The sequence below is a fragment of the Flagellimonas ochracea genome (assembly GCF_009903685.1).
GTDB lineage: Bacteria > Bacteroidota > Bacteroidia > Flavobacteriales > Flavobacteriaceae > Flagellimonas > Flagellimonas ochracea.
This window is the reverse complement of sequence record NZ_JAAABI010000001.1, coordinates 287,831-1,179,409: the sequence shown is the minus strand read 5'-3', so window position 1 is coordinate 1,179,409 and position 891,579 is coordinate 287,831. Positions and strand designations below refer to the sequence as shown.

The window sequence follows — 891,579 nt, the reverse complement described above, 5'->3', positions numbered from 1 at the left end:
GAGGCATTGGCGTTAATAAAAGAGGGGCAAAAGAAGGAACGGCATAAATCATTGGTTGGCCTACTGGAGGAGAATCTTATATCGGGATTGAGCTTTTCCGAAACGATAAGGGAAAGAAAAGAATTCACCGAATATGAGTATTACTCACTGATGATAGGTGAAGAATCCGGTACGTTGGAAACTATAACCAAGGAATTGGGGCATTTTTTTTCGAAGAAGAATGAGCAACACAGGAATTTAGTCAACGCACTTACCTATCCCGTAATTATTTTGACCACGGCGGTATTGGTCGTTGTCTTTATGTTGCGCATGGTCGTACCCATGTTCCAAGATATCTTCGCCCAGAACAATGTGGAACTGCCTTGGATCACCCGATTTATTGTGAACATATCAGAGTTTTTGGGAAGTTATGGTCTATGGCTGGTTCTCATATTTTTTGTTTTGTTTCTTTTAAAAAAACTAGTGTTTAGGAAAGATTGGTTCAAAAGAAAAATGGATTACATTACTTTGCGTATTCCCTATTTAGGCAATTTTGTTAAAGCTGTACATCTTTCCCAGTTCACTAGAGCACTCGCCCTCCTGGTTTCATCCAGCGTTCCTCTACTCAAAAGTATCCAACTAGCTGGCAAAATGATAAACTTTCATCCCCTGAAAGATGCTTTGGACCAAGTTGGTGATGGAATAATAGGGGGCCAAAGCCTGAGTGAAAATCTAAAACGGCATAAAATATTTGATAGCAAAATGATTGCATTGGTAAAGGTAGCTGAGGAAACAAACCAAACTCAATATATGTTTGATAGACTAAATCAACAGTATGCGATAGAAGTGCAACAAAAATCCAAGTTACTGAGTACACTTTTAGAACCCGCTATTATTCTCATTGTAGGTGTTTGTGTGGGAGTCATTCTGGTTGCAATGTATTTGCCCATGTTTAGATTGGGAAGTGTACTTTAGTTTGGATTTGATCATATGGTAAGGTTTGTGCCCATCTATTTTAATATTGATCTTTTTATGTTGAAAAAATGAATTGATAATGCTTATATTTGGAACACAAAACCCCATAAGTTTTGCATGAGAACGTGGCAATTTGAATAGAGTTCAGGGTTCGGTTAATCAGTTTTGGAAAACAGTGTAAAGTATTGATATACAGTAGGGTATGATGGGTTAAAAAATCCTGCCACCCCGACATCACAGCCAAAGGCCGTATCAAATCTGATATGGCTTTTTTTATTTAGTAAACTGAGCAGTTGTTAAACCCAGAAGTCTTTCAAGAGTTTCAATTTGCAAGAGTATTTGGACCCAGTTTTTAAAAACTGTAGGAGACGTATATTTCTTCTTGATTATGTATACTGATCAAAATCATTGAAAAAACCTGTGCTGTGCTATATCTTTCTTCTTACCAAAATCAGTTATTATATGTCAGTGATCGGTAAAAAAGAAATCAAGGAACAAGAGGAAGTTCACAATATAGCTCTTGCATCTTCTGAAATTTACGATTTTGTCATTTTTAGTAATGAAAGCCACACATGGATCTTTCTATTGCTTTTTTCTCTGATGTTCCTTGGTTCCTGTCAACCCCCGGTTATCTTCGGTGAGCCACAACCAGCAGATACAAGGTCCCTTCAAAAGATTCCCGAAATATATCAGGGTACATATTGGTGCAATACCGATAGTGCTTCTTTGTTCGTAGATGAATGGGCATTCATTAAAAGAAAGGAAATTTTGATAAAACTTACCGAAAATGAAGTAACTGAATCTCAGGAATTGCAATTGGTAAACGGCAAATTATTTGTACACGGATGGGGGCAGTCCTTTCCCATTGAACAAAATGGGGATACCATAAGGTCTTCCATTGTAATGCGGGATACGCTTTTTGCTATTGGAACCCATCAAGTGCTTAAACCTTTCAAGGGCCACTTGGTGCTGAACAAAAAACTTGACGAAGATGCCTGGGCGGTACTGGTAGTTTCAGCTTTGACACCAGATGTTTTGACTATTTCGAAAGCGGAATTGCCTGAAGACCTATCACAATTACAGGGCATCACTCCAGTAAGTACCTTGGCCAAAGACAAGGACCGTGAGACCCAAATTTTTATAACGCCCACCAAAGCACAGTTTGAACTGCTAATGGATAAAAAACTTTTATTCCAAGAATCCTGTACAGAATTTGAGCGGGTGTTTCCTGCTCGTATGCCACTTCAATAATTTGACCTTGATCTCAAAATACAAATTTGCTGAACTGACCCAAATCATTTGTGACTCATGTGTCGTGTTGTAATTTCAACGCACAAAATAAATGATTGTTTAACCTAAAAATACTGTTATGTCACTCGTAAAATTTAGAAGAAGACCATGGGGCAATTTAATTACCCAAGACTTTTTTGACATGGATGATTTTTTTGATAATCGCAAGTGGGTTCGCGATATGCTCCCTAGCAAATTCTGGAATGGAAAAACCATGGAGCCTGCTTTGAATATCAAGGAAACCGATGATGATTTTGAGATAGAGCTTGCAGCTCCTGGATTCTCAAAAAAGGACTTTAACGTTACCATTGATGACGGATGTCTAAATATTTCGGCCAAAAAAGAACATTCAGAGGAAGAAAAAAAAGACAACTACACACGCAGGGAGTTTAGCTATAATGCATTTGAGCGGTCGCTACAACTGCCAGAAAGTGTTAAAGAAGAAGAAGTCAAGGCAAAATACAACGATGGTATCCTCAGCTTTAAATTGGCCAAAAAGGAACAAGCCAAAAAGCGCCCTCCAAAAGTGATTGAAGTAGCATAAATTGTTTTTTGACAATTTATTTTCTTAAGTGTCCTCTGAGTAAACCAAGGTATCTCAATATGATAGAACTGGTCGTGGGGACACTTTCTCTTTCCTAAATTACAATCAAGATACCAACTATCTAAGCATGATTCAAGAGCCTTGCACCCTTTCAGTTCAAAAGATAGCAGATATACTCAAGGTCAATTTATCGCAAGGTCTGGATAGCAAGACGATCAAGGAACATTTTTACAAGTATGGCCCAAACATAATTCAGCAAGACGAGCCCAGACACCCATGGCGAATACTTGGAAATCAATTTTTGAACCCTATCATATATATTTTGGTATTCGCAGCGATATTGGCGTTTCTTTTTGGCGACGGATTGGAGGGCTCGGCGATACTAATTGTGATTTTAATTTCAGTGGCCATTGGCTTTTTTATGGAATTAAGGGCTGTTCGTTCATTACAGGCCCTTCGTAAATTGGGACAGGTGACCATGCGCATTGTACGCTCTGGAAAGACCCGGCAAATTAAGTCGTCAGGATTGGTTCCAGGGGATATTATGTTGTTGCAACCTGGTGATTTTATTTCTGCAGATGCTAGATTAATATCCCAAGAAAACTTATCGGTAAAAGAATCCATGTTGACCGGCGAAAGCACTCCGGTACCAAAAAACACCCATTTGTTGCCCAAGGGAACTCCCATTACAGATCAAAATAATATGCTTTTCAAGGGTACAATGGTAATGACAGGCTTTGGAAGGGCTATAGTTGTTGCTACAGGTGAATCTACGCAACTGGGAAAGATTCAGCAGATGGGAATGTCCACTAAAAAAGAACATGCTCCTTTTGAAAAGAAGTTAAACCAATTAAGTAAGTGGCTCATTTGGCTAACACTTATTTTTGCTGTCCTTATTATAGTGGTAGGCTATCTCCGAGGAAGAGATATCATTTTGATGATTGAGACCGGAGTGGCCCTCGCCGTGGCGGCCATACCCGAAGGCCTTCCCATTGTGGCTACGATTGCCTTGGCCCAAGGTATGTTGAGATTGGCAAAAAAAAAGGTCGTCGTCAAAAAACTGGAGGCGGTACAAACCTTGGGAGCTACCGATATTATTTTCACAGACAAAACCGGAACACTTACGGAGGATAAGATGAAAGTGCAAAGCATAATCACATCTGAAGGTGAGTTCTTTGGAGCCGGGGAATCTGGTACAGACTTTTCCTTTAATGGTAAGCCAACAATTTTTGATACTATAATGAGGGCCTCTATCCTTTGCAACAATGAAAAGTTATCCACGGAAGATTTAGCAGGTGATTCCATAGAAAGGGCACTTATCGATTTTGCAAGGCAACAAGGTTATGATATTGATGATATCAGACAAACAAATCCTGAACGGATGGAGCTGCCCTTTGATGCCGATCGAAAACTTATGGCTACGGCACACAAGGGGAAAAATGGATTTCTTGTATATGTAAAGGGAGCCTATGAAAGCCTATTGCCCCATTGCGATGCTATATTGGCCAATGCCGAAACGAGGTCTTTTGAAGATAAAGAGGAGTGGAATGGGAGAGTTAACAACTTGGCCGAGCAAGGGCTTCGCACTTTGGCGTTCGCTACAAATGTTGTAAACAAACTGCCAAAAGACAAGGAAGATTTGGTAAAAAATCTAACATTTCTAGGGGTGATGGGATTCTTGGATTCCGCCCGTAAAGATGTCAGACCGATTATGGATATCTATAAAAAGGCTGGGATACGTGTGGTAATGGTAACTGGAGACCATCCCAGTACCTCAAAAAAAATAGCGGAGGAAGTCGGCATATTGGAACAAGGTGCAAAAGATAGAGTAATACATGGTGAGGAGCTGATTTTACTCCAAGATGGAAATGAAGTCGCAAGTGCAAAGATTCTTAAAGCCTTGGTCTTCGCCAGAGTGACCCCAAAGCAGAAATTAGATCTTATCAGTATGCACCAAGCAAATGGTCATATTGTAGGAATGATTGGGGATGGCATCAACGATGTGCCCGCCCTTAAAAAGGCAGACATTGGCATAGCCATGGGCATACGTGGTACCGAGGCAGCTCGTGAAGTCGCAGATGTTATATTGAAGAACGATAAGTTTGCTACGATTGAATTGGGAATAAGACAAGGAAGGGTCATATTTGAAAATATAAGACAATTTGTGGTCTATCTATTGTCGTGCAACCTGGCGGAAATACTTTCGGTTGGTGTTGCTGCGTTGCTAAATCTTCCTTCACCGCTACTGCCGTTGCAGATTTTGTTTTTGAATATGGTGACCGATGTATTTCCAGCTTTGGCCTTGGGATTGGGAAAAGGAGACCCCGATGTTATGGAAAAATCCCCTAGAAACCCCGAAAACCCCATTATAGATAAAGACGATTGGAAGGATACCATACTTTATGGGCTTTCCATTAGTTTAGTTGTACTTGGAGTGGTGGTTTATGCGGAGTACATTATGGAAGTTTCTTCTGATATTATCAACAATATGGCATTCTTCACCCTGTTGTTGGCCCAATTGCTAAACGTTTTCAATATTCCAAAAGTAGGGCAATCATTTTTTTATAACGAGGTTACCAGAAACCTTTGGGTTTGGATGGCGCTGTTGTTTTCTTTGGCAATTACCTTTTTGGCCTATTTCACGCCTTCCATATCAACAGCACTAGCTTTTGTGGCACTATCATTAGATCAATTTATCATTGCAGCCCTTTTTGCCCTAACTGCGTTGTTGATCGTGCAGCCCATTAAGCGTTTAGGAAGCCTATTTCATCGTCATAAATCAAAGTAAATATCAATATGGGTCACTTTCGATGGTAAGATATTCATATTGATTTGTAAAATCAATTAATGACAACTTGGTCTATACTTGTAAGTATGACATACGTCATTTATTTACAAGTTTGGTAGCATTACATTTATGTAAAAATTACATGGACGGTTTTCGTTCATATCTGTTAAGTAAAGAGTCCTGGTTGGCCTATCTGGTAGTACCGGCAATTGCCATATTGGCCGGAATCCTTATCAGTTGGATGCTGCTCTCCCTATTGAGATTTTCGAATAAAAAAAGACCTTCCGAGCTAAAGCGGCAACTTTTATTTCGCATGAAAAAGCCCACGTTTTATCTCATACCGCTTTTATTGCTCCGTCCTGTAATTTCGTATTTTAGTGTGGAGCTGTTCTGGGAAAAGGTACTTGAAGCGCTGATAATATTCTGTTTTGCCTGGGTTTTGATAGGATTGGTATTGGCGGTAGAGGAAGTGATCAAGGAAAAGTTCTCAATGGATGGAGATTATGTGGCCAGCGAGCGCAAGGCCCTGACTCAGCTTCGGTTTTTAAAAAGTATGGCAATGGTTGTTATTATTACCATTGCCGTGTCTGCTGTATTGTGGAACATACCCAGCGCAAGGCAGCTGGGCAGTACTATTCTCACTTCGGCAGGTGTTTTGGGAATTATTATAGGTGTAGCGGCACAAAAATCTATTTCAAATCTTATCGTGGGACTTCAAATGGCTTTTACCCAAGCTCTCAAAATAGATGATGAGGTGGTTATAGAGGGCGAATTTGGGAATGTCGAGGATATTACCCTTACCTATGTAGTAGTACGCACATGGGACTGGCGACGTTTGGTATTGCCATTGAATTATTTCAATGATAAGCCCTTCGTTAACTGGACGTTCAATTCGCGCCCGCTTATTGCCAGTGTTTATCTTTATGTTGATTACACCCTGCCCGTAGAAGAGCTCAGGGATAAATTGAAGGAAATCTTGGCCCATGATGAACGATGGGATAAAAATATTGCCGATTTTGAAGTGACTGATACCAATAACCGCACCATGGAAGTGCGAGCTTCCTTCAGTGTTGAAAATGCCACTGATGCTTGGAGTTTGCGTTGCAAGGTGAGAGAAGTATTGGTGGCTTATATTAAGGAAAACTATCCGGGAGCCCTTCCCAAATTAAGAAGGACGGAAGCCTCCTTGGGAGCTTCTTAAGTACAAATGGGCAAAAATGTTGTGATTATGGATGTGTTGAACGATTTGGAACTCTTTGAAAGTGCTTTTCAAGCTACTACCGATGGGATTTTGGTGATTGACGAAGAGGGCTTGATCCTTAGGACAAACCCTTCCTTGGATTCAATGTTTGGTTTTGTCAAGAAGGATTTGATACAAAACAACATGAAAAGCCTATTTCCCAATCTTTGGGCGCAAATTCGAGAAAGTAAAGGATTAGACAACAGGAACAAATCACACAATTTAAAGGATAAGACCATTACATGGGGATATAAAAAAGATGGTAGCCAGATACCCCTAGAGGTTAGATGGATTTTCAAGACCATTCAGAAAGAGTTCCGAATCCTTGTCTTTGTGAGGGATATTACCACCAAGGAATTGATTGGGCAGGAACTGCATATACAAGAGGTCAAAAACAAGGCCCTTTTGGAAGCAATTCCGGATATGATGTTCATTTTGAACAACAAAGGGGATTTTGTGGATTTTTATATTCCAGAACATCAGGAAACCTTGTTCTCCAAGGAAGAAATGGGCAATGCAAAAATTGTTGATCTATTTCCTTCCAAAATGTACCCAGACTTGCATAAGTCATATTCAAAAATTGTGAAAACACGGGAAAACCAACAAGTAGAACTTCGCATTGACAAAAACGGGCTGAAAGATTATGAGATTAGGCTGGTACCCATGAACAATCTCAATGTTATGGGAATAGTTCGGGAGATAACAGAAGCAAAGCAAGTTGAAAGTTCACTGCGGCGCGAAAAGGAAAAACTTCAGCAGTACCTGAATATAGCTGCATCTATGTTTGTTGTCATAAACATAGATCATAGGATAGAACTGGTAAATGACAAAGCTTGTGAGGTATTGGGTTATCAAAAAGAAGAATTGTTGGGCAAGGACTGGTTTCATACCTGCTTGCCCGAAGAAGAGCGGGCTATGATTTTGGAGATGTTCGATGATGTGATGAATTCCAAAAAGCCTTTGGAGGGGTTTTATGAAAACCACATCATTACCAAAAAAGGAAAAAAACGGCTGATACGTTGGCGCAATTCCATGCTGACAGACTCCAATGGAAAGGCTATTTCCTCACTTAGCTCTGGAATTGACATTACGGAAAGAAAAGCGACCTTGGATATGTTGCATTTACGAAATAGAGCACTCGAGGCCGCTAGCAATAGCATTATTATCTCAGATGCTAAAAAAACCGATATGCCCATCATCTTCAGTAATGATGCTTTCCAGAAAATGACCGGTTACTCTGAAAACGAAATCCTTGGCAAAAATTGCCGTTTCCTCCAAAGTGATGACCGCGACCAAGAGGAAATCGCCATTATACGTCGTGCACTTGATCAAGGTGAAGGCTGCCAGGTGGAGCTCCGTAACTATAAAAAAGATGGTACCTTGTTTTGGAATCAACTTACCATTACCCCCGTTCATGATAAAGCGGGGAAGCTTACCCATTTTATAGGTGTACAAAGGGATATCACCGAGCGTGTGAAAGAAGAACAACTACAGGTACAAGTTCGCCAAATCTTGGAAATGGCAACCAAAAACCGTCCCCTAAAGGAAATATGCGAAGAGATTGTAAAAGGTGTAGAGGCCTATCTTAATAGAGGTAGGGCGGTTGTTTATGCAGTCAATCCGTATACTAAAAGACTTCAAACATTGGCAGCGCCGCATGTGCCAAAGTCTTTTTTGGCTGGGGTTGAAGGGGTTTCCGTCGGCCAGAAAAAATGCTCTTGTTGTACAGCAGCGTATTTGAAAGAAGAAGTGATTGTAAGTGATATAGAAGCTAGTGAGGAATGGAAGGAACTCGGGGAACTTGCATTAAAAAATGATATCAGGGCCAGTTGGTCTTTCCCAATAGCAGATTCAACTGATGAGGTATTGGGAACTTTTACCATTTACCTCGACCAAACAGTAAGGCCTAGCAAAAGGGAACTGGAAGTGGTAAAAGATATGGCCAAACTCAGTGGGTTGGCTGCGGAACGTCATACCATCAAAAGAAAACTGGAGGAGAGCCAAAAACAACTGCAAGAATATGCCAAATCGCTTGAGAAAGAGGTGTCAAAACGTACAGCAGCACTCAGGAAAACAGTGATGAAACTGGTGGAGACCAATCAACGACTGACCGAACAAAGCCAACTGGCCAAGACCAATCAAGAAATATTCTCCGCCATTGCCCAAAATTTTCCCAAAGGGGTGATTTTTGTATTCAACGCCCAAATGGAATTTGTTTTTATAGAAGGGGAGGAACTATCACGAATAAATTTGAACAAAGACGATTTTAAGGGCAAGCACATCGATGATATTTCCGTTTTTTCCGAAAACCGGATGAATCGCATAAAAGATGATATTCGAAAAACCCTTGATGGTGAACACCTTTCGTTTGAGATCGATTATGGAACAGAGGTGTATGCAGTAAATTCAGCACCACTCAAGGCCATTGACGACACGGTATGGGCCCTTTTTGTGTACAGTAACATAACGGAACAGAAACAAGTTGAAAAAGAAATACGCAGAAACTTGCAAAAGGAAAAAGAATTGAGCGAACTCAAGTCTCGCTTTGTTTCCATGGCTTCCCACGAGTTCAGGACACCACTTAGTGCCATACTTTCTTCGGCTATATTGATTGAAAAACAAAATGCTCCGGACAAGGTTGAAAAAAGAAAAAAATACGTCGACCAGATTAAATCCAATGTTAGAAATCTTGTGGTTATACTCAATGATTTTCTCTCTTTGGGAAAATTGGAAGAGGGCAAAACCGTAAGTCATCCCGAATATTTTAATCTATTGGATCTGACCGCTGCGTTGATTGAAGAAATGACCGCGGACAAAAAGGATGCCCAAACTGTTGTTTTGAATCATCAAGGGGAACCTATTCCGGTCTTTCTAGATCCTAAGTTGACACGCCATATCCTAATCAACCTGCTCTCCAATGCGATGAAATATTCACAAAGTGATACCACCATTTTGGTGAGCGTGGTTTTTAAGGAGGATGAGGTTTTGTTGCACATTAAAGATCAAGGGATTGGCATACCTTTAGGTGAGCAGGAGCATCTTTTTGAGCGCTTTTTTAGGGCGAGGAATTCAGAAAACATTCAAGGTACGGGTATTGGGTTGCACATCGTAAAACAGTATGTAGAACTTATGAATGGAGAAGTAACCTTCATCAGTGAAGAAGGCATAGGCACCACATTTACTTTGAGTTTTCCAATAAATTCAACGATTAGGATATAACATATTAATTGAAAGAGTTTTAAACAACCAAAAAAAATGAAAAAAATACTGATTATTGAGGACAACAAGGATGTACGGGAGAATACCGCGGATATACTGGAACTTGCCAATTATAGTGTAACTACGGCACCTGACGGTGAAATAGGCATTGAGCGGGCCCGTGAGGTATGCCCAGATCTTATCGTATGCGATATTATGATGCCAAAACTCGATGGTTATGGAGTTTTGAACGCCCTGAACAATTACGATGAAACGGCTGGTATTCCTTTCATCTTTTTGACCGCTAAATCTGAAAAGGCTGAAATGCGCAAAGGAATGAATTTGGGGGCAGACGATTATTTGACCAAGCCTTTTGAAGATTATGAACTCATAGAGGCCATTGAATGTAGGATTAAGAAAAACGAATTCTTACAGAAAAAAGTACGTAATGATGTTGAGGGAATCCATCAGTTTTTGGAAGAGGCATCCGATTATCTCAATATTGGGAACATTGCAAAAAAATACAATCAGAAGGATTACGAAAAGAAGGATTTTCTGTTTATGGAGGGCGATGGCGCCCATACACTTTATTTTGTGCAACGAGGTGTGATAAAAACATACAAATCCACTGAGTCTGGAAAGGAGCTGGTAACTGGTCTTCATAAAACAGGGGATTTTATAGGACAACTTTCTTTGTTGAGTCCTGAAGGGAAATATTTGGAAACAGCAGTTGTACTGGAAGAGGCAGAGGTTTTTGGTATACCCAAGGAACAATTCACCCAATTGATTTACGGCAATAAAGAGGTCGCCCAGAAGTTTATTGGACTCATTTCAAACAACCTGATTGAAGTACAGGAACAATTGGTCGATATGGCCTATTCCTCAGTGCGAAAAAGAGTGGCCAAGACACTTTTGTCCATGCGAGATAAGGGTATCATTAAAACAGGTATTGATGAAGGATTGGACATACCTCGGGAGGATTTTGCTGGAATAATCGGAACTGCTACGGAGACCGCTATACGTACACTAACAGATTTTAGGGAGGAAGGATTGATCACTATGGGCAAGGCGCGTCGCATTATACTTTTAAATAAGGATGAGTTACAACACGTGGCTGAATTTGGTTAAGAGTTGCTCATTTGTCCGAGTACTCGTTCAACCTGATTCAAATCATTTGAAATTAAAATGGAAACCAACATATTTAAGTCCATTACATAACATGTTTTGTAAAAACAAAAGCAAAATTTTTTAACATATATGCTAAAATGAACAAGAATAAGAAAAACACGGCTATGAATGCGACGAAATCAAACCCTAGGACTGCTTTCTTGCTTGGAGTTGGACTCGATAAACTCCATAACGAAAGTCGTGAATGGCTTAGCACGATAGCCTTTTGGAAAGATGAAACCAAGTTTTTTGCCCGTATCTTAAAGAAGAAAGACTTCAAAAATCATACTACATCCGAGTATGGCAAAATATTGAATAATCTGGATAAGGTTCATGCCGATCTTTTCGATTACCTGTCCGATGATATCATTGCCCATGAAAAGCTTTTGGCCCGACTTATAAAAGGTGAAAAAGGCATTGCCGATGAGGATTATCGTGAACAGCATCATAAGTTGAGTTCAAGAATGGATACCTTCACAAATGATTTTAGGGTATTTAAAAAAATGGTCTTTGGTTATGTAACGGCACTTTGAAATTTGCTGAACCAAAGCGAATAGGGCAGTATCTCATCAAAAATCAATGTCCAATCCAATTGGACAATGGTCTGAACCGTATATTTCCGAAAATATGTGGACAGATTTTATTTTCTCCATCAAGGCTGGACTCACCAAGAAATAGTCAATACGCCATCCCACATTTCGTTCACGGGCTTTGAAGCGATAACTCCAATAGGTGTAGGCCACTTGCTCTGGATGCAAATGTCGATATATATCCACTAATCCAGAATTGATGAAGTTATCCATTCCATCTATCTCAATTTGGGTGTACCCTGCTGTTTTATTGTAATTGGCCTTGTCATTTTTTAAGTCAATGGCCCTGTGCGCCACATTAAAATCACCACAAACGATAATGGGCTTTTTCTTTTCCAATTCTTTCAAGTATCTCAAAAAATCGGCATCCCATTGTTTGCGATATTGCAGCCGGTCCAATTTTTGCCCGGAATTTGGCACATAAACATTGACAAGATAAAAATCTTCATATTCTGCGCATTGTATCCTTCCTTCTTGATCATGTTCCGAAATACCCATATCGTTCTGGACCATTTCCGGATTCTTTCTACTTAAAAGAGCCGTACCGGAATAGCCTTTTTTTTCTGCGGCATTATGATATAATTCATACGCATCAATCGAAGAAAGTGCTTTGCTGACCTCATCATCTTGTGCTTTTGTCTCCTGTAGACAGAGAATATCTGGATTTAGCTTTTCAATCGAATTAAAGAAGTCCTTTTTTACAGTTGCCCGAATGCCGTTGACGTTCCAAGAAATTATTCGCATGTCCCTTGTCTAATTTTCTGTTTTATTAAAGATAGGGCAATCAAATTTTTCCTGGGCATTTTTTTGAAAACATAGTGATTACATGTATTTGGTCAAAAAACGGAAAAACTTCTTTTTCAAATCGGCGTAGATTTGGCGTTGTGCCTCCATTTTATTTCTGAACTCCAGATGCTTGTTGAATAGTACGGTGTCCATTGCATCTTTGCCTGTTCTGCTCTGGTCGGCAATTCTATTTTCATGAATCTCAATGGATTCCCTTAGATCATCTATTGTTCCTCCATGCAGTATGAACTCGTTCTGAAAATGCTCTAGTTGAGCCAATACCTCTTTTTTGGTCCATCGGGTAACCAGTTCACTAAGGCGATTGTTGAAACTTTTTAGTTCATCTTCCCAAAATGCGAGCTCACTTTGCCACTGCTTGTGTTCAAAATGCAGGTCTTCGTTGTATATTATTTCTTTTTCCATGACTAAATATTTTGTGGTTCGGTTTCATTTATGAGTTGTGCCAATCCGCGCTTTCCCAATACTTTTTCCAAGTCCTCTTTTTCGACTACTTCTTTCTTCAGCAGTATTTGGGCCAACTTTTCAAGTTCTTCTCGATGTTCAAGAAGCAAGTTTTTTGTTCGTTTATAGGCATTGGAGATTAAACCTTGTACTTCACTATCAATCAACTTGGCCATTTCCTCACTATAGGGCTTGACCAACATATTCTCGTATTGGCCTGTAGAATCATAAAAACTGATGGGTCCAACCTCTTCATCAAGGCCATAATATGAGACCATGGTATAGGCTTGTTTTGTGACTTTCTCCAAATCGTCCAAAGCACCGGAGGAAATCTCCCCAAAAATTATTTCCTCGGCTGCCCGGCCACCCAATGAGGCACAAATTTGATCGAGGAATTGCGATTTTGTCACAATTTGGCGTTCTTCAGGCAAATACCAAGCAGAACCAAGGGATTTCCCTCTTGGGATAATTGATACTTTAACCAAGGAATCCACATGCTCCAAATACCAACTGGCGACTGCATGGCCCGCTTCGTGATAGGCCACAATTTGCTTTTCCTTTGGAGATATAATTTTGCTTTTACGCTCTAAACCTCCTATTACGCGGTCACGTGCTTCCATAAAATCTTGTTGTTGCACTTCGTTTTTTTTCTTTCGAGCAGCAATGAGCGCGGCCTCGTTGCATATATTGGCAATATCGGCACCCGAAAATCCTGGACTCAATTTGGCCAATTGTTCCACATCTACATCGTTAGAAAGCTTTAGCGGGCGTAGATGGACTTTGAAGATTTCGCCACGTTCCAATTGGTTGGGCAACTCCAGATAAATATGGCGGTCAAATCTGCCTGGACGCAAAAGGGCTTTGTCGAGTACATCGGGACGGTTGGTCGCGGCCAGAACAATGACTCCTGTATTGTCTCCAAAACCATCCAGCTCGGTAAGTAACTGGTTTAATGTACTTTCACGTTCATCATTGGCCTGAAACGCATTGATTTTTCCCCTTGATCGACCCACAGCATCAATTTCATCAATAAAAATGATACTGGGCGCTTTGTCTTTGGCCCGTTTGAATAGATCGCGTACCCGTGATGCACCCACACCGACAAACATTTCAACAAATTCGGACCCAGACATCGAAAAAAAGGGTACCTGTGCCTCGCCAGCTACGGCTTTGGCCATCAACGTTTTTCCTGTTCCCGGGGGGCCCACAAGCATAACGCCTTTTGGAATTTTAGCTCCAAGCTTGGTATACTCTTCCGGGTTTTTCAGAAAATCCACTACTTCCATGACCTCAGCTTTGGCCTCTTTTAATCCGGCAATATCGTTGAACGTTACCTTGCTCTTGGCACCTTTTTCCGTAAGCTTTGCAGTTGATTTTCCAAAATTGAACAGGGGATTTCCTGAAGTGCCCCCACCCATTCTGCGGATTATGTAAACCCAAAATAGGATGATAATGCCAAGCGGTACCAACCATGATAATATTGTTACCCAATTGGTTCGACTTTCATACCTGATGTCGATTTTTTCCGCGCTGGTGATATTTTGCTGCGCCTGCTGCAGTTTATTCTCAAAAGTTTCTACGGAACCAATGGTGATATAGTAATGAGGTCCGCTGTCACTTCTGAACAGGCCATCGGTAACTTCTTTAAATTCGGGATTGTCGAGTTTGTCTTTTTTCAGATATATTTCAGCGATTTCCTTATTGACCACAATTATCTTTTCAATGGCATTCTTTGCCAATAGTGTTTCCTCAAGCTTCATCCAACTTATTTCTTGAGTGCTCTTTAGTACATTTGAAAAAATGGAAAAAACCACCAGAAAGGCAATCAGGTACCAATAAAACCAATTGATGCCACGTCCACCGTATGGTGAATTGGGTTTTTTAGGGCTTTGTTCCCCACTTCCTTTATGGTTGTTTTCAGATTTATGCGCCATCTTTTTCAAAAATTGCAAATTGCTCCAGGGCTTCTAAAGCCTCACATGCAGTGATTATAGAGCCGCTGCCTCCCATAGAGATGGCCACGGCCATAGTTTCCAAAATTTCTTTTGAGGATGCACCAGCGGTCAGTGCATTGTGTACATAAAAAGCAATGGAACCATGACCGCCCATGGTGAGCGCAGCACCTAGGGAAATAAGTTCCTTTACCCGGGGGGAAAGCGCACCATCTGCTTTGCAGACACTTTGCAATTCACTAAAATTTTGCATGACCACGGGCATGCGCTCCCGTAATCTTTTCATACTCCCAATCAAATCGTTGTACTTTTTGGAATGGTCTTTTATCATCGTTTCATATTTCTAATTCATGGTCGCCAATTTCTTTGGACTCCTAATCAAAGCTAGTCCAGAACAAAGAAGTTTGAAATGATTCAGGTCATTTGCGCAGTGGTGGGGAGGTACTTATTTTGAAAACAGAAAAACTTTACTATAATGAGAACACAAATAGTCAAATTGCCCAAAACTTTGGTTACAATTGCGATACTTTTGTTAATGGGCTGCGGTCCCGTGGTATGGACAGCAAGTATTCAGAACCCGCCACCACCATGGTTCTATCCTAATCGTTTGGAAGTGGTCCGTTATGTTTATTTTCCCGAGTATAGCATTTATTACGACTTGTCTACCCGCGTTTATATATACCTTGACGGAGGTGTTTGGGTACGTAGGCCTTTTCTGCCATCACGATATCGAACATTGGATTTGAGGCGTTCCCGTTACGAGAGAGTAAGAGGATATCGAAGCGACAATATCAAGCGTTACCATGAAGAACATAATGCGAACCGAGGCAGAAGCAATAGGGAAAAAATCAGGAGAAACAACTAATAGATCTTGATTTAGTTGGTCTCCGTTTGAGCAAATCTATTTTGTAATTTCCGAGGTATCCCTAATTACCAAAAAAGGAACTTTTATATGAAATCCAATTTGGTCGATATTTTGTCTTAGTAAAATACGCTCAAAAAAGGAATGCTTTCGGTTCATCATGGCCAAAATTTGAAAATCATTTTGATCAATGTGCTCTAAGATGGCCTCGGGCATTTTCTTACCTGCAATGGTGACGAATTCGCTGGGAATCTCTTCCAGAACTCGTTCTAAGTGGTCTTTGTTTTGTTTCTGAACTTCGGTCAATTGCTGTTCTTCTTCCTCTTTTACGTATAACACTGTGACTTTTGCCATGTGCTCTTCGGCAATTTCAATGAGCGTATTGAGCTCCTTGCTTTTGTATTGAGACCATAGGTCAGTGGGGAAAAGTATGTTTTTTACTTTTTCAAACTCACTGCTTTCTGGTATGGCCAACACGGGAATTTTTGACTTTCGTATAACGAATACTGCATTGGACCCCAGAAACATTTGCTTGGCACCGGTAGCTCCTTTGGTGCCCATGACCACCAAGTCAATGTCTTTCTCATCAACAAGGTTATTGATTTCATCCGTCAGCGTATTGAAAGCCGAAACGGTCTCGATGTGATGGTTTGGGTTGGGAAATTTTTCCTCAATATCTTTTAAGGTTTTTTCCAGTCCAGCTAAGGAAACATCCACCTTAATGTCTGGAATGGCACTATAGGCTGGACCACCTATCAGATAATCCATTCGATAAAAAACCGGGGTATAGGTGTGCAGCACATAAAATTTTACAGTTTCATCTTTAAAGAATTCCATGGCATAGCATATAGCGTTCCAGGCATTGATGGAAAAATCGGTAGGAATGATAATAGTTTTCATAATCGTTATTTAAGTATCCGTGGGGAGATTTTCCAAAAATACTAGCCTAAAAAATGGAAAGCCATGATATGCATCAGTCATGATTAAAGTATCCGATGGTTTCCATGTGTGAATAACAGATTATGTGAACCACAAATTAAGAATGAACTCGACATGCTTGTCGTAAATTAAAAACGCTTTGTATGACCGAGGTCATTTTACATGTCCATTAAAAGTGGCAACTTCAAGTTCTTTCTAATGATAAAATCGAGAAATTATGGCACTTAACTTTAATCAATATGCAACGGAAGGTAATACGTTTTTAAAAGACTACACCAAGCAATTGGGTTTGGGCAAGGATACGGAAAAAGCTGGAAGGATTTTTTCATCCATTATGCACGCATTGCGTGAGATCATTCCAGTGGAAGAATCACTGCAGTTTATTGCACAGCTCCCTATGTTCCTAAAAGCAGTTTATGTCAATGGGTGGAGCATCAAAAAGAAAAAAAACAAGATTAAGCACATGGATGAGTTTATTGAACTGGTAAAACGAATGGATGAACCTGCGGCCATAAATGATTATGGTTATGAAAATGACTTGGCTGAAAAGTATATCGATTTGACCTTTATTTATTTAAGGAAATACGTTTCGCTTGGAGAAATGCAGGATATCCGGGACGGTCTTCCCAAAGATCTAAAAAGCATGATCTATTCCAATTTGATGTTCTAACATTTTTAAAGATGAGCCTACTACTAGCTTTGACGATTTATATTGTCCTTTTCTTCTTTGTCCAATATCTGAAAAAAATTGGGGCATAGCCATAGGGGTCCAAGTGAACACTTTTTAAATGAAGTTTAAGCTTAGATGCTAAGGGACATTACTTCTGAGGTCAAAATGATTAAAATCATTGCAAGTAAAACACACCCAAGGTACATTGTGGCCATAAAACTATAGCCATGAAAAAACTACTTTTTTTAACTCTGACACTTGTATTATCTCCATTTTTTGCAATCTCCCAGACCTTAGAGGCAATTAATAAGCCCAAAATAAAGGGGCTTGATGAGGTTGCACCTTTTAATGAAGGTCTGGCAGCGGTCAGAAAGGGAAATCAATGGGGTTTTATCGATGAAACCGGTGAAATGATCATCGATTTTAGGAACGATTTGGTATGGAATGCAAATGTGGATTCCCAGCGCAATGATGTCATGGGAATCAAGTACCCCCAGTTCAACAATGGACGCTGTTTAATCCAGGAAGTAAAAGATGAAGGTATTCCTTATTACGGATTTATCGATACCAAAGGACAAATAGTCATCGAGCCGGAATACCTGAACCTCACCCAATTTGAGGATGGAAAAGCGGTAGGTATTTTTTGCAGGAGAACGTTCAGGGGGAAAAACAATTTCCAATTAAATATTTACGAATACACGTTTACCGAGGTTGTGCTCAACACTAAAGGTGAAATTATTTGGCCCATTGGTGATAGGGAAGGAATCTCCATGACCAAGAAACGATATGAAATGCCTGAACTTCAAGCAAAACTAATTTCATCAGATTTATTATCTGTAAAAACAAAAGCAAACGGTTGGGAGATAAGAACCATAAATCCGCAAAATCATAAACCATGAACAGATTGAAAGATAGGGTGGCTATAATTACCGGTGGCGCCAACGGCATAGGCTTGGCTACAGCTGAGCTTTTCCTAAAAGAGGCGGCGAAAGTGGTTATTGTGGACTTGGATAAAGAAGCACTTGAGAAAGCAAATACGCAACTTGATCATGAAAATTTAGCGTACTGCGTTGCTGATGTTGCCAAAACCAAAGATACCTATACCTATATTGATTTTACCCTGAAGAAGTTCGGCAAAATCAATATCTTTTTTGCGAATGCAGGGATCGAGGGCACTTCAAAACCAATAGCGGATTATCCCGAAAATATTTTTGACCAAGTAATTGCTGTGAACCTGAAAGGTGTCTGGAACGGTTGCAAATATGTAATCCCAAAAATGGAGGAGGGAGGCAGTGTGATGATTACCTCTTCAGTGGCTGGTCTAAAAGGATTTGCTGGGTTGGGGGCCTATGTCGCCAGCAAACATGCCGTAATTGGTCTTATGCGGGTAGCTGCCTTGGAAAATGCCGGACGAAAAGTTCGCGTAAACACCATCAACCCTGGCCCGGTCAACAACGACATGATGCGACGAATTGAAAAGGATATGTCGCCGGAAAATCCAGATGAAGTAATGAAAGGTTTCGAGTCATCAGTGCCCTTTGGTAGGTATGCTGAATCGAGTGAGATTGCAGATATGGCGCTGTTCTTGGCCTCGGATGATAGTAAATATGTAACTGGATGTATGCATGTAGTGGATGGAGGCATGTTAACAGCATAAAAAATTTAAGATGAAAAAGGAACTATTCTTAGTGGCCTTCATTGGTTTTCTAATTTGGAACTGCAAACAGCAGGCCGATGCAGCTAAACCAAAAGTGGACGAGTTGGTAACGGAAGCCAAAACGACATCACAAATACCATCAATTGTGGAAGAGCTTTTTGAATTTGCCAATGTATCCCACACTGCTACCACCGATATCAATGAACTCATGTTGTTCAAGGAAATTGATCAAAAGGAACTGATACATGAAATTGATATGGATCGGGCAGTCAGCCTGTATAAACAACTCATGAAGCGCAAGGAGTCCACCTCATTTCCCATATTTGAGATAAAAGGTGCAGAAACAGCAATATTATCTATTCAAGGAATCGGATATGGAGGTGCTATCTGGGCAAAAGTACTTGTCGACAAAAATACTTTGGAGATAAAGAAAATAGCATTTGACCACAAAGCAGAATCAGAAGGTTATGGAGCCGCAATGACGGGAGCATCGTTTGAGAATCAATTTGTCGGGAATACGATAGATTTTGATAAGAACAACTTCCGTCTTGAACGGCAAATAGAGAAAAGAACCGACGATGGAAGCATTGTGGAAGGAATATCTGGAGCGACCATGACCAGTGAAGCCGTTGTTGAAATGGTAAACATAGGTCTTAGAAGATATAAGGCCTATCTATTGGGTCATTAGATAAAAACCTGTAGAACAATAAAATTTATACAAATGAGTCAGCTTAAGATTATCGAGGTCACTCCTCAAAACATAATGGAAGAAACACTCTTCTGTATAAAAGATGTGAAAAGCGAAGCATTTGATTGCAAACGAATTTGGCATGAAAAAAGGCACAACGAAGGGTTAAGGATAAGAATCCTAAAAAATGAAGATGATAAAATGATCGGGTTCATTGAATATGTTCCTATCGAAAACGCATGGCGCCCTGTGGGAGGCAATAACTTTATGTTCGTCCATTGCATGTATGTCTATTCCAAAAAAGACCGAAATAAAGGATATGGAAGTGCTCTTTTGGAGGCATGTGAAAAGGATGCACTGTCCTGTGGAATGTCGGGAGTCTGTGCCATGGTCAGTAAAGGGGCTTGGATGGCCGATAAAAGCCTTTTCGAGAAGAATGGTTATCAGCAGGTTGATGAGAGAGGTCGATTTGATCTGTTGTCGAAAAAGTGGGATGCTAGGGAAACCAATCCAAGGCTATATGATTGGACTGTGCAGCAATCAAAATATAAAGATTGGCACTTGATATATGCAGACCAATGTCCTTGGCATGAGAAATCGGTTGGAGCCCTTTTGAATATGGCAATGGATTTTGATATTGATTTGAAGATTACAAAGTTGAAAACGGCCCAAGAAGCGAAGAACGCACCATCTGGCTATGGCGTGTTTAGTCTGTTGCATAATGGAAAGCTATTGGAAGACCACTATATAAGTGCCACTCGATTTAGGAACATTCTTAAGAAAGAGCGGCAGATAGGGATGGAAAGTGCGTAAAAGATATAATACCAATATCATGTTTTAAGATTTTTAATAATACGTCATGGAACAATTAAAAGAGGAATGCTGCCCTGTCTTTCAACCCAAAAAATGGGAGGGAAAGACTTTTGAATGGAACCGTAAAAAGTTCATAAAAGAATCTGTGCCTACATTTTTTCATATTCCTTTGCCACCCATGATTGGAAAGCGAGTTACCAAAATGACGAAGTTGGCTGAGGATGCTAAAAAGCTTGATGTAAATAAGGAAGATATGCTGTTGTTGTTCATGGATCCCACAGCTTTTAGATCCGAGATGTATCTTTCAGTTACCGATGTCGTTCCGGGCGCAACGAACGCAACGCTCACGGGAACTTTTGTGAGCAAAGTCTTTGACGGCCCTTACAAAGCCGTACCAAAATTTATGAAACAAATGGATGCTGCTTTGGAAAAACAAGGTAAGAAGACCAAAAACCATTATGTGCATTATGCCTATTGTCCGAAATGTGCTAAAGAAAAAGGACATAACTATATGGTATTATTTGCACAGATTGATTAGTGGAAAAAATTTGGCCTGTTCACTTTTTGATAGGAATCTTAAGGTTCAATGTACCTACTATTATCATATCTAGATGCGCATAGGTCTGTTATATAATAGTCCTGTTTCTTCAAGTAGTATTTGTTTTCCTGTTAAAAACAAAACCCATCAGCATGAATACGGATGCTGCCACAAGGGTATACCCTAGAATACCAATATTCCTTAGTTCCATATTGTCCAAGGGAACACCAATCAATCCAGCCAAGCTAAGCACCCCACTTATGACCATGAGCATCCTGACTGCTTTTTCCAGATTCCCGGTTTTAAAAACCGGAGCAGCAAAAAGCATGGAAAGAGCAAAGAACCAGTCCCGCGCCAAAATGTCAAGGGCATAGACCATAGATGGCCACCTAAATGAGAATAGCATTCGTTGCCATTCCGACGAGTTGTCTCCGACCGGAAAATCCAAGGTTAAGACTGTAAAATGCACACAGGAAGTGATGCCTGCCATAACGGCCATGCATAAAAGCGCTATACGACTGAACATTTTGTCTTCCAAGGCTGCGTATGCATGTACTGTGGACATCCCAATCAACATCAATGGAGCAATTAGCAATGTGAATATTTCCATCAAGGTGAAGTAAGGATCGCCAATTGGGTCATCCGAGGATTCTAGTGATAGCAATCCTAGAGCAGTGGTAACCATATATATCAAAAGAAGAATGCATACTGCCCAAGAGGAAAACCTGCCCATGGCTCGATGTCTAGGTGTAAAACCTTTGTTGTAAATTCTGTTACTTCCTTTCATCCCATTATACAATCTTTAATTGGGTTAAAAAGCATAAGTTGACAACCACACAGTTATTGGTGTAAATCAGATTGGCGATTTATCGGCATCAGGATTACTAACTTTGGCAGTATGTATGGCAGGGATGTCCCAAGCCTCTGTAATCTTGCCGTCAACAATGCGCCACACAACCACAGCATCCAATTCCATCCGCTGACCGTTCAATACCATGGTGTCCTTAACATGCGTAACCACCAATTCATCTCCCATAGGGGTGATGGATATAGGGTGCACTTTAAAGCTGCCACCTGAAAACCCTGCCATTTTTTTGAAAAAGTCTTGAAAACCTTTGGGACCGATGTAGTCTCCTTGGACATCGGGTAGCTTTGGATTAAAGAAATGCAAAACTGCATCTTCGGATAGTATTTCCAAAGGACCCGCAGTATTGTTTGGGTCAAACTGCGATAAAACGGCAATGTTAGGATGTATCGTATTCATGGTTTTAATTTTTATGATTAATTATTCTGGTCCTGGGAATCATGACGAAACTACTCTTTGTTGATGTTGCTTTATTTTTTCCACAATGGGTTCAATGCTGGACTTGTCCATATGGTCAAATCCATAACGCTCTTCTTTACGGGCTTGGGGATTGGGGTTAAAAAGAGATCCGACCCACAAAATCTGCCGAAGCCACCAACTGATTTTTGAATGGTCCAACTTACCACCAAGGGCCACATGCTCCATTTGTGATAATAGTTCCTCAGGCAAGGAGTTGGCAACCCAATTATTGAGTTTGGCACTGGCCCCGGCACCGGAGACCGAAAACAAAATCTTTGACCGGCCATTAAGCTTGCTCAAATTTGCCCTTGCCCACTTTCTAATGGTCAACTTAAAATACAGCACCGAACTGCCCAATACCAAAAAATCATATTTTGATGGATCGGCGTGGTCATCTTTGATATCCAATATGGGCAGTCCAGTGGCTTCGCCGATCCATTTGGCATACTGTTCCGTGCTGCCGTACTTGCCTGAGAAAAAAATTGCACCCTTCATAATACTTTGTTTTAGTTATTGATTTTTCAAAAGTTCGCTCACCCATAGGCTCAAAAAACAGAGCCATGTCACCGACTTTCAACAGGTAGCCTATTTCTTTTCACCAAAAGCCAGATGCTTAGTGCGAGTTCTGCAACAGCCATTGTTGACATTATAATTACCTCAAGTGTTTCAGGCAGATGAAAATCTACATAGAATACGATATATGTAAAAGATGCCACCACTAACAAAATACCAAGGCTTTTTGGGATATATGCTGACTTGAAGACCGAATAACCAAGTACGAAGATGTGCAAGGCAAAAAATACGTATCCTAAGAGTTTTATGGATGCATAACCATAAACATCGATAATTTGAAATGCCAAAGCAAGCAATGCAATTATCAAAGTAAAAGCGTATAGCAGCCTAAGACCTGCCGTTAGCGCCGCAAGATTCCTGTTCGCGGGTTTAAGAACTACATAAAGCGCAAGACCAATAATAACATCAAGGACAAGTACAAGTAGATAACCAACCGCAGCAAAAAAGAAGTGCTTTCCATCGGCCTCAATATCACTGGCTAAAGCTTCTGTGTCACCCGGTACAACAAAATTGGCTAATAGAAAATCATCAACTAAGGTTACGATTAAGGCTGAGGTGATAAATGCAACCCCGACAACCACTGCAGCTTTACTGGTCGAACCATTGGTGATGAAATTTTTCATATCGTTTTCTTTTGGTTTGTTAAATACTTTCAATTTTAAACAAAATAGATTACAACTATGGAATCTTTATTCAGCACGGGTTAAACGCTCCAAACTCTTCCTTACTGGCTTGTAGGTTGGGGTTGAAAAAGGGACCTAACCCGTAGGACCAAAAACCAAGGCCCTGTCACCAATATTGGCAAGCTCACAACTTTTGGAAAAGCTGCTAAAATCCAGTTCTATGTAAAACCGTATGCTTTCTTCCTCTGGAGAAGAAACTATGGGAAGCCAACGATAGGGCAGATCCAATTTGGTTACTTTCGGAGCCATTAAATTAAGAATGGCATACTGTCCTTTTTGATACTGGAATCTTATCGGTTTTTCAAAACGCAATTCCAGCGTTTTGTCATCGATTTGTTTACGTTCCAAGAGTGAAACTATTCTCTCATCAACATAGGTTGCATCATCACATGCTGACCATATTTTGTCTCGATTCATCTGTAATGCAGCTAAGAATCCTCCCGTGATGCTTCCTTCGAATCCTCCACCTGGAAAGGCCCATGCCGATGCGAAATACAAATTGGGTATCAAGAAATTGTTTCTGAATCGCTTGTCTCCTGTTTGTTTTTTGGTTTGGGCATAACCGTACACCGATCCACTGGGATTCGAAGTATATCGTTGAATCGTTTTTGATGTAGAAACTTCGTAGTATTCAATACTATCCCGAATTCCAGGAAACTGTTTCTCCAATCGTTGTAACAGTATCTGGGCCACTTCTTCCTTCTTCGCCTTGTAGTCTTCCTCGTTCAGGTCTTTCCAGTCTTGCAGATAATCGACCGTACAGATCACTCCTTCTGATTTGCCGGGTGGTGACAGTTGGGCATCTACCTTACCATAGTCTACAAAAATGAATCTGCGCTTCGACCAATCGCCCTGGTGGTTGGGCTTGACGTCTTTCAAGGATTTGACATCCTCACCCTCGATGACATTCGAGTAATGTTTCACTCCGAATTCCTCCACATCCTTGCTGAAACCGAGGTACATGCACAATAGCGAGCAAGAATTGATTTTGTCATCGATGCTTTCCTTCAAAGAACTGGCAAAGGGCTCATCCAGCATAGCTGGTACCAAGGGAATGGCGCAATTGGCGATTGCATTATCACAAGAAACAGTGACGGGTTCCAAGTTGTTGTTAAATGGATCACGAAAGGTGACTCCCGCCACTCGCCCGTTATCAGTGACGATCTTCTCTACCTTTTTACCAAGTAGAACAGTGCCACCCTTCTTTTCAATGTATGTTGCGAGATGATTGGACAACTGTTGGGACCCCCCTTTTATAAAGTGACCACCATTCTGGATAAAGCCGGAAAAAGGCAACCCATAGTAGAACATCGATAGGGTATAGGGATCATCGCCCCAATAGGCAAGGTGTGCCACTAGATCGATTTTTGCGTTTTCATTGGTGATGTACTTATCCAACCAGGATCCGACCGTATGTCTATCGGCTTCCACAAGATTCGGGTAGAGCAGGGGCATCAACGGATAGATGAGCTTTTTTACCCATCGCGAACGCGGTTGATTGGTCCCTTCCTTTCGGATTCCTGCGAGCACTTTCAAGAAGCGCTTGATTCCTTTTGCATCCTCTGGGTATCTGTCGATCAGCGCCTTGGTCACTGCATCATAGCCATGCGGGAACACGAATTTCCCCCGATCTGAATAGGCGGCATAGAATTCCGGTACTTTCAGTAGATCGACCTCTTGATCGACTTCGAGCATTTCGAAAATTTGTGGAATCGTACCATTCTCCACTATACCGCTCATTTCATGTAGGCCAACTTCTATGATAAAATCTCCTCGTTTAAAGGTGGTCGCACAACCACCGGGTTTATGGTGCTGTTCCAACAACAGCACTTTCTTTCCGAATTTTGCTAGGGTGGCTCCTGCGGTCAGCCCGGCCAAACCTCCTCCGAGAACAATAGTGTTGTATTTCATGGTGTTGTAGTTTAATATCAATCCGACTGGTTGTTGGACCAACGCACTAGAGGTAGGTAATGTTTATGGGAACCGTAAGACAGGGATTTACTTTTCCTGAATTGCAATAGGCGAGGTGAAGTTAGTGCTGATAACCACATTTTAAAATGATGAATATCAGTATTGTATCGTTTATATCTGAATTTGTTTTGCAGATTAACTTGATCAGAAAAAATTGTCTAATGGAAATGAGTTCATGGGCAAGAAATCCTTTTTTACTATTTTTTTTGTACCGATTTCCCTCCTTTGAACAACAGCCAAAACATAAATACAGGTTCACCCCAACCTAAATAGGTGCTTAGAGGGAGATTGACTTCAGGAAAGAGAAAACGAAAAAAATAATCAATCAAATAACTCAGACCGGCAATCAGTAATAGGACTCCCCAAATTTTTGGGACGTAGTCTGCCTTAAAGGCCAAATAGCCCAATAAAAAAAGATGAAGGCCAAAAAACGCGAATCCAATGGCCCAAGTATCATTAAATGCATTGAGGGAAAGCATTATTTCTGCATTTAGCCCATTTCTTCCTGATTCGCTCAAGAGTTCTGTACTGTTCAAAAACTCCAGCACCTTAAAATAATTTGCCAAGGCGACTGCATAAATGCCTGAATAAATCAACCGAAACCATGCGGTCAATAAAGAAATATTGCTGTTAACTGGTTTAAGAAACACGTAGAGTGCCCAAGCCACCAGAATGTCAAGGATAATAACTACCAAATAGCTGCAAATACCAATTCGGAATTGTTGTTCATTTCCCATAATGTTTTCAACGGTGGTGTTTACATCTTCAGGTACAATTAGGTTTTCAAAAACATAGTAGAAGGCATAGAGCGCAAAAAAGGTCATCAACAACAACCCCCAACCTGCCGTCAATCCTGCTTGGCGAAGTGATAATTGCATACTTTTGGTGGGCTTATCAAATGTTGACATTGTCTTTGGTTTTAATCAATACTGATTCTTACTTAGAGGTTAATTTGTTAGATACAACAACCTAGGCCTTTTCATTTTTTAGGGATATGATCACCTTTCCCTTGGCATGACCATCCATAAGATAACGGAGTGCCTCCACGGACTTTTCGTACGGGTAATACTTGTCTATCATGATTTTGATTTTTCCTTCATTGATAAGGTCCACCACGTACCCCAAATCTTTGTGGTTTTGTTTGTGCAAAAGCATTCCCATTTTTTTGCTACCAAATTGCGACAGTATAGCCCCAATGGTCAAGGTTTGAAGAATATTGGGAACCGAGCCTCCTACAATCACATATTTCCCATGTGGTTTTAAAGCGCGTTTGATATCGAAAATAGATTGATGGGCGGCAAAATCGAGAATCAAATCGTAACTTCTTTTGCCTTGGGAAAAATCCTCTATTTGATAATCCAATACGTGGTCTGAGCCAATAGCACGCATGAACTCCAATTTCTCTGAGCTGTCCACCCCTGTCACTTCCGCACCGAACATTTTAGCCATTTGAATGGCAAACATACCCGAGCCGCCACCAGCACCATTGATCAAAACCTGATGTCCCTGCTGTATTTTTCCCTTGTCTCTAAGGCCCTGGAGGGCCACGGTTGAAGCTTGTGGTATAGCCGACGCTTCTGCAAAGGTCATGCCTATGGGCTTTAGGATCAATGCGCTGTCTGGCACACAGATGTACTCAGCAAGACCACCCAGACCGTGGTTCAGCGTATCACCGAACACAGCGTCTCCGGGTCTAAATGAAGTCACTTGGCTGCCAATTTCCTCCACAACACCGGCAATATCTGACCCAACAATCCTGTACTTTGGTTTAAAAGGCCCGAACATGCAAATATAGGCAGGCTTAGCGGTTAGAAATTCAAAATCCGATCCATTCAAGGATACCGCATGGACATTGACAAGCACTTCATTTTCCTTGGGTTTTGGTTTTTGCACTTCTGCAAATTTCATTATTTCAGGAGGACCGTATTTTTCAAATACCAAGGCTTTCATTAAGGTCGGATTTAACAGTGTATTTTACATTCTTTTGATTCACTATAGAATAATATGCCTTTTTTGGTGACTGAAAAGATTTTCATATCATTTTTATATTCCATAACTGGCTAAATATACTTTTCCAAATTCTTAAATTGTTTTAATTCGGTACACATTTAATTCAATATGTCAAATTAATGGCCCTTTGGATTCTAGAAAATGATTCTGATCATCTACGAAAATGCATTCTAATCCTTAAAAAGCACAATAGGAACGTATTTAGAGTGATTGAGGTCATTTTTATTGATAAGGAGGAAAGATACCTTAAGGTTTAGGGTTAAGGAAGATTAAAGAAAGAAAGGAAATCTCAAAACGGTAAATTCAAATGAAAAGAACGATTTCGAGTTATCTGTTGATAGCATTGCTCATTTTTTTAGCGATTGGCGCCATTCCATCTGGATTCAGTTTAGTCATGGACCCTTCGGGTGAGAGCATCGGTTTCCCACCGGAATTGCTTGACCAGTTGCAAAGGTCACCTTTTAAGGATTTTTTGATTCCAGGCTTTTTTTTGATAACTCTTTTCGGGATTTTCCCACTTTTGGCAGTTTACGGATTGATTGTCAGAAAAGAAAAAAAATGGATGCAGAAGATGAATCCTTATAAAGACCAGCATTGGTCATGGACATTTTCGTATTATTCGGGATTGTTACTGATACTTTGGATCAACATGCAGCTCTTTTTCGGCATTGAATTTGGGCTACTTCATTTTGCTTACACCATGTTGGGCATACTCATTGTGTTTCTGACACACTTACCCAGTACCCGCAGGGATTGCTCGGTTCATTAGAAGGTAGGCTAATTATAAAAACAAAGAATACGAATTCTTTCTATTGTGAACCGGTTTCTTTGGACTTTCTGGGCAACACCTCTTCTGGAAAGGGAAATAGAATAGTGGAATTCTTTTCGGCTGCAATGTTCGATAAGGTCTGGTACAGCCGTAATTTGATGGCTGAGGGAGATTTGTCTATTTGAAGACCCGCCTCCAACAATTTTGCAGCAGCCTGATTCTCAGCTTCTGCCAAAATGATTCGGGCCCTGCGGGAACGTTCGGCCTCGGCTTGGTTTGCCATCATCCTTCTCATGTTTTCTGGTAGTTGAATGTCTTTGATTTTTACATCGATGATTTCAATGCCCCAATGATGGGTTTCTGTTTCCACAATACTTTTGATGTTCTTGCCCATTTCCTCTCTTTTGGATAGAATGGTATCCAGTTCTACTTTCCCACAGACATCCCGGAGGGCTGCTTGAGAGAGTTGAGTTATGGCAAAATGATACTCTTCCACCTCCAGAACAGCCTTTTCCGGGTCATTTATTTTAAAGAATACAACACCGTCGATGCTACAAGGCACATTATCCTCGGTCATGACCTCTTGCGATACAATATTGATTGTGATAACTCGGATATCAACCACTTGAATGGTTTCCACTAGGGGAATAATCCATCGAAAACCGGGTTGCAACGTTTTGACATACTTACCAAAACGAAACTTCAATGCCCTTTTGTATTCAAAAACGATGCGTATGCCGGCAAGTAAAATAATACCAAGTAAAATAGAGAAGAAGAGTGGAAGATTCATAGCTGAACGTATTTAAGTTTTTGGAATATTTGTGAGGAAATATGTTTTTTTAATTTACGAAAAATTTAGAGAAAAGGAGTTACTAATAACCTAAAACTTATTTTGCAAGTCCCTTTTTGGTTTTACCCCAACCACTGTCCTCAGCTATAAATTTCTTTACAATTCAAAAACGGTATTTTGTTTACGATATAATAAAATATTGAGCAGTAGAAACCAACAAATAAACCCAGCAAATGTTACTTTCTGGATTATCGGAAGTATCCCTATATAAACGCCGGTCTCATAAATGTAGTAATTGATAAAAAAGATGATCAAGCAAAAAATCCCAAGGGAAAAAAGGAAATAAAACTTGGCTTTGAAGAGCTCAACAAAAGTAGCCAGCAGGGCAATCACACCAAATACCCCAGCAATTCGAACAATTAAATCATGGTTGCCATCCGACAAAAGCAGTGTAATGCCCAATGATATAATTCCGCTTATCTGCATAATACGATGGTACTTGTTTTTACTTGAAAAAAGTTTGGGAAGATGATACCATAGCAATATGAGGCTTAGGCAAAGTACCAACAGGGCCAGCCTAGCAAAAATACGGCCGGAATTTAAAACACCGCTCACCGTATAGGTGTCCAACAAATCACAGAGATAATTGTTCCAAAAACTAAAGGCATCGTGATTGGGATTGGTATATGACCCACCTGGGTAGGCAAGGGCCGCCAATATGTAAAGCAACACAAATAGAATCATTCCGAATACGGGAAACAATAAAACTATGTTACGATTGTGCCAAAAGTTACTTTTCATTCAGTAAGGATATTTAATTCCCAATTTTCCATTTGGAATCAAGGATATAGTGATTCAACATACAGTATTTACCTCAAAACTGCATTTTTGGAGCACTTGTCTCTCTTTGCTGCCATCACGATAAATGGTGATGCCCTTTAACCCATACTCCCAAGCCATTTTATAAATTTTTGAAACATCTTTTAAAGAAACTGTTTTGGGTAGATTGATGGTTTTGGAAACGGCATTGTCAGTATGCTTCTGAAAGGCCTTCTGATGCAATAGATGATATTTCCAAGGAATTTCCATGCTGGTCTTGAACAAACGTTTTACATCTACAGGAATGTACTTAATATGTTGAACACTTCCCGTTTCCAAAACCTTCGCTTTCGTCTTTTCATTCCATAGCCCCAATAGCTTCATTTCACTAACGAAAATACTGTTAAGTTCCATTTGGGTCTTATTTTCCAGAATACCAACCCGTTTAAAGGCAAGGGCATACAAAGGTTCTATGGAATATGATGTACCAGCAATTACCGAAATAGTACCTGTGGGAGCTATGCTATTGCAAGTGGCATTTCTAATAGGTGCATGTGGATAGTGAATACTTTGCTCCCAAGATGCAAATGTTCCCCGCTCCTTTGCCAAAGCACGAGAAGCCTCATAACTCTTAACTTTGATGAACTCCATAAGTTGTTCTCCCAAACGAACAGCATCGTCGGAATCATAGGGGATTCCCAATGAAATCAACAGTTCTGCCCATCCCATAACTCCTAGGCCTATTTTACGGTTGTTAGTGCTTCTTTTTTTGATTTGTGGTAGTACGTAATGATTTGTAGAGATTACATTGTCCAGAAAACGAATGGCAACTGAGATCAACGATTCTAGTTTGGCCCAATCCACGATTGGCTTGCCGTCTTCTTTTTTGAGTACTTTCATGAGGTTTAACGAACCGAGATTACAGCTTTCATAATCCAATAACGGAACCTCACCACAGGGATTGGTACTTTCTATCCGACCCTGTCCGGGAGTTGGATTGTCGCGATTTATGGTATCCAAAAAAATGATACCGGGATCCCCGGTGTGCCATGCCGATTTAACAATTGCATCCCATAGTTGCACTGCACGTATCGTTTTCTGAACTTTTTTGGTTCTTGGATTGACCAAGTTCCAATCTGCGTTATCCTTCACCGCTTGCATGAAATCATCCGTGATTCCCACAGAGATGTTAAAATTTTCAAGACTACCTTCTTTCGATTTGGCATAGATAAATTCTCGAATATCTGGATGATCTACATTCAGAATACCCATATTGGCACCTCGTCGCCTACCTCCTTGTTTCACATGTTCCGTCGCGGAATCATATAGCTTCAGGAAAGCTATTGGCCCAGAAGATACCCCTCCTGAAGCACTTACCTGGTCACCCTTAGGCCTGAGTTTTGAGAAGTTGTATCCAGTACCTCCACCACTTTGGTGGATTAAAGCAGCATTTTTTAACGTTTCGAAAATGGAACTGAGACCATCTTCTACGGGTAATACGAAACAGGCACTCAACTGACCATTTTCGAGACCAGCGTTCATTAGAGTAGGTGAATTTGGTAGAAATTCGAGGTTGGCCATAGCATTAAAGAAAGTATCTGCCCATTGTGATTGGTTCTTGGTCTCTATAATTGTTACATGTTGGGCCACCCGTTGAAAAAGCTCCCTTGGTGTTTCCAAGATTTTACCGTCCTCTCGTTTTAGTAAGTAGCGGGCCTTTAAAATTTGTATGCTGTTTTCTGTGAGCATTTCTTTTTATTCCAGTGAAAATCCTGTCCTATCGGAAAGGATTTGCTTCAATTCCTCGGTGTTTTTGGCGTCAATCAGGTTAAGTGCTTTTACGCCACATAGTTTTTCAACCATTTGGATTCCAGCGAGTGTGTTGGAAGCAATTCCAGTCACAATATCTGGAACAACATCAAACGCCTTCATAAGCCCATGTACGGCATAAGGATCTGAAGCAGCTAAAACAATGCACCTTATCTGTTCCTTGATGGCCTCGAAGGCGGTCGCTCCATTATAGGGTTCTAGAGGAGAGGCGCCAATTTCAATTATGACTATATCTGCTTTTTCATTTTGGATTCTACCAAGCATTTGTTGCAGTGCTTCTTGGTACCTCTCTCTTGGACAAATGGAAGAGGGGAGACCGGCATCTACAAAATCAAGTATGCTGTCCGCACCCACATCTTTGATGGCAAGTATGTCTTTGAACCGTCCTGCACCCGTCAACTTGGCCCCTGCAACCTTATACCCTGCCATTTTAAATAGATGGGTTACAATGCGTGCCGAGGTGGTTTTGCCAGCGGACATTGAAGTGCCCATAAAAAGGATAACTGGTGTTTCAAAGTGAACGGGTTTTACAGGTTTTACAAAATCGTGCATATTCAGTTTTTTCCCATTGCGATGGGTATGCCCCAAGTATACGACTTCCATCATGTTGGGGATAAAGGCTGATTTTGAAGTGAGTTTTCCCAGTAGTCCGGCAGCAGTCAGCACGTGCATTTTTAGGTCGTCCTTGACTTCTTTCCAAGTGCCTGTTGCTTCCAAAGTGGCATAACGTTCTCCCAAGGCACCTATAAGTTGTTCCCCTCCGATGACGCCACGCATCCTTCCGCTGGGTAGCTCAAGATTGAGGGCATTACTCCCAGGATTCGTTATTCTGCAGATAACATAATCTCCAGTTTCCCATTGTTTTTTAGGTATGGGTTTAACTTCGAATCCTTCTTTGTGTAAATCGGATATTCGAGTTAATGAGGCATATATATATTTGTGGTCCATAATGTTATTCTTTTACTGAGTCTGATAAAAGCAATAATGTCAACAATGCAGTCCTTTGGGACAATTGATTTGTAAAAATATATTCGTGCAAGGCATGAGCGCCATCACCGGTTGTGCCAAGTCCATCCAATGTGGCTGTATACGGGCTGGTGGTATTACCATCAGAACCACCTCCTGCAGTTGCCTCTTCCAATTCCAATCCTAAGAACAAGGCTTTTGCTTTGGCCAATTTCCAAAGCTTCTGGTTTCTAGGAGTACGTTCCATGGGTAGTCGGCCCATACCACCCTCTATTTGAATCTTTACATCAGGGATGCTTGGTTTTAATCCATATATTTTTTTGGTTATGGCTTTGCCATCTTTGTTGTTCGATACTCGAACGTCTATAACAGCTTTTCCTTGGGGAGCCACTACATTAGGCGATATTCCTCCTTGTATGGTTCCCACATTTACGGTAATTCCCTTTTCAAAATCGTTCATTGCAAAGAGTTGTTGCACTTGATGGGAAAGTTCCACGATAGCATTGATGCCCTTACCCGGGTCCAAACCCGCATGGGCTGCCTTACCAGTTACAGTAATTGTAAAACGGCCTATACCTTTTCGAGCGGTTTTTAATTTTCCCTCTAGGCCCAACGGAGGTTCCATGACAAAAACTCGTTCGCTGATTTTTGCTAATCTTTTAATGGCGTTTCGCGATTCTCTACTGCCAATTTCCTCATCGGAGTTAATGAGTACTACAGGGGTCAAAGATGGGCTTAGGCCCAATTCCTTGATGGCCTTTATGGAAAAAATCATTTGGGTAAGTCCCGCTTTCATATCATAGATTCCAGGACCGGTGAGTTTGCCATTACGCTTTAAGATAGGCATCTCTTTAAGCGTTTCCTTTTTCCAAACCGTATCGCAATGGCCCAAAAGGAGCTGTAACGATCTTTGCCTGTTACCATTCTTTGGACGCGCGTAGAGATAACCACCTGTTTTTGACCCTGGCATATGTACTGTATGAAAATCAAGTTCATTCAATTTTTTTCCTAGGAATCGAAGGATTTCTATTTGTGACTCTACATCATTTGAGGGAGATTCCAGTTTTACCAATTGTTTGAGTAGCTCCACTTGTTCTTCTTGGTGTGCTTTTAGATAATCCAATACTTCCGAAGCAATATCCGTAGCCATGCATATCATTTTTTAAAGTCTTTAGGAAAAGGAAAGGTGTAAGTCTCTCCAATTTTTGCATATCTATTTGGTGCGATATAGGCCAAGAGGGGATTTTTTTGCAATTGTTCCCTTTCGTCTTTTTCAAAAACCCGCAGATAATCATTGTGTGCGTGGGCAGCCTTTATAGTGCCCGTAATGAGGCTATTTTCATTAAACCCATCAATAATTTTGTACAGTTCACATTCTAGATATAAATAGGCATCCCGTAAAAGTGGTGCATCCATGGTAACGGCTTGCACCAGAGGGAGCGTGCTCAAAGTTCCCTTGGACTTGGAAATGTCCTCTAAACGCGGGGAAGCGCTCAGCGAGGTAAAGACGATTTGATCAGGTTTGGGAAAACTTACTGTGAACCTCCCATTACTTTTTATGTTTTGGTAGGTACCATGTTTTGGGGTGCAGACAAAGCCAAAATAATGGTCCCAACCCATTGGCATGGCCATGTGTTTTGGAGCCATGTCATAGCCATCACCTTCCTTGGTGCCTATGGCAACTAAAGGGGCAATGGTAAATATACGATCCCAAATGGGCAGTCCTAAATCTAAAGAGGTAAAGCGTTCGAGTTTTAATGTATCCATAACCTATTGCACTGTTTTAAAGTTAAGGTTGTGGATAGGGATTTTCAATGATATTGGTCAGGTTAACTGTTGGCTTAATCAACAGCCGTAAAACAACTAAAGACTATTGACCGCTTTTTTCAATTTATCGCGTACCTCTTCAGCTATACCTGCCAAGGATTCGTTTCCAACGGCCATCATTGACGCTATGGGATCAACGGCAGCTACTTCAATGGTTTCGCCATCCGCTTCACGCACAATAACGTTGCAAGGCAACATGGTGCCTATCTTATCTTCAGCCTTGAGGGCCTTATAAGCGAAAGGAGGGTTGCACGCACCAAGAATTTTGTAGTTGGGAAAATTGACGTCCAACTTTTTCTTAAGGGTAGCCCTGATGTCAATTTCACTAAGTATTCCGAAGCCTTCCTGTTTCAATGCTTCAATCGTTCTTTCCACGACTTCTTCAAAAGAAGAATCTCTTACTACTTTGCTTAAATAATATTCCATTTTATCTAATAATCTTTTCTGTTGTTTTTGGGTCTTTTTTAAATGAGTTGGGAAGGTTCAAAATGAAAACAGGAAGCCAGTGGCCTCCTGTTTCCTTTATAAGTTGTAATTAGGTCCATGTGTTTCGACAATCCTTAAGTCATCTTATTGCTAAAATAAAACAAGGATTAACGTTTAACAGGTGACTGCATCACAACTTACACCCAATACCACCTTGCGGTAATATTGAATTTTCCTTTGTTATTTTAAAAGACTGGAACAGTAGGGTGTTCCAGTCCTTTAATTTCGGCATCGCAAATGCCTATTTTGTCATCCGATTCGGAACGTATCGAATACGTAAACCAAAAGATGTCAAGACCGACAGGATACTCGCGATACCCATTTATGACCGCTAAGGCATTGTTGCTTAGAAGTCCTATACTGTGTTAAAAGAACGTAGTTTTTATAAAAGAAACCGGAACATCGAAATGTTCCGGTTCCAAAGAAGATGTTACTCCACCCAATGACCACTTACACTGGACCTTACTTAGGCTTATTGCTAAACCTTTTCTTGACTCAAAAGGTGTAAAGAGCATTGTAACTTCTTCCTTTTCCATAGATTTTTTATCCCCACGATCAAAAATCCAATGTGTTTCTTTTCAAAGAACGATACTAATTATCGATTATGACACGAATATAGGTTCGAAAACCAAATTTTGAAATGACTTAGGTCAGTTTGGAATTTTTTTTCAATTTTTAACATATACAGCCGTTCTAAGCAAATGCCCTTTCTTAGATGGTTTGTAACCAATTTGGTGATACTTTGCATGATTTAATGAAGTTTTTCAGAAACCTTATTTATCCTGTCCGGCAATTTTTCTTCAGCCTTGTTAATGTTCTCGATGCCCTGCAACAAGGCATCAGGGTTAAAAGAAATACTATCTATGCCTTCTTGGACCAAGAAAGTGGCGAAATCAGGAAAATCGCTGGGCGCTTGCCCACAGAGCCCTATCTTGGTGTTTGTTTCACGGGCTGCATCAATGGCCATGGCTATCATTCGTTTGGCGGCAGGGTCGTTCTCATCAAAAAGTTTGCCCATAATTTCTGAGTCGCGGTCTACGCCTAGGGTGAGCTGTGTTAGGTCGTTTGAACCTATGGAAAAACCATCGAATAATTTGGCGAACTCTCTTGCTAAAATCACATTGCTAGGTATTTCTACCATGGTATAGATTTCAAGGCCATTTTCACTACGTTTGAGTCCATTTTGACCCATAATGTCCAACGTTTTTCGGGCTTCTTCCAAAGTACGGCAAAAAGGGACCATTACTTTAAGATTTTGTAGGCCCATGGCCTCCCGCACTTTTTTAATGGCCGCACACTCAAGGGCAAATCCTTCTTTGTACAATTCGCTGTAATATCGGCTAGCACCCCTAAAACCTAGCATGGGATTCTCTTCTTTGGGCTCAAAATCCTTACCCCCAATAAGGTTGGCGTATTCATTTGTCTTGAAATCACTAAGTCGAACAATCACTTCTTTTGGATAAAAGGCTGCGGCGATTGTGGCAATCCCTTGGGCGAGTTGGTCTACAAAGTAGTCGGTCTTTTTTACATATCCTTTGGTCAGTTTTTCAATCTTTCTAATAGCGTCCATGTTCTTTATCAATTCAAACTTGACCAATGCCATGGGGTGTATCTTTACAAAATGGGTGATAATGAATTCCATCCGTAAAAGCCCTACACCCATATTGGGATAAAATGAAAGCTGAAAGGCATTTTCAGGGTCGGCCAATATCATCTTAACCTCGGTTTTAGGCAGATGGATGTTTGAAAAATCCACTTCGGTTTCCTCATAATCAAGTTTTCCGCCATACACGTAACCCGTTTTTCCTTGAGCACATGAAACTGTAATGACCTGTTCATCTTGTATTGTACTGGTGGCATTGCCGCAGCCCACAATTGCGGGGACCCCCAGTTCACGGGCAACGATGGCGGCATGGCTCGTACGACCGCCTTTATTGGTGATTATACCGCCCACCTGTTTTAACAAAGGATCCCAATCGGGGGTTATGGTATCGGTAACAATGATGTGTTCAGGTCTAAGATTTTTGGCTTCTTTTGGTGAACCCAATTGTAGTGCCGTTCCAATTTTGATCTTTGAGCCCACTGCGTTGCCTGTGGTCAGTACCATACCCTTTTCTAGTAGTTTATACTCAATATGGATGTTTTTGTTCCTTTGTTGGTGTACCGTTTCCGGTCGTGCTTGTAAAACAAAGAGTTCTTGGGTAATGCCGTCTTTGGCCCATTCGATGTCCATGGGTTTTTGGTAATGTTGCTCAATGGCAAGGGCCCAATGGGCCATTTGAACAATTTCATCATCAGTGAGTATAAATTGTTCTTGTTTTGAACGGGGAGTTGGGGTGTTGACTGTTGTGCCTCCGTTTTTTTTCTTGCTGTAAACCATGGTCAGTCGCTTATCACCCATTTTCTTCTGAAAAATCGGAAAATGGCCTTTTTGCAAAGCTGGTTTAAAAACATAAAATTCGTCAGGGTTGACATTACCCTGAACAATGTTCTCACCTAGCCCCCATACGCCAGAAAGCAGGATTGCATTTTCAAAACCAGATTCAGGTTCAATGGTAAAGCCCACGCCCGAGCAACCTTTGTCGGCCCTTACCATTTTCTGTACACCTACCGATAGTGCCACGTCATTGTGTGCAAAACCTTTATCTTCTCGATACTTAATGGCGCGATTGGTATAGAGCGAAGCAAAACATTTTTTAACTGCTTCAAGCAAGGCGTTTTTCCCTCGAATGTTTAGAAATGTATCATGTTGGCCTGCAAAACTTGCACTGGGAAGATCCTCGGCTGTTGCACTACTGCGAACGGCTACCGCAATTGGCCTATCTTTTGACAGTTTTTTATAGGTATCGATTATTTCTTTTGAAAAGTTCGGGGAAAAGTGTCCATTTAAGATCAGATTTCTTGCTTTTTCACCTGTTTTGGCCAAATTCGAATAGGTTTTGGTATCCAATGCTCCAAGTATTTTTTGCAAGGGTTTGCGTAGGGAGTTTTCGTCCAGGAAGGTCCAAAAAGCTTTTGCCGTGGTTGAAAATCCATCGGGTACACGAACCCCCTGTTGGGTCAATTGATTATACATCTCTCCCAAAGAGGCATTTTTACCACCTACCTCGGGTATATTGCCTATTCTTATTTCATTGAAGTGTTTAATGTGGATAGCCATGTTTTTCAGGTTTACGCCAGTTCCCTTTTACTTTGTTCCCTTTGAATGATTCCTTTGGTCGAATCAAATAGTTGGAATTGTGTTTGGATAAAAATGCAAATCTACCGTCAGAAATAAAGGGAGGCATTTGGTTTAACCTTCCCTTTGTTTTCCTGTTATTTCATGGATGTTAATTCGATATACAATAGGTGAATCATTCTCAGCCTGTAATTTGCTGGAAAAATCCTGGATGAACTGAACATTTTTGTCAGGATCACGATTGATGAGATCTTTTACTCCTTGTGCAAACTTGTGCAATAGTCTTTTGGCATCTATCTGATGAAGTTCTTCAAACGCTCCATGTGCCAAAACCGATTTCCATTTGTTTATCGATTCAATTTCATCTACCTGTAGGGATACATTTTGATGATTTCGCATGGCATCAATTTTATGGCCTTCAAGAGAATAACTGATAATGCTATCATTGCCATCTTCGCTATAATAGAAGTAGGTAATGGGAGCTACAAATGGAACCTTCCCTGCTAGGTAGGCCAATCTGCCCACATAATGGTTTTTGAGCAGTCCTTTACACTCTTCTGGTTTCAACTCTTTTATCATTGCCCTAATTTTATCCAAAACTAGAACACTATTCAAATTTCCGGAATGACTTTAGTCATTCCAGAAAACTTATTCAAGTATTGCAGATTATTCTTTCAAATACGTATCTTTATCTAAATCCCCACAATGCCTTGACCAACAAATTCTTCATATGACCGGTGCACGTATATTGATTATTGAAGATGACACCTGTATCTTAGACAATACCGCCGAACTTCTCGAACTTGAAGGCTATATGGTGATGACCGCAAGTGATGGGAAAAGAGGGATGGAAAAGATAATGCTTTCGCCCCCCGATCTTATTATTTGCGACCTTTTAATGCCCAAAATGGACGGACTTACCTTATTACAAAAATTAGGCAAACATCCAAGGTTTAAAAAGATACCCTTTATTTTTTCCAGTGCAAAGTCTGAAAACACCGATATAAAAAAAGGGTTAGACTCGGGTGCCGATGACTATTTGGTAAAACCTTTCGATTTTGAAGATCTGTTAAGAGCCATTCGAAAATGCCTCGTAAAACAAAAATAGCCAATCCTTATTTGTTCTGACCGCTAAACCACCAGAGTAAACACCTCGTTCAATTTTGGTATTGTTGTATGCCAGCCAAAAGTATTTGTAATCTTGGTTTGAAAAGCATTAAGTACGTTAGATTCACCGTGTATTAGAAATGTATTCTCCGGTATATTTCGTACGCCCCTTAACCAGTTTATCAATTCGTTTTGATCCGCATGGGCCGAAAGACTTTCCAAATGTTCAATTTGAGCTTTGACTGGATAGTTTTTGCCATAGATTTTAAGTTCTTCAGTTCCTTCAAGCAATTGTCTCCCACGTGTTCCTTCTGCCATATATCCTACCAAAAGTACTGTGGTGGACGGTCTATCCATAAGTTGTTGTAAGTAGGTGAGTACCCGGCCTCCGGTGACCATACCACTACCGGCAATTATGATTTTTGGTCTCCGATCATCAATAGTTTCCCATGTTTCCCTGTAAGATTGCACAATATTTATGTGATTGCACATGGCTCTATATTCGTTCATGGGCAAACGGTGCCATTGTGGATGTTTTTCAAAAATGGAAAGAACATCGTTGCCCATAGGGCTATCCACATAAATTGGAATATTTGGAATCTTGTTTTTCCTATACATATGCCACAACAGGTACATAAGTGACTGTAAACGCTCCACGGCAAAGGATGGGATAATCAAATGTCCTTTTTGGTGTATGGTTTGCTTAACCAAATTGGCTAAAAGCGCTTCCACGTTTTCTTCTGGATGATTTTTATCACCATATGTGCTTTCCATAAAAAGATAGTCTGCCCATTCGGGGCGTTCGGAAGGTGCAAGCAAGGAATCCTCCAGTCTTCCGATATCTCCGGAAAAAACGAAGCGTTTTCCATAAATATCTATTTCGATAAACGTAGCGCCTATGATATGACCGTTATAGCGAAAGCGATATTTGATATTTTCGGATAGGCTATGCCAGACATCCCGTTTTTGAGGTTTAAAAAAATTCAGCGTAAACTCGGCTTCTTTTAAAGTATAAAAAGGCAAGGCGGGTGAATGTTTGGTGTACCCTTCTACATTCGCTCGTTCGGCTTCTTCTTCATGGATTTTTGCACTGTCACAAAGAATGATTTCAGCAATGTCCAAAGTGGGCGCAGTACCATATACAGGCCCTCTAAACCCTGCATTAAATATTTTGGGGAGATATCCGGTATGGTCCAAATGGCCATGGGTCAGCAATACGGCATCCAGTTTTTTGACATCGATAGGTAGGGGTTCCCAATTTTTCAGCCGCAACTCTTTTAGGCCTTGGAACATACCGCAATCTATCATGATGTTCTTTTCGGGTGTTTCCAGATAGAATTTTGAACCTGTTACCGTTCCAGCGGCCCCAAGAAAGCGCACCTTAATCAATGGCATCTTGCATATTGTTAAGTGTACAGAGCATTTTCATCTCTTCTAAAATCTTTTTTTTTCGTGTATCGGAAACCCCCAAATGATCTAAAAAGAAGCGGTCGCCCAAAAGTTGTCTGCAAAGCACCACATCCCTGCTCAACAAAAAGTCCTTTTCCCGTTTGGTGAGCAGCGTGGAAACCGTTATGGGATATAGACCAAAACGATCTATTCGGTCTTTTAATGCATTGTCCTTTGGATGGTTCCAACCCAATAAAAATAACTTAGCACAACTTCCATACTGCAAAGCATCGGCTGTGAAACGGGTATTGGTCACGAGCCATCCCTCTTTTAAGAGCTTTTTATCGTCTGCGCCATTCCATAGTTTTTGAACATCGCTAAATCTACTATGGATATAAAGGGGGTCCTTTACATTGGATTTTTTGGTCTTATCACTGTGAAATTTGCACTCCACCAGAATAAAACAATCACTATTTTCGGCCAGTATGTCTATTTCGTGTTTTACGCAAAACCCTTGTACTATTTGTCCTACTTCAACGGTGTAACCTGAATAGTTTAATAATTGGCCCACAAATCTTTCAAATGGAAATCCCGTTGGCCCCAATTCGTAGATGGCTTTCTTCAGCTTGTATTTTGAAGCAAATGTTGACTGTTCTTTTTTCAACAGTGCAAAGGCTCTGTTGTGGATTTCCGCCGTAGTGATCTCAGGGTACAGTTCATTGGCGATGGTCTGTACTATGTGTTCCACAACCTGACGACTGGCACCAGACTTTTTTAAAGAGGCTTTAAGTTTTTTTAGCGAGAATGGGGCCTTTTCTCCAGTTGATTTAATAACCTCAAATTGTTCGTTCATACCATCAATTTTCTAAAAATAAACTGAAATAAAAATATCATAGGGTTAAAGTAGCATCAATCTTTTCGCTGTGCCATGACGATTGTCATGAAATCAAGTCTTGGTGACACTGATCTAGGTCATTGTGGGCCAAGGGCTTTCCCAATACATTTGAATTAAAAGTATGAATGGGTCCAAACGGCTCATTTCTTGTTAAACTAAATATTAAAATCATGAAAAAATTACTATGCGGTCTTTTAATTCTGGGTCTGACCATCCCTAGTTTTGCCCAAGTCATTAAAACAGAAGAACTATCAGAAGTTGTTGTTTACGCAACCAACTACAAGTACCTGAACAGTATTGATACGCAGGAGGAAGCCTCCATTCCAGTGGAAATGCTTCGGAGAAAAGTAGCTTCCTTCAATGTAAAGGATTCTGAGTATTATCAAGACGACTACGATTTGTACAACATCAATTTCTTTATTCCGGAAGGTAAGATACTAGCTGCATATGATAAGGATGGAAAGATTCTTCGGACTGCAGAAAAGTTTAAAAACATTAATCTTCCCAAAGCGGTCAAAGAGGCAGTTTTAGATCGCTTTCCAGAGTGGACCATAACCAAAGATGTTTACTTGGTAAATTACCACGACAAAACGGGAGTAAGCAAAAAGTATAAGTTAAAATTAGAAAATGGCGACAAGGTCCTTCGGGTAAAGGTTGATGAAAAAGGAGAGTTTCTATAGCAGACGGGGTTGTCAAACAACCTATTTCTAACACAAAAAAATTCAATTATGTCAGTATTAAAAGTCATAGAAATCTTGGGAAACTCCACAGAGAGTTTTGAAGATGCGGTCCAAAATGTCGTTAATGAGGTGTCCAAGACGGTACAAAATATCAAATCCGTATACATTAAGGATATGTATGTAACAGTCAATGACAATCAGATTTCTGAGTATCGCGTGAATGCCAAAGTTACTTTTGGTATTATGGAAGAGTAGACCAACGATTAGTTTGGTATTGTATGGCCCAGAAATAGGATCTTTTTTTGGGCCATATTTTTTTAAGCCAATTGCAAACGATATAATCCATGTTAAAAATACACAATTGATTTACGTCATTGTGTATTCTTTATTTTCCGCTCATATTTAGGTAAAGTAAAACGTTATGGCATCCATCGAAACCTTTAACGAACATGTAGCACAATATGAGCAATGGTACGAAGACCATCCGGCGGTTTACCAATCTGAAATTTTGGCTCTGCAAGAGCAGTTTTTAGAACTGCCCCAGAACATTAGGGGCATTGAGGTAGGCTTGGGTACAGGCAGGTTTTCGGTGCCATTGGGCATTAAAGAGGGAATCGAACCTTCTTCTGAAATGGCCAAAAGGGCCATGAAAAGAGGGATTGAAATTATGAGTGGCACAGCAGAGCGATTACCTTATAGTGCCATGCAGTTCGATTTTGTACTATTTGTAACCGTTTGCCATCTCAAAAGCTTGAAAAAAGCCCTTAAAGAAGCTCATCGGGTATTAAAGTCCGATGGGTCGGTCATTGTAGGTTTTTTGGATAAGGAACAGCATATCGCACAGTCTTATCTGGCTAAGCGAGACCAAAGTAATTTTTATAAAAATGCTGTTTTCTATTCCGTGGACAGGATAGAGCAATTGCTCATGGAAACAGGTTTCAAAAATTTGAAATATAACCAGACATTATTTGGTGATCTGAAGGAGATTAATGAAATACAAATACCAAAAGATGGAACCGGAGAGGGTTCCTTTGTTGTGGTAAAAGCGTTAAAAAAATGAATGTTATTCAAGCATACAGCGGAAATAAAAGAAAAACAACGGTTCAGGCAAGAAATCGTAAAAGGTTGGGCTCCTATGTGAAAAGTCCCAAAGGAATGGACATTCGGGTATTGCCACATACCGCTGATGTAGAAATAAAGGTACATGGCATTACGTACAAAAAACTTTTTGAGAACAACCTTAAGGCAATGAGCAATATCTTAAAAGAGGGCTGTTGTGATATGAAAGGCCATTTTGACTGTTTGATAAAGCTCAATATTACCGCTACCGACCCCACAAACCTTTTGGTCGATTTTTTATCAGAAATACTGTCGCTTACCTATGTTCAGAAAGCGCTTTTCTGTAATATCTATTTTTCAGAACTATCAAATACCAAAATAGATGCACAGCTATATGGTAAATGGATCGATGGGTTTGATGAAGAAATAAAAGGGGTCACCTACCATGAGGCCTATGTGAAAAGAAACGAGGATGGCACTTGGGAAAGCCATATCATTTTTGATATTTAGATGAAAAAAGTAAGAAAAGCTGATATCCGAAAAATTGAGGATTATCTGTGGGAAATTCCTAAGTCATTTAGGCAGGATATGCATGTACCCGCCAGAATCTTGGCAAACGAGACCCTCTTGAACGATATTTTGGATGACCGATCGCTCAACCAATTGGTTAATGTTGCGTGCCTGCCAGGCATCAAAGAGGCCTCGTTGGTCATGCCCGATGTTCATGAAGGCTATGGTTTTCCCATAGGAGGTGTGGCGGCCACCGCACATCCGGAAGGGGCCATTTCACCAGGCGGCATTGGTTATGACATCAATTGTGGGGTGCGGTTGCAAGTATCAAGATTACAACGCCAAGAGGTAGAAAATCATTTGGAAAAACTCTCGAAGGAACTGAATGCCCAAATTCCTTCAGGAATGGGAAAAAGCGGCCATGTAAGGGTTTATGGGGATGAAATGAATGAAGTACTCATCAAGGGCGCTAAGTGGGCCGTTGAGCACGGATATGGTTCCAAGGAAGATTTACAGTACATAGAAAGCAATGGCAGGTTGTCCTTTGCCGATCCTACGCTTGTTTCGATCATGGCCAAGAATAGAGGAGCTGATCAATTGGGCACCCTTGGCTCTGGAAATCATTTTGTTGAAGTGGATTATGTTGAGAAAATCTATGATGATGATATTGCACAAACCTATGGACTACGTGAAGGCCAAGTGGTAGTGCTGATTCATACGGGATCTCGTGGATTGGGACATCAAGTCGCCACAGACTATATTCGTTCAATGATGCGTGCTATGCCCAAATATGGAATACAGATACCGGACAGGGAACTTACCTGTGTACCTTTCAATTCAGAAGAGGGGCAAGACTATTTTAAGGCCATGTGCGCTGCTGCCAATTTTGCATGGTGCAACCGACAGATCATAGCAGCTGAGGTGGCCGATGCATGGGAAACGGTTTTTGGCGAAGATGGAGGTGAGCTCAGACTTTTGTATGATGTGGCACACAACATTGCAAAAATAGAGACACATACCATAGAAAACAGACCTCAAAAGGTCATTGTACACAGAAAAGGGGCTACAAGGGCCTTCGGTCCAGGTTCAGATGAAATTCCCCAGGCATATGCCAAGGTTGGGCAACCAGTCATCATTCCAGGCAGTATGGGAACTTGTTCATATGTTTTGGCCGGTGCAGCGAAGAGCGAAGAAATGACATTTGGTTCGTGTTGCCATGGTGCCGGTAGACGTTTGTCTAGAACAGCTGTCAAAAAACAGGTCAATGCTCCGGTCTTGAAACAGGAACTGAAGGAAAAGGGCATTTTTGTTGAGGGGTCGTATAGGGGTATCGCCGAAGAGGCGCCTATGGCTTATAAGGATGTTAACCTTGTGGTCGATACCGTTGAAACTTCGGGGATAGCCAAGAAAGTGGCCAAGTTGAAACCAATGGCCGTAATTAAGGGTTGACAATTTTATTGGTCTCTTCCAACAATTGCATAGCCTCAGTATCCGCGACTTGGTCGAATTCTTCATAAAACTGCCCCACGGCATGAAAATTATGGGGTTTATGTAGACAGATTACCTCATCGATGTACTCAGAATTTTCCAAATTTCTTATTGTATTAGGGGGTGCCACCGGTATGGCTACCACAATTTTCTTCGGTTTTTGATCGTGTACCAGTTGAGCTGTCACTTTTATTGTGTTGCCCGTGGCAATGCCATCATCAATGATGATAACAATTTTATCACCTAAATCCTGTGGGGACCTGTTCTTGTAGTATTGGTCATGCCTTTTGCGGAGTTTTTCACGGATACGGGTTGTTTCTTCAGTAATATAGCTCTTGGTCACTCCAACAGCTTCATTCAAAATCATGTTTTCCATGCTCACAGCCCCAATAGCATATTCCTTGTTATAAGGATGCCCTATCTTTTTTGACAGGACCACGTCCAAAGGTGCATCCAGTGCTTTCGCTACAATTGCCCCTAAAGGAAGGCCACCCCTTGGAATAGCCAGTACAATAGTATCTCCTTTGTACTTCTTATAAGGGGATAATTGGTTTGCCAGTTTCAATCCTGCTTCGATTCTATCTTTGAACATTTTCAATAGTCTTTTTCTCCCAGCCAGCGGTCGAACCACTTTGCGGATATCGATGCCACTTCTTCCAATTTACCCGGCTCTTCGAATAAATGTGAAGCCTGGGGAATTATTTCCAATCTCTTTTTACATTTCAATTGGTCGTAGGCTTTTTGGTTCAAATCTATGACCATCCTGTCCCAACCACCAACAACCAGTAAGGTTGGAGCCATAACTTTGGGCAGTTCGTGCATGGCCAAATCTGGGCGACCTCCTCTTGAGACGACAGCTTTAATGATTTTACCAAAAAAAGCAGCTGCCCGTATGGCCGAAGCCGCTCCCGTGCTGGCACCGAAATAACCCACAGGCAGGTTTTCTGTATTTTTCTGCGTTTGCACCCAAAGGGTGGTATCAATCAATCTTTGGGTAAGTAGGTCAATATTAAACCGGGTTTCATAGACCGCATCTTCCTTCTTGGTCAATAGGTCGAACAGCAAAGTGGCCATTCCCTTTTGCTGTAGCACCTTAGCTACAAAATTGTTTCTTGGACTAAGTCTGCTGCTCCCGCTACCGTGAGAGAAAAGTACCAATCCTTTAGCGCTGTCCGGCACGGATAAATGACCTGTGAGCACTACATTTTTTAAGGGAATCTGAACCGTATTATGGCTTTCTTTCAATTGCATCATCAACTAGTAAGTTTTAATCTACTTTTTCTTCTATCCATAAGCTCAAGCCACAACAATCCGTATCCTATGGCAATCACTGCAATTGATATGAGGGCTCCTAAAAAGGGGATGAACATAAGCAGGCGTAAAACAATGGCAATAGCCAGTGCCAGTAACGTGATTGTCCAAAAATTCCAACTACTACCATTATTCTCATTTAAATAGTGAGCCAACAGTAAGGCTGTCACCAAATGGCCAAATACAACACTGAAGATGTAGAATGTCGCCAGGAAAAGACCAATAGGAATGCCGATGATCAGCATGAATGTGACCACAATGAGCAGTGGCAGTCCAAATAGGTAAATAAGTCCTTTACCCAATCCTTTTAATAAGCCCGTGTTAAAACGACTTGCCGCACTGGAAAAAAGATTTTTAAACGACCAATTGAGCAAAAGAAGCACTAAAAAAGCACTTAATACATAAAATAGCCAAAAGCCAAATACTGCAATCCCAAGACCCCTCCAAGTAAGTCCATCTTCATCGAGAGCCAAGTTCTCATCAAAAATGGCCCTACCACTGACCATGGCATCTTTAAAATCAATTTCACCATCGTCAGACCAATAAACCACATTTCCATGGAATTTGGCGTTTTCACCAATTTCAATATGTTCGGCCGCAATTACTGAAGGTCCGTGAATTTCCCCATTAAGGACCACTTCGCCACCTTTAAGCTCCATACCGTCGTTGATTTTTCCGTTGATGTAAATTTCGCCTCCATATGCCTTCACTTGCCCCATGACTTCACCATTAATATGGGCCGTACCCGAAAAATTTATCAAGTTGCCGTGAACCTTGGCATTTTTGGCCAAATGGGTATTTCCTCCTGCCATGACCAGATCATCACCCACATCAGCATTCATTGCAAGGCTGCCTCCAGCGGCACGGATGTCATCCGCCACATAACCACTTATGGTAATTTCTCCACCAGCAACCACTAAATCCTGCTTTATTGTATCCCTGACACCAATCTCACTTCCAGCAATAATTGCATCACCATGTATGGTGGCCTCCACATTAATGATTTCTCCTGCGATATAGGTATCATCTTTTTGTTCTTGCAAAATCGAAACCGATTCACCTGATTCAAACTGTCCATTTGCCAATATCGGAACCAGGAATAAAAGCCATAAGCGTTTCATAACATATCTCTTTTGGATTGAATCCTTAAAATAAGTGATAAGTTGCTCGATGTACAATGATGCAGATCATTTCCATCAAGGACTTGGACTGATGAAAATCATTCCGACAAATGGATAATACGTTTAGTTTTACCTATTGCAGAATGGTAAGAATTGGAGGATTTAAATATGCCCAAAATGAACGAAAGGAACACACTCTTGGACGAAATCAGTGACCTTTTAGGAACCTTGGAATCTCAATATCCAGAGATCTACCATTTTTTGGATGAAAATCCTATAACCTTGCCAATAAAAACACATCCAGAAGTGGGCAAAAAAGCCATGGAAGAATACCTACAAAGTCTGCGAACACTTTTGCAACACCATTTGAAAACATTAAAAAATAAAAGTAATGAAAAGGAAAAAGTTTAAACTAGTTGCCTGGATATTGACAAGCATATTGGCTTTGTTTTTGCTATTTGCCACCTGGTATAAATTTAGGTATTCAATGGACCCTGTGGCTCCTTATACCTTGAATTCCGAAACATTGGAAAATAAATTGCTAATTGCCACCCAAGGCAGTGCGTTTAAGGACGCAGTGGTCCGTCAGGTCATCGAACATTATCAAAAAGATTCCCTATTCATTAAAGTGGTTGATGTTTCTGATTTGCCAAAACTGGATTCTTCAGATTATGTAGCGGTTTTGATACTTCATACTTGGGAATATGACAAACCTCCTAAAGTTGTTGCTGATTTTGTTATTGAAAATAAAGATGATGCGGGTAAATTGATTTTACTTTCAACCTCTGGTGAGGGAGGGAACACTATTGAAGGGGTGGACGGTATTGGTGGAGCGTCCATTATTTCTGATGTACCCAATTATTCCATGAAAATAATTAAACGGTTGGATGGACTTCTCATAGCTAAAGAATGAGATTGCCCATTAAAAACCGTGCGGAACTTGAGTTCAAAGTGTCAAGTTCCGCACGGTTGTAATTAAATTACTTAAGCCATTTCAGCTTCTTTGTCTTTGCGACGGTTTTCCGCAAGTTTCTCTATCAAGTCAGGGACTTTTTCAAAAGCTGCCGAAAGACCGTGGGCCTTTCCAGCTTCAAGAAAGGAAATCTCGTCGTCCTTGGTTACCAAAAAACCGATGGGTTCGATACCCATGCCTGCTCCAGCGCCCATACCCTGACCTTTGCCTTTTTTGGGTTCAGCACCTTCACCACCACCGGAACCAAAGCCCAAGCCCACTTTAATGACGGGCACACACTTAAATTCCCCCAGTTCGAATTGTTCTCCGACCACCGTTTCTGTCTTTGCCTCGGACTTAATGAAGTCCGTAATTTTTCCTAGTAATTCTTCAAAATGTAATTCCATAGCTTTAAAATTTAATAGTTAATAAATGATCTAATAATATAAATGGGTCTATTTTGCAATAGCAGCACCATTTGGTTCCTGCCCTCAAAGTTGATTTGAAATCGTCCAAAATAATGGTTGAGCAAGGCAAATACGGGATACAATTTTGCATTGGTGATGCAGTTTCCAGTATCGATGTCAACTAGCATTTTTTTGATTTTAAAAGATTTCAAAACGCTCAAGATTCTTCTAGGGCCAATCTTTCGTCTTTTCTTTTTCACCTTTTTCTTCACTGTTTTCTTTTGTTGGGATACACTTGACTTTCTCAATGGATAGAAGAAGAAATTTTTGAAAGGTACTTTCAACCGTATTCGAAGCACCTCTTCTTTATCCTGTTCAATGCTTGCCTTTGCCAAACCCCTTAGTTGGGCATAATACTGATTACTGTTGGTATTGATATAAATTTCAAAGGGTATTAGCAGCAATCCAACAATAAGCAATAGGATGACCAAGAGTAAAGTAATTAGGATCATAACCCTCTTTTCCACAAAGGACGTGAGAACGCTGGGATAGCACAATGACCTAGATCATCACACTTTATTTTTTTGAATTGTTGGCACCATTACCATGATGTAAATCACTGTAATGGCAGTACCATAACCCTAGTTTTATTTGGCATTTAGAAATATTCCATGAATTTGAAAAAAATTATACAAAGGCTTCTTAAGGGTGATGTTGCTATTCAGTATCAAGAGCAAAGGGATTTGTTGGCCAAAGAACGCAAAGACCTTCAAGGTAGAATTGCATTTGAGGGCTGGGGCAATAGTTTTTTATCTAAACGCAACGTAGAGGGCCATTGCGGGCGGGGATTTTATCAGCCTAAATGGATTTCGTCCCATTATACGCTTTTGGATTTGCGCAATCTTTGTATTTCTCCTGAAAACAAAGTAATAAGAGAATCCATCGCCAAAATTTTAAGACAATGTAAGGTCAAAGATGGGGGAATCTATCCTATTTCAAAAAAAAGTGATGTTTACGTGAACGACAGGTTCTTGTATTATGCAAGTTATTTTCAAGCAGAACAAGAAGACTTGAAATCGGTAATTGATCTTGTATTGTCAGAGCAAATGCCCGATGGTGGATTTAACTGTCGGTCGAATAGGAGTGGGGCCGTCCATAGTTCTTTGCACACTACACTTTCTATTTTAGAAGGATTTACCGAATACAAATACAACAAATACACATATCGTATTGAAGATGTAAAAGAAGCAATTGGTTCCTCAAAAGAGTTTATATTGATGCACCAACTATATCTGTCCGACAGAACAGGAAAGCTTATTGATAAAAATTTTCTTCGCCTGTCGTATCCTGGGAGATGGCGCTACGACATACTTCCGGCCATGGACTATTTTCGATACTCTTTGTCAAATTGGGATGAAAGAATGCAGCCTGCTCTGGATGTTCTTTTGAAAAAGAGAAACAGAAATGGCACATGGAATCTCCAAGCGAAACTTCCCGGGCAGACCCATTTTGATATGGAGAAAGTAGGGAAACCAAGCCGATGGAATACGCTGAGGGCTTTGCGTGATCTGAAATATTTTGGGATTGATGGTTTAAAATATCACATAGAAGCAGGGGTCACTCACTTTGTTTGGCTTCCTTTTTTTGTTTCCGCTCCAACTTTCTGAAATATCCTTTGGTCAAAAAATTATGTTTTAGGGCCTCCATGTTTTGGTTAAATTTTTCAACGCCCGTTTCTATGTTCAGAATGGTATTTTCCAATTGGTTCACAAGCACAGTATCTTGGGTTAGATAATGTACGGCCCCCTGTCCTTTTTTAACCCCTACTATGAGGGTATCCAGTTCCTGTACTATTTTTTCCAATCCAATGCTTGAACTTTCTAAATTGGAGATTATGGTTCGCATATGTCTACCTGAAAGGCTGTCCGTCAACAAAACTCCTGCTGTACTCTCTTCAAAATCAATTGTTTTAATTATTCTATTCAGCTCTGAAAGTGCGGTATTTGCCTCTTTACTGGAATATTTGAGGTTGATAATGGTTTGTTGAAGGTCTTTGGCCATGGCCGTGTCGTTCAGCAAGCGTCCAAAGGTGCCCTTTCCGTTTGTGAGGGATTGGGTAACCTGTAAAAGGTCAGCCGTCAATAGCGCCGCATTTTCATTGGTTGTGTTCAGCGTGCTGAGCATATCCTGTGTGGCAATTTTACTGTATGATTTCAGCTGATCACCCGGTTCGACCAAAAGTGCATCTCCTTCACCTGGAACTATGTTCACTAGCATGCTACCTACCAATCCATCAGAGCCTATTGTTGCCACAGCGTCCTTTTTGATGTGGTCACGCATTTTCTCTTCAATGATCATGTGCACCATAATGGTAGTGTCATTAATCATTTCTATTCGATTAACGGTGCCCACATTAATACCTGAAAAGCGGACATTGTTGCCGTTTTGCAACCCATTCGCATTTTTGAACACAGCGTTCAATTCAAAGGTATTTCCGAACATGTTCTGTCGATTGCCGATGAGGTAGGCCGCGACGACCAACAATATGGTGCCCGTGATGACAAATATGCCTAGTTTCATGTTCTGAGCCATTGTTTTTCCCATATCTCTATTTTTTAAAGAAAGCCTCTACCTTCGGATCTGTTGAAGCTGATAATTGTGCAAAAGTTCCCTCGGCATAATTGATGCCGTCTACCAAAAGTATCATCCGTTCTGATATTACCCGTGCGCAATCGACGTCGTGCGTAATGATAAGGGATGATGTATTGTATTTTCTTTGAATGGTGCGCATAAGCTCAATAATTTCCTTGGCTGTGATGGGGTCCAGTCCACTCGTCGGTTCATCATATAAAATAACCTTGGGTTTTAGAATCAATGTTCTTGCAAGGGCAACCCGCCTTTTCATGCCTCCGGAAAGTTCAGCGGGCATGAGGTCCATGGTATGGCCCAACCCAACATTTTCAAGGGCTTCCAAAACCAAGGGTTCTGTGTCGACTACATTACCCAATTTTTCCTTGTGCCTTCGCATGGGAAATTCCAAATTTTCGCGCACTGTCATGGAATCATAGAGGGCGCTGCCCTGAAATAGGAACCCAATATCGGCCCTTAGGGCATCCAAATGATCTTGGTCCAAGGTATTCACTTCTTGGCCCATAACCTCTATATATCCACTATCGGCTTGCATCAACCCAACCAGACATTTGATCATAACGGATTTCCCAGAACCCGATTTACCCATGACCACCAGATTCTCACCTTCATGTAGCTTTAGGTTGAAGCCATTCAGCACATGGTTATCACCAAAACTTTTTCTTAAATCCTTAATGTTGATGACCAATTTTTTGGTTTCAATGGTTTCCATGGAAGCGGCTTTTTGGGCCTGTGTTATGTTATCATCTTTTTCCATATTATAGTTCATAAAATATATCCGAAACAAACACTGCGATAAAATCTACAACAAATAATAATAAGGATGCTGTTACCACAGCAGTATTGGCTGCTACACCAACACCTGCGGTTCCCTTTTTGCAATAGTAGCCTTTATAGCAACCTACAAGCCCTATGACAAAGCCAAAGAAAAACGACTTTATTGTTGCAGGAATCAAATCTCCGTAGCTTAAAGCGTCAAAAACGGTATTGAAATAAAGCTGAAACGATACATCACCCTTCAAATTTTCGACCAATGCCGAACCGTAAAGGGCAATGATGTCTCCAAATACGACCAAAAGGGGCAACATCAGTGTGGTTGCCAAAATACGGGTAACCACCAAATACTTAAATGGATTGGTACCCGAAACCTCCATGGCATCGATTTGTTCTGTTACCCGCATGGAACCCAGCTCTGCACCGATACCCGATGCGATGCGTCCTGCACAAATAAGTGCAGTTATCACAGGACCTATTTCCCGCACAATGGAAATGCCCACCATATTGGGCATCCATGAAACCGCTCCAAATTCGATAAGTGTAGGTCTTGATTGCAACGTGAGCACGAGCCCGATGATAAATCCAGTTACCCCAACCAGGACCAGCGAACGATTGCCCATTTGGTAACATTGACGCAGGAGTTCCTTGAATTCGAAGGGAGGCTTAAGTGTTTCTTTGAAGAAACGGCCAGCAAAATAAGAGAGTTCCCCGGTTTCAACAACGAAGTCTTTGATGCCTTTGAGCAGGGTGTTTGCCCTACTATTGACCATTTCTTGCCAAGTAGCCATAATATCAAAGGTAGTTTTTGTTCGACTTCCATTAAATGACGAAAATCATAGTACTGGATTGAACTGCCTAACAGCATGTAACAGAGTTGTTCGCTTCCTTTTTTTATCTTTAAGGGATAGACGTTTAACAAATATGCCAACCCTTCGCCTGTTCTTGCTGTTCCAGGTTTTCTTAATCTGTAAACTGATTGATGCCCAGAAGTTTCAATATGTCTACCATCAAGAAGGAGATGTTCCTTTCAAAAGGGTCAATCAAACCATTCAGGACAACAAAGGATATGTGTGGCTGGCCACAGATCGGGGACTGTTCCGTTTTGATGGAAAATATTTTGAAGATCACAACATAGCCTTACGGAGCAAAAGCATACGTTCATTCTTACGATGGGATGACCAAACCGTACTTTTCACCAACGATACTGGAATCCACCGTTTAATTTATGATAAAACAGATCCTTCGATAAGTTATTTTATCAAGGCATCGGAAAAAGCTTATCCCACCTCACTTTTTAAGGATTCTAAAGAAAGGTTGTGGACCGGCCAAATGGACGGTTCCATTGTAATGTACGATACAGAAAAATCAGATGGTATAGTTTTCAAACTTGTCGAAGAACGAAAAACGGAGCAGATTTCTTTCGGAGAGGACAAATTTGGGACTTTATGGGTATTGATTCCAAAAGGTGGTTTGTTCTATTTTGATGAGATTTCCAAGACCTTTACTGTACTTTCAGGTCATACAGAGGCGAATCAGCTATGGGTCAAGAATGATGAAGTTTGGACCGTGGGAAGGAGCATTGATAAGATGGTTGTTGATGAAGATCAAAAGGTAGAAAGTAGCACCAAATATAAAACCGATAAAGAGTTTCAACATATTGCAGTTACGAGCACCGGGACAATTTTTCTCGCTACGGAAACTGAAATTTTCACTTTTCATCCACAAGGTAACATTACAAGATTGAGCAAAGTTTTTGGCTCCAACGATCCACACCGGGTCGAAGAATTACCATTTGAAGGGATAAACCACTTAAATTTTTCATTAAACGAAATGAACCTGAACCATGTGGTTTGGGTAAGCTCCAACGACGGTATGTGTCTTTTATGGTCCAGTTTTTTCCAAAATGTATCGGGACTTGGCTACGATAACGTTATGGGACTGCATGCCAATAGTAATGGGGAAGTCTTGGTATCACAAGGACCTGTCCATAGAATATTGAATCAAGGGACTTCTGCCAGTTTCAGAAAAGAAAATGACCTAAATGGAATTACAGGGATTGTCTCCAATAATACGGATACTTGGTATGGTTCAACGGCCGGGTTCATTTACCATTACAGACAGGGTGGGCTCGTAAAACAATATGACCTTTCAGATAGGGGCAGTGGTATCTTTCTTATGTCGAAAGACCATACTGGTGATATTTGGTTTTGTCAAGCCACTTCCGACAAGCCCTTGGTGGGTGTGGCCAAGATAGATTCCCAAGGAAAGGTGGTTGCCTATGGAAAGGAAAAGGGATTTGACAGTCGTATCCTAATTATTAGGGAAGGTGGCAGAAACGAATTTTATGCAGCTGGGATAGGTGCCGAATCTTATCTTTATAAATATAATCGGGACCAAGACATCTTCGAGAACAAAAGTCTGCCTTTTCCTTTTAAGGTAAGCAGCAACTTTGAAGTGCACGATATTGCCATAGACAGCATGGGCATCGTTTGGATGGCCACCACAGATGGTCTCATTAAGTACGATACTGAAACGGTCCGTAAGGTGGATTTGGGTGAATTCACCGATGGTGAGGTCAGGTCCATTGTTGCCATGCCCAACGGTCTTTTGTGGCTTTCTACGGATACCAATGGGCTGATTCATCTAGATGCCGAGGGAAACTATGTGGTTTTTGATGAAAAGAGTGGAACACCTTCTAAAGTGGCCGCTTATCGTTGTTTGGCTCTGGACAGTAACGGACAGCTTTGGGTGGGAACGGCTGAAGGTCTTGTGTACTCTTCAGAGACCTTGCCAGGACCATTGCAGACTAAAGCTCCAATGGTAAGAAGCATTCTGGTCGATAATGAGCAAATGCCTTTTGAAGATGTCATCCACATAAATGAACAGGAGTTGCTCAAGTTGGAGATGACCACCTTGACCTTTCCAAGTGACGATATTAAATATCAGTACAAAATCATAGATGGTAAGATTCCACAAGACGAAATTGTGGATATTCCATGGACTCCGGTTCAGGGGTCATATCTTATTCCAAAAAACATCATCTCTGGCTCATATAAACTCTGGATCAGGGCACAAAAACAAGGAGGATATGCTTGGAGCCAGCCTACTAAGATCAGTCTAAAGGTGGCTGGTAAATGGTACACAAGTTGGTGGGCCATACTGTTGTGGACTCTATGCGGCTTTTTGTTCTTTTGGTACTTCCTAAGGGTTTGGTTCTTAAAGCGTATAAGTGGGTTACAAGCTTCGCTCCATCAAAAACAAACGGAGTTGAAACAGAAAGAAGCCGAATTGGTATCACAATCCCTGTCCCTTAAGGACAAACAGGAAGAACTCAAAAGCACAGGGGCCAATGTTTATCTTTTACAAAGGTTGATTCGCCAGATACCCAAAAATGCAACTTGGAAGGAAACAATGCCCATCCTTAAAAAGTTGGTAGAGCTTCCCACAGGTATAGATGCTTTTGAAATTGCCCATAAAAGAGGAGACGATATCATCTACTCCGGTTTTCAGCGCGGAAGCGATATTCCAGTTATTAGGCAGGAAGAATTCAATGAAAAGAACGATTTGGCCAGTTATGTTTTGGTAACCGGTAAACCTTTAACGATTGATGATTATGAGGCGGAAGCTTCACAATACATATCCGGCAAGAGCAGTAGGGGGTATGCTTCACGATTATTGTTGCCCATTCAACAAGCAAAAGGTACCCCCGCAGTCCTATGTGTATGCCACAGAGAAAAGGATATGTTTTCCCAATTGGACCTAACACTCATCCAGATTTTGGGTGCGTTCTTGAGTGCAAGTGTAAAAGATGAATTAAAATAGATGCGTAAAAGAAGATACATAACTGTACTGTTACTTTCACTGATTTTGATTGGTCCAATTCTTTGTAGTGCACAGAACACCAATGATACCTTACGTGTCGGAGTGTATGAAGCTCCTCCGTTCGTTATCAAAGACGCAGCTGGATTTTCTGGGGTTTCGATTGATTTATGGGAACACATTGCCAAAGAAATTGGTATTCCTTTTAAGTACGAGATATATAGCGATGAGGTTGGAATCGTACGGTCTTTGGACTATGATGAGCTCGATTTGGCCATCAATCCCATGGCAGTGAACCCCATGCGATTGGAACGTTTTCAGATAAGTCAACCTTTTTATATTTCTAGTATTGGAGTGGTTACTACCATTAGCAGTCAAGGCAAGTTCAGCATTTTCGTCAATAATTTTTTCTCCAGGGATTTTCTAAATGTAGTGCTGTTGTTGGTTATCGTGCTTCTTACTTTCGGTACTATTTTATGGTTTGTAGAAAGGAAAAAGAATAAGTATCAATTTAGACCGGGAATTATGGGCTTATTTGATGGCCTTTGGTGGGCTGCGGTCACCATGACCACGGTGGGATATGGCGACAAGGCGCCCAAGACACATTTGGGTAAGACCATAGCCATTGTATGGATGTTCTCAGCAATCATTATTATTTCCAGCTTCACGGCTACCATAGCCTCTACACTCACTGTGAATACATTAGAGGCCAATATTGATGGGTTGGATGACTTGCAGACCATAGATCGTTTAGGGGTTGTGGGAGCTTCGGACGCGGAATTTTTTACTTTGCAGCAGGAGATAAGCCCCTACCGAACCTATCGGACGGCTTCACAGGCATTACGGGCTTTGTCCCGAAAAGAAATCGAAGTGCTTATTCATGATAAGACCGCATTGGAATACCTTATATTGACCAATCAATTGGAGGAAAAAGTCAAATCGTTGCCACTTACCTTTAGCAAGCAGTATAGAAGTTTCATCATGCCCAAATCCCAGCCTTATTTTGATGAAATCAACAAGCAACTGATTGCCCGCATTCAATCTTTGGAGTGGAGTGGAATGCTTAGAAAGTATAATCTGCACGATGAATAGGCTCATCCAGACTAGTTTTCTCAGCGAACCGATTATCTCTACAGTTTTTCTCCGTAGGACAAATCTCCGGCATCCCCAAGTCCGGGAATAATGTAGCCTTTACTTGTTAGCTCCTGATCAACAGCGGCAATCCAAAGTTGGGTGTCTTCTGGAAAAACCTCTTCTACATGGGCCAATCCATCTTTGGAGCCTATTACCGAAATGATATGAATATTTTTTGGCTCACCATGACTTCTTAACGCATTCAATACATTTTCCAAGGTTTTTCCCGTGCCCAGCATAGGGTCCGTAAGTACCAAGGTTTTTCCATCCAGGGATGGAGCGGCAAAGTATTTTACGATGACCTCAAAATCATCTCCACCATCTGGATGATGTCTGTAAGCTGAGATAAAAGCATTTTCAGCTCCATCAAAATAGCTCAACAGCCCTTGGTGCAAAGGCAGGCCAGCTCTTAGGACCGAACATAGTACCAGCTTATTGGTGGACAGGGAGGTTTTTTTGATTCCAAAAGGGGTGTTGATTACTTTATGCTTATAATCAAGGGATTTGCTCAATTCATAGGCAAGTATCTCACCGATTCGCTCAATGTTTCTTCTAAACCGCATGGAATCCTTTTGAATTTCAACATCCCGAATTTCAGCGATGAAAGTATTTAAAAGCGAATTGGATTTATCAAATCTGTGGACAATCATTGCATTTGATATTGGTTTACGATGGGATTATTATCAAGCAAGCTGGAATATCATTCAAATCCCATTTTATTCTGGTAAAATCGGGATAAAACGGCATTTTTCCAAAAACCAGGATTGCCCTTTTGTTTTTATGTAGCGTTATTTAACTGGCTTTTGCCGGAATGTTCTCCACAAACCTGAGCGCAAACGTCTTTACAGCTTTCCAATCAGTATACTCGTAATCGCTGGAAGTATCTGTGGCACCACCTTGTTTTTTGGCGATCATTCGCATGACCAACTTTTTAAAATAATCGTATTGGGTGTATTTTAGGGCACCTGCAATTTGGATTACCTCGTGAGTATTCCATCCTGTTTTATCCAAAAATTCCATAGCAATGTTGTGTGCTTCTCTATGTTCTTCCTCAATATCGTAGGCCACTGCCATGCAAACTGAAAAGAAAGCGGTGGGCATTTGATTGAGGTTTTGCAAGTTTTCTTGGACGTAGTGCTTTACTGCGCTATGGTATTTGTGCGCATGAATGGAACTTCCTACCAAAACGGCATCAAATGCATCAGGGGCCGGGGGTTCTTCAGTGGCATCTGCAATAACCACTTGGTGCCCTTCGGCTTGGAGGACTTCTTCCATGAAACGGGAAATCTTACGGGTTTGCCCTTCGCTGGTACCATAAATTATTAGTATTCTCATGACAATGGGATTTAGGTATTTTTTCTTGAATTACCTAAAGGTACATGAGCACTGGCTATATTAAAATGATAATAATCAACTCTTGGATCAAAGAAAATTGGCTAATCCATGGTGGCGGCAAGAGCGATTTCTACCATATCCTTAAAAGAGGTTTGCCGATCTTCGGCAGATAAACGTTCACCGGTCACCAATGAATCGGAAATTGTGAGTATGGTAAGGGCTTTTACTTTGTATTTGGCAGCAATGGTGTAAAGTCCAGCTGTTTCCATTTCAACACAAAGGATACCATATTCTGCCCATAGTTTGTATTCGTTCGGGTCGTCCACGTAAAATTCGTCGGAAGAAAGGACATTGCCCGCCTTAATGGGAATGTTATGTTGTTGAGCATAATTAACAGCTTTCAGGAAAAGTTCAAAATTGGCAGTAGGGGAGTAGTCAGAATTAATGAATCTTGAATTGTTCATTCCAGAAGTTGTGGATGCTGCCATGGCCAAAACCACATCGTTTAGCTTTACGTCCTCTTGATAGGAACCCGCCGAGCCCACGCGAATGATATTTTTGACCCCATATTCCTTGATGAGTTCATGGAAGTAGATCATGGCGGAGGGCATGCCCATGCCACTTCCTTGTACTGAGACACGCTTACCATTGAAGGTTCCCGTGAAACCCAACATGCCCCGAACTCGGTTATAGCAAAATGAATTTTCCAAAAATGTTTCAGCAATCCACTTCGCTCGTAAGGGGTCGCCCGGCATCAGGACGGTTTCGGCAATTTCTCCTTTTTTGGCTTCAATATGAGTGCTCATAATGTAATTATTTAAGCAGGGAAGGCCCGGATGAAGTTCCTATTCTGGAAACGCCCAGTTCTATATATTTCAAAGCGGCCTGTTTGTCCTTAATTCCACCGGAAGCTTTTATTTTTACTTTGGAACCGACTGTTTTTTTCATCAAAATCACATCTTCAAAAGTGGCTCCACCACTTCCGAAGCCGGTAGAGGTTTTCACGTAATCCGCTCCAGCTTGTACGGCCAGCTTGCAAACACGTTCTTTTTCCTCTGCAGTAAGATAACAGGTTTCTAAAATAACCTTCAGTGTTTTTTCTCCGATGGAAGTTTTGAGGTCTCGAATCTCTTCGAGTACTTTTTCATCCAGGTTTGATTTTAGCCATCCTATGTTGATCACCATATCGATTTCATCCGCCCCTTGCTGAATGCAATCCTTCGCTTCGGCTATCTTAGCTTGGGTGGACATGGCACCCAATGGGAATCCAACTACTGCCGCAACCTTTACTGGTGAATCTTTTAGTTCTTTTTTTGCCAAAGCCACATGGCATCCATTTACACAGACTGCATAAAACTGATGTTCCATGGCTTCATCACATAGTTGTTTGATCTCTGGAATGGTAGCTGTTGGTTTTAGTAGGGTATGATCTATAAATGCTGCTATGGCCATCTTATTCTTTGAAGAGTAGTTTTAGCTTAAAGATAAGCAACAACTCAGACTTGTTTTTCCCTGCAAAGGAGCTGGCAATGGCTTCGGCCGTATTTATAATGAGCGATTTTATCTCAGGTTTGAATTTTTCAGGATGTTCTTTGTAAAAAGCCTCAAAATCCTTAAAATAGTCTTCCCCGTTTTTTTCCTCCTCTTCCAACCAATCAAAAACAATTTCAATTTGATAAGCCGAGTCTGTACTAAACTCGTCTTCAAAATCATCAATTTCCAACCAGTACTGCCGCACATATTTTCTGAGTCGTTTTACCTCAACAGGTCGCACCTGTTTGTCCGCCATTGCAACTGCATAGAATAGTTTTCCAAGATTCTGGTAGAATTCATTTCCTATTTTTTCTGAATTGAGCATGGTGCTAGAATTATATCCTAAAAGTAACGTCAAAATAATTTGCTTTTTATGACATCCGTCATCTTAAGGCAGGTTTGGCTAATTTTGATTGATTTTTATGGCTTGCAATGCTTACATCAACTTGCAAGAAAAAATATTTTTTACAATCATAGACATTAGTATCTTTGCAGCCTTAAAGTTAGGTCGCGTAGCTCAGCTGGATAGAGCATCTGCCTTCTAAGCAGACGGTCGCAGGTTCGAATCCTGCCGCGATCACCAGAATTCATAGGGTCTCAGAGGTTTATTCCTTCTGAGGCTTTTTTATTTGCAAACAATTTGCAAACAGTCGATAAAAATGAAAAATTTAACACTTTTTAAAATAAATAATGCCAAAAGGAAAGAAAGCTATGGTTATTTAACACTTTACAGAGTCCCAAATCCTTACCCTTAAACTTTGTGCTTGGATCCTGTTTTGATTTTATAGCGTTCGGATAGAAAAGCGTTAAGTAAAATCGAAATAGGGCGCACTTGCTATTTTTAAATCATCTCTCTTTTTAAAATTGGCTTTCGAAACATTCTTCAAATCGCAACAAATAACTTTAAACTAAATCCTTGAAAAAAGGCGGTTCAAACGTCAACAATAAGCATCAAATAATATTTTTTGCGCCAAAAACTTTCAGTGTTTATAGTGCTTCCCAGGGTTTTTGGCGTAAAAACTGTTTTTCACGAAATTCTTGATTACATCAACTAACTGAAAATCAATCAACTATAAATTGTAACATCGCGTTAGCGTGTTACCCTCTTGCTTTACATTCTTCGTCCTGCTTGCAGGACAAAAAATGTAAACACTTTGTGCTTTACGCAACCATAATTTTTTGACAAAACACCTCAAATTTCATTAGTTCTTAAGTCTTAATGAAAATAGTCTAATTAGAAATTTTATTTGAAGATGGAAAATTACAAATGAGACCATATTTTTTTATGAAGTGCTTTTTCGCCCTTATTGAAAGATTCAATTAAAAAAGGAACAATGTCGTAAGAATTTGAAAGCACATTCAATCGACTGGGCTGTTGGTATACCTTAGATAAGAGGTAACCTTATCGTGGCCCATGGGAAAGGCCTTCTCCGCTTCTTTTTCTAACAATGACGGGTCGATAATGACTTTTCCCTTCTGTTCCCAATTGGCGGGAGTGACCACGAGGTGTTTGGAACAGAGTTGAAGTGCATCTACGACTCTGAGAATCTCATCAAAGTTCCTTCCGACCGCCATGGGGTAGGTGAGCATCAGCTTTACGTCTTTCTCTGGTCCGATAACGAAAACAGAACGAATGGTGTGCTTCTCTGAACTGTCTTTATGAATCATGCCATATAGCTGTGCCACCTCGGCCTGCTCATCCGCAATAATTGGAAAGTTGATTTTGGTTTTCATGGACTCCTCAATATCCTTGATCCAACCTTTATGGGATTCAAGGCTGTCAACACTTAAGGCAATGGCTTTCACATCGCGTTTTTCAAATTCTTCCTGCAGGTTTGCCACTACTCCCAATTCAGTGGTACAAACTGGGGTGTAATCTTCAGGATGCGAAAACAGAAGGTACCAACTCGATCCAAGCCATTCGTGAAATTGTATATCCCCCATGTTGGTTCTGGCGTAAAAATCTGGTGCTGTGGACCCTAAGCTTATCATATGCCTTCTAATTTAGAGAATAACCCAGAATTTAAAAAGAAGTATTAACCGTATATTTATGTGGCATTCATCTGAAAATGGAAGACAAAAGCAAAATTGGGGCCATCATTGTCGACGATGAAGAACGACACCATGAAACATTGGGCAAAATGCTCGATAATTTTTGTCCCAGTATTGAAATTCTTGGGGATGCTTACAATGTTGATGAGGCTGTGGGATTAATACACGAAAAAAATCCCCAAATCATCTTTTTGGATATCGAAATGCCCGGGGGTAATGGTTTCACATTGTTTGACCATTTTGAAGAGCCCCCATTTGAAGTAATTTTCACCACTGCCCACGACCTTTATGCCATCAATGCCATTAAATATGCGGCTCTTGATTACTTAATGAAGCCTGTTAATATCAAGGAATTACAGGATGCCGTGGCTCGTGCTACGAAAGTCATTGGCAAAAAGGAAAACACAACGAGTACCGAAAAGATAAATGTCCTGAAATCAAATCTAAGATTGGAAGATCAACGATTTACCAAAATAGCACTTCCCTCGTCAGACGGTATAGACTTTATTGAAGCAGAGGCCATCATAAGGGCGGAAGCGGAACGTTCCTATTCCAATTTCTATTTACAAAATGGTAAAAAGATTTTGGTCTCCAAGCCATTGAAGGAATATGAAGCCCTCTTGGAACAATGTAATTTCTTTAGGGTTCATAAATCGCATATGATCAACCTCACGCATTTGGAAAAGTATGTAAAGGGAAAGGGAGGCTATGTCATCATGAACGATGGTTCCCATGTGGATGTTTCGGTCAGAAAAAAAGATGATTTGCTGAATCGATTAATGTAAATCGTTTGGAAAGCACACGGTGACCTTAGTTCCAATGGGTCCTTTTTTGTCCTTTAAATCCACAATTTCATACGAGTATTCATCGGTCTGCTCAGAGTTGTTCAACAGCTCCAAACGGGTTTCCAAATTACTTATGGCTACCGATTTATGGCCGGGGCTGCGGAGCTTTGAAGCATTCTCCCTCCCAATACCATTATCTACGATGGTACAGACAATTCTATCTTCAACTTCATCCAAGCTAATCGTCAATTCACCTTTTCGGTCACTGAGTTTACTAAGCCCATGTATTACGGCATTTTCTATAAAAGGCTGCAAAAGCATAGGGGGAACCAATGTATCGTGCGGATTGTCGATCGTTTCGGTAATGCTATAATCAAAACTATTGTTGAAGCGTATTTTTTCAAGCAATAAATATTTATCCAAAAATTCAAGTTCTTCGGAGATGGAAATATATTTTGTGGTTGAATTGACCAGATTCTTCCGCATCAGGCCGGCAAACTCAGAAATGAAATCTACCGCTCTATTGGTTTCATTATTTAAGATGTACGACTGTACCGATCCGAGCGAATTGAAAATAAAATGGGGATTCATTTGCGAAGAAAGCATCATCATCTTTGACTGTAGCACCTCTTGACGTTCTTGCTTGATTTGCTGTGCATGGAATTTTTCCGCTTTTTTCTGCGCTTTTTTCAGTTCCTCCTCTATTTTTTTCCTTGTTTCGATTTCTTGGCGAAGTACTTTGGTTCGATCTTTTATCTTCTGCTCCAACAACAAGTTCATCTTGCTTAGTTCATCTTTTGATTTCTGAAGCTCCATATTGAGACCTGAAGTCTCTTCAAACAATAAAGTGTTATAAATGGATATAGCGGCCTGTGAGGCAACAACCTTGAGTATCTCAAGATCACTACCTTGAAATAAACTTGCAAACCTGTGGTTCTCCAAATACAAAATCCCTATAAGTTCTTGTTGTCTGACCAGTGGCAGCACCAATAAAGAGAGAATTTTATTTTTCTCAATGTATTCGACATCAACATCAGAAATAGCCGTTTGGTTTTCTAGCACAAATTCCTTTTTTGAACCAATCACATATTCGATAATATTCAAAGGAACCTTGCTTTTGACCAAAGGTCTTTTTTCAAGATATTTCATTTCCTTTTCCGAGGTAGTCTCGGCCTCAACGTACGCTATACCATTTTCAATCAAAATCAAAACGCTTCGGTCAGCACCTGCATTTTCCATAATTACACCCAGAAGCTTTTCAATCACATTTTTCTTGTTTACCTCAGCGGAAATGGCCTGCATTGATTTGATAAGACTGGCGGTGTTGAGGTCGCTCCCTTTTCCATAATCATCGATAGCTTTTTTTCGAATCCCTGTTTTGGCCAGAGCGTTCCATTTTTCATACACATCCTTGGCATTTCTTTCAAAACCCTCCGCAAGCACGGAATAATCACTGGATTTGAGCATGTCGGAAGCCACTTCATAGGCGAGGGCCTTCACCCCCAAGAGCCCCCCTTTTTCTGCCCATTTCAGTGCTACGTTAAAGGAGGTCAGTGCATCTGTAATCTTTCCTTCCCGGCCTTTTAAGAGAGTGTCGGTTAGATGGTATTCTGCACTGAAGTTTTCAGGCATACTCTCCCCCCAAAGCCTTAAGGTGTTTTGATTATCCTTTATTCTTCTTTCCTGTTCCTTGGATAAGCGTTGATTTTGGTAAAGCAGGCACAGCGAATCCAAAAAATAATGCTTTGGCACATGGGGTTGGGATGCTGCATATACAACAATCTCCTCATTTTGCTTCAACAAAGCACTTGCGGGTTTAAACTCCTTTAAAATACAATGTGCCCAACTTCTAAAAATATAATGATGTGATACGGCCGTAAAGAATTTAACATCCAGAAGAAATTGCAGGGCTTCCTTTTCTATCATCTCATAGTTTGGCTCATACCTGTTCAATAGTTTTAGAATACTGCCCTTTAGTAAGCGCATAAGTGCCAACAAGCCTTGATTGTTGACGTTCTGCATGAATGCAATGCTTTCATCACAAAGATCCAATGTTTCATTGAGATCATCAGCCGCTAAAAAAGCATCCCGGACCTTGGCATAGAACGAATACCCGGCATAAGGGAGGTCGCCCGTTTCAAGACCGCTGTAAATGGATTCATCAAGATTCTGGGTGCCCGCGAGAATGGGTTCCTTGAAGTGCTGGATGAAAATTGGAAAAACAGATAGGGTCCTGCTTTTATATTGGTCATTTTCCACCTTTTTCAAAAGATCGACCCCCAGTTTTCCAAAATCATAGCCACGATCAAATTCTTTATACAGGGCCACTAGCAATGATCCCACAAAAACCAACGCAAAGGGAGTAGAATTGGTAAGGCCATGGCGTAGGGTCTGATTGGCCATTTTCAAAGTGCTCCAAGCAAACAAATACAGGTTGACAAAATAGGCAGATGCATTCATATTGACCAAGACATCCATAATGGCCAATGCCTTGGGGGACGTCATTTTTCTTTCGGAGAACTCTTTGAAGAGATTTTTCTTTTCGGTCAGCGAATTGAAAAGCTGATACTCCTTTTCAATCAATGGCCCCAACGTATTGTTCGCAAAGTGTTCTTCCCCATCTATCTTAAATAAGCTAAGGGCCTTCAGACCCGTTTCTATATTTTTTTCGAACAAGGCATAACTTTCATAAAAAAGCATCTTCATGCGTAACAGCCTCACTTTTTTCAAGATGTTTTCCGTCGAGTTGTAGGCTTTGTCGGCATAGATTTCAGCAGACGGCAAATCGTTTAGAAGACAATTTGCTTGCGATAGGCCCAAATAACAATCAAATAGGTGTTCCTTGATGTTGAACTTGTCACTCAAATAAAGGGCCAGCTCAAAATGTTGTTCGCTCGCTTCTGGTGTTACCGAGAGGGTTGAATCGTCATTTAATTCAAGTACGAGCTTAATTATTTCCGAAGCACTCCCTTTGGTAATTAATTCCTTGGCCGTTAAAAAGTGTAGTAGGATTTCGCCTTTGGTATAATTTTCACCATCCCTTCTTTTCATTAAATACTCCCCGATGCGAAGATGTAATTTTTCATTGGTCAGTTGAAATGCTGGAATGTGCAATTGATAGGACGCCTGTTGCACTCGGTCATGGGTAAACTGGTATTGCACTACGTCCATTTGTTTTGATTTTGTGATATATCCGCTACCGATGGAAACATCAAGCAGTATCGGAATCAGTGTTTTTTCAATTCCACTGATTTCAGAAATCAAATCCAAATCAAATTTCCCGCTTGTGCATGAGGCAATTTTAAATAGTATCTGTACCTCGTAGGAAAGTTTGTCAATTTTTTGGGTAATTAAATCGACCACATTCTGGGTAAGCCCCTCTTTTTTTATGTTGGATGCATTCCACTTCCAAACATGCTTGTCATAATTATAGCATAGCAGTTCTTTTTGATGCAACGAATTGACAAACTGTTTGATGAAAAACGGATTGCCTTCTGTCTTCTCGAAAATCAAACTGGAAAGTTCGATTGTTTTTGATTCGTCCATTCCCAAGGCAGTGGCCACCATCCGATTTGCCAATGTTCTATCGAGTGGATCGACCACAAAATGATGGGAATGGGGAAGCTTGGCATGTTCCGTTTTAAATAGATGAAAGGGATGGTTGGTATCCACTTCATCGCCCCTAAAGGCAAATAAGAACAAAATACCCTTGCTTTCTTGTCGGGTGAGTGATTTTATCAATTCCAAGGATGGCGGGTCAGACCACTGCCAATCGTCCAAAAACAAAATTAGCTGTAAGCCCAGATCAGTAATGGCCTCACAAAATTTATGAAATACGTAATTGAAACGGTTTCGAGTCTCAATGGGGTTCAAGAGTTCCGCGGGCTCTAGATCTCCGACCAAAAAACCAATATCAGGGATGATTTCTTGAAGTACACCCAGATTTTTCCCCAAATCCTTGACCAAAATTTGCTTGAGCTGATTTTTGTCAATATTGGACTTTAGCAATAATTGTCTTTCCAGGTCACCGAAGGCCATTTGAATGGCGGCATAAGGGGCTTGTTTGTATTGGTTGAACTTACCCTCCAAAGCAATTGTTTTGCTGGAGGAAACACTATTGATAAATTTTCGGAGCAAGCTCGTCTTTCCAACACCGGAAAATCCTTCCACGAACGCCATTTGGGAATAAAAGTGCTCTGACTTGCCAAAGCAGTCTTCCAAGTCTTTCGATAGACTATCCCGCCCGTAGAGTGTAGTGCCAAAATCGATTTTACCGGGGTTATAGTCGGTGTGCAAGTGAATGGGCGAATCACTTCCTGTTTCATGTGCCCTGCGAATGGCTTCAAGGTCTTGGAGAATTCCGAATGCCGAGGCATAGCGACCCTCTGGCTGTTTGGCCAATAAGGTCAACAGCATCTCACTAAGGCCTTTGGGAATGGCAGGGTTGATTTCTTTGGGGGTTTTGGGCAATCTTGTAAGATGATGGTGCATTAACTCCAATTGGTCATCTCCCTTAATGGGGAGGCTCCCTGTAAACCAGATGTACATATTGACGCCAAGGCAATAAAAGTCGGCACGGTAATCAGGGGTGAGCTGAACGTTCTGGTAGCATTCCGGCGCCAAAAAGTAGAAATCCTCCAAGGCATAATGCTCAAAGCGATGTTCGGCCGGGGCATCATTGATCAAAGAATTGCCGAGCAGCACAAGGCCACCTTTTTGGTTCAAACTAAATCGACCAGAAGTAAGCAATCCTATCGACAAATTGTTTTGGTGAAGTGATTTTATGGCTTCGACCAAAGAAATACACTTGACCAATAATTGACTTACTTCTTCTTTGCTTCTGGGAATCTTTGGGTCAAAAGGCTGCAGTTGTACATGGTCAAATGCATGCACGAAATTCTGGGTCGTAGCGGAGTTTTTTGGCCTTAAGAAAATGGGGTTATCGACATTTATTGTTTTTGCCTCCCGATTTGAAACAATCTGTTCCGTCAACAAGGGTTTTCCTTCAATGTTCTGCACATTGATTTCAACATCGGAAAATTTTGCCGAAAAAGACATTGAACAGCGATTATGATTACCTCAAGTTAATGAATAATAGCACATTATGCTTCCCGTTCGGAAATCAAAACAGAACGATGGGAAACTCACTATATAAATACGGGGATGTACAAAATACTTTTGAAAAAAATCTATGCCATGACTGTCTATGATACCAAAAGCCTATTAAAAGAATGCCAAACGGTATTGCAGTATTATCTAAACAAGACTGAAAGTGTGATGAGCCTTTACCAAGACACGGCGGAAACCCAGTATTTTTTGGTCGCCATCAAAGGCACCCTTTCCTACCTCAATAACAAAGAGCAGGTAGATATGGGCTATTTGAAAAAATGTATCAACGGTTTGATAGCGGGTCAAAAAGGTAGAGGGGGTAATGATCGATTATCTGAGCTACGCCAAGAACTTGAGGAAGAATTATTGCTATTGAAGCTTCGATATAACATCAAATGAGCTGCCATGAAAAGATTACGAAAAGCATATCGATACCATTTGAAATTACAGCAGTTTCTGTTTAGGGGCAAAAACAACTCGAAATGGCTTTTGTTGAGTCTTATTGTTTTGCTGATAATACCCATTCCCGTATATGTATTACCTGATTTAAAAGCTATGATTTTTCAGGTAACCCTATCATTTGTAGTGTTTACGGGAATCCAGTTGATATCCAATTCAGTCCGTCATTTCTTGATCGGTTTGATTATGGGCTCCATAGCTATCATTTTTATTTGGCTAGGTGTGCAAACCGGACAATGGGGAATACTCAAATTCTTTAGGGTTTTTTTCACCAGCATTTTTTTGACTTTTTTGGGATATCGTCTGTTCAGTATTATATGGAAGAGCAAGCGTATTACGTTGAATATCATTTCGGCTGCGATATCAGGGTATTTCTTGATTGGTCTTTTTGGAGGTCAGCTATGCCAATTTATCCATTTGTGGATTCCGGGCTCCTACAATTTGGAAAATGGAAGTGAGATGTACCAACTCACTTATTTTTCATTTACCACCTTGACTTCCCTAGGGTTTGGGGATGTGCTCCCATTAACACCCCCTGTACAATCCTTAGCGCTTTTAATCGGTATCACCGGTCAGCTATATCTTACTATTTTGGTGGCTATGCTGGTCGGAAAATATCTGATTCAAGAGCCAGTGGCAGGGTGAAGGTCAGGCTCCCATTTAAAGAGGCGGATCGCTTCCTGTTTACCCCGCAATAAGGGAGTGCCAACTTCTGTAAATTCCCTATGCGATACAGGACTCAATCTCTCCAGTAAGTTGCCTGATACCAATACTTTCGCATTATAGGTATTACATTCCGCTTGAATTCGTGCCGCCGTGTTCAAGATATCCCCCGTGTATATGATTTCTTTTTTAATGTTGCCAATTTCACCAGTGGTCACCTCCCCAATATGGTATCCTGCCTTGAATTCGGGAACCAGCCCAAACCGGGATAGAAATAGCCCCTCATTTGTTGAGATGGTCTCTGAGATCCGTTCAAAGCAACGCATACAGTTATTGCTTTTCAGCCCAATTCCTTCAGGCCATGACACAACAATTTCATCACCGACATATTGATAGATCTCTCCATAAGTTTCCAAAATGGCGTCTGACATATGGGAATAATACAATTTCAACAAATCAAAATACTGTTCATGACCCAATGATTCGGCAATCTTGGTGGAGGATTTCATATCCAGGAACATGAATATTCGAATCTCTTTTATAGGACGATGATATTTACCTAGAAAGAAGTTGCGGAACATCCCAACCCCAATGTAGTTGTTCACCTCTGATAAAAAGAGGGCAATGGTGAGAATGGCTGCGGCATAAATAATCACGCTCCAAAATGGAAACCTTCCAATGAAGATGAAATACGTCTTTAAGACCATTGGGTCGAAGGGACTCAAATTCAAGTAGTAACTATTGATGGCAATAGCAATTGTTGAGAGAAACACAATCAGGAATACCAAATAATAGCTGCCCTTTACCAATAATTTGAACCAAAGAGGCTTCGTTTGGAAAAGTTTTTTGAACCATACCGCTTCTATCCACCCCTGAATTCCACCCAAGACAAAAGAACCGATACCAACAAAAAGCAGTGAGTTTTTAAAATCATATTGGTTACCGGTTGAAGGGTAGATGGTTTCCCTTCCCATAAGTCCTCTTTCCACCAGGCAGTAGATAATTCCGAATAGGAACCATATAAGGCCAAAGGTCAAGGCTTGCCTAAAATATCGCTTGTGTTTCGGGTGGATTTCCATTTCCGATTCAATGTTAGCTAAAGATACTAATCACTGAATTTCCTTGTAACGCGTTGGGAAATGGTATCGCTACGATGGGTAATTACAAGGTGTTTGTAGCGTACTGCACTTCTAGCTTTGAACCATAATCAATAAATCCGCAAGTAATGAAAAATTTCAGATGCATATTCATCACTGTGTTAAGCCTGTATTTGGGCAATCAACACATTTATGGCCAACTTACCGAAGAAGATTTGGCCAAAATTGCCCAAGATCCCATTGCGAACATCATCAGTATACCCTTTCAAAACAATACTACTTTTGGTATTGGCCCATTTGACCGGACACTGAGCATTACCAACCTACAGCCTGTAATACCCATGGCCGATGGTAAGATCATCGCAAGGGTCATCTTACCCATTGTAAACCAACCCAATGTTTTTGCCGAGTCGGGCAATTTCAATGGCATTGGGGATGTGAATCTTTCCGTGTTTTATACAAAAAAAGGCAAGGTGAGCTGGGGTGTTGGTCCCGTATTCAATCTACCCACGGCAGGGGATAATTTGGGAATTCAAGAGTGGGGCGTGGGACCATCGGTAGTGGGTGTTGTGAAGCCCAGTAATTGGGTAATCGGGATGCTGATCAACAATGTTTGGTCCTTAGAGAGTGATAATGCTGCGTTCACGGTTCAACCCTTTATCAACTACAACCTGCCCAATGGTTATTATCTATCCACTTCGCCCAAAGTGGTGGCCAACTGGCAAGCTGATTCAGATAACCGCTGGACCATACCTGTGGGCATAGGTTTTGGAAAAATAGTAAAGCCAAAAGGCTTTCTTCCCTTTAATATACAGGTCGGGGCCGATTATCTTATGGAAAGCCCGGAGCTCAGTGGAGGGGACTGGACATTCAAATTCACTTTTACCGCATTGATTCCAAAGGTCATATTCAAAAAGAAGGCGAGCAAACCGTAACGTTCGGAAAGCGAAAGGCAACATTGGGTAATACTCGGTAGTGTTGTTTGCTTCACTACCATAACATTGTATCAACATTTAAAACGAAATACAACCTAATAATTTGAAAACGATGAAAACAAACAAAGTAAAATCTGAGATGTTCGCTCTTGTGGCATTGATGGTCGTGTTTATCAGTGGCCAGATGAATGCCCAGACAAAGAAAACGGACCAACCCAACTTCATTGTCATTGTCGCCGATGACATGGGCTTTTCGGACGTGGGGGCTTTTGGTGGTGAAATCAATACCCCTAACATTGATAAGCTCGCCCAAGATGGGGTGCGCTATACCAATTTCTATGTGGCACCCACCTGTTCCCCGACGAGGTCAATGCTGCTCTCAGGGATGGACAGCCATTTGGCAGGCTTGGGAAATATGTATGAAAAAACGGCACAGAACCAAATGGATGTTGTCGGTTATGAAGGATACCTGCGAACAGATATTCCCGCAATTTCCGAGATACTGAAAGACAATGGTTATCACACCTATATGGCCGGGAAATGGCATTTGGGAAAGGCCAAGGAAAATCTACCGCATTCAAGAGGCTTTGAAAAGTCGTTCGCCATGCTATCGGGTGCAGGAAGTTATTTCGACTTCAAAGGTCCGGATTCACATATCGACAAGAACCATTTCTCCGAAGATGGGGAATATCTTGAAGAGCTACCCAAGAACTATTATGCCACCACCACATTCACCAATAAGATCATTGATTACATTGATGCGAACAAGACCGATGGCAGGCCCTTCTTTGCGTATCTGGCCCACCAAGCACCACACGACCCCTTGGCCGTTCCAAACAAATGGTTGCGGAAGTATCAGGGTGTCTTCGATAAAGGATGGGATGTATTAAGGGATGAGCGTTTGAAGAGAATGGTTAAAATGGGCATACTGTCCGAAAAAACCGAAATGGGTGAGCGACTTTGGTACGTGCCGGGTTTTGATAAGCTCAAACCGCTTGCACAGACTATCACAGCCAGAAAAATGGAGGTTTTTGCCGCGGTATTGGATTATATGGACATGGAGATTGGAAGGTTGATGGAGTATCTCGAAAAAAATGACCTTCGCAAGAACACTTACATTGTTTTCTTCTCCGACAACGGCCCTGACGCTGCCCAGAAGGCCGACAACTACAAAAATTACCCTGCTACGGAAAAGGCCAATTGGTTTGCCAGTGAATATACCCATGGCTTTGAAAACTGGGGAAGAAAGGGTTCTTGGACGGCATATGGCCCTTCATGGGCACAAGTTTCCGCGGCCCCTTTCAATGGTACCAAGTATACGACCTACGAAGGCGGCATCCGTTCACCGCTTATTGTTGTGAGCCCCGATAAGACCAACGCTGGCCAAATAAATACCGAGGCCGTAATGCAGGTGAAAGATATAGCACCCACCTTTTTAGAACTGGCCGGGATAACGGCACCTAATACGTTCAAAGGTCAAACAACACTGCCCATGCAAGGAAAATCTTGGGTGGCTACCCTCAAAGGTGAGAAAAGTTCCCCGAGAACAGATGAAGAATATATCGGTGTGGAGCTATGGAATTGCAAAGCGATTCGCAAAGGACCTTGGAAATTGGTCAGCATGGTGGTTCCTTATGGAAATGGCTCATGGGAGTTGTACAATCTTGAGAACGACCCTGGTGAACGACACAATCTGGCCCAATCCCATCCTGAAAAATTAAAGGAACTCGTAGCCGATTGGGAAGAATATAGAACCACCAATAACGTCATCGCACCAAACCGCACGGTTTACGATGGTTTGGAGGATAAACTTCCCCCAAGACCGGCTTTCTATGACCCTGAGTTCGACAGAGGTTCTGAAACTGTACCTGAAATAGATAACAAGCAATAAGCAAACAACCCTAAAAAATTGGAAATCATGAAATATGTATATCTCATTATCATAACATTTCTTTTATTCGGAAAAACGAATGCACAGTTAGACGGCCCCAGGACCTATTGGGCGCTACCCAAAAATTTGAACATCTTAAGTGCCCATTTCATCAATGCCAAGGTGAATGCCTCGGCCAACAATCTGAGCTTTATCAATCCCAATGCAACCGTTGACAATAATTTATATATGCTGACCTATACTAGAAGCCAGCCCATTTTTGGAAGAACTTTTTATTCAACCCTATTCGTGCCTGCCGGAAATATTACGGCCACGGTAAATGTAGACCCCGAAGGTCCGGCAGCAGCTTCAAACACTATTTTTCAGCATGGTTTTGGCGATTTGATGTGGTCAAACACCATCAACCTTATTGGAGCTGAGGGCTTGATGATCAAGGATTTTGTACGCCATGAAAATCCTAGCTTGTTGTATCTCCAAGCAGCGGTAAGTTTTCCCACTGGCCAATACGATTCGGAGAATCCCGTAAACATCGGTAGCAACCAATTCAAGTTTAAATTCGGTCTGCCCTTTGTTCAGCGCATAGGTCCATGGGTACAGGGCAAGAAAACAACATTGGAAGTCTTTCCATCATACACCTTGTTTTCAAGAAACAATGATTTTCAAGGTCAAGAGATAGAGCAAAGTGGCCTCTTTGTGGTAGAAAGCCATTTGACAAAGGATATTACCAAAAACAGCTTCTTATCCCTGGACTACAGTTACATGAATGGCGGAAGTTCAGAGTTCATCTCAAAGGAAACGGGAATGATGATCAGTGAACAGGCAGGTCAAAATGTGCACTTGATCGGTGCAACGGTTGGGTTCAACATCAATGACAACCTAAATCTTTTCCTGACCCATAACCAAACCTTTTCTTCAGGAAATGATAATGTTTCCTTAGATGGTACGGTGACCAAGATCACGTTAAGCTGGAGTTTTCACGACTTTCAGGAAAAATTCAAAAACTACATAGAGAGCAATTAGTTTTCAAGTTTTGTTGTTTGGACCACCTGTTGATCACAGGTGGTTTTTTTATGTCAAAAACTACTACTTCCCGTTGGGAAACCCATATGAAGCGATGGGAAATTCTCGCGTGTTTCTAGGGCTATTCAAGGGTAAGTTTGACCAGAATTTATGTTTAACAACCTAAAAATAAATGTCATGAAAACAACGCTAAGAATTTTATCGGTATTTCTGGTTTTGCTGGTCACAGCTTGTTCCAGTCTGAAGGTATCCAGTGAAACCGCTGATACTGCCGACTTGAACAAATACAATTTCTACACGGTCGCAGATACCGAGAAGGGGTTTTTACCCAATGTAAATCCAACGCAAAAGATGCAGTTGGAAAAAGCGATAGCAGAACAGGCTGCTGCCCTTTCAACTGTACAGAACAATTCTGGTGTGACCGGTCCAGATGTGTTGGTCAGCTACTTTGTAATTGTCGATACCAAACAGGATTATAATGTATATACAAATTACTACGGAAGAAGAAGGTGGCAATATCAAATCACGGATGTCGACGTCCGGGAATATACTGAAGGCACCTTGATTGTTGACTTTGTCGATGCAAAGACCAAACAAGTCGTATGGCATGGGAGCACTACTGGTATAATCAATCCCAATTCCATCAAATTGGAAGAGAAGATAAACGAAGCGGTCAAGGCCATTTTTGATCAATATAAGACAGACCAAAATAGTTAAAACAAACATCATGAAAACTAGAATCATAACAACGATATTTTTTTTGACCATCCTTTTTCAAATAAAGGCACAAGATGAGGGTTTCAACGTAGCAGGGATTACCTATACATTCAACCCAGCGGTACGTTTGGAGAACCCCTCAAATGAACAACTTGGGGACACAGAAATCAACCTTTCTGAATTTCGGGCATTCTTTCTAGCGCCTTTCAAACTAAAAAATGAAAAAACCACCCTTTTTGCAGGAGTTGACTACACCTTTCTTGGAGGGCCCTTAAATGACCTCCCCAATGATCGAAATGTTGAAGCCAACCTTCATGCACTCAAATTTTCAGCTGGAATCAATCAAAAGTTGAATGATCGTTGGGCGATTCGGGCCATTCTTTCACCGACGATTGCATCCGATTTTTCAGGAAGCTTAAGTTCCGATGCTTTTACACTGCAGGCATCGGGCCTTGTTCGGCACATCACTGAAAATGGCTTTACATATGGTCTGGGTGCGGCCTATATCAATGGATTTGGTGAGCCCCAACTGGTGCCTTTGGCGGAGTTTGTATATCGCAAGGGCAATCTGGATATCGTGATCTTGGCCCCGATACAGGCTGCGGTGCGCTATCGACTCAATAAGGTCATATTGGGATTCCGAGTAGATCTTCAGGGCAACGAATATGCGTTGAATGTTGAGGATGCCAATGGCAATATAGGGCAGGTTCAAAGTGTGAAATTTTCAAGGTACAATATCGGGCCCACTATAGCCACTGACCTTTCGAAAAGTGTTAGGCTTCAATTATCAGGAGGAATTTCATTGAAAAGAAAGCTGACGGCGACCGATGTGAACGGTGATACCGAAGATTACGGACTTGAAAACGGTGCTTTTCTAAAAGCCAGCTTCCTTTTAATAAAGTAATTCTAAAAACCGTAAGGGAAATTGGATTTCAACGTATAAAGCGATCTCAATGAAAATGTTACTTAGTTTTTTGACAGTATTGGCAATTGGTTTACAATTTGCGATGGCCCAAACCAGTTTAGAACCTGCTGAAATTTACCTAAAGGTGAATGATGCCGTTGTGGAAATCATCTCCAACTCAAAAGACCGTTCGAACCCAGAATATACAGTTTATGAGGAGGGTCTTGGTTCCGGCGTGGTGATTTCTGAGGATGGCTTGATCCTGACCGCTGCACATGTAGTACAGACTGCTGAAAAAGTCAAAATCAAGTTCACATTTGGGAAGGAGATACCAGCAAAAATCATTAGACTTTCCAAAGGTGCGGATGTAGCTCTATTAAAACTCGCTTGGATACCTGAAGATCTTGCCGTTGCTGAACTTGCAGATTCTGATGAAGTAAAAATCGGAGAAAAGATTTGCATCATAGGGGCGCCGTATGGTCTATCCCATTCCCTTTCAGTGGGTCACATCAGTGGAAAGCACCAAGAAATCAATATGACCAGTGGCTTTGTAAGGGCGGAATTCTTTCAAACCGATGCCGCCATTAATCATGGTAATTCCGGAGGTCCTATGTTCAATTCAAACGGTAATGTAATCGGCATCGTTAGTTCAATTTTGACAGAGTCGGGTGGTTTTGAAGGCATTGGCTTTGCCGCTACCTCCAACGTAACTAAAAAGTTGGTAGTCGATGAAAATAGTCTTTATACAGGACTGGATGGCTATCTGCTCGATGAAGCCTCCGCCTACCTACTTAATGTTCCCCAAAGTGGTGGGTTACTGGTGCAACGTGTGGTTCCACTTTCACCTGCAGACTTCGCTGGGTTAAAAGGTGGAAATGTAGCAATAGAACTCAACGAAGAAAAAATCATTCTAGGTGGTGACGTCATTCTGAGGGTGAACGGGATCAAACTTGAATCTGTTGATGTTTTGGAAGAAGTTGTCAGGATAGTTCAAAAATCTAAAAAAACCAATAGTCCCTTGGAATTGGAAATTGTAAGGGGCGGAAAAACTGAAAATATAACCATTCAATTAAATAAATAAGACCATGAAACGAAGCATAATTTTTATAGTGGCCATAGCTATTGTGGTTTTCGCAAGTTCTTTTGCGATTTCAAAAGAAGAGGTCCCTGCAGGAATGGTATTGGTGCCCGGTGGAAAAAGCATCATCGGATCTAATGAAGTCTTTGCACAGGAAGGCCCGGTCCATGAAAAGGTTACCAAAGCCTTTTATATGGACATTCATCCAGTAACCGTAGCCCAATTCAGAACATTTGTAGCAGAGACCCATTATGTTACCGATGCACAAAAATTTGGCAGCGCAGGTGTCTTCCAAATGGAAACAGGTCGTTGGACCTTGGTCGATGGAGCCAACTGGATGTTCCCTCAAGGTCCTAAGGGTGAACAAGCGAAAGACAATCACCCGGTAACCCAAGTCTCTTGGAACGATGCCAAAGCCTATTGCAATTGGGCCGGGAAACGTTTGCCCACAGAACAGGAATGGGAGCACGCAGCCAGAAATGGAGGATTGATCAAAACAGCTAAATATCCTTGGGGTTCCGATACGTTGATGAAAGATGGCGAATACCAGGCCAATGTCTGGCAGGGAGCCTTCCCCTTGTACAACAGCCAAAAGGATGGCTATAGATATACCTCTCCTGTAGGGGCTTTTGGAGAATCGCCCTTAGGCCTTCAAGACATGGCGGGTAATGTTTGGGAGTGGTGTGAGAATTGGAAAGTTCCATACAGTGAGGACTTGAAAAACTTCAATCCCAACCCTGAAAGCGAAAAGGCCCAGCGGGGAGGTTCCTTTTTATGTGACCCAATGGTCTGCCATGGCTTTAGGGTATCAGGACGGAGTGGCTCAACTCCCGAGACTTCATTGATGCACGTTGGCTTTCGATGTGTAAAGGATATTTCCAACCCATAAAATCGGCAATCATGATGAAAAATATTTTGACCAATAAATGTCCCCATTGCGGTATAGGCAGGATCTTTAAGGAGACCAATATTTACTTCAATTTCCGTAGGCCCCAGATGTACGGTCAATGTCCTACTTGTGGCTTCAACTATCAAAAGGAACTCGGTTTTTTCTTTGGAGCCATGTATGTGAGTTATGTGCTTACCGTGGCACAGGGGATAGCAACATTTCTAATGGCCAGTCCTTTTTTTGAAGAACGATTTGACTTGGGAATCGTTGGTGTTATTGCAGTGGTTTTGGTATTGCTTTCTTCCTTCAACATGAGGTTATCTAGGATACTCTGGATATATCTTTTTAAGGAATATCGGAAATAGTAGAGTTTATTGATAACTACAAAGAAGCAACTAGCTTTTCATTGTAATCATCTAAGATGTTTGTTGGTAGCGACTTCAGATAAATCTGCGTGGTATTTAATTTACTGTGCCCGAGCATAGTGGATATAGCATGTAGCGGAATATCATTTAGCATCGCTTGGGTTGCAAAACTATGACGTGAAACGTAGGTGGTTAGTTTTTGCTCAATATCGCACATTTCTCCAATGATTTTCAAGCCTCGATTGTAACGTTGGCGTTCCCAAGAGATTTCACGTTCTTGCAATGCTGGACTTTTTCTTTTGATTACAGGAAAGATATAATCCATCTTTGATTTTCCATCAAGATAAATCTTGAGAATTTCTGAAAGCTGCTCAGTAATTTTGATATCGTACAATTTGCCGGTTTTCTTTCGCCTGAACTTAATTCGTCCATCGATGATGTCTCCAACTTTTAAGTAGGCCATATCAGTAAAGTTCATGCCATAAAGTAGAAATGAGCAAATGAAGTAATTACGGTACCTAAAGAGAACCATATCCTTTGGAAGTTTTAAATCCATTATTTTTCTTATGTTCTCCATTGACAGTGCCCTCTTTTCTGTAGGAACTTGTCTGATAGTATAGTGTGTGAAAGGATATGCCTCACGCTCAATCAATCCAGCCTTGATACCTTTGTTATAAATTGCCTTGATAGCTCTTAGGTAAGTGGAAAGACTATTATATCCGTTGCCTTTGGCCAAATGATAATGCTCAAATCTTTTGATAAAATCATAGTTCAATTCATTGAACTTTAGATCTTTTCCCTTGGTAAATGTTCTCAAAATAGAGATAATACCAGTATAATTTCGGGCGGTCCCGTATCGGTGTGCAGTTCTAAGGTCTTCCGCTAAAGACTCTCCAAAAGTATAGAATGAAACATAGGTGCTGTTTTGGGTTATTCTGTTCTTTACTTGGGTAATGGATAAATAATTGAGTTTTCCACTATCATAAAGTCTGTTGATAATATCATTTGCCCTTGCTTCCTCCTTGAGGAGCAAAGTATTCAACCTCGCTATGTACTCTACTTTGGTGTAGGTCCTTTTTATGGCACATTTTTGAGAGTCCCAATATTTTTCTAATATTGAATACCCAGTCGCAATAGAAGTTGTTTTTCGCAAGTGGGTAAGGCGAAAAATAATGGGAAAAGAGCCATCTTTTTTAGCTCTTCGAGTATCCAATAAAAGCATCAAATACGTCCTCATATTCTTCAAGGTACTAAAAAAATTTGCAAACAATTTGCAAACAAATGGGTGATATTAAACCATATCAAATGATACTAAAAATTATGTATATATCTAAAAATCAATAAATTATAGTGTTTTTCCTTTTTTGAGATTTCTTTCCGAAGACGCTTCTAAGCAGACGGTCACAGGTTCGAATCCTGTCGCGATCACTATTTCAAAACCTCGGTATTCCTGAGGTTTTTTCTTTTCTTGTCGTTTTTGGAGTAAGCGGATAAAATCATTTGATTTTCTAATTAGATGCGCTAAATTGAGGAAGAACGAATTCATAATATAAAAAAGGAATTATGTGGAAATATGTTTTGGCATGGCTACCAATGGTATTTATCGCAATTGCCAACGGATTACTGCGAGAGAAGATTATTACAAGGCGCCTAAAAGAATTAAATGCCCATCAAGTCTCAACGCTCACATTAATCTTTTTTTTTGGGATTTACATATGGCTAATCCTTCGATTATTCAAGCCTGAATCATCTCAACAAGCCTTCAATATTGGGCTATTCTGGCTCGCGCTGACTGTAGTATTTGAATTTTTATTTGGACACTATGTTGCGGGTCATTCTTGGAGTAAATTGCTAAATGATTACAATATTATTGCTGGACGGGTTTGGATTCTAGTACTGATTTGGATTACTCTGGCACCTTATTTATTTTATCAATTACAGAAGTAGTCGGTAATGGTTTTACGGGTATAGCAAGTACCGCAATGTAGTTCAGGTGGATTTCTGATTTTGAAGCATTTTCATAAGTGGTTAAAAAGTCATTTTTTCTCTCTGATATGATCTTATATCAGATATATTCTGCAGTTATGATCAATTGGTATTAAAGAGTATTCAATCTTTTATTGAATTTGCCTCAACACATTTCATCCTTGCGTAAACCATGGAAACAAATTCTGTGGTTCTTAAGAAACAGTCTACTGTAACACTTTTTCCAACACTGTCCAAACATTGTCCCTAACAATTTGGTGCCCTTCTGGAGTAGGGTGTATGCCATCTTCCAAATTTAATTCAGGGTTACCTGCAACGCCTTCCAATAAAAAAGGGATTAAAGCGATTCCATTCTCTTCGGCCAGTTCGGGGAAGATTTTGCGAAATTCTGTGGTGTATTCTGGGCCCATATTAGGTGGTATTTGCATGCCAGCAAGTACAATTTCGGTATCAGGATTCCTTTTTCTTACCAAATCGATTATCGCTTGCAAATTGCTGCGGGTTTCTGCTAAAGGAATACCACGAAGCCCATCATTGGCACCCAGCTCCAACACAAACACATCGACCTTTTGGTTCAATACCCAATCCAGACGGTTGCGCCCACCTGAAGTAGTTTCTCCGCTGAGTCCTGAATTGATCACCGTATAATTGAGACCCAATGAATCCAAACGGTTTTGAATCAGTGCCGGGAAGGCCTCTTCGAGTTCCAAACCATAGCCCGCGGTAAGGCTATCCCCAAAGAACAGGATTACTTTTCCGGTGGTTTCCGTGGCAATGGTGTTTTCCGGGCTGCTATTGCCATCTGTGGTATCTGGAGCTTTTTTTGGGGCATCCCCACAGGAAATTAGGCAGAAAAGCAGAAAAAAATAACGAAACTTTAAGAGGTCTTGCATAGGTTACGGGCCTTAAAATCAAAATCATTTGCCTATTTTTCTTGTTTGAGAAAAAAGGAAGCAAAATTGCTATGTCAAAGATATTAAACGTCGAGCACCTAGGGAAGACCTATACGAGTGGCTCGAAACAATTAACGGTGTTGGATGACATCAATTTCAGTATCGAAGCAGGGGAGACCTTCTCCATCGTAGGGCCCTCGGGCAGTGGAAAGACCACCCTATTGGGCCTTTGTGCAGGACTGGATTATCCCGATACAGGAACTGTGGAACTATGTGGCACCAATTTAAGTACGCTCAACGAAGATGAGCGTGCCCAATTGCGCAACCAAGAGGTTGGCTTTATCTTTCAGAATTTTCAGTTGTTGCCCACTTTGACTGCCCTTGAAAATGTAATAGTACCTTTGGAATTACAAGGAGCAAAGAATCCAACGAAAATTGGTAAGGAACTTTTAGGCAAGGTCGGTTTGGGCGACCGCCTGCACCATTATCCATCACAGCTTTCAGGTGGAGAGCAGCAACGGGTGGCCCTGGCACGGGCCTTTTCAAATAGCCCTTCAATTTTATTTGCAGATGAGCCTACGGGCAATCTCGATCAAGATACGGGCGACCGTGTGGTACAACTGCTGTTTGAGCTCAACCAAGAGGCAGGAACTACTTTGGTCATTGTCTCCCACGATTTGGAATTGGCCCAAAAATGCCAACGCCTACTGCGATTACGAGGCGGCAAAGTGATCTCGAACGAAGTATTGGTCGAGTCGTGAGAAATTCCTCTAAAAAGATATCCGGGCCAGGATGGAAATGGCTGCTGAAAATGGCTTGGCGCGACAGCAAGGCCAGTGGCAGTCGTCTGCTTTTGTTTATGGCTTCCATTATTTTGGGCATTGCCGCGGTTGTGTCCATTCAGTCCTTTAGTAAGAACTTGGAAGAAAACATTGCAATTCAATCCAAGGCCTTAATGGGGGCCGATTTTGTAATTGATAGTAACAAGCCCCCGAATGAAAAGGTATTGGCCATTATAGATTCCCTTGGAGGGGCTGATGGGCGTTCTGTGGGGTTTGCCTCAATGGCGGTTTTCCCGAAAACTGGGGATACTAAATTGGTCGGGGTACGCGGCATTGAAGGCGGATACCCGTTTTACGGTGAACTGGAAACTAAACCTGTAGCCGCAGCCCAAACCTATCAAGAGTCAGGCGGCGCCCTCGTAGATGCAACACTTATGCTACAATATGGGATGCAAAAAGGGGATTCGATTAAGGTGGGAAATACGGTGTTCCCCATTGTGGGCACTTTGATTTCCGCTCCAGGAACCTCGGGAATTGGGGCTGCGGTGGCTCCTCCCGTAATTATTCCCTACGATGTGGTAGAAGGCACAGGACTAATACAAGTGGGAAGTCGAATAGGATATGACTATTATTTTGTTGCCGAACCCGGACAGGATTTGGAGGAGTTGGATAGGGTTGTCGATCCTCAACTCGATGTTGAAAACGCAGATTTGGATACGCACATCAGTACTGCAAAACAGCTTGGGAGAAGCTATGATAATTTCGGAAAGTTTCTTAATCTTATCGCCTTTATTGCGCTTTTATTGGGCTGTGTAGGTGTTGCCAGTTCGGTGCATATCTATATCAAAGAGAAATTACGGTCCGTGGCCGTATTAAAATGTATCGGAGCTACCCGAAGACAAACCTTTTTGATCTATCTGCTGCAAATTGCGGGTATGGGACTATTGGGCGGTATTTTTGGAGTGCTGGGCGGATTGCTCCTGCAACAGTCCTTTCCTTTACTGTTACAGGGTTTTTTACCGTTTGAAGTCCAGATTTCCCTCGTGCCCAATGCCCTTTGGTCTGGATTGGTATTGGGAATATTGTTATCGGTATTGTTTGCGCTGATGCCCTTATTGAACACTTGGTTTGTTTCACCCCTACAGGTGTTGCGGGTTGAAGAGAACGGATATCAAAAATCACGAAAAGCACAGTTATGGGTCTTATTGGGTATTGTACTGTTTATTTTCTCCTTCTCTTTTTGGTTATTGGGCAGTGTTCGATATGCGCTGTATTTTGTGCTGGGCATCTTGGTGGTCTTTGCACTTTTGGGAGGTGTCGCGACACTTTTTATGCGGGCCATCAAAAAATATTTTCCAACTTCCTGGGGGTTTACGGCCCGGCAGAGTCTCTTGAACCTGTATCGGCCCAACAACCAGACAACGGTCCTTGTTTTGGCCATTGGCGTGGGCACCTTTTTGATTAGTACGCTTTACTTCACAAAAGATATTCTATTGGCCCAAGTTTCCTTCGAAGCTTCGGAGGATACACCCAACCTTATCCTATTGGACGTACAAAGCAATGAAAAACAAGCTGCTGCCAATAGTATCGAAGCATCAGGACTGCCTGTTTTGAACAATATTCCCATTATCACCATGCGGATGCATCAAATCAAGGAGCGTCCAGTACGAGAACTTATTCTAGATTCCACCGTTACCATGAATCGTTGGGTTTTGTTCCATGAATTCAGGGTCACCTATCGTGATTCACTGGTCGCCTCTGAGCGAACGGTAGAAGGTACTTGGCCGCTTGCACGTGAAGGTAATGGAATTATTCCCATATCGATGTCCGATAACGTGGCAGCCGATGCACAGGTCAAAATAGGGGATACTATAGTATTCAATGTACAGGGGGTATTGATGGAAACCAAAGTGGCCCATCTTCGTGAAGTGGATTGGGCCCGTATGCAGGTCAATTTTTCTATTCTGTTTCCTTCAGGGGTTTTGGAAGGGGCCCCCCAGTTTCATGTCTTGACCACCAAAGCTCCAGATGCAGCCAAATCGGCCGCATTACAACGTGACCTCGTGCGAAAATTTCCAACAGTGTCCATTATCGATTTAAGACAGATTTTTACGGTCATCGAAGATATTCTGAACAAAATTGCTTGGGTAATCAACTTTATGGCCTTCTTCAGCATTTTAACTGGAATTATTGTGCTTATTGGTTCGGTACGGACGAGTAAATACCAAAGAATCAAAGAAAATGTGCTTTTGCGTACTTTGGGAGCTAAAGGCAAACAAATTCTGCGCATTGCTGCGCTTGAATACCTCTATTTGGGACTTTTGGGAGGAGGTATCGGCATACTTTTGTCCTTATTGGGCAGTCTGCTGTTAGCACGGTTTGTCTTTGAGGTAAGCTTTGTGCCTTCAGGTATTCCTTTTTTAGTGGTATTGCCCGGTATAATGGTCCTTGTACTTGTCATTGGATTGTTGAACAGCAAAAGTGTACTGAAAAGCCCTCCACTTGAAGTGCTCCGGAAGGAAGGGGGGTAAAATTTCGAAAAAACAAATCAAGGGTCAATAATATGATGTTGGCCGTTTGTATATATATTCAAAAAGTTTTTTCTGCAGCACTGCCCAAGCTTTATTACTCTCTTCTTTGGGTAGATTTGGTACTTTCTAAAAAGCTTCGAAGCTGTCCCAGGCGGAGATTACCAATAGTGGAATATCCATTGGAGTTTTGATTTCACTTTGTTCGTAGGTCAAGGGCAGCAAGTCCATTTCGCTATACATGGCATCATAATATGAAGGTTTGGGAGAATTATGCTGATATGCGTTCTAGTATTTTTTATCCAATGTAGAATCAATGGGAATGTGGTTTGATTTGAGGTGTCCCATTCGGGCCATTGATCTGATCTATTTAAACTGCTGCTTTCCAGCTTCCAGTACGTTGGAAATCATTGGTGGTAGATGGTCGAATTGATATTCTAAAGCGGAATCAACCAGAATAAGCACTTTTACCTTTTCTGGAAACTGTTTGGCAAAAGCTTTCACGATGAGGCCCCATATGAATGTCCAATAAGTATAAATGATCTACCTATTCCCATTTTTTCAAGCCCAGTATTGAGTTCTTCCACAATGTTTACTGCTGTTCTTGAATATGGGGATGGGTCGCTCCATCCGCAACCCGCCCTGTCATAGGTCACCACTTTAAATTTGTCAGATAGTTCCTTCTGGAATTCCAACTATTGCAGAGCCATACTATTCAGTTTTGGTCGACTTATTGGTTTATTTAATCTTTAATGGACTTATTTCCTGCATTTTACACTTTTTTTATATATTTTGGAAAATTAAGACTATCTTTGCATCAATAAAATTGGGAAAGCCCAGATTAGTTAAGTCTTCACAGATTCAGTATTCGTTTAAGCTCTCTTCATTTTTTAGCAATAGTGCAAAAACATTTTTAAGCTAAACATTAGGATAGCAACATTAGTAATGACGTTGTTTTTAATAAAGACAAGTCTTCATCTTTAGATATATTTCTGTTTGTTATCCATCCTTTTGCCTTTTCCTTGTTTTTGAACTTTTAGCGAATAGATTTAAATATTAATAGAGATTGACAAAAAATCTAAAGTTCTCAAAGAGAACAAGCCCACGTTCTACAAAAAACATCTAAGGACAGGGTTGGGAATTATTTCCAAAGAACATTAAAAAGAATAGTAAACAATAAATATAAAGTAATGCAAGAAGGAACAGTAAAATTTTTCAATAGTGCCAAAGGATTTGGTTTTATTAAACCCGTAGATTCTGACGAGGATGTATTTGTACATCAAAGTGGTCTTATTGATGAAATAAGAGAAAACGACAACGTAAAATTTACGGTAGAAAGAGGACAGAAGGGTATGAATGCGGTTAATGTTGAATTAATCGACTAATTTACCTTACTCATAATAGTTCAAAGCCATCTTAATTGATGGCTTTTTTTGTGTTTCTTGTTCTGTACCTTCTTATAAATTGTGGTCCCAGTAATCTGGATTTTACTTCTTGAACCGTGTATTGAATCATTATGATTTTTCGGTATCGAACCAATACTGCTTTCCAAAGAGATTGGGATTAAAATCGGCATCATCAAGACTTGGCCCCACATCAATGTCCTTATACCGCTCTGTTTGAATTAGATTGCCATCCACTCGAAACTCAATCCAAGTTTCAATCCAATGCCCATCAAAATTTTTGAATTCATCGTAATTCACTTCATAAAGCTCTCCCTGTTTTCCCTTACTAAATCGCCTAACCACATATAGCTTTTCTTCATCCAACCATATTTGGGGCTTGTTCAATTTCCCTTCTGTGGAACCAATAATATAGATAGGCTTGTTTTTATAATTGGATTTACTGAAAACATCGGTATCAACCCCCAATTTTTCCAATCGTTCCAAGGTTTCTTCCACGGAATAATGGAAGAGTCCACCCTCAAGTATAAGAAACTCCTGAATTTCAGGGCCTCGGTGGACGAGCTCGTTCCCTCGAAAGACATAAATACTGTCATTCCTGTTAATATTGGCATTTCCATTTTCAGGATCTCCAAAATCAATTCTAAAATCTTTGGGATAGCGAATCGCCTCGTACCAAATGGTTGTATCGGTTGGAGAGCCTTGCTGATTGAACCTGACGGTCTCTTGAATAAAGGTGAAGGCTTTCAAGTGATCTTTGGCATGTTGGCTTTTTATGTGTTCAATCAATGCTGACGTACTCTCGAAATCCTCACTTCCTGCCGTTACATTGACAGGTACTTTGGGATTAAGCAAGAAATAGGCTGAGACCAAAAAAAGGACAAGGGATACACCGGCAATTACGAAAAGCGACCTTAATTTCATACAGTTTTAAAGTATTGCAGATTATTATGAAAACCAAAAGTAGACAGCAACCCCTGTAACAAATTGTACATTTTAGACACCTATATTTTCAGATAGGATCTCGTATGTACTTTAAGGAATATTATCCAGAGGCTTTTTTCTCTAGGTATATTGATAGTTACTTCACCATAGATACTTCATTTATATATGAAGATATTACAGATTTGGTGGTGCCAGATGGCACATTTGGATTGTTGTTCATTGATTCGCAAGACTCCATAAAAAGGAACGTGCCCACACAGGCTCCTCCTATAACTTTGAAAAAGTCCAGTCTTTTTGGACAGAAAACCAAATCGGTCAATTATTACTACTCTCCCGGCAAGACCCAATCTTTCGGTATTAAAATAAACCCCGAAGGACTTCCCTTGTTTTTGAGTGATAGTTCCAAAGACTTCAAAAATCTATATGTTGAATTGGACTATGTCATGGACAAAGGTCTGATGGAGTTGGAGGAAAAAGTATTGGAGAAAACCAATGTTGGAGACAAAATTCAGGTGGTGGAGCAATTTTTGCTACAGAGTATCTCAAAGATTAATGCAAACCCCGATTACTTACTTTTTGTAGCTATCATTGAGCATATCAAGGAGAAAAAAGGAGAAGTGCGCTTTGATTCATTAACATCCCACTTCAACCTTAACTACAAAAAAATCGAACGTTTGTTTCAACATTATCTTGGGGTAAATCCCAAAACCTATATCCGAATAATTCGTTTCAATGCAACAATCCATCTTAAAAACCAATTGAAAGAGCTTAATCTTACCCAAATCGGCAATGAAGTTGGTTTTTTTGATCAGTCCCATTTTATCCGTGAGTTCAAGACCTTCTCAAATCTTACCCCAAAGGAGTTTTTTACCAAAGAGCTATCATCTTCAGAAAAGATATTGATGGCTATGATTTCTAAACGATGGATTGAATGATTGTCTAATTTTTACAATTATGCTCCCAATACCCACCGTATTATTGAAACGAATCAACGACGCTTACCCATAGTGCGTCAAATGCCCAACGAAGTCAGATCTAAAAGGGTAAAAAACACTAAATAAACGAAGATAGATTATGGTTGTAAATAGAAGAATGTGCATTCTGTTACTGAGCTTCAGTTTTTGCTTGTTGAACGCTCAAATCACCAAGGTGGAACCCTCCGAAGATTTTTACACCTATGTAAACCAAGCTTGGATAAACAATACCGAGATTCCAGATGAATATGGTTCATGGGGAAGCTTCCATGAGGTGTATCAAAACAACCAAGACTATCTCAAGGAAATATTAACCAGTCTTCAAACAAATAGTGTTAATCTCGGCAAAGGCTCAGAAAAACAAATTGTTAGGGATTTTTACAACAGTGGTATGGACACTATGGCTCTCGAGGCTTTGGGTAAGCAACCATTATTGACCTACTTGAAGCAAATAGGGGAAATACAGTCCATAAAAGATTACTTGGACCTTATACCAAAGTTCTATGCCATGGGTATACAGGCACCATTTTATGTATGGGCCAGTCCAGATGAAAAAAACAGCGTTGTTTATGCCTTATATATCGCCCAGTCCGGCTTGGGAATGGGTAATCGTGCATATTATTTGGAGGATAATGAAAAATACGAAAACATAAGAAAAGAATATGTGGCGCATATTACCAAAATGTTCCAATTAGCAGGGATCAATGAAGGTAAGGAGACCGAAAAAGCAAAGAAAGTTTTCGAAATGGAAACCGTAATGGCACGTATTCACAGAACACCGGTGCAGGGAAGGGACAGTGAGCGAAGCTATAATAAGAAGACCATGGAAGAACTCAAGAAAATGACCTTCAACATAGATTGGCCTGGCTATTTTCAGGCCTTGGGTATTGAAGACGACATGGAATACGCAATTGTTCAAGAACCAGAGTTCATTGCTGTTTTTGATCGTATGCTACAGGACTATACTGTGGAGGATTGGAAAAATTACACGCAATGGAAACTATTACAGAGCACAGGTACTTATTTGTCCAAGAGTTTTAGGGACCAACAGTTTCATTTTTACCAAACGGTTTTTTACGGTACCCCAAAACAACAACCCCGATGGAAAACGGTCTTGGGAACGTTGAACGGCAATGTTGGTCAACCCCTGGGCAAACTCTATGTAGAAAAACACTTTCCAAAAAAGAACAAGGATAAAATGCTCGAATTGGTAGCTGGACTAAAAGAAGCCTTGTCCAATCGGATTGATGGCTATGATTGGATGTCGCAAGCCACAAAAGCAGCAGCACAACATAAGTTGGGAAATATCGGTGTAAAAATGGGCTATCCGGATAGATGGTTGGACTACTCCAACTTGGAAATTAAAGCTGATGATTATTTTGGAAACATAGTACGTTCCACAGAATTCAACTTTAACAGGGAAATCAACAGAGTTGGAGAATCGATTGACCCCAATTATTGGGGAATGACACCACCTACCGTGAATGCCTATTATTCACCTACCCGCAACGAGATAGTATTCCCGGCGGGAATACTAAACCCACCATTTTTTGATTATGAAGCAGACGATGCCACCAACTTTGGTTCCGCAGGTGTGATTATTGGACATGAGATTTCACATGGGTTTGACGATAAAGGTAGTCTTTACGATGCGGAAGGGAACCTAAAATCATGGTGGACCACAGAAGATCGCGAGAAGTTTGAACAGCGGGCCCAAAAAATCGAAGAGCAATTCAATGAGTACAAAGTACTGGATTCCATAAGTATAAATGGAAAACTTACCCTGGGAGAAAACATTGGTGATTTGGGTGGGATGGCCATTGCCTTTGAAGCGATGAAACTCAACCAAAAAAGAAAAGGTCCTAAAGTTATTAATGGACTTACCGATGCGCAACGCTTTTTTATAGCCTATGCCAAAATGTGGAGGATTAAGTTTAGGGACAATGTGTTGGCGAATCAAGTGAAGACCGACCCACATTCCCCAGGAGAATTTCGGACCAATGGGACCCTCTCCAATTTTGAGGAGTTTTTTAAGGCCTTTGATATTCCCAAAGGGACCAAAATGAGACGCGAAGAAACGGTAGAGATTTGGTAGCCGATAAACAGTTTTATTCTAACCAAAATTAACTTCATGAAAATAAGGAACCGCATAACTGTCTTTTTGGGATGCTTTGTCATTTTACTGTTTTACCAGGCAACAATCGCCCAAGACTTTTATACTGAACTAAGTTCAGAACTTCAAAAAGAATTGAATTCCATTGTTGTTGAAAACGAATTGCCAGGAATCACATTTTCCCTGCTTTTTGATGACGAACATCAAATCAATCTGGCAGCAGGTTATCAAGACAGACAACAAAAACTACCGATGCAAGTGGATAGCAAAATGCTGTCTGGCAGTGTGGGCAAAATTTTCTTCAGCACTTTGGCCTTGAATATGGTACAAGATGGAAAATTGAACCTTGACGATCTCGCATCAAAATATTTGGGAGATAGGGAATGGTTCAACACTTTTCCAAACCACTCAGAAATCAAAATAATTAATCTATTGAACCATACTTCGGGACTGCCTCGACATCTGTTTCAGCCGGAGTTTTTACAAGAGTTTTTAAAGGACCCCCTGGAGAAAAGAGACCCCGAACAGTGTATTCAATCAATCGCAAACAAGCCTGCGGTGCATCCAGTGGGTGCTGGCTGGGCTTATTCGGATACCAATTATATTTTACTGGGTCTTATCATTGAACAAATGACCGGAGAAGATATTTATGCTTTAGTGGATACAGAATTGCTACAACCGCTTCACCTAAAAAATACGCTTCCTGCCGTTGACCGAAGAATAGCGGGGTTGGTGCAAGGATATATCGGTCCTCAAAATCCGTTTCAATTGCCTGAAAAAGTAATGGGCGATACTGGAGAGTTGCTTGTGCATCCCGCCTTTGAATGGACCGGGGGTGGTTTTGCCACAACTCCCTCTGATTTGACAAAAATGGTAAAGTTTATTCATGAAGGTGACTATTTAAATCAGGAAACTAAAGATTTGCTCACATCCGCTGTAAATATGGCTACAGGTCAGCCCTATGATCAGGGATATGGATTGGGGAGCTTTGTTTGGAGCAAAAACGAGGATACCCGATACGGACATTCTGGTTTTTTTCCAGGATATGTCTCTCATGTGGAATATTCCAAAAATCGTCAATATGCACTGGCCATCCAAGTAAATTATGACGGGGCGTATGCCTATTTGCAGCAATTTTTGTTCGATTTAGAACAAGTTATAGAGGGACATTTGGATGAAATAGATGATTACAAGATTAGGCAGAATTTTAAAAAACAAGAAGCATGTTGGAACAACGCTGATATAGCATGCTATATGGAAGCGTATGCTACCACCGAACACATTCAAACAGCTTCCCGAGGGGGAATAACATATGGATATGACAATATTATTGGAAATTATCGCAAGTATTTTCCAAAGGAAAGGATGGGAAAGCTGTATTTTGATAACATCAACACACGAAGACTGAGCGATAACCTATATTTCGTGACAGGAAGATTTAACCTCAGGTTTCCGGATAGGGAAGATTTGGCAAGAGGATGGTTTTCCGTCAACATGAAAAAAATTAATGGGAAATGGCTGATGATTACTGACCATTCAAGTTGAGCATATGAGAGTCAAAATATTGTATTGCCTGTTAATTGGGCTCTTGGCATCTGCTTGTCAAGAAAAGGAAAAACTAATCGGGGACACCTTGATTTCAAACATCAATATTGTTGATGTTAAAACAGGCAAAATCCTTCCCACACAGGATATCCTTATAGATGGGGATCATATTGCAAGTATTCGCCCCTCCAATACCGCAAACTATGCAAAGCAAAGCCACATAGACGGGGAGGGTAAGTACATCATCCCTGGTTTATGGGACATGCATGCACATCCCGATGACCCAGAGGTTTGGCGCATGAATCCTAAAGAAGAAGAAAAGGAAAGATTACTCCCACTTTTTGTCGTCAACGGGGTAACCGGTATTAGGGATATGGGTGGCGATCTTAATTTGGTGAAACGTTGGCAGAGTAAATATGCCAATGGAGAGTTGCTGGTCCCCAAAATTTTTGCAGGGGGTCCTTTATTGGATGGCCCCAATCCCATGTGGGACGGTTCAGTGGGCATAGCAGGTCCCGAACAGGTCAAATATGTCGTGGATTCACTGATTCACGAAGGTGTGGATTTTTTAAAGGTGTATTCGTTGCTTCCACGGGAAACTTATCTTGAACTCAGTAGATATGCCCAGGAAATTGATTTTCCGTTTGTAGGGCACGTTCCTTTTACGGTGCTCCCATCTGAAGCGGCAGCCACTGGCATGAAAAGCCAAGAGCATTTACTGGAGATACTCAAGGAATGCGCGGATAAACCGGATGAGCAATTTTTGAAAAAACTCGGCAGCATTGAAAATCGAATAGAACGCTCAAACAAAATCAATGATTTTAGGCTTAAAACCTTTGATGGGTTTAAAGCAGACTCGCTCTATTCCATCTTTAAAGAACAAGGAATTTGGCATTGTCCCACGTTGAGCATGTGGTATAAAAATGCTTGGTACGAGCAAGAGTGGGGGAGAGACCTAGAGCTAACAGAGCTACTTCCACCTTATTTACAAGCATATTGGACACCCGAACACAACGATCATCTTCAATTTAGGGACAATACGGATTTTATAAAAACAAAGCAACGACTATATCAGCTTTATCAGGAAATGGTCAAGAATATGAACGACAAAGGGGTGTTGTTGTTGGCCGGTACGGATGTGGGAGCAAATCCACTTTGTCATCCAGGAGTTGGGGTGCACAACGAACTGGAGGCCCTTGTAGAAGCTGGACTTACTCCAGCGGAAGCCCTGAAGACAGCGACTTTAAACCCAGCTTTGTTTTTTGAGATTACTGAGGAATACGGAACTGTTTCCGAAGGAAAAAGGGCTGATTTGGTACTACTGGAAGGTAACCCACTGGAGGATATTAATGCCATCAGGAGCATAAGCAATGTAATTCGGGATGGTCGGGTGTTTGATTCGGAAAAAATCTTTGAGATAAAGAAAAGCATTCAAAAAATCAATACCGGATCATGAAACGGAAAGACTTTTTAAAAAGCTTTTTAGTTGGATTGTCACTTCCTTTTTTCGCATTTGGAAAAAGTGGACAGAAAAAAACGTGTTTTACAGATGCTGATGTAGAGGGTCCTTTTTTTAGAAAGGGAGCGCCAAAACGCCTTAATTTGGCCGAAGGATATAAAGAAAAGGGTACAATCTTATATGTTCAAGGACATGTCTTTGGAAAAAAATGTATCGAGCCAGTGAAAAATGCCACAATTGATATTTGGCATGCCAGTCCCAAAGGCCAATATGATCTTAATTCTGATACATTTCTTTTCAGAGGAAGGTTGAGGACTGATGACAATGGGTTCTATGAATACAAAACCCTGCTCCCAAAGGGATATCGGGATGGTGGTTTGGACAGGCCAAAACATATCCACTATAAAGTTAGAGCGGAGGGATATCAAGAATTAACGACACAGCTCTATTTTGCTGGCGACGAAAAATTGAAGAGTGATTTTTTTGTGATTCGCAATCGCGGAATGAAAAGAGCCATGACTCCGACCACAAATGAAAAAGGGGAGCTGAAAGTCACATTTAATTTGGCCATAAAGCCAAAAAACATATGAAAAAGTCTACCCAATTATTGATACTGTTTTCTTTGATTTGCTGGTTCAATCACGCTCAGCAACTTTCGTTTACCAACAAAACAGAACAAAATCTCCCCAGTATTTCACAATCTGAAAGAAACTCGATGGATGCCAAAGTGGGTGATATTGATGGTGATGGTGATTTGGATGTTGTGGTAGCTGTTGAATTTTACAAGAACATCATTTTGGTTAATGACGGAAATGGGAAATTTTCTAACGATAGCTTTAGGCTTCCGGACATAGAGGCCGTTCAAGCATCAAAACCATATCCCTATTATCCCTATCATGACACCGAGGACATCGCTTTGGAAGATTTCGATAATGATAGCGACCTGGATTTAATTTTTGTTACCGAAGATGATAAGGTGAATGAATTCTACCTGAACAAGGGTAACGGACATTTCGAAGACAACACAAAAGAATTTCCGGCACAAGGAGTCTCCAATGGTGTTTTGGCCGGTGACTTTGACAACGATGGATGGATGGACATCATTGTTGGAAACAATGGACAGAACAACTACCTGAAAAACACCAACGGAAAGTTTGTTGATGAGACCATGGATAGATTGCCAACTACAAACGATATTACCCAAGACCTGCAAGCTGTAGATTTTGATAATGATGGTGATTTGGATGTTATAGTGGCAAATGAAAAGGCAAATCGTTTGCTATTGAACAACGGTCAGGGTAAGTTTTCTGATGCGACCTCGGATTACTTTGAAGAGGAATCTTTACTTGATGAAACCCGCGAAGCGACTTTTGCTGATATAGATAACGATGGAGATTATGATGTTTACTTTGCCAATGTCTACATGTTTCAGCAGGTGGAACCCATTCAGCGCTTGCTGGTCAATAAGGGTAAAGGAAACAGGTTTGCAGATGAAACGGCGGAACGTCTTGGTTTTACCAAAGAGTACAGCATAATTGATGGAACGTTCTCTGATTTGGATGCCGATGGCGATTTGGATTTGGTTTTGCTCACCCATGTCGGCCCCAAACTATTTCAGAACGACGGCAAAGGTTACTTTCAGGATATTACAAAAACCGCTTTCGGGGTAGTAAAAGGTGATGGCGTGGATACTGAGATTGCTGACTTCAACGGGGATGGTAAATTGGATATTTTCATTGGCTGCTTTAGGGCAAGTGATATATTGCTGCTACAAGATTGACCCACTCTTTTTCTAGCCCATACAATCGTTGTTAACGATTGGTTAATGTCTAAATTATACAATTCATAAAGAATATGTGGGCCTAAGTTCGCTATAAACTAGTTCCACAAGCATGAAAAAAGCACTTCTAGTACTGACCATGATTACATTGACTTTTCAAGGAAATGGGCAAGACTTGTTCGCAAGTTCACCACAAAAATACACAGTAAAATATGTTTGTCCGCCCTGTGGATGTACACAAGATGGGGAGCATTTTGATGCACCCGGTATTTGCTCCGAGTGCAATATGGCCTATACTACCCAATTAAAAGGTATGGAAAACAAACCAAGAACGTCAATGTCGAGAAGAACGGCAGCCATAGTGCTTTTTAATGGGGCCGACATTATGGATGTAACAGGCCCTATGTCTGTATTTGAACATGCTGGATTCAACATCATAACTGTGGCTAAGGATGAGAAACCCAAACAGATTGGGATGTATATGAAATTAGCTCCCGACCATACTTTTGAATCACTTCCCGATGTTGATATAATCATGGTTCCAGGAGGAGGCCCTGCAGAAAGTAATCAAGATAATGATATTGTGAATTGGTTAAGAACAAGGGATGCCCGAACGGACACCATGTTCTCGGTTTGTAGCGGGGCCTTTTTTTTGGGATTGGCAGGAATTTTGGATGGTAACGAGGCTACGACCTTTGCTTCCTTGATACCTAATCTAAGGGCGCAATTTCCAAAAGTAAAAGTCCTCGATAATGTTAAGTATGCGAACAATGGACATGTCATCACGTCCTCTGGACTTTCTTCCGGTATTGATGCTTCCTTTGAAGTAGTGGCAAAATATTATGGGTTGGGACTGGCACAGGATATTGCCAACCGTATGGAATATCCTTGGAAACGTAGAAACGACTATGCAAGGTCCCAGTTGGCGGACAACTACATCATAACAATGGGGAATTTGGTAAGAAGATTTGCTACAAAATACCATTATTCCGATGGGGATATGAATGCGTGGGAGTTTAAATATTTGCTCTGGAAGGGCGTCGAAATTGATGGGTTTATGGGTTTAATGGAGGCAGAATTTCAGAAACTACCAAATTTTGATTGGGAGTCCAAACAAAAAGATTTATTGGAGGGAGTTTACGAACACCCAAATCTGGGAAAGGGCAAAATAGTTTTGAAGTTAAGAAACGTGGACGGAATATATGAAGCTTCCCTGAGCGCCAAAAGAGTCGAAAATTATTCATTCTAAAATGAGAATCATGAATTTTTCATTTAAAAACAGTATAATTTGGACCATGGTTTTGGTGCTTTCGGGTTGTATGGGAAAGGCCCAAAATGCTCTAACACATGTCAAACTGGATAACGCAATCGAGGCCAGACCTGAAAAGAACATACCCGTTCCATCACAGTTTGAAAACCTCCCTTTGGTGGAGCCGACCATTGCTGCCCATCCTGAAAACAATCGCCTACTTGTGGCAGCGGCCATGGTGGTTACCGATGTGGATAGACCCTACCAAAGCTGCAGACTCTCCAGTTTTTTCAGTAACGATGGAGGCAAAACATGGGAAGAGACTGCACATGATTATTGGGGGTACGATCCTTGGGTCGCCATGCTGGATAATGGAACAACAACTATGAGTTGGTTGGGCACGCCTACGGTTTTCAAGCATCAATTTCCGTTACAGATTTTTTCATCAGACGATGGGGGCAGGAGTTGGTTAAGCGAAATGCAGGTTTTCAATGGTTTTGGTCACGGGCATGACGGTACCAAGTTGGTCGGTTTTAATGATGCCTTTTATTTGACCACCGTTCGTTTTAATGCGGATATGGGGGCGGATGTGGTTTTGTATGAATCCAAGAAACAGGGACCCTTTGAGGAGGTTATTTCCATAAGGGGAAATGGTAAGCGATTGAACTTTTGTGAACCGGCCATACTCACAGATGGTTCGGTGGTGATCCCCACAATGCACGGCAGCGAAAAAATTTGGGCCAATGTATACAATCCCAATACTGACAGAATATCTGACACTTACATAATTTCTGACAACCCAAAGCTGGGCAGGGGATATTCCAGAATGGCCGCAGATACCAATCTCAATTCAAAGTTTCAGAATAGAATTTACTTTGTGAGGGCGGTTGCGGATGGTTCTAGTTCCGAAGGGGTGTGGTTGAACTTTTCTATGGATAAAGGGAAGACATGGACGAAAGAAAAAAGAGTGGACCTCTTTAAAAATGGTTTACCCAGTAAAGCCAATGTGGCCAGCGTAGCTGTCAATAAAGACGGTGTTGTCGGCATATCATGGGTAGATGGCCAGCACTCAACGGACCAAAAAGCTTATGATGTTTACTTTGCCATATCCAAGGATGGTGGAGTAAGCTTTCAGCGTCCTGTTCGTGTTAGCAAGGTTAGCTCTAATCCTCGAACACAAGCCAATGCCGATGTGGCCAATAAATTTATTGGAGGTGGTCATTATTTGGGAATAACAACACGGGCCGATGGTAGTTTTCAATTGATTTGGAGCGATAGTAGGTCAGGAATTTTTAAACTACAAACATGTCGAATTAAAATAGGCTGACTATGTAAATGTTCTTTTTACTGCTCATGAATGATAATCAACACCTTCAAAAAAAACAGCAAAAATGAAACTTGGTTATAAAAACTATTTGGTTGTTTGTTTGATTATGGTTTTCGCCCATCTGCCAAGTGCAGATGGGCAAAACGCCATACTTTCTAAGGTTCATGTGAATACTGTGGTGGAAAAAACAGGCGAACTCTTCAACAAAAATTATGTTTTTCCTGAAAAAGGAAAGGAAGTGAAGCAGTACCTTGCCCAAAGGCAACAAGAGGGGGTTTATGATAGATTTGAGGCAATTGATAGCCTCACGGACCAATTAAGAAAGGACATACTCTTTATCACCAATGACAAACATGTAAATTTCATCGTGAAGAAACAAATAGAGGGGAAAAGGGATACACCGGAGAACCCCATGACTGATTTTTTCAAGAATCTTGAAAATTTTGGACTTACCAAGGTGGAGGTTCTGGAAGGTAATATTGGCCTTTTGGAAATTACATTCTTTTTTCCCATTAACATGAACAAAGGGGCGGCCCTAGCGGCAGCCAAGGCCATGGAGAAACTTCAAGATTGTAAAGCAATCATATTTGACGTGCGGAACTGTAAGGGGGGAGATCCCGAAATGTTGAATTATCTGGTTACATACTTGTATCCTGAGAACCAAAAGATACACTTGAATACATTTTATTTTCGCCCAATGGATCAATATGACCAGACGTACACCTTGGACAAAGTGCCAGGTAAGAGAATGCCAAATACTCCGGTATACGTTCTAACGGGCAGCACCACCTTTAGTTGCGGGGAGGAATTTGCCTATGATATAAAGCATTTAAAACGTGGAACTTTGGTAGGTGAGCTCACGGGAGGTGCGGCACATCCGGTTCAACCCATGGAGGTGAATAAGGAAATTCAGGTGTTGATTCCTGTGGGCAGGGCCATCAATCCCATTACTGGAACCAATTGGGAGGGAATCGGGGTTAAACCTCATTTTGAAGTTTCTGCAGATGAAGCTTTAGACAGAGTCATGGCATTGATAAATGAGAAGTAATTAGTAGTTCACCATGTTTAGAAGTGTACTTAAAACAGATTCCAATGATTTCACCCCTTTAGTTTTGAGGGTAATCTTGGGAGTGGTTATTTCCGCTCACGGAGCGCAAAAACTTTTTGGAATTTGGGGCGGCCATGGTCCTGAATGGACCGTTGATGCATGGCATCAATGGTGGGGACTTCCATCCGTCCTCACTTATTTGGTGATATTTATAGAATCCATAGGGGCAACTTTGATGATTTTAGGGCTCTTAACACGGTTTTGGGCCATTTTGATTGGCATTATCATGTTAGGCGCTATCTATCTGGTTCATTGGCGATGGGGTTTTTATATGAACTGGTATATGCAACCTCAAGTTGGAGAAGGTTTCGAATACCACATACTTGTTTTGTCGATTTTGCTCGTTCTAGTTTTGAGGGGTGGAGGTAAATGGTCTTTGGATGGTCGGTTGTCCAGAAAATAGGATTAAAGTCTAAACAAGCTGATTTACATACTTCATGCTACTTTTTGATTTTGGCTTTGAAATCAGATAATTCAAAAACACATTCTTTTGTACCTTAGACCATGCGATGGTCTCAAATTTTTGCAGAATCCTTTTTTCTAAGTAGTATTTTTCTTTTACAGGCATGTTCGGCACAATCCCGATTGGTTGAAGATTATATACAAACTGTGACCCATGAAAATCTGAGGTATTATCTGTATTATCCTGAAGAATATGAGGCGAATCCCGAGTCTGAATTTGGACTGTTACTTTTCTTGCATGGCGGAGGTGAGTCCGGAGGGGAATTGGAAGATATCAAAAAAAATGGCCCTCCCAAGCTGTTGGTGGAAGGCAAGCAGTTTCCCTTCTTGGTGTTGGCGCCACAAAATCCACATACAAGAAAATGGTGGAACATACATGCGGTTGCGGCTCTTTTGGATGAGGTTGTGGAGTCTAATCGGGTGGACAAAAAGCGAATTTATCTTTCCGGCCTCAGTCGGGGAGGAAGTGCCGCTTGGGAAATGGTCACGCAATATCCCAAAAAATTTGCAGCATTGGCAGTAGTATGTGGCATGGCTCCCGTGCCTTATGCCCATTGGATTGATAAGGAAATGCCCATTTGGGTTTTTCATGGTGATAAAGACGAAATTATCGATGTAGGAGAATCAGATAAAATGGTAAGAAAGCTAAATCAAATGGGATATGATGTGCGCTATTCACGCTATAAAGATGTTGGTCACAACTCATGGGGAAGAGCCTACACCACAGATTCGCTCTATACGTGGTTGGCGCAGCAACAAAGGAAAGATTAATATCATGAAGTATTTGAAGCACGCCTATATTGCCCTTTTCATTTTAGGATGCCGAGGGAAAGAAGTGACAACAAAAGAACCTGTTCCAAAAAAAACGGTTTCTACGCAAGTTGTAGCCCAAGAGGAGCCGGAAATGGAAACCAGATTAAAGACATTTGAAAATCTTTCAGATACAACGTTTGTTCGGTTGGCCGATTTCAGTGAAGATTTTACATATGATATGCGCTATGCCACCGAGAACAATTTTTTAAAGGCCAAGGTATATGACTGTGCAGAATGCTATACCCGTGTAAAAACCGCCAAAGCGCTTATTGCTGCCAACATAGATTTTATGCAAAAAGGAGTCAAAATCAAGTTTTTTGATTGTTATCGCCCCAATTCCGTGCAGCACAAAATGTGGAAAATTGTACCCAATCCGCAATATGTGGCAAACCCGGTAAAAGGCTCTATTCACAACAAAGGGGGAGCCGTGGATATTACTTTGGTTGATTTGGAAGGAAACGAATTGGATATGGGAACGGATTTTGATTTTTTTGGAAAAAGGGCGTATCATGACAACCTTGATCTGCCTGAAGAAGTTTTGGAAAACAGAAAACTCTTAAAAGAAACCATGGAGGCGCATGGTTTTTGGTCCATAAGAACAGAATGGTGGCACTACAATCTTTCAGCGGCATCCAATGACCCCGTTGCCGATTTCAAATGGGAGTGCACCAATTAAATCTTGTTGCATTCCAGAACTATCAAATCATCATTGAGGTCAGTGGTGAAAAATAGATATATTTCACCTCCATCCTTAATTTTGTGCTTCTTACGAATTGCAGCTACCGATATGGGAAAGTTTCTTTTAGTGATGTTGGCTTTTTTCTTCTCAAGATGCTTCAAATGACTTTTTGAGTATGGGTGAACTTGAACTATCTTAAATCGTCTTCCAGGAAAATCAATCCGTTCAGAAGCTGTGTACAGATGCGAGTGGTGATGCAGCTTTTTCACACCAAATTTCTCACCAACCAATTTAAACCCTCCTGATTTTAAAATGGCCGCATTGGGCTCATACAAATATTGATCGGGTATTCCCATATTTATTTTGGCTGCAGCTTCTTCCTCCCATATAAAACTGAACTCCACATTGTTCTTGACCCTCAGATTAACCGCTTTGATGACAACCGAACCCAAATAATCGCGTTCTAATGTAAAGAGCAGTTCCTTTACTTCATTCCGCAAGGCTACAACATGAACTTCTTTCACAAAACTCAATTCACTTATAACCCGTTTGATGTCCAATAGCGGAGAGGTCTTCACCAAAACATTTTCCGTATGTTTAAAAATAAGGGGGAGTTGTTGAGGGAGGTTTGGCAGGCAATCTTTCAGTAAAAAGACCTTGCCCTTCACATCATCTCTACGAGATGGGTCCACATAGATCCAGTCAAAAGAATTCTTGGTTTGGTTCAAAAATGCAATCCCGTCGTTTGAAACACAGGTTACATTTTCGCTTCCCAATACATTAAAATTATGGGCAGCAATAGCACTTAAATCGGGATTCAGTTCTACGTGTACCACTCGATTTATTTTTTTGGCAAAGTAATAGGTGTCCACACCGAACCCCCCAGTTAGGTCCAAAAGTGATTTTCCTTCAATTAAATCAGCCTTGTATTGTGCAGTAATTTCGGAACTACTTTGCTCAATATTCAGTTTGTTGGGATAATAAATATTTTCGGTATTGAACCAAGTGGGCAGCTTTTCCTTGCATTTTTTTCGAGCTTCCAATTGCGCTACCAACTCTTTCTGGGAAATACCCTCAAAAATTGGTTTTTTCAATAAGACTGACAAGGTGTCAGACTCACTAAAATTTTTTATAAAATATTGAACACCAGTATTTAATAACAATTTATTCAAACTGACACTATAAGTTTTTGGTCAATTTTTTTACGAAAGAATATTCGGCAAGAAACTCTTGCAGAACCACTTTTATTGCGGTATAACCTGGTACAGCCACCACCATGCCCACCACACCAAACAATAAACCAGCGATGATAATGATGAGGAAGATTTCCAGTGGGTGTGATTTTACGCTCGTTGAAAAAATAAACGGTTGAGAAAAGAAATTATCAATGAGTTGACCTATGACCAGACCGATGAAAACGTAGAGTGCTTTTGGCAAAATCACAGTACTGAAATCTGCTCCCAAAAAACTGGTCATGGTGAGGGTTATCATAATGACACCCCCTATAATTGGACCGATGTAGGGAATGATGTTGAACAAGGCACAAAGGAAAGCGATAACAATTGCATTTTCTACTCCAACAATCAAAAGTGCAATGGTGTAAATGACGAATAGAATGAACAGTTGCAACAAAATTCCAGCAAAATATCTGGAAAGGAGCCCATTGATTTTGTCAATGGATTTAACAACACCACTTTCTTTATTGTCTGGAATAAAGGTCAACATACCGTTTTGAAATAGTTTGCTATCCTTTAAAAAGAAGAATGAAATAAACAGCACCGAAAAAAGGCCGACGCTGAAGTTGCTCAAAATATTCACGAATGAGTTCAAAAAATCAGGTATAAAACCCAGATCCAATTCTTGGAGAACACTTTCCTCAATTTTGGAATCCTCTATCAAATCTGTAACACTGCCCGAAGTGGCGCCAAAGTAATCTAGAATTTGAATATAAAGTGTATTGACATCTGCTTTTAATGCCTCGATATCCAATAACGAAAGGTTTCTACTCTGTTCTGAAATCAGCGGAATGAACAAAGCCAAAATACCGAGAAATATGGTTAGCATGAAAATCATGGTCGCAATTACGGCCAGTGTATTGGGAAACTTCAACTTTCGCCTTAAAAAGAGCACTATAGGTCTGCCCAACAACGCTATGACAACCGCAATGGCCAAATAGGCCAATACTGATTTTACGGCATACAGAAAATAGCCTAAAAGGACAATACCCACAATAATGGCCACGGCCCTTAGGATACCATTGGCAATGATTCTCGAATTCATACTCAATTTTTAAAAGCGTATTCTATGATATTGGCTCCCATTTGAAGTGCCCTAAGCCTAATTTCCTCAGGATCGTTATGCACCGATGGATCTTCCCAACCATCCCCTAGGTCACTTTCATAGGTAAAAAGAACCATCAATCGTCCTGTGTCAAAAATACCAAAAGCCTGAGGTCTCTTGCCGTCATGCTCGTGTATTTTGGGAAGCCCTTCAGGAAACGCATATTTTTGTTTGAAAATGGGATGGTCGGTCCCCAACTCTTCAAGTTGTCGGTCTGGAAATACCTTTTCCAGCTCTCTCTTCACATAAGGTTCCATGCCGTAATTATCATCTATGTGCAAGAACCCTCCAGATAGTAGATAGGTTCTTAGATTCTCTGCTTCTTCATCGGAAAAAAAAACATTGCCGTGGCCAGTCATGTGCAGATAGGGGTATTTAAAAATGGAGATGCTATTGGCCTCGACGGTTTCTGGTTTTGGTTCTATTTTGGTGTCGATATTGGAATTGCAAAATTCAATAAGGTTGGGCAGGGCGGTGGGGTTGGAATACCAATCGCCACCACCACCATATTTGAGCACGGCGATTTCCTGTCCATTGATAACAATAGGTGCCAAAAGAGCAAATATATTTAAGACGGTCAGAAACAGTTTCATCCTGGTGGAATGTAGATTCAAAAGTACAGTTTTCATCGTTAGGAATCCATAATTCCTATGATAAGCATTGAATCAATACAAACAGTTCCATGATTTACTTTAAGCAAATTTTTGGTTTAACTATTAATAATAGCTATGGTTGTGCACGCCACTATGGCCGCGGTCTCGGTTCTTAAACGGTTTTTCCCCAAAGAAATGGGAACGTATCCATATTCCTTTGCAAGATCAATCTCAGTTTGGGAAAAATCACCCTCTGGACCAATGAGTATGATGATATCCTTATCTGCCACAGCTCTCCTTTTCAACTCCATTTTTTCGCTATCAGCACAATGGGCGATAAATCGTAATCCTGAATTCTCTTTTTTCAAAAACTCTTCTAGGGAAATCATGGGATTAAGTTTGGGCAAGGTCGTTCGTAAAGATTGTTTCATGGCTGATTGCAATACACGATCCATCCGTTCAGGCTTTACGGTTTTTCGTTCAGCATGTTCGCAAAGAATCGGTGTAATTTCATCTACTCCGATTTCGGTGCCTTTTTCCAAGAACCATTCATAGCGGTCATTCATTTTGGTGGGTGCAACTGCCATGTGCAGCTTATACCTTTTGGGAACTGTTTTTTTTGTGGAAACAATCTGGGCCTTACATTTACGTTGGTCGGCAATCAGAATTTCCGCTTCAAAAAGGTATCCTTTACCATTGGTGATATGCACAATATCTTTCTCCTTTTTCCTGAGAACCCGGACCAAATGCTTGCTTTCCTCAGGGGTAAAAAAGAATTGTTTGTAACTGTTGTCCAAGGAAGGGTTATAAAATAGTTGCATGGCCTATAGCTTAGTTTTTGCATGTTCCAATCCCAGTTCCATCCATTGCATCAATTGTTCTTCGGTACCAAATCCCTTTGCGGATACAAAAATGAATTCTTTCATGGGTTTTCCAGTAAAGTCCATGGGCCTCACATAATCCTTTTTCAAAATGGAATCCATTTTATTATCTACCACCCGAACCACTAAATCTTCCTTGACCACACCAATGGTCATTTTACCTTTATGTAGAAAGGCAATTCCACCGAACATCTTTTTTTCTAAAAATTCTTCAGAAAAAAGCGCGCTGGCTGCACGGATTCTATCGGCAGTTTCCGCATTAAAGGCCATAGGTTCTTTTTATAAATGTAAGGTACTAAATATATGGTAATACAGATGGCTTAGCTTCCTATGGCAAAGCGAGCTTTAGCAGCCACACTTTGATTCGAAAATTGCCCTTTTCGATATTTTAGGTATCCCGTGATTCCAATCATTGCTGCATTGTCCGTACAATATTGAAATTTTGGAATATAAGTATGCAAGCCCAATTGTTCCTCAGCCTCTTTTAGTCGAGTGCGAATTCCGGAGTTGGCTGCAACCCCACCGCCTATGGCAATCTCATTAATACCTGTTTGTTGCACGGCCAATTGTAATTTGTCCATTAAAATATCCAAAATCGTGTTTTGAACGGAAGCACAAATATCATCGATATTTTCTGCAACAAAATCTGGGTTTTTTTTAGTCTCCCGTTGCAGAAAATAGAGAATACTGGTCTTTAGGCCACTGAAGCTAAAATTAAGTCCTTCGACTTTTGGTTTTGGAAAATTGAAAGCTGCTGAATTTCCTTGTTGCGCATGTTTGTCAACCAATGGTCCTCCAGGATAGGGGAGCCCCATGAGTTTGGCACTTTTGTCAAAAGCTTCACCAACAGCATCATCCAAAGTCTCGCCCAATATCTCCATATCAAAAAAATCCTTGACCAGTACAATTTGGGTATGCCCCCCGCTTATGGTCATTGCCAAAAAAGGAAATGAGGGTTCCCGGTTGTTTTCATCATCCTCGATAAAATGGGCCAAAATGTGTGCTTCCATGTGGTTTACCGCAATCAAGGGAATGTCAAGCCCCAATGCCAATGATTTAGCAAATGAGGTCCCTACCAATAAAGATCCCATAAGTCCCGGTCCTTTGGTAAATGCTATGGCTGATAGGTCTTTTTTGTCGATATTTGCTTTGGCCAAAGCCTGGTGGACTACGGGAACTATGTTTTGTTGATGGGCCCTTGAGGCCAACTCTGGAACTACACCCCCATATTGTCTGTGGATATCTTGTGTTGCTACGACATTGCTCAAAACTTTTTTGTTGCACAAAACAGCCGCAGAAGTATCATCACAGGATGATTCAATACCGAGAATGTAAGTTTTTCTGGATGTCACTGGTTTTGGAATAAAAATTGGAGGTCAAAGGTAAAACATAAAGTCCTATCAAAAAACTACGTAAAATACTGCTTCGGTTTCTGTTGGTAATCTTACTGATTATGGTATTGGGTTCTTTGATTCTTTCATTGCCCATTGTGCAGACTAGACTGGCAAAATATGCGACCGAGACCATCAATCAAGAATTTGGAACCAATATTTCCTTGGATAGGGTGAGCCTGTCGTTATTCAATTTAAATGCGGGCCTAAAAGGCGTATATGTTGAAGACTACAAAAAAGACACATTGGTTTACATAAGAAAATTGAACACTTCAATCCTTAACCTTAGAAATATGTCCAACGGAAAAATGGAGTTTGGGGATGTTGAAATGGAGGGATTGTTCTTTAACTTGAAAACCTATCAAGGGGAAAGTGACACCAATCTGGATGTATTTGTGGCCAAGTTAGATGATGGACAGCCCCGTGCACCGGGCACGCCCCCCTTCTTTTTGTCCTCCGAGGGCATTCAAGTTTTTGAGGGAAGGTTCTTGTTGATTGATGAAAATGAGGAAAAACCTGAAGTGCTTAATTTCTCTAATTTGGAAGTGCTGGCCAAGGATTTTCAGATTTTGGGCCCCGACGTAAGTCTTGCCATTGAAGATCTTTCTTTAGATGCATCAAGGGGAATTCGGTTGCAAAAGCTTTCCACCCATTTCACATACACGAAGCAAAAAATGCAATTTGACACCTTGCAGATAAATACTAGGGAATCCCAAATCAATGGTAACCTAAAGTTCATGTACAACAGGGAAGACCTTTCCAAGTTTGTCGACCGGGTTCAGATTGAAGCTGATTTTGGGGAATCAACGGTGGCCTTAAATGACATCAACACGTTTTACAACGAATTTGGAAAGGACAAAAAAGTCTCGTTCTCAAGCAAGGTAAGCGGTGTACTCAACAAATTGGTAACCGAAGATCTGTTTGTCCAAACCGAGAATACAGGAATTTACGGCGATTTTGAATTTGACAATATGTTCAGTCAGGAAGCTCCTTTTATTATGCACGCCGATATCGACAATCTCACTTCCAGTTACTTTCAACTCCGTTCTTTGTTGCCCAATATTTTAGGACGAAATATTCCCTCATCGTTTCAAAAAATGGGACAATTTACCATTCGTGGAGATGCGGAGGTAACGGAAACCTCGTTGGATATTCAAATAAATCTTAATACCGCCATTGGTAGGAGCTACACCGACCTGCAGATGACCAATATTCAGAGCATTGACGAAGCATCTTACATAGGGTTTATTTCCTTGGTTGATTTTAATCTTGGAAATTTCACGGAAACGGAAAATCTTGGGCTTACCTCCTTGGACGTAAATGTGGAGGGAAAGGGTTTTATTTCAGAATATCTAAATACCGAAGTTATTGGTGAAGTGCATAAACTGGAGTACAATGGCTATGAATACAATAATTTAAGGGTGTCAGGTATCTTGAAAGAACAGCTATTTGATGGTTCCTTGGTAAGTGGTGACGAAAATATAAATTTCGACTTCAAGGGGTTGGCCGATTTTGGTGAGGACCAGAACACATTTAATTTTATTGCCTCAGTGGCCTATGCCGACTTAAAAAAACTAAATTTTATAAACGATAGCGTATCCGTTTTTAAAGGAGACCTGGATATGAACATTGAGGGAAATACCCTGGATGACATGATTGGGCAAATCCGTTTTTCCAATACCACCTATCAAAATAAAAATGACACATACTATTTTGAGGATTTTGCGGTAACCTCTTCTTTTGACCAAGATACGGTGCGCACGGTGGAAATAAATTCACCGGATATCATTACAGGGTATGCCAAAGGAAAATTTAGAGTAGCGGAGCTCGGCAGGTTGGTACAAAACTCAGTGGGAAGCATCTATACCAATTACAGGCCCTATGAAATATCAGATGGTCAACGCTTAAACTTCAACTTCAAAATTTACAACAAAATAGTTGATGTATTTTTTCCAGAGGTCACCTTTGATGCCAATACGTTTATACGAGGGAACATTGTCGCCGATGAAGGCGATTTCAAACTTACCTTTAAATCACCTAGCATCAGTGCGTATGGTAATGAGTTTGATAATGTAGAGTTAAAAATCGACAATAAAAACCCACTTTTCAACACCTTTGTTTCGGTACAGGACATGTCCACCGTTTATTACGATATCCAGGACTTTAGCCTTATCAATACAACCTTGAAAGATACATTGTTCTTTAGAACTGAGTTTAAGGGAGGCAGAGGTTTTGACGATAGCTACAACCTGAATTTTTATCACACCTTTAACCAAGAGAACAAGTCTGTCATCGGATTAAAAAAATCAGATGTCAATTTTAAAGGAAATACCTGGGTGCTGAACAAGCAAGGAAACAACAAGAACAAGGTTATCATCAATAGCACTTTGGACAGCATCCAAATAGAGGAAATTGTCATGGACAATAATAATCGGGAACAGATACGCCTTCGAGGGGAGTTGGCCGACTCAACCTATAAGGATTTGGACCTACAATTTAAGATAGTGTCCCTCAACAAAATAACACCCGTAATTGACAGCTTAAAACTGGAAGGGTCGGTTGATGGATTTTTGAACATCTTGCAAAAGGAGGGCAAATATTTGCCCACATCCAGTTTAAATATTAGGGATTTTAGTGTTAACGATAGGCACTTGGGTGATTTGGAAGTTGGTATTTTCGGAAACAATGACCTGACCCAGTTCGGTGTAAGCACTTGGCTTAATGAGAATGGAAGGGAAAAAATGAGCATTAACGGTCAGGTGACCAACATAAACAACGTACAGGAGTTGGATTTGGCCGCTAACTTTACTGATTTCAATTTGGAGCCCTTCAGTCCTTTGGGAGAAGATGTGATTTCCAACATTCGGGGTCTTTTAAGTGGAAGTGTAAAAATCGAAGGTAGGGCAGAAAATCCATCCATCAATGGAAATTTGAGCCTGAATGATGCAGGAATTGGCATTCCCTATCTTAATGTAGATTATGACTTTGCACCTTATTCCAAGGTACGTCTCTTTGACCAAACCTTCTATTTTGAGGAAATAGGCCTTTCCGATGTGGCTGAAGGCACAACCGCCACCTTGGATGGAACCATTAACCACACCGCTTTCGGAGATTGGTCCCTAGATTTGGATGTGGACACCAACAACGGTCGATTTATGATATTGAATACCGAATTCGATGAAGAAGCACTTTACTATGGCACAGGATTCATCAACGGAACTGGAAGCATCTATGGTCCGACAGATGCATTAAACATTGCTGTGGATGCTTCCACGGCAAGAGGAACTTCGCTTAAAATCCCATTGAGCGACGTAACCAGTGTTGGCGATTATTCCTTTATCAATTTTATTGAAAAAAGCGGGGCGGAATCTTTTGAGGAAGAGCGCGTGCTGGAAGACTACAAAGGATTGGAAATGGCCTTTGATTTAGCGGTAACACCTGAAGCTGAAGTTGAAATTGTAGTCGACCAGAACACAGGCAGTTCGCTAAAGGGAACGGGCGAGGGAATTCTCCTCATAGAAATCAATACCAATGGGAAGTTCAATATGTATGGAGAATTTGTTGCGGTTACCGGAGAATACAACTTTAGATATGGAGGTGTAATAGACAAAACTTTCAGCGTACGGCCCGGAGGTACCATCTTATGGGAACGCGACCCATTGGCCGCCCAATTGAATCTGGAAGCTGTGTATTCCCTAAATGCCAATCCTGCACCACTTTTGGACAACCCTGGATTCACGGGTAGGATTCCAACAGAAGTGGTGGTTCGTTTGGATGGCGAACTGGAAAGTCCCAATATTAACTTTGATATTGACTTTCCCGGGACCAACTCTGTGGTGCAATCAGAGTTACAGTATCGCTTACAAGACCCTACCGTAAAAGAACGTAATGCATTTTTTCTTTTGGCCCAAGGAACCTTCGTTAATGAACAAACGGGAATCAATCAGCAGGCCGTGACGGGTAACCTTATTCAAACCGCATCCGGAATGCTCAACCAAATTCTGTCGGACAATAACGACAAGTTTAATTTGGGGGTGTCCTACGAGCAAGGACTTTTGGACCCAAACGCCGATATAAGGACCGAAAATAGAATTGGGGTCACGGTATCTACGCAGATTTCAGATAGAATTTTGGTCAATGGTAGAGTGGGGGTTCCCGTGGGCGGAGTCTCGGAAACTGTAGTGGCTGGAGATGTGGAAGTGCAGGTTTTGCTCAACGAACAGGGCACGCTCAGCGCCAAAATATTCAACAGGGAAAACCAAATACAGCAATTTTTGGCCGAAAGACAGGGATATACACAGGGGTTGGGACTTTCATATCAAGTGGATTTTAACAGCTTCAAGGAGTTAATGCGCAAAATATTTAAAAAGAAGGATAACAAAGACCTACCAGAACCTCAAAAGGAATCCACGGAAGTTATGGGGAAGGATAGCTTGATTCGCTTCCGCACCAAGCGCAACACCGCAGAAAAATTACTACAATAAGCATTGTTTTTTTGAAGATTTCTCAGCAAAAAAAATACGAAAACGTTTGCGAAAATCTCTGAAAACAAATAAGTTAATAAGGCATTCCAATTTTGGATAAAGTTTCCTAGTTTTGATCTCTTAAAATTTTTGAATGGCTTCGGAAATCAAGAAAATTGGGGTGTTTACCTCGGGAGGGGATTCTCCAGGAATGAATGCGGCGATTCGTTCTGTGGTCCGTACCTGTGCTTATCTAAAAATAACATGCGTCGGTATCTATAGAGGATATCAAGGAATGATAGAGGGTGATTTCAAAGATTTGGATGCTCGAAGCGTGAACAACATCATCAATAAAGGAGGGACAATTCTAAAATCTGCTAGATGTGACGATTTTAGGACACCAGAAGGACGTAAAAAAGCCTATGAACAATTAAAAAAAGAAGGCATTGACGCTTTTGTGGTCATTGGGGGCAATGGAAGTTTTGCCGGAGCGGAAAAATTTAATGCAGAATTTGGTTTTCCTGTAATAGGCATTCCAGGAACCATCGATAATGATATCTTGGGATCATCATATACCATTGGCTTTGACACAGCCATCAATACAGTGGTGGAGGTAATAGATAAAATAAGGGATACGGCAAGTTCACACAACCGACTTTTCTTTGTTGAGGTAATGGGAAGGGATGTTGGCCATATTGCCCTTAATGCAGGAGTTGGTGCCGGAGCAGAAGAAATCTTGATTCCTGAACAGAATCTAGGTCTTGAGCGTTTATTGGATTCCTTGAAACGAAGTAAGAAATCTGGAAAATCGTCTAGTATTGTAATTGTTGCGGAAGGGGATAAAATAGGTAAGAATGTATTTGAACTTAAAGAATATGTAGAACAGCACCTGCCCATTTACGATGTGCGTGTTTCTGTATTGGGGCACATGCAGCGCGGTGGGAGCCCTTCATGTTTTGACCGTGTTTTGGCCAGTAGAATGGGAGTAAAGGCAGTAGAAAGCCTGTTAGAGGGAAAAAGCAACTACATGGTGGGTATCCGCGACACCAAATTGATATTAACACCCATTCATGAGGCCATTAAGGCCCATACAGAGGTTGATGAAGAACTCATCAAGGTCTCGGATATAATGACAACATAAATCAACTTAAATACTTTAAAAATGTCAACATTGAAAATAGGAATTAACGGGTTCGGTAGGATAGGCAGATTAGTCTTTAGGGCTACCGTAAAAAGAGATAATGTGGACGTCGTTGCCATCAATGACTTGCTTGATGTAGAGCATCTTGCTTACTTATTGGAATACGATTCCGTCCATGGTAGGTTTGATGGTACCGTGGAAGTAAAAGATGGAAATCTAGTAGTTAATGGAAAAACAATCAGGATTACGGCCGAGCGTGACCCCAAAAACCTTAAATGGCATGAGGTGGGAGCAGATATCGTTGCAGAATGTACCGGAATCTTCACGACGTTGGAAACTGCGCAATACCATATCGATGGAGGTACTAAAAAAGTGGTCATTTCCGCACCATCAAAGGATGCGCCCATGTTCGTAATGGGGGTAAACCATAAGGATGTAAAAGCATCGGACAACATTATTTCCAATGCGTCGTGTACCACCAATTGCCTCGCTCCAGTTGCCAAGGTGTTGAATGATAAGTTCGGTATTGAGGAAGGACTTATGACAACTGTACACGCAACAACCGCCACACAATTGACCGTGGATGGACCATCCAAAAAAGACTATAGGGGAGGAAGAAGTGCATTGTTGAACATCATTCCAGCTTCAACAGGTGCCGCGAAGGCCGTAACCAAGGTGATTCCTGCATTGCAGGGTAAACTTACCGGAATGGCTTTTAGGGTACCAACCGCTGATGTTTCCGTAGTGGATTTAACGGTGCGCTTGGAAAAAGAGACCTCTTACCAGGAAATTAAAGAGGCGTTCAAAGCAGCCTCCGAAGGAGAATTAGCGGGAATTCTAGGTTATACCGAGGAGCCGGTTGTTTCCCAGGATTTTGTCAGTGATGTAAGAACCAGCATTTTTGACGCTGGAGCCGGAATTGAATTGAATTCCAAGTTTTTCAAAGTGATTTCTTGGTACGACAACGAAATGGGATATTCCAACAAGTTGGTCGATTTGGCAGAATACGCAGCAAGCCTTTAATTTATCATATTGAAAATCCCGGAAAAGGCCGCCTTTTCCGGGCACCAACCTTAAAAACCGTACCTATGATTTTGATTGTGGACAGCGGGGCCACCAAGTCCGACTGGATAGCTTTGGATAACAAGGGGGAACAAATATTTCTTACCCAAACCTTGGGACTTAGTCCGGAAGTGCTCACCAGAGAAGTAATAGAAGATAGGTTGGCGAACAATTTTGAGCTTTCCCAAAATAGGGATGAGGTTAGCGACCTTTATTTTTATGGTGCAGGATGCGGTACGGACCGGATGAAAAATTTTCTTAAGGAAATTTTCAAAGACTTCTTCCCCAATGCAAAAACAGAGGTAAGGGAAGACACCTTTGCGGCTATCTATGCCACAACCAAAATAGGTCATCAAGGGATTGTATGTATTTTGGGAACTGGCTCCAACTGCAGTTACTATGATGGTCATCAACTGTTCCAAAAAGTAACTTCATTGGGGTATATCCTCATGGATGATGGAAGTGGCAATTTCTTTGGAAGAAAACTACTTCGTGATTACTACTTTCATAAAATGCCCCAAGACCTGGGAATCAAATTTGCCAAAGAGTATGATTTGGATGCAGACGTGATCAAGGACCATTTATACAAACAGCCCAATCCAAACACTTATTTGGCCACTTTTGCCCGTTTTATAATTGAAAACAAGGACCATCCATACTGCAAAGGGGTCATCGAAAAAGGATTGCAACAGTTTATCAACAATTACATTATGCAATTCGAATTGGCTACCAAGGTGCCCATAAGTTTTGTAGGAAGCATAGCCCATTTTTTGAGGGACGAACTTGCCACCGCACTGGAGCGCAATGATTTGATTTTAGGTGTAATAAGACAACGTCCGATAGATGGTCTAGTAGAATTCCATAGGGAAACTATTTAACCGCAATCATCGAAATTTCCACATTCACGAAAGCTGGAAGATTAGCTACTTCCACTGTCTCTCTTGCTGGAGCAGTTTCAACATCAAAGTAACTTCCGTATACTTCGTTTACCTGGGAAAACTGATGCATGTCCTTTAGAAAAATAGTGGTTTTGATCACATGGTCAAAAGTCATGTCAGCTTCTGCAAGAATGGCTTTTAGGTTTTCCATGCTTCGGGCGGTTTCCTTTTTAATGTCGCCTTCAACCAATGAACCTGTAGAAGGATCTATAGGAATTTGACCTGAAATATAAAGGGTGTCCTTTACCATTACAGCCTGATTATACGGTCCAATAGGAGCTGGCGCTTTGGAAGTGTTTATTATTTTTTTCATAATGGAATTGTTTGTTCTATTTCAATATACTAAATGTTGAAGCAACTAGCGTCTGTTACTAAAAGGTTGACTTCTGTTTTCCCATTTAAGATCACTGAGTATGGAACTCTTTATGCCAATAAAGAAATACCATCGCTCAAATCTTCCGAAGGGGGTCCAATCAAAACTTAATCTAAAACTGTTCAAATCACGTCTGAAGTTGAAACGGGTATCGGCAAAACCTTTGTTCTTTAAATCGTAACCCGAATTAAAACCCACTTCCCATTTTGGAGAAAGCTTTATGTTTCCAGAAAACATGAGTGAGTGGTTGGTGATTTCTTTCTCCCGGTTTCTATTGTTATAGGTCGCTACATAGGTAAGACGCATGTCCCATGGCAACTTGGTGTTGTACAAAGGATTATCATCATCTCCATCACCTTCAGAATACTTGTCCCCGAAAAAGGGCTGCTCATCCCGGGCACCCCGAAGTTCGAAGGGGTTCGCTCCATAATTGGGATCTTGAGTTTGAGAATCTTTACTTTGCCTATCACCACCTTTTTTGAACATTTCGCTGTTCAATGAAAAACCAGTATTGATTCTTGCAGAGGTCAACCGAAACAAGCCACCGCCATTGGAAATATTAAAAGTGTTGATTCTTCGCCCATTATTATCAATGGCGTAGGGGTCAAAGGTGGCAGAAAAGTTAATAGGGACGTTTCGTATGATTTCGGTGCCCCCGGTCATGTTAACGGGGCTGAGTTTTAGTGAATCAGCTTCAAAATTATAACTCGTGGAGAAAGTAAGGTTGCTTAATATTTTCACTTTTCGGGGTTCCAATGCGGTAGTGTCTTTGTCCCGCACTTTGGCCTCCAAAGAGTTCTGCAATGAAAAACTAAGCGAGCTACCCCTATTGAGCGAAGGCCTTCCATATAAACTGGTTTCGAAAGGAGTATACTGTACTTCTTCGCCTTCACCATCAATATAGGATTCATAAAACTGCTCGAAGGACGGGGTATACGAATACCCGATAGATGGGCTCATAACGTGCCGAATGGCCTGAATTTTTTTGTCCTCTCCAAAATTGAAGGTACCATATAAGGTGGTTCCAATGCTCGCACCCAAATTATAGCGGTTGAATCTATCAAAACCTGCAATTGTATCTGTCACTACGGTTTGTTCTTCCTCGTCAAAGCTCCTTCGGATAGTTTCCAAGGCCCAAATATCTTCGTAGGCGCCATTAAGGCTTACACTTAAGTATTTTGCCACTTTAAAATTGGTGCCTATTGGGATACGGTGACGGGCTCCAATACGAGCTCCATCAAACATTTCGCTGGTGAAAAAATCCTCTTCGGTGGTGGTTATGCTGTTCTGGGCGTTTACATCATATTGAAAGTTGATGTTCTGTATCAACCCTTTCTTTATGCCATCCCTTTTGACGAATGGAAAAATACGTTCCATGCTCGCCTGAAAAGTAGGCAGCGACATGTTGACCGATTGTGTCCTCGAGTTTTGCGTATGGCTCAACGTCATGCTAGCGTTTACCGATGGATATGCAGGAAAAGTTTTTGAATAACTTATTGACGATTGAAAGACATTGGTTTGTGCATTGTTTCGGTTTATCTGATTCAGCGAATTGGTAAAAAATTGGCTGCTTCCCAAATTGACCGAGGCAGAGAATCGTGAATTGGGATTGGCTTTGGCATCCTGTGTGTGCCGTATTTGAATATTGTAGTTACTCGTCCGGCTAAAGTCATCAAAGCCTTTTTGGCTTTGAATAAGATTTTCATAGTTGAAGTTGATGTTTCCATTGAATTTATAGCGTTTTGTATAAATGGACTGCCCACGAAACCCATAACTTCCATTGGTATAAAAATCTCCTGTGATGCTCAGATCCACATATTCACTTATGGGCAGGTAATAGCCGCCATTTTGCAAGAAATAGCCCCGTTGTGGATCATTTCCAAATGTAGGAAACAGTAAACCGGCCACCCGGCCCGTCGTCAAGGGAAAATAGGCAAAGGGTAAAGCAATGGGCGTAGGTACATCAACAATGTACATATTGCTGAAACCTGCTATAATTTTCTTTTTGGGGACAAATTTTGCCTTGCGTACCCTAATATAATAATCGGGGTTGACCGTATCCTTGGAAGTGGTCAACTTTCCTTCACTTAAAAAGTATACCGAATCATTTTCTTTTTTGGTGACCTTAGCATATACTTTCATGGCATCGCTTCCCAGCTGGCCTAAACCAGCTTGCTGTTCAGTTCTCGAGTTCCAAATGAGCGCTTTTTGGGTGTCAAAATTAAACCTTATGGAATCGGGCCGAACCTCATTTTCCCCTTGTTTAAAATAGGGTAGCTGTGAGTAATTACCCAGTGTATCCTTCAACCTTCCGGCATAAACTTCATTTTTCACGTAATCCATAATTATCACACCGGCCTTCAACTCCGTATCTTGATAATAGATTTCTGCTTCGTTGTAGAGATAGATTTTAGTGTCCTTTTGGCTCAATTTTACATAATCCTTGGCTTTATACTTGATTTTGTCAAGCAGCAAGGGGGCCTTTCCATCTACGGAATCAACTTCCACAGAATCAACAACAATGGAGTCATTTAAGATGTTGGGAGGCAATAAGGGAGCGGTAATGGAATCTTGCATCACCTTAATGGGCAATGGCTTTATAAGGTCCTCTTGAGCCACCACTCTTACTATGCCGCAAAGAAGAACAAATAGGAAAACTAAAAGATGTTTGTTTGATTGCAACGTGATAAATCCTATTTTTGTGCTGGTTTGGCTCGGTTTTTGGGATCAAACTTACATATATTTTTCGTTCTGTTACTTGGGGATTACAATATTTTTAACCAATATAGGACACCATAAATAAACAGTTCTTATGAATAAAAGTTGGATTACATTTTTCGTTTTATTATTCATAACCCCAACACTGATTTCATTTAACATTGCTGATTTGCAAAAACCACCCAAGGACAAATTCGTCGTTGTTCTTGATGCTGGACACGGTGGACATGATCCTGGAAATCTTGGCAATGGATACCTAGAAAAAAGCATCGCGCTGGGCATTGTGCTCAAGGCAGGTGAAGAATTGGAAAAAACCCCGGGAGTAAAGGTGGTTTATACGCGAAAGGACGACACCTTCGTGGATTTGTTCCGCCGGGGTGAAATTGCCAACCAAGCCAATGCCGATCTTTTTGTTTCTGTCCACTGCGATTCCCATAACTCCGATGCCCATGGAGCGGGCACCTTCGTTTTGGGGCTGCATGCCAATCGACAAAACTTTGAAGTGGCCAAGAAAGAAAACTCTGTGATTTATCTCGAGGATGATTACGAGAACCGTTATGCAGAATACGACATCAACTCTCCAGAATCCATTATCGGGTTGACCATTATGCAAGAGGAGTTTTTAGATCAAAGTATTTTATTGGGAAAAAAGTTGCAGGACAATTTCACCAAAAAATTGAGACGCAAGGACCGAAAGGTGAAGCAGGCCGGATTCATTGTGCTCCACCAAACCTTTATGCCCAGTGTATTGGTAGAAACAGGTTTCCTGACAAATAAAAATGAGGGAAGTTACCTTAACTCCAATAAGGGTCAAGCCGAAATGGGCAAGGCCATTGCTGCAGCCATCCTGGCTTACAAGGAAGATGTAGCCAGCGGGTTGGATGCAAGCGAAGTCGCAAAATTGGAAAATCCGGAAGTTACTGTGAATGTGCCTGTGGAAAAAGATGAAGAGAAAGAACCTCCAAAAGAAAACGCGGTGGCTCAGGCAAAAACAGAACAAGTTTCGAAACCGGGCACTCAAAATAGTTCAGTCGAATCGGCAAACAGCAAAAAGGATGTTGTTTTTAAGGTTCAGCTTTTGGCCAGCGCCAAGAATATTCCCTTAAAACCAGAAAACTTCAAAGGATTGGACATGCTTTCCAAGGAACCGTATAAAAACCTATATCGCTATATGTATGGTGAGGCAAGTTCTTTGGAGGAGGCCAAAAAGCTTAAAAGTCAGGCCGATGCAAAAGGATACCCTACCTCGTACATAGTGGCTTACAAAAACGGGAAAAGAGTAACGATTTCTCAAGCATTGAAATAGGTTGATGCTAGAATAGACCGCTTGTAAAAAATATTCCTAATTTTGTTCAAAACCATAAACCGAATCTTTTGAAACTATCCAGGGAAGTTAAAACTGGGATTATAGTGCTGGCAGGAATCATAGCCTTCATTTTCGGGCTAAACTATCTAAAATCATCCCCTTTTTTTGAAAACAACAAAATATTTTATGCTGTGTACGACCATGTGGGCGGATTGCAGCCCGGCACACAGGTATCCATCAATGGCCTTAACGTAGGAAATGTGCAGACTATCCAGTTCAAAGACAACTCTGGTAAGTTGGTAGTTACTTTTTCTGTTAGCAAAGACTTTGAGTTTTCAAAAAATAGCATAGCTGAAATTTATGATACCGGTATAATTGGAGGAAAGGGAATACAGATAAATCCTGTATTTGATGATGCTCCAAAGGCCATGTCCGGAGATACCTTAACCTCCAACATCAAACCTGGAATTACTGAATTGGTACAGCAAAAATTGACACCGCTGCAGATGAAGATTGAAGGTGCTTTTTCTCATGCGGATTCGCTGTTAATGAATGTTAACCAGGTCTTGGACGACCCAACAAAAAAAGATTTAAGGCAGATAATTGCTGCCCTTAATGAAGGGGTGCATTCTTTTAAGGAAAGTGCAGAGAATATAAACGTGCTGTTGAGAAATAACAAAGAACAACTGGATAGCTCCCTCAAAAACGTGGACAACATCACCAGTAATTTTTCAAAATTTTCTGATTCTTTGGCGCAAGCGGGATTGGCTGAGACAATTTCGAACTTTAAGAATACCGTCGACAAATTGAACAGTGTACTATCCAAGATTGAGAAAGGTGAAGGCACCCTTGGGAAATTGGCTCATGACGACGCATTGTATACAAATTTGAGTGAAGCCTCAAGAGAATTGGATTTGCTGTTGCAGGACTTTCGATTGAATCCAAAGCGGTATGTCAACGTATCGGTCTTTGGAAAAAAGCAAAAAGAGTACGAACTTCCCGAAAACGATCCAGCAGCTCAAAAACAGAACTAACCCATGGAGTACTTGCCCAATATCATCTTTGCCATTGCCCTGGTAGTAGGAATCGGATTCTTTACTAAGAATGTTAAAAAGCTTGTCCGTAACATTAAGTTGGGAAAAGAAGTTGAAGTGGGGGACAATAAACCTCAGCGCTGGAAAAATATGGCAAAAATTGCGCTAGGCCAGACCAAAATGGTGGTAAGGCCTATAGCAGGACTTATGCATATTTTAGTGTACGTAGGTTTTGTCATAATCAATATTGAAGTGCTTGAGATTATATTGGACGGTATTTTGGGAACTCATCGATTGTTTGCTCCTTTGGGCGGCATCTACGATTTTTTGATAGGTTCTTTCGAAATCTTGGCACTTTTGGTCATCATCGCGGTAGTTGTTTTTTGGATACGAAGAAATGGCATCAAACTGGCCAGATTTGTAAAGCCAGAAATGAAAGGATGGCCAAAAAAGGATGGCAACATGATTTTGTACATCGAGTTTGTGCTGATGCTTTTGTTTTTAACCATGAATGCCGCAGATTTTCGTTTGCAGCAATTGGGTGCGGAACATTATGCTGAAGCAGGGGCTTTTCCTGTAAGTCAGGTTATCGTCCCATTGTTTGATGGATTATCAACATCAACGCTAATCCTGATTGAAAGAATAGCCTGGTGGTTACATATTTTGGGCATTTTGGCCTTCTTGAACTATTTGTACTATTCCAAACATCTTCACATTCTATTGGCATTTCCCAATACCTACTATGGAAAAATAAAACCCCAAGGCGAATTTGACAACCTTGAAGCAGTCACCAACGAGGTGAAGCTGATGATGGACCCCTCAGCAGACCCTTTTGCCGCTGCTGCAGATGACGCTCCTGAACCGGAAAAGTTTGGAGCATCCGACGTGATGGACCTTAATTGGGTGCAATTGCTCAACGCATACACCTGTACTGAATGTGGACGCTGCACATCAGAATGTCCAGCTAACCAAACAGGGAAGAAACTGTCCCCAAGAAAAATAATGATGGACACCCGCGACCGCTTGGAAGAAGTGGGCAAGAACATCGATGCCAATAAAGGTGAGTTTATTCCCGACGGAAAACAGTTATTGGACGACTACATCAGCCGTGAGGAACTTTGGGCATGTACCACGTGCAATGCCTGTGTTCAAGCATGTCCTGTGAGTATAGACCCGCTTTCCATAATTGTGGAGATGAGAAGGTTCTTGGTGATGGAGCAATCAGCGGCACCATCAGAATTGAACAATATGATGGGAAATTTGGAAAACAACGGAGCACCTTGGCCTTTTAACCAAATGGACAGGTTGAACTGGGCCCAAGAATCATAAAACATAACAGAATGGCAAACGAAATCAATGTACCCACCATGGCGGCCCTTTTTGCAGAGGGCAAACAACCTGAAATACTTTTTTGGGTGGGTTGTGCAGGAAGTTTTGATGATAGAGCCAAAAAGATCACCAAGGCCTTTGTAAAAATCTTGAACAAGGCCGGAGTGAGCTTTGCGGTGTTAGGTACGGAAGAAAGCTGTACAGGTGATCCTGCCAAACGTGCGGGCAATGAGTTTTTGTTCCAGATGCAGGCCATGACCAACATAGAAGTTTTAAATGGCTACGAGGTAAAGAAAGTGGTAACAGCATGTCCCCATTGTTTTAATACAATGAAGAACGAATATCCAGGGTTGGGCGGTAATTACGAAGTGGTTCACCACACTCAATTCCTAAAGGGATTGATTGAAGATGGAAAGATAACCTTGGAAGGAGGCATTTACAAAGGTAAACGAATCACGTATCATGACCCTTGCTATTTGGGCAGGGCCAATAATGTGTACGAAGCCCCACGCGAACTCATAAAAAAACTGGATGCCGAATTGGTAGAAATGAAAAACTGCCGCAAAAGAGGACTTTGCTGTGGGGCAGGCGGTGCACAGATGTTCAAGGAGCCCGAAAAAGGAGATAAGGATGTTAATATAGAACGTACAGAACAAGCTTTGGACACTCAACCCGAAATTATCGCGGCAGCTTGCCCATTTTGCAATACTATGATGACAGACGGTGTAAAAAATAAAGAGAAAGAAGCCTCCATTGCCGTATTGGATATTGCGGAACTGGTGGCCAATGCACAAGACCTTTAAAATGTTGGTAGACTTTTCAAAATTACCCGACCACTCCAGAGTTTGGATTTATCAATGCAATAGGAGTTTCACTGATGATGAAATAGCCGAGATCGAACAACAGTTGTCGAGCTTTTTAAAAGAATGGACAGCGCATGGAAGTGAACTTCATGCAGGTTTTGAAATCAAATACAAGCGCTTTATCATCATCGGTTTAGACCAAACCAATGCAAGTGCGTCAGGTTGTTCTATTGATGCTTCGGTGCATTTCATCCAAAGCTTGGAACAGCAATATGAGGTGTCTCTACTGGACAGAATGAATGTTTCCTTTAAACAAGGGGAATATGTCACTTACAAACCATTAAAGGATTTCAAGAAAATGGCAAAGGAAAAGGCCGTCTCCAAAAACACTATTGTTTTCAATAATTTGGTTGCTACAAAGCTGGATTATTTGGAGAATTGGGAAGTTCCTGCCAGTGACAGCTGGCACGCCCGTTTTGTCTAAAAGATTCCCAATTTGACCTAAATCTGGCGCTTACCTCGATGAAATACAATATTTTTATGCGTGTTAAGTTCATGACCAAGTATTTATGCGCATAAACCTCTACATTCCCTTTTTCTTATTGTTTGTGTTAGGAGCAAGAGGCCAAAACAACCCTTTGATCGCCAAAGACTCTGTAGCTCAAATAAATTGGGTGGAGCTTCAGTATAAGAATATGTCCCTTGAAGAAAAGGTGGCCCAGTTGTTCATGGTCAGCGTTGCCTCAGAACAGAATGATGCAGCCACGGACAAGGTTGCCAAATTAGTTGAGAAAGAAGGTATCGGAGGAGTTATTTTTTCTAAAGGGGGGCCGGTTCGTCAAGCGAAATTGACAAATAGATACCAATCCAAGTCAAAAATACCCCTATTGGTCGGTATGGATGCTGAATGGGGTTTGGCCATGCGATTGGATTCTACCTACGCCTTTCCCTGGAATATGACCTTGGGGGCCATTCAGGAGAACGATGTGGTGGAGCAGGTTGGTTACCAGATAGGGAAACATGCAAGACGATTGGGGGTGCATATCAACTTTGCGCCGGATATTGATGTCAACAATAACCCACGAAATCCCATCATAGGCAATCGTTCTTTTGGGGAAGACCCTAAAAATGTAGCCCAAAAAGGGATTGCAATCATGAATGGAATGGCACGAGCAGGAGTTTTATCCTGTGGCAAACATTTTCCAGGTCATGGTGATACCGCAACAGACTCTCATAAAGCCTTGCCGACCATTGCTTCAGACAGACAGCGGTTGGACTCCATTGAACTCTATCCATTCCAAGAATTGATTGACGAAGGTTTAAGCTCTGTAATGGTGGCACATTTGAACGTGCCCAGTCTTGAGCGGAGAGATGGACATCCATCCACACTGTCCAGAAAAATTGTCTCCGGTGTGTTACAAGGGGAATTGGGTTTTAAAGGGTTGATTTTCACGGATGCATTGAATATGAATGCGGTTTCAGAGTTTGCCACGGATGGTGAGGTTGAATTGGAGGCTTTTTTGGCCGGGAACGATGTGTTGTTGATGCCTGAAGATGTGCAAAAAGCAAAAAATAAGCTGATTGAGGCCTATAATAAAGGAATCATACCTGCACAGCGTTTGGCCTATTCGGTAAAGAAAATACTGATGGCCAAGTACAAAGTAGGTTTGCACAAGTATCGACCAATAGAAGTGGAAAATCTGTATGGGGACCTCAATGAAGTGGGGAATGAGGTGATTTATGAAGAAACCATGGAACATGCCATTACCGTGGCAAAGAATAATTTTTCATTGTTGCCCATTAGAAAATTAGACAACAAAAAAATTGCCTATGTGCACTTTGGAGATGATTCCGGGACAACATTTTTTAAGACCTTGGCCAAGTATACAAAAGTCACTAAAATTGATGCAACCGACATTGCAGGCTACAAGAATGCACTAAAAGATTTCAATTTGGTGATTATTGGCTTTCATAAAAGCAATGAAAGTCCATGGAAGCCCTACAAACTCTCAAAGAATGAGCTTTTTTGGCTTCATGAAATTTCAAAACTGCGCACCAGCAATACCATTTTAACGGTTTTTTCCAAGCCCTATGCACTTTTGGATGTTGTTGATTTCAATACAGTGGACGCTTTGGTGGTTGCCTACCAAAACAGTGATGTTGCCCAAGAAAAGGCCGCTGAATCTATTTTTGGTGCATTTGGGGCCCGTGGAAAACTTCCCGTTTCAGTCCATTCCGAGTTTCCAGTAAATACGGGAAGCAATCTTAAACCGTTGCAACGCTTGGGATATTGTGTTCCTGAAAGTGTTGGGTTAAGTTCTCAAAAACTGGAAAAGGTGGACAGCCTGGTACAAGTGGGCCTCGATTCATTGATGTTTCCAGGAGCACAAGTGCTGATAGCCCGAAAAGGTAAAGTGATTTACAACAAAAGTTTTGGGAAACCTACCTTTGCATCCGAGGAAACCATAAACGGTGAGCACATCTATGATTTAGCTTCATTGACCAAGATTTTGTCGACTCTTCCGCTAATAATGAAAATGGAGGAAGAAGGAAAGATTACCCTTAACGCCACCTTCAAGGAGTTAATACCGGAGTATGAGGAAACAGAACTGAAAGATGTAACGGTGCTCAAAGCCCTCTCCCATTACGGTCGTCTTCCAGCCTGGATTGCCTTTTATTTAGATACATTGAACAAGGATAGGAAACCTTCACCTGATTTTTACAGAAATCACCCTGCGGAGGGTTTTTCCCATAAGGTGGCGGACAAACTTTACATTACCGATGCATACAAAGATTCGATTTACAATAGAATAGGCAGGCAGAGTCTAAAATCCAACCGCTATCGGTATAGTGATGTGGGTTATTACGTTTTCAAAAAATATATAGAGGAAACCTATCAAAAATCACTGGATAAACTGATAGATTCTTTTCTGTTCACTCCTATGGGGTTGCAGCATACAACATTCAATCCTTTAGAGAAATTTTCCAAGGAGCAGATTGTACCCACAGAGCAGGACAATTATTATCGATATCAGACCGTGCAAGGTTATGTTCACGACATGGGAGCTGCCATGCAAGGTGGGGTAGGAGGTCATGCAGGTCTTTTTAGTAACGCCAATGATGTTGCCAAGATCATGCAAATGTATTTACAGGGAGGAATATATGGCGGTAAACGTTTTTTGGATGAAAGAACCATAAAAAAATTCAACACCTGTTATTTCTGTAATAAAAATGTCCGAAGGGGTGTGGGGTTTGATAAACCACAATTGGAGGACAAAGGCCCAACCTGTGGATGTGTATCCCGAAAGAGTTTTGGACATAGTGGATTTACGGGAACCTATACTTGGGCCGATCCTGAAGAAGAAATCATCTATGTATTTTTGTCCAATAGAACCTACCCGAAATCAACAAATACATTGTTGATCAAATCGGGACTGCGAACCCGAATCCAACAAGCGATTTATGATTCCATTATAAATTAGACAACAAATATTGCTTTAGATTTGTCTTATGAAGATAGCAATAGTATGTTACCCCACCTTTGGCGGTAGTGGAGTTGTTGCCACCGAACTGGGCATAGCATTGGCCGAAAGAGGCCATGAAATTCATTTTATTACGTACAAGCAACCTGTACGGCTGGAACTTTTGGGGAATAATATTCACTTTCATGAGGTTCATGTTCCTGAATATCCGTTGTTCCATTATCAACCCTACGAGTTGGCCTTGTCCAGTAAACTGGTGGACACCGTTAGGCTTTATGATATAGAGCTTTTACATGTGCACTATGCCATTCCCCACGCTTATGCAGGCTATATGGCCAAGAAAATGCTACAAGAAGAAGGTATTTTCATCCCCATGATTACCACCTTGCACGGAACAGATATTACTTTGGTAGGGAAACACCCTTTTTACAAACCTGCGGTAAACTTTAGCATAAATATGTCTGATGTGGTCACTTCGGTATCTGAAGCATTAAAACAAAGCACTTTGGAAATCTTCGATATTAAGAAGGAAATAGAAGTGGTGCCCAATTTTATCGATATTTCCAAATACAGCCAAGAGTACACGGATTGCCAACGTTCCTTAATGGCCAATGATGATGAACGCATCATTACCCATATAAGCAACTTCCGCAAAGTCAAGCGTATTCCTGATGTGATCAAGGTTTTTTACAAGGTTCAAAAGGAGATTCCTGCCAAACTTATCATGGTAGGAGAGGGACCAGAAAAAGAATATGCCGAACAATTGTGTGATGAGCTGAAAATCAAGGAAAAAGTATTGTTCTTGGGCAACAGTACAGAAATTGATCGGATTTTATGCTTCTCAGATTTATTTTTACTGCCTTCGGAATCGGAAAGTTTTGGATTGGCCGCTTTGGAAGCCATGATCAACAAAGTGGCGGTGGTTTCGAGCAATGTAGGAGGTATTCCGGAAGTAAATAAAGAAGGCATCTCTGGTTTCTTGACCGAGGTAGGGGATGTGGAAGGTATGGCTTCAAAGGCCTTGAAAATTTTGGGGGATGACGCTGAGCTTGAGAAATTCAAGGAAAACGCCTTTAAAACGGCAACGAAGTTTGATATAGTTCATATATTGCCATTATACGAGGAGATTTACGAAAAAGCATACAAATCTCGTTTTAAGAATACCTATTGAACCGTGAAACACAGCTTGATCATAATATTAATTTGCCTTTTATCTTGCAAGGCCCAAAAAAAAACAGATTCTCAGGCATTGGAACAGATGGAAGAGGTGACACTTCTTATGCACGATTATTATTCAGGCTTCGACGAATATGAAGCCATGATAATTAGTGATACAAAATCACTGAAGAAATTATATTCTAAGATCAATATGACCAGAAAACCGGGTTTACCGGTTCCTGTGGTGGATTTTTCCACGGAACAGGTCATTGTACTTTGTCTTGGAAAACAACATGGAGACAACACACCAATTTTATCCAAATCTGAAGAAACTGAAGAACATCTGTCGTTGGCTGTGTCATTGACTTCGGAAAATAAAGATAATCAGGTAGATACCTTACCCATTTCTTATCCGTTCTACGTCTATAAAATGCCAGTAACTTTTAAAAAAATAGACTTTAAAAAGGTTAATTGGTAAGTCCACAGACCTTTCATTTTTACTTCTTATCGAAAATTGCGGTACTTGAAGGCACAAAATTCAGCTTTTTAAGAGGTTGACCTAGTTTTGTTTTTATAAATCTCAAATCTTGAATATGAAAACTTCTAAACCTCTCGTAGTGGCTTTGGTATTTCTTTCTACCTCCATTTTATTTGCCCAAGACGTAGGACTCACCAAAAAAGACAGCATTGTCCAAAGTTTTTGGATGATTACCTTGGGTACTAATATTGTGGACGACTCGGGAGATGAGTTTGGAGATTTATTGGATTTGAGCGATGGGTGGAACATGGTACCCTTTCCCTCAAGAATAAGTGTTGGCCGTTATTTTGAAAACGGTCTGGGGGTTGAGGCCATAGGAACCTACAATCGTTATAAGGAAGGAAAAATTGTGGATAACGTCCCAAATCCGGAAGAGGTTGATTATTTGGGTCTAGACTTCAGGGTAAGTTATGACCTTAACATGATTTTGGGCGAAACAGGTTTTTTTGACCCCTATATAGGCATTGGTGCTGGTTACACAGATGCCAACAATCAGGGACGGGGCACCTACAATGCCGTTGTTGGTTTTAGAACTTGGTTTTCCGATCACTGGGGGCTGGACTTTAATTCTAGTGGAAAATGGACCATGAACACGGAAAACTCTTCCAACCATATTCAGCACGCGTTAGGAGTAGCCTATCGATTTGAGGTGGAAAAAGGACTTTCAAGAAAAGGAGAAGAAAAATTGGCCCTTTTGCAGGAAATGGAAAAGGAACAACAACGCATACAAGATTCAATAACAGCTCAGCAAAAGGCGGACGAAGAAGCTCGACTACTTGCAGAACGCCTTAAAAGGGAACAAGAAGCCGCAGAACTCGCTTCAGCAGAAAAAGCAAAGAAAGAAGCGGAAGATGCCAAACGCGAATCTCTACAGACCAAAATCAATGATTTGGGCAATGTCTACTTTAAATTGAACTCCTCCTATTTGACCTCTAGGGACAAGGAACTATTAGATGAGTTGGTTTCAATTATGGAAAGCGAACCAAAATTGGTGATTCAGGTAAATGCCCATACCGATTCCCGTGGAACGGACAAGTACAACCAATGGTTGTCCGAAAGAAGAGCTCAGAGAACAGTGGAATATGTTTTGGCCAAGGGAATTTCAAAGGAAAGAATAAGCCAGGAAGCATTCGGGGAAAAAAGATTGGTGAACGAATGTGATGACAATGTTTTGTGTCCCGAGACAAAACATGCCAAGAACAGAAGATCGGCATTTACAATCATGGATTGATAAAGTGATATCAGAAGAAAGGCCGCAATATTCATGTTGCGGCCTTTTTTGTTTTGGTATGGATGGGCAAAAAAATAACGGAGAACACTTATATTTTAATGGGCATCATTTTGTCATATTTCGAAAACATTTTGTTTGCCTCAAACTTATTGAACATATCTACATTTTTCTCTCCTTGTAGCCACGCCAAATAAATGGCTGGTGTGTTTATTCCAGCTTCATGTGAGAAAGGATAACCCCCACCAAAGCGAGGGTTCATTTCCAAATAATATACCTGTCCATCCTTTACGAAAAAATCGCAGTCCATATTTCCAATGTGCCTGGTGTTTTCTGCAATAAGTTGTGCGGTTTTAGAGAATTCTTCATTGATAACAGATATAGCTTTATCGGTTTCTCCAGAACGCATTGCCATTTTTTTTCGGACAAAAGACCCGTAATGATTTCCCTCAAAATCATTTAAGATGTCGATACCATATTCTTCACCATTGATTTTCTCTTGGATCAGTATACTCCGTTCAATATCGGAGGCACTGGCATTTTTAAGAATGGATTTTTTAAGCTTAATATGTTGGAGTTGATAGGCCAATTTCAATTCCGTTTCATTTTCAGCAATATCCACCGCAATTGAAGCACTGCCCCACCTGGGCTTAATAATGACAGGATAGCGGATTTCATCATTTCTGATTGCTTCCATTGCCTCTTCAACCGTCAAGTAGGTTTTTGGGGTTCCAACACCCAGGTTTTTGAAGAAATTGAATGTTTTGTATTTGTCAAAAGCAATATCTATGACCCCGGTATCTGAAACTATGATCTTGGCGCCCTCGGATTCCAGTTCTTCACGATGTTTTGCCAAAATGGGCAATTCAAGATCATTTAGGGAAATAATGGCATCGATTTTATGCTCTCGGACCAATTTTTTCAGTGTAGGGATATAACCTTCATCATAAATGGACGGAACTTGAATGGCTACATCGGCATCTACCAGAGCGGGAGCGGTGAGTTGATTGTCGGCAGCCAAGATTTTTCCATTTCCCGCAAGGGCGTCTTTAAAATAATTGATCAAATAATTCCGACGACCGGCGCAGGTGAAAAGGATGTTGGTTTGTTTCATGTAACAAAACGGCTAGTGAGTTAGCGATTTTTCATTCTGGGTTTCTCTGGTATTCTCCAAATACAAATTACGGGTAATCTTTCGTTTTTTGGAGTTTAAAAGAGGAATTTCATTTACATAATCCACAGTCACCCTAGCATTTTTACCAATTATGCCCTTAAAAGACCTCACCAGTTCTGCTTCTCTGTTGAAGGTGTTGTCCACATTTAGTTTGATGGTATATCTGTTCTTCTCATTTTGGACAAATTGTACTTGTTTCAGTTCAGGGAACGCTGGCAGAATACTCATGTACTTGTAGGGACTTGTCATATTTCCTTGGGTGTCCATTAAAATATCTGCTTTTCTTCCTTCCACAGATTTTAACACTGGAAACGGATAGGAGGGTATCTTGGTCAACGCCCCCACATCACCGGTGTCGTATCTGATCATAGGAGTGGCATGGTTGTAGAGATCGGTAATCACAATACGTCCAAGCTGTCCTTCTTTTGCAGGTTCATCGGTATTAAAATCCAATATTTCTAATATGTAACTTGCCCAGTTTACGACAAAAAAATCACCGTCAGCAGGTTGTTGCGCAATAATTCCGTTTTCAAAATTGGAATAGCGCGATACCATCGGTGTATTGAAATAGTACCACATTTTGCTACGTACATGGTCACTTAGGCTTTCGGACATTCCTATGATAGATTGCACGTTGCAATCCAAGGGCCTAGAATTGATTTTATCCAAATAATCACAAATCTTTTCCAAACCGGAAGGGTATCCCAACCAAGCTTTTGGGGATGGATCCTTTTGAAGTTTTTTCAATAGGTTTTTAATGTAATCTTCCTTTTTTAGATCATCAATGTTTACTTGGACTATATTTTGTAGAAAAGCAGGAATTTTTCTCTTTTTTAGATTTTCATTCCATAGTCGAACATAGAGTAGCTTGTCTCCAAGGGTATATCCTGCTTGGGCCGCGAAATATATAGTATCTGCAGTATTCCTATTCTTCTTGCCTTGGTTTTGGTAGACCATAAAGGGAATTCCCGTTGATCCGCTAGTAAACATTTTATGATGTTTTTCCTTGCTCGAGGTCTTAATCAGCAAGTTTTCAAAATTCTCTTTAATAATATTTTTATTGATGACGGGAAAATCTTTAAGAGATTTACAGTGCTTGAAGTCTGTATAAAAATTGGAGTGATTGGTAGCTTTTTTCAGCAAATCACTTAATGGGCTATTGATTTTTTCTTTTAAGGAATCAAAGGAGTTTTTTTCAAGGGTTTCTTGAATATCATTGAAATGCTTTCTAATTTCTCCGCCTTTCATTAGGTCCAATGCCCAGAAAGCATAACGACGCAGGTAGTTTAGGGGGCTACTGTTCATTTGTTTGAGGTTAAGAGGGGGCAGGAAAATTAAATACCACCAGACTGAAAAATTCTTTCAGTTCCAACTGATTACCATTCCTTATCAGTAAATATAAGGTATCCCAATCAATATATATTGAATTTGTTTTCGATTTCGGCTGTTTGTCTATAAGTAAACGTGCTATTGATGAAAAAATTATTGCGGAATTCGTTGTAATACCAATTTGGTGAGTACTGCTCTTTTTTTATGTTTTAAAAGGTTACCGTCATAGTGTTTTTTTGCATTTCATCGATAATTTATATGTAAAAGATTGCATCGATTTGTGGTGTTATAACTTTGTTATAGAGAGTGTTTCCTCATCAACCTTAAAGCCAGTACTCGATGATAAAAAAATTACTTTTCCCATTATTTACTTTAATGGTCACTGGGGTTTTTGCCCAGAACTTATATGACGATGCTAACGCCGCTTCACCTGCCAATGAAGCCGATGCCACTACAGGATGGGCAGGTACTACGGATATTTTTTCGGATAATACGGACGCACAATCAGGTGTTTTTTCCCTAAGAGCAGTATCCAATGGGAATAATGGAACCTATGTTTCCTATACATGGGATGCGGTTGTAGGTCAGGATTATTATATTTCTATATGGGCGAGACGTGGCGCACAATTCAACAATCCAGCCTTTGCCAATTGGCAAGGTGTTTCTGGATTTAGTACTACTGCAATCACCAACAGTACGTGGCAGCAACGTGAATGGACAGTAACTGCGACGTCCACCACTCCCCAAATACGTGTATACGTTAGTCCATGGTCTGCACGGCTGGTTGCGGGAAACACGGTGTTCATTGATAATATTGTGATAGTTCCAGATGGAGCGGATACCGAGCCACCCACCCCGGTCAACGACCTGACTTCTTCTAACACTACGTTCAATTCAACAGAATTAACTTGGAGCGCTTCCACTGATAATATCGGGGTTGTAAATTATCAGGTTTTCCAGGATGGTGTTTGGCGTGGCAATGCGGGGGGCGGCATTACCTCTTTGATTGTAACTGGTCTCGATTCCGAAACCAGTTATGACTTTACTGTGTTTGCGGAGGATGCTGCCGGAAATTTATCTGCAGCCGGGAATACGGAAACGGTTGTTACTTTGGCAGCCCCTGATACTGAGGGTCCTTCCGCGATTACTGATTTAGCATCAGCCAATACCACCACGACCACAACAGACCTTTCTTGGAGTGCTTCCACCGATAATGTGGGCGTGACCAATTACGAAGTCTTTCAGGATGGGGTGAGCATTGCCAACACCGGGACGACCACAGCTTTTAACGTCACAGGTCTTGCGCCTAGCACGAGTTACGACTTTACTGTTTTTGCAGAAGACGCAGCAGGGAATGTTTCGACCGTGAGCAACACGGAAACAGTTGTTACGGCCGGTGTACCTGATACGGAAGCTCCAAGTGCTGTTACGGACCTGTCTTCAGCAAATACCACTTTCAACAGTACCGACCTTTCCTGGAGTCCAGCTACAGACAATGTGGGTGTGACCAACTATGAAGTGTTCCAGGATGGGGTGAGCATTGGTAACACGGGAACCACAACTTTTAATGTTACAGGCCTTGCTGAACTGACCAGCTATGATTTCACGGTCTTCGCTCAGGATGCCGCTGGAAATACTTCACCTGTGAGTAACACGGAGACTGTGGTGACACTTCAGGCTCCCGATACCGAAGCTCCCTCTGCAATAACAGATTTGTCATCGGCGAATACCACCACAACTACAACAGACTTGACTTGGAGTGCCTCCACAGATAATGTAGGGGTGACCAACTACGAAGTTTTTCAGGATGGTGTGAGCATTGCGAATACGGGAACAACCACAGCATTCAACGTAACGGGACTTTCTCCGAGTACAAGCTATGACTTTACGGTTTTTGCGGAGGATGCCGCCGGTAATATTTCTGCCGTAAGTAATACCGAAACGGTCAATACAGATGCTATTCCAGATACAGAAGCTCCCACTGCTGTTTCGGACTTGAGTGCTTCAGGAACCACTTCAAATAGTACGGTCCTTTCTTGGAGTGCTTCCACGGACAATGTGGGGGTAACCAACTATGAAGTTTTCCAGGATGGGGTGAGCATAGCCAATACAGGAACTGCAACATCATTCAATGTAAATGGACTTTCGCCAAGCACAAGCTACGACTTTACAGTACTAGCGGAGGATGCAGTAGGAAACGTATCTGCTGCAGGAAATACAGAGACAGTACTTACCCTTGATGGGGGCGGGATTATCGACTATACTTCAGAAAACTCCAATTTGAATACTGTGGATTGGACTGCCAGAGATTTGTTTGCAGATAGAAACATGGGAATTGGCACCACGGATACGCAGGGTTATCGATTGGCGGTTGCAGGCAATATGATAGCAGAGGGTGTTCGTGTGGAATTGCAGGGCAACTGGCCAGATTACGTTTTTGAGCCAGGTTTTGATTTGAAAGATTTGGAGGAAATAAAGGAGTTTATCAAGGAAAATGGACATTTACCCAATATCCCGAGTGCGGATGAAATTGAAAAAGAGGGCATTGATTTAGGAACAATGAACGCTAAGTTGCTCGAAAAAATTGAGGAGCTTACACTTTATCTGATTGCCCAAGACAATAAGATCAAGCAACTGGAACTCGAAAAAGCAAGAATCGATGCTCTTCTGGAAAGAGTTGAAAAGTTGGAAGAGAAACAAAAATAACAAAGCAGATTGTCAAGAAATAAACATATGCCCACTAAATCTTATTTTTTCCAAGTAGGGAAAATTGAAGTATTCATTCTTTTGCTCGGTTTTTTTATTGGGCAATTGACTTTCGGTCAAAGTATACGGAAAGGATTTGACGAGATGACCGATTATGAGATTACAGAACTTGTCGATGCTTTTTACGAATTGAGAAATGGTCCGGACCTGTTTAACGATTTGGCCACTTTCCACGGTGATTTCTTCAATTTTGATAATTCAGCGGATCCTACCCGTTTAGACCTTCACTTTAATCTGCCTGACGAATCGGAACGGGAAATATTCTTAGCCTGGCACCGAAGACAGATGTTCGAAATGGAGCAGGCGGTCCAGGAAATCAATCCAGAGATCAGTTTGGGCTATTGGAACTCCATTATCTATCAATCACCGACCGATGCTATTTGGGATGAAAGCTTTTTGGGTAGTTTTGATGCTAATTGGTCATTAAATAGAAATCTTGCGAGTAACGGGCCAATGCCAACCGCTACCGATCTTAACAATCTCATAACCGAAACCGATTTTTTTACTTTTTCCAATAGATTGGAACGTCAGGCGGTTCACAGAGGAGCACACGTTTGGACAGGAGGAGCAATGCCCACGCCACTCTCTCCAAGAGACCCGGTATTTTATTTCCACCATTCCCACGTGGATAAAGTTTGGCAAGACTGGGAAGAAATTCACCAAAGTTCTTCTTATATCACCACTTCTATGTTACGATATGATGGAACCTATGTATTCGATGGGGAGACGCTGCCCTTGGTTGATCCAAATGATATTACTGATTCTAGGGTCTATGGCGTTTTTTACGCTGAAAATGGATTGGCACAGTTGGACAACTATATTGTGAGCAACACCTACAACCCTGAAGAAATCTTTTACTATCAATTCAATATCGAGGCGGGGAACAACTTCATCGTACCTGCAGGTACGGTAGCTCGATTTGAATCTGTGAATGAAATTAACTTAGTACCTGGCTTCGAAGCTGCCCCGGGATCTTCTTTTGAGGCCAGCATTGATGTGCTCAATGGGGGATCAAATAAAGCTTCAACACCAAATAGAGCGTTTAAACCATATCCTTTCTCCGAAAAATTGTTTGAACCTATTGTTTGGGAAGAAGGAGGAGATTTGTTGGATGACAAGCCTGTGATCATTACGGCGCATCCCAATCCATTCACTGAAAAGATTACCATTAACCTTAGTAAGCGAAGAGACTGCGTTATTGAAGTATTTAATATGATGGGTATGTTGATTCGGGAAGAAGCATTTCAGAATACCGATACATTGGTCATCAAGGATTTGTATGGACTGTCATCTGGCTTTTATGTGATACGGGTAACGGATGCTGAGGGTAATCTACTTGTCGTAAAACGTTTGATAAAAATGTAAGTCATAAAACGAAACAAAAAAAGGGAGCGATTGTCGCTCCCTTTTTTTTGTTCAATGCTTTCCATGATCCATGTGCATACTTTTTGGATCCCTGTATTTACAGCAGTCAGGAAGTTTATCATAGACCTCTGATGGAGCGGTGAACCCTTCGGAATCATGACCAACAGATGCGATTTCTTTCTTGATATCTTCAATGGAACACTTACGTTCATCGATTATGGCACTGAATTCTTTGGTATCCTTGTTCCAAGAAGCAAGTTTGACTCCTTTCATTTTTACTGCGGTATTTTCAATTCTTTCTTGGCACATACCACAGTTGCCCTTTACTTCAAAACGTATTGATTTATTCTTGTCCTGCGAATGACCTGAGGTTACCGCCAGAACCATTAAAATGGTGAGAAATATTCTTTTCATGGGTCAAAATTATATTTTATATCTAAAACCAGCATAATACGCACTGCCCAAAACCGGGGCAAAAAGTAGGGTGCTATCAAAAAAAGTTCCAAATGGATCATCTGGAGCAATGATGGGGGAGTTCTGGGTAAAATTATTAATATTTTCCCCACCCACATAGAACTCAAACTTATTGGAAAGAACCCTTGTGATTTGGGCATTGATCAAAGTGTATGACGGGGTCCACGTATCCAATTGAAATTCTTCAGGATTTGTTGAGGTATCAGGAAGCCGTTGTCTTCCCAGCACGTTGGTGGTGAAATCAAACCGCCATTGACGTTCATTGTTTTTAAGCGTCTCGTAACTCAAGTTCACAAAGAAACGGTAATTGGGCTGCAAGGGTCTCTCCAAAGTACCGGCGTTGTAATCAGTGACCACATCAAAGTACTTGTATGCAGTCCTTAAATGAAAGTCTTGAAGAACCTCATAGTTCAAATCTATTTGTAGACTATTGGAATAACTGTTTCCGGTAAGATTATAAAATGAAACCTCGCGCGGATTTTCCCAGTCGACCACCACCTGATCTTCGAACTGTGTTCGGTAAAAATCCACCGAAAAATCCAACACTCGATTCCACAAATAGAGTTTTTGAATAAAGCTGACACCATAGTTCCATGCCGTTTCCGGATTAAGGCCATAGTAGTTACCGTTCATGCCATTTATGGAAATTTGTCGAGAAGAGGCGAACAACTGCTGGTTTTCCGCGAATATGTTAGCACCACGTTTTCCGCGACCAAAGGAAGCCCTTAAGCTTGCCTTGTCCCAAAGCGAATATCTTAGGTGAAACCTTGGTGTTATGAACGTGTCCAGATTGTTGTGTTCATCCACACGCAACCCAGCTACAAAGCTAAGTCCCTCCAAATTGTCGTATGTGTATTCAAAAAAGGCACCAATTGAGTTGTCGTTTCTTCTGAAATCGATTGTGTTTACAACTTCATTGAAACCATCATAGGTAAAACTTATTCCTGTTTTGAATTTATGTTGTGTGCTTCCAATAATGCTGTTAAATATAAAATTGGAATAGAAAGATTCGTGATCAATATCATATTGGTTCAATCCATAGAAAGAATTTTGGTCGTGGTTGCTATAAGCGGTTTGAAATCCAAAACTTTGATAGGGGAGTTCGGGAAAAACATAGCCCATTTTGGCTGAAACATCCAATCTTGAGGTGGCAATTTCACTTCCCCAGGCATTAGTGGTGAGCCTGTCCGTGTCCAGATTAAAATCCGTTTGGCTAATTTCTTTGGTATCTGAAAGAAACTGGATATTGGCATATCCAACCCATCCGTTTTCGGAATTAACGTACTGCCATCGGTTCATAAAATTGACCTGTCTTGCCAAAGGTGTATCAAAAAAAGAATCACCATTATCATCTATATACCCATTTCTCAAATTGGCATGCACATACAGACCAACTCCCAACTCATCCGAAATGTTGTGGTTAAACCTGGAGTTGAACTCATAGCGCTCAAAATTGTTGGCATACATGTTCAGAAAAAATCGTTTGTCCGTTAGGGGTTTGACCAATTCACTGTTAATATGACCTGATATGCTCTCAAACCCGTTCAATACGCTTCCAGCTCCTTTGGTGATTTGGATGCTCTCTATCCAAGATCCTGGAATAAAGGAAAGCCCGAATATTTGTGATGCCCCACGAATGGCCGGCATATTCTCTTGGGTGAACATCAAATAAGGGCTCGTGAGTCCCAGCATCTGTATTTGTTTGGCACCCAGAATAGCATCGGAAAGATTGACATCGACCGATGGATTGGTTTCAAAACTTTCGGAAAGATTGCAACATGCTGCTTTCAACATTTCCCGACTGTCGACCGTTACTACATTTTGAGCCTTGAACAGGGACTTTTGCAGCGGAGCAACCTGTTTTTCAACCACGACTTCTTCCAGTATCACATTGGGGTATAGAACAATGTTGCCCAAATTTGGACGATTTACCGGGATGGTGTCCGAGCGATACCCTACTGAACTTATAACAAGTTGCTTCAAACTGGATTCATAAGGAATTTTAAACCTTCCCAAGGAATCCGTTGTGGTTCCTTTTGTACTAGACAACCAGTATATATTGGCATTGGGCAATACTATGGTTTTTCCTTTATCATTGTACTCTACTACCCTTCCGCTGACTTCAAGTTGCGAGTAACCATATATGCAAAGAAAATAAAGGAACAGAAACAACGGTAATCTCATTTCCGTGAGGCTTTGATGACATAAAATTAAGGCTTTAAGTACTCAAATTCCGCTTCTTGTACCGTATTTAACAACACCGTGTAGTTCATAGATTTTTTTGACCTTTAAAAGAATTTAGAGTTACTCGAATACCTTTAGTGGTAATTTTACTTTGGATGCTTAGGAATACCCCCGTTCTTTTATAATTGCGTGTGATTAAGAGTGTTATTATCCTTTTCATGATTGTTGGCACGGCCTTTTTTTGTTGCTGTGGAGCCCGGTTGTCGCAAAAAAAGGAGTTAACGCAAATTAGGGTTATCAACAGTACGGCAAAGGATTTTACCCACGTTACCATGTTTTCTATGCCAATTGGGGAATTGAAGCCTGGCGATTCATCGGAGTTTAAGCCGCTCAGATTTGATCCCTTAAAACATGACCCATTGATTTATTGCATGAATGAGAACATCAATTATGGGAGATATCTAAAAATTCCGGAAAAGGGAGTGAAAAAGTATACCTATACTATTGATAGTATAAAGAACAGGTTAATATATGTAAGTTCCCGAGAGGGATTGTAATTTTTAGTTAGTCAAAAGTAAAATGTTCCCCCATAAGCAGTTAAAGTCAATATGATAAGAATATTGGAAAAACTTCGCAAAGTAGCCTTTTGGAGCCTTGATTGGTTTAAAGGAGGGCATGTGTGGAAACATTATCGTGAAATAAGATATATCCAACAAAATCCACTTTCCCGAAGGGCAACTGGAATTAAACAGGAACATCTTTCCAAAATACTGGACCACGCGGTAAAAACCGTTCCTTTTTACGCAAAGTTTGCATCAAAAAAAATGGACTTGACTAAGTTTCCAATTATTAATAAACAATTGATAAGGGAAAATTTTGAAACGTTTAGAAGTCATCCCTACAAAAACAAGTACAATCACCAAGTGCTTACGAGCGGATCAACAGGTAAGCCTTTCAGAATTCTTCAGGATAAATCAAAAAGAGAGCGCAATACAGCAGATACCTTGTTTTTTGCAAAAAGGGCCGGTTATGATATTGGAGCCAGGTTGTACTATTTACGACTGTGGGACAAACAATACCAAAAAGGCAAAATTCAATCTTTTGTGCAAAATCTTGCAACCTACTCCGTAGATGATTTAAATGATGCCAATTTGGCCAAACTAGTGCAGGAATTGGAGAATGATAAATCTAGTATAAACATATTAGGTTACACCTCCGCCTTGGAGTCAATATGTAATTACTTGGACAAACATCATGGTAAACCCCTAAAAGGAAATTTTTGTTCAATTATAGCTGTGGCAGAAGCTTTGAGCAATGATGTAAGACAAAAAATATTGAAATACTTCGGCGTAGATGCAATTTCTCGATATTCCAATAGCGAAAATGGGATACTTGCGCAACGATTGCCAAAATGTGGTTCTTCTTCATTTGAAATCAACTGGGCAAGTTACTTTGTTGAACTATTGGATTTAAATGAGGACAAACCTGTTAAATTGGGAGCGCCTGGAAGAATTGTGGTGACCGATCTATTCAACTATTCGATGCCTATGTTGCGCTATGATACCGGAGATGTTGGGGTTATGGAGCAAGACCCAGAAAACAACGAATTGATTTTTACAAAAATTGAAGGAAGGAAGATGGATATGTTCACTAACACGAAAGGGGAGTATATCTCTTCACATATTATTCACCATATCCTTCAGTTTAGGGGAATAGAACAATTTCAGTTTATCCAAGAAGATTATGACCAATATGTGATTAAGCTGAAGGTCTCAAAAAAGCTGGATTACGAAGACGAGCTGGCATTATGTGGACAATATCAAGAATATTTTGGTGCTGATGCTAACATCTCCGTGGTTTATGTAGAAGACATCCCACTATTGCCTTCAGGTAAAAGGAAGTTGGTGCTGAACAATGCCATCCTCAAACAAAGGAAATTGGCAGAAAAAAAATCAGAAGAAGTGACCGGTTCCATGGCAGAAACAGGGACCTGACTTCCTAACAAAGGCATTTACGATTTTCTCATTCGGAAAGCATATTCTTCCTGTATGTGTCAAAATCTGGTATTCCAGATTCGGCGTCCAAAGCAACATCTTTTCGGGCAATGACCTTTAGGGCCGTCTTGAAAATGATTTTTATATCTAACCAGAATGAAAGGTTTTGCACGTATTCCATATCCTTTCTTAGTCTTGTGTCCCAATCCAGATTGCTTCTGCCCGATATTTGGGCCAATCCAGTAACTCCTGGCCTTACGGTATGTCTAATTTGTTCTTCTTTGGTGTAATAGGGGAGATACCGAACCCTTAATGGTCTGGGCCCTACTAAACTCATATCCCCCTTTACAATGGATAGTAATTGGGGAATCTCATCCAAGGAAGATTTTCTCAGGAAAGTTCCAAACCTAGTAACACGGAGCTCGTCTGGCAGCAGATTTCCATTTTCATCCTTTTTGTCCGTCATGGTTTTAAACTTAAGGATATTGAATATTTTTTCATTTTTACCAGGTCGTGGTTGAAGGAAGAATGGTTTGCCTTTGTTAACAAACAGCAGTACAATCCATATCAATGCAAAAACTGGAAAAAGCAGGATAAAACCAATAGCAGAAAGTATTAGGTCCAATAATCTCTTGAAAAAAACTTTATACATTTTGTTGGGTTATTACATTGGTCGGGATATCTTTACAGGGCTAAAGTAAAAACTAAAACTAATTTGAGGTTGTTTTTTGGAAATTAAACTAAGACTTACTTGACCGCTGAGGATGATTGGATTTTCAAAAGTTGTTAAGTAATGTTAAAGATTACTGTATTTCATCGATAAATTCACTTTGCTGAAAACTTTTTTGTGCTACAGCTGTAAAGCAAATGTATTTCATCGAATAATTTCGTTTTTGGACGAATTAAATTTATGGAAATACCAATTTTAAGATCCGAAAATACTTGATAACCTTATGAAAAACTACACCTCGCTCTCCTACGATGTTTTTTAGATTTTTACTCTGTTAAGTTTTTGTCATTAAATTAAACAGGGTTTATTCGAACAAAATGGAGAAAGATGGTGCTTGCCCCCTTAATTTCTTAAATATTGTAAGAACCACCCGCTACCCAAAAAAAATGCATTTCACATAAATTTACTTGATATCTTAGGTTTAATGCACATCTTTGTGACTCAAAACAGAAAAATCGTGGCAAAAAAAGCATTGATTACGGGTGTTACCGGACAAGACGGTGCCTACCTGAGTGAATTTCTACTGAAAAAAGGATATGAAGTTCACGGTCTTAAAAGACGTTCTTCCCTCTTCAATACTGACCGTATTGATCACTTATACCAAGACCCTCATGTGGAAAATCGGAATTTTATTTTGCATTATGGGGATATGACCGATAGTACCAACCTAATTCGATTGATACAAGAGATCCAACCAGATGAAATATACAACTTGGCTGCGATGAGCCATGTCCAAGTCAGCTTTGAAACTCCTGAATATACGGGTAACGCAGATGGTTTGGGCACATTGCGGGTTTTGGATGCTGTACGCTTATTGGGTCTTGAAAACAAAACCAGAATATACCAAGCGTCAACATCAGAACTGTACGGCAAAGTGCAGGAAGTACCTCAAACTGAAACCACACCTTTTTATCCCCGCAGTCCCTACGCTGTTGCAAAAATGTATGCGTATTGGATTACGGTGAACTATAGAGAGGCTTATAACATGTTTGCATGTAACGGAATCTTGTTCAACCATGAGTCACCCATTCGTGGAGAAACTTTTGTAACCCGAAAAATTACTAGGGCGACAGCTCGGATTGCATTGGGACTTCAGGACAAATTCTATCTGGGAAATCTGGATGCCAAAAGAGACTGGGGTCATGCCAAGGACTATGTTAGGATGATGTGGATGATTCTACAGGCCAATGAAGCGGAAGATTGGGTAATTGCCACAGGTAAGACCACTGCCGTAAGGGAATTTGTACGAATGAGTTTCAACGAGGTAGGAATAGAACTAGAGTTTAAGGGTAATGGTGTAGATGAAAAGGCTTATGTTAAGACTTGTAACAATCCCGATTACCAATTGGAGATTGGAAAGGAAGTGTTGGCTGTAGATCCCAAGTATTTCAGACCTACCGAGGTGGATCTATTAATTGGTGATGCAACCAAAGCAAGAACAAAGCTGGGCTGGATACCTGAATATGATTTGCAGGGCTTGGTGAAGGATATGATGCAAAGTGATGTTAAACTCATGCAAAAGGAGCAGTATCTTAGAGAGGGCGGATATCGCATACTCAATTATTTCGAATAGGGATGGACGTCAATGCAAAGATTTATGTGGCTGGTCATCGAGGTTTGGTGGGCAGTGCCTTGGTCAATAATTTGAAGTCTAAAGGATATAATAATATTATTACTCGTACCCATGCTGAACTTGATTTGACCGATACCGTCTCGGTATCCCAATTTTTCGACCAAGAAAAACCAGATTATGTGTTTTTGGCAGCAGCCAAGGTAGGAGGTATTGTAGCCAACAATGTCTATAGAGCAGAATTTATCTATGAAAACTTGATGATTCAGAACAATGTGGTTCATCAAAGTTATCTAAATGGAGTAAAAAAGTTATTGTTTTTGGGCAGTACCTGCATCTATCCCAAAAATTGTCCACAACCCATGAAGGAGGATTATCTCTTGACAGATATCCTAGAATACACGAACGAACCATACGCTATTGCCAAGATTGCGGGAATCAAATTATGTGAGAGTTACAACTTACAGTATGGCACCAATTTTATTTCGGTAATGCCGACCAACCTGTATGGACCCAACGATAATTTTGATCTTGAAAAATCCCATGTGCTTCCAGCATTGATACGAAAGATTCTTCTTGGCAAGGCGCTAGAGGAAGGTAATTGGAGTGCTGTTAACAAGGATTTGGACAAACTCCCGATTGAAGGTGTTTCAGGTGCTGATACCGAGGATGCAAAGTTGCAGATTTTAAATAAGTACGGTATAAGTAAAGGCTCGAATGATGAGGTTTCTGTTGAAATCTGGGGGTCTGGAAAACCCAGAAGGGAATTTCTTTGGTCGGAAGACATGGCGGATGCTTGTGTATTTATAATGCAAGAGCGTGATTTTTCGGATACCTATGAAAAGAATCAGAAATACATTCGGAATACCCATATCAATATTGGAACAGGAGTAGACATTTCCATCAAGGACTTGGCACAACTAATCAAAGAACAAATTGATTTTAAAGGTACCTTTGTTTTCAACACGGATAAACCAGATGGTACGATGGTAAAAAGAACCGATGTAGCTAAGCTAAACGGATTGGGCTGGAAACATAAAATTGACATTCAAACAGGTATAATGATTCTTATCGATTGGTATTTAAATAAATAATACGAACGGTTCCCTATTAGTTCCTTCCCCTCATAAATAACTTGTAATGATAGGATGATTTAACTGATGACCATCTTGGATGCGGACACAGAAAACACTTCCAAATTTTTAGAGATCGGACTTAAATCATTGTAGTTTTTTTATGTACCTTATTTCTTGCTCATCATAACAAATCCTACTGGTGCAGCTTTCTTGGCATTAATGTCTTCCCAACAGGTAAAAGCTTCTCTTTCAATAATGAGAGTGTACCTTATTTGCACTCTTCGAAATGGTATGATATGCATTATTCAAGTTATACATTTTAACCCTGTTAAAGTCTGGGAGTCAGTTTTTTGGCAATGAAAATTTGCCGTCTTGGAATACATATTGACGCTGCGCAGACTCTTTCCCAATCGTATATGGGTGATCCAGTTATTGTCAATGTGATTGTTCATCAGCTTTGTCAACATGATTTTTGAATTTCCTTCCATTTATTCATTTCAATTCCCGTAAAACACCTGAAAAAAGAACAAACGTTAACAAATGTTAAATTTTTGCGCATTTCGTCGATAAAAGGGTTTTTCAAAAAACAATTTTGGGATTGCTTACGTAAGATATATGTATTTCATCGAATAATTATGTTTTTGAACGAGTTAACTTTTAAGAAATACTAAATTTAAAACCCGAAATCACTTAACAACCTTATGAAAAAATTACATACCCACCTACCTACCATGTTTTTAATTGTCCTTTTTATGTTTACTTTTTCCTCTTGTGAGAAGGACAGTGACCTATTCTACGAAGCAATCATAGAACAGGAAGAAGAGATAGAAGAACAGAGTGGTTCGGAAGACGAAAACTCTGGTTCTGAAGATACTAACAACGATGGTAATAACGACAACACAGATGATGGAGACGGCGATTCTGATGGCCCTCCTCCTCCTCCAGAGGATCCGGACTTTGAAAACACCAATAAGATTTCTGGGGTCTACTATCCTGAGTCTGCGGCAGATATTTCAAATCCCGATTATGCGGAGTTCAAAGCAGTGATTACAAATTCGTTCGATTGTTCTGGATGCACCTTTTCTGAAAATCAAACCATTGAACCTGCAGGAGGCATTATCAGTGGAAGAAACATTAACTTAAATGGTGCTTTTATTGAGACTGCCTATAAGCCGGTTTTTTCTCCTGACGTTACCTTTACACAAATCTATGATAAGTCTAGATTAACACCCGAGAATTTTGGTGCAGATGGTGGTGACTCAACGGCAGATGACGAGGCGCTTTCGACTTTGATAGGGCAAAGTCAATATGCACTGGGTCAGACAGGCTCGACATATATAAAGAACCTAGAAACAAGACACAGTAGATCTGGTACCTTTAATTGGAATATGAATGGTGCTTTGGTAAGGACTACAAGTTCAGCATCGTTAAGTCATGGCAGTAGCACGGATAACCAACATAAGTACATGTTTGAGTTTGCTAACATGAATGTTGAAATAACCAATGGTACTTTTAATGGTCAAAATTTGGCTAGTAGAGCAATCTATCTTAATGGTATAACTAGTTACTATTTCGATAATGTGGTTATTCAAAATTATCTATCTCCAGGAGGTGCCTATGCCCGTGGAACTGGATTGAAAATAGACATATCGAACAATTTTGTCGGTGGCTCTTTCTTGAACGGTGTTATTGAGAACATAGGTGCCACAAGTGATAACAATGCTAATAATTCTCCTTTTGGAGTCTCTAAGGCTATCAGCCTGAACGTTGGGACAAACAATGCAAGCGAGCAATTGATACAAAATACCAGAATAGAGAATATATATGGTGATGATGCCGAAGGCTTTTACTATAGAAGTAAATATGGATTTGGGGGCTACGATCATGAAACTAACAAGGCCAACATTACATTCAACAATAATGAATTTATTGCCTGTCAGCGTAGGGCATTGAAAGTGAATGCCAGTAACTGCCAGATTACTAACAATTATATTGAAAGTGCCACGAACGATTGGATTTTTAGTGGGGCTCAAGCGGCTTTACTCCATATATTCCCTTTAAGTCCTCAAAGGCCATTGCATAATGTAAACGTGATTGGAAATACGATTAGAACCATAGGGGAAGCAAGAAACCCCGCATTTGGTATTACAGAGGCAATGAATTGTAGAATAGAGAACAATGTTTTTGAAGCGGACCATATTATGCTTCAGAGGAATGTTGCATTTGGGAATGGAAGTAATAGCGCTGGATCAAACTCTGGTTTTCTAGACAAATCCATAGTCTTTATAAATAATACGATTACCAACTATTTTATTCTTTTGAACAAGTATATGATATCCAGTAATGGTGGTATGACATTTGAGAATAACACTATTAATCTAGACATTGACAGGGGTATGGGAAGTTCTTGGGGTGCGTTTCGAAGGTCTTATCCGTCTCCAATGGATTTGAACGATTTTACTTTCAAAAATATCACCATAAACATCAATCAGAAAGTGTCAACAGGTGGTTCTTTCGGTGGCGTTCTTTGTTCAGAAGATAGCGATGTTCTAAATACTACTTTTGAAAACGTGGATATCAACTACACTGGAACGGCAGGATTGCCAACCTATCCGTTTATGATAATTGGAACGAACCCTGGAATAACAATGAACAACACCAATAGAATTATTGATTGTGATGTTTCCGGGGCAGTTGGCACAGGTGCAATAGGCTATACTGGTTCCGCAAATCCAGTGATAACAAACAGCTTTGGTGATGGAGGTACAACTTTAACCACAACCCCGAATTGATTTTTTATTTTTAAAAAAACATCGGAAAACAGAAAAACCTCTTTATCAAAAGAGGTTTTTTTTATTTCACGAGGAATTAGTATTGAATTACTTCTGAATATCTTTTTTTAAAAGGTTAATTATTATCAATTTTGAAAATCTAAAATCAAACTTTTCTCTTGGAAAATTATAATAGTATTTATCCGTTATACTTTCAGTGATATAATTGACCCAACCAAAAACCGGCCATGTTCAAGATACTAATATCTGCACTAAGAAAGTTAGGAGTTCCAATACAGAGTGATTCTTCAGAAAAAATCGTAGTTAACACGGGTTGGCTTTTTTTTGAAAGGATGCTTAGTTTATTGGCCGGACTATTCATTGGAGTCTGGGTTACTAGATATCTTGGACCGGATGAATTTGGTTTATATAGCTATGTACTAAGCTTTTCTGTTCTTTTTACATCCCTGGCATCTTTTGGAATTGATCAGATTTTGGTCAGGGATTTGGTGAAATTTCCATCAAAAAAAGATGAATTGGTAAGTACTGGATTTATCATAAAAGCTTTCGGAGCTGCTCTGACCACAATTTTGGCCTTGATAGTCGTAAGTATATTTGACTACGAAAAAGAACAAACAGGAATATTTATTCTAATAGTTGTTGGTTCTACCATTTTTAACTGTTTTTCAGTTGTTGACCTATATCTGCAATCCATTATTGAAAGCAAAAGGATTGTCAAGGTAAATTCTGCTATACTAATTTTATTTTATTCTTTAAAGATAATTTTTATTGTTTCTGAGTTTCCGCTAAGCGCTTTCGTTTTGCTTATTCCATTGGAAGGTTTAATCAAAGGATTAGGTTATTTATTGGTTTTTAGAAGGAACAATCATAAAATTATACTTTCAAAATTTAACTTTGCTCTATCCAAAGATATGATCAACGAAAGTTGGCCATTAATTTTAAGCGGTTTTGCCATATCCGTGGGCTTACGAATTGATCAAATTATGCTAAAAGAATATGTTTCACTAGAAAGATTGGGGATTTATTCCGTTGGAGTCAGATTGGCGGAACTTTCTGCATTTATACCCATGGCGCTTATGAAAAGTTTTTTTCCTAGGCTGGTAAGTTCTGTGGGTAACCAAAACGATGATTTAATAATCAAAGTGATACGGTTTATTTTCTATTTCTTATGCCTGATTGCCTTTATAGTAAGTATTATGTCCAACTTTGTGATAAAGATTTTGTACGGTGAAGAATTTATGGATAGTGCGTTGATTCTTACTATTTTAATTTGGACCATTCCACTAACATTTTTGGGAATAATTACTAATAAGCTGCTCACTATAAAAAAATATCAAAAAACTATATTCTTAAAACAGATTTCCCTTACCATCGTGAATATTGTTCTAAACTTAGTTTTGATTCCAAGTTACGGAATTATAGGAGCGGCATTTGCCACATTGATTGCGGATTTGCTAATCAATTTTTTTATGGATCTCTTTTTAAAGAAAGCAAGGTGGATATTTTATTTAAAGTTATCTGGGTTAACAAAATTCAAATAATCGCATGAAAATTTTGACGGTTGTCATGGACCTTGACTTTGGGGGAACCCAAAGAACAGCACAAATTTTTGCTGAATCTTATCATGAACTTGGTCATGAATCCAAAGTTTTGACACTTTACGGTTTAGGGTCTCGCATAAATGAAATAAATCCTGAAGTTGAGGTTTTGGATGGAATGAAGGATATTGATAAAATTGAGGGTTGGGAACCGGGAATCATACATTTTCATTCAACCGGACTTCGAGAAGAAGATGTTCGCCTAATTGTTGAAAAAAATCAGAGCTCGCACTGTAGGTTTATCGAAACCAATGTTTTCTCTAGACCTACGCCATGGGCTGATTTAATGGATGAGTCATTCCAACTTAGTACTTGGGCTGACTGGATTTTTAAATTGAAAGGAGGAGCAGAATTCAAATCTAGGATAGTTCCTAACCCAATTAGGATCGAAAGTTTTTCTCCAGCAACTGCAGAAGCCATCAAAGAGTTTAGGGAAACGCTTCAAATTCCAGAAGATGGAATTGTAATTGGTAGAATTGGTCAAGCTTTTCCAGGCAAATGGTCACCGATGCTCATTGAAGTATTCAATAATTTGGCCCAATACAACAGTAATATTTATTTGTTGCTTGTCAATGCACCAAATGGAATATTATCCTTTGCAGATAAATCCACTTATAAAGATCGGATACGACATATTCACAAAATTATTGGGGACGATAAACTTCGCATAGCCTATTCATCTATGAAGTTAATGCTACATATTGCGGAGCAGGGCGAAAGTTTTGGTATTGTCTTATGTGAATGTATATTATGTGGCACCCCTGTTGTAACCTTAAGTACACCATGGAATGATAACAGTCAATGTGAAGTCGTGGGTCACAAACGTGGTGGTTTGGTGGCAAATACAAAAAAAGGAATTATCTCTGCGGTTAAATTAATTATTGAAGATAAGATCAATATTCTAATTAGTCAACGGGCAAGCGAAATTAAGAAGAGCTTTAATTATTTGGAAATTGCAAAAAATGCACTTGGAGATAACAACAGTCAAAATTCAACAAAAAGCCGAACCGAAATTCTCAAAATTTATAAAGATAGCTTTGACAAACCCAATTTTTTGACAACATGGTTGCTATCAACAAATATGGACTTTTTTCGCAGGATGACAATATATTCCTCTGGTCATAAAAGTCTTAAGAATCTTCTAGTAAGACGCTTATTTGCAAGAAATAAAATAGAGAAAATATAGATTTTCAACACGTATACTTTCAGATTATATTTTTGATGTGATTTGATTTTTTCTTTACTAAAACAAGTTTTTTATAAAGATTTTAAAAATAGGATGCTATTTAATAAATGAAATTGTTTAAGATTTGGTCCTTTTAATTTATTCTTGATGTTCGGCAAAGGCTTCCTAAAAAAGGTGGATATAATTGGATTGATGTTAATGTTCCTATTTCTTCTCAATCCATACTCCCTTGTAATCTACATTGGTTATCTGATAGTTATATATGTTGTTGCTTTTAAGATTGGAAGTATAACCAAGCTAATTGATTCTGAAGCATTAATTTTAATTCTTTTTTCTTTCATATATACTTCATTTGATTTTTTAGGGGGTGGAGACTCAGGAATTCAAATCTTAATTATCCAAGCGATTTTCCCTTTTTCTTTCTACATTTTTGGCAAGTATTTGATTTCAAATAAACTAAGTCAAAAAGATATTTTCTTTTTACTGATTTCTTTTGCCGTTATTTATTCGGCTTCTTCTGTCGCTACGGTTTTGAAAGATATTTTGGAGGGAGGGTTTGCCCAGGTTAATAGGGATTTTAGTAGTGTTTGGGATGGTCGGGAGATTCTGGCTACGGGAATGGCTGGTTACTTAATTTACAATGTAACTTTTCCTAGCTTTATTATTTCAAAAAGTAGGTTTTTAAATGTTTTTGGTAGACTGATACTTTTATTTTTTTACTTCGTTACAATACTTTGTTCCTTTCGTCTTGGGAGTAGAACTCTGATTACCCTTACAGTATTTTCGTTGTTGTTTAGTATTGTTTATCAGATAATAATTCTAAAACCAAAGGATAAATTCATATTTATAATTCAGCTTATCGTAATTTCCCTTTTACTTTTAAATTTTGTGAGCATTGATCTTGAAGCTGATTATTTCTCAACACTTGGACATCGTTTAACAGAGGGAACGACCAGTGCTTCAAGTGCTGGGGGAAGAACTGAACTTTGGTTAAATGGATTTGCTAATATGTTTGAACACCCATTGGGATGGCAAGGAGAAGAATATGGACATAATCTGTGGATAGATACAGCAAAGGTTTCCGGTCTTTTATCCCTGTTTTTTTTACTTGTTTTTACTGTGAAATCAATAACCAACACCAAAAAAATTGTGTTTTCAAATAATATAGATCCCTCATTAAGAATATGTCTTGGCTTGTTTACTATTGTAACCTTAATATTTTTCTTTGGAGAACCTATTTTAGAAGGTAACATATATCTTTTTTTCTTCTTTTGTTTTTATCAAGGAATTGTTAAACGAATAATTGAAATTGAGACATAAATAGAGCAAAGGGAGTGTTTGCTCAGTTGATAGGAGCAATAACTAGGCAAAATTAGAATTTGTCAATTTTTGTCGACAATTTTTGTTGTATGCCTATAAAATTTGAATAAGTAATCAATCACGAATAATATAGTTCATTTTTAGCTTATGTGCGGTATTTTAGGAACAATCCCTGCCTCAGACCATGAAGTGTTCAAACATGCCTTGAATACGTTGACCCATAGGGGTCCGGACAGTTATGGAATTGAAAACATCTCCGATGAGGTTTCCCTGGGGCATAGAAGGCTTTCCATTTTGGATATTTCTGCCAATGGGCACCAACCCATGTTTCATGAAAGTAAAAGGTATGCCGTTATTTTCAATGGCGAAATCTATAATTTCTTGGAAATACAACAGGAGTTACAGGCTTTAGGGCACAATTTCAGGTCTACTTCCGATACAGAGGTGCTTCTAAAGGCCTATATCCAATGGGGAGAGGATTGTGTGTTAAAATTTAATGGTATGTGGGCCTTGGCCATTTGGGACGCTGAGACCAAAAAACTGTTCATGTCCCGAGATCGGTACGGAAAAAAGCCATTGTTCTATGCACATATTGATGGGAAGTTTGTTTTTGCTTCTGAAATGAAGGCCATATTTCCGTTTATGGAAAAATTGGAGGTTTCTGAGGACTTTCATTGGATGAAGAAGAACATTTTTTTCTATGAATCTACCGAAAAATGCCTGATTAAAGACATTAAGCGCTTTCCCGCAGGGCATAACGGACATTATGAAAATGGTGAACTAAAACTATACAGGTACTGGAACACTTTAGATCATTTGGTGGAAGTGCCCAAACGCTATGAGGAACAAGTAGAACGTTTTAGGGAACTCTTTATGGATTCCTGTAAATTGAGAATGCGTTCCGATGTAACCATTGGAACAGCCCTAAGTGGTGGATTGGACAGTAGCGCTACGATAGCAGCTATGGCCAACTTGGCAAGAAATAACAAGAGCTATTCAGATGATTGGCAGCATGCCTTTGTGGCATCCTTTCCTGGGACCCCCCTGGATGAATCCCATTATGCAAAAATGGTTACCGACCATCTGGGAATTGGGGCCACTTTCGTGGACATTGACCCATTGAAACACTGGGACAACTTGGAACACTATTTCTATCTGTTTGAAGACTTGTATATTACCTCTCCTTTACCCATGATCATGTTGTATGGCGCCGTGAAAGAAAATGGCACCACGGTTACCTTGGACGGACATGGGGCGGATGAACTTCTGAGCGGTTATCAACAAGGCGCTTTAGAAAGCCTCTGGGATGCTCGCTTCAATCCAAAGAACACTAAGGATATTTTAAATATCTATCAAGGCTCGATCAATGAAGATACGGTACAGTACAATCGCGTAGGTAACCTTAAACTATACACCAATTACATGATGAGGAAAATGGGCAAGAAGATTTTAGGCAAAAAAATGCCCTCGGTGGACAATTCCCATCGCAACTTTGGGAAATTGGATAATCTCTCGCAGTATCTCTATTCCATGTTCCATGAGAACATTTTGCCTACGCTTTTGCGCAATTATGATCGTTATGCCATGATTAATGGAGTAGAAATACGTATGCCGTTCATGGATCATAGAATTGTAAGTTTTGTAAACTCCTTGCCGTATTCGAGCAAAATAGGCAATGGATATACCAAAAGGATTGTCAGGGATGCCCTGGACCCATACCTGCCTAAGGAGGTTACATGGCGCAAGTCCAAGATAGGCTTTAGCTCACCTATTGTGGATTGGATGCAGAATGACCTATCGGAGTGGTTTTTGGATGTAGTTAATTCCAATGATTTTTTGCAATCAAATTTGGTGACGGATCCCAACCAATTGCGAAGTAAAATAACGGCAATCGTAAAAAAGGAAAATCACAACTTTACGGAAGCTCAGAAATGCTGGTCTGATTTATCTCCCTACATTTGGGGCAATGCAGTGCTTAAAAGGAATGCTGTAAATATGCAAGCTGGTTAATCGCTATCAGGACCCTATTGCCTAAAAAAGAATTATGATCAATACAATAAAAAAATGGGTGCTCTCAAGCTCTTTTCTTACTAGGGCGGCTATTTTTTTTAGAAGGATTTATCTAAAACGTAAAAAGGGCATCACCTATCAAAAGGGGACTTTCATTGGTTTTTCAGTACAATGTGAAGGAAAAAATGGCTTTGGAAAGAACAGCGCAATTGTGGGGTCTAAAATAGGTTATGGCTCCTATATTGCAGAAGGTGCTAAATTGGCCAAAGCTAACATTGGGAGATATTGTTCTATTGGCCAAAATGTGGACTGTATATTTGGCAAGCACCCTTCCAACACTTTTGTGTCTTCGCATCCTTCCTTTTTTGCCGTAAAAACTCCGGTAGGTTTCACCTATGCTGATAAGCAGTATTTTGAGGAATTTGCTACACCACATGATGACGGCTATAGCATTTCCATAGGAAATGATGTTTGGATTGGAGCCAACGTATCCTTAATGGATGGAGTACGAATTGGTGATGGGGCCATAGTGGCGGCCAATGCCTTGGTCACCAAAGATGTACCACCCTATACCATAGTTGGGGGAGTACCCGCAAAACCCATAAAAAAACGTTTTACAGAGGACGAAATTGACTTTTTATTGGATTTTAAATGGTGGGAGAAACCTACGACATGGATAGCGGAACATGCCCAATATTTTAGGAATATAGAAGCGTTTGTAAGACACCTAAACAACCAATAAGGTGAAGATTCCAATAGTTGTTGTAGCGTATAATAGACCGAGGTCTTTGTCCAGATTGTTGCAATCCTTGTCTGAAGCAAAATATTCCGGTCAGGATATCGATTTGATTATCAGTATTGACAGGGCGGACAACAACCAAGATGTGCTCAAGATCGCCAACGATTTTGAATGGAAACATGGTTCTAAGAAAGTAGTGTACCAAGAAATCAACTTGGGATTACGAAAGCATATCCTAAAATGTGGGAACCTTAGTTTGGAATATGGATCAGTAATTGTATTGGAGGATGATCTGTTCGTTTCACCAAATTTTTACCTTTTTGCAGAGCAGGCACTTGATTTCTCATCTAAGCAATCAAAAATTGGAGGTATTTCCCTGTATAATCACCAGCTTAATGTCCACACCCGAGATAATTTTAAAGCTTTGGAAGATGGATACGATAACTGGTACTTTCAATTTGCTTCTTCTTGGGGACAGGCTTGGACCAAAAATCAATGGCAAGCTTTTATGCATTGGTATGACAAAAATCCGGATATTGATGAAATTGAGGAGGTTCCTTCTTACGTTCGCAGTTGGTCTCCCAAATCTTGGCTCAAATACAATATTGCCTATTTGATTGAAAAAGAACTATACTTTTTGTATCCAAAGGTGGCATTGACAACCAACTTTAGTGATGCGGGCACCCATGTTGGCAATGACAGTACTATTTATCAGGTACCGTTGGATTATGCTGAAGAAAAAAAATATAGTTTTTCCAATCCAAAGGAGGCTTTAGCGGTTTACGATGCATTCTACGAGAATAAAACGCTTCATATAGCACTGGGGCTTAAAGAAAGTGAAGTATGTGTTGATTTATTTGGATATAAAAATTGTTTGGACAAAAGATATGTGTTGACCTCCAAGATTATGGATTACGAAATTGTTAGGTCCTACGGTAAATCCTTGAAACCGCATGAGGATAACATTCTCAGGCAAATAAATGGAAACGATTTTTTCCTTTATGACACCACCATTAAAGAAGAAAACCCGAACAAGCTGGATTGGGAGAGGAAGTTTATCTATAACTATAAAAGAATAGGTTACAAATCCACAAAAAAGCTTTTTATCAGACAAACGTTTGAAAAAATTGGGAACTTAAGGAAGAAAATCATTGGAAACTGAGGAAAGATTGGCAAAATTAAAATCTCATAAGATTTTGACGCACATGTCTTTTTTTTATTCAACAACCGATAATCCAGTAATTGGATAGTATCATCCAAAATATGAAGAAACTTTAATTGTTTACTGTACTTTTGTGGTGTTAAAACATGCATTTTTCAACCATTGACCACACCCCCATCATATGAACAGACTTGCGGTTCTTCTTACCTGTTTTAACAGGAGGGAAAAGACGATAGCAGCACTTTCGGCTTTGTTCAAAGCTCATGAAAATTCGGGGCAGAATTGGAGTATTTCTGTTTACCTTACGGATGACGGTTCTTCTGATGGAACTTCTGAAGCCGTGAAAACCAATTTCCCAGAAGTAAATATCTTGCTAGGTAACGGATTTCTATATTGGGCCGGAGGTATGCGCAATTCATGGGGCGAAGCGGTAAAGGGCAACTATGATGCCTATCTTCTGATGAATGATGACACGAATATTTACCCCCATTTGTTTGATGCTGTGCAACAAACACATGGTCATACCGTTTCCAATTATGGCCACGGCGGGGTTTATGTCGGAACCACTGTTGATTCCGAAACCAAGAAAATAAGTTACGGAGGTTCTGTGTTTAGAAACCGCTTTATGGCAACCATGAGAAGGGTGAAACCCCAGGACAAACCGGTTCCTTGCCAATTGGGAAATGCCAATATTATGTGGGTAAGCGGCAATGTAGTGGATAAAGTTGGAATTTTATCGGAGGGTTATGTGCATGGAATGGCTGATTTTGACTATACCTTAAAAGCGACAAAAAAAGGCATTCCGGTTATGGTAATGCCGGGAATTGTTGGCGAATGCGTCAATGATCATAGCAATCGCTACCTTAAATTTTTTAAGTTGCCCTTGAAAGAAAGATATAAAATGCTTTATAATCCTATAGGATTTGATTTTGTTTCACAAACCCATCATATGAAGAAGCATTTTCCGCTCAGGTTTCCCCTTTTCTTGGCAACAGGATATTTCAAAGTACTTTTTCCACAGTTATATTATCATCTCTTATATAAAAACCGAAAGAACTAGTTTATGTTGAAAAAGAACCTGATTGTGTTCGGGACCAGACCGGAAGCCATTAAAATGGCTCCATTGGTCAAGGCCTTTCAAAAATCAAAAGAATTTGAAACCAAAGTATGTGTAACGGCCCAACATCGCGAAATGTTGGATCAGGTTTTAGACTTTTTTGAAATTATCCCAGATTATGATCTCGATTTGATGAAACCTGGGCAAAATTTATACGGATTGACGGCAACCATAATTACCAGTCTTCAACCGGTTTTGGAGTCTTACAAACCAGACTTTGTCTATGTTCATGGTGATACCACCACAACTATGGGTTCAAGTATAGCAGGTTTTTATTCGGGCGCCAGGATTTGCCACGTAGAAGCAGGTTTGAGAACTTTCAACAAGTGGGCACCGTTTCCGGAAGAAATCAACAGAAGGGTAACGGGACATGTTGCGGATTTTCATTTTGCACCCACCAAAACTTCACATCAAAACCTTAGGAATGAAGGTGTGGCCGATCAAACCATTACGATTACCGGAAATACGGTTATTGATGCATTACATGAAAGCGTTGAGCGGGTTAAAAATTTGGATTCCGAAGAATTGAATACACTTAAGGAAACCATATCCCTGGACAAACGAATAATTTTGGTAACTGGTCACAGAAGGGAGAATCACGGTCAAGGCTTTATCAATATCTGTCAAGCACTTAAGGAAATTGCTCAAACTCATGATGACGTTGAAATCGTATATCCGGTTCACCTAAATCCTAAGGTCCAAAAGCCAGTATATGAACTTTTGGGGAACATGGACAATATCAAGTTGATAGACCCCTTGGCATATCCAGAATTTGTTTGGTTGATGGATCAAAGCCATCTGGTGATAACCGACAGTGGAGGAGTACAAGAGGAGGCCCCAAGTTTGGGCAAACCGGTTTTGGTGATGAGAGAAACCACAGAAAGACCGGAAGCGGTAGAAGCTGGAACTGTTATTTTGGTGGGTACGGATAAGGAAAAAATAATATCAGAGGCTTCAAAACTGCTAACCGATGAAGAAACGTATAAAAAAATGAGCAGGTTACATAACCCTTATGGGGATGGACAGGCTTGCAAAAGGATTGTAGAATACATGAAAAATCAACAATAGTGGCAAACAAAAAGGTAACTATGATGGGTTTGGGCTACATTGGTTTGCCCACTGCTGCCCTAATTGCGGGAAAAAAAACCATGGTCAACGGAGTAGATGTTAACCCTAAAGTGGTAAATACCATAAATCAAGGTAAAGTCCATATTGTGGAACCCGATTTGGAGGAAGCTGTATCCAAGGCTGTAAACGAGGGTTTTCTTAAGGCACATCTGGAACCTAAAGAGGCGGATGCGTATCTAATCGTTGTGCCTACACCATTCAAAGAAAAGAACGAACCTGATATTTCCTATGTTGAAGCGGCCACGAAGGCTATTTTGCCGTTGTTAAAAGAAGGCGATCTATATATCATCGAATCGACCTCACCCATAGGAACCACGGAAAAAATGAAAGACTTTATTTTCGGTGCCAGGCCCGAACTTGATGGAAAAATACATATGGCGTATTGCCCCGAACGTGTTCTTCCAGGAAACGTAATGTACGAACTTGTTCATAACGACCGTGTTATAGGGGGCATTGATAAAGCCTCTACGGAAAAAGCGGTTGCATTTTATTCCGAATATGTTGATGGAAAATTGCATCATACCAATGCCCGTACGGCCGAAATGTGCAAATTGGTTGAAAACTCCTCTCGGGACGTTCAAATAGCTTTTGCCAATGAACTTTCTTTAATTTGCGACAAGGCCGATATCAATGTGTGGGAACTTATTGAATTGGCAAACAAACATCCAAGGGTAAATATTTTGCAGCCAGGTTGTGGAGTAGGGGGGCACTGTATTGCGGTTGATCCTTACTTTATTGTTTCTGACTACCCCATGGAATCCAAAATTATTGGTACGGCCAGAGAAATAAATAACTACAAGTCTTTTTGGTGTGCGGAGAAAGTTCAAACGGAAAAACTTAAGTTTGAACTAGAACATGGTTATAAGCCCAGAGTTGCCCTGATGGGACTTGCCTTTAAACCAAATATTGACGATTTAAGGGAATCCCCTGCAAAATATATTGTGCAGAAAGTGTTACAGAATGTAAACAATGAGGAGTATTTTATTGTGGAGCCCAACATAGAATCACATCATATATTCAAGCTTACGGACTATAGCGAGGCATTTAAAAAAGCGGATATAGTCGTCTATTTGGTGGCGCATGATGAGTTTAAGGAATTGCCAAGGGATAGCTCAAAAAAAATCCTTGATTTTTGCGGAATACTTTCAAGGTAGGTAATAGTCTGAAGTTATGTCGAAGAATATTCTTTTTGTTACATACAAATTACAAAGCTATAGAATACCCATTTTCAATCTTATAGCCGAAGACAATGGTATTAATCTCACCGTCGCCCATTCTTCCAAAAGGTCAGAAAACAAGGAAAACAAATTCGATGAGGTAATTATCAACTTCAAAAAGATTGGAAAATTCACCTACTACGATAAGGAGTTCAATGAATTGGTTGGACAATTCGATGCGGTGGTATGTATGTTCTACCTGTTCAACCTTTCCTTTCTGAAGTTGGCGCTTAGAAGAAAAGTAAAACTGATTTTCTGGGGAATCGGTGTGCGAGCATCATATAATGCGAGGTTTGATTCGCCTACGTTTATGAACAACATCAGATATTTTTTGGCCAGGCGTTCGGATGCCATGTTGTTCTATTCCGATTATGCTAGGAACAAGTATATTAAAAAGGGAATTGCTGCTGATAAGCTTTTTGTGATGCATAATACCGTTGAAGTACTTCCTTTAGAAAAGAACGTGGTTAGAGATAACATTCTCTTTATTGGATCTTTGTATAAACAGAAGAAGATATTTGAATTGTTGGAATCATATAAGAATGCCTTGGGTGATTTTGATGGAAAACCTAAAAGGTTACATATAATTGGCAAAGGTGCCGAGTTTGATAGGATAAAAGAATGGATAGGCAAGTACAAATTGGAAAATCATATTGTTTTGCATGGGGCAATCTTTGAGGAAGCTAGGTTAAAAGAACTGTTTTCATCAGCAATAGCTTGTATTTCTCCGGGCCAAGCTGGTTTATCGGTACTTAAAAGTTTCGGCTACGGAGTTCCTTTTATAACCTATGAACATGCCATTACAGGTGGAGAAAGGCTTAATATTACAAACAATGGAAATGGAATATTGTTTAAAGATTTCAAACAATTGGATACTATAATCTTGGAGATTTTCAAAGATCCAAATAAGTTTATTAAAATGGGGGATAACGCCAAAGTATTTTATGATAATCACCGAACACCTATGATTATGGCAAATGGATTTATAGATGCGATAAATTATGTTAACGCTTAACGTCTTAACTCGGGTACCTATACCAAAAAATTATGAGAGCTTATTTAACGTCTTTTTTTTCTACCAAAAAAATAACATATCCACTAGTTTCTGCATTTGCATTTTGGACTAAGAATTGCCAGTTTGCCAAGTCTTCAGAAATCAGAAGCTTCGCGGTACTTAATCGTTCAAAGGTTGGCAAATACTCTAGAATAAACTCAAATTGCAAGTTAGTGCTCACCACCGTTGGTAATTTTACGGCAATTGGCAAGGATACTATTTTGGGGTTTGGGAGACACCCATTAAATTATGTATCCACCAACTCTATTTTCTATAAAAAAAATCGAATGCGGAACGATTGGTATACACCAATTGAATTTAAGACCAACCTCCCTATAAATATTGGCAATGATGTATGGATAGGTCGGGATGTAAAAATAATGGATGGTGTAACTGTGGGAGATGGCGCCGTTGTGGCGGCGGGAGCTATTGTAACCAAAAATGTCCCGCCATACGCAATTGCCGGAGGAGTTCCCGCTAAGGTAATCAAATATAGATTTGATGAAGAAACTATTCAAAGGCTGTTGGAACTGGAATGGTGGAACTTTTCAGACAAAAAGATTTCAGAGTGCAAGGATTTCTTCAATGAGAAGGACTTGACACCAGAAAAAATTGATAAATACTTTAAAAACGTATAAAGCCAGAAAACTATGTTCAAAGGCAAAACATTATTGATTACGGGAGGAACGGGGTCGTTTGGTAACGCAGTGTTAGACCGCTTTCTTACTACGGATATTGGTGAAATTCGCATCTTTAGCCGCGATGAAAAGAAGCAGGATGACATGCGTACCCGATTGAAGAATCCCAAGATAAAATTTTACATAGGTGATGTAAGGGATTTCAATAGTATAAACCAAGCCATGCGGGGTGTGGATTATGTCTTTCATGCTGCGGCCTTAAAGCAGGTCCCGTCCTGTGAGTTTTTTCCCATCGAAGCTGCAAAAACCAATGTATTCGGAACGCAGAATACCATTGATGCCGCCGTGGCCAACGGAGTAAAGCGTATCATTTGTCTAAGTACCGACAAAGCTGCTTATCCCATCAACGCCATGGGTATCAGCAAAGCACTTATGGAGAAAGTCGCCGTAGCCGCTTCCCGAAACATTTCCAAAAATTCAACCATAGTTTGCCTAACACGCTATGGAAACGTAATGGCTTCACGAGGATCCGTAATCCCTTTGTTTGTCGATCAAATTAAACAAGGGTTACCCTTGACTGTAACCGATCCCAATATGACCCGCTTCTTAATGTCTTTGGAAGATGCTGTGGATTTGGTGCTTTTTGCGTTTGAGCATGGAAACCAAGGAGACCTTTTTGTGAACAAGGCACCGGCAAGTACCATTGGAGATTTAGCAGAAGCGGTAAGAGACATATTTGGTTCTAAGAACGAAATTAAAGTAATTGGTACCCGACATGGAGAAAAGTTGTACGAAACGCTTTGCACACGGGAAGAAATGCAAAAGGCAGAGGATATGGGCGACTTTTATAGAATTCCAGCGGATAATCGAGATTTAAATTATAGCAGATACTACTCTGTAGGTGAAACGGATATCAGTGCAATAGAGGATTACCACTCACACAACACAGAGCATTTGACCAATGAAAAACTTAGAAGCACTTTATTGAACCTTGATTTCATCAAAGAGCAATTAAATGACCAGTGATTTTCTGATACAGGGAGATACATTCACAGATGAGCGGGGCACTTTACGGTTTGTAAATAACTTCGATATGTCCGAAGTGGTTCGGTTTTATGAAATTCTCCCAAAGGATGAAGATTTGATCAGGGCGTGGCAAGGACATCAATTTGAAAAGAAATGGTTTCACTGCATTTCGGGATCTTTTGTAATCAACCTTGTGGAAATTGATAATTTTGAGAATCCCTCTGAGCATTTAACCCCTAAAAGGATTGAACTTAGTTCCCAACCACCAGAAATTTTGGCCGTTCCCAATGGCTATGCCACAGGAATTAAAGCAAGTGTAACAGGTTCAATATTACAGGTGTTCTCAAATTTTGGATTGAAAGAATCTGCGGCGGATGACCACAGATACCCTTTGGAAAAATGGTCCGCAAAATGGTAGACACAATGAAAAAGCATAGGATAGGAATAACTGGACAGGCCGGTTTTGTGGGTAACCACTTATATACAACACTCTCCCTGCAGGATGATGTGGAACTAGTTCCTTTTGAAAGGTCCTTTTTCCAAGATACAGAAGCGCTTGCCCAGTTCGTTTCCAAATGTGACACTGTGGTACATTTGGCTGCTATGAATCGGCATGAAGATCAAAAAGTCATCTACAACACCAATATAAGATTGGTTGAAAATCTTATAACCGCCTGTATTAGTGTGAACTCAACCCCACATATTGTTTTTTCATCCTCTTCGCAAGAACTAAGGGATAACCTATATGGGCAATCCAAAAAAGAGGGTAAACAGCGGATTATGGATTGGGCCGAACAGTCGGGAGGAAGATTCACTTCCTTGACCATCCCCAATGTTTTTGGACCCTTTGGCAAACCCAATTATAATTCTGTTGTCGCAACCTTTTGCCATAAAGTGGCCCACAACCAGGAACCCACAATCATTAATGATGGTGAGGTTGGGCTTATTTATGTCAACGACTTGGTGAAGATTTTCATTGACACCATTTTTGGAGTACAGGAAGCAAATCCGATTGGTAAAAATAGTTTTGAAGTAAACATTGAGCCAAATCATCATGTGAAAGTTTCCCAAATCCTTGAATTACTCAATGGTTTCAAAAAGGATTATATGGAAAATGGTATTTTCCCCAATTTGGAAGACCATTTTCAGAAATCCCTTTTCAACACGTTTAGGTGTTATATCCCGGTATCACATTATCCGGTCAAGTATACGAAACACAGAGACCCGAGGGGAAGTTTTGTTGAAATAGCCCGGACCCAAACATCTGGACAGTTTTCTTTCTCCACAACAGTTTCTGGAATAACCAGGGGTAATCATTTTCATACGCGAAAGGCAGAGCGTTTTGCCGTTATCAAAGGAAGGGCCCGAATACAGTTGAGAAAGATTGGGACCAATGAAGTAATCAACTATGATCTGGATGGGGAGGAGCCCGCATATGTGGATATGCCAATTTGGTATGCCCATAACATAACAAATACCGGGGATGAGGAATTGATTACGTTGTTTTGGATTAATGAACCTTACGATCCAGAAGATGCAGACACATATTTTGAAAATGTGGAATAACAAACACTAAAACGTCAACCATTGAAAAAGCTTAAAGTACTGACCGTTGTAGGTACCCGACCTGAAATTATTCGTTTGGCCTGCGTGTTGAATGCCTTGGATGCCAATGAAGCCATTGAGCATACTTTGGTTCATACAGGGCAGAACTACGATTATGAGTTAAACGAGATTTTTTTTGAGGACTTTGGTATTCGAAAACCGGACCATTTTTTGGGAGCTGCCGGGAAAAATGCCTCTGAGACCGTTGGTAATATCCTTATCAAAATAGACCCATTGCTTGAGGAAATTAATCCAGATGCTTTTCTGGTCTTAGGTGATACCAACTCCTGTCTTTGTGCCATTCCTGCGAAAAAGAGAAAGATTCCTGTCTTCCACATGGAAGCTGGAAACCGTTGTTTTGATCAACGGGTCCCTGAGGAAACCAATAGAAAGATTGTGGACCATGTTGCCGACATTAATTTGACCTACAGTGACATTGCTAGGGAATATTTGCTCCGGGAAGGACTTCCTGCGGATAGGGTAATCAAAACAGGAAGCCCCATGTATGAGGTGCTCCATCAGTTTAAGGACAAAATAGAGGCATCAACGGTTATCGCCGATTTAGGTCTGGAGAAGGGAAAGTATTTCGTGATCTCATCCCACAGGGAAGAGAATATCAACAACCCCAAGAATTTTTCAGGTTTAATAGAATCCCTCAATAAAATTGCCGAAACCTATGATTATCCTGTAATTGTTTCCACCCATCCTAGAACAAGGAATATGTTGGATGATAAAAAGGTCAAAACACACAAAAACATACAATTTTTGAAACCTTTGGGTTTTTCAGACTATAATGCACTTCAGATAAATTCTTTTGCTGTGCTTTCCGATAGTGGAACCATTTCCGAAGAATCCTCGATATTAAATTTTAGGGCATTGAACATTCGTGAGGCCCATGAACGTCCTGAGGCTATGGAAGAAGCTTCGGTTATGATGGTGGGCCTGAACCCTGAAAGAATATTGCAGGGATTAAAGGCACTTGAAGTACAAAAGCGTAATCCCCATAGAAACTTCAGGGAAGTAACTGATTATACCATGCCCAACGTAAGTGAAAAGGTGGTGCGAATCATAATTTCCTATGTGGATTATGTAAATAGGGTAGTATGGGGGAAGTGAAAAAGGTGATTTTCATTGCTTTGGGATTTCCTAATCCTGAGAAAAGAAGATTCTTGTATTCCAATTTGATGCTAGAATTTAGCAAAATGGGTCATGACGTCTTTGTTATTGCTGCCGATGACGAGGGAAAACAATCTAAGATCTATCATGAAAGCGGACTTAAGATACTCAGGGTACCATCTCTGAAGCTTTTTGGTACAGGCAATTTAATAAAGGGCTTTTCCAATTTATTGCTGCCCTATCTATATAAAAGGGCGTTAAGGAGGCACAAGATACCTTTGGATTTTGATGTGATAATAATGCCAACCCCGCCGATTACTCTCATTGATGTGGCATTTTGGTTGAAGAAGAAGTCAAAAGGAAAATTGTATTTGATTTTAAGGGATATTTTTCCACAAAATGCGGTTGATCTTAAAATGATGAAGCCCAATGGATTCATTCATTCCTTTTTTAGAAAAAAAGAAATCAAGTTATATAAGGCTTGTGATAGTATCGGCTGCATGTCACCGGCCAATGTCGAATATGTAAAAAAACATAACCCCTATTTGGACCCTTCCAAATTGCACCTGCTCCCCAATTGGGCTGATCCTCAAGAAATTGTTGAGGTCGATGTGGAGGCGACCAGGCAAAAATATGGCCTGCAGAACAAGTTCATAGCGATATTTGGAGGGAATATGGGGTTACCACAAAAACTTGAGAACATAATCGAGTTGGCAAAAAATTGCCAGGAAATAAAGAACCTGGTCTTTTTTCTGGTGGGCAAGGGTACAGAACAAAAACGAATTGCAAAAATGGTATCGGATTTAAATCTAAACAATGTTATAATGAAAGACCTTTTGCCGAAAAAGGAATACAACGATATTGTACTGCTTTCAGATATCGGGTTGATTTCGTTAAGCGAAGATTTTACTATTCCCAATTATCCCTCTAAAGTTCTTTCTTATTATCAGTTCAAAAAGCCAGTTCTGGCCTCTGTGGACTTAAATACGGATTTCGGCAGAATGCAGGAAGAGATAGGATGTGGGCTATGGTCCGAAGCGGGGGACACGGCTTCATTGAAAAAGAACCTTTTAAAGCTTTATAATGACAAAAAACTTAGAGATAGGCTGGGACAAAATGGTTATGATTACATGGTGAACAATTTAACCCCGGCACATGCATTTGACATTGTTTACGAGCATATTTAACAGGTGCAGATTATTTTTCAGCTAATTAGAAAATCGAAATAAGTGTTATCCATGATAAATCACAATCCCTTCAACACGGAAAGATTTGCGGAAATTTGGCTCAAATATTTTAAAGACTCATCCCCTACCAAACGGTTTGATTACATAAAAGGGGTTGGTTTTTACAAGGACGACACATTCCCACTTTACGTTAATATAGGTAAAAATCTAACCAAGGGATTTTACTATACTATTGAACAGAAACAGGTCCAAAAATTCAGACATGCTTTCCTGATAAGGGACGTACCCACTTATTTTGAGGTTCCTGAGGTAAAGGGAGTCAATGGAATAAAAGGATTACGGGCAAGGCAGTACAATGGATATTTGACCGACTTGAGCAAATATCCCACTTATGATGATTTTCTACTGGATAAATACAGCTCATCCAATAGAAATGTTTTAAGAAGAAGGTTAAAAGGTCTCGAAAACAGTTTTGATATCAGACATGAGGTATATTATGGCTCAATTGAGTCCGATACCTACGATTTGGTAATGGACAAACTCCACAAGCTGCTTATTAAAAGGTTCTCCGAGAAGAAAACCGAATACCATATCTTGACGAAATGGGAGTATTTTAAGGAATTGATGTATCCCATGATTCTGAATAAAGAAGCCCATTTGTATGTTATCTACGAAAGCAATGAACCTATTGGCATCTATCTAAGTATTAGTTTTGGAGACATTATTTCGGGAGCGATTCCTGTATTTGATACGGATTATTCCAAATTTGGTCTGGGTAATATTTTGACGCTCAAATTGATAGAGTGGTGTATTGATAACAAGATTAGAATCTTTGATTCTTCAAAAGGTGATTATGGAGAAAAGGATAAAATTAGTGACCTTAAATATTCCTTTGAATACCATATTCTCTACTGCCCAAAATCCATCATATCGACTGCAGTGGCCAAAAGCATATATTTCTTCTTCCGGGGAAAACAGTTTTTGCGAGAAAAACAGCTTCATTCACTGTACCACAACATAAAATATAAACTAACTCGGAACCAGGAGCAGAAGCCCACCGTTGGCCCCAAATATGAATTTGTGGAAGCGGAGAACGAAAATTTTGATTCAGAGGGAATGGAGCCAATTGATATAAAGCAAGAAGAGTTCTCGTTTCTTAGAAAGATGGTTTATAACTTTATGTACAAGACCAGGGATAATGTAAAGGACATCAAGGTATTTAAGAATAATAATTCCGATATGTACCAAATAGTAGGAAACAAGAAGACGCTTCAAATAACGGAGTTGACGGAATCTTAGTTATAAAAGCCAGTTTGCGAATATAAACAAGGAAAAAATATACTTATTTATTTGTTTGAAAGACTCTCGACCAAAGACGCATATTCATTGTCTATTTCCTTGTTCTCGTAAACAAAATGTTTGACCAAGCCTTTGTTCTGTTTTGAACTTTCTGGTTTGGACTTTTCATCCATTAATTGTTCAAGGGTAGGGAGAAAATTGGTCATATCATGGATCCAAACGTAATGGACATGCTTTAGGTTGCCTGTTTTCTTGGTAAATGACATATAAAAATCGAGCATCTTACTGATGATGTCATTCTGTTGTTCTTCGGAATATTCATAAAAGTTGGACAGATCTACGCCAACAATTTTTTTCCAAAAAAGTTCATTGGTCCAAAAATAATTCTGACGATATCTTTTTATCTGGTACCAATGGTTTACCACCGAGGTAACCCACGATGATGGTTTTCTAAGAATACAGATGTAAGTAAGGTCTTTTCCTATGTGGTGGTTTGCCAATTGGTCAACATACGCGCTCCAAAAACCAGATGACTCCAGTTTTAAGTTCAATGAGTTGAGCCTTCTAATGAAAAAACCGTCAAAATCCTCCTCCATCTTCTTTACAGAGGCATAATGAATCGGTTCGTGTTTGGAAATGCTGTAGTCAAAACATCCCGCCAAGAACGTTGTTCCGGTTTTATAGGGAGATATACTGTAAATGGTTCGGTTGTCAAGTATTTTGCTGTTTTCCTTTGAAAACCCCTTCCATATTTTCTTTGCCTTTAGTTCTATAGCGGTTTTATGCAAAGGTGTACGTACGATAAATTTGTTGATTTCCCGAATCACTGGCTTAATGTATTGGTTAGAGGTCGAAAATAGCAAATATGTTCAGAACCCATGGATTTAAAACGACAACCCGTCCGAAATATAGGTTTATGGTTTGGGCTGGGTGAATAAATACCAAAGGTTAGGAGCCTGGCCCAAGTGTCATTCACCCAGAACTATGGTGTTGTTCTTACTAAGATGAGTGTAATGCTATGAGAGTCTTTTTTTTCCAATCTGATAATAGGTAAAGCCTAGTGCTTGGAGCCTGTCACTGTCAAATTGATTTCTACCATCAAATATTATCGGAGCTTTCAATGAATTTTTCATTTCCAAGAAATCTGGGGAACGAAATTCTTTCCATTCCGTCAACAACAACATGGCGTCCGCGTTTTTAAGAGCTGCATATCGGGTATCTGAATAGGTGACACCATCCACATCCTTTAGGTAAAAAGTCTGGGCCTCATGAACTGCCTTGGGATCATATGCCTGTATTTTGGCTCCAAGCGAGGTCAATTTTTTTATGATGTAAATGGAGGGCGCTTCCCGCATGTCATCCGTACCTGGTTTAAAAGACAGTCCCCAAACGGCAAAGGTTTTCCCTGAAAGATTTTCACCAAAGTGGTCGATTACCTTGTTGGCAATAACATATTTTTGCCTATCATTCACTTCTTCCACAGCGTCAAGTAATTGAGCATGATAACCCGCTTGTTCAGCTGTTTTTTTCAACGCTTTTACATCTTTCGGAAAACAAGAGCCGCCATAACCACTTCCTGGGTAGATAAAACTGTAGCCTATTCGGCTATCAGAACCTATTCCAATGCGGACTTTGTTTACATCTGCGCCTACCAACTCACAGATGTTCGCCACCTCGTTCATAAATGAAATTTTGGTAGCCAACATGGCATTGGCCACATATTTGGTCATTTCGGCGGAGCGCACATCCATAACGAGCATTCGGTCCATACTGCTTCTAAAGAATGGAGCATATAAACGACGCATTTTTTCGGCAGTTTCTTTATCCTCAGTTCCCACAACCACACGATCTGGTTTCATGAAATCACCTATGGCATCTCCCTCCTTAAGAAACTCGGGATTGGAAACCACATGAAATTCAATTTCCTCACCTCTTTGCTTTAGTTCATGGGAAATAGTTGCTTTTACCTTATCCGCAGTGCCAACGGGAACAGTGGATTTATCCACAATGATAAGTGGTGAGGTCATATGTTTTCCGATTTCCGAGGCAACACCAATGACGTACTGCAAATCGGCTGAACCATCTTCCCCCATAGGAGTCCCAACCGCAATAAAAGCCATATCCGTATCATGAAGACAATCTTTTAATTGGGTATCAAAATATAGGGTGTTGTTGGCTACATTGCGTTGCACCATTGCCTCCAATCCTGGTTCGTATATGGGGATTATTCCATTTTTAAGGTTTTCAATTTTCTGTTCATCTATATCCACACAGGTAACGTGGTTTCCCATTTCTGCAAAGCAGGTGCCCGTGACCAATCCAACGTATCCGGTTCCAACTATTGTTAATCTCATATTTTCCTATGTTATGATAAGAGGCTTGCTAAAATTTCACCGCAAAGATGCAACAAACTCTGCAAAACCATCAAGCGTTCTAGATGAACTTTTTATAAAACGGATGAAATGTATTGATCAGGGGAAAATGACCCAAAAGTATCTGATTGTCTCAGGCTTCATATTATACCGATTATACCGACCTAAACTTTGTAATAATTTCTAAACCATTCAACAAAATGATGAATGCCATCTTGCACACCGGTATTTGGGGTGTAATCATAATCACGGACTAAGTCGCTGACATCGGCCCATGTACGTAAAACATCGCCGGGCTGTAAAGGGAGCATATTTTTTTTGGCCGTCCTTTTCAGTTCTTTTTCCAAAGCATGGATAAAATTGAGAAGTTTTACCGAGTTACTATTACCAATATTGTAAACCTTATACTTTTTGCTAATGTTATAGCTGCTGGTATAATCATCTTTTAAGACCCTCAACACACCTTCAACAATATCATCGATATAGGTAAAATCCCGCTCCATTTCTCCATTATTAAAGACATTGATGGATTTGCCCTCCAAAATGGCCTTGGTAAAGAGGAACATGGCCATGTCTGGTCTGCCCCATGGACCATAGACCGTAAAAAAGCGTAGACCAGTGGTTCGGAAACCATATAAATGACTATACGTGTATGCCATAAGCTCGTTGCTTTTTTTCGTGGCCGCATACAGACTTATAGGATGATCAACATTTTGACTTGTTTTGAATGGAACATCGTTGCTGTTACCGTATACGCTGGAACTACTGGCATAGACCAAATGTTCAATATTGTGGTTTCGGCAGCATTCCAGGATGTTCAGAAATCCAACTATGTTGCTGTCTATATACGCTTCTGGGTTTTCCAAACTATATCTCACCCCAGCCTGGGCGGCAAGGTTGCAGACAACATGAAATTTTTCATTGGCAAAAAGTTCCGGTAGATGATTCCGATCTTCCAGATTCATTCTAACGAAGCGAAAACGTTCAAATAGGTTGCTTGATGCAGTCTTATTGAAAATTTGGGCATCTCCCGGGCCTATTCCGAGATGCTCTAGTCGTGAAAGCTTTAGTCCCACATCATAATAATCATTGATGTTGTCCAAACCCACTACGGAATGTCCCTTTGCGAGTAATTTTTTGGAAATATGATATCCTATAAATCCCGCAGCACCAGTTACCAGAATTTTCATATAAGAGCTTTAGTTATGCAAAGATTAAAAATGTAGCACAAATAGAATTTAAAATTGTAATTAGGTTTGATCTCCATTCGAAACAACCAAACAAAATTGATGTCCTCCAAAAGGGATCAAACAAAAGATATTAATTTGATTTACAGCGGTTCAAACTAGCATTTTAACGGTATTTGTAGGAATTTGGCGATGATCCAAATCATTTAGGCTTTCGGTTCATTTTTTTCATCACTACACTTAATCGATTTTTTTTCACCTTGGGCGAATAGTGGGTTGAAATAGATTGAGGGGGAAATTTTACTGTTACTTTTACTTACTAGAACCAAAAGATTCCCCATTTACATCAACCCAAAACTTAAAATGGAAACCTCGATCTTGAAAAAAATTTGGTTATCCTCACCCCATATGGGAAAAACGGAGGAACTCTATGTCAAAGAGGCCTTTGATTCCAATTGGATAGCACCTTTAGGACCGAATGTACAGCACTTTGAAAATTCCATTGAAGATTATATAGGAAACAACGTTCATGCTGCTTGCTTGAGCTCGGGAACTGGTGCCATTCATTTGGCCTTGGAACTTCTTGGGGTTGGACATGGAGATGAGGTGCTTTGCCAAAGCTTTACTTTTTCAGCTTCGGCCAATCCAATTACCTATTTAGGTGCCTCCCCAATATTTATTGACAGTGAAGAGGATACTTGGAACTTATGTCCGGTACTTCTGGAAAAAGCAATTGAAAATAGAATTAAGAAGGGTAAAAAGCCCAAAGCCATAGTTGCCGTTCATTTATATGGTATGCCTTACAAGGTAGACGAGATCAATGCCATTTCAAGAAAATATGATATTCCTGTAGTGGAAGATAGTGCGGAAGCTTTGGGCAGCACATACAAAGGGTTTCAGTGCGGTAGCTTAGGTGAGATAGGGATTCTATCTTTTAATGGCAACAAAATTATTACCACTTCAGGTGGAGGTGCACTTCTTGCCAAAAGTGAGGAGATAAAGAGAAGGGCTGTTTTTTTGGCCACCCAGGCTCGGGATAATGCACCACATTACCAGCATTCCCATATCGGTTACAATTATAGAATGAGCAATGTACTTGCAGGTATTGGCCGAGGACAGATGGAAGTTCTGGATGATAGGGTAGCTGCCCGTAGGAACAATTTCGATTTTTATCGAAAAAACCTTTCTGAAGTCCCAGGCATCCGTTTTTTGGAGGAGCCAAGGGGAACCCGTTCCAATAGATGGTTGACATGTATTTTGACACCTTCCTATAAAATCAGAGAGTCCATAAGACTTGCCCTTGGAAATGAAAATATAGAGTCTAGGCCACTTTGGAAGCCTATGCACCTACAGCCGGTTTTCAAAGATGCCATTAGTTTTACAAATGGTATTAGCGAAGCACTTTTTGAAAAAGGACTTTGCCTGCCCAGTGGATCTAACTTGGAACAAATGGATTTGGAAAGAATCTGCAATGTCATTAAAAAAGAACTTGTATGATCAAGAATTACATTTTCAATAACGAAAGACCTTTTGCCTCTAAATGGACAGTACTGCTTATAGATCTTTGTATTGTTTCCGTTTCCTTTATATTGGCTTACTTCATTCGTTTCAACTTGAGCTTCGATTTTGATGTACAAAGACTTTGGACTCAGCTTCCTGTTGTTGTATTCTTGTTTTTCGGTGCATTTTTGATTTCTGGCAGCTATAAAGGAGTTGTAAGGCATACCGGGATCAAGGATGTTTATGCCATTTTCAATGCTATTTGTTTAGCCAGTATCGGAATTATAGCTATCATTCTTTTTAATAGATATTTAAATATTGTAGAAGGGTTTACCATACCCCTTTCAATTATAATCATAAACAGCTTGCTAACATTCATTACGTTGACATCGGCAAGATATGTTTTCAAGATAGGGTATGAGCATTTGCTGAACACCAACGAAACACCAACCAAGAACGTGATTATCTACGGTGCTGGAGAATCTGGTATAATCACTTACAACACATTGACCAACCACTCCAAGATGAAAGTCAAAGTGGTAGGATTTGTGGATAATAACCTGCAAAAGGTCGGAAAACACATTAATGGGGTAAAGGTCTATGGTAAATCCATTTTGACCTATGAGTTTGTTAGGTTCAACAATATATCGGAGGTCATCTTTTCCATTCAAAGTATAAGTCCTAAACAACTTCGGACTTTGGTCAATGAAATTGTGGACTTACCTGTAAAAGTTAAGATTGTCCCTCCAGTAGAAGACTGGATCAATGGTGAACTCAAAGTCTCCCAAATTAAGAGGGTGCAGATTGAGGATTTGTTGGATAGACCACCTATTGAGATCAGGAACAGCAAGGTTGCCAAAGATTTCGAGGACAAAGTAATTATGGTGACCGGCGGAGCAGGTTCTATTGGCAGCGAACTCGTGAGACAAATCTGCAAATATAATTACAGATCGCTCATCGTTATTGACCAAGCGGAATCAGCTTTATACGATCTCCAACAAGAATTGAAACAGGCAGGTTTCTTCAATTTTGTTCCTATTGTGGGAGATATAAGGGACAAAAATAAGATGCGGGTTCTTTTTGAAGAGTACAGACCCGACCGCATTTTTCACGCAGCAGCTTACAAACATGTTCCATTAATGGAACAGAATCCTTATGAAGCTGTAAAAATCAATGTGGCTGGCACAAAGACCATAGTCGATTTGGCAGTAGATTTCTATGTCGAAAAGTTTGTCTTTGTGTCTACAGATAAAGCGGTAAACCCCACCAATATTATGGGTGCCACAAAACGAATTGCTGAAATGTACATTAGTTGTAGACAGCAAGAAGGAAAAACAAAATTTGTCACCACCCGTTTTGGTAATGTACTGGGTTCCAATGGCTCTGTAATTCCGTTGTTCAGAAAGCAGATTGAAAAGGGAGGACCTTTAACAGTGACGCACAAGGACATCACACGTTATTTTATGACCATTCCAGAGGCTTCACAATTGGTTTTGGAAGCCGGTGCCATGGGTAAAGGTGGGGAGATATTTATTTTTGACATGGGCGAATCAGTCAAAATATTGGATTTGGCCAAGAACATGATACGTCTTTCGGGTTTACATTATCCAGATGACATCGATATAAAAATCACGGGATTACGGCCAGGGGAAAAACTCTATGAGGAATTGTTGGCCAATGGTGAAAACACCCTTCCAACCTACAACGATAAAATTATGATAAGTAAGGTTAGGGACATTGATTATGCCAGAACAAGGACCATGATTGATGAACTTTGCATCTCCAATCTTTTCTTTAAGGACAATGTGGTTAAATTGATGAAAAGTATTGTTCCCGAATACATTTCCAACAATTCTGATTTTTGTAAATTGGATGAGAAAAAACTGGGTAACTCCAAGGGTGAGTCCAAACCTGAAATACCTCAACTCAATAACTAATACTGGATAACTTTATGATTCGTAAAAAAATAAAAGGTGTAAGCTATTTTGTATTAGCTTGCTTGGTGGCGTCATGCACTTCACCAAAAGATGTAATCTATTTTCAAGATGCAAGTCAATTTGAGACATTGATCAACGAAAATCCGGCTACTACAAAGTTCAAAGTGGATGATTTGGTGAGCATTCATGTTTCCACACTTGATCCAGAGGCCAGTGCACCATTTAATTTGTTTAGAGGCGCAGGAGAGGGGGGTATACGCCCAGAACAGGTAAACTATTTGGTTGACAAAAATGGGGAAATAGATTTTCCTGTCATTGGAAAGATTAAAATTGTAGGGTTGTCACCAAGTGAGACCCGAGACCTTTTACGAGAGAAACTTACTGACTATTTAAAGGACCCAATCATAAACATAAGAATCAGGAACTTTACGGTAACCGTTCTAGGTTCTGTAAACCGGCCTGGCACGTATGAAGTCAATGGGGAGCAGATTACCATTATGGAGGCATTGGGTCTTGCTGGAGATATCAACATCAAGGGTAGGAGAGATAATATTATGGTGATTCGTGATTTTGATGGGACAAAGGTCTATAACAGAATCAATCTCAATCAAAAAGATGCATTAAAATCTCCTGTGTATTACCTAACCCAAAATGATGTAGTATATGTGGAACCGAATAAATCTGGTAAGACAGCCTCAAGTCTGGATCAAAGGGCTTCCATAGCTGTATCCATTATTTCTGTGCTGGTCACTTCAACAGTGGTTTTGCTTACCAGGAACTGATTTTAAGAAATACCCAAAACCATATTCTATAATGTCAAAGACCTCTGAACTTGACCTAAAGACCCTAGTGGACATCTGTCTAAGAAATTGGAAGTGGTTCTTTCTTTCGGTTGCAATTTGTGTTGGGTTGGCAATCTTATATATGAGATATACCATACCGGAATACAGTGCAACGGCGAAAATACAAATACTTGAAGATTCCAATCAAGCCTCAGAATTGAGCGTTCTTGATGACTTGGATATTTTTTCATCCGGGAAGGCCAAGATAGAAGATGAGACCGAATTGTTGTCGGCCCGTGACAATTTTATCCATATTGTTCGAAAATTGGAGTTGAATATCCAATACTTTGTGCTGGGAAACATTAAGGATACGGAACTCTATAGAAAGGAAAACATTCCTTTTTCCATTAATTTTTTATCCAATGACTCCATAATTGACAATGCTAAGTTCAACTTCTATATCAAAATAGATTCAAACACCTCATTTGGCTACAAAGAGCGGGAAGACCAACCCGAAAAGAAATATGGCTTTGGTGATAAGATAAGCACCGAAATAGGGGACATTATTCTTACACCTAAACAAAAATTGTCGCAATACAGAAACAAGCAAATGAAAGTGGTCATTAAACCTCTGGAGCGAGTGGCAGATTTCTATAGAAAGAAAACCATCATAAGCGCAAATGATAAAAAGTTTTCCAATATCATCAATATTATGTTGACCGACCCCATTGAACAACGGGCAATTGATGTTATTAACGAGTTGATAAACATTAACAATTCCAATGCAGTTTCAGATAAAAAAGCCATTGCAGACCGAACTACCAAGTTCATAAATGACCGAATTACTGAAATCTATTCAAATTTGTCTTCTGTGGATGAGTCTGAGGAGAGCTTTAAAACAAGTAGGGGAATAGCCGATTTAGGGACGCAATCAAGCGTGAATTTCAACATGAGTGCTGCAAGTGAACAAGAACTGCAAAATGCCAATATTCAATTGAGCATAGCAAGCTCTATGAAAGATTTAATAAGCGGACAGGAAGATTATGACATAATTCCAGAAGTAGGCCTGGCGGATCAAAGTATTTCATCTACTGCCCAACGATACAACGAACTTGTCGCCCAGCGCAATAGACTATTGGAAAGTTCAAACGAAAAGAATCCGGTAATTGTAAAATTGGACCAACAATTGGAAGATTTGAAGAGAGGCATGCAATCCAGTCTCAACAACGTTACCAATAATCTCAACCTCCAAGTGAACAGTTTAAGCAAACAACTGTCACAGATAAATTCTAGAATCTATGCTGCACCAGGTAACCAAAGAGCACTTCGTGATATCTCCAGGAGGCAGCAAACCACCGAATCACTATATCTCTATTTATTGCAAAAAAGGGAAGAATCGCAAATTACCTTCGCTTCAGCTTCGCCAAAATCGAAAGTGATCAATTCGGCCTATGGTTCCAATTACCCTGTCTCTCCAAAGAAAAATGCAATATATCTTGCCTCATTTATACTGGGACTACTGATTCCTTTTTCAATAATTTATGTCAAAGATCTATTGGACAACAAAGTAAGCAGCAAAGTAGAACTGGAACAATTGATTTCGAACAAAGCACCGGTTATCGCAGAATTACCAAAAGTAGGACGTAGAGAAAACAAACTGGTTTCTGGGATGGATCGTTCGGTTCTTGGAGAGTCATTACGGATTTTAAGGACCAACTTAGACTATGTACTGAAAAGAAAATTGAAAAGCGACCAAGCCGGAGTAGTTCTTGTTACCTCAAGTGTATCCGGTGAGGGTAAGACATTTTTGTCATCCAACTTGTCTATGGTTTTGGCTAGCGCAAAAAAGAAGGTGTTGTTGTTAGGTGCAGACATAAGAAATCCGAAACTGCATAATTTTTATACTGATTTAAGTCGAAATAAGCCCAGTGACATCAAAGCACGAGGAAAAATGCAAAAAGGGTTTACCGAATTTCTTTATGACGAAAAAGTTCGTTTTGACGAGGTTGTTTCACCAATGGTAATCAATGAAAATAAGGTTGATATTGTTTTCTCCGGTAAGATACCACCTAATCCCGCAGAATTGTTAATGAGTGATCGGGTTAAGGAGTTTTTAGATTGTGCACGATCAAAGTATGACTATATAATTGTGGATTCTGCTCCCATGTTGGTTGTTACCGACACTTTGTTGATCAGTGATTATGCCGACCAAATATTGTATGTGACCAAAGCAGGGGTTACCGAACAGAAAGTATTAGAATATCCGATTAAATTGCTAAAGGAAAAGAAAATAAAGAATCTATCCTTTGTGGTTAACGGGGTGAAAGATGCTAATTTGGGATACGGAGGAAAATACGGTTATGGGTATGGGAAATCTGTTAAAAAATGGTGGAGTTTTTCGTGATTAGTAGAAAGTAAGTATCGTATTTTCTATCACAGGCAAAAGCAGTTTAAGATTCTTCTTTTCTATCTTCATCTCCTTTAGGGATGCTAACTGTCTTATGTTATGAACATCGGTACCTACATATTCAATAACACCATCTTTTAATAGTTTTTCGGCGGTTGCCTTTACTTTTTTGCCATAAAATTCACCAAGCGATAATAAATTCATTTGAAATAGGATTCCCCTAGATTTGAATTCAGAATATACTCTATGCTGATTGTGGTAATAAGTGTACCGTTCTGGGTGGGCCAATATGGGGAAGTATCCCTGTTTTGCAATTTTATCTATGGCCATGTCAAAGTTGAATGATGGCTGCAAATAGGACATCTCAATAAGTAAGTATTCCTTTTTAAGGGGCATTACCGCTTCAGATTCCAAGATGGTTTCAAAATTGTCATCAATCATGTGTTCGGCCGCAAAATCAACTTCAATTTCGACATCATGGGCAGAAAGTTCTGTTATTAGTTTTTTATGGGCCTGGGTTATGGTCTCTGGTGTATTATCATAGTAGTTATGCATGATATGGGGCGTACAAATCATGGTTTTTAAACCAAACTCTGCAAATCCATTAACAAGTTCAAGGGACTCATCCACGGTTTTGGCACCATCATCTATGCCCGGTAGCACATGATTGTGTATATCTACAAAACCGTGCAGGTAATCAACCAAAAATCTTTTTCGCTCAAAAAAATGGAACATGTGTAAAATCTGGAATACAAAGATAAAAGATATGTCCTCTTATGGAGTATTTATTTCCCGACGCAGTATTTTACAATGTCGATAAATAGTAGGGTAGGGGCGATTGCGTTGGAAAGTAGGTGAAGCCTATTGGTCTTTTTGATGGGATTTTGTTTTCTACCTTGAACAATTTTACTAATTACAAATACTCTTTCAAAAATTCCATTTTAGAAGAATTTCTCAATCGGGTCAAGGCCACTTTTTTTATTTGTCGTACCCGTTCAGTTGTAAGGTCTAAATGAACAGCGATTTCTTGTATTCTTAAGCTATCATTTACTCCAATGCCATAGTACATTTTAATAATATAGGTTTCACGGTAGGACAGCACTTCAAAAATACTGTCAATGTCTATTTTTAAAGATTGTTTTACGAGCGTTCGATCTGGATTTTCAAAATCTTTAGATTGTATTTTATCATGCAAGTTGACCTCCCCATCACTCATTTTCAAGGGTTCATCTAAGGGAATGAGCCAAGAAGAATGTCTTAAACAAAATTGAATCTCTGATAGTGTGGAATCCATTACTTCTGATATTTCTTCAGCCAGAGGTTTTCTTAAGTGTATTTGCTCGAAATTGGAAGAGACGGTCTTTATCTTCTTAATTGCGTTTATTTTGTTCAAGGGCAGTCTTACCATCCTCGACTTTTCTGAAAGTGCTTGTATTATCCCTTGACGTATCCACCAAACTGCGTAAGAAATGAATTTGAATCCATAGGTTTCATCAAATTTTGTTGCGGCTTTGACCAATCCCAGGTTTCCTTCATTGATCAAGTCATGGAGACCGAGACCTCTTGATTGGTATTGTTTGGCAACCGATACGACAAACCGTAAATTGGATTTGACCAATTTTTCCATGGCCCGGCCCTCCCCGTTTCTGATTCGAATTGCCAACTGAACCTCCTCTTCTTCAGTAATCATAGGAATTTGGCTTATTTCATTAAGATATCTGGAAAGGGAGGGACTTTCCCTTATTGTAATTTGCTTTGATATAGAAAGAGGTCTCATAGTTTTTATCTGTTAGAAGGATAATCTTTTTAAGTAGGGAAATCGATGTTCCCTTAGACGCTAAGTCCTGGATTTTGGGCTTAATTGTTTTTGAAATAAGGATATAGGTTCAAACAAAGAAGCGATACTATGGAATTGGAACTAAGTAAAGGAGAAGGCTATTTTTTATTTAAGAATCATGTCGTCCAGAGTCCGTGATACTTTGTAAAGGAAAGGATTTAAATTGGAATGAATCTGTTTTATCTCCTTTTTTTTTTGATCAGAAACATTCCCAATGATAATTGTAAACAAACCATCTTTTAGTTTTGCTGGATATGTGTGGGTACTCCTTTCCATACAAAAAGCCCAAACCTAAAATACTTATTTTCAACATTTAACACGCTATTTGGAAAATACTGCTCAAACTAGTCGTACCTTTACCGTGTTAAAATTCAGAAAGCCCAGATTCATTTAGTCTTACCCAATTCTCGATTTATTTTCAGCTCTCTTCTTTTTAAGGTAATTATTAAATAACATTTTAAGCCCAACGTTCAGGGTGTTGAAACTTGCCGTCATAATCTACTAATATTAAGTAGTATCAGGACAGGTATAATCGTTCAACATATCATAAACAGATTGCGCTTGCTATTATACTTTAAATCACATGTGGAAGAAAGATCAAACCACAAATGATGGCATCAATAAGCCAAAATTTTCAAAAAGAGCAAACTCTGACTTCTCAAAAACAGTTAGAAACAGGGTAAACCATTATTTCAAAACAAACAATATCAGTAAGCATGCGAACAAGAGCATGGTCGGTAAGACCATTCTGATGTTGGCCGTGTTCTTTGTGCCCCTAATTTTGATAAATATTGGCACCGTTGCGTCCCCATGGTTGCTTTTTGCCTTATATATAACCAGTGGCATTGGAATGGCTGGAATAGGCATGGGCATCATGCACGATGCCATCCATGGTTCCTACTCCAAAAACCAAAAAGTGAACAAATACCTCGGCTACACCATGAACCTAATAGGTGCGAACGCCACGGTATGGAAAATACAACATAATGTGCTGCACCATACCTATACCAATATAGACGGAGCGGATGATGATATAAATGCCCCTTTTTTCCTTAGGTTTTCACCACATGCAAAGAAAAATGGACTCCATAGGTTTCAGTACTTATATGTATGGTTTTTTTATGGCCTGTCTACCGTTTCATGGGTTACGGCCAAGGACTTTATTCGACTTGTCCGCTACAGGAAGATGGGATACCTGAACAAAAAGAATGAATTCAGAAATGAAATTATAAAGATAATCGGCTGGAAGTTGCTTTACTATTCCTATGCCTTGATCATACCTTTGTTAATGGTGCCGTTGGCTCCATGGGTAATCATCCTGGCCTTCCTAAGCATGCATTTTGTTACAGGGCTACTTATCAGTATCATATTTCAGGTGGCTCACATTATGCCCAGTACTGAATTTCCCCTACCCGATGAAGATGGTATGGTCGAAGGCGATTGGTATTCGCACCAATTGGCCACCACCACCAATTTTGCGCCCAAAAGCCGGTTTTTTTCCTGGTTGATCGGGGGGTTGAACTATCAAATAGAACATCACCTGCTCCCTAACATCTGTCACGTACATTATAGAAAAATATCAGATATCGTAGCTCATACCGCCAGGGAATATGGGATGCCCTATAATACAAAACGAACATTCGCTGCCGCCATTAGGGACCATGTTGGTGTTTTACGCAAATTGGGAAAAATGCAGCCTATTCCTGCGCAGTAACAATCAAATTTTAAGAACAAAAAATGAGTGAAATGAATATCGTAAAACGAATATTGAACAAAGTAGTAAATAATAAATATAAAGTAATGAAAGAAGGAACAGTAAAATTTTTCAATAGTGCCAAAGGTTTTGGTTTTATAAAACCCGTAGATTCCGAAGAGGATGTCTTTGTGCACCAAAGCGGTCTAATCGATGAGATTCGTGAAAATGACAATGTCAAATTCACGGTGGAAAGAGGCCAGAAGGGAATGAATGCGGTAAATGTGGAATTGGCCTAAAAGACCTCTTATTTCCGTATCAGTTAAAATGCCATCTTTTAAAGATGGCATTTTACGTCTAGTTTGTTGTATTCTTTATCAGTGCCCAAATCAAACTTTGATTATTGAAAACTAATATTCGAAAATAAACGGGTTATCTTAATAACAGAAAGTTACTTGAACCTAAATCCCAACAGCTAAACTCCCTTTTAAAGGACATTAAAATAATTATGCGAACAGTGCTATTCTTCATATTTCTGACCTCACTGGCCATCTTCCCGCACCAAGGAATGGACCAAATAAAAAAAGTGGAAGGAGTCTTTCTTGGGCGTGTTGAGAATGGATATTCATTTTGCTGTAAAACAGCGTTGAGTAAGGAAGAAATAGTTGTTTTCGATGAAATTCTGTCGGTTATACTTGAAAAATATCCACTACATACTGATAAACATATTGGGGAGAATTTTATCATCTCATTTATTGAGAATAATCGAGTTTGGGAAGATAGCAGCAAGAAAATATCAACGGTAATACGATTACAAAAGCTTATGCCAGGGCAACATCTCAAAGAGTAATCTTTCAAAATTGAAGCATCAACTTTTTTCCATAGATTCTAAAGTTCACGGATTTTCCAATCTAACCAAAAAATAGAGGGACAAAATCTTTACGTTTTAAATAACATGTGGTTTGGGGTGGTTGCCGATAAAATTTCTGGTCCAATAAGGATTGAATTCCAAGAATAACTTTTTCCTTTTGGTTTTATCCCATCTTTTATAGGAATAAAAAAAGCATTACAGTAATGGAAGCTGAAAGGAAAAAAGTGGTCGAGCTTAAGGTGCTGACCATCCAATTGTGCGCCAGTTTGCCCAAAAGATTCATGGGAGGGTCACTATAGTAATTGTATTGATGTTTTTCAATCATATGATGTCTATACAGTCCTCGAATGCCACCCATGATAAAATGAATAAACAATAACACAATAATTATGGATCCTGCATTCAAATCCCAAGATATTCTCACATTATTTGTTTTTAATTGCATCACCTACTCCAATAAAAGGAATCGCGCCTGCACCCGTAACCTCAGGTAGAATCCCGTTCCATTTTTCTATGGCCTTAAGGTTTGCTTCTATCTTTCTTAGCTCTATAAGATCAGGTGAAATGTTCATTTTTTGTAACCGTAGTGCTTCGGCCTCGGCTGTTGCTGCAGCAATGGTCTGTTCGGCTTCTACCCTAATCCGGTCCAGGTCCCTTTTTGCCTTCAATGCATTTTGCTCCGCGGTTTGCTTAGCCTCAATGGCATCGGTAAATGTTTGTGAAAAACTAAATGAGATAATCGAAAAAGCGTCAACGGATATATTCGAAGCTAGCAACCTTGAAGTTAGTGCTTCTTGCATTTCGGTACTAACAGCGGGCCTCTTAGTAATCAATTCCTCGGCGGTATACCTGGCCGAAACGGCTTTCATGACTTCTTGAATGGCAGGGTCAATAATACGCTCCTTGAATTCCACACCTATAGTTTGATAAACCAAATTTGCTTTATCGGGTATGATGTGATAATTAAGGGCCACGGATAAATCCACATCCTGCAGGTCAGAGGATGAGGATGCGGCATCTGTCATCGCTTTTTGAATTTTTACGTCCATTAAGATGACGGTTTGCACAATTGGTATTTTGAAATGGATTCCTTCATTTAACACGTTGTCCTGTACGGCTCCGAAATTCTGGACAACCCCTCGCTCACCTGCACCGATTTGGACCCATGGTTTAAAAGCAAACAGTAATACCACCAATGTGGCAATAATGATCAGACTTCTCCCGCGCCCTTTTTTCAATACGTTTTTCAGCTCACCCATAGGGTCATTATCCATAGTAATTAGGTTTAATCATAAAGATAGGATTTCCCATGCCTGGGCATGTTATATTAATTCAAGCGAATCTTACATAAATCACATATTGTTGGTAGGGATATGATGCATTCAGTTTAGGTTCTATTAATTTTAAAGTTTGGTGCGATATAAAAAGATTCTAAGGGAAAAGAAAATATGTGAACTATGAAATCCAGCTAAAGGCCAATATCAACACAAAGGGTATTGTAAGCTCCTACGGAGCGTTTTAAGAAGGGGGAAAGGCAATGTTGTACAATAGGCTTTAAAAGGATTCTGCCCGTGGGGAAGCAGCGTCAAAATCCTTGAACTTAAAAAAGCTCACATCGCCTATTTTATCTGTCTTAGCGCCGTGTTAAACTTACCATAATAGTGTAATGTTTCAACTATCTTTGCGTCTTATAAAGTGTGTATATAAGGGAGCATATTGCACCCATCACAAGTAGTTAAATATAGAAGGAATTATGAAGCAGATAAAGAAAGTACCTCAAGACAACAATCCAATTATTGACAGGCCAATGACACGTCATGAGAGCTGGAGAAATCACCGGAGGCATACCGCATTAAAATTAATACGGTTTTCTTAAGGGACAAGATTAGTTAAAGAGGGCGAGAGCCCTCTTTTTTATTTCATACTGGGAAGAGATTATTTTTTGGCCGACCTTTTGTCGATCTTGATAGGGAAGTCAATCCAAGGGTTTCTTAGATAGTAATCAAACCCTTACTTCTTATTCAGTGGGTCGGCACATCTAAGTAATGGGCCCATAAATGGCATATTCCTTTTCTTTTTCTATGGCCCAAGCTACATTGCCGTAATCAAAATGCCAATACTCCTTCAAATCACATACAAAATCTTCGTCTTCAAATAGACCAATCAGCAGTGCCCTATTTTTTTTCGCTTCAATACCAATATCTGGATAATAGGGATAACATTTTTTTGACAGGTCGATTTCAAAACCCTTGTTAGTTCCAAAATCCATCACACGATTTTCAAGTTTGTCATAAATCAAAGCATCCACTGCTCCGCCCGTAGCATGCATGGACATGGCTGGAGGAGCGATAAAGTAGCTTATGGTTTCTTTGATTTCAATGTTTGATTTTTCGGGATGTTTTTTCTGATAGCACGCAAATTTGGAATCCCATAAAAGTTTTTGATGCTCAGAAGATCTCCAAGCAGAACGAACAATCAAAACTTTATTTTGCCTATCCAAATGTTTGCTGATCCGACCAATTTTTTGGATAATATCTTCTCGGACCAAGTATTGATAATCTTCCAAAATTGACGGTTCAAAAATTAAATTGAAATTCGTGTCCATCAAACTAACCAATGGTGAATGATTTTCTTGTATCCAAATGGAGGGAGCTAATAGTTTATGCTGAAGGTCTTTTGCTTCGACCGCCTTACAGTATGCTTGCACATTCATGAAAATTGATGCTATTTTTTGAGATATGTTGAGCATTTAAAGCTCTTGATAATGCGCTATAATTTAGATTGAACGCCACGGCATCCCCCAATTTTAATTTCGCCTTTGTGTTGTCCACTACGATATGGTCACTACTCGCACCTAAAATGGCCACATTTTGTTTTGGCGTAATTCCTGAAATAACAACGTCCTGGGTTCCAATCGCAAGAATCGCCCTATCCATCAAGCCTTTATTCTTAGAACTAGGAATATCACCGCTTGCATTTTGATATACTTCCCCATAGGGTTGTGATGGTTTTCGTTTTGCTTCGATGACCTCGGCCATTAACGTGAAAATATCTGTAAAAAGTCCCGGAATGGTTTTTCTGCAAAGTGCTTCCTTACCTAAAAAAATTGATTCGCCCAATCGGAAGCTGTTTATTCTGCCCACATCTTTTGAAGATGTGAACCAGTTGTAATTTGCAGAGTTTCCACCGGACACCATAGCTAGCGTGATTTTGAATTTTTCTTCCAAACGAATTGCTATTGAAGACAACTCGTTCATTTTGTCCGCATCGGGACTTATTCCACCAAAACATGCGAGATTTGTTCCTATACCCATTAAGGCCAGACCTTCCATGTTTAGCACCTCTTTTACAATTGCATTCATTTCAGATGGCATGATTCCTTCTCGTAAGTCACCAAGTTCCACCATCAAGATAACCTTATGTATGATATGGTTTCTTGAGGCGTATTCCGAAAGTTTTTTTAGAACTGCCAACTCAGAATTTAGACTTATGTGTGTGTGAATAACCACTTCTTGCACTTGGCTGAGCGCCGGTGTTCTGAGCAACATGTATTGTGCCCGTATCCCCGCTTTGCGCATTTTTATAATATTCGATATTCTAGAGTCCGCAAGAATTTCAATGCCATTTTTGACCAAGATATCAGCGATTATAGGATTGCCCCCAACCACTTTGGTAACCCCAATTATATCGATGCCCTTAGAACCATACAGTTTTTTTAATTGTTGTACGTTGTGGGCAATCTTTTCCAAATCAATATCAATCCTAGGAAGATTCAAACCAACACCGACTCTCTTTTTAGCTCTGGAAAGGTTTTGATCAACTCTTTTACCAATTTATCGCATCCATGTATTAGGACATCGGTAACGGGTAGATTATATTCTGATTCATATTGGCCTATTACATGGTTCACTTCAACATGGGTCATGTTTTCATGGTTAATGGTAATCGCAATGACCGTTGATTTGGAGAATATCTCTATCATTTCAATCTCGTCTACCAAATCCAACATCGGAATCTTGGGGTAGTCACAATAATTTTTTCGTTTTGGAGGATGCTGTATAATGATTGCATCTGGCATTGCCCCGCGTAGAATGGCGCTTGAAGAAGTAAATGCAGGGTGGCTTAAAGCGCCTTGGCCTTCAACAACAATGATATCTGGTTGTTCTTGCTCATAGGCATTCAGGACGGCGTTTTCAACTTCCCCAGTGGCAAACCCTGATGTTAACACATCTATGGCCACTCCATATTTCGAGCCTTGGAGCAAGCCTGTCTGACCGGTGGTCACAAAGACAGCGTTCAGACCTTCATTCCGTAGTGCTTCTACCAATACCAATGCCGTAGTTCTTTTGCCAACGGCGCAGTCGGTACCCATTACCGCAATTACCGGAACCCTTACATTTTGGATGCGTCCCGAGAAATTATGGAGATTTTCACGTGCTGGAGGTTTCCTGACGTCTTCTATGGTGACACCATATTTGAGCGCCATATTTACATATTGAATGTTGTTGTTAAAAAACTCGGGGAGACCATTGATGATATTCATGCCACTTTTTATTGCTGTAAAAATGACTTCTTTTTGTTCATTACTTAAAAACGAATCGAGCGGGGCGATACCATAGATAAAATATTCGGGAACAGCGCCTAATTCTTCCAAAGCATGCGCGATACTTTCAAAAATGGGGATTCCATTTCTCACACCATCTAAATGTTCGCCTGCATCTTGTCCCGTCTTGGAACTATCTATAATTCCAACGATAGTGTATCTTTCCGATTGCCGAATAAGTCCATTGGCCACTTTGCCGTCCACATTCCCAAATTCGTTCTCACAATAAACCAATGTATTCGCCTTCATAATTTGTTGTCTTAAGTTTTCATAACAAGTGGGATTGCATCGTAAGATTTCAATTCCCTATCAAAATAGACCAATTCCTTTTCGGAAGGATTATTTTGGGTTGTACAGTAATAAACCCTGCGTGCATACAATCGAACAACAAGCGATACCGAAGGCCTCACTTTGGCACAGACGACATCTCCTTTTTTGAATCTATTCTCCATTTTGCTCGTTGCCATAAGGTGTTTTTTGTTAAAAAAATGGTTCATTCACTTTTTATGGTTGTGCATATCATTTTGAACTTATGGTTCGCTTCAATTGAACTTTTAGAATGTCGAGGTATAAGTATGGAATCACCCTTAAGCATGAAGGTGGAGTTGTTATTGATTACCACTTCTGCTTTACCTTCGATTATGTAAATAAATCGCGGAAAAGGAGATTTCTCATAAGATTGCACTTTGCCATAATCAAATACAAATGCCTGTATGACACAGTTGTTTTCGACCATTATATTTTTTACCACTATAGTATTAGAAATATACTCTAGTGCATCTACCAAGTTAAACTTCTTGGATTCTTCAAATTCGCCATTTTCCACAGTTTAGCAATAAGGCTTATAATGTTTTCCTTTTCCCTCTATTCCGCTCTGTTCTTGGCATTCCGTTTTGCCCTTTTAGCGGCCTTTTTCTCTTTAGGAGTGCTCGATGGAGCTGTTTTCCCAGATTTTTGTTTACCTTCTTTTTCTCTCGACATTATGTTAATTTTTAATTGATTTATGGAAGCGAAACAGCGAGCACCAACATTATTAGCAATAGGACTAAACAGTAAGCACATTTCCTCATGGCATATATTTTATCGCACCATCTACCTCCATAAATTTGTTTAGAAAAGACTTTGGTTATAAGAAGCCCAATAGATTAGGCTTTTCACGAAAAAAGAGCAGTGTTTTTTAGTTCCTGCTCTTTCTTGGGCCTTTAAATAATCTAAAAGCACTTATCAATAAACGAAATCAAATTCTCTTTCCCCTAGTATGGTACAGGCCATGTATTTGCAATTGACTAAAGTCATTTCTTGATTTTGATCAAATTGGGTTTTAGGTTTTTCTGTAATTCGTTTTCCCTTATGGTTCGTGGGTTGCCACTATCAAATATTGGCCTAAATGCATCTCTTATTTTTTTTAGAATACCGTAAACCAAATTGTTCTTTTCAAATAAGTCCATATGTTCAGTGTTTTGAATGCTATTGATTAAAATCACATTTGATAGTAAAGGTGCGACAGAACCATAGGAATTTTGCTATACATATATGTGTAAACCTTACATATATCACAGATTTTCCAAATTTTGCTGTCTTTTTTTCTTCATTTTTTTGAAAAACGAAGGTGTGAGGCCAGTGACTTTTTTAAATTGATTTGACAAATGGGATGGACTACTATAGTGAAGTTTATGCCCAATTTCAGTGAGGTTGAGCTCATCATAGAGCAACAATTCTTTTACCTTTTCAATTTTATGTTTGATGATATAATGCTGTATGGTGATTCCTTTAACTTCAGAAAATGTGTTCGACAAATAGGTGTAGTCATACCCCAGTTTTTCGCTTAAATATCCAGAATAGTTGGTTTTCGGAATTTCGTCAGTATGATGAATCATCTCTATGATGGCAGTCTTTATCCGATCAATTAAGATACTCTTGGTGTCGTCTAGCAATTCAAGTCCCGATTTAAGAAGATTTTGCTGGAACAGAATTCGTTTTTCTTGAGTAATACTTCCCTTAATTTTGACCATTCCAAGATCTAAGTCGGCATAATCCACGCCTAATCTTCGTAGTTCTTGCCCTACCAATATTTTGCAACGTTGACTAACCATATATTTAATGTACAATTTCATATTCTCAATTTGGACTTCTGGAAAATTGCTACTGTAAACCCTGAAATAGCGCAATAAAGAACAACGAACTTTCATTTTTTAAAGGCAAGATAGAGTTAAGCGTTGTTCCTTTTTATTGGGCAGATTTTGGTTTTGTAAAACCTATGATTTTGGAATAACCTTAATCCTATTAAAGATAGTCAATATTCTTTGTTTGTGTAAAAAGTTCTTGACCGTCACATTAAATGAAACCAAATCAACACGCACCAATTAAATAAACAAACTTGATTATTTTCCGATGCAAAAATTGGAAAATATATTTCCCAGTAGATCATCCGTGGTAACCTGTCCTGTAATTTCACCCAAATGAAAAAGCGCTTGCCGGATATCAATGGCCATAAGATCGCTGGATAGACCCATTTCCATCCCCTCTTTTACTTTTTGAATTTCCTCCAGAGCCTTTAAAAGGGCATCGTAGTGCCGACTGTTGGATATTATAGTTCTATCCCCACTTAATGCCCCTGAATCGACCAAGCCCGAGAGTTTTTCCTCTAATACATCTATTCCTTTTCGATGTTTGGCAGATAAAAAAAGTACATTCGGAATTTCTTTCTTCAGGGCTTCCACTTGGTCTGGGGTCAACAAATCCATTTTATTGCAAACGGGCAATATTTGTTTGTTGGGGTAGCGTTGTTGGATTCGCTGCAACTCAGAACGGTCAAAATCCACCTTATCAAAAAGAAAAACAATGAGCCGTGCTTTGTCGATTTTATCAAAAGTGCGTTCAATACCTATTTTTTCCACTACATCTTGGGTTTCCCGGATTCCAGCAGTATCAATGAATCTGAAATTGATGCCTTTCAAACTGATTTGGTCTTCCACCGTATCCCGGGTGGTTCCCGCGATATCACTCACGATGGCTCTTTCTTCGTTCAGCAAAGCATTCAGCAATGTGGATTTGCCCACATTGGGCTGTCCTACGATGGCAACGGGGATACCTTTTTTTATGACGTTCCCAAGGGCAAAGGAGTCTATCAATTTTTTCAACACCTCGCTGATTTTATTCAAAAGTGCATTAAACTGCGTTCGGTCTGCAAACTCCACGTCTTCTTGGGAAAAATCCAGTTCCAGTTCGATTAAGGAGGCAAAATTCAGAAGCTCTTCCCTAAGTTTTTGGATCTCATGGCTGAAACCACCACGCATTTGCTGTAAGGCTATATCGTGGGCAGCGGCACTGTCACTGGCAATTAAATCAGCAACTGCTTCTGCTTGGCTAAGGTCCATTTTTCCATTTAAAAAGGCCCTTAAAGTAAACTCCCCTGCAGAGGCAGTCCGGCATCCTTTTCGTAGCAGCAAATTCACTATTTGCTGTTGAACGTAAGGAGAGCCGTGACAGGAAATTTCTACTACATCCTCCCCAGTGTAGGAAGTGGGACCTTTAAAAATGGAAACCAAGGCCTCGTCCAAAACTTTGCCGTTGTCCACTATATGCCCTAAATGAATGGTATGGGTTTTTTGTTGCTTCAGTTTTTTCTTTTTCACAGAGGCAAATATGGAATCTGAAAGGCTAATCGCTTCTGGACCGGAAATCCTAATCACGGCAATGGCCCCTGTCCCTGCAGGGGTAGCTAAAGCTACTATGGTATCGGAATATAACATTTGGCAAAATTACAAATAAGTTATGTGTAACATTTGGGCTATCAAACACACTTATAGTCTATAACATCAAAATCAATCAAAAAATGGAAATTGTAAATCAAAAAGTACTGCGAAGAGACAACACGTTGTTGTCGATCACTCATTTAACACAATTATTGCACTACGCCACCGGGTTTGGAGGCTTTGTTGTACCTCTAATAGTATGGTTGTCTTCAAGAAAGACCGTTGAAGGTATGGACGAACATGGAAAGGCAATAATTAATTTTCAATTGAGCCTACTGCTTTATATCATCATTAGTGTTCCCGCCATTTTATTGTTGGGACTTGGAATTTTAGGACTAATAGGGGTGGGAATTCTGGGATTTGTTCTTCCCATTGTAAATGCCGTTAAGGCAGCCAATGGGGAATCACCTTCACTTTTCTTGACTATTCCATTCATTTAGAAAGGAAGTGCAGTAGAACCGAAATGGTCCTAACACCTTGCTTTTTTTAGTTGTTCAGCATCACAGGCATTACAAGCATGGTAACCTGTTCACCTTCGTCCAAACCATCAATAGGGGTGAGGATGCCTGCCCGATTGGGTAGACTCATTTCGAGTGAAACTTCATCTGAAGATAGGTTATTGAGCATTTCCACCAAAAAGCGGGAGTTAAATCCGATTTGCATGTCATCCCCCTGATAGGAACAGGAGAGACGTTCCTCAGCCTTATTGCTATAATCCACATCTTCTGCAGAAATATTAAGCTCTGCACCGGCCATTCTTAAACGGATTTGATGGGTAGTCTTGTTGGAGAATATGGACACCCTTCGCACAGAACTTAGGAACTGGTTTCTTGGAATGGTCAATTTGTTTGGATTTTCCTTCGGAATTACGGCTTCGTAATTCGGATATTTTCCATCAATCAATCGGCATATGAGCACTGAGTTGTCAAATATAAATTTGGCATTGCTTTCATTATACTCAATGGTAACCTCCGACTCAGAACCTGCTAAGATGCCTTTCAACAAATTCAATGGTTTTTTTGGCATGATGAATTCCGCGACCTGTGACGCTGATACATCCTGTCGTTGATATTTGACCAATTTATGCGCATCTGTGGCTACGAAAGTCAAATTCTCTGGGGAGAATTGAAAAAAGACGCCGCTCATGACTGGACGCAAATCGTCGTTGCCAGCCGCAAAGATGGTCTTGTTAATGGCCGTGGCCAAAATATCACCCATCAAGGTGGTGGAACTCGGATTGCTCACCTCCACGGCTTTCGGAAACTCGGCACCATCTGCATAGGCCAAGGCATATTTACCATGATTGGAACTGATTTCCACAGTGTTGTTATCTTCTACCACGAAGGTCAATGGCTGTTCTGGGAATGTCTTTAGGGTATCCAGCAGCAAACGGGCAGGTACGGCAATGGTACCTTCAGCATCGGAATCGACCTCCAAAACGGAACTCATGGTCGTTTCCAAATCCGAAGCGGAAACGGTGAGTTGGTTCTTTTTTAAGTCAAACAAAAAATTGTCAAGAATGGGTAGGGTGTTGCTATTGTTGATAACTCCTCCCAACACCTGCAATTGTTTTAATAAATATGTACTGGATACAATAAACTTCATCAAAGAAATTCTTTAAAATGATGGCCCTTGTTGGTCTTTTTCATACTACAAAGGCTCACAAAATCGATAAAAACAAATATATCTTAAAACGGTTTAGCAAAGAAACAAATTTATCAACAGCTAACGGGTAAATTTTCTTTTTCTGTAAAAGTTGAAGAAAATACCCAAAAGCACAGTTAAAGCTACAGGAAGTCCAATATTTATCAATTGCCATTTGGTTTTCTGGCCTGCAATTTTCTGTGCGTCCAGCATAGGGATGGACACTTCTTTGTTTCTGATGTTTATAAGTCCGGTGTCATCCAAAAGGTAATTCGTGCAATTGACCAAAAATTCCTTGTTGCCATAAAAGCTGTTGGTCCATTTGTCATAACCCAATTCCAACGGTCTGCCATTTCTGAGTTGATTTTTGATGACATCACCATCGGAAATAACAATCAGTTTATTTTCTGTGCCAATTTCAACACTATTGTCAAGTTCCAATGGTTTCACGCGATCTTTGTACATAGAAACAAAGTTTCCCGCAACAAGTACCGCCAAGGGTTGATTTCCATTATTGTAGGATTCCCGATTCGGGGGAACGTTCAAAATGTCCAGACCAATCTGTTTTGGGACACCTTCCGTTTTGGAAAGGGGAGAGCTCATTAGCAGTACGGTTTTGTCGTAATCATTTTCCAACATTTCGATGGGGGCGGTAAACTGAAACTTGACGGCTTCAATGTTGGTATTGATTGGATGGTTGTTCCTAGAAAAAACCATGGGGTTGTAATACCAGGGCAAGGGGTTGTATTGGGAATCATTCCCTTCTCCAGTGGCCAAGACAATCTGGGTAAAATAGAGGTCATTCACCAAAACTGGATTTATTCGAATGCCATAATTGAAGAAAAAATCTTTGAGGTTCAAATTTCGGGGGATAGCAACCGCACTGCCACCACCCTTGTAAATACTGTCCATTTCCATGGCTACTTGGTCCAAAAGCCAAATGGATTTACCTCCTTGAACCACATATTGGTCCATCACATATTTTTCTTCATCGGAGAAAGGTTCCGTGGGTTTCGCAATCAAAGCAAGATCAAAATTCTTTAACTGGTCCAATACTTTTTCTGGATTTACGTCCACAGAATCCAAGGTAATGGCTCCAATATTGTAATAATCCCTTATACTGGTCAGGTAGTCCGCCAAGTAGATGTCATCCAATTCCCCATTGCCTTTGATTACGACTATACTTTTCTTTTCAACGGTGCTTAATTTGGTAAAGGCATCTGCGAAGGCATATTCCAGTTGTTGCACCGAATTGTTTATGCGTTCCTCGGCCGTTGAGCCCAGCTTATTCTTCAACAGTGGAACTTTTACAGTCTCATCACCATAATTAGCCAAGGCCCAAGGAAAAACCAATTCTTGGGACACTTTGCCGTTCTCTTCAACGGTAACATTAGCAGGCTGCAATCCTAAAGCTTGAAGTTCGGCAATGGTATTTTGCGCTTGACTTTTATCTTCAAGAGGGTCGACCAAGTTGTATTTGATGTTATTGTTTTTAGATGCGAAGGATTCCAACAATTGTACTGTTTCTGTTTTGAGTCTTGAAAACTCTGGAGGGATATTCCCATCCAAAAGAATATCCACAATAACAGGAGAATCAAATTTTTGAACCACATCCACGGTAGGTTCCGATAAGGTATACCGCTGATCCTCGGTCAAATCCAAGCGGGTATGCAATAAACCGCCCAACAGATTGATGGCCACGACTAAAATCAGTGCTTTGAAAACTGAAATAATTAATTTTCCCTTCATCGTGGCAGCTGTTTTAATCTTAGATTGGTGAGGTAGAGAAAAAGAAAGGTCAGCGAAACAAAGTAGATCAAGTCCCTTGTATCGATAACACCCCTTGCAATACTATCAAAATGTGATTTGGTACCAATGGATTGAATCAATTGCTGTGTGCTGTCATTTTCGAACAGTGATGAAACCGCATCAAATCCGTTAAAGAACAGAAAACAGAAAAAAACTCCAGTTAAAAATGCTATGATTTGGTTGTTGGAAAGCGTGGAGGCAAATACACCCATGGAAGTGTAGGCCGCAATTAAAAAAAGCAGTCCAAAATAAGATCCCAATACCACACCAATATCATAATTACCTGCAGTGATGCCCAAACTCGAAATGGCAAAAATATAGATCAGTGTGGGAACCACGGCAATGACACACAAAAGAAAGGCACCCAAAAACTTTCCTACAACCAATTGCCAAACGGAAATGGGTTTAATCAACAACAATTCCAACGTGCCCATTTTTTGCTCTTCTGAAAAGCTTTTCATGGTAATTGCCGGCACCAAAAAGATAAAAATCCAAGGGGCTAGAAGAAAAAAGTTCCCCAAATCGGCAAACCCGTAATCAAATATGTTGAAATCACCTTTAAAAACCCACAGAAAAAGTCCTGTGAGCAGTAAAAAGGACCCCACAATCAAATACCCGATGGAAGACGTGAAAAAAGATTGAACCTCTCTTTTAAAAATAGCAAACATTCAACTTCTTTTTAAATTTGGACCTTATTGACACTCCAAGCTTCTGGTTTTTTAGAAAACAGGACTTTTGTCCGGCCCCAAACCGATTTAAAAAAATCAGAAGACCTATAATGTTCCAAATCCGATTCGTTTTCCCAAAAACTGTATGTGAAAAATACACAGGGGTCCTTAATATCTTGATAAAGCTCTACCAGTTGACATCCATTGAAGCCCTGAATCCCATTTTTGGACTTCCGGAATATGCGCTCAAAACTAGGGATATTTTCGGGTTTAAAAGTGAGTTTTACGATACGAATCAACATTTAAAGAAAATTTATGGTTACCGTATCCCTGTAATTTAATCCAAGCAGGCTGGAAGCTCCGCCTACGGAATTTAGGTCACTTTTATAAATAGCCAGTTCCACGTATCCTGCGGAATTAAAGAGGGCCAGTGCATCACCCGGCCCCTTGCGTTGTTGTTTGTCCAGGTCATAATTCACTATACCATTATAACTTTTGTGGATTTGATTTATTATGGTCGTTCGCGCTATTACTTCAAAATTGCGTCCATTGCGATAGGCCTCAAAAAGACTTTTTTGAATATTGGTGACTACGTTGCCATAATTATCAATATAAATCACATTGCCAGAAATAGTTTTGCCGTTATCAATGATTCGAGGTTCAAAATCCTTTAGTTCCTTCAGTGACTGGAAAGGTTTTCCTACCACCTCCAATTTACCACCACGTGCGATGTGACAAGCCACTTGTGTAAATACATCAAGCACGGGAAAAGAACCGGAATTGACATTTGGCAGATGAATTTCCACCACCTTTTCTGGTTTCACCTCAGAAGTTATCAAAGAGATGACCCCGTTGTTGGCACTTATGAAATAATGTCCATCAACACAAACCACGATATGCTCATTTTCGGGTGAAATTTCTGAATCTACCCCAACAACATGTACTGTTCCCGCAGGGAACGAACGATAGGCATTCTTGAGAATATAAGCACATTCCTGAATGTTGAAGGGACTTATCGCATGGGAAATATCAACAATGTTGACCTCGGGCAAGCTACTCAGTATTGCACCTTTCACAGCACCCACAAAGTGGTCTTTATAGCCGAAATCGGTAGTTAAGGTTATGATTGCCATGCAATACTGTTGATATGTTTTTCGCTGCTCAAATTGATTTTTGGTTAAGTTTGTGCAGTAAAATTACATTAAAAAAGAAAGAATACAATTCTTCAAAAATAACCATAAAATACCCCGCACTTTTTGAACGAACTTATAATAGAACTTACAGAAATTAGCCCCCAAGACTTTTTTGGGCAACATAACGAGAACATTGAACTGTTAAAAAAATATTTTCCCAAGCTAAAAATTGTTGCTCGGGGCAGTAAAATCAAAGTCTATGGTGATGAAGAGCTCTTGGAGGAGTTCGATAAGCGCTTTGACATGTTAACCGGACAGTTTACAAAATACAACAAACTGGATGAGAACATGATAGAACGAGTGCTCACCAGCAACGGCAGGGAAGACTATGCTGCCTCCAAAAGCAGTGGTGAGGTTCTTGTGCATGGTGTTAGCGGAAGACTCATTAAAGCACAGACGGTAAACCAGCGCAAAATGGTGGATGCATGTGGAAAGGATGATATGGTTTTTGCCATTGGTCCAGCCGGTACGGGAAAAACGTATACAGGAGTAGCACTTGCGGTAAAGGCATTGAAGGAAAAGCAGGTACGACGTATTATTTTGACCAGACCAGCTGTTGAGGCAGGTGAAAATCTCGGTTTTCTACCCGGCGATTTAAAAGAAAAGTTGGATCCCTATATGCAGCCTTTATATGATGCCCTTCGCGACATGATACCCGCTGAGAAGCTGGCAAAATACATCGAAGACGGCACCATTCAGATTGCACCCATGGCGTTTATGCGTGGGCGCACATTGGACAACGCTTTTGTGATTTTGGATGAAGCACAGAATACTACCCATGCCCAAATGAAAATGTTCCTGACCCGAATGGGTAAGAATGCCAAGTTTTTGTTGACTGGTGACCCTGGACAAATCGATTTGCCAAGACGAGTCATTTCTGGCCTGAAAGAAGCGTTGCTCATACTCAAAAATGTAAAGGGCATCAGTATCATTTATTTAGATGATAAGGATGTAATCCGCCATAGTTTGGTGAAAAAGGTTATCGATGCCTACAAGAACATCGAGCATCAAAATCAATTCTAGTATGGGGCAAAATACCTTAATGGCCACAGACTTCCATTTTGTTGGTCAAAGATCTGTATATCAAGGAAAGGTCAGGGAAGTGTATACCTTGGAGAATGATATACTGGTGATAGTGGCCACCGATCGTATTTCAGCCTTTGATGTGGTCATGCCCCGGGGAATTCCGTACAAGGGTCAAATCCTTAATCAGATTGCCACCCATATGATGAAGGCTACGGAAGATTTGGTGCCCAATTGGTTGATGGCCACTCCAGACCCCAATGTGGCCGTAGGAAAGGCGTGCCAACCCTTTAAAGTAGAAATGGTCATTCGTGGGTACCTATCAGGGCATGCAGCCCGAGAATACAAAGTGGGCAAACGAATGCTTTGTGGGGTTTCCATGCCCGAGGGGATGAAAGAGAATGACCAATTTCCAGAGCCCATTATCACTCCAGCGACCAAAGCTGAAAAGGGAGATCACGATGAAGATATTTCACGTGAAGACATTTTAAAAAAAGGGATTGTTTCGCAGCACGACTATGAAGTACTTGAAAAATACACCCGGGCGTTGTTTCAGCGTGGAACTGAAATCGCCGCTAAACAAGGCCTGATTTTGGTGGACACTAAATACGAATTTGGAAAAACCAAAGACGGTGAAATTGTTCTCATCGATGAAATCCACACGCCAGATTCTTCCCGATATTTCTATGTAGACGGCTATCAAGAGCGTCAGGACAAGGGAGAACCCCAAAAACAACTATCCAAGGAATTTGTACGCCAATGGTTGATTTCCAATGGTTTTCAAGGACTGGAGGGGCAAAAAGTACCAGAAATGGATGATGCCTATGTGACTTCAGTTTCTGAAAGGTACATCGAACTGTATGAAAGTATTTTGGGAAAACCGTTTCTAAAAGCGGATATTACCAACATACACGAACGCATAGGGGCCAATGTGGCCCAGTACTTGTCAAAGCTGTAAGGGTTTGAGTCTTTACGAATAGCATACTTGCGTAAGTTAGGGCGCAGTCGAGAACTGTTTTTTCGCACATAAATATAAAGCCATCTTGACTGCACTCGCTCTGAAAATTTTTTATTGGTAAATTCCCTATCTTTCTTTGCTTAAACAACAGCATGGACACTTCGCAACGCAAAAAGTATTGGAAGGAAAACCTTCGTTACCTTGCCATATTGCTTTCCATTTGGTTTTTGGTTTCCTACGGTTTCGGGATTCTTTTGGTTGACCAACTCAACTCGATTCGTCTGGGTGGATTCAAGTTGGGTTTTTGGTTTGCGCAGCAGGGTTCCATTTTTGTTTTTGTCATTCTCATTTTTGTATATGTTCGTTTAATGAACAAGCTGGACAAAAAATATAAGGTAAACGAGTAGCGCATGAGTATTCAAACATGGACGTTTATCATTGTCGGACTAACTTTTGCCCTATATATCGGGATTGCCATTTGGTCCAGAGCAGCTTCTACCAAAGAGTTTTATGTTGCCGGTGGGGGAGTCTCCCCTTTGGCCAATGGATTGGCCACCGCCGCCGATTGGATGTCCGCCGCCTCTTTTTTGGGGATGGCAGGAATAATTGCCTTTTCAGGCTATGATGGTTCCGTATATCTTATGGGGTGGACTGGTGGTTATGTGCTTTTGGCATTGCTACTTGCGCCTTACCTACGGAAATTTGGAAAATTTACGGTCCCAGACTTTATCGGTGATCGCTATTACAGCAACGTGGCCCGAACCGTTGCCGTGGTTGCGGCGCTTTTTGTTTCCTTCACCTATGTCGCTGGACAAATGCGGGGCGTAGGGGTGGTCTTTTCCCGATTCTTGGACGTGGATGTCAATACGGGCGTGTACATCGGTATGGCTGTAGTGCTTTTTTATGCATTTTTGGGAGGGATGAAAGGCATCACCTATACACAAGTGGCACAATATTGCGTATTGATTTTTGCTTTTATGGTCCCAGCTATTTTTATATCCTTAATGGCAACGGGGAATCCAGTGCCCCAAATAGGATTTGGTTCAGCAGGGGAAGATGGGGTTTATTTATTGGATAAATTGGACGGTTTGATGACCGACTTGGGCTTTACGGCCTACACCGATGGTTCCAAATCTACTACAGATGTGTTTTTTATCACGGCCGCCTTGATGTTGGGAACTGCCGGCCTTCCCCATGTGATTATTCGCTTTTTTACGGTGCCCAAAGTACGGGATGCCCGGAAATCTGCAGGGTATGCGTTGTTGTTCATTGCCATTTTATATACTACGGCTCCAGCCATTGCTGTTTTTGCACGGACCAATTTGATGAAAACGGTGCAGGATACCCCTTATAAAGAGATTCCGACCTGGTTTACCAAATGGGAAGATACCGGATTGATTGCGTGGACCGATAAAAATGAAGATGGAAAGATTCAATATTTACCGGGACCAGCCATTGATGGGAAAAAACCTGAATTTTCAGAATCACGAGGGGATTATGGCGAACGAATCATCTATAATTTCGGTAAAGGAAAAAATGAACTCTATATAGACCGGGATATAACCGTTTTGGCCAATCCGGAGATTGCAGGATTGCCCAATTGGGTCATTGCCTTGGTGGCAGCAGGGGGTCTTGCAGCCGCTTTGTCCACTGCAGCGGGTTTACTTTTGGTAATTTCCACTTCAATTTCCCATGACTTGATCAAAAAACAATTAGCTCCAGACATTTCCGATAAGAAAGAGTTGTGGATAGCCCGCTTCTCCGCTTTGTTGGCGGTAGTGGTGGCTGGATACTTTGGGATTCACCCACCAGGATTTGTGGCTTCTGTGGTGGCCTTGGCTTTTGGCTTGGCGGCCTCTTCCTTTTTCCCAGCCATAGTTATGGGCATCTTTAGCAAACGTATGAACCGTGAAGGAGCCATTGCCGGTATGGTCGCTGGACTGGGCATCACCTGTTATTATATAGCCCGATTTAAATTGGGTTGGGTGGGTCAAGAAGAAACCAGTAAAGCTGAACACTGGTGGTGGGGCATCTCACCCGAAGGCTTCGGCACGGTCGGGATGTTGGTCAATTTAGCAGTGGCGTTCCTTGTTTCCAAGTTCACGGCTTCACCACCCGAGGAGGTACAGGAAATAGTGGAACATATCCGTATACCAAGTGGGTCGGGGGAGGCTTTAGAACATTAAATTAAAAGGCAAACAGTCATCTCTTTTTCATAAATTTAAGTCCATTTAATCTTAAGGAATTAATGAGCAACTACCATATAAAACATTTGGAGGAATATTTTCAGGTCTATAGGAAATCGGTCAGAAATCCCGAGGCCTTTTGGGAGGAGGTGGCCGAGGAGCATTTTTTTTGGCGTAAACGCTGGGATAAGGTCTTGGATTGGGATTTTATCAAACCCAAAATCAAATGGTTTGAGGGGGCCCGGCTCAACATCACCGAAAACTGTATCGACCGGCATTTGAGAAGTCGGGGTGATAAAACCGCCATTCTTTTCGAGCCAAATAACCCGAAAGAACCCGCTGAACACATCACCTACAGACAATTGCACGAGCGGGTAAGCAAGTTTGCCAATGTGCTTAAGGAAAAGGGCATTCAAAAAGGGGATAGGGTCATTATTTATTTGCCCATGATTCCTGAATTGGCTATTTCCGTTTTAGCCTGTGCGCGTATAGGTGCCGTTCACTCAGTAGTTTTCGCAGGATTTTCTTCAACAGCACTGGCTACCCGAATCAACGATTGTGGAGCCAAAATGGTGTTGACCTCCGATGGTTCCTTCCGGGGAAATAAAACCATCGACCTTAAAGGCATTGTGGATGATGCACTAAAACAGTGTCCCAGTGTGGAAACCGTGTTGGTGGCCAAGCGAACAAATGGGAAGGTAACCATGAAGAAAGGTCGTGATTATTGGTTACAGTCATTACTGGACAAAGCGTATGCGGATTGCGTGGCGGAGATTATGGAGGCCGAGGACCCACTTTTCATTTTGTACACCTCAGGGTCTACAGGTCGACCTAAGGGCATGATGCATTCCACGGCCGGTTATATGGTCTACACGGCGTATACCTTCAAAAATGTGTTCCAGTACCGAGAGGATGATGTGTATTGGTGCACGGCAGATATAGGATGGATCACGGGCCATTCTTACATCGTTTATGGACCCTTGGCCAATGGCGCAACCACCGTCATGTTTGAAGGCGTACCTTCTTATCCTGATTACGGACGTTTTTGGGAAATCGTTCAAAAGCATAAAATCACACAATTTTACACCGCACCGACGGCCATCCGGGCCTTGGCCAAGGAAAATCTGGATTTTGTTACGAAGTACGACCTTTCTAGTTTAAAGGTGCTGGGCACGGTGGGAGAACCCATCAACGAGGAAGCTTGGCACTGGTACAACGATCATGTGGGTGACAAAAAGTGCCCCATTGTGGATACATGGTGGCAAACGGAAACCGGAGGTATTTTGATTTCGCCTATTCCGTTTTCGACACCCACAAAGCCAACCTACGCAACCTTGCCCATGCCAGGAGTGCAGCCAGCTTTGATGGATGAAAATGGAAAAGAAATAAAAGTAAACCAAGTAGATGGGCGGTTGTGTATCAAATTCCCATGGCCGTCCATTGCCCGCACAATTTGGGGAGACCATCAACGGTATAAAGACACCTATTTTTCAGCCTTTGATGGCATGTATTTTACGGGCGATGGCGCACTTCGGGATGAGGTGGGTTACTATCGCATCACCGGCCGGGTGGATGATGTAATCATTGTATCGGGCCATAATCTGGGAACCGCACCCATTGAGGATGCCATTAACGAGCACCCTGCGGTAGCGGAGTCAGCTATTGTAGGTTTCCCCCATGATGTGAAAGGCAATGCGCTTTACGGTTATGTGATTTTAAAGGAAACCGGTGAATCACGGGATCGCGATAACCTCAAAAAAGAAATTAACCAGATGATCACGGAACATATCGGACCGATTGCCAAGTTGGACAAGATTCAGTTCGTGCCCGGATTGCCCAAAACCCGAAGTGGTAAAATCATGCGCCGTATTTTGCGAAAAATTGCATCCAATGACACCTCTAATCTTGGGGATACGTCAACTTTGCTGAATCCAGAAATCGTAGAGAAAATCATATCCGAAGCGCTTTGACAAGAACAATAGCATTGCGACTAACACAATGAAACTTTTTAAGATGGTTTAATGGATATCAAAGGTGACTTTGGATTTACTATAGGATTTTTTTTCTTATTGCTGATGGGATGTAACGACACAAAAGAGGAGCACTTGGATAAATTGAAGTTTATCGCTACCGATACTGTGGAGTATGGAATTACCATGAATGCATCCGAGGACGAATTTTATTTTGTCAGAAGTGATGGGAAATGGGGACAAAGTGGTACAAAAAGCACCATATATCAATCAAAAAGGATAGATGGGGCTTGGAGTGAGCCTAAGGTAGCTTCATTTTCTGGTAAGTTTGACGATAGCGATCCTCATTTGGCGGACAACGACCGCACACTCTATTTTATTTCCAATAGACCATTTGATGGTAAAGTGTCCTCTGCGGACATTTGGAAAGTCAATAAAAAGGATAACGGGGAATGGAGCATTCCGACAAGACTTCCAGAACCGATTAATTCAAAGCACACTGAATATAGCCCTAGAACTGACAAGGTGGGAAATCTATATTTTGCTTCTGACCGACCTGGGGGTTATGGACAGGGAGATTTGTACAGCAGTGCTTTTCATGAGGATGAATTTGTATCGCCTGAAAACATGGGAGCGAGATTGAATTCTAGCACAGGAGAGTGGAATCTGGAAATTAGCGAGGATGGAGACCTTATCATTTTTGAATCCTCTCAACGCAATGAGAATATTTCATCTTATGGGGACTTGTACATCAGTTTTAAAAATCAAGGAGCCTGGTCTACTCCGCAAAATATTAAAGAGTTGAACACCTCGGGAAGTGACCTTTATCCTTTCTTGACCAAGAATCTGGAGTATTTGTACTATTCAAGCAGCGATAGTCTGGCAAGTGTCGATACCAATATTTATAAAATTTCTTTTGCAGAAATTTTATCTCATTACAAGAAGTGATTTTTAAAAAGTCGTATTTGAAGCTGCAAAATTAAGATCACGGCATTTTTCGGTAAAGCTTGCCCTGTTTTACAAATGGTACAAAAGCATTGGAAACTATAAAACGAAGCTTGGTCAAAATTATGATGAACCAAAGCCCGACAAAAATCGGGCTTTGGTTGTAGCGAGAGGGAGACTTGAACTCCCGACCTCAGGGTTATGAATCCTGCGCTCTAACCGCCTGAGCTACCTCGCCATGATTTGTTTAAGCGGGTGCAAATATAAAGTTTAATTTTCCCTAATCAAAAATCCCTTTTATTTTATTATTTGATATTTATTTTTTTATCTTCCCGGATTATATCAGTATTTAGAAAGGATTAACCGAGCGGCATAATGAGTGATAAGACAAAATTTCAGATTGAGTTTGTGATACAGGCATCTCCACAGTTGCTTTACCAATATATTTCAACACCTTCAGGACTTTCGGAATGGTACGCGGACAATGTAAATTCCAGGGGTGAGATGTTTACCTTTATTTGGGACGGTTCTGAGGAACAGGCAAAATTGTTAAAACGAAAGAGTGATGAGTTTGTAAAATTTGCTTGGGAGGAAAATGAGGACGACTCTTTTTTTGAAATGCGTATCATTGTGGATGAAATCACAAAGGATGTGTCTCTTTTTATCACCGATTTTGCGGAGGAAGATGAAGTCGATGAAGCCAAGATGTTGTGGGAAAACCAAATTTCCGACCTAAAACAGGTTTTGGGTTCAAAATAATTGTATAGAAGCTAAAACGTATCTTTGGTCCTGGTAAAAAATCGGGACTTTTTTTATGGTCAATTTTGATGGGACATTACTAGGAGATGAAACAGCGATTTTAAATTATGACAATCGGGGGCTAAAGTTTGGTGATGCCCTTTTTGAAACTGTTCGCTGTGCAAATGGAAAGCTTTTTTTCTGGGAAGACCACTATTTTAGGCTAATGGCTTCAATGCGTATTTTACGCATGGAAATACCCATGGCGTTTACGTTGGAGTTCCTGGAGGAGGAAATCAAAAAAACCATTGAAGCCAATAATTTGACCCGTGGTTCGGCAAGATTACGTATAACGGTTTTTCGAAAAGATGGGGGTCTGTACCAACCTCTGACCAATGACGTGTCCTACACAATGGAATGCCACGAATTGGAATCTCCCTTCTACATAATTTCTGAAGACCCTTATGAAGTGGAGCTGTTCAAGGATTACTACATAAATAAGGATATGTTATCCAACCTAAAGACCACGAATAAAATATTGAATGTGGTAGCGAGCGTATACGCCGAAGAAAATGGTTATAACAATTGTCTTTTGATAAACACCGACAAGCAAGTGGTCGAGGCCATCAATGGCAACTTGTTTTTGGTCACCGACAAAAAGATTAAAACTCCACCACTGTCCGATGGATGTTTGGATGGTATTATCCGTAAAAAATTAATTGAAATCATATCCAAAACCGAGGAGTTTGAGCTTCAAGAGAGTTCCATATCCCCTTTCGAACTGCAAAAAGCGGATGAACTTTTCATCACCAATAGTGTTTTGGGACTACGACCGATTACTCGATACAGGAAAAAGCAGTATGGGAATAAAGTTGGTAAAAACCTGTTGGGAAGACTAAATGCCCATGCCCGATTGGGCTAGTTGAATCAATTGAGGGCTGGGTTCTCGGGAGCGTTGGACCATAATAGATAGTCTCCTCCCAATTCAATCATCTTTTCCTTCCAAAACGCATTGGAAGCTTTTTTGAGGATATTGCTTTCATATTCATTTTGCACAACCACCCAAGATTTGGACATAAGTTCCTGGTCCAACTGCTGTGATCCCCAACCGGAGTATCCCAAAAAGAACCGTATGTCTTGCTCGGTAATGGTTTTATTGTTGATGAGCTCCACGGTTTTTTCAAAATTACCGCCCCAAAAAATACCATCCGAAATTTCAATGCTATCATCAATAAGATGGGGTACCTTATGGATGAAATAGAGATTGTCCTGCTCAACGGGCCCCCCATTGAACACCTTAAAAGGTATGGTTATTTCAGAAATCAGGTCGCAAATGGTATAGTCCAAGGGTTTATTTAAAATAAAACCCACGGAACCTTCTTGGTTGTGTTCGGCCAACAACACCACAGACCGGTTGAAAGAAACATCTCCTGTCAATGTAGGTTCGGCAACAAGTAATTTACCCTTCTTAGGCTCGTAGCTCACCATCTTAAAAAGATTCTTGTTTCTAAATGTAACATAATCTACGATAAATACAAAACACCTTCAAGACAGGTCAAAAAAAAGAGCATCCCTTTTGAGATGCCCTCTTTATATATCTTAAACCAAATTGAACTAGTTTACTGCTTTGCTCAATTCTGCTCCAGCTTTGAACTTTACAACATTCTTAGCTGCAATCTTAATGGTTTGGCCGGTTTGCGGATTTCTACCCTCTCTGGCGTTTCTTCTGGATACGGACCAAGAACCGAATCCTACCAAAGAAACCCTGTTTCCTTTTTTAAGAGATCCCTCTACATTGCCCAAGAAAGATTCCAATGCCTTTTTGGCGGCTGCCTTAGTGATGCCAGCATCAGCTGCCATAGCATCGATTAATTCTGTTTTGTTCATAATGGAATTAAATTAATTGTTGTTAAAATAATTTTAATGCTCAACAAATTTATACGGATTTGGGTTTAACGCAAGTGAAACCAAGGGAAATAGGACTTTTTGTTGATAACTTGAAACGTTTGTTGATAAAGTGACACCAAAAAGACGAAATTCAGCCAGCCCAATCATAGCAAGGGTTTAGCGAAGATGAGCACTTTTGTCCAACTTTAGTCCGTTCAAAACTTCGTCAATATCCATTTTTCGCTTTCCCGGCATTTGTATTTCCAACAGGTATAAATACCCTCCATCCACAGCTACCTTCAATGTTTTTTTGCTTGCAAATAATTTCCCGCATGGATATGTATGTGATTCAGCCTCCATTTTGGAGCTGTATATTTTTATGTTTTCCTCGTTGTCTCCGTTTTGTAAAATGGTCCATGCAGTGGGGTAGGGACTTAGCCCTCGAATAAGGTCATGGATTTTATGCATCGGCATGGTCCAATCTATTTTACAGGTGTCCTTATGTATTTTAGGTGCAGGCTTTGCATCCTTAACCTGTTTTTGAGATGTGCTTTGCACGGTGCCATTTTCAATTTGCCTACAGGTTTCGACCACCAATTGAGCGCCAAGGTCCATCAATCGGTCATGTAGCGTACCAGCATTGTCCTCAAGAGTAATTTCACATTTTTCCTGAAGGATAATGCTCCCTGTATCTATTTTTTCATCAATAAAAAAAGTTGTGGCACCAGTTTCTGTCTCACCATTTATTATGGCCCAATTGATGGGCGCGGCTCCACGGTATTGGGGCAGGAGGGAGGCATGTAGATTGAATGTGCCATGCTTGGGCATAGTCCACACCACTTTGGGCAACATCCTAAAGGCCACTACTACTTGCAAATCGGCTTTTAAGGCCTTCAGCTCTTTTAAAAAATCTTCATTCTTCAAGTTTGTGGGCTGTAGCACCTTTAAATCATGTTGCATTGCAAATTCCTTTACCGCTGAAGTATTTAGTTTTCTTCCTCTTCCAGCTGGTTTGTCTGGTGCTGTTATTACTCCCACAATATCAAAACCCGCATCGAAGAGTTTTTTTAAACTTGCCACAGCAAATTCGGGCGTGCCCATGAATACAATTCTGAGAGGTTTATGTGCTAAGGGTATACTCATTTTTATGATTTAGGAAGATTTGTTCATCCTCCAACAATTTTTGTAATGTTTTTAATAGGGCATTCTCATTGGCTCCGGTTATTTTTTCCAAAGCACGGGAAGTGTAGGGTCCAATTTTCAAAAGTTCCATTACCTTTTTGTCTAGGTTTTTGTCGGCAACCTGATTTTTCTTTCTGGTACAAATATCGCAAGTGCCACAGTTTTCAGCATTTTTTTCACCAAAATATTGAAGTAAATAAACACTTCTACAGGTTTTGGATACATGCAGATAATCCAACATAGCCTGCATATGGGTATGCTTAACCTTGTTATGGCCGTCTATTTTTTTAGCAAACGGATTAATGGTACGGTCATCTTCCCTTGGTACCAAAAAGCTTATTTCCAGGTCACTTGTTTCATGCGTAAATTCTGCTATTCCATCATGATGGAGCTGATTCAATACCTTCTTTAAATCTTTTGTGCTTTTATTCGTCTTTTTTGATAGCAGCTGTATATTGATTTTAGTTTCATGCTCCGTAATTCCACCGTAGGTACGCAAGATGGTTTTAATTATAGGTGCTGACTTTTTACTCTTTTCCAAATAGTGGAAAATACCCCCTTTCGATGCTACGAACTTGAGCATTACTTTTTCGGAGTAGCGTTCGGAAAGGGAAATAATTGAATTTTGATCTAAAACACGCAGTGCATTCAAGGCCATATTAGGATTGAACCCATACTGTTGGCAGAAGGCATTGAATTTGAATGGCAGTGTGACTGAAGGTGTTTCGCCATAGGAAATTTGAAAATAATTGCACAACTTAAGGTAAAGCTGCTTTACAAAGGAAACGGAAGGCAGTGCTGACAAAAATTGCTGTTTTGCCCGTTCCTCATCTTCATGGTTGGTCAAAATAACAGCAGTAGATGGCTTCCCGTCCCTTCCGGCTCTTCCAGCTTCTTGAAAATAACTCTCTAAGCTATCCGGAATTTGATAATGAACCACCAAGCGAACATTAGGTTTGTCGACTCCCATGCCAAATGCACTGGTAGCTACCATCACTCTGGTTTTATCTACCAGCCAACGATTGAGTTTTTCGTTTTTTTCCTGCTTGGAAACTCCCCCGTGAAAAAAATCAGCATTGAATTTATGTTGGCTTAGAAAACCAGCAAGTGAAACGCTTAGTTTTCTTGAACGGACATACACAATGCAACTTTCAGGAATCTTGGTCAAATACTTCTTTACATGGTAGTGCTTGTCTTGCGTATGCTTTACTTTAAATATGATGTTGGGTCTTGAGAAGGAATCTTTGAAAATTTCAACTTCTTGAAGTTTTAGGTTTTCAACAATATCGTCCACTACTTTTGGGGTGGCGGTCGCGGTAAGTGCAATCATGGGAATATCAGGGATGAGTTCTCTTACCTTGGCGCAGTCTAGATAAGCTGGTCTAAAGTCGTTTCCCCATTGAGAAATGCAATGGGCTTCATCCACCGCGACCAAGTTTACATTCATTTGTTGGAGTCTTTCTTGGACCATGGATTGTTGAAGTCGCTCTGGCGACAGATATAGCAACTTATAATTGCCATAAACACAATTGTCCAACAAATCATTGAGTTCTCCAAAGGGAATGCCGCCAGTCAGGGCGACGGCCTTTATGCCCTTATCTTTAAGTTGTGCCACCTGATCTTGTATAAGCGCCACTAAAGGAGAGATTACCACACAGATGCCCTCCATGGCCAAGGCAGGAACTTGATAACAAACAGATTTTCCACCCCCGGTGGGCAATAGTGCCAATACATCCTTACCAGAAACCACCGAGTCAATTATAGCCCTTTGTGACCCCCTGAAATCCTCATGGCCCCAATATTTGTTTAAAATGGCTCTCGGCTCCTTTTGCACTAAAATGGGTTAACGGTTTCCAAAATAAAAGCAATGCGCTGAGAAATTGAATCCTTTGGAACCTCAATGGGTGTATAACCAAATCGAATATAGGTATTTAACAAAGCACTATGAATGTTTTCTGCTTCTTCAAAGGTTTCGAGCCTTTCTTCATCAGTAGTATATATTTCCCTCCAAGGTGGAACAATGAAGATTTTATCATAACGATGCTCCTTACAAGCTTTAATAAACTCATTGCCATAGGATTGGCCAAAAAAATCCATATAGGCGAGAACATCTGGCATACCTCTATCAAAAAAACTGATGAGTTCATCTGTTTTCAGTGATTGTTTATAATGTTCAGCCCTTCCAAAAAGCAAATCCTTGTTGAATTGATGGGTGTCATCCACAAAAACCAAGGGGTTGGATACAAAATCCATGGGATTTCCTTCCGTCTTTGCTTTGGAGGTCATATCTCGAATAATCTCATGAAAGCAATGGAATCCCTTATCTTCCAATCCTTTTACAATGGAAGTTTTTCCTGTTCCGGGGGCTCCCGTAATAACTACTTTATTTTTGCCCAATCCCAACTATTTAGATACACAAAGTAATGAAATAGGACCAAGGAAAAAAATTGGCCACTATCCCATATATTTGTAAAAAAAAATGTCAATGAAGAAGGATGAAACAGAAGCATTTTATGCACGTCTCAGGGAGCAGTTGCTAGAAAATACTTCTTGGCCTTCCAACTACTTGTACAAATTTATTGTACCTACCGATGAGAAACGTATTCATCAAATTAACGATATATTTGACAATATTGGGGCTGTTATAGAATCAAAAAAATCCAAAAAAGGGACTTATACCAGTATTTCTATCACGGTATTTTTACAAAGCCCGGACGAAGTTATTGCCAAATACAAGGAAGTTTCCAACGTAGAAGGTGTAATTTCGCTTTAAGGGCTGTAATTGGCATAATTTTATTACTTTGCGAACGTTATCATTTGGACTTCCCAATACGTAATTTCATTAAATCTTTTTAATTTGAATCTAGTAGAAAATTTAGAATATAATACGGAGCGTGCCAAGCTTCATATTCCAGAGTATGGACGTCATTTTCAGAAAATGGTCGACCATGCTGTATCCATTGAAGATAGAGAGGAAAGAAACCGGGTGGCCAAGGCCATTATCAGTGTTATGGGGAATTTACAGCCCCACTTAAGGGATGTTCCGGATTTTCAACATAAGTTGTGGGACCAATTGTTCATTATGTCCGACTTTAAATTGGATGTGGACTCACCGTTTCCCATTACCTCCAAAGAAGTATTGCAACAGCGACCAGAACCATTGGATTACCCACAGAATCATCCAAAATACAGATTTTATGGAAATAACATAAAACGTATGATTGACGTTGCGGTAAAATGGGACAAAGGGGATATGCGTTCCGGGCTGGAATATGCCATAGCCAACCACATGAAAAAATGCTATCTCAATTGGAACAAGGACACGGTTGATGATTCCGTTATTTTCGCGCATCTCAAAGAACTCAGTGATGGGCAAATTGATTTGGCCAGCAATGGTGAAAATCTTACCGAAAGTGGCCAATTCCTTAAACACCGACACAGTAAATCCAATAGGAACAACGGTGGCGGCAAAAAAATTCATCGTAGTAGAAAGAAAAGGCACTAAATTCCAGAAAATTCCATGGGAACATTCCGAATAGAGGGTGGCCATGAACTACATGGTGAAATAACACCCCAGGGTGCAAAGAACGAAGCGTTGCAGATTCTTTGTGCAGTATTGCTATCCGAAGAGAAAATAACAGTAAACAATATTCCAGACATCATTGATGTCAATAAATTGATCGCCCTATTGGAAGACCTGGGAGTCAAAATCCAAAAAAAGGGGAAGGGCTCTTATACTTTTAAGGCAGATGATATCAATCTGGATTACTTGCAGTCGGCCAAATTCAAGAATGATGGTCGGGGACTTCGAGGATCCATCATGCTGGTTGGCCCGCTACTGGCAAGGTTTGGAAGAGGATATATTCCTAAGCCTGGCGGAGATAAAATAGGAAGAAGGCGGTTGGATACCCATTTTGAGGGTTTTATTAAATTGGGGGCAAAGTTCAGGTATAATCGGGAAGAATATTTTTATGGCGTGGAGGCTAAAAAACTCAAGGGCACCTACATGCTATTGGATGAGGCATCCGTTACAGGAACAGCCAATATAGTTATGGCTGCAGTTCTGGCTGAAGGCATCACCACCATATACAATGCGGCTTGCGAACCTTATTTACAGCAATTATGTAAAATGCTGAACCGCATGGGGGGCAAAATAACGGGCATTGGATCTAATTTATTGACCATTGAGGGTGTGGACCGCCTAGGGGGAACAGAGCATACCATGTTACCCGATATGATTGAAATAGGGAGCTGGATGGGCCTTGCCGCCATGACCAAAAGTGAGCTGACCATTAAAAACGTAAGTTGGGATGATTTGGGCCAGATTCCAACTGTTTTCAGAAAACTCGGTATTACTGTAGAGAAGAAAGGGGATGATATTTTTATCCCCAGGCATAATAAGGGCTACGAAATACAAAATTTTATTGATGGTTCAATTTTAACCATTGCTGATGCTCCTTGGCCGGGTCTTACCCCGGACCTTTTGAGTATCATCTTGGTCGTGGCCACACAAGCCAGGGGCGAAGTGCTCATCCACCAAAAAATGTTCGAAAGTAGGCTTTTCTTTGTGGATAAATTGCTTGATATGGGCGCAAAGATAATTCTTTGTGACCCCCATAGAGCCACAGTTATTGGCCATGATTTTAAATCGACACTAAAGGCGACTACAATGGTTTCCCCAGATATTCGAGCTGGGATTTCGTTGCTTATCGCAGCACTTTCTGCCAAAGGAACCTCGACCATTCACAATATTGAACAGATAGATCGCGGTTACGAGAATATTGATGAACGATTACGTGCCATTGGTGCGGAGATAGTACGCGTTTGACCTAAACACAAAATCAGCCCAATAGTACTTAAGGATTCAGGGAATTGTACACTCAACGGGCAAAACGGGTTCATACAGCTTTTTTGGGTTGTGCAACCGGGTGCTTGGGAATCAATATGGTGACACGGGTGCCTGTTTTAATCCCATCATTTAGACTTTCAACTTGTAAAAGCTCCTTGTTTGAAAATTTTTCCAAAGTTGCAATCCGCTTTGCGGTTATGGACATTCCCCTTGAGGTACTTTTTGATTCCTCTTGACTGGATTTTAGTTTTATACCAACACCATTGTCCTCAATTGTACATTTTATAAACTCGCCTTCGTCATTAAAGCCTATTGACAATTTTTTGGAACCATCCTTTGGCATAGGTCAAGACATAGCTGCAAATAATCGATGGATTCAGGATAACTTCCAGTCATTCCGTAAGTAAGCCCTAATGAATAGGGGCCTTTAATTTCACCCTTAACAAAACCAATTTTTTTTGATTTTTCAACACTTTCCAATAGATGCTTTAGGGATTTTTCTTTATCATGTGACTGTAAATGTTGCCCCAATGACCTTAAAATATTGATTTCGTTGGTGTCCTTGGCCGTTTTTAATAGGTTGTGTAGACTATCAATTTTTTGGGTTTGAGCTAATTGAGAAGGACTAGCAAAAGCGACATTGAAAGTACAATCCTCATTTTTCTTTAAAAGATAACAAAATCTTAACATATCCATTTAGGAGACTCCAACATCTCAATCATATCTAGAAAAAGACTTCACCAAGAGTCAGTAGGTTTTGAAATAATTTCTTACGTTTTAGCGCGCAGCATATTTATAACGGCTACCAAGACAAGTATTTGACTAGTCTTTCTCAATTAGCTTACCATCTGGATAAAGTGCAAATCTTCCTTTGGTTTTTTCATGCACGTTGTCCGGATAGGGCCATGGCCATCCACCAAACTGGGTCAAACGGTATTCTTCCATGGCTTGCTGAATTTCTTGCTCAGTGTTCATTACAAAGGGACCGTACTTTGCTACAGGTTCATTGATTGGTTTTCCTTGAAGCATCAAAAAATGGGCTTTGGCTTTACCTATCTTGATAAGGGCATCTTGGGAAGCATTCAATACTACTCCAAAATTTGGATTTACTTTTTTATCACCAAAATAAATTTCCGAACCATCATAAAAGTAGAGTGTCCGGGTTACTTCTGAGCTAGCTTTTGGAAGTGTAAATTCCGTGTTGCCTTCAACATGGATATTCCAAATGGCCACTTCGTTTTCTGGTACAGCGGCCCAAGAGTTTGGCGCAGGATCATTCGCTTGTGTGCCTCTGTAGTCTCCAGCGATGACTTTTACTTGGGCATTTTCTTCAATTGCCATCGGGATGTCCTCATGCCAAAGCATCTTGAAGTGGGGTTCCACAAATTTATCGGCCTTTGGCAGGTTAAGCCAAATTTGGAAGAGCTCCAAAGGATTATCGGCATCATCCTTTAGCAATGGAAACATTTCGGAATGTTGCACCCCTCTTCCCGCTGTCATCCACTGCACATCCCCATCACCAAATCTTCCTGCTGCTCCCAATGAATCGGAGTGGTCGCAAAATCCTTTGTTCACAATCGTCACAGTTTCAAAACCGCGATGTGGGTGATAGGGAAAACCGGGTATGGTCTGCCCGTGGTACATACGCCATTCTTGACTGGGGTTGAAATCGTTACCCAAACTACGATTTTTAAGAAGTTCGGGGTCTGGGCCCATTTCCCCATTTCCATTTGGATAGTGGTCCAAATGGTATACACAGAAAAGAAAAGGGTCTTGGGTTTGCCAAGGAAAACCAAGCGGAAAGGTTTGAATCACTGCACTGTCCATAATTTAGTGTTTAGCGGTGTTGATTTCAATCCAGTAGCCCTCAGGATCTTGGATGTAGATTTGTTTAACCCCATCGGAACGGTCTGTAACGGCATTTTTTGTTCCGGGCCAATCGTAAAACTCAATGTTGTTTTCCTTCAAATGGGCCATGAAGGTTTTCAAATTCTGGGTAGAGAGACAAAGATGAATGCTTTTATCCTTTTTAAATTCGACAACCTCTTTCTTGATTAGATGCAATTGTGAGTTTCCTTCCACATTGAACCATCGAAAGCCTGGGGCTTTATCAGGATGTGGGATTTCTTTCAATTTAAAGATATCCCGATAAAAGTCCCCAGTTTCAACCAGTTTGGTCACCACTAGGGAATAGTGGTCAAATTGAAAATCAAAACCAGAGGGTTGGACAACGAATTGTGTTTTCAGATAGATTTGTTCCCATTCACCTTTTTTATAAACACCTACTATGAAATCGTAGGTATCCTCATCTATATATTTCCAATAATCTGTGACTTTGGTAGCGCCGTAATCGTAGGTATACAAAATGTCTTTGTCCCTACTTTTGACGGTTCCCTCGGTAGTACCCCCAAAAATGTCGAATTCCCAGAATTTTATGCTGTTGGTTTTTGGGTCAAATTTTCGCACACCGTGATTTCTTGGACCGAAGGCTCTCTGCTCCTTATCCGTGAACCCTTTTGATTCGGCAATGACCAAGGTGCTATCCAAGCTATAACTGAAAGTTATTTCCTGCTTAAACATCGAACCATCGCCCCATTCACCATCTGCCTTCCAGGTTTTACCTACAAGGTTATCGAAAATGGCCAATTTGTTTTGCTGGGCTTGGACATTAATGAAAAGTAATCCAAGCAACAACATCCAATATCTCTCCATCGCAAACGGTGTTCTGGGGTTCGTTTTTATTCAGTTTAACCCTTAAAATCAAATTTTAGTTATCACCAATGGGCGGTGGACCATCAATCATGGCCTCATACTTTTCATCTCCTTTGCGGGTCCTATACTCTTCTTTTACCTTTTCAACCAGTTTTGGATTTTCAAAAAGGTCCAACATGGTCATACCCATTGCTTTTGCGGCGTAAAGCATCCCCTTATGACCAATGCTCATACCACCACAGGCCACTACGGCCCAGGAGTGCCAAGGCGTATCTTTAGGTGCAACGGTTACGCTTAAGTTAATGTTGGGCACATTCCAACTCACATCACCTACATCTGTGGAACCTCCACCAGGTAGTGCTTCGGTTTCTTTTAAAGGCTCAATTTTGCTATCCATTCCAACCTCTGGCTTTCCTGTCGCTTTTTGAATGGCTTTCCCATAGGCCAGCTCCTCATGGGTATACGTGATTGGTCCCAAGAGTTCCAAGTTCTTCTGCATGATTTCTCCTCCAGAGCGATTCACCAAAGTCTCATAAATCCCAGAAACCAATGAAATCTTATAATCAACATTGGCCATGATTGCTGCCCCTTCGGCCATTTTTTTAACATGTTCGTAAGTGGGCAACATCACTTTTCTTTTGGGATCTCTTACCCTAACCCAAATTTTGGAGTAATCCGGGACCACATTTACTACTTGCCCACCATCTTGTATATGATAATGAATACGGGAAGTTGGCTTGATGTGTTCTCTGTAATAATTGATTCCTGTCGTGTAGAGTTCCAAGGCATCTGAGGCACTTCTGCCGTTCCATGGATCAGCTGAAGCATGTGCTGCTTGACCATAAAACTCCACGATAAAATCGATTAGGGACAGGCTGCTTTGTACGTCGGCCTCAATATTGGCGCCAGGGTGCCAGCTTACATTAACATCCACATCATCCCAAAGGCCTTCCTTTACCATCCACACTTTGGCAAAAAACTTTTCCTCAGCGGGTGTTCCTAAAAATTTGACAGTACCTTTTATTTTACCCGCTTCTATTTGTTCTTTTATCGCTATTGCTGCTCCCAGACTGGCTGCTCCAAACATATTATGTCCACATCCATGCCCTGGTGCACCGTCTATTCGTGGGTCCTTTTGAGGTACTGTTTTCTGTGAAAGGCCTGGCAGGGCATCAAATTCTCCCAGTATACTGATTACAGGTTTCCCCGAGCCATAGGTAGCTGTAAAAGCTGTAGGAATGTTAGCCACACCGCGAGTAACCTCAAGCCCATTTTTCTCTGCATATTCTGCCAAAACTTCTGCAGATTTCGACTCGTTAAAAGCAGTTTCTGCAAGAGCCCAGATGGAATCACTAAGACGAATTAAGTTTTCCTTGTGCGCCTCCACGGAAGCTATAACTGCTTTTTTATTTGGGGTTAACTTTTGAGCAGCTACCGGTATTGTAATGGCGCATAAAAGAATGAGGAAAGTAATTTTTTTCATTATATAAAAGTTTGAGTTAGCAGGTGTGTATTTAAAAAACACCCAGATGGTCGCATCCCTCAAAATTTTTGGAGATGCTTTACAAACTTAAAAATACTGAAAATGCATTAACCCACCGCTTCTTTGTAGACTTTTAAGCAGCGTTCCCTAGCCTTTTTGTGGTCCACCATCTTTGATGGGTAAGAAGATTCTTGATATTCAGGCACCCATTTTTGAATGTACTTCTTTTGCTTATCAAATTTCTCTACTTGGGTCATCGGATTGAAGATTCTAAAATAAGGGGCGGCATCCACCCCGCTGCCGGCAGCCCATTGCCAATTTCCAACATTACTGGCCAATTCATAGTCCAGCAATTTTTCAGCAAAATAAGCTTCACCCCAGCGCCAATCAATTAAAAGGTGTTTGCAAAGGAAACTAGCCACCAACATCCGCACCCGATTGTGCATATACCCGGTGGTATTGAGCTCCCGCATTCCGGCATCGACCAACAAGTAGCCTGTCTTCCCTTCTTTCCATCGTTCAAATTCTTCTTCATTGTTCCGCCATTCTATTCGGTCGTACTTGGACCTAAAAGCTTTGTCGACGGTATGGGGATAATGCCACAATATTTGCATGAAGAACTCTCTCCATATAAGCTCATTCCAAAAAATCTCATTTTTCTCTTCAACAGCTTTTTTTACCATCTTTCGAATGGATACAGTTCCAAAACGTAGGTGCGGACCCAATCTTGAAGTCCCGTAGTCCTCAGCTGGGTAATCTCGGGTGTCCTCATAATTCTGAATAAGGTTGGGGGTAACTTTATAATCAGGAACGGTGATTTCGGAAGCTTTAAACCCCATGTCCTCAAGACTTAGCTTTGGTAGCTTGGTTTTCTTCAATAAATTTTTGAAAAGCGACCGTGTATCATATTCCACCAAATGGGTTGAAGGGTTGAATTTTTCCTTCCACGTTTTCATATAAGGGGTGTATACTACATAGGGGTCACCATCGCTTTTGACGACTTCGTCTTTTTCGAAAATTACTTGATCTTTAAATGTTTTGAAGACAATTTCTTTCTCTTGCAAAAAGTTCTTGACTTCAGAATCCCTCTTCTTGGCATAAGGTTCGTAATCGTGGTTGGTGTATACTTTATGTACCTCATATTCCTCTATCAAGGTTTCAAAAATGGAAACTGGAGAGCCATGGTACATTGCGATGCCACTTTCAAAATTGTTTCTTAGCTCATCGTTCATTTGGGATAGTTGATGGTGCAAGAAAGTTACACGAGCATCATCTTCAGGAAGCTTATCCAATATTTCGGTATCGAAAATGAAAATGGGCAGCACAGTATAGTCTCCTGTTAGTGCTTGATAGAGTCCTGCATTATCATGCAAACGAAGGTCCCTTCTAAACCAAAATATGGAAATTTTATCGCTCAAGAGTTTGTGTTTAATGTGGACATTCCTCCATCAATACCAAATACCTGGCCCGTAATCCACGAGTTTTCAGAATCCAACAAAAATGTGGCCATGTTGGCAATATCTTTTGCGGTACCCACCCTTTTTAAAGGATGGCGTTGATCCATTTGGTCTTTCTTTTTTTCATTATTGAGAAGTCTTTCAGAAAGTGGTGTATCCACCAGTGAAGGTGCTATGACATTGACCCTTATTTTTGGCGCGTATTCTGCGGCCAGTGCTTTGGAAAATCCTTCTACTGCTCCTTTTGCTGCTGAAATGCTCGTATGGAAAGCCATACCCGAATCAACTGCTACGGTACTGAACAAAACCATACTGGACTCTTCGGACATTCTATTAATTATGGACTTCACAACCTTAACCATCGAAAAGAAATTGATTTCCATATCGTCTTTGAAGGCATCGATATTCAACATTTTAAAAGGTTTCAGGTTAATACTCCCAGGACAAAATACAAAACCATGAATTTCTTCAGGAAGATTTTTTTCTGAAATATCTTCCGTCAGTACATCAAAAGGTATGTGGGTCGCCTCGACATCGGATAAACCTCCTGAGGTTCTGGATGCTATGTATACCTTGTTTTTTTCCGTCAATTGTTTGGCGATTTCACGGCCTATGCCATAAGAACCTCCAATGAGCAATATGTTCTTCATTTTATATAGTCTTTAATTCTAGTGTGGTTTCTTTTCCCTCTACTTTTCCAAAAAGTGCATTCAGTTTTTGTTCCCGGTATTCAAATATTTTGCGCAGCTGCGATTTAACCAGAATTGGGTGGGCCAGTTGCCCCAGCAAACCCATAGGTAGTTTGTAGTCAATGACGTCCTCCATCTTTACTCCTTCTTCCACCGCTTCCAAAAAGTGTTTGTGATGCCAAAGGGCATAGGGCCCAAAACGTTGCTCATCCACGAAATAAGACCCGTCTACGACATGGGTTATTTCCGTAACCCATTTTGTGGTGTACATGGGAAAGGGCTTCACTTTGTATTGAATGATTTGACCTGGAAACATATTGCGATCAGCACCTGAAAGGATATCAAAGCCCATATGGTCAGGAGTGATGGTTTGCAGGTTTTTCGGATTTGACAAAAATTCCCAAGCTTCCTGTTTGGAAATAGGCAAAATTTGCTGCGATCTTAGTTGATATAATTTCATGCTACAAAGATACATGGTAATTGTTTAATTAAAAATTAAAAAAGTTAAACAAAAATAAATTTTGATGTAGTATCCAACCAGAAGATTCTTTTAAGGCTTTCTTAACAAATCAGGGAGAGCTTTATATTTAGCTTTGTTTCAATATTAAAATCTAAAACACTTTCCTATGAAAAAACTATCCTTATTAATGCTTTCGGGACTGCTTTCCCTTGGAATGGAAGCTCAATTGCAAACCCCACAGCCAAGTCCTTCTTCAAAGCTTCAACAAACGGTTGGTCTCACCGAAGTAGAGGTTGAATATTCAAGACCATCTATGAGAGGAAGAACTATTTTTGGAAATCTAGTTCCTTATGATGCCCTATGGAGAACGGGGGCCAACAAAAACACAACCATAACTTTTAGCGATGATGTAGTTGTTGAAGGCAAAGAATTGAAGGCCGGCTCTTATGCTATTTTCACCAGACCGGGTGAGGCTGTTTGGGAGGTGACTTTTTATTCGGACACCAACAATTGGGGAACGCCACGTAATTGGGATGCTTCCAAAGTGGCTGCCGTGGTCAAAACAGAAGTTCAGGAAATGTCCATTCCCGTTGAAACTTTTACCATTACCATCGACGATTTGCACAATAATGGCGCTACCCTTGGGATACTTTGGGAGAACACTTATGTTGGGGTAAAGTTTGAAGTACCCACTATGGCCAAGGCCAGTAAGAGCATTGAAAATGTAATGGCTGGTCCGAGTGCCAACGATTATTATGCAGCAGCTTCCTACTATTTTGCGGAAGAAAAAGATTTGGCTAAAGCCAAGGAATGGATTGACAAAGCTGTTTCCTTAAACGAAAAAGGATTTTGGATGATGCGCACGCAGTCCTTGATTTATGCCAAAATGGGGAACAAGAAAGGAGCTATAGAAGCGGCAAGACGCTCAATGGCGGTTGCTGAGGAAGCTGGTAATTCGGACTATGTGAAATTGAACCAAGATTCCCTGAAAGAATGGGGTGCCATGTAAGGAATGACATCAATTTATCTACTAAACCCACTGATATTGCAGTGGGTTTTTTATGTTTTTACGGGAGGACGGTCTAGGAAATTATCGAAGGTCTGTACCAACATGGCCAATAAAATTACCAAAAGACAACCAAAAGCGTTCAGCCATAAATACGACATCCAGTCCAAATACCATCCCACGATTACTAAAATTTGGGTCACAATGGCCGCAACAAAAACAGCATTGCCCCGAACAAACTTAAAGAAGAAAGCCAGCAGAAAAATTCCCAAAACATTACCATAAAAAATTGAGCCGATAATGTTGACCAATTGTATGAGGTTATCAAATAAACTGGCTACACAAGCAATAATGATAGCAATTATGCCCCACAACAATGTGAATCCCTTCGCTGCCTTCACATAGTATTTTTCATCGTATTCCTTTTTCAAATTTCTTTTGTAAAGATCAAGCGCGGTTATGGTGCCAAGCGCATTCAATTCTGATGCTGTGGAGGACATGGCGGCAGATAGTATTACAGCTAAAAGCAATCCGATAAGTCCAATGGGAAGATTTTCGAGAATAAAATGAATAAAGACATAGTCTTTGTCATTGGTCTCGACGGTTTCGTTTGCTTGTGCGATCAATTCCTTTGCAGCGTTCCGATTGGCCCGCTCCCTTTGGTTGATTTTCAAGATGTCTTGTTTTGCCTGCTGTACTGCATTGTATTCTTTTAGCGCAAGTGCTGCCGAAAAGGCTTCCTGTGCTATCTTTTTTTCCATTTCCAGTTGCTGATGTCCTTCTTCTAAAGCTTCATAATCATCAGCATAAGAGGATTCCATCACCGCTTCGGTTGCTGCTGGATTAAAATTCAGGGGTGAATGGTTGTACTGATAGAAAACAAAGACCATGGCACCGACCAGTAGAATAAAAAACTGCATAGGTATTTTGAAAACACCATTAAAAACCAATCCCAATTGGCTTTCCCGAATAGATTTTCCCGATAGATAACGTTGCACTTGGCTTTGGTCTGTTCCAAAATAGGCCAGCGCCAAAAAGAACCCACCTGTAATGCCACTCCAGAAAGTATACCGGTTGTTGGTATCAAAACTGAAATCCAGTATTTGCAATTTGTTGTTGGCCCCAGCTATTTTTAGGGCTTTTCCAAAAGAAACATCGGTAGGTAAGCTGCCCAAAATAAAAAAGAAGGCGAAGAACATGCCCACCATAATGATGAACATCTGTTGTTTTTGGGTCACACTTACCGCTTTGGTTCCTCCAGAAACTGTGTAAATGATGACCAGAATCCCAATTATAATGTTAAGCGTACGCAAATCCCAACCCAAAACGGCGGACAAAATAATGGATGGCGCAAAAATAGTAATACCCGCTGCCATTCCACGTTGAACCAAGAACAAGATGGCGGTAAGGGTACGTGTTTTAAGGTCAAAACGATTTTCAAGCATTTCATAGGCAGTGAACACCTTCAACCTTTTGTAAATCGGAATAAAAACAAGGCAGATGGCAATCATGGCCAACGGAAGCCCAAAATAGAACTGTACAAAACCCATTCCATCATGAAAAGCCTGCCCTGGGGTGGATAAAAAAGTGATGGCACTGGCTTGGGTTGCCATTACGGAAAGCCCAATGGTCCACCATTTGGCATCGTTTCCACCACGGACATAGTCATCGACGCTCTTACTGCCCCGGGTTTTCCAAACCCCATACACTACAATAAACAATAAAGTGCTGCCAAGAACAATCCAATCGAGTAGGCTCATTAAGCTTAGTTGTTAAAAATCATGATGAAGTAAAAAACCAAGATATAGATCACATTCAACAGAACTACGAATGTATATTCCTTTTTCCAGACTGTATCAGCTTGGTTATCCTTTGACATTACTATCTGTTTTTACTTCGTTTTTTCCTATGGAAAGCATATTGGCAAAAAGTTTATAAGCTCCAGAAACACCTGCTGGAAGTTCCCTAAAAAAACTGAGCCCGGTATAAATGTAATACCCTTGGCCATAGGGAGCTGCCAACAGCGCACCTTGTGACGGCGTTTCATCTTCATCGTTCATTGACAGCACAGGGGTAAACCTCTCATCCCATTTGTTGGGATAGTACAATCCTCTTTCCTGTACCCAACCGTCAAAATCATCTGTTTGGATTTTATTGGGAAAATTCACCAGGGAGTGATTTTTCGCTATAATTTCCACGGGAGCGTTCTCATCCGTTACGCGATTTCTTGAAAGTGTTAGGGAATAAGGAGCAATAGCTTCAAACTGCTTCCTCCATCTATTGGCGGTGTTATACTGAACAATCATATTGCCGCCATTCTTTACATAATCAAAAAGCAGGGGCTGTTTAAATTTTAAGGCATCAAGGACATTATAGGCCCGGATACCCACAACTACAGCGTCGTATTTGTCCAAAGCTCCTTCTTGTATATCTTCTGGCACCAAGTTATGCACAGTGTATCCTATTTGCTCAAGACTTTCTGGAACCTTGTCTCCAGCTCCCATGATATACGCAATATGTTCTCCTGTTTTTTGAATATCCATGCGCACCACTTTGGCTTGGGACGCTAAAAGAATGGATTGTTTCGGTACATGGTCATAGTCAATTTGCACCAGTTCTTTATCAAAAACCTTATCTCCGATGGTAACTATTGATGAAATATGTCCTTCACTCTCTTTGTGTGGAGGGGTAACCTTAAATGTTACGGCTTGCTCTTGTCCTTTTTTGTCAATTGAAAAGAGAATATGATTTGGTGATGCATGCCATCCCGCAGGTAGTGCCAGTGCAACCATACCTGAGATGCTATCCTTACCTGCCTTAATGGTGACGCTAACATCTTTGGGGACTGCTTCTGAAAAAACCAGCACTTTTTCGTCAAATCTTGAGGTAGCTTGAGGTAGCACCACAAAAGGTTCGTACAATTCCCCTTTCTCCGGTTTGGAATAACGATAGACCACAGGCTTTTTAAAAGGAATCTCCACACCATCAAAATCCAAAATAAATTGTGTGGAAAAAGCACTTGGAGTTTCTGGTATTCCTATCATAATTTGCTCCGCTACAGGATACATACCCAAAGTTCCTGGCTGATTTAACCAATATGGATTGGAATAAGGGGTCGCTGCCCGCACCTCAAAATCCAGCTGAAAAGATTCTTTTTTGTTGTGGGTAAGCTGTTGATTTACTGGAAGTATTTTACCCGTGGGCATCAATATAATTTCTTTCAGGTGTATTGGCCGGTCACTTCGATTCACCGTTTCAATTTGAAGAGCGACTGAACTTCCGGGAGTTGTAGAGGCCGCCTGAGAATTTGCTTCAAGGTACAAGCCGGAACAAGCTAATATTAAAGATTTTAATTCTTCAGACTTAATTTTTTTCCAATGCTCATCTTCTACATTTTGCAACAGTTGATAGGCCCTAACAAGCTCAGGAACATGTTTTGAAGGATTTCTGAAATCAAAGTTGTCCTCTACTTTGTGTAAAATGGTGCCTATCGCTTCACCTCCCGCAATACGGGACCATGAGGTGTTGATGCCGTCAAAAAGATTATTGTTTGTTGGTAAATCCCCCTTCAATAACTCCACATATTCGTCTTGAGAACCTCTGGTGGTGACTCTTCCAAATCCTTGGCATAGGTGTTGACTGCTGGCCGAGGAAGCAATTTCATTGTTGGAAAGTCCCAATTCTGGGTAATAGACCCCAACATCAAGCTTCAACATATTTGATTTATCCGCTTTTTCAAAATTTTCCTGACTGCCATAAAACCACCATGATGTATTGAAAAAGACTCTTCTGGGCTGCCAGGTCGAAGTCAATTGCAACTGATCTGAAAAGGCCTGAGGGTTATTGGACAAATCAAAGGCCTCCAAGCTGAGCATTGCCGATGATGTATGGTGTCCGTGGGTCGACCCAGGTGTCCTATGGTCAAATCGATTAACAATCACGTCCGGCTTCAATGTTCTTATGGCCCAGACTACGTCACCAAGGACCTTTTCCTTGTCCCAAATCCGTAGTGTTTCCTTCGGATTTTTTGAATAGCCAAAGTCATTGGCCCGTGTAAAACGTTGTTCCCCACCATCAATGCGCCGTGCAGCTAATAATTCTTGGGTCCGCAGCACACCCAACAATTCCCTAAGCTCTGGACCGATTAAATTTTGCCCACCATCACCACGTGTAATGGAAAGATAGGCGGTACGGGCTTTATCATGGTTCGACAGGTATGAAATCAATCGGGTATTCTCATCATCGGGATGGGCGGCTATATAAAGTGCTGTACCCAAAAAATTCAACTTTTGAAGGTCGTGATAAATCTCTGCGGAGGTGGGTTTGTTTGGTTTTTGGGCCGCTAGGCTTGCAGAAACAATGACTATGGCCAGCAAACTGACCCAAAAATTTCGCATAGGTGGTTTTTTAGTAGTTGACCAAATATAGAAAGTTTGCCCCCATACCCTATGCAATTTAGAACATCTTTAACAGGATGCGAAAACACAAAAAAGGCTGGTCTACAATCCTAAACTATCCCTAAGTATTACATCCTCATTGGAATTTTGCCCCCAATACGCCGTTTGAATAGTTTTTCTTTTGGTAGCCACGGAAGTCATGCTTTTTGCATTGGGTCCAAAGCCACTTTTAAAGGTTTCTTGCCAACCCTCTATGGAATGTGGAAAGGCTTCGGAAAAATCAATGCTGAGTGTCCTATCCAAATCGGGGTAGTATATCGTGTAGGTCTGAATCCCATTTTGGCTGGACAACGTAGCGGTCGCATTATGTGCTTGAAATCTTTGATGACGTAAACGAACAAACTCTAAGGAAGGAATCATTTGGATTTCCCCCACGGGCAGGTCGTTTGGATTTATCCTTATTCTGGCCCAAATTTCATTTTCCAACACATTTTTTTCCAATTCAAACTGTTGGTCAGCCTCACTTTCAAAATAGGAATGTGAGGTAAATTCAAAGTTTTCTCGGTTGTTGACTTGTGAATATACATGCCCGCACCATTCTTGAACCGACAAACTTGTTTTTAAGGCATGTTGATTGTCATCAACTGGATAAAAGGTGCTTCCCATAATGGAATAGGGGTAGATTCCGGTTAAATATTTCTTGGTGGCATTTAACTTTAATACAGAAACATTTTCGCCATTGCTGCGGTCTGCTTTTACTTGTTTTTCTGGCAAAAAAGGTTCGGTAACAAATACCAGTACTGCATGACCGTTTCGTATTTCGCCATATCTCGCTTGCTCCAATGTGTAAGAGGTTATTTCTGCTTTACCAGCATACCAATATTCCTTAAATGCCTCGGAAATGGGTTTCTTGGCAAATGGATTTTTACTTTTCGCAGCGAGCTCGTTTAATGTCAGTGCTTTGTTAGATGCATGGATCGATTGCTCTTTACAGGAAGTATGTAACAAAAATAAAATTGAGAAAAAGGGTATGAAAAGGTTGAACGAACGCTTCAAATTCATAGCAAAGAAATTTTCGGTAAAGATAAGTATCACAATCTAGGAAACCATGTCCATTAACGTTTTGTAAACCAAATGTGTAGGTAGACCCACTACGTTGGTATAGGAACCTCGAATTTCTGAGATACCTATCATGCCAATCCATTCTTGAATGCCATAGGCTCCGGCTTTATCAAATGGCTGACATTTTTGGATGTAGAAATCGATTTCCTCTTGGGTGAAATCCTTAAACTTCACCTCGGTAACAGCACTTACGATTTTTTGGGTTTTTAAGGAAGTAAAGCATACCGATGTAATTACCTTATGCCAATCTCCTGAAAGCTGCTTTAACATATTGACCGCTTCTTTTGTGTCTTTTGCTTTTGCCAATGAGGTATTATTGTGCCAAACCACGGTGTCCGAAGTCAATACTATTTCGTTGTCTTGAAGCCCTGGCTTAAATGCGGCCGCTTTTAATTGGGACAGGTATTCGGATATTTCCTTTTCTTTAAGATATGTGGGGTATACTTCTTTCAAAGCCTTCGAACGCACTTCAAATTCCAATCCCAATTCTTCCAGAAACATTTTGCGTCTAGGTGAACCTGAACCCAAAATAAGATGGTACCCCTTGAGTTTCTCCCTGAGCGGATTAGTCATTTTTGGCACTGAAATTATCGTTCCAGTCTCCGCGGACCTTTAAGACCTGCTCTATAATATCACGCACACAGCCATCCCCTCCATTCTTGTGGGAAACGTAATCGGCAATGGCCTTTACTTCTTGAACGGCGTTCTGTGGGGCCGTGGCAACGGAGACCATTTGCATTGCTGGGATATCTGGAAGATCATCTCCCATATAAAGTACATTCTCTGGGTCAATATTATAAATGTCCAAATATTCTTCAAGAGGATCTTGTTTCAGATGCGCCCCCAAATAAATATCCGTGACACCCAGACCTTTCAATCGCTCTTTCACACCCTGATTGGTCCCTCCGGAAATAATACAAACGTTATAGCCTTTTTGAATGGCGGTTTTAAGTGCGTAACCATCCTTAACACTCATTTTTCGCAACAGGTCACCACTGGTAGTTACCAAAACGGTACCATCGGTAAATACGCCATCCACATCAAAAACAAAGGTGGTGATGTCGCCCAAGAGTTCTTTATAATTCTTTTTCATTGGTTTTTTGTATCAATTCGCTCAGTTGGGTATATAGTTTTTTGTAGTCTTCTTCGTTTAAAAGTTTTATGTGCTCTTGCATACTTATTGTATCCCCTCTTTTTGCCGGACCGGTCTGAGCAGCTTTGGGGGATAGGTCATATACTTTGTCTGCTGTTTCTTTGATCAAGGGTTTTAGCAAATCAAAAGTAAGGCCTTCCGATAGGCAGATGTCTTCTCCAACCCCGTAAAGATAATTGGTGAAATTGTTTACAAATACCGCTGCAAGATGCAATTTTTTTCTTTGCTTAGAATTGATTTCATGCACATTTTCCGATATCTGCAAAGCCAATTTGTTCAATTGCCCCATAGATTTCTGGTCTTTGGCTTCAACACAAATGGGGATGCTTTTAAAATCCAACGCCCTACCTTTGGTAAAAGTCTGTAAGGGATAGAAAACACCTCGGTTTTCCGTACGGAGGACATCCATATCAAGCGCACCAGAGGTGTGCACCACCAAACCCTTTTTGTGGACAAGCCTTTCCGAAACTTTCCCTACGGCATCATCTTTGACCGCGACAATATATACATCGGCGTCTTTTATGGAGCCATAATCCGTAGTCACGGAAGTGTGCTTGGAAAACGGGTCAAGGCTTTCCACAGTTCTGCCTACCACCTGTACCACAGTGACTTCTTTGCTTTTTTCAAAAGCATTGAACAAATGACTGCCCACATTTCCGGTACCTATCAAAATAAGATTCAGCATGACCAAAACTACAAATTTAGCCCAACAAGCTTTTCAGAAATAATTAACAAATTGTGGTGATATAATAAAGGCCTTGCCATATCGAAATCATAAAAAGGCCGTATTTTTGCAAGCTGAAAAGCAGACTTGATTTTCATGATCGATTTACTCAAAAAGACTCTTTTTTCCACAAGACTTATGGCCGTTCTTTTTTTGGTGTTTGCAGCGGCAATGGCCATGGGCACCTTTGTGGAAAGTTGGTACAGTACGGAGACAGCTAGGATTTACATTTATAATGCGACTTGGTTTGAGGTCATAATGGTCTTTTTTGTAATCAATTTCACAGGAAATATTTTTAGATATCAATTGCTTCGTTGGAAAAAATGGCCGGTACTGCTGCTGCATCTCTCGTGGATATTGATCATAATCGGTGCTTTTGTTACCCGATACATAAGTTACGAAGGGGTAATGCCCATTCGTGAAGGAGCATCAGAGAGCCGATTTTATTCTGATAAAACTTATCTCACAGCATTTGTTGATGGCGATATAAACGGGGAGACCAAGCGGAGGATTTTGGAGGATGATATTTTGGTCACGCCGGAAGGTATGCGTTCCAGCATGCCGTGGAAATCTGATTTTAACGGACAGCCCTTCTCCATAAAGTTTGTTGAGTTCATTCACGGTGCCAAAAAGGGACTGATTTCAGATGAAAATGGTGCCAAATACCTGAAGATTGTAGAAGCTGGAGACGGACAACGACACGAACACTATTTGCAAGATGGTCAAATAGCAAGCATCCACAATGTCCTTTTTGCCTTGAACAAAGAAACCGAGGGTGCAATCAACATTTTCCACGAGGATGGTGAGTTTCAAATTGAATCCCCTTTTGAAGGCAATTTTATGCGGATGGCGGATCAATTTCAGGGCAAGGTGGCTCAAGATAGCCTACAAACTCTTCAATTACGTTCCTTGTATACGATGGCAGGAATGCAATTCGTGATACCCGAACCCATGATTCGGGGAAGCTATGGCATTGTAAAAGTACCCGAGGACGAGATTACGGATTCCACACAGGATGCTCTGGTGGTTTCCATTTCAGCCAATGGGCAAACCCAGGAAATAAAATTACTTGGTGGTCAGGGGAGCGCGGATTTTTCGGATAAGATAAATGTTGGGGGCTTGGATTTTTCCCTTAGCTATGGATCCAAGGTGTATGAACTGCCTTTTTCTATTCAATTGAATGATTTCATCGCAGAAAAATATCCTGGAACAGAAACGGGTTATTCTTCCTTTATGAGCAAGATCACTGTTAATGATGAACGTCCTTTTGATTACGACATTTATATGAACCACGTTCTGGACCACAAAGGGTATCGGTTTTTTCAATCCAGTTTCCATCCAGATGAAAAAGGGACCGTTCTCTCTGTAAACCATGATAAATGGGGTACTTGGATCACCTATATTGGATATTTTCTCCTCTATATTGGTTTGATGGGAGTCATGTTCTTTGGTAAGACACGTTTTAAGGATTTACAGGAAATGCTGGAAAAAATCAAGACTAAAAAGGCCGCTTTGGCTACCATGGCTTTCTTGTTGACATGTGGTACGTTATCTGCACAGGACGAAGATGTGAATCACAAGCATTCCATCCTTCCTACGCAAACCCAGGTGGATTCCATTTTACAAAACTCTAAAGTAAGCCAAGACCACGCAGAAAAATTTGGGGCCTTGGTTATTCAAGACGAAGGAGGAAGAATGAAACCGATCCACACCTTCGCCTCCGAGTTGTTGCGAAAATTGAGTGGAAAAGATACCTATCAAGATTTAACCGCTAACCAGGTTTTCTTGTCCATGATGCTCAACCCTGGGGTATGGTACAACACCGAATTCATTGCGTTGGGAAAAAAAGAAAACGACAGTATTCGAAAGATTATCGGTGTTCCAGAAGGCACCAAATTTGTCAAGGCCACTGATTTTTTTAATAACAAAGGAACGTACAAACTGCAACCTTATTTGCAAAAGGCCACCGCAACAAACAATCCCTCCAATTTTGAAAAGGATTTTAAGAAAGTGGGGGAGCGACTCAGTTTGTTGAATATTGCCCTCAGCGGACAGATAGTTAAGATATTTCCATTGTTGAACGATGAGAACAACAAATGGATTTCGGCCATTGAATATCGTTCTGGGCAATATCAAGTGCAAGATTCTCTATACTCAAATTTCATTCGAAATGCGCTTCCCTTTTATCTGAATTCTCTCCAGGCTTCAATATCCTCTGGGGATTATTCCCAACCTGATCGGCTTCTTGAGGCTTTTAAACAGAACCAGATAAATCATGGGTCGGAGGTATTGCCATCTGAAGAGAAAATACAAACCGAAATCATTTACAATAAGCTGGACATTTTTAACCGACTTTACAAATATTATATCCTAGTCGGCATGTTGTTGTTCGGGGTCTTGATACTTAGGATTTTCAAGGACCGCGAGTTACTGAAAGCTGGAGCTTATCTTTTAAAAGGAACCATCATTTTGTTCTTTATCTGGCATACTGTGGGTTTGGTTCTACGTTGGTATATTTCTGGCCACGCTCCCTGGAGCGATGCCTATGAGAGCATTCTATATGTTTCTTGGGCCACCATGGGTATCGGCTTGGCCCTGGGTAGAAAAAGCGAGTTGACCATTGCTGCAAGTGCTTTTGTTACTTCAATGTTGCTTTGGATTGCCCACCAGAGTTGGGTAGATCCAGCCATTGCCAATTTGCAACCCGTTTTGGACAGTTACTGGCTTATGATACATGTGGCGGTCATTGTGGGAAGCTATGGCCCCCTTACAGTGGGTATGATTTTAGGTGTGGTATCGTTGTTATTGATGATTTTGACCACAGAAAAGAATAGGGCCAAAATGGACTTGAACATCAAGGAACTTACGGTAATCAATGAACTAGCTTTAACCATCGGATTGATTATGCTAACCATAGGAAACTTTTTGGGAGGGCAATGGGCCAATGAGAGCTGGGGGCGTTATTGGGGCTGGGACCCCAAAGAAACTTGGGCTCTGATTTCCATCATGATTTATGCCTTTGTGTTACACATGCGATTGGTACCCGGTCTTCGAGGAAAATGGATCTATAATTTTGCGAGTATTTTGGCCTTTGCCAGTATCATGATGACCTATTTTGGTGTTAATTTCTACTTGGCCGGATTACATAGCTATGCCAGTGGAGACCAAGTCATCACCCCAAGTTTTGTTTGGTATACAGTGCTTGGAGTATTTATTTTAGGAGGAGTGAGCCTATGGCGATATCGGGCCCACTACGCAAAATAATGTCAATTATTACCTTTCGTTTTAAAAAAATTTGCATATTTGCCGCATCATGAAGTTATAAGAATTATGTACACGATAGATGTCACCTTTTCGCTAGAGCGAAAAAAATAACCGAAGACTTTTCGGAGTAGTTGACATTACCCTTTTTAGATACACATAATTCTTTTAAAATGACACTTTTAAATAACAATCCATTTAAAAAATTCTTCAATGCTTTCTGGATAGCTGTATCCGGAAAAGAAACCGAATTCACCTCTGGCAGTATTCGCAAAGCAATTTTTATGCTTTCCATTCCCATGATCTTGGAAATGCTGATGGAATCCATTTTTGCGTTGGTGGATATTGCCTATGTATCACAAGTAAGTGTGAATGCCGTTGCGACTATTGGCCTAACGGAATCTGTAATAACCTTGGTCTATGCCTTGGCCATTGGATTGAGCATGGCTGCCACTGCAGTTGTGGCGCGCAGAATTGGGGAAAAAGATGTGCAAGGCGCCAGAATTGCCGCAGTACAGGCCATTAGTCTTGGAATATTGGTGGCCGTGGTTCTGGGAATAGTGGGGATACTGTATCCCAAGGAAATCTTGGCGCTGATGGGAGGAGAGCCCGATCTTATTGAAGAGGGATATGGGTATACACAATTTTTGATTGGAGGCAACATTACCATAGTACTGCTGTTCATGATCAACGCCATTTTCAGGGGAGCTGGTGATGCATCCATTGCCATGTGGGCCTTAGTGCTTTCCAATGGACTTAACATCATTCTGGATCCCATTTTCATTTTCGGATGGGGGCCTATACCCGAATATGGGGTAATGGGCGCTGGAATTGCCACTAACATTGGTAGAGGCACAGCCGTCTTGTTTCAACTGGGTATTTTATTCTTCGGTTGGGGCAAAATCAAATTGGCACTGCAAGATTTGGTATTCAACCTGAAAGTGATGATGAACTTGGTCAAAGTTTCGTTAGGAGGAATTGCCCAGTTTTTGATAGGTACATCGAGCTGGGTATTTCTCATGCGGATCATGTCTGAGTTTGGCAGTGAGGTTTTGGCAGGATATACCATAGCCATTCGGGTAATGATGTTCACCTTGATGCCTTCTTGGGGCATGAGCAATGCCGCTGCTACCTTGGTAGGACAAAATTTAGGGGCAAAACAACCTGAGAGGGCTGAAATTTCAGTTTGGAAGACTGGAAAATACAATGCGTATTTCATGGCGGTGGTCTCTTTGGTCTATCTCATTTTTGCCAAAAAAATCATTGCTGCGTTCAATGCTACCCCAAGTGTTGTTGAAAATGGTGCGCTTTGCCTTCAAATAATTGCATTGGGTTACGTATTTTATGCCTATGGTATGGTGGTGACCCAGGCATTCAATGGAGCTGGGGATACGAGAACTCCGACCAAAATCAATTTTGTTTCGTTTTGGATATTTCAACTTCCATTTGCCTATATAGGTGCCATGGTGCTGGGTTGGGGTGCCATGGGTGTTTTTGTAGCCATTACCTTGGCTGAGGTCTTATTGGCCATAATGGCCATAATCTGGTTCAAAAAAGGAAGTTGGAAGCAGGTTCAAGTATAAGGGGTTTCTTTATCTTTAGGTCAAAGTTTTACGCCTATGAAAACCGATTATAAAGGAACCAATACCATTTGTGCCCATGCGGGAGAGCTGGTGGACAAAGAATTCAAGGGTGCCGTATCGCCTTTGTATATGAGTACTTCGTATGCTTTTGAGGATGTGCCCGTAAAACGATATCCGAGATATTTCAATACCCCGAACCAAGAAGCTCTATGCAAAAAATTGGCTGCTTTGGAACATGCCGAAGCAGCTTTGATTTTTGGAAGCGGTATGGCTGCCATTAGTACCGCCCTAATGACATTTTTAAAGGCAGGTGACCACATTGTACTCCAACAAACCTTGTATGGGGGCACTTATAATTTTGTGGTCACCCAATTGGAAAAATATGGAATTGAATATTCTTTCACCACAGGATGGGAAGTGGATGATTTTAAACGGGAAATAAGACCGAGTACCAAGGTTGTTTATTTGGAAACACCTTCCAACCCGTTATTGACAATCACCGATGTAAAGGGCGTAGCAGAGTTGGCCCAAAAACATAGTATTATCTCCCTCATCGATAATACGTTTGCAAGCCCTATCAACCAAAATCCCATTGATTTTGGCATTGATGTGGTTTTGCATAGTGCTACCAAATATATGGGAGGGCATTCGGATATTTGTGCGGGTGTGGTCGCATCTGCTCATGACAAAATCAAGGAAGTGTTCAATACCGCCATTTGTTTTGGAGGCAGTTTGAGCGATTATACTGTCTGGTTATTGGAAAGAAGTATCAAAACCATGGGATTGCGAGTGGAAGCCCAGACAAAAAATGCCATGAAAATGGCCAAATACCTCAAGTCCAACAACGACATAGAAAAAGTATATTATCCCGGACTTAAAAATCACCCAGACCATGAAATTGCAAAAGTGCAAATGAAAGGGTATGGTGGTATGCTCTCTTTTGAGATGAAGGACTACATTGATGTGTCGGAATTTTTTAAAGCGCTGAAATTGATTAAACCCTCCATGAGTTTGGCCGGAATTGAGAGCACGATGCTTTCACCTACCAAAACCTCACACGCACTGATGAGCGAAGATGATAGGAGGAAACAGGGGATTAAGGATTCGTTGATACGGTTTTCCTTGGGTATCGAAGAAACAGAAGATTTAATTTTGGACATAGAGCAAGCCATATCCAAGGTTAAAAATAGGACTGTACACGCATAACAAATTTTATAATGAAGTTAGATGTTTTAGTCTTTGGCGCCCATCCTGATGACGCAGAATTAGGAGCAGGAGCAACCATAGCCAAAGAAGTTTCCAAAGGAAAGAAAGTGGGTATCATTGATTTGACCCGCGGTGAATTGGGAACAAGGGGCACCGCAACCATTCGGGATAAAGAAGCTGCCAAGGCTGCTGAAATTCTAGGAATAGCCGTTCGTGAGAATTTGGAGTTTGCCGATGGTTTTTTTACCAATGACCGTGAACATCAATTGGAAATCATTAGAATGGTTCGAAAATATCGACCCGAAATTGTATTATGCAATGCGGTGGAAGATAGGCATATTGATCATGCCAAGGGAAGCAAGTTGGTCAGTGATGCTTGTTTTTTGAGCGGTTTACTCAAGATTGACACCAAATTGGAAGGCGACGACCAATGGCAGGAACCCTGGCGTCCCAAGGCAGTTTATCATTATATTCAATGGAAAAACTTGGAACCGGATTTTGTGGTTGACGTATCTGGGTTTATTGACAAGAAAACAGAGGCCATCTTGGCCTATAGATCTCAGTTTTATGATCCAAAAAGTGACGAGCCGGAAACTCCAATAAGTAGTGAAAACTTTCTGGATAGTGTAAAGTATAGAGCGAGGGATTTAGGAAGGTTGGTTGGAGTTGCTTATGCCGAGGGTTATACTGCTGAGCGCTTTGTGGCTGTGGACAGTTTGGATTCCTTACTGTAGCAGCTAGCTGGCCCACTGGTATTTTTTTTCTCCCTTGGGTACAGTGAAGTAGAAAGAAGACCCTTTTCGCGGTACACTTTCTACCCATATTTGTCCTTTGTTTTTTATTACCATTTCCTTGCAAAGTGATAGACCTAGGCCCGTACCTCTTTCGTTGTTGGTGCCGTACGTGGTGATATTGGTATCTTCAAAAATTTTCTTTTGCATTTCCTCATCCATGCCCACTCCGGTGTCCCGGATCATTATTTGCCACATAGCTGATTTTTCTTCAGCTTCAATTGTTATCAGGCCATTTTGCGGGGTAAATTTGATGGCATTGCTAAGTAGATTTCTAACTACAATGTCTATTTGATTTTGATCCGCCCAAATCAATGGGTTTTCAGGGAGTTGGTTCATTATTTTGATGGACTTGGACGAGGCTATTTCAGACAGAAGGCTGATATTGTTTTCAACCAACTTGTCCAATTGTACATTTTTGGCCTTGGTAACTACTCCATTTAGTTGGGTTTGTCCCCAAGACAATAAATTGTTCAAAGTAAAGGCAACATTTTCCACATCTGCCTTCAGTTTTGGAATAAAGGACAAAAATTCATCCTTTCCAATATCTCCTTCTGTAAAGAGTCTTAGCATGCTCTGCAAAGCCGCAATTGGACCTCTAAGGTCATGGCCAATAATGGAGAACAACTTGGTCTTTGTGCGATTTATTTCATTCAATTCAGTCTCTCTTTCGCTTATGGCCCTGGACTTTTCATGAAGCTCCTTGTTTAGCTTCTTCTGTATTTTCTCACTGCGTCTTACCACAAATATTATGATGCTGAGAATAATGAATATAATAATCGAAAAATAGATATAGTTTCGTTGTTTTGCCAAAGCCAATTTGTTGCCTTCTATCAGCTCTTGTTTCTCCTGTTCATGCTGTAGCTTGGTTTCCAAAAGGGAGAGACTTTGCTTGTTCTTGTCCCTCGAAAGCGAATCAGATAATTTTTTAAAGATTTCCATGTAGGCCAATGCGGAAACATGGTCGTCTTTGTTTTTAAAAACTTTGTACAACGTTTCAGAGCAATCAATTTGCCCTTGAAGCGACTTAATTTTCTGCGAAAGCTCCAATCCCTCTTTGGCAAATTCCATTGAAAGATCATCTTTGCCCAAGCCGAGATACACCTTGGACATTCCATTCAGCAGTTGTATTTTTTCACGATCGTCATCCAACCTCTGGTCGTGCACCATATTACTCTGATCATACCAGTAAAGTGCCCATTGATACTTCTCCTGTTCTAGGTAGATACTGCCTTTTACTTCATAGGCATAGGCCAACCAGTCATATATTTTATGTTTTTCAAAGGTTGCTATGCTCTTGTTGATATTGAACATGGCATGCTCAAAATTCTTTGCATCCTTATATAAAGAGGCCATATTGCTTTGCGTTTCGGCATAAATCACATCATCATCCAGTTCCCTATTTATTTTTTGAACGGTATCATAGAAAATAAGTGCATTCTTAAAGTCTTTTTGGTCTGCATACAAACTGGCAATATTCTCGTTGAGAATGGACAACATTTCTTTGTTCTCGATTTGTTTGGCGACATCGATTGCTTTTAAATACAGATTAAGGGCTTCAGCATAGTCACCTTCATAGCTGAAATTCTGACCCAAGGCATTCATTATATCCAACTCACACTTCTTTGTATTTAAGTCTTGAGCCAAATGAAGTCCCTTTTGTAAGGTGGCCATGGATTTTTTACGGTCTCCCACATCTGAGTAATAGCTACCCAAGGCATATAGCACTTTAACCTCCCCACGCTTATAATCAATATCCTTACAATACTGTAATACTCGTGTGGATATGGAAAGCAGACTGTCATTATTCACAAAACGGTATGAAAATGCAACATTGGTCAATAGTTTTATGTGGGTGGTGTCTTTAGGATTGAACCTATTGGTGGATTCCAATCGCTTCAACCTATAAACAAGACTGTCCTGTTTGGAAACTTGGGCATTGCTGGGCTGGATTGTTGCAACAATTATAAAAACCAACGCTATGGTCCTAAACCATCTGTTACGTCTAATCGAGGTCTGCTTCTGGGACATAAGAAGTTCTATCATCAGATGCTAAAAATAGTTTTGTAGCATCCCTTAAAGAATTAAATGTTGTGAAACTCAAAATATTGTGTGTTTTATCTGACAAAATGTGCATTTCGTCGAATTTTTGCCCCCAATAGCTCTTTGTGGAGTGTTTAGCTACGAATTGAGCAAATAATCACATGGTTGCAGACATTGTTTTTTGAAACTGGGGCATATCTAAATTTTGATTTCTTTTGGTTGAATCAATACAAAAAAGTATTTTTGCATCCGTTTTATATGGTGGTTGTAGCTCAGTTGGTTAGAGCGCTGGATTGTGGTTCCAGAGGTCGCCGGTTCGAACCCGGTCTTCCACCCAAAATGCGCGTATCCCCAGTAAACACTGGGGTTTTTTTGTGCCCAAAAACCTCTAGTTCCTCTTAAATTTTAACAGTATTTTCTTATGCGAGTATGTAAACGAGTATGTTCAAAGATTTTCTTGATTGCTGGAAAAGAATGTAACTAAATATGTGAATATTTTTTCGGAGGATTTCAAAAGCCTATTAATTAGATGATTACGCAACAAACATTAGTTTAGTTTTAAAATATAACATTAAAAACTAAACAAAAATGTGTGTATATACTAATAAATATGATATATTCGTTGTACAGTTATAACACATAAACTCAAAATTAGCTTGAAACCATCAGTAAAAAAGAACATTGTAGATTTAGTTCATGCGGGATTAACGGGTGAATCTAAGAGAGTAGAATTGGCTGCTATCAGCTTGGCAAGAAACCTAAAAAAAGAGAATCCTGAAATTTCAACAGATATTAACAAAGCCATTAGTTCTTTCTCTTTGTCTGGGGCATCAGCAATAAGAAATGCAGGAAGGGCTCCTTTACCGATAGATTCGGATACTCAATTACATATGGCAAATATTTTGGAGCCTAATAAATCTATTTATTTAGCGCCAGTTTTAGATAATTCTATTAACAAAAGGATTTCTTCTTTCTTGGAAGAAAGGAATAAAATAGAATTACTGTTAGAGAAAAACATAAGGCCATCCACTAGTATTCTTTTAACCGGGCAACCAGGAACGGGAAAAACAATGTTGGCAAAATATATCGCATCTGAACTCGACAAAAACTTAATTGTTCTTGACCTTTCTGCAAGTATGTCCAGCCTGATGGGCAAAACAGGGGCAAACCTTAAGAAAGTTTTGCAATACGCCAAGCAAAACGCTTCGGTATTGTTATTTGACGAATTTGATGCGATTGCAAAGAAAAGAGATGATAGCACAGATTTGGGAGAGATAAAGAGGGTAGTCAATATTTTGCTCATGGAACTTGAAGAGTGGCCAGTTTCATCTGTTTTTATTGGCACTAGTAATCATCCAGAACTGTTAGACAAAGCGGTTTGGCGAAGATTTGATCATACCATTTCAATACCGCTACCTGGGCTCCCTGAGAGAATTAGGATACTTCAAAATGAGCTTTCAAATTTTCTAGTCGAATCAAAAATTGATGATTCTATAGTTCAACTGATTGCCGAAATCTTCGAAGGAAAAAGTGCAGCAGACATTTGTAAGTACGCTAATAATGTTAAGAGGAGAAATGTATTGAGGGAAGAAAAACCCTTGAATTCAATGTTTGAGGAAATGGAAGGTCTAATTGAAAGCAAAAAAGCCAAAGCAAAATTTTGTTCCTCTGCAAAAAAAATTCTTGGAAGTAATATTACAGTACGTGACCTGGCAGAAATAACTGGTCTAAGTCCTGCTGGGGTTCAATACCATATTCAAAAAGCATAAGCATGAGCGAAAATAGAAGAAGACCAATTTTATATAATGGTGAAATTTACAGCAGATCCGTCGTAAAGAGTTCAGGAGGAGGTGAAAAGTTTTATCCCTTATCTTATGATGAGGCAAGATTTAACTTACTCAATGACATTGAGAAGACTCAGGATTTAGTAAGTGGGATGTCGGCGAAGTCACGACTTCCTAATGAGATAATCTTGAGCATGACCTTGCAACCGGAATTTTCTGCTAAGTCATATTATCCTGAAAACTTGTTTGATTTAGACTCATTCAAATTTGGAATACAAGAAGTGGGTTCCCGAATCTGGAGAGAAAGGAAAGAAAGTGGCAGGGCTGATGATTCAACTAAGTTTTCTAAAATGTTTTTTTTAAGAGCCACCGAGGAAAGCTTCAAAAAATTAAAAGCTCATTTGAACAAAAGTACCGTGGTTTTAAATAAGGGCTTTATACAGGATGTGAGAAAAATATCAAACTTAGGCATCCTACCAGATTCGGAGCAAATCCAAGGAATCGAAGAGGATTGGAAGGAGGGTAGGTTGGAAGCGGTCTTGCATCCCTTTTACATTGACAGGCATCTATCACTAAATCATTTCTTAAATACGGTAGGAGAATTTGGGGTAAATACGAATAATATAAAATATAAGCAGTACGAAAGCGGTGTGACATTCATCAGTTTTAATGGAACAAGAGAGATGTTAGGTGCGATAACAGGATATAATCCCTTAAGGGTGGTACATCCGTTGCAATTGAGAGATTTACCCAGTGTTGAAAGGGGAATATCTGTAAACGGGGGCTTTGAACCTCCCATTTTCTCTAAAAAATCTACTACCACCATTGGCGTAATAGATGGAGGTTTAGATATGAAAAATCCTTTTGTAAAAAATTATTCTGACTATGAATTTGTGGTTTCAGGGAGTGCTATTGAGAGTATGGTTGATCATGGAACCCAGGTTACCGGTACGGTTTTGTACGGTCCTCTTAATAACTTTTCAACAGGAGACCGATTACCAGAGCCTACAGTTTCTGTAAGAAACTTTGGAGTACTGTCTTCAACCACTGACTTACCAGACTTATACGAAGCTATTGATGCAATAGAGAGAATTGTTCCAGCAAATCCGGATATTGATGTTTACAATTTAAGCATAGGACCTAAGGGACCTATACTTGATGATAATATTAGTCGATTTACATACGCATGTGATAAGCTCAGTTATGATTATGACAAATTATTTTGTGTGGCTGTAGGAAATGATGGTCATGTAAAAGGATATGAAAGAATACAAGCACCCTCAGATTCGGTAAACGGTCTTGCGGTTGGAGCGTATACTAGGGATATGGGCAACCCCGTTAGGGCTTCATACAGTAGTATTGGACCTGGACGTGAAGGATGTAAGATGAAACCGGATGTTTTGGCATTTGGAGGTTGCGATAATCACCCAATTCACTTAATATCGTCAGAAAAAAACAAGAAAATCTTAGGTGCTGGTACTAGTTTTTCAACTCCAATAGTTTCTTCAACAGCGGCGAGCCTTATATCTCAATCGGAAAGTGTTATCAATCCGCTAACAGCCAAGTCGCTGATAATACACTCCTCAATCGCTCCTAGCGGAACTGGTCATAGTCAGGAGATGGGGCATGGAATATTGCAGGATAGAATTGAGGATATAGTTTCCTGTGAGGAAAACTCCTATACCTTAATCTATAAGGGAGAAATAAAACAAGGTAAGTACGCTCAATTTGAACTTCCATGGGACGACAGCATTGTTCAGGGTAAAGCACACTTTCAATGGACAGTAGCCGTAATGACAGAGGTAGATCAATTAAGCTCGGATGATTATACTTCTTCATCCGTTGAAGTTACTTTTTATCCTAACTCGGACAAATATCTGTTCACTAATACAAACAATACAAAAATTGATGGGGTTCTGAAAAGAACAGAGACGGTGGATATTGTAGCAAACCCCGACAGAGCAAAACTGCTTGTTCAACATGGTTGGACCCAGGCAAATTTTCCTAAAACAGATTCTCCTACCTCATCGTTTAGAACGGAAAGCGAACTGAGGGATGACCTAAAATGGGATAGTTTAGATACCAGGGAATATAGAAAGATGGCTAAAAACGTAAAAAAACCTTTCTTTCACATTCATGCTTTGTCCAGAGGTAGCAGGACAAGCAATCCAATGGTTAAGTTTGCAATGATTTTTAGCGTAAAAACCCCTAAGGCAGAAATAGATTTGTACGCAAATGTACTTAGCAATTACTCGGCTCTGATTCCCTTACAGTTGCGAGTTGAAAGTCAAGTTGACGTCCGTTCCTCTACTTAAGTCGACAAATAAGCTCCGAATATTCTGGACAGAAAAAAATCACTATTTTTCGGATAGGATGACCTTAAAAAAAAGCATCTCATTTTATGTTGGAAAGTGAGTATGTAAGCGAGTATGTAAACGAGTATGTAAACTATAAAATAGGCCAGATGAAAAAACTTAGTTCGCTGAAATGCAGCGAGTTAAAAAATGCCCTTTTTGCCGTATTAAATTGTGGTTCCAGAGGTCGCCGGTTCGAACCCGGTCTTCCACCCCAAAAAAGCCCACTTTAAGCAAGTGGGCTTTTTTATTTTTGGTGTTTCGTTTTATTTAGTAGCCTTATCCACCACTACCTTGTTTTCCCTATTGGCCACTTCCCATGCCGTATGGAAAATAAGCCGAGTACGATTTTGCAAGAGGTCATAATTTATTTTATCCGGAGTGTCACTAGGACGGTGATAATCATCATGGGTTCCATTGAAATAAAAAATGATGGGAATGTTGTTTTTGGCGAAATTATAGTGATCACTTCGATAGTAAAAGCGGTTTGGATCGTTCTCATCGTTATATGTGTAGTCCAATTCCAGATTGGCATATTTTTGGTTGACTTCCTCAGAAAGTTCATGAAGTTCGGTGCTTAATTTATCAGATCCAATAAGGTAAACATAATTTCGGTCTCCATCACGTTTTGGGTCTATTCTACCAATCATATCGATATTAAGATTTGCCACTGTTCGCGATAACGGCAAAACAGGGTTAATATCGGTATAGTACCTGGAACCCAACAAACCTTTTTCTTCTCCTGTCACATGCAAAAAAACAATGGATCGCTTTGGTCCCTCCCCAGCTTCGGCGGCCTTTTTGAAAGCTTCGGCTATCTCAAGAAGCGCAACACTACCAGATCCATCATCATCAGCACCATTGTTGATTTTTCCATCGGCGGTAATACCAATATGATCTAAATGCGAGGATACTACCACATATTCGTTGGGTTTTTCAGTGCCTTTGAGCACTGCAACCACATTTTCAGAGTCTACTTGGTCGTTGCCACTGGTAATGGCCAATTTCACATCAGCAGCAATCGATTTTGGCATATGGTCCGTATCGATGTCATTTTTTAAGCTCATGGCTGATTGTTCATTTAGCAATATCACATAGTTGTCATTGCTATCCTCAGCCAGCTGCATTTTACCGCTGTTATTGGTTTTCATATACTCAAAATACCTTTTAAATCTAGGGAAATTTGTGGTGTCGTAATACAAAACCCCTTTTGCACCTTTGGCTGCGGCCAATTCCGTTTTCTTTTGCATAGCTTCAGACATGTTGCTCCAAACCGATTTTTCAGGAGTACCGGATATACTATAGTTACCATTTTGATCGATAGGTTCTCCTGCTTTAATCAATACCAACTTTCCAGAGACATCCAAACTGCCATAGTCAGAATAAGTACCTTCCTCAATTCCATATCCGACATAAACGATTTCTTGGAATTCTCCTTCGGCTGCGGAAAAAGTTAGGATATCTTCACCTAACGAAAAGGTGTCGTCGCCAATCATCATATTCCCTTCAGGCACCTTGGACACTTCCAAAGGAACTTTTTGAAAATAATCACCATCCTCTTTTGCAGCAGGAATACCAAGAGCTTCATATTGTGATTTCAGATATTCCACTGCCTTTTTCTGTCCTGGTTTACCAGTTTCCCTACCTTCAAAGTCGTCGGAAGCATAGACATATAGATGGTCCTTCAGCTCTTCCTCAGTGATGGTTTGGGCATAGGTTACTGGATCAATTGACTTTGGACCTTGGGCTTTTTCGGAAACGGTCTTCTGTGACGTGTTGCAGGAAAGGGCAAGTCCCAGGGCGAGTATTGCAATCTGCTTCATGGATTTGATGTTTTTTATGAAATTTTCCAAAAGTAGTCAAAACCTCATTAAAGAAATGATGGTTAGCTGATTAACTTATATCCTTTGCATAAATTTTTAAACTCAAAAATAAAATTTTCAATTCAGTTGGTTTTGAATACGGAATGCGTGCTAACTTTGGTGGCTTGGATTACAAATTGGAATTATAATTGGATTTTAATTCATTCCTATGGCGAACAGCAAGCATGTTGTAGTGATTGGTGGTGGCATCATGGGGCTTTCCGCAGCTTACTTTTTGCAAAAGGAAGGCCATAAGGTTACCGTGGTTGACAAATCGGAGATTAATGCTGGTGCTTCATTTGTGAATGCGGGCTACATCACACCAAGCCATATTGTTCCCCTAGCGGCACCCGGGATGATCAGCACAGGATTGAAATACATGTTCAATTCATCCAGCCCGTTTTATATGAAGCCCAGATTGGATATGGATTTTATAAAATGGGCTTGGTACTTTAAAAAATCATCGACACGGGCCAAGGTAGAAAGGGCAATGCCCATAATCAGGGATATCAACTTGTTGAGTCGGGAACTTTATGAGGGGATGAAGACGTCCGGTGAACTGGGTGATTTCCATATTGAAAAGAAGGGTTTGCTCATGGTCTATAAAACTGAAAAATCGCGAGACCATGAGCTTTCTGTCGCAGAAAAAGCCAAGAATATGGGATTGGAAGTTCAGCTTTTGGATGCGGAAGGGCTTAGCAAGATGGAGCCCAACGTGGAATTTGATGCCCTGGGAGCCATACATTATGAATGTGATAGGCATACCACGCCAGGACAATTCATGGAAAAGATGCTCAGCTACCTCCAAGAACAAGGAGTTGTTATAAAGAAGGGGGAAAGTGTTGTGGATTTTAAAACACAGGGGTCAAAATTAACAAGCCTTACGACCAACAAAGCACAATACCATCCGGATGAAGTGATTATTGCAGCAGGTTCATGGAGTTCCCAGTTGCTAAAAAAGTTAAACTTGAAATTGCCGCTTCAGGCAGGCAAGGGGTATCGCATCAATATGGAGGCACCGACAGGGATTTCCATGCCCGCAATTCTAATGGAGTCCAAAATGGCTGTCACACCTATGCAAGGCTTCACCCGTTTTGCGGGAACCATGGAGTTTTCCGGTATAAACCATCACATTAGAAAAGAAAGGGTAGAGGCCATTGCCAAAGGGGCAGAAAGTTATTATAGGGGGCTTAGGATTCCTGTAGAAGATAAAAAAAACGCGCGTTGCGGATTGCGTCCGGTTACGCCAGACGGTCTTCCTTATATTGGCAGGCCCAAAGTCTTTAAAAATGTGGTTATTGCAACAGGACACGCCATGATGGGGTGGAGTTTGGGCCCAGCGACCGGTAAATTAGTGACCGAAGTGATTTCCGATAAAAGAACCACTTTGGATTTAACCCCGTTTAATCCGGAACGAAAGTTTTAAGAAAACATCAGCACGCAGTAAAATTTTGGGCACGATGTGTGCTTTAAATTTTTTAGTTGCCTCAATTCCAACTAATTTTGCGGTATGATGAAAAACTACGTCCCAATACTTCTCATCTTATTTTTGTTTGTATTTCCGCTTCGTTCGCAGGAGGTTCGAATCTTAACAGTTTCTGACTACGACCTAAATGGAAAGGTTAAAACTTGTTTGGTAATCACGGATTATGGCCGGGAGTTGTTTGAATTCAATGAAACAGGACTGCTAACCAAAACCGTAACACAATACAACGAATCCGACCAGGATATCACCCTATATAAATATAAAGGAGGAGAGCTTGTTGAGAAGCGGATGGAAAGTTATAAGAACAACGTGTTGGACGAGGCAACTTCCATGGCCAACTTTTATACCCTCGATACCATACCGCGGCGAAGAATCGTGGAAAAAATAATTTCATACGATAAGGATTTTTTGGAACAGCAAGAATATCAATACAACGATTTTGGACAACTTACCAAAATTGTAACTTCAAGTGCAGGTGGTGTGGATGAAACTACTTTTGAGTATACCCCCTACAAGGATGAGTTAACCAAAAGCATCTTCAATAATGGCATATTGGAAAAATCGGTGCGAACTTCTCAAAGAAAAACAAAGGATAGGCTTCAAAAAGTGTTGTTGACAAAAGAATTTATCGATGGCGAGCCAAATACAGCCCAAGAAGAGATTTTTGATGACAACGATAATCTAATATCCAAGGAGTTGTTTTTGTATGATCTGGCCACAAAGAAATTTGCGTCCCAAAACAAGCAGTTGCATTATTACTCAGAAGGAGTACTGCAAAAAGTAGTTACCGAAACTGCCACGACCAAGTCAGTGGAGGAATATATTTTTCAATTTGACAGCAGTCCAGCCAAAAATTGGGTTAAACAGATTATCACGCCCGGCAATTCCTATACTACGCGAGTAATCAATTATTATCCAGAGGATAAAGTTGCTGAAACCCCGAACAACTAGCCCTTACAGTATTTTAAATAAGCGTGGGAATGAGCTCAGATTTCATTTCATGCCCCCCTTCAAAGGTTATAATCTCTGCCTTCCCTTGAAAGAGTCGTCGAATCTTAGGTTTCTCTGTTTTTAACCTTTCAGGATTAAGATACGAGTCTTGATTTCCGTAAATAATTTTTACCGAAGTGTGTTCATAGTCCAGAAAATCGAAATCAACCTCGGTCAACTCATTGGGAATGCCTCCAGCATACAATAACAATGCCTTACACCGTATTCTGTTGTGTACCATCCAGCGCGTTGCAATAGACACCCCTTGTGAAAATCCAAAAAGAATCAGATTGGCCTCCGCAGGAATTTTTTCAGCCTGAAAAACCGCATCAATATAATTGAGCACATTTTTGATTTCCATTTGGGTATTCTCTTTCGTTAACCAACTGGCCCCAACATATTTATATTCATTTTTGAGGTAGTATTTAGAGGATGCTTGCGGGATGACCACATAATTTTCTGTGGGATCAAGAGCATCGAAATACTTAGCAAAATATTTGGCCAAATAGCCTATGCCATGAAAAACCAGCCAAACATTTTTTGTTGTTGGTGCAAGTTCATTCTTGGTCAAATAGATGTTTTGTGCAGAGTAGACGACAGTCTTTTCTTTTGATGTCATAAAGTTTTCTTAGCGTAATATGATTGCCATGGGTTTGTGTAATTTTACAAAAAATTGAAGGATGGACGCACACAAAGAGAAAATTCTGTCGGTCTGCAACCAAATCTGCAAGGGGACATTGATGGAGACCCTGGACATTGATTATATCGACGTAGGGGAGAACTTCTTATTGGCCCGTATGCCGGTAACACCCAAGGTACATCAACCCGATGGCGTATTACACGGAGGGGCCTCCGTTGCATTGGCTGAAAGTGTGGGCAGTGCGGCCTCCTATATTTTTTTGGACGGAAAACAGTTTTTTGTGCGAGGCATTGAAATCTCGGCGAATCATGTAAAATCCATTAGTGAGGGTTATGTGTATGCCCGAGCATCCATGTTGCACAAGGGCAGAACCACCCAACTGTGGGAAATAAAGATTACCAACGAGGAAGGACATTTGATCTCCAATTGCAAATTGACCACCATTGCATTACCCAGAACATAACCCATTAGGTAAGTTTTTCAACAAAATGGCCACTTCTTTTGAAAAGGGACTCCCGTTTTCATGTTATCGAAAACCTGGTGAGAAAGAAATTAGGTCCATTTACCAGCATAATGATGCGCTAAATAGGGCCGTCACCTTCAAAGAAAGGGGATTTGTCTTTGCTCCTTTTGACCTTGAAAAAGGTGCTGTCCTCGTTCAACCTGATGATGTTCAAACCATTAGTTTGGACACTTTGGCGACCCCAGCAAAGGAAAAGGTGCATGAAGGCGAATCAGGAAAACTACAGCATATTAACTTGGTGGAACAGGGAATCAGCGAGATTAGAAAAGGTCATTTGGAGAAAGTGGTCCTGTCACGAAGAATTTCGGTGGAAAGGTCAAAAGGCCCTATTGATATTTTTTATACCCTTTTAAGTCTTTACCCGCAGGCTTTTTGTTACCTGTTTTATCATCCAAAGGTGGGAACCTGGTGTGGGGCAACACCCGAGACCTTGGTTCAAATAAGCAATAATACTATGAAGACCATGTCCTTAGCTGCAACCATGCCCTATCAAGAGCACAAGGAACCGGAATGGGGCAGTAAGGAAATTGAGGAGCAACAATTGGTTTCTGATTACATTAGAGTAAAATTGCAACCCCTAATGGAAAAACTCAAGGTGGGAGATGCAAAGTCTACAAGAGCAGGCAACTTATGGCACCTTAAATCGAAGGTAAAAGGCACATTGCTGCCCGAGACCGATATAGGTGAAATAATTACCTCGTTGCATCCGACCCCGGCCGTTTGTGGAATTCCTGTATCGGCAGCAAACACTTTTATTAAAAAACATGAAGGCTATGATAGGGGTTTTTATACCGGTTTCTTGGGCGAACTCAATCTGGAGAAAGAAAAAGAGATATCACTTTTCGTCAATCTTCGATGTATGGAGTTGCATCCAAATAGTGCTTTCATCTTTGTGGGAGGGGGAATTACGGCAGCCTCTGACCCCGAAAGCGAATGGACCGAGACGCAAAATAAAAGTCTGACTATGTTCAATGTGCTGTAAACTGATGCTTTTAATTGGCGGAATATCTTTTGGGATGTATTTTTGTGCTCCATGATGTATTCATCCATTCCCTCGGCCCAAACATTGGTCCTTTTTTTTCAATCCAAAGGAGCAAAGCATATTGTCATTTCTCCCGGGTCTAGAAATGCTCCACTTACGCTTGGTTTTACCAAAAATCCATATTTCAACTGCTATAGCATTGTGGATGAACGTTGTGCTGGTTTCTTTGCTCTGGGCATGGCCCAACAACTACAAGAACCAGTAGCGGTAGTTTGTACTTCTGGAAGCGCACTTTTAAACTATTATCCAGCAGTTGCCGAGGCTTTTTATAGTGATATTCCACTGATTGTGGTCTCTGCTGACAGACCAAGCTATCGAATTGATATTGGCGACGGACAGACCATTCGACAGGAAAACGTTTTGGAGAAGCACATAGGATACGCTGCCAATTTGAAACAGGATATTTCCCATGCACCCGAAGTGCTGACCAAATTTGGCCCAAAACTACTGGGTAAAACCCAAGAAGAAATACAGGCATATAATGAAGAGCAGTTAGCTAAGGCACTTCATGTTGCCATTCAAGAAAAATCGCCGGTTCACATCAACATTCCTTTTGAAGAACCTTTATATGGAACGGTTGATTCACCTACTGTGGAAATATCTTTGACTGTGGACGAACCAAAACGGGTCAGTGAACCGCAAAACTGGAATCAACTGGCTGAACAGTGGGAAAAAAGTAGCAAAGTGATGGTTTTGGTCGGGGTAAATGCCCCCAATTCCATGGAAAAAGAAGTGTTGGAAGTTTTGGCAGAAAATGGTGCAACTTTGGTTTTCACCGAGACCACTTCCAACCTCTATCATCCGGATTTCTTTCCCAGTATCGATAGCGTCATTGCCCCCATAGAGAAATCTTCGGACAAAGAAAAACTTTTTAAATCACTTCAACCCGATTTATTGGTCACCTTTGGTGGAATGATAGTCTCAAAAAAAATCAAGGCATTTCTACGGGAGTATCGTCCTAAGGAGCATTGGCATATTGATCCCAAAAAGGCCTATGACACTTTTTTTTGTTTGACAAGGCACATTAAGATGCACCCCAATGACTTTTTCAAGGCAATTGGATTGTCTTCAACCACAAAAAATACCTACCGTAATTACTGGGAAACGGTCAAGAAAAAATACGAGAAAAGTAGGGAGGCATATCTAAATCAAATATCGTTTTCGGATTTTCTGGTTTTTGATAGGGTTATTAGGTCAATCCCTGAACAATTTCAAGTACATCTTGCAAACAGCTCTACTGTCCGCTATGCCCAATTGTTTCAAATGGACAAATCATTAAAAGTGTTTTCCAATCGGGGGACTAGTGGTATAGATGGAAGTACATCCACAGCGCTAGGGGGCGCGGTACATGCTGAGCACCCTACTTTACTGATAACGGGTGACCTCAGTTTTTTTTACGACAGCAATGCTTTATGGAACAACCACATACGGAATGATTTTAGAATCATTGTCGTTAACAATACGGGTGGTGGAATTTTTAGGATACTTCCGGGCAAAGAAGACACCAAGGAGTTTTCTACCTACTTTGAAACCAACCACAATCTCAATGCAAAGCACTTGGCGCAAATGTATGGTTTTGGATATCAAAACGTTTCCAGTGATGAAAAATTGAAAACAAGTTTGAAAGACTTCTATTCGCCATCTGAAAAACCACAGATTCTGGAGATTTTCACCCCTCGCAAAGTAAATAATAAAATTTTGCTCAGCTATTTCGATTTCATATCTTAGAGCGTATTAGACAACCACAAGAACACTAATTGTTATGAGCAAACGAGATGAATTGATTGAGAAATATGCAGCCGATATTAAAGATAAGTTTGGCGAAACGCCCGACATGGATCTGTTGACCAAGGTCGCCATAGGACTGGGACCGGCTATTTATAATTCAGATTCATCAAAGGTTTCCGGTTCCGATGAGAAGGAGCTAAACACGGTTAAGAACAATTTTTTAATAAGAAAGTTGGGGCTTTCAGACGGTCCAAGCCTGTTGGATGCCATAAACAAGGTGATCGACAGGTACGGAAGGTCCGATAAGAATAAGTACCGTGCAGTTATCTATTACATGCTGGCCAAGCATTTTGGAAAAGAATCTATATATAATTGAATGCTACGTATCTTTTGGAATACCCTCCCTAGGGGCGGTTTTTTTTATAGCTAGCTTTGTCTTCATTTACAACATATGATCGAACTGGGAAACTATAACAAGCTGAAAGTAATCAGAAGCACTAGTGTCGGTGTTTTTCTGAGTGATGACGAAGATACCGAGGTGCTACTGCCGAACAAATACGTTCCAGAGGATATCCAGCTCGATATGGAATTGGAGGTTTTCTGCTATTTGGATCACAGTGAACGGCCCATAGCAACTACGTTAAAACCCAAAATTGTTCGTAATGGATATGCATTTTTAGAGGTGGCACAGGTCTCTGACCATGGAGCGTTTATGGATTGGGGTTTAGAAAAACACCTGTTGGTCCCTTTTCGGGAACAGGCCATAAAAATGGAAGAAGGAAAAAAATATGTGGTACATTGTTATTTGGATGAAAAGTCGTTTCGACTGACAGGCTCTTCAAGAATCAACAAGTTTCTTTCCAATGAGGAAGCTTCCTACGAAGTCAATGCCGAAGTGGACCTCTTGGTAAGTCGTAAAACACCATTGGGCTGGGAAGTCATTATTAACAATGAGCATAAGGGGTTGTTGTTTTCCAGCGATGTGTACGCTCCAGTGGAAGTTGGGATGGAACTAAAAGGCTACATCAAAAATTGTAGGGAGGACCATAAAATCGATGTCTCTTTGCAACCCATTGGCGCTAAAATGCTGGAGCCAACTGCAAACCTAATTCTGGAGAAATTGAATGAGAACAATGGTTTTTTGCCCTTGCATGACAAGTCTTCACCGGAAGAAATAAAAAGAACGTTACAGCTTAGCAAAAAAGCTTTTAAAAAAGGCGTAGGTGTTTTGTATAGGGAGCGTAAAATTGAAATCAAAGATGATGGCATCCAGAAATTATAGCCTTAAACCCTAGAATTGAGCATATAAGGTTTTTTTCTTTCACTAAAAACTTTACTTTTGTAATACACTACAATAACCCACTGACAACTATGCGCTTGGCATAGTCTGTTCACAAATACATAAGATTATATGCCTTTTATTGAAGAAAGCGATTTGTTGGACCTGCATAAGGATATAGACAAGGCCCAAATAATCAATGAAAGACTTTTAGATCAAATCAAGTTCAAAAACAAAGATTTACGCCGATTAAAGTTGCAACGAAATGTTTTGATGGGAATCACGGGGCTCTTCTTAATCGGAGTTTTGGCCATAACGTCGTTTACCGCAGGCCTAAGTAGCAAAAAGTCCTTTGAAAATCAAAATAATCTATTGGTTTCCATAGATAGTTTGGATGCCATAAAAACCAGGATCGATAATCTTAAGACGCAAAACGAGGAGTTGAGCTTGGTTAGGGAGTTTTATTTGGCCAAAGCATTTTTGGACAAGGAGAAAATTTATTCGGTTCAAGTAAAGTCCTTTGTGGATAACAACGTAACCCTGGCCTCTGAAGCCCTTACTAATACACTCTTTGTAAAGACAAATCCTTTTTATGCCTATTCCCTAGGAAATTTTGAAACCTTGGATGAAGCACAGTCTTTTAGAAAACAGTTGGTTTCCATGGGATTCAAAGATGCTTTTGTAGCCTCCTATAAAGATGGGAAGCGCATAAAAATTGAAGACCCGTACTAATTTGGGATCATTTAAAATTTGGGTACAAGCAGCCAGACTGCGTACTCTTCCACTATCACTTTCTGGAATTATTGTCGGCACCGGACTTGCCATTAAACAAGGTTTTTTCGATGTTGGAATTTTTGTGTTGGCCCTTTTGACCACGGTGGGCTTTCAAATAACTTCCAATTTTGCCAATGATTATGGCGATGGCGTTAAAGGGACGGATAATGAGGACAGAATTGGGCCTGCACGAGTGCTCCAAAGTGGCCTTCTTTCTCGAAGCGCTCTTAAAAAGGGCATTTTAATTTCCATTGGCCTAACGTTGGCCATAGCTATCATATTACTTTATAGAGCTTTCGGAAAAGATGATTTTTTGTTCTTCACACTCTTTTTGGTGCTAGGGATCCTTAGCATTTGGGCGGCCATTCGGTATACCGTTGGTTCCAATGCGTACGGTTATATCGGATTGGGGGATTTATTCGTATTTCTGTTCTTTGGATTGCTTGGCGTATTGGGCAGTATGTTTTTATATACCAGGTCGATGCATGCGAGTGCGCTGTTGCCCGCAATTTCAATTGGGCTGTTATGTGTGGGGGTGTTGAATTTAAATAACCTCAGGGATGTCCATTCCGACAAAAAACATGGTAAGAACACCTTGGTGGTCAAAATGGGATTTAAAAATGGCAAGTTATATCACTTTGCTTTGATTTCCCTAGCCTTGGTTTGTTTTGTTGCCTATACTTGGATTGAAAAAGTGGAACTGCTTAATTCCTATTATTTGTTGGCATTTTTCCCCATTATTTTACATCTGCGCACGGTAATGATGACAGACGTACCCAAAGCCCTTGATGGCGAACTAAAAAAATTGGCCCTCAGCACTTTTTTACTATCCTTGCTATACTGCTTAGCAGTTAATATTTTTTTGTAATTTTGAGATACAACCCACTAAACTTTAGACAATTTGGAACATCCGATTAAAATATTGATTGTAGAGGACAACGTGATCATTGCTGATGATATGCAATCCATGTTGGAGGAAATCGGTTATGAGATTGTAGACAATGTAATTGTATACGAACAGGCCGTTGACGTGTTGAAGAACAATCATATTGATTTGGTTCTTATCGACATTATATTGGCTTCGGACAAAACTGGTATCGATCTTGGAAAACACATAAGGGCAAACTATAACATCCCATTCATTTTTGTTACCTCCAACTCGGACAGAGCTACTGTTGAGAATGCAAAAACCGTAAAACCTGATGGTTATCTCGTAAAACCGTTTGAGCAGCAAGACTTGTACACTTCTATTGAAATTGCATTATCCAATTTCAATTACAACTCAAAGATGAAAGGTAAACAAGATGAAACTGATGTAGCGGACGGTATAACATCCAACTCCGTACTAAAGGATTCAATTTTTGTTAAAAAACAACACCTGTATTATAGAATTCAATTTGAGGATATTCAGTTCATTAAAGCGGACAATGTGTATCTTGAAGTCAATACAGTGGATAAGAAGTTCTTGGTAAGGTCTCCCTTAAAGGACTATTTGGAAAAATTGCCAAGGAACAAATTCTATCGGGCACATAAGTCCTACATTGTAAATGTAGACCATATTGATGCCATTAATTCCAAGGATATTATGATCAATAATAACTTGATTCCAATTTCCAAAGACTTCAAAGAATTCATAATCTCATCCATGAACAGTTGATGGGTTTAATTCTGTTCAACGCAAAATGAACGTCCTTTCGAGGGCGTTTTTTATTTTAAACAGCTTTAGTGAGACGGACACCACAACTATTTGAAGCTTCACAACAATAATTTCATGGGAGAAAGGTAGTACTGTAGTTTAGCTGTGTAATTGATTCAGAAAGTAATTTTTTCATTTTCATATAGTGTTCTCGTAAAAGGGTCTTGTTAATAAACAAGGCCTTTTTCGTTTGTTCTGGTTCAGGTATCTTGTAAAACTCCATAAAATACACAAAACATCGACCAATGGTACTTTGGCATACAGCATGTTTACTTTCACAACAGAAATCGAGGGTTTCACAACAATACACGTTAAGTCTTTCTTAATGGATTTAATTTTGACAACAATATAACGTTCTTTATATACCCCATACGTTGACAATAATGCATAATTAATAAGGCATTGTTCAGCATTAGATTGCGCAATGTTACATTCAGCAGAAAGGGGCTATTACATAGTAAAGGGCACAAATAAATAATAGCATTTCAAAACTTTTGAATGTACTATCAGGTAAATTAATGGAACGTTACGCCAGACTTTTCTTAGTATTGCTTTGTACCATATTTGTACAAGTTGCCGTTGCGCAGGTACTTGATGGCGATGAACAAAACTCCTTGGACGACTTTCAATCCATGCAGGGTGCTCCCGAGCGGTTTGAGGTGTTTTTTGGTTCTGTTAATCGATACAACACCAATTCAGCTTATGATTGGTTGGATACGGTAAAAGTATACCTATCCAATGCCGAAAAGACCAAGGATACATTTGCAGTTCGCTTGTACAAAGTAATGCAGGCCCAATTATATAATGATTTGGGTGAGTTTGACAAAAGTACCGCTTTGGCCAAAGAGTTGCACTCAGAGCTGGACTCCCTTGATTCCGATTCAAGAAAAATTGTGCTTAATGTTTTGGATAACAACTATGCCAATCTTCAGTTGTTCGACAAACAAATCGAAATAAGGAAACAAAAAAGGGAAATGGGCATCACCGAGAATGTTGCCTTTTATGACATTTACAGTAACCTGGGATTGTACAGGAAAGCTAGAAACCAGTACATCATGGAGGTCAAGCCTACTATAGCAGACAATGATTCCTACGGATTGGCCAAATATCACGGTAAAGTTGGAAACTATTTGCGACTGGACAACTCCGCACCAACTGCGCTGAGTGAATTAAAAAAGGCCAAAGCTTATCTTGACGTCTATCTCAATGATATCTCTAAACCAAAATCGGAACAGCAACTCTTTGAGAGCGACTTGCTCAAAGCGGAGATAGAAGGAAATATCGCCAAATGCCATGTGATGCTCGGAGAATACGAAGAGGCCATTCCTTTGTTGGAAAATAGTATAGAAGTTTTGGATAATTCCCCAAAGAACATCCATCAAAACGAGGTGGTGGAAAACACACTGTATTTGGCTGATGCCAATCTTCAGTTGGAGAACTTCAGGGCCGCGAAGCAAAAATTGGATATCGAGTTTGATAATATCACTGTGCTGCACAGCATCAAAAGAAATAGCCTGTTGGCGGAATTCTACGATAAGGTGGAGAATTACAGGAATGCTGCAACCTATTACAAAAGAAACGAACGTATCAAGGATTCCCTGGCGCAAAAACAATCAGCATTGATAAAACAACAATTGGTCACTATTGTTGCCAATGAAGACTTGGAAAACTCCCAACGGTTGATTGATGAGCAAAAACGAATCAATGAATTGGCCCGGAGTGAAATGAAGGCTAAGGATGAACGGATTAATTTGGTGTTCATATCCCTCATCTTCACACTACTCGGTTTTGCAGGATTGGTTTACGCATACTTAAAGAGTATCAAAAACCAAAGATTGATTGCTGAGCAAAAACATATTATCGAGAATGCTCTTATCGAGAAAGATTCCTTGTTGAAAGAAATTCATCATAGGGTAAAGAATAATCTCCAAATGGTGTCCAGTTTATTGAGTCTTCAAACCAAAAATACGCGAAGCAAATCGGCAATAGAAGCGTTGGAAGAAGGAAAGAGTAGAGTAAAGGCCATGGCGCTTATTCACCAAAAGCTTTACCAGAACGACGATTTATCAGTCATTGAGATGCAGGGCTACATAGAAAGTCTGATTAACAGTGTGCAATCGGTTTACAAAAAAGGGGGACACAATATCAACATTACAATAGACGCAGAAGGAACTGAACTGGATATTGACCGGGCCATTCCATTCGGTTTGATTTTGAATGAATTGGTTTCCAACTCCTTTAAATATGCATTTCCAGAAAACGATGATGATGGAAAAATCTATATCCATTTACGAAAAAATGGTGACCAAGGCTATTTTGAGTATACGGACAATGGCGTTGGATTGCCAGAAGACACAGACCATCATACCCATTCTTCCATGGGCATCCGCTTGATAAACCGACTGGTAAACCAATTGCAATCCAAACTGAACATCGACAAAAACGTGGATGGAGTTCGCTTTTGGTTCAATTTCAGTTAATCTCTAAAATCCATCTTAAATCTTTATCATTTTGGGTTCAAAAAGTTAACTTTGAGTCCATTGAATGAAAGCTAGCTACTCCAAGTATAATCTCAATTTTAAAGTTCCCAGTGGCACTTCGCGTGGCGTGCTCACCCGTAAAGAAACTTGGTTTTTGATACTGGAGGAGAACGGTAGGTATGGAATAGGTGAGTGTGGCATATTACGGGGCCTTAGTATTGATGATGTGCCCGAATATGAGCAACGCCTTGCCTGGACCTGTGGACAGATTGAAAAGGGAGAAACAGCGCTCCTGAAAAAATTGAATTCCTTCCCTTCCATTCAGTTTGGTGTGGAGCAAGCATTTCTGTCTTTGCACTCAGAGGATACTTTTACACTTTTCCCTTCAGATTTTACCAAAAAAGAAGCTCCTATACCCATAAACGGGTTAATTTGGATGGGGGATGAGGCGTTTATGCTTTCCCAGTTGGAGCAGAAATTAAGGGATGGTTTCACATGTATCAAAATGAAGATTGGAGCCATAGACTTTCAAAAAGAACTATCCATCCTAAAAACGATTAGGTCTCAATTTGGTCCTAATCAGATTGAGCTCAGGGTCGATGCCAACGGTGCTTTTGGCGCTGAGGAAGCACATATCAAATTGAAGCAATTATCCGAGTTTCAGATTCATTCCATTGAACAGCCCATTAAGTCCCAGCAATGGGAAAGTATGGCCAATCTTTGTGCAAATACTCCTTTGCCCATTGCCTTGGATGAAGAATTGATTGGGATAAGCCAAGCAGCCGAAAAGGAAAGATTGCTGCAAACCATAAAACCACAATTCATTATTTTAAAGCCCAGTCTGGTGGGAGGGTACGCCCATTGCAATGAATGGATAAACCTGGCTGAAAACAATAACATCGGTTGGTGGGTCACCAGTGCTCTTGAGAGTAATATCGGTCTAAATGCCATTGCACAGTGGACCTACACGCTAAACAGCGCCATGCCACAAGGTTTGGGAACGGGCGGTCTGTTCACCAACAATTTTGAATGCCCCTTGGAAGTTGAACACGGAAATTTATATTATCGCACTTACAAAGAATGGAATACAACTTTAATTGAAAATATATGTACATAGAACAAGGATATAAGGGCAACATTGGCCTTTGGAAATATGCGGTTATCCCGTGGGCTTTTATAGCATTTATGGCCCTCAACTACATTGCAACCATAAACTCTCCAGTAAGCGTGGAGGATACAATGGCCCAAATAATAGAAAAGCTTGGCTCCAATTTGGTCTTGATCATATTGTTGATACCCCTAGCATTTGGTTTGATAGTGGTTTTGCTTTGGACCTATATCGTGCATCACCAATCAATTACTTCCCTCACCACTTCCCGCAAGCGGATTGATTGGAAACGGGTGTTTTTTGCATTTGCATTTTGGGGTGGCATTACTGTTTTGCTTACAGGAATCGACATCTACTTATCTCCTGATGATTATGTGCTCAATTTTGATGTCCCTAAGTTCTTTGTACTGCTTTTAATTGCCGTGATATTAATTCCCATGCAGACCAGTTTTGAAGAGTATCTTTTTCGCGGACACATGATGCAGGGACTTGGTATTTGGGCCAGAAACCGCTGGGTGCCTTTGGTGGTTACATCTGTTTTGTTTGGGTTGATGCATATCGCGAATCCCGAAGTGGAGAAATTGGGCTTGGGAATAATGGTATACTATGTGGGAACAGGCTTTTTTCTGGCCATTTTAACGTTGATGGACGAGGGCTTGGAGCTGGCACTCGGTTTTCATGCGGCCAACAATCTTATAACGGCCCTTTTGGTCACGGCAGATTGGACGGCCTTTCAAACCCATTCCATTTATCGCGATGTTTCAGAACCGGGACTGGGATGGGACGTACTTATACCAGTGCTCGTAATTTACCCGTTGCTTCTGCTATTTTTTTCAAGAAAATATGGTTGGAAGAATTGGAAGGAAAAATTATTTGGAAAAGTAATGGCCCAACAAGAATTTACAGCACTTCAAGATGAGCAGCCCCATTTGGCTTAACCTACATTACGATTTCAGGCTCAATGGTATTCAATATAGTGCCGAGGATTTGGGTGAAGTAGGCTACAGCCTTATAAAAGAAGGAGAGCCTTTTGAAGTTTCCATGGGTGAATTCTTTTTGGATTGGATATCGCCAAAGGAGGAATTAAGCGTTTCCACATCAGGCTCCACAGGCAAGCCCAAAACGATTATGATTAGAAAGGAATGGATGATCAATTCCGCCAGGGCTACTGGAAACTATTTCAACCTAGAATCTGGAGATAAAGCCCTTCTATGTCTTCCTTGCACCAGTATAGCTGGCAAAATGATGTTGGTGCGTGCAATGGTTCTGGGGTTACATCTGGACTATGTGGAACCTACCGCCAATCCTCTCGAATTTCAACAAAAAACATATGACTTTGTGGCAATGGTCCCCCTACAGGTTAAAAACGCCTTGGAGAAGCTGTCCAAAGTAAAAAAATTGATAATAGGCGGAGCTCCTATGAGCGAAGGCCTAAAGAAAGAGCTGCAAAAAGCTTCTGGTAAAGTGTATGAAACCTATGGCATGACGGAGACCGTTAGTCACATAGCCATAAGAGACTTAAATCAAAACAAGCATTATTTTCAGGCATTGCCCAATGTAAAATTTTCACAAGATGAAAGGGGATGTTTGGTAATTCATGCCCCAAAACTTACCCATCAACAGGTAGAAACAAATGATTTGGTAGAACTTATCGATGAAACCCGTTTCATCTGGTTGGGCAGACATGATGGTATCATCAATTCGGGAGGTATCAAACTGATTCCAGAACAGATTGAGCAAAAACTGGCATTGGTTATACCTTCACGATTTTTTATTAGCGGACTTCCAGATGAAAATTTGGGAGAACGTTTGGTGTTAGTGGTTGAAAACATAAAATGCGACAAGGTAAAGCTCATGGAGCAAATAAAACGATTGAAGGGGTTGGATAAATATGAGGTGCCCAGAGAAATTATTTGCCTTGAGACCTTTGCTGAAACCACAACAGGAAAAATTCAGCGCGATAAAACCTTGGCCCTAATAGTATGAGTTTGTAACTTTCCTGAATAACATAAATCAAATGAAAAAAGCGCTGTTTACCTTTTTATTTATTCTATCCCTTACTTCATATTCACAACAAATATTACCAGAATCTGAAAGGGCCCGTGTTGTTGATGAAATTTTGGAGGAACGCTTCAATACCCTGCTACCCCAACTTATGGATGAAACGGGCATTGATATGTGGGTTGTGATTTCTCGTGAATATAATGAGGACCCAGTACTGCGCACCATGCTACCGGCCACATGGTTGAATGCCCGAAGACGGACCATTCTTGTTTTTTACAGGAACAAAGAAAAGAATACAATGGACAAATTGGCCGTGGCGCGGTACAATGTGGGAAAAAGCATTGTATCTGCTTGGGACAAGGAAAAGGAACCAAACCAATGGAAACGTTTAATGGAATTGATTGAGGAGCGAAATCCAAAAAATATCGGACTCAACTTTTCCAAGGACCATAACATTGCCGACGGATTGGACAAAACAGACTATGACGAATTCATGAGTCATCTGCCCAAAAAGTACCATTCTCGTGTCGGAACCGCGGAACAATTGGCAGTTAGATGGATTGAAACACGGACCCCAAGGGAGATGACTATATACAGTCAGTTGGTGGATATTACCCACGATATCATTGAAGAGGCCTTTTCAGAAAAGGTAATAACCCCGGGGATCACAACAACAACTGAAGTGGAGTGGTGGATGCGCCAAAAAGTAACTGATTTGGGGTTGGAGACTTGGTTTCACCCCACTGTTGATATCCAACGTACAAGTGAAGAATTGGTAGGACATTTATACTCGTTTTCAGGTCGACCTGATAATATGATCATCCAGCGTGGAGACCTTTTGCACTGTGATTTTGGAATAACCTATTTAAGACTGAACACAGACTGTCAAGAACTGGCTTACGTTTTAAAGCCAAAAGAAAACAAGGCGCCCGATTTTTTGGTCAACGCCCTTAAAGATGGAAATGCTGTACAGGACTTTTTAACCAAAAATATGGTTGAAGGAAGAACAGGAAATCAAATCTTGGCCCAGGCATTACAGGAGGGTAAGGATGCAGGACTGCGCCCGGCCATATATACCCATCCCTTAGGTTCGTATGGGCATTCCGCAGGGACTACCATCGGCATGTGGGATTCACAGGGAGGTGTAATGAAAGATGATGGCGAAAACTATCCCCTAAACCAAAACACTGTCTACGCCATCGAGTTAAACACCACGGTGAACATACCTGAATGGAAACGGGATATTCGAATCATGCTGGAAGAAGCCGGTTTTTTTGGTGAAGATGGTTTTCGATATGTGAATGGGAGGCAAACCGAACTCATGTTGATTCCCAGACCGAAGCAACAGCTTTCAAACTAGATACTTAGCAGAACAAATTGGGAGTGTGATAAATCCTAAAAAAATCATAAATGTGTTAAAAATCGCACAGAAAAGCCTTAGTTTAAGATTGGATTAATCGGTTATAAATTTTGTTGAATGTTCTTTAAAAATAGCATTGCTATGAAATATAAATTTTTGCTCGCGCTGTTGGTCTTTCCCATAACCCAATTTGTTTTTTCGCAAGCCCAATTAAAGAAAGTGGAAGGCATCATAACTGATGGTTATATGCCGTTACAAAATGTCAACATCACGGTGAAGGAGGATGAAACAGGAGTGCTTACGGATGAAAAGGGTCGATACGAGATTCGTGTGGATGAAGGGCAAACCCTGGTGTATAGCTATGTCGGTAAGCAATCTATTGAAATTGTTGTTGAAGATGTAACACGATTCTTGAATATTGAGATGTATGACAAGATTGAGGTCTTGGATGGGGTAACGGTTACCAAGAGAAAGAAAAGATCTCAAAAAGAGCTTTTAGAAGAGTACAATAACAACAAGGATTTATTCAAGACTGCTTTTGGCATTTTGGACAAGAAGCGTATCGGATATCGAATGGTCACCGTAGATGGGGAGGATTTGAGTCAGGCCGGACAAGATTTTGTGGACGGGCTCCAATCTCGAATACCGGGCATGCAGGTGTTTAGGCCCAATGCCTTACGACCTGGTGGAGGAGCAAGAGCTAAAGTGTTGGGAAGACCTACCGACTTAACAGTCCCAGTGGTATACCTGCCAAGGGCGCTGCGGTCTATCAATGTGGTACCTGCTGCTTATGATGTGGATGGTATTATTTACACAGATGCACCCACATTCATCAATATCAATAATATTGAAAGAATTGCCGTGATAGAGTCTTTGGCAGGGGTTGCAAAATATGGCTCCGTAGGTGCAGGAGGTGTCATTGTAATAAATACCAAGGTTGGGAATACGGCCAAAAAGGAACCAGGCACCAAAAAACCTTTTGATCAAGCCAAGCTCAGAAATAACTTTGTCGACGATGAGGATGTGGCTTCTACCTCCAGACCGCCCGAGTATTTGTCAATACTTAATCAATCCAAAGAAAGGGACCAAGCGCGGTCCACATATCAAGAACTTCAAAAACGTTACGCCAGCTCGCCGTATTTCTATTTGGATGCCTTTAGCTATTTTAATAGTGATATGAAGGATATGAGCATGGCTGATGAGATCACTAATAGATTTTCGCAGGATCCTACGGTATTAAAGGCGCTTGCTTACAAATTGGAAGAAACTGGTGACCACAAGGATGCCATTGAGATTTTCAAGGATGTGTTTGTCCTACGACCCCACTACGTTCAGTCCTATTTGGACCTTGCCAAAAGTTACCAATACGCAGGTCTTTTGGAAAACTCCGCCAATTTGTTTGCTCGATACAATCATTTGATCAATGAATCTTTTTTTGAAGCATCTAAAACATTCACACCAATTCTTAGAAGGGATTTTGATAATTTGCTTGCGCTTAACGGAGCAATTATTGGAAATAATAGCACCACATTGAAATTGAACCAAGACGACTTTGACGGAACAAGATTGGTTTTTGAATGGAATAATGGTGAAGCGGAGTTTGAATTACAGTTTGTTAATCCTGACAACCAATATTTCACTTGGAAACATACCCTGCAGGATAATCCTGAACGAATCAAAGAAGAAAAAAAGCATGGTTTTTCAAGTGAAGAATACCTTATTTATGAACCACAGGGGGGCACTTGGGGCGTTAATGTAAAATACATGGGAAACAAGAGTCTGACCCCAACCTATCTGAAAGTAACCGCATACCATAACTTCAATACCAAAAACCAAAAAAGAACCATAAAAGTCTTCCGATTGGGTGAGAAGAATAAAAACCTACGGTTGTTGTCAATAAACAGTACTGACTTTTTGGCCATCAATTAGAAAATGAAAAGACACAGTTTAATACTCCTATTGCTTCTTTCCAGCATGGCATTTTCACAGCAGAGTAAGAAAGTTACTATTTGCTGGGATGTTTCCTTATCAATGCAGGACCGGGACACCTTTAGGGAGTTTTACTTTTTGGATGCCTATTTCCAAACTGCCAAACAGGCCGAGGTCACATTGCTTACATTTAGTGATAAAGTCCTCTCAAAAGATAGTTTTACAATATCCAACGGTAATTGGGAGGCACTCAAACAAAAATTGAGCGGCCTATCCTATGACGGTGCTACATCCTTTCAAAATTTGGGAAACTATGCAGGGGAAGGTGAAGTGCTTTTGTTTACGGATGGATATCAAAATGCAGGTACTGGGTCTCCCCAGTTTAAAGGCGAATTGTTTATCATTAACGGCAAAAAGGAATTTGATAGGGCCAGTTTAAACTTATTGGCGATTGTGAACAATGGAAATTTGGTGAATCTACCAGAAAGAAGTGATCTGGACAATCAAAATACCAGAGGTAAATCCTACTCAGGTGTTGTTTATGAGGGAACCACCGGGGTACAAAATGCTTTGGTATATATTAAGGGGAATGTTGATGAAAAAGCTTATACGGATGAAGGGGGAAGCTTTAGCATTAATGGAGTTGTTGGAGACACGCTGGTCATTTCCAATAAAGGCAAAGTATCTGAGTTTCCTTTGGATGAAAACCGCAATCTTAACTTCTCATTGTCCGATGGGCGGGTTCAATTGGAAGAGGTAATTCTTGAAGGGGAAAAGATTGAAGTGCCAGAGAATTATGAAGTCACTACGGGATTTGGAAAGGAAAATCCCGATAAAATTGGATATGCAGTACAATCCATAACGGAGGATGATATCAGCGCTGTATCTACATCCGGGAATAGGGCGATTCAAGGAAAATTTTCTGGGGTACAATTGGGGCAGAATGATGATTTAAGTCAAGTGACAATGCGCCCCAGTAACTCGATTTTGGGAAACAATTATGGCCTCATCGTAATTGATGGTGTCCCAATTGAGCGTTCAAACTCATTTACTGGAAAAATTGCGAGCACCGACTTTATAGATCCACAGAACATAGCTGAAGTAACAGTGCTTAAAGGACTTTCAGCCACCAACCGTTTTGGCAGCATGGGTGCCAATGGTGTACTTTTGATTACCACAAAGACTTCACAGGTAGCGGGAGGTACCGCAGATAAACCTGACTTGGCCCGACTGAAGAACAATGTTTACGATGAAAAGATAAAGGTGAACAACAAAACCTTGGTGACGCCTTACTTAAAGGAACTCAAGAACGGCAAAACTCTTAAAGAAGCGTATGACATTTATCTCAAACAAAGAGAATCTTATAAGGATGTACCGGAATATCTATTGGATGTATTCGAATTTTTTTACGACTCGAGCCCAGAAATTGCAAAGAGGATTTTATCCAATATTTTAGAAAAGAAGGATCCTAGTTACGAAGCACTTCGGGGAATGTTTTTAAAGTGCTCGGAAAAAGAGAATTACGAACTGGCCTTATTGGCGGCCCATAAAAAGTTGGATTTGTTTCCCAACAAGATACAATCGTATTTGGATATGGCACTGGCTGAAAGAAATAGCGGCAATTATCAAGAGGCCTTAAATATGCTCAATGGCATGATTACTGGGAAAATCAATCCAAAAGTAAACTTCAATAAAGCTGAAAAAGTAATTGGAACCGAAATAAGGAATCTGATAAACTTAAAGCGCAATCAATTAGATTTTTCCGAAGTAGATTCTAATTATCATAACAACCTCACCTATAACGCCCGAGTGGTTTTGGATTGGAACAACCCTGATGCTGAGTTTGTGGTCCAGTTTGTAAACCCCCAAAAGCGTTTTTTCAATTGGGGGCATACCGAAGTAAGCGACAGGAACCGAATTTTAGATGAACTCCGTCATGGTTTCTCCAACGAACAGTTTGAAATTGTGGGTGCCGAAACTAAGGGGGATTGGTTGTTGAATGTGACGTATTTGGGCAATCGTTCATCTGCTAAGAAAACCCCAACATTTCTTAAATGTCGGGTTCAATACAATTTTGGCAGATCTAATCAAAGTGAAGAGGAATTTTTGGTTCGTCTTCATGAGGTCGAGGAAGTTTATGAACTGGCCAAGTTCAGCGTGAACTGATGAAGCCAAAACCCCGGCAATATTCTTATAGATTGATCATTATAGACGGTAGTTGCATCTTTTCATGACCAACGAATTAAGGAAAATTTAGGAAAGTAAAATTGATATTCTCTCAATGTTTCCATAACTTCATAACTATAAGTATTTCGCTTTCAATACGTTGTTGGCCATTAAAACTTTTCCGCTATGAAAAAATCATTGACTCTCCTTGTTGCTCTTGTATGTATTGTACATGCCTATTCCCAAAATGGCAATCGTGTTGTCCTGGGAACTATCTCCGATGATGAACAACCGCTGTCCGATGCAGAAGTTGAGGTTGTTGACAAAGATGTAAAGACAAAAGCCAAAAAGGACGGTAGCTATGCGATTCCTGTCGAAACAGGCGATATCATTGCCTATACAGCTCGAGGCATGGAAACCCTGAAAATAAAGGTTGAAGATGTCACCAGGGTTTTGAATGTTGACCTTTCTCCTAAAGTAAAGCAGTTACAAAATGTGACGGTCACCGAAGCTGATACAAAAGCGGAATCTGCTATGAACCAAGTTAAACTCCGAAAGCAAAAGAAAAAGATTCGCACAGCTTTTGGAACTTTGGACAAATCTAGAGCAGGTTATGCAATTCGAATTTTGGACCACGAGGATTTTCTTCCTGGTGAGTACAATTTGGTCAACGTGCTACGAGGCCGGTTTCCGAATTTGAATTTTGGTTTTGCCAGGCCTTTTACTAGAGGTAGGGGAAGGGGACCGCAAGGCACACCTTTTACAGGTTCCAACAATATAAATTCTGTTTTTTTAAGAGGAAACGTACCCGTAGTTTATGATATCGATGGTCAAATATTTACCGATTTCCCTTATTTCTTGGATGTGCAAAACATTGAACGTATTGCCTTGATACCATCGCTGACGGGCACTGTACGTTATGGAACTTTGGGCAAAGGCGGAGTAATTGTGATCAACACCAAAACAGCCAGTGGAAACTGGTATGATGAAAATGATACCTATGATGAAACGGGCAGACTGCGCAATAACGTCTATGATGGCACTGCCTTGACTCAAAACGAGTTGAATCAAGGGGCACCAACATATTTGAAACGGCTGCAGTCCGCTACATCCTTAAGTGAAGCCAAAAACGTTTATGAAACCAATGTGGTGAAATATGCCACCTCTCCGCACTTTGTCTTGGATGCATATCGACATTTTCATGAATCAAGAAATGAACAAGATTATGCAGACGACATCATCAAAAGGAAATATGGCCTCTTTAAAAATAATGCAGTAAACCTAAAAGCATTGGCCTATATGTATGAGGCTCAAGGTCGGTATGAGAAAGCCTACGAAGCATATAAACAAGCCTTTATCCTGAGACCGCAATATGCCCAATCTTATTTGGATCTTTCCAATAGTAACCGAAATTTAAACAAGGATAGAAGAGCGGCCGTGTTGTACTCCCGATATTTCTATTTGTTGAAAAAGGGGATGATGGAAACAGATTCAGCAGGCTTTTCAAAAATTATAAATAGGGAATTCAACAATCTCTTGGCCTTGAAAAAGGCTGAAATGCTGAACGAGGATGAAATTGGCAAAATCAGGGTGGACAATGAAGATTTTGAGGGTACTCGCCTGGTCTTTGAATGGAATGATGGTGAAGCAGAATTTGATTTGCAATTTGTAAGTCCCAAAAAGCAATTCTATACTTGGGAGCATACCTTGGAAGAAAACAGGGCAACAATCATACAGGAAAAAGAAATGGGGTACTCATGCGCTGAATTTCTAATTGATGAGTCGCTACCAGGAAATTGGAAAATCAATGTAAACTATCTGGGCAACAAAAGTTTGACCCCAACTTACCTGAAGGCAACTATTTATCACAATTATGGTTCCAAGTTGCAACAGAAAGAGACTAAGGTGTTTAAATTGGATGTTAAGAATGTGAATCGCGAGCTTTTTAATATCAACAAGGGTGTTTCGACCCTGGCGAACAATTTATGACCCAACGGTTTCCTATACTTCTTGCTTTCATTTTGGCCATGCCTTTGGTCGCTCAAAAAGATTTTAAGGGCAAAGTCGTAGATGCCAAAACAGGTGGTCCCATTCCCTATGTTAACATTGGAATAATAAACATCGGAATAGGAACAGTCAGTGATGAGAAAGGTGCTTTTCACTTGGAATTTAACCAAGGAATCCTTCAGCTGGACGAAGACGTAATATTCTCTTCATTGGGCTACAAGCCATTCAAAATACATGTATCTGACATTGAATTTGGGTATAATGAACACCGAGAGATAAAATTAATGCCTTCCGCAGTACAATTACAGGAAGTTGTGGTTACCAATGCTGATACTGATTCCAAGTTTGTGGACGAATTGGTTGGACACAAAAATTACGGAAGTAATAATTTTGGATATTGGAAGGAAGATACCGCTCTTGGCGGAGAATTGGCAACGCTAATACCAGTGAAGAAAGGGCTCAGAAAATTAAATTCTTTGGGATTTGAGGTTTTGCAGAACAATATGGACAGTCTACTTGTTCGTGTAAACATCTATGATAGCGATGGAAAATGGGGAACGCCCAAGACCAATTTAAACACTTCCGGAAAGAACATTTTGCATAAAATCAAAAAAGCGGACACCTATTGTACCGTCAATTTAAAACCGTATTCCATTTTTGTGAAGGACGATTTTATAGTTTCCCTCGAATTGGTCCAAGTGTTCGGCAATAATGCAGTCGAGTTGGTAATACCAGCAGCAATCAGCGAATCAGGTTCGTTTAGAAGATACGCAAGTCAGGGCAAGTGGGAAAAAATATCAGAATCGGGGATGGGTTACCACTTGGACACGTCGGTCTTGGTTGCAAAAGACAAAGCAGAGTGCATAGAGCAGCGTGAGGCAAAAAAGAAAAATAAGCAAAACAAAGTATATGGCTTCGTAATCAGTAACAGAAGAATGCTTGCTGGAGTGCAGGTGATAAACATGAGGACTAAAGAACAGGTTGAAACCGATAACAATGGTAGGTATATAATTCACGCAAAGGAAAAGGATATACTGTTGTTCTCCAATGCAGGCTATAAGTCAAAACAACGTAGAGTGGTAAAAGAACCTACCATGAACGTTATTCTAGAAATGGATGGTCGGTGAGGTTTGTGTTATACCTGCAATACACCCATATTGAACTTTTTCTCGATGGGCGCATGATTGGCAGCTTCAATGCCCATGGAAATCCACCTACGCGTCTCAAGCGGGTCGATAATGGCATCTGTCCACAATCTAGCTGCGGCATAGTAGGGTGAAATCTGATGATCATAGCGATCCTTGATTTTGTTGTAGAGTTCTTTTTCCGCAGCATCATCCAAGGGTTGTCCTTTCTTCTCCAATGATGCTTTCTCAATTTGCAACAAAACTTTGGCTGCCGAATTTCCACTCATCACCGCAAGCTCGGCACTGGGCCAAGCAACAATCAATCTTGGGTCATAGGCTTTTCCGCACATGGCATAGTTTCCGGCCCCATAGCTGTTGCCAATCACCACGGTGAACTTTGGAACTACAGAATTGCTTACGGCATTCACCATTTTGGCTCCATCCTTTATGATGCCCCCGTGTTCACTTTTACTTCCTACCATAAAACCGGTGACATCTTGCAAAAAGACCAAAGGAATTTTCTTCTGGTTGCAATTGGCAATAAAACGAGTGGCTTTGTCCGCAGAATCTGAATAAATGACACCACCAAATTGCATTTCGCCCTTTTTGGTCTTCACCACTTTACGCTGGTTGGCAACAATGCCCACGGCCCATCCATCAATTCGGGCATACCCTGTTAGTATGGTTTTACCGTAGCCCTCTTTGTATTGTTCAAACTCCGAATTGTCTACCAACCTTTTTATGATTTCCAGCATATCATATTGGTCCGCTCTCGAAACAGGAAGTATTCCATAGATATCATCAGGATTTTCAGCAGGTTTTCTGGATTCAATCCGATTGTACCCCGCTTTCTCAAAATCTCCTATTTTGTCTACAATGGTCCTTATTTTGTCCAAAGCATCCTTGTCATTCTTTGCCTTATAGTCGGTGACACCACTAATCTCAGAATGGGTGGTAGCTCCTCCCAGGGTCTCATTGTCAATGGATTCTCCAATGGCTGCTTTTACCAGATAGCTCCCTGCCAAAAAAATGCTTCCGGTTTTGTCAACGATTAAAGCTTCATCACTCATTATAGGAAGGTAGGCTCCGCCTGCAACACAACTGCCCATCACCGCCGCAATTTGGGTAATGCCCATGCTACTCATAATGGCGTTGTTTCGAAAAATACGACCAAAGTGTTCCTTATCTGGAAAAATCTCATCCTGCATAGGAAGGTACACTCCGGCACTATCCACCAAATAAATAATCGGCAGTCTATTTTCAATAGCGATTTCTTGCGCTCTCAGGTTTTTTTTACCCGTTATCGGGAACCAGGCACCGGCTTTTACGGTGGCATCGTTGGCAACTACCATACATTGTTTGCCCTTTATATGACCTATCATTACAACCACACCGCCAGACGGACAACCTCCATGCTCCCCATACATTCCTTCGCCTGCAAAAGCGCCAATTTCTATGGCTTCGGAACTATCATCCAATAGATATTCAATACGCTCCCGTGCTGTCATTTTGCCCTTGGCATGGTGTTTTTCGATGCGATTTTTGCCACCTCCCAGTTTCACTTGCGACAAGCGTTTTTTTAGTTCAGAGCTTTTTAACTTATTGAAATCTTCGTTCTTGTTGAATTTAATATCCATATCCAATTTCCCAATTGCTTACTGTCGGCTAAAGATAAGGAGTTATAATCATTACTTTTGATTTAGTATGGAAGCAAAAATCAATTGGGGAATTGTTGGCCCAGGAAATATAGCCACCAAATTTGTTCAGAATCTTAAACTATTGGATGAAGCCAAAATAGTAGGAGTTGCCTCCAGATCTTTGGAAAAAGCCGAACGATTTTCCAAAGAACATAATATTGAAGAGGCCTTTGGAAGTTATAAAGCCCTTTTTTCATTTGAAGCAGTCGATATCGTTTATATAGCGACACCCCATCGATTTCATAAAGAACTGTCGATAGAGGCCATGAATGCTGGTAAACATGTACTTTGTGAAAAACCTTTGGGAGTAAATAGGGGAGAAGTTGAAGAATTGGTCAGCGCGGCACGGAAAAACAACGTGTTTTTGATGGAAGGGCTTTGGTCTCGGTTCAATCCATCCATCAAGGCTGCTAAAAAAATGATTGATGATGGTGAAATTGGCGATGTAAACTATTTGCATGCTGATTTTTCGTTTTATGCCCTAGATCGTGATGAGCAATCGAGACTCCTAAATCCAAATTTGGCATCCGGCTCCCTTTTGGATGTTGGGATTTACCCTATTTTCTTGGCGTACTTACTTTTGGGAAAACCCAAGGACATCCATGCGGTTTCAATTTTTCATTCCAATGGAACAGAATTGCAGACCTCAATGATTTTCGAGTATTCCAAGGCTCAAGCATCGTTGTTCAGCGGATTTACCTGCAATTCGGAAATTAGAGCTGGGATTTTTGGCTCGGAAGGTGAACTTTTCATTCATCCCAGATGGCATCAGGCCCATGAGTTTTCAAGGATCAAAAATGGGGAAACAGAGGTCTTCCAATATCCGTTAATGGGCAACGGTCTTTTTTATGAAATCGAGGAAGTGCATCGATGCTTGCGTGAGAAAAGATTGGAAAGTAGCCTTTGGACCCATCAGAACAGCTTGGATTTAGCAGATTTGTTGGATGCTGTTCGTGGGAAAAGTGGTATTGTTTTTCCTTTTGAATTATAAAACACCTATTGATTACAGGATTATTCCATTTTTTACGATATTTGATTTTCTTCTGAAACACATATATGGGAATGAACAAAAATACCGTGCTCGCTTGGGCCACTTGGATTATGATTTTTGTAGGAATGGGAATGATTGCCCTCGGAGCCTTCAAATACGATGAAGTAGCTGGATATGGTTTTGGCGCTGTTGGGATTGGTTTTTTCGCCGTTGCCTGGGTTTTTAATGCTTTAAAAGGCAGGGTATAATCTGCTTCAACTAAATTTTCGGTTTCATGTCAGACGATAAAAAGGTCATTTTTTCAATGTCCGGGGTCACTAAGACCTTCAAAACGGCCAATACCCCGGTGCTTAAAAACATCTATCTAAGCTTTTTTTACGGTGCGAAAATTGGAATTCTAGGATTGAATGGATCCGGAAAATCCACGCTATTAAGAATTATTGCTGGGGTTGATAAAAATTTTCAGGGCGATGTAGTCTTCTCTCCAGGATATACGGTTGGCTATCTGGAACAAGAGCCCCAATTGGACAACGACAAGACTGTTCTTGAGGTGGTAAAGGAAGGCGTTGCGGAAACAGTTGCCATTCTCGATGAATATAATAAGATTAATGACATGTTTGGCCTTCCAGAGGTCTATGAGGATGCCGATAAGATGCAAAAGCTGATGGACAAACAGGCTAGTCTGCAAGACCAGATTGATGCATCCAATGCTTGGGAATTGGATACCAAACTTGAAATCGCTATGGATGCCCTCCGAACTCCGGATTCCGATAAAAAAATTGAAGTCCTTTCTGGAGGAGAAAGAAGAAGGGTAGCGCTCTGTCGTTTACTATTGAAAGAGCCCGATGTGCTGTTGTTGGATGAGCCCACCAACCATTTGGATGCTGAGTCAGTACATTGGTTGGAACATCACCTTGCACAATATAAAGGAACCGTAATTGCGGTAACACACGACCGTTATTTCTTGGACAATGTGGCCGGTTGGATCTTGGAACTGGATAGAGGAGAGGGTATACCCTGGAAGGGCAATTACTCGAGTTGGTTGGACCAAAAGGCAAAAAGGTTGGCACAGGAATCCAAACAGGCCTCTAAAAGACAAAAAACACTTGAGCGCGAGTTGGAGTGGGTAAGACAAGGGGCCAAGGGCAGACAGGCCAAGCAAAAAGCCCGTCTAAAAAATTATGATAAACTTCTGAGTCAAGACCAAAAACAGCTGGAAGAGAAGCTGGAAATCTATATTCCCAACGGACCTCGCTTGGGCACCAATGTTATTGAAGCCAAAGCGGTGAGCAAGGCCTATGGAGACAAACTGTTGTATGAGGACCTCAACTTCAATTTACCGCAAGCGGGCATAGTAGGAGTAATCGGTCCCAATGGAGCTGGAAAAACTACCATTTTTAAAATGATTATGGGGGAGGAAACTCCGGATAAAGGTGAATTTGTTGTTGGGGAAACGGCAAAGATTGCCTATGTGGACCAAAGTCATTCCAATATTGACCCAAACAAAACCATTTGGGAAAACTTCAGCGATGGGCAAGAACTGGTAATGATGGGCGGTAAGCAGGTCAACTCTAGAGCTTACTTAAGCCGTTTCAATTTTTCTGGAAGCGAGCAAAACAAAAAGGTGAATATGCTCTCTGGTGGCGAACGAAACAGACTTCATTTGGCGATGACGCTCAAAGAAGAAGGCAATGTGCTGTTACTGGATGAGCCTACCAACGATTTGGATGTGAATACCCTGAGGGCCCTGGAAGAGGGACTCGAAAACTTTGCGGGCTGTGCGGTAATCATCTCACACGACAGGTGGTTTTTAGATAGAATATGCACCCATATTTTGGCTTTTGAGGGGAATTCACAAGTATACTTCTTCGAAGGTTCTTTCTCCGATTACGAAGAAAACAAAAAGAAACGCTTGGGAACAGATATTATCCCCAAGCGCATAAAGTATAAAAAGCTTATTCGATAAACTCGAAAAACTATTCTTGCTGCTCAAGGTTCTCAATACCTTCTTGCAAGAGCTTTCTAGCCCTTTCCAAATATGCAAGTTGATGAGCGGAAAGGCTATTGGGGTTCCTTACTCCCTCATCAGTGATGGTTCCAATGGTTTTTGAAAGTTCAATTAGTTTTCCTATTGCCTTTTCAGCGTTGGCGATTTTTTCATTGGCATGTTTGTCAAAAACCTTGACCATTTCCATTTCCATCGAGTTTTCGGAACTGGTCTCATCAGCTGTATTTGTATGGGCTTGATGCTCCAATTTGACACTATCATTATCTTCTACTGATTGTAATGTAGATATGCCTAAAGTGCAGTTATCCAAAATGGTAATGAGTTCATTGATTTGTCTCATGGCTTTTTTGGTAAAAAATCTGCCTGCATCCCAATCCACAGGTTCAATGGCCTTGTCCAAAGTTTCCATAACATCTATGGTTTTATCTCCGGCCTTTTCACAACTGCAATCCGCCATAAAAGACTTCCCTTTTTCAATCGCGTCCAAAGCCCTTTCTGCATAATACATTTGATGCTCAAAATTGGTGGCAGACAAACCTTTTTTTGTGTGGTTTAACGCATAGGTTACTTTGGAGTAAAAGCTATCACATTGATTGGGGAAAGATGCTTGCATGCAAAAAACGCATGCCAAAGCACATAACAAACGTAGTTTTGTATTCATAGGTCAAGTATTGATTTGGGGTCGATTTATACTCTAAACGATTAAAATGGAGTAATATTTTAAAAATTTAGAAATCATCATTGGGATACCAGTCCAATTGGACCACCTCTATGCTGGGATTTCCTGAGTTGACCAACTGCTTAAATCGTTGCACATCGCTTACTTCGGGTCTTCCTCGGTAATGATACGGATACACTTTGACAGGTTGAAATTCCAACACCGCATCAACTGCACGGTCCACAGTCATGGTATACGGCAGGTTCATGCACACGAAGGCCATGTCTATATTTTTCAATGCACGCATTTCGGGGATGTCCTCCGTATCCCCTGAAAAATATAATCGCTGTCCATCCATGTTCAGCACATATCCATTTCCTCTACCTTTTATATGGAAATCTTTGGCGTCTTCCCTTAGGTTGTACATGGGTATTGCCTCCACGGTGATTTCATATCGCTCCTTGCTTTCTCCGTTGTTCAGCACATCAATTTGGGGTGCGAATTCATCCGGAATTTTGTCGGCGACAGCCTGCGGGACTATAATCTTGGCCTTTTCGGTATCAAGCTCTTGCAAAGTTTCCAAACTGAAATGGTCTCCATGAATATCTGTTATCAATATAAGGTCAGGCTTATTTTGACCTTGAAACGCCTGCGACCCTCCTACAGGATCAACATAAATGGAAATCCCGTTCCATTCCAAAATCGCCGTAGCATGTTGAATGGGGATTATCTTCACTTCAGCAGAAGCCTTTGTTTCAGTTTGAGAATTGTTTTCCACTGAGTCTTCCTTTTCTTTTTGGACCTGTTTGCAGCTATATCCGAAGAACAATAAAACAACAAGGTAAATGCAGTGTTTTTTCATGATTTACTTTTTTTGAACTTCCCTAAAAATAGCGATAAGCCATTCATAATTAACTTTTTCGAACAATATTTTGTCCTTAAAAATCCAAATTTGAATCTAAAGCGTATATAAACCAAGTGAGATTGATTATTAACCCTATAACGAGAATCAATTAATTAAAAAGTTATGACTGAAACTAAAAGTAACAACGGATTAAAGGTAATCGCTGGTCTACTGGGTGTGGTACTTCTTGGAACCATTATCTATACCGTAAGTCTTTACCAAGATAAGAAAAAGACCACCGAAGCTCTTCAGAGTGAAAAAGCTGTGGTTGTAGAAGATTTGAACAATTTGAAAGCCGAGTATGACAAAGCTATCTTAGAGAGCAATGCCACTAATGAAGAGTTGGTTGCTGCGCGAGACAACATTGCAAAATATATTGACTCTGTACAAGGTATGAAAGCTGACATTGCTACACTTTCAAGATATAGAAGGCAAGTGAGTGTGCTAAAAGCAGAAAGGGAGAAATTGTTGAAACAAGTAGATTCCTTGACTCAATCCAACACTTTGTTGGCCATGGAACGCGACAGTACTTTTGTTGAATTGGAAAAACAAACGGTTTTCAATGATTCCTTAATTGTTCAGAACACCCAATTGGCTGATGCTGTTGAGAGAGGTTCTGCACTGAGTCTTTCTAAATTTTCTGTGGATGCTGTTAGAGAAAGAAGTAGTGGAAAATTGGTATCTACTTCAAGAGCAAAAGCTACTGATAAATTTAAAGTGTGCTTTACTGTAGCAGACAACGTTATTGCTGAAGCTGGTGACAGAGAGTTTTATATTGAAGTACTTGACCCTCAAGGAAATGTTTTGGGTGATAGTTTTTCAAAATCTACTGAAGAAGGAGCTTCCATAACCTACAGCAAGGAAACTAATTTCTACTATGAAAACAGCACCTTGGACGTGTGTGACTACATAAACAAGCCTGCTTCTGATTTCCAAAAAGGAAATTACATGGTGAATGTATATGATAGCAAGCTAAAATTGTTGGGGACTTCCAAGTTCATCCTAAAATAATATACACTATCCATTTTAAGACAAAAGCCCGGTTCACTATTTGAGCCGGGCTTTTCTTTTTTTTCCAATCTAGAGGAAACAGATTTTATTTAAGGTTTCCCACCATATCTTCTGGTTTCACCCACTCATCGTATTCTTCAGCGGTGACATAACCTAGTCGAATGGCTTCTTCTTTAAGTGTAGTGCCATTGGCGTGTGCTGCATTGGCAATCTCAGCTGCTTTGTAATAGCCAATCTTGGTATTGAGAGCGGTGACCAACATTAACGAATTGTTCAGTAACCTTTGGATGACCTCATGGTTGGGCTCAATTCCAACAGCACAGTTTGCATCAAAACTGACGCAGGCATCGCCAATAAGCTGGGCAGACTGCAAAATATTGGCGGCCATTACTGGCTTAAAGACATTGAGCTCATAGTGTCCTTGGGTACCTCCTACACTAATGGCAACATCATTGCCCATTACCTGGGCACATACCATGGTAAGCGCCTCACATTGTGTTGGGTTTACTTTACCGGGCATTATGGAACTTCCCGGTTCATTGGCAGGAATAATGATCTCACCGATTCCTGAACGAGGACCAGAAGCCATCATTCGAATGTCATTGGCAATTTTATTGAGCGAAACCGCCACTTGTTTCAACGCTCCGTGCGTCTCCACTATAGCATCATGGGAAGCTAGAGCTTCAAATTTGTTTTCTGCGGTTTTAAAAGGAAGACCTGTAAATGCTGCAATGTGCTTTGCCACAAGGACGTCATATCCCTCAGGGGTATTTAGGCCCGTTCCCACAGCGGTGCCCCCCAAGGCCAATTCACTTAAATGGTCCAACGTGTTCTTCAGGGCCTTCAATCCGTGGTCCAATTGGGAAACATATCCGGAAAATTCTTGTCCCAAGGTTAGGGGAGTGGCATCCATTAAATGGGTACGGCCAATTTTGACCACCCTTTGAAACTCCTTGGCCTTTTTTGCCAAAGTATCTCGTAGTTGGGTAATTCCCGGAATGGTTACTTCCACCACTTTTTTATAGGCTGCTATGTGCATTCCCGTAGGAAAGGTGTCGTTTGAGGATTGGCTTTTGTTCACATCGTCGTTGGGTTGGATGGTCTTCTCTCCTTCACCAATTTTCTTACCTGTTAATTCATGAGCTCTGTTGGCAATCACTTCGTTCACATTCATGTTGCTCTGGGTACCTGAGCCTGTTTGCCAAATCACCAAAGGAAATTGACCATCATGCTGGCCTGCTAAAATCTCGTCACAAACCTTTGCGATCAAATCTCTTTTTTCTACAGGAAGAACTCCAAGTTCGTGATTGGTATAGGCCGCTGCCTTTTTTAGATACGCAAAACCATAAACAATCTCCAAGGGCATGGACGCAGGTGCTCCAATTTTAAAATTGTTACGGGATCGTTCAGTTTGCGCCCCCCAATATTTATCAGCGGGCACTTTAACCTTGCCCATCGTATCCTTTTCAATTCTAAAGCTCATAGTTCAAGTTTTAATGATACAAATGTAGGGGTTAGGGAAAAAATTTGGTAGCTTATTTAGGCAAATGCACTTTTTTGATGGGAGATTTGTTTTTTTTATCCAAACTGCGGTATCTTTGTGTACATAAAAGAATAAAATAATGTTCGAGTTTGACCAGTATTTAGGTTTTTTAGCTTTTTTGACAATACTTACCATTGGTTTTTGGTTGATGATTTTCTTATTGACCTTTGTGGTTCCTTATTGGTTAGTGGGTAACCTTAGGGAGATGCTTAAGGAAAAAAGGGAAGCTAAACGAGCAGAGCAAGATACTACACCATAAAAAAAGAGGCCAAAAGCCTCTTTTTTTTTTATGATTTCTCTTTTTTCTTATTCTTCTTTTTCTTCTTCTTTTTTGCTTTGAACTTGTTTTCTTGCAGTTCTAAATAAGCATCGAACTTGTCCGGCGGAAGTCCAGCTTTTATTTCCTCATCCTGTCTTTTCTTAATTTTTTCTACCTCTTCTTTCATTTTTAGAGGGTCTAGAGCCAAAATCTCCAGTTCTATTCGCTGCTGGACAGATTTAACTAGTGTTGTTCGTACCACAGCTTCTTCAAAGGGGTCCAATTCCAAAGCTTCAGTAATTATAGGCATTTGTTGGTCAACAAGTTCATCGGCCGTTGGAGGGGTTGTTTCCTCAGGAGTGCTTTGGGATTGGGGTATAATACTCTGTTGCCTACCAAAACCAGCTCTTCTCCCCATGGGATTTCCATAGCCGAATTGCGCAACTAGATCATGCGCTGAAATAAGCCCAATCAAACATGAAAGAAAGACAAGGGTTTTGATTTTGCTGAAAGTCATAATATCGCTAAAGCTGTAAAAATAATAAAGTTTTACCCTAAAGCAGTTAAAAACAGATTAAATGCCTAAGGTTTGATACCATACTGAGCAATAACCTTACCAAATTCAAAGTAATGCCTTGATGTTTTCAGGTGGTCTTCCCAAAACTGCTTTGGTACCTTTAACAACAATAGGTCTTTCAATAAGCTTCGGATTCTGGACCATGGCTTGGACAATCTCATCATCAGATAGCGATTTTCCTTTATACTTTTCTTTCCAAATGGCTTCGTTTTTTCGAACCAAACCCTCAGGCGCAACACCTAAATATTGAATTACGGTTTTAAGTTCCTCTTCGGTTGGAATATTCTCTAGGTATTTGACCACTTCAAATTCCTGTCCGGATTCTTCGAGCAATGCCAGCCCTTCCCTCGATTTTCTGCATCTTGGATTGTGATAAATCTTCAACATAGCATATAGATTATTGTTCTTCGCTTTGACCCATCATCATGAGATAAGCCTTTAAAAAAGGATTTAGCTCCCCATCCATAACGGCATCCACATTACCGGTTTCTTCTCCGGTGCGCACGTCCTTCACCAGTTTATAGGGATGCATCACATAATTTCTTATTTGTGAGCCCCACTCAATCTTCATTTTTGAGGATTCAATTTCTGCACGGGCTTCCTGCTTTTTTCTAAGCTCTATTTCGTACAACTGCGATTTCAACATTTTTAAGGCCGTAGCCCTGTTGTCGTGTTGGGAACGAGAATCGGAACAAGAAATCTGGATTCCGGTAGGTCTGTGCACCAGTTGCACCTTGGTTTCTACCTTGTTTACATTTTGGCCTCCTGCACCGCTGGATCGTGCCGTGGTGATTTCAATGTCTGCAGGATTAATATCTATTTCAATGGTATCGTCTACCAATGGATAAACATAAACCGAGGCGAACGAAGTATGCCGTTTGGCATTACTATCAAATGGTGAAATCCGGACTAAACGATGCACGCCGTTCTCACCCTTCAACCAACCAAATGCATATTCACCCTCAATTTGCAAGGTGACGGTTTTAATGCCTGCAACATCGCCTTCTTGATAGTTGAGCTCTTTGACCTTATATCCATTTTTTTCGCTCCACATGATGTACATGCGCATGAGCATGGCCGCCCAATCACAGCTCTCCGTTCCACCGGCCCCGGCTGTAATTTGCAATACTGCCGTCAATTCGTCGCCCTCATCGGATAGCATATTTCGGAATTCCAGGTTTTCAATGGCCAACTGAGCTTTATCAAACTGCTGTTGGACCTCTTCTTCCTTCACTTCGCCAGCTTGTAGAAACTCCATAAAGACTTCCAAATCGCCAATCAAGGTTTTGGCAGCATTGAACTCTTCCACCCATTTTTTCTTGGATTTCAGGGTCTGCATTTGCTTTTGGGCCTCTTGGGGGTTGTCCCAAAATCCGGGTTCCAAGGTTCTTTCTTCCTCGTTCTCTATTTCAATCAGTTTGGCATCTATGTCAAAGATACCTCCTTAACGCACCAAGGCGTTCAATAAGATCTTTTTGCTGATCTGTGGTCACCATTACAAACAATTTCAGGCTAAAATAAACTTCTTTAATGTAATCATCACTGTTGTTGGGATGCTTTTACTTGAACGGAGTATTGGGTTTTGTTTTTCCCTAGGGTATACACTACACCTTTTAATGGAGCACAATCATTATAATCTTTTCCATGGGATACTTTGATATGGTTGTGATTGGCGAGGATATTGTTCGTTGGATCAAAACCGATCCATCCCACATTAGGAATATGGGACTCTGCCCACGCATGCATCTGGGAATCACCAAAAAAACCATTTCCTTGGTGCAGATAACCCGAAACATAACGGGAAGGTACTCCGTTCTGCTTGGCAATGGCACAGAACAAATGGGAGAAATCTTGGCAGACGCCATGCCTGTTTTCAATAATTTCGGAGAGTTGGGTGCCCACATCAGTTACCCCGGATTGAAAAATTAATTTTTCAAATACCCATTTGTTGAGGGCGACCAAGTTTTCAAAAATCGATTTCTTATTGTTAAACAGAAAAAGGTTTTCATATTTCGCTGATAGTTGGGTCAGCTTGGTTTTTCTTAGAAACGGTTCATGATCGACCCGATAATTGTGGCTATGCAAAAGGGCTCTTTCATGTTCAACGCTTTCCGGAAGCGGAAAATCATATGGATTTATTTCCTTTTTTGATAGTTTGAATGATGCCCTGAAGTTGATATGATCAGTCTGTTCCTTGGCGCGAACCTGAACTGTTTTAAAGCCCAGACCATTGATTGAAACGCTGTTGACCATCCCCAAGTCATTTTCAAAATTCCACGAAATCAGTTCTTGGGTATCGTTGTTTTCGGGAATGATCAAAAATTGCCAGAAAGCCTCGTTCAAACCCTTCTCATAGGTGTTGCGAGTTACGTATTCAATTTCATAGTCATATCCCATTGTTTGATTATTTCAAAGGATTCAAATTAGTCAATTTGCGTTAGTAGCCGAAGAATTCCTTTTCCATGCTCTCACTGATTTTGAACATTTTATCAAGAATACCGTTCAGGCAACCCTGAACATCTTCTGTGATTTCCTCGATTCTTTTGAATTCAAATTCAGCTCGGACTTTACCAACCAAAAATGCTGTGCTGTGCTTTTCGTGTTCGGCCTTGTTTTCCAATTCCTTTACATGGTTATATACTTGATTAATGCAATTCATGAATGAGCGGGGACATCGGCTGTTCAACAACAGAAATTCCAGTGTCGTTGTACTAGTCGGGGCTTTTTTGTACAACCTTCGCATCATGTCGTAAGATTCCGCACATTTCAATAAGGTGGACCATTCAAAACTGTTGGCCATGGTATCGCCATATCCCCCCTGTGCTTTTTGAGCATCGTTGAATTTGGTATTGATGATACGATTGATCTGGATGGCTCTTTCGATATTGACCCCCATCATGATTACGGCATAAACTTTATCATGTAACAAGGTTCCCCTAATTTTACCACGCAGTACGGCTGTCATTTCCGATACATTGATGGTAAAGTCATAGAGATTGGTTTTTACAAACGCCTCTTTCGGATACTTCATCACAAAGTGATAGAACTTGTTTAGGCTTTCATACAGTTCTGTAGATATCAGATCACGGGAACTGTTTGCATTTTCTCTGGCATTTTTAATACTATTGATAATGGAATAGCTTTCTTCTGGATTCAAGGCTATATCATAAAGCACTTGTTCTTCATCCAGATCCACAGAAGCATCATTGATAGAGTTGCCTACCATGAACAACATGGATTGCAAAACAAATTGTCTCGATTGTGAAAGCTGGTTGGGGGCATCCAGTGAAGAAAAATAGTTCACGTTCATAAAACGGGCAACATGTTCGGCCCTTTCGATATACCTACCCATCCAGAATAGGTTATTGGCTACTCTTGAAAGCATATATTTATTGTTGTTTTAGTACCCAAGTGTCCTTAGAACCGCCACCTTGGGATGAATTAACAATGAGATTCCCCTTTTTTAAGGCTACTCTTGTGAGTCCTCCCTTGAGTACAAATTGTTGGTCTTTGCCCAAAACCGTAAAAGTTCTTAAATCCACATGGCGTTGTTCAAAGGATTTTGTATCGTCGATATAGGTGGGATGTACGGAAAGTGACATGATGGGCTGTGCCACATATTTGCGAGGGGCTGCTTTTATCGTGTTCTTGACCTCATCAATTTCGTTTTTGGTCAACCGATTCCCAATTGATATGCCATATCCCCCAGCTTCGTCCACAGGTTTTATTACCAAGTTATGGATGTTGTCCAAGACGTATTTCAAATCATCGGGTCGGCTACAATGATATGTATGTACATTTTTAAGGATAGGCTCTTCATCTAAATAATATTTGATGATATCAGGGACATAGGTGTATATGGCTTTATCATCGGCAACACCAGTGCCCGGAGCATTCGCCAAGGTCACATTGCCTTTTTTGTAAGCCGCGAAAAGGCCAGGTACACCCAGTGCTGAATCTGGATTGAATTCCATGGGGTCGATAAAAAGATCATCGATTCTTCGGTACACTACATCTACCCGAACAGGACCGCTGATGGTTTTCATGTACACAAAATCGTTCTCTACGAATAAGTCCCTACCTTCAACAAGCTCAATGCCCATGGCCTTGGCCAAATAAGAATGTTCATAATAAGCCGAATTGAACATTCCAGGGGTGATGACTACACAAACAGGCACATCCACGCCATGAGGTTTCACGCTCTCCAACAGTGACAATAGATTCTCAGCATAGTCGGTCACCGTATGGGTTTTATAATGGTTGAACACCCCAAATAGGGCACGTTTTAAGGCAGTCCGGTTGCAAATCACGTAACTGACTCCAGAGGGACATCGAATATTATCTTCCAATACGTAGTAGTTGCCATCTGAGTGTTTGATAATGTCTGTTCCAGAAATATGGTTATAGATACGGCTGGGAGGGTCCAGACCCATCATCTGATGTAGATAATTTGGTGATGAGCTCAAAAGCTCTAAAGGCACCACGTTGTCCTTAATTATTTTTTTGTCATGGTATACATCCCATAAAAATTCATTGAGGGCCAGGTTACGCTGAATGGCCCCTTTTTCTATTAAATCCCATTCATCAGGATCTATGATTCGTGGGAAAAGATCAAAAGGAAAGATTTTCTCTTGACTTTCCTTGTCCCCATATACTTGAAAAGTGATTCCTTGGTTAAAAAATGATGACTTCGCTTTGTTGTTCAACTTCACGTAGTCTTTAATGGACCTCGCACCGTATATATCCAAAATCTTTTGATACACGGACTTTACATTGCCATTTTCATCGAAAACCTCATCAAAAAGACCTTCATTTTTCTGATAATTGGAAAAGATAGATTTATTCGAAACCTTGCCCATTTGGTTTTTCTTTTAAAGTATGGATTTTCAATCGTTTATTATAGAAATAGTACTTAAAATTTAATGCCCTTTAAAGAGAATTGTTGAAAAACAGGGTGTCATATTTGATAAAATGGAATTTTCGGGTATAGATGGCATACGGGATCAATTTTTAAAATGAATTACATATTTTTAATGACACTAATTTTCGAACATGAAAAACAACCATTTTCTAGTCGCTTTATTCTTTTTTTCCATCGCCACCACAGGGGCCCAAACCTTTGAGAAAACCAAAGATTTTCAAAAGTTCAATGGCTATTTTAATTTTTACTATGATGACACTTCGGACAAAGTGTATTTGCAGGTGGATGACCTGGAAAAAGAGTTCCTTTACGTCTATTCGCTAAGCAGTGGCATTGGCAGTAACGATATTGGCCTGGATAGGGGACAGCTTGGTAATGAGCAAGTGGTTTACTTTAAAAAGGCAGGAAATAAATTGCTTTTGGTGCAACCCAATTTAAAATACAGGGCAAACACACAAAACAATTTGGAGCGGAAATCGGTGGAGCAGGCCTTTGCCAAATCCGTGCTTCATGGGTTCAAGATTGAGGAAGATTCCAAAGGAAGCTATTTAATTGATTTTACAGATTTTTTGATGCGGGATGCCCATGGCGTATCCAATCGCTTGAAAAACACAAAACAGGGTTCCTATAGTTTAGACCTATCAAAAAGTGCGTTGGCCTTTGAACGCACCAAGGCTTTTCCCAAGAATGTGGAGTTTGATGTAACCCTAACCTTTAAAGGCAATCCTACAGGAGATTGGATACGTTCGGTGACCCCCAATCCAGATTTGGTTACCGTGGCGCAGCATCACTCGTTGATTGAATTACCGGATGACAATTATGAAAAACGGGAGTTTGATCCCCGTTGCGGATCTTACCCTTTTTCGTATTATGATTACGCAACACCTGTTCAGGAACCTATTCTGAAACGATTTGTGACTCGTCACCGTTTAGAAAAGAAAGATCCAAATGCAACAATCAGTGAAGCCATAGAACCCATTGTCTATTATTTGGACAATGGTACACCAGAACCTGTTCGTTCAGCCTTGCTGGAAGGTGGAAGATGGTGGAATCAAGCCTTTGAGTCCATAGGTTTCAAAGATGCCTTTCAGCTGAAAATTTTGCCCGATAGTGCGGATCCCTTAGATGTGCGGTATAATGTAATCCAATGGGTGCACCGCTCCACCAGGGGATGGAGCTATGGCAGCAGTATCACCGACCCAAGAACCGGGGAAATCATCAAAGGACATGTAAGTCTGGGGAGCCTTCGCATACGTCAAGATTTTATGATTGCCCAAGCCCTGATGAACCAACCGTTTGCAGAACGTGACGACAACTACCAGCCCATGCTGGAGATGGCCTTGGCGCGAATCCGACAACTTTCGGCCCATGAAATTGGACACACCCTGGGTTTTGCCCACAATTTTGCCGCCAGCACCAACAACCGCGCATCGGTCATGGATTATCCCCACCCGCAGCTTAAACTTGATGGAGATCAAATAGACTTTTCCAATGCATATGATACTGGTATTGGGGAATGGGACAAGATTACCGTGGCCTATTCTTATATGGACTTTCCCGACGGAGCTGATGAAAAAGAAGCCATGATAGGTATTTTAAAAAAGGCACAGGATGATGGATTACGTTACATATCGGACCAAGATGCTAGACCGCGGGGAGGGGCCCATGCCTTGGGACACTTATGGGATAATGGACGAAATGCCAGTGACGAGCTTGCAAATGTGATGGAACTTAGAAAGGTGGCCATGGATAACTTTTCAATTGACAATATCCGTTCACATGAGCCCAATTCAGTGCTCGAGGATGTTTTTGTACCGTTGTACTTCTTTCATAGGTATCAGACGGAGGCTACATCAAAACTCATTGGTGGTTTGGATTATAACTATGCTGTTAAGGGAGATGGACAGCGTGTGGTGGAACCTATCAGTGCTTCAAGCCAAGAAAAAGCGCTCGAAACCATTTTAATGACACTTCATGCTGATAAAATCGCAATACCCAAGGATAAATTAGGCCTTTTTCCGCCTAGGGCAATTGGCTATCAAAGCACCCGAGAATCGTTCAAAGGGCGAACAGGGGTGAGTTTTGACGCTCTTTCGGCCGCCGAAACAGCAGCTGACATGACCTTAGGCCTTTTGTTGCATCCTGAACGTGCTTCACGATTAATTCAGCAAAAGAGTATGGACAAAAGTCAACTGGGGCTGGAAAAAGTACTTGATGAAACCATACAGGAAAGTTTTGGGGTGGCGCATAAGGACAGTTATTGGAGTCAAGTACAGGGAACCATAAACTACCGAGTACTTTACCACCTGATGAACTTAGCAGCTCATGATAAGGTACATCCGCAAGTAAATGCGATTGCAATAAAATCCCTGAAGGATTTAAAAACGCGCTTGTTGTCCAACGGGAAAAGCCCTGTTTCTGTGGATACAGTTCGTCGTATAGACGATTTTCTTAAAAAGCCATCTGATTTCAAGGTCATTTCCGCTCCAAAAATCCCGGATGGGTCACCCATTGGAATGGATTGTATGAACTGAATGAATGCAAACTCAAGCTTGTAGTTTACAAACCTTTTAAAAACTAATGAAACACTCATTACTTTATTTAACATTTACCGTGGGTTTATTTAGTCCATTTACTATTTTGGATATTGATAACATGCTCAGTGATGGTTTATATAGAATTTTCCGGGGAGAAAAAGATTCTGAATTCAATACGTTGATATGGTCAGATGAGTTCAATGGAACGGGAGAAATCGATTCTGAAAAATGGTTTCATCAAACGCAACTATCTCCAGGGGGAAGTTGGTGGGGTGGTTTAATTCAACATTACACTGATCGAGAAGACAATACTTATTTAAAGGACGGATACCTACATGTAAAGGCCAAAAAAGAGAAATTCGAAGATCAAGGGGAAGCAAAGTACTATACATCCGCAAGGCTTAATTCTAAATTTGCCTTTACATATGGAAAAGTAGTGGTCAGGGCCAAAATGCCCGAAGGAGTAGGTACTTGGCCCGCTATTTGGATGTTGAACACCAATATTGATGAAGACGGAGCTTATTGGGATAATCAAGGCTTTGGGAAGGTCAAATGGCCCAAATGTGGCGAGATAGATATTCTGGAGCATTGGGGAAAGAATCAGGATTATGTATCAAGCGCCGTACATAACGGGTCAAGTTATGGATACAATGTAGAAAATCTTGGTGGTCAAAAGATAACAGATGTTTCCAACGCATTTCATATTTATTCGCTGGAATGGACCCAAGAGAAAATGGTTTTTAGTGTTGATGGAGTTGAGCATTTCCAATACAGCCCAGCAAAAAAAAATGTAAATACCTGGCCCTACGATTCTGATTATTACTTTATATTCAACATTGCCATAGAGCCCGATATTCATCCGGAATTTACTGAAAGTGCAATGGTGGTCGACTACATAAGGGTATATCAATAGGCAAATCAAATGACTCAAAAGGCATAAACACGTAAATCAAATCTTGAATTTTAATGCAAATCAATCTTATCAGTGACACGGTTACACGGCCCACAGCTGGCATGTTAGATGCCATGATGGAGGCCAAAGTGGGTGATGATGTCTTCAAGAATGACCCCAGTGTAAATGCTTTGGAGGAAAAAGTGGCCAACTATTTTGGTATGGAAGCCGCGCTTTTTTTTCCAAGTGGTACCATGACCAATCAAACGGCAATAAAATTGCACACCCAACCTGGGGACCAACTTATTTGTGATAAATATGCACATGTTTACAATTATGAAGGGGGTGGTGTAAGTTTTAATAGTGGGGTCTCCTGTAAACTGGTGGATGGACACCGGGGGATGATGACCGCCGATCAGGTATTGGCAGCCATTAACCCTCCTGATTTTTACCACAGTCCCAAAACGTCCCTGGTGTGCATTGAAAATACGACCAATAAAGGAGGCGGGGCCTGTTGGGATTTCGATGAGCTACAAAAAATAAGGGAAGTATGCAAAGACCATGGTTTAAAGTATCATTTGGATGGGGCACGGCTCTGGAATGCCCTTGTGGCCAAAAAGCATGACGCAAAAGCCTACGGGAAACTTTTTGATTCCATTAGTGTGTGTTTTAGCAAAGGTTTGGGCTGTCCTGTTGGTTCGGTATTGGTCGGTGATACGAAAATGATAGAAGACGCGCTGCGGATTCGAAAAATATTAGGTGGTGGAATGCGTCAATCTGGGTATTTGGCCGCTGCCGCGACCTACGCTTTGGACCATAATTTGGACCGACTTGAAGAAGATCATCAAAAGGCCAAGGAAATAGGTGAACTACTCAATAATCTGGAATTCATAAAAAAAGTGGAACCCATTGAGACCAATATCATCATCTTTGAGCTTGATGAATCCAAAATGTCGGCAACAGACTTTTTGGCCAAACTGGAGGAAAAGCAAATTTCCATCATTGGAATGGGGCAGGGGAAACTGCGCATCGTCACCCATTTGGACTATACCGACGTAATGCATCAGCATTTTCTATGTATTCTAAAAGAAATAGGATAGGCTATTGGTACTGTAACTTCGAGCGCGGTCCTGAAATTATTTTAAGTACTACATTGAAGCGGATTTCAACAAAACGCTGCCCAAATTTTTATTTCATAAAAGAATCCAACCCCGGAATATTGGGCATACCTTCTTTGGCGACAGCAGCAAGTTCGGTTTCATTCACCTTGGTGGCCTTGTCAATGGCCTTGTTCAACGTGAGTATAAGGTAATCCTCAAGCTGTTCTTTATCTTGTAATAACGAACCATCTATCGCAATGGACTTTATTTCCCTATTTGCGGTCAGGATAACTCGCAACAAACCATCTGCAGATTGCTCATCCACCATCACGGTATTTAAACGCTCCTTGGTTTCCTGTACTTTTTGCTGGGTTTCCTTGAGTTTGCCCATCATTCCCATAAAATCTCCAAACATAACTAGCTGATTTTGTCTTCAAAAGTAATAAATTGGTCAAAATCAAAATCAATGAAACTACCATTTCCGACACTATTTTTTCTTTTTATATCACTTATTTTTGCAGGCTCTTGCAACAACGAAAACGAAAAACTTATGAGCGTGAATCCCCCGGTTGCCAAAAAGATACCTGTAAAACTTGAAAAACATGGCGATGTACGCGTTGATGACTATTATTGGATGAAGGAAAGGGAAGATCAAGAAGTGATTGATTATCTAAATGCCGAAAATGACTATTACAAAAAAATGACGGCGCATACGGAGCAATTTCAAGACGAACTCTTCAAAGAAATGAAATCGCGTATTAAGGAAGATGATTCTTCAGTTCCTTACAAGTTGGATGGCTATTGGTACATTACACGTTATGAGATAGGAAAGGAATATCCCATTTTTTCAAGAAAAAAAGAAAGTCTGGAAGCTGAAGAGGAATTGATGTTTGATTGCAATGCGATGGCCGAGGACCACGATTACTTTAAATTGACCGGGGTTTCAGTAAGTCCTGATAATACCTTGGCATCATTTGGCACGGATACGGTGTCTAGAAGGCAATACAATATTCAAATCAAAAATTTGAAAACTGGGGAGATCTATCCCGATTTGATTGAAAACACCACAGGGAGCTCCGTTTGGGCCAACGATGGAAAAACTCTATTCTATGCCAAAAAAGACCCGGTAACGTTACGTTCAGACAAAATATTCAAACATATACTCGGTACTCCTTCAAGTGGAGATACATTGGTCTTTCACGAAAAGGACCCCACCTACAACACATTTGTTTATAAGACCAAGTCTCGAAAATACATTGTAATAGGCTCTGTGAGCACGCTTACATCTGAATATCAAATTTTGAATGCCGACCATCCAGAAAAAGAATTCAAGATTTTTTCACCCAGAGAACGCGGTGTTGAGTATTCCATTTCGCATTATGATGAAAATTTCTACATTCTCACGAATATGGACAAGGCTACCAATTTTAAGTTGATGAGAGCCGCAGAGGACAAAACAGCGTCTTCCTACTGGGAAGAATTTGTGCCGCATCGGGAAGATGTGCTGTTGGAAGATGTGGAGATTTTTAGGGAGTACTACGTTCTCTCTGAAAGAGAAAATGGCCTAAATAAATTGAAAGTGGCCCGCTGGGATGGAAAGGATGCCTATTATTTGCCTTTTGAAAGCGAAACCTATGTGGCCGGTGCTACCGTAAACCTGGATTTTGACACCAAAGAATTGCGTTACTATTATAATGAAATGGGCGCACCCTATGCGATAATTGATTTTAATATGGAGACCAAGACCAAAGAAATCCTAAAAGAACAGGAGGTCTTGGGAGGCAAGTTTAACAAGGAAAATTACATTACCGAACGGCTATGGGCAACGGGCCGTGATGGAGTAAAGATTCCCATGTCATTGGTGTATCACAAAGACACCAAGGTGAATGGGCAAAGTCCTCTCTTGCAATATGCCTATGGATCCTATGGGCACACGGTTGATCCTTATTTCTCTTCAGTACGATTGAGTTTGCTCGACCGTGGTTTTATTTTTGCCATTGCCCATGTTAGGGGAGGGGAATATTTGGGAAGACCTTGGTACGAGAACGGGAAACTGCTCCACAAGAAAAATACATTCACCGATTTTATTGATTGTTCCAAATTTCTCATTGAAAATAACTACACCAGCGCGGCGCATTTGTATGCCAGTGGCGGCTCCGCTGGAGGGTTGCTTATGGGAGCGGTAGTGAATATGGCTCCAGAATTGTACAGAGGAGTAATTGCCTCAGTACCCTTTGTAGATGTGGTCACCACCATGCTAGACGAAACCATTCCTCTGACAACTGGTGAATACGATGAATGGGGCAATCCCCATGAAAAGGAGTATTATGATTACATTAAATCATACTCCCCTTACGATAATGTGTCCCATCAAGCGTACCCCAACCTTTATGTTTCCACGGGACTACATGATAGCCAAGTGCAGTATTGGGAACCTGCCAAATGGGTTGCCAAGTTACGAGAGTACAAAACGGATGATAACCTGCTCTTTTTGGACACCAATATGGATGCTGGTCATGGAGGGGCCTCTGGCCGTTTCAAGGCGCTCAAGGAGACGGCAAAAGACTATACTTTTATACTGGATTTGGAAGGAAAAGTCCCTTAAAAATAAAAATGTTATTTTTGTGCCGAAGAAATTTTGCCTTGGCAGGGTTTCTTCCTTACCTAATACCAGTTATGAAGAAACCGATAAATGCGCACAGCAGTATCCTTGACTTAATTGGAAATACCCCCTTAGTTAAGCTAAACAAAATCGCAGCTCCCCTTACCGGAAACTTTTATGCCAAGGTGGAGGCCTTCAATCCCGGTCATTCCTCAAAAGATAGAATAGCAGCCTATATTATTGAAGAAGCCGAGCGAAAAGGTATTTTAAAACCTGGCAGTACCATCATTGAGACCACATCCGGTAATACCGGTTTTAGTTTGGCCATGGTGAGTATAGTCAAAGGGTATCAATGCATATTGGCGGTAAGCTCAAAATCATCGCCGGACAAGATTGATATGCTACGTTCCATGGGTGCCAAGGTCTATGTTTGTCCTGCTCATGTAAGTGCGGACGATCCGCGCTCTTATTATGAAGTGGCCAAGCGTTTGCACAGCGAAACGAAGGATTCCATCTATATCAATCAATATTTCAACGAACTAAATATAGAGGCACACTACCAAACTACTGGTCCCGAAATTTGGGAACAGACCAATGGCAATATTACCCATTTGGTGGCCTGTAGTGGCACTGGAGGTACAATTTCTGGTATTGCCCGCTTTTTAAAGGAAAAAAACCCAGAAATAAAGATTTTAGGCGTGGATGCTTATGGATCGGTCCTGAAAAAATACCATGAAACTGGAGAATTTGACCACAATGAGGTTTACCCCTATCGAATAGAAGGTTTAGGCAAGAATTTAATACCCTCAGCGACCGATTTCAACACAATAGACCGCTATATAAAAGTCACCGATGGTGAAAGTGCGCACATGGCTCGAAAAATAGCCCATACCGAAGGGATGTTCGTGGGGTATACCAGTGGTGCTGCCATGCAAGCCTTATATCAATTGAATACCGAAGGCGAATTTAAGGAAGATAGCAATGTGGTAGTTATCTTTCCAGACCATGGCTCGCGATACATGAGCAAGATTTACAGCAACGAATGGATGGAGAATCAAGGCTTTTTTGATCTTCAAAATGCCGAAGCCCCTGAAAAAATAGAATATATCAAATAAAATTTGTTTCAAACGAGACAGCGAACGACAATGCCAGCCATTGTCGTTTTTTTATGTGAAAATTTCATTGTGTGTGCTAGTTAAAAATCTATATTTTTGCAATTCAAACCATTAAAGGTAGATGATGAGAGACTTATTTGATAGAATCATTGAAAACAAAGGCCCTTTGGGAAAATGGGCTTCACAGGCCGAAGGATATTTTGTGTTTCCAAAATTGGAGGGACCCATCTCCAATAGAATGAAGTTTCAGGGAAAAGATGTGATTACCTGGAGTATCAATGATTATTTGGGACTCGCCAATCTACCTGAAATTAAAAAAGTGGATGGTGATGCTGCCTACGAACATGGTTCTGCCTATCCGATGGGCGCCAGGATGATGAGCGGGCATACAGATTATCACGAACAGTTGGAAAGAGAACTAGCAGAATTCGTTCATAAAGAAGCTTCTTATCTACTTAACTTTGGTTATCAAGGATTCATGTCTGTGATCGATGCACTTGTCTCCAAAGACGACATCATCGTTTACGATGTGGACTGCCATGCTTGTATTATTGATGGAGTAAGGTTGCATATGGGCAAACGTTTCACCTTCAAGCACAATGATGCGGAAAGCTTGGAAAAGAACTTGGAACGAGCCACAAAATTGGCCCAAGAGACTGGCGGAGGCATCTTGGTGATTTCTGAAGGCGTCTTTGGTATGCGCGGAGAGCAAGGGATTCTTAAAGAAATTGTTGATTTAAAGAAGAAATTCAAATTTAGATTGCTCGTTGATGATGCCCATGGTTTTGGAACCCTTGGTAAAACAGGGGCAGGAGCAGGAGAGGAGCAAGGTGTCCAGGGCCAAATTGATGTGTATTTGGCCACTTTTGCCAAATCCATGGCAGGAATCGGTGCTTTTGTAGCCGCAGATAGAGAAATCGTAGAATATCTAAAATACAACCTTAGATCGCAGATGTTTGCCAAATCGTTGCCCATGATCTATGTAAAGGGTGCATTAAAGCGGTTGGATATGTTGCGTACCATGCCCGAGTTAAAAGCAAAGCTTTGGGAAAACGTGAATGCATTGCAGAATGGGCTCAAGGAAAGAGGCTTTGATATCGGAACTACGTCAAGTTGTGTTACCCCTGTATATCTGAACGGAAGCATTCCAGAGGCGATGGCCTTGGTCAAGGATTTGCGTGAAAATCACGGTATTTTTTGCTCTATTGTGGTGTATCCTGTTGTTCCAAAGGGACTTATCTTATTGCGCATGATTCCTACTGCTACGCACACCATGCAAGATATCGCTGAAACATTGGATGCTTTCTCTGAGATAAGGGAACGTTTGCAAAATGGTACTTACAAAAGACTGTCCGCGGCAGTAGCTGCTGCCATGGGTGAGTAAATCCTATTTCTTTTTCAAGTAGGATTGGCCCTGAAAGTGAACTGGCTATTTTAGCCATCAGAACTTTTATAGTATCGGTATTCATCGATTTGAAGCTTTTTTTGGTTTCCCATTTCATAGTGACAGTGAATGGATAGATTCAAATCATCGATTAGTTGAATACTACGCTTATTTCTTTGGTCCACGGGATATTTGATAAAGTCTATAGCTAGATGCTCAACACCCCAAGGCGGCATGTAATGCACTATTTTTTTTCCAATGCCCATTCCTTGTTTTTCTGCTTTTACCCATAGACCAAAATGGGGTTGTTTGGTGTGTATGGAGTGTATGCCGCAGCACCCGGCCAATTCATCTTGATGTAGTATGACCCATACCAGGTCCGTCCCTTTTTTGTGTTGCTCCATGGAGCTTTTAATAAATGCGATGGTTTCTTCGATGTTTTTGGGCGGTTCTTCAAGAGGAAGAAACTGAATGATATTCGCATCAAAGCTAGTGTAGACTTCTTTGACATGTTGTAATGCAATAGGTCTTAGAATAATATCGGCATCGATGCGAAGTTCTTTGTGTTCCGTTACCATTATGCCTTTTTTAGTGGATACAGAAGCTTCGGAAGATAGAAGTGTTAGAATTGATCATTTAAAATTGTAACATGCCAAGGTCATTGAATTCTGCCATCATGAAACGCGGCCCTTTTCCATTGCCCTGATTCATTTATCCACAAATGTGTTACGCGATAGGCGTTTTTATGGATACTATCCCTTTTTTTGCTTACTACACTTATTTTTCCAGTCACAACAGCGGTATTTCCATAAAATTCAACTTCCATCTCTTTCATGTTGTACCCTGTAACTTGAAGATTGCCAGAATTAATTTCTGCTTGTCGTTTGAGTAAATAGTTGAGCCAGCTATCTTTTTGTATGGATTTTGAGTTCCCATTGGTGTGGAGGTAATTTTCGGTAATCATGGATTCAATAGCAACAACATCGCCGTGTTGAAAGGCATTGTTGAAAGCTTCAATGGCTTCGTACAATGCCAGTTCGTGGTTTTCGGTTGTTGTGTCCAATGAATCTGCCTTTTCCCCACAATGGCTAACGCATATGGCAACAATGATACAGGCCAACGCATTCAAGTGTTTCATAGGATTGGTTTATCCTTCAAAGTTCACTTCCTTATGGGTGCCATCACAATAGGGCTTATTGTTTGAAGCTCCACAACGGCAAAAGGCAGTAGATCTTTTTTTGCTTTCCACAGTGCCATCCGCTAAGGTTACTTTTAGATTTCCACTTACAAGAAGTGGTCCATTCTCAACAATGTTGCATTCGGTGATTTTGGTTTCTTCCATCTTTGTTTCTCCTTTTGTTTTGTATGTCAAAGCACCCGAGGGGCATTTGTCTATTTGTGATTTCAATTCTTTTACGGAAGCATTTTCAGGCTGTATCCATGGTTTTTCTTTTGGTTTGTAAACTTCTGGGAGGGTTTTGAAGCATACTTCAGAATGGATGCATTTCTTGGGTTTCCATACCACGGTAAAATCCCCTTTGGTATATTCTTTTACAATTTCTCTTTCCATGGCTATCCGATGTTTATTCCTTTTAAAACCAATGTTTTATATTCAGGATGACGTTTTATAAACAAAGCCACAAAAGGACAAAGCGGCACCAGTGTCAAATCCTTTTCTCTTACGTCGTCCAAGGCTTGTTTAACCAAGGCAGAACCAATTCCTTTTCCTTCTAATCCTTTAGGTATTTCCGTGTGGGTAAGATAGATTTTATCCTTGGCCTTGATGTATTCAATCTTGGGCACTTGGCCTTCAATATGAAACTCATATTGTTTGGCCTCTTCGTTGTTGATCAGTTCATACTCCATATCTGATTAAAAGATACAAATTGTTGGTGAGATAGCGAGAGAGAAAGACTGGTTTCAACTTCATCCATTTTACAGGGCAGCTTCCTATTGGTTTCATAAAGCCATACTCAATAATAAACTTGCAGGTTTAATTCATAAATAAGTATATTTCGAGCATTATACAGCAGGACAATTCGACAGCGAAATAGCATGAGGAAGGTTTTATACTATTTCTTATTTCTCCCGATATTTCTTTCAGCCCAAATTAATGAAAGTGATACGCTCAACCTGAAAGCAGACCTTTCTCTAACCGGATTTTGGCAAAGTGGAAATGTAGAAACCTTGATTTTCAGGGCAAAATCGGGTTTAAGCTTTAAGCCTTGGAAGAAGTGGGTTTTCAAGACCAATAATTCCTATGTTTACCAAGAGTTTGGAAAGGACAAGGCAGATGAAGATATTTTAAGTCTGAACTTTTTATATTTTAATCCTGACCGGAAAATATACCCCTTACTATTGGGTTTTGTTAGCACCAACTTTCGAAGGAAGATTGATTTGCGCTACCTATTGGGTGCTGGAGTCACTTTTAAAGTGCTGAGCAAAGAAAACCATTGGCTCAAATTTTCACTTTCAAGCGAGTATGAACAAACGGATTTTACCGAAGTCGACTTTAACTTTTCCGAATATGATGGAAATCTGGAAATCAATACGCTTCGTGCCACTATTTGGATAAATGGAAAATATGAATTATTTGAGGGCAAAGTAATTTTGAGCCATGAAAGTTATTTTCAACCCTCGCTTCAGCAAAGCAACAATTATCGTTGGCGATCAGATATCGCCCTTGAACTGCCTATTTGGAAGTTCTTGAATTTTAAAATAAACTACCTTAATACGTTTGAAAGTATTGTGATAGAAAACCAAAAACAAGAAGATAGATTCTTGACCTTCGGTTTTACCATAAAAAGCTATTGACTGCTTTCCCCCGACAATTTTGTGAGTTATTTATAAAAGGTCAAAAGACTTTACTCAGCTTGTTTTGAACGTTCTAATACAAGTTCTACTGATTTACTCTTCTTCGGGCTGGTTTAAAGGCGAATGATGTTCGTGTACTATTCTCCAACCGTTTTCAGTGTCGAGAAACAACAGGGTCATTTGTTCGTTTACCACAGCCAAGTCTTCGCCAAATTTTAGATGAAAATCCGTATGAAGCGTCACATTCGCTACATTATCATAGACTGCGATTTTTACATCGTTCATATCGAATTTTAAAATTTCAGTAACTGATCCAAACACGCCCCGCTCGAATTTTTCGTTTTCTGTTCCGTCATTACGAACTTCACCATTCTTAAACTCCGTAAATTTCGGACTGTAGGCATGAAAGGAAATCAGTTTATCAAGGTTTCCATCTTTTACGCTTTGGGCAATACTGTCCAGTGTCATGCTTATCTCTTGTTTGGCCTCTGGGAATTCATCGTTGAGCAGGTCAATTTTCACTTCTTCAACTTCAACTTTTTCCTTGCATCCAAAAATTAGGATTCCTAAAATCATAATCAGCACAAATTTGACACTCAATTTCATCATGTTGTATTTAATTGGTTAATAGTTATTTAACAAGGTACAACAATTAAAATGGAAGGGGGAGTGGAAATAAATTCCCAAAAATTTGACCAATGGCATTCTTGGATGTGAAGCGACAGAACCCTAGATATTTTTAAGGACTCTCATTTTTGTTTTCAGTGCTATGGTTCTTGCACATCTTTGTGTTGTTAGGTGGTTCAACGCACTTCAAATATGTTATAATTTCTGGACCATTTGGCAGATTGGCCGGGTTTAATGGATATTTTATAAAATAACTCAGGACTGATTACATGCCTCCATCCCCAAAGATTCACCTTGTCTGTTTTAAAATCTCCTGTCTCAGAAATACCAACTTTACTTTCGAGATTTATTAATTCCCATGCTGCATGGACATTTTCACCGCCCGTGAGATTACTAAAAAAAAATTGGTCCTTCGGTATACCATTGAATGTAATCTCATTTTGTTCAACATTAACTTTCTGCTCCGGGTTGACCGCATCCCCAAATAATTTTTGGTTTAATTGAAAAGGAAATCTTAAAAGATAATTAGGACCTATTAGATCCTTGTTTATTGCAGTAAAGTTGTGGTTGTATTCATCGGTAACAATATCTTTTTCACCTGTATTTTCTAAATGATATTTGATGGAAAAACTACTGTCATGCAATTCAATCTCTTTTCTCAAAAAATAGGAATAACCATTGATTTTTGGTGATTTGCAACTGATCAGAATTCGATTCGAGTTAGGAATCACTTTGAATTCCAAGGGCTTTATCTCGTATTTTTCATTGAACAGGTATTGGGCATTGTCTTTTTTTAATACGCCAACACCTATTTTATGAAACCAACCCCCAATTACGGTCTCATCAAAACCTAATGCGGAATCAATACCGAATTCATTATAAAATCCTTTGCCGAAAAGATCTTCATCTAGGCCATCAGTTCTTTCCAAACTGGATAAATAGACATTTTTAAATTTCACTTTAACTATTTTCCCTGTCCAGTCAAATCTTGAAAAGTTATAGTTGTCACTAGGAAAGTCAATATATACTTCCAGATTTTTGTTTTTAAGTATATGCGCCATATAAAGAGAAATAGTTTTGATCAATAAGAACTTATTGCTGACAATGGTTACAATACTATAGTAAAAAGTACCTTTTGGGGCACTTGAATGTAAAGGTTCGTGTACATAAGTTGTTGAAATTATCCGCTAGACCTTAAAGATAGTTGATTAAAGGAGATACTTCGGAAAACCAGCTGGCATAAAGGTCCGTCTGCAAATAATTTTACAGGGTAAGTAGTTGTTTATTTGATAAAATCGACTCTATTGGTATTTAGAACTTGTATAGTGTCACCATTATAAATGACTTCTTGCAAATCAAAATTCAGGAAACAAGGTCCTTGGGTAGATTCAAAATTAAAATTTAAGGTGTCCATATCGCTTGGAGTAAGTTCAATGTAATACTCTTTGTTCGATTCAATTTCGCGATAGGGGACCAGGAGTCTATCGGAATCACCAAAAAGCATAGGTGAAATAAAGATTTCAGTTTCTGAATTGAACAACCGGAAATCGGCTTGCTGATAAACGGTACCGATGAGCGGGTCACCTTGGGAATTGAAAAAACCGATTTCAAACCAGTCTGGAGCCGGTAGTGCCGTGGTGCAGTCAACGTTGTTATCATCGTTTTCACAGGAGAGAAGAACGATAAATATAACGAACAGATTAGGAAGTCGATTAAGGACTCTCATTGGTAGTGTATTTAATCTAAAACGCTGAAATCATTCAAAGGTTGCGTCCTTGCACCTAAAGAGTTGTTTATGATTGGTTCGGTTTGGAGCTCGTCCAATAATTCCCACTACCAAATATTCTTTTAAAATTTCCCGATTCCATTTCCATCATTTTGCATAAACACAAGCGGTAAGCCTACCCATATTTCGTGGTCATTTTTTTATTATTTTATACATTCCAGGTCTACTATTAGGTCGTTTTAAATAACCAAATTGTTTGTAGAAATTGCCAACACCCTCAGCAGCCATCAATCCTACAAATGAATTCTTACTTGTTTTTTCAATCAAATAGTTTTCTATGTTTTCCATTATTAGTTTACCAACACCTTTGCCTTGATATTCAGGTAATACAATCACATCTTGGATGTAGAAGTAAATGGCCCCATCTCCGATTATTCTACCGATTCCTATTGCCCTGCTATTGTCAAACACACAAATTGAAAACAAATCATTTTCAAGTGCAGCCTTGACCACCTCATCCCTGATGTTTGCCCAATTTGTGCTCGCTCTCAATTCTTGATAATCAGATACTCGAAGTGTGCCTATTTCAACTTTATAATTTCTCAATTTGGTTTCTTTTATGGGCTACAACGGTCTCCTTTACTTCGTGACCTATAATTTTATCATTACTTTTTCTTTTTGGGAACAAGTCAAATTTAAAAATTTGGCGACTTCTCAAAATGCCCGAAACCTAGTGTTAACAACTACTCGCACTATGGTTTATATACAATGTTAGCTACCGTATTTTTCTATAAGTTTTGGTAGTTTGGTATTTAGGAATTTCATCTGTTGTTCAATTCCATTTGGTGTATCGTGGTTGTGGGTTGTGACAATAATTAGTTCTTTATCAGGAATCATAATTATGAATTGCCCCCCATAACCCATTCCGTAATCAATTTTATTTCTCTTAAATTCAGATTGATACCAACAAAATCCGTGTTTGGAGTTTTTTAAACCCCATTCCGTTGAAGATTTTTCATTTTCATCGAACATTTTTTGTATCCATTCTTTAGAAACTAATTGTAGACCATTCCAGTCTCCATTTTTTTCTAATAATTGGCCTATCTTCATCAAATCAATTGGTTTCATTTTGAGACCAAGACCACTTCCATCATAATATCCTTTATTTCTTTTTTGCCAATTTGTAGAATAAATATTTAGGTCATCAAATAAAAACTCATTTGCAAATTCCAATGTTGATTTTCCGGACACTCTACTTATGATAACGGATAATAAATGAGTAGCTCCAGAATTATAGTTATATTTTTCACCAGGATTATTCTCCAAATCCTTTTTCAAAACAAAAGAAATTGGGTCTTCATTATTCAACCATTCTTCGTGTTCTAAATAACCTTTCCAAGAAAGTCCCGAAGTTTGATTCAAAAGATGTTTAATCGTAATGGTGTTCTTTTTCGTATCGGTCAAATTTTTAAATTCATTCGGGAAATACTTTACAATAGGCTCATCCACATCTTTTATGTACTCCTTGTCAATTGCTATTCCAATAAGGATACTCATAAGCCCTTTGGTTAAAGATTGTACATCGCAAAGACTATCTATTGTTTTTCCATTATAATATTCCTGAAATACAATTTCTCCATTTTTAGAAATCAGGGTAGAAAAGATAAAATCATCTGTTGGTATCACCTTTTCAGACGCCGCAGTTTCTATTGACTTTTCTTTTTTGACTTCTTTACAGGATGATACAATAAAAATTATTGTGATAAGTAAAAATGGGAAGGTTCTTTTCGTTCTCATTTAGTGTTTGTTTGTATGGTAGCTAACTGCCCCACAGCTATAGTGGCCATTAGACGCTGATTCGGTATAGCCTTTGTTAGGTAAAGTACCGAGTCAACGCTTATGAGAGCCTGTTTTTGGGAACTAAATATATGGTTATTCTTGATATGTGGTTATTCTTGGCGAATTTGCGGTCGTACTGTGGGAACGCTAGGAAAAATGGTTCAAGGGTAAAAATCAAGAGGTGATCTGGCTTGAACGACCGCAGGTATTTTTCCTGACGGTGTGGGTGTGAGTAGTAGCTCTATCTGACAGTTGATTGTAGTTAATGCTATTTTTTTTTGGCTTTGATTTTGGATGTATTGGGAGTCGAGGCTATTGCTTACACCCGCTATTGTACCCAGTAGGAATTCTATTAACCAGTTAGTTTGTCAAAATTTCAAGATCATTCACTAGTCGTTCTATTTCATTATCGTTGGTCCCATTATAAATTCCACGTATTTGTCTTTTCTTATCCACAAGTACAAAGTTGGGAGTATGAATAAAATCTTGTAGTCCACCATCGCCTTGCTCTACAACAGCAAAATAACTTTTTCTAGCCAATTCATAAATATGTTTTTTATCTCCAGTGGTAATATTCCATTTCGAATCTACTACACCTTTTTCTATGGCATACTTTTTTAAGACAGGGATACTATCAATATTAGGTGTTACCGACAATGATAAAAACATAACCTCATCATTCTTCAAAAATTTTTTTTGAAGTTTTGCCATATTGTTAGTCATTATTGGGCAAATAGTTGGGCAACTTGTAAAAAAGAAATCAACTACATAAACTTTATCCTTATAATGATTTTGGGTTATTCTTTCTCCGTTTTGATTTATCAATTCAAAATCCGCAACTGTGTGGTTTTTACTTTTGTTTTGCAAACTTATATGAACCAATTCTGGATTAAAATCAGATGGATTATAAACAGGTAGTTTTTTGTTAGAAGATTGATTGCAAGACACAGCAAAAGAAATAATCAGCAATAGAATGATAAAATATGCTTTACTCACATTCATATTATATGGTATTCTTTTCAAGAAATTCTTCGGCCTCTTTTAGTTCTAGTCTGTCACTATTCGAATTTTCGGTTAATTTCATTAGTTTCTCAAAATACAAAACGGCTTTTTCTTCATTGCCGGTCCGTTTGGCTGCTACTGCAGCACCATAGAGGCCATTGAACCTATTGGGATGGCCTTCAAGATTTACTTCATAAGCAGCTAACGCCTCCCCGGGTTTATCTAAGAGTAATAGCATATCGCCTAACAGTTCATCCGCAGGTAAGACTTCACCGGGTGTAACGGGGTGCTTTGATGTTTTACTCTCCAGTTCGGAAGCGAGTTTCATTACCATTAGAGCTTCCTCATTATCACCCTTTGCCAATGCGGTCCAGGCTTCGATTATCTTTATTTCGATTTGTACTTGCCCTGCTTTATATATGGATTCAGCATTGTTCACGTCTAAAAGTTGTTGATGGAAAGTTTTGATTATTTCGAGCTCTTTTTCAGCAGCGGGGATATGTCCGGAACGAACAGAGCCATATGCTTTGGCAAAATGTAAGATGGATCTTTCCCAGGGAAAATTATCCCATTCGAATTCCAAAGTGGGTAATTCTAGGTTTGCAGCCTCCTTCCAATTTCTATTCTCAAGTGCTATACGCGCTGGTATGGCATTTGCAGTATAGGCTACGGCAAAATGATTTGACGGAAAAGATTTTTTAATCGATTTCATATAAGCGTTTTGTTCAGCCACCTTTTTGCTATCTCCCAATTGTAAATAGGCATAAACAAGGTAATCCATGGCGTGTATTTCTTGGGACCAATGCCCTTCGGCAGAAACGCTTTCTGAATAGCAAATGGCCGAAGATGACGAATTCAAATTGGTGTGTACCGATTCTTCCCAGAGCCCAAGGCGCGTAAAAATATGGGATGGCATATGTTGCGCATGAGCAGATGACGGAGCAATTTCAGCATATCTTCGGGCTGTGGTGAGGCCCAGCGATGCAATTTCAGGATAATCGTAGGTGTGTATGATGTAATGAGCTATCCCGGGATGGTTGGGATATTCTACGAATAGCTTTTCTAGTATGGCTCCGGATTTCCGCTGATTTTTATAGGTTTTATCATTCGGATCGGCAGAAGATGTTAATGATAAGGCATATAGTACGGCAGCTTCAATATCGTCCTCATTATTCAAATAAACCTGTTCCATTTTCTTTTCATACAAGAGCTCTCTGCTTCTATGGTCAAGGGTTTCCCAATCCTTATAAAACACCCCGATAGCGTCCAAATAATCCTTCGCACGGTCGGATTTCGGTAAAGTTTCGGCAATTTCAAGAAGCTTTGAGCCTTTTTCCAATTCCTTCGGACCGGGAGGAGCCCAAAGTTCGTGATAGATGCTCATTGCCACACCCCAATATGCCATGGCACACTCCGGATCGGCATCAATGACCTTAACAAAGGCTTTTTCCGCTTCGGCATATTCAAAAGAGTGCAATAAAGAAATAGCTAGGTCAAAAGCCTTTCTGGTATCGTAATTGCATTCCATAGAAAAACTCACATCTCCAAATTGCGGATTGCCACACAACAAAATATCGCCACGAAGTAAATCAATGGATGCGAGTGCAGGATTTGGTTTTGGCTGGTTGTTCTTGCAAGCTAAGAATGAAAAAAGGAGGATTGTAATGGCGAAAATCAGTACTAGGTTAGAATGTCTCATTCTGTGAAGGTACTGATTATATTCTGAGGGTTTTGGGTATTGTGTACAACGTATAGTGTAAAATGTGTTTAGTGCATTTTTACAGCTTTTTAGGGGCTTTTTTACTTTTTTATTTCAAAAATGATTTTACTTTGCCCCATAGCTTGTGTCGCATTGTAAGCAACCAAATAATCTTTATGTTCTCGATAACTGTTGAGCAAAGCATCAATTTTCTCATCCTTAAATGTGGGTAACAGATAAAGTTTATGTATGATTTCGGACCAATGTTTAAGTTTTGGCATCTCTGTCAGTATTACATTTATCATTTCCTCATCTTTTGATATTTGAAAAATGGAATGAGCAATTGAAACTTTCATTCCTTTCTTACTTTTTTGAAGCAAATTGTACAGTTTTGGAAGTGCCTTTTGAGATTTTATATGGCCAAGCCCATGAATTGGCCAATCATCTTTTAAGCTCAGCTTTTCAATTAGCTCTTTTTCCGCAACTTCAAGTTCTTCATTTGATAGGTTGTCCAAAAGGTCAAGAGGCACACCATTTTTTCGCTGTCCCCAAGAGTTAGCATTCAGATATTCATCTCTAAATATTTTTAGATTATCTGACATTGATTCTATTTTGTTGGCAATTGTTTTATTCAAGAATTGAAGAGGCAACTTCTCGATGAAGTTTCCATTCACCATCGACTTTTTTTAGGATTGCCAAGAAAGAGTTCCTAAGTTCGACTTGCTTCCCTTCTTTGTTGGTGTAGTATGTCCTGCTGGAACCCCAATCATATGCCATGGAGTCATTCATTATATAGGTTTCAGTTGGAGTCATTATTATACTGTCATAAGGAAAGGTACCGCGTTCCTTTCCATGTGCAAACATTTCATCAAAACCTGATCCCCCTGCTCGTATTGTTTTTACATTTGGAGTCACCAATTCACTGATATCCTCATATTTTCCCTCCTTTAATGCCAATGTGAATTTGGACCGCAATTCTTCAATTCCTTCAAGTTCTTTTTCAATATCAAATTTTGGGATTGACACCTGTTTTTTATTAGTCTTTTCACCACCACATGATACAAGGAAAATAAAAGTTAATGCTAAAAGTAAATTTTTCATTTCTATGATATTTGATGATTGTCAACGCTTTTGGCTATGAGTAGTTACGTGGTTTAACGGTTAATTTAGCAAATACAGACCAAACTGAAAACCCGCGAGGATTTTCAGAAGTAGGCGAGAACAAGCAATTACTTATAGCCATTGTTGTGTTTAGTCATTTATTTTTTTTGCTGGATATGCATTTTCACCCATTATCCAATTCAACGTTCTAAAAGATTCTTTGTCCGGATTTTTAAACTCCAGTAAGACCCAACTCTGAATATAGAAAAACTTATTTTCATCGATAGGAATCAAAATATCATATGTTTTCCTTCCTGGTGCTAAATAGCCTAAATTATTGTCTATGACTTTTACTTTCCCTACCGGACCAAATCCAAAATCATAAGTTCCTTCATATCTAATAAGTTTTGTTGAGTCAACATTAATTTTTTGGGATAAATAATTTATCGGTAGTTTGTATTCTTTATTTGTATATATCTGATATATATCTTGGGAGATTGGTAATGCAATATTCGAATAGTGATTCCCAAGAATTATGATTGTCAAATCTTCTTCCATCCTATGAGTAATTTGGTGACAAAAACCCTGTACGCGTCCATTAGCAGTAAAAACATTTTTTCCGTCTATGATTCCAAAATTTGGTAATTCCGCTAAAGTGGATCCAATTAGCTTTCCTTTAATAAGGCTTTGGACAAATTTGTTTAAATCATCTGCGGTTGAATACAATGAACCTCCACCAATTTTTATACTCATATTTACATACTCGGCATTGATAAGTCCTCCAGTTTCATTAAACATATATCCTCGTGCACGATTCTTCAAAATTTTAGCATCATTGTCTGCCCCCGTATTCTTTAAGCCAATCTTGTTGTAGATATGTACTCCTAGAAATTCGTCATATGGAAGACCACTGATTTTTTCGATAATAGCGACTAGTAAAACATAACCAGAATTACTATAGCTATAGCGTTCTCCAGGTTCAAAATCAAGAGGTTTATGTTTGAACAGTTCAATGATTTCTTCTAAATCATAAGCTAATTTATTCAGTTCATTATAATTTGGGAAACTATTCAAGTGTGGTATACCAGAGCGATGGGTCAATAATTGTCTAATACTAATTTCATGTCCTCTCGGGTAGTCAGGAATAAATTGAGACAGTGGGTCATTGAGTGAAATTTTGCCAGTTTCAACTAAATGAAGAACCGCAACTTCAGTGAAAACTTTGGATATTGAGGCAATTCTAAATTTGGTTTCAGAGGAATTCTTAATCTCCCATTCTTTGTCGGCATAACCATAACCTTTCTGAAAAATTGGCTTGCCATTTTGGTAAATATTGATTAGCCCACTCCAGGCATTCATGTCAAGATAAGGCCTGATATAACTATCAATTTTAGTTTCTAGTTCTTTCAACTCCTGCGCGAACAAATTATGGGATAAAAATCCAATAAAAAATATGATAATCGTTTGCTTGAGTAATTTCATTAGCTTTTTACAATTAAAAACAACGGTGTTGCATATGAAAACCAGCGGGTTTGAGTATTCGGCCTTTTCAGATAGTTTTATTGCTTATTAAAAGTAGGAATTTCAATTCGTTTAACGATCAGCCGTTATTTTTTATATGCGTTGTTGGCAATAGTTAGATTCCATTGGGTTTTACAAATCCTTTAATGAATTCGGAGATCAATTTTGTAAAATGTAACATATCTGGTTCGCTCCAATAGGGTCCTACTAACTGAATTCCTAAGGGCAATCCTTCTTTCCCTAATCCCAGCGGAATGTTCATGGCCGGGTGACCACTTCCATTAAAACAGGCATTAAAGGGCCAAACATAATTAATGTAAGTAACGGCTTTGTCGTTATAATGGATTGGAGTACCGATCTTGCACCTTTTATAGGCTGGTCCGAAACCAATCGGACAAACCAGAAAGTCGAAGTCATTGAAGTGCGTCTCCCATTCTTCGATGATTTGGGCCCTTCGCCCTTTTAGTTCTGAATAATCAGTAAAAGTATCCACGAACTTCCAAAAATCTGTTTTCATTCCTTTCAGAAATCCCCTTCTCAGTGACCGCATCATCAAGGGTCTTACGAACCAGGGTACATCCTGAAGGATCATTTGAAAGGAAAGCCGACTGAATATGTCCAATGTACGTTGATGTAAATCATTTCGGAGCGGTGAATGCATCGTTTCTACCCCTTTCCCGTTTAGGAGGGAAACGAAATTTCTAATAGTGTCCTTAGTTTGTTGACTGGTCTTATATCCAGGCCAGCTATCTACCCAGCCAACTTTGTAATCCTTCAGCATTTTCTTTTCTGGCTTGCTCCAAGCAATCGGTGGAATCGATCTGTTGCTTTTGTCTGGTCCCTGTAATATGGTCCACAAGAGTTCCAGGTCTTTGAGTGTTCTCGCCATTGGGCCGGGGACAGCCATTTCAAAAAGGTATCCTCTTGCATTTTTTGGTTTGGGTGAAAGCCCATGCCCCGGAATGGTATTTTCAGTGGGCTTTAGGCCATAAGTGCCACAAAAATTTGAAGGTATCCGAATGGATCCCCCCATATCGCCACCGAGTTCAATAGGAACCATCCCCGAGGCTAATGCAGCCGATGCTCCCCCTGAACTTCCACCCGGAGAAAATTCATGGTTGTACGGATTCTTACCATCCTGATAGATATCACCACTGACCTGATAGTCCAGAAGATCTTTAGCAACATTGGTTTTTCCAATAATTATGGCGCCAGCATCTTTCAATCTTTTCACGACTAAAGCGTCTTCCGGAGCTTCCCAGTCCTTAAAACGGTTGCTGTTCAGGGTGCTCTTGGTACCTTTTACCCAAAACTGTTCTTTTACCGTCATCGGAACACCATGTAAGGGACCCCTAAATTTACCTGCCTCAGCCTCTCTATCACAAGCCTCCGCTTCTTTTACCGCCTGCTCCTCTAACAGCACTACGATGGCACCGATTCTTGGGTTATGTTCATGAATATGTTCAAGATGTGCTCGTAAAATAGCCGATGAAGTGGCCTCCTTATTTCGAATCAGACTTGCCAGTTCAGAAGCAGATTTAAATAAATAGTCATTCATTTATTCTTAATTATTGTCAACGGCCCCACAGCTATGGCGAGTAGCGTAGCAAGCTCAGCTTGCGTTAGCTATGGAAGCCATTAGACGCTGATTCGCCATGGCCCTTGTTAGGCAAAGTACCGAACGAGCGGTTGTGAGGGCCTTTTCTTGGGTATTAAATATAAGGTTATTCTTGGCGAATTTGCAGTCGAGCCGTGGGGTAGTTAGGAAAAATAGTTCAAGGAGGGAAGATCACGAAGTGACCTGGCTTGAACGACCGCAGGTATTTTTACTAACGGTCTCGTCTAAGAAATGTAGGGCTTTCGAAGCGATTACTTGTCCACAGAAACAAAAATTTGCCAAATGAACGAACCTTTCTAAAAGCCTTTTTGTCCTATGTTTTCTTAGCCATTGTTAGCAGCTCCCTATTTTAATTCAAACAATTCAATTGTATAATCAAATAATTCCGTTCTTCCTGATTCACCGTGTCCTGGAATTACAATTTCTATATTTGGATATTTAAATTTGATTTTGCGAACAGTTTCAGACCATTTGTCCGTGTTGGCATCTCCCAAATAACCCTTACTTGCTCCAACTTTTTTAATCAAACATCCACCAAAGATGGCATTGTCTTCTGGAAAATATCCTATGATATTATCTTTAGTATGTCCTTCTCCAAAGTATTCTGCATAAACCTTTTTGTTACCAATGTTTAAAGTTTGACTATTATCAAATTCTTTAATTGGTTTAGAGAAATTTTGACCATTATTTTTTAGTAGTTCTATAGTTTGACTAGTAGCGTATGTTTGAATATTGTGTTTCTCAAATTCCTCTATTCCACCAACACAATCTTCGTGAAAATGAGTTGGAATAATAGCTATTATTTCGCTTTTAAGTTTATTAGTAACGAAATCTATTAATTCTAATGAACTTTTGTTGTCCGTTGGCGTGTCAAAAATAATTCCTTTATTTTCATTTATAACTAACATTCCATTACAGCTTACTTTTCCATAATCGTCCGTATTTAGATATGAAATATGTTCATAGGTATGATTTGATAGTTTTTTAATAATCAAATTTTCGGTTTGATAGATTGTCAAGTTATCAACTGAATGTGTTTTCGTGTTTTCGGTATTAGTTTTTTGTTTTGATGATGATTCTTTGCACGAAATAAAGGTTAATCCTGAAAGAAGAAAGAGTGTTAATAACAGTTTTGTCATAAATTTTGTTTTCCTATTTAGGGCCTGTTTTTGGGTATTAAATATAGGGTTATTCTTGGCGAATCTGCAGCCGTGCTGTGGGGCTTTTAGGAAAAATAGTTCAAGGGGGAAAGATCACGAAGGGATTTGGCTTGAACGACCGTAGGTATTTTTCCTAATGATTTTGTGTATGGGGTGAGTTGCGTGTTTAAGCAATTAATTTAGCAAACAAATCACAGATGGAAAATTCCAGTGGAATTTTCGTAAGTCGGCAGTGACCAAGCAATTGATCATACACGTTGTTATGGGCTGGTTTGATATTTACTTATTGGTTTTTTGTTGAAGATGAAAAATTCTTTTTCTTTATTCTATGACTCACAATGAAAAGAATTCCTACAATGACAAACGGGATTGTAGTAATAAGAATGATCATAAGACTCATCCATACAGATTGGTTCATATTATAATTATGCGTGAAGATAAATGGACTAAATCCAAGCCCAATTAAAATAAATAGTATACCACCAATAAATTCCCGTTTCCATGCAATGATCAGAAAAATGATTAAAACAAAAGATGGAATGAGATGCATAAGAAAATCAGCAATCTGTTGCCAGATTGTTTTTTCATGATTAAAAGCATCGAGCGCGAACATACTGATAAACAGGATAGCTAGTATACATATAACCCTTGGCAACCAGTGGATTAGTTTAATACTTATTTTCATCTTAATAATTTTAATTACTTAATTCAAGTTTTGAGCAAACTTCTTTTTTGTGATAAGTCCTAATTTTTACTTTTTATCGTTCTTTCGCTTGCTATATTCCTAAAACTTGCCCATAAAGGCCCCACGGCTATGGCGAGTAGCGTTGCTAGCTCAACTTGCATTGGCTATAGTAGCCATTAGACGCTGATTCGGCATGGCCTTGGTTGGGTAAAGTACCTAACCAGCGGTTGTGAGGGCCTGTTCTTGGGTATTAAATATAAGGTTATTCTTGGCGAATCTGCAGTCGTACTGTGGGACCTTTAGGAAAAATAGTTCAAGGAGGGAAGATCACGAAGTGATCTGGCTTGAAGCCACAGGTATTTTTCCTAACGGTCAAATATAAAAGCAGTAGCGGATTAAAACGTACCAACTTTTCGGAAAGCAATATACTTTATTAGATACGAAAACGCTTCGAAATTACTCTCAAACCGCTATTGCTTTTATACAATGTTGTACGCAGGCTTTTTTAATTCTGATTACCTCTAGAGTTGATGAGAAAGCTCTTTGCAACCACAGGAACGAGGATTGCAATGTGCTTTGATAGTGGGGACGAATTTACATCAACACCCCATTTTTTGCTTCTACATTTGGAGGCAAATCTGATTCTCCAAGCATTTCTCTAAGGTCTATTTCGATTACTCTACACAGGGACATCATAGGAATATCATTTGCCATACCTTGAAATGGATTTTCTGTGTAATCGCCTACTACCTCCATCATAACATACACCCAACCTATCAATGCAGTAATTGGAATAGAAAGCCATATGCCCCAATCGCCCAACTTCATCAACTCTGGTATCATACTAAAGGGTAAAAGCAAAATGAATATTCCCACAAAATACCGACTCATATTGGCATATTGACGTGGTAATGGGAACTTTTTAATTCGCTCATTCTTGCCTTGCAGTTCGTAAAAACTCCTAAGGATATTGCCCATTTCCATATGACGAAAGTCGTCTATAAAGTCTTGCGCTCTTAGCTTGACTAAATCTCTTGATTGCTCAATAATTATTTGAGTTGCCGTGTTGACATTGGAAATTAGCCTGTCGTGTTCTTCCGTGGGTAAAAATAATTTGAGCTCCGTTCTTGTGATTTCATCGCCCAACAGCCCTACACCGAATTTTTGCTGATACATTTTCGCAGTTCTTGCTGTATGTCCACCTTGACTGATATGCTCCCAAAGTGTGGCAACCAAAAGTTGACTTCTATGGGCATAAAGCCAAGCGATATGCCTGTATATCAATCGTTTTTTAAGTTGTTGGATTTCCGATTCACTAGCCTTCTTTTCTTTGAAAAGGTTGGTTACGTATCCATCCACCATCATTCCCCAAGTACGACTGTCATTGACTATTCCGCCCCAAATTTTGCGAGCCTCCCACATTCTATCGTAAGCCTGATTATTTTTAAAACCTACATAAAATGCCACTGCTGTACCAATGACAGAAACAGGTAGCCAGGGAATGTTCAGTGAAATAATTTCGAAGTAATATAAAGAAGCAATGGTAGCCATTAAAGACAACAACCATAAGACATGGTGTCCAGTCCAAGTGACCAAGCTGCTAAAATTTATGCCTTTGGTTACAATCATAATTGTTTTAAGTAATCTCCTTTAAAATATACTTAACAGTTTTGGCTATGAACAATACGCTTAATGTTGATTCTTAACTAAAGTCCCATTTGTTGCTTCATCAAGGCCATATATGCTGTGTCATCCATTTGTTTTCTCGCTGAGATAAGCTGTTCAGCGTCTGGACCCACGATATACCTCAATTGGTTTTTACTATCGGTAGCGGCTTCAAATATTTTTTCAGCTACAATTATAGGTTCAGAACTATTACTTCCTGACTGTTGCATACCTTTCATGGCCTTTTGAAGAAATTCTCCATACTCTGTCATGCTTTGGTCTATGTTCAAGCCCTGTATTAACGTATCTTCAAAATTGGTGTTAATCATACCTGGCTCAATCATTTTCACTTTAATACCAACGGCTTCCAATTCAAAAGACAAAGCTTCTGATAACCCTTCAACTGCAAACTTAGAACCGTGATAAAGCGTACCTAACGGTAAAGTTATCTTACCACCCATTGAAGAAATATTGATGATTGTTCCTTCTCCTGCTTTACGCATATGTGGAATGACATTCTTAGAAACCAACAAAGTCCCGATTACATTGACATCAAACTGCATTCGGATTGCCTTTTCGGGAGTAGCTTCTAAAATACCGTAAGAACCATAACCAGCATTGTTTAGCAATACATCAATTTTTCCAAATCGCTCAACCGTTTTTGTTACAGCATCTTTAATAGTATCTTTTTTGGTAACATCCAATGCTACGACAAATACATTCTCCAATGCGTTTAATTCAGTGTCTTGATCAGGGTTTGAACGGACAGTAGCAGCTACGTTCCATCCTTTTTCCTGAAAGTATTTTGCAGTTATACGACCTATTCCGGTGCTGCATCCTGTGATTAATATTGTCTTATTCATTTTATTGTGATTTTAAATTAAAAGTCTTTTCCCTTTAGGTTATCAATTGTCATTTGTCCTGCCAACTTCAAAAAATGTCCCCAGCTTTGGTCGGTATTGAAATAAGACACATTTTCAACCAAATGCTCTACCCGCTTTCTATTCGTGAATTCAAAACTGGTGGCATTAAAATCATTGATCAGGACAGATTTTTTGACATTTTCGAAGTTCAACGGATTTCCAAAATTTCCCACACCAGAGATAAAATCAGCAGTTGTCTCTCCACAGCCTCCCCAGGTTAAATAGCCATTTAGCCAGATATTCGGTGGAATATCATTAACAGCAATACCTCCATAATTGAGCTCTCGTATTGCCTGATGAACTCTTGCCTCGTTAGCCTTAAGCGTTTTGTTGTCCACTAATATCATGCAGCCCAAGGAACCAAGTAATTTGTTGTTGCAAAAGTCAGTTGCCTTGGTTAAGAAATCACCGGTATCTTCGGAAGTGTCTAAAGGAATCTCACCGAATATTTGACAGAATGCCTCGTTCTTGATGGCAAAATCATCTTCGGAAAGGTTAGGAATAAGCACACAGTCGCTTTTGTTGTACTTCCCATTTTCGGGCTTCAAGATTTCAGCCGAAGGTTGATGCTGAAGAAATGCTTCACTGGTTTGTTCCACGCCTGGGTAATACGAACAGCAGGCAAATGTTTCTTCGGTAATTGCTTTGCGCAGTTCATTGAGGAATTGTTCTCTTTGACCCCAATTTTTTGAAGTAATAATGGTTTGAGGTCTCCCGCAGATGGCGCCTCCATTCAGTTTACCCGCTGAAACTATTTGAATAGCCTGCCTTTCTATGTCTTTTTCTGACCATTTACCGGGTACAATGATGCAAGGATTGTTACCACCACATTCGGCAACCAAAGGAGCTTTTGCTACATTTTGAATGGCGTGTGCCACTTCTGTAGAACCGGTGAAATAGATGGAATGAAGGCCATCAAGCTGAGACAGTGCCCTGCCCTGGTCAGCATCACAAAAAGCAAGGGCTCTACACTCAATTAGCGGTGCGAAGACTTTTTCCCAAATCACATCAGTTGCTTCATTCAATTGATGGGGTTTATGCACAACGGCCTTATTTTCTAAAAAAAGTGCCATTGCCATTTCAATGGAAGAACTGTAATTTCCAGCACCAGAGATGGCTATTACTCCAGCAGGTTTATCCAGAGGGTTTATTTGAGTGGGCTTTCCCTCAATATGTAGGTATCCCTTTTGTTTTCCTGCTGCCAACTTGTCTTTTGAATGTATTGGAAACACATGGGCTTCAAATAGATTATTATCGATTTCCTTTATAGAATTGGGCTGAGGCATTTTCCCTTTTAGGAGACTCTCATACAGTTTAGTGATTCCCATGAGCGTAGTGGCCATGGGCATTACCGTACCACCCATTCCTTCTGCTTTACTTACTGCATTTTGACCTATCAGGTCGTTTTTCATCCTGGCGTCCGTTTCCCCAAGTGAATTTGCATGCGTTTTTAAGTTTTGTTGAATTTGCTTCAGTAAGGATAATCTCGCGCTAACTGATGTTTTTGCCCAATGCTTTGGGTCTAATTGGTTATAAGCTTCTTGTGCTGTCATTGTATTGAGATTAAATTTTAATTACAATACAAAGTTGGAGCGATTGACCAGTTTGAACTTGCACTAGTTGCAGGAAGGATAACACAAAGTGCAGAGTCAATTCAGATTGCGGTATTCAATTGGTGTCTGTCCGGTTTTAGACTTGAATAATCGGGTAAAATAATGAGGATAGTTAAAGCCCAATTCATAGGCTATTTCACTAACCGAATGATCAGATGACAACAATCTGTTTTTTGCCAGCTCAATGACATAATCATTGATATGACCTTTGGGTGTTCTACCGGTTTCTTTCTTAACAAGGTCACTAAAATAATGAGGAGACAAATGCGAGATATTGGCAAAGTACTTTACATCAGGTAAGCCTAGTTCCAAGTTTTTTTGTGAGTTAAAATAGCTTTTGAGTTCCCTTTCAAATACGGCTATAACATCTCTGCTCTGACTGACACGGGTATTAAATTGCCTTTCGTAGTACCTGAGGCTATAATTTAGAAGTAGTTCGATATTGGAAACAATCACACGCTGGCTGTGATTATCAATGCGCTGCTGGTACTCGTTTTTTATTTGATCAACAGTCGCATTCATGGTTCTTTCTTCGTATTCCGATAAATGCAGTGCTTCAATCACATCATAATTGAAAAACGAGTAGTCGTCAATTTGACTACTTAAGTGTGAGTTGCGTATCAAATCTGGGTGAAAAAAAAGCATCCAGCCCTTTATTTCTCCGGGTTTGAAAGGCTTGGTAAAGGTGTACACCTGACCAGGAGCAGTAAAGATCATAACCCCTTCATCAAAGTCAAAAGAATTTCTGCCATACTCCATGCCGCAGCTTTTGTCCTTCAGTGACACCATATAGAAGTCATAAATTACTTTTGCGTTTACTTGTTCCTCTGTTACTTGGGTTTTAGATACATCTACTAATGAAATAAGCGGATGCTGGGGCTTTGGCAACCCTAGCAAACTATGCAAATGACTTATTGAACCTATTTTATATACAGACATTCCTTGTCATGTTAATTATTTTTCAAATTCGTTTCAAATGTCTATTACTTGATTTTAATACGCTTACACAAAACGCTGATTTGGCAACACAGAAAAGGGAATTTCTTTTGTTAGGTAAAGTGGTACCTAACCAGCGGTTGTGAGGGCCTGTTCTTGGGTATTAAATATAAGGTTATTCTTGGCGAATCTGCAGTCGTACTGTGGGACCTTTAGGAAAAATAGTTCAAGGAGGGAAAATCACGAAGTGATCTGGCTTGAAGGACCACAGGTATTTTTCCTAACGGTTTGGTATATGGCATGTTGCCATATTAGTAGTTTTATTTTATTCAGTCGTAACTGAGGTTTATTAGTAGGGGGGAGTTTAAAGTTGGCCAAATTTTGGCAATATGGTATATACGTTGTTGTAGGTAGTTTTTCGATTATTGACTTTTGATTCCTTCCAAAATAATTTTGCCCTGACTTTTTAATTCAAATTTCAGCCCTTCTTCAACATCCACAAACTCAAAAAAAACTTCAAAGTCAGTTGGGAAAAATTCCGTATCAGATTTTGGATAAATTTCTACTCCTGGAACACCTTCCCCCACTATTTTTAAGGCATTGTCTCTTTGGATAAAGGACAATACTGTATTTTGATTCGTTTGGTAAGCTCCTGAATACTTTTGTAATAAGTCATGATTAATTGTTATCATCTCTGGTATTTCACCACCCCAATATAATTTTTGGATTATTTTATCTCCAAACTTAATTGCTTTTTTAACAATGGCGTTGCAGAGAATCCGACCATTATCACCATTGGTGAACACAATAATTCCACTTTTAGAATTAGGTAAAAGAATAATTGTTGTTGCTACACCCATATCACCGCCATCGTGATTCAGAGCATAATTATTATTGGGCAAACCACTCACTATCGTCCATCCCAAACCTTGCTTTACGTTATCATGGATTTTAATTTGGGGTTTAACCATCTCTAAAAAGAGTGATTTGTTTATTAGGGTCGTATCCATAACACTAATTCCAAATTTGGCTAAATCTTCCACTGTAACTAATAAGTCGTCAGCTGCACTAGCTTCAGGCGTGCTATAGTCATCAACGTCATGTTCATTTCCATTACCGTCATACCATTTGGCAAATCTCAATGTATCTTTTTCAGGAATCCACTTTAAAGTAGCACTGTTCATATCCAACGGTTTGAAAACTAATGAATCTGCCAGTTCTCCAAAATCTTTATTGAACTTATTCTCTAAAGCTATCTTCAAGTATTCCATTCCTTCTCCTGAATATTGATATTTGTCTCCAGGTTCAAAATCAAATTCCAGTCTACCGGAATCATTCATTCTTCTCCAGTTATTAAAGCCTGTTGTATGAGTCAGCGAATGTCTTGTAGTTATTCTTCTATGCAAAGAATCATTTATTATGTCTGGGTCAATCCAATAGTTAAAAAGTGGCTCATCCAATTTCCAATTTCCGTCATCTATCAATTTCAAAACAGTCATTGTTGTAATCACCTTTGCTATCGATGCTACATTGAAAACTGTATTTTCCGTTGCTTTTTTTCCAAGCTGATGCTCCCCATAGACCTTTATAAATCTGATTTTTCCATCCTCAATTAACCCAACGCCAACGGCTGGCACATTTTGCTCGGATTGTAGTTTTGGAATTTCCTGATTTAGAATTTCTTCAACATCCGTTAAAAATATTTCACTATTTCTTTTTTCCTGTGTTGGCTGATTCTCCTGGCAACATAAAACTATCAAGCTTGATAGGGTTAGTAAAACTAATTTTTTCATTTATTGTAAGATGTAGTTGACACCATAGAGATGACCTATATCTTAAATTGTTACACAAAAAGAAATTTTAATTGAACTTATCACCTAGAAAGGTATTCCAAATTACCTGTAACGGTCTCGGCTATGAGTAGTAGCGGGGGTCAGTACTTAACCTTGCAAGTACACACCAAACTGAAAATCCGCGAGACACGAGCGAAGCGAACTGGCGCCAGCAATTTTTCAGAAGTAGGCGAGAACAAGCAATTACTTATAGCCATTGTTGTGAGTAGTTACTTATTTTTCAATACTATCCTAAATCGAGCTTTACCATTTTCTAGGTGTTCAATTGCTTCATTTACCTTTGCCATTGGAAATTCCTCAACATCCGGATAAATATTGTGTCTTACACAAAAGTCAAGCATGGTTTTAGTTAGTGCAGGACTACCTATCGGACTTCCTCCTACAGATTTTTCTCCCATAATCAAACTGAATGCAGGAATTTCCATGGGCTCCAATACAGCTCCTACGGTATGAAATTTTCCTTTAGGTGCTAATGCGGTCAAATAAGAATTCCAATCTAGAGAGACATTAGTGGTATTTAATATAAAATCAAGTTTTCCATTTATACTTTCTAATTCTTCAGTAGATGTTGAATCTATCACCTGACTTGCACCCATATTTAAAATGGACTTCTTTTTAGCTGGATTTGAGCTAAAAGCAATTACTTCACATCCCCAGTGTTTTAAAAATTTAACGGCCATATGTCCTAACCCTCCAATTCCAATGACACCAACTTTATCCGTTGGTTTTACACCAGCTAGTATTATAGGATTGAAAACGGTAATCCCTCCACATAATAAAGGTCCCGCTTTACTCATATCAATACCTTCTGGAAGAGGAATGGCCCATGACCAATGTCCACGAACCTTGTCTGCAAATCCGCCATTTCTGCCTACAATAGTAGCCTCGCTCTGTGGGCAAAGGTGGTGCTCACCATCCATACACTGCTCACAACTCATGCAGGATGCTGACATCCAGCCCAATCCCACTTTGTCGCCAACACTTACATTTTTAACAGCATTACCGATAGCTATTACTTCACCAATTATTTCATGACCAGGTACAATAGGATATTGAGTCATTCCCCAATCATTATTTATCATACTCAAATCAGAATGGCATATGCCACAATAGGAAACTTTAATATCAACTTCTTCAGAACCAATTTCTCCTAAGTCATATGAGTAGGGTATTAGTTTTGCTTTTTGCTCAGTGGCGGCATATCCGTTTACTTTCATAATATATTATTTTCTAGGTTATATTTTTTAATTACTTATAAAGGCCCCAAGGCTATGGCGAGTAGGGTTGCAAGCTCAGCTTGCATTGGCTATAGTAGCCATTAAGCGCTGATTCGCCATAGTCCTTGTTGGGTAAAGTACCGGACTAGCGGATGTGAGGGCCTGTTTTTGCGTATTAAATATAAGGTTATTCTTGGCGAATCTGCAGTCGTACTGCGGGGCCTTTAGGAAAAATAGTTCAAGGAGGGAAGAACACGAAGTGATCTGGCTTGAAGGACCACAGGTATTTTTCCTAAAGGTCTCGCTATGAGTAGTAGCGGGGGTCAGCACTTAACCTTGCAAGTACACACCAAACTGAAAATCCACGAGACACGAGCGAAACGAACTGGCGCCAGCAATTTTTCAGAAGTAGGCGAGAACAAGCAATTACTTATAGCCATTGTTGGCAACTGTATTTTTTATACAAATCTCAAATTATATTTCCCACAAATTTCACTCACTTTTTCCATGTCAGGTGGTCCAGCAGGTAATTCCGCTAATTCCGCAAACATACCCTCTAACCCAGCAGGGAAAATACTCAACATAGCTCGAGCATTTTCTTCTCCGACAACTTTCCATGAATGCGGAACTCCTTTAGGGCAGAAAATCAAGTCACCTGCTTGTAAAGTGGTGGTATTATTACCAACGCTCATTTCTACTTGACCAGACAATACTTGAAAAACCTCATCCTCATTTTCATGAACGTGTGGTGGAATTCCAATTCCTGGTTGATTGTTCTGCTCAATTAAGGTGTACTGTCCATTAGTGTCTTCACCTGTCAACTTGATGTTTTGATTGTCTCCCAAAACGTTCAATCTATTCCCCTCATTCTTTGTGACAATTTTGGGCTTTTGTAAATTCTTAACTTCTGATTTTGAAGACTCAATATCAGTCTCCTTTTCTGATTCAGTTTTGCAAGCATTAATCATAGGTATTATCGACAATGTTCCAATGCCGATTGCTGACACTTTTAAGAAATCTTTACGTTCCATAATATCGATTTTTATTTGGTTAGTCTATATTGTTGCCAAAGACCCCACGGCAATGGCGTGTTTTAATGCGCTATAGCTTTTGTTGGCTGTAGTTTTTTATTTTTTTCAAAATGTTTCAATACCCGCATAGCTCTCAAAGTATTCCATCTACTGGGTTTACCGGCCTTTTCCATTATAAAGTGTACTTCTCCCGGATGAGCCGCTTGCATATTCCAAGTTCCATTTTTATTCCGTTTTTTAAGAATCATTGCAAACGCTTCATCCATTCTACTATCCCATTTTCTTTCAGCTTTCTGGAAATAGTCCAGTGCTCTTAGAATATCATACTTCCATCTGCTTGGATAAGCTAATTTCAAAAAGTCCTTATGGATGATTTTACCTGTTCGGTCTGAAAGGAACAGTCTATGGATCAGTATGAATTCTTCCGCACTTTTAATGGCTGTGGAGATGTCATCTTTTCTGTAACCAAAACCTACTTTTTGAAATTCAAACAATCCTTCAAGAACGGATATCGTTGAATGCAACGAACTGTGAATTGCCCCACTTCTTGTTGTTCTGCAATTAAATCCACCATCCGGCATTATTTCATTGAGGAGACTGTCAACAATCGACTGCAATCTCTTTTCAGATGTTTTGAAATAAGATGCGTAGTTTAAAAACATTCCATTTACACAAATATCACTATGGTGCGATGTTGATGGTCCTAGTTGAATTCCACCATCTTCAGCTTTCGAAGTATTCAATACTTGCTCTATGGATTCTTTTATAAGTTTGTTGTTCGGATCCGAATTTAAGTTGCGAAGGTCTAGAAGCGTATAGTGCGTTGAAATCCATTTCGGCTGATAAAACCGATCACCCCAATGTCCATTTCGTTTTCTTTCGGATAAAAATCGTTTTCCCCAACCTTTATCTAAAATGCTGTCTTGTAAATCTTTTCGATCAATTCCCAACAAATCACGGTAAACTTGGTATTGTATTGACACATCACCTTTAAGCAACCATTCTATGATTTGTTCCTCGTCCATTTCTAAATTACAGCCAACGGTCTCGGCTATGAGCAGTAGCGGAATTTATCCACTTTCATTTCGATTTACAAAATACTTAAATTAAATGAAAAATGGTTTGAGTGTTAACTCGAACCGCTATTACTTATCACATTGTTGGCTACAGCTCTTTTATTCTTCAATCGTTCTAAAAGTCAGATTTATTCTCGGTGTTGTTACTTTTTTTGTGGGTGGCAGTCTATGTAACCAATGCGTTTGCGTGGTGTCTTTCATTACTAAAAGGCTTCCGTGTTGTAAGAATATTTCAACTTTTCCTTTGGATTGTTTGTGTTTAAAGGCAAATTTTCTTTCTGCACCAAAACTCAATGAGGCTATTGTTCCCTCTTTTTTTAGATCAGTTTCACCGTCGCTGTGCCAAGCCATTCCTTCACTGCCGTTGTGGTATAAATTGAGTAAACAAGAATTAAAAGTTTCGCCTGTTTCTTGTTCTGCCAATTGTTTCAATTCCAACAGTTCTTTTGTCCAAGGTAAAGCGTATTTTGAAGTGTTGGAATAGGTGTATTCAAAAGGTTTATCGCCATACCAAGCCACTTTACGCTTAGTAATAATCTTCTTTCCGAAAATAATGGCTTCGTCATTTCGCCATTCGATAATTTCTAAAAGTTTTTTGAGATAAAAATCAGCTTGTTTTCTACCCAAAATTTGCCCATAATAATTGACAGTTCCATCTTGTGGCAACCAATTTTTTGTTTTATCTAGGATTGGGTTGAATAAGTCCATTTTTCCAATTTTTATATTCCGTTTTCATACAATGTCCGCAAGGTCGAAAACCGCTTTCCATGGCTTTTTTTTCGGACGAAAAGAAAACTCTGTTTTCTCGTTTCATTCGTTTGCCTGATTTGCAAGTTAACAGACCGTAGATTTTTAGTTTTTTGTTTCCGCCAAAACGGATTTCTTGTCGCTTGATTTTGCTTCGTAAATTGCTGTCCGTTAATTCGTAATGTTGTACCATAATTAACTTACTGCATCGTGAAAAATGATTCCCAAAGTGTGTCGGTTGCCCGATTTTACTTCACTTACTCCGTGTTTCATATTTACTCTGTAATATCCTTTAGTTCCTTTTTCGGGTTTGAAGTTGGTTGTAAAAATCAGTAGATCGCCTTTTTTTGGTTTCAGCACAATTGCTTTTGATTGTGCTCTCGGAATTTGCTGTGTCAATACAAACTCACCACCTGTAAAATCTTTTTCGGGTTCGTTCAAAAATAGAACGGTCTGTATCGGAAAATAAACATCGCCATACAAATCCTGATGTAAAGTATTGAATCCGCCTTTGCCATATTTCAATATCAGAACGGTTGCTTTTTGCTGTCCGTTCTGGTGGCATTGTCGCAATAATTCTGTGTGTTCCAATGGAAATTGTTTATCTATATTCAACGCCTTGAACCATGCATTTGCAATGGATGCGAGGTGCGGATAAATATTTGTTCTAATTTGCTGAATAACGTTGGGCAAAGGATAATCAAAATACTTGTATTCACCCGAACCAAAACGGTAGCGTTCCATTACTACCGTTTTCCTGTAAGTGTTTGGGTTATTGTAATTGGCTTTCAGCATTTCGCATTGTTCGTCTAACAACAGATTTGGAATAGCAGCATATCCGTTTCGGTGCATTTTTTCTGTTATTAGATGCCAATTGGCTTCATTTATTTTATCAATTAAGGTTTTCATTGTTAACTATGGGCTATTTCTAGAAAAACATCGCACAACTCTTTGGGGTGGCTAAAAAATGGTGAATGGCTTGTCTGTATTTTGTAGACCTTAAGACATGGTGTTTCGTTGTACATTTTTTGTTGGATGAATGGGGTTACGGCACGGTCATCCGTACATTCGATATAGTATTTCGGAACGCTTCCATAGTTTTCTTCTGTTAATTCCAATTTCGCCATACCAGATTCAATTGGCTCGTGACTCAAAATTACCTTTGCCATTTCTGTAATGTCATCATCGCAATCATGATATAAACCTTCCTTATAAATTTCGGGTTGCAACGTATGCGATTTGGTATCGGGGTATCTTGTTACATAAGGCTTAAGCACTCCATCTATGTCTTGGGAAGAATATTCTACCTGTGTTTTACCGTTAGGAATCAAATAAGCAGCCAGATAAATTAGTTTCTCGATTTTTTCAGGGCGGTATTCGGCAACTTGTGAAATCATAATCCCGTTTTTACTATGTCCTACCAGAATTACTTTTTCCTCAATACTGTCAATAAGTTTACAAAGTTTCTCAACTGTAGATTTTAGAGTAATATTTTTGATGGGCGTTTTATCACGACCCATTCCAGGCAAATCAATGGCATAAACTTTATGACCTTGATTTTCTAATATTGGTACTACTTTGTGCCAGTTCCAGGCACTGTGCCAAGAACCATGGATTAGAATGAATGTTTTCATGAATAAGAAATTATGATATTGAGTTGCAAAGATTGGTTTTGTAATCGCCTGAAAAAATCCGAAACTTGCGGTATTTAAGAAACTATTGGTTTTTGGCAGCCTCCCAGCCGATAATGGCCGTTTTTCGGGTATTTCCCCACATATAACTACCAAAACTTCCTGTGGATTGGATAACTCTGTGGCAAGGAATTAAATAAGCTACGGGATTGTTTCCAATGGCAGTTCCCACAGCTCTGGAAGCATTCGGATTACCTATTTGTTCTGCTAATTTCCCATAAGTAGAAAGTCCTCCTATCGGTATTTTCAACAGACTTTCCCAAACTTTTAGTTGAAAATCCGTTCCTTTTAAATGCAGTTTGATCTCATTGAGTTTACTCCAATTATTTTGAAAAATGAACAAGGCATTTTGTTGCATTAAATCCAATTTTCGTTGGAATTTGGCATTGGGAAATTTTGCTTTTAAATTTTGAAATGCAGTTTCTTCATTGTCTTCAAAAGCCATATAGCAAATGCCCTTTGATGTGGAAGCGACAATCAAGTTCCCAAAAGGACTTTCGGCAAAACTGTAGTTGATTTTCAGATTTTTACCGCCATTTTTATATTCGGCAGGTGTCATTCCCTCAATGTTCACGAACAAATCGTGCAGTCGGCTCGTACTGGAAAGTCCTGTTTCAAAAGCGGTGTCGAACAAGGTTGCCTGTTCTTCTTTTAGAATTTTTTTGGCGTATTCCACACTTATAAATTGAAGGAATTTTTTCGGGCTTGTTCCAGCCCATTCTGTAAACATCCTTTGAAAATGAGTAGGACTGACATGAACTTTTTCCGCTACTTCATCCAAATTGGGTTGCGATTTGAAGTTTGTTTTGATGTATTCAATTGCTTCGGCAATTCGGTTGTAATTGATTTGATTTTGTGTTTCCATTCTTTTGAATTTTATAATGCGAATGTCCGAATGGTTTTGCGTCTATAAAATCCGAAACTTGCTATGTTTTACGAAAGTGTTTTTTGTAACTGTTTTTTTGAGTTGTAGCTAAAGGCCCCACGGCTGATGCTTCCGACGAAAATAACAACGTTATCGAGGGGAAAGCACAAAAGCGTTGCAAGAGCTCAGTTTGCATTGGTTATTGTGGCCATTGGACGCTGATTCACCATAGCCTTGGTTAGGTAAATTACTGGACCAGCGGTTGTGAGGGCCTGTTTTTGGGTATTAAATATAAGGCTATTCTTGGCATATCTGCCGTCGTACTGTGGGGCCTTTAGGAAAAATAGTTCAAGGGGGGAAGATCACGAAGTGTTCTGGCTTGAACGACCGCAGGTATTTTTCCTAACGGTCTCGTGTATGAGTAGTAGCGGATTTCTACTCACAAACTTTTCGGTTTTGCACTAACCTTTGTTTTATGTTTATATTTTGGTTTTGTCACTTAAACCGCTATTACTTATACACATTGTTACCCTTTGTTTTTTTAATTTTTGATTGATGGCAGAATTATATCTTTCATAATAGCAAACGCTAATTTATCTTCTTGAGAATTATATGCGCCTCCTGTAAACACTGCAACCACGTCCATCTCGGGAATTATTATTATGTATTGGCCGCCATTTCCAGTTGCTGTTTTTGAAATTATTTTTTTTTCATTCATTGTAAAGGGAATATTCCACCACAGATAACAATAATCAATACCAGTAATTTTCGTTTTTGGTGTTGTAGACTCTTCAATCCATTTTTTCGATACAATTTGTTCTCCATTCCATTCTCCTTTCTTCAAAATCAGTTGTCCTATTTTGGCCATATCCCTAGAAGTCATATACAATCTTTTTCCTGATGCAATGACTTCTTTGTCGGATGTGTGTCCCCATTTTACATTGTCAATTCCCAAAGATTTGAACAAGTATTCATCAGCAAATTCCATTATTGACATTCCTGATGATTGACTGATAATTTCAGTCATAAGAATCACACCCATTGAACAGTATCGTGACTCTTTCCCAGGTGTATTTACCATTGGTAGGTCAAGTGTATATTGCAACCAATCTTTTTTCTTGTAGACTCTGTCTTCTTGACCTTTTGATTTTTTATCCCAATCATTACAATCTAGTCCGCTGGACATAGTCAAAAGGTGTTTAATTGTAATTTTTTCCTTTCTAACATCCAAGTTTTTTTTAGGGATGGGATTTTTGAGGTATTTATTTATAGGGTCATTTATATTGTCAATAAATCCTTTGTCTATAGCTATTCCTAACAAGATTGAACGAATACTTTTCGATGTCGAACGTAGGTCGTGCGGTTCATTTGCATTATGATCCTTGAAATATTCTTCGAGAATCAATTGATTGTTTTTAACCAGTAATACGCTATGCAATTTATGTTGCACACCTTGGATTCGGTTGAAAAATTTCTAAATCAAGGTCGAATCTATACCCTGTGATTTTATGTGGTTCGTTTTCCAGCCATCTTTAAGCTTTTTCGGTTGGGAATATGTATACAGATTTTGCCCATTGCAAACAGTGCTTACAAGTAGCATTAAAATTGTCAATTTTGCTATGTCATGCATAATAAAGGGTAACGGTATCGGCTATGAGTAGTTGCCTAATTTTGCGGTTAATTTCGCAAGTACACACCAAACTGAAAATCCGTGAGGATTTTCAGAAGTAGGCGAGAACAAGTAATTACTTACAGCCATTGTTGTGCTTCATTATTTACTTATATCCTAATCCTAATAAATAGTCAATTTCTCAAATCGATTTGACAATCAATTACTGTAATGATTAAAATCGCCTATGATTTTTTCTTCTTCTGTAAAACTCTCACAATGTTCGTCCAAAAGTTCAAATTCTTTCGAGAATTTCTCTCGAAAATTGTCCCGGTCCTTCTTGGTGTCCCAGGAGTCAACTGTTATGAATCTATTTGTGTCCGAAATATCTTGATAGAAATCGGTAGAAACATAACCGTTGGCTTTTTTAAATAATCGAACCCAATCACCGTCGGGACCATATATTTTTTCAAATTCGGACCGGAACTCCTCTTTTACCTGGTATTCCCATATGTAAACGAATATTTTTTTTGACATAAATATTATTTCTTAGGACGGTATAATTAATGAAGCACAACGGTCTCGGCTATGCGTAGTAGGGTGGGTTAGCGGTTAACTTTGCAAGTACACACCAAACTGAAAATCCGTGAGGATTTTCAGAAGTAAGCGAAGACAAGCAATTACTTATAGCCATTGTTGTGGTTAGTTTTTTTATTTACTCAATTTTAATATTCTAAATGCTCCTTGAATTACCAATACAAAAACGATTGTTCCGATAATCAAATCAGGTTTGTTTGAACTCAACCAATTTACTAAAAGTCCGGCTACTATTACTCCCAAATTAATAATCACATCGTTTGAGGTGAAAATCATACTCGCTTTCATATGAGCCTCTTCTTTACTCTTTGACTTTTGTAAAATATAAAGACAAATTCCGTTTGCGATAAGTGCAAAAATAGAAACGATAATCATTGTCGAAAAATCAGGAAGTTTCTCGTCTCCAAAAAATCTTCTTAAAACTTCTACAAATCCAATAATCGCAAGTGTTATTTGAAAATATCCAGCAAGTTTGGCAATCCTCTTCTTTCTTGTTAAAGTTCCGCCAACAGCAAACAAACTAATTCCATAAACAAAACTGTCCGCAAGCATATCTAAACTGTCTGCAATTAATCCCATTGATTTTGAGATTAATCCAGTTGTCATTTCGATTAGGAAAAAGGCAAAATTTATTCCTAGTACTGTCCAGAGTAGTTTTTTTTGGTTTGCCTTTTCTTTAAATTCCGTTTGGTCAGTTTGTTCAGTCGAGATTTTCTTTCCGCCCAAATTCAGTTCGAGTACTGATTTTTCGATTTGGTCAATTTCTCCGCTGTGAAAAACGGTCAATCTTCGGTTTTGAATATCAAAGTCCAAATTCGCAATACTTGAGATTCCATCCAATTTCATTCGGATAAGATTTTCCTCTGAAGGACAATCCATTTTGGTAATCTCAAATATCGTTTTGTTCATTCAATTTCTTGGTTTATCGACATTGACCACAACGGTTGGTATAAGAATAGTAGCAGCTAGCGGACTCCAAACCAATCTGGCAGCAAGAAGATTGAAGCGGGCTGCAATCTTTGAATTCACTACTGTCTCGGCAATTATTTTTATACATTGTTGTATGCTGGCTTTTTTATAAACCTTATTCCTTTTTTAAAAAATCGAGAATCTTTTTATTTACTATCTCTGCTTGCGAATGCGTTATATCATGGCTGGCATCAGGAATAGTTATTGTATTTATTTGAGGTGCCACATCATTAAGGCGTTGCTCAACTTTATCAGGAGAATACAAAACTTCTTTATCTCCAATAAGGTACAATACAGGAACTTTCAGTTTTTGCAAATCATCATCCGTTAAAACAGTAGGTTTGACAAATTTTCTTTTTTTAAAACATTTTCCTGCCAATACTACCTCCTCAGTCATTTTATCCGCAATAGCCCGACCTGCTTCTCCTTGTTTTACTAAACATTTCCTCTCCCAATACACTAGTTTTTTTGTAATAAAATGAATTGGAAAAAAATGAGCTGTTATTGCAGGAATCAAGTACCTTAATCTTGGTTGCATTACTGTTGCAGATGGGGAGATGAGTATAACTTTATTAAGTCTTTCGGGATGAGCCATCGCATAAATACTCGTTTGCCATCCACCGAATGAAAACCCCAACAGATTAATATTATTTTTCAGATTTAGGGCGTCAAACAATTCATTTAACCAGTTGACAAAATCTCTCGGTTCTTGTAAAGGGCGTGAGTATATACTACGACCATTATCATAAATGCAATCTATTGCATAGGTTCTATAATGTTCTGAAAATTCCTTTATTTGAGGCATCCACGACAGTGAATTTTCAGTATCTCCAGGCAAAAGAATTAAAGGTGATTTATCTTCTGGACCACTTATCCGGACAAAGGTTTGACCATAAGAAGTTTCAATATATTTGTTTTTTGATGGAACAGGCCACAGTTTAGCATGTTCATCATAAAAAGCAAGATATTCTCCTTTTGCTTTTTCTGACTTAAATGGGTGATAGGATTCATTCATTCAGACAACCTATTGTGACGAGCTAATATAATGGTCTCGATCTTTAAAGTAGAAAATCTTCCAACTCAAGTTTTTAATGTATGTTATGTTTTCTTGCCACTTGCATACAACGGTCCGGCTATGATTTCGGCTTTGCAAATCCGTCAGGATTTTCCAAGTTCGGAATCCAGCCGTTTTTTAAAGTTATGGTTTTTGTTTTGTTCAAGAGTAAAGCTGAGTTATAGCCAATGTTGGGCACAGTATTTATTTTTATTCTCCGCAAAATATGTCCGTCACTCGTGAAGTATTTGGGTCAAATTCCAATCGCATATTGTCTGAACCAGCAAATACCATAGGATATTCCAGTGTATATTTAAGTTTACCTTTATACTCCGAAACCATTATTCCGCCAGAATTTTCGTGTTGAGTCCAATATTGGTATTTCAAATCGCCAATTATTTCGCGAGCCTCTTTCAAAGTCATTCCAATTTCAACCTTTTCACAATTCTTCCAGTATTCGCGAGTCAGTTTTTCAGTCCGATAGAATCCGACCATTTTTGAAATCAAACTTATTATTCCAATTATCGCAAAAATGTATAGAACTGCTTTTTTCATATTGTGCCCAACGGTCTCGGCTATGATTTCGTTGCGTGAAAAATCCATCGGATTTTTCCGTGCGGAATCCAGCCTTTTTGATTGTTAATGGGTTGAATTTAGTTAAAATGGGGCAATGAATTATAGCCCTTGTTAGCCACAGGCTTTTTCTATTTTTTTGTAATTCAGCGATTTTTTTACATCAGCTATTAGTTCCGAAATGTCAAAGTCCAATTTATTTCGCTTTACTTTTAATTCCACAAGGCCAAGTTTTTCAACTATCGTTTTCGCAAAGAATTGTTGTCGGTCAGATTCAGATAATTTAAAGAAATTTTCGTTGTCAAGAATTATAGGAATTCCGATTGATTTTTCTTTTGGTCTATAATTTTCTATTTCCCTCAAGTTTTTTCTCAAATAAGGAATTGGTTTTACATAAACCTGAAATAAAATTATTTGCAGTCCTTGTCCGTAATTTTTCCATTTCAGATGAGCGAGTTTATTTTTCAGTCCGTTGTCACTCCACAAGTAGTCCTTGACTAATTCTTGGTCAGTTTCGCCAGCATTAAAGCTCGCAAAAAATCCGATTATATTTTCATCAATCTTTTCGTGCATCTTTTTTCAGCTTGTAGCTAACGGTTAATGTAAAATGCGTTTTAATGCATTTTTACATAGTGTTAGCAACAATCATTATTTCAGTATTGTTTTAATGCAATCTACAAGTTTGTCCATATCGTTTTGGTCCGTATAAACATTTGTAGAAATTCGGACGGCTGACCCGCGCAAGGACGCATAAATTTTATTCTTCTCAAACTTAGCTTGTAGAGCATTAAGGTCAATCGAGTTGTCAAAACGTATTCCGAAAAGATTGCTTGTTCGATAATCATTTTCTTCGATAATACAACCCAACTCCCTTAGTTCGTTTATTGTTTCAGCAGTCAGTTTTTTACAATATTCTTGAATATTTGCCACGTCCCATTCCAACAGTTGCTCTATGGCTCCGTTCATTAAAGATGTTAGGTGGAAATTAGAATTTTCGCCAACATTGTATCTTCCCGCTAATGGGCTATATTCGGGCGTATATTCGACCAATCTCTGAAAATCATGGCTATCTTTTCGGTTAATCCAATTCTCTTCCAAAGGTTTTCCGTTGTCGAATTGTGAGCCAAAATAGCCAAAGGCAAATGAGAATGCTCCTAAAAGCCATTTGTAACCGACTGCAAAAACAGCATCTGGCTTTATTTCTTGGATGTCAAAAGGCAGGGCACCAATAGATTGTGAGCCATCGATAATCAAAAGCGCATTATGTTGTTTAACTTTATCACTTATTTCTTTGAGTTTGAATAGTGTTCCATCTGTCCAATGCACATTGCCCAAAGCAACAATTTTTGTTTCGCCATTGATGGATTCCAAAATCTTTTCGTTCCATATTTTGCCTTTGTTTTTTAAATCGCTGGGCGGTTTAACAACCTTTATTTCTGCTCCAAATTCTTGAGCAATGTTGACCCAAGAATAATAGTTGCTTGGATATTGTTCGTCAACTACTAATATCTGGTCATTTGGATTTAGTTGAATGTTTTTAGCAACCGATGCAATTCCATAGGAAACAGAAGGCAATACGGCAATTCTATTATGGTTTTCGCAGTTGATTAATTTGGCAAAATTTCTTTTTAGCTTATCGGTTGGCTCAAACCAATCACTTCTGGAAATTTGATAAGGTCTTGCTCTTTGGTCTATGGCTTCTTTGCCCAATCGGGAAAGGCTTTTCATCAATGGTGCAATGTTCGCACAATTGAGATATGTTACATCTTTTGGTAAATCGAACTTGTCTCTTTGTGATTTAATCATCTTTCATTGTTTTTGTAAACGTGAAATCGCATCTGGGCGAACTCGGTCTTTCGTACGTTTTCTTAAAACCAAATTTTTTGTACAACCCAATTGCCGAAGTCATTAAAGTTGATGTTTCCAAAACAACCTTTTTTGCACCCTTTTCCTTTGCCGTTTGGAGCAAATAGTCTAAAATGACTTTCCCAAATCCCTTACCTCTTTGATTTTTGGCAACATACATTTTTCTGATTTTAAAGGTACGTTTTTCAACTTCTTTAATAGCTCCAACTGCAAGAAGCTCTCGGTTGTCATTCTCGAGTATCACGAATGTACCGTTGTTGCCAAAATATTCACTTTCAACATTCGCCAAATCGGATTCAGAAGTTTCTTGCGAGTATTCAAAACCAAATTCGGCAAGTCCACCTTTCACTAACTGAATGATATTTTCCTTGTCATTTTTATGATAGGCACGAATGTTCATTTTGATTGTGGGTAACGGTTCGGCTAAGGTTCGTTGCTGTGATCTGTCCGCAGGACAGTCCAGCCGAACCTAAAGTTAGCTTTTTGCGCAGGATTTCCTGCAAGGAAATCCGCAAGCAATGAATTTTAGCCATTGTTGTAAACAGTTATTTTTTCCGCAACGTACTTTTCAATAGCTTCTTTGTCCGACTTATTCTTCAAAATCAGTAAGTCATGATTTTTATGAGTGCGGTAAGACATGAGAAACTTGTTTTTTCCACTCCGATTTAGTTCCGAGTACTCAAATCCATTAACGTCAAACTTGTCAGTTATCAAATCCGTTTTTTGAGTGCGCTCCAGTATTTTTTTCAACCGAGTCATTTTTCCGCTTTTCTCGTCAATTTTTACTTCCGAGTAGTAAATCCATGATGCGAATCGATAAAATAAATATCCAATAAAAGTCAAAATTGCAACAAAGAGTCCGACTCCAACACCAACAATTAGTGTTAATATTATAAACGAGGAAGAAGTCCAAATCATTAGTCCTTGCCACTTTAATGGAATTCTGTCGCTGAGTGTATGAACCTGTCCATTTTTAGAAATTCTAAAGTAGTCTTCGTGTTCGTTCATAATTGTTTACAACTCGTTTATAATCACAATTTATCCATTTTTTTATCAATATCATGCCACCAGGTGGTGTTAAATCATACTTTTAAAAAAGTCTGATCTAATTTTCGTAACGCTGAATTATGTTCCAAACGGGAGGGTAAATCACCATTATCGCACGGGGAGAAAAAGGACAAGAAAAAACAAATTCTCAATAGCAAGCCAACCGTGGATACTTCCAAGCATTTTTAAATGGAAATAGCCATTCTAAAACGACCCTGATCTGGAAAAAGAAGATTGGCTACAAATCCTTCCGATAGGTACGTCTACGCTTATGGGTCACAGGGTCAAAATGTTTCCACATTTGTCGAATGGCCACGTTTTCCTCCAGCTCTGGGGTTCGGATGCAGTTTACAATGCCCTTTTGGGAAAAGGTTTTGTGGTATTCGTTAAAAATTATGGCGGTGACCCCCTTGTTTTGAAAGTCGGGCCGAATACCGATCAGGTAAAAGATAACATCCTTGCTTTCCTTTCTGGCTTTCAGTAAGTGGAAAATACCCGTTGGGAACAGGTGCCCCCGTGCTTTTTGCAGTGCTTTGGAGAACGAGGGCATCACAATGGCAAAGGCCACCAAATCGTCCTGCTCATCCACCACAAATTTGATGTATTCGGGGTTAATGAAGCTGATGTACTTCTTTTTGAAATACGCTTTTTGTACATCGGTGATCTTTACAAAGGATGACAACCGGGAATAGCTGTTGTTGAACAGGTCGAACATTTTATCCACCCAGGGCATAATGTCCTTGCTCTTTTCAAAGTTCATCTCCCGCAATCCGTAGCGTTTCTTGATCAATAAATTGGCCTTGTAGAACAACTTGGGGTCTGCTTTGGCAGCCAAGAACTTGTTCTCCAGATATTCCTTTTCCTTGACGAACCCGTGGTGCTCGTAATGTGATTTGTAATACGCATGGTTGTACCAGGTGATCATGGTGCCGATATGGTCAAAACCCTCAATGAGCACACCGACTTTGTCCAAATTGGAAAAACCTACGGGCCCCTCCATATATTCCAATTGGTGCTCTTGGCCAATTTCGGCTACTTTGTCCAGCAATGCTTTGGACACTTCAAGGTCGTCCACAAAATCGAGCCACCCAAAGCGCATTTTCTTGAGGTCTTGTTCCTTTACCTCCAACCAATTGATGATGGCCGCTACGCGTCCTACCAATTTTCCGTCTTTATAGGCCAGAAAGAACTGGGCTTCCGCATTTTTGAACACAGGGTTCTTGGTTTCGTCGAAAGATTCCATTTCATCTTTGATGATAGGGGGGACCCAGTAGGGCGAATCTTTGTACAGTGCAAAGGGGAACTTCACAAACTTCTTTAGGTCGCCCTTGGAGCCGACCTTTTTAATGTGGACCATACATCATATTTTGCAAACCCAATATTAGGAATATTCCAAACAGTAGAAAAGGGAATGTTGCAAAACTTAAAAATCGATGTCGTCCTTCTTTTTTCGTTTTTGTTTTTTACGTTTTTTCTTGGAGGAATTTCTACGGATTTTCCCATTTTTCCCACTACTTTGTTGGTCTATGGGAATCAACACGTCCTTATGGAAATCCAATCGGTAGGAAAGCCCGGCCACGGCAAACAAACGTGAAGGAGAGTCTTTAAAATTTGAGCCTAGGTGAAAATCGGCTTGAAAATTTTCATGGAACAAATAGGCCAAGCCGGTACGAACAAGTAAATCGGAGCGCCGGTCACTTTCAATACCCTGACCTTCAAAAAACACACTCCATTTTGGATTGCGAAAGGCATGGGTGACGGAAACAGCAATGTTCCATTCTGGAAAATCAGTCCCAATACGATCGTATGCGATATTGGAGATAAGCACAAATCGGGGAGAGAGCCTGCTTTGCGTGGCCACCGCACCCCGATACGAAATGTTGGGGTCGCCCAAATAGAAAGGATTGTCACCCAATGTAAAGGTGGCCCCACCGTAAAGTGAAACCGCAGGTATCAGATTTTTCCATTGGAACTTATTGTTGGCACGCCAGCTATATAAGTTGGGTTTATTGGCCTCTGGATTCTTAAAAGGGTCAAAAACCAAATATTTGGCGCCAATTCGGTTACGGGTAAAATCGGTCAGGGTCTGGTCAGGTGCCAAACCGGCAAAGTCAATGCTCTGCGAAATAAAAGAACCCTCATAAACAATTTCCAATTGCTCAAAAAGAAGTCCGTAACGCAATGCAATGTCGGTCCCGAAGATATTCGAGTCGAAATTGAGGTCGGAGTCATCTTGTTGCTCATAAAACAGACCCACTTCGGCCTGTACCACGTTTTTGCCAACGGCATAGGCACTGACCGCCCTTCCCGGTCGGTTGGAGTTGATGACATCCGTATATTGGGCATTTGAGACCGTAGGAATCAATAGACTTAAGAAAAGTGCTTTTCTGATCAGGGAAAACTCCATATAACTGATTTTAATACTATTTTATGATACGTTTCAGGTTTATAAAAGACTAACAATGTAATTTTGACGCAATAGCTAAGGTTATATGGCTGTATTACAAACGATATTACTCCTCATATTAGTATACTTCGCGCTTAAATTACTGTTGAAGTGGTTGGCGCCCAAACTGTTCAAATATGCCATGAAAAAGACACAGGAACGTTTTGGACAACAGTTTGGCGGTTATGAGGATTATGAAAGCAAGGACAGTGGAGAAGGGAATACCACTGTGTACACAAAACCTTCCGGTAGAAGCAAACCCACAAAAAAAGTTGGAGAATATATAGATTTTGAAGAAATTGACTAATATTTGTCCATTCAAAAGCTATCCATGAATTTTTCTCCCAAAGCCCTTATTACCCACGGTTGTGTAATTGGCTTATTTATCCTGGCCTCACTTGTTTACTTTTATCCAGTGTTGCAGGGGAAGGCTATTTATCAATCCGATATTGCCCAATATAAGGGCATGGCCAAGGAGAGGAACGACTTCAAGGAATTGACAGGGGAGGAGTCCTATTGGACAAATAGTGCCTTTGGCGGCATGCCCACCTATCAATTGGGAGCCAATTATCCGCACGATTACATCAAAAAACTGGACCGCCTAATTCGGTTTTTACCTCGACCTGCCGACTATCTGTTCCTATATCTGTTGGGCTTTTACATTTTGATGTTGAGCTTAAAGGCCGATTTTAGACTGGCCGTTTTGGGTGCATTGGCCTTTGGGTTTTCTACTTATTTGATTATTATATTGGGCGTTGGTCATAATGCCAAGGCCCATGCTTTGGGCTACATACCCATGGTTTTGGCGGGAATTGTGCTTGTTTTCCGCAAAAAGTACCTCTTGGGATTTATTTTGACCGCTTTGGCCATGGCACTGGAAATCAATGCCAATCATTACCAGATGACCTATTACTTTATGCTGCTGGTGTTGATTCTAGGTCTGGTACAGTTAATTTATGCCATCAAGGATAAAAAGCTCAAACACTTTTTTCTTTCTGTAGGGATTTTGATTTTGGCCGTGGTACTGTCCATTGCCACCAATGCCACAGGATTATTGGCCACGAAGCAGTATGCCGATTGGAGTACACGTGGTAAGTCGGAGTTGACCGTAAACCCGGATGGCACCCCAAAACCGCCTTCCACGGGATTGGATAAAGAATACATCACGCAGTATAGTTATGGCATTGCGGAATCGCTCAACCTTTTTGCACCCAGATTGTTCGGAGGCTCTGGCAGTGAGGATTTGGGCAAGGACTCCAAAGCCTATGAATATCTTACGGACCAAGGATTGCCACCAAACAAAGCTTTGGAACTGTCAACCGGATTGCCCTTATATTGGGGCAATCAACCTATTGTGGCCGCACCGGCATATGTAGGGGCTATCGTTTTCTTTTTGTTTGTTCTGGGACTTTTTTTGGTAAAAGGAAAGAAAAAATGGTGGTTGCTCACTGGTGCCATACTGTCCCTTTTGTTGTCCTGGGGAAAAAACTTTCCTGCCTTGACCAATTTCATGATTGATTATTTTCCACTCTATAATAAATTCAGGGCCGTATCTTCTATTCAAGTGGTGTTGGAGCTGTGTTTGCCCGTTTTGGGTATCCTTGGAATCCGCAGACTTTTTAAGTCTTCTGTGGAGACTAAGGCCAAATTACATGCACTCAAGTGGAGTTTTTTCATCACCGCAGGACTTGGCGTGGCCATTCTTTTGCTCAAAGGCTTTTTTGATTTCGAGGGTTTACGTGATGAAACCTATAGTAGATATTTTGGCGATGAATTGATGACCATGATACAGCGGGACCGAGAAGCGGTTTACATAAACGATACCTTCCGCTCCTTAATTTATGTAACCCTGGCAGCAGTGGCACTTTGGTTTTTCATCAAAAAGAAAATTGGAAAAAATTTGTTCGTCATCGTTTTGGGCGTGCTGATTTTGTTTGATTTGGTCGGGGTGGACCGTCGTTATGTCAACGAAGATGATTTTGTGAGACAGCGTATTATGAACACGCCGTTCCGAGCTGGTCAAATAGACCAAATGATACAGCAGGATCCTGGTGTATTTCGGGTTTTTGACCCTCAGGAGGGACTGAATGGAGCCCGAACGTCCTATTTCCACAAGTCGGTTGGAGGTTATCATGCAGCCAAACCTCGGGCACTTCAGGAATTGTTCGACTATCATCTATATCAAAATAACCTGCAGGTGCTGAACATGTTGAACGTAAAATATGTGATTCAGCAAGATGAGGAGGGACAGCGTTTTCCCGCACTTAACGAGGAGGCCAATGGCAATGCCTGGTTCTTGGAACGTTTGGAACCTGCGGACTCAGCCAATGATGAAATTTTGAAGCTTCAGGATTTTGAATCCAAGACCGAAGCCATCATCAATACCAAAAAATATCCCCAGGTTACCAAACTCAGCTATGAAGTGGATTCTCTGGCCAAAATTGACTTGATGGATTATCGCCCCAACTATTTAAAATACAAGTCCAAAAACGCGAACGACGGCTTCGCGGTTTTCTCCGAAATACACTATCCAAAAGGATGGAATGCTTTTGTTGATGGGCAGCCCCAATCATTTTACAAAGTAAACTATGTCCTCAGGGGTATTAAAATACCGGCCGGAGAACATGACATCGAGTTCAAATTTGAACCTGAAGTGGTGCAAACGGGAAGTCAAATTGCATTGGCAGGGTGTATTGTGCTGGGGTTGGTCATTATCGGGGGAGTGGGGTATTCGCTTCGACCTAAAAAATCCAAAAAAGGATAATGCAGAAAATTTTGGTCATAACATATTATTGGCCTCCCGCAGGAGGACCAGGAGTACAACGATGGCTGAAATTTGTAAAATATCTACCTGATTTTGGCGTGGAACCCCTTGTTTATGTTCCCCAAAATCCTGATTATCCCATAATTGATGAACAGCTTGTAGCGGATATTCCAGAAGGAGTGCGGGTTATCAGTCAACCGATTCAAGAACCTTATCGTTGGGCGTCTTTATTGTCCAAAAGCAAGACCAAAAGAATAAGTGCTGGTATGATTTCGGAAAAGAACCCATCCTTGTTGGAGAAATTACTGTTGTGGGTCAGGGGCAATCTTTTCATTCCCGATGCACGAAAATTTTGGGTAAAGCCTTCCATACGTTTTCTTTCTTCATTAATTGAAAAGGAAAAAATTGAGATTATTATAACCACAGGACCTCCGCATAGTCTTCACCTTATAGGTTTAGGTTTAAAAAAAAGGTTTAAACTACAATGGATAGCTGATTTTCGAGATCCTTGGACTTCAATTGGGTATCAAAAAAAGCTTAGATTGACCCGTGCTTCCCAAAAAAAACACGAGCGTTTGGAAAGGGAAGTGCTCACCACTGCGGATAAAATTGTGGTCACTAGTCCAACTACCAAGAAGGAATTTGAGAACATTACTGACAAGCCCATGGAAGTGATTACCAACGGGTTTGATGAAGAGTTGTTTCCCGTTCACCTGGATGGCACTTTCTCCATCTCTCATTTAGGATCTTTACTGACAGGACGCAATCCAATTTCGCTGTGGGAAGCCTTAAGCGAGTTGATTCAGGAGAACGATGGTTTTGGCAGTGCATTAAAAATTAAACTGGCAGGGGTAGTAGGAGGGGAGACACTTTCGTCTCTGGAGGATTTTAAGTTGACACCGTATTTGGAACTCATGGGCTATTTATCGCATGATAAGGTGGTTGAAGTACAACAAAAATCGCAGGTACTGCTTTTGTTGGAGATTGATTCTGAAGAAACCCAAGGCATCATTCCAGGGAAACTTTTTGAATACTTGAACGCCAAACGCCCCATTTTGGCCATTGGTCCAAAAGATTGGGCCGCCGGAACAATCATTGAGGAAACCCAATCCGGAACAGTTTGTGCCCAAGGCGATAAAGACACCATAAAAACTGTACTTTTGGATTGGTTTGCCGACTATGAAGAAGGGAAATTGCAGGCTAATTCCAAGCATGTGGACAAATACCACAGAAAAAAACTTACGGAGGCCTTGACCAATTTTATACGATGGGAATTGTCTTAAAACAATCAGTTAATAACATAATTGTCACCTACGTAGGCTTTATTTTTGGAGCCGTAAATACCTTGTTTTTATATACCAATATTTTGCCGGATGCATATTACGGATTGGTCACTTTCATTTTGGCTTCAGGGGCCATATTGATGCCTTTGTTGGCTTTTGGCGCACAAAACGCCATGGTTCGGTTTTACAGCCAATACAAGGATTCGGAAAAAGACCAATTTCTAAGTTTGATGCTGCTAGTGCCCTTGCTGGGCATTCTTCCAGTGATATTTTTTGTTTTTCTTTTCAATGAATCTTTGGGAAATACCATCTCCAAAGTAAATCCGATGGTACGTGAATATCTCTGGTATGTGGTTTTGGTTGGAATCGCCATGGCCTATTTTGAGGTATTTTATGCTTGGTGCAAGGTCCATTTGAAATCTGTTTTTGGAAATTTCATGAAGGAAGTGTTCGGTCGGATAGGCGTATCCTTGCTACTTATTGCTCTTTATTTTGAGATTATTTTGTTGGATACTTTTTTTGTTTGTTTGGTCGCCCTATATCTGCTGCGAACCTTCATTATCAAAGTGTATGCTTTTAGTATTCACCGGCCCCGTTTCAGTTTTAAATTGCCATCAAACACAAAGGATGTATTGTGGTATTCCCTGTTACTGATTTTAGGAGGTTCGGCTGCCCTTATTTTGTTGGAAATTGATAAGGTAATGCTGAATCAGTTCATCAAAATTGAAAATGTGGCGTATTACGGGGTAGCCGTTTATATTGCCACGGTGATCATTGTACCCTCTAGGGCCATGCACCAAATTACATACCCCTTGACCGCCGAACTTTTGAACTCGGGCGACACTGATGGTTTGGGTAGCTTGTATAAAAAGACATCCCTGACCTTGTTTATTGCCGCTGGGCTTATTTTTCTGTTGATCATATTGAATTTGAAAGAATTGTATCTGCTGTTGCCAGAAACCTATAGAGGTGGTTTTACCATTGTTTTTTTGATTGGGTTGGCCAAGGTTTTTGACTCACTTCTGGGGAACAATAATTCTATTTTGTACAATTCAAAATACTACAAGACCATTCTGGTTTTCGGAATGGGCTTGGCCGTTTTGACCATTGTACTCAACATTGTGTTGATCCCTAAATTGGGATTGGAGGGTGCTGCACTGGCAAGTTTTATTTCCATAGTGCTCTTTAATTTGGCGAAGCTGTTCTTTGTTCGAAGTAAGTTTGGATTTCTTCCTTTTACTAGAGCAACATTTAGGGTTTTTGCCGCATTATTGTTGTTGGGCGTTTTGTTTTGGTTGGTGGATTTCTCGTTTCACCCTATACTGAACATTATTCTAAAATCGGCTTTGATCACATTGATGTATTTGGGTATTCTGTATCGGTTCAATCTTTCGGAAGATGTATCCGGATTTTTATCCAAATGGCTGAAAAGAAAAACCCCGTAGCGGACGCATCCAACTACGGGGTAAACAACTAACCAACCTAAAAACAATCTTTATTGTCTCCTGGAGCTTCTACTACTTACTCCAGTATTCTTACTTCTACTGTATCTTGAGGTGTTCCCAGTGTTTCTTTTAACCGTTGTTTTTTTAGAAACAGACCTTTTTTGGGTATTTCCTCTACTTACCACTGATCTTTCGTTGCTCCTACGTGCCTGTGGCTTTTTATAGGTGCTTTTTGTGGTTCGCGTAACCGTTGTACGATTTGGAGTCTTGGTGACCTGTCTGCTGTCCACCGTTCTCCGGTTCGGGGATTTTGTAATCCTTTTGTTTTCAACGGTCCTACTGCTTCGTTGTGATACAGCATTTCCTTTTTTATAATCGTTTCGTTGAACATTTCTATTTACAGTGGACGTTCTTCTAGCACTGTTGTTTGATCGTGCAACGGAACTTCCTTTTCTGTAATCACTTCGTTTTACGTTTCTGTCTACAGTAGCCGATCTTCTCACATTGTTGTTTGACCTAGCTACAGTATTTCCCTTTCTATAATCGGTATTCCTTCTGCTCATATTATGACCACTTCTACCAACATCACCGCGTCTCACCGCTCTATTGTCACGTACTGCAACTCTTCTATCATTTCTATAGATATCGGCTCTTCTATACCTGTGGTCATTTCTGTGAACCCTACCGATTTGGGCATAGGACCTACGGAAATTATTTCTGTAGGGTCTATAATATGTATATCGAACTGGGCTATAGAACCTTCTATAGGGTCTTGTGTATACATTACAGAATCCAACTGCAGGTCTTGCGAACCATCTGTGGAATGGTCTGTACACATAATGTCTGTTATATATGTTGATGAATCCTGTATAGTGACTGAAAACACCACCTCTATAGAAGATATTTAGACCACCTATACGTCGAACAAATCCATTGCGATACCAGATGTTGACTCCACCAATTTGATTTACTCTTCCATAGTAATCATAAAAGATTGGAATGTTTTCTACTTGGACCACTGCTCCAAAATCATCATACTGTACAAAAGGGTTGTAATTGTATCCTGAATTGAAGGTTACGCCTACATTTCCGATACGGGCTCCTACACCTACATTAATGCGATTGTCCATAAAGAAATCGAACTCACCATCGGGATATACTGAAAAAGTCACCCCATTCTCAACAAAAATGAATGAGTTTCCGTAATTAAATGTGGTAGCCACAAATGAATTGTCCAATTTGCCTGCTTGGCTGCCCAGAGTACCAAAAGCGAACGCTGCGATTAAGAGTACTAACTTTTTCATATTCCAAGGTTTTAAGTTCAAGATGCAACTATTTACATCCACCTAGTTAGTAGCAATCAGCGTGCCAAAAATTGTAAATACCTGTTAATCAGTTAGTAATAATTTTTATTGCTTTATAATGAACATCGACCTTCTGTTCAATTGATGTTCAGCGTCTGAGCATTTTACCCCGTTGGCGCATTTGTTCAACAATTGGGTTTCCCCATAGCCTTTGGACGTGAGACGACTTGGATCAATACCTCTTTTGATGAGCCATTGCTTGGAAGTCCATGCCCGTTTCTGTGACAATCTCATGTTAAATTTGTCACTGGATCTGGAATCGGTATGGGATTCAATATGGATTTTAAGTTCTGGATATTCTTTTAACGCTTCCAGGATTTTAGCGAGTTCCACTTCGGCATCAGGTCTAATGGTATACTTTCCGTAATCAAAATAAATAGGTTGAAGGTCCAACTTGCACCCAAGATCATTGACAGGACAACCTGAAGGGGTTAACTGCAGATCTAAGTTTTCACGTGTATTGTCTCCAGAAATGACCAGGGTCTTCTCTGTGGGGTCATATTCCATCTCTTTGTGCTCACCACGAATTCGATATTGCTTGTTGCAATCCAATAAATCATCAAATCGATAAGCACCATTTTCATCTGAAATGGTCCAAGCAACTCTTTTGTTATCATCATCCAGAAATGAAACCATGGCTCCCTGAATCGGAAGGTGGGTATCGGCGTCTGTAATTATTCCCTCCAAAACTTCTACAGCACAGGCTTTGCGAACTTTATAGATGTCGTCTGATGCACTGCCCTTTTCCCCATTTCTATTGGAAGAAAGGAAACCAATTTGTTTCTCTTCATTAAAAATGAATCCGAAGTCGTCGTCTCCAGAATTGATGGGTTGTTTAAGATTTGTAACTTTTTGATAACTACCATTTTCTGTAAGGGAAATTGCGAAAATATCCAAGCCACCCAGACCGATGTGTCCGTCACTGGCAAAGTATAGATTGTTCGTTTCACTGATGTACGGAAATGTTTCCCTAGCTTCCGTATTGATTTCCGGACCTAGATTAATTGGTTTTCCATAAGACCCATTAGCACCTATTTCAACATACCATAGGTCAGATTCGCCGAAACTACCATTTCTATCGGATGAAAAATACAGGCGCTTTTCATCGGGACTTAATGCCGGATGAGCCGTGGAAAAAGCATCATGATTAAAAGGCAGTTCTTTCACATGGGTCCAAGAGCCTTTGTCATTTTTCTCTGCTTTGTAGATTTTAAGGGTGATTTCCCTTTTTTTGTTCCTTCCTTTTTTGCCATTCAGATAGTTGTTTCTAGTGAAATAAACCGTTTTACCATCTTTTGTGAATGCAGCGGTAGATTCATGATACGGGGTATTTATGTCCCCTTTGATGGGAGATGGATCCTTTAAATTATAATCTTCATCCAAATCTGCTTCAAAAAGGTCTAGGTATTTTAATCCTGTCCATTCATGCGTTTTGCTGCCTTTGGTATTCTTGGACGAGGATGAATAGACCAGTTTGTCTTTATGGAAAGATGGTCCGAAATCGGACCCTGAAAAATCTTCTGTGATGTTGACTACTTTATATTTATCTGAAGTATTGTTTACAAGACTATCCAGTGCTGGATAATCCTGCATAAAGTTATTGGCTACTGATGATGTTGAGGACAAGGAGGAAAACTTGCCCATCAACTTTTTTGATTCTTGGTATTCCCCAATACTTTTATAGCTCTGGGCAGCACGATAATAGTATTCTGGTTCCAATTCGTTTGGATACCTTTCAATCAATTTTTTGTACCAGTTTGCCGCATCATTGTACTCCCCATTAAAATAGTAGGTGTCTCCTAAATTTTTGTATATCTGGGCGGACTCATAACCGCTTTTGACCACTTTTAAGTAGATGTCTCTCGCATCTATGTAGGCATAGGCTTCAAAGACCTCATCTGCTTTTTTTATGTTGCTTTTTTGAGCGTATAATCCTAAGGGCATGTACCCAATGCACAAAACAAGTACTGATAACCGTATCCTCATCTTCATCATCTTTTAAAAAAATCTAGGGGTTAAAACCCGATCTAATCGATTGAACACATCGAATCGTAGAAAAACTTCATAAGAGCCATTGCTGTAATCCTCGATTGGGGTGGATTGATAATCGTAAGCGACACCAACGAAAATGGATTTTGAAATTTGGAAACCGACCAAAGCACTTATTGCCGCATTCCATCGATATGATGCACCCAAGGCAAGTTTTTCATGAATCAAAAAATTGGCTGATAAATCCCACTGCAATGGAGCTCCACTTACAAATTTCACCAGGCTAGCAGGTTTAAATTTCAAGTTTGGGCTTAAATCAAAAACATAGCCCATTATATAGAAATAGTGTAGACGATCAATGGCAACATTATTAACATCTTGATTCTCTAAGGAACTTTCATCAAAATGTTTAGAGTTTAGGAAATTGGGGACAGATACACCTGCGTAAAACTTTTCTGTCCGATAATAAATTCCAGCTCCCAACTGTAAATTGAACCTTTGATCAACATTATTCTGAAAAATTTCATCGTTTGGGTTGGATAAATTTAATCTTCCATAATCTATATCAAGTAAATCTACCCCAGCCTTAAGACCAAAGGAAAGCTTGCTTACCGTATAAGGCGCCATGTTTATGGAATAGGAGTAGTCAACAGTTGCGTTGGATTCAATAGCGGGTCCGATTTGGTCATGTACAATGGAAAGTCCGAGCCCCATGTTACGGTAAAGCCCCGTTGGAAAATTCACGGAAAAAGTACCTGTTTGAGGAGACCCATCCAGATTGACCCATTGTGTGCGGCCCAAAACCCCAAAACTTAGAACTTCTCTGGACCCTGCATAGGCTGGATTTATAACTTGGGTGTTGTACATATATTGGGTGTATTGTGGATCTTGTTGACACCATAAAGACTGGCTTATTACAAGTAATAACAATACAAATGCCCACTTGAATTTTGGTTTGTAGAGAATCATTTTTTTATTTGACAATTGGGTTGGTTGGTATTAGTCATTATTTATGTAGAGATATCCAGTATAAACCTCCTTACCTGGATTGTTTCCAGTAAATCTCAAGGTATAGAAATAGGTTCCAGTTGGGAGTTTTCTCTCTTCGGCCACAGTGGCTGACCCTTCGGACTGACCTGTAAAAAATCTATTGTCCAAACCATAGCTCTCGGCTTCAAAAACCAACACGCCCCATCTGTTGAAAACCTGCAATTGATTGTCGGGATAGTTTTCAATGCCCCGTATTTCAAAAAAGTCATTGACCCCATCCTCGTTGGGACTGATACCATTAAAGATTTCAAAATTTGGGTCTGTCGGATCAACAGGTTCTATGGGTTCTTCACACAAATCTCCAAACGAAGTCGTTATTTCATTCGATTCATCCTCAATTGGACTATCGGTAGGTACTTCCAAAGCAGACACCGCCGCTTGGTTAACAACCAATCCCACATCGAAATCTGACTCGGTAATGGTATATGTTGCCTCAAAAACCCAAGTTTCTGTGGTGGATAAGATGTTGTCATCACCAACATCAGTGCCGTTTAAAGGACCATTTATGGGTTCTTGTAATAGATTGTCGCTGATGGTCACCTGATATAAATCGATGGCCCCTGTATTGTTCACTGTAAAAGTGTATAGAATGGTTTCGGGACATCCGTCGTCATCGCTATCTATTGGTGTGGCATTTTTGGTAATTGCAATCTTGGCTTCTGCGGCACAAGCACCAATTACAGAGGTTATCGTCTCATCATTTTCATCGAAAGAATTATCGTCGGATGCATCAGAAATAGCATTGGCAGTCCCTTGTTCCATTGCAGTAACGTTTGCTTGATTCGTCACAGAGGTGTCAGTGATATTCTGTTCGGTAATGGGGTATAGGGCTTGATACGTCCATGTTTCATTTGGAGAAAGAATCCCATCACCATTGATGTCATTACCCGGGAGGGGACCATCTATAGGTCCTGCACCGAGTAACATATCAGTAAGCTCAATTTGCTCTAGGGGAATGGCTCCTATGTTCCTTATGGTAAAGGTATACCGTATGTTTTCTGGGCAACCGTCGTTGTCTAAATCTTCAAAGGATCCAGGAGGAGCTGATTTGATCAACCCTATATTGGCCTGTGCAACACAAGCTCCAGCTGTGGACGTTATTGTTTCATCATTCTGGTCAAAACTATCATCATCCGAATCGTCCATAATTGGAAGGTTGCTGATTTGTTCTAAGGCAGTGACTTGGGCCTGATTGGTTACGGACCCTGCATCTATGTCCATCTGCTTTATGGGATAAAATGCCTCGTAAATCCATGTTTCATTGGGGAAAAGTAGCCCATCATTGTTATCGTCCGTGCTTGTATCCAGTCCAGTTACTTCTCCTCCCAGCATCACATCTGTCAATTGTATTTGGTCCAAAACAATACTTCCCGTATTGGCCACGGTAAATTCGTAGCGGATGGTTTCGGGACATGCATCACCATCAAGATCTAACAAGCCCCCTGGTGCGGCTTTGATTAGCCCTATTCTTGATTCTGCCGGACAAGCTCCTCCGACATTCACGTCTGTCTGACCATCTTCATATAGACTATCTGGGTGCGAATCGTCCGATATGGGGCTGTTTGTACTCAATATTGTGGCATTTACACTGGCTTGGTTGATAACGGAACCTAAATCAATATCTGCCTGTGCAATGGGATAAAAAACTTCGTAAGTCCACACTTCATTCACCGATAAAATCTCATCGTTATTGATGTCACTCCCGGGCATAGGGCCTTCAATGTCTTCTCCAAACTGACCAAACAAGATATCGCTTAGAACTACCTGTCCGAGATCCTCGGTTCCTGTATTGGCAACCTCAAAGGTATATTGGATGGTTTCGCGACATCCATCGGCATCAAAGTCAATGGCTGTTCCTGTTTTTATTAATCCAATTCCAGGCACACAGGCCCCTTCAATGTTGGTGGTCGTTGGCCCGTCTAAGGTTCGATCTTCATCATGGGAATCATCGAGAACGAGGAAATCAAAATTGACAGGTTCAGCAGACACTACGGCTTGGTTCACAACTTCCACATCAAGGAGATCTTCGGGTGTAATGGCATAGGTAGCTTCGAAAGACCATGTTTCGCCAACAGACAAAACTCCATCATCATTAACATCAGTTCCTGCTAAAGGACCCGAAATCGCACCTTCCTCTAATTTTTCGTCCACGATGTTTACGGAATCCAAATCTAAGTCTCCAATATTCGACACTTCGAAAAGGTACTGGATGGATTCTGGACAGCCATCACCATTTAAATCCGTTAAGGTTCCTGTCTTTACCAAGCCAATATCGGATTGACCTGAATCGCAAATTTCATCGACTGGAGTTTCTGTCGGATTGTCATCAACAAAATTTACCGGATCAGAATCATCGGACACCTCTTCATCTGTATCCATTCTTTTAGACGTGATATTTCCTTGATTAATTATTTCTCCACCTACAACATCAAGGGGGTCTATAACATACAGGATATCATAAAACCATGACTCACTTGGCGATAAAATACCATCTTCTCCGATATCAGTATTTAATTTAGGACCGGGTATTTCGCCATCAATAATCAGTGGGTCGGTCAATACCACATCATAAAGGGAAATAGTGCCTAGATTTGTGGCTCTAAATTGATAAAGGATACTTTCTAGGCAACCATCATTATCCAAATCCTGTGGGATGGCTGCTTTTTGTAAACCTATTGAAGCGGTTTGACAAAAAGCTAGGTCTACAATGGTTGGCCCATCATCAAGAATATCGGTGGGGTGCGAAACATCGTTTACTTGCGCCATTTGGCCTTGGACATCAGCCACAACATTAGCGGGGTTTTCACCTACCTGTCCGTCCACAAGGTCTTGAAAAGTAATATTGTAAGTCACGTTATATACCCAAGTCTCTCCTGGATCAAGAACACCATTTAAAATATCGTCACCGGTAAAGGGAACCGCAATAATCCCCCCCAAATCCACATCTGTGATCACTACATTTTCTAGCACCTCTGCATTAGTACTTTGATTGGAGACAGAAAACGTATATTGAATGGTAGCGCAATCTGCACTCGCATTTCCTTCTTTGAGTATTGCAATGGCTGGAGCATATGCATCTTTTGCCAATGCGTGGTTAAGGGATTCTGGTATGTGGCCTTTGGGGGTCACAAAGTATGCTCGTTTATTTAGGGTGGTAAATCCCAGTAGTGGTATAACAATAAGAATTGATACTAAAAGGAATATGCCGATACGAAATTTGACATTCCATTTCAGCGATGGATATGAAAAGCGCATGATGGTTTCGGTTTGGTCAGTAAGTTGGGACAAGTGGGGGTTCATTGAGTTTGTTGTTCAGTAATCATCAACATATCGCGAGGTATAAAAAAACGATTATACCTTACTTAAAGTCAGAATTTCAAAGAGTTGGACATTTGAATACCTAATTTAGATGGAGTGAAAAATGTAAACTTCTGTAAACGGATTTTTTGAAACGGGTTACAGTAAATGTAAGCAGCCACAAATCATATGAATTTGAATCGTTTACATTGTTCACATCACAGTTCACCGAGTTTTTGGACAAATATTTATTTTTTCGATAAACAATAAGGGGGAGCATTAACCAAAGTGCCCTGTGAATTGATGGTTACTGCATTCTATTTGACGAACAGTTTGAATTTTCCTTTGTTATCGAAGTATTTGATAGCAATAACCAGTGGCTTGGTAAAGCCTACATTTATTTTTTTGCCTTATAATTAAAAAAGGAGGAACAGGGAGGAATCTGCATTACGGATTTTGATTTGACCGCTTTATGGTCGAATCTTGAAAGTAGAATATAAGGATTCGATTTGCTTCTTAAGCAGTCAATTTGTCCTTAAGATATTTTGCTGTGTACGATTTGGGTGCTTTCATAATTTCTTCAGGAGTTCCCTCCGCTACCAAATGGCCCCCATTTTCACCCCCTTCTGGTCCAAGGTCAATAAGATAATCGGCACATTTGATGAGTTCAATGTTATGCTCGATCACAATAATGGAATGTCCTTTGGCAATGAGTTCATCAAACGACTTCAATAATTTTTTGATATCATGAAAGTGAAGTCCTGTTGTAGGTTCATCAAAGATGAAAAGGGCTTTTTCCTTGGTATTGCCTTTTACGAGAAAGGAGGCCAACTTGATTCGTTGCGCCTCTCCACCGGACAGGGTAGAGGAGGACTGGCCAAGAGTTACATAGCCCAAACCTACATCCTGAAGCGGTTTTAATTTGTTGATGATCTTGTCCTGCTTGTAGGTTTTAAAATGATCCACGGCATCATCAATGGTCATGTTCAGGATGTCATCAATGTTCTTTCCTTCAAATTGGACTTCCAGCACATCTTTTTTAAAACGTTTACCATCACAAACATCACACTCCAAATGCACATCGGCCATAAATTGCATTTCTACAGTGATTTCACCTTCTCCCTTGCATTTTTCACAGCGACCGCCATCAACATTAAATGAAAAATGTTTGGCTTGGTACCCTCTTACTTTACTCAGTTTCTGAGATGCAAAAAGACTGCGAATATCGTCGTAGGCCTTGATGTAGGTGACAGGATTTGAACGTGAGGAGCGCCCGATGGGGTTCTGGTCTACAAATTCAATGTGTTTGATATGGCCATATTTGCCTTCTAAGGCGGTAAATTGACCAGCTTTTTCACCATATCCCCCTATTTCTTTTAAAATGGCCGGATAGAGTATTTTCTTTACCAAAGTGCTCTTACCACTTCCAGATACTCCGGTTACCACGGTCAACATGTTCAATGGAAACGTAGCATCAATATTTTTCAGGTTATTTTCCCTGGCTCCTATGATTTGTATGAAATGATTGGATTTTCGACGCTTCTTTGGAACTTCTATTTCCTTGGTGCCATTTAAATAGTCGGCCGTTAACGAGTTTGTCTTTAGAATTGCATCCAAACTGCCAGTCGCCACCACTTCACCTCCCAAGGTTCCAGCTTCGGGCCCTATATCGATGACTTCATCGGCAGCTTTCATGATATCCTCATCATGTTCTACCACAATAACCGTGTTGCCCAAATTTCGTAATGATTTCAGCACCTCGATTAAATTTTCCGTGTCTTTTGGGTGCAGACCAATGCTTGGCTCATCCAAAATGTACATGGACCCCACCAAACTGCTCCCCAACGAGGTAGCGAGATTAATACGCTGGCTTTCTCCACCCGATAGGGTATTGGATTTTCGATTTAAAGTAAGATAACTCAACCCCACCTTGCTTAAGAAATCCAATCGCGTTGTTATTTCTTTCAATAACCGATTGGCAATTTTGTTGTCATGTTTGGAAAGTCGCAGCCCTTCAAAAAAGGATATCAGTTTTTTGATGGGAAGTTCAATAAGGTCGGAAATAGATTGGTCTGCAATTTTTACATAGTTGGACTCTGGTCTAAGTCGCTTGCCCTTGCATATAGCACACCTTGTTTTCCCACGATATCGCGAGAGCATAACACGGTTTTGGATTTTATAGCTTTTCTCTTCCAGTTGTTCGAAAAATTTATGAATACCAATAAAATGGTCATTGCCATCCCAGACCAACTGTTTTTGGTCTTCAGAAAGTTCGAACCAAGGTTTATGTATGGGAAAATCAAATTTGTAAGCGCTATTCACCAACTGATCACGATACCAGGACATACTTTCACCCCGCCATGGAAAAACTGCATTTTCATAAATGGAAAGCGCTGTGTTGGGAATGACCAAATCCTCATCGATTCCGATAACATCACCATACCCTTCACATTTGGGGCATGCGCCGTATGGGTTGTTGAAGCTAAAAAGGTGAACGTTCGGTTCCAAAAATTTCATTCCATCCAATTCAAACCGATTACTGAACGACTGGACTTTGCCATTTTCCAAGTTTTCAATGGCACATTGGCCCTTGCCTTCAAAAAAGGCATTGTCAACGGCATTGGCCAATCGATTGTAAAAATCTTCATCATCCTTAACAATGACTCGATCAACAACAAGCTCAAAAGTCCTTCCAATATTTTCTGGGGCTTTGTCAATCCTTATAACCGCTCCGTTGTACTTGATACGGGCATACCCTTGCTTGGAAAAGAGTTGAAGTGATTTTAAGGGTTCACGCTCTTCCTTTATATGAATGGGAGCCAGAAGTAGGAGTTTAGTACCTTCCTTTAATGGTTTTATATAGTTGATGACATCCGAGACCGTATGCTTTTTTACTTCGTTGCCTGATTTGGGTGAAATGGTCTTGCCGATGCGCGCATACAATAATTTAAGGTAGTCGTAAATTTCTGTTGTGGTCCCCACGGTAGATCGGGGATTGGTGGAGTTCACCTTTTGTTCGATAGCAATCGCCGGAGCTATACCTTTAATGTAGTCCACCTTGGGTTTGTCCAGTTTTCCCAAAAACTGACGTGCATAAGAAGAAAGACTTTCCACATAACGGCGTTGACCTTCCGCATAGAGGGTGTCAAAAGCCAAACTTGATTTTCCTGAACCGGACAAACCTGTAATGACAACAAGCTTGTTCCTTGGGATAACCACGTCTATGTTTTTAAGGTTATGCAGTTTGGCACCCTTTATGATAATATTGTGTTTGGGATCTATGTTTTTTACAGAGGACATGTGTTAAAATAGGGCCTCAAAGATACAACACCCTACACTTAATACGTATATTGTATCAGTTAACATCTAAAAATGCCCAAATCACAACATTGTTTGTTCACGGAAATTCTATTTTTCTATCTTTGAGTTGTAATTAAATATCTGATAGGCCTATACAGCAATAATTACTTTTTATAATAAGCTAATAACCTCAGTATCTTTCTTTTAAAGGAGAAAGGGACCTGATATTAACCAAAAAAGTAATTTGTAATGGAACTACAGATTGATGACTCGATACTCGTAAAGAACTACATTGACGGAGATGAAAAGGCCCTAGAGGCGCTCATCAACAGACACAACCAAAGAATTTCCAGTTTTATTTATTCCAAAGTTTTGGATAGGGATGTCGCAGAAGACATTTTCCAAGACACTTTCATTAAGGTAATCAAAACCCTAAAGCGGGGAGCCTACAGTGAAGAAGGCAAGTTTTTGCCCTGGGTAATGCGAATTGCCCACAATCTGATTATTGATTATTTCCGCAAGAACAAAAGAATGCCCAAATTTGAGGGAAGTGATGATTTTAACATCTTCTCCGTAATAAGGGACGAGAAGTTGAATGCCGAAAAGCAACTTATCAAAAACCAAATTGAGAGCGATTTAACACTTTTGATTGAGGAATTGCCCGAGGATCAAAAGGAAGTTTTGATCATGCGAATCTATAAGGACATGAGTTTCAAGGAAATATCGGAAAATACAGGGGTCAGCATTAACACTGCGCTGGGAAGAATGCGCTACGCACTCATTAATCTCAGAAAAATAGTGGCCCGGAACAATATCGTTTTAACGAATTAATCTGCATTCTGTCGAAGGCTGCAATATTTCCCATCTAGCACCGTTATCTATTTGAAACATTAATGCTAGAATATGGAAAATATTTACTCTGAAGAACAAGAAACCCTTAAAACGGTTAAAGCCACCAAGGAAACCATTGATTTTCTATTGAACTATTCAAAATCACTCCATGTGGTGGGCAGTAAAAATCATCAATTCGAAGTTACTTTGAACTAAACAGGTTCATATTGAAACCGAAAAAGCCGCAACTAGCGGCTTTTTTTCTTTTTATAGTATTCGTTAAGGACCGATTTTCGTCCGATTGTGCTTGTAATCACGTCTTTTTCAAGATTCCATCCCCGGGCCGGCGAATATTCCCTCCCATACCAAATGATTTGCAAGTGTAGTTTGTTCCAAATATTCTTTGGAAACAGACGCTTTGCATCTCTCTCTGTTTGCACCACGTTTTTACCATTGCTGAACCCCCATCGGTACATGAGTCGATGGATGTGGGTATCTACAGGAAACGCAGGAATACCAAAGGCTTGCGAAACCACTACACTGGCGGTCTTATGTCCCACACCGGGCAATTCTTCCAACAATTCAATGTCCTTGGGCACTTTTCCATCGTATTTTTCAATCAAAGTTTTGGAAAGGCCATGGATTCCTTTTGATTTCATGGGGGAAAGTCCTACTGGCTTGATGATTTCCCGTATTTCATCCACAGTCAGTTTTACCATATCAAAAGGATTGTCCGCCCTTTGGAAAAGCAATGGGGTTATCTGGTTTACACGAACATCCGTGCTCTGGGCCGACAATAGAACCGCTATTAATAGGGTATATGGGTCTTTATGATCTAAAGGAATCGGAATTGTAGGATAAAGTTCGTCCAACTTGGCAATGGCAAAATCTACTTTTTCTTGTTTTATCATTTTTGTTTAACTTTGAAATATAAAAATTAAACAATAATTAAAATTTAGAACCATATGAACATGTTGAAAATGGGGGATAAAGTACCTGAATTTTCCTCAAAGGACCAAGATGGAAACCAAATAAATCTTACCGATTACAAGGGAAAAAAATTGATTGTTTTCTTCTACCCACGTGCCAATACCCCTGGTTGCACTGCCGAAGCTTGCAATTTAAGGGACAATTATCAGACCCTGCAAGCACAGGGTTATGAATTATTGGGCGTTAGTGACGATTCACAAAAGAAACAGGCCAACTTTAAAAATAAATATGATTTCCCCTTTCCTTTATTGGCAGACGAAGACCATACGGTAATCGATGCTTTTGGTGTCTGGGGCCCTAAAAAATTTATGGGAAGGGAATATGATGGACTACACAGGACCACATTTGTAATTGATGGTGATGGTAGGGTAGAAAAGGTGATTGAAAAAGTGAAGACCAAAGACCACGCGGCTCAACTGCTAAATTAAGACAATTAAAAAGGCGCTGTCAACAGCGCCTTTTTTTATGCTCTTTCCTTTTCCTTTTTAGGAACGGTCTCCTCTTTACGGGTGAAAAGTTTTTTGTTTTTAATGATTTCGGCAATTCCTTCTGGGAGCTCTTCTTCCCATCCTTCTTCGCCGTTCATGATTTTTTTAAGGACATCCCTGGAGAAAATATGCGTAACATCCGGGTCATAATCTATGATATCCATGACCTTACCGTTGTATTTGAAAAACTTATACAGTTCTTTCATCCTAGGATGAACCTTTAGGTTATTGCTGGTCATGATCTGTCCGGTATTCGGATCTTTCATGGGATAGAGATATACCTTCAGATCTTTAAAGAAGAGTTTACCAAAGGCTTCAAGGATACCACCACTCAAATGACGATAGTATTTTTCATCAAATATGTCAATCAAGTTGTTTACGCCCATGGTCAATCCGATTTTGGCCTTGGTATAATTATTAAAGTACTCTACGAGCTTGTAATATTCTTGAAATTTGGAAATGAGCACTGTGTGTCCAAGAGAACACAAAAGTTCCGCCCGGTCCATGAAATCCTGTTCATCAATTTCGCCGGAAGCCCTTAAATTCGATAAAGTAATTTCAAACACAACAATTGTATTTTCATATTCCACCGTTTGCTCTCGGATAAAAATATCGTAAGACTTCTTGAACATGTCCATGTTCACTTTGGTCACCGGTCTAAAACTTCCTCGAAGTGCCAAAATATTCTTTTTGTAAAGTGCAGCCGCCGGCAAAAGGTTGTTCCCGTCGGGACCAAACATTACCGCATCGGTCATATCATTTTTTATGAGTTGCAGGCTCATCAACCTGTTGTCCACATCCTTAAAATTAGGACCGGTAAAATTCACCATATCAATCTCCAGCGTATCCTTGTCAATATGGTCATATAGATACTTCAGCAATTTTTTTGGCTTGTGGAACTTAAAATATGCCCCATAAATAAGGTTTACACCCAAAATTCCCAAGGTTTCTTGTTGTAAACGTGCCTCATTCTGTTTGAATCGCACATGAAAAACAATTTCATCATATTCTTTTTGTTGAGGATCTAACTGAAATCGAATACCTACCCATCCATGACCCTTGTATCGTTTTGAAAAATCAATAGTCGCCACCGTATTGGCATAAGTAAAAAACAGATAATCAGGATTGCTGTCCCTACTGATTCGTTCCTCCACCAGCTGCATTTCGTGGTTCAACATTCGTTTAAGCCTGGCTTGAGTAACATACCTTCCGTCTTCCTCGGATCCATAGATGGCATCGCTGAACGCTTTATCATAAGCACTCATGGCCTTTGCAATGGTTCCCGAAGCACCACCGGCCCTAAAGAAATGTCTTGCGGTTTCCTGTCCGGCACCAATTTCTGCAAAAGTTCCGTAAATGTTTGGATTTAAATTGATTCGAAGTGTTTTCGCCTTGATGGAAGGAATGTTTTCAAAGGCATTTTCTTTGATTGCTGCGGTAGGCATATCCAATATTTTATAGTAAACAAAGTTACACTCTTCGTGCAATCTATTAAATAAATAAGTCATAATTTTGGTTTTAATGGATGAGAGGATGACCATTACGTTTTTGGGCACGGGAACTTCACAGGGAATACCGGTCATCGGAAGCAATCATCCTGTATGCAAAAGCAATGACCCCAAGGACAAAAGGTTACGGGTCTCCGTTCTGGTTTCTTGGAAAAACTACAATTATGTAATCGATTGTGGCCCAGACTTTAGGCAACAGATGTTGTCCAATCCCGTTGAAAAGTTGGATGGCATTCTTTTTACCCACGAACACGCAGACCACACTGCGGGAATAGACGACATCCGCCCCTTTTTCTTTAGGCAAGGGGACATTCCCATCTATGCGCATAAACGGGTCATCGGAGAATTAAAAAGACGGTTTGATTATATTTTTGCCGATGAAGACCGATACCCTGGAGCTCCTGCCGTGAAGGTTGTGGAGATTGAAAAGGACAGCCCTTTTACTTTGGGAGATTTGGAGGTCATCCCCATAGAGGCCTATCATAATCGTTTGCAAGTATTTGGTTTCCGATTTAAAGGCTTTGTTTATTTGACCGACGTGAAACAGGTACCGGAAGATGAGATTCAAAAAATAATAGATGCCAAGGTTTTGGTCGTGAACGCACTTCGTGAAGAAGCCCACCATTCCCATTTCAATCTAGAAGAAGCTCTGGAGTTTTCAAAAAGAGTAGGAGCGGAGCGAACCTATTTTACCCATATAAGCCACTTGCTGGGTTTTCATGAAAAAGTGGAAAAAAAACTGCCTGAAAATGTTTTTTTGGCCTATGATAATCTAAAATTGAATCTATAATTATGAAAAGTAGAATATTTCTCTATCTCTTTGTTTTTACCGCTTTAATATGTCTATATCAGTTTGTGAGCACCAATAATCTTCAAAAAGCAATGAACTCAGATGTGGAAACATTGAAAACTGAGGTGCAGGAACTGAAAGATTCTCTACAGAATGCGCAATTGAAGATTTTGGACATACAATATTTCTCATTGGAAAACAACGATGATGCCCTTGCCTATTATGATCATTTAAATCTGAAAAATCCAGTTAGGTATATTGAGGACAAACTGTTGGAAACCAATGAAAAATCTGGAGATAATCCATTGATACCCTATGCTGGAATGGAAAGTGATTTCAAAATCAATAAAATAAAGGTGCTTAACCACAAATGGATCTTGGCTGATTTTTCGGATGGTAAATATTGGGGAGATTTGGTCATTCAGTACGAATTGAAGGATGACCTAAGCGTGGATTTCACCCTTTTAGATCATTTGCTCTATACCAGAAGTGATTAAATCCGCTGTGCAAGCCAGTTTCTAAAAGAATAAAAATTCTGGGGAGATACTCCATGTCCAACCGGAAATTCCTCGTAAACATGATCTATGTCCATTTTTTTCAGAAAACCAGGTGTCCTTTGAGCCCATTCCAAAGGAATAACTTGGTCGACCTGTCCGTGGGAGGCGTAAACATTTAAACCGCTATGGTCCTTTTGCTGATAGCCCTCTACCAAGATTTTTTCGTTGATGTAACCGCTTAGGGCAACCAAATTTTTTGTTCTTTCCGGAAAGGAAAGTGCCACTGCATAGCTCAGTACAGTCCCCTGACTGAACCCCAAAAGCGTGATGTTTTCTCCATCTAGCTCGTAGGCCTCAATAGCTTCGTCGATAAAAGCAACAATTTTGTCCCGCGATCCCTTGGCCTGCTCATCATCACTCCATTTTCCATATTCTGCATCAAAATTAATGGCATACCAAGCATGCCCAAATGGGTCTAAATCATAAGGTGCACGTACAGAAATCACCACTAGTTCCTCGGGTAATTCAGGAGCAAACGAAAATAAATCCTCTTCATTACTTCCATAGCCGTGGAACAAGAAAATGGCAGGTTTTTTTCCGGACTGGATGATAGAAGGTCTAAGTAGGTACTCCAAAGATAGGGGGATGGCGGACATATTCTGAAATTATGGAATAAAAGTAAACCATTTTTGAAAATAGGATCCCAATAATGGCAATGCCCGATACTTTTCGTTCAACGCCTGGATGAACCCGTAGCCCCATAACACCAAATAAAAAAGGTATAGTGGAATGGACAAAAAAACAATCTCAGCGAATGAGAGTACGATGGCAAGCGCATGAAATAATAAATGTATTCCAAAAGCCTGACGGATATGAAACCTGGCAAAGGCATTTTTGGGCTCCATGTTCATAGTGATGGCTATTAAACAGCCCACCAAGGTAATATAGGCTACTATAGCTGTTGTCTTCCCCGCTTTGGATTCGTTTTTCAAGGTTTAGATTGTTAACTGATCATTATTTACGACTCCGTACACCTTGCCTTTAAGATTTGCACCCAAGAACATGCTGTTCTTTGAGGTGGAAATGATGTCATCCTCGCTAAATTCCCAATCTTTTTCAGGGTCGAATAAGGTCAAACATGCTTTCTCTCCCGTTTTCAAACCAGGCTTTTCAAGTCCAAATCGTTCGCGGCCGGCAGTAAGGAATGAAATGGTCTGTTCCATTCCAAAAATGGGAACTAGACTGCCAAAAGCAGATTCCAGACCTATTGATCCTTCCATGGCATTATCAAATTCCACCCTTTTGTCTTCAATATCGATGGGAATATGGTCCGAAGTCACAAAATCAATAGTACCGTTCAACAATCCCTTTATGAGTGCTTTGCAATCCGATTTGCCGCGCAATGGCGGCATGACCTTAAAATTGGTATCGAATTCTTGTAAGCTTTCATCTGTAACCATCAGATTATGGATAGCAACACTGCAGCTCACATCCAATCCTTTTTTCTTGGCGTCGGCAATTAGTTTAACTGACCCTGAAGTGGATATGGTGGGGACGTGCAGTTTTCCACCAGTATATTCAAGGATAAATAGATCACGGGCCACTTGAAGCTCCTCGGCCATGGCAGGAATGCCCTTTAGCCCCAACTTGGTGGAAATCGGCCCCTCATGAACAATTCCACGGCCCTTGAGATGCTTGTCTTGCGGGTAAGACATTACTAACCCTTCGAAATTTTGCGCATAGAGCAGCGCTATTTTTAGCAGGTTGGGATTGGTCAGCTGTTTTTTGAAATCATAAAAAGCCACGGCTCCGGCATTGTGCATATCAAAAAGCTCTGCTAAATCTTTTCCCTCAGATTTTTGGGTTAACGTGCCAATAGGATAGAGATTTGTTGATTCCCCTGAACTTCTTTCTTTCAGAAAAACAATATCTGAACTGGTATCAGGCACTGGATTGGTATTGGGATTGAGCAAAATGTCGGTAAAACCACTTTTGCTGGCAACGGCCAATCCATTGGAGATGGTTTCCCGTTCTTCAAAACCAGGTTCCCCAAAACTAACACTTGAATCGAACCACCCTAAAGATACATGCAGGTTTTTAAGATTGACGATTTGAGTCTTGGAGGTTGCGTTAATGGAACTAGCTACTTTTTCAATGAAACCATTTTTTATGAGAATATCACGCTTTTTCAAATGAAGTTCCTTGTTTTCCGGAATTACAATTTTGGCAGACTTCAACAGAATGTTCATGCAACAAATTTTTGAATAATTACTTCCAAGAGAGCCAGTAATAGTGCTAAAATAACAAACCATTTCCAATATGCAGCGATGCTACTTTCCGCTTTTAGATATTGAAAAAGCGAAGCCACTGAATCATGGCTATTATCAGGCACATTACTTTCAAGATCAAAATAATCAAGAGAACTCTCGTTTCTCGGATAGTTGAAACTGATATTTCTTAATAACCTCCCATTTTCATGTATTGTATATATGCCATCCGTTGTGGGGTTTTCATTAAACGTTAATTGCACCCTGCTGGAAAACCGCTGTTGTTGCGGAATAAACTCATTTCCTTCCTTGGATGCCTTTAAAATGTTGTCACCAGCTAATTCAACCTCGATGTCCACAATTGTTCTTTGTCCCAAGGTATGGTAAATTGCAGGGGTTTTAAGACCTGAAATGCCCATGTTGTAAAATGTGGGAACAATTAAGGGCGAATTTTTAAAATTGGAATTGGAAAGTTCCAAAGATGCGGAAAAAAGATAGAATCCCTCTTTGCCCATCAAAAAGGGAATATTTCCCTGAATTTCCAATATGGTTGGCAGTTTGGACTGAATCCTGTAAAATTGGTTCACCGTGGGATATTGAAAATTATTGACCTCTTTTTCAAAAACATTTTTGTACAAAGGATGCTGAAACGAAATAGATGTAATCCGTCCGTTGTTTTGCAAATACTCCATCATTTTTATATCCCCAAATCCTGATAAAAATTGGCTGTAGGAGTTCAAGTCACTGGCAATTGAAGGAATAATGATAACTGTTCCACCATTGGAATGGAACGTGTACAATATTTGTTGTAAACTTGATGGAATAACTTTAAGATTGTCCAAGACCACAACATGCTGTTTATCTAACATGCTGTAATTGAGTTGGTCCAAACTATTCCTACTGAAATTAAACTCATCCTCAGTATAAATTCTCTCCAGAAAGTCATCATCCAAATCGCTTATGACCAATACATTTACCTTAGGTTTTTGGTCGATGTTGAAATAGAATTGGTTGTCGTAATGGAGTCCATTATCGGCTATTCGGAGATTTCCGTTGATCACTTCGCCAAAGGGAATGGAGAAGACCACATTAGCTGTACCACGATTATTGAACTTTGCTGAACTCTTTGCAATTAGTATTTCTCCATTATACAGGGAAATGGGTAGGTCTTCGTTGAAATCACCACCAGAGAGTAGCACTCGCATAGTACTTTGAGATGAACCCTCGGCTTGAAGATATATCGAATCAATCACCACATTCCTGTTATTTTTAGGACGAAGTGGGACAAAATGTACCGTCAAAAGTGAATCTGATGTGTCTATGGATGGTGTCATCCGTTTTTGAAAATCGGAAATTACGATCAAATCTTTTTGGGATGCTGTCGACTTGGAAAACAGGGTCTTGGACTTATTTTGGATTTCATCAATCGTCAGCTGACGATAGGTATAAGGCAGTGATAATAGACTATTCTGAATGTTTTTTATGTTCACGTCCCTGAATGTTTTTTCATTGGTGAACAAGCTTAACTTCGTCTCCTCATCTAAATTTTTTATCAAGTCCTGAACCGCCTTTTGGAGGAGGGTAAGCCCATTGCTTCTCGCATGCATGCTAAAGGAATTGTCCAGATAGACAACGGTCTCTTTTTCCCGAAGGCCTGACAGATTTGCAGTGAAAGGCTGTGCAAAGGCCAAAACTAGAGAAGCGAGGAGCAACAAACGGGTTAAAAGAAGCAACCACTTTTTCAAAATGTTGCTCTTGCGGGATTCGGACACCACTTTTTGAAGCATGGCCACGTTGGTAAACGGGGTTTTTTGAAAACGGCGAAGCTGGAAAAGGTGAATCACTATGGGAATTAGGAGAAGAAAGAGGGCCCAAAGAATTTCTGGATGTTTAAACTGCATTCCCAAATATGATTGGACAAATATAGGGATTAAAACATTTTGCTTTGGGCATGAACGCTGTTAAGACTTTGGTAATTTCAATCAAGTCATGAAGGTTTTGAATTTCCTCTTTTTTGAATGTCCCATTAGCAGAAGAAAAAATAATCTTCCAGGGAATGTTGTTCCAAGGTTTCAAAGTAATTTCGAATTTCTTTTTGTGCTTCTTCGTTGGCCACAGTTATAATGCTCTGCGGCCTTTCAAGTGCTTTTAAAGCGTTAAAATGAACTAATTCCTTACCGTATATTTTTTTACCGATCTTTTGTGGGTTGTCACAAAGCCAGGTGAACTCTTTTCTTTGGGACAAAAGTCCCTTTGCAATGTTTTTCCCCTTAAAACCCGCTCCCCAAACAACCAACGGTCTGGAGGCATCATAGTCCAACTTCATAAAATAGTGGAGTTTTAGGTCCAAAAAATAGTTTTGCGCATAATGCTCATGTGTGCGTGATGTTCGGGTATCGTAATCCCGCCAAAGATGGAGGACTTTGTCACAGGGGATAACCCTCAAGCCTTGCTCATAAAATCGAAAGGTAAGATCATAATCCTCGGGATATCTATCAGGTCTAAAAGCGCCACATTTTTCCAAATCATCTCTGAAAACCATCCAACAGGGAGATGGAATAACACATTCCTTGTAAATTTCATCATAATTGTTCCCTGAGGCTGTTAACTGGTTCAACCAGGTTTCATAGCGCTCATAGCCATTGCTGATACCACGATTGGAGAAATAGTGCACTTGACCAACCGTAACATGGCCTGGGCCGTTTTTTTCCAATGAATTTACCATGATATCTAGGCGTTCTTTCTCCATGATATCGTCGGAATCCATCCGGGTAATTAAGACTCCTCTGCTTTGTACGTATGCAGTGCGCAAGGCTGGGATTATTCCATTTCCTTGATTTTTGAAAACATGGATTCTATCATCTTGGTTGACATACCTTTCAAGAACTTGTAAGCTATGGTCATTGGAATGATCATCAACTGCCAAAACTTCCCAATTTTTATGGGATTGACCAATAATGGAATCCAGACATTCTGGAAGAAAATGGGCGGTGTTCTTAAAAGGGATAAGAATACTTACCTTGGAACGTTGCATGACAAAAATAAACTAAATCCAAAGTAAAGATATTAGATCAACCCTACGGCATCATGACTTATTTTAGTATTGAAAGATTGATCTTAGCTTTATACAATCTACTGTTCCCATTCTGATAAGAGTTTAGGAATTCTTTTAGGGCACCTAAGTGAGTCATCGGACTCTCTGGATTTTTACTGCGACGGCTTGTAAAATAGAGTATATGGTTCTCTTCATCCATAAAAGGACAATAGTCCATGTATTTTGAATTTATGGGAATTGGCAGAGGTTTGGCCTTGGCCCATTTATCGTTGACTTTAAAGCTTATGTACAAATCACCGCTACCTTTTCCATCTTCACGATTGTACCCTCCAAAAATCAAGTATGATTCATTTTTGGAGATATAGGCATTGTATTCAAAACCCTCAGAGTTGATGCTCTTCGACAAGGTGATAGGTTGGGAATATTTTCCGTCTATATATTCGCTAAAAAAGATATCGTCCTGACCAATGGCCTGCGGACTGTCTGAAGTAAAATAAAGATTTCCATTTTCAGCGAGTGATGGGTAGAACTCATTGTGTTCTGTGTTCACCGGACTCCCAAGATTAATCGGTTTCGACCATTCTTTTGATTTTTCTGAACGTTCCACATACCAGATATCAAAATCTTTAGGCTCGCTGATGGAATCGTGCAAAGGCCGGTTTGAAACAAAATAAAGACGTAGCCCATCTGGAGATAAGAAAGGTTCAAAATCGCGATACGTTCCAGAAAATGGAACTATTTTGGGCTGGCTCCATGACGCTGCTTCTTTATGGACAACCGTAATCACGGAAATTTCTTCGGTCTGCGACTGAATTGAAAAATAGGCCTCTGTGCCCAATTGGTTCATTGTAAAATCTCGAACCTTATCAAACTCAATAAATTGGGGAAATGCAGCTGCTACACTTAATGTTTCCTGCCCTGAAACGAAAAAAACCGAAATGAAAAAAACAATAAGAATTTTAGTCTTCATTTTTCAACACTTGTTTGATTGCTTTTTGCGCCAATGATTCCATCACAGAATATCCCGCTGGGGTTAAATGCACTTCGTCCGTGGTGTATTCAGCTGGTAAGCCATTACGATTATCGGCCATGGCAGTATAATAGTCTAAATAGACAACACCCTTTTTCTCCGTCATATCCTCCAACATTTTGTTCAATCTTGGGATTTTGATGTTGGGTCGAAGTCCCTGTCGCCAAGGATAATCATAAGCGGGAAGTACAGAGCAGACGATTGGGTAAATCCCATTGACTACTGCCAACTCCACCATGGAAAGGATATTGTCCCTAATTTGTTCCAAGGTCATAGTACCCGTATTGCCAGCAATATCATTGGTGCCTGCAAGAATCACCACGATCTTTGGTTTCAGCTCAATCACATCTTGTCGAAATCGTAGCAGCATCTGGGGTGTGGTCTGGCCTCCAATACCTCGATTTATATATGGGTTACTGTTAAAGAAACCGGGGTTGGCATCAAGCCATCCTTCCGTGATGGAATTTCCCATAAAAACCACCCTGTTTTCATCTGGTAGTGGAGCTTCAACTGCTTCATTGGCTTTTTGATACTTTGCCAGATTTGGCCAATCTTGGCTCAATACTTTTTTACCGGACAAAAAGGAAAGTAGCATAATTGAAACTAAGAAAAATCGCATCATTGGTTTTTTGGAGGGGTAATCATGATGTGTGCCCGATGCGTTCCAGGGTCCATTAACCATGCATGGCCTGGAGGAGTTGGAGTGGTGGGCAAGCCTGTACTTTCTCCGGTGGCGTATGGCATATAAAAAACATATCGAACGTATGAATTTTCAATCTCCTTGGTTTCTGGGTTCACCGTTCCTGTAAATACGCATAGCGTTGTCTTGTCTGGCATCTTCAGTTTACCCGATTTCACTTCGCTTTCACGAATGTCAAAAATTTGTTTGCCATCTTTTCCTTCTTTTCTCAGTTCTCTTCCACGAGCCATGAATTCATCGAGCTCCCTGTGATAGGCAGCGGTCGAGAACTTTTCCTTTTTTGGGTCATCGGCCAAAGCAATGTAATCATTAGTTCCTTCCCGTAAGGTCACAAAATTGCCATTGGAATCGTAACCATAAACTTTGGCACCTTCACGATAGTCAGCAGGGACTGCCAAAAGAGCGGTTTTTATTTGCCATTCCTTTGGTGGAATTTCCTGAGCGGAGGACACTAGGGTACATAGAACGAAAACGGAAAGTAAAATTTTTAACTTCATTTGATCAATATTTTGCGGGTTCTCCTTTGGTCATGGTGCGTTGGATGAATACACGTAGGTCGTCATTGGCTTTCTTAAGGTCCTCTCTACGAAGGTACATCATATGCCCTGAACGGTATCCTCTAAATTCAAAACGGTCTTTCATACGTCCACTTGGGTCCACCTGCCACATAGTATATTTGGCATTGAAATAAGTAGTGGCACCATCATAATATCCAGATTGAACCAGAACATTCAAATAGGGATTTTGTGCCATTGCCTGGCGTAAATCATCTCGAACATTGTCATCCTCATTGTTCCAAGGACGTACAGGTCCGAACATATTATATTTTATGTCGGTTTTAAAGTTCAATTCTTCTTGTAGATAATAATTGATGGCCGGGGTGAAGCTATGAAGCCATGAGGTAAGCTCTGCGGGATAGTCAGGGCTTTCTCCAAAAAGCTGACGATCTATCCCTAAATACCGACTGTCCAATCTCCCCACATTGTACCCTCTATCCTTCAAAAGATTTTTCCAAAAGAAGCCGGTTGGAACATCTAAATTATGGTCCAGGATGTCCTTTTTGTCCAAACCAGAGTAGTAAGCCATTTTTTCAGCAATTTCATTTCGTTTATCCGCCATGATGAACCCTCCTTTTGCAATGGCAGGAATTAATTGGTTGATTGTGAAATCTTCCGATTCGGGCAACACGTCCAATAGATCTTTACTTTGCAACGAAGAATTAAGCGCTTTGTGGTGCCAGGCTGCTGCTGTGTAGTAGGGAAGGTTTAAAGCGCTGGAAACAGGCCCTCCAACCCGGATGACCTTGTAGTCCGCCGGAGATACCATAATAACTCCATTTAGATACATCCATTGCTGATTTTGCAATGCCAAGGAAAGCCCCATGACCCGGGTGCCTCCATAGCTTTCTCCAATGATATACTTCGGAGAACGCCATCGGTTATTTCGGGTAACGAAGGTGTTCATCCACTCGGCCAAATATTTTACATCCGCATTGATACCGAAGAATTTGTCCCTGTCCACTTCATCGCCCTTTTCGGGAATGGTCCTGGAATACCCGGTATTGGCCGGATTGATATAGACAATATCGGTCACATCCAAAACTGAGAAAGGATTTTCCTTTACCCCATAAGGTTGAATAGGGTAGCCCTCGTCATCAATTTTAAGGATTCGTGGACCGGTATAGGCCAAGTGCATCCATACCGAACCTGAACCAGGCCCTCCATTGAATGAAAACAGCAAGGGTCTTGATGCCCTATCCCGAACATTGTTCCTTGTATAATAAGTGTAGTGCAATGAGGCAATCGGTTTGCCCATTTCATCCCAAACTGGCTGCGTACCGGTGGTTGCGGTGTAGTTTATGTTGGTTCCGTTTATGGTGACAGCATGTTGTGTGGTTACCGTAGTGTCAATAGGCAGTTTTCTTTCTTGGGCGTAACAAATGCAGGTGAACAAGATTAAGTTAAGTGCGAGGTACGTTTTTTTCATGTAAGTAATTGAATTGGTCCGACCTAAAATTAAGTAATTTGACTTACTTTCTGGTTTTAAGGATATAACATCGCGGTAAGCGATTATTTCATAATAAAGTACAGAAATAGTTTATAGAAAAGGCTCTGAAATTAGATTAACACTTGGGGCCTGATTTAAAACTTCTCAAAAACACCAAGGCCAAATAGCGCAAAGTCATATTTCACCGGATCCTGTGGGTCCAATTTTCTCAAGCTTTTGTCCAGTTCCATAACCGCTTTGGCATCATTTTGTTTTCGCCTTAGGAGCCCAAGTTTTCTGGCTACGCGGCCAGAGTGTACATCCAGAGGACAGGAGAGGCAAGCAGGACCTATGTTCTTCCAAATCCCAAAATCTACACCGGTGCTATTGTCCCTAACCATCCATCTCAAATACATGTTGATACGTTTTGCGGCAGAACCTTTGGATGGGTCGGACACATGTTTGGTGGTTCTTGAGTTATGAGGAAGTTCAAAAAAAACAGACTTGAACTTGCTAATGGCGGGTTGTAATGATTTATCTTCTTGATTCTTCGTGAAGAGGGTTTCCAATCCGCCATGATTGACATATATATTTTGAATACTTGTGACAAAATAGCCCAAATCCATTCCGTTAAAAGTACGATGCACGAAAGTTTCCAGCTTTTTTAGATCCTTTTTTGAATGGTTCAAAACAAAATCATGGGGGGCTTGATCCAATAACTCCATCAAATGGGAGGCATTTTTGATGATACTTTTTCGGTTGCCCCAGGCGATGGTAGCCGTCAAAAAGCCACTTATTTCAATATCTTCCTTTTTGCTGAACCGATGTGGAATTTGTAACGGATCATCTTCCAAGAATTTTGGATGGTTGTATTTTACAACCTTTTCCTCCAGAAAGTTCTTGATTTCTGTGCTGTTCATTTCGTTAGGAAACAATCAATCCATCCACCATGGTAAGTTTACGATCGGCCATATCGGCCAGTTCTTTATTGTGTGTGACCAAAACAAAGGTCTGTCCAAATTCGTCTCTTAACTTAAAAAAGAGTCGATGGAGATTGTCCGCACTTTCTGAATCAAGATTGCCACTAGGTTCATCGGCCAAAATAACAGATGGATTGTTCATTAAAGACCGCGCAACGGCAACACGTTGTTGTTCCCCTCCGGAAAGGGCATTGGGCTTATGATGGTAACGCTCTTTCAATCCCAAGAAATCCAAAAGTTCTTTGGCCCTTTTTTCTGCCTCAGCTTTAGGAGTGTTTTTTATAAAAGCCGGGATACACACATTTTCCAACGCTGTAAATTCTGGCAATAACTGATGAAATTGAAAAATAAACCCAATATGGTCATTCCTGAATCGAGCCAGATTTTTATCGTTCAATTGGGTTACATCAGTATTGTTGACCAATAAAGAGCTTTCCGTTTTGTTTGATGGGACATCAAGCGTACCCAATATTTGCAATAAGGTGGTCTTGCCTGCACCGGAAGCCCCAACAATAGAGACCACTTCCCCTTTTTGAACCTCTAAATCAACTCCTTTCAACACCTCAAGGTTCCCATAGCTCTTCTTGATGTTTTTCGCTTTTATCATTAAAATACTGCTTATGCAGGGTGAAAGTAAGGATTACGACGAAAGTGACAAAGTTTGATATTGAAATAAGGAAATTAGTTTTGTAACGACTGATAGCGACAAAATAGTGCTACGGTGTAGTGCTGGAATGATAAACTTTGTTTAACTTTGCACTTAAATGGATAAACAAAATAATTCTTTTGAAACTGCAATTTTAGCAGGAGGCTGTTTTTGGTGTACCGAAGCCATTTTTCAACGTTTGGATGGGGTAGAGGAGGTAGTTTCTGGATATACAGGTGGAACCATTAAAAATCCAGCGTACCGAGAAATTGTAACTGGTCGAACAGGTCATGCAGAAGCTATTAGAATAACTTTTGATGCAACCAAAATTTCATTTGTAGAGCTTCTTGAGGTTTTTTTCGCCACACATGATCCCACCACCCTGAACAGACAGGGCAATGATGTGGGAACACAATATCGAAGTGAAATATTCTATACAAGCCCCGAACAAAAAAAGGAAGCGGAAGAATTTATTGCCCTCTTGGAAAAAGAACGCATTTTTAACACATCTATAGTCACCGCTATTTCTGAGGAAAAACCATTTTATCTGGCAGAGGAGGAGCATCAGAACTATTACAATGGCCATCGGCAACAACCGTATTGTCAATTTATCATAGACCCAAAAATCCAAAAACTGAACAAATACTTTGCAAAAAGAATAAATAGAGTCAATTAACATATGTCACCATATCAGAATTTAGAAGAATACAATATTGAAATCACCAATGAGGTAAAGGAACACTTTTCCAGAATTGTGGATGATATTGGAGAAGATATCACTCGTGAAGGTCTTGTAAATACTCCGGAACGAGCTGCCAAGGCCATGCTTTTTTTAACGCAGGGCTACAAGCAGGATGCCACTGAAATATTGAAAGGGGCCATGTTCGAGGAAAGTTACGATGATATGGTCATCATTAAAGATATTGAGGTTTATTCACTCTGCGAACACCACATGTTGCCATTTTTTGGAAAGGCTCATATAGCTTACATTCCCAATGGACACATTGTAGGTTTGAGCAAGATACCAAGGGTGGTAGACGTTTTTGCCCGAAGATTACAGGTGCAAGAGCGATTGACCCATGATATTTTGGAATGCATCAACAGTACCTTGCAACCTAAAGGCGTTGCAGTAGTTATAGAAGCAGCTCACATGTGCATGATGATGAGGGGGGTTCAAAAACAAAACTCCGTAACCACCACTTCGGGCTTCCGAGGACAGTTTGAAAAAATAGAGACTCGAAATGAGTTTCTCAAGTTGATCAGTTCCGATTTGTCCTAATGTAATTTCTTCAATTCGCTTGGAATTCCTATTTTTCCACAATGGCGGAAGTAAAAGACCCTAAATATCGAAACCTCCTTCTAGGGCTCTTATTTGATGGCATCGGAATGTTGTCTTATGCCATTCCTGGAATAGGGGAGTTCTCCGATGTTATTTGGGCACCTATTGCCGGATGGCTGATGACTCGCATGTACAAGGGAAGAATTGGTCAGGCTGCAGGGGTTTTCACCTTTGTGGAAGAATTGGTCCCAGGTATGGATATCGTTCCTTCCTTCACAATTATGTGGTTGTATACCCATTTTTTCTCCAACAAAAAATAAACAGGACTGAAAATAGTATCCAGCCCTGTTGAACAACACTTAATGATTTTTTCTATTTACTCCACGGTAAGGTCAAAAGTTGCCGTAGCATCCGTTTCACCACCGGCGTCGGCCAAGGTGCCATCATTTGGTTTTTTAGGCTCATGGCGTAATGTCGCAGTTAGCGTGGCAGCACCGGCAGCACCGGTGGTAAGTTCAAATTCTATCCCAATTGGGTTTCCATCACTATCCTGGTCAGAATACGTGATACCCGCAATATTTCCAGTGGGTACATAAAAGAATTGGTGTTCCTCTGCTTCTTCCTCAACCTCCTCGGTGATGTCTTCAGCAGGAGTTTCGGTTTCATTCAGTACAACAACAGACCCCGAATAGGTGGTACTTGTTGACAGATTTCCAGAAACGGTTTCAACTGGAGCATTAGGCCCATCACCATCCAAGTCTTGGGATTGAAGTGTTATGGCCGTTCCCCCGCCCGCTGGTGTCAAGGTAATAATCAAGGTAGTAATGGTTTCCTCTTCATTTACTTCTTCCGGAGTATTGTCATCTTCGGAGCATCCCGTAACTAGTAATGTTGCAAGAAATAAGATTGAAAAAATATTTACTGTTTTCATAATAGTAATGATTTAATAGTTGAATTTTAATTGTAAAAGGAAATTTCTTCCTAAATCATCAGCAAAAAAACGCTGACGGTTCAGGTATTCTCTATAATTGGTGTTTAAAAGGTTATTAACTGCCACAGAGGTGGTCAGCTTTGTTTTTTTCGATATTGCAAATTCCATTTTTGACCTAAAGGTCAACAGATGATAAGCTTCAGGCGGAGTATTTATTTCCAAGAGAACCTCTTGTTGCTGTTCAGGTGAAAAGACCACAATATTGTCGGGAACCTCATTCTGGCGAAATACGTACTGACTTTCCAGAGACGCTTCAAAATCTTTCCAATCTGGTCTGGAATAAGTTAGCTTATTCCTGAGGTCAGCGGCTGGAATATTGATCAATGCTGTATTTCTGTTTCTATCTGCACCCTTTACCACAGAAAATTGATGGTCCGTTTTCCATTGTGAAGTCCAGTTGGAGTAAGCGGAAAAATCCACACCCAAAAGCCGCGCATCGGTTTGGCGATATTCCCAAACAGGAAAGGCTCCCCGTATGGTAAACTCAACACTTGTAGGTTCAAGCAATATGAAATTTTGAACCCAGTTGGCATAAGGTTCTAAAGCAACTCCCCAAGCGTTGAAGTCTTTTTGATAGGACAACATGAGCTTGTGCGACGTTTCACTGTCAATTAGCAAATCCCCCAATTCTATTCGTGCAGCAGAATGATGCAGGCCGTCACTAAAAAGCTCGGAGGGGTTGGGCGCTCGCTGCGCCAAAGCATAATTGAATTTAATTTCCGTGTCGAGCGTTGGAGCATAGTTGGCACCAAGGGTTACTGAAACATTGTGATAATCGAACACTGGATTCACAAGTAGCTGTGTGCCCCTATCTTCAACAATCAAATCCTGAAAAACTACATCATAGCCACGCTCTTCCCATCGCGAAGTTTGATAGAACTTCTGTGCGTCAATTTGGGTAAAGTCATAGCGCAAACCACCATCCAACAATAGCTCATCGTTTACCCGATACTCGCCGATTAGAAAACCACCAAAATCCAGTTTTTCATAGTCTGGAATAAGCCGTCTTACACCAGTAGCGGGGTTGGCAAAGTTATCTTGATATCTTCCCAACAAACCAATATGTAATTGCAGTTGTTCCTTTGCATCCCATTTAAAATCGGTGTTCAAAGTATGTGTGGTCAATTCTAAGTCGATGGAGGCCCTGTCATTTTGTTCGCCTCTTCGCACATCAAATTCAAATCGTCTGTTATTCTGAAAGTCATATTGCATGTTCCATTTTCCTAGACCTTCAAACCGTTTATAGACTTTTAATTTTCCTAAATGATGGGTTACTTCTTGTCTCGGGTTTTGTAGGTCGTATGTAAAAGGTCTAACAATTTCCGGTTCACCGCTATTGATGCTGCGAATTAAATCGTCCACATTACCTATGTGGGAAGCACGCAAAATAGCTATTTCGGTATTGAAATAAGAATATCGCGCGTCCCATCCCCATGTGAATTGTTGTTTTCCCAATTGAAGCGAAGCCGCTACTTCTTTAACGCCGGTGTTCGACAATATATAATCTGGAGCCTCTTGGTCACCCAATCGTTTATAATTTCCCTGTACTTTGACGAACCAACCATTGCCAAAGGCACGGGTCAACGATGACGCAACACTTCCTCCTCTTCCGTTGGTCATGCCATTAATAATCGTTTTCCCATACAGGGTATCTTTCAAGGGAACTCTAGCAAGGTCCATAACTATGGTCCCACCGATGGCATCGCCCCCATATTGAAGCGCTGAGGCACCTTTAATGACGGAAACAGAACCAGCTGCGTTGATGTCGATATTTGGTGCATGTTCATCACCCCATTCCATATCTTGCATACGGACGCCATCATTCAAAATTAAGACTCGACTCCCATTTAATCCATGAATAGCGGGTTTAACAATGTTGGAACCTGTATTCAGGGACGACACTCCACCCAAATCGCGCAAAGCGTCCCCTAAGCTTCCAGAGCTATAACTTTCAATGGCACCTAGGGCAAGCGTTTCTTCTTGTGCAGAATTGGTTTTATCTTTTATGATATCACCGACCACTTTTACTTCATCCAACTCTTCAAGATGGTGTTCCAGTTTAATGTCCACCCAAGTAACTCCATCTACTTGTACTTCTTGAACTATAGTAGTACACGAAGGATGGGAAACCTGCAACTGATAAGACGCTGTGCATAAATTCTCGATTTTGAATTTTCCTTTGAGATCAGTTTTTACCTCCAATTGGTTATTTATAACCAAGATCGTGGCATTTTCCAAGGGAGTTTTAGAATGGTAATCAATAACCTGACCTGCGAGAACATTGTCACAGTCCTGGGAATATCCAATAAAAGGAAGTATTGCCACTAGTATGGCGAAAAGCGATTGCTTCATATTTGTTCAATAAACAATGTAATTCTGGTAATGCTTTCTATAGGAAAGCCAAACGGGTCAAATGAATTTAGACGCTACCAGTAGGGGGTGGACGGGAAATACAATGCAGTGTATGTTGCTGTCTCTTGAATACGGGTTGTTCATAAACAACTTCAATCGTGATTGTTGGTATGAGAACTGCGGTAAAGTCCGAAGTTGATGCCAACGGCACTTCAGCCGTTTGGTTCTCAGCAAGAATGTTACAGATTTGACAGTTTTCAATGGTGTCACCCTTATCATCTTGGTGGGAGTAGACATGAAGAGCACTTACCTTGAGCAACATCAAGGAGACGAAGAGCAGAACACCAAATACTCTTGTTACTTGCTTCATATGCTGCAAAACTAGCTAATTAAAGAGGCTATTATATGTTAAGAAAAATATAAATTATGGGATTAAAAATCCTAGACCCATACGTTTCAACATTTTTTTCTCAAAACTCCAAAAGAATTGAAATTGACCAAAAACCCATCCTACAAGTACCAAAAGCACTTGATAGATTGGAAAAATCAACAAAATTCGAGCTGTCCAGTAAAGTGCTCCGTGGGTCACTTCTTTTCCTAATCCAAACCATTCCACCAAGGGTTGGGCCATTTTGGCGGACAAACTACCGGTAATAGCGAAAACTATGAAGATGGCTATCATTTCCCATTGATAGGTTACTTTCCATTTGTTCTCCAATTTTTTGAAGCACCAAATAAAAAAGCGGACCAAAACAAAATATAAAACAAGGGAAACACCAAGAGTAAAAACCCACTCGTGCCACGTGTTGTTCAATTCAAAATAGTGCAAAAGGCGCCTAGCGACCAGATAAGCAGTGTACATAGTAGCTGCAAATCCGAGAAAAGGGTAGAGCAGTTGCCAGTTTTTTGCAATCTCCCAGCGCTTTTTTATTTTTTCCATCCCCATAGAATTAGATGGCAAAAATAGGATTTTAAATTCTTGGGATGTAAGGACCCAAGCGCTGATTATATTTTCTTTGGAAATAAATGAAGTAGTTGTAGAGTTTGTAGTTCACTTCATACCCGTAATCAATTCCCGGTTCGTAGTTGATTTGCATTTCATAAAGGAAAGGGCTGTATCGATTAGGCTGTAGTACCCTTCGGTTCCATTCCATTACATAAAGCATGTTCCGGTTTTCCATGAATTGTTGCGAATAGTAGCCTTCGGGTCTGGCAATGCTCAATAACCAGGCATTAAAACCAGGTTCGATAATAATTATCTCGTATTCAGATACTTCATCCTTGATTTCGACAGGCTCTTCGTCCTCCGATTTAAAAACCGCTTTTTCCTCAGAAGAAATTTCGAGGGCTTCTTTTTGAGTACCGCAGGCGAAAACCGACAACACTATTATAATGAATGGTAAAATGCTCTTTTTCATAAGCTTAAAATACAAAAAAGCCATTTGAAAACTCAAATGGCTCTGTTAAATAAAGTTAAGAAGTTTTATTTGCCGAAAAGACCGCCCAATAGACCTCCCAGTCCTCCTTTCTTACGACTTCCTCCGTTCAATACCATGCCGGCCAAATCATCAATGACACTTCCATCGCCATCAGAATCCAAAAATGATTCTACCAATGACTGTTGTTTATTGGCAGCTCGACCTCCACCCATGAGACCACCCAAAAGACCGTTTAATCCTTCAGGGCTGCTTACACTCTGTTGCCTGGTTTGTTTTCCTAAATAACCGAGCAGTATAGGTGCCGCTATCTTTAATATTTGAGATATGGTTCCCGCATCCATTCCAGATTTACTGCTCAGGGCGTTTTCCACTTGTGGTTGTTTGGCCCCAAAAACATGACCTAGAATCCCGGCACCGTCATTAACCACATTTTGGTTCACTCCACCACCAAAAAGACCTCCTAAATCGTCCAAGATGCTTCCATCATGTTTGGAAGAAAGGGCGTTCATTAATCCTTGTGCTCCTCCAGGGGTTGAAGCGTTTTTCTTCATGGCACCCATCAATAAGGGCATGGCCATACTTAAAACCTCGGCTGTTTTGTCCTCGGGCTGACCGGTTTGACCAGCAACCCCACTTATCAATTGTTTGCCCGTAGGGCTATTAATTAAATCTAGTAATCCTGACATGCTTATAGAGTTTAGTTAAGGATTACAATGTACAAAAAGATACCTTCACACTTCTTCCAGGCGATGAAAATTTATGTTACCAAATCTATGATTTGGGACGCCATTTCCATACTAATTCGTTCTTGTGCTTCTTGGGTAGATGCTCCAATGTGTGGGCTCAAGGTTATTTTGGGATGCATTAATATCTTTATTTCCGGATTGGGTTCGGATTCGAAAACATCCAATCCTGCAAAGGCTATTTTGTCGTTTTCCAATGCATCCAACAAGGCAACTTCATCGACAACCCCACCTCTAGAGGCATTGATTATCCCAGCACCAGTTTTCATCTTTTCCAATTCCTTTTTTCCGATCACATAGCCGTTTTGGGAAGGAACATGAAGACTTAAAAAATCGGATTTCTTGAGAACGGTATCAAAATCATGGTTCGTTAAATTGAATTTTACCCTTTGTCCATCATAAAAGGAAATTTCCAGTGGCACTATGTCGGCATGATGGTCATTGTATATCACCTTCATTCCCAATCCTAAGGCCATTTTGGCCGTTGCTTGACCAATTCTACCAAAACCAATGATGCCCAATGTTTTACCACGAAGCTCGGTGCCATTGGCATAACTTTTCTTCAATTGCTTGAACTTGCTATCGCCCTCCAAGGGCATATTTCGATTGGAATCGTGCAAAAATCGTACACCGTTGAACAAATGGGCGAACACCAATTCTGCTACGGATGCGGATGATGCTGCCGGCGTATTTATTACATGGATTCCTTTCGATTTGGCATACGCCACATCAATATTGTCCATGCCAACGCCTGCACGACCTATTAATTTGATATGGGGACAGGCATCGATGAGTTTTTTGGGCACTTTTGTGGCACTTCGAACCAACAAGACCTGAATGTTATTTTGGTTGATGTAATTTGCCAACTGCTCTTGGGCCACTTTTGTGGTTATCACCTCAAAATTTTCTTTTTCGAGCATTTCTATTCCAGCTTTGCCTAAGCCGTCGTTTGCTAGAACTTTTATCATGTGCTATCCCTTCTTTTCCATTTCGCTCATAATGTCAACGAGCACCCCAACACTTTCAAGGGAAAGTGCATTGTACATAGATGCCCTATAACCACCAACAGAACGATGACCATTTATTCCATTTATTCCTGCCTCCTTGCATTTTTCATCAAAAATGTCCTTTAGCGTTTCATCCGTGATGGTAAAAGTGGCATTCATGTTGGAGCGGTCTTTTTTGGCGGCAAAACCGGAAAAAACAGGATTCAAATCAATTTCTGAATAAATCAGATTAGCCTTTTTCTCATTGATTTCTTCAATGGCAGCAATTCCACCCAAATCCTTCAACCATTGCATGGTTAGCATGGATACATAAACGGCAAATACGGGAGGGGTATTGAACATACTGTCCTTGGATATATGTACCGAATAATCGAGCATGGAAGGTATTTTTCGAGTAACCTTCCCTAATGCTTCTTCTCTTATGACCACTAAAGTGGTTCCGGCTGGCCCCATGTTCTTCTGGGCTCCAGCGTAGAATATATCGAACTTGGAAAAATCAAGCTGTCTTGAGAAAATATCTGAACTCATATCGCATACCAAGGGCACATCAGTTTTCGGGAATTCCTTGATTTGCGTTCCGAAGATGGTATTGTTCGAGGTAAGGTGCAGGTAATCCAAATCATTTGGGATGCCATACCCTCTGGGTATGTAATTGAAATTGTGATCCTGCGAAGAAGCCACTTCCACGACATCGCCGAACAACCGTGCTTCCTTAATGGCTTTAAGACTCCATGTTCCCGTATTTACGTATCCCGCCTTGTTTTCAAGCATGTTGTAGGCGGCCATCAAAAATTGGGTGCTTGCGCCTCCTTGTAGAAAGAGTGCTTGGTAACCTTTGCCCTCTAAACCTAGCAGTTCCAGTGCCAGCGAACGGGCTTTTTCCATGATATCAACAAATTCCTTACTTCGATGGGATATTTCAATCAACGACAATCCAATGCCGTCCAATTCCAATACGGCTTCGGATGCTTTCTGCATCACTTCTTGAGGTAAAATGCAGGGTCCTGCACTAAAATTGTGTTTTTTCATGTTCTGTGTTTCGAGGGGTAAAGGTCTTAAAAAAACTTGTATCTAAAAACGCTAGTATAAGGAAGTCTTGCATTATAGGTTTATTAAAAACTCCATAGTGTCCACACCATCGGCATATTCATCCAATGTGGGTTTTTGGGTATCACCAAAGGAGATGTCAGTTTCTTTGCTCCCATCGGAAACAATACATTGCAATGCTTCCTTTTGATTGTTAAGCTCTTCCCTTAACGTTTTTTCTGAGTCGTAGTACGTGTAGAAGAGAGCAGCAATAGGGGATGAAAGACTTTTGTCTTCCTTGAGAAGAAGAAAGCCATTGTCCAAAATCTTGAAATCACTCATCAGATAAACGGCCTTGTTATAGTCGTAGTTATTGGCATATTTATGATGGTCTATTACGTGTTTATACGAAAATAATGCATCAAAAAGGACATTAAAGTTGTATCCTTTGGGCACGAAAATTTTGGAAACATTACGACAACCCAAGCCGAAATACCTAAAAATGTCCTCACCCAGGGCAACTAACTGTCCTTTGGACTCATTGCCTGTAAGTATGGCCACGGAATTTCTGTTTTTCCGAATAATATTGGGTCCTTTTGAAAAATAATACTCAAAATAGCGGCTCGTGTTGTTGCTTCCAGTAGCAATGATGGCATCAAAGTCCTTGAACTTGCCTTCTACAAAGCTTATTTTTTCTTTGAATTTTAGTTCTTGTTTTACCAAAAAATCCACCAAAAAGGGAAGGAGTATTTTGTCATTGGAAGAAAGCTTTGCCAACACCTTGTTTCCCGTTAAAAGCACGCAGATAAAATCATGAAAACCCACGAGAGGAATATTTCCCGCCATTACGATTCCGATAGTTTTTGGAGTGACATTGTCGTCAATGGAATATTTTGAGAGCCACTGTTCCAGGTTTTCCTTGGTCAATAGCGCTGACCATTGTTCTAGGGCATAAAGAATATTATTTCGTGTAAACCAGCCATTTTGTTGTTCGGCCAAAGTGATGGTTCGAATGAAGTTATCATCCAAACTTGAATCATCCCTATTGTGGTTTTCACAGAAATCCCTGATAAAACTTCCGAGTTTAACAAAAGCTTCTAAAATAGCTGGATGCCGCATGATTATATTTGTACACTAATTGAGTAGGCTTTATTTTTGCCAAAAGTAAGCATGCTTGAAGATTTCAGCTAAAGGAAAAAGAAAATTATGGCAATTATCATAACAGATGAATGTATAAATTGTGGTGCATGTGAGCCAGAATGCCCCAACACTGCAATTTATGAAGGCGCGGATGAATGGCGATACAGTGACGGAACTTCCTTGACCGGCGATGTGGTTTTGCCCGACGGTAAGGCCGTAAATGCTGATGAGGTTCAAGAACCGATTAGTGATGAAATATATTATATCGCTCCAGATAAGTGTACCGAATGTATGGGATTCCATGAGGAGCCGCAGTGCGCGGCCGTGTGTCCTGTGGATTGCTGTGTTCCTGATGAAGACCGTGTGGAAACGGAGGACGAACTTCTCGGCAAGCAGCGCTTTATGCATCCAGATGGGTAAACTATAGAAAAAGAAATTTGACCCGAATCAAAATGGTTCGGGTTTTTTATGCAGGAAAAAGAACAATCATATAACGGATTTTGGAAACAGGCAGGATGTTTTCTTTCCATAATAGCTATTTTGGGTATTGTGGCGGTGTTCATTATTGGTTTCTATCTTTTGATCAGCGGATTTTAACTGACCAACCAAAACTTCAACTTATATTTGCAGCCTTAAATCAGCAATCAACTTTTTTGGTGCTGCTATCGAATGTCTGAAATCTAATATCTCATTAATGAAAGCCGGTATTGTAGGATTACCAAACGTAGGAAAATCGACCCTTTTCAATTGCTTGTCCAATGCCAAGGCACAAAGTGCCAACTTTCCCTTTTGTACCATAGAGCCCAATATTGGGGTGGTGAATGTTCCAGATACACGATTGCAAAAGCTGGAGGAGCTTGTAAAACCTGAGCGTGTAATTCCAGCCACCGTTGAGATTGTGGATATTGCCGGTTTGGTAAAGGGCGCCAGTAAGGGTGAAGGACTCGGCAATCAATTTTTGGGAAACATTCGTGAAACCGATGCCATTCTCCATGTTTTGAGGTGTTTTGACGATGACAATGTGGTGCATGTAGATGGCTCCGTTGACCCTATTCGGGATAAGGAGACCATTGATATGGAATTGCAACTGAAGGATTTGGAGAGTGTTGAAAAGAAACTGGACAAGGTGAAACGCGCTGCCAAAACGGGAAACAAGGAAGCCCAGAAAGAAGAGACTGTGTTGTCCAAAGTAAAAGAAGGACTGGAGTCGGGGGAATCGGTCAGAGCTATTCCTTTAGGAGATGAAGAAAAAATAACCTATGTGAAACCACTCCAATTGATTACCGACAAGCCTGTAATGTATGTTTGTAATGTGGATGAAGCTTCAGCGGTGGACGGCAATGCCTATGTGGAGAAGGTAAAAGAAGCTGTAGCCAACGAGAATGCTGAAGTCATTTTTTTGGCTGTGGGCACTGAGGCCGATATTACCGAGTTGGATACTTTTGAAGAACGGCAGATGTTCTTGGAAGACATGGGGTTAACAGAACCGGGCTCATCCAAGTTGATACGTGGCGCTTATAGGTTATTGAATCTGGAAACTTATTTCACCGCAGGTGAAAAAGAGGTAAGAGCGTGGACCATTCCCGTTGGAGCAACGGCACCACAAGCCGCAGGGGTTATACATACTGATTTTGAAAAAGGCTTTATCCGCGCCGAGGTCATTTCCTATGAAGATTATGTTAAATATGGCAGCGAGGCCAAAGTAAAAGAAGCGGGACGTATGCGCGTTGAGGGGAAGGAATATATAGTAAAGGATGGGGATGTGATGCATTTTAGGTTTAATGTCTAGGTTCGGAACCATGCTATTTATGACTATCAACACCAGATGTTGATTACTTTCTTCCCGCTTTACTTTTATTTTTGCCCCTAAATTTTATATTAGCAAGGATTAACCCTTAACTAATGGCAGAAACCCAATATACCGAGGACAATATCCGTTCGCTGGACTGGAAGGAGCATATCCGCATGCGCCCAGGGATGTACATTGGTAAATTGGGCGATGGTTCTTCCGCTGATGATGGCATCTACATTTTGCTCAAGGAGGTCATCGATAACTGTATCGACGAGTTTGTGATGGGTGCGGGCAAGACCATCGAAATCAGCATACGGGAAAATACCGTTCATGTGCGTGATTATGGTCGAGGCATTCCCTTGGGCAAGGTAGTCGATGTGGTCTCCAAAATGAATACCGGAGGAAAGTACGATACCCGGGCCTTCAAAAAGTCGGTAGGGTTGAATGGTGTGGGAACCAAGGCCGTCAATGCACTTTCCACGTATTTCCGAGTGGAGTCCAACCGGGACGGGCAATCCAAAATCGCTGAATTTGAGACGGGCGACCTTGTGAATGAAGAGTTTTTGAAAGAAACTTCAAGGCGCAGAGGTACCAAGGTAAGTTTTGTGCCTGACGAATCCATTTTCAAAAAATACAAATACCGGAACGAGTATGTAGAACGCATGCTCAAGAACTACGTATACCTTAATCCGGGATTGACCATCGTCTTTAATGGGGAAAAGTACCATTCCGAAAACGGCTTAAGGGATTTGTTGGAGGATAACAATAACCAAGAAGATTTTTTATATCCGATTGTTCATCTTAAAGGAGAAGACATAGAAGTTGCGCTAACGCACAGTAAAACGCAATATAGTGAAGAATATCACTCTTTTGTAAACGGACAGCATACCACCCAAGGAGGAACCCATCAATCTGCTTTTAGAGAGACGATTGTAAAGACCTTGCGTGATTATTATGGTAAGAATTATGATGCTTCAGATATTAGAAAATCAATAATTTCTGCCATTTCAATAAAAGTGATGGAACCCGTGTTCGAGAGTCAGACCAAAACTAAATTGGGCTCTACCGATATGGGGGGTGATTTACCTACAGTGCGAACCTACATCAATGATTTTATCGGTAAATATCTAGACAATTACCTGCATAAGAATCCGCAAACTGCGGAAGTTTTACAACGAAAAATTGTTCAGGCCGAAAAAGAACGAAAAGAACTCTCTGGTATTCGAAAATTGGCACGCGAGCGGGCAAAAAAGGCCAGTCTCCACAACAAAAAATTACGGGACTGCCGAATACACCTTCAGGATATGAAAAAGGACCGAAGGCTGGAGACCACCCTTTTTATTACTGAAGGGGATTCTGCATCTGGGTCCATAACTAAATCAAGGGACGTAAACACGCAAGCCGTATTCAGTCTCCGGGGTAAGCCATTGAACTCCTATGGCATGTCCAAAAAAATCGTTTACGAAAATGAGGAATTCAATCTGCTGCAGGCGGCTTTGAACATCGAGGAGTCCATGGAAGACCTTCGCTACAACAATATCGTGATCGCTACGGATGCCGATGTGGATGGAATGCACATTCGATTGTTGCTGATTACATTCTTTTTGCAATTTTTTCCAGAATTGATCAAAGAAAACCACCTTTATATTCTCCAAACACCGTTATTTCGGGTGCGAAACAAAAAAGAAACCATTTATTGTTACAGTCAGGAGGAGAAACGTGCGGCTCTTGATAAACTGTCAGGGAAACCAGAAATAACGAGATTTAAGGGGTTGGGTGAAATTTCTCCGGATGAGTTCAAACATTTTATTGGCGATGATATCCGTTTGGAACCTGTTATGCTGGACAAGGCCATGAGCATCGATAATCTGTTGAAGTTCTATATGGGCAAAAATACGCCCGACCGACAGGAATTCATTATAAATAATCTTAAAGTAGAACTCGATTTAATAGAAGAAAAATAACTATTAATCAATAAACTACCATTCCTTCTACATGGAAGAGAACGAAGCATTGAATGATGAAGGTTTAGAAAACCAGGACACCCTTACCAAGGTGACAGGCATGTACAAAGATTGGTTTTTGGATTATGCCTCATATGTCATTTTGGAGCGTGCCGTACCGGCCATCGAAGATGGTTTTAAACCAGTGCAGCGCAGAATTATGCATGCGCTAAAGGAATTGGACGACGGACGCTACAACAAAGTGGCCAATGTCGTGGGACATACCATGCAGTACCATCCTCACGGGGATGCAAGTATTGCCGATGCCATGGTTCAAATCGGTCAGAAAGATCTCCTTATCGATACCCAGGGAAACTGGGGTAATATTTTGACCGGTGACAGTGCAGCGGCTTCACGTTACATTGAAGCACGACTTTCTAAGTTTGCATTGGAAGTTGTCTACAGTCCAAAAATTACGGAATGGCAGCTGTCGTATGATGGAAGAAAAAAAGAGCCCATAAATTTACCGGTTAAGTTCCCATTGCTGTTGGCCCAAGGGGCAGAGGGTATTGCAGTAGGGCTGTCCACCAAGATCTTACCGCACAATTTCAATGAGCTGATTGACGCTTCCATCAAACATTTAAAAGGACAACGTTTTAAATTATATCCTGACTTCCCTACTGCGGGTATTATCGATGTGACCAATTATAATGACGGCATGCGAGGAGGGAAAGTTCGGGTTCGTGCAAAGATCTCATCCCTGGACAAGAACACCTTGATCATTAGTGAAATCCCATATGGGACCAACACATCGTCTCTAATTGATTCCATTCTAAAAGCCAACGACAAGGGTAAAATCAAAATCAAAAAGATTGAAGACAACACGGCTGCCGAAGTAGAAATATTGGTGCATTTGCCCAGTGGCCTGTCTCCAGACAAAACCATTGATGCCCTATATGCATTTACAGCCTGTGAATCCTCCATTTCCCCACTGTCCTGCATTATTGAGGATAACAAACCCAGGTTTATCGGCATAAAAGAAATGCTTGAGCGCTCCACGGACAATACTGTGGAATTGCTTAAAGCAGAGCTTCAAATACAACTCAAGGAGCTGGAGGAGCAGTGGCACTTTGCCTCGTTGGAGCGAATCTTTATTGAAAATAGGATTTATCGTGATATTGAAGAGGAGGAAACTTGGGAAGGGGTTATCGCTGCCATTGACAAGGGTTTGAAGCCTCACATCAAAAACCTAAAAAGAGCGGTGACGGAGGAAGATATTGTGCGGTTGACAGAAATACGGATTAAACGAATCTCCAAGTTTGATTTGGAAAAAGCACAGCAACTCATTGAAAGTCTGGAAGATCGTATAGCCCAAACGAAACATCATCTCGAAAACCTAGTGGATTTTGCCATTGATTATTTCAAAGAGCTCAAAAAGAAATATGGCAAGGGGCGGGAACGTAAATCAGAAATAAAGATTTTTGATGATATAGAAGCTACCAAGGTGGTAATACGAAACACAAAGCTCTATGTGAACAGGGAAGAAGGTTTCGTGGGAACTTCATTGAGGCGCGATGAATATGTAACCGATTGCAGCGATATTGATGACATTATTGTTTTCACCAAAAAAGGGGAGATGATGGTCACCAAAGTGGATTCCAAAACGTTTGTTGGCAAGAACATTATCCATGTGGCCGTATTCAAAAAGAAAGACAAACGCACTACCTATAATATGGCTTACAAAGTGGGCAAGGGGGGTCCGAGCTACATTAAGAGGTTTAATGTTACCAGTATTACTCGTGATAAAATATATCAATTGGCAGGAGAAAAAGCTTCAGCCGAAGTGCTCTACTTTTCAGCCAACCCCAATGGAGAAGCAGAAGTTGTCACGGTGATGCTTAGGCAATCCGGAAGTATTAAAAAATTAAAATGGGACTTGGATTTTGCCGATGTCATTATAAAAGGAAGGAGCGCAAGGGGTAATCTTGTAACAAAATATGCTGTCAAGAGAATAGAGCTTAAGGAAAAGGGTGTATCCACACTAAAACCAAGAAAAATTTGGTTCGATGATATTGTGGGCAGACTCAATGTAGAAGGAAGGGGAGAGTTGCTAGGGGAGTTCAGGGGCGATGACCTCTTATTGGTAGTAGAGCAAAACGGGACTATAAAGACCATTGCCCCTGATTTATTGACTCGTTTTAATGACGATATGATAAAACTGGAAAAATGGAATCCCAAGAAACCAATATCTGTCATTCATTACGAAGGTCAAAAAGAACGGTATTATCTGAAACGTTTTTTGATAGAAAATCCAAATAAGGAAGAACTGGTAATCTCAGAGCATCCAAAATCGTTCTTGGAATTGGTGGCGACCGATTGGAGGCCCGTCATCGAAATAGAATTTACCAAACCCAGAGGAAAAGATCCCAAACCCAACCAAAAAGTGGATGTTGAAGATTTTATAGCCATTAAGGGGATTAAAGCTTTGGGGAACCAATTGACTTCAGAAAAGGTAAAGAACATTAATGTTTTGGAACCTTTGCCTTATGTGGAGCCCAAGGAACAAGCTCCAGAAGAAATCGAGGTGATCGACGAAGAGTCCATAGATGTTACCAATGATGATATAAAATCAAAAGATGAGGGTTCTGACCAACCTACTTTGTTTTGAGGTTTTATTTGCCTATTTTAACCGTGAAGTATAATTAAGCAGCACAGCACGAAAATTCACTAACCCCATTATAGCATAAAGTTTTCATGGATTTTACAAACCCGTTGGTATACGGCGTACCGGTTTTTATTGCCTTTATTTTACTTGAGCTTACATATAGTAAAACGCATGGGGATGACCACCTCTATAACTGGAAGGATTTGGCTGCCAGCGGTTTCATGGGAATAGGGTCTGCGTTGTTGGGACCGCTCTTCAAGGTAATTTTCGCCATTGTGCTTTTTGAGGGAGTTTATGAACTCTTCAATCCAGTGGTCAACGGCGTGCGGCAAAATTTTTTGGGTCACCAATCCTTTAGTTATGCTTGGTATGTTTGGTTGCTTTGTCAGCTTGCGGACGATTTCACCTATTATTGGTTCCACAGGGCCAATCATGAAATTCGTATCCTTTGGGCGGCTCATATAGTGCATCATTCATCAGACAACTATAATTTGGGAACAGCGGTGCGCAATGGATGGTTCACGATACTTTACAAGCCGTTGTTTTACATGTGGATGCCTGCTATAGGTTTTCCACCGGAAATGGTAGTGGTCTGTTTGGGCATTGAGGCACTATGGCAATTTCAGTTGCATTCAGTTTATGTGCCCAAATTGGGATTTTTGGAGAAAATTTTCAATACCCATACCATGCACCAGGTCCACCATGCACAAAATGTGGAGTATTTGGACAAAAACCACGGCGGTTTTTTGAATATTTTTGATAAAATGTTCGGCACCTGGAAAGAATTGGATGATGATGTTGATGTTAAATACGGCGTAATCCACTCTCCAAATTCGTATAACCCAGTAGTAATCTTAACACATGAGTTTAAAGACATTTGGATAGATGTCAAAAAGTCGAACAAACTATCGCACAAACTGAGGTACATTTTCGGTCCTCCCGGATGGAGTCATGATGGGAGTACACTCACTGTCAAACAGCAGCAAAAATTGCATGAAAAACAAAAGGAGTTACATCCAAATCTGGCATATCAACGTCCTAATTAGCTGATTTATCTTCAACTAGACCCTTATCTTTCTTGTTTCTTCGCATTCTTAAATCCAAAAATTCTACCATTAGCGAAAATGCTATTGCAAAATAAAGATATCCTTTTGGAATAGCTCCAATTTCATTGTCGAACACTACCAAATGCGATAAATGTGCAGCTTCAGCAATCAACATAAACCCTATCAAAATTAGAAAGGAAAGTCCCAACACCTGAATGGAAGGGTGTCGATTTACAAAATCACCGACGGGGTTGGCAAATAGCATCATGATAATAACGGAGACCACTACAGCGGTAACCATCAAAACTAAAGCATCTGTTGGATTGGGCGAAATGCCATTGGTCATACCTATTGCCGTTAAAATGGAATCAAAAGAAAATACAATATTGATGACGGTTATTTGAACAATGGCATTGGTCAGGGAAGAAGATCTGGAACGGGTAACTTCCCGTTCATCATGCCCACGGTCTTCAACTTTCTCATGAATTTCTTTGGTGCTCTTATACAGCAAAAAGAGCCCTCCAAGAAATAGAATAAGGGCCTGCCAGCTTATTCCACCAGTAATCCACGATTCGTCGAACACCAGGAACGGCTTTTTCATTCGGGTTAACCAAGTAATCCCGAAAAGCAGCAAAATACGCATGCCCATGGCAAGAACAAGCCCAAGATTCGTTGCTTTTTTTCTATCATTCTTTTCAAGTTTGCCCGCAGCAATGGAAATAAAAATAATATTGTCTATCCCAAGGATAATCTCCAAAAAAGTCAATGTCAACAATGCCATCCAGGCATCTGGGCTGGTAAAGATTTCAAACATGGTCAGTGTATTTTGTATGCAGTTCCTTTAAATTTTCTTTTGTCACCAATCGCATTGTACTCAAATGTATACGAAGAATCTGAGGTGGTCAATATTTTTATATGGATGGATTTTTCCTCTGCCTTATTTTTTGGGCTCATATTTTTAAGTACATATTCACAATCATTGATCCAGCGGATGGAAGATGTATCCTGATGTCCTTCAAAATAATCAACTTCTATATCTTTGGTTCTACGAAAAGTAGTGGTTTTCTTTTCTCCGTCAATCGTCGTGGTAAACGAATACTCCCCGGTTCTAAATGCAGAGCAGTTTCGTTCTGGGGGCTGTTGGCAAGCCCCGAAACCAAAAAGCAGCACTATAATGAGCACAAATTTCATCATGTCTGCAAGGTAAGGGGAAAGCAAGTATTGATGCAAATCAGCTATCGGTTTTTTGTGTCGTACGATTCAAAAGTTCCATTGTCGTACACAATGATTACTTTCACGGCTTCGGGAAAATCACGCTTCGCTGACACCACAGCATCCAATGTCCCTTTCGTTTCCTTAATTCCCATATCATTTCCCTCCAAGGATAGAGTGGGGGATTCTGTTTCGGTACCAGCTGGAAAGCTTCCCTTTCCGTTCAACAACCAATAGAGGTTTACTTCGGGATAGGTCTTAACCAATTTCATCACAAAATCCAAACTGGGTTTGTTCCTTCCGCTCAACACATGGGACACACTGGAGCGTTGCACACCAATATGGTCTGCAAAGGCAGACACGGTCAACCCATAGTGTTCTATAACGCGCTGCAATCGATAAATTACTGAATCATTCACAAATGTAAATTATTGTTATTCAAATATATCCAATTTCAAATAACACTACAATAAAAAGTAACTTTCAGCACCATATATTTTGTACTATCAATTCATTTGAAGATATTTAAAGTACTGTTTTAAAGTAATTTATGTTATTCTTATCGGATAAGTCAATTAATTGGTTACAAATAGCACTTCCGCTATTCAATAATATCACAATTGTAACGAAAATTGTCTTCGGAGCGTTACAATTGTGATACGTTGAAATGTTACTTTTGTAAAGTATTTTGTTTTTTCATGATTGATTACATACAACATAAAGAGCATTCCGTTCAGGGCAGATATGTCACGATGGCTCATCTACGCGAACATTGGCTTCCCAATCTTAATGGTTTGGCAATAGATTGTCTTGGGCAATCGGTCAATAGTAATTCCATACTGGGCGTTACCATGGGCAGTGGTGCAAATCGTATACTAATGTGGTCCCAAATGCACGGAAATGAATCCACAACCACTAAAGCGGTATTGGATTTGGTCAACTTTTTGAAGATATCAAGCCCTTTGCGCGATTCAATACTTGAACAATGTACGTTGTATATCATCCCAATGCTGAATCCGGATGGTGCGGACACCTATACCCGCCAAAACGCCAATGGAATAGATTTAAACAGGGATGCAAAAGAACTGTCCCAGCCCGAAAGCAGAATCCTTAGAAGTGCTTTTGAGAAATTTCAACCACATTACTGTTTCAATCTACATGATCAGCGAACACTATTTGCTGCAGGCCAAAACAAAAAATCCGCAACCGTTTCTTTCTTAGCCCCAGCAAGTAATTCTGAGCGGGAGATCACACCGGCTAGGGGAACTGCAATGCAGTTAATTTTGGCCATGAATCGTATGTTGCAATCCAAAATACCGGGGCAGGTGGGGCGATATGATGATGCTTTTAACGATAATTGTGTGGGTGACGCATTTCAGATGCAGGAAGTGCCAACCATCTTGTTTGAAGCGGGGCATTACCCTAACGACTATATGCGTGAAAAAACAAGAGAATTAATTTTTTATGCTTTCCTTGAAGTACTTCAAATAATTGTAAAACAGAATATTGAGTTATTTGATATAAATGAATACTTTGATATTCCGGAAAATGAAAAATCTTTCTACGACATTTTGATAAGGAATGCGAATCGGGTCAATCATAATCTGGACGATGTTACGGATGTAGGTATTCAATTCAAAGAGGTTCTAGAAAACGGCGCAATATCCTTTGTTCCCGAAATAGCGGCTGTTGAAAATCTTGATGCATTCTTTGGGCACAGGATAATAGAGTGTTCAAATGCCAAAGATAGGGAGTCCTTAGCTGCAAATAAAGATTTGCTCGATTTGGTTGCATCAGCAGAAAAAAAATAATGTTTTAATTTATTTCTTGCATTTTGTTTAAAAAAAGGCCATTTTTATTAAACTTATTTTCTTAATTTATTATTTTTGCTGAAAATTCTTAAGGTATGAGCAAAGTAAAATTAGATGAGATAGACCACCAGATTCTGGATATGTTGATTGATAACACCCGGACACCATTTACTGACATTGCCAAGAAATTATTGATTTCTGCAGGTACAGTTCACGTTAGAGTGAAAAAAATGGAAGAATCGGGGATCATCAAAGGGTCTTCACTCACTCTTGATTATGTTAAATTGGGGTATTCGTTTATTGCGTACGTCGGGATTTTTCTGGAAAAGACACATCAGACAAAGTTTGTTTTGGAACGCCTTAGTCAAATTCCATACGTGACCGTGGCTCATATCACTACCGGAAAATTCAATATTTTTTGTAAAATCAGAGCCAAGGACACAACACATGCCAAAAACATCATTTTTAAAATAGATGATATTGATGGTATAAGCAGAACAGAAACCATGATCTCGTTAGAGGAGAGCATCAATGATAAAAAAAGATTGATGCATACCATCTTCAACGAACTTTAGCATAATCGTATCTTCCAGAAAGATGAAACGTTCAGAGTTGCCCTCAACGGAGTACAATCCGTTTTACCATAATTATGTTTTGGCAGTTAGTGAAAATGCCACCATCCTTGAGGAACTAGTTTCAGGCAGTGATGCTTTTTTGGGATTTTTAAATGAGCTTTCTGAGGATAAACTAAGATATGCCTACGCCGAAGGCAAATGGACGTTGTCAGAATTAATCGTTCATATTATCGATGCGGAACGCGTTTTTCAGTATCGGGCTCTTCGATTTGCCAGAGGGGATAAAACTCCGCTCCCAGGTTTTGAACAGGATGATTATGTGCCTGCCAGCGAGGCCAATGGGAGAAAAAAACAAGATTTGATCAGCGAATACAAAGCGGTCCGGGAATCGACCATCCAATTATTCAAATCCCTCTCCAATGAAATGTTGGGAAGAATAGGGGTGGCCAGTGGCTCAGAAATGAGTGTTAGGGCGTTGGGCTTTATTATTAGTGGCCATCAAGCACATCACTTGAGAATTATCAATGAGCGCTATGTATAACTGCTTCCTTATCTAGAAAGAACTTTCATCTTCCAAATCAGTATCGGTTTCCAAATCAGCACCGTCCAATGCTGTTTCTTCTAAACATGCTGCTATTTCTTGGGAACTGCTTTGTGCCAGTTCCTTTTCGATGGTTTCCTCAAAATTGGCAATAAAGTTGGATAGGCTCTTGCTGATTTTAACCAGGTATATGGTATCCTCCGTTTTCACTTCTACCGCTTCGATAATTTCACCGCATGGCTTTTTCAAAACAATAAGATCTTCGTCTCCATAACCGTAGGGATAAGAATCAATCAAAGCAGCAGCTGTTTTGTGGTCCAACTTTTTGTAATCTATCAGTATTCGTTTCATCAGGATTGGTTTTTAGGTTATCAATCCTAAACTAGGAATTTTTGAAATCGCTGCTTTTAAAGAGTTGTAAACCGTTATTTTAAGTAGGCGTAACGCTTATTCTTTGTAGTATGCGAATGCCTTAAGGAGAAGATTATCCGGAACTTTGACATCTATGACCGCTTCGCCTATGGCCTGAAGCAACACGAAGTTAATGTTACCGTGGGAGTTTTTTTTATCGTACCTAAGCAATTTTAAAATGGAATCGATATCATGACCGTCAAAGTCGACCCTCTCAAAATGCTTTAAGAAAGTATCCTTTATTTCTTCTAAGGACAAGCGTGGCAAACCTTTCAATTCATGCGACAAATAAGCTTCCAGAATCATTCCAATGGCGATGGCCTCCCCATGTAACAGCGTTTTTCTTTGAGGACTTTCCAAACAGTAAGATTCAATGGCATGGCCAAGCGTATGTCCAAAATTCAAGATTTTGCGAACTCCTTTTTCAGTAGGGTCCTGCATTACTATATCATTTTTGATGGAAATGGATTTTTGAACACAGGCGGCATCACCATAATCGTTGGTGTTCCTAAGCGAATTCCAGTAGACTGCATCCCTGATAAGACCATGTTTTAGCATTTCAGCATATCCACTGGTTCGTTGTCTTGGCTCAAGGGTTTTTAAAAATTCTGGAAATATCAACACCATTTTGGGTTGGTTAATGACTCCAATTTGATTTTTTAAGGGTCCTAAATCTACCCCGGTTTTCCCTCCTATAGAAGCATCAACCATCGCAAGTAGGGTGGTGGGAATGTTTATGAAATCGATTCCTCTCTGAAAGGTGGAAGCCACAAACCCGCCTAAATCAGTAAGCACGCCCCCCCCTAAATTGATCAATAGGCTTTTTCGATCACCGTCATTTTTGGATAAAGCATCCCAAACCTTGACACATGTCGTGATATTTTTATTAGCTTCACCAGATTGAATTTCCAAAATTTGATCTATTTGCACTCCTATCTTTTCTTCAAAAATCGGCAAACAGTATTTTTTGGTGTTCTCATCCACCATCAAAAATATTTTGGAATAGGAACTCTTGGCAATATATTGCTGTAAAGCGGCTTGCGCCAGCGCTTCCAAATGTACCTCATATGAGTGGGATGCAACGGAGTCCATATCACTTTTTGTAGTGCTAAATAAAGACTATTTTATAGATTTTTTTTGGAATTCCCGACTTATATTTGATTCTTTAATAGATTGATAATAATGCGTCCGAATTTTGAGAATACCGCAATAGCGTTCGAACTTAAAACTGATTCCGAACTGGAACGAGCCTACTTTTTATTCAAACTTATTGCCAATGAGCCTTTGGTGAAAATTGGAACAGCGGTGACCAATTTCGCCATCAAGGCCCACCTCCCCATTGAGGGACTCATCCGTGCCACTGTCTTTGATCATTTTTGTGGCGGGGTCAATGAGGAAGATTGTTTACCTATTATTGATAAGATGTATGAAAAAGGGGTCTGCTCTATTCTGGATTACTCCGTAGAAGGAAAGGAAGTAGATAATCAATTTGATACTGCCATTAGCAAGACTTTGGAAATATTGGATTTTGTTAAAGAAAAAGATGCCATTCCTTTTGCAGTTTTCAAACCCACAGGTTTCGGGCGATTTCAGCTGTATCAAAAGATAAGTGAAGGGAGCAATTTGACCCAAGATGAAATGGCAGAATGGCAAAGGGTCGTCAACAGATATGACCAAGTGTGTAAAAAGGCTCATGACCTTGGCGTTTCACTATTGATTGATGCCGAGGAAAGCTGGATGCAAGATGCGGCTGATGATGTGGCCCTCCAGATGATGCGCAAATACAACAAAAAAACTGCCGTGGTCTACAATACCTTGCAGATGTACCGTTGGGACCGAATGGACTATCTAAAAAAACTTCTCCAAATTGCGGAACAGGAAGATTTCAAGATTGGGGTGAAGGTAGTGCGAGGGGCTTATATGGAAAAGGAGAATGACCGTGCGCAAGAGCAGGGCTATAAAAGCCCTATTTGCGAATCTAAAAAAGCTACGGATGACAACTTCAATGCAGCCATTACCTACATTATGGATAACTTGGATGTAATATCAATTTACGCAGGTACTCATAATGAAGAAAGCTGCCATCATTTGATAGCGCTAATGGAATCAAAAAAGTTGAAAATCTCCAACCCTAATATATGGTTTGGCCAATTGTATGGTATGAGCGACCATATCACGTTCAATCTTGCTGATATAGGTTACAATGTCACCAAGTACCTGCCTTATGGCCCAGTACGGGATGTTATGCCCTATTTGATTCGAAGGGCTGAAGAAAATACTTCTGTGGCCGGGCAAACTTCTAGAGAATTGGCCTTACTTCAAAAAGAAAAAAGACGAAGAGAAAAATCCTAATTTTTTATTTCCACTCGTTGCACAATCACTTGTTCTAAACAGTTTTGGGCCACCAGTTCCATGTTTCTCCCATCAAGCCTTTGTTCAATAAAATAGGTCTTACAAGGTTTGGACTCCGTATCACTTCGTTTAAAATCCACATCACCATCTTTTAAAAAAGATTGTACCAACAAAGTATCCCTATAGGTAAGAGGAAGGTTGTCATCAAAAACCAAAGGTTTGGAACGCATGTCCTTCAACACCCTGCAGTTTGGAAAATAGCAAAATTCAATACCACTTTCACCTGATTTTTTCTTTAAAAAGAAAACCAAAAAAACTATACCGATGGATAGCCCCACCAAATACCAGCCCAGGCGCTTTAAAAATGCCATAAATGCTAAAAAATAAGAAAGTTAATATCGCTATAGTTAAGGCCGAACCATTCCCCAACCGACTTGTTGGTCAAAATACCATGATACATATACAGGCCGTTCCGCAATCCTTTATCAAATCGAAGAGAATGCTCCAAACCACCATCCTCACCAATTTTAAGCAAGTATGGTGTGAATATATTACTTATGGAAATGGAAGAGGTTCGGGGATACCGTGACGGGATGTTAGGAACTCCGTAATGGTACACACCGAATTTTTCAATTATGGGTTTATTGTGACTGGTTACTTCGGAAGTTTCAAAACAACCTCCAGTATCAATACTTACATCAATGATAACCGCTCCCTTTTTCATGTTCTCTACCATAGAGCTGGAAACCACAACAGGGGCGCGATCCTTGCCCCGTGTGGCACCAATGGCCACATCACAGCGCTTGAGGGATTTTAAAAGATTTTTAGGTTGGATAGTGGAGGTATAAATGGTCCGGTTTAAACGCGCTTGGAGATTTCGCAATTTGGTAATGGAATTATCAAAGACCTTTATATTGGCTCCGAGCCCTAACGCAGATCGCGAAGCGAACTCGCCCACGGTTCCCGCTCCAATAATTACCACCTCCACCGGGGGCACGCCACTTATATTCCCGAACATTAGCCCGTTGCCCTTGTTTGTTGCCGCCATAAGCTCCGACGCAATCAAAATAGATGAGATGCCCGCAATCTCACTCAAGGAACGCACAGCAGGATAATTGCCATCTTCATCCCTTATATATTCAAAAGCAATGGCAGTAAGTCGTTTTTTGGCCATTATTTCAAAATACTCTTTGCTTTGCGTCTTAATCTGCAATGCAGAAATAATGATCGTCTGTGGGTTAATCAAATCAATTTCGGAAAGGGTAGGAGGTTCCACTTTTAAGATCAAGGGACATGAGAAGACTTTTTTTGTGTCCCTGGTGATTTCTGCACCGGCATCGGTGTAATCGGTATCCGAAAAATTGGCTCCATCCCCAGCATCAGATTCTATCAATACCCGATGTCCATTTGCCGTAATGGCATTTACCGCATCGGGAGTCAGGCAAATTCGCTTTTCTTGATATTGTTTCTCTTTGGGAATTCCTATAAAGAGTTCTCCCTTCTGCTTAAGAATCTCAAGGGTTTCTTCTTGGGGTAAAAGCTGTTGCTTGCTAAAAGGGGATGATGGTTGGTTCATAGAATGCAAATCATGATTTCCCCTTAGGGACTAAAAGCAAATTTACATTTTTTTTGAAAGGGTATTTTGGCGCTGTTCCAGTTTCTCCCTTTCCTTGCGCAATTCCTCTTTTTCCTTAAGTATTTGGAGCTCGGTATCCATGGCATCCAGATCAATACCGTGTACATGCTTGTCAACCAGTTTGAGCCTAATGAAATAGACCACAGGAACCACAACCATCGTCACTGCTATCACATACATGATTTCATTCTCATCCACAATGTTTGAATCAAAGGTCAAAACGGCGAACAACTGAAAACTATACATGGAAATAGGAATCAATATAACGTAGTACCACCAGTTTTTACAAGTTATGAACCAAACGACCAAAAGCAATAGGGGTACAATTTTATTGAAATAGTAATAGAAGGCCTCCCCGACATCATTAAAACCATTTGGGGTAAACTCTATTCCCAAAAAAGTCCAGGAATCAACACCTTCTGAAATGTACTTATACCAATAAAACAGTATTGGGGTTATGGCAATCAAAAATGCAAACAACCCTTCAAGAATTAGCTTCTTCTGAATTTTCCTTTTGTCCTTCATCAATGTTGATAACATGAAAATGCAGAATTTATTGCAAAAAAAATGACCCTATCTTCTGAATAGGGCCATTTTTAAAAGGTTGAATCAAAAAGATTATAACTTTCTAATCTTCTTTTTTTCAATACTAACTGTTTGATCTTCTTCTACATCAAGCGCTGTAGTTGATACAGCAGTCATTGCCAAGAAGCCAACAGCAAGCAGTCCAAAAAATAGTCTTTTAGTGTTCATCGTAAAAGAGTTTTTGGTTAATAAATGAATTCATTTCAAGAACAAATGTAGGAAAAATTCCCGACCTACAATGTGTTTCGTCGACAAAATTTACACTTTAACTAAAAAAAGTAGCTTTTCATCGATTACTAGACCGTTCATCGAAACTTCTCGAAAAGATATGGGGAATACACTTCAATAAGCATTAAACTCGACCGACCGGGTATTTTCATCGATAAAGTGAAGATGCACCTCTGAGGTTTCTTCTGGTAGCAGTGATGCAATTTTCTCTGGCCACTCGACAAAAACCCATGCCCCTGAACTCAAATAATCTTCCCAACCCATATCTAAGGCCTCAGATTCATCTTTTATGCGATAAAAATCAAAATGAAAGGCCAACAGGTTTTCGTTTGCATCATGATATTCGTTTACCAAACCAAAGGTTGGACTGTTTCCCGTGTCCTGTGCTCCGAGTTCTTTCAGCAAAGATTTTATTAAAGTAGTTTTTCCTGTACCCATGTCACCATAAAAGCACAACACTTTGTTCCGGGCGGTTTGCACAATCACCTTGGCAACTTCGTCAATTCCAGATAAGTCAAACTGTTTTTTCAAAAGATTCTATTTTGCCTCCAAAACTACAAAAGGAACAATTATTTCCTCCAACGAAACGCCACCATGTTGATAGGTGTTCCGGTAGTAACTCACGTAGTGGTTATAATTGTTGGGATAAGCAAAGAAAAGGTCGTTTTTGGCAAAGATAAAACTACTGCTCAAGTTTATGTTGGGCAGATGTATTTCTTGGGGATCTTTACTGGCCAATACATCTTTATCCTCATACGTGAGGCTTCTGCCCGTTTTATAGCGAAGGTTTAGACTTGTTTCGCGGTCGCCGATTACTTTGGAGGGTTGTTTTACGTTGATGGTGCCATGGTCTGTGGTCAAAATCAACTTCATCCCCAATGCTTGGGCCTGTTGTATAATTTCCAATAGGGGAGAGTTCTTGAACCAACTAAGAGTCAGTGAACGGTAGGCCTTATCGTTAGCGGCTAGTTCTTTGACCACGTCCATTTCGGTTTTGGAGTGGGAAAGCATGTCCACAAAATTGTATACGACAACGGTAAGATCATTGTTCTTCTGCGACTTAAAATTCTGGGCCAGTTGTTTGCCTTGTTTTAGGTTGCTTATTTTATGGTATTCCCATTTAAGCTCTAGCCCTAATCTTTTTAATTGTTCCCCTAAAAATTCAGCTTCAAATAGATTTTTTCCACCTTCATCGGTGTCGTTCTTCCACCAATTGGGGTGCCGTTTTTCCATATCCAGCGGCATCAAACCAGAGAAAAGTGCGTTTCTGGCATATTGGGTGGCCGTTGGCAATATGCTATAGTAGGACGCCTCCAGTTTTTTCTTATAATGAACGCCAAGGGTCTCTTCAAAGGACAACCATTGGTCATACCGAAGATTATCTATGACCACTAGCAGCGTTTTATTGTCCTGGAGTTCGGGTTTAATTTTCTTTTGAAAAAGGGTGTGTGACATGATAGGACCATTGCCGTCCGTAAACCATGATTTATAATTTTTATCAACAAACTTGCTAAACTGTGAATTGGCCTCTGTCTTTTGTGACTCGAGAATTTCGAACATACCTGAATCCTCGATTTCCTCCAATTGCAGTTCCCAATAAATCAGTTTTTTGTAGAGCTCCGCCCATTCCTCGTGGGTGTTCACCATGGAAAGGTCCATGGCAATTTTGCGAAATTCCTGCTGATAGTTTGCCGTAGTTTTTTCAGAAACCAACCGGGAGTTGTCCAAACTCTTTTTTAAGGACAGTAATATTTGATTTGGATTTACAGGTTTGATAAGGTAATCGGCAATTTTGGAACCTATGGCCTCATCCATTATATATTCTTCTTCACTTTTGGTAATCATGACCACTGGAATGGAGGAATCCAACTTTTTTATTTCTGTTAAGGTTTCCAGTCCCGAAATGCCCGGCATGTTTTCATCCAAAAAAACAATATCAAATATCGTGTGTTTCAATTCTTCCAAGGCGTCCTGTCCACTTTGGCTGGTAACCACCTTGTAGTTCTTGTTTTCCAAAAAAAGGATATGGGGCTTCAATAGATCAATTTCGTCATCGACCCAAAGAATTGTAATCTTGTTCATATAGTGTTTATCTTTGCTTCATTAAATCAAACTCCTTGGCCCAAACCAATAAGCTCAAATTCTTCAACGATCCAATTTACGGTTTTATTGGAACACCCAACGAACTTATTTTCAACCTGATTGAACATCCTTATTTTCAAAGGTTGCGCAGAATTTCCCAGATGGGCATGTCTTTTTTGGTATATCCCGGTGCTCATCATACCAGGTTTCACCACGCCTTGGGCAGCATGCATTTAATGACCAAGGCCATTGAAATTTTACGGTGGAAAAAAATAGAAGTAACCCCTAATGAAGAAACGGGTCTTTTGTGCGCCATTTTGCTCCATGATATAGGTCATGGCCCATTTTCACATGCGTTGGAAGGTATTGTATTGGAGGGGCTGAATCACGAAGAAATGTCCTTGGAATTCATGGAGGAATTGAACAAAGAGTTTGATGGTAAACTACAGACAGCAATTTCTATTTTTAAAGGTGAATACCCGAAACCGTTCTTGAACCAACTGGTATCGAGCCAATTGGATATGGATCGCTTGGACTATTTAAAAAGGGATAGCTTCTATGCGGGTGTTACCGAAGGAAACATCAATTCTGAAAGGCTCATTTCCATGTTGAATGTAGTAGATGGGGATTTAGTGGTTGAAGAAAAAGGTATTTATGCCGTAGAAAAGTTTCTGATGGCACGAAGGTTTATGTACTGGCAGGTGTATTTGCACAAAACAGGCCTTATGGCAGAACAGTTGTTGGTCCGAATTATGCAACGCGCCAAAAAATTGTTGGGTGAGGGAAATAACATTGCCGGAAGCGAGTCTTTAATATATTTTCTCAGAAGGGAAGAAAGTGAGTCCACTGGTTCGGAATTCTTGGAAAAATTTTCCCAGCTGGACGACGTTGACATCCTTGGCGCCATAAAAGCCTGGCAATTTCACGAGGATTATGTGCTATCCAGAATGTGCAAGATGCTACTGAACAGAGAGTTGTTGCACATCAAAATAAAAAAACGCCCTGTAGATTTGAACAAGCTTAAAACAAAAATTGAGAATTTGGTCCATGTTGAGGGTATTTCGGAAGAGGAGGCAAGCTATTTTGTTTTTCATGGCGAAGTCACAAACAAGGCCTATCACGAAAACCGGCAAAAAATAAAAATCCTCAAAAAGAATGGGGGGGTTACCGATGTCCTGAAGGAATCTGACCAATTGAGTTTGAAGGCCCTTTCCAAGACAGTGACCAAATATTTCAGTTGCTATCCCAAGAATGCCGTTTAACAAATTTTGTTACTTTTGCACAGATGAAATTTACAGCTACCCAGATTGCCGGAATTTTAGAGGGAGAAGTTGAGGGGAATCCTCATATAGCTGTGCATAAACTATCTAAGATAGAAGAGGGTGAAAAAGGTTCTTTAACCTTTTTGGCCAACCCAAAATATACCCCTTACATCTACTCTACCAAGGCCTCTATTACCATTGTAAATAAGGATTTTATTCCAGAGCAAGATTTGTCCACCACTTTGATTAAGGTTGAAGATGCTTATAAATCCTTTTCAAAATTATTGGAGTATTACAATCAAGTAAAAAATAACAAAGTAGGAATAGAAAATCCTTCGTTTGTCTCAGAAAGCGCCATCTATGGTGAAGGATTTTATCTGGGAGCCTTTTCGTACTTGGGGGAAAATGTCAGGATTGGTGAAAATGTGAAAATATATCCCAACGTTTATATCGGCGATAACGTGACCTTGGGGGACAATATTGTAGTCTTTGCTGGGGCAAAAATATACTCAGAATCCATTATTGGTAATGGTTGTGTGATCCACAGCGGTGCCATAATAGGAGCGGACGGTTTTGGGTTTACCCCCAATGAACGAGGAGAATATAGCAAGGTGCCCCAAACCGGGAACGTGATTTTGGAAGAGTATGTGGATGTTGGTGCAGGAACTACAATCGATAGGGCTACTTTAGGATCAACCATTCTTAGAAAAGGAGTGAAGCTGGACAATCAAATACAAATTGCCCATAATGTCGAAATTGGAGAGCATACTGCTATTGCGGCCCAAACCGGAATTGCAGGTTCCACAAAAATTGGAAAGTATTGCTTGATTGGCGGTCAGGTGGGCATAGTGGGTCATATCACCATTGGAGATAGAGTAAAAATCCAGGCCCAATCTGGTATTGGAAGAAATGTAAAGGATGACGAGGTGCTACAAGGATCTCCAGCGCTGAACTATGGTGATTACAACAAATCATACGTACACTTCAAAAACTTACCAAAACTGGTTAATAAAATTACCAACGTAGAAAAAAAGATTAATGGTGGAAAGGATTAGCACCAAACAGCGTACAATAAAGGAAAAAGTAACACTACAAGGCGTAGGGTTGCACACAGGGGAGAACGTAACCATGTCTTTTGTTCCAGCGCAGGAAAACCATGGTTTTGCATTCAAAAGGGTTGATTTGGAAGGAGAACCTGTTATTGAAGCAGACGCCAATTATGTGGTCAATACCCAACGCGGGACCAATCTCGAAAAAAATGGTGTCAAGATTCAGACGTCAGAACATGTACTTGCCGCTTTGGTAGGTTTGGATATCGACAACGTTCTGATTGAACTGGATGCTCCTGAGCCTCCGATAATGGATGGTTCGGCCAAATTTTTTGTTGAGGCCCTTGAAAAAGCAGGCGTAGCAGAGCAAGAACAAGAGCGGGAAGAGTATATGGTCAAAGATGTGGTTTCTTACAGAGACGAAGCCACTGGAAGCGAAATTACCGTGATTCCTTCAGATCAATACCAAATAACAACTATGGTGGACTTCGGCACCAAAGTTTTGGGAACACAAAATGCCAATCTGGAAAACTTATCGGATTTTAAGACAGAAATTGCCGATGCGAGAACTTTCAGTTTTCTCCATGAGCTTGAAATGCTGTTGGAAAATGGATTGATCAAAGGCGGTGACCTAAACAATGCCATAGTGTATGTGGATAAGGAGATTTCTGATTCCACCATGAAGAAACTTGAAAAAGCCTTTAAAAAGGAAAAACTATCGGTTAAGCCCAATGGTATCTTGGACAACTTGACTCTCCATTATCCCAACGAAGCGGCACGCCATAAACTATTGGATGTTATTGGCGATTTGGCTCTAACGGGTACCCGAATTCGGGGTAAGGTTATTGCCAATAAACCAGGGCACTACGTGAACACCCAGTTTGCCAAGAAGCTTCAAAAAATAATAAAACAAGAACGAAGGAATTCAGTTCCCGATATTGATTTGCATGCACCACCGGTAAAGGACATCAACCAAATTATGGAAATGCTTCCGCATCGCCCTCCATTTTTATTGGTGGACAAAATTATGGAATTGTCAGAAGAGCACGTGATAGGAGTGAAAAACGTAACCATGAACGAGCCTTTTTTCGTAGGTCATTTCCCTGGAGCTCCGGTTATGCCCGGTGTGCTTCAAATTGAAGCCATGGCGCAAACAGGAGGTATTTTGGTTTTGAGCACTGTTCCAGACCCAGAGAATTATTTGACCTATCTCCTTAAAATAGATAATGTAAGATACAAGCAACAAGTAGTTCCCGGAGATACCCTTATTTTTAAATTGAATTTACTTTCACCAATCCGCAGGGGAATTTGTCAAATGCAAGCACGTGCCTATGCAAATGGCAGACTCGTATCTGAGGCTGAGATTATGGCACAAATCACCAAAGTAAAAGGAAACTAAATGAATCAACCCCTTGCCTACGTACACCCGGGCGCCAAGATTGCGAAAAATGTAGTTATTGAACCCTTTACCACCATACACAACAATGTGACCATTGGGGAAGGTAGCTGGATTGGATCCAATGTAACTATAATGGAAGGTGCCCGAATAGGAAAAAATTGCAATATTTTTCCAGGTGCCGTTATATCTGCAATGCCTCAAGACCTAAAATATCAAGGAGAGGAGACCACCGTGGAAATTGGGAACAACACAACCATTCGTGAATGTGCAACTATAAATAAAGGTACTTCTGACCGTATGAAGACCAAGATTGGCAATAACTGTTTGATTATGGCCTATTGTCATGTTGCACACGATTGTATTGTTGGCGATGGTTGCATTTTTAGCAATAACTCAACACTTGCCGGCCATGTGACCATAGGTCAAAATGTGGTTTTGGCAGGAATGGTGGCCGTACACCAGTTTGTCTCTATTGGCAATCATGCATTTGTCACTGGAGGTTCTTTGGTTCGGAAAGATGTCCCTCCCTACGTTAAAGCCGCTCGAGAGCCACTCTCTTATGTGGGCATCAACTCGGTAGGGCTGCGTAGAAGAGGCTTTGAATCTTACAAAATCAGGGAGATACAAAACATTTACCGCATACTATATCAAAAAAATTACAATAATTCACAGGCAGCGTCCATAATTGAAGCAGAAATGGAGGCCACTCCGGAAAGAGATGAAATCCTTCAATTTATCCGGGACTCACAACGCGGAATTATGAAAGGCTATTTCAGTTCAAATTAAAATCATACATGGCTAATACTTCAGATATTCGAAAAGGACTTTGCATCCGATATAACAACGACATCTACAAGATTGTGGAATTCCTACATGTGAAGCCGGGTAAGGGACCAGCATTTGTTCGTACAAAACTTAAGAGTGTGACAACAGGTAAAGTGGTGGACAATACCTTTTCATCAGGACACAAAATTGAAGATGTGAGGGTGGAGACGCGCTCTTATCAGTTTTTGTATGCCGAGGGAGATACTTTCCACTTTATGAATACTGACGATTATAATCAAATTGCCTTGCAAAAGGATACCATAGATAACCCTGATCTTTTAAAAGAAGGGGAAATAGTGACCATCATTTTCAACACAGAGGACAGTATGCCTTTATCATTGGAGATGCCTGCCAGTGTCATTCTTGAAGTGACCCATACGGAGCCAGGAGTAAAGGGGAATACGGCCACCAATGCCACTAAGCCCGCAACTGTGGAAACTGGGGCCCGAATCAATGTGCCCTTGTTCATAAATGAAGGTGACAAAATAAAGGTTGACACCGAAAAAGGAGCCTATTTGGAACGAGCTAAAGAATAAAGGAAATGAGATTTCCTAAAGCCTATACCTTAAAAGAAATTGCGGAAATCATCCAAGCCGAATTTGTCGGCGAATCTGTTTTTCCAGTCTTCGGGATGAATGAAATTCACGTGGTTGAAGAGGGGGAAATTGTTTTTGTTGACCACCCAAAGTACTATGACAAAGCGCTACAATCAAAGGCTACAGTGGTGCTCATTAACAAAAAAGTGGACCGTCCAAAAGGGAAAGCATTGCTTATCTCCGATGATCCTTTTAGGGACTTCAACAAGTTGACTCTATTCTTCAAACCTTTTAAAGAGGCATCCAGCAGTATTGCCGAAACAGCGGAAATAGGTGATGGTACTGTGATACAACCCAATGTTTTTATCGGAAACGGCGTTAAAATAGGCGAGAATTGTACAATCCATCCCAATGTTACCATTTATGACAATTGCGTAATTGGCAATAACGTGACGATTCACGCAGGCACCATATTGGGTGCAGATGCTTTTTACTATAAAAATAGACCTGAAGGCTTTGACAAATTACTGTCCGGGGGTAGAGTGGTCGTTGAAGACAATGTGGATATAGGTGCCTCTTGTACCATCGACAGAGGTGTGACTGGTGACACCATAATTAAGGAAGGTTCAAAATTGGACAATCAAATCCAGGTGGGACACGACACGGTAATTGGCAAAAAATGCTTGATAGCTTCCCATGTGGGCATAGCTGGCTGTGTAATTGTGGAGGACGAGGTTACGCTTTGGGGCCAAGTAGGTGTTACTAGCGGAATCACCATAGGAAAAAAGGCAGTGGTTTTAGCGCAAAGTGGCTTATCCAAATCCCTGGAGGGAGGAAAAACCTACTTTGGAAGCCCTGCGGAAGAGGCGAGGGAAAAATTAAAGCAAATGGCCCACGTTAAAAAGATTCCAGAAATGCTTGAAAAATTGAAAAAGAATTAGAAAAATGAACGTGCAAAATTCCAGCAAACCATATTTTTGCACCTAATTAACTTGATGATATGAGCGTCTTAGTAAACAAAGATTCAAAAATAATAGTACAAGGTTTTACCGGAAGTGAGGGAACCTTCCATGCGGAACAAATGATTGAGTACGGTACTAATGTTGTAGGCGGAGTTACCCCGGGTAAAGGAGGTCAAGAGCATTTGGGAAAACCTGTTTTCAACACTGTGGAAGAAGCTGTAAACAAAGTCGGGGCCGATACTTCAATAATCTTTGTTCCGCCTGCCTTCGCAGCAGATGCCATAATGGAAGCCGCCAGTGCAGGAATTAAAGTGATCATTACTATAACCGAAGGCATTCCCGTAGCCGATATGGTAAAAGCCAACGATTACATAAAGGATATGGACTGTACACTAGTAGGTCCCAATTGTCCGGGCGTTATCACTCCTGGGGAAGCCAAAGTGGGCATTATGCCCGGCTTTGTTTTTAAGAAAGGAAATGTTGGTATTGTTTCCAAATCTGGAACGCTGACCTATGAAGCTGCTGATCAAGTAGTACGGCAAGGTTTGGGCATTACTACCGCTATTGGAATAGGTGGAGACCCCATAATTGGAACCACGACAAAAGAGGCATTAGAGCTTTTAATCAATGACCCAGAAACTGAGTGTGTGGTGATGATCGGTGAAATTGGTGGACAGTTGGAGGGTGATGCGGCAAAATGGTATAAAGAAAGTGGCAGCAAAAAACCCATCGTGGGATTTATAGCCGGGGAAACTGCCCCAGCTGGTCGAACTATGGGCCACGCGGGAGCCATAGTAGGTGGTAGCGATGACACAGCTCAGGCCAAAAAACGAATTATGCGTGAATGTGGTATCCACGTAGTGGATTCGCCAGCAGAAATAGGATTAAAAGTAAAAGCGGTAGTTGGATAGCAAACCGTTAAAACTATTTTAAATCCCGTCTAAAGCGGGATTTTTTTTCGGCAAAACATAAAACAACAACTATATTTGATTGATAACCATTCAAACACCGACACCCTATGAAAATTTTGGAAGGAAAAAACGTAATCATTACTGGAGCAAGCCGAGGAATTGGAAAGGGCATTGCCCAGGTATTTGCCAAGCATGGTGCCAATGTAGCCTTCACCTACAGTTCCAGTGAAGCCCCGGCCTTGGAATTGGAAAAAGAACTATCTGAAATGGGGGTTAAAGCCAAAGCCTATAAAAGTAATGCTGCAAGCTTTGAAGATTCCGAAGCTTTGGTGGCGCAAGTTTTGGAAGATTTTGATGGGAGAATCGATGTATTGATCAACAATGCTGGAATTACAAAGGACAATCTATTGATGCGGATGGGAGAGGATGATTTTGACCAAGTGATTGAAATCAATTTGAAATCTGTGTTTAACATGACCAAGGCTGTTCAACGTACCATGTTGAAGCAGCGCAAAGGGTCCATCATTAATATGAGCAGTGTGGTTGGGATAAAAGGAAATGCCGGACAAACCAACTATGCGGCCTCAAAGGCTGGTATGATTGGCTTTACCAAATCTGTTGCCTTGGAATTGGGATCACGAAATATTCGTTGTAATGCTATTGCCCCTGGTTTTATTGAAACCGAGATGACCGACAAATTGGATGAAAAAACAGTACAAGGATGGAGGGATGCCATTCCACTTAAGCGCGGTGGTTCTCCCGAAGACGTGGCCAATGCCTGTCTATTCTTTGCTTCAGACCTTTCAGCCTATGTCACTGGACAGGTTTTGAATGTTGATGGAGGCATGTTAACCTAAATGGATGGAATTACGCACGGTTCTTTTAATTGTTTTATCTGCCGTTGCTGCGATTACCATTGTTTTTTACCAATATTATTATAAAAACCCCAGGAAGGATTCCCTAAAATTTTATCTGGCTGGCCTACGATTCATTGCTATTTTCTGTGGATTGTTGTTGCTGGTTAATCCCAAGTTCGTATCCAAGAATTATTTCTTGGAAAAACCTAACCTCATTTTATTGGTGGACGATTCCTATTCCATTAAAGAGGCAGGCTCCGATGACACCGTTAAGGAAACAGTCAATAGAATATCCGAAAATGTCAATTTACGTGAACGTTTCTCTTTGCATCAGTATGAGTTCGGCGAGAGGCTAGTGTCAAAAGATTCTTTGCTGTTTGATAAAAAGAACACCGACATTACCAATGCACTAACAGATATTGCTGAAATTTTTGTGAACAGCTCCAGCGCGGTCATACTCGTAACGGATGGAAACCAAACCTTGGGGAAGGACTACCAGTATTTTAATCCCGCTCACAGTTTTTCTGTCCATCCCGTGGTTGTTGGTGACACTACACAATATCAGGACCTTTCCATAGGGCTTTTGAATGCAAACCGATATGCTTTTCTAAAAAATAAGTTTCCCATTGAAGCTAGTATTAGTTACAATGGAAGTACTCCGATTTCAAAAAGGGTTGTTGTTTCGGTGAACGGCACCCCGGTGTATCGAGAACGGATTGAGCTAAGCGCTTCCAATTACAGTTTTACCTTGAATACCTTAATTGAAGCAAAAAGTGTGGGCATTAAAACAATTAAGGTGGAAGTGGAACCTCTGGACAATGAAAAAAAAATAATCAATAATAGTAAGGAAACTTTCGTCGAAGTCATAGATGAAAAAACAAACGTAATTATCGTTTCAGATATGCTTCATCCTGATATTGGGGCCCTTACAAAAGCCATAGAATCCAATGAGCAACGCTCTGTGACCATTGCAAAACCTAGCCTTTCTACAACAGATTTGGAGGAAGCAGACATTTTGATTTTGTACCAACCAAATCGGAGGTTCAGCAAAGTCTATGAATATCTTTCCAATTCACGAACGGGACATTTTACCATAACAGGGGCACAGACCGACTGGACTTTCTTAAATCAAGCTCAGCAGGCATATCGCTTTCAAGGTATCGGTCCAACAGAAGAACTAGTTCCTGTTCTCAACAATTCTTTTGGGTTGTTCGGCCTGAGCAATTTTGAAGTAGATGCATTCCCACCTTTAAAAGGGAATTTGGGGGATTTGGAATTTGAGGGTGCCGTTGAATCAATAATGTTCCAACAGATAAGAGGTGTGAATCTGGATGCTCCCTTGTTTGCCGTGATCACGAATGGGGAACAAAGAGAAGCCGTATTGTTCGGTGAGAATATTTGGAAATGGAGAGCCCAGGTTTTTAGGAATGACCAAAGTTTTCAGAATTTTGATGATTTTATGGGGAAATTGATGCTATATCTTACAAGTAATTCCAAACGGAGTCGTCTCAACCTAGATTTCACCCCTGTTTTTGAAAATGCCCAAAGTGCCAACATAAAGGCCTACTATTTTGACGAAAGTTATACATTTGATGCCAATGCATCCCTGACTATAAATATGAAGGGGCAGGACAATGAATTTTTTCGCGAGGTTCCCATGGTGCTAAAGGGCGGTTTTTATGAGGTGGACCTTAGTGATTTGGAAGCAGGAGAATATGAATTCACAGTGACCGTGGAGAGTGAAAATCTAAAAAGTGGGGGAAGATTCAAAATTCTCGATTTCAACCCTGAAAAAAAACTGCTATCAGCAAATTTTGACAAGCTTCAACAATTGGCCGAACGGACCAATGGAAAGGCATACATACCCATAGAGGTCAACGCTTTGATGGATGAGTTGTCCAATGCAGAGCAGTACCGTCCGGTTCAAAAGAGCAGACAAAATGTCGTATCTTTGATTGACTTTGGAATACTACTTGGAATTATAGCTCTTTCCCTTGCATTGGAGTGGTTTATAAGAAAATATAATGGACTAATTTAAAATAAGAACAATGGATAGATTACCAAAAATTGCATTGCCTGTAATAGCGGGCATTATTTTTCTCATCATATTAATCTCAAAATCAGCTGTGACTATCGGTTCAGGAGAAGCCGGAGTGCTATATAAAGTATTTGGTGGCGGTGTGGTTACCGATGGACCACCATTGGGTGAGGGATTTCATTTAGTAGCGCCCTGGAACAAGGTCTATATTTATGAGGTGAGACAACAGGAGGTTTTTGAAAAAATGAAGGTCCTGTCCTCCAACGGGTTGGATATCCAGTTGGATGCCTCAGCCTGGTTTCAACCAAAATATGAGTTTTTGGGAAAACTGCACCAAGAAAAAAGCGAACAGTACAAGGACCGTGTACTTCTTCCTGCCATACGCTCAGCGGCACGAAGTGTTGTTGGCCGATACACTCCAGAACAATTGTATTCAAGCAAAAGGGACGCCATCCAGAAGGAAATCTTTGAGGAGACAAAGGCAATCGTGGATGGCCAGTATATTCAGTTGAATGAGATTTTGGTACGCGATGTTACTTTGCCGAATACCATCAAGGAAGCGATTGAGCGTAAACTAAAACAAGAACAGGAGTCTTTGGAGTACGAATTTAGGCTCGTCACCGCCCAGAAAGAAGCCGAAAAGGTTCGGATAGAGGCACAAGGAAAGGCTGATGCCAACAGAATTCTAAGCGCTTCCCTGACCGATAAGATTTTACAGGACAAGGGAATTGAGGCCACATTGATGTTGGCACAATCACCCAATGCCAAGGTGGTTGTAGTGGGATCCGGCGATGACGGATTGCCCTTAATTTTGGGAAATAACTAAATAACCCTTTTTTGATAAAAAAATATATTTTACTTTTGAAGTGAAATGAGAATCAACAACACACATCACCATTTGTATCCTTGCTCTCAAGCGAGATAGAAATGTATTGTTGTGTAAAATATATTCTAACCCGTTTGAGAAATCAAACGGGTTTTGTTTTTGAACCCATTTGGTCTCTCACAAAAAGAAACTGAAAATGACAAAAATTCGCATTGCGGTACAAAAGAGTGGTCGTTTAAATGAAGATTCCTTGCGAATCCTTAAGGATTGTGGTATTTCCATCGACAATGGTAAAGATCAACTGAAAGCCACAGCAAGAAATTTTCCTCTGGAGGTGTTTTATCTTAGAAATGGAGATATCCCACAATATTTGAGGGATGGAGTAGTGGATATTGCCATAATTGGCGAAAATGTACTTGTGGAAAAAGGAAGTGATATTTCCATAGCCCAAAAACTTGGTTTTTCCCGATGTCGCGTTTCACTGGCTGTTCCAAAAAGTGTCAAGTACAATTCCATTCAAGATTTACAAGGAAAACGTATAGCCACTTCTTATCCCAATACTGTAAAAAAATATCTGGAAGAGCAGGGCGTATCGTCCGAAATGCACATCATCAATGGTTCTGTAGAAATTGCTCCCAATATTGGCCTGGCCGATGCCATTTGTGATATAGTTTCCAGTGGAAGTACGCTGTTCAAAAACAATTTAAAAGAGGTTGAGGTAATTTTAAAAAGTGAAGCGGTGTTGGCCGTTTCTCCAAACATATCGGAAGAATGCAGGGAAATTCTGGAGAAATTACTTTTTAGGATAAAATCCGTGTTGCAAGGAAGACAAAACAAATATGTGCTCCTCAATGCTCCTAATCAAAAACTGGATGAAATCATCAACATACTTCCAGGAATGCGGAGCCCTACTGTGCTGCCATTGGCCCAAGAAGGTTGGAGCTCTGTACATTCCGTGATACAAAGCAATACATTCTGGGAAGTGATTGATCAATTGAAACAAGCAGGGGCAGAGGGTATACTGGTTTGTCCCATTGAGAAAATGGTAATCTGAACCCCGAGTAATGGAAGCACAATTTGTCATAAAGTGGATTCCAAAGAGTGAATTAAAAAGCATTCTGCCTTTGGCGTATTTACTAAATAACAAAAAAGTCTCGATGGAAACCCTCGAGCTTCGATTAACGGAAATGATTCCCATGGGGTACCAATGCATTGGTGTGTACGACCAAGAACGTTTAATCGGTATATGTGGGGTTTGGACACTCAATAAATTATATGCAGGAAAGCACTTGGAGCCTGACAATGTGATGATTGACCCAAACTATCAAGGGAAGGGAATAGGAAACCTTTTAATGCAGTTTCTTTTCGAGTATGCGAAGGAAATTGGCTGTGAAGGAACGGAAGTCAATTGTTACGCCAAAAACATAAGAGGTAAAAAATTCTGGGAAAGCCATGGATACGAAGCGTTGGGATACCACTTGGTAAAAAGATTTAACAATGAATAGAATTTACAATCCAAACAAAAAAACTTGGAAGCAGTTCCTTCGAAGGCCTACTCAAACGGTAGATGATATTGAAGCAGTGGTCATGGAAGTGTTTCAAGATGTAGAATCCCAAGGTGATGGCTCACTTCGAAAATACACGCAAAAGTTTGACTACGTCACATTAGATGCTTTATCAGTGACCGATGAGGAACTTAGTGAGGCTGAAAAAAATATCTCCTCCAAATTGAAAGAAGCCATTGCTTTGGCCAAGTCCAATATTGAAAAGTTTCACCGAGCACAGCAAACACCAAAAGTCGAAGTCGAGACTATGCCAGGGGTTCATTGTTGGCAGGAAAAAAGACCAATCCAAAAGGTGGGGCTCTATATCCCGGGAGGAACCGCCCCACTTTTCTCAACCATACTGATGCTGGCAGTCCCCGCTAAAATTGCAGGATGCAAAGAAGTAGTCTTGTGCACCCCTCCGGATAAAAACGGGAATGTCAATCCCGCAATATTGTATACGGCTGGTCTTTGTGGCGTCACCCAAATTTTTAAAGTGGGCGGTATTCAGGCCATTGCTGCCATGACTTTTGGAACTGAGTCGATTCCCCAGGTCTATAAAATTTTTGGTCCTGGAAACCAATATGTAACAGTTGCAAAGCAATTGGCCACCAAATTTGGCGTCTCCATCGACATGCCCGCAGGCCCTAGTGAACTTTTGGTAGTGGCAGATGATACCGCTAATCCCGCATTTGTAGCTTCCGATTTGTTGAGCCAAGCGGAGCATGGCGCGGATAGCCAAGTACTCTTAATTTCAACATCTGAAATGATGATCAACAAGGTTGAAAAAGAAATTGAGATACAGATCAAGGATTTGCCTCGAGAAGAAATAGCAAAAAAGGCCGTGGCCAACAGTAAATTGATTTTGGTCAAAAACGACCAAGTGGCCGTGGAGCTTATCAATGAATATGGACCTGAACACTTTATAATGTGCGTGGAAAATGAAGATTTCTATCTTCAAAACATCCAGAATGCAGGCTCTGTATTTATAGGTAACTATACGCCTGAAAGTGCCGGAGATTACGCCTCGGGAACCAACCATACCCTACCAACCAATGGATATGCCAAGCAATACAGTGGAGTGAATCTGGATAGTTTTATGAAGAGTATGACCTACCAAAAGATATCAAAAGCGGGAATGCAAAAAATTGGCCATACCATTGAGTTGATGGCCGAAGCTGAGGGCTTACAGGCCCATAAAAGTGCAGTAACACTACGATTAAAAGAATTGAAAACAACTAATTTCAAGTCGAGCGAGGTTTAGACCCTTTATATGAAAAGTAAATTTAACATAACAAGTTTGGTCAGGGAAAGCGTAAGAAACCTGAAACCTTATTCCTCGGCCAGGGACGAGTATGTTTCTGACGGCTCCGCAATGATTTTCTTGGATGCCAATGAAAATCCATTTGAAAATGGGGTTAATCGATACCCAGATCCTTATCAAAGACGTCTAAAGGGAGTTTTGGCCCAACAGAAACACACAAGCGAAAAGAATATCCTGCTAGGAAATGGCAGTGATGAAGTATTGGACCTTATTTTTAGGGCTTTCTGTGAGCCCAACGAAGACAATGTCATCACCTTGCCGCCCACCTACGGCATGTATAAGGTGTTGGCCGGAATAAATGCTGTTGAAAACAGGGAAGTGTTGCTAACTAAGGATTTTGAGCCCAATGTCGCTGAAATCCTTAACAATGTTGGTGACAAAACCAAGTTGATCTTTATTTGTTCGCCCAACAATCCTACGGGGAATGCTTTTTCCAAGGAAAAAATACAGCAACTACTGGAAGCTTTTGACGGACTGGTAGTTATTGATGAAGCCTATATCGACTTCTGCCAAAAGGAGAGCTGGTTGAACAGCTTGAACAAATATCACAATCTAGTTGTGACCCAAACCCTGTCCAAAGCTTATGGAATGGCAGGAATCCGTTTGGGAATCTGTTACGCTTCAGAGGAAATAATAACTGTTTTGAACAAAATAAAGCCTCCGTATAATGTAAACCAATTGACACAACAACGCGCTATGGATTGTCTATTGAATCAAGCCAGAGTACAAGATGAAGTGGAAATAATTCTAGAGGAGCGAAACAGCCTGATTGAAGTTTTACAAACTTTGGATTTTGTGGAAGAGACTTACAACACCGACGCTAATTTTGTTTTAGTAAGAATGGACGATGCCAATAGGCGATATCAAGAGTTTTTGGACCAGCATGTAGTTGTCCGCAATCGAAGTGGCCAACCCTTATGTGAAAACACACTTAGGTTTACCGTGGGCACACCCGAGGAGAACAAGAAATTAAAAGCCATTTTAAAAGAAATGAAATAATGGGCAAAAAAGTGTTATTTATAGATCGCGATGGAACCATCATCAAGGAAACTGCTGACGAGCAAATAGATGCTTTTGAAAAGATTTCCTTTTACCCGAAAACGTTCACCTTTTTAGGAAAAATAGCCCGAGAATTGGATTACGAACTGGCAATGATTACCAATCAAGATGGGTTGGGCACGGATATATTTCCAGAGGACACTTTTTGGCCCGTGCACAATTTCATAATGCAATGTTTCGAGAACGAAGGTGTGGTTTTTGATGAAGTTTTCATTGATAGGACCTTTCCCAAAGACAATGCTGACACTCGAAAACCAGGGACCGGGTTGTTGACCAAATATTTTTCAAGGCAGTATGACCTCAAAAATTCTTTTGTTATCGGCGACCGATTGACCGATATGGAACTGGCTAAAAATTTAGGGGCAAGAGGCATTTTTATCAATGATGAAACCCATTTGGGAACTGGGGAAATTACGGTAAAACGTGAAGAATTGGATTCCATTATTGCCTTGGAAAGCAATGACTGGGAGAGAATTTATCAGTTTTTAAAGTTGGAAAACCGTGTAGCAAAGATTTCAAGGAAGACCAATGAAACTGATATCCAAATCAAACTCAATTTGGATGGAACAGGTAAAAGTAAAATCCAAACAGGACTGGCATTTTTTGACCATATGCTGTACCAGTTGGCCCGTCACGGTCAAATGGACTTGGATATACAAGTGGATGGGGACTTGGAAGTGGACGAACACCACACCATTGAGGATACGGCCATTGCCTTGGGAGAAGTTTTCGCAAAAACCTTGGGGAACAAGCTGGGCATCGAACGGTATGGATTCTGTCTTCCCATGGATGATTGTCTCGCCCAGGTGGCCATAGATTTTGGCGGGCGCAATTGGCTCGTCTGGGATGCAGATTTTAAGCGAGAAAAAGTAGGGGACATGCCTACGGAGATGTTCATGCATTTTTTTAAGTCATTCACGGATGGGGCCAAGGCCAACTTGAACATTAAGGCAGAGGGAACCAATGAACACCACAAAATTGAAGCTATTTTTAAAGCCTTTGCTAAATCTATTAAAATGGCGGTAAAGCGTGATGCTGAAAAGATGGTGCTGCCATCAACAAAAGGAACACTTTAAAAGACGAATTAGAAAGTACGAACGTGGTACAGAAATGAAAAGGAATGGACAGAGACCTAAAGGATAGAACCAAGCTATTTGCTATTAAAGTATGGAAATTGTGTGCTGCTTTTCCAAAATTAAGGGAGTACAACGCTTATGTCAATCAATTAATTCGAAGCTCTAGCTCTTTTGGGGCGAATTACAGGGCCTCGCAGAGGGCAAAATCTAGGGCAGATTTCATAAACAAGTTAAAAATTGTGGAAGAAGAGATTGACGAAAGCATGTATTTTCTAGAACTTCTCATGGAAACAAGCTTGGAAAAGCGCCCAGATATAAAATGCTCCATACCGAAGCAAATGAAATTTTGGCGATTATTGTTTCTTCCATCAAAACTGCGCGAAAAAATGGAAAATGAACAGGAAATGCTCTCACTTCCCCCTTCCAACTTGAAACTTTGTACTTCAATATGAAAATAGTTATTATAGATTACGGCGCAGGGAATATCCAAAGTATCAAGTTTGCCATAAAACGTTTGGGATTCGAAGCCATTTTGAGTCATGATGCGGGTGAAATAAAAAAGGCGGACAAAGTGATTTTCCCAGGGGTTGGCGAAGCCAGTTCAGCGATGGCTAAGCTAAGGGCAAGTGGTTTGGATAGAATAATTCCAGAATTAAAACAACCTGTTTTGGGCATTTGTTTGGGCATGCAACTCATGTGTAGGTATACGAAAGAGGGTAACACTAAGGGTCTAGGAATTTTTGATTTGGATGTTAAAAAATTCCCGAATACGGTTAAAGTACCCCAGATTGGATGGAACCAAATCACAAATCTACAATCTGACTTGTTGCAGAATGTTCCTGAGGCCTCCTATATTTACTTGGTGCACAGTTTTTATGCCCCATTGGGAAAGGAGACCATAGCCATGTCGGACTACGCATTTCCGTACAGTGCAGCGTTGCAGAAAAATAATTTTTATGGAGTCCAGTTTCACCCTGAGAAAAGTAGTAGTATTGGAGAACAAATCGTAAGGAACTTTTTGAACCTGTCATGAAAAGTGAATTTTACATATCATCGGATAAGGATCAATTGGACATTCCAAGAATCCATCAGGAGATAAAAAGCTCCTATTGGGGCGGATATCGCACCTTGGAGATGACAAAACAGACCATAGAGGCCTGCATGTGCTTTGGGGTTTATTCCAAAACGGATGGGCAAGTTGGTTTTGCCCGGGTGCTGACTGACAAGGTGGTCTTTGCCTATTTGATGGATGTTATCATTTTCCCGGCCCATAAAGGAAAAGGATTGGGCAAAATGTTGATAAAGCATATCATGGAATGCCCCGATATTAAAAACGTGCACACCATAGCACTGAAGACGAAGGATGCCCACAGTTTATACGAACCTCATGGTTTTATCAAGGTGGGTGATTCGAAACTATGGATGGCCCTGGACAGAGCAAAATATGATTGAAGCATGAGACTGATACCCGCAATAGACATCATTGATGGTAAATGTGTGCGATTGTCCAAAGGAGATTATGGCACCAAAAAAATCTACAACGAAAACCCTTTGGAGGTAGCCTTGGAGTTTGAAAACCATGGCATTGAATACCTTCATTTGGTGGATTTGGACGGAGCGAAGTCAAAACATATTGTCAATCACAAAGTGTTGGAAACCATAGCATCCAAAACCACGCTACAAATTGATTTCGGTGGTGGCCTGAAGACGGATGAAGACTTGCACATTGCTTTTGAAAACGGGGCCAGTCAAATTACCGGTGGAAGCATTGCGGTAAAGGATCCAGAGACCTTTTTGGGGTGGTTGGAGACCTATGGTCCTGAAAGAATCATTCTTGGCGCGGATGCCACGGACGAGAAAGTGGCTGTTTCGGGTTGGCAGGAAGAATCGGACCAAGAGCTGGTTCCCTATATACAAGTCTACCAAAAAAAAGGCATAAAATATGTCATCTGTACGGATATTGGTAAAGATGGCATGTTGGAAGGCCCATCGTTTGAGCTGTACCAGAAAATAATAGCCAAGACCAAAAAATGGGAAACCTTGATAACCGGAAGTGGTGTGGAGGATAAAGAGATTATTGGAATCAATTTGATTGCCAGCGGAGGGATTTCAACCTTTGAAGAGTTGCCGAAGCTCAAAGAAATTGGCTGTGAAGGTGCTATAATTGGTAAGGCAATCTATGAAAATCGCATCAGTTTAAAACAACTTGAAAGTTACATTCTTGAAAATGGATAAAGTAAGACAAATACAGGAGGAACTAATATGGAATGCAGGCTATCGTATGGATGAAAGTCTTCGTATGATCAAAATCTGCATGTCGGGACTTTCTGAAAAGGATATCTGGAAAAAACCGAATAAATCCAGCAATAGCATTGGAAATCTGATCCTCCATCTTTGCGGAAACATTACCCAATATGGTATAGCCTCCCTGCGGAATGAACAGGATGACAGAAAACGGGACGAGGAGTTTTCCGTTTCATCTGGGTATACCAAGGAAGAGTTGGTACAGAAACTGAGCGACACCATTGCGGAGGCAAAAAGAACCTTCTTCGACACCCCTTTGGAGGAGTTATTACGGAAAAGGGAGGTCCAAGGATTTAATTTTTCGGGGATTGGCAATATCATCCATGTAACCGAGCATTTATCGTATCACACGGGACAGATTGCTCTTTGGACCAAAATATTGAATAATAAAAGTCTAGGTTTTTATGATGGCGTGGATCTGAACGCCAAGAACCGATAAGGCCATCCCTGATAACGGAATATGCTTACAAAACGAATTATACCCTGTTTGGATATCAAAGACGGAAGAACCGTAAAAGGTGTCAACTTTGTTGATTTGCGGGATGCTGGCGATCCTGTGGAACTGGCCCAGCGATATGCCGATGAAGGTGCGGACGAATTAGTCTTTTTGGATATTTCCGCAACAGAGCAAAAAAGAAAAACCTTGGCGAAACTGGTCTATCATGTGGCGGAAGCCATCAACATCCCCTTTACCGTGGGCGGGGGAATTTCTTCTGTGGAAGACGTGGACATATTGTTGAAAAATGGGGCGGATAAGGTATCTATCAATTCTTCAGCGGTGAAAAGACCGGAACTCATCAATGAATTGGTGGCCAAATTTGGTTCCCAATGTATTGTGGTTGCGATTGATGCGAAACAAATCGATGGAGTATGGAAGGTACATCTGGTGGGCGGCAAGGTGGCCACCGATATTGATTTTTTCGAATGGGCCAAAGAAGTGGAAGCCAGAGGCGCAGGGGAGATTCTGTTCACCTCTATGAATCACGATGGTACCAAAAACGGGTTTGCCAACGAAGCCCTGGCCAAATTGTCCAGCTTGGTGAATATACCCATTATAGCATCAGGAGGGGCAGGAAACATATCACACTTTGCCGATACCTTTAAGAAAGGAAAAGCGGATGCTGCATTGGCCGCCAGTGTTTTTCACTTTAGTGAAATTGAAATTGCACACTTAAAACAAGAACTAAAAAAGGAAGGAATTCCTATGAGAACATAAATTGTCATTTCGAGCGTAATCAAGAAATCTTTACCTTTTGACTGCGCTCAGGGTGACCGAAGATTATAAATATGAAAATAGATTTTCAAAAAGAGGGTAATGATTTGGTGCCGGCAATCATACAAGATGCCAAAACCAAAAATGTGCTGATGCTTGGTTTTATGAACAATGAAGCCCTTCAAAAAACCCAAGTAACCAAGAAAGTAACTTTCTTTAGCCGTTCCAAGCAACGTCTTTGGACAAAAGGGGAAGAGAGCGGTAATTTTCTTGAATTGGTAGATATGAAAGTGGATTGTGACAACGACACCTTATTGATTATGGTGAATCCGACTGGGCCGACTTGCCATAAAGGAACGGATACTTGTTGGGGAGAATCGAACATGCAATCTTATGGATTTTTAACGCAGTTAGAGGAAGTCATCACTTCACGAAAAGCAAATAAAGAAGATGAACAAAGTTATGTAGCCTCTTTGTTTCGGAAAGGAATCAATAAAATAGCACAAAAAGTGGGGGAGGAAGCGGTGGAAACCGTTATCGAGGCCAAGGATGATAATGATGATCTCTTCTTGAACGAGAGCGCCGATCTCTTGTTTCATTATCTGATTTTGTTGCAGGCCAAGGGCTATCGCTTAGCTGATATAATTGAAACTCTTGAAAGTAGACACAAACAATAAGCGCAAACAAATGCGTTAAGTTTTTTCTAAAGACCCAGCCGTTACGGTGAAATACCTTAATTTTATGTAATGGCTATGAATACTAAAAAAGGATTTCGTTTTACTACTTACGAAGCTCCAGACCAAACCCCTTTTGAAAAACTCTTTGAGATTTTTCAAGAGCTCATTACCCATACCTCAGGCGATTTTGATGAGGCCATTGACTGGTTACGCGAACTTGACAAAGAGTATGCGCTTACGGACGAAGACTATTCCATCGATGACTTTATTGAGGACTTAAAGGCTAAAGGGTATATCCGCGAAGAGTTTGAAGATGGAGGGGGTGAAATGGGTGAAGGTCAAGAAGGCATGGACGGGGAAGAAGGCCCAGGCAGCGGTAAGATTTCAATCACTGCAAAGTTGGAACGCATGCTTCGGCAAAGAGCATTAGATCAAATTTTCGGAAAACTTAAACGCAGTGGTTCAGGTAGCCATCGTACTGGAAAGTCGGGGAGGGGTGATGAGCATACGGGTGATTTCAGAGAGTATCGATTTGGTGACACCTTGGAACATATTTCAATGACCGAAAGTCTCAAAAATGCCCAAATCAATCATGGCATCGGTTCTTTTACGCTTGATGAAAACGATTTGGTTGTCGAAGACACCCACCACAAGGCCCAAATGAGTACCGTGTTGATGATCGACATCAGTCACAGCATGATTCTTTATGGTGAAGACCGAATCACGCCCGCTAAAAAAGTGGCCATGGCGCTGGCCGAACTTATTACAACCCGATATCCTAAGGATACGCTGGAAATTCTGGTTTTTGGAAATGATGCTTGGCCCATTCCCATTAAAGATTTGCCCTATTTGAAAGTGGGGCCTTATCATACCAATACGGTGGCCGGTTTACAACTGGCCATGGATATGCTTCGGCGAAAACGAAACACCAACAAGCAAATTTTTATGATAACCGATGGGAAACCCTCCTGTATTCGGCTTCCCAATGGAGACTATTATAAAAATAGTGTTGGTCTGGACGACTATATCGTTGAAAAATGTTATACCATGGCCCAACAAGCCAGAAAACTGCATATCCCAATTACCACCTTCATGATTGCGCAAGATCCTTATCTTAAACAATTTGTTCGCGAGTTTACGCAGGCAAATAAGGGGAAGGCCATTTATACAGGACTAAAGGGATTGGGCGAGATGATATTTGAAGATTATGAACAGAATAGAAGAAGACGAATAAAAGGTTAACACAGAATATGACATTGGACCATACCAAAATTAAGACACTTGGCGATTTAAACGCCGCAGGATTCCAAAGCAGAAGTATAAAAGATGAGCTTCGGGAAAACCTATTGGAAAAGATTTCAAGCGGAGAAGAAGTTTTTGAAGGTGTTTGGGGTTATGAAAACTCTGTAATTCCCGAATTGGAAAGAGCCATTCTTTCCAGACACAACATCAACTTGTTAGGACTGCGTGGACAGGCAAAAACAAGGTTGGCCAGACTCATGGTTCAGCTATTGGATGAATGGATGCCCATTGTTTCAGGTTCCGAAGTGCATGATGACCCACTTAATCCCATCTCGAGATATGCCAAAGAACTCATTGCGGAGAAAGGTGATGACACCCCTATTGACTGGATTCATCGCAATGAACGTTTTTATGAAAAATTGGCCACGCCAGATGTTACAGTAGCAGACCTTATTGGTGATGTAGACCCTATAAAAGCGGCTAATCTAAAGCTATCCTACGCCGATGATCGTGTCATTCATTTTGGAATGATACCTAGGGCAAACCGTTGCATTTTTGTAATCAACGAATTGCCAGACCTTCAAGCAAGAATTCAAGTAGCCCTTTTTAATATACTGCAAGAAGGTGATATACAGATTCGAGGGTTTAAAGTGAGGTTACTTTTGGATCTCCAGTTCGTATTTACCGCAAATCCTGAGGATTACACAAATAGGGGAAGTATTGTAACTCCATTGAAGGATAGAATTGGATCACAGATATTGACCCATTATCCAGAAAATGTGGACGTGGCCAAGAAAATCACGAAGCAAGAGGCTCGTTTGGACCAAAGGCAATCAGATAAAATATATGTGCCCGATGTAGCCATGGATTTGCTGGAGCAAATAAGTTTTGAGGCCAGAAAAAGTGAATATGTCGATGCCAAAAGTGGGGTTAGTGCGCGAATGAGTATCACAGCGTTTGAAAACCTGTTGAGTACTGCGGAACGTAGGTCATTGCTTTCAGGAGATAAAAACACCACTATTCGATTAAGTGATTTTATGGGCGTAATCCCCTCCATTACCGGTAAAATTGAATTGGTATACGAGGGTGAGCAAGAAGGAGCTGGTTTTGTGGCGGAAACCTTGATTGAAGATGCTGTAAAATCGTTGTTCAGTACTTATTTTCCAAAAATTGACAAACTGCAGCGGAAAGATGCTGAAACGGAGTATGATAATCTCATCGCTTGGTTTTTTGATGGTGAAGGTTTTGTCTTGCTAGATGACGATTCCGATTCGGAGTACAAAGCTAAATTGGACACTATTGGACCACTGGACAAGCTATTGCAGAAATACCAGCCATCCTTGCATAAAGAGGATTCCTATTTTATGAAGGAAATTTTACTTTGGGGCTTGGTCGCATACAAAAAACTGAGCAAGCATCGATTCGTACAGGGGTTCCAGTTTAAAGATCTATATGGAGGCTACGTGCGTGGTCTGTAGATCTTGAAGGTTATTGCCAAATGTTTAGGTTATCGTTATAATTCTCAAAGTTATAAGGGCCAATATATTTTTTTCGTTGCCAAAACGACAGCATAGTGAGTAGGGGCAATATACTATGAAGTACCAAAGTTAAAATCGCCATGGGCTTAAACATGGACGGAACCATATGTTCCGAAAAGTTATTGTACGAATCGAGAACAAGAACACTGTCATACACCTTAAAAAGATAAATGATCATCACCACGTAAAGTACATATTCCAAATTCCGCATTTTAGGGTCTGGCAACTCAATCTCAGTAATTTTAAACCAAATTACGTAGAGATATAAAAAATGAATCAAACTCAGCAGTGGGAAGATATAATTATCTAGTTTAAGAAAATAAAACCTATCGGTATAAACACCATAGAAATCCAGAATTACCAGAGCAATAAGGATTGTTGCAGTGAGAAATACATTGATTTTCCATGTAAAAATGCCATTAAGCAGGTTCATTTGTAGTATTTTTCTTTAATTGGGATTAAAAAACACTTAAAGAACGACATATTTTCACAGTTTATTTTTAATAAATCGATGAAAACCGAACATTGTTGGATAAACCGAAATATGTGTGGTGAAAATGCATTAATTGGTTTTTTTTAGAGGAAATGACTTTAAAAAAGTAGCACTACGCCATAACCACTCCAAAGGTCCATACTGGAATCTTTTCAACCACCATTTGCTCAAAAACATTTGAATGGCTACAATCATCAAGGACAGGGCAAAAGTATAGAGGTTGCGTAATTCACCAATCATTCCCAAGCCCCAACCAAAAAGTAAAAAAGTGCCGAAAACACTTTGAAAAAAGTAGTTGGTTAAGGCCATTTTGCCGTAAGGAGCAAATTTGGAAAGCCACATTTGGGTCTTTGTCCTTTTGTAAAGGATCACAAAAACACTGATATATATTAATGTCATGGCCACATTGCTTACATCATAAGCGGTCAGTCCCAACATGACCAACCAATTGTCAAACTTTACATCCGGCCCTATATTTCCAAAGATAAATGCCATCGCAACGCCTGAAATCAAAAACAGCACCAGCGACCAAATCCAGGTTCGCTTGATTAATTTTTTGCTTTCTCTGTATTTTTTAAAAAATCCGGTTCTACCTACATACAATCCAAGAAGAAAGAAGCCAAACGTAAGGTAGCCCCGGCCGAAAACGCCGAATTGAAAATCCATTTTATTAAGATGGCTCGTCCATGCATTAATGGAAAACACGTCCATTAAACTTCCATCTTTCAATGTATTGTAATAAGCCACAACTTGGGGGTCATCGCCAGAAACCGTTAAATCTCCAAATAGGTTTTCTCCATGTGTGAAACCAAAAACCAAAAAACGTCCTAAACCTAGGAACAACAAAGCCGAGCATAAGAGAACCCACTTGTTCTTCATCTTGTAGAATGGAATTAGAAACACACCCAACATAGCATAGACCGTAAGAATGTCACCAGCATAAAAAAGACTGTGGGCGTACCCAATACCCAACAATAGAATCAACCGCCAAAGAAACCGACCTCCAAAATAGCCGCCTTTTTGTGCTGCATTGTCCATTTGAATGAAGAAGCTTAATCCGAAAAGGAACGAGAAGAGTGCAAAAAACTTTCCTCGAAGAAAAAAGTTTACAAAACCATCAACAATGCTATCTGCAACACCTTGATGGACAGCTTCCTGAAAAATATCCGGTGGCGGCCCTCCAATATAATTTTCTACGAGGTGTACAACAACGATTCCAGCAAGAGCAAAACCCCTAAGAGCATCAATAATTTCTATTCTTTTTTTTGAGGAGGATGGAGTTATGGAGGTCATGTTCGGTTTTTGGTTGATGATTAACACATATAGGACATCAGTTGTATCAAACTGTTACACTATTGATCCAACTATTTCATTTATAAAGTCTCTATTCGCTGTACTTTATATTTTTTGTATTTTGGAGCAAAGGTATTGTTTATGGAAAAATGGACTTATATCATACTTGCTATTCTGGCAGTTTATATTCTTATAAGTGCCATGCTCTTCTTTTTCCAGGATTACTTTTTGTTCAAACCGGAAAAACTATCCAAAGACTTTCAATTTTATTATGACAACCAAGAGATTGAAGAATACAATGTTGAAACTCGTGATGGAGCAACCATCAATGGACTTCGATTCAAATCCAAAGAACCAAAAGGTGTTGTTTTCTATCTAAAAGGCAACTCAAAAAGCATCAAAGGGTGGGGAAAGTTTGCTGTTGATTTCACCAGACATGGTTATGACGTGATCATGGTCGATTATCGTGGGTTTGGCAAAAGCACGGGGCGAAGAACCCAAAAAGCCATTAAACGCGATATGCAGGTGGTGTACAACAAAATAAAGGAAAAGGTGGCTGAAAAATACATTATACTGTATGGGCGCTCCATGGGATCTGGTTTTGCTGCTAAACTTGCCTCCATGAACAATCCTAGAATGCTGATTTTGGACGCCCCTTATTATAGCCTCAGCAAAGTGGCAAAGAAGTATATTCCGTTTATGCCATTATCATTGCTGATCAAGTTTCCCATGCCCACCTATAAATGGTTGAAATATGTAAACTGCCCAATACACATTATCCATGGGACAGATGACCGCCTGATTCCATATAAAACCAGTGTGAAACTTTCCAAAATACGTCCGGAGCTCACAAAACTTTATACGGTAATAGGAGGGGGACACAAAGATTTAAATAATTTTGAATCGTATCATGAAATGCTTGAGAAAATAGTGACAAGTAGACCAAACAAAGTAAATTTGGAAGGCTCCAGCATCCATGTGAAACATTCTTCAAAGCGAGCCAATGCGAAGGCTTAAAAGGGTATTGCTCCTTGGGCTGTCCCTCTTGTTCTTAACTAGTTTTATGCTATACTTTTTACAGGAAAAATTAATCTTTCTACCCACAAAATTACCAATTGACCATACCTTTTCATTTCAACAACCTTTCAAGGAATTTTTTCTGGAAAGCTCGGATGGCGCCAAGCTAAATGCCTTGCATTTTACTGTGGATGAACCAAAAGGGCTGATACTATATTTTCATGGAAATGCAGGAGATCTTTCACGATGGGGAGAAATTGTTTCTCCTTTCGGCGAATTTGGGTATGATGTAGTGGTCATGGATTATCGGGGTTATGGTAAAAGTACCGGTAATCGCAGCGAACAAGTGCTGTACAATGATGCACAGTTGTTCTATGACTACGTGTTGAAACACTATCCAGAAAGTGAACTTCTGATATATGGCCGTTCCCTAGGTGCCAGCATAGCCACACATGTAGCTTCCAAAAACAAACCCAACAAGTTGATTTTAGAAACCCCGTTCTACAATCTTTTGGATGTGGCAGAGGAACGTTTTGGATTTCTCCCTCTAAAAACTATCCTCAACTACAAAATGAAATCCAATGAGTACATCCAACACGTTCAGTGCCCTGTTTATATTTTTCATGGCACTATGGACCAAGTCGTTTCTCATGAATCAGGGAAAAAGCTTTTTGAATCCATTCCCCATGATCATAAGGCATTTTTTAGCATCAAGGGCGGGGGCCATAATAATTTGGATGAGTTTGAAGCGTATTGGCAGGGAATAAAATCTATTTTGGAATAACTACCCGAACAAATCGGAGGACAAATAGCGGTCTCCTCGATCACACACAATGGAAACAATTGTTCCGCTATTCAGGGTACTCGCCAACCTTAGTGCCACAGTGGCCGCACCACCACTGCTGACCCCGGCAAAGATGCCCTCTTCTTTTGCCAATCTTTTAGCCATGGTTTCCGCTTCTTCTTGACTCACTTCCATAACTTGGTCTACCTTTTTGGGATTGAAGATTTTTGGAAGATATTCTTGCGGCCATTTTCGTATCCCGGGAATTCGGGATTCGTCCGTAGGTTGCACGCCTACAATCTGAACATGCTTGTTTTGTTCTTTTAAATAGCTTGATGTTCCCATAATGGTTCCTGTGGTACCCATGCTCGAAACAAAATGGGTGACGGTTCCTTCTGTGTCCTTCCAAATTTCTGGTCCGGTAGTTTCATAATGTGCTTTCCAATTGTCATTATTGGCAAATTGGTTGACCATCACATACCCTTCTTTTTTTACTTTGGCTTCTGCATAGTCCCTGGCACCTTCTATGCCAATTTCTGAAGAAGTCAAGGTCACTTTGGCACCGTAGGCCCGCATGGTCTGCACACGTTCTTTAGTGGAGTTTTCTGGCATTACCAACTCGATATCCAATCCGTAGATTCCGGCAATCATGGCCAAGGCAATACCTGTGTTTCCACTAGTGGCCTCAATCAATTTCGTTTTGGGCGTAATTTCACCACGCTCTAAACCACATTTAATCATATTGAAAGCTGGACGGTCTTTCACACTGCCTCCCGGGTTTTGCCCCTCCAATTTAAAGTAGAGCTTCACATTGGGATTAGTGTTCAAAACCTTCGATTCTACCAATGGAGTGTTCCCTATCAAATCAAGAATGGTTTTAGACATTGCTCGGGGCTGTTTTTATTTTGATTTCTGGTTTGTGGAAAACTGTGGAATTTGCTGGGACTGATGCGGTGACCCAAGCATTACCGCCAATAATTGAATTTTCACCAATAACCGTATCTCCGCCAAGAATCGTAGCGTTGGCATAAATGGTCACGTTGGACATAATGGTAGGGTGTCTTTTTGTTTTTTGAAGACTTTTGGCAACATAATGTGCGCCCAAAGTTACACCTTGATAGATTTTAACATCATTATGAATAATGGCACTTTCGCCAATCACCACACCAGTCGCATGGTCAATAAAAAACGATTTACCAATCGTAGCACCCGGATTTATGTCCACTCCGGTCTGCCTATGAGCATATTCCGTCAACAACCGTGGCACCAATGGAAAACCTTGAACGTAAAGTTCATGTGCCAAGCGATAGATTGCAATGGCATAGAAACCAGGATAGGCCATATATATTTCTTGTATGGAGAGAGAGGCAGGATCGCAGTTTAAAATAGCCTCGGCGTCCAAATTGAGCTTTTCAAGAATTCCGGGCAAACGGGATACATAATTTTCCCATACCTTGCTGCAAGGTTTTTGTATTTCCCAACAAGCCAAATCCGTTAACCGAGAAAATTTGGTTTCCAATACATCTAGATTTTCAGCTACCGGAGTATTAACATCGAATAAGGTATAAAATAGGAGGTTGGTAAAGCTTTCCGTTTCCTCTTTAAGTCTATAGTCCAAATAGGGTTGCTTTTTGTGCCTATTCAGTTCTGCAATGATTTTTTCTTTGTCCATGCTTCAAATTAGAGTCTTAAAATTACCCAAAACCTTACTGCCAGCACAAGTAAATGACTAACTTTAGCTTAAAAATAACACATCAACCAAAGAATGGTGGACAACGTAACAATATCTAAAACAACATTTGATTTTTTAAAAGATTTGGGCCAAAACAACAACAAGGATTGGTTCGATCAACATAAAGAAGTATTCAAAGAACATCAAAACCAGGTCAAATTGTTTTTTGAGGGTGTGAAAGAGCATCTAGGCCGGCATGACGATATAGAGAAAATGAAAATGTTCCGAATTTATCGCGATGTCCGTTTTTCTAGAGATAAAACTCCCTATAAAACCCATTTTGCTGGCTCCTTTTCGAGATTGGGAGCACATTTACGAGGCGGGTACTATTTACATCTGACACCAGGAGGAAGTTTTGTGGCTACAGGTTTTTGGCAACCAAACAAAGAGGACCTCTTCCGAATTCGGAAAGAACTGGAGATGGACGCCTCAGCATTTAGGTCCGTAATACAACATCCTGCACTAACAAAAGTCTGGGGCGAGCTACAAGGGGAGGAGGTAAAAACAGCTCCAAAAGGTTTTGATAAGGAGCATCACGATATTGACCTTATACGAAAAAAACAGTTTATTTTCGTTCGCAACTTCTCTGACAAAGAAGTCCTTTCCCATTCTTTCTTACAGGAAGTGGTTCACTCCTTCAAAGTTATCCGACCTTACTTTGATTTGATGAGCGACATTTTGACCACCAATTTGAATGGTGAATCAGTCTTGGACCAATAGTACAGCTTCGTCCAACAATTGAACATGGTCTTTTAATCGCTCAATCACCATGTTCATCATGCGTTTATTAAGTGCAGAGCTGTTTTGGATATAGGTTTCGTACTCATCGATGGTAAACTGCCCTATAATCATTCCTTTTAGGGAATTCCTGAACTTGATGTCCTTTTGGATAGCGTGTTCAATATATCCCATCTTTTTTTCCAAGGACAGATTGTAAAAAACACCTTTATGTTTGTTAATGTAGTTCCTAAACGCTTCAACAAGAAGTTGGTTTTGTAGTTTGATGACCGGACGAAGAGTTTGATTTTGAAATCGCTCGTCTGGACTCATGTCATTGTGGAAAAGAGCTTTTTTCACTTCTGGCCGAAGGTCCAGAAGACTCTTGGATCGTGAATCCATGATTGAAAGTTTTACTAAAATTAAATAATCATGTTTTTGCTAATGGGTAATAGGAAGATTACTTTTCAACCGCTTTATAAACAAAAAAACCGCCCATACGGACGGTTTAATCGGCTGATAAAGCTTTTACTCATCTAAAAAGGCCTCAAAGCTTTTTAGTTCTACAGGTTGTTTTTTAAAGTATTTCATCTTCAATTTGTCAAGGTCTTCTTTGCCCTTGTTGAAACGGCTTGAAATAACCTTTAGATTTTGAAGATCATCGGGGGTAGGAGCATCATAGCTGCCCGCTACCTTACTGTACAAATCAGCCATTTTTTCCCTTAGCTGAGGTTCTGCACTTCCTACATAGTTATCCCCTGTAGTTATCACCAAGGTTTCTTTTAGGGAATTTAGTTTGGCCAATATTTTTTTATCTCCATTCGCATCTGCATTTTTGATTAGTTCATCCACCTGGTATACAAGGTAAGCCAGTTCTTGGGTCATATCGTACAGCTGCATGGTAGTGGAGTTCTTCAGTTCTCTTTGTTTTTCAGATAACCCAGAGTCAGAATCATAAACCAATTCAAAGGTATGTTCAAAGGTATCCTTTCCCTTCGTCATTACCGCAGTGTACTTGCCTGCTGGTACCTGAGGGGCAGTAAAACCTCCAAAACTAAAGGTCTTTCCGGTCGCTATTTTGGGCTGTTTCAATTTGTAGTTCCATTCAACAATATTGATTCCTTTTGATTTTCCTGGCGAAATCTCAGCAACTACCTTACCTTCTTCATTTTTTATTTCAAGTGCCATTTTTCCAAAAGTATGCCTCTTTTTCAAGAAATAGGTCAACCGTGCATTTTTTGAACCACTCTGACCTACAAATTCCGTTTCATTGCCAAAATTTCCTTGAAAAGTGTTGGTTTCGTCGATTATCGTTTTTGGAGTCTCAAAAAAATGCAGGGTTTTGTTCAATATTTCTTCATTTATTTCACGCAACGGAGAAACGTCATCAATGATAATAATGCCTCTTCCATGAGTTCCCATGACCAAATCGCTGGTCCTCTTCTGAAGATCAATAAAGTGAACTGCTGTCGGCGGCATGTTGTTGGTGAATCTCTTCCAGCTTCTCCCTCCATCTAAAGTGATGTAGAGGCCCAATTCCGTGCCCAGAAACAACAAGTTGGGATTTTCATAATCTTCTTGAATGTTCCGTGCAAAACCGACAACCTCGTCGGTTATGATGCTGGTCCATGTTTTGCCAAAATCCGTGGTCTTATATGCATAGGTTTTCATATCATTTTGTGTATGCCCATCAAACACGGCATATGCTGTAGCCTTGTCAAACGTGCTGGCCTCAATATGATAGCACCATGTGTTGTTGGGTAAACCGGTGATATTGGAGACTGTGTTGGTCCATGTTTTCCCGCCATCTTGGGTGACTTGAACGTTACCATCGTCAGTACCCACCCAGATAATATTTTGATCTAATGGTGATTCTGCAATTGTAAAAATTGTAGTGTGGTTCTCAGCCCCTGAGTTATCTGTAGAAAGACCGCCAGAATCTTCCTGGTTTTGTTTTTCAGGGTCGTTGGTAGTAAGATCTGGAGATATTATCTTCCAAGTCTCTCCCATGTTTTCAGATTTATGCAAAAACTGACTGCCCATATAAAACCTATCCGGCTGGTGAATACTTGTGGCCATAGGAGCATTCCAATTAAACCTTAGTTTTTGATCATCAGAGGTAGGCAATGGCTGAACTGTCTTTACCAAATTGTTGTCAAGGTCAATTCGCCATACATTCTGAGCACCCTGCATTTCGGAATAAACTATGTTCTTGGTGGGGTGTTTCAGTACCCTAAAACCATCGCCAAAACCTAAAGATTTCCAATCTTTGGCTTCCACTCCGCCGGGAGAAGAAGACGGTCCGTACCACGAACCATTGTCTTGAAGTCCGCCATAAACATTGTAAGGCTCCTCGTTATCAACACTAATATGATAAAACTGGGTCAATGGCAAATTTTGTACAATTTCCATTGTTGTGCCACCATCCCAAGTACGGTACACACCGCCATCGGTGCCAACATACATAATGTCCGAATCTTTTATACTGAAAACAATATCGTGAATGTCAGCATGCATATTCCCTAAATTCTTGAATGTTTTACCACCATCTCTTGAAATAGAACCAAAAAGTCCACCCTTAACTACCACATCTTCATTTTTTGGATCCACCACAATTCTTGAGAAATAAAACGGTCGTACGGTGATTCCGAAATCGTTGTTGAGTTGCTTCCAAGTATTACCCGCGTCATCACTGCGGTAAAGACCTTTTCTTTCATCTTTTTCAGCTTCAATTACCGTGTACAGCACTTGGTTGTTCGATGGTGCAACAGCAATTGCCAAACGACCCAGCCTTCCTTCAGGAAAACCATTATGGATTTTGTTCCAGGTTTTGCCACCATCGGTACTTTTATAAAGCGCACTGTTTTCACCCCCGGAGTCAAAGGACCAGCCCGTTCTCCTAAACTCCCACATGGATGCATACAGCACATTTGGGTTTTTCGGGTCCATGGCAAGGTCTGCACATCCAGTTTTTGGATTGACATACAACAGTTTTTTCCAAGTCTGCCCGCCATCGGTGGTTTTGAAAACCCCTCGTTCTTCACTGTCGCCCCAAAGTGCCCCAAGGACACCAAGATAGATTTCTTTTGAATTTTCTGGATTAACAATAATATTGGCAATTCGCTCCGAATTCTCAAAGCCAATCTTGGTCCAGTTTGAACCTCCGTCAGTTGATTTATAAAGTCCGTCTCCTACGGAAACACTGTTACGAGTCCAGATTTCGCCCGTGCCGACATAAATGGTGTTGTCCGGGTCGTTTGGGTCAAGGGCGACCGCTCCAATGGATTGGCAATTTTCATCAAATATTGGATTGAAAGTTGCACCTCCGTCTTTTGATCTCCAAACACCTCCTCCAGCAGAACCTGCATAAACAATTCGATTATTGGTTGGATGCACTTCCATATCAATGATTCGCCCACTCATAAGTGCTGGTCCTATGTGCCTAGCCTTGAGGTCGCCAAAGAGTTCTTTTCCTGACATTTCAGTCAGTGTTTGCTGAGCCCTTAGTAATTCCCCAGAAATAAAGAGGATTGCCAGTAATGCAATTAGTTTAAATCTCATTTTAAAGTTACTTGTAATTGTTGACGGTTTATTCTTTCTCTTCTGCTACCTCTTCTGGAAACGCAAATTCAGAAGTGTCCACTAATGGATTGAGTTCAATGTTCTCCAAAGTCATCGTAAATGCTAGGTTGCCATCCACGTATTGTGTTGTAGAATAAGGAAAGTACAGCCCGTCAACTTCTTGGTAATCACTCATGACCGTTTTGGAGGTTTTTCCCTTCGCCTGACCAGACCTGATGGTAGATTCAACAGCTATGGGAACAAAATTATCAGTATCAAAGTAATAATACGATATGTCTTCTTCCTGTACGCCATCCACTGTAATGGGCTCCTTGACCAATTTTATCTTGAACGTTTCAGCCCCTTCCATTGTTTCCTTACCCAAAAGTTCGGCGGTGTATCCTTTTTCTTTATAGTCTAAGAAAGAATCTGGAAAATCGTTGGTGTTCAATTTAAAATTGGCTGTTTGCTCGGCATCACTTTTTTCAGCTTTCATGGACATGAAGTTCGTATTCCATAATACCTCCCCATCAAATACGCCCTGTTTGATTTCCTTTCCTTGAAAAGTAAAGGCAAACATTTGTCTGCCATCTTTTAATTGAACCATTCTGACGGGAAACTCAAAACTTTGCTGGGTTCCTTTTCCTTCAAACCTAATGCCTTCAAGTTGTCTGAAGTTGTCAATACCGCCTATATTCTCAAAATAGGTGCTGATTATTTCGTCTACGTCTTGCGCTTGAACGGGTAGCATCAAGCTCAACAAAAATGCGATAGTAAAAATTTTGGTTGTTTTCATTTCAGTGGATTTTTATTTGAATTAGTTTATAGGTAATAATTCCGATAAATCTGTTACAAAATATTTATTAAAAATAGTAATCATTTAGCTTGATGGAAGTTTCTTGGGTAATTTTGCTGACCATAAAGTTAGCCACAATGAAATTTGGAAAAGTAGAACACCCAGAGCTTATCGATTTTACGATACCCAAGGACCATCCCGATACTCAACTGGTACTGGCTAAGCAACGAGAAGAAGGTGATACTTCGGTTTATGTGGGCTGTGCAAAGTGGAACAGACAGGATTTGAAGAATTTTTATCCTCGGGGGACCAAGGATGAGCTTGTCTATTATTCTTCCCAATTCAACTGCATAGAGCTCAATGCCTCATTTTACCGTATTTTTCCAGCGGAACAATATCAAAAATGGTGTGACAAAACCCCAGAAGGGTTTAAGTTCTTTCCAAAAATGACCAACGAGGTAAGTCATTTAAGACGTTTGAATGACAAAGTGTATGGCACGGTGGACCGCTATTTGGAGGTCACCTCGTTGCTTAAGGATAAGTTAGGGACCATATTTTTGCAAATGCACAGCAATTTTGGCCCAAAAAATTGGGATAGGGTAGTCCGTTTTGTGGAATATTGGCCCAAAGAGTTTCCGTTGGCCATGGAATTTAGACATACGGATTGGTTCAATGATGAAAAAGTAGCACAAGAGCTTTATCATCTACTTCAAGAAAATCAAATGGCCAATGTTTTAGTGGATACGGCAGGGCGACGGGACTTAATGCACATGCGATTGACCAACAATGAGGCATTTATACGATACGTGGGTGCCAATCATGCTTCAGACTATTCTAGATTGGATGATTGGGTTGATCGATTATCCGCTTGGCAAAATAAGGGACTTCGTAACATTCATTTCTTTGTGCATCAGAATTTGGAGTTGGAATCCCCTTTCTTGTCAGCCTATTTTATTGAAAAACTGAACAATATACTAGGCATTTCTCTGAAAATCCCGAGCACATTGAACAATCCCAATGATTCCCAAACTCTTTTCTAATAGGGTGTCCCCATTTCAACAAAGGTGTTGGGTCCATGATATCTTGGTGATAGGGGGGCGGCCATACAACAGGTGGAACCCAAATAGAACAGTGATAATTCCTGTAGTCTCTGCACGGATTGCCCCAGTTCTATGCCCTGGGCCAATTCAATCGTTCCCACAGCTGGTCCACCTACAATGGAGATGTGCCATACTTTGTTATTGTTGTCGGTAATATCAATATTGTACCGTTCGTTCCTAAAGGCAGGCAACGAAGGGTTTTCCTTATAAATCCAAGGTCGTAATACCACTAAATCCCCTGGAATGTGCTGTAATCGGGTTATGGTGCCATCAATTGGAGCATGAATTCGGTGGTAATTTTTATTGTGCAGAAAGACATTGGTAAAGGAATATTCCTTTGGAATGTCATCTTCCGTTAGACCGAAAACCGTGGATACGGACCGTACATCTGATTTGACCTTTACAAAATTCAAGTCTCCAACCTTTTTCTCTTCGCATAAAAGGCCCTCACAAGGCCAAACATAAGGACTGTCATAGTCAGGAAGTTCCTTAAATTCTCGTATGAAGAAATCCTGAAAGCTTTCAAACGATGTTTTTCCTTTTGGGGGTTTAAATTTTTCCAGATAGTCCTTATCAGAATAATTCAGCTTTACATAATGCTTTATGATTCTTTTTGAAAATGACTTGTCGTAAAAAGAGCTATACCAAGAGGATAGTCTTCGTTGTAAAGGGCTGGGGACATTTCCCCAAACATCAACAGATAAAAATTTGTAACACTTGGCCCTCCATTTAGGGACTTTAAAAACGGTAAAACCGGGATCCGAATAGTATTCCGTAATCGATTTCATCATGATGGTTCGTTAGGTTTGACGACGAAATTTATCGGGATTATTTTTTTTAGGGCATTGAATTAAGAAAAGTTTATTGAATGATTAACATTTTTTATAAAAACCCAATTCTTATTGATAAAGTCTGAATAGATGATAACAAAAGTTGCACATGGTTTAATTTTGCCAAAACATATAAAGTTTTTGATTTATGCGATTTCATACTAGAAAATGGGTCAAGCCCGAAGATTTGAATGCGAACGGCACCTTGTTTGGAGGTAGGGTATTGTCATGGATTGATGAAGAGGCTGCCCTTTACAGCATCGTACAGTTGGAAAGCAAAAAGGTAGTGACCAAATATATTTCAGAAATCAACTTTATGAGCACTGCAGTTAAGGGCGATGTTGTGGAGATAGGTATTGAGGTAATAAAATTTGGGCACACCTCAATTTCCTTGAACTGCGAGGTCAGGAACAAAATGACCCATGAGAGTATTGTAACGGTCGACAACATCATAATGGTCAACCTTGACGAAAAAGGTAATCCGGCCCCACATGGTAAGACCAAGATTGAATATGTGAAGGACCGCTTGGCAAAAAAGGAAGGGGAACAGGAAAAATCCTAGTTCAATTCCGCCGCCACAGCTTGGACTTCATCCAACACCCGTAGTAAATTTTCGCCCCAGAGTTTGGCGATTTGCTCCTCTGTATACCCTCGTTTTACCAGCTCCAGTGTCACATTGAAGGTCTCCGAAGCATCGGACCAACCGGCAATGCCTCCACCACCGTCAAAATCGGAACTGATACCTACATGGTCAATTCCGATAAAGTCCACTATATAGTCAATGTGGTCTACAAAATCCGCTACATCCACAGCAACTGGCGCATTAGGGTCTTTGGCGGCAAGTTCATTGCTTATTTTGGTCACTTTGGGATAATTGTCCATGTACTCTTCTTTTTGTTCTTTGGTCAACGAACTGAACTCGGAGCGTTCATACCAATTGATTCCCAACGAATCTGCTACTTTTTCATGGACCTTTTTCATATATGCGGCCCGCGCTTCTTGCTTTTTTGTACTCAAATAGGAGCTAAAGGCAACTGTTTGTACTACGCCTCCATTTTGTTTTAGCAACTGTAATTGTTCGTCATCCAAATTTCTACTATGATCACAAAGTGCCCTAGCGGAAGAGTGGGAAGCAATAATCGGTGCTTTGGAAAGTGCGACCATCTGTTTCATAGCTTCTTTGGAGGGATGAGATACATCAATCATTATCCCAAGTCTATTAAGCTCTTTTACAGCTTCTTTGCCTAAATCACTTAAACCATTATATAACCATTCACCATCTGCTTCTCCGGTATTGGAATCACAAAATTGACTGTGTCCGTTATGGGATAGCGAAATATATCGGGCGCCACGCTTTTGGTAATCTTCAAATACAGAAAGGTTTTCTCCCACGGGATATGCATTTTCCACGCCGATCATGGCTGCTTTTTTACCGTTTTTGGCAATTCGTCTAACATCACTGGATGTCCGTGCTAGTTCAATATCGTTAGGGGCATAGGTGTTGCAGAGTTGGTGTATGGCATCAAACTTGGCCATGGCATTTTCCGCAGCTTTTGCATATCCTTCTGTGGTTAGCGAATCTTGTCCAGTATAAACAATAAACCATGCCACATCCAACCCTCCTTCTTTCATCCTAGGCAAATCGACCTGTGTGTCCAGCCTTTGGCTATAATTGATGCTATCAGTGAAGTTTTTTACATTGATATCAATATGCGTGTCCACGGTAATCACACTATCATGTATCCTTTTGGCTTTTTCTTCCACAGTTTCTATGTTATTTTGGTTCTTGTCCGCGCACGAAAGCAACAGAGCCAACGCGCACCAGAGATATACTTGTTTCATGGTCTAATCTTTATACCTACAAATAAAGCAATTTGACAACAAAATATGTGGGGTATGGAACAATAAATTGGCGGGGTTGGCTTAAATGTGGATTTTTAATGGGTTACAACAGATATAACTCCATACAAATTGAGAACTAGAGATTTACTTAGGTATTTAGAAAAACTGGAAATTGGATTGAGCAATTTTTCTTATGAAGAACTAGGTACTGTGGAAGCCGGTGAATTGAAGAAATCCTTTGAAATTTTTCGGAATGGGCTTGAAGAAAAAGTATTCGGCATGGATGAAATAAATCAGTTGGAGCAGATGTACGATGAAATGGGTATCAAGTCGTCCCCCAAGGAGAATGTGTCAAATTTGACCGCTGAAATTGTAGCGGAAGTAAACGATACTGAGCATATATTCCTTTTGATTGCCTCTTTGGAAAAAACCGAACTGAATCCAAATCAGAAGAAGATTGCGAAACGCATAAAGTCCTTGACAAAAAAGATGGTTGAGGACACAAAACTTGTACACAAACATAACAAGCCAAATACGAGCGTAACACCGATAACGATTGAATCCTATTTCAATCCAGATAAGATTGATTTAACACCTGTGTTAGAAGAATGCATGGGGCAGATGGAGCTTCTTGAGGAACTTATCAAATGCTATAGACATAATGTTTTGGAGTTTATCGGCAGCATCAAGGTACAATTGGATGGAGAATACTTTAGTGAAATTCGTGTCTCTTGTCAAAAAATCCTGCCCAGTTTAAAAATGATGAAAACTACAGGATTGATGCAGCTTGTTTCACAAATGGACATGACCTGTAAGACCGATCGTGATCTGGACTATCTAAAATTTCTGTACAATCAGTTTCTCGTTGACTTTCCCAAAGCGGATAAGATGATAGATCATGAACTAAATGCACTGCGAAATATGTAAGACAAAAACACCATGAAAGATAATAACTTGCCAGAATACCACCAGAGTATCTTTCATCAGTTGTTTGAACACGCCGCTGATATAGACTGTAAACTTTTGCTCCTAAATGAAATCTTGGAAATAGGAGATATAAAAGAACTGCCCTTATTGGAACTGCTGGCTGTTTCGGAGCACCCAGAAATAAGAAAGAAAGCATTGAAAGTGAAACAGGCCTTTTGTGAAAAGTTTGGGATTATACCAAAAAATGAAACAAAAAGATTGCCTATGAGTCTGTGTTTCCTTTACGATGAATTCAACATAAAGCCATCGAAGGTGGATAAAGACCTAAATATGCATTTTGAGGTTACTTTGGAAATCTTCAATACAGATGCGTAGGTTATATCCACCGTCAATTCCCAATTCGCACGTTTCACAACTTTTTTTCAAGTTTTCACCACAATTTATTGGCAACAGATAATGTTTGAAATAGGTTTACGTTTATAAGAAAGACCCTTAAATCATAGCGCACCATGTTATACGACACCTACGGAGAAGAATATCTTAGCTTTTTGCAAGAACTCAATGAAATATTAAGTTTAAACGAATTGGCAGAATTGGATTACCTATAACATCCAAACCCAAATATTACCCTTATGAAAAACATGAACAACGAAAACACATCTTATTTGAATTTTATTCAAGATCTAAATGACATTCTTAGCCACTTTGAAATAAGACAGCTAAGCAACTCTTGAGATTTAAAGTGATTATCATAAAAAAGGGAGCAAAATTGCTCCCTTTTTTATTTGAATTAGCTATTGTCCCAGATAGGACTTCAGTATTTTGCTTTTAGAGGTGTGCCTAAGTTTACGAATGGCTTTTTCCCGTATCTGGCGCACCCGCTCCCTGGTAAGGTCAAAGGTGCTGCCAATCTCTTCCAAGGTCATCGACTGCTGGTCACCAATACCGTAGTAAAGTCGAACAACATCTGCCTCCCTAGGGGAAAGTGTGTCAAGGGCCCTGTTGATTTCTGTATTCAAGGACTGGTGCATCAACCCACGGTCCGGTTTTGGAGAATCCCCGGTGTTCAGCACATCATACAAACTGGAACTCTCACCTTCTTTTAAAGGAGCATCCATAGAAACATGCCGTCCTGTATTTTTTAAGGACTGTTTCACCTCGGAGACTGTCATATCCAGTTCCTTGGCAATTTCCTCAGCCGAAGGCGGCCTTTCATGGGCCTGCTCCAAATAAGAAAATGTCTTTTTTATTTTGTTGATGGAACCAATTTTGTTCAAAGGAAGACGAACCACACGGGATTGTTCCGCCAACGCCTGCAGAATGGATTGTCGAATCCACCAAACGGCATAGGAAATAAACTTGAATCCCCGGGTCTCATCAAAACGCTTGGCCGCTTTTACCAGACCTACATTGCCCTCATTGATCAAATCGGGAAGTTTTAGCCCTTGATTTTGATATTGTTTGGCCACAGAAACCACAAACCGTAGGTTTGCATTCGTCAATTTTTCCAAGGCGGCCTGGTCACCAGCCCTAATTCGCTGGGCCAGTTCCACTTCTTCTTGGGCAGTGATCAAATCAATCTTACTAATGTCTTGAAGATATTTGTCTAAAGATTTTGATTCTCGGTTGGTTACCTGTTTGATGATTTTTAACTGCCTCATATATAAATTTGGTTAAAAGTGATTATAGCTTACATTATAATGCATAAAACCTAATTTTCCAAGAGAGATTTGTTATTCTTATCAAAATATTATCAGCAAACCGATAGTGTCTTGTAAATCAGTACTTAACGAGTATGTTGATAGTATCTTGAAAGAATTGCATGCAAACCCCTGCTCTGAAGCCTAAAAATCATATAATTTTGTAAGGTTTGATAATTAAGGACCATAAACCCCTTTTCCATTGGAGGTAAAAAAAGCTGAGAACAAAAAAACACTGTACAGTTACCAGCAAGAAGATTTAAAAAAAATCTTTGAGCATATTAACAGACTGCCCGAGGGTACCAATATTTTGTACCAATTGCCAACGGGAGGAGGCAAGACAGTGATTTTTTCTGAAATAACCAGAAGATATATCCAACAAACGGGCAAAAAGGTCATGGTGCTTACCCATAGGATTGAGCTCAGTAAACAGACCTCCAAAATGTTGCATGGTTTTGGGGTAAGCAATAAAATCATCAACAGCGAGGTCAAAGAACTGTATGACCAAGACAACTATATGTGCTTTGTGGCCATGGTGGAAACCTTGAACAATAGGCTGCAGGAAGAAAAAGTGTCCATCAACAACGTGGGCCTGGTAATAATAGATGAAGCCCACTACAATTCGTTTCGAAAACTTTTCAAATATTTCGACGAAGCGACTATACTTGGAGTAACGGCAACGCCCTTGAGCTCCAATATCAAGTTGCCCATGAAGGACCATTACAAGCACCTCATCATAGGAGAATCCATTAAAGCCTTGATAGAAAAGGACTTTTTGGCCAAGGCCAAACTCTATAACTATGATGTGAGTCTTAAAACTTTGAAACTTGGCATTCATGGTGATTACACCGTAAAATCATCTGATGAATTCTACGGCAACCATAGCATGTTAGGTAAATTGCTAACAGCCTATGAGGAAATCGCCAAGGGAACCAAAACCTTGATTTTCAACAACGGTATCAACACATCGCTCTACGTATACGAAATCTTTAAAAAGGCAGGGTATAATGTGCGACATTTGGACAATAAGAACAATCCCACCGAAAGAAAGGAAATCTTGGAGTGGTTTGCCAAAACCCCGGATGCCATATTGACTTCCGTGAGTATTTTGACCACAGGTTTTGACGAACCCACGGTGGAATCCATCATACTAAATCGTGCAACACGCTCGCTTACACTCTATTTTCAGATGATTGGAAGGGGGTCGCGGGTACTTCCCCACAAAAAGGAGTTCAACGTAATCGATCTGGGTAACAACATTGCCCGATTTGGACCTTGGGACGCTCCCGTGGATTGGCAGGAAATATTCCACTTCCCGGATTTCTACTTGGAAAACATTAAAAATGATGAGGATATAGAACGGGAATTTGTCTATGAAATGCCAGAAGAGCTCAAAGCCAAGTTCAGCAAGTCCGAGAACATTACGTTTGATGTAAAGGAAGAATACAAAAAAACTTTTGCCCAAGGGAAAAAATCCAAGGAAGTTTTGGAACGCAGTATCGAGCAACATGCCCAAATATGTGTGGAGAACAGCGAGGATGTGTTCGATGCCCGTATACTGGCCAAAGAGCTAAAAGAGGAAATTGCTTATCGGGTGAAGCAATATTCCTATTGCATTATGAACAACACCAAAAATTACAAGGAATGGCTCGAGGAGGACTATGAGCGAAAATTGCGCTCCAGTATCTCCAAAAAGTTTGCGGCAATGATGTAAGCTGGATTATTAGAAATTGAGCTTAGCATTTGACACTCGAATTTTGAACTTGTCATTTGAACTTGAAAACTTGAGCTTAAACCTGTGTCAGTCCTTTGTGCTTCCAACTTCGTATTTTAACATCATGTCAAGAAAACTCCTTGTCATAGGCTATGTTTGGCCCGAGCCCAAGACTACGGCAGCCGGTCAACGGATGTTGCAATTGCTCCAAGCCTTTTTGGATTTTGAATATCAAATCACCTTTGCTTCCACGGCCTTAAAAACTCTACATAGTTTTGATCTAGATGACTTGGGCATCCAAACCGTAGGCATCAAACTCAACCATGCTAGTTTTGATACCTTTGTAAAAGCATTGAATCCTGACACGGTGATTTTTGACCGCTTTATGGTGGAGGAACAATTTGGTTGGCGGGTTGCAGAACAGGTTCCCAAAGCCTTCCGAATCTTAAATACTGAAGATTTACACTCCTTGCGGAAAACCCGTGAAGTATGTCACAAAAAAAGGGAGGAGTTTACGTTGGAAAAGTGGAAAGCCAACGACATCACCAAACGGGAAGTAGCCAGTATCTATCGCAGCGACCTGTCTCTATTGGTCTCCACCTATGAAATGGAATTGCTGATGGGGCAATTGAAGTTGCCTGAGCAAATTTTGATGCACCTGCCTTTTATGCTGCCAGAATCTACGGAGAAAACCATAGCATCTTGGCCTTCATTTGATGAGCGAGCTGGTTTTATAACCTACGGTAGCGGCAAACACGAACCCAATGTGGACGCTATAATCCATTTAAAGCAGACGATTTGGCCTTTGATACGTAAGGAGCTGCCACAAGCCACTTTAAAGGTTTTCGGGTCTTATTTCCCAAAACAGGTCCTGGAAATGCACAAACCGGAAGAAGGATTCCATATAATGGGTTGGGTCGATGATTTGGATAAAGAAATACAAAAGTCCCGCGTATGCTTGGCTCCATTGCGCTTTGGGGCCGGGATTAAAGGAAAATTGGTGCAGGCCATGAAAAATGGTACCCCAAGCGTGACTACAGTCATAGGTGCTGAAGGCATGATGCATCAGGACGCTGATTGGCCCGGAAGCATCATCAGTGCGCCCGAAGCTTTTGCCAGCGCAGCAGTGCAACTGCACCAGAATTACGAAGCTTGGCGGGCCGCCTCAGAACGGGGAAAAGAATTGATACAACAATACTTCTCGAAACGGCGTTGGTCCAAACAATTGAATTCCAGATTGGAGGAGTTGTCCACAAACCTAGACCCCCACCGTTCGGAGAATTTTATGGGGTCTCTGTTGCAGTACCATACCCTGGCAAGCACTAAATACATGGGCAAATGGATTGCGGAAAAGAACAGTAATTAACACTTCTATCTATTTAACACAATCCTTTGAACAATTTTTTTATGGCCATTCTCAAAAATGCAGAAATAAATCTTTCCAGGGCTTAGGTTATTATCTAAGGAAATGCTTTTTTCATGGATTCCTTTGTTCCGATAATCATTTAAAATTTCTTTAATAACCTGATTCTTCTCGTTAAGTATGTAAATTTTGGAAGGACTCAAATTATTAAAAACACTATACCTAAAAGTGGTCCAATCTTTAATGGGATTAGGATAAACCATAAACATTTCTTCATTATCCATAAGTGCCGGGGCTGAGGAAGCAAATAAATTCAGGGTGTTTATTTCGCAATAATTATCATTACTGCCTCCATAGTTATCAATGAAAGGATGATTTTTAATGGCCACTCTAACTCGGTAAACTGAATTTTCCCTTAGTTGCCCATTAATGGCATATGTTGACAGGTCCACTGTTTTATTCTTTTGAATAATAGTAAAAACATTGTTTGCATCATCGGTATTTTGAAAGCGAAATTGATAATTCCAATTGCTTGGAAGATCACCATTTGTGCCGATAGTTGGGATTTCTTGTGCCGTAAGCGAGAGGTTATTATATGTCAAGGTTGTCGAACAGTCTGAGGATATTAGTTTAATGAACTTTCTTTTTAAAGCTGAATCATCAAATATTTTGAAGTCATCCCAATATAATGCTATGTCATTACTGAATTTTTCCAATTCCTTCCACCATACATACAAATTCATAGGGTTCATATGAGTGAACCCATCAGGATCTTGGGTTGGGGTAGGATGATGAGTATAATTGTTTATATTGAAAATTTCATTTCCGCTTGATTTCAACTTGAACATACCATCGATATCATCTCCCTCTTTCAAATAAACATCAAGTGTTATCCATTCTCCAATAGGGATACTATATGTTTCATTTGTTTCACTCCATATTGGTGTCCATTCATTTTGACTGTTTTTTACTAGACCTTCAACTTTAAAGTTAAATTCTTGACTTCCCTGCTCTTTGACAAGTTTTAATGAAAGGCCGAAAGGATCTGGGAAATTTTCTATCCAACCGGGATTATTAAAAAACTGTGCTAATATTAGGTCTCCATCGTCACCGATTGTAATATTTTCATTCTCAGCAACAGAATCAAATATTGCAGTTGGAAGAAACAAACGTATTGAATAATGAAAAATGTCAAATCCAGTCCCGTCGAGATTACTGCCAACATGGGAATTATAGTAGCTAGGCTGCACCCTTCCCTTAACACTATCTATATAAGCTTCTTTAATCCAAAATTTTAATACGGTATTTGAAGGATCTAGAGGGTCTGGTACCAATTGAGCACGTCTCTGTGCGGCAGTACCCATGTCATAACTAACGTTGAATTGATCAAAATTGCCAAATGCATAATTATTGACCAATACATTTTGCCAGTCACTAGGCCACCAAACAGTATTATCAATGCCTTGAAAAATAGCACTGTTGTAAGGTAAGGATGTATTATTGTTTTGGAAATTTTGAACTACTAGAGTATTGGGCTCAAATCGAGACCTGAACAGAGGCGTGGTTTGTGAAAAGGATAAAAAAAAGTTGATTGTAAATAAGAAAACAAGTAGGTTTTTCATTGTTCTGGATTTAGTTTAAAATTTGGGACATTTAAACAAGTATATCATAAATCTACAACAAAAAATCTAAACTGCTATAAAATATTCCCTCAAAGCAAACGCTTAATTCTGTTCAAAATCAATAGGACTGAATTAGCGTTCTCTCAAAATTCAACGGGCTTTGATATATGCCTCAACCGAATCGGCACCCAAAGCCTTTAATTGTTTTGAATGGTCCTTTAACAATTTCAAAGCGATTTTGTTGATTCTTTTTACAGGGATTTGTTCCCATTTTTCAAGATCTGATTCAAAGTCTGAAACAAAGATCTTATCGGATAACATTCGAATTACGGTGTAATTTGCAAATGCATGGGCAAAAGAAGTATCGTTTTTGGCATTGGTTATGAACTTGTTCACTATATCGTGGGTGGTTTCTTTGGTCAACGACAGTTCCGTCAACTTTGCCCTATATTCCAAATCGATCTGTTTTAATTTGGGAAACAAGGTATAATCCGAAAAATGCTGCCCCTCATGGGAAACGTAGCTTATCAAAAATGCCTCCTCATCCTTGGGACCATAGGATTCCTCCACACAGAACAATTTGTCTTTCATGGCCCATCCGCCACTGAAGCTATGCCCAAAAGTGGTATAGTGTGACCAACCGTTACTTATAAAACCCCGCATAAAAACCACAGGGACCTCAATCGTCTGCCCTTCCGGTAGGTCTATACTATACGCTTTTTCCTCTTGCTCTTTCCAAAGATAGAGGTCGTACAAATGCCCTGTTTTTCCAATTCCAATTCCGAAGGTATTCCTAGATATGAAAAAATCCTGAAACAAGGTGTAATAATCCCTTTGTATTTTCTCAATCGTAAGCTCAGGCTTGTAGTTCTTTTTTAGAAAGTGGATCATCTCACCCCTAAAAATGCTGTCAACCAATTTTTGTGGTACATTTTCAACAAGAACAGACCGCCAATAGTGCTGAAAGCGGTTATACAAATCAACCAACACAACATCATCCGTATTATAGTCAAAGTCTTCACATTTGTATAGGAAGCGTTCGTGGTATTTTTTTTTTTTGTCTCGCTGCTTTTCAGTCAAGGAATTATTCTCGGTCACATCCAGTATTTCAAAAACAGCATTCATGTTACCCCTTAGGGCATAGGGATAGATTTTCTCAAAATTGGTGCTATCAATTTTTGGAAGGGTCTCTGTTGCAGTACCATACCCTGGCAAGCACTAAATACATGGGCAAATGGATTGAGGCAAAAAACAAAAACAAATCGAACTAGTCTGTATTTTCCAAAGAATAAATCCCTGTTTTTTCAATAGGGGGCAAGTGACCGGTACTATGGGAAAGCATCAGGTATTTTCCTTCTTGGGATTTGATTACGGCTTTGGTTTGGCTGCTGTATTTCATCCCGCCACTGCTCATCATGGTCATCTGCACGTTCACGTAATAGGGCATTCTTCCTAGGGTGTAGGTAAATGAAGCTTCATATTCTTTGGGGACACGAATGGTATAGAGGTGGGAACCATCATAATCGTCGTAGCGTTTGTCAATTACCTTTCCCAGAACAAAGTTCTGTTTGGTAGCAAGTTTGGTAATAGTAAAATTTTGGTTTTCATCGATGTCGAACTTGTAATGGATGTCATAGAACGGAAAGTAATTGCTTGCGGAATATCTAATTTTGCCGTTGCTGGCATACATATATCTTTCCCCGACACCAGGGATAATATTTATGCCTCCTTTGAAATCCTTCACATATAATTCTGTAAAGGCAATGGCCCCCAATTTCTGTACAAAGAAGCGGTCTGGATTAATGTTGCGTGCAAGTGTTAAATACCACAGGACACCCAAAAGCAACAGGGCCAAGGCTACATAAAGCATTAGTTTTAGATAAGAGGGTTGGGACATGATTCCAAAACTATTAAAAATCTTAAGATTATCCGTTTCCGCTTATCACTCAAACCTGATTGCCGTGATGTTTTCTCGTTTCACTTTTTCGGGATTTAACCCCATAATGCCGTCTTTGCACTTTGTACAGAACAACCCATGTTCCTGTCCATCATGGGTGCCAAAATGGGAATGTATTTCCACGATATCGTCATCCATTTCAAAACGTTCCTTCGTTTTTTCCAAATTGGTGAAAACACAGTCAAAATAAACCCATTCCCTGCAATTTTTGCTCCATGCCTGCCCTCTAAAGTTTTCTCTGATGTCGTTTTCCAACAATTCTTTTTCCAAGGGATATAGATGTTCACAAGTCATTTGCTATAGGTTAAGTTCGGATGGACAAGGTACAAAATCGGAACCTATACCATCCTTTCGGATAGCTTTGTCGGTTTAGCTATTGCAAAACACGAAAAAAGAAAACTTGAAATTTTTGGGTATGGTATTTACCGATGCCAAATATCGTTCTAGCTACATTTTTCAATCAAGCTATTCCGAACCGTGTTTCCATCCCGGCCCATAAACCACCTGTCCAGGAAGTGCACCTGTGTGTTCCCCATCTTTTAGTACCTGGGTACCGTTGACAAATACGTGCTGCACGCCGGTGGCATATTGGTGCGGTTTTTCAAAAGTGGCATGGTCTTGAATGGTGTTTGGGTCAAAAATGGTAATGTCGGCATAATTTCCTTCGGTCAATTCCCCGCGTTTTTTGATTTTCAGGTTCGCGGCAGGTAGCTTGGTCAGCTTATAAATGGCTTCTTCCAACGAAATCACCTGCTCATCCCGAACATACTTGCCCAGTAAACGGGCCACATTGCCATAAGCTCTGGGGTGCGTACTGGATTTTAAGAAAACGCCCTCGGTGGCCAACGATCCTGCATCGGAGCCAAAACTCATCCAAGGAAGGGCTATTTGTTTTTTTACGTTGTCCTCGGACATTAAAAAATAAATGGTGCCCACACGACTGCCATCCTGTACCACCAAATCCATAGCAGTTTCTTCCGGGGAAATCCCGCGCATTTCCGCTACTTCTTTCAGGGTTTTCCCTGTGAGGTATTTCAAGGAGTCGTTCTTAAAGCCTACCAGCAACATTTTACTGGGATCCCCTGCAGCCTGCATCAAACTTTCCCACGCATCGGTGGGGGTGGTCATTTCTTGAAGCACTTGCTTTCTAATTTGTGGGTCCTGTAATCGCTCGGCCCATTTATCGTACCCGCCTTCCTGAACCCACGGCGGCATGGCAGCATCCAATCCCGTGGCTCCAGCCACATAGGTATACATGTCGGCAGTAATGTGCAATCCGGCCGCACGGGCAGAATCCACTTTGGCCACCACAGCATCCAATTTGCCCCAGTTTTCTTGTCCACTTTGTTTTAAATGGTAGATTTCAGCTCGAATATCGGCCTTGTCCGCTATCTCGATAAGTTCATCCAAACTCTCCAGAAGCTTGCTGCCCTCACTTCGCATATGACTGATGTACATGCCATCATATTCCGAGGCCACCTTGCAGAGTGCTATCAACTCTTCCGTGCTGGAATAAAAAGCGGGGGCATAGATCAACGAACTGCCCACACCCAGCGCGCCATCTTCCATGGCCTGCTTTACCAGCAACTTCATGGAATCCAACTCTTGCGGAGTAGGGGGTCTGTCCTCGTAACCTACGGTATGGATCCTGAGCGTGGTGGCACCTACAAAAGAAGCCACGTTGGGCGAAATACCCTTTTCGGTCAAATGTTCAAGGTACTCGCGCAATGTGGTCCAGGGAATGTCGTATTTAATGTCGCCCTGGTCTTCCAAAGAAGCTGTTCGCATTTTTTCATTCATGGGGCCCATGGACCAGCCTTCGCCAAATACCTCCAAGGTTACCCCTTGTTTGATGTCGCTCATCGACCGTCCGTCCTCAATTAGGGATTCCACGGCCCAGCTGAGCATGTTGATAAAACCAGGAGCGACCACCAAACCGGACGCATCAACTTCCAATCTGCCTTTATCGTTTTTCAAATCCCCGATTGCCGCAATGGTATCTGCATTGATGCCCACATCCCCGGTAAATGAAGGTCCGTTGGAGCCATCCACAATACGGCCGTTTTTGATAAGCACATCAAAAGTTCGTTGTTGTTGACATGCTGATAAAAACATCAAAAAAAGAACAAACGTGGAAAGACGGAGCGTATTCATATGGTTAGTAATCAATAGTTTTCTATTTCGATTTCCACCTAAGTTCGCCCATTTTTTTGAGGCTACAAAAGGTCAAGGAAAATTTAAGGCGACGAATGTACTGGAAACAATTTCTCCATTCTTGACTTCATATAGGGTAAAGCCCGATCGTATCTTAAAGCCACTGGATTCAAACGAATCAGGTCGGGTAATGGCCGATGTTTGCGCAAAGCGTGTCCCGGAACCGACAAGCTCGCCTTCCTGGGCTGAGTGGTAATGCCCTGAAAGGGCCAGTGGATAGGGCAGGCCGCCAATCCGTTTTTTAACCTCCTCAAAATTGTACACAATATGCCTGTGTTCCAAATTTCCCTCTTGCTTTAGCAGCTGTGGACCATAGAATATATGGTTTTCAAAATTTTGAAAAGAAAAACCAGGGGACACAAAAGGGATATGATTGAAGGTAACGATGGGCGTATCTTTTGAAAGGGATTTTAGGTCTTTTTCCAGCCACTGGAGTTGCAGCGAGTCGACGCCGCCAAAATAATAGAGGTTTTGATAATCCACCCCATCAATGCCCACAAAATGTACGCCGCCATGATTAAAGGAATAATAATTGGGTCCCAAGAAATGTCGGTACATTTTCTTCCCATAAAGTGGATGTTCCTGGCTCACCAAGGATTTGTCCCGCTCAATCCCAAAAATTTCATGATTGCCCACCGAGCTATATACTGGCACGGTAAACTTCCTAATTTCATCCAAATACATTTGGTAGTAATTGCTCGCGGTTTCCTCGTTCACCCGCAGGGCATCCCGAATCAGATCGCCGGTAACGATCACAAAATCCACCCCAATGGAATCCACCATTTCCCGAAATCGTTTCATACGGGGAAGATTCAGGGAATCGACATGGGTATCTGAGGCATGGATAAACCGGAAATGGGTCTGGTCCCTGTCCTTTTGCAACGGAAAGCTGACCTTGGAGGCCTTGGGCAGGTAATAGTTTCCCGTATATCCATTCGGTTTGGCAATAAAAACATAGGGCAGATCGGTGGTAGACCTTAGGGTAAACGAACCATTGCCATCGGTAATAGCGGTATCCACTTGGTCTGAAACCACCACTCCCGAAATGCCCTTTTCATTAACCTCATGGATACCATTGCCATTGGTGTCGGCAAAGACAATTCCTGATATTTCCAGGTGTTGCGGGTACAAGTGAAAACCCAACAAAAGGGTAGCGAAGAGAACCAATATTTTTTGCATGATTTAAAGCTAACAAAAAGAACAATAGAAAGGCCCCTAATTTTTTTTTTGAATCTAAGGGTTAAGAAGCGGAGAAGTAAGTTTCGTTATCGGCCCTGAGTAAAGCATCGCTTTAGTGTGCTTTACTTTTTGTTATCTGCTTTATTGCTTTTTGTTTTGTCAGAAAATTAGTTTGGCCTGACCTCTTTTAAAACATGGTTTATTAAGAATTCTTCATATTTCACTTTTTCTTCCATCATTGGGAGATGTGCTGAGTTCTCAAAAATGATAAGCTTTTTACCTTTTTCCGCATCTAAAACATTGTAAAAGCTTTTGACAAGGATTGTTGGAGTTGCCATATCGTATTTTCCTTCAAAGAAATATGTAGGGACTTTCACAGACTTGATTTCTGCTGTCAAATTAATACTCCTCATTTCATCCCACATAGCATCGGATGTGAATGCAAACCCTTTATTCATAATGGTTGCAAATCCCTCTGACAAGCTATATTCCGGGGAAGTTAAAAAATTGAGTGCCAGAAGTCCTATTTTATAAGAGCTGCCACGCAGTACTCCCCCATATTTGAAAACATAGTTGTCTTTTTTGTTGACTTCGGACGTTGATTCATATGGTGGTGGCCCCAGCGATTTGATGGTATTTATTTTTTTTGTATCTCCGGTTTTGGCGGACTCCTCAACAATATATTCATATGAAATTCTTTGCTGTTCAAAGTCGTTGATGATTTGCGCCACACCTACATAAGCATGTATTTTTTCAGGATATTTATAAGCCGTTTTAATTCCTATTATTGAACCTCCGGAGTGCGCTACCAGAAACACTTTTTTTACATCAAGCCTTTTCCTGATGTGATCGATTAACTCATTGCAGTCTTCTACCAATCTGTCAAAAGACATTGATTTAATCGGTATATTTCTGTGATAGGATTTACCTGCTCCGCGTTGGTCCCAATGGACGATAGTGAAATGCTTGATTAATACAGCATCCAGTTTGCGTGAACTCGACATGCCAAACAATGGAGCACCAGGGCCACCGTGGAGAAATACCAATACCGGATTATTGATGTCCTCACCTCTAATGAAAATCCATTGTTTTATTTCTCCCAATGTTATTTCTTCCAGCGAACTGATACCATTGGGTGATTTAATTTTTGTAGTATGCTTTAAATAACTCCTGTAGACAAGTAAGCTCGCAACGGCAAGTACCAAAAGGAATGCTAAAACATACACCAACCATTTAATAACCATCAAAACAATTTTCGATTAATTTCTCTAATGGCAGATAACAATTAAGCTAAAAATCGTTTTAATTATTATTTAGCTGAACCTAACGAAGTTCGTTGAATTTTCTTTCAAAATCAAGGGCCTTGACTTTCGGTTATCCATTTTTTTCAACACCCGTAGTCATTTCGATAGGAGTCCCGGCTTCGGGCGGGACGATTGAGAAATCTGGATGTTGTGGAGGTAGGGGGCTGCCAAGGAATGTTTTAAGATTTCCCATAAGATTTCTCACGGATCCTTCGCAAGGCTCAGGGCAAGGTTCGAAATGACTTGGGAAAAGACTTGAGATTTCTCATACGCACTCCGCTCGGCTCGCAATGACGATGATTTGGAATTTCCGTTACTTTGTGGTTCACAAATTTGCAACACATGAAATCACCCAACTGGCAAACCGCCATGGAATTTGAAGACATTACCTATAAAAAATGTGATGGTGTGGCCCGAATTGCGTTCAACCGGCCCAACGTGCGCAATGCCTTTCGACCCAAGACCACCAGCGAACTCTACAAAGCCTTTTACGATGCGCAGGAGGACACCTCCATTGGTGTGGTTTTGCTATCCGGTGAAGGACCTTCCGCCAAAGATGGAAAATGGGCGTTTTGCAGTGGTGGCGACCAAAAAGCCAGGGGCCATAAAGGTTATGTGGGCGAAGATGGCTACCATCGATTGAATATTTTGGAAGTGCAACGCTTGATTCGGTTTATGCCCAAAGTGGTGATTGCCGTAGTACCTGGTTGGGCCGTGGGTGGGGGGCATAGCCTTCATGTGGTCTGTGATATGACCTTGGCCAGTAAGGAACATGCCATTTTTAAACAAACCGATGCTGATGTCACCAGTTTCGACGGAGGCTACGGGTCGGCTTATTTGGCCAAAATGGTTGGGCAGAAGAAAGCACGGGAGATTTTCTTTTTGGGCCGGAATTATTCCGCGCAAGAAGCCTACGAAATGGGGATGGTGAATGCGGTGGTCCCTCATGAGGAGTTGGAAGCTACGGCCTACCAGTGGGCGCAAGAGGTTTTGGCAAAGTCACCCACGTCCATAAAAATGCTCAAATTCGCCATGAACCTTACGGATGATGGTATGGTAGGGCAACAGGTCTTTGCGGGCGAAGCCACACGGTTGGCCTATATGACCGACGAGGCCAAAGAGGGCAGAAATGCCTTTTTGGAAAAGCGCAAGCCCAATTTTGGGAAAAACAAGTGGATTCCGTGAGTCAATTGGCAATTTACAATTCATAATGAGCAACGTTCAATTTGCCATTCTAAAAGTGCAAAGCATTTGAAGAATTTATACTTAAATGAAGGATTCAGATTCTTCGCGCTGCTCAGCATTACAAGGATTGGCTATTGGTTGCCACATCGAGCGCAGTAGAGATGCGGCACCTTTCTTCAGGATAGCCCTAAATTGAAAAGAGCCTTGCCACTTGGGTCAAGACTCTTTTACGAGAACACTATATGAAAATGAAAAAATTTACTTGCGAATTAATTACATGGTAAATGTACCACCGACCTTCCCATAAATGAAATTATTGTTGTGAAGTGCCTTTTTCTTGTGGTTTACCGCCAGTTTCAGTAGCTCTGCTCGATTTACGGTACACTTTTTACGACAGCTGACAGGAATGCATTTGCATCAAAATCGGGTTCTTCGGCCAATCCGGTACGTACTATCACCAAGTCCTTAGACGGTATAATAAAAATGTGTTGCCCCTGATACCCATTGCAGGAAAATAAGTCTTTGGGAACATCGGGATAATGCCCTCCAGCATTGAGGTAAAAATGGGCGCCGTACCTTTCATTGGAGTTTTCGGTAGGTGTGCTGATGTAATCTACCCAAGAGGCATCAAAAAGCTGTTCTCCGTTCCAATTACCACGGTTCAAATAGAGTTGTCCAAAACGGCCCCAATCGCGAGTACTCGCCCAGGAGTAGGAGGAACCCACATAATTTCCCACTAGATCCGCCTCCATAACCATAGAATACATCCCAATTTTATCGATAAAGGCTGCGTAAGGAAAATTCAAATACTCTTGATGACTTCGGAACTGCTGTCTTAAAATTCCAGAAAGCAGGTTGGTGGTGCCCGAAGAGTAATTCCAAATCTCTGTTGGTTGGGCGACCAAAGGTTTCTTTTTTTGGGCTTGGGTCATATCGCTTTCCAAAAAGAGCATGCGGGTCACATCGGAGATTTTGGTGTAATCTTCTTCCCATTCCAAGCCGCTTTGCATCCGAAGCAGGTGGTTCAAAGTAATATTCTTGCGCTCGTCGTCTTTCCAGTCCGCAATGGGTGCCGGCCAATCCATTTCCAATTTTTTCTGATGCTCCAAAATTCCAAAACAGGTGGCCAGGACACTTTTGGTCATGGACCATCCCAAAACGGGCGTGTTGGGAGTAAATCCGTCGATATATCGCTCTGTCAAAAGATGCCCTTTATAAAGAATAAGTACTGTTCGTGTTTTTTGGGTCTCTGGATTCGCAAATGCAATTCCAATGGCCTTGTTCAGTTGGTCCATATCCACTCCACTGAAAACCGTATCCTTCGGCGGGGCTTGTCCGTAAGGGTAAGGCACCGTGTCCAAGGGTTGGTTCCGGATGGGTTTTGGGATGTCTTTGGTTTCATCATAATCATCATTAATCAATACCGTTCCCAATCCTTCCCGATATAGAGCCTTGCGCTCCAAAAGTCCGTAGACCGAAGCGGAAGCGATTTCCTGCTTCGTATCAATCTCAGTTTCTGCCAGTTTTACCAAGGGCACATTGTTGTCATTTTGAGATAGTGATGCTTCGGAACGACCAGCAACAAATACCCCCGAAGCCATGTTTTTGGCAGCGTAGCCCGCAATAATGTTCAATTTGGGATAATTGAGATATACCAAAACCCCAACGGCTGCCACGAGTAGGATCAGAATGCGTTTAAATAGTTTCATGGTTTAAGATTTGTTGTAAATTATGGGCTAAATATAAAGAAATACCTCATGTCCAACATCGGATTGATTATTGAAGAGCGCAGTCGCGATATCGGTGATTTTTTAGTCGGCCGATTGATTCCCTTTCGGAAGAAGCGGATGATAGGTCCTTTCATTTTTATTGATCATATGGGACCGACCCAGTTGGGGCCCGATAAGTACATGGATGTGGACCAGCATCCCCATATTGGGCTTTCCACTCTGACCTATATGTTGGAAGGCGAATTGATTCATGAAGATAGCATGGACACCCACCAACGCATCCGCCCGGGTTCTGTCAACTGGATGACCTCCGGAAAGGGCGTGACCCATACCGAAAGGACCCCGAAAGACCTCAGGGATGGAAATACATTTACGGCCCACGGCTATCAAATCTGGGTCGCTTTGCCAAAACATTTAGAGGAAATGGAACCGCAATTCCATCATATTAAAGCAGACCAACTTCCCCGATGGAAAGATGAAAGTGCCAAATTTACGTTGATTGCAGGGGAGGGGTATGGTAAAAAGTCACCTGTGCCTGTACATTCCCCATTGTTTATGGTTGAAATAAAAAATCAGGATTCCTATATCTTAAATGTGGAAGAGCGGCTGAAGGGCGAGATTGGTATTTGCATTGTGGAAGGGACCATTGAAGCCTGCGGCGAAACTGTGGAAAAAGGAAACATCTTGGTGTCCAAGGTGGAAGATACCTGTAAAATCATCTTACAGCCCAATACGCATTTGCTACTTTTTGGGGGAGAACCCCTTCCGGAAGAGCGCCATATTTATTGGAACTTTGTTTCCTCGAGCAAAGAAAGGATTGAAAAGGCCAAAGATGATTGGCGGAACAAATCCTTTCCCATGATGGAACAGGACAAATCATATGTTCCCTTGCCCAGGTAATTTTGAGGAATCTGTATCTTTATAGAACCAACCTATGTACTGTCCTTTTGAAAAAAGCATACCTTTTGATTGTCCTTTTGGTTTCCTGTTCACAGCCACAGTCGGTTGAAAACTCCAAGTTTGAATGGATAGGGCATGAGGTTATTGCCTCGGCCTACAACTCCGTGCCTTGGCAAACGGACAGTATCAGTCCTGCTATTGCAGCTTGGGGGGATACCCTAAAACCGGGCATGAAAACTATTGCGGTGTCCAGAGATTTGATCAAGATGGGGCTTACACACAACACCATGGTCAAAATCGATACCTTCCCCGATACATTTTATGTAAAGGATAAGATGCACTACCGATGGCGGAACCGCATTGACATCTACATGGGTGAGGATGTGAAAAAGGCCAGGCAATGGGGCAAAAAGCGGTTATTTATTTGTTATGCAATTCCCAGAGATACTACCTTTGTTAAAAATGAAACAAAATGAAGCGCGGCATACTGCTTTTGATGATAGTTTTTCTTCTGGTTTCCTGTGCTTCAAAAAAAGAGATTGTCCAAATTCCAATTCTGTTTAATGAAGAACGGGTGGAACTTACCAAAGAATACTTGTCGCAGCGATACAATTTGGAACAAGATTCGCCGGAAATTACGCCCAGTATGATTGTTCTGCACTGGACGGCCATTCCTTCCCTAAAAAAATCTTTCGAAGCGTTCAATAGACCCACGTTGCCCAACTGGCGGCCCGATATAGAAAGTGTCAGCGGACTGAATGTTTCCGCGCATTTTTTGGTGGACCAAGATGGCACCATTTATCAATTGATGCCCGAAACCGTTATGGCAAGGCACACCATTGGATTGAACCATTGTGCCATAGGCATTGAGAATGTGGGTGGGACCAAAGAATTGCCATTGACCAAAAAACAGCTCAAGGCAAACATCTATTTGGTAAAACAATTGGCTTCTAAATATCCTATTGAATACGTTATTGGCCATCAGGAATACACCCAGTTTGAAGGCCACTCGCTGTGGTTGGAAGTCGACGATGGGTACCGCACCGAAAAAACAGACCCCGGAATGGAATTCATGAACAACGTTCGAAAGGCTACCAAAAGACTTAATTTTAAACCTGTTCCCACAAAATAATCTTATGATAAAACGACTTTTCGCGTCACTGATGTTAATGGCCATAATGCCCATGACCGCTCAAGGTGATTTCACAAACCAACTCTATGCAGGCTACGAAGATTTTAAAGAGCCAACACTTGATAAAAGAAGGATTAAACACCAACAACTTCAACCCTTGATTACGAGTTACCGTAGCAATCCCAAATTTGAAGTGCAGCAGGTCGGGGAGTCCATTGAGGGGAGGGATTTGCATTTGATCAGTATAGGTTCAGGGGATATCGATGTTTTTTTGTGGTCCCAAATGCATGGGAACGAACCAACGGCAACCCAAGCAATTTTTGATATTCTCCGTTTTTTGGATGCTGAAGCGCTCCAATCCGAAAAGGAGGAGATCCTATCAAGGCTCAAACTACATTTTTTGCCCATGTTGAATCCTGATGGGGCGGAGGTGTATGAACGCAGAAATGCGTTGGGTATCGACATCAACAGGGATGCCTTGCGTTTGCAATCCCCGGAAGGCAGGGCACTAAAACGGCTTAGAGATAGTCTGGAAGCTGATTTTGGATTCAATCTACACGATCAAAGCACGTATTATAATGCAGAATTGACCGATAAACCAGCTACCATCTCCTACCTGGCCACGGCCTATAACTACGAAAAAGACATCAATGATATCCGGGCCAATGCCATGAAGGTAATTGTTTACATGAACAATATCATCCAAAAATATGCTCCAGGACAAGTGGGGCGGTATAGTGATGATTTTGAACCCCGGGCCTTTGGTGATAATATTGCCAAGTGGGGCACAAGTCTTATTTTGATAGAGTCTGGTGGTTATGCCAATGATTTGGAAAAGCAAGAAATACGAAAATTGAACTACGTGTCCATTCTTTCTGCATTACATACCATTGCCAATGGGGATTATAAAAACATTCCTGTTGAGGACTATGAAAAAATACCCCGCAATGACCGTAAGCTGTTCGACCTTAAAATTGAAAATGCCACCTATGAACTGCTTGGAAAAGACTACATTTTGGATTTAGGCATTCACAGACAAGAAATTGATAATGATGGGCATGAGGACTTCTACAATAAAGGTGTTATTGTGGATCAAGGCGACCTGTCAACCTACTATGGCTATGAAACCTTTGATGCTTCAGGCTATGAGATTGTGGCGCCAAAAGTATATCCAGAAAAAAGTAGGGTAAATACCGGGCAAGATTGGGAAAAATCCAAGGATTTTCTAAAAATGGGCTATGCCTATTATAGGTATGATTTTTTGCCTTCCGCCCCTTACGTCGAAGAGCCAAGGAATTTGGTTTCAGAATCTTTCAATAAATCCAAGTTCAAGCTCCAGCCGGGGGTCAATGCGACTTTCTTTTTACGAAAAGAAGGTGAAATCACACATGCCGTTATCAATGGATTCTTACTCGATTTATCAAAACCTATCAATGGGCAGAACTTTGGAAACGCACTGATTTATCGTTAGTATCCAAATTGGATATTTCCACTGTAACCATGTACCAGCAGCACTACAAACATAATCGCAAGGGTAAAAACAATGGACATGAAAAGGGAAAGCACTAAATTTTGATATCCTTTGGATAAAGGCCCTATGGCACTATTCTGAATTATTTCTTTGATGACATCCATGACATTCTTTTTAAGTTCATACTTTGTTTTGGTCTTAGGATGTTCTTAGTCGTCTATAAATAGAACACCTTTGCAGTCTTAAACCCTACTTATCAATGTCATTGCCTAAAGAAGAAGCTGGAATCTGTATGTTAGGACGACTAGTCTCTCAATGGAGTTAGGATGATGTTCCGGAACTTGATCGGTCCATGATCTCCCTGAATCATGATTGGCCCGGGCTCACCTTCTTTGCTATCCAAGGCACCCCCTGTAATTCCCGGTATGGTACGATCGCTGATTACGGTTTTACCATTGGCCACCACGGTAACCCTTCTTCCAATCAAAGTGATATCATATGTTTGCCATTCTCCGGCAGGTTTGGCCGCATTTTCGTTAGGCTCCAAAAAGCCATAAATCCCGCCAAAATAAATATCCATGGGCACAAAGCCATGGTTGTCCTCAATTTGTACTTCGTAACGGCCACGAAGATAGATGCCGCTATTGCTGCCTTCCGGATATTGAAACTCGATGTGCAATTTAAAATCTTCAAATTTTTGGTCTGTAATGAGGTTGGAACCAGATTCGGGATTGACCAAAATGCCATTCTCTGCTTCCCATTGATTCTTTTCTCCATCCACATGCCATCCTGATAAATCCCTACCATTGAACAACTCAATGGGTTTGTCCCATTCTACATTTTCTGGATATACCAGTTTAGGGGCACGGGTTCCAGTCCATTGCGAAATAGAGCCATCAGTGTAGATCATTGTTCCCTTTATGTTGTCATTTTCCAATTGCCCATGAAATATCATATGTCCACCTTTGGGTTCCCACTGTCTCGGAATACTGAAGGTAAATCGGTCATCACCAAAGATTTTGATTTCGGCAATAGGTCTGGCGCTTCCAAAAGCAAAGACAAACCTGCCCACTAAGGTCTCATGCCCGGAATATCTGATTTCCAACCAGGATGGAACCGTATTGCCCTTAAATTTCATTTCCAGGTCCCACCGGCCCTCGATAGGGCTTAATTTTTGTGATAGGCCCTGAAAAGAAAAACAAAACATTAGAACAAAGAAGAAAACAAGAGTGTGTATTTTAGTGGATAACATGGATTTCATTTTTTAACTTGTTCAATATACTGAAATATTGAAAAGCATCTTTTAGAAAGTCAAAAAATCCATTACTGGCATCCTCCTGTAAATCCATTGGCATTGAATTCGGTCTGTACCGCCCCGCTCAAATTATTGTACTGCAGTTGAATTATCAAATTATTGTTGCCGCTGCCATCCCGCTTTGGAGTACAGTATTCAAAAAGGTAAAAACTACTTGCCAGCTCGGAGACACGCTGTGAAATTTGATTGAAAGTGGTTTCCAGTTCTTCTTTGTTGCCAGCAAACACACTGGCTGTTTTACCAATATCTGCCAAGACATCGGCATCGATTTCTGAACCAAGACCAATAGTGAAATAAGAGATATTGCGGTTGGCATTTGCAACGGCATCCAGTGCACTTTCTTCAGAATAGCGAGAGGCTTGGTCCGTACCATCTGTAAACAAAACAATGGAAGCAGCACCAATCCTGGAGGCATCATTGCTCGCCTGAATAAGGTCTTCCGCAATGTCCGTGGATTTTATTACAGCTCCATATAAATCTGTTGAAGGATCACCACTTATGTCGGCAGTAATGCCATCAATGGAATTCTTGAGCGCCACTGAGGAAGAAGTCTGAGGCTGCAAAAGATGAAGAACATCCTCACCATCGAACCAATAAATGGCCATGGAAAAAGCTTCCGTTTCTGGATTGGGCATGACATTGTCCACAAAACTGGAGGCGGCACTTTTCAATTCTGTCAAGCTACTTTCCAGTACGCTGTTGCTTAAATCCAAAACAAGCAAAGTGGTATTGCTGAAAACTTGGGTGTTCGGTGATATTCTGGCCTGTGATTCTGATGAGGAAATGGTATTGAAACAATCATCGTTCCTCCCTTGTTCATAAACCGTGAATTGATTTGCTGTTAGTCCAGAGATAGGATTTCCCATGAGGTCAGAAACCTTAAATAGGATAGAAACCTTACCGGGCAGGGTAGTGAATTCATCCTGAATGGAAAGTAACAGCTCATTGTCTTCAAAACCAAGACACCTATCTGGCTCTTCCCCCAGGCCCAGTTCTCTTTGGTTGATATCAAAGCTTACATCGTCATCGGCATTGCCACAAGAAGAAAGTAAAAGCAAAATAAGCAGGGCTGCACCATAAAGGAAAGCGTTTTTCATTTTCAATAGTGTTTGAGGTTCTTCTTGCACAACGCTCAATTTGAGTGAAAATTATATGACGAAGCTCGAATCCTTTTAAAGAAACGTTAAAAAAAATAGGTCGCTGTTAAAAAAAATACATTGCAATCAATTTTTGGTAACTTCAACAAGTAATCAATTCAAAAACCTATGCCAACGTATCAAATCAAAGTAAACGGGGCTTCCAAGACTGTGGATGTGGCGGAAGACACTCCTGTATTGTGGGTGCTGAGGGACCATTTGGACCTTGTGGGCACCAAGTATGGATGTGGAATTGGGCAATGTGGTTCCTGTACCATTCACGTGGATGGAACTGCCATGCGCAGCTGTTCGCTGACCATGACACAAATCGATGGAAAATCCATTACCACTATCGAAGGCCTCTCAGAAAATGGTGACCATCCTGTACAACAAGCTTGGAAAGAGGTGGACGTGCCCCAGTGTGGTTATTGTCAAGCTGGTCAAATCATGACCGCTTCGGCTTTCTTGGCTCAAAATCCCAACCCTTCAGAAGAAGAGGTCAAAAATGCCATGCATGGTAATATTTGCAGATGTGCTTCCTACACGCGAATTAAGAAGGCAGTTATGATTGCTTCGGAGAACATGGATTAGTAATCCTAGCTTTTTATACCCAAAAACAACAACAATGTCAACACAAAATAACAATCTTAGTAGAAGAGCCTTTCTTCGCAACTCTTCCTTGGCAGGAGGAGGTATGCTCATAGGCTTTAACCTTTTTCAGGCGTGCAAACCAAAGGTCATTTCGGAACCCGCAATTGATTTGGCAAGTCTGGATTATAATGACTTCAATGCTTTCATCAAAATTGCGGACAATGGAGCAGTCACCATTTTTTCACCAAATCCAGAAGTAGGGCAGGGGGTAAAGACCTCCATGCCCATGATCATAGCAGAGGAGTTGGATGTTGCTTGGAAGGATGTGCATGTGGAACAAGGCATTTTGGATACAGAAAACTACACACGTCAGGTTGCTGGAGGTAGCCAGTCCATCCGTTTTGGTTGGGATGCCTTGAGACAAACCGGAGCTGCCGCAAAACAAATGTTGGTATCGGCGGCGGCGGCAAAATGGGGCGTGGACCCATCTGAATGCTCCGTAAGTGAAGGGGTGATCAGTAATGCTGCTGGAGATACAATGGGCTATGGCGATGTGGTCAATGAGGCCGCTCTTTTAGAAGTGCCCGAAGACGTTAAATTAAAAAGTCCCAAAGACTATAAAATAATAGGTAAGGACGCCCCCAATGTTGATATTGATGAAATTATCACGGGAAAACCACTCTACGGATTGGATTACAAAGAAGAGGGAATGGTATATGCTGCGGTGGTTCGCCCGCCCGCCTTTGGTCACAAACTGGTATCGTACGATGCTACTGAGGCCAAGGCCATGCCGGGAGTTATCGATGTGTTCACTATTGGTGAAAAACTGCGTGGATTGAAAGAAGAGGTTCCCAGAATCACCAATATTACAAGCGACAGTGATAAGGTTGTGGTCATTGCCAATTCAACATGGGAAGCCTTGAAAGCCAAAAACGCCATAAAAGTGGAGTGGGAAGAAGCGAGCAAAGCGGAAAGTACTGCCGAACACGACAAAATATTGACCGATCTTCTAAGTGGCAATACGTTTGAGACCAAACGTTCCGATGGAAACATAAATAAAGCTTTTGCTGAAGCCGATGAAATCTTGGAACGCACCTATGAATCCCCGTTCCTGCCCCACAGCTGCATGGAGCCCATGAACTTTTTTGCCGATGTGACAGACGAAAAGGTGCGCTTGATTGGTCCAATACAAACTCCAGAGGGAACCGCCGGTTTTGTGGCTCAAATGTTGGGTCGTGATCCCAAGGACATTCATTTGGAAATGACCCGAATTGGTGGCGGTTTTGGAAGAAGACTTTACGGTGACTTCGCCATAGAGGTGGCCGAAATTGCGGATAAAGTTAGAAAACCGGTGAAATTGGTCTTTTCCAAAGAAGATGATATGGAAGATGGGGTTTACAGAATGGCCATAAAATATCGAATAAAGGCCGGGGTGAAAGATGGAAAGGTAACCGCCTATCATTTGAAAGAAGCCGCGGTAAACTCCAATATGTATGGATTGATACCTAATTTCTTCCCTGCAGGAGCGATTGAAAACTACCAAGTGGATACTGCATCTTATGATAGTAACATCACTACTGGTGCATGGAGAGCGCCTTATACCAACTTCTTGGCCTATGCCGAGCAAAGTTTCTTTGATGAGCTGGCCGAATTGATGGAAGTGGACAAAATACAACTGCGTTTAGACCTTTTGGATAAGGTTAAACCTGAAGAGGATGAACGCATCCAATATTCACCAGAAAGAATGAAAGAGGTGATTCGGGTTGCGGTTGAAAAATCGGGCTGGGGCAAAAAACCAGACAACGTATACCAAGGTTTTGTAAACTATTACTGCCATAATACCCACGTAGCTGAAGTAGCCGATGTTGAAATCGAAAACGGCGAAGCCGTGGTGAAGAAAATTACTTGCGTGGTTGATTGCGGAATCGTAGTGAATCCCTTGGGAGCACTTAACCAGATTGAAGGTGGTGTATTGGATGGAGTAGGGCATTCCATGTATGGTGAGCTCACCTTTGAAAATGGCAGGCCTACGGCAACAAATTACGATAGGTACAGGTTGTTGCGAATGCGGGAAGCACCTGAAGTGGAGACTCATTTGATTCAAAATGAATATTCGCCTACCGGTCTTGGAGAGCCTACACTGCCACCGGCGGGAGGGGCTATTGCCAATGCTTTCAGTGCAGCCACTGGAAACCGGCTTTACAAACAGCCATTTGCCAAAACACCTGAACTTTTAAAAGCACCCGCTAAGGAAATTATTGGTTGAGTTATGACAATCTTATTGTTCGGAATCACAAAGGACATTGTGGGCAGCCCCACATTGTCCTTTCCTACTTCCAGCGTGTCGGGAAAAAGAATGCCCAACACGGTGAAAGAATTAAAAGTATATCTTGGTAAAACCTATCCAGAGTTGAACAAGTTGAGCTCTTTGGCTGTTGCTGTGAACAATGCCTATGCTGATGATGATCATATCATCAACTCGTATGATGAAATTGCATTGATTCCTCCAGTTAGTGGTGGGTAACCATAAATTTTAGACAATTTTATGTTGATTGATAATCACGGTAGAACCATAAATTATTTACGGCTTGCGGTTACAGACCGTTGCAATCTGCGTTGTAACTACTGCATGCCGTCTGAAGGAATCGATTTCGCTAGGAATGACAAATTGCTTTCTATTGACGAGCTTGTTCAAGTCAGTAAAATTATGGTCTCCCAGGGCATCGATAAGATTCGGATAACAGGAGGTGAACCTTTTGTCCGAAAAGACTTGATGGTATTGCTTCGGGAGTTGAGCCAAATGCAAGCATTGCATGACATTTCGGTAACTACCAATGCCACATTGATTGGCCCTTATATTGACGAGCTAAAACAATTGGGCATCAAAAACATAAATGTAAGCCTGGACTCCATAAACAGGGAAACCTTTGAGCGCATTACCCGTAGAAAACAATTTGATACCGTACATGACAATCTTATCAGGCTTATTACAGAGGGATTCAATGTGCGTATCAATTTTATTGTGTTGGAAGGGCAAAACGAGCAGGACATCATTCCCATTCTGGAAGTAATGAAACACTACAATGTTTCCGTTCGTTTTTTGGAAGAAATGCCTTTTAATGGTGGCTCAAAAAACTTCGGTTTTATCAAATGGAACTATCACGCCATCCTTGAGCATATCCGAAAAACGTACCCCAATTATAAAAAACTGGAATCTCCAAAAACCTCTACTTCCATCAATTACAAAATCGAAGGTCATAAAGGCACGTTCGGCGTTATTCCATCCTTTAGCAGAACCTTTTGTGGCAGCTGTAATCGGCTTCGAGTTACTGCCACTGGTGATATGATTACTTGCCTCTATGGAAAGCCAAAGGCCAACCTGAGGGACATACTAAGAGCCTCGAATGGAGCGGAAAACGTTTCAAAAGCTATTTTGGAGGTAATAGGAAAAAGGGCAAAAACAGGCTTCGAAGCCCAAAAGGAGCATGCGCAAACAGTGTTCAACAATTCCATGACTTCGATTGGAGGCTGAAAAATCAACTAAAAAACGTATTTTCAAGGTATGGAGGATAAGAACATCCCAAAATTGTATGGCCTTGTGTTGGCAGGAGGAAAGAGTACTCGAATGGGTTCGGACAAAAATCTTATTCAGTACCATGGCATGCCGCATCAAGAGTACCTTTATGGTCTTTTGAATGAGGTTTGCAACTCTGTTTTTCTGAGCATTAGACCACAACAACAAGCATCAATTCCTTCGCACTTTAAAACCATTGAAGACCAAAACGAGTACAGAGGCCCCTTTAATGGTATATTGAGTGCCCATAGACTATATCCAAAGGCAGCCTGGTTGGTTTTGGCCTGTGATCTTCCATTAATAAATTCGGAAACAATAAAACAGCTTGCTCATCGGCGGAATCCCAATAAATTGGCCACCTCATTCGCCACTAAAAAAACCAAACTGCCCGAACCTTTAATTACCATTTGGGAACCTCAGGGTTTGGAACGGGCAAAGCAATATTTAGAGACAGCAGAAAGTTCCTGCCCCAGAAAGTTTTTGATCAACTCCGATATTGAATTGCTCTATCCCGATCATGATGAAGTACTTTATAATGCCAACTCCATCTCGGATTATGAGTATGTAAAGTCTAAAATTTCCTGACTATGGATGCCCGATATGCCAGACAAATACAATTGAAAGATTTCGGTCCGGAAGCACAAAAAAAGCTGGCCAGAAGTCGGGTTTTGGTGGTCGGGCTTGGTGGATTGGGGCTCCCAGTGCTTCAATACCTCAATGCCATGGGGGTGGGCACTTTGGGACTTATGGACCAGGACAGCGTTGAACTGCACAACTTACAGCGTCAGGTACTGTACAGCGAAGTAGATGTGGGCAGGATGAAACTAGAGGCGGCGCATGAGAAATTAATGGCTCAGAATACCAAGACGACCTTCAGGTTACACGATAGCTTTCTGGTTAGGGACAATGCCCTAGATGTAATTCGGGATTACGACATCGTAGTGGACGCAACAGACAATTTTCCTACGCGCTATTTGATAAACGACGCTTGTGTTATCCTAAACAAACCCTTCATTTATGGAGCTTTACATGGATTTGAAGGTCATGTAAGCGTTTTTAACCATAAAACAGGTCCTACCTATCGCTGTCTTTATCCCAACATGCCATCCTTTGACGAAGTGCCAAACTGTGATGAAAATGGAGTTTTGGGCGTGCTTCCAGGAATTATCGGAACGCTTCAAGCTTTGGAGACCGTTAAACTTATTACCGGCATGGGGGAGGTGCTTTCTGGAAAACTGTTGGTATTTGATGGATTACAGCAGCGTTTTACCAAAATTGGGTTCAATACAAATCCTAAGAACAAGAAAATTAAAGGGTTACAAGAACACTATGATCCTTTGGATTGTCGTGTTGTTGCCTCCATAAGTGCAGAGGATTTTCAATCCATACGAGAACAGGAAAAAATACAACTGATTGACGTTAGAACACCGGATGAATTTGAAGGCCGCCATTTGGAGGAAGCCTTGAATATTCCATTGGATGCATTGAAATCACTCCCGAAGAACTTCAAAACAAATAGAAAAATATTTGTGATCTGTGAATCCGGCAAACGAAGCGAAAGGGCGATAAGACAACTTCAAAAGGACTGTCCGGACCTAAACCTGTGCAACGTCGCAGGGGGCATGCTCAAAATGAAAACTTTATGTCCATAGCCGCGACTGACCTTGTTTTATTGACACTTGCCTTTTTTGTTGTAGCTACTTTATACTCGTCCGTTGGTTTTGGTGGCGGATCAAGCTATCTGGCAATCCTGACCTTGGTGCTGACCAGCTTTTTTGCCATACGCACCACGGCATTGCTTTGTAATTTGATCGTGGTTTCTGGCAGCTGCTTGCTATATTATAAAAGTGGCCACTTACAGTTCAAAAAGTTTTTGCCTTTTGTTGTTACCAGTATTCCTTTGGCGTTTTTGGGTGCCGCCTTCCGACTGGAGGAAAAAGTTTTTTTCATTATTCTGGCGATAGCCCTTATTGTTTCTTCGGTGACACTTATATTTCAAACACTGTCTTTAAAATCAAACAACACAAAGGCATATCCTGTGTATATTCCATATCTTCTTGGTGCAGGAATCGGTTTTTTATCGGGCTTGGTTGGAATTGGAGGAGGCATATTTTTAGCTCCAGTACTCAACCATCTCAAATGGGACAAACCCATAGTTATCGCTTCCTTGGCCAGCTTTTTCATCTTGGTGAATTCCATTTCCGGAATTAGTGGTCTTGTGGTCGGTGATTCTTTTGAGGTATTCTGGCCGGAAATTATTGTGTTGTTGTTAGCCGTACTGCTGGGAGGTCAACTGGGTGTACGGATAAGTCTCGGAAGACTTTCCGCCCAACGAATTAGAATGCTCACCGCATTGTTGGTTTTGTTTGTCGGTGTGCGTGTTTTACTTAAAAATGGTTTTGAATTAAATCTTTTCTCATGATTTCATTTGATGAGGCCCTACATACGGTGCTTAATGAAGCCTGTTCCTATGGAAAGGAGCTGGTTGGACTTTTGCAGGCCCAAGGAAGGGTTTTGGACGAGACCATTGTGGCCGACAGGGATTTTCCTCCGTTCAATAGAGCGACCAAAGATGGAATAGCCATTCGGTTTGATATATTTACTTCATCGAAAACAGTTTTTAATCCTAAAGGGGTGGCCCAGGCAGGAAGTCCACAACTAAAACTAGATTCTGGTGCTTCCTGTATTGAGGTGATGACAGGAGCCATCGTGCCAAAAGATGCTGATACGGTAATCATGTATGAACATATTCATCAAGAAAATGGCATGTTCTTGATTGATAAACCCATAAAAAAAGGACAAAACATACATTACCAAGCCAGCGATGTTTCCAAAAATGAAGCTTTGTTATATCCAGGAACCATGATCGGTCCTGCTGAAATAGGGCTTTTGGCCACGGTGGGAAAATCAAAGGTTTGGGTTAAGAAATTGCCAAAAGTAGCTGTAGTTGCTACTGGAAATGAGCTGGTAGCGGTATCCCAAAATCCAGAACACCATCAGATTCGCACATCCAATTCCCATACGTTGGTCACACTTTTAAAAGATGCGTGTATTGATGGTGAATCCTACCACTTAAAGGATGAAGCATCAATAATACAAGAAAATCTGAAAGGCCTGCTCACCCAATATGACGTTCTTGTTCTTAGCGGAGGTGTTTCCAAAGGAAAGTATGATTTTTTGCCCGATGCCTTTGCTGCTTTGGGCATTGAAAAGCTATTTCATCGGGTACGGCAGCGCCCTGGAAAACCTTTTTGGTTTGGAAAACACCACGATTCCAGTACCTTGGTTTTTTCTTTTCCGGGAAATCCAGTTTCAACCTATGTAAATTACCACCTCTACTTTGTTCCATGGCTTAACAAAACTTTGGGAATGAAAACACCATCATTTACTGTACTTTTAGAGGAATCAATGGAAAATTCCACAGATTTGACACTTTTCAAAGGGGTGACGGCGGTTATGAGACAAGGGTCAATATATGTAAAAAGTTTGCCCACATCGGGTTCGGGAGATTTGCTGAGTCTATCCAAAGCCGATGGCTTTGTCCGATTGAACCCGAAGGAAACCATGACCGCTGGAATGGAAGTTCCCTTTTTGCGTACCAAACGAATAATGTAATCCATGACGCACGAAATAAAAACCATATTCGAAGAATATAAAAAGAAGAAGGACACTGAGGCTGCGGTTTTGGCAACCGTGGTGGCTTTGGATGGGTCATCGTACCGAAGGCCGGGAGTTCGAATGCTCATTTTTGAAAGTGGCACCATGGTTGGGGCCGTCAGCGGAGGCTGTGTAGAAAAAGAAGTGGTGCGGCAGGCACAGTACGTGTTTTCGACTGGAGTTTCCAGAATGATGATTTATGATGGTCGTTACCGATTGGGGTGCGAGGGGATTCTATACATTCTCCTGGAGACTTTCAAACCCGATGAAACACTTTTAACGGCCTTTTCCCAATTTTTGGAACAGCGTAAATCATTTTCAATTCGCTCATATTACACTAAAGAGCAAGGGGACCATCGGGCTTACCAAAGTATTTTTACTTTGGGGAACAAAGATTATCCCGTTTCATCTCAAAAAAAATATGTCTCGGAAGACCTATTCACTTTTGAACAAAAACTGCAGCCCTGCTTTCAGTTAATAATCATTGGAGCGGAACATGATGCCGTACAGTTGTGTCGATATGCTTCGCTTACTGGTTGGGAAGTTACCGTTGTTGCCAACATAAAGGAAGGAAAGTCAAAAACTGACTTTCCCGGGGTTCATCAATTATTGCAAGTAGACCCAGAGCAATTTCAACCTAAAGTGGATGATCAAACAGCGGTGGTCATCATGACCCATAGCTATGTTAAGGACTTGCAATATTTAATAGCACTGAAGGATATTAAAGTCGCCTATATCGGTCTTTTGGGACCATACAAACGTCGCGAAAAGCTTTTTGATGAACTTTTGGAACGTTGTCCAGAGCTTACCGAAGACTTATTGGACTTGATTCATGGGCCTGCGGGCATTGATATTGGTGCGGAAACACCTCAAGAGATTGCCCTTTCCATTCTTTCTGAAATTCTAACGGTTCGTAATAAACGAGAACCTATGTTACTCAGGGAAAAAATGAGTAAAATCCATTCGTAGACCATGTCCAATTCTATCGCCACACTTATATTGGCCGCTGGAGCTTCCACCAGAATGAAGGACAAAATAAAACAACTGCTTCCTTGGGAAGATTCAACACTTTTAGGACATACCATAAAACAAGCAAAAGCAGTAAGTAATTTGTGCTATGTAGTGTTGGGCGCCAATTCAGAAATCATTCAGAAAACCATTCCAACGGATGTGAAAACTATACAGAATCCTGATTGGGCTAATGGAATGGGTCATTCCATTGCAACAGGGGTTTCCCATATCACGAACAGGAAAAAGGAATTGAAGGGTATACTTATTTTATTGATAGATCAACCCCTTTTGGATGCAACCTTTCTTATGAAAATGAAAAATATTTTTGATTCAGGGGCACATCGTATCGTGGCTACATCTTACGGAGAAAGACTGGGAGTGCCTGCCATTTTTGATAAATCCCTCTTTTCTCAATTGCAGGAGCTCAATCAAGATCATGGGGCAAAAGCGATAATCATGAAGAACAAAAACTACATAGCAAAAGTAGAACCACTTGGTCGGGAAATTGACATCGACACACTTGAAAAATACAATCAATTAATTGAAAATTAATAACTTATGAGTTTTAAGTTTAGTCTTTCTTTACTTGTTTTATTCGGAACAATGGCTTCCCAAGGACAGGATATGGGATTTGAGGAGTATAGTCCAAAATCTACTTTGGTGGTTTCTGAAAACCCGGTGAATCGGGCCAAATATACTTTTATTGATGTGCACAGCCATCAGTTTGGGATGGCCACACAAGATTTATCTTCCTTGGTAAAGGATATGGACGAATTGAATATGGGAATCATGGTGAATCTGAGTGGTGGGTCAGGTGCCGAACTTAAGGCCAAGCTGAAGAACGTGAATGATAACTATCCCAATCGCTTCGCCATTTTTGCAAATGTGGACTTTGGTGGAGTTGGAACTCCGAATTGGGGTGAACAAGCAGCAACACAATTGGAATTGGATGTGAAAAGCGGCGCTAAAGGATTGAAAATTTATAAAAGTCTTGGACTCAGAAACAAAGATATAGATGGAAAAAGGATTGCCGTGGATGATCCTAGACTGGATCCCATTTGGGAAAAATGTGCCGAATTGGGAATCCCTGTTCTAATCCACTCTGCAGACCCCAAGTCGTTTTGGGATCCTTTTGACAAGTACAATGAGCGTTGGCTAGAACTAAAAACCCGACCGAGAAGAAAAAGGTCGGATACCGACCCCGCTCCTTGGCAGCAAATTATTGATGAGCAGCACAGGATGTTTAGAAAACACCCAAACACCAAGTTCATTAATGCCCATATGGGTTGGTATGCCAACAATCTGGATAGGCTAGGGGAGCTTATGGAGCAAATACCAAATATGTATGTGGGCATTGGTGCCATTATTGCGGAACTGGGAAGGCAACCAAGAAGGGCAAAAGCATTTTTTATTCAATACCAAGATCGTATTTTATTTGGTAAGGATAGTTGGAAACCAGAAGAGTTCCCAACCTATTTCAGGGTGTTGGAAACGGCAGATGAGTACTTTCCATATTACAAGAAATATCATGCCTTTTGGGCCATGTATGGTATGGGTTTACCGGATGAAGTTTTGAAAAAAGTCTACTATAAAAACGCCTTGAACCTAATTCCCGGACTAGATAGTTCCCTATTTAAAGATTGATTAAGTTTTGTCCTTGGAGACATTGGTTTTTAACGCTGGTGTCTCCAACTCCTGAAAAAGGCCATACGAAATCTATCTTTTGACCAACATCTTGGTTCGTTTTCTTTTGGTGAGTGCTTCAATCTCTCTGTTCAAAAACTGTATGGGGCTGGAGTATGTAAGTTAGAAATGCTCCTCTTGTCCTTTTATTTTGGACATTGCTTTTCCCATCTAGTACCCCATTTGATTGATAACACGATCCCGTACAGCAGTCCAATTCATCTTAAGGACTAGGCATGCAGTTGGAATGTTGTTTTCCTCAATCGCTTGTATAATGGCCTCGTGCTGATTTAGCATAAGTTCATGAAAGTCTTGGTTGTTGGCTAAGCGTTGTTCGTAGAACAGGAGCCTCAATTTTAAATTATCGAGAATCTGTATCAATACTATATTGTCGCAATTTTGAAGCAATGTATCATGAAAACCAAACCGTGCCTTTAATTGGTCAAGCGCATTGTCTGTTTCGGAGAGTCTCTTTAGACTAGAGCGCAATCCCTTTAAATCTTTTTCAGAAAAGGATAGCCCGTCTAAGGCCATCATTTCCAGTTGCGCCATAATGCCATAAAGGTCTATCGCCTCCCTTTCACTTAAGCGATGGACAACAAAACCGGTTTTGGGAACGGCCCTGATTACCTTGGCATATTCCAATTGGCTGAGCGCCTCTCGAATGGGAGTTACACTTACATTTAAGTTTCGTGACAGTTCCGCAAGATTTATCGTCTTGCCTACCTTAAGTCTGCCATCATGAATTTGCCTAAGAAGATGGTCTCTTACCTGGTTTCGCAGAATTGACATTTCTCCCATGGTCTTAAGGTACAAATCACATCTGACTTGCGGAAAACCTATGTGCTGTTATTGTCCTATATTTATGCAACGTTAATTCAATTTTTGATGAAAAAATTAGTGTTGGGCCTATTGTTGTGCTCCATAGTTTTAGGCAGTTGTAGACAGACGCCACAAACTGTTGAGCAGATTTCACTGTATGATTCCCAATTGTTCAAAGATGTACAATTATCTGCTGTTTTTGAGGATTCAAAGACTTTTGTTGATTTGGTTCCAACTGAAGAAATAGCAATTCTTGAAGCCAAATACTTGGCAGAAAAAGATGAACCTGAGTTCGATTTAAAAAGCTTTGTACAACAACACTTTCAAGACCGCTCCATGAAGGCCCAGGCTTTTGAAACGGATACCACGAAGACCATGTACGAGCATATTTCGTCGATGTGGGACAAACTAACCCGTGGTCCGGACAGTCTAGTACCCAATTCTTCAAGAATACCATTGCCCTACGAATACGTTGTGCCTGGAGGTCGATTTCAAGAAATTTATTACTGGGACAGTTATTTCACGATGGAAGGATTGTTGGCGGATGGCCGGGACGATTTAGCCAAAAACATGGTGGACAATTTCAGCTTTTTAATTGATTCCTTGGGATTCATTCCCAACGGCACAAGGGATTATTACAACACAAGATCGCAACCGCCTTTTTATCCATTGATGGTAGATGCGCTGGCACGTCAAGATGAAAATATGCTTTTATACTATTTGCCTCAGCTCGCCAAAGAGTATGATTTTTGGATGGAAGGTAGCGAAACTGTTGTGGAGGCACGTCCACAGAGGCATGTTGTTGATTTGGGAAAAAACGTGTATTTAAACCGATATTGGGATCAAGCGGACACTCCAAGACCAGAAGCTTATAAAGAGGACATTCACCTCGCCAGTGACTTGGAAAAAGACTCCCTTCAAAAGTTACTTTTCCGAAATTTAAGGTCCGCAGCAGCATCAGGTTGGGATTTCAGTTCTAGGTGGTACGGGGAAAAGGGAGAATTCAACAGTACGGAAACCACTTCCATCTTGCCAATTGACCTCAACTGCTTGTTGTATTTCATGGAAAGAACGCTGTACAGGGCAAGTACTTTAAAAGCCGATGAGGATGCTCGGACCTTTTTCTATAGAAAAGCACAGTTGCGAAAATCGGCCATCCGGTATTATTTCTGGAATGGGGAAACGGGCTTCTTCCAAGACTATAATTTCAAGAAAGGGAAAACCACTGGAGAGCTTAGCTTGGCAGGGGTTTATCCACTCTATTTTGAAATAGCCACCGAAGAACAGGCAGAAAGCGTAAAAAATGTGCTTATGGAATCCTTTCTAAAAAAAGGAGGGTTGACAACAACCTTGGAACATAGCGGTCAGCAATGGGATGCCCCCAACGGTTGGGCACCATTGCAATGGATGGCTGTAAAAGGTCTTTTGAAGTATGGATATGAACAAGAATCCATTGAAATTATGGAACGTTGGCTAAGCCTGAACGAAAGGGTATATGCAAACACCGGAAAGATGATGGAAAAGTATAACGTTGAGGACCTTTCCTTACTATCGGGAGGAGGTGAGTACCCAACACAGGATGGATTTGGTTGGACCAATGGTGTCGCTCTTGGATTTAAAAAGATGCTGGACGAACTAAAAAAATAAATGCACCTTATCCAGAAATATTGTAAGCTTTATCAGTAGAGCTTGACCTAGATAGTGTAAAACCATCCTAAAAATGGCAAAGTCACTGTTGTTCATTCCCGATATTTCAGGGTACACCAAGTTCATTCAAACTACCGAAGTTGAGCACAGTCAGCACGTAATCTCCGAACTGTTGGAAGTATTGCTCAACGCCAACACGCAAGGCTTGAAGTTGGCTGAAATTGAGGGTGATGCCCTCTTTTTCTATAAAGAGAACGAAATTCCATCCCAAGAAAACCTGTTGGCCCAGATTGAATCCATGTTCACAGCATTCCACAGTCATTTAAAAATGTTAGGGAAGAACAGGATTTGCCCATGCAATGCCTGCGCCACGGCGCCCAATCTGCAGCTAAAGATCATTGCACATAGTGGTGACATCCAGCATATCCAAGTACAAGGAAAAAGAAAACCTTTTGGGAATCAGGTAATTGAAGCCCACCGTTTGCTCAAAAATTCAGTAGACAGTGAAAACTATGCATTGATCACAAGATCTTTATCGCTCGACCTTCAACTATCTCCCTACTATTCGAGCAAAATATTCAGGTTTAGACAAGGAGAAGATAACTACGACGATAGAAAAGTGGACTATATTTATGCTATTATCAATCCGGATGAACTTAATCTCAAATCATATCCAGAACCCAAAAAGGTTGGATTTGACCATCCTCCCCAAATGAAATTTGAGAAGCACTTTCCTATTGGTCCAGAGGACCTGATGGAATATATCACCAATTATTCTCTTCGGAAGTATTGGCAAAAAGGGGTGGACCGGTTGGAATACAATGCCAACGAAGTCACCCGCATAGGTTCCGAACATGTCTGTGTGATTAATGGAAAATACCTAAACTTCACCACAGTCACCAAAGACATGAAAATTGGAAACTTAATCTATGGTGAGCGAACCACAAGTCCGCCCGTGGTTGATGAACTGTACCAGTTTTATATTTTTGAGCCTTCTGCCAATCATACCTGTAAGCTGAACATTGAAATTTATTGGAAAATCAAATCTCCAATCAAAAGGATACTAATGAACCTCATTGGAAAAAGATCTTTTAAAAAAAATGTGGAAATTGCCCTCGAAGGCCTTTATCAATTGGTGGAAAAACAACATTCCAATTGAAATATTGATTATTTTTATTCAGAACAAATGCATACGATTTGACCGCAACTGCAGGATACTCCGGCACTCCTTTAGCGAAGAAATTGGGAATTAAAGATGGTTTTACAATTTTGCTATGTAATCCACCTAAGCACTATTGGGATTTATTTTCTGATCTGCCCAATACTCTTGATATAAAAAACAAACCAGAAAAGGAAAGAATGGATTTCATACATGTTTTTTGCACTTCGGAAGTCGAACTGCACAAGGTTGCCATTCAGTATAAGAGTGCCTTAAAAAAGAATGGTATGCTGTGGGTAAGTTGGCCAAAAGGCTCTTCCAGCATAGCAACTGATTTAAAAAGGGAGCCTGTTAGGGAGCATTTGTTGTCCATTGGCTTAGTCGACACTAAGGTGGCTGCCATTGATCAAGATTGGAGCGGATTAAAATTCGTGTACCGCCTAAAGGATAGGAAATAAAAACTTGTTGACCTGCCCTTATTTTCACATTATTTTTAGAATATAGGATATGGCTTTTGGTTATCTTTCAACACTAATTCAACCAAAATATTCCCTATGAGACATTTTTATCTAAAAATCCTCCCTTTCTTACTAGTAACCCTTACAATTTCCTTTCAAAACTTCGCGCAAAAACCAGATTCATCCAGCTTTAAAGGGCTGGAATTCAGAAATATTGGTCCAGCGTTGACTTCAGGACGTATCGCAGATATTGCCATACATCCCAACAATGAAAACGTTTGGTATGTGGCTGTGGGTTCTGGAGGTGTCTGGAAGACCACCAATGCTGGAATTACCTGGAAGCCAATCTTTGATGACCAGCCCAGCTATTCCGTTGGATGTGTAACCATTGACCCAAACAATCCAAATATCATTTGGGTAGGTACTGGTGAGAATGTCGGTGGAAGGCACGTGGGCTTTGGTGATGGCATCTATGTAAGTCACGATGAAGGCAAAACATGGAAAAACAAAGGCCTTAAAGCCTCGGAGCACATCTCCAAAATCATAGTGCATCCCAATGATTCCAACATTATTTGGGTAGCTGTGCAAGGGCCACTTTGGAGCAAAGGAGGAGAGCGAGGGTTCTATAAATCCATGGATGGCGGAACAACTTGGAAAAAAACCCTGGGAGACAACGAATGGACCGGGGTGACAGACATGGTCATTGACCATACCAATCCTGATGTGCTGTACGCCGCAACCTGGGATAGGCACAGAACCGTTGCTGCCTATATGGGCGGCGGGCCGGGTTCTGGAATCCATAAGAGTACCGATGGGGGAGAGACCTGGACAAAATTGACCAATGGAATTCCTAAATCGAATATGGGAAAGATTGGATTGGCAATTTCACCTTTTAACAACGAAACCATTTATGCCGCTATTGAGTTGGACCGCAAAAAAGGAGGGGTATATATGTCGAATAACCGAGGAGGTTCTTGGACCAAACAATCCGATGCCGTTTCTGGTGGGACTGGACCACACTATTATCAAGAATTGTATGCTTCCCCGCATCAAGAGGGAAAGCTATATCTGATGAGCAATGTGGTACAGGTATCTGATGACCATGGAAAACATTTCGAGTTCATGAACGAAGAAAAGAAGCACGTGGACAGTCATGCCATGGCCTTTAAGCCATCAGACCCTGATTACGTCCTATTCGGAACAGATGGAGGGCTGTACGAATCTTTTGACTTGACCAAAACTTGGAGGCACTTCGGTAATTTGCCGCTTACCCAATACTATAAAATAGCGGTGGACGATACGGCTCCCTTTTACAATGTATATGGAGGCACACAGGACAACGGTTCCCATGGTGGTCCGTCCAGAACAAAAAGCAAAGCCGGAATATTGAATTCTGATTGGTGGATTACTCTTGGAGCCGATGGACATCAATCGGCCATAGAACCAGGAAATCCGGATATAACCTATGGTGAATTTCAGCAGGGTTGGTTATGGCGTGTGGACCAGACTACCGGGGAAACGGTTTTTATCCAACCCCAACCATCTGCTGGCGACCCACATGAAAGATTTAACTGGGATGCGCCCATTTTGGTAAGCCCACATAATCCAACACGACTTTACTTTGCCTCGTACCGTGTTTGGAAATCAGAGAATAGGGGAGATGATTGGACGGCCATTTCATCTGACTTAACCCGAAATGAAGAACGTATTACTTTACCCATCATGGGAAGGCAGCAAAGCTGGGACAATCCTTGGGATGTCGATGCCATGTCCAACTACAATACCATTACTTCTTTGACTGAGTCTCCGGTACAGGAGGGACTTATTTACGCTGGAACCGATGACGGCATTCTACAGGTGACAGAAGATGGTGGAAATACATGGCGAAAAATCATGCTCGGGGATATCAAAGGTGTTCCCAATAGAGCTTTTGTGAATGATGTTAGAGCGGATCTTAATGACGCAAGTACGGTTTATCTAATACTTGACAACCATAAAGAAGGAGATTTTAAGCCCTATGTCCTGAAAAGTACGGACAAGGGAAGAACATGGAGCTTCATCAATGGAGACCTTCCAAAAACGTTGTTGACTTGGCGGATTGTCCAAGACCATAAAAAGGCCAATCTGCTGTTTTTGGCCACAGAGTTTGGGGTTTACTTTACCAACAATGGAGGAACCAACTGGATTAAGCTTAAAGGAGGCTTGCCGACCATATCGTTCCGGGATATTACCATTCAACGTAGAGAAGATGATCTGGTCTTAGGTTCATTCGGTCGTGGCATTTACATTTTGGATGATATTTCACCTATTCGGGATTTTGATGCTACCGCAATGAAAGAAACTACCCTTTTCAAGGTAAAACCAGCTTATTGGTACATTGAAAAAGACGAAGTCTATGGACAGGGACATTCGCAATATGCAGCAAAGAATCCACCTTATGGAGCCGTCTTCACGTATTATCTTCCTGAGAAACTTAAAACTATGAAGGAGATTAGAACAGAAAAGGAAAAGGAGCTGAATAAAGATGGTAATAACATCCCTTTCCCTGGCTGGGATGCCTTAGAGGAAGAAACCAATCAGGAAAAACCAGCAGTTGTGCTGATAGTTAAGGATAGTGAAGGTAAGGTGGTCAATAAAGTGGATGGTACTAATAAAAAAGGGTTCAATAGGGTTGCTTGGGACCTTTCGTATGCGGATAGAAAGGGCATTCCCTTGAAAAGTACAGGCGGTGATCAGAACTTCTTTGCTTCCCCATATTTGGCTACCCCAGGAACTTATTCCGTAGAATTGTACCAAAGGGTAGATGGAAGATTGCAACAATTATCCACTGCACAAACTTTTGAGGTCAAACCACTTGGAAAAGGTGCGTTGCCCAGCAAACCTATTACCGAAATCGATGCATTTAGAGCAGAATTCCAACATTTCCAGCAAGATTTGATGGCGACTACCACTACCTTGGAAAAGAATTTGACCAAAGTTGACGCCATGAAACGGGCTTTGGATGAAGCTGTAAATCCAACCGCTGAACTGTCAAACAGGATTTACAATGTAAAATCCCAATTGTTGGCGCTTAATGCACAAGTTAACGGTAATCCAGCCAAAAATGAAATTGGCGAACGCAATCCACCATCACCGCAAGACGGTAATTTTGTTGGATTTGTAGCTCTTGGAAATACGTATGGGCCAACTGGAAACCATAAGGCCGCCTTTAGCCGTGCAAACAATCAGCTACAGGACATCAAGCAAGAATTGAATGTTTTGGTCAACAACACCATTCCTGCATTGGAAGCAAGTTTAAAGGCCGCAGGAGCACCTTGGATTGAGGGTCAAGGACTCATCCAAGATTAAATTCTATATGAAGCAACTTAAAATGTTTTTTATCCTTACCATGGGTTCGGTGATTGGGCTTCAGGCCCAATACACCGAATCTGATTGGGAGGAACGTGATCAATGGATGCAGACCGAAAAGCTCTTGAACCTCATGGAAATCGGTTCCGGGAACAAAGTAGGCGATATTGGAAGTCATGAGGGCTATTTAAGTATGCATTTGGCAAGAAAAGTGCTTCCAGATGGTAGGGTATATGCTGTCGATGTGCGTTCGGACCGATTGGAAACACTGAGAAGCAATGCCAACGATAGGGGACTAAAGAACATCATCACTATTTTGGGTGACTACGATGACCCAAAACTTCCCGAAAAGGAATTGGACGCCATATTCATCATTGATACCTATCACGAAATGAAAGCCTACGAAAAAATATTACAAGATGTCCGGCGTGCTTTAAAACCAGGAGGTAAAGTCATGATTCTTGAGAAATTAAAATCTTGGGTCAAAGGCAAGGATAGGGATGTACAAGTAGCATCACACTCATTGGGCCCCGAATATGTTCGCAACGAACTGAGACAAGCTGGGTTCGAAATTACTTTGGAGATTACAGATCACGGAGATTGGGAAAAAGAAAAAGATAAGCAGATGTGGGTGGTTATAGCAAAAAAACCAAACTAGCAGGAATAACTTATTGTCTTCTTGCGTAGACAAAGCTTCCAATTCCTGGTAAATCCTCGTCTATGTTATTGACCAAAGTTTCTCCCGAAATACGAAGACTTTCCAATTGACTACTTCCTTGAAATAAAACTTCGGTATCATTGGCTGTCCAGGTTCCCGTGGCAGAAGTTGTTCCAGAACATTGGGCAAAAAATAGTCCTCCTGTGATTCCAGTAATCGCCACATCGGACTGTTCAAATGTCCAGGAAAAATCGGCATCAATCAATAATGTTCCTGAAATGCAAGGCAACTCTTCCACTAAATTTGAAGAAGGTGTTCCGTCCAAATCTATATCCTGGGCGGAACTCACATTGACTTCAACTAAATCCCAAATTCCTATCACACTAAAATTAATAGTAGGTTGTGTAGATCCGTTATCATCGCTGCTACAGGACATCAGCAAGAACACTGCAGTTAATAGAAAGGATACTTTTATGGGGTTTTTCATAACAACATTTTTAGCAATGCTCTAAAATAATACAATTCGAAGAATAACTTAATGGCGCAAAGTACATTTTAACGATCAGTATTCCCTAAATACACTAAATAATGAGATGTGCCGTTATGCAAAGCATAACCCTCTTAACTAAATACTATGAAAAGTGTTATCCCAAAGATTTATAGCCTATTTTTTATGGGCCTTACTTTTTTTGTTTTACAATCCTGCAGTGAGGATGCCGAAAATGGAAACATTGAACAGGAATTGACACAAACCGAAGTGCAAACCATTATGGAAACAGACCAAGTTACAGGTGTTGCAGACAGCGCATTGGCCGAACTATATGCTGGAAATGGCATGTCAGGGAAAGTGGCCAAAAGCAATGACTGTTATGCTGCCGAATATACCGAAAATGGTTTTACTGCCACTTTTAACAACTGTGTGCTCAATGGCACAGAGAACGTAAACGGAACGTTGACCGTGGTTTATGAAGTAGGAGGGGAGGCAGCCTCCTTTACAGCCAACTATGAGGATTTTTATGTGGGGACCATCAAAGTGAATGGAACCCGCACCTATGTGATTGCTGGCGAAATGACAGGAAATTCAATATCGTTCTCAGTTACAAGTGATGTATCTGTTGAGTTTGAAGATGGAGAAACCATAGCCGAAACAGGAACAAAAACGTTTACATTCACCTTTGGTGAAGATCTGCAAAGCAGCTCCTTTGGTTTATCTGGTAGCTGGACTGTTCAGGCCGATGGCAATACCTATATGGTAGAAACCTTGGAAGATCTTCAAGGCAGTCTTTCTTGTCAATATTTGACCAGTGGCAGCATGGAAATCTCCAAAAATGGATTGCAGGTTGCGGTCGACTTTGGTGATGGCGAATGCGACGACACGGCCACCGTTACTTATCCAAATGGGGCGACAGAGGAAATAACCTTATAGCATATATTCAATCAAATAAAAGAGACAAGCACCGATAATATCGGTGCTTTTTTTATTGGTCTTCATTTTTGATTGATTTTGCTTTGTCCTGTTTAGGTTATCTTTAGGGTAATAAATCCTACTTACCATGGTTAAAGATGTTGTTGATGCCCAAAATGCATTTTTTACTTCACAAAAAACGAAAAGTGTTCCTTTTAGAAAACAGTATTTAAAACGTTTGAAACAGGAAATCGAAGCGCGCGAAGATGATATTTGCGATGCACTTCATTCCGATTTTAAAAAACCAAAATTTGAGGCTTTGGGTACGGAGACCCAAATCGTGTTGGCAGAACTTTCCATGGCCATCAAAAAGGTCGCTCGGTGGGGCAGACCGGAACGGGTATCCAGCTCATGGGTCCATTTTCCGTCTACGGATTGGATTTATTCTGAGCCTTATGGCAAAGTACTCATCATCGCACCATGGAATTACCCCTTTATGTTGACATTGGTCCCTTTGGTGGGAGCATTGGCCGCTGGAAACACTGCTGTACTGAAACCTTCAGAACTCAGCCCCCATACCTCCAAGGTCATCTCCGAAATCATCCAAAAAGTGTTTCCTCCAGAATATGTAACGGTGGTGGAGGGGGATGTTGAAGTCTCCAAAGCACTTTTGGCCGAAAAATGGGAGTACATTTTCTTTACCGGGAGCACTCGGGTGGGCAAAATTATCTATCAAAGTGCAGCTGAACAAATGACCCCGGTTACGCTGGAGCTGGGAGGGAAAACTCCCTGTATTGTCGATGAAACCGCAGGTATCAAGCTCGCGGCCAAACGTATTGCCTGGGGAAAATTTTTAAACGCAGGGCAAACCTGTGTGGCACCGGATTATGTTTTGGTTCATAAAAAGGTTAAAGACACCTTGGTGGACCATCTAAAAAAGAACATCATTAAGTTTTATGGTGAGAACATCAAGGCTTCTCCAGATTTTGCGCGAATCAGCTACCAAAAGCATTATGAGGGATTAAAAGCGATGCTCCAAGAACAAAAGGTATTGTTTGGCGGCAACTGTGATGACCAAGAACGCTATATAGAGCCTACTTTGGTTGATGAACCTAGTATGGACAGTGCATTGATGGAAGATGAGATTTTTGGTCCTATTTTGCCCCTTATTTCTTATGAAAAGGAAGAAGATCTGCTTCAATTGATTGGAAAGTTCCCAAAACCGTTGGCATTTTACCTGTTTTCCAAGGACAAAAAGTTCCAAAAACGGGTAATGGAACGGTATGCCTTTGGTGGGGGAACCATCAACGATGTGGTAGTGCAGATTGCGAACAAGCATTTGCCGTTTGGAGGTGTAGGCCATTCTGGAATAGGGGCCTACCATGGTAAACATTCTTTTGACCTATTTTCCCATAAAAAATCCCTGGTAAAACGAGCTACATGGTTGGATGTTCCCATTCGCTATGCGCCCTATACCATCCCAATACGCTGGGTGAAGAAAATTAAACATTTGTTTTAGTAAAAGAAGCTGGGCAGCGATTGTATTAATCTAACGTTAAAAACGCTTTACAAACCGCTGTTTAGGTATTATCTTTAGGAAAAACACTGCCAATGAGCCCTAAAACAACCAAAAACAAGTACCGGATTTCCGTATTATTGGATCTGACCAAAGCTTCCGAAACCATATTGACAAATGCCGTACAATTGGCCAAGGCCATTGATGGAAGTGTGGCCGTTTTTCACGTAAAGCCGGCCCTATCACTAGTGGACCGGGAGAGCCAATTATCGGCCATACGCAACATTCGCGACCAAGAAAAAAATACTTTAAACACCTTGCAGCAGTTGGTGAACACCGTGGGGGAGCAGGAAAACATCACCATTCCATTCACCATGGCCAGCGGAAACGTAAAAAATCGTATCCAAACTTATATAGCCGAAGAAAAGCCGGATATTCTGGTGCTGGGCAAGCCCCGGTCTAGAACCAATTTGTTGGGGGCCAGTATCACCGATTTTGTGGTGGACAAAATAAACACCCACGTGCTGATCATGGTGGAAGATCATAAACTGGATACGTTTAAAGGCTTGAGTCTGGGCATATTTGGCAATACACTTCCCAAAAACGGTCAGGATATCATTTCGGATTTAAAACAGGATAATGACAAACCCATTCGGGTGTTCCAGATTAAAAGCCAACAGTCCTCGCATACAGAATCGGAGACAGCTGCGCAACACAAAACCATTGACTATGTGTTTACCGAAGGTGCCAATGCTTTGGATAGTTTGGTAAAATACGTACATCGAACCAATACAGAGTTATTGTGCATTCCCAAAGGGAACAAAAAAACGTTTGCATTTAAGAGCAACCCGTCCAAAGAGGTGTTACGAAAATCGGATGTGCCCATATTGATTATGGGTTCGTAGCAGATCAGGGTGCATGCTTACTCTTTTTCCACTTCTTCCATCATTTGTTCGAAAGTGGTAATCCAGCTGTAAAGTCTACCGCCCAAACTAATAATGGGGCTGGACAACGAATCCATTTCTTGGGTTGACTTGGACAAAAATGTGCCCAATTGTGCCTTTATTTCGGGTTTTTCATCCAAGGAAATACTTCTAAAAATGAAATTTTGGGCATTGAGTTGGTTTACAATGCTATCACAAGTATCACAACCCTTGGAGGTGTAGATGGTGATTTGCTTTTTGGGCTTGACCTTGGGTGGTGGAATATCCAATACCTCGTATTCCTTTTTCAATGCGCGTTTTGATAAACTGTCATTGGTCCTTAAAGTTTTCGTGTATTGTGGTTGTTTGCCCCGGAGCAAAATAATGGTCTTTAAATGGACCCTGGATGCTGCAGGAACCCGAATCCATCTGGGTTTGGCCGCACTCTGTCTAAAATTGGAACCTTTGACCTCAAAGAACACATCGTAGTCCGTGAAGGAATGGTTTTCCGCATAAAAAGCGATTCGGTTTTTGGACTTGGTCTCAGTGACTTTTACCAGATTGGCTTGGGCATAGCCAAAGGACGTCCCAAAGCAAAGCAATAGCCCCAAGAGTACGGAAAGCCTGGAAGAAAGTTTTGTGATCTGTGGATAAGACAAACGCATAGCGTAAAATAAAACAATTCATTTGATTTTTAATGGAACTGGGGAGAAAGCAAACATTTTATCGGTTTGACTCGATATATGGGGTCCCAAATTATCTATTTTACATAATGTAAATTATGATACAGATTGATATATAAGTATTTCAGGTTCAAACCTTTAGCTGTAAGTCATAATTCTATTATGTAAAATATCCCTCACATTAATAGCATTTAAGTGAATTACCAACAGGGTCATCAACCTGTTTAATTTACGTAGCTTCAAATTTTCCACACGGAATAAAATTTATTCTAAACTTCGAAATTCCGCAACCCTGGCGACAAACCTTCCGTCTGTACTCATAATTAGTCGTTATGTAAAATAGCCGCTGCCAAACGCTCGATTGCTTTTTAAAATCAAATTGCTCTGGCAATTTATTTTAAACACAATTTGCCATCGCTTGCCAACGCCATTTAAAAGCTAGCCTTTTAGATTCATTGAAAATTTGAGTATTCAAGGAAATGTGTGCAAGATTTTTTCTACGACATTCTCGTCAGCTTGCCGCAACAGCTAAAATTTTCTCTGCGAGCAAAATTCTTAGCCCTTGCTACCTCTCGTCTTGTTTGAAGCTTTCCTTTAGGTGCTTCTAACATTATGTCAAATTGGATTAAAGTTTTTTAAGCTCATTTCTGAAATCTAAAATCCCTTCGTGGCTGCCAAGTTTGAACTTGTAATTTATTTCTTCACCCCATATAAAATCTCCTATTTCATTTGCCGTTTTAATAATGGGAATAAGATATTTAGCTAGAAACTGGTCAATGTTTAAATCTTCTTTATAATTCATGTGGGCAATTCTATCGTTTCTATGCTTGACCTTAATATGATTTATTTGAATTCTATATTTTTTTAAGCTGCTATCTAATTTTTTTAATGTTTTTTGGTCTTTAAAACTTCTTTTTAGTTCTTTTTGAATTTTTCTAAACGAGAATTTAGACCTGTCATCATCCAAGTTGGTTAGATGCAGTATCAAACCATTTTCCATATATCTAAGGGCGCTATATTCAGCAAATACGTCATGCCGGCTTAAATTCTTGAAGGCATATGGCAGTTGGTTTATTTTTCTAAAAAAGCTATAAGAAAGAATGTTTATGTCAATAATTTCTACCCTTAGCGTAGCATATTCCTTTTTTTGTTTTTCTGTAATCATTATTAGTCTTTTATGTTTTCTTATCTTTTTTTCTTGATAAAAAAAGAAACAAAAAAATCAAGGCTTATAGATAATTTTAGAAACAATGTACGGGTCGGTCGCTATATTTTAGGATCCATTGTAACCATTAAGACTACTTCAAGGTTAAAAGAATCGGGTTGATTATCAAGAAAAATTGTAACCAAACCCCTAAAATATGGCCGCTCCTCTCCCCTATTGTTTTCGCCAAAATTCTCTTAGGCCGGTTGCTATCATCTTATCATGGAACCATATTTACCTGAAACCTTGCGGGAAATTGGTAGCCAAAAAATCGAGCGGGTTTATTCCTTTGCCTTGCGACATTCCTAAAGCTTCTGGCGAAACATCATCTGTTGGCCAAATACTTTGTGCATTAGATAATTCAAATAATCTTGAATCTTTTATTTGTTTAGAAAATTTCTCAAAACGACCCTCTTCATTATTGTAGGCAAACGCTAAAGAACTAGCAATTAAGTCCGCACATTGAACACCAAATTCATTAACAGAATTCACCAACTCAACTGAATTTATTTGATGTGGGAAAGTCATTGTCCTGTTGTCATATCCAATCTCAATTTTCTTTTTAGTTGTATTACTCAATTCAAGTGTCTTTTCTATGTAAAGATTATAATGTTCTAATTGTTTCGACCGATCAAAACGAACATCAATTTTTTTTCCCAAACGCTTAGACCATTTATCACACAGTACTAAAAAAGTAGAAAAAGTTACATCAATGGTAAAGCGGTCAATTGCTTCTATTATTTCATCAATATGCCTCTTACTTTCCTTTATAGGTTTTAGAATTTCCTTTTCTTCAATTTGGCTATACAACTCTTCAACCAAAATGTAGAAATTTTTAATAGCCGTTGCGTCCTTTGTCCGTACCATTTCTACAAATGACTCAAGGAATTTTTTAAAAAGCTGTTTGTTCCAGAAAAAATTGCCAAAATAAAATAGATGATTAGTAAAGGCTATATGTCTTCCATTAATATATATGTCATAACCTTTGTGGTGTAGAACAATTTCTGCCAGTAAATCTACGATCTGACCGCAGGTGGCGAACTCTTTATTTACATAGTATAATATCACGTATTGTTCGTGAATCCATTTACTATTTAAAAAAGAAAGAATTTTTCTGCGACCTGCGCCACTTTTTTTCAAACTCTTAAAGTGTATTTCTCCATCTACCCCAAAGAATTCTTTAATTTTTTGTTGGTGTTCCACCAAATAATTTACGGATGCTAAAACAAATACTTTTTGGTCTTGATTAAGCATATCTTGACCAGTATTTCCAGATTCATCGAAGTAGATAGTACTTGCCATATTGAATTATCACTTAGACTAACAAAGTATTTTTAATATAGGCAATACCTGTATCAGACACCCTATAGCCACCTTTATGCTTGAACACTTTCTTTGTGGACATATTAGACTTCATAAATGCTGATGCATTTGATAATTTCACCCCCTGTTCAACCAGCAAATTTGACGCTTCTCGTGTTGAAAAAATTCTTTCTTCTGATAAGAGCTGAGCATAGTATCCCGCCAAAAGAATTTTATCCACATCCTTTGCGCTATTGGGTAGTTTATGATATAACTCTCCAAAAGACAGTTCGCTAATTGAATCCATAGAATCACTTGATTTTATTTTATTGGTTTCAATGGCTTCTCCAAGAGTGCTATTCTCACCATTGGATTGGCTATTCTGCGAAGAATCTGAAGAGTAAATCTTGTCCAAAAAGGAATCTATTGTTTCATTGTATTTTGCGATGAACTCTTCAGAACCCTCTATTTCAAATTCTCTGGAAGTCAGGTTTATTCTAATTTTCGACTTTTCATCCATAATATTTTATTTATTTAATTTTAGTATTAGTCTTTCTGCTTCTGCTTTACCCGATGGAGATATCCAACATTTTCCATCACCTTTATTTATTTCTATCAACCTTGCCTTATGTAAAGGTTCAAGCACTAGTTTTAGGAAGTTTGGTTTGTTCTGGTATTCAATAACCAAGCGCATGTCTTCTAACTTCCTTGGACTTTCATCAAATAGAAGAATTAAGACTTGATTCTTCGCTGAGACCTTACTATTTAAGATTCTTTGCGAGTTTTCGCCTTTCCACAAAACATCTATATTTCTTTCAGCTATAGCGTCCACTATTCTCTGGGTTTCGTTAATTGCCAAACCAGATGTCAGACGGATGATTTCTGCCAGCACCCATTTAACAGAATAAAAAATTAGAGTTGCGTCCATTTTATTTGGTGAAATCTTTCCAACATGTCCCACACCTCGCTTGTTCCTTATGTTGAAAATACTTTTCAAAGTTCTAGGTATCAACATTCTAAAAGATTCGTCTCCACTGGCGTTTTCGTACTGTTTCAATACGGCATCATTGAAATTTGTCAGTTTAGAACCATACGGAGTAAAAGACCCGAACAACTCAAATTCAAGTATTCTTCGAACCGATTCTACAAAGTGTCCAGCATCTAATTCACTAGACTTCCATTTTTGTATCACAAAATTCTCTTCTATCTCTTGGTAGGATTCAAGGAGTCGTTCTGTAATTTCATTGCCATACCTAGCAAGCAAAATTGGATGTACTTTACTCACCATTGAGTTGCTTTATAAGATTTTCTGCTTCTTTTATTCCTGGTCTTATAAGCTTAGCCGATTGGCTCTGTCCAGAACCACTTATAAGAAAAAGCTTCTTTTGCTTATTCATATGCTTTGAAAAGTTGGGTTTGTCAACTTCACCATAATCAACACACATGTCCCTAAGTTCTTTAAATGAAACTTCTAAAACCTCCAGTTGCATTTTACCCCACATATATAGTAGTATAACATTCATCATTTTCTTTGCGGTAGTATTGCCCGGTACATCCGCAATTACCTTAACTGTTTCACCGTCTATAACAATAACATTCTCGAAAGATAATCCTGAACTCGCGCTAGAATGTTTCTTCTCTTCTACATAGTCTATTACCTCAATGTCTTCGGTGGGCGGAAGGAGGACTGTTTTTTTTCTTTGTATGCCAACATTTTCTTGTACCACAAGGTTTTCAAGACTACCTTGTATGATAGATTTAAAATTTTCGATTTGTTCATTAACAAATTCTTCGTTTCCAGATATTTCAAATTCCTTGCTCTTCAAGGAGAATTTTATTCTGGCTTTATGGGATGTTTTTGACTCCATGATAAAAAATGATTTAAAATTTGAAATCATCTAGTCAAAATGTGTGTCAACTTTATTTTTATGCAATCTCCTTCCATCCCTAGCATACCAAATCGATAAAAGGATATATTATAACGATTATCAGTACTTTATTGCCAATATGTCATAAAAATTGATTCTTTTGACAGTGACATTATGTCAATATATATTTGTTAGTAATCATTTATACTAAAATTTTTAGTGTTAATAAATAAGCATTTACTATTTGTTATAACATAACTTTCTTTATATCAACGAGATAACAAATTATTGAAATGAATATTTATTATATAAACTAGTACAGTTAATATTTTAATAATTTTTGTTTTATTAGAATTCATCTTGTATATGATTTTTAGGAATAGATTCTTTTTTCCATTCCACACACATTCCCCTACCCTACGGGCAGTGAAAAAAGTGTTCCATTACCTTGTTTAAAGAAGATTTTCTGGCAATTCAGCACAAACTTTTCCAACGCTTCACCTCGCTCCTACTTCAAAAGGTCTACCAAACCTTTTTCATTTGGCCGTACCAAAGCTCAAGTTACATAACGCAGAACATTATAGTACAAATGCTTGCTTATAGCAAATGTTCTATGACTTACCCTGTATTCGTTCCCACAATACAGATAACAAATAGTTGGCATCCCGGCCCGTTTTTGGCGTTTCGGAAGCGGTAATTCGGCCGTTTACCTTTTTCAGCAGGTAGGAAAAGGCAAAAAATGGAGGTTGGTTCTTTCGGGGAATGAGCCCAAATCGCAAATCATAAAAGTACCACTGGCCTTTTTTTTGTTCCAGAATAAACCAGCCCTCTGCGATGTTCATTAAGCGCTGTACATTGGGGTATTTCATAATATTGGCAGCGGCTTCACGATTTTTGGGATAGACCGTAAAATGAATCGGGGCTGAATCAAAAAAGGAATAATCGGCAATGAGATAATTTTCCGGGGTTTCAATATTGGCATTCCACAACAGGGTGGTCATCGGTGCTGGTCGGGTACTAATGTTGCTAAAAGCAATATTTTGGTCATTCAAGGCCCGTTCAAATTTGTTGTTCACCACTTCTTTGATAACCAATGTCAGCAACAAATATGACGTTGAAATGGTCAAGCCAGCCGTGTTAAGGCGTCTTCTCGTGTTGGAATCCCGTGTATAAAACAAGACCATTACGGTAAGCACCAAAAAAGGAAGCGTGTACAGGGGGTCAATCACAAAAATGGAGTTGAACGCCAAACGCGCTTTAAACGGCCAAAAAAGTTGTGTTCCCCAGGTAGTAAAGGAATCCAACAATGGATGTGTAAACAGACCCCAAAAGAAGAGCTTGGCCCAGGGTTTCCAGCCCAGATTGGATTTTCGTTCGAGTTTGTTGACCGTCCACCCCAATATTGGGGCGAACAGCATACTGAATACGATGGAATGGCTAAACCCTCGATGGAATTCGATGGCCGTAATCGTGTCCGTAAAAATATTGGCGAGGATGTCCAAATCGGGAATGGTACCCGCAATGGCCCCATAGAGCAACGCTTTGTTACCTACTTTTTTTCCCAAGGTGGCCTCCCCTACCGCGGCACCCAATACAATTTGAGTCAGTGAATCCAAAATGAAATCCTTTAACCGCTAAAATAGGGATTCCAAAGATTACTGCACACTTTGGAAAAGAAGCCTTATCATGCCCATTTCAAAAGGTGTGCTGGCATATTCAACTTTTATCCATTGGTTTTTTGTTTTCTCGCATATCGCATATCAATTTTATACACGATAAAACCCAAAAGTAGGTTAAGCAAGCCCAAACCGGTTTCCAGTGGTTGTGCTAGTAATAGATAGATTAAAATCCAACCACTCAATACCAAAAAAATCAGCTGAGGAATTGGAAAAATGGGACTTTTAAAAGCTCCCCTATATGTTGTGCTTTCTTTTTCCCTTCGTACAACAAATACCCCAGCAACGGCCAAAGCAGCAAACAACTGGAGTATGAAACCACTGTATATCAAAACCTGTTCAAAGGTTCCGGTCAACAAAAGGACCAAGGTCATGAGCGTTTGCAACCAAATGGCGCGAACAGGTATTGCTTTTTTTGTTTTTTTGGAAAACCATCGCCAAAGCAGATGGTCTTCTGCCATAACTTGGGTCACCCTGGGCCCTGCCCACACCATGGCGCTTATGCTCGATAACAACATCAATGCAATGGCAAAGCTTATGAGTTCACCTCCTGTCTCCCCAAAAAGTGAAACAGCCGTGATTTGTCCAATTTCCAACTGTCCTTGCAACGCCTCCAATGGGCTTTGTCTAAGAAATACAAAGTTTAGCAATAGATACAGAAGGCTAACGACCGCTGTTCCCAGAAGAAGTGCTTTGGGAAGTGTCCTCCGGGCATCGTGAATCTCATCAACAATGTAGGCGGCTGCATTCCATCCTGAATACGAAAACGAAACATACACAAAGGATACAGCAAAAGCGGGCAACAGAAGTTCTTCTTTCCAGCTTTGACCCCATACCACCGCCGAAGCATCGGGTGTTCGGACTAAGCCGTAATAAATGAATATCGCTATTAGAACTACTTTGAGCGTTGTGGTGATGTTTTGAAGTATACTGCTCTTCTTTATGCTTAGGGAATGGAAAAAGCTTATGAACAATACAGTTCCAAAGGCCAGGGACAACCCCGAAATGGATAAATAGGGTCCAACATAAGCTCCCAGGGCCATTGCCGCTAGGGCAACGGGGGCCGAAAACCCTATGGTCAGGGATACCCATCCCGATAAGTAGCCCAAAATGGGGTGAAAAGCTTTGGAAAGAAAATGGTATTCTCCGCCTGAACGCAACCAATGGCTACCCAATTCCGCATAGCTCAATGCACCGCACAAAGCCATCAGGGCACCTAAAGACCAAAGTATGAGAATGGACCAGCTGTTTTGAGTTGATATCAGTTGAAATCCTAAACTGGTAAAAATCCCAACACCGATCATATTGGCCACAACAATAGCTGTTGCGGTGAACCATCCTATAGTTTGGCTTGCCATTTTGAGACAGAATTCACCCCTTGTTCTTTTTTTCATCCCTGGTAAAAGGAACAAAACGAACGGGCATTACGTTCTTTTTGATGATCTTATTTTTTTTCTTTTCTACAAGAATCAACTGTCTTATTGCATTGTGGGGACCAACTGGAATTATCATCCTACCCCCTAGTTTTAATTGGTCTAAAAGAGGTTGGGGAATCGATTCAGCTCCTGCGGTAACCATTATAGCATCAAAAGGGGCTTTTTCTGGCCATCCATTGTATCCATCTCCCCATCGAACCACCACATTCTTATATCCCAATTTTTGCAGTAGATTTTTGGAAGACAACGCCAATTCCTCAACTATTTCAATGGTATAGACCGAATCTGCAATTTTAGAGAGTACAGCGGCTTGGTACCCCGAACCTGTGCCAATCTCAAGCACCCTATGGGACCGTTTTAAGCGCAGTGTTTGGGTCATGAAAGCAACTATATACGGTTGTGAAATGGTCTGTCCCTGCCCAATGGGTAAAGGACGGTCTGAATAGGCAAACACCTTTTGGTCTTTGGGAACAAACTCGTGCCTAGGAACATTTAACATTGCGGAAAGTGTTGCAGGATGATTGATTCCGCGAGCCTGTATTTGCGACTTGACCATTACCTTGCGTTGTTCCAGATAGCTCACTTGGCCTTTAACCGAAAACACGTTCAGTATTAGAAAGAACAAAAAGATGGTCACTCGTTTTTCCATTAGTATAGCAGCACTTCAATAATTCTTTGTGGTATGTTACAAGTTAGAAAGAATATAGCGGAATACGAGAGTTTTGACAAATCTGTAACACTTCTTGTTGAAAATTCAAAACAAACTCCGTTTTCCGTGGACAGTTCCATGCTTTTCCAAAACATCAAAAAGCTAATTAAACACCCATATATTATAATATAGTAGAAGCCTAGGCACTTTTAATCTTCTTTGACATCGCCATAAAATCAAAAGTGTCTTTTCCAATGCTGAATTGGTGCTCACCAACGGTTGTGAAATCATTTTTTTCGTAAAACCGTATGGCTCTTTGATTGCCCTTGTAAACGGATAACCAGATATGTGCACAGCCGCTTGCTTTTGCTTTTTCCAACAACAGGTCTTGCAGTCGTTTTCCAATTTTCATGGACAAAAAGTCCTTTAAAACATAGATTTTTTGTAGTTGGCCCAAATTTTCTGAGGTAATAAAGGGAGAGGGTGATTTAAGTTTCAGTTTGGCATAGCCCACCGGAAGCTGATCCACAAAAGATATCCAGTATATATTGTTTTCTTTCTCAATACTTCGTGCAATCTTAGCAATCCCAAAAGTGGCGTTCAGGTATTCTTTTAAACCGTTTTGGTCACTAAACAAATTGCCAAAAGTCTCGGTAAACGTGATTCGACCCAACAAAGCAATGAAAGTGGCATCTTCCTTTTTAGCCAATCTTATTTGTTCCATAAATCGTAGCTTTTATTTTATATAATCGATATCCGTGCAAAATCAAAGCAACAGAGCAGCCTATTGCAATGGGCAAAGCGTCTGTTAGAATTCCATAAAATATATAAATGCCATTGGCGGCCAATGAAATCGTCCGTAACCGCTTTTCCCCTTTTACCGACATGGAATATAGACTGAGAAGCAGTGCGAAATAACCGATGGTATCTGCAAATGGAGTTGCCATGGGTTTATATATTTAGACTATACTTTTTACAGTATAAAAGTATTTCTAATATCTTCACTATGCAATAACTGTCATGGTTGACAGTATAAAATACTCTTCATGATAGTTGATGGAAAACAGAAAGCCTATATAGTCGAAGGCCAAGTCTTTCACTGCGGCACCAATGCCACCCTGCATTTTATAGGAGGCAAATGGAAAAGTATTATCATCTGGTATCTTAGGAACGGTGCAATGCGTTTCTCAGAACTGAAAAGATTGATGCCCGATATTACAGAAAAAATGCTAAGTCTTCAACTGAAGGCGTTGCAGGCAGATGGTATCTTGGAGCGAAAGGTTTTTGGCACCAAGCCCCCAATTCGTGTGGAATACTCTTTATCCACCTTTGGGGAAAGCTTTGTTCCTGTTGTTCAAAAAATTACAGAATGGGGCATTCAATATGCCCAATCAAAGGGTAGACTTGTTGAGATTGGTTGACCGGTTTTTATGACTTGTTAAATAACATGGCGACCTACAAAAACCAGTTAATCTAAAATGCTTATTCTATTTTCAATCCCTGTGCATTGGCAAACCTTCCCGTAACCAACCAGCCTCCAAAATTTTCTGACACGGCTAGCAAAAGAGTGTTCTTTCCTTTTTTAAGATTGAGGTATACGGCATCAAAGAGGCCAATGGTGCCCAGATATCGGTAATCTCTGGTCCGGAAGCCGTTGGTGCCTTTGTAGATGGGCTGTCCGTTTAACAGGACCACTACCCTATCACTGTATCCGAATTCGAACAGTCGGATCTGGTCTCTTTTTGCCGTAATGCTGATTTTGGCAAAAACGGTATTCCCTGGGGTATTGTCCCGTAGTTCCACTTTCCTTGAAATATTGGCGGCGACCCCTTCTTCCAGGACTATTTTTTCGCCCCATTTGCGACCATCGATGAGCGATTGAAGATCATTGGGTTCATCCAATAGTTGCTCCTCAAACTTATCAGACACCTCCCACTGCGCTATGGCCCCTTCAATGGACTCTCGCTCGCCGGGTTTAAAGTCCTTGATTTCATAAGCCTCGTTATTGATCTTGAAATTGGCCAGATGCATACCACTTGCTCCCCCACCCGTAAAACTCAACCCACCGGCCTTGACCTCATGGAACAATTGCCATGATAAATTGGGCTTTTCAGCGTGGTCGAGATACACCTGTGCCTTATCCTCATGAACCACAATCTTCACATGCATCCATTCATCTACCGGATAATCGTAGACAAAGGAATACTTAGGTCCGAAATAAAATTGCCATGGGCTTATGCCCTTGGTCAGGGGAACAGCCTGGTTGGCATCTGGATTACCTGATTGGTGTGGACGAATATAGAAATGTTCGGCATTGGTTCCATTCACTCTAAAATAGACACCTGGGAACCCTCGGGTCTCCTTCATATAAATGTCATACTCAATGGTTCCATTCAAGAAAGAGGCATCTTTCAAGGTCATCCTCCCCGCCTGCAGATAAATGGCGTCATTCCCCTTGAAGGGTTCGAGTACGTAAGATCGGGCATTGATATCCCAATGGACCGTATCCAGAGGAATGGTTTCTTGGCCGAGTCCGACGGTCACATAAAAAAGTAGAAACACAAAAGAAATAGTTGACTTGAACATGTTTTTTGATTTTTGATTCCACTAAGTAAGACGCAACAGAACAAATGAAGAAAACAAGTTGGTTCAAGTTGATTCATTCCCATTCATGCTTTGAAATTTTTGTAATCTTTGTGGTCTATCAACAAGTCATGTATCACGAACAGACATATGTTCAAAAATGTTTAGAGCACATTGAGTCGCAATTGGGCTGGGGTGCTTCCGATACATGGCACAATGATATGTTCGTAGAGCTCAGTGAGCGCATTCAACAAGAGACCAAGGTACTTTTGAGCCCTGTGACCCTTAAACGAGTTTGGGGCCGAATTGACTATCAAAGTGCACCTAGCATTACCACTCTGAATACGCTGGCCCAGTTTGCAGGTTTTCAAAACTGGAGGGATTTTAAGGGTAAAGCCCCTAAAAAAAGTAGTTCAACCCTATCAAATAAGATAAGGGCCAATCTGGGCATTATTATGCTTAGTGCTTCGGTCATGACCCTGGTTTTCATTTCTTTTTATTCCCTTCGCGGCCCTGCCCCAACAGGAGAGCCCATCGATGTTTCGAAAGTGGTCTTCAAAAGCAGGCCCATTGCCAAAGGCTTGCCCAACTCGGTTGTCTTTGACCTTGATTTGGGAGAGATCAATTCTGATAGCATCCACATTCAACAGTATTGGGACCCCAAGAAGACCATTGATTTAGATCCCGGTCAAAAGCAGGCTACCGGGCAATACTATTTTCCAGGCTATTTTAGGGCCAAGCTCCTTGTGGATGGACAAGCTATCAAGCAGCATGACCTCTTTATCAAAACGGAAGGTTGGTTGGGAACTGTTGATTATCGCCCAATTCCCAAATACTTCGAATCCCAAGAGTTGCATAATGAAAAACTTGCTTTTCCTGTTAGGGCCATTGAAGAGATAACAGCAAATGAAAAGCCCATTAGCTCGACCTTTCATATGGTCAAGGATTTCGAAACAATCTCGGGCGACAATTTTGAGCTTCGTTCTACAATTAAAAACACATATCGGGATAAATGGGCGGTCTGTCAAAATGCTTCCATTATTATTTTGGGTACCAAAGGTGCCATGGTCATTGCATTTGCCATTCCCGGTTGCGCTTCCGAACTATGGGTGATGATGAACGATGTCTACATCAGCGGGAAAAAGCATGATCTTTCTGGCTTGGGGCTTGACCTTTCCGAAGCCATGGAGATCAAAATACTGGTGGAGGATAAGACCTTAAACGTAGTTTCACGTGGTCAAAAACTGTTCTCAGGAAGCTATAATGAAAGTATAGGGCGGATTGCTGGGGTACGCTATCGATTTTTGGGAACCGGAGAAGTGCACCAAAGTATACTTTCGAATTTAGAAGGGAAAACCGTTATCGATTTTATGGGTAATGGAAGCTTGTGACTTTCATTTATCGCTTTCAAAAAATAAGTAGAGAAAAAAACGAGGTTTGATTCCTGAAGAAATTTATAGCTACCTTTTTAAAAAATTAAAACAACGATTTTGAAAACAACTTTTTGCCATACACTATTCTTTATTGGTGTGCTATGTTCTTCTTTTTCCTGCAAGCAAAACCAAACTGAAAAAGCGGAATCTTCAATCAAAGACCATGAATCTGTAGTGCATACGGAAGACAGATTATTAAGGCATGTGGTCATCTTCAAGTTTAAAGAAGATTCAAGTGAACAAGATGTTCATGATCTTACTATGGCCTTTTACAACCTTACTAAAGAGATCCCTGTGATCAAGGATTTTGAATGGGGCCTTAATGATAGTCCGGAGGATTTACATCAGGGTTTTACCCATTGTTACCTGCTGACTTTTGAATCGGAAGAAGCAAGGGACTCCATCTATGCTCCCCATCCCGCCCATAAAGCGTTTGTAGAAAGCTTACAACCACATTTAGAAAAGGTATTTGTGGTGGATTATTGGACCAACCCTTAATATATTGTCATCGTGGCCGTCCATCCCAAAAAAGACCGTGGTACAGAGTACAGTCAGAGTTCAGCGACAATCTTATTTAACTTATTATCTAAAAAACTATGACTACTATCTGTTTGTATTTCTAACCAAACGGGTAAATGATCACTGATTTGGTTGCGTTTCCAATGGGCGTTAAAATAGCTTGTGAAAGCAGCATCGGAAGTTAGTGTGCTGGGGTCTGTTTTATGAGCCCGCATGAGGTCATGATATACTTGGATGGTTTCAGGGGTGTTTTTGTACACGTAGTCGAACAGGTTGAAGACCCCGCCGACCTCGGTTCCTGACTCGTCCGTAGCTATTTTAAAGTATTGGTCCACCCTTAAGAAAATACGGTCGTAAATCTGGTTCAAACTGGTGTTGGTGAATTTGCCGTGAAGCCCATCGCTCTCCACAAAACCTTGTGCATTGATCAAATCGACAATAGCAGTATCATCTTCATACAGGTTGGTATCGCCCAATATGATCATATTGCGGTCCTCAAATGGAATTTTGGTCAGTTTATCGGCCAAGAGATCCATCAGTAACCGTACTTCCTCCCTTCTAATTTCCTGGTCGGTCGGCTCCCCAGGATCATTATTGTCATCGCCAGGGTGCAAGTGGACACTGACAATGGAAAATTTCTTCCAACCACTTTCAAAACCAGTAAATGTAGGGGTACGCTTAAGCTGTTTTATGATGGGATTGTTGTCGGCCACTTCGGGTGGTATCACCAACTCTCCGGATAGGCCCGAATGAGTGACCCTCCGCGAATCATAAATAAATCCAAACCGTTCATCATTTCCAGAAGTTCCTTCTGTAACGTCACTCAGGGTATATTTCCAATGGCTGCCCAGTACCTTCATTACTTTTTTAAAATCCCCTAAATCACTATTGATTTCCTGTATGGAAATAATGTCAAACGCATCGATGATTTCCGCTATATAAAACAGCGATTCTGCTGTACGGGTTTTTATTCGACCAAAATTTTTAAGGTTCCAAGAAGCCAATAGCAAATTGTTGTCCACCGTTTTTGGGGGAACCTTTTCCTTAATTCCCTGTTTCAATAGTTGAAGATTTGTAATTGTTCTTTTTTTATCCTCATTATCCATCAAACGTTGGTAATCATTCTCTTCATCCAACATAATAAGGGCATACCTATCGTTGGCCAACTCAGAATTCGGCCGTAAGTCGTTGTACCACATACTATTTATTTTTGGGTTGTTTTAAAAATGGCTGTCATGTTAAATTTCAACAGACAGCGTTTATAATCGGGGGAAGATGCACGGGCAATTCACTGTTCCGTTAAAATTAACAATTACTTAGCAGAATTGGCTGTTGCCAAACCTTAAAAATTCTGTGGTTTTCTATGTTGATTTTCATATAAACCGTTCTGTCGAGTCTAAATGATTATTTGAAACACAAGTTGACATAAAAAACCGGCTCGCCATTTTCTTTCTATACATTTATGGTGAATTCTTCCTTAAGTGATTTTTGGCATTTTATTGCGTAATCCAGTTTAGAAAATGAGTAGAGGAAAACAAAAAAGCCTAGCGTAAATTACCTTAGTAATATTACTTTTACCATTCATATATTGAAGGATATATCGAGAATTAAACACTATGAAAAATCACTTTATCCTATTTTTTGTTCTTTTGCCAACTTTCTGGATCAGTGCTCAGAATGTAACCATTACAACTGCCAAAATTACTTTTGAGTTTCCATCCAAAAACGTGAAAGGAACTATCGGAGGATTTGAATCGACATCAAAAATTGATTGGGAAAACCCGTCCAATTCAGTATTTCAAGGTTCGGTGGAGTCCGCAACCTTGGATACGAATAATGGCCTTCGGAATTGGTCACTAAGGAGTTCGCGATACTTTAGCACAAAGACCTATCCAAGAATATCGTTTACCAGCAAAGAGGTCCGAAAAAAGGGTAACACTTGGGTGGTCTTGGGTGATTTGACCCTAAAGGGAATAAAAAAGCCTTTCCGAATTGATTTTGAACAGACCAATGGGAAATTGAAAGGTCGAGGCGAACTCTATTCTTCCGATTTCAATATAAAGATCAAAAAGCAGCGAGAAGACAATTTGGTCTTGGTTTATTTTGAATTGGAGATTGCCAAATAGTTATGGCTTGACTGTTTCTTTAAAAATGGCACCGTAAATTTTTGTTACAAGAGCATTTCCCAAAGGAAAGTAAAGCGCAAAAAAGAGTGCCATTCCCAAACTGAAGTTTCTTTCATTGAAAAGTTGATCTAAAAAATTGTTGGGATAGGCATAAGAAGTTTCCAGTGCATATCCTCCAAACTCTAAAAGCCCCATGGCAATTAGACCGTAAGCATACTGCTGATGAAAAGGCAGACCACGCAGTAAAAGTGAAATGGGAACCATATAGAGGATGTAGCACGTAATTACCTGCCACCAAAACGTGAATTTGGCTATCTCCAATTGTTGACCGACCCAATTCATTCCCAATCCCCACAAAAAATAAACCAGGCAGTAGGTGACCCATAGCTTGTTGTCCACGAAGAGCTTTGGTTTTGCCCATGTCCAAAAACGATTCATCAAGTAACTAATTTAGAAATGGTACTTAGGCCACTTTGTTTTCAATTATTTTCAAGGCATCAGAAACCGTCTGCATGCCATCCATATCCTCGTTTTCCAATTGTATGTCAAATGTATCTTCAACATCCAATACAATATCCACCAAGTTCGCAGAATTAATGTTCAATTCTTGCGTGAAATTGCTTTCCATTTTTATTTGATTGGCGTCCACATCATCTGGCAGGTATTGCGTTACAATTTCCTTGAGTCTTTCAAAGTTCTCCATACGGTCTTTTTCATATTATTTTTTGAATTGCCTAAAAATAACACAGCAATTAACATCTCCAAAACCAAAACTGGCCTTTGCAATGATTTTTGGGGCGAAGTCCAACGAATGAGTAACAATTTTTGAAGCATCCACCTGTTCTAAAATTCTGGGATGAACGTCTTCGCAGTTCATCGTTCCGTAAAGATTCCCAGACCTCAACTGAAGTACGGTCCCAACACATTCTATACTACCTGAAGCGGCCAAACAGTGCCCAAAATGTCCTTTAAAACTATTAATAAATGGAAAATCCTTCCCAGAACATTTCAAAGCAGTACTCCAATTCACAATTTCGTCGGGGTCCTTTGTTGTTGCAGTCAGGTGTCCATTAATGGCATCCACGTCGTTGGCTACGATTTTGGCATTTTCCAGAGCCTTGGTTATACATTGTTGCACCGCGATAGGATTTGCAGCGGTCATACTCCCGCCCTGTCGTTGTCCACCACTATTAGCTTCACCTCCCAGTATTTCTGCATAAATGGGAACTTTACGAGTCAAAGCGCTTTCCAAGGATTCCAAGACCAATGCCCCTGCCCCACTACCAGGAACAAAACCAGATGCGGAGGCACTCATAGGTCGACTTGCCTTTTCGGGTTGGTTGTTGAACTTTGTGGGTAAAATTCGCATAGCATCAAAGCCGCCCCAAACGTAGGGTCCGCTATCACTACAGCTACCCACCAACATTCTAACCGCTTTGCCAGACGCAATGCGCTCATAACCCATCAATACAGCTTCGGTTCCCGTGGTACAGGCTGAAGAATTCGTTGTTACTAGATTCCCAAGACCTATTATCCCTCCCAAGTACGCACTAATACCACTTGCCATGGTCTGAATTACTGAAGTGCTTCCCAGTCGTCGTACGTTTCCTGCGTCTACTTTGTAAATGGCTTCACGAAATTTATCCACTCCAAGGATTCCCGTACCAAATATGATTCCGCTGTCCCAATCCGGTTCTTGAAATTGAAGTTCCAAACCAGCATTTTTCCAAGCGTCCAACCCCGCAATTGTCCCATAAACGATGCCGGAGGAATTCAATCCTTTTAATTGAATTTTATTAAAGTATTCATTTAAGTTAACATTATCAATATTTGGTTTTCCAGCTACTTGACAAGAAAAATTAAGTTTTTCGAGTTCTTGATTATGGGTTATTCCCGATATCCCTTCGACAAGGGCTTTTTCAAAGGCTTCCAGGCCAATTCCATTGGGCGCACACACGCCAATACCTGTTACCACTACCCTATGCATCATCGCTATTTATTATTCCTGAAATGGTTCCCCTACAAACCAGTTCGCCTTTTTCGTTGAACATTTTTACCGAACACTTAAGTTTATGAAATCGGAAATATACCTTTTTGGAAGTCACAATTACTTTTTCTCCAGGAAATACCGGCAAAAGAAATTCCATCTCTGAACTTGTAAGGGCAATTTTCGAATTTTGGTCAAATTGGCCATCCACTAAATATATTCCAAGGCATACCAAGCCAATTTGTGCACAACATTCTGTAAGAATTACCCCTGGGGTGATGGGGTTTCCCTTGAAATGTCCCTCATAAAAGGGCATATCAGACCGAAAGGTATAAACACCTTTTGCTCCTTCGGCATCAACTTCCAATAATTCATCCACAAAAAGAAAGGGCTCTGAATACGGTAAGCTTTGTATGATTTCGTCAGTGTTCATTATTGCAGACTTTCTCCCCCATCTACCTTGATTACGGTACCTGTAATCCAGCGTGCTTCCGGTAATGTTAGTAAATAAACGGCATTGGCTACATCAGCCGGACTCGTCAGACGTTTGTTCGGATTGCGTTTTAGGGCTTTTTCAATCAAAATCTCATGCCCGGGAATCATGCGAAGCGATTTGGTATCGGTTACACCAGCTTGTATACAATTGGCCTTAATTCCCATAGAAGCAAACTCCAACGCTATGTTCCTGACGATAGCTTCTAAAGAGACTTTTGCGGCAGAAACTGCTGCATAGCCGCGCCAAGCTTTGCTATTTCCCTCACTGGTAAAGGCTATGACTCGTGCATCCGAATCAAAAAAATCATCTTCTACAATTAATTTGACCCAATCGAACAGACTGACTGCCATTGCTTGAAGGGTCAAATGGAAGTCTTGATTGGTCAAGACACCGGTACTTCCTGTCATAGGCTTTAGGTTTCCTTTGGCTATACTATGGACCAATACTTTGATTTTTCGATTTTTTATTAGGCTCTTCGTTGCTGTCCAAAGCTCTTGTTGTTTAGGTAGCGTCACCGCATCATTATTGAAACTATGACATTCTATTCCTTCTTGACGTAGCTGGTCAAAAAAACTTTCAATTTCCAGCATATCGGCTTTACGGTCGCGATGCACAATGACCAAATCGTAGCCTGCCTTTCCGAGTTTTTGGGCGGTGGCCGCTCCCAAACCAGAACTTCCCCCTAAAATCAACGCGATGGGTCTTTTGTTTGTCTCCATTACCATTCAATTAAAACGCGTTGTGCAGAAAAGCCGGGTCCAAAACTTAAAATCATTCCCTGTTCCCCCCTTGGGATTTCCTTTTTCATAAATTCTTCCAAGACGTAGAGTACGGTTGCGCTGCTCATGTTTCCATAATCCTTCAGTACTTTCCGTGTTTCGTCAATATTTTTTCCCAATTTTCCGAACAAATCTTCAACCGTCTGTACAATCTTTCTTCCTCCTGGATGAAAAATAAGATGCTGTACTTGTTCAATATTTGAGCCCAGAGTTTTTAAAAATGGATGGGTCAAATTAGGGAAGTGCTCCGTAATGGTTTCAGGCACCTTAGGGTCCAAAATCATTTTTAGACCACTATTGGTCAAATCGAACCCCATCATTTCGATGGCATCATAAAAATGGTACATTCCCTCCCCTAAAATTTTTGGGCCATGGTCATTGGCATGGGAAGATAACAAAGCGCAGGACGCTCCATCACCGAAAATGGCGGCACTTACCATGTTGGCCATACTAAAATCGTTGAGCTGAAAGGTTGCCGTTGGACTTTCGACGGCAATGATCGCTGCACGTTTGCCAGGATTCGCCTTTAAAAAATTATTGGCGTATATGATTCCCGACACCCCCGCCGCACATCCCATTTCAGTTACAGGAAGTCTTACGATATCTTGTCGCAATTGTAGTTCATTCACTAAATAGGCATCCAGAGAGGGAATCATTATCCCCGTGCAACTTACGGTAATGATGAAATCTAAATCTTCTGGTTGCCATGAGGCTTTTTGTAATGCTTTGGTAAGAGAATTTTTGCCCAGCTTCTTTACTTCTTCAACATAAACAGCATTTTTTTCTTCAAAGGATGTGGTCACAAAAACATCTTCAATCGGCATAATACCATAACGTTTGTCCACACCCGAACCTTCGAAAATTTTGATGACTTTTCTTCGAAACCGTTCATCTTGTCCTTCCAGCCAAAGATTCACAAAGGGAATGATTTCTTGGGTGGAACGACTATATTGAGGCAGTGCCTTAGCCAACTGAATAATTCTTGTGTGAGCCATAAATCAATTTGGTTGCATGGGCTTCATCACCCATAAATATCTAAAGGCCCATTTCCAAGTAATGGTATGGTGAACGTTTTTGAGATTGTCTGCCATTCTTTTTAATTCTAACTTACGAAATCCTTTGCTAATTGAGATAAGACCGTCTCTTTTGGCAATGGTTGACTTTATAAAAAAAAGACTGAAAACGTGAAATAGAAAATAGGCTGATTTACTACGTTGCAGATCATTGATGATGACACCTACTTTGGCCAATTCAGAGAATATCTCGATAAATTTCAGTATTTCTTTTTCTTCAAAGTGATGCATGGTCAAGGTACAGAGAAGAATATCACAATCCGGGACCTCATCTAGACTTAGGATGTCCGCTTTTTTAAACGAGATTGATTGATACGATTGAGAAGAATCTCTTGCCAATTGTATCACATCATCCCTTAGGTCAAATCCAACTAGATTCAACGTTATCCCCGTGTTTTTAAATTTTTTGGCCACTTCACGAAGTAAATGCCCATCTCCACAACCCATATCATAAATTGTATATGACTTTTTTGGATGACATTCAATTAGATCCTTAATTGCTTTTAAGGTAATGGCAGTGCCACCAAGGAGCGTGTTACATCGATTGATGTCCAAATAGGCCTTTCTGAAGGATTCCTTTTCTAGGTTGGGGTCGTCCAGATATTCCTCAACCAAACTTCTATTTGAAAAATCCATTACACTAAGATAGGTTTTCCGTGGGTTCGCTTTATGATTGTGGAAAGAAATGTTCCAGAATTTGGGATTATGGAAAATACACTATTGACCATTAATGGATTGGTGATCATGGTTTGTATTTTTCTTCCGAAATATAACCTAGAATTAAAATTTGATTTCCACAAAATTTTATAATTCTTTTCCATATCCGCTCGAGAATACGTTTTTTTTGTATAAAAACGAACAATTACATCTGATGCTATCTTTCCTGCGTGTATGGCCATGGCCATACCATTTCCACAGAGTGGATGAATAAGTCCGGCACTGTCTCCGCACATTAAAATATGATCGTGCACCACTTCCTTTTTTGCAAAGGATATTTGAGCTATACTAAGTGGGTTTTTGAACACGGGGTGGGCACTCTCCAAAAACTTTTTTAAAAACGGGTTTTTGGAAACCACCTCCTCGTTGAAGCTATCAATATTCCTGTACCGTTGAAAGCTTTGATAATTGGTCAAATAGCAAAAATTTACAACCCCATTCTCCACCATGGACAGACCTCCATAGCCCCCAGGGAAACAATGTAGGGAAACCTCATTTTCAGGATAATCCATCCCTTGAAAATGACATTTAACTCCAAGCCATGGCGATTTCCCATGAATAAATAAGCGATTCATTGTTTTGTCCAAAATTGAGCGCTTGCCAAAAGCACCAATGACCATTTTGCCTTTATATTCCTTCTCTTTGCTCTGAACAAAAAACTGGCCACCATCATGAATAATTGAAGAAACCGTTTCGAATACTATTTGAACTCCTTGTTTCAAAGCTAGTTGATACAGTGCGTTATCCAAAGCATATCTGCTAATTCCAAAACCTCCCAAGGGCAGTGTGCAGCTAAGCTTCTTCCCTTTTTGATTACTTAGCGAGAAGGTTTCTATTGAAACTGCTCCCAATTCTTTCAAATCCAAACCCAGAAACTCCAGAAAGGGTCTGACCTCATTCGAAACATACTCTCCACATACTCTGTGATGGGGATAAGGACTTTTCTCCAGAACCAAAACAGACAAACCCTTTTTGGAAAGATAAATTGAGGCGGTAAGTCCGGCCAGCCCTCCCCCAACGATAATGACATCGTAATTCATCAGGTGAAGTTACATTTAAAAAAGGTTCATTTCAAAATCATATTGATTGACCCAATTGATTTGTTGCCGGGTCATATTCCAGTTCCCTATAAATTATTAAAGTATTTTGACCTATTATCAAGCGTAGGTCGTAATTATGGCAAGCCAATGTTTTAGGAGGTTATTTGGGGTGGTAGTGAAAATATTGACCGGAATGCATTCATACTCATATAATCACTATTTTAATACCGAAATACGACCAGTCCCTATAAATGGAAGAACCAACTAAAAACCTCAAAAAATTTGGAACCTTTGGCGGGGTCTTTACACCCACCTTGTTGACCATTCTTGGCGTCATCATGTACCTGCGTTTGGGATGGGTGGTTGGAAACGCTGGTCTTTTGGGGGCTTGGTTGATCATTGGTATTTCTTTTTTAATCACCTTGTGTACCGCGCTATCAATGTCGGCCATTACCACAAACATCCGTATTGGTGCTGGAGGAGCCTATGCCATAGTGTCTCAGGCCCTGGGTCTCGAAGTTGGGGGAAGTCTAGGTATTCCGAGATACATTTCACAAGGTTTGGCCGTTACCATGTATATTTTTGGTTTTCGCGAAGGCTGGTTGGGTATTTTTCCTGACCATAATGCTTTTTTGGTGGATATTATTGTTTTTGGCGTGCTGATTACCATTGCCTATATCAGTGCGAACTTGGCCATAAAGACCCAGTTCATTATCATGGGTATTATTGCGCTATCCATTATTTCAATCATTATTGCGGCCTATGAAGGTTCCATGATCATACCCACCAGCGATGCCTTAAGTTGGGGCACTTTTAAAGGATCTATTGAAAACGGATTTAGTGGCAGCGATTTTTGGCTTGTTTTCGCGGTCTTTTTTCCCGCAGCAACAGGGATTATGGCTGGTGCAAATATGTCGGGAGAATTGAAAGACCCCAAACGTAGCATTCCAAGAGGCACACTCTGGGCCATTGGTGTAAGTTTTGTTATCTATATGCTAATTGCCTTTTGGATCTCAAGAAGTGCTACGGAAGCCGAATTACTTAATAACTATTACATTATGGTGGATAAAGCCTTTTTTGGTCCGTTGATATTGGCAGGGATACTCGGTGCCACTTTTTCGTCAGCTCTGGCTTCCATCGTTGGCTCTTCACGTATTTTGTTTGCCATGGGCGAACATAAGGTGCTGCCTTTTTCTAATTTTTTATCCGGTCAAAGTAGCAATGGGCAGCCGCGAAATGCCATGTTGGTTACCGGAATACTCATTTTCACTACGCTTCTATTGCGGAATATAAATGCTGTTGCACCTTTGGTGACGCTTTTCTTTCTGATTACGTACGCGATGATCAATATCGTGGTCATTATTGAGCAAAACCTGGGCTTAATCAGTTATCGTCCGGTTTTCAAGATTCATAGGTGGGTACCTTGGTTCGGATTGGTTTCCTCTATTTTTGCCATGTTCATCATTAACCCTTCGGTGAGTTTGATTTCCATAGCCATTGTTTTAATGGTGTATTGGTATTTGTCCCGTCAGAATTTGGAAACACCTTTTGAAGATGTTCGTTCAGGTCTGTTTTTTTCGTTTGCCGAATGGGCCGCCAAGCATACCTGGGGTATGAAAAAAATGCAACAACGTGCCTGGAAGGCCAATTTAATGGTCCCAGTGCGAGATATCAATGGGTTACGGGGGACTTTTGAGTTTTTGAGAAATATAGCCAAGCCCAAAGGTTCCATAAAATTGTTGGGGGTAGAGAGTTATTCGGAGAACAGCAGGCTGGCAGAAGCATTGGAGGCTATTTCGGAATCGTTTCGGGAAAAGGGTGTTTTTTCGTCTTCGTCGGTTATTCATACGGACGAATTTACCAAAGGAATCAATTACAGCAGCCAAGCGCTCCAAGGTGCATTTTTCAGGCCGAACATCATCTTTTTGAACTTGCAGAACCATGATGATTATGAGACCGAGCTGCGGCCTGTAATGAAAGAATCCATTCGGTTGGAAATCGGCGTCCTGCTCTATTTATCACATCCAAAAGCCTTATTGGGCCAACGCAATACCATCAATGTTTGGGTAAGTGACCGAAAAACCAATTGGGATATAGGCTGGGACATTGGTAACCTAGATCTTTCTATGTTGGTGGCCTATAAGTTGAAAATGAATTGGGGCGCCCGTATTCGGATCATCACTGTAATCAACGACTCGAAGGAAGAAAAAAATGCTCAAAAATTTTTAAATCAGCTAATTAACCTTGCTCGCCTTCCCGAAACACTCACCGAAGTACATGTAGGGGATTTTAACACTGTGGTCAGTCAAGCACCTGCCGCTGACCTGAACATTTTCGGGATGGACGCCGACCTTAAATTTGAGTTTGTGGAGACCATGTCCATCAAAACCCAAAGCTCTTGTTTGTTCGTTAAGGATTCGGGACATGAAAGCATTTTGGCTTAATAAACAAGTCTTGTAAAACAATATTTTGAATTAGCGAGGAGCAGAAACAGTTAATGTATTCCCCGGCAATTACTTTCCAAAGTGACCTGAACCCTGTCAATTTCTATAGCTCCTGATGGTAATTCTTCTGCTGTTAAACCTTCATAATCATTGGCGGCTTTCCATTTGGAGATGGTCTCGCTGAAAAATTGCGAAGCTGTAGTATTGGTCTCATAAACAACCAAATCATATGATTCTCCCTGGTCTCCCCCAAATCGGGTAACCACCTGCCACTTACCACTTTCCTTATAGGAAGTATTGGTGTAATCCGATTGCGGATAGTACTTGTTGTCCGAAGGCTTTAACAACACCCAAATGTCTTTATCATGTGTCTCGGGATAAACACCCATACTTAGAATTCGACATTTTACAACATCACCATCGACCGGGGATATTACTTGTACATCTGTCACAGGATATTTCACTTGTAATTTATTTCCGGTGTCGAAAGTTTCTATGTGGGCAATGGGGTTCATGGAACCGTAACCATATCCGCCGTAAAAAAGTAGCACCACTCCGATAATGCCCAAAGAAATCCGTATGCTAGTGTTCTGCTTGTATAATATTGCAAACAATAAACATATAGCACCTAAAATCACTGAAATAAATACACTTGTTAGCATAGCTATTTAATTTTATTCTTAAACACAATTTTCAAGAAAAGTCACCTTAATATAATAAAATTTAAGATGCTCTGCTACCAAAAACAGCAAATAAGTTGCGAGGAGCAAATCATATTTTAGGCTCACTTTGCTATTATTCCCTAAAAATATCCCCAAAGAAAAGTTTACGGTATGTGGGATACTAAAAAAGCTTGTCTTGTACCTTTTGGCGCAAAACAAGCTCTTTAAAAAATTATACTGCGTTGCGGAGCAACGAGCAGGATTTAAAAATTCTATTATTTCTTCTTAGAAGTAGTCACAAAACCAATGGGCTGCAAAAGCGTTTCCATTTCTGCGATATTTAGTCCTTCACTTGGACCAACATTTGATAAATCTCCGGGATCCACTCCTGGGGTACCCTTAGGCAAATCGTATGATTCTCCTACACTGGCTGTACCATAACCTAAATCTTTCATAGATCCTGCGGTAATTCTGCTTAAAGGGTTCTCACCAAGGTTCAAGAAACCGGTCATCAATTCATTGTTCAACAAGGATTCTCTCCAGTGTCCCAAAGCGGTACCGGGACCTCCGATGTTTTCAATGGGCAAAAATCCAGTACCCCCTTCAGCATTCCAGAAAACGTTGGCCTTGTTTCCAACAAAATAGGGATTACTCACAGGGCCTTCCAAGAGGGTTCTTGGAAAGAAGGGTTCAACATTCCACAAAGTACCCACACCCAATACGTGGCCCATTTCATGAACTATTACTTCTTCGAACAAATCTATTTCCTCTAGAAAATCAAGATCATCCACATCAAAGAACATTACCCCAGTCAGGGTCAAAAAGTCATCGGTGCGGACGAATCTAGGTCCTGCAGAACCAAGAATCATTCCAGGGCCATCGATGGGCGCCAAGGCCACTTCAATGACCAAATCATCCACAGTTCCGTCCACTGCTGGAGGAAAACCTGTGAAGGCAGAGGGTATTGTTCCAGTAAATGAGGGAACATCTTTAATTATGATACGCTCCCATCGAGCAGCAGCGTCTTCAAATACCTCTTCTTGTCTTTCAGTGACTGGCACTATGTATTTTAAGGTGATGTTGAACCGACCACGATCATTTCCCGGAGCCGTTGTAGCTCTGGCTTCCTCGGATGGAGACAGTGCTACTCCGTCAATAGTAATGATTTCCTCTGGGTCGGGCGCCAATTCTATCAGTTGTGCCTGATTGCCAGAAAGGTCTTGTGATTCTGGGTCCGCTGTTTCCTCAGAACATGAAGTAAAAACAAAGGTGCTTAATACAAAACTAAAAGCAAATAGCCGCAGTAGGTGAGTTTTGGGGTTTGAGTTTCGCAAAGATTTTTTCATAATTAGCTATCAAAATTAAGGTTGAAAAATAAGAACTATATCACATTAAATTACATACAGTTCGATTCAGTTCTGGCTAAATCTATAACAAAATTTTAACATTTCCTAAAGATACTTTATCATCGATTCTAATGCTGTATAATTTGAAGATTGGTTTTTCAGAAGGACTCTAATTTGGATTAAAAATTGACTATTTTTAGACTTAATACTAGATAAAACCGTCTCCCTGTCCATTTCCATAGAAAAAGTAATAAAAAAGATTGGATACTATGCGCTAGAGGTATTAACGAACCTCTGTTACATACAACTCTGGCAGTCCAGCATTTTGAAGCAGCGTATTGTACTGGGACACATCTTGGGTCTTTATGATCTGTAAGTTCGCTTTCAGCTTTGTCCATTGGTTCAAGTAGTCTCGGGTGACATCACGTACGCCTTGTGTCACCGGCAGGTTGCCCCGACCTATACGATTGAGAAAGTCCTTAAACTTGATCAAGAGCCGAGCCTCGAACATGTAGTTGCTCTGGTAAGTACGCATCTCCTTTTGCAAAATTTCGTCAATCCAATCTTCTATTCTTGTGTTCAACGCCTTGCCTTTTTCTTGTAGTTGGGCATCATCGGTCTCTCCCAATAAAAATTCCAACTGCTGCTGTATCTTTCGAAGGTCACGCACGCCTTGTGCCATTTCAGTGGCCCCTTGGTACAACGAATGGGAGAGACCATTGCGTTCAGCATAGGCAGCCTCGACGTTGTCCACACTGGTTTTAATGCGAGGGTCTATGGTAATGGCAAAATCCTGAATAAGTACTTGGTCTCCCACGGTAAGTTTCACTTTGTAGTTGCCAGGTGCAGCATCGTAAGCACTCAGGTCGCGATTGGTGGTGTAGAGCTCGGTTAGGCAGTCGAAGCGGCCGATTCGCATATTCCAACGGTAGCGGTGAGCGCCCTTACTTTTTTTCAATTGGGGTTTTACAAGGGTATCACACCCTACTTGGGGACTATTACTCTGTTCGGCATGAATCACCTTACCTTTGCTGTTCAATATCTCAAGCGAAATGGGAGTATCCTCCCCTATCTCTTCATTGTTCAGATAATGAATCTGTACACCCTTGGGTGGGTTCTGTCCAAAACCGCCATCAATACTGTACGCCACCGAAAGCTCGGCATGGGTGTCCCGCGGCTGGTAGAGATAATGATTGGCTTGCGCTACGGCATCTGTAATTTGGTGCAAGGGGGTTAGGTCGTCCAAAATCCAAATAGCGCGGCCTTGGGTGGTAACCACAAGATCCTTTCGCTGTACCCGCATATCAGTTATGGGCACTTCGGGCAGATTGTTCTGCAAGGGTAGCCACTGTTGGCCATCGTTGAAGGAAACAAAGACCCCGGTCTCTGTGCCGGCGTAGAGTAGTCCCTTGCGGTCTGGGTCCTCACGCACGCTGCGTGCAAAAGTATCACTAGGTAATCCGTTCACGATTTTCTCCCAAGAAGCACCATAATTGCTGGTTTTATAAATCATGGGTGTGAAATTGTTCAGTTTATAGCCCGCCACTGCAATGTAGGCTGTGGCCACATCGTGAGGCGAAGGCTCCACCACATTGATGATGGCCTCCGGAAGCCCTTTGGGCGTTACATTGGTCCAAGTTTGTCCGCCGTTTTGGGTCACGTGCACCAGACCACAGTCCGAACCTACCCAAACCACCCCTTCGCGAAGAGGGGATTCTTCAATATTGAACAAGTTATTATAGCTTTCTGCCGTAATCTGTTCATTAGTAATGGGGCCACCTCCTTTACCCTGATGGTCTTTGTTATTGCGGGTTAGGTCTTCACTTACGGTTTGCCAAGTAATGCCACGGTCAATGGATTTCATAACGTATTCTGAGCCGTAGTAGATTACATCGGGAATGTGGGGCGATACAATCACAGGACCATTCCAATTGGACCGCAGCTTCAAATTTTTGGGTTGCTCCCCACTGATGCGCTCTGGATAAGGCCGAACCATTCGGGTATTGTCAATATCGCGGTCCCACTCCACAAAATTGCTGGCAAAATAGGTAGAGTACACAAAACGGGGATTGTTAGGATCCATGGCCACAGTGGAAGATTCCCCGGCGCGCATAACATCCCAGTGCATCTCACCAATTCCGTCGTCCATTACACGACTGTCAATAGCGATAGTACTGTTGTCTTGCTGTCCGGAATATACCCGATAGGGATTTCCGTTGTCGGTAATGCAGCGGTAGAACTGTCCTGTGGGCTGGTTCATAAGGGTAGACCAGGTTTCACCGCCATTGTATGTGACTGAGGCACCCCCGTCGTTGGCATTGATCATAATATCGCTGTTGTTGGGATTGATCCACATATCGTGATGGTCCACATGACTGCCCGGACTTCCAGTGAAGGTTTTACCCCCATCAATGGATTTCATGGCAAAGCTGTTCATTACCCATAATTCATCTTCATCATTGGGGCCGGCAATGATATGCATGTAGTACCAAGGCCGCGCAAAGGTGGTTGCATTGTTACTGGTGTGCCGAAAAGTCTCTCCAGCATCATCCGAACGGTAGACACCCCCTTCACGTTCCTTTGCCTCAATGGCCAGATATACCACATTGGGATTGGCAGGTGAAATATCGACACCGATTTTACCCATAAGTTGAGGTAAGCCTTTGCTAATCTTTTTCCAAGTTTTGCCACCATCGGTCGACTTCAACACCTGACTTCCTGGACCTCCACTGTGCAATGCCCAAGGTTTGCGCTGAAATTCCCAAGATGTGGCCATCATTATATTGGGATTTTCTTCGCTAACGGAGAGGTCCACAATACCAGAATGCTCGTTGATATAAAGAATCTTCTCCCAGTTTTCACCCCCATCCTCAGATAGATAAAGTCCGCGATGTTCATCTTTGCCCCAGGGATTCCCTTGTGCTGCCACATATACTTTATTGGGGTCCTTGGGATGCACATACACTTCCCCAATATGCCGGGTTTCGGTAAGGCCAATATGTTTCCATGTCTTTCCAGCATCGGTGGATTTATACATGCCGTCTCCATGTGAGGTCTTTACGCCACGAATACAAGATTCTCCGGTGCCCACATAAATAATGTTATGGTCTGATGGTGCCACCGTGATGTCTCCAATGCCCGTAGTGTTGAAAAACCCATCGGAAATGTTATTCCAAGTATTGCCCCCATCGGTAGTTTTCCACACACCACCTCCAGTGGAACCCATGTAATACGTAAAAATATCGTTGGGCAATCCTTCCACAGTCGTCACCCGTCCTCCGCGAAAAGGTCCAATGTTGCGATAAGTCATGGATTCGTATAATTTCTCTGTAATCTTGGGTTCATTGGTTTTTCGCTGTGACTGAATTGAAATGATGGCACAAAAACAAATAATAAATAAGTAAAAACGGGTTTTCATTAGGTCGATTTTGGCATTGATGCACATAAATATAGGCTGAAAAAGAAAACTATGTAAAACTTGATGGTATTTACCTCGCATCTAGACCATAATATCAAAAATTGATATCCATCAATTGAAAACAATCATTCATCAATTGAAACAAACCATATATCAATTTATACCGAGTATTTCACTACTCTTTGATACCTTAATTCTTATTTAAGAAAATGACTACTCTAGAAACGATAAACCTCTTACAGATTATCAGTCTTATTCTGGTTGGGTTCATTTTGTACATGCTTGGTTTTTTGCATGGAACCTATTGGAAAAGAAGAAATGGGGTATAAAATTTTTGGTATGATTGATTATCAGCCCAAGAAAAGCCTTGTTTTTTGCAGCAACCATGAGTTTATTATAAAAGTTGATGAGCTCCAGAATCAGAAAATTCGATATAGGTGTTGGCGAAGGCCCAAAACTGTGTCGCATCCACCCGATTTGATTTTACTCAATAGAAACATACGGGTTTTCGACCAAGAGGATAAGTTAGAATTTGTATTTCCTTTTGGCGAATGGACTTATGTGTTGGAGAAAATCACCTCAAAGGATACGCTATCGACCTCCCATATATTCTTGGAAGTTTCAGACAATCAAAATCAAAGATTCACCTGAAATTACAGGACATACAAATATCAGGCTGTTATCCTAAGTCCCTGTAACGTATTGTTCAGTCTTTTTCCGAATAAGTAACTCTATAAATGGCGTCTCCAACATCATCAGAAATTAGGAGCGAGCCATCTTCTAAAAACAATAAATCGACAGGGCGACCAAATGCCTCCTGTTTTTCTTCATCCAACCAACCATAAATGAAGGGTTCATAACTCACCGCCTCATTATTGTTCAGTTTTACCAAAGTGACCCTATATCCCACTTTGGAAGAACGGTTCCAAGAGCCATGCTCCGCAATAAATGCATGTCCCTTATATTCTGTTGGAAACATGGATCCTGTATCAAACTTGACCCCGAGCGGTGCCACATGGGCCCCGAGTGGTTGTACAGGTGATACAAAATCGGAACAGGGACGTTGGTCACCAAACTCTGGGTCTTTGACTGTACCGCCATGGCAGTAGGGATACCCAAAATGTTGCCCAGGTTCGGTAATCCGATTCAATTCGCAAGGAGGTACATCATCTCCCATGAGATCTCTTCCATTATCGGTAAACCACATCTCCTTGGTTTCTGGATGCCATGTGAAGCCAACTGTATTTCGCACTCCCTTGGCATAGATTTCGCGATTTCCGCCATCGGCATCCATCCGAGTAATAGTGGCAAAACGTTCATCTTCGTCACTACGCTCACAGATATTGCAAGGCGCACCTACGGGCACATAAAGCTTGTCATCCGGACCAAAAGCGATGTATTTCCATCCGTGATGGAACTCTGTGGGGTAATCATCATAGATAATCTCTGGTTCCGATGGATTTGAAAGTTGTTGTTCTATATTGGCATAACGCAATAGCCGACTTACTTCTGCGACATAAAGTGACCCATTTCTAAATGCCACTCCATTAGGTTGCTCCAAATCAGTGTCAATAACTATAACTTCATCCGCCTTAAAATCACCATCGGTATCCGTTATGGCATATACATTGCCCTCATTACGGGTTCCTACAAAAAGGGTCCCTTCGCTGCCCATCGCCATAGACCGGGCTCCTTCTACGCCTTCTGCAAAAGTGTCAATCTTGAATCCCTCAGGAAGCTTCAAAAGTTCCAATGGCAAACTTGAGCTGGATGGTTCATTATCTTCATTCTGGGTAACATCGTCCGCCATCTCTTGTGCACTATTTTCTTTTTTTCCATTACAGGAAAGAATCGACAAACAAAATATGGCGCATAGGGAAAATGACAAGGCTGAGCAGTACGTCTTCATGTTTTTTGGATTTTAAGTGTATAAAACTATGACAAAATGATTGATTGCGGGACCGAAAAAAACATATTTGAACAAAAGACTCTTTATTCGTTGGTGTCTGCCGAGATTTTTCCAAAGTACTGAATGAGCCTTCTGTGGGTACTTACAATGCTTACGGTACTGTAATTTGAGGGAAGAATTATAGCGGTCACCTCAAAATTTTCCGTTCCATCGTTGATTTCGAAACTCATGTTGTACCCTCCTTGCCTTTCGTTGGCAGTCATTTTAAAATCTGTCGGAACACCCTTAAATTCAATTCCAGCGTCCTTTGGGTTATAGATTCCTGGCATTTGCTGTTCACCAAAGTATGGAAATCGAGCTATTGCACTGTCACCGGCAATACGCAGATAACTTTCAGAATCCGCCAAATCGATTCGGTTGAGCGTGCTGTTAAAGGGAAGGAGTCCAGCGTTGGCAATGGCATTCATGCTTTGGGTCGGTAATGGTCTCGCCCAATCCGCAGTAATGACAAAAAACCGTTGTTCCAGAAGCTTGTTTAGGGCCTCAACCTGTTCGGGCGTAGCCATGTTTTTTGAGTGTGATGCACAGCCCACTCCAACAAGAATTGACAATCCCAAAATTAGACTCAAAACAAACTTCATTTTCATCGGTTTAATCCTCTTTTGAAGATACAAATTTTGCGGCAAAGTTCCGATTATTGAATTATATTTAACGTCTAACCAAACCCCTTTTATGAAAATTTCCCCCGGGAAACTGTTCTTGGCTTTTGTAGTGAATCTCCAAATACTGCAATCACAACAAAATCTTGATCAAACCCAACCAACAAACAAACCGGAATATTATGCCACTGCATTGGAACAAGACCCAGCTATTGATGGGGAGGTTATTAATGACCAAGTTTGGCAGACCGTTCCTGCCATAACCAATCTCAAACAACTGCGTCCCAATTATGGCGAACTGGTTTCGGAAAGGACCGAGGTCCGAGTGGCCTATTCCAGCACTACGTTCTATGTATCGGTTGTTTGCTACGATAAGGATGCCGAAGACATTGTGGTCTCCGACTCTCGAAGAGATGCAGATTTAAACGATGAGGATAGTTTTTTGTTCATCATCGACACCTATCACGATCGGCAAAATGGATTTCTGTTCGGCACCAATGCCCAAGGCATGGAGTATGATGCCCAAATTGATAATGAGGGCAAGGGGAACTTCAATGCCAACAGACAACAAGGTGGTGTCATCGGCGGGACCAACCTTAATTGGGATGCCACATGGAAAGTGAGATCACAACTGGGCGACTATGGCTGGAGTGCAGAATTTGCCATACCCTTCCGTTCTCTGCGCTATGCTCCCGGAAAAGATAAAACATGGGGGCTCAATTTGAGAAGGAACATCAGCAAAAATACCGAAACAGCCTTTTGGACATCCCTCCCATTGGGCTTCGATATGAAGCGACTATCGCTCGCCGGGGAACTCAAAGGACTTGACCTTAGGAATCCAGGTAACTTAAAATTAATTCCTTATGTGTTGGGGCAACATGTAAACGACAAGTCGGTTGACCCCAATGAAACCGACACCAATTTTGATGCTGGTGCGGACATCAAATATAGCGTTACTCCTAGCGTAACCCTGGACCTTACCTACAATACTGATTTCGCCCAAGTGGAGGTAGACGACCAACAGGTAAATTTGGACAGATTCAATCTGTTCTTTCCTGAGAAAAGAGCTTTTTTCCTCGAAAATGCGGGACAGTTTAGTGTAGGGAGTCCTGGAGAAGTAGATTTGTTTTTCAGTAGACGGATTGGTATTGGCGACGATGGTGATTTGGTGCCCATTATTGGTGGGGCCAGACTCTCTGGTAAGGTTGGCCAGACCAACGTGGGTTTTTTGAGCATGTTCACCGATGATGTGGATGAAGCGGCCATACAAAAGAACAACTTTACCGTTGCACGGGTCAATCATGATTTTCAAGGTACTCGCTCTTCGTTGGGCGGCATCTTCATCAATAGGGCCGGATTGGGAGCTATGGAGGACGACTATAATCGAGTTTTTGCTTTGGACGGTAAATGGGGAATCGGGAACAAGGCCGAAGTCGATGGTTTCGTCGCCAAAAGTGTTACTCCGGGCATCGAAAACGGTGACCATGCTTTTAAAATATTGGGAAATTACAACTGGAACGGTTGGGACCTACGTGCCGGTTACACCGAGGTGGGCGAAGGATTTAATCCTGAAGTGGGCTTTTTACAGCGAACTGCTTTCCGTAAACCCGAGTTTTTAGTTTTTAAGGCACATCGATTTAAAAATGCAGGCAATTTGTTGGAAATACGGCCCCATGTTTCCTATCGAGGCTATTGGGATTTTGATGATCAATTGATCACCGGCTTTTTGCATGTGGACAACCATTGGGAGTTTAAAAGCGGGTTCGAGGTGCATACGGGCATCAACTTTACCACAGAGCGTGTGTTGGAAGATTTTACAATATCCGATGTTACCGTGCCAACTGGCAATTACAGAAACCAAGAGCTTCAGCTTATCATAATCACCAATCCGAACAATGCATTCTCCTTTGATACCCGGACGATTATCGGTGGTTATTTCAACGGCCATCAAATTGCGAATAGTGGAACCGCCAGATATCGTATTGGAGACCGATTCAACAGTTCCCTAACCCTGAGCCATAATGATATTCAATTGGATACAGGCAATTTAACCGCCTTAGTCGGGGGACTGCGGCTTTCATATTCCTTTACCCCTCGTATGTTCTTGCAGAGCTTAATCCAAAGAAACAACGTGTCGAACATCACTTCGGTAAATGCCCGTTTTGCTTGGCTACAAAACGCCAATACAGGTCTCTTTGTGGTGTTCAATATTGTAAAGGATGATGATTTGATTGACGGTATTGACAATCAAGTGTTCACGATTAAGTATACCCATAGGTTTGACATTCTGAACTAGTGGTGAAGCCTTCTATTCCATAATACGATGTATATCATACCCATTAAAGCTAAAATAGCGCAACCGTATAGGGCATGAGTAATACGGAGGACGTCTTCTTTATAATACCAACCGGAGATTAATGCTGCCAATCCGATGCCCGCTTCCAAGGAAATGTACATGGTGGCCATGGCCTTTCCTTTTTGCCCTGGTTGACTTAAATCAATGGTCCAGGCGTGTATGGCCGGAGTTACCACCCCCATTCCAAACCCATACAATCCTGCCCCAACAAGCAGTCCGAGTTTGGTGTTAAAATAGCCAATGGATGTTAAGGCAATAATCAACAATACCAATCCTACCATAATTACCTTTGACCTTCCGTAGCGGTCTGATATTTTCCCGGCTATGATTCGAACCACCAAGGATGAAACGGTGAAAACAATAAAGAATACACCTTTGTTGGCAAAACCAACCGCTACCGTCCAATCGGGAATTAGGGTAAGAATGACTCCAAGACTGGTATATGCGAGAAAGTTCACTATGGATGCCGGCATGGCCTCGACCGCGATTATGTCACTTTTCGAAATTTTCAACAGGGCCCATCGAAATGCTTGTTTTTGGGGCAATGTTTCCTTCAGGTTCACCATGAGCAACAAGGCCAAAAAAGCCATCAAGGAAGAGCTATGGAACAATACCTCATAGGAATGGTGCAATTTAATGAAACTACCCATGGCAGGGCCAATGGCCATTCCTGTACTAAAGGCTATTCCATGTATTCCCATGGCCTCGCCCAAACGTTGATGTGGGACCACGTCCGAAACAAAAGTTGAGGCTGCAGTCGGTGTAAAACCAGTGGAAAAGCCATGAAAAAGCCGTAAAAGTAAGAATCCATATACCGTGGTCAAGAGGGGATAGAAAAAACCGCAAATCAGACAGACCAAGGCACCAAAAATCAGTACAGGTCTTCTACCAATGGTGTCTGTCAGTCTTCCACTAAAAGGTCTTGACAGTCCCGCAGTCAATGTAAACAACGCTATGATCAAACCAATGTATTCCGCTCCACCCAAACTTGCCAAATAGGATGGTAACTCTGGGATCAACATATTAAAGCTTGCAGAAAACAACAAAGAACCAAAACATATCAATATAAATTTTGAGCTATACATTGGAGTTTGTTCAGTGTTTTTATCAATTTTAGCCGTTGTCTTCACTAATGGTATTGCTTAACTTTAGCACAAAGAAATTTCTTCTTTCATTTACAAAAAAGGACATTTGTCCTGCCTAAAGAATATGATCAGAAAGAATCCAGAATTAGTGGCCTACTCAGAAGTGCTTTTTCAAAAAGGTGTGGATGGCATGCATGAGGAAGAATTTGGTCCCCGCCAATTGATCTTGGAGCAAGACCACAGATACACAAAGATTTATTTGATCAAAAAGGGCATTGCGAAGTGCTATATTTTAGATGAGAACGGCAAAGAGTTTATCCAAGAGTTTTTAGGAGAGGGCATGGAGTTTGGTGAGCTTGAAATTTTTCGTAACAAACTCACCATTTGCTCGGTAGAATCTATCACCTCTTTAAAGGTGTTTTCATTTACATATTCGTGTTTCAATAATTTGTTGAAAGCTGACTTTAAGTTCAACCAGCTTATTATGAAAGCTTTGGCAGACAAAATTCGATACAAGGCTCCTCGGCACTCCTATCAACATGCCTACCCCATTGAGGACAACATCCTAAAACTGCAGCGCATGTTTCCAGAAATAACCGAAGTAATTTCAAAAAAAGATATCGCCAATTATATAGGGGTCACCCCCAGAAGTCTGAACAGGGCTTTAAAAGGACTTAGAGAGAAAAAACAATCTTCCTAAGGTTCAATTTGGATACCATCTTCATTGATCAGTTGAAATCCATAATCTCGGAGCGAGGAGATTATTGGAATGGCCCGTTTTCCTTTCTCGGTGATATGATATTCAACCCGAACCGGAATTTCCGCAAAGACTTTTTTAGCAAGAAACTGATCATCGACCAACTCCTTTAAAGACTTACTGAGCATACGGTCGGAAATGCGCTCGAAACTGTTCTTTAATTCAGAAAATCGTTTGCCCTGATCTTTCAAGCGCCATAGCAAAGGCATTTTGTAGGTACCCCCCACTTTGGATAATACATACTCGACCGGGGTATAGTATACTTTATTATTGGAAATGAATTTTGGCACTTACCGTAATGTTAGTTACTAACAAAGATACTCAACCAACACAATGGATACAAATTGCCCATACCTTTAAAACAAAAAAATGGACAAACTAATAGAACAAAAAGGTTACGTACATACGCATGGCATGCCTTTCAAGGGGAAAATTTTGATGGTAGCGAGCAGCCCGGCCATTTCGAAGCAAACGGGTTGGCCCATCGGTTTTTGGGCCGCAGAGCTGACCCACCCTTTTCATGTTTTTCAAGAATCGGGGTATGAGGTTGACATAGCCTCCACCAAGGGAGGCAAAATTGAAATGGACGCCTACTCCAATCCGACCGATGAAAGCGGTTATTCTGCCCATGATGTAATTTCACTCGGCTATTTGCAACTGCCATGGTTTGTTGAAAAGTTAAATCAAACTAAATCGATTGGTGGAATCAGTGTACAAGATTATGATGCTATCTTTTTGGTGGGTGGACAAGGTCCTATGTACACCTTTAAAGGCAATTCGGATTTGGAGCTTCTTTTTAAACAATTTTTTGAGGCGGCCAAACCCACTGCCGCGATATGCCATGCCACAACCCTGCTCCTGACTGCAAAAGGTTCCGATAACGAACTCTTGGTCAAAGGGAAAACATGGACCGGATTTGCTGATGCAGAAGAAACCTACGCTGATGAAGCGGTGGGAATGCGCATTCAACCCTATTGGATAGAAACCGAGGCTCGGAAAATATCGGACACTAATTTTGAAGTCGCTCCTCCATTTTGGTCTTTCGCCATTGCGGATGGTAATCTTGTGACCGGACAACAGCAAAACTCTGGATCGGCCGCTGCCCGATTGGTCGTTGAACTTTTAAATACCTAACTATTATGCAAATCGGTTTTATTGGCATCGGAAAAGTTGGGTTCGCCCTAGCGGACAATTTGCAGCGCCAGGGACATATGATCATCATTGGAAATGATGACCCAAATTCCGATAGTGTTCAAAATGCGATGCGGAAAAATTCGAACTTCAGCGCAACCTCAATTCAAGAAATGGTTACCATGGCAGATATTATTTTCTTGGCTACGCCATTCAGTGCGGTCGAAGAAATTCTTTCCATTGTCGATTTGGGCGACATAATCTTGGTTGACTGCACCAATCCTGTGGGACCCGGAATATCACATGGCCTGGAAAGCAAAATCTCCGGCTCGGAAAAAATTCAGGAATGGGCCCCGAAGGCAAATGTGATCAAGGCTTTTACCATCTATGGATTTGAAAATTTTGAAAACTCAAAATACCCAGGGTATTCTATACAACCCGTGATGTTGATTGCTGGCAATGACACTGTTTCCAAAAAGCAATTAATGCCTCTGATTCAAGAATTGGGATTTGAAGTCAAAGACACCGGACCAATCGATCAAGCTTTGCACTTGGAACACATGACTTTGCTGTGGGTGAAAATGGTGCGAAGGGATGGACACCACCCCAACTTTGTATGGGCCTATTTGGAGCGATGAGGAATTATCCTATCTTTTGAACCTTTCAAAAAGCGCCAACTTCTTTTTAGTATTAATGAAATAGACGCCTGTAAGTAATATCACTGCAGCTATTACGGATTGAAAGGTAATCTCTTCGTCCAAAAAATACCATCCCAATAGTAAGGCAACTATGGGGTTTACATAAGTGGATGTGGCAACCTTTTCTGGAGAAACAGCCTTTAACAGATAGTTGAAAGAGGTAAATGCGATTATACTGCCAAAAAGAACCAGTAAGACCATAACGAATTGTACTTTCCCGCTCCAAACTAGCGGGGAAGACCAAGATTCGTTAAAACCCACACTCATCAATGCCAACGCCAAACCTCCTGTAAACATTTGATAGCCGGTATTTACAAAGTAATTTGTAGGCAGGTCCGCTCGGGACACGAAAATACTGGCATATGCCCAGCTCAACATACAGGCAAAAATCATTATTATACCGATCCATGTTCCTTCTTGGGCAATGATTTGCTGCTGGCCGACCAAAAGATAGATGCCAACAAACCCTAAAATCACGCCAATAATTGACATCGATTGTATTCTTTTTCCTTGCAAGGCCCACATCATCAACAAAATGACCAAGGGTTGGGCCGATATTTCCAAGGCTGCGAACCCACTATCCAGATAACGTAAGGCCCAAACAGCCAGGCCATTGCCCAAACTCAGAAAAAGGAATCCTGCCAAGGTGGTGTTCCATAGTTGTTTTTTTGTGATGTTCAATGGAATTTTCATCAACTTGGCCCAAATAAAAATAAGTGTGCCTGCTGTAATAAATCGAAACGAAGCTAACATGAAGGGTGGTAATTCGGTAACAGCAATTTTGTTGAGCAAATACGTGGACCCCCAAATGACGTATATGGCAAAAAATGCAAGAACCACCAACGTGGAGTTTGAGGATTTACCCATTATCATCAAATTATTGTCCTGCAATAATAAGAATGTTTCAAAGAGTAAAAAACAGAAGTACTAAGGTGTTTTTATTTTTATTGATACTTGTTGGTGGTAAGGATGTAGGCGGCAATTTCTTTTTCCAAGTCCTTAAATCTTTGTAGGTGCAGTTTTATTTGACCTTCCATCTGTTCTGTCTGTTCCTTTTTCTGGTGGAGTAGTCGCAGCAAATGGTTTTGTTGGTCCTTGAAAACTCTAAAGCTACGTCGTAGATTATCTAGTTTTTCGAAACAGGAACGATTGTTGGGCTCACAAGTATAAGAATTGAGTTTTCTAGAGAGTCTCTGGACAAGATTGTTATTTCGCTCCATTCGAATAAGGAGCTCTTGAATTTCCTTGGTATTACCTTCAGCTGTTTTGTTCATGGTTTCAATTTGAGTGGGGTTGTCAATAAGCACCCTTTAAGTTATTGAATCCGTGGCAATTTTGGGTCATTACATCACTTATTTAATCGTTATTTAACATTCTTATCGTTAAACAAAAAAAGCCCGATGTTTTCCATCGGGCTTTTTGATTCGTTGGTTTAAAATAATTATTGTGTTTTTTCGTAGGCCTCCTCCTTGAGTTCTTCGCTGGCCACAATGGCCAATTCCACCCTTCTGTTCTTGGCCTTGCCCGCTGCTGTTTCGTTACTTTCGCGCGGCTGTGTTTCCCCATACCATTTGGTAGTAAATCTTCCACTTGAAATTCCTTTAGAAATCAAATAATTGGTTACCGATTCCGCTCTTTGCTGGGAAAGTTTCCAATTGTATTCCTCGCTTCCTGCACTGTCAGTATGACCTTCTACCAAGATATTTGACTTTGGGTATTCCTTAAAAATTCCTACCAATTTATCCAAAGTGGTTGCTGAAGTTCCTTTTACATCCGACTTGTTGGTGTCAAAATAAACCCCAGCATCTTCGTTAAAGGTAACGTTGATTCCCTCTCCCACTCTTTTCACTTCTGCGCCTGGAATTTCTTCTTCAATACGTTCAGCCTGTCTGTCCATGCGATTACCAATGTAACCTCCGGCAGCACCCCCGACTACGGCCCCGATTATGGCGCCTAACGCAGTGTTTCCTTTGCCAACATTATTTCCGATGACACCTCCAATAACAGCGCCACCTGTTGCACCGATTACCGCACCTTTTTGTGTGTTATTGGCATTTTTTACTGCATTGCAACTTAATACAAGACCCAATGCCAATACGATGGCCGTATTCTTTATCAATATATTTTTCATGTTATTATTTTTTTGTGAATTCATAAACTATGGTAACCAGTTCTCCATCAACCGAGACATTTGATTTCAAAGTCATCGCCTGTTCTGTTAAGTTGGCAATGTTCAAGCGATAGCCTACTCCGCCTGAAATATCTTTTCGCTTTTCGTCGATAAACTTAAATTGTAGTTGACTGGCATAGTTTTGTTGGGGCTCTACTACAGACCATCTGAAGAAGCGGTCGCCACCTTCGCAAAATGTGCTTTGTGAAATGGTATACCTGCCGGTACTGTTGTTGTCTCTAAAAAACCAGTCACTGCCCTCAAAGCAAATATCTTCGACATCATTAAAAATAACCGATTTGAAATTTCCTGAGTTGTTCTCGTAAGAGACATTTTCTAGAGTCCATGAACCGCTAAATAGGTTACGTTGGGTTCTTGCGCTTTTGGAAACAGAACACGAGGAAAACACGAGCCCTGCGAGCGCAACAAATAAGAATGTGTGTTTCATAAGAATTTGGAGTATAATTTTTATATATACGGCCAAAAGGCCAGATGAGTTTTTCAAGGTATTAAAAAATGTTAATTCTGATAGCTTTAATAGATTATAAGTTTCAACAATTCCTTTTCAAAGCGTTCTTTGGGAAGGAAATTTTTCTCCAGTGCTTTGGCAAATGGAACCGGGGTTTCCAAGCTTCCCACCCTAACCACCGGAGCGTCCAAATATTCAAAACAGTGCTCCATGACCTGTGCCGCAATGTCATTGGCTATTCCACCGAACAGCGTGTCTTCTTGTAGCACAATCATTTTTCCTGTTTTCTTGATGCTTTGGAAAACGGCATCCATATCCAACGGCTGCAACGTTCTCAAATCAATAAGATCTGCTTCTATTTCTGGATGTTTCTCCAAAACATCCAAGGCCCAGTGTACCCCTGCCCCGTAGGTCACTATTGATACGGCATTGCCCTCTTTTACAAGGTTGGCCTTGCCTAGGGGCAATGTATAATACTCCTCTGGCACGTCACCATAAACACTTCGGTACAAACCCTTATGCTCAAAGAACAAGACCGGATTTGGGTCATTGATGGATGTGTTCAACAAGCCTTTGGCATCGTCAGGAAAGGCCGGATACACTACTTTAAGACCTGGAGTTTTCGTGAACCAAGCCTCATTCGTCTGGGAATGAAACGGACCAGCCCCTACACCACCACCACAAGGCATTCGGATGACCACATCGGCATTTTGCCCCCATCGGTAGTGTACTTTTGCCAAATAATTGACTATAGGATTAAAACCGGAACTTACAAAGTCGGCAAATTGCATCTCCACAATTGCTTTCATTCCATTTATGGACAACCCCATGGCCGCAGAAACTATGGCTGATTCACATATGGGCGTATTTCTGACCCTGCTTTTTCCAAATTTGGAAATAAAGCCTTCGGTTATTTTAAAAACACCTCCATATTCAGCCACATCCTGACCCATGATAATCAGCTCATTGTGTTTATACATAGATTGCTCCAAACCTTCGGAAATGGCATCTACCAATCGAATATTCTTTTTATTTGAATTATTTTCAATATGCTGGTATTCAAAATCTTTATAAACACTATTTAATTCTTTACTTTCATCAAAAATGATTTCAGGCTCATCATATGCCAGTTTTAAATTTTCATTGATTTCTTGGGAAATTTCAGTTTTTAACTTATCGATAGTTTCCTGGTCGATTACCGCGTTCTCCAACAAGAAGGATTCATAATTGCCAATCGGGTCTTTTTTGGCCCACTTATCCATCAATTTATCTGGAACATATTTGGTGCCACTGGCCTCTTCATGTCCACGCATACGGAAGGTCTTGAACTCCAATAACACAGGCCTAGGACGCTTTCTAATGGCTTTGGCCAACTCGTCAACTTTGGTGTAGACTTCCAAAATATTGTTTCCATCAATGATTCTGGATTCAATGCCATATCCCTTGGCTCTATCCGCCAAATGTTCACAATTATACTGCTCCTTGGTTGGGGTTGAAAGCCCATAGCCATTATTTTCAATACAGAACAACACAGGTAAATTCCAAACGGAGGCCACGTTCAATGCTTCGTGAAAATCTCCCTCACTCGTCGCACCTTCGCCAGTAAAAACCGCTGTTACCCGTTTCTTCCGTCTAAGCATGTCGGCAAGAGCAATACCGTCCGCCACTCCCAGTTGCGGTCCCAAATGCGATATCATCCCCACAATCTTATATTCTTGGGTGCCAAAATGAAAACTACGATCCCTGCCCTGAGTGAAACCACTTTGCTTACCCTGCCATTGCGAAAAAAGTCGATACAACGGTATATTTCTCGAGGTAAAAACTCCGAGATTACGGTGCATCGGCAGAATATATTCTTGTTCTTTAAGGGCTTGGGTCACCCCAACCGAAATTGCTTCCTGCCCTATGCCGCTAAACCATTTTGATATTTTTCCTTGACGCAGTAAAACCAACATTTTTTCTTCTATCATTCTGGGTTTGAGCATGCTCTTATAAAGTGTCAATAGCATCTTATGGTCCAAGTCCCCGATATGGTATCTCATACACTAAAATTTCAATGGCTAAAAGTAGTAAAAATGCCATCCATAGAATTCCAAATTTTATAAACGTTTTGCATAATTCATTACTTTTGATACAAACCAATTGAAATAGACATGAGTGCCATTCCAAGTGTAAATCTGGAGGATTTTATCTCCGGGGACCCGGAAAGAAAGAAAAAGTTTGTTAGAGAGATAGGGGCTGCCTTTGAGGACATAGGCTTTGTGGCACTTAGCGGCCATTTTTTATCTGATGAGCTTGTAGATGAGCTCTATGAAGAGATCAAAAAGTTTTTTCAGTTGCCTGAGGATGTTAAAGAAAAGTACGAAATTGAGGGTATTGGAGGCCAAAGGGGTTACACTTCCTTTGGCAAAGAGCACGCCAAGGGTAGAAAGGAAGGCGACTTAAAGGAGTTTTGGCACTTCGGACAGTATGTTGAGGACAACCCGAAACTGGAAGCGGAGTATTCCGACAATGTTGCCGTGGACGAACTTCCAAATTTCAACGCTGTCGGCAAAGAAACCTACAAAATGCTGGAAAAAACAGCCCAGTATGTACTACGTGCTTTAGCACTTCACCTTGATCTTGATGAACTATATTTTGATGAATGGATCAAAAATGGCAACTCCATTTTAAGACCAATCCATTATCCTCCTATCACTGAAGAACCCAAAAATGCGGTAAGAGCTGCTGCTCATGGAGATATTAACCTAATCACGCTGTTGATGGGTGCTCACGGCAAGGGACTTCAGGTGCAAAATCACAACGGTGAATGGGTAGATGCCATTGCCAAACCGGACCAATTGATGATCAATGTGGGCGATATGCTCTCAAGATTGACCAACAACAAACTTAAATCCACCATCCACCAGGTGGTAAATCCACCAAAGGAACTATGGGGTACCTCCAGGTACTCAATTCCCTTCTTCATGCATCCAGTGAGCGAAATGCCTCTAAATTGTTTGGAAAAATGTGTAGACGAGGGCCATCCAAAAGGTTTTAAAGACATTACAGCTGGCGAATACCTGCAGGAAAGACTTATTGAACTGGGATTGGTAAAGAAATAATCGTGGATTTACAGGACCAACTCAAGAATTTGTTTCCGGACCATGTGCCAGAAGAAACAAAAGCAAATAAAAAAGAGAAGCCTGCCTATTGGTTGCAAGATGCTCCAATTCTCTGTAAATATGAAAAAAGAAAGGGGAAACCAGTTACCGTTTTGGAAGGCTATAATGGAGCAGACTCAGATTTCAAAAAATTAACCAAAGATTTAAAAACCTATTTGGGGGTTGGAGGGAGCTTTAAAAAGGATATCATTATCATTCAGGGAGATTATCGAGATAAAATAATGGATTTCTTAAAAGGCCATGGCTTCCGCGTGAAAAGGGTTGGTGGATGACCTATTTTTATCCACTGCACTGTTAAATTTTAATATTGGAAATCAATGTTTTACGAAAAAATTTTTAAGTTCTTTGTATAAATCTTACTTTTAATAATTCTAACCAACGAAATCCGAACTGAAAATGAAATCACTGTTGCACATTACCAACGGGGACGCTTTCACTTCCAGACTGCAATCACTAAAAATAAAAGGCGATATCATTACATGGAGGGAAATGCTTTGTGAAGGCAAGACGCTATGTACTGTGGGTAGTGAATCTTTCTGGAAAACCCGATTTGAATTTCTGAATAAAAACTATAAGATTTCCAAATCATGGTTTGTTGAAAAAACCCTTAAAGAATATCGCTCGTTATGCAACCATAAACAACAAGACCAAATTGTACTGTGGTTTGAGTACGACCTTTTCTGCCAAATCAACATGTTGGCAGTTTTAAGCTGGCTTAAAACCCATAGACGGCATGCAGAAATATCTTTGGTGTGCAGTGGAAATGAGGATGAGAGCAGCAAATTGTACGGGCTCAACGAACTTAGTGATGAAAAGTTGTTGGAACTCTATAAAAATAGAACAGTCCTTAACCAAGATGATATTGAGTTTGCTGATTACGTATGGCAACTGTACTGCAGCGACAACCCAATACGATTGGAAAATTTGATAGCTAACAATGATTTTCAGTTTGAGTATCTTTCCGATGCCTTGAAAACCCATCTGAAACGTTTCCCGACCATCAAAAATGGACTGAACGAGTTGGAAAACCGTATTCTGGAGACCGTTGAGCAAGAAAAACCGGGATCCAGGAAAGAACTGCTTGGAAAATTGGTAGACAATCAAGGATATTATGGTTTTGGTGACACCCAGTATGAGCGCATCATTACCTCATTGAAACCGCTCTTTAACTCCTTCAATCCTGTAAAGCTTACCAAAAAAGGCAGGGAAGTACTCAATAATCAAACTAATTACTACTCTCAAATACGTGATAATCAACTGTATTTGGGAGGCTCTTTAAAGTATAACTTCCTATATAATTCAGATACAGGGCGCATCTTAAAACTCTAGTATGGATGGGTCGATGGGCAACTCTGAATTGATCCTAAATCCAGATGGTAGTATTTATCATTTAAACCTTAAACCAGAGGACATCGCCTCTACCGTTATCACCGTGGGAGATCCTGGCAGGGTAAGTCAAGTCAGCCAATATTTTGATTCCATAGAACTTAAAAAGGGTAAGCGCGAATTTATTACCCATACAGGCCAATACAAAGGTGAAAGAATTACGGTCCTTTCCACGGGTATTGGAACTGATAATATTGACATTGTCTTTAACGAATTGGACGCCTTGGTCAATATAGATTTTCAATCTAGAGCGGTAAAAAAGGAAAAAATACAGCTTAGTATTATACGGGTCGGTACATCTGGTGCCATACAACCAGACATACCTGTGGACTCCTTCTTGCTAAGCAAATCTGGTATCGGCTTTGATGGCCTTATGCACTTTTATGATAGTGGACACGTGCGAAATGCCAAACTTGAAGAAACGCTTAACGATTACCTTAACTGGAGAAAGTACAATATTGTGCCCTATGTGGTGGATTGCAATGAAAATTTAGCATCTATTTTTGATTCAAATCGTATACGATATGGCATAACAGTAACCAATTCAGGTTTTTATGGTCCGCAGGGACGTACTTTACGGTTGACCCCAAAGCTTGAAGATTTCAATGCTGTCCTAGAGGCTTTTTCACATGATGATCAGCGTATCACCAACCATGAAATGGAAACCGCAGGGATGTATGGCCTAGCCAAAATGCATGGACATCGTTCTGTTTCGTTAAACGTGATTCTTGCGAATAGAGTCACAGGAGAATTCTCGAAAAGGGGCTACAAAGCCATCGATGATCTTATACGATTTACCTTGGAAAAATTGGTTTCTTAAATGAAAACTGTTCGAATTATTGGGGTTCCGGAGCATTTTAATCTTCCTTGGCATTTGGCGATCGAGGATGGAGCTTTTGAAGATAGGGGCATTCAACTTAAGTGGACAGATGTGCCCGAAGGCACGGGCAAAATGTCCCAAATGTTGCAAGAAAACCAAACTGATTTTGCTGTAATACTTACAGAAGGAATCATCAAAAGTATTTCCCATGGAAACCCTTGTAAAATTGTTCAACAGTATATTTCCTCTCCCCTGCTCTGGGGAATTCATGTTGGTGCGAAAAGTAAAAGAAAAGTCGTTTCAGAATTGGAGAATGACCCTGTTGCCATCAGCAGAATGGGAAGTGGCAGCCATCTAATGTCCATAATCAATGCACAAGACCAGGGTTGGGATACTGCAAATTTAATGTTCGAAATCATCCATAATCTTGAGGGAGCAGTTAAGGGTCTAGGTGAAGACTCCAATGCGTATTTTATGTGGGAACATTTTACTACAAAACCATTGGTCGACAAGGGTGTTTTTAAATGGTTGGGTGACTGCCCTACCCCCTGGCCGTGTTTTGTAATTGTGGCCACTGACTCCTTTTTGTCTGAAAACCCTGGACTCTTGAAGCACATCTTAGAGGTCATCAATACGTATACGCTGGAATTCAAACAAATTCCAAGCATAGATCGGACTCTGGCCAATCGATATGGACAAAAATTGCAAGACATTCAAGAATGGCTAGGCAAAACCACTTGGGGGCAACAACAACTTTCCGAGGACACTTTAAATGAGGTACAACAGCGCCTACTTGGCCTACAGCTTGTAGATGAAGTAAAACAGGCCAATTTATTCCTTTTCACAAACTAGAATATGCAATATTCACCAAGCAATGGGCTCTTTGCCCATCCTGGCCAACAAACTATTCGCTTTGCTAAAATGCTTATTGCCAAACCAAAGTCCTCGATTCGCACTCAAGGGAGATGGGTGTCCCGAAGTGAGGATATGATGTTTCTGTTTGTCGATTAAGCTGGCCTTTTTTTTGGCAAATCCACCCCAGAGCAAAAAAACTACACCTTCAAGACGCGTGGATACCGTTTTGATCACTGCATCAGTAAATCTTTCCCATCCTTTGTTTTGATGACTTCCTGCTTGATGCCCCCGAACGGTCAAAGTAGCATTCAACAATAGCACGCCTTGATCCGCCCAGCGCTCCAAATTACCACTTTTAGGATAGGGCTTTTCAACATCCACCTTGATTTCCTTAAAAATATTTACCAACGATGGTGGATGCGGAATACCGTCCTTCACTGAAAAACAGAGTCCGTTGGCTTGATCGGGACCATGGTAAGGATCCTGTCCAATAATGACTACCTTGGTTTCCTGAAAGGGACAATGGTCAAAAACAGCAAAAATATCCTTACCCTTTGGGTAACAGGTATATTGCCCATATTCCCGTTTTACAAATTGAGCCAAATCCTGAAAATAGGATTTTTCAAATTCGGAATATAAATGGACTTTCCAACTAGGATCTATGGTAACATTCATTCTTGCGGTTATGGGTACTAAAATAGTATCTTTCTATATTCAAAACAATCTATACTAATGTACTATGAAAATACTGATCATTGGAGGTAATGGAACCATAGGAAAAAAGGTCTCCAGCCATTTTTCTCAAAACAATGAGGTTGTGGTAGCAGGGCGTAACTCAGGAGACCTCAATGTTGATATCACCGATAGCAAGTCCATTATGGGCATGTTCAATAAAACAGGTCAGGTTGATGCCATAATTTGTATAGCGGGAGAGGCAAAATGGGATTCCTTTGAAAATCTAACCGAGGAAGACTATTACATCGGCATTAAAAGCAAACTAATGGGACAGGTCAATTTGGCGAGATTAGGTTTGAGTTATTTAAACCCTGGGGGGTCCATCACACTTTCTACCGGTATTCTGGCGGATGATCCCGTGGTGAAAACGGCAAGTGCCGCAATGGTAAATGGAGCAATCCACAGTTTCGCCCAAGCCGCAGCTCTGGAATTATCAGGTAATTTCAGATTAAATGTGGTTTCTTTGGGTTTGGTGCAAGATGCCTATGAAAGATATAAGAACTATTTCCAAGGGCATAACCCTATCTCCATGGAAAAAGCAGTTAACGCCTATGTCCGCAGTGTGCATGGCAGCAGAAATGGTGAAATCATAAGGATGTATCAATAGCGGCCGTCAAAAGACACCTTTCCATTATCTTTGTGCCGCTAGAAAAAGAACATGCAACGGATTCATTCAAAAACACTAGAAGATTTAGAGTTTCCCACGGTATTGAAGCAGATTTCTGCTCGCTGCAATACTGAACTGGGAAGAGAGTCGGCATTACTTATTGCTCCTTTTGCATCCCAAGAAGAATTGTTGGGGATTTTGGGGCAAACCTCTGAATACCTTTCCTCGTTTAGCAACGAAAATCGTATTCCCAACCACGGATTCGACACCATCAACAAGGAACTTCAACTATTGAACATTGAAAACACCACGTTGGAGCTTTCTGGTTTTCGAAGAATCGCCACAATCTGCAATACCGTAGGGATTCACAAGAAATTCCTGAAAAAATTCAAGGAATACTACCCACAACTTTACGCATTTTCGGAAAACTGGGAGGAAAATAAATCCATTCCGGAAGAAGTGGGCAATGTTATCGACAAGTTTGGGGAAGTACGTGATACCGCTTCTACGGATTTAAAATATATCCGGCAGCAAATCAATGAGGTTCGTGGTAAGATCAACCAGAGTTTCGGAGCTGCCCTACAACGCTATCAATCCTCCGATTTTTTAGATGAAATCCGGGAATCCGTCATGGAAAACCGACGGGTGCTGGCTGTGAAGGCGATGCACCGACGAAAGGTGAAAGGAACCGTAATGGGTTCTTCAAAGACTGGGAGTATCGTTTATATTGTTCCTGAGGCGACACTGACCTATACCAGGGAGCTGAACAATCTAGAATATGATGAAAAAGAGGAGGTACAGCGCATTCTTAAAGAACTTACGGATTTTGTGAGGCCCTATTCAGATTTGCTCAAAGGTTACCAAGATTACCTCACCCACATCGATGTAACTGCCGCCAAGGCCAAGTATGCCTCTGAAATGAATGCCATCTTGCCCGAAATCAACGATAAAAAACAGCTGGTGCTTAAAGATGCCTACCATCCCCTGCTCTATCTTTCGAACAAATCCAAAAGGGAAAAAACATGGCCCCAAACCATTGAACTGCATCCTGAAAATCGAATTATTGTTATTTCGGGACCCAATGCTGGTGGAAAGAGCATCACGCTAAAGACCATTGGGCTCTTACAAGTGATGTTACAAAGTGGTATGTTGATTCCAGTTCACGAGCGAAGCTCGATTTGTTTGTTTGATAGCGTGTTAACCGATATCGGCGATAACCAATCCATAGAAAATCATTTGAGCACCTATAGTTATCGCCTAAAGAACATGAACGCCTTCTTAAAAAAGTGCAATGCCCGTACGCTTTTCCTGATAGATGAATTTGGCACCGGTTCCGATCCCGAATTGGGCGGTGCTTTGGCTGAAGCCTTCTTGGAAGTGTTCTATGAAAGGGAATCCTTTGGTGTGATTACCACACACTACGCCAACTTAAAAGCCTTGGCAGATGAACTCCCACATGCCACCAATGCCAACATGCGATTCAATTCCAAGACCTTGGAACCTACATTTCAATTGGTATTGGGCGAAGCGGGAAGCTCGTTTACCTTTGAAGTGGCCCAGAAAAATGGAATTCCCTATTCCCTGATCAATAAGGCAAAGAAGAAAATTGAACGGGGTAAGGTCCGGTTCGATGCCACCATTGCCAAATTGCAAAAAGAGCGAAGTAAAATGATGCAGACCGGCTCGCGGCTTCAGCATGAGGAAACCAAAGCCAAGGAAGAGGCTGAACGTTTGGAAAAGCTGAATGCCAAGATAAAAAGCAAGCTGGAGAATTACCAAGAACTCTACGACCATAATCAGCGGATGATCCAACTGGGCAATAAGATCAATACCGCAGCGGAAAGATACTTTATCGACAACAAAAAGCGACCATTGATCTCTGAACTACTGCGCATTGTGGAGACGGAAAACAGCAAACGCAAGAAAACCACCGCAAAACAGGCAAAGGCAAAGCAAGCCCAGAAGAAGCAAGTGGCCCAAGAGCTGGAGAAGAAAATAGTACAGGTTAGGGAAGAGAAAAAAGTACAAAAAAAGAAAGCTGAAAAAGCAGAAAAGAACAAACCAAGGCCCGTTTTTAAAATCGGCGACCGTGTCCGCATGTTTGATGGTAAAGCTGTGGGCAGCATAGACACCTTGGAAAAAGGCAAGGCCGTGGTGAACTATGGCATGTTTACCACCAACGTGAGCGTGGACCAATTGGAATTGGTTGAGGCCAAAAAGTAACAGCCGGCATCAAGTTGTTGAACCCAACCTGAGCGGCCAACTGTCGACACTATATTAATTACAGCTAATTGGCGTAAGGAAAATTTGAAGGATAAAATTATTAGTCACTTCAAAACACTTTTGACTACTGATATAGTTATAGGAAATCGGGTCACCCAAGGCTCGCCATACAAAGGCATCTTGGAATTGGAACTCTACCTCCACATCGTGCGACCCGTCCGGCGGGCTCTTAACGGAACGTTGACCGTTATTGACCGTATTATAACCACCAATAACAGTATTGTTCGTGCCAGCCGTCTTGTATACAAATCGATAGCGTACATCAAATATGGAGTTGTTGTCCACATCTACACTTTCGTGATCATAGTTGAAGGTTTGGCAACTTTCAATTTGATAGTCGGTAGTGTATCCCATTTTGGCTAAGGTATTATCTTTTAGATACCTTATGGTGTAGGCAATCGGAACACCGGGATTATCTCTACTATAAACGGCATTTTCTCCAGTTATCACGCTATTTAAAGAACCGAATCCGGAATCGATGTCGGCCAGATTGATGGCTTCGGAGGCAGCTTCTGCATTCCCGCCAATGGTAACGACCGTAACACTTGACGTCCTTAGGATTTCGTCATAGGTGGAATTAACGGTTCCCACTCCGCTCACACCGCCTGCGTATTCCAAAACAGCATCCAAACTAATGGAAGTGTCGGTGTTGGTGGTTTCCATTCTTACCATTATAATTCTACCATACGATACTGAACTTACGTAGGCCGGAGGGGTATCGGAAGAAATGGCATTCTGGACTTGTGAATTGGTTACGTCTGGTGCAAAAACACTCCCTGGGGAGCTAGGGGTGTCCATGGTAACGGTGTAAAAAACTTGCTTGAACACCAATCCTGCATAACGTTTTTCCGTAGTACTCTCATAATCAAATTGGGAGGCAAGCGAACCCGTGGCCCACTCCACATTCAACCCTACATCCAAACTGAATTGTTTGGAACTGTATGAAGTGGAAGCTTGGTATGAGGAGTTGGATGCATTTACGTAGCCTTCTTGATAGGCGTTTGCGTTCCACCACTCCAGGGCGTCATCAATACCCGATTGCACCGATGAATTGGTAGGATTATCTACGGTAATGTTGCCTTGACTCCCAATACCAGGCAGGTCAAGACGGAGCGTCACGGGTGCTCTTCCCAAAGTCAACGGGTCTGGTGCACCATCAAGCATTCCCTGATTACCTACGACGAGGGCTCCCGGGAAAACCACTCCATTCGTGGGCCTCAATATAGCTACATCGTCAAAGTTGGAATCCAAAGAATATTCTTGGGTCCGACATTCAAACAATCTACCTTGGGTCGGCCCGGTGTTGATAGTATTGTCGTTATTAAGTGTACGCTCCGAAGCTGCACCCCCTGTGTCTTTCACATTGAGTAGCTCATCAGCGTTGTAGTTAAGGTTGGCTATAGTACTATTGATTGCTTCAAGATCATCATTGGTGCCTCCCCCATTATTCCCACCATTATTTCCGCCATTATTATCCCCATTCTCTATAGGAGGTTCGGGGCTTTCATCCTTGCTACAAGAAACGGCAAGGCAAAGGGTAAGGATCATGGCCATTGAAGACCAATTTCTGAGGTTGTGTGTGATTGTTTTCATAATTGTCTGGTTTTAAGGATTCAACATGCCAAACCTAGACGAGAAAGTGAGCCAATCCTAATATTCGGCATGGACAAAGTATGGACAGCACCCATGGACTTAGCTTAAAACAGATATGGACAACGGAACTTTTGAAGTTGAATTGAAATCTTTATAAAATATTGATATTTAATGTTTTAAATGTGTATGACAATAGATTTGGTGCACAAAGAGACATGGACTTTTTATGGAAAATTCGAAATGCATGGTTTTATAAGCTGTCATTCAATATGCTTTATTGGTTATCTTCGGATAAACCCATCAACCTCAAGATTATGAAATACCTAAATGGTTTCCTGCTCTTCACCATTTTATTGTCCACAAGTCTTTATGGCCAAAATCAAGAGAAAATTGATAGCCTCACTTCGGCTTACAAGAAACAGAAAGAAGATACCCTGAAGGTCCAAACTATAAAAGCTTTATTCAATGCTTATCTCTACAGCAATCCAGAGGTTGCTAAAAAATTTGCTGAGGAGCAGCTTGCATTATCAAGAAAAATTGGTTTTGAAAAAGGTGTTGCTAGTGGTCTTTACAACTTGGGCGTCTATCATAGCAATGTGGATAATATAGACTCTTCAAGAATTTACTATCAAAATGCTTTCAAGAAATACAATCAGTTAATGGATTTAGATGGGCTTACAGGAGTAAATCACGGTTTGGCCATATTAGAATACTCTGAAGGTAACTATAGTAAGGCATTGGGCTTACTGGATAAGAATATAAAATTATACTTGGAAGAAGTAAATGATTCGTCCGGACTTGCAATGACATACGATTTTATTGGCTCAATCAATATGTATATGGGAAACCATAACATTGCCTTGAAAGAGACATTGAAGGCTTTAAACATTTTAGCAAAAATCGATGAGGAAATCAGAAAGGCAGATGCCTTAAATCATTTGGCGGCCATTGAATTTTACCTTCATAATTTTGAAGAATCTATTGACTACAACCTTCAAGCCCTACAAATATATCGGAATGAAAACGACAGGTATTTTGAGGCCCAGGCGCTCAACGATATTGGTAATACCTATTATTATCTGGAAGAGTATGAAAAAGCGATTGAAATACTAGGGCAAAGCCTTGATATCTCTACAGAAATGGGAATTGTAATTCTTCAGGCAACAGCATTCAATAATTTAGGTAAGGCCCATGCTGAGCTAGAGCAGTTCGAAACCGCAATCTCATATTTGGAAAGAAGCCTTTCCATTTTAGAAAATTCCACCAATAGAAATAAAACTGCTGAAGTTCTTAATGACATCGGCAACGTTTACAATGCACAAAAGGAACCTGAGTTGGCCATTACATATTTAAACAAATCCATTGCTTTGGCCGATACCATCCAAGCGAGGGAAAATCTAAAAAATGGCTTTTTCTATAGGTCCAACGCTTATGAAAACATGGGGAACTATAAAATGGCCCTCATAGATTTTAAAAACTACAAATCAACGACAGATTCAATTTTTGATGCCACAAAATCAAAACAAATCGAAGAATTGCGTACCATCTACGAAACCGAAAAAAAAGAAGCGGAGATTGCCCTACAACAGGAAGAAATAAAAACCTTGAACGAGAAAGCCAAGGTGGATAAACTCACCAAAGGACTCTATGCTGGGGGTATGGCTTCTGCCCTAGCCCTATTTGGGCTTTCCGTTTTTGGATACCGACAACGAATAAAAAAGAACCGCATTGCTCGCGAAAAACAAGAGGAAATCTATCGCCAAGAAATCGAACACAAAAAGAAGGAGCTGGCCAGCCAGACCCTGCATTTAGTTCAAAAAAATACTTTTTTGGAGGAGCTGAAGGAGAACTTAGAGAATCTGAAGAGCTCGCCAGAGAAGTTTAAAATGGAATTTCGCCGCATCGTGATGCTACTTAAAAAAGAAAAAGCTTCTGACAAAGATTGGGAAACTTTTAAAACCTACTTCTCGGAAGTGCACAACGACTTTGATCAAAAATTAAAGACGCTCTACGCCGATATCTCTGAAAAGGAAATCCGATTGGCAGCCTTTTTACGCATGAATTTGACCACCAAGGAAATTGCTGCTACGATGAATGTGCTTCCTGATAGTATTCTCAAATCAAAGTATCGCCTAAAAAAGAAATTGGGATTGGGCAAGGACATGGATTTAACAAGTTTTTTGAACACCCTTTAGAAAATCAATCCCTAATTCGATTTTTAACCTTATTTTGAAAAAAAATACGGCCTAACAACTCAAAATTACCATACCAAATGAAAAAACAGCTACTCACATCTGCACTTGTGCTCTGTACATTAATTTCTTTCGCCCAAGAAAAAACGGAGAAAAAAGAAATCCCTGATGGTGAGATTTTTACCTCCACCCAATCTGTAACCATCAACGGTAAAACCATTTCCCTGGCCACAGAAACGGGAACCGTGCAGCTCAGGGACGAAAATGACAAGCCCATAGCCCTTTTCGGGTTCACCCATTACCGAAAGACCAGCGCCAACAACAGACCCATTGTCTTTGCTTTTAATGGAGGTCCTTTATCGGCATCCTTTTGGTTGCATTTTGGAGTGTTGGGTCCTAAAAGAATTGAAATCAACGATCCCTCGTATACCAAACCCGCTCCTTACAAAGTGGTCAACAATGAGTTTTCCATTTTGGATAAAGCCGATTTGGTAATGATTGACCCCGTGGGCGTTGGCTTTAGCAAACCCATCGGCGATGCTAAATGGGAAGATTTTTGGGGCGTGGACCAAGACATCCGTAGCATAGGCCTGTTTATAGAACAGTTTATCATTAAAACTGGAAAAATGAATGCCCCAAAGTATCTACTCGGTGAAAGCTATGGCACCTTTAGGAATGCCGGCTTGGTAAAGCATCTGCAAGACAAGGGAATTGCCATGAACGGAGTGATCATGGTCTCCGCTGTTTTTGATCTACAGCATCTATTGTTCGGCCCGGGTGACGACACTGCCTATTTGATTCACTTTCCTACCTATGCTGCTACGGCCTGGTATCATGACAGAGTAAAAAATAAGGGCGAAAGCCTGGAAGCTTTCTTGGATGAGGTTCGCGCCTTCACCCAAAACGAGTATGCGCCTGCCCTACTTAAAGGTGACCAATTAAGTACTTCCGAACGAAACGCTGTGGCCCAAAAACTGGCGGATTATTCTGGTTTGAGTCAAGACTTCTACCTCAAGGCTGACCTCCGGGTGACTAATGGCGAGTATTTTCAGGAACTACTTAGGGATAAGGGACTTACAGTGGGTAGATTAGACTCAAGGTTTACCGGAATAAACGAAGATTTGTTGTCGCAATCCTCCTTGACCGACCCGCAGAGTGACGCCATTTCCCCACCTTATATTTCAGCTTTTAAGGACTATCTGTACAACGACCTAAAGGTGCGAAAGGATTTGAGCTATACCAGCACTGCCAGCACCCGAAAGGGATTTAAATGGGATTGGAAACACAACGGAAACATTATCTGGAACATGCAGGTGGCCGTGACCACCCTGCCGGACATGACCTCCGCCATGAAACGCAATCCGGACTTAAAAATTTTAATCCTAAATGGATATTATGATCTGGCCACGGTTTTTTATGGGGTGGAACGCTCCATCAACCATATGGGATTGGATGCCGAGTTGAAAAAAAACATCATCATGAAATATTACGAGGCCGGCCACATGATGTACACACATATCCCATCCATGGCCAAGTTTAAAAAAGACGTGGATGAGTTTATAGACCGAACCTCTCCATAGCATATTTTGTAGCTGTTGAAACTGTTTTCAAATGCGTTTCAAATCCTAGAAAAGCTTATATGAAAATAAGGAAGCACCATCAGCGGGCCATTTCAAATTTGGCAAAGGAATATGAAAACGACCCTCGATTCTTGGCCCTTATCATAGGCGGTTCCGTGGCCAAAGGATGTGCCAGAGCGGATTCGGATGTAGATTTTATGATTGTGGCCACCCCAGAGGAATACAACCAACGCAGTCAAAAAGGAGACCTTTTTATTAATAGAACAGATTTATGTGATTACCCTGGAGGTTTTGTAGATGGCAAGGTCATTAATATGGGATATCTTGAAGCTGTGGCCCAAAAAGGCAATGAACCTTCTAGAGCAGCTTTTGATGGTGCCTTTTTGGCTTTTTCCCAAGTAGATCATCTGGAAGACCTGATCATTGAAATACATAGCTATCCAGACGAAGGATACGAAGACCGCATAAAATCGTTCTATGCCATGGCCTTTATCCAAAATTGGTTGATGGGTGAAGCCAATCGTCATAACAACAGATACACAAAAACCAGGGCGGCCAGTCAGTTGGCACTCTTTGCCGGCCGCCTAATATTGGCCCACAACAAAGTACTGTTCCCCTATCACAAATGGTTTCTTCATTATCTTAAAAAATGTGACCATAAACCCGATGGATTTTTGAAACAGATGGACACCCTATTAAAAGAGCCCAATGCCGACAACGCGCAAGCACTATTTCAAAACTTGAGAGTATTTAAGGATTGGGGCGTTACCGATTATGAGGCCTTTATGTGGTTTATGGAGCAAGTGGAATGGAGTTGGATGGATGATCAAACACCTTTAGAAGACTTTTAATTTACCTGTAAAATAAAGTATTTCAGTACCTCCTCAAAGAAACTTTCTGGCAAGTAAAAGCTAATGATTTGAAGATTCACATGGCAAGATTTCTAGCATTTGCTTGTGGTGAAAACAGATATTTTGCCAAAACACAAAGTATTCCGGTGTTGATAACTTCATACGAACCAAGTATTTCACCTCTTGATTACGAAGGAAAATTCGGCGAACTTCGTTATCGTTGGATATAAATTAGTAAAACGAATTCATATCCTTTTAGTTGTGCGCAAGCTGAAAATCGTGCTAACATCAAACATTTGAACTGAAATTGAAATGTCTCAAACAAATGATATAAAAGAAATCGCAAAATTATTCTTCAAGTTAGGAAGTATCGCTTTTGGTGGTCCAGCAGCTCATATCGCAATGATGGAAGATGAAGTTGTCAAAAAAAGAAAGTGGATGACACAAGAACACTTTCTTGACCTTGTTGGTGCCACCAATTTAATTCCGGGTCCGAATTCGACTGAAATGACAATGCATTGTGGACACGAACGTGCGGGTTGGAAAGGTCTTTTTGTTGCAGGATTTTGTTTCATTTTCCCTGCGGTCGTAATAACCGGTGTTTTCGCTTGGCTTTATCAAGAATATGGTCAATTGCCAAAGGTAGAGCCATTCATTTATGGAATTAAACCAGCAGTTATTGCAATAATCATAATGGCAGCTTTCCGACTTGGAAAAAAAGCGGTAAAAAATACAGAACTCGCAATTTTAGGCATTATAACTTTGGTAGCTTGCTTATTCGGAGTAAACGAAATAATCGCTCTTTTTGGTTGCGGTTTACTCGGTTTGGGTATTTATTTCTTCAAAAAAAATACGGGTAATTTACAGAGTTTTATACCACTTATCATTTTTCAAGTAGCTGACTCTTCCAAAATTGGAGTACTTAAAATATTCTTGACTTTTCTAAAAGTCGGTGCAATTCTTTACGGTAGCGGTTATGTTTTGTTTGCTTTTCTCGATACGGAATTAGTTGCAAATGGATGGCTGACAAGGCAAGCACTGATTGACGCAGTAGCTGTTGGACAAATAACACCAGGACCCGTTTTATCGACTGCGACTTTTATAGGTTGGCAAATGAACGGAATAACAGGAGCAGTTGCTGCAACCCTTGGAATTTTCCTTCCTTCGTTTCTTTTTGTTCTTATATTAAATCCGTTGATACCGAAAATGCGGAAATCAAATATTATAGGCGCAATATTAGATGCAGTAAATGTTGCAGCGGTAGCATTGATAATTGCAGTTTGTGTGGAAATGGCGAAAGACACATTAACAGATTGGCGAACAATCGTTATTGCTATTGCGAGTTTAGTGGTTGTATTTGTTTTTAAAAAACTGAATAGTGCATTTTTAGTTTTGGGAGGTGCGATAATTGGTTATTTATTGACCATTATTTAAAAAAATTGAATGAAAAAAGACTGCTCACAACAACGTATAAAGCCCATAGCTAATTTGTTGCTTAATCGGAGTTAGGACACATTTGCAAGTCCACCAATTTTTTTAACTAGGTTCATTGAGTAAAAAGGTAATTAGAAAATTAAAAAAAATGGCTCGTGTCCAACCGAAAAGTTATCGCTAATTTGTACGCTATGAGCCATATACAAAACCGATAACAAAACCTCCCCGCCAACTCACTAGGCTTTCATCCCCAACCGTCGTATCTTTGTTGTCCACAGGTCATTTATATAGTAGTCCCAATACCAATCGGAGTAGTTGAGAAAGCTAAAAAGAGATTTTTCACGCTCTATACGGTCGGTTCGAAATGACAAGGGTCAAGTATGGAAGAAAGCAAAAAAATCATTTTATTCGATGGGGTCTGCAACCTCTGCAACGGTGCTGTGCAGTTTGTCATCAAACGGGATAAAAAAGACTTGTTCCGCTATGCGGCCCTGCAAAGTGAAATCGGCGAGCAATTGGTAACAGAACGTGGCATTGATACCCAGAAGATAGATTCCATCATCCTTATTGAACCTGGTGTGGCTTTTTATACCAAATCGGATGCTGCCCTACGCATTGGTCAGGATTTTGGGGGATTGTGGAAGGGATTGGCACTATTCTCTTGGATTCCAAGAACATTTCGGGATGCCCTGTATGATTTCGTGGCCAGAAATCGATACCGGTGGTTTGGCAAAAAAGACCAATGTATGATTCCCTCGCCAGAACTACAGGCCAAGTTCTTGGGTTAATCAAAAGAAATCGGCTCGGTCAATAAGGTAATAATCTCATCGTCCCCTGCAAATTGTTTTTCCCAATTGTAAACTACCTCTTTGTAAGGATTGTAACCCATCAGAAACAACTTTTGGTTGCGGTAGTTTTCCACCATTCTATACAACCGATGGGGTCGCTCATCAGGATTCTCCTCTACAAAGGACTTAATTGCATCTCCAATATGCTGTCGCCATTGCAAAGAGGCTATTAAATCATCTCGGGTAATTTGGTCCAAACCAGGGGCGTTCTTGAGCTCATTTACCTTTTCTCGTGTAAAAAGCATTTTTGAGAACAACGGTGCATAAAGTGGGACTTCTCCACGCTGATATTTTTGTAATACATCTTCCGCGTTCTCTCCTTCAAGGATTGGACCAAAACGATAAATGGAGTCTTTGACAATCTCAGCACGATGCATCAGGGCCAAAAGCTTCGTTCCAGACCTTCCCACAACATAATTCGCTTCGTTTATGTGCCGTTTGATGAAAATGGTGTCAACGCGAATCACATCATCTTCATCCCTTAGTTCCCTTTCTTCTGACACCAAAAATTTGTCATTGGTTTCATCATATCGAGTGACATAACCAGAAGGGCTCAACGCGTACAATGTTTTTGGAAACTCTACCTTGGTTTCTTGTGAAATCATTAAGGCGCATGAAAATAAAGTCAAAAGTGAAACACACTTATGAGTGCAAATTGAAATATTCGCCATGTTTAGAATTACTAATGGGTTACTTTAGATTATTCAAGATAAAATCCAAAGTGGTATTGGTGTTCAATTTCTGTGCGAAGGAGTGGGTTTTATGTGTAATTGGTTGCCAAAGACCTTTGGTACGCAATTTTTTCAGTTCCTCTTCATAGTCAAGGGAGACTTTACCCGATAATAGCATATCCATGGATTCTTCTCGTTGATATCGCTTATAAATTTTTTTCAACCCACTCAAGTACAAGCGGTCTTTGGTGAATCCTCCCCCCCGATGCGCCCTGAGCGTGATGGAAAAAGCTTCTTTTTTGTTCAGTTTGTATGGTCCGTGTATCAGATTGAAAGTGTCGGCAAACGAATAGCCCTTGATCAAACTATCCACCGCTAAAACACGATAAGCCAATTCTTTGAGTCGTTTAAGGGTGAGGGCTCCTCCCATGTACTCGGCGAACACGGCCAATCCCTCCTGGGCCTCCACATTATTGGGCAGTCCATTTGAGAAAATCTTCAACGGTTGTCCCAAGGCATTAAAAGTGGTGACCAGATGTATACCAATTTCATGATGGGCCAGGGTCAATAGTTGGTTTTTACTAAACTTGGCATTTTTTTTAATAATCAAGGTCCTGGTGCTATTACTGACCATGGCATCGGCGGCAATATGCGTGGAAAACCGAACTTCCAATGGAAAATCGTATTGTTTGGCAAAATCCTCAAAATACGCTTTGGCCTCCAATGGGGAAAACACTTTTTCCATATCCATGGAAGCGGGTTCATCCTCAAAGTGCAATATAAACTTGGCGTTTTGCACATCTTTTTCCGTGGGTGTTCCATATACGCTCAACGAGTTGTAATAAAATCGTTCGCCTTTTCCAATGGTTTCTATGCATTGGATCATGTTGGAGTAATAGTTGATTACATCTTTGTAAATTTTTCGGATGGTCTCGTCCTCAATGCGTTCCAAGCGTTGTGTAAAAAACAACCGCTGCAGCTTAAAGGGATTGAACTTTATTTTGGGATATTTAAAATTAGGATTCGCCGTATATTTTGAAGTGAAAAAACGATGCTTTTCCTTTTCAATATTTAGTGGATTCACGTAGTTGAGCAGTTCAATACGTTTAAGAAGACGGTCCAAATTAGCATCAATTTCAAAGAGGCTTCCGTACTCCTCCTTCAACTTGTCTATTTCCTTTGCCCTCATCATACTTTTGCTTTTTCAAATTCCACCACCATTCGGGGAATCAATGTCTTTAATTGTTCTTCCACGGCCCGGACCACCTCGGGATAGATTACCCCAGAATGCTCATCACAATAAATTTTTGAGATTTCAGTCGCTAAAACTAAGCTATTCTTAAAGTTCTGAGTGATGTATTTTAAGAAATATCCATTTCCAAAGAACGTATCGTTGATTTTAGAGGTGGTTTTTAAGCCATTGGGCAGTTGAATGGTTTCCAGTTGACTGCGCCAATGTTCAATTAAGGAGCCAAATCGGTCGTTGTCTACATTGGTCGTACCCAGATTCCATACCGGTACCTCCCGGTCCCAACGTTTCCAGTTGTAGCTGTGCATATCAAACACAATCACTTTGGGGTAAAGAGATTCCAGTTTGGTCATCAAAGCATGTGTTACTTTGAAAAAATTGGCATGTTTTTGCAGACTTTGCTCCTTTTCTACATCACTTAAGGGGCTTCGCCATAATTTTTTGCCCCATGCGGTATCAAAAATGGCAGTTTCGGGAGGACGGTTCAGGTCGTATTCGAAACGGCTGTCCCTGCCTGCAATAACAATGGGGTGGGATTGCACCATCTCCATAGTATTAGGGTCTTCTTCGTACCAACGCTCATATTCCGAATGTAAACAATTGTCCCAAAGGGATTTTCGAAATTGATGGCCATCGTGCACTGCGCCACAGACAAAGGGAACATAGGCATCGATTTTAAGTGAAAATGAATAGTCATCGGAAACTGCCTCAAAGCATTTTTCCGCTGCTATCCAACTGATGATCTCTTCGATGGAAAGTTTATGCATTTTCTACTTCGCTTCGCAGTCTGGACCTTCTATCAAACGCTTGCAATTTATCAAGTACCTTGCTTTCAATAAAATCAATTACCTGGCATTGTACCTTGGTTTTGTATACTTTGTTCATATACGTAATTCCACCAGGCGACATGACATTGACCTCTACCAATTTGCCCCCAATCACATCAATGCCGACGAAGTAAAGCCCATCCTTGACCAATTTTGGTCCAATTTGCTTGCAAAGTGCCTTTTCCTCTTTGCTCAAAGTGTGCTTGGCTACCGAACCGCCCGCAGAAACGTTGGAGCGATGGTCATCGTTGCCGGGTACCCGTCTCATGGCTCCAATAGGCTCCCCGTTTAGTAAAAGTATACGGACATCTCCTTGGTCCGCACCTTCAATATATTCTTGAAGTATGACGTAGTTAGAAGTTCCATCAGAGTTGGTTACATAAAAGTCCAGCAATGATTTAATATTGGACATAGCCGATTTTTCTATTAAAATCACGCCGGAACCGCCATACCCGTTCAATGGTTTCAAAATCATCTTGTCTGCTGCAGAATCTTTGATTTGCTGCACCAAATATTTCTTGTTTTTGGATACATGGGTAACGGGAATAATATTGCTATGGCTATCACCGAAGGCCGCTGTGTACAATTTGTTGTTTGCCTCGCGCAACCCCTGCAAGGAATTTACAATGAACACATCATCTTTCACGGAATCCAAAAAATTCAGCATTAAAGGATCAAGGGGTGGGTTGGCCCGCATAAAAATTACATCAAAACCGGCCAAAGGAAGCATTTCTTCTCGAATAACGGCCTGTTTGTAAAACGACTTCAAACTGCTCGGAACTTTCTCCATCCGGTTGATAACTGTACAAAATGCACTTGTGACACTGTTTCTTATGGTTAAATTGGCGGGGGTACAGAGGGCCACGCCATGGTTCCGCTTAACACATTCATGAATCAACGCCAAGCTGGTGTCGTTTTCTGGGTCAATTTCATCCCAAGGATACATCAAAAAACAAATGTTCATCGCAATAATTTCTATTGTTATTTAACTTCTTCATAATGGTCGTCCCATTCTTTTACTTGGGGCTCCCCTAATTTACCGACCGATTTGGCTACCATCATCGAAACTGTAGCATCACCGGTTACGTTGACCACGGTACGACACATGTCCAACGGACGGTCCACTGCAAATATAAGGGCCAATCCGATGGCCAATTTATCAGCGGGGAATCCAATGGATTCCAGTACAATCACCAACATTACCATACCCGCACCGGGAACGGCCGCAGAACCTATGGAGGCCAGTAAAGCGGTCAAAACAATGGTAAGTTGGTCACCAAAGGTCAAATCAAATCCAAGTGCTTGTGCAATGAAAACCGCAGCCACACCTTGATAAAGGCTAGTACCATCCATGTTGATGGTGGCTCCAACGGGCAATACAAAACTGGATACTTCCTTATCCACACCAATATGTTCCTCCACGCGTTCCATGGTAACTGGTAATGTCGCTGCGCTTGAACTAGTGGAAAAAGCTAAGAGCTGAGCAGGACTGATTTCCTTCAAAAACCAAAACGGGTTCTTCTTTGTGACAGTAGCGACCACAATACAATAAAATACAATCATCAAGAAAAGTCCTAAAACAACTACTCCTACATACTTTAAGAGTGCCAACAACAAATCTGGGTCACTGGAAGATACCACGACGCCAGCCAATAAGGCAAATACAGCATAAGGAGCAGTTAACATGATTAAATCAACCATTTTTAAGACAACATCGTTCAAAGCGTCAAAAAAGTCCTTCAAGGGCTTTGCCTTTTCTTCTCCTATTAGCAGCATGGATATTCCTAAGAAAATGGTGAAAAAGATTACTTGCAGCATAAGGGCATTGTCGCTCATGGCCGCCAGGGCATTGTCAGGAACCATATCTACCAAAAACTGCAAAGGACCGCTATCTTTTTGGCGAGAAGCCTCTTCCAGTTTTGAAGTGACACCGGCATCACCGGCGTAGGTTTCGGTAAGCCTACTGACGGTCTCTTGTGAAATGCCGTCGCCAGGCTGCATTATGTTGACCAAAAAAAGCCCCATTGATATTGCCACAATGGTAGTTACAATGTAAATACCTATTGTGCGTAATCCAATATCCCGGAATTTTGATATATCCTTTAGGTCAGAGATTCCTTTGACCAATGAAGCTATAATGAGCGGGATAGCAATTAACTTGAGTAATTTTACAAAGATGGTGCCCAAGGGTTGAATCCAATCCGAGACAAAATCTTTACCCCAATCCAACTGGGTCATAGCAAATCCAAATAGTATCCCCAACAACATCCCTATCAGGATCTGCCAGTGCAGTTCTAGTTTACGCATGTGTAATTTTTAGGAAAGGAAGATACTATTTTGATGGGAAACTTAAAATTGAAATTTTTTAAACTCGCAGTGATTTGAGCGAATATCTCTTTTGGTAATCGAAAATTCGAATTTTATCTGTCTGAATTATTAAATGAGCCTTAAATTTACATTGTCAAATTATTCTCATGTATTTAAACAGATATAATATTCTTTTGATTTTATTTTATTTTATCGCAGGATGCTCAAAGGAAGATTCTACCAATAATCTACGAAATCCTGAAATCGGGCAATCAGTGGAAGATCCTACCAACAATCCTCCAAAAGACGATACCGAAAATTCTTTATCCGAGAAAAGAGCTCAAACAATTGCATTTTTGACCAATGACAACAAGAAATTTTGGAGATTAGAACAAGCGGTATTAACAAATCAGTACGGAACTTTTGATATTTCGCAGAATTTCAACACCAAAGATGATGAACTTATTTTTGAATACATGTCTTCTGAAGCGGGCAAAGGCTTCACTGAATTCGCAGGCAGTTTGGAGTGGAAGCAAAACAATTTGATTTTTTATGGTGCCACCTCGGTCAAGTCTGCTGAATACGAATATTATGTGCTTCCTGAATCCTACAATTTTAGTTTTAAAACAGAGAGCAGCAATGAGCTTGTTGTCGAAGGCTTGAACCTTGAGTTTTCATTTGAAGACGAAAAGATTTTGAAGGGGATATTAAAACTTGAAAATGATATTTCTCTTCAAATAGTTCTAACCGAAAAACTTGTTTCTGAAAATCCCGAGTTCCCATCGGGAATTTTAAATTTCAATGAGGTCTTTAAATTTGTTTCAAATGGAATAGATAATCAAGCTGCCGATATGGTTGGTTCTTTTGTTTCCAACAGCCTATATGTTGCCACAAGAGAAGAGGAAGAAAATGAATTTGGGAATAGGATTAATTATGAAAGAATAATTCGTTTTGATTTTTTAAATCAAAGTGTTAGCGATAAAAGATATGATAATTCCGATTTCGCAAGCAAAGAAGCTTTTGTACATAAAAACAAACTCTTGGTGGTTGGTGGGCAGCGAGTCAATTCTTATGATTTGGATTTGGTCAATGACCCCATTAGCACCGTAAACTATGCCCAGAGTTCCACGTTCAATACCTATTTTACCAGATTTGGGGCAGCAATTGTAAATGAATCTGTGTTTATAGTTGGTGGATTCTTAGGGAATGATTATGAAAAAGCGGATGAGATTTTCAAGTTTGACTTAGACACGGAAACCATTTCAGAATTTGCAACCATGCCTGAGAAAAGTTTCGGTGCACGTTCTGAAATTGTAAATGACAAGCTTTATATTTTCGGCGGCACCAATCAATTTTATGGGCCAAATCCTCGAAGTGTCATATTGATTTATGATATAAATACCACACAGCTCACCACAAAAGAGATGAGTAGGCCCGTCAATTTTACATTTACTGGGAAGTATGGAGATTTAATTTATGTTGCTGGTCGTATCGATAGCTACAATACTGAAAACGAGCTTGTAGACAGAGATCCTTTTTTAGGCGTTTTTGACACTTCAACTGGAAAGTTTGAGGAGCTTGAAATAAACCTGCCTAGCCCTTCCTTAGAAACAATTCACGCAATGAGTGTTTTTGACGGTAAGTTATATGTTTTGCATGGTGAAAGTAATGACCTGCCAAATGCCAATATCCCTCAAGAATGGACAGTGCTCTCTGCGAATCTATAAAGACATTTTGGAGTATAACTTTCCAAATTCAACATACTTCCATACTTCAGCAATAACAATAAGAATATTACAATCTATTGGTTCTTACCAGCAGACTATAATCCGCTAAAACCAAAGCGGCCATGGCCTCCACAATGGGAACGGCCCTAGGGACCACACAAGGGTCGTGTCTACCTTTACCTTGGGCAGTCACTTTTTCCCCTGCTTTGTTAATGGTGTCGTAGGCTTGTAAAACGGTAGCAACAGGTTTAAAGGCCACATTGAAATAAATATCCATTCCATTGGTAATACCCCCCTGTACACCGCCACTATGATTCGTTTGGGTGCTGCCATCCGGGTTGTAGGTATCATTATGTTGACTCCCTTTCATGGTGACGCCATTGAATCCACTGCCATACTCAAATCCCTTTACGGCATTGATGGACAACATGGCCTGACCCAATTTGGCATGAAGTTTATCAAAAACCGGCTCTCCAAGACCAACTGGTACATTTTGGACAACACAGGTAATGACCCCTCCAATGGTATCCCCTTCTTTTTTTATGGTCTTGATGTATTCTTCCATGTGTTGGGCCATTTCGGGATGCGGACAACGTACCGGGTTGGATTCAATTAGCGAAAAGTCCAGTTCTTGGTAGTGCTCATCCAACTTAAGCTCCCCAACCTGGGAAACATAGGCGTTGATTTTTACTTCCTTCAAAAACTGCTTGGCAATGGCCCCGGCAACCACCCTGCTTGCAGTTTCGCGTGCAGAACTTCTTCCCCCACCCCGATAATCCCGAAAGCCATATTTTTTATCATATACATAATCGGCATGCGAGGGACGGTAAGAATCTTTTATATGAGAATAATCCTTGGATTTTTGATTGGTGTTATGGATAAGAAATCCGATGGGGGTCCCGGTGGTTTTACCTTCGAACAATCCCGAGTAGATTTCTACCGTATCTGGTTCTTTACGCTGGGTAACAATCTTGGATTGCCCAGGTTTTCTCCGCTCTAGGTCCAATTGAATTTTTTCGACATCCAATTCAATCCCAGCCGGACATCCGTCAACAACACCACCAATTGCCTTTCCATGGGATTCTCCAAAAGAAACCAGCCTAAAAAGTTGCCCAAACGTATTTCCTGCCATACGGTATAAATTTCAGTTCATCCAAAGGTAGATGTTCTGCTTCTTTTTAAAAAACTGTGGGAGCACTTAATGTTGATGTAACATATTGGTCTTGCGGTTGATGATTATTTAACCATAAGCTTAGGAATTCTTGATTTGAACTTGATTTTCAATTAACTACAACTCGTTTATTTTGTAATTAAACCTTACCATATTGAAAAAGAGGAAGATAGAAATAGCTGTCATTTCGGATGTGCACCTGGGAACCTATGGTTGCCATGCTGATGAACTTATTGCCTATTTGAACAGTATACAACCAAAAAAGCTCATCTTAAATGGAGACATCATTGATATTTGGCAATTTAGCAAGCGTTACTTTCCTGCATCCCACCTTAAGGTGTTGAAAAAGCTGATTGGCATGGCCTCAAATGGAACAGAAGTTTTCTACATAACTGGCAATCATGATGAAATGTTGCGCAAGTTTAGTGAAACTTCAATGGGCAACTTTAAGATTATGAACAAGCTGATATTGGACTTGGACGGCAAAAGAGCTTGGATTTTCCATGGTGATGTTTTTGATATCTCCATACAAAATGCCAAATGGCTTGCCAAGCTCGGTGGATATGGCTACGACATTCTTATCCTAATCAATAGCTTTGTGAACTGGTTCTTGATGAAAATAGGTCGTGAGAAATATTCCCTATCCAAGCGAATCAAAAATGGCGTAAAAGGTGCGGTAAAATATGTCAGCAACTTTGAGAGGACGGTAGCCGACATTGCCATAGACAATCATTATGATTATGTTATCTGCGGACACATTCATCAACCCAAAAAGGAGCATTACGAAAACAAGAACGGAAGTTGTCTCTATCTTAATTCAGGCGATTGGGTGGAAAATTTGACCGCTCTGGAATATTCTTTTAAACGCTGGCGCATTTATCATTACAACCATGATCGATTGTCCCCTTTCTTTGTGGATGAAGATTTAAAGGAAATGAACATGGGCGATCTCATCGCTTCCATCGCGGATGCGAACATTGACTGGGGCGGGATTGAACATGAAAATAGTGACGAAATAAGTCACAAACAGAGCAAAAAGCTAGAGGATAGCACAATTTTCAACTACGGGAAAGAACGTAATCAAAAAGTCTAGACAACCAGTGCTTCTTTTAAGATTGACACAGGGTGCTGGGCCTCGGTATCCGTGCCATCCTTTATTTGATGCCTACAGCTGGTGCCATTTGCGGCAATCAGGGTTTTGGTGCCACTTTTTCTTACCGCAGGAAATAGCTTTAGCTCCCCGACCTTCATGCTGACATCATAATGCTCCTTTTCATAACCGAAAGAACCGGCCATACCACAACATCCTGATGGAATGATGGATACCTTATAATTCTTGGGTAAGTTCAACATGTCAAAAGTGACTTTCTGGTTGCTCAATGCTTTTTGATGACAGTGATTGTGTATTTTAACGACATGTTCATCTTTCGTAAACTGGTCTGGGGTAATATAGCCTACAGCAATTTCTGATGCCAAAAATTCTTCGATCAAAAAAGAGCTTGAACCCAGTTTTTCGGTCTGGGTCTTATTATTGCATAGTCTGGGATACTCATCCCGAAATGAAAGTATGGCCGAAGGTTCCAGTCCCACAATGGCCAGATTTTGGTCCAAAAAGGGCTTTAACTTTTTCATATTCTTGTTGGCCAACTGCTTGGCTTGTTTTAAAAATCCTTTTGACAGGTATGTTCTCCCGCTCTCTGCATAAAACAGTATTACATCATACCCCAATTTACACAACAACTCAATGGCATCTTTGCCCACCTCAACATCAAGATATTTAGTAAACTCATCAATATATAGCACCACCTTTCGTTTGGAGACATCTACATTCTCTTTTTTGAATTTTTTCAGATGGTTCTCAAAATTGAATTTATGGACCGAAGGGAAACCTCGTTTCGGAGCCACACCCGAAACCTTTTTCAAAAATCCACTGAGATGTTTGGATTTATAAACAGCATTTGTCAAGCCAGGTATTTTGCTTCCCAGGGCGTTCAGTTTGGTGTTATGGGCAAAAAGTTTACTCCGTAATGAATATCCATTGGACTCCTGATAATGATATAGGAATTCAGCTTTTAAAGTCGCCACATCAACATTACTTGGACACTCGCTGGCACATGCTTTGCAGCTTAGGCATAAATCGAATACCTCTTTAAGTTCTTGTTGATCAAAACGATTGGACTTTTCAGAATGAGTCAAAAACTCTCTTAATGCATTGGCTCTTGCCCTGGTTGTATCCTTTTCATTTTTGGTAGCATGATAACTGGGGCACATCCCGCCCTTCATGTGATGACTTTTTCTGCAATCCCCACTGCCGTTGCACTTTTCCGCAGCTTTGAGAATGCCTTCGCTATCGGAGAAATCCATCAGAGTTGTTATCTCAGGTTCTTCACGGTCCACTGCATAACGCAGGGATTCATCCATTGGAAAGGCGTCCACAATTTTTCCAGGGTTGAAGATGTTATTGGGGTCAAAAAGAGTTTTAATCCGTTTCAGCAACTGATAGTTGGATTCCCCGATCATCAAAGGAATAGATTCGGCCCGAACAATGCCATCGCCGTGTTCCCCACTAAAGCTGCCCTTGTATTTCTTGGTCAATTTTGCCACATCCGTTGTAATGGCACGGAACAAGGCCACATCTTCCGATTTTTTAAGGTTGAGAATGGGACGGAGATGAAGCTCGCCGGCCCCAGCATGTGCGTAATAAACCGCCTCTTGACCATACTGGCTCATGATTTGGGTGAATTCCCCGATAAAATCCTTCAAATCTTCCAAGGCTACTGCCGTATCTTCGATACAGGCGACCGCTTTTCGGTCTCCCACCATATTCCCCAATAGTCCCAGTCCAGCTTTACGTAATTCCAACGCTTTGTTGATTTCTTCTCCACGCAGCACTGGGCTAGCATAGCTAAAGCCTGTTCTTTTTATGGTTTCCTGTAAGTCGTCAAGTTGCCGTTGTAGTTCGTTCTCTGAATGTGCTTTTACCTCCAGCATTAAAATTCCTGCTGGATTTCCTTCTACAAAAAACCGATTGGCCAATTGGGCTCGGTTGTTTTTAGTACAATCCAGAATCACCTTGTCCATCATTTCACAGGTATGCAAGTTATGCTGCATTACAGGTTCTACGTCACTTAAGCAATCTTCAAGCGTGCTGTAATGTGTAGCCACCATTGCGGACAGTGGTGGAGGAAGGTTATCCAATTGCAGTGTAATTTCGGTGGTAAAGGCCAAAGTGCCTTCACTACCTGCGAGTAATTTACACATGTTGAAGTCCCCCATGGTCTCTTCAAAAAGATTGGTCTTCAACAGCTCGTCCACCGCATATCCCGTATTTCTTCGGTGGATATTTTCCTTCGGAAACTCAGACCTAATATTTTGTTGAGTTGCTTCATGCGCAAGCTCGTTATGCAATGAGGCGTAAATTTTACCTTCTAAAGTATTGTTTCCTTTCTTTTCTTCAATGGTATCTTTTGAGGCAGCACAAAAAGAAGCCTCACTGCCATCAGAAAGTATACAATTCATAGCTACAACCTTATCACGGGTAACCCCATATTGAATGGAGGTGGTGCCAGAAGAGTTGTTGCCCACCATGCCCCCTATCATGCATCGGTTTGAGGTGGACGTGTTGGGACCAAAAAATAGACCATAAGGCTTTAGGTATTGGTTCAATTCATCGCGGACTACCCCAGGTTGCACCCGTATCTGTTTCTTTTTTTCATCTAAATGAAGTATTTCGGTAAAATATTTGGAAACATCCACCACAATGCCATCACCGACACATTGTCCTGCCAACGAAGTTCCTGCCGTTCTGGGAATTAGCCCACATCCCGATTCTTGGACAAAAAGAACCAAACGCCGTATGTCACTCGTATTTTTAGGGTAGGCCACTGCCATGGGCACCTTACGATAGACCGAGGCATCTGTCGCATAAAGTGATTTGCTAAGATTGTCAGTCATTAGTTCGCCCTCAAGGCTATTGCCCAATTTTTTTAACAATGTCGGATTCAATTTGGAATAATTTTTGACAAAATTGTTTTTCGTGATCTGGAAGCAATACAAAGCTATCCCTAAATTTTAACTTAAATAAACACTAATGAAAATTACCACATTATTTGCTGCATTTTTTTTGTTTGCAACGGCTTCTATCCAAGCTCAAGACATTGCCAACCATGCCCTAGGACTTCGTTTGGGTGATAGTGATGGTTTTGGGGCTGAAATTTCGTATCAAAAATCAATAGCGCGCTATAACCGGGCCGAATTTAACTTGGGCTGGAGAGATAGCCGCAATTTTGACGCCTTCAAACTATCTGGTCTGTACCAGTGGGTTCATCAATTGGACGGCAACTTTAACTGGTATTATGGTGTTGGTGGAGGATTGGGCAGTGTTGACTTTGATCCAGAACCCAACTTTAATGATGATGATGATGATGGGCTGTTCGTATTCGCGGCCGGAGATATTGGAGTAGAATACAACTTTGACATTCCCTTATTGCTTTCCTTGGATTTCAGACCGGAAATAGGCATTTTAGGTTATGACGGTTTTGACAACGATTTTGATTTCGACATCGCTCTGGGAATTCGGTATCAATTCTAACGTTTGATTTAATGAAAGTATGATTCTTGGACTCCGTCGATGAAGGTCAAGGTTTTTTTATGCCGTAACTAATGAATACCTTAGCATTTCAAACATAAAATAAAGAATGAAACGAATATTTATAGCCCTTGTGGGAACGTTGTTTTTGGGAGCCTGTGCTTCCAAGGAAGAAGGATACACTTTGAATGCTACCGTTGCCGGGGATTTGGAGAACGGAACCAAGGTATATCTGAAGACGACTGATTCCCTCAATCAATTGGTTGATATTGATACTGCTTCAATTGAAAATGGTGCGTTTAACTTTAAAGGTTCCCAAACAGAACCCAAGTTGCACTACATTTTTATAGATGAAAACAGGGGTAATGTCCCCTTTGTTTTGGAAAATGGAGACATAGAAATCACTTTCCAAAAAGACAGCATGAACTATGCAAAGCTAAAGGGCACATCCCAAAACGACCTTTTTATGGATTTTTTGGGAGGGTCTAGAACACTGTCAGAAAGAGCCGCTTCCATGCAAAACGATATGCGAATTGCTGCCCAAAATAGGGACACGGCCACCGTTACCTCCCTGCGCGAAGAGTATATTGAATTTCAGGAAGAGGTGAAAGATTACAATATCGACTATGCTAAGCAGAACCCCAACGCTTTGATTTCGGTATTGATCATAGGCAGTTTAATGAACACAAAAGCAATTTCTGCTGATGAAGTAAAGCAAATGTATGAGAATTTGTCGCCGGAAATGAAGGCCACTGAACCTGCCAAGCGATTAAAAGAGCAATTGGATAGAATGAAATCCACCGAAGTTGGTGCTGTTGCACCGGAGTTCTCTGCCCCTACGCCCAATGGCAATGTTCTGGCCTTGAGCGAAGTAAAGAAGAACAGCAAACTCACCTTAGTTGATTTTTGGGCCGCGTGGTGTAGACCATGCCGTGCCGAAAATCCGAATATCGTTGCCGTTTATAATAAATACCGCGATAAGGGTTTTGATGTTGTTGGAGTTTCCTTGGATACAAAGGCAGAGCATTGGAAGCAAGCCATTGAATCCGATGGATTGGAATGGAACCATATATCCAATCTAATGCGATTTAAGGACCCAATTGCACAATTGTATAACATCAATGCGATTCCTGCTGCCTTTCTTCTTGATGAAAACGGGGTTATCGTGGCAAAAAATCTACGTGGTCCGGCCTTGGAACAAAAAGTCGCCGAATTGCTCAATTAAAAGAAAAAAAGAGATTTATTTCAACATTGCCCGGATGCTTGCCGGGCTTTTTTGATTTATATTTTTCCCATTTTTTCCAGTGCAAACAAGATAGCAATTGGTACTGCCAACAATATAACGATCAAAGTGTCGGTAACAAAAAGTTCGGGTTTGAACAATAAGGTTACTGCATAACCTCCTATAGCTCCTCCAAAATGGGCCGTATGTCCAATATTGCCCAAGCGACTTTTCATGCCATAAATGGAATACAACAGATAGGCGATTCCCAATACATAGGCGGGCAATGGAATGGGGATGAACATAATGCCCAATTGCATGTCGGGGTACAAAAGTATGGCAGCGTATAGAATTCCTGTTACAGCACCGCTCGCCCCAACAGCGCTATATTGCGGTTCATCTTTATGAAAAAAAAGAGCCAGGAGGCTGCCTGCAATCAAACTGATGAAATATATAATCAAAAATTTTCCCGGTCCAAACCAACTGATCACCACATTTGCAAAAAAGTATAACGTGAACATATTAAAGAACAAATGGGAAATATCCACGTGAAGAAATCCCGAGGTTACCGTGCGCTTGCGTTGACCCGCCCTTATGGCCCCAATATTGAACTTATAACGATCAAAAAAAACAGTATCGCCAAAACCTCTTAAAGAAACTAAGACATTGGCCGCTATTATGGCAATGGTGGCGATGTGTAAATTGTGCATGGTCAATAAGGTTTGGCGGTAAATATAGCTATATTTGCGCCAAGAATCATATATGCAACTGGTAGTATTCATCCTTGTTTATCCCCTACTCTGGTTGGTTTCCAGACTCCCCTTTAAGCTACTTTATTTTATTTCAGATGGCTTGTATGTGCTTTTGTACCATGTGATTGGATACCGAAAAAAAGTGGTGCGGGATAACTTGGCTTTGGTATTTCCAGAAAAAGATGAAAAAGAACGCATACAGATAGAAAAAAAGTTCTACCGACATCTTTGCGATATGTTTTTGGAAATGGCAAAGACACTCGGAATTACCAATCAACAAATGAAAAAAAGATATGTCTTCACGAATGTTGAGGTGATTCAAAAGTTGGAAAAAGACGGCAAAAACGTTATGATAATGTTGCCCCATTATGCCAGTTGGGAATGGGTTTTTTCGTTAAACCCTCTCATTAATTCGAAAGCCTATGCAATTTATCAACCCATACAGAATAAGTACTTTGATAAGTTGGTTCGTGATATACGAAGCAAATATGGCACTACACTGATCAAAACCTATGAAAGTCGAAAAATTATAGCCGATGCCAAAAAAGTATCTAAGTTGATCACCGTGGGTATAATCAGTGATCAATCTCCTATGCTGAACAGGGCACGACATTGGGCTGAATTCATGGGAGTTTTAGTTCCCATACATGTTGGTGCTGAAGAAATCTGTAAGATGACCGATATGATTCCTGTCTACCTGAAAGTGGAAAAAAAGGGCCGTGGGTTTTACCAGGCAACTTTCAAAACGTTGGCGGAAAACCCAAAAGAAGTTGAAGATTACAAAATTTCCGAAGCTTTCATGAAGGAAGTCGAAGCTGCCATTCATGCAGCTCCTGAGTACTACTTTTGGACCCATAAAAGATGGAAGCATAGGAACAAAGCCCCTAAAGAATTTCAAAGCTCCTGATTTATCTTTTTCTATAATCCCCTGGGTTTAAATCCTATACTTTTCTTAAAGGATTCTTCCTTTAATGGATTGTTTTATAATTTCAATTGAACTAAAACAATCAAAAAATGAAACCTTTCATAACCCCTTTCTTTTTGCTGGTTTTTGGGCTGACTTTGGCACAACAACAGCAACCAGTCCAAATTTCCGAGGATATTTTAAAATCCATTGAACAAGATGTGTGGATTCCTTTTATGGAGGCCTATGATCAATCGGATTCCCAAAAATTAAGGGCTATTCATTCTAAAAACATCATCAGGGTGACTATGGCCCAAAATCAAATTGAGATTGGTGAAGCCTATCTGGATAATTTTGGAAACTTTGTGGAAAATGTCAAGGAAAACGGGAGCAAAATAGGAATAGCTTTTGCACTCTTAACAACAGCTTTGGACAAAACGGAACAATTGGCCTATCAGACAGGTTACTATCGATTTAGTTCAAAACATCATGACGAAAAGGAGCTAATGGTCAGAGGTTATGGAGAATTCAGCGTTGTGCTTAAAAAGGAAAATGGACAATGGAAAATATGGCTCGATGCTGATAAGCGCATCAATCTTTCCCATGAAGATTTTAACGGTCAAAAGATGATTTATAAATTAAAGTAAAAGTTTAATTTATTCTTGCAATTTCCTTTATTTCAGATATAATCCTTTCTGCTAAACTATCAGATTCTGCTTGTGATACCGCTTCTGTATATATGCGGATGATGGGCTCAGTGTTCGATTTGCGTAAATGCACCCAGTTCTCTGGAAAATCAATTTTTACTCCATCGATAGTCGACACTTGCTCATGCCTATATTTTTTATGCATAGCAACCAGCAGTGCATCCACATCCAAATCTGGGGTCAACTCAATTTTCTTTTTGCTCATGAAATAGCTTGGGTAACTGGCTCGCAGTTCTGCAACCGTTCCTCCCCTTTCAGCCAGTAACATCAGGAATAATGCCGTTCCTACCAAAGCATCACGCCCATAATGACTCTCGGGATAAATAATTCCACCATTACCTTCTCCTCCGATTATTGCATCAATGGCTTTCATTTTGGCAACTACGTTGACCTCCCCAACCGCTGCGGCCTCATAGCGGCCTCCATGTTTTTCGGTCACATTACGCAAAGCTCTTGATGAAGAAAGGTTGGATACGGTATTGCCGGGAGTTTTGCCCAGAACATAATCTGCGCAAGCAACCAAGGTATATTCCTCACCAAACATTTCCCCATCATTGCTGATAAAAGCCAACCGATCCACATCGGGGTCTACCACAATACCAAAATCAGCCTGCTCTTCCACAACTTTTTGGCAGATATCCCCCAAATGTTCTTTTAGCGGTTCCGGATTATGGGGGAAATGGCCCGTAGGCTCGCAGTAAAGTTTGACCACATCCACTCCCAGCGCTTCCAGTAATTTGGGAATAGCAATGCCGCCAGTTGAGTTTACCCCATCGACAACCACTTTAAATCCTTTTACTTTTATGGCTTCTTTATCCACCAAGGAAAGGTTGAGGACTTCATCAATATGGATGTCTATATAAGAATCGTTCTTGATGACCACTCCTAAATCATCAACTTCCGCAAAATCAAAATCTTCCTTTTCAGCCAATGCCAAAATTTTAACCCCTTGCTCCGCATCTAAAAATTCTCCTTTTTCGTTTAATAGTTTTAGGGCGTTCCATTGCTTGGGATTATGACTGGCGGTTAAAATAATACCCCCGTCAGCTTTTTCCAAAGGGACCGCAATCTCCACTGTCGGAGTCGTGGAAAGCCCTAAATCGAGGACATCAATACCTAATCCAACTAAAGTGGAAACCACCAAGTTTTGTATCATTTCACCAGAAAGTCGAGCATCCCTGCCGATGACCACTGTCAGCTGTTCCTTTTTTGAATACCCCTTAAGCCATGTGCCGTATGCCGCTGCAAATTTTACGGCGTCCAGGGGTGTTAGGTTATCATTGGCAGAACCTCCAATGGTTCCTCGTATTCCAGAGATTGATTTGATCAGTGTCATCCTTGTTGAAAAAGTTTTTGCAAATATAAACGGCTGTGCCTGATTCCAGGTTTTCTATTTGTAAATTTCCGATGAAATTGGAATTTCCCCTATGAACTTCCTCGCCCATATTTATTTGTCCTTTGACGACCCGCAAATCACCTTGGGCAATTTTTTCGCGGATCATATCCGCGGTAACAGATACAAACACCTTCCAGAGAAAATTCAAAAAGGCATTTTGTTACATCGGGAGATAGACACGTTTACTGATTCTCATCCCATTGCAAAAAAGAGCAGCAAACGCCTTCACAAAAACTACAGTCATTACAGTAGGGTTATTGTGGATATTTTTTATGATCACTTTTTAGCAAAAAACTGGAAAGACTACTCCCAAGTTCCACTTCATCAGTTTGTGGAAGACTTTTACGCCCTTTTGGAAAAAAATTATGAGATTCTGCCTTTGCCCACAAAGCGCATGATGCCTTACATGATAGCAGATAACTGGTTGTTGAACTATGCCAATCTTGAAGGTATTTCGAGAGTACTCAACGGTATGAATCGCAGGACAAAAAATCGTGTTCAGATGAACTTTGCCATAATAGACTTGGAAGAGCACTATATAGAATTTGAAATGGAGTTTGTCGCTTTTTTTTCGGAATTGATTAACTTCTCCCGCCAAAAACTACTCGAAATATGCGAAGACTGATTGTCCTATTGCCCCTCATCTTATTATTTATCCACTGTAAGCAAAACCCTGCCGCACCCACAGGCCTGGTAACTGAAAAGGCGATGGTGGTTTCCGCCCGTGAAGAAGCGTCCAAAATTGGAATGGATATCATGCAACAGGGAGGCAACGCTTTTGACGCCATGGTGGCCACGGAGCTTGCACTCGCAGTGGCTTATCCCTTTGCAGGAAATCTTGGCGGTGGAGGCTTTATGGTGTATAGAAAGAGTAATGGAGAAATTGGGGGATTGGATTATCGGGAAAAAGCACCCCTTTCCGCCCATAAAGATATGTATTTAGATTCCTTGGGTAATGTGATTCCAGAAATGAGCACTGTAGGTGCTACAGCTGTCGGTGTCCCAGGTACCGTGGCCGGTGTTATGGAAGTACATCAAAGATTTGGCAAGCTTCCTTTATCCACAATCTTGAGGCCAGTTATAGCCTTGGCAGAAAAAGGCGTAGTGGTTACTAAAAAGCAGGAAGGCCGACTTGAAAGGTATCGAGAACAAATTACTTCGGTCAGTGGGGACAGCACCAAATTTGCCCGAGCATTCAAAGCAGGAGATACCATAAAGTATCCTGCGCTTGCCACTACCTTACAAAAAATAGTTAAAAATGGTCGAGATGGTTTCTACAAGGGCGAAGTCGCTGAAAAATTGAGTGATTTCATTCAGGAAAAAGGAGGCTTTATTTCCATGGAAGACCTTGCCAAGTACAAGGCCAAATGGCGTGAACCCATCACCTTTGATTACAAAGAACTGCGTATGATATCCATGAGCCCTCCCAGCAGCGGTGGTGTCACAATCAACCAAATCTTCAAGATGATTGAACCTTATGACATTTCTCATCACGGACATAATTCCACTAAAGCCATACAATTGTTCACCGAGGCTGCCAGACGTGCTTATGCGGATCGTAACTTCTATTTGGGGGACCCGGATTTTGTTGATATCCCTCTGGATATTTTGTTGGATAAAGGATATCTATCAACCCGGTTTTCTGATTTTTCCTTTGACCGGGCGACGCCATCAGAAGAAATATCCAACGGAAAAGTCGAAATCGTAGAGAGTATGGAAACCACCCACTACTCCATTGTAGATGCTCAAGGAAATGCCGTTTCGGCAACTACGACATTGAATGGCGCTTATGGTTCAAAACTATATTGTGATGACCTGGGTATTTTCCTCAACAATGAAATGGATGACTTTAGTGCCAAACCTGGTGAGCCCAATATGTTTGGACTTATTGGTGCCGACGCGAACAGTATTGCCCCTGAAAAAAGAATGCTCAGCAGCATGACACCTACCATTGTGGAAAAAGACGGCCAGCTCTACATGGTGGTAGGCACACCGGGAGGCTCTACAATTATAACCGCAGTGGCCCAGACTATTCTTAATGTTTACGAATTTAATCTCAGTATGCAAGATGCAGTTAACGCACCGCGATTCCATCATCAATGGCTACCCGATGAAATCAGATTTGAGGAAAATGGTTTCTCCGAAGAACTGAAATCGGAATTGAAGACGAAAGGATATTCCATTTATGAAGGCCGAAATCGAATTATCGGCAAGGTTGATGCCATCAGGGTATTGCCAGATGGTCGTCTTGAAGGTGGAGCTGATAAGCGTGGAGATGATACTGCTGTAGGCTATTAATTTTGGACGAATGCACTATGACGTTGTTGTTTTAACGGATGACCGATATATCGATCCTAAACAAAAAGATATTTATGTTTCCAATATACTCGAAGAGGACCATTTGGTAATGGACGCTCTAGCACAATTAGGGCTTAAGGTCGTAAGAAAGTCATGGGCCGACCCTCATTTTGACTGGTCTTGTACAAAATATGCCCTTTTTAGAACCACATGGGATTATTTTGACCGATACACTGAGTTCTATGAATGGTTCAAAAAGACCAGCGGACTTACCCAATTCATCAATTCCAAGCAACTCATTGATTGGAACATCGATAAACATTATCTGCGTGACTTAAATGAACAGGGAATCAATATCCCCAACACCCATTTTATTGAATCGGGCGATCCATTAAGTCTAAAAGAAGCCATTGAAAAAGCAGATAAAACCTTTGGATTCGAGTGCAAAGACTTTGTTTTAAAACCTTGCATTTCAGGTGCAGCACGGCATACGTACAAATTCAACAGGTTCAATTGGACCCAACATGATGCCGTCTTTAAACAATTGATTTCCAAAGAATCCATGATGTTGCAAGAGTTTCAGCAAAATATTCTGGATGAAGGCGAAATATCTTTGATGATTTTTAATGGAGAATACACACATGGCGTATTAAAAGTGGCCAAACCAGGTGATTTTAGAGTGCAAGACGATTTCGGGGGGTCAGTGCATCCCTATCAAGCTTCGGAAATACAAATCAAATTTGCAAAAAAAGTGGTTAAGGCTGCGCCAGAGATACCCACATATGCGAGGGTTGACATTTTTCGCGATAATGGAGGAAACTGGGCCCTTGCCGAATTGGAAATTTTCGAACCAGAACTTTGGTTCAGATTGGAATCTAGCGCTGCACAAACATTGGCCAAAGCGATAAAGCACAAGTATTTTTCATGAAAAGGATATTGAAGATTATAGGTTCCTTATTAGGTTTTTTTCTTCTAATTGGGATTATTGGGGGGGGGTTAGCTCATGAACCACTTCCATTAGGCAACCCTGGTTCCGGAGCGGATGCACTCGCCCATAAAATGCTTGATGCACTTGATCATGAAAAATATGAAGATACACGGATTTTGCAATGGTCCTATCGAGGTGGGGCAAATAGCTATAAATGGGACAGGAAACAGGGTCTTTGTTTGGTGAAATGGGACGACAATGAAATCGTGCTAAACCTGGCTAACCCTACTAAATCAGATGTAAAGGTCGACGGAGTCCCCACAAGTCAGAAAGAAAAAGAGGAATTGATCCAAAAAGCTGTAAAAATGTTCAATAACGATTCCTTTTGGTTGGTGGCACCTTATAAAGTATTTGACAAGGGAACCCAGCGTGCCGTGGTCAAAATGGAAAATGGCTCTCAAGGTTTATTGGTGACCTACAATTCGGGCGGCAGTACTCCAGGAGATAGTTATTTGTGGTTGCTGAAAGAAGATGGTCTTCCCTACGCTTTTAAAATGTGGGTGAAAATAATTCCTATTGGGGGCCTCGAAGCTTCTTGGGACGATTGGCTAGTCACAGAAAGCGGAGCTTATCTTCCGAAAACACACCAATTTGGACCACTTTCCCTCAGTATGGGCAATGTCAAAGGATTTAAATAAAGGTTTTAATCCAATTAGACTTTCGCTTCCATTTTCTTTTTGAGCTCTTCCATGGATTGCTGCAGCTGTCTTAAAAGACCATTATCGGAAGAAGCGTCCATGTTAAAAGTCAATTTGCTACTTACTTCCCAGATTTCTTGGATTTGAAAGGGTTTTATCTCGTAGGGCGGATAGGTTTCATTCAGGGAAACCAATGTGATATTGTTCGAATTAGGCTTCCGTTCAATCTTTTTGACCATCACCGAATCCTGTAACACGACCACATACATTTTGTTGGCACTCACATGATCTATATGCTCAACGGCCCTGGCCAATACCCAATCATTGGGTCTCAGGCTCGGCAGCATACTATCCCCCTCCACTTGAAAACCACGGTAAGTGGCATTCCTAAACTCGGGAATTGGTAAATCGAAAGCGGGCAGTTGTCTGTACCAAGTGGTATCGGAAATATTCTGGGGATATCCAGCCGCGGCCTTGGCATTCACCAACACCATGTTATCCTGCTCTTCGCTATCCACGGTCACCACTTTGGGTATTACACTTGTTCTGGAGGTGTCCAAGTGCTTCTGGTCAGTTTCCCCAAACAACCAAAGCGGGTTGATCTTAAATTGCCTCAATAACTCAGTCACCACTTTTCCTGAAAGTTTAGTACGCCCCCGTTCAATGTCTGCCGTGGTGTTTTTCACTCCCAAAAGTTCAGCAAACTCGGTTTGGGTAAAACCCAGCTCCCTTCGAATATCTGTAAACCGTTTTATGGTAAGTTCGTTTTCCATTATAACCTTTATTCCTTATCAAATATAGTTAAAATGGATTATTTCCAAAATAATTTTTGGAATATTTCCAATATTTGGACTATATCCATATCTTTGGTTGGAATATTTCCAAGTCATGGATTTTGAACGCATCAGGGAAAAGTTGAACATTTTGGCAGACGCCGCAAAATATGACGTGTCCTGCGCCAGTAGCGGCAGTGATAGGGCAAACAAGAACAACGGTTTGGGCAATGCTTCAAGAATGGGTATCTGCCATAGCTATACGGAGGACGGAAGATGTATCTCTTTACTGAAAATTCTATTAACGAACCATTGCATTTACGATTGCGCCTACTGTGTCACAAGAAGAAGTAATGACGTAAAACGGGCGGCATTCAAAATTCAGGAAGTAGTGGACTTGACCATCAACTTCTATCGTAGAAATTATATCGAAGGGTTGTTCTTGAGCTCAGGAATATTCAAGAACGCAGATTATACCATGGAACGTTTGGTCTCCGTGGCCAAAAAACTGCGCGAAGAGGAAAATTTCAATGGGTATATTCATCTGAAGTCCATTCCAGGAGCCAGTGACGAGCTTATGTACGAGGCTGGGCTTTACGCCGACCGTCTTTCTGTAAATATTGAGGTCCCTACCATTTCCGGACTCAAATTGCTGGCTCCGGACAAAAAACACGAGGATTTCACCAAACCCATGCAAAAGGTCAAAAATGAAATCATTCGCTATCGTTCGGAACGAAAAATAATCAAGAACACCCCAAAATATGCGCCTGCGGGTCAAAGCACGCAGATGATTGTGGGCGCTTCTGGGGAAACGGATAAGGACATCATGTATTCCGCTACTTATTATTATAAGGTATATCTAATGCGTCGGGTATATTATTCAGGATACGTACCAGTGGCAGACGATGCCCGCCTTCCGGCTATTGGCTCACAAGTGCCCATGTTGAGGGAAAATCGATTGTACCAAACAGATTGGTTGTTACGTTTTTACGGCTTTGCCGTGAACGAAATCTTGAACAAGGAACATCCTAATCTCGATATGGATGTGGACCCCAAACTCTCATGGGCTTTGCGTAATCTTCACCTTTTCCCTGTGGATATTAATTACGTTGAAAAAGCCCTTTTGGCAAGAGTTCCTGGGATTGGTATGAAATCGGTCAACAAGATTCTTCATGCACGTAAATTCCGAAAACTGAATTGGGAACATTTAAAAAAAATAGGAATTGCAATTAATCGAGCCAAATATTTTATGGTTTGTGACTCCAGGGATTGGGAACGACGTGATTTGGATGCGGATAAGATCAAAGGCATGATTCTACAATCCTCTATGGGTAAGTTTAGGAAGCAATATAGTACGCAATTAGCGTTGTTCAATTAACAATGTACAAATAACAATGGTATAGCAAAACAAAAAACGAACACTATGAAACCTTCAACCACACTAATCTACGATGGCAGTTTTAATGGCTTCCTCACTGCTGTCTTTGTCGCCTTTGATGAAAAAATAAATGTGGCCGACATCCAGAAGAACAACGAAGTGCAAAATGGGCTTTTTTCGGAAACCGAAACCATTTTTACCCATTTGGACAAGGCCAAACGTGTCTGGAACGGTATCCGCAACAAAAGCCACAATGCCATTTCCAACGTGTACTTTGCCTTTTTGAGCGAATCTGAAGGCGTGGAACTGATGCTCTACACCTATATCCAAAAATTGATGGCCTCCAAAAATGGAAAGTCCTTGGATTATTCGGATGGAATTGTGTTGCATATTAGTCAATTGGCAAGAAAGGTAGGCCGTGAGAAACACCGCATGGAGGCTTTCGTTCGTTTTCAGTTGACAAAAGACGACGTCTATTTTGCCAACATCGAACCTGATTTTGATGTGTTGCCCCTGATCTCCAAACATTTTCGAAACCGCTACGCGGACCAACAATGGTTGATCTATGATGTGAAGCGTAACTATGGCATTTATTACAACTTGGACCACGTGGAAATGGTATCGCTCAACCTAAAAGATATTTACCATAACAAAATCCAGAAAAGTAAGGTTATGGCAAGTGAAGAATATGACTACCAAACCCTATGGAATGATTATTTCAGGAGCACCCACATCAAATCTCGAATCAATCCCAAGTTACACCGACAGCATGTGCCCAAACGGTATTGGAAGTATCTTAGCGAAAAGAAACAAGTTGTCTAGTTATCATGGCATACAAGCAATTAAAATTGTGGTTTGATAAAGAATTGGCGGAGATGTTGGCAAATAAACTATTGGCCGCCAATACTGCATTTGACCATAAATCTTTTATTTCAATTGTAGAACAAAAAGTGGTCGACCTTGAATTAAAAAATCGTGTTGAATGTATAGCTGATGCACTCAAAATGCATTTACCTAACGATTACAACATTGCGATAGAACAGTTATTAAGCATTTTGGGGCCTGAAAATGAAAAAGAAACCGGTATGTTCAAGGAATATTATTGGATAATGCCGATTGCCAAGTATGTAGAAAAATATGGATTGTCTGATTTCAAAAAATCAATGAAAGCAATTTATGAAATCACCAAACGGAACACAGGAGAATACACCGTTCGAACATATCTAAATGTTTATCCTACTGAAACCTTGAAAATCATGAAAGACTGGTCAAAAGATAGAAACAAACATGTTAGACGTCTCAGTAGCGAAGGTGTTAGGCCACGATTACCTTGGGCATCAAAATTAGACCAATTTATTGAAGACCCCACTCCCATTTTCCCAATTTTAGAGAATTTAAAGGACGATTGTAGTAAATATGTCCAGAAATCAGTTGCCAACTGTATAAATGATGTGTTGAAAGATAATGTACTGCTTGGTCAAGGGTTAGTAAACAATTGGGTTCCCCTGGCCACAAAGCAAAGAAAATGGATAATCAAGCATGCCCTTAGGAACTTGCTCAAAAACAAAGATGAGTGGGCATTGGCTACCCTAAGCAAGATAAGTTGATTGTTGCATAATTATTTACTCCGCTCCCCCACAAACCGATCACTTTCATTTTTAAACAGCACATTAAAACTGGTCAAGCTGCCATAAATACGGGTTATGTACTGTTGTAGGTCTACCTTTTCTTGGTCGTCCAAGTTTTTACTGCCGTTGATTTTCTGTTCCATTACCCGGATACGGTCGCGGACCATCACAATTTTATGAAAAAAAGTGTCGATGGGCATTTCCTTATTTGCCAAAGCATCAACGGGTTCCAAAATCAATTTGCCACCCTTCCATTTATCAGCAAGTGGAACCTTTTCGTGGGTGTCGCTCCATTTTTCCAAAATTTTGACCAGCGAACGTTCCACGTCAAAAAAGCTTACGGTGTCCACATCATTCTCCAAGCCTTCAATCACTTTAAATTCCGAATCCAAGTCAATGGTTTCTAGTCCTTTTTCCAAAAAAGTAACCCAATAATGACGGGATGAAACATTTGTCACCACCCCTTTTCCATATTCAGGATGATCAATGCGTGAGCCTATGCCCAATAACTTCATAATTCTATTTTTTTATTGTCAGGTTGAGCGCCGTCGAGACCTTTTTTTATGGTCTAAGCCAAATAAGCACCTCACTATTGCACTCAGGGTGACCGCTGTTTTTCATTTTCAAAAATAGACCATCCCTTAACAAAATGAAAACAAAAGCCACTTCCATTTTACGGCGCAAAGCCGTACCTTAGCGTCTTGTGCTATGATCAACTACGAAGAAAATATTGAAGTCCGTGGAGCAAGGGTCCACAATCTAAAAAATATTGATGTAACCATTCCCAGAGAGAAGCTTGTCGTCATTACTGGACTTTCTGGCAGTGGCAAGTCATCCTTGGCTTTTGATACGATTTACGCCGAGGGCCAGCGTCGTTACATCGAAACCTTTTCAGCCTATGCCAGACAATTCTTGGGCGGACTGGAGCGTCCCGATGTGGACAAGATTGATGGTCTTTCCCCTGTAATAGCCATTGAGCAGAAAACCACCTCAAAATCACCTCGCTCCACCGTAGGCACCATTACCGAAGTTTATGATTTTCTGAGGCTTCTTTTTGCTCGAGCAGGTGACGCCTACAGTTACAACACGGGAGAAAAAATGGTCAATTATAGCGATGAACAGATCAAAAATCTGATCATTGCATCCTACCAAGACAAAAAAATAAATGTATTGGCACCTGTGATTAAATCCAGAAAGGGACATTACCGCGAACTTTTCGAGCAGATTGCCAAACAGGGGTTTGTAAAAGTCCGTGTTGATGGTGCAATTTTGGATATCACAAAGGGCATGAAAGTGGACCGATACAAAACCCACGATATTGAAATCGTCATTGACCGGTTAAAAGTTTCGGATTCCGAAGAATTCCATAGAAGGTTAAGTGAGACCATTAACACAGCCATGTACAGCGGCAATAATGTGTTGATGGTTCTGGAAGAGGGAGAAACCGAACCGCGCTATTTTAGCCGAGATCTTATGTGTCCATCCACGGGCATCTCATACCCCACTCCCGAGCCCAATACTTTTTCCTTTAATTCCCCTAAAGGAATGTGTCCAAATTGTAGCGGCCTGGGTCACGTTTATGAAATAAACGAGCAGAAAATCATTCCCAATAAAAAGACGTCCATCAAGGCAGGTGGTCTGGCCCCTTTGGGCGAATACAAAAAGTCATGGGCTTTTAAACAATTGGAAACTATAGCACAACGGTATGATTTTGATTTGGGGGATCCCATTGAAAAAATTCCACAGGAAGCCATGGAAATCATTTTAAATGGTGGTAAGGAGAGCTTTGAAGTGGATTCCAAAACTCTGGGGGTCAAAAGACAGTACAAAATAGACTACGAGGGCATCTCCAGTTTTATAAAGACACAGTTTGAAGAAGCCAGTGCTTCTTCCATCAAGCGTTGGGCCAAGGACTACATGGACAAGATACAATGTCCCAGTTGTGAAGGTGCCCGCTTGCGGATAGAATCGCTCTATTTCAAGGTAGGTGAAAAGAACATTGCCGAGCTGGCCAAAATGGATATCGCCGAGCTGGCCAATTTTTTTGAACAGCTTGAAGATACCCTCGAGGGCAATCAAAAAAAAATTGCTGAGGAAATACTTAAAGAAATAAAAACTAGGGTTCGCTTCTTGCTTGATGTGGGTTTGGATTACCTTTCACTGCACCGAAGTTCTAAATCCCTTTCCGGTGGAGAGGCCCAGCGTATTCGTCTCGCCACACAAATAGGGTCACAATTGGTCGGTGTACTTTATATTTTGGATGAGCCGAGCATCGGGCTGCATCAAAGGGACAATGCCCGGTTGATACATTCCTTGGAGTCTCTTCGGGATATAGGAAATTCTGTAATTGTGGTTGAACACGATAGGGATATGATCGAGCATGCGGACCATGTGATTGATATTGGCCCAAAAGCAGGAAAACATGGGGGAGAAATTATTTCCGAAGGAAATCCACAAGAATTGAAGGACCATCATACCATGACCGCACAATACATTACTGGGGAATTGGAAATTCCGGTACCCGAGAAACGCCGAAAAGGTACAGGCAAAAGCATTGTGCTCTCAGGATGTACGGGAAACAATCTTAAAAATGTCACCGTACAGCTCCCACTTGGCAAGTTGATTGGTGTTACAGGGGTTTCGGGCAGTGGGAAATCGACATTGATCAACGAAACCCTCTACCCAATCATGAACGCTTATTACTTCAATGGGGTAAAAAAACCAATGCCCTACAAGAAAATAACCGGGCTGCAACACATTGATAAGGTAATCGACATCAACCAATCACCCATAGGAAGGACACCACGGTCCAATCCCGCCACCTATACTGGGGTATTCAGCGAAATTCGGTCTCTATTTGCAAAAACCACAGAAGCAGCCATACGAGGATACAAACCAGGCAGATTCAGCTTCAATGTCGCTGGCGGTCGCTGTGAAACCTGCAAAGGTGGAGGTTTGAAAGTAATCGAAATGAACTTTTTGCCCGATGTCTACGTGGAATGTGAAACCTGTAATGGTAAAAGATTCAACAGGGAGACCTTGGAGATTCGATATAAAGGGAAATCAATTGCTGATGTACTTGAAATGACCATTGATGAAGCCGCCGACTTTTTTGAGAATATTCCCAAAATCTATCGCAAATTGAAAACAATAAAAGATGTTGGATTGGGTTATATATCTTTGGGGCAGCAGTCCACTACCCTTTCCGGAGGTGAGGCGCAACGTGTAAAGTTGGCCACCGAACTTTCTAAGCGCGATACCGGAAACACTTTTTATATCCTCGACGAACCTACCACTGGATTACATTTTGAAGATATTAGGGTACTTATGGAGGTGCTAAACCGATTGGTGGACAAGGGCAATACCGTTTTGGTTATTGAACATAACATGGATGTAATCAAAATGGTGGACCATATTATTGATATCGGATATGAAGGTGGAAGAGGTGGTGGTATGATTGTTGCTGCTGGAACTCCTGAAGAAGTTGCTGAAGACAAAAAAAGTCATACCGCCAAATTTTTAAAGAAAGAACTACAGAGCACAAAACATAAAGTTGCAAGAGCCGTTTAAATAAACAGATATGCAAATGCGAAAAGAACAACATACCAAAGGATGGAATGAAATAAAGACCAACGACTCTTGGGCTATCTTTAAAATTATGGGTGAATTTGTCAATGGATTTGAAAAAATGAGTGCCATTGGACCCTGTGTTTCTATTTTTGGTTCTGCTCGGGTACGGCCCGGACAACCCTATTACGACTTGGCAGTAAAAGTGGCTCAGCGCGTGGCCGAAGCAGGTTATGGAATTATTACCGGCGGTGGTCCCGGCATCATGGAAGCTGGCAACAAGGGAGCTAATTTGGCGGGAGGCATATCCGTGGGTCTCAATATCGACTTGCCTTTTGAACAGCACGACAACCCTTTTATCGATGATGATAAGAGTCTTGATTTTGATTACTTCTTCGTCCGGAAAGTGATGTTCGTGAAATACTCTCAAGGTTTTGTGGTGATGCCTGGTGGTTTTGGAACCTTAGATGAGTTTTTTGAAGCCCTAACGCTCATTCAGACCAACAAAATACACAAGTTTCCCATTATATTGGTAGGTACGGAATTTTGGAAAGGTCTAATCGATTGGATTAAGAAGGCACTTTTGGAGGAAGGCAACATCAGTTCCAAGGATCTAGACTTGATAAAGCTGGTGGATACCGAAGATGAGGTTGTAAATATCATCGACGAGTTCTATAGAAAACGTGATCTAAGTCCCAACTTTTAATTCGCTGCCTTTGATATACCTACGTTCCCCTTTTCTGTTGCTTCTTTTTTTTATGCTTTACGGGACCTCTGGATGGGCTCAGCATAAAAATGAGATTACCGCAACCTTGGATGGAAGAACGAAAGAAATACACATTAAACAGCGCTTCACTTATGTGAACAATTCTGAAACCGGACTTTCCAATCTTTATTTCAACGACTGGAACCATGCTTATGCCAATAAGAACACAAAGTTGGCAAAACGCTTTTCCGAAGAATTCAATCGAAGTCTACATCTGGCAAAAGAAAAGGAACGGGGATGGACCGAAATCAAGACCATAGTGGGCAAAGACTATTCAGGACTTGATTGGGAAAGACTGGGCAACAGGGATATAATTTCCATAAATCTGGACAAAGCATTGCCACCGGGAGAATCAATTGAACTCTTCTTTACCTATACTATAAAACTGCCAGATGCGAAGTTCACCACCTATGGGCATTACCCTACTGGAGAATATTATTTAAGAGATTGGTATTTAACACCTGCCGTATTCGACAAGGAATGGAGGCTTTATGATAATGTCAACCTGAACGACTTGTATACCGATACGATGCAGACTTCCATCAACTTAACATACCCTTCAAGATTGTTTTTGTCCACCAATTTCAACCAACAGGGAGCTACCCGTTTTCCAGGTGGACAATATATACAACTTAAAGGTTCGGATAGAAAAAGTTGCGATATCATACTTAGTACCATCAAAAGGTTTACAAAACATGTGACTTCCAGCCTTACCATAACCACAGATTTGGAGTCCAACAAGTACGATGATATTTCCCAAGGGATTTCGATAAACAAAATAGCCCAGTTTTTAACGGAGAACCTTGGAGCATATCCGCATGACAATTTGTTGGTGAGTGAATATGATTACAATACCCAACCCTTGTATGGTATTAATCAACTGCCTCCGTTCATCCGACCCTATGAGGAACAGTTCCAATTTGAACTAAAATTCCTAAAAACCGCCATTCGAAATTTCTTAAAAGAAACACTTTTTTTAGATCCCCGAAAAGAGCGTTGGATCAACGATGCGATTGGTTACTATCTTATGATCAAGTTTGTTGAGGAATATTATCCAGAACAAAAACTTGCCGGGAAATTATCCAAAATATGGGGTTTCCGGAGTTTTCATCTAGCCAAAATGGACTTTAATGAACAGTATGCGTTTTTTAGTATGCTTTCGGCACGAAAAAATATAGATCAGGCATTGACCACCCCTAACGATTCCCTGATAAAGTTCAACCAAAAAATAGCCAACGGATATAAGGCAGGTTTGGGCATGTCCTATCTTTCTGAATATTTGGGAGAAAAGAAAGTGGATAGTAGCATTGTTGCCTTTTACAAACGTTATAGTTTAAAACCGAGAGTTGATGCCTCAGATTTTAGAAAAATCATTAAAGCGTTTTCAAACAAGAACGTGGATTGGTTTTTTGATGAATACGTCGCCACAGATAAGAAAATTGATTACAAAATAAAAAAGATTGAGAAGACTGAAGATTCTATTCAAGTAGTGCTGAAAAACAAGCGGGGTACCAACGTGCCCATATCCCTTTTCGGCTTACAAAAAGATTCTGTGGTTTCACATTATTGGTTTTCCGATATAGACACTTCAAAAACGGTGACCATTCCCAGAATGGGAGAAGATCGTTTGGTTCTCAATTATGATCAAAAAATCCCGGAATTCAACCAACGTGACAATTGGAAAACCTTAAATGGTTTTTTCTCCAGCAACAAAAAACTCAAGTTTCAGTTTTTCAAGGATACGGAAGACCCCTACTACAATCAGATATTTTATGTGCCCGTTGTCAATTTCAATGTGTATGATGGTGTTACCCCAGGATTACGAATTTATAACAAGACTTTTTTAGAACGTCCGTTTCAATACGATATCGCGCCCACCTACTCCTTTTTGGAAAAAACAGTGGTGGGCAAAGCCAGTTTGAGGTATCGAAAATATCACCAAAAAACAGGGTTATATGCCTCCACCTATTCTTTTTCGGGTTCCACATCCCATTTTCAGACAAATTCTCGCTTTACCACCCTGACACCTGCGGTCAGCCTAAGCTGGAGGCCTAACGATTTGATTTCCAACCGAAGACAAACCCTATTATTGCGTTACAGAAGCGTCTTCAGAAATATTGATGACAGTTTGGTGGATGAGATTGATACCGAACCGGATTATGGAGTCCTCAACTTGCGATATTGGGATGTGGACAACGACATTCTAAACTACACCTCTTGGTTTTTGGATGCACAGCATTCCAGTGATTTCACAAAGCTCGCCTTCGAAATGGAATACCGAAAACTGTTCCAGAGCAACAGACAATTGAACCTGAGGTTCTACGCTGGAAAGTTTATACGGAACCAAACCAACTCCAACTTTTTCAGCTTTGCGCTGGATAGACCTACTGATTATCTTTTTGATTTGGCCTATTTGGGCCGATCTGAAGACTCGGGGATTTACAGTCAGCAAATCATAATTGCAGAAGGAGGATTCAAATCCCAACTTGAAAACCCATTTGCCAATGACTGGATAGCCACAACCAATGCAAGCACCAACATTTGGCGATGGATAGAAGCCTACGGGGATATTGGTTTTATAAAAAACAAAGGTGAGGATGCCCGATTTGTATATGACTCTGGAATCCGACTTAACCTAGTGACGGATTATTTTGAACTGTACTTTCCTGTTTATTCTAAAAGAGGTTGGGAAATTGCCCAAAATGACTACGGAGAACGGATTCGATTTGTGGTTACAATCAGCCCAAGAACACTTATTGGACTGTTTACCCGAAAATGGTTCTAATATTGATGAATTCCTATTTTATAGCCTTCAAATACCTAACTTTTTGAATAGTCTATCTATAAATGTCTGATTTATTGTCAAATTTATAATTTGTTATAGAACTTAACTATTGGCAAATTGGATGGTTTTTTGTAATTTCGCAAAAACTTCAACGCATCCTTTATGAAGCCTGACCCAAGTACTCAAAATGATATTTCTTTTGATGATTTTCAGTCCCAAATTCTTCAAGATTACAAGACAGCCTTTTTAAGTAGGGAGTGCAGTTTGTTGGGAAGACGGGAAGTATTATCAGGAAAAGCCAAGTTTGGAATTTTTGGAGATGGAAAAGAGCTGCCTCAGCTTGCTATGGCAAGGGCTTTTCAAGATGGGGATTTCCGAAGTGGATATTATCGGGACCAAACTTTTATGATGGCCCTTGGGTTTATGGGCCCCAAAGAGTTTTTTCATGGCTTGTATGCTACTACGGACTTAGAAAAAGAGCCCATGAGTGCAGGTAGACAAATGGGTGGCCACTTTATGACCCATAGTTTGAATGAAGACGGAACCTGGAAAAATCTAACTAAACAAAAAAATAGCAGTGCAGACATTTCATGTACTGCTGGTCAAATGCCCCGATTATTGGGCTTAGCGCAAGCTTCCAAAATTTACCGTAATCTAAAAGACGTAGATTCATCCAACTTTTCGAAAAATGGAAATGAGGTTGCTTGGGGAACCATTGGTAACGCAAGCACTAGCGAAGGGCATTTTTTTGAGACCTTAAACGCTGCAGGGGTAATGCAGGTCCCCATGGTAATCAGTGTTTGGGACGACGAGTATGGCATATCGGTCCCTTCAAAATATCACACTACCAAAGGTGATGTTTCAGAGCTGTTGAGAGGTTTTGAGCGAGATGAGGAAAACCCGGGATATGAAATCTTGAAAGTCAAGGGATGGGATTACACTGGGCTTATCCATGCTTTTGAGAATGCAAGTGAGATTGCTCGGGAAAATCATGTACCTGTTCTTATCCATGTAACTGAGCTCACTCAGCCGCAAGGACACTCCACTTCGGGTTCGCATGAGCGCTATAAATCAGCAGAGCGATTGGAATGGGAAAGGGAGAACGATTGTAACAAACGTTTCAGGGAATGGATTATCGCCAATGAAATTAGTTCCGAAGAAGAGCTTAAAACCCTAGAACGAGAAATCAAGCAAAAAGTTAGAGCCGCTAAAAAAGAAGCTTGGTCAGAGTTTCTAAAACCGCATTTGGAAGGAAAAAAGGAATTGGTTCGCTTGCTCGATGATGCAGCATTAAAAAGTCCCAATCGCGCCTTTATAGTAAAGTTGAAGAATGACCTTATCGCCATCGATGAACCTTTGAAAAAGGATTTAGCATCCAAATCCCGAACAGCATTACGGTATCTTTTGGGTGAAGAATCACAAGAAAAACAAAGACTGCAAGAATGGATTGAAAGGTTTTTAGCGGAGACCCAACCCAAGTACAGCTCTCATTTATATAATAGTCGACCTGAAAAAGCCACAAAAGTGGACGCAGTATTACCTAATTATACTGAAACTGCTGAAGAGGTCGATGGACGGATCATACTTCGCGATAATTTTGATGCCCTTTTTGCAACCTATCCAGAGACACTGGTTTTTGGAGAGGATACTGGAACCATTGGTGATGTAAACCAAGGTTTGGAGGGATTGCAAAAAAAATATGGAGAGCTTCGTGTAGCCGACACAGGTATTCGCGAAGCAACAATAGTTGGGCAAGGCATAGGTTTGGCCATGAGAGGTCTACGGCCTATAGCGGAAATCCAATATTTGGATTACATCCTCTACGGACTACAAACTTTAAGTGATGATTTGGCCACACTTTTGTATCGTACCGTCGGCAAGCAAAAAGCACCCTTGATTATTAGAACAAGGGGGCATCGGTTGGAAGGTATTTGGCATTCAGGCTCTCAAATGGGTGGACTGATTCATTTGTTGAGGGGAATGTACATATTAACACCCAGAAACATGACCCAAGCGGCTGGTTTTTATAATACATTGATGAAAAGCGATGAACCCGCACTGGTCATAGAAAGCCTTAATGGCTATCGTCTCAAAGAGAAAAAACCCGACAACCTAGGTGAATTCTGTACACCAATCGGAAAAGTGGAAATTTTAAAAACAGGCGAGGATATTACACTACTTTCCTATGGGTCCACATTGCGAATTGTTGAGAAAGTTGCCCAAGACCTCCTGGAAGTTGGCATTGATGCTGAGGTAATAGACGCCCAATCACTCTTACCCTTTGATTTGGAGCACGAAACTGTGGAAAGCCTTAAAAAGACCAACAGATTGCTTATAGTTGATGAAGATGTACCGGGCGGATGTTCGGCCTACTTGTTGCAAAAAATAATGGAAGAACAAGGTGGCTATCGATACTTGGACAGTGCACCGCAAACGCTAACTGCAAAAGCACATCGCCCTGCCTACGCTTCTGACGGTGATTATTTTTCCAAACCCAATGCGGAAGACATTTTTGAAAAGGTCTATGCCATCATGAATGAGACCAACCCAAATTCTTTTCCAAAGCTGCGATAAATAGGTTTTTATCAATTGTAAAGGGCAATTTGTTAATTTTACATCGCTTACATCAAAACTAAATTTATATTTTCATAGCAATTAAAAATCCCCCAAATGAAAAACAACTTGTTGATTCACCTAGGCCTTGCACTATTACGAATACTTCCTTCAGCATTTATGCTTACGCACGGTTATCCTAAACTAATGAAACTAATCAATGGAAATACCGAATTTGCGAATCCGTTTGGCATCGGAGAAGCACCTACTCTATTTTTGGCGGTAGTCGGAGAGTTCCTTTGTCCGTTATTGATTATTATTGGTTTTAAAACACGATGGGCTGCCATACCCTCTGCAATCACCATGTTTGTGGCGGCTTTTGTGATTCACGCTGCCGATCCTTTTGCAACAAAAGAGAAGGCTTTATTGTATCTGGTTTGCTTTGTTGTGATTTTTTTATTGGGCCCCGGTAAATACAGCGTGGATAAAAGATAGGGTCAAATAATTTTAAAAAGTAATTCTTTCAAAAGATCTGCTTGGCCAAGATTGCTCGCCCCCACCCCCTTGCCTTTTAAATCCAACTCACGAAGACTGGAGATTACACTACTCACCGTTTTCATGGGGTAGTTCTTTGCGGCAACTGTATATTCTTTCACAAAATACGGGTTTACACCCAGGACCTTTGCCACATTGCCAGGAGAGTGGTCCTTAAGGCCATGATATTGTAATAATTGGGTGAAAAAAGTATTCAACAGTGTTATGGTTACCACAAAGGGATTGTCCTTGGGGTTTTGTGCGAAATAATCCATGATTCGGGATGCCTTTTGCACATTTTTTTCACCAATGGCTTTTTTAAGTTCAAAATTGTTGTAATCCTTGCTTATTCCAATATGCTTTTCAATAGCTTCCAAGGTTATTTCTTCATTGGGCGGAACAACCAATGTCAATTTGTCAAGTTCATTATTGATTTTGCTCAAATCCGTTCCCAAATATTCCACAAGAAGTACGCAAGCTTTCGGGGATATCTTATATTTTTTTCCTGCCAAGGTCCTACGAATCCATTCTGCTACCTGATTTTCGTAGAGTTTTTTACTCTCAAAAAGTTCTCCATTCTTTTGAACGGCCTTATATAGTTTTTTTCGCTTGTCCAACTTCTTGTATTTATAACAAATCACCAGGACTGTGGAGTGCTGCGGATTCTCCACATAGTTGACCAAACTTTCAATGTTTCTGGATAAATGTTGGGCCTCTTTTACAATGACAACTTGATAATCGGCCATCATGGGAAACCGTTTGGCATTGCCTATTATCTCATCAATTTGGGTATCCTTGCCATAAAGCACCATTTGGTTGAAACCCCGTTCTTCTTCTGTCAATAGGTTTTTGGCAATATATTGCGAAATCTTGTCAATGTAATAGGCTTCTTCACCCATCAAAAAATAAATGGGCTTGGGTCTTCGTGCATCAATGGCAGCAACTATCTCTTTTATCCGCTCCATTCAGAAAAAATCATCAAATTTGTTCAATGCAACCATTGAACTTTCCTAAATATTCGTTTCGACTCAAAAGTAACGAAAATAGCCTCTACATCTTTGATGGCATTCGCAAAAAATTTGTGTCATTACAGCCCGAGGAATGGGTTCGCCAACATGTGGTTCATTTTCTTGTTTTCACTAAAAAGTACCCCAAAAGTCTTATAAATGTGGAAAAGCAACTCAAGGTCAACAAGTTGAAAAAGCGATATGATGTTGTGGTTTTTAAACCGGATGGAAGTCTCCATCTCTTAGTGGAATGTAAAGCACCCGAAGTTAAAATAACCCAAAATGTGTTTGACCAAATAGCCCAATATAACTATACCTTGAAGTCTGACTATCTAATGGTGACCAACGGGATGGAGCACTATTGCTGTAAAATGGACTTTGAGAACGAAAAATACCTGTTTTTGAAGGAAATTCCTGATTTTAGCCGTTAATTTGCTCCCGTTTTGAAAGTTGCTGTAGTCATACTCAATTGGAACGGGAGGGAATTACTTCAAAAGTACCTGCCGTCGGTCCTGGCCCATTCAAATGGAGCGGCTATTTACGTTGTGGACAATGCAAGCTCTGACGATTCGGTAGACTTTCTAAAGAAGAACTTTCCCAAGGTAGGTATTGTGCAGAATGCTGAAAATGGTGGTTTTGCCAAGGGATACAACGATGGTCTCAAGCACATTGAAGCCGATATCTATTGTCTTCTAAATTCTGATGTGGAAGTGACCCCGAATTGGATTTTCCCAATTCTTGAGGTCTTCCAATCCCAACCAAAGGCAGCAATTATACAGCCAAAGATTCTGGACTTAAAAAGAAAGGACTACTTTGAGTACGCCGGAGCGGCCGGTGGTTTTATAGATAAATTGGGATACCCCTTTTGCCGTGGAAGAATTTTTCAGTCCCTTGAGAAAGACGAGGGTCAGTACGATGATATCAAAGAAGTATTTTGGGCAACAGGTGCCTGCATGTTTATAAAGGCTGATGTTTATTGGTCTTTACAAGGGTTTGACGAGGACTATTTTGCCCATCAAGAAGAAATTGACCTTTGTTGGAGAGCCAAAAACAGGGGGCATAAAGTGTATTATGTGGGTAAAAGTCACGTGTATCATCTTGGTGGTTCTACCTTGGACAACATGAACCCTAAGAAAACATTTTTAAACTTTAGAAATTCCTTGTATTCCATCACCAAAAATCTTCCCAGAAGAAAAGCATACCCTATTGTTATCCTTAGATTGCTGTTGGACGGCATTGCAGCAATACGCTTTCTATTCCAATTCAGATTTGACCACTGCTGGGCGGTGCTCCGTGCGCATATGAGTTACTATTCACATCTAATGAGCATGCTCAAAAAACGGGAAAAAGCTAATTTTATATTAAAGTACTATGCCACAACGTCCATAGTGTGGTCTCATTTCGTACATCAGGTAAAGAATTTTAACATTTTAGTAAAAGATTAACGATAGCTAAATACACAAGCTTTGCTTTTTCAATAATTTTGGCTCGTATTTTTTACTTTGATATTTCTAACAACCATTAAAATAATACTCTTAACTATGAAAAAAATTCTTCTAGGAAGTTTGGCGATGGCAGTTTTACTGTCCTCATGCGTATCTCAAAAGAAATATGCTGATTTGGAAGCCAAGCACAAAGAAACACAAGACTTATTGAACTCCGCGACCGTTAAGCTCAACGATTGTTTGGAAGAAAAGGCCACAGCGGATTCAAGATTGAAAACGCTTGAGGACCAAAATGCGTTCCTGAAGGCCAACAACCAAGAGCTGATCAACAATATGGGGAATTTAACCACCCTTACCACCAAAGGTGCTGAAAACCTTGAAAAATCTCTAGAAAGCCTAAGGGAAAAAGATTTGACCATTAGAAAACTACAGGATGCCGTTACCCGTAGGGATTCGGTGAACTTGGCCCTAGTCCAAAGTTTAAAAGGTGTTTTAGGCAATTTGGATGATGAGGACATTGAAGTAAGTGTTGAAAAAGGTGTTGTCTTTGTTTCCATTTCTGACAAGTTGCTGTTCAGAAGCGGAAGCTATAACGTAACCAATGCGGCAAAAGAAGTTTTGGGCAAGGTTGCCAAAGTGGTCAACAACAAGCCTGATTTTGAATTCATGGTAGAAGGCCATACTGACAATGTTCCTTACCGAAGCGGTGTACTTTTGGACAACTGGGATTTAAGTGCCAAAAGAGCCACTTCTATTGTAAGAATACTTCAAGACGACTTTGGTGTTGATCCTGCAAGGATGACGGCAGCGGGAAGAAGTTACTACGTTCCTTTGGTTTCCAACGACACAGCTGCTGATAGAGCCAAAAATAGAAGAACTCGTATCGTGGTACTTCCAAAAATCGATCAGTTCTATAGCATGATTGAAGAAGGGATGAAAGACCCTGCCATTGGTGGTTCAGGCAACTAATTTGTTCCTTAATAATTTATTGAAAAGCGGCCAAAAAGGCCGCTTTTTTTATTTCAAATTTTAGAGTATTTCCAAACTGCCCTTACCCTCCCGGACGACTAAAGGTTCCCCTTTCGATAAATCAATTACCGTGGAAGCTACGTTGCCACCATATCCCCCATCAATGACCACATCAACCAAATTCTGCCATTTTTCATAAATGAGTTCAGGATCTGTAGTATACTCCAATACATCATCTTCATCATAAATGGAAGTAGAGACTATGGGGTTTCCCAGTTCCGAAACTATGGCCCTGGCAATGGCATTATCGGGAACCCGAATTCCCACAGTCTTTTTTCTCTTAAAATCTTTGGGGAGATTGTTGCTTCCTGGCAAAATAAAGGTATAGGGCCCTGGAAGTGCCCGTTTTAAAATCTTAAAGGTAGGTGTGTCTATTTGACGGACAAAATCAGAAAGATTGCTCAAATCGGCACATACAAATGACCAGTTGGCCTTTTCCAACTTGACCCCTTTTATTCTTGCTATCCGCTGCAGTGCCTTGGTATTGGTAATGTCACAGCCCAAACCATACACCGTGTCTGTTGGGTAAATTACCAACCCTCCCCTTCGCAATATATTGCAAACCTTGGCCACTTGTCTGGGGTTTGGGTTTTCCTCAAATAGTTTGATAAACTCTGCCATAATTTTCTGGATGGATACGATTAATCACAAAAAATATTCAAAATTCTCGAAGTAGCTTCTTTACAGGAAATCTATTCTTACTTTAAAACCTCCAACTTGGCAAAACGAAGTAATAATTTTTTCACATCGCCTTGTTCAAATTGTATTTCGGCCTTTTTATCATTGCCCACGCCCTCTATCTTCAAAACTTTTCCCTTTCCAAAGCGTGTATGGTTCACCATGGTGCCTTCTGATAAATCCACGTCGTTATCATTGGTGTTCTTCACTGGTTTGGAAAGTTCTGGTTTCAATTTTCTCAACCTACGCAATTGTTGTTCATTGGGGCGTTGAATTGTCGGTGGCGTACCATTTTTAGGTTTGATCTGGCGTAACTTACTTTTGTCCACCTCGCCAAAAATATTGGCGTCGATTATGGATTTGTAACGATACCCATCATCCACTGGAGTCAAGTTCTCCACATATTTCTCATCAATTTCTTCTAGAAACCGGCTGGGTTCGGCATCAATCAATTTTCCCCAACGATATCTGTTTTGGGTATAGGTGAGTATGGCCTGTTCTTCCGCTCGGGTCAAAGCCACATAAAATAACCGTCGTTCCTCCTCCAATTCGCTTCGGGTATTCATGCTCATGGCGGAAGGAAACAGGTCTTCTTCCATCCCTACAACATAAACATACGGAAACTCCAATCCTTTGGCCAAATGAATGGTCATCAGCGCAACGCGGTCATCATCCCCTACATCCTTGTCCATGTCGGTGGCCAAAGCCACATCTTCCAAAAACTCGGACAACGCTCCTGTAGCATCAGCCAATTCTTTTTGACCTTCCACAAAATCCTTGATACCATTCAAAAGTTCCTCAATGTTTTCCATTCGGGCAACACCTTCTGGAGTACCATCCTTTTTAAACTCGAGAATGAGTCCAGTTTTTTTGACCACATGTTCGGCCAACGTAAAGGCATCGGAGCCCTCATTCATGATTTGAAAGCTTTTGATCATGGTCACGAAATCCCCAAGCTTTCGTTTAGTGCCAGCGTTGATGTTCAAATTAAGCTTATCCAGGTTCTCCATCACCTCATAAATGGAACGCCCATAATGATTGGCTGCCACAATAAGCTTGTCAACCGTTGTTTGCCCGATTCCCCTCGACGGAAAATTGATGACCCGCTTCAAGGCCTCTTCGTCCTTTGGGTTGACAATCAATCGCAAATACGCCAAAACATCCTTGATTTCCTTGCGTTGATAAAATGAAAGTCCGCCGTAAATCCGATAGGGAATATCTCGTTTTCGCAAGGCATCCTCAATGGAACGCGACTGGGAATTGGTTCGGTATAGCACTGCAAAACTTCCATTTTGGAGTTGTTTTTGCATCTTGGTTTCGAAAATGGAGCTGGCCACATATCTGCCCTCTTCCGCATCAGTTATGCTGCGATGTATCTTTATTTTGTTCCCTTCATCATTGGAGGTCCAAACCACTTTTTGCAGTTGGTCCCTGTTTTTGGCAATGATAGAATTGGCTGCATTGACAATATTCTTGGTGGAACGGTAATTCTGTTCCAAACGATATACCGCGGCATCCTCATAATCCCGTTGAAAATTCAAGATATTACTGATGTTGGCTCCTCGAAAGGAATAAATACTTTGTGCATCATCACCAACCACACAAATATTTTGATAACGGTCTGCCAATGCTTTAACAATCAAATATTGTGAGTGGTTGGTATCTTGGTACTCATCAACCAAAATATAGCGGAACCGGTCCTGGTATTTCATTAAAACCTCGGGGAATCGTGTCAACAATTCATTGGTCCTCAATAACAGATCATCAAAATCCATGGCCCCTGCCTTAAAACATCGGTCCACATAATTTTGATAGATTTCTCCCAATCTTGGTCTCTTTGCCATGGCATCCGCTTCCACCAATTCCGGATTTTGAAAATAGGCCTTTACCGTGATCAAACTGTTTTTGTAGGATGATATTCTATGCTGAATCTGTTTGTATTTGTAGATGTCCTTATCGAGCCCCATCTCTTTAATGATGGAGGCAATCAGCCGTTGTGAATCTTGGGTGTCGTAGATGGTAAAATTACTGGGGTATCCCAATTTGTCGCCATCATAGCGTAGCAATCTGGCAAACACAGAATGGAATGTTCCCATCCAAAGGTTTTTTGCCTCCGACTCCCCTACGATGTTGGCAATTCTTTTTTTCATCTCTCGCGCTGCCTTGTTGGTAAAGGTCAAGGCCAATATGTTGAATGCATCCACACCCTCTTGCATTAAATGCGCAATACGATAGGTCAATACCCGGGTTTTTCCCGAACCTGCCCCGGCAATAACCATTAACGGTCCCTCCTTATGAAGTACAGGAGCCCGTTGCGCATCATTAAGTTCGTCCAAAAAAGAATCCAACCCTCTCGTTTTTAAAAGTAAGGGTGAAATTAGCCAATAATAGGGTTATCCTAAAACGTTCCTTTCAATACTTTTGAACAGCAAATGCGTTTTATGTGGAATTTGAATATATTTAGGACCAGAACTAACTTTACATATGAAATTTATCCCCCATTCTATTTTCCTTTTTCTATTGGTTCCCTTAATAGGCATATGCCAAGAGAAAGAAACAGGACCGGTCATCCATAATTATGGGGCGGTTTGGGCCATTGAAAATCTAGATTTCAAAACCGACACCGACGCCGAATTCAACGTGGTCTTTGACATTATGAACAGTCCTGAGTCACATTCCGAAATCAATCCTTGGATTGAAACCGCAGCACGTTTTTTAAACATGCACGCACAGGCTGGTGTTCCCCTAGCCCAGCTTAATGTAGCCTTGGTCGTTCATAACAAAGCTTCGAAAGACATTACCCATAACAGTGCCTATCGCAAAAGGTACGGCGTGGACAATCCAAACTTAGGCATGATGGAAGCTTTGATGGAAGCCGGAGTTGAGGTGATTTTTTGCGGACAGTCCTCCAAATCAAGAAATTTCCCCAAAGAAGATTTAATTCCGGGGACCCAAATGGCCCTTTCGGCCATGACGGCATTAATCCAATATCAAAATAAAGACTATCAACTTATAAAATTCTAAATCAACATTTATGTACAAAACTATCTTCATAGCCCTATTCTTTACAACCATTAGCTTTTGGGCACAAGATTCAAATCTGGAAAAAGATTTTAAGGCCATAGAAAGCAAGGTTGTCGAATGGAGGCGTGATATTCACCAAAACCCGGAATTGAGCAACAGGGAATTCAAAACCGCTGAAAAAATTGCTGCCCATTTAAAATCCTTAGGGCTAGAGGTTCAAACTGGTGTTGCGCATACAGGTGTTGTGGGACTTTTAAAAGGAGACCGGCCCGGTAAAGTGGTGGCGCTTAGGGCGGATATTGATGCCTTACCGGTAACCGAAAGAAACGATTTACCCTTCAAGTCAACGGTCACCTCCGAATATTTGGGAAAAGATGTAGGTGTTATGCATGCTTGCGGTCACGACACCCATACGGCCATGTTGATGGGGGTTGCTGAGGTGCTTTCTAAAAACAGGGACAAAATAAAGGGAACAGTCAAATTTATCTTTCAACCCGCCGAAGAAGGTCCACCGCCAGGTGAAGAAGGTGGTGCTGCCCTAATGGTAAAGGAAGGAGTGCTACAAAATCCGGATGTTGATGCCATTTTCGGATTGCACATCAACTCCCAAACCCCAGTCGGCACTGTAAAATATAAACCAGGAGGCAGCATGGCCTCTGCACAACGCTTCGTAATCAACGTAAAAGGAAAGCAAACCCACGGGTCTCAACCCTGGGGCGGTGTTGACCCTATTTTGATCAGTGCCAAAATCATAGATGGCTTACAGACCATTATTAGTCGTGAAGCGGAGTTGACAAATGAAGCTGTAGTTATCTCAGTTGGAAAAATTACAAGCGGCGTTCGGTCCAACATCATTCCAGAAAGCGCAGAACTGATCGGGACCATACGCACCTTGGACTACGACATGCAAAAATTCATCAACAAAAGGATGGAAGAAATGGTTCCTGCCATTGCCAAAGCCTATGGTGGTGATGCCACGCTGGAAATATTCACCTCCACGGCCATAACCTTCAATGACCTTGACTTGACCGCCAAAATGGCTCCGACGCTTGAAAAAGTTGCTGGAAAGGAAAATGTAGTGATACACAAAGCTATAACTGGGGCTGAAGATTTCAGTTATTTTCAAGAAAAGGTACCAGGATTCTTTTTCTTTTTGGGTGGAATGGCCCCAGGCACCACAGAATCGTATCCACATCACACTCCTGATTTCAAAATTGATGACAGTGGGTTGTTGTTGGGTGTGAAGACCATGACCCATTTGGCGTTGGATTATTTGAATATGTGATGTGCTTGAGTCATCAGCCGGGTTTTACAGTGGTTTTCTGTTGAAAACAAGAATAATGGTTTGTTCTTTACTGCTTGACGGTTTTTAGGTATTAAAAAACCTCCTAATTTTGGTGAAATTAAAATCAAACACCAAATAATAAGACTACTTATGAAAAAAAATCTACTCCTAATCACATTTCTGTGCTTGTCCGCCTTTTCATTTTCGCAACGTAAGAGCGAGCTGATTGCCCAAATAGACAATCTACGCACGGAACTGGACAGCCTAGGGCAACAACTTGCTGAGGCCAAACGCGAAATATCATCCAGTACTGCCAAGGCGGAAACCCTGGAGGCTGAAAATGTGGGGCTTCGGGATGCCAATGCCACTTTACTAAAGAATTTGGGCAACTTTTCGGAGCTTTCCAAACAGAATACGAAGAACGTGAACAGTGCCATGTCAGCGCTGGCTCAAAAGGAAAAACAGCTGAGTGGTATCAACGATATGATTTCTGCCAACGACTCAACGGCCATCGTTTCGCTAACACGAATTAAACAAACCTTGGGGGAAAATGCCAAGGTGAATGTTTCTGAAGGGATCATCGTAATATCAAACAGTGTAAAAGGGCTTTTTGGCTCCGATACTGGCTCAGAATTTACGGAAGAAGGAAAGGCCTGGCTCTCCAATGTTGCCAAAGTGATCATGGCCAACCCCAATTTCACCACCGAAATAGAAGGACTAAATATTACCGGGGAGTTCGGACCGACTTTTGATCAAGTTGCAGCGGTCGCCAAGGAGCTGGTTGGCACATTGAATGTTCCAAGCGATAAACTAGACCTTTCTGCCAAGGATGGTAATTTTCGAGAGGGGATCAACATAAAATTGCAGCCGGATTACAGAGCGTTTTATGCCCAAGCGAAGAACAGTGTCAAGATTGCGCAATGAGAATCTAGCCGTTCAATTCTTGACAGACCATACTTTTTAAAGTTTTGGCACGTTCTTATTTGTGTAAAATCAACAAAAACTAAACTATCCTATGAGTGGAGATGACATCCTTCAGCTTTTTGCCTATTTATTGCCCGCCGTTGTAACCGGGGCCATCGCTTTCTATTTTTTCAGACTGCATACCCGTAATGAGGACGGAAGGAGACGTTTTTTACTTCATAAAGATTCCCAAAAGGATACTCTTCCGATCAGACTGCAGGCCTATGAGCGTATGGCACTTTTTCTAGAGCGTATTGCTATTAATAACCTTGTGGTTCGCGTCGCTCCAAAGGGTAAAAATAAAAGTGATTACGAGAATCTGTTGATCAATCAAATTGAAACCGAATTTGAGCACAATCTTTCCCAGCAAATCTACATGTCCGATGAGTGTTGGAATATTATAAAAGCCGCCAAAAATGCCACCATCCAAATCATTCGTTCCGCTGGAATGAGCGAAACGGAATCCCCCGATAAATTAAGGGAGGACATTTTAAACCAAACCATGGAGAAACAAGCTCCTTCCAATACGGCATTGGCTTTTGTAAAAAAGGAAGTGAGCGACCTTTGGAACTAGCAAGCTATTCTTGATGTTCGGGGTCAATGGGACTGGTCTCTTCATTTTTATTTTTGGCATATAAATAGCCTCTTTTCCACCAGAGGGTCATTCTTTCTTTGTTGAAAATCAACGAATTCGTGGTCAATATTGTGGGGGTATAGTAAAAATTGATGATGGCATCTTTTTGATTGGCCACCAACTTGCCTATTCTGATGTTCTGGTTTTCTATCCTGTCCAACATGAAGCCGAATATGGTAGTAATCAACTCAAAGGGGTTTCGAACTGGCATACGGTTCAAGTAGTTCACCTCTGTATGCAACACAACTACGTCCACCTCCGTGGCACCGCGTCTCAATGCTTCTTCAATGGGTACTAGAGTCCCCAGACCGCCATCGGCATATTCACAGCCATTTCGCCTTGCTAAACTCATAAAAGGCGTATAATTGGACGAAATCCAAATCCAATCGCAAAATTCCTCGTACGCATAATCGTTAATGGATTTGTACTCCACTTGATTCAATGAAAGATTGGATACGGTGACCACTACGTCCTTGATACCTTCTTTCAATGCATCAAACTCTTCTCGGGTGATGGATTCACGGATAAGTTTTCTTAAGTTTTCACTCTCGCCAAAAGTTTTTTTGCCTTGAATGAAATTCTTGACCACATTCCAATGGTTAATGGCAATGGTTTCCACACCATGCTTCTTTTTAATGATAAAAGGGCAATTACTGAAAATGCTCTCTTGATTGACGGAGGAGTATATTTCCTTGATTTTATCCAATTTGTTGAGGGCTAAATGGGAAATTAGAAGGCTTCCGGTTGATGTGCCCACAAATAGGTCATATTGATGCTTGGCCTCCTCTATTAAAAATTGGGCGACACCACCGGCAAAGGCACCTTTGCTTCCTCCGCCAGAAATGACAAGTGCTCTCATCTTCCCAATGTTTTGTCCAAATATTTTTTTTCTTCAACACCCAACAGAGGATAAAGTCCTTCCACACGGTCCACATTCGCATCGGTTTTCAAAAATTCCTGCAAAATTTTTCTGCACGATTTCTTGAAATGCCATACATGGTGACCACAGGCTTCAATTAGGTTTTTGAGCGTTGTGTCGTTGAAAGCTCCCAAATTCTTTAAATACTGAAATGCCAGCAGACGTACCTCGAAATGGTACTGTGGACTGGTATAATTACTTAACTCTGCAAAAAAGTCCGGTTTCGATGCTACGTTGTAGTCCGGAGTGATCAAAGCCAACGTCAACCATAATAATCGAACATTTTTGCTGGGGAGGCCACAAATTCCATCCGTTGCGTTCAGATACAGTTCCCTTTTCAATGGAAAATCAGTCCATAATCGATATAAGGCCAATTCCATGGTCACGTAACTTTGATCGTCCAAAAGGGCCTCAACCTGCATTTGAAGTTCGGGAGGGATATTTTCCAAGATGCGAATAACGGCCTGTCTGACCAGCATACTCTCCTGTTCAAGGACTTTTTGTAGAAACTCTGTGGGAAGCCCATGTCCAAAGTCCATAATAATCCGTTGCTTGAGCAAATCAGAATCCCAATCGTCCCATTCTTGCTGAACCTCAATGTTGACAGAGAGAGGTTGCTGCTTTGCTTTCTCCTTTATTCGAAAATACGTTTCAATGGAGACATTTTTCTTTTTCAGGAAGGATTTCACCGCGTCGAAAGGTAAATCCGGCTCTTGCAGCCATGTTTCCTCAAAGTCCGATAGGTTTACTCCCGAAGCTTTTTCCATTTCCCATATAAATTCAGGAATGGTAGCATTTTGAAAAGCGTAAGTGGTCAGATAGTTTTTTATTCCAGTTCTAAAATTGTCGTTCCCTACCCGTTCTTTTAATGCACATAGCGCCCAAGCGCCTTTTTCATAAAAAGTGAGGCTTCCGGCACTTGAATCGGTGAGTGCCTCTCCGTTTCCATCATCAGAGAAATTGGACAAAGCCTCCGCAGTTTCCAACAAATGCCAGTAATAATAATCATCTCCAAAAATATCCTTTTCCGCTAGGTAAGCATAGAAGGTGGCAAAACCTTCGTGCAACCAATGGTGCTTCCCACTCTGCTCCGTTACCAGATTTCCGAACCACTGGTGCGCAAGTTCATGAGCATTGACGTTTACGTAATTTTTATCCAAAAAAGCCACGGAATCCACAACAAAAGTGTTCGAGAAAATAGTGGCCCCGGTATTTTCCATTCCCGCATATAAAAAGTCCTGCACAGGTACCTGTTTGTAATTTTGCCAGGGGTAGGCAACTCCTATTTCCTTTTCCAAAAAATCAAAGATCTGTCGGGTGTACCTATAGGTTGGTTCTGCCTTTGAACTATCCTTAGGTTCATAATATAGTTCTATTGGAATCCCTGATGTTGAATGAACCGTTTTTTTATCAAAATTCCCAATGGCAAAAGCTACCAAGTAGCTGCTCATGGGACGTTCCATATCAAATTGCCAAAAGTAGTTTCCCGTTTCTTGAAGGGTGTCTTTGTTTATCAATTTCCCGTTGGAGATGACAGGATAATCATGCTCCACCAGAAAACTAAGGTCAAACTCGACCTTTTCGTTCATATCATCCAAACTGGGAAGCCAATGGCTGGTATACTTTCCTTGTCCTTGGGTCCAAATTTCATCATTTGCCGGCGTATCATCATCCCACCCTAAAAAATAAACCGTCTGTTTTGGTTGTGCAGCATAATCCAATGTCAAGGTGTGCATCTCTCCTTTTTTGAATTTCCGATCCACAATAATCGCTTTTCCAGAATTGTGGAAGGTCGTCACTATTCCATCAAGCAATACGGAAGAAAAATCCATCCCATGGGCATCCATGAAGATGGAATCCACATCTTTGAGCACTTCAAAACTGTATGTGACCTTACCATTAACTTTCTTTTCTTGGGGAAGAGGTTCTACAAAAACCTTTGCGTGAATGAAGTCAACCTTGTCCTGATGCTGTGCAGGAACCAGTAGCATCCAAAGGAAAAAAACGATAAAGGGGCTCGACTTCATACGGTACATGCTATCAAAAGTCTTTCCAAATTACATATTTTAGTTTGATGAATCCCAATTTTCTGCAAACTCCGGTTGCTTATTTGAAAGGTGTTGGCCCTAATCGTGCCGAAACCTTGAAATCAGAATTGGGCATTGAGACCTATCGAGACCTCCTACATCTGTTTCCCAATCGATACTTGGACCGCACCGCTTATTATAAGATCAACCAATTACATGCCAGCGGTGCCGATGTACAGGTAATTGGAAAAATTGTTCACATCAAAACGGTGGAACAACGTCGTGGGAAACGTCTGGTGGCCACCTTTATGGACGATACCGGTGAAATGGAGTTGGTTTGGTTCCGTGGGCACAAATGGATACGGGAAAATTTGAAAATCAACGAACCCTATGTCGTTTTTGGCAAAGTCTCCAAATATGGTAAAACTTTTTCCATGCCGCATCCCGAAATGGAATTGTTGGCCAAACATGAACAGGGTTTAAAAATTGCCATGCAACCCATTTATCCATCCACCGAAAAACTTAGTGCCAAAGGAATTACCAATCGGGTTTTGGGAAAGATGATGCAACAATTGTTTCTGGACTCCCAAGGGAACTTTCCAGAGTCTCTTTCACCAAAAATTATTGAAGAACTGCGCCTGATATCAAAAAGTAAGGCCCTTTTCAATATCCACTTTCCAAAAGACCAAGAGCTATTGGCCAAAGCAAGGTTTCGGTTAAAGTTTGAAGAGCTCTTTTATGTTCAGCTACAATTGATTTCCAAAAAAATGTTGCGCAAACAGAAGATAAAAGGCCTCCCTTTTGACCAAGTAGGTGAAAAATTCAACACATTTTTTAAAAAACACCTGCCTTTTGAACTGACAAAAGCCCAGAAAAAAGTGATAAAAGAAATTCGTGCGGATTTGGGCAGCAATGCCCAAATGAACCGTTTATTACAGGGGGATGTCGGTTCTGGAAAAACTATTGTGGCGCTGATGTGTATGTTACTGGCCATTGACAATGGGTTTCAAGCCTGTTTAATGGCCCCTACGGAGATATTGGCCAATCAACATTATAATGGATTGAAGGAACTTTTGGGGAGCATGGAACTCAAAATTGCACTATTGACCGGTTCCACAAAAAAGTCGGAACGCACCCTGCTGCACAACCAATTGGAAAATGGGAATTTGAACATTTTAGTAGGAACCCATGCCGTTTTGGAAGATAAGGTACAATTCAAAAATCTTGGATTGGCCATTGTGGATGAACAACATCGGTTTGGGGTGGCCCAGCGTTCTAAGCTTTGGCATAAAAACCAGATACCTCCCCACATTTTGGTCATGACCGCCACTCCGATCCCTAGAACCTTGGCGATGAGCCTGTATGGGGACCTGGATATTTCTGTGATAGACGAACTCCCTCCAGGAAGAAAACCCATCAAAACGGTGCACCGATTTGATAGCAATCGATTAAAGGTGTTTCGGTTCATCAAGGATGAAATCAAGAAAGGTAGACAGATTTATATAGTCTATCCCCTGATTCAAGAGTCGGAGGCCTTGGATTTTAAAGATTTGATGGATGGCTATGAAAGCATCGTTCGTGATTTCCCGATGCCGGACTATCAAATATCCATTGTCCATGGTAAGATGAAACCCGCCGACAAGGATTATGAAATGGAACGGTTTGTAAATGGTGAAACACAAATTATGGTCGCCACTACGGTAATCGAAGTGGGTGTGAATGTGCCCAATGCTTCGGTGATGATTATTGAAAGCGCAGAACGGTTTGGATTGTCCCAATTACACCAGCTACGCGGTCGCGTGGGACGTGGGGCCGAACAGAGCTTCTGTATTTTGATGACAGGAAGTAAGCTCTCTGAGGATGCCAAGACTCGTTTGCAGACCATGGTCCGTACCAATGACGGCTTTGAAATTGCAGAGGTAGACCTAAAACTGCGCGGGCCCGGGGATTTGATGGGCACCCAGCAAAGTGGGTTGCTCCACCTAAAAATTGCGGATATCGTTAAAGACAATCAAATCTTAAAAACGGCTCGGTATCACGCGATCCAATTATTAAAAGAAGACCCCAACTTGGAAAAACCCGAAAATTCCCCCATTAGAATTGCTTACACCAAGATGATGCAGAGTGCAGTGATTTGGGGGTATATCAGTTAAAAAACCCAGCAAATGCCGGGCTTTCTAAACAACAATTATTTATAGAATAAGTCTTAGTTGATTGCTTCTCCTTTTTCGGCCTTGGCCAAATTAGCTGCTACCCTATCCTTATTGGCTTGTGCCGGCGCATTTTCCATGGCCATTTTTAAATGTTTTACTGTGGATTTGTGGTCACCAACAGCCGAATATCCTCTGGCCAAGCCATAATGTACAGGCCAAGTGTCTTTATGGTTTTTGGCGTTCCACTTAAAGATTTCCAAGGCTTTATCGGTCTGGCCTTGTCCAATCAACTGTCTTCCATAGCCATGCACTTGAAAAACGGTCCCCAAGGGCAGTGCCTCCTGCATTAGGGCGTCCGCTTCTGCGGCCTTGCCCTGCTTGGCCAAAATTTGGGATTTTATACTCAAGTTGTTAAAGGTTTTCTGGCTAAAAAACTGTCCCGCAATGGCTGCGTCAACCCAACCCATTGCTTCGTCCAGGTCCCCATCGTTGTTCAGGGCAAAATTGGCGGCCTGCTCCCAGCTTTGTCTTGCAAACCCTGGTGTTGTCTGCAATTGTTGACGGATTTCGGCCAATACATTGTTGGTGACATCAGTTTCCACTTTAAATGGAATTTGTTTCTTTTCCCAGTTCAATGAGACCACAGCAGAATTGGCATCCACATCGGTGAACATGTAGGTCAATTGCTCCACATGGGATACTTCTGTAGTTTCAACGTCTACTCGGAGTGCATCGTCAGCGGGGTCATAAAAAAAACTTCCCCAAGCATCATGATTCTTTGAGAAAATAACCGTGGCGGTATTGTCCTCATTGACTATCATGTGCAAACCATACTTTCCAGCAGGAAGGGTCTTTCCACCAATGGTAAGGTCATGACTCGTCTTAAAAATGGTGTTTTCATTGGCCCCTGCCCTCCAAGGAGATTCTGTTGCAGTGCCAAACCCAAGGTTGTTCATACCATAGGGAACCAGGGCGCCCCAAATTTCACGATCATTCACACTGGGTCTTGAGTAGACCACTGTAACATCGGTGTTACCGATACGCTGGGAAACTTTGGCCACTTGGCTACCTCTAGGTAAAAAGTTCAATTGGGCAACGGCTGAGCCCGATACAAAAAATAAGGCAATAAGAATCTTAGCCGTTAAGGCTGAATAATTTTTTTTCATGGTTCGTTCTTGATTAAATTAATGAATAAACTATTAGGTTGTCTTCTCCGAAAGTAGGCCGCTTCTAATTTCAAAAGCGTTACAGCAATGTTAAATAACGCTTGAACATGTTAAATTTCAAGGATTTAAAGAAAATCTTAACAGAAAGGAAGTTGTACAAAAACAAATCCTATCGAACTAGTGGGTAACATTTGTTCGGAACATGGTTTACCAATATAACCGGATCATAACATTGGTGTCTGATATTGAGTGAATCAATTTATTGGAATTTGTTCCCAAAATCTTAGTTGTACCGATGGTATTCGATAATTAAAAAAGGTTCAAATTAATATTGAACATCGTAATTTTCTTCATTAGTAAAAACAACTTTTTTATGACAAGTTTTACTTTTGTTTGCTTACAAAATATTCATTTAGAAAATGAGCAAGACACTATTTGATAAAGTTTGGGATTCCCATGTGGTGCAACACATTGAAAATGGCCCGGATGTGCTGTTCATCGACAGGCATTTGGTGCATGAGGTCACAAGTCCCGTAGCTTTCTTAGGATTGAAGAACAGAGGAATCAAAGTATTGTACCCAGAGCGGACTTTTGCGACTGCCGACCATAATACTCCCACACGTAACCAACATTTGCCGGTTAAGGATAAGTTATCGGCCAATCAATTAAAGGCACTGGAAAACAATTCCAAAGAGCACGGCATCCCCTATTGGGGTCTTGGTCACGAAAAAAATGGGATTGTCCATGTTATTGGTCCTGAAAACGGTATTACCGTTCCTGGCGCTACTATAGTTTGTGGGGATTCGCATACCTCTACCCATGGGGCTTTTGGTGCCATTGCATTCGGCATAGGTACCAGTGAGGTGGAAATGGTGCTTTCTACGCAATGCATCATGCAGCCAAAGCCAAAAAGCATGAGAATCAACATAAATGGTAATTTAAACAGAGCTGTTACTCCAAAAGATGTAGCCTTGTTCATAATTTCAAGATTGACCACTTCTGGTGCCACGGGGTATTTTGTAGAATACGCAGGGGATGTGTTCAAAAACATGTCCATGGAGGGCAGGATGACCGTTTGCAACCTCAGTATTGAAATGGGTGCGCGTGGCGGTATGATTGCTCCAGATGAAACTACTTTTGAATACATAAAAGGTAGGGAATATACGCCCCAGGGAAAGGATTGGGACAAAGCCAAGAAATACTGGCAAACACTTTATTCCGAAGATGATGCCGAATTTGATAAAGAACTTTCTTTTGACGCCGCTGAAATTGAACCTATGATCACCTACGGAACCAATCCCGGAATGGGTATCGGAATTCAAAAGGGTATTCCTTTCGCAGAAAACGTAGAAGGTGGCACCGCTACCTATAAAAAATCGTTGGCATATATGGACTTCAACGAGGGCGATGCCATGATTGGAAAACCCATTGATTTTGTCTTTTTGGGAAGTTGTACCAATGGAAGAATTGAAGACTTTAGGGCTTTTGCATCCATAGTCAAAGGCAGGAAAAAAGCAGACAATGTAACCGCATGGTTGGTGCCAGGATCGCACAAAGTGGAAGAAGCCATAAAAAAAGAGGGTATTTTGGACATCCTAAACGAAGCGGGCTTTGAACTTCGAGAACCTGGATGCTCCGCATGCCTGGCAATGAATGATGACAAAATCCCAGCAGGAAAATACGCTGTAAGCACCTCCAACAGAAACTTTGAGGGAAGACAGGGCCCTGGAGCCAGAACCCTTTTGGCAAGTCCTTTGGTAGCAGCTGCTGCCGCTGTTACAGGCAGGGTTACGGACCCAAGGGAACTCATGGAAGCATTACAAGAAGCGTAAACAATGTACAATTAGCAATGACCAATTTTTCAAACATCACTCTTGCTTTAATTGTTAATTGTAAACTGATAATTGATAACTGACAAAAAATGGCATACGATAAATTCAACATATTGAAAAGCACAGCGGTACCCTTGCCTATTGAAAATGTGGATACCGATCAAATTATACCTGCCCGTTTTCTAAAAGCGACCGAGCGCAAGGGCTTTGGGGACAACCTATTTCGTGATTGGAGATACCACCCTGACAATACCCCAAAAGAACAATTTGTATTGAACAATCCTATCTATAGCGGAAAAATATTGGTCGGGGGTAAAAACTTCGGTTCAGGCTCTTCAAGGGAACATGCCGCATGGGCGATTTACGATTATGGTTTTCGCTGTGTGGTTTCCAGTTTTTTTGCGGATATCTTTCGAAATAATTGTTTGAACATCGGAGTGCTTCCGGTGCAAGTAAGTCCAGAATTTCTGGATAAAATTTTCAAGGCCATAGAATCAAATCCGAAAACCGAATTGGAGGTTAGTCTTCCTGAGCAAACCATAACCATTTTGGAAACAGGAGAAAGCCAAAGCTTTGGCATAAATGATTATAAAAAACAAAATATGCTCAACGGTTTTGATGATATCGACTATTTGTTGAACATTAAGAAAGACATTGAAAAATTTGCTGAGGACACTCCGCTCTAATTACCTCGCAAGGGCTAAAGAAAATGAAAAAACGAACCATTGAAATAATGGACACCACGCTCCGAGATGGTGAACAGACTTCCGGGGTATCTTTTACTGCTTCTGAAAAACTGACCTTGGCCAAGCTCTTGTTGGAAGAACTCAAGGTCGACCGCATAGAAGTGGCCTCTGCCCGTGTTTCCAAAGGAGAGTTTCAAGCAGTGAAAAGCATTATGGAATGGGCTCGTGAGACTGGTCGAATCCATCAGGTTGAGGTGTTGACCTTTGTCGATAACGGTGCCTCTATTGCTTGGATGAAAAAGGCAGGAGCACGAGTGCAAAACTTGCTGACCAAAGGCTCATTGAACCATCTAACACATCAACTAAAGAAAACACCTGAGGAGCATTTTGAAGCCATCTCCCGAGTAATTGAAATTGCACAAAATGAAGATATTGAAACCAATGTATATTTAGAGGATTGGAGCAATGGCATGCGCAATTCTCAGGAATACGTTTTTCAATTCTTGGACTTTTTGGCCCAACAGCCCATCAAACGCATTCTGCTTCCTGACACTTTGGGAATCTTGACCCCTTCGGAGACTTTTGACTACATCAAGAAAATAATTAACAGGTATCCAGAGACACATTTCGATTTTCATGGACATAATGACTATGATCTTAGTGTTTCCAACGTGATGGAGGCATTAAAAGCGGGAGCACATGGACTGCATTTGACTGTAAATGGAATGGGAGAACGTGCGGGCAATGCTCCCCTCGCCAGCGCTATAGCGGTCATTAACGATTTTCTTCCTGGAATTGAGACTACAGCGGTAGAATCCTCGCTTTTCAAAGTAAGCAAATTGGTATCTACTTTTACAGGATTCGGCATTCCTGCCAATAAACCCATTGTTGGAGGTAATGTTTTTACGCAAACGGCTGGTATACATGCAGATGGAGATAATAAAAAGAATCTTTACTTTAGCAATTTAATGCCGGAACGGTTTGGCAGAAAACGGAAATATGCGCTTGGAAAAACTTCGGGAAAAGCAAATATTCTTAAAAATTTACAGGAATTAGGGTTGACCCTAAATGATGAAGAGGTACAGAAAGTAACGGAACGTATCATTGAATTGGGTGACCGCAAAGAGAAAGTAACTACGGATGATTTGCCCTACATCATTTCAGATGTTTTGGATAGCACTTCATTCAAACAAAAAGTTTTCATCAAATCCTATGTTTTGACCCACGCTAAGGGATTGTTGCCCTCCTCTACCCTTTCCATAGAAATTGAAGGTGACAGTTATGAGGAGCATGCACAAGGTGATGGTCAATTTGATGCCTTCATGAATGCCTTGAAAAAAGTATATGAAACCCGAGGAAGCAAATTACCCAAACTGGTGGACTATGCGGTACGAATCCCTCCAGGAAGTAGTTCGGATGCGCTTTGCGAGACCATGATTACCTGGAGGACCGGAAAAAAGGATTTCATGACTACTGGACTTGATTCCGATCAGACGGTTTCTGCCATAAAGGCAACAGAAAAAATGCTTAATATAATCTAACCAAGCTATATGAAATTGAATATTGCCTTATTAGCAGGTGATGGCATCGGTCCAGAAGTAATAGACCAAGCAGTAAAAGTATCCGATGCAGTGGCAAAAAAGTTTGATCACCAAATAAAGTGGACTTCAGCACTCACCGGAGCAGCGGCGATAAACGCCGTTGGTGATCCCTATCCTGATGAAACCCATGAAATCTGTGTGAAGGCCGATGCCGTTCTTTTCGGTGCCATTGGCCATCCTCGATTCGACAACGACCCTTCGGCCAAGGTACGACCAGAACAGGGACTATTGAAAATGCGCCAAAAACTTGGCCTGTTCGCCAATGTCCGCCCCACCTTCACTTTTCCCTCGCTAATGGACAAATCTCCTTTAAAACGAGAACGTATTGAAGGAACGGATTTGGTTTTTTTGCGAGAGCTGACCGGAGGCATCTATTTTGGCAAACGAGGTCGAGAAGACAACGAAAATACCGCTTACGACACCTGTACTTATACCCGCCATGAAGTGGAGCGGTTGGCCAAGAAAGGATTTGAAATGGCAATGCAACGCTCTAAAAAGCTCTGCTGTGTTGATAAAGCCAACGTTTTGGAAACCTCTCGACTGTGGAGAGAAACAGTGCAAGCCATGGAAAAAGAGTATCCAGAAGTTGAGGTATCCTATGAATTTGTAGACGCCGTTGCCATGCGTTTGGTACAATGGCCCAATGAATATGACGTATTGATCACCGAAAATCTCTTCGGAGATATTTTAACGGATGAAGCTTCAGTGATATCGGGCTCCATGGGGTTGATGCCATCTGCATCCGTGGGTGATAAAACATCCTTGTTTGAGCCCATTCATGGTTCCTATCCACAAGCTGCTGGCAAGGACATTGCCAATCCATTGGCCACTGTGCTTTCAGCTGCTATGATGTTCGAAACCGCTTTTGGCCTTACCGAAGAAGGCAAAGCTATCCGTGCAGTAGTCAATAAATCCCTGGCCAAAGGCATCGTAACCGAAGATTTGGCCGATGGCAATAAAGCCTACAAAACCAGCGAAGTCGGGGATTGGTTGGCAGCGAATCTTTAAGAATCGAAATGCCTACAGAATGTAATCCGTACTCAAAAAGTTGCTCACTTTAGCTTCTAGTAATTGCTCTACGGTTTCGTTGTTCAAATCATTGTCCTTAAAGGCCACAAAAGTACGTATGGAAAATGAGCGGAGTGCATCGTGGACACTTAATGTGGCTTGTGCAGAGTCTTTTCTCCCAGTAAATGGGTATACATCAGGACCCCGCTGACAAGAGCTGTTCAAATTGACCCGACACACCAAATTGGCAAGGGTATCGATTAGTGGCGACAGGGTATATACATCTTTCCCAAACAAACTTACCTGCTGTCCATAGTTGGATTCCGCCATATCATCAAGAGGTTCTTCAATATCCTTGAATGAAAGCACGGGAATTATGGGGCCAAACTGTTCCTCTTGGTATACCTTCATATCCTTTGAAACAGGATACAACACGGCAGGCCATATGTAGTTATCAAAATGTTTTCCCCCTTTTTTGTTCATTAGCTTAGCTCCTTTGGCTAGAGCGTCATCCAATAGTTCTTGGATATAGGCTGGCTTATCGGGTTCGGGAAGTGGGGTAAGCTGTGCTCCGTCATCCCAAGGATTTCCAAATTTCAGCTTATCCACCTTTTCGGCGAAGCGTTTTAGAAACTCCTCTTTTAAGTCTTCATGAACATAGATCACCTTAAGTGCCGTGCAGCGCTGTCCATTAAAAGATAATGTCCCCGATATGCATTCATTAATGGTCAAATCTAAATCGGCATCGGGCAATACAATGGCCGGATTTTTTGCTTCAAGCCCCAGCACAAGTCTTAATCTATTGCTTTTGGGATGCTGCTCCTGCAGAGCATTAGCCGATTTGCTATTGCCAATTAGTGCTAGAACATCAACCTTGCCTGTTTTCATGATGGGGGCCGCTACGGCCCTTCCTCTTCCAAACAATACGTTGACCACTCCTTTTGGAAAGCTGCTCTGAAAAGCTTCCAAAAGTGGCGTGATCAATAAGACCCCATTTTTGGCCGGTTTAAAAATGGTCGTATTCCCCATGATTATGGCCGGAATTAAAAGTGCAAAGGTTTCGTTCAAAGGATAATTGTAGGGTCCCAAGCAGAGCACCACGCCCAAAGGCCCTCTTCTTATATGGGCATATACCCCATCATGTTTTTGAAACTTGGCGCAACTTCTGTCCAACTGTTTGTATTCTTCAATAGTATCATAGATGTACTCCACCGTACGATCAAACTCCTTGTACGAATCAGGTTTGGACTTACCGATTTCCCACATCAAAAGCTTTACCACTATTTCCCGCTTTTGCTCCATCTTTTTCACAAAAGCCTCCATACACTCAATGCGGTCCTTTACCTTCATGGTGGGCCAAACCCCTTGTCCTTTGTTATACGAAGCCAAGGCAGCATCCAACGCTTCCATTGCCTCAGGTTCACCCATATTGGGAATACTCCCTAAAACAGTATGTGCATATTCCTTCGTGGATGAAATCGTGGATATTACTGGTGAAGTTTCTCCGGTCCATTGGCGTAATTCCCCGTTGATCAAATATGTTTTCTGGTGTATTTCTTCAGCAATCTGGAATTCTTCTGGTATCATAAGAAATTAGTATCAAGGTTGAAATCGCCCAAAATAGAGTTTAAGTTATTTAGACGATAGGTTTCATGGCAGTCATCGAAGCACGTAAACGGGCGCCGACCACTTCAACATCGTGTTCGCGTATCGCCTGGTTAACGGTTATAAGTTTAATGTTATCCACGCCATTGTCCTTGCCTTTGCCATACGTTTTACCAATAATGTCCGTATCTACATGCTTCATGAAATCCGTCAGCAGGGGTTTGCAGGCATGGTCGAAAAGATAACAGCCATATTCTGCCGTATCTGAAATGACACGATTCATTTCAAAAAGTTTCTTTCTGGCAATGGTGTTGGCGATTAACGGTGTTTCATGCAGTGACTCGTAATAGGCAGATTCTCCAATAATTCCCGATTCCGTCATGGTCTCATAGGCCAACTCGACACCCGATTTTACAAAGGCAACCATCAAAACACCATTATCGTAATACTCCTGTTCGGAAATTTCCATACGGCCTGCAGCTGTTTTTTCAAATGCAGTTTCACCCGTTTTCGCCCTCCAGTCCAACAAGTTTTTATCGCCATTGGCCCAATCTTCCATCATAGTTTTTGAGAAATGACCACTCATTATGTCATCCATATGCTTTTGGAACAGGGGTCGCATAATTTCTTTGAGTTCTTCCGCCAAATCAAAAGCTTTTATTTTGGCAGGATTGGACAAACGGTCCATCATATTGGTGATTCCACCTTGTTTTAAGCCCTCAGTGATGGTTTCCCAACCATATTGTATCAATTTGGAAGCATAGGCTTCATCGATTCCCTTTTCCACCATTTTGTTGAAAGAAAGAATAGATCCTGTCTGAAGCAAACCACATAGAATGGTCTGTTCACCCATCAAATCGGATTTTACCTCTGCCACAAAAGACGATTCCAAAACGCCTGCTTTATGTCCACCCGTTGCGGCGGCATAAGCTTTTGCCTGTGCCAACCCTTTCCCCTCTGGGTCGTTTTCTGGATGAACCGCAATTAGTGTGGGCACTCCAAAGCCGCGTTTGTATTCTTCACGCACTTCCGAGCCAGGGCTTTTCGGTGCAACCATAATAACAGTAAGGTCTTCACGAACCTGCATACCTTCTTCTACAATATTGAACCCATGGGAATAGGACAAGGTTGCCCCATTTTTCATCAAGGGCATAACCATGCTCACTACATTGGTATGTTGTTTATCTGGGGTTAAATTAATGACCAGGTCGGCGGTGGGTATCAACTCGTCATAGGTTCCCACCACAAAATTGTTTTCTTTGGCATTCTTAAAGGATTGCCTTTCTTGCTTAATAGCTGCTTCCCGCAGCGCATAGGAAACGTCCAAACCTGAATCGCGCATGTTTAAACCCTGATTCAAGCCTTGTGCGCCACAACCTACTATTACTATCTTCTTTCCTTTTAATGCCACAACACCATCTGCAAATTCGCTGGCATCCATAAACCTACATTTACCGAGTTGTATTAATTTTTCACGAAGTGATAGTGTGTTGAAGTAATTTGTCATTTTCTAAGTATGATTTTAACGATATTGTTGGTTAATCTTGAAATTCTGCCAATATTTCTGAAATAGGCATGGTAGCCTTGGTAACGGTAATCCTACCAGATCGGACAAACTGCATTATTCCATAGGGTTCTAAAGCATCATGCATTTCATCTATTTCATGTCGACGCCCAGTTTTGGCCAGCACAAAAAATTCTCGGTTCACCGTAACTATTTGTGATTTGCTTTCCTTGATAATATTTTGGATTTGTCGCTCATCAAACAAAAGGTGCGATGCTATTTTGAACAAGGCAGATTCTTGAAAAATTGTTTCCTCATCTGTATGGTAAAAAGCTTTGATGACCTCTATTTGCTTTTCTATCTGGTTCACAATTTTTCTCGTCCAATCTTCCGTGGTATAAATTACAATCGTAAACTTTGAAACATTCTCAATTTCTGATTTTGAAACATTTAAACTTTCTATATTAATGTGTCGCTTTAAGAATATTCCTGATATTCTGTTCAATAACCCCACATTGTTTTCGGAGTACACCGAAATGGTATACCATTGTTTTTCCATAGTGTCTTTGCTTGATGTCATTTACGAAAAAGCTGATTATTTTAATCTGATATCTGCTACAGAAGCCCCAGATGGGATCATAGGGAAAACGTTATCTTCTTTTTCCACCCGAACCTCTAAGAAGTAAGGATCCTTCGAAGCTATCATTTCTTGTACAGCGTCTTTCAGGTCTGTTCGTTTTTCTACCCTTCGGGATTTGATATGGTAGCCCTCCGCTATCTTCACAAAATCTGGATTGGTCATTACGGTAGAAGCGTAACGACTTTCGAAGAATAATTCCTGCCACTGGCGTACCATACCCAAATGATCGTTGTTCAATACCACAATCTTTACGGGTACGTTATGCTGAAAAATCACTCCAAGTTCTTGAATGGTCATTTGGTAGCCCCCATCTCCAATTATGGCAACAACTTCACGGTCCATAGCGCCCATTTTTGCACCAATGGCCGCGGGCAGGGCAAAGCCCATGGTTCCCAATCCACCAGAGGTGATGTTGCTTTTTGATTTTTTGAACTTGGCATATCTACAAGCAATCATTTGATGCTGCCCCACATCGGTCACAATCACTGCCTCGTGCTTTGATGCTTCATTGATTTGTTCGATTACCTCCCCCATGGTTAACCCAGGTTTCGTGGGGTGCAAATCATTTTTGATTACTGCTTCAAACTCTTCTTTATGCTTCTTATCAAATTCTGCCTTCCATTCCTTATGCTCATTTTCTTTAATCAACGGAAGCAATAAAGACAACGTTTCCTTGCAATTACCCAGAAGAGCAATATCCGGTTTCACGTTTTTCCCTACTTCAGCGGGATCAATTTCAAAATGGATTACTTTGGCCTGCTTCGCGTAGGTGTCCAAATTGCCCGTCACCCTATCGTCAAAACGCATTCCAATAGCAATGAGCACATCACATTCATTGGTAAGGACATTTGGGCCATAATTTCCGTGCATTCCCACCATACCCACATTCAAGGGGTGGTCCGTCGGCAAAGCAGATTCTCCCATGATTGTCCATGCAGCCGGAATTCCTGCTTTTTCTACAAATGCTTTCAATTCTTCCTCCGCCTCACCTAAAATAATCCCCTGACCCCAAACGATGTATGGTTTCTTTGCCGCATTAATCAAAGCGGCGGCAGCGGTAATTGCTTCCATATTCGGTTTTGGAACAGGCTTGTAACTTCTTACTCCAGAACACTTTTCATAGGCAAAGTCCAATTCGTCGAATTGGGCATTCTTAGTAATATCAATTAAAACAGGCCCGGGTCTGCCTGATTTTGCTATATAAAATGCCTTGGCCATTATTTCTGGAATCTCGTCGGCTTTCGTAATCTGATAATTCCATTTCGTTACCGGAGTGGAAATACCAACGATATCTGTCTCTTGAAAAGCATCGGAACCTAATAAATGTCTTGGCACTTGTCCTGTAATACAGACTATTGGTGTGGAATCAATCTGGGCATCGGCCAATCCGGTCACCAAATTCGTGGCCCCTGGTCCTGAAGTAGCCATGGCGACACCGACTTTTCCCGTCACCCTAGCAAATCCCTGGGCCGCATGTGTAGCTCCTTGTTCATGACGAGTCAAAATATGGGTAAGTCTGTCCTGAAACTTATACAGCTCATCGTAAACCGGCATAATGGCACCACCTGGGTAACCATAAATAAGGTCCACCCCTTCCGCTAACAAACAATGTATAATGGCCTCGGCACCGGTTATTCGCATGCCCGCTTCTTTTTTCTGTTCTTTTTTTTGTGCTTTCAATGTTTCCATAAGCCTGTTTTAATTTGAAAGACCCCCAGCCCATCGAGGAGTTGGTGCTAAATCATGTCGGTAACACACCCTTTGGAGGCTGATGAAACCGTTTTGGCGTATTTATATAAACTTCCTCTCTTAACTTTCAGTGGTGGTTGCTCCCATTTTTGTTTCCTTAGCGCCAGCTCTTCTTCCGACACTTCCAGATTAATTGTATTTTTTACGGCATCAATGGTGATTTTATCACCATCCTGTACCAGAGCTATTGCTCCACCCTCTTGCGCCTCTGGAGAAACATGTCCTACGACAAATCCATGTGATCCACCAGAGAATCTACCATCAGTAATTAAGGCAACGTCATTTCCCAAACCTGCTCCCATAATGGCGGATGTTGGTTTCAACATTTCGGGCATGCCCGGTCCTCCTTTTGGGCCTTCGTAGCGAATCACCACAACATCTCCTTTTTGTACTTGGCCATTTTTAATTCCCTCATTAACCGCTACTTCCCCATCAAAGACTTTTGCGGTACCTGTGAAATTCAATCCTTCCTTTCCAGTAATCTTAGCAACAGCTCCTTCAGAGGCTAGATTCCCGTAAAGAATTCTTATATGCCCGGTTTCTTTGATGGGTTCGTCCAACGGTTTAATGACATCCTGACCTTTACTTAAATCAGGCACATCCAATAGATTTTCTGCCAGGGTTTTGCCCGTAACGGTCATACAATCACCATGAAGCATTCCCTTTTTCAACATAAATTTCAATACTGCCGGAACTCCACCTACCTTGTACAAATCCTCCATTACATATTTTCCGCTTGGTTTTAAATCTGCCAAAAAGGGTGTATTATCACTTATACGGGTTATGTCCTTCAATGTAAAATCGACTTCGGCAGCATGGGCGATTGCCATAAAATGCAATACGGCATTGGTGGACCCCCCCAGCACGGTAACCAATCGAAACGCATTTTCTAGGGATTCCTTGGTTACGATGTCCCTTGGCTTGATATCTTCTTTCAACAAATGCAAAAGGGCAGCACCCGCTGCCTCACAATCAGAACTTTTATTAGAGTTTTCCGCCGGAATAGATGAATTAAAGGGAAGGGCCATACCCATAGCTTCAATAGCTGAGGCCATAGTGTTGGCTGTATACATGCCACCACAAGCGCCAGCTCCTGGGCATGCTTTGTGGATTACGTTTTTATATTCAGCTTCATCCATGGAACCCGCCACTTTTTGCCCCCACGCCTCAAACGCGGAAACCACATCCAATTTTTTGTTGTTATGGCAGCCAGGGGCAATGGTTCCTCCATAAACCAAAACAGAGGGTCGATTTAATCGCAGTTGTGCCATTAGAGCACCAGGCATATTTTTATCACATCCCACAACGGTAACCAATCCATCGTAACTCATGGCCTGAACAACGGTTTCCATAGAATCCGCTATAATGTCTCGTGAAGGCAAAGAATACCGCATACCAGGTGTTCCCATGGAAATGCCATCGCTTACACCTATTGTATTAAAAATAAGCCCTACCAAATTTGTCGATTCCACACCTTTTTTAACTTCCAGCGCCAAATCATTCAGATGCATATTGCAAGGATTTCCCTCATACCCCGTACTGGCAATGCCAATAAAGGGTTTCTTTAAATCGTCATCAGAAAGTCCCAATGCATGCAACATGGCCTGTGCGGCCGGCTGCGTAGGGTCTTGGGTTACACTTTTGCTGTATTTGTTCAATTCCATTTTCAAAGGTCATTCTAGAGTGACATCCCCAAGGGGATATTCCATACAAATTCAAATATAAATGTTTAAAAAACTGTTTTTTTTCTGCTGATCTGTGTGCGCTAGATTCATTTAAAATGATATCTATTTATCTATCTGTTTTTCAGTATTTTATATTGAAAAAAATCCAATATTCATTTAAGTGCGGAATCAAAAGGAGAGAACATTAATGCTCATTCACATTGTTTTTTTATAAAGGTTTTGCAAGAAAGAATAGCTACTTCAGAAGTTCAAAGGAAATGGTATCTCTTGACTTTTTTTGTGCCAAACCACAAATGGATTCTTCTGAGAGCTGCAATATGCGAGGATACCCTCCGGTGGTTTGGCCATCTTTCATTAAGATGATGATTCTTCCTGAGGGAGTAAGTTGTACCGTACCTGGTAAAGTTCCAGAAGTCAACATGGAATAGGTATGACCTTTTATCGTCTCAGCAAGCTGATAGGCCATTCGATTGTTCTTTTTGGAAATTGAAAATGGTTTTGAAAATATGGATGCCAATTGTGCATCTGTAAGAAGTTCAAATTCTGGTCCTTTATAAACTGTAAGCTTATGCTGGTCTGAAAGGCTCTCAACTTTTATCTCCGAAAGTGTTGGCATATATTCTTTAGTCTCCTTGTATGGAATTTCATCCCTATCCTTTAAACACTTCGTTTTGGTCACAGGAAAATATTGGGAACCGCTGCCCAGCACTTTTTCCGTTTCAAATCCTTCCTTTACGGCTAAATAGCTTCTAAAACCATCCTTTAACTTTCCAAACGTCAGAACATCGTCCTTCACTACTTTGATCACCTTATAATTTGCAATCGGTTCATCGTTTAAGGACGGAGACATATCGGCCCCAGCGATACAGATGTATGTGGGCGCTTCAAATTGTAATGTTGGCCCGGTCATAGTCATCTCCATAACGGCTACATCAGGATTGTTTTCCAATAAATGGTTTGCCTTCTCCACAGCGGCTGAGTCCATGGTACCGGATACTGGCACTCCCAGATCCCTATAACCAAACCTGCCCAAATCTTGAATGGTTGTGAAAAAGCCGGCTTTTAATACTTTAACCATTCAATGGAGTCTTTTTCAGTTGATAAATACCTACTTCCGCCTCAATTTTATGTAAATCGTATTCGGCTTTCTCTATTCGAAGGAATTGGACCTTGTCGCCAACGCTAACCATACACGGTTTCTCTTTTTCCGGATTAAAAAGGGAAATGGGGCAATTACCGATAATATTCCATCCTCCAGGTGATTGTTGTGGATAGATTCCCGTTTGCTTTCCAGCGAGTCCTACCGAGCCTTTTGCGACCTTTAAACGAGGTTCAGCCCTTCTGGGGACCTCTAAGCTTGATGGAAGACCTCCCAAATACATGAACCCTGGTAAAAATCCTATCCCATACACCGTATATTGGTATGAGGTATGCTGATTAACCAGTTCATCGGTAGATAGGTTCAGTCGTTTTGCAACTTCTTCAAGGTCAATTCCAAATTCCAGATCATAACAAACCGGGATTTCCCAGAGATAGCTTTTTACTTTGGTTTTGGACATATCCCTAGTAGCCAAATATTGTTCTATCTCCTCTTTTGCTGTATCGAAATCAATAAGGCCTCTATTGTTTATTAAGGTCAGGGAGTTGTAGGCCACGACTGTTTCCCAATCCGAGGCATTTGTTGCCTTAAAGTGTTCCACAAAACCAAGGATGTCATACAAGATGTCCTCCTCTACCCTGTTGGGCCATTCCAGTAGCACGGCGTATTCTCCAAAAGGCTTAATGTTGATGGGGTAGCTTTTCACTTTTGTAGTTGTACCTGATGATTGGGCAATTCTTTGGAAAGATACATCAATATTTCCAATGCGGAGACCGTGTCACCGTGCACACAATATGTTTGGGCTTTTATTTCTTTGATATTTCCAGTAACGGTCACCACCTGATTTTGCTTGATCATGGGAAGTATGTGTTTTAGGACTTTGTCTGGTTCTTGAATGAGGGCATTTTCTTTTTTTCGGGACACCAACTGTAAACCTTCGGTATAATTTCTATCGGCGAACGCCTCGTACCAAAACGAAAAACCCAAATCTTTCGCAATTTTTGCAATTATCGAACCATAGGGGACATAAAGCAATGTTTTCTCTTTATAAGTTTTTAGAGCTTCCAAATAAACCTTGGCCAAATGAACCTCCTTTGCTGTTTGGTTATACAGGGCTCCATGGGCTTTGATGTGGTGCAAAGAACACTTCTCTCTTCTCAAAACACGCTCAAAGTCCGCCATTTGTTGCCGAATGCTGTCTTTTAAAGCTGAATCTGATAATTTTATGACTTCTCTCCCAAAATTCTGTTTATCGGGATAAGAGGGATGGGCACCTATTTTTACTTCATACCGTTTCGCCAACCTCACAACCTCAGTCATAGATTCGATATCACCGGCATGTCCTCCACAAGCGATATTGCATGAACTGATATGCGGAAACAGCAATGTTTCATTTCCAATACCTTCACCTACGTCACAGTTAATGTCGATTTGCCAGCTTTTCATTTCCTCTAAAACAACCCTATAACCTTAAAAATGCTTTTGATACCCAAAAATAATGTGAACACAACAATGATCAACCCAAAAATGTTTTGAGCAGTGCTATTACGAAATTGTCCCATAACCGATTTTCGGTTCACCATCCAAAGCAGTAGTATGGCCATCACGGGAAGTAAAACTCCGTTGGCGACCTGTGCAAATTGAATGACTTCAATGGGTTTTATGTCAAAAGAAAGGAAGAAAACACCAAAGAACAATACTACGGCCCAAACCATCCTAAACCGTTTATCCTGCATATTCGCATTCCATCCAAAACAGCTACTGGCCACAAAAGCTGCAGCCAAAGGCGCGGTTATCGCAGATGTAATTCCAGCTGCTAAAAGCCCGATGGACATGATATACGTCGCCATTTTACCAAACAAGGGTTCTAATCCCCGAGCCATATCTGCAGCTCCAGTAACCTCTTGAATGGGCGCTGCGGAAGCTGTAATCAGTATGGCCATAGATACCAAACCACCAAGAGAAACTGAAATTATCGTATCCCATTTTACCGATTTCAACGCTGTTTCAGATTTCCATTTTTCCTTTACCAAGGATGCGTGCAAAAAAAGATTGTAAGGTACCACCGTGGTCCCAACCAAAGCGATTACGGTCAAAAGACTTTCTGTTGGCAATTGGGGCACCAAGGCTCCTTTCAGAATTGCCATAGCGGATGGCTTTGCCAATAAGGCACAAATGACAAAACAAAGTCCCATGGTAGCGACCAGACCAATAAACACTTTTTCCAACATTTTGTAGGTGCCCATCCAGAGTAAAAAAAAGGTCAAAATTCCAATTATTAAAGGATTCCAAGCGGTTAATTCTTGATTTTGAAACAATTGTGCCAAACCTAGGCTTGCACCCCCAATATTGCCTGCTTCATAAGCGGCATTACCTACAAGTATGGCGGCCAAAATTATGATAATGACCGTATTTCTTAGCCATGGGTTTTTCAATTCCTTCTTTACTACGCCGGCCAATCCTCTTTGAGTCACCAGACCTACTCTGCTGGCCATGCCCTGAAGTACAATGGTTGCAAAAATCGACAAAGTCAACGCCCATAAAAGGGTATAACCAAACCGAACTCCCGCCAAGGTGCAAACTGTAAGAGTGCCAGGCCCCACAAAGGCTGCAGCTATCAAAATACCAGGGCCAATTTTTTTAAAGATTCCCATGTTTTCCTCTATCCACTAAAATCGAATCATTTTGTAATAATACATGCATTTCGTCTAAAAAAATGCATTTCGTCTAAAAATAGGGTGTTTTGAATCCACATTTTATACGAATATGAAAAACCAGAAGTTATAATAATCCCAAATCAAACTATTGACCTAAGCTTGACTAAGACTTATGACGTGTAAGGACTGTGACAAAAACATAGGACGCCAAGAATACGAGTCTTCACAGAATTCTCTTGGAGTGGAATTATGCAAAAAACATACATCGCTCATCAAAAAAGTAATTCTTGAAAACAATACTCCTTTAGAGGCCATACACCTGTTTTATGCCCTAAAAGCAGCAGGTGCAAACCCCATGTTAGAGTGGTGGGACGGAAAAAAATCGGTAGACATTGCCATTTCGCGCGTAAAATTGAACATTGAGATAGATCGAGATTATGCCACCATAACCCATGAGCAGGCCATCAGTGATCTTGAACAGGCAATGCAATCTTTTCAAAATGGATTTACTACAATCCGAATACCCAATATTGCCGTAAAATACTACCTGAAAGATACCGTGAACAACATCTTGGGAATTATTGAAGGCCTAAAAGCAAATATTAAGGTAGTCTAGACTGCACAAAATTTCTTCCGATTGCGTATCTTTCTGTAATCATGCAATCTTCATGAAGTATTTCGACTAATTTCCTATTTGAGAAATCGCTAATTATCAGTGAATTTGGGGCAGATTTCAAAAGAAATAGGCACGTAGATAAACTGATGCCGTAGTCCGGAAAATAGAGCAAGATCTTTGTGAAGAAGCACTTAACGTCTTGATCGTGTATTAAAAATTGTGTGGACATTCCCCCAGTCTTTTCCGATTTTGAAAGTTTAAGTGGACAACTATCCACGGTTAAGGATGTGCGGAATCAAAAAATAAAAGAAAACCAATTATGAACACTATTAAAAGAAGGGAGTGGCTTAAGACCATAGGTTTGTCAACCGGGTTCACCCTACTGGGCGCGCTGGACGGCTGGAGTGCTGAAACCGAAAGAAATTTTATCGCTTCCACAGAAAATCCAATTGCAAAGTTAAATTCAAATGAAAACCCCTATGGGCCATCAAAATTGGTGAGAGAAGCAGTCACAAAGGCTTTTGACAAAGCTTGTAGATACCCCTCCGTAGTATTTAGGCCGTTATTGGAAAAAATTGCTGAAAAGGAAGGTGTGACCACCGACCATATCGTCGTGACAGGCGGTTCTACTGAAGGGCTAAAGGCTGCGGGATTGACTTTTGGAAATGGTGGAGGAGAAATAATCGCTGCAGACCCTACCTTTCAGGCGATGCTACGATATGCCGAAGGGTTTGGCGCTTATGTACATCGAGTGCCTGTTGACCAAAACATGGGGCACGATTTAGAGGCGATGGCTAACAGAATAAACAATAAGACGAGCCTGGTCTTTATCTGTAACCCCAATAACCCTACGGGCACCCTGATGGATAAGAACCAACTAAAAGATTTTTGCAGTACCGTTGGCAAGGAGACCATGGTTTTTAGTGATGAAGCCTATTACGATTTCATTATGGAGCCTGATTATCCTTCCATGGTCGAGTTGGTAAAAAAAGGAATGAACGTTATTGTGTCGAAAACCTTTTCAAAGGTTTATGGGTTGGCGGGAATGCGAATTGGATATTTGGTTGCAAGACCTGATTTGGCTTCGAGGTTGCGTAGAAATATTATGGCCATGACAAACGTACTTGCCATTGAAGCGGCAAAAGAGGCTTTGCAGGATGAGGCTTTTTATAAATTCAGTTTGGTTAAAAATATGGAAGCCAAAAAAGCCATATATAGCTGTTTGGACGATTTAAAACTAGAATACGTTCCCTCACACACAAATTTTGTATTCTTCAAAACCGGCAGACCCATTTCTGAGATGATTATTGAAATGAAAAAGCACAATGTTTTGATTGGCAGACCTTTTTCGCCATTCTATGAATGGGCGCGCATAAGCACAGGTACCCTGGAAGATATGGAGCGATTTGATTCGGCTCTGCGAAAAGTGATGGGGTAGCCTTATCCCAACCAACCTTCTCTATCCAAGCTTCTATATTGAATAGCCTCGGATATGTGAGCCTGTGAAATATTGTCATTCCCTTCCAAATCCGCAATGGTTCGGGCTACCTTCAATATTCTATCGTAGGCCCTAGCGGAGAGATTAAGTCGCTGCATAGCGTTTTTAAGTAAGGTCTTGCATGGTTCATCCAATACACAGTGCTTTCGAATAAGCTTGGTCCCCATTTGGGCATTATAGTGCACCCAATCAATCTGTGAAAACCTATGGGATTGTATTTTTCTGGCTGAAATAACCCGTTTTCGTATGTCCAGACTGCTCTCTCCCTTTCTTTGGTCGGACAATTTTTCAAAAGGAACGGGGGTGACTTCAATATGGATATCAATTCTGTCCAACAGCGGACCGGAAATCTTTCCCAAATAGCGTTGCATTTCTGCTGGCGAGGAGGTCACCGGGGCATCGGGGTCATTAAAATATCCTCCCGGACTTGGATTCATGCTGGCAACAAGCATAAAACTACTGGGGTAAGTAACGGCATATTTGGCACGGGCTATGGTCACTTCCCTATCTTCCATGGGTTGGCGCAATACTTCCAATACCCGTCTTTCAAACTCGGGCAGTTCGTCCAAAAACAACACTCCATTATGTGACAAAGAAATCTCTCCCGGCTGCGGATAACTTCCGCCTCCGACCAAAGCGGCACTACTAATGGTGTGGTGTGGACTTCGAAAAGGCCTTTGATTCATTAGCCCCATATTGTTTACCTTGCCCAATACGCTGTGAATTTTGGTAGTTTCCAGGGCTTCTTGTAACGTCATCGGCGGCAGAATAGAGGGCAGCCGTTTTGCCAACATGGTTTTCCCAGCTCCCGGAGGTCCAATTAAGATGATGTTGTGCCCTCCCGCTGCTGCAATTTCCATACAACGTTTTATGGTTTCCTGCCCCATAACATCGGAGAAATCAAATTCGGGATAATCCGATAAACGGTTAAATTCATGCTCAACTTCAATTGTAGTCTGATCAAGAGGCTTTTCCGTATCGAAAAAAGCTATGACCTCTTCAATATTGTTTACACCATAAACGCAAAGTCCATCCACCACGGCAGCCTCCTTGGCGTTTGCTTCGGGTAAGATCATTCCTTTAAACCCCTCTTCCTGGGCTTTTATGGCAATCGGCAGTGCTCCTTTTATAGGCTGTACACTTCCATCCAAAGAAAGTTCCCCCATAATCAAGTAATCTGCAATGTTTTTGGATTTTATTTGGTCAGAGGCCGCCAATATGCCCAAAGCCAAGGGCAAATCATAAGCTGAACCTTCCTTCCTCAAATCGGCAGGGGCCATATTGATGGTTATCTTTTTGCCAGGAATCTTAAATCCGATATTCTGAAGGGCCGCGGCAATACGAAAATTGCTTTCTTTGATGGCATTATCGGGCAATCCTACCAAATGATAGCCAATACCCCGGTCCACGTTTACCTCTATAACAATAGTAGTGGCCTCTATACCAAATACAGCACTCCCATAAACTTTTATAAGCATAGGTTAAGCGAGAAATGTTGTTAAATAAGACTGAAATATATTCAATCCTACTCAACAACAAGCCGCTCTTTGACGGATACTGGGTTTCCAGTTGACGTAAACCCCTCTAGAACCAACTCGTAGGTTCCCGGCACATCAGAAGTATAAAAAATAACCTCTTTTGAACCGCTGGATAAATCTAGGTTTGGCTCCCAAAATAATTGGTGTCTAAAGTCTGGGACACGCTGGTTTTGATTTTCGGAATAATCTTGGTTGTAATATACTTTTTCCGATTCTGGTTTGAACAAGTCCACATTGACGATGTGAGGGGTATAGAAATCACTATAAAAATTTCCCTCAATAGTTTTGAAGGATATTACTCCTTGAAACATTTGCGAGCCCAACAATACTTTTTCCCGTGAAAAACTAATAGTTTTTATTTTTTTGGCACTATAGTCCATTATGTCTTCATGCCTCCTGATGAACAACCCGTCAACGAATACCATAGGAAGTAGCCCCCTATCGGCAAAACCTTCTTCGGGTCTTACCTCAAAAATACGTGTGCCATCATCCAATCTTCGCACACCCACTTGGTCCACTACCTCAACAATGGTTTCCGGTATGGAATTGAAACGTGTATAATCATCAAAATCGTACATCGCAGTGAATTTGCGATAAAACGGTAGGCTGTGCGAAGCAGGAACCACCGAATCCAGTTTCACCTCACGATAGGCATTTTCTATTTGGTTTTGTATACTTTTTTCAAGAATGCGCTGCTGCATTTCTTTGCTTAGTTTAAAGTCAGAAAAGCTAAAGGAATCATATTCGTTGTTTTCATCGTCCAGTTCCACATCAAAGCTGTCCCATTCTTCGGATAGTATCTGCAAAGCAGCAGTTGTGTTATCATATTCCCTAGCAATAATAAACTGAAATCTTCCTTGTCCATTGGAGGTTGCCACATTAAAAAGGAAGTCATCCCCAGGCAAGGAAAGTGATATCCTCTGGTTTTCTACTGGAAGGCCTGTTTCTTTTGATGTAATTGTGCCAGAAATCATATCACCTCGTAATTCTGGTAGTTCAATTGTTCCATTTCGTTTGGCTGTCAATACTCTATTCAAATATTTATCTACGAAGGCTTCAGAAGACATTTGGGAAGGTGATGGCAGCGAATCCACTTTTCTAACCGAAATGGAATAATTTCCCGCAGACGCAGGTTCATTCTTTCCATTGACCACCACGGTGACCATTTCCCTTTTCCCAACAACATCATTATCCAAGCTAAGTTTCAAATGAACACTTTCCTTTTGAGCGGGGACATTAGATGCAATCGGTTTTTTTGGTGCGGCAGGGACAATGGTATCCAACGAATCCTTAGGTTCCTCTAGATAAACAGCTGGGACCGGCTGGTAGGGGTTGACGATATATACATCTGACTGAAAAAAATGCTCTTGTGGAATATTTTTCATCCATTCCGAATACCCCAAAAGCTTATAGCTTCCCGTAGGGATTGAAGTTGGTACGAAGAAATCACCAGAACCCTTCCCGGATTGTAGATTTAACTTATGTGAAAATATAATGTCCCCCTCTTTGTTGATTAGGCTTACGTAGCCTATTTTACTTATCTGACTCAATGACTTGGTGGCCTTGTCCAGACAGTAAAACTTGTACAGCAAGTTTTCCCCTGAAAACACCAAGGATTCATTATGCTGCAGATAAACAGCCTCTTGCGGCATGTTTTTAAAGCTTCCACTAGCGCTGTTCTGGGCATTTAACCCAAGAACTAGTGAAACACCAAATGCAATCGCAATCTTTATTTTTTTCATAATTTTAAGTTATTCCACCCAAAATTCGGGCGGCGTTGAACTACCAATACTTGTACAATCTCCACAAACCTTTGGAACTACCAAAAAAGGGCCTTGATTCGAGTCTCCGTTAGTATTTTCCTCTACGTAGGCGACCAAGTCAAGTTCCACCAATCGAAGCAGCACACATATCGGAGGTAAACCTCGGGACAAAACTGGTGCGGTAAAGGTGCAAGGTTCTATATAGGGAGGAAGATCTTCATTTGGGTAAAAATCTTCATAATTGAAGAAAATACGTTGCTCTGTAACTGGGGAAACATCAAAATAACCCAACACTTTTTCCGCTTGATTGATTTCAGAGGCTACGTTACCCACCAAAAAGCCCGGTTGAGTTTCAGAAAATAGACTTTCGCTTCCCGAAAACTCCTGTAATGTTTCATAGAACGTATATGCTTCATTCGAAAGCACAAACTGTTTCACCAAGATGCTGTACCTGTGCGAAATAATGTAATTATCCCTATTAATGAAACGAACCATAAAGTCATCAAGCCTGTCCTGTTCGAAACTGTCAGTGCTGGCTATGACAATATCATTGGATGGTACGGTGGTATAACAGATACTTTCGCTTATGTCACGTGTTTGCTGCAAAACTTGGACGCCGCAAACCACGGCTTCGGGGCGTGTATCGGCTCCCAAACTATTAGGACTCCAAAACGGGGCTTCGATTCTAAAGGTTTCCTCAAAAGTATAGCGATAATATTTGGATTGGCCTTGTGGATCGTTCGTATCCAACAAAATGGCAATGCCGTCTTCGCCAAAATCGTTTTGCCTCCTTTCTACTTTCAATTCATCGATGCTAACAGCGTTTTTTAAGGTTGCGGTTTCAGAGGAATAGGTTCTACCATCCGCTGTGGTAATAAAAAGTCTGTAACTGTTGTCCGATTGGGCAGCAAAAGGCTCTGAGGAAACATAAATTCCATTACCCGTATCTTGAAAAGAGAAACTGTTCCCTGACCCATCTTCTATCTTGACATTTGCATTGGACTCTGGCATTGGGCCATCGGCTTCGAACTCAAAAGTCCGTGTAAGGTACACCTCTTGGTTTTTGAATTCGTTGGTGATGGTCGCTTCCACCACCAAGGCGCTTTCAAAATCCACAAAGGTGGCCTCGAATGGCTCTATGCAACTGCAGAGCGACACCATGATGACGGCAGGTAAAACAAAACGATATGTGAAACGTCCAATTTTCATTCTATCCAAAAATCAGGGATTTCAGATGGACCTAAAATGGTACAGTCGCCACAGACTTGTGGTACAATGATGTAAGGGCCTCCTGGGATTATTATCCCCTCGTTTTCTTCAATATATTTTATTAAATCCAATCGGACTAAATCCCTGAGGCCATTTTCTGGTGCAGTTTCCAGGCATGGGCTAACATAGGGTGGCAAACGTTCCCCAGGAAAAAAATCTTCGTAATTGAAAAAGATACGTTCTTCATCCACGGTCACCACATTGAAATATCCCAGTATTTGGTCAGCTCCATCTTGGACCGGGAACACATTCCCTTCCAAAAAACCAGGCTGTGTCTCCGAAAAAAGGCTTTCTGATGTGGCGAAACTGTTCAATGTCTCGTAAAAGTTTTGAGCCTGTTGGGATTGGCCAAACTGCCTGACCAAAATACTATACCGATGGGAAATGATATAGTTGTTCCGGTTTATAAAGCGAACCATAAAATTCTCGATGCTACCTTGATTAAAATCCTCGGTATCGGCAAGTAAAAAATTTGTGGATTTTCGGAACGGATAGCAAACCCGCTCATCCAAGGACCGAGGAACAATGATAATGTTCTGGGGATCGGTGCTTTCGTCCAGTTCCAGTTCTTTGGGATTCCATCTGGGAGCAATCACCTTGTAAGTTTCCTCATATTCCCAACGATAGAAATTTTCAGTTTCATCCAAACTGCTGGTATTTAAAAAAATACCCATGCCTTCATCCCCAAAGTCGTTCACTATACGTTCGGCATACAGACTATCAATATTGGATACGTTGCCCATTTGTGCCTGTTCGGATTGGTATGAGCTCCCATCCCTGGTGGTTATGGATAGGGTGTATTGGGTATCGGATTGCGACGCAAAGGGCTCTTCGGAGTAGTAATTGCCATCGTCCGATTCCATAAAATCGTAGCTGGCCCCATTATCGGAAACCACCCGAACCGTGGCACCCGATTCTCCAGTGGGTCCCTCCGCTTCAAATTCGTAGGTGCGTGTAAGGATGATCTGCTGTTGCTTCATTTCATTGGTTATCGTGGCATCGACCACCAAGATGCTCTCAAAATCCACAAAGGTGGCCTCGAATGGCTCTATGCAACTGCAGAGCGACACCATGATGACGGCAGGAAAAAGAAAACGATATGTGATGTTCCTTATTCTCATTCTATCCAAAAATCAGGGATTTCTGAAGTTCCCAAAACACCACAGTCACCGCATACACGAGGAACAATGAGGTATGGTCCCTCATTAGGGCCTGGTGAAGAATTATCTTCTGCATATATTCCCACGCCAGCCTCTATTATAGGTCGCAGCACACAGCCGCCCATATCTGCGATAAGAGGGGTGCTTCCGGTACAGGGTTCAACGTAAGGCGGTAAATCTTCTCCTGGATAGAAATCATCGTAATTAAAAAAAAGACGTTGCTTCGAGACCGAACTCACATCAAAATACCCCAATACACTTTCATTGATATCATCCCTTGAAAAAACATTGCCTTGCAGAAATCCAGGTTGTATCTGAGAAAACAGACTTTCGGATCTTGACAGCTCATTGAGCGTATCAAAAAAGGTAAACGCTTCATTGGATTGTACATATTGTCTGACCAGAATGCTATATCGGTGGGAAATAATATAGTTTTCCCTACTTATTAAACGTACTCTGAAATCACTCACCCTGTCTTCTCCCAAATCTTCAGTGGATGTCAAAATGATATCTGTGGAAAAATCAGTGGCATAACAAACTTGCTCGTCCGTCACGTTGGCAATTTTCAGAACATTGCACCCTCCCGCTGGGTCGCCGATAAGGGAAGTTGGAGACCACGTTGGCGCAATAACCCTATATGTCTCTTCGTACTCATAGCGATAGTTCTTGGCATTGCCAGTTGGGTCGAAACTATTGACGAATATGGCCATACCGTCTTCACCCAAGTCGGTTATAACTCGTTCTGCCCTTAATTCGTCTATTGCTGTCACCGCACTTAGCTGTACCACATCAGAACCGTAATTTCGGCCGTTGGCTGTTGTAACGGAAAGATCGTAGTCTATCCCTTGTTGAGCTGCAAATTCTTGGGTGGATAGATAGACTCCGTTCCCTTGATCTTCAAAGGCAAAAATATTCCCTTGTGAATCATTGATACGAACATTCGCGTCAGTTTCAGGAATGGGGCCATCAGCTTCAAACTCGAAGGTTCTGGAGAGTACAATTTGTTGCCTTTTGTTCTCGTCGGTTATGGTGGCATCTATGACCAAAGCACTTTCAAAATCCACAAAAGTGGTCTCAAAGGGTTCAATGCAACCGCTTAGCACAAGTATTGCGAAACTTGAGCATAAAAAAAGATATGTGTTGTTATTTCTCATCCTTCTATCCAAAAATTTGGTGGTTCAGCAGGGCCTAAGACTTTGCAGTCCCCGCATATGCGAGGTACTATGCGATATGGACCTGGAACTAAATCAGGTCCACTGCTACCAGCATAGATTCCGGCGCCACTTTCAATCAATGTCCGAACAAGACATCTATTAGCCGATTCAATTGGTGGAGCAGTGCCAATACAAGGGTCTAGGAAAGGGGGCAGTTCTTCTTCGGGATAAAAGTCATTGTAATTGAAAAAAATCCGCTCCTCGTCAATAGTATTCAAGTCAAAAAGACCCAAAACATGTTCTTCGGAATTATCAACAGAAAATATATTTCCCTGCAAAAAACCTGGTTGTACTTGTGACAAAAGGCTTTCAGAACTGGAAAGTTCCAAGAGTATATTATAGAATTCAAAGGCTTGATCTGATTGTATCAACTGCCTTACAAGGATGCTGTACCTGTGGGAAATGATATAATCGTTTCTGTTAATGAACCTTATTTGAAAGTTCTCTACCCTATCCTGGGACAAGTATTCGGTTGAAGTAAGCAGTATGTCTTTTGAGAGCGATGTTGGAAAACAATTTTGTTCGTTGGAGATATTGGGAACTAGTCTCATTTCGCATCCTTCATCATTTACGGGCGCCAACTCCAAAGGGGACCAAAGCGGTGCAATTATGTGATAGGTCTCCTCATATTCAAAGCGATAATTCTTTGAATTTCCCATAGGGTCAAAACTATCCACCAAAATGACAATTCCATCTTCACCTTTCTCATTGACCATTCGTTTTGCATCAACATTAAGTATTTTAGCATTCCCTACTTGTAGCTGTTCGGCGTCTGAACGGTACCTGTTCCCGTCGGAGGTGCTCAGTAGCAGCTGATATTGAATTCCCTGCTCAACCCCAAAGCTTTCCATTGAAATATAACTGCCATTTCCGCTATCCGCAAACAAGTATATATTACCATCACTATCCACGACACTCACATTGGCATTAAGCTCTGGAATTGGCTCAGCATTGAATTCATAGGATCTTGAAACATTAATTTTTTGAAATTTAGGTATATCGGTAATTATAGCTTCAACTACCAAGACACTTTCAAAATCGACAAAAGTGGTGTCAAAAGATTCTATACAGCTAAATAGGACAACTCCAAAAAGCATTGTCAGGAATTTATGATATTTAGGTCTTAGATTTTTCATTCAATCCAAAATTCTGGTATTTCTTGTGGCCCCAAAACCGAACAGTCGCCACAGATTCTACGAACTATCAAATACGGCCCCTGATTACTACCGGGTTCCGCTCCGCTATCCCCTGCATAGACGCCAGCTCCAATTTCTATTATTGGACGAAGTACACAGCCTCCTTCGTTCGCGATTACCGGACTGCTGGTTTGGCAAGGATCTATATAGGGTGGTAAATCCTCACCGGGATAGAAGTCGTCATAATTAAAGAAAAGTCTTTGCTCGGAGACCGTGCTCACATCAAAAAAACCCAGTACCCGCTCTTCGCTATTTTCGGATGAAAAAACATTGCCCTGCAAAAAACCAGGTTGGGTCTGGGAAAAAAGGCTTTCTGAACTTGAAAGTTCTTTAAGTGTACTGTAAAAGTTAAAGGCTTCATCGGATTGGACAAACTGTCTTACCAAGATGCTATAACGATGGGATATGATGTAGTTTTGTCGACTGATGAAGCGAACCATAAAATTTTCAACGCGGTCCTCGTCCAAATCTTCAGTGGACGTCTGAATAATTTGATTCGAATTGTTGGTCTCATAACAGACTTGGGCCAAATCATTATTCCTAACTAAAATCATGGTGCAACCGAATTCCGTCTCAGGTACTAGTTTAACGGGCTGCCAGCTGGGAGCTATTACCCTGAAGGTTTCTTCATACTCATATCGGTAATTCTTTGAGTTTCCGGAAGGGTCAAAACTGTCCACCAAAATGGCCATACCGTCTTGACCATCATTATTAACAATGCGTTCCGCGGTAATCTGTTCAATTCCTGTCCCCGTTTTTAACGGGGTCTGGTCGGAGTTGTAGTCCCTCCCATCGGAAGTGGTCACCAAAAGTTGGTAGTCTACACCTGGTTGTGCGCCAAAGGATTCTTCGGACAAATACAATCCGTTACCCTGGTCGCTGAAAGAAAAAGTGTTTCCGCCACTATCAACGATTCGCACGTTGGCATTTGGTTCAGAGATAGGTCCATCGGCGTCGAACTCAAAAGATCTTGAGAGCAATATCTCTTGCTGCTTTACTTCGTTTGTTATCGTTGCCTCGATAACAAGGGCACTTTCAAAGTCGGTGAAAACTGCATTAAAGGGTTCGATACAAGAGGCTATCAACAACGCACTTAAAACCGAAAATTTAATCTTATGTTTTCCAAAACTATGCAACACCTTAAAATTTAAAATTATATGTTATTGTTGGTACCGGAATAGCAAATATGGAACTTTGGAACGCCTTGATATCCCCATCTTCGGTCACAAAGAAGACAGAATAGGGGTTGTTTCTTCCCAACACGTTGTAAATCGAAAAACTCCAGAAACTGTGGGCGAACTTCTTGATCTTGTGATTCCCTTCCATATTGAAGCTCAAATCCAAACGATAATAATCCGGAATCCGGAACTTGTTTCGATCACTGTAAAATACAAACTCTGAATTGTTGAAAGCAAAGCTTCCTATTGGGAAAGTTACCGGTCTACCTGTTTGATAAACAAAATTAGCCGAGGCACTGAATCTTCTGGTAAACTTATAGTTGGCAACCAAGCTTATGTCATGAGGTTTATCAAAGTTTGATGGGAAAAACTCGCCATTGTTCACGCGCTCCTCATTGAACTCGCTATCCAGCTTAACAAAGGAACGGGAATAGGTATAGCCTAACCATCCATTTAGTTTTCCCTCGTTCTTTTTAATCAAAAACTCAACCCCATAGGCCTGGCCATCTCCCTGAAGTACTTCTTGCTCTATAGCCTCATTGAGTAACAGCTGAGCACCTACTTTGTAGTCCAACAGGTTCCTTTGTTCTTTATAATACCCCTCTAGACTGAGTTCATATTTGTTTCCCTCAAAATTCTTATAGAAACCTAGTGAAGCTTGATAGGCTTCTTGAGGTTTGATATTCAAGTCGGACAGTTTCCAAGTATCTGTCGGGGATACCGTTGTATTATTGGAAAGGGTATGGATATACTGAAATGCATTATTAACACTGGCCTTGACCGAAAAATCAGGTGCCAAAAAGTACCGGGCCGAAAGTCGGACCTCAGGACCTCCATAGGTTTCAATGACCTCGTTATCGTCAAATTCTTGGGTTTCCACCAATGTACCACTGTTTCTTGGAGCATTATCTTGGTAAATACGCTGCTGACCGGCTCCGAGCGCCGCATAAAAAGAAAAGCGGAGCCCCATATCTATCAATAGCTTGTCATTGACCTCATAGCTATCCGATATAAAAACTGCGGACTCCAATCCTCTTTCTCGGGGTATGACCAAGGAAGAAACATCAGAATCCGTACCCAAAGGATCTATATTGCCCGGGTCTACAACATAGAGTTTACTGGCAATTCCAAAATCAAAGGAGTGTTTACCGCCGGGTAGATACCGCATTCTGTACTTGAACTCGGTTTCGTTATTTTTATATCCCAAATCAAAGTCATCATTCGATTCTCCGTCGAATTCAATTCCAAATTGATATTCGCTATTGGACAAAACCAGACTTCCGGTTGTTTTATCACTGAATTTATGGTCCCATCCCAATGAAACCAATCGGTTGCTATAGTTAAAAATAGAGTCTGAGGTAATACTGAATTCGTCCCTACTGAAATATCCTGTTGCTTTCAACTCATTATTCTCATTGATCGTGTGATTATATTTAGCGAGAACATCAAAGAATGATGCCGTGCTGTTGCTCAATTGCTCATCATCCAAGCTATCCAAAATCCAATCAGAATAAGTGGCCCTACCTCCTACCATGAGTGCCGCTTTGTCCTTTATTATTGGGGTTTCTAAAACTATATTACTGGTCACTGGGCCAATGGAGGCCTCTCCCGAAAATTTTTCCGTATTGGCATCTTTTGAGGTAATATCGAACACTGAAGAAAGTCTTCCGCCGAACTGCGCAGGAATATGCCCTTTGTAAATCTCCGCTGAACCCGTTGTAAATGGGTTTATCGCCGAGAATATTCCAAAGAAATGTGAAGGATTATAGATAACCCCATTGTCCAGTAAAATCAAGTTCTGGTCCGTTCTACCCCCACGTACGTTATACCCAGAGGCCCCTTCCCCTGCTGTGGTAATCCCAGGCAAGGTTACCGCTGCCTTGAGCACGTCCCTTTCTCCCAAAACCAATGGGATGTTCTTAATTTTTTCAACCTCTATCAACGTTACTCCGGTAATTGCGGTTTCCACATTCCTGTCGATATTGCCCTGCACCACTACTTCATCCAAGGCTTCCACACTTTCATTCAACTGAAAGTTGTAAGAACCATCATTATAAAGGATTATCTGGGTTCGTGATTCTTCAATACCCAACCCTCTGGTGGTTATAATGTTTTCACCTATGGGCAGTTCCAAACTGTAATTTCCATTGGCATTTGTAGATGTCCCTATATCTTTTCCCTCAACAATGATTGCCAAATCGGGTATGGGCTGACCTGTTCTTGCATTTAAAGCTTTTCCATTTAATGTAAAGGTGCGCCTTCTACTGTTTCGGTTTTCCCTTCCAATTTTTACCGTTTCCAGTCCACGATTGTTGTCGTCATTGCCAACAAAAAGAGGCCCAATGTCCTGCAATTGATCATATTGTGGAAAATCATCCTCAACTTTGTCCGGGGCTCCAAAAAAATCATCGGGCAGCGAATCATAAATCTGATTGTTCTGCAAAAGGTATATCCTGTCGGAGTCCATGATGAAATAGTTGAGTACAGTATCCTCAAAAAGATTGTCCAAAACAGTGTTCACCGGTGTATCCTGAAAATTTCCAGTCACTCGCAATTCTTTCAGCCAATCTGATAAGTAAAAGAATTTGTATGAAGTCTTGCGCTCTATTTCGGCGAGGGCATCTTCTGCAGGGGTGTTGGTGAACGATACCGAAATGCGAGGTACTTCTGTTTGTGCAAATACGTATTGCATGCTCATAAAAAGCATGAAAACGGTCATAATTTTTTTCATTCTTCTACTGGTTTATTGGATTGGTTAAGAAGGGTTTCTATACGTCTAACCAGGCTAACTTGAAATTGATTTGGGTCTGATCTTCTAAGGCTTTTGGCAATTCGATAAAATCTGTCAATTTGTCTTTTTTGGTCTGGGAACAAATCCACCATGTCTTTTTTGGAATTTACAATATGGTGCTTGCCCTTGTACAATAATACATGCTCTGATGGGCCGTCCAAAAACTCGTAGTAAATGGAACTTCTATCCTTTCTTTCAAAACTTTTTTTGTTGTATTTAGTATATAAAATGAAAGTGGGAGATTCCATTGCCTTGGCGTAAAAGCCATAAGCATTTAACCCAGGGGCTACTTCTTCCGTAAGTTTCACGAACTTCAATCCACCTAATTCAAAACTATCGACATACTCCTTGAAAAGCCTAAGAGTCCCTCCTCCTGCTGACGAAATTAGCTTCATAAGAACCTGGTCTTCATAAAGGTCATACTTCAGATCCAGGCCATAGTAACATTGGCCATCGTAACAGACATTGCCTTTTTGAAAATCGAGCGTTCTAAAAAATTGGGTTTGTTCGTTTATTGTCCGATACTTTTCAGCATAAACCTCACCTTGATAAAGACCAGTATTTTCAATCCCCACGCGTTCATCGTAAGCATTGTAATATTCTACGTAAGCTTGTTGTTGTCCGAATGTCATAAGAAAACATCCAAAGCATAAAATACAACTTACATATCCTTTGTGCGTATTCATAATTGTGTTCTTGGTTAGAGAATTTAGCTTGAAGATGCCGCATTCCTTTGTTGGTTTTTTAAAATACTATTTAATCTTGGCACTTCTAAGAAAACCAAAAAAAACATCAAGACCAACAAAATGGCATGAAATCATCGTTAAATGAGATTTCAGGCCACCTAATTTGATTTAAATGAAAGTAAGGCTATTATTTTTTAACAAACTTCAAGAGCGATTCAGCATTGTCTTGAATCTCTCGCTTGTTCATCATCATTTTCCGGAATTTCCCTTTAACGTACATTTCAGCTTGATCTTTGTAATGCTTACTAAATGGATTTCCAGATTGACCTGTTGGTAGTATGCTGATGCTATTCTCTATATCTGAAAAGTCGATAACCCTCCGAGTGGAAGGTCCTGAATTTACTTTGTAGAGGCCAGTGCTGTCATAGGGAAAAGCCATGTTGTTGATAACCTCTCGGGTGCCTTCCACAGGAAAAGGGCCAACATTAAAAAAGTTGCGAAGTGTTTCCACTTTTCCAAAAGGGTGTTGATGCTCCAAAGTATGGACCTTACCCCATTGCCATTGGTTGGGGTCGGGACCAAAGTCTTCCACCAATGAATTCCATGCGTCATCAAACGATTTAATTAAAACCTCCAATCGTGTTTCCAAGGTATCCGCTGTATGCACATTGTCCCACCATTTACCGTCTTCCATTTGGGCTCCCCAGGCAATATGGCGCTTTATAAGATGTGTTGCCAACAATTGATTAAATCGGTCTTCACCCAATTCGTCCTCAAATGTGTTTTTTAGCATATAGTATTCTGCCCTATGGAACAAAGTTGGGCTGATTCCATCTACCGCATAATGGCCATCCCAATTTTTGAGCGCATCTACCCAAATGAGTTGTTCTTCAGAAAGTATCGAAACATCAACCAGTTTAATCAATTCTGTGACCAAACTTGGATTTACCGAGGAGGTCACATCCAAAATCATTTCAGAAGTGGCCTTTTTGTCCCAGTCATTCTTGTTTTCTAAAAGTTGAACAATTCGCTTAGCACGGTTTTCGGGAAGATAGTAACCCGGATATAACATTCCTGCAGTGGAATCTGGTTGGTTATTGGCAGAATATACATACTGCCACGGTGGATTAACAGCACTTGGGTTTTCTGAGAAGTCAAGAAATCGAATGGGTTCTTGTTTGCCAGATGTTCCATCGAGGATAAACTTTGTGGAAACACTATCGGGCATTTGATTTAATTTTGCTGTGGCCCACCAAGCCACATTGCCATCTGCATCACCATACATCACATTAAGGCCAGGTGCATGGATTTTGGGCAATGCATCTTCAAATTGTGCAATATCAGTAGCATGACAAAGTCCGTGCAATCCGTGCAAGACCTCGTTCTTGTGCATCACATACATCCATGACATGGCCACCGGTTGTTCATCATCTATTTGGGTCGCAATATCATTTACCACAGGACCATGCCTAGTTTTTTTAAAGGTAAAAGAAACATCTTCACTATCTTTTACTTTAATCGTTCTGGTAACATAATCATACCTTTCCCATCCGTTTTCGGTCCTATATTTTGTACTGTCCTGCGGGTGGGTTTCCTCATAGTAAAAGTTGAGGTCGTCATTCTGCAACATGGTCAAACCATACGCCAAATCCCTGTTGTGTCCCAACAACGGAAATGGCACACCTCCCAGATGATATCCGTATTTCTCATAATTGGGTGTGCTCACATGAGCTTCATACCAAACAGAGGGCTGTGCAAATCCAATATGTGGGTCGTTGGCTAAAATAACTTTCCCATTCTTGGTCTTGGATGGTGCCAAAACCCAGCTGTTACTGCCAACAAAAAGGGGCACTGGAAGCTTTTGCAGTGCCTTTGTGGCATTGGAGGTAATCATTGCTCCCAAAGAATCCGGGCTGTTCTTCTTATAGTTTTTAATCCAAACTGTCGAGGTATCCGAGTAAATGGCCAGATCGTCAATGTACTCTTCTCCAAACTCTTGTTGAATGCTCGTTAACAAAGGGTCAGTTTTATGGCCCATGGCAAAGCTAAAGGCCATATATCCTACAACATTGTAGACATCTTCCAAAAGAAAAGGTCTCTTATCGATTCCAGTAAGATAGAATTCAACGGGCGTAGGCCCTTCTTCGATAAAGGCATTTATTCCGTCCAAATAGAATTGACAGAGAACGACCATTTCATCCTCCTTGTCCAGTTGCGAGACTGTTTGATTTGTATGTTCGTCAATACCGAGGGAAAGAAAAAATTTGTCAGTATCTACCAAATCGGGCCCAAAAACTTCAGAAAGCTCCCCTTTTGCCAAACGTCGCAGCAATTCCATCTGCCACAATCTATCTTGGGCGTGTACATAGCCCAGGGCCCTAAGGGCATCCGGTTCGTTTTCAGCATAAATATGGGGTATTCCAAAGGTGTCGAAGTGAACGTTCACATCTTCTTGAAGGCCAGGCAATGTCTTTTCTCCACTGTAATCAGGTTTTAGTGTTTGAACAAACACTATCAGACTGATAATTACAAGCAATATAAGCCCTGCAAGCACTAAAAGCGCTTTCTTTATTTTTTTCACGGGGGTTCTTATGGTTATGTCAATTAGCAACCCTAAGGTAAACTATTTTCTATTAAGCGAACAAATTATTGAATCGCTATTTGTCTATCGGTTCATGGACAATTGATGCTTCTCCAAACCAGATTTGAGCCAGCGCTCATAGGTTTCCACATCCACATACTGCACGGCATCGTTGAGTAATTCCAAATTTGGGGAAAGCAATACATAATAAGGCTGCGAAGCAGCATTGAAGTTAATGGTTTGAAACGTGCCCCATTTTTGCCCCACGGTCTCAATAGCCTTTATTCTTCCCGATTCAAATTGAAAATCAAATTGCTCCTCTTTCGGTAATTCTTTTCTATCATCCACATATAATGAAATCAGCACATATTCGTTTTTTAGCAATGGATAGATGTCTGGGTGGCTCCAAACATTCTCTTCCATCTTTCGGCAGTTGACACAGGCCCAACCTGTAAAATCCAACAATATGGGTTTGTTTACTTCTTTGGCATAAGCGACACCCGCTTCAAAATCCTTGAAACAATCCAATCCAAGGGGGCAGTCACTATCTTTTTGTTGAACACTATAGAAATCCGGAGGCGGAAAGCCGCTCAACAATTTAAGGGATGTCACATTAAACAATCCGAGTACAAGATATAGCGTGAACCCTGCACTCAATAAGCCCAAGACTTTTCGTACTGATGAGATTCTTCCTTTTGGTCCATCATGCGAAAATCGAATGAAACCGAAAAGGTACAAGGTCATCAATAAAAATAGGAAAATCCATATCCCCAAGAATATTTCTCGCTTTAATAAGCCCCAGTGACCCACTAAATCGGCATTAGATAGGAACTTGAAGGCAAGGGCGAGTTCCAAAAAGCCCAAAACCACTTTTACAGTGGTCATCCAACCTCCTGATTTGGGGAGGGAATTCAACCAGGTGGGAAATAGGGCAAACAGGGCAAAGGGCAAAGCCAATGCCAATCCAAAACCTGTCATACCAGCGGTTAAATTTGTTGCTACATCGCCTGCCGCCAAGGTGGTGCTTCCCAAAAGTGCTCCCAATATGGGACCTGTGCAAGAAAAAGACACAATCGCCAATGTCAAAGCCATAAAAAAAATACCCAGTCCTCCGCCAACCTTCGAAGATGCAGCATCCATTTTGTTGGCCCAAGAGCTTGGGAGGGTCAATTCATAATACCCAAAAAATGAAAAGGCAAAAACAATAAAAATCACAAAAAAGAAGACGTTGAGCCATACATTGGTGGCGATGGTATTGAGAATTTGTGAATCTACCGATTCGAACAAATGAAAGGGTATACTCAACAAAAAATAAATAAGCACTATAAAAAAGCCATATAGCATCGCATTGGCCAGTCCCTTTGATTTTTTTTGGGCGTGTTTGGTAAAAAAGGACACGGTCAACGGTATCATCGGGAAAACGCAAGGGGTTAAAAGTGCAATCAGTCCCCCTAAAAAGCCAAGGCTGAAAATCACCCAAAGATTGGATTTTCCTTTGGAATCCTGAAGCCCGCCTTGATTCAATAGCGCTTTGTTTTTTAAATCTATCTGCAGGGATTCGTTCATCAGCAGACTACGTTCATCGAGTTGCTTTTCTTCATCCACAAAGGCCTTTCCATCCAGTGAGATTTGAAACAAAAAGTCCATGGGAATGCATACCTCCTTGCAGATTTGGTAAAAGAGGTTGACGGAGATTTGACGTACCTCAGGGCTATAAAGTTTTATTTTTTGTGTGAAAATGGCCTCCTTTTTGAAGAAGGTCTCTTCTACTTCAAAAATCTCACTGTATTCTTTGATTGTTTCACTTTCCTTGGTCTGGCCAACCAGTTCATAATCCTCTCCAGCCTTCTCAAAAGTGAATTCGCTGGGCAGGGAACCTCCTTCAGCAGTATATTGTGAATATACATGCCATCCGTCCATTATTTTGCCTTTGAAGACCAGCTCATACTCTGTGTCTGAAATTTTATTGACTTCATGGGACCATACTGCAGGGCTCACATCGGTTTGTGAAAAAAGGGAAACGTGCGACCAGAGCAATGTCAACAAAAAGAGTGAAAATCTCATATGATATGGGTAACCTTTAATATCTTTTGGGTTGATGCATCCACCTTAAAGCGCTCATCCGCCCTGCGGCCGACAACCCAAACTATTTTATTTTCTGAGCATAACAACCATTGTTTTTCCTTGGTAATGACGTCAATTTTTTCATCCTTGAAAAATTTGGAAAGCTTCTTTCTCCCCTTCATTCCAAATGGATAAAAATAGTCGCCTTTTTGCCAATTCCTTAATACTAACGGAAAGTTTAACTTTTCCTTATCCAAAAAAATGGTGTTCGGCCCTAATTCCTGCATGCCTGAAACCATTTCAAATTTTAAACGAATTGGTTCCTCCAAAATTTTTACGCCATCAACAATGGCATAATTGGTTTGTTCTCTTATTTCCAAAGGCGAAAGTATCAAGTGCGTTCTGTCTCGCAGCAACCTATGCGTTTTTGAGACCAGTTCCTTGCCACTCATCGCTTCAAGCAAATTCTTGATATTATCCCATTCCGTAAAACCATATTTGTGGAACAATCCATATAGATAGGCTTCAGTGGGCTTCAATTGCTTCAGTTCATCAACATTTATGAGTTGGGCATCTCCCCTTTTTCGAAATAATCTCTTTTGGGCGGCGTTGATATCATTCGTAGCCAGCGCTTGTGTTTGCTTCAAATATGCCTGGGTATTTGTAAAGTTGGAAAGAAAGGTAGGGTGAAGTTCTTTCAATTTTGGCACTAATTCAAGTCGAATTTTGTTCCGCAAATATTTGGTTTCCACATTGCTGCTGTCCTCTCGCCATTTAATCCCTTGTGATTTGGCATAATTTTCTATTTCTTCCCTTGAAAAGCGCAATAAAGGCCTAACAAACCTATCATTTTGCTGTGGTATGCCTGTTAAACCTTCAATACCAGTACCCCTTGATAAGTTGATTATAAAGGTTTCTAAATTATCATCTATGTGATGGGCAGTCAGCACAAAATCACAATGTTCCGTTTCCAATAGTTGGTTGAACCATTGATAACGCAGTGCACGAGCTGCCATTTGGATGGACCCTCCATGTTGGTTCATATAACCTAGGGTATCAAAAACCTTAACAGAGACATTAATTCCAAGCTTTTCACCCAGTACTTTTACAAATTCCTCATCCTTGTCACTTTCGCCTCCTCGAAGGTTAAAATTGCAATGGGCCAAACAGATGTCCAGACCACTTTGATGACAAAGATGGGTTAAAACCACGCTGTCCACTCCCCCACTGCAGGCTATCAACAGCTTCTTTCCTTTTAGGAAAATTAAATTGGTTTCAATATGTTGTTTGAATTTGTTCAGCACGATACAAAATTAAGAATAACTAGCCCTGCTCTAACACACTCCGCATGGCCTTCGCCTTGAGTAGACATTCCTGATATTCTCTTTCAGGGTCCGATTTTGCCGTAATGGCGCTTCCAACGGAATACGACACATATTTTTTTGATGCATTGTAGAGAATACTTCGAATCACCACATTAAAATCAAAGTCTCCATTTGGAGCAAAGTAGCCAACTGCCCCACTGTATAATCCCCTTTTGGTTTCCTCCAGCGCTTCGATTATTTTCATGGCCGATATTTTTGGCGCACCCGTCATACTTCCCATGGGAAAAGTTTCCTTGATAAGCTCTAAAGTATTTTTGTCTTCAGCAACCTGAGCGACAATAGTCGAAATCATCTGGTGGACTTGTTTGTAATCATACACCTTACAGAGTTCTTTCACTTCTACACTTCCTTTCAAGGCACTTTTGGAAAGATCGTTACGAACCAAATCTGTTATCATAATGTTTTCGGCCCTTTCCTTTTCGTCTTGAGCCAAGGCTATTTTCAATGCCTCGTCCTCTTCAAGATTCTTACCACGTGGTGCTGTACCCTTAATGGGTTGGGAAATAATGGTCTGCCCTATTTTTTTTAAATAACGTTCTGGGGAGGCGCACATTAAATAATGTTCATCCATTCTCATAAAGGTAGCGAATGGCGGTTGTGAAATCGTATTAAGTTTAGAATAGGTTCGCCATGGGTCTATTTTAGTATCTGTGGCATAAAATTCCTGACATAGATTCGCTTCATAAATGTTGCCACGATGAATATGTTCCAAAAGCTTGTTTACTTTTTCGAAATAAGCATCCTTGTGGATGCGCATATGTATTTTCGGTTTAGCAGTATTCCCTTGGCTTCCATGTAAGTTTTTGAGTCGTTCTTTGATTTGCAAATAATCCCATTCCATTTCATCGGCATAGGATTTTAGGTATTGAAAATGCAGTTCGTTACCCTTGAGCATTATCAACCTAGAAGGTTTAAAAAACTGAATTTTCGGAAATCCGAGGCCATCCAAATTCTGTGAAACCAAATCTTCAAGGTCGTTTTTTAAATCATATGAAAAGTAGCCAAAAAGCCAATCCTGTCTCTTATCGACGTATTCGTTCAGATTATCGATGTTTTTTACAAAAAAGGAAGACCCATCAGTCTGTCCGATGGCCAGTGCGGCGTCGAAGGAACCGTACGGGTCTTTATGATTATTGCTATCCAGCCAGACTACTGCGGAATAACCCCGTGACCATTCCAACAGCGCTTTCTTTATTTTGGAAATATTTTGAATTTTAAAAACTCGGTGTTTGCGCACAGCTTACCTTAAAGTTTCCAAAAACGTTTGAAGAGCGGCTTGATGCTCTTTTTTTAAAGGTTCATCGGTAATTTTATTTTCATCAAAGTTTTCGTAGTAGGAAGGCAATGAAAAAGTTGAAACAATTTCGGCTCCAAACCTAGGCAGCATATTTTTGGTCACTTCCAAAGCTCCTTGAGCTCCCCTTTTTCCTCCAGAAGTGGACATTAGGAATATCTTTTTACCATCCATAAATTTACGTTCCAAGCGAGAGAGCCAATCCAATAGGTTCTTAAAATAGGCAGAGGGGTTTCCGTTGTGCTCATTCACAGAAACTATCAGTCCATCAACCTTTGCTATATTTTCCTTCAACTCGACCAGTGAATTGGAAAACCCCTTTTGCTTTTCATCATCTTCACTGTACATGGGAAAAGGATAATCAGTCATATTAAGTAGCTGAAAATCATGGTCCTTTAACAAGGAAGTGGTGTATTTGACCAATTGATGATTGATGGAAGTTGAAGAATTGCTTCCTGCAAATGCCAAAATTGCAGCCATAGATAAAAAACTTTGATTGTTTCGCTAAAATACTCGAATTGGTAAAGAGTTGCGAGTATTTTGTATAATTTTGCCGCGCAAAGCATCCAAACATGCTGTCAAACAAGTATATAGGATAACCAATTGCTCCATGGGGGACAAAGCCAACAGATTATTTTTTATTGATGCCATGCGTGCATGGGCCATCTTGATGATGCTACAAGGGCATTTTATCGATGGGTTGCTGAATCCAATTTTTAGAAATCCTGAAAATCCTATATATAATATTTGGCTATACTTTAGGGGAATCACCGCACCGGTATTCTTCACGGTATCTGGATTTATCTTTACGTATTTGTTGGTTCGCGTCCCGCAAAGAGGACTCGAAAATCCAAGAGTGAAAAAAGGAATCCGGCGTGGTCTGCAACTGCTTCTAATTGGCTATCTGTTGCGTTTGAATCTCTTTGGCTTGTTAAAAGGAGAACTCTATTACGGGTTTTATTTGGTAGATGTGCTTCATTGCATCGGCCTTTCCATTCTAGCCATTGTGGGCATCTACTTGCTCACGGTTCAAAAAAAGCATTTCGTTTTTCCGCTTTCCCTGATTTTGGTAACAATTCTATTGTTCCTATTGGAACCGTTGTACAAACAATATACGTTCGGTTTTCTACCACAAGGTCTGGCCAATTACTTTACCAAAGCCAACGGTTCTGTATTTACCATTTTCCCATGGATGGGCTATACTAGCATTGGGGCGGCTATTGCCCTGCTTTTTGTACGATTCAAAAATCATAGGCATCTTTATCCATACGCAATTGGCGTGGCTGCTTTACTTGGATGTGGGTTGGTATTCCTTTCATCTGATTTGTTTTTAAAGCTATCTGAAGTTACAGGAATTGAGCTTTTTGAACTGATACAGTCCAACAATTATCTTTTTATTCGTTTGGGTGATGTTTTTCTTGCTTTTGCTGTGTTCATGATTTTTAAGTCTTTTTTGACGCACAAAACCATTCTCAAAGTGGGTTCCAGTACATTGACCATCTATGTGATTCATTTTGTGGTCTTATATGGCAGTTTTACGGGGTTGGGACTCTACAAATTCTTTCAGCATGGTCTAAATCCAATGATTGCTATCCCGGGAGCGGTAGCTTTTATGGTCCTATGCACCTATCTTTCATTGCAATATGTTAAGTATGAGGAAGAAATAATGGCACAGCTGGCCTATGGCACGCAACACATTAAAAGCCAAGTTGTACTACTCCAAAAAACAGTTATAAACATCCTTAAGGAAATTGGCCTGCGCGTACGTCCTTTTTTGATGCGAATTTTTAAGGTAGTTCGCAACGACTGATAAAATCTTTGATAAATAACGGATTACAGTTTGGAATAGGGCAATCGCTCAAGATATTCCGTTTCTATATGGGAAACGGTATTGGCATACTCATCCAAGTGCAAAATTCTAATCCACTCCGGATGTTGTAAAAACTTGGCCCAGCTCTCCTGATGCTTTTCAAAGGATTCAAAAGCCAAAAAGTAAGTTAGACTAGGCATGTCGTCGCCAATTAGTTTCTCCCCAAAAAACAACGGCTTGAATCCTACTTCCTCAAAAATCTCGAATTCATGGTCGTTGAACATTTTTACTTTTCTGCGCAACGCATCCTCATTATATCCCAAATAAGTTCGTAGTTCAAAAAGTTTTACGTTTTCTCCTGGCTTAACAATCTTTGGCATTCCGGCAAAAGCTTTGAAAAACGAACTCTTGTAATGGTTTATGGGAAACTCATCCACCTCAGCATTGAGGTAGGGTTCTGCAGCATCAAGGTACTCCGAATCTGAAGAAATACCATGTTTAATATTTTCAAACTCCTCCATACTTTCATACGGAATCAGAACGTAAATTTTGTCGGGCATGGCCTTCCATTCTTTAAAAGCACCAATGTTTTCCAACCCTTGGCGCTCCATGGCTGGAATAAAGGCGTTTTCGAGATAATCATGAAGGATATTGGCATCTTTGCCAAAGGCAAGTTCATACGTTCTTAACTCATAGAGTTCCTGTTGCCCTTGGGCAAAAAAACATAAAAAGAAAATCAACAGAGCAATCTTCTTAAAAAGCAGCATAATCAGTGGGTTTATATTTTATTGAATATAGAAAAATAACTCTACAAAAAGCGCTAGAACATCACACGTGCAAAGCTCTATCATCCGTAGCGGCCAATGCGGCCTCTTTCACAGCTTCGGCATAAGTTGGGTGAGCGTGGCTCATTCTTGCAATGTCCTCCGCCGAAGCCCTAAATTCCATGGCGGTCACCCCTTCAGTAATCAGGTCGGCACACCGCGCCCCTATCATGTGTACGCCAAGTACTTCATCGGTGACTTTGTCGGCAAGTATCTTCACAAATCCATCGATGTCCATGCTGGCTCTGGCTCTTCCCAAAGCGCGCATCGGAAATTGGCCTACTTTGTAGTCTACCCCAGCTTCTTTAAGTTCTTCCTCAGTTTTGCCTACCGCAGCAACCTCGGGCCAAGTATAGACCACTCCGGGTATTAGGTTGTAATCGATATGTGGTTTTTGTCCGGCAATAAGTTCTGCGACCATGGTGCCTTCCTCCTCCGCTTTGTGTGCCAGCATAGCTCCGCGGACTACATCTCCGATGGCATAGATGTTAGCAACATTGGTCTGCAAATGGGCATTGACCTCTACCCTGCCCGTATCGTTGAGTTTTATCCCAGCTGCTTCTGCATTCAATCCTTCGGTGTAGGGTCTTCTTCCCACAGAAACCAAACAATAGTCCCCTGTAAAGGTGACTTCATTGCCTTTTTTATCATCGGCCTTCACCACAACCTCGTCACCTTTTCGTTCCACGGATTTTACTTTATGGGAAAGATTGAATTTCACCTTCTGTTTTTTCAAAACTTTCATCAGCTCCTTGGAAAGCGCACCGTCCATACCTGGAATAATTCGGTCCAAATACTCCACTACGGTTACATCTGCTCCCAACCGCTTGTAAACCTGACCAAGTTCCAGGCCAATAACTCCACCACCAATCACAATCATGTGTTTGGGCACCTCTTTTAGTTTCAAGGCTTCCGTGGAAGTGATTATTCGCTCTTTATCTAGTTCGATGAATGGCAAAGTAGATGGTTTGGAACCTGTTGCAATGATGATGTTCTTTGCTTCAATGGTTTCTACCTTTCCATTATCATCACTGATATTTACGTGAGTGGCATCCTTAAAACTGCCTACACCTTGAAAGACATCAATCTTATTTTTATCCATCAAAAATTGAATGCCCTTGGTTGTTTGGTCCACTACAGACTGTTTCCTAGCTATCATCTGTTTCAAATTTACTTTGACTTCGCCGGGAATGTCGATTCCATGCTCTTCAAAGTGCTTTATGGCGTCTTCATAATGATGTGATGAGTCCAACAGTGCCTTGGAGGGAATACAGCCCACATTGAGACAGGTACCCCCAAGGGTACTGTATTTTTCTATTATTGCGGTTTTCATTCCCAATTGTGCACAACGAATTGCTGCCACATAGCCTCCAGGTCCAGAGCCGATGATGGCCACATCATATTGATTCATATTCTATCTTTTTGTGGATAATTTTAAAACAGGTTTGTCAACAAAACAGCTGTAAAAATACAAATGTTTTTCGGGAACTTTTGTATTAAACAGGAGCCAATGGAAACTTGCTGGCGCTGTAACGTCCAAACCAAAGTCCTCCGAGCAAGGATAGTTGCAAAGCGGCCTCGAACCATACAGGACCGCTCGATTGTAGATGGATTATTATAAAGGACATTTTAGCCACAATAAATAGTGATATGAGGAAGTGGGGCCAATTATTATCCCTCACCACAATCAAGGAAGTTATAAAACCAGCAATTGTGGCCGAGGCAAAAGTGGATAATCCAGCCATAATGAGCTCAATATCCGAAGAAGAACAAAAATTTAAGCCGCTGAAGATGATATCTCTGGACAAGGTATTGTACAACACTAAGGAGAATCCCCCTACTAGTGTGGCCAGTACCGCAAGTAGAATTCGAGTACGGGATTTCATGATTAACAAGATGGTTTTTTGATTGTCTTCGTTTTTTGATATTCAAAAATTAGACATCTCCAACCAGCTGTCAATCGCTTTTAACATGGAATTAGGTTAAACTTTGCTAAATATGAACTGAAGGGCTGTTTTTTACCTCGTTGATCACAAACGAGCTCTGGGTGTTTCCTATGTTGTTGATGGCTGTGAGCTTGGTGATCATAAATTCCCTATAGGATTTCATGTCCTTTACGTTTACTTTGATGATATAATCGTAGTCTCCGCCAACATGGAAGCATTCCGACACTTCGTCCAATTTCAGGATTTCACGTTCAAATTTCAGCACATTGTCTTTGGTGTGCTGCACCAACCGGATGTGGCAGAGTACGGTGAAATTCCGCTGCACTTTTTCCTTGCTTACCAAAGCAACATATTCAGTAACAACGCCTTGCCGTTCCAAACGTTTTATCCGTTCATAAACAGCGGTTTTTGACAGCTTTAGTTTGTCAGCATAATATTTCGTGGTCCTTTTGCAATCTTTTTGCAGTAATTCGACCAACTTTTTATCCAGAATATCCAGTTCCATCCCGAATTTTTTTCAACAAAAACAGAATAATATTAATATAATTAGAATTATGTTCTAATATAATCATCAAATTTAGTCAAAAAACCTAATATTGATACTTTATATTGACAATTGTTCCAAACAATGCTATTTTTATAAAAATTTCAACACTATGGATTACAAGGCATCAGAGCGTATTCAAGACTTACAATACTTTGGGGAATTTGGAGGAGTAAATCCATCCATTTCTGATTCTTCCACCTATACTTTCCTGTCGGCCAAGACGATGTTCGACACCTTTGAGGGAAATACGGAAGGATGTTATCTCTATAGCAGACACTCCTCCCCTTCCAATCTGTATTTAGGAGAAGCCATGGCCCAATTGGAAGGTACAGAATCTGCCAATGTATTTGCCAGTGGTATGGGAGCCATAAGCGCGGTGATTCTTCAACTCTGTAATTCAGGCGACCATATTGTTTGCAGTCGCACCATTTATGGTGGAACCTATGCTTTTTTGAAAAACTTCCTAAAAAAATTCAATATTTCTACCTCTTTTGTGGATATCACCAATTTGGATGTTGTTGAAAATTCCATCAACAAGAACACCAAAATGATTTACTGCGAAGCCATAAGTAATCCTTTGTTGGAGGTGGCCGATATCAATGCACTTTCCTCGCTATCCAAAAAACATAAGCTTCCCTTGGTCGTCGACAACACTTTTTCTCCCTTGAGTGTCAATGCGGCCCAATTGGGAGCAGACATTGTAGTGCACAGCCTCACCAAATTTATCAATGGAAGCAGTGATTGTGTTGCTGGAGCCGTTTGCGCCTCTTCGGATTTTTGCCTTGCACTAAAAGATGTGAATGATGGGGCCGGGATGCTCATGGGAAGTACATTGGACAGTCTTAGGGCCGCATCCATATTAAAAAACATGCGCACCCTTCATATTCGCATCAAAAAACATAGTGAAAATGCGCTTTATCTGGCACAACAATTTGAAAGAGAAGGTCTAAAAGTGGCTTACCCCGGATTGGAAAGTCATCCCGGACATGAAACCATGAAAGCCCAAATGAATCCTGAATATGGTTTTGGCGGCTTATTGACTTTGGATGTCGGCTCGCTCGATAAAGCCAATGCGCTCATGGAACAGATGCAACAAAAGAAATTGGGCTATTTGGCGGTTAGTCTCGGTTTTTATAAAACACTCTTCAGTGCACCAGGCACTTCCACATCGTCCGAAATACCGATGGAAGAACAAGAAGAGTTGGGTCTTTCGCAAGGCCTTATTCGTTTTTCAATCGGGCTTGAAAACGATATCCATCATACCTATTTGATCATGCGGGAATGTATGGAACAGCTGGGAATTTTGACCAATGATTCTGCCTTGGTCTAAAGGATGGTCCGAGGTCCGGTTTGGAGAACAGGGTTCAAAATTGTAATATTACCCTTCACCAAAACCAGACCCAATGCCAAACAAGGAGAAAAAACCAAAGTATAGACAAAGTGAAAACATTGTAGCAAACAAGGAATTGAACATTTGGGAAGCAATGATTCCCGTTTTTGCATTGGTCGCCATGCTGGCCTACAATGTTTATGTTTTTGGTGATGATGCCTTGAGTGGTTCCAACCAATTCATACTACTTATGGGTGGAGCGGTCGCGGCCGTTGTGGGTTTTTTCAACAAAGTTTCCTACAAACAAATGATAGCTGAAGTGGCCGAGAACGTCCGGTCCACCACGGGTGCGCTCCTCATTTTGTTGATGGTTGGGGCATTATCGGGAACCTGGTTAGTAAGCGGCATTATTCCCGCGATGATCTATTATGGACTTCAAATTTTGAATCCTACCATATTTTTGGCCGCATGTGTCATCATCTGTGCCATCATTTCAATTGCTACCGGAAGCAGCTGGACCACCGCTGCCACCGTAGGGATAGCATTGATTGGTATAGGCGAAGCACTTGGTATCTCTTTGGGTATGACAGCTGGTGCTGTGCTTTCTGGAGCTTATTTTGGTGACAAGATGTCTCCGTTAAGCGACACGACCAATTTGGCGCCAGCTATGGCTGGAGGAGACCTATTTTCCCATATTCGGTACATGACATACACCACCATACCGACAATCAGCATTACTTTGCTGGTCTTTATCATATTAGGTTTTACCATAGACACCTCCGGTGTTGCGGATACAGGGGCTATCTTAAAAAATATTGATGCTGCCTTCACTATAAACGGATGGCTTTTTATAGTTCCGATCGTGGTCATCCTATTAATCATTAAAAAAACACCTCCTCTTTCAGCATTACTGATCGGAACCCTATTGGGTGGTTTGTTCGCCTTGATTTTTCAACCAGAAATTATCGCCGGTTTAGGTGGTGGAACTTCGTTGACCTTTGAATCCGGATATAAGGGAATTTTGAATGCGATTACCGTGGACACCACTATTGCCACAAACGACCCTGCCCTCAATGATCTTTTCTCCTCTGGAGGAATGGCAGGTATGTTGGGCACTATCTGGCTTATTGTTTGTGCCATGGTCTTCGGTGGCATCATGGACGGTATTGGCGCCTTGGAGCGCATAACCCAATCACTATTGGGCATGGCAAAAACCACTTTTGGATTGTTCGCAAGTACCGTAGGAAGTTGTCTCGCCCTAAATGTGACCGCTTCCGACCAATACCTAGCGCTGGTTGTTCCTGGCAAAATGTTCTCCAAAGCCTACAAGGAAAGAGGGCTTGCTCCTGAGAATCTAAGCAGAACCTTGGAAGATTCAGGGACGGTAACCTCAGTTTTGGTGCCATGGAACACCTGCGGTGCCTACCACAGTGGAGTATTGGGGGTAGCCGTGGGAGATTATTTTTTCTATGCCATTTTTAATTGGTTGAGTCCCTTTATGACCCTTACCTTTGCGGCACTACGAATCAAAATAAAGCAATTGGCGACACCTTCAGCAGCCTAATTTTTTTAGCTAAATTTAAAGTTGCAGGGTATGATATAGGGAATTTATATTTTACCTTCACATCTTCAAATAAATCAAAGAAATGGCTTCAATTACACTAGGTGGAAATCCCGCTAATACGGTTGGTGAACTTCCCGCACAAAACACAAAGGCACCTGACTTTACATTGACAAAATCAGACATGTCAACTGTTTCATTATCAGATTATAAAGGGACGAAATTGGTATTGAACATTTTCCCAAGTGTGGATACCGGGGTTTGCGCCCAATCCGTTCGCGAATTCAACAAAAGGGCTTCAAAACTTGAAAACACCAAGGTACTGTGCATTTCAAAAGATCTTCCCTTTGCCCAAAATAGGTTTTGCGGTGCAGAAGGAATCGAGAATGTTGAGATGCTGTCTGACTATAAAACAGGAAAGTTTGGTGAGAATTACGGAGTAACATTCGCAGATAGTGCCTTCGAAACCTTATTGTCTCGCTCAATTGTGATTGTCGACCAAAACGGACAGGTCGTTTATACCGAACAGGTTCCAGAAACGGGTGATGAGCCAGATTACAACGCTGCCGTAGAAACACTGATGAATGCCTAGGAAATCCTTTTTTGTCAATCGAATAAAAAGTGTTGGGATTGCGTTCAAGGGGTTGTTCCTCTTGTTGCGGACTGAATCCAGTATAAAAATTCAGTTTGTCATTGCCCTTTTGATGACGGCTGTCGGTTTTTATTTTGACATATCGGCCATGGAGTGGGTCATGCAATTGTTCGCCATAGGCTTGGTCATGGGAACTGAAGGAGTAAACACAGCGATTGAAAAATTATCGGATTATGTGCAGCCCAACAAGGACCCAAAGATTGGATTCCTTAAAGATATTTCTGCTGGTGCCGTGATGATTGTTTCCATAATTGCAAGTATAATAGGCCTCATCATATACCTCCCCAAAATTATTTGATTCTATCCCATGTATGATTGAAGCATCCTAAATTTGTAACTTAGCCCCGGAATTAAACAGAGCAATGGCAAAAAAAAAGAGGACAAAATCCAAATCTACTTCCTCCAAAAAAAGTTTTTCGCTAAAACTTTCTAAGCAGAACAAAATCATATTTGGCAGTTTGCTTATCGTATTGAGCATTGCCCTGTTCTTCTCCTTCTTATCCTATTTTTTTACTTGGCAGGATGATCAAAGCCTACTTTCTGAATTCAATGATAGAAATGCACAGGCCAGCAATTTGTTGAACAAATTCGGAGCTGCTGTCAGTCATTTTTTTATGTTCAAGGGTTTTGGTTTGGCATCTTTTGCCTTTCCTTTACTTTTGGCCATTACCGGGCTCTATCTTTTTTTGGGATTAAATGGAAAAAGCCTTGTTGGCAAATGGATTTGGGGACTGGTCGGAATCATTTGGGTTTCCGTAGCCTTAGGCTTTTTCGCCATGGAACAGCCCCTGTTGGGTGGGCTCATCGGTTTTGAGATGAACGACTTTCTTCAGGACTATGCCGGAAAAATAGGTGTTTTTCTATTGTTGATTTTTGTATTGATGGTGATTTTGGTACGGCTCTTCAATTTTACGCCTGAGGGCTTCGCCAACTTCTTTCGTTCACAACAGCAAAAAATCAAATCTGACTTTAAGAATCCCAACACAGAAGCTAAAGGCAAAAATGATCCCGAAGAAATCATTTCACTGAGCTTTGACGAGGAACCTGAGCTAAAAATTGACGACTACACGCACAGAAAAGATATTCCTCCCTTGCAAAATGAAGCGGGATTGGACGTTAACTTACCACAGGATGATAAAGCCGATATTGATTTGACGGTAGAGCAAGTGACAGTTGAAGAGGAAGAAACAGATGTAAAGGCCGCCAAATTGGTCAAAGATTTTGGAGAATTTGACCCCAAACTGGAGTTGGGCAATTACAAATTCCCTCCGATTGAGCTTCTCGACCCACATGGTGCTTCGGGCGGGATTACCATAAACCAAGAAGAACTTGAGGAGAATAAGAACAAAATTGTAAGTACCCTTAAAAACTATAAAATTGGTATTGCCCAAATAAAGGCCACTATAGGTCCCACCGTTACGCTTTATGAGATTGTCCCCGAGGCGGGCATCCGTATATCCAAAATCAAAAATTTGGAAGACGATATTGCACTCTCACTTGCTGCTTTGGGTATCCGAATCATTGCACCGATACCTGGCAAAGGTACAGTAGGTATAGAAGTCCCAAACAAAAATGCCACTGTTGTTTCCATGCGCTCGGTGATTGCTTCCAATAAGTTCCAAAAAGCAGAAATGGAGTTACCCATAGCCTTCGGAAAGACCATCAGTAATGAAACCTTTGTAGTGGACCTTTCCAAAATGCCGCACTTGCTCATGGCGGGTGCCACAGGACAGGGTAAATCAGTAGGATTGAATGCCGTAATTACATCCATCCTGTATAAAAAACATCCCGCAGAGGTTAAATTCGTATTGGTGGATCCAAAAAAAGTTGAACTAACGCTCTATAATAAAATTGAGCGGCATTTCTTGGCCAAACTACCCGATTCAGATGAGGCCATCATCACGGACAACAACAAAGTAATCAATACGCTGAATTCACTTTGCATTGAAATGGACAATCGGTACGAGTTGTTGAAAACGGCCATGGTCCGGAACATTAAAGAATACAATGTCAAGTTTAAAGCTAGAAAGCTCAACCCGAATGACGGGCATAAATTTTTGCCATATATCGTTTTGGTGATTGATGAGTTTGCAGACCTAATCATGACCGCTGGTAAAGAAGTGGAGACCCCCATTGCCAGATTGGCACAATTGGCACGGGCCATTGGTATTCATTTGATCATTGCTACGCAACGTCCTTCTGTAAATGTGATTACGGGAATCATCAAAGCTAATTTTCCGGCGCGAATAGCTTTTCGGGTAACTTCAAAAATCGATTCCAGAACTATTCTAGATACACAAGGAGCCGACCAATTGATTGGTCGTGGTGATATGCTCTACACACAAGGGAATGATGTGACAAGACTCCAATGTGCTTTTGTGGACACCCCAGAAGTGGCCAAAATTACAGATTATATTGGTTCACAACGAGCCTATCCCGAAGCTCACTTGTTGCCCGAATATGTTGGTGAGGAATCTGGCACAAGTCTTGATAATAACATTTCGGACAGAGATGCCATGTTCCGAGAAGCTGCAGAAGTCATCGTAACCGCGCAGCAAGGTTCAGCCTCTTTGATTCAAAGAAAATTAAAATTGGGCTATAACCGGGCCGGAAGAATTATAGATCAGCTTGAAGCGGCTGGAATTGTCGGTCCCTTTGAAGGAAGTAAGGCCAGACAAGTATTGGTTCCCGATATGTACGCCCTTGATCAATTATTAGCTAACGAAACAAAATAACGCCATGATAAAAAAACAAATCCTTTTCATTCTACTTTTCAGCATTGGTCTGTTTTCCTTTGCGCAAAGTTCATCCAAAGCCGAAGCCTTATTGGATGAAGTCTACAACAAGGTGAAAGGTTACGATAACATCTATATTGATTTTTCCTCCACACTGGAAAACACCGAAGCAGATCTTAAACAAGAAACCAACGGCAATGTTACCTTAAGCGGTGAAAAATACCTGCTGAATTATTTCGGGGCCAAACAATTGTACGATGGTAACAAGGTCTACACCGTGGTTCCAGAAAATGAAGAAGTCACCATTGAAGACGTAAACGAGGATGAAAACAACGTTAGCCCCTCAAAAATGTTGACGTTCTATAAAACCGGTCACAATTATCAGTGGGATATTCTTCAAAATGTGGGCGGAAGGAAAATCCAATATGTAAAGTTGATTCCGATTGACTCCAATACCGAGATTAAATCTGTTTTGTTGGGCATCGATTCCCAAACGAAACACATTTACAAATTGATACAAACCGGAAACAACGGCACCAAAACCACCATAACCGTTAATTCTTTCAAAACCAATCAACCGCTTTCCAGCGGACTCTTTACCTTTAACGAGAAAAAATACGAGGACGAAGGATATTATATCATAAGAAACTAGCCGTTGAAAATACTTGATCGCTATATATTATCAAGATTTCTTTACAATTTCTTTAGTTCATTCTTGATTCTGATCGTCATATTCATTTTTCAGGGCATATGGCTCTTTATAGATGACTTGGCCGGAAAGGGATTGGGTATTGTCATCATCGGAAAGTTTATTTTCTATTTTATCCCAACATTAGTGGACAAAGTGCTGCCCTTAACGGTATTGTTGTCTTCCATCCTCACCTTCGGTACCTTTGCCGAAAACTATGAATTTGCCGCAATGAAGGCCTCGGGTATTTCGTTACAACGCGGTATGCGAAGTCTCATCATCTTCGTTTTATTTTTAGGTGTTGTCACTTTTTTCTTTGCCAATAACATCATTCCCAAATCAGAGCAAAAGATGTTCAATCTGCGAAGGAACATTGCCAAGGTAAAACCCGCCGCTGCCATTACAGAAGGAGTTTTCAGTGATTTTGAAGGTACAGGCCAGGGCATGAACATCAAGGTAGAGCGAAAATATGGGGAAAAGGATCGCTTTCTAGATAATGTGATCATTCACAAGAAAACCAACCAAAGTGTAAATAATACGGTAATCAAGGCACAATCTGGAGAGTTGATCAGTAGTGAAGATTCGGACATCATACAATTGGTGCTCAAAAATGGGCACTACTTTGAAGAACTCAAGCCCAAAAAAAGCGCGGAGAAAAGAAAACACCCCTTTGCCAAATCCCGGTTTGAAACCTATACCATCAATATTGATGTTTCCGAGCTGAACGACCAAGATTTGGAAGAGGACCAGAACATCACCACGGACAAAATGAAAAACGTAGTACGCTTGATCAAGGATATAGATTCTTTGGGAAAAAACAATGTGGAAAAGGTGGAAGCATTTTCTAAAAACATTACCAGTAGAATGGGTGCATTTCCAATACCGGAAAAGCAAGACAGTTCTTTGATAAAGCTGAATAAAATAGTGCCCGTAGACAGTTTGGCAAACCAACAAAAAGATACCATCAACAGCATAGAAGGCCTTTTGGCCAGTCTAAAAGTATGGCAGCGAATGCAGGTGGTGAACAACGCCAAAAATTCGGTCACCGGCATCTTAAACACAGTTAAATCCAAGAAAGAGGAACTTCAAAAACGTTTCAAGTTCTATAATAGCCACATTCTTTCCCTGCATAAAAAATATGCGCTGGCCCTGTCGTGTATCATCCTGTTTTTTGTGGGTGCCCCCTTGGGTGCCATAATTCGAAAAGGAGGCCTGGGACTGCCTATGGTAGTCGCCATTATCTTATTTTTAACCTATTACTTTATCGGCGTGTTCGCAGGTAACTATGCCAAGGAAGGTAACATACACCCGGCCTTGGGCGCCTGGCTGTCAACATTGATCATGCTTCCTTTGGGTATTTCCCTTACCAAAAGGGCCACTGCGGATAAAGGGTTATTTGGATTTGGACATATCTTTGACAGCATAAAACAATTTTTCGGCAAGTTCATTAAAAAGAAAAAGGAAGACTAGATGGTTTTTAAGGATAAAAAGATACAACTCAACGCCATAGAAGAAGCCATTGCCGATATTCGGCAGGGCAAGGTGATTATTGTAGTTGATGACGAAAACCGTGAAAATGAAGGAGATTTTGTGGCCGCTGCAGAATTGATTACCCCAGAGACCATCAATTTTATGGCCAAACATGGTCGCGGGCTCATCTGCGCCCCACTTACGGAAGGTCGGTGCAAAGACTTGGGGCTTCATAAAATGGTAGCCCATAATTCTGACCCCCTCGAAACTGCTTTTACGGTTTCGGTAGATTTGCGGGGCAACGGGGTTACCACGGGCATTTCGGCAGCCGACAGGGCCAAAACCATATTATCACTTACTGATACGACCACCAAGCCCCATGAATTGGCGCGCCCAGGACATATTTTTCCGTTAATTGCCAAAGAAGGTGGTGTGCTACGGCGTACAGGCCATACCGAAGCGGCCATAGATTTTGCCCGCTTGGCAGGTCTTCAGCCCGCTGGAGTCATTGTAGAGATCATGAACGAAGATGGTAGCATGGCACGATTGCCAGAGCTGATGGGCGTGGCAAAAAAATTTAACCTTAAAATTGTGTCCATCGAAGATCTGATTGCCTATCGGATGGAACATGATAGCCTGATAGAACTCAAGGATGCCTTTGACATTAAGACCCGGTTTGGTGACTTTCGTTTACGGGCCTATCAACAGACCACCAACGAACAGGTGCATATTGCTTTATTAAGAGGTACATGGAAGAGCGGCGAACCAGTGCTGACCCGTATCAACTCCACCTTAGTCAACAATGATATGCTGGGAACCCTCACCAACAATCCTGATGAATTGCTTCACAGCATGTTCAAAGCTTTGAACGAGGAGGATAAGGCCGCCATGATCTTCATCAACCAAGAAAACCAATCGATGAATTTATTGGGCCGCTTGGCCGAATACAAAAAACTGCAGGCCCAAGGTATTTACAAAGCCCCAAAAATTGAGATGGACGCCAAAGATTTTGGAATTGGAGCACAAATTCTGCATGATATCAACATATCCAAGATTCGATTGTTGACCAACTCTGGAAAGACCCGTCGGGTGGGTATGGTGGGTTACGGTTTGGAAATTGTGGAGTACGTAAACTATTAAAGTACGCTGCGCACCGCCATAACCATTTTGTTGGCTCTTTCTTGCGTCTCGTTCTCCTTCCAACCCAATTTAATGAGGCATGAGATGGTACGTTCCATCCAGTGGTCGGACGCCGAAAAATCCATATTCTTATAGTCTGGTAAAGATTTTACCACTTCTTCTGGTAATTTTCCCAGAGATTTCATTTCGGTAAGATGTTGCCATTTACGATAGTAGTGCCAATTATTATCAAACCAATAAAAACAGCCATCAACACCATTTTCACCCAGTTTTCGATGTGCTTTTTGGGTCAATTTTTCCGTAGGGAGAAAGAAATTGAGAAACGAATAGTTTTCCTCACCGCCTTCGGGCACTCTTCTAAAGGTAACTTCTGGAATTTGGGATAAAGCATCGCGGAGTATTGTATAATTTCTTTGCTGTATGTTGATAAATTCATCCAGTCTAGCAACTTGCGCCAGACCCACGGCCGCATTTAACTCAGAAATTCGAAAATTGTACCCTAAAAAGGGGTGCGCCTCTGCTCCCCTATCGATTCCAATGTGGTCGTGGCCATGGTCGGAGTATTTATGGGCATTTTCATAATATGCTTTATTATTGGTGATAAGCGCGCCCCCTTCTCCACAGGTGATTGTCTTTACATAATCGAAGGAAAAGCATCCCAAATCACCTATGCTTCCCAAAGGTTTCCCTTTGTAACTTCCACCGATTGCCTGGCAAGCATCTTCTAAAAGTAATAGTTCGTGTTTTTTGCACAAAACCTTTAATGCATCCAAATCAGCCATGGAACCACACATGTGCACAGGCATGATGACTTTGGTCTTTTTGGTGATGGCCTTTTCGACCTTCTTAGGGTCCAATGTCAAGGTATCATCGATATCTACCAATACAGGGACCGCACCCAGCATCAATATAGATTCAAAACTGGCCACAAAAGTAAACGTGGGCATAATCACCTCATCCCCCGACCCCACTCCAGCACTGGCAAGAGCGACCGTTAAGGCCGATGTTCCACTACTGGTGAGGTGCACGTGTGATACCTGCATCCGTCTGGCCAGGGCAGCTTCCAATTCTTTAGCTTTCCAATGTCCCTTTCGCATACCATCGAAACCATAGCGCATCAGCACCCCGGAATCCAGTACATCGTTTACTTCTTTTCTTTCCTTGTCTCCAAAAAGTTCAAATCCAGGCATAATCCAATTATGTAAAAAACCACAGTTTAATGGCCATAGCGATGACCATGATAATCAAAACTGTTTTAATAAATCCATCCCCTTTATTTACCGATATCCGACTGGACACCCATCCTCCTCCACCTGTGCCAATAGCCAAGGTAAAACCAGCCAACCAATCCACCTTATCATTCACAACAAAAACCACCAAGGCTGAAAGTGTATAGGCCAGTACAACGGACACTTTAGTGGCATTGACCCGTACCAAATTCATCCGATTTACGTAATGCAGAAATAAAATGATAACGAAACCTATCCCCGCATTGATAAAGCCACCATAAATACCAATGAAAAAAAATGCAATGATTCCTATCCATAGGTATTTACCAGTGATGCGTTCTTTTAATTCCTCCACCTTAATTCTTGGCTTGAACACAATGATTAAGACCACGGCCAGCATGACGATGGCCAGAATTCGATTGAAGGTCTCCCCTTTGATATCAACAGCAATCTGAGCACCGATAATGGCACCTAGCAAGGCGGAAATCCCCAGATAGGCATTAAATGGAAAAGTGGAAACGCCCTTACTTTTGAATCCTGCCGTGGCGAGTGATGTTTGTATTATAATGGCCACGCGGTTGGTCCCATTGGCAACACTGGGTGGTAATCCCAAGAAAATCAAGGTAGGTAAAGCTAGTAAGGAGCCTCCTCCGGCAATGGTATTGATAAAGCCCACAGCAAAGCCTACAATGATTAGTAATACGTAGTGATACCATGCTTCCACGAGTGCAAAAATAGGCGAAGTGTCGCAAATCAACGTGGAGAATTACAACAAATGGGCATAAATAAAAAAAGTAGAGATCACTTCTTTTTGGAAAACAATCGTTTTGTAGGAAATATATTCTGAAAAAAAGCGTTTACTTTCTCTATAACTAAAATAGTATATCATGAAAAAAGCAACCTTATTATTTTTAATGTTAACCTTGGCCTTGAGCACATCTACTTTTGCACAAGGCGATTTTAAAGCCGGAGCCCATCTTGGTTTGCCTATTGGCGATGCCGGTGATTTGGCGACTTTTGCCATTGCCGTTGACCTAGGATACTTGTTTGAGATAAGCGACGATTTCTCCGCAGGTCCTACACTTGGATACTCCCATAGTTTTGGAGACGAAATTGATGCGGGATTAATTACTGTTGAGGTGGATGACGTTCAGTTTCTTCCAATAGGTGGGGAAGCCAGATATGCCTTTGATGATTTCTTCGTCGGAGGAGGTCTTGGTTATGCCATCGGTATTAACGATGGAAACGATGGTGGTTTTTACTACAGTCCAAGATTTGGATACAACGTTTCGGATAAAGTAACTATTATGGCTGCATACCGTGGTGTTTCCGTGGATGGTGGTTCTTGGGATATTATTACCGCAGGGGTTGAAGTCAACTTAAACTAGTATCAAGAGATTTATCTATATACAAGCCCAGCTCTTTGCTAAAGAGCTGGGTTTTTTAATTTAAAAGCGCAACAAAATGGTGTTATGTATCGATTTTAACCGCAGTATTGGTTGAATTTAAAAAAAACCTTTTAACAAATGTAAAAGCTTCATATATTTGCACCCGCTTAGGAGGAATGGCAGAGTGGTCGAATGCGGCAGTCTTGAAAACTGTTGAGGGTCACACCTCCGGGGGTTCGAATCCCTCTTCCTCCGCTGAGAGATACCATCTTAAAACAAGAAGCCCTGTAAACGATTGATTTACAGGGTTTTTTATTTTTTTGTAGTTTTAAATGATATCGTTAAAACACCATATAAAGTTGTTTAACATCAATTGAAATCAAAATGCTAGAAGAAATAGAAAATTCGTATCGAACCTTCCCGTAAATGGTGAAATAACGAGAATATCAAAAAAGATTAGAAATGGGACTTTGGCAAACCAAAAAACTGCTCTTTTCTATTGATTCTAAAAAAGGCCGTTTAACAAGACACGCTGTTAAAATCTAATCAATAATTTTAACGACACTCCCACATTTTAGCATCGCATCACCATAATAAGGATTTCGGATTTCGTTTTCGGTACTTAACCAAACAGCTCCTTTGTTATTGTTCGCCATGGGGCATTTTTGAACATAGAACGTGTTGCCCAATGAATCCAGGTTGCTGGCAATGGCGACCATATTTTCGTTCAGGATTACAAAATGGGTCCGTTGGTTTTCCAAATCCTCTTTGTTGGCGATGGCCTCCAGCATTTCAATAATCTTATGTATGTGTGCTTTTTCCATAGCTCCCGTATTAGACAAATCGAGCTTTTTCAATATTTTCAAAGTTGCATTGGCATCCATGGAAGTTTTGGGTGCATCACTGGCTACCAAGGCATCCTTTAACTTCAAATAGGCCGGCAATACGGCTTCAAAATCTTTCTGAAAATTATCCGAAAATTCCATCTTCATCATTTCTTTCGAACTGTCCGAACCCATATCTTCCTGCTTGCCAATATGGCCTTCGTGACCTGTCATTGTCTTACCACCAGTTTTGTTCATCATACTTCTTTTGCCTTGTAATTGTGCAGCGGCATCTACTGTGAAGGTTCCATTAGTAACGATTTCTTCTCCAGAATCAAGCCCATGGGTAACTTCAATATTTTCTCCGTTTCTGGCGCCCAACATTACCTCACGCATTTCAAAGATGGGTTCATCTCTGTTTACCTTTACATAAACCAAAGAACGTTCCCCTGTCCACATTACAGCGCTTGAGGGTACAAACAATGTGGTTTCGGCGATAGCCATGCCACTCTCAATTTTGCCTGTAACGAACATACCCGGCTTGAACATATCCTTTTGATTCCTAAGCGTGGCACGCACAGTTACTGTTCTGGTTGTATTATCCAGAACAGGATCAATAAAGGTTATTTGGCCATCAAAAGTTTTGTTGGGGTAAGCATTGGCGGCTATACTGATTTTCTGTCCTTTTTTGAGTTGAGAAAACTGGCTCTCATAGGCATCAAACTCCGCCCAAACAGTGCTCAAATCACTGACCTTTGCAATTGGTTGACCCTTTTTTAGATAGTCGCCTGCTGAGCTCATTACCTCTGAGACAGTTCCGGAAACTGTTGCATACACGGGGAAGTTCTCCTTTACCTTACCCGAGCTTTCGATGTTATTGATTTGATTATCCGATAATTTCCAAAGTTTTAACTTATTACGAACCGCACTGTATAATTGTGGTTGCGATTCCCTCAGAGAAGCTGCTGTCAACAATTCTTGTTGTGCTGCCACCAGTTCAGGTGAATAAATGGTTGCCAATAATTGGCCCTTTCGTATCTCTTGCCCTTCATAATTTACATTCAATCGTTCAATCCTTCCATCAAAATAACTGGCTTGCACGGCCATTGCTTCCTCGTTAACCCCAATCTTACCTGATAAAGTAATTATATTATCATTATCACCCTCAGCACTTCCCACCACCGTGGTCTGAATATTTGCCAAAGCCAGCGCATTTTTTGTCATTTTGAACTGTTCAGGAGACAATCCATCCGCTCCTACTTCTGCCGGAATCAAATCCATGCCACAGATTGGACAATCCCCAGCTTCTGGTTGCATAATTTGTGGGTGCATGGAACAGGTCCACATTTGACCAGTTTCTGAATTATGATCATGTTCAACCACCTCCATAGTATCGGTATCGGATTTTCCAAATAGAAGATATCCAACTGCCAATCCAACTATGGCTGCGATTCCGATATAAATTATACGCTGTTTCATTTCTTTCCTTTTAATCGTTTTTTAATTTTAATAACTGAAGGCGAGCTGATATACCAAAGAACAAATCCACTTAGGACGGTTATCAGTCCCAATAACGAAAAAGATCTAAGTACCGTGGTATTGAAATTATCCCTACCCTCGTAATCCATCGTATGGGTCATCCACAGAAAATCAAAAATGCGCCAATCCCTGTGACGGACCGTCTGAAACTTTCCATCGATGGCAGATACGTAGGCCTTCAAGTTTTCATCAGTTTGATAAGTAATTACATAGGCCGGCAAAAGCCTTTCGCGATATTCGTGATGTTTTCCTGTCTTTTCTATGAGGGAAACATTGGAAACAACCAATCCATTCCTCATATAATTGCCAGCAACATAAAGGGCCTCTTCCTCATTGATGAATAACTTGGATGTTCCATCCAAAGCATTGAACAATTGGTTTTTGTTGATCCAATAGTAAGGCACACCGCTGATATCCCTAATTTCAATCGATTTGACTCCTTCTTTGATATTTAATTCGGATGGAGCCATTAAACCCGAAAACGCTTGGGGCTGGTATTCCATATTCTTGAAATGGTCACCATGGATTTCATCAATATTCGTCCAACTAAAGTAAAGACCACTGATGGTCCAGAACAAAAATTGAATACCCAAAAAGATACCAAGGTATCTATGTGATTTTCGAATCCATTTTGCCGTGTTCCTATTTATCATATTCAATTAAATTTTTACATTTTTTAGTCGCAAAGCATTTGCGATGACCGATACCGAACTAAAACTCATGGCCAGGGCCGCAATCATTGGAGACAACAATATTCCAAAGACAGGATATAGCACTCCTGCTGCAACAGGTACGCCCAATATGTTATAAATCAAAGCAAAAAACAGATTTTGCTTGATGTTTTTCATCACCGTACTACTAAGGTTTCTTGCTTTGACAATATCCTGCAGGTCGCCTTTCACCAAGGTAATCGCTGCACTTTCAATAGCCACATCCGTACCAGTGCCCATTGCGATACCCACATCACTTTTAGCCAGTGCGGGTGCATCGTTGATGCCATCACCAGCCATTGCCACCACCTTGCCTTCAGATTGCAGTCGTTCCACTTCCCTAAGCTTATCTTCCGGCAGCATACTTGCTTTGAAATTGGACAAGCAGAGCTCATTTGCCACCGCATTTGCCGTTTCGTGATTGTCACCTGTAAGCATGGTTACAGCTACTCCTTTATCCTGCAACTCCTTTATAGCTTTGGCGCTGGTCTTTTTAATCTTATCACCGATGACCACGTAGCCAATAACTTCCCCATCAGCGGATAAGAATGAAACTGTCTTTCCTTTTTGCTGATATTCCTTGGCTTCTGTCTTCATACTAGCAGAAATAGTTGCATTGGTATATTCCATCATTTTGGGGTTCCCTAGGGCCAATCGTTTTCCATCCACTTTTCCTTCAACCCCCTTTCCAGTTACGGCATTGAATTTTTCTAACTTTTGAGCTTTTACCCCTTTATCCTTCCCATAGACTACGGTTGCTTCGGCCAAAGGATGTTCACTGTTGCTGTTGAGAGCAACTATCATTTCAAGAATAGAACTCTCATTAAAACCTTGGCTAAATGAGCCCACTTTTTCGACTGCTGGCCTTCCTTCGGTGATGGTTCCTGTCTTGTCTACAATCAAGGTGTCCACCTTGTCCATTTTTTCCAATGCCTCGGCATTTTTGATGAGCACTCCATTTTGGGCACCTTTTCCTACCCCAACCATAACGGACATGGGGGTCGCCAGTCCCAAAGCACATGGGCAAGCAATTATCAAAACAGCAATAGCATTGACCAGAGCGTAGACATAGGCAGGCTCAGGCCCCAAAATGGCCCAAACGGCAAAGGTCACTAGAGCAATTAGAACGACTATGGGCACGAAATAAGAGGAAACGGTATCTGCCAACTTTTGAATGGGTGCCCGACTACGACTCGCATCGTTCACCATCGTTATGATTTGGGAAAGTAGTGTGTCACTCCCTACCTTCTCGGCTTTCATCAAAAAGGATTGATTCCCATTGATGGTTCCACTACTAACCTTATTTCCTTCAATTTTGTTTACAGGGAGAGGTTCTCCTGTGATCATTGATTCATCTATGGCACTGTATCCTTCAGTGATAATCCCATCAACAGGAATTTTATCCCCTGGCTTTACTTTTAGGATATCCCCTATTTCTATAGCATCAATACCCACTTCTAGCTCCTCTCCATTTACCACTTTAACCGCTTTGTTCGGGGCCAGTTTCAAAAGTTCTCTTACGGCAGAGTTGGTTTTACTATGTGCCCTTGCCTCCAACAATTGCCCGAGCAGTACCAGGGTCAAAATAACCGTTGCCGCTTCAAAGTAAACCTGTACGGTTCCTGACTCCGTTTTGAATTGCTCTGGAAACACATCGGGCAAAAACATCCCGACTATGCTAAAAATCCACGCAACTCCTGCCCCAATACCAATTAGCGTAAACATATTCAAGTTCCAGGTCTTGATACTCCGATAAGCACGCTCAAAAAACATCCATGTAGCATAGAATACCACCGGAATTGAAAGTATGAACTGAGCCCAGTTCCAATATTTCTGTTCAAAAATCTTGTACAACGGATTGTTCGGAACCATCTCGCTCATTGCGATAAGAAAAACAGGGAGGGTAAAGGCCACCGCAACCCAAAACTTTTTGAGCAATTTACTGTAGGTCTTCTCCTCAGCGGAAAGATCAGGTTCCATTGGTACCAAATCCATTCCACAGATGGGACAGCTACCTGGTTCGTCCTTCACCACCTCCGGATGCATCGGACAAGTCCATTGACCATTGACAGGGCCAGCATTCAAACTTTGTTCTTCGACCAGGTCCATACCGCATACTGGGCAGTCACCGGGTTTGTTATAAGTTTTTTCTCCCTCGCAGTGCATGGGGCAATAAAACGTCCCTGTTCCATTGCTCTTCGGTTTCCCCTTATCTTCCTTTTCGGGAGGGTGATGGTGTTCTCCGGGCAAATGGATGCGATAGTTGCCCCCCTCCTTCTCAAAAGCTTGCTGAAAAGTATCAATATCGATATGTCGACTCATTTCGATGACCGCTTCCTTCTTTTCCAAATCAACCATTGCACTGGTGACACCGTCAACTCCATTGAGTGTTTTCTCAACGTGGGTTCTGCAACCATTGCAGGTCATTCCATGTATATGATAGGTGTGCTTCATAATTTCAAATTAACCATCAAAACTACCTACTATTATTTTCAAAGTTTTGTACAATTATGGGTTTTATTTATACAATTTGGTCCAGTGGTTTTCTGTTCCATTCCCTTGCTTTTTGATATGTCCCCATTGACATTCCTGTTGCTGATTTAAATTGCCTTGCCAAGTGACTACTACTGGTGTAACCCAATCCATAGGCTATTTCGGAAAATGTCCTGTCCCCCATTTGAATCAGTTCCTTCACCTTTTCGATTTTCAGGCCGATGAAGTACTTTTCAATGGTGATTCCCTCATGAGCGCTGAACAATTTACTCAGCACCGAATAATCCTTGCACACCCTATCGACAAGATATTCGGAGAGATTTTGGTTCAAATTTCGGTCCTGTAGTCCAATGATCAAATGGTTCCTAATTTGGGCAATCAATTGTTCGTTCTGGTTGATTACCAATTCAAAACCATTCCGATCCAAAATCTTTCGAATCTTGTCCATTTCAATTTCCGAACCCTCCCCAAATTGAACTTCTCCCAAATCAATATGGCCCACTCGAAATCCATTTTTTTCCAACTCGGATTTCAAAACCGATTTACATCGGTCACACACCATATTTTTTACTTTAATCAAAGTCATTGCGGGTCGGATTTGATTTTCATTTTAGTGGGTATGCCCATCTTTTTGGTGTTCTTCATTGGCCACATAATCCATACCACATTTTGGACAGGTACCTACCGTATCACTGCCACTCCCCTCACAGTGCATTGGGCACACATAAGCTGAGGTATATTCCTTGCCCTGCTTTTCGGTAGTTTTGATTTGCTCGGTATTGGTCTCTGTGTTTTGCTCTGTTTTGCCCTTGCACGATACTGAAAGTAATAATGTTGCAACAAAGGTGATAGCTAAAAATTTTTTGATTCTCGTGTTCATTGTTTTTGGATTTACTTGTTTATTAAATAATTGATAAGTGCAGATTGTATGTAGTACAGCTGCACCGATTGAATTTGATTGAGTTGAAATTTTAATTGCAGTTCTTGAATATCCAGCACATCATTGAAATCAATGGTGCCGGTCTCATAATTCTTTATTAGGATTTGCTCCGCATCCTCAGCCTGTCTTAAATTTTTGGCGTGGGTGTTAAAAGCAATACGGGCTTCGTTGCGCATTGCTACTGCTTTCGCCAAAGCGGACTCCAAGACATTCAATCGCTCCTGTTTTTGGAATGTAATTTCCTGTTTGCGGAGCTCGTTCTGTTTGGTTTTGGAACTGAATTGTTTGTTGAAAATGGGAATGGAAAGTGATACCATCGGCATCACAATGTCCTTCCCATTATCGCTAAAGGTCATATCAGGTCGTTCTTGAACGGGAAGATAGTCTAAACCAACCCCAAACATGGGGGCACTTTCTTTTTGGTTCAACAACTCTGCCTTGGCAACTGACTCATACATTTTATCAAAACGAAGCAGTTCTGGGTTTAGCTGTAGACTATCAACCATAACAAGGTCATTTTCTGGAATATTTGCTACACCAGCCACTTCTACTACCAAACCAGTGTTCCGGTTCAACAAACCATTGAAGCTGGCTTGTTCTCCAACAAATTGTTGCCGTAAGATTTCCTTTTGCTGCTGCAGTTCGTTCTGGCGAATTTGTAATCTCAACACATCTACTAAACTGGCCTTGCCCACTTCCACTGAAGTCAATGCTAAGGTTTCATAGGTTTTGAGCAGTTGGATGTTCTTGTCCAACACATCATGCTTGGCCTTTAAGCCGTACAACTTGTAATAGGACTGTGTCACAGCCAAGGCCAACTTTCGTTTGGCTACAACATAATCCACATAATCTGTTTCTGCCATTGCCGTTGCATATTTTTTACGTGTGGAAACCGTACCAAACCAGGGCAACATTTGTTTGGCAGAAAATCGAGCCACTTGGGCCCCTGTTCTTGTCTCCGGCTCACTTACAAAATACCCAGCTCCAAATTCGGTGTTGGGCAGCCAATTGGCTTCGTTGACCTTTTCTTGGGCAATATTATATCGAACTTCATAGGCCTGAATATCGGGGTTGTTTGCCTGAGCCTCGTTGATATAGGACTGCAACTCTTGCGCATTCCCCAAAGCGGAAACAACCAAAAGGCCAATAATGGTTTTTACTTTTTTCATTTGCTTGTTTTTTTGAGTTGAACTTCTTTTCGCCAACCGAACAATACCGGAACAACAAAAAGGGTAATGAGTGCAATGAGCATTCCTCCAAAACTTGGGATGGCCATTGGTATCATTATATCGCTTCCGCGCCCCGTGGAAGTCAGAATGGGCAGCAAAGCCAAAATGGTCGTTGCGGTGGTCATCAAACAAGGTCGAATACGTTTTTCACCTGCTTCAATGACAGCATCGTGAACCCCTTTTAAATCCACGGGTCTGTTTCTATCAAAAGTTTGGGTAAGATAAGTGGCCATGACCACGCCATCGTCCGTGGCGATTCCGAATAGTGCAATGAAACCTACCCAAACGGCAACACTCAGATTGATGGAATGCATCTGAAAGAGCTCTCGCCAGTTTTCACCAAAAAGATTGAAATTGAAAAACCAATCCTGCCCATAGAGCCATATCATGATGAACCCGCCTGCAAAAGCAACCGCAATCCCAGAAAATACCATTAGCGAAGTGGCCACACTTCTAAACTGGAAATACAGGATCAAAAAGATGATGATGAGTGCCAATGGTACGACAACGGACAAAGTCTTTTCGGCCCGCAACTGATTTTCATAAGTTCCTGTAAAAGCATAGTTGATTCCCTTGGGCACCGTAAGTTCACCACTGTCAATTTTACCCTGAATAGCTGCCTGGGCGTTCTCCACAACGTTAACCTCGGCGAAACCGTCCAACTTGTCGAACAATACATACCCTACCAAAAATGTGTCCTCACTTTTGATGACCTGCGGGCCTTGTTCATATCGAATGGTAACCAATTCGCTAAGTGGTACCGGGCTTCCTTTGGATACTGGCACGTAGATACTTTTCAAATCGTCGGGATTGTTCCGTAGTTCCCTGGGATAGCGTACACGAACAGCATAGCGTTCCCGCCCTTCTACCGTTTGGGTCAATGGCATTCCACCTACAGCTATGGAAATAACTCTTTGTACTGCTTCGACCGTGATCCCGTAGCGTGCCAATTTTTCCCTATCAATATCGATGAGTAGATAGGGTTTGCCCACGATACGGTCTGCAAAGACAGCCTGTTGCTTAACACCTTCGGCTGTTTTTAAAATGTCTTCCAATTGAAGGCCAAACGCCTCTATTTCCTTCAAGTCCTGACCTTTTACCTTGATACCCATGGGTGCGCGCATTCCGGTTTGGAGCATGACCAAACGTGTCTCGATAGGTTGTAATTTGGGTGCAGATGTCACCCCAGGGAGCTTTGTCATCCTTACAATTTCGTTCCAAATATCATCCGGGGACTTAATTTCTGGTCGCCAGTTTCGGTAGTACTCCCCATCATTATCTTCAATGAGTAAATTTCTGTCGATACTGGAGAAAGTCCTCTCGACTTCGCTCGAGGTGACATTTCCGCTCAAATTGGGATTTGCAACTTTTTTCCTATTTTTCAACACGAAATAACCCTCTTCATCAATTCTAAAACGTTGGGGTTCGCCATCAGTGTTCAATTCATATTCCGACCGATATTGTATCATGTTTTCATACATGGAAAGCGGTGCGGGATCCAAGGCGGATTCCGTCCTGCCCGATTTCCCAACCACCGTTTCGATTTCAGGAATGCTTGCAACCGCCATGTCCAATTGCTGCAATACCCTTTTGTTCTCTTCTACCCCGGAATGCGGTAATGAGGTAGGCATTAACAGAAACGAGCCTTCATTAAGAGCAGGCATAAACTCCTTGCCCGTATTTCTCATTATCAAAATACCTAGAACCAATATCACTGTAGGTATTGACAGGAACAGCATTTTATTCTGTAACGCCCATTGAAGGATTCTTGTATAATACCTTCGGAATGCCCAAAAGGTACCTAATAATCCAAAGCAAATAACACTTACAAAAAGTAGGTTCATTATAATGCTTCGGTCAAAGCCCAAGGGTCTCCAATAGGAAGCTAAAAGGAATACTATGGCCGAAACTGAAATAATGATGTTCAGACGGGTCGCCTGTTTGTCTGAAAGTGTATATCCGTTGAACAAGCGAGAAGCCAATTTCGAATTCTTCAAAGGTCTTATGGTTCCGAAAGCCATCAATACCAATCCTATCCAATATCCATAGACTACGGCAACAAGACCAGTAATAATCAGCAAGGCACTGAAGACATAGCCTACGATACTTTTACTTCTTTTTCTCCTAAAGAAAAAGGCGGCAAAAGGAGGTATCAAAAAGAGTGCAACAATAATTGAGGCAGTCAGGGCCATGGTCTTGGTAAATGCCAATGGTCGGAACAACTTTCCTTCTGCACCTATCATTGTAAATACCGGAATAAAACTGATGATGGTGGTCAACACTGCTGTCAGTATCGCTCCAGAAACTTCGGTGGTTGCAGTATATACCACATTATTGATAGTAAGTTGTTCATTGCCGTTCCGCTCTTCGTTTTCATCAAGATGTCTAATGATGTTTTCTGATAATATTACCCCGACATCCACCATTGTACCAATTGCAATGGCAATACCTGAGAGGGCAACAATGTTCGCATCAACTCCAAACAGTTTCATCGAAATAAATACCATCAAAACTGCAACGGGCAACAAGCCCGAAATCAGGATGGAAGCACGTAGGTTGAACACCATCACAATAATGACAAGTACGGTAATTAGAATTTCAAGGGTTAAAGCTTCATTAAGTGTCTCCAGGGTCTCTTGGATCAATTCGGTCCGGTCATAAAAAGGTACAATGGTCACTTGTGAAGTGCGTCCATCAACCAACTCCTTTGTGGGCAGTCCTGATGAAAGCTCAGCTATCTTTTCCTTTACATTGTTAATTACATCCAATGGATTGGCACCATATCTGGCAACTACAACTCCACCTACTACCTCGGCCCCTTCTTTGTCCAGCATCCCTCGTCGTGTGGCAGGACCCAAATGTACCCGGGCCACATCCTTAATCCGAATAGAGGTATAGTTTTCAGCATCTACTACTGCATTCTCTATGTCCGCTATGGATTTTACGTATCCCAATCCGCGAACCAAATACTCAGCTTGGTTGATTTCCAAAGTCTGGGCCCCAATATCCTGATTGGATTGTTTTACAGCTTTCACCACATCCCCTAGCTGGATATCGTATTGGCGCATCAGCTCAGGATCCACATCGATTTGATATTCCTGGACATACCCTCCAATGGAAGCGACCTCAGAAACACCGCTTGCCGAGGACAGCGCATACTTTACGTAGTAGTCTTGAATGCTGCGCAGTTCATGTAAGTCCCATCCTCCAGTAACATTGCCATCTTCGTCACGACCCTCCAAAGTGTACCAGAAAATCTGCCCCAATCCCGTTGCATCGGGTCCTAGGGACGGATTTACTCCGTTTGGCAATAACCCAGCAGGTAGAGAGTTCAGTTTTTCCAGAATTCGGCTTCTTGACCAATAGAATTCCACATCCTCTTCAAAAATGATATAGATGCTCGAGAATCCAAACATGGAGGAGCTTCGGATGGTTCTGACCCCGGGAATTCCAAGAAGGGAGGTGGTCAAAGGATAGGTAATCTGATCTTCAATATCCTGTGGAGAGCGACCGTCCCATTTTGTGAAGACAATCTGCTGGTTCTCCCCAATATCAGGAATGGCATCGACCGCCACGGGATCACTTGGCAGAAATCCAATGTCCCATTTAAAGGGTGCATGTACTATACCCCAGCCCACAAATAGAGCCAGTAACAGTAACGCTACCAGTTTATTTTCGATTAAGAATTTTATCGCTTTATTCAACATTGTTTTGATGTATTAGATATTTACAGCAGATGTACTGATTAGTATAAACAGCACATTAAACCCAAAACAGAAATCTGCAGGGCGCACTTTGAATATCTAGTACCTCAAATCAAAAAAGTCTCGAAAAGAACTTGATAGTCCTTATCGAGCAAGGGGGGCGGGTGCCCAATAAAAGAAGTTGTAACAGTGTCTACATCTTGGAACAAATTGATGTAGTAATAGGTAAAGCCAACTAAGAACACCTGTTGCTTAAGGTCCAGGTCGAAAAAAGAGGTTTTTAAATCTTCTTGACCCTGCATGGTAAACGAAACTTCATCGCAACAAGATTTTTCAAATTCCGCATCCATGCTATTGGAATCAACCTCCATACCGCACGTTTTTGCGTTAGCAAAAAATGCCACGTCCACCACTTTACCCATACATAGGTGCTTATCCACGGTCCACGAAACCGTTGACAACAAGACCAATAGGGCCAATATAGATGACAGAATTTGACGTAAAATGTCCTTCATTTCACTACAAAACTACAAAATGTTAACAATTATTGCTTTGTTTAACAGAAGTTTAAAGCGAAACCATAAGATAGCTTGGGCAAATCAGATAACTCATTAGGAATTGTACTTTTTAATTTATCAACTCTATTTTGTGTGATTCGTATACTTTTTAAATAGGCTTATCTCGAACTGTATTTTTAAAATCGCTAAGTGAGAGAAATAAAACATTTGGGAGACATTACGTCCCACCTTAATGCTGGCTGATTTTTTTTCATAGTCCCATTTAACCAATATTTTATAGAACTCTGCTGAACTTTGAACAGGATTTGAAAAACTGAAGACCTTTAATCCAAAAGCTACTCCATAATATACCTAAAGTCACAATATGATGCACCTTCGGCGATTACTTGGCTACGCTCAAATTTTATACCTTTTGGCAAAAATTTTTGGATATAGAAATCGGCTTGACACATAAAAGGCGCCAATTCTGGGGCATTCATCTTTTTTAGAAAGTTGACGTGGCCACATCTTGTTACATTAACACCGTAGAACAAATCGCCATACGGACGAACGTATTCAAATCTCTGTCCCTCAAGGTCGTTTACCTTATTGGTTCTGGCGAACCAATAACGTCGATATAATCGATGTAAAAAACGACTGCCGTAGACTTTCCTTACTGTCCAGCTATTAAATTGAGCATCCATCCACATATTCACAAAGGGTTGAATCAATTTAAGGGCATCTTCTTTCCTTAGTTGCATTAACAATGCCCTATAAAAAGCCAATGAATCAATCGATATTTTTAACAGCATCCTATTGAAGGAAGATTTTAATAAGGGTAGCTGCGATTCCATTTCCCGATAGCTTATCTCCATTGTTGATGAAATTTCTCGAATTTGTTGGTTATCCAAATGCTCAATCAGCACTTTTTCTGCAAGCAGAATTGATTTCCTTATTTGCTTTTTCGTAACCATGGCAAATGCGCTTTTAAATTAGGTAATGACATATTTATGTGACCCAATTGTCATATTCTTTCATTTCCATTTCAATATTTTAAAGGCCGCTACCTATTGTTGCCAAATCAACGGCCATTTTAATTTGGCAGAAATGTCGCGTGCGTCTTTGATTTCTCGATTGCACCTCATTCTGAATCTGTTTTGGGCTGGTCAATCTGGCTTAATACTATCTCTAAGCTGATAGGCATCAGTGCTTTTGATATTGATATTTTTCATCTTTGTAACTAAAGTTACAGTTTAAACTTAAATGTCAATCTATCTTTGAGAATAATCAAATGTACTGATATGAATATAGATATCAGTACTAGTTCAACTTGATTCATTCATTGTTTGGTTGATTGTTGAAAAGGAAGAACCCAACACCTAAATGACAACCCACTATACCATAACATGATTGCTCGAAAATGGTATTAATAAGAATAGGGTATACGGAGCCTCTTAATGGATTTCAAGTACCTCACCCTTTTAAATTTAAAGCTTATGGAAGTTATGAAAAAAGATTTTGAGACCCAATTTACCGGTTGGTCCTTTTTAGCTGCTGCGTTAATGCTCGGAGGTGGATGGTATTTATCGCCCCATCATGTTGGTGAGTATTTGGAAGCTTCCGATTTTACCGAAATTGGTAAAAACCTATGGCCTTGGATTTGGATGTATCGAATCCACATTTTTGGATGGGTGATTATGGCCATTTCCATGTTTGCCCTAGCATCGATAACTCTAAAAAAACCGTATCGTGTTATCATTGCGCCCGGTGCAGGAATGGTCATTGTAGGAAGCATTACGTTGGCTATTGCATCAGCGTTTTATTATAATTTTGGAGCTTGGGGGGTCGGTGAGACTATGGGCAAATCAGTAGTTGAAATTCAAGAATTTATGGACAATATCCTCTACACGAATCAGTATGTTACCTGTTTTGTGCGATTTGGTCGTGTATTTTCGGGCGTAGGTCTTGTCTTGTTGGGCATTGGTTTGGTAAAATCAAAAACTGTACAGGCATGGTTGGGATGGTTTACTACCATCTTGGGCCTAGCTGCCATGGGAGTGGTCATGGGGATTCCCGATAATTTTGAAATCTACAAACCACTCTTCCATATCAAAGTAATTTGGTTGGCCCTGATGGGTCTCGTTATTTTGCAAAGGGGGATTTATATTCCTAAACGTACTTCTTAATTTTAGGGTGTTCAATAATGTGCTAATCTTTTTTAGTCTTACCACCAAAACCATAGATGTTCTGATGCAGAAAATCTTGGGGAAAATTATCATCTCCAGGAAAGCCCAACTCAATGGTACCACTGTCTTCCGGCACATAATTGGTCTTAAAAATATAATCCCATAGACTCAAACTAATACCAAAATTAACGCCATAACTACCTTTGGGCAATACATAGGAATGATGGTACAAATGCATCACGGGATTGTTAAAAACATACTTTAATGGACCCCATGTGATTTTAATATTGGCATGGTTCAAATGGCCAATGGCAATTGCTGCAAAATGCACGATATAGGCCTGTTCAGGTTCAAAGCCACCCAAGATCATGACCCCAAACACTTTTAAGGGCTTATACAGGATATTCTCCATCCAATGGTAACGAAGATGCGCGGCAAACCCCATCTCCTTAACAGAATGGTGTACTTTGTGAAAGTTCCATAGAAACCTGTACTTATGTAATAGCACATGGGTGAACCATTGCACAAAATCAAGCACAATGAAAAAGAGCACTAATTGGGCCCAAGTGGGCATGGTAGAAATGTCAACAATGGCCAAACTTTTAGCCGTAACGTTCAAATCCATAAAGAAGACCTCCAGCAGTTTGTAAAAACCGCTAATGACTATGGCGAACATGAAAAAGTTAAAATACATATAGAACGTATCAAGCCAAAAATCACGTCTAAAAATAGATTGTTCTTTTCGCCATGGAAACATAATCTCCAAAAGCCAAACAACCAACGAGATTGCGGTAAGGCCCCAAAAGTAATTCGTGTACCAAGGCACTTCGAACAAAATTGATTTCCACGTCCAGTCAATGCTAGCCAAAAAAGAATTTACAAAAGCATCTACATATTTCTCCATAACTTATTTTTTTAAAATTGAACACTATCTTTTTCGAACGGCAAATTGTCAAATTGGCTCCATTCTGTCCAAGAGCCATCATAATTTCTTACCTGTTCATAACCCAATAATTCTGTCAAAACAAAAGTGGTGTGAGCGGACCTAACACCCGTATGGCAATATACAATGATCGTGTCATCTCTAGAAGCTTCCAGCTCACTATATATCGCTTCCAATTCAGGAAAAGTTCTAAACTTTTTGGTTCCTTCATAGTCAATTGACCTTGCCCAGTCAACATGTATACTCTTAGGAATTCTCCCAGCCTTGGTAGCACCTTCTTTCCTTCTTTTGCCACTAAATTCTTCCTCAGTACGGGCATCCAAAATAATGACATTGTTGGATGAATTTACCATTCCTAAAAGCTCTTCCTTCCCTATCCATGCATCTAAAGCGTCCTTAACCGGAAGCGTAAAAATTGAAGGCTCTGTCTTGGTCATTTCATAACTTGTACTTCCTCCGATCTGTCTCCAAGCACTTAGTCCTCCATTCAATAATTTGACGGATTCAAAACCATAACTTTTCAATAGCCACCACAATCTTGCTGCATCACTTGATCCTTTATTGTCATATACCACTAAAATAGCATCGTTTTTAATGCCCAATTTGCTGAAAAACGTTTCGATATCCACTTTTTTTGCCATCATTCCACCATACGGATACGAGGTATCTTCAATGTCTGTGCGCCAAATGTTTATGGCACCTTCGATATGACCTTTTTTATATTCCTCGTCTTTTCTAAAATCTACTATAACTACTTTCTCATGCTTATGAATTTCAAGAAGCTCCTCCACCTCCATGAGATGTTTTACACTTGCATAAGTCTTTATTTCTTGTGATGTGGTGTCTTTGCCTCGTTTACAGGAAACCATGGCAGACAAGAACAAAACAATCCACATGCTATTCTTGAAGTTCATACCATTCAATATTTGATAATATTTCCCTTCTTCCCTTTTTCTTCACTGGATAGTTGGTCACCAGATAGTTGACTATGATTTCTTCATTATTTCCCAGATCCCACAAATTCTGGGTCTCTTGCATCCATCTTATCGTGGCTATCCAACGCTCTTTGTTCATTCTATTTTGCGTGACTAATTTCGCCGAATGGCAGTTGGTGCAATTATTGACCACTTCCATTAATCCCTCTGCCTCCAAAAGACCGGTGCGAACATGTATGCCATTTTCTATTTTATCAAAGTCTTCTTCGCTAAGCTGTTCTTCACTGCTTTCTTGCACTGATACATATTCTTCAGTAGAAGGAGCGGACTTAAAGGCGGAAAGTGTTGGATCTACCATTAGGTAGACAAGCATACCAGCAATAATAACGAACGCCATAAAAATTACAGCCATTAACCGGGATACCTGCTTGATCGCTTTTCTAACGTTTTCCGAATTATCCATTAGCTCACTTTAATTGCGATTCGATGACATGCATTGTTCAAATATCCTTTTGGATTCCAGCCTGGTAAAAGCATTGGCTGCGCCACACCTTGTTGATCCGTGGCTCGGGCCCATACTTCGTAATAACCCTTCTTGGGAAATTCAATACTTGCGGAAAAATGCTGCCATGCCAAACGATTCACTGGTTTTTCCAAGGAACATGTCGCCCATGTAGATCCAAAATTTATGGAATATTCCATCTTGGAAACTTCCAACTCCCCAGCCCAAGCATGACCCCTTATGTTCAGTTTTCTATCCCTTTTTATCATAGCTCCTGTTTTTGGGAAGGTAATCAACGATTTTACCGGCATTGATTCTATAATACACATATCCTCATCTTTTACCTTCTCACCGGGCGCTACGGGTGTACATGGAACACGATATGCCGTTCCCGTCATTTTTGCCCCATCATGGACCTTATTGCGGACACTGATACGATTTACCCATTTACCGGAGACCGATGCTGGCCAGCCACCTGCAACCAACCGTAGTGGATAACCATGTAACATTGGAATATCCTTTCCGTTCATTTTAAACGCCAAAAGTGTCTCTTCTTGCATTGCCTTGGCCATGGGTGCGCCCCTCGAAATAGGTTCTTTGTCTGGGTTCCTGCTCAAGTGAACATCGGCGGCATGATAACCGATGTAAACGGCATCACTCTTTATGCCTACTTCGGCAAGTACATCCCGAAGTCTAATACCTGTCCATGTGGCACACGATACTGCGCCAACGGTCCATTGGTTTCCCTTGGCCGGAGGGTCAAATTCACTTCGTCCATTGCCACCACATTCCAATGTGAGCTGATAGGTATAATGCTTGAATTTTGATTTCAGCTCTGAGAGTGTAAAGGTCTTCTGCTGTTTTGCAGATTCTCCGTCAATGGTCAATGTCCAATTATTTGCATCAATATTTTCCGGAATTAAGCCATTGTTTCTAATGAACATATACTTATTAGGTGTAACCTTGTCATCCAACAGATGCGCTTGGGCCTCGATATTCCATGGTTTATCGTTAAGAACCACCATTTCTTTATCCTTGTTGAACATTTTAAACGGGTCAGGGTCTTGTAGCGCCAATGGTATATACCCTTTTGGCATAGATGTGCCAAAAACTATTTCTGTACCAATAACTGTCGCCATCGTACCCAAAACGGTGTTCTTAACAAAGTTTCTTCTTTTCATCTGTTTTTCTTTAAAACAATGCTATACTAAAACTAATACTTTTAAGGGCTCAATTCGGTAACATAAGTTACAATAGTCTCCATGGTTGCCATCCAGAGTTAATTGGAATTCACCAAAAAAACATATCCTTTGAACAATTTGGAACAATTTCCCTGAATAGATCTGTCAATTTCACGGCAAACCCGGATTTAGATTAAAACTATGCCCTTAACATCTTTTGTACAATGACATATCTCATCCTTATTTATCTAAATACCATATACTTTAGCTGTTGAATACGCCTTAGTCTTTATTCTACAACGTGTAGAAGTAATAGCGGTGTTTAATATTCAAACAATAAACTATACGATTATGAAAAACAACTATTTAATTCTTTACTTTTTTTTGTTCTCCACTGCTGTGTTTTCACAAGCAGGTCACATTATGCAGGGCGTAGGTTCGGTAAATATGTCAATGGGCGGGGCTGCCACAGGACAACCTCTGGATGTTTCTGGTGCCTTACATTGGAATCCCGCTACAATTTCAACCTTTGATGAGACCATTTTGAAGTTTGATATTGGTTTTTTCTTTTCTTCTCCAGAATTAAGTTCAACGGTACCAGAATTTGATACCAATGGACAGCCCACGGGCAATTTTTTTAGTGGGGTTACTGAAGATGACAGAGGCGTATCTCCACTTCCTGCACTGGCATTCGTTTGGAGCAAAGAGGGCAGTAAGCACACTTTTGGCGCTTCGGCTTTTGGTATCAGTGGTTTTGGTGTCACCTTTCCTGAAAGCACCTCTAATCCAATAAATTTACCACAAGGTCAAGGGGGGTTTGGCAGAATAGAGTCCGATTATTCCTTATTACAAGTTGGATTTACTTGGGCCTATGAATTATCCGACAAATTTTCAATAGGGTTACAGCCTACTGCCAATTACGCGAGTCTCGAGCTTATACCTAATCCAACTGCCAATCCAAATCAATCAGGCTATCCTTCAACGGACAGAGCATCAGCCATTGGTTTCGGTGGGCAAGTTGGTGTCTTCTTTGACTCAGGTTCTGGATTCAAGGCTGGGGCATCATACAAAACCACCCAATACTTTGGCGATTTTGAGCTAGATAACACCTATTTGGATGGTTCGACCGCTACCAATGATTTCAATATAGATTACCCTGCCATTCTATCATTTGGATTGGGGTATTCGCTTGGAAATATAGATTTGGCAGTAGATTATAGACTTGTGGACTATGAGAACACAGATGGCTTTTCGGAAACTGGTTGGACTCCCACCGCTTCAGTTTCTGGATTTGGTTGGGAAAATATCAATATTGTATCTGCAGGTGTTCAATATAAAGGTATAGACAAACTTCCTTTGAGAGCAGGATATACCTATAGCTCGAACCCGATAAACAGTGATGTGGCCTTCTTTAATATTCCCGCCACTGCCATTATCAAAAATGCATTTCAATTGGGCTTAAGCTATGAAGCTAGTGATAAGTTCACTTTTGATGCGGTGTTCCACTATGGAGACAGCGGAGATGCCACATCCGGACCAGTGCTTAATCCACAATTCATTCCCAACTTTCCTCCCTATGGGGCGATTCCTGGCAGCGAGGTATCCTATGATATGACAACCTCAATGATTATGATAGGTGCGAGCTATACCTTTATTAAATAAAGGGGGGTAATGTATTGAAAGGAATAGTATGCTTCTACTGCAAAAAGGCGATATCTATTTTCAAGATATCGCCTTTTAAGCTTGGGATTTTCTCTTCTCTTTTTAGATAAAGAGCAGATGGGTGCCTTCTTGGTCAGCCCTATTGTAAAAATCACCAATGGTCAAGATGCCATCTAGCTCCTCGATTAAATCTTCCTGCTCTAAATGGAACATATCGATGGCCAATTTACAGCCCCATAGTTTGCACCCAGAATCGGATAGAATCTCAAGAAACTCACCAATAGGGGGCATATCCAGTTTTTCCATTTCTTTTTTCATCATCTTGGTAGCCAAGGCCTCTACTCCCGGCAGTCCACCCAACATCGTGGGAATATGCATTGCCGGATTCCCTACTGTGGCCACGTGCATGTGTTCGAGTTTTTTCTTTTGGATGGCTTCCAATCCAAAGAAAGTAAAGAATATCTCAGCTTCTATTCCTTCCATTCGGGCACCATTGGCCATCACAAAAGCAGCATAGGCATTCTCTATAGTACCCTTTGAAAGGATAAAAAGCATTTTTTTGACTTTAGTACCGCTCATAATTTTATATTTAAAATGTTATCTATTTCTTTTAAGTTTTTGAACTCTAAAAACTATATACAACTCTTGGGCTTGGGAATACCTGCAATCAGTGTTGATTTCTTTAAAGGACCGCCAGGAAATAGGTTGTAAAATTCCTTGATATTGATAACACCACTTCTTTTGATACCTCTAATGGATAGTGGTTCTTCTTTGTGATGTTTGTCTTGAAGATACGCTATCACTTCCCAATGTTTTTCGGTCATTACAACATTACACTCACCGGCTATACATTCGCAGATTTCTCTGTCCCATTGTTTAAAGTCCAATAGATAGCCTTCTTCGTTTACATCGATTTCTCTATTTGCGATTAACTTTTTCATGGTTACTAAAATTTTAAATTAATATTGATTGTATTATACTGTTTCTTCAAGGTGCTTTCCTTTTTCTGACATCTTTGCTGATACAAAAGGAATGGAAATGCCTTTGATAAGCATATTCCAATAAATCCATCGGAACGCCATTTTACCCATGTGATTCATTCGGCTTTCTTTTAAAAGATTTAACGGTCCAATACCTGGAAAAGGAAATGTGCCTTCTACGGGTTCGTGATTGTAATTAAAATCAATCAATAAAGCTTTTCCACCACCTGTTTCTATAAAACAATTGGCATGACCATCAAACTCAGCTTTTAAAGGTTCTCCTTTTATGTAGCGTAGAATATTCTCTTCAAGAATTTCGGCTTCAAAATGGGCTACTGAACCTGCTTTCGAAGCTGGTAAATTAGTAGCGTCTCCTATTGCGAATATATTTTCATAATCTTTGGTTTGGAGGGTGGCTTTATCTGTTGGCACAAAGTTTAGGTCATCACCCATCCCTGAGCGCTCTATGAGCGCATCTCCTATGTTTGTAGGTACAGTGACCAACAAATCATATTCTATTTCAATATCTGCATAGTCGATAATTTTTTTGTTCTCGTAATCTACACGCTCAATATTAAAGTCAGTGACTTCTTTGATACCCTTTTCTTCTAATAAGTGGTGCAATGCTTTAGTAGCTTTTGGTTTTGTAAATGCACCACCTAAAGGTGTTACATAAGTGATATCCACTTTATCGCGCATGCCTTTGTTCTTAAAGTATGAATCCGCCAAAAAGGCAAATTCCAAAGGTGCTACAGGACATTTAATGGGCATTTCAGTAATATGAACGACAAGTTTTCCGCCTTCCCATTCACGTAATTTGTTACGTAGTGCTTTCGCTCCTTCATAAGTATAAAAATCAAAAATGCTTTTGTACCATTCTGGACCTGCCATACCGTCAATTTCTTCAGGAGCAATTTTGGTGCCCGTGGCAACAATCAGAATGTCATAGGCAAGTTCCCCACTTTTTTCCAACTGTACCACATTTTTCTCTGGTTCGATGAGTTCTATTTTTTCTTGTATATACCGAACATCTTTTGGAATAAACTTCGACCCTTTTTTCTTTACCTGTTTTGTTGTATAGATATCAAAAGGAAGAAATAAAAATCCAGGTTGATAATAGTGTGTTTCATACTGATCAACAATCGTGATTTTCCATTCCTTTTTTGGGAGTTTTGATATCAGATGGTTTGCCATCATCGTTCCCGCAGTTCCCGCTCCCAATATGACCAAGTTTCTCATTTTCTATGAATTTTGTTTATACCATTTTTATAGGGATAAAGATATTTGATGAGCACCTCAGAGGATATGACAATTGTCATGTTATCAAAAAAGTTCGGTAACATTGGTTACATAAGGCATTGTTTTTTAGTGTTTTACAATGGACTAGGCTCGAAGTACAAATTAATTATGAAGCAATGGGAAACGTAAGCGGAGGTATTACCCCCGCTTGTTCTTATTACCCAAGTTTGGAATCAATGGTTCTCAAAAATTCCTCAAACATTTTCTATTTTGCTGCTCTAATCGCCGCTTGTGCAGAGGCCAATCGTGCTATGGGGACCCTGAAAGGTGAGCAACTTACATAATTCATACCAGTGCTATGGCAAAACTCCACAGAACTGGGCTCACCACCATGCTCGCCACAGATACCCACTTTCAAATCTGGTTTGGTACTTCTACCTCGTTCAGTCCCCATTTTAACCAATTGACCCACTCCATCTTGATCCAAGACTTCAAAGGGGTCAGCTTTCAATATTCCTTTTTCTAAATAAATTGACATGAATTTGCTGGCGTCATCACGAGAATACCCATAGGTCATTTGGGTAAGGTCATTGGTGCCGAAAGAGAAGAAATCGGCATATTCGGCAATGGCATCGGCAAGCAATACCGCTCTGGGCACTTCAATCATTGTACCGACCAAATAATCAATATGTTCACTTCGCTCTTCAAACACCTTCTCGGCGGTTTTTCTAATAATGTTCTCTTGTTCAACAAATTCATTTACCGTTCCTACCAATGGGACCATTATCTCGGGCTTGGCAACTATTCCTTTTTCCTTTAAGTTCAATGCCGCCTCAATGATGGCCCTAGTTTGCATTTCGGTAATTTCAGGATAGGTGTTTCCCAATCTACAGCCCCTATGGCCCAACATGGGGTTAAACTCTTCCAATTCGGCCACTTTGTTTTTGACAGCTGCAAGTGAAATGTGCATGTCTTCGGCCAGTTCTTTTTGTGTGGCCAATTGATGGGGAACAAACTCATGCAAGGGGGGGTCTAATAAACGTATAGTCACTGGAAGACCCTGCAAAGCTTCAAAAATACCTTCAAAATCGCTTCGCTGCATGGGTAAAAGTTCTTCCAAAGCGTGTTTTCTTCCCTTAACCGTATCTGCCAAGATCATTTCTCGCATAGCCCGAATACGATCAATTTCGAAAAACATGTGTTCTGTTCTTGTCAAACCGATTCCCTTAGCTCCAAAGTTCAATGCAGCTCTGGCTTCTTTGGGCGTGTCAGCATTGGCCCTTACTTCCATATCTGCATATTTATCGGCCAATGTCATAAGTTCAGCAAATTCTCCACTCAATATTGGCTCAACAGTCGCCACTTTTCCCTCAATAATATTGCCGGTGGATCCATTTAGCGAAACCCAATCGCCCTGATGATATTCCTTACCATCAACGGTCAAGGTCCGTTTTTTGTAATCTATTTTCAATGCACCTGCTCCAGAGATACAACATTTACCCATTCCTCTGGCGACTACGGCAGCGTGTGAAGTCATGCCACCACGTGCGGTCAAAATTCCTTTGGCCAGATTCATTCCTTCCAAATCTTCCGGAGAAGTTTCAATACGGGTCAAAATGGTGTTTTTGTACATCTTGGCCTCATCTGCGAAAAATACAATCTGCCCTGTTGCGGCACCTGGAGATGCCGGAAGACCTTGGGCAATTACATTGGCCATTTTCAACGCTCTAGGGTCAAATACGGGATGCAATAGCTCATCCAATTTATTGGGTTCAATTTGGAGCAAGGCCTCCTCCTCAGTAATTAGTCTTTCTTTCAACAAATCAATTGCAATTTTGACCATTGCAGCCCCCGTACGTTTGCCATTTCGTGTCTGTAAAATCCAGAGTTTCCCTTCTTGAATGGTAAACTCCATATCCTGCATATCCCTGTAATGTTTTTCTAGGGTATCTTGGTATATTTTTAATTCTTCGTAAATAGATGGCATCAACTCTTCTAGGGAAGGGTAATTTGCCACTCGTTCAGCTTCTTCAATCTGAGCTAGGTCAGCCCATCGCTGCGAACCCAATTTGGTGATTTGCTGTGGGGTTCTTACCCCTGCGACAACATCTTCACCTTGTGCATTGATAAGATACTCACCGTTAAAGACATTTTCTCCTGTAGCGGCATCGCGGGTAAAACAAACCCCAGTGCCAGAACCATCGCCCATATTACCGTAGACCATGGCTTGTACATTGACCGCAGTGCCCCAATCAGCGGGATAACCGTTCATTGTTCTATAGTAAATAGCTCGATTTCCGTTCCAACTATCAAAAACCGCAGTTATAGCACCCCAGAGCTGTTCCCAAGGATCTGCTGGGAAATCATGTCCTGTTCTTTTCTTTACGGCATCCTTGAAATCATACACCAAATCTTGTAAGTCCTGTACAGTGAATTCGGTATCCAACTCAATTCCCCTTTTTTCTTTAAGATGCTCCATGATTTCCTCAAAGGGGTCAATGTCATCCTTTGATTTGGGTTTCATGCCTAAAACAACTCCCCCATACATCTGGATAAAACGCCGGTATGAATCCCAAGCAAAACGCTCATTATTGGTTTTCGCCACAAGCCCATGAACCACTTCATCATTAAGCCCTAAGTTTAAGACCGTATCCATCATACCAGGCATTGATACTCGTGCCCCCGAACGCACAGAAATCAATAAAGGATTTTCACTATCTCCGAATTGTGAACCCATTATGGATTCAATATTGTTTATCGACTTTTCTACATCTTCGGTGAGCAGTTCAATTATAGCTTCTTTGCCCAATTTGTTATATTCGGTGCAAACTTCTGTAGTTATGGTAAATCCGGGTGGCACAGGAATGCCTATTGCGCTCATTTCAGCCAAATTGGCTCCCTTACCTCCCAAAAGGTTTTTCATTTTACTATTGCCGTCGGCACTTTTATTACCGAACTGGTAAACCTTCCTTTTGACTTCTTGTAGCGTTTCCATATTTAAAATTGTTATGATGTCATTGTCTGAAATAAATGATATCAAAACTACACACTTACATACGCCATTTTAATGACAATTATCATGTAGCTCTGTAAAGAAATCCAAATTGTGGGGGAATTTTGAAAAGAGAGGTTTTTGTGTAACAAAAGTTACAGAAGAATTCTGGTAAAGCCTTGTATTTATTGGGCACAACTGACTTGGGTCATTGAGGGCGAAACATGGTGTCAATACCTTTGCCCTGTTAATTTTAAAAACATAGGAAAGATGAAAAAAGCACTTTTTGTAATTGCATTTATAGTTCTAGGAACTTTTGCACTTACCGCCCAAGATCAAGACATGGCGCAAGATCGCGATCAAGAACGTTTAATGATGGTCGATGGCGATGTCCTACAAATAAGGGATCGGGATCAAGTACGTTTACAGGATCCAATTACTTTAAATGACGGTACAGTGGTGAACCCAGATGGCTCTTATATCACAAGAGACCAAGATAGATTACGTCTACGTGATGGTGAATGTCTGGATAACGACGGCATTAAGTACCGCAATGAATATCAATACCGGTATAAGGTTAAAAAAGAAAATATGGGACTTACCCAGGCCCAAATCCAAGAGCGGAACCAAAATAGGTACCAAATCATGATGATAGACGGCGAAGCCTTTCAAATCAGAAACCGTGTACAAAACAGGATTCAAAATAAGATAAACCTTGGTGACGGATTGATAGTAAACCCTGATGGCAGCTATCAAGACCCACAACAAAAACAGTTTCGCCTTCGTGATGGTGAATGTATCAATATGGATGGTGCCAAGTTCACCAACATGTACCAACATCGAAGAATGATGGTCAAAAAAAACAAAATGAACAAGAAAAAAATGATGAATAAAAAGGTAGGCAACAAGATGTCAGTACAAAAAAAGAAAAAGGGCACAAAGTAGCTGTTAAAATGATAAAGCCTTGAGAATGGGTAGTTGATCCATAGCAACATTCTTGAGACTTAATTGGGAATTTAACGAAATCAGTAAACATGAAAAATTGGCTTCTATTACACATCTTCTTGTTCTGCACCCCCTTAGTAGTGATATCACAGAACAACAAAAAAACTGCCGAAGAAATTTCCAGTAACCAAAAGTCCTACATTTTGACAGACATCAGTTACATTAACGATGCAGTATTTATGGGCAGACGTGATTCCATAACCGCTCCCTATATTTTTCCTTCCATAGGTTATTATGACAAGTCGGGATTTTTTGTGGACGCATCGGCCTCTTATTTGGTAGGCTCCGAAGAAAATCGTGTAGACTTGGTTTTGGCAAGTTTGGGATACCTGACCCAAGGCGAAAAACTCGGTGGGGGAATTTCGGTGACGGCCTATTTCTTTAATGGAGATAGCTATAATGTAAAATCGGAGATTATAGCAGACATTTCGGGCTTTCTGAGCTATGACTTTGAAGTATTGGAAATGTCTGTTTTGGCCAGCACCTACTTTAATGATGGTAGTTCTGCAGATATTTTTACCGGATTGATGCTCGACCGGATTTTTTATAGTAATGACAAAAGCTTTTTGATCGACCCGACCATCGCTGTATATGCCGGATCACAATATTTCTATCAGGAATATTATCGAACAAGCCGTCTTGGAAACCGAAAGGGCCAGGGACAAAGTCAAGGCACGGGAGGAATGAATTCTACTGCAGCTACCATGGTGGATATTAAGGAAGCATCAGAGTTCAATATTTTGAATGTAGAACTGAGTCTTCCCGTTCAATACCATCACAAACAGTTTATTTTTTCTTTTGCGCCTTCATTGGCCTTGCCACAGAGCAGTGCCACGATTACCACCGAGGATTCGGTGATAACTGAAGATTTAGAAAGTGTTTTTTATTTCTCAGCAGGAATAAGTTATTGGTTTGACACAAAAAGGAAGCAACAGTAATCCCCACTGCTTCTTCGTACTAGCGTTTGAAGATTTTACCGGCCCAGGCAACGTAACCATTGTTACTGACACGTGCTTTACTAGCTTCTAATTTTGCGGAGCGTTAAATAGAATGATTGAGTATCCCATGAAAAATAAAATGCTCTTACTTCTTATATTCCTTTTTTCCCTAAGTCTTGGGGCACAGGAAATTCTTTTGATTACAAAGGAAGAGGTTCTTAATACGGTCAGAGAGAATAACAACACCATTAAAATGTCCAAACAAGATGTTCTAATGGCAAAAGGTGATTTTGACCAGACCAACGAAGTGCTTTTACCCAACATTGGGGTATCCCATACAGGTATTGCGACCACAAATCCCTTGATGGCATTTGGTTCAAAATTGAATCAAGGTATCCTCACTTCGGAAGATTTCAATCCAGATTTACTAAACAATCCATCTCAAATTGAGGATTATGCCACACGGATTGAAGTAAAACAGCCTATACTGAATTTGGACGGCCTTCATCAAAGAAAAGCGGCCAAAGCTAAATTGAATGCCACAGAACTTCAATCTGTGCGAACCCGGGATTTTATAGAGCTGGAAGTCGATAAGGCTTATATGCAACTGCAACTGGCCTACAAGACCATCGAAGTTTTGGAAAAGGCCAAAGAATCCGCTTTGGAAAACAAACGGATTGCAGAGAACAACTTTAGCCAGGGGTACTTGCAAAAATCAGATGTATTGGCGGTGGAAGTTAGGGTTACGGAAATCCACAATCAGCTACAATATGCCAAAAGTAATATTCAGAACGCCTCAAATCACTTATCAGTTTTGATGGATGATGCCAGCTATCCTGTTTTACGACCTTCAGATTCATTGATAATTGCAACCGGTAATGTATTCCCTTATGACGTCCCAGAGGATAGAGCAGACATCAAGGCCATGGAATTGAAGAGCAAGGCCTATCATCAAATATACCAAGCGGATAGATTAAGTTTTCTACCCAGATTGAATGCTTTTGGCACCTACGAACTTCATGACGATGAAATTTTTCAAGGGGATACGGATGGCTATTTGTTTGGTGCAGAACTGAAATGGAACCTGTTTGAAGGCAGCAAACGCTTTGGAAAGGCAAAAAAAAGTAAGGCTGAATATGAAAAATCGAGGCTGCAGCTCCATCAATACAAGGCCGAAAACCAGGTAGAACTGAACAGGGCCAAACGAATGCTGGAGGATGCGAAAAACAACCTGGTACTCGCCAAACTGGCCATGGAACAATCCCAAGAATCATTGCGAATACGTACAAACCGTTTTGAACAGGGGTTGGAAAAAACAACGGACCTATTATTTGCCGAAACCCAATACGCCCAAAAACAATTGGAATATTACACCATGATTTTCAATCATAATTATGCATTGGCATATGTTCAATTTTTAAGTAAGGGACAGATAAAATAGACAGATCAACATGAAAAATAGAACCATTTTAGGATTACTGACAGTAGCGCTCTTTACAGCAAGCTGTGGCAGCCAGGACAAAAAAGCAGTAGCTGATAATTCACCTGTGATCGAAGTAACGGTAAATACGGTAAAAGAAGATGGTGCCAATCCCTTTCTATCCGTAAGCGGCAAGATCGAAGCGGTAAACAGTGCCAATCTAAGCACCCGAATGATGGGATATGTTGATAAAATCCATGTACAGGTCGGGGAAAAAGTAAAAAAAGGTCAGCTCCTTTTGCGCATCAACAATTCAGATATTACTGCGAAACTGGCACAAGTAAATGCGGGCATAACCGAGGCGACTGCTGCTTTTTCCAATGCTGAAAAAGATTTCATCAGGTACTCCAATCTTTTTACGGAGAACAGTGCATCCCAAAAGGAACTCGATGATATCACCGCAAACTACAACATGGCCAAAGCACGTTTGGAATCGGCCAAGCAGATGAAGAACGAGGTAAATGCACAGCTTGCATATGCCAATATCAGGGCTCCTTTTAATGGTGTAGTGACCAATAGATTTATCAAAGAAGGTGATATGGCAAATCCCGGAATACCATTGCTGGAAGTGGAGGCGCCAGGTAATTTTCAAGTATTGGCCATGGTACCCGAATCTGAAATTCTTCGTATACAAACAAATACTGAAGTGAAGGTATCCCTTAAATCCATGGACGAAACGGTTAAAGGAAAAGTAACAGAAGTAAGCTCCTCGTCCAAAAATACAGGAGGACAATATCTGGTCAAAGTGATATTGGACAAAAACGACACGGAGATTCTGTCGGGAATGTTCGCCACGGTACAATTTCCTCTGGAGAAAAGGACTTCTTACGGAACCGTCTTTATTCCCAAGAAGGCCTTGGTAACCAAAGGTCAGCTATCCGGAATCTATACCGTGAGCCAAAGCAATACAGCACTATTGCGTTGGTTACGTTTGGGAAGGACTTACAGTGATTCGGTGGAAGTATTGGCTGGGTTATCGGCCAATGAACAATACATCATAGACGCCAGGGGCAAACTGTACAATGGGGCCAAAATCTCGATTCAGTAAAAAGCCAGTAATGCAAGGGAAAACAAAAATTATCACAAAATGAAGGAAGGATTAGCCGGTAAAATAGCCAAAGCATTCATAGGTTCTAAATTGACCGTGTTGCTAATGATTGTGTTTATGGTTATCGGGGTCTATAGCTCGTTTTTGATACCTCGAGAGGAAGAGCCACAAATTGATGTCCCGATAGCCGACATTTTCGTGGGGTATCCAGGTGCTAGTCCTACCGAAGTGGAAAACAGGGTGGTAAAACCCTTGGAAAAATTGATATCGAACATTAAGGGAATAGAATATGTATACTCCACTTCAATGGAGGAACAGGCCATGGTCATCGTACAGTTTTATGTAGGTGAAGATATTGAACGCTCGTTTGTAAAACTATACAATGAAATTAACAAGCATATGGATATCATGCCGCAGGGCGTGACCTTTCCACTGGTAAAGACTAGAGCCATCGATGATGTCCCCGTATTGGGACTAACCCTGTGGAGCGAGAATTATGATGATTACCAATTGAAACAGATAGCCAATGAGTTGACCAATGAAATCAAAAAAATCAATGACGTATCGGCCATCAAAAGAATTGGTGGAAGAAACCGACAACTTCGCGTGGTTCTGGACAAGGATCGAATGGCACAAACCGGGTTGGATTTTCTATCGGTAGCAGAGATGATTAAAGCCAACAATCAACAACTTAGTGGCGGTACGTTTGATAAGAACGACACTGAGTTCAATGTGACAACAGGGAATTTTTTGAAGACCATTGCCGACGTTGAAAATTTGGTGGTTGGGGTTCAGCAAAACCGCCCCATTTATCTAAAACAAATCGCGAATATCCAAGATGGGCCCGAAGTACCAAAAAATTACGTGTCCCTGGGATTTGGGCAAGGGAACCCAAAGGCAACTACCCATACATCTGAATATCCCGCTGTCACCATTTCAGTGGCTAAAAGGAAAGGCGCTGATGCCATGAAGATTGCCGATATCGCCTTGGAGAAAGTGGAACATTTGAAGGAGACCCTGATTCCCAATGACGTACATGTAGAAGTTACCCGAAACTATGGGGAAACCGCGTCCCACAAGGTCTCAGAACTTTTGATGCACTTGATTGGTGCAATTATTGCCGTAACCCTTGTAGTGATGCTCGCCATGGGGTGGCGTGGGGGACTCGTGGTCTTTTTATCGGTTCCCATCACCTTTGCCCTTACACTGCTGAGCTACTATATGCTGGACTATACCCTAAATCGGATTACGCTTTTTGCCTTGGTCTTTGTCACGGGTATTGTGGTCGATGATTCCATCATTATTGCTGAGAACATGCACCGACATTTTAAGATGAAACGGTTGCCCTTCAAGCAAGCGGCATTGTACGCCATTAATGAGGTGGGTAACCCGACCATTTTGGCCACTTTTACGGTAATCGCATCTGTACTGCCGATGGCCTTCGTCTCTGGATTGATGGGCCCCTATATGTCGCCTATGCCCATTGGTGCTTCCATCGCCATGATATTGTCCCTTTTCGTGGCCCTGACCATTACTCCTTATCTAGGATATGTCTTACTTCGAGAAAAGGACAAAAAAACGACGGAAAAAAAAGAAAAGAAACTGGAGGACAGCTTTATCTACAAAATGTACGATAGGCTTGAAAGTCCTCTTGTCGAAAACAAAAAAAGACGATGGTTGTTTTTGGGGATTACATTTTTACTGCTGATGGGCTCGGTAGTTCTATTTTTCACCAAGACTGTGGCCGTAAAGATGCTGCCCTTTGACAATAAGAACGAATTTCAAGTGGTCATCGACATGCCAGAGGGCACAACTTTGGAGCGGACCAATGTGGTTGCCCAAGAGATTGCCCAATACCTTCGTATGCGACCAGAGGTCGTAAACTATCAGAGTTATGTGGGCACTTCTGCCCCAATTACTTTTAACGGGCTGGTTCGGCACTACGATATTCGTGGAGGAAGCAATATGGCAGACATCCAGGTGAATCTTATTGACAAAAAGGAACGCAGTGCCCAGAGTCATGGTATTGCCAGTTCCATGCGGGAAGAAATTCAACGCATTGGAAAAAGTTACGATGCCAATGTAAAGATCGTGGAAGTTCCACCTGGGCCTCCAGTACTGTCTACCATAGTTGGTGAAATCTACGGCCCCGATTACGATATGCAAATGGAAATTGCCGATCAGGTCCGGAACATTCTTAAAAATACCCAAGATGTAGTGGATGTGGACTGGATGGTAGAAGCTGACCAAACCGAATACGAATTTGTTGTGGATAAAGAAAAAGCCATGTTGTATGGAGTGGCTCCCCAACAAATCGTTCAAACAATGAATATGGCTCTTTCCGAAAGAGTAGTGACCAACTTATATGATGAGGACGCTGCCGACCAGATTGGATTGATTCTGGCATTGGAAGAAAAGGAAAAATCCACGCTCTTGGATATTTCCCAACTTAAAGTGAAAGCAAATCAGGGCACTATGATGGCCATTGGCGACCTCGTCGATATCCAGAAAACCGTGAAGGCGAAAAGTATCTATAGAAAGAACCAAAAAAGAGTGGTCTACGTGCTGGCAGACATGGCCGGAAAATTGGAGAGTCCCGTTTACGCCATTCTGGGAATGACAGATAAACTTGAAAAAATGGATTTGCCCCAAGGATATTCTATTAACGAACTCTACATCAAACAACCTGATTTTGAGGACGATTTTACCGTAAAATGGGATGGCGAATGGCAGATTACCTTAGAGGTCTTCCGTGATTTGGGTCTGACCTTTTTAGGGGTCATTATTATAATTTATATATTGATTGTGGGGTGGTTCCAGAACTTCAAGGCACCTATCGTGATGATGGTTGCCATTCCACTTTCCTTGATCGGCATTGTACTTGGGCATTGGATGCTGGGAGCATTTTTTACGGCAACATCATTTATTGGGATGATTGCCCTGGCCGGTATCATGGTCCGGAATTCCGTATTGTTGATAGATTTCATCAATCTGCGTTTGGCAGAGGGCATTCCTTTGAAAAAAGCGGTTATCGAAGCGGGAGCGGTCCGTACCACACCAATCTTGTTGACTGCAGGCACTGTGGTCATAGGTGCTTTCGTGATTCTGTTCGACCCAATTTTTCAAGGTCTGGCCATTTCACTCATGGGCGGAACCATTGTTTCAACCGTATTGACACTGTTGGTTGTGCCGTTGGTGTACTACATGATTGAAAGGAAAAAACATCCTGAAGAAGAACTGGAAACGATTCAGACCAATCAAAATGGAAAAAGTAAGTAATAATGGGTGCCAATAAAAAATGAAAATCAATAAAAATGAAACTTCTAATAGTAACCGTAGTAGAAGAATTTGAGCAAGAAATTCTGGAACTGTTCAAAAAAGCAAACATAGAGCGTTTTAGTGGTTCCGATATTGATGGTTATAAAAACCCCTCCACCGTGGTTCGTTCATCAAGTTGGTTTCCCAGTGAAAAGGGTGGTGTGGAGTCCAATCTGTTCTTTTCTTTTACCAAAGATGAAAATATTGAACTGCTCTTTGAATTGATTAAGGAATTCAATACAAATCTGGAAACAAACAATCCCATTAAAGCGATTGTGGTTCCCATAGAAAAATATATTTAAAGATTAAAGTTATGAAGAATAGGATAGTGAGGGCCGCTGCCGGTTCATTTATATTGATTAGTTTGATGTTGGCCATATATATAAACATCAATTGGTTGTGGTTTACCGCATTCGTTGGTGCCAACTTGTTTCAGTCCGCTTTTACCAAATGGTGTTTGATGGAAGATATCTTGACTAAATTTGGAATTAGGGAATAGTGATCATGCACCTTTTTTTTAATAAACACTTGAAGAAAGGTCACTGGATTGAGGAAAGAAAATAAGTGGCTGTTTGCTTGCAAAGCATAATAGCAAACGACAGGGAATTCCATTTTTGAAAGTTTTAGGAATCCAAAACGTAATAGTACCATCAAACACCAAAATTATGGAACAGACAGACAGTTTAAACGATTATTTGAAGCCGCATTACATTCACAAAAGCAACTGGTTAAGGGCCGCAGTCCTTGGTGCAAATGATGGTATCCTATCAACGGCAAGTTTAGCAATTGGTGTAGCTGCAGCAAGCACCACAAGAGAACCTATTATATTGGCAACATTGGCAGGTTTGGTTGCTGGCGCCTTATCCATGGCGGCAGGGGAATACGTTTCCGTGAGTTCACAAACCGACGTGGAAAAAGCCGATATCGAACGGGAAAAACAAGAGTTAGAAGAAATGCCCGAAATTGAATTACAACGATTGGCTGAAATTTATGAAAAAAGGGGCTTAAAGAAAGAAACTGCATTGACTGTAGCAAAAGAACTAACCAATTATGACGCATTGGGAGCACACATTAGAGATGAGTTGGGAATCAACGAAATTAGCCAAGCCAAACCCGTTCAAGCAGCTCTCGCCTCTGGTGCAGCCTTTACACTAGGGGGAATACTTCCTTTTTTGGTTTCCATTCTTTTGCCCTTGAAAAACATGGAACTTTATTTATATGCCTCAGCGACAATTTTCCTTATCATTTTGGGGGTAATGGCTGCAAGAACAGGAGGTTCGAGTATTGGAAAGGCAATAATTAGAGTTACTTTCTGGGGAACACTTGCAATGGGGCTGACCGCGCTTGTAGGTTATTTGTTTGGAGTGAATATATGACCAATCAATACTCCAACGGCATACCCAACTTTGAACCTGCATTTGTAATGAACCTTTAAAAAGAACTTGCAGAACGAGCGTTTTCCAGGACTGAAATGAATTCTACTGGATCATGCCATATTATTCTAATTTACTGTCAACCGATAGGTAAAAACGATGGGGTTATTGAAGTTTAGTTAAACAGGTTTCTTCAGGTGTCAGTGAAAATTTGGCTTTTTGAAAAGCCCTAATACGGTGAATTTTCCAATTTGAAAAGACTTTCTTCCCTAGTATACAATGTCAAAACCCAATTTTAATTTGAAAATTGGGTTTTATATTCCTCCTACTTCCTGTATCAAATTAAAACTCGAAAATCGCTTTCGATTTAATCATTTAAAGAATTGTTCGTTTCTAGATATGGGATGGTCTTCATAAAAATCCTCAAACGTCTTATCCGTCGTGTAATCGTCCTTCAAAACTTTGTAAACCGTGACTATAAGAATGACTTGTCCGAAAACGGTTAAATAAAAAATCCAATTGAAAGCCAAATTCATTGAGGCGAAAATGGTCACAGTTACTAAAACCAATGTCGTTAAGACCAACCAATTCATTGCTGTAATTTTCATAACCACTATTTTGATTTTAATTGTTTAACATATTTCAAAAATAGTTAAACATTTTTGTATCTTTATCCAACATTATGTTAAGATTCCATTGCACAAAACAAGATTTTAAAACTTATCACTGATTATGTTCGGATTATTCAAAAAGAAATCGGAAAAAGAAAAATTGCAAGAACAATATGCTAAACTGCTAAGTGAAGCACATGCTCTTTCCACCTCAAATAGAAAATTGAGTGACCAAAAAGCATTCGAGGCAGAGGAGGTCATGAAGAAAATAGATTTGCTGGACTAAGTTTCAATGCTGATACTGAAATAAAATTGGTATCAACATAGTTTGGATTTTCGGACTGGTTTGGCGACATAGTCAAAAACCAAGAAATTACCTTATTTCCTTTTTTTCTCTTCGAATAAGAAATTTAGCTTGGCGAACCCCTACATGCATATCACCTATGAAATGGGGCGCCAATCACCAAAAGTTGCACCAAACTGCTCCACCGGAACAAATGAACACTATGAACTAACACTTTATTGAAGGTTTTGAAAAATATATTGATCGATACGTGAATCCGGAAAATTGGGAGTTCGAATATTTCGGTTAGTTGCTGGTACAACTGAAATTCAAGAAAAAGGAATGCTTCCTAGAAATAGGGAATGTCTACAAATACAAATGCTTTATTGCTGAAGGATTGGTAAAACCACCTACCTACTTTGATGGTTTTGGGACGAAAAAAAGAGCATTTTGGCAAAGCAAGAGACCAAATCCCATACATTCTATTCTGTATATACCGCTGTGTTGGGATGAAAAGCAATCCATGCAAACCAAAACAGAGTAACACTCTGATGGTCCAGTTTGCCATTATAAATTAATTCAGCGCTATTGGATTCTATATCAAAAAGAATGCTAATAGGTTCCCCTCTGATGGTATCCCTCAGTTCAGGAGAGTTTACTTTTTTTAGTTCAGAGAAAGGATAGGCTTTATGTACACCATTGATGGAAACACCCAATATCTTTTCTTTAGGATGGTAACTGGAATCAGCATGTGAAACTGGGAAATAAATAGACTTGGATTGTTCATAGCCCAAATACGGTGTGGTGGAATAATCACGCTGAAATCCTGTTTGTTTTGAAAGAACCAACGTATTCGGATGTTTTTTTAGCCAAGTGCCCCATGTACCATGAAAAACCGGAACCGTCTCCATAGTACGTCCCACATATTGGCCCGAAATGGCTTTGGACATTAGCTGCGACCATAAGGAATGAGTTTGACGGTCGTATAGCAATACGTCACTATTGTACAACAAGCCAGACACCCCAAAGCTTAAATTTTCACCGGCAATTTTTGTCTTGAATGCCACCCCGCTTCCGCAAAGCGGACAATAGGTAACAACAATACCTTTATCTCCAAAATAGTCGTTGACCACTTCGTGATAATTCAAAATGGACAAAGGATATGCTTTAGCCACGTTGTTTATTGCTATACCCAATACCTCTCTTTCAAAGCCTAAAGCAGTTTCCTTGCCTTTTTCGAACTTTGGGTCGTCCAAAGCAGGTATCCCATCTTTTAGCGGGCCCCCGTACAAGATTTGGTCAATAGGGACTATAGCATTGTTTAATTCAAACCCATTCATTTGTTGTGACCATCCAATATGGGCATATACAAAGAAGAAGGTCAACCAAACAAACCTGATCGTCATATTTCAAAGTATTCATCTATTGGTTTTGAGTCGAAAATGCAGATAAAAACTAACGTGACACATATCAAGACATGAAAGGCACATCATTTTTCAATTATTTGTGAAAGCTGCTAAAGCGTATAAAAACATCGTTTATCGACACTTTTTATTTTTTGAGCTGTTAATAGAGTAAAATATATTCGATGAAATGCACTTTTTTATCGTTAAAATTTAAAACCTGTGAAAAATTAATAAGTGATCCACTAAATTCTTTCCCCAACTTTGTCATGTATTAACCCCCAAATCCCCAAATCATGATACGTTCAATTATCTACAGCTTGACCCTAACAATCAGTTTGTTCTTTACAGGATTTATCACTGCTCAAAACCCAATGAAATTTGAAAACAAAGCAGAAATCGCTGAAACAATTCAAAATCAGGGACACTTATCTACCTTGGAAGGTTTCATCCCTTCCATGTCCGTAACCCAAGATGGAGAAACGGCTTATTTCAGTCACTCCAGTGAACAAAAGCCGCTATACGGACTGTTTTCGAAAAGGGAGTCCGTTCACCAAATCTATCGTGCTGAAAAAATCAACGGAAAGTGGACCAACATTACTAAATTGGACGTTTGCCCAAAATATGCTTCGGCCAAGCACCCTACCATATCAGAAGACGGAAAACGTTTGTTCTTTGCCTCAAATATGAAGGGAAGCTATGGAAAGTATGACATTTATGTTGCGGATATCAAGGCTGACGGAAGCCTAGGGGTATCCAAAAACCTAGGTCCGAAAGTAAATACCAAAGAAGACGAACTATATCCCAGCCTATACAATGGCACCCTGTTGTTCTTTGCTTCCGAAGGACGGGACGGTTTCGGTGGCCTAGATCTTTACGCCACTCAGGTAGCCTATAACAGCCTTACCCCTTCCGTAAACCTTGGAAGTCATATCAACAGTAGCAGAGACGACTATGCCATCCAGTTGGATGTCGAAGAAGGAGTTAGCTACGTGGTATCGAACAGAGGACAAAACCATACTATTGAACAAGTGGCCATTGCTTATAGAAGACAGCCTATGGACGATACCATGGTGGCTTCAAGGGATGAAAACTTTCAAACAACTTTGAATAGCGAAGCCGCATACGAATACACCAGTACTTCTTTTGAAGACTAATAAGAAATCTAGAATAAATCGGTCCAATACCTGAGGGTTAATCTGATTTTGTCAAATGCCGAGATACTAAACATTGTTGACCCATGATAAACTACACAGGGGGAACTGACACTTTATCATAGAAAGCGGGTTGTATTATTTCACTCGGACCGATTTTACCATGAATAGGATGCTCCAAAACGGGCATCCTATTTTTTTATACCCTTATTTTATTTAGGATAGCGCCTCTTTTGCCTTTTCAAACTCCCCAAATATTCAACCTGATACGGTTAAACCATAGGATGCATTTGAACGAAAAACGCTACAAAAAATTCTTTTGATGGAAAAATTATCCTAATTTAAATCTTGAAATAATACAAACCCAAATCTTATACTCATGAAAAAAGCTACAATTCCAAGTGCAAGACCAAGTCCCCTGAATAAAAAAAAGGCGCTTTTTTAGCACTCCCAAAAACCTTTTCTAAACTACTATTGATTTAATCCTTTTTTAGGATTCTTATCAGCGTGTCCATTTAGGGCATTGGTGAAGTTAAACATGGTGTTCCAAAAATAGAATTTGGCAACATGTATATTACCTATGTATTCCCCCACTTGGATATGGCAGACGGTATGCTTTTTACCTTATTCCAGGTAAATTGAAGGCGAATAATGACAAAATCAGATACCCCCAAATCTATTTACCATGAAAAATGACCCATTAAAAATTAGTATTATTGACAATGATGAAAAGTTACATCCTCTGTACAGGTTTTATTTTAGTGATATAACACCTTATCAATTAGAAGGAATTTATCATTCTGTACACGATTTTATGCCCCATATGGAAAAAGCAAGTCCAGATATCGTTGTATCTGAAGTTAATCTGACCGGAATCTCTGGGATTGATGGAATTTCATATTACCGTAAGCAGAAAAAAATGCCAAAGATTTTGATGATGAGCCACAAATGTGATTTCGAAATCATAAAAGAAATTTTTAAACGAGGTGCTAACGGTTTTTTGACCAAACCTCTGACCAAAACCCGATTTTTTAGTGCAGTCGAGGAGTTGCACCAGCATGGTGTGGCATTGGAGCATGATGTGGCCAAGAAGATTATCAACTCCTTTCAAATGAAGACTTTTGATTCATTTTCAAAAAAGGAAAACCAAATCATTGAACTTCTGACCCAAGGGTATACCTATAAAATGATTGCGGATAGGCTCTGTGTCACACCAAGCGCAGTGAATTTTCACATACAGAATATATATGTGAAACTTAATGTAAACTCAAAAACTGAAGCCTTAAAGAAGCTTCAAGAAATGGAAACACAGCAGTTGAACGCGGCGTAACGTCGACCTGAAGGCAAAAGAAAACCCTGACTGCATGTCAGGGTTTCGTTGTTATTGGGCGATTTGGTGATTGTGATTACTTCACTTCTTCAAAATCAACATCTTCAACGTTATCACCATCCTTGGCATCTGTGCTTCCAGCGGTCTCTTCTCCGTTAGGGGAAGCTCCAGCACCTTGTTGTGCCTCGGCTTGGGCTTTATACATTTCCTCTGAAGCAACTTTCCATGCTTCGTTTATTTTCTCCAAAGCAGGGTCGATTACGGCAACATCTTTGGTCTCATAAGCTTTCTTCAATTCTTCCAAAGCATCTTCGATAGGTTTTTTCTTGTCTTCGGACAGCTTATCACCAAACTCTTTCAACTGTTTTTCAGTTTGGAAGATCATTGCATCGGCCTCATTCAATTTATCTGCTTTCTCCTTGGCTTTTTTGTCCGCCTCCGCATTTGCTTCCGCTTCGGCCTTCATCTTTTTGATTTCCTCTTCCGTAAGTCCAGAAGAAGCTTCAATACGGATATCCTGTGATTTTCCGGTGGCCTTATCGGTTGCCGATACCTTGATGATACCGTTGGCATCAATGTCGAAGGTCACTTCAATTTGAGGAGTTCCTCGAGGAGCAGGTGGAATACCATCTAAATGGAACCTACCGATGGTCTTGTTATCGGCTGCCATAGGACGCTCTCCCTGTAGTACGTGAATCTCAACCGAAGGTTGATTGTCCGCCGCTGTGGAGAATACCTGTGATTTTTTGGTTGGGATGGTGGTGTTCGCCTCAATCAATTTGGTGAATACGCTTCCCATGGTCTCAATACCCAATGAGAGCGGGGTTACGTCCAACAAGAGGACATCTTTTACATCTCCCGTCAACACTCCTCCTTGGATAGCAGCTCCGACGGCCACAACTTCATCAGGATTCACTCCTTTAGAAGGTTTTTTGCCAAAGAATTTCTCCACGGCTTCTTGTACCGCAGGAATACGGGTGGAGCCACCTACCAAAATAATTTCATCGATATCACTCTTTGAAAGTCCGGCAGATTTCAATGCGGCCTCGCATGGAGCAATGGTTCTTTTAACCAAATCCCCAATCAATTGCTCAAATTTAGATCTGGACAAGGTTCTTACCAAGTGTTTTGGTCCAGAAGCCGTAGCGGTCACGTAGGGCAAGTTGATTTCGGTCTGCGCAGAAGATGACAATTCAATCTTGGCTTTTTCAGCAGCCTCTCTCAAGCGCTGTAAAGCCATGGCATCCTCGCGAAGGTCCATGCCCTCATCTTTTTTGAACTCCTCTGCCAACCAATCTATAATCTTCTGGTCCACATCATCACCACCAAGGTGTGTGTCACCATCTGTGGCCAATACTTCAAAAACACCGTCTCCCAACTCCAAGATGGATACATCGTGTGTACCACCTCCAAAGTCAAACACTACAATTTTTTGGTCGGTATCCTTTTTATCAAGACCGTAGGCCAATGATGCAGCAGTAGGCTCATTGATGATTCGTTCAACAGTCAGACCTGCAATTTCACCAGCCTCTTTGGTTGCCTGTCGCTGTGAATCGTTAAAGTATGCCGGTACCGTGATGACTGCACGGGTTACATCTTGTCCTAAATAGTCCTCCGCGGTCTTCTTCATTTTTTGAAGAATCATGGCAGAAAGTTCCTGTGGCGTATACAAACGACCATCAACATCCACTCTTGGTGTATCATTGTCGCCCTTTACCACTTTATAAGGAACACGATCAGCTTCCGTTTTGGACTCAGAGAATTTATTTCCCATGAATCTTTTGATGGAATAAATAGTTTTATGTGGGTTGGTCACCGCTTGTCGTTTGGCTGGATCACCTACCTTGATCTCTCCGCCCTCCACAAAAGCGATAACGGATGGAGTGGTACGCTTACCCTCGGCATTTGGAATTACTACGGGCTCATTACCCTCCATTACAGAGACGCATGAGTTGGTTGTACCCAAATCTATACCAATAATTTTGCTCATTGTATCTATATTATGTTATTGAAAATACGTTTCTAGTTCGCTCAATAAATGTCAATGATTATGCCATGGGCCAGAATATGACAAGCTGTCATATATCTTTTGATGGCATACATTGTTGAATTCTACATTTTTTGGGTCTCTAAGCTTTTATTTGCAGTTATGAACAAAGTGCTTGTTATATTTGAAACACTAATTTTCAACTATGGAATGTATCAGTGTTTTTGATATGCTCAAGATAGGTGTGGGGCCGTCAAGTTCCCATACACTGGGGCCGTGGCGAGCAGCGGAACGTTGGATTGGTGAACTCAAAGAACAGGGTGTTTTTGAACATGTGAAAGAGGTGACCGCACTTTTATATGGTTCGTTATCCTTGACCGGAAAGGGACACGCCACTGATATTGCGGTGACCATGGGTTTATTAGGTACTGACCCCGAAACTGTTCCGATTGAAAGGATAGATTCCATAATAGAAACCCTAAAGACTGAAAAACGAATCAATTTTGGAGGAATCCGAGAAATTTCTTTTGATTGGGAAAAGCATATTATTTTCAAAAGGGAATTTCTGCCCTTTCATGCAAATGGGATTCAATTTAAGGCTGTTTTGACCGATGGAAACTCCATTACAGATACCTACTACTCCATAGGAGGAGGTTTCGTGGTAAAGGAAGAATTGATTCATGCCAAAGAAAATGCGGAGACCTTTAAAACCTTTCCACATCCTGTCAAGACCGGAAACGAACTGCTCGAACATTGCAACGAACATAATAAATCGATTTCGGAAATAGTAATGGAAAACGAACTTTCGCTACGCTCTTCAGAAGAAATTGATACTGGGCTGCAAGGTATTTGGGATACTATGTTAGAATGCATGTATATCGGTTGTCACACAGAGGGGAAACTTCCTGGTGGCCTGAATGTAAGGCGGCGAGCCTATGAAATACATCAAAAATTAAAGGGAACGGTCCCCTACTCCAATCCCAAAGAGTGGTTGGAAAGCATCCGGGAAACCGAAGTGAAATTCAGGCAAATCATTAAATGGGTAAGTTGCTTTGCGCTCTCCGTAAATGAGGTGAATGCTGCTTTGGGCAGGGTGGTGACCGCACCGACCAATGGAAGTGCTGGGGTAATTCCTGCTGTATTGATGTACTACATGGTCATTGAAAACCACGATGCCAACTTTGAGGACGTAAAGCAATTCCTTTTGGTTGCCAGTGAAGTGGGCAGCATTTTTAAAAAAGGTGCCACCATTTCAGCCGCCATGGGAGGCTGTCAAGCAGAAATAGGCGTTTCATCGGCAATGGCCGCTGCGGGACTTACCGAACTTATGGGAGGCACTCCAGAACAAGTGCTGATGGCTGCTGAAATTGCCATGGAGCACCATCTGGGACTTACCTGTGACCCTATTGGTGGTCTGGTTCAGGTGCCCTGCATTGAGCGCAATGCCATGGGTGCAATTAAAGCCATCAATGCCTCGGAGCTTGCCTTGGACGCAGACCCCAAAGAGGCCAAAGTGCCATTGGACAAGGTAGTCAATACGATGTGGGAAACCGCAAAGGACATGAATTCAAAATACAAGGAAACCTCTGAAGGAGGATTGGCCGTAGGTGTCTTTTTAAGTGATTGTTAATCCAAACAACCTGCTCTGCCCCGGGTATCAATTAAGTATATTATTTTCCAATTGCCATCAAAATCAACCAATTGGAAAGAGTTGATACCACAGTGACTGAATTGACCATTCATCCAAAACTCATAGCCCACCCAGGCATTGGCCATGGTGCGATCTACCTGAATGGAAAATGCGGTAAGTTTTTCTTCAAAGGAAATGCTATCGGGAATACTGCAGATAGAAGCTAAAAAGTTTGAAAATTTATCTTCTCGAAAACGTGTTTTGCCCTCCCTGTCCTTCCCGGTGGTTTGGAGGACTATCCTGTCGGCCACCACGCTTTTAATAATGGAAGAATCCTGTTTGTGGAACCCATCAAAAAAAGTGGCAATTACCTGTTTGATTTCTTCCTCGGAAGAGGACTCTATCATTGTTGAATCTTGGGCTTTGACACTAATGCTGAAAATAAATAGGGTCGCAAGTGATAAGGCTGTTTTTATCATTCTCCTGAAGTTTTTTGATTGCAGTCCAAATTAAACAAATCTGCTTACATTTAGACCTCAAAACAAGATCAATGTCCGTCGCAAAAAAAGAATACAAAAGGATTACGGTGAAATCCCTTGTTGAAATGAAACAAACTGGTGAAAAAATATCCATGCTCACCGCGTATGATTATTCCATGGCTAAAATAGTGGATGCGGCCAATGTGGATGTTATTTTGGTTGGGGATTCTGCCAGCAATGTCATTGCAGGGCATGAAACCACCCTGCCCATTACCCTGGATCAAATGATTTACCATGCCAGCTCCGTGGTGCGTGCAGCCAGCCGTGCATTGGTTGTGGTGGACATTCCTTTTGGCAGCTACCAAAGTGATTCCAAAGAGGCGCTACGTTCAGCCATTCGTATTATGAAGGAAAGTGGTGCCCATGCAGTCAAAGTGGAAGGCGGAGTTGAAATAAAGGAATCCGTCAAAAGAATTCTACAAGCTGGAATTCCCGTAATGGGGCATTTGGGCCTTACCCCACAATCCATTTATAAATTTGGAACTTATACTGTTCGTGCCAAAGAGGAGGAAGAAGCACAAAAACTAAAAGAGGATGCCAGATTTTTGGAAAAGTTGGGATGTTTTGCCATTGTGCTGGAAAAGATACCTGCAAAATTGGCACAAGAAGTCGCAGAGAGTGTTTCCATACCCATTATCGGAATAGGTGCTGGTGGAGGGGTCGATGGGCAAGTGCTAGTGGTGCATGATCTTCTGGGAATGACCCACGAATTCAACCCTCGTTTTCTTAGAAGGTACATGAACCTCTATGAAGATATGGGTAATGCAATCTCCCAGTATGTTGATGATGTAAAGAGTAGGGATTTTCCAAATATGGACGAGTCCTATTAAATTTTTGGCATATTGGATTTTTAGAGATTGCCATAGAATCTATGTATGAAGTCGAAACACAGCTTCTAATTTCAAATGATTTAGGGTTTTTATCTTAATAGCAAGCTGGAAACATTGGTTGACAAATTAAATTCACTAGTAAACATTACCTCTAAATTCAAATCTACTTTGAAGTGAATTCCAAAAATCCAATATACCAAAAATCCAATTCATCCAACCTTCAAGTCCTATATGAGGACAATCACCTTATTGTGGTAAACAAAAGGGTTGGGGATTTGGTGCAGGGTGATAAAACCGGTGACTCCCCGCTTAGCGATATCGTCAAGCAGTATCTAAAAGAAAAATACAATAAACCTGGTAATGTTTTTCTGGGTGTTGTACATCGTTTGGACCGACCGACCTCTGGTATTGTTTTGTTTGCCAAAACTTCCAAAGCCCTTACCCGATTGAACAAACTTTTTGCAATCGGTGATACCCAGAAGACATATTGGGCCATTGTCAAAAACCTTCCAGAACCACAGGCTGCTACACTGACCCATTGGTTGGTCCGCAATCCAAAACAAAACAAGTCGTACGCACACAAAAAAGAAGTTCCCAACAGCAAAAAAGCCATTTTGTCGTACGGCGTACTCAAAAAACTAGACTCCTATTATTTACTGGAAATTGATTTAAAAACTGGAAGACATCATCAAATCAGAGCCCAATTGGCTGCCATTGGATGCCCAATAAAAGGGGATTTAAAGTATGGCGATAAGCGAAGCAACATTGATGGGGGCATTCATCTTCATGCGCGAAGTCTGCAGTTAGGGCACCCCGTTGGCAACGAACAACTGAACTTTGAAGCCAATCCTCCCAATGAACCATTGTGGAACGCTTGTTCTTAACGGGTGCTCATCAACGCTTTTTCCCGGATTATCTGCGATACTGGCTTACCTTCCAAATGACTTTCCAACCAGGATAGAATATCCAGATACAAAAAGGCACGTTTTTCATAGGGATGATTTTCATATTTCTTAAGCTCATTATAAAGCTTCTGAAATTCATTTTTCAATTCATGTGGGTAAATGTCGCCCAAATTCCTCAAAAACTTGATCATCTCTTTTTGCACGGCATGCAAATCGTTCATTTTGAGCAAGAACTTATAGGTGCTTTTCAACTGTACTTCCAAGTGGTAATCCATGCCTGCTTCATAATGTGCCACCAAACTCAGAACCCGGGCAAAACACATAAGGTCCTCACGCATCTTCAAGCTTTTGTTCGAAATGATTTTCTTAAGGTAAACAATACAGTTTTTGTAGTCGCTCTGACCAAAATACAAGCAAGCAATCTTATAATATAACAACATCACATGGTGTGCATCAATCCGGTCTCCGTGCTTTTTAATACCATACTCTATAACTCGAACCAAATAAATGCCCTTATCAAAAGTGCCTTCCAAAAAATGAAGATTCAACTTATTGGAATTGATGTACAAAAAGGCCAAAGAGGCAATATTGTCGTTTTGGGGAAACTTGGGGTCGGCCACTTGCTGTTCCAATCGGGCCAGGGTCTCTTTGAATTGGGAACTGTATTTTACAAAAAACAAAGATTCCAACAGATAATGGTTTCCCTTTAGATAAAACACTGGGTTCAAAGTTATCATCTCTTCGTTTTCATAAAAAAGGTCGACCCATTTACTGGCATATTTGTACGAAGAAAGAAAATCTTGGGTCAAAAAACTGTACCAAAGATGCGCTTTGTACGCCCATAATTTTTCACGAAAGCCCAATTCTTCCAAATTGTATGCCGGCAAATGGGCGTCAAAATAGTCCTTTACGCTTTGTAAATCCTCATCATTTCGTACATAGCCCACTTTCAACATCATGCCATATAACTGAAGGGAAAGATTGGAGAGCTTGCTGGTTATAACATTATGTTCCGAAAGCTGCTTTGCTTGCCGTGCCAATTCGTCTGCTCTGTCTGGGATACTTCTGGTAATGTATTGAGTTTCAATAACTTTTTCCAGTTCTACAATCTCATAGGCCACATTTTTTTCTTCATGCTCCATGGCCATGCTCTTGGCCTTGTCCAGAATTTTTAAACTCTGTTTGTAAAGTCCTTTTTGATAAAGAATTGTGGCAAAATCTAGCTGCTCCCTTATCTGGATACGAATGTTCTGGTTTACTGGATTTAACCGAAGGCTTACTAAAATCTGTTTGTATAGATGTGCTTTTAAGTTGGAAAGTTGTGTCTTTTTTACAATGCCACTCTCCAGAATTTGCACCTCGTCATATGCTTTCATCTTATCCAAAAGATTGAAAAGTGCCAAAAATTTGGCGTCAGCGTTCACCCCCAAACGGCCGACATAAAGCTTAAATTGGCGTTTTTCTGATTTGGAGAGCGATTTTATGAGTATGAACAAGGCATCCCTATGGACATTTGTCATCGTAAAAATTGTTGTTTAAGCGTTTCTTTTTCAAATTGTTACACTTTTTAAAATGCTATTAAACGTTGTAAAGGGACAATATATTACCCTATCGATGTCAGCACCTATTCTATCTTCGTAACGCATACAAAAAGTGACAATGCAATGGGTAAAGATAAGGTACAAATTTTTGACACTACACTGCGCGATGGAGAACAAGTACCAGGCTGCAAATTGGACACCAAACAAAAATTGGTTATCGCGGAACGCTTGGATAACTTGGGAGTAGATGTTATTGAAGCCGGTTTTCCCATATCCAGTCCAGGTGATTTTAAATCGGTGAAAGAGATTGCCAAATTGGTGAGAAATGCCACCGTCTGTGGTCTTACCCGTGCCGTAAAAAAAGATATTGAAGTTGCCGCCGATGCCATAAAAATGGCAAAAAGACCCAGAATACATACAGGCATTGGAACCTCAGACTCCCATATCAAGTACAAATTCAACTCAACTAAGGAAAAAATTATAGAGCGCGCCGTTGAGGCCGTTGCCTATGCCAAGTCTTTTGTGGATGATGTTGAGTTTTACGCAGAAGATGCGGGACGTACGGACAACGAATATTTGGCCCAAGTTTGTGAAGCAGTAATCAAGGCTGGGGCAACGGTGTTGAACATTCCGGACACCACGGGATACTGTTTGCCCGAAGAGTATGGTGCCAAAATGAAATACTTGAAAGAGCATGTGCAGGGTATAGACAGAGCCATTCTTTCCTGCCATTGTCACAACGATTTAGGGCTTGCCACTGCCAATTCCATTGCAGGTGTAATCAACGGGGCTCGACAAATTGAATGTACCATCAATGGAATCGGTGAGCGCGCAGGCAACACTTCGTTGGAAGAAGTTGTGATGATTTTGAGACAACATCCTTATTTGAATTTGGATACAGACATCAACAGTAAATTGCTATACGATACAAGTCAAATGGTCTCCCAAAAAATGGGCATGCCCGTGCAGCCAAACAAAGCCATTGTTGGTTCCAATGCATTTGCGCACAGTTCGGGGATTCATCAAGACGGGGTTATCAAACAAAGGGAAACCTACGAGATCATTGATCCACAAGATGTCGGTGTAAATGAATCCTCTATAGTGCTCACGGCAAGAAGTGGCCGAGCTGCTCTAGCCTACCGCGCCAAAAATGTGGGCTATGAACTTACCAAGCTACAACTGGATTCGGTATATGAAAATTTTCTAAAATTCGCCGACCGCAAAAAAGAAATCGTGGATGAGGATATCCACGAAATCGTGGAAACCAGCAATATAAGTATTAAAAGTTTGGCATAAGCCTTACTTCAAAATCTAATTGGCCATACATGAATCTTAAAATAGCTGTGCTGCCTGGAGATGGTATTGGACCCGAAGTAGTGGCCCAGGCACTCAAATGTCTTCAGGCCGTTGAAGAAACCTTCAACCATAATTTTGCTTATAAGGAAGCTGCCGTTGGGGCAATGGCCATAGACAAAAAACGTACTCCCCTGCCCGATAGCACCCTTTCACTTTGCAGGGAAGCCGATGCCGTTTTGTTTGGGGCTATCGGAGATCCCAAATACGATAATGACCCCAGTGCCACGGTTCGCCCAGAACAGGGATTATTGAAACTGCGCAAGGAGTTGGGACTATTTGCCAATATACGTCCGGTTAAAGTTTTTCCTTCACTCATCAAAAATTCACCGTTAAAAAAAGAAATCGTTTCAGGAACTGATTTTGTGATTTATCGTGAACTTACGGGTGGCATTTACTTCGGTGAGAAAAAGTTAAACAAAGCAGGAACCATTGCTTCTGACCTCTGCGAATATTCTGAAAAAGAAATTTCGCGTATTGCCCATTTGGCCTTTAAGGCCGCCAAGAGCCGTCGTAAAAAACTAACCTTAGTCGACAAGGCCAACGTGCTGGAATCCTCCAGGTTGTGGAGAAAAGTGGTGACAAGAATTGGAGAAAGTTATCCCGAGGTACAACTGGATTTTCTATTTGTGGACAATGCTGCCATGCAGATTATTCTGAATCCAAGTCAGTTTGATGTGATACTTACAGAAAATATGTTTGGTGACATCATTTCTGATGAGGGCAGTGTGATTGGTGGCTCCATTGGTCTTCTCGCATCGGCCTCCGTTGGAGATGAAAACGGACTTTTTGAACCCATACATGGGTCCTATCCCCAGGCTAGGGGAAAAGATATTGCCAATCCTATTGCGTCCATTCTTTCTGCTGCCATGCTACTCGAACATTTTGGTCTTTATGAGGAAGCTATGGCTGTTAGACAAGCCGTGGACAAATCGCTTGAAAAAGGAATTGTAACTCCTGATTTGAATGCCAAAAGCCAATATGGGACCAGTCATGTAGGCGATTTTATTGCCCACAATATCGTTGATAGTGAAGATGATTTCAACATGAATGATGAAAACATCGATTTGGGGAAATCGACCATCATTTAACCTTCCACATCCAGAGCGGTCAATTGCTGAATGGTTTCGACAAACTGTTTTTTGAATTCCAAATATTTTTCTCCCGTGGCAGGGCCATTAAATCCGGTATGGATTTTTTGGACATCCCCGCTCCTATCAATATAGATCGTAGTGGGATAGGATAATATATGATTCAACATGGGCAGTTTTTCATTGGCCTTTTGTTTGTTTGAGGTGCCATATTGCGCCAACAAGATGGGATAGTCCGCTCCCACCCTCTCCTTAAGTCTTCTAATGCCTTCGAATGCTTTCTCCTCGGTCTTGGCATATTCAAAAGCCAAGGCTACCAACTCCACATCCGTATCTGGGTTATTCTTGAGAAAATCCACATAAAAACGGGTTTCATCCAAACAGTTGGGACACCAAGTGCCCATTATCTGAACCAATACCGGTTTGTTCTGGAATCGAGTGTCCGAAAGGCTTACCATACGTCCATTTTCATTGGGAAAAGAAAATGCGAACTTATCGTAACCCTCCCTTAAAAAAGTCAATGAATCTGCATCTGGAAGTTCAAAAGCTTCATTCCGAACGCCCATAAAATCCTCAATATCATGATTGCCACTAAAAAAACGTCCATCCAAAGTACTGTCCGTCACCTGTGCCATAAATAAAAAAACGTGCGCCCCATCAAACGTTGAGAGTTTTAGACTGTCCCCATCGACCACCCCTTGCAAAAAGCGGTAATCCCCTGTCTTTGTTCTGAACGTACCTTTTACTTTGCCATTATTTTGCATAAAAATCCCTTTTGCCGGGTATTCTCCGCTGGTATTAATATCAAAATAGGTTTCCCAAACCCCAGAAATGTTTACCGTCGGTTCATGTTTGGCTTCAAAACGATCTCTCTTTCCAAAGTACGCTTGAAAAGGCACCACTCGATCAAGGCTTTCCTTGATAAAACTGCCCAGCATTTCATTTTCGGTGAAAGTGCCGGCGATGTACCCTTCAAATACGGGCATTTGAATAAGCAAGGAATCTCCACTAATCTGTATTTCATCCACACGTACCACTTCATCTGCATTATGGATCTCCATTATATATTGCCCTTCGACTTCTAATAAAACAAAGGTGAATGGGAGTTCCAATTCGGGTGACACCTGCATTTTGGCCCACCACTCTCCCACGCTCAAAGATTCTTCTTTCTGTTTGCATGAAATAAAGAGGACGCATATCAACAACAATCCAACACTTACACGTTTCATCTTTTGAAAGATTTTTCTTAAAAATAGAAAAACCATTTCAAATCTCTACCTATTTTAATGTCTAACTTTTGTCATTGAATCTGTTGACCTATTGTGTTATATTTGTCCCCTCTAAAATTGGGGTATGAAGATTTCTTACAACTGGTTGAAGCAGTTTATCAATTTGGACTGGGATTCGCAGAAAGTTGCAGAATTGCTCACAGATTTGGGTCTTGAGGTAGAAGGTATTTCCCCTTTTGGATCGGTTAAGGGAGGTCTTAATGGCATAGTCGTTGGCAAGGTGCTCACCTGCAAACAACACCCAAATGCAGACCGCTTGAAATTGACCACAGTGGATATCGGCGGGGAATCACCCCTTCAAATTGTATGCGGTGCGCCCAATGTCGCCGAAGGACAAAAAGTTCCAGTTGCCACCATGGGAACAACACTTTATACTTCTGAAGGAGAAGCGTGGAAAATTAAGAAGGGCAAAATCCGTGGAGAGGAGAGCCAAGGAATGATCTGTGCAGAAGATGAACTGGGGTTGGGAAAAAACCACGAGGGAATCATGGTGTTGAACGATGAATTGAAAGTTGGTACACCTTGTTCTGAAGTCTTTGAAATTGAACATGATGAGGTTTTTGAAATAGGGTTGACACCCAATCGTGCCGATGCTATGAGTCATTACGGCGTGGCCCGTGACCTAAAAGCAGGATTGGAGCAGCAGGAAATCCAAAAACAATTAGTTACCCCCTCCACAAGTAATTTTTCCATAGACAATAGATCTCTGAAGGTAGATGTGGAGGTCATGGATGGCGAAAGAGCACCGCGCTATTGTGGTGTCACCATAAGTAATCTTATAGTGCAAGAATCCCCCCATTGGCTTAAAAATAGATTGAGGGCCATCGGGCTTACTCCAATCAACAATGTAGTGGACGTCACCAACTACGTGCTCCATGAACTTGGCCAGCCCTTGCATGCGTTTGATGCCAACAAAATAAAAGGCGGCAAGATTGAAGTGAAAACCTTATCGGCAGGGACCAAATTCAAAACCTTGGATGATGTGGAGCGGGAACTTCATGAAGAGGATTTGATGATTTGTGACAGTGAAAAACCCATGTGCATTGCCGGGGTTTTTGGGGGAATCAATTCTGGGGTAACGGAAGACACCACCTCCATTTTTCTTGAAAGTGCCTATTTTGACCCAGTCTCCATTCGGAAAACAGCAAAAAGGCATGGTTTAAACACCGACGCGTCTTTCCGTTTTGAACGTGGGATTGATATCAACATAACGGAGTACGCGCTAAAAAGGGCCGCCCTACTAATTCGAGAAATTGCAGGGGGCGATATTAGCTCCGAAGTTGTGGATTTATACCCTAGAAAGGCGCAGGAACGACAAGTATTCTTGACTTTTGATAAAATTAACACACTTATTGGCCAAGAGATTCCAAGGGACACCATAAAATCCATTTTAGCTTCTTTGGAAATAAAAGTGAACAATGTAACCGAATCGGGATTGGGGCTTACAATCCCCCACTACAGAGTGGATGTGGAGCGTGAGGTGGATGTGATAGAGGAAATCTTGCGGGTGTATGGCTATAATAACATAGACTACAAGGAAAAGCTTACAGCTTCAATAGCCAAAACTTCTAAGTTTGAGAATCACAAAATCCAAGATGTGGTGGGCAACATGCTTGCTTCACAAGGTTTTTACGAGATTATGACCAACAGTCTTATCCCCTTAGAGTCGCACATGTTATGGGATTCGGAGCAAAAACCTGTCAAAATGCTGAATCCGTTGAGCTCGGACCTGTCTGAAATGAGGACATCCATGTTGTTTTCAGGATTGGAGACCTTGACTTATAATTTGAACAGACAAATTACCAATCTCAGGTTTTTTGAGTTCGGCAAAACCTACCACAGAGGAAAAGAAAACAATGAAGAGCGCAGACATCTTGCACTTTTCATTTCTGGAAACCGAACACAAAACAGTTGGACCACACCGGAAAGAAAAACAGATTTCTTCTTTCTAAAAGGTGTAGTGGAGTCACTTTTTGCTCGTTTGGGTCTCCAAAATGTTACGGCCGAGCCCTTTGCAAATGGAATTTTTTCCGAAGGAGTTCAATGCCATTTAGATGGAAGAAAGTTGGGTGTTTATGGTGTTGTAAGCAAGGCCGTGCTTAAAAAAGTCGATATAAAACAAGAAATCTTTCATGCGGATTTTGAATGGGACAATATCCTAAATTTAATAAGTACTGAAAATGTTACGTTCCAGGAAATTCCAAAATTTCCATCGGTAAACAGAGACCTTGCCCTTTTGGTTGATGAAAGCTCCACCTTCCAACAGATATATGATTTGGCCTGGGAGACAGAGAAAAAACTATTAAAGCAAGTGAGCCTATTTGATGTGTACACGGGCAAAAATCTTCCAGAAGGGAAAAAGTCCTACGCAGTTAGTTTTACCTTACGGGATGATGGCAAAACGTTGACGGACAAGCAGATTGACAAAATCATGTCTAAACTTACCACGACATATCAAAAAGAATTGAAAGCCGAATTACGCTAGCTATCTACATCCGTGTAGGTTGAATAACACTGTCAATCTCATGAATGATTCCATTTTCGAGATTACGGTCTGCTGCCGTGATGCGTGCTGTGTTTCCAGTTGGGTCGGTCAGTACAATGTCATAACCCTCCATGTGCGCAATTACCTTTTTGCCCTGGATGGTAGTGAAGCTTGCCTTACCGTTGCCTCTGCACATGGCCCTTAAAATTCTTGAAGCTGTCAGATGGCCAGCAACAATATGATATTTCAATAGGGATTTCAGTTCACTTTTATCTTGTGCATTTATCAACTCTTCTATTCGGGTATTTGAGAACCGCTCAAACGCGGCGTCCGAAGGGGCAAATACGGTAAACGGTCCAGATTTTATCAAAATAGAATCCAATTGTGCCGCTTTAACCGCAGCTAAAAGTATCTTATGATTATTTTCTGATAAGCTACTTTGAACCGGAGCCGCGATAGTTGCTGTCAATGATTGGGCATTCAAAAAAGCAAAGGAAATCAGGCATAAAAATACCAAGAATTTGGTCAGTGGGGTTCTCATTGCAGTGTTCTGGATGTTGGGGCTACGTATTCTTTTAAAAGGTTTTTGCGATTAAGTGCAAAAAACTTCGATAAGATACATCTTTTTGACAAAAGAGTCGTACTATGATCGGTGAACAAATTTATTTAACAAAATGTTAACATTATTCGTTCTCATCCCTTTTTTAAATCCACGTGCCAAATCCTTAAATTTGAAAGAATTGCTAAGAAAGAGATATGATTTTAAGGAACACCAACATCGAGGACAAGCTCCAAGCTGTGAGGGACAAACAGCAAAATCACACTAAATATTTAAATGAAGTCCAGGCTTTTCTTGACAGTGATGTTATGAAGAATGCCAAAATTTCTGCTGAAATCGACTCAGTGGGCAATGCGAACAGTAATAGGTTTGTTTTTGATGCCCTCGAAACGGATAGAATCTACCATATAGATCAAATAAGACAAATCTGCATTGATTACCGACTTCGGTTTCTGGACAGCCGATATTTTAAAAGCAAGATTCCAAATGCGGCTATGAATCAAATACAGCATCTGGAACAGGTTCACAACACTACGCTCCAAGGCTTTAAGATAATGGCCCCCTCGAAGCTTTTTAAATTGGAGGATAAAGATGACCCTTTATTGTTTGCGCCGATTGGGAACGATTACTACTATCTCGTGCACAAGTGGGGGAATGACCTGCACCCCTTACGGAAAGTGCTGGTATGGCCGTTTAAGAACATTGTCAATCTTACGATATTCGTACTATTGATTAGCTATTTGGTTACGTTGCTGGTGCCTAATGGACTGTTTTCCAAGAACAACTCAACTGCTGAGTTTTGGATCATTTTCTTTTTCATGTTCAAGTGTATTGCCTCCGTGGTTATTTTCTATGGATTCGCATTGGGCAAAAACTTTAATCCAGCCATTTGGAACAGTAAGTATTTCAACAGTTGATTAGACTGCGGTTACTGCGTACATTTTTTCTCGCTGTTCCCTAATGGATTTATCGGACATGTAGTCATCAAAAGTTAAATATCTGTCGATACTTCCTTTTGGTGTCAATTCAATGACCCGATTCGCAACGGTTTGCACAAATTGATGATCATGTGTGGTCAATAAAACAGTGCCTTTGAAATTTTTAAGGGAATTGTTGAACGCGGTTATGCTTTCCAAATCTAAATGGTTTGTCGGCTCATCCAACAATAAAACGTTAGCGCGAAGCATCATCATTCGGCTAAGCATGCAACGCACCTTTTCACCACCCGAAAGCACTGTACATTTTTTAAGTGCCTCTTCACCGCTGAAGAGCATTTTACCCAAAAAACCACGTATATAGACTTCTTCACGCTCTTCTTCCGTTTTGGCCCACTGGCGAAGCCAATCCACCAGATTAATATCTTCCTTGAAAAAATCTGAGTTATCCGCTGGAAGGTACGATTGGCTTGTGGTCACACCCCATTGAAAGGAACCGCCGTCTGCCTTAACCTTACCCGTGATTATATTGTAAAAAGCTGTGGTAGCCCTAGAATCTTTGGACAATATGGCTACCTTATCTCCCTTGGCCAGGTTGATATCCACTTTGGAAAACAACAAATCCCCATCTTCGGAGGAAGCCGAAAGTCCTTCTACATGAAGAATTTGGTCACCGGCCTCACGCTCCCGTTCAAAAATTAGGGCAGGATATCTCCTACTGGAAGGCTTAATGTCTTCTACCTTAAGTTTTTCCAACATTTTCTTTCGAGAAGTGGCCTGCTTACTTTTTGCCACATTGGCACTAAAACGTTGAATGAATTCCTGTAGTTCCTTGGCCTTCTCCTCCGCTTTCTTATTTTGCTGGGCACGCTGTCGCGCTGCCAGCTGACTGCTCTCATACCAAAACGTGTAATTTCCTGAAAACAGGTTGATCTTGCCAAAGTCGATGTCAGCAACATGTGTGCAAACAGCATCCAAGAAGTGCCTATCGTGTGAAACCACTATCACCGTATTGTCATAATTGGCCAAAAAATGTTCCAACCATTGAATGGTTTCGTAATCAAGGTCGTTGGTAGGCTCATCCATTATCAGCACATCTGGATTTCCAAAAAGTGCCTGGGCCAACAACACCCTCACCTTCAGTTTTGAGTCCATTTCGGCCATGGTCGTGTAGTGCAGTTCTTCGGCAATGCCCAAATTGGACAACAAGGCTGCCGCATCGCTGTCGGCATTCCAACCATTCATTTCTTCAAACTGAACTTGTAGCTCCCCTATTTTCTCTGCATTTGAATCATTATAATCCGCGTAAAGCGCATCAATCTCTTTTCTTATGTTGTACAAAGGTTTGTTTCCCATTACAACCGTCTCCAATACAGGAAATTCATCATAGGCATTATGGTTCTGCTCCAAAATGGACATCCGTTTTCCGGGCTCTAGCTGTACACTCCCCGAGGTTGCGTCTTGCTGACCCGACAAAATTTTCAAAAAGGTTGATTTTCCTGCTCCATTGGCCCCAATAATTCCATAGCAATTTCCTTGCGTAAAGGTTACATTCACTTCGTCGAAGAGGACCCTTTTTCCAAATTGTACCGATAAATTTGATACTGATAACATGCGTAATTTTATTTTTTGCAAAAATAGCTAAAACAAATGCTTAAAAACAACTTAAAAGTGCATTATTAAACAACAGAAAAACAAGGACTTACAACATTTAACTAGCTATTAACAAGAGGGGTTTTCCGCTATTGTTACTTTTGTGCTCAACTATGAAGGTTCCCTGTATGGTAAGATATTTACTCAGCCTCTCTTTCCTTGCTGTTTTAGGTTGCGTGGGCAAACAGGCGGAATGCCCCTCTGTGTTCTTTGGCGGAGAGATTGTAAACCCGACCAGTGACTATGTGGTTCTTTACCGTAACGATGCCTATATCGACTCGGCAAAACTAGATGATACAAACAGATTCTCCTTTAGGCTTCAGGGTATTGAAGAAGGACTTTATCATTTTGACCACAGTCCTGAATTGCAATACGTTTACCTACAAGAAGGAGACAGTCTTCTTTTTCGTTTGAACACCGTGGAGTTTGATGAATCTCTGGTGTATTCCGGTCAAGGCAGTGAAATCAATAACTTTTTGGTCGAGATGTTCCTTGCCTTTGAAAAGGAAGAGCCGTTGATTTATAAATATTATGCTTTGGACCCACAGGCATTCGATACAAAAATTGATTCCCTACGGTCCCAAAAAATCCAACATTTGGAAGAGTTGGCAAATGATAACCAACTGTCGGATAAGGTATTGGCCATGGCAAAGGCTTCCATCGACTACAACACTTTTATTTACAAAGAAAAATATCCTTTTTACCACAAGAAGAAAACTGGGGAGGAAACTATACATGAACTGGAAGATTCCTTCTATGATTATCGCAAAACCATCGATTTAAACAATCGGGACCTAACGTATTTCCGGCCTTATTTCGATTTCATGAAATACCATTTTGGTAATCTCTCCTACATGGATTGTATGGAGCACTGTAGTACGGAAAAGAAGCCGGTAAGTTCCCATCTACATTTCAACAAGCACAAACTCTATTTGGTGGACAGTCTGGTTAAAGAGCAGGATTTAAGGGATATTCTGTTCAGAAATATTGCGATGGACTATCTTTTGAAAGAGCACCAAGCGAATGAAGAGTGCCAGATTTTTATTGACAAGTTCCGTAAGCTTTCAAGCAACGAGTCACATAAAGAGGAGATTACCCACCTTTACAATGGCATCCAAAGTTTACAGCCAAAAAACGCACTTCCTAATTTGGTTTTGCGAAATGTGGATAACAAAGAAGTTTCCTTAAAAGAAATCAGCCAAGGGAAAACCACGGTATTCTATTTTTGGGCCGGTTCACAGAAAAGGCATTTTAAAAATGTTACCGCCCATGTTGAAAAATTAAAAAAGGAATATCCTGACCACCACTTTGTGGGAATTAATCTTAGGACTAGTTTTCCACAGTGGAAACTGTTGCTACAGGAAAATCGTCTGGACGAGAACACTCAATTCCACGGGGAGGATTTCAAGGAGGTTCAAATGGCCATGATCGTGGACGGTCTTAACAAATGCGTCATTGCCAAGGATACCCTTATTGTAGATGCTTTTGCCAATCTGTATTATTCTTTTTAAACAAAAAACCCGAAACAGAACGCTCCGGGTTTCATTTGATAATTAAAATTCTTTTCCTAGTTAAGAGTTTCCCTTTTTATAATCCGCCAAGAATTTTTCCAATCCAATATCTGTAAGTGGATGTTTCAATAGGCCATCAATGGCAGATAAGGGTCCGGTCATTACATCGGCGCCTAGTTTAGCACAGTCAATTATGTGCATGGTATGGCGAATGGATGCTGCAAGTATTTGTGTTTCAAAACCATAGTTGTCATAAATAAGACGTATTTCTGAAATAAGATTCAATCCATCCGTAGAAATATCATCCAACCTGCCTAAAAATGGTGAAACGTACGTCGCTCCAGCTTTGGCGGCCAAGAGTGCCTGTCCTGGAGAAAATACCAAAGTACAATTGGTGCGTATACCGTGGTCTGAAAAGTATTTCAATGCTTTGACACCATCTTTGATCATCGGTACCTTAACCACAATCTGCTCGTGTAGTTCGGACAGTTCCTCGCCTTCCTTAATCATGCCATCAAAATTGGTGGATACCACTTCTGCAGACACGTCCCCATCAACAATGTTGCAAATATCCACGTAGTGCTTTAAGATATTATCCTTTCCTGTAATTCCTTCTTTGGCCATCAATGATGGGTTGGTGGTCACCCCGTCCAATACACCCAATTGCTGAGCTTCTGAAATTTGGTCCAAATTGGCCGTATCAATAAAAAATTTCATGTTTTCGAGCTATTTTTATGTTGTAATAGAATTCGTTGCGAATTTACAACATTAACCAACCCTGTCTCCCATATTTTATCAAAATATCTTAGGAGCACTAGTCCACCACCTGAATTACAAAATCCCTAACAGCAGAATCAGAACAGGTTGGGCTGCCATCGAATCCGTCATAGTCATAGGATTCAACAAAAAGTTCTACTCTAAACCTATAGTTGCCCACATCTTCAGGTACGCCAAAAAACTCGATAGACCTCCTGTTGATGTCATAAAAAATACCCGGGGGAAGCTCTCCAAAAATTTCAAAATCGTAGAAGTAGTCGTTGTCGTTGACCTCGTTGCTGATTTCGGCCGTAATAATATCGTAATATCTTTCTCCGAGAAAACCTATTTCCAAGGATCTATCGTGAATCTCTGGATTGATATTAAAAATGCACTCGTAGACTTCATCACAACTGTTGACAAAAAGGGCAACACATGTGACCAGACAAATTTTTAGTATTCTTTTACTTTTTTCCATGCTAAAATGAGAATCAAAAAACATGCCATCTATCTAGAGTTTATAGTGATTGAGCAAAAGTTTTTCGTACACCTTACCGGGCAGGATTTTCTTCAAAAACAATGAAATTTTTTGCATAAAAGCCCCCACCGGATAATGGATCTTAGGTTTTTGCTTTTGTATGATCTTATACACTTTGCGGGCTACCATCATAGGGTCTCCCCCTGCATCAACGTGTTGATTCATCAAGTCCAAACTTTGTTGGTATACTTGCTCGTAGGCCGACCCCTGTGCCACAGGGGCATGATAGCGCCCAGCCGCAATGTTGGTCGTAAAATCACCAGGGGCCACATTGGTAATCTTAATGCCAAAATCCTTGGTCTCCATACGAAGCGCCTCCGTAATAAGACCCAAAGCACCTTTTGTTGCTGAGTAATAGCCTCGGAATGGCAATCCCATGTAGCCTGCAATGGAAGTTATGTTGATGATGAGTCCGCCCCCTTGTTTGCGCATTTGAGGCAAAACTGCTTTCATCATGTGCACCGGACCATGAAAATTGGTGTCGAAAACGTTCAAAATCTCTTCATGGGGGGTCTCTTCTACTGGTCCTGTGATGCCCACACCTGCATTGTTTACCAATACATCGAGTTTTCCTTCCTTCGATACTATTTGGGAAACGGCTTTTTGTATACTTTCGGGTGATTTCACATCCAATTGGAGCAATTCAAAAGCATCAAAATCAGTGTGCTTGTTCAAGTTTCGGGTTGTGCCATAGACCTTATTTCCCTTTGAAGTCAAGAAAGTTCCAATAGATTTTCCTATGCCAGAGGAACCACCAGTGATCAAAATAACTTTTTTGTCCATTTCCTGCTTGATTTTTAGAGGGGAAAGGCTGCAATCTACTGAATTTTGGGCACAAAAAAAGGCAAGCTACCTACATCGCACCGCTACGACCACATACCCTTGCTGCGTTCCCGCCCTGGGGGATTCTGCAGGAGCTGGTCGTGTAGGACTTGCCAAATGCAAATATACGACCATTTTAAATTTGCTGCAATCCTATTTCATTCTTAATTTCGATGACCTGAGACAACATTCATGAACTTTAGTACCAAAAAAATGGTCAAACTGCTTTCCATATTCGGTTTTCTTCTTTTTTTCCTTGGTTGCGGAGGTGATACCGACCCATCCAAACTGTTTTCCATTCAGCTTGAGAACAAAAACAAGCTCCAACAAAATCAGGAAATTGGAGTGGCGATAAAGAACAAAAAGGGTATTGCCCTTGACCATGTCCAATATTTGATTGATGGACAAGAATTACCCTTGGAAAATGGGAAAATAAAACTGATTTCACAGACTTTGGGAAATAAAACGTTGATTGCCAAAATCACCTACGGGGAACAGTCTGTTGAGATTGAGAAAAAGATAAGACTTTTGTCTTCCACACCACCTGAAGTTTACACCTATGAAATAATCAATACCTATCCCCATGACCCGAAAGCATACACACAAGGTCTGGAGTTCTACAGAGACACCTTATATGAAAGTACAGGAAAAAAGGGAGCCTCTACGTTGAGGAAAGTTGATTATAAAACTGGCAAAGTATTACAAAAAGTTGATCTGGACAATACCGTGTTCGGTGAAGGGATTACAATAATAAACGATAAATTGTACCAGCTTACCTGGCAAAGTGGGTTCGGGTATGTCTACAACCCTACCAATCTCGAAAAATTAAGAAACTTTACCTACGGTAAAAGCCGTGAAGGTTGGGGACTTTGCAATAATGGAGAAAAAATCTTCAAAAGCGATGGAACGGAAAAAATCTGGTTTTTAAATCCCAACACGCTCAATGAACAGGGTTATATTGAAACGGTCACAAACAAATCCATATTTAATAAGGCCAACGAACTGGAATATGTGGATGGAAAAATTTACGCCAATGTGTATCAAAGGGAAAGCATGATGATCATTGATGCTGGTTCAGGAGCTATAGAAGGAGTAATCAACTTCGGTGGTTTAAAGGGAAAAGTGAAAAAAGGACCGGAATGGGACGAAACCAATTCGGTATTAAACGGTGTTGCATACCACAAGGACCGAGGCACTTTTTTTGTAACTGGTAAAAACTGGGACAAATTGTTCGAAGTTCAAATTATGAAGAAGGAATAATGCGTCGCTATTCGGAAGTCCGTGAAGTTACCCAAGATGATTTGGATGAACTGAAACACGTAAACAATGTGCGATACGTGCAATGGATTCAAGATATTTCTAAAAGTCACTGGTTTAAGGTCACCTCTCCCGAAATACGCCAAAAAATGATTTGGGTTGTAAAAAACCACAACATCACATACCACCAATCAGCCGTTCTGGGAGATTCCGTTGCACTTGAAACCTATATCAAAGAAAATAAGGGCCCCATCTCCACTCGAATTGTGGAAATAAAGAACAATAAAACAGGGCAACTTTTAGTTAGCGCTAGTACGGAATGGTGTCTTTTAAATGGCCAAAGTTTCAGACCGAAGCGGGTACCGGAATCCGTTAAAGAATTATTCCAATAATGGCGAAACATTCATTTTCTTTGGGATTGGCAGTAGCATTGACCCTCATTTCGGTATTTCTGCTGAGTTCTTGCCGGGAAGATTTTAATTATGTCCCCAGTTCAGGAAATCTTCGTTTTTCCAAGGATACCGTGTTTCTGGATACCGTATTCACCAATATTGGCAGTAGCACGTATACCTTAAAAGTCTACAATACTTCTGACGAAGACATCCTGATTCCCTTCGTAGGTCTGGAAAATGGACAGAAAAGCAGCTACCGACTCAATGTGGACGGTATAGCAGGAAAAGAGTTTGAAGACATTCCCTTGTTGGCCAGGGACAGTCTTTTTGTTTTTATAGAAACCACATTTGACATTTCTGAAACTTTTGAAAATGAATTCTTGTATACGGAAGATCTGCTTTTTGGAAGTGAAAATTCTACTCAAAAGATTGCATTGGTCACTTTGGTAAAGGATGCCATATTCCTATTCCCTTCCACCCTTTCCAACGGCAGCAAACAGACACTTGTTTTGGGATTGGACGAGGCAGGCAACGAAATTAAGGTCCAAGGATTTGTTCTGGAGCCCAATCAACTAGCTTTTACCAATGAGAAACCTTATGTGATTTATGGATATGCCGCTGTTGCAGAGAGCACTACGTTGACCATGGAACCTGGAACTCGGGTTCATTTTCACAATAATTCCGGTATTGTGGTAAATGCGGGAGCCAACCTACAAATCAACGGTGCCTTGAGCCTGGACCAAGAACTTTTGGAAAACGAGGTCATCTTTGAGGGCGATCGGTTGGAGACCACCTATGCAAACGAACCCGGTCAGTGGGGAACTGTTTGGATACAAGAGGGAAGTGTGGACAATCAAATTAATCATCTCACTTTAAAAAATGGAACCACAGGTCTTCGGGTGCAAGGGACAAATCCGTGGGATACACCTACACTCACAATTCGCAACTCACAGATATACAATAGTTTAAACAGTAATTTTTGGGCCACTTCTGCATTTATTATTGCCGAAAATACAGTGTTGGGCAGTGCGGGAAACACCTCCTTGACTCTTGATTTGGGTGGAAATCATCAGTTTACGCACTGTACTGTGGCCAACTATTGGAGCAATGGCTTTAGAGCTGGTCCTGCCTTACAACTATCCAATTCCAAGGGCCTCGAATCAGCTGATCTTGTTAACGCCGATTTCATTAATTGCATTGTGGGCGGAAGCTCCACAAAAGAGCTGGCACTAACACAAGATTCGAGTGCAGATTTCAATTTTCGTTTCCAAAACTGCCTGATTCAGTTGGAGGATGCTGACAATCAGTTCGCATCGGACCCCTTATTCGATTTTGACGATGCCGCCCGTTACCTGAATATTCTTTTGAATCAACCTCCGAACTTTCTTCAGCCATTTCAAAACCAATTTCAAATTGGACCTGGCTCTGCGGCAATTGATGCGGCGGAACCTAATATTGCCAATCCCGTTCCGATGGATATCTTGGGAAATAATCGAAGCCAAAATCCGGATATTGGTGCTTATGAGTTCGTTGCTGAGAATTAGGATTTTAGGAAAAAAATAAAGGCTCCGTAAGAAAACTTCCTGATTTTGAGGATAATCCATAGTTTTTTTAAGGAAAAACTGCAATCGTTTTTTATTAGCTGTTAGTAACTTGCACCCAGCACATTACCCATGGATTATACCTACGTGATAATAGATTCTGATGCTTCTTCCAAACTGCAAATACAACTATATTTGGAAGAATATGATGATTTTACATGTGCGGGCATGGCCCAGAATCCATCTGATGGTCTTAACACCATACTTAAGCATACTCCAGATGTGGTTTTGGTAAATTTGGGCGAACAGGGTATGTCCTACTTTCAAATGGTCACGGAGTTAAACGAATACATTCAAACACTGCCCATTATGATAGGGTTCTCCAAAACCAAAAAATATGCCTACAACGCCATCAAAAGTGGGTTCTTTGATTATTGGATCCTTCCACACAACGAATTCGATATTCGAAAATCCATAATGCGGCTTCGCAAAAGACATCCAAAACAAATACTGCCTTCCACCATCTGTCTTAAATCATATAAGGACTACAGATACTTGGACACGCGGGAAATATTGTATTTGAAGTCGGATAACAACACCACAGATTTTTTTATGAAGGATGGCCGTGTGGTAAGTGCTTTCAAAACATTGAAATCTTTTGAGGATACGCTGCCTAAAAGCTTCATTCGCATTCACCAAAGCTATATTTTGAACAGCACCTATGTTTCGCGCATTAATTATGGTAAGTCCATCTGCACTTTGCGTAATGAACGGCAGGAGGAAATTCCCTTTACCAAAACCTATCGGGACAAAATAGATGCCTTAAAGGAAATGCTGTCCAAAACAGCAATTAAGGCATTGAATTAGACAAATTCTTTCAGATTTCCGTAAAATTCTAACAGAAGCTGGGTAAATACTAAAACCCCAGTGCACTCCGCTACATACGTTTTATTGAGTGTTATTTTGGCTGCATAAACCAATTTTTAACTTTAAAACGTAGACTATGAAAAAAGTTTTAACTATTGCAGCCGTGGCCCTTTTTACCTTAGGAATGTTCTCTTGTGAAGCCGAAACCGATGTTCAGGAAGCCGAAAGCCTTTTTGCAAGTTTAGATCAGGAGGCTACTGACGGAAAAGAAGCAAATGATGATGATAGACAATAGCTAGTTCCATGTATTGGGCAAAATTAGTCCGAATATGGATTGTTCTTGTAATCAATATTTGGTTTTTGGGAATGTTTTCGATACAATATGCCATGAATGACAATGAAATGGTCACAAACTTGTGGTTCAAAATAGCTAAACTACAACAAAAACAACTCAGGGAACCTATTAGACCCCAAACTGTAAAAGAAGTGGTGCCTCAGTTGCCGTATACTATGGATGAGGATCGCAAATTATAGCAAATGTATTCTAGATTTATAGCCCCATATCCCGGAAGGGTTTGGGGCTTTTTTAGTACCTTGTAGTAAAAGATGGTAACCAACATTTGATTTTTAGTACATTCTATTGAAAAACAGCTTCTTCATACTATTCATTTTACTATTTACTGCATGCGGGCATAATGGAAAGCAACAAGTACAGGAAGAAAATCCGCTATCCAAAAAAATTGAGAGTTGGATTTCCATTTCTAAGGACAGTACAGAACTGTTTATGGAAGAACGTAAATCCTTTTTGCAACAGGCGGAAAACTTGGCCAATCAAATAGACAATGACACTACACGGCTAGACCACCTTTCTCGAATATCCTTAGCGTATAAAAAGATAGAAGATTCCTCAGCTTTTAGAAGCATGAATAGGAAAGTTCAAGATTTGTCACAAAGGGCTCAGCTTTACAAGACCTTGGGAGAGTCCCATTGGGATTTGGCTTCCTTTTTTCGTGATTATGGGGTGTTGGACAGTGCTTATTTTCACTTTAGAAGTGCTTATCGAAGCTTTGACAAAATGCCCATGGATTCCACCTCTCGTTCACTGCAAGGTCGCATGCTATATAGTATGGGAAACATTCAGAATTCTTATAAGGATTATTTGGGCGCAGAAATTAGTATGACCAAAGCCTTAAAGATTTTTGATGATTTGGATGACCAGCTCAGAATTTATAACTGCTACAACGTTTTGGGTATTATTGCTAGCGGTATGGATAACAACACGAAAGCTTTAGAGTATTTTGAAAAAGCTAAATCCCAAATTAGGTTTCTAGAATCGACAAACAAAACTAGGTTCGTCTGGCAAAATCAAAACAACATTGCAGATGAGTTTTTAAATATGGAAGAATATTCTGATGGAAAAAAGGCATTGCAAAAACTTATAACGGATGACAAACTGAGAAAAACTGCTCCAGAATTGTATTCTTTAGCGCTTGCAGGCTACGCCTACTCTATTTTTAAGGAAGGTGAAAACGTGGATAATGTTAATGAATATTTAGAAACCGCCATCAAAATTCACGATAGTGTTGGCGACTTATATAGCAAAGCCCGGGCAAAGCAGTACTATGCCGAACTGAAAATGTCCCAAGGTGATACCGCCCTAGCCATTCAATATGCCCAAGAGTCGCGAAATATTGCGCAAGAGACCAGCAATAATGATCGCTTGTTGGAGGTGCTTCGACTGCTTACCCAATGGGACAGTGAAAACGCTGTGGCCTATTCCAATGCCTACTACAACCTGAACGAGACCATAAAGGCAGAGGAGCGCGCCAAAAGGGACAAGTTTGCCCGGATCCGTTTGGAGACTGACGAGGTAATTGAGGAAAACAAGTTTCTCACCCGTCAGCGGCAAATATGGATAGCAGCGGCATTGGCCTTGATTTTTATGGGTGTGGCAACCATAATCATCGTTACCCAGCGGGTACACAACAACAGGCTCAAATTCAAACAAAAGCAACAAGAGAGCAATCAGGAAATCTACAACCTGATGCTTTCGCAACAGGGCAAACTCAAGGAGGGTAAACAATTGGAGCAAAAGCGTATTTCGGAAGAACTACATGACGGCATTTTGGGCCAAATGTTGGGTATTCGGCTTATTCTAAGCGGCCTCAATGGAAAAGGCGACCCCGGTGCCGTGGAAAAACGAGCCGATTTCATAGAAAAATTACGGGAGGTGGAAGAGGAAATCAGGACCATTTCCCATGAGCTCAGTAATGCCTCCTATCAAAAATTTTATAATTTTATTGTATCGTTAGAAGATTTGATAGATGACATTGGCAAATCCTCTGGAATCTTGTGTAATTTCACATACAGTTCCAAGGTAGATTGGGACAGCCTTTCTGGTGACACCAAAATCAATATCTATCGTATTGTTCAAGAAACGTTACAAAATTGTGTAAAACACGCGCAATGCACCCAAGTGGATATTGCAATGAAAGTTGACGATGACATGTTGGAATTGAGTATTGCCGACAACGGCATTGGCTTTGATACGAACAAGGCAAAAAAAGGGATTGGCCTCAGAAATGTCGCATCGAGGGTAAAAAAACTAAAGGGTACCTTGAAGGTAGACAGTACAAAAGGTAAGGGAACTGCCATTTGGGTTCAAATTCCCAGCAGTCCAACCCTATTGAAAGATTCAAAAGAGACTAAAAAAACAAAACAAGCACTCAATGTCTAATCCAGAACACACCGAGGAAGCGACCAAAACTCTGCGCATATTGGCTGTGGACGACCACGAAATAACCATATTGGGCTATAAGTTCATTTTGGAAGATGTGGAATTTGATGGATATAACATTATTGTGGACACCGCCACTACTTTTGAGTCTGCGAAAAAAATAATTGAAGATTCTGTTGACTCCTTCAAGTACGATATTCTTTTTTTGGATGTACAACTGTTCGCTCCCAACGAAGACCAACCCTACACAGGTGAGGATTTGGGCATTTTGGCACGAAAGCTGGTTCCAGAGACCAAGATAGTCTACATGTCCTCCTTCAGTGATAACTTCAGGATCAATAGCATCTTAAAAACTGTAGACCCAGATGGCTATCTGGTAAAAACCGATATTGATCCCAAGAGTTTGGAAGATGCCGTTAAAACCATTGTGCTTGACCCACCCTACTATTCTTCAAAAGCTTTAGGGGCCATCAGAAAAAAAATGGCCAATGATATAGAACTCGATGAAAAAGACCGAAAAATACTCTTTCACCTATCGAAAGGCACCAAAACGAAAGATTTGGAAAAATTTATCCGGTTGTCCCCCTCTTCCATCGAGAACAGGAAGCGTCATTTAAAAACGCTGTTTGGAACGGAAAATGAAAACGACCTCGCTCTAATTTTGGCCGCTAAAAACAAAGGTTTTATTTAAATAAAAAAAACGGCTAATCTGACGTTTTTTGGCTTTATGTGTCTTTTTTACTGCTTTTGACCAAAAAAACCTACAAAATGTATAAAATCCATAGAATTTTTAAGGATTTGCTGTAATCCCAAAAAAAAGATTCACTTTAATTTTAGTATAGCTAATATTGAAAGTGATTCAATGTCGATACCAAACAATACCGATCCCTATTTTTTTAACGAAATCAACCCTGATAAAGGAATTACCAAAGGTCTAGTGGAATTCATGAATTCGGTTGACAGAGATTTTTTTTCGGAAACCAAACTCCTCTTTAAGCACTCACAGGAAAGTAAAAAAACTGAACTAATTCTTGATATATGTTGCAATTTTGGCCTAACGGTAGGTCTTCACCATTTTAATAGTGGAAGTTGGGGTGGTTTTAATAGTGCTGATAATGGTAGCAAACCGGTACTATCCTTTTTGGAGACCTTTAATAGGTTGAACCAGTGTAACGACAATACATTGGAGCTTTCGGAAATTTCCTTGAATTTTTTGGACACATCCATCATCATTACTCAACTGTATGACCAAAGCATCCCTGAGCAGTTGGAGCAGATAATTACCAAGGTAAGCGAACACTTCGTCTATTTTACCAAAGGACTGACCGAAATGCCCTATGAAATTTTTGTTCCCGTCTTTGAGGATACCCTCCCAGACATACCAGGTCTGGAAAAAGAACAAAACAATTATTTTAGCTATTGGGGGTTGTATTTTGAAGAGGGCATAAAACACCGGGTTATGGTATACGACTTGGAAAACAAGCAATTTTGTAACGAAGATCTTTTTTTATTGGAATAAGCTACAAGTAAATATCCTACAATTACCCATTGAACAAAGGTCGTGACTTCATCAAGTCATTGACCTTTTGTTTTATTTGAGCAATTACCTCCTCATTATCCGGTTTCATGATTACCTGATCAATAAACTCCACAATGGTTTCCATGTGTTCTTCTTTTAGACCTCGGGTAGTGATGGCCGGGGTGCCAAATCGGATTCCCGATGTGATGAAAGGGGATTGGTCATCAAAAGGCACCATATTCTTGTTCGCCGTGATGGCAGCCTTTTCCAGCGCTTTTTCAGCATCTTTTCCGGTAATATTCTTGTTTCTTAGGTCAATCAACATCATGTGGTTGTCCGTACCGCCTGAAATTACTTTGTAATCCTTTTTCATGAAGGCTTTGGCCATAGCCTCTGCATTTTTCTTCACTTGTAACATATAATGCAAAAAATCATCAGAAAGTGCTTCCCCAAAAGCAATTGCTTTTGCGGCAATAATATGCTCCAACGGACCTCCTTGATTGCCCGGAAATACCGCCAAATCCAAAAGCCCGGACATCTTTCTCAATTTTCCACTCTTCAAAGTAATACCAAAAGGATTGTCGAAATTTTTTCCCATTAAAATCAACCCGCCACGAGGGCCCCTTAAGGTTTTATGGGTGGTTGTGGTAACAACATGGCAATGTGGAATGGGATCGTTGAGAATTCCCTTAGCTATCAACCCTGCAGGATGGGAAATATCGCCCAGCAAAATGGCGTCCACGCTATCAGCAATTTCCCTAAAACGTTTAAAATCCATATCCCGTGAATAGGCCGACGCTCCTGCAATGATCAATTTGGGTTTTTCCTTATCCGCAATTTCTTGGATTTTGTCATAATTCAATGTCCCGGTCCCTTCATCTACTCCATAAAAAACAGGACGATATAGTTTTCCCGAAAAATTAACAGGAGAGCCATGCGTTAAATGCCCTCCATGTGATAAATCAAAACCTAAAATAGTGTCACCAGGCTGCAAACATGCATGGTAGACTGCCGCATTGGCTTGCGACCCGGAATGTGGTTGTACATTGGCATACTCCGCCCCAAAAAGAGCCTTGGCCCTATCAATGGCAAGCTGTTCCACTTCATCTACAACTTCGCAACCGCCGTAGTAGCGTTTCCCTGGATAGCCCTCAGCATATTTGTTGGTCAGTACAGATCCAGCGGCCTCCATTACCTGGGGACTGGTAAAGTTTTCAGAGGCGATAAGTTCTATCCCTTCAATCTGTCTCTCCTTTTCCTTTGCTATAAGGTCAAAAACCTGATGATCTCTTTGCATTTATCTAAAATTAAGAAAGGCTAAAATTACAAATACGATGTTGATTTGAAACCAAAAAAAACGCGGTACCCTAAGTTTTTATCAAACAACAATTAACAATGCATCAAAAATCAAAGACTTTCCAGTTTTTGGGTTTTACACCGATGATATACTACCGTTCATCCTTTTTCGTTACTACAATGATGGTTTTTGGCACAGCAATTGAAAAAACCAACATGTAACCAATAAAATCTGAAACCATGAAAAGAATACTACTCTTAACCACATTGATTGTTCTTGCCGCATGTAGCGGTGTCAAGAAAACACAGGAAGCCCTGAATAGCGGTAACTATATGACTGCAATGAACAAGGCCATCAAGAACTTGGCAGACAATAAGACCAAGAAAGGCCATCAAGATTATGTATTGCTATTGGAAGAGGCCTTTGCCAAGTTCACCGACCGTGAGCTACAGCAGATTTCCTTTTTACAACAAGATGGAAATCCTGCCAATTTAGAGAGGATATTTAAAAAGTATCAACAGCTAAGGGGTATACAACAACGTATCAGGCCCCTTTTGCCATTGCCAATTTATGATGAAGGCCGGGAAGCGCGATTTTCTTTTAAGAATTATGACAGAGACATTCTTGCCGTTAAAGAAGACCTATCGGAATATTTGTACGATAACGCTTCCATGCTTTTGACTTCTGCAAGACAGAAAGCCGATTATAGAGCTGCTTACGACGATTTGAAATATCTTCAGGACATTAATCCAGGATATAAAGATGTTGTGGGGAAAATGAATGAAGCCTATCAAAGAGGTTTGGAATATGTAAAGGTGGAAATAGGAAACGCCACTCAGCAAATCATTCCCGAACGGCTTGAAAGTGAGCTTTTGGATTTCAACGCATATGGCATAGATAATTTTTGGATGCAATATCATACCAATCCGCTATCCGATGTGAAGTATGACTATGCCATGAACCTCGATTTTATGGAAATCAATATATCGCCCGAGCAGGTGAACGAGACCCAAATCATCAAGGAAAAACAAATTAAGGATGGCTATGAGTACCTATTGGATGAGGAAGGAAACGCCGTAAAGGATAGTCTTGGAAATCGAATTCAAGTGGACCGATTTAGAACGGTACAGTGTAATTTTTATAGGTTCACTCAATTTAAAAGTGCCCAGATTGGAGCCAAGGTACGTTTTACGGACCTTAGGAGCGGACAGGAAATCAACTCCTATCCCCTATCCAGCGAGTTTGTCTTTGAGCATATATATGCCAACTATCAAGGAGACCGAAGAGCCTTGGATACTGATTTAATTGCTTTGCTGGATTTAAGGGCGGTGCCTTTTCCCAGTAATGAGCAAATGGTATATGATGCCGGAGAAGACCTGAAGGCCCGACTCAAGAGCATTGTGAGTCAACACCAATTTAACTAATTAAATAAAAAAGCCCCGACAGCTGTCGGGGCTTTTTTATAGATAGTCTTGAAGGTTTATATCTGCAATGGCCCCATGGGAAGTATGAAAAACAACCTTGCCTTCTTTTATAATCAAAAGTTGGGGTGATTGATGCATAACACCAAACCGAGATGTTATGGCATTGGAAATATCCCTATGGGCATGCAAATCCAACAGGTGAAAATCGGCATTTTCTTCAGCAGCGTAAGAAGAAGAAAACATCCGCAACACCATACCACTGATTCCACACGTAGTGGAATGTTTAAATACTACTTGCGCCTTGCTTTTTGATTGCTCCACTAAATCATCAAGTTGCGAAGAGGAAATTAACGAAACCCATGGCACGCCACCGTTAGATGTTTCTTCTTCACTTTTACTTCCAAATAAATTGTCAAAAAATCCCATGGGTTAAATTTAAGACCTATGTCGTTAAAGAACAACAAACTTACAACCTGACGAAATGTCCTTGTTTTTCAATGATTTGGTGACATTTTGACCGGAGCTTAGCTCTGGTAGGATTGTTGACCAATAATGGTAAAAAGATTAGATATGAACTTTAACAACTTTACCATAAAATCACAGGAGGTCGTTCAAAGGGCGCAACAATTGACCCAAGAATATGGCCACCAACAGATAGAGAACGAACACCTATATAAGGCCATTGCCGAGGTGGATGAGAACGTGTTGCCATTCATTCTCAAAAAACTGAATGTTAACAATGTTATGGTCAACCAAATTTTGGATAAGGAGCTTGAAAGCTTTTCCAAAGTATCTGGGGGAGACATCATGCTTTCAAGGGAAGGGGGCAAAACTTTGAACGAAGCCAGCATAATTGCCAAAAAACAAGGGGATGAGTATGTTTCGGTGGAACACTTATTGCTTGCGTTATTTAAATCCAAAAGTAAGATTGCGCAAATCCTAAAAGACCAAGGCGTAACCGAAAAAGACCTGAACGCTGCCATAAAGGAACTGAGAAAAGGTGGAAAGGTAACCTCTCAAAGTGCAGAGGAAACCTATAATTCACTGGATAAATATGCCAAGAACCTGAATCAGTTGGCCGACAGCGGTAAATTGGACCCAGTAATCGGCAGAGATGAAGAGATAAGAAGGGTATTACAAATCCTATCCCGTAGAACAAAAAACAACCCCATGTTGGTGGGCGAACCTGGAGTGGGAAAAACGGCCATCGCCGAAGGATTGGCCCATAGAATTGTACAGGGGGATGTACCTGAGAATCTCAAGGACAAGACCGTCTATTCGCTCGACATGGGAGCCTTGATTGCAGGTGCCAAATATAAAGGAGAGTTTGAGGAACGCCTAAAGGCGGTAATTAAGGAAGTGACCTCTTCGGATGGCAATATTGTGCTCTTCATTGATGAAATACATACACTGGTAGGTGCAGGAGGTGGGCAAGGTGCCATGGATGCCGCCAATATTCTAAAACCCGCATTGGCCCGTGGTGAGCTTAGAGCTATTGGAGCAACTACTTTGGATGAGTACCAAAAATATTTTGAAAAGGACAAAGCCTTGGAGCGTAGATTTCAAAAAGTGGTGGTCGATGAACCTGATACGGAAAGTGCCATCTCTATTCTTCGGGGAATCAAGGAAAAGTACGAGGCCCATCATAAAGTGAGGATAAAAGATGAAGCGGTAATTGCCGCCGTAGAGCTTTCGCAGCGCTATATCACCAATCGGTTTTTGCCGGATAAGGCCATTGACCTTATGGATGAAGCCGCATCCAAAATACGAATGGAAATCAACTCCAAACCGGAAGAACTGGATGTGCTAGATCGCAAGATCATGCAATTGGAAATCGAAATCGAAGCCATAAAAAGGGAAAACGACAAGGAAAAGCTGCAAAGTTTAAACCTTGAACTGGCCAATTTGAAAGAAGAGCGCAATGAAATCTTTGCCCAATGGGAAAGTGAAAAAACCGTTGTGGATGAAATTCAAAAAACAAAGCAGGATATAGAGAATTTCAAGCTCGAAGCGGAGCGTGCAGAACGAAACGGCGATTACGGAAAAGTAGCCGAGCTGCGCTATGGAAAAATCAAAGAAGCACAAGAAAAACTGGAAAAATTGCAGGATGATCTTGCACAACAGCAAATTGCGGGTACTCTCATCAAAGAAGAGGTGACCAACGAAGATATTGCCGAGGTGGTGGCCAAATGGACCGGTATCCCTGTGACCAAAATGATGCAAAGCGAACGTGAAAAATTGCTAAAGCTAGAAGATGTATTGCATCAAAGGGTCGTGGGACAAGAAGAAGCCATTGTTGCTGTGTCGGATGCCATTAGAAGGAGCCGTGCAGGTCTCCAGGACAGCAAAAAACCAATAGGTTCTTTCCTCTTCTTGGGAAATACCGGAGTTGGTAAAACGGAACTGGCCAAAACATTGGCCGCTTACCTTTTTGATGATGAAAACGCCATAACACGTATTGACATGAGCGAATACCAAGAAAGGCACTCTGTGAGCCGTTTGGTAGGCGCACCTCCCGGTTACGTGGGCTATGACGAAGGAGGTCAATTGACAGAAGCTGTGCGAAGAAGACCATACTCCGTAGTGTTGTTGGACGAGATAGAGAAGGCCCATCCCGATACGTTCAACATCTTGCTTCAAGTGTTGGATGAAGGAAGATTGACAGACAACAAAGGACGTGTTGCCGATTTTAAGAACTCCATCATCATTATGACCAGTAATATGGGTAGTCAAATTATCCAAGAAAAGTTTGAGGATGCCATTGATGTGGACAGTGCAGCAGAAGCAGCAAGAATCGAAGTAATGGGATTGCTACGCAAAACTATTCGTCCGGAGTTCTTAAACCGCATTGATGATATCATCATGTTTACTCCGCTGAGCAAATCCAACATCAAGGATATCGTCAGGTTACAATTGGAACTGCTTAAAAAGATGGTGTCCAAACAGCATATTACTTTGGATGCGACTGAGGAAGCCATTGCTTATTTGGCTGAAAAAGGATATGATCCCCAATTTGGCGCCAGACCTGTGAAAAGGCTCATTCAAAAAGAAGTGCTCAATAAGTTGTCCAAAGAACTATTGGCTGGAAGCATAAAATCGGATAGTATTGTACTTTTGGATTCATTTGATGACGAATTGGTGTTCCGAAATCAAAATGAACTGGTTAATTAATTGAACATCACTCACTGATAAGCCCTTTTCTTTTAATAGAAGAGGGTTTTTTGATTGGGGAAACATGATTCATTGTAATTGGTTTCCCATGATTCTGGGTTAAATATGTATTTTAGTCCGATACATACCAGCCATTATGCCATTGATCATTGCCATTGTAGGTATTCTACTGCTCTTCCTACTGATAGCCAAATTAAAACTAAACGCCTTTTTATCATTTATCATTGTCTGTCTTTTTGTGGGCATCTTCCAGGGTATGCCTTTGGACCAACTGGTACAATCTATCCAAAGAGGTATCGGGAACACGTTAGGCTTTTTAGTGCTGATACTTGGTTTGGGAGCCATGTTGGGAAAATTGGTGGCGGACAGTGGTGCTGCCCAACAGATTACTACACGTTTAGTCGATAAATTTGGGGTAAAACATGTGCAATGGGCCATGGTCATCACAGGATTCATCGTAGGTATTCCCATGTTTTATTCTGTAGGCTTCGTCATTTTAATTCCGCTAGTTTTTAGCGTAGCAATTTCTACCAAACTGCCCCTATTGTACGTGGGGTTGCCTATGCTGACATCGCTATCAGTGACCCATGGTTATCTCCCTCCCCACCCTGCACCCACCGCCATTGCCGCTATGTTCAATGCGGATATAGGGAAGACTTTGCTTTACGGTGTCGTGATTGCCATACCAGCCATTATCGTGGCCGGACCCCTATTTGCCCGAACCATTAAAAATATTGAGGCCAAACCATTAAAAGAGTTTTATAATCCAAATATCATCCCTCCAGAACAACTACCGTCTATCTGGACAAGTATTTTGACTGCCCTCTCGCCCATCATTTTTATTGGAATTGGTATCGCAGCTGACCAATTTATCGTAGCAGGCACATTAAAAAACATCCTCATGTTTATAGGGAATCCCGTCATCGCCTTGTTACTTTCCGTGCTATTGGCAATCTATACCCTTGGTTTGGCAAAAGGAAAGAAAATGGGAACCCTTATGGATTCATTGACAACCTCGGTGTCCAGTATTACCATGATTCTATTGATCATTGCAGGAGCAGGCGCTTTAAAAGAGGTGCTAATAGACAGTAAAGTAAGTGATTATATAGCCGCCAGCCTAGAAGGCTCGAGCATATCGCCGTTGTTCTTGGCCTGGTTTATTGCGACGGCAATCAGGGTAAGTGTAGGGTCTGCTACGGTAGCGGGGCTGACTGCCGCAGGAATTGTACTTCCCATGGCAACAGACCTGAATGTAAGTGCAGAGCTTATGGTCTTGGCCATTGGATCAGGAAGTTTGATGCTCTCCCATGTAAACGATACTGGTTTTTGGATGTTCAAGGAGTACTTTAATTTATCTGTCAAAGAAACTTTATCCACCTGGACAGTCATGGAAACCCTTGTGGGTATTATGGGTCTTATAGGAGTTTTGACCTTGAGCCTATTCATGTAAAATTATACAGGGATGAAAAAAAACTGCATTGAATGAGCACATTGTTAAATCTTAGGTGATTATTGATTTTAATACCGTACAGTATCCATTTTTTTTTATATTAGTTACCGCTAGGCCAACCACCTAAACCATGACCAAAAAAGCAGAACGCACCACCGCTTACATTATTGAGACTGTAGCGCCTATTTTCAACAAGTTTGGATATGTGGGCACCAGTATGAGCGATCTTACGGAGGCCACAGGGCTTACCAAAGGTGCCATCTATGGTAATTTTGAGAACAAAGAAGCCTTAGCTTTATCTGCCTTTGAATATAACCGCAATCACTTACTTTCCGCAATTGATGAAAAATTGGGAGTTGAGGGCAGTGCCATGGATAAACTGGATTCCTTGATGCGGTTTTATCGACAGTACGATGTGTTTACCCTTCCCATGGGCGGGTGTCCCATATTAAATGTGGGGGTGGATGCCCAGGCCAACAATAAGCTTTTGACTGCTGCCGTCAGGGAAACAATTAAGGAACTTGAAGGGAAAATAGCTTTGGTCCTTGAGGATGGCGCCAATCAGCGTGAAATACAGCTACCTGTACCTCCGTTGCAGTTTGCAAAGCAATTGTTTACAATGATTCAAGGTGCTATTGCCATGTCCACCATGACACGGGATCGAAAATACCTCATCAATACTATTGCCTATTTGGAGCATTTGGTACGAAATGAAATCAAACGGGATTTTTAATCTCCCCGGACCCTAAAAATCCAAATTTCTCCGGTGTACTTTCCAAAGAACTTACTGTCCCGTGCCTTTCGAGCCTCATTTATGGTGTTATAGCGTTCCAAGTACACATAATTATATTTGTTGGCACTTCGGTAAAAGGATTTGGGCTCCAAGCCCCTTTTTCGTAAGGTCTGCATGAAGTTTTCGTAGTACTTTTTAGTCCCAAACACGTTGGTAATCAAATAAAACCCTGGGATAAGTCCATCTTCACTTTTTACCTCTTGATAACGCTCGTTGGGCTTAACTTCCACCTTGACTTTTTGTAATGCTGCAATGCTGTCCAGCATTCTCTGTTGCTCAACTTTTTCGGTCTCACGTTGTAGTCGAGCTATGGAGTCTCTTTCATGTTGTTGTTTTTTCAACAAAAACTGTCGTTCGGCCTCCTCTTGTTCTGCCTCTTTTTCAGCTGTGAGTTCTTGTTGCTTCCTTTGTTCTCCTTCCAATCGCATGCGTTCTGCTGCAAGCGCATCATCTTTTTCCACATCAAAACCGACCACTTTCTTTCTACTGTCTGGTTTTCCAAAAGAATACGAAGCGAGCAACTCAATAGTTGGGTCTTCATTATTAAGAGCAGTGTCGGTTCCAAATTCCATCAATCCCCCGATTGAAAAACTTTTGGCAAAGGTAACCCCGATGCCTCCTGATACCCCATAGAAATTATTATAGCCTCCCTGAAGCCAAAATTTGGAAGTGGACAACAAACCATTTATCCCAAATTGTGTGTCTCCATCCGGTATGGATTTCATGTAAACCACAGGTCTAACAAAACTGTTGTCGCCATTTGAAAACAAGGATACGGGAAAATCGTTGCTCAAGGTTCCGGTTATAATTTTGAAGTTGCCAGAATTAGTGCCGCCATCTTCAGAAACATCAAGGCCAACGGCATTTTCAAAAGCCAGCCCCAATCCAAATCTATTCACTTGTAAGCGCACCGATGGGGAAAACTGCAAAACAAAACTATTGGTAGCATCAAGCTCCGGAAGTTCAACCTGCGGGTCGGGCACAAACCGGTCGTCGGCCAATTTTTCTTGAAAGGCAAACAGGTTTAAGCCGGCCATCAGTTGAATGTCTGAATCAAAATGAAAAACATAAACGTACCCAAGGTTGGCCCCTACGTCCAAAAAGGTCCCTGTATTATGCTGTACAAAACCCAGTGCAAATGCTGATTTTGGATTTATTTGATGTGTATAATTGGCAAAAATTGTTGTGGGGTCTCCATCTACGGTCTGCCATTGCCATCGTGTCCATAAGGAAATGGAATTAGGCGCATTCCAGTCGAATGCGTATGTTGCATTAAGCAGGTTGGCATTGAAATGTGTAAGCGTATGCTGCCTGAAATCTGTAGGCAACGAAAGCTCCTGTCCTGACACAGAAATGACAGTCCATGCCATCAGGTAGCAAAGCAATATCTTACGCATGTGGGAAAATAAAAATTAAACCTTACTTTTAGTCTCTATAAATACAAAATCATTTTGGGATAAACACCATTTAGTATGCGAATGACCAAAATTTTAGTTGTCTTGCTCCTAATTTTTACTTTGAGCAATGGATGCAAAAATGACCCAAAGACTGAACCTGTTATTTCCACATTTTATTTTATCCGTCATGCTGAAAAAGACCGTACTGATCCCGAAAATGCCGATCCTGAGTTAAATCAGGATGGTTTGGACAGGGCCATACGCTGGGCCGAGGTTTTTGACCCCATCGACCTAAATGCCATTTATTCCACCAACTACGAGCGTACTTCCATGACCGCTGCCCCTACATCAATCAAAAAAAATATTGACGTTCAATATTACGATCCCAGTGTGTTGGATATTGAGGATTTCAAAACCAATAACGAAGGACTAAATGTACTCGTAGTGGGCCATAGCAATACCACCCCGGAATTTGTAAACAAAGTGATTGGGCAAGAAAAATATAAGTCCATGGATGACAATGACAATAGCAGCCTTTTTATCGTCCGGATCATCGACGGCATTCCTACCGACATTCGACTTAAAATGGACTAATTCTCTGTTACTTTAATCGCTTTTAGCTCAATTTTGGATAGGAGTTCCAACTCCCCTTTTTCAAAAAGCTCTCCTATGGACAGAATATCCGTGTTCTTGGATTTAGGTTTATAATTGTTATAATCCACAAAGCGAATCCCATTCACATAGCGCTCATTGTACGCTTCCCTGAAACGCTGCCCGCCCCCATTCACATGAAAATCGTAGGCAAGGTAATCGGGTTTAAAGGTATTGATATTGAACCAATAAATGTATGTGTCATCAAAATCATCGCCCCCGCCCTCTTGATCAAAAATGACTTTGACCTTATAGTACTCTTGACCTTTTATCGACACCTTTCCCAAAAGTGCTTTGTTCACAGCAGGGTCATTCAGTCCATAGGGCAATCGAGCAAAATAGTGCACTGAATTCACTGAGTTCGAGTATCTGTTGGCTATGGAATCGGGCAAGGAAACCAGGGAGTCATTTATAAAGCGTTGAAACACTTTATCTGACTTAATGTCCGTAATGGTCACCGAATCCAAATGAGATATCCTCTTCAATATTTTCTGGCCATCAACAATCTCAGATTCATAGGTTCTGTTTCGGAAAACAAATGAAGTATTATGGTTCTGATATCGTGCTCCGCCACTATCTTTTATAGACTCATCCACAATTTGTTGAGCGGTCAAACCCTCTCTTGGGGCATCTTTACAGTTCAAAAAGAATAGTATCAAAAGAGGAACAAGATATCTTTTCATTGGTTCGGGTTTATATGCATAATCGTAAAATGTAGTTCAACATTACAATTTTCTTTCGGAAGAGTTCCTATTTTTGCCCCTGATGCAGAAAAAAATCAATATAAAGAACAAAAGGGCCCGTTTCGATTACGAAATACTGGATACATACACCGCAGGCATTGTACTGGGCGGTACCGAAATAAAATCCATTCGTCTAGGCAAAGCTTCCCTTTCACAAAGTTTCTGTGAATTCAATGACAAGGGTGAACTGTTTGTAATCAACATGCAAATTGACGAATACAGTCATGGTGGTCATTACAATCACAAGCCCAAAGCAGAGCGCAAGTTGTTGCTCAACAGAGGGGAGTTGAAAAAATTACAAAAGGAAGTCACCACCAGTGGTTTGACCATCATCCCACTTAACCTATTCATAAATGATAGAGGTTTGGCCAAGATAAACATTGGTCTTGCCAGAGGTAAAAAGCTCTACGACAAAAGGGAGACCATTAAGGACCGGGAAAGCAAGCGTAATCTGTCTAGAATCAAAAAAGATTTCAACAACTAATTCTTGTCTTCAAGCAGCGGAACAAAACGAAAGTGTCCCAATTCTTGCTTTTCAAACTCTTTCTCCGACTTACGGAGGTACATGGTCATAATCTGATTGTTAACACCCACGGGAATTACCAACCTGCCTCCTATCTTAAGTTGAGACATCAATGCTTTGGGTACTTGGGGCGCGCCTGCAGTTACAATAATACCATCAAATGGCGCATGTTCGGGCATTCCTTTATATCCATCGCCAAACACAAATTTCTTGGGACGATAGTTCATTTTCTTGAAGAAACGGCTGGTTTTTTTAAAGAGCTCCTGTTGACGTTCAATGGTAAACACCTTGGCCCCCATATGAAGTAAAATAGCCGTTTGATATCCACTTCCAGTGCCAATTTCCAAAATCGAATCATTGGGCTTTACCTGAAGCAATTCCGTTTGGAAAGCCACTGTGTAGGGCTGTGAAATGGTTTGGTCGGCATCAATGGGAAATGCCTTGTCTTGATAAGCATGGTCCTCAAAACTACTGTCCAGAAACAAATGCCGTGGCACAGTTTTAATGGCATCAAGTACTTTTTCATCCTTAATGCCCTTTTTCGCCAGCAACTTTGCCAACTTATTCCGCATGCCCTTATGCTTCAACGTGTCCTTCATGAATTTTGGTCTGGTCCACGAATTTAAAAAGTTCCTAGCAACTTTGTTTTAGGTTACCCTTTATTTTTATGGAAGAGTGCCGCCATATCCGTATTTTTGAAAAAAACACACAATATGCTTAAAGTTGGTGTCCTGGGTGCGGGACATTTAGGGAAAATACACCTCAGGCTTTTGAATCAATCCGATAAATATGAACTTGTAGGCTTTCATGACCCGGATGAAATTAATTCTAAAAAAGTGGCGGCCGAATTCGGTTATTCCTATTTTGAAAACATCAATAACCTCATTGAAGCCGTTGATGTTGTGGATATTGTCACCCCGACCCTTTCCCATTTTGATTGTGCCAAAAAGGCTATTGAAAAGGGGAAACACATTTTTATCGAGAAACCAATAACCAATACCTATGAAGAAGCATTAGCGCTTTTGGAATTGGTTAAAAAACATCATGTTAAAGGACAAGTGGGTCATGTAGAGCGTTTTAATCCCGCATTTTTGGCAGTTAAAAACAAGATTGACAATCCGATGTTCATCGAAACGCATAGACTGGCAGAATTCAATCCGAGAGGTACGGACGTGCCCGTGGTTTTAGACCTTATGATTCATGATATAGATGCCATTTTGAGTGTGGTGCCTTCTGATGTAAAACAAATCAATGCAAGCGGTGTATCGGTGATTAGTAGCTCCCCTGACATTGCCAATGCCCGCATCGAATTTGAAAATGGCTGTGTTGCCAACCTCACTTCTAGCCGCATTTCACTAAAAAATATGCGTAAATCCCGATTTTTCCAACGAGATGCATACATTTCCGTGGACTTTTTGGAAAAGAAAGTTGAAGTGGTCAAAATGAAGGACGCCCCAAAAAATCCAGGGGATTTTGATATGATTCTTCAAAATGCGGAAGGTATAAAAAAACAAATCTATTTTGAAAATCCAGAAATTGAAGTGAACAATGCCATTTTGGACGAGTTGGAGACCTTTGCTGATGCCATTGAAAATGATACCACACCTGTTGTTACCTTAGAACAAGGTACACAGGCACTTCGGGTTGCCCTTCAAATTATTGAATCCTTTGAAAACTAATTTTTTATCGGTTCGAGCGCAGTCGAGAACGACCAAATTAATCACAAAAGAGTATTAGAATGAAAACAGTCGCAGTAATTGGTGCCGGTACCATGGGAAACGGAATAGCCCATGTTTTTGCCCAAACTGGGTTTCAGGTACATCTCATTGATATTGCCCAATCGTCCTTGGATAAAGGATTGGCCACCATTGCTACAAACCTGGACCGCATGTTGGCCAAAGAACGAATAACGGAAAAAGACAAAACATCGACCTTGAAACGGATTGCCTTATTTACCAGTTTAAAAGATGGTGTTGCGCAAGTGGATTTGGTCGTGGAGGCCGCCACGGAAAATCTCAACCTCAAACTGAAGATTTTTAACGATTTGGATACGCACTGCAAGGCAGCCGCTATCTTGGCTACCAACACTTCATCCATTTCCATTACCGAGATAGCCGCCGTTACCCAAAGACCGGAGAAAGTCATTGGAATGCACTTTATGAACCCTGTGCCAATTATGAAGCTGGTCGAAATCATAAGGGGTTATAGCACTTCAGATGAGGTTACAGAAACCGTTATGCAATTGTCGCTGCAACTGGGAAAAACACCCACCGAGGTGAACGATTACCCAGGCTTTGTGGCCAATCGCATTTTGATGCCCATGATCAACGAGGCCATAGAAACCCTTTACAACGGCGTAGCTGGAGTACATGAAATAGACACGGTAATGAAATTGGGCATGGCCCATCCCATGGGACCGCTTCAATTGGCGGATTTTATTGGCTTGGACGTTTGCCTTTCCATACTCAAGGTCATGTATGATGGATTTAAAAATTCAAAATATGCGCCCTGCCCCCTATTGGTGAATATGGTTATGGCCGGAAAACTGGGCGTTAAGTCCGGAGAAGGTTTTTACGACTACTCGGGGTCTCGAAAGGCAGAACATGTATCAGCACAATTTAAGTAAACATCATGGCCAGGATAAAACCCTTTAAGGCCATTCGTCCTGCGCAGGACAAGGTTGCTTTTGTGGCTTCAAAATCGTATGAGGAATATTCGAAAAACGAATTAAAGTCAATTTTAAAGTACAATCCGTTCTCGTTTCTTCATATTATCAATCCTGGTTTTAAATTTCACAAGAACATCACCGGAAAAGAACGCTTCGCATTGGTTCGCAACCGATATCTTGAATTTTTGGAAGAGCATGTGTTCGTAAAGGATGGTGAAGCCAGTTTTTATCTGTACCAAATTGCAAAAGGGGATTTTAAGAGCTTGGGCTTTTTTTGTGCCTGCAGTGTAGAGGACTACCGCAAAGATGTCATCAAAAAACATGAGGACACTATCCACAGAAGAGAACAATTGTTTGCCGATTATCTGTACACGGTAGGTTTTAATGCGGAACCTGTGCTGATGACCTATGCTGATGATTCTTCTATTTCGCATTTGTTCCAACAGGAGACAAAACACAAACCTGTTTATGATTTTACATCAACGGACAAAGTAAACCACCGACTCTGGAGAATTTCAAGTAAGGAGGTCATTTCAGAGCTAAAGTCCATATTTGAGGGTATGGATGCCTTGTACATAGCCGATGGCCATCATCGCAGTGCTTCCTCCAATCTTCTGGCCCAAAAAATGGAAACCGAAGATGCCAAGCATACGGGCAATGAGCCCTACAACTATTTTATGGCCTGTCTTATCCCCGAGTCCCACATCAAAATCTACGAATTCAATCGTATGGTCCGTGACCTCAATGGACTTTCCAAAGAAGAATTTCTGATAAAATTAGATGCCTCTTTCCGAATAGAAAAAAAAGAGGATGGACTCTATAAACCTACCAAAAAACATCACTTTAGCATGTACCTGGATGGAGAGTTCTATTCGCTTTATTTAAGAAAGACCAAGTATCAATTCACCGATGCCCTAAGTCAATTGGACACACAAATACTGTATAAGACCATATTGGAACCTATTTTGGGCATACACGACCTTCGAAACGATAAACGAATCTTCTATGGCTTTGGAAAACATAATCTCATTAAGATGAAAGACAGTGTGGACAAAGGTCAGTTCGCAGTAGGTTTCAGTTTGGTGCCCATAACCATGGAAGAAATAAAAAGTATTGCCGATGCCGGGCTGGTGATGCCTCCCAAAAGCACTTATATTGAACCCAAATTACGAAGTGGACTGACCATTTATGAGCTATAATGATCGCTAATATTGTTGCAACATGTCGATAACGGATAATATTTTAAAATTCAAGAACAAACTGCCCGACCATGTGACCCTAGTCGCAGTGTCCAAAACCAAACCCAATGAGGCCATTTTGGAAGCCTACCAAGCTGGGCATAAAGTTTTTGGGGAGAACAAGGTGCAGGAAATGGTTAAAAAATGGGCGGACCTACCTAAGGATATTGAATGGCACATGATTGGTCACGTGCAACGCAACAAGGTAAAATACATGGCCGAGTTTGTCACTTTGATTCATGGCGTGGACAGTTTACGACTGTTGAAAGAAATCGACAAGCAGGGCAAAAAACACAATAGAATTATTCCATGTCTGCTTCAGATGCACATTGCCGAAGAAGACACCAAATTTGGGCTGGACAATTCGGACTTGGGGACTATGCTCCAATCGGAGGATTTCAAAGCCATGGAAAATATAAAAATAGCCGGGTTGATGGGCATGGCCACGTTTACGCAAAATGAAAAACAGGTCAGAAAGGAATTTGCCCATTTAAAATCTATTTTTGAAAACCTAAAGCAAAAACTTCCTGACATTTCCATACTTTCCATGGGTATGAGCGGGGATTATCAAATCGCAATCGAAGAGGGCAGCACCATGGTCCGCATTGGAAGTAGTATCTTTGGAGCTCGCAACTATTCATAAACCCAAGATTTTAATGTACGCCATTCTGGACATCGAGAGCACCGGAGGAAAATACAACGAGGAAGGTATCATGGAAATCGCAATCCATAAGTTCGATGGTCGCCAAGTAGTGGATAAATTCATGAGTTTGGTGAATCCTGAGCGTGAAATTCAGCCCTTTGTCACCAAACTCACAGGAATAAACAACAAAATGCTCCGTTCGGCACCCAAGTTTCATGAAGTGGCCAAACGGATTGTGGAAATAACCGAAGGAGCCACACTTGTGGCCCACAATGCCCAATTTGATTACCGAATACTTCGCACGGAGTTCCGTCGGTTAGGATATGATTTTCGCCGTAAAACACTCTGTACGGTAGATTTATCCAAAAAATTGTTGCCCGATGCAGAATCGCATAGTTTGGGGAAACTGGTCCGTTCGTTGGGCATTCCCATGAGTGATCGACACCGTGCCAATGGAGACGCCATAGCTACTCTGAAACTTTTTAAATTGCTTTTGGGCAAGGATACTAGCAAAGACATTCTAAAAGAAGTTGTTCGAGAAGCAGAACATGGTGAACTCTCACCCAACCAATTGGATATCATATCTGAACTACCTGCGGAAACTGGCGTCTATTATATGCATGACAAAGACGGGGAAATCATTTTCCTCGGAAAGACCACAAACATCAAGAAAAGGGTCAACCAGCATTTTACCAATCTGGGTGTTCTGGCCCGTAAGCTCCAAAAACAAACCAAAAAAGTAAGCTATGAACTTACGGGAAGTGAGTTGGTTGCGATTTTGAAGGAATACGAGGAGCTCAGGAAAAACAGGCCGAGACATAATAATATTGCCAAGAAAAAGCTTTTTTCCCATACCCTCAACTTTTCAAGCAATGGAAAGCCCCACAGGGTGGCCGAGATTATCAAAAGTCAATTTCTAGAAGCGGAGAGAATCGGATTTAATGGTGTTCCGTCCGCGATGAGCTTTCTGAAAAGGGTCAGCAAAGAATTTGCTATCTGCCCTAGCTCATTTGGGCTTCAGGATTCGTGCTTCCACAAGGAGAGCCCATGCACCGCTGGTTGTTCAGACATTCAGGATGCTGCAAAATACAATCAAAAAATCCATGCCGTATTACAGAAATACAGTATTAGAAACAAGAATATGGTGCTACTGGATAAAGGAAGGGAAACGGGGGAAAAAGGCCTGGTACTTATCAAAAATGGAAAGCTTAAGGGTTTTGGATTTATGGAACTCAACCATCAAATCAATAATATTCATATATTAGAATCAATAATCACTCCCATGTCTGGCGATGAAAACACTACATTTATCATTGAATCTTACTTGAGAAAAAACCATAGACTCAAAGTTTTAGACCTAAGCCCTTCACTTTGAAAGAGCATAAAATACATTCGGGATGGAAAAGTAAACTTCATGAAATAATTTATGAAGCAGATACTCCCTCGGGCAAGGTATTCGATATTTTACTTTTTGTCTTGATCATCTTAAGTGTGGTTTTGATCATGCTGGAAAGCATTAAGGAAGTAGATCAGAACTACCATGGAATTCTTTTGGCCTTGGAATGGGTGATTACTATATTTTTCAGCTTTGAATATATTGCACGTATCATAAGCGTAAAGAAACCTTGGAAATATATCTTAAGCTTTTATGGCATTATTGATTTCGTTTCCACCATTCCCCTTTACCTATCCTATCTTTTGGCAGGATCGCAGGTACTTTTGGCCGTTCGCGCTTTTCGCTTGTTGAGAATTTTCAGGATTCTGAAATTGGTGAAGTTTATCGGTGAAGCTTCACAATTACAATCAGCCCTTAGGGCCAGCAGGACGAAAATTGCGGTCTTCATCTACGTGGTCCTCATACTTTCGGTAATCTTAGGTACCCTAATGTATATAGTCGAGAGCGATGAAGCTGGCTTCACCAGTATTCCTCGAAGCATCTATTGGACCATTGTGACACTTACTACGGTAGGCTATGGTGATATTGCCCCACAGACGGCTCTGGGTCAATTTTTCGCCACCATCATTATGATATTGGGTTACGGAATTATTGCCGTGCCAACAGGTATAGTAACCGTTGAATTTTCAAAACAAAACAAGGTCAAGCAGCATATACCTCATGTGGACATAAATACACAATGCTGCGTAAACTGCACCGCAGAGGGACATAGGGACGATGCTTCCCATTGCTACAATTGTGGGGAGCCGCTATGAGCAACAAAGTACTGATTGCCATTGTTGGCCCGACGGCCATTGGGAAAACGTCCCTTGGAATCTTTTTGGCCAACCACTTTGAAACAGAGATTATTTCAGCCGATTCCAGACAGTTTTTCAAGGAAATGGAGATTGGTACTGCAGCACCTTCTGCAGAAGAGCTGAATCAAGTTCCACATCATTTTATTCAACATAAAAGTATTCAGGATTCCTATTCGGTCGGGGATTTTGAAAAAGAGGCTTTAGATAAGTTGGATGAATTATTTCAGAACCAAAATATTGTGATCCTCGTGGGAGGCAGCGGGCTTTATGTTGATGCAGTCATTCAGGGTTTAGATCAATTTCCCAAAATAAAACCTGGATTACGGGATGCACTAAATCTCAAATTAAAAGAGCATGGATTGGTCAGTCTGCAAGAAGATCTGAAAAAATATGATCCAGAATATCACAAGATTGTAGACCTGGAAAACCCCCACCGATTGATCAGGGCATTGGAAGTCTCCATAACAGCAAATCGCCCTTACTCATCTTTTTTGAACCAAAAAAAAGAACCCCGGCCGTTTCAGCATCTGTATGTTGGTTTACATGCTCCCCGTGAGGTAATATATGAACGCATCAACCTTCGGGTGGACCAAATGATGGAAGCGGGTCTATTGGAAGAGGTTAAAAGACTTTATCCTCAAAGAAATTTAAATGCACTACAGACAGTAGGCTATAGGGAACTTTTTGACTATATGGACGCAAAATATACGTTGGATTTTGCCATTTCCGAAATCAAAAAGAACACACGACGTTTTGCTAAGCGACAACTCACTTGGCTAAGAAAAAATCCTGAAATCTTGTGGGTGGACCATGATGCTAAACAGGAGGACATACTGAAATTGATTATGGAACGATTAAAAAGCATGGAGCATGCCACTTAAAAGTCCGGTATTGGTGATAATGGGTGTAAGTGGAACAGGGAAATCGACCATTGGCAAATTACTTGCGAATAAATTGAATGTACCCTTTTTTGATGGAGATGATTTTCATCCTAAATCGAATATTGAAAAAATGGGTGCTGGAATTCCGTTGAACGACTCGGACCGGGAAGGATGGTTAAAGCAATTGAATCAGTTGGCCTTGGATCACGAGCTCTCCGGTGCCGTTATCGCCTGTTCGGCGTTAAAAGAGTCTTACCGGGAAATTCTGAAAAATCAAATGAACGATCAGATGGAGTTTATTTTTCTGCAAGGTTCTTTGGAACTCATCAAAAAAAGAATGGAAGAACGAAAAGGGCACTTTATGCCAACAAAATTATTACAATCCCAGTTTGACACACTTGAAGTCCCAAAAGATGCCATTACCATTTTCATAGACCGAACACCCGAAGAATTGGTTTCCGATATACTGATGAAAATTCAATAAAACATCATTTTAATGATGATTTGCCAAAACTTAACATAAAAAGAGAAGCATATCCATTATATTGTCAAAATTTTTGGATCTAGAGCGTAACATATCATGCCCCAACAAGTCTTATTTATAACTAATTTAATTGTTTTTAAAATGAAAAAAGTATGGTTTTTAACAGCTTCTTTGATTATTCTGGGGAGTTGCAAAGAACAACCAAAAGAAACGACCGAAGTTGAGAAAATACCTGGAATCGTATTGAAAAATATGGACACTACGGTCAGTCCAAAAGAAGATTTTTATAATTACGTAAACGGGAACTGGATGAAAACCACCGAAATCCCAGAAGACCGGACCCGTTGGGGAGGTTTCTCGGTACTACGAAAATCCACCGATGCCGATGTGCTCCAGATAATATCCGATGCCAAAGAAAGCAACAAGTACGATGCCTCCACAGATCAGGCCAAGGCCATAGCGCTTTTTGACACTAAAATGGACACCACCGCTCGGAATGAGGCTGAAGTGGCTCCCTTGCGGCCAGCTCTAGATGCCATTGCCAGCATTCAAGACCTGAACGATCTTCAAACTGTACTGGCCACCAATCCCTCGGTATCCTCGCCGTTTGTTGGTGTATCCACTTTCGCCGATTTAAACAATAGCGCCATGAACGCTGTTTATCTAAGTCCCAATGGCTTGGGGCTTCCCGAGCGTGACTACTATTTGGAGCAAGATGACAAATCCAAAGAAATCCGTGAAGAGTACAAAAACCACATTGTAAAGATGCTTCAGATATTGGGGGATAGTGAAGAAGATGCAAAAGCTGCATCAGAAAAAATTCTTGAACTGGAAACGCAATTGGCCGAACCGAGATTGAACAAAGTAGAACGACGTGATGCCCGTAATTTGAACAATCCGAGGACCATCGCCGAGGTTGACGCCATGTTAAGCAGCATAGACCTTAGAAAGATGCTTATGGATATTGGTGCTACCAAGGAGTTCGACACTATTTTGATCACCCAATTGGATTATACCAAAGTGCTGAACGATTTTTTACAAAATACACCCATTGAAGACATTAAAACCCTAGTGCGTTGGGATACATTCAACAATGCTGCAAACCGGCTTACCACAGTAATTGAGAAAGCCAATTGGGAGTTTTACAGTAAATATTTGAGAGGAGCCGAAAAGCAGCGTCCTGCAGATGAAAGAGCACTTGCAACGGTGAACCGATCCTTAGGTGAAGCCTTGGGGCAGTTGTATGTTGATGCCAAGTTTCCGCCAGAAGCGAAGGCTAAGGCGGAAAAAATGATTGCCAACATTATTGAGGCCTATAAAGACCGTATTAAAAAATTGGATTGGATGGGGGACTCCACCAAGCTAAAAGCTATTGAAAAACTGGACAAGTTTACTGTAAAGATTGCTTACCCAAACAAGTGGGAGAACTATTCCACTATGGAGGTTTCCGCAGACAAGACGTACTTTGATAATATGGTAGCCGTAGATAAATGGCAGGTAGAAGATAATCTGGCAGATATTGGAGAGCCCGTGGATAAGAGTAAGTGGGGAATGTCTCCACAAACTGTGAATGCGTATTTCAATCCATTGAACAATGAAATTGTTTTTCCAGCGGCAATCCTGCAACCGCCATTTTACAACTACACGGCTGATGAAGCTGTTAATTATGGAGGAATCGGTGCAGTAATCGGGCACGAAATATCGCACGCCTTTGACGATAGTGGTTCCCGTTTTGATTCAGATGGCAACCTGAAAAACTGGTGGACCGAGGATGATTTGGCCGCTTTTACGCAGCGCGGGGATTCTCTGGCATCTCAATATGATAAACTAGAAGTGCTTCCCGATGTATTTGTTAATGGTAAATTCACCTTGGGTGAGAACATCGGTGACCTTGGTGGAGTTTTGGGCGCCTACGACGGATTACAACGCCATTTTGCTGAGAATGGAAGACCAGAAAACATTGATGGTTTCACCCCAGAGCAACGCTTCTTTATGTCCTGGGCCACCGTCTGGAGAACCAAAATTAGAGATGAAGCCTTACGGACACAAATCAAAACAGATCCCCATTCCCCGGGTCAGGTTAGGGCCATTCAACCCTTGTTGAACATACAAGCCTTTTACGATGCCTTCGACATTAAGGAAGGAGATAAAATGTACCTAGCACCGGAAGACCGGGTCTATATTTGGTAAAGAAAACAATTGGTATATATGAAAAAAACCACCCTTTTGGGGTGGTTTTCTATTTTGAAATGAAATCTTTATTGGTTTTCGGCCTTGACAACCAGTCGAAAGCCTTCACCATGGATATTAAGGATTTCTACTACGTCATCACGCTTTAAATATTTTCGCAACTTGGCAATATAGACATCCATACTTCGTGATGTGAAATAATTGTCGTCTCTCCAAATTTTGGTTAATGCCAGTTCTCTGGGCATCAAGTCGTTTTCATGCAGGGCCAATAAACGCAACAACTCATTTTCTTTTGGAGAAAGTTTAATGGGCTCTTCATCCTTATAGGTTAAAAAGCGAAGCTTCGAATTAAGATGGAAATTTCCTATTTCGAATTCAAACTGTTTACTGTCTGCCAAGGAGTTGGATGCTTTTCTTTGAAGAATGGCTTTAAGCTTCATTAGAAGCACTTCTGAGTCAAAAGGTTTGTTGAGATAATCATCAGCCCCTGCTTTGTATCCCTTAAGCACATCCTCTTTCATGGTTTTGGCTGTAAGGAAAATGATGGGCACATTTTCATTCTTCTCGCGTATTTCCCGAGCCAATGTAAATCCATCCTTGTAGGGCATCATTACATCCAAAATGCAGACATCGTAGTTGTCCTTCTTAAATTTTTCAAAACCCTCCATTCCATTCTTGGCCAATACAACATCGAAGTCGTTCATGGACAAATAATCTTTTAGGACAATTCCAAAATTGGGATCGTCCTCTACCAATAGTATTTTCTTTTTCTCTGTTTCCATGGTTCTTTTTCTAAATTAAGGGGAGTTTTATGAAGAAAGTGCTTCCTTTTCCTTTTTCACTTTCCGCATAGACCTCTCCCTGATGGTCTTCTATAATTCGTTTTACGTAGGCCAAGCCTAAACCGTGACCTTTTACGTTGTGTATGTCTCCTGTATGTTCGCGGTAGAACTTCTCAAAAACTCTTTTTAAAACCGCTTTGCTCATCCCAGCTCCTTGATCTTGAATTTTGATGATGATATTATTTTTTACAGTTTCCGTGTGCACTTCAATTTTTGGTGATTCCGGAGAATATTTTACTGCATTGTCCAGAACATTCACAATTACATTGGTCATATGCATATCATTGGCCAAGATTTCTGCTCGTTCCGCATTCAAATAGGATTTAACATATCCTCCCCTATCCGCCACAATCAATTCAATGTGTGCAATAGCATCACTTATCAGCTCGTGCACATCTACCCTGTCCTTACTGATATCCAATTGGTTTTTTTCCAATTTAGAAATACGCAGTACGTTCTCAACTTGTGCGTGCATACGCTTGTTTTCGTCCTTTATCATTCCCAGATAACGGAGAACTTTTTCCTTATCTTCCACAACAATGGGGTTTTTCAAGGCTTCAACAGCTAGATTGATCGTCGCGATCGGTGTTTTGAACTCATGTGTCATGTTATTGATGAAATCAGACTTGATCTCCGATATCTGCTTTTGCTTGATCAGCTGGTAAATGGCACTTGAATATGCAATCATGATCACCAATGTAAAAATCAATGACAAGAGTGCCATTCCTGTGATGGACTTAAAAAGGAATTTCTTCATTCTAGGAAAAGTCAGCAATAACGAAAAGTTGGTATTTCCCTCACTATCTTTAAAAATGGGTGCCTTGTACATTTTGGCTTGAGAAAACTTGAACTTCTTTGAACGCACCTTAGTAGGATATCCTTGACTGTAGACACCATATTCGTAGTCGATGTCTATCCCTCTATTTTTCAGCTCTTGGCTCAACAACAATTCCAGCTCTTGATTGGAAACTCTTTTGTGCAGTGGTCTGGTTTTTGCGTATTCCATGAACACATCTTCCCAAGCCGCTTTATCAATTTTTGATAGTCCTCCAATCTTCTCGGCTTTCTGGATGGGGGTTAAGCTATAACTTTTGCCATCCAGTCCATATTCTTCTTTATATATGGTTTTGGTGCGCTTGCTGGTGTAATTTTTAAAAGTGGTGGTATCATCCTCACTTTCAATATTATCAAAGAACGTAGATGTTATATTGTAATCTTCTTCTAAAATTCCATGGGAATAAAAGAGTATTTCGTCTGAATTCAGATCACGATCAACAAATAAAAAATTTCTGAACTGAGTGGTTTTTGGTTGTCCTAAGCTATCTACCAGAGAAGCCAAACGGTCTGAATACTCTTTCATCTCCTTCCTCTCCACTCTACTGGCCACTTTGTCCAGTATGTCCGTTACTGTTCTCGAGAATTGCTCTTCTTTGTCGTTAATGGATGTTCTGATCCAATATACCTGAACAAAAATTATCCCTATCAAGGATAAACTCATTAAAATGACCAGAAGAACAAATAGCTTCTTGTTCATCGAAACAAAATTAGAAATTTAACATTTAGGCCTTTTATCGTTTAACCTAACCTTAACAAAAATGTTAAAATCTAGGCTCGGCTAGCTTTAAAAGGGTAGTATGAAGTCTATTGACCTTTTTCTGGGTTGCCTCCCAATCGGTATTTTCAATGAGGAAATCCGCAAGCTCAATTTTCAGTTGATCGTCCATTTGATTTTTTATCCTATAATGGACTTTTTCCTGTGATACTTGATCCCGCTCCACAACCCGCTCCACACGCATTTGAAGGGGTGCTGTTACAAGTATTACCAAATCGTACTGGTCCTGTATTCCATTCTCGAAAATCAGCGCCGATTCCTGAATTACATAAGGTGCCGATTGCTCTTTACGCCACTGATAAAAATGTTCCCTAACCACAGGGTGCACAATAGCATTCAGTTTTTCTAAAATATCCTTGTTTGAAAAAGCCTTATTGGCTATAAAATCTCGATTCAACTGATTTTCATCGTACGCTTGCTCACCAAGTAATGAAATAATGCCCGCTTTAACATCGGGAGAAGTGGTCATCAACTGTTTCGCCTCAGCATCGGAATCATAAACGGGGACACCGAGTTCCCTGAACATTTGGGCCACCGTGCTTTTGCCACTTCCTATTCCACCTGTCAGTCCTATTGTGATCATTGCTGTTCCAAAACAAAATTAACCGTTTTTTCAAGCAGTCTGACATCATAAACATTTTTGGGCAATTGTTTCAATTCCAAATACAGCATGTTTTCGGCCGAACCATCCAATTGGCCATAATCTGCAACTACTTCAAAATCCGATTTCGAAACCTCCTTGAGTCGGTCGAGCGTGGCCTTACAGAGGACCGATACGGTATTGGGAAAGGTTTTTACCCTGTATCCCTCAGGAGAATTTACTACCTTGATGGGAAGTGTGAATACTTCTTCTGAAAACCTAGCAACTTTTCCTGAAATTTTTACTCTTCCCTCGGAAAAAATGGTGTTGTCCAGGCCTTTCGGAAAAATTAGGGTCGCTTCTGTGGAGAAACTGGTGGATACGTCGGTTAATTCCATTTGAGATGTTTCAATCACCACCAAGGTGTCTATCTCAGCCGAAGGGCCTTTTACTGTAACGTGGGATGGAACGACCTCCAGCGGGCCCTCCAAGAGGAAGTTTTGTTGAAATTGGATGTTCAGGTTGGGCTTGATTGGAATTTCCCTGGATACTACCTGATACAAATCCACAACCAATTGTCTTCTATCCAAATCCAGCAGGGAAATGTTCTGGGAGAGTTGTCCGTCAACTTGTTTTTTCAATACTTCTTCCTCAATGACATACGCCCCGTTTTCAACTGTTGCCTGGGAAACGTCTATGTCCAATCGTTTGGTGAAAAAGTTGTAGTATAAAAATCGAAAGCCACTCGTCCGAATTTTGGCCTCCATGGAACTGACCGCATTCTTTCCCAATAGCATAGTGTCTGGTAGATTTCTATAGTTCAAGGTGAAGTCGCATCTGGATTCATAGGGTTCAGAAAGGTTGCTTAAGAACCACGCTAAAAAAGAGCATACCAAAAACAGTGAAAATACCTTCACTTTTTTTTGATTGAGGTTGCGCAACAAATTTTTAAACACGTCTTATTTCAACTTAAAAAACAATTTTGGAAACAGTTCTTCTGGCTCCTTTTTATTAAAAGTAAGTAAGATTGTCGATTTTAGAAAACCTAAACCGTATCCCGTGAACTGAACAAGGGCCGCAAACACAGCAAGCAAGGCTACCACCAGGTTTCCAGTCTTAAATATCGCATCCGAAAACAAGAGCAGAAAGTACGCTATGTACAATATGGCGGGCAAAACGATCCCAAAAAGTAGAAGCCCCAAGGACAGCATCAGTCCAAAAACAAACAAGGTGGGAAACCAATATGTAGGCCTCGCCGTATCAGGATGCCATTGGTTCAATATGGGTCTGACCATTCCAAATTTGTTGACTTGAATATAAAACTTGTTCCAATCAATCCTCCTTTTGTGATAGACAAAGGCGTTCAAAAACAGTCTAGATTCAAATCCCGCCTTCCAAATACGAAAAGTGAGATCTGGGTCTTCGCCTGGATGAATTTGACCAAATCCTCCTACTTTCTCAAAAACTGATTTGGATATACCCATATTAAAGCTGCGGGGCTGAAACTTGCCCACACCCTTTTTCCCTCCGCGAATACCCCCGGTGGTCAAAAACGATGTCATCACATAATTGATGGCCTTTTGAACGATGGTGAAGGATTCTTCTGCAGCATCGGGGCCTCCAAAGCAATGCACAAAGTTATCTTGTAATTCTTTTGCAACCTCGGTTAGATAGTGTTTGGGCAGAATACAGTCCGAATCCAAAATAATAAAGTAATTCCCCTTGGCTTTTCGCATTCCAAAATTTCTGGAATCACCAGGCCCTGAATTGTCCTTATAGTAGTAGGAAATCTGAAGATCATTCTGAAACTTCTTCACCACATCCTCAGAACTTTCTTGTGAACCATCTTCCACAATGACCACTTCGTACTCCAACTTAAAATCTTGTTGGACCAAACTATCCAACAGTTCCCTAATTTCCTCAGGTCGATTGTATACAGGTACGATTATGGAAAAAGAAGTGTTCATATCAAAACAGAAAAGCCACCCAAGATTGGATGGCTTCCCACAAAAATTTTATTTGTTAATCGGTGAACTCATCAATTACTTCTTGACTCACTCCCGTATTGGAGAAGCCACCATCGTGAAATAGGTTCTGCATGGTCACCTTTCTGGTTAAATCGGAAAATAGGCTAACGGTGTAGTTCGCACAATCGTCGGCGGTTGCATTTCCCAAGGGCGACATTTTTTCGGCGTAAGTGATAAAACCATCAAAGCCTTTTACCCCCTGCCCTGCCGTTGTGGGCGTAGGTGATTGGGAAATGGTGTTCACCCTAACTTTCTTTTCCTTGCCAAAGAAGTAGCCAAAACTACGGGCAACGGATTCCAAATAGGCCTTGTTATCGGCCATGTCATTGTAATCCGGAAAAGTACGTTGGGCCGCCATATAGGTCAATGCGACAATACTGCCCCATTCGCTCATAGCATCGGCTTTGTACAAGGTTTGCATAACCTTGTGGAAAGATAGGGCCGAAACGTCCCAGCCCTTGGTTGTAAAATCATAGTTTTCATCGGTATAGGCCCGTCCTTTCCTTACGTTTACGGACATACCTATGGAATGCAGGACAAAATCCAACTTTCCACCAAGAATCTCCATGGCTTGGTCCACCAAGTTTTTCAAATCTTCTTCACTGGTGGCATCAGCCGGAATAATTTCAGCATTGGTCTTTGCTGCCAATTCTTTTATCTGTCCCATTCGCATGGCGATGGGCGCATTGGTCAATACAAAAGTTCCTCCTTCTTCGTGGACCCGCTCCGCTGTTTTCCAAGCGATTGAGTTTTCATCCAATGCTCCAAAAATAATTCCTTTTTTACCTTTTAAAAGATTGTAAGCCATAGTTGTTTTTCCTGTTGTTTGTCCTGCGACAAAGATATCTATTCTATTTTTAAGTTTCGATTATTCTCCTGTTGCCAATCCCCATCTATTGTAAAAGTTGCTTTGCATGGGCCAAGGCCGATTCAGATAAAGTTTTGCCTCCCAACATTTCGGCAAGTTCCTGTACACGTTCCTTTTCACTCAGCTTTTTCATCCGTGTACTGGTCCCTGATTCATGTTCTTCTTTATATACTTTAAATTGATGCTGTCCCTTGGATGCCACTTGGGGCAAATGGGTAATGGAGAACACCTGCATGTTCTTGCTCATTTCTTGCATGATTTCTCCCATTCTGTTGGAAATTTCTCCCGAGACACCCGTATCGATTTCATCGAACATCATGGTGGGCAATTGTTCATAGGAAGCCAAAATGGATTTGATGGTCAGCATAATTCTTGACAGTTCCCCGCCAGAAGCCACCTTTTTCAGTTCACCATAATTGGAGCCTTTGTTGGCAGAAAACAAGAAGATTAGATCGTCCTTTCCGTTCGTCTTAAAGGTGTTTGAAGGTTTGGCCTCAATATAAAACGAAGCTGAAGGCATACCCAGTTGCACTAGGTTTACCTGCAACCTCTCCTTGAGTTCAGGAATCACCTTATTTCTGGCATTTCTAATCTCCAGGGCCATTTCCTCAAGCTTTTCGGTCATCTGGTTGACCTCTGCTTTTTTGCTCGCAATCTTTGATTCAATATTGGCGACATCATCCACTTTTTGTGAAAGCTCCTCTTTGATTTGGATAAGTGCATCTACCGAACCAACTTGATGCTTTTTTTGAAGGTCATAAAGTTGTTGCAGTTGACTGTTAACGGTTTCCAATCGTGCTGGATTGGCCTCAACGGTATCCGTCAACTGTTCCAATTCATTGGAAATATCATCCATTTCAATTACCACAGACTGAATACGCTCGTTCAAAGCATGATAGTCGGGCCCAAAATCTGCCAATTGTTGCATGGCCCGTTTCAGATTGGCCAATTGGGCCAGAACACCTATTTCTTCATGCTGTAACAATTGGTGCCCCAAAGAGAGCTGCTCCATAATTTGCTCTACATTGTTCAATTGTTCATATTCGGCCTCCAATTCCTCCTGAATACCAGGCTTTAAATGCACAGCTTCCAATTCTTTCAACAAAAAGCTATTGTAATCCTGTTCCTTATCCGCATTCGATTGGAAATCAATCAATCCCTGCAATTCCTTGGAAACTTTTAGAAATTCCTCAAGCTGGTTTCTGTAGTTTTTTAATCGTTCCGTATTTTCCGCCAAGGCATCCACAACCTTTAACTGAAACTCGTTTTCGGTAAGTTGTAACGTCTGATGCTGGGAATGCACATCGACCAACTGACCTCCCAACGTTTTTAATATATCAAGTGTAACGGGTGTGTCATTGACAAAGGCCCTTGATTTTCCACTTGGAAGGATTTCCCTCCGCAATAGGGTCCTATCTTCATGATCAACATCATTTTCTTCGAAAAAAGGTTCCAGCCTGTAATTTGAGATGTCAAATTCGGCTTCAATGATGCATTTTTGGGTTTCATCCTTTAGGGAAGATAAGTCAGCACGCTTACCCAACACCAATGAAAGTCCACCCAATAAAATGGACTTGCCTGCGCCGGTTTCTCCAGTTATCGTGGTAAAACCATCCGAAAACTGGACATCGATATCATCTATCAGTGCGTAATTCTTGATGGAAAGATTTGTAAGCAAAGCCGAAGATTTTCTCCGTAAAGATATAGCACTTTGCAGAAATGGGCTAGTAATTTATTTCGTTCCAGATATTGGAATAAAAGGGTGCCACTTTGTTTAGCGTCTCCTTTAGTTTTATGATATCCACTTTAGGGCCATCTGAGAAAATATTTTGTATTTCCTCTGCTTTAGCGTCAAAGAAAGTCTGGATTAAAAAGGCATTGGGTCTTCTGCTGATCAAGGTTTCGAACAGCCGCAGACTTCCTGCTATAATTTGCTTTCCAGTACTGTTGTTATCACCAAGTATGTCCAATCCCTTTCTGTGATAGTTGTAAAGCGCAATGCGATATTCACGGAAGGAATTGCTCAGCAAATTATCCACCAGTTCAAAACGGGTACGCTCCCCGGTTTCTTGGTTCCATCCTGCATAATTTGAACTTTGTGCCTGTGTTACAATGTTCTGGGCCAATCGATAGTACTCGTCACCACCTTCTAGGGAAAAGGTATCGGCATCCAACCCGAGCATGATGTACACATAATAACTTATGACCGCAACCAAATTGGAATCAAAGGAGTTGGGATTATAAACCAAAGGTTCAAACTCTTGGTATTGAAAGTTGAATGCGTCATCTTTATAGTTGAAGACGGGGCTTTCGTAAGACGTGTTGTATACGGGTCTTGAAGATTGTATTTGAATATTGGCCTCAAAACGGTCAGATTCGTACTGGGTCACAGTGATGAACATACGTGCATTGACGCGTTCATTCTCTCGATACACCCTATTGGTCCATTTGTTTTTGTTCACAAAATCGTTGAGGGAACGCTCCAGGGTCCTAAAAATTTGCTGATTGGTCTGTCCTACTTGATCGGAATTAACCGTTACCACACAATTAAGTTCTTGTGCCAAAGCAACATAAAAACCAAATAAGAAAAACAGTAAAAAAAGTTTACGCATGAATCCTGGAGATGATTTCTTTCCAAATATCCGAAGCCACTTCCGGCTTGGTCTTTAGTTCAAACGTGGATAAGTCCAAATTCTTATCGATAAAGGTGATTTTATTGGTGCTCTGTCCGAAGCCTGCTCCAATATCTTTCAACGAGTTGAGCACAATGGCATCCAAGTTTTTGCGCTTTAGCTTTCCTTTGGCATTCTCCAATTCGTTGTCCGTTTCCAAAGCAAAGCCTACTAAAAATTGATGGGTCTTTTTCTCTCCCAAAGATTTTAAAATGTCTGGGTTACGCTCCAATTGAATGTGGAGTTCTCCTTCCTGCTTTTTAATTTTTGTGGCGGAAACCTCTTTGGGCCTATAGTCTGCTACGGCAGCAGCGGCTATGGCAATATCCACATCGTCATAATGTTTGTGACAAGCTGCATACATTTCTTGAGCGGAGGTAACACGTATCAAAACAATGGAATCATTCTCCAGGTTCAAGTGGGTGGGGCCAGATACCAAAATTACTTTTGCTCCAAGTGATACCGCTTTTTTGGCCAGTTCGTACCCCATTGTACCAGTGGAACGGTTGCCTAAAAATCGAACGGGGTCAATGTCTTCATGTGTGGGTCCTGCAGTAATCAGTACTTTTTTCCCTTTTAAGGGAAGGCTTTTGGTCAAGTCGTTTTTAATAAACTCGATAATATTTTCAGGTTCGGCCATGCGGCCTTCTCCATGGAGACCGCTGGCCAGTTCTCCTTTTTCAGCTGGAATCATCACATTGCCAAAAGATTCCAGTTTATCCATTGATGCCTTGGTTGAAGGGTGTTTGTACATGTCCAAATCCATCGCAGGTGCAAAATAAACAGGGCATTTGGCTGACAAGTAGGTGGCCAACAGCAAGTTATCACAAACGCCATTTGCCATTTTAGATAGGGTATTTGCCGTTGCCGGGGCAATGATCATGAGGTCCGCCCAAAGGCCCAACTCCACATGGTTGTTCCAAGAGATACTGCCATATTCCTCGTTCACAAAATCCGTCAACACTGGATTTTTGGATAATGTGGCCAAGGTAAGTGGAGAAACAAAAGAGCCAGCACTTTGGGTCATGACTATCTTGACCTCTGCACCGGCTTTTATAAGCAACCGTACAAGAAATGTGGTCTTATACGCGGCAATTCCCCCGGTAATACCCAAAAGAATGTTTTTGCCGCAGAGCATTTCTTAGGCGTCTTTCTCTGTGTTTCTGTAATAGATTTTATCCTCGAGCCATTCTTGGATGGCCAAAGCATGGGGCTTGGGCAGTTTTTCGTAGAATTTGGATACCTCAATTTGCTCCTTGTTTTCAAAAACCTCTTCAAGACTGTCACTATAGGTGGCAAATTCTTCCAACTTCTCCAATAGTTCCTTTTTTATTTCAGAGTTGATTTGTATGGCCCGTTTAGAAGCTATGGAGATTGCTTCGTAAATATTATCGGTCTTTTCGTCGAACTCATTACGGTTAAGGGTTACCGTGGATACAGGAGCTTTGGTGTTTTTCAAATCTTGCATATACTTATACTTGCTTTAAACTATTATTTGGTGTTGGTGGCATACACGCCCAACTCTTCTTGAATCTTTTCAGCCAGATTATCGGCTTTTTTCTTAAACTCTGATTCTGGAAAATAACGCATCAAATTATTGTACGAACTTAACGCATCCTCCAGACGTTCTTTCCTTTTATTCTGTGTACTGTTCAGGGCCAGATTCGTGGTGGCCTCTACGCGGTAATACAAGGCCTCCTCTCGATAGATGGAACCTGGATTATCTGTGATAAAATTATCCAGGGCAGTAATGGCCGATATCAATATCGGAAAGTTGAATTCGCCCAACTTGGCAAATTGTTTTGCTATTTCCAATTGTTTTTTCTCCTTTTTAGACGTAAGCTCCCTTGCCATTTTGTTGGCCTCTTCAAAATACTCTGAATCTGGGTAGGTGTTAATGAAATTCTGCAACTTCACCAAGGCTTTGTCCGTATCGGTCTGATCTAGGGAATATACAGGGGATAGTTCATAATAGCTTTTGGCTCCCAAAAAACTGGCCTCTTGAATTTTGTCGCTTTTCGGATACGATTTTATAAACCTTTCAAACTGATATCCAGAAAGATAGTAGTCCTCGTTCTTAAAATAACTATCCGCAAAAAAGAACATGACCCTTTCACCTTGAGGCTTTCCAACATATTTAGGAGCAATCTGCTCGTAAAGCCTGTTGGCCCGCTTGAAATCTCCCTTTTCGTAAAATTTTTCTGCCAATTCATATTTGGCCTTTACATCCTCATTCTTGAGCACCTTTTGATACTCACTACAGGATACCATGAAAACAAACAACAGAAACAAAGAGAATATGGTCCTCATTTTCGAAAACATTTTGCAAAATTAGTGATAATGAACGGATATAAAAAGGTTTTCACGGTCAAAGGTAAATGCAAAAAAAAGTCACTGCCAAGCTTTTGGGCAAGATTTAACGCTTTTTAGGCGAGGGCGGGGTTCAGGGTTTTTAAAAAGGTCCCTATCCTATTTTTTAAGGATGCGGAGGCTTCGACCAAAGGTAATCGCACAACAGCACTTCCCAATGCTACATTTTCCAACACGCTTTTGATGCCTGCAGGGTTTCCCTCCTCAAAGATCAATTGCATCAAAGGCCGCAATTGATGATGGATTGCATAGGCACTTTGCGAATCACCTGCCATGCCTAGGTCCATCATTTTGGAGAAAAGCTCGGGAAGTCCTTGACCCAAAACGGATATAACGCCATCACCACCGGCCAAAACTGTAGGAAGTGCAGTGAAATCATCACCAGAAATAACCAAGAAGTCCTGGGGACGGTCCCTTATGATACCTTCGATTTGCGCCATATCTCCAGAGGCTTCCTTAATGGCTATGATATTGGAAAAATCATGTGCCAAACGCAAGGTGGTTTCAGCCAAAATATTGCTTCCTGTTCTTGATGGTACGTTGTACAAAACAATCGGCTTTGGCGAGGATTGGGCAACAGCCTTAAAATGTTGATATATTCCCTCTTGTGTAGGTCTATTGTAATATGGTGAAACCGACAAAACAGCCATAAAATAGGAAAGATTGAGCGTTTGAAGATCTTCAATCACTTTTGCGGTATCGTTTCCGCCAACACCCAATACGAGTGGTAGCCTGCCCGCATTAGCACGAACCACCGTGTCCATTACTTGCTGCTTTTCCACTTTAGAAAGGGTAGCGGATTCGGCTGTCGTCCCCAAAATCACCAAATAGTCCACACCACCATTAATACAGTGTTCAACAATACTTTCCAGTGCCTTCACGTCAATCGAAAGGTCTTTTGTAAACGGTGTGACCAAAGCGACGCCGGTTCCCTTCAAGTGTTCCATCAGAGTTCGTTTAAAACTTTTAAATATTTTTTCAATTCGCTCTTAAAGAGCTCAAAATCCTTTAAAGAGGTATTTAAGATCAAGTCATTTATTTTTAAATCCTGGGCTCCCAAACCAACTTTGATTCGAGCGTTGGTTTTAACGGACAATAACTTCATCATTAAATTGTCATCTTCATAATAATTGATCAACATGTCATATTCCCTTCCCAAAAATTCCAATACATACCCATTCTCTATTTCTCCCTTCCAGCCTAGGTCCTTATCCGAAAACATTTGTATCGCATAAGGTGAATTTTTATCATATTCCCTTTTGTAACCAATAATCTTTATGGCATTGGGCCTTAATGAAAAATCATCGATTAGCTCATAAAAAGCTTCCGCCTGCTGAAAATGGTCAACATCAACAATACAGCCTATACTGGTAATTCCTTTCTCTCTTTGAACTGGTATGGACGGCCTGTCCATTTCCTCCTGCAAGTATTTAAGACCCGATTTAACCTTAAATTTATCTTGGAGCCCCTTGAAAAACATATTTTTTGTGCATTTTTACAAAGGTAATTATTCTACCAAGACTACTTGAACAAAGATAAGCGTGTGAATGATTTAAAATTAAAACAAATTGTTATATTCTTAACTTTTTGTTTTTTCATTTCCTGTACATCGGAAAAAAAACACTTAAAAACCATACACGGAGCACAAATTCAAATTGATTCGACCATCACAGCGGTTGATTCCCTGGACATTTTTGTGAAACCGTACCGCGTTCGAATTGATGAAGTTCTGGACAGCACTCTGGCACATGCACCTCTACCTCTGTTATTGGACGACGGAGCAAGAAATACCTCAATGGGCAACCTGATGGCGGATATTGTCCTTGAGGAAACCGCACCGCTCTTTCAAAAACAAACCGGTAAGAATTTGGATTTTGTGGTACTTAACCGAGGTGGAATCCGTTCCATTATCTCGGCAGGAAACGTGAACGCCCGAAATGCTTACGAGGTAATGCCCTTTGAGAACTACATTGCCGTAGTGGAACTCGATGGAGCTGCCGCAAGACAGTTGTTTACTTTTCTGGCCGAAGCTCCTAGACCACATCCAATTGCCGGCATACAAATTGTTTTGGGCAAAAATGGCAAATTGGAATCCGTTACCATAAACGGGAGCCCTTTTGATGAGAACAGGAATTATTTTGTGGCGACTTCTGACTATTTGGTCAATGGCGGTCCGAGTATTGGATTTTTTGATGAAATGGTTTCCATAACCGACACTCGTTACTTATTGCGAAATGCCATTATTGACCATTTTAGAAAAGTCGATACATTGGTCGCTCGCGTGGATAGCAGATTTATACAATTGGACAAATGAAAAGAAGGGATTTTTTAACCCATACGACAGCTGCTGGCACATTGATCAGTTTGGGCGGAATTGGTCTCAGTTCATGCACTGGATTAGGGCGAAAACACATCACCATTTTGCATACCAACGATGTGCATAGCCACATTGACCCCTTTCCCATTTCGCATTCCCAGTATCCCAATTTGGGGGGCGTGGCCCGCAGGGCCACTTTGGTGGATAAGATACGCGACGAAAATCCCAATACGTTACTTTTTGATGCCGGTGATATTTTCCAAGGGACACCCTATTTCAATTTTTATGGGGGCGAATTGGAGTTTAAACTGATGAGCAAACTCCGCTACGATGCCGCTACAATTGGCAACCATGATTTTGACAATGGTGTTGAGGGACTGTTGGCCCAAGTGCCCCATGCTTCATTTGAATTGATTTCAGCCAATTACAATTTTTCCAACACAGTGATGGATGGTTATGTAAAACCATACAAGACTTATCTTTTGGATGGCATTCAAGTAGGTGTTTACGGAATTGGAATAGGACTGGACGGTTTAGTACTAAAGCGTCTTTATAAAGAGACTGAGTATCTAGATCCTTTTGAAATCGCTTTGGATATGGAAAAAAAACTCAAAGAGGAAGAACAATGCGATTTAATAATCTGTCTTTCCCATTTGGGCTATGCCTATGAAAATCCCAATCGCCCATGCGATATACTTTTGGCTCAAAGAACCTATCACACACACCTGATTATTGGAGGGCACACGCATACTTTCTTAGAAAAGCCTGATGTTAGAACCAATAAAAATGGGGAATCCGTATTGGTAAATCAAGTAGGAGCCTACGGCATCAATCTGGGTCGGATTGATTTTTATTTTGACTCTGGGAAGGAAACATCGGTAAAAGGAGTAAGCATTTCAGTTTAAGAAACTGTAACAATTCTTCAGAAGGGCACTCTTTAGGCAAAACATCAATCCTAAAGACATGTCCAAAATTTTCAAACCAATAGTACTGCTTGCTATTGCACTAATGATTGTCCAAGTCACTTTCTCCCAGAATGAGACCCTACTTAAAGGAGTTTACTTTTATGAGTCTCTGGCAGTCATAAAAGGAAAAGTTCAGAATCAAGCGCTATCACACGAGGTTATAATCAAAACCTCACCCACTTTTCCTTTGGCAAAGAACTCTGAAAGCCATCTTTTGGTAACAAATCTAAAAACTGATGGTGGCACCTTGGGCAAGGCTATTTTTACCTTTGCGGACGACAAGTTGCAATATATTGAAGCCCATGGAAATGCCATCGAAGTTTTGCTAAAATCCAAAATGGATTCCATGCAGCCTTTCATGCACTACAAAGCACTTTTCAAGCAACGGATTTTTGCGGATGTCGAGAAAGACGTTGTTTGGATGCTTACCGATGAATCTGCGCATCCCAATCTTTTTGCATGGGAAAATCCGTATTTGAATGAAGCAATAACCGAAGAATCTGGTAACGATTGGTCCGCAAAGATTCCAGATTTTATTCGAATGGGTGATGGTTTGGAAAAGTTACGGCCCATTTTAGAGGCAGAAAGCAGTTTTGTTCATGAAATGGAATTGGACGGTTCTGACCCCAATGCACAGTTGCAACTCGATTGTTATGGGATACGCTATGCTGGTTTTCCTCGCAAAATTGAGGCGCGTTTTGGTGACGATAAACTCAATGTGGTTTGGATTTTGACCGGTAAGGGCGAAGAGGATCGATTGCGAAAAAAATTGATTGAAGAATATGGAACACCGGTCTTTGTAACCGAAGCCTGGGAGATTTTTGATGATTGGACCGTGGGACTTCGCAAGGATAAGCCAGAAATTCTAGTGATGACTCCTGAATTGGGACAGTTTTACAAAAAAGAATACTTTAAACAATAGTATCGAATGCTCCCCGCAAAACAGTTTTCCCATAAAAAAATTCTGCCCCTAAAGATTCGCTTCAACCAACTCCCTGAATTCTTGATTGAGATCGTATTTTAGAAATGTTTTTCCCGCCCTGCGATACCAGTAATCTGCGTTCCATTGATCACCTTCCTTTCGATGTAAATAAGCGTGAATCCTGCTACCCATGGGCGTATGGAGTTCTTGGGCCATGTCGTGGGAAGCATTCCAGTCTCCTTTGGCATCCCACCACAAAGCTTGTAACGGCAAGGGCCAATCCAGGGAAGGCTTGGCCGCTTCCAATGTTTCTTGAAAATCTGAAAAGCTACTTGGTTGATTCACTTACCACAAATTGGGGCCACGCAAAACGGGCCATTATACCACCCCCCAACATAACGGCAAAATGTACCATATTGTCCAATTTATTGGGAAGAAATTGACCCAATACCCACAAGACCAAAATTACGGTCATAAAAGCAAAAACTCCCGAAATTTCTGTGCGTTTTACGTAAACTATCCTGTTATAAAATATTTTGGATACAAGACCACCCAATAAAAAGTTCAACCAGATTAAACTGGTTCGGTTTTGCTTAATGACCTTACTGAAAGTCGGAACTTCGTCATTGGACATACCCAATTTGACCAAAATAATATCGGCCAAAATCATTAACCCCAAAATGGAGGCAATTACAATTTTGGCAATTTTAATCGCCTTCTGATTCTTTTTAATATTTAAATGTATCATAACGCTTCCATATAATTCATTGACCAGAAAAGGTGTCCGTACAAAAGTCCCAGACCCAATAGAATGCTCAATACCCATATGGGAATTTTTTTATTGAGCCGCAAGAGAAAGGCAATGCCAATACTCAAAAGTGCCACACCAAAAAGGATAAGTACGGGATTCATCGAATCGGACATACGATAGTTTGGATCTTCAGTACCCAAAAACAAATGTGCCAAGATGGCTCCCAGGGCAAAGGGAATAAAGAAAAGCTTCTTCTGTGCTGCTTTTAGCAGGATGATGTTTGATGTGTCCCCTTTCGCTTCGTTCACATTAAGTATTACCTCAATGGCAACGTAAAGTATCGCAAAACCAATCATGATATACGTTACTATCTTGTCATATTCGCCGAGAAAATCCATACTTTTTAAAATTATAACATTTTTAGAAATTCTTCCTCGGATATAATTGGTACCCCCAAGTGCTCAGCCTTGGTTCTTTTGCTGGGTCCCATGTTATCGCCGGCCACTAAAAATGTGGTTTTTGAAGAAACTGAAGAAGCTACCTTACCTCCATTGTCCTCAATTCGTTTCTTGAGTTCGTTTCGACTGATGGATTCAAAGACACCTGAAACCACAAAGGTCTGGCCCTTCAACGTATCGGTTTGGTTTTCCAATTGCGCTTCCGACAAAGAAAATTGTAGCCCGTAAGTTTTTAAGCGCTCCACCAGTTCCACATTGGAAGGTTCTGAGAAAAAATTGACGACACTATCAGCAATCCTATCCCCTATTTCATCCACGGCGACAAGTTCCTCGTGTGTAGCCGCCATCAGGGCATCAATATTTTTATAGGCCTTGGCCAGTTTTTTGGCCACAGTCTCTCCCACATACCGAATGCCCAAGGCAAATAATACCCGTTCGAAGGGGATGGATTTGGAAGCCGCTACGCCATTGACCAAATTTTCTGCCGATTTCTCCGCCATACGTTCCAAAGGAACGACCCGTTCCTTGGTCAATGTATACAAATCCGCATAGTTGGATATCAATCCCTCCTTGAACAACAGCTCTACCGTTTCGCTGCCCATACCCTCTATATCCATGGCCTTTCTGGAAATAAAATGTTGTATTCGACCGGTAATCTGGGGTGGGCAGCCAGTATCATTGGGACAAAAGTGCTGGGCTTCCCCTGTCTTTCGAATCAGTTCGGTACCGCATTCGGGGCAATTTTCGATATATCTTGTGGGCTTGGAGTCTAGAGACCGTTTCGTGAAATCAACAGCGATGATTTTGGGAATGATTTCCCCTCCTTTTTCAACAAAAACTGTATCCCCTACCCTTACATCAAGTTTGGCGATCTGATCGGCGTTGTGCAAAGAGGCCCGTTTTACGGTGGTTCCTGCCAACAATACCGGCTCCAGATTTGCAACAGGGGTTATGGCGCCGGTGCGGCCCACTTGATAGGTTATTTCATTTAAAAGGGTGGAAACCTGCTCGGCCTTAAACTTGTAGGCCATGGCCCACCTAGGAGACTTGGCAGTGTATCCCAACTCCTCTTGCTGCTGTATGTTGTTCACCTTGACCACCACACCATCCGTTTCATAAGGGAGATCATGTCGTTTTATTTCCCAGTAATCGGCAAACTGCATTACCTCCTCGGTGGTTTTGCACAATTTGGCAACAGTAGGTACCTTAAATCCCCAGGAACGTGCTTTTTCGAGTACTTCGAACTGGGAAGAAATTTCCAAACCGTTTCCCACAATGCTATATAAAAGACATTCTAAGGGACGCTGGGCCACCAAGGCGCTATCTTGTAGCTTTAAACTTCCAGAAGCCGTATTTCTAGGATTCATATAGGGATCCTCCCCTGCTTCAATCCGGTCTTGGTTCATTTTGGCAAAACCTTCCAGAGTGAGAATAATTTCACCGCGAATGTCGAATTTGGGAGGATAATTCCCTTTCAATTGCAAGGGTACAGATTTTATGGTTTTTATATTTGCGGTAACGTCATCCCCTTGAAAACCATCGCCCCGGGTTACGGCCCGCACCAATTTTCCCTCTTCATAGGTTAGACTAATGGAGGCCCCATCATACTTCAACTCGCAAGTAAACTCCACATTCACATCGCCCAAAATGCGTTGAATACGTTTTTCCCAATCTTCCAAATCTTGTTTTGAGTAGGAATTATCCAATGAATACATGCGATGCTCGTGCGCTACAGTCTCAAAGTTTTTGGTAACCTCGCCGCCAACACGGATTGTTGGCGATGCCTCATCATAAAACTCTGGATGGTCAGCCTCTAATTTTTGGAGTTCTTCCAGCTTCATGTCAAACTCATAATCGGATATGGTGGGCTGATCTAGCACATAGTACTTATAATTATGTTCCCGGAGCTCTTCCCGGAGGGAGGCTATTTTTTTTTCAACGGTCGTCATTTTTTAACTGCTTTAAGCATTCTGTCGTTACCAAAAATATCTTTTCGCAACTCAATTTCCGAAAAATTATGAGCTTTCAAAAGATCCCATGTTTCCTGGCTTAGGTATTGATTGACTTCAAAATATAGTTCACCCCCCTTTCGCAAGGATTTCTCTGTCAAGCGAACAATGCTTTTATAAAATTTTAATGGGTCATAGTCCGATACAAAAAGGGCAACATGGGGTTCAAACGCTTTGACATTGTTTTTCATTTGTTGCTTTTCGTTCTCGCGGACATAAGGTGGATTGGAAACGATGATGTCAAATTTAGGTTCAAGCACTAGTTCAGGGTCCAACACATTTTCTTTGATGAATGATACATCCACTTTGTTGTTTCGGGCATTTTCTTGTGCGACTTCCAGCGCCTTCTCAGAGATATCCATGGCAACAACGTTTGCACCTGACAAATACTTGGCCAAAGCAATAGCAATACACCCACTTCCAGTGCCAATGTCCAATATATTGAGGTCTTGGCTGCGCTCGACCTGACAATCACTAAGAATCCATTGCACTAATTCTTCAGTTTCGGGTCTTGGAATTAGCACATGTTCGTTCACCACAAACTCCAAGTCCATAAAATGGGCTTTCCCCAAAATATATTGTAGGGGCTTTTCCAATTTTAGGTGGGCCACGGTTTCAAAAAGTGGTTGTTCTTCTTTCTTGGTAAGGACCATCTCAGGTTGGAGTACCAGTACAAAGCGCTCTAGACCTAAAAAATGTTCGATACTTTGGTAAAAAAAGGAATCCACTTCTTCTTTCGGATACAGCCTGTGCAACTCTTTATGGAAAATGTCCTTGATATCCTTTAAGAGCATATCATAATTGTTTAAGCATCCAAACCGGGCAGGAGTAGTGCCCCGTATTCCCCATAGGGGCATCTATGTACTCGAAGCCGTTGTTTTGATACAGTTTTTGGGCCGCTTTCATGTAGGGCATGGTTTCCAAATAGCATTGTTCGAAACCAAATTCCTTGGCTTTGTCCAAACAAATCTTGATCATTCTGTTCCCGATACCTTTACCCCTGGCTTCCCCCAAAAAATACATCTTTTGAAGTTCGCATACATTGCCTTCATAATTTTCTAGCTGGGCAACACCTGCACAACCCACAATTTTTCCTTCCAATTCTACCACGTAGTAAACTGCTTTGGGGATGTTGTAAGTGCCGTACATGTCGTCCAAGGCTTTATCAGCATAGGCCGTTCCAACTTTTGGAACTCCGAGTTCCTCTAAAACTTTCCGCACTACCTGGGCTACCTGGGCATTGTCTTTGGGGGTGATTTCGCGAATAATCACATCCATCGTATTGCAATTTATTGTCCTATTTTTGTTAGGTGAAGATACACCAAAAATACATCCTCCGATGCTTGGAACTGGGCAAAAAAGGGCTTGGAACCACAGCTCCCAATCCTATGGTTGGTTGTGTTATTGTGTGTGATGAAAAGATTATAGGAGAAGGTTTCACAAGCCCATATGGTGGGCTACATGCAGAGGTAAATGCCATCAACGCAGTGAAAAACAAGTCCTTGCTCTTAAAATCAACGCTGTATGTTTCTTTGGAACCCTGTTCGCACCACGGAAAAACACCTCCCTGTTCAGACTTATTAATAAAACATAAAATACCTAGAGTGGTCATTGGTATTGAGGACCCACATGAAAAAGTGGCCGGAAAAGGAATCAAAAGACTGAAAGAAGCTGGATGTGATGTAACTGTTGGTGTACTGGTCCATGCCTGCCGTCAGCATCATAAGCGCTTCCTTTGTTATCACGAAAAAAAGCGGCCGTACATTATTTTAAAATGGGCGGAGACCCAAGATGGTTTCATTGCTGTGGAAAGCGACCAAAGAGTGTCCATACCTGAACCGTTTTGGATTTCCAATAGGTTTTCCAAACAACGGGTACACCAATGGCGGAGCGAAGAGCGAGCTATATTGGTGGGAACAGAAACGGTTTTAAAAGATAATCCAAAACTTTCCACGAGAGATTGGGCGGGAAAGAGTCCTATCCGCATAATTTTAGATAGGAATTTGAGAATTCCTCCAAGTTTTCATGTTTTCGACCGTTCCACAAAAACTTTGGTGCTGACCCAAATTACCGATGCGTCCAAGTATATCAACAATATTGATTATGAGGTTATCGATTTTTCAAAGCCAATGGCCAGAGAAATCTGTAAAATACTTTATCGATATGGCATCACGAGCATGATTTTGGAAGGAGGTTCCAAGACCCTGCAAACCTTCATCAGTGAGGGGCTGTGGGACGAGGCTCGAATTTTTAAAGGTGCCATGCACTTTGAAAGAGGATTGGCCGCACCTAAAATATCAGGAAAATTGAGATCGACAAGCCCTATTTTGACCGATACCTTATTTATATACACCCATGATTAAGAACATCATATTGGATTTTGGTGATGTTCTTATCAACTTGGACAAGACCGCCACAGCCAGAATCATGCAAAGGTATGGATTCACTCGTGTAACCCCCGAACTGGATTCCTTGTTCAAAATGTATGAAAAAGGACAACTGGAAACACCTGCTTTTCTTGAACAAGTGGCTGTACATTTCCCAAAAGCGGGCATGGAAGACTTAAAAAAGGCCTGGAATTCAATATTGTTGGATTTTCCAGAGCACAGACTGCGATTCCTGGAAGGTTTAGCGGAAAAAAATCGACATCGGCTCTTTCTTTTGAGCAACACTAATGCGCTGCACATGGAATGTGTAAGGCAACAAATGGGCAGACAACAGTATAATCGATTTAAGAATGTTTTTGAAGGGTTTTATCTATCCCATGAAATCGGTATGCGCAAACCAGACCGGGAAATATTCGAATTTGTTCTAAAAAAAAATAACCTAGTCGCTGCTGAAACACTTTTTGTGGATGATACATTGGAAAACACAGACGCTGCCATCGAAGTTGGCATTAAAACCTGGCACCTGAAAGTTGGTGAGGAGGAAGTAACCCAACTAGATTATTTTATTGGATGATAGATTTGACACTTAGCATTCTTAGTTCCACGCTCATTTTTGTGGTTTTTAAACTATACGACACATACAAGGTTCAGACATTATATGCCATAATTGTCAATTACCTCGTTGCATGTATTGTGGGCTTATTTTTATATGATGGATCAATACAAGTTGAAGTTTTAGCGAATACATCTTGGTTCTGGGGTCCGGTCGCTTTGGGAATCCTGTTCATTGTCATTTTCAATTTGATGGCTAGAACGGCTCAAGTGGCAGGTGTCGCAGTGGCTTCAGTAGCCACGAAAATGTCCTTGGCCATTCCGGTGGTCTTTGGCGTGGTCCTTTACAACGAAAAATTATCCTTGCTTCAAATATTGGGGGTTATTCTGGCTTTGGTGGCCGTTTATTTGGTATCACTTAAAAGCAAGGCTATAACCATTAGGAAACGGGATTTACTTCTCCCCTTACTGGTTTTCTTTGGTTCTGGAATTATTGACACCAGCATGAAATATTTTGAGGAACGGCATTTGACCGCCCAAGAAGTTCCTATTTTTTCTTCAATGATTTTTGGTTTTGCCGCTATATTTGGCATCCTATTTATCGGGATAAAAGCGATTCGAACCCCGTTAAAACTAAATTTGAAAAATGTCCTCGGAGGAATTGCCCTGGGTATTCCCAACTATTTTTCCATATACTTTCTCATCCGCGCCCTGCAATCCGACATGTTGAACAGTGCCGCCATTTTTACACTAAATAATGTTGCCATAGTATTATGCTCTACCCTTCTGGGCATTTTGGCTTTTAAGGAGAGACTAATCCCAAAAAACTGGGCCGGCATAGCTCTGGCCATTTTCAGTATAATAATGGTAGCTTTGTTTTAATGGTTCAAGAAGATGAATATCACACATTAAAAACACCTTCTGGGGAAATCCTTTTTAAAGAACGAAAAAGTAAATTCTATGCCCAAGCCTTTCCCATTACCTCTGAGGAGGATGTCAAACCCATTGTTGAAAAACTTCGGAAGCGACACCATACTGCAAACCATGTATGCTACGCATGGCAACTGGGGGAAAGGGAGCGATGGTACCGCGCCAATGATGATGGAGAGCCCAAAAATTCAGCTGGTATGCCCATTTATGGGCAAATCCAATCTTATGATATAACCAACGTCCTGGTCACTGTAACACGAATTTTTGGCGGCACCAAACTGGGAGTGGGAGGACTAATTCAAGCTTATCGAACCGCAACACAAATGGCTTTGGAAGACGCCAAAATAATCCGAAAGACCATCATGTCCCACTTTAATCTGCAATTTAGCTATGCAGAAATGGACAGGATAATGCGAACCATCAAACAAAAAGGGATCACCCTCGTGTCCCAAAAGATGGACCTAGACTGTCAATTTTTAATTTCCGTAAGGGCAAGTGAGGGTAAAAAGGTGCATCAGCTTTTCGAGGAAATGCAACATGTATCGATAAAGTGTGCGGATCAAAAATCCAATTTGTCCAAAATATAATTTGGGCACTTGATAGGTCTATTGGTTTTCATATCAACAAAAGCCAAAACCGTATTGGCGCTGGCCAATAGTTCTTGGGATGCATTGAAGATTTTATAGTCAAACTCGATTTTTACCATAGGTAACTTTGCCAAAGTGGTTTCAACCGTGATCAAATCGTCGTACTTGGCAGATTTTTTGTAATCGATTTGTAGTGAAATTACAGGCAACATGATTCCGTTTTCCTCCATACTGCGGTAGGTGACACCCAAAGCCCTAAGCCACTCCACGCGGCCCATTTCAAGATACTGTGCGTAGTTGCCATGATACACCACCCCCATTTGGTCGGTTTCTCCGTAGCGCACACGAAAAGAATAGGAATTTAACCTCATATTTTAAGCGAAAAATTATATATTTAGAGGCTTGGTTAATATTTACGTAACATGCGAAAAAAAAAGAGAAAATTCAATGACAATTTCTTTTTTTTTTAAAAGATTTGTTCACATATTTGTCGCATCCAATGAGCATCTAGATACCGCCAGATGTTTTATCTAAAGCATTGTAGCTAACCAACAAAACAAGGAAAAACTTTTATGAGTGTTACTGCTAATTCCGTATGGAACAATTGTTTGGCTTTTATCCAGGATAATATCCAACCGCAGGCATTCAAGACGTGGTTTGAACCTATTAAGCCCATCAAGTTAACAGACAAATCACTGAGCATTCAGGTTCCCAGCAAGTTTTTTTATGAATGGTTGGAAGAACACTACGTGAAATTGCTCAAAGTGGCCCTTACCCGTGAGCTGGGAAACAATGCAAAGCTCATCTACATTATAAAAATGGAGAACAAATATGGGAACAAGGAACCCTTTACCGAACAGATTCCCAGTAGCAATAGAACCGCAGTGGGTCCACAAGAACTCGATGTGCCCATCACCTCAAAAAGTCCGGAGCTAAAAAATCCGTTCGTAATTCCTGGTATCCGTAACATTAAAATTGAATCCCAATTAAACCCAAATTATAATTTTGAGAATTTCTTGGAGGGAGATTCCAACCGATTGGCACGGTCAGCAGGTATGGCGGTGGCCAACAAACCCGGGGGCACCTCTTTTAATCCTCTCTTGGTTTTTGGAGGAGTCGGTTTGGGAAAAACCCATTTGGCCCATGCCATTGGCGTAGAAATCAAAGACAAGTACCCCGAAAAAACGGTGCTTTATATTTCTGCCGAAAAATTCACACAACAATACATTGAGTCGGTAAAAAAGAATACTCGTAATGATTTCATTCATTTTTACCAGCTTATCGACGTGCTGATTATAGATGATGTTCAGTTCCTTTCTGGAAAATCGGGAACACAGGACGTGTTCTTCCATATTTTCAATCATCTGCACCAAAATGGCAAACAGGTAATCTTAACTTCCGACAAGGCACCTGTAGACATGCAAGATATAGAGCAGCGCTTGCTCTCACGCTTCAAGTGGGGACTTTCTGCTGAACTACAAAGTCCTGATTACGAAACCCGTGTATCCATTTTAAAGAACAAGCTGTATCGTGACGGTGTTGAAATGCCGGAGGAAATCATAGATCATGTAGCCAAGAACATCAAAACCAATATCCGGGAACTGGAAGGAGCCATCATCTCTTTAATTGCGCAATCCTCTTTCAACAAAAGGGAGGTGACCTTGGAACTGGCTCAACAGGTGGTCGAAAAATTTGTAAAAAACACCAAACGGGAAGTGTCCATAGACTATATTCAAAAAGTGGTTTCGGATTACTTCGAGATGGACGTGGCCACACTTCAGTCAAAAACCAGAAAACGGCATATTGTTCAGGCCCGGCAATTGGCCATGTTTTTTGCCAAAAAATTTACTAAAGCTTCTCTCGCCAGCATTGGGTCACAAATTGGCAAACGGGACCACGCCACTGTCCTACATGCCTGCAAAACGGTAGACAACCTCGCTGAAACTGATAAACAATTCAGAAAATATATCGAAGACCTTAACAAGAAGTTTTCTTAATATTTTTGTTGAATGAGTGCCAAGATTTTGATGGTCTGTCTGGGTAATATTTGCAGATCTCCTTTGGCCGAAGGTATTCTAAAATCCAAATTGGATAAAAAAAAGTTTTTTGTTGATTCAGCAGGAACTGCTGGGTACCACGTAGGAAACCCTCCAGATGAAAGGTCTGTTGCAGTGGCTCAAAAATATGGTCTCGATATCAGCAATCAACGCTGCCGCCAGTTTGAAACATTGGATTTTTTGGAGTTTGACCACATTTATGTCATGGACAGAAGCAACTATGCCAATGTCGTACGTTTAGCAACCAGTGAAAATCAGGCTCAAAAAGTGAAACTGCTGCTAGAGGAAGTAGATTTGGGAATAGTTGAAGTGCCCGACCCCTATCATGATGATGCAGATGGATTTGAAAATGTATTCCAAATGATTGAAATAGCTTGTGATGCCATTGCGAAAAAATTGAGTTGAATTTATGGAAGAGTCTAAGCCCAGTCTGGTTTCGGGAAAAGTTTATTTGATTCCAACAACACTTGGGGACAATGCACCTTTGGAAGTGCTCCCTATTTCTATCAAAAGAACCATTGAAAGTATTGACCATTACATTGTTGAAAATGAAAAATCGGCGCGACACTTTATCAAAAAGGTAAGTCCAAGCAAGCCCCAACCAAGTCTCCATATACAAACATTGAACAAATACACGGATTCTGCCGACATCCCAGCGTATTTGGACCCTTGTATCCATGGATTGGATATCGGTCTATTATCAGAAGCAGGCTGTCCTGGAATTGCCGACCCTGGTGCCGATGTAGTCAAAGTAGCCCATGACAAAAGGATTCAAGTGGTGCCTCTGGTGGGTCCCTCTTCCATCTTAATGGCGATGATGTCCAGTGGAATGAACGGTCAAAATTTTGCTTTCAACGGTTATCTACCTATTGATAAAGCCGAACGTAGGACAAAAATAAAACAACTGGAACGATTGTCACGGGAAACGGGACAAACGCAGATTTTTATGGAAACACCCTATCGAAACAATAAACTTCTTGCCGAACTTATCAGAACGCTCCAAAAGAATACAAGACTGTGCATTGCATGTGATATTACCCTTCCATCAGAGTTTATCAGGACTAAAATAGTACACGAATGGAGTGAACTCGAAATCGACCTTGATAAACGACCTACCATATTCATTATACAGGCATAAAAAAAGCCCAGAATATAATTCAAGGCTTTTAACGATTCTTATCAGGATTTTTAAACCCTTGGGTTACGTTTTTTTTGGATTGCCGATATATCATATCCGGCAAACTTTTTCATGTAGTAAGAAATGCTGCTTCCGTAAGCATCGGCAACATCATCTTTTCCATAGGAACGCAAATATTTCTTTACGTTCCCGGCACCTGCCAAATGAGCAGCAGCCAATATGCCAGATTCAGTAATTTCTACACCATTGATTCTTTTTCCTTTGAATCGTTTGATATCACGGCGTAAAATCCATTTGTTTCGCGCAATATTGGTGTCAAACATGACTTCTTGAAGTGCGGGATTCCGCAAAAATTTGTCGGCATTGTAAACCCCCATGAGGTTTAGCGTACTCAATCCGAACTGATATTTACCAAGATAACCGAGCGTATTTACTACGTCGTATCTTCCTTGAGACTCTTTAAAAGCCAATGCATCTTTGAATCCGTTGTAGGAACTTCCCAAAAAAGGAGGTGTCACAACAGGTTGATCAAAGTAATGTTCTGTAATTTGGGGTAATTTGGATGTCAACTCCGAATCCACTCGGAGGAAATCCGGTACTTGCCGTACCTCTTTTCGGTCCAAAGTGTACGAACCGAAACTGGTTAAGATTACAATCATGGCAAGATGAAGTAAAAAACTAGTCCATCTTTTCATAACTTTCATATTTAAGTTTTTACCGTTAGCAAACAGTAAAATTAAATTGGCCGGCAAAGATATGGGGTAACTCTTAAATGGCAAGCATAAAGCTCTTAAGTTTTTCATAAATGACACCCAAAACACGTTAAAGTGCTGAAAATTAACGCCAATGAGTCTTTAACGCATCACATTTTGAGCATTTAACCACCGAATATACTGTGTTTTGTTACGGTTGTGCTGTGCCAAAGTCTTGGCAAAAAGGTGGTAGCCAAAGTTGGATACATCAGCTACAAAAAAGAGGTAATCATGCTTTTCAGGATTTAATACGGCCTCAACTGAGGAGATATCGGGCATAGCTATGGGGCCTGGAGGAATACCTTTATATTTATAAGTATTATAGGGCGAGTCTATTTCCAAATCTCGATTCAGTACCCGCTTGATTATGGTATCGTAGTTTCCCGTTTTCTTTTTAATGGCATAAATCACCGTTGGGTCTGCTTGGAGCAACATTCCCCGTTTTATCCTATTGAGGTATACACCCGCAACCCTGGGCCTCTCATCTACTTTCACAGTTTCTTTTTGCACTATGGAAGCCAACGAGATCGCCTGAGCCGGGTTCAAACCCATGGCTTTTGCCTTTTTCAAACGATCCTCGTTCCAATAATTTTTGTACTCTTTCAGCATCCTATCCCTAAAACTATCCGCCGTAGTATTCCAGTAAAATTCATAGGTATTGGGAATATACATGCCCAATTTGGTGTTTATGTCAAACCCTTGTTCTTGTAAAAAGGCTTTATCATTAAAGGCATTCAGAAGCGAGATACTGTCCGCCTCAATCTGTTGCGCTATTCTGCCTGCAAGATCTTCCAGAGATTCTTGATTATTGAAAACCACTTTAACGGGGATGTTGTTGCTGCGCAGGGAATTGACAATTTCATTATTGTTCATGCCCTTTTTCAACACATATTTTCCGGCTTTGATATTTGTGGTATACCCTTTTCGTTTGGCTACAGCTTCAAAGGTTCCCACATTTTTAAGTAGCGGCTGTATCATAGTTTTCACTTCAGAAAAGGTGGCATCCGAAGGAATGTAAACAAAAGCTTCTTGGTTATTGAATTCGGTGTTTGGGGTAAAAATGGCACTGTAAATCTGATAGGCGATAAAACCGCAGATAAAAAGGCCCAAAATTGCCGTAGCCCAAAGAACTTTTTTAAGATACATCGTCGTTTATCTTTTGAAACAATATTTCATCTTTAAAACCGGTACTCGACCTAATCCACTCTTTCTTAATACCAACTTTTTCAAACCCCAATTTTTGGAATAAGTGAATGCTTGCCGCATTGTCCTCCAATATATTGGCATACACTTGATGAAGGTCCAAAACTGAAAAGGCGTAGTCGCACAACAAAGCAATGGCTTCTGCTCCCAAACCTTTGTTTCTGCTTTTGGTGTTGTTTATCACTATCCCGATTCCCGCTCTTCTATTTTTAGGGTCAAAATTGAACAAGTCAATCAACCCAATGCAAACATCATCCAAATTGCAAATACACAATCGCAATTGCTTTACATCATAAATATCGCGATGGACATTGTCCAAATAACGTTGGAGCATTTTTTTTGAATAGGGTTTTAAGGTGCCGCTGATTTCCCAAATGGATGTGTCATTTTCCAATTGGTACAAGAAATCCAGATCATTCGGCTCCAATGCCCTTAAATAGATATGCTTTCCCTTCAGATTTACCATTCCAGCTCTCCTTTAAAGACTTGAACCGCTGGTCCCTTTAGACTTATATTGGTGTACTTGCCATTTTTATGGTCAAAACTGATACTAAGGCTGCCCCCTCTGGTCTTGACGTCCACCTTGTTTGTCCTTGCTTTGCCTAAATTGTGCATGGCCAAGGCCACCGCGGTCACACCTGTCCCACATGACAGCGTCTCATTCTCCACGCCCCGCTCATATGTTCTCACCAAAAAGCCATTTGCGTCCCCTTGTTCCACAAAGTTGACGTTACTACCCGATTCACCATATAGCCCATAGCGTATTCTTTTTCCCTCATTATAAACATCAAAATCATCCAAGCCACTTACCAACTGAACATGATGGGGCGATCCGGTATCTAAAAAACTATAGACTTCGGTTTCCCTAATTTCTTCTACATCATTCATCTTCAAAGACACTGAGCTACCCTCAATGGTGGCATGGTGCAATCCATCAATGGCATTGAAAGTACACTCGTCACCTACAATTCCAAGATAGTGGGCAAAAGCCACCAAACATCTTCCACCATTACCACACATGCTGCTTTCATTCCCATCAGCGTTGAAGTATACCATCTTGAAGTCCGACATTTTGTCATTTTCCAATAAAATCAAACCGTCAGCCCCGATACCGAAACGTCGGTCACAGAGTCTTTCAATTGATTTGGTATCGTTTTTGTTGAAAAAATCAAGGCGATTGTCAACAATTACAAAATCATTGCCGGTACCTTGATATTTGAAAAATTTGAGTTTCATAACACCTTGCCAAAGGACAAATATAGGGTATTCTTTAGGGAATATTTTGTAGTTAAAAACGAGTTAAACCGCCAGCTTAAAAAGTCAATTCATTTAATTTTGTTGAAGCTTAATGTTAAATAATTATTGAATTATGAAGAGAATAGCCGGATTGTTTTTAATTGCACTGCTTGCAGGTGCCGTAACCCTTGGGGCCTACAAAGCATTATTTGAAAAAGACAACTACAAATGGGTGTCCTCAAACCAAGAAGCGCCATTCTTAAGTACTAGCGCACTACCTACTTCGGCCAAAGGTGCTGGAATAAATGAGGTGGATTTCACCTTGGCTGCCGAAAAAACAGTGAATGCCGTGGTGCACGTTAAGAATCTTTCACTTAGCAAAGGGTCCAGCAGCCTTTCCGATTTCTTTTATGGATTTGAAAGACAACAAACGCCGCAAATCGGAACGGGCTCAGGTGTAATTATTTCCCCCGATGGATACATCGTCACCAATAACCACGTAATAGTGCAATCACGTCAACTAGAAGTGACCCTAAACAACAATAGGAGTTATGAAGCAGAGGTCATCGGCGCAGATTCTGAATCGGACATTGCGCTAATAAAAATTGAAGTGGACGAACCCCTGCCCTACCTGGCTTTTGGAGATTCGGACCACACACGTATTGGCGAATGGGTCTTGGCGGTTGGAAATCCTTTTAACCTGACCTCTACGGTAACTGCAGGAATCGTCAGCGCCAAGGCAAGGTCTTTAGGAAGAAACCAATCCTTTATTCAAACCGATGCCGCTGTAAATCCGGGCAATAGTGGAGGCGCTTTGGTAAACACAAACGGAGACTTGATTGGTATAAACACAGCAATCACTTCACAAACGGGTTCTTATGTGGGCTACGCCTTTGCCGTGCCAAGTAATATAGCACGGAAGGTGGTAGAAGACATTATGGAATATGGCAACGTACAAAAAGGACTGTTGGGCATATCTGCAGCCAACGTCAATTCCAAGCAAGCCATAGAAATGGGATTGAATGAAATTGAAGGGGTTTACGTATCCCAAATAACGGAAGAATCCGGAGCAGAACAGGCGGGCTTGAAAGAAGGAGACGTCATTAAGCAGATTGACAACATAGCTATTTCTAAATTTTCGGAATTGACCGGGTATTTATCTTCCAAAAGACCTGGTGATGTGGTTAAAGTTGTTGTGGACCGCGACGGAAAGCGTGTGACCAAAAATGTGACACTTAAAAAACAACAAACCATTATTCTGCCCGTAACTGGGTTTATGGTGAAGAATCTTTCCAAAGAGGACCGGAAAACATTTGGGGTTTCCAACGGTGTAAAAATAATTGATGTGCCAGAAGGGTATGGAAGATATGATTTAAGAAACAAGGTTATTACCGAAGTAGATGGCAATGAAATCAATAACATTGACGATGCCAAAAAACATTTCGAGCAAATTTCAAGATATGGTAGAACCAGTTTTACCATGATCAATAAAGATGGAGAAAAAGAGCGATTGATTCTTCAATAACAGAAGTGAACCAGTTAACATGAAGGGCGTCCAGAATTGGATGCCTTTTTATTTCCAATTTCTTTTACGAAAACGTTTGAAATAGCTATTTTTGCCGAAATTTTTGAACACAATCGTAACCAATATCCATGAGTGACATCAAGTCTTACGAAAAAGAGCTTGCTTTTCAGGCAGATAGACGAAAAGCGACCACCGAATTCATCAAAATAATCAGTGACCTCTGGTACGACAAAGCCATTGAGGTGGTCTTGTTCAAGAATCAAATCATCGACAAAAATGTAAGCGACATCATCAACTTACACGAATATGCCGGTGAATTTGTGCAAAAACCGATTTCCATCTTTGATTCAGTGGAGATATTGAGGGCCATTAACGATATCAACCTCCCTCCTGCCAAACTTGATATTGGAAAACTCACTTATGAATATCATTCAGATGGGAATACCCATCTAAATGTAAAGGCATTCGTATTGGACAAATTAAAGGATGCCCAGGTTTCCAAGGAAATAAAGCCCAAAGATGTGGTGCTGTACGGTTTTGGAAGAATTGGAAGACTATTGGCCCGGGAACTCATGGCAAAAACCGGGCGCGGTAACCAGCTACGACTCAGGGCTATTGTGGTACGGGGCGCACTCAACGATGAAGTGCTTGAAAAAAGGGCAGCCCTTCTAAAAACTGACTCAGTCCACGGACAATTTATGGGAACAGTGGATGTGGATGCCCAGAATGAAGCACTAATAATCAACGGGACCACAGTAAAGTTTATAAGTGCGGATAAACCCGAAGACATCGATTATACCAAATATGGTATTTACAATGCCCTTATAATTGATAACACAGGCGCATTTAGGGACAAAGCAGCGCTCTCAAGACACTTAGAAGCCAAGGGAGCTTCAAAAGTACTCCTTACTGCACCAGGAAAAGAAGTTCCGAATATTGTGCACGGTGTGAACCATGGGGAGTTTGATCCCGATAAAACAAAAATCTATTCTGCGGCCTCCTGCACCACAAATGCCATTACGCCCATTCTCAAAGTAATAGAAGATTCACTGGGCATTAAAAAAGGGCACCTGGAGACCATTCATGCTTACACCAACGACCAGAACTTGGTAGATAATATGCATAGCAAGTATCGACGGGGACGGGCAGCGGCATTAAATATGGTCATAACCGAAACCGGGGCTGGAGCGGCGGTGGCCAAGGCACTTCCTTCCTTAAAGGGCAAACTCACTTCCAATGCCATTAGAGTTCCCGTACCCAATGGGTCTTTGGCCATTCTAAATCTGGAGGTGAAACAAAAAACCTCAGCAGAGAGTTTGAACACTATCCTTAAAAAGTACGCATTGGAGGGAGACTTGGTAGAGCAAATAAAATATTCCCTAAGCAATGAGTTGGTCTCTTCGGACATTGTGGGAACTTCGGCACCATCCATTTATGATAGTAAGGCAACATTGGTCTCAGCAGATGGTAAGAGTATTGTGTTATATATATGGTATGATAACGAATATGGCTACTCACATCAAGTAATACGTTTGGCCAAGTACATTGCCAAGGTAAGGCGTTATACCTATTATTAATGGTAATTATTGGATTTAACAGGACTAAGGTCAAATGTTTTCTTTTGATTTTTGGTTTAATGGTGTAATTTCGCCCTACCCTTAATCTAAATTAAATAAGAACATTGACCATGAAGCAATTACGTTTTTTATTTGCCCTTGCCCTGTTGACCCCCCTGTTTTCAATTGTGGCCCAAGAGCAAGCCACTGATGAAAAAGATCAAACATTGGTAGGCCAGTTTCAAGAGCTTGAGCGAAAATCGGGCAATTACCGGGCCAACGGAATTCGGTATGAAGTGATAAAGCTTGTCGAGCTGAATCGAATAAAGCGCAACATTTTTGATTCGATCAATACGGCGAATGCAAATATCAAAGACTTATCGGCTACCATTACAGCCAATAAAGCGGAAATTGAAGATCTCAATACCAAGCTTCAGGAAACCACCAATAAACTAAAAACCGTTACATCAGAAAAAGATAGCATCTCCTTTTTTGGTGCTTTGGTAAGTAAAGGGACCTACAAATTTATTCTATGGGCCATCATCTTTGGTCTATTGTTGTTTCTTTTGTTCTTTATCTATAAATTCAGGAAAAGCAACTTTTTGACACAACAAGCGAAGACAGCATTGGCAGACTTAGAACAGGAATATGAAGACCATAGGCGCCGTGCCCTTGAACGAGAACAAAAAATAAGTCGACAATTGCAAGACGAGCTGAACAAACAGAAAAAATAAGAAGAGGCTTCCAAATGGAAGCCTTTTACATTAAAAAAGGGATAGAAAATGATCATTAAAAAGGCTAGTCTTTCAGATTTAAGAAAAATCGTTCCCCTTTTCGATGCCTATCGAATGTTCTACAAACAACAATCAAATATTGAGGATGCCCTTGCTTTTTTAAAAGCACGCTTTGAAAATCAGGACAATGTAGTCTTCCTAGCATTGGAAGGGAACGAACCCATCGGTTTCATGCAACTTTACAAGACCTTTTCCTCCGTTTCCTTGCAATCCTTTTATATTTTAAACGACCTGTATGTAAACCCAGAATACCGAAAGAGAGGTGTAGGCGAAGCGCTTCTTAATTCCGCAAAAACGTTTTGCTCTGAACAAAACGCCAAAGGATTGGCTCTGGAGACCGCTAAGGACAACCCTGCTCAACATCTATATGAACGCATGGGTTGGCGAAAGGATACCGACTTCTTTCATTACTTTTGGAAAAATGACCAGGACTAACCCTTTCTAATCAATTTCTATTATTCCATGCGGATAGACATTATTACCGTATTGCCGGAGCTTCTTAAAAGCCCTTTTGATGCTTCAATACTAAAAAGGGCCATTGAAAAGGGACTCGTGGATGTACATTTTCACAATCTACGGGAATATACCACGGGAAACTACCGACAAGTGGACGATTACCAATTTGGTGGAGGCGCTGGTATGGTACTGATGGTCGAGCCTATTGATAAGTGTATTTCCAAGCTCAAGTCGGAAAGGGAATACGATGAAATTATTTACATGACCCCAGATGGAAAAACACTCAACCAGGGACTGGCCAACGAAATTTCATTGAAAAAAAATCTTATCATTCTCTGCGGACATTACAAGGGGGTGGACCAGCGTGTTAGGGATATGTTCGTGACCCGAGAAGTCTCTATTGGAGATTATGTGCTATCAGGAGGCGAATTGGCAGCAGCCGTTTTGTGCGATGCGGTAATCCGATTGCTCCCAGGAGTTCTAAATGATGAGACCTCTGCCCTCACCGACACCTTTCAGGACAACTTATTGGCACCTCCCGTATATACCCGCCCTGCATCCTACAAAGGAAAAGAAGTGCCCAAAATCCTTTTGAGTGGTGATTTCCCAAAAATTGAGCGGTGGCGTGAAGAACAGGCCATAAAGCGGACCAAGGAAAGAAGACCTGATCTTTTAAAATAGAGACTTATGGAAAACACAGATACTCTAATGTTTGCCGCAGGTGGATTGCTAAACGGCATTGCTTATTTAGTGATCATCGTAGCATGTATCTTACTGGTAGCTAAACGTAAAACTGGAGCAACCGTACTCATGTTGGCTTCACAATTATTGGGATTGCTTTTTTTTGTCGCGAGCTTTGCATGGACCACAATTTCCGCCCATCAAGGAGCCGAATCCTTGGTCAAAACAAGTAAGATAATTGCCATGTTGGGGCCTCTGCCTCATCTTCTTTTTGCCGTAGGCTTGCTTTGGTTTGTGTTTACCTTGGTCAAAAAGTGAAGAAACCAAAATAAATGTTACAACAAAACACCTTGTTATTTATAAATATTACATTATTTTTGCAGTCCCAAAATCAACCTCTGACGAGATACGTGAAAGTTGGTTCTGATAAACACTAAAAAAACAAGCATGGAATCCTTAGTAAAATTTGTTGAGGACGAATTTGTTCCAAAGAAAGAATTCCCAAAATTTTCATCCGGTGACACCATTACCGTGTATTACGAAATCAAGGAAGGTGAGAAAAAAAGAACGCAGTTCTTTAAAGGGGTAGTTATCCAACGAAGAGGGAGCGGTGCCACTGAAACGTTCACCATCCGAAAAATGTCAGGAACGGTAGGTGTGGAAAGGATATTTCCCATCAACATGCCCGCCCTCCAGAAAATAGAGGTCAACAAAAAAGGGAAAGTGCGCCGATCTAGAATCTTCTATTTTAGGGGACTTACCGGTAAAAAAGCACGTATCAAAGAAGTTAGGGGCTAAGAAAGCCGTACAACTTGATAGAATTAAAAAGCACCAAGATAGGGTGCTTTTTTTATGAACAATTGTTAATAACAGTGGTTCATATTTTGTTGATCTTAAATTGGTTATAAAATTTGGATATCTGGATGTTTATCCTACTTTAGTAGAAGAAATAATGAAGGAGATTATATCAAGCTCATGTTTCTTTTTAAAGTTGACGTTCTTTAAAACTGTGGTTTCCCTTTTTAGTTGGTAACACTACTGATCACAAAAGGAATTTCAAATCAAAGCAGGTTTCGGCAGGTTTTGAAGAGAAATAATAAGTTTTATGAGCAAATGGGAGAGCAATTTTCCATTTTGATAGAATTTAGGAAACATTTCAGAACACTTTGCTGGATGCAGTTTAGTTGAAAAATTAAAGGCAACCTGTGGAGTAAACGTTAAAAGGGCAACAGATACAGCTTCGGTTGTAGTTTTGTGGCAACGCAAAATGAAGTCTTTTAGCCCTTTTCAGAAAGCCATATCAATGTGCAAGCATAGATATGGCTTTTATTTTTTCCATACTAAAACTCCACTTTTACCGTAATCCTTGATGGAGCACTACCCATAAATTGTATATTTGCAGCGCTTAAACAAAATCCATTTTAATGGCGAAGATTTTCTACACAAAAACGGACGAGGCCCCGGCCTTGGCCACCCAATCCTTTTTACCCATTGTTAAAGCCTTTACTAAAACCGCTGGGATTGTTATTGATGCCAAGGACATTTCTTTGGCTGCTAGAATTGCTGCCGTCTTCCCGGATTATTTAAGTAAAGACCAACAGATACCGGATAATCTCGCCATATTGGGAGCCTTGGCAAAAAAACCAGAGGCCAATATCATCAAACTGCCCAATATCAGTGCTTCCATTCCCCAGCTCAAAGAAGCCATTGAAGAATTACAGCAAAAAGGATATAACCTTCCCCACTATCCGGACGAACCAAAGAACGAAGAAGAAAAAGCCATTAAGGCCAGGTACGATAAGATTAAGGGTAGTGCCGTAAATCCAATTCTGCGTGAGGGAAACTCGGATAGAAGAGCCCCAAAGGCCATAAAAAATTATGCTAGGAAGAACCCACACACCATGGGTGAATGGTCTTCCGATTCACAGACCCATGTAGCAACCATGTCTCATGGTGATTTCAAAAATAATGAGAAATCCTTGACCATGAAAAATGAGGGCGATGTTCGTATCGAGTTGGTTGATAAGGATGGAAAGATTAACACGTTGAAGAAATCGGTTGCACTCCAAAGCGGAGAAATTATCGACGCTACCGTAATGAGCAAAAAAGCGTTGGTCGAGTTCTTCAGTAAAGAAATAAAGGATGCTCGCGACAAAGGCCTGCTGCTCTCGTTGCATTTTAAGGCGACCATGATGAAAGTGTCAGACCCAATTATTTTTGGACATGCCATGCAAGTTTACTTTTCAGAGGTTTTTAAAAAGTATGAAGCCACTTTTGAAAAACTGGGCATCAATCCCAATAATGGTCTGGAAAGTCTTTTCGACCGACTGGAGAAACTTCCACAAAATGAACGGAATGAAATAGAGCAGGCAATTATGAATACCATGGAAACCGGACCAGACCTGGCCATGGTAAATTCAGACAAAGGCATCACCAACCTCCATGTTCCCAGTGATGTGATCATAGATGCCTCCATGCCGGCCATGATTAGAAATTCTGGGAAAATGTGGGACAAGAACGGAGAACTTAAAGACACCAAAGCAATAATTCCTGATAGTAGTTACTCTGGAATCTATCAAGCGACCATAGACTTTTGCAAAGAACATGGCGCTTTTGACCCTACTACGATGGGCACAGTCCCCAATGTAGGTCTCATGGCCCAAAAAGCAGAGGAATACGGTTCTCACGACAAAACTTTTGAAATTTCAACCAAAGGTAGAGTTCGTGTAGTAGAAATTGGTACAGGAGCAACGCTTTTGGAACATGAAGTGGACAATGGCGATATTTGGCGAATGTGTCAGGTAAAGGATGCTCCTGTCCAAGATTGGGTAAAACTTGCGGTGTCTCGTGCTAGGGCAACACAGACCCCCGCCGTCTTTTGGTTGGACAAAGAGCGTTCACATGATGTAGAGCTGATCAAAAAGGTCGAGACCTATCTTTCTGCACTGGACACTCATGGACTTGATATACGGATCTTGTCACCAACAGAAGCTACCAAGTTTACGCTAGAACGCATAAAGGAAGGCAAGGATACTATTTCCGTATCCGGAAATGTGCTTCGTGATTATCTTACAGACCTATTCCCAATCCTTGAAGTCGGCACCAGCGCCAAGATGTTGTCCATAGTGCCTTTGATGAACGGCGGTGGTCTTTTTGAAACCGGAGCTGGTGGTTCCGCTCCTAAACATGTAGAGCAATTTTTGGAGGAAGGACACCTGAGATGGGATTCTTTAGGTGAGTTTTTGGCCCTTGGTGTCTCATTGGAATTTTACGGAGAAAAGAACAAAAATAAAAAAGCACTTGTCTTGGCCGAAGCTTTGGATAAAGCCACTGAAAAATTCTTGGACAATGATAAGTCACCTTCTAGAAAGGTAAACGAACTGGATACCCGGGGAAGCCATTTTTACCTGTCTTTATATTGGGCTGAAGAGTTGGCCAAACAAAAGGAAGATGAGGAACTTAAAACCGTTTTCGAAAAAGTATTTCATGAGCTTTCATCCCAAGAAGAGAAAATAACCCAGGAATTAATTAATGCCCAAGGCAAATCTGTAAATATTGGAGGATATTACCTTCCTGACGCCGAAATGGTTGCCAATGCCATGAGGCCCAGTAAGTCCTTAAATGCCATCCTTGATGCTATTTAATTTCATTTACGAATTACATCGAACTTTCCGGCAAATCTTGAATGGGTATGTTTGTGGAGCTATTCATGACTGCACTGTTTTTAAGTTTTCATGATAAAGTTTTAAGGTTTGATATATATTTTTGTTTAATAAATAATCAGTAATTTTAAACAAATTAGCAAAATGCCAAAGAATCTCTTCACCTTTGCCATTGCCCTCCTGTTTTTTGGCTCGCAATTAAACGCACAACAAAAGTATACGCTGAGTGGCACGGTATCTGAAGCAAACAGTAATGAAACTCTAATTGGTGTTACTATTGCTTTCCCTGCCCTTAAAACAGGGGCAACTACAAATGAATACGGTTTTTATTCAATTACCTTACCAGAGGGCGAGTATGATATTGTGGTCAGCTACCTCGGTTTTCAAGATGTAAGGGGCACCATTTCCCTAAGTTCAAATATTAAAAGGGACTTTGAACTAATTGAACAAGCTGAAGAACTGGAAGAGGTAGTGGTAACCGATGATGCGGAGCGTTTGGATATCAGGAAACCACAGATGAGCGTGAACACATTGGCCGCAAATACTATAAAACAAATCCCGGTGGTACTGGGAGAAGCCGATGTAATAAAATCTTTACTGCTCCTACCAGGAGTCACCAATGCAGGAGAAGCATCATCAGGATTCAATGTGAGGGGCGGGGCGGTGGACCAAAATCTTATTCTCCTAGATGAGGCTGTGGTCTTCAATTCATCCCATTTATTCGGCTTTTTCTCCGTCTTTAACCCCGATGCCATCAAGGATGTTAAGCTTTTTAAAGGAGGTATCCCTGCAAGATATGGAGGAAGGGTATCCTCAGTCCTGGAAATTTTTCAGAAAGAAGGAAATAGCAAAGACCTTAAGGTTCAAGGAGGTATTGGTGCTGTATCAAGCAGGTTGCTGATTGAAGGGCCCATTGCCAAAGACCGGACCGCATTTCTAATTGGAGGAAGAGCTTCATATGCGCATTTGTTCCTTCCGCTGTTCGATATTGATAACAAAGCCTATTTCTACGACCTGAACACCAAAATCAACCATAAGATTAATGATAGGAACAATATCTTTCTGTCCGGATATTTTGGTCGTGACCTGTTCAGTGTCAACGATAGTTTTATCAATGTTTATGGTAATGCCGTGGGCAATTTCAGATGGAACCATCTTTTCTCTGACAAATTGTTTTCCAATCTGTCCCTTATTTATTCCGATTATTTTTATGGTTTGGAATTGGATTTTGTGGGATTCGATTGGGACTCAGGCATACAGAATTTCAATATTAAGTATGACTTCAAACATTATGTGAGTGATAAGCTGCAATTGAATTACGGCCTGAACAACATTTACTACGTGTTCAACCCAGGAAAGATAAGGCCAAACAGTGCAGACTCTGGAATTGTAGAAGAACAGCTGACAAAGAAGTACGCCAATGAAAATGCCATCTACATTGATATAGAACATAAGGTTACTGAAAACTTGAGTGTTGAATATGGATTAAGGGCCAGTCAATTTAATCGTTTTGGACAGGATGAGTTTTTCGTATATGAAAATGACAATCCAGTACTATTTGACCCTTTCACCTTGGTATATAGAGAGGCAGAACCCATTGATACCATAAGTTCGGGAAGAGGGCAGACATTGGAAAAGTTCTTTAATTTCGAGCCCCGTATTTCCATGTCGTACAATTTTAATGGAAAAAGTTCCATTAAGGCCAGTTACACCCGATTGGCACAATATCTTCATCTGCTTTCGAACACAAGTTCCCCTACTCCGTTGGATGTCTGGACACCAAGTGGTCCCTTTGTGGAACCCCAATTGCTTGATCAATACGCTGCTGGGTATTTTAGAAATATCAATGATGGAGCATACACCTTTGAAACAGAAGTCTTTTACAAAGACATACAAAACCGTATCGACTATATTGATGGGGCCAATCTTATTGCCAATAATGCCATAGAGCAAGTTATACTGAATGGGGAAGCCCGTGCGTACGGTATTGAATTTTTATTGCGAAAGAATGAAGGTCCCTTAACGGGTTGGCTGGCATACACGCTATCAAGATCAGAACAACGAACTCCAGGAAGAGATCTTGGTTTGAATACTGGAAGGTCTGACTTGGAAACAGGCATCAATTTTGGAGAATGGTACAGTACCCCTTTCGACAAGACCCATGATCTTTCAATTTACGGAAATTATGAGCTAAATAATCGCTGGAGTCTTAACGCCAATTTCATATATCAAACTGGTCAACCAACCAATTATCCTGTAGGACAATTTGAATTTGAAGACATAACTGTGCCCTTTTATGGCCTTCGGAACCAAGAACGATTGCCTGATTACCATCGTCTGGATATTTCGGCAACATTGACACCGAAAAAGAATAAAAGAAGAGCTATGCAATCGGAGTGGGTTTTTAGTGTATATAATGTCTATAACAGACGAAACGCGGCTTCCATCAATTTCAGAGAAAATGAGGACACTGGAAGAAATGAGGCGTTGAGAACCTCTATTTTTGGAATTATTCCCTCCGTAACCTATAATTTTAAATTCTAGAGCTATGAAATGCAAAGCTATCATTATGTTGTTGGGAGTTTGGATCTTCATTTCTTGCGAAGATGTAATTGATGTTAATCTGCCAGAGCAAGAAACCCGACTTGTTGTAAATGGTTTACTTCGTGTTGACATTGATCAAGAATTTGTAAACGTGGAAATAAGCATGATGGAGACCAGTAACTTTTTTGAGGACAATCAACCTACGCAGGTTGAAAGTGCAGCCATCATTTATGGAATACCCGATGAATTTGGAGAAATTCCCGAACCAGTTTTCTCCAACCTAGCTGAAAGAGAACCTGGTTCCGGTGTATATGTGCCAGACCCCAATTTTACTTCCGATCAACGTATTAGGACTGCGGATGTTGGTCCAGGTGTCAGTTTCTTTTTGCAAATCACTTATAACGATAGGAGCTACTTCGCAAGGACAGAGTATGCCTCTACTGTACCAATTAATGGCCTTCTACAAGGTGACAACACCCTTTTTGATGAAGATGAAACTGAGGTAATCGTTTCTTTTACCGATGTTCCAGACCAAGAAAACTACTATGTATTTGATTTCGGTTTTGGGGAATTCCTTGCCTTAGATGACCAATTTATTGATGGGCAAGCGTTCCAATTTTCCTATTTCTATGACTCAAACTTGGAGCCAGGACAAGAAATCAACATCAGTATCTTGGGAGCTACACAAGATTTTTATAATTACATGGATTTGCTGGTTGAACAGACCGATAATAATGGAGGGGTATTCCAGACCCCGATTGCAACTGCAAGGGGCAATGTATTTGATATCACGGATTTGGATAATATCGATGTCTTTGACAATGTTGGGCAACCAGAATTGTTCGCTTTGGGTTACTTTGCAGTTGTCCAGGAATTTACACAGAGCCTAATCATTGAATGATTTGGTGTAGCAATAGAATTATACCGATACCTACCAAACCTTGCAGGAAAGTAGCTGCGGTATGCCCCTTTAGGGCATTTTTTACATTGAGGTTTGAAAACTGGGAAACCACCCAAAAATAACTATCGTTTATATGGGAAACTGTCATTGCACCCGCCCCTATGGCAAGAACTGCCAATGCTTTATCCGTCAATGATAGCAATCCGAATGTCTCCAATAGCGGTGCAATTATGGCTGAAGTTGTTATGATTGCAACCGTTGAAGATCCTTGGGCAGTTTTTAAAACAGCCGCAATCCCAAAGGCTATCAAAAGCCCCCCTACGGCCGAACCGGATTCCATATTAAGGATGGAGGCTATATCCATCGTCCTCAAGACCGCACCAAAAGCACCTCCTGCGCCCGTAATAAGGACGATGGAACCCGCTTGCTTAAAGGCTTCTGGAATCCAACCCTTTTTTTCCTTCGATGGAGTCTTCCTTCCCAATAAAAAAGCAAAGAAAACACCAATGAGAAGCGCAATCACGGGTTCTCCCATAAAATCAAAAAAATGAAAGGCCCAGGTATTTCCAAAAGGTAAAGTGGGGTAGTTGGCTATCGATTTCAAAGCAATAAGCAATATGGGTGTAAGAAGTGGTAAAAAAGCTTGGTAGGGTTTTATTTTCACTTCAACAATTTCCTGTTGTTCCAATTCCAACTCACCTTCTTTATCAATTTTCAAGGTTTTTCCGATATAGTTAGCCCAAAAATACCCTGTAATCGATACGGGAATTGAAACAACAATGCCCAAAATAAGTACCCTTCCCAAATCGGCTTCTAGAATTGCCGCAGCGGCCAACGGTCCGGGTGTTGGCGGAACAAAAACGTGGGCTGCATAAAGTCCGGTGGCCAAAGAAATAGCAAAGACCATGATTGGAATTCTGGTTTTTTTGCTCAATGCTTTATTTAGTGAGGAAAGAATGATGAACCCCGAATCACAAAATACCGGAATGGAAATAATATACCCCGCCAGGTTTAAAGCCAAAGGGGAACGTTTTAATCCGATAATCTTCAAAACGCTATTGGCCAATACCTGCGTACTTCCCGTTTTCTCCAAAAAAACACCTATCACGGCCCCAAAAGCAATGACCAGCCCTATGCTGGAAAGTGTTTTGCCAAACCCCTCACCTATGGTAGCTGCAATATCCTTTGGTGATAATCCCAAAAAAAAGCCAGTTGTAACTGCAGCAAGGGTCAATGAAAAAATGGGATGCATTTTAAACTTGACCGTTGCCACGATGATGAATAGTATCACAATCGCTAAAAAAAACAACTCCATAAGTTCAATGTTTAGATTAAAAAACTATCTAGAATGCCAAATTCATCAACCGCCATAAATAGTTGGAATCAATGCACTAAATATCAAAATCAATACAAAAAAGCCCACCAGTATATATACCTCCTTTTGCTTAAAGTCAGAAAGTTTGGGCTTTAAATCTTGATTGTCCACCGGAACTTTTTTTGTTGTGGTTACATAGCTTACCAAATAGGCCACAATCAATGTCAACACCACCCCGGTGAAGTTCAACCAAATCCAGAAAATTTCAACACCCAAATCTATATTGAAGATATCCTGCATGGTCTTCGAAAAAATAAGATTAACCAAAACTCCAACCAAGATGCCAACATTCATTCCAATATGATTCACTTTCTTTGAGAAGATGGCCAAAAGAAAGGTTACCAATACTGGACCATAAAAAACGGAACCTATCGCGTTGATGATTTCAATTACTGCACTTTTGCTGCCTCCAAACAAGAAAGAGCACGCCATGCAGACCGCACCCCAAAACAGGACGGCCAATTTTGAAATCCACATGTAGCGTTTTTGTGATAATTGTTTCTTTCCTCTATTAAAAAAATCCTCCACACTAACTGCAGAGAGCGAATTCACAGTAGAACTCAAGGAGGACATGGCCGCGGACAAAATACCTACCATGAGCAAGCCGATAAATCCGTGTGGCAAGTATTTGGTTATGAAAATGGGAATCATCAAATCGGGTTTTGTTCCACTTTGCGCGAATTCTTCCGGAAAATATTTTTGGGTCATTGATGATATTTCCTGCAAAAAATCGGGAGCCAGAGTAACTAAACCACCAATGATCAATCCTATGGTGCAATACAATAATACCACTGGAAACCGAAGCAAGCCATTGGCCAATAACAGTTTACGAATAGTACCCTCATCTTTGGCGGATAGCATTCGTTGGGCCTGGGTCTGATCACATCCATAATAGGATACATATAAGAAGAATCCACCTATCAACATGGGCCAAAAGCCATATTCCTCTCCTTCGCCAATCCCCCAGTTGAAATCAATAACGTTGAGTCTCTCGGGGTTAAAACCGTTGGCAAGACCACCATGATCATTCAACAGCTGCCAACCGTAGAACAAGCAGGTCAACAAACCAACAAAGAGAATGATCATTTGAATAGCATCTCCCCAAACAACGGCTTTCATCCCGCCTTGCCAAGAATAAATGATGGTTATTATGCTGATAATAAGAATGGTATATACAAAATCAATATCCAAAACTGCTTGCAAAATTATGGCTATGGTGTAGACCATGACACCCGTTCCCAAGGCTCTGCTTATCTGGAAGACCACACTTAAAATCAATCGTGTGGACACATCAAATCGTCTTTCAACAAATTCATAGATACTTACTACCCCAGACCGAAACAGCGGGGGAATAATGAAAATCATGATAAAAAGCATGGCCAATGGTACGGCAAACTCAAAACTGAGCCATTTCATTCCCCCATTCATCTTTAAGCCCACAAAAGCTGGGGCCGAAACAAAACTTATGGCGGATAATTGCGTTGCCATCGTGGATAGACTAAGTGGAAACCAGCCCATGCTCCGTCCTCCCAAAAAGTAATCCTTGGAATCCTTATTGTTTTTAAAAAAATACCCCATGGCCAAAAAGCCGAAGAGGTAAATGGCAACGATGGTATAATCCAATCCGTTCATAAATTGGTGTTTTTTAGCATGTCAATATAAAGGGCGGCGGACCAAGAAAAGTTATTGCCACCATATCCTTTGTCCAAGGTGTTCAAAACCTCCTTTCGAGGGTCAAAATATTCATAGAAACCAAATTTGTTCAACACGTACATAGTATCGTGTTTAATTTTTTCGGCTACATCTTTCATTCCATACCGTAACAATCCCCGATAAATAATCCAGTTAAGGTTGATCCAAACTGGTCCCCGCCAATAGCGTTTTGGGTCGAAAGAGGTGCTTTTGGGGTCGAAAGAGGCGCACAACAAAAATTGTCCTTTGTTTCCGGAAAATGTGCCTTTTTCAAAATACCACCTAACCATTTCCTCTGCTATTTCCTGGTTTGGAACGCCCGCAAAAAGAGGAGCAAATGAAGAGGACGATACGTAGTTTAGGTGTCTTTCATTTCTTAAATCATAGTATACATAGGTACCTAACTCTTTGCTGTACAGCTTCTTATTGAAACTTTCTTTTGCCTTTTGCTGCCATCTTCTAAGTTGACTCACTTGTTCCTTCTTTTCCAAAAGATTACCAAGATTTATAAGGCTTTCGTTGGATTTGATGAGCATTGCGTTGAACAGTGGGTCCTGTATTAAAAAAGGACCGTTTGAAGCGATAAGACCATCGTCATATTTCCAACTCTTGAACAATTCGATAAGGTGAATATAATGCTGATATTCTCTGTTTGAAGGTCTGTTGGATGCGTCCACATGCTTGGTGTCCCTACGGTCCAATTGATATTCTGGTGATTCCAAATCTTTCCATATTTCATCCCATACAGGAGTATTGTCCGTTCCAGCTTCCCAATTATGGCAGATGTATACCAACCCCTCATTTTTGGGGTCTCTGTTCGTATAAAAGTAATGGTGGTTGTGATATATTGCGTCGAAAACCTCACGTACAAAGTCCAACTCTTCATTATGGGATATTTTGAAGCATTCTTCCAAAACAAACCCCAATACAGGTGGCTGGGTGATTCCGGACGTCTTCAAAGCTGGGGAATGTGGACTTAAATAGGACGCATGAACTTCAGGACCTGGGAAATAGGAATCAGATTCATTATGGAATAAAATGTGCGGAATAAATCCATTTTTCCATTGGCCAGAAAGCAAGGAACGTATCTCTTGTTTGGCACGGTCCATATTAATGTGTGCCCAGCCCAAAGCAATAAATCCTGAATCCCAATTCCATTGAAAGGGATAGAGGCCTTCGCAGGGAATAGTAAAACTGCCCTGCCAATTTTTTTCCAGTACGATTTTCGCTTGTTCTATTTTGGAATGTGGTTTTTTGGCCATTCAGAAAAAGTAACCTTATAAATATAAACTAATATTCCTACTTTGGTACCATGAAGCGGACCGACAAAGAACTTTTAGTAAAGGGGCTAAAGTCGTTTGGTTATACCGTGGCGATCATGTTTTTGGCTCCTTTCTTACTTTATCAGGCCTTTAAAAATGAAGAGCATCCCTTTTTTATTCCCGTACTTATACTCGGAATACTATTTGCCGTTTTGGCCATTTACTTGGGATTTAGATCGGTAAATATTGTTATGGATGCGGTTTTTGGAAAAAAGGATGAACATTAATTTTTGGAATTGGGACCGTCTTTCCACTTGTTGTTCAACTGGGCGTAATCGTAGTCCAATACTGATTTTTGTCGTTCCAATTGATTTGAGGCAAAAGCCCTTTGCAATATGTCCTCAATAAGATAATCTTCATGCTCCCTTTCAGGATGAAATTCCTCCTTGATACTGATGTTGAACGCTTTTGCAGTGGCATTGTACCAAAAGGCCCGCCATCCGCTGCGAAGTTCCTTGACCAGGTCAAAGGCCGTTGTCCCCGTTTGACGATAAATTAACTTTACCAATATCTGTCCCTCTGTACGGGTCAGTTTTTTGAGTTCAGCTGAAAATTCCTCCTCAATATATTTCTGGACTTTGCGGGTGTATTTTTTTCGATGTCTTCGCTTCTTTATATGTACAAGGCTGTCGTTGAGTTCCACCAATCTTTCTGCAGCCAACTTCGCGTAGGGATACACCTTTAGTGTTTTTCTTCTAAGGATGTAGTACCTCAATTTCTCCTTTCGATCCTTAAACGTTAATCGATCAAAAAGAAACACCTCATCAAGGGCAATGGAACTGTATAAAACGGAATCTCCCTCAAATCTCACATAATAATCGGTCAAGGAATCTTTGGGGTGAACAATTGAATCGAGCTCCATCTGTTGTGAAAATCCAAAGGAGCAAACCAGTAGTAAAATCAACAATGTTTTATGTCGGCCCATAGCCATTTGCTGTCAAAAGTCTTGCCAAAATTAAGGATAAAGCTATGATGTAGCTATTAAATAAAAGTGAATATTGTTATGTTTGTTACCTAAATTCGATATATGGCCACATCAAAAATATTAAATGCGAAATCCCTTAAATTTCTAGAGAAATACCTCAACAATGCTTCTCCAACGGGCTATGAGTGGGGTGGACAAAAAATCTGGATGGAGTACCTGAAACCCTATGTGGATGAGTTCATTACCGATACCTATGGAAGCGCCGTAGCTGTGATCAACCCCAAAGCGGAATACAAAGTGGTTATTGAGGCCCATTCTGATGAGATTTCTTGGTATGTAAACTATATTACCGATAATGGATTGATCTATGTGATACGCAATGGCGGTAGTGATCATCAAATTGCACCTTCCAAATGGGTGAATATCCATACCAAAAAGGGCATCGTAAAAGGTGTTTTTGGTTGGCCTGCCATACATACTAGAGACAAAAGCAAGGAAGAACCGCCCAAATTGGACAATATTTTTATCGATGTAGGTGCCAAGGATAAGTCAGCGGTGGAAAAAATGGGAGTTCACGTAGGCTGTGTCATTACCTACCCGGATGAATTTCAGGTTTTGAACAAAGATAAATTCGTATGTCGCGCCTTGGATAATCGAGCTGGTGGATTTATGATAGCCGAGGTGGCCCGACTGTTACATGAGAAAAAGGAAAAGCTGCCCTTCGGGCTCTACATAACCAATTCTGTACAAGAAGAAATAGGGTTGCGAGGTGCCGAAATGATCACCCAGACAATTAAACCCAATGTGGCTCTGGTCACCGATGTTTGTCACGATACCACAACCCCCATGATCGATAAGAAAAAGGAAGGTGAGACTTCCATCGGTTCTGGACCTGTAATATCGTATGCACCTGCAGTGCAAAACAAACTTCGGGAGCGCATTATTGAAACGGCCGAGGCCAAGAAAATACCTTTTCAACGCCTGGCATCCTCACGTTACACCGGTACGGACACCGATGCGTTTGCGTACAGCAATGGTGGCGTTGCCTCTGCTTTGATTTCCTTGCCTTTGCGCTATATGCATACCACAGTGGAAACGGTACATAAAGATGACGTGGAAAATGTAATCCGCCTTATCTACGAAACCTTGTTGAACATCAAAGTTGGGGAAACTTTCAGTTATTTTGACTAAATAATTATTGATGTCATTTCGAGTGAACACGAGATATGTCAATCTTTACTCCGGACTTTGTTTTGAGATTTCTCACATACGTTCGAAATGACAAGCAGACTTTTTCAAACCAATGGAAGAACAGGTTGACATTCTGGATGACAATGGAAAGCCGACTGGTAAATCCTGTTTAAAATCCGAGGCCCATCAAAAAGGTTTATTGCATCCTACGGTCCATGTTTGGTGCTATACCCAAACCGGCAAGGTCTTAATCCAACAGCGGGGTAGAAAAAAGATGGCCTATCCCCTACTTTGGGATGTATCCGTAGCTGGACATATTTCGGCAGGTGAAAATATTGAAACCGCTGCCCTTCGTGAAGTCGAGGAAGAGATAGGTCTTCAAATAAAGAAATCCGATTTGGAATCCATTGGGACTTTCAGGGAAACGCATAAACATGCTGAAGATTTTATTGATGCCGAACTGCACCATCTTTTTTTGGTTAAGTTGAAAGTGCCTTTTTCAGCATTAGTTAAGCAGGAAAATGAGGTCGAAGCATTGGATTTGATCCCATTGTTCCGTTTTGCTGAAGAAACTTGGGGATTGGGACGCACAGAGAAATATGTACCTCATGGGCCAAGTTATTACAAAAAGATCGTAACCGAAATCAAAAAAAGAACTTAACCTATCTTATGTACAAACTGGGAAGGATTGTCCAATGAAAAGGATTCCTGATGTCCCGTTTTCATGTTCTTCACTACAAAAACACCTTCGGACAGCTCTTTTGCTCCCAATAAAATTACATAGGGTACACCACGTTTGTCAGCATATTTAAACTGTTTTTGCACCTTGGTATCGGTTGGGTACAAGTCCACCCGAAGTTCATGCTTTCGGAGTGTCGCAACCAATTTTAAAGCTGCATTTTGTTCGTTCTTGCCGAAGTTCAAACATAGAACATCCAATTGGGTATCCAAATCATCAGGAAAAAGTCCCAGCTCCTCCAAAACCAGATAAATCCGATCTAGTCCGAACGAAATTCCAACGCCACTCACATCTTTTAAACCAAAAATACCAGTAAGATCATCGTAGCGTCCACCACCACCGATGGAACCTATGTCAACACCTTCTGGGGCTTCTACTTCAAAAATAGCTCCAGTATAGTAGTTAAGTCCACGGGCCAGGGTAACATCCAACTGCAATTGGGCAGATTGCAATCCTAAGATATTAACCATTTCAATGATTTCTTCAAGTTCTGCGATACCACGCATCCCTACTTCAGACCCAACAAGCAGACGTTTTAGTTGGTCCAACTGTTCGGAAGCAGTTCCGGACATAGCGAAGAGTGGTTCAGCCTTGTCAATGGCACCTTCTGACAACCCTTTTTCCAACATTTCAGCTTTGACCTTCTCCGCTCCTATTTTATCGAGCTTATCCAACGCAACGGTAAAGTCCACCAAAAGATGCTTAGCACCAATCACCTCGGCTATTCCTGATAAAACTTTTCGGTTATTGATATTGATTGTAGTTCCTTTCAGTCCCAAATCGGTAAATACTGAATCATATAACCGCACAAATTCTACTTCCTGAAGCAATGAATTGGCCCCGACCACATCAGCATCACACTGATAAAACTCCCGAAAACGACCCTTTTGAGGACGGTCGGCCCGCCAAACAGGTTGTATCTGATACCTTTTAAAAGGAAAATCAATCTCGTTCTGATGCATGACCACGTAACGCGCAAAGGGGACGGTCAGGTCATAGCGCAAAGCTTTTTCCGATATTTTTGGAGCCAAGGAGCTTGAATTCTTGGAACTGTAGGTAACATCATCCACTTTGGATATGAAATCACCCGAATTCAGGATTTTAAAAATCAAGCGGTCCCCTTCCTCTCCATACTTGCCCAACAGCGTATCTGAATTTTCAAATGAGGGTGTCTCTATCGGCTGAAAACCAAAAGTCTCGAAATGCTTTTTAATGGTATTGATAATGTAATTGCGCTTGGTCACCTCGGCAGGTGAAAAATCTCGGGTTCCCTTGGGTATGGAAGGTTTTTGTGGCATTTAATTTCTGATTCTCGTGCAAATATACATGGTTTGGGTGAAGGGGTTTGGGTAAAAGAAAGACCTCTTTATTCCATAATCTGCTCAAACCACCGATACAATTCTCCTTTGGTAATGACCGCACCCTGCTTTATCAATTCAAACTTATCCAGATTCTTATCTTCTCCATATGCTTTTGATGCCGTCAGATATTCCACAAAATCAGATTGAAAGTTTCTCTTGAACCAACCAAAACCTTCTTGGGTACGCAAATCTATTTCAGGATTCAATACTTTGACTGAAAACAATTTCATCTCCTTATCGGTAAGGTGAAAAAGATGCATGTGCATTTCAGAAATGTTCTCCAAATACTCCACTTTGGAGAGTACTCCTTCCCATATTAAATCACTGAAAACATCGATTTCCTCTTCTGCTACATCCGGTCTTTCTTTTTTTAACGCTTCCCATTCTTCTGCGGTGATGGATTGGGTAGCCAAGAAATTGATGAATTCGGGATGTAGCTCTTCCAATTGCTCTTTAGAAAGTCTTTTGTATTTCATCTATTACTCATTTATCTTCTACCGTCCGATGTAATCTGCGTAAAAGGCATTCCGTTCAAATCGAATTTCATCTTGCTTATTGCATGCTGCAAAAATAAAACCCTGACCAAAAAAGTCAGGGTTTTTAATCAAATAATTGTTTCGATTAATCCAAAATATAACGTAAACCGACTTGAGCCTGCCATCTAGAACGCAAGCGGGTATCCGCTGAAAATGTATTGGTACGGTCTGGATTGAAGGTGAAGGTCGGTGTGTTGGTATCATCCACCGTTACCCCTAGCAATTGGTCAAAATCTTGCTGCTCCACAACGCCCCAATCTGAATTAATTAGGTTACCAATATTCAAGACGTCCAAACTGATTTGGAACCTGTTTCTGTCATTTACCTTTATATCCTGTAAAATTTTGATGTCCCATCGACCTCTCCAAGGAGCAAGGGCACCGTAGCGTTCCGCATATTCTCCCCTTCTGTCACTCAAATAATCGTCTTGCTGAATGAAAGCCTCAAAAGCTGCTGCTTGGCCATCACCGCTGAAGTTCATTTGTTGTAATTCGCTGGCAGTGGGTATATAGATCAAATCGTTTATCGCCGAGCCATCGTTGTTTATATCACCTCCGTAGATGTAGTTGAACCGGCCACTTTGGGCATATTCAAAGAAAGAGGAAATCGTGGTTCCCGTTTTGAATGCTTTTGAAATAACACCGATGATTCGATGCCTGTCACCATATCTCGAAAACGCAAGAACATCATTATTGGCATTTCCGACTACCGCATTACCTGCGAAAGCATCCCCAGTAATCTCTGCATCGATGGAGTTGACCTCCCGTGCATCCAAAAAGTTGTAGGCCAATTGAGTATAAAGACCGTTATCGAATGTCTTTTGGAGCTTTAATGTAGCGTTCCAAATGCGACCCTTATCTGAATTAGTGAACACATACGCATTGGTCGGCCCTCCAAATAATTGGGATTTATCCTCATTGGCGTATACCGCTCGATTATCCACGCCGGATAAGGTCTCGGATGGCGCGCCCAGACCCCAATTCTGAACATGAGCCGCGTTTACGTCTTTGGTATAGGCCAAATCGGCTGTCAAGATAATTCCATTTTCGAACTTTTTATCGACACCGATATTGGTCCTCCATACTTGTGGCCATTGAAAATCGGGGTCCACGACTTGGTAGAAAAAGAAATCTGTTCCTTGAACTTGATTTCCTAACCAAACGAAAGGAAATCTACCGGTAAACAAACCAGACCCACCTCTTAATTGAAGGGTTTGGTCACCATTAATATCCCAATTAAACCCAACCCGGGGTGATATTAACCAATCATTATTTGGCAATTGCTCAGAATCGATAAATATTTCCTCATTGGTCTCTGGATCAAAGTAGGTAATGTCTGGCGCATAAGTGCCCCCTTCAGCCAAGGTACCGCCTTTTCGGTCTATGTTTTCCCTGACTTTGTCCGCCGTATCGAAATACAAGGGTCGGTCAAAACGTATCCCGTAGGTCAATTTGAAGTCATCGGTCATATCCCATTGGTCTTGTAAGTAAAATGACATTTGCCCTACGTTGGTTTCTGCCAATGACCATCCCCCGGGAGTCCCATCAGGAAATTGGTTATTATTGTTGGCAGTTGCTATCGCAGCATCGAACTGGGCTTGATATTGACCCACGAGAGCTGCTTCCCCAGCCGCATCCAAATTTCTAAAGTCCGCTATGGACCCTGAAGGGAAAAACACACCTTGGGCACCATAAAATCCAAGATTAAACGAGTTGTCGAACTGGAATTTTTCAAAGGCAAAACCAACCGTATACGTGTGATTGCCAATGAAGAAATTCAAATTATCCGTAATCTGAAATACCTTTTGGTCCAGTCTGTTGTTGATTGAAAACGGTTCGTGTCCAGCAATAATATAGTTGGAACTTCCTGTATCGTCCAAAAGCGTAATACTTGGTGCAGGTGTGGAAAACGGATTTCTGAAATCGTCAAAATGGGTGTATCCCACTTGAAGTTTATTCGTTGCTTCGTTGCTCAGGGTACTGTTCAATTCCAACTGAACGGATTGTATATTGTTATTGATTTCATATCCAGCATTTTCGAACTGGAGCGTTTGTGTGCTTGGGCCACGAAATGTAATGGCATTTCTGTTGGCCGGCAGTCCTCTAGAAGCATTTAAAAAGTTATAGATCACCGCCAATCGATTGTTATCGTTAATGTTCCAATCCAATTTGATGATGCCCTTGTTGGATTCTTGATCAAAGTTAAATCCGGTGATGGCCCCTGGGTTGTAGAAAATATCGTTCCCTTGGGCGTCCTGTCCGATTACCACTTGTCTTAATATGTCGTCCACAAGCTGCATATCGGTCTGGGTTACCCTGGAAGTACTAATGCCATCGGCTCCAACGCCACCCGGTACAAAACCATCGGTGCCCAGCTCGGTTAGTTCATCACGTTCAAAGTTGGCAAAAAAGAACAATTTGTTCTTTATAATGGGTCCTCCTATACTGAATCCGTATTGCGTTTGTTCCAATCCTGTCTTGACCACATCATCACCCTCAATTTTTCCTCCTGTTAAATCATCATTCCTGAAAAAGCCATAGGCGGTGGCGTAGAATTTATTGGTTCCACTCTTGGTCACTGCATTTACCGAAGCTCCTGTAAATCCAGACTGGGTTACATCATACGGAGCCGTAGTAACCGCAATTTGGTCAATGGCGTCCAGAGAAATAGGCTGCGCATTGGCCTGTCCACCAGGCGTAGCAGCATCCAAACCAAAGGGATTGTTGAATATGGCACCATCCAAAGAAAAGTTATTATACTGATCATTTCTACCTCCAAAAGAGAGTCCAGAAGCACCAGAAGAAGCGGCAGGTTCCAAGCGGATAAAATCGTTGGCGGAACGGGAAATGGTAGGCAAACGCTGCAAATCCCTACGGCTTACACTCGTTTCGGCACCAGTTCGATCACTACCAAAAGTTCCAGTTTGGTCTGAAACAAGTATAACCTCGTCCAATTGTTGGCTATCGGACTGCAGACTTACGGAATAGGTAAAGGTTTTTCCCAGTGACAGGGATATGTCATTGCGAACATCACTTTTGAAACCGACATAGGAAATGGTGACCTCATAAGGTCCCCCGACCCTAAGGTTTAATAGGTTGAATCGACCTTCGTCGTTGGTTATTGCCCCATATCGGGTACCTGTTGGTGTGTGCACGGCGACCACATTGGCCCCAAACAAGGGTTCGTTCTGGTCATCGACCACATTCCCGCGAATGTTGGAGGTTGTAACTTGGGAAAAAGCTGACGAGAATACCATAAAGAATAGTACTCCCAAGGGTAGAAATCTTTTCATTTGCTATGTGTTAATTAGACTGTGAGTATCTACAAACTTAGAACAAAAAAAGAGCTATGCGCGCATAGCTCTTCACAAGTTATTAACCGAAATATCCTATTTATTTGGCCTCAGCGACCACCTCAAATGGAAAGTCAACGATTACTTCGCGGTGTAAACGAATTTCAGCGTTATAAGGTCCCACTCTTTTGACGGCACCCCCTTGGATACTGATGAATTTCTTATCTACTTGGTGGCCTTCCTTGTCCAAAGCTGCGGCCAAGTCAATATTGGTAACCGAACCAAACAATTTATCGCCGGCCCCCACTTTAGCTGGAATACGAATCTCCAATTGCTTTAGGGCTTCGGCAACCTTATTGGCCTCATCAATCACTTTTTTCTCTTTGTGGGCCCTTTGTTTCAGGTTTTCAGCCAACACCTTTTTGGCAGATGGTGTTGCCAGTGTGGCCAAGCCTTGTGGAATTAGGTAGTTTCTACCATATCCATTCTTTACAGTGACGACATCGTCCTTAAAGCCCAAATCCTGTACGTCTTCTTTTAAAATAAGTTCCATGCTCTTCGTTTTTTATTTCAACATATCGCCAACATACGGCATTAAGGCCAGGTGACGGGCACGTTTTACGGCCTGTGCTACTTTTCTTTGATACTTTAGAGAAGTACCTGTAAGTCTTCTGGGAAGCAATTTGCCTTGCTCATTGACCAATTTCATCAAAAAATCAGGGTCTTTATAGTCAATGTATTTAATTCCAGATTTTTTGAACCTACAGTATTTCTTTTGCTTGGTGGTTTCAATGTTCAACGGGGTCAAATACCTGATTTCTCCGTCTTTTTTCGATTTTGCTTGTTGTTCTATGGATGCCATACCCCTATGCCTTTGCTTTTAGTTTGTTTCTTCTTTTTTCTGCCCAAGCAATAGCATGCTTGTCCAATTTAACGGTCAAAAAACGCATAACACGTTCGTCTCTTCTGAACTCTAGCTCATAAGGCCCTATGGCCTCACCGGGAGCAGCGAATTCGAACAAGTGGTAAAAGCCACTTTTTTTGTGTTGAATGGGATAGGCCAATTTTTTAAGTCCCCAATCTTCCTTGGAGACCATTTTGGCGCCATTCTTAATCAAGAAATCTTCGAACTTCTTGACTGTTTCCTCTATCTGGGTCTCAGATAGAACGGGATTCAAAATGAAAACAGTTTCGTAATGGTTCATATATTATATTTTATTTAAAGGAGCGCAAAATTAGTAATATTTCCGTCACCCCGCAAGAAAAGCATAAAATCTTCGTTTAGGTACAAGAGTTATTAACAAAAATGAACCTTATAAACCTACGTAACGTATATGGTAATATACACAACAAAATAGACCATGTTTACATCTTTTATTGCTGTTAACCTTCTTTTTTGTGTAATTTGCCGATGATTTAAAACCCTACAAATCACCCCATTCTATGAAATTAAAGAGTATAATTGTCGACGACTCCTCCATGCAGCGTATGGCTGTTGCAAAATTGGTCAACAATCATCCACATCTTGCCCTTGTCGCTGAGTACAGCAATGCTATCGAAGCCAAAAATGGGCTGAAAAACCATGAGATTGATTTAATCTTTTTGGATGTTGAAATGCCAATCATCAATGGTTTCGACCTATTGGAGGCATTAGAGAACCCACCTCAGGTTATCCTCATCACCGGAAAACCAGACTATGCCCTTAAGGCATTTGATTATGATGTGACCGACTATCTTCACAAACCCATTACCTTGGCCAGATTCGAAGCTTCCGTAAAAAGAGCTGTGGCCAAATATGAGCAACTTAATAGGGTAGATGAAGACGAGGAGCACATCTTTGTAAAGAGTAACCTTAAAAAACGAAAGGTTATTTTAAATGATATTAAGTGGATTGAAGCACTTGGGGATTACATCAAATTGGTGACCGATGAAGCAAACATCGTTATCCTTTCCACCATGAAAGCCTTTGAAAAACAATTACCCGAAGAAAAATTTCTGCGCATCCACAAATCATATATTGTGAATCTGGAGAAGATAGAGAAGTTCAACAGCAAAAATGTTGAAGTTGGGGGCAGACAGATTCCACTAAGTAGAAATAAAAAGACCGAATTGGCAGAGGCACTTGCCAATGTTTAATTATATGTGGTCCACGTTGTAGACCAGTCTTACACTCTTATACTTGGAAATAGCATTAAAGGATTTTTCAATTCTTTTAATGCTATTTTTTGTTTTGGCCAATGATTGATTGCGGGGTATCTTGATCAATATGTTTTTTAAATATGCTCTTCTAATCCTTGCTATGGGTGGATACTCTGGTCCAAGAATTTGATGATTTAAAATGTTTCGCAAAGAAGTGGCCATCCAATCGGCCGCTTCGTTCAATTTGTTAAAATCCTTGTCTTTCAAAGTCAATTTTATGATACGGACTATCGGAGGATACTTAAACTGCTCCCGTTCATAATATTGCTCTTCAAACATCTTGTCATAGTTATTGGTTGTGACCTGTTGCAGAATTTGATGATAGGGATTATAGGTTTGAATCAACACCTTACCCCTTTTTTGGGTTCTCCCTGCCCTACCCGACACTTGGGTAAGCATCTGAAAACTTTTTTCATGAGCGCGATAATCGGGAAAATTAAGCATGGAATCGGCATTCATGATGCCGACCAAGCCCACATTTCTGAAATCCAATCCCTTGGTGACCATTTGAGTTCCCACCAAAATATCCATTTCCTGGCTTTCAAATGCCGATATGATTTTTTCATAGGCAAACTTTCCGCGGGTGGTGTCCAAATCCATTCTGCCCACTTTAGCTTCAGGAAAAAGCTGGCCCAATTCTTCCTGAATTTGCTCTGTGCCAAATCCCTTTTTATCCAAGGTGGCGCTTCCGCAGGCCAAACAGGCTTGTTGTAGGGCCATATGGTATCCACAATAATGGCAGCGCAATTGGTTTCTATGCTGATGATAGGTAAGGCTAACATCGCAATTGGGGCATTGTGCCACATGTCCACAGGTAGTACATTCCACAACAGGTGCAAAACCTCTCCGGTTTTGAAAAAGAATTATCTGTTCCCCGTCTTCCAATTTTTCGGAAATGGCATCAATCAGCTTTTCGGAAAAATGCCCCTTCATTCTTTTTTTCCGGGTCGCCTCTTTAATGTCAACAAGGTTTATTTCCGGCATGAGCACATCCCCATACCGATAATCAATTGAAGCATAACCATACTTTCCCTTTTTTGCATTCTCCATACTCTCAATGCTCGGTGTGGCAGAGCCCAGAATGGTATGGGCGCCATGAGAAGAAGCTAAAACCAGTGCGGCATCCCTGGCATGATATCGCGGGGCTGGATCAAATTGTTTAAAGGAACTTTCATGTTCTTCATCAATCACCACTAAACCCAAGCTGGAAAATGGCAAAAACAGCGCAGAACGTGCTCCAATGACTATTTGCGCCTTTTCAGCATTGGACAGTACATTGTTCCATACCTCTACTCTCTCATGTATGCTATATTTGGAATGATAAACCGCCACTTTGTTGCCAAAATAGTCGCGTAATCGATTTATAAGCTGAGAGGTGAGGGCAATTTCCGGTAAGAGATAAAGTGCTTGCTTTCCTTCATTTAAGCATTCCTGAATCAACTTTACATACACCTCGGTCTTGCCAGAACTGGTTACACCATGTAGCAGTATCGGTTTTTTTTGGTCAAAGCTTTGCTGCACCTTGGAAAGTGCTTTCTCTTGATATTCATTTAGCTGTATATTCTTGAATGTAATGGAATCTTCAGCATATTGTATCCTATCTGTTCGGATGCGGTACTCTTCCAATACCCCTTTGTCCACGAGTGCCTTTATGATTGCCCGTGAGGTCTTGCTTTCTTTTTCCAAATCTGCAATAGGAACGGGTTTTTTGGTCCTGGCCTGAAGTTGAAATAGAGACAACACTACCTGACTTTGTTTTGGCGCGCGGGTAAAATTGTTTAAAAGTGATTCCAGCTTTGTCTCATCTTCAAATTCAGCAGCCAGTTTCACGTACCGAATCAACTTGGGCTTGTACTTTTCGTACAATGTTTCTTTTTGCAAAACCACCCCTTTTGCAACCAATGCATTGATCAATGACAGAACGTTCTTTTTGTCCACAATATCACTTATTTCGGCAATGCGCAGCACCGTTTGATGTTGCAGGGCTTCATATACCAAAAACTCATCGTCCCTAAGTTCCATTTCATTGATTTCAGTCTCTTTGTTCGATAAAATCAAGGTCTCGCTCTCCAACAGAAAAGCACTGGGCAAGACACTACGAACCACTTCACCCAACGTGCACATATAGTATTGGGCAATCCATTCCCAATGTTTAATTTGATTTTGGGTAACAACCTCTCTTTCGTCCAAAACCTGATAAATCTCCTTAGCCTCGTAAGCAATAGGTGGATTTGAATGGACATGGTAGGCAAGCGCTGTATAAATCTTGGATTTACCAAACGGAACTGCCACCCGCATACCCGGCTGCAAAATAGCTGCTTCTTCTTGTGAAATTTTATAGGTAAACAGTCTTTCCAAAGGAATGGGCAAGACCACATCCAAAAAATATTCCATGGGCTTATTCCTCCTTTACTCTAAGCCAGGTCTGGGTGCGATAGAAAAATGCCAGATACCCTCTCACCTTTAGTTTGTTTTCATTATCGGGGTCCAGCCATACTTTTCCCCGGTAGGTCTTGGCGTGTTCCGGGTCGAAAAGTCGATTGCCCTTATATTCACCATCACCATTTTTCTTGAAATTTGAAATGATCTTCATGCCCAAAATAGGTTTGTCCTTCAGTTCACCCTCGCATTTGATACAGACTGCATCTTCCTTTCCTTTTTCCAAAATTTCTTTGACTCTTGCCTCTAACAATCCATTTTTTTTATAGACTTCCACAATCGCTTTTTCAATACCAGTGCGGTCATCTATAGTCTTCCATTTTCCAAAAACGGTTTGCGACCATCCTGCTTGAAACATCAGCAGACACAAACCTAAAATTACCCTATGATGCATGTGGCTGTTTTTCATGTTTTTTCTTCAACGAATTCAAGGTAGCATTCAACTCAAAGCCCAACAACAAAATATTGGAGTTCAACCAAATGAATACCATTAATATCAATAATCCTCCCAGTGCCCCATACAGCTCATTGTAGCGGGCAAATTTTTCTACATACACCCCAAATAGATATGAGGTTAGCAAAAACAGGAGCGTGGTCATCAAAGCACCTGCGGAAAAGAATCTAGCCTGTCGTCCCTCTGCCGTGCCAAAATAATACAGAATTGCCGTGGTAAGATAAGACAGCAACATGAAAAAGAGGGCCTTTGCAATTTGTATGCCAATGGCATCCCCTTTTTCCACACTGTAGCCCAAGGTTTTTCCGAAATACTCGCTGGTGTACTCGACAATATAAAACTCGAAATAAACAAAGGCAACAGCACCCACAATAAGCAATATGGAAAGTATTAAGCCCACCATTAGCGCATAGGCATATTGACGGAAAAAATTTCGGGTAAGTTCAACGTGATAGGAATATTCGAAGCCCCCAAATATGGCATTCACCCCATTCGCCACCAAAAAAATAGAAATGATAAAGGCCGAAGACAAAAGCCCACCCTGTTTTTGGTCTTTGATCTGCTGATAAATATCCCCAAAATAATCACTTGTTGCGGTAGGAAGAAATGACTCCAAAAACAGTAAAAATTGAGCATCGAAATTTTCATTGCCTATGCTCACATAAGGTATTATGAACGGGATGAGCGTAACCAAAAAAATGAGTAGGGGAAACAGTGCCATGAATAAGCTAAAAGCAATGGAACTGGCTCGGGTAGACAAGGCCCCTTTCACAATCCCCATAGCATACATTTCCAAAAGGTCATACAATGAGAGTCCCTCAAATGCTTTAAGTTTTATTTTTTTCAGCAAACGAGCCAACCAGTTTATTACCGGTATTTTTTCCAATCGCTCCTCTATGGCTTCTGACATAGTACTATACGGCTTTTAGGCTAAGATCCATATTGTGGACAGAATGGGTCAATGCCCCAGAAGAAATGTAATCCACACCGCATTCAGCATACTTTCTCAAAGTATTTTCATTGATTCCACCAGAAGACTCGGTGAGACAACGGTCACCAATCATTTTTACAGCTTTTTTGGTGTCTTCGTAGTCAAAATTGTCCAATAAAATACGGTATACCCCATCGGATTTTAATATTTCTTCAACTTCATCAAGATTTCTGGCCTCAACAATGATTTTCAAGTCTTTCCCCTTTTCCTTAAGATAGTCTTGGGTTTTTTGGATGGCTTTGGTAATACCCCCCGAAAAATCAATGTGGTTGTCCTTCAACATAATCATATCGTAGAGGGCGAATCTATGGTTCTCCCCTCCTCCTATTTTAACCGCCCATTTTTCCAGGGCCCGAATGCCCGGGGTTGTTTTTCGGGTATCCAAAATTTTGGTATCCGTACCTTCCAACAAATCAACAAACTGTTTGGTCTTGGTCGCTATGGCACTCATACGCTGCATGGCATTAAGCACCAATCGCTCGGCCTTTAAGATGCTTTGGGAACTTCCTTCCACATAAAAGGCAATGTCCCCGTGCGAAACTGGGTTCCCATCCGATATTATCTCTTCTAACTGAAGCTCTGAATCCACATAGTCAAATACGCGCTTAGCGAATTGAACCCCTGCGACAACACCTTCATCCTTAACCAACAACTTCGCTTTTCCTTGCGCTGATTCTGGTATGCAGGCCAAAGAACTGTGATCACCATCCCCTACATCTTCCCGAATGGCATTTTTTATTATGAGGTCGATTTCTTTTTGAAATTGTGCTTCGGATATCATCCTGAAATGGGCGTTTTAACGAAAATACTAAAAACATTTACCACCTACATCACTGGCTAAGTGATATTGTTTTCTAAATAAAAATTATTTTTGGAAGATGCAGATTACCCTCATTGCGATTGGAAAAACGGATAATGCACAGCTTGGTCAGCTCATAGCCCTCTATGAGAAAAGGTTGAAACATTATATCCGATTCGAGTTCAACATTATACCAGATATCAAAAACAGCAAAAACCTCTCCGAAGATCAACAAAAACAAAAGGAAGGCGAATTGATTTTGAGCCAAATGAAGCCCTCAGACATCTTGATACTCTTGGATGAAAAGGGAAAACAATTTTCATCCGTGGAGTTTGCGCAGTTTCTACAAAAAAAAATGAACAGCGGTATTAAAAATCTCGTTCTGGCAATAGGTGGCCCCTACGGATTCAGTCAAACGATTTATGAACGAAGCAATGGCAAAGTAAGTCTGTCGAAAATGACCTTTTCACATCAAATGGTGCGCCTTTTTGTGGTAGAACAGCTCTATAGGGCGTTTACCATTCTTAGGAACGAACCCTATCATCATCAATAAAGCACCCGGAATTTAATAGTGTTTTCCACATTTTTGAGGTCCTTGAGCACCCCTTTGTTGTAGTCCTTGTCCAAATCTGTAATTACATAGCCCACTTCACTATCAGTAGATAGGTACTGCCCAGTGATGTTCATCTCATATTTGGCCAATACTTCATTGATTTTTGCCATGATTCCCGGAACGTTTTTATGAATGTGCAAAAAACGATGGGCCTTATTCTGCTTGGGCAATCTGATATTTGGAAAATTGACCGCATCCACAGTGTTTCCAGAATTTATGTAGTCCATAATTTTATTGGGTACAAAGTCGGCAATATTACGTTGGGCTTCCTCGGTACTACCTCCTATATGGGGTGTCAGTATTACATTGGGAATACCTTGCAAGGCCGTTTCAAAAGCTCCGTTGCTTCGTGGCTCAGAGGGATACACATCAACAGCTGCTCCTCCTAGCTTTCCGCTTTTAAGTGCTGAGGCCAAGGCATCGATATCGACCACAAATCCGCGGGAGAGATTAACGAGGACAGCTCCATCCCGCATTTGTTGTATTTCATTTTCACCAATGAAATTCTTGTTGGACTTGTTGTCGTCCACATGTAGGCTCACTACATCCGAAGCAGCTAACAATTCCTCCAACGTATTGCATTTTATAGCATTGCCAAGGGCCAGACGTTCAAGCACATCATAGTAATATACCCGCATACCGATGGCCTCCGCCAACACAGAAAGTTGCTTGCCAATATTTCCATAGCCAACGATTCCCAAGTTCTTTCCCCTCACTTCCCGAGAATTAATGGCAGTCTTGTTCCACTGGCCAGCATGGATTTCAGTACTTCGGGTAAAAATGTTGCGCATCAACATGATGATTTGACCAATGGCCATTTCCACCACGGAGCGGGTATTGCTGTATGGCGCATTGAACACCACAACTCCGCGCTTCTTGGTGTATTCCAAATCAATTTGGGTGGTCCCAATGCAAAATGCACCGATGACCAATAGTTTGTCCGCTGCATCCAATACTTTTTGGGTAACCTGGGTCTTGGAACGGATTCCAAGGACATGTACTCCCTTAATGTGCTCTATAAGTTCCTCCTCGGGCAGACTGTGCTTCACCAGCTCAACGGAAAATCCGTCGTTGGAAAGATTGTCGAAGGCTGCAGGATGTACGTTTTCCAGCAACAGAATCTTGATCCGATTTTTTGGGTATGAAATATTCCTTGGCAAATCGTTTACAAATAAAAATTCATCCAAATTGGGGGCCACGTGGTCAGCATTGTTAGCGGCTTTTTCGCGATGCACGTTTTCAGTATAGGCAAAAAATTTATCGGCAATTCCGGCTTCACGCATCACATAATCGCTGTAACCATCGCCTATTACCTGTACCTCACCATCCAAATCCAATTGTTTTAGACATTTGATTTTTCCATTGTGGGTGGCCAGTACGTTGTCCTCATCAAAACCTATAATGTTCCCTTGGTCATCAAACTCAAAGGTGTTGGCATAGACACGCTCCGACGGAATGTTATATTCTTCTACAATAGGGTCGATAAATTCCTTAAAACCGCAGGAGATCACATAAATATCATCGGAGAATTGATGGAAAAACTCTTTGTTTGACGCTATGGATTTTGATATTTTCTGTTGTAGCTCGCGAACAAGACCTTCCAGGTCATCTTTGTGGGCATTTAACAATTTAATTCTGCGCTCCAGTGATTCTGTGAATGAAATATCACCATCGATACCTTGATTGGTGATTTCCTGAATTTCCTTGATAATTTCAGCTTTGTTGGACTTGTGCTGCAAAGTCATCTCTGCCAAAACATCCAATGCCTCCACCTGTGTGAGGGTGCTGTCAAAATCAAAAACATATTTGCGTCCCGCTTCCACCATGTTTCTCTTCAAAAAAATTAAACCCTAAAATTAAAAATTAATTCCATCTGGGACAGTTCAAGTGCCAAAAAATGGCTTATTAATGCGGATATATCAAAAATCCACTTTAAAAAATTTCAAAATGAAAAAATACCGACAATGAAAGTCAAAACCATCTCCGGGTTTCCATGCAATACATCCGGTACTTTTTCCCGAACAAGGTGGTCAGCGCTTCCTCTTCATGTTTGATTTGAAAATGGTTCATGTAGTACACAAAACCTGCTGCCAACAAGGTGTTGAAAGCATTGCCCAACTTAAGCCCAAACGCCAATAAAAAAAGTAACATGGCCAAGTACATGGGGTTTCTCGTATATCGATAAACACCCGTGGTCACCAGTTGACTTGTCTTTTTTAAATTGATTGGATTCGTTGTAGTCTTCGACCTTCTAAATTGGAAAATTGCCAAAAACATGATTAAAATCGCCAGTACCCCGAGAAATGATGCCATTTCCATGCGTCCAAAAAAATCAAAGTCTCCAACCGGCAAATATTTAGCCAACAAAAACATGAGTGCCCCAAATAACAACATCACCAAAGGCGGGAATAATTTAATACGCATAAATGTTTCAAACGTTGAACATCGAATTTACTACTTTTAAAGAGTATTTGAACATCCCTATTTTGAAACTTGTATTTGCCACACACAACGACCATAAATTGAAAGAGGTAAAGCAGCTATTGCCAAAAAACATCCAGCTTTTGTCGCTTAATGATATTGGCTGCTTTGACGAAATCCCCGAAACAGGGGAGACTCTGGAGGAAAATGCAAAGATTAAGGCCGATTTTGTCGTAAAACATTATGGTTTGGATTGTTTCTCTGATGATACCGGGTTGCTGGTGGAAGCACTATACGGAAAACCGGGAGTATACTCGGCCCGCTATGCTGGTGAACAAAAGAATGCACGGGACAACATGGCCAAGCTTTTATCCGAATTGGATGGGGTGCAAGATCGAAGGGCACACTTTAAAACAGTGATCCATTTAAACCTAAGCGGAACAAGCCATGTCTTCGAAGGTCGTGTGAATGGAAGTATCACAGAAAAAGAATACGGTCAAGGAGGGTTCGGGTACGACCCCGTCTTCAAACCAAAAGGGTACGACAAAACTTTTGGCGAGCTTTCTTCAGAAGTAAAAAATGCCATCAGCCATCGGGGTTTGGCAATCCAAAAGCTGGCCGAGTTTCTAAAAAACAATCTTTCCTGACATCTGCTCAAAAAATTAAGCGTACCTTTGCCGCTTTATTAACGCCGCCGGTATGGGCAAGGTGTTGCGAGGAGCTTAAAGGTTATATTAAAATCGCTCTATGCAACACAGCATATTTGCGATTTTAAGGTATACACCATTATGACAACATTTGAAGCTCTGGGGTTGGACAAACCCCTATTGGACGCTATTTCCGACCTTGGATTTGAAACGCCGTCCGAAGTACAGGAAAAATCAATTCCGATACTTTTACAAGAAGACACCGATTTAGTGGCCTTGGCCCAAACTGGAACAGGAAAGACCGCTGCATTTGGTTTTCCCATGATTCAAAAGATTCATGCGGATAGCAGAACCACGCAAGGACTCATCCTTTCCCCTACTCGGGAACTATGTCTTCAAATAACCAACGAACTAAAACTATATTCCAAATACGTAAAAGGACTGAACACCGTAGCCATTTATGGTGGTGCCAGCATAACTGAGCAGGCCAGACAAATTAAACGTGGGGCACAAATTGTGGTGGCAACCCCAGGCCGTATGAAGGATATGATACGAAGAGGTATGGTCGATATTTCCAAAATTGACTTTTGTATTTTGGATGAAGCCGATGAGATGCTCAACATGGGGTTCTATGAAGACATCAAGGATATCCTGTCAAACACCCCTAAGGATAAATTCACGTGGTTGTTCTCCGCGACCATGCCCAAGGAAGTGGCCTCCATTGCCAAAAAATTCATGCGTAATCCAGTGGAAATCACTGTGGGAACCAAAAATGCCGGAGCCACTACAGTACAACATGAGTTTTATGTGGTAGGTGGACGTGATCGTTATGCTGCACTTAAGCGTTTGGCCGATGCCAACCCAGATATTTTTTCTGTAGTCTTCTGCAGAACAAAAAGGGATACTCAAAAAGTTGCTGAAAAGTTGATTGATGATGGGTACAATGCGGGAGCGCTGCACGGTGATTTGAGTCAGAACCAACGGGATTTGGTAATGAACGCCTTTAGAAAAAAACAGGTTCAGATGTTAGTGGCCACTGATGTGGCTGCACGTGGTATTGATGTTGATGATATTACCCATGTAATAAACTATCAACTGCCTGACGAGATTGAAACGTATACCCACCGTAGTGGAAGAACAGGAAGAGCTGGCAAGTCAGGAATCTCCATGGTTATTGTTACACGCTCCGAAATGCGTAAGATAAAGGCCATAGAAAAGAAAATTCAGCAGGAGTTTATCCAAAAAAATATTCCTTCGGGCATTGAGATTTGTGAGATACAGCTTTATCATTTGGCCAATAAAATAAAGGACACCAAGATTAATCCAGAAATTGACGGGTATCTGCCGGCCATAAATGATGTATTGGAGGGGATTGACCGGGAAGAACTCATCAAAAAGATGGTCTCGGTGGAGTTTTCACAATTCTACAACTATTATAGCAAGTCCAAAGATCTCAATTCCAAAGAAAACGGCGAGAGAGAAACCTCAGGAAAATTTTCATCCAATGGTTCAGTACGCTATTTTATAAATGTTGGCGAACGCGATGGATACGACTGGATGTCACTAAAGGATTTTCTTAGGGATACCTTGAAATTGGAAAAAGAGGATATTTTCAATGTGGATACCAAAGACAGCTTCTCGTTCTTCAATAGCGATGCCAAGCTTACGGACTTCATCTTGCAAACCTTTACCGACTTTAAGGTGGATGGTCGCTTTATCAATGTAGAGGTTTCCAAAAAACCAAGTGGTGGTGGCAAGGGAGGTCGTAACCGCGACAGAAAGCGAGGTCATCGCAAAGGTGGTGAAAACAAATCCTTCAGAAAAGGCAAAAAAAGTGGTTTCGGAAAAAAAGGAGGAAAAAAACGATCGGGCTTTTATTAGTTAATTCTATATTAAATGCCAATACACTCCTATTTATTTTTCTTTGTTTAGTATTTTTATGCTTACAAAGATTGCATGAGAAAGATCCTACTTATAGTTTTTTCATTTGTCCCATTCCTTTGCTTTGCCCAAAACGAAAGCGAAACAATGGTAGAGGGTGAATTGACCGCGACTGTGGTCAATGCCCAAACCGATTTCCCTTTAGAAAGTGTGCATATCATCAATCTTAACAAAGTTAAGGGTACCATTTCAAATCAAAAAGGACGTTTTACCATAGACGCCGCCGTGAACGACACGCTTTACTTCTCATTTCTGGGTTTCAAGTCACAAAAGGTACGCGTCACCAACGATATGTTCCGGTACGAGGATACCAAAATAGCGCTAACCGAACTCGCCTATGCCTTGGAAGAAGTGATTGTTAGGCCATATCAATTGACCGGTTATTTGGAGATAGATGTCAAAAACTTGCCGATCAACAACGCATATCAATATAGCATATCGGGGCTTCCAACAAGTTATGAAGGGGGCAGTAAGAGTCCCAGTGCCGTGACCAAGGTATTGGGTGCCATTCTTAATCCCGCAGACCTACTGCGCAATCTTTTTGGGAAAAAACCCAGACAAATGCGAAAGTTGCGGCAAATGAAAGAGGATGATGACATTCGAAACCTATTGGCCTCGAAGTTTGATCGTGAAACCCTTACCGAACTACTTCAATTGGAAAAAGTGGATATTGAGGACATCCTTAATAACTGTAACTACAGCAGGTCGTTCATCAACACCGCCAACGATCTCCAAATTTTGGATGCCATTTCAAGCTGTTATGAAGAATACAAAGTATTGAACAGAAAGTAAACCTATATCTAAACAGGGGCCTGCACTACAAATAAATTTTATAATTCCGCATTCATTTTATAGCTTTAGGCAAAATCCCAATAGATGAAAAAACTACTTGCTACCATGTCCATTATTTCATTGCTCGTAGGCTGCAAGCAAGCTGAGAAAAATAAACAAAAAGAGGTTCAAGTAGTCGAAAATAAAGAGGTTAAAAAAGATGTGCCCTTTGTTTGGGAAGCAGCCAACGTCTATTTTCTGCTGACCGACCGTTTCAACAATGGAAATCCAGAGAACAATACCAATTTTGAACGCACCGAAGAGACAGGAGTCCTTCGCGGTTTTGAAGGTGGGGACATCCAAGGAATCACCCAGAAAATTGAAGACGGATATTTCACTGATTTAGGGATAAATGCCATTTGGTTCACCCCTGTTGTTGAACAGATACATGGGGCAACCAATGAGGGTACCGGCAACACGTATGGGTATCATGGTTACTGGGCCAAGGACTGGACCGCTATTGACCCTAACTTTGGAACCCGAAAAGACCTTGAAAAATTGGTGAAATCAGCACATGCCAAAGGCATTCGCGTGCTCTTGGACGTAGTATTGAACCATACAGGACCTGTAACCGAAAAAGATCCGGTTTGGCCGGATGATTGGGTGCGGACCAATCCCACATGCGAATTCACCACCTATGAGAATACAACAGCCTGTACTTTGGTGGATAATCTTCCCGATATTCTTACGGAGTCAGATGAACCAGTGGAACTTCCCGATGCATTACTGGCTAAATGGAAAAAGGAGGGCCGCCTGAGCCAAGAGTTAGACGAACTTCAGCTATTTTTTGAGCGTACTGGATACCCGCGGGCTCCAAGGTTTTATATTATAAAATGGCTCACGGATTACATCAACGATTTTGGTGTGGACGGTTTTCGAGTGGATACCGTGAAACATGTCAACGAAAATGCATGGGCCGAGCTTCGTAAAGAAGCTGATTATGCGTTTGAAACCTGGAAGAAAAAGCACAAGGACCAAATTCTGGATGACAATACTTTCTACATGGTCGGCGAGGTATACAATTATGGTATTTCGAGTGGCCGAGAGTTTAATTTTGGGGATAAGAAAGTGGACTTTTTCAATCACGGGTTCAAAAGTCTCATCAATTTTGAGCTGAAAACGGATGCCCTTAAAGATTACGAAACGATATTTAAGAAATACAGCCGATTGCTTCATACCAAACTGAAAGACAAAAGTGTGATGAACTACTTGACCTCCCACGATGATGGTTCCCCTTTCGACAAGGAACGAAAAAAACCGTACCGAGCGGCCAATGTGCTGTTGCTGACTCCAGGAGCTTCGCAGGTTTACTATGGTGACGAAACCTCAAGAAACCTTGTCATTGAAGGTGCAGAGGGTGATGCTACTTTGCGTTCCTTTATGAATTGGGAGGAGTTGGACAGCGTGCCCGAAATACAAAAAATTCACAAGCACTGGCAAAAACTGGGACAATTCAGAAGAAATCACCCCGCTGTTGGAGCAGGAAAGCACAAAAGATTGGCGAAATCCCCATACGTTTTTTCCAGAACCTATGCTCAAGGAGACTTTAAGGATAAGGTGGTCATTGGACTCGATTTGCCCAAGGGCAAAAAATCGCTTTGGGTAAAAGGTTTTTTTGGAGACGGCACCAAACTCTACGATACCTATTCCGAAACCGAGGTTACCGTAAACAAAGGCAAGGTGATCTTGGAAAATGATTTTGATATCGCCTTGTTGGAATTAGTGGAGTAATTATTTTCTCGAATGCAAGGCAATCCGGTTCCCTTCGGAATCTAAAAAGAGACCCATATACCCTATATCTGGACTGATTTGTGTCTTTGGTTTTAGAATTCTTCCTCCAGCGGCTTCAATACGGTCCAGTTGGTTTTGAACATCACTGCTTGAAAAGTAAATTACAACGCCATCTACATTGCTGGGTCTGTACCAATCGGGTTGATAAATGAGGGAGCCAGCAGCTCCAGGTTTTCCTTCTGCCCAAGGAAACCAACCCATCAGAGTTCCGTGAAAATCCTGGACTTGTATGTTTATTTCAAAAACGGTCTCGTAAAACTTCTTGGCCCGATCCATATCCTTTACCGGGATTTCGAACCAGCCCACCATATTTTCCTTCATAATAACTATATTTTATAATTCCTACAAGAGTGGAAATCTTGTTGCACACGCCCCAAAGTACCGCTTCGACTTCGCTCAGTGCAGGCTCTCAAAGGGACAACTAAGACGCTATTTTTTCAAAGTCTGTTTTAAACTGGACAATCCTTCCTCAAAATCTTTGCCCACCATTTTGTCCATGTTCATGAAGAGCATCATAATGCTCATTGGAAATTTGTTCTTACCTGAAAATCCCCAAGTCACCTTAGTGATGTTTGCATCAATTTCTTCGGTTGCCAAGTATGCATCCGAGGTGGATTTCCACGGTTTCAAAAACCGTAGCTCCGATTCAACGCGCTCACCATCCACAATTTTTGTGATTTCCTGTTCGCCTTCACCTACGTCTTTATTTCCATTCCAATAACTCGTTGCGCCCACCGTACCATCGGTTCCTGTGAACTTCTTCTCCATGTGGGGATCTTTTTTGTTCCATGGTGACCATGCATCCTGATTCTTCAAAAAACGTAGGTTTTCAAATACCTCGCTTTTTGGTTTTGCAATTTCAATGGAACGGGAAACATGGTATGTTTTAGGGGCAATCATAGCTAAAATAAGCACAAGCAATACGATGCCTCCTACAATGTAAAGTGCTGTAATCATTTGTTTCTAAATTGGTTATAACTAAATGTACAAAAAACTTCAATCGCTCAAGTATCTGCTGATAATCCCTTCCGCATTTTTTATGGATTTTTTGGTCCAGTCAAGCCGCTTTTCAAAAATTTCCGTTTCAGATAGCTGCCATTCTACGGTGGAACTTCTAATCTTTTGGGTAATTTCTTGAAGCATGATAGCTGCGGAAACTGATACATTCAAGCTCTCGGAAAAGCCCACCATGGGTATTTTCAGGAACCCATCTGCTTTTTGCATCACTTCCTCGCTCAATCCTTCCTTTTCGGTACCAAAAAACAAGGCTGTTGGAGTTTTGGGAAAGAAATCCGCCAACAATTGGGCATCGTCATGCGGCGTTGTGGCTATAATCTGATATCCTCTTTCCTTTAGTTTGCTTATGCATTCATGGGTATTTTGGTAGCGTTCAACGTCCACCCACTGTTCCGCTCCCACCGCTATGTTTTTATCCAAACGTTTTCCAAATCGGTCTTCAACCACATGAAGTTCCTGTACTCCAAATGCATCACAACTTCGGAGTATGGCACTGGTGTTGTGCATTTGAAACACATCTTCAATGGCCACGGTGAGATACTTCATCCGGTTTTGAAGGATGTCTAGAAAACGTTGTTTTCTTTCCTCAGTGACAAAAGTCTCCAGATAAGTGAGCAAATCATTGTCAAACATAAAAACAAGATAGCAAAAATTGAATTTTATATTTTTGATGCGGTATGGGAAGGAAACAAAAAATAGTCGTTTTAACAGGCGCAGGCATGAGTGCTGAAAGCGGTTTAAAAACTTTTAGGGACTCCAATGGACTTTGGGAGGGACATGATGTAATGCAAGTGGCCTCGCCACAAGGCTTTAGCCGAAACCCTGAACTAGTACTGGAATTTTACAACCAAAGGAGAAGACAGTTGCTGGAAGTTTCGCCAAATGCTGGTCATCATGCCTTGGTTACCTTGGAAAATCATTTTGATGTAAGTATAGTGACCCAAAATGTAGATAACCTCCATGAGCAGGCGGGAAGTTCACATGTGGTCCATTTGCATGGCGAATTGTTCAAAGCGCGTAGTACCGTCAACGAAAACCATGTTTTGGAATGGAAAAAAGACTTGGTACTGGGCGATTTGGACGATAGGGGGCATCAATTACGGCCGCATATTGTTTGGTTCGGGGAAATGGTGCCTATGATGGACGTTGCAGCACAGATAACCCAACAGGCCGATATGCTGATGATCATAGGTACTTCCATGCAGGTTTACCCAGCAGCGGGGTTGATTCACCATGTGTCATCCAGAACACCTATTTATTTTGTGGATCCCAAGCCCAATATCCGCTCTTCAGATTTTGGCAATTTGACCGTAATTCCAAAAACAGCCGTGGACGGGGTCCCTACTCTAGTGAACCAGTTGTTTGATACATTGATCTAGCTTCCATGGCCCAGTCCATCAATGCCTTTTTCTGAGCTTCGGTCAAACGCGCCTCTTTGTGGGTCCAAGTGTACTCTTTTAGCGGCATTTCTCCTTCCTCAACCTCTTCAACAAGCTCTTCCAATTTGTGATCCTTCTTTTTAACGGAATAATTGCCCCAATCCGAAAAATCCAAATGCTCCTTACCTTCTTCGATGTGATCATCCAACCAATATGAAATTGGGGCGATGTTGTTGTACCAAGGATAGTTTGTGTTATCACTATGGCAGTCATAACAGGTTGTTTTCAATATCTTTTGTGCCTCTGGACCAGGTTGGGTTTCGCTTTCAAAGGCAGTTACATAATCGCCGTTGGCCACATTTTTATCGGGTCTGTAAAATTGCATGCCAACAAAAATGACCAACAACACTATTGCTATTTTTTTTGCTAATTTCATCGTCACTATTTCTGTAAAAATAGATTTTTTTGACTGAAGCGCAACTGCATAGCACATTAAATTCTGGGCGGCTTTCCAAAGCAAAAATTGAACGATTGGTCACTGAACTGGAACAGGAGCCCTCGCTCACTAAAAGGCTCTTTCAGGAAGTTTTGCGAGAAGATAAGGAAGGAGACTTTAACGCAAGTTGGACTTTTGACCATCTGATGCGAAAAAAGTTGGTTTATCTTATTCCCTTTATGGATGATTTCACAGAAGGTCTAGCACAATTGCAAACCGATTCATGCATTAGGCCCATGGCCCATGTGTGTGAAATGGTATGTGTCACTTATTTCAAAAAAAAGGATGCTTTCTTCCATAAACATGTCTCGGATGGCCATTTGGAAAAAATATTGACTGCCTGTTTCGATTGGTTAATAAGCCCCATAAATGTTGCTCCTAAAGTATTTTCCATGACGAGCCTATATTATTTGGGTTTCAAATTTGATTGGGTCCATCCTGAATTAAAGCTTGTTTTGGAAAATACTATAGGCTCTGGTACCGCCGGATATAAAAACCGAGCAAAAAAAACCTTGGACATGCTTGTGCTATTAGAGCACTAAACTCTGCGAGTTTAAGTATCTTTGGAGCTTTCAAAAACTTGATGAAATGTCTTTGAACCCACTTAATGCCATCTCTCCTATTGATGGTCGATATAGAAACAAAACGGAAGGCCTTCAGCATTATTTCTCCGAAGCGGCATTGATCAAATATCGTATTCAGGTTGAAATTGAATATTTTATAGCGCTTTGTGAAATTCCATTGCCCCAATTGGCCGATTTTGATGCTTTACAGTTTTCGAAACTTCAAAAAATCTACATTGATTTTTCACAGGATGATGCTAACGAAATCAAGAAAATTGAAAAGACCACCAACCACGATGTCAAGGCTGTTGAATATTTTATAAAGGGGCATTTTGATACATTGGGCCTGGAAAAGTATAAGGAATTTATCCATTTCGGACTGACCTCCCAGGACATAAACAATACGGCCATACCCCTTTCCATAAAGGAGGCGATGAACGAAGTGTATGTCCCCACTTATTTTGAAGTCTTTGAAAAATTGAAAACGCTGGCCAAGGAATGGGAAAGCATCCCCATGTTGGCACGCACACATGGTCAACCAGCATCCCCTACCCGTCTCGGAAAAGAAATTGAGGTATTTGTGGAGCGCTTAAAAGAACAGTTCAATTTATTGAATGACATACCCAGTGCGGCCAAGTTTGGTGGCGCCACTGGAAACTATAATGCGCATAAGGTTGCTTTTCCAAACATTGATTGGAAAGTATTCGGAAAACAATTTGTGCAAGAAAAACTGGGTTTACACCATTCCTTTCCTACCACCCAAATAGAACATTACGACCACATGGCCGCGCTATTTGACTGCTTAAAGCGCATCAACACTATCATCATCGATTTGAACCGGGATTTATGGGCCTATATTTCAATGGACTATTTTAAGCAGAAAATAAAAAAGGGTGAAGTGGGTTCATCGGCCATGCCACATAAAGTAAACCCCATCGATTTTGAAAACTCCGAAGGGAATTTAGGGCTTGCCAATGCCCTTTTTGAACATCTTTCGGCAAAACTACCTATTTCAAGACTGCAACGTGATTTAACGGACAGTACTGTGCTTAGAAACGTGGGAGTGCCATTTGCGCACACTTTGGTTGGATTTCAGTCCACGCTGAAAGGGTTGAACAAATTGGTTTTGAACCAACAAAAATTTGAACAAGACCTGGAAGATAACTGGGCAGTGGTGGCCGAGGCCATCCAGACCATTCTTCGCCGAGAAGGATATCCCAACCCGTATGAAGCCCTAAAGGGCTTGACCCGTACCAATGAAAAAATTACGCAAAAGTCCATTGCAGATTTTATTGAGACCCTTTCGATTTCTGATGCGATCAAAGATGAACTGAAACAAATTACCCCAGCGAATTATACGGGGGTTTAGATGTTTTTTTTGATTCCGAAAGTAGTGTGAAGTGCGGGACAAGCATGGAATGAATACCTCGGTGATTGATAGATGGCTGCTTTGGATCAACTCATATGTGATTTATTCCAAAAATGGCAAGAAACAATATGAGGTTCGGATTGTGCTTATAGAACAGGCCATGATTTGGGCTTAGAAATATTGGACAGAATCGTCTTGCGGAAGAAATCCACTCTGCTTTCTTTCATTGTTTTCTTTATTAGAAATTCAGCCCTACAAAATTATGGGCGTTGTTAGGCAATGCCTCATTTATTTTAGATTGCCTTTCAGCATTTTTTGGTTGGCCATCGTTGCTGTTTTGGACATACCGAATATAGTTTCAAAAGTCATCATCAAAGCAATTGACGGATTTAGTGCTATCCTAGTTTCAATCAATACACGGCTAAGCGAGTCAATTGCTATCGTCAACGTCTTTTGGTTATTTTCAAGATTTATTCGCCTATCAACGAATTTTTTTGTTTCATACCCAGCCCTTAAAGTCAATAAAGATGGTATGCTATCTTCTGGAATGTTCAAAGTGACTTTCTCCCATTCTGATTCATCGACATTTTTTGTATAATTTTTAAAAATTCCAGTCAATGAAGGAAAGGCTGTTTCGTTAAAGTGTTTATCAATTTTGTTCTTAATTCTTCCAAAAACACATTCCTTAGGCAATTCATTCCAATTTTCTACAGTATCTGGTCCAATAAGGGTTTCATTGATTTTTTTTGGAAATACTGCGTTACCAAGTTCAAAATTATGTTTGTCTATTGAAAGCTCTTTTGCTACCTCTATACATTGTACTGCCACAATGGTGGCCATCATGTATAGCATATCCTCAACTCTAACTACCCCGTTGGCTTGAACCTTGAAATAAACATGATTTACCAACTTTTTTATAAGCCTCTCATCCGATGGTCTAAAAATCCGCATGGTTTTGTATCAATATTGCCTAAACTTTTAGATACAGCACATTTTAATGAGCTATAGGTAAACGAATTTCAAGAATATGATTTACAAAATCTGAAAGAAATGGATGGATGATACCTTTGGATCAATGAACGCTCAATTTATTGATAGGAATCCTAAAAAATACCCAAAATTCCATTGCAGATTTCATGGAGACCCTGTCAGTTTACAATGCCATCAAAAGTGAGGTGAAAAAAATTGCCCCAGCGAATTATACTGGGGTGTAGTTTTTGTAATTTCAAAATAAAATATATGGAATTGATTGGGAAATCCCAGGTTTGGATTTTGTGGTCGCTAGCTCTCTTCAAAATGACTTGTGCTTTATTAATGGTTCTAAGAGTCTACTCCACAATTAAAATTTTGCTCGATAGGCCTGTCGTTGTTTCAACAGCTACGGTATAATACCCTTGGTTTAAATCCCTAATGTCCAAAGTCACTGATGGCACTCCTGGATACGCATAGGCCAATCGTTTCTTTACAATGGGCTGCATTTGTGCATATACGGTTACACCCACAATTCCTGTAGGTTGCTGGTCATCATTGAGTAATGGTAAGGTGTCCAATGCAATGGTCACTTCCTCGGTGGCGATATTGGGATATAGAATCAATCCGTCTCCATTCCCACTATCTGGCGAGAGCACGTCCAAATCGGTGTCAGGTTGCAGCGGGACGCCTCCACCACCACCGCCGTTTCCGCCACCAGCATGTTCTACGTACAAAGTTCTCGCAGGACCCACACCACATTCATTGACACCCATAAGCTGTACCAATCCATCATTCTGCGCATAACCAGTGAACACTTGAACACTTTCATAACTCGTAGCCGTTTCTTTTACCTGCCAATTGTCGCCAAAAAGGTCAAACTGATTTACTTTTTCAAAAGGATGTGGCAACCACCACTGGTAGCTATCCGCTCCTATGGCCGGACCTCCAAAGTAACTTACAAGGGCCCCTGTCAATACTACTTCCGGACCGAACAAATCGGAAGGTTGGGAAGGCTTTCCCACTTGCAACACCTTTTCCAGTACCACAGGTTCGCCTCCGCAACTTTCTGAAGTAATCGTAGCCGTTATAGTCACAGGTTGGCTATAGGTATTGGGTGGTGTTGTGAAAAAAGTTGCCGGGCTGTTAGGGTCGGTGGGAAAGGCGGCATCTGGATTGCTCGAACTCCACTGCACTTGTACAGCTCCTGGAACTTCAACAAAATACAGTTCTTCCTGACAAAGCAATTTGCTGCCCTGTATCGCCGCCTCAGGATTACACAAAAAGGTGCAATCGAACGAAGTTGAGACCGTGTTGAGTTCCTGTGCCAACCAATCCCCATTGGTGCGATTGAAGGAAATATGTGCTGCATTTCGCCCCGAAATATCGAAAGTCGTGGTGAAATTATCAAAAGGTATGGCCAATTCTTGGGGCGGTGGGTTTTCGGTAGTATAAATCTGCAGATAGTCTTCTTCAATTAACGGGACATTGTTACTCCCCACATCCAAGGCGCTGGTAACGGGTATGAAGTTGATATCTGGAGTGACTTCCAAGTTCAGGTTAAAAGTTGCCAAAATATTGCTTTCATATTCGTCAAATTCATCAATAGTGCCAATAAACGGCATGGCCCCGCCCGGAAAATCATCCAATAATAGGTTGTCATCAGCTATGGAAAAGGTACGATTGGTGATGGTCCGCATTAAAGGAGCCACCCAAAGCAGCTTTTTCTCGTATTGGATCCAGCCTTTGTACAACCAGTCTTCTTCCCCACCTGGAAAGGCCCATACCTGAAAGTCGGTCTTGAGTTTGGAATTTCCTGGCAGAAAACCCATCAGTAATGCAGGGATGTCCCCCAAAGCGGCACCTACAAGCCATCCTGTACCAGTAATAAACGTAATCACATCCGTAAATGGCCTGGTGGAACCCGTACCATGGAGCCTAAACAAGGTTTGGCCGGGTTCTATGCCATACGGTTGTGCACAATGGCTACCGTTGCTGAGCGCAATGTTCCAGGTTTGTTGTGGATAGCCCATGGCATTGAGTTCATCTTGCCAGGCTTTATGGGTTTCGTTGTTGATTTCATAGTTTACATCCACCCAATTGATCAAAAGCTGCCGTACCGCAGGTTGGTCTATTAATTTTCTTCCCTCGTTCACAGGATATGCCCCACTCGCTATGGCCACAGACACATCGCCAATGGGTGTGGTGATAAGTTCGTTGAGGACATGCCGGACCATATACAGAGCTCCTGGGGGTACATGGGCCCCTTGGTGCGGGGCATCGTGGCTAATGTAAAGGCTGGTATCGTGGTCCAGGTTGTTGTTCTCCATATCGCGCAAGGCATAACGGACCAACACACCGCCCATACTTTGCCCCAAGACCACATTGGGCGCCGTGGGATCTTCTTTTTTACTGTTGACCCATTCGATTACCGCCTCTAGGGCATAGGCATTGCGCTGCAACCAATCGGTGCCATCTGCCCAATTGACATAGATGATATCAAAACTTTCTTCGGTATCCGCTGTAATTAGGTTTTGTAACTCTTGACTATCTGAATCTACAACTTCACGTAAAAAATAGTCAAGGTCGGTATCTCCATATATTGGATGATTTCCAGTCAATCCAGAATCAAAACCTTCCACCACGATCAGGGGTTTGCTGATTGTTTTACATTCGTTAGCGGCGGCTATCTGCAACTTAGCCACTCCTTTTACACCTTGATACGTTTTGGAGGCTGTAATGGTTTCTTCCCAAGGTTCGGTGCATTCGGGGTTACGGGCCGTTAAGGTCTGCTGCATGGCCTTGCCCGTAATCTTTACCGGGGTGCGGCAATACCTAAAGGTATTGTCGGTCAGTTGTAATTGAAAGGTCCACACATAATCGCCATCTTCGGCAAACGTATGGTTTAGGGTAGTGCCCAATTCCAAGGGTTGAAATCCACCACCATCCCCAAAGTCCACGGCAAAACTTTCTACCAAGGTAGGCTGGTTGGTACGCCATTCGGAATCTTCCAGCAATAGGGATATGGTGGAACTGCTTATTTGGGTTCGCGGCAAAGTGATGGCAAACACCTCTTTGGTTTCGTAGGGGTTTTGCCAGTTGGTTCCTTTATACACATCACCATATTTTTTACCGTCAATGATTTGGATCAATCCTTCATCGAGGGCATCGGGCCGAATGCGGGAATAATGGTAGTACAATCCGTTGAGCGTGATGGCCGTGGTCAAGGGCTTTTTCCCAAATTTTGCGGCATGGGACTTGGCCATGCTCTTCCAATCCTGCTCCAGGGCAATGGGATCCACTAGTTCGGGCACCACCAAGGAGGTACGCATGGAGACCACGCTATTATATAGATCACGGAATACGGAGGGTACAATATAATTGTTATCCCGCAACACGCCATCGTAATTGGGCACGTCCACAAAATCGTAACCGTAGTCCAATAGCATGCTGTGGGGTATCTTGCTTTTGTCCAAAGGGCCAAAGACCTCGTTGGTCTTGTTGGCGACCTCTAGATCAAAATGCAATTGGGCATTGGCCGAAAGGCAGCAGAGAAATCCAAAAAGGTAAAGGGTAAAAGATGTTTGTAATGTTTTCATTTTCTATAGGTTATAAGTTTAAGATTTGGGGTATGCTGCCTTTTAAAATTTTAAATGTTTAGTCTTAAGTTATAGGTGATGGGATTATTTAAAATTTAAGGTCGAAACGGCCATCGGTAAAGTTCAGTGTATTACCTTCATCATCAATGACCGAGAACTCAAAGGTGCCGGAAACGATAAATTCCTCCAGATCAAAACGGGTAATGGTCAAAAGACCCGGGTTTTCATCTTTAGTTCCGGTATCAAGGGTAAGACCTCCACCAATTGTATATCTAGCACTGTAACCATTGCTTATACGAGTGGTTAATGGGAAAGCTCCTTCCTTTACCCCCCCATTAATATCTAAACATGATAAAAGTATTGACCTAAGTCCGATGTCATCATTTCTCCAGCCACTTATACTGAGGGTATAGGCCCCATCCGCAAATGTGTAGGAAGCCCTTCTACCAGAACTGGAAAAAAACGGTTTCCCATTGATCAGGCAAGCAAAGGTGTTCTCGCCTGTCTGGGTTATGGGCGGGAGGCTGTCCACAGGGTTTTCCGGTTTGTCGTCGTTGCTGCAGGCTACAAGGGTTAACAGATAAAAGGTTAAAAGGGTGATGGGTAAAAGGTGTTGGGTAAATGGTAGATTTTTCATTTTCAAGTAGATTAAAATTTATGGATTTGGGGGATGATTTTTTTTAATTTTAAATTTTCAGTTTTAAGTGTTGGGTTAAAATTTTAGGTCGAAACGGCCATCGGTAATTTCGTATAGGTTACCATCATCATCTACAACTGTAAACTCGAAAGTACCAGAGACGATGAATTCCTCGAGATCAAAACGGGTTATGGTCAAAAGGCCAGGGGCTTCATCCGTGGTTACTGCATCAAGAGTAAGGCCTCCCCCAATTAAATAGATTCCACTAATTTTTCCATTTCCCTCCGATTGAAGTAGATATTTACCCTCACTTATTGGTTCAATATCTAAACCACGTATCGATACTGTTCTTAGCCCCAAATCGTCACGTCTTGAGCCCCTAACACCAAAGCTATTTCCTGAATATGAGGCACTTCTTTTATAACTGGAGAAAAACGGTTTCCCATTGATCAGGCAGGCAAAAGTATTTTCCCCGGTCTGGGTTATGGGCGGGAGGGCATCCACCGGGTTTTCGGGTTTGTCGTCGTTGCTGCAGGCATTAAATGCCAAAAGGTAAAATGGTAAAAGGGCAATCAGTAATTTTTTCATTTTCAAATGGATTTAAGTTTATGGATTTGGGGTATGCTTTTTTAGTTTTAAATTCTTAGTTTTAAGTAGTGGATTAAAATTTTAGGTCGAAACGGCCGTCGGTAAACTTCAAGGTATTGCCTTCATCATCCTTCACGGAGAACTCAAAGGTTCCCGAAACGATAAATTCTTCCAGGTCAAAACAGGTAATGGTCAAAAGGCCTGGATTTTCATCTTTAGTTCCGGTATCTAGGGTAAGGCCTCCATCAATCCCGTAAAGCCCACTAAAATTTCCACTTATCTCGGATTTAAGGGTGTATGTTCCTTCTTTCAATGGGTCTACATCAATACCTTGTATCGACACGGTACGCAAACCTATTTCATCACGTCTCGAACCGTAAACTCCAAAAGCATAGGCACCATTGGCGACAGTATAAGATGCACGCCTATCCTTGCTCGAGAAAAAGGGCTTCCCATTAATCAGGCAAGCAAAGGTGTTCTCCCCGGTCTGGGTTATGGGCGGGAGGCTGTCCACCGGGTTTTTGGGTTGGTCGTCGTTGCTGCATGCATTAAATGTCAAAAGGTAAAACGGTAAAAGCGTAATCAGTAATTTTTTCATTTTAAATAAATTTAAGTTTATGGATTGGGGGGTGCTTTTTTTTATTTTAAATTCTCAGTTTTAAGTGTTGGGTTAAAATTTTAGGTCGAAACGGCCGTCGGTAAAGTTCAGGATGTTGCCCACCTTGTCCTTGACCGAGAACTCAAAGGTGCCCGAAACGATAAATTCCTCCAGATCAAAACGGGTAATGGTCAAAATACCTGGGTTTTCATCCGTGGTTCTAGCATCGAGAGTTAGCCCTCCATCGATAAAATATTCTGCACTATAGCCACCACTTGCTCGAGTCGTAAGAGGGTATTCTCCTTCATTGACTCCACCTTCTATATCTAACGCCGATAATTGAATAGTCCTAAGCCCCTGATTGTCGTTTCGCGAACCACTGATACTTAATGTGTATGCCCCATTTCCAATAGTATAAAAGGCTCTCCTATCTGAACTGGGAAAAAACGGTTTTCCATTGATCAGGCAGGCAAAGGTGTTTTCTCCGGTCTGGGTTATGGGCGGGAGGGCATCCACCGGGTTTTCGGGTTTGTCGTCGTTGCTGCAGCCGCTCAAAGACAAAATGTAAAGAGCAATCAGTAATTTTTTCATTTTCAAGTAGATTAAAGTTTATGGATTTGGGATTATGCTGCTAATTTTGATGTGAGTTCAAAGTCAAAAACATAACATATTAAATGGGCAAAAAAATCAGAATGAACCATTTTTTAATAGTTATATGTCAATTCCAATTTCGAATGCTTCGGCACATATACTTCATGGTATTCATCTTCAACTTCTCCGCCATTTTTACGTTTGGATATGCTTATCAAATTATAATCACTTTCTGCAACCAGAATACTGTCAATCTTGGTGTCCGTTAAAGTAGCATAAGATCTATTGCCATCGTAGGCAAGTTGATATTCAGAATTTAAAAACTCATTCTGGCCTATTTTTAAACCGGATGGATATAGGGAACTTACCCTAAAATAATCCTCTTCAACTTCAGGGTTAAAACCTTTAAGATTCACCGTGATATATGCTTTTTTAGGATTGTAGAAATCCATTGTACCTGTTGTGTCACGTCTATTTATTGATGAAATAGTGATGTCATAGAAAGGACTATTATTCATATATACTTTTTCATCTAACTTGCTATAATCGATTATTAGCTCAAAATAACCTTTCGCTTCAGAGCCAGCTCATCACTCTCAATAAAGAATTCCATATTATAGTAGCCATTTTTATCAGTTGTAGCTTTTTTGATCCTCCTTATCGAAGAATTGTAAGGCCGACTTGAATTGTGTCTAAATTCTATTGGAATATTCGCCAAGGGTTTCCCATTTGATGTTACGATTTGACCTTGCACCACGGTACAGTCTGAAATGCATACTAGGGCGGTATCATCTTCTTTACAACAGGAACTAATAAAAATGATGAGTAGTAATAAAATTATCTTTTTCATTTTTATAGCTTTAGTAAATAACCCAATGTAAATTGTCCTTGTTCCAAAGCACCATCTGCTTTGGCCTCAAAGAAGAGGCCCATCTTGGTCATAATTCCAATACCCAATTCCATTCCAGTTAAGGTATCATCCGCCTCAATATTTTCTTCAGTGTTCTTTACCTTAATATACCCAACATTGAAACCTACCAATCCATAAAAATCCAATGTACCATTGGTCACAAAGGAATAGGTTCCGTCAAAATTGAATGCATAAACGGTGCTTTCGAGAGGTTCAGGCGCTTTGGAAAAGAAATAGGTGGCCCCTCCAGTAACTCCCCATTTTTCAGTTATTTTGTACAGACCTCGTAGGTTTACACCAAAGGCTGGGTCACCTAAAAAATCTTCATCAACACTGGATTCAGTGCCTAATGAAAGTCCACCTCCTAATTTGAACTCTTGTGACCTTACTGTGGTAAATGAAAATAACACGCCCAAAATCAACAAATTAAATTTACTCATCTTCATATATAATAGAATTAATAGTTAGTAATTCAAGTAATCAGCATATTTAGTATTTCGATTTTCGACACTAATAGCTCATAAGAAAAGGACAATAAGCCCCATCTCATTTGAGGTTGAAAATGAAGGTTGAAAATTTTTCAAGGAGGTTATCCGCCTGAGCAGACCTGAAAATGACTAGCCTGAAATGAGAATCCTATCACATTTCTTAAGGCTTTGGATTTTTAAATGTAGTATTTTTATGGTTAGTATAGCAACATTCGTCCATTATATGCTATTCCATCACGTAAAGCGGTAGAGGTGATACCACCTGATTTTGAAAAGCAAACCAACCGAAATAAATCACCTACTATTAACCAAGAAAGCTGAGGTCCAGATTCTCCGTTGGTGCACAAAAAAAGGCAACTTAGTTGCCCTTTACCGTTTATTGATTGATGTTGATTTAGCCTATCCTTTGAGGAACGTTCCAATCTCTCCCAGGCCCTCTCCTCGATAATCGGACTTTTGAATGGCCTGCATGAGTTGTACAATGTGGGCCGGGTTCATGTTTTTGCCCAAAACACGAATAACGGCAAAGCCTTTTTCTTTACTATCTCCAAAAATGATGACCTCATCAATGGCATCTTCATCACCCAAATATTTGATGACGCCTTTTCCATATTGCGAATTGATCTTCATCAACTCCACAAACTCATCGTTTTTCAAGATTTCCTTGACTTTTTTCCGTTCCACTTCATATTCTGCCTCATTATTCGTATTCTTCTTAAAAGCCAATAGGTTAAACTTTCTCAAAGATTCCACCGCTTCTTTCTGAGTGGGTGTAAGATTGACCTCATCCATCTTTAAGATACTGGCCGGCACATCTATGGTCAAGAAATTAGGGTTTTCTGAATTATCCACATAATACTCTTGTAGACTCTGTTGCGAAGAGCAGGAGGCCAAAAGTGATAAGATAATCACTGCCAACGATTTGATTATATTTTCCATTACTTTATTTTTTTGCATTTTTTGTGATTTATTCTTGGAGATAGATTTTCCAAACTTCTTTCTCAGACTCTGGACCTCTATTTTTCCTCTAAGTTTACAATTCTATTTAATTCTTCTGGCAGTCCCATCTTTTCGACCAAGAGTGGCAGTTTTTTTAAATCCATGTTCTTGCCATATAATTCCAGCGTTAAGGTGGTATATCGCTGCTTGTTCCAAAAAAAACTTATCCTCCTCCTTTCCTTGACAAACATCACCAGATTATCTGCAACATTCATATCACTATCACCGTTGATGAAGAATTCTACATCTTCGTCATAGACCTTATCAATCTCATATTCCTTAAAGCCCCTATTGTGAACATATCCATAGACCATCTCACTTATTTCATCCACAATTTGCCTATCCTTTGTAGTAAAAACCTTTAAGCTATCCAATTGATTGACAAGATTAACAAACTCTATGTCCTTCTCATTGTTTTTGTTGATGTTCACTCGTTGTGCAACCAAGAGCATAGGTTTACCTATAACAGTGCTGGTGACTTTATAGTTGTTTTCCAAAGCATTTGTAGGAGTTTGCGAAACCATGAAAACAGTTCCCATTGAATATAATAGATAAAACAAGAACCATTTTCGCATCATAAAAAGTTTAATGGTCTTTTTTCTTGGCTACGTTCTCCAATCCTTTATGGAGCTTCATCTTGTTGGTCAAAGTTCCCACTTTGGTCAAATCGATGTCACCTGTCATCGTCAACAGAACCGTTTCAAAATGTCGGTCGGAATGATGGTGCTTTCCTTCATCGATACCGGTCACGAACATTAACAGTTCTGTTATATGATCTTCATTCTTGCCCTGTCTGATGTAAAATTTCAAGTTCGTATCTCCATCTTTTACCTTCATCAGCTCTTCCAACTTGGAAGATTTTACATATTGGTTCATGGCATCCGACATATCCGCGGAGGCACTTTCATCTTCAGATAGAAAGATTTTGATATTATCAATATTTTGGGCAATCTGCATAAACTCTTGAGTTTCCGGGTCTTCATCGTTCTCCATCATTTTTGAAACGATGTCCAACATACCCTTGTTTATGGTCACGGTTCCTATCCTATCGGAATCTTCGAACTTATCAAAAATTGATTGCGCGGTTCCGAAATAGGGTGCTAGGGCCAATAGGCCTATAATAAATGCTCTTTTCATGGTTCCTAGTTTTCTTTTTTACCCGCTTTGTTCAGTTCTTCTGGAAGATTCATCTTCTTGGTAAGGGAATTGATCTTGTTCAAATCGATATCACCGGTCAGGGACAGCAATACGGTCTCAAATTTTCGACCGTCGGCTTCCATTTCCTTAAGTCCGGTAACCAACATTAACAATTCACTCACATGGTCCTCATCCTTGCCTTGCTTTATATAAAACTTTACGTTGGCATCTTTGTCCTTAACGCGCATCAACTCTTCCATTCTAGCTGACTTAAGATAACTGCTCACCGATGATTTCATCTCAGCTCCTATTTTCGCATCATCGGTGGTAAACACCTTCAAACTTTTAAGGCTGCTGGCAATTTCCATAAAATCTTGGGCCTCAGGGTCATCCACCTCCACATCTATTTTTGCCAATAGGTTGAACATGCTCTTATTGACCACTACAGAAGTTACTTCGTCATAGTCCTCGTATTTGTCGAACAGCGACTGTGCAATCGCTGAAAGTGGCAATACGGCGATTAAAAAGATTAAAATATTCTTTGTCATTTCTTTTAATTTTAATTGTTGTTGTAAATTTTTTGTTTTGCAACTTCGAACTCCTGTAAATAGGCCACTTTTTCCGTGCCTCTTCCAAAATTCTCCGCCAAGAGTTCAAAAGCCTTTTTGGTTTCTTGGTAGGCGTATGCTGCCTGCTCCCTTTCTACCTGTTTCTGAATTCGGTATTCATTACCAAAATAGATGCCAAAGGTTAAAACTGCCACTGCTGCAACGGAAATCCATTTGTAAAAGTTTTTTCTAGGTTTTAATGGAACCTGCTTGGTGTACCGTTCTTCCTTGGCTTTGGAAAAGTAAGTGAACATGGGCCTATACTGCTCAAGATGAGTTGCAACCTCCTCTTGTGAAAAATACTCTTGCAATACACGCTCCTCCGCCATTGTTGTGGTGGCTTCGAAATACTTCTCCAATAATTTTTCTATGTTATCCAATGCCATAGCTGTGTTTTTTAATAAGTTCTTCTCTAACTGCTTTTCGTGCTCTTGACAGTGTGACCCTTACTGTGGTGGGCTTCATGTCCAATAATTCGCATATTTCTTCAAATTCGTAGTGTTCCACATCGCGTAACTGCAATACCATTTTTTGTTGTTCGGGCAAATGTTCCATGATTCGCTCCATCCAGCTTAAACTGTCCTCGGCCTCGATTTGTCGTTGCAAGGACACGTTTTCATCGGTATAATTGCTGTGCACTAATTTCAAATTGCCTGCTTGTTTGGATTTTAACCGATCCAAACAAAAGTTCTTGGTCATCGTCATGGCAAAAGCTTCCACATTCTTATACTCTGCCATCGACTCATTTTTCGACCATAGTTTCAGCAAAATTTCCTGTGTGGCGTCCTCCGCTTCCTCCCTAGAAACCAATAGGCGCTTCGCCAATCGGTATAATTTGTCCTTGAAGGGCATCACAACGTTCAAGAATTCAGCCTGTTTCATTTGGTAGTCTTAGTTGTTTTTGGTCTTCACTTATCGACCTACATTATCACGACGACGTATATCGAATTTTGTTACAAAAAATTTGTATTCTCATTGAATGTAGCTATTTTGGGACTGAAAATTGTAAGAATCCATAGAATTTTCCGCCTTACTTACCAACCTCTTTTATATTGGAACGAAAATTGATTAACCTGTAGAAAATTCGCTATGAAAAAAAATATGTTCCTCTTTCTCGGGCTTTCATTACTAAGCATTTCATGCAACAATGACGATGATTTTGTCTCTAATGACATAGTCGCTCAAAATTTTATGTGGAGAGCAATGAACCTGTGGTATTTTTGGCAAGGTGAGGTTGATGATTTGGCGGACAACCGCTTCTCCACGGACCAGGCGTATAACTCCTTCTTGGAACAAGCACCTGATCCCGAGGACTTTTACTTTAATGTGTTGCTTTTTGATGATGATCGTTTCAGTTTTTTAAATGAAGACTATAGAGAATTGGTGAACAATCTTTCGGGAGTCTCCAAAAGTAATGGTCTGGAGTTTGGCTTGGTTCGTTTTTCAGAAAGTGATGATCTCTTTGGTTATGTGCAATACATTGTTCCAAACTCAGATGCTTCTACCAAAGACATTTCTAGAGGAGAAATTTTTACCCGTGTAGATGGTCAACAACTCAACATAAACAACTATAGAGATCTCTTGTTCGGTGACAACGACTCCTATACATTGGGGATGGCCGATATTAATGGTACTACGATCACAGACAATGATAAAGAAGTGTCGCTCACCAAAATAGAAAACCAAGTAGAAGATCCGATTTTGGTAGCGGAAACCTTGGAGGTAAATGGTGTTAAAATAGCCTATTTGATGTACAATCGTTTCTTGAGCAGTTTTAATGAACAACTCAACGAAGCCTTTGCCAAGTTTGTAGCAGATGGTGCCACGGAATTGGTGCTCGATATGCGTTACAACCCAGGAGGCTCGGTAAACACGTCCCGACTGCTGGCCAGTATGGTTTATAGCACCAATACTGATGAGCTCTATATAAGGCAGCGATGGAACGATAAGGTACAGGAACAGCTTAGTACAGAGCAGCTGGAGGATTATTTTGCCAGTACCACGGGCTCAACCCCTATCAATTCATTGAATTTGAGCAAAGTATATGTTATAGCGACCAATAGTTCTGCTTCAGCCAGCGAGTTGGTCATGAATGGTCTAGCTCCTTATGTGGATGTGGTTCATATTGGTGAAACCACCCGAGGTAAGAATGAATTCTCCATTACTTTAGTGGACAATTCAGACAATTCCTTTGTTTATTCGAGTCAGAGTGAAGATGATATAAACCCTCAAAATAGTTGGGGGTTACAGCCTTTGGTGGGTCGCAATGAAAATGCGGATGGATTCTTTGATTACACCAATGGTCTTGCTCCGGATATTGTTTTAGCCGAGGATTTGACCGATTTAGGCGTACTTGGGAGCCCCAACGAACCGCTATTGGCCAGGGCAATTCAGGAAATTACAGGTGTAACCAGCAAAAAAGATTTCACAGTACAAATGGCGGCGAAGCCATTTACCAGTTCCAGATTACAAACAACTATGAAGGACAACATGTACTTGGATAAACCGCTAAACATCAACTTCAAATAAAAAAGCGGCTTTTTTAAGCCGCTTTTTTTTTAAAGTTTCAAGTTCATCCCAAAACGCAAGTTTCTTCCTAAAGTGGTAAATCCTAAAATTTCGATGTACTCCTCGTTCAACAAATTTTCAGCACCTAAAAAAATATCCATCTTATCGGGTATCAGTTCATGGCCAATAGATAATCCAAGCAGTGAAAAAGAATCCAACGTTACATTGGTAAATGTGCTGAAGTCAGTATCTAATCGACTTCCGGTATAGGCATAGATGAAGTTGAGATTCGTTTTGTCGCATAGCTGGTATCCAATAGACAAATTGGCCTTGTGTTTGGGAATACGAATGGCATTATCCCCATTTATTTCTGTAAACGTATAATTGGCATCAACAAAAAGCTTGGCTGTCGGTTTCCATGAAGCTTCAATTTCCAAGCCATTGGCATTGATTTCTTCCGAAACATTGATACTCATAAAATCTTGGTCAAAACCAATAGTGTTCTTTTCGTTTCTGTCAAAATAGACCGCACTGATCCGCAACCCGCTATTGGTATAAAATTCAATTCCGCCTTCAAGTGTCCTGTTTTCCTCAGGTTCTAAATCGGGATTGGCACCAAAATCCCCGAACAATTGGGTCAAATTTGGAGTGATGTAGGAAGTCGCAAAGGACCCTAACACCTTTAAATACCCTTTCTCATTAGAAAATGTATACGAAGGGTTAAGATTATAAACAAAATGATTGCCGTATTCCGAGTGATTGTTCAATCTTCCTCCCAGGTTCAGGTTCAGCCCAAAATCAGAGACATAGACTAAATTGGCATACGGATCCACAATGGTAAAATCGGCCTGATCAGAAAATACGGCTTTATCCTTTATATAATTGATGCCAACAATGGTATGCCACCTATCCCCAAAGATGTATTTATTGTATACATCGAGCACTAGATTCTCCCCCGTAAAAGTACTTTCACCAAAAGTATCATTGGTATCGGTCCCATATTCCGAAAATGCCACATTTAAATGTATACTGCCCTTTCCATATGCTACATTAGAGGCCAATCCAACTCTTTTTTGTTCACTATTGGAAACGTTGGGAGCCTCAGCAAAAGAAGCATCATATTCATTGTTGAATTTGGTTTGATTGCCAAAAACAGAAATATCAAAATCCTGCGAAAACTCATATCCCAAGCGCACATTGGCACTATAGTTTGAAAAAATATCTTCCTCATTTTCTGGAGTCGTTGCCGCAGAAACCCCACTTTTATATCGATTGGAGAAATCTACGCTATAGGTCAATTTTTTCAAGGTTCCATTTACGGAAACCATATTGTTGAATGCCCCCAAATTGTAGTTTTGATCCTCTGCGGTCTGATTGGTCCCTATACTGGATTGAATGTTTGCAGCTATTTTATGCGATGCGCTCTTTTTAGTGGAGATGTTGATCACAGCTGTGGCCGCATTCGTCCCATATAAGGTGCTGGCCGCGCCTTTTATGATTTCAATGGACTCAATAAGAGCTGGTGAGAGTAACCTTAGATCATATTCCTGTGAAAATGTGGAAGGGTCCGAAACCCGCACGCCATCAATGATTACCAAAGCTTGCCTACCCCGACCACCGCGGGTAAAAACACCCAAAACGTTGCCATCGCGACCCCGACTTCCAGCAATTTCAATACCGCTTTTAGTGTTGATAATCTCTGCAAGCGTCCTTCCTTGATTACGTTCCAATTCCTCCCTAGTGATTTTAATGACCGTTTTACCAGAATTTTCACGTTTCAACCCAAACTTGGAATCGCTTACCACCACTTCTTGCAACTGATGCAAAGGAATAGAATCTTGTTGTGACTGGGCAAAGATTCCCTTAACCACCAAAATGACGGCACATACCCCTAAATAATTTTTGTTCATTTCGTTTACGAGAATAAACGGGAGAATAGTATGATGTTCATACGCAAACTTTTATCCCGAAAGTTTAACACTGTTTGTTTGAATTTGGCAGGTCTCCTGACTTGTTTAAAGCTGCTTTGCCTTCCCATTATACAATAACAGTGGCTTGAAGAAAACAACACCCTCCAGGGAGGTGCCAAATCAAGTTTGGCATAAACTTACAGTTGCGGGAACAGCTCCGGATTTACACCGGATTCCCTTTTAATCGCACGAAAACATCGTGCGAACCAAGATTCAATGCGAATGTAATCAATCTGTTTAATCTTTTTCTGCAAAAATTAAATAACCTTACTTTTGGGTTATGGCAACGAATCGGTTCTACGCATTATTTTTCTGTGTATTCGCTATTGTTTGTTTACTCGGGTGTGGCAAAAAAAATAAGTCACTTTCCGTTGAACAAAATAGCACAAAAACTGAGCTGAAATATGCCAAAGGTTTCTCTGTCCAAAAGAATGCCACCTTTACCGTTATTGAGGTCACCTCTCCCTGGCCCAGTTCCGATAATAATTTTAAATATGCCCTGGTGCCAAAAGAAAAGTTGGCAACAATTACTTTTCCCAGAGATGCTTACGATGCCATTGTACCAACACCCGTGGAACATGTTGTGCTCACCTCCACCACCCATATTCCCTCTCTGGAAGCTTTAGGCGTAGTAAATACCATTATTGGGTTCCCCAGCACTGATTTTATTTCCTCCCCGGCAGCTCGAAAACGCATAGAGAATGGTCAAATCAAAGAATTGGGCACCAATGAAAATATCAATACCGAAATTGCAATGGCACTGCAACCCGATGTGGTAATCGGATTCGGTATAAACGATACCAACAAGGCCTATGAAGCCATAAAAAAGTCTGGTATTCCTGTGGCGTACAATGGTGATTGGGTAGAACAGACTCCCTTGGGAAAAGCAGAATGGATTAAATTTTTTGCTCCTTTCTTTCAAAAAGAGACATTGGCTGATAGCCTATTCCATACCATCGAAAAAGGCTATCTCAATGCAAAACAATTGGCCCAGAAATCCCAAAAAAAACCAACAGTTTTAACAGGTGGACTTTATAAAGATGTATGGTATGTGGCTGGAGGAAAAAGCTGGATGGCCCAATTTTTACAGGACGCAAATACAGATTACCTGTGGGCTAACACAGACCACAAAGGCAGCATAGGACTAAGTTTGGAAGTGGTACTGGACAAAGCACAAAAAGCTGATTATTGGCTCAACCCCTCTATGCACATAACCTACAAAGAACTGCAAAGTGCCAATGCACATCACCAACAATTTGAAGCCTTTAAACAACAGAGAGTATTCTCAAATGCCATAAAGAAAGGAGCCAAGGGTGGACTACTCTTTTACGAGTTGGCGCCACAGCGACCCGATTTGGTCTTAAAAGACCTCATTGCCATTATGCATCCCTTACTTTTGCCCGACTACGAACCTCATTTTTTTATGCCTTTGGAATAGATGCACGCTACAAAATCATATCAAATTTCCTTTGTTTTGATTCTTATTGCCTTAATACTGGCTGGGGTACTGAACATCAGTTCTGGTTCGGTTTTCATACCCTTTTGGGACATTGTTTCGGCGTTGTTCGGAGATACTTTAAAGGAAGAATCATGGCAATATATCATTTGGAACTACCGAGTGCCCAAGGCATTCACCTCCATTTTGGTGGGTGGTGGCCTATCCTTGAGCGGTTTGTTGATGCAAACGCTGTTCAGAAATCCCTTGGCGGGGCCTTTTGTTTTGGGAATCAGTTCCGGAGCTAGTTTAGGGGCCGCTTTGCTGTTAATGGGCGTTTCCATGCTCTCCGGATGGACTTCTTTTACCTTGTTCAGCGATATTTCGTTGGCCATTGCAGCCAGTGTGGGGAGCTTTTTGGTGCTACTGGTGGTCTTAATGGTGGCCCAACGGGTAAAGGATACTATGGCTCTGTTGATCATTGGTTTAATGTTTGGCAGCATTACTTCGGCCATTGTCAGTGTGCTCGCCTATTTTTCAACAGCAGAAAATTTACAGCGTTTTATTTTTTGGTCCTTTGGGAGTGTCGGAAATTTATCTAGCCAGCAAGTAGTACTGCTTTTTGGTATCGTAGTTTTGGGAACAGTCCTTAGCATTGCATCCATCAAGCCTTTAAATGCCTATCTGCTTGGAGAGCACTACGCTCAAAGTTTGGGGGTTTCACTTAAAAAGTCTAAAATAGTGATAATTGTGGCGACTGGCCTGTTGGCCGGAGGGGTTACGGCATTTGCCGGGCCCATTGCCTTTATTGGGTTAGCCGTTCCCCACCTCACAAGACAAATATTTGATACCATGGAACACCGGATTCTTATTCCGGCCGTGTTCCTATATGGCGCCATTTTAATGTTACTTTGCGATACTGTGGCCCAACTGCCCAATTCAGCCCATCTATTGCCCATAAATGCAATAACATCCCTTGTGGGCGCACCAGTGGTTATTTGGTTACTGGTCCGTAAACGTAAAATGTTGTTTTAATGGAAGTGCCCAACGAACATACCATTTCAGTTAAAGAACTGTCCGTAGGATATGATACCCTCAGCGTGGCCAAAAACATCAATTTTACAGTCAAAAGTGGGGAATTATGTGCCATAGTAGGTGTAAATGGCATTGGCAAATCAACATTATTGAGGACTTTGGGCAAATTGCAACCTCGATTGAAAGGAACTATCTTCATTAAAGGTGAAAAATTAGAGACCTACTCCCCCATTCAATTGTCCAGGGCACTGAGTGTGGTACTTACCGAACTCCCAGCTTCAAAAAACCTAACCGTGCAGGAATTGATTGCTCTGGGAAGACAACCCTACACAAACTGGTTGGGGAATTTGACCGTTGCGGACAAAAAACTGGTTCAGCAAAGCTTGGATTCTTTTTTGCTGACCGAATTAAGAGACCGAAAATGCCACGAACTCAGTGATGGTCAAATGCAGCGTGTGCTCATAGCCCGCGCCATGGCCCAGGATACTTCTGTTATTCTTTTGGATGAACCCACCACGCATCTTGATTTGTACCACAAAGTCCAAATCTTGAAGTTGCTACAAAATTTAGCGCATCATCAACAAAAGACAATCCTCTTTACCACCCACGAAATTGATTTGGCCATTCAACTGTGTGATAAAATATTGATTTTGGATGGTACGGAAAATCCTTTTGGAAACCCTTGCGAGCTTATTGACCAAAAACACTTTGAACGTTTATTTCCTCCGGAAATGGTTGTTTTTGATGCAAAAACCGGTGCTTTTAAGGTGAATAAGTAAGTTGCTTTTCAATTTCTGCATCAACAGGAATCCGTTATCTTTATCCTAAGAAGTAATTTCATGAGTACAGAACTGATTTTTGTAATTGTTGGATTGATAACACTTGCTGTTGGGCTTTTCATCGGTATGTATGTTCAAAAGCTAAAAAACAAATCCAACGAAAATGTATGGGTGGAACGAGAACACCAATTGGACAATACCCTTAAAGGACTGAATGAACGACTGACTGTTCAGGAACAAGAGAAAAAACAATTGCAGGAAGAGAAAGAACAACAGGGCAATAAACTCATACGCTATCAGGCTGATTTGGAAAATTTGCAGCGCATCAATACCGAACAAAAAGAGGAAGTAGAAAGGCTTCAGGAAAAATTCACCAAGGAATTTGAAAACCTGGCCAATAAAATTTTGGAGGAAAAAAGTGAAAAATTTACCAAAAGCAACAAGGAAAATATTGAGAACATTCTTGTACCTCTCAACAAAAAGATAAAAGAGTTTGAGGAAAAGGTAGAAAAATCCCAAAAAGAGAATATAAGCATTCATTCCGCACTGAAAGAACAGCTCCTCAACCTTCAAAGTCAAAACCTAAAGATTACCCAAGAAGCAGAAAATTTGACCAAAGCGCTTAAGGGGGATAGCAAAACGCAGGGGAATTGGGGAGAATTGGTTCTGGAACGCGTTCTGGAAAAATCAGGATTGGAAAAAGATAGAGAATATAGTGTGCAACAAAGCTTTACCCAAGAAGATGGAAGCCGGGTGATGCCTGATGTGATCATTCATCTTCCCAACGGTAAAAAAATGGTAGTGGATTCCAAGGTATCATTGACTGATTATGAGCGATATATCAATGCAGAAAAAGAAGAAACCGCCAAATTCTTAAAAGATCATATCAATTCACTTCGCAGGCATGTAGAACAACTCTCTGCAAAAAAATATGAAGACCTCTATGAAATGGAAAGTCCGGATTTTGTGCTCATGTTCGTGCCCATTGAACCTGCCTTTGCCATTGCTATAAACGAAGACAACACGCTGTACACTAAAGCTTTTGAGCAAAATATTGTGATTGTTACCCCATCTACCCTATTGGCCACCTTGCGCACTATAGATACCATGTGGAACAATGAAAAACAGCAAAAGAATGCCTTGGAAATTGCTAGACAAGCGGGAGCCCTCTACGATAAATTTGTTGGTTTTATGCAGGATTTGACGCAAGTCGGTAAAAAAATGGATGACACGAAGCGAGAATACAAAAACGCCATGAACAAACTCTTTGATGGCAGGGGCAATATTATTACCAGCATTGAAAAATTGAGGACCATGGGGGCCAAAGCCAAAAAGGCAATGCCCGAACCCATACTAAAAAGAGCGCAGGAAGATGATTATGAAAAACCCAAACTTGAACTATAATCCATGAAAAAAGCCTTTTTTATCGCTATTTCCATTATTCTACTCGGGGTAGTCGCGTATTTTTCCTTTGTTTATTATGTTCCCTTTAGTGAGGGATATCGTTCTGGCGAGCTCATCAAGTTCAGCCGAAAAGGGGTGCTGGTCAAGACATGGGAGGGCCAAATAAGCCAAGGCATTTCAGGGACTAATATTTTTTCATTTTCAGTAGAGGACAAGGAACAGGATATCATTGAAAAAATGAAAGAATATCAAGGTCGTTACGTGAAAGTGGAGTACAAAGAACGCTACGCCACCTTTTTCTGGCTAGGAGATACTAAATACTTTATCACCGCCATCCAAATGGAAGAATCACCACACTTTGGCAACTGATATGGATACATTTAAATTGGCCAGCGCATCCCAGGTTTCCATTACTGAGCTTATGCTTCCCACCCATTCCAATTTTGGAGGTAAAGTGCATGGTGGGCATATCCTTAATCTAATGGACCAAATAGCCTTTGCCTGTGCCTCTAAACATTCACAAAGCTATTGCGTTACGGCTTCTGAAAATCGGGTGGATTTTTTAAACCCCATTGATGTGGGAGAATTGGTTACCCTAAAGGCTTCCATAAATTATACGGGCAAAACCTCTATGGTAGTGGGTGTTCGGGTGGAATCTGAAAACGTTAAAACAGGAAAAAAAAGGCACTGCAACTCTTCATACTTTACCATGGTCGCTAAGGACGATTCGGGAAATAACAAACCCGTGCCCGGATTGCTCATAAACGATGAACAGGGGTTGAGACGATTTGCGCGTAGTTTGGAGCGAAAAATGGCCGTCTATCGGAGAGACTCCAAATATGATGGCGAAATTTTGGATAGATCTGCGTACGTCACATTTCTAAAAGGTGAAAACGCAAAATTGGATTTAGATTAGTCCAGGTCCAAAGCAGCATCTTCATCCAAAAACCAAAACAGGTTTCCTGAGGAAGGGTTCACCAAAGAAGCAGGAAAGGTTTCGTATCCCGTTGCTTTTTCAACAATGGTCTTCACTTTTTCAGCTTTAGATTTTCCCGTAACCAAAAAGGCCACTTCCTTTGCCATATTAATGACTTTTCCGTTAATGGAAACCCGCTTTTGACCCGACTGAGGATGTGTGGCGACTACACAATGGTCATTGGAATTCCAAAGCTCGATTTGATGCGGAAAAATAGATGCCGTATGCCCATCATCACCCATACCTAAAATCACCAAGTCGAATTGTGGAACTCCCTCCACCCTATCCAAATTGATTTCTAGCAAATTTGCGTACCGCATGGCTTCACCTTCTGGGTCATTTTCCCCTAAAATTCTGTGGATGTTTGCTTGGGGGACATCAATTTTTAAAAAAAGATGCTCGACGGTCATTTTGTAATTGCTCTCATCATCTGATGGAGGCACGCAACGTTCATCACCCCAGTAAAAATGAATGTTGTTCCAATCTATTCCATCTGAAAACTTATCAGCCAACACATCAAATACAATCTTGGGCGTGCTTCCTCCCGAAAGTGCCACATGAAAGGGTTTGTCCCCTTTGGTCCTCTCAGCAAAAAAGGCTGAAAACTCCTCAGCAACTTCATTTTTGTCTTTATAGATTTTTAGCTCCATTAGGTTATTTTGCAAAAATTTATTGGTTCTCGATTATGCTTTCCAATAATCAAATTGTTCTCGACTGCGCTCGAACTGACATACGCAATCCGATTATTGATTATTGATTATTGATTATTGATTATTGATTATTGAACTTAACAAATCACACAATACCCTGGGTCATCTGCCAAATTCTTCCCTGGATTTCTCCAGAATCCATTGCCCTCGATAAGGTCGTCAGCATTTTCCGGTCCCCAAACTCCCGCCGCATATCCATACATACGCACATCCTTGCCATTCTTCCAATAATCCAAAATGGGATCTACAAACTCCCAGGCAGCTTCAACCTCATCGGCCCGCGCATATAAGGTGGCGTCTCCTTGCATAGCATCCAAAAGTAGGCGCTCATAGGCTTCCATAACATAGGTTTGGGTTAAGCTGGAATAGTAAAAATCCAAGTTAGCCCGTTCAACTTTAAAGCCCTGTCCGGGTACCTTAACTCCAAATTTCACCAAAATACCCTCGTCAGGCTGAATACGAATGATCAACTTATTATCCTTGTTGTTCATTCCCGAATCCTTAAAAATCTGATGGTGTGGTGATTTAAAGTGAACCACCACTTCGGTTACTTTGGTGGGCATGCGTTTGGCAGTCCGTACGTAAAATGGAACGCCTTCCCATCGCCAGTTGTTTACATAAAACTTGATGGCGGCATAGGTTTCTGTAATGGAATCAGATTCGACCCCATCTTCTTCACGATAGCCCTTTACCCGTTCTCCATGGACTTCTGAAGCCACATACTGTGCCCTAACGGTATTATTGTACAACGTTTTGTGATCTTTCATGATCTGAAGGGATTTTAAAGCCTTTACCTTTTCATTCCGGATCTCCTCAGGTTCGTCTCCAATGGGGGGTTCCATCACAACCAAGGACACAATTTGTAGCAAATGGTTTTGGAACATATCACGAAGTGCCCCCGATTTGTCGTAATACCCACCTCTTTTTTCAACCCCTACGCTTTCGGCATTGGTAATTTCCACATGCTTGATATAGTTTCTATTCCAAAGCGGTTCGAAAATGCTATTTGAAAATCGGGTTACCAGCAGATTCTGGACTGTTTCTTTCCCCAAATAATGATCAATTCGATAGATTTGTGATTCATCAAAATATTGGTGCAGTCCCTTGTTCAATTTCTTTGCGGTTTCCAAACTGTAGCCAAACGGTTTTTCCACAATCAATCGTTTCCAACCGTTATTCTGTGTATTCATACCGGCATCGGCCAGATTTTGGGCTATGGTCTCATATAATCTTGGAGGTGTGGAAAGATAATATATGATGTTGCCAGAAGTATTGAATTCTTCCTTCAACGTCTCCACCCTTTTTCGCAAATTGCTATAATCTGTGTCGTAATCGCCACCCAAATCTTCATAAAACAACATGTTGGCAAAACTTTCAGCCCTACCATTTTCCTGAGTTCCCAGTTTTTCTTTCAAATAAGGGCTCTCATAGACAACTCTTTTTCGAAAATCTTCATCCGTTAAATCACTCCGGCTGGTTCCCAGTACTATAAATTTCTCTGGAAGCTGCTTAGCCAAATAAAGATTGAAGAGACCTGGAATCAATTTTCTTGCCGTTAAATCACCAGAAGCACCAAAAATTACCAGGATTTGATTATCTGTTTTTTTCATATACTATCAAAACTAAAAAGATGTTCCAAAATGCCTCAGCTTTTGTGTTGAAGCCATTTATATTTGAGCATAACGAATATAACGTTTATTTTAGGTTCGGAATTCAGCACATAGCTTACTCGGTGTTGTCTCAACATTAATGCATAAAAATGTAATATATGCCAGATAATTATGATTTTGGCCTCGTCGGCCTTGGGGTAATGGGACGCAACTTTATTTTGAATGTGGCCGATAATGGTTTTACCGCCTTTGGAAACGATTTGGATCAAGAGAAAGTAAATACTTTGATTGAAGAAGGTGGGGATACGGCCCGAGTGAATGCAGCTACCGATGTGGCCACTTTTGTAAAGGCATTGATCAGTCCGCGTAAGATTATGTTGTTGGTCCCCGCAGGGGAAATTGTGGACAAGGTCATTGAAAACCTGCTTCCCCATCTGGACGAGGGTGATATTATTATTGACGGAGGCAATTCTTTTTATACTGATACGGACCGCCGTGAAGCCTTTCTTAAGGATAAAGGAATAAACTTCTTTGGTGCCGGGGTCTCTGGTGGGGCCGAGGGGGCACGGCGAGGGCCCAGTATTATGCCCGGAGGCTCACGTGAAGCGTATCAACATGTGAAACCGATATTTGAAGCCGTGGCCGCCAAGTATCAGGGTGAGCCCTGTGTTGCTTATTTAGGACCAAAATCCGCTGGGAATTATGTAAAAATGGTGCACAATGGCATTGAATATGGATTAATGCAACTCACCTCAGAAATCTATGACCTCTTAAAAAAATCTGCAGGCCTCACTAATGAAGAACTACAGGTCACATACAACACCTGGAACAACGGCAGGTTACAGTCGTTTTTGGTCGAAATCACATCCAAAATTTTTGGTAAACAAGATGATTTGGGCGAAGGCTATTTAGTGGATAAAATATTGGACAAAGCCAAGCAAAAGGGTACCGGAAAATGGACCTCTCAAAATGCCATGGACCTTGGCATTCCGGTGCCGACCATTGATATTGCAGTAAGTATGCGTCAGATTTCCGCATTAAAGGACGAACGTATCAAGGCTGATGCCATGTATGACAGGCCTATTCCCAAAGAAGTCGACAAAGACAGTTTTATTGAAAAAGCGGAGCAAGCACTATACTTTGCCTTTATCATGGCCTACGCCCAGGGCATGCATCAACTTGCCGATGCGTCTGAGGAATATGGCTATGAATTGGAGCTCGGGAAAATTGCGAAAATTTGGAGGGCTGGATGTATCATTCGTGCAGCACTATTGGCGGATATTACCCAAGCCTATCAAGAAAATAAAAGCTTGGAGAACCTTTTGCTTGCTCCTTCCTTCAAAAATAAGATACAAGAAACTGTTGGTGCTGCTCGTGAGTTGGTTGCTTATGGCGCGGTAAATGGGATTCCGCTGCCTGGACTTTCCAATGCGTTAACCTATTTTGATTCTTATACCAGTGAACGTTTACCTCTTAACTTGATACAGGCCCAGAGGGACTTTTTTGGTTCGCACACCTATGAGCGGTTAGATGAAGAGGGTGTTTTCCATACCGAGTGGGAATAAACACAAACTATTCGCTAATTTGAGGTTTGACAGAATAAAAAAATCATAAATAATTTAAAATTTGCTAAAGCTTTTCGCATGAAAAAATATGTTGCATTTTGCTATCTGCTGACAATGGGACTTATTGTGACGTCCTGTGTTGATAGTAACAAGAAAGCAAAAGATGCCACCAATAACCAAACCGCGGAGAACGGTTTTAAAGAAGTAAAAGTCGGTAATGAATATTTTCTCTCTTTGCCTGACTTCATGGAAAATGCCAGGGGCCTTAACAACCAAGCTTCGCTGCAATATCAAAATACAGATAAAGAAATCTATACCATTGTAATTGGAGAACCTAAAGCCAGACTGGAGCCTCTTTTAAAACCCACAAAAGGCAAACACGCAGACAAATCCCTAATTTCAATGTATACAGAAATTCAAATGCGATTGCTTTCTGAAGCTGTCGATATAAAAACTAAAAGTACTTCCGTACCCCTTAAAATTGATGGTATGGAAGCCGAAATGGTAGAGCTAACAGGTGCCGTACCAGGCATTGAAGAGGATATTTTTTATTTACTGACCTTAATCGAGGGCAAAGCCAAAATTTACATGGTGATGTCTTATACGTTAAGTTCCGAAAAAGAAAACCATGTAGCGGCTTTTAAACATATTGCGAACTCCTTTAAACTAGTAGAATGAGTTTGCGAAAACACCTTTGTTGTAAACCCCATACAGCGAAATTGTATGCACTTCATCTAAATTATCGTATTTTCCAGCTTATGCTGCCATGGGTTAAGTAAATGCTTTCCTAACTTTGCAAAGCGAGTATTTAACCCCAACAAACCTCATGAAAAATATTCTTTCATTTCGATTTTTTGCGATTGTCCTACTATTTGTTTCTATTGCAGCCTGCAGTTCAGAAGATGGTGCTGATGGTGCAAATGGTAGGGATGGAATTGATGGCACCGATGGAACGAACGGATTGAATAGCTTAATAACCACTTTGATCGAGCAACCTGGCGAAAACTGCTCTAACGGAGGCTATAAAATTGAAGTTGGTCAGGATATAAACGATAATGGACAATTGGAGGCTTCTGAAGTTGATGCCACTGAGTTTCTTTGCAACGGTGATGCCTCTGGACTTCCCTTTCTTTCTTATGTTTCCTTGATTAACCAAACTGGAACCCAAGACCCTACTTCCACGGTATTGGAAAACACTTTGGGATTGTCCATTGTTTGGACCAGGGAGTCTCAGGGAAAGTATGTAGGATCATTGGACAGTAACATCGATATTGGAAAAACCGTTATTTTTTATACGACCCCTACCACGCATACAGGAGTGCGTGGCGAAATTGTAGGAGACAATGAAGTCCGTATTGAACTCCAAAATGGAACCAATGCCTTTGCGGATGATTTCAGCAACTTGTCGTTTGAACTGAGAGAATACGAATAAGACCTTTTAGGTTCAATAAATAGAATTATTGACATTATGAAAAAAGTTACCCCATTTTACACCATTCTTTTTTTGTTCTTTGGTATTTCTGCCTTTGGACAAAACACATTTCCAGCCTCGGGAAATGTTGGTATTGGAACCCTAACCCCCGGCTATAGTCTTGACATTGTAGGGACAATCAATGCAACGCAACTGTTTGTCAATGGAAGCGCCATGGAAAGTTCTCCATGGAATGTTTCTGGAGTGAGTGTTTTTTATAATACTGGCAATGTTGGCATCGGAACCAACAGTCCCGGATTTGCCTTGGATGTGAACGGTACAATCAATGCCACGGACATTTTGATCAATGGCGCTGCTTTACCTTCTTCGCCGTGGAGTGTTTCTGGTAATGATGCTTCTTATACAACAGGGAATGTGGGGATAGGAACCACAAATACGCAAGGATATTTGCTGGCAGTGGCCGGTAATATGGTCGCTGAAAGTGTGAAGGTAGAACTAGAGGGAAACTGGCCAGACTTTGTTTTCACAAGTGACTACGATTTACCTAGCTTGTTCTTCATTGAAAACTATATCAAAGTGAATGGGCATCTTCCAAACATTCCAAGTGCAAAAGAAGTACGGAAAAATGGCATCGAATTGGGTCAAATGGATGCAAAATTGCTTCAAAAAATTGAAGAACTCACCCTGCATACCATACAGCAACAAAAAGAAATAGATAGTTTGAAGCATCTCAACCAAAACTTGTCAAAGCAGAATGAGCTAATTAAGGAATTATCGGAACGACTGGAGAAATTGGAACAAACAAAAGATTAAAAGAAAAGCCGTTGATTTTCAACGGCTTTTCTTTAGTTATTAAGGGTATGAAACTCCCATACCTATTTACTTAAATACATCTTTCTGCGGGAATACAGATTGTAAAACTCATCATCCTTAAGACTGTCAATAAATAAAATACTTTCTCCGGTACTTTTCATTTCCGGTCCCAAATTCTTGTTCACATTTGGGAATTTGTTAAACGAGAACACGGGCTGTTTTATAGCATAACCCTCCAATTGGGGGTTAAACTTAAAGTCCTTAAGTTTCTTTTCGCCCAACATGATCTTTGTTGCAAAGTTTACATAAGGTTCTCCATAAGCCTTGGCAATAAAGGGAACCGTTCTAGATGCTCTGGGGTTTGCCTCAATAACGTAGACCATATCGTCTTTGATGGCAAATTGGATATTGATCAACCCAACAGTATTCAATGCCAATGCAATTTTCCGGGTATGGTCTTTTATTTGTTGCATTACAAATTCACCCAAATTGAACGGAGGTAAGGTTGCATTGGAGTCCCCAGAATGAATTCCGCAAGGCTCAATGTGCTCCATAATTCCGATGATATAAACATCCTCCCCGTCAGAAATGGCATCCGCTTCCGCCTCAATGGCGCCATCCAAATAATGGTCCAGCAGCAGTTTGTTGTTTGGTATTTTTCGAAGTAGGTCAACCACATGAGCCTCCAATTCCTCTTTGTTGATGACAATTTTCATGCCTTGACCCCCCAACACGTAAGAAGGTCTTACCAAGAGCGGGAAATTCAACTCATCGGCTAGTTCCAAGGCTTCATCCGCGGTTTCGGCCACTCCAAATCTTGGATATGGAATATTGTTTTCCTTTAACAAGGTGGAGAAACTTCCGCGGTCCTCGGCAAGATCCAAGGATTTGAAGCTCGTTCCAATAATATTAATGCCATATTTATCCAACTTTTCAGCCAATTTCAAAGCTGTTTGCCCCCCCAATTGAACAATAACCCCTTCTGGTTTTTCATGACGGATGATATCGTAGATATGCTCCCAAAAAACCGGCTCAAAATAGAGCTTGTCGGCCGTATCAAAATCTGTGGAGACCGTTTCGGGGTTACAGTTTATCATGATGGTCTCATAACCGCATTCAGCCGCTGCCAATACACCATGGACACAGCAATAATCAAACTCGATGCCTTGACCGATACGGTTGGGACCTGATCCCAGTACCACAATTTTCTTTCTGTCGGTCACTTCACTGTCGTTGGCCACAAAACGTTGGCCATCTGACGTCTCTATCTCTTCTTCAAACGTGGAATAGTAATAAGGGGTTACCGCCTTGAATTCGGCGGCACAGGTATCCACCAATTTGTATATGCGATTTATTCCAAAATCTACACGTTTTGCGTGGACCTCACTCTCCCAACAATCCAACATATGAGCAATTTGACGATCTGCAAAACCTTTTTGCTTGGCTTCCAACATGAGTGCTTTAGGTAGGCTTTCAATCGTGTATTTTGATATCTCCTGCTCCAGAAAATGCAGTTCCTCATATTGCTTCAAGAACCACATGTCAATTTTAGTAATGTCGTGGATTCGTTTTAATGGGATTCCCAATTGAATGGCATCATAAATTACGAAAACCCGGTCCCAACTTGGCACTCTAAGTTTATGAATGATCTGGTCATAGTCTTTATACCCTTTTCCGTCTGCACCTAAACCGTTTCTTTTTATTTCCAAGGACTGAGTGGCCTTGTGCAGGGCTTCTTGGAAAGACCGTCCGATTCCCATAACCTCACCCACAGATTTCATCTGAAGGCCTAAGGTTCGGTCAGATCCTTCAAATTTGTCAAAATTCCAACGTGGAATTTTTACGATTACGTAATCTAAGGTGGGTTCAAAGAGGGCCGAAGTGGATTTTGTGATTTGATTCTCCAATTCATCCAAAGAATACCCTATGGCGAGCTTGGCTGCAATTTTAGCTATGGGGTACCCCGTTGCTTTTGATGCCAAGGCAGATGAACGCGATACTCTCGGGTTAATCTCAATGGCAATAATGTCTTCTTTCTCATCTGGGCTAACGGCAAATTGCACGTTACATCCCCCCGCAAAATCCCCGATGCTACGCATCATGTGGATGGCCATATCTCGCATGCGTTGAAAAGTACGATCTGAAAGGGTCATCGCAGGTGCCACGGTTATCGAATCCCCGGTATGTATCCCCATGGGGTCCATATTTTCAATGGTACAAATAATGACCACATTGTCGTTCTTATCTCGAAGGAGCTCTAATTCATACTCTTTCCATCCCATCATGGCCTTATCGATCATAACCTCGTGGATGGGAGAAACTTCCAATCCATGACTGAGCTGCTTGTCAAAATCTCCTGGGTCGTATACTATAGAGGCCCCTGCTCCCCCCAATGTGAACGAAGCGCGTATTACAAGCGGGAAACCAAATTCTTGTGCGATTTCTTTTCCCTTCAAAAATGAAGTGGCGGTAGCCTGTGGTGCCATGCCAACACCAATCTTGGTCATCAATGCCCTGAATTGTTCTCTATCTTCGGTAATGTTGATGGCATCAATATCCACCCCGATGATCTCTACTCCAAAATCTTCCCAGATTCCCTTCTCATCGGCCTCGATGCAAAGGTTCAATGCAGTTTGTCCTCCCATGGTCGGTAATACCGCATCAATATTGGGATGCTTCTTTAAAATCTCTATGATTGATTTGGTCGTCAGCGGTTTCAAATAAATATGGTCCGCCATCACCGGGTCGGTCATAATCGTGGCCGGATTGTTATTGATCAAGACGGTCTCAATACCATCTTCTTTTAAGGACCGAAGCGCTTGGGATCCTGAATAATCGAACTCACATGCCTGGCCAATGATAATAGGGCCAGAACCAATAATCAAAATGGATTTTAAATCTTCTCTTTTAGGCATTCTATAGAGTTACTCGTTGTTAAAAATTTAAAAATAAGTCAAAAAAAAGGTGCTAAACTTGAAAAGTAGCACCTTTAATTAAAAGTTATTGACAGTCATTATTTTTTGTGTCTTGGCTCTGAAGATACGCTTAGTCTTTTTCTTCCCTTTGCTCTTCTTCGTGCAAGAACTTTTCTTCCATTGGCAGTCGCCATGCGCTCCCTAAAACCATGTTTGTTTCTTCTCTTCCTTTTTGACGGCTGATACGTTCTTTTCATTTCCGAACTATTTTACTGGATTTTTTTTCTAAAAAGGAAGGTCATACTTCCCGAAAAATTCTGGGCGCAAATATACAAAGAGTTTTTACTTTGACAAATGCCCTTTAAAAATATTTAATTTACTTTTTACTACTTTTGCCTGCTCGTAATCTTAGCTAAAACCATACGAAGAATCATGTTCAACAAAAATATAAAACTTGTTATAGCCGCATTGATCATCGGCTATGCTGTATACCAGTTTATTGAAGGGTATATAGGTAATGGCATTGCCTTGATTTTTCTTTCCCTGGTCTTCATTTTTCTCTATTTCAGGAACGAGTTTATTCTACTGGCATTTCTGCGGATGCGCAAACAAGATATGGAGGGTACCCAAAGATGGTTAAACAAAATCAAAAATCCCGAATCGGCCCTGATCAAAAAACAACAAGGGTACTTCAATTACCTCCACGGCATCATCTATTCACAAAAGAACCTGACCCAGGCCGAAAAATATTTTAAAAAGGCCTTGAAATTTGGACTTACCATGGATTATGATGTGGCCATGGCCAAATTAAGCCTTGCAGGAATTGCTATGCAGAAAAGAAGAAAGCGTGAAGCCACCCAGCTACTCCAAGAAGCGAAAAAATTGGACAAAAATAACATGCTGACCGAGCAAATCAAGATGATGCAGCAGCAGATGAAGAAAATTTAGAGGTCTATTTTGCACTTCTGTAATACCCTTTGTTGGGTATTTCCACTACATATTTTTTTCCAGAATCATTGTACAAATACGGCTCTCGCAACCATGGATTGTGCCTTTTCAGCACTTTGTAACTGATTTCATATTCTTGGGCAAAGTCAGCCCAACTTGCCACAGCGGTATCCACTTCCACCGAGAAGGTGGGCACAGCTTCATAAAGGTCCTCTTTGTCCAGTTCAAAACCATATTTTTTGGGATTTGAGATGATTTCCTTAATCGCCATGATTCGAAAAACGTAGCGTCCCGTTTCTTCTCCCAACAAGAGATCATAGTAGTTATCTGCCTTTTGAATACCCATGTATTTACGGATTCCAGCAGGTCCCGCATTGTATGCCGCCGCTGTTAAGGTCCAATTGCCAAAACGTTCTTTCCATTTTTTCAGATAGTTACAAGCCACTTGGGTAGCTTTTTCCACGTGGTACCGCTCGTCCACATTGGAGTTAACCTCCAATCCATATTCCTTGCCTGTGGCTTTCATAATTTGCCAGATTCCCTTGGCTCCAGCAGGTGAAACCGCATTTGTGAGCCCACTTTCGGCCATGGCCAGATACTTAAAGTCGTCTGGAATGCCATTCTTGGCCAATATGGGCTCGATAATGGGAAAGTATTTGTTGGCGCGCTTCATCAACAATAGGGCGTTGGACTGCCAATAGGTATTCACCAAAAACTCACGATCTACACGCTCCATTACCTCAGGATCATCCATAGGAACCGGTTCTCCAGCAAAATTCAAATCTTCAGGGATTTCTATGGCACTTATTTGATAGCCTTCGGCCACATTTTTATCTGTGGTTTCTTCAGGCTGTATTTTCACTTCTTCAACAGCATCGGACTGTACAGCGAACACCAGTGTGCTCACTACCGCAACCGATCCAATCGCAGCCAATATATTTTTTAGAGGTTTCATAGGCATTTTTCTTTCTGTACTATAAAGATACTATTTAGAACTCCCTTATTCTAAAATAATTGTAGGTAGATGTTCATTGAACCATTTTGCCCGATGAATGATCATGGTATGGGTTCCGTTTTTAACGATTATGCACTCTCGGATATTACCAATGGGAAATACGGCATCTTTCTCCCCATGGATTTGTACCAAATTTTTGGGAGGCTCGTGTTGTTTCCAGTTCACAATTTGATCTAACGACCAATCGATGTAATTTTTGTCCCGGATTGACAGATACTTTTCATATAGCTCCAAACGTTTGGTCACCGTTTCGCCAAAAGCATATTTGGCCAACAGTTCCACATTGTTCACCAAACCTGTGGGCAACAGCTTGTGGGCCTTGGTATATTTGGCAAACACCATCCGCTTGGGCAACTCGCTATGGTTTTTTACCGAAGAGACGATAATTGTTTTGAATGGTTTACAATGATTCGCCATTTCCTGGACCAACATTCCGCCGAAGGACACCCCGAGCAATACAGGATTTTCATGAAGAACGTTATCGCACATTTTTTTTGCGTAGTCATTCAAGGACATTCCCTTTTCTGGAAGGAACCAATCCAATTTATGCATCACAAATCGGTCGGGAGGCAACTGGATACCATCAAAAATGGAAGAGTTGGCAGCCATTCCCGGCATCAAATAAACGTGTGTTTTATCCTCGGGCATTTCTCGCCAAATATCGATTAAAACTAGGAAATTACCCATTTTTTGACTACTTTTGTATCCCCTTTGCAAATAGCCCCGCCAAAAAAACAAAATAACATCAAAAAGGGCGCCGACTTGGATTCACCGTGTTGGTATTGTGACCGAATCAATTTTAAAATAAAACTATATGACAGAAATGGAAATCAATGACAATAGTTTCTTGCGCCAATTCGAAACAAAAGTAAATGGGCATTTAGCAAAAATTGAGTACTCTTCCCAAGAACGAAAGGTATTTTTGACCAAGCTCGTAATTCCAGAAGAAATTGAACAAGATGGCTTTAAAGAAACTTTTATCAAGGCCGTTCTGCACCACATCCAAGAGCAAAACCTGAGAGTAGTGCCCACAAGTCCGCACATTGCAGGTTTCTTGAGAAAGAACAGACAGTACAAGGAAATGTTGCCGGTGGGTATTCGTATCTGATAGGGCAAGCCTAAAAAATAATAAGCCTCCTTTTTAAGGAGGTTTTTTTATGCCGAAACGGTTTCGGAAACAAACGCAATCCGTACCAGACCATCATCATCAATGTTGGTAAGCTCCACCTGATGCAGGGTATTCACCAGTGAGGGGTCCCATGGTGCTTTTACCTTAACGTAGTTTTCGGTAAACCCGTGGATGTAGCCCGATTTGTTCTCGCCTTCGAACAAAACGGTTCGCACACTGCCCAATTGGCTTTCGTAAAACGCCCTCCGCTTTTTCACTGAAAGTCCGCGCAACATTTTGCTCCGCTTTTTACGGATATGTTGGGGCACTGGGTTTTCCATTTCTGCAGCGAGGGTATTGTCTCGCTCCGAATAGGTGAAAACATGCAGGTAAGAAATGTCCAGCTCATTTAGAAAATGATAGGTCTCCAAAAAATGTTCATCGGTTTCCCCAGGAAAGCCAACAATAACATCCACACCAATACAAGCATGGGGCATGGTTTCCCTAATATGTTTCACACGATCTACGTAGAGATTGGTAAGATAACGGCGGCGCATCTTTTTTAAGATGGCATCGCTACCGCTTTGAAGGGGAATATGAAAGTGTGGCACAAACGTATTGCTGTTCGCCACAAAGTGAATGGTCTCGTTCTTCAATAAATTGGGTTCGATGGATGAAATGCGCAACCGATGGATGCCCTCCACCCTATCCAGTGCTTGGACCAAATCCAAAAAGGTATGTTCGTGCTTTTTGTTTCCAAACTCGCCTTTGCCGTAATCACCAATGTTCACACCGGTCAGTACAATTTCCTTAATGTTCTGCGAAGCAATTTCACGGGCATTGCGCAATACATTGTCCAGATTATCACTACGTGATATGCCCCGGGCCAAGGGAATGGTGCAGTAGGTACATTTGTAATCGCAACCGTCCTGGACCTTTAAAAAAGCACGGGTACGGTCACCGATGGCGTAGCTGCCCACATAAAAATCAGCCTCCTCGATCTCGCAGGAATGCACCTCTCCATGATTATTTTTGGAAAGGTCATTCAGGTAATCCGTGATTTTGAACTTTTCGGTGGCGCCGAGCACCAAATCCACGCCATCCACGGCAGCAAGCTCCTCCGGTTTTAACTGGGCATAACATCCCACAGCGGCCACAAAAGCATCAGGATTGTTCTTTTGGGCCTGTTTTACAATGGTTTTGAACCTTTTGTCAGCATTTTCGGTAACGGAACAGGTGTTGATGACATAAATGTCCGCTTTTTCGGAAAAGTCCACCCGCTCAAAATCCTCTTTTTCAAAACTCCGCGCAATGGTGGAAGTTTCGGAAAAGTTGAGCTTGCAGCCCAGCGTATAAAAAGCGACCTTTTTGTTCATGCCTTTCCTTTATAAAAGGGGTGCAAAGATAGTAATTTGATTAAAGTTAGCTGTAGTGAGAACAACTGGCAGGACAAATAGGCATAGATATCGTCGATGTAAGAGATCATTCACCAAAATAATAATCCTTGTAAGCAATATTTAAAAAAAATATATTATTGTTGAAGATAATTAAGTCGCAGATTATAAAAATTGTTTTGGTTTAGTTCTGCGGTTGTTTAAAACCTCTTCATGAGAATTACAATATTAGTTTTTGCTGCCTTCTTCCTGTTACAAAGCTGTCAAGTATACAAACCAAGGGAAATTTCGGAAATGAAAAATGGAAAGACCTACGAGTTGACCCTGTATAACGGACAGACCGTTGAAGGCATTTGTTCTAAAACTACCGAGGACAACATTTACTTAAAAACCAACGAGAACATTGTAACTTTCCCTAAGGAAAAAGTAAGCAGTTTAAAACGAAGAAAAACCAACTTTTTGGCTTTGGCGGGAGGGATTACATTGGTGACGGCAGGCACCATTTTTTTGATAAACGATTCAAAAGAAGAAGCCATTCCATTCCAGATTGCGGATTAAGAAAGTTGGATGTTAGGTGTGAAAAACCTTGGGCAGGTTGTTGACCGTGCTCTTTACCATTGGCGTTCATTACCCAAACATTGGGCCCTTTATCCAACTTCCAATCTCATACCTCTGACATCCCCCTTCACCCTTCACCCTTCACCCTTTCCCCTTCACCCTTCTTCCTTCACCTTTCACCTTTCACCTTTAACCCTTCACCCTTGAACACTTGTTGACAACTCCTTAACACCCCAACTAAAACCCTTATTGAAATTGTAATCCATTTCGACTAACTTCGTTATCGGTCGATAAATTCATTAAAACAGAATCATATCTTAATACGTTGTAAGCAATTTGAACCAACAAAATCGAACCAAATCAAATAATGAGCGAAAATAGATTTATTGAAAAGTTCCAACATAAAACTGACTCGGAATTAGAATATATTTTAGAAAATAAAAAAAGTTACAACGAACAAGCTGTCGCAGCTTCAATCCATATTCTGAAAGAGAGAAACGGAAAAACACCTGAATTGGAATCTGTTGAAAGCGAAATCAAAATAGAAAAAGAGAAAAAAGAGATTGCTCGTGAAAAAACTATCAAGGAACACAAAAAGAAAAACAATATAACGGACGACCCAAATGCGCCTGAACTTCATTCAAAAAAAGTAATTATGGTGTTTTCTGGATTATTCTCGACGATTTTCGGAGCAGTTTTACTAATGTACAATATGAAGCAAACCGACAATCAAACTGGGAGAATTCAAGTTTTGATTTTTGGAATTTTATATACGATTATTACGCTTGTGGTTGTGAACTCATTGAACATTGGAGGTAATATTGCTTTGATTTTTAATATTGCTGGCGGAGGAATTTTGACAGAATATTTCTGGAATAGATTTATCGGAAAAGAATTTCAGCACAGAAAAAGAAGTTGGATAAAACCAGCTATTATTTCTGTTTTAATAACCATTCCTTTGATTTTAGCAGCGATATATGGACAGTAAAAAACTGCTTACAACAATGTATAATCGCAATTACGGCGGATTCGACTACTCCGAATCCACTCGGAATTGCTAAAGTCAGTGCCAAACCGAAAATTAACGCATATAAACCCGTAACTGACGGTTATACGAGACCGTTGTATGCAATATTGACACGTGCCTGAAATATGAAAGAACTACATAAATTAGAGTCATACGATTTTGAAACAATCAAGTCTTTTATTGAAAATGAGATAGAGGAATCTATACATATTGAATTCAAATCGGCTGGAGCACTTTCTAAAAAAGATGGACAAAAAAAAGAAGTGTCCAAAGATGTGTCAGCATTCGCCAATTCAGATGGTGGAATAATAATTTATGGCATTGAAGAGAAAAACCACAAAGCCCATGACTTTTCGTTTATAGATGGAAATGTGTTCACAAAAGAATGGTTAGAGCAAATTATAAGTTCTACAGTAAACAGAAATATACCAGATTTAAAAATATTTCCAATCAGGAATAGTGGAATTATCTCAAATACAATTTACGTAGTTCAAATACCATCGAGTCTTGACGCACCTCATATGGCTCGAGATAAAAAATACTACAAGCGATTTAACTTCGAATCTGTACCAATGGAAGAATATGAAGTAAGACAACTTTATGGCAGAAAAGTTAAGTCAAAATTAATATTAGCTCAATCTTTGATTTCAAAGTTAGAAGTCGATGAAGAAAGTGAGGAATATGAATATAGCCTTGAAGTTGACGTATATAATGAAGGTGAAAAAATGGAGGACACTTACAAAGTAAATATCTACTTCATAGACTTCTCAAAAGGAATGAGAATTTTGGAAAACAAGAATGGTACAAATAAAAATATGAATTATACGAGACTTGAAAATAATAGAGTCAAGGTAAGTATTAATGGAGAAACACCTATATATCCAAATGAATCATTAAATACAGTAAGAATAAATTTTGCTTTTAGAAAAGATGAATTCTACGAAATTGTAGAAAGCATAAAATTAGAAATTCGACTTTATTATCCGAACGGTGAAGATATAATGGAATCGGATTTAGGAAAAACTCTAAAGGGGTTTGAATAAAATACTGCATACAACAACGTGTATAATTAATTGCACTGTTGGTTAAGCAAAAGAAAAATTCCTACCTTTATTAAAAATCAATATAGCGGAAAATCCTCGCGGATTTATCCGCAACTAACCATACACGAACACGATAACGAAACTTCCAAGATTTTTTAGTAATTCCGCCACTTTTTGGTCAGTTCAAAAACCTGCTCCAAAATACCTTGCTCCTTTTCATCAAAGGTCATCCCCCGACGCTGCATCATGGCCGTAGCCACTTCAAAGGCCTTTTTGGGCAAAAAAGTGGTAAAGCCCGAGGCACCCCCCCAACTAAAGGAGGGCACAAAGTTACGGGGAAAGCCGCTGCCAAAAATATTGGTGCTTACACCAATCACTGTTCCGGTATTGAACATGGTATCGATGCCACATTTGCTGTGGTCACCCATCATCAACCCACAAAACTGCAATCCCGTTTTGGCAAAACCTTCGGTTTTGTAGCTCCACAAGCGCACGGGTGCGTAGTTGTTCTTTAGGTTGGAGGTATTGGTATCCGCCCCAAGGTTGCACCACTCCCCCAACACCGAGTTGCCCAAAAATCCGTCGTGCCCTTTGTTGGAATAGGCAAAAAGCACGGCGTTGTTCACCTCGCCGCCCAATTTACAATAAGGCCCCGCCGTGGTGGGGCCGTAAATCTTGGCACCCATCTTTAAAACGGCATTGTCGCAAAGGGCCAATCCACCTCGAACGATACAACCTTCCATAATCTCGGCATTTTTCCCAATGTAAATGGGACCTGTGGAAGCATTCAAAATACTGAACTCCACTTTGGCGCCTTCTTCCAAGAAAATGTTCTCTGGGTTCACCGTCTGGTTGGTCCCGGAAAGCGGTTGACTCTTTCGGCCTGCGGTCAACAATTCAAAATCGGCCTGCAGGGCCTCCCCATTCTTGGAGAAAATATCCCAGGTATATTCAATTTGCATGATATCACCCTTAAACGACACAGAGCGGTAATCGGAAAAACTGAAGTCGTTCTCAGGATGCACTGTGGCATAGGCCAAGGGTTTTCCTTCGGAAACCAAGGCCTCCCCTACCTTTAGTTCACGAATACTTTCCACCAGCGCCTTGTTTGGCAAATACTGTCCATAGATGACTACATTGGCATCAGTGGCTTTCAAGGGGAACTTTTTGGAGAGATACGCTTCCGTTTTACTGCTACACGATGTTCCCAACCATTTTTCCCACTTTTCACGAACGGTCAAAATGCCCACACGGATGTCCGCCACAGGTCTAGTAAAGGTAAAGGGCAATAAGGCATTACGAGTGGTTCCGTCAGCTATGATGTAGTTCATGGTATGTGGTATATGCACAAAAATAAAAAACGCCCCTGAAAACCATCAGGAGCGTCGGTGTTATTTCGTTGAAAAGGTAAACCTACTCGGCCTCCTTCTCTTCTTTCTTAAACTTCTTGTATTTGTTTTTGAACTTATCGATCCTACCAGCGGTATCCACCAATTTGGTCTTGCCCGTATAGTATGGGTGTGATGTTCTGGAAATTTCCAACTTCACCAAAGGATACTCAACGCCATCAACAGTAATGGTTTCCTTGGCTTCTGCAGTGGACTTTGTGATGAACACATCATCGTTGGACATGTCCTTGAATGCCACCAATCTATAATTTTCTGGGTGTATGCCTTTTCTCATCGTCTTAAATACTTAATCTCCGAATTTTCGAGGTGCAAATTTAATGATTTCTTTTATATCGACAACCCCAAGACCTTAAAAAAGAAAAAAAGTACCTTTAGTTGTAACAAATGCTGTCCAAAAACCACTAACAAACCGCAATCAACACTAAAAATAAAAGACATGGAAGAACAACAACCTAAAACCGGAAAAATTTCCTTTAACTACGGGTTAATTCTGGGAGGAATAAGCGTCATCTTTGGAATTATGCTGTACACCCAGGACATGCACACCTCACAAAGTCCAGCACTTATGGTGATTGGAATCGTAATGGCCGCTGTGGTTACCTTTTTGGGAATTACGGCCTTTAAAAAAGCGAATGGAGGATACCTTACCTTAAGCGAGGCTTTGAAAATTGGGGCCGGTATCGCATTGATCGCAGGGATTATTGGTATTCTTTACAACTTTGTGTTGGTCAACTATATCGACCCCGATGCCCCTTCCAAGATCATGGATGCACGCTTGGGCCCGGCACTGATGAACGGAGAAATTACCCAAGAGCAGTTTGACCTGCAAAAAGAACAGAGCATCAAATTTTGGTGGATGGGTTATCCGGTCATCTTGATCATCAACATCCTTATTGGTCTTGCACTCGGTTTGGTTACCGGACTTATTTTGAAAAAGGCCAAGCCTGCCTATTAAGTCAAAAAAGTGCTACTTTTGAAGGGAATTCCAGAAAAAAGCAATGCAGATTTCCATTGTTATTCCTTTACTTAACGAACAAGAATCGTTGAACGAATTACATGATTGGATTGTACACGTGATGCAATCCAATCATTTTTTATATGAAATTATCTTTATTGATGATGGTAGTACCGACGCTTCATGGGAGATAATTACCGAGCTGTCCCAAAGAAATGAGCACGTTAAAGGGCTCCGCTTTTTAAAGAACTTTGGTAAGTCGCAGGCATTGCATGCCGGTTTCAAGGCTGCCCAAGGCGAGGTGGTCGTTACCATGGATGCCGATTTGCAGGACAACCCCGAAGAAATACCAGAACTTTACCGCATGGTCCAAGAAAATGGCCATCATTTGGTGTCAGGTTGGAAAAAGAAGCGGTATGATGCTCTCATCACCAAAAACATTCCCTCCAAACTTTTCAATTGGGCGGCCCGTAAGACTTCTGGCGTGCGGTTGCATGATTTCAATTGTGGGCTTAAGGCATTTAACAGGAATGTGATCAAAAATATTGAGGTTTCCGGTGAAATGCACCGGTACATTCCCGTATTGGCCAAGAATGCAGGCTTTTCCAATATCACTGAAAAAGTAGTTCAGCACCAGGCCCGAAAATATGGTAAGACGAAATTTGGCGCAGAACGCTTCATCAACGGTTTTTTAGACTTGGTGACCATTTGGTTTGTTTCCAAATTTGGTCGTCGGCCCATGCACTTGTTTGGGGCACTGGGGGTACTAATGTCCATCGTGGGTTTTGGTTTTGCGCTTTATCTAGGGATAGATAAATTGTTCTTCAACCCAATGGGAAGACTCATCACCGACCGTCCCCAGTTCTTTATTGCATTGACAGCAATGATTATAGGTGTCCAGTTTTTTTTGGCCGGATTTTTGGGTGAAATCATGGTGCGCTCCAGAAAAAATGACACGCGTTACACCATTTCGCACAAAATTAATTTATAAGGAGTTCCCAAACCCTCAAACTTTGTATTTTTAAATTCACAAATACAACTTTATGGATGCTACAGAAGCCACTGCCAAATCCTGGCTCACCGATTTTTTTGATAAAGACACTAAAAGTGAAATTCAAGACCTCCTAAAAAACAATCCGGAAGAACTGAAGGAACGTTTTTATAAAAATCTGGAATTTGGAACTGGGGGAATGCGTGGTGTTATGGGTGTTGGTACCAACCGCATCAATAAATATACATTGGGGAAGAGTACTCAAGGGCTGAGCAACTACCTCAAGAAAACACACCCAAATGATGACCAGAAAGTGGTGATTGCTTACGACTGTAGGCATAATTCGGATACCCTGGCCCAAATTGTTGCTGAGGTTTTTTCAGCCAATGGGATAACCGTTTATCTTTTTTCTGAACTACGCACCACCCCAGAACTTTCCTTTGCGGTACGATATTTAGGGTGCCATGCGGGAATCGTGTTGACCGCTTCTCATAATCCGCCAGAATACAATGGGTATAAAGTATATTGGTCCGATGGCGGCCAAATTGTACCCCCTCAGGATGGGGAAATTATAGCTGAAATAAATGCAATTTCTTTTGAGGACATCAATTTCAACGCTCAGAATAACTTAATCCACCATATTGATAAAGAGGTTGACGAAGCCTTTTTTGAAGCTTCGGTTCAAAATGGAAATTTCAATGCCAAGGGCAAGGACAACTTTAAAATTGTGTTCACTTCCTTGCATGGTACGTCGATTACAGCAATTCCAGAAGTACTAAAAAGAGCTGGATACAAACATGTCAGCATTATTGAAGAGCAGGCAAAGCCTGATGGGTCTTTTCCCACGGTAGCGTCGCCAAATCCCGAAGAACCTGCGGCCCTGGCCCTGGCCATAAAAAAAGCCGAAGAACTGGGTGCCGACATGGTAGTGGGCACCGACCCCGACAGTGACCGATTGGGAATCGCAGTGCGTAACTTGGATGGCGACATGGAACTGCTGAATGGCAACCAAACCATGGTGTTAATGACCAAGTTTCTTTTGGACCAACACAAACAAAAAGGTTTCCAAGGCAATGAGTTTATAGCCACCACCATCGTATCCACCCCGATGATGGAGCAAATGGCGAAAGCTTACGGCGTAGAATTCAAAACCGCCCTTACCGGATTCAAATGGATCGGTAAAATGATCAAAGATTTTCCTGATTCCAACTTCATTGGAGGAGGAGAGGAAAGCTTTGGTTATATGGTCGGAGATTTTGTACGGGATAAGGATGCCGTGACCTCTACCCTATTGGCCTGTGAAATAGCAGCAGATGCCAAAGCCAAGGGCAGTTCATTTTATGAAGAATTGATTGATTGCTACGTGCAGTTCGGTTTTTACAAAGAAAAGTTGATATCGCTTACTAAAAAAGGAATCAGCGGCGCGGAAGAAATCAAGCAAATGCTAAAGGACTTTAAGGACAATCCAGTAAAATCTGTTCAGGGCTCTAACCTACTGTATATTGAAGACTACAATACCTCCGTTGTTAAAAACGTACAGACTGGTGAGGAGAGAACCATTGATTTACCCAAATCCAATGTGTTGATTTACGAAACGGAAGATGGGACTCGAATTGCTGCCCGACCGAGTGGCACAGAGCCCAAGGTGAAGTTTTATATCAGCACCAATGCCGAATTGGAAAAAGCGGAGGATTTTAAATCCGTAAATTCGCGGCTGGAAGCCAAATTGGACGGCATACAATCAGAATTGAATTTATAGGTGAATGAACTACTTTAAAAAAATTCTCCGGTTTGCGGCCCCATATCGCAGATACGGTGCTTTGAATATCTTTTTCAATATTCTATATGCACTGTTCAGTGCACTGTCCTTTGCAGCACTTATTCCCATGCTGGATGTGCTCTTTAAGCCAGAACAGAAAGTATATGCCAAACCTATTTATCAAGGTTTCGGCAAACTAAAGGATTATCTGCAAGATTATATCAACTATCAGGTTACGGAATATTCCGGGGATGATGACATGAAAGGTCTTGTTTTGGTAATCAGTTTGGTGTTGGCCCTCTTTTTATTGAAAAACCTGTTCAATTATTTGGCAATGTACTTCATCACCTTTTTAAGAAATGGTGTGCTCAAGGACATCCGAAACAAGATGTATCACAAAATAGTCGACCTTCCTATTTTCTTTTTTTCCGAAAAAAGAAAAGGTGATGTCATCGCACGCATCACTTCCGATGTATTGGAAATACAACATTCATTTCTTTCCATTTTAGAATTGATTGTCCGTGAACCATTAACGATTTTCTTTACCATTTTGGTGATGTTTGGAATCAGCACCAAGCTCACACTTTTTGTTTTTATTTTCATCCCAATAGCAGGTATGATCATCTCTAGGATTGGAAAATCCCTTAAACGGAAATCTGACCGGGTCCAAAAAGAGCAAGGAGAATTTCTTTCCATCGTAGAGGAAACCCTGGGCGGTCTTCGCGTGGTAAAGGCATTCAATGCAGAATCTAAATTCTACAATACATTCAAAAGTTCCACAGAACGATTTTTCAAGTTTTCCAATTCCTTGTTGAACCGGCAGAACTTGGCCTCGCCCACGGGTGAGTTCTTGGGCATATTGGTTATAGGGGTGCTACTATGGTTCGGCGGTAAAATGGTGTTGGTGGACCAAACCTTGGATGCTTCTTCGTTTATTGCCTATATGGGATTGGCCTATAACATCCTGACCCCGGCCAAAGCAATAAGCAAAGCCTCCTATGGAGTAAAGAAAGGAAATGCAGCTGCGGAACGTGTCTTGGAAATTTTGGAGGCTGAAAATCCCATAAAAGATGTAGAAAACGCCGTTGACAAGAGCGATTTCAATACAGGAATTGCCCTCAAAAACATCTCATTCAAATATGAGGATGACTACGTGCTAAAAGGTTTTGACCTTGAAGTTAAAAAGGGCCAGACCGTAGCCCTAGTGGGCCAGTCTGGAAGTGGAAAAAGTACCGTAGCCAACTTGGTAACCCGCTTTTATGACGTTAACCAAGGTGAAATTCAAATAGATGGCATCAACATCAAAGATATTAGTAAAAGATCATTGCGAGGTCTGATGGGACTGGTGACGCAAGATTCTATTTTGTTCAACGACACGGTAAAAAACAACATTGCCTTGGGCAAGGAGCAGGCTTCCTTGGATGAGATCATTGCCGCTGCCAAAGTGGCCAACGCCCATGCTTTTATCATGGAGCTTCCACATGGTTACGACACCAATATAGGCGATAGTGGCAATAAACTGAGCGGAGGCCAAAAACAACGACTGTCCATAGCACGTGCCGTGCTTAAGAATCCGCCTATCATGATTTTGGACGAAGCAACTTCAGCCTTAGACACGGAAAGCGAACGGTTGGTTCAAGATGCCCTTGAGAAAATGATGCGGAACAGAACTTCTTTGGTCATTGCCCACCGCTTATCCACCATTCAAAATGCAGATTCCATAGTTGTGCTGAGCAAAGGAAAAATTGTGGAACAAGGTACCCACGAAGAGTTGATGAAATCCAAAAAAGGATATAAAAAGTTGGTGGAAATGCAATCTTTCACTGCTTAGGTCCAATAATTCGATTAATAGTTCTAAGATTTCCCACTTTCGTTCAAAATGACCGAGCGACATCAAAAATTCGTTGATATTTGTGCATTTCTTGTCAAACAAAAATTTACAACAAATCCCATCCAACAAATTCTATAGATTTTTTGCTTACTCAAAATGGACAAGCGGCTCTGTTAATTGACGATTGATAATTGGCCATTGCAAATTGATTGTTGAAATATTAAACCTTTTACCTTTACAGAAGTCATAGCACCAAATTGCACGGACAATTGATTGCTGAGGAAACCTTAGTCAAAGAACTAAAACAGGAAGAAACACAAGCAAAAGCCTTTGAGGTGTTGGTAAACACTTACAAAGAGCGACTGTATTGGCACATTCGAAGAATCGTGCTCAATCATGACGATGCCGATGATGTGCTTCAAAATACCTTTATCAAAGTATATAGAAATATTGGGGGATTTAAAGGAGAAAGCAAACTATTTTCATGGATGTACCGAATAGCCACCAATGAATCCCTTACCTTTTTAAAACAAAAATCAAAAAAATTAGGTGTTAGCGATGAGGAGTTGAAAAATACCATGCTAGAAAATCTGCAATCGGATGTGTATTTTGAGGGAGATGAAATTCAATTGAAATTGCAAAAAGCAATGGCCTCCTTACCCGATAAGCAAAAATTGGTGTTCACCATGAAGTATTTTCAAGAAATGAAATATGATGATATTTCTGAAGTATTGGAAACATCGGTAGGTGGCTTGAAAGCTTCCTACCACTTGGCAGTAAAGAAAATAGAAGCGTATCTTAAGGAAGATTAAACCTTTGAAGCAAAAAAAGGTCAAACCACAAAGATGAAAAAAGACAAAAAAAATAGTTTCAACACCCCGGAAGGTTATTTTGAGAACTTCCATGACCGACTCATGGACAAAATAAACCAAGAAAAAATCGAAGAAGCTTCCGATGTAATTCCAAAAACGGATGGTTTTTCCATTCCGGAAGGTTATTTTGAAGGCTTCAATGAAAAAATATCATCCAAAATAAGAGAAACCGAAAGGGGCAAGCTTGTTCAATTAAATCCGTATAGAAAGCTGTTTTATGCAGCAGCAGCGGTGGCAGCTATATTCCTATTGGTTTTTACACCGATTTGGAAATCAGATGCCGCCATCGCCTTTGAAGATTTGGCCAGTGCAGAGATAGAAAACTATTTAAACATCTCGGAACTCGATATGAGCAGCTATGAGATTGCAGAAATGGTCTCCTTGGAAGATATAGAACTTAACGACGTTTTGGAAGATGATATTGAGGATGAAAACATATTGGAGTATTTGGATGAAAATGTAGAGGATATTGAAGAATTAAATTTAGATTACAGCGATTATGAATAAAAAAGTATGCTTTCTATTTGTGTTTTTGGCTGGATTCTTTTGGTCACAGGCCCAAGGTCCGGTCAGGGAGCGAATAAAAACACTTAAGGTTGCCTTTATAACAGAAAGGGTGGGGTTGACCAGCAAGGAGGCCCAACAGTTTTGGCCGATTTATAACGAGCATGAAGAGCAGCTGGAAGCCATAAGGAGAAAAGAGCGGGCTGAGTTTGGTTCTAGGGCATCGTCCCCAGAAGCATTGTCCGATTCAGAAGCCTCCGACCTCTTGGATGAACTATTGACCCTCGAAACTGAAAAGCACGGTACCAATCAAAATTTTATAGCACGCATACGCAAGGTCATCCCCCCAAGAAAAGTATTGCTGTTGATCAAGGCTGAGGAAGATTTCAAAAAACGCTTGTTGCAACAGTTTAGAAAGCGCCGTCAAGGGCGATGAACCCACATTTCGACAAACTACACAAAAAGGAGCTCAAAAGGCTCCTTTTTCATTAAACCTTTCATCAAAACCTTGGTCCTACTGGTACAAATCCATAAAAATCTGCAGTATGAAAGCTTTGAAAACACTTTTTATCTCTATGGCACTTTTAGCAGGCATGGCGCTAACAAATGCCCAAACCAAAGTGGTTCATGTATACCCAAAACATGGAACAGTTGTCACCACCATTTCAAAGCCACGCGTTGTGGTGCATCAAAGAACTTCATACTACGTCGCCGATGGCATCTGGTATAGAGCAAGGGGAAGAAAATATGTAGTATGTGCCGCTCCGGCTGGCTTCAAGGTCACCAAACTTCCAAGAGCACACAGGGTGGTGCACGTTAATGGAAAAAGACTCTATAGATATCGAGGAGTCTGGTACAAAAAAAGAGGGAGACACTTTGTAGTCGTAACTGTATAGAATTAGTTTGGTTGGTTTGGTTAGTTTTTAGTTGAAGAGCGGTAATAAAATTGTCGCTCTTTTTTTGTACTTCCCTGGGAGCATCAATTTCGTCGATTTTTTTTACCCTTCAACCCTTTTACCTTTGCAAATGACTTTTGTCATACCATTAACAGTTTTGATCAGCTAATTTGCCATGGATCTCAAAAAGAGAAAATGAGAATCATTGAGGATAGAAATGCATGGGGTGAAGTATTGGAAAAATGCGAAGAGACGGACTTCTATCACACCTATGATTACCACCATATCTCAAAAAAAGAAGGAGAAAGACCGGTCCTAATTGTATCCACAAACGACGAAAAACTCGTTGCAATACCATTACTAATTAGGGAAATTGAAGGAACTACATGGAAAGATGCAACTTCAGCTTATGGTTATGTGGGTCCCGTAAGCAGTAAACTTGGAGCAGATTTTAACAATGAGGAATTTAAAAGAAGTTTGCAGGTTTTCTTAAGAGAAAACCAAGTTGTGTCCGTGTTTTCCAGACTTCATCCTTATATCTCAAATCAAAAAAACATTTTGAAAGGACTAGGGCAAATTGTTTCTCATGGAAACGTAGTGAACATTGACCTGACAAAGAGCTTGGAAGAGCAGAAAAAACAGTATAGCAAGCGATTGAAGACCTATATTAATAAGGAGTCCAAGAATTATCAAATCTTAGATGGGCATTGTGAAAAGTGCCTGGATACATTTATAGCTACGTATTGCGAAAATATGAAACGGGTATTGGCCCAACCAAGCTATTTCTTTGGAAAGCAATATTTCTATGAATTATTGGCCAGTCCCCAAATAAATGCCCAACTTGTTGTTGCTAAACACAAGGAGACGGGCAATTTTGCAGGCGGTGGCATTTTTACCAAAAATAATGGGATAGTACAATATCATCTTTCGGGCGTCAAAAAAGAATACGTACATCTGAACCCAATCAAGTTACTTATAGACCATGTAAGGATCCAAGCTACAAAAGAAGGGTTTGCAAATTTCAATCTAGGAGGAGGTTTAGGTGGACAAAACCAAGACTCCCTATTTTACTTTAAATCGAGATTCTCTAACGATTACAGGGAATTCTGCTCTTGGCAGTATGTTGTTGATGAAAAGAAATATCATGATTTAATGATGCAAAAAGAAACGTTGGACTACACCAAAAAGAATAAGGGTGCTTGTTTTTTTCCATTATATCGTGATGCGACTTCACCCGAAGTAGAGATTTCCCAAATAAACTGTTTGGGCAATGACTGATAACCCTTTCTCATCGGAAACATTTGTTAAAATATGGTCCGAAAGCTTTGGAAAACAAAAGACCAGAACCAAGATCAAAGGTATTGGCAAGATAGAATTTTATGAGCAAGGCAGAGTATTCATCAATTTGGGAAAAACTATCACCAAGGGTATTTATTACACAACCGATAATGCTATTTCCCTTAAAGGAAAAACCTGTTTAGTCTATGATGTGCCATCGTACTTTGCCTGTCCCTTAACATTCCCTTCAAAAGGATCTAAACTAAAAAAAATCAAACAATACCCTGGGTTTCTTATAGAACTCCATTTGTTCAATAGCCTACAGGATTTTATGCAAAAAAAATTCAAAAAATCAAGCAGGTATAAACTAAACAAGTATCGCCGCAGGCTCACTCAATGTTTTGAGATTAAATACAAGATGTATAGGAACGAAATGGGTAAATCGGAATTTGAATTGATTTTTGAAAAATTCAAGCTTCTGTTACAAAAAAGGTTTGAAGGGAAAGGGGAACATAATAACAATTTGGATCACAAAGAATGGAAGTTCTATAAAAAAGTGGCTTTCCCCATGATTCAAAAAGGAGACGCAGGTCTTTTTACAATCTTTAATGGAGATGAACCGATCGCAATAACACTCACCTATTTTTCCAAGGATATAATCTTTGATGCCATTACCGTTTTCAATATCGATTATGCCAAATTCCATCTGGGCTCAGTAAATATCATGTTATTGATTCAATGGGGGATAGAAAACCAGTTTAAAATTCTTGATTTTTCGAAAGGCTATTTTGACTATAAAACCAGATGGGCTACTAAACAATATGATTTTGAATACCATATACTTAGCGACCCGAAATCTCCAATGTCCATAATAAGTGCGTTCTTCTTAGGCAACTTCTTTGCTTTTAAACAATATCTTAGAGAACGAAACCTCAACCTTTTATTGAGTAAGTTCCGTTTTGCCTTAAAGTCAAAAAAGAAAGATGCTGAAGTCAGCAAAGAAAAAATAAGTAAGAGGTTGATTTTCAAAAACTTTGACCCAAAGAGCAATTACTCCTTGACAAGAGTTGATGCAAATGAACACGAAGTAAAAAAAATGCTTTTTGAGTTTTTGTATCTATACGGGGAAGCTTCGAAAAATGTAGTTATTTATAAAATAGATGATATGGGGCAATACCTGTTCAAGGGCAGCAAAACCGATAAAATAGCCTCTTTCACTTAATCTTTTGTACAAGTGTTCATCTTAGTAAGATATTTGTAAACATGCTTTTCAATTCCGTAGAATATCTAATTTTTCTTCCCACAATTTTTGTGTTGTACTGGGTCGTTGCCAAATTCAACAACCTCAAAGTCCAAAACGCATTGGTTCTTATGGCAAGTTATGTTTTCTATGGACTTTGGGATTGGCGTTTTCTTTTTTTAATACTAGCTAGCACCATAGTCGACTACGTAATGGGATTGGCAATCCATAGGGAGCAGAAGCAGCATAAATCAGGTAGATTGTTTTTGTGGTGTAGCATTGTTTTCAATGTGTCGCTATTGGGTTTTTTCAAATACTATAACTTCTTTGTAGGTTCCTTTGTGGATATGATAGATTTATTTGGCTATTCCATCCAAAGTACGTGGACATTGAATATCATTCTCCCCGTAGGAATTTCCTTTTACACGTTTCAGACTATGTCCTATTCTCTAGATATCTATTACAAGAGGATAAAGCCCACCAAGAGCCTTTTAAACTTTGCAACATTTGTTGCCTTCTTTCCGCAATTGGTCGCTGGACCCATTGAAAGGGCTTCTAACCTTTTAGGGCAAATGACCCGTAAAAGAACGTTCAAGTACGAACAGATTGTTGAGGGATTAAAACTTATTTTATGGGGGTTGTTCAAAAAAATGGTAATTGCAGATGGTATAGCCCCAATGGTCGACGACATATTTGCCCACTACGACGCATTTTCAGCATCAACTTTGGTATTGGGAGTGACCTTGTTCAGTTTTCAGGTGTATGGCGACTTTTCGGGCTACTCCGATATTGCTATAGGAACGGCCAAACTTTTTGGCATTGAATTGATGTCAAACTTCAGGTTCCCAAATTTTTCCAGAAATGTGGCAGAATATTGGCAACGATGGCATACTTCACTGTCCACATGGTTTCGCCATTATCTGTACATCCCATTGGGAGGTTCAAGGGTGGGAAAATTGAAATCAATACGCAATATTTGTATCGTGTTTTTGGTAAGTGGTTTTTGGCACGGTGCTAACTGGACATTTATATTCTGGGGCGCATTCCATGCCTTAGCCTATATCCCCGTTTTTTTAATGGGACGTAACACCATATATAAGAATACCGTTGTCGCTCAGAATACTTTTTTGCCCTCATTTAAGGAAATAGGACAATTATTTGCCACTTTTTCCATAGTTACTTTTTCCCGCATTTTTTTTAGATCGGAGTCATTGAATGACTCTTTTATATTTATTCAAAGACTTTTCACGGATTTTCGTTGGGAGCCCTATATTCATCCAATGGGGTATCGTTTGGTTGATTATTTTGTTCTATTGGGTCTTTTTGTCATTTATGAGTTTCTGATACGAAAAGACGAACGCAATCCTTTCAAATTTAAGTCACGATTTGTGAGATTCTGGGCCTACACGTTGGTGATTTTCAGTATTTTGTTGTTCTACGATGATGGCATAGATCGCTCGTTCATTTATTTTCAATTTTAGCATGATCAAATTATTTCTGAAATCGATAGTGTACTTTTTTATGATCCTGGTGGTCTTGGAACTTTTGGTTCGGGTGTTTCATCTTTATCCAGAGGATTCCCCACGTTACATTGATGATTTTGGAGTTGAAAAAAGGGTGCCACATTATAAAGGATACACGGTTACAGGTAATCGAAGACAGAATTTTACAGAATACCGCATCAATAATCAGGGTTTCAATTCGTACCGTGAGTTCACCCCCGGGTATTCTAAAAAGGAACTGGCTTTAATAGGGGACTCTTTCATTCAGGGTTTTCATCAAAACTATTTTAACTCCATTGGGAAAAAAATCGAGGACCGAACTACTGATATTGAAGTTTATGAATATGGGTATGCAGGCTGGGATTTGGCGGATCAGCTTCATTTGGTACATGCCTATCCTGATGATTTTGACAAAATTGACAAGATTGTGATTTATGTCAAATACCCCATGGATTTTCATCGAACCGATTATGAAGCCAATATTTCTCGGATTGCAACCTTGAATTCGACCATTTTCAAAGTCAGGGACAACATCAAGCTGGTATATTATGCCTCTGAAATAGGTTTTCTAGATCCAATCAAAAACATTTTAATTGGTAATCAGGATGCTCAGGAGAAACCCAAACATGAAAAGGCAGACCAAAATGGACAACATGAAAAAGACTCCATTTACATTAGCAACTTCGAAAAGCTGTTGAAAAAATACCCTATAGATAGATCAAAGACCAGCCTATTGCTGGATAAGCGGCATACTTCACAGGCATTTCTCGCCAATTGTACCCAAAAAGGCATCGACGTCATTGATTTTGGAATGTGGTTCGAGAAATCTAATAGGCCTGTAACCCTGATCTACGACAAACATTGGAACAACCACGGAAGAAGCCTAGTGGCCCAAAGCATTGTAGGCCATCTGCAATTAAAATAGTGCTGGATAAAGGTTTGTAGAGTTTCTTAAGGATTTTTCCAGTCATAATGGATAAGTTTTTTAGACATCTTTTTGTATAAGAACCTATCCATACTGAACATTTTGCCTAAAATCCCTTTATCTCTTAAGAACTGTTTAAATTTTAACTTCCCCACCATAAAAAACAATTTAATCAATGCTGACAAAGATCCACTTCTATAAAATATTTGATGCTCATAGAAATACTTCATATTGGACCACTTTCTTTTATAATAAGTTTCGCCCATTAGAAAATCAAAGATCCATATATCCCTCTCCATTAACCATTCCAATCGCTTAAACATAGCTACATCACCCATTGGATATTTACCATATTCAGGGTTAAATATTTGTATGTAACCAAAACATACATCCTCCATGTAAAAATCAAGGGCCATCGCAATGGGCTCCTTCCCATTATAGATGACAAATAGTGAAGCCTCCTTGTTCAAAATCATTGGGTACACAATATCATAGTATTTTTTCCACTCCAATAAGTATCGATTGTATACTTTCTTTACATCAAATCTCTTTTTCATCAAAGTAAAAAACCTATCAAACAAAAATTCATATTGGGTCCGGTTGATCTCTCCAAAGTAAAAAACATAGGAAATTGCATGGCGCGTTTCCAATTGTCTTTTTTTTGCCACCATGCTCCTCATTGCCTTTTTGCTGAAATTGTCCTTAACATAATCCTTAGCATTTTCATAACCGCGAAAATTACAAATGAAACCTTTGTATTGTCTTATTGTTCTTGTTTTCCAGCTTTTTAAATTTTTGTCAATCTTAGTTTCGAGATAATCAGGAATATCGGTCACTATGCAAAAATTGGAGTTTAAGCCAATGGTTTTGGTACTGGGCAAAGCCTGAAATTGAACTTTAGTGATTTTGTTAAAGACCGGGTTCTCATAAAAAAAATGCAGTTTACGTTTCAAAAAAAGGTTAAAAACAAAACCTGTATCATGGGCCATAAGCCATAGTTATTTGGTGGACATGAACCAACAAGGGAATCATCAAATCATGAATCTCGTTGGAGATATATTTTTTCCTTGTAAATGTAGTCCATACCAGTTTAATCTTTAAGGAACTCGCGCCAACTAATCCATATATCCAATAGACACAATGGTCGTTTATACTTTATGGTTTTAGCATGCCTGAAATGAAAGTAACAAACCCTACCTTTGCATGCTTAAATTGTTAGCATGCGCTTACATAGAAACTTGGTATTTGCCGTAATTGATGCCCTAAAAATGATTTTCAATGATGGAGAGTACGCCGATAAGGTCATTGAAAAAGTACTGCGGCATGATAAGCGTTGGGGTGCCCGTGACCGTGCCTTTATCGCCGAGACCACTTACGATATTGTACGCTGGAAACGGTTATACGCTGAAATTGCCGAAGCCCATGAACCCTTTACCCGACCGCACCTATTTCGTTTGTTCGCGGTTTGGTGTGTACTTCGCGGAATTCGAATTCCCGATTGGAAACAGTTGGAAGGCACGCCTGAACGCAGGATAAAAGGGCGATTTGATGAATTATCTAAAATTAGAAAGTTTCGGGAATCCATTCCCGATTGGTTGGACAAATTAGGTGAAAAAGCTCTTGGAAGTAAACTTTGGACCGAGGAAATTGCCGCATTGAATAAACAGGCAGAAGTTATTCTCCGAACCAACACAATCAAAATCCAAAAGACAAAACTGCAAGCTTTACTTGCTGATGAAGGTATTGAAACAACGACTATTCAAGGATATCCAGATGCTCTAAAACTTAAAGAACGAAAAAATGTCTTCACTACACAGGCATTTAAAGATGGACTGTTCGAAGTTCAGGATGCCTCCTCACAACTAGTAGCCCCCTTTTTGGAAGCAAAACCCGGACAAAGGGTGGTGGACGCATGTGCCGGTGCAGGTGGAAAAACATTGCATTTGGCGGCTCAAATGGAGAACAAGGGACAACTTATTGCCATGGACCTCTATGAGAGTAAACTCAAAAAACTCAAAATCAGGGCAAGAAGAAATGGGGTTCACAATGTGGAGACACGGGCAATCGATTCCACCAAAGTCATCAAAAAATTGCACAATAGCGCTGGCCGACTTTTATTAGATGCTCCCTGTTCCGGTTTAGGCGTCTTAAAAAGAAATCCAGACTCTAAATGGAAATTGGAACCGGAATTTGTGGACCGCATCATGCGTGTGCAGCAGGATATCCTACAGAACTACAGTAAAATGCTCAAAACGGGTGGACAAATGGTCTATGCCACATGTTCCATCCTCCCGCAAGAAAACAAGGAACAGGTTCAGCGATTTCTGGAGTCAGAAAATGGTCACAAGTTTGAATTGGTGAAAGACCAGCAGATTTATGCCTCAACAAGCGGATTTGATGGGTTTTACATGGCACTACTGGCTAAATCCAAATAATTATTTGATTTGTGTAACTTTGTGGTATGCATAAAAAGGTCTCCATCGAGGAGTTTTATGAATCTACACAACACTATGTGCCTGAAAGCATAAAGTCCGGCATCGGACATTTCAACGTGTTCAAACTGGATGAGTTCACTGGCCCAAAGCCCAAGGCTATGCCCTTTAACCGACGTGATTACTTTAAAATTAGTTTGGTGAAGGGAAGGAGTCGTGTGCACTACGCGGACAAAATAGTTCCTGTGGAAAGGCAGGTTTTGGTATTTTCAAATCCACAGATACCGTACAATTGGGAACAGATTGATGAACAGCTGACAGGATATTTCTGTGTTTTTACAGATACTTTTTTTCATCAATTCGGAGATTTGAACCAGTACCCAGTTTTTCAACCCAATGGCAACCCAGTTTTTCAGCTAAGTGATGAGCAACTGGAATTGGTATCTCCCATTTTTAACCGAATGCTATCCGAAATAGATTCCGAGTATGCCTTTAAATATGATCTGCTGCGCAATATGGTGTTTGAATTGATTCATACCGGGCTTAAAATGCAACCGGCCAGTGAATTGAAAAATGGCAACTCCAATGCATCGGAACGCATTTCGGGTTTGTTCATGGAATTATTGGAGCGTCAATTTCCCATTGAAAGTCCCATGCAACGGGTTCGGCTGCGCACCGCATCCGACTTTGCCCATCAATTGAGTGTGCACGTAAATCATCTAAACCGTGCTTTAAAGGAGACCTTGCAAAAAAATACTTCAGTGCTGATTACGGAGCGTATTGTACAGGAAGCCAAAATACTGTTGCGTCATACCAACTGGAACGTGTCGGAAATAGCAAATTCGCTTCGGTTCGAGGAAACCGCACATTTCTCCAATTTCTTCAAAAAACACGTTGGCCACTCCCCTGCCATCTTCCGAAAATTGGAAATTGTTTGATTTTTACACCTCTTTGATTCTTCCATGCAAACTATTTGACCAAACGAAAGGGAACTTTGTGGTGTTCATAATTTAAATACAAAAACACCATGAGTACAAAAAAGATAGCACTGGTTACCGGAGGTAGCCGCGGATTGGGAAAAGATATGGCAATCAACTTGGCAAAAAAGGGATTGGATGTGGTCATCACCTACAATTCCAACAAAAAAGCTGCTTCCGATACCATCGCCTCCATTGAGGAGGTTGGTGGTAATGGAGTCGCCATCCAGTTGGATGCCAGAAACATTAAGTCTTTTGCCGATTTCAAGAAGGAATTGAGCGAACAGTTGAAGGCTGATTTCAACACCTCAAACATCGATTATTTGATCAACAATGCAGGTTTTGGTCATGAAGGTTCCGTGGCCGATACGACTGAAGAAGCTTTTGATGAATTATTGAACATCCATTTTAAAGGGGTTTATTTCTTGACGCAGACGTTGTTGGACACACTTAATGACGGGGGTGGAATCGTCAACATTTCCAGCGGACTGTCCCGTTTTTCTTTACCAGGATATTCGGCCTACGCCAGTATGAAAGGGGCCATTGAGGTATACACCCGCTACTTGGCAAAAGAATTGGGTGGGCGGAAAATAAAGGCCAATACGGTAGCTCCAGGGGCAATCAATACCGATTTCAACAAAGAACGCTTTGAGCAAGCACCCCAGGTTGTGGATATTATCGCATCCATGACCGCATTGGGCCGGGTTGGTGAGAGTGAGGACATCGGTTCCATTGTGGCTTTCCTTTGCACGGACGATGCTGCTTGGGTAAACGGTCAGCGCATTGAGGCGTCTGGCGGAATGTTCATTTAAAATTTTACCTTTCGAAAAATATAAAAGCCCCAATTCATGGGGCTTTTAATTTGTCTAAGAACGTTATTCTATTCTTTTAAGGTTGGATATTCAACTCCCAATTGCTCCAAATAGGAATCGTATTTGGTTTCATCATAATAGAATTTTTCCAATTCATCCCTGAATTGGTCTTGTTTGTCTTTGTTCAAGTAGGTGGGCGGCATATCCTCCGCGGAAATCATCGGTTCGTACTTCTGTTCCTTCCTTTGTTCGTTGTTGAAATAGTCCCAAGCCTGGGTCACCAATTCTGGTTTCAACAGAAAATCCAAAATGGTCATGGCCTCTGCCTTGGCCCCTGCAGTGACTCCTTTGTGGGCAATGGGAGTTGCCATCGCTATGGCATTGCTCCAATGATGCCCCTGTAGCCCTGGAATATTGGACGGAAAGCGCATGGTTACCGTGGGCACTTTCCATGAAACATCCCCGATATCATCAGAACCCCCACTTTTGGGCTCTTTCACAGGTAGACCTAGTTCTCTAGGCTCGGTCGCCAAACCAGTAGTGTCTTTGGAATCAACTTCTTTCTGAACCGCCTTGGCAAGCATTTGGTCCGCCTCCGTCCATTCAGGAAGTCCCACTTGTTTGATGTTTTCATACATCGTTTCGGCGATCACCTTGTTGAAATGTCTAGGCCATGCCGCACCCAATACTTTGGAATTCATGGTGGTTCCGGTCATCAAAGCAGCGCCTTTGGCCATATCGTTGGCCATCGCATACATATCCATGATGCCTTGGTACTCCACATCCCTAAAATAGAACCAAATACTGGCCTTGGAGGGAACCACATTGGGCTGGTCACCGGCATCGGTGAAAATGGAGTGGGACCTTTTGAGTGGGTGTAAATGCTCTCGTTTGTAGTTCCAAGCGATGTTCATCAATTCGGCGGCATCCAAAGCACTGCGTCCACGCCATGGTGCTCCAGCGGAGTGTGCGGCTTCTCCTTCAAAGGAATATTCCACTGAAATGAGTCCGGTACCCCATGCCTGACCCCAAGAAACACCCAAATTGCTGCTTACGTGGGTGAAAATGCACATATCGATATCGTCAAACAGACCATCTCGCACGTACCATGCTTTGGCGGCAACAAGTTCCTCGGCTATGCCGGGCCACAATATCAAAGTACCGGGGATATTTTCCCGTTCCATAATTTGTTTTACCGACAATGCAGAAGTAATGTTCAAGGGAATGCCCGAGTTATGGCCCTCACCATGACCAGGTGCTCCATCGACCATGGGTTTATGGTAGGCTATTCCCGGATACTGCGATGCTTTGGGAATACAGTCCACATCGCTGCCCAAGGCAATTACTGGACCTTCTCCGTTGCTCCATGTGGCGAACCAAGACGTTGGTATATTACTTACGGAATGCTCAATTTCAAAACCGTTTTCCTTTAAAATACCTGATAGGTATTTTGAGCTTTCCACCTCTTGAAAGCCCAATTCAGCAAAGCTGAAAATTTTGTCCACCATCACTTGGCTTTGTTTGTGGTTGGCCTCCACGATTTGGGCCACTTCGTTTTTCAGTTTTTCAATTTGTTTCTTGGAGTATTTTTTTTGGGCGGTGATAGTAGCCATTACTGAAAGCATGAACATCACCATTAACAGGGCTTTTGTATTTTTCATATGGTAGAGTTTTGAATTAGCATTTGTGATTTTGTTCTTAGGAATGAAGTGATAAGTTAACAAAACGTTGAATAACTATATGTTTCAGACACAAAAAAATCAAGGAATAGTTTAAATTTGCACTTTCTTAATCCGTTCAACGCGACTACGCTATGATTCATTTTTTTGGGGACAAGGCGAACAAAGTATTTGCTGTCCAGACCACTAAAGAAATCTCCCAAGAAGACATAAAAAAATTAACTTGGTTGTTTGGCAACCAACCCCAAATACAAGCGGCGTCTCTGGACGCCTTTTTTGTTGGGCCCCGTGCCGCCATGATTACTCCCTGGAGTACCAATGCCACGGAGATTACCCAGAACATGGGCATTTCAGGAATCATTAGGATTGAGGAGTACCGTGCCGTACCTGAAGACTATACCGATTTCGACCCCATGCTCTCCCAAAAATATGAGGGGCTGAACCAAGGTATATTCACCATCAATATTGTTCCCGAACCCATTTTGGAGATTGATGACATTGCGGCTTACAATCAAAAAGAGGGACTTGCCCTAAGCGATGAAGAAATAGAATATTTGGAAAACCTTTCCAAAAAATTGGGCCGAAAATTGACCGATTCAGAAGTATTTGGATTCAGCCAAGTGAATTCGGAGCACTGCAGACATAAAATTTTTAATGGAACCTTTGTCATCGACGGCAAGGAAATGCCATCTTCGCTCTTTAAACTGATCAAGAAGACGTCAGAAGTCAATCACAATGACATTGTTTCTGCCTACAAAGACAATGTAGCCTTTATTAAAGGTCCAAAAGCGGTACAGTTTGCTCCAAAAAGTGCGGATAAACCGGATTTCTATGAGGAAAAAGAATTTGATTCCGTTATATCACTAAAGGCAGAGACCCATAATTTTCCAACCACGGTAGAGCCTTTTAACGGAGCTGCAACGGGTTCAGGGGGCGAGATTCGGGATCGTTTGGCGGGTGGAAAAGGATCGTTACCATTAGCAGGTACGGCAGTTTATATGACTTCCTATTCTAGATTGGAAGAAAACCGCCCTTGGGAAAAGGGTATGCTAGAACGCGAATGGCTCTACCAAACCCCGATGGATATTTTGATAAAGGCCTCCAACGGAGCCTCAGATTTCGGAAACAAATTTGGACAACCTTTGATAGCTGGTTCCGTACTCACTTTTGAGCACAAGGAAGAGGCAAGACGTATGGGCTTCGATAAAGTGATCATGTTAGCAGGCGGTATTGGCTACGGCAAAAAAGACCAAGCCTTGAAGGATACCCCTAATAAGGGAGACAGAATAGTCATTCTTGGTGGTGACAACTACCGAATTGGAATGGGGGGAGCTGCCGTTTCCAGTGCCGATACTGGGGAATTCAGCTCCGCCATTGAACTGAATGCCGTACAGCGTTCCAATCCAGAGATGCAAAAAAGAGCTTGCAATGCGATTCGTGGGTTGGTGGAAAGCCATGACAATCCCATTGTTTCTATTCACGATCATGGGGCGGGCGGACACCTCAACTGCTTATCCGAATTAGTAGAAGAAACAGGAGGTAATATCAATACGGACAAATTACCCGTTGGAGACCCTACCCTATCCAAAAAAGAACTTATCGGAAACGAATCCCAGGAGCGCATGGGGCTGGTCATTGGTGAAGAGGATATGCAATTGTTGGATCGCGTTGCTGCTCGGGAGCGTTCTCCCATGTACGATGTAGGTACGGTTACTGGCGACCATCGATTTACGTTTGAATCGCATCAAACGGGAGAAAAACCCATGGATTTGGAACTTATGGACATGTTTGGAAGTTCGCCCAAAACAATAATGGAAGATAGCACTTCCCAAATTACATACGCTCCCCTGTCCTATTCCTTGGAACATTTTCATGATTATCTGGAACAAGTGCTGCAACTGGAGGCCGTAGCTTGCAAAGATTGGTTGACCAATAAAGTGGACCGTTGTGTGGGAGGGCATGTTGCCAAGCAACAATGTGCCGGACCTCTTCAGCTACCTTTGAACAATTGCGGGGTGATGGCCTTGGATTTTAAAGGCAAAGAAGGCATTGCAACCAGTATTGGACATTCTCCTATTTCTGGTCTGATAGACCCAGAGGCGGGCAGCCGGAATAGTGTTACAGAGGCGTTGACCAATATTGTTTGGGCTCCATTGAAAGATGGATTAAAATCAGTCTCACTTTCTGCCAATTGGATGTGGCCCTGTCGTAATGAAGGTGAAGATGCCCGCTTGTACAAAGCTGTGGAATCGCTTTCTGACTTTGCGATTGCCCTTGGTATCAACGTGCCGACAGGTAAGGATTCGCTTTCCATGAAGCAGAAATATAAAGATGGTGAGGTGTTGTCTCCTGGGACTGTTATCGTGTCCGCTGCCGCAAATTGCAATGAAATCACCAATGTGGTTGAGCCCGTCCTACAAAAAGATGGAGGGAGCATTTATTATATAAATCTTTCCAGGGACAACTATAAAATGGGTGGTTCTTCTTTTGCGCAAGTTTTAAATGGTATTGGTGACGAAGCACCTTCAGTACTGGATGCAGCGTACGTAAAAACAGTCTTTAACACCTTACAGGGATTAATCAAAAACAATCAAATTTTGGCGGGGCACGATGTGGCCTCTGGTGGATTGATTACCACACTTTTGGAAATGTGTTTTGCAGACAACGATTTGGGCGCCAAGCTTGATTTGTCCGATCTTGGTGAAGCAGATGCCATTAAATTGTTGTTCTCTGAAAATGCAGGTGTGGTTTTCCAAGCGAAAAATGTTTCCGTAGAACAAATACTTAAAGATGCTGATATTGAATTCAATAAAATAGGCGAAGCTGCAACCTCAGACACCTTACTAATCAAAAATAACGGTATTGAAATCGGTTTGAACATTGCATCACTCCGTGACACTTGGTTCAAGACCTCATTCTTACTCGACAGCAAGCAAACTGCCAATAATCTAGCCAAGGACCGATATAAGAATTATAAAAATCAAGCTTTAGTATACATTTTCCCAAAAGACTTTGATGGAACTTTGCCTGCACGGCCAAAATCCAGACCTAAAGCCGCCATTCTCCGGGAAAAAGGGAGCAATTCGGAACGCGAAATGGCCAATGCCATGTATTTGGCCGGTTTTGACGTAAAAGATGTACACATGACCGATCTCATTACTGGCAGGGAAACTTTGGAAGACATCCAATTTGTTGGAGCCGTAGGTGGTTTTTCCAATTCCGATGTTTTGGGGAGCGCCAAGGGTTGGGCCGGTGCCTTCAAATATAATGCAAAGGCAAACAGGGCCCTTAAGGACTTTTTTGCCAGACCCGATACTCTCTCCGTAGGCATCTGTAACGGTTGTCAATTGTTTATGGAACTGGACCTGATTAATCCAGAACATGAAACTCACGGCCGAATGATGTATAATGATTCCCACAAACATGAAAGTGGATTTACTTCATTGAAAATCCAGGAAAACAAGTCGGTAATGTTGTCCAACATGGCGGGTACTACCTTAGGTGTTTGGATTTCCAATGGTGAAGGCAAGTTCAGTCTTCCTCACGGTGAAGATCAATATGACATTGTTGCCAAATACGGTTACGACGGATATCCAGCTAACCCGAATGGGAGTGATTACAACACGGCCATGCTCTGTGATAAAACGGGAAGACACTTGGTCACCATGCCCCATATTGAACGCTCTACCTTTCCATGGAACTGGGCTTATTATCCAAAGGATAGAAACGACAAGGTTTCACCATGGTTACAAGCTTTTGTGAATGCCAGGGAGTGGGTGGAAAAAGTAAACAATGAAAATTAGGAAGGCTCAAAAAGAGGATGTACCCTTTATTGTTCAAATGCTTGCCAATGATAAATTAGGAAGGCTTCGGGAAGCGTACAGCATTCCGTTGCCAAATCAATACCTAAAGGCGTTTGATGCTATTTCCACAAATCCCAACCAAGAACTGGTGGTCATTGAAAATGAGCAAAAACAGGTAATTGGAACGCTTCAACTGAGTTTTATTCAGTACTTGACCTACCAAGGTGGAATTCGGGCACAAATTGAGGCCGTTCGGGTACGCGAAGATTATCGTGCAAAAGGCATCGGGAAAAAGTTGTTTCTATGGGCCTTGGAAAAAGCCAAGCAAAAAGGGGCACACGTGACGCAGTTGACTACGGACAAAAAACGCCCAGATGCCTTGCAGTTTTATAAATCCCTTGGTTTTGTGGATTCGCACGAGGGCATGAAGCTACATTTGTTATAAGAATGTCAAATAATTAGCATCCTTTTTGAATTCCCCATTTTAAAATCCCACTTCCTTTCCCTATTTTGCAATTACCTAATAGAAACTTAGTATGCAAAATGTTACCCGATTATTCGATTTCCCCTATTACCAGTTGGAAAAACTTCCGCTGGAAAAGTCGTTGGTCACCAAATACAACGGCAAATGGGTAGCAACCTCAACCAAAGAATATATTGACAGGGCCAATGCCGTGAGCCGTGCTCTGATGCGAATGGGTGTAAAACCCAACGACAAGATTGCCATTATATCCATGACCAACCGAACAGAATGGAACGTTGTGGATATTGGAGTCCTGCAAATCGGAGCCCAAACCGTTCCTATCTATCCAACGATATCCGAGGATGACTATGAATATGTGCTGAACCATTCTGAAGCGAAATATTGCTTTGTATCCTGTGGTGAGGTTTTAGATAAACTATTGTCCATAAGTTCCAAGCTTAAGCATTTAAAGGACATTTATTCTTTTGATGCACTGGATAACTGCAAATCATGGAACGAAGTGCTGGAAAAAGGAGTGGATAACTCCAACCAAAATGAGGTGGAAAAAGCTAAGGAAGGCGTAAGACCAGAGGACCTCGCAACGCTTATTTATACCTCCGGAACCACGGGAAAACCAAAAGGTGTCATGCTATCACACAAAAATATTGTTTCCAATGTCATAGCAAGTGAAAAAAGAGTTCCCTTTGAAGCAGGAGGTACCGCGTTGAGCTTTTTGCCTGTGTGCCACATTTTTGAGCGGATGATTTTATACCTCTATCAATATTGTGGTATCGAGATTCATTTTGCCGAGGGCCTGGATAAAATCAGTGATAATGTTAAAGAGGTAAAACCCAATGTGATGACTGTAGTACCTCGCCTGCTTGAAAAAGTGTACGATGCGATAATAGCCAAAGGAGCACTGTTGACGGGAGCGAAGAAAAAATTGTTCTTTTGGGCGGTAGAGCTCGGATTGAAATTTGAGCCTTATGGAAAAAATGGGTGGTGGTATGAAAAACAGTTGGGCCTTGCCCGCAAACTCATCTTTAGCAAATGGCAAGAAGGTCTGGGTGGAAATTTGTCCGTAATGGTATCGGGCAGTGCCGCACTTCAGCCTCGATTGGCCCGTGTTTTCGCCGCTGCCGGGATGCCCGTTATGGAAGGCTATGGGCTTACAGAAACTTCTCCCGTCATTTCGGTCAACGATCAGCGTAACCATGGTTGGAAAATAGGTTCTGTAGGGCGAATTATTGACGACGTTGAGGTAAAAATTGCAGACGACGGCGAAATTCTGTGTAAAGGTCCCAATGTGATGATGGGCTACTACAAAGACCCAGAAAAAACAGCAGAAGTTATGACCGATAATTACTTCCACACCGGAGATATTGGGGAAATAGATGCCGATGGTTTCCTAAGGATTACGGATCGTAAGAAAGAAATGTTCAAAACCTCTGGTGGAAAATATGTGGCGCCCCAGTTGTTGGAAAACCGGTTTAAGCAATCCCGTTTCATTGAACAGATCATGGTTGTAGGTGAAGGTGAAAAAATGCCTGCTGCCTTGATACAGCCCAATTTTGAGTTCCTACACGAATGGGCCAAGCGACACAATGTAACCATTGGTGAAAACTCAGACATTATTCTCAATGAAAAAGTAATTGCCAGAATACAGGAAGAAGTGGACAAAGCCAACGAAGATTTTGCCAAATGGGAAAAAGTAAAGCAGTTTAGACTTACGCCCGAAGTATGGAACGTTGATGATGGTCATTTGACCCCAACCATGAAACTTAGACGAAAAATTGTAAAGGAAAAGTATCTTCATTTATATAATGACATTTATGGTCATTAACTAAATCATCTATTGAAAGCTACAGCAATATGCCCGCAACCGTGGGCATATTTTATTTTTCACCTATTTCGATAAATTTATTATGCATGCATAATAAATTTTCCTATATTTGATGTCCTCAACCTAGGTTCATGAAAGAATTGACCATAGACTATGCACTGCGGGCCACATGGCAAGCTGTAATCAAGATGTATAATGAAGAAGCCAAGAATTATGGTTTAACCATGGCCATTGGCTTCACCCTTTTGAGCATCGACCCAAAAAAGGGAACTCCAAGCACCGCCTTGGGGCCGAAAATGGGCATGGAAGCGACAAGTCTTTCCCGAATTTTGAAGAGTATTGAAGAAAAAGGATACATCCAAAGAAAACCCAACCCGAAAGATGGTCGGGGTGTCTTAATTCATTTAACCGCCCTGGGGCTGGAAAAACGAAAAGATTCCAAAGATGTGGTATTACGCTTCAATGACGTGGTCAAGGAGCATGTTTCTGAAGAAGATTTGGTAGGTTTTTTCAATACTACAGATATTATAAACAAGCTTATCGCAGATAAGAAAATTTATATCAAAACAACTAGTTAATATATTACATAGATGAAAAGGCATATTAATAAAGTTGCCGTAATCGGTTCGGGTATCATGGGAAGCGGTATAGCATGCCACTTTGCCAATATCGGTGTCGAGGTTTTATTATTGGACATAATCCCAAGGGAACTCAATGAAAAGGAAAAGGCCAAAGGACTCACCTTGGAAAATAAAGTTGTTCGAAATCGGTTGGTCAACGATTCGCTTGCGGCAGCCTTAAAATCCAAACCCTCTCCCATTTATCATAAAAAGTTTGCGAACCGAATCACCACAGGAAACCTGGAAGACGACATTAAAAAGATTTCAGGGGTAGATTGGATTATTGAGGTGGTGGTCGAACGTTTGGACATCAAAAAACAAGTGTTCGAAAATCTGGAAAAACACCGTACTCCGGGTACTTTAATCACTTCGAATACTTCGGGTATTCCTATCAAATTCATGAGTGAGGGAAGAAGTGAGGATTTCCAAAAGCACTTTTGTGGAACCCATTTCTTTAATCCGGCCAGATATTTAAAACTTTTTGAAATCATTCCGGGACCAAAAACCTCTCAGGATGTTCTTGATTTTCTAAACGGCTATGGAGAAAAATTCTTGGGCAAGACTTCCGTAGTGGCCAAGGATACTCCGGCTTTTATTGGTAATAGAATCGGTATTTTTAGCATCCAAAGCCTTTTTCATGCCGTCAAAGATTTAGGGATGACCGTTGAAGAGGTGGACAAACTTACCGGACCCGTAATCGGAAGGCCCAAGTCCGCTACGTTCCGCACTGTGGACGTTGTCGGTCTGGATACTTTGGTGCATGTCGCCAACGGCATCTATGAAAACTGTAAGGACGATGAACGCCACGAACTTTTTGAACTGCCCGGTTTCATCAAGACCATGGTGGATAACAAATGGTTAGGGAGTAAAACAGGACAAGGGTTTTATAAAAAAGTAAAGGGGGATAACGGCAAGAGTGAAATCTTGACTTTAGATTTGGACACGATGGATTATCGTTCCAAAAAAAGCGCAAAGTTTCCAACGCTGGAATTGACAAAGAGCATTGATAAGGTAATTGATCGTTTTTCTGTTTTGGTCAATGGAAAAGACAAAGCAGGTGAGTTTTACAGAAAGAGTTTTGGTGCCCTGTTTGCCTATGTTACGCATCGTATTCCTGAAATCACAAACGAACTTTACAAGATTGACGATGCCATGAAAGCTGGTTTCGGTTGGGAACACGGACCATTCCAAATTTGGGATGCCGTAGGATTTGAAAAGGGTCTAGAACTCATAGAAACCGAAGGCCTCGAAGTCGCTTCATGGGTCAATGACATGAAAGCTGCCGGCATGGAATCTTTTTATTCCGTACTGGATGGAGCTACCTATTTTTATGATATTCCAAAAAAGGCCATGGAAAAGGTTCCCGGTCAAGATGCTTTCATCATTTTGGACAACATTCGTAAATCAAACGAAGTATTCAAAAATAGTGGTGTGGTCATCGAGGATTTGGGTGATGGCATTCTCAACTGTGAGTTCCAATCCAAAATGAATACCATTGGAGGTGATGTACTGGCAGGACTCAATAAAGCGGTCGACTTAGCCGAAAAGGATTTTCAAGGTCTTGTTATAGGAAACCAGGCGGCCAATTTTTCTGTGGGAGCCAACATAGGCATGATTTTTATGATGGCTGTTGAGCAGGAATATGACGAACTGAACATGGCCATAAAATACTTCCAAGACACCATGATGCGGATGCGATATTCATCCATCCCCACCATTTCCGCACCCCACGGGATGTGCCTGGGAGGCGGATGCGAGCTTTCCATGCATGCGGATAAAGTCGTGGCTGCAGCAGAAACCTATATTGGATTGGTGGAATTTGGAGTTGGAGTTATTCCCGGAGGCGGAGGTTCCAAAGAAATGGCCTTAAGAGCCTCGGACACCTTTAGAAAAAATGACGTGGAATTGAACGTTCTCCAAGAATACTTTTTGACCATCGGAATGGCTAAAGTATCCACTTCGGCTTACGAAGCATACGATTTGGGAATTCTACAAAAAGGAAAGGATGTAGTTGTGGTGAACAAAGACCGCCAAATTGCAACAGCAAAAGCTTACGCCAAAATTTTGGCGGAGTCGGGCTACACCAAGCCTCCTAAACGTAAGGATGTAAAAGTACTTGGAAAACAGGCATTAGGTATGTTTTTAGTAGGAACGGATTCCATGGAAGCAGGACATTATATCTCTGAACACGATAAAAAGATTGCTGATAAATTGGCCTATGTGATGGCCGGTGGAGATTTATCAGAAGCCAGTTATGTCACTGAACAATACCTTTTAGATTTGGAACGTGAAGCATTTTTATCACTTTGTACTGAAAGAAAAACCCTGGAACGTATCCAACACATGTTGAAAACAGGAAAACCATTGAGAAATTAGAAACAAGAATCAAGATACCAAGTCCTTACTCCTGGTTCTTGAATCTAAAAATCAAAAAAAAATGAAAACAGCTTATATAGTAAAAGCATATAGAACTGCGGTAGGAAAAGCCCCCAGAGGACTGTTCAGGTTTAAAAGACCGGATGAATTGGCCGCAGAGACGATTGAACACATGATGAAAGAGCTTCCCCAGTTGGATAAAAAACGTATTGATGACGTTATTGTGGGAAATGCGATGCCGGAAGCCGAGCAAGGGTTAAATATGGCCCGGTTGATCTCACTAATGGGATTGAATATTGAGGACGTTCCTGGGGTTACCGTTAACCGATATTGTGCCTCAGGATTGGAAACCATTGGTATCGCAACAGCCAAAATCCAATCAGGTATGGCCGATTGCATCATTGCAGGTGGCTCTGAGAGCATGAGCTATATTCCCATGGGAGGTTACAAACCCACACCCGATTATGCAACCGCAAAAGAGGGCCATGAGGACTATTATTGGGGAATGGGACTTACTGCAGAAGCCGTTGCCAAACAGTTCAATGTATCCAGGGAAGACCAAGATGTGTTTGCGTACAATTCACACATGAAAGCGCTTAAAGCACAAGAGGAAAATCGTTTTCAAGACCAGATTGTACCCATAGAAGTAGAACATACTTTCGTTAATAATGCGGGCAAAAAGGAAACAACTACATATACGGTCAATAAGGATGAAGGTCCTAGAAAAGGAACAAACATTCCAACTTTGAACAAATTAAGACCCGTATTTGCAGCTGACGGGAGTGTTACTGCAGGAAACTCTTCTCAAATGAGTGATGGTGCCGCTTTCGTATTGGTCATGAGTGAGGAAATGGTAAAAGAACTCAATTTGGAGCCCATTGCGCGGCTTGTCAACTATGCTGCTGCTGGTGTAGAACCTAGAATCATGGGTATCGGTCCAGTAAAAGCTATTCCAAAAGCTTTAAAACAAGCGGGGATGAAACAAGATGACATTGAACTCATCGAATTGAATGAAGCCTTTGCGTCACAGTCGTTGGCAGTAATTCGTGAACTCAACTTGAACCAGGAAATTGTCAATGTCAATGGTGGAGCCATAGCCTTGGGCCATCCGCTCGGGTGTACTGGAGCCAAACTATCTGTCCAGCTTTTTGATGAAATGCGTAAGCGAGATATGAAGGGCAAATATGGAATGGTTACCATGTGTGTCGGAACCGGGCAAGGAGCCGCAGGTATCTACGAATTTTTAAACTAGTAAGAAAATAAACATATAGCTATGAGTGCTGAAACCCTAAACAAAGAAATTTTAAGAGGTGGTCAGTTTCTGGTGAAAGAAACTGATTGTGAGGATGTTTTTACCCTCGAAGACTTGACCGAAGAACAAAAAATGATGCGTGAAAGTACCAAGGAATTTGTTGATCGTGAACTTTGGGCGCACTGGGAACGGTTCGAGAAAAAGGATTATGCCTACACCGAAGCGTGTATGAGAAAGGCTGGAGAGCTTGGCCTACTTAGTGTAGCGGTTCCCGAAGCTTATGGTGGAATGGGCATGGGCTTCGTTTCTACGATGCTGGTCTGTGATTATATATCGGGAGCCACGGGTTCTTTTAGTACTGCATTTGGGGCACATACCGGAATCGGCACTCTGCCCATCACCTTATATGGAACGGAGGAGCAGAAACAAAAATATGTCCCTAAACTGGCCACAGGAGAGTGGTTTGGTGCTTATTGCTTGACCGAACCGGGAGCTGGTTCCGACGCCAATTCTGGAAAGACCAAGGCCGTGCTTTCCAAAGATGGTAAACACTACAGCATCACGGGACAAAAAATGTGGATTTCCAATGCAGGATTCTGTAACCTCTTCATTGTTTTTGCCCGGATTGAAGATGACAAGAACATCACTGGGTTTATCGTGGAGAACGACCCCTCCAATGGAATAACACTGGGGGACGAAGAGAAAAAATTGGGCATCCACTCCTCCTCTACCCGTCAGGTTTTCTTTAATGAAACCCAAGTTCCGGTGGAAAACATGTTGTCTGAAAGAGGAAATGGCTTTAAAATAGCCATGAATGCACTCAATGTAGGTCGAATCAAGTTGGCAGCAGCTTGTTTGGAGGCGCAGAGGCGCGTAATCAATGAAGCTGCCAAATATGCCAATGAACGGGTCCAGTTTAAGACACCTATCATAAACTTTGGTGCCATTAAGGCGAAAATTGCAGACATGGCCACTAATGCCTATGTGGATGAATCAGCATGTTACCGGGCCGCCAAGGACATCGAGGATAGGATTGCCATTCGTGAAGCTGATGGAAATTCTCATCAAGAGGCTGAATTAAAGGGTGTGGAAGAATATGCCATAGAATGCTCCATTTTAAAAGTGGCTGTCTCCGAGCATGTTCAGCACACTACTGATGAGGGAATTCAAATTTTTGGTGGAATGGGCTTTAGTGCTGATACCCCAATGGAATCGGCTTGGCGGGATGCCAGAATCGCCAGAATCTATGAGGGAACCAACGAAATAAATAGAATGCTGGCCGTAGGCATGTTGGTAAAGAAAGCCATGAAAGGACATGTGGACCTCTTGGGACCTGCTACTGCAGTTGGGGAAGAATTAATGGGAATCCCTTCATTTGAAACACCTGATTTCTCTGAATTATTTTCAGAAGAAAAAGACATGGTGGCCCGATTAAAAAAAGTATTCCTTATGGTTGCCGGTAGCGCCGTTCAAAAGTTTGGTCCAGATTTGGAGAAACACCAAATGCTATTGATGTCGGCAGCGGATATACTGATTCAAATCTATTTGGCTGAATCTGCCATTCTCCGTACCGAAAAAAATGCCAAACGTTTCGGAGAAAATCCTCAAGCAACGCAAATTGCTATGGCCAAACTATATCTTTATAGAGCAGTGGACATCGTTCGCCAACAAGGAAAAGAAGCTATTGTTTCTTTTGCCGAAGGCGATGAACAACGTATGATGCTCATGGGATTGAAACGCTTTACCAAGTACACAAATCAACCGAATGTGGTAGAACTGCGTACACAAATAGCGAACAAAGTAGCCGCTGATAATGGATACGTTTTTGATTAATTCAAATAATGCTGAAGCGATGCTGAAGTAGAAAAGCCGCCCTAAAGGGCGGCTTTTACTTTTCTAGTGTTAGCCAATAGATTCCAAAATCCGTTCTTCGCTCATCTTCTTGGAGAAATTGATGGCACATTCTATCAAGGCCAAATGGGAGTACGCCTGCGGAAAATTGCCCAATAGCCGTTTGGTCTTAAAATCAATATCCTCACTAAAGAGTCCCAAATGGTTGCTATAGCCCAGTAACCGTTCAAAAAGCTTCAAAGCCTTTTCTTCCTCCCCAATTTTAAATAGGCTATTAATGAACCAGAAGGTGCATATGGTAAAAGAGGATGAAGGCAACCCAAAATCATCCTCATTTTTATATCGATAAAGCAGTCCATCGTTACTTAAGTTTTCCTCTATGGCCCTAACCGTGCTGACGTACTTCGGGTCTTTGGCATGGATAAAACCATAGGGTTCCATCAAGAGCACGGAAGCATCCAAATGTTTGGACCCATAGGATTGTACAAAGGCATTTATGTCCTTATTCCACGCATTTTGATGTATATCTCTTTTTATTTCTTGCTCCAGAACGGACCATTTCTCTATTTTTCGATGCTTACCGAACATTTTGGCGACTTTAATGGCCCTATCCAATGCCACCCAGCACAAAACCTTTGAAAATGTAAAGTGCCGGTCTTCCCCCCTAAACTCCCATATACCCTTGTCCGGTTCTTTCCAGTGCTTGGCAACAATCCAAACAATTCCCTTGGTGATGCTCCAAAGCTCTTCCACATTTTCAATGTCGTTGCTAAACTTCATCAATTGTTCATAAATGACATCCATTAAAATGCCATAAATATCATTTTGTCGTTGCTTGTAGGCGGCATTGCCCACGCGAACTGGTTTTGAGCCCTGGTAACCCTCCAGATGGTCCAGTGTTCGTTCCGTAAGGGTCTTTTCCTTATTGATGCCGTACATAATTTGAAGCTTTTCATCCTTATCCGGCATCAAATCAATAATAAATTGCAGATATCTTTTCGCGGAGTTTTTATGGCCCAGTTCTGAAACCACTTTAATCACCATGGAAGCGTCTCGAATCCAACAAAACCGATAGTCCCAATTCCGGACTTCGCCAATGGTTTCTGGCAAAGACGTAGTGGCAGCGGCCAATACAGCTCCAGTTTTATCGTAGGTCAATAACTTAAGTGTAATCCCACTTCGTACAATTTCATCATTAAATTGTTTGTATGTGGGTCCTTTGGCTACCCAATCCAACCAATACACCTTGGTTCTTTCAAGTTCAAGGGCCATTCGGTCAACACTGGGTTTCAAAATCTTCTCATTGTAGCACACAAGAAAAAAACCATCCTCTTTCAACATAATTTCCCCTCCGTCCATCACGGTATTCTTGTTGAAAGACGTATACAGAAACAAGGTGTCGAACTTTTGCTTGTGGGTCAAGCTTACTACATAATTTGCTTTTACATGATGGGTAGTAAGTCCCATTCCGTATTCCAGTCGAGGGTCATAATACACAGAAAACCTAGGTTCGCCCGAAACATACTTTATATAGCGCACAACTTCAGGAGGAGCATTGTATTTGCCATTGGGTTTATGATGACGCGGCATAAAATCGTGAATCTCAAAAATATTGTCGCCATCAGAATATCGGGTAACCAGAATGGCCGTATTTCTGTGATATTCTTGATTTATTTTGTATTCGGGCCCAGTTTTTATCTCAAAACTGCCACCTTTTTTTTCGTCCAACAGTTTTGCAAAAACGGAAGGTGAATCAAATTCGGGAAGGCAGCACCAATCCAATGAACCAGTTTTTGAAATAAGGGCTGCACTTCTGCAATTGCCAATAATACCGTAATCCAAGTTATCCATGGGCTAAATATCCGTAAAACGTTTCGAATGAATTGCTTTTGCGCCCGAATTTCACGAATTTTAAAAAAACTATAAAGCAAAACCCGACAAAAGCATCCTTTTATGGGCAAAACTATCATAATCTCAAATCGACTACCCGTTCAATTGCAAATCAGCAACGGAAAGATTAATGCAGTGCCCAGCGTGGGGGGATTGGCTACAGGAATGAAATCCGTTCATAGTGGCGGCGAAAGTCTTTGGATTGGTTGGTCGGGACTTACCGATGAAGAAACGCCTCACGAATTGGACCAGAACATTGATGATGCCCTTAAAGAACACGGATGTGCAAAGGTTAGTTTAAACGCACAAGAGGTGGAGGGGTTCTATTTTGGATTTAGTAATCGAACGATATGGCCACTATTCCACTATTTTATGGAATATTCTGAGTTTGAGCTGGACTTCTGGAATACCTATAAAGCCGTAAACCAAAAGTTCGCCGATGCAATCATAGAAAAATCAAATGATGATGATACTATTTGGGTCCATGATTATCAGCTTATGCTGGTGCCACAAATGGTTAGGGAAAAACGACCTAAGACGTCCATCGGATTCTTTTTGCACATTCCATTTCCATCCTATGAGATTTTCAGGACCCTCCCTTGGCGTAGAGAGGTGCTTGAAGGGTTGTTGGGTTCTGACCTTATCGGGTTTCACACCTATGACTACGAACGCCATTTTTTGAGTTCGGTAAGAAGAATTTTGGGACTGGAGGTAAGTTTCAACGATATTTTTATGGACAATAGGGTCATCAAAGTAGATTCCTTTCCAATGGGAATCGACTATAGGAAGTTCAAAAATGCCGCCCTTGACCACGATAAAAACCAGAAAAGTGACCTGCAAGAGCGACTGGACAGTCATAAAGCGTCCGCTCCGGACACCAAACTTATTCTTTCCATTGACCGATTGGACTATAGCAAGGGCATAGCGAAACGCATTAACGCCTTTGAGTATTTTTTAAACAAATATCCAGAATACAAAGAAAAGGTGCGTTTAATCATACTGGCCGTCCCGTCTCGTTCCAATGTTCCCCAGTATCAGCTTTTGAAAAGAGAAGTTGACGAATTGGTGGGACGAATCAACGGTGAGATTTCCACAGTCAATTGGACTCCGATATGGTACTTCTACCGATCATTGGGTTTTGAGAGCTTGATTGATCTATACACTACTAGCGATATCGCTTGGCTTACACCCTTGCGTGATGGCATGAATCTGGTCGCCAAGGAATACATTGCCACAAGAACCGATAAAACCGGTGTCCTCATTTTAAGTGAAATGGCGGGTTCTGCTTACGAAATGAACGAAGCATTGTTGATAAACCCAAATAATTTTGAACAACAGGCAGATACCCTGAAAAGGGCCATAAACATGCCTGAAGAAGAACAAATGGCACGAAATACCTTTCTTCAAAATCGATTGGAGCGCTATAATGTAGAAGTCTGGGCCAATGAATTTATGAAAGCTTTAAAACAGAAAAGTAGTGTGGTCCGTAACACCTTTGTTGCAAAAAAAGTGTCGGATGGTGTATTACAGAAAATGAACAAAAAATACAATCAAGCCAAAAAACGCTTGTTGTTTCTCGATTATGATGGCACTTTGGCGGGATTTCACAAAGATCCCCAAAAAGCCTCACCAGATGATGAGCTATATGTGCTTCTAGACAAAATCAATAACCAAGAAAACACAACCCTGTTCCTGATCAGTGGGAGGGATAAACAGACCTTCGGTCGCTGGTTTCTTCATAAGAGGTATAACATGATTGTAGAACATGGGGTTTGGATCTCGAAAAACGGTCAGGATTTTAAAATGTTGGAAAAAGTAAAAGGCGAATGGATGGAAAAAATCCGGCCCGTACTGGAATCTTTTGTGGATAGGACACCAGGATCTTTCGTGGAAGAAAAAAACTATTCCCTCGCCTGGCACTATCGAAACACCGACCCCGATTTCGGCGAGAAACGGGCATCGGAACTGGGCACAGTGCTAAGGAGTCTTATCGGTAATGACGATATTAGTGTGCTCAACGGCAATAAGGTCATGGAAGTAAAAAGTAGCAATGTAAACAAAGGTAGGGCCGCGGTACGAATACTGGGTGAGGAAGATTATGATTTTGTATTTGCAATTGGTGATGATTGGACAGATGAATATATGTTTCAGGAGCTTCCAGATACTTCCATAACAGTGAAAGTGGGCTTCCAAAAAACACAGGCCAAATACTATGTGGAAAACACCAAACGCGTAAGGGAACTATTAAAACAATTTGCACAAGCATGATCTATCGATTATTTATCCTTTTAGGACTTTTTGCCATCACAGATTCTATCGCACAAGGCAACACAGAAGTATACCTCTTTGACTTGGAGTGGCAGGGAAATGTCCCTGCCCTTTCCAATCCCAAAAACATCTCCAACAATCACGGATACGATAACCAACCTTCCTTTTGGAATGATGACACCGTTTTGTTCTCATCCACACGTGCAGACCAAACAGACATTTTGCGATTCAACATAAGTAAGGGAAGTACTTCTCAGTGGATTTCAAACACTCCTACCGGAAGTGAATATTCGCCATTGCAAATTCCGGGTTCGCAGAACATATCGGCCATTCGATTGGATTTGGACGGTTTGCAAAGACTATATGAATACGATTTGAACACCGGGGAATCAAAACCCATCACCGATTTGAAAATTGGTTATCATATCTGGTACAACGATCATATTCTTGTTTCTTCAGTATTGGCAGAAAATCGTTTGGACTTGGTGGTGACCAATCTAAAGGACGGCACCAACTATACCCATCAAAAAAATGTGGGGCGTTCTTTGCACAGAATACCGGACACAGAGCTTGTTGGTTTCATCAGCAAAGAAAAGAAAATTTGGGAGATCAAATCTTTTAATCCAATTTCAGGAGCCACCAATGTTATTGCAGAGACCTACAGAAATGAAGAGGATATCTGTTGGTTGAACAAGAACACTTTGCTTACCGGAGCGGGTAAATCACTTTTAACGTTCGACACACAGTCTGGGATTGAATGGGAACCGTTAGTTCGTTTTGAACAAGAAGAAATCAACAACATCTCTCGCATCGCGGTCAATAAAAGTAAGACTCGGTTGGCTTTTGTAGCAGATGAATCTCCCAAAGTGATTGTTCAAAAACAACTAGAAGCCTATAATGCCCGTGATCTTGATGCGTTTATGGATACCTATTCCGAAAACGTCAAACTGTTCAATTTTCCCAACACCCTTTTTCTGGAAGGCAAAGAAAAGATGCGTGAACGTTACGGTTCTTTTTTTGAGAATACACCCGACCTACACTGCGAGATAAAAAACCGGATCGTAATGGGTAACAAGGTCATTGATGAGGAGCTGGTAATGGTCAACGGTTCTTATATCAATGCTGTTGCCATTTATGAAGTTGATAATGGTGAGATTGTCAAAGTCACTTTTTTACGGTAATTTACGTCTGTGAAGTTGCTACACAACATGAACCGTATTGAAGCTTTCAGCGATGGTGTCTTCGCCTTTGCGGCCACCCTTATGGTGGTTAATTTTGATATTAACGACAATTTCCAAATTGATAAGTCATTAGGGGCTGGGTTTTTGAGTTTTGCAGTAAGTTTTTTTGTTTTGGTGGCCTTGTGGTGGTTGCATTACAATTTTTTCAGAAGAAGTAACTACATGGACAACTGGATTATTGCAATCAACTCCATCCTCCTGTTTGTAGCCTTATATTATGTTTTTCCACTAAAAACCATGGTACAGTCATGGATGGGCGAAGGTGGTGTGAATTCAATGGCAGACCTGTCCTATCTTTTCACCCTTTATGGTGTGGGATTTTTGCTGATATTCACCTGTTATGCCTTGATGTATTACAGAGCCTATAAAAAGTCCAAGTCCGTTCAAAACTCTTTGGTGCTTTTCTTTTATGCTAAACATTTTGCAATTTTTGTACTGGTTGCCTCAATTTCTATATTGTTTTCCATTTTAAAAATTGGAATGGGCTTTGGTTTCCCAGGATGGATTTACTTCCTGATAGGTCCCCTATGCTTTTGGCATTCCAGTTGGTTCAATAAAAAACACCCCAATATTTTATGAAAAAAATCACCTTTCTTATTTGTGTTTGGTTCATTAATTCCTATTCACAAACCGATTCAAGAATTTACGAAATCATCAATGCGGTGTCGGCTCAGCGTATTGAAAAAGATATTACCACCTTGGTAGGTTTTGGCACACGGCATACGCTGAGTGACACAGTCTCGCAAACTCGTGGTATTGGGGCAGCCAGAAGATGGATTAAATCCGAGTTTGACAAAATCTCATCGGATTGTAACGACTGTCTTGAGGTTTTTTATCAAAAAGATTTGGTAAAGGAAGGAGAAGGCAGAAGAATCATCAAGGATGTTTGGGTGGTCAACGTGGTTGCTATCCAACGGGGTACCAAATACCCAAACCGCTTCATCATCATGAGTGGTGATATTGATTCGCGTGTTAGTGACCCTGTGGATTTTTCCTCCGATTCACCCGGGGCCAATGACAATGCCAGTGGAATGGCTGGGGCCATCGAAGCGGCCCGCGTCCTTTCCAAATATCAATTTGAAAGCAGCATTATTTACGTAGGCCTTTCAGGAGAGGAACAGGGGCTATATGGTGGCAGGGGTCTTGCGGCTTATGCCAAAGAAAATGGTTGGGACATTATGGGCATCCTGAATAATGATATGATCGGTAACATCTCGGGTGTGGATGGCGTGGTCAGTAACCGTGATTTCAGAATCTTTTCGGAACCTGTTCCTCCAACCGAAACGGAAGATGAAAGGCGTGCACGGCGATTTTATGGAGGTGAAGTGGACGGAATTTCAAGACAACTGGCGCGTTATGTGCACAAAACCACAAAAACGTACATGCCCGAAATGAATCCCATGCTCATTTATCGACTAGATCGATTTGGACGGGGTGGCCACCACAGGCCTTTCAACGATGCAGGTTTTGCCGGAATACGTATTATGGAAGCTCATGAGAACTACACCCAACAACACCAAGACATTCGGATTGAAGATGGTATAGCATACGGCGACGTTTTGGAACATGTCAACTTTGATTACGCCAAAAAATTAACTGCCGTCAATGCCATTTCCCTGGCCTCAATTGCTTGGGCCCCTCCTGCTCCATCCACAGTGGAAATTGGAGGAATTGTGGAACCATCTGCCAAGCTGAAATGGAGCAGCGTAAACGGTGCCGCTGGATATAAGATTTACTGGAGGGATACAACTTCCCCCACTTGGGATAATTACAAATATGTGGGTAATTTTACTGAACACACCTTGGACGGCATAGTTATTGACAATTATTTTTTCGGCGTGGCATCCGTAGGCAAGAACGGACATGAAAGTCCAGTGGTTTTTCCGAACAAGGTTTTTAGATAGATGAAATGCCAACGTCACGCAGTTCAAACTCATTAGAAAATCCATATGAAGTACTTTTTTGCAATCACCATGTTCTTCGTCCTAGGTGGATTTTTTGCCTCAGCCCAGAACTTCACAAGACAAGACATGCTCAGGGGCAGTATTACACCGGAACGGGAATGGTGGGATTTGAACTACTACCATCTCAATGTAAAGGTAGAACCCGAAAAACAATTCATTTCTGGAAGCAACACGGTGCGATACAAGGTATTGGAAGAAGCAGAAACGCTTCAAATAGATCTACAAGAACCCATGAAAATTGCTTCTATTACCCAAGATGGGGAACAACTGGATTTTGAATCCGAAGGACCTGCCCACTTCATCAAGTTGAAAAAAAAGCAACACCCCGGCGAGTTTAACCAGATTCATATCGAATACTCCGGTCACCCCAGAAAAGCAATCAGAGCACCTTGGGACGGTGGTTTTTCATGGAAGCAAGATGAGAACGGGAATCCTTTTATAGCTACTTCCTGTCAAGGTTTAGGAGCTAGTGTGTGGTGGCCCAATAAAGACCATATGTATGATGAGGTTGACAGTATGCGAATCAGTGTAACCGTACCAAAAGACTTAATGGACGTTTCCAACGGAAAGTTGGAGAAGGTGGACGATAATGGAGATTATAAAACATTTCATTGGGCTGTTTCCAATCCCATTAACAATTATGGTGTTAACATCAACATTGGCAATTATGTTCATTTTAGTGAAGAATACGAAGGGGAAAAAGGCACCTTGGATTTAGATTATTATGTGTTGCCTGAAAATTTGGAAAAGGCCAAGGAGCAATTCAAGCAGACCCCAATGATGATGGAAGCCTTTGAACATTGGTTTGGCCCATATCCTTTTTATGAAGATGGTTTTAAACTAGTGGAGGTTCCCTACTTGGGTATGGAACACCAAAGCTCAGTCACCTACGGCAACGGTTATCAGAATGGCTATTTGGGTAGGGACCTTTCAGGTTCAGGTTGGGGGTTGAAGTTTGACTTTATCATCATCCACGAAGCAGGACATGAGTGGTTTGCCAACAACATTACCTACAAAGATATCGCTGACATGTGGATTCATGAGGGATTTACTGCCTATTCTGAAAATCTGTACTTGGATTATCACTTCGGAACCAAAGCAGCTGCGGAGTACGTGATTGGAACCCGGGCCAACATCCAAAATGATCGTCCCATAATTGGACCCTACAATGTCAACCAACGCGGCTCGGGAGATATGTACTACAAAGGAGCCAACATACTCCATACCCTTAGGCAACTGATTGAGGACGACGAGCAGTGGCGACGAATTTTAAGAGGTCTCAATACTGAGTTTTACCATCAAACTGTCACTACGAAACAAGTTGAGGACTATATCAGTGAAAAGACAGAAAAAGACCTATCCGCATTCTTCAACCAGTATCTGAGGACCACAATGATTCCCAAATTGGAATTTAAGTTGGAAGGAAACTCCATCACCTACCGCTATGTGGACATAGTTGCAGATTTTGATATGCCCATTCGTGTTTTTACCGATGACCAACAAGAACAATGGCTATTCCCCGGCAAAGATTGGAAAACGGAAGAGTTAAAAGGTGATACGTTGATTTTTGATGTGAACTTTTATATTGAAACGGAAAAAATCTGATTTGAACCAGCTTGCCGAACACTATTTTAAAAATGATGATGAATGGCGCGAGTGGCTCCATGAAAACCATGCCACTTCCCCTGGGGTCTATCTAATTTTCTATAAGGTTGAGCACAAAAAAGAAAGCATGCGATGGGAAGAAGCGGTACGTGTAGCCCTTTGCTACGGTTGGATAGACAGTACCGTAAAAAGCTTGGGGAACGGAAAACGCCGACAGTACTTTTGCCCTAGAAAACCCAAAAGCGTTTGGAGCAAGATCAACAAAGACCACATCAAAGACCTTAAAGCAAAAGGGTTGATGCATCCAAGTGGCTTGAAGGCCATTGAAATCGCAAAAGACAATGGCTCATGGACCGCCTTGGATGATGTAGAGAACGGAGTTATCCCTGGAGATTTGCAACAAGTATTTGATACAAACAAGAAAGCTTTTGAAAACTTCCAAAGTTTTACTAAAGGCCAGCGCAAGAGCTATTTGTATTGGCTAAATCAGGCCAAGCGCGAAGAAACCCGCTCCAAAAGGATTTTGGAAATTGTTTCCCTGTCCGCGCAAAACATAAAATCCAGAAACCTTGGCGGCAGCTAGTGCCTTAACAACCCTTTAAGAATTCCAAAACCCCTTTTACTTATCTTTAAGCGACTAATTAACTTCCAAAAATGAAAAAGCCAATTTTACTAGTGGTGCTATGTACATGCATCAACCTCTTTTCCCAAGAAAAAAAAGATGATCATAAATGGGATGTGAGCAATCCTGAAGGTGATTTCAACTATCAAGAACACGCTTTTACAACCAATGAAGGTACTTGGATGAATTTGGACGTAAGTCCCGATGGAAAAACCATTGTTTTTGATCTAATGGGTGATATTTATGCCATACCAATTACAGGAGGGAATGCAAAAGCACTGCGAACGGGCATCCCTTTTGAAATCCAACCACGTTTTAGTCCAGATGGCTCCAAGATTTCATTTACCAGTGATGCCGGAGGTGGTGATAATATCTGGATTATGGATGCCGATGGTTCCAATGCAAAGCAAATTACGAATGAAGATTTTAGGTTGCTCAACAACCCGTATTGGATGCCCAATGGGAACTATTTAGTGGCTCGAAAGCATTTTACTTCACAACGATCTCTCGGTGCCGGCGAAATTTGGCAATATCACATTACAGGGGGTTCAGGACTACAGCTCACCAAACGGAAAAATGACCAACAAGACGTTAACGAACCCTGTATATCTCCAGATGGTCGGTATTTGTATTATAGTGAAGACATGTATCCAGGTGGTTTTTTCCAATACAATAAAGACCCAAACAAGCAAATCTATGTAATCAAACGCTATGATTTTGAAACTGGTAAGACCATTACGGTAACCGGTGGTCCGGGAGGAGCGGCCAGACCACAAGTATCACGGGATGGAAAATTGCTTGCCTTCGTCAAAAGAGTGCGTACCAAATCCGTGTTGTACCTTCACGATCTGCAAACTGGAGAGGAATGGCCCCTTTTTGATGACCTCAACAAGGACCAACAAGAAGCGTGGGCCATCTTCGGAGTGTACCCCAACTTTAGTTGGATGCCCAACAACAGGGAAATTGTTTTTTGGAACAAGGGTAAAATCCACAAAATTGATATTAAGACCTTAGAAGTTGTCCCAATTCCTTTTAAGGTAGATTCAAAAATTAAAATAGCTGAAACACTCAGGGTCAATTCTCTGGTCGCTCCGGATCAATTCACGGCCAAGGTTATTCGGCATGCGATCACCTCTCCCGATCAAAAAACTTTGTTGTTCAATGCTTTGGGGTACTTGTGGACTAAAAAACTGCCCAATGGAACGCCAAAACGCCTAACGAAGGGAACAGATTTCGAATTTGAACCTGCCTTCTCACCAGATGGTAAAACGATTGTTTTTGTTACCTGGAATGACGAAAATTTGGGTGCTATTCATAAAATATCTGCCTCTGGAGGAACCACAACTACCATAACATCAGAAAGGGGAATCTATAGGACCCCTACGTTTAGTCCCGATGGGCAACAAATCGCCTACAGAAAAGAACCCGGTAACCAAGACCAAGGTTTGTCCTTTGCAAAAAAGGCCGGAATCTATACCATGAATGCTGACGGTTCCAATAAAAAATGGATTGTTCCAGATGGCGAATATCCCATGTTCTCTAAAAATGGGCAACGGATTTTTCATCAAACAGGAGGCACCTATTTTGGTAGTTTGACCAAGGAACTTAAATCGGTCAATTTGAATGGGAAAGATGAACGGTTGCATGTAAAATCCAAATATGCCAACCGCTTGGTCCCCAGCCCAGACAACGAATGGATTGCTTACACCGTTCTGCACAAGGCCTATGTTGCACCTTTGGTGCTTAATGGGAAAGAAATTGATCTGGACAACAAGACGAAAGCAGTGCCAGTTTCCCAAATTTCCAAGGATGCTGGAATCAATCTGCACTGGTCTGCAGATAGTAAAAGAGTTTTTTGGACCCTTGGTGATGAATATTTTGCCAATAATATCAAAGATCGGTATACGTTCCTCCCGGACTCTCCCGAAAAAGCGGCCAAAATGGATAGTGTAGGAATCAAAGTGGGCTTGGTTCATAAAACGGATAAACCATCGGGCAGAATTGCCTTTACCAACGCACGAATCATCACTATGGAAGGTGATGAGGTCATAGAAAATGGGACCTTAGTAGTAAACGAGAACAAGATTGAATATTTAGGAAATGCCAATGAAATCAATATTCCATCCAATACAAGAGTATTTGATGTGTCGGGAAAGACCATCATGCCGGGAATTGTGGATGCTCATGCCCATGTGGGCGGTTTCCGTTACGGACTCACTACCCAAAAACATTGGCAATTGTTTGCCAATTTAGCCTTTGGAGTAACCACATCGCATGATCCATCAGCCAATACCGAATCCATTTTTGCCATGTCTGAGTTGATCAAAAGTGGTGATATGGTGGGGCCACGATTATATTCCACAGGAATCATCCTTTATGGTGCGGATGGCGATTTCAAGGCCGTAATCAACAATTTGGACGATGCCCGTTCTGCCATTAGAAGAACCAAGGCTTTTGGCGCCAAATCCGTAAAGAGCTACAACCAACCTCGACGAGATCAACGTCAACAAGTAATGCAAGCAGCAAGGGAATTGGGTATCAACGTAGTTCCCGAAGGAGGGTCGACCTTTTATCATAACATGACCATGATTATGGATGGTCATACCGGAGTGGAACACAATATTCCCGTAGCACCTGTATACAAAGATGTTTTTGAATTATGGAAAACCACTAATTCAGGGTATACGCCCACATTGATCGTGAATTATGGTGGTATAAATGGTGAATACTGGTTCTATCAGAAAGACAAGGTTTGGGAAAATGAGAAATTGTTGAAGTACACCCCAAGAGGTTTGGTCGATGCACGTTCTCGCTACAGAACCATGATACCGGACGAAGAGTATGAAAACGGCCACATCTTGGTTTCCAAAACCGCCGCCGCCCTTGCCAATGAAGGAGTAAAAGTAAATATGGGGGCACATGGTCAGCTTCAAGGATTGGGTGCCCATTGGGAACTTTGGATGTTGCATCAAGGCGGAATGACCAATATGCAGGCGTTACAAGCGGCTACCATCAATGGGGCCAACTATATTGGGGCTGGAAACGATATCGGCTCCCTAAAAGTTGGAAAACTGGCTGATTTGATTGTTCTTGACAAGAACCCATTGGACGACATCCGAAACACCGAAACGGTAAAATATACGATGGTGAATGGCCGTCTGTTTGATACCGAAACCATGAATGAAGTTGGAAACACCGAAGAAACACGAACTAAATTCTGGTGGGAAAACAATAAGTACAATGCAGCATTTCCATGGCATGAAGATGTACAAAGTTTCACCAGGCCTGGATGTGGATGCCATATTGGACACCACTGATTCCCAAAAACTAAACGCAAACTAAACACATGAAAAAGATTATTTTCCTTTTTGCCCTATTGGCATCAGTTACCTTTTCAGCACAAGAATTTTCCATGGATTTGGTCCAGGATATGAAACCCAGAAACATTGGTCCCGCAGGAATGAGTGGCAGAGTAACTGCTATAGATGTGGTACACTCCAATCCTGACATTATGTATGTGGGAACCGCTTCTGGGGGGTTATGGAAGTCTACATCCGGAGGCATCAAATGGCAACCGATTTTTGATGAAGAAGTCACTGCCTCCATCGGTGCTTTGGCCATTCAACAATCCAATCCCTCCGTGATATGGGTAGGAACCGGAGAAGGAAACCCGAGAAACAGTTTGAACGGGGGCTATGGTATCTATAAATCCTTGGACGGCGGCAAGAGCTGGAAATCCATGGGATTGGAAAAAACAAGACATATCCACAGAGTAATAGTTGACCCCTCAAATCCTGATGTGGTTTATGTGGGAGCCATAGGCTCTCCTTGGGGAGAGCATCCGGAACGCGGAGTTTTTAAGACTACTGACGGTGGCAAAACCTGGAAAAAAATTCTTTTTGCAAACAACAGAACAGGAGTGGCCGACTTGGTCATGGACCCAACAAACCCCAATAAACTAATTGCCGCTTTATGGGAGCACAAGCGGGACCCTTGGTTCTTCAAATCGGGAGGAACTGGTAGTGGTCTTCATATAACCCATGATGGTGGTGCCACCTGGAACAAAGTATTAGAAGAAGATGGATTGCCCAAAGGCGAATTGGGCCGTATTGGTATTGCCATCGCTAGAAACAAACCCAATATCGTGTACGCTTTGGTAGAGGCCAAAAAAAATGCCCTGTATAAATCTGAAGACGGTGGGTTCAAATGGAAAAAAATCAACGACAAGAACGATATCGGGAACCGTCCTTTTTATTATTCTGAAATTTATGTGGATCCCGAAAACGAAAATCGGGTGTATTCCATTTTCACTTACGTGAACGTATCAGAAGATGGTGGTAAAAACTTTAAACAATTGATGCCGGCCTACCAGGTGGATAATGGAGTGCATCCAGACCATCATTCTTGGTGGATTCATCCCGAAAATGGTCAGTTCATGATTGATGGCAACGATGGTGGCATGAACATCACCAAAGATGGTGGGAAAAGTTGGCGCTTTATCGGCAATTTGCCCGTAGCCCAGTTCTATCATATTAATGTGGACAATGAATATCCGTATAACGTTTACGGAGGCATGCAAGACAACGGTTCCTGGCGTGGGCCTGCTTACGTATGGCGTGATCAGGGCATACGCAATAGCTACTGGCAAGAGATTGCTTTTGGTGATGGTTTTGATGTAGTTCCCGACTTGGACGACAGTCGATATGGATACGCCATGAGTCAACAGGGCTATGTGAGACGCTATGATTGGAAAACAGGCAACAATTACACGGTACGTCCTACCCCACCTGATGCGGAAACGGAATTGAGGTTCAATTGGAATGCCGGTATTGGACAAGATCCCTTTGATAATGGCACGGTTTATTTTGGAAGTCAATTTGTCCATAAATCCACAGATAAAGGATTGACTTGGGAAGTTATTTCGCCGGATTTGACCACTAATGACCCTGAAAAACAAAAACAAAGCGAAAGCGGCGGACTTACCATGGACGCCACTGGGGCGGAAAACCATTGTACCATTTTGGTTGTTGAGCCCTCCGTTGTCGAAAAGAACATGCTTTGGGTAGGCACCGACGATGGTCGGGTGCACTATACCCAAAACGGTGGAGCCACATGGACCGAAGTCACCCAAAACATCAAGGGATTGCCAAATGGCAGTTGGATTGCACAAATAAAAGCCTCCAAAAACAACAAAGGAGAAGCTTTGTTGATTGCCAATGATTATCGTAGGTTCAATTATACTCCCTATGCTTACAGGACCAAGGATTATGGAAAAACGTGGACCCGAATTGTGGATCAGAATGATGTAGCAAGTTACACGCTCTCCATTGTAGAAGACACAGAAAACTCCAATCTCATGTTCTTGGGAACCGATGACGGGCTATATGTTTCCTTCAATGCCGGGAACTATTGGCAAAAATGGAACAAAGGTTTCCCAACGGTCTCCACAAAAGATTTGACGATTCAACCTAGGGAAAACGATTTGGTAATTGGAACTTTTGGAAGGGCAGCTTGGGTATTGGATGATATTAGGCCCCTAAGAGCTTTGGCCAGTGACATGTCCATTCTACAAAAAGAAGTTAGCCTCTTTAAAAACCCCGATGCTTATTTGGCCGCCTATCAGCAACCTACTGGAAGTAGGTTTGGAGGTGATGCCCTTTATAATGGTGAAAACAGAAAAGAAGGAGCCATGATCACGTACTATCTGAAAGAGGGCAAGAAAGACCTCAAAGATGAAACCAAAGAGGAGGAAAATGAAGATGCCAATGGGAATGGTGAAGACTCGGAAAAAGGTGAAAAAACAAAAGACTCCCTAATCTTCAAATTCTATAACGGAGACCGATTGATTCGAACGTTGAAACAGAAGACCCCAAAAGAAGCCGGATTCCACAGAATTTATTGGGAGTTGGATGAAAAAGGTCCAGATACTCCTTCAAGAAAAATCAGTAAAAAGAGAGAAGAGTCAGGCGGAATCAATGTGAAACCAGGAACTTACAAAGTGGTAGTCCATTATGGAAACGTGTCCGACTCTACACAGATCACGGTTAAGACCGACCCAAGGTTGAACGTTTCCATGGCATCCATTAATGAGGTGTATGCGATAGGCAAAAAACTGGAAAGCTATACCCAAACTGCTGCCGATGCTGTAAAACAATTAGTGGAGAGCAAAGATTTGGCCAACAAATTCCAAAAGGAATTGAAGGATTTGGACAAAGAAAAGTTCAAGGAACAAATCAAGGCCTCCAAGAGTGTTGTAAAAGAAATTGACTCAATAGTTGCTCTTTATATTGGAAAAGAAGACAAACGCCAAGGAATTACCCGAAATCCCGAAACTTCGGTAATAAGACGATTGAACACAGCCAATTTTTATGTAAACAGCCGTAAATCAGGAATAACAAAGACCGAGGAACGTCTCGTTGAGTTTGCAAAGGAGGAGCTTAAAACAGCGTTGAACAAAACCAACGATTTTTTTAACGAAAAATGGAAGCCCTATCGAGAATCTATTGAATCTCTGGATATTTCACCGTTTAAAAAAACGGAAACCTTTAGTTTGGATTGATGATAAAAACCCATAAAATAATAGGGGCCTGTGTTGTTTTGGTTATGGGCACTCTAAGCTTGAGTGCACAGACTCCAGGAGAAGAAGAATGGGGGACCTGGTATATGTATTTTGGGACCAATAGGATTTCTGAAAAACTGAGCATCCACTCGGAGGGACAATTTCGTTATTACGAAGTTCCCGATAATTTCAACCAACTACTGCTCCGTACCGGTTTGAACTATCATATTGATTCCAATGCCATGGCCACTGCTGGCTACGCCTTTATCAAGACAGATGTAAGTTTCAATGAACCGGAAGGTGCTTTTGACAGTAGAGAACATCGAATTTTTCAGCAGTTCATTTTAAGAAACAAAGTCTGGAAGCTGCTTTTTGAGCATCGATATCGGCTTGAGCAACGTTTTCTTGATTTTGGTCCTAGCAGGGACACACAGCACCGGGCCAGATACCGAATTCAGGTTACGCTACCCCTATCCGACATCTTTTTTCTGAATTTTTATGATGAGCTATTCATCAATTTACAAGACAGTCTATTTGGGCAAAACAGGCTTTATGGTGCCGTTGGATTTCATATAAATAAAATTAGCAGCGTTCAGTTGGGATATTTGAGAAATCAATTTACCAATGCTGTTTTTGACCGTTGGCAGATAGGTTTCTTTTATAATCCCGACCTAAGGGGTATCTTTAAGAAAAAAGAGGTGAACTGACCAGCCAAGTTTGGAAGACTTTCTTTCATAGTTCGGATTACAGATTCGCCTTGTAAACAAAAAGTTTTTGTCATGGGGCTTCAAAAAGTGAATTTCAAAAATAAAAGCGGACAAACCTTGGTGGGTCGATTGGAGTTGCCCGTGGACCAACACCCTCACAACTTTGCGGTCTTTGCACATTGTTTTACCTGTACCAAAAACCTACTTGCGGTCAAAAATATTAGCAAGGCACTTACCTCCAGCGGGTTTGGAGTCTTGCGCTTCGATTTCACGGGCTTGGGGGAAAGTGAGGGTGACTTTGCCGAAACCAATTTTTCAGGCAATGTGGAGGATTTGATAGCAGCAGCTTACTATCTGGAAGACAATTATGATGCTCCTACCCTTCTCATCGGACATTCCCTTGGTGGTGCCGCTGTAATTTTTGCTGCAGCACAAATACGCTCCATCAATGCGATTGCCACCATTGGAGCTCCATCCAGTCCCGTGCATGTAAAACATCTGTTCAAGAGTGATTTGGAAGAAATCCAGAAAGAAGGAGAAGCTACGGTCAATCTTGGCGGACGCGATTTCAATATAAAAAAGCAATTTGTGGAAGATTTGGAAAACAAATCCTTACCGGAAACTGCAAAAGCGTTGCGAAAGCCGCTACTAATTTTGCATTCTCCGCAAGACGATACCGTTGGCATTAAAAACGCGGAAGAAATTTATGTGGCAGCACACCACCCCAAAAGTTTTGTTTCCTTGGACGGGGCGGATCATTTATTATCCAGAAAAGAAGATTCCCATTACGTGGGCGAAGTAATTTCAGGATGGGCCAAACGCTATTTGGACATTAAAGACGGTCCTAAAAGTGCTTTGTCCACCAAACATCAGGTGGTGGCCAGTTTGGACGTAGAAGATGGCTTCACTACTTCCATGAAAGTAGGCAACCATTATATGGTGGCCGACGAACCTGAAGATTTCGGGGGTAATGATTTTGGTCCATCACCTTATGCACTAGTGTCGGCAGGGCTATCAGCCTGTACCGCAATGACCATCCAAATGTATGCAAGGCGAAAAAAATGGTCCTTGGAAAATGTAGAAGTGCACACCTCCTACGATAAAACCCATGCCGAAGATTGTCAAAACTGTGAAACGGACAGTGCCAAAATTGACACCTTCCACAGGGAAATCCAGTTGACCGGTGATTTAGATGCCAAGCAACAGGAACGGATCATGCAAATTGCAGATAAATGTCCTGTGCATAAAACACTGCATAGCCAAATTCAGGTAATAAGCAAATTGGTTGAATAGACGAAGCCTACATGCGCATGTGCAGAATATCAAAATAGTCCAACTCCAATTCCAGAGCGGACCGATGTATTTTTCGCAGTGATTTTATATAGTTATGTTGGTCGATATACCCCAAAAACTTTTCCTTTTTTAACCGTTGATAGCCCTTGCAAAAAGAACGTCGCTTGTTGCAATAGATGAAGAATTTGATATACTTGGATACTTGCTCGGACAAAACAAGGGTATTTTGCTTATTTATAACTCCTCTGAAAATAACGGGATAATTCTCAGATCATTATATTAACATACCATTAAACCCTTGGTAATCAACAATGGAACTATAAAATAATTGACACCTCCACGAATTATGATTATCTTAGGGGAAAACCTAAAAATACCTACAATGGAGAAAATAAAAGCAGTAGTCTTAGGACTGTTATTGATTACAGCGTTTAGTTGTAAAGAAGTAAAGAAAGAGGCGGAATCAACCGCGGACGCGGTAGAGGAAACAGTTGAAGAAGTCGTTGAGAAAGTAGAGAAAAAGACGTTGACCTTTACCATGGAACCCAAAAGTGATAGCCAAGTAAAAGGTGAAGTCTCCTTTACTGAAGAAAATGGAGTGGTTGTTATGAAAGCCTCCTTTACTGGCCTTACACCAGGTGAACATGCAATCCACATCCATGAGAAGGCCGACTGTTCTTCTGATGATGGAAAATCTACTGGCGGACACTGGAACCCAACCTTCCAGCCTCATGCAAAGTGGGGTGCCGAAGGTGGATACCACAAAGGAGATATTGGCAACTTTGTTGCGGATGCAGATGGTAACGCCACTGTGGATTTTGCCACAAACGAATGGTGTATAGGCTGCGATGATGAAACCAAAAACATTGTCGGAAAAGCCGTTATTGTGCACCAAGGAGTTGATGATTTTACCTCACAACCCAGTGGGGCTGCAGGTCCAAGAATCTCTTGCACCGGAATTATACAATAGCAAGTACCTAAATTTTTAATGAAAAAGCCGCAGATTGCGGCTTTTTTGCTTTCTGAACGTTGGATATCCCTTTATCTACTATGGATGTCATAATTTTCCGTAACCAGTTACGGAATTTTATATATTTGTAGCTAAAATATCTCCATGCACAACGACTTTCTTACCGAATTGAGCCATCTGGGTTTCACCGCGCGTATGAAAAGGATGAATGAAAAAATAGCCTCTTCCACGGTAGAACACTACAACCGATTGCAGTTGACCATAGAGCCAAACTGGCATGTTGTTTTCTTGCTTTTAAAAGATAGGAATAGACTTACGGTAACGGAAATGGCCACTGTATTGGGCTTTTCACATCCTGCATTGATCAAAATAACCCGCAAAATGAAAGCCCATGGATATTTGGATAGTTTTAAGGATTCCAACGATGCCCGAAAAACGATAATCCAACTTTCCAAAAAAGGTAAAACTGCATTGAAGGATTTTGAGAGGGAATGGTTTCGGATAGAAGAAATACTAAAAGATTTGGTGCCTGAAAGTTTTCTTGAACAACTTGACAGCTTGGAACGAAGGTTTGAAGAAAGAAGCTTCAAAGAACGCTATGATGAACACTTTGGAGCAAAGCGGCATTTTATTATCAGAAATGTAAAACCATCCGAATTAAAAGCAGTTGGTCAGTTGATGGTCAATGTATATTCCAATTTGAAGGGATTTCCAAAACCAGATGAACAGCCCTCCTATTATGACTCTTTGGCCAATATTGGTTCGTTCACCAAAAATCCAAATACTGAACTTTTGGTGGCGGTAACTACTGAAGAAAGACTTTTAGGTGCTGTACTCTATTTTGACGACATGCAGTACTACGGTTCTGGAGGTACGGCACCAACGGAAAAAAATGCTTCTGGGTTTCGACTTTTGGCAGTGGCTCCCTATGCAAGGGGATTAGGGGTGGGAAAGGCATTGAGCAAAATTTGTATTGAAAAAGCCAAAAGTTTCGGCAATCAACAACTCATTATCCACACCACAGATTACATGAAAATTGCATGGAAAATGTATGAAAAATTAGGTTTTGAGAGGTCTAAAGATTTGGATTTCAACCAAGGTGAGTTAAAGGTGTATGGATTTCGATTAAATCTCGCCTACTGACACTGACATAAAAACGGCTTGGGAATTCCAAGCCGTTCTTGTTTATAATCTGACCTAAATCCTATCCTATTATAGTTTCACGCCAACGCCAAAACCAAAAATCCATGGATTAATGTCCACGTCAGCATCCACAGTGGCTCCAAGTGCGGTGGTTGCATCCACAGTGGCCCTCGTGTTCAAAAACAATTTTTTAACATCCAAGTTCAAGAACCATTTATCATTGAGCATGAAGTCAAAACCACCTTGAAGCGCAAAACCAAGGGCTGTATCGTATTCCACGTCATCGGCAACAGGTCCTTCATCCACTCCATAAAAGAGGGTCAGATTTACCCCGGCACCCAAGTATGGTACAAAATCACTGCCTGTAAAATGGTATTGGCCCGTTAATGTTGGAGGGAGCAACCACACATGTCCCAAATCTATATCGCCCGCAGCAGTCCCTACGGCCTCTACATCGTGCTTGGCAGTGGCCAGAATCAGTTCCACAGACCAGTTTTCATCAAAGAAGTAGGAGATGTCCAACTCAGGTACAAAAGCGGTGGAAATGTCCACATCTCCGCCAATGGCCTCAATATCCGCGCTTTCATCTGGAGTAACGACAATTCCTCGCAATCGAAATTGCCATTTGCTTCCATCATTGTCATCTGAGGCATTTTGGGCCAATGCGAGGTTTGCAAATCCCATTAAAAAAGCTATTGCAATTGTTACAGTTTTTCTCATCATATTGTGTTTTAAGGTTCTGGCAAAATTACCTTCCACTTTTTTTAAGGAATATGATGTTTATCATTGTAGGCGTTAGGGTAAAAAAAAGCTTTTCTCCATATACCGTTGTATTCGAGCTTTTAATGCTTTTTTTGAGGTTTCATGGTGCCTAAGCTAACTGCTAAGAGTGGAACTAAGTTCTAAAAATCAATCTTAAAACCACTTCTTACGTTTGAATATAAGGATGGTGATCAGGGCAACAAGGAACATAACGCCCAATAGCATAAAATATCCGTTGGTCCAATTTAACTCGGGCATATGGTCAAAGTTCATTCCATAAATTCCAGCCAAAAAGGTAAGAGGAATAAAAACTACCGAAAAAATGGTCAAGGTCTTCATAACCTCATTCAATCTATGTCCTTGAACACTGAAAAATAGATTGATCTGACTTTCCAATTCCTGAATATCCGATTCTATTTCGTTCAATAGCCCATTGATTTGTTCCCTGAGCTCATTAAAATATTTGGTCTGGAACCCTTTTACTTCTACACTGTCCAACTTTACCACAATATCCCGCAATCCGTGACCTGCCTTTTTAAATTGATGGATGGTTGCTTTTTTTTGCTCCACTTCCACCATAAACTGGGGAGTAGGCTCTTGTTTTGTGGTATATACCAAATCCTCTATAATGACCAGTTCCTTGTACTTCTGCTTATAATTGTTCACGATGGTTTCCAGGATAAAAAAGAGTAGGTAATCGGCTTTCTTTTTTCGAATGATCCCTTTATTGTCAAAAATTCGTTGCCTGATCCAATCAAAATGGTCACCCTGTTTTTCTTGAATACACCAAACAAAGTCTTTGGCCACTACAAAGAACATCTGCTCTGCTTCCAGTTCATTGTCTTCAGTCTTTAAAATCCGAACGGCCAAAAAAAGTTGATCCTCGAGTTCTATTACCTTGTTTCCCAAATTGGGGTTCAGCAATAACCTAAGTAGAAAATCATCAAGTTCATTGCCCAAAACAATCTGCCTGAATTCATCCGGATAGTCCAATCCATAAGTATTTACCCAGGTTATCGTTTTATCCGTCTTAGACAGTTGGCTGTCATTTTCCATGGAAAACTTACGGTCATAGTAGCTTTCAAAGGAATAATTGATTACCCATGTATTGTTTTCAAATTCTGTGGCCATCGCATTAAAATAAAAAGGGTTATTCGTAGTTTAGAGCAATAAGTTAAGTCAAATTTAGCAAGTATAGCCTATGGTTGATATCATGTCTTTTAAAACGGAAGTTCTTTTAACTGCGGTTTTGTTGGTCTTCATCTTTGTTGTGAATTCACTTGGCAAACGTGCCATACGGCGATTTGGCAGGCTAAGTTCCATCGATATGAACAACCGAAAAATTATTTTTTATCTGCATAACCTGTTGTTCTATGGTCTAGCCTTAGTAGGTCTTTCTATAATTTGGGGGGTTAATCTCCAAGATTTCTCTGTTTTCCTTTCCTCTATTTTGGCCATTTTGGGTGTCGGTTTTGTGGCCCAGTGGTCCATACTTTCCAATTTAACTGCAAGTGTCATCCTCTTTTTTAACCACCCGCTACGTTTGGGCGACCGCATACGAGTGCTGGACAAGGATTTTGATTGGACAGGAAAAGTGGAAGACCTCAGTGGTTTTTATCTTTTCATGAGAACCGATGATGGGAGGAGAATTACCATACCTACCAATTTAGTGATTCAAAAAGGTATAGAAATTCTTCAGCCGGAAGAAGAGTCGTCACAATTGGATACATAAAAAAGCAACCTTTTTTTAATGGTAAAGGCCACTTTATTTCCATAAAGTAGCCTATTTTGCCTTACTTTGAGTTATAATTTTTCCCATGAACCCATCTGCTTCCGGTTGGATAAATAAGTTTGGACACCTTGTAGTTCATAAATCCAAGGCTTTTGAGAGCTTTGAAGACCTCTATCTCCAGCTTAAAAACAATGGGTTTGTCTACGGAATTCATTTGGAAATTGCCAATTTCATTGATGTAGAGCACTCGCTCACTGAAGATGAAGTGGCCAAAATCAATTTGCTTACCGCGCTATACTTTACCCATTTGTTCGAAACGGGGAAAAAAGACTTTGACACTTTTGTCAATACCGTTTTCGGTTATTACCAATCCTTGGATGTGGGTAAAATTTCTTTTTTGAACAAAATATTGAGT

818 protein-coding genes, 4 tRNA genes, 1 other RNA gene, 1 pseudogene and 1 riboswitch (1 of these 825 running past the window's edge) are annotated in these 891,579 nt (G+C 41.0%); of the genes and pseudogenes, 423 read left to right on the top strand and 401 right to left on the bottom strand.

The genetic code is table 11. From position 1 onward, the window contains the following. The 8 genes from GTQ34_RS05500 to GTQ34_RS05465 form a co-directional block, all read left to right on the top strand. On the top strand, positions 1 to 954 hold a 954-nt coding region (locus GTQ34_RS05500), incomplete at its 5' end, for a type II secretion system F family protein (protein ID WP_166522730.1). A gap of 462 nt (positions 955 to 1,416) precedes the next feature. Beyond that, positions 1,417 to 2,205: a hypothetical protein gene (locus GTQ34_RS05495; RefSeq protein WP_166522729.1), complete on the top strand. Its 789-nt coding sequence runs from the start codon at positions 1,417 to 1,419 to the stop codon at positions 2,203 to 2,205. A gap of 118 nt (positions 2,206 to 2,323) precedes the next feature. Beyond that, the gene (locus GTQ34_RS05490) at positions 2,324 to 2,788 is read left to right on the top strand and encodes an Hsp20/alpha crystallin family protein (RefSeq protein WP_166522728.1); all 465 of its coding nucleotides are present in this window, start codon (positions 2,324 to 2,326) and stop codon (positions 2,786 to 2,788) included. A gap of 127 nt (positions 2,789 to 2,915) precedes the next feature. Beyond that, a complete protein-coding gene (locus tag GTQ34_RS05485) occupies positions 2,916 to 5,576 on the top strand; it encodes a cation-translocating P-type ATPase (RefSeq protein WP_166522727.1) in 2,661 nt (886 codons plus the stop codon). A gap of 142 nt (positions 5,577 to 5,718) precedes the next feature. Next, on the top strand, positions 5,719 to 6,777 hold the full coding sequence (locus tag GTQ34_RS05480; protein ID WP_166522726.1) for a mechanosensitive ion channel family protein: 1,059 nt from the start codon (positions 5,719 to 5,721) through the stop codon (positions 6,775 to 6,777). Between the two features lie 27 nt (positions 6,778 to 6,804). Next, positions 6,805 to 10,035 (top strand): PAS domain S-box protein, encoded by a 3,231-nt coding sequence (locus GTQ34_RS05475; RefSeq protein WP_166522725.1) that lies wholly within the window; start codon positions 6,805 to 6,807, stop codon positions 10,033 to 10,035. Between the two features lie 36 nt (positions 10,036 to 10,071). After that, positions 10,072 to 11,142, top strand: a complete 1,071-nt coding sequence (locus tag GTQ34_RS05470) for a response regulator (RefSeq protein ID WP_166522724.1) — start codon at positions 10,072 to 10,074, stop codon at positions 11,140 to 11,142. Positions 11,143 to 11,279: 137 nt separating this feature from the next. After that, positions 11,280 to 11,714 (top strand): hypothetical protein, encoded by a 435-nt coding sequence (locus GTQ34_RS05465; protein ID WP_235914967.1) that lies wholly within the window; start codon positions 11,280 to 11,282, stop codon positions 11,712 to 11,714. Positions 11,715 to 11,750: 36 nt separating this feature from the next. On the opposite strand, the gene GTQ34_RS05460 is transcribed toward GTQ34_RS05465, so the two are convergent. From GTQ34_RS05460 to GTQ34_RS05445, 4 genes are all read right to left on the bottom strand, one after another. Further along, positions 11,751 to 12,515, bottom strand: coding sequence for an exodeoxyribonuclease III (locus GTQ34_RS05460; protein WP_166522723.1), 765 nt, complete (start codon positions 12,513 to 12,515; stop codon positions 11,751 to 11,753). 78 nt (positions 12,516 to 12,593) lie between these two features. Continuing rightward, on the bottom strand, positions 12,594 to 12,980 hold the full coding sequence (locus tag GTQ34_RS05455) for a hypothetical protein (RefSeq protein ID WP_166522722.1): 387 nt from the start codon (positions 12,978 to 12,980) through the stop codon (positions 12,594 to 12,596). A 2-nt stretch (positions 12,981 to 12,982) separates the two neighbouring features. Then, positions 12,983 to 14,953 carry an ATP-dependent zinc metalloprotease FtsH gene (gene ftsH / locus GTQ34_RS05450; protein WP_166522721.1) on the bottom strand — a complete coding sequence of 657 codons (1,971 nt, stop codon included), beginning with the start codon at positions 14,951 to 14,953 and terminating at the stop codon, positions 12,983 to 12,985. After that, on the bottom strand, positions 14,943 to 15,302 hold the full coding sequence (locus tag GTQ34_RS05445; RefSeq protein ID WP_208103827.1) for a carboxymuconolactone decarboxylase family protein: 360 nt from the start codon (positions 15,300 to 15,302) through the stop codon (positions 14,943 to 14,945). The genes ftsH and GTQ34_RS05445 overlap by 11 nt, the downstream gene beginning before the upstream one ends. A 144-nt stretch (positions 15,303 to 15,446) precedes the next feature. On the opposite strand from GTQ34_RS05445, the gene GTQ34_RS05440 reads away from it, so the two are divergent. Beyond that, on the top strand, positions 15,447 to 15,836 hold the full coding sequence (locus tag GTQ34_RS05440) for a hypothetical protein (protein WP_166522720.1): 390 nt from the start codon (positions 15,447 to 15,449) through the stop codon (positions 15,834 to 15,836). 36 nt (positions 15,837 to 15,872) lie between these two features. On the opposite strand, the gene GTQ34_RS05435 is transcribed toward GTQ34_RS05440, so the two are convergent. Continuing rightward, the gene (locus GTQ34_RS05435; RefSeq protein WP_166522719.1) at positions 15,873 to 16,733 is read right to left on the bottom strand and encodes a universal stress protein; all 861 of its coding nucleotides are present in this window, start codon (positions 16,731 to 16,733) and stop codon (positions 15,873 to 15,875) included. Between the two features lie 256 nt (positions 16,734 to 16,989). On the opposite strand from GTQ34_RS05435, the gene GTQ34_RS05430 reads away from it, so the two are divergent. The 6 genes from GTQ34_RS05430 (at position 16,990) to GTQ34_RS05405 (ending at position 21,138) form a co-directional block, all read left to right on the top strand. Continuing rightward, the gene (locus GTQ34_RS05430) at positions 16,990 to 17,442 is read left to right on the top strand and encodes a DUF2267 domain-containing protein (RefSeq protein WP_166522718.1); all 453 of its coding nucleotides are present in this window, start codon (positions 16,990 to 16,992) and stop codon (positions 17,440 to 17,442) included. A 227-nt stretch (positions 17,443 to 17,669) separates the two neighbouring features. Continuing rightward, complete coding sequence (locus tag GTQ34_RS05425; protein ID WP_166522717.1) at positions 17,670 to 18,341, top strand: WG repeat-containing protein; 672 nt, start codon at positions 17,670 to 17,672, stop codon at positions 18,339 to 18,341. Beyond that, positions 18,338 to 19,099, top strand: a complete 762-nt coding sequence (locus GTQ34_RS05420) for an SDR family NAD(P)-dependent oxidoreductase (protein WP_166522716.1) — start codon at positions 18,338 to 18,340, stop codon at positions 19,097 to 19,099. The genes GTQ34_RS05425 and GTQ34_RS05420 overlap by 4 nt, the downstream gene beginning before the upstream one ends. Before the next feature lie 10 nt (positions 19,100 to 19,109). After that, the gene (locus GTQ34_RS05415; RefSeq protein WP_166522715.1) at positions 19,110 to 19,787 is read left to right on the top strand and encodes an FMN-binding protein; all 678 of its coding nucleotides are present in this window, start codon (positions 19,110 to 19,112) and stop codon (positions 19,785 to 19,787) included. Between the two features lie 33 nt (positions 19,788 to 19,820). Continuing rightward, a complete protein-coding gene (locus GTQ34_RS05410; RefSeq protein ID WP_166522714.1) occupies positions 19,821 to 20,600 on the top strand; it encodes a GNAT family N-acetyltransferase in 780 nt (259 codons plus the stop codon). 46 nt (positions 20,601 to 20,646) lie between these two features. Further along, entirely contained in the window at positions 20,647 to 21,138 is a 492-nt protein-coding gene (locus tag GTQ34_RS05405; RefSeq protein ID WP_166522713.1) for a hydrolase, read from the top strand. Positions 21,139 to 21,247: 109 nt separating this feature from the next. On the opposite strand, the gene GTQ34_RS05400 is transcribed toward GTQ34_RS05405, so the two are convergent. From GTQ34_RS05400 to GTQ34_RS05370, 7 genes are all read right to left on the bottom strand, one after another. Beyond that, complete coding sequence (locus tag GTQ34_RS05400) at positions 21,248 to 21,925, bottom strand: hypothetical protein (protein ID WP_166522712.1); 678 nt, start codon at positions 21,923 to 21,925, stop codon at positions 21,248 to 21,250. A gap of 66 nt (positions 21,926 to 21,991) precedes the next feature. Then, a complete protein-coding gene (locus GTQ34_RS05395) occupies positions 21,992 to 22,402 on the bottom strand; it encodes a nuclear transport factor 2 family protein (RefSeq protein WP_166522711.1) in 411 nt (136 codons plus the stop codon). A gap of 39 nt (positions 22,403 to 22,441) precedes the next feature. Further along, complete coding sequence (locus tag GTQ34_RS05390; protein ID WP_166522710.1) at positions 22,442 to 22,957, bottom strand: flavodoxin domain-containing protein; 516 nt, start codon at positions 22,955 to 22,957, stop codon at positions 22,442 to 22,444. 68 nt (positions 22,958 to 23,025) lie between these two features. Continuing rightward, positions 23,026 to 23,658: a DUF4386 domain-containing protein gene (locus GTQ34_RS05385; RefSeq protein ID WP_166522709.1), complete on the bottom strand. Its 633-nt coding sequence runs from the start codon at positions 23,656 to 23,658 to the stop codon at positions 23,026 to 23,028. Positions 23,659 to 23,793: 135 nt separating this feature from the next. Beyond that, the gene (locus tag GTQ34_RS05380; RefSeq protein WP_166522708.1) at positions 23,794 to 25,629 is read right to left on the bottom strand and encodes an FAD-dependent oxidoreductase; all 1,836 of its coding nucleotides are present in this window, start codon (positions 25,627 to 25,629) and stop codon (positions 23,794 to 23,796) included. A gap of 257 nt (positions 25,630 to 25,886) precedes the next feature. After that, positions 25,887 to 26,597: a DUF4386 domain-containing protein gene (locus GTQ34_RS05375; protein WP_208103826.1), complete on the bottom strand. Its 711-nt coding sequence runs from the start codon at positions 26,595 to 26,597 to the stop codon at positions 25,887 to 25,889. 61 nt (positions 26,598 to 26,658) lie between these two features. Next, complete coding sequence (locus tag GTQ34_RS05370; RefSeq protein WP_166522707.1) at positions 26,659 to 27,639, bottom strand: NAD(P)-dependent alcohol dehydrogenase; 981 nt, start codon at positions 27,637 to 27,639, stop codon at positions 26,659 to 26,661. A gap of 367 nt (positions 27,640 to 28,006) precedes the next feature. On the opposite strand from GTQ34_RS05370, the gene GTQ34_RS05365 reads away from it, so the two are divergent. Then, entirely contained in the window at positions 28,007 to 28,468 is a 462-nt protein-coding gene (locus GTQ34_RS05365) for a hypothetical protein (RefSeq protein ID WP_166522706.1), read from the top strand. Positions 28,469 to 28,508: 40 nt separating this feature from the next. Here the strand turns inward: GTQ34_RS05365 and GTQ34_RS05360 are convergent, their stop codons facing one another. The 9 genes from GTQ34_RS05360 to GTQ34_RS05320 all read right to left on the bottom strand — a co-directional run bounded on the left by GTQ34_RS05360 (position 28,509) and on the right by GTQ34_RS05320 (position 38,943). Beyond that, complete coding sequence (locus tag GTQ34_RS05360; RefSeq protein ID WP_166522705.1) at positions 28,509 to 29,258, bottom strand: slipin family protein; 750 nt, start codon at positions 29,256 to 29,258, stop codon at positions 28,509 to 28,511. Between the two features lie 156 nt (positions 29,259 to 29,414). Beyond that, complete coding sequence (locus GTQ34_RS05355; RefSeq protein ID WP_166522704.1) at positions 29,415 to 30,059, bottom strand: hypothetical protein; 645 nt, start codon at positions 30,057 to 30,059, stop codon at positions 29,415 to 29,417. A gap of 54 nt (positions 30,060 to 30,113) precedes the next feature. Beyond that, positions 30,114 to 31,826, bottom strand: coding sequence for an adenosylcobalamin-dependent ribonucleoside-diphosphate reductase (locus GTQ34_RS05350; protein WP_166522703.1), 1,713 nt, complete (start codon positions 31,824 to 31,826; stop codon positions 30,114 to 30,116). 6 nt (positions 31,827 to 31,832) lie between these two features. Continuing rightward, positions 31,833 to 32,855: a DUF1611 domain-containing protein gene (locus GTQ34_RS05345; protein WP_166522702.1), complete on the bottom strand. Its 1,023-nt coding sequence runs from the start codon at positions 32,853 to 32,855 to the stop codon at positions 31,833 to 31,835. Positions 32,856 to 32,859: 4 nt separating this feature from the next. Further along, positions 32,860 to 34,023 (bottom strand): M20 family metallopeptidase, encoded by a 1,164-nt coding sequence (locus GTQ34_RS05340; protein WP_235914966.1) that lies wholly within the window; start codon positions 34,021 to 34,023, stop codon positions 32,860 to 32,862. Positions 34,024 to 34,028: 5 nt separating this feature from the next. Then, positions 34,029 to 34,640: a flavin reductase family protein gene (locus GTQ34_RS05335; RefSeq protein WP_166522700.1), complete on the bottom strand. Its 612-nt coding sequence runs from the start codon at positions 34,638 to 34,640 to the stop codon at positions 34,029 to 34,031. 96 nt (positions 34,641 to 34,736) lie between these two features. Next, entirely contained in the window at positions 34,737 to 35,126 is a 390-nt protein-coding gene (locus GTQ34_RS05330) for a DUF302 domain-containing protein (protein ID WP_166522699.1), read from the bottom strand. Positions 35,127 to 35,937: 811 nt separating this feature from the next. After that, positions 35,938 to 38,346: a phosphoenolpyruvate synthase gene (ppsA, locus tag GTQ34_RS05325; protein WP_166522698.1), complete on the bottom strand. Its 2,409-nt coding sequence runs from the start codon at positions 38,344 to 38,346 to the stop codon at positions 35,938 to 35,940. A 132-nt stretch (positions 38,347 to 38,478) separates the two neighbouring features. Next, positions 38,479 to 38,943, bottom strand: a complete 465-nt coding sequence (locus GTQ34_RS05320) for a pyridoxamine 5'-phosphate oxidase family protein (RefSeq protein WP_166522697.1) — start codon at positions 38,941 to 38,943, stop codon at positions 38,479 to 38,481. 151 nt (positions 38,944 to 39,094) lie between these two features. Here GTQ34_RS05320 and GTQ34_RS05315 point away from each other — a divergent pair, with 151 nt between their 5' ends. Then, positions 39,095 to 39,472: a response regulator gene (locus tag GTQ34_RS05315; protein ID WP_166522696.1), complete on the top strand. Its 378-nt coding sequence runs from the start codon at positions 39,095 to 39,097 to the stop codon at positions 39,470 to 39,472. A 23-nt stretch (positions 39,473 to 39,495) separates the two neighbouring features. Here the strand turns inward: GTQ34_RS05315 and GTQ34_RS05310 are convergent, their stop codons facing one another. Continuing rightward, positions 39,496 to 40,866, bottom strand: a complete 1,371-nt coding sequence (locus GTQ34_RS05310) for an MBL fold metallo-hydrolase RNA specificity domain-containing protein (RefSeq protein WP_166522695.1) — start codon at positions 40,864 to 40,866, stop codon at positions 39,496 to 39,498. Beyond that, a complete protein-coding gene (locus GTQ34_RS05305) occupies positions 40,853 to 41,713 on the bottom strand; it encodes an ATP cone domain-containing protein (protein ID WP_166522694.1) in 861 nt (286 codons plus the stop codon). Before GTQ34_RS05305 ends, GTQ34_RS05310 begins: the two co-directional genes overlap by 14 nt. A 212-nt stretch (positions 41,714 to 41,925) precedes the next feature. Between GTQ34_RS05305 and GTQ34_RS05300 the strand changes: the two genes are divergently transcribed. The 5 genes from GTQ34_RS05300 (at position 41,926) to GTQ34_RS05280 (ending at position 45,453) form a co-directional block, all read left to right on the top strand. Continuing rightward, positions 41,926 to 42,435, top strand: a complete 510-nt coding sequence (locus tag GTQ34_RS05300; RefSeq protein WP_166522693.1) for a nicotinate-nucleotide adenylyltransferase — start codon at positions 41,926 to 41,928, stop codon at positions 42,433 to 42,435. A 48-nt stretch (positions 42,436 to 42,483) separates the two neighbouring features. Beyond that, complete coding sequence (locus tag GTQ34_RS05295) at positions 42,484 to 42,690, top strand: dodecin family protein (protein WP_166522692.1); 207 nt, start codon at positions 42,484 to 42,486, stop codon at positions 42,688 to 42,690. Positions 42,691 to 42,856: 166 nt separating this feature from the next. Beyond that, entirely contained in the window at positions 42,857 to 43,495 is a 639-nt protein-coding gene (locus GTQ34_RS05290; RefSeq protein ID WP_166522691.1) for a class I SAM-dependent methyltransferase, read from the top strand. Continuing rightward, a complete protein-coding gene (locus GTQ34_RS05285; protein WP_166522690.1) occupies positions 43,492 to 44,004 on the top strand; it encodes an archease in 513 nt (170 codons plus the stop codon). Before GTQ34_RS05290 ends, GTQ34_RS05285 begins: the two co-directional genes overlap by 4 nt. Beyond that, positions 44,005 to 45,453 carry an RtcB family protein gene (locus GTQ34_RS05280; protein ID WP_166522689.1) on the top strand — a complete coding sequence of 483 codons (1,449 nt, stop codon included), beginning with the start codon at positions 44,005 to 44,007 and terminating at the stop codon, positions 45,451 to 45,453. It abuts the gene before it with no gap. Here GTQ34_RS05280 and GTQ34_RS05275 read toward each other — a convergent pair. The 3 genes from GTQ34_RS05275 to GTQ34_RS05265 are packed head-to-tail and all read right to left on the bottom strand — an operon-like array spanning position 45,443 to position 47,924. Further along, complete coding sequence (locus tag GTQ34_RS05275) at positions 45,443 to 46,084, bottom strand: phosphoribosyltransferase (RefSeq protein WP_166522688.1); 642 nt, start codon at positions 46,082 to 46,084, stop codon at positions 45,443 to 45,445. The genes GTQ34_RS05280 and GTQ34_RS05275 overlap by 11 nt on opposite strands. A 2-nt stretch (positions 46,085 to 46,086) precedes the next feature. Then, on the bottom strand, positions 46,087 to 46,746 hold the full coding sequence (locus GTQ34_RS05270; protein ID WP_235914965.1) for a dienelactone hydrolase family protein: 660 nt from the start codon (positions 46,744 to 46,746) through the stop codon (positions 46,087 to 46,089). Further along, on the bottom strand, positions 46,746 to 47,924 hold the full coding sequence (locus GTQ34_RS05265) for a bactofilin family protein (RefSeq protein ID WP_166522687.1): 1,179 nt from the start codon (positions 47,922 to 47,924) through the stop codon (positions 46,746 to 46,748). Before GTQ34_RS05265 ends, GTQ34_RS05270 begins: the two co-directional genes overlap by 1 nt. A gap of 177 nt (positions 47,925 to 48,101) precedes the next feature. Between GTQ34_RS05265 and GTQ34_RS05260 the strand changes: the two genes are divergently transcribed. Further along, positions 48,102 to 48,335 carry a hypothetical protein gene (locus GTQ34_RS05260; RefSeq protein ID WP_166522686.1) on the top strand — a complete coding sequence of 78 codons (234 nt, stop codon included), beginning with the start codon at positions 48,102 to 48,104 and terminating at the stop codon, positions 48,333 to 48,335. Beyond that, positions 48,316 to 48,837 (top strand): hypothetical protein, encoded by a 522-nt coding sequence (locus GTQ34_RS05255; RefSeq protein ID WP_166522685.1) that lies wholly within the window; start codon positions 48,316 to 48,318, stop codon positions 48,835 to 48,837. The genes GTQ34_RS05260 and GTQ34_RS05255 overlap by 20 nt, the downstream gene beginning before the upstream one ends. A 71-nt stretch (positions 48,838 to 48,908) precedes the next feature. Here the strand turns inward: GTQ34_RS05255 and GTQ34_RS05250 are convergent, their stop codons facing one another. Continuing rightward, positions 48,909 to 49,283, bottom strand: coding sequence for a GerW family sporulation protein (locus GTQ34_RS05250; RefSeq protein WP_166522684.1), 375 nt, complete (start codon positions 49,281 to 49,283; stop codon positions 48,909 to 48,911). Between the two features lie 11 nt (positions 49,284 to 49,294). Further along, positions 49,295 to 49,795 carry a hypothetical protein gene (locus GTQ34_RS05245; protein ID WP_166522683.1) on the bottom strand — a complete coding sequence of 167 codons (501 nt, stop codon included), beginning with the start codon at positions 49,793 to 49,795 and terminating at the stop codon, positions 49,295 to 49,297. Positions 49,796 to 49,960: 165 nt separating this feature from the next. Between GTQ34_RS05245 and GTQ34_RS05240 the strand changes: the two genes are divergently transcribed. After that, positions 49,961 to 50,950, top strand: coding sequence for a prenyltransferase/squalene oxidase repeat-containing protein (locus GTQ34_RS05240; protein WP_208103825.1), 990 nt, complete (start codon positions 49,961 to 49,963; stop codon positions 50,948 to 50,950). On the opposite strand, the gene GTQ34_RS05235 is transcribed toward GTQ34_RS05240, so the two are convergent. Genes GTQ34_RS05235 through GTQ34_RS05225 form a run of 3 tightly spaced genes read right to left on the bottom strand, consistent with a single transcriptional unit; the run spans position 50,901 to position 53,479 of the window. Then, positions 50,901 to 51,887 carry an MlaD family protein gene (locus GTQ34_RS05235; protein WP_166522682.1) on the bottom strand — a complete coding sequence of 329 codons (987 nt, stop codon included), beginning with the start codon at positions 51,885 to 51,887 and terminating at the stop codon, positions 50,901 to 50,903. The two genes, GTQ34_RS05240 and GTQ34_RS05235, sit on opposite strands and share 50 nt — an antisense overlap. 4 nt (positions 51,888 to 51,891) lie before the next feature. Next, complete coding sequence (locus tag GTQ34_RS05230) at positions 51,892 to 52,644, bottom strand: ABC transporter ATP-binding protein (RefSeq protein ID WP_166522786.1); 753 nt, start codon at positions 52,642 to 52,644, stop codon at positions 51,892 to 51,894. Positions 52,645 to 52,690: 46 nt separating this feature from the next. Continuing rightward, a complete protein-coding gene (locus tag GTQ34_RS05225) occupies positions 52,691 to 53,479 on the bottom strand; it encodes an MlaE family ABC transporter permease (protein ID WP_166522785.1) in 789 nt (262 codons plus the stop codon). Positions 53,480 to 53,630: 151 nt separating this feature from the next. Between GTQ34_RS05225 and GTQ34_RS05220 the strand changes: the two genes are divergently transcribed. Both GTQ34_RS05220 and GTQ34_RS05215 read left to right on the top strand, forming a co-directional pair. After that, positions 53,631 to 56,531 carry a two-component regulator propeller domain-containing protein gene (locus GTQ34_RS05220; protein ID WP_166522681.1) on the top strand — a complete coding sequence of 967 codons (2,901 nt, stop codon included), beginning with the start codon at positions 53,631 to 53,633 and terminating at the stop codon, positions 56,529 to 56,531. Next, entirely contained in the window at positions 56,532 to 57,620 is a 1,089-nt protein-coding gene (locus GTQ34_RS05215) for an ion channel (protein ID WP_166522680.1), read from the top strand. Positions 57,621 to 57,658: 38 nt separating this feature from the next. On the opposite strand, the gene upp is transcribed toward GTQ34_RS05215, so the two are convergent. From upp to GTQ34_RS05190, 5 genes are all read right to left on the bottom strand, one after another. Further along, positions 57,659 to 58,312, bottom strand: coding sequence for a uracil phosphoribosyltransferase (upp, locus tag GTQ34_RS05210; RefSeq protein WP_166522679.1), 654 nt, complete (start codon positions 58,310 to 58,312; stop codon positions 57,659 to 57,661). Between the two features lie 142 nt (positions 58,313 to 58,454). Then, positions 58,455 to 58,997 (bottom strand): flavodoxin domain-containing protein, encoded by a 543-nt coding sequence (locus GTQ34_RS05205; protein ID WP_166522678.1) that lies wholly within the window; start codon positions 58,995 to 58,997, stop codon positions 58,455 to 58,457. Between the two features lie 101 nt (positions 58,998 to 59,098). Next, complete coding sequence (gene deoD, locus GTQ34_RS05200) at positions 59,099 to 59,803, bottom strand: purine-nucleoside phosphorylase (protein ID WP_166522677.1); 705 nt, start codon at positions 59,801 to 59,803, stop codon at positions 59,099 to 59,101. A 7-nt stretch (positions 59,804 to 59,810) separates the two neighbouring features. Then, a complete protein-coding gene (gene deoC / locus GTQ34_RS05195; protein WP_166522676.1) occupies positions 59,811 to 60,449 on the bottom strand; it encodes a deoxyribose-phosphate aldolase in 639 nt (212 codons plus the stop codon). A 1-nt stretch (position 60,450) separates the two neighbouring features. Next, positions 60,451 to 60,855 (bottom strand): hypothetical protein, encoded by a 405-nt coding sequence (locus tag GTQ34_RS05190; RefSeq protein WP_166522675.1) that lies wholly within the window; start codon positions 60,853 to 60,855, stop codon positions 60,451 to 60,453. A 181-nt stretch (positions 60,856 to 61,036) separates the two neighbouring features. On the opposite strand from GTQ34_RS05190, the gene GTQ34_RS05185 reads away from it, so the two are divergent. Continuing rightward, positions 61,037 to 61,113, top strand: a tRNA-Arg gene (locus GTQ34_RS05185). 776 nt (positions 61,114 to 61,889) lie between these two features. Here the strand turns inward: GTQ34_RS05185 and GTQ34_RS05180 are convergent. Then, positions 61,890 to 62,522 carry a peroxiredoxin gene (locus tag GTQ34_RS05180; protein WP_166522674.1) on the bottom strand — a complete coding sequence of 211 codons (633 nt, stop codon included), beginning with the start codon at positions 62,520 to 62,522 and terminating at the stop codon, positions 61,890 to 61,892. A 77-nt stretch (positions 62,523 to 62,599) separates the two neighbouring features. On the opposite strand from GTQ34_RS05180, the gene GTQ34_RS05175 reads away from it, so the two are divergent. Next, positions 62,600 to 63,367: a LytR/AlgR family response regulator transcription factor gene (locus GTQ34_RS05175; protein ID WP_166522673.1), complete on the top strand. Its 768-nt coding sequence runs from the start codon at positions 62,600 to 62,602 to the stop codon at positions 63,365 to 63,367. Here GTQ34_RS05175 and GTQ34_RS05170 read toward each other — a convergent pair. Further along, positions 63,359 to 68,425 carry a histidine kinase gene (locus tag GTQ34_RS05170; RefSeq protein ID WP_166522672.1) on the bottom strand — a complete coding sequence of 1,689 codons (5,067 nt, stop codon included), beginning with the start codon at positions 68,423 to 68,425 and terminating at the stop codon, positions 63,359 to 63,361. The two genes, GTQ34_RS05175 and GTQ34_RS05170, sit on opposite strands and share 9 nt — an antisense overlap. 105 nt (positions 68,426 to 68,530) lie before the next feature. On the opposite strand from GTQ34_RS05170, the gene GTQ34_RS05165 reads away from it, so the two are divergent. Next, entirely contained in the window at positions 68,531 to 68,875 is a 345-nt protein-coding gene (locus GTQ34_RS05165) for a hypothetical protein (RefSeq protein WP_166522671.1), read from the top strand. A 6-nt stretch (positions 68,876 to 68,881) separates the two neighbouring features. Next, positions 68,882 to 69,580: a two pore domain potassium channel family protein gene (locus GTQ34_RS05160; protein ID WP_166522670.1), complete on the top strand. Its 699-nt coding sequence runs from the start codon at positions 68,882 to 68,884 to the stop codon at positions 69,578 to 69,580. On the opposite strand, the gene GTQ34_RS05155 is transcribed toward GTQ34_RS05160, so the two are convergent. Next, positions 69,559 to 70,677, bottom strand: coding sequence for an adenylate/guanylate cyclase domain-containing protein (locus GTQ34_RS05155; RefSeq protein WP_166522669.1), 1,119 nt, complete (start codon positions 70,675 to 70,677; stop codon positions 69,559 to 69,561). The two genes, GTQ34_RS05160 and GTQ34_RS05155, sit on opposite strands and share 22 nt — an antisense overlap. A 146-nt stretch (positions 70,678 to 70,823) precedes the next feature. Here GTQ34_RS05155 and GTQ34_RS05150 point away from each other — a divergent pair, with 146 nt between their 5' ends. The 8 genes from GTQ34_RS05150 to GTQ34_RS05115 all read left to right on the top strand — a co-directional run bounded on the left by GTQ34_RS05150 (position 70,824) and on the right by GTQ34_RS05115 (position 78,494). Then, complete coding sequence (locus GTQ34_RS05150; protein WP_166522668.1) at positions 70,824 to 71,630, top strand: neuromedin U; 807 nt, start codon at positions 70,824 to 70,826, stop codon at positions 71,628 to 71,630. 112 nt (positions 71,631 to 71,742) lie between these two features. Next, positions 71,743 to 73,521: an arylsulfatase gene (locus tag GTQ34_RS05145; RefSeq protein ID WP_166522667.1), complete on the top strand. Its 1,779-nt coding sequence runs from the start codon at positions 71,743 to 71,745 to the stop codon at positions 73,519 to 73,521. A gap of 27 nt (positions 73,522 to 73,548) precedes the next feature. Continuing rightward, positions 73,549 to 74,541 (top strand): transporter, encoded by a 993-nt coding sequence (locus GTQ34_RS05140; RefSeq protein ID WP_166522666.1) that lies wholly within the window; start codon positions 73,549 to 73,551, stop codon positions 74,539 to 74,541. Between the two features lie 177 nt (positions 74,542 to 74,718). Beyond that, complete coding sequence (locus GTQ34_RS05135) at positions 74,719 to 75,258, top strand: DUF4136 domain-containing protein (protein WP_166522665.1); 540 nt, start codon at positions 74,719 to 74,721, stop codon at positions 75,256 to 75,258. A 10-nt stretch (positions 75,259 to 75,268) separates the two neighbouring features. Then, the gene (locus GTQ34_RS05130) at positions 75,269 to 76,162 is read left to right on the top strand and encodes a DUF6268 family outer membrane beta-barrel protein (protein ID WP_166522664.1); all 894 of its coding nucleotides are present in this window, start codon (positions 75,269 to 75,271) and stop codon (positions 76,160 to 76,162) included. Between the two features lie 49 nt (positions 76,163 to 76,211). Then, complete coding sequence (locus tag GTQ34_RS05125; protein ID WP_208103824.1) at positions 76,212 to 77,243, top strand: S1C family serine protease; 1,032 nt, start codon at positions 76,212 to 76,214, stop codon at positions 77,241 to 77,243. 4 nt (positions 77,244 to 77,247) lie between these two features. Continuing rightward, positions 77,248 to 78,129, top strand: a complete 882-nt coding sequence (locus GTQ34_RS05120; RefSeq protein WP_166522663.1) for a formylglycine-generating enzyme family protein — start codon at positions 77,248 to 77,250, stop codon at positions 78,127 to 78,129. An 11-nt stretch (positions 78,130 to 78,140) separates the two neighbouring features. Then, entirely contained in the window at positions 78,141 to 78,494 is a 354-nt protein-coding gene (locus GTQ34_RS05115) for a DUF983 domain-containing protein (protein WP_166522662.1), read from the top strand. Between the two features lie 16 nt (positions 78,495 to 78,510). On the opposite strand, the gene GTQ34_RS05110 is transcribed toward GTQ34_RS05115, so the two are convergent. Then, positions 78,511 to 79,731, bottom strand: coding sequence for a site-specific integrase (locus GTQ34_RS05110; protein ID WP_166522661.1), 1,221 nt, complete (start codon positions 79,729 to 79,731; stop codon positions 78,511 to 78,513). Positions 79,732 to 80,057: 326 nt separating this feature from the next. Between GTQ34_RS05110 and GTQ34_RS05105 the strand changes: the two genes are divergently transcribed. After that, the gene (locus tag GTQ34_RS05105) at positions 80,058 to 80,441 is read left to right on the top strand and encodes a hypothetical protein (protein WP_208103823.1); all 384 of its coding nucleotides are present in this window, start codon (positions 80,058 to 80,060) and stop codon (positions 80,439 to 80,441) included. Positions 80,442 to 80,686: 245 nt separating this feature from the next. On the opposite strand, the gene GTQ34_RS05100 is transcribed toward GTQ34_RS05105, so the two are convergent. After that, complete coding sequence (locus GTQ34_RS05100; RefSeq protein ID WP_166522660.1) at positions 80,687 to 81,373, bottom strand: arylesterase; 687 nt, start codon at positions 81,371 to 81,373, stop codon at positions 80,687 to 80,689. Positions 81,374 to 81,444: 71 nt separating this feature from the next. Between GTQ34_RS05100 and GTQ34_RS05095 the strand changes: the two genes are divergently transcribed. Both GTQ34_RS05095 and GTQ34_RS05090 read left to right on the top strand, forming a co-directional pair. Next, complete coding sequence (locus GTQ34_RS05095) at positions 81,445 to 82,134, top strand: ABC transporter ATP-binding protein (RefSeq protein WP_166522659.1); 690 nt, start codon at positions 81,445 to 81,447, stop codon at positions 82,132 to 82,134. 50 nt (positions 82,135 to 82,184) lie between these two features. Beyond that, positions 82,185 to 84,686, top strand: a complete 2,502-nt coding sequence (locus tag GTQ34_RS05090) for an ABC transporter permease (RefSeq protein WP_166522782.1) — start codon at positions 82,185 to 82,187, stop codon at positions 84,684 to 84,686. A gap of 363 nt (positions 84,687 to 85,049) precedes the next feature. Here GTQ34_RS05090 and GTQ34_RS05085 read toward each other — a convergent pair whose 3' ends face one another. Together GTQ34_RS05085 and GTQ34_RS05080 are read right to left on the bottom strand one after the other, a co-directional pair. Beyond that, positions 85,050 to 85,187: a hypothetical protein gene (locus GTQ34_RS05085; RefSeq protein ID WP_166522658.1), complete on the bottom strand. Its 138-nt coding sequence runs from the start codon at positions 85,185 to 85,187 to the stop codon at positions 85,050 to 85,052. Next, positions 85,184 to 85,378 (bottom strand): alpha/beta fold hydrolase, encoded by a 195-nt coding sequence (locus GTQ34_RS05080; RefSeq protein ID WP_166522657.1) that lies wholly within the window; start codon positions 85,376 to 85,378, stop codon positions 85,184 to 85,186. The genes GTQ34_RS05085 and GTQ34_RS05080 overlap by 4 nt, the downstream gene beginning before the upstream one ends. Positions 85,379 to 85,873: 495 nt before the next feature. On the opposite strand from GTQ34_RS05080, the gene GTQ34_RS05075 reads away from it, so the two are divergent. Next, positions 85,874 to 86,068, top strand: a complete 195-nt coding sequence (locus GTQ34_RS05075) for a cold-shock protein (RefSeq protein WP_166522656.1) — start codon at positions 85,874 to 85,876, stop codon at positions 86,066 to 86,068. A gap of 129 nt (positions 86,069 to 86,197) precedes the next feature. On the opposite strand, the gene GTQ34_RS05070 is transcribed toward GTQ34_RS05075, so the two are convergent. Continuing rightward, the gene (locus GTQ34_RS05070; protein WP_166522655.1) at positions 86,198 to 87,010 is read right to left on the bottom strand and encodes a LolA-like protein; all 813 of its coding nucleotides are present in this window, start codon (positions 87,008 to 87,010) and stop codon (positions 86,198 to 86,200) included. A gap of 104 nt (positions 87,011 to 87,114) precedes the next feature. On the opposite strand from GTQ34_RS05070, the gene GTQ34_RS05065 reads away from it, so the two are divergent. From GTQ34_RS05065 to GTQ34_RS05010, 12 genes are all read left to right on the top strand, one after another. Beyond that, positions 87,115 to 87,966: a helix-turn-helix domain-containing protein gene (locus GTQ34_RS05065; protein ID WP_166522654.1), complete on the top strand. Its 852-nt coding sequence runs from the start codon at positions 87,115 to 87,117 to the stop codon at positions 87,964 to 87,966. A 139-nt stretch (positions 87,967 to 88,105) separates the two neighbouring features. Further along, complete coding sequence (locus GTQ34_RS05060) at positions 88,106 to 90,100, top strand: M13 family metallopeptidase (protein WP_166522653.1); 1,995 nt, start codon at positions 88,106 to 88,108, stop codon at positions 90,098 to 90,100. Between the two features lie 36 nt (positions 90,101 to 90,136). Next, on the top strand, positions 90,137 to 91,663 hold the full coding sequence (locus GTQ34_RS05055) for a serine hydrolase domain-containing protein (RefSeq protein WP_166522652.1): 1,527 nt from the start codon (positions 90,137 to 90,139) through the stop codon (positions 91,661 to 91,663). Positions 91,664 to 91,667: 4 nt separating this feature from the next. After that, a complete protein-coding gene (locus tag GTQ34_RS05050) occupies positions 91,668 to 93,119 on the top strand; it encodes an amidohydrolase family protein (RefSeq protein WP_166522651.1) in 1,452 nt (483 codons plus the stop codon). After that, a complete protein-coding gene (locus tag GTQ34_RS05045; protein ID WP_166522650.1) occupies positions 93,116 to 93,712 on the top strand; it encodes a dioxygenase family protein in 597 nt (198 codons plus the stop codon). Before GTQ34_RS05050 ends, GTQ34_RS05045 begins: the two co-directional genes overlap by 4 nt. After that, the gene (locus GTQ34_RS05040; RefSeq protein ID WP_166522649.1) at positions 93,709 to 94,902 is read left to right on the top strand and encodes an FG-GAP repeat domain-containing protein; all 1,194 of its coding nucleotides are present in this window, start codon (positions 93,709 to 93,711) and stop codon (positions 94,900 to 94,902) included. Before GTQ34_RS05045 ends, GTQ34_RS05040 begins: the two co-directional genes overlap by 4 nt. 112 nt (positions 94,903 to 95,014) lie before the next feature. Beyond that, positions 95,015 to 96,151 (top strand): DJ-1/PfpI family protein, encoded by a 1,137-nt coding sequence (locus tag GTQ34_RS05035; protein ID WP_166522648.1) that lies wholly within the window; start codon positions 95,015 to 95,017, stop codon positions 96,149 to 96,151. Positions 96,152 to 96,161: 10 nt separating this feature from the next. Beyond that, a complete protein-coding gene (locus GTQ34_RS05030; RefSeq protein ID WP_166522647.1) occupies positions 96,162 to 97,478 on the top strand; it encodes a beta propeller repeat protein in 1,317 nt (438 codons plus the stop codon). A 64-nt stretch (positions 97,479 to 97,542) separates the two neighbouring features. Next, positions 97,543 to 98,526 (top strand): S41 family peptidase, encoded by a 984-nt coding sequence (locus GTQ34_RS05025; protein WP_166522646.1) that lies wholly within the window; start codon positions 97,543 to 97,545, stop codon positions 98,524 to 98,526. 13 nt (positions 98,527 to 98,539) lie between these two features. After that, a complete protein-coding gene (locus tag GTQ34_RS05020) occupies positions 98,540 to 98,989 on the top strand; it encodes a DoxX family protein (RefSeq protein ID WP_166522645.1) in 450 nt (149 codons plus the stop codon). Between the two features lie 101 nt (positions 98,990 to 99,090). Next, positions 99,091 to 99,819: a carboxylesterase family protein gene (locus GTQ34_RS05015; protein WP_166522644.1), complete on the top strand. Its 729-nt coding sequence runs from the start codon at positions 99,091 to 99,093 to the stop codon at positions 99,817 to 99,819. A gap of 4 nt (positions 99,820 to 99,823) precedes the next feature. Continuing rightward, positions 99,824 to 100,537 carry a M15 family metallopeptidase gene (locus GTQ34_RS05010; RefSeq protein ID WP_166522643.1) on the top strand — a complete coding sequence of 238 codons (714 nt, stop codon included), beginning with the start codon at positions 99,824 to 99,826 and terminating at the stop codon, positions 100,535 to 100,537. Here the strand turns inward: GTQ34_RS05010 and GTQ34_RS05005 are convergent. From GTQ34_RS05005 to tsaD, 6 genes are all read right to left on the bottom strand, one after another. After that, entirely contained in the window at positions 100,534 to 101,634 is a 1,101-nt protein-coding gene (locus tag GTQ34_RS05005) for a class I SAM-dependent methyltransferase (RefSeq protein WP_313790405.1), read from the bottom strand. The two genes, GTQ34_RS05010 and GTQ34_RS05005, sit on opposite strands and share 4 nt — an antisense overlap. 85 nt (positions 101,635 to 101,719) lie before the next feature. Further along, the gene (locus GTQ34_RS05000) at positions 101,720 to 102,820 is read right to left on the bottom strand and encodes an AI-2E family transporter (protein ID WP_166522641.1); all 1,101 of its coding nucleotides are present in this window, start codon (positions 102,818 to 102,820) and stop codon (positions 101,720 to 101,722) included. Between the two features lie 2 nt (positions 102,821 to 102,822). Next, positions 102,823 to 103,473 carry a DUF4159 domain-containing protein gene (locus tag GTQ34_RS04995; RefSeq protein WP_166522781.1) on the bottom strand — a complete coding sequence of 217 codons (651 nt, stop codon included), beginning with the start codon at positions 103,471 to 103,473 and terminating at the stop codon, positions 102,823 to 102,825. 116 nt (positions 103,474 to 103,589) lie between these two features. Continuing rightward, positions 103,590 to 104,294, bottom strand: coding sequence for a 16S rRNA (uracil(1498)-N(3))-methyltransferase (locus tag GTQ34_RS04990; RefSeq protein WP_166522640.1), 705 nt, complete (start codon positions 104,292 to 104,294; stop codon positions 103,590 to 103,592). A 3-nt stretch (positions 104,295 to 104,297) separates the two neighbouring features. Continuing rightward, on the bottom strand, positions 104,298 to 104,624 hold the full coding sequence (locus tag GTQ34_RS04985) for a TfoX/Sxy family protein (RefSeq protein WP_166522639.1): 327 nt from the start codon (positions 104,622 to 104,624) through the stop codon (positions 104,298 to 104,300). Positions 104,625 to 104,674: 50 nt separating this feature from the next. Further along, positions 104,675 to 105,706: a tRNA (adenosine(37)-N6)-threonylcarbamoyltransferase complex transferase subunit TsaD gene (tsaD, locus tag GTQ34_RS04980; protein WP_166522638.1), complete on the bottom strand. Its 1,032-nt coding sequence runs from the start codon at positions 105,704 to 105,706 to the stop codon at positions 104,675 to 104,677. A gap of 101 nt (positions 105,707 to 105,807) precedes the next feature. Here tsaD and GTQ34_RS04975 point away from each other — a divergent pair, with 101 nt between their 5' ends. The 4 genes from GTQ34_RS04975 to GTQ34_RS04960 all read left to right on the top strand — a co-directional run bounded on the left by GTQ34_RS04975 (position 105,808) and on the right by GTQ34_RS04960 (position 113,289). Beyond that, positions 105,808 to 110,229, top strand: coding sequence for a translocation/assembly module TamB domain-containing protein (locus tag GTQ34_RS04975; RefSeq protein ID WP_166522637.1), 4,422 nt, complete (start codon positions 105,808 to 105,810; stop codon positions 110,227 to 110,229). Between the two features lie 133 nt (positions 110,230 to 110,362). Beyond that, a complete protein-coding gene (gene pfkA / locus GTQ34_RS04970) occupies positions 110,363 to 111,349 on the top strand; it encodes a 6-phosphofructokinase (protein ID WP_166522636.1) in 987 nt (328 codons plus the stop codon). A 21-nt stretch (positions 111,350 to 111,370) separates the two neighbouring features. Beyond that, the gene (gene gap, locus GTQ34_RS04965) at positions 111,371 to 112,372 is read left to right on the top strand and encodes a type I glyceraldehyde-3-phosphate dehydrogenase (protein WP_166522635.1); all 1,002 of its coding nucleotides are present in this window, start codon (positions 111,371 to 111,373) and stop codon (positions 112,370 to 112,372) included. Between the two features lie 65 nt (positions 112,373 to 112,437). Continuing rightward, positions 112,438 to 113,289: an N-acetylglucosamine kinase gene (locus GTQ34_RS04960; protein ID WP_166522634.1), complete on the top strand. Its 852-nt coding sequence runs from the start codon at positions 112,438 to 112,440 to the stop codon at positions 113,287 to 113,289. Here GTQ34_RS04960 and GTQ34_RS04955 read toward each other — a convergent pair. Both GTQ34_RS04955 and GTQ34_RS04950 read right to left on the bottom strand, forming a co-directional pair. After that, positions 113,282 to 113,662 carry a RidA family protein gene (locus GTQ34_RS04955; protein WP_166522633.1) on the bottom strand — a complete coding sequence of 127 codons (381 nt, stop codon included), beginning with the start codon at positions 113,660 to 113,662 and terminating at the stop codon, positions 113,282 to 113,284. The two genes, GTQ34_RS04960 and GTQ34_RS04955, sit on opposite strands and share 8 nt — an antisense overlap. A gap of 45 nt (positions 113,663 to 113,707) precedes the next feature. Beyond that, positions 113,708 to 116,404 (bottom strand): putative LPS assembly protein LptD, encoded by a 2,697-nt coding sequence (locus GTQ34_RS04950; protein ID WP_166522632.1) that lies wholly within the window; start codon positions 116,402 to 116,404, stop codon positions 113,708 to 113,710. A 130-nt stretch (positions 116,405 to 116,534) separates the two neighbouring features. Here GTQ34_RS04950 and GTQ34_RS04945 point away from each other — a divergent pair, with 130 nt between their 5' ends. The 9 genes from GTQ34_RS04945 (at position 116,535) to GTQ34_RS04905 (ending at position 127,321) form a co-directional block, all read left to right on the top strand. Then, on the top strand, positions 116,535 to 117,746 hold the full coding sequence (locus GTQ34_RS04945) for an N-acetylmuramoyl-L-alanine amidase family protein (RefSeq protein WP_166522631.1): 1,212 nt from the start codon (positions 116,535 to 116,537) through the stop codon (positions 117,744 to 117,746). Positions 117,747 to 117,814: 68 nt separating this feature from the next. After that, positions 117,815 to 118,780 carry an MlaD family protein gene (locus tag GTQ34_RS04940; protein WP_166522630.1) on the top strand — a complete coding sequence of 322 codons (966 nt, stop codon included), beginning with the start codon at positions 117,815 to 117,817 and terminating at the stop codon, positions 118,778 to 118,780. 3 nt (positions 118,781 to 118,783) lie between these two features. Continuing rightward, positions 118,784 to 120,109 (top strand): 4Fe-4S dicluster domain-containing protein, encoded by a 1,326-nt coding sequence (locus GTQ34_RS04935; protein WP_166522629.1) that lies wholly within the window; start codon positions 118,784 to 118,786, stop codon positions 120,107 to 120,109. Between the two features lie 11 nt (positions 120,110 to 120,120). After that, positions 120,121 to 120,912, top strand: a complete 792-nt coding sequence (locus GTQ34_RS04930) for a (Fe-S)-binding protein (protein WP_166522628.1) — start codon at positions 120,121 to 120,123, stop codon at positions 120,910 to 120,912. 1 nt (position 120,913) lies between these two features. After that, the gene (locus GTQ34_RS04925) at positions 120,914 to 121,396 is read left to right on the top strand and encodes an ABC transporter ATPase (RefSeq protein WP_166522780.1); all 483 of its coding nucleotides are present in this window, start codon (positions 120,914 to 120,916) and stop codon (positions 121,394 to 121,396) included. An 85-nt stretch (positions 121,397 to 121,481) separates the two neighbouring features. Then, positions 121,482 to 124,394, top strand: coding sequence for a glycoside hydrolase family 3 N-terminal domain-containing protein (locus GTQ34_RS04920; RefSeq protein WP_166522627.1), 2,913 nt, complete (start codon positions 121,482 to 121,484; stop codon positions 124,392 to 124,394). A gap of 28 nt (positions 124,395 to 124,422) precedes the next feature. Then, positions 124,423 to 125,565: an N-acetyl-alpha-D-glucosaminyl L-malate synthase BshA gene (gene bshA / locus GTQ34_RS04915; protein ID WP_166522626.1), complete on the top strand. Its 1,143-nt coding sequence runs from the start codon at positions 124,423 to 124,425 to the stop codon at positions 125,563 to 125,565. A gap of 78 nt (positions 125,566 to 125,643) precedes the next feature. After that, positions 125,644 to 126,030, top strand: coding sequence for a hypothetical protein (locus GTQ34_RS04910; protein ID WP_166522625.1), 387 nt, complete (start codon positions 125,644 to 125,646; stop codon positions 126,028 to 126,030). A 115-nt stretch (positions 126,031 to 126,145) separates the two neighbouring features. After that, positions 126,146 to 127,321 carry an OmpA family protein gene (locus GTQ34_RS04905; RefSeq protein WP_166522624.1) on the top strand — a complete coding sequence of 392 codons (1,176 nt, stop codon included), beginning with the start codon at positions 126,146 to 126,148 and terminating at the stop codon, positions 127,319 to 127,321. An 88-nt stretch (positions 127,322 to 127,409) separates the two neighbouring features. Here the strand turns inward: GTQ34_RS04905 and GTQ34_RS04900 are convergent, their stop codons facing one another. Both GTQ34_RS04900 and GTQ34_RS04895 read right to left on the bottom strand, forming a co-directional pair. Continuing rightward, complete coding sequence (locus GTQ34_RS04900; protein ID WP_166522623.1) at positions 127,410 to 128,432, bottom strand: ATP-grasp domain-containing protein; 1,023 nt, start codon at positions 128,430 to 128,432, stop codon at positions 127,410 to 127,412. A 12-nt stretch (positions 128,433 to 128,444) separates the two neighbouring features. Further along, positions 128,445 to 129,797 carry a phenylacetate--CoA ligase family protein gene (locus tag GTQ34_RS04895; protein ID WP_166522622.1) on the bottom strand — a complete coding sequence of 451 codons (1,353 nt, stop codon included), beginning with the start codon at positions 129,795 to 129,797 and terminating at the stop codon, positions 128,445 to 128,447. 363 nt (positions 129,798 to 130,160) lie between these two features. Here GTQ34_RS04895 and GTQ34_RS04890 point away from each other — a divergent pair, with 363 nt between their 5' ends. Next, positions 130,161 to 132,527: a fibronectin type III domain-containing protein gene (locus GTQ34_RS04890; RefSeq protein ID WP_166522621.1), complete on the top strand. Its 2,367-nt coding sequence runs from the start codon at positions 130,161 to 130,163 to the stop codon at positions 132,525 to 132,527. Positions 132,528 to 132,554: 27 nt separating this feature from the next. Then, the gene (locus GTQ34_RS04885) at positions 132,555 to 133,952 is read left to right on the top strand and encodes a tyrosinase family protein (protein WP_166522620.1); all 1,398 of its coding nucleotides are present in this window, start codon (positions 132,555 to 132,557) and stop codon (positions 133,950 to 133,952) included. A 51-nt stretch (positions 133,953 to 134,003) separates the two neighbouring features. On the opposite strand, the gene GTQ34_RS04880 is transcribed toward GTQ34_RS04885, so the two are convergent. Both GTQ34_RS04880 and GTQ34_RS04875 read right to left on the bottom strand, forming a co-directional pair. Further along, complete coding sequence (locus GTQ34_RS04880; protein ID WP_166522619.1) at positions 134,004 to 134,366, bottom strand: heavy-metal-associated domain-containing protein; 363 nt, start codon at positions 134,364 to 134,366, stop codon at positions 134,004 to 134,006. 9 nt (positions 134,367 to 134,375) lie between these two features. Continuing rightward, complete coding sequence (locus GTQ34_RS04875; protein ID WP_166522618.1) at positions 134,376 to 136,610, bottom strand: TonB-dependent receptor; 2,235 nt, start codon at positions 136,608 to 136,610, stop codon at positions 134,376 to 134,378. Positions 136,611 to 136,801: 191 nt separating this feature from the next. Here GTQ34_RS04875 and GTQ34_RS04870 point away from each other — a divergent pair, with 191 nt between their 5' ends. Continuing rightward, positions 136,802 to 137,167 carry a hypothetical protein gene (locus GTQ34_RS04870; protein ID WP_166522617.1) on the top strand — a complete coding sequence of 122 codons (366 nt, stop codon included), beginning with the start codon at positions 136,802 to 136,804 and terminating at the stop codon, positions 137,165 to 137,167. 51 nt (positions 137,168 to 137,218) lie between these two features. Further along, a complete protein-coding gene (locus GTQ34_RS04865) occupies positions 137,219 to 138,604 on the top strand; it encodes a phenylacetate--CoA ligase family protein (protein ID WP_166522616.1) in 1,386 nt (461 codons plus the stop codon). A gap of 28 nt (positions 138,605 to 138,632) precedes the next feature. On the opposite strand, the gene GTQ34_RS04860 is transcribed toward GTQ34_RS04865, so the two are convergent. Further along, on the bottom strand, positions 138,633 to 139,256 hold the full coding sequence (locus GTQ34_RS04860) for a sugar transferase (RefSeq protein ID WP_166522615.1): 624 nt from the start codon (positions 139,254 to 139,256) through the stop codon (positions 138,633 to 138,635). A gap of 502 nt (positions 139,257 to 139,758) precedes the next feature. Between GTQ34_RS04860 and gmd the strand changes: the two genes are divergently transcribed. From gmd to GTQ34_RS04760, 20 genes and pseudogenes are all read left to right on the top strand, one after another. Then, positions 139,759 to 140,907, top strand: a complete 1,149-nt coding sequence (gene gmd / locus GTQ34_RS04855) for a GDP-mannose 4,6-dehydratase (protein ID WP_166522614.1) — start codon at positions 139,759 to 139,761, stop codon at positions 140,905 to 140,907. A 2-nt stretch (positions 140,908 to 140,909) separates the two neighbouring features. Beyond that, positions 140,910 to 141,998, top strand: coding sequence for a GDP-L-fucose synthase family protein (locus GTQ34_RS04850; protein WP_166522613.1), 1,089 nt, complete (start codon positions 140,910 to 140,912; stop codon positions 141,996 to 141,998). Between the two features lie 683 nt (positions 141,999 to 142,681). Further along, entirely contained in the window at positions 142,682 to 144,772 is a 2,091-nt protein-coding gene (locus tag GTQ34_RS04845; protein WP_166522612.1) for a hypothetical protein, read from the top strand. A gap of 227 nt (positions 144,773 to 144,999) precedes the next feature. Beyond that, on the top strand, positions 145,000 to 146,313 hold the full coding sequence (locus tag GTQ34_RS04840) for a flippase (RefSeq protein ID WP_166522611.1): 1,314 nt from the start codon (positions 145,000 to 145,002) through the stop codon (positions 146,311 to 146,313). Positions 146,314 to 146,317: 4 nt separating this feature from the next. Further along, entirely contained in the window at positions 146,318 to 147,556 is a 1,239-nt protein-coding gene (locus GTQ34_RS04835) for a glycosyltransferase (protein ID WP_166522610.1), read from the top strand. 174 nt (positions 147,557 to 147,730) lie between these two features. Beyond that, positions 147,731 to 148,876 (top strand): hypothetical protein, encoded by a 1,146-nt coding sequence (locus GTQ34_RS04830; RefSeq protein ID WP_166522609.1) that lies wholly within the window; start codon positions 147,731 to 147,733, stop codon positions 148,874 to 148,876. Positions 148,877 to 149,023: 147 nt separating this feature from the next. Beyond that, a complete protein-coding gene (asnB, locus tag GTQ34_RS04825; RefSeq protein WP_166522608.1) occupies positions 149,024 to 150,886 on the top strand; it encodes an asparagine synthase (glutamine-hydrolyzing) in 1,863 nt (620 codons plus the stop codon). A 448-nt stretch (positions 150,887 to 151,334) separates the two neighbouring features. Continuing rightward, positions 151,335 to 151,509: pseudogene (locus tag GTQ34_RS16990) on the top strand (DapH/DapD/GlmU-related protein); the annotation flags it as partial. A 120-nt stretch (positions 151,510 to 151,629) separates the two neighbouring features. After that, complete coding sequence (locus GTQ34_RS04815; RefSeq protein ID WP_166522606.1) at positions 151,630 to 152,787, top strand: glycosyltransferase family protein; 1,158 nt, start codon at positions 151,630 to 151,632, stop codon at positions 152,785 to 152,787. Between the two features lie 181 nt (positions 152,788 to 152,968). After that, positions 152,969 to 153,847: a glycosyltransferase family 2 protein gene (locus tag GTQ34_RS04810; RefSeq protein ID WP_166522605.1), complete on the top strand. Its 879-nt coding sequence runs from the start codon at positions 152,969 to 152,971 to the stop codon at positions 153,845 to 153,847. Between the two features lie 6 nt (positions 153,848 to 153,853). Further along, positions 153,854 to 154,972, top strand: a complete 1,119-nt coding sequence (wecB, locus tag GTQ34_RS04805) for a non-hydrolyzing UDP-N-acetylglucosamine 2-epimerase (protein ID WP_166522779.1) — start codon at positions 153,854 to 153,856, stop codon at positions 154,970 to 154,972. Positions 154,973 to 154,992: 20 nt separating this feature from the next. Beyond that, positions 154,993 to 156,186, top strand: coding sequence for a UDP-N-acetyl-D-mannosamine dehydrogenase (gene wecC, locus GTQ34_RS04800; protein ID WP_166522778.1), 1,194 nt, complete (start codon positions 154,993 to 154,995; stop codon positions 156,184 to 156,186). Between the two features lie 16 nt (positions 156,187 to 156,202). Beyond that, positions 156,203 to 157,264 (top strand): glycosyltransferase family 4 protein, encoded by a 1,062-nt coding sequence (locus GTQ34_RS04795; protein ID WP_166522604.1) that lies wholly within the window; start codon positions 156,203 to 156,205, stop codon positions 157,262 to 157,264. Positions 157,265 to 157,476: 212 nt separating this feature from the next. Next, on the top strand, positions 157,477 to 157,941 hold the full coding sequence (locus tag GTQ34_RS16785; RefSeq protein WP_166522603.1) for a CatB-related O-acetyltransferase: 465 nt from the start codon (positions 157,477 to 157,479) through the stop codon (positions 157,939 to 157,941). A gap of 12 nt (positions 157,942 to 157,953) precedes the next feature. Next, entirely contained in the window at positions 157,954 to 158,967 is a 1,014-nt protein-coding gene (locus GTQ34_RS04785; RefSeq protein WP_166522602.1) for a polysaccharide biosynthesis protein, read from the top strand. Next, positions 158,957 to 159,385 carry a dTDP-6-deoxy-3,4-keto-hexulose isomerase gene (locus tag GTQ34_RS04780; RefSeq protein ID WP_166522601.1) on the top strand — a complete coding sequence of 143 codons (429 nt, stop codon included), beginning with the start codon at positions 158,957 to 158,959 and terminating at the stop codon, positions 159,383 to 159,385. Before GTQ34_RS04785 ends, GTQ34_RS04780 begins: the two co-directional genes overlap by 11 nt. Before the next feature lie 5 nt (positions 159,386 to 159,390). Further along, positions 159,391 to 160,533: a polysaccharide biosynthesis C-terminal domain-containing protein gene (locus tag GTQ34_RS04775; protein ID WP_166522600.1), complete on the top strand. Its 1,143-nt coding sequence runs from the start codon at positions 159,391 to 159,393 to the stop codon at positions 160,531 to 160,533. Between the two features lie 21 nt (positions 160,534 to 160,554). After that, positions 160,555 to 161,688 (top strand): non-hydrolyzing UDP-N-acetylglucosamine 2-epimerase, encoded by a 1,134-nt coding sequence (gene wecB / locus GTQ34_RS04770; protein ID WP_166522599.1) that lies wholly within the window; start codon positions 160,555 to 160,557, stop codon positions 161,686 to 161,688. Beyond that, complete coding sequence (locus tag GTQ34_RS04765) at positions 161,676 to 162,875, top strand: glycosyltransferase family 4 protein (protein ID WP_166522598.1); 1,200 nt, start codon at positions 161,676 to 161,678, stop codon at positions 162,873 to 162,875. Before wecB (GTQ34_RS04770) ends, GTQ34_RS04765 begins: the two co-directional genes overlap by 13 nt. Positions 162,876 to 162,926: 51 nt before the next feature. Continuing rightward, positions 162,927 to 164,174, top strand: a complete 1,248-nt coding sequence (locus GTQ34_RS04760) for a GNAT family N-acetyltransferase (protein WP_166522597.1) — start codon at positions 162,927 to 162,929, stop codon at positions 164,172 to 164,174. Between the two features lie 47 nt (positions 164,175 to 164,221). Here the strand turns inward: GTQ34_RS04760 and GTQ34_RS04755 are convergent, their stop codons facing one another. The 3 genes from GTQ34_RS04755 to GTQ34_RS04745 form a co-directional block, all read right to left on the bottom strand. Next, positions 164,222 to 165,001 carry a hypothetical protein gene (locus GTQ34_RS04755; protein WP_166522596.1) on the bottom strand — a complete coding sequence of 260 codons (780 nt, stop codon included), beginning with the start codon at positions 164,999 to 165,001 and terminating at the stop codon, positions 164,222 to 164,224. 189 nt (positions 165,002 to 165,190) lie between these two features. After that, positions 165,191 to 166,528 carry a UDP-glucose dehydrogenase family protein gene (locus tag GTQ34_RS04750; RefSeq protein ID WP_166522595.1) on the bottom strand — a complete coding sequence of 446 codons (1,338 nt, stop codon included), beginning with the start codon at positions 166,526 to 166,528 and terminating at the stop codon, positions 165,191 to 165,193. Between the two features lie 182 nt (positions 166,529 to 166,710). Further along, positions 166,711 to 167,736 carry an NAD-dependent epimerase gene (locus GTQ34_RS04745; protein WP_166522594.1) on the bottom strand — a complete coding sequence of 342 codons (1,026 nt, stop codon included), beginning with the start codon at positions 167,734 to 167,736 and terminating at the stop codon, positions 166,711 to 166,713. 405 nt (positions 167,737 to 168,141) lie between these two features. Here GTQ34_RS04745 and GTQ34_RS04740 point away from each other — a divergent pair, with 405 nt between their 5' ends. The 4 genes from GTQ34_RS04740 to GTQ34_RS04725 are packed head-to-tail and all read left to right on the top strand — an operon-like array spanning position 168,142 to position 174,356. Then, entirely contained in the window at positions 168,142 to 169,230 is a 1,089-nt protein-coding gene (locus tag GTQ34_RS04740; protein WP_313790404.1) for an aminotransferase class I/II-fold pyridoxal phosphate-dependent enzyme, read from the top strand. Continuing rightward, the gene (locus GTQ34_RS04735) at positions 169,227 to 171,170 is read left to right on the top strand and encodes a polysaccharide biosynthesis protein (RefSeq protein ID WP_166522593.1); all 1,944 of its coding nucleotides are present in this window, start codon (positions 169,227 to 169,229) and stop codon (positions 171,168 to 171,170) included. The genes GTQ34_RS04740 and GTQ34_RS04735 overlap by 4 nt, the downstream gene beginning before the upstream one ends. A gap of 14 nt (positions 171,171 to 171,184) precedes the next feature. Beyond that, positions 171,185 to 171,952, top strand: coding sequence for a polysaccharide biosynthesis/export family protein (locus GTQ34_RS04730; protein ID WP_166522592.1), 768 nt, complete (start codon positions 171,185 to 171,187; stop codon positions 171,950 to 171,952). A 31-nt stretch (positions 171,953 to 171,983) separates the two neighbouring features. Further along, positions 171,984 to 174,356, top strand: coding sequence for a GumC family protein (locus tag GTQ34_RS04725; protein ID WP_166522591.1), 2,373 nt, complete (start codon positions 171,984 to 171,986; stop codon positions 174,354 to 174,356). Here the strand turns inward: GTQ34_RS04725 and GTQ34_RS04720 are convergent, their stop codons facing one another. Next, on the bottom strand, positions 174,357 to 175,094 hold the full coding sequence (locus GTQ34_RS04720) for a tyrosine-protein phosphatase (RefSeq protein WP_166522590.1): 738 nt from the start codon (positions 175,092 to 175,094) through the stop codon (positions 174,357 to 174,359). It lies immediately after the preceding gene. Between the two features lie 178 nt (positions 175,095 to 175,272). After that, positions 175,273 to 176,136, bottom strand: coding sequence for a sigma-70 family RNA polymerase sigma factor (locus GTQ34_RS04715; protein WP_166522589.1), 864 nt, complete (start codon positions 176,134 to 176,136; stop codon positions 175,273 to 175,275). A gap of 643 nt (positions 176,137 to 176,779) precedes the next feature. On the opposite strand from GTQ34_RS04715, the gene GTQ34_RS04710 reads away from it, so the two are divergent. From GTQ34_RS04710 to GTQ34_RS04700, 3 genes are all read left to right on the top strand, one after another. Then, on the top strand, positions 176,780 to 177,910 hold the full coding sequence (locus GTQ34_RS04710; RefSeq protein WP_166522588.1) for a fatty acid desaturase family protein: 1,131 nt from the start codon (positions 176,780 to 176,782) through the stop codon (positions 177,908 to 177,910). An 86-nt stretch (positions 177,911 to 177,996) separates the two neighbouring features. Next, on the top strand, positions 177,997 to 178,188 hold the full coding sequence (locus tag GTQ34_RS04705) for a cold-shock protein (RefSeq protein WP_166522776.1): 192 nt from the start codon (positions 177,997 to 177,999) through the stop codon (positions 178,186 to 178,188). 209 nt (positions 178,189 to 178,397) lie between these two features. Next, positions 178,398 to 178,739 carry a hypothetical protein gene (locus GTQ34_RS04700; protein ID WP_166522587.1) on the top strand — a complete coding sequence of 114 codons (342 nt, stop codon included), beginning with the start codon at positions 178,398 to 178,400 and terminating at the stop codon, positions 178,737 to 178,739. Positions 178,740 to 178,935: 196 nt separating this feature from the next. On the opposite strand, the gene GTQ34_RS04695 is transcribed toward GTQ34_RS04700, so the two are convergent. The 9 genes from GTQ34_RS04695 to mnmE form a co-directional block, all read right to left on the bottom strand. Continuing rightward, positions 178,936 to 179,184 (bottom strand): hypothetical protein, encoded by a 249-nt coding sequence (locus GTQ34_RS04695; protein ID WP_166522586.1) that lies wholly within the window; start codon positions 179,182 to 179,184, stop codon positions 178,936 to 178,938. A 1-nt stretch (position 179,185) separates the two neighbouring features. Continuing rightward, positions 179,186 to 180,034, bottom strand: a complete 849-nt coding sequence (locus tag GTQ34_RS04690) for a prohibitin family protein (RefSeq protein ID WP_208103820.1) — start codon at positions 180,032 to 180,034, stop codon at positions 179,186 to 179,188. Between the two features lie 764 nt (positions 180,035 to 180,798). Next, positions 180,799 to 181,473, bottom strand: coding sequence for a M15 family metallopeptidase (locus GTQ34_RS04685; RefSeq protein WP_166522585.1), 675 nt, complete (start codon positions 181,471 to 181,473; stop codon positions 180,799 to 180,801). Beyond that, a complete protein-coding gene (locus tag GTQ34_RS04680; RefSeq protein ID WP_166522584.1) occupies positions 181,451 to 182,536 on the bottom strand; it encodes an alanine/ornithine racemase family PLP-dependent enzyme in 1,086 nt (361 codons plus the stop codon). Before GTQ34_RS04680 ends, GTQ34_RS04685 begins: the two co-directional genes overlap by 23 nt. Continuing rightward, entirely contained in the window at positions 182,533 to 183,612 is a 1,080-nt protein-coding gene (locus GTQ34_RS04675; RefSeq protein ID WP_166522583.1) for an N-acetyltransferase DgcN family protein, read from the bottom strand. Before GTQ34_RS04675 ends, GTQ34_RS04680 begins: the two co-directional genes overlap by 4 nt. A gap of 11 nt (positions 183,613 to 183,623) precedes the next feature. After that, positions 183,624 to 183,830: a hypothetical protein gene (locus GTQ34_RS04670; RefSeq protein ID WP_235914963.1), complete on the bottom strand. Its 207-nt coding sequence runs from the start codon at positions 183,828 to 183,830 to the stop codon at positions 183,624 to 183,626. A gap of 825 nt (positions 183,831 to 184,655) precedes the next feature. Beyond that, positions 184,656 to 184,811: a hypothetical protein gene (locus GTQ34_RS04665; protein ID WP_166522582.1), complete on the bottom strand. Its 156-nt coding sequence runs from the start codon at positions 184,809 to 184,811 to the stop codon at positions 184,656 to 184,658. 105 nt (positions 184,812 to 184,916) lie between these two features. Next, positions 184,917 to 185,477, bottom strand: coding sequence for a helix-turn-helix domain-containing protein (locus tag GTQ34_RS04660; RefSeq protein WP_166522581.1), 561 nt, complete (start codon positions 185,475 to 185,477; stop codon positions 184,917 to 184,919). Positions 185,478 to 185,744: 267 nt separating this feature from the next. Next, positions 185,745 to 187,115: a tRNA uridine-5-carboxymethylaminomethyl(34) synthesis GTPase MnmE gene (gene mnmE, locus GTQ34_RS04655; RefSeq protein ID WP_166522580.1), complete on the bottom strand. Its 1,371-nt coding sequence runs from the start codon at positions 187,113 to 187,115 to the stop codon at positions 185,745 to 185,747. Between the two features lie 83 nt (positions 187,116 to 187,198). Here mnmE and GTQ34_RS04650 point away from each other — a divergent pair, with 83 nt between their 5' ends. Then, on the top strand, positions 187,199 to 187,558 hold the full coding sequence (locus GTQ34_RS04650) for a DUF4870 domain-containing protein (protein ID WP_166522579.1): 360 nt from the start codon (positions 187,199 to 187,201) through the stop codon (positions 187,556 to 187,558). 46 nt (positions 187,559 to 187,604) lie between these two features. Here GTQ34_RS04650 and dnaN read toward each other — a convergent pair whose 3' ends face one another. The 5 genes from dnaN to GTQ34_RS04625 form a co-directional block, all read right to left on the bottom strand. Then, entirely contained in the window at positions 187,605 to 188,723 is a 1,119-nt protein-coding gene (gene dnaN / locus GTQ34_RS04645) for a DNA polymerase III subunit beta (protein ID WP_166522578.1), read from the bottom strand. Positions 188,724 to 188,843: 120 nt separating this feature from the next. Further along, positions 188,844 to 190,511, bottom strand: a complete 1,668-nt coding sequence (gene gldG, locus GTQ34_RS04640) for a gliding motility-associated ABC transporter substrate-binding protein GldG (protein ID WP_166522577.1) — start codon at positions 190,509 to 190,511, stop codon at positions 188,844 to 188,846. Next, on the bottom strand, positions 190,508 to 191,239 hold the full coding sequence (gene gldF / locus GTQ34_RS04635) for a gliding motility-associated ABC transporter permease subunit GldF (RefSeq protein WP_166522576.1): 732 nt from the start codon (positions 191,237 to 191,239) through the stop codon (positions 190,508 to 190,510). The genes gldG and gldF overlap by 4 nt, the downstream gene beginning before the upstream one ends. 11 nt (positions 191,240 to 191,250) lie before the next feature. Further along, complete coding sequence (locus tag GTQ34_RS04630; RefSeq protein ID WP_166522575.1) at positions 191,251 to 191,541, bottom strand: putative quinol monooxygenase; 291 nt, start codon at positions 191,539 to 191,541, stop codon at positions 191,251 to 191,253. Next, the gene (locus GTQ34_RS04625) at positions 191,542 to 192,372 is read right to left on the bottom strand and encodes an SAM hydrolase/SAM-dependent halogenase family protein (RefSeq protein ID WP_166522574.1); all 831 of its coding nucleotides are present in this window, start codon (positions 192,370 to 192,372) and stop codon (positions 191,542 to 191,544) included. Between the two features lie 123 nt (positions 192,373 to 192,495). Between GTQ34_RS04625 and GTQ34_RS04620 the strand changes: the two genes are divergently transcribed. The 6 genes from GTQ34_RS04620 (at position 192,496) to GTQ34_RS04595 (ending at position 199,517) form a co-directional block, all read left to right on the top strand. Beyond that, positions 192,496 to 193,455: a PhoH family protein gene (locus GTQ34_RS04620; RefSeq protein WP_166522573.1), complete on the top strand. Its 960-nt coding sequence runs from the start codon at positions 192,496 to 192,498 to the stop codon at positions 193,453 to 193,455. Between the two features lies 1 nt (position 193,456). Then, a complete protein-coding gene (locus GTQ34_RS04615; RefSeq protein WP_166522773.1) occupies positions 193,457 to 194,413 on the top strand; it encodes a phosphoribosylaminoimidazolesuccinocarboxamide synthase in 957 nt (318 codons plus the stop codon). Between the two features lie 152 nt (positions 194,414 to 194,565). After that, a complete protein-coding gene (locus GTQ34_RS04610) occupies positions 194,566 to 194,820 on the top strand; it encodes a DUF4212 domain-containing protein (protein ID WP_166522572.1) in 255 nt (84 codons plus the stop codon). Positions 194,821 to 194,823: 3 nt separating this feature from the next. After that, a complete protein-coding gene (locus tag GTQ34_RS04605) occupies positions 194,824 to 196,599 on the top strand; it encodes a sodium:solute symporter family protein (RefSeq protein ID WP_166522571.1) in 1,776 nt (591 codons plus the stop codon). A 62-nt stretch (positions 196,600 to 196,661) separates the two neighbouring features. Beyond that, positions 196,662 to 198,569: an acetate--CoA ligase gene (gene acs, locus GTQ34_RS04600; protein ID WP_166522570.1), complete on the top strand. Its 1,908-nt coding sequence runs from the start codon at positions 196,662 to 196,664 to the stop codon at positions 198,567 to 198,569. Between the two features lie 51 nt (positions 198,570 to 198,620). Then, positions 198,621 to 199,517, top strand: a complete 897-nt coding sequence (locus GTQ34_RS04595) for a PD40 domain-containing protein (protein ID WP_166522569.1) — start codon at positions 198,621 to 198,623, stop codon at positions 199,515 to 199,517. A gap of 161 nt (positions 199,518 to 199,678) precedes the next feature. Here the strand turns inward: GTQ34_RS04595 and GTQ34_RS04590 are convergent. Beyond that, positions 199,679 to 199,752 (bottom strand) — tRNA-Met (locus GTQ34_RS04590). Between the two features lie 137 nt (positions 199,753 to 199,889). Between GTQ34_RS04590 and GTQ34_RS04585 the strand changes: the two genes are divergently transcribed. Together GTQ34_RS04585 and GTQ34_RS04580 are read left to right on the top strand one after the other, a co-directional pair. Further along, positions 199,890 to 200,273 (top strand): START-like domain-containing protein, encoded by a 384-nt coding sequence (locus tag GTQ34_RS04585; RefSeq protein WP_166522568.1) that lies wholly within the window; start codon positions 199,890 to 199,892, stop codon positions 200,271 to 200,273. 55 nt (positions 200,274 to 200,328) lie between these two features. Beyond that, positions 200,329 to 201,174 carry an aminotransferase class IV gene (locus GTQ34_RS04580; protein WP_166522567.1) on the top strand — a complete coding sequence of 282 codons (846 nt, stop codon included), beginning with the start codon at positions 200,329 to 200,331 and terminating at the stop codon, positions 201,172 to 201,174. Between the two features lie 5 nt (positions 201,175 to 201,179). Here GTQ34_RS04580 and GTQ34_RS04575 read toward each other — a convergent pair whose 3' ends face one another. From GTQ34_RS04575 to GTQ34_RS04555, 5 genes are all read right to left on the bottom strand, one after another. Beyond that, positions 201,180 to 201,740: a YqgE/AlgH family protein gene (locus tag GTQ34_RS04575; RefSeq protein WP_166522566.1), complete on the bottom strand. Its 561-nt coding sequence runs from the start codon at positions 201,738 to 201,740 to the stop codon at positions 201,180 to 201,182. A gap of 126 nt (positions 201,741 to 201,866) precedes the next feature. Further along, on the bottom strand, positions 201,867 to 202,139 hold the full coding sequence (locus tag GTQ34_RS04570; RefSeq protein ID WP_166522565.1) for an HU family DNA-binding protein: 273 nt from the start codon (positions 202,137 to 202,139) through the stop codon (positions 201,867 to 201,869). Positions 202,140 to 202,316: 177 nt separating this feature from the next. Next, entirely contained in the window at positions 202,317 to 203,282 is a 966-nt protein-coding gene (fmt, locus tag GTQ34_RS04565; protein WP_166522564.1) for a methionyl-tRNA formyltransferase, read from the bottom strand. Further along, positions 203,260 to 205,155, bottom strand: coding sequence for a RecQ family ATP-dependent DNA helicase (locus GTQ34_RS04560; protein ID WP_166522563.1), 1,896 nt, complete (start codon positions 205,153 to 205,155; stop codon positions 203,260 to 203,262). Before GTQ34_RS04560 ends, fmt begins: the two co-directional genes overlap by 23 nt. Then, positions 205,155 to 205,718, bottom strand: coding sequence for an AAA family ATPase (locus tag GTQ34_RS04555; protein ID WP_166522562.1), 564 nt, complete (start codon positions 205,716 to 205,718; stop codon positions 205,155 to 205,157). The genes GTQ34_RS04560 and GTQ34_RS04555 overlap by 1 nt, the downstream gene beginning before the upstream one ends. 88 nt (positions 205,719 to 205,806) lie before the next feature. On the opposite strand from GTQ34_RS04555, the gene GTQ34_RS04550 reads away from it, so the two are divergent. The 3 genes from GTQ34_RS04550 to murA all read left to right on the top strand — a co-directional run bounded on the left by GTQ34_RS04550 (position 205,807) and on the right by murA (position 208,149). Then, positions 205,807 to 206,094, top strand: coding sequence for a DUF493 family protein (locus GTQ34_RS04550; RefSeq protein ID WP_166522561.1), 288 nt, complete (start codon positions 205,807 to 205,809; stop codon positions 206,092 to 206,094). 84 nt (positions 206,095 to 206,178) lie between these two features. Further along, positions 206,179 to 206,826: a DUF4290 domain-containing protein gene (locus GTQ34_RS04545; RefSeq protein ID WP_166522560.1), complete on the top strand. Its 648-nt coding sequence runs from the start codon at positions 206,179 to 206,181 to the stop codon at positions 206,824 to 206,826. A 15-nt stretch (positions 206,827 to 206,841) separates the two neighbouring features. After that, positions 206,842 to 208,149 (top strand): UDP-N-acetylglucosamine 1-carboxyvinyltransferase, encoded by a 1,308-nt coding sequence (gene murA / locus GTQ34_RS04540; RefSeq protein ID WP_166522559.1) that lies wholly within the window; start codon positions 206,842 to 206,844, stop codon positions 208,147 to 208,149. A gap of 70 nt (positions 208,150 to 208,219) precedes the next feature. Here murA and GTQ34_RS04535 read toward each other — a convergent pair whose 3' ends face one another. The 7 genes from GTQ34_RS04535 to GTQ34_RS04505 all read right to left on the bottom strand — a co-directional run bounded on the left by GTQ34_RS04535 (position 208,220) and on the right by GTQ34_RS04505 (position 214,971). Continuing rightward, positions 208,220 to 208,513 carry a sensor histidine kinase gene (locus tag GTQ34_RS04535; RefSeq protein ID WP_166522558.1) on the bottom strand — a complete coding sequence of 98 codons (294 nt, stop codon included), beginning with the start codon at positions 208,511 to 208,513 and terminating at the stop codon, positions 208,220 to 208,222. A 479-nt stretch (positions 208,514 to 208,992) separates the two neighbouring features. Then, on the bottom strand, positions 208,993 to 209,997 hold the full coding sequence (locus GTQ34_RS04530) for a pirin family protein (RefSeq protein WP_166522557.1): 1,005 nt from the start codon (positions 209,995 to 209,997) through the stop codon (positions 208,993 to 208,995). Between the two features lie 3 nt (positions 209,998 to 210,000). Then, the gene (locus GTQ34_RS04525) at positions 210,001 to 210,882 is read right to left on the bottom strand and encodes a VOC family protein (RefSeq protein ID WP_235914962.1); all 882 of its coding nucleotides are present in this window, start codon (positions 210,880 to 210,882) and stop codon (positions 210,001 to 210,003) included. A gap of 55 nt (positions 210,883 to 210,937) precedes the next feature. Continuing rightward, positions 210,938 to 212,365, bottom strand: coding sequence for an amidohydrolase (locus GTQ34_RS04520; RefSeq protein WP_166522556.1), 1,428 nt, complete (start codon positions 212,363 to 212,365; stop codon positions 210,938 to 210,940). 107 nt (positions 212,366 to 212,472) lie between these two features. Beyond that, entirely contained in the window at positions 212,473 to 213,783 is a 1,311-nt protein-coding gene (locus GTQ34_RS04515) for a cryptochrome/photolyase family protein (protein WP_166522555.1), read from the bottom strand. Beyond that, complete coding sequence (locus tag GTQ34_RS04510; protein ID WP_166522554.1) at positions 213,780 to 214,472, bottom strand: SDR family NAD(P)-dependent oxidoreductase; 693 nt, start codon at positions 214,470 to 214,472, stop codon at positions 213,780 to 213,782. The genes GTQ34_RS04515 and GTQ34_RS04510 overlap by 4 nt, the downstream gene beginning before the upstream one ends. 1 nt (position 214,473) lies before the next feature. Further along, the gene (locus tag GTQ34_RS04505) at positions 214,474 to 214,971 is read right to left on the bottom strand and encodes an SRPBCC family protein (RefSeq protein ID WP_166522553.1); all 498 of its coding nucleotides are present in this window, start codon (positions 214,969 to 214,971) and stop codon (positions 214,474 to 214,476) included. A 166-nt stretch (positions 214,972 to 215,137) separates the two neighbouring features. Here GTQ34_RS04505 and GTQ34_RS04500 point away from each other — a divergent pair, with 166 nt between their 5' ends. Beyond that, a complete protein-coding gene (locus tag GTQ34_RS04500; RefSeq protein WP_166522552.1) occupies positions 215,138 to 215,980 on the top strand; it encodes a DUF2911 domain-containing protein in 843 nt (280 codons plus the stop codon). 50 nt (positions 215,981 to 216,030) lie between these two features. Here the strand turns inward: GTQ34_RS04500 and GTQ34_RS04495 are convergent, their stop codons facing one another. The 6 genes from GTQ34_RS04495 to GTQ34_RS04470 form a co-directional block, all read right to left on the bottom strand. Further along, positions 216,031 to 217,737, bottom strand: a complete 1,707-nt coding sequence (locus tag GTQ34_RS04495; RefSeq protein ID WP_166522551.1) for a sodium:solute symporter family protein — start codon at positions 217,735 to 217,737, stop codon at positions 216,031 to 216,033. 105 nt (positions 217,738 to 217,842) lie between these two features. Further along, positions 217,843 to 220,374, bottom strand: coding sequence for a PIG-L family deacetylase (locus GTQ34_RS04490; protein WP_166522550.1), 2,532 nt, complete (start codon positions 220,372 to 220,374; stop codon positions 217,843 to 217,845). 102 nt (positions 220,375 to 220,476) lie between these two features. Next, complete coding sequence (locus tag GTQ34_RS04485) at positions 220,477 to 221,436, bottom strand: septum formation inhibitor Maf (protein WP_166522549.1); 960 nt, start codon at positions 221,434 to 221,436, stop codon at positions 220,477 to 220,479. A 36-nt stretch (positions 221,437 to 221,472) separates the two neighbouring features. Then, on the bottom strand, positions 221,473 to 222,069 hold the full coding sequence (locus GTQ34_RS04480; protein WP_166522548.1) for a Maf family nucleotide pyrophosphatase: 597 nt from the start codon (positions 222,067 to 222,069) through the stop codon (positions 221,473 to 221,475). Continuing rightward, positions 222,062 to 222,589: a KdsC family phosphatase gene (locus tag GTQ34_RS04475; RefSeq protein ID WP_166522547.1), complete on the bottom strand. Its 528-nt coding sequence runs from the start codon at positions 222,587 to 222,589 to the stop codon at positions 222,062 to 222,064. The genes GTQ34_RS04480 and GTQ34_RS04475 overlap by 8 nt, the downstream gene beginning before the upstream one ends. Continuing rightward, on the bottom strand, positions 222,573 to 223,334 hold the full coding sequence (locus tag GTQ34_RS04470) for a Rossmann-like and DUF2520 domain-containing protein (protein WP_166522546.1): 762 nt from the start codon (positions 223,332 to 223,334) through the stop codon (positions 222,573 to 222,575). Before GTQ34_RS04470 ends, GTQ34_RS04475 begins: the two co-directional genes overlap by 17 nt. Positions 223,335 to 223,469: 135 nt before the next feature. Here GTQ34_RS04470 and GTQ34_RS04465 point away from each other — a divergent pair, with 135 nt between their 5' ends. From GTQ34_RS04465 to bshB1, 4 genes are all read left to right on the top strand, one after another. Then, positions 223,470 to 226,637 (top strand): cytochrome c biogenesis protein, encoded by a 3,168-nt coding sequence (locus GTQ34_RS04465; protein WP_166522545.1) that lies wholly within the window; start codon positions 223,470 to 223,472, stop codon positions 226,635 to 226,637. Positions 226,638 to 226,807: 170 nt separating this feature from the next. Further along, entirely contained in the window at positions 226,808 to 228,217 is a 1,410-nt protein-coding gene (locus GTQ34_RS04460; protein ID WP_166522544.1) for an MATE family efflux transporter, read from the top strand. 36 nt (positions 228,218 to 228,253) lie between these two features. Next, positions 228,254 to 229,423 carry a trans-sulfuration enzyme family protein gene (locus GTQ34_RS04455; protein ID WP_166522543.1) on the top strand — a complete coding sequence of 390 codons (1,170 nt, stop codon included), beginning with the start codon at positions 228,254 to 228,256 and terminating at the stop codon, positions 229,421 to 229,423. An 11-nt stretch (positions 229,424 to 229,434) separates the two neighbouring features. After that, positions 229,435 to 230,157, top strand: a complete 723-nt coding sequence (gene bshB1 / locus GTQ34_RS04450; protein ID WP_166522542.1) for a bacillithiol biosynthesis deacetylase BshB1 — start codon at positions 229,435 to 229,437, stop codon at positions 230,155 to 230,157. A 3-nt stretch (positions 230,158 to 230,160) separates the two neighbouring features. Here bshB1 and GTQ34_RS04445 read toward each other — a convergent pair whose 3' ends face one another. Then, positions 230,161 to 232,260 carry a tetratricopeptide repeat-containing sensor histidine kinase gene (locus GTQ34_RS04445; protein ID WP_235914961.1) on the bottom strand — a complete coding sequence of 700 codons (2,100 nt, stop codon included), beginning with the start codon at positions 232,258 to 232,260 and terminating at the stop codon, positions 230,161 to 230,163. A gap of 257 nt (positions 232,261 to 232,517) precedes the next feature. Here GTQ34_RS04445 and GTQ34_RS04440 point away from each other — a divergent pair. From GTQ34_RS04440 to GTQ34_RS04430, 3 genes are all read left to right on the top strand, one after another. Next, positions 232,518 to 232,593: transfer RNA gene (locus tag GTQ34_RS04440), tRNA-His, on the top strand. A gap of 320 nt (positions 232,594 to 232,913) precedes the next feature. Continuing rightward, positions 232,914 to 234,026, top strand: coding sequence for an AAA family ATPase (locus GTQ34_RS04435; protein ID WP_166522541.1), 1,113 nt, complete (start codon positions 232,914 to 232,916; stop codon positions 234,024 to 234,026). A gap of 2 nt (positions 234,027 to 234,028) precedes the next feature. Beyond that, positions 234,029 to 236,356, top strand: coding sequence for a S8 family peptidase (locus GTQ34_RS04430; protein ID WP_166522540.1), 2,328 nt, complete (start codon positions 234,029 to 234,031; stop codon positions 236,354 to 236,356). 305 nt (positions 236,357 to 236,661) lie between these two features. Here GTQ34_RS04430 and GTQ34_RS04425 read toward each other — a convergent pair whose 3' ends face one another. Next, positions 236,662 to 238,218, bottom strand: coding sequence for a M28 family peptidase (locus GTQ34_RS04425; protein WP_166522539.1), 1,557 nt, complete (start codon positions 238,216 to 238,218; stop codon positions 236,662 to 236,664). 208 nt (positions 238,219 to 238,426) lie between these two features. Here GTQ34_RS04425 and GTQ34_RS04420 point away from each other — a divergent pair, with 208 nt between their 5' ends. Both GTQ34_RS04420 and GTQ34_RS04415 read left to right on the top strand, forming a co-directional pair. Next, positions 238,427 to 239,683: an NAD(P)/FAD-dependent oxidoreductase gene (locus GTQ34_RS04420; protein WP_166522538.1), complete on the top strand. Its 1,257-nt coding sequence runs from the start codon at positions 238,427 to 238,429 to the stop codon at positions 239,681 to 239,683. 84 nt (positions 239,684 to 239,767) lie between these two features. Continuing rightward, a complete protein-coding gene (locus tag GTQ34_RS04415) occupies positions 239,768 to 240,694 on the top strand; it encodes a hypothetical protein (RefSeq protein WP_166522537.1) in 927 nt (308 codons plus the stop codon). A gap of 13 nt (positions 240,695 to 240,707) precedes the next feature. On the opposite strand, the gene GTQ34_RS04410 is transcribed toward GTQ34_RS04415, so the two are convergent. Further along, entirely contained in the window at positions 240,708 to 241,352 is a 645-nt protein-coding gene (locus tag GTQ34_RS04410) for an alpha/beta hydrolase (protein ID WP_166522536.1), read from the bottom strand. 61 nt (positions 241,353 to 241,413) lie between these two features. On the opposite strand from GTQ34_RS04410, the gene GTQ34_RS04405 reads away from it, so the two are divergent. The 17 genes from GTQ34_RS04405 to GTQ34_RS04325 all read left to right on the top strand — a co-directional run bounded on the left by GTQ34_RS04405 (position 241,414) and on the right by GTQ34_RS04325 (position 262,596). Further along, positions 241,414 to 241,836, top strand: a complete 423-nt coding sequence (locus GTQ34_RS04405) for a hotdog fold thioesterase (protein ID WP_166522535.1) — start codon at positions 241,414 to 241,416, stop codon at positions 241,834 to 241,836. After that, positions 241,817 to 242,878, top strand: coding sequence for a chorismate-binding protein (locus GTQ34_RS04400; protein ID WP_166522534.1), 1,062 nt, complete (start codon positions 241,817 to 241,819; stop codon positions 242,876 to 242,878). Before GTQ34_RS04405 ends, GTQ34_RS04400 begins: the two co-directional genes overlap by 20 nt. Positions 242,879 to 242,929: 51 nt before the next feature. Next, a complete protein-coding gene (gene menD, locus GTQ34_RS04395; protein WP_166522533.1) occupies positions 242,930 to 244,666 on the top strand; it encodes a 2-succinyl-5-enolpyruvyl-6-hydroxy-3-cyclohexene-1-carboxylic-acid synthase in 1,737 nt (578 codons plus the stop codon). A gap of 34 nt (positions 244,667 to 244,700) precedes the next feature. Continuing rightward, positions 244,701 to 245,042: a DUF2853 family protein gene (locus GTQ34_RS04390; RefSeq protein ID WP_166522532.1), complete on the top strand. Its 342-nt coding sequence runs from the start codon at positions 244,701 to 244,703 to the stop codon at positions 245,040 to 245,042. 75 nt (positions 245,043 to 245,117) lie between these two features. Then, positions 245,118 to 245,948 (top strand): CvfB family protein, encoded by an 831-nt coding sequence (locus GTQ34_RS04385; RefSeq protein ID WP_166522531.1) that lies wholly within the window; start codon positions 245,118 to 245,120, stop codon positions 245,946 to 245,948. Between the two features lie 129 nt (positions 245,949 to 246,077). Continuing rightward, positions 246,078 to 246,677, top strand: coding sequence for an SPOR domain-containing protein (locus tag GTQ34_RS04380; RefSeq protein ID WP_166522530.1), 600 nt, complete (start codon positions 246,078 to 246,080; stop codon positions 246,675 to 246,677). A gap of 1 nt (position 246,678) precedes the next feature. After that, on the top strand, positions 246,679 to 247,587 hold the full coding sequence (menA, locus tag GTQ34_RS04375; protein WP_166522529.1) for a 1,4-dihydroxy-2-naphthoate octaprenyltransferase: 909 nt from the start codon (positions 246,679 to 246,681) through the stop codon (positions 247,585 to 247,587). Positions 247,588 to 247,620: 33 nt separating this feature from the next. Beyond that, a complete protein-coding gene (locus GTQ34_RS04370; protein WP_166522528.1) occupies positions 247,621 to 248,376 on the top strand; it encodes a LytR/AlgR family response regulator transcription factor in 756 nt (251 codons plus the stop codon). 557 nt (positions 248,377 to 248,933) lie between these two features. Continuing rightward, positions 248,934 to 250,895, top strand: coding sequence for a sensor histidine kinase (locus GTQ34_RS04365; protein ID WP_166522770.1), 1,962 nt, complete (start codon positions 248,934 to 248,936; stop codon positions 250,893 to 250,895). A gap of 64 nt (positions 250,896 to 250,959) precedes the next feature. Next, a complete protein-coding gene (locus tag GTQ34_RS04360) occupies positions 250,960 to 252,012 on the top strand; it encodes an o-succinylbenzoate synthase (protein ID WP_166522527.1) in 1,053 nt (350 codons plus the stop codon). Beyond that, on the top strand, positions 252,003 to 252,941 hold the full coding sequence (locus GTQ34_RS04355; protein ID WP_166522526.1) for a CPBP family intramembrane glutamic endopeptidase: 939 nt from the start codon (positions 252,003 to 252,005) through the stop codon (positions 252,939 to 252,941). The genes GTQ34_RS04360 and GTQ34_RS04355 overlap by 10 nt, the downstream gene beginning before the upstream one ends. Further along, positions 252,919 to 253,989, top strand: coding sequence for an AMP-binding protein (locus GTQ34_RS04350; protein WP_166522525.1), 1,071 nt, complete (start codon positions 252,919 to 252,921; stop codon positions 253,987 to 253,989). The genes GTQ34_RS04355 and GTQ34_RS04350 overlap by 23 nt, the downstream gene beginning before the upstream one ends. Positions 253,990 to 254,020: 31 nt before the next feature. Continuing rightward, positions 254,021 to 255,367, top strand: a complete 1,347-nt coding sequence (locus GTQ34_RS04345; RefSeq protein WP_166522524.1) for a M24 family metallopeptidase — start codon at positions 254,021 to 254,023, stop codon at positions 255,365 to 255,367. Between the two features lie 141 nt (positions 255,368 to 255,508). After that, a complete protein-coding gene (locus GTQ34_RS04340; protein ID WP_166522523.1) occupies positions 255,509 to 257,296 on the top strand; it encodes a carboxypeptidase-like regulatory domain-containing protein in 1,788 nt (595 codons plus the stop codon). A gap of 3 nt (positions 257,297 to 257,299) precedes the next feature. Further along, a complete protein-coding gene (locus tag GTQ34_RS04335; protein WP_166522522.1) occupies positions 257,300 to 259,462 on the top strand; it encodes a TonB-dependent receptor plug domain-containing protein in 2,163 nt (720 codons plus the stop codon). A gap of 186 nt (positions 259,463 to 259,648) precedes the next feature. Beyond that, complete coding sequence (locus GTQ34_RS04330; protein ID WP_166522521.1) at positions 259,649 to 261,451, top strand: tetratricopeptide repeat protein; 1,803 nt, start codon at positions 259,649 to 259,651, stop codon at positions 261,449 to 261,451. Next, positions 261,448 to 262,596 carry a carboxypeptidase-like regulatory domain-containing protein gene (locus tag GTQ34_RS04325; RefSeq protein WP_166522520.1) on the top strand — a complete coding sequence of 383 codons (1,149 nt, stop codon included), beginning with the start codon at positions 261,448 to 261,450 and terminating at the stop codon, positions 262,594 to 262,596. The genes GTQ34_RS04330 and GTQ34_RS04325 overlap by 4 nt, the downstream gene beginning before the upstream one ends. Before the next feature lie 8 nt (positions 262,597 to 262,604). Here GTQ34_RS04325 and GTQ34_RS04320 read toward each other — a convergent pair whose 3' ends face one another. Next, positions 262,605 to 264,233 (bottom strand): acyl-CoA carboxylase subunit beta, encoded by a 1,629-nt coding sequence (locus GTQ34_RS04320; protein WP_166522519.1) that lies wholly within the window; start codon positions 264,231 to 264,233, stop codon positions 262,605 to 262,607. Between the two features lie 67 nt (positions 264,234 to 264,300). Here GTQ34_RS04320 and GTQ34_RS04315 point away from each other — a divergent pair, with 67 nt between their 5' ends. From GTQ34_RS04315 to ettA, 3 genes are all read left to right on the top strand, one after another. Then, positions 264,301 to 265,284, top strand: a complete 984-nt coding sequence (locus GTQ34_RS04315; protein WP_166522518.1) for a Gfo/Idh/MocA family protein — start codon at positions 264,301 to 264,303, stop codon at positions 265,282 to 265,284. Between the two features lie 71 nt (positions 265,285 to 265,355). Beyond that, a complete protein-coding gene (locus GTQ34_RS04310) occupies positions 265,356 to 265,532 on the top strand; it encodes a CAL67264 family membrane protein (RefSeq protein ID WP_166522517.1) in 177 nt (58 codons plus the stop codon). Between the two features lie 26 nt (positions 265,533 to 265,558). After that, complete coding sequence (gene ettA, locus GTQ34_RS04305) at positions 265,559 to 267,250, top strand: energy-dependent translational throttle protein EttA (RefSeq protein WP_166522516.1); 1,692 nt, start codon at positions 265,559 to 265,561, stop codon at positions 267,248 to 267,250. Positions 267,251 to 267,260: 10 nt separating this feature from the next. Here the strand turns inward: ettA and GTQ34_RS04300 are convergent, their stop codons facing one another. Further along, complete coding sequence (locus GTQ34_RS04300; protein ID WP_166522515.1) at positions 267,261 to 267,953, bottom strand: hypothetical protein; 693 nt, start codon at positions 267,951 to 267,953, stop codon at positions 267,261 to 267,263. 67 nt (positions 267,954 to 268,020) lie between these two features. After that, entirely contained in the window at positions 268,021 to 268,812 is a 792-nt protein-coding gene (locus tag GTQ34_RS04295; RefSeq protein WP_166522514.1) for an MBL fold metallo-hydrolase, read from the bottom strand. A 165-nt stretch (positions 268,813 to 268,977) separates the two neighbouring features. Here GTQ34_RS04295 and GTQ34_RS04290 point away from each other — a divergent pair, with 165 nt between their 5' ends. Continuing rightward, the gene (locus GTQ34_RS04290; protein WP_166522513.1) at positions 268,978 to 269,865 is read left to right on the top strand and encodes a hypothetical protein; all 888 of its coding nucleotides are present in this window, start codon (positions 268,978 to 268,980) and stop codon (positions 269,863 to 269,865) included. Between the two features lie 85 nt (positions 269,866 to 269,950). Here GTQ34_RS04290 and fumC read toward each other — a convergent pair whose 3' ends face one another. After that, positions 269,951 to 271,348: a class II fumarate hydratase gene (gene fumC, locus GTQ34_RS04285; RefSeq protein WP_166522512.1), complete on the bottom strand. Its 1,398-nt coding sequence runs from the start codon at positions 271,346 to 271,348 to the stop codon at positions 269,951 to 269,953. A gap of 139 nt (positions 271,349 to 271,487) precedes the next feature. Here fumC and GTQ34_RS04280 point away from each other — a divergent pair, with 139 nt between their 5' ends. After that, positions 271,488 to 271,667: a hypothetical protein gene (locus GTQ34_RS04280; protein WP_166522511.1), complete on the top strand. Its 180-nt coding sequence runs from the start codon at positions 271,488 to 271,490 to the stop codon at positions 271,665 to 271,667. A gap of 28 nt (positions 271,668 to 271,695) precedes the next feature. Here the strand turns inward: GTQ34_RS04280 and GTQ34_RS04275 are convergent, their stop codons facing one another. From GTQ34_RS04275 to GTQ34_RS04250, 6 genes are all read right to left on the bottom strand, one after another. Beyond that, a complete protein-coding gene (locus GTQ34_RS04275; protein ID WP_166522510.1) occupies positions 271,696 to 272,184 on the bottom strand; it encodes a hypothetical protein in 489 nt (162 codons plus the stop codon). A gap of 105 nt (positions 272,185 to 272,289) precedes the next feature. After that, positions 272,290 to 272,631: an arsenate reductase (glutaredoxin) gene (gene arsC, locus GTQ34_RS04270; RefSeq protein ID WP_166522509.1), complete on the bottom strand. Its 342-nt coding sequence runs from the start codon at positions 272,629 to 272,631 to the stop codon at positions 272,290 to 272,292. Between the two features lie 10 nt (positions 272,632 to 272,641). Then, a protein-coding gene (prfB, locus tag GTQ34_RS04265; protein WP_166522508.1) for a peptide chain release factor 2 occupies positions 272,642 to 273,740 on the bottom strand; the annotation gives its coding sequence in 2 pieces (ribosomal slippage) (positions 272,642 to 273,676 and positions 273,678 to 273,740; 1,098 coding nt in all). 43 nt (positions 273,741 to 273,783) lie between these two features. Next, complete coding sequence (locus GTQ34_RS04260; protein WP_166522507.1) at positions 273,784 to 274,641, bottom strand: transglutaminase-like domain-containing protein; 858 nt, start codon at positions 274,639 to 274,641, stop codon at positions 273,784 to 273,786. Positions 274,642 to 274,681: 40 nt separating this feature from the next. Continuing rightward, complete coding sequence (locus GTQ34_RS04255) at positions 274,682 to 275,629, bottom strand: alpha-E domain-containing protein (RefSeq protein ID WP_166522506.1); 948 nt, start codon at positions 275,627 to 275,629, stop codon at positions 274,682 to 274,684. 4 nt (positions 275,630 to 275,633) lie between these two features. Next, a complete protein-coding gene (locus GTQ34_RS04250) occupies positions 275,634 to 277,103 on the bottom strand; it encodes a circularly permuted type 2 ATP-grasp protein (RefSeq protein ID WP_166522505.1) in 1,470 nt (489 codons plus the stop codon). 193 nt (positions 277,104 to 277,296) lie between these two features. Between GTQ34_RS04250 and GTQ34_RS04245 the strand changes: the two genes are divergently transcribed. The 3 genes from GTQ34_RS04245 to GTQ34_RS04235 are packed head-to-tail and all read left to right on the top strand — an operon-like array spanning position 277,297 to position 281,694. After that, positions 277,297 to 279,699 (top strand): zinc-dependent metalloprotease, encoded by a 2,403-nt coding sequence (locus GTQ34_RS04245; RefSeq protein ID WP_166522504.1) that lies wholly within the window; start codon positions 277,297 to 277,299, stop codon positions 279,697 to 279,699. A 46-nt stretch (positions 279,700 to 279,745) separates the two neighbouring features. After that, positions 279,746 to 280,615 carry a glycoside hydrolase family 16 protein gene (locus GTQ34_RS04240; protein WP_166522503.1) on the top strand — a complete coding sequence of 290 codons (870 nt, stop codon included), beginning with the start codon at positions 279,746 to 279,748 and terminating at the stop codon, positions 280,613 to 280,615. A gap of 53 nt (positions 280,616 to 280,668) precedes the next feature. Then, positions 280,669 to 281,694, top strand: a complete 1,026-nt coding sequence (locus tag GTQ34_RS04235; protein WP_166522502.1) for a threonine aldolase family protein — start codon at positions 280,669 to 280,671, stop codon at positions 281,692 to 281,694. Positions 281,695 to 281,782: 88 nt separating this feature from the next. Here GTQ34_RS04235 and GTQ34_RS04230 read toward each other — a convergent pair whose 3' ends face one another. Further along, complete coding sequence (locus GTQ34_RS04230) at positions 281,783 to 282,109, bottom strand: YbaB/EbfC family nucleoid-associated protein (RefSeq protein WP_166522501.1); 327 nt, start codon at positions 282,107 to 282,109, stop codon at positions 281,783 to 281,785. Positions 282,110 to 282,160: 51 nt separating this feature from the next. Here GTQ34_RS04230 and GTQ34_RS04225 point away from each other — a divergent pair, with 51 nt between their 5' ends. From GTQ34_RS04225 to GTQ34_RS04215, 3 genes are all read left to right on the top strand, one after another. Further along, complete coding sequence (locus tag GTQ34_RS04225; protein WP_166522500.1) at positions 282,161 to 284,299, top strand: S9 family peptidase; 2,139 nt, start codon at positions 282,161 to 282,163, stop codon at positions 284,297 to 284,299. A gap of 71 nt (positions 284,300 to 284,370) precedes the next feature. Next, positions 284,371 to 285,411: a cysteate synthase gene (locus tag GTQ34_RS04220; RefSeq protein ID WP_166522499.1), complete on the top strand. Its 1,041-nt coding sequence runs from the start codon at positions 284,371 to 284,373 to the stop codon at positions 285,409 to 285,411. Positions 285,412 to 285,535: 124 nt separating this feature from the next. Further along, positions 285,536 to 286,795, top strand: a complete 1,260-nt coding sequence (locus tag GTQ34_RS04215) for a cysteate-C-fatty acyltransferase (protein WP_166522769.1) — start codon at positions 285,536 to 285,538, stop codon at positions 286,793 to 286,795. A 50-nt stretch (positions 286,796 to 286,845) separates the two neighbouring features. Here GTQ34_RS04215 and GTQ34_RS04210 read toward each other — a convergent pair whose 3' ends face one another. The 4 genes from GTQ34_RS04210 to GTQ34_RS04195 all read right to left on the bottom strand — a co-directional run bounded on the left by GTQ34_RS04210 (position 286,846) and on the right by GTQ34_RS04195 (position 288,661). Beyond that, complete coding sequence (locus GTQ34_RS04210) at positions 286,846 to 287,373, bottom strand: GNAT family N-acetyltransferase (protein ID WP_166522498.1); 528 nt, start codon at positions 287,371 to 287,373, stop codon at positions 286,846 to 286,848. 80 nt (positions 287,374 to 287,453) lie between these two features. After that, positions 287,454 to 287,933 (bottom strand): nuclear transport factor 2 family protein, encoded by a 480-nt coding sequence (locus tag GTQ34_RS04205; RefSeq protein ID WP_166522497.1) that lies wholly within the window; start codon positions 287,931 to 287,933, stop codon positions 287,454 to 287,456. A 9-nt stretch (positions 287,934 to 287,942) separates the two neighbouring features. Further along, entirely contained in the window at positions 287,943 to 288,365 is a 423-nt protein-coding gene (locus GTQ34_RS04200) for a (4Fe-4S)-binding protein (RefSeq protein ID WP_166522496.1), read from the bottom strand. 2 nt (positions 288,366 to 288,367) lie between these two features. Next, the gene (locus GTQ34_RS04195) at positions 288,368 to 288,661 is read right to left on the bottom strand and encodes a GNAT family N-acetyltransferase (protein WP_166522495.1); all 294 of its coding nucleotides are present in this window, start codon (positions 288,659 to 288,661) and stop codon (positions 288,368 to 288,370) included. Positions 288,662 to 288,850: 189 nt separating this feature from the next. Here GTQ34_RS04195 and GTQ34_RS04190 point away from each other — a divergent pair, with 189 nt between their 5' ends. Then, a complete protein-coding gene (locus GTQ34_RS04190) occupies positions 288,851 to 289,609 on the top strand; it encodes a DUF481 domain-containing protein (protein ID WP_166522494.1) in 759 nt (252 codons plus the stop codon). 93 nt (positions 289,610 to 289,702) lie between these two features. Here the strand turns inward: GTQ34_RS04190 and GTQ34_RS04185 are convergent, their stop codons facing one another. The 37 genes from GTQ34_RS04185 to GTQ34_RS04010 all read right to left on the bottom strand — a co-directional run bounded on the left by GTQ34_RS04185 (position 289,703) and on the right by GTQ34_RS04010 (position 326,326). Next, a complete protein-coding gene (locus tag GTQ34_RS04185) occupies positions 289,703 to 290,218 on the bottom strand; it encodes a YybH family protein (protein ID WP_235914959.1) in 516 nt (171 codons plus the stop codon). Positions 290,219 to 290,412: 194 nt separating this feature from the next. After that, positions 290,413 to 291,297, bottom strand: coding sequence for a hypothetical protein (locus tag GTQ34_RS04180; protein ID WP_166522493.1), 885 nt, complete (start codon positions 291,295 to 291,297; stop codon positions 290,413 to 290,415). A 221-nt stretch (positions 291,298 to 291,518) separates the two neighbouring features. Next, positions 291,519 to 291,962 carry a hypothetical protein gene (locus GTQ34_RS04175; protein WP_166522492.1) on the bottom strand — a complete coding sequence of 148 codons (444 nt, stop codon included), beginning with the start codon at positions 291,960 to 291,962 and terminating at the stop codon, positions 291,519 to 291,521. Positions 291,963 to 292,154: 192 nt separating this feature from the next. Next, positions 292,155 to 292,568: a GNAT family N-acetyltransferase gene (locus GTQ34_RS04170; protein ID WP_166522491.1), complete on the bottom strand. Its 414-nt coding sequence runs from the start codon at positions 292,566 to 292,568 to the stop codon at positions 292,155 to 292,157. A 165-nt stretch (positions 292,569 to 292,733) separates the two neighbouring features. Then, positions 292,734 to 293,759, bottom strand: coding sequence for a serine hydrolase domain-containing protein (locus GTQ34_RS04165; protein ID WP_166522490.1), 1,026 nt, complete (start codon positions 293,757 to 293,759; stop codon positions 292,734 to 292,736). 402 nt (positions 293,760 to 294,161) lie between these two features. Next, positions 294,162 to 294,803, bottom strand: coding sequence for an SCO family protein (locus GTQ34_RS04160; RefSeq protein WP_166522489.1), 642 nt, complete (start codon positions 294,801 to 294,803; stop codon positions 294,162 to 294,164). Position 294,804: 1 nt separating this feature from the next. Continuing rightward, positions 294,805 to 296,502, bottom strand: coding sequence for a hypothetical protein (locus tag GTQ34_RS04155; protein WP_166522488.1), 1,698 nt, complete (start codon positions 296,500 to 296,502; stop codon positions 294,805 to 294,807). Positions 296,503 to 296,603: 101 nt separating this feature from the next. Then, a complete protein-coding gene (locus GTQ34_RS04150; RefSeq protein ID WP_166522487.1) occupies positions 296,604 to 297,179 on the bottom strand; it encodes a hypothetical protein in 576 nt (191 codons plus the stop codon). Next, positions 297,130 to 297,603: a nuclear transport factor 2 family protein gene (locus GTQ34_RS04145; RefSeq protein ID WP_166522486.1), complete on the bottom strand. Its 474-nt coding sequence runs from the start codon at positions 297,601 to 297,603 to the stop codon at positions 297,130 to 297,132. Before GTQ34_RS04145 ends, GTQ34_RS04150 begins: the two co-directional genes overlap by 50 nt. 150 nt (positions 297,604 to 297,753) lie before the next feature. Continuing rightward, positions 297,754 to 299,085 carry a serine hydrolase domain-containing protein gene (locus tag GTQ34_RS04140; protein WP_166522485.1) on the bottom strand — a complete coding sequence of 444 codons (1,332 nt, stop codon included), beginning with the start codon at positions 299,083 to 299,085 and terminating at the stop codon, positions 297,754 to 297,756. Positions 299,086 to 299,239: 154 nt separating this feature from the next. Beyond that, positions 299,240 to 300,682 (bottom strand): amidase, encoded by a 1,443-nt coding sequence (locus GTQ34_RS04135; RefSeq protein WP_166522484.1) that lies wholly within the window; start codon positions 300,680 to 300,682, stop codon positions 299,240 to 299,242. A gap of 404 nt (positions 300,683 to 301,086) precedes the next feature. After that, positions 301,087 to 301,881 (bottom strand): subclass B1 metallo-beta-lactamase, encoded by a 795-nt coding sequence (gene bla / locus GTQ34_RS04130; protein ID WP_166522483.1) that lies wholly within the window; start codon positions 301,879 to 301,881, stop codon positions 301,087 to 301,089. Positions 301,882 to 302,185: 304 nt separating this feature from the next. Further along, on the bottom strand, positions 302,186 to 302,587 hold the full coding sequence (locus tag GTQ34_RS17085; RefSeq protein ID WP_470299676.1) for a DUF7670 domain-containing protein: 402 nt from the start codon (positions 302,585 to 302,587) through the stop codon (positions 302,186 to 302,188). A gap of 594 nt (positions 302,588 to 303,181) precedes the next feature. Beyond that, positions 303,182 to 304,216, bottom strand: a complete 1,035-nt coding sequence (locus GTQ34_RS04125) for a bestrophin family protein (protein WP_166522482.1) — start codon at positions 304,214 to 304,216, stop codon at positions 303,182 to 303,184. A 77-nt stretch (positions 304,217 to 304,293) separates the two neighbouring features. Then, positions 304,294 to 305,115, bottom strand: coding sequence for an SDR family oxidoreductase (locus GTQ34_RS04120; RefSeq protein ID WP_166522481.1), 822 nt, complete (start codon positions 305,113 to 305,115; stop codon positions 304,294 to 304,296). 17 nt (positions 305,116 to 305,132) lie between these two features. Further along, the gene (locus GTQ34_RS04115; RefSeq protein ID WP_208103819.1) at positions 305,133 to 306,587 is read right to left on the bottom strand and encodes an aldehyde dehydrogenase family protein; all 1,455 of its coding nucleotides are present in this window, start codon (positions 306,585 to 306,587) and stop codon (positions 305,133 to 305,135) included. Between the two features lie 237 nt (positions 306,588 to 306,824). Next, positions 306,825 to 307,727 (bottom strand): helix-turn-helix domain-containing protein, encoded by a 903-nt coding sequence (locus GTQ34_RS04110; RefSeq protein ID WP_166522479.1) that lies wholly within the window; start codon positions 307,725 to 307,727, stop codon positions 306,825 to 306,827. A 419-nt stretch (positions 307,728 to 308,146) separates the two neighbouring features. After that, entirely contained in the window at positions 308,147 to 309,517 is a 1,371-nt protein-coding gene (locus tag GTQ34_RS04105) for a serine hydrolase domain-containing protein (protein ID WP_166522478.1), read from the bottom strand. A 269-nt stretch (positions 309,518 to 309,786) separates the two neighbouring features. Next, positions 309,787 to 310,794 carry an NADPH-dependent aldehyde reductase Ahr gene (gene ahr / locus GTQ34_RS04100; RefSeq protein WP_166522477.1) on the bottom strand — a complete coding sequence of 336 codons (1,008 nt, stop codon included), beginning with the start codon at positions 310,792 to 310,794 and terminating at the stop codon, positions 309,787 to 309,789. A gap of 458 nt (positions 310,795 to 311,252) precedes the next feature. Continuing rightward, on the bottom strand, positions 311,253 to 311,825 hold the full coding sequence (locus tag GTQ34_RS04095; RefSeq protein WP_166522476.1) for a cupin domain-containing protein: 573 nt from the start codon (positions 311,823 to 311,825) through the stop codon (positions 311,253 to 311,255). Between the two features lie 62 nt (positions 311,826 to 311,887). Beyond that, entirely contained in the window at positions 311,888 to 312,850 is a 963-nt protein-coding gene (locus tag GTQ34_RS04090) for a prenyltransferase/squalene oxidase repeat-containing protein (RefSeq protein ID WP_166522475.1), read from the bottom strand. Between the two features lie 150 nt (positions 312,851 to 313,000). Beyond that, a complete protein-coding gene (locus GTQ34_RS04085) occupies positions 313,001 to 313,609 on the bottom strand; it encodes an alpha-ketoglutarate-dependent dioxygenase AlkB family protein (RefSeq protein ID WP_166522474.1) in 609 nt (202 codons plus the stop codon). After that, positions 313,581 to 313,841: an Ada metal-binding domain-containing protein gene (locus GTQ34_RS04080; protein ID WP_166522473.1), complete on the bottom strand. Its 261-nt coding sequence runs from the start codon at positions 313,839 to 313,841 to the stop codon at positions 313,581 to 313,583. Before GTQ34_RS04080 ends, GTQ34_RS04085 begins: the two co-directional genes overlap by 29 nt. A 2-nt stretch (positions 313,842 to 313,843) precedes the next feature. Then, the gene (locus tag GTQ34_RS04075; protein ID WP_208103818.1) at positions 313,844 to 314,557 is read right to left on the bottom strand and encodes a 2OG-Fe(II) oxygenase; all 714 of its coding nucleotides are present in this window, start codon (positions 314,555 to 314,557) and stop codon (positions 313,844 to 313,846) included. A 2-nt stretch (positions 314,558 to 314,559) separates the two neighbouring features. Next, the gene (locus GTQ34_RS04070) at positions 314,560 to 315,282 is read right to left on the bottom strand and encodes an alpha/beta fold hydrolase (RefSeq protein WP_166522472.1); all 723 of its coding nucleotides are present in this window, start codon (positions 315,280 to 315,282) and stop codon (positions 314,560 to 314,562) included. 82 nt (positions 315,283 to 315,364) lie between these two features. Further along, positions 315,365 to 316,204, bottom strand: coding sequence for a bifunctional helix-turn-helix domain-containing protein/methylated-DNA--[protein]-cysteine S-methyltransferase (locus tag GTQ34_RS04065; RefSeq protein ID WP_166522471.1), 840 nt, complete (start codon positions 316,202 to 316,204; stop codon positions 315,365 to 315,367). A 541-nt stretch (positions 316,205 to 316,745) separates the two neighbouring features. Further along, on the bottom strand, positions 316,746 to 317,654 hold the full coding sequence (locus tag GTQ34_RS04060) for a serine hydrolase domain-containing protein (protein ID WP_313790403.1): 909 nt from the start codon (positions 317,652 to 317,654) through the stop codon (positions 316,746 to 316,748). Between the two features lie 378 nt (positions 317,655 to 318,032). Further along, a complete protein-coding gene (locus GTQ34_RS04055; protein ID WP_166522470.1) occupies positions 318,033 to 318,350 on the bottom strand; it encodes an antibiotic biosynthesis monooxygenase family protein in 318 nt (105 codons plus the stop codon). 174 nt (positions 318,351 to 318,524) lie between these two features. Beyond that, entirely contained in the window at positions 318,525 to 319,319 is a 795-nt protein-coding gene (locus tag GTQ34_RS04050; RefSeq protein ID WP_166522469.1) for a cation efflux transmembrane domain-containing protein, read from the bottom strand. A gap of 175 nt (positions 319,320 to 319,494) precedes the next feature. Continuing rightward, the gene (locus GTQ34_RS04045) at positions 319,495 to 320,394 is read right to left on the bottom strand and encodes an alpha/beta fold hydrolase (RefSeq protein ID WP_166522468.1); all 900 of its coding nucleotides are present in this window, start codon (positions 320,392 to 320,394) and stop codon (positions 319,495 to 319,497) included. 249 nt (positions 320,395 to 320,643) lie between these two features. Further along, positions 320,644 to 321,036 carry a hypothetical protein gene (locus tag GTQ34_RS04040; protein ID WP_166522467.1) on the bottom strand — a complete coding sequence of 131 codons (393 nt, stop codon included), beginning with the start codon at positions 321,034 to 321,036 and terminating at the stop codon, positions 320,644 to 320,646. An 84-nt stretch (positions 321,037 to 321,120) separates the two neighbouring features. Continuing rightward, the gene (locus GTQ34_RS04035) at positions 321,121 to 321,579 is read right to left on the bottom strand and encodes a hypothetical protein (RefSeq protein WP_166522466.1); all 459 of its coding nucleotides are present in this window, start codon (positions 321,577 to 321,579) and stop codon (positions 321,121 to 321,123) included. A gap of 75 nt (positions 321,580 to 321,654) precedes the next feature. Further along, a complete protein-coding gene (locus GTQ34_RS04030) occupies positions 321,655 to 322,812 on the bottom strand; it encodes an aminotransferase class V-fold PLP-dependent enzyme (protein ID WP_166522465.1) in 1,158 nt (385 codons plus the stop codon). After that, the gene (locus tag GTQ34_RS04025) at positions 322,805 to 323,272 is read right to left on the bottom strand and encodes a GNAT family N-acetyltransferase (protein WP_166522464.1); all 468 of its coding nucleotides are present in this window, start codon (positions 323,270 to 323,272) and stop codon (positions 322,805 to 322,807) included. Before GTQ34_RS04025 ends, GTQ34_RS04030 begins: the two co-directional genes overlap by 8 nt. Positions 323,273 to 323,397: 125 nt before the next feature. After that, entirely contained in the window at positions 323,398 to 323,880 is a 483-nt protein-coding gene (locus tag GTQ34_RS04020; RefSeq protein ID WP_166522463.1) for a hypothetical protein, read from the bottom strand. Positions 323,881 to 324,157: 277 nt separating this feature from the next. Beyond that, complete coding sequence (locus GTQ34_RS04015) at positions 324,158 to 325,276, bottom strand: GTP cyclohydrolase (protein WP_166522462.1); 1,119 nt, start codon at positions 325,274 to 325,276, stop codon at positions 324,158 to 324,160. Positions 325,277 to 325,342: 66 nt separating this feature from the next. Next, the gene (locus GTQ34_RS04010; RefSeq protein WP_166522461.1) at positions 325,343 to 326,326 is read right to left on the bottom strand and encodes a transporter; all 984 of its coding nucleotides are present in this window, start codon (positions 326,324 to 326,326) and stop codon (positions 325,343 to 325,345) included. A gap of 85 nt (positions 326,327 to 326,411) precedes the next feature. On the opposite strand from GTQ34_RS04010, the gene GTQ34_RS04005 reads away from it, so the two are divergent. From GTQ34_RS04005 to GTQ34_RS03990, 4 genes are read left to right on the top strand one after another with little or no spacing between them, the layout of a single operon-like run. Continuing rightward, positions 326,412 to 326,672 (top strand): DUF4834 family protein, encoded by a 261-nt coding sequence (locus tag GTQ34_RS04005; RefSeq protein ID WP_166522460.1) that lies wholly within the window; start codon positions 326,412 to 326,414, stop codon positions 326,670 to 326,672. Between the two features lie 24 nt (positions 326,673 to 326,696). Beyond that, positions 326,697 to 329,129, top strand: a complete 2,433-nt coding sequence (locus GTQ34_RS04000; protein WP_166522459.1) for a YfhO family protein — start codon at positions 326,697 to 326,699, stop codon at positions 329,127 to 329,129. Next, entirely contained in the window at positions 329,129 to 330,412 is a 1,284-nt protein-coding gene (locus tag GTQ34_RS03995) for a glycosyltransferase family 4 protein (protein ID WP_166522458.1), read from the top strand. Before GTQ34_RS04000 ends, GTQ34_RS03995 begins: the two co-directional genes overlap by 1 nt. Beyond that, on the top strand, positions 330,397 to 331,857 hold the full coding sequence (locus GTQ34_RS03990) for a lipopolysaccharide biosynthesis protein (RefSeq protein ID WP_166522457.1): 1,461 nt from the start codon (positions 330,397 to 330,399) through the stop codon (positions 331,855 to 331,857). The genes GTQ34_RS03995 and GTQ34_RS03990 overlap by 16 nt, the downstream gene beginning before the upstream one ends. Before the next feature lie 50 nt (positions 331,858 to 331,907). On the opposite strand, the gene GTQ34_RS03985 is transcribed toward GTQ34_RS03990, so the two are convergent. The 5 genes from GTQ34_RS03985 to uvrA (GTQ34_RS03965) all read right to left on the bottom strand — a co-directional run bounded on the left by GTQ34_RS03985 (position 331,908) and on the right by uvrA (GTQ34_RS03965) (position 342,857). Then, positions 331,908 to 333,161, bottom strand: a complete 1,254-nt coding sequence (locus GTQ34_RS03985; protein ID WP_166522456.1) for a hypothetical protein — start codon at positions 333,159 to 333,161, stop codon at positions 331,908 to 331,910. Positions 333,162 to 333,266: 105 nt separating this feature from the next. Continuing rightward, the gene (locus tag GTQ34_RS03980; protein WP_166522455.1) at positions 333,267 to 335,207 is read right to left on the bottom strand and encodes an OmpA family protein; all 1,941 of its coding nucleotides are present in this window, start codon (positions 335,205 to 335,207) and stop codon (positions 333,267 to 333,269) included. Between the two features lie 12 nt (positions 335,208 to 335,219). Further along, positions 335,220 to 336,179: a PorP/SprF family type IX secretion system membrane protein gene (locus GTQ34_RS03975; RefSeq protein WP_166522454.1), complete on the bottom strand. Its 960-nt coding sequence runs from the start codon at positions 336,177 to 336,179 to the stop codon at positions 335,220 to 335,222. A 30-nt stretch (positions 336,180 to 336,209) separates the two neighbouring features. Then, on the bottom strand, positions 336,210 to 339,560 hold the full coding sequence (locus tag GTQ34_RS03970; protein ID WP_166522453.1) for a gliding motility-associated C-terminal domain-containing protein: 3,351 nt from the start codon (positions 339,558 to 339,560) through the stop codon (positions 336,210 to 336,212). A 513-nt stretch (positions 339,561 to 340,073) separates the two neighbouring features. Further along, positions 340,074 to 342,857 carry an excinuclease ABC subunit UvrA gene (uvrA, locus tag GTQ34_RS03965; protein ID WP_166522452.1) on the bottom strand — a complete coding sequence of 928 codons (2,784 nt, stop codon included), beginning with the start codon at positions 342,855 to 342,857 and terminating at the stop codon, positions 340,074 to 340,076. A gap of 249 nt (positions 342,858 to 343,106) precedes the next feature. On the opposite strand from uvrA (GTQ34_RS03965), the gene GTQ34_RS03960 reads away from it, so the two are divergent. Both GTQ34_RS03960 and GTQ34_RS03955 read left to right on the top strand, forming a co-directional pair. Continuing rightward, entirely contained in the window at positions 343,107 to 343,688 is a 582-nt protein-coding gene (locus tag GTQ34_RS03960; protein ID WP_166522451.1) for an RNA polymerase sigma factor, read from the top strand. Positions 343,689 to 343,760: 72 nt separating this feature from the next. After that, on the top strand, positions 343,761 to 343,904 hold the full coding sequence (locus GTQ34_RS03955; RefSeq protein ID WP_166522450.1) for a hypothetical protein: 144 nt from the start codon (positions 343,761 to 343,763) through the stop codon (positions 343,902 to 343,904). Between the two features lie 32 nt (positions 343,905 to 343,936). Here GTQ34_RS03955 and GTQ34_RS03950 read toward each other — a convergent pair whose 3' ends face one another. After that, positions 343,937 to 344,599, bottom strand: a complete 663-nt coding sequence (locus GTQ34_RS03950; protein WP_166522449.1) for an endonuclease III domain-containing protein — start codon at positions 344,597 to 344,599, stop codon at positions 343,937 to 343,939. Positions 344,600 to 344,653: 54 nt separating this feature from the next. On the opposite strand from GTQ34_RS03950, the gene bcp reads away from it, so the two are divergent. Continuing rightward, positions 344,654 to 345,106: a thioredoxin-dependent thiol peroxidase gene (gene bcp, locus GTQ34_RS03945; protein WP_166522448.1), complete on the top strand. Its 453-nt coding sequence runs from the start codon at positions 344,654 to 344,656 to the stop codon at positions 345,104 to 345,106. A gap of 35 nt (positions 345,107 to 345,141) precedes the next feature. Here bcp and GTQ34_RS03940 read toward each other — a convergent pair whose 3' ends face one another. After that, complete coding sequence (locus GTQ34_RS03940; RefSeq protein WP_166522766.1) at positions 345,142 to 346,611, bottom strand: TonB-dependent receptor; 1,470 nt, start codon at positions 346,609 to 346,611, stop codon at positions 345,142 to 345,144. An 88-nt stretch (positions 346,612 to 346,699) separates the two neighbouring features. On the opposite strand from GTQ34_RS03940, the gene GTQ34_RS03935 reads away from it, so the two are divergent. Continuing rightward, positions 346,700 to 347,464 carry an MBL fold metallo-hydrolase gene (locus tag GTQ34_RS03935; RefSeq protein ID WP_166522765.1) on the top strand — a complete coding sequence of 255 codons (765 nt, stop codon included), beginning with the start codon at positions 346,700 to 346,702 and terminating at the stop codon, positions 347,462 to 347,464. Between the two features lie 2 nt (positions 347,465 to 347,466). Continuing rightward, positions 347,467 to 347,961 (top strand): hydrolase, encoded by a 495-nt coding sequence (locus GTQ34_RS03930; protein ID WP_166522447.1) that lies wholly within the window; start codon positions 347,467 to 347,469, stop codon positions 347,959 to 347,961. Here GTQ34_RS03930 and GTQ34_RS03925 read toward each other — a convergent pair. From GTQ34_RS03925 to GTQ34_RS03875, 11 genes are all read right to left on the bottom strand, one after another. Beyond that, a complete protein-coding gene (locus GTQ34_RS03925) occupies positions 347,958 to 348,617 on the bottom strand; it encodes an alpha/beta hydrolase (protein WP_166522446.1) in 660 nt (219 codons plus the stop codon). The genes GTQ34_RS03930 and GTQ34_RS03925 overlap by 4 nt on opposite strands. Positions 348,618 to 348,626: 9 nt before the next feature. Next, positions 348,627 to 348,953 (bottom strand): hypothetical protein, encoded by a 327-nt coding sequence (locus GTQ34_RS03920; RefSeq protein ID WP_166522445.1) that lies wholly within the window; start codon positions 348,951 to 348,953, stop codon positions 348,627 to 348,629. Positions 348,954 to 348,956: 3 nt separating this feature from the next. Continuing rightward, positions 348,957 to 350,210, bottom strand: coding sequence for a dihydroorotase (locus GTQ34_RS03915; RefSeq protein ID WP_166522444.1), 1,254 nt, complete (start codon positions 350,208 to 350,210; stop codon positions 348,957 to 348,959). Continuing rightward, positions 350,207 to 352,129: a BatA domain-containing protein gene (locus GTQ34_RS03910; RefSeq protein ID WP_166522443.1), complete on the bottom strand. Its 1,923-nt coding sequence runs from the start codon at positions 352,127 to 352,129 to the stop codon at positions 350,207 to 350,209. Before GTQ34_RS03910 ends, GTQ34_RS03915 begins: the two co-directional genes overlap by 4 nt. Before the next feature lie 125 nt (positions 352,130 to 352,254). Then, positions 352,255 to 353,262 carry a glycosyltransferase family 2 protein gene (locus tag GTQ34_RS03905; protein WP_166522442.1) on the bottom strand — a complete coding sequence of 336 codons (1,008 nt, stop codon included), beginning with the start codon at positions 353,260 to 353,262 and terminating at the stop codon, positions 352,255 to 352,257. Between the two features lie 58 nt (positions 353,263 to 353,320). Continuing rightward, positions 353,321 to 354,253 carry a TolB-like translocation protein gene (locus tag GTQ34_RS03900; RefSeq protein ID WP_166522441.1) on the bottom strand — a complete coding sequence of 311 codons (933 nt, stop codon included), beginning with the start codon at positions 354,251 to 354,253 and terminating at the stop codon, positions 353,321 to 353,323. Next, the gene (locus GTQ34_RS03895) at positions 354,243 to 354,932 is read right to left on the bottom strand and encodes an SGNH/GDSL hydrolase family protein (RefSeq protein WP_208103816.1); all 690 of its coding nucleotides are present in this window, start codon (positions 354,930 to 354,932) and stop codon (positions 354,243 to 354,245) included. Before GTQ34_RS03895 ends, GTQ34_RS03900 begins: the two co-directional genes overlap by 11 nt. Further along, positions 354,932 to 355,510 (bottom strand): hypothetical protein, encoded by a 579-nt coding sequence (locus GTQ34_RS03890; protein WP_166522440.1) that lies wholly within the window; start codon positions 355,508 to 355,510, stop codon positions 354,932 to 354,934. The genes GTQ34_RS03895 and GTQ34_RS03890 overlap by 1 nt, the downstream gene beginning before the upstream one ends. A 4-nt stretch (positions 355,511 to 355,514) precedes the next feature. Further along, complete coding sequence (locus GTQ34_RS03885) at positions 355,515 to 356,999, bottom strand: S10 family peptidase (RefSeq protein ID WP_166522439.1); 1,485 nt, start codon at positions 356,997 to 356,999, stop codon at positions 355,515 to 355,517. Between the two features lie 155 nt (positions 357,000 to 357,154). After that, entirely contained in the window at positions 357,155 to 357,919 is a 765-nt protein-coding gene (locus tag GTQ34_RS03880; RefSeq protein ID WP_166522438.1) for a TIGR02757 family protein, read from the bottom strand. A gap of 4 nt (positions 357,920 to 357,923) precedes the next feature. Beyond that, positions 357,924 to 358,586 (bottom strand): ABC transporter ATP-binding protein, encoded by a 663-nt coding sequence (locus tag GTQ34_RS03875; RefSeq protein ID WP_166522437.1) that lies wholly within the window; start codon positions 358,584 to 358,586, stop codon positions 357,924 to 357,926. Positions 358,587 to 358,743: 157 nt separating this feature from the next. On the opposite strand from GTQ34_RS03875, the gene msrA reads away from it, so the two are divergent. From msrA to GTQ34_RS03860, 3 genes are read left to right on the top strand one after another with little or no spacing between them, the layout of a single operon-like run. Next, positions 358,744 to 359,301 (top strand): peptide-methionine (S)-S-oxide reductase MsrA, encoded by a 558-nt coding sequence (msrA, locus tag GTQ34_RS03870; protein WP_166522436.1) that lies wholly within the window; start codon positions 358,744 to 358,746, stop codon positions 359,299 to 359,301. Positions 359,302 to 359,304: 3 nt separating this feature from the next. Next, on the top strand, positions 359,305 to 359,904 hold the full coding sequence (gene folE, locus GTQ34_RS03865) for a GTP cyclohydrolase I FolE (protein ID WP_166522435.1): 600 nt from the start codon (positions 359,305 to 359,307) through the stop codon (positions 359,902 to 359,904). 41 nt (positions 359,905 to 359,945) lie between these two features. Further along, on the top strand, positions 359,946 to 360,224 hold the full coding sequence (locus tag GTQ34_RS03860; RefSeq protein WP_166522434.1) for a hypothetical protein: 279 nt from the start codon (positions 359,946 to 359,948) through the stop codon (positions 360,222 to 360,224). A gap of 56 nt (positions 360,225 to 360,280) precedes the next feature. Here GTQ34_RS03860 and GTQ34_RS03855 read toward each other — a convergent pair whose 3' ends face one another. From GTQ34_RS03855 to GTQ34_RS03815, 9 genes are all read right to left on the bottom strand, one after another. After that, on the bottom strand, positions 360,281 to 360,835 hold the full coding sequence (locus tag GTQ34_RS03855) for a type 1 periplasmic binding fold superfamily protein (RefSeq protein WP_166522433.1): 555 nt from the start codon (positions 360,833 to 360,835) through the stop codon (positions 360,281 to 360,283). A 12-nt stretch (positions 360,836 to 360,847) separates the two neighbouring features. Beyond that, positions 360,848 to 363,247, bottom strand: coding sequence for a TonB-dependent receptor (locus GTQ34_RS03850; protein WP_166522432.1), 2,400 nt, complete (start codon positions 363,245 to 363,247; stop codon positions 360,848 to 360,850). A gap of 67 nt (positions 363,248 to 363,314) precedes the next feature. Beyond that, the gene (locus GTQ34_RS03845) at positions 363,315 to 363,617 is read right to left on the bottom strand and encodes a hypothetical protein (RefSeq protein ID WP_166522431.1); all 303 of its coding nucleotides are present in this window, start codon (positions 363,615 to 363,617) and stop codon (positions 363,315 to 363,317) included. Between the two features lie 54 nt (positions 363,618 to 363,671). Beyond that, positions 363,672 to 364,187 (bottom strand): DUF6787 family protein, encoded by a 516-nt coding sequence (locus GTQ34_RS03840; RefSeq protein WP_166522430.1) that lies wholly within the window; start codon positions 364,185 to 364,187, stop codon positions 363,672 to 363,674. A gap of 31 nt (positions 364,188 to 364,218) precedes the next feature. Further along, on the bottom strand, positions 364,219 to 364,665 hold the full coding sequence (locus GTQ34_RS03835) for a DUF6146 family protein (protein WP_166522429.1): 447 nt from the start codon (positions 364,663 to 364,665) through the stop codon (positions 364,219 to 364,221). Positions 364,666 to 364,730: 65 nt separating this feature from the next. After that, positions 364,731 to 365,372 (bottom strand): DUF937 domain-containing protein, encoded by a 642-nt coding sequence (locus tag GTQ34_RS03830; protein ID WP_166522428.1) that lies wholly within the window; start codon positions 365,370 to 365,372, stop codon positions 364,731 to 364,733. Positions 365,373 to 365,443: 71 nt separating this feature from the next. Further along, positions 365,444 to 366,394, bottom strand: coding sequence for a D-2-hydroxyacid dehydrogenase (locus GTQ34_RS03825; RefSeq protein ID WP_166522763.1), 951 nt, complete (start codon positions 366,392 to 366,394; stop codon positions 365,444 to 365,446). 6 nt (positions 366,395 to 366,400) lie between these two features. Continuing rightward, positions 366,401 to 367,465: a 3-phosphoserine/phosphohydroxythreonine transaminase gene (gene serC / locus GTQ34_RS03820; protein WP_166522427.1), complete on the bottom strand. Its 1,065-nt coding sequence runs from the start codon at positions 367,463 to 367,465 to the stop codon at positions 366,401 to 366,403. Positions 367,466 to 367,537: 72 nt separating this feature from the next. Continuing rightward, on the bottom strand, positions 367,538 to 368,581 hold the full coding sequence (locus tag GTQ34_RS03815) for an acyl-CoA reductase (RefSeq protein ID WP_166522426.1): 1,044 nt from the start codon (positions 368,579 to 368,581) through the stop codon (positions 367,538 to 367,540). Positions 368,582 to 368,668: 87 nt separating this feature from the next. On the opposite strand from GTQ34_RS03815, the gene GTQ34_RS03810 reads away from it, so the two are divergent. From GTQ34_RS03810 to GTQ34_RS03790, 6 genes are all read left to right on the top strand, one after another. Continuing rightward, positions 368,669 to 369,022, top strand: coding sequence for a 4Fe-4S dicluster domain-containing protein (locus GTQ34_RS03810; protein ID WP_166522425.1), 354 nt, complete (start codon positions 368,669 to 368,671; stop codon positions 369,020 to 369,022). Between the two features lie 48 nt (positions 369,023 to 369,070). Then, a complete protein-coding gene (locus GTQ34_RS16865; RefSeq protein WP_262885598.1) occupies positions 369,071 to 369,199 on the top strand; it encodes a hypothetical protein in 129 nt (42 codons plus the stop codon). Between the two features lie 97 nt (positions 369,200 to 369,296). Next, positions 369,297 to 370,391: a redox-regulated ATPase YchF gene (gene ychF / locus GTQ34_RS03805; protein ID WP_166522424.1), complete on the top strand. Its 1,095-nt coding sequence runs from the start codon at positions 369,297 to 369,299 to the stop codon at positions 370,389 to 370,391. A 113-nt stretch (positions 370,392 to 370,504) separates the two neighbouring features. Then, a complete protein-coding gene (locus GTQ34_RS03800) occupies positions 370,505 to 372,358 on the top strand; it encodes a DNA topoisomerase IV subunit B (protein WP_166522423.1) in 1,854 nt (617 codons plus the stop codon). A gap of 31 nt (positions 372,359 to 372,389) precedes the next feature. Further along, positions 372,390 to 375,005, top strand: coding sequence for a DNA gyrase/topoisomerase IV subunit A (locus tag GTQ34_RS03795; protein ID WP_166522422.1), 2,616 nt, complete (start codon positions 372,390 to 372,392; stop codon positions 375,003 to 375,005). A gap of 86 nt (positions 375,006 to 375,091) precedes the next feature. Continuing rightward, positions 375,092 to 376,048, top strand: coding sequence for a sterol desaturase family protein (locus GTQ34_RS03790; RefSeq protein ID WP_166522421.1), 957 nt, complete (start codon positions 375,092 to 375,094; stop codon positions 376,046 to 376,048). Here the strand turns inward: GTQ34_RS03790 and GTQ34_RS03785 are convergent. Genes GTQ34_RS03785 through GTQ34_RS03775 form a run of 3 tightly spaced genes read right to left on the bottom strand, consistent with a single transcriptional unit; the run spans position 376,041 to position 377,679 of the window. Next, positions 376,041 to 376,862 (bottom strand): TerC family protein, encoded by an 822-nt coding sequence (locus GTQ34_RS03785; protein ID WP_166522420.1) that lies wholly within the window; start codon positions 376,860 to 376,862, stop codon positions 376,041 to 376,043. The genes GTQ34_RS03790 and GTQ34_RS03785 overlap by 8 nt on opposite strands. Positions 376,863 to 376,864: 2 nt before the next feature. After that, positions 376,865 to 377,242, bottom strand: a complete 378-nt coding sequence (locus GTQ34_RS03780; RefSeq protein WP_166522419.1) for a DNA topoisomerase IV — start codon at positions 377,240 to 377,242, stop codon at positions 376,865 to 376,867. Positions 377,243 to 377,283: 41 nt separating this feature from the next. Further along, the gene (locus GTQ34_RS03775; protein WP_166522418.1) at positions 377,284 to 377,679 is read right to left on the bottom strand and encodes a helix-turn-helix domain-containing protein; all 396 of its coding nucleotides are present in this window, start codon (positions 377,677 to 377,679) and stop codon (positions 377,284 to 377,286) included. A gap of 279 nt (positions 377,680 to 377,958) precedes the next feature. Between GTQ34_RS03775 and GTQ34_RS03770 the strand changes: the two genes are divergently transcribed. From GTQ34_RS03770 to GTQ34_RS03760, 3 genes are all read left to right on the top strand, one after another. Continuing rightward, a complete protein-coding gene (locus tag GTQ34_RS03770; protein WP_166522417.1) occupies positions 377,959 to 379,071 on the top strand; it encodes a M14 family metallopeptidase in 1,113 nt (370 codons plus the stop codon). A 95-nt stretch (positions 379,072 to 379,166) separates the two neighbouring features. Beyond that, positions 379,167 to 379,646, top strand: a complete 480-nt coding sequence (locus GTQ34_RS03765; RefSeq protein WP_166522416.1) for an Lrp/AsnC family transcriptional regulator — start codon at positions 379,167 to 379,169, stop codon at positions 379,644 to 379,646. 22 nt (positions 379,647 to 379,668) lie between these two features. Then, positions 379,669 to 380,187: a DinB family protein gene (locus tag GTQ34_RS03760; RefSeq protein ID WP_166522415.1), complete on the top strand. Its 519-nt coding sequence runs from the start codon at positions 379,669 to 379,671 to the stop codon at positions 380,185 to 380,187. 12 nt (positions 380,188 to 380,199) lie between these two features. Here GTQ34_RS03760 and GTQ34_RS03755 read toward each other — a convergent pair whose 3' ends face one another. Together GTQ34_RS03755 and aroB are read right to left on the bottom strand one after the other, a co-directional pair. Next, a complete protein-coding gene (locus tag GTQ34_RS03755) occupies positions 380,200 to 380,538 on the bottom strand; it encodes a hypothetical protein (protein ID WP_166522414.1) in 339 nt (112 codons plus the stop codon). Positions 380,539 to 380,634: 96 nt separating this feature from the next. Continuing rightward, complete coding sequence (gene aroB / locus GTQ34_RS03750) at positions 380,635 to 381,690, bottom strand: 3-dehydroquinate synthase (RefSeq protein ID WP_166522413.1); 1,056 nt, start codon at positions 381,688 to 381,690, stop codon at positions 380,635 to 380,637. A 90-nt stretch (positions 381,691 to 381,780) separates the two neighbouring features. Here aroB and GTQ34_RS03745 point away from each other — a divergent pair, with 90 nt between their 5' ends. Beyond that, positions 381,781 to 382,950 carry a proline dehydrogenase family protein gene (locus GTQ34_RS03745; RefSeq protein ID WP_166522412.1) on the top strand — a complete coding sequence of 390 codons (1,170 nt, stop codon included), beginning with the start codon at positions 381,781 to 381,783 and terminating at the stop codon, positions 382,948 to 382,950. Here the strand turns inward: GTQ34_RS03745 and GTQ34_RS03740 are convergent. The 6 genes from GTQ34_RS03740 to porX all read right to left on the bottom strand — a co-directional run bounded on the left by GTQ34_RS03740 (position 382,947) and on the right by porX (position 387,481). Continuing rightward, complete coding sequence (locus GTQ34_RS03740; RefSeq protein ID WP_166522411.1) at positions 382,947 to 383,321, bottom strand: DUF4258 domain-containing protein; 375 nt, start codon at positions 383,319 to 383,321, stop codon at positions 382,947 to 382,949. The two genes, GTQ34_RS03745 and GTQ34_RS03740, sit on opposite strands and share 4 nt — an antisense overlap. Positions 383,322 to 383,326: 5 nt before the next feature. Then, positions 383,327 to 384,526, bottom strand: a complete 1,200-nt coding sequence (locus GTQ34_RS03735) for an alanine dehydrogenase (RefSeq protein WP_166522410.1) — start codon at positions 384,524 to 384,526, stop codon at positions 383,327 to 383,329. A 42-nt stretch (positions 384,527 to 384,568) separates the two neighbouring features. Next, entirely contained in the window at positions 384,569 to 385,126 is a 558-nt protein-coding gene (locus GTQ34_RS03730) for a hypothetical protein (protein WP_235914958.1), read from the bottom strand. 78 nt (positions 385,127 to 385,204) lie between these two features. Next, positions 385,205 to 385,339, bottom strand: coding sequence for a hypothetical protein (locus GTQ34_RS16860; RefSeq protein WP_262885597.1), 135 nt, complete (start codon positions 385,337 to 385,339; stop codon positions 385,205 to 385,207). Between the two features lie 174 nt (positions 385,340 to 385,513). Beyond that, positions 385,514 to 385,930: a tRNA (adenosine(37)-N6)-threonylcarbamoyltransferase complex ATPase subunit type 1 TsaE gene (gene tsaE, locus GTQ34_RS03725; RefSeq protein ID WP_166522409.1), complete on the bottom strand. Its 417-nt coding sequence runs from the start codon at positions 385,928 to 385,930 to the stop codon at positions 385,514 to 385,516. 6 nt (positions 385,931 to 385,936) lie between these two features. Continuing rightward, positions 385,937 to 387,481 (bottom strand): T9SS response regulator signal transducer PorX, encoded by a 1,545-nt coding sequence (gene porX, locus GTQ34_RS03720; RefSeq protein WP_166522408.1) that lies wholly within the window; start codon positions 387,479 to 387,481, stop codon positions 385,937 to 385,939. A 35-nt stretch (positions 387,482 to 387,516) separates the two neighbouring features. On the opposite strand from porX, the gene GTQ34_RS03715 reads away from it, so the two are divergent. From GTQ34_RS03715 to GTQ34_RS03600, 24 genes are all read left to right on the top strand, one after another. After that, positions 387,517 to 388,743, top strand: coding sequence for an HD domain-containing protein (locus GTQ34_RS03715; RefSeq protein ID WP_166522407.1), 1,227 nt, complete (start codon positions 387,517 to 387,519; stop codon positions 388,741 to 388,743). Positions 388,744 to 388,766: 23 nt separating this feature from the next. Continuing rightward, the gene (gene lpxD, locus GTQ34_RS03710; protein WP_166522406.1) at positions 388,767 to 389,798 is read left to right on the top strand and encodes a UDP-3-O-(3-hydroxymyristoyl)glucosamine N-acyltransferase; all 1,032 of its coding nucleotides are present in this window, start codon (positions 388,767 to 388,769) and stop codon (positions 389,796 to 389,798) included. Continuing rightward, complete coding sequence (locus GTQ34_RS03705) at positions 389,782 to 391,191, top strand: bifunctional UDP-3-O-[3-hydroxymyristoyl] N-acetylglucosamine deacetylase/3-hydroxyacyl-ACP dehydratase (protein ID WP_166522405.1); 1,410 nt, start codon at positions 389,782 to 389,784, stop codon at positions 391,189 to 391,191. The genes lpxD and GTQ34_RS03705 overlap by 17 nt, the downstream gene beginning before the upstream one ends. Next, the gene (lpxA, locus tag GTQ34_RS03700) at positions 391,192 to 391,977 is read left to right on the top strand and encodes an acyl-ACP--UDP-N-acetylglucosamine O-acyltransferase (protein WP_166522404.1); all 786 of its coding nucleotides are present in this window, start codon (positions 391,192 to 391,194) and stop codon (positions 391,975 to 391,977) included. 8 nt (positions 391,978 to 391,985) lie between these two features. Further along, the gene (gene efp / locus GTQ34_RS03695) at positions 391,986 to 392,552 is read left to right on the top strand and encodes an elongation factor P (protein WP_166522403.1); all 567 of its coding nucleotides are present in this window, start codon (positions 391,986 to 391,988) and stop codon (positions 392,550 to 392,552) included. Between the two features lie 5 nt (positions 392,553 to 392,557). Continuing rightward, positions 392,558 to 393,493, top strand: coding sequence for a UDP-3-O-(3-hydroxymyristoyl)glucosamine N-acyltransferase (locus GTQ34_RS03690; RefSeq protein ID WP_166522402.1), 936 nt, complete (start codon positions 392,558 to 392,560; stop codon positions 393,491 to 393,493). A 59-nt stretch (positions 393,494 to 393,552) separates the two neighbouring features. Further along, positions 393,553 to 394,425, top strand: a complete 873-nt coding sequence (gene sucD, locus GTQ34_RS03685) for a succinate--CoA ligase subunit alpha (RefSeq protein WP_166522401.1) — start codon at positions 393,553 to 393,555, stop codon at positions 394,423 to 394,425. 107 nt (positions 394,426 to 394,532) lie between these two features. Continuing rightward, complete coding sequence (fabG, locus tag GTQ34_RS03680) at positions 394,533 to 395,282, top strand: 3-oxoacyl-[acyl-carrier-protein] reductase (RefSeq protein WP_166522400.1); 750 nt, start codon at positions 394,533 to 394,535, stop codon at positions 395,280 to 395,282. A gap of 4 nt (positions 395,283 to 395,286) precedes the next feature. Further along, positions 395,287 to 397,320 (top strand): VWA domain-containing protein, encoded by a 2,034-nt coding sequence (locus GTQ34_RS03675; RefSeq protein WP_166522399.1) that lies wholly within the window; start codon positions 395,287 to 395,289, stop codon positions 397,318 to 397,320. A gap of 10 nt (positions 397,321 to 397,330) precedes the next feature. Next, positions 397,331 to 398,146 (top strand): prohibitin family protein, encoded by an 816-nt coding sequence (locus GTQ34_RS03670; protein ID WP_166522398.1) that lies wholly within the window; start codon positions 397,331 to 397,333, stop codon positions 398,144 to 398,146. A gap of 196 nt (positions 398,147 to 398,342) precedes the next feature. Further along, positions 398,343 to 399,200, top strand: coding sequence for an ATP phosphoribosyltransferase (gene hisG / locus GTQ34_RS03665; protein ID WP_166522397.1), 858 nt, complete (start codon positions 398,343 to 398,345; stop codon positions 399,198 to 399,200). 103 nt (positions 399,201 to 399,303) lie between these two features. Continuing rightward, positions 399,304 to 399,651 carry a GNAT family N-acetyltransferase gene (locus GTQ34_RS03660; protein WP_235914957.1) on the top strand — a complete coding sequence of 116 codons (348 nt, stop codon included), beginning with the start codon at positions 399,304 to 399,306 and terminating at the stop codon, positions 399,649 to 399,651. After that, on the top strand, positions 399,644 to 400,954 hold the full coding sequence (hisD, locus tag GTQ34_RS03655) for a histidinol dehydrogenase (protein ID WP_166522395.1): 1,311 nt from the start codon (positions 399,644 to 399,646) through the stop codon (positions 400,952 to 400,954). Before GTQ34_RS03660 ends, hisD begins: the two co-directional genes overlap by 8 nt. 9 nt (positions 400,955 to 400,963) lie before the next feature. Further along, the gene (gene hisC / locus GTQ34_RS03650; protein WP_166522394.1) at positions 400,964 to 402,013 is read left to right on the top strand and encodes a histidinol-phosphate transaminase; all 1,050 of its coding nucleotides are present in this window, start codon (positions 400,964 to 400,966) and stop codon (positions 402,011 to 402,013) included. Further along, entirely contained in the window at positions 402,013 to 403,149 is a 1,137-nt protein-coding gene (gene hisB, locus GTQ34_RS03645; RefSeq protein ID WP_166522393.1) for a bifunctional histidinol-phosphatase/imidazoleglycerol-phosphate dehydratase HisB, read from the top strand. The genes hisC and hisB overlap by 1 nt, the downstream gene beginning before the upstream one ends. Before the next feature lie 44 nt (positions 403,150 to 403,193). Then, the gene (locus tag GTQ34_RS03640; protein ID WP_235914956.1) at positions 403,194 to 403,601 is read left to right on the top strand and encodes a four helix bundle protein; all 408 of its coding nucleotides are present in this window, start codon (positions 403,194 to 403,196) and stop codon (positions 403,599 to 403,601) included. Then, positions 403,598 to 404,182: an imidazole glycerol phosphate synthase subunit HisH gene (gene hisH, locus GTQ34_RS03635; protein WP_166522392.1), complete on the top strand. Its 585-nt coding sequence runs from the start codon at positions 403,598 to 403,600 to the stop codon at positions 404,180 to 404,182. Before GTQ34_RS03640 ends, hisH begins: the two co-directional genes overlap by 4 nt. Next, positions 404,179 to 404,601: a GNAT family N-acetyltransferase gene (locus GTQ34_RS03630; protein ID WP_166522391.1), complete on the top strand. Its 423-nt coding sequence runs from the start codon at positions 404,179 to 404,181 to the stop codon at positions 404,599 to 404,601. Before hisH ends, GTQ34_RS03630 begins: the two co-directional genes overlap by 4 nt. Before the next feature lie 3 nt (positions 404,602 to 404,604). Further along, entirely contained in the window at positions 404,605 to 405,384 is a 780-nt protein-coding gene (locus GTQ34_RS03625) for a 1-(5-phosphoribosyl)-5-[(5-phosphoribosylamino)methylideneamino]imidazole-4-carboxamide isomerase (RefSeq protein ID WP_166522390.1), read from the top strand. Beyond that, on the top strand, positions 405,377 to 405,892 hold the full coding sequence (locus tag GTQ34_RS03620; RefSeq protein ID WP_166522389.1) for a DinB family protein: 516 nt from the start codon (positions 405,377 to 405,379) through the stop codon (positions 405,890 to 405,892). The genes GTQ34_RS03625 and GTQ34_RS03620 overlap by 8 nt, the downstream gene beginning before the upstream one ends. Before the next feature lie 21 nt (positions 405,893 to 405,913). Beyond that, positions 405,914 to 406,669: an imidazole glycerol phosphate synthase subunit HisF gene (gene hisF, locus GTQ34_RS03615; protein WP_166522388.1), complete on the top strand. Its 756-nt coding sequence runs from the start codon at positions 405,914 to 405,916 to the stop codon at positions 406,667 to 406,669. 71 nt (positions 406,670 to 406,740) lie between these two features. Then, a complete protein-coding gene (gene hisIE / locus GTQ34_RS03610) occupies positions 406,741 to 407,343 on the top strand; it encodes a bifunctional phosphoribosyl-AMP cyclohydrolase/phosphoribosyl-ATP diphosphatase HisIE (RefSeq protein ID WP_166522387.1) in 603 nt (200 codons plus the stop codon). Positions 407,344 to 407,412: 69 nt separating this feature from the next. Next, on the top strand, positions 407,413 to 408,585 hold the full coding sequence (locus tag GTQ34_RS03605; RefSeq protein ID WP_166522386.1) for a vWA domain-containing protein: 1,173 nt from the start codon (positions 407,413 to 407,415) through the stop codon (positions 408,583 to 408,585). Between the two features lie 8 nt (positions 408,586 to 408,593). Continuing rightward, positions 408,594 to 410,063: a magnesium chelatase gene (locus tag GTQ34_RS03600; protein WP_166522385.1), complete on the top strand. Its 1,470-nt coding sequence runs from the start codon at positions 408,594 to 408,596 to the stop codon at positions 410,061 to 410,063. A gap of 10 nt (positions 410,064 to 410,073) precedes the next feature. Here GTQ34_RS03600 and GTQ34_RS03595 read toward each other — a convergent pair whose 3' ends face one another. Together GTQ34_RS03595 and GTQ34_RS03590 are read right to left on the bottom strand one after the other, a co-directional pair. Beyond that, entirely contained in the window at positions 410,074 to 410,556 is a 483-nt protein-coding gene (locus GTQ34_RS03595; RefSeq protein ID WP_166522384.1) for a hypothetical protein, read from the bottom strand. 129 nt (positions 410,557 to 410,685) lie between these two features. Further along, on the bottom strand, positions 410,686 to 411,909 hold the full coding sequence (locus GTQ34_RS03590) for a DUF418 domain-containing protein (RefSeq protein ID WP_166522383.1): 1,224 nt from the start codon (positions 411,907 to 411,909) through the stop codon (positions 410,686 to 410,688). A 141-nt stretch (positions 411,910 to 412,050) separates the two neighbouring features. Here GTQ34_RS03590 and GTQ34_RS03585 point away from each other — a divergent pair, with 141 nt between their 5' ends. Next, a complete protein-coding gene (locus tag GTQ34_RS03585) occupies positions 412,051 to 412,926 on the top strand; it encodes an alpha/beta hydrolase (protein ID WP_166522382.1) in 876 nt (291 codons plus the stop codon). Further along, positions 412,913 to 413,710 carry an alpha/beta hydrolase gene (locus GTQ34_RS03580; RefSeq protein ID WP_166522381.1) on the top strand — a complete coding sequence of 266 codons (798 nt, stop codon included), beginning with the start codon at positions 412,913 to 412,915 and terminating at the stop codon, positions 413,708 to 413,710. Before GTQ34_RS03585 ends, GTQ34_RS03580 begins: the two co-directional genes overlap by 14 nt. Here the strand turns inward: GTQ34_RS03580 and cysM are convergent, their stop codons facing one another. Both cysM and epsC read right to left on the bottom strand, forming a co-directional pair. Further along, positions 413,711 to 414,595, bottom strand: coding sequence for a cysteine synthase CysM (gene cysM, locus GTQ34_RS03575; protein ID WP_166522380.1), 885 nt, complete (start codon positions 414,593 to 414,595; stop codon positions 413,711 to 413,713). Further along, a complete protein-coding gene (epsC, locus tag GTQ34_RS03570) occupies positions 414,588 to 415,382 on the bottom strand; it encodes a serine O-acetyltransferase EpsC (protein ID WP_166522379.1) in 795 nt (264 codons plus the stop codon). The genes cysM and epsC overlap by 8 nt, the downstream gene beginning before the upstream one ends. A 93-nt stretch (positions 415,383 to 415,475) precedes the next feature. Here epsC and GTQ34_RS03565 point away from each other — a divergent pair, with 93 nt between their 5' ends. Beyond that, positions 415,476 to 416,162: a DUF2461 domain-containing protein gene (locus GTQ34_RS03565; protein ID WP_166522378.1), complete on the top strand. Its 687-nt coding sequence runs from the start codon at positions 415,476 to 415,478 to the stop codon at positions 416,160 to 416,162. On the opposite strand, the gene GTQ34_RS03560 is transcribed toward GTQ34_RS03565, so the two are convergent. The 3 genes from GTQ34_RS03560 to GTQ34_RS03550 form a co-directional block, all read right to left on the bottom strand. Beyond that, the gene (locus GTQ34_RS03560; protein WP_166522377.1) at positions 416,145 to 416,561 is read right to left on the bottom strand and encodes a glyoxalase; all 417 of its coding nucleotides are present in this window, start codon (positions 416,559 to 416,561) and stop codon (positions 416,145 to 416,147) included. The two genes, GTQ34_RS03565 and GTQ34_RS03560, sit on opposite strands and share 18 nt — an antisense overlap. A 126-nt stretch (positions 416,562 to 416,687) precedes the next feature. Continuing rightward, positions 416,688 to 419,720, bottom strand: a complete 3,033-nt coding sequence (locus tag GTQ34_RS03555) for a WD40/YVTN/BNR-like repeat-containing protein (RefSeq protein ID WP_166522376.1) — start codon at positions 419,718 to 419,720, stop codon at positions 416,688 to 416,690. Between the two features lie 28 nt (positions 419,721 to 419,748). Continuing rightward, positions 419,749 to 420,516, bottom strand: coding sequence for an outer membrane lipoprotein-sorting protein (locus GTQ34_RS03550; RefSeq protein ID WP_166522375.1), 768 nt, complete (start codon positions 420,514 to 420,516; stop codon positions 419,749 to 419,751). 137 nt (positions 420,517 to 420,653) lie between these two features. Between GTQ34_RS03550 and GTQ34_RS03545 the strand changes: the two genes are divergently transcribed. Further along, positions 420,654 to 421,556, top strand: a complete 903-nt coding sequence (locus tag GTQ34_RS03545; protein ID WP_166522374.1) for a DUF72 domain-containing protein — start codon at positions 420,654 to 420,656, stop codon at positions 421,554 to 421,556. Here GTQ34_RS03545 and GTQ34_RS03540 read toward each other — a convergent pair. Continuing rightward, the gene (locus GTQ34_RS03540; protein WP_166522373.1) at positions 421,553 to 422,407 is read right to left on the bottom strand and encodes a phosphatidylserine decarboxylase; all 855 of its coding nucleotides are present in this window, start codon (positions 422,405 to 422,407) and stop codon (positions 421,553 to 421,555) included. The genes GTQ34_RS03545 and GTQ34_RS03540 overlap by 4 nt on opposite strands. A gap of 187 nt (positions 422,408 to 422,594) precedes the next feature. On the opposite strand from GTQ34_RS03540, the gene GTQ34_RS03535 reads away from it, so the two are divergent. Continuing rightward, entirely contained in the window at positions 422,595 to 423,008 is a 414-nt protein-coding gene (locus tag GTQ34_RS03535; protein ID WP_166522372.1) for an acyl-CoA thioesterase, read from the top strand. Here the strand turns inward: GTQ34_RS03535 and GTQ34_RS03530 are convergent. Beyond that, positions 423,005 to 424,288, bottom strand: coding sequence for a dipeptidase (locus GTQ34_RS03530; protein ID WP_166522371.1), 1,284 nt, complete (start codon positions 424,286 to 424,288; stop codon positions 423,005 to 423,007). The genes GTQ34_RS03535 and GTQ34_RS03530 overlap by 4 nt on opposite strands. A 129-nt stretch (positions 424,289 to 424,417) precedes the next feature. Between GTQ34_RS03530 and GTQ34_RS03525 the strand changes: the two genes are divergently transcribed. Then, a complete protein-coding gene (locus tag GTQ34_RS03525) occupies positions 424,418 to 425,215 on the top strand; it encodes a hypothetical protein (RefSeq protein ID WP_166522370.1) in 798 nt (265 codons plus the stop codon). A 12-nt stretch (positions 425,216 to 425,227) separates the two neighbouring features. Continuing rightward, positions 425,228 to 425,590, top strand: coding sequence for a hypothetical protein (locus GTQ34_RS03520; protein ID WP_166522369.1), 363 nt, complete (start codon positions 425,228 to 425,230; stop codon positions 425,588 to 425,590). A 419-nt stretch (positions 425,591 to 426,009) separates the two neighbouring features. Here the strand turns inward: GTQ34_RS03520 and GTQ34_RS03515 are convergent, their stop codons facing one another. Then, on the bottom strand, positions 426,010 to 426,876 hold the full coding sequence (locus tag GTQ34_RS03515; protein ID WP_166522368.1) for a sigma-70 family RNA polymerase sigma factor: 867 nt from the start codon (positions 426,874 to 426,876) through the stop codon (positions 426,010 to 426,012). 241 nt (positions 426,877 to 427,117) lie between these two features. Here GTQ34_RS03515 and GTQ34_RS03510 point away from each other — a divergent pair, with 241 nt between their 5' ends. Both GTQ34_RS03510 and GTQ34_RS03505 read left to right on the top strand, forming a co-directional pair. Further along, positions 427,118 to 428,629 (top strand): DEAD/DEAH box helicase, encoded by a 1,512-nt coding sequence (locus tag GTQ34_RS03510; protein ID WP_166522367.1) that lies wholly within the window; start codon positions 427,118 to 427,120, stop codon positions 428,627 to 428,629. A 124-nt stretch (positions 428,630 to 428,753) separates the two neighbouring features. Next, positions 428,754 to 429,995: a glycosyltransferase gene (locus tag GTQ34_RS03505; RefSeq protein ID WP_166522366.1), complete on the top strand. Its 1,242-nt coding sequence runs from the start codon at positions 428,754 to 428,756 to the stop codon at positions 429,993 to 429,995. A gap of 5 nt (positions 429,996 to 430,000) precedes the next feature. Here the strand turns inward: GTQ34_RS03505 and GTQ34_RS03500 are convergent, their stop codons facing one another. From GTQ34_RS03500 to GTQ34_RS03470, 7 genes are all read right to left on the bottom strand, one after another. Next, positions 430,001 to 431,614 (bottom strand): hypothetical protein, encoded by a 1,614-nt coding sequence (locus GTQ34_RS03500; protein WP_166522365.1) that lies wholly within the window; start codon positions 431,612 to 431,614, stop codon positions 430,001 to 430,003. Positions 431,615 to 431,764: 150 nt separating this feature from the next. Beyond that, positions 431,765 to 432,829 carry a hypothetical protein gene (locus GTQ34_RS03495; RefSeq protein ID WP_166522364.1) on the bottom strand — a complete coding sequence of 355 codons (1,065 nt, stop codon included), beginning with the start codon at positions 432,827 to 432,829 and terminating at the stop codon, positions 431,765 to 431,767. A gap of 52 nt (positions 432,830 to 432,881) precedes the next feature. Then, the gene (locus tag GTQ34_RS03490; protein WP_166522363.1) at positions 432,882 to 433,511 is read right to left on the bottom strand and encodes a hypothetical protein; all 630 of its coding nucleotides are present in this window, start codon (positions 433,509 to 433,511) and stop codon (positions 432,882 to 432,884) included. A 45-nt stretch (positions 433,512 to 433,556) separates the two neighbouring features. Further along, positions 433,557 to 433,865, bottom strand: a complete 309-nt coding sequence (locus GTQ34_RS03485) for a hypothetical protein (RefSeq protein ID WP_166522362.1) — start codon at positions 433,863 to 433,865, stop codon at positions 433,557 to 433,559. 171 nt (positions 433,866 to 434,036) lie between these two features. Continuing rightward, positions 434,037 to 435,725, bottom strand: coding sequence for an N-acyl-D-amino-acid deacylase family protein (locus tag GTQ34_RS03480; RefSeq protein WP_166522361.1), 1,689 nt, complete (start codon positions 435,723 to 435,725; stop codon positions 434,037 to 434,039). A gap of 72 nt (positions 435,726 to 435,797) precedes the next feature. Further along, the gene (locus GTQ34_RS03475) at positions 435,798 to 436,964 is read right to left on the bottom strand and encodes a metallophosphoesterase (protein ID WP_166522360.1); all 1,167 of its coding nucleotides are present in this window, start codon (positions 436,962 to 436,964) and stop codon (positions 435,798 to 435,800) included. Between the two features lie 167 nt (positions 436,965 to 437,131). After that, the gene (locus tag GTQ34_RS03470; protein ID WP_166522359.1) at positions 437,132 to 438,208 is read right to left on the bottom strand and encodes an alpha/beta fold hydrolase; all 1,077 of its coding nucleotides are present in this window, start codon (positions 438,206 to 438,208) and stop codon (positions 437,132 to 437,134) included. A gap of 402 nt (positions 438,209 to 438,610) precedes the next feature. Here GTQ34_RS03470 and GTQ34_RS03465 point away from each other — a divergent pair, with 402 nt between their 5' ends. Further along, positions 438,611 to 439,453 (top strand): 1,4-dihydroxy-2-naphthoyl-CoA synthase, encoded by an 843-nt coding sequence (locus tag GTQ34_RS03465; protein ID WP_166522358.1) that lies wholly within the window; start codon positions 438,611 to 438,613, stop codon positions 439,451 to 439,453. Between the two features lie 374 nt (positions 439,454 to 439,827). Here GTQ34_RS03465 and GTQ34_RS03460 read toward each other — a convergent pair whose 3' ends face one another. Continuing rightward, the gene (locus tag GTQ34_RS03460; protein WP_166522357.1) at positions 439,828 to 441,162 is read right to left on the bottom strand and encodes a serine hydrolase domain-containing protein; all 1,335 of its coding nucleotides are present in this window, start codon (positions 441,160 to 441,162) and stop codon (positions 439,828 to 439,830) included. 48 nt (positions 441,163 to 441,210) lie between these two features. Between GTQ34_RS03460 and GTQ34_RS03455 the strand changes: the two genes are divergently transcribed. From GTQ34_RS03455 to GTQ34_RS03440, 4 genes are read left to right on the top strand one after another with little or no spacing between them, the layout of a single operon-like run. Further along, on the top strand, positions 441,211 to 442,083 hold the full coding sequence (locus GTQ34_RS03455; protein ID WP_166522356.1) for a pirin family protein: 873 nt from the start codon (positions 441,211 to 441,213) through the stop codon (positions 442,081 to 442,083). Positions 442,084 to 442,130: 47 nt separating this feature from the next. Next, entirely contained in the window at positions 442,131 to 442,559 is a 429-nt protein-coding gene (locus GTQ34_RS03450) for a 3D domain-containing protein (protein WP_166522355.1), read from the top strand. Further along, a complete protein-coding gene (locus GTQ34_RS03445) occupies positions 442,556 to 443,215 on the top strand; it encodes a peptidoglycan recognition protein family protein (protein WP_166522354.1) in 660 nt (219 codons plus the stop codon). The genes GTQ34_RS03450 and GTQ34_RS03445 overlap by 4 nt, the downstream gene beginning before the upstream one ends. Before the next feature lie 4 nt (positions 443,216 to 443,219). After that, positions 443,220 to 444,686, top strand: a complete 1,467-nt coding sequence (locus GTQ34_RS03440) for a M14 family zinc carboxypeptidase (protein WP_166522353.1) — start codon at positions 443,220 to 443,222, stop codon at positions 444,684 to 444,686. Here GTQ34_RS03440 and GTQ34_RS03435 read toward each other — a convergent pair. From GTQ34_RS03435 to GTQ34_RS03425, 3 genes are all read right to left on the bottom strand, one after another. Then, complete coding sequence (locus tag GTQ34_RS03435; RefSeq protein ID WP_166522352.1) at positions 444,683 to 444,850, bottom strand: hypothetical protein; 168 nt, start codon at positions 444,848 to 444,850, stop codon at positions 444,683 to 444,685. The two genes, GTQ34_RS03440 and GTQ34_RS03435, sit on opposite strands and share 4 nt — an antisense overlap. Positions 444,851 to 444,990: 140 nt before the next feature. After that, the gene (locus tag GTQ34_RS03430) at positions 444,991 to 445,938 is read right to left on the bottom strand and encodes a 3-keto-disaccharide hydrolase (RefSeq protein WP_166522351.1); all 948 of its coding nucleotides are present in this window, start codon (positions 445,936 to 445,938) and stop codon (positions 444,991 to 444,993) included. Between the two features lie 71 nt (positions 445,939 to 446,009). After that, on the bottom strand, positions 446,010 to 447,098 hold the full coding sequence (locus GTQ34_RS03425) for a vWA domain-containing protein (protein WP_166522350.1): 1,089 nt from the start codon (positions 447,096 to 447,098) through the stop codon (positions 446,010 to 446,012). A 168-nt stretch (positions 447,099 to 447,266) separates the two neighbouring features. Between GTQ34_RS03425 and GTQ34_RS03420 the strand changes: the two genes are divergently transcribed. Genes GTQ34_RS03420 through GTQ34_RS03370 form a run of 11 tightly spaced genes read left to right on the top strand, consistent with a single transcriptional unit; the run spans position 447,267 to position 457,614 of the window. Continuing rightward, positions 447,267 to 447,728: a (2Fe-2S)-binding protein gene (locus GTQ34_RS03420; RefSeq protein ID WP_166522349.1), complete on the top strand. Its 462-nt coding sequence runs from the start codon at positions 447,267 to 447,269 to the stop codon at positions 447,726 to 447,728. A 34-nt stretch (positions 447,729 to 447,762) separates the two neighbouring features. Then, positions 447,763 to 449,994, top strand: coding sequence for a xanthine dehydrogenase family protein molybdopterin-binding subunit (locus GTQ34_RS03415; RefSeq protein ID WP_166522348.1), 2,232 nt, complete (start codon positions 447,763 to 447,765; stop codon positions 449,992 to 449,994). 3 nt (positions 449,995 to 449,997) lie between these two features. After that, positions 449,998 to 450,252: a MoaD/ThiS family protein gene (locus GTQ34_RS03410; protein ID WP_166522347.1), complete on the top strand. Its 255-nt coding sequence runs from the start codon at positions 449,998 to 450,000 to the stop codon at positions 450,250 to 450,252. A 21-nt stretch (positions 450,253 to 450,273) separates the two neighbouring features. Continuing rightward, complete coding sequence (gene moaA / locus GTQ34_RS03405) at positions 450,274 to 451,260, top strand: GTP 3',8-cyclase MoaA (protein WP_166522346.1); 987 nt, start codon at positions 450,274 to 450,276, stop codon at positions 451,258 to 451,260. A 30-nt stretch (positions 451,261 to 451,290) separates the two neighbouring features. Beyond that, positions 451,291 to 451,887, top strand: a complete 597-nt coding sequence (locus GTQ34_RS03400; RefSeq protein ID WP_166522345.1) for an NTP transferase domain-containing protein — start codon at positions 451,291 to 451,293, stop codon at positions 451,885 to 451,887. 2 nt (positions 451,888 to 451,889) lie between these two features. Continuing rightward, on the top strand, positions 451,890 to 452,954 hold the full coding sequence (locus GTQ34_RS03395) for a HesA/MoeB/ThiF family protein (RefSeq protein ID WP_166522344.1): 1,065 nt from the start codon (positions 451,890 to 451,892) through the stop codon (positions 452,952 to 452,954). Further along, positions 452,945 to 453,724 carry a sulfite exporter TauE/SafE family protein gene (locus tag GTQ34_RS03390; RefSeq protein WP_166522343.1) on the top strand — a complete coding sequence of 260 codons (780 nt, stop codon included), beginning with the start codon at positions 452,945 to 452,947 and terminating at the stop codon, positions 453,722 to 453,724. Before GTQ34_RS03395 ends, GTQ34_RS03390 begins: the two co-directional genes overlap by 10 nt. Then, complete coding sequence (locus GTQ34_RS03385) at positions 453,721 to 454,917, top strand: molybdopterin molybdotransferase MoeA (RefSeq protein WP_208103814.1); 1,197 nt, start codon at positions 453,721 to 453,723, stop codon at positions 454,915 to 454,917. Before GTQ34_RS03390 ends, GTQ34_RS03385 begins: the two co-directional genes overlap by 4 nt. Before the next feature lie 3 nt (positions 454,918 to 454,920). After that, positions 454,921 to 455,928 carry an XdhC family protein gene (locus GTQ34_RS03380; RefSeq protein WP_166522342.1) on the top strand — a complete coding sequence of 336 codons (1,008 nt, stop codon included), beginning with the start codon at positions 454,921 to 454,923 and terminating at the stop codon, positions 455,926 to 455,928. Between the two features lie 3 nt (positions 455,929 to 455,931). After that, positions 455,932 to 456,522, top strand: a complete 591-nt coding sequence (locus GTQ34_RS03375; RefSeq protein ID WP_166522341.1) for a nucleotidyltransferase family protein — start codon at positions 455,932 to 455,934, stop codon at positions 456,520 to 456,522. A gap of 6 nt (positions 456,523 to 456,528) precedes the next feature. After that, complete coding sequence (locus tag GTQ34_RS03370) at positions 456,529 to 457,614, top strand: amidohydrolase family protein (protein ID WP_166522340.1); 1,086 nt, start codon at positions 456,529 to 456,531, stop codon at positions 457,612 to 457,614. A 210-nt stretch (positions 457,615 to 457,824) separates the two neighbouring features. Here the strand turns inward: GTQ34_RS03370 and GTQ34_RS03365 are convergent, their stop codons facing one another. Beyond that, the gene (locus tag GTQ34_RS03365; RefSeq protein WP_166522339.1) at positions 457,825 to 458,454 is read right to left on the bottom strand and encodes a GntR family transcriptional regulator; all 630 of its coding nucleotides are present in this window, start codon (positions 458,452 to 458,454) and stop codon (positions 457,825 to 457,827) included. Between the two features lie 87 nt (positions 458,455 to 458,541). On the opposite strand from GTQ34_RS03365, the gene treF reads away from it, so the two are divergent. The 5 genes from treF (at position 458,542) to GTQ34_RS03340 (ending at position 465,745) form a co-directional block, all read left to right on the top strand. Further along, on the top strand, positions 458,542 to 460,122 hold the full coding sequence (gene treF, locus GTQ34_RS03360; RefSeq protein WP_166522338.1) for an alpha,alpha-trehalase TreF: 1,581 nt from the start codon (positions 458,542 to 458,544) through the stop codon (positions 460,120 to 460,122). A 73-nt stretch (positions 460,123 to 460,195) separates the two neighbouring features. After that, the gene (locus tag GTQ34_RS03355; protein WP_166522337.1) at positions 460,196 to 461,281 is read left to right on the top strand and encodes a DUF2652 domain-containing protein; all 1,086 of its coding nucleotides are present in this window, start codon (positions 460,196 to 460,198) and stop codon (positions 461,279 to 461,281) included. A 38-nt stretch (positions 461,282 to 461,319) separates the two neighbouring features. Then, positions 461,320 to 461,739 carry a DUF3052 domain-containing protein gene (locus tag GTQ34_RS03350; RefSeq protein ID WP_166522336.1) on the top strand — a complete coding sequence of 140 codons (420 nt, stop codon included), beginning with the start codon at positions 461,320 to 461,322 and terminating at the stop codon, positions 461,737 to 461,739. A 96-nt stretch (positions 461,740 to 461,835) separates the two neighbouring features. Next, the gene (locus GTQ34_RS03345) at positions 461,836 to 465,087 is read left to right on the top strand and encodes a VPS10 domain-containing protein (protein ID WP_166522335.1); all 3,252 of its coding nucleotides are present in this window, start codon (positions 461,836 to 461,838) and stop codon (positions 465,085 to 465,087) included. Positions 465,088 to 465,094: 7 nt separating this feature from the next. Beyond that, the gene (locus GTQ34_RS03340; protein WP_235914955.1) at positions 465,095 to 465,745 is read left to right on the top strand and encodes a class I SAM-dependent methyltransferase; all 651 of its coding nucleotides are present in this window, start codon (positions 465,095 to 465,097) and stop codon (positions 465,743 to 465,745) included. 10 nt (positions 465,746 to 465,755) lie between these two features. On the opposite strand, the gene GTQ34_RS03335 is transcribed toward GTQ34_RS03340, so the two are convergent. Next, positions 465,756 to 466,232: a hypothetical protein gene (locus GTQ34_RS03335; RefSeq protein WP_166522334.1), complete on the bottom strand. Its 477-nt coding sequence runs from the start codon at positions 466,230 to 466,232 to the stop codon at positions 465,756 to 465,758. A 147-nt stretch (positions 466,233 to 466,379) separates the two neighbouring features. On the opposite strand from GTQ34_RS03335, the gene GTQ34_RS03330 reads away from it, so the two are divergent. The 3 genes from GTQ34_RS03330 to GTQ34_RS03320 all read left to right on the top strand — a co-directional run bounded on the left by GTQ34_RS03330 (position 466,380) and on the right by GTQ34_RS03320 (position 469,571). Further along, entirely contained in the window at positions 466,380 to 467,171 is a 792-nt protein-coding gene (locus tag GTQ34_RS03330; RefSeq protein ID WP_166522333.1) for a hypothetical protein, read from the top strand. 127 nt (positions 467,172 to 467,298) lie between these two features. Beyond that, the gene (locus GTQ34_RS03325) at positions 467,299 to 468,669 is read left to right on the top strand and encodes an aldehyde dehydrogenase (protein ID WP_166522332.1); all 1,371 of its coding nucleotides are present in this window, start codon (positions 467,299 to 467,301) and stop codon (positions 468,667 to 468,669) included. A 92-nt stretch (positions 468,670 to 468,761) separates the two neighbouring features. Next, positions 468,762 to 469,571, top strand: a complete 810-nt coding sequence (locus GTQ34_RS03320) for a universal stress protein (RefSeq protein ID WP_166522331.1) — start codon at positions 468,762 to 468,764, stop codon at positions 469,569 to 469,571. Between the two features lie 17 nt (positions 469,572 to 469,588). On the opposite strand, the gene GTQ34_RS03315 is transcribed toward GTQ34_RS03320, so the two are convergent. The 11 genes from GTQ34_RS03315 to GTQ34_RS03265 form a co-directional block, all read right to left on the bottom strand. Beyond that, entirely contained in the window at positions 469,589 to 470,254 is a 666-nt protein-coding gene (locus tag GTQ34_RS03315) for a glutaredoxin domain-containing protein (RefSeq protein ID WP_166522330.1), read from the bottom strand. Between the two features lie 643 nt (positions 470,255 to 470,897). After that, positions 470,898 to 471,437 carry a hypothetical protein gene (locus GTQ34_RS03310; protein ID WP_166522329.1) on the bottom strand — a complete coding sequence of 180 codons (540 nt, stop codon included), beginning with the start codon at positions 471,435 to 471,437 and terminating at the stop codon, positions 470,898 to 470,900. A gap of 273 nt (positions 471,438 to 471,710) precedes the next feature. Then, positions 471,711 to 472,778: a DUF3800 domain-containing protein gene (locus tag GTQ34_RS03305; RefSeq protein ID WP_166522328.1), complete on the bottom strand. Its 1,068-nt coding sequence runs from the start codon at positions 472,776 to 472,778 to the stop codon at positions 471,711 to 471,713. 13 nt (positions 472,779 to 472,791) lie between these two features. After that, positions 472,792 to 473,298, bottom strand: a complete 507-nt coding sequence (locus GTQ34_RS03300) for a hypothetical protein (protein ID WP_166522327.1) — start codon at positions 473,296 to 473,298, stop codon at positions 472,792 to 472,794. 6 nt (positions 473,299 to 473,304) lie between these two features. Further along, entirely contained in the window at positions 473,305 to 474,066 is a 762-nt protein-coding gene (locus GTQ34_RS03295) for a hypothetical protein (RefSeq protein ID WP_166522326.1), read from the bottom strand. Then, entirely contained in the window at positions 474,056 to 474,646 is a 591-nt protein-coding gene (locus GTQ34_RS03290) for a hypothetical protein (protein ID WP_166522325.1), read from the bottom strand. The genes GTQ34_RS03295 and GTQ34_RS03290 overlap by 11 nt, the downstream gene beginning before the upstream one ends. A 611-nt stretch (positions 474,647 to 475,257) precedes the next feature. Beyond that, on the bottom strand, positions 475,258 to 476,262 hold the full coding sequence (locus GTQ34_RS03285) for a metal-dependent hydrolase (protein WP_166522324.1): 1,005 nt from the start codon (positions 476,260 to 476,262) through the stop codon (positions 475,258 to 475,260). A 107-nt stretch (positions 476,263 to 476,369) separates the two neighbouring features. Further along, positions 476,370 to 477,716, bottom strand: a complete 1,347-nt coding sequence (locus GTQ34_RS03280) for an APC family permease (RefSeq protein WP_235914954.1) — start codon at positions 477,714 to 477,716, stop codon at positions 476,370 to 476,372. Next, on the bottom strand, positions 477,694 to 478,407 hold the full coding sequence (locus GTQ34_RS03275) for a protein-L-isoaspartate(D-aspartate) O-methyltransferase (protein ID WP_166522323.1): 714 nt from the start codon (positions 478,405 to 478,407) through the stop codon (positions 477,694 to 477,696). The genes GTQ34_RS03280 and GTQ34_RS03275 overlap by 23 nt, the downstream gene beginning before the upstream one ends. A 199-nt stretch (positions 478,408 to 478,606) precedes the next feature. Then, positions 478,607 to 479,131 carry a GNAT family N-acetyltransferase gene (locus GTQ34_RS03270; protein WP_166522322.1) on the bottom strand — a complete coding sequence of 175 codons (525 nt, stop codon included), beginning with the start codon at positions 479,129 to 479,131 and terminating at the stop codon, positions 478,607 to 478,609. After that, the gene (locus tag GTQ34_RS03265; protein ID WP_166522321.1) at positions 479,109 to 479,354 is read right to left on the bottom strand and encodes a hypothetical protein; all 246 of its coding nucleotides are present in this window, start codon (positions 479,352 to 479,354) and stop codon (positions 479,109 to 479,111) included. The genes GTQ34_RS03270 and GTQ34_RS03265 overlap by 23 nt, the downstream gene beginning before the upstream one ends. Positions 479,355 to 479,453: 99 nt before the next feature. Here GTQ34_RS03265 and GTQ34_RS03260 point away from each other — a divergent pair, with 99 nt between their 5' ends. Continuing rightward, complete coding sequence (locus tag GTQ34_RS03260) at positions 479,454 to 479,828, top strand: winged helix-turn-helix transcriptional regulator (RefSeq protein ID WP_166522320.1); 375 nt, start codon at positions 479,454 to 479,456, stop codon at positions 479,826 to 479,828. Positions 479,829 to 479,889: 61 nt separating this feature from the next. On the opposite strand, the gene GTQ34_RS03255 is transcribed toward GTQ34_RS03260, so the two are convergent. Further along, positions 479,890 to 480,993, bottom strand: a complete 1,104-nt coding sequence (locus GTQ34_RS03255) for a hypothetical protein (RefSeq protein ID WP_166522319.1) — start codon at positions 480,991 to 480,993, stop codon at positions 479,890 to 479,892. 44 nt (positions 480,994 to 481,037) lie between these two features. Between GTQ34_RS03255 and GTQ34_RS03250 the strand changes: the two genes are divergently transcribed. Next, a complete protein-coding gene (locus tag GTQ34_RS03250) occupies positions 481,038 to 482,381 on the top strand; it encodes a hypothetical protein (protein ID WP_166522318.1) in 1,344 nt (447 codons plus the stop codon). Between the two features lie 99 nt (positions 482,382 to 482,480). Further along, complete coding sequence (locus tag GTQ34_RS03245) at positions 482,481 to 482,921, top strand: Dabb family protein (RefSeq protein ID WP_208103813.1); 441 nt, start codon at positions 482,481 to 482,483, stop codon at positions 482,919 to 482,921. Positions 482,922 to 482,974: 53 nt separating this feature from the next. On the opposite strand, the gene GTQ34_RS03240 is transcribed toward GTQ34_RS03245, so the two are convergent. Further along, positions 482,975 to 484,141, bottom strand: a complete 1,167-nt coding sequence (locus GTQ34_RS03240) for an endonuclease/exonuclease/phosphatase family protein (protein ID WP_166522317.1) — start codon at positions 484,139 to 484,141, stop codon at positions 482,975 to 482,977. 417 nt (positions 484,142 to 484,558) lie between these two features. Between GTQ34_RS03240 and GTQ34_RS03235 the strand changes: the two genes are divergently transcribed. Then, a complete protein-coding gene (locus GTQ34_RS03235; protein WP_166522316.1) occupies positions 484,559 to 485,068 on the top strand; it encodes a YceI family protein in 510 nt (169 codons plus the stop codon). Here the strand turns inward: GTQ34_RS03235 and GTQ34_RS03230 are convergent, their stop codons facing one another. The 8 genes from GTQ34_RS03230 to GTQ34_RS03195 are packed head-to-tail and all read right to left on the bottom strand — an operon-like array spanning position 485,069 to position 491,160. Continuing rightward, positions 485,069 to 485,506 (bottom strand): hypothetical protein, encoded by a 438-nt coding sequence (locus GTQ34_RS03230; protein ID WP_166522315.1) that lies wholly within the window; start codon positions 485,504 to 485,506, stop codon positions 485,069 to 485,071. Positions 485,507 to 485,531: 25 nt separating this feature from the next. Further along, positions 485,532 to 485,771 carry an acyl carrier protein gene (locus tag GTQ34_RS03225; RefSeq protein ID WP_166522314.1) on the bottom strand — a complete coding sequence of 80 codons (240 nt, stop codon included), beginning with the start codon at positions 485,769 to 485,771 and terminating at the stop codon, positions 485,532 to 485,534. A 15-nt stretch (positions 485,772 to 485,786) separates the two neighbouring features. Further along, positions 485,787 to 487,058, bottom strand: a complete 1,272-nt coding sequence (locus GTQ34_RS03220) for a beta-ketoacyl-[acyl-carrier-protein] synthase family protein (RefSeq protein ID WP_166522313.1) — start codon at positions 487,056 to 487,058, stop codon at positions 485,787 to 485,789. Next, positions 487,048 to 487,488: a 3-hydroxyacyl-ACP dehydratase FabZ family protein gene (locus GTQ34_RS03215; RefSeq protein ID WP_166522312.1), complete on the bottom strand. Its 441-nt coding sequence runs from the start codon at positions 487,486 to 487,488 to the stop codon at positions 487,048 to 487,050. Before GTQ34_RS03215 ends, GTQ34_RS03220 begins: the two co-directional genes overlap by 11 nt. After that, entirely contained in the window at positions 487,488 to 488,270 is a 783-nt protein-coding gene (locus GTQ34_RS03210; RefSeq protein WP_313790402.1) for an SDR family oxidoreductase, read from the bottom strand. The genes GTQ34_RS03215 and GTQ34_RS03210 overlap by 1 nt, the downstream gene beginning before the upstream one ends. Further along, positions 488,270 to 489,325 (bottom strand): type III polyketide synthase, encoded by a 1,056-nt coding sequence (locus tag GTQ34_RS03205; RefSeq protein ID WP_166522310.1) that lies wholly within the window; start codon positions 489,323 to 489,325, stop codon positions 488,270 to 488,272. The genes GTQ34_RS03210 and GTQ34_RS03205 overlap by 1 nt, the downstream gene beginning before the upstream one ends. Before the next feature lie 3 nt (positions 489,326 to 489,328). Then, positions 489,329 to 490,039, bottom strand: a complete 711-nt coding sequence (locus GTQ34_RS03200; protein WP_166522309.1) for a methyltransferase domain-containing protein — start codon at positions 490,037 to 490,039, stop codon at positions 489,329 to 489,331. After that, positions 490,039 to 491,160 (bottom strand): NAD(P)/FAD-dependent oxidoreductase, encoded by a 1,122-nt coding sequence (locus tag GTQ34_RS03195; protein WP_235914953.1) that lies wholly within the window; start codon positions 491,158 to 491,160, stop codon positions 490,039 to 490,041. Before GTQ34_RS03195 ends, GTQ34_RS03200 begins: the two co-directional genes overlap by 1 nt. 251 nt (positions 491,161 to 491,411) lie before the next feature. On the opposite strand from GTQ34_RS03195, the gene GTQ34_RS03190 reads away from it, so the two are divergent. Then, positions 491,412 to 493,604 (top strand): amino acid permease, encoded by a 2,193-nt coding sequence (locus GTQ34_RS03190; RefSeq protein ID WP_166522308.1) that lies wholly within the window; start codon positions 491,412 to 491,414, stop codon positions 493,602 to 493,604. A 50-nt stretch (positions 493,605 to 493,654) separates the two neighbouring features. Here the strand turns inward: GTQ34_RS03190 and GTQ34_RS03185 are convergent, their stop codons facing one another. The 3 genes from GTQ34_RS03185 to GTQ34_RS03175 all read right to left on the bottom strand — a co-directional run bounded on the left by GTQ34_RS03185 (position 493,655) and on the right by GTQ34_RS03175 (position 499,030). After that, entirely contained in the window at positions 493,655 to 494,266 is a 612-nt protein-coding gene (locus GTQ34_RS03185; protein ID WP_166522307.1) for a hypothetical protein, read from the bottom strand. 275 nt (positions 494,267 to 494,541) lie between these two features. Then, complete coding sequence (locus tag GTQ34_RS03180; RefSeq protein ID WP_166522306.1) at positions 494,542 to 495,612, bottom strand: leishmanolysin-related zinc metalloendopeptidase; 1,071 nt, start codon at positions 495,610 to 495,612, stop codon at positions 494,542 to 494,544. Between the two features lie 283 nt (positions 495,613 to 495,895). Continuing rightward, complete coding sequence (locus tag GTQ34_RS03175) at positions 495,896 to 499,030, bottom strand: WD40/YVTN/BNR-like repeat-containing protein (protein ID WP_166522305.1); 3,135 nt, start codon at positions 499,028 to 499,030, stop codon at positions 495,896 to 495,898. 339 nt (positions 499,031 to 499,369) lie between these two features. On the opposite strand from GTQ34_RS03175, the gene GTQ34_RS03170 reads away from it, so the two are divergent. After that, positions 499,370 to 499,681, top strand: coding sequence for a hypothetical protein (locus tag GTQ34_RS03170; RefSeq protein WP_166522304.1), 312 nt, complete (start codon positions 499,370 to 499,372; stop codon positions 499,679 to 499,681). Between the two features lie 55 nt (positions 499,682 to 499,736). Here the strand turns inward: GTQ34_RS03170 and GTQ34_RS03165 are convergent, their stop codons facing one another. Beyond that, positions 499,737 to 500,939 carry a PQQ-dependent sugar dehydrogenase gene (locus tag GTQ34_RS03165; protein WP_166522303.1) on the bottom strand — a complete coding sequence of 401 codons (1,203 nt, stop codon included), beginning with the start codon at positions 500,937 to 500,939 and terminating at the stop codon, positions 499,737 to 499,739. Positions 500,940 to 501,022: 83 nt separating this feature from the next. Continuing rightward, positions 501,023 to 501,580 (bottom strand): DUF4251 domain-containing protein, encoded by a 558-nt coding sequence (locus GTQ34_RS03160; protein WP_166522302.1) that lies wholly within the window; start codon positions 501,578 to 501,580, stop codon positions 501,023 to 501,025. A gap of 91 nt (positions 501,581 to 501,671) precedes the next feature. Between GTQ34_RS03160 and GTQ34_RS03155 the strand changes: the two genes are divergently transcribed. Further along, complete coding sequence (locus GTQ34_RS03155; protein ID WP_208103812.1) at positions 501,672 to 503,894, top strand: DUF5916 domain-containing protein; 2,223 nt, start codon at positions 501,672 to 501,674, stop codon at positions 503,892 to 503,894. Here GTQ34_RS03155 and GTQ34_RS03150 read toward each other — a convergent pair. Then, positions 503,891 to 505,039, bottom strand: a complete 1,149-nt coding sequence (locus tag GTQ34_RS03150) for an MFS transporter (RefSeq protein WP_166522301.1) — start codon at positions 505,037 to 505,039, stop codon at positions 503,891 to 503,893. The two genes, GTQ34_RS03155 and GTQ34_RS03150, sit on opposite strands and share 4 nt — an antisense overlap. Positions 505,040 to 505,163: 124 nt before the next feature. Between GTQ34_RS03150 and GTQ34_RS03145 the strand changes: the two genes are divergently transcribed. Continuing rightward, on the top strand, positions 505,164 to 505,739 hold the full coding sequence (locus GTQ34_RS03145; RefSeq protein ID WP_166522756.1) for a Crp/Fnr family transcriptional regulator: 576 nt from the start codon (positions 505,164 to 505,166) through the stop codon (positions 505,737 to 505,739). On the opposite strand, the gene GTQ34_RS03140 is transcribed toward GTQ34_RS03145, so the two are convergent. Next, the gene (locus GTQ34_RS03140) at positions 505,736 to 506,086 is read right to left on the bottom strand and encodes a winged helix-turn-helix transcriptional regulator (protein WP_166522300.1); all 351 of its coding nucleotides are present in this window, start codon (positions 506,084 to 506,086) and stop codon (positions 505,736 to 505,738) included. The two genes, GTQ34_RS03145 and GTQ34_RS03140, sit on opposite strands and share 4 nt — an antisense overlap. A 79-nt stretch (positions 506,087 to 506,165) precedes the next feature. Here GTQ34_RS03140 and GTQ34_RS03135 point away from each other — a divergent pair, with 79 nt between their 5' ends. Next, positions 506,166 to 506,930: a type 1 glutamine amidotransferase domain-containing protein gene (locus GTQ34_RS03135; protein ID WP_166522299.1), complete on the top strand. Its 765-nt coding sequence runs from the start codon at positions 506,166 to 506,168 to the stop codon at positions 506,928 to 506,930. A gap of 5 nt (positions 506,931 to 506,935) precedes the next feature. After that, positions 506,936 to 507,565, top strand: a complete 630-nt coding sequence (locus GTQ34_RS03130) for an NADPH-dependent F420 reductase (RefSeq protein WP_166522298.1) — start codon at positions 506,936 to 506,938, stop codon at positions 507,563 to 507,565. Between the two features lie 9 nt (positions 507,566 to 507,574). On the opposite strand, the gene GTQ34_RS03125 is transcribed toward GTQ34_RS03130, so the two are convergent. The 5 genes from GTQ34_RS03125 to GTQ34_RS03105 all read right to left on the bottom strand — a co-directional run bounded on the left by GTQ34_RS03125 (position 507,575) and on the right by GTQ34_RS03105 (position 512,306). After that, positions 507,575 to 508,492, bottom strand: a complete 918-nt coding sequence (locus GTQ34_RS03125; protein ID WP_166522297.1) for an EamA family transporter — start codon at positions 508,490 to 508,492, stop codon at positions 507,575 to 507,577. A gap of 77 nt (positions 508,493 to 508,569) precedes the next feature. Beyond that, positions 508,570 to 508,899: a hypothetical protein gene (locus GTQ34_RS03120; RefSeq protein ID WP_166522296.1), complete on the bottom strand. Its 330-nt coding sequence runs from the start codon at positions 508,897 to 508,899 to the stop codon at positions 508,570 to 508,572. Between the two features lie 167 nt (positions 508,900 to 509,066). After that, on the bottom strand, positions 509,067 to 509,756 hold the full coding sequence (locus GTQ34_RS03115) for a YiaD family glycine zipper/OmpA-like lipoprotein (RefSeq protein WP_166522295.1): 690 nt from the start codon (positions 509,754 to 509,756) through the stop codon (positions 509,067 to 509,069). 4 nt (positions 509,757 to 509,760) lie between these two features. Beyond that, entirely contained in the window at positions 509,761 to 510,243 is a 483-nt protein-coding gene (locus GTQ34_RS03110; protein WP_166522294.1) for a lipocalin family protein, read from the bottom strand. A gap of 86 nt (positions 510,244 to 510,329) precedes the next feature. Continuing rightward, positions 510,330 to 512,306: an alpha-ketoacid dehydrogenase subunit alpha/beta gene (locus GTQ34_RS03105; RefSeq protein ID WP_166522293.1), complete on the bottom strand. Its 1,977-nt coding sequence runs from the start codon at positions 512,304 to 512,306 to the stop codon at positions 510,330 to 510,332. A 111-nt stretch (positions 512,307 to 512,417) separates the two neighbouring features. Here GTQ34_RS03105 and GTQ34_RS03100 point away from each other — a divergent pair, with 111 nt between their 5' ends. From GTQ34_RS03100 to GTQ34_RS03080, 5 genes are all read left to right on the top strand, one after another. Continuing rightward, on the top strand, positions 512,418 to 513,368 hold the full coding sequence (locus GTQ34_RS03100; RefSeq protein ID WP_166522292.1) for an isopenicillin N synthase family dioxygenase: 951 nt from the start codon (positions 512,418 to 512,420) through the stop codon (positions 513,366 to 513,368). Between the two features lie 2 nt (positions 513,369 to 513,370). Further along, the gene (locus GTQ34_RS03095; RefSeq protein WP_166522291.1) at positions 513,371 to 513,700 is read left to right on the top strand and encodes a translation initiation factor; all 330 of its coding nucleotides are present in this window, start codon (positions 513,371 to 513,373) and stop codon (positions 513,698 to 513,700) included. A gap of 124 nt (positions 513,701 to 513,824) precedes the next feature. Beyond that, positions 513,825 to 514,757: a DUF1835 domain-containing protein gene (locus GTQ34_RS03090; protein ID WP_166522290.1), complete on the top strand. Its 933-nt coding sequence runs from the start codon at positions 513,825 to 513,827 to the stop codon at positions 514,755 to 514,757. 1 nt (position 514,758) lies between these two features. Continuing rightward, positions 514,759 to 515,634: a nucleoside phosphorylase gene (locus GTQ34_RS03085; RefSeq protein WP_166522289.1), complete on the top strand. Its 876-nt coding sequence runs from the start codon at positions 514,759 to 514,761 to the stop codon at positions 515,632 to 515,634. After that, positions 515,635 to 516,486, top strand: a complete 852-nt coding sequence (locus GTQ34_RS03080) for a substrate-binding domain-containing protein (protein WP_166522288.1) — start codon at positions 515,635 to 515,637, stop codon at positions 516,484 to 516,486. It begins immediately after the preceding gene. Between the two features lie 12 nt (positions 516,487 to 516,498). Here the strand turns inward: GTQ34_RS03080 and GTQ34_RS03075 are convergent, their stop codons facing one another. Continuing rightward, positions 516,499 to 517,164, bottom strand: a complete 666-nt coding sequence (locus GTQ34_RS03075; protein ID WP_166522287.1) for a uracil-DNA glycosylase — start codon at positions 517,162 to 517,164, stop codon at positions 516,499 to 516,501. Positions 517,165 to 517,228: 64 nt separating this feature from the next. Here GTQ34_RS03075 and GTQ34_RS03070 point away from each other — a divergent pair, with 64 nt between their 5' ends. After that, positions 517,229 to 517,831, top strand: a complete 603-nt coding sequence (locus tag GTQ34_RS03070) for a short chain dehydrogenase (protein ID WP_166522286.1) — start codon at positions 517,229 to 517,231, stop codon at positions 517,829 to 517,831. A gap of 51 nt (positions 517,832 to 517,882) precedes the next feature. Next, complete coding sequence (locus GTQ34_RS03065) at positions 517,883 to 520,054, top strand: endonuclease MutS2 (RefSeq protein WP_166522285.1); 2,172 nt, start codon at positions 517,883 to 517,885, stop codon at positions 520,052 to 520,054. A 54-nt stretch (positions 520,055 to 520,108) separates the two neighbouring features. Here the strand turns inward: GTQ34_RS03065 and GTQ34_RS03060 are convergent, their stop codons facing one another. Beyond that, positions 520,109 to 521,707: a thiol-activated cytolysin family protein gene (locus GTQ34_RS03060; protein WP_166522284.1), complete on the bottom strand. Its 1,599-nt coding sequence runs from the start codon at positions 521,705 to 521,707 to the stop codon at positions 520,109 to 520,111. A gap of 314 nt (positions 521,708 to 522,021) precedes the next feature. On the opposite strand from GTQ34_RS03060, the gene GTQ34_RS03055 reads away from it, so the two are divergent. The 5 genes from GTQ34_RS03055 (at position 522,022) to GTQ34_RS03035 (ending at position 528,552) form a co-directional block, all read left to right on the top strand. After that, a complete protein-coding gene (locus GTQ34_RS03055) occupies positions 522,022 to 523,902 on the top strand; it encodes a tetratricopeptide repeat protein (RefSeq protein WP_166522283.1) in 1,881 nt (626 codons plus the stop codon). Positions 523,903 to 523,979: 77 nt separating this feature from the next. Beyond that, positions 523,980 to 525,479: a S10 family peptidase gene (locus GTQ34_RS03050; RefSeq protein ID WP_166522282.1), complete on the top strand. Its 1,500-nt coding sequence runs from the start codon at positions 523,980 to 523,982 to the stop codon at positions 525,477 to 525,479. 59 nt (positions 525,480 to 525,538) lie between these two features. Next, complete coding sequence (locus GTQ34_RS03045) at positions 525,539 to 526,330, top strand: nucleotidyltransferase domain-containing protein (RefSeq protein ID WP_166522281.1); 792 nt, start codon at positions 525,539 to 525,541, stop codon at positions 526,328 to 526,330. Positions 526,331 to 526,642: 312 nt separating this feature from the next. After that, entirely contained in the window at positions 526,643 to 527,764 is a 1,122-nt protein-coding gene (gene chrA / locus GTQ34_RS03040) for a chromate efflux transporter (protein ID WP_166522280.1), read from the top strand. 380 nt (positions 527,765 to 528,144) lie between these two features. Continuing rightward, on the top strand, positions 528,145 to 528,552 hold the full coding sequence (locus GTQ34_RS03035) for a thiol-disulfide oxidoreductase DCC family protein (RefSeq protein WP_166522279.1): 408 nt from the start codon (positions 528,145 to 528,147) through the stop codon (positions 528,550 to 528,552). Here GTQ34_RS03035 and GTQ34_RS03030 read toward each other — a convergent pair. The 5 genes from GTQ34_RS03030 to GTQ34_RS03010 all read right to left on the bottom strand — a co-directional run bounded on the left by GTQ34_RS03030 (position 528,549) and on the right by GTQ34_RS03010 (position 533,666). After that, entirely contained in the window at positions 528,549 to 529,217 is a 669-nt protein-coding gene (locus GTQ34_RS03030) for a hypothetical protein (protein WP_166522278.1), read from the bottom strand. The two genes, GTQ34_RS03035 and GTQ34_RS03030, sit on opposite strands and share 4 nt — an antisense overlap. A gap of 85 nt (positions 529,218 to 529,302) precedes the next feature. Beyond that, the gene (locus GTQ34_RS03025; protein WP_166522755.1) at positions 529,303 to 530,472 is read right to left on the bottom strand and encodes a flavohemoglobin expression-modulating QEGLA motif protein; all 1,170 of its coding nucleotides are present in this window, start codon (positions 530,470 to 530,472) and stop codon (positions 529,303 to 529,305) included. Further along, positions 530,472 to 531,299, bottom strand: coding sequence for an N-formylglutamate amidohydrolase (locus GTQ34_RS03020; protein WP_166522277.1), 828 nt, complete (start codon positions 531,297 to 531,299; stop codon positions 530,472 to 530,474). Before GTQ34_RS03020 ends, GTQ34_RS03025 begins: the two co-directional genes overlap by 1 nt. Then, entirely contained in the window at positions 531,292 to 532,323 is a 1,032-nt protein-coding gene (gene gshB, locus GTQ34_RS03015) for a glutathione synthase (RefSeq protein WP_166522276.1), read from the bottom strand. The genes GTQ34_RS03020 and gshB overlap by 8 nt, the downstream gene beginning before the upstream one ends. 17 nt (positions 532,324 to 532,340) lie before the next feature. After that, entirely contained in the window at positions 532,341 to 533,666 is a 1,326-nt protein-coding gene (locus GTQ34_RS03010; protein WP_166522275.1) for a dicarboxylate/amino acid:cation symporter, read from the bottom strand. Positions 533,667 to 533,833: 167 nt separating this feature from the next. Between GTQ34_RS03010 and GTQ34_RS03005 the strand changes: the two genes are divergently transcribed. Then, on the top strand, positions 533,834 to 535,393 hold the full coding sequence (locus tag GTQ34_RS03005; RefSeq protein ID WP_166522274.1) for a Kelch repeat-containing protein: 1,560 nt from the start codon (positions 533,834 to 533,836) through the stop codon (positions 535,391 to 535,393). A gap of 67 nt (positions 535,394 to 535,460) precedes the next feature. Here GTQ34_RS03005 and aroC read toward each other — a convergent pair whose 3' ends face one another. Then, the gene (gene aroC, locus GTQ34_RS03000) at positions 535,461 to 536,525 is read right to left on the bottom strand and encodes a chorismate synthase (RefSeq protein WP_166522273.1); all 1,065 of its coding nucleotides are present in this window, start codon (positions 536,523 to 536,525) and stop codon (positions 535,461 to 535,463) included. A gap of 193 nt (positions 536,526 to 536,718) precedes the next feature. Between aroC and GTQ34_RS02995 the strand changes: the two genes are divergently transcribed. After that, entirely contained in the window at positions 536,719 to 537,657 is a 939-nt protein-coding gene (locus tag GTQ34_RS02995) for a UDP-2,3-diacylglucosamine diphosphatase (protein WP_166522272.1), read from the top strand. Here the strand turns inward: GTQ34_RS02995 and GTQ34_RS02990 are convergent. Further along, positions 537,654 to 540,569 carry an FAD-binding and (Fe-S)-binding domain-containing protein gene (locus GTQ34_RS02990; RefSeq protein WP_235914950.1) on the bottom strand — a complete coding sequence of 972 codons (2,916 nt, stop codon included), beginning with the start codon at positions 540,567 to 540,569 and terminating at the stop codon, positions 537,654 to 537,656. The two genes, GTQ34_RS02995 and GTQ34_RS02990, sit on opposite strands and share 4 nt — an antisense overlap. Positions 540,570 to 540,654: 85 nt before the next feature. Between GTQ34_RS02990 and GTQ34_RS02985 the strand changes: the two genes are divergently transcribed. Beyond that, positions 540,655 to 541,155, top strand: a complete 501-nt coding sequence (locus GTQ34_RS02985; RefSeq protein WP_166522271.1) for a hypothetical protein — start codon at positions 540,655 to 540,657, stop codon at positions 541,153 to 541,155. 106 nt (positions 541,156 to 541,261) lie between these two features. Next, positions 541,262 to 542,377, top strand: coding sequence for a TlpA disulfide reductase family protein (locus GTQ34_RS02980; RefSeq protein WP_166522270.1), 1,116 nt, complete (start codon positions 541,262 to 541,264; stop codon positions 542,375 to 542,377). 56 nt (positions 542,378 to 542,433) lie between these two features. Here GTQ34_RS02980 and GTQ34_RS02975 read toward each other — a convergent pair whose 3' ends face one another. Beyond that, positions 542,434 to 543,084 (bottom strand): rhomboid family intramembrane serine protease, encoded by a 651-nt coding sequence (locus GTQ34_RS02975; RefSeq protein WP_166522269.1) that lies wholly within the window; start codon positions 543,082 to 543,084, stop codon positions 542,434 to 542,436. A 52-nt stretch (positions 543,085 to 543,136) separates the two neighbouring features. On the opposite strand from GTQ34_RS02975, the gene GTQ34_RS02970 reads away from it, so the two are divergent. Next, positions 543,137 to 544,033, top strand: a complete 897-nt coding sequence (locus tag GTQ34_RS02970) for a lysophospholipid acyltransferase family protein (RefSeq protein ID WP_166522268.1) — start codon at positions 543,137 to 543,139, stop codon at positions 544,031 to 544,033. 107 nt (positions 544,034 to 544,140) lie between these two features. Further along, positions 544,141 to 544,677 carry a nuclear transport factor 2 family protein gene (locus GTQ34_RS02965; protein WP_166522267.1) on the top strand — a complete coding sequence of 179 codons (537 nt, stop codon included), beginning with the start codon at positions 544,141 to 544,143 and terminating at the stop codon, positions 544,675 to 544,677. A gap of 4 nt (positions 544,678 to 544,681) precedes the next feature. Here the strand turns inward: GTQ34_RS02965 and glmM are convergent, their stop codons facing one another. Then, positions 544,682 to 546,073, bottom strand: coding sequence for a phosphoglucosamine mutase (gene glmM, locus GTQ34_RS02960; RefSeq protein ID WP_166522266.1), 1,392 nt, complete (start codon positions 546,071 to 546,073; stop codon positions 544,682 to 544,684). Positions 546,074 to 546,164: 91 nt separating this feature from the next. On the opposite strand from glmM, the gene GTQ34_RS02955 reads away from it, so the two are divergent. From GTQ34_RS02955 to GTQ34_RS02940, 4 genes are read left to right on the top strand one after another with little or no spacing between them, the layout of a single operon-like run. Then, complete coding sequence (locus GTQ34_RS02955) at positions 546,165 to 546,758, top strand: acyl carrier protein phosphodiesterase (protein WP_166522265.1); 594 nt, start codon at positions 546,165 to 546,167, stop codon at positions 546,756 to 546,758. After that, complete coding sequence (ggt, locus tag GTQ34_RS02950) at positions 546,746 to 548,431, top strand: gamma-glutamyltransferase (RefSeq protein WP_166522264.1); 1,686 nt, start codon at positions 546,746 to 546,748, stop codon at positions 548,429 to 548,431. The genes GTQ34_RS02955 and ggt overlap by 13 nt, the downstream gene beginning before the upstream one ends. Positions 548,432 to 548,441: 10 nt before the next feature. Then, entirely contained in the window at positions 548,442 to 549,359 is a 918-nt protein-coding gene (locus tag GTQ34_RS02945) for an ATP-grasp domain-containing protein (protein WP_166522263.1), read from the top strand. Then, positions 549,356 to 550,057, top strand: coding sequence for a hypothetical protein (locus tag GTQ34_RS02940; RefSeq protein WP_166522262.1), 702 nt, complete (start codon positions 549,356 to 549,358; stop codon positions 550,055 to 550,057). The genes GTQ34_RS02945 and GTQ34_RS02940 overlap by 4 nt, the downstream gene beginning before the upstream one ends. 14 nt (positions 550,058 to 550,071) lie before the next feature. Here GTQ34_RS02940 and GTQ34_RS02935 read toward each other — a convergent pair whose 3' ends face one another. Further along, on the bottom strand, positions 550,072 to 550,830 hold the full coding sequence (locus tag GTQ34_RS02935) for an XRE family transcriptional regulator (RefSeq protein WP_166522261.1): 759 nt from the start codon (positions 550,828 to 550,830) through the stop codon (positions 550,072 to 550,074). A 115-nt stretch (positions 550,831 to 550,945) separates the two neighbouring features. On the opposite strand from GTQ34_RS02935, the gene GTQ34_RS02930 reads away from it, so the two are divergent. The 3 genes from GTQ34_RS02930 to GTQ34_RS02920 are packed head-to-tail and all read left to right on the top strand — an operon-like array spanning position 550,946 to position 553,815. Next, the gene (locus tag GTQ34_RS02930) at positions 550,946 to 552,208 is read left to right on the top strand and encodes a putative DNA modification/repair radical SAM protein (protein WP_166522260.1); all 1,263 of its coding nucleotides are present in this window, start codon (positions 550,946 to 550,948) and stop codon (positions 552,206 to 552,208) included. A 45-nt stretch (positions 552,209 to 552,253) separates the two neighbouring features. Further along, positions 552,254 to 553,030 (top strand): TIGR03915 family putative DNA repair protein, encoded by a 777-nt coding sequence (locus tag GTQ34_RS02925; RefSeq protein ID WP_166522259.1) that lies wholly within the window; start codon positions 552,254 to 552,256, stop codon positions 553,028 to 553,030. 5 nt (positions 553,031 to 553,035) lie between these two features. Continuing rightward, the gene (locus GTQ34_RS02920) at positions 553,036 to 553,815 is read left to right on the top strand and encodes a 3-methyladenine DNA glycosylase (RefSeq protein WP_166522258.1); all 780 of its coding nucleotides are present in this window, start codon (positions 553,036 to 553,038) and stop codon (positions 553,813 to 553,815) included. Positions 553,816 to 553,826: 11 nt separating this feature from the next. Here GTQ34_RS02920 and GTQ34_RS02915 read toward each other — a convergent pair whose 3' ends face one another. Next, positions 553,827 to 554,351 carry a hypothetical protein gene (locus GTQ34_RS02915; protein ID WP_166522257.1) on the bottom strand — a complete coding sequence of 175 codons (525 nt, stop codon included), beginning with the start codon at positions 554,349 to 554,351 and terminating at the stop codon, positions 553,827 to 553,829. Positions 554,352 to 554,544: 193 nt separating this feature from the next. Here GTQ34_RS02915 and uvrA (GTQ34_RS02910) point away from each other — a divergent pair, with 193 nt between their 5' ends. From uvrA (GTQ34_RS02910) to GTQ34_RS02890, 5 genes are all read left to right on the top strand, one after another. Then, complete coding sequence (gene uvrA, locus GTQ34_RS02910) at positions 554,545 to 557,406, top strand: excinuclease ABC subunit UvrA (protein ID WP_166522256.1); 2,862 nt, start codon at positions 554,545 to 554,547, stop codon at positions 557,404 to 557,406. Between the two features lie 16 nt (positions 557,407 to 557,422). Further along, positions 557,423 to 558,109 (top strand): LOG family protein, encoded by a 687-nt coding sequence (locus GTQ34_RS02905; RefSeq protein ID WP_166522255.1) that lies wholly within the window; start codon positions 557,423 to 557,425, stop codon positions 558,107 to 558,109. 52 nt (positions 558,110 to 558,161) lie between these two features. Beyond that, positions 558,162 to 560,954 (top strand): M1 family metallopeptidase, encoded by a 2,793-nt coding sequence (locus tag GTQ34_RS02900; RefSeq protein ID WP_166522753.1) that lies wholly within the window; start codon positions 558,162 to 558,164, stop codon positions 560,952 to 560,954. A 162-nt stretch (positions 560,955 to 561,116) separates the two neighbouring features. Continuing rightward, complete coding sequence (locus GTQ34_RS02895) at positions 561,117 to 563,528, top strand: alpha-ketoacid dehydrogenase subunit alpha/beta (protein ID WP_166522254.1); 2,412 nt, start codon at positions 561,117 to 561,119, stop codon at positions 563,526 to 563,528. A 96-nt stretch (positions 563,529 to 563,624) separates the two neighbouring features. Then, entirely contained in the window at positions 563,625 to 564,002 is a 378-nt protein-coding gene (locus GTQ34_RS02890) for a DoxX family protein (protein WP_166522253.1), read from the top strand. 2 nt (positions 564,003 to 564,004) lie between these two features. On the opposite strand, the gene holA is transcribed toward GTQ34_RS02890, so the two are convergent. After that, a complete protein-coding gene (gene holA / locus GTQ34_RS02885; RefSeq protein WP_166522252.1) occupies positions 564,005 to 565,006 on the bottom strand; it encodes a DNA polymerase III subunit delta in 1,002 nt (333 codons plus the stop codon). Positions 565,007 to 565,032: 26 nt separating this feature from the next. Between holA and GTQ34_RS02880 the strand changes: the two genes are divergently transcribed. The 3 genes from GTQ34_RS02880 (at position 565,033) to GTQ34_RS02870 (ending at position 567,462) form a co-directional block, all read left to right on the top strand. Beyond that, positions 565,033 to 565,479 (top strand): type I restriction enzyme HsdR N-terminal domain-containing protein, encoded by a 447-nt coding sequence (locus GTQ34_RS02880; RefSeq protein WP_166522251.1) that lies wholly within the window; start codon positions 565,033 to 565,035, stop codon positions 565,477 to 565,479. A gap of 12 nt (positions 565,480 to 565,491) precedes the next feature. After that, positions 565,492 to 566,493 carry a glycosyltransferase family 2 protein gene (locus tag GTQ34_RS02875; protein ID WP_166522250.1) on the top strand — a complete coding sequence of 334 codons (1,002 nt, stop codon included), beginning with the start codon at positions 565,492 to 565,494 and terminating at the stop codon, positions 566,491 to 566,493. 96 nt (positions 566,494 to 566,589) lie between these two features. Further along, positions 566,590 to 567,462 carry an OmpA/MotB family protein gene (locus GTQ34_RS02870; protein WP_166522249.1) on the top strand — a complete coding sequence of 291 codons (873 nt, stop codon included), beginning with the start codon at positions 566,590 to 566,592 and terminating at the stop codon, positions 567,460 to 567,462. A 60-nt stretch (positions 567,463 to 567,522) separates the two neighbouring features. On the opposite strand, the gene GTQ34_RS02865 is transcribed toward GTQ34_RS02870, so the two are convergent. Further along, positions 567,523 to 568,143: an L-threonylcarbamoyladenylate synthase gene (locus GTQ34_RS02865; protein ID WP_166522248.1), complete on the bottom strand. Its 621-nt coding sequence runs from the start codon at positions 568,141 to 568,143 to the stop codon at positions 567,523 to 567,525. 77 nt (positions 568,144 to 568,220) lie between these two features. After that, the gene (locus GTQ34_RS02860) at positions 568,221 to 570,548 is read right to left on the bottom strand and encodes an ATP-dependent helicase (RefSeq protein WP_166522247.1); all 2,328 of its coding nucleotides are present in this window, start codon (positions 570,546 to 570,548) and stop codon (positions 568,221 to 568,223) included. Positions 570,549 to 570,684: 136 nt separating this feature from the next. Here GTQ34_RS02860 and GTQ34_RS02855 point away from each other — a divergent pair, with 136 nt between their 5' ends. The 4 genes from GTQ34_RS02855 (at position 570,685) to GTQ34_RS02840 (ending at position 574,046) form a co-directional block, all read left to right on the top strand. Beyond that, positions 570,685 to 571,224 carry a DsrE family protein gene (locus GTQ34_RS02855; protein WP_166522246.1) on the top strand — a complete coding sequence of 180 codons (540 nt, stop codon included), beginning with the start codon at positions 570,685 to 570,687 and terminating at the stop codon, positions 571,222 to 571,224. A gap of 10 nt (positions 571,225 to 571,234) precedes the next feature. Further along, a complete protein-coding gene (locus tag GTQ34_RS02850; RefSeq protein ID WP_166522245.1) occupies positions 571,235 to 572,509 on the top strand; it encodes an amidohydrolase in 1,275 nt (424 codons plus the stop codon). A gap of 150 nt (positions 572,510 to 572,659) precedes the next feature. Further along, positions 572,660 to 573,433 carry a hypothetical protein gene (locus GTQ34_RS02845; RefSeq protein WP_166522244.1) on the top strand — a complete coding sequence of 258 codons (774 nt, stop codon included), beginning with the start codon at positions 572,660 to 572,662 and terminating at the stop codon, positions 573,431 to 573,433. A gap of 91 nt (positions 573,434 to 573,524) precedes the next feature. Further along, on the top strand, positions 573,525 to 574,046 hold the full coding sequence (locus GTQ34_RS02840) for a DUF7935 family protein (RefSeq protein ID WP_166522243.1): 522 nt from the start codon (positions 573,525 to 573,527) through the stop codon (positions 574,044 to 574,046). Positions 574,047 to 574,050: 4 nt separating this feature from the next. Here the strand turns inward: GTQ34_RS02840 and GTQ34_RS02835 are convergent, their stop codons facing one another. Then, positions 574,051 to 574,965: a patatin-like phospholipase family protein gene (locus tag GTQ34_RS02835; protein ID WP_166522242.1), complete on the bottom strand. Its 915-nt coding sequence runs from the start codon at positions 574,963 to 574,965 to the stop codon at positions 574,051 to 574,053. Next, complete coding sequence (locus GTQ34_RS02830) at positions 574,962 to 577,052, bottom strand: M1 family metallopeptidase (protein ID WP_166522241.1); 2,091 nt, start codon at positions 577,050 to 577,052, stop codon at positions 574,962 to 574,964. Before GTQ34_RS02830 ends, GTQ34_RS02835 begins: the two co-directional genes overlap by 4 nt. A gap of 47 nt (positions 577,053 to 577,099) precedes the next feature. Here GTQ34_RS02830 and recG point away from each other — a divergent pair, with 47 nt between their 5' ends. Further along, on the top strand, positions 577,100 to 579,205 hold the full coding sequence (recG, locus tag GTQ34_RS02825; protein WP_166522240.1) for an ATP-dependent DNA helicase RecG: 2,106 nt from the start codon (positions 577,100 to 577,102) through the stop codon (positions 579,203 to 579,205). A gap of 53 nt (positions 579,206 to 579,258) precedes the next feature. On the opposite strand, the gene GTQ34_RS02820 is transcribed toward recG, so the two are convergent. Continuing rightward, a complete protein-coding gene (locus GTQ34_RS02820; RefSeq protein ID WP_166522239.1) occupies positions 579,259 to 580,371 on the bottom strand; it encodes a DUF2911 domain-containing protein in 1,113 nt (370 codons plus the stop codon). 419 nt (positions 580,372 to 580,790) lie between these two features. Here GTQ34_RS02820 and leuC point away from each other — a divergent pair, with 419 nt between their 5' ends. From leuC to leuB (GTQ34_RS02800), 4 genes are all read left to right on the top strand, one after another. Then, entirely contained in the window at positions 580,791 to 582,203 is a 1,413-nt protein-coding gene (leuC, locus tag GTQ34_RS02815; protein ID WP_166522238.1) for a 3-isopropylmalate dehydratase large subunit, read from the top strand. Positions 582,204 to 582,292: 89 nt separating this feature from the next. Then, on the top strand, positions 582,293 to 582,889 hold the full coding sequence (leuD, locus tag GTQ34_RS02810) for a 3-isopropylmalate dehydratase small subunit (protein ID WP_166522237.1): 597 nt from the start codon (positions 582,293 to 582,295) through the stop codon (positions 582,887 to 582,889). Between the two features lie 23 nt (positions 582,890 to 582,912). Then, positions 582,913 to 584,430, top strand: a complete 1,518-nt coding sequence (locus GTQ34_RS02805; protein WP_166522236.1) for an alpha-isopropylmalate synthase regulatory domain-containing protein — start codon at positions 582,913 to 582,915, stop codon at positions 584,428 to 584,430. Positions 584,431 to 584,439: 9 nt separating this feature from the next. Then, the gene (gene leuB, locus GTQ34_RS02800) at positions 584,440 to 585,498 is read left to right on the top strand and encodes a 3-isopropylmalate dehydrogenase (RefSeq protein WP_166522235.1); all 1,059 of its coding nucleotides are present in this window, start codon (positions 584,440 to 584,442) and stop codon (positions 585,496 to 585,498) included. A gap of 12 nt (positions 585,499 to 585,510) precedes the next feature. Here the strand turns inward: leuB (GTQ34_RS02800) and GTQ34_RS02795 are convergent, their stop codons facing one another. From GTQ34_RS02795 to GTQ34_RS02755, 9 genes are all read right to left on the bottom strand, one after another. Continuing rightward, positions 585,511 to 587,085, bottom strand: a complete 1,575-nt coding sequence (locus GTQ34_RS02795; protein ID WP_166522234.1) for an NADP-dependent glyceraldehyde-3-phosphate dehydrogenase — start codon at positions 587,083 to 587,085, stop codon at positions 585,511 to 585,513. A 49-nt stretch (positions 587,086 to 587,134) separates the two neighbouring features. Next, positions 587,135 to 588,610, bottom strand: a complete 1,476-nt coding sequence (gene ilvC / locus GTQ34_RS02790; protein ID WP_166522233.1) for a ketol-acid reductoisomerase — start codon at positions 588,608 to 588,610, stop codon at positions 587,135 to 587,137. 31 nt (positions 588,611 to 588,641) lie between these two features. Beyond that, positions 588,642 to 589,166: an acetolactate synthase small subunit gene (gene ilvN, locus GTQ34_RS02785; protein WP_166522232.1), complete on the bottom strand. Its 525-nt coding sequence runs from the start codon at positions 589,164 to 589,166 to the stop codon at positions 588,642 to 588,644. 36 nt (positions 589,167 to 589,202) lie between these two features. Continuing rightward, positions 589,203 to 590,936, bottom strand: coding sequence for a biosynthetic-type acetolactate synthase large subunit (ilvB, locus tag GTQ34_RS02780; protein WP_166522231.1), 1,734 nt, complete (start codon positions 590,934 to 590,936; stop codon positions 589,203 to 589,205). 47 nt (positions 590,937 to 590,983) lie between these two features. Continuing rightward, positions 590,984 to 592,660, bottom strand: a complete 1,677-nt coding sequence (gene ilvD, locus GTQ34_RS02775) for a dihydroxy-acid dehydratase (protein WP_166522230.1) — start codon at positions 592,658 to 592,660, stop codon at positions 590,984 to 590,986. 256 nt (positions 592,661 to 592,916) lie between these two features. Beyond that, positions 592,917 to 593,759, bottom strand: a complete 843-nt coding sequence (locus GTQ34_RS02770) for a 5-oxoprolinase subunit C family protein (RefSeq protein WP_166522229.1) — start codon at positions 593,757 to 593,759, stop codon at positions 592,917 to 592,919. Next, on the bottom strand, positions 593,752 to 594,486 hold the full coding sequence (gene pxpB / locus GTQ34_RS02765; protein WP_166522228.1) for a 5-oxoprolinase subunit PxpB: 735 nt from the start codon (positions 594,484 to 594,486) through the stop codon (positions 593,752 to 593,754). Before pxpB ends, GTQ34_RS02770 begins: the two co-directional genes overlap by 8 nt. Next, positions 594,483 to 595,226, bottom strand: coding sequence for a 5-oxoprolinase subunit PxpA (gene pxpA, locus GTQ34_RS02760; protein ID WP_166522227.1), 744 nt, complete (start codon positions 595,224 to 595,226; stop codon positions 594,483 to 594,485). Before pxpA ends, pxpB begins: the two co-directional genes overlap by 4 nt. Positions 595,227 to 595,231: 5 nt before the next feature. Beyond that, positions 595,232 to 596,428, bottom strand: coding sequence for an Nramp family divalent metal transporter (locus GTQ34_RS02755; protein WP_313790406.1), 1,197 nt, complete (start codon positions 596,426 to 596,428; stop codon positions 595,232 to 595,234). A gap of 181 nt (positions 596,429 to 596,609) precedes the next feature. Here GTQ34_RS02755 and GTQ34_RS02750 point away from each other — a divergent pair, with 181 nt between their 5' ends. Both GTQ34_RS02750 and GTQ34_RS02745 read left to right on the top strand, forming a co-directional pair. Beyond that, positions 596,610 to 597,053 (top strand): hypothetical protein, encoded by a 444-nt coding sequence (locus tag GTQ34_RS02750; protein WP_166522225.1) that lies wholly within the window; start codon positions 596,610 to 596,612, stop codon positions 597,051 to 597,053. A 319-nt stretch (positions 597,054 to 597,372) separates the two neighbouring features. Further along, positions 597,373 to 598,491: a pyridoxal phosphate-dependent aminotransferase gene (locus tag GTQ34_RS02745; protein WP_166522224.1), complete on the top strand. Its 1,119-nt coding sequence runs from the start codon at positions 597,373 to 597,375 to the stop codon at positions 598,489 to 598,491. 2 nt (positions 598,492 to 598,493) lie between these two features. On the opposite strand, the gene GTQ34_RS02740 is transcribed toward GTQ34_RS02745, so the two are convergent. The 14 genes from GTQ34_RS02740 to GTQ34_RS02675 form a co-directional block, all read right to left on the bottom strand. Then, positions 598,494 to 600,029, bottom strand: coding sequence for a YifB family Mg chelatase-like AAA ATPase (locus GTQ34_RS02740; protein ID WP_166522223.1), 1,536 nt, complete (start codon positions 600,027 to 600,029; stop codon positions 598,494 to 598,496). Positions 600,030 to 600,076: 47 nt separating this feature from the next. Beyond that, positions 600,077 to 601,831, bottom strand: a complete 1,755-nt coding sequence (locus GTQ34_RS02735; protein WP_166522222.1) for a hypothetical protein — start codon at positions 601,829 to 601,831, stop codon at positions 600,077 to 600,079. A 9-nt stretch (positions 601,832 to 601,840) separates the two neighbouring features. Continuing rightward, positions 601,841 to 603,061 (bottom strand): DUF4249 domain-containing protein, encoded by a 1,221-nt coding sequence (locus GTQ34_RS02730; RefSeq protein WP_235914976.1) that lies wholly within the window; start codon positions 603,059 to 603,061, stop codon positions 601,841 to 601,843. Next, positions 603,058 to 604,242 carry a DUF4249 domain-containing protein gene (locus tag GTQ34_RS02725; protein ID WP_166522220.1) on the bottom strand — a complete coding sequence of 395 codons (1,185 nt, stop codon included), beginning with the start codon at positions 604,240 to 604,242 and terminating at the stop codon, positions 603,058 to 603,060. The genes GTQ34_RS02730 and GTQ34_RS02725 overlap by 4 nt, the downstream gene beginning before the upstream one ends. Continuing rightward, positions 604,239 to 605,435 (bottom strand): DUF4249 domain-containing protein, encoded by a 1,197-nt coding sequence (locus tag GTQ34_RS02720; RefSeq protein WP_166522219.1) that lies wholly within the window; start codon positions 605,433 to 605,435, stop codon positions 604,239 to 604,241. The genes GTQ34_RS02725 and GTQ34_RS02720 overlap by 4 nt, the downstream gene beginning before the upstream one ends. Beyond that, a complete protein-coding gene (locus tag GTQ34_RS02715; protein ID WP_166522218.1) occupies positions 605,432 to 606,631 on the bottom strand; it encodes a DUF4249 domain-containing protein in 1,200 nt (399 codons plus the stop codon). Before GTQ34_RS02715 ends, GTQ34_RS02720 begins: the two co-directional genes overlap by 4 nt. Continuing rightward, positions 606,628 to 607,830: a DUF4249 domain-containing protein gene (locus GTQ34_RS02710; protein WP_166522217.1), complete on the bottom strand. Its 1,203-nt coding sequence runs from the start codon at positions 607,828 to 607,830 to the stop codon at positions 606,628 to 606,630. The genes GTQ34_RS02715 and GTQ34_RS02710 overlap by 4 nt, the downstream gene beginning before the upstream one ends. 1 nt (position 607,831) lies before the next feature. Then, positions 607,832 to 610,600, bottom strand: a complete 2,769-nt coding sequence (locus GTQ34_RS02705) for a carboxypeptidase-like regulatory domain-containing protein (protein WP_166522216.1) — start codon at positions 610,598 to 610,600, stop codon at positions 607,832 to 607,834. Continuing rightward, positions 610,597 to 611,346, bottom strand: a complete 750-nt coding sequence (locus tag GTQ34_RS02700; protein WP_166522215.1) for a hypothetical protein — start codon at positions 611,344 to 611,346, stop codon at positions 610,597 to 610,599. The genes GTQ34_RS02705 and GTQ34_RS02700 overlap by 4 nt, the downstream gene beginning before the upstream one ends. A 187-nt stretch (positions 611,347 to 611,533) precedes the next feature. Then, entirely contained in the window at positions 611,534 to 613,927 is a 2,394-nt protein-coding gene (locus tag GTQ34_RS02695; RefSeq protein WP_166522214.1) for a penicillin acylase family protein, read from the bottom strand. 84 nt (positions 613,928 to 614,011) lie between these two features. Further along, entirely contained in the window at positions 614,012 to 615,991 is a 1,980-nt protein-coding gene (locus tag GTQ34_RS02690) for a protein-disulfide reductase DsbD family protein (RefSeq protein WP_166522213.1), read from the bottom strand. Next, entirely contained in the window at positions 615,988 to 617,295 is a 1,308-nt protein-coding gene (tilS, locus tag GTQ34_RS02685; protein WP_166522212.1) for a tRNA lysidine(34) synthetase TilS, read from the bottom strand. Before tilS ends, GTQ34_RS02690 begins: the two co-directional genes overlap by 4 nt. Positions 617,296 to 617,314: 19 nt before the next feature. Then, positions 617,315 to 618,613: an anthranilate synthase component I family protein gene (locus GTQ34_RS02680; protein ID WP_166522211.1), complete on the bottom strand. Its 1,299-nt coding sequence runs from the start codon at positions 618,611 to 618,613 to the stop codon at positions 617,315 to 617,317. A 3-nt stretch (positions 618,614 to 618,616) separates the two neighbouring features. Beyond that, on the bottom strand, positions 618,617 to 619,150 hold the full coding sequence (locus GTQ34_RS02675; RefSeq protein WP_166522210.1) for an NADPH-dependent FMN reductase: 534 nt from the start codon (positions 619,148 to 619,150) through the stop codon (positions 618,617 to 618,619). Between the two features lie 130 nt (positions 619,151 to 619,280). Here GTQ34_RS02675 and GTQ34_RS02670 point away from each other — a divergent pair, with 130 nt between their 5' ends. After that, positions 619,281 to 620,480: an acyltransferase family protein gene (locus GTQ34_RS02670; RefSeq protein WP_166522209.1), complete on the top strand. Its 1,200-nt coding sequence runs from the start codon at positions 619,281 to 619,283 to the stop codon at positions 620,478 to 620,480. Positions 620,481 to 620,503: 23 nt separating this feature from the next. Here the strand turns inward: GTQ34_RS02670 and GTQ34_RS02665 are convergent, their stop codons facing one another. From GTQ34_RS02665 to GTQ34_RS02650, 4 genes are all read right to left on the bottom strand, one after another. Next, positions 620,504 to 621,247: an NIPSNAP family protein gene (locus GTQ34_RS02665; protein WP_166522208.1), complete on the bottom strand. Its 744-nt coding sequence runs from the start codon at positions 621,245 to 621,247 to the stop codon at positions 620,504 to 620,506. A gap of 61 nt (positions 621,248 to 621,308) precedes the next feature. Further along, entirely contained in the window at positions 621,309 to 622,715 is a 1,407-nt protein-coding gene (gene lpdA / locus GTQ34_RS02660) for a dihydrolipoyl dehydrogenase (protein WP_166522207.1), read from the bottom strand. A gap of 85 nt (positions 622,716 to 622,800) precedes the next feature. Then, on the bottom strand, positions 622,801 to 623,190 hold the full coding sequence (locus tag GTQ34_RS02655) for a hypothetical protein (protein ID WP_166522206.1): 390 nt from the start codon (positions 623,188 to 623,190) through the stop codon (positions 622,801 to 622,803). 106 nt (positions 623,191 to 623,296) lie between these two features. Continuing rightward, positions 623,297 to 623,755, bottom strand: coding sequence for an Lrp/AsnC family transcriptional regulator (locus GTQ34_RS02650; RefSeq protein WP_166522205.1), 459 nt, complete (start codon positions 623,753 to 623,755; stop codon positions 623,297 to 623,299). A 151-nt stretch (positions 623,756 to 623,906) separates the two neighbouring features. On the opposite strand from GTQ34_RS02650, the gene GTQ34_RS02645 reads away from it, so the two are divergent. The 8 genes from GTQ34_RS02645 to ribB all read left to right on the top strand — a co-directional run bounded on the left by GTQ34_RS02645 (position 623,907) and on the right by ribB (position 633,373). Further along, on the top strand, positions 623,907 to 625,127 hold the full coding sequence (locus GTQ34_RS02645) for an aminotransferase class I/II-fold pyridoxal phosphate-dependent enzyme (RefSeq protein WP_166522204.1): 1,221 nt from the start codon (positions 623,907 to 623,909) through the stop codon (positions 625,125 to 625,127). A 73-nt stretch (positions 625,128 to 625,200) separates the two neighbouring features. Further along, positions 625,201 to 626,691 carry a Na+/H+ antiporter NhaC gene (gene nhaC, locus GTQ34_RS02640; RefSeq protein WP_166522203.1) on the top strand — a complete coding sequence of 497 codons (1,491 nt, stop codon included), beginning with the start codon at positions 625,201 to 625,203 and terminating at the stop codon, positions 626,689 to 626,691. Between the two features lie 82 nt (positions 626,692 to 626,773). Next, a complete protein-coding gene (gene tpx / locus GTQ34_RS02635) occupies positions 626,774 to 627,280 on the top strand; it encodes a thiol peroxidase (protein ID WP_166522202.1) in 507 nt (168 codons plus the stop codon). Then, positions 627,273 to 627,638: a diacylglycerol kinase family protein gene (locus tag GTQ34_RS02630; protein ID WP_166522201.1), complete on the top strand. Its 366-nt coding sequence runs from the start codon at positions 627,273 to 627,275 to the stop codon at positions 627,636 to 627,638. The genes tpx and GTQ34_RS02630 overlap by 8 nt, the downstream gene beginning before the upstream one ends. Before the next feature lie 64 nt (positions 627,639 to 627,702). Continuing rightward, on the top strand, positions 627,703 to 630,075 hold the full coding sequence (locus GTQ34_RS02625; protein WP_166522200.1) for an FtsK/SpoIIIE family DNA translocase: 2,373 nt from the start codon (positions 627,703 to 627,705) through the stop codon (positions 630,073 to 630,075). Positions 630,076 to 630,079: 4 nt separating this feature from the next. Next, positions 630,080 to 630,727 (top strand): outer membrane lipoprotein periplasmic chaperone LolA1, encoded by a 648-nt coding sequence (gene lolA1, locus GTQ34_RS02620; RefSeq protein ID WP_166522199.1) that lies wholly within the window; start codon positions 630,080 to 630,082, stop codon positions 630,725 to 630,727. Between the two features lie 72 nt (positions 630,728 to 630,799). After that, a complete protein-coding gene (locus tag GTQ34_RS02615; protein WP_417936254.1) occupies positions 630,800 to 632,233 on the top strand; it encodes an LptF/LptG family permease in 1,434 nt (477 codons plus the stop codon). Continuing rightward, positions 632,234 to 633,373: a 3,4-dihydroxy-2-butanone-4-phosphate synthase gene (gene ribB / locus GTQ34_RS02610; protein WP_166522197.1), complete on the top strand. Its 1,140-nt coding sequence runs from the start codon at positions 632,234 to 632,236 to the stop codon at positions 633,371 to 633,373. Here ribB and GTQ34_RS02605 read toward each other — a convergent pair. Both GTQ34_RS02605 and GTQ34_RS02600 read right to left on the bottom strand, forming a co-directional pair. After that, positions 633,370 to 634,563: a DegT/DnrJ/EryC1/StrS family aminotransferase gene (locus tag GTQ34_RS02605; protein ID WP_166522196.1), complete on the bottom strand. Its 1,194-nt coding sequence runs from the start codon at positions 634,561 to 634,563 to the stop codon at positions 633,370 to 633,372. The genes ribB and GTQ34_RS02605 overlap by 4 nt on opposite strands. Before the next feature lie 7 nt (positions 634,564 to 634,570). Beyond that, positions 634,571 to 635,326: a sulfite exporter TauE/SafE family protein gene (locus GTQ34_RS02600; protein ID WP_166522195.1), complete on the bottom strand. Its 756-nt coding sequence runs from the start codon at positions 635,324 to 635,326 to the stop codon at positions 634,571 to 634,573. 163 nt (positions 635,327 to 635,489) lie between these two features. On the opposite strand from GTQ34_RS02600, the gene GTQ34_RS02595 reads away from it, so the two are divergent. Then, positions 635,490 to 635,990 carry an outer membrane beta-barrel protein gene (locus GTQ34_RS02595; protein ID WP_166522194.1) on the top strand — a complete coding sequence of 167 codons (501 nt, stop codon included), beginning with the start codon at positions 635,490 to 635,492 and terminating at the stop codon, positions 635,988 to 635,990. A 170-nt stretch (positions 635,991 to 636,160) separates the two neighbouring features. Then, a tRNA-Ser gene (locus GTQ34_RS02590) sits at positions 636,161 to 636,245 on the top strand. Positions 636,246 to 636,532: 287 nt separating this feature from the next. On the opposite strand, the gene GTQ34_RS02585 is transcribed toward GTQ34_RS02590, so the two are convergent. From GTQ34_RS02585 to GTQ34_RS02545, 9 genes are all read right to left on the bottom strand, one after another. Next, positions 636,533 to 638,293: an efflux RND transporter periplasmic adaptor subunit gene (locus GTQ34_RS02585; protein WP_166522193.1), complete on the bottom strand. Its 1,761-nt coding sequence runs from the start codon at positions 638,291 to 638,293 to the stop codon at positions 636,533 to 636,535. Further along, positions 638,290 to 639,006 (bottom strand): PepSY domain-containing protein, encoded by a 717-nt coding sequence (locus tag GTQ34_RS02580; protein WP_166522192.1) that lies wholly within the window; start codon positions 639,004 to 639,006, stop codon positions 638,290 to 638,292. Before GTQ34_RS02580 ends, GTQ34_RS02585 begins: the two co-directional genes overlap by 4 nt. Before the next feature lie 6 nt (positions 639,007 to 639,012). Next, positions 639,013 to 641,517, bottom strand: a complete 2,505-nt coding sequence (locus GTQ34_RS02575) for a heavy metal translocating P-type ATPase (RefSeq protein ID WP_166522191.1) — start codon at positions 641,515 to 641,517, stop codon at positions 639,013 to 639,015. A 67-nt stretch (positions 641,518 to 641,584) separates the two neighbouring features. Continuing rightward, positions 641,585 to 642,142: a helix-turn-helix domain-containing protein gene (locus GTQ34_RS02570; protein ID WP_166522190.1), complete on the bottom strand. Its 558-nt coding sequence runs from the start codon at positions 642,140 to 642,142 to the stop codon at positions 641,585 to 641,587. A 24-nt stretch (positions 642,143 to 642,166) separates the two neighbouring features. Further along, positions 642,167 to 642,436, bottom strand: a complete 270-nt coding sequence (locus GTQ34_RS02565; protein ID WP_166521711.1) for a heavy metal-binding domain-containing protein — start codon at positions 642,434 to 642,436, stop codon at positions 642,167 to 642,169. Between the two features lie 11 nt (positions 642,437 to 642,447). Then, positions 642,448 to 643,665, bottom strand: a complete 1,218-nt coding sequence (locus GTQ34_RS02560) for a TolC family protein (RefSeq protein WP_166522189.1) — start codon at positions 643,663 to 643,665, stop codon at positions 642,448 to 642,450. Continuing rightward, complete coding sequence (locus tag GTQ34_RS02555) at positions 643,662 to 647,432, bottom strand: efflux RND transporter permease subunit (RefSeq protein WP_166522188.1); 3,771 nt, start codon at positions 647,430 to 647,432, stop codon at positions 643,662 to 643,664. Before GTQ34_RS02555 ends, GTQ34_RS02560 begins: the two co-directional genes overlap by 4 nt. A gap of 104 nt (positions 647,433 to 647,536) precedes the next feature. Then, complete coding sequence (locus GTQ34_RS02550) at positions 647,537 to 647,944, bottom strand: HYC_CC_PP family protein (RefSeq protein ID WP_235914948.1); 408 nt, start codon at positions 647,942 to 647,944, stop codon at positions 647,537 to 647,539. 338 nt (positions 647,945 to 648,282) lie between these two features. Beyond that, positions 648,283 to 648,900, bottom strand: coding sequence for an L-2-amino-thiazoline-4-carboxylic acid hydrolase (locus tag GTQ34_RS02545; RefSeq protein WP_166522187.1), 618 nt, complete (start codon positions 648,898 to 648,900; stop codon positions 648,283 to 648,285). A gap of 531 nt (positions 648,901 to 649,431) precedes the next feature. Between GTQ34_RS02545 and GTQ34_RS02540 the strand changes: the two genes are divergently transcribed. Next, positions 649,432 to 650,112 carry a hypothetical protein gene (locus GTQ34_RS02540; RefSeq protein WP_166522186.1) on the top strand — a complete coding sequence of 227 codons (681 nt, stop codon included), beginning with the start codon at positions 649,432 to 649,434 and terminating at the stop codon, positions 650,110 to 650,112. Positions 650,113 to 650,134: 22 nt separating this feature from the next. Here GTQ34_RS02540 and GTQ34_RS02535 read toward each other — a convergent pair whose 3' ends face one another. The 4 genes from GTQ34_RS02535 to GTQ34_RS02520 are packed head-to-tail and all read right to left on the bottom strand — an operon-like array spanning position 650,135 to position 653,673. Next, complete coding sequence (locus tag GTQ34_RS02535) at positions 650,135 to 651,016, bottom strand: sterol desaturase family protein (protein WP_166522185.1); 882 nt, start codon at positions 651,014 to 651,016, stop codon at positions 650,135 to 650,137. An 11-nt stretch (positions 651,017 to 651,027) separates the two neighbouring features. Next, positions 651,028 to 651,969: a sulfurtransferase gene (locus GTQ34_RS02530; protein ID WP_166522184.1), complete on the bottom strand. Its 942-nt coding sequence runs from the start codon at positions 651,967 to 651,969 to the stop codon at positions 651,028 to 651,030. Further along, entirely contained in the window at positions 651,953 to 652,453 is a 501-nt protein-coding gene (locus tag GTQ34_RS02525) for a monoheme cytochrome C (protein WP_166522183.1), read from the bottom strand. The genes GTQ34_RS02530 and GTQ34_RS02525 overlap by 17 nt, the downstream gene beginning before the upstream one ends. Beyond that, positions 652,453 to 653,673: a sulfite oxidase gene (locus GTQ34_RS02520; protein WP_166522182.1), complete on the bottom strand. Its 1,221-nt coding sequence runs from the start codon at positions 653,671 to 653,673 to the stop codon at positions 652,453 to 652,455. The genes GTQ34_RS02525 and GTQ34_RS02520 overlap by 1 nt, the downstream gene beginning before the upstream one ends. A gap of 351 nt (positions 653,674 to 654,024) precedes the next feature. On the opposite strand from GTQ34_RS02520, the gene GTQ34_RS02515 reads away from it, so the two are divergent. Further along, positions 654,025 to 655,335, top strand: coding sequence for an OmpP1/FadL family transporter (locus tag GTQ34_RS02515; RefSeq protein ID WP_166522181.1), 1,311 nt, complete (start codon positions 654,025 to 654,027; stop codon positions 655,333 to 655,335). A gap of 102 nt (positions 655,336 to 655,437) precedes the next feature. Here the strand turns inward: GTQ34_RS02515 and GTQ34_RS02510 are convergent, their stop codons facing one another. From GTQ34_RS02510 to ppdK, 4 genes are all read right to left on the bottom strand, one after another. After that, complete coding sequence (locus GTQ34_RS02510) at positions 655,438 to 655,914, bottom strand: DsrE/DsrF/DrsH-like family protein (RefSeq protein WP_166522180.1); 477 nt, start codon at positions 655,912 to 655,914, stop codon at positions 655,438 to 655,440. 53 nt (positions 655,915 to 655,967) lie between these two features. Then, positions 655,968 to 656,276 carry a TusE/DsrC/DsvC family sulfur relay protein gene (locus tag GTQ34_RS02505; RefSeq protein ID WP_166522179.1) on the bottom strand — a complete coding sequence of 103 codons (309 nt, stop codon included), beginning with the start codon at positions 656,274 to 656,276 and terminating at the stop codon, positions 655,968 to 655,970. Positions 656,277 to 656,309: 33 nt separating this feature from the next. Further along, on the bottom strand, positions 656,310 to 657,554 hold the full coding sequence (sqr, locus tag GTQ34_RS02500; protein ID WP_166522178.1) for a type III sulfide quinone reductase, selenoprotein subtype: 1,245 nt from the start codon (positions 657,552 to 657,554) through the stop codon (positions 656,310 to 656,312). 265 nt (positions 657,555 to 657,819) lie between these two features. Continuing rightward, positions 657,820 to 660,549: a pyruvate, phosphate dikinase gene (gene ppdK, locus GTQ34_RS02495; RefSeq protein WP_166522177.1), complete on the bottom strand. Its 2,730-nt coding sequence runs from the start codon at positions 660,547 to 660,549 to the stop codon at positions 657,820 to 657,822. A 267-nt stretch (positions 660,550 to 660,816) separates the two neighbouring features. Here ppdK and GTQ34_RS02490 point away from each other — a divergent pair, with 267 nt between their 5' ends. The 8 genes from GTQ34_RS02490 to GTQ34_RS02455 all read left to right on the top strand — a co-directional run bounded on the left by GTQ34_RS02490 (position 660,817) and on the right by GTQ34_RS02455 (position 669,711). Continuing rightward, a complete protein-coding gene (locus GTQ34_RS02490; RefSeq protein ID WP_166522176.1) occupies positions 660,817 to 661,491 on the top strand; it encodes a DUF6799 domain-containing protein in 675 nt (224 codons plus the stop codon). A gap of 89 nt (positions 661,492 to 661,580) precedes the next feature. Further along, positions 661,581 to 662,489, top strand: a complete 909-nt coding sequence (locus tag GTQ34_RS02485) for a hypothetical protein (protein WP_166522175.1) — start codon at positions 661,581 to 661,583, stop codon at positions 662,487 to 662,489. A 127-nt stretch (positions 662,490 to 662,616) separates the two neighbouring features. Further along, positions 662,617 to 663,930 (top strand): TolC family protein, encoded by a 1,314-nt coding sequence (locus tag GTQ34_RS02480; protein WP_166522751.1) that lies wholly within the window; start codon positions 662,617 to 662,619, stop codon positions 663,928 to 663,930. A gap of 10 nt (positions 663,931 to 663,940) precedes the next feature. Further along, the gene (locus tag GTQ34_RS02475) at positions 663,941 to 665,017 is read left to right on the top strand and encodes an efflux RND transporter periplasmic adaptor subunit (RefSeq protein WP_166522174.1); all 1,077 of its coding nucleotides are present in this window, start codon (positions 663,941 to 663,943) and stop codon (positions 665,015 to 665,017) included. A gap of 39 nt (positions 665,018 to 665,056) precedes the next feature. Beyond that, positions 665,057 to 668,296 carry an efflux RND transporter permease subunit gene (locus GTQ34_RS02470; protein WP_166522173.1) on the top strand — a complete coding sequence of 1,080 codons (3,240 nt, stop codon included), beginning with the start codon at positions 665,057 to 665,059 and terminating at the stop codon, positions 668,294 to 668,296. Between the two features lie 35 nt (positions 668,297 to 668,331). Next, positions 668,332 to 668,637 carry a hypothetical protein gene (locus tag GTQ34_RS02465; RefSeq protein ID WP_166522172.1) on the top strand — a complete coding sequence of 102 codons (306 nt, stop codon included), beginning with the start codon at positions 668,332 to 668,334 and terminating at the stop codon, positions 668,635 to 668,637. Between the two features lie 11 nt (positions 668,638 to 668,648). Then, entirely contained in the window at positions 668,649 to 668,834 is a 186-nt protein-coding gene (locus GTQ34_RS02460) for a YgaP family membrane protein (RefSeq protein ID WP_166522171.1), read from the top strand. Between the two features lie 166 nt (positions 668,835 to 669,000). Beyond that, entirely contained in the window at positions 669,001 to 669,711 is a 711-nt protein-coding gene (locus GTQ34_RS02455) for a VIT1/CCC1 transporter family protein (protein WP_166522170.1), read from the top strand. Positions 669,712 to 670,079: 368 nt separating this feature from the next. On the opposite strand, the gene GTQ34_RS02450 is transcribed toward GTQ34_RS02455, so the two are convergent. Then, on the bottom strand, positions 670,080 to 670,316 hold the full coding sequence (locus GTQ34_RS02450) for a hypothetical protein (protein WP_166522169.1): 237 nt from the start codon (positions 670,314 to 670,316) through the stop codon (positions 670,080 to 670,082). 124 nt (positions 670,317 to 670,440) lie between these two features. Here GTQ34_RS02450 and GTQ34_RS02445 point away from each other — a divergent pair, with 124 nt between their 5' ends. After that, positions 670,441 to 670,605: a Lacal_2735 family protein gene (locus GTQ34_RS02445; RefSeq protein ID WP_166522168.1), complete on the top strand. Its 165-nt coding sequence runs from the start codon at positions 670,441 to 670,443 to the stop codon at positions 670,603 to 670,605. Between the two features lie 479 nt (positions 670,606 to 671,084). On the opposite strand, the gene GTQ34_RS02440 is transcribed toward GTQ34_RS02445, so the two are convergent. Continuing rightward, a complete protein-coding gene (locus tag GTQ34_RS02440; RefSeq protein WP_235914947.1) occupies positions 671,085 to 672,008 on the bottom strand; it encodes a DUF3179 domain-containing protein in 924 nt (307 codons plus the stop codon). A gap of 293 nt (positions 672,009 to 672,301) precedes the next feature. On the opposite strand from GTQ34_RS02440, the gene GTQ34_RS02435 reads away from it, so the two are divergent. Continuing rightward, complete coding sequence (locus tag GTQ34_RS02435; RefSeq protein ID WP_166522167.1) at positions 672,302 to 673,162, top strand: TolB-like translocation protein; 861 nt, start codon at positions 672,302 to 672,304, stop codon at positions 673,160 to 673,162. Between the two features lie 682 nt (positions 673,163 to 673,844). Continuing rightward, positions 673,845 to 674,489 (top strand): response regulator transcription factor, encoded by a 645-nt coding sequence (locus GTQ34_RS02430; protein WP_166522166.1) that lies wholly within the window; start codon positions 673,845 to 673,847, stop codon positions 674,487 to 674,489. A 76-nt stretch (positions 674,490 to 674,565) separates the two neighbouring features. Here GTQ34_RS02430 and dnaK read toward each other — a convergent pair whose 3' ends face one another. Next, positions 674,566 to 676,479 (bottom strand): molecular chaperone DnaK, encoded by a 1,914-nt coding sequence (dnaK, locus tag GTQ34_RS02425; RefSeq protein WP_166522165.1) that lies wholly within the window; start codon positions 676,477 to 676,479, stop codon positions 674,566 to 674,568. A gap of 202 nt (positions 676,480 to 676,681) precedes the next feature. Here dnaK and GTQ34_RS02420 point away from each other — a divergent pair, with 202 nt between their 5' ends. After that, positions 676,682 to 678,106, top strand: a complete 1,425-nt coding sequence (locus GTQ34_RS02420; RefSeq protein ID WP_166522164.1) for an L-serine ammonia-lyase — start codon at positions 676,682 to 676,684, stop codon at positions 678,104 to 678,106. On the opposite strand, the gene GTQ34_RS02415 is transcribed toward GTQ34_RS02420, so the two are convergent. Continuing rightward, complete coding sequence (locus tag GTQ34_RS02415; RefSeq protein WP_166522163.1) at positions 678,103 to 678,585, bottom strand: nuclear transport factor 2 family protein; 483 nt, start codon at positions 678,583 to 678,585, stop codon at positions 678,103 to 678,105. The genes GTQ34_RS02420 and GTQ34_RS02415 overlap by 4 nt on opposite strands. Before the next feature lie 71 nt (positions 678,586 to 678,656). Here GTQ34_RS02415 and panB point away from each other — a divergent pair, with 71 nt between their 5' ends. Then, positions 678,657 to 679,475, top strand: coding sequence for a 3-methyl-2-oxobutanoate hydroxymethyltransferase (panB, locus tag GTQ34_RS02410; RefSeq protein WP_166522162.1), 819 nt, complete (start codon positions 678,657 to 678,659; stop codon positions 679,473 to 679,475). Between the two features lie 173 nt (positions 679,476 to 679,648). After that, positions 679,649 to 680,359, top strand: a complete 711-nt coding sequence (locus GTQ34_RS02405; protein WP_313790400.1) for an RluA family pseudouridine synthase — start codon at positions 679,649 to 679,651, stop codon at positions 680,357 to 680,359. On the opposite strand, the gene GTQ34_RS02400 is transcribed toward GTQ34_RS02405, so the two are convergent. Continuing rightward, the gene (locus GTQ34_RS02400; protein ID WP_166522161.1) at positions 680,356 to 681,900 is read right to left on the bottom strand and encodes a hypothetical protein; all 1,545 of its coding nucleotides are present in this window, start codon (positions 681,898 to 681,900) and stop codon (positions 680,356 to 680,358) included. The genes GTQ34_RS02405 and GTQ34_RS02400 overlap by 4 nt on opposite strands. A gap of 144 nt (positions 681,901 to 682,044) precedes the next feature. Between GTQ34_RS02400 and GTQ34_RS02395 the strand changes: the two genes are divergently transcribed. Both GTQ34_RS02395 and leuB (GTQ34_RS02390) read left to right on the top strand, forming a co-directional pair. After that, positions 682,045 to 683,217, top strand: coding sequence for a 2-isopropylmalate synthase (locus GTQ34_RS02395; RefSeq protein ID WP_166522160.1), 1,173 nt, complete (start codon positions 682,045 to 682,047; stop codon positions 683,215 to 683,217). 29 nt (positions 683,218 to 683,246) lie between these two features. Continuing rightward, positions 683,247 to 684,365 carry a 3-isopropylmalate dehydrogenase gene (gene leuB / locus GTQ34_RS02390; protein ID WP_166522159.1) on the top strand — a complete coding sequence of 373 codons (1,119 nt, stop codon included), beginning with the start codon at positions 683,247 to 683,249 and terminating at the stop codon, positions 684,363 to 684,365. Here the strand turns inward: leuB (GTQ34_RS02390) and GTQ34_RS02385 are convergent. Next, the gene (locus GTQ34_RS02385) at positions 684,362 to 685,594 is read right to left on the bottom strand and encodes a peroxiredoxin family protein (RefSeq protein WP_166522158.1); all 1,233 of its coding nucleotides are present in this window, start codon (positions 685,592 to 685,594) and stop codon (positions 684,362 to 684,364) included. The genes leuB (GTQ34_RS02390) and GTQ34_RS02385 overlap by 4 nt on opposite strands. 124 nt (positions 685,595 to 685,718) lie before the next feature. Between GTQ34_RS02385 and pheT the strand changes: the two genes are divergently transcribed. Next, positions 685,719 to 688,139: a phenylalanine--tRNA ligase subunit beta gene (pheT, locus tag GTQ34_RS02380; RefSeq protein ID WP_166522157.1), complete on the top strand. Its 2,421-nt coding sequence runs from the start codon at positions 685,719 to 685,721 to the stop codon at positions 688,137 to 688,139. A 4-nt stretch (positions 688,140 to 688,143) separates the two neighbouring features. Here pheT and GTQ34_RS02375 read toward each other — a convergent pair whose 3' ends face one another. Further along, complete coding sequence (locus tag GTQ34_RS02375; protein WP_166522156.1) at positions 688,144 to 688,680, bottom strand: fasciclin domain-containing protein; 537 nt, start codon at positions 688,678 to 688,680, stop codon at positions 688,144 to 688,146. Between the two features lie 215 nt (positions 688,681 to 688,895). On the opposite strand from GTQ34_RS02375, the gene GTQ34_RS02370 reads away from it, so the two are divergent. Then, positions 688,896 to 689,615 carry a hypothetical protein gene (locus GTQ34_RS02370; protein ID WP_166522155.1) on the top strand — a complete coding sequence of 240 codons (720 nt, stop codon included), beginning with the start codon at positions 688,896 to 688,898 and terminating at the stop codon, positions 689,613 to 689,615. Here GTQ34_RS02370 and GTQ34_RS02365 read toward each other — a convergent pair whose 3' ends face one another. Beyond that, entirely contained in the window at positions 689,616 to 691,247 is a 1,632-nt protein-coding gene (locus GTQ34_RS02365) for an ABC-F family ATP-binding cassette domain-containing protein (RefSeq protein WP_166522154.1), read from the bottom strand. Positions 691,248 to 691,414: 167 nt separating this feature from the next. Between GTQ34_RS02365 and GTQ34_RS02360 the strand changes: the two genes are divergently transcribed. Then, positions 691,415 to 692,797 (top strand): TlpA family protein disulfide reductase, encoded by a 1,383-nt coding sequence (locus tag GTQ34_RS02360; RefSeq protein WP_208103810.1) that lies wholly within the window; start codon positions 691,415 to 691,417, stop codon positions 692,795 to 692,797. A 60-nt stretch (positions 692,798 to 692,857) separates the two neighbouring features. Here GTQ34_RS02360 and fsa read toward each other — a convergent pair whose 3' ends face one another. The 4 genes from fsa to ffs all read right to left on the bottom strand — a co-directional run bounded on the left by fsa (position 692,858) and on the right by ffs (position 695,029). Beyond that, positions 692,858 to 693,514, bottom strand: a complete 657-nt coding sequence (gene fsa, locus GTQ34_RS02355; RefSeq protein WP_166522153.1) for a fructose-6-phosphate aldolase — start codon at positions 693,512 to 693,514, stop codon at positions 692,858 to 692,860. Positions 693,515 to 693,611: 97 nt separating this feature from the next. Beyond that, positions 693,612 to 694,031: a hypothetical protein gene (locus GTQ34_RS02350; protein WP_166522152.1), complete on the bottom strand. Its 420-nt coding sequence runs from the start codon at positions 694,029 to 694,031 to the stop codon at positions 693,612 to 693,614. Between the two features lie 33 nt (positions 694,032 to 694,064). After that, positions 694,065 to 694,874, bottom strand: coding sequence for an SDR family oxidoreductase (locus tag GTQ34_RS02345; protein ID WP_166522151.1), 810 nt, complete (start codon positions 694,872 to 694,874; stop codon positions 694,065 to 694,067). Between the two features lie 56 nt (positions 694,875 to 694,930). Further along, positions 694,931 to 695,029: signal recognition particle sRNA small type (gene ffs, locus GTQ34_RS02340), an RNA gene on the bottom strand. A 97-nt stretch (positions 695,030 to 695,126) separates the two neighbouring features. Between ffs and GTQ34_RS02335 the strand changes: the two genes are divergently transcribed. The 8 genes from GTQ34_RS02335 to GTQ34_RS02300 all read left to right on the top strand — a co-directional run bounded on the left by GTQ34_RS02335 (position 695,127) and on the right by GTQ34_RS02300 (position 703,226). Beyond that, entirely contained in the window at positions 695,127 to 696,173 is a 1,047-nt protein-coding gene (locus GTQ34_RS02335) for a glutaminyl-peptide cyclotransferase (protein WP_166522150.1), read from the top strand. Continuing rightward, the gene (locus GTQ34_RS02330) at positions 696,173 to 696,562 is read left to right on the top strand and encodes an acyl-CoA thioesterase (protein ID WP_166522149.1); all 390 of its coding nucleotides are present in this window, start codon (positions 696,173 to 696,175) and stop codon (positions 696,560 to 696,562) included. Before GTQ34_RS02335 ends, GTQ34_RS02330 begins: the two co-directional genes overlap by 1 nt. Beyond that, positions 696,562 to 698,106: a choice-of-anchor Q domain-containing protein gene (locus GTQ34_RS02325; RefSeq protein WP_166522148.1), complete on the top strand. Its 1,545-nt coding sequence runs from the start codon at positions 696,562 to 696,564 to the stop codon at positions 698,104 to 698,106. Before GTQ34_RS02330 ends, GTQ34_RS02325 begins: the two co-directional genes overlap by 1 nt. Positions 698,107 to 698,235: 129 nt before the next feature. Continuing rightward, on the top strand, positions 698,236 to 698,970 hold the full coding sequence (locus GTQ34_RS02320; RefSeq protein WP_166522147.1) for a LytR/AlgR family response regulator transcription factor: 735 nt from the start codon (positions 698,236 to 698,238) through the stop codon (positions 698,968 to 698,970). A 136-nt stretch (positions 698,971 to 699,106) separates the two neighbouring features. Then, positions 699,107 to 699,265: a hypothetical protein gene (locus GTQ34_RS02315; RefSeq protein WP_166522146.1), complete on the top strand. Its 159-nt coding sequence runs from the start codon at positions 699,107 to 699,109 to the stop codon at positions 699,263 to 699,265. Between the two features lie 345 nt (positions 699,266 to 699,610). After that, on the top strand, positions 699,611 to 701,707 hold the full coding sequence (locus GTQ34_RS02310; RefSeq protein WP_166522145.1) for a tetratricopeptide repeat-containing sensor histidine kinase: 2,097 nt from the start codon (positions 699,611 to 699,613) through the stop codon (positions 701,705 to 701,707). Next, positions 701,700 to 702,398 carry a helix-turn-helix domain-containing protein gene (locus GTQ34_RS02305; RefSeq protein WP_166522144.1) on the top strand — a complete coding sequence of 233 codons (699 nt, stop codon included), beginning with the start codon at positions 701,700 to 701,702 and terminating at the stop codon, positions 702,396 to 702,398. The genes GTQ34_RS02310 and GTQ34_RS02305 overlap by 8 nt, the downstream gene beginning before the upstream one ends. Before the next feature lie 171 nt (positions 702,399 to 702,569). After that, positions 702,570 to 703,226: a hypothetical protein gene (locus GTQ34_RS02300; protein ID WP_166522143.1), complete on the top strand. Its 657-nt coding sequence runs from the start codon at positions 702,570 to 702,572 to the stop codon at positions 703,224 to 703,226. A 22-nt stretch (positions 703,227 to 703,248) separates the two neighbouring features. On the opposite strand, the gene glyA is transcribed toward GTQ34_RS02300, so the two are convergent. Beyond that, positions 703,249 to 704,523, bottom strand: coding sequence for a serine hydroxymethyltransferase (glyA, locus tag GTQ34_RS02295; protein WP_166522142.1), 1,275 nt, complete (start codon positions 704,521 to 704,523; stop codon positions 703,249 to 703,251). Positions 704,524 to 704,762: 239 nt separating this feature from the next. Here glyA and GTQ34_RS02290 point away from each other — a divergent pair, with 239 nt between their 5' ends. After that, a complete protein-coding gene (locus tag GTQ34_RS02290) occupies positions 704,763 to 705,947 on the top strand; it encodes a hypothetical protein (protein WP_166522141.1) in 1,185 nt (394 codons plus the stop codon). A 36-nt stretch (positions 705,948 to 705,983) separates the two neighbouring features. Here the strand turns inward: GTQ34_RS02290 and ytxJ are convergent, their stop codons facing one another. Then, positions 705,984 to 706,373: a bacillithiol system redox-active protein YtxJ gene (gene ytxJ, locus GTQ34_RS02285; RefSeq protein WP_166522140.1), complete on the bottom strand. Its 390-nt coding sequence runs from the start codon at positions 706,371 to 706,373 to the stop codon at positions 705,984 to 705,986. Between the two features lie 144 nt (positions 706,374 to 706,517). Between ytxJ and clpB the strand changes: the two genes are divergently transcribed. From clpB to GTQ34_RS02270, 3 genes are all read left to right on the top strand, one after another. Continuing rightward, a complete protein-coding gene (gene clpB, locus GTQ34_RS02280) occupies positions 706,518 to 709,118 on the top strand; it encodes an ATP-dependent chaperone ClpB (RefSeq protein ID WP_166522139.1) in 2,601 nt (866 codons plus the stop codon). Positions 709,119 to 709,254: 136 nt separating this feature from the next. Further along, complete coding sequence (locus GTQ34_RS02275) at positions 709,255 to 710,568, top strand: gluconate:H+ symporter (RefSeq protein WP_166522138.1); 1,314 nt, start codon at positions 709,255 to 709,257, stop codon at positions 710,566 to 710,568. Positions 710,569 to 710,698: 130 nt separating this feature from the next. After that, on the top strand, positions 710,699 to 711,301 hold the full coding sequence (locus GTQ34_RS02270; RefSeq protein ID WP_166522137.1) for a TetR/AcrR family transcriptional regulator: 603 nt from the start codon (positions 710,699 to 710,701) through the stop codon (positions 711,299 to 711,301). Here the strand turns inward: GTQ34_RS02270 and GTQ34_RS02265 are convergent. After that, positions 711,298 to 712,758 carry a PorP/SprF family type IX secretion system membrane protein gene (locus tag GTQ34_RS02265; RefSeq protein WP_166522136.1) on the bottom strand — a complete coding sequence of 487 codons (1,461 nt, stop codon included), beginning with the start codon at positions 712,756 to 712,758 and terminating at the stop codon, positions 711,298 to 711,300. The two genes, GTQ34_RS02270 and GTQ34_RS02265, sit on opposite strands and share 4 nt — an antisense overlap. A gap of 81 nt (positions 712,759 to 712,839) precedes the next feature. Between GTQ34_RS02265 and GTQ34_RS02260 the strand changes: the two genes are divergently transcribed. Further along, positions 712,840 to 713,352, top strand: a complete 513-nt coding sequence (locus tag GTQ34_RS02260) for a histidine phosphatase family protein (protein WP_313790399.1) — start codon at positions 712,840 to 712,842, stop codon at positions 713,350 to 713,352. Here GTQ34_RS02260 and GTQ34_RS02255 read toward each other — a convergent pair. Further along, positions 713,349 to 714,092: a DUF6503 family protein gene (locus GTQ34_RS02255; RefSeq protein ID WP_166522134.1), complete on the bottom strand. Its 744-nt coding sequence runs from the start codon at positions 714,090 to 714,092 to the stop codon at positions 713,349 to 713,351. The genes GTQ34_RS02260 and GTQ34_RS02255 overlap by 4 nt on opposite strands. 82 nt (positions 714,093 to 714,174) lie before the next feature. Between GTQ34_RS02255 and smpB the strand changes: the two genes are divergently transcribed. Further along, positions 714,175 to 714,636: an SsrA-binding protein SmpB gene (smpB, locus tag GTQ34_RS02250; protein WP_166522133.1), complete on the top strand. Its 462-nt coding sequence runs from the start codon at positions 714,175 to 714,177 to the stop codon at positions 714,634 to 714,636. Here the strand turns inward: smpB and GTQ34_RS02245 are convergent. Then, on the bottom strand, positions 714,633 to 715,274 hold the full coding sequence (locus GTQ34_RS02245) for a protein-L-isoaspartate(D-aspartate) O-methyltransferase (protein WP_166522132.1): 642 nt from the start codon (positions 715,272 to 715,274) through the stop codon (positions 714,633 to 714,635). The two genes, smpB and GTQ34_RS02245, sit on opposite strands and share 4 nt — an antisense overlap. Positions 715,275 to 715,388: 114 nt before the next feature. On the opposite strand from GTQ34_RS02245, the gene GTQ34_RS02240 reads away from it, so the two are divergent. The 9 genes from GTQ34_RS02240 (at position 715,389) to GTQ34_RS02200 (ending at position 725,032) form a co-directional block, all read left to right on the top strand. Beyond that, entirely contained in the window at positions 715,389 to 716,354 is a 966-nt protein-coding gene (locus tag GTQ34_RS02240; protein WP_166522131.1) for a Gfo/Idh/MocA family protein, read from the top strand. Positions 716,355 to 716,413: 59 nt separating this feature from the next. Continuing rightward, complete coding sequence (locus GTQ34_RS02235) at positions 716,414 to 717,301, top strand: 3-hydroxybutyryl-CoA dehydrogenase (RefSeq protein ID WP_166522130.1); 888 nt, start codon at positions 716,414 to 716,416, stop codon at positions 717,299 to 717,301. Between the two features lie 5 nt (positions 717,302 to 717,306). Then, positions 717,307 to 718,542 carry a DUF1015 domain-containing protein gene (locus tag GTQ34_RS02230; RefSeq protein ID WP_166522129.1) on the top strand — a complete coding sequence of 412 codons (1,236 nt, stop codon included), beginning with the start codon at positions 717,307 to 717,309 and terminating at the stop codon, positions 718,540 to 718,542. Positions 718,543 to 718,564: 22 nt separating this feature from the next. Further along, positions 718,565 to 719,224 carry a YggS family pyridoxal phosphate-dependent enzyme gene (locus tag GTQ34_RS02225; RefSeq protein ID WP_166522128.1) on the top strand — a complete coding sequence of 220 codons (660 nt, stop codon included), beginning with the start codon at positions 718,565 to 718,567 and terminating at the stop codon, positions 719,222 to 719,224. A 13-nt stretch (positions 719,225 to 719,237) separates the two neighbouring features. Next, positions 719,238 to 720,599 carry an exonuclease domain-containing protein gene (locus GTQ34_RS02220; protein WP_166522127.1) on the top strand — a complete coding sequence of 454 codons (1,362 nt, stop codon included), beginning with the start codon at positions 719,238 to 719,240 and terminating at the stop codon, positions 720,597 to 720,599. Further along, a complete protein-coding gene (locus GTQ34_RS02215) occupies positions 720,596 to 721,435 on the top strand; it encodes an ion transporter (protein WP_166522126.1) in 840 nt (279 codons plus the stop codon). Before GTQ34_RS02220 ends, GTQ34_RS02215 begins: the two co-directional genes overlap by 4 nt. Then, a complete protein-coding gene (gene miaA, locus GTQ34_RS02210) occupies positions 721,432 to 722,358 on the top strand; it encodes a tRNA (adenosine(37)-N6)-dimethylallyltransferase MiaA (RefSeq protein ID WP_166522125.1) in 927 nt (308 codons plus the stop codon). The genes GTQ34_RS02215 and miaA overlap by 4 nt, the downstream gene beginning before the upstream one ends. Next, a complete protein-coding gene (locus GTQ34_RS02205; RefSeq protein WP_166522124.1) occupies positions 722,348 to 722,842 on the top strand; it encodes a gluconokinase in 495 nt (164 codons plus the stop codon). The genes miaA and GTQ34_RS02205 overlap by 11 nt, the downstream gene beginning before the upstream one ends. Positions 722,843 to 722,983: 141 nt before the next feature. Beyond that, complete coding sequence (locus GTQ34_RS02200; protein WP_166522123.1) at positions 722,984 to 725,032, top strand: M13 family metallopeptidase; 2,049 nt, start codon at positions 722,984 to 722,986, stop codon at positions 725,030 to 725,032. A gap of 68 nt (positions 725,033 to 725,100) precedes the next feature. Here GTQ34_RS02200 and GTQ34_RS02195 read toward each other — a convergent pair whose 3' ends face one another. The 13 genes from GTQ34_RS02195 to GTQ34_RS02135 all read right to left on the bottom strand — a co-directional run bounded on the left by GTQ34_RS02195 (position 725,101) and on the right by GTQ34_RS02135 (position 737,483). Then, positions 725,101 to 725,814 carry a response regulator transcription factor gene (locus GTQ34_RS02195; RefSeq protein WP_166522122.1) on the bottom strand — a complete coding sequence of 238 codons (714 nt, stop codon included), beginning with the start codon at positions 725,812 to 725,814 and terminating at the stop codon, positions 725,101 to 725,103. A gap of 10 nt (positions 725,815 to 725,824) precedes the next feature. Then, positions 725,825 to 727,408, bottom strand: a complete 1,584-nt coding sequence (locus GTQ34_RS02190) for a sensor histidine kinase (protein ID WP_166522121.1) — start codon at positions 727,406 to 727,408, stop codon at positions 725,825 to 725,827. Positions 727,409 to 727,472: 64 nt separating this feature from the next. Beyond that, entirely contained in the window at positions 727,473 to 728,069 is a 597-nt protein-coding gene (gene coaE / locus GTQ34_RS02185; protein WP_166522120.1) for a dephospho-CoA kinase, read from the bottom strand. Further along, entirely contained in the window at positions 728,066 to 728,983 is a 918-nt protein-coding gene (locus GTQ34_RS02180; RefSeq protein WP_166522119.1) for a YbbR-like domain-containing protein, read from the bottom strand. Before GTQ34_RS02180 ends, coaE begins: the two co-directional genes overlap by 4 nt. Positions 728,984 to 729,025: 42 nt before the next feature. Next, positions 729,026 to 730,033 (bottom strand): glycosyltransferase family 2 protein, encoded by a 1,008-nt coding sequence (locus tag GTQ34_RS02175; protein ID WP_166522118.1) that lies wholly within the window; start codon positions 730,031 to 730,033, stop codon positions 729,026 to 729,028. A 55-nt stretch (positions 730,034 to 730,088) separates the two neighbouring features. Next, a complete protein-coding gene (locus GTQ34_RS02170) occupies positions 730,089 to 730,901 on the bottom strand; it encodes an enoyl-ACP reductase FabI (RefSeq protein ID WP_166522117.1) in 813 nt (270 codons plus the stop codon). Between the two features lie 85 nt (positions 730,902 to 730,986). Then, positions 730,987 to 732,639, bottom strand: a complete 1,653-nt coding sequence (gene recN, locus GTQ34_RS02165; protein ID WP_166522116.1) for a DNA repair protein RecN — start codon at positions 732,637 to 732,639, stop codon at positions 730,987 to 730,989. A 46-nt stretch (positions 732,640 to 732,685) separates the two neighbouring features. After that, complete coding sequence (gene porD / locus GTQ34_RS02160; protein WP_166522115.1) at positions 732,686 to 733,573, bottom strand: type IX secretion system protein PorD; 888 nt, start codon at positions 733,571 to 733,573, stop codon at positions 732,686 to 732,688. After that, entirely contained in the window at positions 733,566 to 734,771 is a 1,206-nt protein-coding gene (gene coaBC, locus GTQ34_RS02155) for a bifunctional phosphopantothenoylcysteine decarboxylase/phosphopantothenate--cysteine ligase CoaBC (RefSeq protein ID WP_166522114.1), read from the bottom strand. The genes porD and coaBC overlap by 8 nt, the downstream gene beginning before the upstream one ends. 3 nt (positions 734,772 to 734,774) lie before the next feature. Then, complete coding sequence (locus GTQ34_RS02150) at positions 734,775 to 735,101, bottom strand: DNA-directed RNA polymerase subunit omega (protein WP_166522113.1); 327 nt, start codon at positions 735,099 to 735,101, stop codon at positions 734,775 to 734,777. Positions 735,102 to 735,124: 23 nt separating this feature from the next. After that, a complete protein-coding gene (locus GTQ34_RS02145; protein WP_166522112.1) occupies positions 735,125 to 735,955 on the bottom strand; it encodes an outer membrane protein assembly factor BamD in 831 nt (276 codons plus the stop codon). Between the two features lie 104 nt (positions 735,956 to 736,059). After that, positions 736,060 to 736,950, bottom strand: a complete 891-nt coding sequence (gene dapA / locus GTQ34_RS02140) for a 4-hydroxy-tetrahydrodipicolinate synthase (RefSeq protein WP_166522111.1) — start codon at positions 736,948 to 736,950, stop codon at positions 736,060 to 736,062. Then, positions 736,950 to 737,483, bottom strand: coding sequence for a DUF6913 domain-containing protein (locus GTQ34_RS02135; protein ID WP_166522110.1), 534 nt, complete (start codon positions 737,481 to 737,483; stop codon positions 736,950 to 736,952). The genes dapA and GTQ34_RS02135 overlap by 1 nt, the downstream gene beginning before the upstream one ends. Positions 737,484 to 737,528: 45 nt before the next feature. Here GTQ34_RS02135 and GTQ34_RS02130 point away from each other — a divergent pair, with 45 nt between their 5' ends. From GTQ34_RS02130 to GTQ34_RS02120, 3 genes are read left to right on the top strand one after another with little or no spacing between them, the layout of a single operon-like run. Next, entirely contained in the window at positions 737,529 to 738,317 is a 789-nt protein-coding gene (locus tag GTQ34_RS02130) for a 5'-nucleotidase C-terminal domain-containing protein (RefSeq protein WP_208103809.1), read from the top strand. Then, on the top strand, positions 738,314 to 739,225 hold the full coding sequence (locus tag GTQ34_RS02125; protein WP_166522109.1) for a bifunctional metallophosphatase/5'-nucleotidase: 912 nt from the start codon (positions 738,314 to 738,316) through the stop codon (positions 739,223 to 739,225). The genes GTQ34_RS02130 and GTQ34_RS02125 overlap by 4 nt, the downstream gene beginning before the upstream one ends. Positions 739,226 to 739,283: 58 nt before the next feature. After that, positions 739,284 to 740,207, top strand: coding sequence for a hypothetical protein (locus GTQ34_RS02120; protein WP_166522108.1), 924 nt, complete (start codon positions 739,284 to 739,286; stop codon positions 740,205 to 740,207). A gap of 48 nt (positions 740,208 to 740,255) precedes the next feature. On the opposite strand, the gene GTQ34_RS02115 is transcribed toward GTQ34_RS02120, so the two are convergent. Genes GTQ34_RS02115 through GTQ34_RS02090 form a run of 6 tightly spaced genes read right to left on the bottom strand, consistent with a single transcriptional unit; the run spans position 740,256 to position 744,703 of the window. After that, entirely contained in the window at positions 740,256 to 740,552 is a 297-nt protein-coding gene (locus GTQ34_RS02115; protein WP_166522107.1) for a hypothetical protein, read from the bottom strand. Further along, positions 740,536 to 740,955 (bottom strand): hypothetical protein, encoded by a 420-nt coding sequence (locus tag GTQ34_RS02110; protein ID WP_166522106.1) that lies wholly within the window; start codon positions 740,953 to 740,955, stop codon positions 740,536 to 740,538. The genes GTQ34_RS02115 and GTQ34_RS02110 overlap by 17 nt, the downstream gene beginning before the upstream one ends. Beyond that, positions 740,952 to 741,356, bottom strand: coding sequence for a hypothetical protein (locus GTQ34_RS02105; RefSeq protein ID WP_166522105.1), 405 nt, complete (start codon positions 741,354 to 741,356; stop codon positions 740,952 to 740,954). Before GTQ34_RS02105 ends, GTQ34_RS02110 begins: the two co-directional genes overlap by 4 nt. An 11-nt stretch (positions 741,357 to 741,367) precedes the next feature. Then, a complete protein-coding gene (gene ligA, locus GTQ34_RS02100; protein WP_166522104.1) occupies positions 741,368 to 743,365 on the bottom strand; it encodes an NAD-dependent DNA ligase LigA in 1,998 nt (665 codons plus the stop codon). Beyond that, the gene (gene prmC / locus GTQ34_RS02095; protein WP_166522103.1) at positions 743,362 to 744,219 is read right to left on the bottom strand and encodes a peptide chain release factor N(5)-glutamine methyltransferase; all 858 of its coding nucleotides are present in this window, start codon (positions 744,217 to 744,219) and stop codon (positions 743,362 to 743,364) included. The genes ligA and prmC overlap by 4 nt, the downstream gene beginning before the upstream one ends. A gap of 1 nt (position 744,220) precedes the next feature. Further along, on the bottom strand, positions 744,221 to 744,703 hold the full coding sequence (locus GTQ34_RS02090) for a GNAT family N-acetyltransferase (RefSeq protein WP_166522102.1): 483 nt from the start codon (positions 744,701 to 744,703) through the stop codon (positions 744,221 to 744,223). A 32-nt stretch (positions 744,704 to 744,735) separates the two neighbouring features. On the opposite strand from GTQ34_RS02090, the gene ribD reads away from it, so the two are divergent. The 4 genes from ribD to GTQ34_RS02070 are packed head-to-tail and all read left to right on the top strand — an operon-like array spanning position 744,736 to position 747,881. After that, positions 744,736 to 745,788, top strand: a complete 1,053-nt coding sequence (gene ribD, locus GTQ34_RS02085; RefSeq protein WP_166522101.1) for a bifunctional diaminohydroxyphosphoribosylaminopyrimidine deaminase/5-amino-6-(5-phosphoribosylamino)uracil reductase RibD — start codon at positions 744,736 to 744,738, stop codon at positions 745,786 to 745,788. Next, positions 745,781 to 746,386, top strand: a complete 606-nt coding sequence (locus GTQ34_RS02080) for an HAD family hydrolase (protein ID WP_166522100.1) — start codon at positions 745,781 to 745,783, stop codon at positions 746,384 to 746,386. The genes ribD and GTQ34_RS02080 overlap by 8 nt, the downstream gene beginning before the upstream one ends. Further along, the gene (locus GTQ34_RS02075) at positions 746,383 to 747,246 is read left to right on the top strand and encodes an EamA family transporter (RefSeq protein WP_166522099.1); all 864 of its coding nucleotides are present in this window, start codon (positions 746,383 to 746,385) and stop codon (positions 747,244 to 747,246) included. Before GTQ34_RS02080 ends, GTQ34_RS02075 begins: the two co-directional genes overlap by 4 nt. Beyond that, positions 747,246 to 747,881 carry an IMPACT family protein gene (locus GTQ34_RS02070; protein WP_166522098.1) on the top strand — a complete coding sequence of 212 codons (636 nt, stop codon included), beginning with the start codon at positions 747,246 to 747,248 and terminating at the stop codon, positions 747,879 to 747,881. Before GTQ34_RS02075 ends, GTQ34_RS02070 begins: the two co-directional genes overlap by 1 nt. Here GTQ34_RS02070 and GTQ34_RS02065 read toward each other — a convergent pair. Beyond that, positions 747,854 to 748,252: an acyl-CoA thioesterase gene (locus GTQ34_RS02065; protein ID WP_166522097.1), complete on the bottom strand. Its 399-nt coding sequence runs from the start codon at positions 748,250 to 748,252 to the stop codon at positions 747,854 to 747,856. The two genes, GTQ34_RS02070 and GTQ34_RS02065, sit on opposite strands and share 28 nt — an antisense overlap. A 201-nt stretch (positions 748,253 to 748,453) precedes the next feature. On the opposite strand from GTQ34_RS02065, the gene dnaA reads away from it, so the two are divergent. The 3 genes from dnaA to GTQ34_RS02050 are packed head-to-tail and all read left to right on the top strand — an operon-like array spanning position 748,454 to position 751,076. After that, entirely contained in the window at positions 748,454 to 749,878 is a 1,425-nt protein-coding gene (dnaA, locus tag GTQ34_RS02060) for a chromosomal replication initiator protein DnaA (RefSeq protein ID WP_166522096.1), read from the top strand. Between the two features lie 12 nt (positions 749,879 to 749,890). Further along, positions 749,891 to 750,343, top strand: a complete 453-nt coding sequence (locus GTQ34_RS02055) for a low molecular weight protein-tyrosine-phosphatase (RefSeq protein WP_166522095.1) — start codon at positions 749,891 to 749,893, stop codon at positions 750,341 to 750,343. Between the two features lie 4 nt (positions 750,344 to 750,347). Beyond that, a complete protein-coding gene (locus GTQ34_RS02050; protein ID WP_166522094.1) occupies positions 750,348 to 751,076 on the top strand; it encodes an SAM-dependent methyltransferase in 729 nt (242 codons plus the stop codon). A gap of 50 nt (positions 751,077 to 751,126) precedes the next feature. Here GTQ34_RS02050 and GTQ34_RS02045 read toward each other — a convergent pair whose 3' ends face one another. The 4 genes from GTQ34_RS02045 to dapF all read right to left on the bottom strand — a co-directional run bounded on the left by GTQ34_RS02045 (position 751,127) and on the right by dapF (position 754,267). Beyond that, the gene (locus GTQ34_RS02045) at positions 751,127 to 751,771 is read right to left on the bottom strand and encodes a lysozyme family protein (protein WP_166522093.1); all 645 of its coding nucleotides are present in this window, start codon (positions 751,769 to 751,771) and stop codon (positions 751,127 to 751,129) included. A 159-nt stretch (positions 751,772 to 751,930) separates the two neighbouring features. Next, on the bottom strand, positions 751,931 to 752,974 hold the full coding sequence (mltG, locus tag GTQ34_RS02040) for an endolytic transglycosylase MltG (protein WP_166522092.1): 1,044 nt from the start codon (positions 752,972 to 752,974) through the stop codon (positions 751,931 to 751,933). Then, the gene (locus GTQ34_RS02035) at positions 752,964 to 753,497 is read right to left on the bottom strand and encodes a GNAT family N-acetyltransferase (protein ID WP_166522091.1); all 534 of its coding nucleotides are present in this window, start codon (positions 753,495 to 753,497) and stop codon (positions 752,964 to 752,966) included. Before GTQ34_RS02035 ends, mltG begins: the two co-directional genes overlap by 11 nt. After that, complete coding sequence (dapF, locus tag GTQ34_RS02030) at positions 753,491 to 754,267, bottom strand: diaminopimelate epimerase (RefSeq protein WP_166522090.1); 777 nt, start codon at positions 754,265 to 754,267, stop codon at positions 753,491 to 753,493. The genes GTQ34_RS02035 and dapF overlap by 7 nt, the downstream gene beginning before the upstream one ends. A 133-nt stretch (positions 754,268 to 754,400) precedes the next feature. On the opposite strand from dapF, the gene GTQ34_RS02025 reads away from it, so the two are divergent. From GTQ34_RS02025 to GTQ34_RS01980, 10 genes are all read left to right on the top strand, one after another. Beyond that, positions 754,401 to 755,792, top strand: coding sequence for a trypsin-like peptidase domain-containing protein (locus GTQ34_RS02025; RefSeq protein WP_166522089.1), 1,392 nt, complete (start codon positions 754,401 to 754,403; stop codon positions 755,790 to 755,792). A gap of 128 nt (positions 755,793 to 755,920) precedes the next feature. Beyond that, on the top strand, positions 755,921 to 757,369 hold the full coding sequence (locus GTQ34_RS02020) for a glyceraldehyde-3-phosphate dehydrogenase (RefSeq protein ID WP_166522088.1): 1,449 nt from the start codon (positions 755,921 to 755,923) through the stop codon (positions 757,367 to 757,369). Between the two features lie 110 nt (positions 757,370 to 757,479). Further along, positions 757,480 to 758,082, top strand: coding sequence for a tRNA (guanine-N1)-methyltransferase (locus GTQ34_RS02015; RefSeq protein WP_166522087.1), 603 nt, complete (start codon positions 757,480 to 757,482; stop codon positions 758,080 to 758,082). Positions 758,083 to 758,130: 48 nt separating this feature from the next. After that, positions 758,131 to 758,577 carry a GNAT family N-acetyltransferase gene (locus tag GTQ34_RS02010; protein ID WP_166522086.1) on the top strand — a complete coding sequence of 149 codons (447 nt, stop codon included), beginning with the start codon at positions 758,131 to 758,133 and terminating at the stop codon, positions 758,575 to 758,577. A 27-nt stretch (positions 758,578 to 758,604) separates the two neighbouring features. After that, complete coding sequence (gene trmD, locus GTQ34_RS02005) at positions 758,605 to 759,279, top strand: tRNA (guanosine(37)-N1)-methyltransferase TrmD (RefSeq protein ID WP_166522085.1); 675 nt, start codon at positions 758,605 to 758,607, stop codon at positions 759,277 to 759,279. Positions 759,280 to 759,285: 6 nt separating this feature from the next. After that, positions 759,286 to 759,597, top strand: a complete 312-nt coding sequence (locus GTQ34_RS02000) for a hypothetical protein (protein ID WP_166522084.1) — start codon at positions 759,286 to 759,288, stop codon at positions 759,595 to 759,597. Between the two features lie 129 nt (positions 759,598 to 759,726). Next, a complete protein-coding gene (gene rplS, locus GTQ34_RS01995; RefSeq protein WP_166522083.1) occupies positions 759,727 to 760,077 on the top strand; it encodes a 50S ribosomal protein L19 in 351 nt (116 codons plus the stop codon). A 626-nt stretch (positions 760,078 to 760,703) separates the two neighbouring features. Further along, positions 760,704 to 762,923 carry an NADP-dependent isocitrate dehydrogenase gene (locus tag GTQ34_RS01990; protein ID WP_166522082.1) on the top strand — a complete coding sequence of 740 codons (2,220 nt, stop codon included), beginning with the start codon at positions 760,704 to 760,706 and terminating at the stop codon, positions 762,921 to 762,923. 162 nt (positions 762,924 to 763,085) lie between these two features. Then, positions 763,086 to 765,485 (top strand): TonB-dependent receptor, encoded by a 2,400-nt coding sequence (locus GTQ34_RS01985; protein ID WP_166522081.1) that lies wholly within the window; start codon positions 763,086 to 763,088, stop codon positions 765,483 to 765,485. 4 nt (positions 765,486 to 765,489) lie between these two features. Beyond that, positions 765,490 to 766,386, top strand: a complete 897-nt coding sequence (locus tag GTQ34_RS01980) for a DUF4249 family protein (RefSeq protein ID WP_166522080.1) — start codon at positions 765,490 to 765,492, stop codon at positions 766,384 to 766,386. On the opposite strand, the gene GTQ34_RS01975 is transcribed toward GTQ34_RS01980, so the two are convergent. Genes GTQ34_RS01975 through GTQ34_RS01965 form a run of 3 tightly spaced genes read right to left on the bottom strand, consistent with a single transcriptional unit; the run spans position 766,376 to position 770,715 of the window. Continuing rightward, entirely contained in the window at positions 766,376 to 767,701 is a 1,326-nt protein-coding gene (locus GTQ34_RS01975) for a GntP family permease (RefSeq protein WP_166522079.1), read from the bottom strand. The genes GTQ34_RS01980 and GTQ34_RS01975 overlap by 11 nt on opposite strands. 45 nt (positions 767,702 to 767,746) lie before the next feature. After that, positions 767,747 to 769,393, bottom strand: coding sequence for a sodium:solute symporter family transporter (locus tag GTQ34_RS01970; RefSeq protein WP_166522078.1), 1,647 nt, complete (start codon positions 769,391 to 769,393; stop codon positions 767,747 to 767,749). Further along, positions 769,390 to 770,715 carry an amylo-alpha-1,6-glucosidase gene (locus GTQ34_RS01965; RefSeq protein ID WP_166522077.1) on the bottom strand — a complete coding sequence of 442 codons (1,326 nt, stop codon included), beginning with the start codon at positions 770,713 to 770,715 and terminating at the stop codon, positions 769,390 to 769,392. Before GTQ34_RS01965 ends, GTQ34_RS01970 begins: the two co-directional genes overlap by 4 nt. Before the next feature lie 50 nt (positions 770,716 to 770,765). On the opposite strand from GTQ34_RS01965, the gene GTQ34_RS01960 reads away from it, so the two are divergent. After that, entirely contained in the window at positions 770,766 to 771,002 is a 237-nt protein-coding gene (locus tag GTQ34_RS01960) for a DUF6095 family protein (protein ID WP_166522076.1), read from the top strand. Here GTQ34_RS01960 and GTQ34_RS01955 read toward each other — a convergent pair. Continuing rightward, entirely contained in the window at positions 770,999 to 771,700 is a 702-nt protein-coding gene (locus GTQ34_RS01955; RefSeq protein WP_166522075.1) for a DUF4294 domain-containing protein, read from the bottom strand. The two genes, GTQ34_RS01960 and GTQ34_RS01955, sit on opposite strands and share 4 nt — an antisense overlap. 102 nt (positions 771,701 to 771,802) lie before the next feature. Between GTQ34_RS01955 and GTQ34_RS01950 the strand changes: the two genes are divergently transcribed. Together GTQ34_RS01950 and GTQ34_RS01945 are read left to right on the top strand one after the other, a co-directional pair. Next, positions 771,803 to 772,891 carry a M42 family metallopeptidase gene (locus GTQ34_RS01950; protein ID WP_166522074.1) on the top strand — a complete coding sequence of 363 codons (1,089 nt, stop codon included), beginning with the start codon at positions 771,803 to 771,805 and terminating at the stop codon, positions 772,889 to 772,891. 112 nt (positions 772,892 to 773,003) lie between these two features. Next, positions 773,004 to 773,552, top strand: coding sequence for an NUDIX hydrolase (locus GTQ34_RS01945; protein WP_166522073.1), 549 nt, complete (start codon positions 773,004 to 773,006; stop codon positions 773,550 to 773,552). Here GTQ34_RS01945 and hisS read toward each other — a convergent pair. The 6 genes from hisS to rpsF form a co-directional block, all read right to left on the bottom strand. Further along, positions 773,549 to 774,928, bottom strand: a complete 1,380-nt coding sequence (gene hisS / locus GTQ34_RS01940) for a histidine--tRNA ligase (RefSeq protein ID WP_166522072.1) — start codon at positions 774,926 to 774,928, stop codon at positions 773,549 to 773,551. The genes GTQ34_RS01945 and hisS overlap by 4 nt on opposite strands. A 68-nt stretch (positions 774,929 to 774,996) precedes the next feature. Beyond that, positions 774,997 to 775,467: a DUF6495 family protein gene (locus GTQ34_RS01935; protein WP_166522071.1), complete on the bottom strand. Its 471-nt coding sequence runs from the start codon at positions 775,465 to 775,467 to the stop codon at positions 774,997 to 774,999. A 145-nt stretch (positions 775,468 to 775,612) separates the two neighbouring features. Continuing rightward, positions 775,613 to 778,819: a TonB-dependent receptor gene (locus GTQ34_RS01930; protein WP_166522070.1), complete on the bottom strand. Its 3,207-nt coding sequence runs from the start codon at positions 778,817 to 778,819 to the stop codon at positions 775,613 to 775,615. 100 nt (positions 778,820 to 778,919) lie between these two features. Beyond that, complete coding sequence (gene rplI / locus GTQ34_RS01925) at positions 778,920 to 779,372, bottom strand: 50S ribosomal protein L9 (RefSeq protein ID WP_166522069.1); 453 nt, start codon at positions 779,370 to 779,372, stop codon at positions 778,920 to 778,922. A gap of 12 nt (positions 779,373 to 779,384) precedes the next feature. Beyond that, positions 779,385 to 779,681, bottom strand: coding sequence for a 30S ribosomal protein S18 (rpsR, locus tag GTQ34_RS01920; RefSeq protein ID WP_166522068.1), 297 nt, complete (start codon positions 779,679 to 779,681; stop codon positions 779,385 to 779,387). A gap of 4 nt (positions 779,682 to 779,685) precedes the next feature. Next, positions 779,686 to 780,024, bottom strand: coding sequence for a 30S ribosomal protein S6 (gene rpsF / locus GTQ34_RS01915; protein WP_166522067.1), 339 nt, complete (start codon positions 780,022 to 780,024; stop codon positions 779,686 to 779,688). 238 nt (positions 780,025 to 780,262) lie between these two features. On the opposite strand from rpsF, the gene GTQ34_RS01910 reads away from it, so the two are divergent. Next, positions 780,263 to 780,955, top strand: coding sequence for a LytR/AlgR family response regulator transcription factor (locus GTQ34_RS01910; RefSeq protein ID WP_166522066.1), 693 nt, complete (start codon positions 780,263 to 780,265; stop codon positions 780,953 to 780,955). On the opposite strand, the gene priA is transcribed toward GTQ34_RS01910, so the two are convergent. Genes priA through nadC form a run of 4 tightly spaced genes read right to left on the bottom strand, consistent with a single transcriptional unit; the run spans position 780,956 to position 785,683 of the window. After that, the gene (gene priA / locus GTQ34_RS01905) at positions 780,956 to 783,412 is read right to left on the bottom strand and encodes a replication restart helicase PriA (protein WP_166522065.1); all 2,457 of its coding nucleotides are present in this window, start codon (positions 783,410 to 783,412) and stop codon (positions 780,956 to 780,958) included. Positions 783,413 to 783,416: 4 nt separating this feature from the next. Further along, the gene (locus tag GTQ34_RS01900; RefSeq protein ID WP_235914945.1) at positions 783,417 to 783,851 is read right to left on the bottom strand and encodes a DUF2147 domain-containing protein; all 435 of its coding nucleotides are present in this window, start codon (positions 783,849 to 783,851) and stop codon (positions 783,417 to 783,419) included. Beyond that, positions 783,841 to 784,821: a YihY/virulence factor BrkB family protein gene (locus tag GTQ34_RS01895; RefSeq protein ID WP_166522063.1), complete on the bottom strand. Its 981-nt coding sequence runs from the start codon at positions 784,819 to 784,821 to the stop codon at positions 783,841 to 783,843. Before GTQ34_RS01895 ends, GTQ34_RS01900 begins: the two co-directional genes overlap by 11 nt. Positions 784,822 to 784,825: 4 nt before the next feature. Further along, positions 784,826 to 785,683, bottom strand: a complete 858-nt coding sequence (gene nadC, locus GTQ34_RS01890) for a carboxylating nicotinate-nucleotide diphosphorylase (protein WP_166522062.1) — start codon at positions 785,681 to 785,683, stop codon at positions 784,826 to 784,828. Positions 785,684 to 785,780: 97 nt separating this feature from the next. On the opposite strand from nadC, the gene rlmH reads away from it, so the two are divergent. Next, complete coding sequence (gene rlmH / locus GTQ34_RS01885) at positions 785,781 to 786,254, top strand: 23S rRNA (pseudouridine(1915)-N(3))-methyltransferase RlmH (protein ID WP_166522061.1); 474 nt, start codon at positions 785,781 to 785,783, stop codon at positions 786,252 to 786,254. On the opposite strand, the gene serA is transcribed toward rlmH, so the two are convergent. Continuing rightward, entirely contained in the window at positions 786,248 to 788,140 is a 1,893-nt protein-coding gene (gene serA / locus GTQ34_RS01880; RefSeq protein ID WP_166522747.1) for a phosphoglycerate dehydrogenase, read from the bottom strand. The genes rlmH and serA overlap by 7 nt on opposite strands. Before the next feature lie 145 nt (positions 788,141 to 788,285). Beyond that, entirely contained in the window at positions 788,286 to 788,738 is a 453-nt protein-coding gene (locus tag GTQ34_RS01875; RefSeq protein ID WP_166522060.1) for a methyltransferase family protein, read from the bottom strand. A 62-nt stretch (positions 788,739 to 788,800) separates the two neighbouring features. Between GTQ34_RS01875 and GTQ34_RS01870 the strand changes: the two genes are divergently transcribed. The 4 genes from GTQ34_RS01870 (at position 788,801) to GTQ34_RS01855 (ending at position 793,885) form a co-directional block, all read left to right on the top strand. Further along, positions 788,801 to 789,382, top strand: coding sequence for a non-canonical purine NTP diphosphatase (locus tag GTQ34_RS01870; RefSeq protein ID WP_208103836.1), 582 nt, complete (start codon positions 788,801 to 788,803; stop codon positions 789,380 to 789,382). Positions 789,383 to 789,523: 141 nt separating this feature from the next. Next, positions 789,524 to 791,263, top strand: coding sequence for a DEAD/DEAH box helicase (locus GTQ34_RS01865; RefSeq protein ID WP_166522058.1), 1,740 nt, complete (start codon positions 789,524 to 789,526; stop codon positions 791,261 to 791,263). 75 nt (positions 791,264 to 791,338) lie between these two features. After that, a complete protein-coding gene (locus tag GTQ34_RS01860) occupies positions 791,339 to 792,115 on the top strand; it encodes a carboxypeptidase-like regulatory domain-containing protein (RefSeq protein WP_166522057.1) in 777 nt (258 codons plus the stop codon). Positions 792,116 to 792,199: 84 nt separating this feature from the next. After that, positions 792,200 to 793,885: an alpha-amylase family glycosyl hydrolase gene (locus GTQ34_RS01855; RefSeq protein ID WP_166522056.1), complete on the top strand. Its 1,686-nt coding sequence runs from the start codon at positions 792,200 to 792,202 to the stop codon at positions 793,883 to 793,885. Here the strand turns inward: GTQ34_RS01855 and GTQ34_RS01850 are convergent, their stop codons facing one another. The 3 genes from GTQ34_RS01850 to GTQ34_RS01840 form a co-directional block, all read right to left on the bottom strand. Further along, positions 793,886 to 794,266 carry a VOC family protein gene (locus GTQ34_RS01850; protein ID WP_166522055.1) on the bottom strand — a complete coding sequence of 127 codons (381 nt, stop codon included), beginning with the start codon at positions 794,264 to 794,266 and terminating at the stop codon, positions 793,886 to 793,888. A 108-nt stretch (positions 794,267 to 794,374) separates the two neighbouring features. Further along, complete coding sequence (locus GTQ34_RS01845) at positions 794,375 to 794,902, bottom strand: SRPBCC family protein (protein ID WP_166522054.1); 528 nt, start codon at positions 794,900 to 794,902, stop codon at positions 794,375 to 794,377. Positions 794,903 to 794,941: 39 nt separating this feature from the next. Beyond that, positions 794,942 to 795,595: a TrmH family RNA methyltransferase gene (locus GTQ34_RS01840; protein WP_166522053.1), complete on the bottom strand. Its 654-nt coding sequence runs from the start codon at positions 795,593 to 795,595 to the stop codon at positions 794,942 to 794,944. Positions 795,596 to 795,639: 44 nt separating this feature from the next. Here GTQ34_RS01840 and GTQ34_RS01835 point away from each other — a divergent pair, with 44 nt between their 5' ends. Then, positions 795,640 to 796,341, top strand: a complete 702-nt coding sequence (locus GTQ34_RS01835) for an SIR2 family NAD-dependent protein deacylase (RefSeq protein ID WP_166522052.1) — start codon at positions 795,640 to 795,642, stop codon at positions 796,339 to 796,341. Here the strand turns inward: GTQ34_RS01835 and GTQ34_RS01830 are convergent. Beyond that, on the bottom strand, positions 796,304 to 796,777 hold the full coding sequence (locus GTQ34_RS01830; protein ID WP_166522051.1) for a heme-binding domain-containing protein: 474 nt from the start codon (positions 796,775 to 796,777) through the stop codon (positions 796,304 to 796,306). The genes GTQ34_RS01835 and GTQ34_RS01830 overlap by 38 nt on opposite strands. Before the next feature lie 29 nt (positions 796,778 to 796,806). Here GTQ34_RS01830 and GTQ34_RS01825 point away from each other — a divergent pair, with 29 nt between their 5' ends. The 3 genes from GTQ34_RS01825 to GTQ34_RS01815 are packed head-to-tail and all read left to right on the top strand — an operon-like array spanning position 796,807 to position 798,944. Next, complete coding sequence (locus tag GTQ34_RS01825; RefSeq protein WP_166522050.1) at positions 796,807 to 797,379, top strand: hypothetical protein; 573 nt, start codon at positions 796,807 to 796,809, stop codon at positions 797,377 to 797,379. Positions 797,380 to 797,425: 46 nt separating this feature from the next. After that, complete coding sequence (gene purB / locus GTQ34_RS01820; protein WP_166522049.1) at positions 797,426 to 798,769, top strand: adenylosuccinate lyase; 1,344 nt, start codon at positions 797,426 to 797,428, stop codon at positions 798,767 to 798,769. 31 nt (positions 798,770 to 798,800) lie between these two features. Continuing rightward, positions 798,801 to 798,944 carry a hypothetical protein gene (locus GTQ34_RS01815; RefSeq protein WP_166522048.1) on the top strand — a complete coding sequence of 48 codons (144 nt, stop codon included), beginning with the start codon at positions 798,801 to 798,803 and terminating at the stop codon, positions 798,942 to 798,944. A 113-nt stretch (positions 798,945 to 799,057) separates the two neighbouring features. Here the strand turns inward: GTQ34_RS01815 and GTQ34_RS01810 are convergent, their stop codons facing one another. The 15 genes from GTQ34_RS01810 to GTQ34_RS01740 form a co-directional block, all read right to left on the bottom strand. Further along, complete coding sequence (locus tag GTQ34_RS01810; protein WP_166522047.1) at positions 799,058 to 799,720, bottom strand: hypothetical protein; 663 nt, start codon at positions 799,718 to 799,720, stop codon at positions 799,058 to 799,060. A gap of 377 nt (positions 799,721 to 800,097) precedes the next feature. Then, positions 800,098 to 803,337, bottom strand: coding sequence for a hypothetical protein (locus tag GTQ34_RS16705; protein ID WP_208103808.1), 3,240 nt, complete (start codon positions 803,335 to 803,337; stop codon positions 800,098 to 800,100). Positions 803,338 to 803,425: 88 nt separating this feature from the next. Continuing rightward, positions 803,426 to 803,974, bottom strand: a complete 549-nt coding sequence (locus GTQ34_RS01800; protein WP_166522046.1) for a Riean_0653 family protein — start codon at positions 803,972 to 803,974, stop codon at positions 803,426 to 803,428. 75 nt (positions 803,975 to 804,049) lie between these two features. Next, a complete protein-coding gene (locus GTQ34_RS01795; protein ID WP_166522045.1) occupies positions 804,050 to 804,562 on the bottom strand; it encodes a Riean_0653 family protein in 513 nt (170 codons plus the stop codon). A gap of 73 nt (positions 804,563 to 804,635) precedes the next feature. After that, a complete protein-coding gene (locus tag GTQ34_RS01790; RefSeq protein ID WP_166522044.1) occupies positions 804,636 to 805,160 on the bottom strand; it encodes a Riean_0653 family protein in 525 nt (174 codons plus the stop codon). A gap of 72 nt (positions 805,161 to 805,232) precedes the next feature. Next, a complete protein-coding gene (locus tag GTQ34_RS01785; RefSeq protein ID WP_166522043.1) occupies positions 805,233 to 805,751 on the bottom strand; it encodes a Riean_0653 family protein in 519 nt (172 codons plus the stop codon). A gap of 113 nt (positions 805,752 to 805,864) precedes the next feature. Beyond that, on the bottom strand, positions 805,865 to 806,269 hold the full coding sequence (locus tag GTQ34_RS01780) for a hypothetical protein (protein WP_166522042.1): 405 nt from the start codon (positions 806,267 to 806,269) through the stop codon (positions 805,865 to 805,867). A gap of 35 nt (positions 806,270 to 806,304) precedes the next feature. Next, positions 806,305 to 806,601, bottom strand: a complete 297-nt coding sequence (locus tag GTQ34_RS01775; protein WP_166522041.1) for a transthyretin-like family protein — start codon at positions 806,599 to 806,601, stop codon at positions 806,305 to 806,307. Between the two features lie 2 nt (positions 806,602 to 806,603). Further along, positions 806,604 to 807,101 carry an outer membrane beta-barrel protein gene (locus GTQ34_RS01770; protein ID WP_166522040.1) on the bottom strand — a complete coding sequence of 166 codons (498 nt, stop codon included), beginning with the start codon at positions 807,099 to 807,101 and terminating at the stop codon, positions 806,604 to 806,606. Between the two features lie 447 nt (positions 807,102 to 807,548). Further along, positions 807,549 to 808,088 (bottom strand): DUF4252 domain-containing protein, encoded by a 540-nt coding sequence (locus tag GTQ34_RS01765; RefSeq protein WP_166522039.1) that lies wholly within the window; start codon positions 808,086 to 808,088, stop codon positions 807,549 to 807,551. A gap of 77 nt (positions 808,089 to 808,165) precedes the next feature. Next, positions 808,166 to 808,723 (bottom strand): DUF4252 domain-containing protein, encoded by a 558-nt coding sequence (locus GTQ34_RS01760; protein ID WP_166522038.1) that lies wholly within the window; start codon positions 808,721 to 808,723, stop codon positions 808,166 to 808,168. A gap of 10 nt (positions 808,724 to 808,733) precedes the next feature. Next, positions 808,734 to 809,285: a DUF4252 domain-containing protein gene (locus GTQ34_RS01755; protein ID WP_166522037.1), complete on the bottom strand. Its 552-nt coding sequence runs from the start codon at positions 809,283 to 809,285 to the stop codon at positions 808,734 to 808,736. A gap of 5 nt (positions 809,286 to 809,290) precedes the next feature. Continuing rightward, a complete protein-coding gene (locus GTQ34_RS01750) occupies positions 809,291 to 809,833 on the bottom strand; it encodes a DUF4252 domain-containing protein (RefSeq protein WP_166522036.1) in 543 nt (180 codons plus the stop codon). An 11-nt stretch (positions 809,834 to 809,844) separates the two neighbouring features. Continuing rightward, a complete protein-coding gene (locus tag GTQ34_RS01745) occupies positions 809,845 to 810,279 on the bottom strand; it encodes a hypothetical protein (RefSeq protein ID WP_166522035.1) in 435 nt (144 codons plus the stop codon). After that, on the bottom strand, positions 810,266 to 810,775 hold the full coding sequence (locus GTQ34_RS01740) for an RNA polymerase sigma factor (RefSeq protein WP_166522034.1): 510 nt from the start codon (positions 810,773 to 810,775) through the stop codon (positions 810,266 to 810,268). Before GTQ34_RS01740 ends, GTQ34_RS01745 begins: the two co-directional genes overlap by 14 nt. A gap of 207 nt (positions 810,776 to 810,982) precedes the next feature. On the opposite strand from GTQ34_RS01740, the gene GTQ34_RS01735 reads away from it, so the two are divergent. Next, positions 810,983 to 812,422, top strand: coding sequence for a S41 family peptidase (locus tag GTQ34_RS01735; protein WP_166522033.1), 1,440 nt, complete (start codon positions 810,983 to 810,985; stop codon positions 812,420 to 812,422). Between the two features lie 29 nt (positions 812,423 to 812,451). On the opposite strand, the gene GTQ34_RS01730 is transcribed toward GTQ34_RS01735, so the two are convergent. Next, positions 812,452 to 814,311 (bottom strand): TonB-dependent receptor plug domain-containing protein, encoded by a 1,860-nt coding sequence (locus GTQ34_RS01730; protein WP_166522032.1) that lies wholly within the window; start codon positions 814,309 to 814,311, stop codon positions 812,452 to 812,454. A gap of 69 nt (positions 814,312 to 814,380) precedes the next feature. Beyond that, a riboswitch (cobalamin riboswitch) is annotated at positions 814,381 to 814,597 on the bottom strand. A 54-nt stretch (positions 814,598 to 814,651) separates the two neighbouring features. Here GTQ34_RS01730 and GTQ34_RS01725 point away from each other — a divergent pair. The 6 genes from GTQ34_RS01725 to GTQ34_RS01700 are packed head-to-tail and all read left to right on the top strand — an operon-like array spanning position 814,652 to position 819,940. After that, positions 814,652 to 815,809 carry an ABC transporter substrate-binding protein gene (locus GTQ34_RS01725; protein WP_166522031.1) on the top strand — a complete coding sequence of 386 codons (1,158 nt, stop codon included), beginning with the start codon at positions 814,652 to 814,654 and terminating at the stop codon, positions 815,807 to 815,809. Next, positions 815,810 to 816,841, top strand: a complete 1,032-nt coding sequence (locus GTQ34_RS01720; RefSeq protein WP_166522030.1) for a FecCD family ABC transporter permease — start codon at positions 815,810 to 815,812, stop codon at positions 816,839 to 816,841. After that, positions 816,841 to 817,620 carry an ABC transporter ATP-binding protein gene (locus GTQ34_RS01715; protein WP_166522029.1) on the top strand — a complete coding sequence of 260 codons (780 nt, stop codon included), beginning with the start codon at positions 816,841 to 816,843 and terminating at the stop codon, positions 817,618 to 817,620. The genes GTQ34_RS01720 and GTQ34_RS01715 overlap by 1 nt, the downstream gene beginning before the upstream one ends. Positions 817,621 to 817,680: 60 nt before the next feature. Further along, positions 817,681 to 819,024, top strand: a complete 1,344-nt coding sequence (locus GTQ34_RS01710) for a DNA recombination protein RmuC (protein WP_166522028.1) — start codon at positions 817,681 to 817,683, stop codon at positions 819,022 to 819,024. Positions 819,025 to 819,027: 3 nt separating this feature from the next. Further along, a complete protein-coding gene (locus GTQ34_RS01705) occupies positions 819,028 to 819,393 on the top strand; it encodes a 6-phosphogluconate dehydrogenase (RefSeq protein WP_166522027.1) in 366 nt (121 codons plus the stop codon). Position 819,394: 1 nt separating this feature from the next. After that, a complete protein-coding gene (locus GTQ34_RS01700) occupies positions 819,395 to 819,940 on the top strand; it encodes an acyl-CoA thioesterase (RefSeq protein ID WP_166522026.1) in 546 nt (181 codons plus the stop codon). Here the strand turns inward: GTQ34_RS01700 and pgl are convergent. Together pgl and zwf are read right to left on the bottom strand one after the other, a co-directional pair. Then, the gene (gene pgl / locus GTQ34_RS01695) at positions 819,937 to 820,650 is read right to left on the bottom strand and encodes a 6-phosphogluconolactonase (RefSeq protein WP_166522025.1); all 714 of its coding nucleotides are present in this window, start codon (positions 820,648 to 820,650) and stop codon (positions 819,937 to 819,939) included. The genes GTQ34_RS01700 and pgl overlap by 4 nt on opposite strands. 137 nt (positions 820,651 to 820,787) lie before the next feature. After that, positions 820,788 to 822,320 (bottom strand): glucose-6-phosphate dehydrogenase, encoded by a 1,533-nt coding sequence (gene zwf, locus GTQ34_RS01690; protein ID WP_166522024.1) that lies wholly within the window; start codon positions 822,318 to 822,320, stop codon positions 820,788 to 820,790. Positions 822,321 to 822,478: 158 nt separating this feature from the next. Here zwf and gndA point away from each other — a divergent pair, with 158 nt between their 5' ends. The 4 genes from gndA (at position 822,479) to GTQ34_RS01670 (ending at position 826,130) form a co-directional block, all read left to right on the top strand. Further along, positions 822,479 to 823,885 (top strand): NADP-dependent phosphogluconate dehydrogenase, encoded by a 1,407-nt coding sequence (gene gndA / locus GTQ34_RS01685; protein WP_166522023.1) that lies wholly within the window; start codon positions 822,479 to 822,481, stop codon positions 823,883 to 823,885. Between the two features lie 78 nt (positions 823,886 to 823,963). Further along, a complete protein-coding gene (locus tag GTQ34_RS01680) occupies positions 823,964 to 824,563 on the top strand; it encodes a hypothetical protein (RefSeq protein WP_166522022.1) in 600 nt (199 codons plus the stop codon). A gap of 148 nt (positions 824,564 to 824,711) precedes the next feature. Then, positions 824,712 to 825,317 (top strand): DUF7151 family protein, encoded by a 606-nt coding sequence (locus tag GTQ34_RS01675; protein WP_166522021.1) that lies wholly within the window; start codon positions 824,712 to 824,714, stop codon positions 825,315 to 825,317. Between the two features lie 36 nt (positions 825,318 to 825,353). Then, positions 825,354 to 826,130 carry a hypothetical protein gene (locus GTQ34_RS01670; protein ID WP_166522020.1) on the top strand — a complete coding sequence of 259 codons (777 nt, stop codon included), beginning with the start codon at positions 825,354 to 825,356 and terminating at the stop codon, positions 826,128 to 826,130. 62 nt (positions 826,131 to 826,192) lie between these two features. On the opposite strand, the gene carB is transcribed toward GTQ34_RS01670, so the two are convergent. Next, positions 826,193 to 829,045 carry a carbamoyl-phosphate synthase large subunit gene (gene carB / locus GTQ34_RS01665; RefSeq protein WP_166522019.1) on the bottom strand — a complete coding sequence of 951 codons (2,853 nt, stop codon included), beginning with the start codon at positions 829,043 to 829,045 and terminating at the stop codon, positions 826,193 to 826,195. 98 nt (positions 829,046 to 829,143) lie between these two features. Next, positions 829,144 to 829,302 carry a 50S ribosomal protein L34 gene (gene rpmH / locus GTQ34_RS01660; RefSeq protein WP_014031402.1) on the bottom strand — a complete coding sequence of 53 codons (159 nt, stop codon included), beginning with the start codon at positions 829,300 to 829,302 and terminating at the stop codon, positions 829,144 to 829,146. Between the two features lie 175 nt (positions 829,303 to 829,477). Here rpmH and GTQ34_RS01655 point away from each other — a divergent pair, with 175 nt between their 5' ends. Beyond that, positions 829,478 to 829,993 (top strand): DUF2892 domain-containing protein, encoded by a 516-nt coding sequence (locus GTQ34_RS01655; RefSeq protein WP_166522018.1) that lies wholly within the window; start codon positions 829,478 to 829,480, stop codon positions 829,991 to 829,993. 4 nt (positions 829,994 to 829,997) lie between these two features. On the opposite strand, the gene GTQ34_RS01650 is transcribed toward GTQ34_RS01655, so the two are convergent. Both GTQ34_RS01650 and GTQ34_RS01645 read right to left on the bottom strand, forming a co-directional pair. Next, positions 829,998 to 830,948: a lytic transglycosylase domain-containing protein gene (locus GTQ34_RS01650; protein ID WP_166522017.1), complete on the bottom strand. Its 951-nt coding sequence runs from the start codon at positions 830,946 to 830,948 to the stop codon at positions 829,998 to 830,000. Between the two features lie 45 nt (positions 830,949 to 830,993). Further along, a complete protein-coding gene (locus tag GTQ34_RS01645) occupies positions 830,994 to 831,656 on the bottom strand; it encodes an alpha/beta hydrolase (protein ID WP_166522746.1) in 663 nt (220 codons plus the stop codon). A 166-nt stretch (positions 831,657 to 831,822) separates the two neighbouring features. Here GTQ34_RS01645 and GTQ34_RS01640 point away from each other — a divergent pair, with 166 nt between their 5' ends. Then, positions 831,823 to 832,116 (top strand): GNAT family N-acetyltransferase, encoded by a 294-nt coding sequence (locus GTQ34_RS01640; RefSeq protein ID WP_166522016.1) that lies wholly within the window; start codon positions 831,823 to 831,825, stop codon positions 832,114 to 832,116. Positions 832,117 to 832,163: 47 nt separating this feature from the next. Here the strand turns inward: GTQ34_RS01640 and mtaB are convergent, their stop codons facing one another. Next, positions 832,164 to 833,492, bottom strand: a complete 1,329-nt coding sequence (gene mtaB / locus GTQ34_RS01635; protein WP_166522015.1) for a tRNA (N(6)-L-threonylcarbamoyladenosine(37)-C(2))-methylthiotransferase MtaB — start codon at positions 833,490 to 833,492, stop codon at positions 832,164 to 832,166. 231 nt (positions 833,493 to 833,723) lie between these two features. Here mtaB and GTQ34_RS01630 point away from each other — a divergent pair, with 231 nt between their 5' ends. The 3 genes from GTQ34_RS01630 (at position 833,724) to GTQ34_RS01620 (ending at position 836,138) form a co-directional block, all read left to right on the top strand. Continuing rightward, positions 833,724 to 834,068: a hypothetical protein gene (locus GTQ34_RS01630; protein ID WP_166522014.1), complete on the top strand. Its 345-nt coding sequence runs from the start codon at positions 833,724 to 833,726 to the stop codon at positions 834,066 to 834,068. Positions 834,069 to 834,435: 367 nt separating this feature from the next. Continuing rightward, positions 834,436 to 835,056, top strand: a complete 621-nt coding sequence (locus tag GTQ34_RS01625) for a hypothetical protein (protein ID WP_166522013.1) — start codon at positions 834,436 to 834,438, stop codon at positions 835,054 to 835,056. Between the two features lie 164 nt (positions 835,057 to 835,220). Next, complete coding sequence (locus GTQ34_RS01620) at positions 835,221 to 836,138, top strand: AlbA family DNA-binding domain-containing protein (RefSeq protein WP_166522012.1); 918 nt, start codon at positions 835,221 to 835,223, stop codon at positions 836,136 to 836,138. Positions 836,139 to 836,293: 155 nt separating this feature from the next. On the opposite strand, the gene GTQ34_RS01615 is transcribed toward GTQ34_RS01620, so the two are convergent. Together GTQ34_RS01615 and GTQ34_RS01610 are read right to left on the bottom strand one after the other, a co-directional pair. After that, complete coding sequence (locus GTQ34_RS01615; protein WP_166522011.1) at positions 836,294 to 837,469, bottom strand: GlmU family protein; 1,176 nt, start codon at positions 837,467 to 837,469, stop codon at positions 836,294 to 836,296. 82 nt (positions 837,470 to 837,551) lie between these two features. Next, a complete protein-coding gene (locus GTQ34_RS01610; RefSeq protein ID WP_166522010.1) occupies positions 837,552 to 837,821 on the bottom strand; it encodes a type B 50S ribosomal protein L31 in 270 nt (89 codons plus the stop codon). 162 nt (positions 837,822 to 837,983) lie between these two features. Here GTQ34_RS01610 and GTQ34_RS01605 point away from each other — a divergent pair, with 162 nt between their 5' ends. The 12 genes from GTQ34_RS01605 (at position 837,984) to GTQ34_RS01550 (ending at position 850,300) form a co-directional block, all read left to right on the top strand. Beyond that, complete coding sequence (locus tag GTQ34_RS01605; protein WP_166522009.1) at positions 837,984 to 838,502, top strand: DUF4199 domain-containing protein; 519 nt, start codon at positions 837,984 to 837,986, stop codon at positions 838,500 to 838,502. Positions 838,503 to 838,545: 43 nt separating this feature from the next. Then, positions 838,546 to 839,493: a glycosyltransferase family 2 protein gene (locus GTQ34_RS01600; protein ID WP_166522008.1), complete on the top strand. Its 948-nt coding sequence runs from the start codon at positions 838,546 to 838,548 to the stop codon at positions 839,491 to 839,493. Between the two features lie 52 nt (positions 839,494 to 839,545). Further along, entirely contained in the window at positions 839,546 to 841,252 is a 1,707-nt protein-coding gene (locus tag GTQ34_RS01595) for a phospho-sugar mutase (protein WP_166522007.1), read from the top strand. A gap of 4 nt (positions 841,253 to 841,256) precedes the next feature. Next, positions 841,257 to 843,083, top strand: a complete 1,827-nt coding sequence (locus GTQ34_RS01590; RefSeq protein ID WP_166522006.1) for an ABC transporter ATP-binding protein — start codon at positions 841,257 to 841,259, stop codon at positions 843,081 to 843,083. Between the two features lie 269 nt (positions 843,084 to 843,352). Continuing rightward, positions 843,353 to 843,895, top strand: a complete 543-nt coding sequence (locus tag GTQ34_RS01585) for an RNA polymerase sigma factor (protein ID WP_166522005.1) — start codon at positions 843,353 to 843,355, stop codon at positions 843,893 to 843,895. A 33-nt stretch (positions 843,896 to 843,928) separates the two neighbouring features. Next, entirely contained in the window at positions 843,929 to 844,462 is a 534-nt protein-coding gene (locus GTQ34_RS01580; RefSeq protein ID WP_166522004.1) for a hypothetical protein, read from the top strand. Beyond that, a complete protein-coding gene (locus tag GTQ34_RS01575) occupies positions 844,455 to 844,895 on the top strand; it encodes a hypothetical protein (RefSeq protein ID WP_166522003.1) in 441 nt (146 codons plus the stop codon). The genes GTQ34_RS01580 and GTQ34_RS01575 overlap by 8 nt, the downstream gene beginning before the upstream one ends. A gap of 109 nt (positions 844,896 to 845,004) precedes the next feature. Next, positions 845,005 to 845,355, top strand: coding sequence for a DUF6515 family protein (locus GTQ34_RS01570; protein ID WP_166522002.1), 351 nt, complete (start codon positions 845,005 to 845,007; stop codon positions 845,353 to 845,355). Between the two features lie 195 nt (positions 845,356 to 845,550). Beyond that, positions 845,551 to 846,633, top strand: a complete 1,083-nt coding sequence (locus GTQ34_RS01565) for a GNAT family N-acetyltransferase (RefSeq protein WP_166522001.1) — start codon at positions 845,551 to 845,553, stop codon at positions 846,631 to 846,633. Beyond that, a complete protein-coding gene (locus GTQ34_RS01560; RefSeq protein ID WP_166522000.1) occupies positions 846,626 to 847,855 on the top strand; it encodes a GNAT family N-acetyltransferase in 1,230 nt (409 codons plus the stop codon). The genes GTQ34_RS01565 and GTQ34_RS01560 overlap by 8 nt, the downstream gene beginning before the upstream one ends. A gap of 149 nt (positions 847,856 to 848,004) precedes the next feature. Continuing rightward, a complete protein-coding gene (locus GTQ34_RS01555) occupies positions 848,005 to 849,354 on the top strand; it encodes an MBOAT family O-acyltransferase (RefSeq protein ID WP_313790398.1) in 1,350 nt (449 codons plus the stop codon). A gap of 1 nt (position 849,355) precedes the next feature. Continuing rightward, entirely contained in the window at positions 849,356 to 850,300 is a 945-nt protein-coding gene (locus tag GTQ34_RS01550; RefSeq protein ID WP_166521998.1) for a hypothetical protein, read from the top strand. A 26-nt stretch (positions 850,301 to 850,326) separates the two neighbouring features. Here the strand turns inward: GTQ34_RS01550 and GTQ34_RS01545 are convergent, their stop codons facing one another. Beyond that, positions 850,327 to 851,289 (bottom strand): GNAT family N-acetyltransferase, encoded by a 963-nt coding sequence (locus tag GTQ34_RS01545; protein ID WP_166521997.1) that lies wholly within the window; start codon positions 851,287 to 851,289, stop codon positions 850,327 to 850,329. 231 nt (positions 851,290 to 851,520) lie between these two features. Here GTQ34_RS01545 and GTQ34_RS01540 point away from each other — a divergent pair, with 231 nt between their 5' ends. From GTQ34_RS01540 to GTQ34_RS01530, 3 genes are all read left to right on the top strand, one after another. Further along, positions 851,521 to 852,735, top strand: a complete 1,215-nt coding sequence (locus GTQ34_RS01540; RefSeq protein WP_166521996.1) for an RsmB/NOP family class I SAM-dependent RNA methyltransferase — start codon at positions 851,521 to 851,523, stop codon at positions 852,733 to 852,735. 26 nt (positions 852,736 to 852,761) lie between these two features. Further along, positions 852,762 to 853,670 carry a helix-turn-helix domain-containing protein gene (locus tag GTQ34_RS01535; RefSeq protein WP_166521995.1) on the top strand — a complete coding sequence of 303 codons (909 nt, stop codon included), beginning with the start codon at positions 852,762 to 852,764 and terminating at the stop codon, positions 853,668 to 853,670. 89 nt (positions 853,671 to 853,759) lie between these two features. Next, complete coding sequence (locus GTQ34_RS01530) at positions 853,760 to 854,521, top strand: SDR family NAD(P)-dependent oxidoreductase (protein ID WP_166521994.1); 762 nt, start codon at positions 853,760 to 853,762, stop codon at positions 854,519 to 854,521. A 68-nt stretch (positions 854,522 to 854,589) separates the two neighbouring features. Here GTQ34_RS01530 and GTQ34_RS01525 read toward each other — a convergent pair whose 3' ends face one another. Further along, the gene (locus GTQ34_RS01525; RefSeq protein ID WP_166521993.1) at positions 854,590 to 856,182 is read right to left on the bottom strand and encodes an amidohydrolase; all 1,593 of its coding nucleotides are present in this window, start codon (positions 856,180 to 856,182) and stop codon (positions 854,590 to 854,592) included. Between the two features lie 152 nt (positions 856,183 to 856,334). Here GTQ34_RS01525 and purL point away from each other — a divergent pair, with 152 nt between their 5' ends. The 7 genes from purL to GTQ34_RS01490 all read left to right on the top strand — a co-directional run bounded on the left by purL (position 856,335) and on the right by GTQ34_RS01490 (position 868,390). Further along, the gene (gene purL, locus GTQ34_RS01520; protein WP_166521992.1) at positions 856,335 to 860,003 is read left to right on the top strand and encodes a phosphoribosylformylglycinamidine synthase; all 3,669 of its coding nucleotides are present in this window, start codon (positions 856,335 to 856,337) and stop codon (positions 860,001 to 860,003) included. Next, entirely contained in the window at positions 859,993 to 860,448 is a 456-nt protein-coding gene (locus GTQ34_RS01515) for a GNAT family N-acetyltransferase (RefSeq protein WP_166521991.1), read from the top strand. Before purL ends, GTQ34_RS01515 begins: the two co-directional genes overlap by 11 nt. Positions 860,449 to 860,539: 91 nt before the next feature. Further along, positions 860,540 to 862,309: an AMP-dependent synthetase/ligase gene (locus tag GTQ34_RS01510; RefSeq protein WP_166521990.1), complete on the top strand. Its 1,770-nt coding sequence runs from the start codon at positions 860,540 to 860,542 to the stop codon at positions 862,307 to 862,309. A 131-nt stretch (positions 862,310 to 862,440) separates the two neighbouring features. After that, positions 862,441 to 862,887 carry a MarR family winged helix-turn-helix transcriptional regulator gene (locus GTQ34_RS01505; protein WP_166521989.1) on the top strand — a complete coding sequence of 149 codons (447 nt, stop codon included), beginning with the start codon at positions 862,441 to 862,443 and terminating at the stop codon, positions 862,885 to 862,887. A gap of 12 nt (positions 862,888 to 862,899) precedes the next feature. Then, positions 862,900 to 865,305 carry a 3-hydroxyacyl-CoA dehydrogenase/enoyl-CoA hydratase family protein gene (locus tag GTQ34_RS01500; RefSeq protein WP_166521988.1) on the top strand — a complete coding sequence of 802 codons (2,406 nt, stop codon included), beginning with the start codon at positions 862,900 to 862,902 and terminating at the stop codon, positions 865,303 to 865,305. Positions 865,306 to 865,366: 61 nt separating this feature from the next. After that, positions 865,367 to 866,557: an acetyl-CoA C-acyltransferase gene (locus tag GTQ34_RS01495; protein ID WP_166521987.1), complete on the top strand. Its 1,191-nt coding sequence runs from the start codon at positions 865,367 to 865,369 to the stop codon at positions 866,555 to 866,557. A 21-nt stretch (positions 866,558 to 866,578) separates the two neighbouring features. Then, on the top strand, positions 866,579 to 868,390 hold the full coding sequence (locus GTQ34_RS01490) for an acyl-CoA dehydrogenase family protein (RefSeq protein ID WP_166521986.1): 1,812 nt from the start codon (positions 866,579 to 866,581) through the stop codon (positions 868,388 to 868,390). A 69-nt stretch (positions 868,391 to 868,459) separates the two neighbouring features. Here the strand turns inward: GTQ34_RS01490 and GTQ34_RS01485 are convergent, their stop codons facing one another. Beyond that, positions 868,460 to 870,259, bottom strand: coding sequence for a glycoside hydrolase family 15 protein (locus GTQ34_RS01485; RefSeq protein WP_166521985.1), 1,800 nt, complete (start codon positions 870,257 to 870,259; stop codon positions 868,460 to 868,462). Positions 870,260 to 870,361: 102 nt separating this feature from the next. Between GTQ34_RS01485 and GTQ34_RS01480 the strand changes: the two genes are divergently transcribed. The 10 genes from GTQ34_RS01480 (at position 870,362) to GTQ34_RS01435 (ending at position 886,557) form a co-directional block, all read left to right on the top strand. Continuing rightward, positions 870,362 to 872,566: a bifunctional alpha,alpha-trehalose-phosphate synthase (UDP-forming)/trehalose-phosphatase gene (locus tag GTQ34_RS01480; RefSeq protein ID WP_166521984.1), complete on the top strand. Its 2,205-nt coding sequence runs from the start codon at positions 870,362 to 870,364 to the stop codon at positions 872,564 to 872,566. Beyond that, on the top strand, positions 872,563 to 873,747 hold the full coding sequence (locus GTQ34_RS01475) for a nuclear transport factor 2 family protein (protein WP_166521983.1): 1,185 nt from the start codon (positions 872,563 to 872,565) through the stop codon (positions 873,745 to 873,747). Before GTQ34_RS01480 ends, GTQ34_RS01475 begins: the two co-directional genes overlap by 4 nt. Positions 873,748 to 873,756: 9 nt before the next feature. Next, positions 873,757 to 874,386, top strand: a complete 630-nt coding sequence (locus GTQ34_RS01470; RefSeq protein ID WP_166521982.1) for a TMEM175 family protein — start codon at positions 873,757 to 873,759, stop codon at positions 874,384 to 874,386. Then, complete coding sequence (locus GTQ34_RS01465) at positions 874,383 to 875,711, top strand: M28 family peptidase (RefSeq protein ID WP_166521981.1); 1,329 nt, start codon at positions 874,383 to 874,385, stop codon at positions 875,709 to 875,711. Before GTQ34_RS01470 ends, GTQ34_RS01465 begins: the two co-directional genes overlap by 4 nt. 45 nt (positions 875,712 to 875,756) lie before the next feature. Then, positions 875,757 to 877,376, top strand: a complete 1,620-nt coding sequence (locus tag GTQ34_RS01460) for a M1 family metallopeptidase (RefSeq protein ID WP_166521980.1) — start codon at positions 875,757 to 875,759, stop codon at positions 877,374 to 877,376. Then, entirely contained in the window at positions 877,357 to 877,959 is a 603-nt protein-coding gene (locus GTQ34_RS01455; protein WP_235914944.1) for a YdeI/OmpD-associated family protein, read from the top strand. The genes GTQ34_RS01460 and GTQ34_RS01455 overlap by 20 nt, the downstream gene beginning before the upstream one ends. 71 nt (positions 877,960 to 878,030) lie before the next feature. After that, positions 878,031 to 881,315: an amidohydrolase family protein gene (locus GTQ34_RS01450; protein ID WP_166521979.1), complete on the top strand. Its 3,285-nt coding sequence runs from the start codon at positions 878,031 to 878,033 to the stop codon at positions 881,313 to 881,315. A gap of 29 nt (positions 881,316 to 881,344) precedes the next feature. Then, positions 881,345 to 884,557, top strand: coding sequence for a WD40/YVTN/BNR-like repeat-containing protein (locus tag GTQ34_RS01445; RefSeq protein ID WP_166521978.1), 3,213 nt, complete (start codon positions 881,345 to 881,347; stop codon positions 884,555 to 884,557). After that, on the top strand, positions 884,557 to 885,264 hold the full coding sequence (locus GTQ34_RS01440; RefSeq protein ID WP_166521977.1) for a DUF2490 domain-containing protein: 708 nt from the start codon (positions 884,557 to 884,559) through the stop codon (positions 885,262 to 885,264). The genes GTQ34_RS01445 and GTQ34_RS01440 overlap by 1 nt, the downstream gene beginning before the upstream one ends. Positions 885,265 to 885,336: 72 nt before the next feature. Further along, complete coding sequence (locus tag GTQ34_RS01435) at positions 885,337 to 886,557, top strand: bifunctional alpha/beta hydrolase/OsmC family protein (RefSeq protein ID WP_166521976.1); 1,221 nt, start codon at positions 885,337 to 885,339, stop codon at positions 886,555 to 886,557. Between the two features lie 7 nt (positions 886,558 to 886,564). Here GTQ34_RS01435 and GTQ34_RS01430 read toward each other — a convergent pair whose 3' ends face one another. Then, on the bottom strand, positions 886,565 to 886,771 hold the full coding sequence (locus GTQ34_RS01430; protein ID WP_166521975.1) for a hypothetical protein: 207 nt from the start codon (positions 886,769 to 886,771) through the stop codon (positions 886,565 to 886,567). Positions 886,772 to 886,939: 168 nt separating this feature from the next. Between GTQ34_RS01430 and GTQ34_RS01425 the strand changes: the two genes are divergently transcribed. Beyond that, positions 886,940 to 887,527, top strand: a complete 588-nt coding sequence (locus tag GTQ34_RS01425; RefSeq protein WP_166521974.1) for a superoxide dismutase family protein — start codon at positions 886,940 to 886,942, stop codon at positions 887,525 to 887,527. Between the two features lie 144 nt (positions 887,528 to 887,671). After that, positions 887,672 to 888,670 (top strand): bifunctional helix-turn-helix transcriptional regulator/GNAT family N-acetyltransferase, encoded by a 999-nt coding sequence (locus GTQ34_RS16780; protein ID WP_235914943.1) that lies wholly within the window; start codon positions 887,672 to 887,674, stop codon positions 888,668 to 888,670. Positions 888,671 to 888,739: 69 nt separating this feature from the next. Here GTQ34_RS16780 and GTQ34_RS01415 read toward each other — a convergent pair whose 3' ends face one another. Continuing rightward, complete coding sequence (locus tag GTQ34_RS01415; RefSeq protein WP_208103807.1) at positions 888,740 to 889,390, bottom strand: OmpW/AlkL family protein; 651 nt, start codon at positions 889,388 to 889,390, stop codon at positions 888,740 to 888,742. Between the two features lie 195 nt (positions 889,391 to 889,585). After that, a complete protein-coding gene (locus GTQ34_RS01410) occupies positions 889,586 to 890,563 on the bottom strand; it encodes a CorA family divalent cation transporter (protein WP_166521972.1) in 978 nt (325 codons plus the stop codon). A gap of 82 nt (positions 890,564 to 890,645) precedes the next feature. Between GTQ34_RS01410 and GTQ34_RS01405 the strand changes: the two genes are divergently transcribed. Together GTQ34_RS01405 and GTQ34_RS01400 are read left to right on the top strand one after the other, a co-directional pair. Beyond that, positions 890,646 to 891,164, top strand: coding sequence for a mechanosensitive ion channel family protein (locus GTQ34_RS01405; RefSeq protein WP_235914942.1), 519 nt, complete (start codon positions 890,646 to 890,648; stop codon positions 891,162 to 891,164). A gap of 85 nt (positions 891,165 to 891,249) precedes the next feature. Beyond that, on the top strand, positions 891,250 to 891,579 hold the 5' end (the start) of the coding sequence (locus tag GTQ34_RS01400) for an LETM1-related biofilm-associated protein (RefSeq protein WP_166521970.1). The gene runs 861 nt beyond the window's last position; the window shows 330 of its 1,191 coding nt (coding positions 1–330); its start codon is at positions 891,250 to 891,252; the stop codon falls past the right edge of the window.

Bases quoted from the DNA above. Each gene is read 5' to 3' on its own strand.
- GTQ34_RS05495 (WP_166522729.1), top strand. From the start codon at position 1,417: ATGTCAGTGATCGGTAAAAAAGAAATCAAGGAACAAGAGGAAGTTCAC.
- GTQ34_RS05490 (WP_166522728.1), top strand. From the start codon at position 2,324: ATGTCACTCGTAAAATTTAGAAGAAGACCATGGGGCAATTTAATTACC.
- GTQ34_RS05485 (WP_166522727.1), top strand. From the start codon at position 2,916: ATGATTCAAGAGCCTTGCACCCTTTCAGTTCAAAAGATAGCAGATATA.
- GTQ34_RS05480 (WP_166522726.1), top strand. From the start codon at position 5,719: ATGGACGGTTTTCGTTCATATCTGTTAAGTAAAGAGTCCTGGTTGGCC.
- GTQ34_RS05475 (WP_166522725.1), top strand. From the start codon at position 6,805: ATGGATGTGTTGAACGATTTGGAACTCTTTGAAAGTGCTTTTCAAGCT.
- GTQ34_RS05470 (WP_166522724.1), top strand. From the start codon at position 10,072: ATGAAAAAAATACTGATTATTGAGGACAACAAGGATGTACGGGAGAAT.
- GTQ34_RS05465 (WP_235914967.1), top strand. From the start codon at position 11,280: ATGAACAAGAATAAGAAAAACACGGCTATGAATGCGACGAAATCAAAC.
- GTQ34_RS05460 (WP_166522723.1), bottom strand. From the start codon at position 12,515: ATGCGAATAATTTCTTGGAACGTCAACGGCATTCGGGCAACTGTAAAA.
- GTQ34_RS05455 (WP_166522722.1), bottom strand. From the start codon at position 12,980: ATGGAAAAAGAAATAATATACAACGAAGACCTGCATTTTGAACACAAG.
- ftsH (WP_166522721.1), bottom strand. From the start codon at position 14,953: ATGGCGCATAAATCTGAAAACAACCATAAAGGAAGTGGGGAACAAAGC.
- GTQ34_RS05445 (WP_208103827.1), bottom strand. From the start codon at position 15,302: ATGATAAAAGACCATTCCAAAAAGTACAACGATTTGATTGGGAGTATG.
- GTQ34_RS05440 (WP_166522720.1), top strand. From the start codon at position 15,447: ATGAGAACACAAATAGTCAAATTGCCCAAAACTTTGGTTACAATTGCG.
- GTQ34_RS05435 (WP_166522719.1), bottom strand. From the start codon at position 16,733: ATGAAAACTATTATCATTCCTACCGATTTTTCCATCAATGCCTGGAAC.
- GTQ34_RS05430 (WP_166522718.1), top strand. From the start codon at position 16,990: ATGGCACTTAACTTTAATCAATATGCAACGGAAGGTAATACGTTTTTA.
- GTQ34_RS05425 (WP_166522717.1), top strand. From the start codon at position 17,670: ATGAAAAAACTACTTTTTTTAACTCTGACACTTGTATTATCTCCATTT.
- GTQ34_RS05420 (WP_166522716.1), top strand. From the start codon at position 18,338: ATGAACAGATTGAAAGATAGGGTGGCTATAATTACCGGTGGCGCCAAC.
- GTQ34_RS05415 (WP_166522715.1), top strand. From the start codon at position 19,110: ATGAAAAAGGAACTATTCTTAGTGGCCTTCATTGGTTTTCTAATTTGG.
- GTQ34_RS05410 (WP_166522714.1), top strand. From the start codon at position 19,821: ATGAGTCAGCTTAAGATTATCGAGGTCACTCCTCAAAACATAATGGAA.
- GTQ34_RS05405 (WP_166522713.1), top strand. From the start codon at position 20,647: ATGGAACAATTAAAAGAGGAATGCTGCCCTGTCTTTCAACCCAAAAAA.
- GTQ34_RS05400 (WP_166522712.1), bottom strand. From the start codon at position 21,925: ATGAAAGGAAGTAACAGAATTTACAACAAAGGTTTTACACCTAGACAT.
- GTQ34_RS05395 (WP_166522711.1), bottom strand. From the start codon at position 22,402: ATGAATACGATACATCCTAACATTGCCGTTTTATCGCAGTTTGACCCA.
- GTQ34_RS05390 (WP_166522710.1), bottom strand. From the start codon at position 22,957: ATGAAGGGTGCAATTTTTTTCTCAGGCAAGTACGGCAGCACGGAACAG.
- GTQ34_RS05385 (WP_166522709.1), bottom strand. From the start codon at position 23,658: ATGAAAAATTTCATCACCAATGGTTCGACCAGTAAAGCTGCAGTGGTT.
- GTQ34_RS05380 (WP_166522708.1), bottom strand. From the start codon at position 25,629: ATGAAATACAACACTATTGTTCTCGGAGGAGGTTTGGCCGGGCTGACC.
- GTQ34_RS05375 (WP_208103826.1), bottom strand. From the start codon at position 26,597: ATGTCAACATTTGATAAGCCCACCAAAAGTATGCAATTATCACTTCGC.
- GTQ34_RS05370 (WP_166522707.1), bottom strand. From the start codon at position 27,639: ATGAAAGCCTTGGTATTTGAAAAATACGGTCCTCCTGAAATAATGAAA.
- GTQ34_RS05365 (WP_166522706.1), top strand. From the start codon at position 28,007: ATGAAAAGAACGATTTCGAGTTATCTGTTGATAGCATTGCTCATTTTT.
- GTQ34_RS05360 (WP_166522705.1), bottom strand. From the start codon at position 29,258: ATGAATCTTCCACTCTTCTTCTCTATTTTACTTGGTATTATTTTACTT.
- GTQ34_RS05355 (WP_166522704.1), bottom strand. From the start codon at position 30,059: ATGAAAAGTAACTTTTGGCACAATCGTAACATAGTTTTATTGTTTCCC.
- GTQ34_RS05350 (WP_166522703.1), bottom strand. From the start codon at position 31,826: ATGCTCACAGAAAACAGCATACAAATTTTAAAGGCCCGCTACTTACTA.
- GTQ34_RS05345 (WP_166522702.1), bottom strand. From the start codon at position 32,855: ATGGACCACAAATATATATATGCCTCATTAACTCGAATATCCGATTTA.
- GTQ34_RS05340 (WP_235914966.1), bottom strand. From the start codon at position 34,023: ATGGCTACGGATATTGCTTCGGAAGTATTGGATTATCTAAAAGCACAC.
- GTQ34_RS05335 (WP_166522700.1), bottom strand. From the start codon at position 34,640: ATGGATACATTAAAACTCGAACGCTTTACCTCTTTAGATTTAGGACTG.
- GTQ34_RS05330 (WP_166522699.1), bottom strand. From the start codon at position 35,126: ATGGAATATTATTTAAGCAAAGTAGTAAGAGATTCTTCTTTTGAAGAA.
- ppsA (WP_166522698.1), bottom strand. From the start codon at position 38,346: ATGGCTATCCACATTAAACACTTCAATGAAATAAGAATAGGCAATATA.
- GTQ34_RS05320 (WP_166522697.1), bottom strand. From the start codon at position 38,943: ATGATAAAAGAGTTGAAACCAGAAGAGTGTAAAGGACTGCTCAAAAAC.
- GTQ34_RS05315 (WP_166522696.1), top strand. From the start codon at position 39,095: ATGACCGGTGCACGTATATTGATTATTGAAGATGACACCTGTATCTTA.
- GTQ34_RS05310 (WP_166522695.1), bottom strand. From the start codon at position 40,866: ATGCCATTGATTAAGGTGCGCTTTCTTGGGGCCGCTGGAACGGTAACA.
- GTQ34_RS05305 (WP_166522694.1), bottom strand. From the start codon at position 41,713: ATGAACGAACAATTTGAGGTTATTAAATCAACTGGAGAAAAGGCCCCA.
- GTQ34_RS05300 (WP_166522693.1), top strand. From the start codon at position 41,926: ATGAAAAAATTACTATGCGGTCTTTTAATTCTGGGTCTGACCATCCCT.
- GTQ34_RS05295 (WP_166522692.1), top strand. From the start codon at position 42,484: ATGTCAGTATTAAAAGTCATAGAAATCTTGGGAAACTCCACAGAGAGT.
- GTQ34_RS05290 (WP_166522691.1), top strand. From the start codon at position 42,857: ATGGCATCCATCGAAACCTTTAACGAACATGTAGCACAATATGAGCAA.
- GTQ34_RS05285 (WP_166522690.1), top strand. From the start codon at position 43,492: ATGAATGTTATTCAAGCATACAGCGGAAATAAAAGAAAAACAACGGTT.
- GTQ34_RS05280 (WP_166522689.1), top strand. From the start codon at position 44,005: ATGAAAAAAGTAAGAAAAGCTGATATCCGAAAAATTGAGGATTATCTG.
- GTQ34_RS05275 (WP_166522688.1), bottom strand. From the start codon at position 46,084: ATGTTCAAAGATAGAATCGAAGCAGGATTGAAACTGGCAAACCAATTA.
- GTQ34_RS05270 (WP_235914965.1), bottom strand. From the start codon at position 46,746: ATGATGCAATTGAAAGAAAGCCATAATACGGTTCAGATTCCCTTAAAA.
- GTQ34_RS05265 (WP_166522687.1), bottom strand. From the start codon at position 47,924: ATGAAACGCTTATGGCTTTTATTCCTGGTTCCGATATTGGCAAATGGA.
- GTQ34_RS05260 (WP_166522686.1), top strand. From the start codon at position 48,102: ATGAACGAAAGGAACACACTCTTGGACGAAATCAGTGACCTTTTAGGA.
- GTQ34_RS05255 (WP_166522685.1), top strand. From the start codon at position 48,316: ATGAAAAGGAAAAAGTTTAAACTAGTTGCCTGGATATTGACAAGCATA.
- GTQ34_RS05250 (WP_166522684.1), bottom strand. From the start codon at position 49,283: ATGGAATTACATTTTGAAGAATTACTAGGAAAAATTACGGACTTCATT.
- GTQ34_RS05245 (WP_166522683.1), bottom strand. From the start codon at position 49,795: ATGATCCTAATTACTTTACTCTTGGTCATCCTATTGCTTATTGTTGGA.
- GTQ34_RS05235 (WP_166522682.1), bottom strand. From the start codon at position 51,887: ATGGGAAAAACAATGGCTCAGAACATGAAACTAGGCATATTTGTCATC.
- GTQ34_RS05230 (WP_166522786.1), bottom strand. From the start codon at position 52,644: ATGGAAACCATTGAAACCAAAAAATTGGTCATCAACATTAAGGATTTA.
- GTQ34_RS05225 (WP_166522785.1), bottom strand. From the start codon at position 53,479: ATGGTCAATAGTAGGGCAAACACCCTGCTCAAAGGCATCAAAGACTTC.
- GTQ34_RS05220 (WP_166522681.1), top strand. From the start codon at position 53,631: ATGCCAACCCTTCGCCTGTTCTTGCTGTTCCAGGTTTTCTTAATCTGT.
- GTQ34_RS05215 (WP_166522680.1), top strand. From the start codon at position 56,532: ATGCGTAAAAGAAGATACATAACTGTACTGTTACTTTCACTGATTTTG.
- upp (WP_166522679.1), bottom strand. From the start codon at position 58,312: ATGATTGTCCACAGATTTGATAAATCCAATTCGCTTTTAAATACTTTC.
- GTQ34_RS05205 (WP_166522678.1), bottom strand. From the start codon at position 58,997: ATGAGAATACTAATAATTTATGGTACCAGCGAAGGGCAAACCCGTAAG.
- deoD (WP_166522677.1), bottom strand. From the start codon at position 59,803: ATGAGCACTCATATTGAAGCCAAAAAAGGAGAAATTGCCGAAACCGTC.
- deoC (WP_166522676.1), bottom strand. From the start codon at position 60,449: ATGGCCATAGCAGCATTTATAGATCATACCCTACTAAAACCAACAGCT.
- GTQ34_RS05190 (WP_166522675.1), bottom strand. From the start codon at position 60,855: ATGCTCAATTCAGAAAAAATAGGAAATGAATTCTACCAGAATCTTGGA.
- GTQ34_RS05180 (WP_166522674.1), bottom strand. From the start codon at position 62,522: ATGATAAGCTTAGGGTCCACAGCACCAGATTTTTACGCCAGAACCAAC.
- GTQ34_RS05175 (WP_166522673.1), top strand. From the start codon at position 62,600: ATGGAAGACAAAAGCAAAATTGGGGCCATCATTGTCGACGATGAAGAA.
- GTQ34_RS05170 (WP_166522672.1), bottom strand. From the start codon at position 68,425: ATGTCTTTTTCGGCAAAATTTTCCGATGTTGAAATCAATGTGCAGAAC.
- GTQ34_RS05165 (WP_166522671.1), top strand. From the start codon at position 68,531: ATGTACAAAATACTTTTGAAAAAAATCTATGCCATGACTGTCTATGAT.
- GTQ34_RS05160 (WP_166522670.1), top strand. From the start codon at position 68,882: ATGAAAAGATTACGAAAAGCATATCGATACCATTTGAAATTACAGCAG.
- GTQ34_RS05155 (WP_166522669.1), bottom strand. From the start codon at position 70,677: ATGGAAATCCACCCGAAACACAAGCGATATTTTAGGCAAGCCTTGACC.
- GTQ34_RS05150 (WP_166522668.1), top strand. From the start codon at position 70,824: ATGAAAAATTTCAGATGCATATTCATCACTGTGTTAAGCCTGTATTTG.
- GTQ34_RS05145 (WP_166522667.1), top strand. From the start codon at position 71,743: ATGAAAACAAACAAAGTAAAATCTGAGATGTTCGCTCTTGTGGCATTG.
- GTQ34_RS05140 (WP_166522666.1), top strand. From the start codon at position 73,549: ATGAAATATGTATATCTCATTATCATAACATTTCTTTTATTCGGAAAA.
- GTQ34_RS05135 (WP_166522665.1), top strand. From the start codon at position 74,719: ATGAAAACAACGCTAAGAATTTTATCGGTATTTCTGGTTTTGCTGGTC.
- GTQ34_RS05130 (WP_166522664.1), top strand. From the start codon at position 75,269: ATGAAAACTAGAATCATAACAACGATATTTTTTTTGACCATCCTTTTT.
- GTQ34_RS05125 (WP_208103824.1), top strand. From the start codon at position 76,212: ATGAAAATGTTACTTAGTTTTTTGACAGTATTGGCAATTGGTTTACAA.
- GTQ34_RS05120 (WP_166522663.1), top strand. From the start codon at position 77,248: ATGAAACGAAGCATAATTTTTATAGTGGCCATAGCTATTGTGGTTTTC.
- GTQ34_RS05115 (WP_166522662.1), top strand. From the start codon at position 78,141: ATGATGAAAAATATTTTGACCAATAAATGTCCCCATTGCGGTATAGGC.
- GTQ34_RS05110 (WP_166522661.1), bottom strand. From the start codon at position 79,731: ATGAGGACGTATTTGATGCTTTTATTGGATACTCGAAGAGCTAAAAAA.
- GTQ34_RS05105 (WP_208103823.1), top strand. From the start codon at position 80,058: ATGTGGAAATATGTTTTGGCATGGCTACCAATGGTATTTATCGCAATT.
- GTQ34_RS05100 (WP_166522660.1), bottom strand. From the start codon at position 81,373: ATGCAAGACCTCTTAAAGTTTCGTTATTTTTTTCTGCTTTTCTGCCTA.
- GTQ34_RS05095 (WP_166522659.1), top strand. From the start codon at position 81,445: ATGTCAAAGATATTAAACGTCGAGCACCTAGGGAAGACCTATACGAGT.
- GTQ34_RS05090 (WP_166522782.1), top strand. From the start codon at position 82,185: ATGGCTTGGCGCGACAGCAAGGCCAGTGGCAGTCGTCTGCTTTTGTTT.
- GTQ34_RS05075 (WP_166522656.1), top strand. From the start codon at position 85,874: ATGCAAGAAGGAACAGTAAAATTTTTCAATAGTGCCAAAGGATTTGGT.
- GTQ34_RS05070 (WP_166522655.1), bottom strand. From the start codon at position 87,010: ATGAAATTAAGGTCGCTTTTCGTAATTGCCGGTGTATCCCTTGTCCTT.
- GTQ34_RS05065 (WP_166522654.1), top strand. From the start codon at position 87,115: ATGTACTTTAAGGAATATTATCCAGAGGCTTTTTTCTCTAGGTATATT.
- GTQ34_RS05060 (WP_166522653.1), top strand. From the start codon at position 88,106: ATGGTTGTAAATAGAAGAATGTGCATTCTGTTACTGAGCTTCAGTTTT.
- GTQ34_RS05055 (WP_166522652.1), top strand. From the start codon at position 90,137: ATGAAAATAAGGAACCGCATAACTGTCTTTTTGGGATGCTTTGTCATT.
- GTQ34_RS05050 (WP_166522651.1), top strand. From the start codon at position 91,668: ATGAGAGTCAAAATATTGTATTGCCTGTTAATTGGGCTCTTGGCATCT.
- GTQ34_RS05045 (WP_166522650.1), top strand. From the start codon at position 93,116: ATGAAACGGAAAGACTTTTTAAAAAGCTTTTTAGTTGGATTGTCACTT.
- GTQ34_RS05040 (WP_166522649.1), top strand. From the start codon at position 93,709: ATGAAAAAGTCTACCCAATTATTGATACTGTTTTCTTTGATTTGCTGG.
- GTQ34_RS05035 (WP_166522648.1), top strand. From the start codon at position 95,015: ATGAAAAAAGCACTTCTAGTACTGACCATGATTACATTGACTTTTCAA.
- GTQ34_RS05030 (WP_166522647.1), top strand. From the start codon at position 96,162: ATGAATTTTTCATTTAAAAACAGTATAATTTGGACCATGGTTTTGGTG.
- GTQ34_RS05025 (WP_166522646.1), top strand. From the start codon at position 97,543: ATGAAACTTGGTTATAAAAACTATTTGGTTGTTTGTTTGATTATGGTT.
- GTQ34_RS05020 (WP_166522645.1), top strand. From the start codon at position 98,540: ATGTTTAGAAGTGTACTTAAAACAGATTCCAATGATTTCACCCCTTTA.
- GTQ34_RS05015 (WP_166522644.1), top strand. From the start codon at position 99,091: ATGCGATGGTCTCAAATTTTTGCAGAATCCTTTTTTCTAAGTAGTATT.
- GTQ34_RS05010 (WP_166522643.1), top strand. From the start codon at position 99,824: ATGAAGTATTTGAAGCACGCCTATATTGCCCTTTTCATTTTAGGATGC.
- GTQ34_RS05000 (WP_166522641.1), bottom strand. From the start codon at position 102,820: ATGAATTCGAGAATCATTGCCAATGGTATCCTAAGGGCCGTGGCCATT.
- GTQ34_RS04995 (WP_166522781.1), bottom strand. From the start codon at position 103,473: ATGAAACTGTTTCTGACCGTCTTAAATATATTTGCTCTTTTGGCACCT.
- GTQ34_RS04990 (WP_166522640.1), bottom strand. From the start codon at position 104,294: ATGCAACTATTTTATAACCCTTCCTTGGACAACAGTTACAAACAATTC.
- GTQ34_RS04985 (WP_166522639.1), bottom strand. From the start codon at position 104,624: ATGGCCTTTAATGCGGAAACTGCCGATAGAATCCGTGCAGCCAGCGCG.
- GTQ34_RS04975 (WP_166522637.1), top strand. From the start codon at position 105,808: ATGGTATTGGGTTCTTTGATTCTTTCATTGCCCATTGTGCAGACTAGA.
- pfkA (WP_166522636.1), top strand. From the start codon at position 110,363: ATGGCTTCGGAAATCAAGAAAATTGGGGTGTTTACCTCGGGAGGGGAT.
- gap (WP_166522635.1), top strand. From the start codon at position 111,371: ATGTCAACATTGAAAATAGGAATTAACGGGTTCGGTAGGATAGGCAGA.
- GTQ34_RS04960 (WP_166522634.1), top strand. From the start codon at position 112,438: ATGATTTTGATTGTGGACAGCGGGGCCACCAAGTCCGACTGGATAGCT.
- GTQ34_RS04955 (WP_166522633.1), bottom strand. From the start codon at position 113,662: ATGAAAAAAATAATAAACACTTCCAAAGCGCCAGCTCCTATTGGACCG.
- GTQ34_RS04945 (WP_166522631.1), top strand. From the start codon at position 116,535: ATGAATAAAAGTTGGATTACATTTTTCGTTTTATTATTCATAACCCCA.
- GTQ34_RS04935 (WP_166522629.1), top strand. From the start codon at position 118,784: ATGGAGTACTTGCCCAATATCATCTTTGCCATTGCCCTGGTAGTAGGA.
- GTQ34_RS04930 (WP_166522628.1), top strand. From the start codon at position 120,121: ATGGCAAACGAAATCAATGTACCCACCATGGCGGCCCTTTTTGCAGAG.
- GTQ34_RS04925 (WP_166522780.1), top strand. From the start codon at position 120,914: ATGTTGGTAGACTTTTCAAAATTACCCGACCACTCCAGAGTTTGGATT.
- GTQ34_RS04920 (WP_166522627.1), top strand. From the start codon at position 121,482: ATGCGCATAAACCTCTACATTCCCTTTTTCTTATTGTTTGTGTTAGGA.
- bshA (WP_166522626.1), top strand. From the start codon at position 124,423: ATGAAGATAGCAATAGTATGTTACCCCACCTTTGGCGGTAGTGGAGTT.
- GTQ34_RS04905 (WP_166522624.1), top strand. From the start codon at position 126,146: ATGAAAACTTCTAAACCTCTCGTAGTGGCTTTGGTATTTCTTTCTACC.
- GTQ34_RS04900 (WP_166522623.1), bottom strand. From the start codon at position 128,432: ATGAAACAAACCAACATCCTTTTCACCTGCGCCGGTCGTCGGAATTAT.
- GTQ34_RS04895 (WP_166522622.1), bottom strand. From the start codon at position 129,797: ATGAACAGTAGCCCCCTAAACTACCTGCGTCGTTATGCTTTCTGGGCA.
- GTQ34_RS04890 (WP_166522621.1), top strand. From the start codon at position 130,161: ATGATAAAAAAATTACTTTTCCCATTATTTACTTTAATGGTCACTGGG.
- GTQ34_RS04885 (WP_166522620.1), top strand. From the start codon at position 132,555: ATGCCCACTAAATCTTATTTTTTCCAAGTAGGGAAAATTGAAGTATTC.
- GTQ34_RS04880 (WP_166522619.1), bottom strand. From the start codon at position 134,366: ATGAAAAGAATATTTCTCACCATTTTAATGGTTCTGGCGGTAACCTCA.
- GTQ34_RS04875 (WP_166522618.1), bottom strand. From the start codon at position 136,610: ATGAGATTACCGTTGTTTCTGTTCCTTTATTTTCTTTGCATATATGGT.
- GTQ34_RS04865 (WP_166522616.1), top strand. From the start codon at position 137,219: ATGATAAGAATATTGGAAAAACTTCGCAAAGTAGCCTTTTGGAGCCTT.
- GTQ34_RS04860 (WP_166522615.1), bottom strand. From the start codon at position 139,256: ATGTATAAAGTTTTTTTCAAGAGATTATTGGACCTAATACTTTCTGCT.
- gmd (WP_166522614.1), top strand. From the start codon at position 139,759: ATGCACATCTTTGTGACTCAAAACAGAAAAATCGTGGCAAAAAAAGCA.
- GTQ34_RS04850 (WP_166522613.1), top strand. From the start codon at position 140,910: ATGGACGTCAATGCAAAGATTTATGTGGCTGGTCATCGAGGTTTGGTG.
- GTQ34_RS04845 (WP_166522612.1), top strand. From the start codon at position 142,682: ATGAAAAAATTACATACCCACCTACCTACCATGTTTTTAATTGTCCTT.
- GTQ34_RS04840 (WP_166522611.1), top strand. From the start codon at position 145,000: ATGTTCAAGATACTAATATCTGCACTAAGAAAGTTAGGAGTTCCAATA.
- GTQ34_RS04835 (WP_166522610.1), top strand. From the start codon at position 146,318: ATGAAAATTTTGACGGTTGTCATGGACCTTGACTTTGGGGGAACCCAA.
- asnB (WP_166522608.1), top strand. From the start codon at position 149,024: ATGTGCGGTATTTTAGGAACAATCCCTGCCTCAGACCATGAAGTGTTC.
- GTQ34_RS04810 (WP_166522605.1), top strand. From the start codon at position 152,969: ATGAACAGACTTGCGGTTCTTCTTACCTGTTTTAACAGGAGGGAAAAG.
- wecC (WP_166522778.1), top strand. From the start codon at position 154,993: ATGATGGGTTTGGGCTACATTGGTTTGCCCACTGCTGCCCTAATTGCG.
- GTQ34_RS04795 (WP_166522604.1), top strand. From the start codon at position 156,203: ATGTCGAAGAATATTCTTTTTGTTACATACAAATTACAAAGCTATAGA.
- GTQ34_RS04785 (WP_166522602.1), top strand. From the start codon at position 157,954: ATGTTCAAAGGCAAAACATTATTGATTACGGGAGGAACGGGGTCGTTT.
- GTQ34_RS04780 (WP_166522601.1), top strand. From the start codon at position 158,957: ATGACCAGTGATTTTCTGATACAGGGAGATACATTCACAGATGAGCGG.
- GTQ34_RS04775 (WP_166522600.1), top strand. From the start codon at position 159,391: ATGAAAAAGCATAGGATAGGAATAACTGGACAGGCCGGTTTTGTGGGT.
- GTQ34_RS04765 (WP_166522598.1), top strand. From the start codon at position 161,676: ATGGGGGAAGTGAAAAAGGTGATTTTCATTGCTTTGGGATTTCCTAAT.
- GTQ34_RS04760 (WP_166522597.1), top strand. From the start codon at position 162,927: ATGATAAATCACAATCCCTTCAACACGGAAAGATTTGCGGAAATTTGG.
- GTQ34_RS04750 (WP_166522595.1), bottom strand. From the start codon at position 166,528: ATGAGATTAACAATAGTTGGAACCGGATACGTTGGATTGGTCACGGGC.
- GTQ34_RS04745 (WP_166522594.1), bottom strand. From the start codon at position 167,736: ATGAAAATTCTGGTAACTGGTGCTGCGGGATTTATAGGATATCATATT.
- GTQ34_RS04740 (WP_313790404.1), top strand. From the start codon at position 168,142: ATGGGAAAAACGGAGGAACTCTATGTCAAAGAGGCCTTTGATTCCAAT.
- GTQ34_RS04735 (WP_166522593.1), top strand. From the start codon at position 169,227: ATGATCAAGAATTACATTTTCAATAACGAAAGACCTTTTGCCTCTAAA.
- GTQ34_RS04730 (WP_166522592.1), top strand. From the start codon at position 171,185: ATGATTCGTAAAAAAATAAAAGGTGTAAGCTATTTTGTATTAGCTTGC.
- GTQ34_RS04725 (WP_166522591.1), top strand. From the start codon at position 171,984: ATGTCAAAGACCTCTGAACTTGACCTAAAGACCCTAGTGGACATCTGT.
- GTQ34_RS04720 (WP_166522590.1), bottom strand. From the start codon at position 175,094: ATGTTCCATTTTTTTGAGCGAAAAAGATTTTTGGTTGATTACCTGCAC.
- GTQ34_RS04715 (WP_166522589.1), bottom strand. From the start codon at position 176,136: ATGAGACCTCTTTCTATATCAAAGCAAATTACAATAAGGGAAAGTCCC.
- GTQ34_RS04710 (WP_166522588.1), top strand. From the start codon at position 176,780: ATGTGGAAGAAAGATCAAACCACAAATGATGGCATCAATAAGCCAAAA.
- GTQ34_RS04705 (WP_166522776.1), top strand. From the start codon at position 177,997: ATGAAAGAAGGAACAGTAAAATTTTTCAATAGTGCCAAAGGTTTTGGT.
- GTQ34_RS04700 (WP_166522587.1), top strand. From the start codon at position 178,398: ATGCGAACAGTGCTATTCTTCATATTTCTGACCTCACTGGCCATCTTC.
- GTQ34_RS04690 (WP_208103820.1), bottom strand. From the start codon at position 180,034: ATGGATAATGACCCTATGGGTGAGCTGAAAAACGTATTGAAAAAAGGG.
- GTQ34_RS04685 (WP_166522585.1), bottom strand. From the start codon at position 181,473: ATGAATGTGCAAGCATACTGTAAGGCGGTCGAAGCAAAAGACCTTCAG.
- GTQ34_RS04675 (WP_166522583.1), bottom strand. From the start codon at position 183,612: ATGAAGGCGAATACATTGGTTTATTGTGAGAACGAATTTGGGAATGTG.
- GTQ34_RS04670 (WP_235914963.1), bottom strand. From the start codon at position 183,830: ATGGCAACGAGCAAAATGGAGAATAGATTCAAAAAAGGAGATGTCGTC.
- GTQ34_RS04665 (WP_166522582.1), bottom strand. From the start codon at position 184,811: ATGGACTTATTTGAAAAGAACAATTTGGTTTACGGTATTCTAAAAAAA.
- GTQ34_RS04660 (WP_166522581.1), bottom strand. From the start codon at position 185,477: ATGAAATTGTACATTAAATATATGGTTAGTCAACGTTGCAAAATATTG.
- mnmE (WP_166522580.1), bottom strand. From the start codon at position 187,115: ATGTTATATTCCGATACCATAGTAGCTTTAGCTACCCCTGCAGGGACA.
- GTQ34_RS04650 (WP_166522579.1), top strand. From the start codon at position 187,199: ATGGAAATTGTAAATCAAAAAGTACTGCGAAGAGACAACACGTTGTTG.
- dnaN (WP_166522578.1), bottom strand. From the start codon at position 188,723: ATGAAGTTTATTGTATCCAGTACATATTTATTAAAACAATTGCAGGTG.
- gldG (WP_166522577.1), bottom strand. From the start codon at position 190,511: ATGAAGGGAAAATTAATTATTTCAGTTTTCAAAGCACTGATTTTAGTC.
- gldF (WP_166522576.1), bottom strand. From the start codon at position 191,239: ATGTTTGCTATTTTTAAAAGAGAGGTTCAATCTTTTTTCACGTCTTCC.
- GTQ34_RS04630 (WP_166522575.1), bottom strand. From the start codon at position 191,541: ATGTTGATTCGTATCGTAAAACTCACTTTTAAACCCGAAAATATCCCT.
- GTQ34_RS04625 (WP_166522574.1), bottom strand. From the start codon at position 192,372: ATGGCAATCATAACCTTAACTACCGATTTCGGCTATAAAGACCACTTT.
- GTQ34_RS04615 (WP_166522773.1), top strand. From the start codon at position 193,457: ATGGGGCAAAATACCTTAATGGCCACAGACTTCCATTTTGTTGGTCAA.
- GTQ34_RS04610 (WP_166522572.1), top strand. From the start codon at position 194,566: ATGGACACTTCGCAACGCAAAAAGTATTGGAAGGAAAACCTTCGTTAC.
- GTQ34_RS04605 (WP_166522571.1), top strand. From the start codon at position 194,824: ATGAGTATTCAAACATGGACGTTTATCATTGTCGGACTAACTTTTGCC.
- acs (WP_166522570.1), top strand. From the start codon at position 196,662: ATGAGCAACTACCATATAAAACATTTGGAGGAATATTTTCAGGTCTAT.
- GTQ34_RS04595 (WP_166522569.1), top strand. From the start codon at position 198,621: ATGGATATCAAAGGTGACTTTGGATTTACTATAGGATTTTTTTTCTTA.
- GTQ34_RS04585 (WP_166522568.1), top strand. From the start codon at position 199,890: ATGAGTGATAAGACAAAATTTCAGATTGAGTTTGTGATACAGGCATCT.
- GTQ34_RS04580 (WP_166522567.1), top strand. From the start codon at position 200,329: ATGGTCAATTTTGATGGGACATTACTAGGAGATGAAACAGCGATTTTA.
- GTQ34_RS04575 (WP_166522566.1), bottom strand. From the start codon at position 201,740: ATGGTGAGCTACGAGCCTAAGAAGGGTAAATTACTTGTTGCCGAACCT.
- GTQ34_RS04570 (WP_166522565.1), bottom strand. From the start codon at position 202,139: ATGAACAAAACAGAATTAATCGATGCTATGGCAGCTGATGCTGGCATC.
- fmt (WP_166522564.1), bottom strand. From the start codon at position 203,282: ATGAGTATACCCTTAGCACATAAACCTCTCAGAATTGTATTCATGGGC.
- GTQ34_RS04550 (WP_166522561.1), top strand. From the start codon at position 205,807: ATGAAGAAGGATGAAACAGAAGCATTTTATGCACGTCTCAGGGAGCAG.
- murA (WP_166522559.1), top strand. From the start codon at position 206,842: ATGGGAACATTCCGAATAGAGGGTGGCCATGAACTACATGGTGAAATA.
- GTQ34_RS04535 (WP_166522558.1), bottom strand. From the start codon at position 208,513: ATGCCAAAGGATGGTTCCAAAAAATTGTCAATAGGCTTTAATGACGAA.
- GTQ34_RS04530 (WP_166522557.1), bottom strand. From the start codon at position 209,997: ATGGACAGTGCAGTGATTCAAACCTTTCCGCTTGGTTTTCCTTGGCAA.
- GTQ34_RS04525 (WP_235914962.1), bottom strand. From the start codon at position 210,882: ATGGAGAGATATTGGATGTTGTTGCTTGGATTACTTTTCATTAATGTC.
- GTQ34_RS04520 (WP_166522556.1), bottom strand. From the start codon at position 212,365: ATGAAAAAAATTACTTTCCTCATTCTTTTATGCGCCATTACAATACCG.
- GTQ34_RS04510 (WP_166522554.1), bottom strand. From the start codon at position 214,472: ATGAAGAACATATTGCTCATTGGAGGTTCTTATGGCATAGGCCGTGAA.
- GTQ34_RS04505 (WP_166522553.1), bottom strand. From the start codon at position 214,971: ATGAAATTATATCAACTAAGATCGCAGCAAATTTTGCCTATTTCCAAA.
- GTQ34_RS04500 (WP_166522552.1), top strand. From the start codon at position 215,138: ATGAAAAAACTATCCTTATTAATGCTTTCGGGACTGCTTTCCCTTGGA.
- GTQ34_RS04495 (WP_166522551.1), bottom strand. From the start codon at position 217,737: ATGAGCCTACTCGATTGGATTGTTCTTGGCAGCACTTTATTGTTTATT.
- GTQ34_RS04490 (WP_166522550.1), bottom strand. From the start codon at position 220,374: ATGCGAAATTTTTGGGTCAGTTTGCTGGCCATAGTCATTGTTTCTGCA.
- GTQ34_RS04485 (WP_166522549.1), bottom strand. From the start codon at position 221,436: ATGAATTTGAAGCGTTCGTTCAACCTTTTCATACCCTTTTTCTCAATT.
- GTQ34_RS04480 (WP_166522548.1), bottom strand. From the start codon at position 222,069: ATGACTAATCCGCTCAGGGAGAAACTCAAGGGGTACCATCTTATTTTG.
- GTQ34_RS04475 (WP_166522547.1), bottom strand. From the start codon at position 222,589: ATGAAAAAGAATTATAAAGAACTCTTGGGCGACATCACCACCTTTGTT.
- GTQ34_RS04470 (WP_166522546.1), bottom strand. From the start codon at position 223,334: ATGCTGAATCTTATTTTGATAGGTACCGGAAATGTGGGCAGTCATTTG.
- GTQ34_RS04465 (WP_166522545.1), top strand. From the start codon at position 223,470: ATGATCGATTTACTCAAAAAGACTCTTTTTTCCACAAGACTTATGGCC.
- GTQ34_RS04460 (WP_166522544.1), top strand. From the start codon at position 226,808: ATGACACTTTTAAATAACAATCCATTTAAAAAATTCTTCAATGCTTTC.
- GTQ34_RS04455 (WP_166522543.1), top strand. From the start codon at position 228,254: ATGAAAACCGATTATAAAGGAACCAATACCATTTGTGCCCATGCGGGA.
- bshB1 (WP_166522542.1), top strand. From the start codon at position 229,435: ATGAAGTTAGATGTTTTAGTCTTTGGCGCCCATCCTGATGACGCAGAA.
- GTQ34_RS04445 (WP_235914961.1), bottom strand. From the start codon at position 232,260: ATGATAGAACTTCTTATGTCCCAGAAGCAGACCTCGATTAGACGTAAC.
- GTQ34_RS04430 (WP_166522540.1), top strand. From the start codon at position 234,029: ATGAGCGAAAATAGAAGAAGACCAATTTTATATAATGGTGAAATTTAC.
- GTQ34_RS04425 (WP_166522539.1), bottom strand. From the start codon at position 238,218: ATGAAGCAGATTGCAATACTCGCCCTGGGACTTGCCCTTTCCTGCAAC.
- GTQ34_RS04420 (WP_166522538.1), top strand. From the start codon at position 238,427: ATGGCGAACAGCAAGCATGTTGTAGTGATTGGTGGTGGCATCATGGGG.
- GTQ34_RS04415 (WP_166522537.1), top strand. From the start codon at position 239,768: ATGATGAAAAACTACGTCCCAATACTTCTCATCTTATTTTTGTTTGTA.
- GTQ34_RS04410 (WP_166522536.1), bottom strand. From the start codon at position 241,352: ATGACATCAAAAGAAAAGACTGTCGTCTACTCTGCACAAAACATCTAT.
- GTQ34_RS04405 (WP_166522535.1), top strand. From the start codon at position 241,414: ATGGACGCACACAAAGAGAAAATTCTGTCGGTCTGCAACCAAATCTGC.
- menD (WP_166522533.1), top strand. From the start codon at position 242,930: ATGATGTATTCATCCATTCCCTCGGCCCAAACATTGGTCCTTTTTTTT.
- GTQ34_RS04390 (WP_166522532.1), top strand. From the start codon at position 244,701: ATGAGCAAACGAGATGAATTGATTGAGAAATATGCAGCCGATATTAAA.
- GTQ34_RS04385 (WP_166522531.1), top strand. From the start codon at position 245,118: ATGATCGAACTGGGAAACTATAACAAGCTGAAAGTAATCAGAAGCACT.
- GTQ34_RS04380 (WP_166522530.1), top strand. From the start codon at position 246,078: ATGCCTTTTATTGAAGAAAGCGATTTGTTGGACCTGCATAAGGATATA.
- GTQ34_RS04365 (WP_166522770.1), top strand. From the start codon at position 248,934: ATGGAACGTTACGCCAGACTTTTCTTAGTATTGCTTTGTACCATATTT.
- GTQ34_RS04360 (WP_166522527.1), top strand. From the start codon at position 250,960: ATGAAAGCTAGCTACTCCAAGTATAATCTCAATTTTAAAGTTCCCAGT.
- GTQ34_RS04355 (WP_166522526.1), top strand. From the start codon at position 252,003: ATGTACATAGAACAAGGATATAAGGGCAACATTGGCCTTTGGAAATAT.
- GTQ34_RS04350 (WP_166522525.1), top strand. From the start codon at position 252,919: ATGAGCAGCCCCATTTGGCTTAACCTACATTACGATTTCAGGCTCAAT.
- GTQ34_RS04345 (WP_166522524.1), top strand. From the start codon at position 254,021: ATGAAAAAAGCGCTGTTTACCTTTTTATTTATTCTATCCCTTACTTCA.
- GTQ34_RS04340 (WP_166522523.1), top strand. From the start codon at position 255,509: ATGAAATATAAATTTTTGCTCGCGCTGTTGGTCTTTCCCATAACCCAA.
- GTQ34_RS04335 (WP_166522522.1), top strand. From the start codon at position 257,300: ATGAAAAGACACAGTTTAATACTCCTATTGCTTCTTTCCAGCATGGCA.
- GTQ34_RS04330 (WP_166522521.1), top strand. From the start codon at position 259,649: ATGAAAAAATCATTGACTCTCCTTGTTGCTCTTGTATGTATTGTACAT.
- GTQ34_RS04325 (WP_166522520.1), top strand. From the start codon at position 261,448: ATGACCCAACGGTTTCCTATACTTCTTGCTTTCATTTTGGCCATGCCT.
- GTQ34_RS04320 (WP_166522519.1), bottom strand. From the start codon at position 264,233: ATGGATATTAAATTCAACAAGAACGAAGATTTCAATAAGTTAAAAAGC.
- GTQ34_RS04315 (WP_166522518.1), top strand. From the start codon at position 264,301: ATGGAAGCAAAAATCAATTGGGGAATTGTTGGCCCAGGAAATATAGCC.
- GTQ34_RS04310 (WP_166522517.1), top strand. From the start codon at position 265,356: ATGAACAAAAATACCGTGCTCGCTTGGGCCACTTGGATTATGATTTTT.
- ettA (WP_166522516.1), top strand. From the start codon at position 265,559: ATGTCAGACGATAAAAAGGTCATTTTTTCAATGTCCGGGGTCACTAAG.
- GTQ34_RS04300 (WP_166522515.1), bottom strand. From the start codon at position 267,953: ATGAATACAAAACTACGTTTGTTATGTGCTTTGGCATGCGTTTTTTGC.
- GTQ34_RS04295 (WP_166522514.1), bottom strand. From the start codon at position 268,812: ATGAAAAAACACTGCATTTACCTTGTTGTTTTATTGTTCTTCGGATAT.
- GTQ34_RS04290 (WP_166522513.1), top strand. From the start codon at position 268,978: ATGACTGAAACTAAAAGTAACAACGGATTAAAGGTAATCGCTGGTCTA.
- fumC (WP_166522512.1), bottom strand. From the start codon at position 271,348: ATGAGCTTTAGAATTGAAAAGGATACGATGGGCAAGGTTAAAGTGCCC.
- GTQ34_RS04280 (WP_166522511.1), top strand. From the start codon at position 271,488: ATGTTCGAGTTTGACCAGTATTTAGGTTTTTTAGCTTTTTTGACAATA.
- GTQ34_RS04275 (WP_166522510.1), bottom strand. From the start codon at position 272,184: ATGACTTTCAGCAAAATCAAAACCCTTGTCTTTCTTTCATGTTTGATT.
- arsC (WP_166522509.1), bottom strand. From the start codon at position 272,631: ATGTTGAAGATTTATCACAATCCAAGATGCAGAAAATCGAGGGAAGGG.
- GTQ34_RS04260 (WP_166522507.1), bottom strand. From the start codon at position 274,641: ATGGGATATGACTATGAAATTGAATACGTAACTCGCAACACCTATGAG.
- GTQ34_RS04255 (WP_166522506.1), bottom strand. From the start codon at position 275,629: ATGCTTTCAAGAGTAGCCAATAACCTATTCTGGATGGGTAGGTATATC.
- GTQ34_RS04250 (WP_166522505.1), bottom strand. From the start codon at position 277,103: ATGGGCAAGGTTTCGAATAAATCTATCTTTTCCAATTATCAGAAAAAT.
- GTQ34_RS04245 (WP_166522504.1), top strand. From the start codon at position 277,297: ATGAAAAACAACCATTTTCTAGTCGCTTTATTCTTTTTTTCCATCGCC.
- GTQ34_RS04240 (WP_166522503.1), top strand. From the start codon at position 279,746: ATGAAACACTCATTACTTTATTTAACATTTACCGTGGGTTTATTTAGT.
- GTQ34_RS04235 (WP_166522502.1), top strand. From the start codon at position 280,669: ATGCAAATCAATCTTATCAGTGACACGGTTACACGGCCCACAGCTGGC.
- GTQ34_RS04230 (WP_166522501.1), bottom strand. From the start codon at position 282,109: ATGTTTGGAGATTTTATGGGAATGATGGGCAAACTCAAGGAAACCCAG.
- GTQ34_RS04225 (WP_166522500.1), top strand. From the start codon at position 282,161: ATGAAACTACCATTTCCGACACTATTTTTTCTTTTTATATCACTTATT.
- GTQ34_RS04220 (WP_166522499.1), top strand. From the start codon at position 284,371: ATGAAGAAACCGATAAATGCGCACAGCAGTATCCTTGACTTAATTGGA.
- GTQ34_RS04215 (WP_166522769.1), top strand. From the start codon at position 285,536: ATGAGAGACTTATTTGATAGAATCATTGAAAACAAAGGCCCTTTGGGA.
- GTQ34_RS04210 (WP_166522498.1), bottom strand. From the start codon at position 287,373: ATGGTAACGGAACACAAAGAACTTCGCATCGATGCCGATATTATTCTA.
- GTQ34_RS04205 (WP_166522497.1), bottom strand. From the start codon at position 287,933: ATGAAACACTTGAATGCGTTGGCCTGTATCATTGTTGCCATATGCGTT.
- GTQ34_RS04200 (WP_166522496.1), bottom strand. From the start codon at position 288,365: ATGGAAAGAGAAATTGTAAAAGAATATACCAAAGGGGATTTTACCGTG.
- GTQ34_RS04195 (WP_166522495.1), bottom strand. From the start codon at position 288,661: ATGGAGTATGAACTGATCAACAACGAAGAGGCCAAACAATATGAGTTT.
- GTQ34_RS04190 (WP_166522494.1), top strand. From the start codon at position 288,851: ATGAGGAAGGTTTTATACTATTTCTTATTTCTCCCGATATTTCTTTCA.
- GTQ34_RS04185 (WP_235914959.1), bottom strand. From the start codon at position 290,218: ATGATGAAATTGAGTGTCAAATTTGTGCTGATTATGATTTTAGGAATC.
- GTQ34_RS04180 (WP_166522493.1), bottom strand. From the start codon at position 291,297: ATGGCGCATATACTTAAAAACAAAAATCTGGAAGTATATATTGACTTT.
- GTQ34_RS04175 (WP_166522492.1), bottom strand. From the start codon at position 291,962: ATGAGAGTCCTTAATCGACTTCCTAATCTGTTCGTTATATTTATCGTT.
- GTQ34_RS04165 (WP_166522490.1), bottom strand. From the start codon at position 293,759: ATGAGAACGAAAAGAACCTTCCCATTTTTACTTATCACAATAATTTTT.
- GTQ34_RS04160 (WP_166522489.1), bottom strand. From the start codon at position 294,803: ATGAATGTGAGTAAAGCATATTTTATCATTCTATTGCTGATTATTTCT.
- GTQ34_RS04155 (WP_166522488.1), bottom strand. From the start codon at position 296,502: ATGAGACATTCTAACCTAGTACTGATTTTCGCCATTACAATCCTCCTT.
- GTQ34_RS04150 (WP_166522487.1), bottom strand. From the start codon at position 297,179: ATGGTGAATGGAAACTTCATCGAGAAGTTGCCTCTTCAATTCTTGAAT.
- GTQ34_RS04145 (WP_166522486.1), bottom strand. From the start codon at position 297,603: ATGAAAAATTTACTTTTAGCATTAACTTTTATTTTCCTTGTATCATGT.
- GTQ34_RS04140 (WP_166522485.1), bottom strand. From the start codon at position 299,085: ATGAAATTACTCAAGCAAACGATTATCATATTTTTTATTGGATTTTTA.
- GTQ34_RS04135 (WP_166522484.1), bottom strand. From the start codon at position 300,682: ATGAATGACTATTTATTTAAATCTGCTTCTGAACTGGCAAGTCTGATT.
- bla (WP_166522483.1), bottom strand. From the start codon at position 301,881: ATGACAAAACTGTTATTAACACTCTTTCTTCTTTCAGGATTAACCTTT.
- GTQ34_RS17085 (WP_470299676.1), bottom strand. From the start codon at position 302,587: ATGAAAATAAGTATTAAACTAATCCACTGGTTGCCAAGGGTTATATGT.
- GTQ34_RS04125 (WP_166522482.1), bottom strand. From the start codon at position 304,216: ATGATTGTAACCAAAGGCATAAATTTTAGCAGCTTGGTCACTTGGACT.
- GTQ34_RS04120 (WP_166522481.1), bottom strand. From the start codon at position 305,115: ATGAATAAGACAATATTAATCACAGGATGCAGCACCGGAATAGGTCGT.
- GTQ34_RS04115 (WP_208103819.1), bottom strand. From the start codon at position 306,587: ATGAAAAACGACCTGATAGGTCAAAATGCAGTAAGTAAAGCAGAAGGA.
- GTQ34_RS04110 (WP_166522479.1), bottom strand. From the start codon at position 307,727: ATGTCTGTATATAAAATAGGTTCAATAAGTCATTTGCATAGTTTGCTA.
- GTQ34_RS04105 (WP_166522478.1), bottom strand. From the start codon at position 309,517: ATGAAAAAATTAGTTTTACTAACCCTATCAAGCTTGATAGTTTTATGT.
- ahr (WP_166522477.1), bottom strand. From the start codon at position 310,794: ATGAAAGTAAACGGATATGCCGCCACTGAGCAAAAAGCAAAACTAATA.
- GTQ34_RS04095 (WP_166522476.1), bottom strand. From the start codon at position 311,825: ATGGAACGTAAAGATTTCTTAAAAGTGTCAGCAATCGGCATTGGAACA.
- GTQ34_RS04090 (WP_166522475.1), bottom strand. From the start codon at position 312,850: ATGGACGAGGAACAAATCATAGAATGGTTGCTTAAAGGTGATGTGTCA.
- GTQ34_RS04085 (WP_166522474.1), bottom strand. From the start codon at position 313,609: ATGGACTTATTCAACCCAATCCTAGATAAAACAAAAAATTGGTTGCCA.
- GTQ34_RS04080 (WP_166522473.1), bottom strand. From the start codon at position 313,841: ATGGTACAACATTACGAATTAACGGACAGCAATTTACGAAGCAAAATC.
- GTQ34_RS04075 (WP_208103818.1), bottom strand. From the start codon at position 314,557: ATGAAAACCTTAATTGATAAAATAAATGAAGCCAATTGGCATCTAATA.
- GTQ34_RS04070 (WP_166522472.1), bottom strand. From the start codon at position 315,282: ATGAAAACATTCATTCTAATCCATGGTTCTTGGCACAGTGCCTGGAAC.
- GTQ34_RS04065 (WP_166522471.1), bottom strand. From the start codon at position 316,204: ATGGAAACACAAAATCAAATCAATTACAACCGAATTGCCGAAGCAATT.
- GTQ34_RS04055 (WP_166522470.1), bottom strand. From the start codon at position 318,350: ATGTCAAAAAAAATATTCGTTTACATATGGGAATACCAGGTAAAAGAG.
- GTQ34_RS04050 (WP_166522469.1), bottom strand. From the start codon at position 319,319: ATGAACAAAACGATATTTGAGATTACCAAAATGGATTGTCCTTCAGAG.
- GTQ34_RS04045 (WP_166522468.1), bottom strand. From the start codon at position 320,394: ATGAATGAATCCTATCACCCATTTAAGTCAGAAAAAGCAAAAGGAGAA.
- GTQ34_RS04040 (WP_166522467.1), bottom strand. From the start codon at position 321,036: ATGGATTTTTCACGCAACGAAATCATAGCCGAGACCGTTGGGCACAAT.
- GTQ34_RS04035 (WP_166522466.1), bottom strand. From the start codon at position 321,579: ATGCACGAAAAGATTGATGAAAATATAATCGGATTTTTTGCGAGCTTT.
- GTQ34_RS04030 (WP_166522465.1), bottom strand. From the start codon at position 322,812: ATGATTAAATCACAAAGAGACAAGTTCGATTTACCAAAAGATGTAACA.
- GTQ34_RS04025 (WP_166522464.1), bottom strand. From the start codon at position 323,272: ATGAACATTCGTGCCTATCATAAAAATGACAAGGAAAATATCATTCAG.
- GTQ34_RS04020 (WP_166522463.1), bottom strand. From the start codon at position 323,880: ATGAACGAACACGAAGACTACTTTAGAATTTCTAAAAATGGACAGGTT.
- GTQ34_RS04015 (WP_166522462.1), bottom strand. From the start codon at position 325,276: ATGGTCCACATTAAAAAGGTCGGCTCCAAGGGCGACCTAAAGAAGTTT.
- GTQ34_RS04010 (WP_166522461.1), bottom strand. From the start codon at position 326,326: ATGGAGTTTTCCCTGATCAGAAAAGCACTTTTCTTAAGTCTATTGATT.
- GTQ34_RS04005 (WP_166522460.1), top strand. From the start codon at position 326,412: ATGGCTGTATTACAAACGATATTACTCCTCATATTAGTATACTTCGCG.
- GTQ34_RS04000 (WP_166522459.1), top strand. From the start codon at position 326,697: ATGAATTTTTCTCCCAAAGCCCTTATTACCCACGGTTGTGTAATTGGC.
- GTQ34_RS03995 (WP_166522458.1), top strand. From the start codon at position 329,129: ATGCAGAAAATTTTGGTCATAACATATTATTGGCCTCCCGCAGGAGGA.
- GTQ34_RS03990 (WP_166522457.1), top strand. From the start codon at position 330,397: ATGGGAATTGTCTTAAAACAATCAGTTAATAACATAATTGTCACCTAC.
- GTQ34_RS03985 (WP_166522456.1), bottom strand. From the start codon at position 333,161: ATGAAAAAGTTAGTACTCTTAATCGCAGCGTTCGCTTTTGGTACTCTG.
- GTQ34_RS03980 (WP_166522455.1), bottom strand. From the start codon at position 335,207: ATGAGGATACGGTTATCAGTACTTGTTTTGTGCATTGGGTACATGCCC.
- GTQ34_RS03975 (WP_166522454.1), bottom strand. From the start codon at position 336,179: ATGATTCTCTACAAACCAAAATTCAAGTGGGCATTTGTATTGTTATTA.
- GTQ34_RS03970 (WP_166522453.1), bottom strand. From the start codon at position 339,560: ATGAACCCCCACTTGTCCCAACTTACTGACCAAACCGAAACCATCATG.
- uvrA (WP_166522452.1), bottom strand. From the start codon at position 342,857: ATGTCCTCTGTAAAAAACATAGATCCCAAACACAATATTATCATAAAG.
- GTQ34_RS03960 (WP_166522451.1), top strand. From the start codon at position 343,107: ATGGAACTACAGATTGATGACTCGATACTCGTAAAGAACTACATTGAC.
- GTQ34_RS03955 (WP_166522450.1), top strand. From the start codon at position 343,761: ATGGAAAATATTTACTCTGAAGAACAAGAAACCCTTAAAACGGTTAAA.
- GTQ34_RS03950 (WP_166522449.1), bottom strand. From the start codon at position 344,599: ATGATAAAACAAGAAAAAGTAGATTTTGCCATTGCCAAGTTGGACGAA.
- bcp (WP_166522448.1), top strand. From the start codon at position 344,654: ATGAACATGTTGAAAATGGGGGATAAAGTACCTGAATTTTCCTCAAAG.
- GTQ34_RS03940 (WP_166522766.1), bottom strand. From the start codon at position 346,611: ATGCCTACCGCAGCAATCAAAGAAAATGCCTTTGAAAACATTCCTTCC.
- GTQ34_RS03935 (WP_166522765.1), top strand. From the start codon at position 346,700: ATGACCATTACGTTTTTGGGCACGGGAACTTCACAGGGAATACCGGTC.
- GTQ34_RS03930 (WP_166522447.1), top strand. From the start codon at position 347,467: ATGAAAAGTAGAATATTTCTCTATCTCTTTGTTTTTACCGCTTTAATA.
- GTQ34_RS03925 (WP_166522446.1), bottom strand. From the start codon at position 348,617: ATGTCCGCCATCCCCCTATCTTTGGAGTACCTACTTAGACCTTCTATC.
- GTQ34_RS03915 (WP_166522444.1), bottom strand. From the start codon at position 350,210: ATGAACATTCTGTTGAAGTCTGCCAAAATTGTAATTCCGGAAAACAAG.
- GTQ34_RS03910 (WP_166522443.1), bottom strand. From the start codon at position 352,129: ATGCAGTTTAAACATCCAGAAATTCTTTGGGCCCTCTTTCTTCTCCTA.
- GTQ34_RS03905 (WP_166522442.1), bottom strand. From the start codon at position 353,262: ATGCAACGTTCCAAGGTAAGTATTCTTATCCCTTTTAAGAACACCGCC.
- GTQ34_RS03900 (WP_166522441.1), bottom strand. From the start codon at position 354,253: ATGAAGACTAAAATTCTTATTGTTTTTTTCATTTCGGTTTTTTTCGTT.
- GTQ34_RS03895 (WP_208103816.1), bottom strand. From the start codon at position 354,932: ATGCGATTTTTCTTAGTTTCAATTATGCTACTTTCCTTTTTGTCCGGT.
- GTQ34_RS03890 (WP_166522440.1), bottom strand. From the start codon at position 355,510: ATGAAGTTAAAAATTTTACTTTCCGTTTTCGTTCTATGTACCCTAGTG.
- GTQ34_RS03885 (WP_166522439.1), bottom strand. From the start codon at position 356,999: ATGAAAAAAACGTACCTCGCACTTAACTTAATCTTGTTCACCTGCATT.
- GTQ34_RS03880 (WP_166522438.1), bottom strand. From the start codon at position 357,919: ATGAACAGCACAGAAATCAAGAACTTTCTGGAGGAAAAGGTTGTAAAA.
- GTQ34_RS03875 (WP_166522437.1), bottom strand. From the start codon at position 358,586: ATGATAAAAGCGAAAAACATCAAGAAGAGCTATGGGAACCTTGAGGTG.
- msrA (WP_166522436.1), top strand. From the start codon at position 358,744: ATGGATAAACAAAATAATTCTTTTGAAACTGCAATTTTAGCAGGAGGC.
- folE (WP_166522435.1), top strand. From the start codon at position 359,305: ATGTCACCATATCAGAATTTAGAAGAATACAATATTGAAATCACCAAT.
- GTQ34_RS03860 (WP_166522434.1), top strand. From the start codon at position 359,946: ATGGCGGAAGTAAAAGACCCTAAATATCGAAACCTCCTTCTAGGGCTC.
- GTQ34_RS03855 (WP_166522433.1), bottom strand. From the start codon at position 360,835: ATGAAAACAGTAAATATTTTTTCAATCTTATTTCTTGCAACATTACTA.
- GTQ34_RS03850 (WP_166522432.1), bottom strand. From the start codon at position 363,247: ATGAAGCAATCGCTTTTCGCCATACTAGTGGCAATACTTCCTTTTATT.
- GTQ34_RS03845 (WP_166522431.1), bottom strand. From the start codon at position 363,617: ATGAAGCAAGTAACAAGAGTATTTGGTGTTCTGCTCTTCGTCTCCTTG.
- GTQ34_RS03840 (WP_166522430.1), bottom strand. From the start codon at position 364,187: ATGGAAAAAATAAAAAAGCGCTGGGAGATTGCAAAAAACTGGCAACTG.
- GTQ34_RS03835 (WP_166522429.1), bottom strand. From the start codon at position 364,665: ATGAAAAAGAGCATTTTACCATTCATTATAATAGTGTTGTCGGTTTTC.
- GTQ34_RS03830 (WP_166522428.1), bottom strand. From the start codon at position 365,372: ATGTCAGGATTACTAGATTTAATTAATAGCCCTACGGGCAAACAATTG.
- serC (WP_166522427.1), bottom strand. From the start codon at position 367,465: ATGAAAAAACACAATTTTAGTGCAGGACCCTGCATTTTACCTCAAGAA.
- GTQ34_RS03815 (WP_166522426.1), bottom strand. From the start codon at position 368,581: ATGCGGCATCCAGCTATTTTAGAAGCTTTTGTTAAACTCGGAAGTTTT.
- GTQ34_RS03810 (WP_166522425.1), top strand. From the start codon at position 368,669: ATGGCAATTATCATAACAGATGAATGTATAAATTGTGGTGCATGTGAG.
- GTQ34_RS16865 (WP_262885598.1), top strand. From the start codon at position 369,071: ATGCAGGAAAAAGAACAATCATATAACGGATTTTGGAAACAGGCAGGA.
- ychF (WP_166522424.1), top strand. From the start codon at position 369,297: ATGAAAGCCGGTATTGTAGGATTACCAAACGTAGGAAAATCGACCCTT.
- GTQ34_RS03800 (WP_166522423.1), top strand. From the start codon at position 370,505: ATGGCAGAAACCCAATATACCGAGGACAATATCCGTTCGCTGGACTGG.
- GTQ34_RS03795 (WP_166522422.1), top strand. From the start codon at position 372,390: ATGGAAGAGAACGAAGCATTGAATGATGAAGGTTTAGAAAACCAGGAC.
- GTQ34_RS03790 (WP_166522421.1), top strand. From the start codon at position 375,092: ATGGATTTTACAAACCCGTTGGTATACGGCGTACCGGTTTTTATTGCC.
- GTQ34_RS03785 (WP_166522420.1), bottom strand. From the start codon at position 376,862: ATGTTTGAAATCTTTACCAGCCCAGATGCCTGGATGGCATTGTTGACA.
- GTQ34_RS03780 (WP_166522419.1), bottom strand. From the start codon at position 377,242: ATGATGAAATTTGTGCTCATTATAGTGCTGCTTTTTGGTTTCGGGGCT.
- GTQ34_RS03770 (WP_166522417.1), top strand. From the start codon at position 377,959: ATGATTGATTACATACAACATAAAGAGCATTCCGTTCAGGGCAGATAT.
- GTQ34_RS03765 (WP_166522416.1), top strand. From the start codon at position 379,167: ATGAGCAAAGTAAAATTAGATGAGATAGACCACCAGATTCTGGATATG.
- GTQ34_RS03760 (WP_166522415.1), top strand. From the start codon at position 379,669: ATGAAACGTTCAGAGTTGCCCTCAACGGAGTACAATCCGTTTTACCAT.
- GTQ34_RS03755 (WP_166522414.1), bottom strand. From the start codon at position 380,538: ATGAAACGAATACTGATAGATTACAAAAAGTTGGACCACAAAACAGCT.
- aroB (WP_166522413.1), bottom strand. From the start codon at position 381,690: ATGGACTCCGTTGCATCCCACTCATATGAGGTACATTTGGAAGCGCTG.
- GTQ34_RS03745 (WP_166522412.1), top strand. From the start codon at position 381,781: ATGCGTCCGAATTTTGAGAATACCGCAATAGCGTTCGAACTTAAAACT.
- GTQ34_RS03740 (WP_166522411.1), bottom strand. From the start codon at position 383,321: ATGGCATTTTTAAAGCGCCTGGGCTGGTATTTGGTGGGGCTATCCATC.
- GTQ34_RS03735 (WP_166522410.1), bottom strand. From the start codon at position 384,526: ATGAACCAACCATCATCCCCTTTTAGCAAGCAACAGCTTTTACCCCAA.
- GTQ34_RS03730 (WP_235914958.1), bottom strand. From the start codon at position 385,126: ATGTTATCAACATTGATGAAGGACAAAAGGAAAATTCAGAAGAAGCTA.
- GTQ34_RS16860 (WP_262885597.1), bottom strand. From the start codon at position 385,339: ATGAACACTAAAAGACTATTTTTTGGACTGCTTGCTGTTGGCTTCTTG.
- porX (WP_166522408.1), bottom strand. From the start codon at position 387,481: ATGAACAAGATTACAATTCTTTGGGTCGATGACGAAATTGATCTATTG.
- lpxD (WP_166522406.1), top strand. From the start codon at position 388,767: ATGAAATTTACAGCTACCCAGATTGCCGGAATTTTAGAGGGAGAAGTT.
- GTQ34_RS03705 (WP_166522405.1), top strand. From the start codon at position 389,782: ATGGTGGAAAGGATTAGCACCAAACAGCGTACAATAAAGGAAAAAGTA.
- lpxA (WP_166522404.1), top strand. From the start codon at position 391,192: ATGAATCAACCCCTTGCCTACGTACACCCGGGCGCCAAGATTGCGAAA.
- efp (WP_166522403.1), top strand. From the start codon at position 391,986: ATGGCTAATACTTCAGATATTCGAAAAGGACTTTGCATCCGATATAAC.
- GTQ34_RS03690 (WP_166522402.1), top strand. From the start codon at position 392,558: ATGAGATTTCCTAAAGCCTATACCTTAAAAGAAATTGCGGAAATCATC.
- sucD (WP_166522401.1), top strand. From the start codon at position 393,553: ATGAGCGTCTTAGTAAACAAAGATTCAAAAATAATAGTACAAGGTTTT.
- fabG (WP_166522400.1), top strand. From the start codon at position 394,533: ATGAAAATTTTGGAAGGAAAAAACGTAATCATTACTGGAGCAAGCCGA.
- GTQ34_RS03675 (WP_166522399.1), top strand. From the start codon at position 395,287: ATGGAATTACGCACGGTTCTTTTAATTGTTTTATCTGCCGTTGCTGCG.
- GTQ34_RS03670 (WP_166522398.1), top strand. From the start codon at position 397,331: ATGGATAGATTACCAAAAATTGCATTGCCTGTAATAGCGGGCATTATT.
- hisG (WP_166522397.1), top strand. From the start codon at position 398,343: ATGACAAAAATTCGCATTGCGGTACAAAAGAGTGGTCGTTTAAATGAA.
- GTQ34_RS03660 (WP_235914957.1), top strand. From the start codon at position 399,304: ATGGAAACCCTCGAGCTTCGATTAACGGAAATGATTCCCATGGGGTAC.
- hisD (WP_166522395.1), top strand. From the start codon at position 399,644: ATGAATAGAATTTACAATCCAAACAAAAAAACTTGGAAGCAGTTCCTT.
- hisC (WP_166522394.1), top strand. From the start codon at position 400,964: ATGAAAAGTAAATTTAACATAACAAGTTTGGTCAGGGAAAGCGTAAGA.
- hisB (WP_166522393.1), top strand. From the start codon at position 402,013: ATGGGCAAAAAAGTGTTATTTATAGATCGCGATGGAACCATCATCAAG.
- GTQ34_RS03640 (WP_235914956.1), top strand. From the start codon at position 403,194: ATGGACAGAGACCTAAAGGATAGAACCAAGCTATTTGCTATTAAAGTA.
- hisH (WP_166522392.1), top strand. From the start codon at position 403,598: ATGAAAATAGTTATTATAGATTACGGCGCAGGGAATATCCAAAGTATC.
- GTQ34_RS03630 (WP_166522391.1), top strand. From the start codon at position 404,179: ATGAAAAGTGAATTTTACATATCATCGGATAAGGATCAATTGGACATT.
- GTQ34_RS03625 (WP_166522390.1), top strand. From the start codon at position 404,605: ATGAGACTGATACCCGCAATAGACATCATTGATGGTAAATGTGTGCGA.
- GTQ34_RS03620 (WP_166522389.1), top strand. From the start codon at position 405,377: ATGGATAAAGTAAGACAAATACAGGAGGAACTAATATGGAATGCAGGC.
- hisF (WP_166522388.1), top strand. From the start codon at position 405,914: ATGCTTACAAAACGAATTATACCCTGTTTGGATATCAAAGACGGAAGA.
- hisIE (WP_166522387.1), top strand. From the start codon at position 406,741: ATGAAAATAGATTTTCAAAAAGAGGGTAATGATTTGGTGCCGGCAATC.
- GTQ34_RS03605 (WP_166522386.1), top strand. From the start codon at position 407,413: ATGGCTATGAATACTAAAAAAGGATTTCGTTTTACTACTTACGAAGCT.
- GTQ34_RS03600 (WP_166522385.1), top strand. From the start codon at position 408,594: ATGACATTGGACCATACCAAAATTAAGACACTTGGCGATTTAAACGCC.
- GTQ34_RS03595 (WP_166522384.1), bottom strand. From the start codon at position 410,556: ATGAACCTGCTTAATGGCATTTTTACATGGAAAATCAATGTATTTCTC.
- GTQ34_RS03590 (WP_166522383.1), bottom strand. From the start codon at position 411,909: ATGACCTCCATAACTCCATCCTCCTCAAAAAAAAGAATAGAAATTATT.
- GTQ34_RS03585 (WP_166522382.1), top strand. From the start codon at position 412,051: ATGGAAAAATGGACTTATATCATACTTGCTATTCTGGCAGTTTATATT.
- GTQ34_RS03580 (WP_166522381.1), top strand. From the start codon at position 412,913: ATGCGAAGGCTTAAAAGGGTATTGCTCCTTGGGCTGTCCCTCTTGTTC.
- cysM (WP_166522380.1), bottom strand. From the start codon at position 414,595: ATGTCTAAAACCATTCTTGATTTGATAGGGAACACTCCATTGGTAGAA.
- epsC (WP_166522379.1), bottom strand. From the start codon at position 415,382: ATGGACAAAGAAAAAATCATTGCAGAACTGAATAGGCACAAAAAGCAA.
- GTQ34_RS03565 (WP_166522378.1), top strand. From the start codon at position 415,476: ATGGTGGACAACGTAACAATATCTAAAACAACATTTGATTTTTTAAAA.
- GTQ34_RS03560 (WP_166522377.1), bottom strand. From the start codon at position 416,561: ATGGATTCACGATCCAAGAGTCTTCTGGACCTTCGGCCAGAAGTGAAA.
- GTQ34_RS03555 (WP_166522376.1), bottom strand. From the start codon at position 419,720: ATGAGATTTAAACTAATTGCATTACTGGCAATCCTCTTTATTTCTGGG.
- GTQ34_RS03550 (WP_166522375.1), bottom strand. From the start codon at position 420,516: ATGAAAACAACCAAAATTTTTACTATCGCATTTTTGTTGAGCTTGATG.
- GTQ34_RS03545 (WP_166522374.1), top strand. From the start codon at position 420,654: ATGAAATTTGGAAAAGTAGAACACCCAGAGCTTATCGATTTTACGATA.
- GTQ34_RS03540 (WP_166522373.1), bottom strand. From the start codon at position 422,407: ATGATGAAATCGATTACGGAATACTATTCGGATCCCGGTTTTACCGTT.
- GTQ34_RS03535 (WP_166522372.1), top strand. From the start codon at position 422,595: ATGCGATTTCATACTAGAAAATGGGTCAAGCCCGAAGATTTGAATGCG.
- GTQ34_RS03530 (WP_166522371.1), bottom strand. From the start codon at position 424,288: ATGAAACAAGTATATCTCTGGTGCGCGTTGGCTCTGTTGCTTTCGTGC.
- GTQ34_RS03520 (WP_166522369.1), top strand. From the start codon at position 425,228: ATGAAAGATAATAACTTGCCAGAATACCACCAGAGTATCTTTCATCAG.
- GTQ34_RS03515 (WP_166522368.1), bottom strand. From the start codon at position 426,876: ATGAGGCAGTTAAAAATCATCAAACAGGTAACCAACCGAGAATCAAAA.
- GTQ34_RS03505 (WP_166522366.1), top strand. From the start codon at position 428,754: ATGTCAAGAAAACTCCTTGTCATAGGCTATGTTTGGCCCGAGCCCAAG.
- GTQ34_RS03500 (WP_166522365.1), bottom strand. From the start codon at position 431,614: ATGAAAAACCTACTTGTTTTCTTATTTACAATCAACTTTTTTTTATCC.
- GTQ34_RS03490 (WP_166522363.1), bottom strand. From the start codon at position 433,511: ATGTCCCAACCCTCTTATCTAAAACTAATGCTTTATGTAGCCTTGGCC.
- GTQ34_RS03485 (WP_166522362.1), bottom strand. From the start codon at position 433,865: ATGACTTGTGAACATCTATATCCCTTGGAAAAAGAATTGTTGGAAAAC.
- GTQ34_RS03480 (WP_166522361.1), bottom strand. From the start codon at position 435,725: ATGAATACGCTCCGTCTTTCCACGTTTGTTCTTTTTTTGATGTTTTTA.
- GTQ34_RS03475 (WP_166522360.1), bottom strand. From the start codon at position 436,964: ATGCAAAAAATATTGGTTCTCTTCGCTACCCTTTTGTTGGGTTTTCAC.
- GTQ34_RS03470 (WP_166522359.1), bottom strand. From the start codon at position 438,208: ATGGTTATTAAATGGTTGGTGTATGTTTTAGCATTCCTTTTGGTACTT.
- GTQ34_RS03465 (WP_166522358.1), top strand. From the start codon at position 438,611: ATGAAATCACCCAACTGGCAAACCGCCATGGAATTTGAAGACATTACC.
- GTQ34_RS03460 (WP_166522357.1), bottom strand. From the start codon at position 441,162: ATGAAACTATTTAAACGCATTCTGATCCTACTCGTGGCAGCCGTTGGG.
- GTQ34_RS03455 (WP_166522356.1), top strand. From the start codon at position 441,211: ATGTCCAACATCGGATTGATTATTGAAGAGCGCAGTCGCGATATCGGT.
- GTQ34_RS03445 (WP_166522354.1), top strand. From the start codon at position 442,556: ATGAAGCGCGGCATACTGCTTTTGATGATAGTTTTTCTTCTGGTTTCC.
- GTQ34_RS03440 (WP_166522353.1), top strand. From the start codon at position 443,220: ATGATAAAACGACTTTTCGCGTCACTGATGTTAATGGCCATAATGCCC.
- GTQ34_RS03435 (WP_166522352.1), bottom strand. From the start codon at position 444,850: ATGGATGTCATCAAAGAAATAATTCAGAATAGTGCCATAGGGCCTTTA.
- GTQ34_RS03430 (WP_166522351.1), bottom strand. From the start codon at position 445,938: ATGTTATCCACTAAAATACACACTCTTGTTTTCTTCTTTGTTCTAATG.
- GTQ34_RS03425 (WP_166522350.1), bottom strand. From the start codon at position 447,098: ATGAAAAACGCTTTCCTTTATGGTGCAGCCCTGCTTATTTTGCTTTTA.
- GTQ34_RS03420 (WP_166522349.1), top strand. From the start codon at position 447,267: ATGCCAACGTATCAAATCAAAGTAAACGGGGCTTCCAAGACTGTGGAT.
- GTQ34_RS03415 (WP_166522348.1), top strand. From the start codon at position 447,763: ATGTCAACACAAAATAACAATCTTAGTAGAAGAGCCTTTCTTCGCAAC.
- GTQ34_RS03410 (WP_166522347.1), top strand. From the start codon at position 449,998: ATGACAATCTTATTGTTCGGAATCACAAAGGACATTGTGGGCAGCCCC.
- moaA (WP_166522346.1), top strand. From the start codon at position 450,274: ATGTTGATTGATAATCACGGTAGAACCATAAATTATTTACGGCTTGCG.
- GTQ34_RS03400 (WP_166522345.1), top strand. From the start codon at position 451,291: ATGGAGGATAAGAACATCCCAAAATTGTATGGCCTTGTGTTGGCAGGA.
- GTQ34_RS03395 (WP_166522344.1), top strand. From the start codon at position 451,890: ATGGATGCCCGATATGCCAGACAAATACAATTGAAAGATTTCGGTCCG.
- GTQ34_RS03390 (WP_166522343.1), top strand. From the start codon at position 452,945: ATGTCCATAGCCGCGACTGACCTTGTTTTATTGACACTTGCCTTTTTT.
- GTQ34_RS03385 (WP_208103814.1), top strand. From the start codon at position 453,721: ATGATTTCATTTGATGAGGCCCTACATACGGTGCTTAATGAAGCCTGT.
- GTQ34_RS03380 (WP_166522342.1), top strand. From the start codon at position 454,921: ATGACGCACGAAATAAAAACCATATTCGAAGAATATAAAAAGAAGAAG.
- GTQ34_RS03375 (WP_166522341.1), top strand. From the start codon at position 455,932: ATGTCCAATTCTATCGCCACACTTATATTGGCCGCTGGAGCTTCCACC.
- GTQ34_RS03370 (WP_166522340.1), top strand. From the start codon at position 456,529: ATGAGTTTTAAGTTTAGTCTTTCTTTACTTGTTTTATTCGGAACAATG.
- GTQ34_RS03365 (WP_166522339.1), bottom strand. From the start codon at position 458,454: ATGGGAGAAATGTCAATTCTGCGAAACCAGGTAAGAGACCATCTTCTT.
- treF (WP_166522338.1), top strand. From the start codon at position 458,542: ATGAAAAAATTAGTGTTGGGCCTATTGTTGTGCTCCATAGTTTTAGGC.
- GTQ34_RS03355 (WP_166522337.1), top strand. From the start codon at position 460,196: ATGGCAAAGTCACTGTTGTTCATTCCCGATATTTCAGGGTACACCAAG.
- GTQ34_RS03345 (WP_166522335.1), top strand. From the start codon at position 461,836: ATGAGACATTTTTATCTAAAAATCCTCCCTTTCTTACTAGTAACCCTT.
- GTQ34_RS03340 (WP_235914955.1), top strand. From the start codon at position 465,095: ATGAAGCAACTTAAAATGTTTTTTATCCTTACCATGGGTTCGGTGATT.
- GTQ34_RS03335 (WP_166522334.1), bottom strand. From the start codon at position 466,232: ATGAAAAACCCCATAAAAGTATCCTTTCTATTAACTGCAGTGTTCTTG.
- GTQ34_RS03330 (WP_166522333.1), top strand. From the start codon at position 466,380: ATGAAAAGTGTTATCCCAAAGATTTATAGCCTATTTTTTATGGGCCTT.
- GTQ34_RS03325 (WP_166522332.1), top strand. From the start codon at position 467,299: ATGGTTAAAGATGTTGTTGATGCCCAAAATGCATTTTTTACTTCACAA.
- GTQ34_RS03320 (WP_166522331.1), top strand. From the start codon at position 468,762: ATGAGCCCTAAAACAACCAAAAACAAGTACCGGATTTCCGTATTATTG.
- GTQ34_RS03315 (WP_166522330.1), bottom strand. From the start codon at position 470,254: ATGCGTTTGTCTTATCCACAGATCACAAAACTTTCTTCCAGGCTTTCC.
- GTQ34_RS03310 (WP_166522329.1), bottom strand. From the start codon at position 471,437: ATGATTACAGAAAAACAAAAAAAGGAATATGCTACGCTAAGGGTAGAA.
- GTQ34_RS03305 (WP_166522328.1), bottom strand. From the start codon at position 472,778: ATGGCAAGTACTATCTACTTCGATGAATCTGGAAATACTGGTCAAGAT.
- GTQ34_RS03300 (WP_166522327.1), bottom strand. From the start codon at position 473,298: ATGGATGAAAAGTCGAAAATTAGAATAAACCTGACTTCCAGAGAATTT.
- GTQ34_RS03295 (WP_166522326.1), bottom strand. From the start codon at position 474,066: ATGGTGAGTAAAGTACATCCAATTTTGCTTGCTAGGTATGGCAATGAA.
- GTQ34_RS03290 (WP_166522325.1), bottom strand. From the start codon at position 474,646: ATGGAGTCAAAAACATCCCATAAAGCCAGAATAAAATTCTCCTTGAAG.
- GTQ34_RS03280 (WP_235914954.1), bottom strand. From the start codon at position 477,716: ATGAAAAAAAGAACAAGGGGTGAATTCTGTCTCAAAATGGCAAGCCAA.
- GTQ34_RS03275 (WP_166522323.1), bottom strand. From the start codon at position 478,407: ATGGAAAAACGAGTGACCATCTTTTTGTTCTTTCTAATACTGAACGTG.
- GTQ34_RS03270 (WP_166522322.1), bottom strand. From the start codon at position 479,131: ATGGAACAAATAAGATTGGCTAAAAAGGAAGATGCCACTTTCATTGCT.
- GTQ34_RS03265 (WP_166522321.1), bottom strand. From the start codon at position 479,354: ATGGCAACTCCATTTGCAGATACCATCGGTTATTTCGCACTGCTTCTC.
- GTQ34_RS03260 (WP_166522320.1), top strand. From the start codon at position 479,454: ATGATAGTTGATGGAAAACAGAAAGCCTATATAGTCGAAGGCCAAGTC.
- GTQ34_RS03255 (WP_166522319.1), bottom strand. From the start codon at position 480,993: ATGTTCAAGTCAACTATTTCTTTTGTGTTTCTACTTTTTTATGTGACC.
- GTQ34_RS03250 (WP_166522318.1), top strand. From the start codon at position 481,038: ATGAAGAAAACAAGTTGGTTCAAGTTGATTCATTCCCATTCATGCTTT.
- GTQ34_RS03240 (WP_166522317.1), bottom strand. From the start codon at position 484,141: ATGTGGTACAACGACTTACGGCCGAATTCTGAGTTGGCCAACGATAGG.
- GTQ34_RS03235 (WP_166522316.1), top strand. From the start codon at position 484,559: ATGAAAAATCACTTTATCCTATTTTTTGTTCTTTTGCCAACTTTCTGG.
- GTQ34_RS03230 (WP_166522315.1), bottom strand. From the start codon at position 485,506: ATGAATCGTTTTTGGACATGGGCAAAACCAAAGCTCTTCGTGGACAAC.
- GTQ34_RS03225 (WP_166522314.1), bottom strand. From the start codon at position 485,771: ATGGAGAACTTTGAAAGACTCAAGGAAATTGTAACGCAATACCTGCCA.
- GTQ34_RS03220 (WP_166522313.1), bottom strand. From the start codon at position 487,058: ATGATGCATAGGGTAGTGGTAACAGGTATTGGCGTGTGTGCGCCCAAT.
- GTQ34_RS03215 (WP_166522312.1), bottom strand. From the start codon at position 487,488: ATGAACACTGACGAAATCATACAAAGCTTACCGTATTCAGAGCCCTTT.
- GTQ34_RS03210 (WP_313790402.1), bottom strand. From the start codon at position 488,270: ATGGAGACAAACAAAAGACCCATCGCGTTGATTTTAGGGGGAAGTTCT.
- GTQ34_RS03205 (WP_166522310.1), bottom strand. From the start codon at position 489,325: ATGGCTCACACAAGAATTATTCAGTTGGCTAAGGCACTGCCTCAATAT.
- GTQ34_RS03200 (WP_166522309.1), bottom strand. From the start codon at position 490,039: ATGGATTTTTCAAATAGAAGTTTGGTTGAGGAATATCTGGACGACCCC.
- GTQ34_RS03195 (WP_235914953.1), bottom strand. From the start codon at position 491,160: ATGAATTACGATGTCATTATCGTTGGGGGAGGGCTGGCCGGACTTACC.
- GTQ34_RS03190 (WP_166522308.1), top strand. From the start codon at position 491,412: ATGGAAGAACCAACTAAAAACCTCAAAAAATTTGGAACCTTTGGCGGG.
- GTQ34_RS03185 (WP_166522307.1), bottom strand. From the start codon at position 494,266: ATGCTAACAAGTGTATTTATTTCAGTGATTTTAGGTGCTATATGTTTA.
- GTQ34_RS03180 (WP_166522306.1), bottom strand. From the start codon at position 495,612: ATGAAAAAATCTTTGCGAAACTCAAACCCCAAAACTCACCTACTGCGG.
- GTQ34_RS03175 (WP_166522305.1), bottom strand. From the start codon at position 499,030: ATGAAAACCCGTTTTTACTTATTTATTATTTGTTTTTGTGCCATCATT.
- GTQ34_RS03170 (WP_166522304.1), top strand. From the start codon at position 499,370: ATGATTGATTATCAGCCCAAGAAAAGCCTTGTTTTTTGCAGCAACCAT.
- GTQ34_RS03165 (WP_166522303.1), bottom strand. From the start codon at position 500,939: ATGAAGACGTACTGCTCAGCCTTGTCATTTTCCCTATGCGCCATATTT.
- GTQ34_RS03160 (WP_166522302.1), bottom strand. From the start codon at position 501,580: ATGAAGTTTGTTTTGAGTCTAATTTTGGGATTGTCAATTCTTGTTGGA.
- GTQ34_RS03155 (WP_208103812.1), top strand. From the start codon at position 501,672: ATGAAAATTTCCCCCGGGAAACTGTTCTTGGCTTTTGTAGTGAATCTC.
- GTQ34_RS03150 (WP_166522301.1), bottom strand. From the start codon at position 505,039: ATGTATAGCTCAAAATTTATATTGATATGTTTTGGTTCTTTGTTGTTT.
- GTQ34_RS03145 (WP_166522756.1), top strand. From the start codon at position 505,164: ATGATCAGAAAGAATCCAGAATTAGTGGCCTACTCAGAAGTGCTTTTT.
- GTQ34_RS03135 (WP_166522299.1), top strand. From the start codon at position 506,166: ATGGACAAACTAATAGAACAAAAAGGTTACGTACATACGCATGGCATG.
- GTQ34_RS03130 (WP_166522298.1), top strand. From the start codon at position 506,936: ATGCAAATCGGTTTTATTGGCATCGGAAAAGTTGGGTTCGCCCTAGCG.
- GTQ34_RS03125 (WP_166522297.1), bottom strand. From the start codon at position 508,492: ATGGGTAAATCCTCAAACTCCACGTTGGTGGTTCTTGCATTTTTTGCC.
- GTQ34_RS03120 (WP_166522296.1), bottom strand. From the start codon at position 508,899: ATGAACAAAACAGCTGAAGGTAATACCAAGGAAATTCAAGAGCTCCTT.
- GTQ34_RS03115 (WP_166522295.1), bottom strand. From the start codon at position 509,756: ATGAAAAATATATTGATAAAGAATACGGCCATCGTATTGGCATTGGGT.
- GTQ34_RS03110 (WP_166522294.1), bottom strand. From the start codon at position 510,243: ATGAAACACACATTCTTATTTGTTGCGCTCGCAGGGCTCGTGTTTTCC.
- GTQ34_RS03105 (WP_166522293.1), bottom strand. From the start codon at position 512,306: ATGAGATACCATATCGGGGACTTGGACCATAAGATGCTATTGACACTT.
- GTQ34_RS03100 (WP_166522292.1), top strand. From the start codon at position 512,418: ATGAGTGCCATTCCAAGTGTAAATCTGGAGGATTTTATCTCCGGGGAC.
- GTQ34_RS03090 (WP_166522290.1), top strand. From the start codon at position 513,825: ATGAAATCACTGTTGCACATTACCAACGGGGACGCTTTCACTTCCAGA.
- GTQ34_RS03085 (WP_166522289.1), top strand. From the start codon at position 514,759: ATGGATGGGTCGATGGGCAACTCTGAATTGATCCTAAATCCAGATGGT.
- GTQ34_RS03080 (WP_166522288.1), top strand. From the start codon at position 515,635: ATGAAAACTGTTCGAATTATTGGGGTTCCGGAGCATTTTAATCTTCCT.
- GTQ34_RS03075 (WP_166522287.1), bottom strand. From the start codon at position 517,164: ATGAATGTTACCATAGATCCTAGTTGGAAAGTCCATTTATATTCCGAA.
- GTQ34_RS03070 (WP_166522286.1), top strand. From the start codon at position 517,229: ATGAAAATACTGATCATTGGAGGTAATGGAACCATAGGAAAAAAGGTC.
- GTQ34_RS03065 (WP_166522285.1), top strand. From the start codon at position 517,883: ATGCAACGGATTCATTCAAAAACACTAGAAGATTTAGAGTTTCCCACG.
- GTQ34_RS03060 (WP_166522284.1), bottom strand. From the start codon at position 521,707: ATGAAAACAATCACACACAACCTCAGAAATTGGTCTTCAATGGCCATG.
- GTQ34_RS03055 (WP_166522283.1), top strand. From the start codon at position 522,022: ATGAAATACCTAAATGGTTTCCTGCTCTTCACCATTTTATTGTCCACA.
- GTQ34_RS03050 (WP_166522282.1), top strand. From the start codon at position 523,980: ATGAAAAAACAGCTACTCACATCTGCACTTGTGCTCTGTACATTAATT.
- GTQ34_RS03045 (WP_166522281.1), top strand. From the start codon at position 525,539: ATGAAAATAAGGAAGCACCATCAGCGGGCCATTTCAAATTTGGCAAAG.
- chrA (WP_166522280.1), top strand. From the start codon at position 526,643: ATGTCTCAAACAAATGATATAAAAGAAATCGCAAAATTATTCTTCAAG.
- GTQ34_RS03035 (WP_166522279.1), top strand. From the start codon at position 528,145: ATGGAAGAAAGCAAAAAAATCATTTTATTCGATGGGGTCTGCAACCTC.
- GTQ34_RS03030 (WP_166522278.1), bottom strand. From the start codon at position 529,217: ATGATTTCACAAGAAACCAAGGTAGAGTTTCCAAAAACATTGTACGCG.
- GTQ34_RS03025 (WP_166522755.1), bottom strand. From the start codon at position 530,472: ATGAGGGCAAAGGAAATAGACAAGTTGAAGGAGGAGTACGGAAGCCTC.
- GTQ34_RS03020 (WP_166522277.1), bottom strand. From the start codon at position 531,299: ATGCATAAACTTTCCATCGAAGAGATCATCAGTTGGATAGCAGCGGAA.
- gshB (WP_166522276.1), bottom strand. From the start codon at position 532,323: ATGAACATTTGTTTTTTGATGTATCCTTGGGATGAAATTGACCCAGAA.
- GTQ34_RS03010 (WP_166522275.1), bottom strand. From the start codon at position 533,666: ATGCGTAAACTAGAACTGCACTGGCAGATCCTGATAGGGATGTTGTTG.
- GTQ34_RS03005 (WP_166522274.1), top strand. From the start codon at position 533,834: ATGTATTTAAACAGATATAATATTCTTTTGATTTTATTTTATTTTATC.
- aroC (WP_166522273.1), bottom strand. From the start codon at position 536,525: ATGGCAGGAAATACGTTTGGGCAACTTTTTAGGCTGGTTTCTTTTGGA.
- GTQ34_RS02985 (WP_166522271.1), top strand. From the start codon at position 540,655: ATGAAAATTACCACATTATTTGCTGCATTTTTTTTGTTTGCAACGGCT.
- GTQ34_RS02980 (WP_166522270.1), top strand. From the start codon at position 541,262: ATGAAACGAATATTTATAGCCCTTGTGGGAACGTTGTTTTTGGGAGCC.
- GTQ34_RS02975 (WP_166522269.1), bottom strand. From the start codon at position 543,084: ATGCACAATTTACACATCGCCACCATTGCCATAATAGCGGCCAATGTC.
- GTQ34_RS02970 (WP_166522268.1), top strand. From the start codon at position 543,137: ATGCAACTGGTAGTATTCATCCTTGTTTATCCCCTACTCTGGTTGGTT.
- GTQ34_RS02965 (WP_166522267.1), top strand. From the start codon at position 544,141: ATGAAACCTTTCATAACCCCTTTCTTTTTGCTGGTTTTTGGGCTGACT.
- glmM (WP_166522266.1), bottom strand. From the start codon at position 546,073: ATGACACTGATCAAATCAATCTCTGGAATACGAGGAACCATTGGAGGT.
- GTQ34_RS02955 (WP_166522265.1), top strand. From the start codon at position 546,165: ATGAACTTCCTCGCCCATATTTATTTGTCCTTTGACGACCCGCAAATC.
- ggt (WP_166522264.1), top strand. From the start codon at position 546,746: ATGCGAAGACTGATTGTCCTATTGCCCCTCATCTTATTATTTATCCAC.
- GTQ34_RS02945 (WP_166522263.1), top strand. From the start codon at position 548,442: ATGCACTATGACGTTGTTGTTTTAACGGATGACCGATATATCGATCCT.
- GTQ34_RS02940 (WP_166522262.1), top strand. From the start codon at position 549,356: ATGAAAAGGATATTGAAGATTATAGGTTCCTTATTAGGTTTTTTTCTT.
- GTQ34_RS02935 (WP_166522261.1), bottom strand. From the start codon at position 550,830: ATGGAAAACGAACTTACCATAAAACGGTTTACAGATATTCGAAGGGAG.
- GTQ34_RS02930 (WP_166522260.1), top strand. From the start codon at position 550,946: ATGGATTTTGAACGCATCAGGGAAAAGTTGAACATTTTGGCAGACGCC.
- GTQ34_RS02925 (WP_166522259.1), top strand. From the start codon at position 552,254: ATGAAACCTTCAACCACACTAATCTACGATGGCAGTTTTAATGGCTTC.
- GTQ34_RS02920 (WP_166522258.1), top strand. From the start codon at position 553,036: ATGGCATACAAGCAATTAAAATTGTGGTTTGATAAAGAATTGGCGGAG.
- GTQ34_RS02915 (WP_166522257.1), bottom strand. From the start codon at position 554,351: ATGAAGTTATTGGGCATAGGCTCACGCATTGATCATCCTGAATATGGA.
- uvrA (WP_166522256.1), top strand. From the start codon at position 554,545: ATGATCAACTACGAAGAAAATATTGAAGTCCGTGGAGCAAGGGTCCAC.
- GTQ34_RS02905 (WP_166522255.1), top strand. From the start codon at position 557,423: ATGCGAAAAGAACAACATACCAAAGGATGGAATGAAATAAAGACCAAC.
- GTQ34_RS02900 (WP_166522753.1), top strand. From the start codon at position 558,162: ATGCTTTACGGGACCTCTGGATGGGCTCAGCATAAAAATGAGATTACC.
- GTQ34_RS02895 (WP_166522254.1), top strand. From the start codon at position 561,117: ATGAAGCCTGACCCAAGTACTCAAAATGATATTTCTTTTGATGATTTT.
- GTQ34_RS02890 (WP_166522253.1), top strand. From the start codon at position 563,625: ATGAAAAACAACTTGTTGATTCACCTAGGCCTTGCACTATTACGAATA.
- holA (WP_166522252.1), bottom strand. From the start codon at position 565,006: ATGGAGCGGATAAAAGAGATAGTTGCTGCCATTGATGCACGAAGACCC.
- GTQ34_RS02880 (WP_166522251.1), top strand. From the start codon at position 565,033: ATGCAACCATTGAACTTTCCTAAATATTCGTTTCGACTCAAAAGTAAC.
- GTQ34_RS02870 (WP_166522249.1), top strand. From the start codon at position 566,590: ATGAAAAAAATTCTTCTAGGAAGTTTGGCGATGGCAGTTTTACTGTCC.
- GTQ34_RS02865 (WP_166522248.1), bottom strand. From the start codon at position 568,143: ATGGCAGAGTTTATCAAACTATTTGAGGAAAACCCAAACCCCAGACAA.
- GTQ34_RS02855 (WP_166522246.1), top strand. From the start codon at position 570,685: ATGAAATTTATCCCCCATTCTATTTTCCTTTTTCTATTGGTTCCCTTA.
- GTQ34_RS02850 (WP_166522245.1), top strand. From the start codon at position 571,235: ATGTACAAAACTATCTTCATAGCCCTATTCTTTACAACCATTAGCTTT.
- GTQ34_RS02845 (WP_166522244.1), top strand. From the start codon at position 572,660: ATGAAAAAAAATCTACTCCTAATCACATTTCTGTGCTTGTCCGCCTTT.
- GTQ34_RS02840 (WP_166522243.1), top strand. From the start codon at position 573,525: ATGAGTGGAGATGACATCCTTCAGCTTTTTGCCTATTTATTGCCCGCC.
- GTQ34_RS02835 (WP_166522242.1), bottom strand. From the start codon at position 574,965: ATGAGAGCACTTGTCATTTCTGGCGGAGGAAGCAAAGGTGCCTTTGCC.
- GTQ34_RS02830 (WP_166522241.1), bottom strand. From the start codon at position 577,052: ATGAAGTCGAGCCCCTTTATCGTTTTTTTCCTTTGGATGCTACTGGTT.
- recG (WP_166522240.1), top strand. From the start codon at position 577,100: ATGAATCCCAATTTTCTGCAAACTCCGGTTGCTTATTTGAAAGGTGTT.
- GTQ34_RS02820 (WP_166522239.1), bottom strand. From the start codon at position 580,371: ATGAAAAAAAATTATTCAGCCTTAACGGCTAAGATTCTTATTGCCTTA.
- leuC (WP_166522238.1), top strand. From the start codon at position 580,791: ATGAGCAAGACACTATTTGATAAAGTTTGGGATTCCCATGTGGTGCAA.
- leuD (WP_166522237.1), top strand. From the start codon at position 582,293: ATGGCATACGATAAATTCAACATATTGAAAAGCACAGCGGTACCCTTG.
- GTQ34_RS02805 (WP_166522236.1), top strand. From the start codon at position 582,913: ATGAAAAAACGAACCATTGAAATAATGGACACCACGCTCCGAGATGGT.
- leuB (WP_166522235.1), top strand. From the start codon at position 584,440: ATGAAATTGAATATTGCCTTATTAGCAGGTGATGGCATCGGTCCAGAA.
- GTQ34_RS02795 (WP_166522234.1), bottom strand. From the start codon at position 587,085: ATGATACCAGAAGAATTCCAGATTGCTGAAGAAATACACCAGAAAACA.
- ilvC (WP_166522233.1), bottom strand. From the start codon at position 588,610: ATGACAAATTACTTCAACACACTATCACTTCGTGAAAAATTAATACAA.
- ilvN (WP_166522232.1), bottom strand. From the start codon at position 589,166: ATGGAAAAACAATGGTATACCATTTCGGTGTACTCCGAAAACAATGTG.
- ilvB (WP_166522231.1), bottom strand. From the start codon at position 590,936: ATGGAAACATTGAAAGCACAAAAAAAAGAACAGAAAAAAGAAGCGGGC.
- ilvD (WP_166522230.1), bottom strand. From the start codon at position 592,660: ATGGAATTGAACAAATACAGCAAAAGTGTAACCCAAGACCCTACGCAG.
- GTQ34_RS02770 (WP_166522229.1), bottom strand. From the start codon at position 593,759: ATGGTTAAAGTATTAAAAGCCGGCTTTTTCACAACCATTCAAGATTTG.
- pxpA (WP_166522227.1), bottom strand. From the start codon at position 595,226: ATGAAAAGCTGGCAAATCGACATTAACTGTGACGTAGGTGAAGGTATT.
- GTQ34_RS02750 (WP_166522225.1), top strand. From the start codon at position 596,610: ATGACGTGTAAGGACTGTGACAAAAACATAGGACGCCAAGAATACGAG.
- GTQ34_RS02745 (WP_166522224.1), top strand. From the start codon at position 597,373: ATGAACACTATTAAAAGAAGGGAGTGGCTTAAGACCATAGGTTTGTCA.
- GTQ34_RS02740 (WP_166522223.1), bottom strand. From the start codon at position 600,029: ATGCTTATAAAAGTTTATGGGAGTGCTGTATTTGGTATAGAGGCCACT.
- GTQ34_RS02735 (WP_166522222.1), bottom strand. From the start codon at position 601,831: ATGAAAAAAATAAAGATTGCGATTGCATTTGGTGTTTCACTAGTTCTT.
- GTQ34_RS02730 (WP_235914976.1), bottom strand. From the start codon at position 603,061: ATGAAAATTGGACGTTTCACATATCGTTTTGTTTTACCTGCCGTCATC.
- GTQ34_RS02725 (WP_166522220.1), bottom strand. From the start codon at position 604,242: ATGAGAATAAGGAACATCACATATCGTTTTCTTTTTCCTGCCGTCATC.
- GTQ34_RS02720 (WP_166522219.1), bottom strand. From the start codon at position 605,435: ATGAGAAATAACAACACATATCTTTTTTTATGCTCAAGTTTCGCAATA.
- GTQ34_RS02715 (WP_166522218.1), bottom strand. From the start codon at position 606,631: ATGAAAAATCTAAGACCTAAATATCATAAATTCCTGACAATGCTTTTT.
- GTQ34_RS02705 (WP_166522216.1), bottom strand. From the start codon at position 610,600: ATGAAAAAAATTATGACCGTTTTCATGCTTTTTATGAGCATGCAATAC.
- GTQ34_RS02700 (WP_166522215.1), bottom strand. From the start codon at position 611,346: ATGAATACGCACAAAGGATATGTAAGTTGTATTTTATGCTTTGGATGT.
- GTQ34_RS02690 (WP_166522213.1), bottom strand. From the start codon at position 615,991: ATGAGATTTTCACTCTTTTTGTTGACATTGCTCTGGTCGCACGTTTCC.
- GTQ34_RS02675 (WP_166522210.1), bottom strand. From the start codon at position 619,150: ATGGCTGCAATTTTGGCATTTGCAGGAAGCAATTCTTCAACTTCCATC.
- GTQ34_RS02670 (WP_166522209.1), top strand. From the start codon at position 619,281: ATGGGGGACAAAGCCAACAGATTATTTTTTATTGATGCCATGCGTGCA.
- GTQ34_RS02665 (WP_166522208.1), bottom strand. From the start codon at position 621,247: ATGCTGCTTTTTAAGAAGATTGCTCTGTTGATTTTCTTTTTATGTTTT.
- lpdA (WP_166522207.1), bottom strand. From the start codon at position 622,715: ATGAATCAATATGATGTGGCCATCATCGGCTCTGGACCTGGAGGCTAT.
- GTQ34_RS02655 (WP_166522206.1), bottom strand. From the start codon at position 623,190: ATGAAATCCCGTACTCGAATTCTACTTGCGGTACTGGCCACACTAGTA.
- GTQ34_RS02650 (WP_166522205.1), bottom strand. From the start codon at position 623,755: ATGGAACTGGATATTCTGGATAAAAAGTTGGTCGAATTACTGCAAAAA.
- GTQ34_RS02645 (WP_166522204.1), top strand. From the start codon at position 623,907: ATGGATTACAAGGCATCAGAGCGTATTCAAGACTTACAATACTTTGGG.
- nhaC (WP_166522203.1), top strand. From the start codon at position 625,201: ATGCCAAACAAGGAGAAAAAACCAAAGTATAGACAAAGTGAAAACATT.
- tpx (WP_166522202.1), top strand. From the start codon at position 626,774: ATGGCTTCAATTACACTAGGTGGAAATCCCGCTAATACGGTTGGTGAA.
- GTQ34_RS02630 (WP_166522201.1), top strand. From the start codon at position 627,273: ATGCCTAGGAAATCCTTTTTTGTCAATCGAATAAAAAGTGTTGGGATT.
- GTQ34_RS02625 (WP_166522200.1), top strand. From the start codon at position 627,703: ATGGCAAAAAAAAAGAGGACAAAATCCAAATCTACTTCCTCCAAAAAA.
- lolA1 (WP_166522199.1), top strand. From the start codon at position 630,080: ATGATAAAAAAACAAATCCTTTTCATTCTACTTTTCAGCATTGGTCTG.
- ribB (WP_166522197.1), top strand. From the start codon at position 632,234: ATGGTTTTTAAGGATAAAAAGATACAACTCAACGCCATAGAAGAAGCC.
- GTQ34_RS02605 (WP_166522196.1), bottom strand. From the start codon at position 634,563: ATGCCTGGATTTGAACTTTTTGGAGACAAGGAAAGAAAAGAAGTAAAC.
- GTQ34_RS02595 (WP_166522194.1), top strand. From the start codon at position 635,490: ATGAAAAAAGCAACCTTATTATTTTTAATGTTAACCTTGGCCTTGAGC.
- GTQ34_RS02585 (WP_166522193.1), bottom strand. From the start codon at position 638,293: ATGAAACAGCGTATAATTTATATCGGAATCGCAGCCATAGTTGGATTG.
- GTQ34_RS02580 (WP_166522192.1), bottom strand. From the start codon at position 639,006: ATGATAAATAGGAACACGGCAAAATGGATTCGAAAATCACATAGATAC.
- GTQ34_RS02575 (WP_166522191.1), bottom strand. From the start codon at position 641,517: ATGAAGCACACCTATCATATACATGGAATGACCTGCAATGGTTGCAGA.
- GTQ34_RS02570 (WP_166522190.1), bottom strand. From the start codon at position 642,142: ATGACTTTGATTAAAGTAAAAAATATGGTGTGTGACCGATGTAAATCG.
- GTQ34_RS02565 (WP_166521711.1), bottom strand. From the start codon at position 642,436: ATGAACACGAGAATCAAAAAATTTTTAGCTATCACCTTTGTTGCAACA.
- GTQ34_RS02560 (WP_166522189.1), bottom strand. From the start codon at position 643,665: ATGAAAAAAGTAAAAACCATTATTGGCCTTTTGGTTGTTTCCGCTTTG.
- GTQ34_RS02555 (WP_166522188.1), bottom strand. From the start codon at position 647,432: ATGTTGAATAAAGCGATAAAATTCTTAATCGAAAATAAACTGGTAGCG.
- GTQ34_RS02550 (WP_235914948.1), bottom strand. From the start codon at position 647,944: ATGAAGGACATTTTACGTCAAATTCTGTCATCTATATTGGCCCTATTG.
- GTQ34_RS02545 (WP_166522187.1), bottom strand. From the start codon at position 648,900: ATGGTTACGAAAAAGCAAATAAGGAAATCAATTCTGCTTGCAGAAAAA.
- GTQ34_RS02540 (WP_166522186.1), top strand. From the start codon at position 649,432: ATGAAAAAAGATTTTGAGACCCAATTTACCGGTTGGTCCTTTTTAGCT.
- GTQ34_RS02535 (WP_166522185.1), bottom strand. From the start codon at position 651,016: ATGGAGAAATATGTAGATGCTTTTGTAAATTCTTTTTTGGCTAGCATT.
- GTQ34_RS02530 (WP_166522184.1), bottom strand. From the start codon at position 651,969: ATGAACTTCAAGAATAGCATGTGGATTGTTTTGTTCTTGTCTGCCATG.
- GTQ34_RS02525 (WP_166522183.1), bottom strand. From the start codon at position 652,453: ATGGATAATTCGGAAAACGTTAGAAAAGCGATCAAGCAGGTATCCCGG.
- GTQ34_RS02520 (WP_166522182.1), bottom strand. From the start codon at position 653,673: ATGAAAAGAAGAAACTTTGTTAAGAACACCGTTTTGGGTACGATGGCG.
- GTQ34_RS02515 (WP_166522181.1), top strand. From the start codon at position 654,025: ATGAAAAACAACTATTTAATTCTTTACTTTTTTTTGTTCTCCACTGCT.
- GTQ34_RS02510 (WP_166522180.1), bottom strand. From the start codon at position 655,914: ATGAGCGGTACTAAAGTCAAAAAAATGCTTTTTATCCTTTCAAAGGGT.
- GTQ34_RS02505 (WP_166522179.1), bottom strand. From the start codon at position 656,276: ATGAAAAAGTTAATCGCAAATAGAGAAATCGATGTAAACGAAGAAGGC.
- sqr (WP_166522178.1), bottom strand. From the start codon at position 657,554: ATGAGAAACTTGGTCATATTGGGAGCGGGAACTGCGGGAACGATGATG.
- ppdK (WP_166522177.1), bottom strand. From the start codon at position 660,549: ATGGAAACGCTACAAGAAGTCAAAAGGAAGGTTTACCAGTTCGGTAAT.
- GTQ34_RS02490 (WP_166522176.1), top strand. From the start codon at position 660,817: ATGAAAAAAGCACTTTTTGTAATTGCATTTATAGTTCTAGGAACTTTT.
- GTQ34_RS02485 (WP_166522175.1), top strand. From the start codon at position 661,581: ATGAAAAATTGGCTTCTATTACACATCTTCTTGTTCTGCACCCCCTTA.
- GTQ34_RS02480 (WP_166522751.1), top strand. From the start codon at position 662,617: ATGAAAAATAAAATGCTCTTACTTCTTATATTCCTTTTTTCCCTAAGT.
- GTQ34_RS02475 (WP_166522174.1), top strand. From the start codon at position 663,941: ATGAAAAATAGAACCATTTTAGGATTACTGACAGTAGCGCTCTTTACA.
- GTQ34_RS02470 (WP_166522173.1), top strand. From the start codon at position 665,057: ATGAAGGAAGGATTAGCCGGTAAAATAGCCAAAGCATTCATAGGTTCT.
- GTQ34_RS02465 (WP_166522172.1), top strand. From the start codon at position 668,332: ATGAAACTTCTAATAGTAACCGTAGTAGAAGAATTTGAGCAAGAAATT.
- GTQ34_RS02460 (WP_166522171.1), top strand. From the start codon at position 668,649: ATGAAGAATAGGATAGTGAGGGCCGCTGCCGGTTCATTTATATTGATT.
- GTQ34_RS02455 (WP_166522170.1), top strand. From the start codon at position 669,001: ATGGAACAGACAGACAGTTTAAACGATTATTTGAAGCCGCATTACATT.
- GTQ34_RS02450 (WP_166522169.1), bottom strand. From the start codon at position 670,316: ATGAAAATTACAGCAATGAATTGGTTGGTCTTAACGACATTGGTTTTA.
- GTQ34_RS02445 (WP_166522168.1), top strand. From the start codon at position 670,441: ATGTTCGGATTATTCAAAAAGAAATCGGAAAAAGAAAAATTGCAAGAA.
- GTQ34_RS02440 (WP_235914947.1), bottom strand. From the start codon at position 672,008: ATGACGATCAGGTTTGTTTGGTTGACCTTCTTCTTTGTATATGCCCAT.
- GTQ34_RS02435 (WP_166522167.1), top strand. From the start codon at position 672,302: ATGATACGTTCAATTATCTACAGCTTGACCCTAACAATCAGTTTGTTC.
- GTQ34_RS02430 (WP_166522166.1), top strand. From the start codon at position 673,845: ATGAAAAATGACCCATTAAAAATTAGTATTATTGACAATGATGAAAAG.
- dnaK (WP_166522165.1), bottom strand. From the start codon at position 676,479: ATGAGCAAAATTATTGGTATAGATTTGGGTACAACCAACTCATGCGTC.
- GTQ34_RS02420 (WP_166522164.1), top strand. From the start codon at position 676,682: ATGGAATGTATCAGTGTTTTTGATATGCTCAAGATAGGTGTGGGGCCG.
- GTQ34_RS02415 (WP_166522163.1), bottom strand. From the start codon at position 678,585: ATGATAAAAACAGCCTTATCACTTGCGACCCTATTTATTTTCAGCATT.
- panB (WP_166522162.1), top strand. From the start codon at position 678,657: ATGTCCGTCGCAAAAAAAGAATACAAAAGGATTACGGTGAAATCCCTT.
- GTQ34_RS02400 (WP_166522161.1), bottom strand. From the start codon at position 681,900: ATGACAAATGTCCATAGGGATGCCTTGTTCATACTCATAAAATCGCTC.
- GTQ34_RS02395 (WP_166522160.1), top strand. From the start codon at position 682,045: ATGGGTAAAGATAAGGTACAAATTTTTGACACTACACTGCGCGATGGA.
- leuB (WP_166522159.1), top strand. From the start codon at position 683,247: ATGAATCTTAAAATAGCTGTGCTGCCTGGAGATGGTATTGGACCCGAA.
- GTQ34_RS02385 (WP_166522158.1), bottom strand. From the start codon at position 685,594: ATGAAACGTGTAAGTGTTGGATTGTTGTTGATATGCGTCCTCTTTATT.
- pheT (WP_166522157.1), top strand. From the start codon at position 685,719: ATGAAGATTTCTTACAACTGGTTGAAGCAGTTTATCAATTTGGACTGG.
- GTQ34_RS02375 (WP_166522156.1), bottom strand. From the start codon at position 688,680: ATGAGAACCCCACTGACCAAATTCTTGGTATTTTTATGCCTGATTTCC.
- GTQ34_RS02370 (WP_166522155.1), top strand. From the start codon at position 688,896: ATGATTTTAAGGAACACCAACATCGAGGACAAGCTCCAAGCTGTGAGG.
- GTQ34_RS02365 (WP_166522154.1), bottom strand. From the start codon at position 691,247: ATGTTATCAGTATCAAATTTATCGGTACAATTTGGAAAAAGGGTCCTC.
- GTQ34_RS02360 (WP_208103810.1), top strand. From the start codon at position 691,415: ATGGTAAGATATTTACTCAGCCTCTCTTTCCTTGCTGTTTTAGGTTGC.
- fsa (WP_166522153.1), bottom strand. From the start codon at position 693,514: ATGAAATTTTTTATTGATACGGCCAATTTGGACCAAATTTCAGAAGCT.
- GTQ34_RS02350 (WP_166522152.1), bottom strand. From the start codon at position 694,031: ATGGAAAAAAGTAAAAGAATACTAAAAATTTGTCTGGTCACATGTGTT.
- GTQ34_RS02345 (WP_166522151.1), bottom strand. From the start codon at position 694,874: ATGGACAAAAAAGTTATTTTGATCACTGGTGGTTCCTCTGGCATAGGA.
- GTQ34_RS02335 (WP_166522150.1), top strand. From the start codon at position 695,127: ATGGTCAAACTGCTTTCCATATTCGGTTTTCTTCTTTTTTTCCTTGGT.
- GTQ34_RS02330 (WP_166522149.1), top strand. From the start codon at position 696,173: ATGCGTCGCTATTCGGAAGTCCGTGAAGTTACCCAAGATGATTTGGAT.
- GTQ34_RS02325 (WP_166522148.1), top strand. From the start codon at position 696,562: ATGGCGAAACATTCATTTTCTTTGGGATTGGCAGTAGCATTGACCCTC.
- GTQ34_RS02320 (WP_166522147.1), top strand. From the start codon at position 698,236: ATGGATTATACCTACGTGATAATAGATTCTGATGCTTCTTCCAAACTG.
- GTQ34_RS02315 (WP_166522146.1), top strand. From the start codon at position 699,107: ATGAAAAAAGTTTTAACTATTGCAGCCGTGGCCCTTTTTACCTTAGGA.
- GTQ34_RS02305 (WP_166522144.1), top strand. From the start codon at position 701,700: ATGTCTAATCCAGAACACACCGAGGAAGCGACCAAAACTCTGCGCATA.
- GTQ34_RS02300 (WP_166522143.1), top strand. From the start codon at position 702,570: ATGTCGATACCAAACAATACCGATCCCTATTTTTTTAACGAAATCAAC.
- glyA (WP_166522142.1), bottom strand. From the start codon at position 704,523: ATGCAAAGAGATCATCAGGTTTTTGACCTTATAGCAAAGGAAAAGGAG.
- GTQ34_RS02290 (WP_166522141.1), top strand. From the start codon at position 704,763: ATGAAAAGAATACTACTCTTAACCACATTGATTGTTCTTGCCGCATGT.
- ytxJ (WP_166522140.1), bottom strand. From the start codon at position 706,373: ATGGGATTTTTTGACAATTTATTTGGAAGTAAAAGTGAAGAAGAAACA.
- clpB (WP_166522139.1), top strand. From the start codon at position 706,518: ATGAACTTTAACAACTTTACCATAAAATCACAGGAGGTCGTTCAAAGG.
- GTQ34_RS02275 (WP_166522138.1), top strand. From the start codon at position 709,255: ATGCCATTGATCATTGCCATTGTAGGTATTCTACTGCTCTTCCTACTG.
- GTQ34_RS02270 (WP_166522137.1), top strand. From the start codon at position 710,699: ATGACCAAAAAAGCAGAACGCACCACCGCTTACATTATTGAGACTGTA.
- GTQ34_RS02265 (WP_166522136.1), bottom strand. From the start codon at position 712,758: ATGCGTAAGATATTGCTTTGCTACCTGATGGCATGGACTGTCATTTCT.
- GTQ34_RS02260 (WP_313790399.1), top strand. From the start codon at position 712,840: ATGACCAAAATTTTAGTTGTCTTGCTCCTAATTTTTACTTTGAGCAAT.
- GTQ34_RS02255 (WP_166522134.1), bottom strand. From the start codon at position 714,092: ATGAAAAGATATCTTGTTCCTCTTTTGATACTATTCTTTTTGAACTGT.
- smpB (WP_166522133.1), top strand. From the start codon at position 714,175: ATGCAGAAAAAAATCAATATAAAGAACAAAAGGGCCCGTTTCGATTAC.
- GTQ34_RS02245 (WP_166522132.1), bottom strand. From the start codon at position 715,274: ATGAAGGACACGTTGAAGCATAAGGGCATGCGGAATAAGTTGGCAAAG.
- GTQ34_RS02240 (WP_166522131.1), top strand. From the start codon at position 715,389: ATGCTTAAAGTTGGTGTCCTGGGTGCGGGACATTTAGGGAAAATACAC.
- GTQ34_RS02235 (WP_166522130.1), top strand. From the start codon at position 716,414: ATGAAAACAGTCGCAGTAATTGGTGCCGGTACCATGGGAAACGGAATA.
- GTQ34_RS02230 (WP_166522129.1), top strand. From the start codon at position 717,307: ATGGCCAGGATAAAACCCTTTAAGGCCATTCGTCCTGCGCAGGACAAG.
- GTQ34_RS02225 (WP_166522128.1), top strand. From the start codon at position 718,565: ATGTCGATAACGGATAATATTTTAAAATTCAAGAACAAACTGCCCGAC.
- GTQ34_RS02220 (WP_166522127.1), top strand. From the start codon at position 719,238: ATGTACGCCATTCTGGACATCGAGAGCACCGGAGGAAAATACAACGAG.
- miaA (WP_166522125.1), top strand. From the start codon at position 721,432: ATGAGCAACAAAGTACTGATTGCCATTGTTGGCCCGACGGCCATTGGG.
- GTQ34_RS02205 (WP_166522124.1), top strand. From the start codon at position 722,348: ATGCCACTTAAAAGTCCGGTATTGGTGATAATGGGTGTAAGTGGAACA.
- GTQ34_RS02200 (WP_166522123.1), top strand. From the start codon at position 722,984: ATGAAAAAAGTATGGTTTTTAACAGCTTCTTTGATTATTCTGGGGAGT.
- GTQ34_RS02195 (WP_166522122.1), bottom strand. From the start codon at position 725,814: ATGGAAACAGAGAAAAAGAAAATACTATTGGTAGAGGACGATCCCAAT.
- GTQ34_RS02190 (WP_166522121.1), bottom strand. From the start codon at position 727,408: ATGAACAAGAAGCTATTTGTTCTTCTGGTCATTTTAATGAGTTTATCC.
- coaE (WP_166522120.1), bottom strand. From the start codon at position 728,069: ATGATCACAATAGGACTGACAGGTGGAATAGGAAGTGGCAAAAGCACG.
- GTQ34_RS02175 (WP_166522118.1), bottom strand. From the start codon at position 730,033: ATGAACACTTCTTTTTCCATAATCGTACCTGTATACAATCGACCTGAG.
- GTQ34_RS02170 (WP_166522117.1), bottom strand. From the start codon at position 730,901: ATGGCTTACAATCTTTTAAAAGGTAAAAAAGGAATTATTTTTGGAGCA.
- porD (WP_166522115.1), bottom strand. From the start codon at position 733,573: ATGCGTAAACTTTTTTTACTGTTTTTCTTATTTGGTTTTTATGTTGCT.
- coaBC (WP_166522114.1), bottom strand. From the start codon at position 734,771: ATGCTCTGCGGCAAAAACATTCTTTTGGGTATTACCGGGGGAATTGCC.
- GTQ34_RS02150 (WP_166522113.1), bottom strand. From the start codon at position 735,101: ATGCAAGATTTGAAAAACACCAAAGCTCCTGTATCCACGGTAACCCTT.
- GTQ34_RS02145 (WP_166522112.1), bottom strand. From the start codon at position 735,955: ATGTTTTCGAAAATGAGGACCATATTCTCTTTGTTTCTGTTGTTTGTT.
- dapA (WP_166522111.1), bottom strand. From the start codon at position 736,950: ATGGAACACTTGAAGGGAACCGGCGTCGCTTTGGTCACACCGTTTACA.
- GTQ34_RS02135 (WP_166522110.1), bottom strand. From the start codon at position 737,483: ATGTTTTTCAAGGGGCTCCAAGATAAATTTAAGGTTAAATCGGGTCTT.
- GTQ34_RS02125 (WP_166522109.1), top strand. From the start codon at position 738,314: ATGAAAAGAAGGGATTTTTTAACCCATACGACAGCTGCTGGCACATTG.
- GTQ34_RS02120 (WP_166522108.1), top strand. From the start codon at position 739,284: ATGTCCAAAATTTTCAAACCAATAGTACTGCTTGCTATTGCACTAATG.
- GTQ34_RS02110 (WP_166522106.1), bottom strand. From the start codon at position 740,955: ATGATACATTTAAATATTAAAAAGAATCAGAAGGCGATTAAAATTGCC.
- GTQ34_RS02105 (WP_166522105.1), bottom strand. From the start codon at position 741,356: ATGGATTTTCTCGGCGAATATGACAAGATAGTAACGTATATCATGATT.
- ligA (WP_166522104.1), bottom strand. From the start codon at position 743,365: ATGACGACCGTTGAAAAAAAAATAGCCTCCCTCCGGGAAGAGCTCCGG.
- prmC (WP_166522103.1), bottom strand. From the start codon at position 744,219: ATGCTCTTAAAGGATATCAAGGACATTTTCCATAAAGAGTTGCACAGG.
- GTQ34_RS02090 (WP_166522102.1), bottom strand. From the start codon at position 744,703: ATGGATGTGATTATTCGCGAAATCACCCCCAAAGACAATGCCCAGGTA.
- GTQ34_RS02080 (WP_166522100.1), top strand. From the start codon at position 745,781: ATGATTAAGAACATCATATTGGATTTTGGTGATGTTCTTATCAACTTG.
- GTQ34_RS02075 (WP_166522099.1), top strand. From the start codon at position 746,383: ATGATAGATTTGACACTTAGCATTCTTAGTTCCACGCTCATTTTTGTG.
- GTQ34_RS02070 (WP_166522098.1), top strand. From the start codon at position 747,246: ATGGTTCAAGAAGATGAATATCACACATTAAAAACACCTTCTGGGGAA.
- GTQ34_RS02065 (WP_166522097.1), bottom strand. From the start codon at position 748,252: ATGAGGTTAAATTCCTATTCTTTTCGTGTGCGCTACGGAGAAACCGAC.
- dnaA (WP_166522096.1), top strand. From the start codon at position 748,454: ATGAGTGTTACTGCTAATTCCGTATGGAACAATTGTTTGGCTTTTATC.
- GTQ34_RS02055 (WP_166522095.1), top strand. From the start codon at position 749,891: ATGAGTGCCAAGATTTTGATGGTCTGTCTGGGTAATATTTGCAGATCT.
- GTQ34_RS02050 (WP_166522094.1), top strand. From the start codon at position 750,348: ATGGAAGAGTCTAAGCCCAGTCTGGTTTCGGGAAAAGTTTATTTGATT.
- GTQ34_RS02045 (WP_166522093.1), bottom strand. From the start codon at position 751,771: ATGAAAAGATGGACTAGTTTTTTACTTCATCTTGCCATGATTGTAATC.
- mltG (WP_166522092.1), bottom strand. From the start codon at position 752,974: ATGTATCTTAAAAAAGTTCTTTGGGCTACGGCAATTTTGGGCCTTTTT.
- GTQ34_RS02035 (WP_166522091.1), bottom strand. From the start codon at position 753,497: ATGGTAAATCTGAAGGGAAAGCATATCTATTTAAGGGCATTGGAGCCG.
- dapF (WP_166522090.1), bottom strand. From the start codon at position 754,267: ATGAAACTCAAATTTTTCAAATATCAAGGTACCGGCAATGATTTTGTA.
- GTQ34_RS02025 (WP_166522089.1), top strand. From the start codon at position 754,401: ATGAAGAGAATAGCCGGATTGTTTTTAATTGCACTGCTTGCAGGTGCC.
- GTQ34_RS02020 (WP_166522088.1), top strand. From the start codon at position 755,921: ATGAGTGACATCAAGTCTTACGAAAAAGAGCTTGCTTTTCAGGCAGAT.
- GTQ34_RS02015 (WP_166522087.1), top strand. From the start codon at position 757,480: ATGAAGCAATTACGTTTTTTATTTGCCCTTGCCCTGTTGACCCCCCTG.
- GTQ34_RS02010 (WP_166522086.1), top strand. From the start codon at position 758,131: ATGATCATTAAAAAGGCTAGTCTTTCAGATTTAAGAAAAATCGTTCCC.
- trmD (WP_166522085.1), top strand. From the start codon at position 758,605: ATGCGGATAGACATTATTACCGTATTGCCGGAGCTTCTTAAAAGCCCT.
- GTQ34_RS02000 (WP_166522084.1), top strand. From the start codon at position 759,286: ATGGAAAACACAGATACTCTAATGTTTGCCGCAGGTGGATTGCTAAAC.
- rplS (WP_166522083.1), top strand. From the start codon at position 759,727: ATGGAATCCTTAGTAAAATTTGTTGAGGACGAATTTGTTCCAAAGAAA.
- GTQ34_RS01990 (WP_166522082.1), top strand. From the start codon at position 760,704: ATGGCGAAGATTTTCTACACAAAAACGGACGAGGCCCCGGCCTTGGCC.
- GTQ34_RS01985 (WP_166522081.1), top strand. From the start codon at position 763,086: ATGCCAAAGAATCTCTTCACCTTTGCCATTGCCCTCCTGTTTTTTGGC.
- GTQ34_RS01980 (WP_166522080.1), top strand. From the start codon at position 765,490: ATGAAATGCAAAGCTATCATTATGTTGTTGGGAGTTTGGATCTTCATT.
- GTQ34_RS01975 (WP_166522079.1), bottom strand. From the start codon at position 767,701: ATGGAGTTGTTTTTTTTAGCGATTGTGATACTATTCATCATCGTGGCA.
- GTQ34_RS01970 (WP_166522078.1), bottom strand. From the start codon at position 769,393: ATGAACGGATTGGATTATACCATCGTTGCCATTTACCTCTTCGGCTTT.
- GTQ34_RS01965 (WP_166522077.1), bottom strand. From the start codon at position 770,715: ATGGCCAAAAAACCACATTCCAAAATAGAACAAGCGAAAATCGTACTG.
- GTQ34_RS01960 (WP_166522076.1), top strand. From the start codon at position 770,766: ATGAAGCGGACCGACAAAGAACTTTTAGTAAAGGGGCTAAAGTCGTTT.
- GTQ34_RS01955 (WP_166522075.1), bottom strand. From the start codon at position 771,700: ATGGGCCGACATAAAACATTGTTGATTTTACTACTGGTTTGCTCCTTT.
- GTQ34_RS01950 (WP_166522074.1), top strand. From the start codon at position 771,803: ATGGCCACATCAAAAATATTAAATGCGAAATCCCTTAAATTTCTAGAG.
- GTQ34_RS01945 (WP_166522073.1), top strand. From the start codon at position 773,004: ATGGAAGAACAGGTTGACATTCTGGATGACAATGGAAAGCCGACTGGT.
- hisS (WP_166522072.1), bottom strand. From the start codon at position 774,928: ATGCCACAAAAACCTTCCATACCCAAGGGAACCCGAGATTTTTCACCT.
- GTQ34_RS01935 (WP_166522071.1), bottom strand. From the start codon at position 775,467: ATGAAATACAAAAGACTTTCTAAAGAGCAATTGGAAGAGCTACATCCC.
- GTQ34_RS01930 (WP_166522070.1), bottom strand. From the start codon at position 778,819: ATGAAAAGATTTCTACCCTTGGGAGTACTATTCTTTATGGTATTCTCG.
- rplI (WP_166522069.1), bottom strand. From the start codon at position 779,372: ATGGAACTTATTTTAAAAGAAGACGTACAGGATTTGGGCTTTAAGGAC.
- rpsR (WP_166522068.1), bottom strand. From the start codon at position 779,681: ATGGCATCCATAGAACAACAAGCAAAATCGAAAAAAGACGGAGAAATC.
- rpsF (WP_166522067.1), bottom strand. From the start codon at position 780,024: ATGAACCATTACGAAACTGTTTTCATTTTGAATCCCGTTCTATCTGAG.
- GTQ34_RS01910 (WP_166522066.1), top strand. From the start codon at position 780,263: ATGAAATTAAAGAGTATAATTGTCGACGACTCCTCCATGCAGCGTATG.
- priA (WP_166522065.1), bottom strand. From the start codon at position 783,412: ATGGAATATTTTTTGGATGTGGTCTTGCCCATTCCTTTGGAAAGACTG.
- GTQ34_RS01900 (WP_235914945.1), bottom strand. From the start codon at position 783,851: ATGCATCATAGGGTAATTTTAGGTTTGTGTCTGCTGATGTTTCAAGCA.
- GTQ34_RS01895 (WP_166522063.1), bottom strand. From the start codon at position 784,821: ATGTCAGAAGCCATAGAGGAGCGATTGGAAAAAATACCGGTAATAAAC.
- nadC (WP_166522062.1), bottom strand. From the start codon at position 785,683: ATGATATCCGAAGCACAATTTCAAAAAGAAATCGACCTCATAATAAAA.
- rlmH (WP_166522061.1), top strand. From the start codon at position 785,781: ATGCAGATTACCCTCATTGCGATTGGAAAAACGGATAATGCACAGCTT.
- serA (WP_166522747.1), bottom strand. From the start codon at position 788,140: ATGGTGGAAGCGGGACGCAAATATGTTTTTGATTTTGACAGCACCCTC.
- GTQ34_RS01875 (WP_166522060.1), bottom strand. From the start codon at position 788,738: ATGCGTATTAAATTATTCCCGCCTTTGGTGATGTTGTTATTTGGGGCA.
- GTQ34_RS01865 (WP_166522058.1), top strand. From the start codon at position 789,524: ATGACAACATTTGAAGCTCTGGGGTTGGACAAACCCCTATTGGACGCT.
- GTQ34_RS01860 (WP_166522057.1), top strand. From the start codon at position 791,339: ATGAGAAAGATCCTACTTATAGTTTTTTCATTTGTCCCATTCCTTTGC.
- GTQ34_RS01855 (WP_166522056.1), top strand. From the start codon at position 792,200: ATGAAAAAACTACTTGCTACCATGTCCATTATTTCATTGCTCGTAGGC.
- GTQ34_RS01850 (WP_166522055.1), bottom strand. From the start codon at position 794,266: ATGAAGGAAAATATGGTGGGCTGGTTCGAAATCCCGGTAAAGGATATG.
- GTQ34_RS01845 (WP_166522054.1), bottom strand. From the start codon at position 794,902: ATGATTACAGCACTTTACATTGTAGGAGGCATCGTATTGCTTGTGCTT.
- GTQ34_RS01840 (WP_166522053.1), bottom strand. From the start codon at position 795,595: ATGTTTGACAATGATTTGCTCACTTATCTGGAGACTTTTGTCACTGAG.
- GTQ34_RS01835 (WP_166522052.1), top strand. From the start codon at position 795,640: ATGGGAAGGAAACAAAAAATAGTCGTTTTAACAGGCGCAGGCATGAGT.
- GTQ34_RS01830 (WP_166522051.1), bottom strand. From the start codon at position 796,777: ATGAAATTAGCAAAAAAAATAGCAATAGTGTTGTTGGTCATTTTTGTT.
- purB (WP_166522049.1), top strand. From the start codon at position 797,426: ATGTCTTTGAACCCACTTAATGCCATCTCTCCTATTGATGGTCGATAT.
- GTQ34_RS01810 (WP_166522047.1), bottom strand. From the start codon at position 799,720: ATGCGGATTTTTAGACCATCGGATGAGAGGCTTATAAAAAAGTTGGTA.
- GTQ34_RS16705 (WP_208103808.1), bottom strand. From the start codon at position 803,337: ATGAAAACATTACAAACATCTTTTACCCTTTACCTTTTTGGATTTCTC.
- GTQ34_RS01800 (WP_166522046.1), bottom strand. From the start codon at position 803,974: ATGAAAAATCTACCATTTACCCAACACCTTTTACCCATCACCCTTTTA.
- GTQ34_RS01795 (WP_166522045.1), bottom strand. From the start codon at position 804,562: ATGAAAAAATTACTGATTGCCCTTTTACCATTTTACCTTTTGGCATTT.
- GTQ34_RS01790 (WP_166522044.1), bottom strand. From the start codon at position 805,160: ATGAAAAAATTACTGATTACGCTTTTACCGTTTTACCTTTTGACATTT.
- GTQ34_RS01785 (WP_166522043.1), bottom strand. From the start codon at position 805,751: ATGAAAAAATTACTGATTGCTCTTTACATTTTGTCTTTGAGCGGCTGC.
- GTQ34_RS01780 (WP_166522042.1), bottom strand. From the start codon at position 806,269: ATGAATAATAGTCCTTTCTATGACATCACTATTTCATCAATAAATAGA.
- GTQ34_RS01775 (WP_166522041.1), bottom strand. From the start codon at position 806,601: ATGAAAAAGATAATTTTATTACTACTCATCATTTTTATTAGTTCCTGT.
- GTQ34_RS01770 (WP_166522040.1), bottom strand. From the start codon at position 807,101: ATGAGTAAATTTAATTTGTTGATTTTGGGCGTGTTATTTTCATTTACC.
- GTQ34_RS01765 (WP_166522039.1), bottom strand. From the start codon at position 808,088: ATGGAAAATATAATCAAATCGTTGGCAGTGATTATCTTATCACTTTTG.
- GTQ34_RS01760 (WP_166522038.1), bottom strand. From the start codon at position 808,723: ATGCGAAAATGGTTCTTGTTTTATCTATTATATTCAATGGGAACTGTT.
- GTQ34_RS01755 (WP_166522037.1), bottom strand. From the start codon at position 809,285: ATGAAAAGAGCATTTATTATAGGCCTATTGGCCCTAGCACCCTATTTC.
- GTQ34_RS01750 (WP_166522036.1), bottom strand. From the start codon at position 809,833: ATGACAAAGAATATTTTAATCTTTTTAATCGCCGTATTGCCACTTTCA.
- GTQ34_RS01745 (WP_166522035.1), bottom strand. From the start codon at position 810,279: ATGGCATTGGATAACATAGAAAAATTATTGGAGAAGTATTTCGAAGCC.
- GTQ34_RS01740 (WP_166522034.1), bottom strand. From the start codon at position 810,775: ATGAAACAGGCTGAATTCTTGAACGTTGTGATGCCCTTCAAGGACAAA.
- GTQ34_RS01735 (WP_166522033.1), top strand. From the start codon at position 810,983: ATGAAAAAAAATATGTTCCTCTTTCTCGGGCTTTCATTACTAAGCATT.
- GTQ34_RS01730 (WP_166522032.1), bottom strand. From the start codon at position 814,311: ATGAACAAAAATTATTTAGGGGTATGTGCCGTCATTTTGGTGGTTAAG.
- GTQ34_RS01725 (WP_166522031.1), top strand. From the start codon at position 814,652: ATGGCAACGAATCGGTTCTACGCATTATTTTTCTGTGTATTCGCTATT.
- GTQ34_RS01720 (WP_166522030.1), top strand. From the start codon at position 815,810: ATGCACGCTACAAAATCATATCAAATTTCCTTTGTTTTGATTCTTATT.
- GTQ34_RS01715 (WP_166522029.1), top strand. From the start codon at position 816,841: ATGGAAGTGCCCAACGAACATACCATTTCAGTTAAAGAACTGTCCGTA.
- GTQ34_RS01710 (WP_166522028.1), top strand. From the start codon at position 817,681: ATGAGTACAGAACTGATTTTTGTAATTGTTGGATTGATAACACTTGCT.
- GTQ34_RS01705 (WP_166522027.1), top strand. From the start codon at position 819,028: ATGAAAAAAGCCTTTTTTATCGCTATTTCCATTATTCTACTCGGGGTA.
- GTQ34_RS01700 (WP_166522026.1), top strand. From the start codon at position 819,395: ATGGATACATTTAAATTGGCCAGCGCATCCCAGGTTTCCATTACTGAG.
- pgl (WP_166522025.1), bottom strand. From the start codon at position 820,650: ATGGAGCTAAAAATCTATAAAGACAAAAATGAAGTTGCTGAGGAGTTT.
- zwf (WP_166522024.1), bottom strand. From the start codon at position 822,320: ATGAAAAAAACAGATAATCAAATCCTGGTAATTTTTGGTGCTTCTGGT.
- gndA (WP_166522023.1), top strand. From the start codon at position 822,479: ATGCCAGATAATTATGATTTTGGCCTCGTCGGCCTTGGGGTAATGGGA.
- GTQ34_RS01680 (WP_166522022.1), top strand. From the start codon at position 823,964: ATGAAAAAATATGTTGCATTTTGCTATCTGCTGACAATGGGACTTATT.
- GTQ34_RS01675 (WP_166522021.1), top strand. From the start codon at position 824,712: ATGAAAAATATTCTTTCATTTCGATTTTTTGCGATTGTCCTACTATTT.
- GTQ34_RS01670 (WP_166522020.1), top strand. From the start codon at position 825,354: ATGAAAAAAGTTACCCCATTTTACACCATTCTTTTTTTGTTCTTTGGT.
- carB (WP_166522019.1), bottom strand. From the start codon at position 829,045: ATGCCTAAAAGAGAAGATTTAAAATCCATTTTGATTATTGGTTCTGGC.
- rpmH (WP_014031402.1), bottom strand. From the start codon at position 829,302: ATGAAAAGAACGTATCAGCCGTCAAAAAGGAAGAGAAGAAACAAACAT.
- GTQ34_RS01655 (WP_166522018.1), top strand. From the start codon at position 829,478: ATGTTCAACAAAAATATAAAACTTGTTATAGCCGCATTGATCATCGGC.
- GTQ34_RS01650 (WP_166522017.1), bottom strand. From the start codon at position 830,948: ATGAAACCTCTAAAAAATATATTGGCTGCGATTGGATCGGTTGCGGTA.
- GTQ34_RS01645 (WP_166522746.1), bottom strand. From the start codon at position 831,656: ATGCCCGAGGATAAAACACACGTTTATTTGATGCCGGGAATGGCTGCC.
- GTQ34_RS01640 (WP_166522016.1), top strand. From the start codon at position 831,823: ATGACAGAAATGGAAATCAATGACAATAGTTTCTTGCGCCAATTCGAA.
- mtaB (WP_166522015.1), bottom strand. From the start codon at position 833,492: ATGAACAAAAAGGTCGCTTTTTATACGCTGGGCTGCAAGCTCAACTTT.
- GTQ34_RS01630 (WP_166522014.1), top strand. From the start codon at position 833,724: ATGAGAATTACAATATTAGTTTTTGCTGCCTTCTTCCTGTTACAAAGC.
- GTQ34_RS01625 (WP_166522013.1), top strand. From the start codon at position 834,436: ATGAGCGAAAATAGATTTATTGAAAAGTTCCAACATAAAACTGACTCG.
- GTQ34_RS01620 (WP_166522012.1), top strand. From the start codon at position 835,221: ATGAAAGAACTACATAAATTAGAGTCATACGATTTTGAAACAATCAAG.
- GTQ34_RS01615 (WP_166522011.1), bottom strand. From the start codon at position 837,469: ATGAACTACATCATAGCTGACGGAACCACTCGTAATGCCTTATTGCCC.
- GTQ34_RS01610 (WP_166522010.1), bottom strand. From the start codon at position 837,821: ATGAGAAAAGGCATACACCCAGAAAATTATAGATTGGTGGCATTCAAG.
- GTQ34_RS01605 (WP_166522009.1), top strand. From the start codon at position 837,984: ATGGAAGAACAACAACCTAAAACCGGAAAAATTTCCTTTAACTACGGG.
- GTQ34_RS01600 (WP_166522008.1), top strand. From the start codon at position 838,546: ATGCAGATTTCCATTGTTATTCCTTTACTTAACGAACAAGAATCGTTG.
- GTQ34_RS01595 (WP_166522007.1), top strand. From the start codon at position 839,546: ATGGATGCTACAGAAGCCACTGCCAAATCCTGGCTCACCGATTTTTTT.
- GTQ34_RS01590 (WP_166522006.1), top strand. From the start codon at position 841,257: ATGAACTACTTTAAAAAAATTCTCCGGTTTGCGGCCCCATATCGCAGA.
- GTQ34_RS01580 (WP_166522004.1), top strand. From the start codon at position 843,929: ATGAAAAAAGACAAAAAAAATAGTTTCAACACCCCGGAAGGTTATTTT.
- GTQ34_RS01575 (WP_166522003.1), top strand. From the start codon at position 844,455: ATGAATAAAAAAGTATGCTTTCTATTTGTGTTTTTGGCTGGATTCTTT.
- GTQ34_RS01570 (WP_166522002.1), top strand. From the start codon at position 845,005: ATGAAAGCTTTGAAAACACTTTTTATCTCTATGGCACTTTTAGCAGGC.
- GTQ34_RS01565 (WP_166522001.1), top strand. From the start codon at position 845,551: ATGAGAATCATTGAGGATAGAAATGCATGGGGTGAAGTATTGGAAAAA.
- GTQ34_RS01560 (WP_166522000.1), top strand. From the start codon at position 846,626: ATGACTGATAACCCTTTCTCATCGGAAACATTTGTTAAAATATGGTCC.
- GTQ34_RS01555 (WP_313790398.1), top strand. From the start codon at position 848,005: ATGGCAAGTTATGTTTTCTATGGACTTTGGGATTGGCGTTTTCTTTTT.
- GTQ34_RS01550 (WP_166521998.1), top strand. From the start codon at position 849,356: ATGATCAAATTATTTCTGAAATCGATAGTGTACTTTTTTATGATCCTG.
- GTQ34_RS01545 (WP_166521997.1), bottom strand. From the start codon at position 851,289: ATGGCCCATGATACAGGTTTTGTTTTTAACCTTTTTTTGAAACGTAAA.
- GTQ34_RS01540 (WP_166521996.1), top strand. From the start codon at position 851,521: ATGCGCTTACATAGAAACTTGGTATTTGCCGTAATTGATGCCCTAAAA.
- GTQ34_RS01535 (WP_166521995.1), top strand. From the start codon at position 852,762: ATGCATAAAAAGGTCTCCATCGAGGAGTTTTATGAATCTACACAACAC.
- GTQ34_RS01530 (WP_166521994.1), top strand. From the start codon at position 853,760: ATGAGTACAAAAAAGATAGCACTGGTTACCGGAGGTAGCCGCGGATTG.
- GTQ34_RS01525 (WP_166521993.1), bottom strand. From the start codon at position 856,182: ATGAAAAATACAAAAGCCCTGTTAATGGTGATGTTCATGCTTTCAGTA.
- purL (WP_166521992.1), top strand. From the start codon at position 856,335: ATGATTCATTTTTTTGGGGACAAGGCGAACAAAGTATTTGCTGTCCAG.
- GTQ34_RS01515 (WP_166521991.1), top strand. From the start codon at position 859,993: ATGAAAATTAGGAAGGCTCAAAAAGAGGATGTACCCTTTATTGTTCAA.
- GTQ34_RS01510 (WP_166521990.1), top strand. From the start codon at position 860,540: ATGCAAAATGTTACCCGATTATTCGATTTCCCCTATTACCAGTTGGAA.
- GTQ34_RS01505 (WP_166521989.1), top strand. From the start codon at position 862,441: ATGAAAGAATTGACCATAGACTATGCACTGCGGGCCACATGGCAAGCT.
- GTQ34_RS01500 (WP_166521988.1), top strand. From the start codon at position 862,900: ATGAAAAGGCATATTAATAAAGTTGCCGTAATCGGTTCGGGTATCATG.
- GTQ34_RS01495 (WP_166521987.1), top strand. From the start codon at position 865,367: ATGAAAACAGCTTATATAGTAAAAGCATATAGAACTGCGGTAGGAAAA.
- GTQ34_RS01490 (WP_166521986.1), top strand. From the start codon at position 866,579: ATGAGTGCTGAAACCCTAAACAAAGAAATTTTAAGAGGTGGTCAGTTT.
- GTQ34_RS01485 (WP_166521985.1), bottom strand. From the start codon at position 870,259: ATGGATAACTTGGATTACGGTATTATTGGCAATTGCAGAAGTGCAGCC.
- GTQ34_RS01480 (WP_166521984.1), top strand. From the start codon at position 870,362: ATGGGCAAAACTATCATAATCTCAAATCGACTACCCGTTCAATTGCAA.
- GTQ34_RS01475 (WP_166521983.1), top strand. From the start codon at position 872,563: ATGATCTATCGATTATTTATCCTTTTAGGACTTTTTGCCATCACAGAT.
- GTQ34_RS01465 (WP_166521981.1), top strand. From the start codon at position 874,383: ATGAAAAAAATCACCTTTCTTATTTGTGTTTGGTTCATTAATTCCTAT.
- GTQ34_RS01460 (WP_166521980.1), top strand. From the start codon at position 875,757: ATGAAGTACTTTTTTGCAATCACCATGTTCTTCGTCCTAGGTGGATTT.
- GTQ34_RS01450 (WP_166521979.1), top strand. From the start codon at position 878,031: ATGAAAAAGCCAATTTTACTAGTGGTGCTATGTACATGCATCAACCTC.
- GTQ34_RS01445 (WP_166521978.1), top strand. From the start codon at position 881,345: ATGAAAAAGATTATTTTCCTTTTTGCCCTATTGGCATCAGTTACCTTT.
- GTQ34_RS01440 (WP_166521977.1), top strand. From the start codon at position 884,557: ATGATAAAAACCCATAAAATAATAGGGGCCTGTGTTGTTTTGGTTATG.
- GTQ34_RS01435 (WP_166521976.1), top strand. From the start codon at position 885,337: ATGGGGCTTCAAAAAGTGAATTTCAAAAATAAAAGCGGACAAACCTTG.
- GTQ34_RS01425 (WP_166521974.1), top strand. From the start codon at position 886,940: ATGGAGAAAATAAAAGCAGTAGTCTTAGGACTGTTATTGATTACAGCG.
- GTQ34_RS16780 (WP_235914943.1), top strand. From the start codon at position 887,672: ATGCACAACGACTTTCTTACCGAATTGAGCCATCTGGGTTTCACCGCG.
- GTQ34_RS01415 (WP_208103807.1), bottom strand. From the start codon at position 889,390: ATGAGAAAAACTGTAACAATTGCAATAGCTTTTTTAATGGGATTTGCA.
- GTQ34_RS01410 (WP_166521972.1), bottom strand. From the start codon at position 890,563: ATGGCCACAGAATTTGAAAACAATACATGGGTAATCAATTATTCCTTT.
- GTQ34_RS01405 (WP_235914942.1), top strand. From the start codon at position 890,646: ATGTCTTTTAAAACGGAAGTTCTTTTAACTGCGGTTTTGTTGGTCTTC.